752 protein-coding genes, 1 tRNA gene, 12 pseudogenes and 1 riboswitch are annotated in these 848,221 nt (G+C 66.8%); of the genes and pseudogenes, 443 read left to right on the forward strand and 322 right to left on the reverse strand.

Annotated features, from left to right (window positions below):
- Positions 1–148 precede the first annotated feature (148 nt).
- The 3 genes from ACVK00_RS07895 to ACVK00_RS07905 all read right to left on the reverse strand — a co-directional run bounded on the left by ACVK00_RS07895 (position 149) and on the right by ACVK00_RS07905 (position 2,107).
- Positions 149–451, reverse strand: a complete 303-nt coding sequence (locus tag ACVK00_RS07895) for a DUF4148 domain-containing protein (protein WP_228908271.1) — start codon at positions 449–451, stop codon at positions 149–151.
- Between the two features lie 212 nt (positions 452–663).
- Complete coding sequence (locus tag ACVK00_RS07900; RefSeq protein ID WP_284895577.1) at positions 664–1,650, reverse strand: oxidoreductase; 987 nt, start codon at positions 1,648–1,650, stop codon at positions 664–666.
- A 166-nt stretch (positions 1,651–1,816) separates the two neighbouring features.
- On the reverse strand, positions 1,817–2,107 hold the full coding sequence (locus ACVK00_RS07905) for a DUF3331 domain-containing protein (protein WP_006749506.1): 291 nt from the start codon (positions 2,105–2,107) through the stop codon (positions 1,817–1,819).
- A gap of 674 nt (positions 2,108–2,781) precedes the next feature.
- Between ACVK00_RS07905 and ACVK00_RS07910 the strand changes: the two genes are divergently transcribed.
- The 9 genes from ACVK00_RS07910 (at position 2,782) to ACVK00_RS07950 (ending at position 11,965) form a co-directional block, all read left to right on the forward strand.
- Positions 2,782–3,546: an SDR family oxidoreductase gene (locus ACVK00_RS07910; RefSeq protein WP_284895575.1), complete on the forward strand. Its 765-nt coding sequence runs from the start codon at positions 2,782–2,784 to the stop codon at positions 3,544–3,546.
- 46 nt (positions 3,547–3,592) lie between these two features.
- Positions 3,593–4,435, forward strand: coding sequence for an ureidoglycolate lyase (locus ACVK00_RS07915; protein WP_284895573.1), 843 nt, complete (start codon positions 3,593–3,595; stop codon positions 4,433–4,435).
- 23 nt (positions 4,436–4,458) lie between these two features.
- Complete coding sequence (locus ACVK00_RS07920; protein ID WP_228908268.1) at positions 4,459–5,736, forward strand: L-fuconate dehydratase; 1,278 nt, start codon at positions 4,459–4,461, stop codon at positions 5,734–5,736.
- 53 nt (positions 5,737–5,789) lie between these two features.
- Positions 5,790–6,566 (forward strand): SDR family oxidoreductase, encoded by a 777-nt coding sequence (locus ACVK00_RS07925; RefSeq protein WP_284895571.1) that lies wholly within the window; start codon positions 5,790–5,792, stop codon positions 6,564–6,566.
- A 12-nt stretch (positions 6,567–6,578) separates the two neighbouring features.
- Positions 6,579–8,120, forward strand: coding sequence for a sugar ABC transporter ATP-binding protein (locus ACVK00_RS07930; RefSeq protein WP_284895569.1), 1,542 nt, complete (start codon positions 6,579–6,581; stop codon positions 8,118–8,120).
- Positions 8,121–8,136: 16 nt separating this feature from the next.
- The gene (locus ACVK00_RS07935; protein WP_228908265.1) at positions 8,137–9,174 is read left to right on the forward strand and encodes an ABC transporter permease; all 1,038 of its coding nucleotides are present in this window, start codon (positions 8,137–8,139) and stop codon (positions 9,172–9,174) included.
- Positions 9,175–9,251: 77 nt separating this feature from the next.
- Positions 9,252–10,193, forward strand: a complete 942-nt coding sequence (locus ACVK00_RS07940; RefSeq protein ID WP_006749499.1) for an ABC transporter substrate-binding protein — start codon at positions 9,252–9,254, stop codon at positions 10,191–10,193.
- A 48-nt stretch (positions 10,194–10,241) separates the two neighbouring features.
- Positions 10,242–11,132, forward strand: coding sequence for an L-fucono-1,5-lactonase (locus ACVK00_RS07945; RefSeq protein WP_284895566.1), 891 nt, complete (start codon positions 10,242–10,244; stop codon positions 11,130–11,132).
- A 71-nt stretch (positions 11,133–11,203) separates the two neighbouring features.
- On the forward strand, positions 11,204–11,965 hold the full coding sequence (locus ACVK00_RS07950) for a FadR/GntR family transcriptional regulator (protein WP_228908263.1): 762 nt from the start codon (positions 11,204–11,206) through the stop codon (positions 11,963–11,965).
- A gap of 10 nt (positions 11,966–11,975) precedes the next feature.
- Here ACVK00_RS07950 and ACVK00_RS07955 read toward each other — a convergent pair whose 3' ends face one another.
- Entirely contained in the window at positions 11,976–13,217 is a 1,242-nt protein-coding gene (locus tag ACVK00_RS07955; protein WP_228908262.1) for an NAD(P)/FAD-dependent oxidoreductase, read from the reverse strand.
- Positions 13,218–13,528: 311 nt separating this feature from the next.
- Here ACVK00_RS07955 and ACVK00_RS07960 point away from each other — a divergent pair, with 311 nt between their 5' ends.
- The 18 genes and pseudogenes from ACVK00_RS07960 to ACVK00_RS08045 all read left to right on the forward strand — a co-directional run bounded on the left by ACVK00_RS07960 (position 13,529) and on the right by ACVK00_RS08045 (position 35,563).
- Positions 13,529–14,614 (forward strand): hypothetical protein, encoded by a 1,086-nt coding sequence (locus ACVK00_RS07960; RefSeq protein ID WP_228908261.1) that lies wholly within the window; start codon positions 13,529–13,531, stop codon positions 14,612–14,614.
- Between the two features lie 419 nt (positions 14,615–15,033).
- On the forward strand, positions 15,034–15,741 hold the full coding sequence (locus tag ACVK00_RS07965; RefSeq protein ID WP_228908260.1) for a YfiR family protein: 708 nt from the start codon (positions 15,034–15,036) through the stop codon (positions 15,739–15,741).
- Positions 15,738–17,006 (forward strand): diguanylate cyclase domain-containing protein, encoded by a 1,269-nt coding sequence (locus ACVK00_RS07970; RefSeq protein ID WP_284895562.1) that lies wholly within the window; start codon positions 15,738–15,740, stop codon positions 17,004–17,006. Before ACVK00_RS07965 ends, ACVK00_RS07970 begins: the two co-directional genes overlap by 4 nt.
- A gap of 84 nt (positions 17,007–17,090) precedes the next feature.
- Complete coding sequence (locus ACVK00_RS07975) at positions 17,091–17,600, forward strand: OmpA family protein (RefSeq protein ID WP_284895865.1); 510 nt, start codon at positions 17,091–17,093, stop codon at positions 17,598–17,600.
- Positions 17,601–17,931: 331 nt separating this feature from the next.
- Entirely contained in the window at positions 17,932–19,821 is a 1,890-nt protein-coding gene (gene tssF / locus ACVK00_RS07980) for a type VI secretion system baseplate subunit TssF (RefSeq protein WP_354123260.1), read from the forward strand.
- A gap of 134 nt (positions 19,822–19,955) precedes the next feature.
- Positions 19,956–22,094 carry a type VI secretion system Vgr family protein gene (locus ACVK00_RS07985; RefSeq protein WP_354123261.1) on the forward strand — a complete coding sequence of 713 codons (2,139 nt, stop codon included), beginning with the start codon at positions 19,956–19,958 and terminating at the stop codon, positions 22,092–22,094.
- A gap of 17 nt (positions 22,095–22,111) precedes the next feature.
- Complete coding sequence (locus tag ACVK00_RS07990; RefSeq protein ID WP_228908258.1) at positions 22,112–22,570, forward strand: DcrB-related protein; 459 nt, start codon at positions 22,112–22,114, stop codon at positions 22,568–22,570.
- Complete coding sequence (locus ACVK00_RS07995; protein ID WP_354123262.1) at positions 22,567–26,916, forward strand: RHS repeat-associated core domain-containing protein; 4,350 nt, start codon at positions 22,567–22,569, stop codon at positions 26,914–26,916. Before ACVK00_RS07990 ends, ACVK00_RS07995 begins: the two co-directional genes overlap by 4 nt.
- Positions 26,864–27,349, forward strand: a complete 486-nt coding sequence (locus ACVK00_RS08000) for a hypothetical protein (RefSeq protein ID WP_284895553.1) — start codon at positions 26,864–26,866, stop codon at positions 27,347–27,349. The genes ACVK00_RS07995 and ACVK00_RS08000 overlap by 53 nt, the downstream gene beginning before the upstream one ends.
- Positions 27,350–27,647: 298 nt before the next feature.
- Positions 27,648–27,767: pseudogene (locus ACVK00_RS08005) on the forward strand (diguanylate cyclase); the annotation flags it as partial.
- A gap of 185 nt (positions 27,768–27,952) precedes the next feature.
- Positions 27,953–28,084, forward strand: a complete 132-nt coding sequence (locus ACVK00_RS08010) for a hypothetical protein (protein ID WP_435521284.1) — start codon at positions 27,953–27,955, stop codon at positions 28,082–28,084.
- A gap of 64 nt (positions 28,085–28,148) precedes the next feature.
- Positions 28,149–28,280 carry a hypothetical protein gene (locus tag ACVK00_RS08015; RefSeq protein ID WP_435521285.1) on the forward strand — a complete coding sequence of 44 codons (132 nt, stop codon included), beginning with the start codon at positions 28,149–28,151 and terminating at the stop codon, positions 28,278–28,280.
- A gap of 9 nt (positions 28,281–28,289) precedes the next feature.
- Positions 28,290–28,853, forward strand: coding sequence for a hypothetical protein (locus ACVK00_RS08020; protein ID WP_284895552.1), 564 nt, complete (start codon positions 28,290–28,292; stop codon positions 28,851–28,853).
- Positions 28,854–30,592: 1,739 nt separating this feature from the next.
- Positions 30,593–31,711, forward strand: a complete 1,119-nt coding sequence (locus ACVK00_RS08025) for a branched-chain amino acid ABC transporter substrate-binding protein (protein ID WP_166721800.1) — start codon at positions 30,593–30,595, stop codon at positions 31,709–31,711.
- A 171-nt stretch (positions 31,712–31,882) separates the two neighbouring features.
- Positions 31,883–32,809 (forward strand): high-affinity branched-chain amino acid ABC transporter permease LivH, encoded by a 927-nt coding sequence (gene livH / locus ACVK00_RS08030; protein ID WP_006749488.1) that lies wholly within the window; start codon positions 31,883–31,885, stop codon positions 32,807–32,809.
- 11 nt (positions 32,810–32,820) lie between these two features.
- Entirely contained in the window at positions 32,821–34,092 is a 1,272-nt protein-coding gene (locus ACVK00_RS08035) for a high-affinity branched-chain amino acid ABC transporter permease LivM (RefSeq protein ID WP_284895539.1), read from the forward strand.
- Complete coding sequence (gene livG / locus ACVK00_RS08040; protein ID WP_166721798.1) at positions 34,089–34,862, forward strand: high-affinity branched-chain amino acid ABC transporter ATP-binding protein LivG; 774 nt, start codon at positions 34,089–34,091, stop codon at positions 34,860–34,862. Before ACVK00_RS08035 ends, livG begins: the two co-directional genes overlap by 4 nt.
- Positions 34,862–35,563 carry an ABC transporter ATP-binding protein gene (locus ACVK00_RS08045; protein ID WP_284895538.1) on the forward strand — a complete coding sequence of 234 codons (702 nt, stop codon included), beginning with the start codon at positions 34,862–34,864 and terminating at the stop codon, positions 35,561–35,563. The genes livG and ACVK00_RS08045 overlap by 1 nt, the downstream gene beginning before the upstream one ends.
- Before the next feature lie 150 nt (positions 35,564–35,713).
- On the opposite strand, the gene ACVK00_RS08050 is transcribed toward ACVK00_RS08045, so the two are convergent.
- The 3 genes from ACVK00_RS08050 to ACVK00_RS08060 form a co-directional block, all read right to left on the reverse strand.
- Positions 35,714–36,121: a DUF2000 domain-containing protein gene (locus ACVK00_RS08050; RefSeq protein ID WP_138849408.1), complete on the reverse strand. Its 408-nt coding sequence runs from the start codon at positions 36,119–36,121 to the stop codon at positions 35,714–35,716.
- Positions 36,122–36,165: 44 nt separating this feature from the next.
- Complete coding sequence (locus ACVK00_RS08055) at positions 36,166–37,026, reverse strand: AraC family transcriptional regulator (RefSeq protein ID WP_284895537.1); 861 nt, start codon at positions 37,024–37,026, stop codon at positions 36,166–36,168.
- A 73-nt stretch (positions 37,027–37,099) separates the two neighbouring features.
- Positions 37,100–38,077 (reverse strand): AraC family transcriptional regulator, encoded by a 978-nt coding sequence (locus ACVK00_RS08060; RefSeq protein WP_284895536.1) that lies wholly within the window; start codon positions 38,075–38,077, stop codon positions 37,100–37,102.
- 45 nt (positions 38,078–38,122) lie between these two features.
- On the opposite strand from ACVK00_RS08060, the gene ACVK00_RS08065 reads away from it, so the two are divergent.
- Positions 38,123–38,872, forward strand: coding sequence for an SDR family oxidoreductase (locus ACVK00_RS08065; protein ID WP_228908249.1), 750 nt, complete (start codon positions 38,123–38,125; stop codon positions 38,870–38,872).
- 74 nt (positions 38,873–38,946) lie between these two features.
- On the opposite strand, the gene ACVK00_RS08070 is transcribed toward ACVK00_RS08065, so the two are convergent.
- Positions 38,947–40,248 carry an aspartate aminotransferase family protein gene (locus ACVK00_RS08070; protein WP_284895535.1) on the reverse strand — a complete coding sequence of 434 codons (1,302 nt, stop codon included), beginning with the start codon at positions 40,246–40,248 and terminating at the stop codon, positions 38,947–38,949.
- Between the two features lie 75 nt (positions 40,249–40,323).
- Here ACVK00_RS08070 and ACVK00_RS08075 point away from each other — a divergent pair, with 75 nt between their 5' ends.
- On the forward strand, positions 40,324–41,208 hold the full coding sequence (locus ACVK00_RS08075; protein WP_284895533.1) for a LysR family transcriptional regulator: 885 nt from the start codon (positions 40,324–40,326) through the stop codon (positions 41,206–41,208).
- Positions 41,209–41,273: 65 nt separating this feature from the next.
- Here ACVK00_RS08075 and ACVK00_RS08080 read toward each other — a convergent pair.
- Positions 41,274–41,402, reverse strand: a pseudogene (locus ACVK00_RS08080) (VOC family protein); the annotation flags it as partial.
- Between the two features lie 265 nt (positions 41,403–41,667).
- Between ACVK00_RS08080 and ACVK00_RS08085 the strand changes: the two are divergent.
- The 5 genes from ACVK00_RS08085 (at position 41,668) to ACVK00_RS08105 (ending at position 46,757) form a co-directional block, all read left to right on the forward strand.
- A complete protein-coding gene (locus ACVK00_RS08085; protein ID WP_105831773.1) occupies positions 41,668–42,567 on the forward strand; it encodes a LysR substrate-binding domain-containing protein in 900 nt (299 codons plus the stop codon).
- 162 nt (positions 42,568–42,729) lie between these two features.
- Positions 42,730–43,479, forward strand: coding sequence for an SDR family NAD(P)-dependent oxidoreductase (locus ACVK00_RS08090; RefSeq protein ID WP_228908245.1), 750 nt, complete (start codon positions 42,730–42,732; stop codon positions 43,477–43,479).
- A gap of 74 nt (positions 43,480–43,553) precedes the next feature.
- Positions 43,554–44,879 (forward strand): MFS transporter, encoded by a 1,326-nt coding sequence (locus ACVK00_RS08095; protein WP_284895532.1) that lies wholly within the window; start codon positions 43,554–43,556, stop codon positions 44,877–44,879.
- A 37-nt stretch (positions 44,880–44,916) separates the two neighbouring features.
- Positions 44,917–45,762, forward strand: coding sequence for a transketolase (locus ACVK00_RS08100; protein ID WP_284895530.1), 846 nt, complete (start codon positions 44,917–44,919; stop codon positions 45,760–45,762).
- Positions 45,759–46,757 (forward strand): transketolase family protein, encoded by a 999-nt coding sequence (locus ACVK00_RS08105; protein WP_228908242.1) that lies wholly within the window; start codon positions 45,759–45,761, stop codon positions 46,755–46,757. The genes ACVK00_RS08100 and ACVK00_RS08105 overlap by 4 nt, the downstream gene beginning before the upstream one ends.
- Positions 46,758–46,849: 92 nt before the next feature.
- Here ACVK00_RS08105 and ACVK00_RS08110 read toward each other — a convergent pair.
- Positions 46,850–46,934 (reverse strand) — tRNA-Leu (locus ACVK00_RS08110).
- Between the two features lie 140 nt (positions 46,935–47,074).
- On the opposite strand from ACVK00_RS08110, the gene ACVK00_RS08115 reads away from it, so the two are divergent.
- Entirely contained in the window at positions 47,075–48,400 is a 1,326-nt protein-coding gene (locus ACVK00_RS08115) for a leucine-rich repeat-containing protein kinase family protein (protein ID WP_284895529.1), read from the forward strand.
- Positions 48,401–48,440: 40 nt separating this feature from the next.
- Here the strand turns inward: ACVK00_RS08115 and ACVK00_RS08120 are convergent, their stop codons facing one another.
- The 8 genes from ACVK00_RS08120 to ACVK00_RS08155 form a co-directional block, all read right to left on the reverse strand.
- The gene (locus ACVK00_RS08120; protein WP_228908240.1) at positions 48,441–49,070 is read right to left on the reverse strand and encodes a LysE family translocator; all 630 of its coding nucleotides are present in this window, start codon (positions 49,068–49,070) and stop codon (positions 48,441–48,443) included.
- Between the two features lie 92 nt (positions 49,071–49,162).
- On the reverse strand, positions 49,163–49,339 hold the full coding sequence (locus tag ACVK00_RS08125; protein ID WP_228908239.1) for a hypothetical protein: 177 nt from the start codon (positions 49,337–49,339) through the stop codon (positions 49,163–49,165).
- Positions 49,340–49,371: 32 nt separating this feature from the next.
- A complete protein-coding gene (locus ACVK00_RS08130) occupies positions 49,372–49,818 on the reverse strand; it encodes a copper chaperone PCu(A)C (RefSeq protein WP_228908238.1) in 447 nt (148 codons plus the stop codon).
- A gap of 52 nt (positions 49,819–49,870) precedes the next feature.
- On the reverse strand, positions 49,871–50,236 hold the full coding sequence (gene copC / locus ACVK00_RS08135; RefSeq protein ID WP_284895527.1) for a copper homeostasis periplasmic binding protein CopC: 366 nt from the start codon (positions 50,234–50,236) through the stop codon (positions 49,871–49,873).
- Between the two features lie 224 nt (positions 50,237–50,460).
- On the reverse strand, positions 50,461–50,838 hold the full coding sequence (locus ACVK00_RS08140) for a DUF2946 domain-containing protein (RefSeq protein ID WP_166721779.1): 378 nt from the start codon (positions 50,836–50,838) through the stop codon (positions 50,461–50,463).
- Between the two features lie 92 nt (positions 50,839–50,930).
- Complete coding sequence (locus tag ACVK00_RS08145; protein ID WP_284895526.1) at positions 50,931–51,425, reverse strand: SRPBCC family protein; 495 nt, start codon at positions 51,423–51,425, stop codon at positions 50,931–50,933.
- 56 nt (positions 51,426–51,481) lie between these two features.
- Positions 51,482–51,784 (reverse strand): 2Fe-2S iron-sulfur cluster-binding protein, encoded by a 303-nt coding sequence (locus tag ACVK00_RS08150; RefSeq protein ID WP_011659384.1) that lies wholly within the window; start codon positions 51,782–51,784, stop codon positions 51,482–51,484.
- Positions 51,785–51,860: 76 nt separating this feature from the next.
- The gene (locus ACVK00_RS08155) at positions 51,861–53,750 is read right to left on the reverse strand and encodes a sigma-54-dependent Fis family transcriptional regulator (protein ID WP_284895524.1); all 1,890 of its coding nucleotides are present in this window, start codon (positions 53,748–53,750) and stop codon (positions 51,861–51,863) included.
- Between the two features lie 329 nt (positions 53,751–54,079).
- Here ACVK00_RS08155 and ACVK00_RS08160 point away from each other — a divergent pair, with 329 nt between their 5' ends.
- Both ACVK00_RS08160 and ACVK00_RS08165 read left to right on the forward strand, forming a co-directional pair.
- The gene (locus ACVK00_RS08160; RefSeq protein WP_041491684.1) at positions 54,080–54,271 is read left to right on the forward strand and encodes a DUF2964 family protein; all 192 of its coding nucleotides are present in this window, start codon (positions 54,080–54,082) and stop codon (positions 54,269–54,271) included.
- Between the two features lie 245 nt (positions 54,272–54,516).
- On the forward strand, positions 54,517–54,804 hold the full coding sequence (locus tag ACVK00_RS08165; protein ID WP_011659381.1) for a DUF1488 family protein: 288 nt from the start codon (positions 54,517–54,519) through the stop codon (positions 54,802–54,804).
- Positions 54,805–54,957: 153 nt separating this feature from the next.
- Here the strand turns inward: ACVK00_RS08165 and ACVK00_RS08170 are convergent, their stop codons facing one another.
- The 3 genes from ACVK00_RS08170 to ACVK00_RS08180 form a co-directional block, all read right to left on the reverse strand.
- Entirely contained in the window at positions 54,958–55,821 is an 864-nt protein-coding gene (locus ACVK00_RS08170; protein ID WP_284895523.1) for an MBL fold metallo-hydrolase, read from the reverse strand.
- A gap of 113 nt (positions 55,822–55,934) precedes the next feature.
- The gene (locus ACVK00_RS08175) at positions 55,935–56,156 is read right to left on the reverse strand and encodes a hypothetical protein (protein WP_435521270.1); all 222 of its coding nucleotides are present in this window, start codon (positions 56,154–56,156) and stop codon (positions 55,935–55,937) included.
- A gap of 13 nt (positions 56,157–56,169) precedes the next feature.
- A complete protein-coding gene (locus ACVK00_RS08180) occupies positions 56,170–56,700 on the reverse strand; it encodes a sugar ABC transporter (protein WP_284895521.1) in 531 nt (176 codons plus the stop codon).
- Between the two features lie 200 nt (positions 56,701–56,900).
- On the opposite strand from ACVK00_RS08180, the gene ACVK00_RS08185 reads away from it, so the two are divergent.
- Positions 56,901–57,752: a LysR substrate-binding domain-containing protein gene (locus ACVK00_RS08185; protein WP_284895861.1), complete on the forward strand. Its 852-nt coding sequence runs from the start codon at positions 56,901–56,903 to the stop codon at positions 57,750–57,752.
- Positions 57,753–57,824: 72 nt separating this feature from the next.
- Here the strand turns inward: ACVK00_RS08185 and ACVK00_RS08190 are convergent, their stop codons facing one another.
- Positions 57,825–59,126: an NCS2 family permease gene (locus tag ACVK00_RS08190; protein ID WP_006757699.1), complete on the reverse strand. Its 1,302-nt coding sequence runs from the start codon at positions 59,124–59,126 to the stop codon at positions 57,825–57,827.
- 754 nt (positions 59,127–59,880) lie between these two features.
- Here ACVK00_RS08190 and ACVK00_RS08195 point away from each other — a divergent pair.
- A complete protein-coding gene (locus ACVK00_RS08195; protein WP_166721774.1) occupies positions 59,881–60,159 on the forward strand; it encodes a hypothetical protein in 279 nt (92 codons plus the stop codon).
- A gap of 178 nt (positions 60,160–60,337) precedes the next feature.
- Here ACVK00_RS08195 and ACVK00_RS08200 read toward each other — a convergent pair whose 3' ends face one another.
- From ACVK00_RS08200 to ACVK00_RS08220, 5 genes are all read right to left on the reverse strand, one after another.
- A complete protein-coding gene (locus ACVK00_RS08200; protein ID WP_284895519.1) occupies positions 60,338–60,712 on the reverse strand; it encodes a DUF2917 domain-containing protein in 375 nt (124 codons plus the stop codon).
- 252 nt (positions 60,713–60,964) lie between these two features.
- The gene (locus ACVK00_RS08205; RefSeq protein WP_006757696.1) at positions 60,965–61,252 is read right to left on the reverse strand and encodes a hypothetical protein; all 288 of its coding nucleotides are present in this window, start codon (positions 61,250–61,252) and stop codon (positions 60,965–60,967) included.
- Positions 61,253–61,354: 102 nt separating this feature from the next.
- Positions 61,355–62,260, reverse strand: coding sequence for a metal-dependent hydrolase (locus ACVK00_RS08210; RefSeq protein ID WP_284895517.1), 906 nt, complete (start codon positions 62,258–62,260; stop codon positions 61,355–61,357).
- Between the two features lie 32 nt (positions 62,261–62,292).
- Positions 62,293–64,080 (reverse strand): SDR family oxidoreductase, encoded by a 1,788-nt coding sequence (locus tag ACVK00_RS08215; RefSeq protein ID WP_284895515.1) that lies wholly within the window; start codon positions 64,078–64,080, stop codon positions 62,293–62,295.
- Between the two features lie 65 nt (positions 64,081–64,145).
- On the reverse strand, positions 64,146–65,045 hold the full coding sequence (locus ACVK00_RS08220; RefSeq protein ID WP_166721770.1) for a M24 family metallopeptidase: 900 nt from the start codon (positions 65,043–65,045) through the stop codon (positions 64,146–64,148).
- 509 nt (positions 65,046–65,554) lie between these two features.
- Between ACVK00_RS08220 and ACVK00_RS08225 the strand changes: the two genes are divergently transcribed.
- Positions 65,555–66,832, forward strand: a complete 1,278-nt coding sequence (locus ACVK00_RS08225; RefSeq protein ID WP_228908227.1) for an HAD family hydrolase — start codon at positions 65,555–65,557, stop codon at positions 66,830–66,832.
- A gap of 82 nt (positions 66,833–66,914) precedes the next feature.
- Here the strand turns inward: ACVK00_RS08225 and ACVK00_RS08230 are convergent, their stop codons facing one another.
- The 3 genes from ACVK00_RS08230 to ACVK00_RS08240 form a co-directional block, all read right to left on the reverse strand.
- Positions 66,915–67,688: a slipin family protein gene (locus tag ACVK00_RS08230; protein WP_105831756.1), complete on the reverse strand. Its 774-nt coding sequence runs from the start codon at positions 67,686–67,688 to the stop codon at positions 66,915–66,917.
- Positions 67,685–69,271: an NfeD family protein gene (locus tag ACVK00_RS08235; protein ID WP_354123264.1), complete on the reverse strand. Its 1,587-nt coding sequence runs from the start codon at positions 69,269–69,271 to the stop codon at positions 67,685–67,687. The genes ACVK00_RS08230 and ACVK00_RS08235 overlap by 4 nt, the downstream gene beginning before the upstream one ends.
- 122 nt (positions 69,272–69,393) lie before the next feature.
- Positions 69,394–70,428, reverse strand: a complete 1,035-nt coding sequence (locus ACVK00_RS08240; protein WP_284895509.1) for an AraC family transcriptional regulator — start codon at positions 70,426–70,428, stop codon at positions 69,394–69,396.
- A gap of 137 nt (positions 70,429–70,565) precedes the next feature.
- On the opposite strand from ACVK00_RS08240, the gene ACVK00_RS08245 reads away from it, so the two are divergent.
- The 6 genes from ACVK00_RS08245 to ACVK00_RS08270 all read left to right on the forward strand — a co-directional run bounded on the left by ACVK00_RS08245 (position 70,566) and on the right by ACVK00_RS08270 (position 78,072).
- Entirely contained in the window at positions 70,566–71,699 is a 1,134-nt protein-coding gene (locus ACVK00_RS08245; RefSeq protein ID WP_059527243.1) for an acyl-CoA dehydrogenase family protein, read from the forward strand.
- A gap of 184 nt (positions 71,700–71,883) precedes the next feature.
- Positions 71,884–73,590, forward strand: coding sequence for an AMP-binding protein (locus tag ACVK00_RS08250; RefSeq protein WP_354123265.1), 1,707 nt, complete (start codon positions 71,884–71,886; stop codon positions 73,588–73,590).
- 107 nt (positions 73,591–73,697) lie between these two features.
- Positions 73,698–75,227, forward strand: coding sequence for a CoA-acylating methylmalonate-semialdehyde dehydrogenase (locus ACVK00_RS08255; RefSeq protein ID WP_284895502.1), 1,530 nt, complete (start codon positions 73,698–73,700; stop codon positions 75,225–75,227).
- 18 nt (positions 75,228–75,245) lie between these two features.
- On the forward strand, positions 75,246–76,148 hold the full coding sequence (gene mmsB / locus ACVK00_RS08260; protein ID WP_284895500.1) for a 3-hydroxyisobutyrate dehydrogenase: 903 nt from the start codon (positions 75,246–75,248) through the stop codon (positions 76,146–76,148).
- The gene (locus ACVK00_RS08265; protein WP_284895498.1) at positions 76,145–76,936 is read left to right on the forward strand and encodes an enoyl-CoA hydratase; all 792 of its coding nucleotides are present in this window, start codon (positions 76,145–76,147) and stop codon (positions 76,934–76,936) included. The genes mmsB (ACVK00_RS08260) and ACVK00_RS08265 overlap by 4 nt, the downstream gene beginning before the upstream one ends.
- Positions 76,933–78,072 carry an enoyl-CoA hydratase/isomerase family protein gene (locus ACVK00_RS08270; protein ID WP_284895497.1) on the forward strand — a complete coding sequence of 380 codons (1,140 nt, stop codon included), beginning with the start codon at positions 76,933–76,935 and terminating at the stop codon, positions 78,070–78,072. The genes ACVK00_RS08265 and ACVK00_RS08270 overlap by 4 nt, the downstream gene beginning before the upstream one ends.
- A 61-nt stretch (positions 78,073–78,133) precedes the next feature.
- Here ACVK00_RS08270 and ACVK00_RS08275 read toward each other — a convergent pair whose 3' ends face one another.
- Positions 78,134–79,039 carry a LysR family transcriptional regulator gene (locus ACVK00_RS08275; RefSeq protein WP_284895495.1) on the reverse strand — a complete coding sequence of 302 codons (906 nt, stop codon included), beginning with the start codon at positions 79,037–79,039 and terminating at the stop codon, positions 78,134–78,136.
- A gap of 177 nt (positions 79,040–79,216) precedes the next feature.
- On the opposite strand from ACVK00_RS08275, the gene ACVK00_RS08280 reads away from it, so the two are divergent.
- Positions 79,217–80,755, forward strand: a complete 1,539-nt coding sequence (locus ACVK00_RS08280) for an MFS transporter (protein WP_284895493.1) — start codon at positions 79,217–79,219, stop codon at positions 80,753–80,755.
- Positions 80,756–80,833: 78 nt separating this feature from the next.
- Here ACVK00_RS08280 and ACVK00_RS08285 read toward each other — a convergent pair whose 3' ends face one another.
- From ACVK00_RS08285 to ACVK00_RS08295, 3 genes are all read right to left on the reverse strand, one after another.
- Positions 80,834–81,415, reverse strand: coding sequence for an HD domain-containing protein (locus tag ACVK00_RS08285; RefSeq protein WP_175731317.1), 582 nt, complete (start codon positions 81,413–81,415; stop codon positions 80,834–80,836).
- A 108-nt stretch (positions 81,416–81,523) separates the two neighbouring features.
- Entirely contained in the window at positions 81,524–82,081 is a 558-nt protein-coding gene (locus ACVK00_RS08290; protein ID WP_284895490.1) for a helix-turn-helix domain-containing protein, read from the reverse strand.
- Positions 82,082–82,153: 72 nt separating this feature from the next.
- The gene (locus tag ACVK00_RS08295) at positions 82,154–82,801 is read right to left on the reverse strand and encodes a hypothetical protein (RefSeq protein WP_284895488.1); all 648 of its coding nucleotides are present in this window, start codon (positions 82,799–82,801) and stop codon (positions 82,154–82,156) included.
- 3 nt (positions 82,802–82,804) lie between these two features.
- Here ACVK00_RS08295 and ACVK00_RS08300 point away from each other — a divergent pair, with 3 nt between their 5' ends.
- The 3 genes from ACVK00_RS08300 to ACVK00_RS08310 all read left to right on the forward strand — a co-directional run bounded on the left by ACVK00_RS08300 (position 82,805) and on the right by ACVK00_RS08310 (position 85,482).
- A complete protein-coding gene (locus ACVK00_RS08300; RefSeq protein WP_228908213.1) occupies positions 82,805–83,053 on the forward strand; it encodes a hypothetical protein in 249 nt (82 codons plus the stop codon).
- Between the two features lie 112 nt (positions 83,054–83,165).
- Positions 83,166–84,569, forward strand: coding sequence for an HdeD family acid-resistance protein (locus ACVK00_RS08305; protein WP_284895486.1), 1,404 nt, complete (start codon positions 83,166–83,168; stop codon positions 84,567–84,569).
- A gap of 181 nt (positions 84,570–84,750) precedes the next feature.
- Positions 84,751–85,482 (forward strand): ribonuclease T2, encoded by a 732-nt coding sequence (locus ACVK00_RS08310; protein ID WP_284895484.1) that lies wholly within the window; start codon positions 84,751–84,753, stop codon positions 85,480–85,482.
- Between the two features lie 71 nt (positions 85,483–85,553).
- Here ACVK00_RS08310 and ACVK00_RS08315 read toward each other — a convergent pair whose 3' ends face one another.
- The 3 genes from ACVK00_RS08315 to ACVK00_RS08325 form a co-directional block, all read right to left on the reverse strand.
- Positions 85,554–86,189, reverse strand: a complete 636-nt coding sequence (locus ACVK00_RS08315; RefSeq protein WP_284895482.1) for an isochorismatase family cysteine hydrolase — start codon at positions 86,187–86,189, stop codon at positions 85,554–85,556.
- A gap of 127 nt (positions 86,190–86,316) precedes the next feature.
- Entirely contained in the window at positions 86,317–87,237 is a 921-nt protein-coding gene (locus ACVK00_RS08320) for a LysR family transcriptional regulator (RefSeq protein WP_284895480.1), read from the reverse strand.
- Positions 87,238–87,413: 176 nt separating this feature from the next.
- Positions 87,414–88,328 (reverse strand): glutaminase, encoded by a 915-nt coding sequence (locus ACVK00_RS08325; protein ID WP_166725940.1) that lies wholly within the window; start codon positions 88,326–88,328, stop codon positions 87,414–87,416.
- Positions 88,329–88,550: 222 nt separating this feature from the next.
- On the opposite strand from ACVK00_RS08325, the gene ACVK00_RS08330 reads away from it, so the two are divergent.
- A complete protein-coding gene (locus ACVK00_RS08330) occupies positions 88,551–89,261 on the forward strand; it encodes a response regulator (RefSeq protein ID WP_166725939.1) in 711 nt (236 codons plus the stop codon).
- Between the two features lie 64 nt (positions 89,262–89,325).
- A complete protein-coding gene (locus ACVK00_RS08335; RefSeq protein ID WP_228908208.1) occupies positions 89,326–90,456 on the forward strand; it encodes an ATP-binding protein in 1,131 nt (376 codons plus the stop codon).
- Between the two features lie 75 nt (positions 90,457–90,531).
- Here the strand turns inward: ACVK00_RS08335 and ACVK00_RS08340 are convergent, their stop codons facing one another.
- Positions 90,532–92,922 (reverse strand): patatin-like phospholipase family protein, encoded by a 2,391-nt coding sequence (locus ACVK00_RS08340; RefSeq protein WP_284895477.1) that lies wholly within the window; start codon positions 92,920–92,922, stop codon positions 90,532–90,534.
- A gap of 256 nt (positions 92,923–93,178) precedes the next feature.
- Here ACVK00_RS08340 and mreB point away from each other — a divergent pair, with 256 nt between their 5' ends.
- The 5 genes from mreB (at position 93,179) to ACVK00_RS08365 (ending at position 105,651) form a co-directional block, all read left to right on the forward strand.
- Positions 93,179–94,213: a rod shape-determining protein gene (mreB, locus tag ACVK00_RS08345; RefSeq protein WP_228908206.1), complete on the forward strand. Its 1,035-nt coding sequence runs from the start codon at positions 93,179–93,181 to the stop codon at positions 94,211–94,213.
- Between the two features lie 206 nt (positions 94,214–94,419).
- Positions 94,420–95,079, forward strand: coding sequence for a YdcF family protein (locus ACVK00_RS08350; RefSeq protein ID WP_284895475.1), 660 nt, complete (start codon positions 94,420–94,422; stop codon positions 95,077–95,079).
- A 738-nt stretch (positions 95,080–95,817) separates the two neighbouring features.
- Complete coding sequence (locus ACVK00_RS08355; RefSeq protein ID WP_284895473.1) at positions 95,818–102,918, forward strand: autotransporter-associated beta strand repeat-containing protein; 7,101 nt, start codon at positions 95,818–95,820, stop codon at positions 102,916–102,918.
- A gap of 157 nt (positions 102,919–103,075) precedes the next feature.
- Positions 103,076–105,301, forward strand: a complete 2,226-nt coding sequence (locus tag ACVK00_RS08360) for an amylo-alpha-1,6-glucosidase (protein ID WP_284895472.1) — start codon at positions 103,076–103,078, stop codon at positions 105,299–105,301.
- A 98-nt stretch (positions 105,302–105,399) separates the two neighbouring features.
- On the forward strand, positions 105,400–105,651 hold the full coding sequence (locus tag ACVK00_RS08365) for a hypothetical protein (protein ID WP_011659343.1): 252 nt from the start codon (positions 105,400–105,402) through the stop codon (positions 105,649–105,651).
- A 495-nt stretch (positions 105,652–106,146) separates the two neighbouring features.
- Here ACVK00_RS08365 and penR read toward each other — a convergent pair whose 3' ends face one another.
- Positions 106,147–107,037, reverse strand: a complete 891-nt coding sequence (penR, locus tag ACVK00_RS08370) for a beta-lactamase transcriptional regulator PenR (RefSeq protein ID WP_284895470.1) — start codon at positions 107,035–107,037, stop codon at positions 106,147–106,149.
- 116 nt (positions 107,038–107,153) lie between these two features.
- On the opposite strand from penR, the gene blaPEN-bcc reads away from it, so the two are divergent.
- The gene (gene blaPEN-bcc, locus ACVK00_RS08375) at positions 107,154–108,047 is read left to right on the forward strand and encodes a PEN family class A beta-lactamase, Bcc-type (protein ID WP_284895469.1); all 894 of its coding nucleotides are present in this window, start codon (positions 107,154–107,156) and stop codon (positions 108,045–108,047) included.
- 101 nt (positions 108,048–108,148) lie between these two features.
- Here the strand turns inward: blaPEN-bcc and ACVK00_RS08380 are convergent, their stop codons facing one another.
- From ACVK00_RS08380 to ACVK00_RS08395, 4 genes and pseudogenes are all read right to left on the reverse strand, one after another.
- The gene (locus ACVK00_RS08380; RefSeq protein ID WP_284895468.1) at positions 108,149–108,502 is read right to left on the reverse strand and encodes a hypothetical protein; all 354 of its coding nucleotides are present in this window, start codon (positions 108,500–108,502) and stop codon (positions 108,149–108,151) included.
- Between the two features lie 333 nt (positions 108,503–108,835).
- Positions 108,836–108,925 (reverse strand): annotated as a pseudogene (locus ACVK00_RS08385) (antibiotic biosynthesis monooxygenase); the annotation flags it as partial.
- Between the two features lie 137 nt (positions 108,926–109,062).
- A complete protein-coding gene (locus tag ACVK00_RS08390) occupies positions 109,063–110,439 on the reverse strand; it encodes an ATP-binding protein (protein ID WP_284895467.1) in 1,377 nt (458 codons plus the stop codon).
- Positions 110,436–111,098: a response regulator gene (locus tag ACVK00_RS08395; protein WP_006753954.1), complete on the reverse strand. Its 663-nt coding sequence runs from the start codon at positions 111,096–111,098 to the stop codon at positions 110,436–110,438. The genes ACVK00_RS08390 and ACVK00_RS08395 overlap by 4 nt, the downstream gene beginning before the upstream one ends.
- A gap of 226 nt (positions 111,099–111,324) precedes the next feature.
- On the opposite strand from ACVK00_RS08395, the gene ACVK00_RS08400 reads away from it, so the two are divergent.
- The 6 genes from ACVK00_RS08400 to ACVK00_RS08425 all read left to right on the forward strand — a co-directional run bounded on the left by ACVK00_RS08400 (position 111,325) and on the right by ACVK00_RS08425 (position 115,691).
- On the forward strand, positions 111,325–111,678 hold the full coding sequence (locus ACVK00_RS08400; protein ID WP_228908199.1) for a YgiW/YdeI family stress tolerance OB fold protein: 354 nt from the start codon (positions 111,325–111,327) through the stop codon (positions 111,676–111,678).
- A gap of 55 nt (positions 111,679–111,733) precedes the next feature.
- Entirely contained in the window at positions 111,734–112,594 is an 861-nt protein-coding gene (locus tag ACVK00_RS08405) for a MurR/RpiR family transcriptional regulator (protein ID WP_228908198.1), read from the forward strand.
- Between the two features lie 25 nt (positions 112,595–112,619).
- Positions 112,620–112,748 (forward strand): hypothetical protein, encoded by a 129-nt coding sequence (locus ACVK00_RS08410; protein WP_435521271.1) that lies wholly within the window; start codon positions 112,620–112,622, stop codon positions 112,746–112,748.
- A 129-nt stretch (positions 112,749–112,877) separates the two neighbouring features.
- A complete protein-coding gene (locus ACVK00_RS08415; RefSeq protein WP_284895465.1) occupies positions 112,878–113,738 on the forward strand; it encodes an isocitrate lyase/PEP mutase family protein in 861 nt (286 codons plus the stop codon).
- 333 nt (positions 113,739–114,071) lie between these two features.
- Positions 114,072–114,335: a YodC family protein gene (locus ACVK00_RS08420; RefSeq protein ID WP_228908196.1), complete on the forward strand. Its 264-nt coding sequence runs from the start codon at positions 114,072–114,074 to the stop codon at positions 114,333–114,335.
- Positions 114,336–114,509: 174 nt separating this feature from the next.
- A complete protein-coding gene (locus ACVK00_RS08425; protein WP_228908195.1) occupies positions 114,510–115,691 on the forward strand; it encodes a cytochrome P450 in 1,182 nt (393 codons plus the stop codon).
- 15 nt (positions 115,692–115,706) lie between these two features.
- Here ACVK00_RS08425 and ACVK00_RS08430 read toward each other — a convergent pair whose 3' ends face one another.
- Together ACVK00_RS08430 and ACVK00_RS08435 are read right to left on the reverse strand one after the other, a co-directional pair.
- Positions 115,707–116,033, reverse strand: a complete 327-nt coding sequence (locus tag ACVK00_RS08430) for a superinfection immunity protein (protein ID WP_006751398.1) — start codon at positions 116,031–116,033, stop codon at positions 115,707–115,709.
- 90 nt (positions 116,034–116,123) lie between these two features.
- The gene (locus ACVK00_RS08435; protein WP_284895464.1) at positions 116,124–116,543 is read right to left on the reverse strand and encodes a rhodanese-like domain-containing protein; all 420 of its coding nucleotides are present in this window, start codon (positions 116,541–116,543) and stop codon (positions 116,124–116,126) included.
- 111 nt (positions 116,544–116,654) lie between these two features.
- Here ACVK00_RS08435 and ftrA point away from each other — a divergent pair, with 111 nt between their 5' ends.
- Positions 116,655–117,629 (forward strand): transcriptional regulator FtrA, encoded by a 975-nt coding sequence (ftrA, locus tag ACVK00_RS08440; RefSeq protein ID WP_284895462.1) that lies wholly within the window; start codon positions 116,655–116,657, stop codon positions 117,627–117,629.
- Between the two features lie 167 nt (positions 117,630–117,796).
- Positions 117,797–118,525 carry a hypothetical protein gene (locus ACVK00_RS08445; RefSeq protein ID WP_284895461.1) on the forward strand — a complete coding sequence of 243 codons (729 nt, stop codon included), beginning with the start codon at positions 117,797–117,799 and terminating at the stop codon, positions 118,523–118,525.
- Between the two features lie 66 nt (positions 118,526–118,591).
- Here the strand turns inward: ACVK00_RS08445 and ACVK00_RS08450 are convergent, their stop codons facing one another.
- The gene (locus ACVK00_RS08450) at positions 118,592–120,931 is read right to left on the reverse strand and encodes an Orn/Lys/Arg family decarboxylase (protein WP_284895460.1); all 2,340 of its coding nucleotides are present in this window, start codon (positions 120,929–120,931) and stop codon (positions 118,592–118,594) included.
- Positions 120,932–120,933: 2 nt separating this feature from the next.
- Positions 120,934–122,460 (reverse strand): arginine/agmatine antiporter, encoded by a 1,527-nt coding sequence (gene adiC / locus ACVK00_RS08455; RefSeq protein ID WP_284895459.1) that lies wholly within the window; start codon positions 122,458–122,460, stop codon positions 120,934–120,936.
- Positions 122,461–122,897: 437 nt separating this feature from the next.
- Between adiC and ACVK00_RS08460 the strand changes: the two genes are divergently transcribed.
- From ACVK00_RS08460 to ACVK00_RS08480, 5 genes are all read left to right on the forward strand, one after another.
- Positions 122,898–123,968, forward strand: coding sequence for an NAD(P)H-dependent flavin oxidoreductase (locus ACVK00_RS08460; protein WP_228910016.1), 1,071 nt, complete (start codon positions 122,898–122,900; stop codon positions 123,966–123,968).
- 148 nt (positions 123,969–124,116) lie between these two features.
- Positions 124,117–125,571 carry a M20 family metallopeptidase gene (locus tag ACVK00_RS08465; protein WP_006751392.1) on the forward strand — a complete coding sequence of 485 codons (1,455 nt, stop codon included), beginning with the start codon at positions 124,117–124,119 and terminating at the stop codon, positions 125,569–125,571.
- Positions 125,572–125,661: 90 nt separating this feature from the next.
- On the forward strand, positions 125,662–126,771 hold the full coding sequence (locus ACVK00_RS08470; protein WP_284895458.1) for a malate/lactate/ureidoglycolate dehydrogenase: 1,110 nt from the start codon (positions 125,662–125,664) through the stop codon (positions 126,769–126,771).
- The gene (locus ACVK00_RS08475; protein ID WP_228908187.1) at positions 126,768–127,187 is read left to right on the forward strand and encodes a TfoX/Sxy family protein; all 420 of its coding nucleotides are present in this window, start codon (positions 126,768–126,770) and stop codon (positions 127,185–127,187) included. Before ACVK00_RS08470 ends, ACVK00_RS08475 begins: the two co-directional genes overlap by 4 nt.
- A gap of 235 nt (positions 127,188–127,422) precedes the next feature.
- Complete coding sequence (locus tag ACVK00_RS08480) at positions 127,423–128,001, forward strand: NnrU family protein (RefSeq protein ID WP_166722846.1); 579 nt, start codon at positions 127,423–127,425, stop codon at positions 127,999–128,001.
- Between the two features lie 126 nt (positions 128,002–128,127).
- Here the strand turns inward: ACVK00_RS08480 and ACVK00_RS08485 are convergent, their stop codons facing one another.
- The 4 genes from ACVK00_RS08485 to ACVK00_RS08500 form a co-directional block, all read right to left on the reverse strand.
- Entirely contained in the window at positions 128,128–128,865 is a 738-nt protein-coding gene (locus tag ACVK00_RS08485; RefSeq protein WP_284895457.1) for a sulfite exporter TauE/SafE family protein, read from the reverse strand.
- Between the two features lie 202 nt (positions 128,866–129,067).
- Entirely contained in the window at positions 129,068–129,646 is a 579-nt protein-coding gene (locus ACVK00_RS08490) for a DUF488 domain-containing protein (RefSeq protein WP_284895456.1), read from the reverse strand.
- Entirely contained in the window at positions 129,643–129,870 is a 228-nt protein-coding gene (locus ACVK00_RS08495; RefSeq protein WP_228908183.1) for a hypervirulence associated TUDOR domain-containing protein, read from the reverse strand. Before ACVK00_RS08495 ends, ACVK00_RS08490 begins: the two co-directional genes overlap by 4 nt.
- A gap of 252 nt (positions 129,871–130,122) precedes the next feature.
- On the reverse strand, positions 130,123–131,046 hold the full coding sequence (locus ACVK00_RS08500) for a LysR family transcriptional regulator (protein WP_284895455.1): 924 nt from the start codon (positions 131,044–131,046) through the stop codon (positions 130,123–130,125).
- Between the two features lie 172 nt (positions 131,047–131,218).
- Between ACVK00_RS08500 and ACVK00_RS08505 the strand changes: the two genes are divergently transcribed.
- The 12 genes from ACVK00_RS08505 (at position 131,219) to ACVK00_RS08560 (ending at position 145,638) form a co-directional block, all read left to right on the forward strand.
- On the forward strand, positions 131,219–132,724 hold the full coding sequence (locus ACVK00_RS08505; RefSeq protein ID WP_354123266.1) for a CoA-acylating methylmalonate-semialdehyde dehydrogenase: 1,506 nt from the start codon (positions 131,219–131,221) through the stop codon (positions 132,722–132,724).
- Positions 132,725–132,828: 104 nt separating this feature from the next.
- The gene (locus tag ACVK00_RS08510; protein WP_284895453.1) at positions 132,829–133,812 is read left to right on the forward strand and encodes a zinc-binding dehydrogenase; all 984 of its coding nucleotides are present in this window, start codon (positions 132,829–132,831) and stop codon (positions 133,810–133,812) included.
- A 46-nt stretch (positions 133,813–133,858) separates the two neighbouring features.
- On the forward strand, positions 133,859–134,740 hold the full coding sequence (gene mmsB / locus ACVK00_RS08515; protein ID WP_284895859.1) for a 3-hydroxyisobutyrate dehydrogenase: 882 nt from the start codon (positions 133,859–133,861) through the stop codon (positions 134,738–134,740).
- A 48-nt stretch (positions 134,741–134,788) separates the two neighbouring features.
- A complete protein-coding gene (locus tag ACVK00_RS08520; RefSeq protein WP_284895452.1) occupies positions 134,789–136,021 on the forward strand; it encodes an ABC transporter substrate-binding protein in 1,233 nt (410 codons plus the stop codon).
- 204 nt (positions 136,022–136,225) lie between these two features.
- The gene (locus ACVK00_RS08525; protein ID WP_284895451.1) at positions 136,226–136,996 is read left to right on the forward strand and encodes an ABC transporter ATP-binding protein; all 771 of its coding nucleotides are present in this window, start codon (positions 136,226–136,228) and stop codon (positions 136,994–136,996) included.
- A 41-nt stretch (positions 136,997–137,037) separates the two neighbouring features.
- A complete protein-coding gene (locus tag ACVK00_RS08530; protein WP_284895450.1) occupies positions 137,038–137,745 on the forward strand; it encodes an ABC transporter ATP-binding protein in 708 nt (235 codons plus the stop codon).
- A 10-nt stretch (positions 137,746–137,755) separates the two neighbouring features.
- Positions 137,756–138,643, forward strand: a complete 888-nt coding sequence (locus ACVK00_RS08535) for a branched-chain amino acid ABC transporter permease (protein ID WP_284895449.1) — start codon at positions 137,756–137,758, stop codon at positions 138,641–138,643.
- A gap of 10 nt (positions 138,644–138,653) precedes the next feature.
- Complete coding sequence (locus ACVK00_RS08540; protein WP_284895448.1) at positions 138,654–139,676, forward strand: branched-chain amino acid ABC transporter permease; 1,023 nt, start codon at positions 138,654–138,656, stop codon at positions 139,674–139,676.
- Between the two features lie 192 nt (positions 139,677–139,868).
- The gene (locus ACVK00_RS08545; RefSeq protein WP_284895447.1) at positions 139,869–140,891 is read left to right on the forward strand and encodes a zinc-dependent alcohol dehydrogenase family protein; all 1,023 of its coding nucleotides are present in this window, start codon (positions 139,869–139,871) and stop codon (positions 140,889–140,891) included.
- A 724-nt stretch (positions 140,892–141,615) separates the two neighbouring features.
- Complete coding sequence (locus ACVK00_RS08550) at positions 141,616–142,503, forward strand: LysR substrate-binding domain-containing protein (RefSeq protein ID WP_284895446.1); 888 nt, start codon at positions 141,616–141,618, stop codon at positions 142,501–142,503.
- Between the two features lie 943 nt (positions 142,504–143,446).
- Complete coding sequence (locus tag ACVK00_RS08555) at positions 143,447–144,541, forward strand: aromatic ring-hydroxylating dioxygenase subunit alpha (RefSeq protein WP_284895445.1); 1,095 nt, start codon at positions 143,447–143,449, stop codon at positions 144,539–144,541.
- Positions 144,542–144,693: 152 nt separating this feature from the next.
- Positions 144,694–145,638, forward strand: a complete 945-nt coding sequence (locus ACVK00_RS08560) for a PDR/VanB family oxidoreductase (protein WP_284895444.1) — start codon at positions 144,694–144,696, stop codon at positions 145,636–145,638.
- A 340-nt stretch (positions 145,639–145,978) separates the two neighbouring features.
- Here ACVK00_RS08560 and ACVK00_RS08565 read toward each other — a convergent pair whose 3' ends face one another.
- The 3 genes from ACVK00_RS08565 to ACVK00_RS08575 form a co-directional block, all read right to left on the reverse strand.
- Positions 145,979–147,154, reverse strand: coding sequence for a porin (locus ACVK00_RS08565; protein WP_354123267.1), 1,176 nt, complete (start codon positions 147,152–147,154; stop codon positions 145,979–145,981).
- Positions 147,155–147,285: 131 nt separating this feature from the next.
- Positions 147,286–148,230 carry a 2-hydroxyacid dehydrogenase gene (locus ACVK00_RS08570; RefSeq protein ID WP_284895442.1) on the reverse strand — a complete coding sequence of 315 codons (945 nt, stop codon included), beginning with the start codon at positions 148,228–148,230 and terminating at the stop codon, positions 147,286–147,288.
- A 133-nt stretch (positions 148,231–148,363) separates the two neighbouring features.
- Positions 148,364–148,969, reverse strand: a complete 606-nt coding sequence (locus tag ACVK00_RS08575) for an amino acid synthesis family protein (protein WP_011659311.1) — start codon at positions 148,967–148,969, stop codon at positions 148,364–148,366.
- A gap of 144 nt (positions 148,970–149,113) precedes the next feature.
- On the opposite strand from ACVK00_RS08575, the gene ACVK00_RS08580 reads away from it, so the two are divergent.
- From ACVK00_RS08580 to proX (ACVK00_RS08645), 14 genes are all read left to right on the forward strand, one after another.
- Positions 149,114–150,922, forward strand: coding sequence for a helix-turn-helix domain-containing protein (locus ACVK00_RS08580; RefSeq protein ID WP_284895440.1), 1,809 nt, complete (start codon positions 149,114–149,116; stop codon positions 150,920–150,922).
- 208 nt (positions 150,923–151,130) lie between these two features.
- On the forward strand, positions 151,131–152,114 hold the full coding sequence (locus ACVK00_RS08585) for a flavin reductase (RefSeq protein ID WP_175678672.1): 984 nt from the start codon (positions 151,131–151,133) through the stop codon (positions 152,112–152,114).
- 28 nt (positions 152,115–152,142) lie between these two features.
- The gene (locus ACVK00_RS08590; protein WP_011659308.1) at positions 152,143–153,654 is read left to right on the forward strand and encodes an aldehyde dehydrogenase; all 1,512 of its coding nucleotides are present in this window, start codon (positions 152,143–152,145) and stop codon (positions 153,652–153,654) included.
- A 31-nt stretch (positions 153,655–153,685) separates the two neighbouring features.
- Complete coding sequence (locus tag ACVK00_RS08595; RefSeq protein WP_284895439.1) at positions 153,686–154,768, forward strand: LLM class flavin-dependent oxidoreductase; 1,083 nt, start codon at positions 153,686–153,688, stop codon at positions 154,766–154,768.
- A 3-nt stretch (positions 154,769–154,771) separates the two neighbouring features.
- Positions 154,772–155,614: an alpha/beta fold hydrolase gene (locus ACVK00_RS08600; RefSeq protein ID WP_175734756.1), complete on the forward strand. Its 843-nt coding sequence runs from the start codon at positions 154,772–154,774 to the stop codon at positions 155,612–155,614.
- Positions 155,611–155,979 (forward strand): NIPSNAP family protein, encoded by a 369-nt coding sequence (locus ACVK00_RS08605; RefSeq protein ID WP_011659305.1) that lies wholly within the window; start codon positions 155,611–155,613, stop codon positions 155,977–155,979. The genes ACVK00_RS08600 and ACVK00_RS08605 overlap by 4 nt, the downstream gene beginning before the upstream one ends.
- Before the next feature lie 5 nt (positions 155,980–155,984).
- Positions 155,985–157,172: a quaternary amine ABC transporter ATP-binding protein gene (locus tag ACVK00_RS08610; RefSeq protein WP_284895438.1), complete on the forward strand. Its 1,188-nt coding sequence runs from the start codon at positions 155,985–155,987 to the stop codon at positions 157,170–157,172.
- A complete protein-coding gene (locus ACVK00_RS08615; protein WP_284895437.1) occupies positions 157,165–158,115 on the forward strand; it encodes an ABC transporter permease in 951 nt (316 codons plus the stop codon). Before ACVK00_RS08610 ends, ACVK00_RS08615 begins: the two co-directional genes overlap by 8 nt.
- Before the next feature lie 129 nt (positions 158,116–158,244).
- On the forward strand, positions 158,245–159,273 hold the full coding sequence (proX, locus tag ACVK00_RS08620; protein ID WP_284895436.1) for a glycine betaine/L-proline ABC transporter substrate-binding protein ProX: 1,029 nt from the start codon (positions 158,245–158,247) through the stop codon (positions 159,271–159,273).
- Between the two features lie 67 nt (positions 159,274–159,340).
- Positions 159,341–159,730 carry a carboxymuconolactone decarboxylase family protein gene (locus ACVK00_RS08625; RefSeq protein WP_284895435.1) on the forward strand — a complete coding sequence of 130 codons (390 nt, stop codon included), beginning with the start codon at positions 159,341–159,343 and terminating at the stop codon, positions 159,728–159,730.
- Between the two features lie 148 nt (positions 159,731–159,878).
- Positions 159,879–161,357, forward strand: a complete 1,479-nt coding sequence (locus ACVK00_RS08630; RefSeq protein WP_284895434.1) for an NAD-dependent succinate-semialdehyde dehydrogenase — start codon at positions 159,879–159,881, stop codon at positions 161,355–161,357.
- Between the two features lie 24 nt (positions 161,358–161,381).
- Complete coding sequence (locus ACVK00_RS08635) at positions 161,382–162,776, forward strand: aspartate aminotransferase family protein (RefSeq protein ID WP_284895433.1); 1,395 nt, start codon at positions 161,382–161,384, stop codon at positions 162,774–162,776.
- A 150-nt stretch (positions 162,777–162,926) separates the two neighbouring features.
- Complete coding sequence (locus tag ACVK00_RS08640; protein WP_284895432.1) at positions 162,927–163,454, forward strand: Lrp/AsnC family transcriptional regulator; 528 nt, start codon at positions 162,927–162,929, stop codon at positions 163,452–163,454.
- A 118-nt stretch (positions 163,455–163,572) separates the two neighbouring features.
- Positions 163,573–164,601 carry a glycine betaine/L-proline ABC transporter substrate-binding protein ProX gene (gene proX, locus ACVK00_RS08645; RefSeq protein WP_011659298.1) on the forward strand — a complete coding sequence of 343 codons (1,029 nt, stop codon included), beginning with the start codon at positions 163,573–163,575 and terminating at the stop codon, positions 164,599–164,601.
- 267 nt (positions 164,602–164,868) lie between these two features.
- On the opposite strand, the gene ACVK00_RS08650 is transcribed toward proX (ACVK00_RS08645), so the two are convergent.
- The 4 genes and pseudogenes from ACVK00_RS08650 to ACVK00_RS08665 all read right to left on the reverse strand — a co-directional run bounded on the left by ACVK00_RS08650 (position 164,869) and on the right by ACVK00_RS08665 (position 167,099).
- On the reverse strand, positions 164,869–165,237 hold the full coding sequence (locus tag ACVK00_RS08650) for an antibiotic biosynthesis monooxygenase family protein (RefSeq protein ID WP_126225791.1): 369 nt from the start codon (positions 165,235–165,237) through the stop codon (positions 164,869–164,871).
- Positions 165,238–165,253: 16 nt separating this feature from the next.
- Complete coding sequence (locus tag ACVK00_RS08655; RefSeq protein WP_284895431.1) at positions 165,254–166,021, reverse strand: nuclear transport factor 2 family protein; 768 nt, start codon at positions 166,019–166,021, stop codon at positions 165,254–165,256.
- Between the two features lie 123 nt (positions 166,022–166,144).
- Positions 166,145–166,378, reverse strand: a pseudogene (locus tag ACVK00_RS08660) (carboxymuconolactone decarboxylase family protein); the annotation flags it as partial.
- Positions 166,374–167,099 (reverse strand): GntR family transcriptional regulator, encoded by a 726-nt coding sequence (locus ACVK00_RS08665; RefSeq protein ID WP_284895430.1) that lies wholly within the window; start codon positions 167,097–167,099, stop codon positions 166,374–166,376. The gene ACVK00_RS08665 and the pseudogene ACVK00_RS08660, both read right to left, overlap by 5 nt.
- A 167-nt stretch (positions 167,100–167,266) precedes the next feature.
- On the opposite strand from ACVK00_RS08665, the gene ACVK00_RS08670 reads away from it, so the two are divergent.
- The 32 genes from ACVK00_RS08670 to ACVK00_RS08825 all read left to right on the forward strand — a co-directional run bounded on the left by ACVK00_RS08670 (position 167,267) and on the right by ACVK00_RS08825 (position 203,663).
- A complete protein-coding gene (locus ACVK00_RS08670; protein ID WP_284895429.1) occupies positions 167,267–167,692 on the forward strand; it encodes a GlcG/HbpS family heme-binding protein in 426 nt (141 codons plus the stop codon).
- Complete coding sequence (locus ACVK00_RS08675) at positions 167,685–168,740, forward strand: amidohydrolase family protein (protein WP_354123268.1); 1,056 nt, start codon at positions 167,685–167,687, stop codon at positions 168,738–168,740. Before ACVK00_RS08670 ends, ACVK00_RS08675 begins: the two co-directional genes overlap by 8 nt.
- Positions 168,737–169,672, forward strand: coding sequence for a VOC family protein (locus tag ACVK00_RS08680; RefSeq protein ID WP_284895427.1), 936 nt, complete (start codon positions 168,737–168,739; stop codon positions 169,670–169,672). Before ACVK00_RS08675 ends, ACVK00_RS08680 begins: the two co-directional genes overlap by 4 nt.
- Positions 169,669–170,544: a fumarylacetoacetate hydrolase family protein gene (locus ACVK00_RS08685; RefSeq protein ID WP_011659291.1), complete on the forward strand. Its 876-nt coding sequence runs from the start codon at positions 169,669–169,671 to the stop codon at positions 170,542–170,544. Before ACVK00_RS08680 ends, ACVK00_RS08685 begins: the two co-directional genes overlap by 4 nt.
- A 5-nt stretch (positions 170,545–170,549) precedes the next feature.
- On the forward strand, positions 170,550–172,112 hold the full coding sequence (gene mhpA / locus ACVK00_RS08690; RefSeq protein ID WP_284895426.1) for a bifunctional 3-(3-hydroxy-phenyl)propionate/3-hydroxycinnamic acid hydroxylase MhpA: 1,563 nt from the start codon (positions 170,550–170,552) through the stop codon (positions 172,110–172,112).
- 32 nt (positions 172,113–172,144) lie between these two features.
- A complete protein-coding gene (locus ACVK00_RS08695) occupies positions 172,145–173,638 on the forward strand; it encodes an MFS transporter (protein WP_284895425.1) in 1,494 nt (497 codons plus the stop codon).
- Between the two features lie 35 nt (positions 173,639–173,673).
- Positions 173,674–174,861 carry a methyl-accepting chemotaxis protein gene (locus ACVK00_RS08700; RefSeq protein WP_284895424.1) on the forward strand — a complete coding sequence of 396 codons (1,188 nt, stop codon included), beginning with the start codon at positions 173,674–173,676 and terminating at the stop codon, positions 174,859–174,861.
- Positions 174,862–175,025: 164 nt separating this feature from the next.
- Complete coding sequence (locus ACVK00_RS08705) at positions 175,026–176,627, forward strand: porin (protein WP_284895423.1); 1,602 nt, start codon at positions 175,026–175,028, stop codon at positions 176,625–176,627.
- A gap of 23 nt (positions 176,628–176,650) precedes the next feature.
- Positions 176,651–178,711 (forward strand): glycoside hydrolase family 3 protein, encoded by a 2,061-nt coding sequence (locus ACVK00_RS08710; protein ID WP_284895422.1) that lies wholly within the window; start codon positions 176,651–176,653, stop codon positions 178,709–178,711.
- Positions 178,712–179,158: 447 nt separating this feature from the next.
- Complete coding sequence (gcvA, locus tag ACVK00_RS08715; protein WP_284895421.1) at positions 179,159–180,064, forward strand: transcriptional regulator GcvA; 906 nt, start codon at positions 179,159–179,161, stop codon at positions 180,062–180,064.
- A 271-nt stretch (positions 180,065–180,335) separates the two neighbouring features.
- The gene (locus tag ACVK00_RS08720; RefSeq protein ID WP_284895420.1) at positions 180,336–182,834 is read left to right on the forward strand and encodes a CoA transferase; all 2,499 of its coding nucleotides are present in this window, start codon (positions 180,336–180,338) and stop codon (positions 182,832–182,834) included.
- 180 nt (positions 182,835–183,014) lie between these two features.
- Positions 183,015–184,109: an ABC transporter ATP-binding protein gene (locus ACVK00_RS08725; RefSeq protein WP_284895419.1), complete on the forward strand. Its 1,095-nt coding sequence runs from the start codon at positions 183,015–183,017 to the stop codon at positions 184,107–184,109.
- A 34-nt stretch (positions 184,110–184,143) separates the two neighbouring features.
- Positions 184,144–185,181 carry a polyamine ABC transporter substrate-binding protein gene (locus ACVK00_RS08730; protein ID WP_284895418.1) on the forward strand — a complete coding sequence of 346 codons (1,038 nt, stop codon included), beginning with the start codon at positions 184,144–184,146 and terminating at the stop codon, positions 185,179–185,181.
- A gap of 17 nt (positions 185,182–185,198) precedes the next feature.
- On the forward strand, positions 185,199–186,461 hold the full coding sequence (locus ACVK00_RS08735) for an ABC transporter permease (protein WP_284895417.1): 1,263 nt from the start codon (positions 185,199–185,201) through the stop codon (positions 186,459–186,461).
- Positions 186,462–186,465: 4 nt separating this feature from the next.
- Entirely contained in the window at positions 186,466–187,305 is an 840-nt protein-coding gene (locus tag ACVK00_RS08740) for an ABC transporter permease (protein ID WP_284895416.1), read from the forward strand.
- 93 nt (positions 187,306–187,398) lie between these two features.
- A complete protein-coding gene (locus ACVK00_RS08745; RefSeq protein ID WP_284895415.1) occupies positions 187,399–189,102 on the forward strand; it encodes a GMC family oxidoreductase in 1,704 nt (567 codons plus the stop codon).
- 211 nt (positions 189,103–189,313) lie between these two features.
- Positions 189,314–189,658 carry a DMT family transporter gene (locus ACVK00_RS08750; protein ID WP_011659278.1) on the forward strand — a complete coding sequence of 115 codons (345 nt, stop codon included), beginning with the start codon at positions 189,314–189,316 and terminating at the stop codon, positions 189,656–189,658.
- 493 nt (positions 189,659–190,151) lie between these two features.
- Positions 190,152–190,847: a hypothetical protein gene (locus ACVK00_RS08755; RefSeq protein ID WP_284895414.1), complete on the forward strand. Its 696-nt coding sequence runs from the start codon at positions 190,152–190,154 to the stop codon at positions 190,845–190,847.
- Entirely contained in the window at positions 190,798–191,376 is a 579-nt protein-coding gene (locus ACVK00_RS08760; RefSeq protein WP_284895413.1) for an Lrp/AsnC family transcriptional regulator, read from the forward strand. The genes ACVK00_RS08755 and ACVK00_RS08760 overlap by 50 nt, the downstream gene beginning before the upstream one ends.
- Before the next feature lie 151 nt (positions 191,377–191,527).
- The gene (locus ACVK00_RS08765; RefSeq protein WP_354123269.1) at positions 191,528–192,607 is read left to right on the forward strand and encodes a homoserine dehydrogenase; all 1,080 of its coding nucleotides are present in this window, start codon (positions 191,528–191,530) and stop codon (positions 192,605–192,607) included.
- Positions 192,604–194,034, forward strand: a complete 1,431-nt coding sequence (locus ACVK00_RS08770) for an aldehyde dehydrogenase family protein (RefSeq protein WP_284895411.1) — start codon at positions 192,604–192,606, stop codon at positions 194,032–194,034. The genes ACVK00_RS08765 and ACVK00_RS08770 overlap by 4 nt, the downstream gene beginning before the upstream one ends.
- An 80-nt stretch (positions 194,035–194,114) precedes the next feature.
- Complete coding sequence (locus ACVK00_RS08775) at positions 194,115–194,912, forward strand: ABC transporter ATP-binding protein (protein WP_011659273.1); 798 nt, start codon at positions 194,115–194,117, stop codon at positions 194,910–194,912.
- Between the two features lie 31 nt (positions 194,913–194,943).
- Positions 194,944–195,723 (forward strand): transporter substrate-binding domain-containing protein, encoded by a 780-nt coding sequence (locus ACVK00_RS08780; RefSeq protein ID WP_284895410.1) that lies wholly within the window; start codon positions 194,944–194,946, stop codon positions 195,721–195,723.
- 72 nt (positions 195,724–195,795) lie between these two features.
- The gene (locus ACVK00_RS08785) at positions 195,796–196,473 is read left to right on the forward strand and encodes an ABC transporter permease (RefSeq protein ID WP_284895409.1); all 678 of its coding nucleotides are present in this window, start codon (positions 195,796–195,798) and stop codon (positions 196,471–196,473) included.
- Positions 196,474–196,486: 13 nt separating this feature from the next.
- Entirely contained in the window at positions 196,487–197,182 is a 696-nt protein-coding gene (locus ACVK00_RS08790) for an ABC transporter permease (RefSeq protein WP_284895408.1), read from the forward strand.
- 44 nt (positions 197,183–197,226) lie between these two features.
- A complete protein-coding gene (locus ACVK00_RS08795; protein ID WP_011659269.1) occupies positions 197,227–198,396 on the forward strand; it encodes a trans-sulfuration enzyme family protein in 1,170 nt (389 codons plus the stop codon).
- Positions 198,397–198,499: 103 nt separating this feature from the next.
- Positions 198,500–199,429, forward strand: coding sequence for a homocysteine S-methyltransferase family protein (locus ACVK00_RS08800; RefSeq protein WP_126225770.1), 930 nt, complete (start codon positions 198,500–198,502; stop codon positions 199,427–199,429).
- Complete coding sequence (locus tag ACVK00_RS08805) at positions 199,426–199,863, forward strand: Lrp/AsnC family transcriptional regulator (RefSeq protein WP_011659267.1); 438 nt, start codon at positions 199,426–199,428, stop codon at positions 199,861–199,863. The genes ACVK00_RS08800 and ACVK00_RS08805 overlap by 4 nt, the downstream gene beginning before the upstream one ends.
- A gap of 31 nt (positions 199,864–199,894) precedes the next feature.
- Positions 199,895–200,254, forward strand: a complete 360-nt coding sequence (locus ACVK00_RS08810) for a hypothetical protein (RefSeq protein WP_284895407.1) — start codon at positions 199,895–199,897, stop codon at positions 200,252–200,254.
- 42 nt (positions 200,255–200,296) lie between these two features.
- On the forward strand, positions 200,297–201,586 hold the full coding sequence (locus ACVK00_RS08815; protein WP_284895406.1) for an NAD(P)/FAD-dependent oxidoreductase: 1,290 nt from the start codon (positions 200,297–200,299) through the stop codon (positions 201,584–201,586).
- A 26-nt stretch (positions 201,587–201,612) separates the two neighbouring features.
- Positions 201,613–202,170 (forward strand): helix-turn-helix domain-containing protein, encoded by a 558-nt coding sequence (locus ACVK00_RS08820; RefSeq protein WP_175707319.1) that lies wholly within the window; start codon positions 201,613–201,615, stop codon positions 202,168–202,170.
- A gap of 146 nt (positions 202,171–202,316) precedes the next feature.
- Complete coding sequence (locus tag ACVK00_RS08825; protein ID WP_354123270.1) at positions 202,317–203,663, forward strand: glutamine synthetase family protein; 1,347 nt, start codon at positions 202,317–202,319, stop codon at positions 203,661–203,663.
- A 71-nt stretch (positions 203,664–203,734) separates the two neighbouring features.
- On the opposite strand, the gene ACVK00_RS08830 is transcribed toward ACVK00_RS08825, so the two are convergent.
- The 6 genes from ACVK00_RS08830 to ACVK00_RS08855 form a co-directional block, all read right to left on the reverse strand.
- Positions 203,735–204,223, reverse strand: a complete 489-nt coding sequence (locus ACVK00_RS08830; protein ID WP_284895404.1) for a hypothetical protein — start codon at positions 204,221–204,223, stop codon at positions 203,735–203,737.
- A 147-nt stretch (positions 204,224–204,370) separates the two neighbouring features.
- On the reverse strand, positions 204,371–204,895 hold the full coding sequence (locus ACVK00_RS08835) for a GNAT family N-acetyltransferase (RefSeq protein ID WP_284895403.1): 525 nt from the start codon (positions 204,893–204,895) through the stop codon (positions 204,371–204,373).
- 78 nt (positions 204,896–204,973) lie between these two features.
- A complete protein-coding gene (locus ACVK00_RS08840) occupies positions 204,974–205,363 on the reverse strand; it encodes a lysozyme inhibitor LprI family protein (protein ID WP_006751380.1) in 390 nt (129 codons plus the stop codon).
- 49 nt (positions 205,364–205,412) lie between these two features.
- Entirely contained in the window at positions 205,413–206,174 is a 762-nt protein-coding gene (locus ACVK00_RS08845) for an N-acetylmuramoyl-L-alanine amidase family protein (protein ID WP_284895402.1), read from the reverse strand.
- A 147-nt stretch (positions 206,175–206,321) separates the two neighbouring features.
- Positions 206,322–207,941, reverse strand: a complete 1,620-nt coding sequence (locus ACVK00_RS08850; protein ID WP_284895401.1) for an FAD-dependent oxidoreductase — start codon at positions 207,939–207,941, stop codon at positions 206,322–206,324.
- Positions 207,941–209,455 carry a polyamine aminopropyltransferase gene (locus ACVK00_RS08855; RefSeq protein ID WP_284895400.1) on the reverse strand — a complete coding sequence of 505 codons (1,515 nt, stop codon included), beginning with the start codon at positions 209,453–209,455 and terminating at the stop codon, positions 207,941–207,943. Before ACVK00_RS08855 ends, ACVK00_RS08850 begins: the two co-directional genes overlap by 1 nt.
- Positions 209,456–209,591: 136 nt before the next feature.
- Between ACVK00_RS08855 and ACVK00_RS08860 the strand changes: the two genes are divergently transcribed.
- Genes ACVK00_RS08860 through speD form a run of 5 tightly spaced genes read left to right on the forward strand, consistent with a single transcriptional unit; the run spans position 209,592 to position 213,116 of the window.
- The gene (locus ACVK00_RS08860) at positions 209,592–209,978 is read left to right on the forward strand and encodes a DUF350 domain-containing protein (protein WP_011659258.1); all 387 of its coding nucleotides are present in this window, start codon (positions 209,592–209,594) and stop codon (positions 209,976–209,978) included.
- A 26-nt stretch (positions 209,979–210,004) separates the two neighbouring features.
- A complete protein-coding gene (locus ACVK00_RS08865) occupies positions 210,005–211,066 on the forward strand; it encodes an SPFH domain-containing protein (protein ID WP_284895399.1) in 1,062 nt (353 codons plus the stop codon).
- Positions 211,067–211,075: 9 nt separating this feature from the next.
- Positions 211,076–212,596 carry a DUF4178 domain-containing protein gene (locus tag ACVK00_RS08870; RefSeq protein WP_284895398.1) on the forward strand — a complete coding sequence of 507 codons (1,521 nt, stop codon included), beginning with the start codon at positions 211,076–211,078 and terminating at the stop codon, positions 212,594–212,596.
- Positions 212,596–212,742, forward strand: a complete 147-nt coding sequence (locus tag ACVK00_RS08875; protein ID WP_164714756.1) for a hypothetical protein — start codon at positions 212,596–212,598, stop codon at positions 212,740–212,742. The genes ACVK00_RS08870 and ACVK00_RS08875 overlap by 1 nt, the downstream gene beginning before the upstream one ends.
- Positions 212,739–213,116: an adenosylmethionine decarboxylase gene (speD, locus tag ACVK00_RS08880; protein WP_012366536.1), complete on the forward strand. Its 378-nt coding sequence runs from the start codon at positions 212,739–212,741 to the stop codon at positions 213,114–213,116. Before ACVK00_RS08875 ends, speD begins: the two co-directional genes overlap by 4 nt.
- Positions 213,117–213,123: 7 nt before the next feature.
- On the opposite strand, the gene ACVK00_RS08885 is transcribed toward speD, so the two are convergent.
- Positions 213,124–213,576 carry a type II toxin-antitoxin system RatA family toxin gene (locus ACVK00_RS08885; RefSeq protein WP_006751370.1) on the reverse strand — a complete coding sequence of 151 codons (453 nt, stop codon included), beginning with the start codon at positions 213,574–213,576 and terminating at the stop codon, positions 213,124–213,126.
- A 185-nt stretch (positions 213,577–213,761) separates the two neighbouring features.
- Between ACVK00_RS08885 and ACVK00_RS08890 the strand changes: the two genes are divergently transcribed.
- Positions 213,762–214,802, forward strand: a complete 1,041-nt coding sequence (locus ACVK00_RS08890; protein ID WP_175710258.1) for a bifunctional nicotinamide-nucleotide adenylyltransferase/Nudix hydroxylase — start codon at positions 213,762–213,764, stop codon at positions 214,800–214,802.
- A gap of 74 nt (positions 214,803–214,876) precedes the next feature.
- Positions 214,877–216,310, forward strand: coding sequence for a nicotinate phosphoribosyltransferase (locus tag ACVK00_RS08895; RefSeq protein ID WP_284895397.1), 1,434 nt, complete (start codon positions 214,877–214,879; stop codon positions 216,308–216,310).
- A gap of 51 nt (positions 216,311–216,361) precedes the next feature.
- Here ACVK00_RS08895 and ACVK00_RS08900 read toward each other — a convergent pair whose 3' ends face one another.
- Positions 216,362–217,819: an aminotransferase-like domain-containing protein gene (locus tag ACVK00_RS08900; protein WP_229050712.1), complete on the reverse strand. Its 1,458-nt coding sequence runs from the start codon at positions 217,817–217,819 to the stop codon at positions 216,362–216,364.
- Between the two features lie 127 nt (positions 217,820–217,946).
- On the opposite strand from ACVK00_RS08900, the gene ACVK00_RS08905 reads away from it, so the two are divergent.
- Entirely contained in the window at positions 217,947–218,834 is an 888-nt protein-coding gene (locus tag ACVK00_RS08905; protein ID WP_165753506.1) for a DMT family transporter, read from the forward strand.
- Positions 218,835–218,892: 58 nt separating this feature from the next.
- Here the strand turns inward: ACVK00_RS08905 and ACVK00_RS08910 are convergent, their stop codons facing one another.
- From ACVK00_RS08910 to ACVK00_RS08945, 8 genes are all read right to left on the reverse strand, one after another.
- A complete protein-coding gene (locus tag ACVK00_RS08910; protein ID WP_012366530.1) occupies positions 218,893–219,510 on the reverse strand; it encodes a hypothetical protein in 618 nt (205 codons plus the stop codon).
- Between the two features lie 70 nt (positions 219,511–219,580).
- Complete coding sequence (locus ACVK00_RS08915; protein WP_006760772.1) at positions 219,581–220,198, reverse strand: hypothetical protein; 618 nt, start codon at positions 220,196–220,198, stop codon at positions 219,581–219,583.
- Between the two features lie 113 nt (positions 220,199–220,311).
- Positions 220,312–220,932, reverse strand: coding sequence for a hypothetical protein (locus ACVK00_RS08920; protein WP_228908171.1), 621 nt, complete (start codon positions 220,930–220,932; stop codon positions 220,312–220,314).
- Entirely contained in the window at positions 220,929–221,471 is a 543-nt protein-coding gene (locus ACVK00_RS08925; protein ID WP_228908170.1) for a hypothetical protein, read from the reverse strand. Before ACVK00_RS08925 ends, ACVK00_RS08920 begins: the two co-directional genes overlap by 4 nt.
- Positions 221,472–221,537: 66 nt before the next feature.
- Positions 221,538–222,662, reverse strand: coding sequence for an extracellular catalytic domain type 2 short-chain-length polyhydroxyalkanoate depolymerase (locus tag ACVK00_RS08930; RefSeq protein ID WP_284895396.1), 1,125 nt, complete (start codon positions 222,660–222,662; stop codon positions 221,538–221,540).
- A 175-nt stretch (positions 222,663–222,837) separates the two neighbouring features.
- Positions 222,838–223,284, reverse strand: a complete 447-nt coding sequence (locus ACVK00_RS08935; protein WP_011659244.1) for a lysozyme — start codon at positions 223,282–223,284, stop codon at positions 222,838–222,840.
- The gene (locus ACVK00_RS08940) at positions 223,268–224,149 is read right to left on the reverse strand and encodes a DUF2589 domain-containing protein (protein ID WP_284895395.1); all 882 of its coding nucleotides are present in this window, start codon (positions 224,147–224,149) and stop codon (positions 223,268–223,270) included. The genes ACVK00_RS08935 and ACVK00_RS08940 overlap by 17 nt, the downstream gene beginning before the upstream one ends.
- Positions 224,150–224,164: 15 nt before the next feature.
- A complete protein-coding gene (locus ACVK00_RS08945; protein ID WP_012366524.1) occupies positions 224,165–224,857 on the reverse strand; it encodes a DUF2589 domain-containing protein in 693 nt (230 codons plus the stop codon).
- Positions 224,858–225,138: 281 nt separating this feature from the next.
- Between ACVK00_RS08945 and ACVK00_RS08950 the strand changes: the two genes are divergently transcribed.
- Positions 225,139–225,822 carry a helix-turn-helix transcriptional regulator gene (locus tag ACVK00_RS08950; protein WP_012366523.1) on the forward strand — a complete coding sequence of 228 codons (684 nt, stop codon included), beginning with the start codon at positions 225,139–225,141 and terminating at the stop codon, positions 225,820–225,822.
- Between the two features lie 50 nt (positions 225,823–225,872).
- Here the strand turns inward: ACVK00_RS08950 and ACVK00_RS08955 are convergent, their stop codons facing one another.
- The 10 genes from ACVK00_RS08955 to lysA all read right to left on the reverse strand — a co-directional run bounded on the left by ACVK00_RS08955 (position 225,873) and on the right by lysA (position 235,594).
- Positions 225,873–226,925, reverse strand: coding sequence for a hypothetical protein (locus tag ACVK00_RS08955; RefSeq protein ID WP_284895394.1), 1,053 nt, complete (start codon positions 226,923–226,925; stop codon positions 225,873–225,875).
- Between the two features lies 1 nt (position 226,926).
- Positions 226,927–228,030 carry a hypothetical protein gene (locus ACVK00_RS08960; RefSeq protein WP_284895393.1) on the reverse strand — a complete coding sequence of 368 codons (1,104 nt, stop codon included), beginning with the start codon at positions 228,028–228,030 and terminating at the stop codon, positions 226,927–226,929.
- Between the two features lie 56 nt (positions 228,031–228,086).
- On the reverse strand, positions 228,087–228,728 hold the full coding sequence (locus ACVK00_RS08965) for a hypothetical protein (protein ID WP_284895392.1): 642 nt from the start codon (positions 228,726–228,728) through the stop codon (positions 228,087–228,089).
- A 20-nt stretch (positions 228,729–228,748) separates the two neighbouring features.
- Positions 228,749–229,360 (reverse strand): ribosome-inactivating family protein, encoded by a 612-nt coding sequence (locus ACVK00_RS08970; protein WP_175761427.1) that lies wholly within the window; start codon positions 229,358–229,360, stop codon positions 228,749–228,751.
- A gap of 422 nt (positions 229,361–229,782) precedes the next feature.
- Complete coding sequence (locus ACVK00_RS08975) at positions 229,783–230,127, reverse strand: DUF3088 domain-containing protein (RefSeq protein ID WP_228908164.1); 345 nt, start codon at positions 230,125–230,127, stop codon at positions 229,783–229,785.
- An 87-nt stretch (positions 230,128–230,214) separates the two neighbouring features.
- Positions 230,215–231,402, reverse strand: a complete 1,188-nt coding sequence (metC, locus tag ACVK00_RS08980) for a cystathionine beta-lyase (protein WP_284895391.1) — start codon at positions 231,400–231,402, stop codon at positions 230,215–230,217.
- A gap of 49 nt (positions 231,403–231,451) precedes the next feature.
- Positions 231,452–232,177 (reverse strand): amino acid ABC transporter ATP-binding protein, encoded by a 726-nt coding sequence (locus tag ACVK00_RS08985; protein WP_041491502.1) that lies wholly within the window; start codon positions 232,175–232,177, stop codon positions 231,452–231,454.
- Between the two features lie 44 nt (positions 232,178–232,221).
- On the reverse strand, positions 232,222–232,881 hold the full coding sequence (locus tag ACVK00_RS08990; RefSeq protein ID WP_212084663.1) for an amino acid ABC transporter permease: 660 nt from the start codon (positions 232,879–232,881) through the stop codon (positions 232,222–232,224).
- 84 nt (positions 232,882–232,965) lie between these two features.
- Complete coding sequence (locus ACVK00_RS08995) at positions 232,966–233,766, reverse strand: transporter substrate-binding domain-containing protein (RefSeq protein ID WP_354123271.1); 801 nt, start codon at positions 233,764–233,766, stop codon at positions 232,966–232,968.
- A 589-nt stretch (positions 233,767–234,355) separates the two neighbouring features.
- Positions 234,356–235,594: a diaminopimelate decarboxylase gene (gene lysA / locus ACVK00_RS09000; RefSeq protein ID WP_175790424.1), complete on the reverse strand. Its 1,239-nt coding sequence runs from the start codon at positions 235,592–235,594 to the stop codon at positions 234,356–234,358.
- A gap of 109 nt (positions 235,595–235,703) precedes the next feature.
- On the opposite strand from lysA, the gene ACVK00_RS09005 reads away from it, so the two are divergent.
- Both ACVK00_RS09005 and ACVK00_RS09010 read left to right on the forward strand, forming a co-directional pair.
- Positions 235,704–236,618, forward strand: coding sequence for a LysR family transcriptional regulator (locus tag ACVK00_RS09005; protein ID WP_175654465.1), 915 nt, complete (start codon positions 235,704–235,706; stop codon positions 236,616–236,618).
- An 87-nt stretch (positions 236,619–236,705) separates the two neighbouring features.
- Complete coding sequence (locus ACVK00_RS09010; RefSeq protein ID WP_228908161.1) at positions 236,706–237,305, forward strand: GNAT family N-acetyltransferase; 600 nt, start codon at positions 236,706–236,708, stop codon at positions 237,303–237,305.
- Positions 237,306–237,426: 121 nt separating this feature from the next.
- On the opposite strand, the gene ACVK00_RS09015 is transcribed toward ACVK00_RS09010, so the two are convergent.
- From ACVK00_RS09015 to ACVK00_RS09030, 4 genes are all read right to left on the reverse strand, one after another.
- Positions 237,427–237,999, reverse strand: coding sequence for a DUF4142 domain-containing protein (locus tag ACVK00_RS09015; RefSeq protein WP_354123272.1), 573 nt, complete (start codon positions 237,997–237,999; stop codon positions 237,427–237,429).
- A 393-nt stretch (positions 238,000–238,392) separates the two neighbouring features.
- Entirely contained in the window at positions 238,393–239,016 is a 624-nt protein-coding gene (locus tag ACVK00_RS09020) for an HAD hydrolase-like protein (RefSeq protein WP_284895388.1), read from the reverse strand.
- 119 nt (positions 239,017–239,135) lie between these two features.
- Positions 239,136–239,402, reverse strand: coding sequence for a Txe/YoeB family addiction module toxin (locus ACVK00_RS09025; protein ID WP_284895387.1), 267 nt, complete (start codon positions 239,400–239,402; stop codon positions 239,136–239,138).
- Positions 239,399–239,659 (reverse strand): type II toxin-antitoxin system Phd/YefM family antitoxin, encoded by a 261-nt coding sequence (locus ACVK00_RS09030; protein ID WP_012366507.1) that lies wholly within the window; start codon positions 239,657–239,659, stop codon positions 239,399–239,401. The genes ACVK00_RS09025 and ACVK00_RS09030 overlap by 4 nt, the downstream gene beginning before the upstream one ends.
- Positions 239,660–239,811: 152 nt before the next feature.
- On the opposite strand from ACVK00_RS09030, the gene ACVK00_RS09035 reads away from it, so the two are divergent.
- Together ACVK00_RS09035 and ACVK00_RS09040 are read left to right on the forward strand one after the other, a co-directional pair.
- Positions 239,812–240,255: a GNAT family N-acetyltransferase gene (locus tag ACVK00_RS09035; RefSeq protein WP_284895386.1), complete on the forward strand. Its 444-nt coding sequence runs from the start codon at positions 239,812–239,814 to the stop codon at positions 240,253–240,255.
- A gap of 55 nt (positions 240,256–240,310) precedes the next feature.
- On the forward strand, positions 240,311–240,529 hold the full coding sequence (locus ACVK00_RS09040) for a DUF1653 domain-containing protein (protein WP_284895385.1): 219 nt from the start codon (positions 240,311–240,313) through the stop codon (positions 240,527–240,529).
- Between the two features lie 102 nt (positions 240,530–240,631).
- On the opposite strand, the gene ACVK00_RS09045 is transcribed toward ACVK00_RS09040, so the two are convergent.
- Positions 240,632–241,843 carry a winged helix-turn-helix domain-containing protein gene (locus tag ACVK00_RS09045; protein WP_284895384.1) on the reverse strand — a complete coding sequence of 404 codons (1,212 nt, stop codon included), beginning with the start codon at positions 241,841–241,843 and terminating at the stop codon, positions 240,632–240,634.
- A 348-nt stretch (positions 241,844–242,191) separates the two neighbouring features.
- Positions 242,192–243,580, reverse strand: a complete 1,389-nt coding sequence (locus ACVK00_RS09050) for an MFS transporter (RefSeq protein ID WP_228908157.1) — start codon at positions 243,578–243,580, stop codon at positions 242,192–242,194.
- 319 nt (positions 243,581–243,899) lie between these two features.
- Here ACVK00_RS09050 and treA point away from each other — a divergent pair, with 319 nt between their 5' ends.
- Positions 243,900–245,621 (forward strand): alpha,alpha-trehalase TreA, encoded by a 1,722-nt coding sequence (gene treA / locus ACVK00_RS09055; RefSeq protein WP_284895383.1) that lies wholly within the window; start codon positions 243,900–243,902, stop codon positions 245,619–245,621.
- A 93-nt stretch (positions 245,622–245,714) separates the two neighbouring features.
- On the opposite strand, the gene ACVK00_RS09060 is transcribed toward treA, so the two are convergent.
- Together ACVK00_RS09060 and ACVK00_RS09065 are read right to left on the reverse strand one after the other, a co-directional pair.
- Positions 245,715–247,193 (reverse strand): carbohydrate porin, encoded by a 1,479-nt coding sequence (locus ACVK00_RS09060; RefSeq protein WP_284895382.1) that lies wholly within the window; start codon positions 247,191–247,193, stop codon positions 245,715–245,717.
- A gap of 106 nt (positions 247,194–247,299) precedes the next feature.
- Positions 247,300–247,560 (reverse strand): hypothetical protein, encoded by a 261-nt coding sequence (locus ACVK00_RS09065; protein WP_166724594.1) that lies wholly within the window; start codon positions 247,558–247,560, stop codon positions 247,300–247,302.
- A 1,064-nt stretch (positions 247,561–248,624) separates the two neighbouring features.
- On the opposite strand from ACVK00_RS09065, the gene ACVK00_RS09070 reads away from it, so the two are divergent.
- The gene (locus ACVK00_RS09070; protein ID WP_006751726.1) at positions 248,625–248,762 is read left to right on the forward strand and encodes a hypothetical protein; all 138 of its coding nucleotides are present in this window, start codon (positions 248,625–248,627) and stop codon (positions 248,760–248,762) included.
- Positions 248,763–248,865: 103 nt separating this feature from the next.
- Positions 248,866–250,512, forward strand: a complete 1,647-nt coding sequence (locus tag ACVK00_RS09075; RefSeq protein WP_228908154.1) for an NRAMP family divalent metal transporter — start codon at positions 248,866–248,868, stop codon at positions 250,510–250,512.
- Positions 250,513–250,583: 71 nt separating this feature from the next.
- On the opposite strand, the gene ACVK00_RS09080 is transcribed toward ACVK00_RS09075, so the two are convergent.
- Positions 250,584–251,489 carry a helix-turn-helix transcriptional regulator gene (locus tag ACVK00_RS09080; protein ID WP_228908153.1) on the reverse strand — a complete coding sequence of 302 codons (906 nt, stop codon included), beginning with the start codon at positions 251,487–251,489 and terminating at the stop codon, positions 250,584–250,586.
- A 280-nt stretch (positions 251,490–251,769) separates the two neighbouring features.
- Here ACVK00_RS09080 and ACVK00_RS09085 point away from each other — a divergent pair, with 280 nt between their 5' ends.
- The 15 genes from ACVK00_RS09085 (at position 251,770) to asnB (ending at position 268,159) form a co-directional block, all read left to right on the forward strand.
- A complete protein-coding gene (locus ACVK00_RS09085; RefSeq protein WP_166724591.1) occupies positions 251,770–252,603 on the forward strand; it encodes a helix-turn-helix transcriptional regulator in 834 nt (277 codons plus the stop codon).
- Positions 252,604–252,841: 238 nt separating this feature from the next.
- Positions 252,842–255,046 carry a type III secretion system export apparatus subunit SctV gene (sctV, locus tag ACVK00_RS09090; protein ID WP_284895381.1) on the forward strand — a complete coding sequence of 735 codons (2,205 nt, stop codon included), beginning with the start codon at positions 252,842–252,844 and terminating at the stop codon, positions 255,044–255,046.
- Positions 255,043–255,321 carry a type III secretion system export apparatus subunit SctS gene (gene sctS, locus ACVK00_RS09095; protein WP_006751731.1) on the forward strand — a complete coding sequence of 93 codons (279 nt, stop codon included), beginning with the start codon at positions 255,043–255,045 and terminating at the stop codon, positions 255,319–255,321. The genes sctV and sctS overlap by 4 nt, the downstream gene beginning before the upstream one ends.
- Positions 255,321–257,363, forward strand: coding sequence for a type III secretion system outer membrane ring subunit SctC (gene sctC, locus ACVK00_RS09100; RefSeq protein ID WP_166724589.1), 2,043 nt, complete (start codon positions 255,321–255,323; stop codon positions 257,361–257,363). The genes sctS and sctC overlap by 1 nt, the downstream gene beginning before the upstream one ends.
- Positions 257,344–258,702 (forward strand): type III secretion system inner membrane ring subunit SctD, encoded by a 1,359-nt coding sequence (sctD, locus tag ACVK00_RS09105; RefSeq protein ID WP_284895380.1) that lies wholly within the window; start codon positions 257,344–257,346, stop codon positions 258,700–258,702. Before sctC ends, sctD begins: the two co-directional genes overlap by 20 nt.
- A 148-nt stretch (positions 258,703–258,850) precedes the next feature.
- Positions 258,851–259,072: a hypothetical protein gene (locus tag ACVK00_RS09110; RefSeq protein ID WP_012366493.1), complete on the forward strand. Its 222-nt coding sequence runs from the start codon at positions 258,851–258,853 to the stop codon at positions 259,070–259,072.
- A 109-nt stretch (positions 259,073–259,181) separates the two neighbouring features.
- On the forward strand, positions 259,182–259,664 hold the full coding sequence (locus tag ACVK00_RS09115) for a hypothetical protein (RefSeq protein ID WP_284895379.1): 483 nt from the start codon (positions 259,182–259,184) through the stop codon (positions 259,662–259,664).
- 122 nt (positions 259,665–259,786) lie between these two features.
- A complete protein-coding gene (gene sctJ, locus ACVK00_RS09120) occupies positions 259,787–260,674 on the forward strand; it encodes a type III secretion system inner membrane ring lipoprotein SctJ (RefSeq protein ID WP_284895378.1) in 888 nt (295 codons plus the stop codon).
- Positions 260,671–261,411 carry a SctK family type III secretion system sorting platform protein gene (locus ACVK00_RS09125; RefSeq protein WP_284895377.1) on the forward strand — a complete coding sequence of 247 codons (741 nt, stop codon included), beginning with the start codon at positions 260,671–260,673 and terminating at the stop codon, positions 261,409–261,411. Before sctJ ends, ACVK00_RS09125 begins: the two co-directional genes overlap by 4 nt.
- A complete protein-coding gene (gene sctL / locus ACVK00_RS09130; RefSeq protein WP_006762149.1) occupies positions 261,393–262,022 on the forward strand; it encodes a type III secretion system stator protein SctL in 630 nt (209 codons plus the stop codon). Before ACVK00_RS09125 ends, sctL begins: the two co-directional genes overlap by 19 nt.
- Complete coding sequence (sctN, locus tag ACVK00_RS09135; protein WP_228908147.1) at positions 262,019–263,404, forward strand: type III secretion system ATPase SctN; 1,386 nt, start codon at positions 262,019–262,021, stop codon at positions 263,402–263,404. Before sctL ends, sctN begins: the two co-directional genes overlap by 4 nt.
- On the forward strand, positions 263,397–264,077 hold the full coding sequence (locus ACVK00_RS09140; protein ID WP_284895376.1) for a hypothetical protein: 681 nt from the start codon (positions 263,397–263,399) through the stop codon (positions 264,075–264,077). The genes sctN and ACVK00_RS09140 overlap by 8 nt, the downstream gene beginning before the upstream one ends.
- Entirely contained in the window at positions 264,071–264,880 is an 810-nt protein-coding gene (gene sctT / locus ACVK00_RS09145; protein WP_175654482.1) for a type III secretion system export apparatus subunit SctT, read from the forward strand. Before ACVK00_RS09140 ends, sctT begins: the two co-directional genes overlap by 7 nt.
- A 24-nt stretch (positions 264,881–264,904) precedes the next feature.
- The gene (locus ACVK00_RS09150; protein ID WP_284895375.1) at positions 264,905–265,936 is read left to right on the forward strand and encodes an EscU/YscU/HrcU family type III secretion system export apparatus switch protein; all 1,032 of its coding nucleotides are present in this window, start codon (positions 264,905–264,907) and stop codon (positions 265,934–265,936) included.
- Between the two features lie 255 nt (positions 265,937–266,191).
- The gene (gene asnB, locus ACVK00_RS09155; RefSeq protein ID WP_354123273.1) at positions 266,192–268,159 is read left to right on the forward strand and encodes an asparagine synthase (glutamine-hydrolyzing); all 1,968 of its coding nucleotides are present in this window, start codon (positions 266,192–266,194) and stop codon (positions 268,157–268,159) included.
- A 72-nt stretch (positions 268,160–268,231) separates the two neighbouring features.
- Here asnB and ACVK00_RS09160 read toward each other — a convergent pair whose 3' ends face one another.
- The 4 genes from ACVK00_RS09160 to ACVK00_RS09175 all read right to left on the reverse strand — a co-directional run bounded on the left by ACVK00_RS09160 (position 268,232) and on the right by ACVK00_RS09175 (position 271,621).
- Positions 268,232–269,035: a lytic transglycosylase domain-containing protein gene (locus ACVK00_RS09160; RefSeq protein ID WP_284895373.1), complete on the reverse strand. Its 804-nt coding sequence runs from the start codon at positions 269,033–269,035 to the stop codon at positions 268,232–268,234.
- A complete protein-coding gene (gene sctR, locus ACVK00_RS09165; protein WP_166726763.1) occupies positions 269,032–269,706 on the reverse strand; it encodes a type III secretion system export apparatus subunit SctR in 675 nt (224 codons plus the stop codon). Before sctR ends, ACVK00_RS09160 begins: the two co-directional genes overlap by 4 nt.
- A gap of 3 nt (positions 269,707–269,709) precedes the next feature.
- Positions 269,710–270,855: a type III secretion system cytoplasmic ring protein SctQ gene (gene sctQ / locus ACVK00_RS09170; RefSeq protein WP_284895372.1), complete on the reverse strand. Its 1,146-nt coding sequence runs from the start codon at positions 270,853–270,855 to the stop codon at positions 269,710–269,712.
- A gap of 367 nt (positions 270,856–271,222) precedes the next feature.
- Positions 271,223–271,621, reverse strand: coding sequence for a winged helix-turn-helix domain-containing protein (locus tag ACVK00_RS09175; RefSeq protein WP_006754334.1), 399 nt, complete (start codon positions 271,619–271,621; stop codon positions 271,223–271,225).
- Positions 271,622–272,002: 381 nt separating this feature from the next.
- Here ACVK00_RS09175 and ACVK00_RS09180 point away from each other — a divergent pair, with 381 nt between their 5' ends.
- Positions 272,003–272,140 carry a hypothetical protein gene (locus ACVK00_RS09180; protein ID WP_284895371.1) on the forward strand — a complete coding sequence of 46 codons (138 nt, stop codon included), beginning with the start codon at positions 272,003–272,005 and terminating at the stop codon, positions 272,138–272,140.
- Positions 272,141–272,240: 100 nt separating this feature from the next.
- On the opposite strand, the gene ACVK00_RS09185 is transcribed toward ACVK00_RS09180, so the two are convergent.
- A complete protein-coding gene (locus ACVK00_RS09185; protein WP_284895370.1) occupies positions 272,241–274,451 on the reverse strand; it encodes a xanthine dehydrogenase family protein molybdopterin-binding subunit in 2,211 nt (736 codons plus the stop codon).
- Between the two features lie 2 nt (positions 274,452–274,453).
- Entirely contained in the window at positions 274,454–274,915 is a 462-nt protein-coding gene (locus tag ACVK00_RS09190; protein ID WP_012366480.1) for a (2Fe-2S)-binding protein, read from the reverse strand.
- Between the two features lie 180 nt (positions 274,916–275,095).
- On the opposite strand from ACVK00_RS09190, the gene ACVK00_RS09195 reads away from it, so the two are divergent.
- From ACVK00_RS09195 to ACVK00_RS09225, 7 genes are all read left to right on the forward strand, one after another.
- Entirely contained in the window at positions 275,096–276,022 is a 927-nt protein-coding gene (locus ACVK00_RS09195) for an AraC family transcriptional regulator (RefSeq protein ID WP_284895369.1), read from the forward strand.
- A gap of 1,804 nt (positions 276,023–277,826) precedes the next feature.
- Positions 277,827–278,153, forward strand: coding sequence for a hypothetical protein (locus tag ACVK00_RS09200; protein ID WP_228908138.1), 327 nt, complete (start codon positions 277,827–277,829; stop codon positions 278,151–278,153).
- Positions 278,154–278,264: 111 nt separating this feature from the next.
- The gene (locus tag ACVK00_RS09205) at positions 278,265–278,855 is read left to right on the forward strand and encodes a hypothetical protein (protein WP_228908137.1); all 591 of its coding nucleotides are present in this window, start codon (positions 278,265–278,267) and stop codon (positions 278,853–278,855) included.
- 76 nt (positions 278,856–278,931) lie between these two features.
- Positions 278,932–279,213: a hypothetical protein gene (locus tag ACVK00_RS09210; RefSeq protein ID WP_228908136.1), complete on the forward strand. Its 282-nt coding sequence runs from the start codon at positions 278,932–278,934 to the stop codon at positions 279,211–279,213.
- A 44-nt stretch (positions 279,214–279,257) separates the two neighbouring features.
- Positions 279,258–280,823 (forward strand): chemotaxis protein CheA, encoded by a 1,566-nt coding sequence (locus ACVK00_RS09215; RefSeq protein ID WP_284895368.1) that lies wholly within the window; start codon positions 279,258–279,260, stop codon positions 280,821–280,823.
- Positions 280,824–280,978: 155 nt separating this feature from the next.
- Entirely contained in the window at positions 280,979–281,563 is a 585-nt protein-coding gene (locus ACVK00_RS09220; RefSeq protein WP_228908134.1) for a hypothetical protein, read from the forward strand.
- A 169-nt stretch (positions 281,564–281,732) separates the two neighbouring features.
- Positions 281,733–283,094 carry a sigma 54-interacting transcriptional regulator gene (locus ACVK00_RS09225; RefSeq protein ID WP_435521286.1) on the forward strand — a complete coding sequence of 454 codons (1,362 nt, stop codon included), beginning with the start codon at positions 281,733–281,735 and terminating at the stop codon, positions 283,092–283,094.
- Between the two features lie 110 nt (positions 283,095–283,204).
- Here ACVK00_RS09225 and ACVK00_RS09230 read toward each other — a convergent pair whose 3' ends face one another.
- Entirely contained in the window at positions 283,205–283,696 is a 492-nt protein-coding gene (locus ACVK00_RS09230; RefSeq protein ID WP_284895366.1) for a hypothetical protein, read from the reverse strand.
- Between the two features lie 361 nt (positions 283,697–284,057).
- On the opposite strand from ACVK00_RS09230, the gene ACVK00_RS09235 reads away from it, so the two are divergent.
- Positions 284,058–284,735 carry a response regulator transcription factor gene (locus ACVK00_RS09235; protein ID WP_228908131.1) on the forward strand — a complete coding sequence of 226 codons (678 nt, stop codon included), beginning with the start codon at positions 284,058–284,060 and terminating at the stop codon, positions 284,733–284,735.
- A 105-nt stretch (positions 284,736–284,840) separates the two neighbouring features.
- Here ACVK00_RS09235 and ACVK00_RS09240 read toward each other — a convergent pair whose 3' ends face one another.
- Positions 284,841–286,394 carry a methyl-accepting chemotaxis protein gene (locus tag ACVK00_RS09240; RefSeq protein WP_284895365.1) on the reverse strand — a complete coding sequence of 518 codons (1,554 nt, stop codon included), beginning with the start codon at positions 286,392–286,394 and terminating at the stop codon, positions 284,841–284,843.
- 256 nt (positions 286,395–286,650) lie between these two features.
- Between ACVK00_RS09240 and panE the strand changes: the two genes are divergently transcribed.
- The 8 genes from panE to ACVK00_RS09280 all read left to right on the forward strand — a co-directional run bounded on the left by panE (position 286,651) and on the right by ACVK00_RS09280 (position 295,926).
- Complete coding sequence (gene panE, locus ACVK00_RS09245) at positions 286,651–287,598, forward strand: 2-dehydropantoate 2-reductase (RefSeq protein WP_354123274.1); 948 nt, start codon at positions 286,651–286,653, stop codon at positions 287,596–287,598.
- A 249-nt stretch (positions 287,599–287,847) separates the two neighbouring features.
- The gene (locus ACVK00_RS09250) at positions 287,848–288,807 is read left to right on the forward strand and encodes an AraC family transcriptional regulator (RefSeq protein ID WP_284895363.1); all 960 of its coding nucleotides are present in this window, start codon (positions 287,848–287,850) and stop codon (positions 288,805–288,807) included.
- 116 nt (positions 288,808–288,923) lie between these two features.
- Entirely contained in the window at positions 288,924–289,877 is a 954-nt protein-coding gene (locus ACVK00_RS09255) for a substrate-binding domain-containing protein (protein WP_284895362.1), read from the forward strand.
- Between the two features lie 62 nt (positions 289,878–289,939).
- Positions 289,940–291,460: a sugar ABC transporter ATP-binding protein gene (locus ACVK00_RS09260; protein WP_284895361.1), complete on the forward strand. Its 1,521-nt coding sequence runs from the start codon at positions 289,940–289,942 to the stop codon at positions 291,458–291,460.
- Positions 291,447–292,457, forward strand: a complete 1,011-nt coding sequence (locus tag ACVK00_RS09265) for an ABC transporter permease (protein ID WP_284895360.1) — start codon at positions 291,447–291,449, stop codon at positions 292,455–292,457. Before ACVK00_RS09260 ends, ACVK00_RS09265 begins: the two co-directional genes overlap by 14 nt.
- Before the next feature lie 46 nt (positions 292,458–292,503).
- On the forward strand, positions 292,504–293,592 hold the full coding sequence (locus ACVK00_RS09270; RefSeq protein WP_284895359.1) for an alcohol dehydrogenase catalytic domain-containing protein: 1,089 nt from the start codon (positions 292,504–292,506) through the stop codon (positions 293,590–293,592).
- A gap of 31 nt (positions 293,593–293,623) precedes the next feature.
- Entirely contained in the window at positions 293,624–295,171 is a 1,548-nt protein-coding gene (locus ACVK00_RS09275) for an FGGY-family carbohydrate kinase (RefSeq protein WP_284895358.1), read from the forward strand.
- The gene (locus ACVK00_RS09280) at positions 295,168–295,926 is read left to right on the forward strand and encodes an SDR family oxidoreductase (protein WP_284895357.1); all 759 of its coding nucleotides are present in this window, start codon (positions 295,168–295,170) and stop codon (positions 295,924–295,926) included. Before ACVK00_RS09275 ends, ACVK00_RS09280 begins: the two co-directional genes overlap by 4 nt.
- Before the next feature lie 132 nt (positions 295,927–296,058).
- Here the strand turns inward: ACVK00_RS09280 and ACVK00_RS09285 are convergent, their stop codons facing one another.
- The 8 genes from ACVK00_RS09285 to ACVK00_RS09320 form a co-directional block, all read right to left on the reverse strand.
- Positions 296,059–296,202 carry a hypothetical protein gene (locus tag ACVK00_RS09285; RefSeq protein ID WP_006752960.1) on the reverse strand — a complete coding sequence of 48 codons (144 nt, stop codon included), beginning with the start codon at positions 296,200–296,202 and terminating at the stop codon, positions 296,059–296,061.
- Positions 296,203–296,402: 200 nt separating this feature from the next.
- Positions 296,403–296,987: a nucleotidyltransferase family protein gene (locus ACVK00_RS09290; RefSeq protein WP_284895356.1), complete on the reverse strand. Its 585-nt coding sequence runs from the start codon at positions 296,985–296,987 to the stop codon at positions 296,403–296,405.
- A 372-nt stretch (positions 296,988–297,359) separates the two neighbouring features.
- On the reverse strand, positions 297,360–297,755 hold the full coding sequence (locus tag ACVK00_RS09295) for a type II toxin-antitoxin system VapC family toxin (protein ID WP_228910014.1): 396 nt from the start codon (positions 297,753–297,755) through the stop codon (positions 297,360–297,362).
- Positions 297,752–297,991, reverse strand: a complete 240-nt coding sequence (locus tag ACVK00_RS09300) for a type II toxin-antitoxin system Phd/YefM family antitoxin (protein WP_011659184.1) — start codon at positions 297,989–297,991, stop codon at positions 297,752–297,754. Before ACVK00_RS09300 ends, ACVK00_RS09295 begins: the two co-directional genes overlap by 4 nt.
- Before the next feature lie 486 nt (positions 297,992–298,477).
- Positions 298,478–298,951 (reverse strand): AidA/PixA family protein, encoded by a 474-nt coding sequence (locus ACVK00_RS09305; protein ID WP_228908121.1) that lies wholly within the window; start codon positions 298,949–298,951, stop codon positions 298,478–298,480.
- Between the two features lie 232 nt (positions 298,952–299,183).
- A complete protein-coding gene (locus tag ACVK00_RS09310) occupies positions 299,184–299,867 on the reverse strand; it encodes a Fe2+-dependent dioxygenase (RefSeq protein WP_284895354.1) in 684 nt (227 codons plus the stop codon).
- Complete coding sequence (locus ACVK00_RS09315) at positions 299,864–300,619, reverse strand: tetratricopeptide repeat protein (RefSeq protein ID WP_228908119.1); 756 nt, start codon at positions 300,617–300,619, stop codon at positions 299,864–299,866. Before ACVK00_RS09315 ends, ACVK00_RS09310 begins: the two co-directional genes overlap by 4 nt.
- Before the next feature lie 3 nt (positions 300,620–300,622).
- Positions 300,623–302,866 (reverse strand): TonB-dependent receptor, encoded by a 2,244-nt coding sequence (locus ACVK00_RS09320; RefSeq protein ID WP_284895353.1) that lies wholly within the window; start codon positions 302,864–302,866, stop codon positions 300,623–300,625.
- A 319-nt stretch (positions 302,867–303,185) separates the two neighbouring features.
- Here ACVK00_RS09320 and ACVK00_RS09325 point away from each other — a divergent pair, with 319 nt between their 5' ends.
- Together ACVK00_RS09325 and ACVK00_RS09330 are read left to right on the forward strand one after the other, a co-directional pair.
- Positions 303,186–303,425, forward strand: a complete 240-nt coding sequence (locus tag ACVK00_RS09325) for a FitA-like ribbon-helix-helix domain-containing protein (RefSeq protein ID WP_228910013.1) — start codon at positions 303,186–303,188, stop codon at positions 303,423–303,425.
- On the forward strand, positions 303,422–303,841 hold the full coding sequence (locus tag ACVK00_RS09330; RefSeq protein WP_284895352.1) for a type II toxin-antitoxin system VapC family toxin: 420 nt from the start codon (positions 303,422–303,424) through the stop codon (positions 303,839–303,841). Before ACVK00_RS09325 ends, ACVK00_RS09330 begins: the two co-directional genes overlap by 4 nt.
- Before the next feature lie 138 nt (positions 303,842–303,979).
- On the opposite strand, the gene ACVK00_RS09335 is transcribed toward ACVK00_RS09330, so the two are convergent.
- Positions 303,980–305,275: an aspartate carbamoyltransferase gene (locus tag ACVK00_RS09335; RefSeq protein WP_006758102.1), complete on the reverse strand. Its 1,296-nt coding sequence runs from the start codon at positions 305,273–305,275 to the stop codon at positions 303,980–303,982.
- 234 nt (positions 305,276–305,509) lie between these two features.
- On the opposite strand from ACVK00_RS09335, the gene ACVK00_RS09340 reads away from it, so the two are divergent.
- Complete coding sequence (locus ACVK00_RS09340; protein ID WP_011659177.1) at positions 305,510–305,644, forward strand: entericidin A/B family lipoprotein; 135 nt, start codon at positions 305,510–305,512, stop codon at positions 305,642–305,644.
- A gap of 99 nt (positions 305,645–305,743) precedes the next feature.
- Here the strand turns inward: ACVK00_RS09340 and ACVK00_RS09345 are convergent, their stop codons facing one another.
- The 3 genes from ACVK00_RS09345 to ACVK00_RS09355 all read right to left on the reverse strand — a co-directional run bounded on the left by ACVK00_RS09345 (position 305,744) and on the right by ACVK00_RS09355 (position 308,436).
- A complete protein-coding gene (locus ACVK00_RS09345; RefSeq protein WP_284895351.1) occupies positions 305,744–306,316 on the reverse strand; it encodes a permease in 573 nt (190 codons plus the stop codon).
- Between the two features lie 125 nt (positions 306,317–306,441).
- Entirely contained in the window at positions 306,442–307,410 is a 969-nt protein-coding gene (locus ACVK00_RS09350; protein WP_284895350.1) for a DMT family transporter, read from the reverse strand.
- A gap of 231 nt (positions 307,411–307,641) precedes the next feature.
- Positions 307,642–308,436, reverse strand: a complete 795-nt coding sequence (locus tag ACVK00_RS09355; RefSeq protein WP_284895349.1) for an AraC family transcriptional regulator — start codon at positions 308,434–308,436, stop codon at positions 307,642–307,644.
- 170 nt (positions 308,437–308,606) lie between these two features.
- On the opposite strand from ACVK00_RS09355, the gene ACVK00_RS09360 reads away from it, so the two are divergent.
- Positions 308,607–309,440 (forward strand): molybdenum cofactor biosynthesis F family protein, encoded by an 834-nt coding sequence (locus tag ACVK00_RS09360; protein ID WP_284895348.1) that lies wholly within the window; start codon positions 308,607–308,609, stop codon positions 309,438–309,440.
- Positions 309,437–310,246 carry an SDR family oxidoreductase gene (locus ACVK00_RS09365; RefSeq protein ID WP_284895347.1) on the forward strand — a complete coding sequence of 270 codons (810 nt, stop codon included), beginning with the start codon at positions 309,437–309,439 and terminating at the stop codon, positions 310,244–310,246. The genes ACVK00_RS09360 and ACVK00_RS09365 overlap by 4 nt, the downstream gene beginning before the upstream one ends.
- A 90-nt stretch (positions 310,247–310,336) precedes the next feature.
- Here ACVK00_RS09365 and ACVK00_RS09370 read toward each other — a convergent pair whose 3' ends face one another.
- Positions 310,337–311,092, reverse strand: a complete 756-nt coding sequence (locus tag ACVK00_RS09370; protein WP_284895346.1) for a dihydrodipicolinate reductase C-terminal domain-containing protein — start codon at positions 311,090–311,092, stop codon at positions 310,337–310,339.
- A 311-nt stretch (positions 311,093–311,403) separates the two neighbouring features.
- Between ACVK00_RS09370 and ACVK00_RS09375 the strand changes: the two genes are divergently transcribed.
- Positions 311,404–312,117 carry an SDR family NAD(P)-dependent oxidoreductase gene (locus ACVK00_RS09375; protein WP_228908110.1) on the forward strand — a complete coding sequence of 238 codons (714 nt, stop codon included), beginning with the start codon at positions 311,404–311,406 and terminating at the stop codon, positions 312,115–312,117.
- 32 nt (positions 312,118–312,149) lie between these two features.
- Here ACVK00_RS09375 and ACVK00_RS09380 read toward each other — a convergent pair whose 3' ends face one another.
- Positions 312,150–312,560, reverse strand: coding sequence for a RidA family protein (locus ACVK00_RS09380; RefSeq protein WP_228908109.1), 411 nt, complete (start codon positions 312,558–312,560; stop codon positions 312,150–312,152).
- A gap of 123 nt (positions 312,561–312,683) precedes the next feature.
- Here ACVK00_RS09380 and ACVK00_RS09385 point away from each other — a divergent pair, with 123 nt between their 5' ends.
- Positions 312,684–312,881: an oxidoreductase-like domain-containing protein gene (locus tag ACVK00_RS09385; protein WP_043175699.1), complete on the forward strand. Its 198-nt coding sequence runs from the start codon at positions 312,684–312,686 to the stop codon at positions 312,879–312,881.
- Positions 312,882–312,956: 75 nt separating this feature from the next.
- Here the strand turns inward: ACVK00_RS09385 and ACVK00_RS09390 are convergent, their stop codons facing one another.
- Positions 312,957–314,417, reverse strand: a complete 1,461-nt coding sequence (locus ACVK00_RS09390; RefSeq protein ID WP_284895345.1) for an MFS transporter — start codon at positions 314,415–314,417, stop codon at positions 312,957–312,959.
- A 157-nt stretch (positions 314,418–314,574) separates the two neighbouring features.
- On the opposite strand from ACVK00_RS09390, the gene ACVK00_RS09395 reads away from it, so the two are divergent.
- Positions 314,575–315,447 (forward strand): LysR family transcriptional regulator, encoded by an 873-nt coding sequence (locus ACVK00_RS09395; RefSeq protein ID WP_284895344.1) that lies wholly within the window; start codon positions 314,575–314,577, stop codon positions 315,445–315,447.
- 36 nt (positions 315,448–315,483) lie between these two features.
- Here the strand turns inward: ACVK00_RS09395 and ACVK00_RS09400 are convergent, their stop codons facing one another.
- Positions 315,484–316,383, reverse strand: coding sequence for a LysR family transcriptional regulator (locus ACVK00_RS09400; protein ID WP_228908106.1), 900 nt, complete (start codon positions 316,381–316,383; stop codon positions 315,484–315,486).
- 99 nt (positions 316,384–316,482) lie between these two features.
- Here ACVK00_RS09400 and ACVK00_RS09405 point away from each other — a divergent pair, with 99 nt between their 5' ends.
- Complete coding sequence (locus ACVK00_RS09405; protein WP_228908105.1) at positions 316,483–317,463, forward strand: NAD-dependent epimerase/dehydratase family protein; 981 nt, start codon at positions 316,483–316,485, stop codon at positions 317,461–317,463.
- 76 nt (positions 317,464–317,539) lie between these two features.
- Here ACVK00_RS09405 and ACVK00_RS09410 read toward each other — a convergent pair whose 3' ends face one another.
- The 5 genes from ACVK00_RS09410 to ACVK00_RS09430 form a co-directional block, all read right to left on the reverse strand.
- Positions 317,540–318,241, reverse strand: a complete 702-nt coding sequence (locus tag ACVK00_RS09410) for a DUF2848 domain-containing protein (RefSeq protein ID WP_284895343.1) — start codon at positions 318,239–318,241, stop codon at positions 317,540–317,542.
- Between the two features lie 49 nt (positions 318,242–318,290).
- Entirely contained in the window at positions 318,291–319,610 is a 1,320-nt protein-coding gene (locus ACVK00_RS09415) for an MFS transporter (RefSeq protein WP_284895342.1), read from the reverse strand.
- An 88-nt stretch (positions 319,611–319,698) separates the two neighbouring features.
- Complete coding sequence (locus ACVK00_RS09420) at positions 319,699–320,376, reverse strand: DUF4286 family protein (RefSeq protein ID WP_284895341.1); 678 nt, start codon at positions 320,374–320,376, stop codon at positions 319,699–319,701.
- A 100-nt stretch (positions 320,377–320,476) separates the two neighbouring features.
- Positions 320,477–321,520 (reverse strand): LysR family transcriptional regulator, encoded by a 1,044-nt coding sequence (locus ACVK00_RS09425; protein ID WP_228908102.1) that lies wholly within the window; start codon positions 321,518–321,520, stop codon positions 320,477–320,479.
- A gap of 201 nt (positions 321,521–321,721) precedes the next feature.
- Entirely contained in the window at positions 321,722–322,513 is a 792-nt protein-coding gene (locus ACVK00_RS09430) for an SDR family NAD(P)-dependent oxidoreductase (protein ID WP_284895340.1), read from the reverse strand.
- A gap of 428 nt (positions 322,514–322,941) precedes the next feature.
- On the opposite strand from ACVK00_RS09430, the gene ypfJ reads away from it, so the two are divergent.
- From ypfJ to ACVK00_RS09485, 11 genes are all read left to right on the forward strand, one after another.
- Entirely contained in the window at positions 322,942–323,817 is an 876-nt protein-coding gene (ypfJ, locus tag ACVK00_RS09435) for a KPN_02809 family neutral zinc metallopeptidase (RefSeq protein ID WP_006755273.1), read from the forward strand.
- Positions 323,818–323,935: 118 nt separating this feature from the next.
- On the forward strand, positions 323,936–324,667 hold the full coding sequence (locus tag ACVK00_RS09440) for a helix-turn-helix transcriptional regulator (protein WP_284895339.1): 732 nt from the start codon (positions 323,936–323,938) through the stop codon (positions 324,665–324,667).
- A gap of 262 nt (positions 324,668–324,929) precedes the next feature.
- Positions 324,930–326,432, forward strand: coding sequence for an aldehyde dehydrogenase family protein (locus ACVK00_RS09445; protein ID WP_284895338.1), 1,503 nt, complete (start codon positions 324,930–324,932; stop codon positions 326,430–326,432).
- A 72-nt stretch (positions 326,433–326,504) separates the two neighbouring features.
- Positions 326,505–327,845, forward strand: a complete 1,341-nt coding sequence (locus ACVK00_RS09450) for an aspartate aminotransferase family protein (RefSeq protein WP_175744926.1) — start codon at positions 326,505–326,507, stop codon at positions 327,843–327,845.
- 271 nt (positions 327,846–328,116) lie between these two features.
- The gene (locus ACVK00_RS09455; RefSeq protein WP_284895337.1) at positions 328,117–329,619 is read left to right on the forward strand and encodes an APC family permease; all 1,503 of its coding nucleotides are present in this window, start codon (positions 328,117–328,119) and stop codon (positions 329,617–329,619) included.
- On the forward strand, positions 329,616–330,206 hold the full coding sequence (locus ACVK00_RS09460; RefSeq protein WP_284895336.1) for a DUF3156 family protein: 591 nt from the start codon (positions 329,616–329,618) through the stop codon (positions 330,204–330,206). Before ACVK00_RS09455 ends, ACVK00_RS09460 begins: the two co-directional genes overlap by 4 nt.
- Before the next feature lie 60 nt (positions 330,207–330,266).
- Entirely contained in the window at positions 330,267–331,205 is a 939-nt protein-coding gene (locus tag ACVK00_RS09465) for a helix-turn-helix domain-containing protein (protein WP_166725453.1), read from the forward strand.
- 171 nt (positions 331,206–331,376) lie between these two features.
- Positions 331,377–332,585, forward strand: a complete 1,209-nt coding sequence (locus ACVK00_RS09470; protein WP_284895335.1) for a porin — start codon at positions 331,377–331,379, stop codon at positions 332,583–332,585.
- A gap of 186 nt (positions 332,586–332,771) precedes the next feature.
- Entirely contained in the window at positions 332,772–334,010 is a 1,239-nt protein-coding gene (locus tag ACVK00_RS09475; protein WP_284895334.1) for an ABC transporter substrate-binding protein, read from the forward strand.
- A 34-nt stretch (positions 334,011–334,044) separates the two neighbouring features.
- Complete coding sequence (locus ACVK00_RS09480; RefSeq protein WP_284895333.1) at positions 334,045–334,914, forward strand: carbohydrate ABC transporter permease; 870 nt, start codon at positions 334,045–334,047, stop codon at positions 334,912–334,914.
- Positions 334,911–335,771, forward strand: coding sequence for a carbohydrate ABC transporter permease (locus tag ACVK00_RS09485; RefSeq protein ID WP_228908092.1), 861 nt, complete (start codon positions 334,911–334,913; stop codon positions 335,769–335,771). The genes ACVK00_RS09480 and ACVK00_RS09485 overlap by 4 nt, the downstream gene beginning before the upstream one ends.
- A gap of 9 nt (positions 335,772–335,780) precedes the next feature.
- Here the strand turns inward: ACVK00_RS09485 and ACVK00_RS09490 are convergent, their stop codons facing one another.
- Positions 335,781–336,803 (reverse strand): LacI family DNA-binding transcriptional regulator, encoded by a 1,023-nt coding sequence (locus ACVK00_RS09490; protein WP_284895332.1) that lies wholly within the window; start codon positions 336,801–336,803, stop codon positions 335,781–335,783.
- Positions 336,804–336,809: 6 nt separating this feature from the next.
- On the opposite strand from ACVK00_RS09490, the gene ACVK00_RS09495 reads away from it, so the two are divergent.
- The 4 genes from ACVK00_RS09495 to ACVK00_RS09510 all read left to right on the forward strand — a co-directional run bounded on the left by ACVK00_RS09495 (position 336,810) and on the right by ACVK00_RS09510 (position 338,867).
- Positions 336,810–337,730 carry a phosphatidylinositol-specific phospholipase C gene (locus ACVK00_RS09495; protein WP_284895331.1) on the forward strand — a complete coding sequence of 307 codons (921 nt, stop codon included), beginning with the start codon at positions 336,810–336,812 and terminating at the stop codon, positions 337,728–337,730.
- A 239-nt stretch (positions 337,731–337,969) separates the two neighbouring features.
- The gene (locus tag ACVK00_RS09500) at positions 337,970–338,431 is read left to right on the forward strand and encodes a hypothetical protein (protein ID WP_228908089.1); all 462 of its coding nucleotides are present in this window, start codon (positions 337,970–337,972) and stop codon (positions 338,429–338,431) included.
- On the forward strand, positions 338,428–338,628 hold the full coding sequence (locus ACVK00_RS09505; RefSeq protein WP_228908088.1) for a hypothetical protein: 201 nt from the start codon (positions 338,428–338,430) through the stop codon (positions 338,626–338,628). The genes ACVK00_RS09500 and ACVK00_RS09505 overlap by 4 nt, the downstream gene beginning before the upstream one ends.
- A gap of 20 nt (positions 338,629–338,648) precedes the next feature.
- Positions 338,649–338,867 (forward strand): helix-turn-helix domain-containing protein, encoded by a 219-nt coding sequence (locus tag ACVK00_RS09510; RefSeq protein WP_228908087.1) that lies wholly within the window; start codon positions 338,649–338,651, stop codon positions 338,865–338,867.
- Positions 338,868–338,905: 38 nt separating this feature from the next.
- Here ACVK00_RS09510 and ACVK00_RS09515 read toward each other — a convergent pair whose 3' ends face one another.
- Positions 338,906–339,517, reverse strand: a complete 612-nt coding sequence (locus ACVK00_RS09515) for a LysE family translocator (RefSeq protein ID WP_284895330.1) — start codon at positions 339,515–339,517, stop codon at positions 338,906–338,908.
- Between the two features lie 83 nt (positions 339,518–339,600).
- Here ACVK00_RS09515 and ACVK00_RS09520 point away from each other — a divergent pair, with 83 nt between their 5' ends.
- On the forward strand, positions 339,601–340,128 hold the full coding sequence (locus ACVK00_RS09520; protein ID WP_284895329.1) for a GNAT family N-acetyltransferase: 528 nt from the start codon (positions 339,601–339,603) through the stop codon (positions 340,126–340,128).
- A gap of 15 nt (positions 340,129–340,143) precedes the next feature.
- Here the strand turns inward: ACVK00_RS09520 and ACVK00_RS09525 are convergent, their stop codons facing one another.
- The 3 genes from ACVK00_RS09525 to ACVK00_RS09535 form a co-directional block, all read right to left on the reverse strand.
- The gene (locus tag ACVK00_RS09525) at positions 340,144–341,205 is read right to left on the reverse strand and encodes an alkene reductase (RefSeq protein ID WP_228908084.1); all 1,062 of its coding nucleotides are present in this window, start codon (positions 341,203–341,205) and stop codon (positions 340,144–340,146) included.
- Positions 341,206–341,277: 72 nt separating this feature from the next.
- Positions 341,278–341,586 (reverse strand): ArsR/SmtB family transcription factor, encoded by a 309-nt coding sequence (locus ACVK00_RS09530; protein WP_059449595.1) that lies wholly within the window; start codon positions 341,584–341,586, stop codon positions 341,278–341,280.
- Positions 341,587–341,959: 373 nt separating this feature from the next.
- Positions 341,960–342,793, reverse strand: a complete 834-nt coding sequence (locus tag ACVK00_RS09535) for a LysR substrate-binding domain-containing protein (protein ID WP_229050714.1) — start codon at positions 342,791–342,793, stop codon at positions 341,960–341,962.
- Positions 342,794–342,895: 102 nt separating this feature from the next.
- Here ACVK00_RS09535 and ACVK00_RS09540 point away from each other — a divergent pair, with 102 nt between their 5' ends.
- Positions 342,896–343,900, forward strand: a complete 1,005-nt coding sequence (locus ACVK00_RS09540) for an NADPH:quinone reductase (protein ID WP_284895328.1) — start codon at positions 342,896–342,898, stop codon at positions 343,898–343,900.
- 17 nt (positions 343,901–343,917) lie between these two features.
- Positions 343,918–344,121, forward strand: a complete 204-nt coding sequence (locus tag ACVK00_RS09545) for an SDR family NAD(P)-dependent oxidoreductase (RefSeq protein WP_324251303.1) — start codon at positions 343,918–343,920, stop codon at positions 344,119–344,121.
- Between the two features lie 403 nt (positions 344,122–344,524).
- On the opposite strand, the gene gcvA (ACVK00_RS09550) is transcribed toward ACVK00_RS09545, so the two are convergent.
- The gene (gene gcvA, locus ACVK00_RS09550) at positions 344,525–345,424 is read right to left on the reverse strand and encodes a transcriptional regulator GcvA (RefSeq protein ID WP_284895326.1); all 900 of its coding nucleotides are present in this window, start codon (positions 345,422–345,424) and stop codon (positions 344,525–344,527) included.
- Between the two features lie 121 nt (positions 345,425–345,545).
- On the opposite strand from gcvA (ACVK00_RS09550), the gene ACVK00_RS09555 reads away from it, so the two are divergent.
- Complete coding sequence (locus tag ACVK00_RS09555; RefSeq protein WP_284895857.1) at positions 345,546–346,250, forward strand: SDR family oxidoreductase; 705 nt, start codon at positions 345,546–345,548, stop codon at positions 346,248–346,250.
- Positions 346,251–346,298: 48 nt separating this feature from the next.
- On the opposite strand, the gene ACVK00_RS09560 is transcribed toward ACVK00_RS09555, so the two are convergent.
- The 3 genes from ACVK00_RS09560 to ACVK00_RS09570 all read right to left on the reverse strand — a co-directional run bounded on the left by ACVK00_RS09560 (position 346,299) and on the right by ACVK00_RS09570 (position 348,864).
- Positions 346,299–347,438, reverse strand: coding sequence for a patatin-like phospholipase family protein (locus ACVK00_RS09560; protein ID WP_284895325.1), 1,140 nt, complete (start codon positions 347,436–347,438; stop codon positions 346,299–346,301).
- Positions 347,439–347,554: 116 nt separating this feature from the next.
- Positions 347,555–347,896, reverse strand: a complete 342-nt coding sequence (locus tag ACVK00_RS09565; protein WP_166725466.1) for a cupredoxin domain-containing protein — start codon at positions 347,894–347,896, stop codon at positions 347,555–347,557.
- Positions 347,897–347,919: 23 nt separating this feature from the next.
- Entirely contained in the window at positions 347,920–348,864 is a 945-nt protein-coding gene (locus ACVK00_RS09570) for a metallophosphoesterase family protein (protein ID WP_228908078.1), read from the reverse strand.
- Positions 348,865–349,118: 254 nt separating this feature from the next.
- Between ACVK00_RS09570 and ACVK00_RS09575 the strand changes: the two are divergent.
- From ACVK00_RS09575 to tssJ, 12 genes and pseudogenes are all read left to right on the forward strand, one after another.
- Positions 349,119–349,376 (forward strand): annotated as a pseudogene (locus ACVK00_RS09575) (inorganic phosphate transporter); the annotation flags it as partial.
- Between the two features lie 75 nt (positions 349,377–349,451).
- The gene (locus ACVK00_RS09580) at positions 349,452–351,206 is read left to right on the forward strand and encodes an ABC transporter permease (RefSeq protein WP_229050715.1); all 1,755 of its coding nucleotides are present in this window, start codon (positions 349,452–349,454) and stop codon (positions 351,204–351,206) included.
- An 11-nt stretch (positions 351,207–351,217) separates the two neighbouring features.
- Positions 351,218–352,564: an ABC transporter ATP-binding protein gene (locus tag ACVK00_RS09585; RefSeq protein WP_105833324.1), complete on the forward strand. Its 1,347-nt coding sequence runs from the start codon at positions 351,218–351,220 to the stop codon at positions 352,562–352,564.
- Between the two features lie 745 nt (positions 352,565–353,309).
- Entirely contained in the window at positions 353,310–355,661 is a 2,352-nt protein-coding gene (locus tag ACVK00_RS09590) for a type VI secretion system Vgr family protein (protein ID WP_456826945.1), read from the forward strand.
- A gap of 5 nt (positions 355,662–355,666) precedes the next feature.
- A complete protein-coding gene (locus ACVK00_RS09595) occupies positions 355,667–358,015 on the forward strand; it encodes a M23 family metallopeptidase (RefSeq protein ID WP_228908075.1) in 2,349 nt (782 codons plus the stop codon).
- Between the two features lie 3 nt (positions 358,016–358,018).
- Complete coding sequence (locus ACVK00_RS09600; RefSeq protein ID WP_354123275.1) at positions 358,019–358,483, forward strand: hypothetical protein; 465 nt, start codon at positions 358,019–358,021, stop codon at positions 358,481–358,483.
- 422 nt (positions 358,484–358,905) lie between these two features.
- Positions 358,906–359,574: a hypothetical protein gene (locus tag ACVK00_RS09605; protein WP_354123276.1), complete on the forward strand. Its 669-nt coding sequence runs from the start codon at positions 358,906–358,908 to the stop codon at positions 359,572–359,574.
- Positions 359,575–359,723: 149 nt separating this feature from the next.
- Positions 359,724–359,984, forward strand: a complete 261-nt coding sequence (locus ACVK00_RS09610) for a PAAR domain-containing protein (RefSeq protein ID WP_228908072.1) — start codon at positions 359,724–359,726, stop codon at positions 359,982–359,984.
- On the forward strand, positions 359,984–361,315 hold the full coding sequence (locus tag ACVK00_RS09615; protein ID WP_228908071.1) for a hypothetical protein: 1,332 nt from the start codon (positions 359,984–359,986) through the stop codon (positions 361,313–361,315). The genes ACVK00_RS09610 and ACVK00_RS09615 overlap by 1 nt, the downstream gene beginning before the upstream one ends.
- Entirely contained in the window at positions 361,281–364,823 is a 3,543-nt protein-coding gene (locus ACVK00_RS09620) for an ImcF-related family protein (RefSeq protein WP_284891433.1), read from the forward strand. The genes ACVK00_RS09615 and ACVK00_RS09620 overlap by 35 nt, the downstream gene beginning before the upstream one ends.
- Positions 364,820–366,670: a type VI secretion system baseplate subunit TssF gene (gene tssF / locus ACVK00_RS09625; RefSeq protein WP_284891432.1), complete on the forward strand. Its 1,851-nt coding sequence runs from the start codon at positions 364,820–364,822 to the stop codon at positions 366,668–366,670. The genes ACVK00_RS09620 and tssF (ACVK00_RS09625) overlap by 4 nt, the downstream gene beginning before the upstream one ends.
- Before the next feature lie 17 nt (positions 366,671–366,687).
- The gene (tssJ, locus tag ACVK00_RS09630; protein ID WP_354123277.1) at positions 366,688–367,197 is read left to right on the forward strand and encodes a type VI secretion system lipoprotein TssJ; all 510 of its coding nucleotides are present in this window, start codon (positions 366,688–366,690) and stop codon (positions 367,195–367,197) included.
- A gap of 120 nt (positions 367,198–367,317) precedes the next feature.
- Here tssJ and ACVK00_RS09635 read toward each other — a convergent pair whose 3' ends face one another.
- Positions 367,318–368,196: a MurR/RpiR family transcriptional regulator gene (locus ACVK00_RS09635; protein ID WP_284891430.1), complete on the reverse strand. Its 879-nt coding sequence runs from the start codon at positions 368,194–368,196 to the stop codon at positions 367,318–367,320.
- 366 nt (positions 368,197–368,562) lie between these two features.
- Between ACVK00_RS09635 and ggt the strand changes: the two genes are divergently transcribed.
- On the forward strand, positions 368,563–370,314 hold the full coding sequence (gene ggt / locus ACVK00_RS09640) for a gamma-glutamyltransferase (RefSeq protein WP_284891429.1): 1,752 nt from the start codon (positions 368,563–368,565) through the stop codon (positions 370,312–370,314).
- A 179-nt stretch (positions 370,315–370,493) separates the two neighbouring features.
- Positions 370,494–371,822 (forward strand): dicarboxylate/amino acid:cation symporter, encoded by a 1,329-nt coding sequence (locus ACVK00_RS09645; protein WP_228908065.1) that lies wholly within the window; start codon positions 370,494–370,496, stop codon positions 371,820–371,822.
- Here ACVK00_RS09645 and ACVK00_RS09650 read toward each other — a convergent pair.
- The gene (locus ACVK00_RS09650) at positions 371,819–372,208 is read right to left on the reverse strand and encodes a DUF3331 domain-containing protein (protein WP_228908064.1); all 390 of its coding nucleotides are present in this window, start codon (positions 372,206–372,208) and stop codon (positions 371,819–371,821) included. The genes ACVK00_RS09645 and ACVK00_RS09650 overlap by 4 nt on opposite strands.
- 31 nt (positions 372,209–372,239) lie before the next feature.
- On the reverse strand, positions 372,240–373,541 hold the full coding sequence (locus ACVK00_RS09655) for an NAD(P)/FAD-dependent oxidoreductase (protein ID WP_354123278.1): 1,302 nt from the start codon (positions 373,539–373,541) through the stop codon (positions 372,240–372,242).
- Between the two features lie 153 nt (positions 373,542–373,694).
- Between ACVK00_RS09655 and ACVK00_RS09660 the strand changes: the two genes are divergently transcribed.
- Positions 373,695–374,348: a TetR/AcrR family transcriptional regulator gene (locus ACVK00_RS09660; protein WP_284891427.1), complete on the forward strand. Its 654-nt coding sequence runs from the start codon at positions 373,695–373,697 to the stop codon at positions 374,346–374,348.
- Between the two features lie 35 nt (positions 374,349–374,383).
- Here ACVK00_RS09660 and ACVK00_RS09665 read toward each other — a convergent pair whose 3' ends face one another.
- Positions 374,384–375,295: a LysR family transcriptional regulator gene (locus ACVK00_RS09665; protein WP_284891426.1), complete on the reverse strand. Its 912-nt coding sequence runs from the start codon at positions 375,293–375,295 to the stop codon at positions 374,384–374,386.
- Between the two features lie 114 nt (positions 375,296–375,409).
- On the opposite strand from ACVK00_RS09665, the gene ACVK00_RS09670 reads away from it, so the two are divergent.
- Entirely contained in the window at positions 375,410–376,171 is a 762-nt protein-coding gene (locus tag ACVK00_RS09670) for an SDR family NAD(P)-dependent oxidoreductase (RefSeq protein ID WP_284891425.1), read from the forward strand.
- Between the two features lie 45 nt (positions 376,172–376,216).
- Here the strand turns inward: ACVK00_RS09670 and soxR are convergent, their stop codons facing one another.
- Positions 376,217–376,693: a redox-sensitive transcriptional activator SoxR gene (gene soxR, locus ACVK00_RS09675; RefSeq protein WP_175699326.1), complete on the reverse strand. Its 477-nt coding sequence runs from the start codon at positions 376,691–376,693 to the stop codon at positions 376,217–376,219.
- A gap of 79 nt (positions 376,694–376,772) precedes the next feature.
- Here soxR and ACVK00_RS09680 point away from each other — a divergent pair, with 79 nt between their 5' ends.
- The 4 genes and pseudogenes from ACVK00_RS09680 to ACVK00_RS09695 form a co-directional block, all read left to right on the forward strand.
- Entirely contained in the window at positions 376,773–377,987 is a 1,215-nt protein-coding gene (locus ACVK00_RS09680) for an efflux RND transporter periplasmic adaptor subunit (RefSeq protein WP_284891424.1), read from the forward strand.
- A 13-nt stretch (positions 377,988–378,000) separates the two neighbouring features.
- Positions 378,001–381,174 carry an efflux RND transporter permease subunit gene (locus ACVK00_RS09685; RefSeq protein WP_284891423.1) on the forward strand — a complete coding sequence of 1,058 codons (3,174 nt, stop codon included), beginning with the start codon at positions 378,001–378,003 and terminating at the stop codon, positions 381,172–381,174.
- Positions 381,171–382,652, forward strand: coding sequence for an efflux transporter outer membrane subunit (locus ACVK00_RS09690; protein ID WP_284891422.1), 1,482 nt, complete (start codon positions 381,171–381,173; stop codon positions 382,650–382,652). Before ACVK00_RS09685 ends, ACVK00_RS09690 begins: the two co-directional genes overlap by 4 nt.
- Before the next feature lie 143 nt (positions 382,653–382,795).
- Positions 382,796–383,302: pseudogene (locus tag ACVK00_RS09695) on the forward strand (cytosine permease); the annotation flags it as partial.
- A gap of 31 nt (positions 383,303–383,333) precedes the next feature.
- On the opposite strand, the gene ACVK00_RS09700 reads toward ACVK00_RS09695, so the two are convergent.
- The 3 genes from ACVK00_RS09700 to ACVK00_RS09710 form a co-directional block, all read right to left on the reverse strand.
- Entirely contained in the window at positions 383,334–384,089 is a 756-nt protein-coding gene (locus tag ACVK00_RS09700) for a glucose 1-dehydrogenase (RefSeq protein ID WP_354123279.1), read from the reverse strand.
- Between the two features lie 43 nt (positions 384,090–384,132).
- Positions 384,133–384,666: a VOC family protein gene (locus tag ACVK00_RS09705; protein ID WP_284891420.1), complete on the reverse strand. Its 534-nt coding sequence runs from the start codon at positions 384,664–384,666 to the stop codon at positions 384,133–384,135.
- A 522-nt stretch (positions 384,667–385,188) separates the two neighbouring features.
- On the reverse strand, positions 385,189–385,569 hold the full coding sequence (locus tag ACVK00_RS09710; protein ID WP_284891419.1) for a hypothetical protein: 381 nt from the start codon (positions 385,567–385,569) through the stop codon (positions 385,189–385,191).
- Between the two features lie 610 nt (positions 385,570–386,179).
- On the opposite strand from ACVK00_RS09710, the gene ACVK00_RS09715 reads away from it, so the two are divergent.
- Positions 386,180–387,298, forward strand: a complete 1,119-nt coding sequence (locus tag ACVK00_RS09715) for a porin (protein ID WP_124604464.1) — start codon at positions 386,180–386,182, stop codon at positions 387,296–387,298.
- 176 nt (positions 387,299–387,474) lie between these two features.
- Here the strand turns inward: ACVK00_RS09715 and ACVK00_RS09720 are convergent, their stop codons facing one another.
- Entirely contained in the window at positions 387,475–387,873 is a 399-nt protein-coding gene (locus tag ACVK00_RS09720; protein WP_166724745.1) for a GreA/GreB family elongation factor, read from the reverse strand.
- 514 nt (positions 387,874–388,387) lie between these two features.
- Between ACVK00_RS09720 and ACVK00_RS09725 the strand changes: the two genes are divergently transcribed.
- Positions 388,388–388,717 carry a DUF4148 domain-containing protein gene (locus tag ACVK00_RS09725; protein WP_228908055.1) on the forward strand — a complete coding sequence of 110 codons (330 nt, stop codon included), beginning with the start codon at positions 388,388–388,390 and terminating at the stop codon, positions 388,715–388,717.
- A 152-nt stretch (positions 388,718–388,869) separates the two neighbouring features.
- Here the strand turns inward: ACVK00_RS09725 and ACVK00_RS09730 are convergent, their stop codons facing one another.
- Positions 388,870–389,331, reverse strand: a complete 462-nt coding sequence (locus ACVK00_RS09730; protein ID WP_006761840.1) for a CBS domain-containing protein — start codon at positions 389,329–389,331, stop codon at positions 388,870–388,872.
- Positions 389,332–389,508: 177 nt separating this feature from the next.
- Between ACVK00_RS09730 and ribA the strand changes: the two genes are divergently transcribed.
- The 3 genes and pseudogenes from ribA (at position 389,509) to ACVK00_RS09745 (ending at position 392,172) form a co-directional block, all read left to right on the forward strand.
- On the forward strand, positions 389,509–390,159 hold the full coding sequence (ribA, locus tag ACVK00_RS09735) for a GTP cyclohydrolase II (protein ID WP_006752576.1): 651 nt from the start codon (positions 389,509–389,511) through the stop codon (positions 390,157–390,159).
- Positions 390,160–390,380: 221 nt separating this feature from the next.
- Positions 390,381–391,657, forward strand: a pseudogene (locus ACVK00_RS09740) (tyrosine-type recombinase/integrase).
- Positions 391,658–391,725: 68 nt separating this feature from the next.
- Complete coding sequence (locus ACVK00_RS09745) at positions 391,726–392,172, forward strand: hypothetical protein (protein WP_284891416.1); 447 nt, start codon at positions 391,726–391,728, stop codon at positions 392,170–392,172.
- 746 nt (positions 392,173–392,918) lie between these two features.
- Here the strand turns inward: ACVK00_RS09745 and ACVK00_RS09750 are convergent.
- Positions 392,919–393,215, reverse strand: a complete 297-nt coding sequence (locus ACVK00_RS09750; RefSeq protein ID WP_284891414.1) for a helix-turn-helix transcriptional regulator — start codon at positions 393,213–393,215, stop codon at positions 392,919–392,921.
- A 38-nt stretch (positions 393,216–393,253) separates the two neighbouring features.
- Between ACVK00_RS09750 and ACVK00_RS09755 the strand changes: the two genes are divergently transcribed.
- The gene (locus ACVK00_RS09755) at positions 393,254–393,463 is read left to right on the forward strand and encodes a hypothetical protein (RefSeq protein WP_284891412.1); all 210 of its coding nucleotides are present in this window, start codon (positions 393,254–393,256) and stop codon (positions 393,461–393,463) included.
- Between the two features lies 1 nt (position 393,464).
- Positions 393,465–393,806: a hypothetical protein gene (locus ACVK00_RS09760; protein WP_284891410.1), complete on the forward strand. Its 342-nt coding sequence runs from the start codon at positions 393,465–393,467 to the stop codon at positions 393,804–393,806.
- A 412-nt stretch (positions 393,807–394,218) separates the two neighbouring features.
- Here the strand turns inward: ACVK00_RS09760 and ACVK00_RS09765 are convergent, their stop codons facing one another.
- Entirely contained in the window at positions 394,219–396,366 is a 2,148-nt protein-coding gene (locus ACVK00_RS09765) for an alkaline phosphatase family protein (RefSeq protein ID WP_284891408.1), read from the reverse strand.
- A 580-nt stretch (positions 396,367–396,946) separates the two neighbouring features.
- On the opposite strand from ACVK00_RS09765, the gene ACVK00_RS09770 reads away from it, so the two are divergent.
- Positions 396,947–397,252 (forward strand): hypothetical protein, encoded by a 306-nt coding sequence (locus ACVK00_RS09770; protein ID WP_284891406.1) that lies wholly within the window; start codon positions 396,947–396,949, stop codon positions 397,250–397,252.
- Between the two features lie 500 nt (positions 397,253–397,752).
- Here ACVK00_RS09770 and ACVK00_RS09775 read toward each other — a convergent pair whose 3' ends face one another.
- From ACVK00_RS09775 to ACVK00_RS09790, 4 genes are all read right to left on the reverse strand, one after another.
- The gene (locus ACVK00_RS09775) at positions 397,753–398,214 is read right to left on the reverse strand and encodes a VOC family protein (protein ID WP_284891404.1); all 462 of its coding nucleotides are present in this window, start codon (positions 398,212–398,214) and stop codon (positions 397,753–397,755) included.
- Between the two features lie 374 nt (positions 398,215–398,588).
- Entirely contained in the window at positions 398,589–399,350 is a 762-nt protein-coding gene (locus ACVK00_RS09780; protein ID WP_284891402.1) for a hypothetical protein, read from the reverse strand.
- Between the two features lie 50 nt (positions 399,351–399,400).
- Entirely contained in the window at positions 399,401–400,009 is a 609-nt protein-coding gene (locus tag ACVK00_RS09785) for an acyl-homoserine-lactone synthase (RefSeq protein WP_166724737.1), read from the reverse strand.
- Between the two features lie 207 nt (positions 400,010–400,216).
- Complete coding sequence (locus ACVK00_RS09790) at positions 400,217–400,660, reverse strand: DUF4902 domain-containing protein (protein ID WP_284891399.1); 444 nt, start codon at positions 400,658–400,660, stop codon at positions 400,217–400,219.
- A 73-nt stretch (positions 400,661–400,733) separates the two neighbouring features.
- Here ACVK00_RS09790 and ACVK00_RS09795 point away from each other — a divergent pair, with 73 nt between their 5' ends.
- Positions 400,734–401,453, forward strand: coding sequence for an autoinducer binding domain-containing protein (locus ACVK00_RS09795; RefSeq protein ID WP_105787035.1), 720 nt, complete (start codon positions 400,734–400,736; stop codon positions 401,451–401,453).
- A gap of 57 nt (positions 401,454–401,510) precedes the next feature.
- Here the strand turns inward: ACVK00_RS09795 and ACVK00_RS09800 are convergent, their stop codons facing one another.
- The 5 genes from ACVK00_RS09800 to ACVK00_RS09820 form a co-directional block, all read right to left on the reverse strand.
- Positions 401,511–402,218 carry an MgtC/SapB family protein gene (locus tag ACVK00_RS09800; protein WP_284891395.1) on the reverse strand — a complete coding sequence of 236 codons (708 nt, stop codon included), beginning with the start codon at positions 402,216–402,218 and terminating at the stop codon, positions 401,511–401,513.
- Positions 402,219–402,549: 331 nt separating this feature from the next.
- The gene (locus ACVK00_RS09805) at positions 402,550–404,097 is read right to left on the reverse strand and encodes a TolC family protein (RefSeq protein WP_284891393.1); all 1,548 of its coding nucleotides are present in this window, start codon (positions 404,095–404,097) and stop codon (positions 402,550–402,552) included.
- Positions 404,084–406,174 carry an FUSC family protein gene (locus ACVK00_RS09810; protein WP_284891391.1) on the reverse strand — a complete coding sequence of 697 codons (2,091 nt, stop codon included), beginning with the start codon at positions 406,172–406,174 and terminating at the stop codon, positions 404,084–404,086. Before ACVK00_RS09810 ends, ACVK00_RS09805 begins: the two co-directional genes overlap by 14 nt.
- On the reverse strand, positions 406,155–407,204 hold the full coding sequence (gene mdtN, locus ACVK00_RS09815) for a multidrug transporter subunit MdtN (RefSeq protein WP_228908010.1): 1,050 nt from the start codon (positions 407,202–407,204) through the stop codon (positions 406,155–406,157). Before mdtN ends, ACVK00_RS09810 begins: the two co-directional genes overlap by 20 nt.
- On the reverse strand, positions 407,201–407,494 hold the full coding sequence (locus tag ACVK00_RS09820) for a hypothetical protein (RefSeq protein WP_041491666.1): 294 nt from the start codon (positions 407,492–407,494) through the stop codon (positions 407,201–407,203). Before ACVK00_RS09820 ends, mdtN begins: the two co-directional genes overlap by 4 nt.
- A gap of 460 nt (positions 407,495–407,954) precedes the next feature.
- Between ACVK00_RS09820 and ACVK00_RS09825 the strand changes: the two genes are divergently transcribed.
- From ACVK00_RS09825 to ACVK00_RS09865, 9 genes are all read left to right on the forward strand, one after another.
- Positions 407,955–409,166: a metallophosphoesterase gene (locus tag ACVK00_RS09825; RefSeq protein ID WP_354123280.1), complete on the forward strand. Its 1,212-nt coding sequence runs from the start codon at positions 407,955–407,957 to the stop codon at positions 409,164–409,166.
- Positions 409,167–409,365: 199 nt separating this feature from the next.
- Positions 409,366–409,971 carry an alpha-ketoglutarate-dependent dioxygenase AlkB family protein gene (locus tag ACVK00_RS09830; protein ID WP_284891384.1) on the forward strand — a complete coding sequence of 202 codons (606 nt, stop codon included), beginning with the start codon at positions 409,366–409,368 and terminating at the stop codon, positions 409,969–409,971.
- A gap of 325 nt (positions 409,972–410,296) precedes the next feature.
- Positions 410,297–410,503 (forward strand): hypothetical protein, encoded by a 207-nt coding sequence (locus ACVK00_RS09835; RefSeq protein WP_166723273.1) that lies wholly within the window; start codon positions 410,297–410,299, stop codon positions 410,501–410,503.
- Positions 410,504–410,801: 298 nt separating this feature from the next.
- Positions 410,802–411,212 (forward strand): type II secretion system minor pseudopilin GspI, encoded by a 411-nt coding sequence (gspI, locus tag ACVK00_RS09840; RefSeq protein ID WP_284891382.1) that lies wholly within the window; start codon positions 410,802–410,804, stop codon positions 411,210–411,212.
- Positions 411,196–411,858, forward strand: a complete 663-nt coding sequence (locus ACVK00_RS09845; protein WP_228908006.1) for a PulJ/GspJ family protein — start codon at positions 411,196–411,198, stop codon at positions 411,856–411,858. The genes gspI and ACVK00_RS09845 overlap by 17 nt, the downstream gene beginning before the upstream one ends.
- A gap of 167 nt (positions 411,859–412,025) precedes the next feature.
- A complete protein-coding gene (locus tag ACVK00_RS09850; RefSeq protein ID WP_284891380.1) occupies positions 412,026–414,257 on the forward strand; it encodes a tetratricopeptide repeat protein in 2,232 nt (743 codons plus the stop codon).
- 42 nt (positions 414,258–414,299) lie between these two features.
- Positions 414,300–416,552, forward strand: a complete 2,253-nt coding sequence (locus tag ACVK00_RS09855) for a tetratricopeptide repeat protein (RefSeq protein WP_284891378.1) — start codon at positions 414,300–414,302, stop codon at positions 416,550–416,552.
- A 23-nt stretch (positions 416,553–416,575) separates the two neighbouring features.
- Positions 416,576–418,816 carry a tetratricopeptide repeat protein gene (locus ACVK00_RS09860; RefSeq protein ID WP_354123282.1) on the forward strand — a complete coding sequence of 747 codons (2,241 nt, stop codon included), beginning with the start codon at positions 416,576–416,578 and terminating at the stop codon, positions 418,814–418,816.
- A gap of 284 nt (positions 418,817–419,100) precedes the next feature.
- Positions 419,101–431,682 (forward strand): filamentous haemagglutinin family protein, encoded by a 12,582-nt coding sequence (locus tag ACVK00_RS09865; protein ID WP_456826948.1) that lies wholly within the window; start codon positions 419,101–419,103, stop codon positions 431,680–431,682.
- Positions 431,683–432,004: 322 nt separating this feature from the next.
- Here ACVK00_RS09865 and ACVK00_RS09870 read toward each other — a convergent pair whose 3' ends face one another.
- Positions 432,005–433,309 carry a substrate-binding domain-containing protein gene (locus ACVK00_RS09870; RefSeq protein ID WP_284891373.1) on the reverse strand — a complete coding sequence of 435 codons (1,305 nt, stop codon included), beginning with the start codon at positions 433,307–433,309 and terminating at the stop codon, positions 432,005–432,007.
- A 593-nt stretch (positions 433,310–433,902) separates the two neighbouring features.
- Between ACVK00_RS09870 and gspF the strand changes: the two genes are divergently transcribed.
- Positions 433,903–435,120 (forward strand): type II secretion system inner membrane protein GspF, encoded by a 1,218-nt coding sequence (gene gspF, locus ACVK00_RS09875; RefSeq protein WP_284891372.1) that lies wholly within the window; start codon positions 433,903–433,905, stop codon positions 435,118–435,120.
- An 8-nt stretch (positions 435,121–435,128) separates the two neighbouring features.
- Here gspF and ACVK00_RS09880 read toward each other — a convergent pair whose 3' ends face one another.
- The gene (locus tag ACVK00_RS09880) at positions 435,129–435,572 is read right to left on the reverse strand and encodes a type II secretion system protein N (protein WP_284891371.1); all 444 of its coding nucleotides are present in this window, start codon (positions 435,570–435,572) and stop codon (positions 435,129–435,131) included.
- Between the two features lie 76 nt (positions 435,573–435,648).
- Here ACVK00_RS09880 and ACVK00_RS09885 point away from each other — a divergent pair, with 76 nt between their 5' ends.
- The 5 genes from ACVK00_RS09885 (at position 435,649) to ACVK00_RS09905 (ending at position 439,136) form a co-directional block, all read left to right on the forward strand.
- Entirely contained in the window at positions 435,649–436,155 is a 507-nt protein-coding gene (locus tag ACVK00_RS09885) for a GspH/FimT family pseudopilin (protein WP_354123283.1), read from the forward strand.
- 166 nt (positions 436,156–436,321) lie between these two features.
- Positions 436,322–437,062 (forward strand): secretin and TonB N-terminal domain-containing protein, encoded by a 741-nt coding sequence (locus tag ACVK00_RS09890; protein WP_284891369.1) that lies wholly within the window; start codon positions 436,322–436,324, stop codon positions 437,060–437,062.
- 6 nt (positions 437,063–437,068) lie between these two features.
- Positions 437,069–437,617, forward strand: a complete 549-nt coding sequence (locus ACVK00_RS09895) for an RNA polymerase sigma factor (protein WP_284891368.1) — start codon at positions 437,069–437,071, stop codon at positions 437,615–437,617.
- Positions 437,618–437,628: 11 nt separating this feature from the next.
- Positions 437,629–438,624 carry a FecR family protein gene (locus ACVK00_RS09900; protein WP_284891367.1) on the forward strand — a complete coding sequence of 332 codons (996 nt, stop codon included), beginning with the start codon at positions 437,629–437,631 and terminating at the stop codon, positions 438,622–438,624.
- 260 nt (positions 438,625–438,884) lie between these two features.
- A complete protein-coding gene (locus ACVK00_RS09905) occupies positions 438,885–439,136 on the forward strand; it encodes a FecR/PupR family sigma factor regulator (RefSeq protein WP_284891365.1) in 252 nt (83 codons plus the stop codon).
- A 213-nt stretch (positions 439,137–439,349) separates the two neighbouring features.
- On the opposite strand, the gene ACVK00_RS09910 is transcribed toward ACVK00_RS09905, so the two are convergent.
- Positions 439,350–440,174: a hypothetical protein gene (locus tag ACVK00_RS09910; RefSeq protein WP_284891364.1), complete on the reverse strand. Its 825-nt coding sequence runs from the start codon at positions 440,172–440,174 to the stop codon at positions 439,350–439,352.
- A 164-nt stretch (positions 440,175–440,338) separates the two neighbouring features.
- On the opposite strand from ACVK00_RS09910, the gene ACVK00_RS09915 reads away from it, so the two are divergent.
- Positions 440,339–441,985, forward strand: a complete 1,647-nt coding sequence (locus ACVK00_RS09915; RefSeq protein WP_284891363.1) for a type II toxin-antitoxin system Phd/YefM family antitoxin — start codon at positions 440,339–440,341, stop codon at positions 441,983–441,985.
- A gap of 82 nt (positions 441,986–442,067) precedes the next feature.
- Here the strand turns inward: ACVK00_RS09915 and gspK are convergent, their stop codons facing one another.
- Together gspK and ACVK00_RS09925 are read right to left on the reverse strand one after the other, a co-directional pair.
- Entirely contained in the window at positions 442,068–443,063 is a 996-nt protein-coding gene (gspK, locus tag ACVK00_RS09920) for a type II secretion system minor pseudopilin GspK (RefSeq protein ID WP_284891444.1), read from the reverse strand.
- A gap of 33 nt (positions 443,064–443,096) precedes the next feature.
- On the reverse strand, positions 443,097–443,669 hold the full coding sequence (locus ACVK00_RS09925; RefSeq protein ID WP_228907993.1) for a hypothetical protein: 573 nt from the start codon (positions 443,667–443,669) through the stop codon (positions 443,097–443,099).
- A 669-nt stretch (positions 443,670–444,338) separates the two neighbouring features.
- Here ACVK00_RS09925 and ACVK00_RS09930 point away from each other — a divergent pair.
- The 17 genes from ACVK00_RS09930 (at position 444,339) to ACVK00_RS10010 (ending at position 461,223) form a co-directional block, all read left to right on the forward strand.
- Entirely contained in the window at positions 444,339–445,496 is a 1,158-nt protein-coding gene (locus ACVK00_RS09930) for a TIGR03032 family protein (protein WP_284891362.1), read from the forward strand.
- Positions 445,493–446,140: an adenylyl-sulfate kinase gene (cysC, locus tag ACVK00_RS09935; RefSeq protein WP_284891361.1), complete on the forward strand. Its 648-nt coding sequence runs from the start codon at positions 445,493–445,495 to the stop codon at positions 446,138–446,140. Before ACVK00_RS09930 ends, cysC begins: the two co-directional genes overlap by 4 nt.
- Positions 446,141–446,291: 151 nt before the next feature.
- Positions 446,292–447,956: a ShlB/FhaC/HecB family hemolysin secretion/activation protein gene (locus tag ACVK00_RS09940; protein WP_284891360.1), complete on the forward strand. Its 1,665-nt coding sequence runs from the start codon at positions 446,292–446,294 to the stop codon at positions 447,954–447,956.
- A gap of 67 nt (positions 447,957–448,023) precedes the next feature.
- On the forward strand, positions 448,024–449,829 hold the full coding sequence (locus ACVK00_RS09945; RefSeq protein WP_284891359.1) for a DUF2341 domain-containing protein: 1,806 nt from the start codon (positions 448,024–448,026) through the stop codon (positions 449,827–449,829).
- A 19-nt stretch (positions 449,830–449,848) separates the two neighbouring features.
- Positions 449,849–450,259, forward strand: coding sequence for an ExbD/TolR family protein (locus ACVK00_RS09950; RefSeq protein ID WP_043177386.1), 411 nt, complete (start codon positions 449,849–449,851; stop codon positions 450,257–450,259).
- 4 nt (positions 450,260–450,263) lie between these two features.
- On the forward strand, positions 450,264–450,962 hold the full coding sequence (locus ACVK00_RS09955; protein WP_284891358.1) for an energy transducer TonB family protein: 699 nt from the start codon (positions 450,264–450,266) through the stop codon (positions 450,960–450,962).
- A gap of 91 nt (positions 450,963–451,053) precedes the next feature.
- Positions 451,054–452,865 carry a putative porin gene (locus ACVK00_RS09960; RefSeq protein WP_284891357.1) on the forward strand — a complete coding sequence of 604 codons (1,812 nt, stop codon included), beginning with the start codon at positions 451,054–451,056 and terminating at the stop codon, positions 452,863–452,865.
- A 12-nt stretch (positions 452,866–452,877) separates the two neighbouring features.
- Entirely contained in the window at positions 452,878–453,558 is a 681-nt protein-coding gene (locus ACVK00_RS09965) for a hypothetical protein (RefSeq protein ID WP_284891356.1), read from the forward strand.
- 57 nt (positions 453,559–453,615) lie between these two features.
- Positions 453,616–454,182, forward strand: a complete 567-nt coding sequence (locus ACVK00_RS09970; RefSeq protein WP_228907985.1) for a YbjN domain-containing protein — start codon at positions 453,616–453,618, stop codon at positions 454,180–454,182.
- On the forward strand, positions 454,179–454,619 hold the full coding sequence (locus ACVK00_RS09975; RefSeq protein ID WP_284891355.1) for a hypothetical protein: 441 nt from the start codon (positions 454,179–454,181) through the stop codon (positions 454,617–454,619). Before ACVK00_RS09970 ends, ACVK00_RS09975 begins: the two co-directional genes overlap by 4 nt.
- A gap of 88 nt (positions 454,620–454,707) precedes the next feature.
- Entirely contained in the window at positions 454,708–455,598 is an 891-nt protein-coding gene (locus tag ACVK00_RS09980) for a peptidylprolyl isomerase (protein ID WP_284891354.1), read from the forward strand.
- Between the two features lie 6 nt (positions 455,599–455,604).
- The gene (locus tag ACVK00_RS09985; protein WP_284891353.1) at positions 455,605–456,459 is read left to right on the forward strand and encodes a hypothetical protein; all 855 of its coding nucleotides are present in this window, start codon (positions 455,605–455,607) and stop codon (positions 456,457–456,459) included.
- Between the two features lie 48 nt (positions 456,460–456,507).
- Entirely contained in the window at positions 456,508–456,876 is a 369-nt protein-coding gene (locus ACVK00_RS09990) for a hypothetical protein (protein WP_228907981.1), read from the forward strand.
- Positions 456,877–456,913: 37 nt separating this feature from the next.
- Complete coding sequence (locus tag ACVK00_RS09995) at positions 456,914–458,359, forward strand: Do family serine endopeptidase (RefSeq protein WP_435521272.1); 1,446 nt, start codon at positions 456,914–456,916, stop codon at positions 458,357–458,359.
- A gap of 81 nt (positions 458,360–458,440) precedes the next feature.
- Positions 458,441–458,929: a YbaB/EbfC family DNA-binding protein gene (locus ACVK00_RS10000; protein ID WP_284891352.1), complete on the forward strand. Its 489-nt coding sequence runs from the start codon at positions 458,441–458,443 to the stop codon at positions 458,927–458,929.
- Between the two features lie 456 nt (positions 458,930–459,385).
- Positions 459,386–460,009, forward strand: a complete 624-nt coding sequence (locus ACVK00_RS10005) for a S1 family peptidase (RefSeq protein ID WP_284891351.1) — start codon at positions 459,386–459,388, stop codon at positions 460,007–460,009.
- Between the two features lie 269 nt (positions 460,010–460,278).
- Complete coding sequence (locus ACVK00_RS10010; protein ID WP_228907978.1) at positions 460,279–461,223, forward strand: IclR family transcriptional regulator; 945 nt, start codon at positions 460,279–460,281, stop codon at positions 461,221–461,223.
- A 102-nt stretch (positions 461,224–461,325) separates the two neighbouring features.
- Here ACVK00_RS10010 and ACVK00_RS10015 read toward each other — a convergent pair whose 3' ends face one another.
- On the reverse strand, positions 461,326–462,405 hold the full coding sequence (locus ACVK00_RS10015) for a porin (RefSeq protein WP_228907977.1): 1,080 nt from the start codon (positions 462,403–462,405) through the stop codon (positions 461,326–461,328).
- Positions 462,406–462,853: 448 nt separating this feature from the next.
- On the opposite strand from ACVK00_RS10015, the gene ACVK00_RS10020 reads away from it, so the two are divergent.
- The 15 genes from ACVK00_RS10020 to ACVK00_RS10090 all read left to right on the forward strand — a co-directional run bounded on the left by ACVK00_RS10020 (position 462,854) and on the right by ACVK00_RS10090 (position 476,790).
- Entirely contained in the window at positions 462,854–463,171 is a 318-nt protein-coding gene (locus ACVK00_RS10020) for a non-heme iron oxygenase ferredoxin subunit (RefSeq protein ID WP_006751284.1), read from the forward strand.
- Position 463,172: 1 nt separating this feature from the next.
- Entirely contained in the window at positions 463,173–463,484 is a 312-nt protein-coding gene (locus tag ACVK00_RS10025; protein WP_006758061.1) for a recombinase-like helix-turn-helix domain-containing protein, read from the forward strand.
- A 54-nt stretch (positions 463,485–463,538) separates the two neighbouring features.
- Complete coding sequence (locus tag ACVK00_RS10030) at positions 463,539–464,609, forward strand: aromatic ring-hydroxylating dioxygenase subunit alpha (protein ID WP_011659097.1); 1,071 nt, start codon at positions 463,539–463,541, stop codon at positions 464,607–464,609.
- On the forward strand, positions 464,602–465,372 hold the full coding sequence (locus ACVK00_RS10035; protein ID WP_284891350.1) for an SDR family oxidoreductase: 771 nt from the start codon (positions 464,602–464,604) through the stop codon (positions 465,370–465,372). Before ACVK00_RS10030 ends, ACVK00_RS10035 begins: the two co-directional genes overlap by 8 nt.
- Positions 465,373–465,416: 44 nt before the next feature.
- On the forward strand, positions 465,417–465,944 hold the full coding sequence (locus ACVK00_RS10040) for a cupin domain-containing protein (protein WP_006751280.1): 528 nt from the start codon (positions 465,417–465,419) through the stop codon (positions 465,942–465,944).
- A gap of 19 nt (positions 465,945–465,963) precedes the next feature.
- Entirely contained in the window at positions 465,964–466,860 is an 897-nt protein-coding gene (locus tag ACVK00_RS10045; RefSeq protein ID WP_284891349.1) for an alpha/beta fold hydrolase, read from the forward strand.
- Entirely contained in the window at positions 466,857–467,714 is an 858-nt protein-coding gene (locus ACVK00_RS10050) for an IclR family transcriptional regulator (RefSeq protein ID WP_284891348.1), read from the forward strand. The genes ACVK00_RS10045 and ACVK00_RS10050 overlap by 4 nt, the downstream gene beginning before the upstream one ends.
- Positions 467,711–468,508, forward strand: coding sequence for an SDR family oxidoreductase (locus ACVK00_RS10055; protein ID WP_284891346.1), 798 nt, complete (start codon positions 467,711–467,713; stop codon positions 468,506–468,508). Before ACVK00_RS10050 ends, ACVK00_RS10055 begins: the two co-directional genes overlap by 4 nt.
- Complete coding sequence (locus tag ACVK00_RS10060; RefSeq protein WP_166723280.1) at positions 468,501–470,168, forward strand: thiamine pyrophosphate-binding protein; 1,668 nt, start codon at positions 468,501–468,503, stop codon at positions 470,166–470,168. Before ACVK00_RS10055 ends, ACVK00_RS10060 begins: the two co-directional genes overlap by 8 nt.
- Positions 470,161–470,988, forward strand: a complete 828-nt coding sequence (locus ACVK00_RS10065) for an aspartate dehydrogenase (RefSeq protein WP_284891344.1) — start codon at positions 470,161–470,163, stop codon at positions 470,986–470,988. The genes ACVK00_RS10060 and ACVK00_RS10065 overlap by 8 nt, the downstream gene beginning before the upstream one ends.
- 106 nt (positions 470,989–471,094) lie before the next feature.
- A complete protein-coding gene (locus tag ACVK00_RS10070; protein WP_284891343.1) occupies positions 471,095–472,585 on the forward strand; it encodes an aldehyde dehydrogenase in 1,491 nt (496 codons plus the stop codon).
- An 18-nt stretch (positions 472,586–472,603) separates the two neighbouring features.
- Positions 472,604–473,566: a VOC family protein gene (locus ACVK00_RS10075; protein WP_284891341.1), complete on the forward strand. Its 963-nt coding sequence runs from the start codon at positions 472,604–472,606 to the stop codon at positions 473,564–473,566.
- Positions 473,563–474,807, forward strand: a complete 1,245-nt coding sequence (locus ACVK00_RS10080; RefSeq protein ID WP_284891340.1) for an NAD(P)/FAD-dependent oxidoreductase — start codon at positions 473,563–473,565, stop codon at positions 474,805–474,807. The genes ACVK00_RS10075 and ACVK00_RS10080 overlap by 4 nt, the downstream gene beginning before the upstream one ends.
- A 29-nt stretch (positions 474,808–474,836) precedes the next feature.
- Positions 474,837–476,237 carry an MFS transporter gene (locus ACVK00_RS10085; protein ID WP_166723284.1) on the forward strand — a complete coding sequence of 467 codons (1,401 nt, stop codon included), beginning with the start codon at positions 474,837–474,839 and terminating at the stop codon, positions 476,235–476,237.
- 151 nt (positions 476,238–476,388) lie between these two features.
- Positions 476,389–476,790 carry a PPC domain-containing DNA-binding protein gene (locus ACVK00_RS10090; protein WP_166723285.1) on the forward strand — a complete coding sequence of 134 codons (402 nt, stop codon included), beginning with the start codon at positions 476,389–476,391 and terminating at the stop codon, positions 476,788–476,790.
- Positions 476,791–476,829: 39 nt separating this feature from the next.
- Here the strand turns inward: ACVK00_RS10090 and ACVK00_RS10095 are convergent, their stop codons facing one another.
- From ACVK00_RS10095 to ACVK00_RS10110, 4 genes are all read right to left on the reverse strand, one after another.
- Entirely contained in the window at positions 476,830–478,083 is a 1,254-nt protein-coding gene (locus ACVK00_RS10095) for a DUF2252 family protein (protein ID WP_435521273.1), read from the reverse strand.
- Positions 478,084–478,174: 91 nt separating this feature from the next.
- Entirely contained in the window at positions 478,175–479,461 is a 1,287-nt protein-coding gene (locus ACVK00_RS10100) for an NRAMP family divalent metal transporter (protein ID WP_354123285.1), read from the reverse strand.
- A 411-nt stretch (positions 479,462–479,872) separates the two neighbouring features.
- Positions 479,873–480,121 (reverse strand): adhesin, encoded by a 249-nt coding sequence (locus tag ACVK00_RS10105; protein ID WP_284891335.1) that lies wholly within the window; start codon positions 480,119–480,121, stop codon positions 479,873–479,875.
- Positions 480,122–480,790: 669 nt separating this feature from the next.
- On the reverse strand, positions 480,791–481,225 hold the full coding sequence (locus tag ACVK00_RS10110) for a universal stress protein (protein ID WP_228907965.1): 435 nt from the start codon (positions 481,223–481,225) through the stop codon (positions 480,791–480,793).
- Positions 481,226–481,617: 392 nt separating this feature from the next.
- Between ACVK00_RS10110 and ACVK00_RS10115 the strand changes: the two genes are divergently transcribed.
- The 6 genes from ACVK00_RS10115 to ACVK00_RS10140 all read left to right on the forward strand — a co-directional run bounded on the left by ACVK00_RS10115 (position 481,618) and on the right by ACVK00_RS10140 (position 486,531).
- Positions 481,618–483,102, forward strand: coding sequence for an amidase (locus tag ACVK00_RS10115; protein ID WP_284891334.1), 1,485 nt, complete (start codon positions 481,618–481,620; stop codon positions 483,100–483,102).
- Positions 483,103–483,349: 247 nt separating this feature from the next.
- Positions 483,350–484,042: a hypothetical protein gene (locus ACVK00_RS10120; RefSeq protein ID WP_284891332.1), complete on the forward strand. Its 693-nt coding sequence runs from the start codon at positions 483,350–483,352 to the stop codon at positions 484,040–484,042.
- Between the two features lie 122 nt (positions 484,043–484,164).
- Entirely contained in the window at positions 484,165–484,998 is an 834-nt protein-coding gene (locus ACVK00_RS10125) for an arylamine N-acetyltransferase family protein (RefSeq protein WP_284891330.1), read from the forward strand.
- Positions 484,999–485,104: 106 nt separating this feature from the next.
- On the forward strand, positions 485,105–485,281 hold the full coding sequence (locus ACVK00_RS10130) for a ribbon-helix-helix domain-containing protein (RefSeq protein WP_105831255.1): 177 nt from the start codon (positions 485,105–485,107) through the stop codon (positions 485,279–485,281).
- A gap of 1 nt (position 485,282) precedes the next feature.
- Positions 485,283–485,642: a VOC family protein gene (locus ACVK00_RS10135; protein WP_228907961.1), complete on the forward strand. Its 360-nt coding sequence runs from the start codon at positions 485,283–485,285 to the stop codon at positions 485,640–485,642.
- Positions 485,643–485,652: 10 nt separating this feature from the next.
- On the forward strand, positions 485,653–486,531 hold the full coding sequence (locus tag ACVK00_RS10140; protein WP_284891329.1) for a class I SAM-dependent methyltransferase: 879 nt from the start codon (positions 485,653–485,655) through the stop codon (positions 486,529–486,531).
- A 15-nt stretch (positions 486,532–486,546) separates the two neighbouring features.
- On the opposite strand, the gene ACVK00_RS10145 is transcribed toward ACVK00_RS10140, so the two are convergent.
- From ACVK00_RS10145 to ACVK00_RS10165, 5 genes are all read right to left on the reverse strand, one after another.
- Positions 486,547–491,388 carry an NAD-glutamate dehydrogenase gene (locus tag ACVK00_RS10145; RefSeq protein ID WP_284891328.1) on the reverse strand — a complete coding sequence of 1,614 codons (4,842 nt, stop codon included), beginning with the start codon at positions 491,386–491,388 and terminating at the stop codon, positions 486,547–486,549.
- 150 nt (positions 491,389–491,538) lie between these two features.
- Entirely contained in the window at positions 491,539–491,760 is a 222-nt protein-coding gene (locus tag ACVK00_RS10150) for a hypothetical protein (protein WP_006751258.1), read from the reverse strand.
- 106 nt (positions 491,761–491,866) lie between these two features.
- Positions 491,867–492,055, reverse strand: coding sequence for a 4-oxalocrotonate tautomerase (locus ACVK00_RS10155; RefSeq protein ID WP_011659070.1), 189 nt, complete (start codon positions 492,053–492,055; stop codon positions 491,867–491,869).
- 60 nt (positions 492,056–492,115) lie between these two features.
- Positions 492,116–492,892: a class II aldolase/adducin family protein gene (locus ACVK00_RS10160; protein ID WP_284891326.1), complete on the reverse strand. Its 777-nt coding sequence runs from the start codon at positions 492,890–492,892 to the stop codon at positions 492,116–492,118.
- Positions 492,867–493,757 carry an urea transporter gene (locus tag ACVK00_RS10165; RefSeq protein ID WP_284891325.1) on the reverse strand — a complete coding sequence of 297 codons (891 nt, stop codon included), beginning with the start codon at positions 493,755–493,757 and terminating at the stop codon, positions 492,867–492,869. The genes ACVK00_RS10160 and ACVK00_RS10165 overlap by 26 nt, the downstream gene beginning before the upstream one ends.
- 203 nt (positions 493,758–493,960) lie before the next feature.
- Here ACVK00_RS10165 and ACVK00_RS10170 point away from each other — a divergent pair, with 203 nt between their 5' ends.
- Complete coding sequence (locus ACVK00_RS10170; RefSeq protein ID WP_284891324.1) at positions 493,961–494,515, forward strand: putative glycolipid-binding domain-containing protein; 555 nt, start codon at positions 493,961–493,963, stop codon at positions 494,513–494,515.
- Here ACVK00_RS10170 and ACVK00_RS10175 read toward each other — a convergent pair.
- The 5 genes from ACVK00_RS10175 to ACVK00_RS10195 form a co-directional block, all read right to left on the reverse strand.
- A complete protein-coding gene (locus tag ACVK00_RS10175) occupies positions 494,476–495,399 on the reverse strand; it encodes an alpha/beta fold hydrolase (RefSeq protein ID WP_284891322.1) in 924 nt (307 codons plus the stop codon). The two genes, ACVK00_RS10170 and ACVK00_RS10175, sit on opposite strands and share 40 nt — an antisense overlap.
- A gap of 4 nt (positions 495,400–495,403) precedes the next feature.
- Positions 495,404–496,309: a metal-dependent hydrolase gene (locus ACVK00_RS10180; protein WP_228907954.1), complete on the reverse strand. Its 906-nt coding sequence runs from the start codon at positions 496,307–496,309 to the stop codon at positions 495,404–495,406.
- Positions 496,306–497,241 (reverse strand): SDR family NAD(P)-dependent oxidoreductase, encoded by a 936-nt coding sequence (locus ACVK00_RS10185; protein ID WP_284891321.1) that lies wholly within the window; start codon positions 497,239–497,241, stop codon positions 496,306–496,308. Before ACVK00_RS10185 ends, ACVK00_RS10180 begins: the two co-directional genes overlap by 4 nt.
- A 21-nt stretch (positions 497,242–497,262) precedes the next feature.
- Positions 497,263–498,846 carry a flavin-containing monooxygenase gene (locus ACVK00_RS10190; protein ID WP_284891319.1) on the reverse strand — a complete coding sequence of 528 codons (1,584 nt, stop codon included), beginning with the start codon at positions 498,844–498,846 and terminating at the stop codon, positions 497,263–497,265.
- Between the two features lie 246 nt (positions 498,847–499,092).
- Positions 499,093–499,764, reverse strand: coding sequence for a lysoplasmalogenase (locus ACVK00_RS10195; RefSeq protein WP_284891317.1), 672 nt, complete (start codon positions 499,762–499,764; stop codon positions 499,093–499,095).
- A 374-nt stretch (positions 499,765–500,138) separates the two neighbouring features.
- Here ACVK00_RS10195 and speB point away from each other — a divergent pair, with 374 nt between their 5' ends.
- A complete protein-coding gene (gene speB / locus ACVK00_RS10200) occupies positions 500,139–501,107 on the forward strand; it encodes an agmatinase (RefSeq protein ID WP_354123286.1) in 969 nt (322 codons plus the stop codon).
- A gap of 55 nt (positions 501,108–501,162) precedes the next feature.
- Here the strand turns inward: speB and ACVK00_RS10205 are convergent, their stop codons facing one another.
- From ACVK00_RS10205 to ACVK00_RS10215, 3 genes are all read right to left on the reverse strand, one after another.
- Positions 501,163–501,372, reverse strand: a complete 210-nt coding sequence (locus ACVK00_RS10205; protein WP_006753082.1) for a hypothetical protein — start codon at positions 501,370–501,372, stop codon at positions 501,163–501,165.
- Positions 501,373–501,657: 285 nt separating this feature from the next.
- Complete coding sequence (locus ACVK00_RS10210) at positions 501,658–501,861, reverse strand: cold-shock protein (protein ID WP_006485974.1); 204 nt, start codon at positions 501,859–501,861, stop codon at positions 501,658–501,660.
- Positions 501,862–502,191: 330 nt separating this feature from the next.
- Entirely contained in the window at positions 502,192–502,782 is a 591-nt protein-coding gene (locus tag ACVK00_RS10215; RefSeq protein ID WP_284891442.1) for a flavodoxin family protein, read from the reverse strand.
- A 118-nt stretch (positions 502,783–502,900) separates the two neighbouring features.
- On the opposite strand from ACVK00_RS10215, the gene ACVK00_RS10220 reads away from it, so the two are divergent.
- Positions 502,901–503,806 carry a LysR family transcriptional regulator gene (locus ACVK00_RS10220; RefSeq protein ID WP_228907949.1) on the forward strand — a complete coding sequence of 302 codons (906 nt, stop codon included), beginning with the start codon at positions 502,901–502,903 and terminating at the stop codon, positions 503,804–503,806.
- Positions 503,807–503,937: 131 nt separating this feature from the next.
- Here ACVK00_RS10220 and ACVK00_RS10225 read toward each other — a convergent pair whose 3' ends face one another.
- The 4 genes from ACVK00_RS10225 to ACVK00_RS10240 all read right to left on the reverse strand — a co-directional run bounded on the left by ACVK00_RS10225 (position 503,938) and on the right by ACVK00_RS10240 (position 507,477).
- Positions 503,938–504,918 (reverse strand): sulfonate ABC transporter substrate-binding protein, encoded by a 981-nt coding sequence (locus tag ACVK00_RS10225; RefSeq protein WP_228907948.1) that lies wholly within the window; start codon positions 504,916–504,918, stop codon positions 503,938–503,940.
- 124 nt (positions 504,919–505,042) lie between these two features.
- On the reverse strand, positions 505,043–505,891 hold the full coding sequence (locus tag ACVK00_RS10230) for a MerR family transcriptional regulator (RefSeq protein ID WP_284891307.1): 849 nt from the start codon (positions 505,889–505,891) through the stop codon (positions 505,043–505,045).
- 9 nt (positions 505,892–505,900) lie between these two features.
- A complete protein-coding gene (locus ACVK00_RS10235) occupies positions 505,901–506,461 on the reverse strand; it encodes a GNAT family N-acetyltransferase (protein WP_284891306.1) in 561 nt (186 codons plus the stop codon).
- 101 nt (positions 506,462–506,562) lie between these two features.
- Positions 506,563–507,477, reverse strand: coding sequence for a LysR family transcriptional regulator (locus tag ACVK00_RS10240; protein ID WP_284891305.1), 915 nt, complete (start codon positions 507,475–507,477; stop codon positions 506,563–506,565).
- A gap of 125 nt (positions 507,478–507,602) precedes the next feature.
- On the opposite strand from ACVK00_RS10240, the gene ACVK00_RS10245 reads away from it, so the two are divergent.
- On the forward strand, positions 507,603–508,601 hold the full coding sequence (locus ACVK00_RS10245) for a quinone oxidoreductase family protein (RefSeq protein WP_354123287.1): 999 nt from the start codon (positions 507,603–507,605) through the stop codon (positions 508,599–508,601).
- Between the two features lie 96 nt (positions 508,602–508,697).
- Here ACVK00_RS10245 and ACVK00_RS10250 read toward each other — a convergent pair whose 3' ends face one another.
- Entirely contained in the window at positions 508,698–510,212 is a 1,515-nt protein-coding gene (locus ACVK00_RS10250; RefSeq protein WP_284891303.1) for an MDR family MFS transporter, read from the reverse strand.
- A 229-nt stretch (positions 510,213–510,441) separates the two neighbouring features.
- Here ACVK00_RS10250 and ACVK00_RS10255 point away from each other — a divergent pair, with 229 nt between their 5' ends.
- The gene (locus ACVK00_RS10255) at positions 510,442–512,001 is read left to right on the forward strand and encodes a methyl-accepting chemotaxis protein (protein WP_284891302.1); all 1,560 of its coding nucleotides are present in this window, start codon (positions 510,442–510,444) and stop codon (positions 511,999–512,001) included.
- A gap of 134 nt (positions 512,002–512,135) precedes the next feature.
- Here ACVK00_RS10255 and ACVK00_RS10260 read toward each other — a convergent pair whose 3' ends face one another.
- The 4 genes from ACVK00_RS10260 to ACVK00_RS10275 all read right to left on the reverse strand — a co-directional run bounded on the left by ACVK00_RS10260 (position 512,136) and on the right by ACVK00_RS10275 (position 516,591).
- A complete protein-coding gene (locus ACVK00_RS10260; RefSeq protein ID WP_284891301.1) occupies positions 512,136–512,567 on the reverse strand; it encodes a hypothetical protein in 432 nt (143 codons plus the stop codon).
- Positions 512,534–513,757, reverse strand: a complete 1,224-nt coding sequence (locus tag ACVK00_RS10265) for a DUF6402 family protein (RefSeq protein WP_284891300.1) — start codon at positions 513,755–513,757, stop codon at positions 512,534–512,536. Before ACVK00_RS10265 ends, ACVK00_RS10260 begins: the two co-directional genes overlap by 34 nt.
- A 191-nt stretch (positions 513,758–513,948) precedes the next feature.
- Complete coding sequence (locus ACVK00_RS10270; protein WP_284891299.1) at positions 513,949–515,616, reverse strand: ATP-dependent helicase; 1,668 nt, start codon at positions 515,614–515,616, stop codon at positions 513,949–513,951.
- A 120-nt stretch (positions 515,617–515,736) separates the two neighbouring features.
- The gene (locus tag ACVK00_RS10275; RefSeq protein WP_284891298.1) at positions 515,737–516,591 is read right to left on the reverse strand and encodes a helix-turn-helix domain-containing protein; all 855 of its coding nucleotides are present in this window, start codon (positions 516,589–516,591) and stop codon (positions 515,737–515,739) included.
- Between the two features lie 530 nt (positions 516,592–517,121).
- Here ACVK00_RS10275 and ACVK00_RS10280 point away from each other — a divergent pair.
- Positions 517,122–517,331: a hypothetical protein gene (locus ACVK00_RS10280; protein ID WP_166726218.1), complete on the forward strand. Its 210-nt coding sequence runs from the start codon at positions 517,122–517,124 to the stop codon at positions 517,329–517,331.
- A gap of 283 nt (positions 517,332–517,614) precedes the next feature.
- Entirely contained in the window at positions 517,615–517,890 is a 276-nt protein-coding gene (locus ACVK00_RS10285; protein ID WP_228907939.1) for a hypothetical protein, read from the forward strand.
- A 355-nt stretch (positions 517,891–518,245) separates the two neighbouring features.
- Here ACVK00_RS10285 and ACVK00_RS10290 read toward each other — a convergent pair whose 3' ends face one another.
- On the reverse strand, positions 518,246–518,893 hold the full coding sequence (locus ACVK00_RS10290) for a hypothetical protein (protein WP_324251300.1): 648 nt from the start codon (positions 518,891–518,893) through the stop codon (positions 518,246–518,248).
- 247 nt (positions 518,894–519,140) lie between these two features.
- Here ACVK00_RS10290 and ACVK00_RS10295 point away from each other — a divergent pair, with 247 nt between their 5' ends.
- The 4 genes from ACVK00_RS10295 to ACVK00_RS10310 all read left to right on the forward strand — a co-directional run bounded on the left by ACVK00_RS10295 (position 519,141) and on the right by ACVK00_RS10310 (position 523,797).
- The gene (locus tag ACVK00_RS10295) at positions 519,141–520,475 is read left to right on the forward strand and encodes an NAD(P)/FAD-dependent oxidoreductase (protein ID WP_228907937.1); all 1,335 of its coding nucleotides are present in this window, start codon (positions 519,141–519,143) and stop codon (positions 520,473–520,475) included.
- A 107-nt stretch (positions 520,476–520,582) separates the two neighbouring features.
- The gene (locus ACVK00_RS10300) at positions 520,583–521,677 is read left to right on the forward strand and encodes a potassium channel family protein (RefSeq protein ID WP_166724219.1); all 1,095 of its coding nucleotides are present in this window, start codon (positions 520,583–520,585) and stop codon (positions 521,675–521,677) included.
- A gap of 98 nt (positions 521,678–521,775) precedes the next feature.
- On the forward strand, positions 521,776–523,254 hold the full coding sequence (locus ACVK00_RS10305; RefSeq protein WP_284891297.1) for a sensor domain-containing diguanylate cyclase: 1,479 nt from the start codon (positions 521,776–521,778) through the stop codon (positions 523,252–523,254).
- 210 nt (positions 523,255–523,464) lie between these two features.
- Positions 523,465–523,797: a cupin domain-containing protein gene (locus ACVK00_RS10310; protein ID WP_284891296.1), complete on the forward strand. Its 333-nt coding sequence runs from the start codon at positions 523,465–523,467 to the stop codon at positions 523,795–523,797.
- Between the two features lie 21 nt (positions 523,798–523,818).
- On the opposite strand, the gene ACVK00_RS10315 is transcribed toward ACVK00_RS10310, so the two are convergent.
- The 3 genes from ACVK00_RS10315 to ACVK00_RS10325 form a co-directional block, all read right to left on the reverse strand.
- Entirely contained in the window at positions 523,819–524,799 is a 981-nt protein-coding gene (locus ACVK00_RS10315) for a bifunctional helix-turn-helix transcriptional regulator/GNAT family N-acetyltransferase (protein ID WP_228907935.1), read from the reverse strand.
- A 139-nt stretch (positions 524,800–524,938) separates the two neighbouring features.
- Positions 524,939–525,697, reverse strand: coding sequence for an SDR family oxidoreductase (locus ACVK00_RS10320; protein WP_284891294.1), 759 nt, complete (start codon positions 525,695–525,697; stop codon positions 524,939–524,941).
- 116 nt (positions 525,698–525,813) lie between these two features.
- Positions 525,814–526,758 carry a LysR family transcriptional regulator gene (locus ACVK00_RS10325; RefSeq protein WP_284891293.1) on the reverse strand — a complete coding sequence of 315 codons (945 nt, stop codon included), beginning with the start codon at positions 526,756–526,758 and terminating at the stop codon, positions 525,814–525,816.
- A gap of 183 nt (positions 526,759–526,941) precedes the next feature.
- Between ACVK00_RS10325 and ACVK00_RS10330 the strand changes: the two genes are divergently transcribed.
- A complete protein-coding gene (locus tag ACVK00_RS10330; protein ID WP_284891292.1) occupies positions 526,942–528,156 on the forward strand; it encodes an FAD-dependent monooxygenase in 1,215 nt (404 codons plus the stop codon).
- A gap of 238 nt (positions 528,157–528,394) precedes the next feature.
- Here the strand turns inward: ACVK00_RS10330 and ACVK00_RS10335 are convergent, their stop codons facing one another.
- Positions 528,395–529,339: an alpha/beta hydrolase gene (locus ACVK00_RS10335; protein WP_284891291.1), complete on the reverse strand. Its 945-nt coding sequence runs from the start codon at positions 529,337–529,339 to the stop codon at positions 528,395–528,397.
- A gap of 61 nt (positions 529,340–529,400) precedes the next feature.
- A complete protein-coding gene (locus ACVK00_RS10340) occupies positions 529,401–530,504 on the reverse strand; it encodes an OpgC domain-containing protein (protein ID WP_228907930.1) in 1,104 nt (367 codons plus the stop codon).
- A gap of 381 nt (positions 530,505–530,885) precedes the next feature.
- Between ACVK00_RS10340 and ACVK00_RS10345 the strand changes: the two genes are divergently transcribed.
- The gene (locus tag ACVK00_RS10345) at positions 530,886–532,040 is read left to right on the forward strand and encodes a porin (protein WP_228907929.1); all 1,155 of its coding nucleotides are present in this window, start codon (positions 530,886–530,888) and stop codon (positions 532,038–532,040) included.
- Between the two features lie 47 nt (positions 532,041–532,087).
- Here ACVK00_RS10345 and ACVK00_RS10350 read toward each other — a convergent pair whose 3' ends face one another.
- Entirely contained in the window at positions 532,088–532,999 is a 912-nt protein-coding gene (locus tag ACVK00_RS10350) for a LysR family transcriptional regulator (RefSeq protein ID WP_284891289.1), read from the reverse strand.
- 135 nt (positions 533,000–533,134) lie between these two features.
- Here ACVK00_RS10350 and ACVK00_RS10355 point away from each other — a divergent pair, with 135 nt between their 5' ends.
- Together ACVK00_RS10355 and ACVK00_RS10360 are read left to right on the forward strand one after the other, a co-directional pair.
- Positions 533,135–534,151 carry an aldo/keto reductase gene (locus tag ACVK00_RS10355; protein ID WP_284891288.1) on the forward strand — a complete coding sequence of 339 codons (1,017 nt, stop codon included), beginning with the start codon at positions 533,135–533,137 and terminating at the stop codon, positions 534,149–534,151.
- 130 nt (positions 534,152–534,281) lie between these two features.
- On the forward strand, positions 534,282–535,022 hold the full coding sequence (locus ACVK00_RS10360) for a sulfite exporter TauE/SafE family protein (protein ID WP_354123288.1): 741 nt from the start codon (positions 534,282–534,284) through the stop codon (positions 535,020–535,022).
- A gap of 21 nt (positions 535,023–535,043) precedes the next feature.
- Here ACVK00_RS10360 and ACVK00_RS10365 read toward each other — a convergent pair whose 3' ends face one another.
- Both ACVK00_RS10365 and ACVK00_RS10370 read right to left on the reverse strand, forming a co-directional pair.
- Positions 535,044–535,430: an ester cyclase gene (locus tag ACVK00_RS10365; RefSeq protein ID WP_228907926.1), complete on the reverse strand. Its 387-nt coding sequence runs from the start codon at positions 535,428–535,430 to the stop codon at positions 535,044–535,046.
- A gap of 53 nt (positions 535,431–535,483) precedes the next feature.
- Complete coding sequence (locus tag ACVK00_RS10370; RefSeq protein WP_126225571.1) at positions 535,484–536,380, reverse strand: LysR substrate-binding domain-containing protein; 897 nt, start codon at positions 536,378–536,380, stop codon at positions 535,484–535,486.
- A gap of 537 nt (positions 536,381–536,917) precedes the next feature.
- Between ACVK00_RS10370 and ACVK00_RS10375 the strand changes: the two genes are divergently transcribed.
- From ACVK00_RS10375 to ACVK00_RS10385, 3 genes are all read left to right on the forward strand, one after another.
- Positions 536,918–537,757, forward strand: a complete 840-nt coding sequence (locus ACVK00_RS10375) for a peptidoglycan DD-metalloendopeptidase family protein (protein WP_284891286.1) — start codon at positions 536,918–536,920, stop codon at positions 537,755–537,757.
- Positions 537,758–537,956: 199 nt separating this feature from the next.
- The gene (bla, locus tag ACVK00_RS10380) at positions 537,957–538,856 is read left to right on the forward strand and encodes a class A beta-lactamase (protein WP_284891285.1); all 900 of its coding nucleotides are present in this window, start codon (positions 537,957–537,959) and stop codon (positions 538,854–538,856) included.
- 124 nt (positions 538,857–538,980) lie between these two features.
- Positions 538,981–539,853, forward strand: a complete 873-nt coding sequence (locus ACVK00_RS10385; protein WP_228907923.1) for a LysR substrate-binding domain-containing protein — start codon at positions 538,981–538,983, stop codon at positions 539,851–539,853.
- A 23-nt stretch (positions 539,854–539,876) separates the two neighbouring features.
- On the opposite strand, the gene ACVK00_RS10390 is transcribed toward ACVK00_RS10385, so the two are convergent.
- The 13 genes from ACVK00_RS10390 to sapR form a co-directional block, all read right to left on the reverse strand.
- Positions 539,877–540,212 carry a type 1 fimbrial protein gene (locus ACVK00_RS10390; RefSeq protein ID WP_228907922.1) on the reverse strand — a complete coding sequence of 112 codons (336 nt, stop codon included), beginning with the start codon at positions 540,210–540,212 and terminating at the stop codon, positions 539,877–539,879.
- A 353-nt stretch (positions 540,213–540,565) separates the two neighbouring features.
- A complete protein-coding gene (locus tag ACVK00_RS10395; protein WP_059691315.1) occupies positions 540,566–540,820 on the reverse strand; it encodes a GlsB/YeaQ/YmgE family stress response membrane protein in 255 nt (84 codons plus the stop codon).
- A 155-nt stretch (positions 540,821–540,975) separates the two neighbouring features.
- Entirely contained in the window at positions 540,976–541,875 is a 900-nt protein-coding gene (locus ACVK00_RS10400; protein ID WP_354123289.1) for a fimbrial protein, read from the reverse strand.
- Positions 541,876–541,989: 114 nt separating this feature from the next.
- Positions 541,990–544,587, reverse strand: coding sequence for a fimbria/pilus outer membrane usher protein (locus ACVK00_RS10405; RefSeq protein WP_284891282.1), 2,598 nt, complete (start codon positions 544,585–544,587; stop codon positions 541,990–541,992).
- A gap of 196 nt (positions 544,588–544,783) precedes the next feature.
- The gene (locus ACVK00_RS10410) at positions 544,784–545,524 is read right to left on the reverse strand and encodes a fimbrial biogenesis chaperone (protein ID WP_228907919.1); all 741 of its coding nucleotides are present in this window, start codon (positions 545,522–545,524) and stop codon (positions 544,784–544,786) included.
- Positions 545,525–545,636: 112 nt separating this feature from the next.
- The gene (locus tag ACVK00_RS10415; protein ID WP_284891281.1) at positions 545,637–546,188 is read right to left on the reverse strand and encodes a fimbrial protein; all 552 of its coding nucleotides are present in this window, start codon (positions 546,186–546,188) and stop codon (positions 545,637–545,639) included.
- Positions 546,189–546,602: 414 nt separating this feature from the next.
- Positions 546,603–547,379, reverse strand: a complete 777-nt coding sequence (locus tag ACVK00_RS10420; RefSeq protein WP_105831209.1) for an ABC transporter ATP-binding protein — start codon at positions 547,377–547,379, stop codon at positions 546,603–546,605.
- A complete protein-coding gene (locus tag ACVK00_RS10425; protein ID WP_354123290.1) occupies positions 547,376–548,290 on the reverse strand; it encodes an ABC transporter ATP-binding protein in 915 nt (304 codons plus the stop codon). Before ACVK00_RS10425 ends, ACVK00_RS10420 begins: the two co-directional genes overlap by 4 nt.
- Before the next feature lies 1 nt (position 548,291).
- Positions 548,292–549,206, reverse strand: coding sequence for a nickel transporter permease (gene nikC / locus ACVK00_RS10430; protein ID WP_006753506.1), 915 nt, complete (start codon positions 549,204–549,206; stop codon positions 548,292–548,294).
- Positions 549,207–549,272: 66 nt separating this feature from the next.
- Positions 549,273–550,343, reverse strand: coding sequence for an ABC transporter permease (locus tag ACVK00_RS10435; RefSeq protein WP_166724243.1), 1,071 nt, complete (start codon positions 550,341–550,343; stop codon positions 549,273–549,275).
- 10 nt (positions 550,344–550,353) lie between these two features.
- Complete coding sequence (locus tag ACVK00_RS10440) at positions 550,354–551,955, reverse strand: ABC transporter substrate-binding protein (protein ID WP_284891279.1); 1,602 nt, start codon at positions 551,953–551,955, stop codon at positions 550,354–550,356.
- Positions 551,956–552,046: 91 nt separating this feature from the next.
- Positions 552,047–552,610: a D-alanyl-D-alanine dipeptidase gene (gene ddpX, locus ACVK00_RS10445; protein ID WP_284891278.1), complete on the reverse strand. Its 564-nt coding sequence runs from the start codon at positions 552,608–552,610 to the stop codon at positions 552,047–552,049.
- Positions 552,611–552,626: 16 nt separating this feature from the next.
- Positions 552,627–553,502, reverse strand: a complete 876-nt coding sequence (gene sapR / locus ACVK00_RS10450; RefSeq protein ID WP_284891277.1) for a sap1 transcriptional regulator SapR — start codon at positions 553,500–553,502, stop codon at positions 552,627–552,629.
- A 28-nt stretch (positions 553,503–553,530) separates the two neighbouring features.
- On the opposite strand from sapR, the gene ACVK00_RS10455 reads away from it, so the two are divergent.
- From ACVK00_RS10455 to ACVK00_RS10470, 4 genes are all read left to right on the forward strand, one after another.
- Entirely contained in the window at positions 553,531–553,659 is a 129-nt protein-coding gene (locus ACVK00_RS10455) for a hypothetical protein (RefSeq protein ID WP_456826946.1), read from the forward strand.
- Between the two features lie 206 nt (positions 553,660–553,865).
- Positions 553,866–554,054 carry a hypothetical protein gene (locus tag ACVK00_RS10460; RefSeq protein WP_284891276.1) on the forward strand — a complete coding sequence of 63 codons (189 nt, stop codon included), beginning with the start codon at positions 553,866–553,868 and terminating at the stop codon, positions 554,052–554,054.
- A 398-nt stretch (positions 554,055–554,452) separates the two neighbouring features.
- The gene (locus tag ACVK00_RS10465) at positions 554,453–555,709 is read left to right on the forward strand and encodes an oxalate decarboxylase family bicupin (RefSeq protein WP_284891275.1); all 1,257 of its coding nucleotides are present in this window, start codon (positions 554,453–554,455) and stop codon (positions 555,707–555,709) included.
- Positions 555,710–555,790: 81 nt separating this feature from the next.
- Positions 555,791–557,107, forward strand: a complete 1,317-nt coding sequence (locus ACVK00_RS10470; RefSeq protein WP_284891274.1) for an Nramp family divalent metal transporter — start codon at positions 555,791–555,793, stop codon at positions 557,105–557,107.
- 76 nt (positions 557,108–557,183) lie between these two features.
- On the opposite strand, the gene ACVK00_RS10475 is transcribed toward ACVK00_RS10470, so the two are convergent.
- The 5 genes from ACVK00_RS10475 to ACVK00_RS10495 all read right to left on the reverse strand — a co-directional run bounded on the left by ACVK00_RS10475 (position 557,184) and on the right by ACVK00_RS10495 (position 562,835).
- Entirely contained in the window at positions 557,184–558,773 is a 1,590-nt protein-coding gene (locus tag ACVK00_RS10475; RefSeq protein ID WP_284891273.1) for an ABC transporter substrate-binding protein, read from the reverse strand.
- 136 nt (positions 558,774–558,909) lie between these two features.
- Positions 558,910–559,242 (reverse strand): sugar ABC transporter ATPase, encoded by a 333-nt coding sequence (locus tag ACVK00_RS10480; protein WP_121857258.1) that lies wholly within the window; start codon positions 559,240–559,242, stop codon positions 558,910–558,912.
- Positions 559,243–559,485: 243 nt separating this feature from the next.
- Positions 559,486–559,815 carry a hypothetical protein gene (locus ACVK00_RS10485; protein WP_284891271.1) on the reverse strand — a complete coding sequence of 110 codons (330 nt, stop codon included), beginning with the start codon at positions 559,813–559,815 and terminating at the stop codon, positions 559,486–559,488.
- Positions 559,816–559,965: 150 nt separating this feature from the next.
- A complete protein-coding gene (locus ACVK00_RS10490; RefSeq protein WP_284891270.1) occupies positions 559,966–561,525 on the reverse strand; it encodes a DHA2 family efflux MFS transporter permease subunit in 1,560 nt (519 codons plus the stop codon).
- 407 nt (positions 561,526–561,932) lie between these two features.
- A complete protein-coding gene (locus ACVK00_RS10495) occupies positions 561,933–562,835 on the reverse strand; it encodes a LysR family transcriptional regulator (RefSeq protein ID WP_284891268.1) in 903 nt (300 codons plus the stop codon).
- Positions 562,836–562,984: 149 nt separating this feature from the next.
- Here ACVK00_RS10495 and ACVK00_RS10500 point away from each other — a divergent pair, with 149 nt between their 5' ends.
- Entirely contained in the window at positions 562,985–565,015 is a 2,031-nt protein-coding gene (locus ACVK00_RS10500; protein WP_284891441.1) for an FUSC family protein, read from the forward strand.
- A 40-nt stretch (positions 565,016–565,055) separates the two neighbouring features.
- On the opposite strand, the gene ACVK00_RS10505 is transcribed toward ACVK00_RS10500, so the two are convergent.
- Both ACVK00_RS10505 and ACVK00_RS10510 read right to left on the reverse strand, forming a co-directional pair.
- Positions 565,056–565,976, reverse strand: a complete 921-nt coding sequence (locus tag ACVK00_RS10505) for a bestrophin family protein (RefSeq protein WP_284891258.1) — start codon at positions 565,974–565,976, stop codon at positions 565,056–565,058.
- 12 nt (positions 565,977–565,988) lie between these two features.
- The gene (locus tag ACVK00_RS10510; RefSeq protein WP_284891257.1) at positions 565,989–568,313 is read right to left on the reverse strand and encodes an FdhF/YdeP family oxidoreductase; all 2,325 of its coding nucleotides are present in this window, start codon (positions 568,311–568,313) and stop codon (positions 565,989–565,991) included.
- 153 nt (positions 568,314–568,466) lie between these two features.
- Between ACVK00_RS10510 and ACVK00_RS10515 the strand changes: the two genes are divergently transcribed.
- Complete coding sequence (locus ACVK00_RS10515) at positions 568,467–569,888, forward strand: aminotransferase-like domain-containing protein (protein ID WP_284891256.1); 1,422 nt, start codon at positions 568,467–568,469, stop codon at positions 569,886–569,888.
- 67 nt (positions 569,889–569,955) lie between these two features.
- Here ACVK00_RS10515 and ACVK00_RS10520 read toward each other — a convergent pair whose 3' ends face one another.
- Positions 569,956–571,197 carry a mechanosensitive ion channel family protein gene (locus ACVK00_RS10520; protein WP_354123291.1) on the reverse strand — a complete coding sequence of 414 codons (1,242 nt, stop codon included), beginning with the start codon at positions 571,195–571,197 and terminating at the stop codon, positions 569,956–569,958.
- Between the two features lie 404 nt (positions 571,198–571,601).
- Between ACVK00_RS10520 and ACVK00_RS10525 the strand changes: the two genes are divergently transcribed.
- Positions 571,602–572,258, forward strand: a complete 657-nt coding sequence (locus ACVK00_RS10525; RefSeq protein WP_284889184.1) for a hypothetical protein — start codon at positions 571,602–571,604, stop codon at positions 572,256–572,258.
- A pseudogene (locus ACVK00_RS10530) lies at positions 572,257–572,448 on the forward strand (SulP family inorganic anion transporter); the annotation flags it as partial. The gene ACVK00_RS10525 and the pseudogene ACVK00_RS10530, both read left to right, overlap by 2 nt.
- A 12-nt stretch (positions 572,449–572,460) precedes the next feature.
- On the opposite strand, the gene ACVK00_RS10535 reads toward ACVK00_RS10530, so the two are convergent.
- From ACVK00_RS10535 to ACVK00_RS10560, 6 genes are all read right to left on the reverse strand, one after another.
- Positions 572,461–573,918, reverse strand: coding sequence for a DHA2 family efflux MFS transporter permease subunit (locus ACVK00_RS10535; RefSeq protein WP_354123292.1), 1,458 nt, complete (start codon positions 573,916–573,918; stop codon positions 572,461–572,463).
- The gene (locus ACVK00_RS10540) at positions 573,915–574,478 is read right to left on the reverse strand and encodes a cysteine hydrolase (protein WP_284889187.1); all 564 of its coding nucleotides are present in this window, start codon (positions 574,476–574,478) and stop codon (positions 573,915–573,917) included. The genes ACVK00_RS10535 and ACVK00_RS10540 overlap by 4 nt, the downstream gene beginning before the upstream one ends.
- Before the next feature lie 70 nt (positions 574,479–574,548).
- The gene (locus ACVK00_RS10545; RefSeq protein ID WP_228907896.1) at positions 574,549–575,004 is read right to left on the reverse strand and encodes a MarR family winged helix-turn-helix transcriptional regulator; all 456 of its coding nucleotides are present in this window, start codon (positions 575,002–575,004) and stop codon (positions 574,549–574,551) included.
- Positions 575,005–575,158: 154 nt separating this feature from the next.
- Entirely contained in the window at positions 575,159–575,401 is a 243-nt protein-coding gene (locus tag ACVK00_RS10550; RefSeq protein ID WP_228907895.1) for a DUF7661 family protein, read from the reverse strand.
- A 46-nt stretch (positions 575,402–575,447) separates the two neighbouring features.
- Positions 575,448–576,527 (reverse strand): serine hydrolase, encoded by a 1,080-nt coding sequence (locus ACVK00_RS10555; RefSeq protein WP_354123293.1) that lies wholly within the window; start codon positions 576,525–576,527, stop codon positions 575,448–575,450.
- Between the two features lie 197 nt (positions 576,528–576,724).
- A complete protein-coding gene (locus ACVK00_RS10560) occupies positions 576,725–576,961 on the reverse strand; it encodes a hypothetical protein (protein WP_284889193.1) in 237 nt (78 codons plus the stop codon).
- Positions 576,962–577,054: 93 nt separating this feature from the next.
- Here ACVK00_RS10560 and ACVK00_RS10565 point away from each other — a divergent pair, with 93 nt between their 5' ends.
- On the forward strand, positions 577,055–577,930 hold the full coding sequence (locus ACVK00_RS10565) for a LysR family transcriptional regulator (RefSeq protein ID WP_228907892.1): 876 nt from the start codon (positions 577,055–577,057) through the stop codon (positions 577,928–577,930).
- Positions 577,931–578,002: 72 nt separating this feature from the next.
- Positions 578,003–578,287, forward strand: coding sequence for a transcriptional regulator (locus ACVK00_RS10570; protein ID WP_166724982.1), 285 nt, complete (start codon positions 578,003–578,005; stop codon positions 578,285–578,287).
- A 72-nt stretch (positions 578,288–578,359) separates the two neighbouring features.
- Here the strand turns inward: ACVK00_RS10570 and ACVK00_RS10575 are convergent, their stop codons facing one another.
- From ACVK00_RS10575 to ACVK00_RS10590, 4 genes are all read right to left on the reverse strand, one after another.
- A complete protein-coding gene (locus ACVK00_RS10575) occupies positions 578,360–579,103 on the reverse strand; it encodes a transporter (RefSeq protein WP_284889196.1) in 744 nt (247 codons plus the stop codon).
- Between the two features lie 68 nt (positions 579,104–579,171).
- A complete protein-coding gene (gene mgtA, locus ACVK00_RS10580) occupies positions 579,172–581,943 on the reverse strand; it encodes a magnesium-translocating P-type ATPase (RefSeq protein ID WP_284889199.1) in 2,772 nt (923 codons plus the stop codon).
- A 47-nt stretch (positions 581,944–581,990) separates the two neighbouring features.
- Entirely contained in the window at positions 581,991–582,245 is a 255-nt protein-coding gene (locus tag ACVK00_RS10585) for a hypothetical protein (protein WP_228907889.1), read from the reverse strand.
- A 419-nt stretch (positions 582,246–582,664) separates the two neighbouring features.
- Positions 582,665–584,323 (reverse strand): S8 family peptidase, encoded by a 1,659-nt coding sequence (locus ACVK00_RS10590; RefSeq protein WP_284889202.1) that lies wholly within the window; start codon positions 584,321–584,323, stop codon positions 582,665–582,667.
- 422 nt (positions 584,324–584,745) lie between these two features.
- Between ACVK00_RS10590 and ACVK00_RS10595 the strand changes: the two genes are divergently transcribed.
- Entirely contained in the window at positions 584,746–585,642 is an 897-nt protein-coding gene (locus tag ACVK00_RS10595; RefSeq protein ID WP_006752358.1) for a glutamate/aspartate ABC transporter substrate-binding protein, read from the forward strand.
- Positions 585,643–585,742: 100 nt separating this feature from the next.
- On the opposite strand, the gene ACVK00_RS10600 is transcribed toward ACVK00_RS10595, so the two are convergent.
- Positions 585,743–586,279, reverse strand: coding sequence for a hypothetical protein (locus ACVK00_RS10600; protein WP_284889207.1), 537 nt, complete (start codon positions 586,277–586,279; stop codon positions 585,743–585,745).
- 357 nt (positions 586,280–586,636) lie between these two features.
- Here ACVK00_RS10600 and ACVK00_RS10605 point away from each other — a divergent pair, with 357 nt between their 5' ends.
- Positions 586,637–587,884, forward strand: coding sequence for a multidrug effflux MFS transporter (locus ACVK00_RS10605; protein ID WP_284889208.1), 1,248 nt, complete (start codon positions 586,637–586,639; stop codon positions 587,882–587,884).
- A gap of 35 nt (positions 587,885–587,919) precedes the next feature.
- On the opposite strand, the gene ACVK00_RS10610 is transcribed toward ACVK00_RS10605, so the two are convergent.
- The 3 genes from ACVK00_RS10610 to ACVK00_RS10620 all read right to left on the reverse strand — a co-directional run bounded on the left by ACVK00_RS10610 (position 587,920) and on the right by ACVK00_RS10620 (position 597,078).
- The gene (locus ACVK00_RS10610) at positions 587,920–588,612 is read right to left on the reverse strand and encodes a hypothetical protein (protein WP_284889210.1); all 693 of its coding nucleotides are present in this window, start codon (positions 588,610–588,612) and stop codon (positions 587,920–587,922) included.
- Positions 588,613–588,794: 182 nt separating this feature from the next.
- A complete protein-coding gene (pbpC, locus tag ACVK00_RS10615; protein WP_284889212.1) occupies positions 588,795–591,032 on the reverse strand; it encodes a penicillin-binding protein 1C in 2,238 nt (745 codons plus the stop codon).
- 7 nt (positions 591,033–591,039) lie between these two features.
- The gene (locus ACVK00_RS10620; RefSeq protein WP_354123057.1) at positions 591,040–597,078 is read right to left on the reverse strand and encodes an alpha-2-macroglobulin family protein; all 6,039 of its coding nucleotides are present in this window, start codon (positions 597,076–597,078) and stop codon (positions 591,040–591,042) included.
- A gap of 308 nt (positions 597,079–597,386) precedes the next feature.
- On the opposite strand from ACVK00_RS10620, the gene ACVK00_RS10625 reads away from it, so the two are divergent.
- From ACVK00_RS10625 to ACVK00_RS10660, 8 genes are all read left to right on the forward strand, one after another.
- On the forward strand, positions 597,387–597,893 hold the full coding sequence (locus tag ACVK00_RS10625; protein WP_228910003.1) for a sorbitol dehydrogenase family protein: 507 nt from the start codon (positions 597,387–597,389) through the stop codon (positions 597,891–597,893).
- The gene (locus ACVK00_RS10630) at positions 597,893–599,512 is read left to right on the forward strand and encodes a GMC family oxidoreductase (RefSeq protein ID WP_228907882.1); all 1,620 of its coding nucleotides are present in this window, start codon (positions 597,893–597,895) and stop codon (positions 599,510–599,512) included. The genes ACVK00_RS10625 and ACVK00_RS10630 overlap by 1 nt, the downstream gene beginning before the upstream one ends.
- A gap of 2 nt (positions 599,513–599,514) precedes the next feature.
- Positions 599,515–600,792, forward strand: coding sequence for a cytochrome c (locus tag ACVK00_RS10635; protein WP_284889217.1), 1,278 nt, complete (start codon positions 599,515–599,517; stop codon positions 600,790–600,792).
- Positions 600,793–600,979: 187 nt separating this feature from the next.
- The gene (locus tag ACVK00_RS10640) at positions 600,980–601,399 is read left to right on the forward strand and encodes a DoxX family protein (RefSeq protein ID WP_166724353.1); all 420 of its coding nucleotides are present in this window, start codon (positions 600,980–600,982) and stop codon (positions 601,397–601,399) included.
- Between the two features lie 57 nt (positions 601,400–601,456).
- Positions 601,457–602,566 (forward strand): porin, encoded by a 1,110-nt coding sequence (locus ACVK00_RS10645; RefSeq protein ID WP_228907880.1) that lies wholly within the window; start codon positions 601,457–601,459, stop codon positions 602,564–602,566.
- Positions 602,567–603,094: 528 nt separating this feature from the next.
- Positions 603,095–603,958: a hypothetical protein gene (locus ACVK00_RS10650; protein ID WP_284889222.1), complete on the forward strand. Its 864-nt coding sequence runs from the start codon at positions 603,095–603,097 to the stop codon at positions 603,956–603,958.
- A 181-nt stretch (positions 603,959–604,139) separates the two neighbouring features.
- Complete coding sequence (locus tag ACVK00_RS10655; RefSeq protein WP_284889224.1) at positions 604,140–604,598, forward strand: NUDIX hydrolase; 459 nt, start codon at positions 604,140–604,142, stop codon at positions 604,596–604,598.
- Positions 604,599–604,616: 18 nt separating this feature from the next.
- Positions 604,617–605,117, forward strand: a complete 501-nt coding sequence (locus tag ACVK00_RS10660; RefSeq protein ID WP_284889226.1) for a (d)CMP kinase — start codon at positions 604,617–604,619, stop codon at positions 605,115–605,117.
- A gap of 47 nt (positions 605,118–605,164) precedes the next feature.
- Here the strand turns inward: ACVK00_RS10660 and ACVK00_RS10665 are convergent, their stop codons facing one another.
- The 3 genes from ACVK00_RS10665 to ACVK00_RS10675 form a co-directional block, all read right to left on the reverse strand.
- Positions 605,165–605,707 carry a cysteine hydrolase family protein gene (locus tag ACVK00_RS10665; RefSeq protein WP_284889228.1) on the reverse strand — a complete coding sequence of 181 codons (543 nt, stop codon included), beginning with the start codon at positions 605,705–605,707 and terminating at the stop codon, positions 605,165–605,167.
- A 231-nt stretch (positions 605,708–605,938) separates the two neighbouring features.
- Positions 605,939–607,264, reverse strand: coding sequence for an MFS transporter (locus ACVK00_RS10670; protein WP_284889230.1), 1,326 nt, complete (start codon positions 607,262–607,264; stop codon positions 605,939–605,941).
- 43 nt (positions 607,265–607,307) lie between these two features.
- Complete coding sequence (locus tag ACVK00_RS10675) at positions 607,308–608,492, reverse strand: M20 aminoacylase family protein (protein WP_284889232.1); 1,185 nt, start codon at positions 608,490–608,492, stop codon at positions 607,308–607,310.
- A gap of 182 nt (positions 608,493–608,674) precedes the next feature.
- Here ACVK00_RS10675 and ACVK00_RS10680 point away from each other — a divergent pair, with 182 nt between their 5' ends.
- Positions 608,675–609,577 carry a LysR substrate-binding domain-containing protein gene (locus tag ACVK00_RS10680; RefSeq protein WP_006751995.1) on the forward strand — a complete coding sequence of 301 codons (903 nt, stop codon included), beginning with the start codon at positions 608,675–608,677 and terminating at the stop codon, positions 609,575–609,577.
- Positions 609,578–609,754: 177 nt separating this feature from the next.
- Positions 609,755–610,075 (forward strand): pyrimidine/purine nucleoside phosphorylase, encoded by a 321-nt coding sequence (gene ppnP, locus ACVK00_RS10685; protein WP_006751994.1) that lies wholly within the window; start codon positions 609,755–609,757, stop codon positions 610,073–610,075.
- 112 nt (positions 610,076–610,187) lie between these two features.
- Here ppnP and ACVK00_RS10690 read toward each other — a convergent pair whose 3' ends face one another.
- The 4 genes from ACVK00_RS10690 to ACVK00_RS10705 all read right to left on the reverse strand — a co-directional run bounded on the left by ACVK00_RS10690 (position 610,188) and on the right by ACVK00_RS10705 (position 614,527).
- Complete coding sequence (locus ACVK00_RS10690; RefSeq protein ID WP_175751834.1) at positions 610,188–610,514, reverse strand: hypothetical protein; 327 nt, start codon at positions 610,512–610,514, stop codon at positions 610,188–610,190.
- Positions 610,515–611,002: 488 nt separating this feature from the next.
- Positions 611,003–612,790, reverse strand: a complete 1,788-nt coding sequence (locus tag ACVK00_RS10695) for a chloride channel protein (protein ID WP_354123058.1) — start codon at positions 612,788–612,790, stop codon at positions 611,003–611,005.
- Positions 612,791–612,820: 30 nt separating this feature from the next.
- The gene (locus tag ACVK00_RS10700) at positions 612,821–613,234 is read right to left on the reverse strand and encodes a MarR family winged helix-turn-helix transcriptional regulator (protein WP_006761649.1); all 414 of its coding nucleotides are present in this window, start codon (positions 613,232–613,234) and stop codon (positions 612,821–612,823) included.
- Positions 613,235–613,351: 117 nt separating this feature from the next.
- On the reverse strand, positions 613,352–614,527 hold the full coding sequence (locus ACVK00_RS10705; protein WP_284889239.1) for an HPP family protein: 1,176 nt from the start codon (positions 614,525–614,527) through the stop codon (positions 613,352–613,354).
- Between the two features lie 363 nt (positions 614,528–614,890).
- Between ACVK00_RS10705 and ACVK00_RS10710 the strand changes: the two genes are divergently transcribed.
- Positions 614,891–615,859: a LysR family transcriptional regulator gene (locus ACVK00_RS10710; protein WP_228907870.1), complete on the forward strand. Its 969-nt coding sequence runs from the start codon at positions 614,891–614,893 to the stop codon at positions 615,857–615,859.
- 30 nt (positions 615,860–615,889) lie between these two features.
- Here ACVK00_RS10710 and ACVK00_RS10715 read toward each other — a convergent pair whose 3' ends face one another.
- On the reverse strand, positions 615,890–617,266 hold the full coding sequence (locus ACVK00_RS10715; RefSeq protein WP_228907869.1) for an MFS transporter: 1,377 nt from the start codon (positions 617,264–617,266) through the stop codon (positions 615,890–615,892).
- A 69-nt stretch (positions 617,267–617,335) separates the two neighbouring features.
- Positions 617,336–618,274, reverse strand: coding sequence for a 2-hydroxyacid dehydrogenase (locus ACVK00_RS10720; RefSeq protein ID WP_284889241.1), 939 nt, complete (start codon positions 618,272–618,274; stop codon positions 617,336–617,338).
- A 113-nt stretch (positions 618,275–618,387) separates the two neighbouring features.
- On the opposite strand from ACVK00_RS10720, the gene ACVK00_RS10725 reads away from it, so the two are divergent.
- The 3 genes from ACVK00_RS10725 (at position 618,388) to ACVK00_RS10735 (ending at position 621,887) form a co-directional block, all read left to right on the forward strand.
- On the forward strand, positions 618,388–619,299 hold the full coding sequence (locus ACVK00_RS10725) for a LysR substrate-binding domain-containing protein (protein WP_166724359.1): 912 nt from the start codon (positions 618,388–618,390) through the stop codon (positions 619,297–619,299).
- A 657-nt stretch (positions 619,300–619,956) separates the two neighbouring features.
- A complete protein-coding gene (locus ACVK00_RS10730) occupies positions 619,957–620,733 on the forward strand; it encodes a hypothetical protein (RefSeq protein ID WP_284889245.1) in 777 nt (258 codons plus the stop codon).
- Positions 620,734–620,753: 20 nt separating this feature from the next.
- On the forward strand, positions 620,754–621,887 hold the full coding sequence (locus ACVK00_RS10735) for a transporter substrate-binding and LysM peptidoglycan-binding domain-containing protein (protein ID WP_228907866.1): 1,134 nt from the start codon (positions 620,754–620,756) through the stop codon (positions 621,885–621,887).
- A 90-nt stretch (positions 621,888–621,977) separates the two neighbouring features.
- On the opposite strand, the gene ACVK00_RS10740 is transcribed toward ACVK00_RS10735, so the two are convergent.
- Positions 621,978–623,066: a calcium:proton antiporter gene (locus tag ACVK00_RS10740; protein ID WP_228907865.1), complete on the reverse strand. Its 1,089-nt coding sequence runs from the start codon at positions 623,064–623,066 to the stop codon at positions 621,978–621,980.
- A gap of 545 nt (positions 623,067–623,611) precedes the next feature.
- On the opposite strand from ACVK00_RS10740, the gene ACVK00_RS10745 reads away from it, so the two are divergent.
- The 5 genes from ACVK00_RS10745 (at position 623,612) to ACVK00_RS10765 (ending at position 629,397) form a co-directional block, all read left to right on the forward strand.
- Positions 623,612–625,165, forward strand: a complete 1,554-nt coding sequence (locus ACVK00_RS10745; protein ID WP_284889249.1) for a 3-hydroxyacyl-CoA dehydrogenase — start codon at positions 623,612–623,614, stop codon at positions 625,163–625,165.
- 59 nt (positions 625,166–625,224) lie between these two features.
- Entirely contained in the window at positions 625,225–626,547 is a 1,323-nt protein-coding gene (paaK, locus tag ACVK00_RS10750; RefSeq protein ID WP_175702548.1) for a phenylacetate--CoA ligase PaaK, read from the forward strand.
- Positions 626,548–626,587: 40 nt separating this feature from the next.
- Complete coding sequence (locus ACVK00_RS10755) at positions 626,588–627,388, forward strand: enoyl-CoA hydratase-related protein (protein ID WP_175723466.1); 801 nt, start codon at positions 626,588–626,590, stop codon at positions 627,386–627,388.
- Between the two features lie 120 nt (positions 627,389–627,508).
- Positions 627,509–628,180 carry a MarC family protein gene (locus tag ACVK00_RS10760; protein WP_166724366.1) on the forward strand — a complete coding sequence of 224 codons (672 nt, stop codon included), beginning with the start codon at positions 627,509–627,511 and terminating at the stop codon, positions 628,178–628,180.
- Positions 628,181–628,416: 236 nt separating this feature from the next.
- A complete protein-coding gene (locus ACVK00_RS10765; RefSeq protein WP_126225509.1) occupies positions 628,417–629,397 on the forward strand; it encodes an aldo/keto reductase in 981 nt (326 codons plus the stop codon).
- A 45-nt stretch (positions 629,398–629,442) separates the two neighbouring features.
- Here the strand turns inward: ACVK00_RS10765 and ACVK00_RS10770 are convergent, their stop codons facing one another.
- From ACVK00_RS10770 to ACVK00_RS10780, 3 genes are all read right to left on the reverse strand, one after another.
- Complete coding sequence (locus ACVK00_RS10770) at positions 629,443–630,309, reverse strand: CPBP family intramembrane glutamic endopeptidase (protein WP_284889257.1); 867 nt, start codon at positions 630,307–630,309, stop codon at positions 629,443–629,445.
- Positions 630,310–630,391: 82 nt separating this feature from the next.
- Positions 630,392–631,048 (reverse strand): VC0807 family protein, encoded by a 657-nt coding sequence (locus ACVK00_RS10775; RefSeq protein ID WP_228907861.1) that lies wholly within the window; start codon positions 631,046–631,048, stop codon positions 630,392–630,394.
- Positions 631,049–631,277: 229 nt separating this feature from the next.
- Positions 631,278–632,342 (reverse strand): 2,3-butanediol dehydrogenase, encoded by a 1,065-nt coding sequence (locus ACVK00_RS10780; protein ID WP_284889480.1) that lies wholly within the window; start codon positions 632,340–632,342, stop codon positions 631,278–631,280.
- 491 nt (positions 632,343–632,833) lie between these two features.
- Between ACVK00_RS10780 and ACVK00_RS10785 the strand changes: the two genes are divergently transcribed.
- Positions 632,834–633,286, forward strand: a complete 453-nt coding sequence (locus tag ACVK00_RS10785) for a DUF3331 domain-containing protein (RefSeq protein ID WP_284889260.1) — start codon at positions 632,834–632,836, stop codon at positions 633,284–633,286.
- Positions 633,287–633,309: 23 nt separating this feature from the next.
- Here the strand turns inward: ACVK00_RS10785 and ACVK00_RS10790 are convergent, their stop codons facing one another.
- Positions 633,310–634,509, reverse strand: coding sequence for a GNAT family N-acetyltransferase (locus ACVK00_RS10790; RefSeq protein ID WP_284889262.1), 1,200 nt, complete (start codon positions 634,507–634,509; stop codon positions 633,310–633,312).
- A 312-nt stretch (positions 634,510–634,821) separates the two neighbouring features.
- On the opposite strand from ACVK00_RS10790, the gene pdxR reads away from it, so the two are divergent.
- Complete coding sequence (gene pdxR / locus ACVK00_RS10795; protein WP_284889263.1) at positions 634,822–636,294, forward strand: MocR-like pyridoxine biosynthesis transcription factor PdxR; 1,473 nt, start codon at positions 634,822–634,824, stop codon at positions 636,292–636,294.
- Between the two features lie 13 nt (positions 636,295–636,307).
- Here the strand turns inward: pdxR and ACVK00_RS10800 are convergent.
- Both ACVK00_RS10800 and ACVK00_RS10805 read right to left on the reverse strand, forming a co-directional pair.
- A pseudogene (locus ACVK00_RS10800) lies at positions 636,308–636,418 on the reverse strand (transcriptional regulator); the annotation flags it as partial.
- Between the two features lie 83 nt (positions 636,419–636,501).
- A complete protein-coding gene (locus tag ACVK00_RS10805) occupies positions 636,502–637,755 on the reverse strand; it encodes an MFS transporter (RefSeq protein WP_284889265.1) in 1,254 nt (417 codons plus the stop codon).
- Between the two features lie 149 nt (positions 637,756–637,904).
- Here ACVK00_RS10805 and ACVK00_RS10810 point away from each other — a divergent pair, with 149 nt between their 5' ends.
- The 4 genes from ACVK00_RS10810 to ACVK00_RS10825 all read left to right on the forward strand — a co-directional run bounded on the left by ACVK00_RS10810 (position 637,905) and on the right by ACVK00_RS10825 (position 643,296).
- Positions 637,905–638,780: a LysR family transcriptional regulator gene (locus tag ACVK00_RS10810; RefSeq protein WP_228907856.1), complete on the forward strand. Its 876-nt coding sequence runs from the start codon at positions 637,905–637,907 to the stop codon at positions 638,778–638,780.
- 272 nt (positions 638,781–639,052) lie between these two features.
- Positions 639,053–640,669 carry a trypsin-like peptidase domain-containing protein gene (locus tag ACVK00_RS10815; RefSeq protein ID WP_284889482.1) on the forward strand — a complete coding sequence of 539 codons (1,617 nt, stop codon included), beginning with the start codon at positions 639,053–639,055 and terminating at the stop codon, positions 640,667–640,669.
- A 220-nt stretch (positions 640,670–640,889) separates the two neighbouring features.
- Entirely contained in the window at positions 640,890–641,942 is a 1,053-nt protein-coding gene (locus ACVK00_RS10820) for an RNA-guided endonuclease InsQ/TnpB family protein (RefSeq protein WP_354123059.1), read from the forward strand.
- 142 nt (positions 641,943–642,084) lie between these two features.
- Positions 642,085–643,296, forward strand: a complete 1,212-nt coding sequence (locus ACVK00_RS10825) for an MFS transporter (protein ID WP_284889270.1) — start codon at positions 642,085–642,087, stop codon at positions 643,294–643,296.
- Positions 643,297–643,414: 118 nt separating this feature from the next.
- Here ACVK00_RS10825 and ACVK00_RS10830 read toward each other — a convergent pair whose 3' ends face one another.
- From ACVK00_RS10830 to cobA, 7 genes are all read right to left on the reverse strand, one after another.
- Complete coding sequence (locus tag ACVK00_RS10830) at positions 643,415–644,113, reverse strand: fumarylacetoacetate hydrolase family protein (RefSeq protein ID WP_175695040.1); 699 nt, start codon at positions 644,111–644,113, stop codon at positions 643,415–643,417.
- A gap of 129 nt (positions 644,114–644,242) precedes the next feature.
- The gene (locus ACVK00_RS10835; RefSeq protein WP_126225501.1) at positions 644,243–645,184 is read right to left on the reverse strand and encodes a helix-turn-helix transcriptional regulator; all 942 of its coding nucleotides are present in this window, start codon (positions 645,182–645,184) and stop codon (positions 644,243–644,245) included.
- A 127-nt stretch (positions 645,185–645,311) separates the two neighbouring features.
- Positions 645,312–646,100 (reverse strand): YkgJ family cysteine cluster protein, encoded by a 789-nt coding sequence (locus ACVK00_RS10840; RefSeq protein ID WP_284889273.1) that lies wholly within the window; start codon positions 646,098–646,100, stop codon positions 645,312–645,314.
- Positions 646,101–646,132: 32 nt separating this feature from the next.
- Positions 646,133–646,732, reverse strand: coding sequence for a uracil-DNA glycosylase family protein (locus tag ACVK00_RS10845; RefSeq protein WP_284889275.1), 600 nt, complete (start codon positions 646,730–646,732; stop codon positions 646,133–646,135).
- A gap of 167 nt (positions 646,733–646,899) precedes the next feature.
- Positions 646,900–647,943, reverse strand: coding sequence for a CmpA/NrtA family ABC transporter substrate-binding protein (locus ACVK00_RS10850; RefSeq protein ID WP_284889277.1), 1,044 nt, complete (start codon positions 647,941–647,943; stop codon positions 646,900–646,902).
- A 5-nt stretch (positions 647,944–647,948) separates the two neighbouring features.
- A complete protein-coding gene (locus tag ACVK00_RS10855) occupies positions 647,949–648,545 on the reverse strand; it encodes an ANTAR domain-containing response regulator (protein ID WP_011658941.1) in 597 nt (198 codons plus the stop codon).
- Between the two features lie 165 nt (positions 648,546–648,710).
- A complete protein-coding gene (cobA, locus tag ACVK00_RS10860; RefSeq protein ID WP_284889284.1) occupies positions 648,711–649,481 on the reverse strand; it encodes a uroporphyrinogen-III C-methyltransferase in 771 nt (256 codons plus the stop codon).
- 677 nt (positions 649,482–650,158) lie between these two features.
- On the opposite strand from cobA, the gene ACVK00_RS10865 reads away from it, so the two are divergent.
- From ACVK00_RS10865 to ACVK00_RS10880, 4 genes are read left to right on the forward strand one after another with little or no spacing between them, the layout of a single operon-like run.
- On the forward strand, positions 650,159–651,484 hold the full coding sequence (locus ACVK00_RS10865) for an MFS transporter (protein WP_284889286.1): 1,326 nt from the start codon (positions 650,159–650,161) through the stop codon (positions 651,482–651,484).
- Between the two features lie 21 nt (positions 651,485–651,505).
- The gene (gene nirB / locus ACVK00_RS10870; RefSeq protein WP_284889288.1) at positions 651,506–654,097 is read left to right on the forward strand and encodes a nitrite reductase large subunit NirB; all 2,592 of its coding nucleotides are present in this window, start codon (positions 651,506–651,508) and stop codon (positions 654,095–654,097) included.
- A gap of 38 nt (positions 654,098–654,135) precedes the next feature.
- Positions 654,136–654,483, forward strand: coding sequence for a nitrite reductase small subunit NirD (gene nirD / locus ACVK00_RS10875; RefSeq protein ID WP_011658936.1), 348 nt, complete (start codon positions 654,136–654,138; stop codon positions 654,481–654,483).
- Between the two features lie 16 nt (positions 654,484–654,499).
- Positions 654,500–658,693, forward strand: a complete 4,194-nt coding sequence (locus tag ACVK00_RS10880) for a bifunctional nitrate reductase/sulfite reductase flavoprotein subunit alpha (protein ID WP_284889291.1) — start codon at positions 654,500–654,502, stop codon at positions 658,691–658,693.
- A gap of 92 nt (positions 658,694–658,785) precedes the next feature.
- Here the strand turns inward: ACVK00_RS10880 and ACVK00_RS10885 are convergent, their stop codons facing one another.
- Both ACVK00_RS10885 and ACVK00_RS10890 read right to left on the reverse strand, forming a co-directional pair.
- Positions 658,786–659,562, reverse strand: a complete 777-nt coding sequence (locus ACVK00_RS10885) for an SDR family oxidoreductase (protein ID WP_228907842.1) — start codon at positions 659,560–659,562, stop codon at positions 658,786–658,788.
- A 4-nt stretch (positions 659,563–659,566) separates the two neighbouring features.
- Positions 659,567–660,004 (reverse strand): GlcG/HbpS family heme-binding protein, encoded by a 438-nt coding sequence (locus tag ACVK00_RS10890; protein WP_284889293.1) that lies wholly within the window; start codon positions 660,002–660,004, stop codon positions 659,567–659,569.
- Between the two features lie 98 nt (positions 660,005–660,102).
- Between ACVK00_RS10890 and ACVK00_RS10895 the strand changes: the two genes are divergently transcribed.
- From ACVK00_RS10895 to ACVK00_RS10910, 4 genes are all read left to right on the forward strand, one after another.
- Positions 660,103–661,047, forward strand: a complete 945-nt coding sequence (locus ACVK00_RS10895) for a LysR family transcriptional regulator (protein ID WP_284889484.1) — start codon at positions 660,103–660,105, stop codon at positions 661,045–661,047.
- 35 nt (positions 661,048–661,082) lie between these two features.
- A complete protein-coding gene (locus ACVK00_RS10900; protein WP_284889295.1) occupies positions 661,083–661,523 on the forward strand; it encodes a hypothetical protein in 441 nt (146 codons plus the stop codon).
- Between the two features lie 372 nt (positions 661,524–661,895).
- The gene (gene mprF, locus ACVK00_RS10905) at positions 661,896–664,490 is read left to right on the forward strand and encodes a bifunctional lysylphosphatidylglycerol flippase/synthetase MprF (RefSeq protein ID WP_284889297.1); all 2,595 of its coding nucleotides are present in this window, start codon (positions 661,896–661,898) and stop codon (positions 664,488–664,490) included.
- Complete coding sequence (locus ACVK00_RS10910; RefSeq protein WP_228907838.1) at positions 664,487–665,767, forward strand: virulence factor family protein; 1,281 nt, start codon at positions 664,487–664,489, stop codon at positions 665,765–665,767. Before mprF ends, ACVK00_RS10910 begins: the two co-directional genes overlap by 4 nt.
- Positions 665,768–665,840: 73 nt before the next feature.
- On the opposite strand, the gene ACVK00_RS10915 is transcribed toward ACVK00_RS10910, so the two are convergent.
- The 5 genes from ACVK00_RS10915 to ACVK00_RS10935 all read right to left on the reverse strand — a co-directional run bounded on the left by ACVK00_RS10915 (position 665,841) and on the right by ACVK00_RS10935 (position 670,995).
- The gene (locus ACVK00_RS10915) at positions 665,841–666,284 is read right to left on the reverse strand and encodes a DUF934 domain-containing protein (protein WP_284889298.1); all 444 of its coding nucleotides are present in this window, start codon (positions 666,282–666,284) and stop codon (positions 665,841–665,843) included.
- On the reverse strand, positions 666,281–668,065 hold the full coding sequence (locus ACVK00_RS10920; protein ID WP_284889300.1) for a nitrite/sulfite reductase: 1,785 nt from the start codon (positions 668,063–668,065) through the stop codon (positions 666,281–666,283). Before ACVK00_RS10920 ends, ACVK00_RS10915 begins: the two co-directional genes overlap by 4 nt.
- 195 nt (positions 668,066–668,260) lie before the next feature.
- Positions 668,261–668,662 (reverse strand): hypothetical protein, encoded by a 402-nt coding sequence (locus ACVK00_RS10925; RefSeq protein ID WP_284889302.1) that lies wholly within the window; start codon positions 668,660–668,662, stop codon positions 668,261–668,263.
- A gap of 95 nt (positions 668,663–668,757) precedes the next feature.
- A complete protein-coding gene (locus ACVK00_RS10930; RefSeq protein WP_228907834.1) occupies positions 668,758–670,191 on the reverse strand; it encodes an aminotransferase-like domain-containing protein in 1,434 nt (477 codons plus the stop codon).
- Positions 670,192–670,314: 123 nt separating this feature from the next.
- Positions 670,315–670,995 (reverse strand): hypothetical protein, encoded by a 681-nt coding sequence (locus tag ACVK00_RS10935; protein WP_435521287.1) that lies wholly within the window; start codon positions 670,993–670,995, stop codon positions 670,315–670,317.
- Between ACVK00_RS10935 and ACVK00_RS10940 the strand changes: the two genes are divergently transcribed.
- Together ACVK00_RS10940 and ACVK00_RS10945 are read left to right on the forward strand one after the other, a co-directional pair.
- Entirely contained in the window at positions 670,927–671,892 is a 966-nt protein-coding gene (locus ACVK00_RS10940) for an extracellular solute-binding protein (protein WP_435521274.1), read from the forward strand. The two genes, ACVK00_RS10935 and ACVK00_RS10940, sit on opposite strands and share 69 nt — an antisense overlap.
- Entirely contained in the window at positions 671,889–673,661 is a 1,773-nt protein-coding gene (locus ACVK00_RS10945; RefSeq protein ID WP_228907832.1) for a sensor domain-containing diguanylate cyclase, read from the forward strand. The genes ACVK00_RS10940 and ACVK00_RS10945 overlap by 4 nt, the downstream gene beginning before the upstream one ends.
- A gap of 102 nt (positions 673,662–673,763) precedes the next feature.
- On the opposite strand, the gene ACVK00_RS10950 is transcribed toward ACVK00_RS10945, so the two are convergent.
- Positions 673,764–674,063: a DUF4148 domain-containing protein gene (locus tag ACVK00_RS10950; protein WP_166721340.1), complete on the reverse strand. Its 300-nt coding sequence runs from the start codon at positions 674,061–674,063 to the stop codon at positions 673,764–673,766.
- 275 nt (positions 674,064–674,338) lie between these two features.
- Positions 674,339–674,599 (reverse strand): hypothetical protein, encoded by a 261-nt coding sequence (locus ACVK00_RS10955; RefSeq protein WP_006760082.1) that lies wholly within the window; start codon positions 674,597–674,599, stop codon positions 674,339–674,341.
- Between the two features lie 306 nt (positions 674,600–674,905).
- Between ACVK00_RS10955 and ACVK00_RS10960 the strand changes: the two genes are divergently transcribed.
- Positions 674,906–675,802 (forward strand): LysR family transcriptional regulator, encoded by an 897-nt coding sequence (locus ACVK00_RS10960; protein ID WP_284889337.1) that lies wholly within the window; start codon positions 674,906–674,908, stop codon positions 675,800–675,802.
- Positions 675,803–675,932: 130 nt separating this feature from the next.
- Positions 675,933–676,565: a LysE family translocator gene (locus ACVK00_RS10965; RefSeq protein ID WP_228907830.1), complete on the forward strand. Its 633-nt coding sequence runs from the start codon at positions 675,933–675,935 to the stop codon at positions 676,563–676,565.
- A 124-nt stretch (positions 676,566–676,689) separates the two neighbouring features.
- Here the strand turns inward: ACVK00_RS10965 and ACVK00_RS10970 are convergent, their stop codons facing one another.
- Positions 676,690–678,384, reverse strand: a complete 1,695-nt coding sequence (locus ACVK00_RS10970) for a purple acid phosphatase family protein (protein WP_228907829.1) — start codon at positions 678,382–678,384, stop codon at positions 676,690–676,692.
- Positions 678,385–678,693: 309 nt separating this feature from the next.
- Here ACVK00_RS10970 and ACVK00_RS10975 point away from each other — a divergent pair, with 309 nt between their 5' ends.
- The 4 genes from ACVK00_RS10975 to ACVK00_RS10990 all read left to right on the forward strand — a co-directional run bounded on the left by ACVK00_RS10975 (position 678,694) and on the right by ACVK00_RS10990 (position 680,879).
- Complete coding sequence (locus ACVK00_RS10975) at positions 678,694–678,993, forward strand: YXWGXW repeat-containing protein (RefSeq protein WP_284889341.1); 300 nt, start codon at positions 678,694–678,696, stop codon at positions 678,991–678,993.
- Positions 678,994–679,210: 217 nt separating this feature from the next.
- The gene (locus ACVK00_RS10980) at positions 679,211–679,963 is read left to right on the forward strand and encodes an RNA polymerase sigma factor (protein WP_228907828.1); all 753 of its coding nucleotides are present in this window, start codon (positions 679,211–679,213) and stop codon (positions 679,961–679,963) included.
- Positions 679,960–680,379: a hypothetical protein gene (locus ACVK00_RS10985; RefSeq protein WP_228907827.1), complete on the forward strand. Its 420-nt coding sequence runs from the start codon at positions 679,960–679,962 to the stop codon at positions 680,377–680,379. Before ACVK00_RS10980 ends, ACVK00_RS10985 begins: the two co-directional genes overlap by 4 nt.
- Complete coding sequence (locus tag ACVK00_RS10990; protein ID WP_284889344.1) at positions 680,376–680,879, forward strand: periplasmic heavy metal sensor; 504 nt, start codon at positions 680,376–680,378, stop codon at positions 680,877–680,879. Before ACVK00_RS10985 ends, ACVK00_RS10990 begins: the two co-directional genes overlap by 4 nt.
- A gap of 306 nt (positions 680,880–681,185) precedes the next feature.
- Here the strand turns inward: ACVK00_RS10990 and ACVK00_RS10995 are convergent, their stop codons facing one another.
- Positions 681,186–682,490 carry an alpha/beta fold hydrolase gene (locus ACVK00_RS10995; protein ID WP_354123061.1) on the reverse strand — a complete coding sequence of 435 codons (1,305 nt, stop codon included), beginning with the start codon at positions 682,488–682,490 and terminating at the stop codon, positions 681,186–681,188.
- A 313-nt stretch (positions 682,491–682,803) separates the two neighbouring features.
- Between ACVK00_RS10995 and ACVK00_RS11000 the strand changes: the two genes are divergently transcribed.
- Genes ACVK00_RS11000 through ACVK00_RS11010 form a run of 3 tightly spaced genes read left to right on the forward strand, consistent with a single transcriptional unit; the run spans position 682,804 to position 686,828 of the window.
- A complete protein-coding gene (locus tag ACVK00_RS11000; protein ID WP_284889348.1) occupies positions 682,804–683,604 on the forward strand; it encodes a potassium channel family protein in 801 nt (266 codons plus the stop codon).
- Positions 683,601–685,328, forward strand: a complete 1,728-nt coding sequence (locus ACVK00_RS11005; protein ID WP_284889350.1) for a SulP family inorganic anion transporter — start codon at positions 683,601–683,603, stop codon at positions 685,326–685,328. Before ACVK00_RS11000 ends, ACVK00_RS11005 begins: the two co-directional genes overlap by 4 nt.
- Before the next feature lie 42 nt (positions 685,329–685,370).
- The gene (locus tag ACVK00_RS11010) at positions 685,371–686,828 is read left to right on the forward strand and encodes a DUF2252 domain-containing protein (RefSeq protein WP_284889352.1); all 1,458 of its coding nucleotides are present in this window, start codon (positions 685,371–685,373) and stop codon (positions 686,826–686,828) included.
- A gap of 147 nt (positions 686,829–686,975) precedes the next feature.
- Here the strand turns inward: ACVK00_RS11010 and ACVK00_RS11015 are convergent, their stop codons facing one another.
- Both ACVK00_RS11015 and ACVK00_RS11020 read right to left on the reverse strand, forming a co-directional pair.
- Positions 686,976–687,932 (reverse strand): PDR/VanB family oxidoreductase, encoded by a 957-nt coding sequence (locus ACVK00_RS11015; RefSeq protein ID WP_284889354.1) that lies wholly within the window; start codon positions 687,930–687,932, stop codon positions 686,976–686,978.
- Position 687,933: 1 nt separating this feature from the next.
- Entirely contained in the window at positions 687,934–688,983 is a 1,050-nt protein-coding gene (locus ACVK00_RS11020; protein ID WP_284889356.1) for an aromatic ring-hydroxylating dioxygenase subunit alpha, read from the reverse strand.
- 112 nt (positions 688,984–689,095) lie between these two features.
- Here ACVK00_RS11020 and ACVK00_RS11025 point away from each other — a divergent pair, with 112 nt between their 5' ends.
- A complete protein-coding gene (locus ACVK00_RS11025; protein ID WP_228907823.1) occupies positions 689,096–690,025 on the forward strand; it encodes a LysR family transcriptional regulator in 930 nt (309 codons plus the stop codon).
- Positions 690,026–690,225: 200 nt separating this feature from the next.
- On the opposite strand, the gene ACVK00_RS11030 is transcribed toward ACVK00_RS11025, so the two are convergent.
- Positions 690,226–690,627 (reverse strand): hypothetical protein, encoded by a 402-nt coding sequence (locus tag ACVK00_RS11030; RefSeq protein ID WP_284889358.1) that lies wholly within the window; start codon positions 690,625–690,627, stop codon positions 690,226–690,228.
- A 450-nt stretch (positions 690,628–691,077) separates the two neighbouring features.
- Positions 691,078–691,497: a hypothetical protein gene (locus ACVK00_RS11035; RefSeq protein WP_284889360.1), complete on the reverse strand. Its 420-nt coding sequence runs from the start codon at positions 691,495–691,497 to the stop codon at positions 691,078–691,080.
- Between the two features lie 1,149 nt (positions 691,498–692,646).
- Between ACVK00_RS11035 and ACVK00_RS11040 the strand changes: the two genes are divergently transcribed.
- The 3 genes from ACVK00_RS11040 to ACVK00_RS11050 are packed head-to-tail and all read left to right on the forward strand — an operon-like array spanning position 692,647 to position 695,484.
- Positions 692,647–694,041, forward strand: coding sequence for a DUF1800 domain-containing protein (locus ACVK00_RS11040; RefSeq protein WP_284889362.1), 1,395 nt, complete (start codon positions 692,647–692,649; stop codon positions 694,039–694,041).
- Between the two features lie 2 nt (positions 694,042–694,043).
- Positions 694,044–695,207, forward strand: coding sequence for a DUF1501 domain-containing protein (locus ACVK00_RS11045; RefSeq protein WP_228907819.1), 1,164 nt, complete (start codon positions 694,044–694,046; stop codon positions 695,205–695,207).
- 58 nt (positions 695,208–695,265) lie between these two features.
- Complete coding sequence (locus ACVK00_RS11050) at positions 695,266–695,484, forward strand: YXWGXW repeat-containing protein (protein WP_284889364.1); 219 nt, start codon at positions 695,266–695,268, stop codon at positions 695,482–695,484.
- Positions 695,485–695,505: 21 nt separating this feature from the next.
- On the opposite strand, the pseudogene ACVK00_RS11055 reads toward ACVK00_RS11050, so the two are convergent.
- A pseudogene (locus ACVK00_RS11055) lies at positions 695,506–695,661 on the reverse strand (tyrosine-type recombinase/integrase); the annotation flags it as partial.
- Between the two features lie 320 nt (positions 695,662–695,981).
- On the opposite strand from ACVK00_RS11055, the gene ACVK00_RS11060 reads away from it, so the two are divergent.
- Positions 695,982–696,362 carry a DUF4377 domain-containing protein gene (locus tag ACVK00_RS11060; protein WP_284889366.1) on the forward strand — a complete coding sequence of 127 codons (381 nt, stop codon included), beginning with the start codon at positions 695,982–695,984 and terminating at the stop codon, positions 696,360–696,362.
- A gap of 25 nt (positions 696,363–696,387) precedes the next feature.
- On the opposite strand, the gene ACVK00_RS11065 is transcribed toward ACVK00_RS11060, so the two are convergent.
- A complete protein-coding gene (locus tag ACVK00_RS11065) occupies positions 696,388–697,776 on the reverse strand; it encodes a DHA2 family efflux MFS transporter permease subunit (RefSeq protein ID WP_354123062.1) in 1,389 nt (462 codons plus the stop codon).
- A 140-nt stretch (positions 697,777–697,916) separates the two neighbouring features.
- Between ACVK00_RS11065 and ACVK00_RS11070 the strand changes: the two genes are divergently transcribed.
- Positions 697,917–698,786, forward strand: coding sequence for a LysR family transcriptional regulator (locus ACVK00_RS11070; protein ID WP_228907815.1), 870 nt, complete (start codon positions 697,917–697,919; stop codon positions 698,784–698,786).
- Between the two features lie 99 nt (positions 698,787–698,885).
- Here the strand turns inward: ACVK00_RS11070 and ACVK00_RS11075 are convergent, their stop codons facing one another.
- The gene (locus ACVK00_RS11075) at positions 698,886–699,236 is read right to left on the reverse strand and encodes a VOC family protein (protein WP_166952130.1); all 351 of its coding nucleotides are present in this window, start codon (positions 699,234–699,236) and stop codon (positions 698,886–698,888) included.
- 259 nt (positions 699,237–699,495) lie between these two features.
- Between ACVK00_RS11075 and ACVK00_RS11080 the strand changes: the two genes are divergently transcribed.
- From ACVK00_RS11080 to ACVK00_RS11115, 8 genes are all read left to right on the forward strand, one after another.
- The gene (locus ACVK00_RS11080; protein ID WP_175726011.1) at positions 699,496–700,635 is read left to right on the forward strand and encodes an LLM class flavin-dependent oxidoreductase; all 1,140 of its coding nucleotides are present in this window, start codon (positions 699,496–699,498) and stop codon (positions 700,633–700,635) included.
- Positions 700,636–700,805: 170 nt separating this feature from the next.
- The gene (locus ACVK00_RS11085) at positions 700,806–701,999 is read left to right on the forward strand and encodes an acyl-CoA dehydrogenase family protein (protein ID WP_284889376.1); all 1,194 of its coding nucleotides are present in this window, start codon (positions 700,806–700,808) and stop codon (positions 701,997–701,999) included.
- Positions 702,000–702,009: 10 nt separating this feature from the next.
- Positions 702,010–703,767 (forward strand): FAD-dependent oxidoreductase, encoded by a 1,758-nt coding sequence (locus ACVK00_RS11090; protein ID WP_354123063.1) that lies wholly within the window; start codon positions 702,010–702,012, stop codon positions 703,765–703,767.
- On the forward strand, positions 703,767–704,285 hold the full coding sequence (locus ACVK00_RS11095; RefSeq protein WP_284889380.1) for a flavin reductase family protein: 519 nt from the start codon (positions 703,767–703,769) through the stop codon (positions 704,283–704,285). The genes ACVK00_RS11090 and ACVK00_RS11095 overlap by 1 nt, the downstream gene beginning before the upstream one ends.
- 15 nt (positions 704,286–704,300) lie before the next feature.
- On the forward strand, positions 704,301–705,353 hold the full coding sequence (locus tag ACVK00_RS11100; RefSeq protein ID WP_284889382.1) for a ferredoxin--NADP reductase: 1,053 nt from the start codon (positions 704,301–704,303) through the stop codon (positions 705,351–705,353).
- 47 nt (positions 705,354–705,400) lie between these two features.
- The gene (locus ACVK00_RS11105; RefSeq protein ID WP_284889384.1) at positions 705,401–706,987 is read left to right on the forward strand and encodes a FadD3 family acyl-CoA ligase; all 1,587 of its coding nucleotides are present in this window, start codon (positions 705,401–705,403) and stop codon (positions 706,985–706,987) included.
- 37 nt (positions 706,988–707,024) lie between these two features.
- Positions 707,025–707,798, forward strand: a complete 774-nt coding sequence (locus tag ACVK00_RS11110) for an SDR family NAD(P)-dependent oxidoreductase (protein ID WP_284889386.1) — start codon at positions 707,025–707,027, stop codon at positions 707,796–707,798.
- An 810-nt stretch (positions 707,799–708,608) separates the two neighbouring features.
- Positions 708,609–709,262: a hypothetical protein gene (locus ACVK00_RS11115; RefSeq protein ID WP_324251298.1), complete on the forward strand. Its 654-nt coding sequence runs from the start codon at positions 708,609–708,611 to the stop codon at positions 709,260–709,262.
- A gap of 12 nt (positions 709,263–709,274) precedes the next feature.
- Here ACVK00_RS11115 and ACVK00_RS11120 read toward each other — a convergent pair whose 3' ends face one another.
- Positions 709,275–710,501: an acyltransferase family protein gene (locus ACVK00_RS11120; RefSeq protein WP_284889389.1), complete on the reverse strand. Its 1,227-nt coding sequence runs from the start codon at positions 710,499–710,501 to the stop codon at positions 709,275–709,277.
- A gap of 297 nt (positions 710,502–710,798) precedes the next feature.
- Between ACVK00_RS11120 and ACVK00_RS11125 the strand changes: the two genes are divergently transcribed.
- From ACVK00_RS11125 to ACVK00_RS11245, 25 genes are all read left to right on the forward strand, one after another.
- Positions 710,799–711,002, forward strand: a complete 204-nt coding sequence (locus ACVK00_RS11125) for a hypothetical protein (RefSeq protein ID WP_284889391.1) — start codon at positions 710,799–710,801, stop codon at positions 711,000–711,002.
- A gap of 251 nt (positions 711,003–711,253) precedes the next feature.
- On the forward strand, positions 711,254–711,490 hold the full coding sequence (locus tag ACVK00_RS11130) for a FitA-like ribbon-helix-helix domain-containing protein (protein WP_006753828.1): 237 nt from the start codon (positions 711,254–711,256) through the stop codon (positions 711,488–711,490).
- Positions 711,477–711,893 carry a type II toxin-antitoxin system VapC family toxin gene (locus ACVK00_RS11135; RefSeq protein ID WP_228907750.1) on the forward strand — a complete coding sequence of 139 codons (417 nt, stop codon included), beginning with the start codon at positions 711,477–711,479 and terminating at the stop codon, positions 711,891–711,893. Before ACVK00_RS11130 ends, ACVK00_RS11135 begins: the two co-directional genes overlap by 14 nt.
- Positions 711,894–712,125: 232 nt before the next feature.
- A complete protein-coding gene (locus tag ACVK00_RS11140; RefSeq protein ID WP_228907749.1) occupies positions 712,126–713,022 on the forward strand; it encodes a VOC family protein in 897 nt (298 codons plus the stop codon).
- Between the two features lie 9 nt (positions 713,023–713,031).
- Entirely contained in the window at positions 713,032–713,925 is an 894-nt protein-coding gene (locus ACVK00_RS11145; protein ID WP_284889396.1) for a CoA transferase subunit A, read from the forward strand.
- A gap of 10 nt (positions 713,926–713,935) precedes the next feature.
- Complete coding sequence (locus ACVK00_RS11150) at positions 713,936–714,733, forward strand: CoA-transferase subunit beta (protein ID WP_284889398.1); 798 nt, start codon at positions 713,936–713,938, stop codon at positions 714,731–714,733.
- 8 nt (positions 714,734–714,741) lie between these two features.
- A complete protein-coding gene (locus tag ACVK00_RS11155; RefSeq protein WP_228907747.1) occupies positions 714,742–715,668 on the forward strand; it encodes an enoyl-CoA hydratase in 927 nt (308 codons plus the stop codon).
- Positions 715,665–716,771: an NAD(P)H-dependent flavin oxidoreductase gene (locus ACVK00_RS11160; RefSeq protein ID WP_284889400.1), complete on the forward strand. Its 1,107-nt coding sequence runs from the start codon at positions 715,665–715,667 to the stop codon at positions 716,769–716,771. Before ACVK00_RS11155 ends, ACVK00_RS11160 begins: the two co-directional genes overlap by 4 nt.
- A 25-nt stretch (positions 716,772–716,796) precedes the next feature.
- Positions 716,797–717,612, forward strand: a complete 816-nt coding sequence (locus ACVK00_RS11165) for an enoyl-CoA hydratase family protein (RefSeq protein ID WP_284889402.1) — start codon at positions 716,797–716,799, stop codon at positions 717,610–717,612.
- On the forward strand, positions 717,609–718,778 hold the full coding sequence (locus tag ACVK00_RS11170; protein ID WP_284889404.1) for an acyl-CoA dehydrogenase family protein: 1,170 nt from the start codon (positions 717,609–717,611) through the stop codon (positions 718,776–718,778). The genes ACVK00_RS11165 and ACVK00_RS11170 overlap by 4 nt, the downstream gene beginning before the upstream one ends.
- A gap of 35 nt (positions 718,779–718,813) precedes the next feature.
- Positions 718,814–719,881, forward strand: coding sequence for an acyl-CoA dehydrogenase family protein (locus ACVK00_RS11175; protein ID WP_354123064.1), 1,068 nt, complete (start codon positions 718,814–718,816; stop codon positions 719,879–719,881).
- Entirely contained in the window at positions 719,881–721,032 is a 1,152-nt protein-coding gene (locus tag ACVK00_RS11180) for an acetyl-CoA C-acetyltransferase (protein ID WP_284889407.1), read from the forward strand. The genes ACVK00_RS11175 and ACVK00_RS11180 overlap by 1 nt, the downstream gene beginning before the upstream one ends.
- 41 nt (positions 721,033–721,073) lie before the next feature.
- Complete coding sequence (locus tag ACVK00_RS11185; protein ID WP_284889409.1) at positions 721,074–721,952, forward strand: SDR family oxidoreductase; 879 nt, start codon at positions 721,074–721,076, stop codon at positions 721,950–721,952.
- Between the two features lie 3 nt (positions 721,953–721,955).
- A complete protein-coding gene (locus ACVK00_RS11190) occupies positions 721,956–723,191 on the forward strand; it encodes an acyl-CoA dehydrogenase family protein (RefSeq protein WP_284889411.1) in 1,236 nt (411 codons plus the stop codon).
- Positions 723,188–724,384 carry an acyl-CoA dehydrogenase family protein gene (locus ACVK00_RS11195; protein ID WP_284889413.1) on the forward strand — a complete coding sequence of 399 codons (1,197 nt, stop codon included), beginning with the start codon at positions 723,188–723,190 and terminating at the stop codon, positions 724,382–724,384. Before ACVK00_RS11190 ends, ACVK00_RS11195 begins: the two co-directional genes overlap by 4 nt.
- Entirely contained in the window at positions 724,381–725,181 is an 801-nt protein-coding gene (locus tag ACVK00_RS11200) for an SDR family oxidoreductase (RefSeq protein WP_228907739.1), read from the forward strand. Before ACVK00_RS11195 ends, ACVK00_RS11200 begins: the two co-directional genes overlap by 4 nt.
- Positions 725,181–725,666: a MaoC family dehydratase gene (locus tag ACVK00_RS11205; RefSeq protein ID WP_284889486.1), complete on the forward strand. Its 486-nt coding sequence runs from the start codon at positions 725,181–725,183 to the stop codon at positions 725,664–725,666. The genes ACVK00_RS11200 and ACVK00_RS11205 overlap by 1 nt, the downstream gene beginning before the upstream one ends.
- An 18-nt stretch (positions 725,667–725,684) precedes the next feature.
- The gene (locus ACVK00_RS11210) at positions 725,685–726,890 is read left to right on the forward strand and encodes an acetyl-CoA C-acyltransferase (RefSeq protein WP_284889416.1); all 1,206 of its coding nucleotides are present in this window, start codon (positions 725,685–725,687) and stop codon (positions 726,888–726,890) included.
- A gap of 150 nt (positions 726,891–727,040) precedes the next feature.
- On the forward strand, positions 727,041–728,000 hold the full coding sequence (locus tag ACVK00_RS11215; RefSeq protein WP_284889418.1) for a WD40/YVTN/BNR-like repeat-containing protein: 960 nt from the start codon (positions 727,041–727,043) through the stop codon (positions 727,998–728,000).
- A 94-nt stretch (positions 728,001–728,094) separates the two neighbouring features.
- Positions 728,095–730,566: an efflux RND transporter permease subunit gene (locus ACVK00_RS11220; protein WP_284889420.1), complete on the forward strand. Its 2,472-nt coding sequence runs from the start codon at positions 728,095–728,097 to the stop codon at positions 730,564–730,566.
- Positions 730,567–730,636: 70 nt separating this feature from the next.
- The gene (locus ACVK00_RS11225) at positions 730,637–731,716 is read left to right on the forward strand and encodes a Rieske 2Fe-2S domain-containing protein (protein ID WP_284889422.1); all 1,080 of its coding nucleotides are present in this window, start codon (positions 730,637–730,639) and stop codon (positions 731,714–731,716) included.
- A 283-nt stretch (positions 731,717–731,999) separates the two neighbouring features.
- A complete protein-coding gene (locus tag ACVK00_RS11230) occupies positions 732,000–732,203 on the forward strand; it encodes a cold-shock protein (RefSeq protein WP_006751843.1) in 204 nt (67 codons plus the stop codon).
- A gap of 461 nt (positions 732,204–732,664) precedes the next feature.
- Positions 732,665–732,928, forward strand: coding sequence for a translation initiation factor IF-1 (gene infA / locus ACVK00_RS11235; RefSeq protein ID WP_006751842.1), 264 nt, complete (start codon positions 732,665–732,667; stop codon positions 732,926–732,928).
- 404 nt (positions 732,929–733,332) lie between these two features.
- Positions 733,333–734,583 (forward strand): alkaline phosphatase family protein, encoded by a 1,251-nt coding sequence (locus ACVK00_RS11240; RefSeq protein WP_228907734.1) that lies wholly within the window; start codon positions 733,333–733,335, stop codon positions 734,581–734,583.
- Entirely contained in the window at positions 734,580–734,828 is a 249-nt protein-coding gene (locus tag ACVK00_RS11245; protein WP_284889425.1) for a hypothetical protein, read from the forward strand. Before ACVK00_RS11240 ends, ACVK00_RS11245 begins: the two co-directional genes overlap by 4 nt.
- A gap of 233 nt (positions 734,829–735,061) precedes the next feature.
- On the opposite strand, the gene dmpG is transcribed toward ACVK00_RS11245, so the two are convergent.
- The 6 genes from dmpG to ACVK00_RS11275 all read right to left on the reverse strand — a co-directional run bounded on the left by dmpG (position 735,062) and on the right by ACVK00_RS11275 (position 741,830).
- Positions 735,062–736,093, reverse strand: a complete 1,032-nt coding sequence (gene dmpG / locus ACVK00_RS11250) for a 4-hydroxy-2-oxovalerate aldolase (RefSeq protein ID WP_284889427.1) — start codon at positions 736,091–736,093, stop codon at positions 735,062–735,064.
- A 16-nt stretch (positions 736,094–736,109) separates the two neighbouring features.
- On the reverse strand, positions 736,110–737,009 hold the full coding sequence (locus tag ACVK00_RS11255) for an acetaldehyde dehydrogenase (acetylating) (RefSeq protein ID WP_096499534.1): 900 nt from the start codon (positions 737,007–737,009) through the stop codon (positions 736,110–736,112).
- 13 nt (positions 737,010–737,022) lie between these two features.
- Positions 737,023–737,805, reverse strand: a complete 783-nt coding sequence (gene dmpE / locus ACVK00_RS11260; protein ID WP_284889430.1) for a 2-oxopent-4-enoate hydratase — start codon at positions 737,803–737,805, stop codon at positions 737,023–737,025.
- A gap of 105 nt (positions 737,806–737,910) precedes the next feature.
- Complete coding sequence (locus tag ACVK00_RS11265; RefSeq protein ID WP_284889432.1) at positions 737,911–739,293, reverse strand: DUF1329 domain-containing protein; 1,383 nt, start codon at positions 739,291–739,293, stop codon at positions 737,911–737,913.
- Between the two features lie 41 nt (positions 739,294–739,334).
- Positions 739,335–740,900, reverse strand: coding sequence for a DUF1302 domain-containing protein (locus ACVK00_RS11270; RefSeq protein ID WP_284889434.1), 1,566 nt, complete (start codon positions 740,898–740,900; stop codon positions 739,335–739,337).
- 150 nt (positions 740,901–741,050) lie between these two features.
- A complete protein-coding gene (locus ACVK00_RS11275; protein ID WP_354123065.1) occupies positions 741,051–741,830 on the reverse strand; it encodes an SDR family oxidoreductase in 780 nt (259 codons plus the stop codon).
- Positions 741,831–741,968: 138 nt separating this feature from the next.
- Here ACVK00_RS11275 and ACVK00_RS11280 point away from each other — a divergent pair, with 138 nt between their 5' ends.
- The 5 genes from ACVK00_RS11280 (at position 741,969) to ACVK00_RS11300 (ending at position 745,966) form a co-directional block, all read left to right on the forward strand.
- Complete coding sequence (locus tag ACVK00_RS11280; RefSeq protein WP_284889437.1) at positions 741,969–742,805, forward strand: alpha/beta fold hydrolase; 837 nt, start codon at positions 741,969–741,971, stop codon at positions 742,803–742,805.
- A 62-nt stretch (positions 742,806–742,867) separates the two neighbouring features.
- Positions 742,868–743,656 (forward strand): SDR family NAD(P)-dependent oxidoreductase, encoded by a 789-nt coding sequence (locus ACVK00_RS11285; RefSeq protein ID WP_284889439.1) that lies wholly within the window; start codon positions 742,868–742,870, stop codon positions 743,654–743,656.
- 38 nt (positions 743,657–743,694) lie between these two features.
- On the forward strand, positions 743,695–744,444 hold the full coding sequence (locus ACVK00_RS11290; RefSeq protein WP_354123066.1) for an electron transfer flavoprotein subunit beta/FixA family protein: 750 nt from the start codon (positions 743,695–743,697) through the stop codon (positions 744,442–744,444).
- A gap of 16 nt (positions 744,445–744,460) precedes the next feature.
- The gene (locus tag ACVK00_RS11295) at positions 744,461–745,432 is read left to right on the forward strand and encodes an electron transfer flavoprotein subunit alpha/FixB family protein (RefSeq protein ID WP_284889443.1); all 972 of its coding nucleotides are present in this window, start codon (positions 744,461–744,463) and stop codon (positions 745,430–745,432) included.
- Positions 745,433–745,435: 3 nt separating this feature from the next.
- Positions 745,436–745,966: an acyltransferase gene (locus ACVK00_RS11300; protein WP_284889445.1), complete on the forward strand. Its 531-nt coding sequence runs from the start codon at positions 745,436–745,438 to the stop codon at positions 745,964–745,966.
- Positions 745,967–745,976: 10 nt separating this feature from the next.
- Here ACVK00_RS11300 and ACVK00_RS11305 read toward each other — a convergent pair whose 3' ends face one another.
- Positions 745,977–746,399, reverse strand: a complete 423-nt coding sequence (locus ACVK00_RS11305) for a hypothetical protein (RefSeq protein WP_284889446.1) — start codon at positions 746,397–746,399, stop codon at positions 745,977–745,979.
- Positions 746,400–746,536: 137 nt separating this feature from the next.
- Between ACVK00_RS11305 and ACVK00_RS11310 the strand changes: the two genes are divergently transcribed.
- Complete coding sequence (locus ACVK00_RS11310; RefSeq protein ID WP_228907720.1) at positions 746,537–746,785, forward strand: hypothetical protein; 249 nt, start codon at positions 746,537–746,539, stop codon at positions 746,783–746,785.
- Positions 746,786–746,811: 26 nt separating this feature from the next.
- On the opposite strand, the gene ACVK00_RS11315 is transcribed toward ACVK00_RS11310, so the two are convergent.
- Positions 746,812–747,975 carry an MFS transporter gene (locus ACVK00_RS11315; RefSeq protein WP_284889448.1) on the reverse strand — a complete coding sequence of 388 codons (1,164 nt, stop codon included), beginning with the start codon at positions 747,973–747,975 and terminating at the stop codon, positions 746,812–746,814.
- 285 nt (positions 747,976–748,260) lie between these two features.
- Here ACVK00_RS11315 and ACVK00_RS11320 point away from each other — a divergent pair, with 285 nt between their 5' ends.
- From ACVK00_RS11320 to ACVK00_RS11335, 4 genes are all read left to right on the forward strand, one after another.
- The gene (locus ACVK00_RS11320) at positions 748,261–748,905 is read left to right on the forward strand and encodes a DUF1326 domain-containing protein (RefSeq protein WP_228907718.1); all 645 of its coding nucleotides are present in this window, start codon (positions 748,261–748,263) and stop codon (positions 748,903–748,905) included.
- Complete coding sequence (locus ACVK00_RS11325; protein WP_284889450.1) at positions 748,902–749,693, forward strand: DUF2182 domain-containing protein; 792 nt, start codon at positions 748,902–748,904, stop codon at positions 749,691–749,693. Before ACVK00_RS11320 ends, ACVK00_RS11325 begins: the two co-directional genes overlap by 4 nt.
- Positions 749,694–749,733: 40 nt before the next feature.
- Positions 749,734–750,081 carry a copper-binding protein gene (locus ACVK00_RS11330; protein WP_284889453.1) on the forward strand — a complete coding sequence of 116 codons (348 nt, stop codon included), beginning with the start codon at positions 749,734–749,736 and terminating at the stop codon, positions 750,079–750,081.
- A gap of 409 nt (positions 750,082–750,490) precedes the next feature.
- On the forward strand, positions 750,491–751,720 hold the full coding sequence (locus ACVK00_RS11335) for a collagen-like triple helix repeat-containing protein (protein ID WP_354123295.1): 1,230 nt from the start codon (positions 750,491–750,493) through the stop codon (positions 751,718–751,720).
- Between the two features lie 95 nt (positions 751,721–751,815).
- Here the strand turns inward: ACVK00_RS11335 and ACVK00_RS11340 are convergent, their stop codons facing one another.
- Together ACVK00_RS11340 and ACVK00_RS11345 are read right to left on the reverse strand one after the other, a co-directional pair.
- Complete coding sequence (locus ACVK00_RS11340) at positions 751,816–752,226, reverse strand: VOC family protein (protein ID WP_228907715.1); 411 nt, start codon at positions 752,224–752,226, stop codon at positions 751,816–751,818.
- A gap of 63 nt (positions 752,227–752,289) precedes the next feature.
- Positions 752,290–752,751, reverse strand: coding sequence for an Lrp/AsnC family transcriptional regulator (locus ACVK00_RS11345; RefSeq protein ID WP_284897787.1), 462 nt, complete (start codon positions 752,749–752,751; stop codon positions 752,290–752,292).
- Between the two features lie 115 nt (positions 752,752–752,866).
- On the opposite strand from ACVK00_RS11345, the gene ACVK00_RS11350 reads away from it, so the two are divergent.
- Positions 752,867–753,505 (forward strand): LysE family translocator, encoded by a 639-nt coding sequence (locus ACVK00_RS11350; protein WP_284897789.1) that lies wholly within the window; start codon positions 752,867–752,869, stop codon positions 753,503–753,505.
- Positions 753,506–753,613: 108 nt separating this feature from the next.
- Here the strand turns inward: ACVK00_RS11350 and ACVK00_RS11355 are convergent, their stop codons facing one another.
- Together ACVK00_RS11355 and ACVK00_RS11360 are read right to left on the reverse strand one after the other, a co-directional pair.
- Positions 753,614–755,542 (reverse strand): TonB-dependent receptor domain-containing protein, encoded by a 1,929-nt coding sequence (locus ACVK00_RS11355; protein WP_284897791.1) that lies wholly within the window; start codon positions 755,540–755,542, stop codon positions 753,614–753,616.
- A gap of 210 nt (positions 755,543–755,752) precedes the next feature.
- Positions 755,753–755,945, reverse strand: a riboswitch (cobalamin riboswitch).
- A 110-nt stretch (positions 755,946–756,055) separates the two neighbouring features.
- Positions 756,056–757,096 (reverse strand): helix-turn-helix transcriptional regulator, encoded by a 1,041-nt coding sequence (locus tag ACVK00_RS11360; RefSeq protein WP_284897794.1) that lies wholly within the window; start codon positions 757,094–757,096, stop codon positions 756,056–756,058.
- 169 nt (positions 757,097–757,265) lie between these two features.
- Here ACVK00_RS11360 and ACVK00_RS11365 point away from each other — a divergent pair, with 169 nt between their 5' ends.
- From ACVK00_RS11365 to ACVK00_RS11385, 5 genes are read left to right on the forward strand one after another with little or no spacing between them, the layout of a single operon-like run.
- Positions 757,266–757,610 (forward strand): hypothetical protein, encoded by a 345-nt coding sequence (locus ACVK00_RS11365; protein ID WP_284897796.1) that lies wholly within the window; start codon positions 757,266–757,268, stop codon positions 757,608–757,610.
- Positions 757,600–758,232, forward strand: a complete 633-nt coding sequence (locus ACVK00_RS11370) for a Dabb family protein (protein WP_228907709.1) — start codon at positions 757,600–757,602, stop codon at positions 758,230–758,232. Before ACVK00_RS11365 ends, ACVK00_RS11370 begins: the two co-directional genes overlap by 11 nt.
- A 56-nt stretch (positions 758,233–758,288) precedes the next feature.
- Complete coding sequence (locus tag ACVK00_RS11375) at positions 758,289–759,281, forward strand: NADP-dependent oxidoreductase (protein WP_284897798.1); 993 nt, start codon at positions 758,289–758,291, stop codon at positions 759,279–759,281.
- A gap of 33 nt (positions 759,282–759,314) precedes the next feature.
- Positions 759,315–760,190, forward strand: a complete 876-nt coding sequence (locus ACVK00_RS11380) for an SDR family NAD(P)-dependent oxidoreductase (protein WP_284897800.1) — start codon at positions 759,315–759,317, stop codon at positions 760,188–760,190.
- Between the two features lies 1 nt (position 760,191).
- The gene (locus ACVK00_RS11385; protein WP_284897802.1) at positions 760,192–761,016 is read left to right on the forward strand and encodes an SDR family NAD(P)-dependent oxidoreductase; all 825 of its coding nucleotides are present in this window, start codon (positions 760,192–760,194) and stop codon (positions 761,014–761,016) included.
- Positions 761,017–761,069: 53 nt separating this feature from the next.
- On the opposite strand, the gene ACVK00_RS11390 is transcribed toward ACVK00_RS11385, so the two are convergent.
- The 4 genes from ACVK00_RS11390 to ACVK00_RS11405 all read right to left on the reverse strand — a co-directional run bounded on the left by ACVK00_RS11390 (position 761,070) and on the right by ACVK00_RS11405 (position 763,649).
- Positions 761,070–761,318 carry a hypothetical protein gene (locus tag ACVK00_RS11390; RefSeq protein ID WP_284897803.1) on the reverse strand — a complete coding sequence of 83 codons (249 nt, stop codon included), beginning with the start codon at positions 761,316–761,318 and terminating at the stop codon, positions 761,070–761,072.
- Positions 761,319–761,448: 130 nt separating this feature from the next.
- Positions 761,449–762,423 (reverse strand): threo-3-hydroxy-L-aspartate ammonia-lyase, encoded by a 975-nt coding sequence (locus tag ACVK00_RS11395; RefSeq protein ID WP_006757556.1) that lies wholly within the window; start codon positions 762,421–762,423, stop codon positions 761,449–761,451.
- A gap of 69 nt (positions 762,424–762,492) precedes the next feature.
- The gene (locus ACVK00_RS11400; RefSeq protein WP_105831096.1) at positions 762,493–763,131 is read right to left on the reverse strand and encodes a helix-turn-helix transcriptional regulator; all 639 of its coding nucleotides are present in this window, start codon (positions 763,129–763,131) and stop codon (positions 762,493–762,495) included.
- Positions 763,128–763,649, reverse strand: a complete 522-nt coding sequence (locus ACVK00_RS11405; protein WP_354123067.1) for a YbaK/prolyl-tRNA synthetase associated domain-containing protein — start codon at positions 763,647–763,649, stop codon at positions 763,128–763,130. The genes ACVK00_RS11400 and ACVK00_RS11405 overlap by 4 nt, the downstream gene beginning before the upstream one ends.
- A 385-nt stretch (positions 763,650–764,034) precedes the next feature.
- Between ACVK00_RS11405 and ACVK00_RS11410 the strand changes: the two genes are divergently transcribed.
- Positions 764,035–765,621, forward strand: coding sequence for an isocitrate lyase (locus ACVK00_RS11410; RefSeq protein ID WP_284897808.1), 1,587 nt, complete (start codon positions 764,035–764,037; stop codon positions 765,619–765,621).
- A 53-nt stretch (positions 765,622–765,674) separates the two neighbouring features.
- Here the strand turns inward: ACVK00_RS11410 and ACVK00_RS11415 are convergent, their stop codons facing one another.
- Together ACVK00_RS11415 and ACVK00_RS11420 are read right to left on the reverse strand one after the other, a co-directional pair.
- Positions 765,675–766,391 carry an EthD domain-containing protein gene (locus tag ACVK00_RS11415; protein ID WP_166725630.1) on the reverse strand — a complete coding sequence of 239 codons (717 nt, stop codon included), beginning with the start codon at positions 766,389–766,391 and terminating at the stop codon, positions 765,675–765,677.
- 51 nt (positions 766,392–766,442) lie between these two features.
- Complete coding sequence (locus ACVK00_RS11420; RefSeq protein WP_284897810.1) at positions 766,443–766,955, reverse strand: nuclear transport factor 2 family protein; 513 nt, start codon at positions 766,953–766,955, stop codon at positions 766,443–766,445.
- Positions 766,956–767,164: 209 nt separating this feature from the next.
- Here ACVK00_RS11420 and ACVK00_RS11425 point away from each other — a divergent pair, with 209 nt between their 5' ends.
- From ACVK00_RS11425 to ACVK00_RS11445, 5 genes are all read left to right on the forward strand, one after another.
- Complete coding sequence (locus tag ACVK00_RS11425) at positions 767,165–767,665, forward strand: nuclear transport factor 2 family protein (protein WP_284897812.1); 501 nt, start codon at positions 767,165–767,167, stop codon at positions 767,663–767,665.
- A 58-nt stretch (positions 767,666–767,723) separates the two neighbouring features.
- Positions 767,724–768,590: an SDR family NAD(P)-dependent oxidoreductase gene (locus tag ACVK00_RS11430; protein WP_284897814.1), complete on the forward strand. Its 867-nt coding sequence runs from the start codon at positions 767,724–767,726 to the stop codon at positions 768,588–768,590.
- 9 nt (positions 768,591–768,599) lie between these two features.
- Positions 768,600–769,355 (forward strand): SDR family NAD(P)-dependent oxidoreductase, encoded by a 756-nt coding sequence (locus ACVK00_RS11435; protein WP_284897815.1) that lies wholly within the window; start codon positions 768,600–768,602, stop codon positions 769,353–769,355.
- A gap of 119 nt (positions 769,356–769,474) precedes the next feature.
- Positions 769,475–770,251: a glucose 1-dehydrogenase gene (locus ACVK00_RS11440; protein ID WP_284897817.1), complete on the forward strand. Its 777-nt coding sequence runs from the start codon at positions 769,475–769,477 to the stop codon at positions 770,249–770,251.
- A gap of 527 nt (positions 770,252–770,778) precedes the next feature.
- Positions 770,779–772,644, forward strand: a complete 1,866-nt coding sequence (locus ACVK00_RS11445; protein WP_228907695.1) for a phosphoenolpyruvate carboxykinase (GTP) — start codon at positions 770,779–770,781, stop codon at positions 772,642–772,644.
- A 119-nt stretch (positions 772,645–772,763) separates the two neighbouring features.
- Here the strand turns inward: ACVK00_RS11445 and ACVK00_RS11450 are convergent, their stop codons facing one another.
- The 5 genes from ACVK00_RS11450 to ACVK00_RS11470 all read right to left on the reverse strand — a co-directional run bounded on the left by ACVK00_RS11450 (position 772,764) and on the right by ACVK00_RS11470 (position 776,703).
- Entirely contained in the window at positions 772,764–773,669 is a 906-nt protein-coding gene (locus ACVK00_RS11450; RefSeq protein WP_284897819.1) for an NAD-dependent epimerase/dehydratase family protein, read from the reverse strand.
- An 83-nt stretch (positions 773,670–773,752) separates the two neighbouring features.
- Complete coding sequence (locus tag ACVK00_RS11455; RefSeq protein WP_228907693.1) at positions 773,753–774,589, reverse strand: SDR family NAD(P)-dependent oxidoreductase; 837 nt, start codon at positions 774,587–774,589, stop codon at positions 773,753–773,755.
- A 37-nt stretch (positions 774,590–774,626) separates the two neighbouring features.
- A complete protein-coding gene (locus ACVK00_RS11460; protein WP_284897821.1) occupies positions 774,627–775,385 on the reverse strand; it encodes an SDR family oxidoreductase in 759 nt (252 codons plus the stop codon).
- Between the two features lie 40 nt (positions 775,386–775,425).
- Entirely contained in the window at positions 775,426–776,283 is an 858-nt protein-coding gene (locus ACVK00_RS11465; RefSeq protein WP_284897823.1) for an SDR family NAD(P)-dependent oxidoreductase, read from the reverse strand.
- 3 nt (positions 776,284–776,286) lie between these two features.
- Positions 776,287–776,703, reverse strand: coding sequence for a nuclear transport factor 2 family protein (locus ACVK00_RS11470; RefSeq protein ID WP_284897825.1), 417 nt, complete (start codon positions 776,701–776,703; stop codon positions 776,287–776,289).
- A 449-nt stretch (positions 776,704–777,152) separates the two neighbouring features.
- Here ACVK00_RS11470 and ACVK00_RS11475 point away from each other — a divergent pair, with 449 nt between their 5' ends.
- Together ACVK00_RS11475 and ACVK00_RS11480 are read left to right on the forward strand one after the other, a co-directional pair.
- Positions 777,153–777,362, forward strand: coding sequence for a hypothetical protein (locus ACVK00_RS11475; RefSeq protein ID WP_006753588.1), 210 nt, complete (start codon positions 777,153–777,155; stop codon positions 777,360–777,362).
- Positions 777,363–777,403: 41 nt separating this feature from the next.
- On the forward strand, positions 777,404–778,900 hold the full coding sequence (locus ACVK00_RS11480) for an FAD-dependent oxidoreductase (RefSeq protein ID WP_354123068.1): 1,497 nt from the start codon (positions 777,404–777,406) through the stop codon (positions 778,898–778,900).
- A 78-nt stretch (positions 778,901–778,978) separates the two neighbouring features.
- Here ACVK00_RS11480 and ACVK00_RS11485 read toward each other — a convergent pair whose 3' ends face one another.
- Positions 778,979–780,643 (reverse strand): acid phosphatase, encoded by a 1,665-nt coding sequence (locus ACVK00_RS11485; RefSeq protein WP_284897829.1) that lies wholly within the window; start codon positions 780,641–780,643, stop codon positions 778,979–778,981.
- Positions 780,644–781,072: 429 nt separating this feature from the next.
- On the opposite strand from ACVK00_RS11485, the gene ftsH reads away from it, so the two are divergent.
- Entirely contained in the window at positions 781,073–783,040 is a 1,968-nt protein-coding gene (ftsH, locus tag ACVK00_RS11490; protein WP_284897831.1) for an ATP-dependent zinc metalloprotease FtsH, read from the forward strand.
- 115 nt (positions 783,041–783,155) lie between these two features.
- Here ftsH and otsA read toward each other — a convergent pair whose 3' ends face one another.
- The 3 genes from otsA to ACVK00_RS11505 form a co-directional block, all read right to left on the reverse strand.
- A complete protein-coding gene (gene otsA / locus ACVK00_RS11495) occupies positions 783,156–784,562 on the reverse strand; it encodes an alpha,alpha-trehalose-phosphate synthase (UDP-forming) (protein WP_228907686.1) in 1,407 nt (468 codons plus the stop codon).
- Positions 784,563–785,202: 640 nt separating this feature from the next.
- Positions 785,203–786,840 carry a methyl-accepting chemotaxis protein gene (locus ACVK00_RS11500; RefSeq protein ID WP_284897833.1) on the reverse strand — a complete coding sequence of 546 codons (1,638 nt, stop codon included), beginning with the start codon at positions 786,838–786,840 and terminating at the stop codon, positions 785,203–785,205.
- 410 nt (positions 786,841–787,250) lie between these two features.
- Entirely contained in the window at positions 787,251–789,281 is a 2,031-nt protein-coding gene (locus ACVK00_RS11505; RefSeq protein ID WP_284897835.1) for a TonB-dependent receptor, read from the reverse strand.
- 490 nt (positions 789,282–789,771) lie between these two features.
- On the opposite strand from ACVK00_RS11505, the gene adhP reads away from it, so the two are divergent.
- A complete protein-coding gene (adhP, locus tag ACVK00_RS11510) occupies positions 789,772–790,800 on the forward strand; it encodes an alcohol dehydrogenase AdhP (RefSeq protein ID WP_284897837.1) in 1,029 nt (342 codons plus the stop codon).
- A gap of 62 nt (positions 790,801–790,862) precedes the next feature.
- Here the strand turns inward: adhP and ACVK00_RS11515 are convergent, their stop codons facing one another.
- From ACVK00_RS11515 to ACVK00_RS11525, 3 genes are all read right to left on the reverse strand, one after another.
- Complete coding sequence (locus tag ACVK00_RS11515; RefSeq protein WP_284897839.1) at positions 790,863–792,305, reverse strand: sialidase family protein; 1,443 nt, start codon at positions 792,303–792,305, stop codon at positions 790,863–790,865.
- A 507-nt stretch (positions 792,306–792,812) separates the two neighbouring features.
- A complete protein-coding gene (locus tag ACVK00_RS11520; RefSeq protein WP_228907681.1) occupies positions 792,813–793,244 on the reverse strand; it encodes a MarR family winged helix-turn-helix transcriptional regulator in 432 nt (143 codons plus the stop codon).
- Positions 793,241–794,158 carry an alpha/beta hydrolase family protein gene (locus ACVK00_RS11525; RefSeq protein ID WP_284897841.1) on the reverse strand — a complete coding sequence of 306 codons (918 nt, stop codon included), beginning with the start codon at positions 794,156–794,158 and terminating at the stop codon, positions 793,241–793,243. The genes ACVK00_RS11520 and ACVK00_RS11525 overlap by 4 nt, the downstream gene beginning before the upstream one ends.
- 370 nt (positions 794,159–794,528) lie before the next feature.
- On the opposite strand from ACVK00_RS11525, the gene ACVK00_RS11530 reads away from it, so the two are divergent.
- The 3 genes from ACVK00_RS11530 to ACVK00_RS11540 all read left to right on the forward strand — a co-directional run bounded on the left by ACVK00_RS11530 (position 794,529) and on the right by ACVK00_RS11540 (position 797,877).
- On the forward strand, positions 794,529–795,494 hold the full coding sequence (locus ACVK00_RS11530; RefSeq protein ID WP_354123069.1) for an ABC transporter substrate-binding protein: 966 nt from the start codon (positions 794,529–794,531) through the stop codon (positions 795,492–795,494).
- A 52-nt stretch (positions 795,495–795,546) separates the two neighbouring features.
- The gene (locus tag ACVK00_RS11535) at positions 795,547–796,641 is read left to right on the forward strand and encodes an LLM class flavin-dependent oxidoreductase (RefSeq protein WP_284897845.1); all 1,095 of its coding nucleotides are present in this window, start codon (positions 795,547–795,549) and stop codon (positions 796,639–796,641) included.
- A gap of 183 nt (positions 796,642–796,824) precedes the next feature.
- Complete coding sequence (locus tag ACVK00_RS11540; RefSeq protein ID WP_354123296.1) at positions 796,825–797,877, forward strand: RNA-guided endonuclease InsQ/TnpB family protein; 1,053 nt, start codon at positions 796,825–796,827, stop codon at positions 797,875–797,877.
- Positions 797,878–797,939: 62 nt separating this feature from the next.
- Here the strand turns inward: ACVK00_RS11540 and ACVK00_RS11545 are convergent, their stop codons facing one another.
- The 7 genes from ACVK00_RS11545 to ACVK00_RS11575 form a co-directional block, all read right to left on the reverse strand.
- Entirely contained in the window at positions 797,940–798,872 is a 933-nt protein-coding gene (locus ACVK00_RS11545; protein WP_284897848.1) for an ABC transporter substrate-binding protein, read from the reverse strand.
- Between the two features lie 34 nt (positions 798,873–798,906).
- Positions 798,907–800,691, reverse strand: a complete 1,785-nt coding sequence (locus ACVK00_RS11550; RefSeq protein WP_284897850.1) for an amino acid ABC transporter permease/ATP-binding protein — start codon at positions 800,689–800,691, stop codon at positions 798,907–798,909.
- A gap of 59 nt (positions 800,692–800,750) precedes the next feature.
- Positions 800,751–802,109 carry an LLM class flavin-dependent oxidoreductase gene (locus tag ACVK00_RS11555; RefSeq protein WP_284897852.1) on the reverse strand — a complete coding sequence of 453 codons (1,359 nt, stop codon included), beginning with the start codon at positions 802,107–802,109 and terminating at the stop codon, positions 800,751–800,753.
- A 7-nt stretch (positions 802,110–802,116) separates the two neighbouring features.
- Positions 802,117–803,166 (reverse strand): LLM class flavin-dependent oxidoreductase, encoded by a 1,050-nt coding sequence (locus tag ACVK00_RS11560; protein WP_284897854.1) that lies wholly within the window; start codon positions 803,164–803,166, stop codon positions 802,117–802,119.
- A gap of 39 nt (positions 803,167–803,205) precedes the next feature.
- The gene (locus tag ACVK00_RS11565; protein WP_284897856.1) at positions 803,206–804,159 is read right to left on the reverse strand and encodes an ABC transporter substrate-binding protein; all 954 of its coding nucleotides are present in this window, start codon (positions 804,157–804,159) and stop codon (positions 803,206–803,208) included.
- 66 nt (positions 804,160–804,225) lie between these two features.
- Positions 804,226–804,786, reverse strand: coding sequence for a GNAT family N-acetyltransferase (locus ACVK00_RS11570; RefSeq protein ID WP_284897857.1), 561 nt, complete (start codon positions 804,784–804,786; stop codon positions 804,226–804,228).
- A gap of 485 nt (positions 804,787–805,271) precedes the next feature.
- Positions 805,272–806,192 carry a recombination-associated protein RdgC gene (locus tag ACVK00_RS11575; RefSeq protein WP_284897859.1) on the reverse strand — a complete coding sequence of 307 codons (921 nt, stop codon included), beginning with the start codon at positions 806,190–806,192 and terminating at the stop codon, positions 805,272–805,274.
- Here ACVK00_RS11575 and ACVK00_RS11580 point away from each other — a divergent pair.
- On the forward strand, positions 806,166–806,333 hold the full coding sequence (locus ACVK00_RS11580; RefSeq protein ID WP_284897888.1) for a hypothetical protein: 168 nt from the start codon (positions 806,166–806,168) through the stop codon (positions 806,331–806,333). The genes ACVK00_RS11575 and ACVK00_RS11580 overlap by 27 nt on opposite strands.
- Before the next feature lie 377 nt (positions 806,334–806,710).
- Here ACVK00_RS11580 and ACVK00_RS11585 read toward each other — a convergent pair whose 3' ends face one another.
- On the reverse strand, positions 806,711–807,154 hold the full coding sequence (locus ACVK00_RS11585) for an RICIN domain-containing protein (RefSeq protein ID WP_354123070.1): 444 nt from the start codon (positions 807,152–807,154) through the stop codon (positions 806,711–806,713).
- A 626-nt stretch (positions 807,155–807,780) separates the two neighbouring features.
- On the opposite strand from ACVK00_RS11585, the gene ACVK00_RS11590 reads away from it, so the two are divergent.
- Positions 807,781–808,839, forward strand: coding sequence for a hypothetical protein (locus ACVK00_RS11590; protein ID WP_456826949.1), 1,059 nt, complete (start codon positions 807,781–807,783; stop codon positions 808,837–808,839).
- Positions 808,840–808,925: 86 nt separating this feature from the next.
- Here the strand turns inward: ACVK00_RS11590 and ACVK00_RS11595 are convergent, their stop codons facing one another.
- The 3 genes from ACVK00_RS11595 to ACVK00_RS11605 all read right to left on the reverse strand — a co-directional run bounded on the left by ACVK00_RS11595 (position 808,926) and on the right by ACVK00_RS11605 (position 812,291).
- On the reverse strand, positions 808,926–809,963 hold the full coding sequence (locus ACVK00_RS11595; RefSeq protein ID WP_228907671.1) for a succinylglutamate desuccinylase/aspartoacylase domain-containing protein: 1,038 nt from the start codon (positions 809,961–809,963) through the stop codon (positions 808,926–808,928).
- Positions 809,964–810,210: 247 nt separating this feature from the next.
- Positions 810,211–810,486, reverse strand: coding sequence for a hypothetical protein (locus tag ACVK00_RS11600; RefSeq protein WP_228907670.1), 276 nt, complete (start codon positions 810,484–810,486; stop codon positions 810,211–810,213).
- 254 nt (positions 810,487–810,740) lie between these two features.
- Complete coding sequence (locus tag ACVK00_RS11605) at positions 810,741–812,291, reverse strand: sensor domain-containing diguanylate cyclase (protein ID WP_284897862.1); 1,551 nt, start codon at positions 812,289–812,291, stop codon at positions 810,741–810,743.
- Between the two features lie 391 nt (positions 812,292–812,682).
- Here ACVK00_RS11605 and ACVK00_RS11610 point away from each other — a divergent pair, with 391 nt between their 5' ends.
- Genes ACVK00_RS11610 through ACVK00_RS11620 form a run of 3 tightly spaced genes read left to right on the forward strand, consistent with a single transcriptional unit; the run spans position 812,683 to position 817,510 of the window.
- Positions 812,683–815,559 (forward strand): xanthine dehydrogenase family protein molybdopterin-binding subunit, encoded by a 2,877-nt coding sequence (locus ACVK00_RS11610; RefSeq protein WP_284897864.1) that lies wholly within the window; start codon positions 812,683–812,685, stop codon positions 815,557–815,559.
- The gene (locus tag ACVK00_RS11615; RefSeq protein WP_284897866.1) at positions 815,556–816,251 is read left to right on the forward strand and encodes a (2Fe-2S)-binding protein; all 696 of its coding nucleotides are present in this window, start codon (positions 815,556–815,558) and stop codon (positions 816,249–816,251) included. Before ACVK00_RS11610 ends, ACVK00_RS11615 begins: the two co-directional genes overlap by 4 nt.
- A complete protein-coding gene (locus ACVK00_RS11620; protein ID WP_284897867.1) occupies positions 816,248–817,510 on the forward strand; it encodes a cytochrome c in 1,263 nt (420 codons plus the stop codon). The genes ACVK00_RS11615 and ACVK00_RS11620 overlap by 4 nt, the downstream gene beginning before the upstream one ends.
- Positions 817,511–817,602: 92 nt before the next feature.
- On the opposite strand, the gene ACVK00_RS11625 is transcribed toward ACVK00_RS11620, so the two are convergent.
- Entirely contained in the window at positions 817,603–817,782 is a 180-nt protein-coding gene (locus tag ACVK00_RS11625) for a hypothetical protein (RefSeq protein ID WP_006755559.1), read from the reverse strand.
- Positions 817,783–817,993: 211 nt separating this feature from the next.
- Between ACVK00_RS11625 and ACVK00_RS11630 the strand changes: the two genes are divergently transcribed.
- On the forward strand, positions 817,994–818,473 hold the full coding sequence (locus ACVK00_RS11630; protein ID WP_284897870.1) for a hypothetical protein: 480 nt from the start codon (positions 817,994–817,996) through the stop codon (positions 818,471–818,473).
- Positions 818,474–818,658: 185 nt separating this feature from the next.
- On the opposite strand, the gene pal is transcribed toward ACVK00_RS11630, so the two are convergent.
- Both pal and ACVK00_RS11640 read right to left on the reverse strand, forming a co-directional pair.
- A complete protein-coding gene (gene pal / locus ACVK00_RS11635; protein ID WP_284897871.1) occupies positions 818,659–819,150 on the reverse strand; it encodes a peptidoglycan-associated lipoprotein Pal in 492 nt (163 codons plus the stop codon).
- A gap of 336 nt (positions 819,151–819,486) precedes the next feature.
- Positions 819,487–820,743, reverse strand: coding sequence for a porin (locus ACVK00_RS11640; RefSeq protein ID WP_284897872.1), 1,257 nt, complete (start codon positions 820,741–820,743; stop codon positions 819,487–819,489).
- A 646-nt stretch (positions 820,744–821,389) separates the two neighbouring features.
- Between ACVK00_RS11640 and ACVK00_RS11645 the strand changes: the two genes are divergently transcribed.
- Positions 821,390–833,743 carry an LWXIA domain-containing protein gene (locus tag ACVK00_RS11645; protein WP_354123071.1) on the forward strand — a complete coding sequence of 4,118 codons (12,354 nt, stop codon included), beginning with the start codon at positions 821,390–821,392 and terminating at the stop codon, positions 833,741–833,743.
- A gap of 38 nt (positions 833,744–833,781) precedes the next feature.
- On the opposite strand, the gene ACVK00_RS11650 is transcribed toward ACVK00_RS11645, so the two are convergent.
- Positions 833,782–834,900, reverse strand: coding sequence for a helix-turn-helix transcriptional regulator (locus ACVK00_RS11650; RefSeq protein WP_284897884.1), 1,119 nt, complete (start codon positions 834,898–834,900; stop codon positions 833,782–833,784).
- 246 nt (positions 834,901–835,146) lie between these two features.
- Between ACVK00_RS11650 and ACVK00_RS11655 the strand changes: the two genes are divergently transcribed.
- The 3 genes from ACVK00_RS11655 to ACVK00_RS11665 all read left to right on the forward strand — a co-directional run bounded on the left by ACVK00_RS11655 (position 835,147) and on the right by ACVK00_RS11665 (position 838,853).
- Complete coding sequence (locus tag ACVK00_RS11655) at positions 835,147–837,231, forward strand: hypothetical protein (protein ID WP_284897874.1); 2,085 nt, start codon at positions 835,147–835,149, stop codon at positions 837,229–837,231.
- A 715-nt stretch (positions 837,232–837,946) separates the two neighbouring features.
- Positions 837,947–838,609 carry a hypothetical protein gene (locus tag ACVK00_RS11660; RefSeq protein WP_284897875.1) on the forward strand — a complete coding sequence of 221 codons (663 nt, stop codon included), beginning with the start codon at positions 837,947–837,949 and terminating at the stop codon, positions 838,607–838,609.
- A gap of 19 nt (positions 838,610–838,628) precedes the next feature.
- Entirely contained in the window at positions 838,629–838,853 is a 225-nt protein-coding gene (locus ACVK00_RS11665) for a hypothetical protein (protein WP_284897876.1), read from the forward strand.
- A gap of 55 nt (positions 838,854–838,908) precedes the next feature.
- On the opposite strand, the gene ACVK00_RS11670 is transcribed toward ACVK00_RS11665, so the two are convergent.
- The 3 genes and pseudogenes from ACVK00_RS11670 to ACVK00_RS11680 form a co-directional block, all read right to left on the reverse strand.
- Positions 838,909–839,658, reverse strand: coding sequence for an SDR family NAD(P)-dependent oxidoreductase (locus tag ACVK00_RS11670; RefSeq protein WP_284897886.1), 750 nt, complete (start codon positions 839,656–839,658; stop codon positions 838,909–838,911).
- 99 nt (positions 839,659–839,757) lie between these two features.
- The gene (locus ACVK00_RS11675) at positions 839,758–840,915 is read right to left on the reverse strand and encodes an alkene reductase (RefSeq protein WP_284897877.1); all 1,158 of its coding nucleotides are present in this window, start codon (positions 840,913–840,915) and stop codon (positions 839,758–839,760) included.
- Positions 840,916–840,946: 31 nt separating this feature from the next.
- A pseudogene (locus ACVK00_RS11680) lies at positions 840,947–841,039 on the reverse strand (glutathione peroxidase); the annotation flags it as partial.
- Positions 841,040–841,517: 478 nt separating this feature from the next.
- Between ACVK00_RS11680 and ACVK00_RS11685 the strand changes: the two are divergent.
- A complete protein-coding gene (locus ACVK00_RS11685; protein WP_284897879.1) occupies positions 841,518–842,093 on the forward strand; it encodes a YbhB/YbcL family Raf kinase inhibitor-like protein in 576 nt (191 codons plus the stop codon).
- A gap of 140 nt (positions 842,094–842,233) precedes the next feature.
- Here ACVK00_RS11685 and ACVK00_RS11690 read toward each other — a convergent pair whose 3' ends face one another.
- Entirely contained in the window at positions 842,234–842,674 is a 441-nt protein-coding gene (locus tag ACVK00_RS11690; protein WP_435521240.1) for a hypothetical protein, read from the reverse strand.
- A gap of 7 nt (positions 842,675–842,681) precedes the next feature.
- Entirely contained in the window at positions 842,682–843,017 is a 336-nt protein-coding gene (locus ACVK00_RS11695) for a helix-turn-helix domain-containing protein (protein WP_435521241.1), read from the reverse strand.
- A gap of 358 nt (positions 843,018–843,375) precedes the next feature.
- Here ACVK00_RS11695 and ACVK00_RS11700 point away from each other — a divergent pair, with 358 nt between their 5' ends.
- The gene (locus tag ACVK00_RS11700; protein ID WP_228909992.1) at positions 843,376–845,088 is read left to right on the forward strand and encodes a YadA family autotransporter adhesin; all 1,713 of its coding nucleotides are present in this window, start codon (positions 843,376–843,378) and stop codon (positions 845,086–845,088) included.
- Positions 845,089–845,226: 138 nt separating this feature from the next.
- Here ACVK00_RS11700 and ACVK00_RS11705 read toward each other — a convergent pair.
- A pseudogene (locus ACVK00_RS11705) lies at positions 845,227–845,598 on the reverse strand (helix-turn-helix domain-containing protein); the annotation flags it as partial.
- A gap of 180 nt (positions 845,599–845,778) precedes the next feature.
- Between ACVK00_RS11705 and ACVK00_RS11710 the strand changes: the two are divergent.
- A complete protein-coding gene (locus ACVK00_RS11710; protein WP_175804667.1) occupies positions 845,779–846,804 on the forward strand; it encodes an IS110 family RNA-guided transposase in 1,026 nt (341 codons plus the stop codon).
- Positions 846,805–847,145: 341 nt separating this feature from the next.
- On the opposite strand, the gene ACVK00_RS11715 is transcribed toward ACVK00_RS11710, so the two are convergent.
- Positions 847,146–848,221: ISNCY family transposase (locus ACVK00_RS11715; RefSeq protein WP_456826947.1), on the reverse strand; the 1,076-nt coding region annotated here is incomplete at its 5' end.

The raw sequence follows: 848,221 nt of genomic DNA on the forward strand, positions 1-848,221 counted from the left end.
GCCCGGACGCAACGCGCCCGGGCGAAGCCACCCGCTACCGGGCGGCGGAGGTATGCATTGCACAAAAAAAGACGAGCCCGCAAGACGGGCTCGTCCGGATCCAGCTTCATCGCGCGATGCGCGGTGCGCCCGCCGGGGGCGCGTCGGCTTACTGGCCGAAGAAGACCGAGTCGCGAGCGTTCGACGACGCTGCGGCAACCGGTGCGCCGGAGTGGACGACCGGAGCCGGTTGTGCGCCGTAGCCGCTGGCATCGGCACCATGAACACGCGCTTCCGCCGACTGGATGTCGTTCGGGTAGTACGGGCTCGACACGCCCGGCTTGTAGCCGGCTTGTTCGAGCTGGACGAGTTCGTTGCGCACTTGTGCGCGCGTCACGGTGCTTTGTGCGAAAGCGCTGAACGAAGCGGACAGGGCGACAGCGGCAACGACTGCGGAAACGAGCGATTTCATGATGACCTCCGGTGTTTTATTGGCTTCGCTGTCGACACCATGTCTGCAGCGATTGACTAAATCTTAGTCACCGGGTGGTTCAGGGTAAACGCCGATTTTGACGATAAATTGTTTCCTGGCTGGTAACAGTGGCGCGGCGAATCAGGCTTTCATCGGCCTTTCGTTTCCGTAAATGCAATAAGTATGAAGAATAGCGACCAGAAGTGCGCAATTCAGCGCACTTCGGCCGTCGTATCGAACGGCGTGCCCGGCGGCCGGCCGGCGGGTGCGCCCGAGCTCAGGAAACGCACGCCCGTCGCGGCCTCCGACGCTTCCCACAGCAGTGCCGCCACGGCCACGTCGCGCGCCGCGCGCGGCACGCTCGCGGGCGCCGGCAGGCCGCGCGACTCGAACCAGCCGGACGGTCCGATGTACGCGCCGCCGGTGAGCTCGGGTGACGTCGCCGCGTGGATCGCGGGCAACGCGCCCTGATCGGCCGGTTGCGCGAGATAACGGTTTGCCGCGCGCATCAGCGCGGCGCGGGTGGGCGAACTGTCCATCGCGGGGCCCGCGAACTGCAGGTTGGTCGCCGCGTAGCCGGGATGCGCGGCGACGCTGATTCCCGCGAACGCCGCGCGCTGGAAGCGGCGCTGCAGCTCGATCGCGAACACGAGGTTCGCGAGCTTGCTGTCGCAGTAGGCGAGATAACGGTTGTAGCGGTGCTCGGCCCGCAGGTCGTCGACGCGAATCCGACCGCCGCGGTTGAAGCCGCTCGACATCGTCACGACGCGCGCCCGCCGCGCGGCGGACAGCGCCGGCAGCAGATGGCCGGTCAGCGCGAAATGGCCGAGGTGGTTGGTGCCGAACTGCATCTCGAAGCCGTCGTGCGTGTGCCGCAGCGGCAGGAACATCACGCCGGCGTTGTTGCAGAGGATGTCGACGCGGCCGTGGCGCGCGGAAATGTCGGCGGCGAAGCGCCGGATCGACGCGAGATCGGCGAGGTCGAGCGGATCGACTTCAACCCGTGCCGCAGGATGGAGCCGGCGGATCGCATCCGCGGCTTGCGCGGCGCGCCCGGCATCGCGGCAGCCCATCACGACGGTCGCGCCCTTGGCGGCCAGCGTTTCCGCGATCTGCCAGCCGAGACCGCTGTTGGCGCCGGTCACGACCGCGACCTTGCCGCCTTGCGCCAGGACGTGGCGCGCGCTCCATGCATGCATGTCTGTCTCCATCGGCGTGGCCGATGCGCCACGACGCGTAATCGTTACATTGAGTGGTGTAACGATAGTCCGCGCAGGCGGGGCAGACAAGCGGGGGAATTAGACCGGCGCTTCTAGGGCGGCCCTGCGTATCACGCAGCCAGCCCTGGCACGCGGCGGGCGGACCTTAGCGGCTGCCCGCCAGAGCCAGTACTTCCGCGGCGGAGATCATCGCGGCCGCGTTCGCGGGGGCCGGGCGCTCGGCCGGGCGGAATACTTCGTCGCCGCGCTGGATGACCTGACGCGACAGTGCGCAGGTGCCGGTGCGCTGCGCGAAGCGGCGCCGCCAGCGCTGTTCGCCGTAATGACAGCGGCCGGGTTCGACCCAGCGGACGACGAGCAGCGTATCGGAACGTTCGAGAATTTCGACGTGGACGTCGGCGGGATCGAGCGCAGGCAGGGATTTCGAGGCCTTCATTTTGCCGTTTCCTAAAACTCGTGCGGTGCGGCTGTGGCAGTGGATGTCACTACCCGCGGGCGCATCCGTAGCGGTTTCCATGAGTGGTGCGGTAAATGTAAGCGTCTGTGACCGGAAAAAACATCCTGTCTGGCTCAAATTACCTTTTGCCGAATCAGAAACAATCGACGCGCATTTTCTTGAAAAAGCAGCGACAAAAGCGCCCCGGACGCGAACGTCCGGGGCGAAAAATCGGGCCGCGCCACCGTGTCTGCTCGCTCAGTCACGTGGACACCGCGGGGGACGGAGGTGCCCGTCAGGGATCGGCGACGGGCGGGTGCGGTGTACCGGGAAGCGCGGTCCGGCAACACCATGATCGCGCGCGCACCCGGTTAGGACCCTGACGTGAACATGACTTTTTTGTCAGTTTCGCCCGGCCGTCGCGTGGTGCGGGCCTCGGCAATCGCCGCAAACCCGCGCCGGTATTGGCTTCGCGCGACGAGCGGCCGATCGCCGGCATCTGCAAAAGCGCCGCCGCACCAACCGGCTTCACCCCTTCGCCCCCATTCTCCCGCTCGGGAAAATACTGAATCGCGCGCTCGTGACAAATCCCGAATCTGTTCCTATGATTGGTTGGACCTTTAGTCCTTTGTGCCAATCGATCGGCTCGGCCGACTTCCACAGGAGAAGTGCTCATGAGATTGCAGGGCAAGCGTGCGCTGGTGACGGCGGCCGGGCAGGGTATCGGCCGCGCGACCGCGCTGCGGTTCGCAAGCGAGGGCGCCGACGTGCTGGCGACCGACATCAACGAAGCCGCGCTCGCGCAACTCGCGGCCGACGCCGAACGCGCGGGCGGCCGCCTGGCGACGCGGCGGCTCGACGTGACCGACGCGGGCGACGTCGCGGCACTCGCCGCGCAGGAGCACGCGTTCGACGTGCTGTTCAACTGCGCCGGCTATGTGCACCACGGCTCGATCCTCGACTGCGACGACGCCGCATGGGCGTTCTCGCTGAACCTGAACGTCACGTCGATGTACCGGCTGATCCGCGCGCTGTTGCCGGCGATGCTGGAAGCCGGCGGCGCGTCGATCATCAACATGGCGTCGGCCGCGTCGAGCGTGAAGGGCGTGCCGAACCGCTTCGTCTACGGCACGACCAAGGCGGCCGTGATCGGCCTGACCAAGGCGGTTGCCGCCGATTTCGTCGAGCAGCGCATTCGCTGCAACGCGATCTGCCCGGGCACGATCGAGTCGCCGTCGCTGGAACAGCGGATCGCCGAACAGGCGCGCACGCGCCAGGTGTCGACCGACACGGTGCGCCAGGCGTTCGTCGCGCGGCAGCCGATGGGCCGTATCGGCACCGCGGATGAAGTCGCCGCGCTCGCGCTGTATCTGGCGTCCGACGAAGCGTCGTTCACGACCGGCGCGATTCACCTGATCGATGGCGGCTGGTCAAACTGACCGCGCTCCACGCTCCCCATTCACTTTCCGATTCCATTCAGACGACATGAAACTGCTGAGATTTGGCGACAAACACCATGAGAAACCGGGCCTGCTCGACGCGCAGGGAACGATCCGCGACCTGTCGGGCGTGATCGACGATATCGCCGGCGACGCGCTGACGCCCGCGTCGCTCGCACGGCTGCGCGACATCGACCCGTCGTCGTTGCCGCGCGTCGAAGGCACGCCGCGGCTCGGCGCGTGCGTCGGCCGCGTCGGCAAGTTCATCTGCATCGGGCTCAATTATTCCGACCATGCGGCCGAATCGGGCATGGACGTCCCGAAGGAGCCGGTCGTGTTCGGCAAATGGACGAGCGCGATTTCGGGGCCGAACGACGACGTCGAGATTCCGCGCGGCTCGGAGAAGACCGACTGGGAAGTCGAGCTCGGTGTCGTGATCGGCCAGGGCGGCCGCTATATCGACGAAGCCGACGCGCTGTCGCACGTCGCCGGCTACTGCGTGGTGAACGACGTGTCGGAGCGCGAATACCAGCTCGAGCGCGGCGGCACGTGGGACAAGGGCAAGGGCAACGACACGTTCGGCCCGCTCGGCCCGTGGCTCGTGACAGCCGACGAGGTGCCCGATCCGCACGCGCTGCGACTGTGGCTGGACGTGGACGGCCATCGCTACCAGAACGGCACGACCGCGACGATGGTGTTCCGCGTGCCGCACCTGATCAGCTACCTGAGCCGCTTCATGAGCCTGCAGCCGGGCGACGTGATCTCGACCGGCACGCCGCCGGGCGTCGGGCTCGGCCAGAAGCCGCCCGTCTATCTGCGCGCCGGGCAGGTGATCACGCTCGGCATCGACGGGCTCGGCGAGCAGCGCCAGCGCACCGTGCAGGCCTGATTTCCTTTAACGGACCGTTCGCCATGCCTATCATTCGATCGATGCGCGTCCTCGACGTGCGCTTCCCGACCTCGCGCCAGCTCGACGGCTCCGATGCGATGAACCCGGACCCCGATTATTCGGCTGCGTACGTCGTGCTCGAAACCGACCACGACGGGCTCGAAGGCCACGGGCTCACGTTCACCATCGGGCGCGGCAACGAAATCTGCTGCGCGGCGATCGACGCGATGCGTCACCTCGTCGTCGGCCTCGACCTTGACTGGATCCGCGAGGACATGGGCCGCTTCTGGCGGCATGTGACGTCGGACAGCCAGTTGCGCTGGATCGGCCCCGACAAGGGCGCGATCCACCTGGCGACGGGCGCCGTCGTCAATGCGGTGTGGGATCTGTGGGCGAAGGCCGCGGGCAAGCCGCTGTGGCGGCTCGTCGCCGACATGAGCCCCGAGGAAATCGTGCGCGCGATCGACTTCCGCTACCTGACCGACTGCCTGACGCAGGACGAGGCGCTCGCGCTGTTGCGCCGCCAGGCGCCGGGCAAGGCCGCACGGATCGCGGCGCTCGAGCGCGACGGCTACCCATGCTATACGACGTCGGCGGGCTGGCTCGGCTACAGCGACGACAAGCTGCGCCGGCTGTGCCGCGAGGCGGTGGACGCCGGTTTCGACTACGTGAAGCTGAAGGTCGGCGCGAACCTGGAGGACGACATCCGCCGCGTGACGATCGCGCGCGAGGTGATCGGCCCCGAGCGCAAGCTGATGATCGATGCGAACCAGGTGTGGGAAGTCGACGAGGCGATCGACTGGGTGCGCGCGCTGGCGTTCGCGAAACCGTGGTTCATCGAGGAGCCGACGAGCCCCGACGACGTCGAAGGGCATCGCAAGATCCGCGAGGCGATCGCGCCCGTGCAGGTCGCGACCGGCGAGATGTGCCAGAACCGCGTGCTGTTCAAGCAGTTCATCGAGCGCGGCGCGATCGACGTCGTGCAGATCGACGCGTGCCGGCTCGGCGGCGTGAACGAGATTCTCGCGGTGATGCTGCTGGCCGCGAAGTACGGGCTGCCGGTGTGCCCGCATGCGGGCGGCGTCGGGCTGTGCGAATACGTGCAGCATTTGTCGATGATCGACTACGTGTGCATTTCCGGCACGAAGGAAGGGCGCGTGACCGAATACGTCGATCACCTGCACGAGCATTTCGTCGACCCGTGCGTCGTGCGCGGCGCGGCGTACATGCCGCCGACGGCGCCCGGCTTCTCGATCGAGATGAAGCCGGCATCGTTGGAGCAGTATCGGTTCCGCGGCTGAAGCACGGCGACGCGCGTCGCGCGCGGCCACAACATGAACGACGGAGACGCGAAGTGGATTTGAATCTGCAAGACAAGGTCGTGATCGTGACCGGCGGCGCGTCGGGCATCGGCGCCGCGATCTCGATGCGGCTCGCCGGCGAAGGCGCAATTCCGGTCGTGTTCGCACGCCACGCGCCGGACGACGGCTTCTGGCGCGAACTCACGCAGACGCAGCCGCGCGCCGCGCGCGTGTCCGCCGAACTGCAGGACGACGCGCAGTGCCGCGACGGCGTCGCGCAGACCGTCGCGCGTTTTGGCCGCATCGACGGCCTCGTCAACAACGCGGGCATCAACGACAGCATCGGCCTCGATGCCGGGCGCGACGCGTTCGTTGCATCGCTGGAGCGCAACCTGATCCACTACTACGTGATGGCGCATCACTGCGTGCCGCACCTGAAGGCCGCGCGCGGCGCGATCGTCAACATTTCGTCGAAGACGGCCGTCACCGGGCAGGGCAACACGAGCGGCTATTGCGCATCGAAGGGTGCGCAGCTCGCGCTGACGCGCGAATGGGCGGTCGCATTGCGCAACGACGGCGTGCGCGTGAACGCGGTGATCCCGGCGGAGGTGATGACGCCGCTTTACCAGAACTGGATCGCCGGTTTCGACGACCCGGATGCGAAGCTTGCGGAGATCGCCGGCAAGGTACCGCTCGGCAAGCGCTTCACGACGGCCGACGAGATTGCCGACACGGCCGTGTTCCTGCTGTCGGAACGCGCATCGCACACGACGGGGCAGTGGCTGTTCGTCGACGGCGGCTATACGCATCTCGATCGCGCGATCGGCTGAGGACGGCGAGCCATGCAACCTGATCCGAACCCGACCGACGCACCCGCCGCGCTGATCGAGCTGACCGGCGTCAGCAAGCGCTTTCCGGGCGTGCAGGCGCTCGACGATTGCCGGTTCGACCTGCGCGCCGGCGAAGTGCACGCGCTGATGGGCGAGAACGGCGCCGGCAAATCGACGCTGATGAAGATCCTCGCCGGCGTGTATCAAAAGGACGGCGGGGAAATCCGGATGGACGGCCGCGCGGTGGAGATCGACGATCCGCGCGCCGCGCAGGCGCTGGGGATCGGCATCATCCATCAAGAACTGAACCTGATGAACCACCTGAGCGTCGCGCAGAACATCTTCATTGGCCGCGAGCCGCGTGGCCGCTTCGGCGTGTTCGTCGACGAGGAGAAACTCAACCGTGACGCGGCCGCGATCTTCGCGCGGATGCGGCTCGATCTCGACCCGCGCACGCCGGTCGGCCGGCTGACGGTCGCGAGGCAGCAGATGGTCGAGATCGCGAAGGCGCTGTCGTTCGACTCGCGCGTCCTCATCATGGACGAGCCGACCGCCGCGCTGAACAACGCGGAGATCGCCGAGCTGTTCCGCATCATCGGCGAGTTGCGCGCGCACGGTGTCGGCATCGTCTATATCTCGCACAAGATGGACGAACTGCGCCAGATCGCCGATCGCGTGACGGTGATGCGCGACGGCAAGTATGTCGCGACCGTGCCGATGGCAGGCACGTCGATGGACGCGATCATCGCGATGATGGTCGGCCGCCAGCTCGATACCGAATTCCGCACGCCGCCCGATACGTCCGCCAACGACGTCGCGCTCGAAGTGCGCGGGCTGTCGCGCGGGCGCGCGATCCGCGACGTCGGCTTCACGCTGCGGCGCGGCGAGATCCTCGGCTTCGCGGGGCTGATGGGCGCGGGCCGCACCGAGGTCGCGCGGGCGGTGTTCGGCGCGGATCCGGTCGACGCGGGCGAGATCCGCGTGCACGGCAAGACCGTGACGATCCGCACGCCGGCCGACGCGGTCGCGCACGGGATCGGTTATCTGTCGGAAGACCGCAAGCACTTCGGGCTCGCGGTCGGAATGGACGTGCAGAACAACATCGCGCTGTCGAGCATGCGCCGCTTCGTGCGGCGCGGCCTGTTCCTCGATGCGCGCGCGATGCGCGACACCGCGCAGTCGTACGTGCGGCAGCTCGCGATTCGCACGCCGTCGGTCGCGCAGCCCGCGCGCCTGCTGTCGGGCGGCAACCAGCAGAAGATCGTGATCGCGAAATGGCTGCTGCGCGATTGCGACATCCTGTTCTTCGACGAGCCGACGCGCGGCATCGACGTCGGCGCGAAAAGCGAGATCTACAAGCTGCTCGACGCGCTCGCCGCCGACGGCAAGGCAATCGTGATGATCTCGTCGGAGTTGCCCGAGGTGCTGCGCATGAGCCACCGGATTCTCGTGATGTGCGAAGGGCGCGTGACCGGCGAATTGCGCGCGGCCGACGCCACGCAGGAAAAGATCATGCAACTCGCGACGCAGCGCGAGTCGACCGTATTGTCCTGATTCAGCCCCTACGACCATGCCTAACGATACGCATCCCGTTCCGCCTCTGGCCACCGGCGACACGCCGGCCGGCGCAGCCGGCCTGAAAGCCCGCTTCTTCAACCCGGCCGCGCGGCAGAAGCTGCTCGCGTTCGCGAGCCTCGTGCTGCTGATTGCATTCTTCAGCTTCGCGTCGCCGAACTTCCTCGATGTCGACAACCTCGTGTCGATCCTGCAGGCCACCGCGGTGAACGGCGTGCTGGCGGTCGCATGCACCTACGTGATCATCACGTCGGGCATCGACCTGTCGGTCGGCACGCTGATGACGTTCTGCGCGGTGATGGCCGGCGTCGTGCTGACGAAGTGGGGGATGCCGCTGCCGCTCGGGATCCTGGCCGCGCTGTGCTTTGGCGCGCTGTCGGGCAGCGTGTCCGGCTTCGTGATCGCGAAGATGAAGGTGCCGCCGTTCATCGCGACGCTCGGCATGATGATGCTGTTGAAGGGGCTGTCGCTCGTGATCTCGGGCACCCGGCCGATCTACTTCAACGACACGCCGGGCTTCACGTCGATCGCGCAGGATTCGCTGATCGGCAGCCTGATCCCCGCGCTGCCGATTCCGAACGCGGTGCTGATCCTGTTCCTCGTCGCGATCGGCGCATCGATCGTGCTGAACCGCACCCTCTTCGGCCGCTACACGTTCGCGCTCGGCAGCAACGAGGAAGCGCTGCGGCTGTCCGGCGTGAACGTCGATGCGTGGAAGATCGCCGTCTACACGTTCAGCGGCGCGGTGTGCGGGATCGCCGGGCTCTTGATCGCGTCGCGGCTCAACTCCGCGCAGCCGGCGCTCGGGCAGGGCTACGAGCTCGATGCGATCGCGGCCGTCGTGATCGGCGGCACGTCGCTGTCGGGCGGCGCGGGCAGCATCGTCGGCACCATCATCGGCGCGTTCATCATGAGCGTGCTGACCAACGGCCTGCGCATCATGTCGGTCGCGCAGGAATGGCAGACGGTCGTGACGGGCGTGATCATCATCCTCGCCGTCTACGTCGACATCCTGCGCCGGCGCCGCCGCTGACGCACGTACGTGCTATGCATCTGCTTCACCGCCGGCCGGGCCGGCATTTCAGTCGATACCAACCAAGGAGACGCGAAGTGATCAGGAGCAAGGTGTTGAACGCGATCGTCGGGCTGACGTTCGCCGTCGGCGTGACGGCCGGCGCGCAGGCGCAGGAAACCTACATCCCGCTGATCTCGAAGGGCTTCCAGCATCAGTTCTGGCAGGCCGTGAAAGCTGGCGCGATGCAGGCCGCGAAGGACTACAAGGTGAAGGTGACGTTCGAAGGCCCCGAAACCGAGGCGATGGTCGACAAGCAGATCGACATGCTGTCCGCCGCGATCGCGAAGAAGCCGGCCGCGCTCGGCTTCGCGGCGCTCGACAGCAAGGCCGCGCTGCCGCTCCTGAAGAAGGCGCAGGCCGAGAAGATCCCCGTGATCGCGTTCGACTCGGGCGTCGACAGCGACATCCCGGTGACGACCGCCGCGACCAACAACAAGGCCGCCGCATCGCTCGCCGCCGACAAGCTCGCCGCGCTGATCGGCGACGAAGGCGAGGTCGCCGTGGTCGCGCACGACCAGACGAGCCGCACCGGCATCGACCGCCGCGACGGCTTTCTCGAACGGATGAAGTCGGCGCACCCGAAGGTGCGGGTCGTGACCGTGCAGTACGGCGAAGGCGACCAGCTGAAGTCGACCGAGGTAACGAAGTCGATCCTGCAGGCGTATCCGAAGCTCAAGGGCCTGTTCGGCACCAACGAAGGCTCGGCGATCGGCGTGGTGAATGGCGTGCGCGAGATGAAGCGCAAGGTCGTGATCGTCGGCTACGATTCGGGCAAGCAGCAGAAGGACGCGATCCGCAGCGGGCTGATGGCCGGCGCGATCACGCAGAATCCGATCGGGATCGGCTACAAGACCGTCGAGGCGGCCGTGAAGGCGATCAAGGGCGAGAAGCTGCCGAAGGTCATCGATACCGGTTTCTACTGGTATGACAAGACCAATATCGACGACCCGAAGATCTCGGCAGTGTTGTACGACTGAGCGTGACGTGATGTGATGCCGCGTTCGAGGGCGAACCACGAGGACATCATGGGCGCAGTGCGTATCGATTCCCATCAACACTTCTGGCGTTACCGCGCGGCCGACTATCCGTGGATCGGCCCCGGCATGGGCGTGCTCGCCCGCGATTACCTGCCCGACGCGCTGTGGCCGCAGATGCATGCGCAGGCGCTCGGCGCGTCGATCGCGGTGCAGGCGCGCGCCGGACGCGACGAGACGGCGTTCCTGCTCGATCTCGCCCGCGACGACGCGCGCATCGCGGCGGTGGTCGGCTGGGAGGATCTCGGTGCGCCGGCGCTCGCCGACCGCATCGCCGAGTGGCGCAGCCCGAAGCTGCGCGGCTTTCGTCACCAGGTGCAGGACGAAGCCGACGTCGGCGCGTTCGTCGCGGATCCCGCGTTCAATCGCGGCGTCGCGTGGCTGCAGGCGAACGGTTACGTGTACGACGTGCTCGTGTTCGAACGCCAGTTGCCGGACGTGCGCGCGTTCTGCGCACGGCACGATGCGCACTGGCTCGTGCTCGATCATGCGGGCAAGCCCGCGCTCGCCGAGTTCGACCGCGACGATACCGCGCTCGCACGCTGGCGTGCCGCGTTGCGCGAGCTGGGCGCGCTGCCGCATGTCGTGTGCAAGCTGTCGGGGCTCGTGACCGAGGCGGACTGGCGGCGCGGCCTGCGCGGGCAGGACATCCGGCACATCGAGCAATGCCTCGATGCGGCGCTCGACGCGTTCGGCCCGCAGCGGCTGATGTTCGGCTCGGACTGGCCCGTGTGCCTGCTCGCGGCGTCGTATGACGAAGTGGCGTCGCTGGTCGAGCGCTGGGCCGAAGCGCGGTTGTCGGCGGCCGAGCGCAACGCGTTGTGGGGCGGTACGGCCGCACGTTGCTATGCGGTGCCGGGCGACCCGAATCCCGGCATATAAAATAGGCGCGAGCGGCCCGATGCTTCATTCGTCGGGCCGTCCGCAACGCAACCGCTTACCTGTATCAACGTATGTCCATCCAGCCGATTCAGAACCGCCGCCTCTACCAGCAGATCGCCGACAAGCTCAGCGCGATGATCGGGTCCGGCGATTTTCCGCCGGGCAGCTATCTGCCGCCCGAGCGCGAACTGGCCGAGCAGTTCGGCGTGTCGCGCACGTCGGTGCGCGAGGCGCTGATCGCGCTCGAAGTGAGCGGGCTCGTCAGCGTGCGTGTCGGCGACGGCGTGAAGGTGCGCCAACCCGAGGCGGCTGCCGCACCGGAACCGCGGCCCGAGACGAAAGTTGCGCCGTTTTCGATCGTCGAGATCGATCCTGAGCTCGGCATTGCGCTCGACCTCGATACCGAAATCCCGCCGTTCGCGCTGTTGCAGGCGCGCCGGCTGATCGAGCCGGAAGCCGCGGCGCTCGCGGCGAAACACGGCTCGGACGAGCAAATCGAAGGGATTCACGACGCGTTCCTGCGCAACCAGGAAGACAATCGCAGCGGCTCGCTCACGCATCCGGGCGACCGGCTGTTCCATATCCGTATCGCGGAAGCGAGCGACAACCCGGCTTATGCGCTGATGATCAAGCAGTTGCTCGCGCACAAGTACGATCTGATGTTCCAGCGCCTGCAGTCGCTGTACATGCCCAACGACATGCCGCACCGGTCGGAGCTGGAACACCGCGCGATCCTCGACGCGATCCGCGCACGCGACCCCGAGGCCGCGCGCCGCGCGATGGCCGAGCATCTCGACGAGGTGATCCGGATCTTCGGCCGCGCGCTCGACTGAGCGCGCGGGCTCAGAAGCGGTCGGCGCGGTAGGGCGTCGGATCGGTGAACGGTGCTTCGCCCGTCATCATCTCGGCCAGCAGGCGGCCGGAGACGGGGCCGAGCGTGAGCCCGTGATGGTTGTGCCCGAACGAGAACCACAGCCCGCGATGCGCGGGCGCGGGGCCGATCACCGGCCGCATGTCCGGCGTGCACGGCCGGAAGCCGAGCCACGGTTGCGGGTCGAGCCGTTCGCCGAAGCCGAACACCGGGCGCGCGACGCGTTCCGCGCGATCGAGCTGCACGCCTGTCGGCGGCAGGCCGCGCCGCGCGATCTCGACGCCGGTGGTCAGCCGCAATCCGCGCCGCATCGGCGCGATCACGTAGCCGTATTCGCGATCGACGATCGGCGCCGACGGCGCGCCGCGTTCGGAAGGCGCGTAGTGCATGTGATAGCCGCGCTTCTCGCGCAGCGGAATCTTGTAGCCGAACTTGCCGAACACCGTGTCGGACCACGGGCCGAGCGCGACGACCACGGCTGGCGCGGCGATCTTGCCTTGTTCCGTCGTGACCTGCCAGCCTGGCGACAAGGCGTCGAGGCTCGCGGCATCGCCGGTGAGCAGCGTGCCGCCGCCTTGCACGAAGAGTTGCGCGTAGGTTTTGACGAGCGCGGACGGATCGACGACGCTTTTCGGATCGAGCCAGTGCAGCGCGCCGCAGAAGCCGGGCGCGAGGCTCGGTTCCTGCGCACGCAGTGCCGCGGCATCGAGCGGCGTAATGCCGAGCCCGTGGCGGCGCGCGGTGAGTCCCGCATCGGCGACCGCGCGTTCGAATGCGGCCGGCGTGCGGAACGCTTCCATCCAGCCGCTTGCACGCACCAGTTCCCCTGCGCCGGCACGCGCGATCAGCGCGTCGTGCTCGACGATGCAGCGCTCGATCAGCGGCAGCATGTCGCGCGACGCGGCTGCGTGACGCATCGGCGCCGATTCCCACCAGAAACGCGCGAGCCACGGCGCGAACGCGGGCAGCGACGTGCCGTGCCAGTAGAGATCGGTGGAGCGGTTCAGCGCGTAGCGCATCAGCGTGAAGGGGCTGCGCGGAAACGGATACGGTTCGATCGACGAGCGCTCGATCAGCCCTGCGTTGCCGAAGCTCGTGCCTTCGCCGGGCGCGCCGCGGTCGACGAGGGCGACCTTGCGGCCGCGATCCTGCAGGTGCAGCGCGGCGGAGACGCCGACGATGCCTGCGCCCAGAACGATTACGTCGAAGTCCATGTGGGAAGACAAAATGAACGGTTGATGACCGACACGCAGCGTCGGCGACGAGCGCTTCGGTCGGATGCGCGGATTGCAATCGAATGATCAGCAAGGATACTCGCGAACGCGGCGATGCGCGAATTGGCATGCTTTCGCGAGGGGAGAGGTTGTCGCGATGGGTGCCCAGGTTATACGCTAGGCGGCCGGCGGCCGCACGAAGCCGGATACGAAGGCGTCGCACGAGTTGCGTTTTTCTCTTCCGGAATGAGTGGCGCCCCTGGAGGGAATGCGACTTCATCGAATTTACTAACTGGTCATCTGAACGCGCAATGTCCGACAACAATATTCCCGAGGCCCGACAACCCGCCGCAGTTCCGTGGCACCGATCCCCGATCGTTCGCAGCGCCGCCGTTCTGGCCGGGCTGTTCGCCATGCTGCCGCTCCTCAAGTTTCAACTGGTGAGCAAACTGCTCATCGGTGCGATTTCAGCAACGATGCTGTACGGAATCTTGCGTGAATGGATACAGGAGTTGGGACCGTTTCGAACTTGGCTGATCCGTCGCACGGTCAGAGTCATGCGGAAACTGCGCCCTATCGCGAAGCTGCCGCCTGATGTCACCGTGGCGTATGGTTTGGTCGCGATGATGTTGTTGCTTTCCGGAATTTTGTGGGTCGTGCTGAATGCGACATGGATCGATCGCTTCTCCATACCCGTTTTTCTTCTTCTCGCATACGCAGCTGCACGGCACATTTACCATGTGTTGCATCTGATCGCGCGATGGACATGGAGCAAGGCATTAGGAAAGGGCGCCTATCTGGCGGTTGCGTCGGTTGCGCTTTGGCTCGCGCGCTCGGACGCGGAGAAGCTGGTTCTGACGTTGACGCATGAAACCGCCGATCATTTTTCCAGCTTCACCGGTCTGTCAGCCTCTGCATTCTTTGCGCTGCGTCTGGTCCAGGCTGCGGGGATCTCGCTCGTCGTGTTCCTTGCATTTCAGTTTGTTTTCCTGATGGGTAGCATGCTCATTCAGGTTTCTGCGAATCACGTCCGGATATTCAGCAGAGAGGGTGTCGAACGGATGACCGTGACCTGGAGAAGACTCAGATTCGGGCTGAAAAAGTCGGAGCTGGATGGTCGGGAGCGGCTCCGCCAGGTGATTGCCATGCTTGCGCCGGTTGGTCTGGTGTTCTGGGCCATACCGTTGCTGATGGGGCCTGCCTACCTCATCGGCAGCATCGAAACACGGACGCTGCTTTCGCACGCGCTGGTGAGAGCGACGTATTCGGCAGCGGGCGCATGCCGCGGAGACAACCATGAGGGATTGTTCGCGCGCATTGGAGACGACCGTGTGTCGGAGGCCGTGAAGGAAGGTGACGGGTACGTGTTCCGAACCGTATCGTGCAAGCCTAATTAAGCGCCATTTTCCCGGGCGGATGAGCCTTCGTGATGTCGAGCATCGCGTGTCGGGGCCGCTCCGTCTGTCGACGCAATCGCGCAGCAAATTTTACTGACTGCGCGTCGGTGTGCGGTTGACGCGGGTCCGGTGCGTCGCTGACGAACGTGAACGTATGAATTTTGACGCGCACGGTCGTCCTATCCGCTGATCAATCGGTTACCGTCACGATCGGATGGGCATTAGGCATTTCCTGCATACGCATTATCCCGAGCAGCCTCGATTCAACATACTTTCCGATGTTATTCGCGGGTGTATCCCACTGGTTTGGGATACGAATTTTTACCTAAGATGGAAGCAATCGTGCGCGTGAGACGGTGCTTGCATGCGCATGCAGGTAAGCGGTAGCGCCGGGAACGACTGCAGCAGATGTTTCCATCATGGATGCGAGTGTGTGCGCGGCGGCGGCGAGTCATGCAGCCGTATCGACGCCAGCGTACGCGGCGGCAATCGCTGCGTGTACGGCGTCCGGCCGGCCAGGCCGAGTCGCCACGTTACGCCACGCGTTCGTCGCAATCGTTTGCGTTCTGAGCGGTGCGCCGGCCGTCCTCGCCGGGGCGTCTGCGGATACGGAAGAGCCAGGCGAAACCGTGCGAATCGCCGCCGCCGCGCCGGCCGTCAGTCCTGCCAGTCCCGTGATTTCCTCACACGACTCCGCCGTGCGCCAGGTCGTGCTCGGCATCGTCAGTTTCACGCGCTGGCCCTCGACACCCGTTCGTCTGCATTTGTGCGTGACCGGTCGCCCCAACTACGCGGCCGGCCTGACCGACACGTTGCAGGCAGGCTCGACCGCGCTCGACGTGCAGCGCGTGCGCTTCGACGATCCCGCGCTCGGCCTCGCGTGCGACGTCGTCTATCTCGGCATCCTGGCCGACGATGAGCGAGCGCGGATAAGAGCCGCGCTGGCGGGCCGCCCGGTGCTGACGATCGCCGAACACGACGAGTCCTGCACCGCAGGTGCCATGTTCTGCCTCACGGTCGAGGCCGAACGCGTCACGTTCGACATCAATCTCGACGCCGTCGCGCGCAGCGGCGTGCGCGTGCATCCGAACGTGCTCAATCTCGCGCGACGGCCGCTGATGCCATGACACGTTCCGCGCCCCCCATTTCGTCTTCACGTGTGCCGCGCCCGACGCTGCAAAGCGTGCTGCGTCGCGCGCATTTGCGCCTGGCCTTCGTTGCGGTTGCGATGGCCGCCGTGTCGCTGATCGTCGTCGCCGTGATCGCGTTGCGCGCGTATGCCGGCAACAACCTGAACCTGCTGGCCCGCTCGCTCGGCTATACGGTCGAGGCGGCGCTCGTGTTCGGCGACCGCGTCGCGGCAAACGAGGCGATCGCAACCATCGCCAACGACGAGGACGTCGCGCAGGTGGTGGTCACCGATGCCAGAGGACAGTTGTTCGCGACCTGGAAGCTGCCCACCGAAGACCGGATCGCCCGGCTCGAGCGCGGTGTCGCCGCTCTCGCGTTGCCCGGGCCCGTGGCCATCCCGGTGATGCACGACGGCATCGTCGTCGGCCAGGTCATCGTGCGTGGCCGCGGGCATCAGTTCTTCGGATTCCTGCTCGGTGGGATCGGCGGCATTCTCGGCTGCCTGGCCGTCAGCGTGCTCGGCGCGTATGTCAGCTCGAAGCGTCTGCTGCGCAACATCGTTGCGCCGCTGCGCGCGCTCGCCGGCGTCGCGCATGCCGTGCGGCGCGAACGTGCGTTCGGGCGGCGCGTCGAGCCCGCGGTGATCGCCGAGCTCAACCAGCTCGGCGACGACTTCAACGCGTTGCTCGACGAATTCGAAGACTGGCAGAACACGCTGCGCGACGAAAACGCATCGCTCGAACACAAGGCGACGCACGATGCGCTCACCGGGCTGCCCAACCGCGCGCAGTTCGAGTCGCGTCTGTCAGTGTCGCTTTGCGACGCCGTGGTGACGGGGCAGCGGGTCGCCATCCTGTATCTCGACTGCGACCGCTTCAAGGAGATCAACGACTGCCTCGGCCACGATGTCGGCGACGCGGTGCTGATCGGTGTCGCGGCGCGGTTGCGCACGCAGGTGCGCGAGACCGATCTGGTCGCACGCCTGGGCGGCGACGAATTTGCGGTGATGCTGGGCACTGTGCGCGAAGTGGAAAGCGTGTGCCGGATCGCCGACGAGATTTTGTCCGGCATGGTGCCGTCGATCGAGCTGCCCGACGGACGCATGGTGGCCACCATGATGAGTGCCGGCGTGGCGCTGTATCCCGATCACGCGTCCGACGCGAACGGCTTGCTGCGGGCGGCGGATGCCGCGATGTACCGTGCCAAGCGCGCGCGGCCGGGGACGTGGCAGTTGGCGGAAGGCGTTGCCGGGCGGGTTTGATGTCTATCGTTTCGCGCTGCGGGCGAGGCCGTGGCGGCGGGATAAGAAGCGCACGCGGCGCGGGCGCATACGAAGGGGACGATGATGAAAAACTCGTTGCCGGTGAGCATTGGGAGGCTGTGCGTCGCAAGCGCGGTGCTGCTGTGTCTGTTGCTCGGCGGGTGCAAGACGCCGCCGCTGCATCGGGGGCTCACGCAGACGCAGGTCACGGCGCTGAAGTCGGCCGGGTTTCAGGAGACCGGGCAAGGGTTCGAGTTCGGGTCGAGCGGGCCGATTTTGTTCGATTTCGATCGGTATAACCTCAAGCCGGATGTGAGGCGGATCGTTGAGCGGATCGGGAGGACGTTGAAGTCAGCTGGAATCAATGGGGTGCGGGTTTATGGGTACTCCGATGAGGAGGGGGAGGCGGCTTACGACCTGGAACTGTCGCGGCGGCGGGCGGAGGTGGTGGCGATCGAACTGGTGGATGTGGGGCTGGACGGGAAGCAGATTGCGGTTGTAGGGAAGGGGAAGAACGATCCGGTGGGGGATAACCGGACGCCAACCGGGCGGGCGCAGAATCGGCGGGCGGCGATTGTGGTTTCGCCGCGGTGAGGGGGTGTGTCGCGCAATGGCGCGCGGCAATTTAGAGTTGCCGTCTGTCGACACGCAAGCGGCCGGCGCCTGTTGCTGAATGCACGAATACCGGAATGTCGCGGGCGGTCTGTTGTAACTGTTTGCCACCATTGCCAGACGCACGCGGGAGCGTCTGTCCACGCGCGGCGGACCTTGATGTTCGCGGCATCCGGGACGAATCGGCGTCACGCGTGACCAGACACTGCGCGATGAATGTGCAATAAGGCTTTCAATTGCTTGAATAGAATCGTTCCGCCTTGTTTGAACGCTGCATGGCCCATCGGCGAGCGCAGCGGCCACCGGAACGTGTATGGCCCTCGAACCCAACGATCTGCTTCCGCACTTCGAACGCGAGATCGCGCTGCTGCGCCGTTCGATGCAGACGTTCGCGCAGCGTTATCCCAAAATCGCCGCCCGCCTTGCGATCACCGGCGGGCGTTCGGACGATCCGCATGTCGAACGTCTTCTGCAGTCGTTCGCGTTGATGGCGGCGGCGCACGACATCCGCCTCGAAGATGATGTGCCGGCGTTTACGCACGCCCTTCTCGAATCACTGCACAGCGCGTTCCTGCGCCCGTTTCCGTCCTGCGCGATCGCGCAATTCCATGGTGACCGGACCGACAAGCAGACCGCACCTCGCGTCATCCTCCGCGGTGATCGATTGGTCGCACCCGCCGGCCGGGAAGTATTTCGGATGGCAGATGACGTCACGATCGTGCCGCTGACCGTTGCGGCGGTGCGTTACACGACGTCGGCGATCGCGCCGCGAGACGCGGCGTTGCCCCCGGAAACGACCGGGTTGCTGACCGTCACGTTCGAACTGACCTCGACGGAAGCGACGTTCGCGATCGTGCCGGACAGGTTGCGCGTGCACTTCACCGGCGCGCGCGAGGTCGTCGCGGCACTCACGGACGCCGCGCTGCTGCTTGCCGTACGAACTTTTCTCGAAGTGGGTGATTCCGGTCGCTGGAAGCGCGTTGCGGACGGGGCATTGACGGCCGTCGGGCTCGAGCCGACCGATGCGCTGCTCGACATGCCGCCTGATGACACCCTGGCGCCGTTTCACTTGCTGATGGCGTACTGCGCCGCTCCGGAGCGCTTCGACTTTGTCGATGTCGACATGCGACCGCTCAAGCGGGCCGCCGGAGATAGTCGTCGCGTCGCGCTGCACCTCGCGATCGCCGGCGTGCATCCCGACTCGCATCGCGGCCAGCGTCTGGCCGCCGCGACCGCTGACCATGTGCGCTTGTTCTGTATGCCGGTGATCAACCTGTTCCCTGACGATGCCGCGCCGATCGAGACGCACGCCGGTTGCGCGTATTACCCGGTGAAAGCGTTGGCTCAGGCCGGTACGTCGCAGGCGGGCATCTGGTCGATCGACTCCGTTCGTCAGATCTCCGACGTGGGTACATCGAGCCTGGCGCCGTTTCATTCGCTACGGCACGGCATGGACAGCCGTCCGGGGTTGTTCTGGACGGTATTGCGCGACGAGGCCAGACGGGCACCGAAACAGAAGCTCGTTGATCCCGACAGCAAACCGACGGACAAGGCGCGGACGCCGAGCCCGGCCCCGGGTGAGACGCCAGAACCGCTCCACGGCGTCGAACTCCAGTTGACCGACCGAGACGGCCGGCCTGCCGATCCGGGTAAGCGCAAACTGGCGATCCGGCTTTCCTGTACGCAGGGCGATCTGTCCGGGATGCAGACGTGCGAACTGGCGTTGGCCGAAGGCGACCCGGTGGGCGCGATCATGCTGCTGAACCGGCCGACCCGGAGCCGGCCGCCGGCTTTCCGCTACGGCGAACTGTGGGATTTGCTGTCGCTCCTCGTCCCGCAGGCGATCCGGCTGGACAACGGCGGGCTGGCCCAGCTTCGGCGGCTTTGCGTACGCTGGGCGGAAGGCTCCGTCGACGCCGGTCGGCGCTTCGATGCGCTCGTCTCGCTGTCGACCGCGCGCATACGGTGCTGGCTGCCCGGCAAGCCGGCGTCGGCGTTCGTATCGGGACTGGAAGTGCGACTGGTCGTGGACGAGCAGCGCTTCGCCGGGTTCAGCCTGAGCGGACTCGCGCAAGTGATGGAGCGATGCTTCTCCCCGCACGTGCCTGTCACAAGTTTCGTGCAGATTGTGCTGATATCCGCGCATACCGGCGCGGTGCTTCGCCGCGGGCAACCGCGTCCCGGCGTTCAGCCGTTGGCCTAGGCTTGAGATTATGAGGGGCGGAACGAAAACGTTTGCGGAGCGTCTTTCGCACGGTCGGCTTTTGTCCTACATTATCGTGGCTCCGGGCCTGTCAGCCGGTCCATGGAACCTGAGAACATAAGTAAGGAACAAGAATGAGTTTCGCTCCGAACGGGGGTATTCCCAACGGTTTGGGCGGTGGTGCGCTCGGATCCCTGAGCGCGCTCGGCGGCCTTGCCGCGCCGATCGCGTCGAGTGTTGCCGGGAGCCTCGGGCCGCTTGCCGGCCTGGCCGGGCACGTCGACACCGTCCAGCGCGCGATGCAGCTCGCGCAAACCGGTTTCTCGCTGATGGACAAGACGCCCGGCGCGATTGCCGAGGCGATCAACGGCGCAGCCAACCCCGCGCGCCTGACCCAGCTCAATCGTTACGTGACGCTCGATACGCCGCTTGGCCCGGACGTGCTGCTGGTCAGCGCGGCCGTCGTCGACGAGTACGTGAACCGGTTGCCGGAAATCCACCTCGACCTGCTGTCGCATCGCCACGACCTTCGCCCGGACGACCTGATCGGCCAGCAGGTCAAGATCCGGTTCGATCAGCAGGCGCGCTTGTCGACGCTCGAGCGCGTCGTGGCAGCGGGCACCGGCGAGAACGACCGTTACTTCGATGGCTACGTGGCGTCGTTCGACCGGGCCGGCAACCCCGGGAATGTCACGCAGTATCACCTGACGGCCGTGCCGTGGTTCTGGTTCCTGACGCGCTCGACCGACTGCCGGATTTTCCAGAACAAGACCGCGCAGGACATCCTCACCGAGATTTTCCAGGAGCACGGGTTTTCCGACTTCGTGTTCGATATCCGGACGAGCCAGAAGCCGCTCGAGTACGTCGTGATGTACCAGGAGTCTTACTACAACTTCTGCGCGCGGTTGATGGAGCAGGAGGGGCTGGTCTGGACGCACCGCTACGAGAAGGACAAGCACTTTCTCGTGATCGGCGACACGAACCTGCTGTTCCGTCCGATCGACGGGCTGGCCACCGTGCCGTTCGCCGCGACCGAGGCGAGCGAAGACAGCGGTATCGACCAGTTGCACGAAGGCCGGCGCTTCGGCGTCGGCAAGGTCACGTTTCGCGACTTCAATTACCAGAACCCGTCGTCGCCGCTGATGCTGGTTGAGGCCGAGCCGCAGAACCTCAAGCATGCGCGGCTTGACGCGACCGAACGGTTCGAGCACCAGTCGCTGTACGACCACGGCGACGACGGCAATCGCTATGCGCGTTTCGCGATGGAAGCCGAAGAGGCGCAGGCCCATCGCTATACCGGCGGCGGCTATGCGTGGCGCATGACGACGGCCGGCGCCGTGACCGTGGCGAATCATCCGGTCCTCGAGAACAACCAGGAATACGTGATCCTGCATGTGCGACACGAGGCCGTGAACGACTACACGCAGCACAGCGCCAAACTGCCGTACCGCAACAGCTTCGCGCTGTTGCCGAAGAAGATTCCGTACCGCGCGCCGCGTGCGACGCCGAAACCGGTGATTCATGGCACGCAGTCGGCGATCGTCGTCGGCCCGAAGGGCGAGGAGATCTATACGAACGGGAGCGCAGTGAAGGTGCACTTTCCGTGGGATCGACGCGGCAAGAAGGACGGCTCCGACTCGATGTGGGTGCGCGTTTCGCAACCGTGGGCGGGTGACGGCTGGGGTGCGGCCGCGATTCCGCGGATCAAGCAGGAAGTGCTCGTGGCGTTCAATCAGGGCGATCCGGACAACCCGGTGATCGTCGGCCGCGTGTTCAACGGCGAGCAAGGCAACCCGTATCACGGCGCGGCTGGCCAGACGGTGGGGATCAAGAGCCAGACGCACAAGGGGCAGGGATCGAACGAGATCCGCATGACCGACACGAACGGCATGCAGGAATTCTTCATGCACGCGCAGAAGGACATGAACACGGTGGTCGAGAACAGCGAGACGCACAAGGTGCTGGGGCCGATGCGTACCGTCCTCGTGGCGACCGGTAGTGAAGAGAAGCAGATTCCGCAGGGCAACCTGACCGAGACGATCGCCGAGAAGCGCAGCACGACCGCGACCACAGTCGAGGTGACGACGCCGGCCAAGGATGGCGGCGGCGGGACGCAAGCCTACGTGGCCGAGCGCGGCATCTTGCTGAAGGTGCAGGACAGCTCGATCTCGCTGGCGCCGGAGGGCATCCGCCTCGAGCACAAGGGCTCCGTGATCCTGATGACCGACGACGGCGTGATGGTCAACGGCAAGCGCATCGATCTCAACAAATAACTCGAACAAAACCAGCCATGCACTACGCAATCCACGAAGGCACCTTCGAACTGCCGGACGCGGCGCTCGACCGCACCGTCAACATCCTGATGATGAACGCCGGCCCAGGCGGCCTCAACCTCGTGATCGCCCGCGGGCGGTTTCGCGACGGGGAGAATCTCGACGCGTTCGTCGCGCGCGAATGGGAAGTGGCGTCGCGCGATGCCAGGATGCTGACCGAGAAGGCGCGCCGGCCGGTCACGGTTGCCGGGCGTGCGGGTATCCAGATCGATTCGACGCACGAGCGCGACGGCCGGCTCTGGCATCAGGTCCAGACCATGTTCCCGTCGGACGACGCCGGTCGCGTGCTGGTGATGACGTTGACCAGCGCGGCGCCGCTGACCGACGAACAGCAGGCAATCGCCGACCGGATGCTCGCCAGTTTCCAGCCGCGCGGCGCCAGACCGACCCTGCTCGGGCCGGGTGACGTGTCGTGAGCGCGGAACACTTCGCGGCCGCGCGCTTCGAAGACCCGATCCAGCACACGTCGTTCTGGGGCGAGCTTGCCGGCACGGTCGGGTCGGTGATCGGCGGTGCCGTCGTCGGCGCATTGGTGGCGGAGGCGATGGAAGGGCTGGTGTTCGTCGGCCTCGCCGCGCTGGAAATCGGCACGGCAGGGTTGGCGACGCCGCTCGTGATCGCGATCGGTGTCGGCGTGGCGGTCGGCTCGGGCGCGCTGATGGAAGCGAGCGGCATGAACGAAGCCATCGACGACGGGGCGAAGGCGCTGGCCGATGCGATCGCGCCGCCCGAGATCAAAGGCAAGATCGCGAGCGGCTCGGGGAACGTCTACGTCAACGACAAGCCGGCCGCGCGGGCGGCACAGCCGGGCGACCTCGATACCGTTGCGTGCACGGACCATTCCGGGCCGCAGATGATAGCCGACGGTTCGGGGAGCGTTTACATCAACGACCAGCCGGCTGCACGCGTTGGCGACAAGACGACTTGCGACGGCACGATCGCCGAAGGTTCCGACGACGTTTTCATCGGCGGCGGCACGCAGCGGGTGCGGGACGTGAAGTCGGCCACGCGGCTCGGATGGCTCGGGGCCGCGCTCGGTATTGCGCTGGCCGTCTGTGGCCGCGGCAAGATGAGCTGGGGGCAGTTTCTGAAGAGCAAGGTGCCGTGTCTCGCGATTAATTTTGCGGCCGGTGCTTTCGGTACGTGGCTTGGCAGCCTGGCGAGGCCGTCGGCCGGCCACCCGGTCAACGTCATTACCGGCGGCAAGATTCTCGACGGCACGGACGATACCGACTTCGCATTGTCCGGGCCGCTGCCGATCGTGTGGCAGCGCTTCTACAGCAGCCACGATGATCGTGCGGATGGTCTGTTCGGGCCGAGCTGGAGCGTGCCGATCAGCGTTGAGCTTCGGCTGGCGCGCGAGCATGGCGAGGTCACGTCGATCACGTACTGGGACGAGCAGGGGCGCGATATCGTGTTCCCGGCCGTGCCGCCCGGTGAGAGTCATTTCAGCGTGCCGGAAGGTATTTACCTGATTTGCACCGAAGGCGGCCACTACGTGGTTGAAACGGTCGATGGGCTGTATCGCGATTTCGGCCGCGCTCGTCGTGATGCGGACAGCGAGACGCTCACGCTGTGGCGGCTCGAAGATCGCAACGGCAACTGGATCGAGGTGGAGCAGGAAGCTGCCGCTGGGGTTGTGCGGCCCGCGCGGCTGCGTGACAGTGCCGGACGCATGCTGACGCTGGTCTATGAAAGATCGCACCCCCGACGCGTTGCCGCGATCGAGTTGAGCCGCGGCGTCGATGGTGAACGACCCGACACGCTGGTGCATTACGCATACAACGACGCAGGCGAACTAGTGGCCGTCACCGATCGCAGCGGCCACACCGCGCGTCGCTTCGCATACGAACGCGGACTGATGGTCCAGCACACGTTGCGCGGCGGCTTGAAGTGCTTTTATGCGTGGCAGGGAGTCGGTCGCGATGCGCGTGTCGTGCGCCACTGGACGGACGACGGCGAAGCGTACACGTTCGATGCGGATCTCGCGCGGCGTACGGTGACGATTACGGACCAGATCGGTCGCGTTACGCAGTGGACGTGGAATGAGGATCAGCAGCCGACCAGTCATACGGATGCCGAAGGCCATGTATGGCAACTCGAGTGGAACGCGATGCGGCAGTTGGTCAGCACGACCGATCCGGCCGGGAATACGACCCGCTTCGAATACGACGAGCGGGGGCGGCAGACGCAGCGTATCGATGCGCTCGGCCAGGTTGAGCGCACCGAATGGAACGGGCACTACGATCTGCCGGTAGCGGAAACCGATCCCGCCAACGCGCGCTGGATTTACCGCTACGACGAGCGCGGCAACCTGACGATGGCGCGCGATCCGGCCGGCTTCGCGACCGAGTATTACCGCGATGAGCGTGGGCTCGTGCACACGATTCGCGACGCGCGTGGCGGGTACAAGTTCCTCGAATGGAATGGTCGGGCGCAGTTGACCTCGTACACAGATTGTTCCGGCAAGGTCACGCGGTTCGCGTATGACGCACGTGGGGCGCTTGCGCGTGTGACCGATGCGGCGGGGCAGGCCACCGTGTACGAAACGGATGCGATGGGGCGGGTCACCGGGATCGGGACGGCCGATGGCGCGCGGCAGATGTTTCGGTACGATGCGGCCGGGCGTCTCGTCGAGGTCGTCGATGCGAACCAGCGCAGCACCCGCTACGAACTCAATCCGCGTGGATTGTTGCTGTCACGCACGGACGCGGCCAATCGTGTCGTGCGGTTCGGTTACGACGATGCGTTCCGGCTGGCGAGCTTGACCAATGAGAATCGCGAGTCGTATCGCTTCCAGTATGACCGTCGCGACCTTCTGGCCGCGCAGATTGGTCTCGATGGCCATAAACGAACTTACGAATACGACGTGTGCGGTCAAGGCACGATCGTACGGGATGGGCAGATCGAGACGCGATACGAACGCGACGCAATCGGGCGACTGACGGCGAAGCAGGCCACGCATGAGCGATGTGAATACCTGTATGACAAGGCGAGCCGGGTCGCATCGGCCGAGTTGTACACGCTGGCGGCTCGTGGTCCGTCGCTGAAGAATCGGGTCAACCTGAAATACGGCGCGCGCGGAGAGGTCCTCGAGGAATACATGCCGACGGGCTGGCTTGCGCATACGTATGACGAGCTTGGCAATCGCGTCAGCACGACGATCTCCGGTGAGCGGACGATCGATTGGCTGCATTACGGTTCGGGACACGTGCACCAGATTCGTTTCGATGGTGCTGCGGTCGCAGACATCGAACGGGATGATCTGCATCGCGAGGTGCTACGGACGCAGGGCAAGCTGACGAGTCATTTCGGATATGACGCGGTGGGTCGTCGGGCGCGGCACGCTGCGCAGCGAGGCAAGGCGGGCGGCGAGTTGCTCGCGAAGCAGTGGCAATACGATGCAGCAGGCGACGTGATCCAGAAGCGGGATCAGCGTTATGGCACGACGAGCTATCGGTATGACCCGACCGGGCGTATCGAACAGGCGGCAGGGCCGGGATTGCCGTCGGAAGTGTTTCGCTGGGACGCGGCGGCCAACCTGGTGTCGAGCGATCACCCGGGAGGCTATGTCGAGCACAACCGGCTCAAGATGTTCGAGGACAAGCGCTTCGAGTACGACGCGTACGGGCGGCTGGTTCGCAAGCTGAGTGGGCACGGCCCCGCCAAAGAGCTGGTGCTTGAGTACGACGACTGGAATCAGCTGAAGTCTGTTGTGACGAAGGACCGGCTCGGCGTCGGGACCACGCATTTCGAATACGACGCGTTCGGCCGGCGGATTCGGAAGCTCAATGGCAGTTACGCGAGTACGGATTTTCTGTGGGATGGCATGCGACTCGTGCAGGAGACTTATCACGATCGTCAGGGGGAGGAAGCGCTGACGTATCTGTACGAGTCCAATAGTTATGTGCCGCTTGCGCGGATCGACCAGCGTGCATCGGCAGCGAATGACGCCAATGCAAGGGACGCCGTCTACTATTTCCACAACGACGTCTCGGGAATGCCCGAGGAACTGACTGACTCAGACGGTGAGTTGATCTGGCAGGCACGTTACAAGGTTTGGGGTAACGCGGTGCAGGAGGAGTGGATTGCACAAGAGCCGCAGAGGTCTATGCCGACATGGGGCGAGGTGCAGTCAACTACATCGACACCCGCTCACGTACCGCGACCGCAGAATCTGCGTTCCCAGGGGCAATATCTGGACCGGGAGACGGGGCTGCACTACAACACGTTCCGGTTTTACGATCCCGACGTTGGTCGCTTCATCAACCCCGACCCGATCTCGTTGCGGGGCGGGATCAACCTGTACCAGTACGCACCCAACCCGCTCTCGTGGATTGATCCGTGGGGGTTGACAGGGTTCTTCACCCCGTCGGTATTCGCTGCGCCGTCCGGGAGCACTCATACTGTTTATCAACAAGCAATTGACTGGAATTTGCCGGTGAACACACGGGGCGGGACAGTAACCAACCTTGATTTGGCTGCAAGTGGGAAAAGTCCGTTTGTTGTGAAAAACGGTGTGTATTCACAGCTTAACCTGCATCATTCGAATCAAGATGGATTGGGCGCATTGTTTGAATTGTCGGCGGACACCCATCAACGGTATTATGGTAGTAATGCACTGCACCCCTATTTGCCCAATCCGCACCCGGTGAATCCGGTGAATAGAGATACATTCAATGCGGACCGTGAGGCATATTGGAAGCAACGTGCTGCCGCTGAAGTGGACCGAAGAAAATCTGCTGGACGATGTGGAGGTTGATATGCTGTCAAATAAGATTATTTTATTTTGTCAGAATAAAAAATGGTGGTTTGATGATGTTGAGCCGACATATAAGGATGCCCTGCTAAAAATGGGGTTTGATATTTCATCAGATTTTTCGCAATTTTATTTGCACGTGGAGGATGGTCCGACATTCACGTCGAAAAATGGAGAGATCTATCAAATCTGCTGGTTTTTGAATAATTCCGACTATGATGGTAGATTGAGGGTTGCTCGCGAGATTCTTAAAATACCAGAGCCATATATTCCCCTGGATTCATTCGCGGGGGAGCGAGGATATTTCTACAACATGGAAACGGGCCAGGTTTTTGATGTTGGGTTGGGAAACTCTTTAAAAGAATTCGTGGCGGGCAATGCGAAGGCTCAATGGGGTGGGTTCAATGAATTCATTGAGTGGTTTTTTGATATTTGACTATCAAATTGTTTTTTTGATGCGATGAGGTTGCTGGCAGAATGGTCCGTCGCCGGAACACTTTAGCTGCAACATCCGGGCAAACATCGTCGGGCAAACACCCGCCGGGAGGTTTCCGTGATTGTCAATTGGCCGTATGGATTCCGCGTCGTGCAAGTAGTTCGCTGATGCCGGTTTGCACGGCGTGTTCGGTCGCTTGAGCTTGTTTTGCTGCAGGCGAACCGAGCACGTCGGCGTTGCGATCCTGTCGGCGGTTTTCACTCGGCCCACGTTTTTTGAAGCGTGGGCTTTTGTTTTTCTAGATCTCGACTGCGACCGCTTCAAGGAAATCAACGACTGCCTCGGCCACGATGTCGGCGACGCGGTGCTTGTCGGTGTCGCGGCGCGGCTGTGCACGCAGGTGCGTGAGATCGATCTGGACCGGACATCGGACGTTTCATCAATCCCGCCCCGATCTGCCTGCTGGTTGGAAGGAACCCCTATGGGTACGGTGTCAATCCATTAGTTTGGGTCGATCCGGGGGGGCTGGGCATATGGGGAATTTAGCGGGAAAGCACCGGAAGTCCACAACTTGGCCGGTGGTGGGGGGGGGATGCGCGCTCAATACGAATTTCAACAGTATCGATCGTCGAGGCCAAGATCAATGGCAAGACACCGCTATTTGCGGCGGGAAACGGGGGCCGGCTAAGTCCGGCACAACGACAAGCGCTTATGAAGATGGGAGTGCCAGAATAAAATATTTCCTATGGGAAGAAATCTATCGATGGTTTTTGATGAGATCGAAAACTATGCGGAGTAAATTGTTTTTCGCAATCTTTCCGAAGGTGCCGAGGTAAGTCGATGGGGTATCTCTTGGGGCGGATTGCAAAGGAATGCGTTGTGTCCATCGTGCCAGCCCCACGTGGATCAAGCTGGTGGGATTTTTGATTAGGAGATTAGTATGTCCGATATCGAGACACATAAAGAATATCTCGGATCAATTCTTGCCGCAGGGAAGCTCGATAACCTTGCTCGTTTTGGTGTTTGGTGCTGTATTGGGCTTGCGCACGATGATGCAATATTCGAGTTTCTTGCCACGCATGCGACGGGTACAAGTGCACAGATCAAACAGCGAGTTGGCGACTACCTGGATCAAGTGTGGAGTGGAAACCAAACACCCAATCCGCTAAGTGACCTAGAGCAAGTGGACTGGGACCCTGATGCAGTCGCAATGGACGACGATGCTGTGGCCCAGGGGACGACTGATTTGCTCGCAGGGCTATCCTTCCTGGCCCAATGGTGTACTGGGCACAATGTCGAACGGTTGGTTGCATGCGCCGAGGTTCTGATCAATCGAATTGACTACTTAGAAAGTTTCGAGTTGATTGGTGGGCATGTAACCAATCTAGTTGAAAATGAAATGAACGCTCAGAAGGACTTTGCCTGGGATCTCGTTGCAGATGTCTTGTCCGATCAGGACAAGAGAAAATATCACGAGTGGTTATTCAATCTCGGAACCCCTTGAACCACGAACTTGTGCAGGGAGGGTATAAACGGCGTCGGCGCCGCAGTTGGTGTCGATGTTGAGCAGCCGCGCTACACATCGGCTCGATTGGTTCTGAGGCGGATCAATTGAACGGCTAGCGTAGCGCAATGAACTACGTCTCGACCATGATTGCCGATGAATCGATGATAGAAAAGGCCGCGCAATAGTACCGCGCGGCCTAGTCGAATTTCAACTCGCGCAAATGCGCGCCCCGACATTGCATGCGACCGCATCACACAGAGCCGCGTAACACGCAGGGCCGCCGCTACTAGCCACCACCAAACCTTACCAAGCGATATTGCAAGACGACCGAGCCGTCCCAGCACCGCCCGTAGCCGTGCAATGCGAACCCGCGCCGTTGTCATAGAACGTCCGTGTGTCCGGCTGCGGCACCGACGGATCGTATGGATTTGGCGCACCGTGCGGACCGTGCGCGGCATCGAAAGGTCGCGTCGGCGCATACGGTTTGCCGCCGCCAGGAGCATGTGACCCACTGGCCCGCAGGTATTCATTCCAGTTCAGTTCACGCTGTTCGTGCCTAGGCAACGCGCGCCCGAAGCTATCGCTCCCACCCGCACCGAGCGCGACGCGATTCGAAGGCCACGCCGAATCGCCAGATCCGTGTTCATCCGGAGACTGCGGTGCAAGCGTATCGCCCGAAACCCGCAACGGCCGCGTATCCGGCGTATCGAACGGACTACGTTCGACTGGCGCCGCATACTTCACGCGCCGCGTCGTCCGCGCCACACGCCCATCATCCCGAACCACAACCCGACGTTCCGAACGAAACACGTTGGCGCCGCCCGACCGATCGATCAGCGAATCGCGCGCGGAAGCATCAACAGTAGAGACAGAAAGCGCACAAGCAAGCGCGGCAGCGGAAGAAAAGCGGAGAGGATGATTCATTGGCGATCCGAACAGGTGATATGCAATGAGAGAAAAACGGCAGATCACTGGCTGGCGGCTGGGCGACGGAAGGGTGTCGAAGCGGCCCTGAAGCGACTACGGGGCGCGGCGGACGCGACACGCAGGAAGGCTGGCTGGATTGCAGAGGCGAGTTCGCATTATTTCATAAAAATAACAATAAGCTTTCGCGTGAGTCGGATTCGTCAGCAAACAGAAGGATTGACCGCTCCGACCCAACGCCCCGCATCGGTGCACGCCAACCCAATCATCAGTTGATTGATTCAGACGCATCAGACCCTATAAAACCAAAAGATCGTACGCGGCGCACCCGAAACTCACCACGAAGCCCACCCAGCAAGCCTCCAACCTCACCTACCCACCCAAAATCGCAACCCAATTGCACCCACCGCAAACGTTACCACCTCCACCAAGTTGCGCCGCAATCGCCACCCGCCACCCGGCAAGTTTCTCCGTGTTTTCCCTCATAACACCGGCATTTTTGACAGACGATTTAAAAACGCCCATATAATTTCGGCTGCCTTGCCAATGGCTGTCGGACCATCCCTCCGAACGAGCAATTTGGCAAGCGGGGCAGGCGAAACGCTTGCGCAATGCAAGACGCATCACGATGTCTTTCCGAACCAGACGTCCCCTTCGGGGACTGCAAGAGCCGGGCCCCGCTACGCATCATCCATCCGCAGGTCCGTCTTCATGTGTCTCGGGCGTGTCCCATGTCCTCGCCCCGGGTGCTGTTCGATTGCGCAAGTCATGCCGCCTTTGCCCGTATGACTAACAACATCGAGGAGCTCCTGATGACGCTGTCCCGTCTTACGTCCATTTCCGTCGCCGCCGTGCTGTTCGCCGCCGGCGCCGCCGCCGCGCAAGCGGAAACCGTGAAGATCGCCATCGCTGGTCCGATGAGCGGTTCGGTCGCCCAATACGGCGACATGGTGAAGGCCGGCGCGCTGACCGCGATCGAACAGATCAACGCGGCAGGCGGTGCGGGCGGCAACAAGTTTGAAGTCGTGATGATGGACGACGCTTGCGAACCGAAGCAGGCCGTCGCCGTCGCCAACAAGATCGTCAGCCAGAAGATCAAGTACGTGATCGGCCACGTGTGCTCGGGTTCGACGATCCCCGCATCCGACATCTACGAAAACGAAGGCATCGTGATGGTCACGCCGTCGGCCACCGCGCCGCAGCTGACGGAAGGCAAGAAGCGCCACTTCATCTTCCGCACGATCGGCCGTGACGACCAGCAAGGCCCGGCCGCCGCGCACTACATCATCAACAACGTGAAGCCGAAGAAGGTCGCGATCCTGCACGACAAGCAGTCGTACGGCCAGGGCATCGCGTCGTCGGTGAAGAAGGACCTCGAAGGCGCGAAGATCCCGGTCGTCCTGTTCGAAGGCGTCAACGCCGGCGATTCGGACTACTCGGCGATCATCACGAAGCTGAAGTCGCAAGGCGTCGACTTCGTCTACTTCGGTGGCTACCACCCGGAAATGGGCCTGCTGATGCGCCAGGCGCGCGAGCAGGGCGTGAAGGCAACGTTCATGGGGCCTGAAGGCGTGGGCAACAAGGACGTGACGGCGATCGCCGGCCCGGCTTCGGAAGGCATGCTGGTCACCCTGCCGGCCGACTTCTCGGCCGACCCGTCCAACGCAGGCCTCGTGAAGGCGTTCGCTGACAAGAAGCGCGACGCGAACGGCCCGTTCCAGATGCCGTCGTACGCAGCGGTGAAGATCATCGCCGACTCGATCGCGGGAGCGAAGACGACGGATCCGACGAAGGTCGCCGCGTACATGCACAAGACGACGTTCGACACGCCGATCGGCAAGGTCGCGTATGACGCACAGGGCGACCTGAAGTCGTTCAAGTTCGTCGTCTACACGTGGCACAAGGACGCGACGAAGACCGCCGCCCGGTAATACGGAGTACCCGCCCCGCGCACCGCTCTGCCCGTCACCCGGGCAGGGCGCGTGCGCATTTGGCCGTTGCGCGGCCAAGGGGCGGCCCGAGACGACACCGTGCGTTGCGCGCGGCCGAACGCCGTGATCCGGCGACGGCATGCGACCAGCGCCAACGGGAGCTTCCCGCACATGACTGACTTCTTTCCTCAATTCGCCCAGCAACTGGTCAACGGCCTGACGCTGGGTGCGATCTATGCGCTGATCGCCATCGGCTATTCGATGGTCTACGGCATCATCGGCATGATCAACTTCGCCCACGGCGAGATCTACATGATCGGCGCGTACGTGGGCCTCGTGACCCTCACCGCGATCGGCATCTCCGCCGGCTATCCGCTGCCGCTCGTGCTCGGCGCCGCACTGATCGTGTCGGTGATCGTCACGGGCCTGTACGGCTTCGCGGTCGAGCGCGTCGCGTATCGCCCGCTGCGCGGCGGCCCGCGCCTCGTGCCGCTGATCTCCGCGATCGGCATGTCGATCTTCCTGCAGAACTACGTGCAGATCGGCCAGGGGGCGCGCGACGTGTCCGTGCCGGTGCTGATCTCCGGCGCGTTCGAGATCCATCTCGGCGGCGACTTCGACGTGACGATTCCGTATGCGCGTCTCCTGATCGTCTGCGTGACGCTCGTGCTGATGATCGCGCTCACGCTGTTCATCTCGCATTCGCGGATGGGCCGTGCGTGCCGCGCGTGTGCCGAGGACATGAAGATGGCGAACCTGCTCGGCATCGACACGAACCGCGTGATCTCGTTCACGTTCGTGCTCGGCGCGATGCTGGCGGCCGTCGGCGGCGTGCTGATCGGGCTGACGATCGGCAAGCTGAATCCGTACATCGGCTTCGTCGCGGGCATCAAGGCGTTCACCGCCGCGGTGCTCGGCGGGATCGGCAGCATCCCGGGCGCGATGCTCGGCGGCGTGCTGCTGGGCCTCGCTGAAACCTTCGCAGCAGGCTACATGCCGGCCGAGTACAAGGACGTGGTTGCGTTCGGCCTGCTCGTGCTGATCCTGCTCTTCCGCCCGACCGGCCTGCTCGGCAAGTCGGACATCGAAAAGGTCTAAGGGAGACGCAGATGAGTCAAGTCATTTCCGTTCGCCGTCCGGCCGCCGACGCGTCGGTCAGCCAGGCGCTGAAGAATGCCGTGGCCGCCGCGTTCCTGACGGCGATCCTCACGATTCCGGTGCTCGGGCTGCAGTTGAAGCTCGAAGGCTATCAGGTAGTGCTGACGCCGCACTGGCGCCCGGTGTGGATCGCGGTCGCGGCCGTGTTTCTGTTCCAGCTGTTCAAGCCGTGGCTCGTGCGTGCGAAATCGGCGGTGAAGCTGCCGGCGCTGCCCGCGATGGGCGCGCAGCAGCAGCGCGTGGTCATCTGGGTGCTGCTCGCGGTCGGCCTCGTGTGGCCGTTCTTCGGCTCGCGCGGCGCGGTGGACGTCGCAACGCTCGCGCTGATCTACGTGATCCTCGGTCTCGGGCTGAACATCGTGGTCGGTTTCGCGGGTCTGCTGGACCTCGGCTATGTCGGGTTCTACGCGGTCGGCGGCTATACGTACGCGATGCTGAACCAGTATTTCGGGCTGTCGTTCTGGGAGTGCCTGCCGATCGCGGCGATCGCGGCGGCGACGTTCGGCTTCCTGCTCGGCTTCCCGGTGCTGCGCCTGCGCGGCGACTATCTCGCGATCGTCACGCTCGGCTTCGGCGAAATCATCCGCCTGCTCGCGAACAACCTGACGAGCCTCACGGGCGGCCCGGACGGCATCTCGAGCATTCCGAAGCCGACGGTGTTCGGCTTCGAGATGGCGCGCTCGGCGAGCGTCGAAGGCGCGAAGACCTTCCATGAGCTGATCGGGCTGGAATACAGCGGCGAGCACATGGTGATCTTCCTGTACCTGATCGCGCTGGTGCTGGTCGGCTTCACGCTGTTCGTGACGAGCCGCCTGATCCGCATGCCGATGGGCCGCGCGTGGGAAGCGCTGCGCGACGACGAGATCGCGTGCCGTTCGCTGGGTCTCAACCCGACGCGCATCAAGCTGTCGGCGTTCACGCTCGGCGCGGCGTTCGCGGGCATCGGCGGCGCGTTCTTCGCGGCGCGTCAGGGCCTCGTGAATCCTGAGTCGTTCACCTTCATCGAATCGGCGCTGATCCTCGCGATCGTCGTGCTCGGCGGGATGGGCTCGCAGCTCGGCGTGATTCTCGCGGCGATCCTGCTGACCGTGCTGCCGGAAGTCGCGCGCGGCTTCGCCGAGTACCGGATGCTGATCTTCGGTCTGGTGATGGTGTTGATGATGATGTGGCGTCCGCAGGGCCTGCTGCCCGCGAGCCGTCCCCACGTGGAGCTGCCGCAATGAGCGCGAATGCAGAACTGTTGAAGGTCGCCGGGCTGCAGATGCGCTTCGGCGGGTTGCTCGCGGTGGACGGCATCGATTTTGACGTGCGCCGCAACGAGGTGTTCGCGATCATCGGGCCGAACGGCGCAGGCAAGACCACGGTGTTCAACTGCGTCGGCGGCTTCTACAAGCCGACCGGCGGCGACGTCGTGCTCGACGGCCACGCGATTGGCGGGCTGCCGAGCCACAAGATCGCGTTGAAGGGCCTGGTGCGCACGTTCCAGAACATCCGCCTGTTCAAGTCGCTGACGGTCGTCGAGAACCTGCTCGTCGCGCAGCATCGCAAGGTGAAGGCCGGGCTGCTGCCGGGCCTGTTCTCGACGCCCGCCTATCGTCGCGCCGAGAAGGAAGCGCTCGAACGCGCGGCCGTGTGGCTCGACCGGATGGGGCTGAGGTCGGTCGCCAACCGGCCGGCCGGCACGCTGTCGTACGGGCACCAGCGGCGTCTGGAGATCGCGCGCTGCATGATCACCGAGCCGCGTCTGCTGATGCTCGACGAGCCGGCGGCCGGTCTCAACCCGCAGGAAAAGATCGAGCTGCAGCACCTGATCGACAAGCTGCGCCATGAGTTCGGCGTGTCGGTGCTGCTGATCGAACACGACATGAGCCTCGTGATGGGCGTGTCGGACCGCATCCTCGTGATGGAGCACGGCCGGCCGATCGTGATCGGCACGCCGGAAGCGGTCCGCAACGACCCGCGCGTGATCAAGGCGTATCTGGGGGAAGAGTGATGCTGAAGCTGGAACAGGTCCATACGCACTACGGCGCGGTCGAGGCGCTCGCGGGCGTGTCGATCGAGGTGAAGAAGGGCGAGATCGTCACGCTGATCGGTAGCAACGGCGCCGGCAAGACGACGCTGATGATGACCGTGTGCGGCACGCCGCGCGCATCGTCGGGCCGCGTGCTGTTCGAGGGCAACGACATCACCGCGATGTCGACGCACCAGATCATGCGGCAGGGGATGGCGATCTCGCCGGAAGGGCGGCGCGTGTTCCCGAGCCTGGCGGTGCTCGAGAACCTGAAGATGGGCGGCTTCTTCGCGAGCCGTCACGAGATCGACGACGGCATCGAGCACGTGTTCAAGCTGTTTCCGCGCCTGAAGGAGCGCGCGACGCAGCGGGCCGGCACGATGTCGGGCGGCGAACAGCAGATGCTGGCGATCGGCCGCGCGCTGATGAGCAAGCCGCGTCTGCTGCTGCTCGACGAGCCGACGCTCGGCCTCGCGCCGCTCGTGATCGCGCAGATCTTCGACATCATCCGGACGATCCGCGACGAAGGCGTCACGGTGTTCCTGGTCGAGCAGAACGCGAACAAGGCGCTCGGTGTGGCCGATCGCGGCTACGTGCTCGAAACAGGGCGCGTGGTGCTGGCCGACACGGGCGCGAACCTGCTCGCGAACGACCGGATCAAGCAGGCGTACCTCGGCGGTTGATGCGCGGCAAGGCGCCGGCCTGCAACGGGCCGGCGGCGAAGCCGATGCTTTTGCGGACTGAATGGCAGACTGCAGAAAGCCGCGACCGATTTTGCTGCGATCGTCGCTCAATTCGGACTACATCTGAACACGGCCGCGTTGCACGCGCGTTCACGCGTGCAACGCCAGCCCTTTCACGGCCTTGTCCACGGCCTTCTTCGGTCCGTGCAGCGCCAGCCCGACCAGATCCAGATTCTCCGCATCCCCGGCGCGAAACACTTCGCGGTTGGCCGCGTCGTGCCCGGTCGAAAACATCGCATGCACGTACGGCACGATCGTCAGTTCGCGCGACAGCGCCTGCCGGTGGGCGGCCTGCAGCCCGTTCAAGTCGGACGCGAACACCAGCATCGGCTGGCCCAGCATGCGCCCGTAGCGGCGGCCTGCCGCATCTTCGTAAGGCTCGCCGAGCGCGTCGGGTGCTTCGGCCGCGACGCCCGTCGCGAGAAACGCGACGACATTGAGTTTCTGCCACGCCGCGAGATCGTCGCGCACGATCAGCGCCACCTTGGTATCGATCATGATTGCTCCTCGTTGAAGCACGCATGATCGGATGTCGCGCGCGCTCAGTCTGGAACGTTTGTGCACAGTTGCCGGTACGCGGCCGGCGTGATCCGGTACGCGCGGCGGAACCAGCGGCCCAGGTGGCTCTGGTCGGCGAAGCCGACGTCCGCGGCCGCCTGGGCGGGCGTGCGGCCGGCCGCCAGCAGCCGACGCGCGGCGCGCAGCCGCAAGCGCACCAGGTACGCGTGCGGCGAGGTGCCGTACGCGCGCTGGAACAGCCGCGTCAAGCGGAACCGGTCGATCCCGGCGGCGCCGGCCAGCTCGTCGAGGCCGAGATTGCCATCCATGTGCGCATGCAGCAGATCGCGCACGCGCGCGATCGCCGGCGGCACGACGCTGCTTTCCAGTGCGAGCGGGACGCCACGCAGTTCGCCGCCGAGCCGCGTCAGCAGGCGGTCGAGCGTCTGATCGCGCGCGAGCCGGCCTTCGTTGCCGTGGATCGCGACAAACGCATGCCGGATTGCCTCGACGAGGCTGCGGTCGTCGACGAGCGTATGGCCGAACGCGGCTTCGACGCTGCCGAGGCCCGGCAGGTCCAGCCGGCGCGCCGCGCGTTCGACCCAGGCTTGCGGCAGGTACAGCATCCCGTAGGTGAAGCCGCCCGCTTCGGGCGCATGGCCGTCGTGCATCGCGCCGGGCTCGATCAGGATCGCGCGGCCCGGCACGCTCGTATGCAGCGAACGGTGGCACTGGAAACGCTGCACGCCCTGTTCGGTGAAGCCGACCAGCATGTCGTCGTGATCGTGCGCATCGTACGCATGGCCGTTGAAATGCGCGTGCAGGCTTTCGATGCCGGTTTCCGCATCGCGCCGCGCGACGAGCCAGTGGTCGCGCGTGTCGAGGTTCTTTGCCGCTGTCGTCATCGCCTGCCTCGCGCGTCGTCGTTGCGTGACCGGTAGTGTACGCAGGTCGCGGAGTGGCGGTTGCGGGTGCGGGTCATGCGTCGCTCGCCGCCGCGCGTTCGTCGCGCGCATATTGCGCGGGCGGCCGGCCCACGTGCCGCGTGAACGCGACACTGAAGGTGCTCGCGGAACTGTAGCCGACGCGCCCGGCGATTTCCGCGATGCGCCCCTCGTCGCGGCGCAGCAGGTTTTTTGCGAGCGCCATGCGCCATGTGAGCAGGTATTCCATCGGCGCGACGCCGACCGCGCGGCTGAAGCGTTCGAAGAAGGTCGAACGCGACAGCGCCGCTTCCTTCGCGAGTTCGATGACCGTCCACGGGTGCGCGGGGCGTTCGTGCATCCCACGGATCGCGGCGGCGAGGCGGCTGTCGGCGAGACCGCGCACGAGGCCGGGCGATGTGCCCGTGTCTGCCGAAAACCGTAATGCCTCGATCAGCAGCACTTCCACGAGGCGCGACAGCACGAGTTCGCGCGCCGGCCGCTGCGCACGCGATTCGTCCCGCACCAGTTGCACGAGCGTGGTGAGGCGCGGTTCGCCGCGCACGTGCACGTATTGCGGCAGCAGCGACACGAGCAGCGCCGCGTCGGGCGAACTGAAGCTGCAGTGGCCGGCCATCATGCGCGCGTCGACCGGGCGGCTCGCGTCGCCGATCCGGTATTCGCCGTTGTCGAGCACGACCGGCGCGGCCGTTTCGACGCCCGGCGGCGGCAGCTCGAGACTGGAGATCGCGACGCCGTAGGCCGCCGGAATCAGCACGAAATCGCCGGGCAGCAGCGCGATCGGCGGATGCCCGTCGATCGCGACCTGGCACCCGCCTTCCAGGACCACGCAATAGAACGGCTCGCCCGCAACCGTCCGGCTGATGCGCCAGGGGCTCGCGCCGTGAACGAGTTTGGAATACCGCGTGCTCGGCTGCAGCAGCGTCACGACCTCGGCTAGCGGATCGATCATCGCCGGACTCTCGCAAAAGAAAATCGGATTTTCGATTGTAGCGAATACGGATGCGGCCATCTATCGTACGAACACATGCCCAACACGTCACAGGAGTGAGTTCGCATGAAGACCGTATTGATCACCGGCTGTTCCTCCGGCTTCGGCCTCGAGATCGCCCGCTATTTCCTGGCCCGCGACTGGCAGGTCGTCGCGACGATGCGCACGCCGCGCGAGGACGTCCTGCCGCCGTCGGAGCACCTGCGCGTGCTGGCGCTCGATGTCACGAACCCCGACAGCATCCGCGCGGCGATCGACGCCGCCGGCCCGATCGACGTGCTCGTCAACAACGCGGGTTTCGGCGCGGCCGCGCCGGCCGAACTGATGCCGCTCGACACCGTGCGCGCGCTGTTCGAGACCAACACGATCGGCACGATCGCGGTGACGGAAGCCGTGCTGCCGCAATTGCGCCGGCGCGGGGCCGGCGTCGTCGTGAACGTCACGTCGAGCGTCACGCTGAAGGTGCTGCCGCTGCTCGCCGCCTATCGCGCCAGCAAGGCGGCGGTCAATGCGTACACCGAATCGATGGCGCTCGAACTCGAACCGTTCGGCGTGCGTGCGCGTCTCGTGCTGCCGGGCCGGGCACCGGACACGCGTTTCGCCGACAACGCGCGCGTGCACGTGCACGGCTTCGAGCACGAGGCTTATGCGGAGTTTGCCGCGGCGGCTTTTACGCGCATGGTCGACGAATCCGCGCCGATTACCCATGCGCGGGACGTCGCCGAAGCCGTGTGGCGTGCGGCGACCGATCCGTCGTGCCCGATGCGCATCCCGGCCGGCGCCGATGCCGAAGCATGGGCGGCCGAAGCGCGTTGATCGACCGGACCTCCCGAGCCGTCGCGCCGGCCGTTCGACCCGGCGCGGCGGCGCGTGCGAGGTAGGGCGGGGCGTTACAGCGCGCGTGCGATCGCCTGCTCCAGCAGCGACAGGCCGAGATCGATCTCTTCGTCGCTGACGGTCAGCGGCGGCGCGATCCGGAACACGCCGCCCATGCCGGGCAACTGCACGATGTTCATGCTGAGCCCGAGGTTCATGCACTCGCGCGTGATCTTCGCGCCGAGCCCGTCCGCCGGCTCCTTGCTCCGGCGATCCTTGACGATCTCGACGCCGAGCAGCAGCCCGCGCCCGCGCACGTCGCCGATGCAGTCGAAGCGCTCCATCAGGTCGAGCAGCCCGCGCCGCAGCCGGTCGCCCATCACGTTCGCCCGCTGGACGAGGCCGTCGCGCTGCACCACGTCGAGCACGCGCAGGCCGACCGCGGCCGGCAGCGGATCCGACACGTGCGTCGTATAGAACAGGTAGCCCAGTTCGTGCGCGCGCTCCTCGATCTGCGCGGACGTGACGACGGCCGCGAGCGGCAGCCCCGCGCCGAGCGTCTTCGACAGCGTGAGGATGTCGGGCGTCACGCCGTCGCGCTGGCACGCGAACATCGTGCCCGTGCGTCCGACGCCGGTTTGCGCTTCGTCGAGGATCAGCAGCATTCCGCGCGCCTCGCACTTGCGCTTGAGCGCCGCCATGTAGCCGTCCGGCAATTCGATGATGCCGCCGGAGCTGAGGATCGGCTCCGCGATGAACGCGGCGAGGTTGCCGCTCGACTGGCGATCGATCAGGTCGAATGCGTAGTCGAGTTCGGCGAGAGGGTCGTACGCGCCGCCATGCTCGAAGCGCGGCCGGTACGCGAACGGCGCCGGAATCGCGAACGAGCCGACGGCGGCCGGGCCGACACCCCTGCGGCCGGCGCTATACGTGGCGGACGCCGCCGCGCCCGTCATCCCGTGCCACGACTGCGCGAAGCCGACGATCTCGTACTTGCCGGTGACGAGCTTCGCCATCCGGATCGCCGCTTCGTTCGATTCCGCGCCGGTGCTCAGCAGCAGCGCGCGATCGAGGCCGGGCGGCGTGATGTCGGCGAGGCGCGTCGCGAGGTCGACGACCGGGCGCGACAGCATCCCGCTGAACAGGTGATCGAGCTTGCCCGCGTATTCGCTGATGACGGAGACGATCTCCGGATGGCTGTGGCCGAGCACCGCGCTCATCTGGCCCGACGTGAAATCGAGGATCGCGCGGCCGTCGGCGTCGTAGACGAAGCTGCCTTGCGCGCGCTCGATGATCATCGGCTCGAAGGTGCCGCCGTAGCGGATCAGGTGCTGCCTGGCGTTGTGCCAGAAGGTTGCGTCGTCGTTCAGGGACATCGGGCTTCTCCGGACCAGGCAGGGATCGCTTGCAGTCTAGGCGTGGGTCTGGTTTTATGGAAACGAATAGTGCTTATGCAAGGTAGAAAGGGAGCTAATACCTTGGGACGCTCGCTCGAAATCGACCTGCTGCGCTCGTTCGTCGTCATCGCCGAGGTGCGCTCGCTGAGCCGCGCGGCGGCGCGGGTCGGCCGCACGCAGTCCGCGCTCAGCCAGCAGATGCGCCGGCTCGAGGAAAGCATCGACCAGCCGCTGTTCCAGCGCACCGGCCGCGGCGTGGTGCTGACGCACCCCGGCGAGCGGCTGCTCGTGCATGCGCAGCGCATCCTGCGGCAGCATGACGAGGCGATGGCCGACCTGTGCGGCACCGGGTTGTCGGGGAGCATCCGGTTCGGCTGTCCGGACGATTACGCGGCCGTGTTCCTGCCGCCGCTGCTGCGGCAGTTCTCGAGCCAGCATCCGCTGGCGATCGTCGAGGTCGTGTGCGGGCCGACGCCGCGGTTGCTCGAGCAGCTCGACAAGCGGGCGGTCGATCTCGCGATGATTTCATTGCCGGACGACGGATCGACCGACGACGTCATCCGTCGCGAGCAACTGGTCTGGATCGGTTATCCGGGCCTCGATGCCGCGCAGTTCGATCCGTTGCCGCTCGCGCTTTCCGATCCCGATACGCTCGATCACATCGCGGCCTGCGATGCGTTGCATCGCGCGGGCCGCGATTATCGCGTCGCGTATGCGAGCAGCAGCCTCGCGGGGCTGACCGCGCTCGTGCGTTCGGGGCAGGCGTTCGCGGTGATGACGCAGACGGCGGTGCCTGCCGATCTGGCGATCCTCGCCGGCGATCGCGGGCTGCCGCCGCTGCCGGCGGTGGGCATTACGCTGCGCTTCGACCGGAAGCGGCCGTCGCATCTGACGGCCGCGTTTGCGGAGCATATCCGGGCGGTGTTGCCGGTGCTGTGACGGTATGCATTTGCTCTGGACAATGCGGCTGCTGCCGTCAATCGTCCGGCATCAACGCCGGATTCGACTGCGCCGTGTTCGAACTCGGTGCCGATGATGCCTTGCGTCGGCAAACCCAGCCCGTCGCGATAGAACGTCACGGCGGCGTCGAGATCGTCGACGCCGAGGGTCAGCACGCTGATTCGGGGTTTCATGGGGGAGCCTCCACCGGATGAGTGGCGATGCGAATGCGAAGATGAAAGGGTATCCGCGATCGAACGCACATAAAAGCCGCCTGTCAACAAACGGGACGCGCGGTGGCCGCCACTTTTCGCCAGCGGGGAAGCAGGCGGGGGACGGCCAGTTCGCGACCGGCGTTCTAGAATTGACGCGCGACCGACCGAATCGCCTTTACCCGCCCGATGCTGCGACGCCGACACCGGCCCGTCGGGCGAACTGCTCTCTTCAACGGATTCCAACATGCGCATCCCGCCGCTCAAGGCCATCATCGCGTTCGAAAGTGTCGCCCGGACCAAAAGCGTCAATCGCGCGGCGGAAGAGCTCGGCCTGACCGCGTCCGCCGTGAGTCACCAGCTCAGCAACCTCGAATCGCAGATCGGTCAGCCGTTGTTCCAGCGCTCGGGGCGCGGCCTCGTCCTCACGCCGACCGGCGAACGCTACCTGACGGACGTCACCGGGTCGCTCGCCGACTTGAGCCGCGCAACCGAGCGTGCGTCCAGCCGCACGGAAGTGGACATCCTGCGCGTGCATTCGAGCCCGAGCTTCGGGTTGATGTGGCTGCTGCCGCGGCTGTCGTCGTTTCAGGAGGCGAACGGCGATATCCAGCTGAATCTGGCGTGCTCTTACGAAAACGTATCGTTCTCGAACGGCTTTTACGATATCGACGTCCGGCACGGCTACGGCAACTGGGACAACCTCGAGGTCCGGACGGTGCGCGGCGAGTTCATTGCGCCGCTCGCGTCGCCGCAATACCTCGAGCGGCATCCGGTGAAGGCGCCGGAAGACCTGCTCGCGCATCGGCTGATCTATTCCGAAACGCCGCTGGTGCAGTGGAAGCAGTGGTTCGGCCGGGCCGGCGTACCGCTCGCCGCTCAGAAGACCTTCGATTTTTCCTTCGACCGCTCGTACATGTCGCTCGAAACCGCGGCGCTGGGCCTCGGCATCGCGCTCGAAAGCCTGATGCTTGCGTCGGTGAAAATTCGCGAAGGGCGGCTGGTGCCGGTGTTCGACGCAACCCATGCGGTCGAAGTCGGCGCGCATCATCTCGTTTACCCGCGGCAGAACGCGGAATTGCCGCGCGTGAAGCGCTTCCTCGCGTGGATCGAGCGGGAGGTCGCGGGTCACGGGCGGGCGAGCTGAGCGAACCGCCTCCGGTCCGTACGCAATATTGCGTTGCAGCACGCCGCGACGGGCTGCGCGGCGTCATCTGAAATTTTCTCAACTATGGCTGAGCGTTTCCGCGTTGATGCGGGTGTCGGGCGAGCCGACACTCTGGACACACATCAACACAGGAGACGAACGATGTTGCTCGACAACAAGACCATCATCGTGACCGGCGCGGCGTCGCCGCGCGGCATCGGCAAGGCCACCGCCCGCGCGCTCGCCGCCCACGGCGCGCGCATTGCGATTCTCGACCTTCGTCGCGAAGACGCCGAGGCGGCTGCCGCCGAACTCGGGACGAACCATCTCGGGCTGGCTTGCGACGTGACCGATCGCGATGCGTGCGTGGCCGCGGCCCGCGCGACGCTGGAGCGCTATGGGCGCATCGACGGCCTCGTGAACAACGCCGGCATCACGCAGCCCGTGCGCACGATGGACATCTCCGGGCGCGACTTCGATGCGATCGTCGACGTGAACCTGCGCGGCACGCTGTACATGTCGCAAGCGGTGTTGCCCGCGATGAAGGAGCAGCGTGGCGGCAGCATCGTCTGCATGTCGTCGGTGTCCGCGCAGCGCGGCGGCGGCATCTTCGGCGGGCCGCACTACAGCGCCGCCAAGGCCGGCGTGCTCGGCCTCGCGAAGGCGATGGCACGTGAATTCGGCGCCGACCATATCCGCATCAATTCGATCACGCCGGGCCTGATCCAGACCGACATCACCGGGGACAAGCTGACGTCGGAAATGCGCGAGGAGATCATCAAGGGCATTCCGCTCGGCCGCCTCGGCGATGCCGCCGATGTCGCCAATGCGTGCCTGTTCCTGCTGAGCGACCTGTCGAGCTACCTGACGGGCATCACGCTCGACGTCAATGGCGGGATGCTGATTCACTGAGAACGGCGCCGCGAAGCGCGCGGCGCCGACCATCATGCACCCGGGACAACCCGGGGCCATGGCAGGAGACAAAGATGAGAGCAAAGTACCCCGCATCGCCGGTTCAGGGCGACATGCTGCAACGGGACGATGCACGGACGTTCGAAGCGGCCACTTATGCGAAGGTCGCGCGCCGGCTGATCCCGTTCATGATGTTGTGCTACCTGGGCGCGTATCTCGACCGCGTCAACGTCGGATTCGCGAAACTGCAGATGCTCAACGACCTGCGCTTCAGCGAGACGGTATACGGGATGGGCGCGGGCATCTTCTTTCTCGGCTACTTTCTGTTCGAAGTCCCGAGCAACCTGATCCTCCATCGCGTCGGTGCGCGCCGCTGGCTCGCGCGCATCATGCTGACGTGGGCCGTGATTTCGGCCAGCTTCGTGTTCGTCAAGTCGCCCGGCGCATTCTATGCGCTGCGGTTTTTGCTCGGCGTCGCCGAAGCGGGTTTTGCGCCGGGCGTGATCCTGTACCTCACGTACTGGTTTCCGTCGGCGCGTCGCGCGAAGGCGCTGTCGATGTTCTTCATGGCGATTCCGCTCGCCGGGATCATCGGCGGCCCGCTGTCGGGCGCGATCATGCACTCGCTGCACGGCGCGATGTCGATGGCGGGCTGGAAGTGGCTGTTCCTGCTCGAGGCGCTGCCTTCGTTGGTGCTCGGCTTCGCGATCCTGCTGTATCTCGACGACGGCATCGCCGGCGCGAAATGGCTGACCGACGCCGAAAAGGCCTTGCTGACGCGCAACGTATCGGCGGATGCCGAGCACACGACCGCCCACCTGTCGATTCGTGCCTTCGTCGCCGACCGCCGCCTGTGGTTGATGGCCGCGATCTATTTCTGCGTCGTGCTCGGGCAGTACGGGCTCACGTTCTGGCTGCCCACGATCATTCGCAAGGCCGGCGTAGCCGATCCGCTGTGGGTCGGCCTGTTCACCGCGGTTCCGTATGCGTGTGCGATCGTCGCGCTGCCGCTGATCGGCATGAGTGCGGATCGCCGCCGTGAGCGCCGCTTCCATCTGGCGGTGCCGATGCTGATCGCGGCGGCGGGCTTCGCGACGTTGCCGCTGCTCGGGAGCGTCGGTGCGTCGATCGTGTGCCTGAGCATTGCGTCCGCCGGCATCCTCGCGTCGTCGTCGCAGTTCTGGTCGCTGCCGACGGCGCTGCTGGGCGGAATGTCGGCAGCCGCCGGGATCGCCGCGGTCAACTGCTTCGCGAATCTGGCGGGCTTCTTTTCCCCGGCGATCGTCGGCTGGCTGAACGACCTGACCGGCAAGTCCACCGCGGGGCTGCTCTTCATCTCCGCCGCGATCACGGTCGGCGCACTGCTGGTGTTCCGGGTGCCCCGATCCGTCAACCGCTGATCGCCCGATTCCTTGTGATCCCAAACTGGAGCTATCGATGGATACCGAAACCGTCCATGAAGCGGTCACGCTCGCCGAGCGCGCATACCGCATCCGAAGAAACGCCGTGCTGATGGGCGAAGTCCAGGGCCAGGGCTATGTCGGCCAGGCGCTCGACATCGCCGACGTGCTGGCCGTCGCGTATTTCGGCGCGATGCGTTATCGCCCCGACGATCCCGAGTGGGAAGGGCGCGACCGCTTCCTGCTGTCGAACGGCCACTATGCGATCGCGCTGTACGCAGCGCTGTTCGAAGCCGGCATCCTGCCTCCCGACGAACTCGAAACCTACGGCAGCGACGACAGTCGCTTGCCGATGTCCGGAATGGCGAGCTACACGCCCGGGATGGAGATGTCCGGCGGTTCGCTCGGGCAGGGCCTGACGATTGCGGTCGGCCGTTGCCTCGGTCTCAAGCGCAATGGCTCGGATGCGTTCGTCTATACGCTGTTTTCGGATGGCGAACTCGACGAAGGCGCGATCTGGGAGGGGCTCATGTCGGCCGCGCACTGGAAGCTCGACAACCTGATCGCGATCGTCGATGTGAACAACCAGCAGGCCGATGGCCCGTCGACGCAAGTCATGGCGTTCGAACCGCTGGTCGACAAGCTCGAAGCGTTCGGCTGGTACACGCAACGCGTCGACGGCAACGACATCGACGCCGTGAAGCGCGCGTTCGACAATGCGCGCCGGCATGCCAAGCCGCAGCCGCGCATCATCGTCTGCGACACGAAGATGGGGTGCGGCGTGCCGTTCCTCGAAGCACGCGAGAAGAGCCATTTCATTCGCGTCGACGCACACGAGTGGAAGCTCGCGCTCGACGCACTCGAAGCAGGGAGACACGCATGAGTACCGTCGACAACAAGCCGCGCCTGAAGACTTCCGCGATGATCGCGTCGATCGCGGCCGAGGGGCAGGCGACGCGCTCCGCCCCGTTCGGCCATGCGCTGGCGAGTCTTGCACGCGCGAACGGCAACGTGATCGGCATGACGGCCGATCTTGGCAAGTACACCGACCTGCACATTTTCGCGAAGGAATTTCCGGAGCGTTACTACCAGATGGGCATGGCGGAGCAATTGCTGATGGGCGCCGCCGCCGGCTTCGCGCACGAAGGGGCGCAGCCGTTCGTCACGACCTATGCGGTGTTCGCGACGCGCCGGGCATACGACTTCATTCACCAGGCGATTGCCGAGGACAATCTCGATGTGAAGCTGGTGTGTGCGTTGCCGGGACTCACGACCGGCTACGGGCCGAGCCATCAGGCGGCAGAGGACCTTGCGCTGATGCGTGCGATGCCGAACATGACGGTGATCGATCCGTGCGACGCGCTGGACATCGAGCAAATGGTGCCGGCGATTGCCGCGCACAAGGGGCCGGTATATGCGCGCCTGCTGCGTGGAAACGTGCCGGTCGTGCTCGACGAATACGATTACCGTTTCGAACTCGGCAAGGCCAAGCTGCTGCGCGACGGCAACGACGTGCTGCTGATCTCGTCCGGGATCATGACGATGCGCGCGCTCGAGGTTGCGAAGGCGCTTGAAGCGGATCGCGTCGATGTGGCCGTGCTGCACGTGCCGACGATCAAGCCGCTCGATACGGCGACCCTCGTTCGCGAGGCTTCGCGCAAGGGGCGCATGGTGATCGTCGCGGAGAACCATACGGTGATCGGCGGACTCGGCGAAGCGGTGGCGACTGCATTGCTTGGAGCCGGCGTTGCCGCACCGTTCCGCCAGATCGCGCTGCCGGATGCGTATCTCGCCGCGGGCGCGTTGCCGACGCTGCACGAGCGCTACGGGATCTCGGTCGGCGCGATGCGCGCGAATATCAGGTCGTGGGTCGGATAAGGGCCGGTGCAACGTCCTGGAAACAAAAAAACCGCGAAGCGTTGCGCTGTCGCGGTTTTTTGCACATGCCCGAAACACGGAGAACCCGTGTCTGGTGCCGACGGCGAGACTCGAACTCGCACAGCTTTCGCCACTACCCCCTCAAGATAGCGTGTCTACCAATTTCACCACGTCGGCACTGCAGGGGCGCAATTCTAGCGTCACATTGCGCATTTGTGAAGGGGGTATGACACGATCGCGAGGAGGCGAAAGCGATCCCGGTAAAATTCGTCGGATCGATCCGACGATCATCGCAACCGCAACCCGTTTTTCTCCCCGTGACGACGACCCTCGAACAACTGCAGACCGGCCAGCTGGCGGGCGCCCGGCAACTCAAGCTCGCGTGCGGGCTGACCGAATTTCCGCGCGAGATCTTCGATCTGGCGGACACGCTCGAAGTGCTCGACCTGTCCGGCAATGCGCTGTCCGCGCTGCCGGACGACCTGTCGCGGCTGCGTCGCCTGCGCATCCTGTTCGCGTCCGGCAACGACTTCACCGAATTCCCCGCAGTCCTCGGCACGTGTGCGCAGCTCGACATGATCGGCTTCAAGGCGAACCGGATCCGCACGGTGCCGCGCGGTTCGCTGCCGCGCGCGCTGCGCTGGCTGATCCTGACCGACAACGAAATCGACGCACTGCCCGCCGAGATCGGCGATTGTTCGCGCTTGCAGAAGCTGATGCTCGCGGGCAACCGGCTGCGTGCGTTGCCCGCCGAAATGGCCGCCTGCCATGCGCTCGAACTGGTCCGGCTGTCGGCGAACCGGCTCGACGCGCTGCCGGAGTGGCTGCTGCGTCTGCCGCGCCTCGCATGGCTCGCGTCCGCGGGCAACCCGTTCGGTGCCGCGCCGGAGGCCGCCGCGTCGGCGGAGCCGGGCGTCGCGGACATCGACTGGACGTCGCTCACCTTCGACCAGAAGCTCGGCGAAGGCGCATCGGGCGTCATCTACCGCGCGCAGTGGCGCGCGGACGGCCACGCGCCGCGAGCGGTCGCGGTCAAGCTGTTCAAGGGCGCGGTGACGAGCGACGGCCTGCCCGACTGCGAAATGGCCGCCTGCCTGCACGCCGGGCGCCACCCGAACATGATTCCGGTGATCGGCAAGGTACGCGGTCATCCGGACGGCACGCACGGGCTCGTGATGGAACTGGTCGATCCGGCGCTGACGAACCTCGCCGGGCCGCCGAGCTTCGCGTCCTGTACGCGTGACGTGTATGCGGCCGACGCGCGATTCGAGCCGGCCGCGGCAGCGCGGATCGCGCTCGGCATCGCGTCGGTCGCGGCGCATCTGCACGCGCGCGGCATCATGCACGGCGACCTGTACGCGCACAACATCCTGCACGACGGCGAGGGCGGTGCGCTGCTCGGCGATTTCGGCGCGGCGTCGGTCTACGACGTGAACGACCGCGTGCGCGCAGCGCGGCTCGAACGGCTGGAAGTCAGGGCGTTCGGTTATCTGCTCGGCGAGTTGCTGGCGCGCTGCGAGCCGCGTGCATGGGAAGGTTCGCACGCACTCGACGCGCTGGCGGCCGCCTGTCTGAACGAGGATATCGACGCGCGGCCTTCGTTCGACGAGGTGTCGGCCGTATTGGCGGCGTCGACGGCCTGACGGTGTTGCGTCGCGGCGCAGCCCGTCGCCGTGCGGATCGTCATGCCTGCCGCGCGATCAGCAGTCTGATCCCGAGCCCGACGAACAGCAATCCGCTGGCGCGCTTGGCCGCGCGCACCCACGGGCCGACGCCGAAGCCGCGATGAAGCCGGCGCACGCCGAACGAATAGACGCTGTGAACGACGACGACGGTCGAGGCGATCGTCGCGTACATCACGACGAACTGCAGCGCGAGCGGGCGATCGTGCGCGATGAACTGCGGCATGAACGCGGACAGGAAGATCATCGTCTTCGGATTGCTGCCCGATACGAACAGCGCTTCACGGAACAGCTGCCTGCGGTCGGGTTCCGCGATTGTCGCGTCGCCGTCCGGCGAACGTCGGCTGCGGTCGCCGCGCAGTTGCCGGATGCCCAGAAAGATCAGATACGCAGCGCCGACGACCTTCATCGCGATGAACAGCGGCGGCATCGCAGCGAGCACCGCGCCGACGCCGAGTGCGACGAGCATGACCACCACGCCTTGCGCGACGAGGTTGCCCGCGATCGTCGCGGCGGTGCCCTGCGTGCCGTAGCGCACGGTGTTGCGGATCACGAGCAACACGTTGGGCCCGGGCGACAGCGTGGTGGCGAGATAGGCTGCGGCAAACAGCATCCAGGTTTGAATGGACATGCGTCGCTCCGAAAGGCGGTTCCGGCGGTCGGTATCGGGAAATGATGCCACGCCAAAATCGTGCGGACATCCGCCGGAACCGTCGTGGCGTGTCAGTTCCCGTCGCGCATGCAGTATGCGGCGATCGACGACGGCGTATCGATCGCGGCCGGCCGCGTCATCCACGCGATCCACGCCGCCCATAACCCGCAGACGATCAATACGGCGATATTCAACGGCGTCCGGTAGCGGACGATCAGGTCAGCCAGCCGCAGGCGTTCTTTGCTCATGTGCATCTCCCTCGGTCGTTGCGTATCCGGCGTTACTGGCCGGCGTAGGACGGCGCCTTCGCGTCGCAGGTCACGGACACCGTCGAGCCGTCGGCGAAATGCAGCCGGAACGGCACCTTCGCACCGGGCGCGACCGGCTGGCGCGGTTCCTCCAGCATCACGTGATAGCTCTTCGGCTTGAATGTGACCGTGCCGTGCGCGGGCACGTCGACCGCGTCGACGTGAACCATCTTCGCGGTACTGCCGGCCGTCTGCGTTTCGTGGATCATCGCCATCCCGAACGCGGGCGTATCGATGCTCGTGAGTGTGGCGGGCTTGTCGCCATCGTTCTTCAGCGTGAAGTAGCCGGACGACGGCACCGTTGCCGGCATCGTGCGGATCCAGCACGCATCGGCCTGTACGGTCGACGCGGCGAACGTGGCGGGTGCCTGGAGCGCGAGCAGTGCAAGCAGCAGGCTGGTCGGAATCGAGCGTTTCATCGAGTGTGTTCCTGATCGGATAGGGAAGCGTGCCGCGTGGGTCGCGTATGCGTTACTTCAGCGTGAACGTATAGCGGCCCTGCGTGCGATGGCCGTCGCTCGCCACCGCGATCCACGCAACCGTGTACGTGCCGGCCGCGAGGTGGGTCAGCGCAACATGCATCCGCTTCCGGTTGCCTGCGTCGACCGCGGATTTCCCGTCGGCGACCGACTGGCCGTGGCTGTCGGTGACCGCGATCGAACTGAATGCGGGCTCGAGCGTTTCGCTGAAGTCGATCGTGACCGCGTGTGGCGCGCTCGACAACGTGGCGTCGGCGGCCGGCTCGAGGGTTTTCGGGTGCGCGTGCGCATGAGCGGCCTGTGCGACGACGAAGCCGAGTGCGACGAGTGCGCCGCGCAGGAAAGTAGTGGTTTTCATGACGGGATGATCCGGTTGGAAATGACAAGGAGAACGATGCATTCGACGTGCGGCCGCGTGTTCGCGCACGCGTGACCGCGGGAAGCGGGCGAGCGCATGCACGGCGCGACGCCGCGAGCAATAGGGTCGAACATGAGCGTCCTTCGAAACGTGGCACGGCATGCACGCGCAGCGCGCGTGCGGACGGCGCGATGCGCTACGGCATCACGCGCAGTGACGACGAATCAGGACGCGAACGGCGGGGCGCGCGGTTGCGCGGCCGTGAGCGGCAGCGCGCGGCGCAGGCTTTCGAAGCGGGTGGCTGCGCGATGCTGGAGGAGGTGAACGTGGGCCGCGAACGTGAGTTCCGGTGCGGGCAGGGCAGGCGTATGGGCAAGCAGGTTGCAGTAGCCGCAAGCCTGCAGATGGGCCTGCAGGCTCTTCGACGACGCATCGCCGGCGTGGTCGCCGCCAGCCGGGCCGGCCGTGCAGTAACCGGCAAGCAGCGCGTCGACGCGGTCGTGTGTGGTCAGCGCCTGCGAGATCGTCGGCGCGAGCGCGGTCATCAGGATGGCGAGCATCCCGATCAGACTGACGATCTTCCGGAGTCGACGACTCAGCATGCGATGCGCGGCGGCGTAGGGGCGACGATGGAGCGGATTATGCCACGCACGTCGATGCGCATGTCGGCTGGGGCATGCGGCGTTGTGGCGCGCTAGGCGTGCTTCGCCAGATATTTCGTGATCAGCATCATCTGTGCGGCCCAGCCCTGGTCGTTCATCTCGCGCGCCTTCGCACGGCGCGCTTCGATCAGTTGATCGAAACCCGTTTCGGTGACCGTCAGCAGCGTGCCGCCGTTGGTTTCCGCGAGCGTGAAGGTGACGAGCGTCATCGGCTCGGACGCATAGTCGAAGTGCGGATCGATCGCGAACGGATGCCAGCGAAAGGAGAACAGTTGCTTCGGCTCGACGCGATCGACGACGATTTCGAATACAGTGCCCGCATACGGCTCCTGGGCCTTGGCGACGTCGTCGTCGACGCGCGTCGGCGTGATGCGGCCGAACATCGACTGGCCGGCGACGAACGGTCCGTCGAACGTCACGCCGAACCAGGTGCCGAATTCCCCGGCATTGCTGACGGCTTCCCAGACGCGCGCCAGCGGCGCGGCGAGCAAGGCTTGTTTCTCGATGCGATCGGTTGGCTGGGTCATCACGCTCTCCGGGCAGGCATCATCGTTGCACGATGGCGCGCGGCCGCGCGCCGCATTCAGTCGATCATCTCCGCGTCGGGCACGTCGAGCACGACATCGGAGGTCGCGACAGCCACGCACGGCAGCGTATAGCCGTCGGCCTTTTCCTCGCGGCTCAGCCCCGGCCATTCGATCGTGTAGCGTACGCTGCCGCTGACGATCCTGCACAGGCAGCTTCGACACGTGCCGTTGCGGCACGAGCGCGGCAGCCTGACGTGCGCGAACGCGGCGGCCTCGAGCAGCGTCAGCGAATCGGGGGCGTCGAACGTCGCGCCGAGCGGCTCGATGCGCACGAGAGGCGGGTGGTCGGGATCGGTCATGGGTCGAAGCGGGCGGCGCGGCGGCGGCAAGGCAAGCGCCAAGCATACCCGAAGCCGCCTGCGGCCGGCCCCGACGTCAATGTCGCCGCAGGTAGCGGTACACGGTATTGCGCGCGAGCCCGAGCTCGCGCGCGGCGGCCGATACGTTGCCGCCATGCCGCGCGAGCACCGCGTCGATTACCGCGGCCTGGTGGCTCTGCAGCGTCGTCGTTTCGCGCGTGTCGGCCGGTGCGGCTTCCGCGGCGGGCGAGTCGTCGCAGTCGAGCCAGAAATCGTCGGGCAGATGTGCGAGCGTGATTTCGGGTTCGTCTTCGGCGAGCATGCCGGCCGTACGCAGCACGTTGGTCATTTGCCGCAGGTTGCCGGGCCAGCGGTGCCGCATGAACGCATCGAGCACGTCGGCCGCGAGGCGGCCCGGCATCGGTTCGCTGCGCGCGAGCCGCGCAAGGATCCGCTCGACCAGCGCGGGCAGGTCGGTGCGTGCGGCGAGCGCCGGCAGCGTGACCGCGAGTCCGTTGATCCGGTAGAACAGGTCTTCGCGGAAGGTGCCTTCCGCGATCATCGCGCGCAAGTCGCGATGGGTCGCGCAGACCACGCGCACGTCGACCGGCACCGCGCGTGCGCCGCCGAGCGGCATCACCGCGCGCTCCTGCAGCACGCGCATCAGCCTGACCTGCTGCGCGAGCGGCATGTCGCCGATTTCGTCGAGAAACAGCGTGCCGCCGTCGGCCTGCGCGATCTTGCCGGGGCTGCCGCGCTTGCGCGCGCCGGTGAACGCGCCGTCCTCATAGCCGAACAGTTCGGCCTCGATCAGCGAATCCGGCAGCGCCGCGCAGTTGACCGCGACGAACGGGCCGTCCGCGCGCGGCGACGCCTGGTGCAGCGCACGCGCGAGCCATTCCTTGCCGGTGCCGGTCTGGCCGAGGATCAGCAGCGGCAGGTCGCGTCCGCGGATCTTCGCGACGCGTTCGAGCACGGCGGCCATCCGCGCATCGCCGGTGTCGAGCGTCGCGAACGTGATTGCGTCGGGGTCCGGCGCGCGCAAGCGCACGGCGGGGGCGGGCGGCGAGACGGCGATGGCCGTCTTGTGCGCTTCCGCGAATTCGCAGCGCGCGAGCACGCGCACGCCGGTCGACAGCGTGAGGCGGAACGGTGCGCCGGGGGCGCGGGCCGCCTGCTGCGCGAGCTGGCCGAAGTGCATGCCGAACAGTGCGTCGCAGCCGTGATGCTGCAAGGCATCGAACGTTGCGCCGAGCTGAAATTGCGCGCTCCGATTCGCGGCGATCAGCCCGCCGTCGGGGCCGAACGCGACGAGCCCGGCGAACAGGGAGTCGACGCAATCCTCGTGGGCGTGGAAGCGCAGCCGCAGCGCTTCCGCGCACTGGTTCGCGAACAGGTGGTTCTCGATCAGCTGCGCGGACATCCGCACGAGCGCGAGCGTATGGGGGCTGAAGCCGCGCGGGTCGCCGCTCACGTCGAGCGTGCCGAGCGTGCGGCCGAACGGGTCGATGATCGGCGCGCACGAGCAGGTGAGGATATGGTTCGCGCGCAGGAAGTGTTCGGACCCGTGCACGGCGAGCGCCTGGCCCGACGCGAGCGCGGTGCCGATCGCGTTGGTGCCGCGTGCGCCTTCGGCCCACGACACGCCGGTGCACAGCGCGACGCGGTTGGCTTTCTCGATGAAGTCCGCGTCGCCGATGCTGTGCAGGATCACGCCGTCGGCATCGGTGAGCAGCACGAGGCTTTGCGTGTCGGCGATCTGCGCGTGGAGGTTCTCCATCACGGGGCGCGCGTGCGCGAACAGGGCGTGGTTCGTGTCGAGCAGTTCGCGCAGCGCGAGGCGCGACAGCGGCGAGAAATCGGGGCGCTCGTTTGCGCGCAGGCCGACCGCGGTCGAACGGGCATGCGCCTGCGCGAGCAGGTCGTTGCGGCCCGCGGTGGCGGGCAGCACGAAAGGTTGAGGCATGTCTTGTCTCCTGTCGGCCCAAGTTAGCGCTTCAGCGCTTACTTGGGCCCCATGCTTCGCGGTCGGCCCAAGTTGGCACTTCAGCGCTTGTTGGGCCTCCTGCATCACAATCGACCCACCTTGCCGCCTTGCACCGCACCAACCGTCACCGGGGCCGCCGCCATCGATATCGCCTCATCATACAAGCGCGGCGCGCGTTGTGCGACTGAGTACAAAAACCCCTTGCTTTTAAGCGCCCGCCTGCAATGATGAAAGCGGAGCACGCACGCGCCGTGTTCCGCATCGCAACATGCATGCGACGTGACATGCATCCGTTCGGGAGACGCATCATGGTTCGGACGGAACTGAGAGTCGTGCTGGCGGCCATCGCCACCTTCATCATGCTGGGCGGCATCGCCGTGGCGATCCACGGTTTGCTGTTCGACTTGGCCGACGCGGTGCAATACGGGGCCGCCGCCATTGCGGTGGGCGCCACGACCGCCGCGATCTCGCTGAACATCTGGCCGACCGATCCGCACTGACGCCGTTCGGAAAACGGTGTCGGATGTTGCGCTGGTCAGAGGAAATGCGCGTCAGAACGACGCGCGTCGTAAATTTTGCCTCCTGCGCGAAACCGTCTAAAGTGGAATGCAACCGGCATGCATTGTCCGCGCCATACCCTCCGTGGATCGTGCCTCCGCCGGCGAGCCCGCGTACATTTTTCGTCCGGCCGGTAGCGGACGACGGACGCGGTCATTTGCTTTCTACCGGCCGATAGGCGGCTCCCATGCAAATTCATTTCACGAATGAGAAACCCGAATATTCGGGGCGCGACCTGATGCTTGGATTCACGGCGTTGGTCAATGGCGAGCGCGTCCAATGTCAGATCACCGCCGAGGCGCTGGAGGATCATTTCGGTGCGGCGTCGCCGCGCTTCGAGGACATGGTCGGTGCGTACGATCAGCACCGCGAGCGGATCGAGGCGGCCGCGCGGCGGCTGCTGTCCGAAACGCGCGCGCAATGCCTGACCCTGCGCAGCGGCTACGTACGCTTCTACGAGGCGAACTGGCGCTGAACCGGACGACCGGGCAGCGACGGAGCGGGCGCCGAATACCGGCGCCCGTGTCGTATCGGCGCGTGCTGGTCCGGTGCCCCGCTTGGCCCGGGATGATGCGCGGCACGATTCGAACATCGTGCGGCGCGATGGCGTGCCTGCGTTCCGTTTCCGTCAATCCGCCCCGATGAGCGCATACGCGCCGTCGGTTGCGCCATTCGCGCGCGCGATGCGTGCGAAGCCCGTGTCGGCGAGGTGCATGCCCGCAATCAACACGTTGTCCGAAGCGACTTCGGCGAGCGTGGCCGAGCGCGTCGCGGATGCCTGCGACGGGTCCTGGTCGAACGCGATCGACACGTCGGGGCGGGCGACCTGGATCGGCGCGAAATGCACGAGATCGCCCCAGATCAGCAGGCGCTCGCCGTGCGATTCAACGCGATAGCCGGTGTGGCCCGGCGTGTGCCCCGGTAGCGGCACGGCGACGATGCCGGGCAGTACGTCGCCTGCCTCGATGGTACGAAGTTGCGCCTGGTAAGCGTCGAAGGTCCGCCGTGCGATCTGGAAATTGACGCGTGCGCGTTCACTTGCCCGCTCGTACGCGTTGTCGTCCAGCCAGAACGCGCGTTCCCGTTCATGAACGAGCACCGCCGCTTGCGCAAAGGCCGGCTGTCCGTCCGCGTCGAGCAGACCGCCGATGTGGTCGGGATGCGCGTGCGTCAGCAGGATCGTGTCGATGTCGCGTGCATCGATACCGGCGTGCGCCAGCGACGCACGCAAACGGCCGCCCCAGTTCCGGATGCCGCCGGCACCGGTATCGACGAGCACGGTGCGGCCGTTTCCGCGTATCACGTAGCAGTTGATGTTGACGTCCGACGGCGCGTGTACGCCGGCGCGATGCATGATGCCGGTCGCATCGTCCACGTCGATGTTCGACAGCAGGTCGAGGCCGGCCGTCAGCGTGCCGTCGCTGATCGCGGTGACCGAGAAATCGCCGACCTGACGACGCGGAAACGGAGGGCGGGGAATGGGTGTGCTCATGGGTCAATGTCGCGCGTGAAGGTGGGCGGTGTCGTAGCCGAAGCAGCGGATGCGTGCGACGCATCCGGTGTGGCGGAGAATCTCGCGATCCAGTTCGGTCATGAACCGATCCATCAATTCAGTGGTGCGAAACGATGCGATGCGATGCGAAAGCGAATCTCTGCGCTGACCGGATGTCCGCGGCCGTGCCGGATCGGCACATAGGCGACGTGAATCGCGCCGGGTGCGGCTCTCAGCACGTCGGTGCAGAGCGTCTCGCAGGCCGACGACAGTGCGTCGAGCGCCGCGTACGCCGGCATGTTCACCTCGGGAATGAAAATCGTGACGTTGGGCATGGCGGGCCTCCCGTCAGTGTGCAGTTGCCGACGCCGGCGCGCTGACGAGCCGGTCGCCCATCGGCGCATAAAGCCGGATCGCGGCGCCGGCCGCGAGCCGCGCCTGATCCTGATCCAGCACGGCCAGCCAGCGAGCGGCCGGCAGGCGGTCCAGCGCGATCGCATGCAGGGCCGTGGCAGCGATTCCCGCTTGTGCGAACGGCGCAGCGTTGTCGCAAACGGCCAGCCATTGATTGCCGGAGACGGCTGGCGCCGGTGTGCAGCTGTCGTACACGTTGCGGCGCCATTCGACGATGTGCGACTGCCAGCGCGCGAAATTGCCGCCGCCGTTGTCGCGGTACTCGGCCGATGTCAGCACGTCGGCGCCGTCGATCGTGTGCAGCGCAAGGTAGTCGGGGCCGTCGCCACCGACGGCACGAAAGCGTTGCGACGTGCGAAAGCCGGGCACGGAAATCAGCGCCGGCAGTTTGACGCGGCTGTAGAAGTCGTTCCACTCGGCTTCGACTGCCGGCTCGGCGATGCTGCATTCAACGGCATAGATCATCACACCTCCACGGGTAGCAAGCGGCCTTCGGGGTGGGGCACCGCTCGACTGGTTGAGTTTTTGTCATGATAATTAGCCGATGAATGGGCGAAAAACGATGATTCGTCACCGTTCATTGATATTTGATCAAGCTGTGACCGACGCAGGTCGAACCGGGAGCAATCGTGACGCGACGCAGGATTCCGAGCAATTCGTCATTGATGGCATTCGAGGCCGCGGCGCGGCATGGGAGCTTCGCGCGTGCGGCCGACGAGTTGGCGCTGACCGAAGGCGCGATCAGCCGGCAGATCGGCCGGCTGGAGATGTTCCTGGGCGTGTCGCTGTTCGAGCGGGTCGGCAACCGCGTTCGGGTTGCGCCGAACGGCGCGCGCTACGCGGCGCAGGTTCGCGAAGTGCTGGATCGGCTCGAGCGCGACAGCCAGTACATGATGGGGCAGCCCGGCGACGGCGGCAGCGTGGATATCGCCGTGACGCCGACGTTTGCGACGCGCTGGCTGATTCCACGGCTCAAGGATTTCCAGACGCGGCATCCGAACATCACCGTGCATTTCGCCGATCGCGCCGAGCCGTTCGTGCTGGCCGGCAGCGGATTCGACGCGGCGATTCATTTCGAGCATCCGGCATGGGCCGGCATGCATACGTACCGGTTGTGCGAGGAGGTGCTGGTGCCGGTCTGCCATCCGTCGCTGCTCGCGGGCGGGGATCCGGATGCGTTGCTGGGCACGCTGCCGCGCCTGCACAAGCGCCAGACGCCGGATGCATGGTCGGCGTACGTGCAGGAGACGGGGTTGCCGGTGAACAATCCGGCCGCCGGCGCGCGCTACGATCTGTATTCGATGCTGATCGCGGCGGCCTTGGCCGGGCTCGGCGTCGCGCTGGTGCCACGGCTCTATGTCGACGCCGAGATCGCGCAAGGATCGCTCGCGGCGCCCTGGCCCGACGGTCGAGGCGTGGTGAAGCGCTTCTGTCTCGTGTTGCCCGAAGCGCTGGAACTGGGCGACGGTCCGCTGCAGACCTTCGCGCACTGGGTACTGCGGCAGGCGGACGCGTGATGCGCGTACCCCAACAAAAACGCCACCCGAAGGTGGCGTAGTTGCATCGCGCATCGCACCGATGCGCGTGTGTCACTCGCTGCCGAGATAGAAGAAGCGGAACAGGAACACGGCCGCGATGATCCACACGACCGGCTTGACCGTGCGGCCCTGGCCCGTCAGCAGCTTCAGGCCGCCATACGAGATGAAGCCGAACGCGACGCCGTTCGCGATCGAGTACGTGAACGGCATCAGCAGCGCGGTGAGCGCGGCCGGCACGGCTTCGGTCGCGTCGTCCCACGGCACGTCGACCATCTCGCGCAGCATCAGGCACGACACGTACAGCAGCGCGGGCGCGGTCGCGTAGGCCGGCACGACGCCGGCGAGCGGCGCGATGAACAGGCACGCGAGGAACAGCACCGCGACGGTGATCGCCGTCACGCCCGTGCGGCCGCCGGCCTGCACGCCCGACGCGCTTTCGATATACGCGGTGGTCGACGACGTGCCGAGCACCGAGCCCGCGACGATCGCGGTGCTGTCGGCGAGCAGCGCCTTGTTCAGGCGGTTCATCTTGCCTTCGACGAGCAGCCCCGCGCGGTTCGCGACGCCCATCAGCGTGCCGGTCGCGTCGAACAGCTCGACGAGGAAGAACACGAGGATCACGTTGATGATGCCGGTCGACAAGGCGGCGCCGATGTCGAGCTTGAACAGCGTCGCGTCGATCGACGGCGGCGCGGAGAACACGCCGTGGAACTGGTTGTCGCCGAAGAAGAACGACAGGATCGTCACGCCGATGATGCCGATCAGGATCGCACCGCGCACGCGCAGATGGTCGAGCGTGACGATCGTGAAGAAGCCGATGATCGCGAGGATCGTGTCGTGCTTGTGCAGGTCGCCGAGCGTGACGAGCGTGGCCGGGTTGCCGACGATCACGCCGGAGGTCTTCAGCGAGATGATGCCGAGGAACAGGCCGATGCCGGCGGTGATCGAGATGCGCAACGATTTCGGAATGCCGTTGACGATCGCCTCGCGCACGCGGAACAGCGTGACGAGCAGGAACAGGCAGCCGGAGATGAACACCGCGCCGAGCGCGGCCTGCCACGTGAAACCCATCCCCTTGACGACCGTGTACGCGAAATACGCGTTCAGGCCCATGCCCGGCGCGCAGGCGATCGGGTAGTTTGCGTACAGCCCCATGATGAGCGACGCCAGCGCCGCGACGAGGCAGGTCGCGACGAACACCGATTCCTTCGGCATGCCCGCGTCGCCGAGGATCGCGGGGTTGACGAAGATGATGTAGGCCATCGTCAGGAACGTGGTGACGCCCGCGAGTATTTCGGTGCGGAAATCGGTGCCGGCTTCAGCGAAGCCGAAATACCGCTTGATGGATTCCATGTAGGCGTTTCTCCGGTCGGGTTGTCGTGTTGCTTGTTGTTTGTGCCGAATTGTTGTAACGGCAGCGCGCGGCCGGCGTACTGTAACCAGCCACTATTGCCGCGCTATCGGCGGATTGTAATAGCGCGGATAGCTCGGACGATATAGTTGCGGGGCACGATCGACTGCGTTCGCGCGAACGGTCGGACAGGCCGGCCGCGCGAGGAAGGCGCGCATTTTACCGGTTTGGACGAAGCGGGCAGGCGGAAACGATGGAAACGATTCGACGGCGGGGGGCCGTGTCGGCCGATGCGGGCGCAACGGCATGAGGGACGCGCGGCGCGCGGCCGCCGCACGATGACATGCGACTGCAATGGCGCGCCCGCATGCTGGACGAACGCGGGGCCGGCGTAACGCATGCGCGAACGCGCGCGCAGGGCAGGCGCGGGGTGCGCGGCGGCCGTTCGTCGGTCCGGGCGGTGGCAGATATCGGGCTATCCTGCTCCGAAGCCGTCCCGTCCGCAACTGTCATTTCTCGATGCGGGAGCGACTGTGGTTTCTGTGTAAAAGATTGCAAGAGGTCATCGCGTAAACCGGCAAGTCTTTCTAGGATAGATACACCGCGCGCACACGCCGGTCGGTTGTTGCCGACGCGGGGGAGTCGCAGTCCGTGCAGGCCAGGCGGTGAAGTGTGGTGACGGTCGCTGCGCATTCGGGCAGGCGCGACCGATTGCGATTGCCCGATGCGGGTTCGTCCGTAATTACGGAGGTCAGCATGTTGAACTGGATCAGCCGTTGGGCGATGCGGCACGCCCCCACGCCGGAAAAAACCGCTGCGTCGATGCTCGTGACGGCGCGCATGGAACTGTTCTCAGCCGAACAGCGCGTCATCGATGCGAAATTACAAGCGGATTACTGGCGTACACGCGTGTCATTTCTCGAGGAGGTGCAAAAACAAGGCATCGACCCGTGGGTGACCTCGCATGCCGCGCAACGCCCCGATCTTGATTCCACTCCCCGTAGCACGGGCCCGCGTCTCGCCGCCAGCACCTGAACCTGATGCATACGATGCAGGTGAGGGTTGCGCACGGTGCGCGATCGCGCGCGGCACGCATGGGCGTGCCGCGTCATTCGATGCGCACCGGCGACGCATTGCGCCGCCGGTGCGTCCGTTTCCGGATGCGGTGATTCGGCGCGCTCCGGTGCCTCGTTGCGCGCATGAGCGCGCATCGTCAATCCCTTCTTCTCCATCGTCCGACGAGCAAACGTTGCACTTGCGCGAGCGTGCGTCTGAGCCGTTCGCCGCGCCGCACGTACGCCGTCGTGATCGACGCTTCGGCTGCCCGGTCGTCATCGGTGCCGAGCCAGATGCGATCGCCGCGCGCGATGCGCAGCACGTCGCCGGGTTGCACCCAGTAATCGTCGACGCTCGGCGGCCGCGTGATCCACAGCGGCGCGCCGTGCGCACGAATTTCCGCATCGCTCGGCGCGCGCCAGGTCAGGGTCGTGCGCGGCGCAACCGCGAAGCGGATCACGACGGTCGGTAACGTGATCGCGCCGATGCGGCGCGTATCGGGACGGTCGAACAACGGGCTTGCCTGGTCCATCGTCTGCTCCATTTCGTTGAGCCGGACGGATGACGCGCACCAGAACAAAAAGGCCTCATCCGTTTCCGGTGAGGCCTTGTGTGACATGCGGTACTGCTCGGATGCTAACGCACAAGCGCCTCCCGTGATCCATTCTTTCGAATGTTCACCGGGCAATGATTCGCGATGGCGATGAGCTTGAACGTAGGCATGCGAACGAGTTTGTCGATGTCGTCCTGCGTTGTCAACGACTATTTTCGAGCGGCGTGGCGATCACGCGTCGCGCTGGGCGAGGCCGTTCACGAGCAGTTCGGACAGCAGGCCCGTCATCCCGTCCGGGTGCGTGGCGGCGCGCGCCTTCAGCTGTTCGACGAGATCGGCGTTGAGCTTGCACGCGAACGGCACGAGGCCCTGTTCCTGGTCGAGCTTGCGCTGCGCGCGGCGATCGAGCTTCGGCGCTTCCTCGGCGCCCTTGCCGAAGCGCGCGGCGTTCGACTGCTTCATCGCTTGCGTCAGCTTGAGCGCCTTGTTCTTTTCTAGATCGGTTTTCTTCATGGCCATCGCGGCACCTCCGGGAAATGAAGCCGCGATTGTACGCACTTCGGCGGGCGCCGCCCGCCGAGGCCGTTACAAAGCCGCAGCCGACCTCGCTCGGGCAGCCGTTCACGCGCCCTTCGTCGTGCCCCAGTTGCCGCCGTGCGCGGCTGCCTGCGCGGCGGGCGAGCGGGCCAGATACGCGAGCGCCTGCGCGGTCGAGCCTTCATGGTGCGGCGTATAGCCCGGCTTGAAATAGCGTAGCGCCGCGCCGATCACTTTCCAGAACGACGGCAGGTGGCCGCGTCGCGAACCCTTCCACCACGAGAGCACGAAACCCGGATAGCGGCCGGCGGCCGGGTCGCGCCGGTACATGAACCTTGCGCCGCTCGTGATGAAGTAGAGCAGCAGCACGATCACGAACGCCATGTGCACGCAGCGCTCCGGGTAGTTGCCGCCCACGTGGTTGTAAATGTCGAACGCGACGGTCCGGTGCTCGACTTCCTCCGCGCCGTGCCAGCGCAGCAGGTCGACCATCGTCGGGTCGGCGCCGCCTTCATCGAGCCCGTGCGCGTTGAGCACCCAGTTGCCGAGATAGCCGAAGAAATGTTCGAGCGACGCGATCACCGCGAGTTGTTGCCGCAGCCAGAAGCGCGTGTGGCCGATCTTCAGCCCGAACGGCGCTTCGCCGAGCACGCGCGTGAACAGCCAGTTCAGCTTCTGCGTGAACGGCTTCGTGTCGATCCCGTGCCGGTCGTAGTAATGCTTGAGCACGCCGCCGTGCGAGCGCGAATGCACGGCTTCCTGGCGCAGGAAGCCTTCGGCTTCGTCGCGCAGGCGTGCATCGGTGATGTGCGGCAGCGCCTTGTTGTACACGCGGCAGAACCACAGCTCGCCTTCCGGGAACAGCAGGTTCAGCGTGTTGATGATGTGCGTGCTGCACGGGTCGTTCGGCACCCACGTGATCGGCGTGTCGCTGAAGTCGAACTTCACGTGCCGGGCCTTGATCTGGTGATAGTCGGCGGTAGCGGTCATCTGTGTCTCCGTTCCTGTGCGGTGGCGTGCCGTCAATGCGATGCCATGCCGATGCGGGCGAGCATCCGGCCGAGCCACGGCATGAAGCGACCGACGACGCGCAGCGCATGCGCCTCGGCGCCCACCGCCACGACCGGCCGGTTGCGCAGCACGCCGTCGACCATCGCCTGTGCGACGGTCTCGGGTTTCAGGCCGCGCATCTGGTACAGCTTCGTCGCGCGTTTGCGCAGCCGTGCCTCGTCCTGAGGGTTGGCGCCTGCGTATTGCGTCGACGCCATGATTCCGGTTTCCGCGAAGCCCGGGCACACGGCTGTCACGCCGATGCCTTTCTCCGCGAGTTCCGCACGCATGCATTCGCTGAGCATCAGCACGGCGGCTTTCGTCGTCGCGTATGCGGGCAGGTCGCGCGACGGCCCGAACGCGGCGGCCGACGCGGTGTTGACGATGTGGCCGCCGGTGCCGCGCGCGGCCATCTGCTGGGCGAACAGTCGCGAGCCGTGGATCACGCCCCACAGGTTCACGTGCAGGATGCGCTCCCAGTGGTGGGCGGTCGTGTCCAGAATGCCGCCGGCCATGCCGATGCCCGCGTTGTTGATCACGACGTCCGCGCCGCCGAGTTCGCTGCCGACCCACGTTGCGAGTGCCTCCATCTCGTCGGCGGACCCGACGTCCACGCATTTCGCGTGTGCCTGCGCGCCGGTCAGCCCGAGCAGCAGCGCGGTGCGCTCGGCGCTCGCGAGCTCGATATCGCACGCGACGACGGTCGCGCCTTCGCGGGCGAACGCGAGCGCCGCGCAGCGGCCGATGCCGCTGCCCGCGCCGGTGACGACCACGACCTTGCCGCTGAAGCGGCCGCTGGTGGCGCGCCGGCGCGCGTTCGCGAGCGCGGGCGGCTCTTCGCCCGATTCGACCGCGTCGATCAGCTGCTCGGCGAGGCCCGCGAAGCGCGCGGGATCGGCGAGCGGCAGCCAGTGGCCGGCCGCGACTTCGCGGCGGTAGTACTGCGGCACCCAGCGCGACAGGTTCTCCGACAGCGCCGGGCTCACGTACTTGTCGCCGAGCGGCACGATCGTCTGCACGGGAGCGTGCGCGTAGCGCTCGCGCGGTGCGAACAGGCAGCGGATGAAGTTCGCGCGATAGAGGCGCACGCCGCGCGCGCCGTCGTCGGCCTGCGTCGCGCGCGGGGCGGCCGGCGTCTTCTCGAGCCGGCGCAGCAGGCCCGGCCATGCGCGGCCGAGCCACAGCCGCCAGCTCAGCTCGGGGATGAACGGCAGGTGGAACAAGGTCACGTACCACGAGCGCACGAGCTGGCCGCCGAGCTTGGCCAACGATGCGGGCGTCGGCCGCAGCACGCGTTCGCGCAGCCAGAAGCCGACGTGGTCGAGGCACGGCCCCGAGCACGACGTGTATGACGCTATGCGGCCGGCGAGCCGCGGATCCGTGACGAATTCCCAGCCCTGGATCGAGCCCCAGTCGTGCGCGATCAGGTGCACCGCGCGGCCGGGGCAGAGCGTGTCGATCACCGCGATGAAGTCGTCGGTCAGCTTCGCGAGGTGGTAGTCGGCCGTGCGCTTCGGCACGCCGGACAGGCCCGCGCCGCGCACGTCGTAGGCGATCACGTAGTGCTTGCGTGCGAGCAGCGGCGCGACCTGCTGCCAGACGCTGCTGTCGTCGGGGTAGCCGTGCACGAGCACGACCGGCGAGCGGGCCGGGTCGCCCCAGGTCCTGACCGCGAGCGTCAGGTCGCCGGAGGCGACGGCCGTCTCGTTGTGAAGCAATTCGAACAGGGCCAGCGGTGCTTCGTCGGAAAGAGGCTGCATCGTGAGTCCGTCGTTCAGGGAATCGGGGCTTAGGGAATTCGGGAGGAAGGCGCGACTCGGATGCGTCACGCAGCGGCCGGCACGGCCGCGACGGCCTGCGCGCGTTCGGCCTGGCGGCGCTGCCAGCGGCGCACGTGCGGCAGGTCGTCGTCGAGCCAATACGCGTCGTCGTCGGTGATCACCAGCAGTTCCTCGAATTTCGCGCCGACGCCGGCGAAGCCGAGATGCGGCTCGACGGCCCACAGGCCCGGCACGGGCGCGTGTTCGGAGCGGCGGTCGATCGACCACAGCGGCGACCAGCCCTGCTGCTTCGCCGCGCGGCCCTGGTCGAGCAGCAGGTTGCGCGTCGCGTTCAGCCCGAAGCGCGCGACGAAGCGCGGTTTCGACGGCTTGTGGATCTTCGCGACGCGATGCGCGAGCACCTTGAACGGATAGGCCTTGTGGCGCGGCTCGACGCCCTGGCGGCGGCACAGCGCGTCGACCGCCTGCGCGACCTCGGCCATCGGGCGGCGCGCCTTCACGAGCCGCACGATCATGTCGCGATGGTCCATCAGGTCGTCCTGCAGCTGTTCGAGGATCGGGTTGCGGCCGAGGCAGTGCGCGTAGCCGACGTCCGCGACGACCCCGTCGAGCACGGGCGCGACGTCGAGGATCACGGGCATGTCGGTCTCGAGCTGGCGGTGGCTCGGGAAGAACGCGAGGTTGAAGCCGCCCATGTGCTTGAGGCCGGAGAAGCCCTCGAACGCGGTGCGCTCGCCGAACCACGCGAACGGCTTGTGCAGCCAGTCGTGCACGCCGTGGTCCTGCAGCCATTCGGTCAGCAGGCGTGCGGCTTCCTTCTCGGTGATGCCGGGATAGAGCATCGCGCCGACGGTCTCGACGCAGCGGTAGGCAAGCTGCTGGACCGCGCGGAATTGCGGCAGCTCGTCGAGGTGGACTTCCGGCAGCGGATTGTGAGCGGTCATGATGCGTCTCCATGTGTCGGCCCGCGTTTGCGTCTCGGCGCGACGCGAGTCCTGTGCAAGGCTGGGGCGCTGATCCGGAACGCATCCGCCGGTGATCTTGGGCGAATTATTCAGTCAGCATTTAATGTGCCATTGATTGATGTAACGATCATAACCGGTTCGATGTCGTGTGCCAGCCCCCCGAGATGAGGGCTTTTCCTAATGAAGAGCCGAAATGGAGGAGAAGCTCTAGGTTTCCGGCGGTCGGGCCGGCCGGCCCGCTGCTGCGCACGCGTCCCGAGCGGGGGAGCCGGCCGGGAGCACCACGCGAGGTTCCCGCGCGGGCCCGGCATGTCGCGCCGGATCAACTCTCCGTCGTGTCGCGGCGCGACGCTGTCAAATTGCCGAAATAATTTCGTCACATCATCCGTCCCCGTTCGAAGCCTTTGCGGCTTCGCGGGGCCGGTGTGCCGCGCGTCGCGCGGGGCAGCGACCGAAGCCGATTCGGCATTTCAACGGAGAGAGAGACCATGCAACGCCGCCGGTTCATGAACACCCTTGCCGCGGCGACCGCTGCGACGCCGCTCATGCTCAAGGCCGGCATCGCCGGCGCGAAGAGCGTAATCGCGCCGGACCCGCTGGACCCGGGCCGCTGGTCGCCGTTCAACGCCGCGCGCCTGCAGGCGGTGCTCGACCAGCATGGCGTCGCGAGCGCGCGCTACGATGGAAAGCGCCGCCCGTATGCGGTGTTCGACTGGGACAACACGTGCATCATGAACGACTGCGAAGAGGCGTTGCTGATGTACCAGATCAACCATCTGCAGTACAAGCTGACGCCGGACGAGTTCGTCGGCGTGATGTGGAAGGACGTGCCGAAGGGCGCGTTCATGAAGGACTACACGACCGTCGACGGCAAGCCGGTGACGATGGAGGACCTCGCCGCCGACGTCGAGTCCGACTACCGCTGGCTCCATGCGAACTACAAGGGCTTCGGCGGCGACAAGAGCCTCGACGAGGTTCGCGAGACCGACCAGTTCAAGGATTTTCGCGCGAAGCTGTACTTCATGTACGACGCGATCTGCGACACGCATCCGCTCGAAGTCGGCTACAAGTGGATCATCTACTTCTACAAGAACATGACGACCGCCGAGCTGCAGGCGATGGCGGAAGCGTCGAACAACTACGGTATCGGCGACGCGCTGCGCAAGGTTCGCTACGAAAGCCCGAAGGCGCTGCCGGGCAAGGCCGGCGTGGTGGCCGATACCCATTTCCACGGCATCCGCATTCACGAGGAAATCCGCGCGGTGATGCATACGCTGCGTGCGAACGGCATCGACGTGTACGTGAGCACCGCGTCGCTCGACGACGTCGTGCGCGTGTTCGCCGGCAATCCGAACTATGGCTACGGCGTGGCGCCCGAGAACGTGATCGGCCTGCGTCTCGACATGCAGGACGGCAGGTACACGAGCACCTATCCGGCCGGCTGGCATTTCAACTGGGGGCCCGGCAAGACGGTGGGCATCCGCAACGTCCTCGCGTCGAAGAAGGGTTACGGCCCGCTGCTGGTGTTCGGCGACAGCGACGGCGACGCGTGGATGCTGCGCGATTTCAAGGACACCGCGGCCGGCGTGATCGTCAACCGGATGAAGAAGGGCGAGATCGGCGCGGACAGCACGCTCGCGGCCGAACAGATCGGCAACCCGGACGCGCGCTTCCTGCTGCAGGGCCGCGACGAGCACACGGGCCTGATGATCCCGGACGAGAAGTCGATCAAGTACGGCAAGACCGAGCGCAAGCTGCTGGCCTGACGCGGGCCGGGCGCCGGGCCGCCGCGGCCCGGCGTCCATCCTGCATCGGCCGCGGCCTCGTGCGAGCCGGCACAGGCGTATCTCAAGGCTCCCGCTTCACCCCCAACCGCTCCAGCAACGTCCCCAGCAGATCGATCGGCAGCGGAAACACGATCGTCGAGTTCTTGTCGGCCGCGATCGTCGTCAGCGTCTGCAGGTAGCGCAGCTGCATCGCCTGCGGCTGCAGCGCGAGCCGCTGCGCGGCCTGCAGCAGCTTCTCCGACGCCTGCAGTTCGCCTTCCGCATGAATCACCTTCGCGCGCCGCTCGCGCTCGGCCTCGGCCTGCCGCGCGATCGCGCGCACCATCGTCTCGTTCAGGTCGACGTGCTTGATCTCGACCGTCGATACCTTGATCCCCCACGCATCGGTCTGCGCGTCGAGCGTCTTCTGGATGTCGGCGTTCAGTTGCTCGCGCTCGGCGAGCAGTGCGTCGAGTTCGTGCTTGCCGAGCACCGAACGCAGCGTCGTCTGCGAGAGCTGGCTGGTCGCGTCGAAGAAGTGCGCGACCTGGATCACCGCCTTCTCCGGATCGACGACGCGGAAATACACGACCGCATTGACCTTCACCGACACGTTGTCGCGCGTGATCACATCCTGCGGCGGCACGTCGAACACGACCGTGCGCAGGTCGATCCGCACGACCTGCTGGACGATCGGGATGATCAGCACGAGCCCCGGCCCCTTTACTTTCCAGAACCGGCCGAGCATGAACACGACGCCACGCTCGTACTCGCGGAAGATGCGGATCGACGACGCGACGAGCACCACGACGAAGACGATCAGGACGCTGCTGAAGCCGAACGTGTAACCGATCATGAAGGTTCTCCTTGGGGTTGTGCCTGCCCGGGCACGTCATAGAGCGGCGTGACGGTCAGCGTCAGCCCCTGGCGGCCGGTCACGCGCACGCGGCTGCCGGCGGCGAGCGGCACGCTGCTCGCCACCCGCCAGCGCTCGCCGTGCACGCGCGCCCAGCCGGCGGCCGACGGCGCGAGGCCGCCGGCGCTATTGGGCTGATCCGGCTGCAGGCCGTCGTCGAGCACTTCGCCGATGCTGCCGAGCATTGCCTCGGCGCCCGTCACGACCGGGCGCCGCCGCGCGCGCAGCGCGACGCTCGATACGACGGCGACGAACAGCCCGCCGCCGAGCGCCAGGCTCGCGATCACGGGCCACGGAATCCCGTAGCCGGGCACGTCGGTGTCGATCAGCATCAGCGCGCCGATCGTGAACGACACGATCCCGCCGAAACCGAGCACGCCGAAAGTCGGCAGGAACGCCTCCGCGACGAGGCAGCCGAGACCGAGCAGCACGAGCCCCAGGCCCGCATAGCTGACCGGCAGCAATTGCATCGCGAACAGCCCGACCAGCAGGCAGATGGTGCCGGCGACGCCCGGCAGCACGAAGCCGGGATTCGCGAATTCGAAGAACAGCCCGTAGATGCCGATCGTGAGCAGGATCAGCGCGACGTTCGGATCCGCGATGATCGACAGGAAGCGGCTGCGCCAGTCGGGCGCGAGCACGACCAGCGGCGCATGCGCGGTCGCGAGGTGCAGCGTGCCGGCGCTCGTCGTCACGGTGCGGCCGTCGAGCTGGCGCGCGAGGTCGGCCGGATCCTGCGCGATCAGGTCGACGACATGCTGCGCGCGCGCCTCGTTCGCCGACAGGCTCACGGCTTCGCGCACCGCGCGCTCGGCCCAGGCGGCATTGCGTCCGCGCAGCTGCGCGAGGCCGCGGATGTAGGCGGCGGCGTCCTGGGTCGCCTTGCGGATCTCGGTCGACTGCGTGTCGTTCGGCAGCTCGGCGGGCGTGGAGGCGGCGCCGGAGGCCCCGCCAGCGCCCGCTGTACCGGCCGGCGACGGCCGGGGCGCGCCCGGTGTACCGGGTGTACCCGGCGCGCCGCCGCCGATGCCGAACTGAACCGGCGAGGCCGCGCCGAGATTGGTGCCGGGCGCCATCGCGGCGATGTGGCTAGCGTAGACGATATAGGTGCCCGCGCTCGCGGCCCGGGCGCCGCCGGGCGCGACGAACGCGGCCACAGGCACCGGCGAGCCGAGGATCGCCTTGATGATCTGCCGCATCGACGTGTCGAGCCCGCCGGGCGTGTCGAGCTGCAGGATCGCGAGCGGCGCGTGGTCGTGCGCCGCGCGCTCGAGCGAGCGGACGATGAAGTCGGCGCTGGCCGGCCCGATCGCGCCGTTGACCGGAATCACGATGACCGGTGGCGCGGCGGCGGGTGCGGCGGGTGCGGCGGGTGAGCTGGCGGGGGGCGGGGCGGCAACCGCGGCGCATACGACGAGCAGCGCCGCGAACAGCGCGGCGCGCGCGACCCGCGCGACCAGCGGGTGACGGGGGTGGCCGTCGGGCGATGCAGGTGACGGCGGCCCATGACGATGAATGCGCATCGGGGCGTCCGGGCGGCGCGCGGCCGCACGCCGTCCGGCTCGCGGAAAAGGGCATTGGCCCGATGCTTGAAGATTAGGCGGTTTCGGGGCAAAGCGCGAAGGCGGGGGCGCCGGCCGCGCACTCAGCCGGCGCCGTTGCTCCGCGCGAGCGCTTCTTCCCGGTACTCGGCGGGGCTGCGCCCGCTCCATTTGCGAAACGCGCGGTAGAACGCGCTCGGTTCCGCGAAACCGGTGGCGGCCGCGACGTCGGCGATGGTCCGCGACGGATCGGCCAGCGCCTCGAACGCGAGGTCGCGCCGCAGCGTGTCCTTGATCGACTGGTACGCATGGCCTTCCTGGTGCAGCTTGCGGCGCAGCGTCGCCTCGGCCACGTGCAGCCGCGCGGCCATCCCGCCCGCGCCGGGCCACGCGGCGGGCGGCATCCCGCGCAGCACCGTGCGCACGCGCTGCGCGAGCGCGTTCGGGTTGCGGTACTTGACGATGAAGCTGGCCGGCGCGTTGCGCAGGAACGTCTTCAGCGACTTCGCGTTCTGCACGACCGGCAGCGTCGCGAATTCGGGATCGAAATCGACATACGAATCGGGCTGGTTGAACCGCATGTCGTCGCACAGCATCGACGGGTATTCGTGGTCGGCCGGCGGCGTGTCGCAGCGGAAGCTCGCGTGCAGCACCGGGATGCGCCGTCCGATCAGCCAGCAGGTGAGCCCGTACACGATGATGAAATAGGTCGCGTACGTGAACATCGCGGGCGCCGCGGCGCTGTTGCGGTGCACGAAGCGCAGCCGCACGCGCTGCGGATTGGCGTCGAGCTCCGCGTGCAGGTCGTCGAGCACGCAGTGCAGGAAATTCACCGCGCGCGCCATCGCGTGCAGTCCATCTTGCGCGGACAGCGCGGCCTGGCTCATCGCGATGAAGCTGCCGCTGCGCATCGGGTGGCGGTCCTGCCCGAAAAACTCGTCGTCGAGCGCGCGGGCGATCGCGTTCCACAACGCGCCGTATTGCTGCGCGGACACCCGCGCGCGCGGCTGAGCGAGCAGCGCGGGGGCGATGCCGGCCTGCGCGAGCAGCGGCTCGGCCGCGACGCCGCGCCGGGTGGCGAGCGCGACGCTGTAAGCGACGAGGCTGATCGCGATGGTGCCCTTGTCTTCCTGCTTCATCGAAGCCGCCGGTATGGCAAAAACGCTCAGTGTAAATGAGCGGCGCGAGCATCGAACAGTCGCGCGTGCTTGCCTACACTTGTTGCATCGAAACGGAAGGTCGGTCGCCGCACGCGGCCGCGGGAGACAGCAGCGCCATGGACGAGCTTTACACCGAAGACCAGCGGATGATCCGCGACGCCGCGCGCGCTTTTGCCACGGAGGTGCTGGCCCCGAACGCCGCGCAGTGGGACCACGACGCGCACCTGCCCGACGCCGTCGTCGCGCAGCTCGGCGAACTCGGCCTGCTCGGGATGATCGTGCCGCAGGAACTGGGCGGCGCGTATACGGATTACGTCGCCTACGCGCTGGCGATGGAGGAGATCGCCGCCGGCGACGCCGCGTGCGCGACGATGATGAGCGTGCACAACTCGGTCGGCTGCGGGCCGATCCTCGGCTTCGGCACGCCCGCGCAGAAGGATCGCTGGCTGGCCGAGATGGCGGCGGGCCGCATCATCGGCGCGTTCTGCTTGACCGAGCCGCAGGCCGGCTCCGAGGCGCACAACCTGCGCACGCGGGCGGAACTGCGCGACGGCAAGTGGGTGCTGAACGGCGCGAAGCAGTTCGTGACCAACGGCCAGCGCGCCGGCGTCGCGATCGTTTTTGCCATGACCGACCCGGAGGCCGGCAAGCGCGGCATTTCCGCGTTCCTGGTGCCGACCGACACGCCGGGCTTCATCGTCGGCAAACCCGAGAAGAAGATGGGCATCCGCGCGTCCGACACGTGCCCGATCACGTTCGAGAACTGCGCGATTCCGGAAGAAAACCTGCTCGGCAATCGTGGCGAAGGGCTGAAGATCGCGCTGTCGAACCTCGAAGGCGGCCGGATCGGCATCGCCGCGCAGGCGCTCGGCATCGCGCGGGCCGCGTTCGACAAGGCGCGCCGCTATGCGGGCGAGCGCGTGCAGTTCGGCAAGCCGATCGCCGAGCACCAGGCGATCCAGCAGAAGCTCGCCGACATGGCCACCCAGATCAACGCGGCGCGCCTGCTCGTGCATCACGCGGCGAAGCTGCGTACCGCCGGGCTGCCGTGCCTGTCGGAGGCGTCGCAGGCGAAGCTGTTCGCGTCCGAGATGGCCGAGCGCGTGTGTTCCGACGCGATCCAGATCCACGGCGGCTACGGCTACCTCGCCGATTACGAAGTCGAGCGTCATTATCGCGACGCACGCATCACGCAGATCTACGAAGGCACCAGCGAAGTGCAGCGGATGGTGATCGCGCGACAGCTTTGAGTCGCGGCGCTCGCTCCATCGAACACCACGCGAACCGACAAGCAGGTAAACAGGCAGGGCACGAGGGCAGCGCGGCAAACGCGGCACGCAACGACGTGACCGTGCGCGGCGCAACAGGGAACCGGACGGGCGCTGCAGCGCCTGCGCCGGTCGACCGCTGGGCATGGAGACTGGAGACGACACGATGACAGTACAGGCATTCCTGGACGCACGCGACTTTCTGCTGCGCCATCGCACCGACTACGAAACCGCTTACCGCGACTTCGAATGGCCGGTGCTCGATGCGTTCAACTGGGCGCTCGACTACTTCGACCCGATGGCGCGCGGCAACGACCAGCCCGCGCTGTGGATCGTCGACGCGGCAACCGGGACGGGCGACCCGTATTCGTTCGCGCAGATGTCCGAGCGCTCGTCGCGGATCGCGAACTGGCTGCGCGGCATCGGCGTCGGGCGCGGCGACCGGATCCTGCTGATGCTGCCGAACCGGGTCGAGCTGTGGGACGCGATGCTCGCCGCGATGAAGCTCGGCGCGATCGTGCTGCCGGCGACCACGCAGCTGTCGGCCGACGACGTGCGCGACCGCGTGCAGATCGGCGGCGCGACCTACGCGATCGTCGACGAGAACGAAACCGCGAAGTTCGAACAGGCCGATCTCGGCCTCCGGCGGAAGATCGTGGCCGGCGCGCCGCGCGACGGCTGGCTTGCGATGAACGACGGCTATGCGGCGAGCGACGTGTTCACCCCCGACGCCGTCACGCAGTCGAACGAAACGATGCTGCTGTACTTCACGTCGGGCACGACGTCGAAGCCGAAGCTCGTCGAGCATACGCACCGCACCTATCCGGTCGGGCACCTGTCGACGATGTACTGGGTCGGCCTGCAGCCGGGCGACATCCACTGGAACATCAGCTCGCCGGGCTGGGCGAAGCACGCGTGGAGCTGCTTCTTCGCGCCGTGGAATGCGCAGGCGTGCGTGTTCGCGTTCAACTACGCGCGCTTCGAGCCGAAGGTCGTGCTCGATGCGCTCGTCAAATACCGGGTGACCACGCTGTGCGCGCCGCCGACCGTGTGGCGGATGCTCGTGCAGCAGCCGCTCGCGTCGTTCGACGTGAAGCTGCGCGAGATCGTCGGCGCGGGCGAACCGCTCAATCCCGAGATCATCGAGCGCGCGAAGAAGGCGTGGGGCATCACGATTCGCGACGGCTACGGCCAGACCGAGACGACCTGCCTGATCGGCAACACGCCGGGCCAGCCGGTCGTCGCCGGCTCGATGGGGCGGCCGCTGCCGGGCTACCGGATCGCGCTGCTCGACCCGGACGGCGCGCCCGTCAGCGAAGGCGAGGTCGCGCTGCCGATCGGCGCCGGCGCGTCGCGCCCGGTCGGGCTGATGAACGGCTACGCGAACAATCCCGACGCGACGGCCCATGCGATGCGCGACGGCCATTACCGCACGTCGGACATCGCGATGCGCGGCGACGACGGCTACTACGTGTACATCGGCCGCGCGGACGACGTGTTCAAGTCGTCCGACTACCGGCTGAGCCCGTTCGAACTGGAAAGCGTGCTGATCGAGCATCCGGCGATCGCGGAAGCGGCCGTCGTGCCGAGCCCGGACCCGGTGCGGCTGTCGGTGCCGAAGACCTTCATCACGCTGCGCCAGGGCTACGAGGAAAGCCCGGCGCTCGCGCTGGAGATCTTCCGCTTCTCGCGCGAGAAGCTCGCGCCGTACAAGCGCATCCGCCGCCTGCAGTTCGCCGAGTTGCCGAAGACCATCTCGGGGAAGATCCGCCGCGTCGAGCTGCGCCGCCGCGAGATCGAGCGCGGCGACGATGCGACGACGCGCATGCCGGGCGAATACTGGGAAGAAGATTTCGCCGCCGAACTGAAATGACTGGCCGCGGGCCGCGCGCGCCGCATCCCGCGGCGGCCGCCCGCAGCCTGATTGAACCGGCCGCGCGGCATCAGCGCCGCGCGGTCCACCGCAAGGAGATTGCATCGATGAACGCGAATCCGACGCCCCGCACGGGGCAAGACGTGCCGACGGTCAAGCTGCTGATCGACGGCGCTTTCGTCGAGTCCACCACGAGCGAGTGGCGCGACATCGTCAACCCGGCGACCCAGCAGGTACTTGCGCGCGTGCCGTTCGCGACCGTCGCGGAAGTCGACGCGGCCGTGCAGGCCGCGCACGCGGCGTATGCGACGTGGAAGAACACGCCGCTCGCCGCGCGCATGCGCATCATGCTGAAGTTCCAGGATCTCGTGCGTGCGAACCTGCAGCGCATCGCGAAGACGCTGACGGCCGAGCAGGGCAAGACGCTGCCCGACGCCGAAGGCGACATCTTCCGCGGCCTCGAAGTGGTCGAGCACGCATGCTCGATCGGCACGCTGCAGCTCGGCGAGTTCGCGGAAAACGTCGCGGGTGGCGTCGATACCTACACGCTGCGCCAGCCGCTGGGCGTATGCGCGGGCATCACGCCGTTCAACTTCCCCGCGATGATCCCGCTGTGGATGTTCCCGATGGCGATCGTGTGCGGCAACACGTTCGTGCTGAAACCGTCCGAGCAGGACCCGATGTCGACGATGGAGCTCGTCGAGCTTGCGCTCGAGGCCGGCGTGCCGAAGGGCGTGCTGAACGTCGTGCACGGCGGCAAGGAAGTCGTCGACGCGATCTGCACGCATCCGCTCGTGAAGGCGATCTCGTTCGTCGGCTCGACGGCCGTCGGCACGCACGTATACAACCTCGGCAGCCAGCACGGCAAGCGCGTGCAGGCGATGATGGGCGCGAAGAACCACGCGATCCTGCTGCCCGACGCGAACCGCGAGCAGGCGATCAACGCGCTGGTCGGCGCGGGCTTCGGCGCGGCGGGCCAACGCTGCATGGCGACCTCCGTCGCGGTGCTGGTCGGCGGCGCGCGCGACTGGCTGCCGGATATCGTCGCGAAGGCGCAGACGCTGAAGGTCAACGCGGGCTCGCAAGCGGGCACGGACGTCGGGCCGGTCGTGTCGCGCGGTGCGAAGGCGCGCATCCTGTCGTTGATCGACGCCGGCATCAAGGAGGGCGCGAAGCTCGAGCTCGACGGCCGCGACGTGAAGGTCGCCGGCTTCGAGGAAGGCAACTTCATCGGGCCGACGATCTTTTCGGGCGTGACGCCCGAGATGACGGTCTACACCCATGAAATCTTCGGGCCGGTGCTGGTCGTGATGGAAGTCGACACGCTCGACGAAGCGATCGCGCTCGTCAACGCGAACCCGATGGGCAACGGCGTGGGCATCTTCACGCAGAGCGGTGCGGCCGCGCGCAAGTTCCAGAGCGAGATCGACGTCGGCCAGGTCGGCATCAACATCCCGATTCCGGTGCCGGTGCCGTTCTTCAGCTTCACCGGCTCGCGCGGCTCGAAGCTCGGCGATCTCGGCCCGTACGGCAAGCAGGTCGTGCAGTTCTACACGCAGACGAAGACGGTCACCGCGCGCTGGTTCGACGACGACACGACGGCCGGCCCGGTGAATACGACGATCCGGCTGCACTGAGCCGGGCAGGAGACGAACATGAAGATCGGTTTTATCGGACTGGGCCACATGGGTGCGCCGATGGCGCTGAACCTGCTGAAGGCTGGCCATGAAGTGCATGCGTTCGACCTGAGCGCCGATGCATTGCGCGCGCTGCAGGACGCCGGCGCGCAGGTGGCCGCATCGCCGCGCGATGCGGCCTCGGGCGCGACGTTCGTGATCACGATGCTGCCGGCCGCGCCGCACGTGCGCTCCGTGCTCGCCGGTGAAAACGGCGTGCTGGCCGGCCTCGACGCCGGCGCGACCGTGATCGATTCGAGCACGATCGACCCGGCGAGCGCGCAGGCGTTCGGCGCGCTCGTGCGCGAGCACGGCGGCGCGTTCGTCGATGCGCCGGTGTCGGGCGGCACCGGCGGCGCGGCGGCCGGCACGCTGACCTTCATGGTCGGCGGCAGCGAGGCCGATTTCGAGCGCGTGAAGCCCGTGCTCGCCGGCATGGGCAAGAACATCGTCCACTGCGGCGCGACCGGGATGGGACAGGTCGCGAAGGTCTGCAACAACCTCGTGCTCGGCATCTCGATGGCGGCCGTATCGGAGGCGATGTCGCTCGGCGTCGCGCTCGGCATCGACCCGAAGGTGCTGGCCGGCATCGTCAACACGTCGACGGGCCGCTGCTGGAGCTCGGACACCTACAACCCGTATCCGGGCGTGATCGCCACCGCGCCGTCGTCGCGCGGCTACAGCGGCGGCTTCGGCACCGACCTGATGCTGAAGGATCTCGGCCTCGCGAACGACGCCGCGAAGCAGGCGCGCCAGCCTGTCTATCTCGGCGCGCTCGCACAGCAGCTGTACCAGGCGATGAGCAGCCGCGGCGACGGGCAACTCGATTTCTCGGCGGTGATCCGCCTGTACCAACCGGCCACGAAGAAGGACGCCTCATGATCGAACTGGACTACGTCGACGACGGCGCGATCGCGTGCGCGACGCTCAAGCGTCCGCCCGCGAACGCCTTTACCGCCGACGGGCTGCGGCAGCTGCAGGAAACCGTCGCCGAGCTGAACGCGAACCCGCGCGTGCGCGCGCTGGTGATCACCGGCGACGGCCCGAAGTTCTTCAGCGCGGGCGCCGATCTGAACACGTTCGCCGATGGCGACCGCGCGGTCGCCCGCGCGATGGCCGCGCGCTTCGGTGCGGCGTTCGAGGCGCTGCATGACGCGCGGGTCGTGACGATCGCGGCGATCAACGGCTATGCGATGGGCGGCGGCCTCGAATGCGCGCTTGCGTGCGACCTGCGGATCGCCGAGACGCACGCGCAGATGGCGCTGCCCGAACCGTCGGTCGGCCTGCTGCCGTGCGGGCTCGGCACGCAGACGCTGCCCTGGCTCGTCGGCGAAGGCTGGGCGAAGAAGATCATCCTGGCCGGCACGCGCGTCGACGCGGCGACGGCGCTCAGGATCGGCCTCGTCGAGGACGTGGTCGAGCGTGGCGCGGCACGCGATGCGGCGCTGGCGCTCGCGCGCAACGTCGCGCGGCAGAGCCCGCATGCGGTGGCATACAGCAAGGAGCTGATCGGCCTCGCACGCCGCGGTGTGCCGCGCAGTGCGGCGCTCGCGGTCGAGCGCGAGCGCTTCGTCGACCTGTTCGATACGAACGATCCGCGCGAAGGCGTGGCCGCGTTTCTCGGCAAGCGCGCGCCGCAATGGCACACCGATGGGGAGGCGCCACGATGAGCACGCCGGTCACGACTCACGAGCGCGTCGCGCAATCCGCGCCGGAGGTGCTGTTCCGCGTGGTGAACCGCGTGGCGCTGATCACGCTGAACCGGCCGGCCGCGCTCAATGCGTTGTCGTATCCGATGATCGGCGAGCTGGCCGCGCTGCTCGAGCGTTGCCGCACCGACGATCAGATCGTCGCGGTCGTGCTGCGCGGCGCGGGCGAGAAGGGCTTCTGCGCGGGGGGCGACGTGCGTGCGCTGCACCGGATGGTCGCGCAGCGCGAGACCTGGCTGCCGTTCTTCGTCGACGAATACCGGCTCGACCATGCGATCCATACGTTCCCGAAGCCGGTGGTCGCGCTGATGGACGGCGTGACGATGGGCGGCGGGATGGGGCTCGCGCAAGGCGCGGCGCTGCGTGTCGCGACCGAGCGCAGCAAGATCGCGATGCCGGAGACGCGCATCGGCCTCGTGCCCGACGTCGGCGCGACGCATTTCCTGTCGCGCATGCCGGTCGAGCTCGAACTGTACGTGGGGCTGACGGGCGCGATGCTGTCGGGCGCCGACGCGCTGAGCGCGAAGCTCGCGGACCTGTGCGTGCCGTCGTCGTGGCTCGATACGTTCGAGACGCGCATCGAGAGCGTCAAGTGGGACGGCGACGTGCTGCCGGCGCTGCGCAAGGTGTTCGAGCCGCCGTGCAATGTCGTGCCGCATGCGGTGCTCGACACGCAGATGGCGTGGATCGTCCGGCACTTCGACAAGCGCTCGACCGTCGAGCGGATCGTCACGACGCTGAAGCAGGATCTCGCGCGCGACGAGCTGTCGCGCGAGCATCGTCAATGGCTGCAGGCGACGCTCGATGCGCTCGCCGGCCATTCGCCGACGATGCTGTGCGTGACGCGCGAAGCGCTGCTGCGCGGCCGCCAGATGACGCTGGCCGAGTCGTTCCGGATGGAGCTCGGCATCGTGGCGCGCGCGATCGAGGAGGGCGACTTCTGCGAAGGCGTGCGCGCGCATCTCATCGACAAGGATCGCAAGCCGCGCTGGGCGCCGGTGTCGCTCGTCGAGCTGCGCGCCGAGCGCGTGCGGCATTTCCTGACCTCGCCGTGGAAGCTGTTCGCGCATCCGCTCGCCGATCTCGGCGTGGCGTGACGTCCCGACGCGCCCGCGCGGCGCGTCGGTTTCAACGCATTTCCGTTCTTTTCTTCTGCGTTCAGCGCTCGATCATCGGCGGCACCGCCTGCACGAGCGCGTCGATCACGCAGCGCGTCTTGCGCGGCAGATAGCGCGTTTTCGGCCAGATCGCGTGGATGTCGCCTTCGCACACGAAGCAGCGGTCGAGCACGACGACCATCTCGCCGCGCTTCACGTAATGATCGAGCAGCCAGCTCGGCAGCCAGGCGATCCCGAACCCCGCCGCACCGGCCGCCGCGATCGCCTGCACGTCGTCGAAGCTGAGCTGATGCTGCATGTCGACGCGCACGGTCGAGCCGTCCGGCGCGCGCAGGTCCCACGGTTGCACGACGCCCGAGCGTGAATACGCGATCGTCCGGTGATTCCGCAGGTCGTCGAGCGATTGCGGCATCCCGTAGCGCGCGAGATACGACGGCGATGCACCGAGGCTGCCGTGCTGCGTGCCGAGCCGCCGCACCGCGAGGCTCGTGCTGTCCGCCAGCGTGCCGATCCGCACCGCAAGATCGATCCCTTCCTCGACCAGATCGACGAAACGGTCGGTGATCGATACGTCGATCCGCAGGTGCGGATAGGTGCGTGCGAGATCGAGCACGATCGGCGTCACGCAGTGATGCCCGAACGCGAGCGGCACGCTCAGCCGCAGCTTGCCGCGCGCTTCGTTGCGGCCGCAATCGAGATCGGCTTCCGCCGCTTCGAGTTCCGACAGCGCGCGCACGCAGCGGTCGTAGTACGCCTGGCCGTCGTCGGTCAGGCTCTGGCTGCGCGTCGTGCGTTGCAGCAGTCGCGCGCCGAGCCGCTTCTCGAGCCGCGCGATCGCCTTGCCGACCGCCGAGCGCGTCATGTCGAGCCGTTGCGCGGCGAGCGCGAAGCTGCCGGATTCCACTACCTGGACAAAGGTGGTGACGCCGTCGAGTCTGTCGGTCATGGTGGGTTGCGCTGATTGCGTCCTGTGATTCCCTAGTCATGAGAAAAGGACGCGTCAATGGGGAGGGGAATTCTCACTATAGTACCGATTCCCGTCCAGCGTGCGTTGCCGGCCGCACGTGGCGAATCCTTCTCACCTGGAGGCGCGCGACCTGTTGCGGGTCGTCGCGCAATACGCATGACGCTATCCGACTCCCGCAGGAATGCGGTCGCACTCGCGGCCGTCTGTCTCACGTCGTTGATGTTCGGCCTCGAGATCTCGAGCGTGCCGGTGATCCTGCCGACGCTCGAACACGTGCTGCACGGCGACTTCAACGGCATGCAGTGGATCATGAACGCGTACACGATCGCGTGCACCACGGTGCTGATGGCGGCCGGCACGCTCGCCGATCGCTTCGGCCGCAAGCGCGTGTACGTGATCGGCACCGTGCTGTTCGGCGCGACGTCGTTGCTGTGCGGGCTCGCGCCGAACGTGCCGGTGCTCGTGGCCGGCCGGCTGCTGCAGGGCGCGAGTGGCGGCGCGATGCTGATCTGCCAGATCGCGGTGCTGTCGCATCAATTCCGCGAAGGGCGCGAGCGCGGGCGCGCGTTCGGGATCTGGGGAATCGTGTTCGGGATCGGGCTCGGCTTCGGGCCGATCGTCGGCGGTGCGATCGTCGCGCTGGCGAGCTGGCCGTGGGTGTTTCTCGTCCACGCACCGCTCGCGGCCGTCGCGCTCGTGCTGATCGGCGGCGCGGTGCAGGAGTCGCGCGATCCGCATGCGGGCACGCTCGACGTCGCGGGCATCGTTACGCTGTCGCTCGCCGTGCTCGGCCTCGCGTTCACTATCACGCAGGGCGCGGAGCTGGGGCTCACGAGCGCGGCCGGCCTCGGCGTGCTTGGCGCGACCGTGCTCGCGCTGGCGGGCTTCGTCGTCGCGGAGCGCGTGAGCGCGCGGCCGATGTTCGACTTCTCCGTGTTCCGGATTCGCGCGTTCACCGGCGCGATCTTCGGCTCGATGGGGATGAACTTCAGTTTCTGGCCGTTCATGATCTACCTGCCGATCTGGTTCCAGGTCGCGCTGGGGTACGACAGCGTGACGGCCGGCCTCGCGCTGCTCGCCTATACGCTGCCGACGCTGGTCGCGCCGCCGTTCGGCGAGCGGCTCGCGCTGCGCTACGGACCCGGCGTCGTCATTCCGGGCGGCCTGTTCACGATCGCGGCCGGTTTCGCGCTGATGCGGATCGGCAGCGGCGTCGACCACGCGAGCTGGCTCACGATGCTGCCCGGCTGCGTGATCGCCGGCATCGGGCTCGGGCTCACCAACACGCCGGTCACGAACACGACGACGGGCGCGGTGCCGGGTTCGCGGGCCGGGATGGCGTCGGGCATCGACATGAGCGCGCGGATGATCTCGCTCGCGCTGAATATCGCGACGATGGGGTTCGTGCTGGTCGCGGGGATCGTCGCGAGCCTGAAGGCGGGGGTGGCGGGGGCGGTCGATGCGGGGGCGTTGCGCACGCTGGCGCAGCAGATCGCGTCGGGCCGCACCGACGGGTTGCAGGCGATCGCGCCGGCGCTCGCGCAGGCCGACCCGACCGGCACGGCGCTGCACGCAGCGCTCGTGCACGGATTCGGCTGGGTGATGGTGTACGGCGCGGCCGGCGTGGCCGTGCTCGCGACCGCGAGCGCGGTGGCGTTCGCGCCGGCGCGGCGCAGGGCGGCGGTGTGTGAATGACGCGCGCTGTGCGCTGCGCCGTGTAGATCGGATGCTCGATCGAGAACACGAGCTGCCCGCGCGGCCGGTTCCGCGCGCTTACGCGCCGTCGCCGCGTGCGTCGATCCGGCGTTGCGTGTCCGCGTCGACGATCGCGCGGATCGCGCCGAACAGCGGCGCCGCGTCGGTGTAGCGCCGGCCGTAGCCGAGATTGAACGCGTAGTCGAAGTCGGGCGGATTGCTGCCCTGGTTGTGCTGCAGGATCGTCTCCAGCTTGTCGAGCGCCTTCGCGGCGCGCGCTTCCGGTGATTCGGCCGCCTCGTATTCATCCCACAGCGCGACGATCTCGTCGCGCAGCGCGCGATCGAGCCCGGCCGTCAGCGTCAGCAAGTCGTCGCGCTCGTGCGTGCTCTTGTCCGGATGCGCGGCCTGCTCGATCGCGGGGATGTCGCCGTGCAGCGCTTCGCCGAGATCGTGGACGACGCACAGTTTCAGCAGCTTCGTCGTGTCGACGTCGGGCAGCGCATCGGCGAACACGAGCGCCATCAGGCAGAGACGCCAGCTGTGCTCCGCCGTGCTTTCGGGACGGCCCGTCGACGTGTGGCCGCTGCGCAGCACGTCTTTCAGGCGTTCGGCTTCGCGCAGGAAATCGAGCCGCGCGTGGATCGTGTCGAGGTTCATCGTCAGCGCAATACTTGAATGGAGCCGTCAAGCGTACGCCGAGCGGACGCGCTGCGTCCACGCATGAAATATGCGTGGCGCGCCGGGGCCCGGCGGCTTGCGCGCGTGCTACAGCGTTTCGACGAGCCGCGCGGCGGAGCCGTCCGACAGCGTCATTCGTGTCCACCGGCAGGTGCTGCCGCGGATCGGCACGACGCGCGACACATTGGTGCCGGTCGCGAATTCGACGCTCGGCGGTCCCGCGCGATCGTGCCAACCGAGCGGGTCGAGCGCGGCTTCCATGCGGACGATTTCCGGCGACGCATAGCGCCACAGCGAGGTACCGAGCAACGCCGGCAGCGGCCGCGAGAACTCGGCCGCGCGCGACGGCGAGCAGGCGAGCAGACGGTGCGTGAGGTCGCACACGAGATGCATGCGGGCCGTGCTGCTCGCGATCAGCCGCGCGAGCGCGTGGTCGCCGGCCGAGTCGAGACGCGCGGCAAGCAGCCGCTCGGCCGTCGCGCGCTCGTCGGGCGACATCTGCTGGATGCCGGCCTCCCAGCGCGAGATCGTCGATTGCGCGACACCGAACAGCTCGGCCGCATGGCTCTGCTTCACGCGGCGCAGCGTGCGCCAGCGCTTGAGTTGCGGGCCGAGCGGCGGGGTGTGAAGCGGCGAGGTCGTCATGTCGATGCTCCGGTTTGCGTTCGTGGTGCGAGCGCGTGCATGGCAGGCGAGCGTCACCGTCGGCCGCTGCCGTTACATGATCCGCAGGCCGCCGTTCGCCTGGATCGCGATGGCCGCGATCGGCACGAGCAAGATGCCGCCCAGCACGAGCACGCCGTCGGCGGCGACCGTGACCGGCGTCGCGAGGATCCGCAAGCCCATGCCGACCACGGACGGCGATTCCCTGACGTACACGTTGTACGGCTGGTTGAAGGCTTGTGTCGCGTTGTCCTTGCCTTTGGCCTTGTCGGCGAAGCCGTCGGTCGAGTAGCGCTTGCCGCCGATGTCGCCTTCGAGCACGAGCCCGGCCCGCGCGGCGGTGAAGCCGTTGGCGGCCGCGGCCTGTTGATCGTCCGCCGATGCGTCCTTTGGCAACACGATCCGGTAGTGGCCGGTCACGCCGCTGCCGCTCGCATGAAAGTCGGTGAACGCGGTGTGCAGCGACTTCCGGTAGCCGGACTGCAGCACGGGCCGCAGCGAGTCCGGCAGATCGAAGATGTAATGGTAATCGGAGCCGAGGACGACGAGTTTCTTGCCGTCTTCGGTGATCATGAACGCGGACACGTGTTCGCGGTACCCGCTGTCCTTGTACAGCTTCGGCGTGAAGCAGCCGGACAGCGGGAGGCTGGCCGCAGCCATGCCGGCGGCCAGCAGGCGCCGGCGCGTGATCGAAATGCGCATTTCTTGTCGTTCCGTCTGTGCGGTTTTGGGGTGGCTTTCGCCCTCGGAGCGGCGATTCTCGCGTATCCGGCGCGCGTTGTCGAACGGGAAATCCGCCGCGGCAACGCTGCCGATCGTGCCGTCTCGTTCGCCATGCCGTCGCGTCAGAAGCCGCCGGAAAAGGTTTCGACAGGCTTTCAACCAGCTCCGTCATATCTTATTATTCGGCCAGAGCGGCGCGCGCCGGCCGTCATCGGTCATGTCGACGCATGACGCGCCGGCCAGCATTCCCCGCCTCCCGGCTTGCGCATCGCACGACGCGCGGTCGGTACGACAGGACACGCGTGGCCATCGCGTATCCCGAAAAAAATGATACGAGGGCGCAATGGTACGACTGGTCTTGCTGCTGCTGGGCATCGAATATCTGCGAACGCGCTGGCGCGGGCTGACCGTGCTGGGGTGGCTGTGGGTCGTCGCGGGCGTCGGCATCTTCATCGACGCGCTCGACGGCGCGCTGCATTTTCCGATCGAACTGTTCGCGTGGCTGTTCCTGATCGAGGGGCTCGCGACGCTCGCGGTGGCCGGCAGCGGCGTCGGCGGGCAGCGCATCCTGCGCTACGTGAAGGGCATCGCGGTCGTATTGGCCGCCGGGCTCGTGTTCGCGGGCCATCATCACGGCCACTTCCTGCTGTCGATGATCTTCGGCACGCTGTTCCTCGTCGACGGGCTGCTGCAGTGCACGTCCGCGTGGATGGTGCGTTACCGGCGCTGGAACGTCGCGTTCGCATGGGGCGTCGTCGAGATCCTGCTCGCGATCTTCTTCTACCAGCCGTACCCGACTCACTATGCGGGCACCGTGCCGTACTGCCTCGGCCTGCTGCTGATGTTCGGCGGGATGCACATGCTGAGCCTCGCCGCGCGCGTGCGGCGGCTCACGCGCAACCCCGCGTTCGTGACGTCGCCGGCGCCCGCGATCGTGCCCGACATCGACGCGGCGCCCGACGTGCCGCGCTTCACGCAATCCGAATGGGACGGCCCGCCGGCCGATCACGAGCGCGCGCTTACCGTGCACGTGTGGACGCCGACCGGCACGTCGAAGGGCGAAGCGCAGCGCTATCCGGTGATCGACCGCTACATCGCGGCGGTGGACGTCAACGGCGTGATCTCGACCGGCCATGCGGCGCTGGAGTCGCCCGAGGGCATCTACATCAGCCTGTATCCGGCCGTCGAGATCGATCGTTCTCCGGACGAATTCACGCGGCTCCTGCGCGCGACGCGCGAGAACGACGTGCCCGGGTTGTTCCAGCCCGACTATGCGACGGAATCGAAGGCGTGGTGTCCGTCGACCGTGCGCGTGCGGATCCGCAACTACGATCCGGCGAAGCTGGACGCCTTCTGGTCGTCGTACCGGCAGACAGTGACGTACAACCTCACGCACCGCAACTGCTCGAGCACCGTGTCGAACGCGCTCGAAGCGGCACTCGACGGCGCGGTGTGGCGGCTCAAGGGCACGCGGGCAGGGTGGGGTGCGTTCGTCCGCCTGTTGCTCACGCCCGAGCTGTGGGTCGCCGCGCAGATCCGCAAGCGCGCGGTGACGATGGCCTGGACGCCCGGGCTCACGCTCGACTATGCGCGGGCGCTCAGCATGCTCGCCGATCCGCGGCCGTTCGCGTGGTGGAAGGTCGCGCGCTCGGCCGTGACGGCGATCATCACGTCGCGCCGGGCGTGGCGTGAGCAGGACAGCGCGGCGCTGTCGACGGGTGGATCGGAAGCCGCGTCGGCGAAATAACCGCGTGGCGCCGCGCTGAGGCTTCGATCAGCGAGTCGGCACTCAGAGGCGTTGCGCCACCTCACGAATTCCTTCGTCCACCTTCATACAGATGCCATGTTGCGTCGGCAACAATCGCGGGCAGACATTCGACAATCTTGCGGCGCGTCCCGCGACCGCAAGCCTTTTCCGAGGAAACGCCATGCTCAAGACGCTCGCCCGCGCCGCGGCCGCACTCGCCGTCGCATCCGCCTCGCTGCACGCCACCGCGCAGACCAGCTACGACTACCTGTTGCTCGCGGCTTCGTGGGAGCCCGGCTTCTGCGCGTCACACGACACGCCGGAGTGTACGAACCTCGCCGGCACGTATGCGGCGACGAGCCTGTCGCTGCATGGCCTGTGGCCGAACCGGTATGACGGCAACCAGCCGTTCTACTGCGGCGTGCCGCAGAGCGACGTCGATCTCGACAACGCGCACCAGTGGTGCAGCATGGATGCGTATCCGGTCAGCACCGCGACCCGCAACACGCTGTCGACCTACATGCCGGGCGTGGCGTCGTGCCTCGACAAGCACGAATGGTTCAAGCACGGCACCTGCTCGAATTCGGCCACGCCGGACGCCTACTGGAACCAGGCGGCCGGCATGATCAGCCGGCTCGGCAACACGTCGTTCAACGCGTTCCTGCAGGCGAACGCGGGCAAGACGGTGACGCGCAACCAGTTGCTGTCCGCGTTCGAGGGCGCATTCGGCAGCAACACGCGCAGCGCGGTGTCGCTGAAGTGCACGAAGACCAACGGCGTCAGCTATTTCACGGAAGCGTGGATCGCGGTGAAGACGACCGCGACCTCGCAGTTTCCGAGTGCGGCGTCGCTCGTGACGGACGGCAATACGCAGGGGACGTGCCCGACGTCGGGCGTGTATATCGCGAAGTAACGCACGAAGTCACGCAGGATGCGCCGGCCGGGAGCGTTCCGGCCGGCGCGCGCGGCGCATGCGTTGCGCGTCTACGCGAGCAAGTGCAACGCATCGTCGAGCGACAGCACCGTCGTGCGCGTCTCGAACGCCGTCGCGAACAGATGCTCGTGCACGACCTGATCCGGGTCGTAGCAGCAGTCCTTCACCGTATACAGCCGGAAATCCGCATCGCTTGCGTGCGCAACCGACGACAGCACGACGCCGGTCGACGCAATCCCGACCAGGATCAGCGTATCGATACCCTGCGCGACGAGCCGCGCCTGCAGGTCGGTGCCGAAGAACACGCTCGCGCGATGTGCGGCGATCAGCGGCTCGCTGTCCAGCCGGCCAAGCGCCGGGCACGGGCCGTCGTCGACGAACAGGCCGAGCTGCTTGATCCCTTGACCGTTCTTGTTGCGCGGACTGACTTCCGGATAGCCGGGGCTGAAGCGGAGATTGGCGAAACAGACGTGGACGCCGCCGGCCCGCGCCGCATCGCACAGCTTGCGCGTGTTGGCGAGCAGGGTGGGCGCGACCGACGGAAAGAGCCCGAGGATGTCGGTCTGGTAGTGCATGACGACCAGCGCGGTTTGCGCCGGCACGATCGGCGGAATCGGCGCGTGCGTGCGGGTGTCCGTGCCTGCGTGGCGAGTCGTTGCGCGATCTGAAGCGTGTTCCGGTTGCATGACTGATGCTCTCCCAAAAGTCACTTCGGTGCGTGTATGTCGTCGACCATTCTAGTGCCTGCGTGCTGGAAAACGGGCTGGCAAGAAACGGATTCGTCGCCGGGTGTCCACGGTACGGACATTTGCCTCAAGTCGCGATGCTGCGCGTGCTGAACAGCGTGGAGATCAGATCGATTTGATCCAGTCGATTAATCCACCATTTCAAGGCACGTCCTGTCTTGTCCTCACGCCAGCCGAGGTAGCAGGTTGTATGGTCCCGCACGCCTGTTACGCGCCGCTCGACAAGCTTTCCCTGACGGATCGGCTCCTCGACGACGGGCGCGGGCAGCATGCCGACGGCCATGCCTTCGCAAAGGAGGTCAAGTTTGGCGGCCAGGGTCGGCACGACGATGACCGGTTGTCCGTCATGAATCGCCACCGATCTCGGTTCGAGGGCGCGCGACGTGTCGCTGATGACGACGCCGCGATGACTGGAAATCGTGCCGCTGTCGAGCGGTTGTTCGACGGCGGCGAGCGGGTGATGCGGCGCCACGACGAAAACATGGCGCAACAGGCCGATCGGCCTTGCCGCGACGTTCGGCGCGTGTGGCGGCTCCCCCGCGGCGCCGATCGCGATATCCGCCCGCCCCGTCACGAGCGCGTCCCATACGCCGCCGAGCACTTCGGTCGACAGACGCAGCCGCGTGGTCATTTCCATGTCATAGAAAGCACGAACGTGCGGCCACAACGACGGGAGCGGAAGAATCTCGTCGAGGCACAGTCTGAGCTCGACCTCCCAACCCGCATGGACACCCCGAACCTTGCTTTCCAGCTCCCGCCCCGTCTGGAGCAGACGACGACCATCCTCTACTAGCAGTCTTCCCGCCTCGGTCAGCTGCGCTCGCCGTCCGCTGCGATCGAACAGGGTGACGCCGAGATCGCTCTCTGCCTTTTGCACCAGGTAGGTCAACGCAGACGGTACGCGATGAATCAGCACGGCTGCTTCCGCGAACGTGCCCGCGCGATCTATGGCATCGAGCGCCTCCAGAACTTCAAACGACAACTTCAAAACGATTACCTTTTAGATGGGCCGCTGATCTTCGGCGCAGGAGGCGGGGCGCCAATGGGAAGCGGTCAGGCTCGCGGCCGCTTGGCACGGCCGGCAGCTTGGGTCAGTGGTCTGCGGGGGGCACTACCTTGGCCGCCGCGACGACGCTTTTCGGAATTGCGCCTAACTTCACCACCTCAAAAAATCGACCGCCCCGTATACGTCGTCAACCATTCGAGGGCCAACGTCCCCGCCAGCGAGTTCCCGTTCGCGTCGAGCCCCGGCGCCCACACGCACACGGCCATTTCGCCCGGCAGCACCGCGACGATCCCGCCGCCGACGCCGCTTTTCGCGGGCAGGCCGACGCGATAGACGAAGTCGCCCGCCGCGTCGTAGGTGCCGCAGGTCAGCATCAGCGCCGACAGCCGCTTCGCCGAACTCGCATCGACGATCCGCTCGCCGGTGACGGGCGCGACGCCACCGTTCGCGAGAAACAGCGCGGCTTGCGCGAGCTCGACGCAGTTCATCGTGATCGCGCACTGGCGGCAGTACGCGTCGACCACCGTGTCGGGGGGCATCTGCATGTTGCCGAAGCTCGCCATGAAATGCGCCATCGCGCGGTTGCGTTCCGCGTGCTGGAACTCCGACAGCGCGACGCGCGAATCGTAGTCGAGATCGGTCGGGCCGATCAGCCGCCGCACGAATTCGACGAGCGCGGTCTCGGCCTTGACGAAGCGGCGGCACAGCACGTCGGTGACGACCAGCGCGCCGGCATTGATGAACGGGTTGCGCGGCTTGCCGCGTTCGCTTTCGAGCTGGACGAGCGAGTTGAACGCGGTGCCGGACGGCTCGCGGCCGACCCGTTCCCACAGCGCGTCGCCGAGCAACTGGAACGCGAGCGTGCACGCGAACAGCTTCGAGATGCTCTGGATCGAGAAGCGCTCGTGCGCGTCGCCGATCGTGTAAACGTTTCCGTCGAGCGTCACGACGGCCATCCCGAACTTGTCGGCCGGCACCTTCGCGAGCTCGGGAATGTAGTCGGCGACGCGCCCCTGGCCGATCCAGGGGGCGAGTTCGGTATGGATGCGTTGGAGGATCGGCTGGTAGTTCATCACGTGAGGCAGGGCGGGCGCGGGGCCCGGTTTCCAGGGAGCCCGTATGGAACCGTTTCGGCGCCGGTTCGTCAAGCGCGGCAGCCATCGCACCCTTATTTTTCAGATCTCCAAACGGGCAATCGGCGGGCGCAGTATCATGCGGTACGTTTCGGCCGCTGGCCGGCAGCGGGCGCAAGCCTGCCGCCGCGGCGGTCCCCCCGTATGATCCGACCGTTGCCCATGTCTTTTCGCATCCTGCTCGTCGAAGACGACACCCGCCTGTCCACGCTGATCGCCGGCTACCTGCGCAAGAACGACTACGAAGTCGACACTGTGCTGCATGGTGACGCCGCCGTGCCGGCGATCCTGTCCATGCGCCCGGATCTCGTCATTCTCGACGTGAACCTGCCGGGCAAGGACGGCTTCGAGATCTGCCGCGAAGCGCGCAAGCAGTACGACGGCGTGATCATCATGGTGACGGCGCGCGACGAGCCGTTTGACGAACTGCTCGGCCTCGAATTCGGCGCCGACGACTACGTGCACAAGCCGGTTGAGCCGCGCATCCTGCTCGCGCGGATCAAGGCGCAGCTGCGCCGCGTCCCGGCGCGCGCGGCCGAAGGCCCCGCGGCGCAGCCGGAGCGCTACACCTTCGGCCAGTTCTCGATCGACCGCACCGACCGCTCGGTCGTGCTGCCCGGCGGCGGCTCGCCCGACCTCACGTCGGCCGAGTTCGACCTGCTGTGGGTGCTGGTGTGCCATGCGGGAGAGGTCGTCAGCCGCGACGACCTGATGCTGCAACTGCGCGGCGTCGAGTTCGACGGCCTCGACCGCACGATCGACGGGCGCATCTCGAAGCTGCGCCGCAAGCTGCACGACGATGCGGGCAACCCGCAGCGGATCAAGACGATCCGCAGCAAGGGTTATCAGTTCAGCAAGCATGCGTGGGAATGACGCCGCCCCGGCGCGACGCCGCCGGCCGCCGCATCCCCGCGTCGCACGATAGCCGGAAGCCGTGATGATCCGACGCACCCCTTCGCACCCCGATGCACCGCCGCTCTCGACGCTGCGCTATGTCAAATGGCGCTGGCTGCATTTCCGTCGCGAGTGGACCGATATGCGCGCCGACCGCATTCCGAGCTGGTCGCGCCTGTACGTGCGCACCTACCTGCATCTGCTCGGCCTCGTGCTGCTGACCGCGCTCGTGCCGGCGCTCGCGCTGTGCGTCGTGTTGTCGCCGGAAGTCGTGTGGCACGCGTTCGACGCGCTGCCGGGCGACATCTGGATCGTGCTCGCGTTCATATTCGCCGCGCCCGCGCTCGCCGCGTATCGGTGGATGCGGCCGGTCTGGTCGGATCTCGTGATGGTGCGCGAGCGTGCGATCGACTTCACCGGCGGGCGCTTCAACACGCGCGCGCGGGAATCGCACAGCGTGATCATCGGCCCGCTCGCGCGCACGCTCAATGCGCTCGCGATGCGCATGGAACGGCTGATCGCCGCGCAGCGCGACCTGACGAACGGGATCTCGCACGAGCTGCGCACGCCGCTCGCGCGCGTGCGCTTCGCGCTCGAGATGCTGCGCGAACCGGGCTCCGCCGCCGAATATCACGGGGCGCTGGAGAGCATCGCGCAGGACGTGACCGAGCTCGAGGAGCTGATCGACATGAGCCTCACGTATGCGCGGCTCGAATACAGCTCGCTGCAGTCGAACCTCGAGCTGACCGCGCCGGTGGCGTGGTTCGAGCACCAGGTCAGCGATGCGCAGCTGCTGTATCCGGAACGCGCGATCGAGTCGCGCATCGCGATCGCGTCGGACCTGCGCGTGAAGATGGACCGGCGGCTGATGTCGTATGCAATGCGCAACCTGCTGCGCAATGCGAGCAAGTATGCGAAAGCGCAGATCGTGGTCGGCATCTCGATCGAGCACGGCAACATCGCGATCTTCGTCGAGGACGACGGCCCGGGCGTGCCGGAAGACGAACGCGAGCGGATCTTCGACGCGTTCGTGCGCCTCGACCGCCGCACCGGCGGCTACGGGCTCGGCCTCGCGATCACGCGACAGGTGCTCCATGCGCACAACGGCCGGATCGCGGTCGTCGACCCGGTCGAACTCGGCGGCGCGCGCTTCGAGATCAGCTGGCCGATCTGACCGCCCGGCCGACGCGGTCGGCCAACGGGGTCGCCGCGCCGCGGAGGCCGCCGCGGCGACCGCCGCACGTGACGGTCAATACGTGCGGCCGAGCTGCAGGTAGATGTTGCGCCGCCCGCCCGGCGCGAGCGCGACGCCCATGTACAGCGGACCGAACGCGGTCGACAGGCTCGTGAAGAACGTATAGCTCTGCTTGAGCGCGCCACCGCCCACCTGCACGCCGCTCGACCACACGTTGCCGACTTCCGCGCTGGCGCCCACCGACAGCGCCTTGATCGGGGACGCGTTGAACGTCGCCAGCTGGTTCATGTAAGTCACGTTCCCGTACGCGAGTTCGTTGCCGGTCAACTGGTCGGCCGCATACGCGGCCAGATGCTGGAACCCGCCGAGCGTGAAGTTGAACGCGTTGATCAGGTTGGTCCCGCCGATGCTCTTGCCGCCCTCGACCGTTGCGCTGACACTGTGCCGGCCGAACTGTTGCGCGATCATCGCCTTGCCGTAGAGCTCGGTGTAAGGCGTGTTCGACGTATCGGCGAGGTTCGCCGCGGACTGGCTGTTGTGCGACCACAGCGAGCGTTCGACACGGAATTCGCTGTAGTAGCCCTTGCGCGGGAACATCGGATCGTCGAGCTGATCGATGACGAGCCGCGCGCGCGCGGTCAGCGCCTGCGACGTGAAGCTCGGCCAGATCAGCGTCGAGCTGCCGTCATCGGTCGGGAACGGCAGGTTGTAGTTCGGTGAACCGTGCCCGGTCGCGTAGCCGATGCCCATCCGGAAGTCGCCGAGCCGGCCGATCGGCAGCCCGAAGTCGATCCCGGTGCGTGCCGTCTGCATCAAATACTGGTTCAGTTTCACCTCGCCGCTGTCGTCGTACAGGTTCACGTAGCGACGCTGATATTCCGCATAGGGCGAAATGTAGAGGCCGTACGCGGCCGGCAACGGCTGGCGCAATTCGACGCGCGCCGACAGCAGGTCGCTGCCGATCGTCGTATCCGCGCGGAACTCGAGCCCCGATTCGGTGAGCCACGGCCGCCGGTAGCCGACGTGCAGGCGGAAGCCGCCTTCGTCGGTCGAACTGCTCGACATCCCGACGCCGAACAGCAGGAAATTCGGCCCCCAGTATTTCTCGCGCGCATCGATCACGAGCACGTTCTCGTCGCCGTGGCTCACGATCTGCTGCGTCACGCTCTCGAAATTGCCGCCGGTCGTCAGCCCGAGCAGGTCCTGGCTGACGGTCGCCGGATCGTAGGTGTCGCCCGGTTTCACGTGCAGCGCGTCGCTGACGACACGCTTGGGGATGCCGCCGGCCGTCTTGATCTCGATGCGCGTGATGCGGATCGGCGGCGGCAGCGGCTGCGCATGGGCGGACCGGTAGGCCGCGTACTGTTCCGGCGTGAGCGCGAAGCGCTTGAGCCGCGGCAGCGCCGCGGTCGCGGCGGCCGCGCCGGCGGCGATCGCCTGCTTCGCGTTCTGGAAATCGGTGAACGCGAGCGCGCCGAGGTCGGGCGTGAGCAGCACGTCCTGCGCGGCGAGCTGCTGGCGCTGCGACGTCACGTTCTGGCGAATCAGGATGCCGACCATCTGCTGCATCACGTCGGCCGGCGACGCGAGCGCGTCGAGCGGACGCAGCGGCGAGCCGATGTCGACGGCGATCACGACCTTCGCGCCCATGCGCCGCGCGGTGTCGACCGGGAGGTTGCTGACGAGCCCGCCGTCGACGAGCGCGCGGCCGTTGATCTCGGCCGGCGCGAACAGGCCGGGCATCGCCATGCTCGCGCGGATCGCGAGCGGCAGCGAGCCGTGGTCCAGCACCACCATCTGGCCCGTCTGCAGGTCGGTCGCGACCGCGCGATACGGGATCGGCAACTGGTCGAACGGCTGGTTGGTCGGCACGGCGGCCGTCCAGTTCGCGAGCAGCGCCTGCAGCCGGTTGCCCTGGACGAGGCCGACCGGCGCCTTCACGCCTTTCTTGCCGAAGCCGAGCGTCAGGCTGTTGATGTACAGGCGCTCGTCCTCGCGGCTGCTTTGCGGCAGGTCCGCGCGGTCGGTCACGTCGAATGCGATGTCGGCCAGGTTCACCTCGGACAGCCGCTTTTGCATCTCGTCGGCGGCCATGCCGCTCGCATACAGGCCGCCGACCACGGCGCCCATGCTGGTGCCGGCGATGCAGTCGATCGGGATGCGGTTCTCCTCGAGCACCTTCAGCACGCCGAGGTGCGCGTAGCCGCGGGCGCCGCCGCCGGACAGCACGAGGCCGACCGGCGGCCGGCCCGCCGGCCCGCCGTCGGCGTTGCAGGTCGGCGCGGCGGGGGCGGCCGGTGCGGCGGTAGTGGCCACCGGCGCGGTGCGGGTGGCGGTGTCGGCGGCCGGCAAGGCCTGCGCGGCAACGGTGCTGCACCAGAGCGCAACGAGCGTTGCGCCGATCTGGCGCACCCCGAGCCAGCGGAGAGTAGCGGTCGCTGTCATGGTGGAATACCTGGCGTGATCGGGCGTGAGACGCCTGCCGGGAGCAGGCAAGACCGAGAGATTACCGTGTTTCACAAGTGCAACGCGAGCCGCCGATGCGTAGGCGCGGGCCTGCCGAAACGCGTTTTCGGCAATTTCGTCGCGAAATAATCATCGGAAGTGTCTAAAGTATCGGAACGATTTGCCGCTAAGTCCGTGATGGGGCGGTAAAGGCGCGCCGCGCGGATGCGGCTGGTTTGTTCAATAAAGGCTTGATATGTCGACACCGCTGTTCGGAAAGTTGTTTGCGCAACCCGTTGCGATCGACCCTGGAACGGCGAGTACGCGGATTTATACGCATGAGCGCGGCGTGGTGCTGAACCAGCCGTCGGTCGTCTGCTTCCGCAAGGGCGGGGCGTCCGACGCGCGGCCGACCCTCGAAGCGGTCGGCGAGCTCGCGAAGGCGCTGCTCGGCCGCGAGCCAGGGCACCTGGAGGCCGTGCGGCCGATGCGGCACGGCGTGATCGCCGATGCGCACGCCGCCGTGCAGATGATCCGCCGCTTCATCGACATGTCGCGCACGCGGTCGCGCTTCAGCCGCCGTGTCGAGGTCACGCTGTGCGTGCCGTCGGATGCGACGGCGGTCGAGCGCCGCGCGATCCGCGAGGCCGCGTTCGCGGCCGGTGTGTCGGAGGTCGAACTGATCGAGGAAGCGCTCGCGGCCGGGCTCGGCGCGGGCCTGCCGGTGACCGAGCCGGTCGGCTCGATGGTCGTCGACATCGGCGCCGGGACGACCGAAGTCGCGGTGATCGCGCTCGGCGGCATCGTCTACCGCGAGTCGATCCGCGTCGGCGGCAACCAGTTCGACGCGGCGATCATCAACTACGTGCGCAACCTGTACGGCGTGCTGCTCGGCGAGCAGACGGCCGAGCGCGTGAAGAACACGATCGGCTCGGCCACCCGTGCCGTGCCGCGCACGTCGACACGCGCGATCGGGCGCGGCATCGAGGACGGCCTGCCGCGCTCGATCGAGCTGTCCAACCACGATGTGGCGGACGCGCTGGCCGCGCCGCTCAAGCAGGTGATCGGCGCGGTGAAGTCGGTGCTGGAAAACGCGCCGGCCGAACTCGTGACCGACATCGCGCACCGCGGCGTGGTGCTGACGGGCGGCGGCGCGCTGCTCGCGAATCTCGAGCGCCTGCTGCGCGACGAGACCGGCCTGATCGCACGAATCGCCGACGACCCGGCCACCTGCGCGGTGCGTGGCGCCGGTGAGGCGATGGGACGGCTTGCGATGTGCCCGGTGGATTGACGCCGGCCGGGCAGGCTCGTCGACGTTCCTTGAAAGTCTTTTGAACCCCGAAGCTTCCGGGATGCCGGAACGTCGTCCAGTTCCTCCGGATACGTTCACGCGTCATGTCGACCGCGAGACCTGGACATGCGCGAGCGCGGCGTGGCAGTATGCCGGGCCGCGTGCCGCCCAAGCCGGCGGCACACTTCTCCAGGAGTCCGACACCATTGAAGCAGCGTTTCAAGCGGGGCAGCGTGGCCCGGATCGGCCGTGTGCTGGCAGCGTTCGCGTGCCTGTGGATCGTCGCGGCCGTCGTGCTCGTCGGCGCGGGGATGCGGATGTCGAGCGAGCCGGCCGATGTCGCGGTGATCTTCGGCAATGCGCTGGATGACCGCGGCGCGCCGAAACCCGTGCTTGCCGCGCGGCTCGACGTCGGCGTGCGCTGCTATCGCGAAGGGCAGTGCCCGGCGTTCCTCGTCAGCGGCGCGATCGACGGCCCCGGGCTGAACGAGGCGACCGCGATGCGCGACTACCTGGTCGCGCACGGCGTGCCGGCCGACCGGATCGCCGTCGACGATCAGGGCGACAACACGCTCGCAACCGCGCAGCACACCCGCGCGTACATGCAGGCGCACCGGATGTCGCGCGTGCTGATCATCAGTCAGTATTACCACCTCGCGCGGGTGCGCCTCGCGTTCGAGCGGGTCGGCATCGCCGGCGCGAACATCTCCGCCGCGTATCCGCACCACTTCCAGTTGCGCGATATCTATTCGAGCTGGCGGGAAGTGCCGGCGTACGCGATCTATGTGCTGCGTCTGTGGCTCAATCCGGATGCGCGGCCTGTGTCGTTCCGGCCGATGCTTTATCTGATGAGCCTGTTTTCGTAACGCGACGCGGCGCGATGTCTGCCGCGCGTGTGCCGGGTTTCGATTTTCCGCGCCGCGGTCCTTTTCCGTTTCCAATTTTCTCGCCGAATCACGCCGAATCCGGTGCGCTATCCCATTGATGGATCGGTACCGCCGTCACCGGATCATTAACGACGATCCGCATCGCAGACTTCAAGCAACGCCGGATTCGAAAGTGATTTGCAGGATGTTGAAAATCCGCTTTTGGTTCGGCGGATCAAGGCGCTCGGCGATTTTTTCGGCCTATCGGCGTGAGCGCGGATATATCCCCTCGCGCAAATTCCGTTCCAAATTCAGGATAGGGAGTATTGGTGTTTCCACTGACTGCAACGCCGGGAAAGCCTTCCCACGCCTCGCGCGGAATTACCGGAATGCTTCAGTGGTTCTACTGGCGGCACGTCAGCGCCAGTAAAAAGTACATATTTCGTTGATCTGGTTCAGATAGTAAAACATCGACTGGAAAACCTTGTTTTTTTGATATAGCCTTGTCTGACAAAAGAAGGGCGGTAATTAATCAACCAGAAAATCGCTGCATAAAAAACAAGGGGCCAGGGCATGTCATTCGGCTAGTTTTGCGTTCGCAAACGAGAATCGATTAACCAGCAGTTCATCCACGAATAAACCGACGTCGTTCCGCGACCGCCGGAAGGGACGCTTTCGTCCCGAATATTCCGCCGTCGCCGATCCGATTCAGCGGTCAAGCCGATGCCGAGGGGAAGCATGAACATTGCGCATTCGAAGAAGAGCGGCGAGTCGTTTCCGAGGTTCCTGTTACCGACCGGCGTTTTCCTGGCCTTGTCGGGTGCGGGCATCGTTTCCGCCTATGCGACCTGCTCGACGGCGGGCACGACGGTGACCTGTTCGGGCGTCGCGAATCCGCTGGCGCCAAGCTATTCGAACAGCGCGAACAACCTGAACGTCACGGTGAACCCCGGCGCGAGCGTCGGCGTGCTGCTCGGCGTGGGCGGCACCGCGATGTCGCTGACCGGCAGCAACAACACGCTGACCAACAACGGCACGATCGATCCGACCGTGCTCGGCACGGGCCTGGGCGTGCTGTCGAGCGGCGCGGTGGTCGGCAATGCGGCGGCGAGCACCACGACCGTGACCAACAACGGCACGATGAACGGCTCGACCGGTGTCGCGATCAGCGGCGTGACGGGCATGGCGCTGTCGGTGCAGAACGGCACGGGCGGCACGTCGACGATCACCAACACCGGCACGATGGGCTCGACCCCGCTGGTCGGCGCGACGCTTGTCGGCGCGGATGCGCCCGTGGTCGCCGCGTACGGCGGCGGCACGGTCAACATGACGAACAGCGGGACGATCACCGGCCGCGTGTCGCTCGGATCGAACGGCACGCCCGGGCAGGGCAATACCTTTACCAACTCGGGCACGATCAACGGCGGCGTGTCGATGGGCGCGAACAGCACCAACACGTTCAATGCCGTGACGGGCTCGTCGGTCAACACGGCGGGCGGCACGGGCGGCGCGTTCAACATCACGGTCGGCCCGGTCACGCTCGGCGTCGCGGCGACCGGCACCGTCGACGGCGGCGCCGGCGGCAACAACACGCTGGTGCTGCAGCAAGGCGCGTCGGCAAACGGCACCATCGCGGCCAACAACTACATCAACTTCAATCATCTCGACGTCACGAGCGGCAACTGGACGATCAACGGCGCGTCGACCGCGCAGGACGCGACGCTGGCGGGCGGCGTCGCGATCATCGGCAACAACGCGTCGCTCGGCACGGGCACCATCACGGCCACCGGCGGTGCGCTGCAGGCAGGCGCCGTCGGGCTCAACGTCAGCAACAACGTGGATCTCGGCGCGGGCGGGTTGACGGTGCAGGGCGCGACGGGGCTCTCGCTGTCGGGCGCGGTGACGGGCGCCGGCGCGCTGACGAAGAACGACGGCGGCACGCTGACGCTGTCGGGCGCGAACAGCTACACGGGCGGCACGAACCTGAACGCCGGCGGCCTCGTGGTCGGCAACAACGGCGCGCTTGGCACCGGTGCGCTGAACGTCAACGCGTCGGCGTCACTCGACACGAGCACGAACGTGACGCTCGGCAACGCGGTCAATCTCGCGACGGGCGCGACGCTGACGCTGGGCGGCAGCAATGCGCTCGGCCTGGCCGGCACGATCAGCGGCACCGGCGGGCTCGTGAAGAACGGCGCGGCCACAGCAACGCTGACCGGTGCGAACACGTACACCGGCGACACGACGATCAACAGCGGCACGCTGGCGCTCGGCGCGGGCGGCAGCCTTTCGTCCACGGGCACGGTCAACCTCACCGGCGCGGGCGCGACGTTCGACCTGGCCGGCGCGACGGGCACGCAGACGATCGGTTCGCTCGCCGGCGCGGCCGGCACGAACGTGAACCTCGGCGGCAATTCGCTGACGCTCGACGGCAGCGCGAATACGACCTACGCCGGCACGATCGCCGGCACGGGCGGCGTGACGCTGTCGGGCACCGGCACGCAGGCGCTGACCGGCGCGAACGTCTACACGGGCGACACCAACCTGAACGGCGGCAACGTCGTCGTCGGCAGCAACACGGCACTGGGCTTCGGCGCGGTCAACGTCAACGGCTCGTCGACGCTCGATGCGACCGCCAACGTATCGCTGGCGAACGGCGTCAACCTCGCCACCGGCACGACGCTCACGGTCGGCGGCAGCACCGACCTCGGGCTGAGCGGCACGATCGCCGGCGCGGGCGGGCTCGTGAAGAACGGTGCGGCGGCGCTGACGCTGGCGGGCGCGAACAGTTACACGGGCGGCACGACGCTGAACGCCGGCAGCCTCGTGCTCGGCAACAACGCGGCGCTCGGCACGGGGGCGCTCAGCGTCGGTGGCGCGGCGACACTCGATACGACCACGAGCCTGTCGGTCGCCAACGCGATCGATCTCGGCGCGAGCGCGACGCTGACGCTCGGCGGCAGCAACGCACTCGGGCTGAGCGGTGCGATCACAGGCGCGGGCGCGCTCGTGAAGGACGGCGCGGCGACCACGACGCTGACGGGCACGAACACTTACACGGGTGGCACGACGATCAACGCCGGCACACTGGCGATCGGCGCGGGCGGCAGCCTGTCGTCCACGGGGACGGTGAACCTGGCCAATGCGGGCGCCGCATTCGACATCGGCGCGGGCGGCGCACAGTCGATCGGCGCGCTGTCGGGCGCGGCCGGCACGAGCGTGAACCTGGGTGCAAACGCGCTGACGCTGGGCGGGACCGCAAGCGGCACCTTCGGCGGCACGATCGGCGGCACCGGCAGCCTGACGCTGGGCGGCACCGGCACGCAGACGCTGAACGGCGCGAATACCTATACGGGTGGCACGAACCTGAACAGCGGCAGCCTCGTGCTCGGCAACAACGCGGCGCTGGGCACCGGGGCGCTGAGCGTCGGCGGCGCGGCGACGCTCGATACGAATGCGAGCCTGTCGGTCGCCAACGCGATCGATCTCGGCACGGGTGCGACGCTGACGCTCGGCGGCAGCAACGCGCTCGGGCTGGGCGGCGCGATCACAGGAGCAGGCGCGCTCGTGAAGGACGGCGCGGCGACGACCACGCTGACGGGGACGAATACCTACACCGGCGGCACGACGATCAACGCCGGCACGCTGGCGATCGGCGCGGGCGGCAGCCTCGCATCGACCGGCGCGATGAATCTCGCGGGCGCGGGCGCGACGCTCGACCTGAGCGCCGCGTCGGGCGGTCAGTCGCTCGGCGCGCTGTCCGGCGTCGCGGGGACGAGCATCAATCTGGGCGGCAACGCGCTGACGCTGGGCGGGACGGCAAGCGGCACCTTCGGCGGCGCGATCGGCGGCACCGGCAGCCTGACGCTGGCCGGCACCGGCACGCAGACGCTGAACGGCGCGAGCACCTATTCGGGCGGCACGCACCTGAACAGCGGCGGCCTCGTGCTCGGCAACAACGTGGCGCTCGGCACCGGCGCATTGAATGTCGGCGGCGCGGCGACGCTCGATACGAACGCGAACCTGTCGGTCGCCAATGCGATCGATCTCGGCACGGGCGCGACGCTGACGCTCGGCGGCACCAACGCACTCGGGCTGAGCGGTGTGATCTCCGGGTCCGGCGCGCTCGTGAAGGACGGCGCGGCGACGACCACGCTGACGGGGACGAATACCTATACCGGCGGCACCACGATCAACGCCGGCACGCTGGCGGTCGGCGCGGGCGGCAGCCTGGCATCGACCGGCGCGATGAATCTCGCGGGTGCAGGCGCGACGCTCGACCTGAGCGGCGCGTCGGGCGGGCAGACGCTCGGTGCGCTGTCGGGCGTGGCCGGCACCAATGTGAGCCTGGGCGCGAATGCGCTGACGCTGGGCGGGACCGCGAGCGGCACCTTCGGCGGCGTCATCGGCGGCACCGGCGGCCTGACGCTCGCGGGCACCGGCACGCAAACGCTGTCCGGCGCGAACACGTACACGGGCGGCACGACGATCAACGGCGGCAGCACGCTCGCGCTCGGCGCGGGCGGCAGTCTCGCGGCGAGCGGCGCGGTGAATCTCGCGGGCGCGGGCGCGACGTTCGACCTGGGTGGTGCGTCGGGTGCGCAGACGATCGGCGCGCTGACCGGCACGGCTGGCACGAACGTGAACCTCGGCGCGAATGCGCTGACGCTGAGCGGCAGCGGCAACAACACGTTCGGCGGCGCGATCGGCGGCACGGGCAGCCTGACGCTGGCCGGCGCCGGCACGCAGACGCTGACGGGCACGAACACGTACACGGGTGGCACGACGATCAACGGCGGCAGCACGCTCGCACTCGGCGCGGGCGGCAGCCTCGCATCGACCGGCACGGTGAGCCTGGCCGGCACGGGCGCGACATTCGACGTGAGCGGCGCAGCGGGCGCCGAGACGATCGGCGCACTGTCGGGCGCGGCCGGCACGACCGTGAACCTCGGCGCGAATGCGCTGACGCTGAACGGCAGCGGCGCCAGTACGTTCGGCGGGACGATCGGCGGCACCGGCGCCGTGACGGTCGCGGGCACCGGCACGCAGACGCTCACGGGCGCGAACACGTACACCGGCGGCACGACGATCAACGGCGGCAGCACGCTTGCGCTCGGTTCGGGCGGCAGCCTCGCATCGGGCAGCACGGTGAACCTCGCGGGCACGGGCGCGATGTTCGACCTGAGCGGCGCGTCGGGCGCGCAGACGCTCGGCACGCTGACCGGCACGACCGGCTCGAACGTGAACCTCGGCGCGAACGCGCTGACGTTGAACGGCAGCGGCAACGGCACGTTCGGCGGCGCGATCGGCGGCACCGGCGGCCTGACGCTCGCGGGCACCGGGACGCAGACGCTGACGGGCGCGAACACGTACACCGGCGGCACGACGATCAACGGCGGCAGCACGCTTGCGCTCGGTTCGGGCGGCAGCCTCGCGTCGACCGGCTCGGTGAACCTGGCCGGGTCGGGCGCGACGTTCGACGTGAGCGGTGCAGCGGGCGCCGAGACGATCGGCGCGCTGTCGGGGGCCGCTGGCAGCACCGTGAACCTCGGCGCGAATGCGCTGACGCTGAACGGCAGCGGCGCCAGTACGTTCGGCGGGACGATCGGCGGCACCGGCGCCGTGACGGTCGCGGGCACCGGCACGCAGACGCTCACGGGCGCGAACACGTACACCGGCGGCACGACGATCGACGGCGGCAGCACGCTCGCGCTCGGCTCGGGCGGCAGCCTCGCGTCGACCGGCGCGGTGAACCTCGCCGGCACCGGCGCGACGTTCGACGTGAGCGGCGCAGCGGGCACGCAGACGATCGGCACGCTGTCGGGGGCGGCCGGCAGCACTGTGAACCTCGGCGCGAACGCGCTGGCGCTGAATGGCAGCGGCAACGGCACCTTCAGCGGCGTCATCGGCGGCACCGGCGGCGTGACGGTCGCAGGCACCGGCGTCCAGACGCTGACCGGCAGCAACACGTACACGGGCGGCACGACGATCGCGTCGGGCGGCACGCTGCAGCTCGGCAACGGCGGCACGTCGGGCAGCGTGGTCGGCAATGTCGTCGACAACGGCGCACTGATCGTCAACCAGTCCGGCGGCGTGACGCTCGCGAACGTACTGTCCGGCACCGGTTCGCTGACCCAGGCCGGCAGCGGAGCACTGACGCTGACGGGCACCAATACGCTGAGCGGCCCGACGACCGTCGCCGCGGGCACGCTCGCCGTCGCCGGTTCGCTCGGCCAGTCGGCCGTGACCGTGCAGAACGGCGCGACGCTGACGGGCACCGGCACGGTCGGCGGCGTCGTGGTCCAGGGCGGCGGCGTCGCGGCCGCGTCGCAACCGGGCGCGGCGCTGAACGTCGCCGGCAACGTCACGTTCCAGCCGGGCTCGACGCTGCAGGTCGCGGTCACGCCGCAGCAAAGCGGCAGCATTGCCGCGGGTGGCACGGCGACGCTGAACGGCGGCACCGTGCAGGTGCTCGCGAACCAGGCCAGCTACCAGCCGAGCACGACGTACACGATCCTCAGCGCATCGTCGGGCGTGCAGGGCGCGTTCAGCCAGGTGAATTCGAACTACGCGTTCCTGATGCCGACGCTCAGCTACGATCCGAACCACGTGTACCTGCGGCTCGTCACGAATGGCACGGCGCTGCCCGACGTCGCGACGACGCCGAACCAGCGCGCGGTCGCGACTGCGATCGGTGCGCTCGGCGCGGGCAACCCGCTGTACGACAAGGTGCTGACGACCGATGCGGCCACCGCGCGCCAGGCCTACGGGATGCTCGACGGCGAACTGCAGGCGAGCATGAAGAGCATGTTGCTGCTCGACAGCCGTTATGTGCGCGACGCCGTGACCGATCGCGTGCGCCAGGGTCTCGCGCCCGGATCGGGGCCGCTCGCGGCGCTGTCGTCGGGCGGGGCCGCGCTGTGCGGCGACAACACGGCCGGCGTGACCGACCCGACGCTGCCGCCGGAGCGCCGGATCGGCTCGCGCGAGGGCTGCTACGGCGGCACGCCTTACCAGCCGGTGGTCTGGGGGCAGGCGTTCGGCGGCCGCAGCCGGCTCGCGGGCGACGGCAACGCGTCGACGATCAACCGCAGCATGACTGGCTTCATCGCCGGTGCCGACATGGCGCTCAACGACAAGTGGCGTGCCGGTCTGGCCGCGGGCGTCACGCACAGCTCGCTCGACAACGACCGCAGTTCGTCGGCGTCGGTCAACAGCTACTACCTGTCGCTGTACGGCGGTGCGCAGTACGGCGCGCTCGGCGTGCGCGGCGGCGCGTCGTACACGTGGTACCGGATCAACACCGATCGCTATCCGGGCTTCGCCGGCTTCTCCGATCACGATTCGGCCGGCTACAACGCGCATTCGGCGCAAGTGTTCGGCGAAGTCGGCTACGCGCTGCCGCTCGGGCCAGTCGCGCTCGAACCGTTCGCGGGTCTGGCCTACGTGAACCTGCATACCGACGGCTATACCGAAAGCGGTGGTGCAGCCGCGCTGCAGGCGGGCGGCCAGACGACCCACATCGGGTTCTCGACGCTCGGCCTGCGCGCCGCGTCGCAGCTCGGCTCGATCGCGAGCGGCACGTTCACCGCGCGCGGCATGGTCGGCTGGCGGCATGCGTTCGGCAACGTGCGGCCGTCGTCGGCGTTCACGTTCGCGAACGGCGGCACGTCGTTCCAGGTGTCGGGCGTGCCGATTGCGCGCGACAGCGCGGTACTCGAGGCCGGCATCGACGCGAACATCACGAAGCGCCTGACGCTCGGCCTCACGTTCAGCGGCCAGTACGGCAGCGGCGTGCGCGACAACGCGGTGCTCGGCAACATCCTGTGGAAGTTCTGACCGGCGCCTGACAGGTCTGTGCGCGACGCCATGCGGCGACGGCACCGTCGCATGGCGTCCGCGTCGTGTTCGTCGCTGCGCGCATTCCCCGTTCTGGCCTATCCTGTGCGAAACACGCGACGCGCGCCGCGCGTTGCGCCTCGACACAGGAGCATCGATGCCGAATCACGCCGAAGCCACCACGACGCAGGCGCCGCAAGTCGCGCCTCTGCCTCCAACTCAAGCGTCCGGCCCCGCATTCATCGCACCCGAAGCCGATCCGCAGGCGCTCGCGCGCAACAACCAGTACGTGCTGAAATCCGGCGACGCGTTCGTGGTCGGCGACGCGCTCGGCGACATCAGCGGGCACGACGACGGCCTGTTCGTCGACGACATGCGCGTGCTGTCGACCTGGCGTCTGACCTTCGGCGGGCGCGCGCCGTCGCTGCTGTCGGGCGCGACGAGCGCGGACAACGCGTCGTTTACCGCGCACCTGACGAACCGCCCGCTGCCGCCGCTCGGCGGCAAGGAGACGCCCGAGGGCGTGATCCACATCGAACGGACGCGCGTGCTCGCGGGCGACGTGCTGTACGAAGCGCTGACGCTGACGAACTACGGCGCGAGCGAGGCCGAAGTGCCGCTGTCGCTGTCGTTCGCGGCGGATTTCAAGGACATGTTCGAAGTGCGCGGCACGCTGCGCCCGAAGCGCGGCACGGTGGGCGCGCCGCGCGTCGACGCAGGTGCGGTGCGGCTGCGCTACGACGGCCTCGACAAAGTCGAGCGCAACGTGACCGTGCATTTCTCGCCGGCGCCCGATGCGCTGTCGGTCGATCGTGCCGATTACACGCTGACGATCGCCGCGCAGGCATGCGTGTCGATCTACCTGACCGTCGACGCGACGCTCGATTCGGCGCACCACGGCGCGGACCCGGGATGCGGGCGTGTCGCGCTGCGCACCGCGCTCGTCGGCGTGCATCGCGAGATGCGTTCGCGACGCGAGTCGATGGCGCGCGTGCACACCGGCAATCCGCTGTTCGACGCGTGGCTCGACCGGTCGCTCGCGGATCTCGGGCTGCTCACGACGCAGCTCGATACCGGGCCGTATCCGTATGCGGGCATTCCGTGGTTCTCGACCCCGTTCGGCCGCGACGCGGTGATCACGTCGCTGCAGATGCTGTGGCTGCAACCGTCGCTCGCGCGCGGCGTGCTGCGCTTTCTCGCGGCGCATCAGGCGCGCGAGACCTCCGCGTTCCGCGACGCGGAGCCCGGCAAGATCATGCACGAGTTCCGCCGCAGCGAGATGGCCGCGACGGGCGAGGTGCCGTTCGCGCTGTATTACGGCGGCGTCGACACGACCCCGCTGTTCATCGTGCTCGCGGGCGCGTACGTCGAACATACCGGCGACGATGCGCTGATCGACGAGCTGTGGCCCGCGCTCGAGCGTGCCGCGCAATGGGTGATCGACAAGTGCGACCGCAATCCGTACGGGTTGCTCGATTACCAGCGCACGTCGGAGCGCGGCCTCGCGAACCAGGGCTGGAAGGACAGTCACGATTCGGTGTTCCACGCGGACGGTCGCTTCCCGGACGGCCCGATCGCGCTCGTCGAAGTGCAGGCGTATGCGTGCGCGGCGCTCGAGGCGATGTCGATGTGCTCGCGCCGGCGCGGCCATGCGGCCGATGCGACGCGCTATGCACTGCGCGCGAAGGCGCTGCGCGACCAGGTCGACGCGCTGTTCTGGATGCCGGACGGCCAGTTCTACGGGATCGCGCTCGACGGTCACGGCGATCTGTGCCGCGTGCTCGCGTCGAACGCGGGCCATCTGCTCGCGTTCGGGCTGCCCGACGCGCAGCGCGGCGCGGCGGTCGCGGGCGTGCTCGGCTCGACGCTGTTCCAGACAGGCTGGGGCATCCGCACGCTCGCGGCCGGCCAGCCGCGCTTCAACCCGATGGCCTATCACAACGGTTCGGTGTGGCCGCACGACAATGCGCTGATCGCGCGCGGGCTCGCGCGCTACGGCGACAAGACGGCCGCGGTGAACCTGCTGCGCGCGTTGTTCGAGGCGGCGGTCAGCTTCGAGATGCGGCTGCCGGAGCTGTTCTGCGGGTTCCCGCGCCGGCGCGGCGAACCGCCGACGGCCTATCCGGTCGCGTGCTTGCCGCAGGCATGGGCGGCCGGTGCGCCGTTCATGATGCTGCAGGCGTGTCTGGGCGTGAGCGTCGACGCGGCGCGCCACGAGGTGCGGGTCGAGCGCCCGACGCTGCCTGAAGGCGTCGACTGGCTGCGCATCGACGATCTGCGCGTCGGCGACGAAACCGTCTCGCTGACGTTCCGTCGGGTCGACGGCCAGGTGGTCGCGGCGGCGGCGCAGCCGGGGCGCGTGAAGGTGGTCGCGCTGCTGTAGCGCAGGCGGGCGCGAACGTTGCGCGATGTCGCGCCACGTTCGCGCGCAGCGGCATAGAATCGTGACATGACCCTTGAACGATACGGGAGGCAACTACGATGACGACCGACAATCGGCCCGACGATGGCGAGCAGAAGCTCGAGAATCTGGAAGCGGCGGTCGACCACCTGCACAAGTCGATCGAGTCGCAGAGCATCGCGGCGGGGGCGGCGAAGGGCATCCTGTTCAGCCTGATCGAAACGCTCGGCGCGCTGATCGGCGATCCCGACCTGCCCGAACATGCGCGCTCGGGCTATGAGGCGCTGCGCGACAAGGCGAGCGAATTGCGCAGCGGGCTCGACCGGCATTGACGAACCGGCAGCGCCGGCGCCGGCCGCACGGCCCGCGCCGGGGCTGCCCAATCCTGTGCGGCCCGCACAAAACCCCGTGCGCTCAATGAGTTAGCCGGCTGGTGCGCAGGATATCCACAAGCTTGCCAACACAATCTGTGGAGAACCGGCCGGCCCCGATTCGGACGCGCAGCGTACGCTGCGAGGTGGCCAACGATGCCGTGTCGTTGACCTGCCGGGCACGATCTACTGAATCCCCTTTTGTATCAGGATGTTACGTGTCACATCAGTGGAATATCCACAGGCTTGCCAACAAAATCTGTGGATAAGTCTCACCTGATTGCTTCCTGATGGTTGACGATCCCGCGGGCGGCGGCCGTTGCGCCGAACCCCGTGCGCACGGGCTGCCCGATGTGTGCATCGTCGCCGTAAATCGTGCGCGATCAACGAGTTAGGTCCCGGGTACCCAGGATATCCACATCCTTGCCAACAAAATCTGTGGACAAGCCGGGCCCGTCATTCGACCGGTGCCGCGTCAGCCGCTTCCGCAACGATCCAGTCGCGAAACAGCGTCATCGCCGGCGTGAGCGGCTTCGACTTCAGCGATGTGAGCCAGTAGCCGCCCGCGCGCATGTCGATGTCGAGCGGCCGCGCGAGCAGGCCCAGCTGCAGTTCGCGCGCGAACATGCAGGCCGGCGCGAGCGCGATGCCTGCGCCTTGCATCGCCGCCTCGACCATCAGCCGCGACGAATCGAACACGGGCCCGTTGACCGACCACGGTTCGAGCTGCGCGGCGTCGAACCAGCCGAGCCATTCGTCGGTGCGGTACGAGCGCAGCAGCGTTTCGTTCGCGAGATCGGCCGGCGCTGCGAGGCGCCGCGCGATCTCCGGCGCGCACAGCGCGGTGAGCGGCGCGTCGAGCAGCCGCTCGTTGCGCGTCGCCGGCCAGTTGCCTTCACCGAAGCGAATCGCGAAATCGAGGCCCTCGGCCGCGAGGTCGACGACGTTGTTGTTGGTCCGCAGCCGCAGCTCGACGAACGGGTGCGTGTCGCCGAAGCGCTTCAACCGTGGCATTAGCCAGCCTAGGGCAAAGGTGCCGACCGCGCCGAGCGTGAGCACCTCGTGGAAGCGCCCGCCGTCGAACTGCTTGAGCACGGTTTCGATCCGGCTGAAGGCGTCGCTGAGCACCGGCAGCAGCGCGCGTCCTTCGTCGGTGAGCCCGAGGCCGCGCGGCAGCCGGGTGAACAGCGCGCAGCCGAGCCGTTCTTCCAGCGAGCGCACCTGCTGACTCACGGCCGCCTGCGTCACGCTCAGCTCGAGGCCGGCGCGCGTGAAATTCAGGTGGCGCGCCGACGATTCGAACGCGCGCAATGCATTCAGTGGAAGATGAGGGCGGAGCTTCGTCATAAGAATTTCTTGTGGCAGCGCTCAATTATCGTTGCTTGTCAGGCAACCGTAAAGTCACGATAGTGCTGTCTCGCCGGCCGGCCGTTTCGCATCCATTCCACCACGAGAGACCTGACATGACCTACTCATCGCAACGTCGAACCCTGTTGCTGGCCGCCGCGACGGCGCCGCTCGTCCTGACCGTCACCGCATGCGCGTCGTCGCCGGCCGCGGGGCAGGACGTTTCGTCCGCGACGTCGTTCGCCGCGCTCGAGCACGCGGCCGGCGGCCGTCTCGGCGTGTGCGCGATCGACACCGCGAGCGGCCGGCGCGCGCAGCATCGCGCGGACGAGCGCTTCCCGTTCTGCAGCACGTTCAAGGCGATGCTGGGCGCGGCGGTGCTCGCGCACAGCGTCGAGCGTCCGGGGTTGCTGCAGCAGCGCGTGACCTACGGGCCGTCCGATCTCGTGAACTACTCGCCGGTGTCGGGCAAGCATGTCGACACGGGGATGACCGTCGCCGAGTTGTGCGAGGCGGCGATCCAGTACAGCGACAACTCGGCTGCGAATCTCGCGATGAAGCTGATCGGCGGACCGTCGGCGGTGACCGCGTATGCGCGCTCGATTGGCGACGACGCGTTCCGGCTCGATCGCTGGGAGACCGAACTGAACACGGCGTTGCCGGGCGACCCGCGCGACACGACGACGCCGGCCGCGATGGCCGCGAGCATGCGCGTGCTCACGCTCGGCGACGCGCTGCCGCCCGCGCAGCGTGCGCAGCTCGTTGCATGGCTGCGCGGCAACAAGGTTGGCGACAAGCGGATTCGCGCGGGCGTGCCGGCCGGGTCGCAGGTGGCCGACAAGACCGGCACCGGCGACTACGGGACGACGAACGATGCGGGCGTGATCTGGCTGCCGTCGCGCGCGCCGATCGTGCTCGCCGTGTACTACACGCAGGCGCGTGCCGATGCGAAGCCGAAGGACGACGTGATCGCGGCCGCCGCACGCATCGCGGTTGCGACGCTCGCTTGAGCGGGCGGCGCGGCGTGCGTGATGGATGGATGGATGGATGGATGAAGCGACGGAGGCACGCCGTGCCGCAGTCGTGACCGCCATGTCGAAACGTTGTGCGATCAACGACTTAGGTCACGCATGCTCAGGATATCCACATCCTTGCCAACAAAAATTGTGGACAAGCCCGCCATCGGTCGCGCCCATCGCGCGGCGAGCGCCGCGATCGCATGCGGCAGGCGTTGTGCGGGCCTGCCTGCACGGTTCGAAGCGGCACGGACAAAGTCTTTCGGATCAAGCGCTTGATTGCGGTATGCGCAGGCTATCCACATGCTTGCCAACAAAATCTGTGGACAAGCGGCGTGGCACGCGCGACAGGCGGCGTTGCGCATCGCGTGACGGTGCGCGAGCGGCGTTTTGCCGGCCGCTGGTGGCCCGTCACCCACCGCGTGCCGCATTCGAAGCGGCGCGGACAAAGCGTTTCGGATCAAGCGCTTGGTCGCGATATGCGCAGGCTATCCACATGCTTGCCAACAAAATCTGTGGGTAAGTGACGGACGCGTCGTGCGTCGCCGGGGCGCCGACGTGGCATCGTGATGCGATGTGCGGCGAACCGGCGCATGTGACGGCCCGTTGCGGGCCGCGTCTGCATCACGCGTGCCAAAGTCCGTCGGATCAAGGGCTTAGCGTTGTGGTGCGCAGGATATCCACAAGCTTGCCAACATTTTCTGTGGAGAACTCCGCGATCGCGATCGGGCCGCATGGCACATCGTGCCACCCGTACGCGGCGCGCCGACTCGTGCGTTCGCTCACGCAGTGCAAATGCCCGCCACGGCGACTTTCTGGAACAAGTGCGTGCTCGCGACGGCGGACGACGGATAGGCCGAGCGCTTCGCGACGCAAGTTCGCCCCGGACGGCGCATTCGCTGCGCACGACCGCCAAATTCTTTCGGATCAATGGCTTGCTGCCGTTAGCGGCAGGTTGTCCACAAGCTTGCCAACACAATCTGTGGACAAGCCGCGCATCCGGCGTGCGTCAGGCCGGCACGGGAAAGCGCACCGTCACGGTCAGCCCGCGCCCGCCTTGCGTCGTGCCGAGCGCGACCGTCGCGCGATGCTGTTCGGCGATCCGCTTGACGATCGACAGCCCGAGTCCGCTGCCCGACGCCGTGGCGGCCTGCGCGCCTTCGCCGCGATAGAAGCGCTCCCAGACTTCCGTGCGCTCGGCTTCCGGGATGCCGGGACCGTCGTCGGCGACTTCGAGTACGGGGGTGGCGCCATCGAGGCGCGCGGACACGTCGACGCGCGCGCCGTCGCCCGCGTAGCGAATCGCGTTGTCGACGAGGTTGTTCAGCAGTACGCGCAACGTATCGATATTGCCGGCGGCCGTCACCGGCGACGACACGATCGCGCCGAGGTCGATCCGGTGCGCATCGGCGACGCGCGTGCGATCGGCGACCACCGAGCGGCACAGCGCGGCGAGATCGACGGGCGTGGAGGCCGATGCGCCCGCCTGCGCATCGGGTTCGAGGCGCGCGAGCGTCAGCAACTGCTCGGCGAGGTGGCCGAGGCGTGTCGTGCCCGCGTGGATCTGCACGAGGATCTGCTCGCGTTCGTCGGCGCTCGCCGCGCGCCGCAGTAATTGCGACTGGATCGACAGCCCCATGATCGGCGTGCGCAGCTCGTGCGCGGCATCGGCGATGAAGTGGCGCTGTAGCGTGAACGAGCGGTCGAGCCGCGCGAGCAGGTCGTTGATCGCTTCGGCGAGCGGCCGGACCTCGTTCGGCATCGACGCGACGTCGACCGGTTCCAGATTGTTCGCATTCCTGCGCTTCAGGCCCGATGCGATCGTGCGCAGCGGCCGCAGCCCCGCGCCGATGCCGAACCACAGCCCGATCGCGAGCACCGGCAGCATCGAGAACACCGGCCACAGCAGGTGCACCGCGATGCCCGCGATCGCTTCCCAGCGCGCATGGCGCGCCTGCGCGAGCCGGATCGTCGTGCCGCCGCGTTCGGTCACATAGGTGCGCCATGGCTGGCCGCCGACGTCGACGCTCGCGACGCCCGTCTGCGCGGGCGGCGGCAGCGCGGACTCGCGATCGGTCGAGTAGACCAGTGTGCCGTTGCGCCAGACCTGCAGCAGCACGGCGTCGGGATCGCTGGCCTCGAAGTCGTGCTTGCCGTCGCCATGGTCGCGGAACGACAACTCGCCGTTCGGGCCGACGACGATCTGCTTCGACATGCTACGCATCTGGTCGTCGAGGAGATCGTCGAGCTCGCGCAGCGCCCCCCAGTAGGTGCCCGCGCTCGCGACCAGCCCGATCACGCATGCGGCGGGCAGCAGCCACATCAACAGGCGCCGCCGCAGCGACGCGCTGCGCCAGCGCTCGATCGCGAGTCGCACGCGCGTCATGCGCCGTCACCGATCCGGTAGCCGACGCCGCGCACCGTGCGGATCATGTCGTGGCCGAGTTTCTTGCGCAGGTTGTGGATGTGCACCTGCACCGCGTTGCTCTCGATTTCCTCGCCCCAGCTGTACAGCCGTTCCTCGAACTGTTCGCGCGAGATCACCGCGCCGGGGTCGCGCATCAGCTCGTGCAGCAGCACGAATTCCTTCGGCGACAGCGTGACTTCGTCGTCGTTGAGCCAGACCAGGTGCTTGACCGGATCGAGCCGCAGCGGGCCGATCGCGAGCGTCGTTTGTGCGCGCCCCGCATGACGGCGGTTGACCGCGCGGATACGGGCGAGCAGTTCCTCGAGCACGAACGGCTTGACGAGGTAGTCGTCGGCGCCGCTGTCGAGGCCGGCGATGCGGTCCGGCACGCCGTCGCGCGCGGTGATGATGATCGCGGGCAGGGTTTCGTCGCGGCGGCGCAGCGACGCGAGCACCGACAGGCCGTCGCGATTCGGCAGCCCGAGGTCGAGCAGCAGGAGGCCATAGGCGGTCGAGCGCAGCGCGAGCGACGCGGCGTCGCCGTCCTTGACCCAGTCGACCGCGAAGCCTTCCTGTTTGAGGCCCTGTTCGAGCCCGCTGCCGATCAGCGGATCGTCCTCGACGAGCAGTACGCGCATGGATTCGTGTTCTGTTGGCGGGCACGGGCGCCCGGGGTTTCCATGATAAGCGCAGCCGTCTTAGGCCGAGCTTAAACGGCGGTGGCGGCCGCGCTTTCGTACGCGTCCTATGCGGCGCCGTGTCGCGTCGGCACGGCCTTCAGGCTCGCTTAATCTTACGGTCCGTAATCTTGGGCCGTCGCGTTCAACGGAGCGCGGCGTCCCATCAAGCAAGAGGATCGCAATCATGAAACACCTGGCCAAAATCCTGGCGGTCGCGCTCGCGGTGCTGCCGGCTGCCGTCTATGCGCAATACACCGGGCCGTCCGCGCTGACGACGACCACCGTGAAGGAACTCCTCGCGAACGGCAAGGACGATCAGCACGTGCAGCTGCAGGGGCGCATCGTCAAGCACGTCGGCGGCGAGGATTACGAGTTCGCCGACACGACGGGCACGATCCGCGTCGAGATCGATCACAAGCTGTGGGCCGCCGGCCAGCCCGTCAGCGACAAGAACGAAGTGAAGGTGACCGGCGAGTTCGAGCGCAAATGGTCGGGCCGTGTGAAGGTCGATGCCGACCACGTCGAAGTGCTGCGCTGACCGGTGTGCGCGGGGCCGGTGATACCATGGACGTCCGGTTCCCGTTCTCACCCAGATGGCTGCCAATTTCGATGAACTCGCGTCCCGTATCCGGGCGCAATTTTCCGAACTGAGCCCGCAATTCCAGGCGGGCGCTGCATTTCTGCTCGATCATCCCGACGAGGTCGCCACCTCGTCGATGCGCAAGGTCGCGCAGCGCGCGCAGGTTCAACCCGCGTCGCTCGTGCGGCTCGCGCAGCAATTCGGTTTCCCCGGCTGGAACGAACTGCGCGACCTGTGCGTCGCGCGCGTGCGCACGCGTCCCGAGCCGCTCACGCAGCGTGCGCGTTCGCTCGTGCGGCCCGACGCGAAGGCGTCGCTCGCGCATGACCTGCTGGCCGCCCAGCAACACAATCTCGCCGCCACCGCCGCGCAGAACGAGCACGCGCTCGCCGACGCGGCGAAGCTGATCCGCAAGGCATCGCACGTGCACGTCGCCGGATTCCGGTCGTGCTATCCGGTCGCGTTCGGTTTCGTGTACGGCTATCGGCTGTTCCGTCCGACCGTGTCGCTGCTCAACGGCGTCGCCGGCTCGCTCGAGATGGAGTTGCGCACGATCGCGAAGCAGAGCGTGACCGTGATCGTCAGTTTCGCGCCGTATTCGGCGGAAGCGACGCGCGTTGCGCAGGCGGCGAAGGCGCAGGGCAGCAAGATCGTCGCGATCACCGACAGCGCGGTGTCGCCGATCGCGCTGCATGCGGACGCGCAATTGATCTTCACGCACGACAGCCCGTCGTTCTTTCCGTCGCTGGTCGCCGCGCATGCGATGGCCGAAGCGCTGGTCGCGCAGTTGCTCGCGCTCGAAGGCAGCGATGCGGTCGCGGCGCTCGAGCGCACCGAGGCGGAACTGCATGCGAAGGGCGCGTATGTCGTGTAGCCGCACGCGCGGCTGTCACGGCGCAATGCTCGACACGTTCGACTTTCAGGCGCGGCCGTTCTGCGAGCAGCGCGGTTATGTCCGCTGCGGCGAACAGCCGGACCGTATAGCCGCGCAGTCGCACATTCTCCTGACGAAGAAGCTCGGTTCCTGAGCGGCGGCATGACCGGCGGCGCACCGCGCACGCGAGGTCCTGGCATCCACATCGACATTTCACCGCGGCGCGAACCGTCGCGGCACAGCGCGCGCCTATGCTGGTATCTCCCGTTCCAAGGAGACAGCGATGTCCGATTCCAACGTGCAGTTCCGCCACGCCGAAGCCTTCCGCGCGCTGCATACGCGCCCCGGCGCCTTCATCATCCCGAACCCGTGGGATGCCGGTTCCGCCCGGCTGCTCGCGATGGCCGGCTTCGACGCGCTCGCTACCACGAGCGCCGGTTTTGCCTATTCGAGAGGGCGGCCCGACAACGCGATCGGCCGTGACGAAATGCTCGGCCACATCGCCGAGATCGTCGCCGCGGGCGGCCTGCCGGTCAGCGCCGATCTCGAGAACGGCTTCGGCGACGCGCCCGACACGGTCGCCGAGACGATCCGCCTGGCGGCCGATGCCGGCGCGGTAGGCGGCTCGATCGAGGATGCGACCGGCCGCGCCGACACGCCGATCTATCCGCACGACGCGGCAGTCGAGCGCATCGCGGCGGCAGTCGACGCGGCGCGCGCGCTACCGTTTCCGTTCACGCTGACCGCGCGCTGCGAGAACTACCTGCACGGCCGGCGTGACCTCGCCGATACGATCGCGCGGCTGATCGCGTACCGCGACGCGGGGGCCGATGTGCTGTACGCGCCGGGCCTGAGCGACGCCGACGACATCGCGGCGGTCACGCGCGCGGTGGGTGCGCCGGTCAATGTGGTGATGGGGTTGCAGGGCGAGTTGCTGAGCCTCGATGCGCTCGCGGCGCTCGGCGTGAAGCGCGTCAGCGTCGGCGGCGCACTGGCGCGTGCCGCGCTCGGCGCGTTCCTTCGCGCCGCGACGGAAATGGCGCGCGACGGCACATTTACGTTCGCGCAGGCGGCGGTGTCGAGCCGCGACCTCGATCGCTGGTTTTCGGCGCCGGATAATTCACATATTCAGTTTCCGCGATGACCGCTGATAAAACGTGGGAACGTTTCCAGCCGAAAATCGATTGACAGTAATCAACCGAAATCGCGACTGATTTAAAGTCGCGATGACGTCGAGAAATACATCGTTTATTCTCCGCATTCCGGCTGGTCGACAGCAGTCGGCGCAAGCCGCGCCAGTTCTGGTGCCAGATGCCTGTCAGGTGTACCGATGCCACGTATTGTTGCGATTTTCCGAGCGATAATTTTTTTGGTTTCGGGAGTTGCCGGTTATTTTTGGGATTGGTAATCTGCGGCCTATCCGAGGGAGCGGCCGGCAGGCCGCTGGAAAATGAATATATAAAAAATCGAGAGAGCGATGACAATCCGAGAAAATCACCGCGGCTTTCGCGTTGGCGATGTCGTGACGCTGAAAACCGGCGGCCCACGCATGACCGTCACCTATGCCGGGCCGGTCGTGTTCGACGATGCCGACTGGCTGATCTGCCAGTGGTTCGACGAGAGCGGCCACTTCCGGCAGGAAATGTTTCACCACGAGACGGTCGTGGCTGAGCCGCGCGCGATTTCCGCCGGGCGCGTCCGTTTGCGGATGCAGGCGCACCGCTACCGGTCGGCGGCCTGACGCTGCAGCCCGTCGCATCCCGCCGTATCCCGCCGCATTCATTACGGCGCGGCGCCGCTTGCCGCCCGTATGTTGCCGTGCAGCAGCGGTCGCACTGCCGGCCCCACCGCGGCAACCTCGACATTTCACGTCATCCGGAAACATGCGGCGGCCCGGCGCGCCGATACTTCACGCATGAACCCGACCGATCCGATTGCCGCGGTGACGCACCGCGATCCCTATCCCTACTATGCGACGCTCGTCGACGGCCCGCCGCTCGCGTTCGACGCCACGCTCGGCCTCTGGGTCGCGAGCCGGGCTGCGAGCGTGACGGCCGTGCTCGGCCATCCGGCGTGCCGCGTCAGGCCACTCGATGCGCCGGTGCCGCCCGCGTTGCGCGGCACGACGGCAGGCGCGCTGTTCGGCGAACTGGTGCGCATGAACGACGGCGCATTGCGGCACGACGTGCCGAAGCAGGCGCTGCGCGCGGCGTGCGCGCCGATCGACGCAGGCGCGTTGCGCGAGCGTGCCGCACAGCTGGCCGGCAGCCGGCTGCGCGCGCCGTATGACGCGGATGCATTGAATGCCTGGTGTCTGTCGGTGCCCGTTTGCGCGGTGGCCGACCTGCTCGGTTTCGACGATGCGCAGCTCGACGACATCGCCGCGCTGGTGGTCGACTTCGTCGCCGCGCTGTCGCCGCTGTCCGACGACGCGGCGCTGGCCCGCGCGAGCGAAGCCGCGCGGCAACTGCTCGACCGGATGACGGAGCGCGTCGCGCGCACCCGTGCGCAGGACGGCTCATGGGTCGCGGCGATTCAGCAGGCGGCCGCTGCCGCCGGCTGGCACGCGAGCGGTGCGCTCGTCGCGAATCTCGTCGGGCTGTTGTCGCAGACGTGCGAGGCCACGGCCGCGTGGCTCGGCAATGTACTGGTTGCGTGGGACGGCACGACGGACGACGTGGCGGGTGGCGAACGCGCAATGCCGGACACCGCCGCGCTCGACGCATTCGTCGCCGAGGTCGGCCGATACGATTCGCCGGTGCAGAACACGCGGCGCTTCGTCGCGTCGCGCACGACGATCGAGGGGGTGACCGTCGATGCCGGTGCAGCCATCCTGGTCGTGCTGGCGGCCGCGAACCGCGACCCGGCCGTGCATCGCGAGCCGCATCGGCTGCTGCCGGGCCGCGCGCCGGGGCCGAACTTCGGGTTCGGCACGGGGCCGCACGGTTGCCCGGGCGAGCGGATCGCGCGGGCGGTGACGGCCGGGGCATTCGGGGCATGGTTGCGCGCGGGCGGTGAGGCGCCGCGCGACGGGCTGGTGTGGGACTACCGGGCGTCGACCAACGTCAGGATGCCGAAGTTCGGCCCGGCGAGGTAAGCGGAATAGCGGGACTTAACGGCAACCTTGCTTCTCGGCCCATTGCTCCTGGGCGGCGACGCGGCGCTGCACGCGTTCGACGAGACCGGTCGAGAAGGTCCGCATGCTGCTGCCGCGGCGCTTCGCGAGGATGGTTTGCGCGACGTCGGTCTGCGGGTTCGGCTGGCAGGCCCAGTACAGCGTCATCAGCCAGCCGATGCCCGTCCACGCGAACAGGGCGTTGAACATCGCGATCATCAGCTTGTCGTGCCGGCCGCGCCGGTCGGCGACGACGGCAGGGAGAAAATAGAGCGCGATCGCTGCGACCGAACCGGCCACCTGAATCAGGACTGCGTGTTGCATGTTGCTGCTCCATCCGAACTGCAATGAGGCTGATTGTCGCGCTTTTTCCGGTTGTGTGCTGGCAATTGATTGTTGCGGTTTTAGTGACGATCAGCGCGCGGCGACGCCCTTCGGTGCCGCATCGTTGCTCAGCGCGAAACCTTCGTCGAGCCAGCCGGTGACGCCGCCGATCATCAGCTTCACGGGGCGGCCGAGGCGCGCGAGCCGGATCGCCGCACGCGCGGCGCCGTTGCAGTGCGGGCCCGCGCAGTACACGACGAACAGCGTGTCGGCCGGATGCTCGGCGAGCTTGCCGGCGACGATCTTGCGGTGCGGCAGGTTGCGTGCGCCCGGCACGTGGCCGGCGGAAAACAGTTCCGGACTCCGGACATCCAGCAGCACGAAATCGGGCGCGCCGGACGCGAGCGCGTCGTGCACGTCCCAGCAATCGGTTTCGAAGCCCAGCGACGCTTCGAAGTGCGCGAGGGCGGCGACGCTGTCGGCGGCGGGTACGTCGGTTACGTATGACATCAAAGGCGCTCCATCAGGACGGCGCGGAATGCGCCGGAATGAAGGGCAGTATCGCGGTTCGCCGGCTTTTCCGGCAGTGGCGCGATCGACAAGTTCCGGTAACATCGCGCCATGCAAAACCATCTCGTCGTCGCGCTCGCCTACGATCGCCTCTGCACCTTCGAATTCGGCTGCGTGGTCGAGCTGTTCGCGCTCGAGCGCCCGGAACTCGGCGTCGACTGGTATCGCTTCGCGGTGTGCGCGAGCGAGCCGGGGCCCGTGCGCGCGGCGGGCGGCATCACGGTCGCCGCGCCGTACCGGCTTGCGACACTCGATCGCGCGGACACCATCGTGATTCCCGGCTGGCGCGATCCGGACGAACGGCCGCCGGAACCGTTGCTGAAGAAGCTGCGTGCCGCGCATCGCCGCGGCGCGCGGCTCTGTTCGATCTGCTCGGGCGTGTTCGTGCTCGCGGCGGCCGGCGTGCTCGACGGGCTGACCGTGACGACGCACTGGCGTTACGCCGAGCGCCTGCAGGCGCGCTATCCGGCGCTGCGCGTGAATCCCGACGCGCTGTACGTCGACGAAGGGCAGATCGTCACGTCGGCCGGCTCGGCCGCGGGGCTCGACATGCTGCTGCATCTCGTGCGTCGCGATCATGGCGGGGCGATCGCGAACCGCGTCGCGCAGCGCCTCGTGCTGCCGCCGCATCGCGATGGCGGCCAGGCGCAGTTCGTGCCGCGCCCGGTCGCCCCGGGCGGCAGCGACCGGCTCGCGAAGCTGATCGACTGGATGCGCGCGCATGCGGCCGAACCGCACACGCTCGCGTCGCTGGCCGCGCAGGCCGCGATGAGCACGCGCACGCTGCAGCGGCAGTTCGCGGAGGCGACGGGAAGGTCGCCGCTCATGTGGCTGATCCGCGAGCGCGTGAATATCGCGAAGGACATGCTCGAAACGCATCCCGCGCTGTCGCTCGCGCAGATTGCCGCGCGCTCGGGGTTCGGTTCCGAGGAGTCGCTGCGCCGGCATTTCCGGCGCGTCGCGGCGACGAGCCCCGCCGCGTACCGGCGCGGGATGGATCGCGGCGTCAGGCCCGCGGACGCGTGAACGTCGCGTCTGCTCCTGCAACGGCGGTGCCCGGCCGTCGGGCACTTCTTGTCGACTTCGAGCGCGCGTAAGATGGCGGTCGCCGTGCGGCGATCCACGCATGCCGCGCATTCCGCGCCGCTGCAGGACGCCGCCATCGCCCCCTCACAACGACAAGGACAATCATCATGGGCCTGCTGGGAAAGCTGTTCGGAAAGAAACCGCGTGACGAAGCGACATCGCCCGCGCCTTCGACGCAAGCGTCGGACGCGCCGGAAGCACCCGACGCCGCCGGGCAGGACGGCCCCGACATCGCACCGGAACTCGCGCCCGCGCTGAAGGCATTCCAGGCCGGCCGGCACGAAGCCGCGATCGCGGCCGCCGCGCCGCATGCGGAGCGGCTCGCCGATGCGGCGCGCCTGTGTGCGCTGTCGTACTCGGCGATGAAGCGTTACCCGGAAGCGTTTCCGTACTGGCTCGCGCTGTTCGACCACGAGCCGAGCGCGCACAATGCGGTGCAGCTCGCGACGACATCCGTGATGTGCGACGAAGTGGAGCGCGGCGAAGCGTGGCTGCAGAAGGCCGCCGAGGTCAATCACGACACGCACGAGCAGTCGGATGTCGGCGCGCGCGTGAACTTCATCTCCGCGCTGATGCAAAGCGGTCACCTGCGCGAGGCGCTGCCGCATCTCGCATGGGTGCGCGACGTGTACGGCCACGTGCGCATCACCGACGCGACCTTCCTCCACCTGCGCGGCATTCCGTTCTTTTCTTCATTCCTCGAGAACAGTCTCGAGATCCTGAAGGCCACGCAGCCGGCCGACGCGATCGCGCCGTGGTACGGCGAACTGAAGGGCAAGCTCGATGAAGACGGCGAAGCGCAGCTTGCCGAGTGGGTCGGGCGGCTGCCGGCATAACCGGCGGGTCATCGAGCGTCGCGATGCCGGCCGCGTGTTGCCGGCGCGGCGTCGCGACGCACACGCTCAGCGCGTGTTGGTCTTGCGATCGACTTGCCGGATGCATGCGATCCGGTACACGCCGTCCTCGACTTCGACGCCGTGCGTATCGTGCGTGAAGCCGGGGAAGCGCAGGTCGAATTGCTCGAGCGCCTTCAGGTAGCCGAGCAGCGGCCCGTCGGCCGGCCCCGCGTTCTCGCCGGGCATCAGCAGCGGAATGCCGGGCGGATAGGGCACGACGCCCGTCGCGACGGTGCGGCCCGCCATCGCCGACAGCTCCAGCATCTCGATGTCGTTGTGCACGAGATGCTCGAACGCCTCGGCCGGGCTGAAGTCGGGCTGCGGCAGCGTCGAGAAGCCGCGCGACATCATCTCGGTCGTCTTCAGGTCGCTCATTGCGCTGAACATCAGGTCGCACAGCTCGCGCAGGCCGAGCTTGCCGTAGCGGTCCGGATAACGCGCGACGAGTTCCGGCAGCGCCTGTTCGAGCGGCGCGTTCGCGTCGTAGTCGCGCTTGAAGTCGAGCAGCGTGTTGACGAGCGTGCCCCACTTGCCCTTCGTCACGCCGAGCGAGAACAGAAACAGGATCGTGAAGTCGGTCGTCTTCTCGACGACGATCCCGTGCCGGTCCAGATACGCGGTGACGACCGACGCCGGAATGCCGACCGGCATCAGGCCGCCGTGCGGCGCGACGCCCGGCGTGACGATCGATACCTTGATCGGGTCGAGCATGCAGTAGTCGTCCTCGATCTCGCCGAAGCCGTGCCACGTGTCGCCCGGATGCAGCACCCAGCATGACGGATCGGTGGCGAGCAGCGTTTCGTCCGCTTCATGGAAGCGCACGCGCCGGCCCGTCTTGCGGTCGACCACGGTGTCCGGCTGCCAGCCGTTGAAGAACCAGTCGTTGTTCTCCTCGCATTCCGCGTGCAGCCGCGCGAGCATCCGTCGAAACGACACGGCCTCGCGGATCGCGTCGGTCGTCAGCGCCTCGCCGCCGGGGCCGTCCATCATCGCGGCGCTCACGTCGTTCGACGCGATGATCGCGTAGTTCGGTGACGTCGACGCGTGCATCATGTACGCCTCGTTGAAGCGCGCATGCTCGATCGGGTTGCGGCCATTGCGGACATGGATGAACGATGCCTGCGACAGCGCGGCGAGCAGCTTGTGCGTCGACTGCGTCGCGAACACGGTCGGCTTGCTCGCGTCGTGCTGCGACGGATCGCCGTGCATCGCGTGACGGTCGCGGTAGATCGGGTTGAAGCGCGCATAGCCGTACCAGGCTTCGTCGAAATGCAGCCGGTCGACGCTCTGGCCGAGCAGTTCCTCGACGCGCGCGACGTTGTAGCAGAGGCCGTCGTAGGTCGAGTTCGTGATCAGCGCATGCACGGGCGTCGGATCGATGCCGTCGCGACCGCGCGCGAGCGGATTCGCGTCGACCGCGAGCCGCACGGCGGCGGCCGTGAGCCGTTCCGGCATGATCGGCCCGATGATCCCGTAATGGTTGCGCGACGGGATCAGGTAGGTCGGAATCGCGCCCGACATCGTCATCGCATGTTCGGCCGACTTGTGGCAGTTGCGGTCGCACAGCGCGACCTGGTTGCGCGTGACGCTCGCCATCAGGATCACGCGGTTCGACATCGACGAGCCGTTCGTCACGTGATACGTGCGGTGCGCGCCGAACACGCGCGCCGCGTAGCGTTCGCTTTCGCCGATCGGGCCCGAGTGGTCGAGCAGCGAGCCGAGCTCGCCGACCGAGATCGACAGGTCCGAGCGGAACAGCGCTTCGCCGAAGAATTCGAAGTACGCGCGGCCGACCGGCGATTTCAGGAACGCGGTGCCGCCCGTGTGGCCCGGCGTGTGCCACGAGTATTCGTACACGCGCGAGAACTGCGCGAGTGCGCGGAACATCGGCGGCAGCACGGTCTCGCGATAGCGTTCGATCGCGGCGACGATCCGCCCGCCGATGAACGCGGTGGTGTCCTCCAGCATCCAGATGAAGTCGTCGGCCTTGCGCATCGCGTCGACGGGAATCGCGGCCGCGCTCGCGCGGCTCGCGAGCAGGAACACCGGCACCGTCGCATTGCGTGCGCGCATCGCGTCGAGCACGGCCTGCGCGGGCGCGTGATCGGGATCGTTACCGAGCTCCCAATTGAGCAGCAGGCACTGGATCGCGGGATCGGCGTCCACCACCGCGCGCGCGTCCTCGGCGGACGTCGCGATCACGACGTCGACGAGCCGGGCGCGCAATTCTTCGGCGAGGGCGGTGGCGGCGCGGCCGGTGGCCGTGCGTTCGTCGATGTCGTGCTGCACGAGCAGCGCCTTCATGCCGAGGCGGCGAAACGCCGGTTGGGTCAAGGTAGCGGTCATGGTTATTCCCCCGTTTGCTGGGTTGCCTGGACGCCCGCGGCCGGCGAGCGGGCGTGAAGAATGTCGGCCTCGTGTCGGCCCACCGAGATCCAGAAGGTCGCGACGAGCGCGACGATGGTGACGCCGAGCGCGAGATAGCGCACCCAGCGCGGCGAACGGCCGCCCGGATGGACATGGGTTTCCTCGATTTCGCGCTGGCGGTTGATCGACAGCTCGTAGAAGACGATCGTCGCGATCACGAAGATCAGCGACCAGCGCGTCTGCTGGCCGTCGGAGCCGACCATCGCCCACAGCGCGTAGACCGCGCCGATCAGGCCGACGATCGTGTAGAAGGTGAACTGGTGCGACGGCATCTTGCCGTAGCCGAGCACCTTGATCGCGATGCACGAGTAGATGTACGGCAACAGCGTCATGATCACGGCGATCGACGCGATCTTGCCGAACTGCTCGCTCGCGCTCGGCGACATCGTCGCGAGCACCTGCACGGACATGATCACCGCGACGATCGCGAGGCCGGCCGACGGCACGTTCTTCGAGTTGACGCGTGCGAACACGCCGGCGAACAGGCCGTCGTCGGCCGCGGCCTTCGCGGTCTGGCCGACCAGCAGCGTCCAGCCCGCGAGCGAGCCGAGGCAGCCGAGCGCCGCGCAGATCGCGACTGCGTTCGCGGCAGTGTCGCCGAGCGCGAGGCGCGCGGCATCCGCGAACGGCGCGCTCGACGCGAGCAGCGCCTTGTTCGGGATCATCCCCATGATCACGGTCGAGCTGAGCACGTAGCACACCGCCGCGAGCACGACGCCGCCGACGGTCGCGATCGGCACGTTGCGCGACGGGTTCTCGACGACGCCGGCCGACACCGACGCGCTCTCGACGCCGATGAACGCCCACAGCGTGAAGTTCAGCGTCGCGCCGATCGCGCTGAAGCTGCTCGCGCCCGACACGTTCCAGCCGGCGAAGTACACGTCCTTGCTGAACCAGAACCAGCCGAACACGGCCATCCCGAGGATCGGCACGAGCGCGAAGATCGTCGTGACCGACTGCACGCGGCCGACGACGTTCGGCCCGAGGATGTTCGCGTAGGTGAACAGCCAGATCACGAAGATCTGGGCGAGCGCGAACACGAGCGGGTCGTGCAGCATCGGGAAGAAGTGCGTCAGATAACCGAGGCCGGCGACCGCGAGGCCGACGTTGCCGAGCACGTTCGCGAGCCAGTAGATCAGGTTGGTCTGGTAGCCGATGTACGGGCCGAACGATTTGCGCGCATACGCATACGGGCCGCCGGCGGCCGGGTCGATCGCCGCGAGCTTCGCGAACACCAGCGCGAGCGACACGGCGCCGACCACGGTGATCAGCCAGCCGAAGATCGCGATGCCGCCGGTGGCGGCGAGGTTCGCGGGCAGCATGAAGACGCCGGAGCCCATCATGTTGCCCGCGACCATCAGCGTGGCGGGGACGACGCCGATTTTCGGCGCGGAAATCGCGGCTGGTGCGGCGGCGGAGCGGGAGGAGGACGAGCTGGCATCGGACATGCGGGGCTCCTTGAATGGACGTGATGCGGTTGAGGTGGCGCGGCCCGGCGCCGGTCGACGATTCCGGAATGGATCGCCGTTTTATTAAACGACGTCATGTTATATCTTTAATCGATTTTTTAATGGTAAACGCTGACATTTAATGAGTTAAATGTTGATCGATGTCATTGAAATGGGCGGAGTGTCGTTCCGGCGCGGGCGCGGCGGCGCGATATGGAAAGCTTCGCGGGGTGCTGCGGTGGTGAGCCGGGGAGGTTGAGTGCGGGGGCGGGGGCGATGGATAATCCGGATGTTTGCCGAATTGGATGGAACATTTCGTGACGTAAATGCCTCGGTCTTTCGGGCGCGATTTTGTCGGTTATTATCGGGTGCGTTGAATATATGAGCCGCGCAAGCGTGCCGCCGGTGCGCATGACGATTTTTCCTTTCGAAGGATGATGCCGATGCTGCCTTCCCGTTTGCCGCTGATTCAGGCCCCGATGGTCGGATCGCTGAGCGCGCTTGCAATCGCGGTCTGCGAAGCGGGCGGGCTCGGCTCGCTCGCATGCGCGGCGCTCGGCCCGCAGCAACTGCGCGACGAGATCGCGGCGATCCGCGCACGCACGCAGGCCCCGTTCAACGTGAACTTCTTCTGCCATGCGCCGCCCGCGCCGGACGCCGAGGTCGACGCGCGCTGGCGCGCGGCACTGGCCGGCTACTACGCGGAAGCCGGGCTCGATCCGGTCGGCGTGAAGGGCGGCGCCGGCCGCGCACCGTTCGACGACGCGATGTGCGCGGTGGTCGAGGAAATGCGGCCGGCCGTCGTGAGCTTTCATTTCGGATTGCCGGACGACGCGTTGCTGGCGCGCGTGCGTCGTACCGGCGCGCGGATCGTGTCGTCCGCGACGACCGTCGAGGAGGCGCGCTGGCTCGATGCGCGCGACGTCGACGCGATCGTCGCGCAGGGTGCGGAGGCCGGCGGGCATCGCGGGATGTTCCTGACCGACGACATTCACGCGCAGCCGGGGCTGTTCGCACTGTTGCCGCAGATCGTCGACGCGGTGCGCGCGCCGGTGATCGCGGCGGGCGCGATCGCCGACGGCCGCGGCATCGCGGCCGCTTTCGCGCTCGGCGCACGTGCGGTGCAGATCGGCACCGGCTACCTGCTCACGCCGCAGGCCGGCCGCTCGGCGCAGCACCGCGCGGCGGTGCGGGCGGCGCGCGACGACGGCACCCGCATCACCAACCTGTACACGGGCCGGCCGGCGCGCGGCCTGCTGACGCGCTTCATGCGCGAGCAGGGGCCGATGAGCGCGCTCGCGCCCGCGTTCCCGCTCGCGACGGCCGCGGTCGATCCGCTGCGCGGCGCATTCGAACGGCAGGGCCGCGACGATTTCTCGCTGCTGTGGTCGGGCGAGGCCGCGGCGCTCGCGCGCGAAGAGGATGCCGGGGTGCTGACGCGACGGCTGTGGGACGACGCGCTGGCGTGCGCGGCGGGGCTGCGCGACACGTTCCCGCCGGGCGACTGAACGGGCGCGGTAACGGGCGCGGAAACAGACGCCGGAAGGGGGCGAAGGCAAGCCCGAAGCCGGCAGCGGAAAGCGCCGCGGAAAGGCCCCGGGGCGGTGCCATCGGCGTATCATCCGTTTTTTCATCAGCCCGATCCAGGCACCCATCATGACCTCCGTCGACACTACCCCCGTCCTCGACCATGACAAGCTCGTTACCTTCGTCGAGCGCAAGTGGAACGATGAAATCCTCCACGCACTGACCGACTACATCGCGATCCCCGCGAAGAGTCCCGCATTCGACCCCGACTGGGCGAAGCGCGGGTATCTCGAACGCGTCGTCACCGATGCCGCGCAGTGGGCCGAACGCCAGCCGGTGAAGGGCTTGAAGCTCGAAATCGTGCGCCTGCCCGGCCGCACGCCGGTGATCTTCTTCGAAACCCCCGCGACGCGCGCGGGCAGCACCGACACGATCCTGCTGTACGGCCATCTCGACAAGCAGCCCGAATTCGACGGCTGGCGTGCGGATCTCGGCCCGTGGACGCCGAAGTTCGAGAACGGCAAGCTGTACGGCCGCGGCGGCGCGGACGACGGCTACGCGATCTACGCGAGCCTCGCGGCGCTCGGCGCGCTCGACGAGCAGGGCGTCGAACGGCCGCGCTGCGTCGGCCTGATCGAAACCTGCGAGGAGTCGGGCAGCTACGACCTGCTGCCGTACGTCGACGCGCTGCGCGACCGGCTCGGCCAGGTGTCGCTCGTCGTGTGCCTCGATTCGGGCGCCGGCAACTATGACCAGATGTGGCTCACGACGTCGCTGCGCGGGCTGGTGTCCGGCGACCTGCAGGTCGAGGTGCTGGAGGAAGGCGTTCACTCGGGCGTCTTCGGCGGCATCGCGCCGTCGAGCTTCCGCGTGATGCGTCAGCTGTTCGAGCGCCTGGAAGATGCGAAGAACGGCAACCTGCTGCCGGGCGTGTTCCATTGCGAGATTCCCGACAGCCGCGTGCGCGAAGCCGACGCGGCCGCCGCGATTCTCGGCGACACCGTGTGGAAGGGGCTGCCGTGGGCGTGCGGGATGGATGGCAAACCGGTGCTGCCGACCACGACTGATCCGCGCGAGGCGCTGCTGAATTCGACGTGGCGTCCGTCGCTGTCGGTGACGGGCGCGGCCGGCCTGCCGGCGCTTTCCGACGCGGGCAACGTGCTGCGTCCGCGCACCGCATTCAAGCTGTCGCTGCGCCTGCCGCCGCTCGTCGACGCCGCGCAGGCCGTGCAGCAGCTGAAGGAACTGCTCGAACTCGATCCGCCGTACAACGCGAAGGTCACGTTCAAGCCCGACGCGGGCGCCGCGACCGGCTGGAGCGCGCCGGATCTCGCGCCGTGGCTCGCGTCGTCGCTCGACGCCGCGTCGCGCCGCCACTTCGGCGCGGACTGCGCGTACATGGGCCTCGGCGGCACGATCCCGTTGATGAACGTGCTGCAGGAAGGTTTCCCGTCCGCGCAGTTCATGGTGTGCGGCGTGCTCGGCCCGAAGTCGAACGCGCACGGCCCGAACGAGTTCCTGCACGTGCCGTACGCGAAGAAGCTGACCGCGGCGGTCGCGGACGTGATCGCCACCGCGCGCTGAGCGTTCGCGCTGCCTGTCACGACCCAACCCGACCCGACCCGACCCGACCCAACCCAACCCGATCCCGCCTGACCTGATGGAGCCTTGCCGATGACCGCGTTGCCGACACCCGCTACCGACCCGCTGCGCATGCGCGCCGAACCGCTGCACGCATTCGTCGCGGCACTCTGGGAGCGGGCCGGCAGTAGCGAGCGCGAGGCGCGGCTCGTCGCCGATCACCTGGTCGGCGCGAATCTGGCAGGGCACGATTCGCACGGGATCGGGATGATCCCGAACTACGTCGCATCGTGGCGGGAAGGGCAGTTGCAGCTGAACGGGCACGCGTCGATCGTCCGCGACGGCGGCGCGGTGCTGACGATCGACGGCGGCCGCGGCTTCGGCCAGGTGATCGCGTTCGAGGCGATGGTCGAAGGGATCGAGCGGGCCCGGCGCATGGGCATCTGCGCGATCGGGCTGCGCGACGTCCATCACCTCGGCCGCATCGGCCACTGGGCCGAGCAGTGCGCGCGCTCGGGCCTCGTATCGTTCCATTTCGTCAACGTGCCGGGCGACTTGCTCGTCGCGCCGCTCAACGGCACCGATCCGCGCTTCGGCACGAATCCGTTCTGCGCCGCGTATCCGCGCGCGGGCCGCCCGCCGCTGCTGCTCGATTTCGCGACGAGCGCGATCGCGTACGGCAAGACGCGGGTGGCGTATAACCAGGGCAAGCGCGTGCCGGCCGGGTCGCTGATCGATCATCGCGGCCAGCCGAGCGACGATCCGGCCGTCATGCACGAGCAACCGTTCGGCGCGTTGCTGCCGTTCGGGTTGCACAAGGGCTATGCGCTGGCCGCGATGTGCGAGATCTTCGGCGGCGCGCTGGTCGGCGGGCATACGACCTACGGCGACACGCTGCAGAAGACGAGCGCGATCGTCAACGGGATGCTGTCGGTGCTGATCGACCCGAACGCGTTCGATGCGGCCGACGCGGAGCGTGAAGCCGATGCGTTCGTCGCGTGGGCGAAGGCGTCGCCGCAGGCGGGCGATGCGCCGGTGCGGATGCCCGGCGAGCCGGAGGAGGCGAGCCGCGCGGCGCGCGGCGCGCACGGCATTCCGGTCGATCGTGCGACGTGGCGGCAGATCCGCGAGAGCGCGGCGGCCGTCGGCTTCGACGACGCCGAACTCGACATGTGGACGCAGCGCTGCACGGAGCCCGCATGAGCTGGCAGGCGGAGAAGGCGCACGGCGAGGAGATCGCTTACCAGCTCGCGCCGCTCGGCAAGGTCGAGGTCGTGCGGTTCTTCAGCGGCGCCGCGATGCGGCTCGATGGCGTGATGTTCGGCTTCATGTCGCGCGGGTCGCTGTTCCTGCGCGTCGACGACGTGAACCGTCCGGCGTTCGTCGCGGCGGGGATGGGGCCGTTCTCGTACGAGCGGCCCACGCGCACCGTCGCGCTCGAAGGCTATTACGAAACGCCGGCCGATGTGCTCGAGGACGCGGGCGCGCTGTTCGACTGGTGTCGCGGCGCGTATCGCGCGGCGCTGCTGGCGGGGGCGCCGAAGCGCAACGCACGGCCGAAGCCGAAGCCGGCGCCGAAACCGGAGGCGACGCGCAAGCGCACGCAGCGTCGGCCGTAAGACGCTGTTCCTTCCCTGTCCTTTCTGTCGAGCCACGGCGGGTGCGCGCAAGCGCCGGGCTTGACGCACCGCATGGTCCGCCTGCTTCACAACGGCGGCCCCGGCGTTTATGATCGGCGCGATTGCGTCCGTGCCCGGCGCAACCCGAGCCGGTGTCGCCGCCGGCCTCGCGAACGGCGCATCGAAAGCCGCGCGAATGCTTCCCCCCAATCATCGTTCCAGACGGAGATAGCCGATGCTCGTCCTGATTCTCGGTTTAGCGATCTTCCTCGGTGTGCATTCGATCCGGATCGTCGCGGATGGCTGGCGCTCCGTCACCATCGAGCGGATCGGCGAGAAACGCTGGAAGGGCCCCTATGCAATCGCGTCGATCGTCGGCTTCGTGCTGATCATCTGGGGTTACGGGATCGCGCGCCAGAGCGCGACGCTGCTGTGGGTGTCACCCGTCGGCGTGCGCCACCTCACCGGCATGCTGACCGCGATCGCATTCGTGCTGATCGCCGCGTCCTACGTGCCGCGCAACCGCATCAAGACGCTCGTCGGCCATCCGATGGTGGCCGGCGTGATGGTGTGGGCGGTCGCGCACCTGCTCGCGAACGGCACGCTGCATGCGGTCGTGCTGTTCGGCGCATTTTTCGTGTGGTCGCTGGTGGATTTCATCGTGTGGCGCGCGCGCGACCGCCGCGACGGCGTCCGCTATCCGGCCGGCAGGCTGTCGGGCGATGCCGTGACGATCGGGGCCGGGCTCGTCGTATGGGCCGTCTTCGCGCTGTTCCTGCACGGGCCGCTGATCGGCGTGCGGCCGTTCGGTTGAACGTGCCCGCCTGCAAGGATTGACGAGCGGGGCGCACGAGCCGCCCCGGGCGCCCGCGACATCGAGGCGCGCGCATTACCCGCTATCCGCCTTCCGTCAACGTACGGACGCCTGCCCGAGCGTGCGTCAGATCGGCTTGACGAACAGCCCGACGGTCAGCGCGACGCCGATGCACACGATCGCGATCCGCAGCACGCGCTCGTTCACGCGGTGCAGCGCCCACGCACCGAGCAGGCCGCCGACGATCGCGCCGCCGCCGAGTGCGATCGCCGCCTGCCAGTGCAGGTGCGGCGACGTCAGGAACAGCACGACCGCCGATGCGTTCATCACGCCCGCGAGCGCGTTCTTGGTCGACATCGCGTGACGCGGCGACAGGCCGGCCATCGTCAGCGCGGCCATCATCAGGAAGCCGATGCCGCCGCCGAAGTAGCCGCCGTAGATCGCGATCAGGAATTGCGCGATCGCGGCCGTCACGGGGCCGAGATGCTGCGTGTCCACGCCCGGCTTGCGGAAGAAACTGCCCCACGCGAACACGACCGTCGCGAACAGCACGAGCCACGGCACGAGGTGCGAGAAGATCGACGACGGGGTTTTCAGCAGCAGCAGCCCGCCGAGTGCGCCGCCGACCACGCTGATCGCGAACAGCGCGCGAAACGGCAGCTGGCCCGCGCCGCGCACCATGTTTCGGCTCGCCCAGCCCGTCGTGACCTGGCCGGGGAACAGCGCGACCGTCGACGTGATGTTCGCCGCGAGCGGCGACATGCCCGACAGGATCAGCGCGGGCAGTGTGACGAACGAGCCACCGCCCGCGAGGGCATTCTGCAGGCCGGCCCACAGGCCGGCGATGATGATGAGAGCGAGCATCGATGAGGGAGTGCGGAGGTGGCGGGGCGCGCGGGCCGGAAGCAGGCGCGCGCGATGATCGCCCGATAGTAATGCAGGATCGCGGCGGCGCAAACCGCGGCGAGCGTGCGGCGTGTCGGGTGCGCAGGGGCGGCGGCCGGCCGACGTGGAGCGTTGCGCCGGGCGTCAGGCCATCGCCGCTGTGCGCACGACCGGCGCCGCGTTACTCGTTCGGCTGCTTGGCGGTGCCGTCGGCAGTCGCATCGCTGTCGACGTCCGGATAGACGATCGCGCCGTCGTCCCGGATCACCGCGCCGGCGGTGAGACGCGCGGGCTCGACGCGATTGCGGCCCATGATGTGCAGCACCGTTTCGCCGCGCGCGATCAGGTAGTCGGACACGATGCGCCGGTGACAACGCCACCACACGGCTTCCGAACACATGATCGCGCAGCGTTGCCGGTGCCCTTGCTCGATCAGCTGGTCGAGGCCCGTTCGGAACTCGGGCGACAACGCGTAGTCGGCGTAGCGATGGAAGCTGCGGTTGGTCCAGAAGTCGTTGACCTCGTCGGGCACGCCGCGCGACTTGCCGCGCAGGCCGCCGAGCGCCGCGATGTGCTCGTACGCGATATCGACGGCGGCCAGCGCGTCGGGCAGCGTCGCTTCGTTGAACTGCGGATTCGAGCGCGAGCGCGTCATCTTCCGGATATCGGCAAGCAACGCGATATCGACCGCGTCGAGCATCTCGACGAACGCGTCGAGCGTGCGGTTCGAATGGCCGATCGTGTAGAACGGGTGCGTCACGCGTCGTCCTTGCTCGCCATGCGTTCGAGCACGCGGCCGCGATGCGCGGCGATGTGGTCGGTCCGGTCGCTCTTGATCTCGTATTGCGGATCGTCGGGCGACGCGCGATGGCGATGCCCCTTGTAGTCGAAATCCTGCGTGTGGATCGCGATGATCGTGCCCGTCACGTAACCGGCTTCGGAATTCCAGCGGACGTGGTCGCCCAGTCTGAATGGCTGCGTCATGCGGGAAGCCTCCTTGCGTCGATGCCGCGTTCGCTTGCCGGCGTGACGCAGGTGCCCGTACCGCGACAGGAGCAAACACGCATGGTGGTTCATAAACATAGAGGACCGGAACATGCCTCCGGAACGCAAGCAGCAGTGGCCATAAGTCGTCGTTGTAGCGGAAGGAACGACTGACTGTGATTCTTGCGCGTGCCGACCCTGGCGCAATGCTCGAACAGCGCGGCGTAGTGAACCGTGAAGCACTAAGCCTCCTCACTCAATTGATGTGCTCTGTGTCGTCCTTCCCATCAGGAAATCTTCATTGGCTTCTGCAACTTCCCGAATGTAGTCCCATAGTGCCTTGACGCGCGCCAGCTCACGTCGCTCCGGCGGAGCCACAAGCCAGAAGGTGCGGGTGATGTTCACCGCATCGGGCAGCACCGGGATCACGTTGCCGATCACGCTTCCAAGGAAACACGGCAGCACCCCGATTCCGAGGCCAGCTTTTACGGCTTGGGCTTGGGCGATGACACTCGTGCTTCTGAGGCAAGGCTTAAGCGTGGGGAGCCATTTTTGCAGCGAGAATTGCTGCGGCGAGAAGATCAGGTCGTCGACATAGTCGATCCATCGATGACCGACCAAGTCATCGATCGCTCTGATCGACGGATGCTTGTCGAGGTACTCAGGCGTTGCGTACGGCAACATGCGGTACTCGGAGAGCTTGCATGTCACAAAGCTGTTGGCGCTCGGGCGGTCGATTGCAACCGATGCGTCGGCTTCGCGCTTTGACAGATTCAGCGTGCGAGGCAGCGGCAGGATGTCGACGGTGATGGCGGGGTGCCTCGTGCAAAAGTGCGCCAGGTGTGGGGTGAGGAAAAACGTGCCGAAACCCTCTGTCGCACCCAGCCGGATTTCGCCGGTCAATGCGACGGTGTCGCTGAGCATGCTCGATTCCACCGCCGTGATCGTGCTTTCAAGCGTCTCGACATGCTCGAGTAACCGATGGCCAGCACTTGTCAGGCGAAGCCCTTGAGAACTGCGGTCGAACAGCTTCGAGCCTGTGTCACGCTCCAGTCGCTGTATCCGTCTGGAGATTGTCGACTGACTCATCTTCAACGTGTGTGACGCCTCCAGAGCCGACTGAGACCGAGCCGCCGCCAAGAAGATCCGCAGGTTATCCCAATCGAAATGATTCATCTCGTCCTCAGTGCTCCGCTATGCAAATTTGCATAGATCAGTTCCATTTTATCTTATTTCAAATGCAGAAACGGTGAAATAACATGCTTGGCAACACATCGAAATCAGCGCCGAGTTCCCGCCGGACGTCCGCGCGCAATGACACAAGATTCCTACCAGGAGGCAACCCATCGTGAGCAGTTACATCGAGCATTTCATCGCAGGTAAGCCCTACTCGGAACCGTCGGCCCGATCGGGCGCGGTCCACAATCCTTCGACGGGCGAGGAGATTGCCCGCTGTGAGTACGGCACGCGTTCAACGGTCGATCATGCCGTTGCGGTCGCCACGGAAGCCGGGCGCCGCTGGGGGCGCGCCTCGCATGCCGTACGTCAGGCGGTGATCTTCAAATTGCGCGATCTGATGATCGCCAACATGGATGTGCTGGCCGAGGCGATCGGGCGCGAGCACGGCAAAACGATCCTGGACGCAAAAGGGGAGTTGGGGCGCGCCATTGAAGGGATCGAATTCGCATGCAATGCGCCGCACGTGACCAAGGGCGAATACACCAACAACGTCGGCGGCGAAATCGAAGTGTTCTCCATGCGGCGACCAATCGGTGTGGTCGGTTGTATCACGCCGTTCAACTTTCCCATCATGGTGCCCGCGGTCATGATGACCATGGCTGTCGCCGTCGGTAACAGCATTGTCTGGAAGCCCTCCGAAAAGGTTCCGAGCGCGGCACTCGAATTTGCTCGGATCTGGAAGGAAGCAGGCTTGCCCGATGGGATCTTTAATGTCGTACAGGGCGACAAGGAAGTGGTCGATGCGATTCTCGAACATCCCGGCATTGCCGGAGTCAGCTTTGTCGGATCGACTGCGGTCGGCGAGTACATCTATCAGAAAGGGACGAATCATAACAAGCGAGTGGCCGCCTTCACTGGCGGTAAGAACCACATGGTCGTCATGCCGGACGCGGACCTCGAAGCCGCTGCCAGCGCGTTCGTGTCGGCCGGATTCGGGTCGTCAAGTCAACGTTGCATGGCCGTCTCGTTGCTTCTGCCAGTTGGCACGGAAACAGCAGAGCGCTTGCGCGAGATCATCATCCCGAAGATCCGCGCGCTGAAAGTTGGCTCTTATGACGACCCAGGTGCTGATTTCAGTGCGGTTGTTTCCCGGGAATCGAAGGTGTCCGTCGAGCAGGCGATCGGCCGTTGTCTCGAAGAGGGCGGCGAGCTGGTGATCGATGGGCGTGGCTTTGCGGTACCGGGCCATCCGAATGGTTACTACCTCGGACCGACGCTATTTGATCGGATCACGACCGACATGCATCTGTATCGGGAGGAAGTGTTCGGCCCGGTGCGAGGCATCATGCGACCGGCGACGTTCGACGAGGCGATCGAGATCACAAATCAGCACGAGTACGGCAACGGATCGGTGATCTTCACGCGAGACGGGAAGTCGGCGCATCGCTTCATGATGGAAATCGAGTCCGGCATGATCGGCGTGAACGTGCCCGTGCCGCTGCCGTCCGCCTTCTTCAACTTCGGCGGCCTGCGTCGTTCGAAGTTTGGCGACGGTCACCTGTATGGTCCCGATGCGGCGCGTTTCTATACGAAGTTCAAGACCGTATCTCAGCGCTGGCCGGAACCCGACGACGGAGCACTTCCGGTTTCACTGGCATTCAATCCAAGCGCCTGACATCGCCCCCCGATCTATCAACCGCATTCGCCACACGCCGCGCGCCGGTGTGGCGATCGCGGCTCAAGGTACAGCAATTGACGTACAGCATCAAAGGAACATCAATGAAGGCAATTGTGATTGTTAGTCAGGAAGGGCAAACGCGCCCGACATTGGCGTATCAGACAGTGCCGGACCCACAGGTCCAGCCGAATGAATTGCTGGTCGCGGTCAAGGCGGCTGGGATCAATCGGATCGACCTTCAACGTTCGACGGCGCATGGCGGCCCGGCCGCCGGCAAACCGATGATTGCGGGCCTCGAAATGGCGGGGGACGTCGTCGCCGTCGGTAGCGAGGTAAGCGGATTCAAAGTTGGCGACAGGGTGATGGGCATGACGACCGGAGCCTATGCCGAACTTGCCACTATTGACTACCGATTTGCCACGCCAATTCCTAAGTCATTTTCGTACGATCAGGCGGCAGCAGTCGCCACTGTTTATCCGACAGCCCACAATGCATTGGTGACTAACGGTCATTTCGGGGCGGATAAGAGTGTCCTGATTCAAGGCGTTGCATCGGCTGTTGGCATCGCGACCCTGCAAATCGCAAAAGCCCTCGGCGCGAAGAAGATCATTGGTACCGGCCGTCCGACCCGCAATGCCGACAATCTGATCGGACTCGGGCTCGACCGGTTTCTCGTGAACGGCACCGACGACGTTGTATCTGAGGTCGCGGCGCTGACGAACGGACAGGGCGTCGACGTCGTGGTCGACATGGTCGGCGGCCCCGCGATCTCGGACAATCTGGCCTCTGTCGCATTGGGCGGCTACATCGTGAACGTTGGCTGGGTCGGTGGAGCGACCGGCGAAATCGATCTTGACACGTTGGCCCGCAAGAGAGTTTCGTTGGTCGGTGTTTCCTTTCGCACACGAACTGTCCGGCAGAAATCTGAACTCTTTACGCAGTTTAGACGAGATGTCTATCCGCTATTCGAATCCGGCGCAGTGCTCCCAATCATTCAGACAACGTACCCGCTGGCTGAGGCGTTGGAGGCACAGGACGCAATGGCGCGCGACGAGCACTTCGGCAAAATTCTGTTGCATCCTTGAAATTTAGTGATCTGATTCAGTTCAACTAAAGAAAATTGGAGACATGATGGATATCGGGTTTATCGGCTTGGGGCACATGGGGCTACCAATGTTGGGCAATCTGTTGGCAACTGGCCATACGGTGCGTGCTTTCGACACGTCGTCCGGCGCGATCGCCCAAGCTGTCGAGCGCGGTGCCTTGCCAGCTCGGTCCGTGGCAGAGCTGGCTGCATCGGTCGATGTAGTGATTACGATGTTGCCGACTCCGGCTGTCGTGCGCGGCGTGATATGTGGTCCGGATGGTGTGCTTGCGCATGCAAGGCAGGGGACACTTGTGATCGACTGCAGCACCAGTGATCCGCAGACTGCCGCGGAGATCGAAACGATCGGGGCGGCAAGCGGCAAGACTGTTGTCGATGCACCCGTGTCAGGCGGTGTGCCAGGGGCCAAGGCGGCCACGCTGACGTTCATGGTGGGCGGATCGGACCCCGGCTTCGAGTCCGCCAGACCCATTCTCTCCGCCATGGGGAAGAACATTGTTCGTTGCGGCCCTGCTGGCAGCGGACAAGCCGCCAAGCTTTGCAACAATCTCCTGCTTGGAGTGTCGACGATTGCCGTGTCCGAATCGATGTGCCTCGGTGTTAGCCTCGGGCTCGCTCCCGATGTGCTTGCGCAGATCATCAACACGTCGTCTGGCCGGTGCTGGGTGTCCGAGGTCTACAACCCTTATCCCGGCGTCGTTGCAGATTCACCGGCATCCAATGGCTTTTCCGGCGGCTTTGCCTGCGACCTGATGATCAAGGATCTCAGTCTTGCACTGGATTCCGCACACAACTCCCGACAACCGTTGCCCATGACCGCATTGTCCAAGCAGTTCTTCCAGGTACTAAGTCATCAAGGCGGCGGCAGCAAGGACATTTCCGCGGTCGTTGGCTTGTTCAAAAAATAGAGCACGCGAAGACGTGCCGAAGATACAAGATAAACACAGGAGACAACGATGCACATCCATTTCAGAAAGACCGCCATTGCACTGGCTTGGGGTTTCGCCTGCGCTTCAGCGCAGGCGCAGCCACCGAAAATCTCGGACGATGTCGTAAAGATCGGAATCCTGATGGACCTTTCTGGAAACTACTCCGAATTTGCGGGGCCGGGTGCGGTGGCAGCAGTCAAGATGGCCGTGGAAGACTTCGGCGGCAAGGTTCTCGGAAAGCCGATCGAGGTGGTGGTGGCAGACCATCTCAACAAGACCGACGTGGCATTGACAAAAGCGCGCGAATGGTTCGACACGCAGAAGGTGGACGCCATTGTTGATCTTACAAACTCGTCTGTCGCCATCGCCGTCAGCAAGTTGGCCAAGGACAAGAATCGGATAGCCATCGTGGCAGGCGCGATGACGGAGAAAATAACGAACGAGGAATGCTCTCCTAACACAGTGCACTACGTCGCCGATTCCTATGCGTTTGCGAACGGCACTGGCAAGGCTGTCCTGGATCAAGGTGGAAACACGTGGTTCATTCTTGCCGCCGATTATGCGTTCGGCACGCTGATGCTCGATCGGCTGACCGCGACGGTAGCAGCGAATGGAGGCAAGGTCGTGGGGGCAGCCAAGCATCCACTCGGCGCATCGGATTTTTCATCGTTCATGATGCAGGCGCAAACGTCGAACGCGAAGGTGATCGGACTGGCAAACGCCGGTGTCGACACGGTCAACGCGATGAAGTCAGCACAGGAGTTCGGTATCACACGTGGAGGAAAGCAGAGTGTCGTCGGTCTTGCAACGACCATCACTGACGTTCACGGCATGGGCCTGAATGTCGCACAGGGTCTTTTGCTGACGACGCCGTTCTACTGGGATCGAAACGACGAAACGCGTCAGTGGTCGAAGCGCTATTTCGCCAGGATGAAGAAAATGCCCAATATGGTGCAGGCCGGAGACTACTCGTCAGTCATGCACTACCTCAAAGCAATTGAAGCGGCCGGAACGGACAATGCCAAGGACGTAATGGCAAAGATGCGGGAAATGCCGATCAACGACTTCTTTGCGAAGAATGGCAAGATTCGCGAGGATGGTCGCATGGTGCACGACATGTATCTGGCTCAGGTCAAGACGCCGAGCGAGTCGAAATATCCTTGGGATTACTACAAGATCAAGAAAGTCCTGCCGGCCAGCACGGTCACGATTCCGGTGGAGCTGAGTAAGTGTCCTCTGCTCAAGAATGGACGCACGTAAAACGAAAAGGCGTAATCGATGCAATCGATGATTGAGCTTTGATTAAATCACCGACTTATCAGCGTTTGCATCGCGACGTTTTGAGAATCCAAGGAGATCGGCCGGGAGCTGAGCGTGCGCTCTCGGTCAAATCATTCATGTTGGCGCATCGATGCGCTCACTAAAGTTTCGATCGATGGGTTTCACTACCGAATTGAGGTGACTATGACTGATGTCATCCTGGAGACGCGCGGCCTGACTAAGGAATTCGGAGGGTTTACTGCTGTGTCCGATGTCAATTTGCGTGTCCGGCGTGGCCATATTCATGCGTTGATCGGCCCAAATGGCGCCGGCAAGACAACCTGCTTCAATCTCTTGACGAAGTTCATGGCTCCGACGGCCGGGACGATTCTTTTCAACCAACGCGACGTCACTGCCGCGCGGCCGGCACAGATCGCGCGGCAGGGCATCATCAGGTCGTTTCAGATATCGGCCGTATTCCCGCACCTTACCGTTCTCGAGAATGTGTGTATTGCGCTGCAGCGATCGCTTGGTACCTCTTTTCATTTCTGGAAAAGCGAGCGCACGTTGTCGCGACTGAATGACAGGGCAATGGATCTGTTGACCCAGGTCGACCTTGCCGATTTTGCGGACACCTCGACCGTCGATCTTCCGTACGGCAGAAAACGCGCACTGGAGATTGCGACGACGCTTGGCATGGAGCCCGAGCTGATGCTGCTCGACGAGCCGACGCAGGGAATGGGACATGAAGACGTGTCGCGTGTCACGGAGCTCATCAAGCGTGTTTCGTTGCAGCGCACGATCCTGATGGTGGAGCACAACATGAGCGTGGTGGCCGGGATCTGCGATCGCATTTCGGTATTGCAACGCGGGTCGATATTGGCCGAAGGAACTTATGCGGAAGTATCCGCGATACCTGAAGTCATGGAAGCCTATATGGGTACGGCTGATGGAACGCTTGAAGGTGTTCTGTGACGCTCGGCAGCGGCGAGTCGAGTTCACCTGGGGAACGACATATGGAAAAAGCGCTGGAAGTAACGAACCTGAACGCCTGGTACGGAGAGTCTCATATTCTTCACGGCCTGAAATTTTCGGTGAATAAGGGCGAGGTCGTTACGTTGCTTGGGCGCAATGGCTCTGGCCGTACGACGACGCTGCGCGGAATCATGGGGCTGACGGGTACGAGAAGGGGATCCGTCAGGATCAACGACACGGAATCCATCCATCTGGCCACCAGCAAGATTGCACGGTTGGGCGTCGGTTATTGTCCCGAGGAACGCGGCATTTTCTCGGCGCTGTCGACCGAGGAAAACTTGATGTTGCCTCCGATGGTGTCCAGGACCGATCGCGGCATGTCGATCGATGAAATCTACGACTTGTTCCCTAATCTTGCCGAGCGCCGACGCAGCCCGGGAACGCGTTTATCGGGCGGAGAACAGCAGATGCTCGCGGTAGCGCGCATCCTGCGTACCGGCGCGAGGCTGCTTTTGCTCGACGAGATTTCGGAAGGGCTCGCACCAGTCATCGTGCGTGCGCTCGCGCGCATGATCCGCAAACTAAAGGAGAGAGGCTACACCATCGTAATGGTGGAGCAGAACTTTCGGTTCGCCGCGCCTTTGGCAGACCGCTTCTATGTCGTCGAGCATGGGCGGGCAATCGAGCATTTCACGGCCGATGAACTGGAGGAGAAAAAGCCTGTTCTGACCGAATTGCTTGGCGTGTAGTGAGGGAAACATGGAAGAACTACTGGGAATTCCGCTACCGGCCCTGACGAGCCAATTGTTGATCGGCCTCGTCAATGGTTCATTTTACGCACTGCTCTCACTTGGTCTGGCGGTGATATTTGGGATGCTTAACGTCATCAACTTTGCCCACGGCATGCTGTACATGCTTGGTGCGCTGCTGACGTGGATGGGACTGAGCTACTTGGGGCTGAACTACTGGATCATGTTGATCGCCGCGCCGCTTGTCGTCGGCGTATTGGGGGGCATTTTTGAAAGGACCATGTTGCGTTGGCTTTACAAGGTCGACCACATCTATGGTCTGCTGTTGACATTTGGCATCACGCTGGTCGTGGAGGGCCTGTTTCGGTCGATCTACGGCGCATCGGGGCAACCCTATTCAGCGCCCAATGCGCTCGGTGGCACGCTCGATCTCGGTTTCATGCTGCTTCCTGCCTATCGTGCCTGGGTCGTCGTTCTTTCCCTTGTCGTTTGTCTGGCGACCTGGTTTGTGATCGAGCGGACGAAGCTCGGTGCCTTTCTGCGGGCTGGAACGGAGAATCCGAAGCTGGTTGAAGCGTTCGGCGTCAATGTGCCGGTGATGATCACGCTAACGTACGCCTTCGGTGCCGCACTGGCGGCGCTGGCTGGCGTCCTGGCCGCTCCAGTAGTTCAGGTGTCGCCGTTGATGGGAACGAACCTGATCATCACGGTGTTTGCTGTCGTCGTCATCGGCGGAATGGGCTCGATCGTAGGTTCGATCCTCACTGGCCTTGGATTGGGGGTCGTCGAGGGACTGACGCGCGTCTTTTACCCGGAAGTTTCAGCGACGGTGGTCTTCATTGTCATGGCGGTCGTGCTGATGGTTCGTCCGGCAGGGCTGTTCGGAAAAGTGACTTGAGGAGTACGAGGTGAACAAGAAAATCGGCTATTCGATCGCGCTGATCGCGATGTTGGTCGCACCGGTTGCCATCTATCCGGTGCTGCTGATGAAGTTGCTCTGTTTCGCGCTGTTTGCCTGCGCCTTCAATCTCCTGATCGGCTTCACCGGGTTGCTCTCATTCGGACACGCGGCGCTTTTCGGGGGAGCGGGCTATATCGCCGGCTATGTCTTGCGTAACATCGGCTATCCGTTTGAGATCGGGGTGATTGCAGGAACGCTCGGCGCGGCAGTGCTGGGTCTCGCGATGGGCACGCTGGCCATCCGCCGAAAGGGTATCTACTTTACGATGATCACGCTGGCCCTCGCGCAGATGCTGTATTTCTACTGCCTACAAGCGCGTTTCACCGGTGGTGAAGATGGCATGCAGGATGTGCCTCGGGGATGGTTGCTGGGCATGTTCGATCTGGCCAGTGATATGACGATGTACTACGTCGTTCTCGTCATCACGGTCGCCGGATATGTCGCTGTCCTGCGCATAGTGCAATCGCCGTTCGGCCACGTGTTGAGGGCGATCAAGGAAAACGAACCTCGCGCTATCTCCCTTGGCTACGACGTCGACAGGTACAAGCTGCTCGCCTTCGTGTTGTCAGCTGCCTTGGCGGGGTTGGCCGGTGCGACAAAAACTGTGGTGCTTGGATTCGAGACCTTGGGCGACGTACATTGGACCATGTCGGGCCTCGTCATTCTGATGGCGCTTGTTGGCGGACTGGGAACGTTGACGGGGCCGGTGGTCGGCGCGCTCGTTATCATTTTGTTGGAAAATCGATTGAGCGATTTTGGAGGCTGGCTGGCGAATCTGACGCAAATCGAATGGTTCCGTGACCTCGGCGAATCCGTCACGATCGTCACGGGCCTCATCTTCATTGTCTGTGTTCTTCTGTTTCGGAAAGGCATCGTTGGCGAGCTTGCCAGTCGCTCACACCTCCGGCGAAAGCGGCGCGCGGCAAATTCCCGGCAGGCAATGTTGGACGCCGCCGGTGAATCCTCGTAATGAATCGGTCTTCCCTTGGCATCGAAGTAAGAGCGTGCTCGACTGAACGTGACGTTTATTGGAACCATGCTCGGATCAACGATACTCGGAAGCAAGACCCGGAGGCGAGGAGGACAAGTTACTCCGTAGATGACCAATTCGTATCTGTGTGCATATGGCGGTTGCCGTGTGGATGAACCAACTGGAGGAATCATGCGGGTTTATCAGGTTGAAAACGAATGGACCATGGCTAATCTCCGCATCGGCGAGCGCCCAATTCCCGAGCCGCGCGACGGGCAGGTGCGCATCAGGATGCGAGCAGCGGCACTAAATTACCGGGATTCGTTAATTCCGCTCCGCGGCTATGGAAAGCGCATGCAGGAATTGCCGCTCGTTATGCTTAGTGACGGCTTCGGTATCGTCGATGCGGTTGGCGCGGGAGTTACCCGCATGCAACCCGGCGACCGGGTATGTCCGCTGTTCTACCAAAGCTGGCTGGGGGGCCCGCCCGGTAACGAGCGCTTTCGATATAGCCTGGGCTGCGAGCAGGACGGTACGATGGCGGACTATCTTGTGCTATCGGCCGAAGGGGTAAGTAAGGCACCGGTACATCTTGACGACGTGGAAGCAGCAACGCTGCCGACGGCAGCGGTCACGGCCTGGCGCTCGTTGGTCACTGAGGGGAATCTCAGACCTGGGGAAACGGTGCTCATACAAGGAACCGGCGGCGTATCCCTGTTCGCACTTCAGTTTGCCAAGCTGCTCGGTGCCCGTGCGATCGTAACCTCATCCAGCGACGAAAAGCTTGCTCGGGTGCGCGCGCTGGGCGCGGACGAAACGGTTAACTATCGCGACAATCCCCAGTGGGGAAAGATCGCGCGAGAAATCACTGGAGGGCAGGGCGTCGATCACGTCGTCGAAGTAGGCGGGGCTGGCACACTGGAACAATCATTACGTGCGGTTCGCACAGGCGGGACGCTGAGCATGATCGGCGTGCTTGCCGGTTCGGAGCCGACGATCCCGCTCGGCCAGATCGTGACGCGCCATATCCGCCTGCAGGGCATTACTGTGGGAAATCGGGACGATTTCGAGGCCATGGCAGCTGCGATCGCACTACATGAATTACGTCCGGTCATCGATCGGGTATTTGAATTTGAAGCGTTGCGGTCGGCGCTCGATTACATGGCACGTGGACAGCACTTTGGGAAGATCTGTATTCGACATGCATCAAATTGAGCCGGCATATTGCGAGGGGTTTGAGCTGCGGCTGCGCTCGATCGCGCAAACGGCAGTCACCTCGTGGCGAGCTCGTTGTTGCCGCGCTGACCCGGCTGGCGCAGCATCCGTCCGCTTCCACGCTATGTCAAGGCAGACTATGGCAGTGAATTCGGGGGGGGCTGAGTTGCTCATGGTCCGCGACAACCGACGCCACATTCCCGCGAATTGTTAAGTCGCACCGAAACCGCCTGCAAAGAGCGCACCTTTAGTTCGTCGGCCTACCGACTCGTGGAGGCGCCAGCCAGACGCGTCACCTGGTCGCCGGTGGTGTTCTCTCGGCAATCGGCCGATACTCTGGACGTGATCCGCATTCTGCATATCACCGGATGGACGCCGAGCGGCGCCTGTAGCGCGCGCCGAGTCCGGCCGTCGTGCCAGCCGCCGTAGACCACAATAAATCTCTCACTCCAGAATCGTCGTGGATCAAGGCTTGCGGCCCGCAAGTTGACGACTTTATTGACGGTCCCGCCAAAGCAATGTCGTCAATTCGCATATGTCCGGATTAAATTTGTCAATTCGCATCATAGACTTCGGAGCCCGACCGTAAGGCCCTGATCTTATGGACGATTCCCGGTACGCAATGCGGCCGGCTACGACGCCACACCCGCGCGGCGCTGACAGCGGACCGCGGGTGTACCACGTTCGCCACGACAGATCTACGCAAGCTTCCCCAAGGATAACCATGGAATTGCGACACCTGCGCTCCTTCAACGTACTGGCTGAGTGCACTAACTTCACGCAAGCGGCGAAGCAGTTACATGTCAGTCAATCCACCCTGTCTCACACCATTAAGCAACTCGAAGATGAACTCAAAGTCGAATTGTTCGACCGGGTTGGCAAGCGCGTCACGCTCAATCGGGATGGTAAGCAATTTCTGGGAACCGTTGCTCGCACCTTGGGCGAACTTGACAGTGGCATCGTCTCACTAAGAAATTGCATCTCCGAGCTTTCAGGCGAATTGCGTATCGGGACGACTTCAACCTTCAACGTTCGCTTGTTGCCGGGCTGCGTTTCGGAATTCCTCACGCAAAACCCGACCGTTCACGTGACAATCGCCGAGTTGCCAGGCAAGTCGATCGAAGAACGCGTGCGAAATGGCCAGCTAGACGTCGGCATCTGCTATACACCATCCGACACGGGTGGGCTTTGGTTCGAACCGCTCTTCAACGAGGAACTCGTCATCTTTGCTCCGTTGAATCATCCTCTCGCAAAGCGACGACGTATCCGCATGGTCGAGCTCCATCGTCAGCCGCTGATTCTTCCGTCTGCCGAAGTGGGGGCACGGCACATTCTGAATGCGTGCTTTCGTGCCGCGCATGCTCAGCCTACGCCCGTCGCGGAAATCAACTCCATCGTGCCAATGTTCGAACTGTCCCGCTCACTACTCATTCCCACTATTGGCTCCGAGTTTCTGTCCAAGGCCATAAGCGATTTTGCCGTTGTCCGAATCGTCGACCCCAAGCCCATTCGCACGCCCGTGCTCCTGCAAAAACAAGATGGACCACAGAGCGCCACCTCGAAGGCCTTCGCCGACATACTGAAACGACAGTGCGCCCATCAGTCCGAATAGCGGCTTTAGCGGAGTTGTTCCTGCGCAGCTGGTTCCCACGAGCCTCACTCCATCAGGATTTGGCGCTGCGCAGGCCGATGAGCGCCTCGCTTCCAGCTCAAACTCGTGCGCTAGCGGTGCCCGTGGGGCCGAGCTTTGCGATCCGTCGAGCATACGCGTCACGCATTCGACGGCACGCTGCCACTGTTCAGACAGTGGCGCGAGCAGTCGTCCGACCTGCTCGTGCTGCACCGCCATGCACGACGGCTTTGCCCTCAAATCTCCTCGGCCTGTTTCTCAACCAATCGATCAAGACATCAGCCCCAGCGTCCTGGGCGCGACGGCTCCGCAACGCCAAGGCGATGCATCCGGGCCAAACTCATTGAGGGCACGCGCCTGAAACCAATGCACGGGAGAACCGGAGTCGGTGGTTCGTGCCTTCAGGCGCTGGAGCCGCCGATGGGCTCTCCAGTTCCCCGAGCAGGCTGGCGACAGTGCCGTATGTGAGGTCACCGGGAAGTCGAACAATGCAGCATCAATCGACCAAATCGATTGATTTCCACGAAAAATACCATTTCCTTAGATCGACCGTCTCTCCTAACCTTGGCGTAAACGTAGCCTCGAGTTGACGAACCTAAGAGGGCCCCACGCGCCCGGAAAAGTGTCACAACGAGCGCTGTGCCAGAACAGAACGCTGTCGCTACGCGGACAGCATGGAGACATCTAAGGAGTACCCGCCGTGCTGTATGCCTGCCTGCCAATTCAAGTTGCGCCTGTCTGCGCGTAATTTGTCGCTTTCGATGGTGGATCGTCCTACCCCGTGCCTTTCTGCTCCTTCGAAAAAGCGGCCTCGGACACCACGCGAACAGCGACCTCCGAAATGCTAGCTACCGGATTGCACCAGTAGGGAATTCCGAAGCTTTTTCTTTCGTAGTACTTGGATTAAATGAGACCTGGACAGAACATGAATCGCCCATTTTTGAGAAACGCGTGGTATGTGGCCGCGTGGGATAGCGAAGTCAAGGCCGACGAGCTTTTCCAACGCACATTGCTGAACGAGTCTGTACTTCTTTTCCGAAATGATCGAGGCGAAGTACAGGCCGTCTGCAACCGTTGTCCCCATCGCTTCGCGCCACTACACCTCGGAAAGAAACTTCCGAACGGTGTTCAATGCCCATACCACGGCCTCGAATTTGATGGCAGTGGCCAGTGCACGCGGAACCCCCACGGTGGGGGCGCTGTCCCGAAGGCAGCTCGGCTAAAAACGTATCCGGTCGTTGAAAAATACTCCCTTATCTGGATCTGGATGGGCGAACAATCGATAGCAGACTCATCCAAGATACCTGACTTCTCGTGCCTCGATCCCCAGCTCAGCCATGTCGCCAAGCGGTACCTTCACGTAAAAGCGAACTACGTTCTCGAGACGGACAACATTTTGGATTTGAGTCACATTCAGTATCTACATCCGGGAACGCTGGGTAGTTCATCGGTTGCGGACGCAATCACGAGCGTCGTTCAGGAGGGCAACACGGTTTATTCGATGCGACAAACGGTCGGGGACATCATGCCCGAATTCCTCTATCGCCAACGCCGAATTCCCGTTGGAACACCGGTCGACCGATGGATTGACGTTCGGTGGGACGCACCAGCGCACATGCTCCTTGACGCCGGCTCAGTCGCGACAGGCAAGCCTCGTTCTGAAGGCGTCTCCAACAAGATCGCCCACATCTTCTCTCCTGAGACGGCATCGACGACGCATTACTGGTTTGCCGTGTCCAATCCGCTCTCCATGGGTGACGACGGGATGCAACGTGCAGAGGACTTTGTCTCGGGGCTCGTCCATCCTTTCCAGAATGAGGACCTCCCGATGCTCGAAGCACAGCAACACATGATTGGAGAGGCGGATTTCTGGTCTCTAAAACCGGTCTTGCTCGCCGGCGATGCAGCAGCCGTCCGTGCGCGACGCATCCTTGACAAGCTTCTGGCCGACGAGGAAGCCACCATGCAAACCATCAGCTTCGTGGCGCATCCCGCGGCGGAAAGCCTGAAGTGTCAGTGACTTTCCGCGAAAGCTGCAGACGCAACATCGAATAACTTCGCCAACTGGAATAACCGGCAGTCTCGAAATCTGAACAACGATTCAATAAGTAAAGGGTCAACCGTTCCCTTTTGAACGCTTGACGCTCTCAGCAGATGCTTCATGGACTCAAAATGAAAGTACTTGTCAAATCGAAGAAGCTGGTGGCTAACGGAATTGCCGCCTTCAAGTTGGTAGCTCCCGGCGGCGAGCAACTCCCTCTCTTCTCGGCGGGCGCTCATATCGATGTTTTTCTCGGTAACGACTTGGTCCGGCAGTATTCGTTGTGCAACGCACCAAGCGACCGTTCGCACTATCAGATCGGAGTTCTTCTTGAGCCGAACTCACGAGGCGGCTCGCGAGCGATGCACAACCTCGCTGAGGGGCAGCTAATTGAAATCAGCGAGCCAAAAAATCACTTTCCGCTGACCGCCGGGGCGCGTCGTTCTGTCCTGATGGCCGGAGGCATCGGAATTACGCCTATCCTCGCGATGGCTGAACACCTCAGTGAGGAAAGACAGGACTTCGACCTTCACTATTGCGTGCGCGATCACGAGCGCGCCGCTTTCCGCGAACGGGTTGAGCACGACGACTTCGCCCCGCATGCTCGCCTCTACTACGACACGGCGCCGAGCCGAGAGAGGGTGAAATTCTCAGAAGTTTTGCGTTCGCCCGATCCTGATGTGCATCTCTATGTGTGTGGCCCCGGTGGATTCATCGATGCGGTCATCAAGGAAGCGACGTCAGCCGGTTGGGGTTCCGAAAACGTCCATCGCGAATATTTCGGAAATGCACCGACGAGCAGCGAGGGTGATTTGCCATTTCAACTGCGCCTTGCGCGAAGCGGGAAAATCGTCGAGGTTCGATCCGACCAAACCGCAGCACAAGCCTTAGCTGCGCACGGTATTGATATTCAGACGTCATGCGAACAGGGCGTATGCGGAACGTGCATGACGAAGGTCCTGGAAGGTGTGCCAGATCATCGCGACGTCTACATGACTGACGAAGAGCACGCCGCGAATGACCAATTCACTCCCTGTTGCTCAAGAGCCAAGACACCGCTACTGATCGACCTGTAGGACCATCGCCAGAAAGTAGCGAGACGAAGTTCACCAAACACATCGATTAACAGGAGGCATCCGATGCACGAAAACCGCGGTGTCGTTTATGTGGAGCCCGGCAAGGTTGAAGTCCGTCGCTTCCCCTAATGGACGCGGCGACGGCCGGCGTTGACACACCGCCGTCGCCGCGCCTTGCAGTGGGCGTATCCAATGCGCCGGATCAACCTTGCTTCGGTCTACGGCGGCGCAGTAATGCACCGCTGCTACCCGATCTGCTACCTCGAAAAGAGATCCGCCTGGGATCGGGGCGCGGCCGGCCAGTCGAGCGAGCCGGCCGCGGAAGGCCACCTGCGCTTGCCTAGAAGCGATGGATCATGCCGAGCCGCACCAGGGTCTGGTTCTCGCCCGACGAGGCGCCGGCCGAGGCGGGTGTGGTGGCGAAATCGAAGGCCGTGCCGGTATGCGCGCTGACCACGTGTTGGTAGGCCGCCTGCATGTAGAGCGAGGTGCGCTTGCTGAGGTCGTAGTCGAGCATCAGCGAGAGCTGGTGCCACTTCGGCTCGAAATCGCCGGTGCTCGCGTGCAGGCGCGCCTCGGTGAAGGTGTAGGCGCCGAACAGCCAGAGCGACGGCGTGAAGGCGTACTTCGCATTGACCTCGAAGTTGTCGAACTTCCAGGACTGCCAGCGCCCGCGCAGCGGCCTGGTGGCCGTCGAGGCGATATAGGCGTTGGCGGTCGGGTCGTAGACGTCGACATGCGAGTAGGACAGGCCCAGCTTGGCGGCCGCGAACGCGTAGGACAGCCCCGCCACGATGTTCTGCTCGGACGAGGCGGTGAACACCGCATCAGTGGACACCGCGCCGTTGGCCGAGCCGCCCGCGTCGATCTTCAGGTAGCCGAGCGCGGCGGTCAGGCCCGCCAGCTTATATTGCAGCGCGGCGCTGTAGAGCCGGTTGTTGGCGAAGCCGGTGTCGTTGCTGAAGCCGTACATCGCCTCGGCCTTCAGGCCATTGAAGTTCGGGCTGGTGTACTTGACCGAGTTGTTGACGCGGAAATCGAAGTCGGCGTTGTCGTTGTCGAACGGATGCGAGGCGACGTCGCCGCTCACGCCCCCCGCGCCGGTCAGCCCGCTCCAGAGGTCGATGGTCGGGTCGTACTGGCGGCCGAACGAGAGCGTGCCGAGCCGGTCCGACTGCAGGCCAACCCAGGCCTGCCTGCCGAACTCGCGGCCGCCCTGCCTGAAGGCGCCGCTGTTCACGTCGAAGCCGTTCTCGAGGCGGAACAGCGCGCGCGTGCCGCCGCCCAGGTCCTCGGAGCCGGCGATGCCCCAGCGGCTGCCGAAGGTGTCGCCGCTCTTCATCTGGAAGGTGCCGTGTCCCTTCGCGTTGCTGGTGTAGTTGAGCCCCTCGTCGATGATTCCGTACAGCGTGATGCTGCTCTGTGCCTGCGCCGCCGGACTGCTGCCGGCGAGTATCGTCAGCGCCGTCGCCGCCGTTGACGCAATGCGTGTTTTCAAGCCTGCTGCCTTGCTCATGATTTCCCCATGGTCGTGTTGCATGAATCGAAACCTTGCTGGCACCGCGCCGGCGTGCGGATACACGCCAGCGGACGAGAACGACCGATGGCGCGGCTCGGGCCGGATGAAACGAAACGGTTCGCGCCGGTTCAGTAACCACGCGAGAGATCGACGCCGGCCGGGATGCGGCCGCTGGCGCGATAGGCGGCGACATTGGCCGCGACCACGGCCGCCGCCGTGTGCAGGTCGGTCGGCGCCGAGATGTGCGGCAGCACCGTCACGGCCGGATGGGCCCAGAGCGGCGAAACCTCGGGCAGCGGCTCGACTTCGAACACGTCGAGCACCGCATGTGACAGCCGGCCGGCATCGAGGGCCTGCAGCAGGTCCTGGGTGACCACCACCGGGCCGCGCGAGAAATTGATCAGCGCCGCGCCGGGCCGCATGGCCGACAGCGTGTGCTGGTCGAACAAGCCACGTGTCTCGTCGGTCAGCGGCACCAGGCAGACCACGATCTCGCTCGCGCCGAGCAGGCGAGCCAGGCCCTCGGCGCCGTGATGGGTGTCCACGCTGGCCATGGTCTTCGGCGAGCGGCTCCAGCCGGCGACGCGGAAGCCCGCCTCGAGCAGGCGCGCGGCGGCGGCCGCCCCGAGCGTGCCGAGGCCGACGATACCGACCTGTATGTCCTGCGGTTTGCGATAGGGCCGCTGCCGCCATTCGCGCGCCTGCTGCTGAAGGCGGTAGGCGGGCATCTCGCGCTGCAGGTAGTAGGTCCAGGCCAGCACCGCCTCGGCCATGGTGCGCGACATTTCCGGGTCCACCAGCCGGACCACGGGCGGCGCGGTAGCCGGCAGGCTCTCGACCAACTGCTCGACGCCGGCCCACAGACTCTGGATCCAGGCGAGCCGGGGCAGGGCGGCGAGTTCGGCGGGATCGGGACGCGCCACGACCGCGACCCTCGCGACGGCGCGCGCGTCGCCATCGGCCTCGCGCAGGGGCACGATGGTTTCGGCCGGCATCGCCGCGGCGAGCGCGGCGCGATACTCGGCCTCCTGCCCGGCGGGCAGCCGGGTGGCCAGTATGATGATGTCGTTCATGGCGGGTGCCGTGGCGGCGGAAACGGTGGAGCGGGCGTGCCATGCGGCACGTCGTGATTTACTGCGAAATGGAGGAGACGCGAGCAGGCGCGGGGCTGGCGGGCCGCGAAGGCGCGCCAGCGCCTCAGTCGCCCTAGGTCTGCGCCTCGGCCGGTTTGCGGGCCTCCATCTCGGCCATGTCGATGAAGCGGTCGCCAATGCGCGGATGGGCGCGGCCGCCGTCGGCCGCGCCGATCGCCACCAGCACCTCGTCGGGACCCGGCGCGTCGGCGATCTGAAATGTCGCCGTCAGGAAGTGGGAGCGCTGCCCCGTGGCCGACTTGTGGATCATCGGCAGCGAGACCATCGAGCCCGGCCCGAGCCGCGTATTGGTGAAGCTCAGGAAGGCGGTGCCGTCGACCGCCTCGCGGAACAGGTTGCCGAAGCGCAGCGTATGGATCAGCGCCGAGGCATGCTCGATCTCGCCGTTTACGCCCACCACGGCGGCCTTGCCGTAGGCTTCCACGCGCGCGGCCGGCATCAGCGCCACCAGGCGCCGCGTCAGCTCGGCGCCCAGCGGTGGCGCGAGGCGCCGGATCTCCGGCTGCAGGTCCTCGCAGAAACCCTGCCCGGCCCAGGGGTTCCTCAGCACCGCCGCCACCACCACCGTCGTAATCGGGCGCGGCGCCGCGCGCCCGCCCTCGACAACCAGTTCCTCGACGAAGGTCGAGATCTTGCGCACTTGCAAATCGGTATTCATCAGCACTCCCATCGGATGACGTGATCGATGCGAGGCATGCTAAGTAGCGTCAATTCGAGCGTCTTCCTCCGTTCCGGGGGAAGCGCGACTTTTTTGACACTGCGATAAGTCGTATAGTCAGCTACGCCCAACAGGAGGCTCTCGATGCCGGATACGTTGTCGCTCATGTCGTCCTTGCGCGACGTCGCCAGCCGAATCAATGCGGATGCCGACGTCGACACGCTGCTGCACAGCCTGATCGACCTGGCCTGCCATCACGGCTCCTGGGATCTCGGCGCGATCATGAGCGTGGATATCGCGCACGGCTACGCGCTGGTGATCGCGCGGCGCGACCCGACCCTACTCAAGCGGACGCTTGCCGACCGGTGGGAGCTGGCCACCAGCCCAGCACTGGTCGCGCTGCAGCGCAACGAGCCGGTCTATATCCGCGACGCGCTGGAGACCACCGAATTCCTCGGCTACCGGCGCGAGGCGCCCGAGCGCGGCTATCGCACCGTGCTGGTGCTGCCGATGGCGAGTTGCGATGCCGAGGGGCGGCCGATGGTGCTGGTGGTGTCGGCGCGCAAGGTGGTGGACGTGGCGCCTGAGCACCTGGCCTTCATGGAGTTGCTGGTGCACCTCGGCGCGATCGCGATCGAGCGCGCCCATCGCCAGCGCGCGCAGCAGGCCGCCGCCGAGCAGTTGCGGCGCGTGCTCTCGGTGCAGGGCGCGATGCTGCAGGAGGTGCTGGTGGGCGGCTCGATGGACACGCTGACCGGCATGCTGGCCGACCTGCTCGACTCGCCGGTGCTGGTGATCGACTTCTATGGTGGCGAACTGCTGGCCTCGCGCCCGCCCGTCGAGGGGCTCGACGCCGCCGCCTGGCGCGCCCTGCTCGACGGAGAAACCGGCCGCCAGATGCGCGAGACCGCGCGCGAGGCGATTGCGCGCCACGCGTTGCGGCGGGTGGGCTTCGTGCTGCCGGGCGGGGTGCCGCTCACCGCCGACGTCGAGCCGCTGGCGGTGGACGGCGACACGGTGGGCGCGCTGCTGAGCTTCGGCGAGCGCGCCGAGGGTGACCTGCAGGCGCTCGCGATCGAGAGCGCGAAGTTCGCGATGAGCGTGCAGCTGATGCGCAGCGTGATCCGCTTTCGCGCCGAGACGCGCACCCTGACCGAGCTGTTCTTCGAGATCGTCGAGCGGCGATGGCGCGACGAGCAGGACATCGTCGAGCGCTCGCGCCGGCTCGGCATCGCGCTCGGCACGCCGATGCGCCTGCTCGTGGTCGACTATCCGCACCGCGAAGGTCTGGTGCTTGACCGATCGGCCGAGTGCCATCGCACCGTTGGTCTGATCGCGGCGCAGCACAAGCTCATCGCGCATCCGGTGACGGTCGGCGGCGGCCTGGTCTGTCTGTTGCCCGAGGACGACCAGCGGCCGCTGGCCAGCGTCAATGCCTTCGCGCGCCAGCTGTGCGGGGCGCTCACCCCCCTGTTCGGCGGCGAGCCGACCCTCGTGGTCAGCGACTGCGTGGCGGGCCTGACCGAGCTGGCCAACGAATGGGACCGCTGCTGGCGGATGATCCGCGTGGCGCGCTCGTTCGGCAAGACCGGCGCGCTGAGCGTGCCCGACCTGGGGCCCTTGCCGATGCTGATGGGCGCGGCCGATTCGCCCGACGTGCGGGCTTTCATCACCGGCACCATCGGTCCGATCGTCGAATACGACGCCAGCCATCGCGCTTCCTATCTCGACACGCTGGCGGTCTACATCCGACACGGCTGCCGCAGCCAGGCCTGCGCCGATGCGATGGGCCTGCACGTGACCACACTGCGCTACCGGCTGTCGCGCATCTCCGACCTGTTCGGCATCGACGTGGAGACGCCCGAGCGGCGCTTCGCCGTCGAGCTCGCGCTGCAACTGCACAACCTGCTGGAGGGCAGCGCGCCGGTGGCCGCGGCGGAGCGCGCGCATTAGGCGGGACGGCCGCGCAAGCGCCTGCTGGCGGGCTCGCGCGCGTCGCGGGCCTCGTTACGAAGTCGCCCGCGAAGCACGCCCTAGTGGTTTTCCCGGTCCGACGAACAGCAGGTGAGGTTCCGCCAGTTCTCCTTCGATCCGCAGGAAGCCAGCCCGATTTCAGCCACCTACATTCACCTCAAGACAACGATGTACGAGGTGAATGGCCATGCAAGCCGCGGTACCCGATAATCGAACCACCATCGACCCGAAGGCGCTGCGCCGCGCCTTCGGCACCTTCGTCACCGGCGTGACGGTGCTCACCACCATCGACGCCGAGGGCCGCCCGCGCGGCATGACGGCTAACTCCTTTGCCTCGGTCTCGCTCGATCCGCCGCTGCTGCTGGTCTGCGTCGGCGCGGGCGCGTCGAGCTACCCGGCCTTCGTCGCCGCCGACAAGTTCGCGGTGAACCTGTTGAGTGACAGCCAAGTGGACGTCTCCAACCTGTTCGCCTCGAAGGCGGTCGACAAGTTCGCCTCGATCAGCCACGACGTGGTGCACACCGGCGCGCCGGTGCTGACCGACTGCCTGACCTGGTTCGACTGCTCGATGCACGAGCGCGTCGAGGCCGGCGACCACCTGATCCTGATCGGCCGCGTGCAGGCCTTCGGCACCAGCCCCTCGGCGCCGCTCGGCTTCTGCCGCGGCCGCTACGCGCAGGTCAAGGACCCCCTGCCGCCGGGCTGGCTGTCGTCCACCGACATGATCGTCGGCTACCTGATCGAAGCGCAGGGCGAGGTGCTGCTGGTGGACGACGGCAAGGGCGGCTGGGTGCTGCCCACCGCGCCGCGCCGGTTGGTGGACGGGCGCCTGCCGGTGGCGGGCGGCGGCTCGCTGGCGCTGATGTCCGACGACACCTTCCTCTACTCCGTCTACGACACCGACGGCCACGATTCCGGCTACCTCATCTACCGGGCCCGCCTGGCCGAGCCGCGCGGCGCGCTGGCGCTGCCGCCGGAGTTTCGTTTCTTCGCTCTCGACGCGCTTCCGTACGACGAAATCGCCTCGGTCGAGATGCGCGCGATGCTGCGCCGTTTCGTGCGTGAGACGGCCGGCGGCGGCAGTTATTCGATCTACATGGGCTCGCACGACGGTGGGCGTGTCGCGACCGTCGGCGCGGCGCAGCCGTGGCGCCATCACGTGCACTCCTGAACCCAGGCTGGATGACCAAGGACATTTCATGAAGACCACAGTCGAAACCCTGCAGCATGCGCGCATCGGCAATTTCATCGACGGCCGTTTCGTCGAGCCGGCCAGCGGCAGCTATGCCCCGAGCTACGATCCCACCACCTCGACGCCTTGGTACGAGTTCGCGCAGTCGAACGCGGCCGACGTCGACGCGGCAGTGCGCTCCGCCCAGGCCGCGCTGAAGAACCCGGCCTGGCGCCGCATGACCCAGACCGAGCGCGGCAAGCTGGTGCGCCGTCTCGGCGAGCTGGTGCTCGAGCACGCCGACGCGCTGGCGCTGCTCGAATGCCGCGACAACGGCAAGCTGCTCAAGGAGATGCGCGCGCAGATGCGCGCCATTCCGGATTCCTATCTGTATTTCGCCGGCATGGCGGACAAGTTGCAGGGCGACACGATCCCCGTCAACAAGCTCGACATGCTGAACTTCAACCTGCGCGAGCCGATCGGCGTGGTGGGCATGATCATCCCGTGGAATTCGCCGCTGATGATGCTGACCGGCACGCTGGCGCCGTGCCTGGCGATCGGCAATACCGTAGTGGTCAAGCCGTCCGAGCACGCCACCGCCTCCTCGCTGGCGCTGGCCGAGCTGGCAATCGAGGCCGGCATCCCGCCTGGCGTTTTCAACGTGGTGACCGGCGACGGCGCCACCACCGGCGAGGCGCTCACGCGCCATCCCGGCGTGGCCAAGTACGTGTTTACCGGCAGCACCGTGACGGGCCGCAAGATCGCCGGCAATGCCGCGCAGAACCTGGTGCCCTGCCAGATGGAGCTGGGCGGCAAGTCCCCGCACGTGGTGTTCGGCGACGTGGAGATCGAGCGCGCCGTCAACGGCGTGGTGTCGGGCATCTTCGCTGCGGCGGGCCAGACCTGCGTGGCCGGCTCGCGCTGCTTCGTCGAGGCTTCGATCTACGAGCGCTTTGTCGAGGCCCTGGTCGAGCGCACCCGGCGCGTGCGGGTCGGCCACCCGATGCACGATGACACCGATATCGGGCCGCTCGCGCTGGCCACCCAGCTGGACAAGGTGCAGCGCTACGTGGCCTCGGGCGTGGAAGAGGGCGCGCGGATCGCGGCCGGCGGCCGCCGCCCGAGCTCGGGCGCCCTGGCCGAGGGCTGGTACTTCGAGCCGACCGTGATGACCCAGGCCACCAACTCGATGCGCTTCATGCAGGAGGAGATCTTCGGGCCGGTGGTGGGCGTGGTGCCGTTCCAGGACGAAGCCGAGCTGATGGCGCTGGCCAACGACACCGAATACGGCCTGGCTTCCGGCATCTGGACCCGCGACATCGACCGCGCGATGCGCTTCGCGCGCGACATCGACGCCGGCACGGTCTGGATCAACACCTACCGCTCGGCCGCCTACATGTCCTCGAACGGCGGCCTCAAGCACAGCGGCTACGGCCGGCGCGGTGGCTTCGAGGTGATGCGCGAGTTCTCACGGCTCAAGAACGTGGTGCTCGACTACTCGGGCGCGATGCAGGATCCGTTCGTCATTCGTCTGCGTTGAAACACGCGTTTCCATCCGACACGAGGCATCTATGAAATTCGCCGTATCACTGAGCATGGAGCGGTTCTCCCCCGAGGCGTCGATGACCGAGGCGCGCGACCGGCTGCTGGCGCTGGCGCGCGTGGCCGACGAAGGCGGCTTCGAGACGCTCTGGACTGCAGAGCACCACACCATCGAATGCACCATCTCGCCGAACCCGTTCACGGTGCTGACCTGGCTGGCCCAGCACACCGAGCGCATCCGGCTGGGCACCGCCACCCTGGTGGCGCCTTACTGGTCGCCGATCCGGCTGGCCGGCGAGGCCGCCATGTGCGATCACCTGAGCAATGGCCGGCTCGAGTTCGGCATCGCGCGCGGCGCATACCAGTACGAGTTCGACCGGATGGCCGGCGGCATTCCCCAGCAGGAAGGCGTGGCCTACATGAAGGAGCTGGTGCCGGCCGTCAAGCGGCTGTGGGAGGGCGACTACGAACATGAGGGCCATTACTGGCGCTTCCCGCTCGCCACCTCGGTGCCCAAGCCGCTGCAGCAGCCGCATCCGCCGATCTGGGTGGCCACGCGTGACCCCGGCAGCTTCGACTGGGCGGTCGGCATCGGCGCCAACATCCTGTCCACGCCGCTGTCGGCGCCGCCGTCCGAGGTGGCCGTGCTCGGCGCGAAATTCCGCAAGGCGGTGGCCGACCATCCCGAGCATCCGCGCCCGCGCTTCATGATGCAGCGGCGCACTTGCGTCTACGACCGCGAGGAGGACTGGCAGACCGCCGTGCGCCACAGCGTCGACTACGGCCGCTACTTCGAGAACCTAATGCAGAACATTGGCACCGTGCGCAACGGCTTCCCGGAGGCGGTGCCTTTCGAGACCGTGGCCAATCGCGCCAACTACGATCCCGCGGCGGTGCGCGACAACCTGATGTTCGGCACGCCCGACGAGGTGATCCGCAAGTTGCAGATCTACGAGGACGAGGGCGTCGACCAGTATTGCCTGGGCCTGTCCTTCAACCTGCCCTTCGAGCTGCAGATGAAGACGCTGCGCCTGTTCGTCGACGAGATCATGCCGCACTTCGCCGCACGCGAGCGCGAGCGCGAGCTCCAGGCCGCGGCGGCGGGGGCCTGAGCCATGTGCGACGCACTTCCCGAGGCGCCGCCCGACGCGATCGAGGGCAGTCTGACCGTCGACGGCGTGCGCCTGGCCTATCGCCTGCAGGGAGAGGGGCCGCGCGAACTGGTCTGCATTCACGGCGTAGGCTCCTATCTCGAGGCCTGGCAGGGCGCCATCAACGCGCTGGGCCGCGGCTTTCGCGTGCTCAGCTTCGACCTGCGCGGGCATGGCCGCTCCGAGCGCGTGAAGGGGCGCTACGAGATCGACGATTTCGTCGGCGACGTGCTGGCGCTGGCAGATCACGCTGGCTTCAGCCGCTTCGACCTGGCCGGCTTCTCGCTGGGCGGCCTGATCGCGCAGCGGCTCGCGCTGACGCGTCCGGCGCGGCTGCGCCGGCTGGTGCTGCTGGCCACCGTGGCCGGGCGCACCGCCGAGGAGCGCGCGGGCGTGGCCGAGCGGCTGGCCGCCCTGCAGGCGGGCGAGCGCGGCGCGCATTACGACGCCTCGCTGTCGCGCTGGCTGACCGAGGATTTCCAGGCGCGGCATCCGGCGCTGGTGGCCGAGCTGCGCCGGCGCAACGCGCAGAACGATCCGGACTGCTACGCGGCCGCCTACCGCGTGCTGGCGCAGACCGATTTCGGCGGCCTGATCGACCAGATCGCGATGCCGACCCTGATTGCGACCGGCGAGCACGACGCCGGCTCGAACCCGCGGATGGCACGCTACATGCATGAACGAATTCCGGATTCGCGGCTGGAGATCCTGCCGAAGCTGCGCCACTCGCTGCTCAACGAGGCGCCGGAGCAGGTCGCCGCCCTGATGCGGGAGTTCCTGATTGACAGCGGGGAGGCGGCCCGATGATCGTCGAGGAGCGCATCTACCGGATCCGCAACGGCGCGATGGCGCGCTTCCTGAAGCTGGTCGCCGAGGAGGCGCTGCCGCTGCAGCAGCCGGCGCTGGGCAACCTGATCGGTTACTTCACCACCGAGATCGGCTGCCTGTCCCAGGTGGTGCACTGGTGGGCTTATGCCGATCTCGAGGACCGCCGCCTGCGCCGCCAGCGGCTCGCCGCCGACCCGCGCTGGCAGGCCTTCATCCCGCGCCTGTCCGAGCTGATCGAGCAGGCCGAGAACCGGATCCTGGTGCCCACCGCGTTTTCGCCGCTGCAACAACTGCCGACCGAGCGGGCCGAGCCGAGCGCCCGGCCCGCTCCACCGAAGGAGTGACCTTGATGACTGAACGCCTGAAAATCGAGCATCTGTACAAGGTGTTCTCCGATCGCCCCGAGCGCGCGCTCGGCATGCTTCGCCACGGCGCCAGCAAGGCCGATGTGCTGCGCGACAGCGGCCAGGTGGTGGGCCTCGACGACGTGTCGCTGAGCGTACCGGCCGGCGCGATGTACATGATCATGGGCCTGTCCGGCTCGGGCAAGTCGACCCTGGCGCGCTGCGTGAACCGGCTCAACGAGCCCAGCGCCGGGCGCATCCTGCTCGACGACGTGGATCTCTGCGCGCTGGGAGAGCGCGAGCTGCGCGAGGTGCGCCGCAACCGCATCTCGATGGTGTTCCAGCATTTCGCGCTGCTGCCGAACCGGCGGGTGATCGAGAACGTCGAGTTCGGCCTGAAGCTGCGCGGCGTGGACGGCGCGACGCGCCGCAAGCGCGCCGAGCAGGTGCTCGAGGTGGTGGGCCTGGCGCGCTGGGCCGGCAAGATGCCGCACGAGCTGAGCGGCGGGATGCGCCAGCGGGTGGGCCTGGCGCGCGCGCTGGCCACCGACGCCGACATCCTGATCATGGACGAGGCCTTCAGCGCGCTCGACCCGCTGATCCGCACCGAGATGCAGGACGAGCTGCTGCGCCTGCAGCGCAGCCTCAACAAGACCATCCTGTTCATCACACACGACTTCCAGGAAGCGCTGAAGCTGGGCACGCGCATCGCCATCATGTCGGAAGGCAAGCTGGTGCGCGAGGGCACGCCGCAGTCGATCGTGACCGCGCCCGGCAGCGACTACGTGGCCGCCTTCACGCGCGAGGTCGATCGATCGCGCCTGTTCAACGCCGAGGCCTCGATGACGCCGCTGACGCCGCTGGTGCGCCGCGAGGGCTGGACCGTGCTCGGCTGCGCGGGGTCGGGGCCGGCCTTCGTGGTGGACGGTGAGGCGCGCGTGATGGGCATGCTCGGTGTGGTGGGCGACACGCAGTTGCAGGCCTTGCGCGATGGCGCCGCGCTGCCGCCGCTGGATGGCGCGTTCGCCTGCGTGCCGGGCCATGCGCGCCTGATCGACGTGGCCGGCCATTTCGGCACGGCGCGCGCGCTCGGCGTACTCGACGAATCGGGTCGGCTGGTCGGCCGGCTGGAAGCGGGGCAGATCCTCGCACGCATCGGCGCGGGCAGCGTCAACGGAGCTCATCATGTTTAAAGCCGACGATCTGGCGGTATTCCCGATCGCCCAGTGGATCCAGGCCGCCGTGCAGTGGATCGCGCTGCACCTGCGCCCGCTGTTCCTGGTCATCAAGTGGCCGATCCAGAAGCTGCTCGAGGCCAATATCGACGCCCTGCACGCGGTGCCGTTCCCGCTGTTCTGCCTGGTTTGCGCGCTGCTGGCCTGGCGCTTCGCGGGCCGCGCGATCGGCGCCTTCACCTTGCTCGGGCTGCTGGCCATCGCGGTGCTCGGCGTCTGGTCGGACGCGATGACCACGCTCGCGCTGATCGTCACCGCGATCGCCTTCTGCGCCGTGATCGGGATCCCGATCGGCATCGCCTGCGCGCGCAGCGAGCGGGTCTGGCGCGTGGTGCAGCCGATCCTCGACATTATGCAGACCACGCCCACCTTCGTGTACCTGGTGCCGGTGGTGATGCTGTTCGGCGTGGGCACCGTGTCGGGCGAGGTGGCGGTAGTGACGGCCGCGATGCCGCCGCTTATTCGCTTCACCAATCTCGGCATCCGCATGGTCGACCACGAACTAGTCGAGGCCGGACTCGCGTTCGGCGCGGACCGTCGCCAGCTGCTCTGGGAAGTGCAACTGCCGCTGGCCGTGCCGACCATCCTCGGCGGCTTGAACCAGACCGTGCTGACCGCGATGGTGATGTCGGTGGTGATCTCGATGATCGGCGCCGAGGGGCTCGGCCTGGTGGTGCTGCAGGGCCTGGGCCGGCTCGACGTGGGGCAGGCCGCGATCGGCGGCGTGGCGATCGTGATGCTGGCGATGATGCTCGACCGCGTGACCCAGAAGCTCGCGCGTTCGCAGCCCGGCGCGGGCGGCTCGCTGCGTTCGGTGGTAGTGCGGCTGGTGCGCGGCGGCCGCGGCGGGCCTGCGGCGCCGGCCTTGCCCGAGCACAGCGATCCCAAGCAGGCGCTCTGAAGTCATGCAGCGCAAGCGCGCAGCTGCACCGGGTGGCCGCGCCGTGTTCCCCGTCGCCGACATGGCGCCGGATCGATTTCCAGCAAGCATCGTCCTTGGACGATCGTATCCACACGCAGGAGTAGCTCGATGAAAAGGTTGGCGGCAGCATGCGGCGCGGCAGCGCTCGCGGCGGTGATGATGGCAGGCGTGCCGGCGTTCGCGCAGAACATGCCGGGCAAGGGCAAGACGATCCGGTATTCGCAGGGAGACAGTTTCGGTGGCAACTACGTCGCCACGCAGATCGTGATGGCGGCGATGAAGCGGCTCGGCTACGAGGTCAAGCTGACGACCATGAACACCACCTTGTTCTTCCAGGCGGTGGCGCAGGGCGACGAGGACCTCGCCACCGACGTGAACTTCCCGCAGCGGGAGCTGGCGTTTCGCGCGGTGGAGAAGGATGCGCAGATCGTCGGCAGTGGCATGATCGTGGGCGGCGGCATCAACGGCTACCTGATCGACAAGAAGACCGCCGACGCCTACAAGATCACCAATCTCGCCCAGCTCAAGGATCCGAAGCTGGCTGCCCTGTTCGGCTCGGACGGCAAGGCGCAGCTGATCAGCTGCGATCCGGGCTGGAGTTGCGGCGACGTGGTCGATTACCAGCTCAAGAAGTTCGGCCTGCAGGACACGGTGCGCGCAGTGCGTGGCAAGTACGAGGCGCTGATGGTCGATACGGTGGCGCGCATCAAGCAGGGCAAGCCGGCCTTCTTCTACGCCTGGAGCCCCTCCTGGACTGTCAGCAGCCTGGTGCCGGGCAAGGACGTGGTCTGGCTGCCGACGCCGCAGGCGGCCTTGCCGCCCAATATGACCAATAGCGGCTCGCCGCTAGTGAGCGGCGTGAAGGGTTGCGCTGGCGACGCGGACCCTTGCCGTATGGCGATGGCCTCCTGGAACTGGGGCGCCGTCGGCAACCGCGGCTTCATCGCGGCCAATCCGGCGATCCGCTCGCTGATCGAGCAGATCAAGTTCCCCTCGACCACCTGGTCATCCTGGGAATACGCGATCAGCAAGAACGGCGGCACCCAGGCGCTGATCACGCAGTTGGCCGGCGACTGGATGGCCGGCAACAAGGCCCAGCTCGATCAATGGATCACGGTGGCCAGCCAGGCGAAGTGAAGGATGGTATCGACCAGGCGCGCGGCGAGCCGCGCGCTTTTTTTCGTCCAATGAAAGGAGAGTGGAGATGAACGAAGACGACGCGCTGTTCCACAAGGGCTTGCCGATTCGCCGCGAGGTGCTGGGCGCCGACTATGTCGATGCCTCGCTGGCGAAGGCCGACGATTTCATGATGGCGTTTCAGCGCGCGACTACGGCCTGGGCTTGGGGATGGGCCTGGGGCGACGACACCCTGGACCGCCGCACCCGCAGCCTGATGCAGATCGCGTTGCTGACCGTAGCGGGCCATACCAACGAACTCAAGCTGCATGTGAAGGGCGCCTTGAACAACGGCGTCAGCGTCGAGGAGATCAAGGCGGCCCTGCTGCACGCGACGGCCTATTCCGGCATTCCCCACGGCCTGGGTGCCTTCAAGGCGGCGCATGAAGTGCTGGTGAGTGAGGGCGCGCTGGGCTGACGGTGCCGGGCGGACCTGGATTTGCGTTCTTTCTGTGCGCCGCCCGACAAGCAGAAAAAACCGTAAGCCCGCTGCCACTGAACCAAAAGTTTCGAGGCGGCCGCGGGGACATAGTAATGGCCATACCGTTCCTTCTGGAGTCGATGCCATGCTTACCGGACATCCGGTCCCGATCCGCTCGCAATGTCATGTCGACGGCCGCTGGCTGTCGAGCGACAGCGGCGCGACGCTGGACGTGCGCAATCCCGCCGACCGATCGGTGATCGGCCAGGTGCCGATGCTCGATCGGGCGCAGATCGTGGCGGCGGTGGACGCCGCGCAACGCGCCCACGAAAGCTGGCGCTGGGTGCCGCAGGCGCAGCGCAGTGCCTTGCTGCTGCGCTGGCACGCGCTGCTGCTGCGCCATCTCGACGATCTCGCGGCCCTGCTGTCGCTCGAACAGGGCAAGCCGTTCTCTCAAGCACAAGGCGAACTACGCTACGGCGTGAACTTCGTCGAGTGGTTCGCCAACGAGGCCAAGCGCCCGGCCGGCCGCACCATCGCCTCCCATATCGACGGCGCCCAGCTGGGCACGATCGCCGAGCCGGTCGGCGTCGCCGCGCTCATCACACCCTGGAACTTCCCGATGGCGATGATCACGCGCAAGGCCGCCGCGGCGATCGCGATCGGTTGCACCACGATCGTCAAGCCCGCGCACGAGACGCCGTTCTCCGCGTTCGCGCTGGCTCATTTCGCCGAGGAAGCCGGCTTCCCCCCCGGTGTGTTCAACGTGGTGCTCGGCGAGCCGCAGATGGCGATGGAGACGCTGGTATCCGATTCGCGCGTGCGCGCGGTCAGCTTCACCGGCTCGACGCGCGTCGGTAACCTGGTGATGCGGGCCGTCGCCCGGGCCGGCATCAAGAAAGTGGCGCTCGAACTGGGCGGCAACGCGCCCTTCATTGTCACCGCCTGCGCCGATCTCGAACGCGCCGTGGCCGTGGCGGTCGAGGCGAAGTTCCAGACATCGGGCCAGGACTGCTGCGCCGCCAACCGCATCTACGTGGCGCGGCCGCTCTACGAGGCTTTTCTCGAACGTTACGCCGCCGCCGTGCGGGGCCTGAAGGTCGGCCCGGCATTCGAGCCTGGCGTGGAGATCGGGCCGCTGATGCACCAGGCCGCCTTCGACGCCACCGCCGCGCGCGTGGACGATGCGTGCGAGCAGGGCGCGCGTATCTTGGCCGGCGGCGGCGCGCATGCGCTGGGCGGCTGGTTCTTCGAGCCCACCGTGATCGCCGACGCGCGGCCCGGCATGCGCGTGGTTGACGAGGAGAACTTCGCGCCGATCTCGGCCGTCAGCGCCTTCGACACGCTCGACGAGGTGGTCGCGGCAGCCAACGACACCGAATACGGCCTGGCCGCCTACGTCTGCGCGACGCGCGCCGACCTGATCTTCCAGCTGGTGCGCCGGCTCGATTTCGCGATGATCTCGGTGAACGGGTCCAGCTTCACCGGCGCGCCGGTCCCGTTCGGCGGGATGAAAGCTTCTGGGCTCGGCCGCGAGGGCGGCAGCGAGGGCTTCGAGCCGTTCACCGAAACCAAGTACTTCTGCCTCGGCGATCTCGGCCTGCCCGTGACGCCGATGGCCTGACGCAAGCACAACAGGAGATACGCAATGACTCAGCCGCTCGACACGCTGTTCGATCAGGATCGCGAACATTTCATGCACCCGTCGACCCATGCCTACGATCACGCCTCCGGCGCCCTGCCGGGCAAGATCATCCGCGGCGGCAAGGGGATCCGCATCCAGGACCACCAGGGACGCGAGTACATCGACGCGTTCGCCGGGCTCTATTGCGTGAACATCGGCTACGGGCGCACCGAGGTGGCCGACGCGATGCATGCCCAGGCGAAGGAGCTGGCCTATTACCACACCTACGTGGGCCATTCCTCGGACGCGATCATCGAACTCTCGTCGCGCATCATCGAGTGGTCGCCTGCCGGGATGAAGAAGGTCTATTTCGGCATGTCGGGTTCAGATGCGAACGAAACCCAGGTCAAGATCGTCTGGTACTACAACAACGTGCTTGGCCGGCCGAACAAGAAGAAAATCATCTCGCGCGAGCGCGGCTATCACGGCTCGGGCATCGTGACGGGCAGCCTCACGGGCCTGCCGAGCTTCCACCAGCATTTCGACCTGCCGATCGATCGCGTCAGGCATACGATCTGCCCGCACTGGTATCGCAAGGCGCCGGCCGGGATGAGCGAGCCGCAGTTCGTCGCACATTGCGTCGAGGAACTGGAGAAGCTGATCGCGCGCGAGGGAGCGGACACGATCGCCGCCTTTATCGCCGAGCCGGTGATGGGTACCGGCGGCATCATCGCGCCGCCGGCGGGCTACTGGGACGCGATCCAACAGGTGCTGCGCCGTCACGACATCCTGCTGATCTCCGACGAGGTGGTATGCGGCTTCGGCCGCGTCGGTTCCAGGATGGGCGCTCAGCATTACGGTATCGAGCCGGACCTGGTGACCGTAGCGAAGGGCCTGACGAGCGCCTATGCGCCGCTGTCGGGCGTGATCGTCGGCGAGCGCGTCTGGGATGTGATCGCGCGCGGCTCGCGCGAACATGGCCCGATGGGGCATGGCTGGACCTATTCGGGGCATCCCGTCTGCGCGGCGGCCGCGCTGGCCAACCTCGATATCCTCGAACGCGAGAACCTGGCCGGCAACGCGGCCGAGGTCGGCGCCTATTTCGGCGAGCGCCTGCGCGAGCACTTCGGCGCGCATCCGCTGGTCGGCGAGGTACGCAGCGTCGGCATGCTGGCCGCGCTCGAGTTCATGGCGGACAAGGAGGCGCGCGTGCCCTTCGATCCGGCCTTGAAGATCGGCGCGGAGGTTTCGGCGGCTGCGCTGGAACGCGGCGTGATCGCGCGTGCCATGCCGCACGGCGACATCCTCGGTTTCGCGCCGCCGCTGGTGATGACGCGCGCCGAGGCGGACGAGATCGTCGCGCAGGTGAGGCAGGCAGTCGACCAGGTTGCGGATCGCATCGCGGCCGGCGCCAGATAAACCCGTATGACGCGCAGGAACGGGGAAGCGCGCCGCGCCGGGCTGCTAGCAAACGATGGAGCACCGCGGTCTGCTTTCCTCGTTTCGGAGGAGGTACGGTTTTTTGACCTCCCCTAAGGTAGTTCATCCAATCGAGGATAGGGGGAGACCATGAAGGGTGAACAGGCAGGCGCCGCGGCCGGGCGGATCAAGCTCGATCGTTATGACATCGCGATCCTGCGCATCCTCTCGACCGAAGGGCGCATCACCAAATCGCGGCTCGCGCAGGAGGTGAACCTGTCGATCTCGCCGGCATGGGAGCGCGTCAAGCGGCTCGAGGCCCAGGGCCTGATCCGCGGCTATCGCGCGGAAGTGGATTGGGCCGGCGCGTTCACCGGCAGCCGCGTGGTGGTTGAGGTGACGCTGGCTCGGCATACCGCGCAGGACATGCGTCGCTTCGAGGAGCGGGTCGCGGCGGCGCCGGAGATCGTCGAGTGTCTGGCCACCGGCGGCGGCGTCGACTACGTCATGCAGGTGCTGTCGCGCGACATCGAGCATTACCAGCAGTTCATCGACAGCTTGCTCGGCGCGCAGGTCGGCATCGAGCGTTACTTCACCTACGTGGTGACGAAGGTGGTCAAGACCAAGGTGGACGGATTGCCGTCGTGGGCATCCGACGCGAGCCTGCCGGCCCGCTGAAGCGGCTCGCGACGTAGCGAGCCGAGCGGTTCGAGGCAGGTGGAATACAACAACAAACCGGCGCGCGTGGCGTGCCGGCATGCATCACACCCTATCCAAACAGGCATGGAGATCGATCATGAATAAACTGAAACCGGCACTGGCCGCATTGGCGTGCGTCGCGACGCTCGTTACCGGAGGCGCTGCGTCGGCCGCCGACCTGCCGGGCGCAGGCAAGACCATCAACTATGCGCAGACCGACGGCCTCGGCGCCAATTACGTATCGGTGCAGATCACGACCAAGGCGCTCAAGGCGATGGGCTACGACGTCAAGCTGAAGACCATGGGCACGGTATTGTTCTTCCAGGCCGTCGCGCAGGGGGACGTCGACCTGGAAACCGACGTCAACTTCCCGCAGAGCGACCCGAACTTTCGCGCGGTGCAGGACCGCGCGGTGCAGGTCGGCCGCGGGCAGATCGACGGGGGCGGTATCAACGGCTATCTGATCGACCGGAAGACGGCGCTCGCGCACAACATCACCAGCCTCGAGCAGATGAAGGACCCGAAGATCGCCGCGCTGTTCGGCAATGACGGCAAGGCGCAGCTGATCAGCTGCGATCCCGGCTGGAGTTGCGGCGACGTGGTGAATTATCAGCTCGACAAGTTCGGGCTCCGGCAGACCGTCAAGCCGGTCACCGGCAAGTACGAGGCGCTGATGGCCGACGTAGTGTCGCGCATCAAGGGCGGCGAGCCGGCCTTCTTCTATGCCTGGAGCCCCTCGTGGACCACCAGCGAGCTGGTGCCGGGCAAGGACGTGGTCTGGCTGCCCACGCCGGCCGACGCGCTGCCGCCGAACGTGCCGAACGCCGGCTCGGCGCTGGTGAAGGACGTGCCGGGCTGCGCGGGCGGGGCGAACCCGTGCCGGATGGCGATGGCCTCGTGGAACTACAGCGCGGTGGCCAACAAGGACTTCATCGCCGCGAATGCGCCGGTGCGCGCGCTGGTCGAGCAGATCCACTTTCCCTCGTCGACCTGGTCGAACTGGGAGCTGGCGATCAGCCAGGCGCATGGTTCGTCGGCGATCGTCACGACGCTGGCGGATCAGTGGATCGCTGCGAACAAGGCGACTTTCGATCGGTGGGTGGCGGCGGCGAGCAAGGGGCGCTGAGGGCGGCCTGGTTCTGATCTTGTGACGGCGGTCCCGGTGCCGATCCAGGCGTCGGTCTTGCACGGTATCGCCGAATTCACGTATCCGCTGCGATACGGCTGGATATACAGCGCAAGCCGTTCCTGTCAGGTCAGGTTGCTCGAAATCCTTCGCAAACGGGAGGCGTCCATATACATATCATGAGGTGTAAAAGCCATGGATATGTTAATGAAGAAGAAACGAACGGTGGCATCCAAGGCAGCGGCCCGCGGGCCGCTGCCTGAGGGATTACTTCTGGTATCGCTTCATGCTCATCGTGGAAGCATCGATCATCGACATGAACTGGCCGGCCGCACTAGCACGTTGAAAAGTCGCCATCGAGGCATCGGCGTCCTTCACGGATCGCCAATGGACGACCACCAACCATTCGTTGTCAGCGCCATGCGCACTCTCGCGGGAAATAAAACCCGGCTGTTTCGAGACGTGTTCACGCTCCACAGCTTTGTCGACTGATTCGAACGCGCGGATGGAGATGCCGGGCTTTAGCTTGAACGTGACAATCTCGATAACGCCGTTCGCAACTTCGTCGGCCGCAACCGGCTGGATTGCGAACGTCGTTACGAGAGCACAGCTCAATAGAAGTTTCAAAATTTTCATTTATTGCTCCGTCTCCTCAGAATTTTCCGTTTGTATTCTTCCAATCGGCCTGAGGCGGAATGGCTTCAATAGTGTCCCAGTGTTCGGCGATCTTGCCGTTCGCCACACGGAAGAGGTCGTAGAACGCGCTTGGCTTGCCTGCGAACTCTCCCTCACTGGCGACAAGCACGAAGTTACCTTCGCCGAGGACCTTGTGGACCTTTTGGTACTTCATCGTGACGCCTTCCATGGCCATGACATGCAGCGCGTCACCAAGACCGGATAGACCGTCAGCGATCTGCGGGTTGTGCTGGTGGTAGTTGTCGCCGTCGAAGTAACCCGCAAGGCGCTCCATGCGGCCGTTCACCAGAATGTCGTCGACGAATGCTGCAACCAGATTCTTGTTGACCTCCGTCTTGCCAAGGTCCTCCGGCACCGTCGGCCCGTCGATCATCGTGCGTCCGCTCGGGTTGGGTGTATTCGGCGTTTGCTGCAGGTTGTCCCAGTGCTCGACGATCTGGCCATTCTCGAACCGGAAAATGTCGAAGCCGATCTTCGGGCCAAAGAAGTTGTAGTCGGTGTGCGTGAAAACGAAATCGCCGTCTCTGAACACCCGTATCGTGTTCACCTTCGCCGAGCCCTTTGGCAGGGCCTGTAGCACGGCGCCGAAGCCTGCAAGCCCGTCACCGACGGCAAGGTTGTGCTGGATGTACTTGGCGGGGTTGATCACGGCCGCCGGTGCTGATTCACCGGTCTCAATGGACTTGAGTAGCGCGACGACTTGTGCTTTGAGATCAGAGGACATGAAAATCCTTTCGATGACAGAGTGGTTGAACCGCCAGGAATTAGCGGACCGGCTAGCCGGCTCGCCGCTTGTTCTGCTTGTCGGGTTGCGCGCGGGAGGAGCGCGAACGTGGCGCCCCCCCTGTCAGTCCAGCGCGCCCTCGCTCACCAGCACCTCGTGCGCCGCTTTGAAGGCGCCGAGGCCGTGGGGAATGCCTGAATAGGCGGTCGCGTGCAGCAGGGCTGCCTTGATCTCTTCAACGTTGACGCCGTTGTTCAGGGCGCCCTTCACATGCAGCTTGAGTTCGTTGGTATGGCCCGCCACGGTCGGCAGCGTGATCTGCATCAGGCTGAGGGTGCGTCGGCCCATGTGGTCATTCGTTCCGTGGGAACAGCGTGGTATCGGTCAAAATGATTTCAGCCGTTTTCTGGTAGTGCGTCTTGAGCAACTCGATAGCCCGCGGGCAATCTCGGGCGACGACCGCGTCCAGCATGGCCTTGTGCTCTTCCTTTTCGTGTCGGTTCGGAAAGATGCGCCGCACCGACAGTTGCCGATAGCGGTAGAGCTGGTCGGCGAGCTGCTCGCAAAAGCCCATGAGCCAGCGCGACCGGCAGCCGCCGATGAGCGCCCGGTGGAACGCGCGGTGGAGCCGCTCCCACTCTGGGTTCTCCAGATACTCGGTCTCGTTGAGCGAGCGCGGCGCTTTGGACAGCCGGTGATAGGCGAGCACCAGTTCTTCTTCCCACTCGGGCTGGTTGGCGGCAAATGCTTCACGCAGCGCGACTTCTTCGAGAAGGATTCGCGTTCGGGTGATCTCGCGCAGGTCGTCGGCGCTGATGTCCGTCACCGCGAAGCCGCGCTGGTCGCGCCTTTCCACCAGGCCGTCCGAGGTGAGCCGGTTGAGCGCCTCGCGAACCGGCGTCTGGCCCGCCTGGTACTGCTCGCAGAGAAATTCGATTTGCAGTTTACGGCCGGGTTCCAGCTTGCCGGCCAGCAAGTCCGTGCGCAGCCGGTCGTAGAGGCTGGTCGCCAGGGTGATATTGGATGGCGTGCCGTTGGCCGCGGTGGCGGGAAACGGCTGCTCGCTCGGTCGGGACACGGTGACCTCTAGTGTTTGGAATGTCCTGGAAAGTATATCCGATTGTGGCGCGTACCGTCAGAGTAGGTGAAATCTAGGTAATTTCCCTTGTTTGTATATAAAAACGGCAAAAAGCCCAGAAAATATATACAATCCATTCCATCAGAGTTCGCAGGGAGCGGCAAACGATGGACCGTTTGACCCTGGCGCAAGCCAACCAGATCATGGGTGTCGCGCTCGAGGCGGCGCGCGAGCACGGCTTCAAGCCGATGGCCGTGGTGGTCCTCGATGAGGCGGGACACCTCAAGGCGGCGCAGCGCGAAGACGGGGCGTCGATGTCCCGCGTCGACATCGCGCAGGGCAAGGCGTGGGCGTCGGCCAGCATGGGCGTCTCGAGTCGCGCGCTGCTGGCGCGGGCGAAGGACAACCCGACTTTCTTCAACGCGTTGTCGGCCATGAATGCCGGCAAATTCATTCCGCAGACGGGCGCCGTCGTGATCCGCAACGAGGCGGGCGACGTGCTCGGCGCGGTCGGCGCGTCCGGCGGGACGGGCGACGAGGACGAGATGATCTGCATCGCCGGCGTGACGGCGGCAGGACTTCAGCATGGATGAGGCAACGCGCGGGCATGCCGCCCATTCCTGCTGCGCGGGGCACGGCATCGACGTCCACACCCACGTCGTGCCGGCGGACTTCCCGCGTTATGCGGGGGCGCACGCGCCCTCGTCGTGGCCGTTGATGGCGCCGGCTCACGGGTGCCACCGCCACGTGATGATCGATGGTGCCGTTTATCGTACGGTGTCCGACCGATGTTGGGACGTCGGCAAGCGCATCGACGACATGACGGCGCAGCAGGTCGGCATTCAGGCGCTTTCGCCGATGCCCGAGCTGCTTTCGTATTGGATGCCGGGGGCCGATGCCGCCGTTCTGTTGCGCTATATCAATGATGAAATCGGCGGGATGGTCGCCCAAAGCGGTGGTTGCATGATCGGTCTGGGCGCCGTGCCGCTCCAGGACATCGATGCCGCGATCGCCGAGCTATCCAGACTGATGGCCGTGCCGGAGTTCGCCGGCGTCGAGGTGGGCAGCAACGTCAACGGCGTACCGATCGGCGATCGGCGCTTCGATCCGTTCTTCGAGGCGGCGGAAGCGCTCGGGGCGGCGATCTTCGTCCATGCACTGAAGCCTGCGGGCACGGAGCGGCTCGTAGGGCCCAAGCCCTTGTTGCAGGCGCTTGGCTATCCGACCGACGTGGGTCTTGCGGCGGCCTCTGTCATCTGCACGAACCTGATCGTGCGCCGGCCGCGCCTGCGCATCGCGTTCAGCCATGGCGGCGGCACGCTTGCGTCGCTGCTGCCGCGTCTCGAGCAGGCGCATTCGGTGTTCGCGCCGCTCGGCGAGGCGATCGTGGAATCGCCTTCTGCGCAGGCGCGGCGTCTCTATTACGACGCGCTCGTCTTCGATCACGCCACGCTCGCGCACCTCGTGTCGCATTTCGGCGAGACGCAGATCATGCTCGGCACCGACTATCCGTTTGCCTTCCGCGACAAAGATCCGGTCGGCCGGATTTTGAGCGCCGGCCTGGAACCCTCCGCGCAAGTACGCCTTATTCATCAGAATGCCGAAACGTTCCTCGGCATGCGTTCAAGGAGTTTTGCATGAAGCAACCGCTTGTCACCGCCTTGCGCGGCATCGCGATCGGCGTTCCCGATCTCGCGCTGGCCGAGCAGTTCTATACGGAAACGTGGCGCCTCGCGGTGGTCGCGCGCACCGCCGATGCCGTCTATCTGCGCGGCACCGGCGCGGCTCACCATATTCTGGCGTTGCATCGAAGCGAGCAGCCCGACGTGCGCTCGGTCGACTTCAGCGTTGCCTCGATCGATGCGCTGCATGCGCTGGCGCAAGTGATTCCCGAGCACGGCGGCGGGATCGTCAGCAGCCCCGACGCGACCGGCGAGCCGGGCGGCGGCACGCAGCTCGTCGCTCGCGATCCGCAGGGGCGCATCCTGCGCTTCATCACGGGGGACGAGCGCCATGCCGATACCGCCGAGGTCGAGGACCGTCCGGTCAAGATCACGCACGTGGTGCTCAACAGCGCCGACGTCGCCGTGGCGCAGCGCTTCTTCGAGGACGCGCTCGGCTTCAAGCTGTCCGACCGGACCAGGATCATGGCGTTCATGCGCTGCAGCAGCGACCACCACAGCATCGCGCTTGCAGACGCCACCGAGAACACGCTCAACCACATCGCGTTCCTGATGCCCGATCTCGATTCGGTTATGCGCGGCGGCGGCCGGATGAACGACGCCGGCTATCCGATCGAATGGGGCGTGGGCCGGCACGGTCCCGGCAACAACGTCTTCGCGTATTTCCTCGGGCCGTTCGATTTCGTGATCGAGTACACGGCGGAAGTCCAGCAGGTCGACGACACCTATCGCACCGGCGGTCCCGCCGACTGGACTTGGCCGCCTGGCCGCATCGACCAGTGGGGCGTGGGCCGTGCGCCGTCGCCTCGGCTCAAGGAAGCGCAAAAGAGGATTTTCTTTCACGGCGAGGCAGGCCGTCACTACTCATCCGATCCAGGGAGTCTCAATTGAAACTGATCACGTTTAAACAGAACGGCGACACGCGGCTTGGCGTACTCGACGGCAGCGATGTCATCGACCTGAACCGCGCGGACCCGGCCGTCCCGGCCGACTTGCGCGCGGCGCTCGAGGCGGGCGTGGATGTCGTCGCGGCGGCGCGCAACGCGGCCACCCGTGCTGACGTGGGCAATCGCATTCCGTTGTCCGAAGTAGAGTTGGCGCCGGTGGTGCCGAAGCCCGGCAAGATCGTCTGTCTGGGCCACAATTTCTACGATCACGCCAAGGAAGGCGGCAACCTGAAGCCCGTCTATCCGCTGATCTTCTTCCGCGGCGCGACCTCGCTGATCGCGCATGGCGATCCCGTGATTCGTCCGTTCGTGTCCGAAAAGCTCGACTATGAAGCCGAATTGGTCGTCGTGATCGGCAAGACAGGCCGCCACGTGAAGCGCGAAAACGCGCTCGACCACGTGTTCGGCTACGCCTGCTTCAACGACGTCTCGGTGCGCGACTATCAGAAGCGCACGGCGCAATGGACCATCGGCAAGAACTTCGACGGCACCGGCGCATTCGGCCCCTGGCTCGTGACGTCCGACGAATTGCCGCCGGGCGCGGCGGGCCTGAAGCTCGAATTGCGCCTGAACGGCGAGGCGATGCAGCGCGCGAATACGGCCGACATGATCTGGAGCGTCGCCGAGACGATCGAGCTCTTGACCGAGTGTCTCACGCTCGAGCCCGGCGACGTGGTGGTGATGGGCACGCCCGCGGGCGTCGGCTTCGCACGCACGCCGCCGGTGTGGATGAAGGCCGGCGATCGCGTGGAAGTGGATATCGAAGGCATCGGCGTGCTGTCGAACGTCGTGCAGGACGAGGCTGCGGCGCAGTGAAAGCGATGACCGACGATTTCGACGTTCTCATTTCCGGCTTCGGCCCTGCGGGCGCGGTGGCGGCCAACCTGCTCGGCAAGCTTGGCATCCGCACGCTGTGCTTCGACAAGGCGCGCACGGTGTACGACAAGCCGCGCGCCATCGCGCTCGATCACGAGATCATGCGGATCTTCCAGGATCTTGGTCTGGCAGAGCGCATCGCGTCCCATATTGCGGCGTTCCCGCCGTCGGAGTACTACGGCGTCGACGGCGACTTGATCAAGCGCATCGATACTGTTCCGCAGCCTTATCCGCTCGGCTACACGCCGACGATGGTCTTCACGCAGCCGCCCGTCGAAGCGGCGCTGCGCGAGCAGGCGGCGACCTACGATTGCATCGAGGTCGCGCTCGGCACCGAGCTCGTCGATTTCGAGGACGACGGTGAGCGTGTGCGGGCACAGCTTCGCTCGGATATCGGCGAGACGAGGACGGTGACCGGCCGCTATCTGATCGCGTGCGACGGCGCGTCGAGCTTCGTGCGCACGCGTCTCGGCATCGCGCTCGACGATCTGATCTTCGACGAGCCCTGGGTCGTCGTCGACATGCGCGTCAACGAGCGAGGCCTCGCGAAGCTGCCGAAGGTGGCGATCCAGTATTGCGAACCTGCGCGTCCCTGCACGTACATCGTCGGTCCTGGCTCGCATCGCCGCTGGGAAATCATGTTGTCGCCCGATGAAGATCCGCGCGAGATGCAGCGGGAAGAGAAGGTGTGGGAGCTGCTGTCGCGCTGGCTCACGCCCGACGACGGCGAGCTCTGGCGCGCGGCGAGCTATCGCTTTCATGCTCTCGTCGCGGCGCAGTGGCGGCGCGGGCGGGTGTTCATCGCGGGCGATGCGGCGCATCAGCAGCCGCCGTTCATCGGCCAGGGGATGTGTCAGGGCGTGCGCGACGTCGTCAACCTGACATGGAAGCTCGAGCGCGTGCTGCGCGGCGGGTCGTCCGATGCGCTGCTCGATAGCTACGAGGTCGAGCGCAAGGCCCACGTGCGCTGCCTCACAACGCGCATCAAGGACATCGGCCGCGTGATCTGCGAACGTGATGTCGAGGCGGCGCGCGAGCGCGATGCGCGCTTGCTGCGCGAGGCGGGCGGCGTTGTGAAGACGATCACGCGCCAGGAAATCGTGCCGCCGCTGCAGGCGGGGCTGCTCGCCGAAGACGACAATCCGGTCGGCGGGACGCTGTTTCCGCAGCCGCTTGTCGATGCGCAAGGCGGTGCTGCGCAACTGCTCGATGTCGTGGTGGGCGGGGGCTGGCGCATCGTCGCGTCGGAGGCGGGCGTGCTCGGCGCGTCGGCGCTGGCGGCAGCGCGGGAAATTCCGGCGACGGTCATACAGGTGGGCCCGGCAGGCGGCGAGGCCTCGGCTGGCGTGCTCGCCGTCACCGAATGCGAGGGCGTGCTGGCCCGTTGGTTCGTTACGCACAGCTGCAAGGCGGCGATCGTACGCCCCGACCACTATGTGTGGGGTGTGGCCGCCGACGCAGCCGAACTCGAGCGGCAGCTCTCGACGCTCGCAATAGCGCTGCGCTAGCACGCCGGCAAAACGATCGCGGAACCGGTGCCGTGCGCGGCGCCGGACCGTCATACCGGAAAAAGCAGTATCGGCCGGGACCACGTCCGGCACCCGTTCGAGAAGACGAGGAGACATCAGTGGCAATCACCATCAACGCACGCGAGGAAATCGCGCACGCCCGCATCGGCGCGTTTCATCTCCGGTTCGCGGCGCTCATCACCATCATCATGTTTTTCGACGGCTACGACCTGTTCAACGCCGCCTATGTGATCCCGCTCGTGCGCAAGAGCTGGCAGCCGTCGCCCAACATGATCGGCATCATGCTGTCGAGCGGCATCGTCGGGCTTTCGATCGGATCGGTCGTGCAGGGGCTGCTCTCGGACCGCTTTGGCCGCCGCCGCACGATGCTGCTGGCGCTCTGGATGCTCACCGGCGCAAGCGCCTTGCTCGCCACCGTGGTTCACACGCCGACGATGTTCGCGCTGCTGCGGCTTGTCATGGGTGTCGCGCTCGGCATGGTCACGCCGCTCGCGCTCACCTGCATCAACGAATGGGCGCCGGCGAAGCAGGCGAACCTGTTCGCAACCTGGGTGTTTCAGCTCGGGTTCTCCGCCGGCGGTATCTTTGCGGGCATCGCGGGGCTTTGGCTCACGCCGAGCTTCGGCTGGCAGTCGCTCTACTTCATCGGCGCGCTGTCTTTCGTTGTCGCGATCGTGGCGGGCTTCTGGCTGCCCGAGTCGGTCCAGTACCTGATGCTGCGCAAGCGTCATGATCCGGTGCGCAAGCTGCTGGCGACGCTGCGTCCCGAGCGGGCGGACGTGTACCGCGACGCCGCATTCGCACCGATGCACAAGCCGGCCAAGATCGGGTCTGTCGCCGAACTGCTGGCGCCGATCTATCGCCGCAACACGCTGGTTCACTGGATCACCGGCTTTCTGAGCCTCTTTTGCATCCACGGCCTGACGGGCTGGCTGCCGACGTTGGTGGTCGCACATGGTGAAGGCGTGTCGTCGGCGTTCGCCTACGGTGCCACGGTCATGGTGGCGTCCGTGTTCGGCGGGATCGGCATGGGCTGGCTCGCGGACCGGCTGCGCAGCCGCATCCGGGCGATGGTCGTCGGCTATGTGTTCGCGGCGGTGTCGATGGGCGCCATTGGTCTCGCCATCGGACATCTGTGGCTGCCGCCGTTCATCATCGCGGCTGGCTTCTTCGTCTTCGGCGCGCAAGGCGTGCTGAACAACTACCAGGCCATGAGTTACCGGACGGAGGTGCGCGGCACCGGGATGGGCGTGGCCATCGGCCTGAATCGCGTCGGCGGGATCATGGGGCCGATCATTGTCGGCGCGGTTGCTTCGGTCACGTCGTCGTCAGGCTATACGTTCGGACTCTTCGCGATCGCGCTGGCGCTGGCCGCCGCCGTGATCTCGCTCGGCCAGCGCGAAATTGCCGCAATTTCGGCCGGTACATCAGCGCCCAATGCACCGCCCGCGCGCGACGAGGGTGACGCGGGTTCGCTCCCTAATCCGGGAAGGGCTTCGCACTGACTTCCGGAGGAGGCAATGGCAACGGAGAGAAGACGTTGGTACTGAGCAAACTTCGTATTCCCGCAGCGCTGACCTTGGTTACGGGCGTCTGGCTCTTCAGCCTCCTCTTGGTACTAGGGCTCGCCACGGTCATGCTTTTCGTCGTCCCGGGCTTGTCGGGGAGTGGCGTGCCGTGTCATGCGGATCGCGTGGCCGCCGGAGGAATGTCTTGCTACCCGATGCAGATCGCCTTGCACCGATTGCTGATTGGGGTTGTCCTTATCGTCGCGGTCAGTGCCGTATCTGCTGTCGGGCTGCGGTGCTGGTTGAATCGCAAGATCATCCATCCATTGGACGGCGCGATGAAAGCGGTGAGTGCAGTCGCGAAAGGCGACCTCAGTCGGACGGTTGTCGTTACCGAGCTGACGCAAGCCAAGCGCTTGTTCACATCCATACGCGAAATGCAGGCCGCGTTGATACAAACGATCTTGCGCGTTCAGGATGCGGTGTCGTCGATCGAGGACACCATCGGACAGATGCGCGGCGAGAACGCGCATCTTGCTGCCCGCACGGAACAGCAGGCCGCGGCCGTCGAGCAGACGACGGCAACCATTCAGCAACTTACGGCGACAGTGACGACGAACGCGGAACTCGCCAAACAAACCCATCGGTTCGTGGAGGAAACCTCTCAGCTGATAGCCGAGGGCGCTGCTCGCGTCGAAGATATCGTCAAAGCGATGGGGGCGATGATCACAGACTCTGGCGCAATTGCCGCCATGGCCGATCAGATCGACGAAATTGCAGCGCAAACGAACATCCTGGCGCTCAACGCGGCGGTCGAAGCTGCGAGAGCCGGGCCGGATGGTCGAGGTTTTGCGGTAGTGGCAGCCGAGGTCCGCAATCTTGCTCAGAAGAGCGCAGGGGCAGCGAGTGAAATCGCGGCCATTGTGGGGCGTTCGAAAACCACGATCGAGCAAGGCGCAAGGGTTGCGGGCGATGTCGCAAAAACGATGCTGCGTATCGTTGCGGCCGCGCGCCAAGCCTCCGGTCAAAGTGCAGAGATGAGTGCGTCCGCCGCTGACCAGCGAGTCACCGTCGAGGAGATTGGCGCGGCGATTGAGCAGATCGACCATGTCACCCAGAGCAACGCGGCCTTGGTTGAAGAGTCGGTTCGGATGGCCGACGGGCTCAATCAGAGAGCCAGGGAGCTTGTGTCTACTGTCTCGGTTTGGAAGGTGAGGTAACCGCTGCCGGTCGACGGTTTTTCTCTGGCGTAAAGCTTCTATAGGAAGGGGGATAGCAGTTTGGAGACTTCAAAGATAGAAGCAAGCGTTTGCTAATTTTATATTTAGTAATACTGACTTTAATTGCATTCATATTTAATTAAATAACGACGTGGGCGGAGATCATGAGTGAGCAGAAAAGAAGTCGTCGTTCGAGGATAGGAACCGACAATCTGATTCCGGTGGGCGCGATAGCGCTGAGTATTGCGACTGGACCCGCGTGGGCTGGTGGCAACGAGGAATTGATGGAACTTGTCCGGAAGCAAAATGCGCAAATCGAACAATTACAGGCGGAAATGCGCGATCTACGCATGCAGGTTAACCAGCAAATGCCCGCATCGCGTTCCGCATTGACCGATTCGATGACGTCGACGAGTACTGACTCCCCTGAATCCGGGAACTCGTCGCGCAAGGCCGAAGCCATCGCGCGTCGCAAAGCCGATACGGCTCCAGGATCGGAGGCCGCTAGCGTGACACCGTCGGGCGCACTCGACACGATCGCGCCTCCGGCACTCTATTCAGGCATGATCCCGGATTTGACACTCGGCCGCGTAGTCACGCGGTTGCGCGGTGATGTTGTTGTCGAGGGGGGATACGTAAGCCAGGCTAACGACTCTCATCTCAACTCGAGTGCGGTACGGGAGCGCTTCAGATTTATCGTCAACCCTGAAGTGCAGGCTAACGGCGGATTCAGTTATGGCGGTCTCGTTCGTTACGTTGTCGCGAAGGGCGATCAGAGCGTCAACGCACCAGACCGCACGTTTCTATACGCGCGAGGACCCTATGGTGATTTCAGCGCTGGCGTTCGCAATGGCTATGGCGACGAGAGCTACTTTCCGTTCGCGCTTGATTACTTGCCTACCGGCCGCTTCGACACTGCGCTCGGCTTCATGGTTCCCAACGGCGGCACTACAGGAGGAGCACAAGGCGTAGATGCGATCAATGGCCGGTACCAGGGTGCGGACATCGGCGGCGGTGTAATGGGGGCACTGATGGGTACGAGCGTCGTTTGGCCGGCGCTTGCGGTTGACAACAATGCGAGCAAAGTGATGTACATGTCGCCCCGCTTCGCCGGGTTCCGCTTCGGCTTCGATTGGACGCCCCGGAACGACGCGTACGACATTAGTACCAATCGGCTCAATTACACGACGTCTACCGCGCTCACCGGGACTGGTTATGACGCAGTTTTCCGCAATCTGATTGAAGTCGGTTTCGACTACGATCAGAAATTCGGTGACGTGAGACTGTTGGGCGACTTCGTTTATATGACTGGCAAGTCCGTTCCCACGGCGACGACCGTGGGCGGCACGTTCTACGATCTCAGGGCCTATCAGGCCGCATTCCGCGTCGAGTACGGCGGCTTTGCAATCGGACCGTCCGTGCTCTATCTGGGCAAGAGCGCCCAGCAAAAGCATGGCACGGCAAGCTCCCCGATCTATAACGCAAATACCTACAACTATTCGCTCGAAGCTCAGTACCGCTTTGGTCGGTGGGTCGTAGGCGGCGCATATCGCTACGGACAGGACCCGGGACAAATGACACTCCCCGGTGCACGGACGTTGCGCGTGTACGAACTGGGTGCGGCATACACGCTGTGGAAAGGCATGCAGTTGCAGATGACATATGACCATTTTGTTGCGCACAGCGACAAGGCAACGACCGCGACGTCCGGCAGCCCGAGCGATCATGGTGACGTTATCACTGCACGTGCCGTCTTCCGCTTCTAACTGAACTTGATCTACTTACACAGGTGATCTATATCACCTGTGCGCAGATCGCGTTGGCTCTTAAGGACTCGAACGTGCATATTCCTAACATTCGTTTTCCAGCAAGGTTCGTCGTGTGCGCGTGCGCAATCGCAGCGGCCGCTTGCACGACGCCTCCGAGCGGTTCAACGAGGCAGCCTTTCATAGGCGCTCGCTCCGATTCACTGATTCATGTGGACGGCCTGGTCTTCAAAGATCTCGCACATGACGGAGTTTTGCATCCGTACGAAGACTGGAGACTAAGTGCCGAGACGCGCGCACGCGATCTGACCGCGCGGATGACACTTGAGGAAAAGGCCGGGACCATGATGCACGGTACCGCTCCATCACTGGGTCACGCTCCGGTTCCAGGTGCCGGGGATCATTGGGATTTCGATCGACTCGGAAACCTGATTGAACGCTCACATGTCAATTCTTTCATCACGCGCCTGAGCGGGAATCCCGCTGATCTCGCGAGGGAGTACAACGAGGCGCAGGCGATCGCCGAACATTCGCGCCTTGGTATTCCGCTTACGATCAGTTCGGACCCGCGTAATGGATTCGACTACCAGGCTGGGGCAAGCGTCGCAGCGGGTCGCTTCTCTCAGTGGCCCGATCCCCCAGGCTTTGCCGCGATCGGCGACGCTGGCCTGGTGCGACAGTTTGCGGATATCGCTCGGCAGGAGTACGGCGCTATCGGAATTCGCATGGCGCTGTCTCCCCAGGCGGACCTCGCGACCGAGCCGCGGTGGGGACGTATCAAGGGTACCTTCGGCGAGGATCCAGAAATGGCCCGGCGGCTGGTCAATGCGTACATTCTTGGCTTCCAGGGTGCTCACGGCATCGACGATACGAGCGTTGCGACAGTCGTCAAGCACTGGGTTGGCTATGGCGCATCTGTGAACGGCTACGACGGGCACAATCACTATGGTCGCTTCACCGATCTGTCGACTGAAACGCTCGAAAGCCACTTGACGCCATTCAAAGGCGCGTTTGACGCGGGAGTCGCTGCGGTGATGCCAACGTACAGCATGCCTCCAAAAGATCTGAATGTCCGCGGAGTAGAGGGTCCGCTGGAACAAGTCGGTGCCGGTTTTAGCCGACAGATGCTGACTGAGCTGCTCCGCGGTCGTTTTGGATTCGGCGGCATCATCCTGACCGATTGGGGAATCGTCGACGACTGCGACGAGGTTTGCCTGCATGGAGCCGCTCCAGGCAAAAAGGCCACGCCAGCCGACATCGCGATGCCGTGGGGCGTTGAGAATCTGCCGAAAGCCGAGCGCTTTTTGAAGGCGCTGAATGCGGGTGTCAATCAGTTCGGCGGAATCGACGACCCGACGCCGATCGTTGAGCTTGTGAAGTCAGGACGACTGTCCGAAACTCGTCTGGATGCCTCGGTGACTCGAATTCTGGAGCTGAAATTCAAGCTTGGGCTTTTCGAGAATCCCTACATCGATCCGGAGCGGGCTTCGAGAGTGGTGGGCAATGCCGCCTTTGCGGAAAAAGCAAAGGAGACTCAGGCTCGTTCGCTCGTACTGCTCGAGAACAAGGGAAATTTTTTGCCCTTGCATCCGTCTGCACAGCGAGTGTTCCTGTATCACGTGGACGCTGACGCCGCTCGCCGAGCCGGCTTTAAACCGGTGGACAAGCTAGAAGACGCCGATCTGGCGATCTTGCGCGTGACGACGCCATTCGAGCGCCCGCATGCCAACTATTTCTTCGGCGCACGCTACAACGAAGGCGATCTCGCGTTTGGCGAAAGCAATCCCGACTATGCCGCCATTGAAGCGGTAAGCCGACGTGTGCCGACAATCGTGACGGTCTACCTCGATCGCCCAGCGATTCTTACCAACGTACGCTCTAAAGCGACCGCTCTGATCGGTAACTTTGGAGTCAGTGACGCTGCGTTGTTCGACGTTCTCACGGGAAAGCTTAGCCCCGCAGGCAAATTGCCTTTCGAACTGCCCTCGTCAATGACCGAGGTGGCGCGTCAGCGCCCAGACGTGCCGCACGACACGGCACATCCTCTTTATCCGATTGGCTTTGGTCTTGTCTATGAGAGATAGTCGTTGTGATCAGCCCCGGTTTTAGTCCGAACTGCGGTTGGAGTCCGAGGTTAAAAATGCGCGGCCCCGGTTTTCAGTGCCAAGGGCAATGTTAGTCTTCGGCGTTCTGTTGGTCCGTCAGTTGGGTCTGTAGGCCCAACTGACGGACGTATTCGTCGCTCGTCGCGGCCGTGCCGGGCGCTGCCTGCTTTCGCGCACATCCGGTGCGCGAGTAGCACCGAGTTCATCAGCGACATTTTTTCGGTGGAATCCTCCTCGTCTTTGTCTGAGGCATGATTGCCATACGTTATGGATTGCCGACCCCTCATATGATGTCGCGTTGGCGAGTAACTTGTCGTTGTCTCTCGACATCCGCCGCGGCGCCCAGCGCCCGATTCTGATCGCATCGGTGCAATAGAATGCCGGTATTCTCGTTTGCCCACCCGATCTATTGCAACGATTCGCACGATGAAACGACTTCCACCGCTCAATTGGCTACGTGCATTCGAATCGTCAGCCCGGCACCTGAGTTTCACGCACGCGGCGACCGAGTTGAATCTGACCCAGGCCGCAATCAGCCAGCAGGTGAAAGGACTTGAATCCCAGCTCGGTACGGCGTTATTCAAGCGCCTGCCGCGCGGCATCGAGTTGACCGAGGCCGGACTCGCCTACCTGCCAGTCGTGCATGAAGCGATAGAGCGGCTTGCTGCCGCCACCGACGAGATTTTTGGGCAAGGGCATCTGAAGGTGCTGACGGTGCGAGTGAGTCTGGTGTTTTTCACGCATTGGCTCGCATGGCGCATACCGGACTTTCGCAAGCGGTATCCGAACGTCAATCTACGCATTACGAGCAATATCTGGGGAGGCGATAGCAGCGTCACTGATGTCGAAGCCGATCTGGAGATCCGCTATGGGCACGGGAAATGGACGGGGCTGCGTGCTGAGCGACTGACCTGGGACACGCTGCTGCCAGTCTGTGCTCCCGGGTTGCTGTCTCCCAAAGCGCCTCTTTCGGTGCCGAAGGACCTCGCGCATTACGAACTGCTCCATGTGCTCGGCTACGAGGAAGGCTGGGGATACTGGCTCAAAAAGGCGGGTGCATCGAAGGTCGATTCGTCGAAGGGGATGCAATTCGACACGCTGATTTCGGCCCTGAAGGCGGCTGAACTCGGTCAGGGCGTTGCACTTGCGCGGTCGTCTCTAGTCGAGCACATGCTGATCTCCGGCCAGTTGATCGCGCCACTGAAACCACGCCTTCCAACCAGCGAGGCGTTCTACCTCGTCTATTCCCCGCACAACATCGTTAACCCTCATGCGGCTGCGTTCGTTGAATGGCTCAGTGCACAGGTTAAGGGGGCCCACGCGAGATTCTGATCTCGCATGTGGTTTGCGTATGCGAGTCGGCTTGCCGGGATGCGATCTCTGACCGGCCCATCATTTGCTCGAGTCATAAAAAAAACGTACCCATCCTCGTTTTTTTTATTGCTTTACCCACCACGGCTTCTCACCGAAAGTTGCTTCCATCCCGTTTGACCGTCATCCAACCGCGACTCGACGCGGCCGGCCGGCGGTGACGGGGGATTGTCCACAACACGATGATCGACGGTCGCGCGATGCGGCCAGTCTGGAGGCGACTCGGCGGATTATGGGAAAGAGCAATCAATTGCCGTTCAGCGGTGTGAAAGTCATCGATTTCGGCCAGTACATTGCGGGGCCAGCCGTAGCGATGATCCTCGCGGATCTTGGTGCGACCGTCATTCACGTCGATCCTCCAGCCGGGCCGCTTTGGGATAGCCCGGCCAATGCGGTGCTCAACCGCGGCAAGCATTGCCTGCGGCTCGACCTGAAGACCGACAAAGGCTTGGAAGAAGCCAAAGATCTGATTCGGCGCGCGGACGTTGTCATCGAGAACTTTCGGCCGGGCGTGATGGCGCGGCTGGGTCTTGATTTCGCGAAGTTGCGTGAAGCACGCCCGCAACTGATCACGCTCTCGATGCCAGGCTTTGCCAGCAACGACCAGTTACGTCGCGAATGGCGCGCGTTCGAGCCGATCATCGCGTCCGCTTCGGGCGTATTTACGGACATGGGGCAGAACCGCGTGCTGATGGGCATCAATCCGAGTTTCTCGCCTTTGCCGCTCGCGTCCGCCTACGGCACCATGCTGGCCGTCTCGGCTGTCGCGCTTGCGTTGCAGGCGCGGCAGCGCACAGGCATGGGAGATGAAATCGAGGTCCCTCTGGCATCGGCTGTGATGGAGGGGCTCTCCTACAACTCGATCGATATCGAGAACTACCCCGAGCGATACAAGACCCTGCGCGAAAAGGAAATCGAGCGGCGGCGCTCCAACAATCTACCGATGGATCTGTCGTACGAAGCGCTGCAGGAATATCTGGATCCGTTCTACCGGACCTATGAGTGTGCCGATGGCCGCAAGTTTTATGCAGTGTGCCCGTCACATCGCTCGCACGCACGCCGCTGCCTGCAGGCGATGGGGCTGTACGAGGAAATGCTGGAGGCAGGCTTGCCGCAGATCGACGATCCGTACCTGCCGATTTCCGAATGGGAAGGGAACGCGTCGCTAGGGGTCTATCCGTTACCCGAGCAGTGGGCGAAGCGGATTTCCGCGCGTATGAAGGAAGTTTTTCGTACGAAAACAGCAGCCGAGTGGGAAAAGATTTTCGGCGAAGGAGGTTTCCCTGGAGCGGCACACCGGACCACGCGGGAGTGGCTGCATGACGACCACGCGAATACTGCCGGCCTGGTCGTGAATGTCGACGATCTCGAATATGGTGTGATGAAGCAGCCGGGGCCGGTCACATGGCTTGAAGACTGCGCCGAATCCATGCTCTCGCCGGTGTCCCGCCATCCGGTGACCTTCCGGGATGCGTTAGCCATTCTGGATGAGCAGGAGCGTACCGAGCTGCCTGCTCCGTCGGGGACGCCCACACAGGGGTGGCTCGACGGGGTGCGTGTGCTCGACCTGACGAACGTGATCGCCGGGCCCCATTCGGCGTCGTTTCTCGGCCGGTTTGGTGCCGATGTCATCAAACTCGACCCCGTCGTGCCGAATTATGATCCGTGGAATACCGTGGTCTTCGGGATGTCGTCGGCGCGTGGGAAGCGGAGCGTGCTCGTCGATCTGAACCATCCGGATGGACGCGAGGTGTTCGCTCGACTCGCGCGGTCTGTCGATGTGATCGTCATGAATGCCCCGGATCGTCAGCTTGAGCCGCTGGGGCTGGACGAGGCAAGCCTGCGTTCCATCAATCCCGGCGTGATCTTCTGCCAGCTCGACTGCTTCGGCGGTCCACGACGCGGGCCGCGGACCGACTACCTTGGCTACGACGATCTGATCCAGGCGTGCACCGGAATCATGGTGCGATTCGGTGGCGGCATGGAGACGCCGGAGGAGCATGCGCATGTCGGAACGATCGACGTCATGTGTGGATTCGCGGCTGCACTGGGTGTGGCTGCCGCGCTTTACCGCAAGGCGAAAACAGGCGAGGTCGGCCGCGCGAGAACTTCCTTGTCGGCGCTTGGCAATCTGGTGCAGATCCCGTTCTCGTATGACTATGCGAATCGCCCGCCGTTCGACGAGCCGTCCGGCCGCGAGGTGATCGGCTATGGCGCGATGTCCCGATTCTTCCGGGCCGCGGACGACTGGATCTATGTGGACACCGGCGAGAATGAGCTGGACAAACTGGATCGAGTAGAAGGTCTAGGCGGAATCGCAGCCGCCAAGGATCCGGCTGCATTCCTCGCCTCCGCGCTGGGTACCGCACCCGCCGAAACCTGGCAGACCCGGTTGCAGGCCGCCAACATCGCGGCGGCGGTGCCTGACAACATCGTCAACCTCCGCCGGCACAACAGTCGGCCCTGCGACGATCGCCCAGGTATCGACAACGGCAGCTATTCGTTCAGCGTCTATGCGAACCATCCTAGCGGTCGATGCGTCACGCAGCTCGATCCTTTCGCGATTCGTCCGCGCCATGCCCGGATTCACGCATTGGCACCGGCCGAAAAATTCGGCGCATCGACGTACGCCGTCCTGCGCGAGTTCGGATACAACGATGCCGAGATCGAGATACTGATTGCCCGACATGCGGTCGGCGATAGCTGGTCCGAAGAGTATTTGCCCAGCTAGTTGCATGTCGTCGTCGAGTCGCGCGACCAGTCGAGCATTTCCGCATGAAGCGCGGTGCAAAACGAACGTCGCGGCGACGAGAGAGTCGTGCCGGCGCTTCGCCGGATGAGTCAACGCGACACACAGCCGACGTGCGCAAGGCTACGGCGGAATGTGAATATTCTTACATTGGAGACAGCCATGCACGATCCGACCCAGGCTCTTGTGAGCTTTCGTCACGTCAAAAAAACTTACGACGGCGAGACGCTAGTCGTCAAGGATCTCAATCTTGAAATCCAAAAGGGCGAATTCCTGACTTTACTCGGCCCATCCGGCTCAGGAAAGACGACCTGTCTGATGATGCTCGCAGGATTCGAGTATCCAACCGATGGCGAGATCTGGCTTGATGGCCAGTTGCTGAATCGGATCCCGCCACATAAACGCAATATCGGGATGGTGTTCCAGAACTACGCGCTCTTTCCACATCTAACTGTCGCGCAGAATCTGGAATACCCGCTCAAGGTTCGGAAAATGCCGCCCGCTGAACGAGAGGCAAGGGTCAAGCGAGCGCTCGACATGGTCGGCATGGGTCAGCTGAGCAAACGGATGCCCAGCCAGCTGTCCGGCGGTCAGCAGCAGCGCGTTGCGCTGGCACGAGCACTCGTATTCAACCCTCGGCTCGTGCTGATGGACGAACCGCTCGGTGCGCTCGACAAACAATTGCGCGAACACATGCAGCTCGAACTGAAGGCGCTTCACGAGGAGCTCGGGCTGACTTTCGTCTACGTCACGCATGACCAGAGTGAAGCACTCACGATGTCCGATCGTGTTGCCGTGTTCGACCAGGGCGTGATTCAGCAGCTCGATACCGTGGATCGCTTGTACGAATCACCGACGAATCTCTTCGTCGCGAATTTCATCGGCGATAACAATCGGATGAGCGGCACGGTCGTTGCAAGGAACGGTGACCGTTGCCAGCTTCGGCTCGCAGATGGGACGACGGTGAACGCACTGAATGTGGCTTCCGTTGACGTCGGCAACCAGGCGACGGCGGTTATTCGACCGGAACGGCTCTCCGTCGAATCGAAGTTTACGACCCACGAGGGAAATGTCATCGACACCGAAACGCTCGACGCAATTTATTTCGGCGACCACGTCCGACTGCGTTGCCGTGGCCCGGGGCAAGCCGAGTGTTTCGTCAAGGTTCCCCTCGAACACGATTGGCGGTCGCATGTTCGTCAGGGAAACAGGATTGCGCTGTCGTTCCGTGAGGACCACCTGAAGATCTTGAGCTGACTTTCTAGTTTTTATCACTCAGTAGGAGGAGACAATGAAATCGAATTCGAAAACGATTTGCGCCGCGTTGTTCGCGTCACTGTCGATGGCAGCTTTCGCCGATGGTCTCACGACCGTCAACTATGGTGGCGCGGCCGGTAATGCCCAAAAGGCGGCGTGGGTGGACCCGTTCGCGAGGGAAAGCGGCATAGCGACGAACGCCATCCAGTACACGGGTGACATGGCCAAGGTCAAAGCGATGGTCGAAGCCAGAAATGTCACCTGGGATGTCTTGGAGGTGGAAGCGGCGGACGTCGGTCGCGGATGCCAGGATGGTCTCTTCGAGAAACTCGACTGGCCCAAGATCGCCAACAAGAGCGACCTGATGGCCGGAGCTGCCACACCTTGCGCGGCCGGCACGTTCGTGTGGTCGACCGTGCTCGCATACAACCCCGCGCTGACCAAGGGTGCGCCGCAAGGCTGGAAGGATTTCTGGGACGTCAAGAAATTTCCGGGAAAGCGGGGATTGAAGAAGGAGGCTCGTTATAACCTGGAGTTCGCGCTGATGGCTGACGGGGTGGCGCCGAAGGACGTCTACGCGGTGCTCGGCACGTCTGCGGGTGTCGAACGCGCGTTCAAGAAGATGGACGAACTCAAGCCCTACATCCAGTGGTGGGAGGCTGGCGCGCAGCCGCCACAATTCCTGATTGCGGGTGACGTCGCGATGTCGACCGCATATAACGGTCGCATCGACGCGGCAGTGCGTGAAGGAAACAAGAATCTCGGTATAGCGTGGGATCAGAGTATTTACGAACTCGATTTCTTCGTCATTCCGAAGGGCTCGAAGAACAGGGAAGCGGCCGAAAAATACATCTCGTATGTGCTCAAGCCCCAGGCACAAGTCGCGTTCGCGCAGAAGATTCCGTATGGTCCGACCAACAAGGCAGCGCTGAAAATGCTCGATGCGGCGACACAGGCAGCGCTTCCCAATTCAGCGAAGAATGGCAAAACCGCCATTCCCAACAGTGTCGAGTTCTGGACGGACCACGGCGACGCACTGGAGCAGCGCTTTACGGCTTGGGCCGCGAAGTAACGACCGGGGGAAGAAGCATGAGCACCATAACTTCTCGGCAACAGAGTTGGAATACACGCCAGCTTAAGCGGTCACTGCGAGCCGTTCAGTTTCGAAAGGAGGTCGTGGCGTTAGGACTGGTGGCGCCCCTCGTTCTGTTCATCCTGCTTGTGTTCGTGATGCCGGTCGCATCGATGATTTCTCGATCGGTCCAAAGTCCCGAGGTGGTCGATGCATTGCCGAAGACGACCTCGGCATTGCGCCACTGGGATGGCAAGTCACCCGTTCCTGCCGAGGCTTACCGTGCGCTGGTCCTTGACGTGGAGAGCAACGGTGGCGACAACGATACCGGTACCGCGGCCGGCCGGCTGAACGGGCTGAAGGATGGATTCCGGTCGTTGTTTTACAAGACGACCAGTGCGCTTCCTTTCACCGATGACGATGCGGCGATATCTGCGCAGGATATGCAAAAGCGCCTGATCGAAGTCGACCCACGCTGGGCCGATACGAGCTACTGGCAGGCGATCGCCAGCGTATCGTCCCGTTACACGAGCCAGTATCTCCTTGCCACGATCGACTATCGTGAGGACTCGGGCGGCCGCATCGTGCCGGTCGAGAACGGCGCGTCCGCATACCGCGCGGTGTTCATGCGGACCTTCGTGATCAGCGGGCTTGTGACGCTTGCGGCGCTGGTGCTGGGTTATCCGCTCGCTTACTGGATCTCGATTCTGCCGGCTCGAAAGGCGAATCTCGTCATGATCCTGGTGCTTCTGCCGTTCTGGACATCGATTCTCGTGCGGATCTCGGCGTGGATCGTCATTCTCCAGGGGGCGGGCCTCGTCAACAAGGCGTTAATGGCGCTGCAGGTGATTTCGACGCCCCTGTCGCTCCTGTTCAACCGGACGGGGGTGTTGATCGCGATGACGCATATCTTGCTGCCATTCATGATCCTGCCGCTCTACAGCGTGATGAAGTCGATTCCTTCGAGTTACACGAAAGCGGCAATTTCCCTCGGCAGTCATCCTTTCGGGGCATTCTGGAAAGTTTACGTGCCGCAGACGCTTCCCGGTGTCGGCGCGGGCGGGTTGCTGGTATTCATTACCTCGCTGGGCTACTACATCACCCCGGCGCTGCTCGGTGGCGCCGGCGACCAGATGGTCAGTTACTACATCGCTTATTTCACTAACGTGGCCCTGAACTGGGGGATGGCCTGCGCGCTCGGTGCAGTCCTTCTCCTGGTGACGCTGGTGCTCTTCGCGCTCTATCGAAGGATCGTCGGTTCGGAAATCAAGGTGGCCTAGCATCATGAAAACTCACGTGCAGCGTTTCGCACCCTACATGTCGACGCAGGAAATCGTATGGCATTACGCACTGCGATCGGCAAACGTCGTAGTGCTACTGTTTTTGATTTTGCCGATCCTGGCGATCATTCCGCTTTCGTTCAACGAGAACTCATTTCTCGTCTATCCGATACACGGATTCTCGTTCAGGTGGTATCACAATCTGTTCACGTCCACGGACTGGGCGCGCGCCGGCGCAAACAGCTTCATCGTGACGCCGATCGCGACGATCGTTGCGACCGTCCTCGGAACGCTGGCGGCATTGGGATTGAACAAGGCGTCGTTCAGGGGCAAGGGTTTGCTGGTCGCCATCCTGATCTCGCCGATGATCGTCCCGGTCATCGTCACCGGTGTCGGGATGTACCTGCTGTTTGCACGATGGGGATTGGCCGGAACGTATACCGGCCTGATATTCGGGCATACGGTGATCGCCGCGCCGTTCGTCGTGGTCACGGTCAATGCGACGCTTGCCGGCTTCAACCAGAACTATGTGCGAGCCAGCCTGAGCCTGGGGGCATCGCCGGTGCGAACATTTTTTGCCGTTACGTTGCCGATCATTGCGCCAGGGGTGATTTCCGGCGCGCTGTTTGCGTTCGCTACGTCGCTGGACGACGTCGTGATCACGATGTTCATCGCCGGTCCGACGCAGGGAACGCTTCCGCTTCAGATGTTCATCGGGATTCGCGAAAACATTACGCCCACGGTCGCTGCGCTCGCGTCCATTTTCATCGTCTTCTCAAGTCTGCTGCTGATCACCATGGAATGGCTGCGTTCCCGATCCGTCGCGAGGCAGGCGTCGACCTGACGTCGTCTGCACTGGCGATTATCGGATCTGCCTTGGTAGAGGCAAATGTCCGGAACGACGCGCAGACGTTATGCACACAATCCAGGAGGCAAGATGTCGGCAGGAGAGATCAACGAAGCCCGCGCGACGCGATCGGTTGGCGAGTTCGACTATATCGTGGTCGGAGCGGGTACGGCTGGCTGCGCGGTCGCGAATCGCTTGAGCGAGGACGACGACGTATCCGTGCTGCTGATCGAGGCGGGTGGGAAGGATAACTACCACTGGATTCACATTCCGGTGGGGTACCTCTATTGCATCGGAAACCCACGGACCGACTGGCGTTACAAAACCCGTGACGAGGCGGGACTGAACGGCAGGGCGCTGTCCTATCCGAGAGGCCGGGTTCTGGGTGGATGCTCGTCGATCAACGGCATGATCTATATGCGAGGTCAGCGTGAGGATTACGACGAATGGGCGCGAGTGACGGGCGATTCGTCCTGGCAATGGGACTCGGTGGTCGAAACGTTCAAGAAGAGCGAGGACTATCACGGCGGTGCAAGTGATGTTCATGGTGCAGGCGGCCCGTGGCGCGTAGAAAAGCAGCGGCTGAAATGGGACATTCTCGAAACGTTCGCGCAAGCCGCCGAACAGACCGGCATACCCGCAACGGACGATTTCAATCGAGGCGACAACACCGGCGTCGGATATTTCGACGTCAATCAGAAGCACGGCATTCGCTGGAATGCGTCGAAAGGTTATCTTCGGCCAGTATCGAAGCGGGGGAACCTGACGATTCTGACGAACGCGCAGACCCGTCGACTCCTGTTCGACAACAAGCGCTGCGCCGGAATCGAGTTTCGACTCGGCGACGAACCGCGCATTGCCGAGGCAAAGCGCGAAGTGATCCTGTGTGCCGGCGCCGTCAATTCTCCGCAATTGCTCGAATTGTCGGGAATCGGGAGTGCCGAGCGTCTGGCGAAGCTCGGAATCGAGGTGGTGCAAGATCTGTGCGGTGTCGGCGAGAATCTGCAGGATCATCTGCAATTGCGCATGGCCTTCAAGGTAGAAGGTGTGCGGACCCTGAACACACTCAGTGCTCACTGGTGGGGCAAACTGATGATCGGCCTCGAATATGGGCTGTTCAGAAGCGGGCCGATGGCGATGGCACCGTCGCAGCTCGGCGTGTTTGCGAAGTCGGACCCGAACGATAAGACGCTGACGCGCCCCGACGTTCAGTACCACGTGCAGCCGCTGTCGCTCGAACGGTTCGGCGAACCGCTGCATCCGTTCGACGCGTTTACAGCGTCCGTTTGTCAATTGCGGCCGTCGTCGCGCGGTAGCGTGCACATCACGTCGAATGATCCGCTGATGGCGCCGAGTATTGCACCCAACTATCTGTCCACGGAGGAAGACCGCCACGTCGCGGCCAACGCGCTGCGGCTGACCCGGCGCATGGTTGCGGCACCCGCGCTCGAGCGGTTTCGCCCGCGGGAGATACTGCCCGGCATTCAATTCCAGACTGAGGAGGAGTTGCAGTATGCGGCCGGCAACGTCGGAACAACCATCTTTCATCCGGTTGGAACCTGCCGGATGGGTAGGGCGGACGATCCGGGCTCGGTCGTCGATTCCAGGCTTCGCGTGCGTGGCGTGAGCGGCTTGCGGGTTGTCGATGCGTCGGTCATGCCAACGATCACATCCGGCAACACTAATTCGCCGACCCTGATGATCGCGGAGCGCGCTAGCGAGATGATTCGTGCAGATCGAAAGCGGGAAGGCCGGTTGGCGGAGACAATTCGCGGTGGAGTATTGTCGACATGAAGAATAGGTACTGGCGTTGAGAAAATAACTTTCTCACTCCGGAGCCCCCGTAGTCCGTGGCATTTGAGTTGAAGCCCGTTGGCGCGTTCGGCGTCAAGTGAAAAATAACATCCACGACTGGTCAGTCAGCCGCTTTCTTCGATCCTGATGTCCATGAGAGGAAATACTTTGATAGCCTCTGTCGACCACATCCAACCTGAAGGTGAGACCCATGTTTGTCGCCTCCAGTCCGCTTGTTGCCTGGTCGATCGTTGTGGCTTCCGGTGTATTGGAAGTCGTCTTCTCCGTGACGATGAAGCTCTCCGACAGCTACACAAAAGTACTGCCCGGCGGGATATCGATCGTGGCAGCCGTACTGAGCGTGTGGCTAATGAGTCTCACATTGACAGTCCTCCCGCTGGGAGACGCTTACGCTGTCTGGGCAGGAATTGGTGCAGCGGGAACGGCGTTGGTCGGCATCGTCTGGTTTCATGAGCCCGCCGTCCTCGGGCGGCTGGTCTGCATGGCTCTCGTCGTCGTGGGCATCGTGGGTTTGCAACTGCAGGAAGGCGTCTAGCTCGGCGTATCGACGTAGATCAACGGAATAACGCGTCAATTCATTGCCGACACGCGTGTTCGATGGATCGCCTGCGGTGGGTTCGAGTCATCGGCCCCCTGGGCGGGCCCGTCTCCTTCATGATCGCGGGCTTCGTCGGCGATTCGATGTTCAAGCGATCACCGTGCTCGTCGGGGTGGCGTCGTGGTGTGAACCCCCGTGGCCGATAGCAGATTCGCCTCGAGACATCGAGCATCCGCGGAGCGTGTTGGCCTGTAACCGCGATGCTGTCGTCTTCCCGCCCGCACCCGTCACCGGACCTGCCGGGAACCTGGATGGATGCAAAACATCCAGGCGTCTGATTTTTTCGACGATTTACGTCGAAATGCCTGGCTGTTGAGATTTTTTTGGTCGCATCCGCGCGATATTATTTCTTCAACCGCCAACATCGTCAGTCGATCCACGAAGTGCGCCAGGATCCCTACGACGCGCCCCGCAAGCACGAGAGAGTTGTATGCCGGACACGCCAATCGCCATCGTTGAACACGCCCGCAGGCGAACCGCTCAAGTCCGGGCCGGCGACGCCCCCGCCGCCTTGCAGGATGGTCCCAAGTGGGTGTGCAGGATCGTCCCGGACAGGATCGTCCCGGATCACGCACAGAGGTCCCGCGCAGGGCACCGATCCGCTGCAAGTGCGGCTGAAATGCTCGGCCGACTGAAGCCTGCGAACGTCGTGTTGACGGACCCTGTCCCGAGCGCCGGCGGCTGGCTGGCGCGTTCTTCGTCCGACGGGGTCGGCCGGTGTCGCGCCTATGCGCATCTCGGCGCGGACCGGATCCTCGAGATGGTCGGAATGCCGGGCGTCGGCCCCTGGCTCGACGAGCACGACACCTGGTGGCCCGGCGCGTACGAACTGCCGCTGCTCGAGCAATTGTCCGAGAACGAGTCGCCCCTGCGCGACATGCTTGGCACGACTGCCCGCGCCCATCTGTTGATGAGCCTGACCGAAGTCGACGGCACCGCACTCGTGACCGAATCGGACGATGGCATCGAGCGTCCGTTCCGTATTCCTGCGGGTGTGGATACGATCCATTTCGCACCCGTGTGTATCTGCGGGCCGGTCGCGCAGTGGCGCGAAACGCTCGTCACCGCGTTCGACCGTGTCCGGCATCTGGTCGGGCTCAGATCGGCCCGGCCTTTCTATCTTTGACGCAAGCCCCCGTTCTCCGGCAGACCACGCCATGACCGATGCACTCGACTCCTTCGACCGCAAGATCCTGAATATCGTCCAGCGCGACTGCACCGCGACTGCGGATGCCATTGCCGAACGGATCGGTCTGTCCACGTCGGCCGTGCAAAAGCGGCTGAAGCGCATGCGCACCGAAAAGATCATTTCGGCGGAAATCGCGGTGGTCGATCGCGCGGCGGTCGGCAGGCCGATGACGTTCATTGCGGCAATCGAGATCGAACGCGAAAACTACGAGACAGTCGCCAGGTTCCGCGAGTGGTCGAAGGCGCATGACGAAATCCAGCAGATCTACTACGTGACCGGCTCCGCCGACCTGATCGCAATCATCACCGCACACGACGTGGAGGCCTACGACCGGCTGTCCGCGCGGATCATGCAGAGCAACCCGATGATTCGCCGCATCAACACGAACGTCGTGCTGAGCGCGGTCAAGGTCGGGCTGTTCGTACCGGTCGACAAGGACGGCGACGACGAACCGCCGACCACCTGACGTACTTGTCTCGCGCGGGAACTGGCGATCCGCCCGTCCCGCGTGACAAACCGCAACGGGTGACTACCTGAATCGGGCGAAACGACTAATTTGAAAATCAATTCGCATAACTAACCTGTGCCATGTAGTCAATGAACAGGAGATGATCAAGATGGAACTCAAACTGGCGTTGGTCGGTTTCGGCGGAGTCAATCAGGGACTGGTCGAACTGCTCAAGAAGAAGCGTGCGATGCTGGGTGCGGTGGGACTCGACGTATCGGTGACGATGGTCGCCGACCTGCGGCTCGGGATTGCGACGAATCCTCGCGGTATCGCGCTGGACGTCCTCGACGAAACCGCGCGGCGGGGCGTCGACGCGGAAGCGCTACGTCGCGATCCCGGCACGCTGGTGTCGCCGGACGTCGGCCTCGGTGCGGTGCTGAAGGCCATCGCGTCGGAACACGTGGATGTCGTCATCGAGGCGACCTTCACTGACCCGAACACGGGTGAGCCCGCGCTGTCGCATTGCCGTACCGCGCTCGAATGCGGCAAGCACGTGATCACGACCAACAAGGGGCCGATCGCGCTCGCGCAGCCGGCACTGGAGCGGATCGCCGCGCAATCGGGTGCTTGCGTGATGTACGAGGGCACGGTGATGAGCGGCACGCCGGTGCTGCGGCAACTCGCGACCTCGCTGCGCGGCTGCGACATCAACAGCTTCGCCGGCATCCTGAACGGCACATCGAATTACGTGCTCGGTGAGGTCGAGGCCGGCGCGAGCTTCGATGCGGCGATCCGCGATGCGCAGCAGCGCGGCTATGCGGAGGCGAACCCGGCGGCCGACGTCAACGGTTCGGACGTACAGCTGAAGGTCGTCATTCTGGCGAACGCGCTGTGGAATGCCGGCCTCAAGCGGGGCGATGTGACGTGCCGCGGCATCGTCGAACTGACCGAGCACGACGTGCGCGCAGCGGTGGCGGAGCGCATGTCCTGGCGGCTGATCGGTTCTGCCGTCCGCCATCCGGACGGCACCGTCACCGCGAGCGTCGAACCGCGCAAGCTGCCTGCCGGCCATCCGCTGCTTGCCGCGAGCGGCGCGACGAACGCGATCACGTTCGACACCGACGTGCTCGGCGGGGTGACGATCAGCGGGCCCGGTGCGGGGCGCGAGGAAACGGCGTTTGCGATCCTCTCCGATCTTATCGAACTCGCGGACAGGATTGGTGCAGCCTCGCACGAGGTGGCCGCATGAGCGCGCGCGATGCGGTGATGACCGAGTGTACGGGAGCCGGCGTAGCCGAGGTTCGGTCGCCGTATGACGGCACGATCGTCGGCCGGGTTCGTCTGTCGCGCGCCGACGCGGCGCCGGCCCTCGTCGAGCGCGCGCTCGATGGCGCGCGTGCAGCCGCAGCCATGCCACGCAGCCAGCGGGCCGACATCCTGTCTCGCGCAGCCGCGCGCGTGGAGGCACAAGCGGAGACCTTTGCACGCACGATCGCGCTCGAAGCGGGCAAGCCGCTGCGGCAGGCCCGCAAGGAAGTCGCGCGCTGCGTGAACACGCTGCGCCTGTCGGGCGAGGAAGCGAAACGACTCAACGGCGAGACGATCCCGTTCGACGGGTATCCCGGCTCCGAGGATCGCAGCGGCTACTACACGCTGGAGCCGCTGGGCGTGATTCTCGCGATCACACCGTTCAACGACCCGCTGAACCTCGTCGCACACAAGCTCGGACCGGCGATCGCGACCGGCAATGCGGTCATCCTGAAGCCCTCGTTGCTCGCGCCGCTGTCCGCACAGGCGCTCGTCGAGGTGCTGTGGGAAGCCGGTGCGCCGCGCGCTGCGCTGCAGATCGTGCACGGCGGCGCGGATATCGCGTCCGCTCTGGTGCGCGACCGGCGGATCCGGATGGTGACCTTTACGGGCGGCCCGCAGACCGGCGAAGCCATCACGCGCGAAGCGGGACTCAAGAAGGTCGCGATGGACCTGGGCGGAAATGCGCCGGTGATCGTCATGGCCGATTGCGACCTGCAGGATGCCGCCGAAGCCTGCGTGTCCGGCGCGTTCTGGGCGGCGGGACAGAACTGCATCGGCACGCAGCGGATCTTCGTCGCCGAAGCCGCGTACGAGCCGTTCGTCCGGTATTTCGTCGAACTGACCGGCAGGATGGTCGTCGGCGATCCACTGGACGACGCGACCGACATAGGGCCGATGATCGGCGAGGAACAGGCGATCCGTATCGAACGCTGGGTCGACGAAGCCGTGTCGTGTGGCGCGACAGTACTGACCGGCCATCGGCGGCGCGGGGCACTATACGAACCGACGGTGCTCGCGGATGTGCCGCACGACGCGCGCGTATGGACCGACGAGGTATTCGCGCCGGTCGTGACGATCGAGAAATTCGCCGACCTGCAGCAGGCGTTCGACGCGGCCAACGCGTCGGAGAGCTGCCTGCATGCAGGCGTGTTCACCGGCAGCCTGGAGGTGGCGCTCGGCGCGGCCGAGCGCCTGCAGGCGGGCGGCGTGATGATCAACGATTCGTCCGATTACCGCTTCGACGGCATGCCGTTCGGCGGATTCAAGCATGGGTCGCTGGGCCGCGAAGGCGTTCGGTTCGCGATGACGGAAATGACGCAGCCGAAGGTGGTCTGCTTCAGGCGCAACCGGCGGCTGTCGAGCTGATGCGCAAGCGCGGGCCCCTCGCGGGCCGGCGCGGCGCGAACCGGAGCGGTGTGAGCAACGTATCGAAGAAGGAGTCGAGGATGCCAGCAGCAATTCCTGCATGCAAACCGGCGGCTGACGCGCTGGTGGTCGAGGATATTCACAAGTCGTTTGGCGGTGTCGAGGTGCTGAAGGGCATCTCGTTGACCGCGAGGAATCACGAGGTTGTGTCGATCCTCGGCAGCAGCGGGTCGGGCAAAAGTACGTTCCTCAGGTGCATCAACTTGCTGGAAATGCCCGACCGTGGCCGGATCTGCGTGAATGGCGAAACGCTGGCGCTGAAACAGGCGGGCCGCGACGGCGCGCTCGTCGCGGCCGACGCGCGGCAGGTGATGCGCGTGCGCCGCAAGCTGGCGATGGTGTTCCAGCAGTTCAATCTCTGGGCACACATGACCGTGCTGCAGAACGTGATGTTCGTGCCGGTGCGCGTGCTCGGTGTGCCGAAGCGCGACGCCCGCGACAAGGCGATTGCGATGCTCGAACGCGTCGGGCTCGCCGGCAAGTGCGAACACTATCCGAACCAGCTGTCGGGCGGCCAGCAGCAGCGCGTTGCGATTGCACGAGCGCTCGCGACCGACCCCGACGTGATGCTGTTCGACGAGCCGACGTCGGCACTCGATCCGGAGCTCGTCGGCGAAGTATTGAAAGTGATGCGCTCGCTGGCCGACGAGGGACGCACGATGCTCGTTGTCACGCACGAGATGGGGTTCGCGCGCGAAGTCGCGAACCGCGTCGTGTTCGTCCACCAGGGACGAATCGAGGAAGACGGCAGTCCCGATGAGGTGTTCGCGAGCCAGAAATCGCCGCGTTTCCAGAAGTTTCTGTCCAGCATCATTTGATGCGGATTCAATGTCAACCGGAGAGGAAACCATGAAAAAGCTGCTTCAGTCGCTGTGCGTGGGCGCGGCATTGCTCGGATCGGTCGCGCATGCCGAGCAGGTCGTGCGGGTCGGCACGCTCGCCGATTACGCGCCGTTCGAATACAAGGATGCATCCGGCAAGCTGCAGGGTATGGAGATCGACATCGGCAAGAAGATGTGCGACACGATGAAGGTCAAGTGCCAGTGGGTGACGATGGATTTCGACGCGCTGATTCCGGCACTCAAGGCGAAGCAGATCGATGCGGTGCTCGCGCAAATGTCGAAGACGCGGGAGCGTGAGCAGTCGGTGGACTTCACGCGCATTTTCACGACGGCACCCGTGCAGCTCGTCGCGAAGCAGGGCTCGGGCATCACGGACAACGCCGCCACGCTGCGTGGCAAGACGATCGGCGTTCAGACGGCATCGACGCACGAATCCTATCTGCGCCGCCGCCTGCCGGCGAGCAAGTCGGGAATCAACGTGAAGGTCTATCAGACGCTCGACGAAGCCTGGCTCGATCTCGAGGCCGGACGCGTCGATGCGGTGTTTGCCGACAACACGGTCGCGTACGACTGGCTGACGAAGGCCGGCAGGAAGGAAGGCTTCGACTTCGTCGGCAAGCCGATCGCCGATGCGGAGATCTTCGGCGACGGTACGGCGATCGCGGTACGCAAGGGCGACGCGCCGCTGAAGGCACTGTTCGACAAGGGCATCGCGCAGGCGCAGGCGGATGGCACGTTCGCCGCAGCCAACAAGCGCTATTTCCCATTCAGCATCGCGCCGCAATAACTGCGCATCGGTACCGCGCGGGCGCCGGACGGCGGCCTGCGCGATCCGGGTCTTACACGGAGCGATATTACGATGGATATCCTGGTGAACTACGGCGCGCAGATCGCGGCTGGCGCGCTCGTCACGCTGGAGCTTGCAGTCGCCGCGCTGTGCGTCGGCATGCTGCTCGGCATCGCCGGTGCATCGGCAAAACTGTCGAGCCTGGGGTGGCTCAGACATGCGACCTATGCGTTGACCAATTTCCTGCGCGGCATTCCCGAGTTCCTGATCCTGTTGATCTGCTACTTCGGGCTGTCGCATCTGCTCAACGCGCAATTCGATGGCGCCCTTGTCATCAGCCCGTTCTCCGCCGGCGTGATCGCGCTTGCCGTGGTGTTCGGCGCCTACTCGTCGGAGATGTTCCGCGGCGCGTTCATCGCGGTGCCGGCCGGACAGATCGAGGCCGCGCGCGCGTACGGGATGACGCGCCTGCAGACACTGTGGTACGTGCGCCTTCCGCAGGCGTGGCGCATCTGCCTGCCGAGCCTGAACAACATGTGGCAGAACTTGCTGAAGGACACGTCGCTGGTGTCGATCGTCGGACTCGAGGACATGTTGCGCAAGGCCAACATCGCCGCGCAGTTCACCAAGCAGCCATTCGTCTTCTACGTGACGGTCGGAATCGTCTATTTCGGCTTTCTCGCCGCATCAAACCCCGTGTTCGCGTGGCTCGAGCGCATCGCGGGCCGCGGTTACGCAAGACGCACCTGAGGAGGGCCATGTGATGAACGACTTTCTTTCCCTCATCGTGCAGTCCGGCCCGGACGTCGCGCGCGGCATAGGGATCACGCTCGAACTGCTGGTGCTGTCATGCGCCCTTGCGTTCGTGCTCGCGGTGCCGCTGGCGGTCGCGCGCACGTCGGCATGCCGGTGGCTGTCGACACCGACCCGCCTGTTCATGTCGGTGTTTCGCGGCACGCCGCTGCTGGTGCAGATTTTCGTGCTGTATTACGGGCTCGCGCAGTTCGCGATCGTGCGTGCGTCGCCTCTGTGGCTGCTGGTCGGCGGATCGTTCTCGTGTGCGTTGTGCGCGCTGACGCTCAATCTCGCGGCCTACATGGCGGAAGACATCCGCGGCGGGATCGCCGGCGTTCCCGCCGGCGAGAAGGAGGCTGCGCTCGCGTTCGGGATGAGCCGCTTCATGCTCACCTGGTTCGTGATCGTGCCGCGCGCGATCGGCATCGTCGCACCGACGCTCGGCAACGAGATCGTGCTGCAGCTGAAGTCGACCGCGCTGGCCAGCACGATTACCGTGCTCGACCTGACCGGTGTCGCGCGACGCATCTCGATCGAAACCTATACGACCGACGCGCTGATGCTGGCCGGCATCGTGTACGTCGGTATCACGGCTGTGCTTTCGACCGTGCTCAAACGCGTCGAAGGCCTGCTGAATCGCCATCTGGGCAGCGTGCGTGCTTGACGGGCGCCGCATGAATGCGACACAACGAACGATCCGAGGACGACATGGGATACAAGCTTGAAACGCTGGCTCTCGCTGCGGACCGCGACGTGACCGACGAGAAGTCGGTCGCGCCGGCGATCCACTATTCGGCGGTATTCAAGGCAGCCGGCAGCGAGGAATTCGCGGAGATGTCGAGCGTGGCGCAGCATCCGCGCAACTACACCCGCTACGGCAATCCGGTTCACGAGCGCGTGAAGGCGATCATGGCGGAGCTCGAGGGCACCGAGACCGCGCTCGTTACGGCATCCGGAATGGGCGCGATCGCAACCGCGATCCTCAGTGTCGTGAAGGCCGGCGATCACGTCGTCGGCCAGACCCGTCATTACATGAGCACCACGAAGATGCTCGACGACATGCTGCGCCGGTTCGGCGTCGAGGTGACGTTCGTCGACCAGACCGACGTGGCCGCGTTCGATCGCGCGATCCGGCCGAACACACGGCTGATCGTGCTCGAGTCGCCGGTCAATCCGCTGCTGCTCGTGACCGACATCGGGGCGGTGACTGAAATCGCAAGAGCCCGCGGCATCCTGACGCTCGCGGACAACACGTTCGCGTCGCCGGTCAACCAGCAGCCGCACCGGCTCGGTGTCGACATCGTCGTGCATAGCGCGACCAAGTATCTCGGCGGCCATCATGACCTGACGGGCGGCGTGATCTGCACGAGCCGCGTACTCGCCGAGCAGATCTGGCATACGCACATCACGCTTGGCTCGGTGCTGTCGCCGATGGACGCGTGGCTGCTGCTGCGAGGGCTGCGCACGCTGCCGATGCGCGTCGAGCGGATCAATGCGAACGCTCAGGCGCTCGCCGAATTCCTGGAAGCTCACGCGAAGATCGAGCGCGTGTTCTATCCGGGCCTGCGCAGCCATCCCCAGCATGGGCTCGCATGCCGGCAGATGCGCGGTTTCGGCGGCGTGGTGGCGTTCGGCGTGCGCGGAGGCTATGGCGAAGCGCAACGCTTTGTCGAGGCGCTGCGCTTGCCGATGAATGCAGGCAATCTCGGCGGCGTCGATTCGCTCGCGATCCACACGGCGTCCATGTGGGCGGGCACGATGTCGGCGGAGCAAATGCGTGCAGCCGACATTCCGCTCAATTTCATCCGCTATTCGGTCGGCATCGAGCACATCGACGATCTGAAATGCGATATCGCGCAGGCGCTGGAGCAGATCTGACTCGGATCGGCGCTTACGCATCGATGGATGCCGTGTGCGTTGCGCCGACTTTTGAATCGATTCGGGCACTTGATGCACGGATTGCAACCATGGAGCACAGACTATGCATGACATCACAGTACTCGACGGCGGCATGGGGCGCGAACTGGCGCGGATCGGAGCGCCGTTCAGGCAGCCGGAGTGGTCGGCGCTCGCGCTGATGGAAGCGCCGCATTACGTCGGTCTCGCACACGACGCGTTCGTTGCGGCGGGCGCCGATGTGATCACCGCGAACAGCTATGCGGTCGTACCGTTCCATATCGGCGAGGAGCGGTTCCGTCGTGACGGCGTCGCGCTCGCGTCCCTTGCCGGGCAACTCGCGCGGCAAGCGGCGGACCGTGCGGGGCGGCCCGTGCGCGTCGCCGGATCGCTTCCGCCGACGGGCGGCTCCTACCGACCCGACCTGTTCGATGCGGCGCGCGCCGATGCCATCTTGGCGACACTCGTCGATGGGCTCGATTCCTACGTCGACTTGTGGCTGGCCGAGACGCAGAGCCTGACCGACGAAATCGGCGCGGTCAGGCGAGCGCTCGGTGACAATCCGAAACCGCTGTGGGTCTCGTTCACGCTGCGCGACGACGTCGAGCCAGGCGCCACGCCGGTACTGCGATCGGGGCAGGCGCTCAACGAAGCGATCGACGCTGCCGTGTCCGCGGGCGCAACTGCGCTGCTGTTCAACTGCAGCCAGCCGGAGTCGATGGGTGCGGCGATCGAGATGGTGCAGCGCACGCTCGCGCAAATGGGAACGCCGCTCGCGGTCGGCGCCTATGCGAACGCGTTTCCGCCTCAGCGCGCCGATGCGCGCGCTAACGAGGAACTCCACGGTTTGCGCGGCGACATCGATCCACCCGGCTATGCAAGATGGGCGGAGCAGTGGCTTGCGCTGGGCGCGCAGATCGTCGGTGGGTGCTGCGGAATCGGTCCCGGCCACATCGCGGCATTGCGCGACGCGGTCGATGCACGCGGCGCCCTGCACCCCGGGTTCGGGGAATGAAGATCGACAGCCTGGACCAGAAGATCATCGACGCGTTGTCCGCGGATGCGCGGGTTCCGCTCGCGGTGCTGGCCGACAGGATCGGTTTGTCCAGGCAGGCGGTTCGAAACCGGATCGACCGGCTCGAAGCGCTGAACATCATTGCAGGCTATACGGTGCGACTCGCATTGCCCGACGATGTCGTGCCGGTGCGCGCCGTCATGCTCGTTTACCGCAAGGATCGGATGCGGGGCGCGGACGTGCTTGCCGCACTCGAGCGGATCGCCGAGGTGCGCGATTGCGCGGTGCTCAGCGGCGAGGTCGATTTGCTGGTGCAGATAGAGGCGCCCACGCACGAGCGCATCAGCGATATCTGGGCGACGATCAGTGCGATGGACGGTGTGCAAAATATGACGACCAGCTTCGTGCTTGATTCAATCGTTCACAAGCGGTGAATCAACCGGCGCAATGGGGAAGGGAAGGTCGTTGCCCGATCTTACAGCCGCGACCGGCCCGAGAAACAAGCTACAGGAGCTGGTGTACGAGTGCACCGATGCCCTGGACGCTTACAGCAGATTTTTGGGACGGAATCCTGATGCCGAAGGCGCGTTGGAAAGCGCGCTTTTGCTCCCGGTTGAGCTTTGGCAGGATAGCGCGCGGCGCGAACTCGATACGCTCGTCACGACAGTCGCTAAAGGATATGGAACAGGCAAGTTGCATCATCTCTGCATATTGTTGGATAGCGCCGAGATTGCCTTAAAAGCGCGCAACTTTAGTTCGTCGGGCTGTATTGCCAGTTCGCCTCGCCGCGCAATCCCCCTTGCCTCCGTGAAATTGCCGTGCTAATTTTTCATGAAATTAACCGGCGAAAATTTCACGGGAGTCCGCATGTTCGTGCAGTCCGACCGTCACGTCGCAAGCTACTACGCCGGCACCTACCCGGCGCCGATCCCGCTGCGTCCCGAACTGGACGAACGCATCGACGCCGACGTGCTGGTCGTCGGCGCGGGCTTCAGCGGGCTGCACACGGCGTTGCGCCTCGCGCTCGCGGGCAAGCGCGTGGTCGTGCTCGAAGCGAGCCGCGTCGCGTGGGCAGCATCGGGCCGCAACGGCGGTCAGGCATTGCTCGGCTGGTCGTGCGACATGCAGCCGCTCGAGGACTCGCTCGGCCGCGATGGCGCGCGCGTGCTGTGGGACAGCATGCGCTGGGCCGCGGCCGAAGTGCGCGAACTGCCCGCACGTCACGGCTTCGACATCGACTACCGGCCCGGCAGCCTGTGGGCCGCGCTGCGCCCGCGGCGCGTCGCGATGCTCGCGCAGGCCCGCGATGAAGCGGCACAGCGCTGGGGCTACGACCGGCTGCGCGTGATCGGGCAGGACGAGATGCCCGAGTGGATCGGCAGCGCGCGCTATCTCGCCGCGCTTTACGATCCCGAGGCCGGCCATCTGAATCCGCTGAAGCTCGCGCTCGGTCTCGCGCAGACGATCGAACGGGCCGGCGGCCGCATCTTCGAGCAAAGCCGCGTGCTCGATTATCGCGAGACGGCCGGCGGCCACGTTGCTCGCACCGCGCACGGCGAAGTGCGCGCGGACGTGCTCGTGCTCGCGTGCAACGCGTACGTCGACCGGCTCGATTCGGAGCTGTCGCGCCGGCTGCTGCCGGTCGGCACCTATCAGGTCGCGACCGCGCCGCTCGCGCCGGACGTCGCACGCTCGCTGCTGCCGCGTAACAGTTGCGTGATCGACAACCAGTTCGTGCCCGACTACTTTCGCCTGAGCCCCGACAACCGCCTGCTGTTCGGCGGCGGCTGCACGTATCTCGGCGGTATACCTGCCGACATCGCGGCGGCGACGCGCCCGCACCTCGAACGCGTGTTTCCGCAACTGAGCGGCGTGCCGCTCGACTACGCGTGGGGCGGCCATATCGATATCAGCATGCGACGCACGCCGGACATCGGCCGCCGCGGCCAGCGCTTCTGGCTACAGGGCTTCTCGGGACACGGCGTGCTGCCGACGCTCGCCGGTGCCCGCGCGGTCGCCGATGCCGTGCTCGGCGACGATCGCCTGCTCGCGCAGTACCAGCGCATCCGCAACCCGCGCTTTCCCGGCGGCGACCGCCTCGCCGCGCCGCTGGAAGCGCTCGGCAAGGTTTGGTACCGTCTGCGCGATACCGTCTGACACCGTCTGACGCACCGAAATCCAACATGAACGAACAGGAAGAGATAGAAAGTCTGGCGATCCTGATCCGCGACCTGCGCAAGCATCGCAAGGTCACGCTCAACGATCTCGCGGAACGGATCGGCCGCTCGGTCGGCTTTCTGTCGCAGGTCGAGCGCGGGCTGTCGCGCCCGACGGTGGCCGATCTCACCGCGATCGGCGAGGCGCTCGGCGTGCCGACCACGTATTTCTACAGCCTGAGCAAGCCGCGCGGCGTGCCGTGGGTCACGCGGCCCGACGAGCGGCGCACCGTGTATTACGCGGCCGGCATCACGGACATCCTCGTGTCGCCGAACATGCGTTCGCGCTTCTCGATCCTCGAGAGCCATCTCGCACCCGGCGCGAACAGTGGCGAGCGCTCCGTCGACGACAGCGACGAGCAGGGCGGCTTCGTGCTCGAAGGCGAGCTGACGATCTGGATCGACGGCGACGACACGCCCGTCACGCTCGGCCCGAACGACGCGTTCCAGTTGCCCGCGCACCAGCGGTTTCGTTACGCGAACCTGGGCGACACGCTGACGCGCGTGATCTGGGTGTTCACCTGAGTCGTCGGCGCGGCGGCGTGACGCGCCGTCACGCCGTGCCACCGATTTGCAGTACTGATCGACATCGGGCATGTAAGTGCCGCATGCCGATGGGTCCGGTTCGCCGCGATGCGGCACCGCCATACAAGACATGGAAAGGATGAGACATGGCTGACGTCGTTCCCGTGCTGGTCGATGAAGTCCGCGCATTCCGGCAGGCGCATCCCGAGATCCGTTATGTCGACCTGATCTGCCTCGACCTGCCGGGCCACTTCTACGGCAAGCGCTATCCGATCGATGCGCTCGAAAAGGTCGCGGCCGGTGCGCTGCTGAAGCTGCCGCAGAACTGCGTGCTGCTCGGCACGCAGGGCGGCCTCTACAAGATCGGCGATTACTGCTTCAACGACGGCGACCCCGACGCGCCGCGCCGCCTGATTCCCGGCACGCTGAAGCCGGTGCGCTGGGAGCGGCAGCCGCTCGCGCAGATGCTGATCAGCTCCGACGGCACCGATGCGCCGATCGAGTTCGAGCCGCGCGAGGTGCTTGCGCGCGTGCTGCGGCGCTTCACGGCGCGCGGCATCCGGCCGGTCGTCGCGTTCGAACTCGAGTTCTATCTGTTTGCCGCGCAGCTCGCGGACGGGATGCCGCAGTATCCGCGCGACCGCCTGAGCGACGATCGCGACGATCAGCCGAACATGCACATCGAACGCCTGTCGCGGTTTTCCGACGTGCTGCACGAGATGGTGGAGGCGGCGTGCGAGCAGGGTGTGGACGCGACGGTGATCACGGCCGAGCTCGGGCCCGGCCAGTTCGAGATCAACTTCGGCCATACCGACGATGCGTTGCGCGCGGCCGACTGGTCGGCGCTGTTCTGCCGCAGCACGCGCGGCGTCGCGTTGCAGCACGGCTATCGCGCGAGCTTCATGGGCAAGCCGTACCTGCATGCGCCGGGCAGCGGCATGCATGTGCACGTGAGCCTGTACGACGATGCGGGCCGCAACCTGCTCGCTGCGGACGGGCAGCGGCCGCTGCTGCATGCGGTGGCGGGCTGCCTCGCGCTGCTGCCGCACTGCATGCCGGTGTTCGCGCCGAATCACAATGCGTTCCGCCGCTACGGATCGATGGTGAACGCGGCGAGCCGTGCAAGCTGGGGCTTCGAGGATCGCGACGCGTGCATCAGGATTCCGGAATCGGATGCGCGCAATCTGCGCATCGAGCATCGGCTCGCGAGCGCGGACGCGAATCCGTACCTCGTGCTCGCGGCGATCCTGGCCGGGATGGAGCACGGACTCGACGCACGGATCGAGCCGATCGCGCCGCTCAACGACGATCGCGGCAGCGGGATCGATTTTCCGAAGGAGATGCTGTCGGCCGTCGCGGCGATGCAGGATCACGCGGCGGTGCGCGACGGGCTCGGCAGCGAGTTCGCGATGGTGTATTGCGAGAACAAGCGGCAGGAGGAGCTGGATTTTCGCAACGAGATCGGTGCGCGGGAGTATCGGTGGTTTCTGTGAGCGCATGACGCGTGACCCCGCAGCGGGTCACGCGCGATCGGCGCGCGTCGCGTCGTTGCGATCGAATGCGCTCAATACGCGGACAGCGGGTTCCAGCGATTGCCGTCTTTCACGTCGATGGACGCCGTTGGGACCGGCGTCATGATCAGCAGTTCGGTCGGGCGTACCGACCAGACGACGGCGATCAGCGTCGAGTCGTCGACCGACGTTCCGTTCAGGTAGAGGCTCATGCCCTTGACGTTGGCTTTCATCACGCTCCAGTCGACTTTGTTCAGGCCGTCGATCGCGAGACGATAGAAGAAGTCGTAGTGGTCGTAGGCCGTTTGCACGTCCGTGCCGGTGCTGAAGAACCAGCCGTTCTCCTTGTTCTTGTACATGCACCAGCTTTGCGCCTGTTGCGCGAGCGTGCCGGCCGTGACGAGCGTCACGAGGTTGCTTCTCGCTTCGTCGACGGTCTTCGCCCGCCACGGCGTGAAACCGCCTGCTGCCTTGACGTCCGCCGGCGTGCGGCCGGGTTTGCCCGCGTGGGCGTTGTCTTCACCACGATATGCGTATTGCATGATGTGCCTCCGGTTCGATATCGGTCGGTCTGGATGTGTCCGCGATGGGAGTGGACACAAGCACGATATCGGCGTCGAAAGCGGGGGAAAATGGACCGAAGGTATGCGGGGCGTTACGGGGAGGGCGGCACGGGAGGCATGGCCCGGCTACGGTAGCGCACGCCAGTAGCGGACATCTTCGATCGGCACGCCGTCGATCTCGAACGTCTTGATGTCGCGCTCGGCGACGAAGCCCTCGCGTTCGTAGAACGCCTTCGCGCGACGATTTTCGACCAGCACCCACAGCGACACCCATCCATGGCCGGCGTCATGCAGCGATCGGCACGCGTGAGCGATCAGCGCGGCGCCGATTCCCTGTCCGCAATGCGAGGGATGCAGGTAGATCGCTTCGACCTCGCCCCAGGTGGCGTCCTTGTCGGCGTCGCGTGTCGGGCCATAGGCGATCCAGCCCGATGGCTTGTCTTCCGTGAAGGCGAGCGCGACACGCGGCCGCCCCGAATCGAGCGCATTGCGCCAGGCGGCGGTGCGCTGTTCGACCGACAGAGCGGCGAGGAATGGCGCAGGCATGATGCCCGGGTAGGTCGCTTGCCACGATGCGACGTGGATGTCGGCGATGATCGGCGCGTCGGCGGACGTGGCGGCGCGGATGTCGATCGTCGTATTCGGTGCCATGCGTACTCCGCAACGAATATGGCGGGATAGCGGGTGCCGCGCCACGAAGCGATTCACGGCACGACACCCGCGCAGCGCTTACTCCCCGAGCTTCGCCGTCACGCACCCCGTGCTCGAGCATTCGCGCTCGCGTTCGCGCAGGAACGACAGGCGCGATTGCGTCGCGTCGATCGCGCACTGGAGGTTCACGAGGTAGCCGTCGTCGCGCGTTTCGCTGCAGCGGTCGTCGCGCTGCTTCATCCACGCGAGCTGGCTCGTCTTCAGCTTCGCCTGCTGGTCGCCGCTCAGGTGCTTGCGCACGCGGCCGTACTGATCGTTCAGTTCGCGGTCGAGCTGCGAGAACTCGTTGCTGCTGCAGTACACCTGATCAAACGCGCTGCGCGGTTTCCCGCAGCCGGCCGCATGCGCGGCGAACGGAACGGCAAGCGCGAGCAGCGCAAAGGATGCAAGCAGATTCTTTTTCTTCATGGTGGGGCTCCTCTGGGTGAAAACCGTTGAAATCGACCGGCGCCAGCCGCTACCTGGCCGCCGTACACGCATCGATCCCGCCCGCGATCGCGGTGGCGAGACGCTGGATCGTCTCGCGCTGCGCGAGACGCTTTTCCTCGTCGGGATTGACGATCACGCCCGCCTCGACCAGCACGGCCGGAATCGGCGCGGTGCGCAGCACGACGAGATCGTCGAAGCGATGGATGCCGAGTTGCGGATCGATCAGCGGACGGTTCTCGCCCTTGATCGGCTGCGCGTGATACAGCGACGGCCGTTCGCCGGCCGCGATCAGCCGCTCGGCGATCGACTTCGCGCAACGCAGGCTTTCCGCATAGTGCGGATTGCGCTCCGACACGAACACGGCGAAACCGCGGAATTCGCGTTGCCGCCCCGCGTCGATGAATTGCTGCTGCATCGAATCGTGATGGATCGACACGAACAGGTTCGCGTCGGGCGCCTGCGTCGAACGCTGGTCGAGCGTGATCTCGCGGCCGTCGGCCGACGTGCGCAGCACGCGATCGCCGTGCGTGGCGAGCTTCTCGGCGACGGCGGTGGACAGGTCGAGGTTGTACCGGTATTCGACGCGGCCGCTCGCGCCGGTTGCACCCGGATGGGCCGGCGTATGGCCGGTGTCGACGACGATGTAGCGGCCGGACGCGGGCTGCGCGTCCGGGCTGGCGGCATAGGCCGCATGCAGCGCCGGCGGCGCGGCCAGCAGCGGGGCGCACGCGAGCAGGCGCGCGGCGGCGCGAGCGAACGGGCGAAGGCGTCGAACGGTTCGGTGTGTCATTGTTGTTGTCGAGGAGGGCATGCGGCGCGGCGAATAGCGCGCACCGTCGGCCTGCTCAATGCAGTCGGAATGTCGCGCGATTATAGCGGTTGCCGGCGGCGCCGCAATGACGGAATGAGCACCGCCGCGTGCGCCGGCAGCCGGCGCTCAGGCGAGCACGCGCCGGGCCGCGAGCATGCCCCAGTACGACGCTTCCTCGAACAGCGACAGCCCGGACAGGTCCGCATGCGCGAACACGACGGGGCCGTCGGCCTCGCGCAGCGCGAGCAGCCCCGGCCGGCTCAGGAAGCCCACGTCGGGTGTCGCCATCGCGTGACCGCGCACGGTGATTTCCAGCGCGCTCGCATGCTTCCACAGCTCGCGTCCGTACACGGCCTGCAGGTCGATCGCCGCCTGCTCGCGCAGCGCGTCGGGCTTCGCCTGCGCGAGCCAGCGGCGCGTGTCGTCCGGCGTGCGCGTGCTCAACGCCTGGTAGGCGGAGAACACCGAGCGCGTCGGCGGCGACATCCGGATCAGCTGGTGCGTCGACACGACATAGCCGAGCCCCGCGCCGTCGTAGACGACGTTGTCCCACGCGAGCGGCACGCCGGTTTCCTCGGCCGGCATCCCGTCGAGCAGGAAGTTGGACACGAGCCACGGCGCGCGCGGCGGCAGGTCGCGCGCGGGATCGAAGCCGTACGCGTGAAGCTGCGGAAACACGCGCGCCGCGACGAACAGCGGCATCGCGCTGACGACGCGCCGCGCCTTCAGCGTGAAGGTCGACAGCGTACCGTCGTCGGCGATGCGCGCGCACAGCACGTCGACGCCGCCCGCGCGCTCGGTCGCGCGCACGGCGAAGCCGTCCCGCGACCACGCGTTCGAACCGGTGCGCGCGGTGATCGAATCGCTCAGCTTCGTCACCATCGCATGCAGCCCGTCGGGCCAGGTCAGCACCGCGCCGTCGCTCGCGTTGCGCGCGTGGCCGCCGCGTGCCGAGAAATAGTGGAGCCCGGCCCACGCCGACACGTGCTCGTAGCCCGCGCCGTAGTCGTCGCGGCAGCAGTAGTTCAGGTACCAGTGCAGCGCGCTCGCGGTGTAACCCTCGTCGAGCAGCCACTGTTTGAACGAGCGCCGGTCGAGCGCACGCCAGCGCGCGTCGCGTGACGATTCCGCGATCGGGATGCAGAACACCTTGCGGCCGTCCGCGCCGCGCGCGGTGCGCAGGCCGTCCGTGTACGCGAAAAAGCGCGTTTGCTGTGCGAGGGCGTCGGCGTCGAGGCCGGTCGCCGGCACGATGCCGTCCTGCCACTCGCCGCGGATGAACAGCCGTTCGTCGGGCGCGTGCACGAGCACGCGCTCGTCGTACACGGGTTGCGCGGAGAACGGCGCCGACTCGATCACGCCGAGATCGGCGAGCATGTCGCGCAGATGCGCGGATTCGAGCGACGGCAGCGGCAGGTAGTGCGCGCCTTTCGGATAGCCGAGCTCGCCGAAGCGGCCGCCGGCCGCATTGCCGCCGAATTCCGGGCCCGCGAGCACGACGAAGCGCGTGTGACCGGCGCGCGCGAGCTGCCACGCGCACGACAGGCCGGCCGCGCCGGCGCCGAGAATCGCGACGTCGGTCTCGATCGTGCCGGACGGCGGCGGCAGCGCCGCGTGGTCGCGCAGCGCATGGCCTTCGCGCATGCCGGGGTAGCCGACGCGCGGCGTCGTCTCGATCCAGCCGGTGCGGCCGCACGCGGCGAGCGACGCGGCGGCGGACGCGACGAGGAAGGTGCGGCGATCCATCAGCGCAGCACGTGCTTCCAGTCGTCGTCGAAGCGGCGCACGAGCGGCTGGTCGTTGAGTTCGTTCGGCGACATCGGCCGCGCCGGCATGTCGGCCGGGAAGTGGAACATCTCGACGGCCGTCTGCGCGTCGAGCCAGCGCGTCGGCACCGAATAGCGCGTCGGCACGGTGAAGTCGCGGCGCTTGCCGGCGATCACGAAACCCCAGTCGCCGAACGACGGCACGTAGCAGTGGTACGGCCACGTGTTGAGCCCGGCTTCGTGCAGCGTCGCGACGATCGTCCAGTACGCGTGCGGCGCGAAATACGGCGACGTCGACTGGATCACCGCATAGCCGTTCTCCGACAGGTGGCGCGCGAGCAGCCGGAACACCGGCACCGAATACAGCCGGCCGAGCCCGAAGTTGGTCGGGTCGGGGAAGTCGACGACGATCGCGTCGTACACGTCGGCGCTCGCTTCGAGCCAGCGCACCGCGTCGGCGTTGATCACCTGCACGCGCGGGTCCTTCAGCGAACCCTGGTTCAGCTTCACGAGCGGCACGGAGGTCGAGAACAGCTTCGTCATCGCCGGATCGAGATCGACGAGCGTGATCTGTTCGAGGTTGCGGTGCTTGAGCAGTTCGCGCACCGCGAGGCCGTCGCCGCCGCCGAGCACGAGCACGCGCTTCGCCCACGGCAGCGCTTCGATCGTCGGATGGATCAGCGCCTCGTGATAGCGATGCTCGTCGCGCGACGAGAACTGCAGGTTGCCGTTCAGGTAGAGCCGCACGTCGTCGTGCCACTGCGTGAGCACGATGCGCTGATACGGCGTCGTTTCCGAATAGACCGTCTCGTCGCCGTACACGCCGTGTTCGGCCCAGTGCGTGATGCGGTCCGACAGCGCGAAGCCGGCGACGAGCAGCCCGATCACGAGCGAGGCGCGCATCAGCTTGCCGCGCACGTTGCGGATCTCGTCGCGGAACAGGTGCGTGGTCCACAGCGCGACGAATGCGTTGAGCAGCCCGAACAGGAAGCTCGTGCGCAACAGGCCGAGACGCGGCGCGAGCACGAGCGGGAAGATCAGCGACACGGCGAGCGAGCCGAGATAGTCGAAGGTCAGCACCTCGCTGACGGTATGGCGGAACGCCTGGCGGCGCTGCTGGAACGCACGCATCACGAGCGGGATCTCCATCCCGATCAGCAGGCCGAGCGCGAGCACGAGCGCGTAGAGCGCCGCGCGAAACGGCGCGGCGAGCCAGCCGAACACCGCGAACAGCAGCGCGGCCGACACGCCGCCGAGCAGGCCGACGAGCAGCTCGATGTCGACGAAGCGGTCGAGCACGTCGTCGTCCTCGACGAACTTCGCGAGCCACGAGCCGATCCCCATCGCGAACAGGTAGCAGCCGATCACCGACGAGAACTGCAGGATCGAATCGCCGAGCAGGTAGCTCGCCAGCGCGCTGCTGATCAGTTCGTAGCCGAGCCCGCACGACGCGAGCACGAGGATCGACAGGACGAGCGCGCGCTTATGCAGCATGGCGCGTCCGTTGTGCAGTGTTCGTCAATGTGGATATACTGGCGCGGCCATCCGTGGGGCGGCCGGGCGCGGGGCGGCGCGCCATGGGCCGACCGGAGAGGGGGCGGCGAAGCGAGCACAAAATCCGAGGAAAAGAATGAATAGTGCCTATCTTTATGCGGTCCATTTACTGTCGGCGTTCGTGCTGCTTTTTGTGTTCGCGGCAGTGTACCTGAAGGTCACCCCGTTCGACGAACTGGCACTGATCCGCGACGGCAATCCGGCCGCGACGCTGTCGTTCGGCGGCGCGCTGATCGGCTTCTGCCTGACGCTCGCCTCCAGCATCGCGCACAATTCGACACTCGGCGAAGTCGTGCTGTGGGCCATCGGCGCGATGGCCGTGCAGCTCGTCACCTATGCGGTGCTGACCCGCCTGATTTCCGGCATGAACCATGCGATCGAAGATCGCAACGTCGCGATGGGCGGCCTGATGGGCACCGCGTCGCTCGTCGTCGGCATCATCAATGCCGCCTGCCTGACCTGACGCGCCACGCGTTCGAGGAGACCAACATGAGTCTGGGTTCGTTTATCCGCAAGCAGTTCATCGACGTCCTGCAATGGACGGAAGACACCGACGGCGTGCTGGCCTGGCGCTATCCGATGGAAGACCAGGAGATCCAGTACGGCGGCCAGCTGACCGTGCGCGAAACGCAGGTCGCGATCTTCGTCAACGAAGGCAAGGTCGCCGACGTGTTCCAGCCCGGGCTGTACAAGCTGGAAACGCGCACGCTGCCGGTGCTCACCTACCTGAAGAACTGGGACAAGTTCTTTCAGTCGCCTTTCAAGTCGGACGTCTACTTCTTCAGCACCCGGCTGCAGCTCGGCCGGCGCTGGGGCACCGCGCAGCCGGTGACGATCCGCGATCGCGAATTCGGCTTCGTGCAGCTGCGCGCGTTCGGCATCTACTCGTACCGGATCGTCGATGCGGCCGCGTTCCACCGCGAGGTGAGCGGCACGCGCGCGCAGTACACGGTCGACGATCTCGAACAGCAGCTGCGCAACCTGGTCGTCACCGCGATGAGCACGACGTTCGGCTCGGCCGACGTGCCGTTCGTCGACATGGCCGCGAACCAGACGCTGCTGTCGCAACGGGTCGCCGAGGCGCTGGTGCCGGTATTCACGCGCTACGGTCTCGCGCTCGATGCGTTCGCGGTCGAAAGCGTGTCGCTGCCGGCCGAGCTGCAGAAGGCGCTCGACCTGCGGATCGGCGCGGGGATGGCCGGCGATCTCGCCCGCGCGACGCAATACCAGACCGCGCAGGCGATCCCGCTGGCCGCGCAGAACCCGGGCGGCATCGCGGGAGTCGGCGCGGGGCTCGCGGCCGGCGCGGTGATCGGCCAGGCGATGGCCGGCCAGATCGCGGGCGCCGCGCACGCGGCGCAAGCAGCGCCGCCCGCGCCCGCCGCGGCACCGGTTGCGGCCGCGCAGCCGGCCGCACCGGCCGCACCGTCCGAAGGGACCGACTACGTGCAGCGCCTCGAGCAGTTGAAGGCCCTGCTCGACAAGGGTCTCGTGACCGAAGAAGACTATTCGCGCGCGAAGGCGGAAATCCTCGCGAAGCTCACCCGGTAAGCGTCACGCATGTTCAGTACTTCGTGCCCCCAGTGCGGCGCGCCGGTCGAGTTTCGCTCGGCGGCGGCGGTGATGGCCGTCTGCGCGTTCTGTCGCAGCACGCTGCTCAAGCGCGGCGCCGACGTCGAACGCATCGGCGAGCTCGCCACGGTGCTCGACGACGCGTCGCCGATCCAGATCGGCACGGCCGGCCGCTACGGCAAGCGCACGTTCACCGTGCTCGGCCGCATCCAGATGACCTACGACGCCGGCACGTGGAGCGAGTGGTACGTCGTGTTCGACGACGGCGCGTTCGGCTGGCTGTCGGATGCGTCGGGCCAGTACGCGGTCACGGTGCGCGAGCCCGACGATGCGTCCGGCGGCGCGTGGCCGGCGTTCGGCACGCTCGAACCCGGCATGCGGATCGATCACGGCGGCCGCGCGTATCTCGTGTCCGACGTGCGCACCGCACGCTGCACGGGCGGCGACGGCGAGTTGCCGTTCCGTGTCGATGCGGGCTGGGAGGCGCGCGTCGTCGACCTGCGCACCGGCAACGCGTTCGCGACCTACGACTATTCCGACGCCGATGCGAACGGCGGGAGCCCCGCCGTCTATACGGGCGAGGCACTGGAATTCGACGCGCTTGCGTTCACCGGGCTGCGCGATGCCGAAACCGATACGCGCGAGAAACTCGGCGCGGCGATGGTGCCGTTCGCGTGCCCGAGCTGCGGCGCGCCGCTGTCGTTTGCGCCGAACCTCGCCGACTACGTCGTGTGCGGCAGCTGCCACGCGGGCGTGCAATGCACGGCCGAGCAACAGACTGTCTTCGCCGCGCAGCGCAGGCTCGATGCGGTGAAGGGCGCGCTGGAGCTCGGTGCGACCGGCATGTTCGACGGCGTGAAGTACACGGTGATCGGCATGATGCGTTGCCGCGTGCCAGGCGACGACGAGACGTGGGACGAATACCTGCTGCTGAACCCGAAGCGCGGTTTCCTGTGGCTCGTGCAGAGCGAAGGGCGCTGGGAGCGCGTGCAGGTGCTCGATCACTGGCCGACGATCGGCGGCGAGTCCGACGTGACCGATGACGGCAAGACCTATCGGCTGCGCGAGACGTACGACTCGGAAGTGGTGTACGTGGTCGGCGCGTTCAACTGGCGTGTACAGATCGGCGATCGCACGTCGATCGTCGATTACGGCTGGCAGAAGGACAAGCTCACGCGCGAGCGCAGCGCCGCCGAGATCGTGTGGTCGCGCGCGCGCCCGCTGTCGGCCGGCGCGCTCGCCGAACGCTTCGCCACGCCGGCGCTCAAGACGGCGGCGGTTGCGTCCGCAACGGGTTCGGCCGGGAAGTCGACGGGCTTGTTCGATGCAAAGTACCCGCACAGCTTCGCACCGCTGCCGTTCGTGTTCAGCGCGTTGCTCGTGATCTTCAACATCGGCTCGCTGTTCTCGTTCAGCGGCCGCTCCGTCTTCGTGCTGGTCGGCCTGCTCGTGCTGTGGCTGCCTGAATGGCTGTGGAAAGGCTTCGCATCGGATGGGGGCAACAGCTGATGCGTCACATCCTCTATGGACTCTACGGGCTGATCGTCGTCACGTTGTTCAGTTGCACGTCGCTGGGCGGCGTGAGTTCGGTCGGCAGCGGGTGGGGCAGTTCGTCGGCGCGCAGCGGCTACTCGTCGTACGGGTCGCACAAATGACGGCGCGCGAGTGCATCGCCCCGCCGCGCGCGACGCTCGGCTCGCACGTGCTGGCCGATCTCGCCGGCATCGACGCGGCACTGCTGCGCGATGCGGCGCGGCTCGAAGCGATTCTTGCCGACGCCGCGCAGCGGGCCGGCGCGCGCGTGATCGGCGCGCACTTCCATCATTTCGGCGGCGAGCACGGCGTGACGGGCGTCGTGCTGCTCGCGGAGTCGCACATCACGATTCATACGTGGCCGGAGCATGGCTTCGCGGCCGTCGACGCGTTCATGTGCGGTGCGGCGCGCGCGGCCGATGCGGTCGACGCGATTGCCGCCGCGCTCGGCACGCACGCGCAGGTCCGGCAGCAGGTCGCGCGCGGCGTCGCGTGAGCGGCGCTCAGCGCGGCAGCGCTTCGGCCTCGGCCCAGCGCTTGAACGAGTCGAGACGCCGGCGCGTGTGCACGAGATAGAACGCGCCGATCAGCGGTTCGAGCAGCCAGCGCAGCCACGCCGGCTGCGCGCGGAAGTGGTACGTGAACTTCACTTCGGTCGTGCCCGGGGTGCGCTCGGTGAAGTTCCAGCTGCCGCTGAAGCGTTCGAGCACCTTCGGCCCGTCGATCATCTCGACGGCCGCGACCTGCGGCGGACGGTACGAGATGTAGCGCGATACCATCGTCGCGCCCGACTGGCTGCGACAGAACGCGTCGACGCCGACGTCGGCCGTCATCCCGTCGGGCAGATAGGCGTCGGCGAGAAAGCTGTCCCACACGAGCCGCCGCGCGTAGTCCTGCGACCATGTGAAGAGGCGCCTGCGATCGACGCCGACGATCCGACTCACTGAAATTCTCATGATGGATGGCGGGCGCACCGGCGCGGATTAGGATGAAATCGAGTGTAACGCGCCAAAACCGCGCGTTTCGTCAGACTTCGTCAAGTCGAGCGCAGGCTCGATTGACCTTCTCCGGGAATTCCCCTACGATCGATTCCATGCCTTCGGGAAAGACCCGAAGCGTTTCAATCTCTTGAGGGAGCCTCATGAGTACGCAACAGAACCGGCGCTTCGACGCGCTCGTTTTCATTGGTCGTTTCCAGCCTCCGCATCGCGGTCACCTAAACGTGCTGAAGTCGGCACTGAGCCGGGCCGAGCGCGTGTGCGTGCTGATCGGCTCGACCGACAAGCCCCGCACCATCAAGGATCCGTTCTCGTTCGACGAGCGCCGCCAGATGCTGGCCTCGCTGCTCGATGCGTCCGAACGCGAGCGCGTGACGATCGCGCCCGTGCAGGATTCGACGTACAACGACGGCGACTGGGTGCGCTGGGTGCAGGATGCCGTGGCCGCCGCACTCGGCAGCATCGCACAGCGCAAGGTCGGGCTGATCGGTCACGAGAAGGACGCCACGTCGTATTACCTGCGGATGTTCCCGCAATGGGAGCTCGTCGACGTCGATGCGACCGAAGACATTTCCGCAACCGAAATCCGCGACCAGTATTTCGCCGAACGCACCAACAGCTTCGTGCAATGGGCCGTGCCGGAACCCGTGTTCGGCTGGCTCGAGCGTTTTCGCACGCAGCCGGAATTCGCGCAGCTGAAGGCCGAGGCCGAGTTCATCGCCGCGTATCGCAAGGCATGGGCGGCCGCACCGTATCCGGTCACGTTCGTGACGGTCGACGCGGTGGTCGTGCACTCGGGCCATATCCTGCTCGTGCGCCGGCGCAGCGAACCGGGCCGCGGCCTGTGGGCGCTGCCGGGCGGCTTCGTGGAGCAGGACGAACGGCTCGACGCGGCATGCATCCGCGAACTGCGCGAGGAGACCGGCCTGAAGCTGCCGGAGCCCGTGCTGCGCGGTTCGATCAAGGATCGCCAGGTGTTCGATCATCCGACCCGCTCGCTGCGCGGCCGCACGATCACGCATGCGTGCCTGTTCAACTTCCCGACCGGCGAGCTGCCGCGCGTGAAGGGTAGCGACGACGCCGACAAGGCGCGCTGGGTGCCGCTCAACGAATTCGCGCAGATGCGCAACGTGATGTTCGAGGATCACTTCGAGATCGCGTATCACTTCCTGGGGAAGCTGTGATCCGCTGATTCCCCGGATACCGGTCCGCTGCGACAGACGCGGCGGCACTTCAACGGCCTAGAGGAGCTCTAGCCATGCAAAACGATCCCGGCGGCTTTGCCGCGGTTCTCGCCAATCCGATCCTCAACACGGATTCGTACAAGGCTTCCCACTTCCTGCAATATCCGCCCGACGCGCAGGCGATGTTCTCGTACGTCGAATCGCGCGGCGGCCGCTACGACCGCACGCTGTTCTTCGGCCTGCAGATGCTGCTGAAGGAATATCTGTGCCGGCCCATCACGCACGCGATGATCGACGACGCGCGCGACTTCTTCGCGATGCACGGCGAGCCGTTCAACGAGGACGGCTGGCGTCATGTCGTCGAGCACTACGACGGCTACCTGCCCGTGAAGATTCGCGCGGTGCCCGAGGGTTCGATCGTTCCGGTGCACAACGTGCTGATGACCGTCGAATGCGACGATCCGAAGGTGTTCTGGCTCGCGTCGTATCTCGAGACGATGCTGCTGCGCGTGTGGTATCCGGTGACGGTCGCGACGCGCAGCTGGCACCTGCGGCAGACGATCCGCCACTTTCTCGAGAAGACCGACGACGATCTCGCCCAGTTGCCGTTCAAGCTGCACGACTTCGGCGCGCGCGGCGTATCGAGCGCGGAATCGGCCGCGATCGGCGGCGCCGCGCACCTCGTCAGCTTCATGGGTTCGGACACGGTGCTCGGCGTGCTGGCCGCGAACCGCTTCTATCGCGAGCCGATGGCCGCGTACTCGGTGCCGGCGGCCGAGCACAGCACGATCACGTCGTGGGGGCGTGAGCACGAAGCCGATGCGTACCGCAACATGATCAGCCGCTTCGGTCTGCCCGGCGCGATCGTATCGGTCGTGTCGGACTCCTACGATCTGTTCGCCGCGCTTGAAATGTGGGGCGGTCCGCTGCGCCAGGCGGTGATCGATTCGGGCGCGACGCTCGTCGTGCGTCCCGATTCAGGCGACCCGGTGACGATCGTGCTGCAGACCGTGCGTGCGCTCGACGCATCGTTCGGTTCGACCGTGAACGGCAAGGGGCGGCGCGTGCTGAACCGCGTGCGCGTGATCCAGGGCGATGGCGTCGACGAGCTGTCCATCGGCGCGATCCTCGCCGCGCTCGACGACGCGGGCTATGCGGCCGGCAACGTCGTTTTCGGGATGGGCGGCGCGCTACTGCAGCAGGTGAATCGCGATACGCAGCGCTTCGCGATGAAGTGCTCGGCGATCCGGCGCGACGGCGTTTGGCACGACGTCCGCAAGGATCCGGTCACCGATCAGGGCAAGCGCTCGAAGAAGGGGCGGCTCACGTTGCTGCGCAATCGGCGCACGGGCGAGTACCGGACAGTCGCGCTGCCGGTCGCGTGGGACGATCGTGCGCTGGAAGGCGAGTGGGACGACGCGCTCGAAACGGTGTTCGACACGGGGCGGATGCTGGTCGATACGACGTTCGCCGAGGTGCGGGCGAGGGCGCACGCGGCGGAGCAATGAGGGCAATGCGGGCGGCGGCGGGGCGGTCATTCGCCCCGCCGCCTTCGGCGTTCATCGTTGGTCGGCCAGTGTGCGGCCGCTGCGTTCCGCCGCCCGCGCCGCGTCCATCGCCCGCGCCAGCGCATCGAATACCGCCGGCCCCTTGCAGCGCGACACGTTGAAGCGCATGAACGACGTCGCGCTGTGCGACGCGCTGAACACATCGCCTGGCGCGAGCACGACATCGTGATCGAGCGCATGACGCGCGACCCGCGCCGCATCGAGCCCGTCCGGCAGCTCCGCCCACACGAACAGGCCGCCGCGCGGCTCCGTCCAGATCCCGAGCCCGGCGCGCGCGAGCCGCCGGATCGTTTCGCCCATCGCATCGGCCAGTTGCGCACGCAGGCTGTCGAGATGGCGCCGGTACGTGCCGTCGACCAGCAGCCGGTGCACGACGTTCGCGCCGATCTGCGCGTTGCCGAACGACGTCGCGAGTTTCAGGTCGACGAGCGCGTCGATCCACTCCGGGCGTGCGGCGACATAGCCGCAGCGGATCGCGGCCGACAGCGTCTTCGAGAAGCTGCCGATCGACACGACGCGCGACAGCCCGTCGAACGCCGCGAGGCGCGGCGCGGGCGTGCTTTCGAAATCCGCGAAGATGTCATCCTCGACGATCAGCAGGCCATGCTCGGTCGCCAGCGTCAGCAGCCGGTGCGCGACCGGCGGCGCGAGCGTCGCGCCGGTCGGGTTGTGCAGCGCCGAGTTGGTGATGTACAGGCGCGGCCGGTGCTCGGCAAGCACCTGTTCGAAGCGCGCGAGATCGGGGCCGTTCGGCGTGTACGGCACGCTGACGATCCGCGCGCGATGCGCGCGCAGCAGCGCCTGGAAGTTGAAGTAGCACGGATCGTCGAGCACGACGGTGTCGCCCGGCTCCAGCAGCAGCCGGCACACGAGATCGAGCGCATGCGTGCCGCCGTCGGTCAGCATGATCTGCGCGGGCTCCGCCTGGACGCCGTGCTGCGCGAGCCGCCATGCGAGCTGCTGGCGCAACGCGGGTAGCCCGAGCGGCGTCGCGTAGTCGGTCAGCGCGTCGGGTTCGTCGCGCGATACCGCGCGCAGCGCGCGGCGCAGGCTCTCGTCCGGCAGCCACGACGACGGCAGCCAGCCGCAGCCGGGCTTCACGGAGTTCGGCGCCGCCTCGAGCGACTGGCGCGACAGCCACAGCGGATCGAGTTCGCGATCGAGGCGCGGGCCGAGCTCGGCGAGCGCGAGCGGCGGCGCGTGGCCTGACACATAGAAGCCGGAGCCGCGCCGCGCGACGAGCACGCCTTCGCTCGCGAGCCGCTCGTAGGCATCGACGACGGTCGATTTCGACACGTGCAGCCCATCGGCCATCATCCGGATCGACGGCACGCGTGCGCCGGGCATCAGCGCGCGGCTCGCGATCCGCGCGCGCAGCGTGTCCATCACGGTTTCCACGCGCGTGCGCGACGGCGTGGGCGGAGCAGGGCTTTGCACGGAACGGCTCATGGCGAGAAGGAACTGTACGGCCGGTTGTCCAGTACAGTTTGTCCGAATTGTATTGGGCTGTAGCTTACGCGCTTTTCGCGCACGGCGGATCATCGGTCATCCCCCCATTTTTCGACCAGGATTTCCCGTGCAAAAGACGACCGACGGATGGCTCAGCGGCCTGCTGGGCGTGATCATCTTCAGTGGCTCGCTGCCGGCGACGCGTGTCGCCGTGCAGGGGCTCGATCCGCTGTTCCTCACGTTCGCGCGCGCGACGATCGCCGGCGTGCTCGGCCTGATGCTGCTCGTCGCGCTGAAGCAGAAGCGGCCGACGCGCGCCGAGACCGTGTCGCTCGTCATCGTCGCGCTTGGGGTCGTGGTCGGTTTTCCGTTGCTGACCGCGCTCGCGCTCAAGCATGTGACGTCCGCGCATGCGATCGTGTTCGTCGGGCTGCTGCCGCTCGCGACCGCGTTGTTCGGCGTCTGGCGCGGCGGCGAACGGCCGCGGCTGCCGTTCTGGATCTTCTCGCTGGTCGGCAGCGGCGCGGTGGCCGCCTTCGCGCTGCGCAACGGCGGCAGCGCGTCGGTGGTGGGCGATGCGCTGATGCTGGCCGCGATCGTCGCGTGCGGGCTCGGCTATGCGGAAGGCGCGCGCCTGTCGCGCCAGCTCGGCGGCTGGCAGGTGATCTCGTGGGCGCTCGTGCTGTCGCTGCCGGTGATGCTGCCGCTCACGGGGTTCACGTGGCCCGCGACGTTCGACGGCGTCGACGCCGCCGCGCTGTGGGGGCTCGCGTACGTGTCGCTGTTCAGCATGCTGATCGGTTTCGTGTTCTGGTATCGCGGCCTCGCGCTCGGCGGGATCGCGGGCGTCGGCCAGCTGCAGCTGCTGCAGCCGTTCTTCGGCTTCCTGCTCGCGGCCGGGCTGCTGCACGAGACGGTGCCGCCGTCGATGCTCGTCGTGACGGTCGTGGTCGTCGCCTGCGTGGCGGGTGCGAAATATTTCTCGAAGATGGCGCCCGTGCAGCGCGCGGGCTGACGCGCGTGCGCGCGACGACGTGACGGGTGCCGCCCGTTCGCCGTCGCGCGTGCGCGGCTTACCCCATCACCACGTTCGCGAGCCGGAACTGGTACGCGGTCGCAGTCGTGCCGCCGCCGCCGCCCGTCATCACGATGTCGGCTCGCTTGATCCCGAGCAGCGACAATTCGGTGTTGATGTCGGACAGCACGGCCGAATTCATCACCGCGCCCTGTTCGATCTGCGACGCGGTGCCGATCCACAGCGTCGGCTTGAACTCGAACACGGCCTTCTGGCCCGGCACGATGCCGGTCTTGTGCGCGAGCAGCCGGTTGTCCTTGAAGACCGACGCGGTGATCGCACCCTGGCTCAGGTCGTTGCGCAGCTGGATCTCGCGCGACGTCGGCGCCGGGCCGGCCAGCGCGAGCACGTTGCCCGACGTCGAGCGCGACACGTTGAAGAGCTGTCCGTTGTCCGCACGCTTTTGCGGCATGTAGTTCCCGTCGGCATCGCTCGCGGAGACGGTCGTCAGCATCGGGAACACGAACGGATGGTTGTCGCCGCGTCCGCAGTTGGTGATGACCTTCCACGCGATCGCGAGCTCGTCGAAGTCCGTCGACACGTTCTTCTGGAAGATCACGATCTGGCTGTTGTTGACGTCGTTCGACAGGTTGACGAAGTTGAGATTGATGTCCATGAGTCACCTTGATTCGATTCGGATAACTGATTGATAGGGCGCCGGCCATGCGTTGCCGGCGCACGAACCGTTACGCCATCACCACGTTTTCCAGCCGGAACGTGAACGGCAGCGAGCGCGGGCCCGGGCCGCCGCCGGTCATCACGATGTCGGCGCTCGCGATGCCGAGCAGCGACAGTTCCGTGTTGATGTCGGAGATCACGGCGGAATTCATCAGCGCGCCCTGTTCGATCTGCGACGCGACGCCGATCCAGATCGTCGGCTTGAACTGGAACACGGCCTTCTGGCCTGGCGCGACGGAGGTCTTGCGCGCGAGCGCGCTGCCGTCCTTGTAGATCGTCGCGTTGATCGCGCCGGCCGGCAGGTCGTTGCGCACCTGCACCTCGGCGCTCGCGCCCGGATCGCCGCCGAGCTGCAGCACGTCGCCCGAGCTGGAGCGCACGACCTGGAACACCTGGCCGTTCGTCGCGGTCTGCTGCGGCATGTAGTTGCCCCAGCTGTCGCTCGCGCTCACGCTCATCGTCATCGGGAACTTGAACGGATGGTTGTCGCCCTGGCCGCAGTTGCGGATCACCTTCCACGCGATCGCGAGTTCGTCGAAGTCGGTCGCCACGTTCTTCTGGAAGATCACGACGCTCGAGTTGTTGGCGTCGTTCGAGCGGTTGATCAGGTTCAGTTGGATATCCACGTCGTTGCTCCTTGAGTTTGAAAAAAACGGCAGTCGGTCTGCCGCACACCTTTCCCCGCCGGCCCGGCTGCGAAGCCGTGCCGTCAAGCCGGTCCAAACGGTATCGGGCGGCGCTACGCGCGCACGATGTGCTCGAGCGCGAACGCGAACGGCTGCGCGTCGGCGCCGGTGCCGCCGCCCGTCATCACGATGTCCGCCGCGGCCACGCCCGCCAGCGGCAGCTGCGTGTTCGCGCTCGACATCACCGCCGCGTGCAGCGCGCGGCTTTCCTGCACCTGCGACGCCACGCCGATCCACAGCGTCGGCGTGAAGCGGAACACGGCCTTCTGCCCGGGCGCGACCGCTTCCTTCACCGCGATCAGCCGGCCCGCGCTGAACGCGTTGACGTTCACCGCGCCGCGCCGCATCCGGTTGACGACCTCGATGTCGCCGCCCGGTGCGTCGGCCGGATCGGGCACGAGCCGGCCGCGTCCGGTCGGCTGCGTGTCCACGACGAAGCGCACGCCGGCGGGCGCCGTGACGCGCGGCGAGAAGTTGCCGTGCTCGTCGCCGAGCGCGACGTCGATGTCGGTCGAGTAATCGAACGGGTGAAAGCAGTCGCGTCCGCAGTAGCGAATCACCTTCCACGCGATCGCGAATGCGTCGAGATCGGGCATCACGTCGCGCTGGAACAGCACGACTTCGCTGTTGCCGCGGTCGTTCGAGCGATTGATGAAGCGCAGCTTGATGTTCATGGCGCTTGCTCCTGATCGGGCGTGCCGCGTTCGTCGCGCAGCGTGCGGTCGGCCCACTGCGCAAGCGCGGGCGGCACGCCGTTCGCGAGCGACGCGACGTGCAGCGCATGCGCACGCGCCTGGGCCTGCAGGTCGCCGGCGAAGCGGCCGAGCGCCATCGCGGCATCGGCCGGCCCGCGCGTGCGGCCGAGATCGTCGAGGTATTGCGCGGCGGCATCCGCCATCGCGCCCGCATGCTGCAGGTGGCTCTGCGTGAAGCGCGTGGCGAGATCCGCATTCAGCGCCGCCAGCTCCTTGACCGCGGCGGCCGAACCGCCGAGCCCGAACCGTTCGAGCTGGCCGCGCCACAACGCGTCGGTCGCGGCCTGGCAGGCATCCGTATAGCGGTGGCCGGCGAGCAGCGCGGTGTGTGCGAACGCGCGCCACGCGGGGGCGCCGGGCGTGCCGCCGGGGCTGGTCGTCTGCGCGGCGAGCGTGCCGAACAGCTGGAGCGCGTCGGCGTGCGCGCGTTCCCATTGGGCGATGAACGTGGAGAACATGGCGATTCCTCGTGATGAAGGCGCGATGAAGGTGCAATGACGGCGTGATGGCGGCCGAAGCGCGGATTACTGACGCGCGGCGCCGAGGCGCTGCACCATCCGCATCACGGCGGCCATTTGCGGCGCGTCGCGGCGGTAGAAGCCGGGGTTGAGCGGATCGGCGCTCGTATAGCCCCAGAAATCCCAGCAGCCGGCCGGATTGACGGCCGATTTCTCGACCTGCGGATAGAGCACGATCAGCCGGTTCGTATCGGCGATCTCGTTGTAGCCGACGCCGCGAATCATCCTCTCGCCGACCGTCGCGACGTTCTGCACGCAGCCGTGGAACACCACGTGCACCGCGCAAGTCACGCGCTCGCAATCGGCCGGCACGTAGGCATAGCCGGTATCGCCGAGCGACGCGGTGCGGCGCGGATCGAACGCGCGCTGGTCGAACGCCAGCAGCTTGCCGCCTGCCTGCGCGGCCGGCGGATTGAGCGGCTTGTCGGGCGTGCCGTAGATCCAGCGCACGATGTCGTGCGCCTGTTCGAAGCCGCAGTTGTCGATATACGGGCTCGCGTTCGCGCTGCACGCGTTGTCCTCGGGGCGGTTCGTGATGAACGCATGCCCGGCATCCGGCGATGCGCGGTACTGGAGGTTCGCGGCCGGCACCTGCGCGAGCGTGTAGAAGCGCGCGGTCTGGTCGACGACGCGCGTCGACACCACCGTATCCTTCGCGCCGCTGAACACGTAGATGCGCTGGCTGCGCAGCGCGGCCGGATCGTCGATCTCGCCACGCTGCGCGAAGGTGCGCGCGGCGCGCCACGCATCGGCCGCGGACGGCGCGGGGCCGATCGGCTGCATGCACAGCGTGGCCGCGGCCACGGCCGGCGGGATCAGTGCGTTCACGCCCGCGCAGTAGAACGGGCCTCCCGCGACGATGCCCGCGCCGATCAGCCGGCTCGAGAACGCGACGTCGAACTGCGCGGCCATGAAGCCGCCGGACGACAGCCCCGACACCGACGTGCGCTGCAGGTCGGCTGCGTAGGCGGGCAACGGATCGGTGGAAGCCGCGACGGCTTGCGGCGCGCCCGAAGCCACGGCGGCCGCGGCGGCGAACGCGACGCAGACGGTGCGCAGCGCGCGGCGCAGCGCGTGCGAAACGGCGAAGCGGGACGGCATCGTGCGGCCGGTCGAGCGAGTGATGTTCATGCGAGGCTCCTGTTGTCGTGGCGAATGGCGGATGACGAATCGTTGTAACGGATCGGGTACGGCAAGACCGGACTTCAGCGACGGTTTCAGCTTACGGGTACGCGACGACTTGCGAAATGGCGCGAACGGCATGCGCGGCGACCCGTGACGTTCGGCCGGTGCGGCGTCACGGCGCTCATGACAGAAACAGCGCGCGCTCGGCCTGGCGGCGCTTCGTGAGCCCCGCGAGCGGCTTGCCGCCGGCCTTGTTCCAGACGAGGAACTGGTCGGCCGCACGCGTGCGCGCGCCGGCGTTCAGGTAGCGCAGCAGCGTCGACGAGCGCAACCGTCCCGCGCCGAGATTGAAGACGAACGACATCAGCGCGTCGAACTGCTGCTGCGTGACCGGCACGTGCAGCAGCTTGCGCAGGTTCAGCTCGGCGCCGCGCAGGTCGCGGCGCAGCAGCGCCTCCGCTTCGGCGGGCGTGAGCGGGCGCGTGAAGCGCTCGTTCGGCAGGATCAGGTGCCCGTAGCCGATCGTCGGCTTGCCGACCGCGTCGAGATAGCGCGCGAGGCGCAGCCCCTCGAACTGCTTGATCAGCGCGATGCCCTGCGCACCGGTGCGTTCAGGCTGGTTCGCCATCGTCGTTCTCCTTGCTGCCCGGCCGTGCGCGCGGCACCAGGCGATGCGTGTATTCGTCGATCACGCGCATGATCGCTTCGGGCGGGGCCAGCGCCATGAATTGCATTTCGATGTCGATGTGCTCGGTGTCGCGCTGCCGCGTATTGCCCTGCGCGTCCTTTTTCCCGGAACGCGGCGCGAACGTCACGTAGAAGCGGCTGCGCTGGTCGTCGTCGCCCGCGATGCCGCCGGCCGGCAGCGCCTCGGTGAAGTCGCCGCGCACGGTCAGGTGCACGATCATCCGGTCGAGCGCGAGCCCGCGCGGCGTGGCGAGCGCGACGAGCGGCACCGGCATCGTGTGCTCCGCGTCGAGCGCGACCGTGACCTCGCGCGGCGCGAGCAGGCCGTCGTCGCGCAGGTCGAAGAACTGGTCGAGCACGGCCGTGTACTGGTGCGCGAGCAACTGGTTCGCGGCGGCGGCGGCGTGCTGCATCCCGCGCGCGATCTCGTCGAGCGCGATGCCGCGCGGCGGCGGGCGCGCGTCGTCGGCCGGCATGCCGGGCGAAGGGGCGGGTGGCGCTGGCGGGGCAGGCGGCAGGCTGCCGGCGGAAGCGCCGGGCGCGGTGGCCGGTGCGTCATGCGTGCCCGGTACGGCGCCGACCGGCCAGCCGGCGCCATCGGGCGGCACATGGCGCGCCGGATCGGCGGCTAGCGCCGCCGGTGCAGCGGTACCCGCGCCCGCGCCGGCATGGCCCGCTGCCGGCGCGGCCGGCGGCGGGACCGGCCCGTCGGGTTCCTGCCGGGCGTTGCCGCCGTCCGGACGCGGATTCCCGTCGTCGCGCCTGCCGCCGTCCGCGCGGCGCGACCGTCTGAAGAGCCTGAACATGGCCGGTCCGCGCGCTTACGCGTGCGCCGGCTGCCGGGCATCCGCACCGGCGGCGGCCGGCGCGGCCGCGCTGCCGCCGGATCCGGACGCGTCGCCGACCAGCTTGCCGTCGGTCGGCGTCGCCGGCAGCGGCTTCACGTCCTTCGCGTTGCCTTCGGTGACCACCGGCTTGGTCGCGGCTTCGGTCAGGAAGTCGATCACGCGCATCAGCGCTTCGGGCGGCGACTGGCGCTTCACCTGCGTATGGATCGAGTATTTCGCGCGCGTGTCGGTGCTGCGCGTCTGCTCAGCCTTGTGCGACACGCGCCCGGACACGCTCACGCTGATCGGCCCCCAGCCGAACTTCGCCTGGAATTCGCCGCCGGCCTCGGTCGACGACGACGACTTCTCCGACTGCGTGATCTCCATCTCGAAGTCGATCGTGCCTTCCTCGATCGCGATGATCGGGTGGACGATCGCCGCGAGCAGCGGGATGCGCATGGTCTTCTGCACGACGCCTTTCGACACGCCGCTTTCGTCCACCAGCGTCTCGTCGTAGTCGAACTGGACGGCCACGGCCTTGCCGCCCTGGATGCAGACCTGCATCAGGAAATCCGCGTAGCTCTTCGCGGCCTGCGTCTGCGCGCTGATCATCGCTTTTAACGGGCCGGCGATCATTTGGTCCATGGGTAAAGCGTTAATGACCGAGCCGATGAAATTCGCGTCCATGAATAAACTCCTCTTCGTGTCGAAGACAACGGAAATTCGCTGTCGTTATTCACGTTAGGAAATTAAAAACGGTTACCCAATATGACGTCCGTCATGGCCGGCGGCCCGGGCCGGCCCGCGACGGGCATCGGCGCGCGCGGCGGGGCCCGGCGCGGACGAATTAGGCCATTCGTCACGGAGCGACGGGCCTAGTGCGCGGTGCGTGAAACAGCGGTAAAAAAACGCCGGGTAGGGAAGTAAAAAAAACAAACCGAGCAGCCCGATTTCGAGGAAACCGCGCAATGAACGTTCTAATGATCGATAGCCCGCCGTTATTCGTCGCGGGTGTGGCGGACGTACTGTGTAAACGCGATGTCAACTGGCATGTGTGGTCGGCTCGCTGTCCCGAGGACGTCTTGCGCCTGCGCGATGCGTTGCTGCCCGAGACGGTGGAGGCAATCACGATCGAATGCGACGAGCACGCCGCGCGGCCGAGCTGGCCGAACGTGCTGCACGAGACGTTCGCCGGCGCGCCGTGGCTGTGCGTGGCGACGGCCGTGTGCCGCCGCACGATTGCCGATGCGCTGCTGGCGGGGGCGGCCGGCATCATCGACCGGCACGCGAGCGCCGACGAGTTCGCGGATGCGCTCGGCCGGGTGGCGGCCGGTGCGATCTACGTGCCGCCGAACGACGGCGGCGCGACGCAGGCGCGCCCGGGCGGCCTGCCGGCCGGCGACGATCGCGCGTTCGAGCGTCTCACGCCGCGCCAGCGCGACGTGCTGCGCCTGTTGGCCGAAGGCAAGTCGAACAAGCAGATCTGCCGCGTGCTGAACGTCGCGGAAGGCACGATCAAGAACCACCTGTATGCGCTGTTTCGCCAGATCGGCGTGAGCAACCGGACCGAGGCCGCATTGTGGCTCGCGCGCCACGTGTCGTCCGATTCATCCGGCTTCCCGTTTGCGCCGGCCTGCCATGCGCCCGGCTGATGCGTGTGACGGGCGCACCGGCCGGGCCGGCGCGCGAGTTCGGCGTCGCGCTATTGCCGGGGCGCGTCGGGCGGGAGCGGATCGTCCGCGGCCGAGGGGACGGGATGGGCCGCGAGCATCGCGCGCGTGAACTCGGCGAGGCGCGCCCGGACGACGTCGGCGGACGCCGCGCCGTCGAGCGATTGCTGCAGGTCGAGCAGCCTCGCCGCCAGTTCGCCCTGCCATTGCGCGCGTTCGCCGGCCGCGCGCGCGCGATTCGCGGCGAGCGTCGCGCCGACCTCGGCCGAGCGATCGCCCTGCACGAGCGTCTCGAGCGTTTCGACGAGCCGCTGCAGCACGCGGTGCACGGCCGTCGCCGAGAAGCCGCCGAGCATCGCGAGCGCCGGCCGCCCGAAGCTGTGCATGCTGCCCTGCGCGAACAGCTGCGCCGGCAGCATCTCGACGAGGATCAGGCCGGCGATCACGCCGAGAATCAGCCGTGCACCGTACGATGCGTCGTACTTCGGATCGTAGGTTGACGCGGCGACATAGTGGTGCGCCTGGAACAGCGTCGCGAACGAGGCGCCGAGGCCTGCGCAGCACAGCAGGAACGTCGTGTTCCACAGCAGCTGCATGCCGTTGGATTGCAGGAAGCCGCGCTCGATGTTCTCGCCCGACACCTGCGGCGACAGGCTCGTCAGCACGACCGCGAGCAGGAAGCCGAGCGCCGAGCCAGTCAGCAGCCGGATCAGCGGCACCGGGCCGAGCCACGCGAACGGGTGCGCCTGGCGCCGGTGCATGTCGAGCAGCGCGACCGCTTGCGGCGTCGCGGGCGCGACGAGCGTCGCGAGCTTGCGGTGGATCGCGGCGAGCGCGTGCTGCTGCGCGGGCGCCAGCGGCGTCGCGGCCGATGCGCCGGCCGATGCGCCGGCCGAACAGGCGGCCGCGATCAGCGCCGCGAGCCGCGCGACGAGTTCGGGCTCGATCGGCAGCCCGTGATGGAGCGCATAGCGCGCCATCGCCTCGCATTCGTCGCACAGCTGCGCGGCGAGATCGTCTGGTGCGCGTGGCGCCGCCGGCATCGCCTGCCGCGCGCGCCAGCGGCCGAAGCGCGAGGCGCCCATGTCACGGTGTACCGTCCGCGCCCGGCACGTCCACGTCGAACGCGTGGATTGCGACGCGTTCGCGATCCGAGCTCGACAGGTGACGCACGCACGGCGCTTCGGCGATGCGCTGCCAGCGCGTTCGCGTGCGGTCGACCGCGAACACGACGACTTCCCTCCGGCTGCGGCCGTCGTTGTGCGCGATGTATTGCAGCGAGTCCGGCACGTCGAACGTGCGATCGGTCGGATTCACGCCGTACGACAGCACGAAGTCGAGCACGAGTGCGCCGTCGTCGAGATGCGGCGGCTTGACGTCGTTGCCCGGATGCCGGCGCCATTTCAGGAAGTCGAGGCAGATGTCGATGCCGAACGGCGGCGCGTCGCCGAGCCGGTTGTCGAAGCTGTCCGACAGGCGCGGGCCCTGGTACGGTGACGATGGCGGCGGCTCGGCCGTCGCGCTTTGCGGCGACACGTCGCTCGTCTTCAGCACCGTCACGAGCGTGCCGTCGCCGAGCCGGAACGTGTGGGCGAGCGGCGTGTCGAGCGCATCGACCGAGTTGCCGTAGTCGATCCACGATGTATGCCGCTTCGGCCAGATCGCGGCGCGGCGCGGCGCGTCACCGTCGCCGTCGTCGTGCGCGAGCGGCGGCAGGAAATTGGTCGTCGCGAACGTGAAATTGAGCGACACGTATGGCCCGACGGGCATGCCGTTATCGGGCACGTCGGCCGCCGCCTCGTGCTTCACGAGCATCGCGACGGTGCCGGGCAGGAACACGATCGGCCCGTACCGTTGCACCGGAAAGCGATCCGCGATGGCGCCGATCGCGCGCCGCACCGGATCGAGCTGCAGATCGACGAGCGCGTGGAGTTCGTCGACGTCGCGCAGCGCGTCCCACGGCACGTTCCAGTAGAACTCGGGCGCGGTCACGAACGTGACGGGCGGCGCATCGTCGTCTTGCGCGTCGCGACGCACGGCTTCGAACGCGCTCGACAGCGCGCCGCTCAGGTAATTGAGCGCGACCTGCTGCACGCGCGCCGCATAAGCTTCGAGATCTTCGTCGGGCGCACGCTTGGGTTTGCTGTCGCACGCATAGCGTACGGAAACGACTCGGACAGGCTGTTTCAAGATCGGTTTCCTCTTTCTTCATGGCGGCGGCGCGGCGGGGCCACGCCGCCGCGGCTTCAGGTGGACGTGATGTCAGTGATCCAGAACCACGGGTTCGCGTACGGCCCGTCGACGACCTTCGCGACGGTTTGCCCGGGGCCCGGATCGAGCGTGCCGGGCACCCAGGTTTCGTAGTGGATCGGCGAGAAATACAGGCGGCCGAACACATAGTCGAACGCGATGCGCGCGCGATTGCCGCCGCGGAACAGCGTGTTCGTGCCGGCCGTGTATTCGACGTAGCCGGTCGTTTGCGTGTCGCCGCCGCGTCCGTTCGAATTCGCCTTGAACGTGCGCGCGTAGCGTTCGTACAGCTTCGCGCGCTCGGTGAGCCCGTCGAATGGGTCCGTCGGCGTGCCGTATCCGAACGTCGGCAGGTAGCGCGGCGCGTTCTGGTGGATCTGCCGCATCGCCCCAAGCACGTCGCTGCCGATATGGCGCCCGGGCGGACCGCGATCGACGACGCGCGCGGACGTAGCGATTTCGGACATCAGCGCCCGCAGCTCGGGCGGTGCGTCGAGCCGAGCGAACGGAATCACGTACATCGGCAGTGCGCAGCCGGTCTGCTGCTTGCCCGCGCGCGGCGTATCGCCGGCATTCGCGATCAGGCTCAGCACGAACGTTTCCCACCGCAGCGACGCATTGAAGTCGAGGCTTGACATGGCGTGCTCCTTCGTCGGCATCAGGCCGGATCGCCGAGCGGGAAGCCCTTGGCCGCCCAATTGTTGAAGCAGGCCGTGCGGTCGTCGTTCGGCGCGTAGGTCGCGAGCGTGCCGTCGAGCAGGCCGGCGATCGCGTGCGCGGTGCGCGCGAAGCGCAGCGCCTCGGACAACGCGATCACGAGCCGCGTGAGATCGGGCTTGAACGGCGCGAACTTCGATGCGTCTGCCGGCCGGACCTTCGACAGCGTCCACACGGCCTGATGGAGGTTGCTCGGATTGATCGCCGGCAACGGATCGGTCGCGTAGCCGAGCCAGCCGTACGAACCGTCGCCGCCGAGCGCCGTCGCGCCGGTCGGCGTGCCGCCCGGAAACGGCCGGATGTCGAACACGAAGGCCATGCCGCTCTGGCCGACGAAGCCGAGTGTGTACAGCGACGCGTCGACGGCGGGGCCGTTCTTCGCGGCTTGCCATGCGAGGTTCAGCAGCAGCGACACGCGCGGCGCGCCGGCGTCGTCATCGATCACGAGGTCGACGGCATGCCGCGTCGCGCGCGTGCCGTTCCGACGGATCGTGTCGCGGAGCGCCGCGAGATCGTCCTGGTAGTCACTGCCCGTGGTGAGTCGAAGTTGCACGATGTCCACTCCTGTCGATAACCCGGCGTCGCTCGGCCGTCGAGACGGCGCGCGGATGGAAGCGGACGCGCAGCCGTGTGGCCACTGTGCGCGGCGCGCGGCGGGTGAACAATGCGGCGGAAGTCATGGCCATCGGTGTGACCGAACACCCGGGAAGCAGGTGCCGGATGCGGCCGACGCAGGCGGCGCAGGATGTGCGGCGGCGTCACGCGACGCGCATGAAGGCTTGGCAACTTCGACGGCGTGCTTCATGCATCGTCGAGCAGCACGCCTGCGCCGCGCCGAAAAACACAACGGCCAGGCTTGCCGGCAGCGGCAAGCCTGGCCGTTGGCGTTGCTGCCGCCGAACGCGTGTTGCTCGAATGTGTCGAGTGCGATCAAGGTACCGATCGCCTGCCGGCGGTGAATCAGCCGCGGCGTGCTTACGCGACGTGCGCGACGCCGTATTGCGACGACAGATAGCGCCGGATGTCGGCCGGCGAATCGATGAAGCGGCGGCCGTCGTGTTCGCGAATCCCGACCGCGTCATCCTTCGGCATGCGCCCGTCGCCGAGCACGAGCACTGGCGCCGACTGGTTGTCCTCGCCGATCAGCGCGACGATCGGCAGGCGCGGCCGCGGCGCGTCGATGTACTCGACCGCGACGGCCTCGCGCAGCTGCGGATAGAAGCTCAGCAGCCCTTCGACGGCGACCGAGTCGCCGCAGTAGAACGGACCTTCGGAGTCCTTGAAAAAACCGGGACGGAGAATGAACAGCGTGTCTTTCATGAGGGTCTCGCTATCAGTGGTGGTCGAACGTTGAAGAAAAAGGGTGGTGCGCGGTGACGCGGGTGACGCAGATGGCGTTGTCGGATTTCAGGCTTCCGCGAGCGCGGCCGCGGCGGCGCGCATTCTCGCGAAGCCGGCGTCGAGGTCGGCGATCATGTCGTCCGGATGCTCGAGCCCCGCGTGAATGCGCAGCAGCGGGCCGGCCGCGTTCCATTGCGTCGCGGTGCGCTGGCGCGACGGATTCGACGGGATGATCAGGCTTTCGAAGCCGCCCCAGCTGTAGCCCATGCCGAAGCACGTCATGCCGTCGAGCAGCGCGCGCACCGCATCGTCGGGCTGCGGATGCAGCACCAGGCCGAACAACCCGCACGCACCCGTGAAGTCGCGCTGCCACAGCGCGTGGCCGGCGTCGCCCGGCCGCGCGGGATACAGGATCTGCGCGACTTCCGGCTGCCGCGCGAGCCAGTCGGTCAGCACCTGCGCATTGCGCTGGTGGCGTTCGAGGCGCACCGACAGCGTGCGCAGGCCGCGCAGCGCGAGATACGCATCGTCGCCGCTGACGGTCATCCCGAGCTGCCGGTAGCAGCGCGTCACCGGCTGCGCGAGCGCTTCGGTCGTCAGGATCACCCCCATCAGCACGTCGGAGTGTCCGGCGATGTATTTGGTCGCCGCGTGGATCGACACGTCGACGCCGTGCGAGAACGAGCGGAAATTCAGCGGCGTGCCCCACGTGTTGTCGAGCAGCACGACCGCGCCATGCTGGTGCGCGACGCGGCAGATCGCGGGGATGTCCTGCACCTCGAACGTCAGCGAGCCGGGCGATTCGGTAAACACCGCGCGCGTGTTCGGCCGCATCAGCGCCGCGATGCCGGCGCCGATCGACGGATCGTAGTAGGTCGTCTCGATGCCGAGGCGGGCGAGCGTCTCGTCGCAGAACGAGCGGGTCGGGTCGTACGCCGAATCGACCATCAGCAGGTGATCGCCGGGATTCAGCACCGCGAGCAGCGCGGTCGTGATCGCGCTGAGCCCGCTCGGCGTCAGCAGCGCGGCATGTGCGCCTTCGAGGCGTGCCAGCGCCTTTTCGAGCGCCCGCGTGGTCGGGCTGCCGTGGCGTCCGTACGCGAGCGGCGTGCCGCGCACGGCGTCGAGCGCGTCGGTGCCGTGAAAGAGCAGCGTCGACTGGCGGTACACGGGCGGGTTCACCGGCGAACCGGGCTGGCCGTGCGAGCGGCCTTCGTGAGCGAGCAGGGTGTCGGTCGAATGCAGGGGATTCAAGATGTCGTCCTTTGAAGGTCAGTCAAATCGGAGCGAGGCCGTCGCGCGGTCAGTGCAGGATCTTGTCGAGGAAGTCGCGTGCGCGTTCGGAGCGCGGCGCGGCAAAGAACGCATCGCTCGCCGCATCCTCGACCACCGCGCCCTGGTCCATGAAGATCACGCGATGCGCGACCTTTCTCGCGAAACCCATCTCGTGCGTGACGCACACCATCGTCATGCCGTCGCGCGCGAGCTCGACCATCACGTCGAGCACTTCGTTGATCATCTCGGGGTCGAGCGCGGAAGTCGGCTCGTCGAACAGCATCGCGACCGGGTTCATCGACAGCGCGCGCGCAATCGCGACGCGTTGCTGCTGCCCGCCGGACAGTTGCCCCGGATACTTGTTCGCATGCGCCTTCAGGCCGACGCGATCGAGCAGCTTCATCGCGTTGTCGAGCGCTTCGTCCTTGCGGCGGCCGAGCACCTTGACCTGCGCGAGCGTCAGGTTGTCGGTGATCGACAGGTGCGGGAACAGCTCGAAATGCTGGAACACCATGCCGACCCGCGCGCGCAGTTGTGCGAGTTTCGCGGCGGGATCGCCGAGCCGCATGCCGTCGACGACGATGCTGCCTTTCTGGAACGGCTCGAGGCCGTTGATCGTCTTGATCAGCGTCGACTTGCCGGAGCCCGACGGCCCGCAGACGACGACCACTTCGCCTTTCGATACCGCCGCGCTGCATGCCGAAAGGACCTGATGCTTGCCATACCACTTGGAAACGTTGTCGAGCGTGATCATGGGTTGTCCGTGGTGGAGGTTCGGGTTGAATGACATGCGCAGGCTCAATGCGTGGACGGCAGCGACAGACGCGTTTCGACACGGCCCTGCAGCCGCGTGAGCAGCGTGCTCAGCACCCAGTAGAGCGCGGCGGCCGCGAGGTACAGCGGCAGCGGCTGGAACGTCGCTGCGATGACTTCCTGCGTCGAGCGCAGCAGCTCGGTGACGGTGATCACCGACACGAGCGACGTGTCCTTGATCAGGCTGATCAGCGTATTGCCGAGGCTCGGCACCGCGAGGCGCAGCGCTTGCGGGCAGACGATGTAGCGCAGCGTCTGCACGTGCGTGAGGCCGAGGCTGTGCGCGGCCGCCCATTGCCCGCGGCCGATGCCGAGGATCGCGCCGCGCATGCTTTCCGACAGGTACGCGCCGGCGTTGAGCGTCAGCGTGAAGATGCCGGCCGTCGTCGGATCGAGCGTGATGCCGAGATCGGGCAGCCCGTAGTAGACGACGAACATCTGCACGAGCAGCGGCGTGCCGCGCATCAGGCTGACGTAGCCCTGCGCGAGACCGGACGCGAGCCGGTTGCTGCCAATGCGCATGATCGCGACCACGAGCCCGACGACGAGGCCGAGCGCCATCGACGCCACCGCGAACTTCAGCGTGAGCAGCGCGCCCTTCACCATCACGGGCAGGGTATGAATGATCAGATCGAGTGCTTCCATCGCGTGTCTCCTGATTGTGTGTCGTGTGCCGCCGAGGGGGCGGCGCTCCCGCGCGTTCAGGCGCGCGGGCGCGTGACGGCTGCGTTATTGCGCGATCGGCCGCGTCGTGTCCGTGCCGAACCACTGCATCGAGATCTTCTTTAGCGTGCCGTCCTGCTGCAGCGACGCGACCGCGTCGTCGATCGCCTTCGCGAACTTCGGATTGCCCTTGCGGAACGGGATGCCCATCCGGTCCTCGCCGCCGGCGAGCACGGAGCCGGGCCGCAGCGGCAGGTGCGAGTTCTTGATCAGGTAGCTCAGCATCAGGCGGTCGTTGACTGCCGCGTCGATACGCCCCGCCGCGAGATCGCGCAGGTTTTCCGGCGTGCCCGGATAGACCTGCAGATCGATCGCGGGCACCGTCTTCACGAGATCGACGTAGTTGCTGCCCATCGTCACGCCGACTTTCTTGCCCTTCAGCTCGTCGAGCGACTTGAACGCACGCGTGTCGTTCTGGCGTTGCAGCAGCTGCGCGGACGAATACACGTACGGCATGCTGAAGTCGAGCGCCTGCTGGCGCGACGGCGTGATCGCGACCTGGTTGACGATCACGTCGAACTTGCCTGCCTGCAGCCCGGCGAGAATCCCGCTCCATTCGGTCGTGACGAACTGCGGCTTCACGCCGAGCCGCGCGGCGATCGCCTTCGCGACGTCGACGTCGAATCCTTCGAGTTGTCCTTCGGCATTGCGGTAGTCGAACGGCGGGTAGGTGCCTTCGAGTGCGATCTTCAGCACGCCGGCCTGTTTGACGGTGTCGAGCAGATCCGCCGCGTGTGACGCCGTGGCCGCCACGCTGAGGAGGGCGGCGGCGAGGCCTTGCTTGAGCGTCGGGGTGAAGGGCTTCATGGTTGTCTCCGGGTGTTGTCGAAACATCGTTGTCGAAATTTTTGGGCGTACGTATCCGCGGCGACGGGCGGCGTCGCCGTGGGCGGGAAGCAGGCCGCAGTGGAATGCGGCGCGGGAAAGGTGCGGCGAGAGACGGCGAAAGACGGCGCGAGAGGCCGCGAGCCGTTTGCCGCGATGCGTTACGGCATGCGTTCGCGCACGGTGGCGTAACGGTGCGCGGCGAAGAGTTCAAGCATCGTGTTCATGAGTGCCCGTGCGGCTTGCGAGTGGGGTAGACCGGCTGCATCGTCGATGCGTGTCCGGTGACGCAAATGCTGAACGACTGAGGGCAATCTTAGATTTGTCAAAAAGGAAAGTGCTTCCAAAAATGCACGGACTTTCCACGCGGCATGGAATGTTTTTCTCCTTGCATGAAACACGGTGCAAGCGATCTGCTGCGGTTGCACGGGATGCGCAGCATCCGGTGCTACGCCGTGCTCGAGCGGTTGCTCCGAGCACCATCGCCGAAAAGCAAAACGGCCAGGCATGCCGGTAGCGGCAAGCCTGGCCGTTGGCGTCCGGTTGATCGAACGCGGCGCGAAGGCGCGTGTTACTCGAACGTTTCGAGCGCGAGCAGTTCGCCGATCGTCTGCCGGCGGCGGATCAGCCGCGGCGTGCCGCGATCGACCAGCACTTCCGGCGCGAGCGGCCGGCTGTTGTAGTTCGAGGACATCGATGCGCCGTATGCGCCCGCATCGTGCAGGAACAGCAGGTCGCCGATCTGCGGTTGCGCGAGCGTGCGGTGCGTGACCACGCCGCCTGCGTCCTGGGTGAACACGTCGCCGGATTCGCACAGCGGCCCCGCGATCGCGATGTCGACGAGCGGCCGGCCGGCCGGCAGCGCGCCGTCCGGCGCATGCACGGACACCGCGTGGTAGCTGCCGTACATCGACGGACGCATCAGGTCGTTGAAGCCCGCATCGATCAGCACGAAGTCGTGCTTCGGCCGGTGGTTCACGGCCTGCACTTCGGTGACGAGCGTGCCGGCCTCGGCGACGAGGAAGCGGCCCGGCTCGATCTCGATGCGCACCGCATGCCCGAGATGCCGTTCGATCCGCTTGCGCGCGGCATCCCACTGGCTGAAGTAGTGGCCGACGTCCACGCGCGGCTCGCCGTCGCGATACGGAATCGACAGCCCGCCGCCGGCGGAGATCGCTTCGATGTCGTGGCCAAGCGACGTGACGAGGTCGACCATCGCGTCGCACACTTGCGACAGATGGCCGTAGTCGACGCCCGAGCCGATATGCATGTGGATGCCGACCAGCTTCAGCCCGTACTGGCGCACGATCTCGATCGCGCGCGGCACGTCGTCGATCCAGATCCCGTGCTTGCTCTGCGGGCCGCCGGTATTGGTCTTGTTGCTGTGGCCGTGGCCGAAGCCGGGATTCACGCGCAGCCACACGCGATGGCCGGGCGCATGCTCGCCGACGCGTGCCAGCATGTCGAGCGAGCCGGCGTTCACGGTCACGCCGTGCTTCAGCACGGCGGCGAGCGTCGGGCGGTCGATCAGGTCGGCTGTGAACACGACGCCTTCCGGATCGCCTGCAGGACTGAACCCCGCCGCGAGGCTGCGCTCGATCTCGCCGAGCGACACGGCGTCGACGCACACGCGTTCGTCGCGCATCAGCTTCAGGATATGCAGGTTCGAGTTCGCCTTCTGCGCGTAGCGGATCACGTCGAACTGACGCAGTTGGGCGATACGGTCGCGGATGACGTCGGCGTCGTACACCCACAGCGGGGTGCCGTATTGCTGCGCGAGCGTCGCGAGCTGGCGGGAATCGAGGGACATGGCGGAGGAACCAAAGCGAATGAACGGACAGCCTGAATGATGCGCCTGTTCGTCTATACAGTAAAATGCCTGATTATCGATGTTCGATTCATTTCTGATATAGGCAGCCATGCTCACACACCGGCACATCGAGGTCTTCCGCGCGCTGATGGTCACCGGCAGCACGACGCGTGCGGCCGAGATGCTCTATACGTCGCAGCCCACGATCAGCCGCGAGCTCGCGCGGATGGAGCAGGTGGTCGGCTTCGCGCTGTTCGAGCGCTCGCATGGCCGGCTGCGGCCGACGATGGCCGCGCTCACGCTGTTCGACGACGTGCGGCTCGCGTATGTGGGGCTCGAGCGTGTCGCGGCGACGGCCGCGCGGCTGCGCGAGTTTCGCGACGGGCAGCTGTCGGTGATCGCGCTGCCGGCGTTTTCGCACGCGATCCTGCCCGGCGCCTGCCGGCGCTTTCATGACGCGCATGCGGGCGTCAGCGTGTCGGTCGCGACGCAGGAGTCGCCGGTGCTCGAAGAGTGGCTGACCGCGCAGCGCTACGATCTCGGGCTGACCGAACACGACGTCGCGCCGGCCGGCACCGTGCTCACGCCGCTGCTCGAAGTCGACGAGGTGTGCGTGCTGCCCGACGGCCATCCGCTGCTCGCGCGGCGCGCGATCGATCTCGCGGATCTCGCCGATCGTCCGTTCGTGAGCCTGTCGCTGAACGACCCGTACCGGATCCTGATCGACGAGGCGTTCGCGCAGCTCGGCGTCGCGCCGCGTTCGGTGGTCGAGACGCCGTCGGCCGTGTCGGTGTGCGCGTTCGTGCGGCAGGGGCTCGGCGCCGCGATCGTCAATCCGCTGACCGCGCTCGATTTCGTCGGGCGCGACCTGCACGTGCGGCCGCTCACGCGCTCGTTTCCGTATCGCGTCAGCGTGATCGTGCCCGAGCACCGGCCGAAGAGCCTGCTCGTCGACGCCTTCGCCGATGCGCTGCGTGGCGAAGCGAAGGCGATTCGCCAACGGCTCGCCGCGCTGCCCGGCTGACGCCGGCCGTATGATGGGCATTTCGATGTGCGTTTTGCCGCGCACGGCGTCCTCCTCCTCGTCACCTTCACGGCAACGGAACCCGTCATGACCGACGCTTCGTCTTCTCTCGAACAACCGACGCTTGCCGGCGCGCGCATCGTATTGCGGCCGCTCGCAGCATCCGACCGGCAGGCGCTGCTGGACGCCGCGGCGGACGGTGAACTGTGGAATCTGAAGGTCACGGTCGTGCCGGGCGAAGACACGGTCGACGCCTATATCGACACCGCGCTGCAAGGCCGCGCGGCCGGCACGGTGATGCCGTTCGTGATCGTCGAGCGTGCGTCGGGCCGCGCGATTGGCAGCACGCGTTTCTGGAAGATCGACCGCAACAATCGCAAGCTCGAGATCGGCCATACGTGGCTGAGCGAATCGGCGCAGCGCACGCGCGCGAATACCGAAGCGAAGTGGTTGTTGCTCGCGTACGCGTTCGACACGCTGCACTGCGTGCGGGTGCAGTTCACGACCGACGAGCTGAACGAGAAGTCACGCGCGGCGATTCTGCGGCTCGGCGCGAAGCAGGAAGGGATCGTGCGTCACGAACGGATCATGCCCGACGGCCGCAAGCGCAATTCGGTGCGCTTCAGCATCATCGATGACGAATGGCCTGAGGTGAGCGAGCGGTTGCGGGCGAAGCTCGCGACGTAACGCGAACCGGGTGCCGCAGGCGTCGCGCCGCCGGAGAGGGGGGGCGGCGACGCGACGAGGGGGGAAGCGGGGTGCCGCGCAGGTTGCGCGGCGGGTTATCGCCTGACTGGCGTTACTGGCGTTACTGCGCCGATGCGAGGTGATGACGCTGCGCGAGCTTCTGCGCGTCTGCGTAGTGGGCCTGCAGGATCGGCAGCGACTGGCGTGCGACTTCCTTCAGCTTCGTGTCGCGGCCCGATGCGATTTCGGCCTGGAATGCCGAGATCGTCTTCTGCTGGCCGGCGAGCGCGACTTGCTCGATGTACGCCTTGTCGAATTCCGCGCCGCGCAGGGTCTTGATGCTGTCCAGCACGGTCGTGTCGGGATCATTGGCCGGCACGTCGACGCCGCGCGGGCTGGCCGCGCGCATCGCCTGGATGATCTTCGCATCGTCGGTCGACACGCGTTGCGCGAACGCCTTCACCTGGCTGTCCGACGTGCGCGAATCGGCGATGCGTGCGGCGTCGTGCTGCGTCGACACGGTTTTCGTGCCGTCCGTGATGAAGGTCTGGTCGGCTTCGTGGATGCGCGTTTGCGTGGCGGCGGTCGGTGCGGCCGGCGCCGGTTGAGCGGTTTGCGCGGTCGCCGTCACGGCGACGAGAAGCAGGCCAGCGGCAGACAATGCAAGGCGCGAGATTTGGGGAAAGCGGTTCATAGGACCTCCTCGATCGGGGCTCTGATTAATGGGCGGATCGCGTGATCCGCGGCTGTGCGAGAGACCGGGCGCGCCCGGGCCGGACTCGACGCCGCTCTGCCGCGGCGGCGTTCGAAGTGTTTCCCGGCCCGACTGATTCTAGGAGAGCGATCCCGTAGCAGGTGCAACCACGCTGTGGTTTGTGTAACGGTTGGTAAGACGAATCGATGGGTGCGCGTGCGGACAGGTAGTGCGTACCTGTCGCGTGCATCGTGGCGGCAATTTTTGCGTGCGCGACGCGCATGCAATGAATGCGATGTGCGCACGTGTCATCGGCGTTTCATCGTCTTGCGGGCAAGTATCGGTGGTTGCGTCACGACGCGTCGAATCGAGCGCGCGATGCGCACGACACCGTCAAACGCGATCGAGCAGTGCGTCGAGACGCGGCAGCAATGGTGTCGCGCAATGCGCCTGCAACGCGTCGGGGGCCGTGTAACCCCAGGCGACGCCCTGGAATGCGATGCGCGCACGGCGAGCCGCTTCGGCGTCGCGGATTTCATCGCCGACATACAGCACGTCGTCGGGCTGCATGCCCGCTTCGCGCACGAGCGCACGCAGCCGGCGCGCCTTGCCGAACAGCGGAATGCCGCACGCGAACGTATCGACGCATCGGCTCGCGTGCGGGCCGAGCCGGTCGCGCACGATGTCCTCGGTGTTCGACGTGGCGATCGCGATCCGGATGCCGCGCGCGGCGAGTGCGTCGAAGGTCGCGTCGACGCCGGGGAACAGCTTCACGTGCGCGATGCGCGGCCGCATCAGCCGGCGCATGTCGATCGTCACGCTCGGCACTTTCCACATCGGCACCTCGAGCGCGCGGATGATCTCGCGCGCCGACATGCCGCGCAGCGCGGGGCGCAGCTCGGGCGTCGCGTCGCGAAAGCCGTGCCTGCGCGACGCCTCCGTCAGCGCCGCGAGAAAGCAATCGAGCGAATCGGCGAGGGTGCCGTCGAAGTCGAACGCGATGAGTCGATAGGGCATGAAGTGATGCGGGAGGTTCATCGAGCCGCCGACGATATCACTGAATTCAGCTTCGTTGCCTGCACGACGGGTTGCGCATGATGCGGGTGATCGGCAGCAGGAAGGTGGGGCGATTGACGCTACGCGTAGTGATAGCGGCAGGACACGATGCTGATCTGAAGATCGTCCGCTTCGTAGACGAGACGGTTCGTATCGTCGATGCGGCGTGACCAGAAACCGGACAAATTGGCCTTCAGCGGTTCGGGTTTGCCGATGCCTTCGAACGGCGTCCGTTGGGCTTCGCGAATGAGCTGGTTGATGCGCTTGAGTGTCTTGCGATCTTGCCCTTGCAAATAAACGTAGTCGTCCCACGCGTCGGAAGTGAAGAGCACGCGGCGTACGCTCATTCATCGTCCTCCGCCAGCTTGTGCTCTTTCGCCTTGCCCTTGCGCAATTGCGCAATCGAGCGTTCGAGGTGGGCGACGTTGGCCGGCGAGCGGAGCAGGTGAACCGTCTCCATCAGGCTGTCGTAGTATTCCTGCGACATGATGACGGCGTTCGGCGCGTCGCGACGTGTGATGAGCGTCACGTCCGCGTCGTCGACGACCTGGTCGATGACCGTCTTCAGATTGCCGCGGGCATCCGAAAAGTGAATCGTGCGCATGATTGACTCCACTTGTACTCTGAACTGTACAAGTATATCACGGGCGAATGTGTTGTACGGAATGTTGTACATGTCGAATGCAGCCTCGCTTGTCGCCTACCTCGCGCCGCGCTATCGTTGCTGCTCCGCCCCGATCCGACCGGAGAGCCGACGTGCCCGCAGCCCCAACCGCCACGCTGAGATTTTCCACCGACAAGCGCGAACTCGACATCGACGCGATCTTCGATTTCCTGCATCGCGACGCGTACTGGTCGCAGGGCATTCCGCGCGACGTCGTCGAGCGTGCGATCGACGGCTCGCTGTGCTTCGGCGCGTATGTCGGCGACCGGCTCGTCGGGTTTGCGCGGCTCGTGACCGATCACGCGACGTTTGCGTACCTCTGCGATGTATTCGTGCTGCCGGCCGACCGCGGCAACGGCTACGGCCGCGCGCTGATCGATCACGTGTTCGCGCAGCCGATGGTGCAAAGCCTGCGCCGCATCATGCTCGTGACGACCGATGCGCATGAGCTGTACCGGCCGGTCGGGTTCGGGCCGTCCGCGAATCCCGAGCGGCTGATGGAGATCCGCCGCCCCGACATCTACGCGAAGCGCTGACGCGCGGCGAGCGCATACAATACGCGCTTTCGTTTTTGCCGAAGGAAAGCAGATCATGACCGAACAGGACGCCGAACAACTCGCCACGCATCGTCACTACAAGGGCGGGCTGTATCGCTACATCGGCGTCGCCCGTCATTCCGAAACCGAGGAATCGGTGGTCGTGTACGAGCATCTGTGGCCGCATGCGCGCGGCCTGTGGGTACGCCCGGAAGCGATGTTCAACGAGAACCTGCCGGACGGCACTCCACGTTTTCGCAAGCTGCGCGACTGAGCGGTAGGCGGCGGCTGGCAACGGGTGCGTCGCCGTACACGCGCAAGCGGCAAGCGCCACGCGCATTGCCGCCGCTCGGCGCTCGCCGTGAATCCGCCGGCCTCATGCCCCGGCCAGCGCCTTCATCAATTCGGGCGGCGCATGCGCGACCGTCACGTCCGGCGTGCCATGCCACGCCGCCAGCCGCTTCACGGCCTTCGCGACGTCGGCCGCGAGTCCCGTGCCGAACCGCACGCCCGGCTCGACATGTACCGCCTTCAACTCGAACGTGCCGAGCACGCGATGCGCTTTCGCGTCGATGCGCCCGATCAGCCGGCCGCGATGCAGCACCGGCAGGCAGAAATAGCCATAACGCCGCTTGTGCGCCGGCGTATAGCACTCGATCGTGTAGTCGAACCCGAACAGCGTCGACGCACGCCGGCGGTCCCACACCACCGGATCGAACGGCGACAGCAGCGTCGTGACCGTCGAGCGCAGCGTGTCGGCCGCGGCGGCCGGCAGCAGCGCCTCGAGCGAGCGATGCACGTAGGCCGGCTCCTCCCAGCCGGCGATCTCCACCGGAAGCAGCTCGCCCGCGTCCGCGAGGCGCTCGAGCTCCGCACGGTACGAACGGCGCGGCAGCCGGTAGTAATCGGCCACCCAGTCCGCGCGCACGACGCCGAGCGCGCGGCACGTGTAGTCGAGCAGCGCGGGCAGCACCGCGTCGCGCGGCGGCAGGTCGCGCGCATCGTCCCAGCCGGGCAGCACGCGCTCGCGCACGTCGTAGATGCGCTGGAAATTGCGGCGTTCGGACACCATCAGGTCGCCGGTCGTGAACAGCACTTCCAGATGTTTCTTCTCCGGCTTGCGGTCCCACCATCCGTTGCCCTTCACGCCGTCTTCGCGGATGAAATCCGCCGACCGCACCGGGCCTTCGTCGCGAATCCGCGCGAGCAGCCGTTCAATGTCGGCGCGGTTCTGTTCGTGCCATTCGGCCGCGTATTTCCAGCCCATCCCCGACGGATCGAGCATCTTGTAGCGCATCAGCCCGAATTGCTCGATCGGCAGGAAGCACGCTTCGTGCGACCAGTATTCGAACAGGCGCGCCTCGGCGAGATGTTCGTCGAGCCACTGCGGGGCAAAGTCGCCGAGACGGCTGAACAGCACGAGATACGGGCTGCGCGCGACGACGTGAATGGTATCGATCTGTAACTGCGCCATCCGGCGGATCGTGTCGAGCACGTCGGCCTTGGTGGCCTTGCGGCGGGGCGGGGTCAGCAGGCCCTGCGCGGCGAGATGCAGCGCGCGGGCGGCGGCAGGCGAGAGCGTAAGCATCGGAGCGGCGGCTGAGGGTGACGGTCGGGCACCACTTTAGCGCGAAAGCGGCGCACAGGTGCGGCGCACGCACGCACGGCGTCTGACAATGCTTGACAGATGCGCGACGCGACTTTCCTTATAGTGCGGACATGGCGCGACGCATTGTGCGCGCAACGATTCCGCTTCCGACGCACATATGTCCATGGCACGCAGGAAGTAGATCCGGGATTCTCAACCCCCAACGAGAGACCCGGAGCCCTGAGCGGACATCCATGCGGCTGTGCACCGGCCCCGTGTGGATGTCCGCTGATTTTTTTGTTTTCCGGTTTTTTCAGCCGCCTGCCCGTTCCCCTCAGCCTTGCCCGTTCATTGCCGCTTGCCGCGCGCGACTTCGTCGCCGGCGCCGGGCGGCAGCCGCCGCGTGATCGGAATCGACGCGAACGAACACAGCCCGACCACGACGAACGCGGGCCAGAAATCCGACCACACCATCGTCTGATGGCCCTGCAGCCAGTGCGACACGTGCAGCACGAGGCCGGCGACCGTCACGCCGAGCCCGAGCGACATCTGCTGCACGACGCTGCCGAGGCTCGTCGCGCGGCCCGCGTCGGCCTGCGAGATATCCGCGTAGATCATCGAATTCAGGCTCGTGAACTGCAGCGCGGGGAAGATGCCGCCGACCAGCACGATCATCCAGATCGCCCAGGTGGCCATGCCCGGATGGAACACGCCGTATGCGGCGATCGCGAGCCCCGCGAACGCGGCGTTGTAGATCAGCACCGTGCGAAAGCCGAAGCGGCGCAGCGTATGGGTGGCCGTCGAGCGGCTCACCGCGCCGCCGAGCGCGGATGCGCAGGTGATCAGCCCGGAGTGGAACGCGCTCATGCCGAGGCCTTCCTGCAGCGCGAGCGGCAGCAGGAACGGCACCGCGCCGAGGCCGATGCGGAACAGCGACCCGCCGACCACGCTCGCGTGGTAGGTGGGAATCTTCAGGAAACTGAGGTCGAGCACCGGCCGCTCCTTGCGGCGCGCGTACGGCACGTAGAGCGCGAGCATCACCGCGCCGGCCGCGCACATCATGATCGCGTTGCCGCGCGACGTGAGCGAGCCGTCGATCAGCGTGAGGCCCATCAGCAGCAGCGCGGCGCCGCTCGCCGACAGCAGGAAGCCGAACCAGTCGAGCGGGCCCGGGTCGGGCTCGTGCGTGTTCGCGATGTGCTTGCTCGCGACGTAGATCCCGTAGATGCCGATCGGCACGTTGATGAAGAAGATCATCCGCCAGTGCAGGTAGGTCGTGATGAAGCCGCCGACGAGCGGCCCGACCGTGGGCCCGAACAGCGCGGGAATCGCGAGGTAGTTCATCGCGCGCACGAGATCGGAGCGCGGCACCGCGCGGAAGATGATGATCCGGCCGACCGGCACCATCATCGCGCCGCCGACGCCCTGCACGAAGCGCGCGAACGTGAGCACGCCGAGGGAGTTGGAGGCCGCGCACATCAGCGAGCCGACGACGAAGATGCCGATCGCGGTGCGGAATACGGAGCGCGCGCTGAAGCGGTCGGCGAGCCATCCGCAGATCGGGATGAAGACGCCGAGGCCGACCACGTAGGCCGTGATCGCAATGTTCAGTGTGACGGGATTGTGTCCGAAGTCCCTCGCCATCGCGGGGAGTGCGGTGACGATGATGTTCGCGTCGACGCTTTCCATGAACAACGCACAGGCAACGATGAGCGGTGCTAGAAAGACGGGCGACATGAGCAGGGCGCGCGGTAAAGACGCCATTATGCCCACAATGTGGTCGTTGCGTCACGTGAGGCAACGCCTGTTTCGCATGTTGCAACAGTCGTTCCTGTTACCGTGCCCGGCAAAAGAGACGACTGCGGCGCATGACATCCCCCATGACACGCGTGCGCGGGCCCGGCCGCCAAACTTGCGTGCGATGCGCGTTTCGTGCGACAGTCGGAACTCATCTGCGACATACAACGACGCGCATCGATCGACGGCCATCGAGACGAGCGCACGCGCGAACGAGACCCCTGCCGATCCACTCACCATCGAAAGGAGGGGACACGTCATGACGTCACGTCGTGCCGCATCGACCGCATCGCATCCTGCCTCGCACTCGCACTCATTCGCTCCCGCACCAGCGCCCGCGCCGCGCATGCGCTGGGCCGCCGTCCTGGCCGTCGCGTACCTGGCCGTCGCCGGGTGCGCGGCGCAAGCCGACAGCGCGAACCACGCGGCCGGCCAGTCGGCCATGCCAGCCTCGGCGGCGCTCGCGAATCCGGCCTCCGGCGGCACGCTGCCGCCGCCGAGCCAGCTCTACGGCGACCTGTTCGTCGCGGTGCAGACCGCGCAGCTCTATCCCGACCAGAAGACCTTCGTCGATGCGACGCCCGATACCGATCCCGCGACGATCGTGCAGTTGTATCAGCAACAGAAGTCGCAGCCGGGCTTCTCGCTGAAGGCGTTCGTCGACCAGCACTTCACGCCGCCGCCGGCAGGCGGCGTCACGCCGCCCGCGAACCAGACGCTGCGCCAGCACATCGACTGGCTGTGGCCGCAGCTCACGCGCACCAGCACGACGGTGCCGCCGTACGGTTCGCTGATCCCGATGCCGAAGCCGTACGTGGTGCCGGGCGGCCGCTTCCGCGAAGGCTACTACTGGGATACCTATTTCACGATGCTCGGGCTGCAGGTGTCGGGGCGCGAGGATCTCGTCGACGACATGCTCGACAACTTCGCGCATCTGATCGACACGATCGGCCACATCCCGAACGGCAACCGCACGTACTACGCGAGCCGCTCGCAGCCGCCGTTCTTCGCGTACATGGTCACGCTCGCCGCGCAGGCCGAAGGCGACAAGGTCTACCAGAAATACCTGCCGGCGCTGCGCAAGGAGCATGCGTACTGGATGCAGGGCGAAACCACGACGCCGCGCGGGCAGGCCGCGCGCCACGTGGTCGCGATGCCGGACGGCGCGGTGCTGAACCGCTACTGGGACGCGAGCGACACGCCGCGCGACGAGTCGTATCTCGAGGACGTGACGACCGCGAAGGTCGTGCCGGATCGCCCCGCGAACGAGGTGTACCGCGACCTGCGCGCGGGCGCCGAAAGCGGCTGGGACTACAGCTCGCGCTGGTTCGGCGACGGCAAGACGCTCGCGACGATCCGCACGACGTCGATCGTGCCGGTCGACCTGAACAGCCTGATGTTCCATCTCGAGACGACGATCGTGAAGGGCTGCGCGGTCACGCACGACATCGCGTGCGTCGCGGACTTCTCCGGACGGGCGGGCCGCCGCGCGGCCGCGATCAACCACTATCTGTGGAATCGTCACGGCTATTACGGCGACTACGACTGGCAGTTGCGCAAGCCGCGCGACGGCGTGACGGCCGCCGCGCTGTATCCGCTGTTCACGAGTGTCGCGTGGCCCGAGCGCGCGAAGGCGACCGCGCGCGAAGTGCGCAAGACGCTGCTGCAGCCGGGCGGCCTCGCGACGACGACCGAGAACACGGGCCAGCAGTGGGATGCGCCGAACGGCTGGGCGCCGCTCCAGTGGATCGCGATCGACGGGCTGCGCCGTTACGGCGACCCGGCGCTCGCGAAGGACATCGGCACGCGCTTCCTGACCGACGTGAAGCATGTGTATGCGACGGAAGGCAAGCTCGTCGAGAAGTACGTGGTCGAGGGGGCCGGCGCGGGCGGCGGCGGGGGCGGCGAATATCCGCTGCAGGACGGTTTCGGCTGGACCAACGGCGTCACGCTGAAACTGCTCGGGCTGTATGGCGAGTGACGGGGCGCGTGCGTCGCGCGCTAGCACTTGAATGCACAACGGGCCGGAGCGCCGCGCAAGCGGCAGTCCGGCCCGTGTCGCCTGCGCGGTGCGTCAGAACGTGATCGTCGTGCGCACGCCGACCACCGTTTCGTCGCCGATGCGCGCGCCGGCCGCGTTCGGGTTCGGGATGCCGCCGCCCGGCCGGAAGAAGTGCTGCAGGTCGGCCTGCAACTGCCACCACGGCGTGACCTGGTACTGGTAGGTCGCCTCGATCACCGTTTCCGCGCGACGCACCGGATAGCCGGGCGTCGTGTAGGTGCCGGTGTCGCCGTCGAGCGCACGCGCGTGCGAGCCGATCTTCGTGTAGCCGACCGCGATGCCGGCCGTATCGTTGTCGCGTCCGGCGAACGGCGCCTTCAGCGTGATGCCGGCATTCGCCGCGAAATCGACGACGTTGCGATCGCCCGGCGAGCCCATCACGCGCGCGAACACGCCGACCGAGCGCGGGCTGTCGGCCGACGGCCGCCACACCATCTGATCCGCGACCGCATAGAAGCCGTAGTTGCCGCGATGCGTGGCGGCGATCCCGTTGCTGTCGGGATTCGCGAGCGACAGCCCGTCGGTGCCGAAGCGCGGATCGTTCGCGTGCTGCGACTGATACCAGAAGCCGAGCTTGTACGTGCCGGGCAGGCCGGCCGGTTGGGGCGCCTTCGGATCGGCGGGCGGCGCGTTCAGCGCGTACTGGAGTTCGCCGATCACGAACGCGCCGCTGCGCAGGTTGAAGTTGGTGCCGTGCGCGTTCAGCGACTGTGCGTCGCCGTCGCTGCGGCCGGCCGGGTTGCCGTCGAACACGCCGACCATCGCGGTCCACGCGTCGGCCGGTTTCACGCGCAGCCGCACGCCGAGCGACGACAGCGGATACGCGGGGCCGCCGGCCGGCAGGTCGGTCGCCGGCAGAACGGGCCAGCCGAACGTCGCGTTCATGAACGTCGCCGCGTACTGGCTCACCATGAACTCCTGGTCGACGCTCTGCTGGCCGACCTTCACGTCGGCCTTGCCGTCGAGAAACGCCTGCTGGTACCAGAGCTCCCACAGCCGCGTGGTCGAATTCGCCTCGATGCCGGTGGCGGTCTGCAGCGTCTGCAGGTAGCGCTGCGTGAGGTTGGTGCCGTGGATCTGCAGCCCCGACACGTTGAACGTGCCGCCCGGCAGCCCGATCGCCTTCTCCGTATCGACGTTGAAGCCGAATTGCGTGACGCCCTGGTACGCGCCGCCGCGATGCGTGCCGCCCGCGGCGTTGTACAGGTATTCGCTGGTTTCCTGCAGGCTCAGCGTGACGCCGTGGTCGCCGAGCACGTCGCGCAGGCCGCCCATGTTGCCGAACAGGTTCGAACGGTCCCAGAAGCCGGTGGGGGCGGGCGCGGCGGCATCGGCGGCCTGGGCGGCGGCGGTGTCGCTGGCCTCGGCCGTCGGTTCGGCTGCGGCTGGCGACGCCGACTGCGCGAATGCGGGTGCGGCGGCGAGCGACAGCATAAGCGCCGCGAGCGCATCGAGTCGGCGCTTGCGCGCGGGTTCGAAACGATTCTTCATGTGTGCTCCGTTACTTGAATACTTGGTCAGGCTGGCGAGGTGGCGGCGTGAGGCGATCGCATGGGGGCGGGCGGCGCATGGACACAGGGCCGCGCCGCGTTGCCGCTTACGGCAGCCAGCCGCCGATACGCCAAGCCTGTGTGAAGCCGAGGTGCGACGCGGCCGTGCAGAGCAGCGCGACGAGCGCGACGGCGGCGGCCATCGCGCCGACCAGCAGGCAGTCGAGCGGGCGCGGTGCCGCCGGCCTATGCGCGAGCGCGCTGCCGCGCCAGTTGCCGAGCGCGTGGGCGAGCGGTGAAACCGACGAGCGATCGCACGTGACGTGCAGGAGCCGCTTGAGTGTGGCCGCGAGCGATTGAAAGAACATGGCGTATCTCCGTCCGGTCCGGAGCATACCGGACGACGTGATCGAGCGTAGGCATGACGCGGCCTGCGATCGGCGGTTGGAACGTAACGGAGCGTGCGACGGACGAACCGGCGAGGCCGGTCCGGGAGGAAGCGCGCTAACCCGACGAAGCGAGCTAGCGGCGAAGGACATGCGTCCGGCTGCTATCTCGCGATGGCTTGGCCGGCCTGTGCCGGCATCGAACTACAACTTGAGCATGTGTCCACGAAGGGACTCCCTTGACGATTCGGGGCGGATTGTAGTCGCGAGTTTTGCTGCGGTGCAAGCAAAAAGCGTCGTCTTGGCGCGCGTCGCGACAGTGTTGCAGCGGCGGTTCGCCCCGGCCGACACGCGGTACAGCCTCCCGTCGGCGGCTTGCGGGGACTGTTGCTCGCACGCATCGGCGGCACGCGGCCGCCCACGCGTTGAAAGGTTGCGGCGCGTCATTCCGGGCGCAAATCTTTCAGCGTCCCGATGCCGGAAAAAATATTCCCCGAAGGGCGTTCCAGAGGGTTGACTTCCGTTTCGGGCGGTCCATAGAATCCGCCATCTTCACTCTTGGGGCCGCCGCCTTGGACGCCTGCAGTAGTCGATCTTCGAACGAAGTTTCCGCCTGAGCGACCGACGTCCGCGCCTCATCGAAGCCGCCGTTTGTCCCCCAGGCAAACGGTGCGCGCAGCAGTATTCCGCAGTAACCCCCTACGTGCACCCTGATTCGCGCCGGTTAGCGTGATGCCTTCGCGCATGCGCGATCCGGTTTCGCCGCCGCCTGGTGCGCGGCCGCCGTTCGCGCATGCGTTTCGCATGCAGCCGAACGGCGGTCAGCGCGCCGGACGGCGGTCAACCGTGTTTTCCGGAACACCGCACAGGAGCCGCCATGAACGACAGTGACAGTTGTCCCTTATGCCCGTTGCGTCAACAGACCCTTTTGAACCCGGGTCGCAGGGACATGCCGGCCGACTAGCCTGACACGTCGTTCAGGCCCGGACTGGCCCCGCGCCCACTACGCGGCCGGCACACATGCCGTCGCCGCCAGGAGCCAGACCATGAACTTCGGCCTTCTGCTGTCGAATCTCCCGCAAGTCACGCAATCGCGCTCGCACTACGACGCGATGCTGACGTTCGACGCCCGTCCACGGGTGTTCTCCCGGTTGTTGAACCGCCTCAAGTCGTTGATCCACTGACACGCCGAGCACGTCTCGGCATGCGCACGCGGGCCGGTTCCGCGCGCGTATGCCAAGGCCACACGCTTGACCGGATAAAAAAACCAGCCGTACGGAATTCATCATGTCCACGCCATCCAACGTCTCTCCACCGATCGCCGTCGAGCGCAGCGCCGTGCTCGATGAAGCCCACCTGGGCGACATCCGCGGTGCCCTCGGCACGATCTCGCATCACGACACCGCCGCACGCGGCACGTGGTGGGCACGGCTGCGCACGCTGCTCGCGATCATCGGCCCCGGCCTGATCGTGATGGTCGGCGACAACGACGCGGGCGCATTCGGCACCTACACGCAGGCGGGCCAGAACTACGGCACGACGCTGCTCTGGACGCTGCTGCTGCTGGTGCCGGTGCTGTACGTGAACCAGGAAATGGTGCTGCGCCTCGGCGCGGTCACGGGCGTCGGCCATGCGCGCCTGATTTTCGAGCGCTTCGGCCGGTTCTGGGGCGCGTTCAGTGTGATCGACCTGTTCCTGCTCAATGCGCTGACGATCGTCACCGAGTTCATCGGCATCACGTTCGTGCTGGCTTTCTTCGGGCTCCCGAAGGTTGCGGGCGTGTGCGTGGCGGCCGCGCTGACGATGGCCGCGGTGAGTACCGGCGACTTCCGGCGCTTCGAGCGGTTCGCGATCGTACTGTGCGTGCTGAGCCTGCTGCTCGTGCCGGTGCTCGTGTCGATCCACCCGCCGGTGTCGCAGATGTCGCGCGACTTCTTCGTGCCGAACTGGCCCGCGCACGCGAAGCTGTCCGACGTGATGCTGCTCGTGATCGGCATCGTCGGCACGACGGTCGCGCCGTGGCAGCTGTTCTTCCAGCAGAGCTACGTGATCGACAAGCGCATCACGCCGCGCTTCATGAAGTACGAGAAGGTCGACCTGTGGATCGGCATCGCGTTCGTGTTGATCGGTGCGGTCGCGATGATCGGCTTCAGCGCCGCGCTGTTCGGCGGTCATCCGGAAGCGGGCAACTTCACCGACGCGGGCGGCGTGATCGCGGGCCTCGAGAAGTATGCGGGCCGCACGGGCGCGACGTTGTTCGCGGTCGCGCTGCTCGACGCGTGCATCATCGGCGCGGCGGCGGTGTCGCTGTCGACCGCGTATGCGATCGGCGACGTGTTCAAGATCCGCCATTCGCTGCATCGCGGCGTGTCCGACGCGAAGGGCTTCTATCTCGTCTACTTCGGGATCGTCGCGGCCGCTGCCGCGCTCGTGCTGATTCCGGGCAGCCCGCTCGGCCTGTTGACCGAAGCGGTGCAGACGCTCGCGGGCGTGCTGCTGCCGAGCGCGACGGTGTTCCTGCTCGTGCTCTGCAACGATCGCCAGGTGCTCGGCCCGTGGGTCAACTCGACGAAGCTCAACGTGTTTACGGGCGCGGTGATCTGGGTGCTCGTGCTGCTGTCGATCATCCTGACCGCGTCGGTGATGTATCCGGACATCAGCGGCGAAGCGATCGTCGACGTGCTGGTCGGCGGCACGGTGCTCGCGATCACCGGTTATCTCGCGACGGTGCTGATCCGCCGCAACAAGCGCGTCGTCGAGCCGGGCATCGATCGTGCGGCGCGCGACACGTGGCGCATGCCGCCGCTCGACTCGCTCGAGCCGCAGAAGATGACGGTCGCGACGCGTGTGTGGATGGCCGTGCTGCGCGGCTATCTGGTGGTCGCGGTCGGTCTCGTGATCGTCAAGGTCGTGCAGATGACGCTGATGAAGTAACGGCGCGCGTCATTCTCGCGATGAGTTCCGCACATGCCGGCCGGCGAGGCCGGCATGTGCGTATACGCCAGTCAGATCAGCTCGAGTTTCGACGTCAGGTACGTGAGCTGGATCCGGTTCGCGACGCCGAAGCGCTTGCGCAGCTTGCGCAGGTGATAGTCGACGTTATGCGCGCTGGTGTCGAGGCGCCGGCCGATCTCTTTGTCGGATGCGCCTTCCGCGATACCCAGCAGCAGTTCCTGCTCGAACGGCGTGAGCCCGTTGACCGCGCGCTCGCGCGACGTCGCGATCAGTTGCGGCGACGCAAACTTGTGCACCGACAGCCCGATCGACAACGCCTGCTCGATCGTCGCCGGCGTGATCCACTCGCGCGTGCGGCGCGGTGCGGTGAAGCTCATGAACGCGTGCAGCCGCGTACCGGGCACGGCCATCGAATACATGATGCCGCTGCACATCCCGTCCTCCTGCATCGTCTGCAGGAAACCGTCGAGCGCGGCCGGCGTCACGCACGGGCCGTCGTCGCGCTCGCGGTGTTCGCGGCGCAGCTGCTGCAGGTCCCACACGATCGGCATGTTGCACACGCGCGCGTCGAGCGTGCGCGGATCGATGTCGTGATGGTTGTGCCGCACGTAGTCGCCACGGTAGGTGGTCGGCGTGAACGCCTCGTGCAGGTAGAGACTTTCGACGCGCTCGCGTGAGAATTCGAGCGCGAAGTACGCGAACGTCGAGAAGCCCGTCAGGTGCAGCAGGCTTGCGACGATCCGGTTGCGTTCCGCCGTGCTCTGCGCGTTCGCGAGCGTATCGGCGACGCCGAGCTTCGGCGCGTGCGGCTGCGTGATGTCGCCGCGCTTCAAGTCATCGCACCAGACGACCTGCACCGGGCGCTCTCTCGACGCGTCGGCGCAGGCGACCGTCCGCCGGGGCGAACGGGACAACGTTGGGGCGACCGCTTCTTCTTGCAATGCAATATCGGACATGAGCCATCCCTCGGAATCGACGCGCATCGCGTGGCGGCAGCCGTGTCGTGCACGGCGCTCGCGACGGTGCGATCGAGCATCTTTATGATATGCGCCGATCGTCATCCAGACGAAACGCGGGGGCATTGTACAAAAATGCCAGTGTGCGCGTAATATGCCGTAATACTAATGCGGGCGAAAGGTTCATATCCGCACCGGTATAGAGATGACCAGAAAATCATAAAGAAAAGACCAGGTGATGACGGGGCAAGTTCACATATTGGGAAAGGGTGGGCTGCTCATGACATATGCTGACGACGCGCCACGCGTCGAGTGGTTTTCGCAAGCCGATATCGCGGCCGCCGCCGCTTATTCGAAAGAAATTCATGCATTCGAGCGTGACGTTTTTACCGGCATTCAAATCGCGCCCGGTAAGTCCGACCTGAGTCTCGTCGATTTCGCCCAATGCCATGCGCGATTGCGGCAAATCGGTTTCAGCACGCTCGGTTACGGCGCATACGAGATGATCGGGCGGCGCATTCTGTGCGCGCATCTGCTGCGCGACCTCGCGCCCGCGACGTTCATGCAGCCGTATATCGACGGCATGCTCTACGAGAGCGACCCGCGTTTCGCGCAGGTGCGGCAGAGCGGCTTTCCGGTCGCGTGGCGGCTCGACGAGATCGAGTCGGCCGCGCAGGGCAGCGGCGATCGCAAGGTGCTCGCGCTGGCCGGTCATTTGCGTGCGCATGCAATGAACAGCGGCGTGATCTTCAGCCTGTCGGCGCCGCGGCTCGACCTGCGCGTCGCGGTGAACGTGACGTCGGAAGCCCACGGCACCGAGTGGATCGACGATCGCGTGATCGGCGGCGCGCTGTCGGTGAGTCTCGCCGTGCATCGCATCGCGCTGCCGTTTCTCGAGGCGCGCATCGCGCGCATGCGCGGCTTCGCGCTCGGCGACGAGCAGCAGCAGGTGCTCGAGCGCCTCGTGCACGGGCTGTCCGACCAGGAGATCGCCAGCGCCTTGCGCACGTCGCTGCACAAGGTCGGTCACCATATCCGTTCGCTGGAAAAACTCTTCAACGTCCAGAACCGCGCGCAGCTCGCGTACCTCGCCGCGCGCCGCCTGGAGTCCTGACCCTTTCCGCCCGCGCGGCGCCCGCCGCGCGATGGAAGCGGTTCCGGCGATGGGCACGCGCACGCGCCGCCGGGTTTCGTAGTCCGATCCGATCGTCGCCGGAAAACCGCCGCGACGCTACGAGGCGCGTCCCTTTTCACGCGGTTTCCCGTCGCTACACTCGTCCCATTCAACGGTCCGAGCGACGCGGGGCATGACGGCCCGCGCCCGCCGGCGACAACGACAGGACGACGGCACGATGGCAGAACCGAAGGCGCTCCCTCGCGACTGGCAGCGGATCTTTTCCGCCGGCCGCAGCGTGTCCGGGCGGCGCCTCGGGGCGTCGCCGCGCGCCGACCTGTTTCTCGCCGGGTTCATCGTGTCGGTGGTCGCGCTGTTCATCCTGCCGCTGCCGCAGGCCGCGCTCGACGGGATGATCTCGCTGAACCTCGCGGCGAGCGTCGTGCTGCTGACGGTGTCGACCTACGTGCCGTCGGCGGTCAGCTTTTCGTCGTTTCCCGCGCTGCTGCTGTTCACCACGCTGTTCCGGCTCGCGCTGAACATCGCGTCGTGCAAGCTGATCCTGCTGCACGCGAACGCGGGCCACGTGATCGACGCGTTCGGGCGCCTCGTGGTCGGCAACAACGTCGTGGTGGGCGGCGTGGTGTTCCTCGTGATCGCCGTCGTGCAGTTCATCGTGATTGCAAAGGGCTCCGAACGGGTCGCCGAAGTCGGCGCGCGCTTCTCGCTCGACGCGATGCCGGGCAAGCAGATGAGCATCGACGCCGACCTGCGCGCGGGCATCATCAGCGCCGACGAAGCGCGCGAGCGCCGCGAGAGGCTCGAGCAGGAATCGCAGATGCACGGCGCGATGGACGGCGCGATGAAGTTCGTGAAGGGCGACGCGATCGCCGGCCTCGTGATCGCGTTCATCAACATCGTCGCGGGGATCGCGGTCGGCACGCTGATGCACGGCATGGATATCGGCGAGGCGCTGCAGCGCTACGCGATCCTGACGGTCGGCGACGGGATGGCGTCGCAGATCCCGTCGCTGCTGGTGTCGATCGCGGCCGGCATCGTGACGACGCGCGTCGCGACGCGCGACACGCGGCAGCGCCAGCTCGGCGAACAGCTGGGCGAGCAGCTCGGCGCGCATCCGCGTGCGCTGCTGATCGCGGCGCTCGTGCTCGCAGGCTTTCTCGTCGTACCCGGTTTCCCGAAATGGTCGTTCGCGCTGATCGCGCTCGGCCTCGGCACGTTCGCCGTCACGCAACTGAAGCGCAAGACGACCGCGCCGAGCTTCAACCTGATTCATATCGCCGGCCGCATCGGCGCGACCGACGACGGCCAGCCCGCGAAGGTGTCGCACGCGGCGGGCGTCACGTCGCTGATCGCGGTGTCGCTGTCGGACGACCTGCGCACGACGCTGAATCTCGCGCAACTGCAGACCGCGCTGTCGAGCGCGAAGGCGCGCGTCGACGCGGATATCGGCACGGTGTTTCCGCGCATCACGCTGAACGACGACGAGGGCGCGGCGGCCGGCACCTACCGGATCTATCTGCAGGACGTGCTCGCCGCCCATGGCGCGCTGAAGCCGGGCTGGCTGCTGTGGGACGGTGTCGCGCCGCTGCCGGAGCGCGCGGAACGCCAGCCGGCCGAGGCATTCGGCCCGTTCGCGACCGCGCTGTGGATCAAGCCCGACGGCCCGGCGCCGGACGGCAAGTGGCTGACGAGCGAAGTCGCGCTCGCCGCGCACGTCGAGCAGATCGTGCGCCAGCACGCGGACGAGCTGCTCGGCATCCAGGAGACGCAGGCGCTCGTGCACCTGGTGCGCCGCGAGCACCCCGAACTGGTCGGCGAACTGACGCGGCTCGTGCCGCTACAGCGCGTGACCGAGGTGCTGCGCCGGCTGCTCGCCGAACAGGTGCCGATCCGCAACCTGCGCGTGATCTTCGAGAGCCTGATCACGTGGGCGCCGAACGAGCCGGACGACGTGATCGCGCTGGTCGAGCTGGTGCGCGTCGACCTGCGCCGGATGATCACCGATCGCCATGCGGGCGCGGCGCGCCAGCTGCGCGTCGTGCTGTTCGAGCAGAACCTGCAGGAGCGGATCGAGAGTGCGGTGATGCGGACGAAGCAGGGCAATTTCCTCGCGCTGTCGAGCGCGATCAAGCAGGACATCGGCGAGCAGGTGCGCGCGATCGTGCAGGCCGCGCAAGCGGCCGGCGCCGGCGGCCACGGCAATCCGCAAGGTGCGCCGCGGCTCGCGGTGATGGTCGCGCTCGGCGCGCGCCGCTACGTGAAGACGATCTTGCAGCCGGTGCTGCCCGAGCTCGCGGTGCTGTCGTACCAGGAGGTCGAGGAGGACGTGCAGCTCCATACGGTCGGCTGGGTGAAGAACCCGCCCGACGACGGCACGCTCGGCGCGGGCGCCGGCGTGCGCGTGCCGGGAGTCGTGCAATGACGAGCTCGACGATCCTCGACCTGACCCGGCAGGCGCTGATGCTGGTGCTGCTGCTGTCGCTGCCGATCGTGCTGATCGCGACCGTCACCGGCCTCGTCGTCGCGATCCTGCAGGCGGTCACGCAGGTGCAGGACGCCAACATCGGCATCGCGGTGCGGCTGATCGCCGTGATGGTCGCGCTCGTGCTGCTGTCGGGCTGGCTCGGCAGCGAGGTGCTGCGCTTCGCGCAGCAGGCGCTGGAACGCATGTTTGTTTCTTCCACAGGAGTGCTTTGATGCGTCAACGCGTCGCCCCGATCCGGTTTCAACCGCGCCGCCTGCAACGGGTTGCGCTCGCCATGTGCGCGACCGCGCTGCTCACGGCGTCGCTGTGCGTGACGATCGCGCAGCCGGCGCGCGCGGCCGACCTGCGCTGGCGCAACAAGCCGTTCACGATCGTCGCGAACGGCAAGAAGATCGGCGACTTCATTCGCGAGCTCGCGTCGTCGCAGGGCGTGACGGCCGTGGTCGATCCGAAGGTGGACGGCGTGATCAGCGGCCGCTTCTCGGGCACCCCGCAGCAGACGCTCGATACGATCTGCTCGACCTACGGGCTCACGTGGTACTACGACGGCTCGTTCCTGTACGTCGATCCGGCCGACCAGTCGCAGACGCAGATGATTCCGATCCCGCCGAACGCGGCCGGCGAGATCGGCCGCTCGCTGCAGGCGATGCAGATTCCCGACAAGCGCTACACGCTCGTGATCAACGACCGCGCGAACAGCGTGTACGTGGCCGGCCCGCGCCGCTATGTCGAACTCGTGCGCCAGGCGGTCGGCTCGGTCGGCGATCCGTCGGCGAACGGCGCGCATGCGGACATCCGCGCGTTCCGGCTCAGGTACGGCTGGGCGTCCGATTTCACGATCAACCGCTCGGGCAAGGAAGTGACGGTGCCGGGCGTCGCGACGATCCTGCGCCGGCTGTTCGGCAAAGGCGGCGGCACGAACGAGCCGCCGTCGAGCACGCCGCTCGGGCAGGCCGCGCGCCAGGTGAAGCTCGGCTCGGGGCTGACGATCGCGGTGCCGCGGCTCGACTTTCCGGACATTTCCGGCGGCTCGCGCCAGGGCAGCTATGGCGGCGCCGACAGCGCGGCCGGCGGCTTCTCGCCGTTCTCGAACGCCGGCGGCGGCGACACGCTGCCGCAGATCGTCGCCGATCCGGCGATCAACGCGGTGATCGTGCGCGACCTGCCGGAGAACATGTACCGCTACCAGTCGCTGATCAACCAGCTCGACGAGCGGCCGCGCATCGTCGAGATCAACGTGACGATCATCGACATCAACGAGGATTCGCTCGACAGCCTCGGGATCGACTGGCGCCTGCACACGACGCATGGCGACGTGCAGATCGGCAACGGCCAGAACCCGCTGAACGGCAACACGCAGTACAACGGCGCCGGCAATCCGCCGCTGACGTTCGGCATCGGCACCTCCGAAACCGGGCAGACCGGCACCTTCCTGCCGACCGGCATCGCGCTCACCGCATCGATCGGCGGCTCGCTGCGTAACTACCTGCTCACGCGCGTGAATGCGCTCGCCCAGAAAGGGCAGGCGCAGCTGCGCTCGAAGCCGAAGGTGCTCGCGCTCGACAACACCGAGGCGATTCTCGAGAACCTCACGCAGTTCTACGTGCAGGTGCAGGGCTACCAGGATTCGTCGCTGTACAGCGTGACGACCGGCACCAGCATCAAGGTGACGCCGATGATCGTCGACGAGGCGATCCGCAATGCGGCGGCCGTGTCGGGTAATCCGCAGAGCGTGATGATGTCGATCGACATCCAGGACGGCAACATCGTGCCGGGGCAGGCGGTGTCGAACGTGCCGGTGATCCAGCAGCGCAACATCGTCACCAAGACGATGATCGACGAAGGCAAGAGCCTGCTGATCGCGGGCTTCAACGACGACGAGGTGCGGCTGAACAAGAGCGGCGTGCCGTGGCTGTCGGACATTCCGCTGATCGGCAACCTGTTCAAGTACACCGACAAGTCGGGCAATCACATGGAGCGGTTCTATCTGCTGACGCCGCGGGTGGTGACGACCGCGTCGATGTACGCGCCGGATGGCGCGCCCGTGAACCCGGGCGCGGGCGGGCCGGCCGATCCGAACGGCGCGTCGATGTATCGCCCGCCGGACAACGACATCGCGGTGCCGCTGACGCCCGCGCCGCTGCCCGGCACGAAGTTCGGCCCGCCCGCGCTGCCGCCGCCGTCGTCGGATTCGGCGTCGCGGCCCGTGGCGACGACCGCAGGAGCGTCCACCCATGTCGACGACCATCATTGAGCCGCATGGCGACGGCACAGTGCCCGGCGGCGCGGCGGCCGGGGCGGCCTCACTCGCGTCGCCGTGGAACCTGTGCTTTCTCAGCGGGCCGATGTACGGCCGCACGATGTCGCTCGCGCGCGGCGCGAACTGGGTCGGCACCGCGGCCGATTGCGAAGTGATCCTGCCCGATCGCGAGATCGGCGCGAAACAGGTGTGCCTGCAGGTCGGCGCGCTCGCGGTGACCGTGCAGAACCACGGCGGCGACGGCGGCGCGCCAGTGCTGTTCAACGACGAGCCGCTCGGCACGGGCCGCCGCTCGATGACGCCGCAGGACGTCGTGACGGTCGGTTCCATCAAGCTCGGCATCGCGCGTCATGCGCAGGCGAGCGTCGCGGTGCCCGACGAGGCCGATGCGCCGGACGCCGCGCGCGAGGCCGCGTGGCTCGGCTGGCTCACCGGCGGGCTGCGTCGTCTCGGCAGCCGGCGGCTCGTGATCGCGCTCGTCGCGCTGTGGCTCGGCGTGCTGCTCGGCGCGCTCGGCTACGGCTTCGTCGCGTGGTCGGGGCGCCTGCCGTGGCAGCACGAATCGGTGCTCGCGCGCACGCACCGGCTGCAGCAGCAGCTGCATGCGTATCCGGAACTCGCCGTCGCGCCGCGCGACGACGGCGTGATCGTGTCGGGCTACGTGAGCGATCCGGCCGCGCGCGAGCGTGTCGCGCAGATCGTCGCGGGCATCGACAACGCGGCGCTCGGCAACATCTACGTCGTGAGCGATCTCGTCGCGACCGCGCAGACATATTTCAGCGACACGGCGCTGACGGTCACCTATCTCGGCCGCGGCCGGATCGAATTGACGGGGGCGGCCGAGCGCGCGCAGATCGAGCCGCGCATCCGCAACTACATGAAGGACGCGCGCCCGGCGCTCGAGGTCGTCGACCACGTGCGCGACGCCGATGCCGCCGCGCCGCGCACCGCGACGACGCTCGGCGGTGTCGCGGGGATTCCGGAGATCACGACGGTCTTCGCGGGCGACGGCGACCAGCGTTATATCGAGACCGTCGACGGAAGCCGCTACTTCGAAGGTGCTCGGCTGAAAGAAGGGTCGACGGTCGTGTCGATTGGCCCGGACGAAGTCGTGTTCGAACGCAACGGCCAGCGCATCACGATGCCGCTCGGCGGTTCGTCCGCGAGCGCGCCCGGGCAGGCGCCGGCGCCGCCCGTGCCGCCGCTCGCGAGCGGTGCGGCGGCCGGGGTCGCGCAGCCGGTGCCGGGGCCGACGCTGTTGCCGGATGCGCCGGCAGTCGCGTCCGTTGCGGCAGTCGCGGCCGCCGGCGCATCGAAGGGGGCGGCGCGCTAGCGCCGCGACGGAATGACAGGCGCATCGCGTATCGCGCGGTGCGCGCAGGACGCGACACGCCGCGGACGAGCGGCGCGTCACGGTGCCGGCGGGGGCATGGGGCCACCGCCGGAAAGTGGGTGATGTTCTTCACGTAAAGGAGCGAATCATGGGTGCCTCAGCAGCCGGTAGTACGGGTGGTGCAGACAACACGCAACAAGTCCAGCAGCAGGCGGACGATCTGACCAAGACGCAGCTCGAACTGACGAAGATCAACTTTCAGGTCCAGCAGTCGACCGCGACGTTCGAAACCAGCAATGCAGTAACCGCGCAGGAAGGGACGGCGAACGCCCAGGTTGCGCAACACCTGAGTTCCGCCGGCCGCGCATGACGCCGGTCGCCGGCCGTGCCGCGCGACGCCACATGCCGGGGCCGCCCATGACGGGCGCCCGGTGGGGCGTATGCGTGTGCCGGCCGGCTTATTCAAGGAGGACACGATCATGTCGGTAACAGGCGTAGGCGCGGCGCCGCCGGGCGCGGCCGCGCTCGCGGGGGCCGTGCAGCAGGCGGGCACGGCGTCCGATCCGGCGCAGGTGCGCCAGTTCGATGCGTTGATGCAGCCGGGTGCGGCCGCGGCGTCGCCGTCGGCATCGGGCGTCGCGATGTCGCGCGTGCCGGCCGATGCGGCGCCGGCGGTGCAGATGACGCCCGCGACGCCCGCGCAGGCGAACCATTCGTCGCTCGTCGAGCGGTTGCGCACGTACGGCAACGATCTCGACACGCGGTACGCGAACATCGACAAGCATCGCACCGAGATGCTGACGTCGATGGCGGACAACCGCCGCGATCCGCTGATGACGATGGTGCAGGCGATGGATTTCCAGTGGACGGCGACCACCACGATTTCCGAATACCAGTTGAGCCTGTCGGTCGCGCAGGCGGCGAACGGCTTCACGCACACGGTGCTGAAGACGCAGGAGTGACCGGGATCCGTTCCTGCTCGTGACGGGCTTGCGCCGGCCGCCGGACGGGCCGGGCGCGAGGCATGGGACGACCCTGAGGTGCGTGTGCCTGAAACGGGCCGCGCGCCCTGAGTGGACAAACGATGACGACGATCGATTCGACGCCGCGCGTGCATGCGTGGCGCAGCCGGGCGGCGCGTGCGCTGCTCGCGGGGCTGCTCGCGCTGCTGGCCGGCTGCCAGAAGGAGCTTTACTCCGGCCTGTCGGAGCGCGACGCGAACCAGATGGTCGCCGTGCTCGGCGACGCGGGCATCAGCGCGTCGAAGGACAACGACGCGCGTGACACGTCGGATCGCAATGCGTGGCTCGTGAGCGTCGCCGACGGCGACATGCAGTCGGCGCTGACCGTGCTGCAGGCGAACGGGCTGCCGAAGCCGAGCTATGCGAGCCTCGGCGAGCTGTTCCAGAAGCAGGGGCTCGTCTCGACGCCGGCCGAGGAGCGCGTGCGCTACCTGTACGGCGTGTCCCAGGACCTGTCGCGCACGCTGCAGGACATCGAGGGTGTGGTGGTCGCACGCGTGCAGGTCGTGATTCCGGAAAACGATCCGCTCGCGGACAAGATCAAGCCGTCGTCGGCGGCCGTGTACATCCGCTACCGGCCCGGCGTGGACCTGCGCGCGATGGCGCCGATGGTCAAGGATCTCGTCGCGCACAGCATCGAGGGGCTGCAGTACGACAACGTGTCGCTGTTCCTGCAGCCGGCCGCCGCGCGCGCGACGCGCGTGGACGGTATCGGCAGCGCGGTGTCGGACATCCTGCGGCTGCGCTCGCCGCTGGGCTGGCTGGTGTTCGCGCTGATCCTGCTGACCTGCGCGGTGATCGCGCTGTCGGCCGCACGGCGCGGGATGTTCGGCGCGCGGCTGGCCGGGCTGGTCGGCACGCCGCGCGGCGCGAACGGGGCCGGCGGTGGGTCCGCGCAGTCGGGCGGCGGCAGCCTGCGCACGCCGGATGGCGCGCGCGACGGCGCATGAGCGAGCCCCATGCGCTGCCGCCGGGCGTCACGCCCGACGCCGCGTCGCCGCCGTGGCTGCACCCGATCGCGCCGCCGCCTGCCGGGCGGCGCACGGCGTTTCACGCGCTCGTCTGCGAATTCAACCTGCGGCCCGACCGCTATCTGCACGTGACGCGCGTGCCGGCCGAGTGGCCCGCGCGCTATCGCTCGCCCGACGCGTTCGGCCCGGCCGGCCGCAAGCTGCTTGCACGCCATCTGCTCGACGCGAACGGCGTGGCCGGGCACCACGATTTCGACGTCGCCAATCCGTGCGCGCGGCTCGCGCTGCTGCCCGGTGCGGCGCTCGAGCAGCTCGCGTCGTATGCGGGCCTGCTGCTTCATCGCGGCTGGCTGCGCGATGCGCTGACCGTGCGGCGCATCCGCGCGGAGGTCGCGGCGAAGCTCGGCGGCGATGCGCTGGAGCTCGCGCTCGAGCGCGCGCCGGAATTCGGCGCGCTCGCGGAAACGCTCGAACCGTGGCGTGCCGATCCGGCCGCGTTGCCGGTCGTGATTCGTGCGCGGGGCGGCCGGCTGCTCGCGGATTTCATCGGCGTGACGGGCGACGCGGTCGCGCGGCGCGTGCGCCTGAAATTCAACCGCGCGATCGACGACGAGGCGCCGTACTGGCTGAACCGCGCGCAGCGCGACCAGTTCGGCGAATTGCTGTTCCTGTTTCTGATTCCCGAGAGGCTTGCGTCATGGGACTGGCTTTTCTGATCACGAGCGACAACCTGCAGCTGCTGTCGGAGCGCAAGGTGCTCAAGGAGCGCGAATACGCGGCGCTGCTCGATGCGTCCGCGGTGATCGCGACCGCGCGCGACGAGGCCGCGCGCATCGTCGCCGACGCGCAGCGCGAATTCGACAAGCGCCAGGCGGCCGGCTACGACGAAGGGATGCGTCGCGCCCAGCGCGAGCATGCGGCGCAGACGTATACGCAGGCGCTGGCTGCCGCGCGCACGATGGAGTCGATGAAGGATTCGATGGCCGATATCGTCGTGAAGGCCGTGCGCGCGATCGTCGGCGAGATGGGCACGCAGAAGCTGTACGAGGCCGCGCTCGCGCGGATCGCGCCGCTCGTGCGCGACGAAGCGTTCCTGATCGTGCGGGTAGCGCCTGGCCGGCAGGACGAGATGCGCGACGCGCTCGAGCGCGCGTTCGCCGGCCAGTCGAACCGGCAACGGATCCGCATCGTCGAGGATGCGCAGCTCGAACGTCACGCGTGCACGGTCGAGACGCCGTCCGGACGCATCGACGCGAGCCTCGACCTGCAGATCGACGCGTTGCGCCAGGCGATCCGCCGCGACGCACTGAAGGGCACGACGCGATGAATGGGCCGCTCGACGATCCGCAGCCATTCGGTGACGGTGGCGACGACGATGCCGTGCCGTTCGATCGCGGCCGACTCGTCGGCGACCTCGATGCGGGGCTCGCGTTCTTCTCGCCGGTGTCGGTGCAGGGCCGCGTCAATCATGCGGTCGGACAAATCCTCAACGCGACGGGCATCCGCGCGCGGCTCGGCGAGATCTGCGAGCTGCGCACGCCGAACCAGCCGACGCTGCTTGCCGAAGTGGTCGGTTTCTCGCGGCAGACCACCTTGCTCACGCCGCTCGGCGACGTGGCCGGCCTGTCGCCGGAGACGACCGTCGTGCCGTCGGGGCGCGAGCATGTATTTCCGGTCGGCGAAGCGCTGTTCGGCCGCGTGCTCGACGGGCTCGGCCGGCCGCTCGACGATCGCGGGCCGGTGACGGGCGCCGCGTGGGTATCGACGCAGCAGGACCCACCCAATCCGCTCGCGCGCAAGATGATCGACACGCCGTTTCCGACCGGCGTGCGCGTGATCGACGGCCTGATGACGCTCGGCATCGGCCAGCGTGTCGGCATCTTCGCGCCGTCGGGTGTCGGCAAGAGCACGCTGCTCGGGATGATCGCGCGCGGCGCGCAGGCCGACGTGAACGTGATCGCGCTGGTCGGCGAACGCGGCCGCGAAGTGCGCGAGTTCATCGAGCACAGCCTGTCGCCCGAAGTGCGCGCGCGCTCGATCGTCGTCGTGTCGACGTCCGATCGTCCGGCGATGGAGCGCGTGAAATCCGCGCTGGTCGCGACCGCGATCGCCGAGCATTTCCGCGATGCGGGCAAGCGCGTGCTGCTGCTGGTCGACTCGCTCACGCGCTTCGCGCGCGCGCAGCGCGAGGTCGGCCTCGCGAGCGGCGAGCCGCCGACCCGGCGCAGCTTTCCGCCGTCGACATTCGCCGTGCTGCCGCGCCTGCTCGAACGCGCGGGGCAGGGCGCGACGGGTTCGATCACCGCGCTGTACACGGTGCTCGTCGAAGGCGATGAGGAATCCGATCCGATCGCCGAGGAAGTGCGCTCGATCCTCGACGGCCACATCGTGCTGTCGCGCAAGATCGCGCTCGCGAACCGCTATCCGGCGATCGACGTGCTCGCGAGCCTGTCGCGCGTGATGCCGCTCGTCGCGAGCCGCGCGCATCAGCAATCGGCCGCGCGCGTGCGCGAGCTGATCGCGAAGTATCAGGAAATCGAGCTGCTCGTGCAGATCGGCGAGTATCGCGAAGGTAGCGACCGGCTCGGCGATCTCGCGCTGCGCGCGCGCGATGCGATCGGTGCGTTCTGCGCGCAGGGGTCGCACGAGGACGTGCGCTTCGACGCGCTGCTCGCGAAGCTGACGAAACTCGCGAACGACCATGTCTGAAGCCGACGACCGCCTCGTGCTCGCTACACTCGCACGCCTGAAGCGCGTGCGCGAGATGCGCAGCCAGATCGCGCGCGTCGCGGCCGCGCGCCAGCAGGGCATCGCCGCGCAGAGCCGTCGCGCGCTCGACGCCGCGCAGGCGCAGCTCGCGCAGCAGGTCGCCGCGAAGGCCGCGATCCAGACCCGGCTCGCCGACGACGTGCGCGAGGCGCGCGCGCTGCAGAACGCGGCGGCCGACACGCGCACGTTCGACCGTCATATCGGCGTCGCGAACGCGTCGGTGAGCGAGGCCACGCACGTGCATCGCGATCACGAGGCGGCGCTCGCCGACCTGCAGCGCGCCGCGCGCAAGGCGAAGGCCGCCGAGGACAAGCTCGACAAGGCCGGCGAGAAGGCGCTGCAGGCCCGCGCGGCGCGGGTCGAGCGCGACGCCGACGAAGTCGCGGATGCGCACGCGGTGCGGCGCTTCGCGACGGCCGGCGTGTGGGCGGGCGAGGCGGAGGGCCACGCAGCGGGGCAGCCGGACATGGCCGCCGCGTTCGATGCGCAGATGAGGTCGCGACCGGCGGATGCGGATGCAGACGCAACCGACGCGGCCGACGCAACCGACTCGGTCGATTCGGCCGCCCCCGCCGACGACATCGCACCCACGGCCGCGGAGCGTCGATGCTAGACCACGCGGCGAACTTCAACGACATCGCCGGCACGCTGCGCCCGTTGCTCTACGTGATGCCGCGCCTGCTGCCGATCATGTTCGTCGTGCCGGTGTTCAACGAGCAGATCATCACGGGCCTCGTGCGCAACGGGATCGCGGTCGTGATCGCCGCGTTCGTCGCACCGGTGATCGACCCGGCGCAGGTCGCCGCGCTGCCGTTCCTGATGTGGTGCCTGCTCGTCGCGAAGGAGGCGGTGGTCGGCATGCTGCTCGCGGGCGCGTTCAGCGCGGTGCTGTTCGCGATCCAGGGCGTCGGCTACCTGATCGATTTCCAGACCGGCAGCGGCAGCGCCGCGTTCTTCGATCCGATGGGCGGCCATGAGGGCGGCCCGACGTCGGGATTCCTCAATTTCGTCGCGATCGCGCTGTTCGTGACGGCGGGCGGCCTGCAGGTGCTCGTGCAGCTGTTCGCGCAGTCGTATGCGTGGTGGCCGATCGGCTCGCTCGGCCCGGATTTCTCGTCGATGCTGCAGACTTTCGTCGTGCGGCAGACCGACACGATCTTCGAATGGATGGTGAAGCTCGCCGCGCCGGTGATCATCGTGCTGGTGCTCGTCGAGCTCGGCATCGGCCTGGTCGGGCGCGCGGTGCCGCAGCTGAACATCTTCGTGTTCGCGCAGCCGGTGAAGAGCGCGCTCGCGGTGCTGATGATGGTGCTGTTCCTGCCGGTGGTGTACGCGTCGCTGCATGCGCTGCTCAGCCCCGACAGCGGGTTGATGGCGCTGCTGCGTGCGTTGTTCGCCGCGCACGGCGGCGCGTGACGGCCCGCCGGAGCCGGAGCGACCATGGCCGAAAAGGACCAGAAGCCGACCGCGAAGCGCCTGCGCGAGGCGCGCCAGAAAGGCGATGTGCCGAAGAGCGCGGAGACGATCTCGTCGGCGTTCTTCGTCGGCGTATGCGTCGCGCTCGCGGTGGGGCTCGGCACGCTGTTCGCGCGGCTGCAGGCGCTGTTCCGGCTCGTGTTCGACGCGGCCGGCGCGGCCGACCCGTCCGCGCGGCTCGCGGTGCTGGTCGACGGCGCCGCGCGCGACTGGGCCATGCTGTCCGCGCAGATCGTCGCGGCTGGGTTGCTGGCCGGCCTGCTCGCGGGCTTCGTGCAGGTGGGCGGCGTGATGGCGTGGAGCCGGCTCGTGCCGCAGCTGTCGCGACTCAATCCGGCCGAGGGGCTGAAGAACATGTGGTCGATGCGCAACCTCGTGAACCTCGCGAAGATGCTGCTGAAGACCGTGCTGCTGGCCGCGACGCTCGGCTGGCTGATCGTCGAGTCGCTCGACCCGTCGGTGCAGTCCGGCTTCACGCGGCCGATGTCGATTCTCGCGCTGATCGTGAAGCTGCTGATGCTGCTGTTCGGCTGGGCCGCGCTGATCTATATCGTGATGGCGCTGATCGACATCGTGCACCAGCGGCACGAGTTCAATCAGAAGATGAAGATGTCGATCGAGGAAGTGCGGCGCGAGCACAAGGAAGACGAAGGCGATCCGCATATCGAGGCGAAGCGCCGGCAGCTCGCGCGCGAAGCGCAGTTCTCGTCGCTGCCCGACCGGATCGGCTTCGCGTCGGTGGTCGTCTATTCATCGAGCGTCGCGGTCGCGCTCTACTACGGCGGGATCGGTACGCTGCCGTGGGTGCTCGCGCGCGGCGAGGGCGAGGCGGCCGAACGGATCGTGCGGCTCGCGCGCGACGCGTTGCGTCCGACGCTCGCGAACGCCGGCCTCGCGCAGGCGCTGTACGAGAGCACGCCTGAAAAGGGCACGATCCAGCAGCAGCATTTCCGCGAGGTCGCGCAGTTGCTGAAGTGGGCGACAGGCGCTGCCTGACGGGGGCGAGGTATCGGGGCCGGAACGCTGGCCTGCGTGTGGCCGGCGCGCTTCGCCGCGATGCGGGCCTATTTCCCGGGCGGCCTGCCGCGCCCACGGCGCTTGACGCCGTTTTTTTTCCGGGCTTGGCTGACATTCACCCATGAATTATTGCTGATTTATTTCTTCGTAATATGGCTCGACCGTCAGTGGGACGGCGGGCCGCGAAGTCGCGCCGCCGCTGATGGGACAGGTCAACAGGGGCAGACAAATCAAATGTGCGGAATCGACGGCTTTTTGAATAGCGTCGCCTTCGATGAGGAGACAGCGCGCGGCACGCTCGCGCGAATGACGACGAGCCTCGCGCATCGCGGGCCGGACGGGCAGGGCCTCTGGGTCGACCCGGAAGCCGGTATCGCGCTCGGCCACCGGCGGCTGGCGATCGTCGATCTGTCGGTCCATGGCCGGCAGCCGATGGCATCCGCGTGCGGCCGCTACGTCATGGTCTTCAACGGCGAAATCTACAACCATCGCGAGTTGCGCGCGGAGCTCGAGCGCGCGGGTCGCGCACCGGCGTGGCGCGGCCACTCCGACAGCGAGGTGCTGATCGCGGCGATCGTCGCGTGGGGCGTCGAGGCGACGCTGCGGCGCGCGACCGGCATGTTCGCGTTCGCGCTGTGGAATCGCGCGTCGCGGGTGCTGACGCTCGCGCGCGACCGGATCGGCGAGAAGCCGCTCTACTACGGCCGGATCGGCGACGCACTGGTGTTCGCGTCGGAGTTGAAGGCGCTGCGCAGCTATCCGGGCTTCGACGGCACGATCGATCGCGACGCGCTGTGCCTGTATCTGCGCCAGTCGAGCGTGCCCGCGCCGCATACGATCTATCGCGGCATCAGCAAGCTGCCGCCGGGCACCTTCATCCAGTTCGAGCATGCGCGCGACACGTCGCCCGCGCGCGCGTACTGGACGCTCGAGCAGGCGATCGAGGCGGGCCGCGAGCGGCCGTTCGAGGGCAATGCCGACGAGGCCGTCGGGCAGCTCGACGCGATCCTGCGTCAGGCCGTCGCGCGGCAGATGGAAGCCGACGTGCCGCTCGGCGCGTTCCTGTCGGGCGGCGTCGATTCGTCGGCGATCATCGCGCTGATGCAGGCGCAGTCGACGAAACCCGTCGACACGTTCACGATCGGCTTTCACGAGGCCGGCTACGACGAAGCCGGCTATGCGAAGGCGGTCGCGCGCCATCTCGGCACGCGGCATACCGAGCTCTACGTGACGGCCGACCATGCACTCGGCGTCGTGCCGAAACTGCCGACGATCTACGACGAGCCGTTCGCCGATGCGTCGCAGATCCCGACCTTCCTCGTGTCGGAGCTGACGCGCCGGCACGTGAAGGTGAGCCTGTCCGGCGACGGTGGCGACGAGCTGTTCGGCGGCTATACGCGCTACTTCCTGACGCCGCGCCTGTGGCGCAAGCTGCATCGCGTGCCGGCGGCGGTGCGCGCGCGGATCGCGGCCGCGCTGCACGCGCTGCGCCCCGATCATGCGGACCAGCTCGCGGCGGTCGCGCAGGGCGCATGGAGCGGCGTGGAAGCGCGTGAATCGGCGTCCCGCATCGGCGACCGGCTGCACAAGCTCGGCCATGTGATGACGGCCGAGAGCCGCATCGGGCTGTACCGGCTGCTGATGTCGTCGGTGCATCATCCGGAGCGCATCGCGCTCGCCGGGCAGGAGCCGCCGACGCCGCTCGATACCGTCTCCGCATGGCCCGCGCACCTGAGCTTCGCCGAGCAGGCGATGGCGATCGACACGCTCACGTACCTGCCGACCGACATTCTCGCGAAGGTCGACCGCGCGGCGATGGCGGTGAGCCTCGAGACGCGCATGCCGTTCCTCGATCATCACGTCGTCGAATTCGCGTGGCGCGTGCCCGCGTCGGTGCGCTTGCCGGAAGGGCAGTCGAAGGCGCTGCTGCGCCGGCTGCTGGACCAGTACGTGCCGTCGTCGCTGATCGACCGGCCGAAGCAGGGTTTCTGCGCGCCCGTCGATCATTGGCTGCGCGGCGCATTGCGCGACTGGGCCGACGCGCTGCTGCAGCCGTCGCGGCTGCGCGACGAGGGCTTCTTCGATGCGCAGGCGGTCGAGCGGCTGTGGCGGCAGCACCAGTCGGGCCGGATGAACTGGCAGCACCAGCTGTGGACCGTGCTGATGTTCCAGGCGTGGCTTCAGGCCCAGCGCGCCACATGATGCGCGATGACGCGGCGTGCCGCGTCATGTCCTGCGCGTTACGCGGGTGTCACGCCGGTGTCGTGTCGCCGCTCACTGATCGAGACACCGCACGCACAGCCGCCTCGCCTGGCTTGCCGACAACCCGCGGCACATCATCACGACCGGGCGCGCATGGCACGACGGCGCGTCGGCCGATGCCGCGGGCGACGCAAGCCGGCGCGCGCGTTCGGGCGGCGTGGTGGCGGCCGCGTCCATGCGTCGCTGCCGCGCCGGCGGCGGCACGTCGCGCACCACGGGAATCGGCTCGACGCCGCCTTCGCGCGCATTGCGCTGCGCGCTCGCGACGACCCGGCTCACATAGCCGCTCGAGAAACCGGTCGTGAAGTTGCCGCTGTAGTAGCACGACAGCGCCGCGCGCAACGCGGCTTGCGCAGGGCGGCCGGTGTTCGACGAACGCGCGAAGCATTCGGTCAGGATCGCGCCGCCCGCACGCAGGTTGCGGCACGGCTCGAACATCGTCGTGTCGTCGAGGCCGTATTTCGCGAAATTGCGCTCGTTCACCTGCGCGAGGCCGACGCTGTAGCTGAAGCCGCGCGCGGCCAGCTCGCTCGCGGTCGCACGCGCCTCGTCGAGCGACGCGGGCTGACGCGTCAGATGGCCGCCGACCACGCCGATCGCATACGGATTGAAACCGGACTCGGTGCGCACCAGCGCGGCGAGCGTGTCGGGGTCGATGTTCGGCGCGCAGGCGCGCGCGAGCTGCGCGAAGCCTGCGGCGCTACCGGCCGCGTGCGCGTTGCGCGGCTGCAGGCCCGCCCATGCGAGCGCCAGTGTGAGCGTCGTGACCAGCGCGCACAGGCTCGCAACGGCGGAGCGCGGGCCGCGCGTGTTCATCCCGCCCCCGCCACGCGGTACGACATCACGAGCCCGTGCACGAGCAGCGACCAGCCGTCGAGCGCGACGAACAGCAGCAGCTTGAACGGCACCGAGATCGTCGTCGGCGAGATCATCTGCATCCCGAGCGCGAGCAGGATGTTCGCGACCAGCAGGTCGACGACGATGAACACGATATAGATCACGAAGCCGATCTGGAACGCCTTGGTCAGCTCGGCGAGCGTGAAGCTCGGCACCAGCACGAGCAGGTCGTCGTCCTTGATGCCGTCCGCGCGATTCTTCGGCCAGACCGACGTCGCGGTGCGCACGAAGAATTCGCGGTCGCGCTGCCGCGTATGCGACACCAGGAAATCCTTGATCGGCGGCAGCGCGGCATCGGCGAGTACGCCGATATCGGCGGTCGACAGTTGCCCCGCTGCATCGAAGTGGCGAGACTGCAGCGCGTCGCGGATCGACATCCCGACCGGCGCCATGATGAACAGCGACAGGATCAGCGCGATGCCGTTCAGCACGAGGTTCGGCGGTACCTGCTGGATGCCGAGTGCGGAGCGCAGCAGGCCGAGCACGACCACGAGCTTCGTATAGCTCGTCACCATCAGCGCCGCGAACGGCGCGATGCCGAGCGCGGCGATCACCGCGATCAGCGCGACCGGATTCGGCAGGTTGCCCATCGTTCAGCGCTCGCGCGGCGCGGGCTGCGTCAGCGTGACGACGCGCACGCCGAGCTTCTGGCCGACCGCGATCAACTGGCCGGTGCCGATCAGCATCCCGTTCGCGACGAGATGGATCACGCTCTGGTTGATCCCTTGCTGCAGCTCGATCACCGCGCCGGGCTGCAGCGCGCCGAGTTCGCCGAGCGGGATCGACGTGGGCGGCAACTCGAAACGCAGGTCGACCGCGAGGCCGTCGAGCGAGCGCGGCGCATCGTCCGTCGACGCATCGTGTGTGGCCGCGGACGGGGTGTCGGTGCGGGTCGGTTCCAAAGGCATCTCCCTGATTCGTTCGACGGTCAGCCGGTTGCCCGACGGCCGTCCGGTGATCTCCCACGCCGGCGCGGCCGGCACCCGCGCGACGCACAGCAGGTTCTGCTCGTGCGCACGCCAGTGCTCGATCGCGATGATGTCGCCGCCGACGACGTCGGCCAGCTCGGCCATCGTCAACTCGGTCCGGCCGATCTCGAACACCAGCGGCACCGGCAGGCTCGCATACGCGGCGCGCGTATCGGCTCGCGTGGCCGCCGGCGTCGCGAAGAACACCGCAAGCGCGTCCGGCGCATCGAACAGCAGGGCGCCATGGCAGCGCCACGCGCCGTCGGCGCGACGCAACTCGAAGCGCAGCGCGGCCGGCGCGGTGCGCCACGCGGGCACGCTCGCGGGCGGCGGCAGCAATTCCACGCGCTGCCGCGTCGCGGCCTGCAGCACGGCGGCAAGCGGCGCGGCGAGGTCGGCGAGCAGCGCCGCGCGGATCACGGCCGGCACGGCCGGGTCGGCCGCGTCGCCGAGCCACTCGTTTTCCGCGACCGGATCGATCCACAGCGTGCCGGCGGCCGGGCCGATGACGAAGCGGTACGCATGGGCGTCGGCGGCCGGTTCGGCGTCGACGCGCCAGCGCACCTCGTAGGCGTGTTCGCCGAGCATGACCGGAACCGCGGCCGTCGCGCCGTACGCATGCGACAGCCCGCGCGCGGCGGCGGCGGACACGCGCGGCAGATAGGGCGACGCGTCGAGCGCGACCGCGGCGATGGCCGGGGTGGCGGCGGCGGGCGGAGCCCGGTTCGCGGCGTCGCCGGCGTCGGCATTCGTCAGGGACAGCGCAGGCACGGCGGGATCAGGGCGGATTCGGCGTTGGTTCGACGGGTTGTTGTGGCCGGCGGCGCCGGGGCGCGCGGCTGCTGCGTCGATTGTAGGGACGGCGCCGGCCGTGTGCCGCGCCGGAATCCGTAGTCGCATGTGTGCGGGGGCCGCGCGGGCGGCGGCGAGCTACGAAGCCTGTTGCGCGGCGGCGTGGCCGCGCGCGGCGTCGCCCGCGCAAATGCGGCCGCCGCCCGGAGGCGGCGGTCGTGTCGTATCGAGGCGAGGTGCGGCAGGCGTGCCGGGCCGCGAGGCGCTGCATGCCGCACGCGCGGCGCGCAACGGGAGCCTTGCCGGCGCGCCGCGCGATGGCGGCGCGCGGGTGAGCCGCTACGCGTTACGCGTAGTCGGCGGCCAGCGCCGACTGCGGCGCGGCGCGCAGGATCGGCGCCGCGTCGTGGCGCTCGACGTGCGTCATGGCCGCGCCGAACAGCACCAGCCGATAGCCGACCGCATAGATCGGGATGATCCGCAGGTTCTTGTCGTGATCGAGCTGCAGCTTTGAACGGATGCGCGAGATATGGGTGTCGAGCGTGCGCGACGACACGCCGAGCTCGCGGCCCCAGACCGCTTCCTGGATCGCCTGCCGCGGCACGATCTTGTTCATGTTGTCGAGCAGGAATTCGACGACATCGAATTCGCGCGGCGTGACGTCGACGATTTTGTTGTCGATTTCTATCGTGCGGCGCACGAAGTTGATTTTTATGTTGTCGATGTACAGGTATTTGCAATCCATGGTGGCCCTCGCATGTCCGTAAAGGAGTGTTTGCGGGTCATGTACCGCAACTTCCGGGCCAGGGAGGGTGTGTGGGGCAACGACGGAGGGTGGGAGCGGGGCGGGCGGCCCGCCAGCGTTGAATCTAAAAGAATTTTTAACGTGGGCCGCGCGGCGGGCTGCGGAAGGGTCCGAGCAACATTGAAGGATTGTTACGTAGCATCGATCGGGAACGTTACGGGCGTTACGGGCGGCGTAACGTGGGGACGAGCCGATGACGAGGTCGCCGCAGTGCCGTCTCGGCCTGCGCCAAGTTCGGCCAAATAAACCCGACGTGGAACCCTACATTCCACCCGACTCCATGAAATGGAAATCGCATATGAATCATGGATATAAGTCGACATGACTGGCGACTCCAAACCCTACATTCAACCCTACATCAAACCCGACTCGCACCGCGGCGAGCTTTCCTTCGGGTTGCTGCTTGCGGCACTTCGATTTCTGTTCCCGAAGCTTTGGCCGGAAGTCGAACAGGAATGAGCGATCCGTGGCGATCGCGTCGCGGGCGGCGGGCGGCAGCGCGGCACAAAAAACCGGCCGCGCGACGTTCCCGTCACACGGCCGGCGTTTCACCTACCCGTCAAGCCTTCGCGTTATCGCCCGAATCGAACGGCAGCACGTAATGCCGCTTGCCGGTCGCCGCGAAGATCGCGTTGGCGACCGCTGGCCCGATCGGCGCGACACCCGGCTCGCCGACGCCGGTCGGCGCCTCCGCCGACGGCACGATATGCACCTCGACCTTCGGCATCTCCGCCATCCGCAGCACGTGGTAGCCGTCGAAGTTGCGCTGCTCGACGTGGCCGTCCTTCAGCGTGATCGCGCTGTGCAGCGCCGCGCCGAGCCCGAAGCCGATGCCGCCTTCCATCTGCGCGGCGACGATGTCCGGGTTGATCGCGATCCCGCAGTCGACCGCGCACACCACGCGCTCGACCTTCACCTTGCCGTCGGCGTCCACCGACACCTCGGCCACCTGCGCGACATAGCTCTTGAACGCCTCGGCCACCGCGATCCCGCGCCCGCGGCCCTTCGGCAGCGGTTTCGCCGGATCCCAGCCGGCCTTCTGCGCGGCCAGCTCGAGCACGGCGCGCATTCGCGGCTCCTTCGCGAGCAGGTCGCGGCGGAACAGGTACGGATCCTTGCCCGCCGCGTGTGCGGCTTCATCGACGAACGCCTCGACCGCATACGCGGTGTGCGAGCTGCCGACCACGCGCCACCACAGCACGGGCAGGCCGACCTTGGTGGTGGTGAGTTCGACCGACACGTTCGGCACCGCGTACGGCAGGTTCGCCGCGCCCTCGACCGACGTCGCGTCGATCCCGTTCTTCACCATGAACGCCTCGAACGGCGTGCCGGCGAGGATCGACTGGCCAACGATCCGGTGGCGCCAGCCGACCAGCTTGCCGTCGGCGCTCAGCCCCGCATCGAGCTTGTGGAAGTACATCGGGCGATAGAAGCCGCCCTGGATGTCGTCCTCGCGCGTCCACTGCAGCTTGACCGGCTTGCCGTCCGCGCCGAGCGCCTTCGCGATCGACACGGCCTCGACCACGTAGTCCGACCACGCGTTCGCGCGCCGGCCGAAGCTGCCGCCCGCGTACAGCGTGTGGATCCGCACCTGCTCGGGCTTCAGGCCCGCGACCTTGGCGGCATTGCCCTGGTCGACCGTCTGGAACTGGTCGCCGGCCCAGATCTCGCAGCTGTTCGCCGTCAGCTTGACGACCGCATCGAGCGGCTCCATCGGCGCATGGGCGAGATACGGGAACTCGTAGGTCGCGCTGATCTTGCGCGCGGCGCCCGCGATCGCCGCGTCGGCATCGCCGTCCTTGCGCGCCGACGTGCCGGGCTTGCTGGCGAGCTGCCGGTATTCGCGCATGATCTCGTCCGAGCCGCGCTTCTCGGCGTTCGCTTCGTCCCAATTGACCTTCAGCGCGTCGCGGCCCTGTTTCGCGGCCCAGAAGCCGGTCGCGACGACCGCGACACCGCCCGGCACCTGCACGACCGATACCACGCCCGGCACGGCCTTCGCGGCCGTCGCGTCGAACGACTTGACGGTCGCGCCGAAACGCGGCGGGCGCTGCAGCAGCGCGACGCGCATGCCGGGGAAGGTGGTGTCGAGCGTGAATTGCGCGGTGCCGTTCGATTTGGCCGACGCGTCGACGCGCGGAATGCGATGGCCGATCAGCTTGAAGTCGGCCGGCTGCTTCAGCGTGACCTTGTCGGGTACCGGCAGTTTCGACGCGTCGGCGACCAGCGCGCCGTACGTGGCCGTCTTGCCGCTCTTAGCATGCGTGACGACGCCGTTGGCGGTGGTCAGCTCGCCGGCCGGCACCTTCCAGCGGGCCGCGGCGGCCGACACGAGCATGGCGCGCGCCTTGCCGCCCGCTTCGCGCAACTGCTGCCACGAGTTCGACATGGCCGAGCTGCCGCCCGTGCCCTGCATCGTGCCGAACGCGAGGTTCGCATAGCGCTTCGCATCGGCCGGCGCGCTTTCGACGCGCACGCTCGACCAGTCGGCGTCGAGCTCCTCGGCGACGATCGTCGCGATGCCCGTGTACGCGCCCTGGCCCATTTCGACGTGCTTGGCGATCACGGTGACCTTGCCGTCGGGCGTGATGCGCAGGAATGCGTTCGGCGCGAAGTCGGCGGCGGGCGCCGTCGCGGCGAGCGCGCGGCGGCCGAGGCCGGCCCATTCGAAGCCGATCGTCAGGCTGACGGCGGCCGCGGCGCCCGCGGCCTTCAGGAACGTGCGGCGCGACGGTCGCACCGAATCGGGGTTGTCGAGTTCGATCGTCATGGTCAGGCTCCCAGCGTCGCGGCCGCATCGTGGATCGCGGCCCGGATGCGGGCGTAGGTCGCACAGCGGCAGAGGTTGCCGTTCATCGCGGCGTCGATGTCCGCGTCGGTCGGCTTCGGGTTCTGTTCGAGCAGCGCGGTGGCCGACATGATCTGGCCGGACTGGCAATATCCGCACTGCGGCACCTGCAGCTTCACCCAGGCGGCCTGCACGGCCTGCGCGGGCTTGCTCTGCACGCCTTCGATCGTCGTGACGTGCTTGCCCGCGACGCCGGCGAGCGGCAGCACGCACGAGCGGACGGCCTGGCCTTCCAGGTGGACCGTGCAGGCGCCGCACTGCGCCATGCCGCAGCCGAATTTCGTGCCGGTCAGCCCCGCGTGCTCGCGGATCGCCCAGAGGACGGGCATCGACGGATCGGCGTCGAGCGTGACGCTCTTGCCGTTCAGGACAAACGTGGTGGGCATTTTTTGTCTCCGTGGGGAAAACCCGGCATCCGCCGGATCAGGTGGCAGTGTGCGCGAACGGTCGGTTTTTACGTCTACCCAATCCTGCAAATTTATTGAACAATCCTGCAAATCCCCGGCACGGCGGCAAGCGATTCGCTATGCTCCCGCGATTCAGGGAAATGAAGCGAGGAATCCGTCATGGACATGACCGATATCGCGGCGTCGCGCGAATCCGGGCGGCGCGAACTGGCGTCGCTGATCGGCCGTTTCGCGCCGGCGGACGGCTCCCACTCGACGGCCGTGCCGGCGCTGATGCTGCACCGGCATACGCGTCCGGTCGATCTCGGCTGCGGCGTGTCGCGCGCCGCGCTCGTGATCGCCGCGCAGGGCGCGAAGCGCGTGATGGTGGCCGGCCAGACTTACGAATACGACACGCAGAACTGCCTGATTACGTCGATCGACTTGCCGGTTCTCTCGCGCGTCACGCGGGCATCGCCGGATGCGCCGTACCTGTGCCTGTCGCTGACGCTCGATCTGCAGCGCATCGTCGAACTCGCGGCCGAGATGCGGCTGCCGGAACCCGAAGCGGGCCCCGAAGGCGAGGGCATCGCGCTCGCCGAGCTGACGCCGCCGCTGCTCGATGCCGCGCTGCGGCTGCTGCGGCTGCTCGATACTCCGGCTGATATTCCAGTGGTCGCGCCGCTGATCGAGAAGGAACTGCTGTACCGGCTGATGACGAGCGGGCAGGGCACGCGGCTGCGGCACATGGCCGTCGCGGGCAGCCAGACGCACCGGATCGCGCGCGCGATCGAGTGGATCCGCGATCACTACGCGGAGCCGATGCGCGTCGACACGCTCGCGCAGGCGGTCAACATGAGCGTGTCGTCGCTGCACCATCACTTCAAGCACGTGACCACGCTGAGCCCGCTGCAGTACCAGAAGCAGCTGCGGCTGCACGAGGCGCGGCGGCTGTTGCTGCGGCAGGGCGGCGACGTCGGTTCGGTGGCCGCGGCAGTCGGCTACGAAAGCGCGTCGCAATTCAGCCGCGAATACAGCCGGCTGTTCGGCGCACCGCCGATGCGAGACGTCGTGCACCTGCGCAAGAAGGAGTTGCTCGGCACCTAGCGGCGGCGCCGGTCATTTCGATTGCGGCGAGCCCGACTCCCTCGCGGGCCGCGCACGAACTTCCGTTTCACGCGTGCATCCCGCAGGCGGGCGGACGGATGCGGCAACTGCCGCCCGGATGCGGGCCGACCGGTCGAAACGTGCAAAAAAATCGCGCAATGACGAACCTTCCGCGTAGATCGAGCGTGGTACGAACATGTTTCGGTGACGGGATTCGCGATCGATATCACTTCGGAAATGTTTCTCGCGCGTATCGCGTGTCGCCATCCCGGCAATGAAATCAAATGGTTATCGGCATTGAATGCAGGCGAATGGAATGCAGGTAGTCGAATTCGATAAAGCATGTTGAGGGGTTCGTGCGCCAAGCGTGGCGTCTTTTTTCCCCGATATGCAGGCGGCGTGCGAGCCGTTTTTTCCACGCGTTTTGCATGGTTGATCGACGCTCGATCCCGTCGGTATTTTCATGGATGAATCAATCGCGTTGCGCGGTGGCGGGTGCGCACATCGGCAACCGTACCGATGTCCGTCGCGACGGCCCCGCCGAACCGTGTGACGCGCGCTTCGATTCATGATTTTTCGCGCACGGGAACGCGGTCGAACGGGCTGCGGCAGGCGGTTTGCAGGGGCCGAAGCGCCCCTCGGCCGGAATGTTCGACGGTGCGCTTCGCAAGGTTGAAACACCCGTTCGCCGCCCCCTGCAGGAGGCCCCGCGGGCCGCATTCGTCCGTCTTTTCCAGCCTTGCTGCGCGGCATTCAACGAGCGGCGCAGGCTGCCGACGGTCACCGCGATACATTCCTGAAACAAAAAATGCGATTCCCGGCGACAGATCCTGGCGCAGCGGACGGCATGCGACGCGCAACCATCGGTGGAATCACGCATGGCATGCCGCTTGCGATATGGGTTACACCGGCGAGCGGTCGACCAGATGCATCGAAGATGGGGGGCGGTCAACTCGTCAATAAGCAGTCGGGGAAACAGTGATGAAGACCACAAGCAGCAGCTTGATTCGCGCATTCCTTGCGCACCCTTGGGGTAGTCGGACAGGGTGTAGTACGACTCGCGATGCAGTGCCAGCCTCGCGGGTTCGTCGCTGCCCGTTTCCCGGCTTCCGCGCGTTGCACGCGCTGGCGAACCTGTCGTTGCGCATGACGACCGGCCCACAACGGCGCCCCTCTTCATCTTCGCTCCGTTCCCCCGGATGGACCAGGCTGTTCGTGCCGGACAGCTTGACGCCGATTCATCTTCGACCGTGCAGGGCCGTCTCGATCGCGCCGGAAAAACACCGGCGCCGGCTGGACTAATTCAAACGACCGTCGGCCGGATTGCCGGGAAGATATTCGATCGGTAGCTCAGGGAGAAACGATGCCATCTGACTGTCATGCAGGCCCGTAATCGCCGCGATGACGCGCACGGTTTCAATGGCACTGCATTTTCGGTGGATAACACTATTCACGCATTTTCGATTGCTGAAGCGGACGCCGTGTGCCGGCATGCCGCGTGAGCGAGTTTCGAAAGCGACTAATCCGGAACGGTGAATTCCTGTTTTCGGGTGCGTGACGCAATTTGTTTTCTGGTAGTTGAAAATCGATAAGCCTTATCGAAAACGTTTATAAAAAAGTTCGGAAAACTAAAAAATACGAACCTAAACTTCGACTGGCCAAAAATTACCGGGTGTCGGATTCGCGAGAATCGATTCTTTGTAATTAGATAGTGATCCTTATTTATGAGGATTGCTCAAGGCAGGGAAGTTGAAGGCGTGCAGCTTTCCTTGCTTGTTCCGTCCACGCCGTTATGGAGTCGACCATGAAGAAGCTTCTGATTGCAGCAGCAGTGATGGTGGTTTCGAGTGCAGCGTTTGCAGCGAGCGGCACGGTTTCGTCCAGCATGTCGTCGAGCGGCGGCCAGACGATGGCCGGTGTTGCCGGGAACGGGTCATTCACGGCCATGGACTCTGGCGCGGCACTCGGCGCAGCCGGTGCAACGGCGGGTGGCGGTGCGAGCAGCTCGATCTCGTACACGAACCACGTCAACACGTCGACGGTGAGCGGTTTCGGCTTTGGCGGCGCACAAGCCGGCGGCTCGAGCGGCGCGACTGCCGGCTCGACCGGCTGGACGATGTATCACTACTAAGCCGCGGCGCATAGCGGTCGTCATGGAGTGGTGGCACGGATGCCGGGTTTCGTCCCGCGAGGGCGGGCCCGGCGCCCTCGCCACCGACCTTCCTCACAGCAAGGAATTGCTATGAAAGCCAACGTCTTTTTAGCGACAGCGCTCACCGTTCTGTCGTCGGCCGTCCTGGCGTCCGGACCGTCGACCTTCAACCAGACGCAATCCGTTGCAACAGGTGTCTCGGGTTCGGTGTTGGTCGGCACCGGCAGCTATACGAGCAACTCGACTTCGGTAGCGGGCGCAAACGCGGGAAGTACCGTGACACCCGCTGGATCCACCGGCACGGCAACCGCCTATCACGACTCGACTTCGACGGCCAGCGGCTTGGGCTCGAACGGGGGCGCGTTCGCGGCAGGCGGCGGTATCGGTGCCGCAGGCTCGTTCGGTGGAACCGGCAATACGAGCGAGAACGCCAATGCGCTGTCGGGAGGGGTGACCGCCACGATCGTACTGGGCGCGAACCACTACACGGCAACCGGGGCGAACGACGGCGGCGTTGCCAACGCGGGTGCCGCAGGGATGACGGGCAGTGGCTGGTCGGGAACGGTTGCGGGCTCGAACCACTACAACACGTCGACTGTATGGGGTACCGGTCCGGCCGGATCGCCGTCCGCATCGGGCGGCAGTCAGGGCAGCTCCGGTGCGACCGCCGGCAGTCCTTGATTCGGGTGCTGGGGGGACCAGTTTCCCAGCGACGCTGGTCTCTTTCATCGCCTTGTTGTCACCGTAAGGAGTTGGCATGAAGCAGAAACTGATTGCCGCCGCTCTGATGCTCGCGTCTCTGACGGCATATGGCGCTGACCGTGCTGCCGACGACGTGCAATCGAATTTGCAGACGTCAAACAACCCTGACCAGGCAACCAAACCGTCACAACAACAAGCGCTTTCGTCGGGCAGTGCCATCGGTGCGCCAGGGGGGCCGCAATGGCCGGGTATGTCGGGCGGCTCGTGGTCCCAGCTGGGTAGCGGCTGGAAGCAGTTCGGGGAAGCAGGCAAATCTGAAGGAATTCAGGGGAAGTAGCACGGTTGCCTGGGTGGGAGGTCAAACCTCGTCCGGAGAATGAAATGAACAGCAACAAGATCAAGGTGGCATGCGCGGCGATGTTCGCGATGGCCACGATGGGTGCCCAAGCGCAGACAGCCGACTCGACTTCAAGTGCGCAGTCGTCCACATCGTCGACGGCAGTCAGCCTCGGGGGCGGGGCGAGCATGAACACCAACACCACGACTGGCGGCAATGCCACGAGCAGCAGCGGGATTCGGGGCAGCGGCAATTCGAGCGTCCAGGTCAACCTGACGATGCCGTCTTCCACGAGTGGCGGCTCGAGCGTGACGCCGCAGAGCACGAGCTCGCTCGCGGCCGGCACGCCCGGCACCAGCCCGTACAACACCCAGGCGGCGGAAAACGTCAACTATTCGGGTACCCAGACGATCAAGACGAACCCGGCGATCCAGGCGCCGGGCCTCACGACCACGCTGTCCGATACCTGCATGGGCTCGGTGAGCGTCGGCGTGTCGTTCCCGGGCTTCGGCGCGACGGGTGGCACGACCCTGGTCGACCAGGCTTGCGTGCGTCGTCTCGATGCGCGTGAATTCCGCGCGATGGGGCTGACCGACGTCGCGCTCGCGCTGCTCTGCCAGAGCGATGCGAACCGGCGCGCGGTGGAAGCGACCGGGCACCTGTGCCCGGGCACGACCGCGCCGCTCGCGCGCTCGAACGTGGCGCCTTCCGTCGAAGCGACCGTGGCCGACGACGTGAAGTATCGCGACCCGATCGTGCGCAACCGCATGGGCCTGCCGCCGCTCGATGGCGCTGCACCGGCGCCCGCGCAGACGCGCCCGGTGGCGACCACCGCGGTCCAGGCGGCGCCGGCACCGGTGTCGGTGCCCGCGCCGTCGATCGCCGCGCCGGCCGTCAGCGCGGTGCCTGCCGCGATGCAAGCGGCTGCCGTGAAGGCGTCGCAAGCGGCTGCCATCGTGCCTGCCGCCGTGCCGGTTCCCACAGTCGCACCGGTTGCCGCGGCCGCACCGGCGGTGAGTGCCGCGCCTGCCGTCGCACCGGTTGCTGCCGCAGCACCGGCGCTGAGCGCCACGCCTTCCGTCGCACCGGCCGTGATGAGCGCGGTGCCTGCCGCCGCCATCGTTGCCGCGCCTGCCGTCGCCGACAAGGCGCCGGAACAACCCGCGCCGGCAGTGGCCGACAAGGCACCGGAACCCGCGCCGGCCGCAACGGACGCCACCGCGCAAGCCGCGGCCGCGCCGGCCGCCGACGCGAAGGTGCCGGACACCGCGCAAGCGGCACCGGCGGCCGCGACCGACGCCGCACCGCAGGTAGTCGACGCAGCAGCGCCCGCGGCCGAAGCGAAGGCTGTCGAACCGGCTGCGCAGGCGGCAGCCGAAGCGCCCGCGCCCGAGGTCGCGCAGCCCGCGGCGGCGGCGGCCGTTGCCGACACGCCGGTGGTCGACGCGAAGGCGACGGACGCGGTCGAATCCGCAGTCGCGCCTGCGTCGTCCGCCGATATGCCGGCCGGTTCCGACACGGCGAAGGAGCCGGCGCCGGCCACGGTCGACCAGCAGGCCGCGCCGGCCATGCCGGCTCCGGCCATCATCTCGACGAGCACGTCGTCGTAAGCACGCGGGCCCGGCTCTCGCGCGACCGGCATGCCGGGCGCACGGGAGCCGCCGGGTCCGCTGCGCGACGCACGTCGCAAGTTTGACGGGTGTTGGTCCCATCCCCGAGGCCAACACCTCTTTTTGCCTGACGAGGGTACAAGGAGGCCTCAATCATGAGGATCTTTTTGATCGCTCTGCTGCTGTACGGCACGCAAGCCGCCGCGCAGTCGGTTTTCCAGAATCCTGCGGTGTTTGTCATCCTGAGCGAGCAGAACCTCGCGAACGCCGCGAGCGTTCAGCAGGCGCTGACGACGCTCGGCCGCCCGGACAACACCGGATGCGTGCCGATGATGATGGTCGGCGACCCGCAGATGATTTACATGATGCCGGAGGAAGGGCACGCACCGTCGTGGCAATCGCCGGTGTACGGCCGCGGCGCGCCGTTCGAAGCGCAAAGCGGGCCGGTCCCGACCGGCAAGACGGTCGGCGCGATGCAGCACGCCGAGGACATGCGGACGCAGCCGTGGAACGACAGCAGCGCGATCACGCAGAAGATCGCGGGCGAATCGAACCTGTCCGCGTCGGCGCAGGTCAGCGACTGGCAACGCAACGGGCTGAACACGATCGAGACGGCGTCCGCGACGGAGGTGACGGTCAACGGCAGGACCTACCGCACCTATCGCGAAGACCTCAACCAGGCCGCGCGACCCGCCGTCGAACCGCAGATCTACACGCAGCGCGTCGTGTTCTGCCGATAACGAACTTTCCCGAGCGGACACGCCGGCAGCGCGGCGCGCGGGCAGGAAGGCCTGCCACGCACCGATTCGCGCCGCGCTCCGCCAGACAACCCTAAGCGGCGAGGCCATCGTGAACCATTACTGCCCGATCACACTGTCAGGCCCGCAGGAGGGCGAACGGGCCGCATGCATGCCGCCGTTCGTCGCGTTCCGGCGTCCCCATACCGTGCTGTCGCGCCCGCTCGTGTATCTGTCGCAGCATCCCGATGCGGCGCTCATCGCCTGTCTCGCATCGCGCGGCTGGAACGTGTGGCGTGCGAAATCCGTTGCGGACGCACTCAATCTCGTCAAGGCGAACCGCTTGCACGCGGGCATCGTCGATTTCGACGACTTCGCGCCCCCCGACGTCGCGTCGTTCGAGGCGCTGCTGCGCGATCCGCGTATCGGCTGGGTCGCGCTCGCCGACGACGAGCGGCTGCGCGACGCTACCGTCGCGCGCATGATTCGCCAGTGCTGCTTCGACTATGTGTGCAATGCGACGGCCTGCACGACGATCGGCTATCTCGTCGGCCATGCGTACGGGATGCTGAAACTGGTGGAAAGCGAACCGGCCGTCGATGCCGCGCCGCCCGGCGGTGCGATGATCGGCGCATGCGGCGCGATGCGCCGCCTGTTCGCGACGATCCGCAAGGTCGCGAACACCGAGGCCGCCGTGTTCATCGCCGGCGAATCCGGGACCGGCAAGGAGTTGACAGCGGCGGCGATCCACCAGCATTCGTCGCGCGCCGACGCGCCGTTCGTCGCCGTGAATTGCGCGGCCATCCCGCCGACGCTGCTGCAGGCCGAGCTGTTCGGCCATGAACGCGGCGCGTTCACCGGCGCGCACCAGCGCAAGATCGGCCGCATCGAGGCCGCGCACGGCGGCACGCTGTTTCTCGACGAAATCGGCGACATGCCGTTCGAGAGCCAGGCGAGCCTGCTGCGGTTCCTGCAGGAGGGCAAGATCGAGCGGCTCGGCGGGCGCGTGTCGATTGCGGTGGACGTGCGGATCGTGTCCGCGACGCATGTCGATCTGGAGGCCGCGATGCAGGCGGGGCGGTTCCGTGCGGACCTGTATTACCGCCTGTGCGTGCTGCGTATCGACGAACCGCCGCTGCGCGCGCGCGGCCGCGACATCATGCTGCTCGCCGACCACGTGCTGCGGCGCTATCGCGACGACGGCTCGCACCGGATTCGCGGCTTCATGCCGTGCGCGATCGAGGCGATCCACAACTATGCGTGGCCGGGCAACGTGCGCGAACTGATCAACCGGATCCGCTTCGCGGTCGTGATGACGAACGGCCCGCTGATCTCGGCCGTCGATCTCGAACTGAGCCAGTACACGTCACATCGGCCGCCGACGCTCGCCGAGGCGCGCCGGCAGGCCGAGCGCCAGACGATCGAGGAAACGCTGTTGCGGCATCGGCACCAGCACGCCGACGTCGCGGCGGAACTCGGGATTTCGCGCGCGACGCTGTACCGCCTGATGATCGCGCACGGCCTGCACGGCTGATGCCGGTTACGCCCGCGCGGCGCGGCGCGGCGTCGCGCGGCCGCCGGCCCGCCCGCCGGCTCGCCAGCCCGCCCGCTAGCCCGCCAGCCCGTGGCCCGTGGCCCGTGGCGTCAGGCCGGCCGTTCGAAGCCCGATTCGACCCAGCGCGCGGCGCTGGCCTTGTTGAGCTTGAACCCGGCGGACACCTTCGCGTCGGCCAGCAGCTCGCCGTACGGGTCGAACGCCTTCAGTTGCGCATACGGCTCGAACTCGTCCGGCACGATGTCGAGCGTCACCGACACATCCTGCCCGTCGTCGCCCTGGACCGTCACTTCCTTGTGCAGCATCGCGCGGCGCTGCTGCTCGTGACGCATCAGCACCTCGGTCGCGGTCTTCACCAGCGTGCGGAACGCGTTCGCGTCCATCGGCTTCGGGTTCTTCTTGTCGCGGCCCATCGTCCACGGGCCGACCAGCGCGGGCTCGGCTTCGCCGTCCTTGATCATCTCGACGGCCCAGCCGTCGTCGTCCTCGTTCTTGATGATGCGGGCGGTCCAGCCGTTGTCGTGCCAGAGGCCGTCCTGGTGGATGGTGGTGTCGTCGGATTGCAGATCGGATTTGGTCATGGAGGAAGCGCGGCGAACGGGCGGGGCGCGCGGCCGGGAGCGGCGCGCTGCCCACGGCCGGTCGCCCGGAGTGGCATGCAAAGGCCGCAATTTTACCCCGCGGGCCGTCCGTGCGGCCCGCGCCGCCCGCAATGTCGGCCATCCGGCCGACTCAGGCAGCCGCCGAATGGTCGGACCGGCGCAAATATCAAACTCGTATTACGTTCCCGCAGGCCAATCTATACACCGTCCGATATCCCGGCCGCGCGCCGCTTCCTAGAATAACGTTCGGGATAAAAATATCTCGAACGTCATTCAACGCCGATCCGGCCGCGCACGCATTCCGCGCCGCGCGGCCCGGCGAACCTTCTGGAAACTGCGCATGGGGAAATTCAGTATTCGCACTGTTTTCGCGTACGACTGGCCGCTGACGCTCGCGGGCATGGAGCACATTGCCGGCGATGCGTGCGCGATCGATCTCGTCGGCGTCTCCCGGACCCCGGGCGAACTGGTCGACGCGCTCGGCCGCATCGACTGCGACATCGTGCTGGTCGACTATGCGATCGGCCAGGACGCGCAGATGGACGGCCTCGCGCTGTTCGACTGGCTACGCCGCTCGCGCCCGAACGTCGGCATCGTCGCGCTGGTCGGGAACGAGAATCCGGTGATCTTCCGCTCGATCCTCGCGCGAGGCGGCGCGAGCCTCGTCAGCAAGTTCGACGACGTCGGCCACATCGTCACCGCGATCCATTCGAGCTACAGCGGCGGGCGCTACCTGTCGCCGCTCGTCCGGCGCGCGCTCGAGGCGCTCGCCGAACACGACCAGCCGCCGGTGAAGCTGTCGACGCGCGAAATCGAGGTGATTCGCCTCTATCTGGCCGGCGTGCCGATCAAGACGATCGCGCAGCGGCTGAACAAGGGGAAGCAGACGGTCAGCGCGCAGAAGATCAGCGCGATGAAGAAACTCGGCGTGACCAACGACATCGAGCTGGTCCAGCGGGCGGCCGGGCTCGGGTTCGGCGGCGCCGGGAGCGTGAGCCAGCCGGTCGGCGCGGGGTAGGCGCGAGAGCAGCGCGGGCCGGGCAGGGCCGGTACCGCGCGGCGCCGGCCCGTCAGGGGGAATCCGCCGGGATCGGCGGAATCGATGGAATCGATGGAATCGATGTCAGGCCGGCAATGCGAATCGCGTGACCGCGTCGCGCAGCGCTTCGGCCTGGTCGCGCAGCGAATGCGCGGCGGCCGCGGCTTGCTCGACGAGCGCCGCGTTCTGCTGCGTGACCTGATCCATCTCGCCCACCGCCCGGTTGACCTGCTCGATCCCCGCGCTCTGCTCGCGCGACGCATGGCTGATCTCGTCGAGGATTTCGTTCACGCGCCGCACCGACTGCACGATCTCGGCCATCGTCTCGCCCGCGTGCGTGACGAGCGTCGCGCCGTGCTCGACGGTTTCGTTCGACGACACGATCAGCGACTTGATCTCCTTCGCGGCCGTCGCCGAGCGTTGCGCGAGCGAGCGCACCTCGGCGGCGACCACCGCGAAGCCGCGGCCCTGTTCGCCGGCGCGCGCCGCCTCGACGGCCGCGTTCAGCGCGAGGATGTTGGTCTGGAACGCGATCCCGTCGATCACGCCGATGATGTCGCCGATCTTGTGCGAGCGGTCGGTGATTTCGTTCATCGTGCGCACGACATTGTCGACCACCTCGCTGCCGCGCGACGCGACCTGCGCGGCCTGGCCGGCGAGCGTCGCGGCCTGGGCGGCGCTGTCCGCGTTCTGCTTCACGTTCGCGGTCATCTGGTCCATGCTCGACGCGGTCTGCACGAGCGCGGCTGCCTGCTCCTCGGTGCGCTGTGACAGGTCGGTGTTGCCCGACGCGATCTCGCTCGCGCCGACGTTGATGTTCTCCGTGCCCATCCGCACGCGCGCCACCATGTCGATCAGCCCGCTCTGCATCGTATGCAGTGCATGCAGCAGGCTGCCGCGGTCGTCATGTTTCACGTTCACGCGCGCGGTCAGGTCGCCCTGTGCGATACGCTGCGCGGCGTCGAGCGCGACCTCGAGCTCGCCGCCGAGGTTCGCGCGCACGCTTTTCAGCACCATCACCATCACGACGGTCGCGATCGCGCCGAGCACGGCCGTCATCGCGAGCCAGCGGCCCACGCTCGCGAGCACCGCCGAACGCACGTCGTCCATGTACATGCCGGTCACGAGATACCAGTCCCACGGTGCGAAGCGCTGCACCGCGCTGGTCTTGTCCTGCGGCTTGTCGGCGCCCGGCTTCGGCCACAGATACTCGACGAAGCCCTTGCCGCCTTCCGCGTTGCCGGCCTTCACGATCTCGACGAACAGGTGCTTGCCGTTCGGATCCGCGAAATTCGACACGTCCTTGCCGTTGAGGTCGGTCTTGATCGGATGCATCACGATCACCGGCTTCGAGTCGTTGACCGAGATGTAGCCGTCGGTGCCGTGGCGCATCGCGGCGATCACCTCGAGCGCCTTCTGCTTCGCGTCAGCTTCGGGCAACGAGTTCTGTTGCGACAGCTTGTAGTAGTGGTCGGTCACGCTCGTGGCCTGCGCGACGAGCGACGCCAGCTGGTCGCGGCGGTCCGTGATCATCGACGCGCGCGTCTGCCATGCGCCGACGCCGGCGATCACGAGCAGGCCGAGCCACAGGATGACGATCATCGAGGCGAGTTTCTGGTTCAGGGAAAGGGTGCGCATGAGTAGTGAGGTCGGTCGGTCGAACAAGCGCGCCGGAACGGCGTGACGGGATAAGTCTTTGACGGCACGCCACGCGCATGACCGTAGGCGGGAAATCCCTTAGAAACGGCAGCCGCTCGATACCAGCGAGCGCGGTGCGGTCATCTATGCATATACATATTTTCCGTCGCTATACTGTCGGGCGATGACGGTTGCGTGTCATGCCCGGATAGTCGGGCGGGGCGGCGGCGTCGAACGAACCTGAAAGGAGGCAACGATGCGAATTCTGGTGGTGGGGGCCGGCGCGGTCGGCGGATACTTCGGCGGCCGGCTCGCGGGGGCGGGGCGCGACGTGACGTTCCTGGTGCGCGACGGCCGCGCGGCCGCGCTCGCGCGCGACGGGCTCCTGATCCGCAGCCCGCGCGGCGACCTGACGCTCGCGAACGTGCAGACGGTGCGCGCGGGCGATGCGGCCGCGCCGTTCGACCTGGTCCTGCTGAGCTGCAAGGCCTACAGCCTCGACGATGCGATCGCGTCGTTCGCGCCGTTCGTCGGGCCGTCGACGCTGATCCTGCCGATGCTCAACGGGATGCGCCATCTCGACGTGCTGCGCGACCGGTTCGGCGCCGCGCAGGTGCTGGGCGGCCTGTGCGTGATCGCGGCGACGCTCGATCGCGAGCAGCGGATCGTGCACCTGAACGATACGCACGGGCTGTCGTTCGGCGAACTCGCCGGCGGCGAATCGGCGCGTGTGCGCGCGGTGGCCGACGTGCTCGGCGGCGCGGGCTTCGATGCGACGCTCAGCGACGACATCGCCGCACGGATGTGGGACAAGTGGGTGTTCCTCGCGACGCTCGCGGCGAGCACGTCGCTGTTTCGCGGTTCGGTTGGCGACATTCTCGCCGCGCCGGACGGCCGCCGTCTGCTCGAGACGATGCTCGACGAATGCAGCGCGATCGCCGCGCACAACGGTTACCGGCCCGATCCGGCCGCGATCGAGCGGATGCAGCGGATGGTGCTCACGCCATCGCCGCTGACCGCATCGATGCTGCGCGACGTCGAGAACCGCGCGCGGGTCGAAGCCGATCACGTGATCGGCGACCTGCTCGCGCGCCGCGACCCGCAGGCGGCGGATGCGTTGTCGCTGCTGCGCATCGCCTACAACCACCTGAAGACCTACGAAGTGCGCGTCGCACGGGAAAGCGCGGCTGCGTCGTCGCGGTAGCCGTCGGCGTCGAGCCGCCATGCCGGATGCGCACGGCGGCCGGTCGTTGCCGCCGCCGGCCGGCGCGCATTCCGCGCTGCACAATTTTGCCGTCCGGCGTCGTTTCCGCTCGCAAACCGCAAAAAAGTATCGAAAATCAGGCGTAAAGTTGGTGGAGCCGCGCGCGCGATCGACCTACATTGCTTTCCATGCGACCGGTCGCGATGCAGAACGGCCCGGCCAGCGACACATGGGAATGGAGACGCCAGGATGATGCACCCCGATCTGGAAGTGGTCGAAGTGCGACGCGACGAGTCGTTCAAGGTCTGGTCGCACGGCTATCCGTATCGCACGATCCGCTGGCATTTTCATCCCGAATTCGAACTGCACCTGATCGTCGCGACGCGCGGCAAGTATTTCGTCGGCGACCATATCGGCTCGTTCGGCCCGGGCCATCTCGTGCTGCTCGGCCCGAACCTGCCGCACAACTGGGTCAGCGACATGGCGGAAGGCGAAACCGTCGAGCGCCGCAACCTGGTGATCCAGTTCGATCCGTCGTTCGTGCGCCGCTGCATGGACGCGTTTCCCGAATGCCGCGATGCGCAGGCGCTGCTCGACGACGCGCGGCGCGGCGTCGGCTTCGATGACGACACGAGCGCGGCGATCGCGCCGCTGTTCGACGAACTGCTGGGCGCGCATGGCATGCGCCGCATCGCGCTGTTCATGACGATCCTCGAGCGGCTGTGCGGCGCGGCGGAACGCACGCTGCTCGCGAGCCCCGCCTACGACCAGGCGCACGTGACGCCCACGCGGCTCAGCCACGCGCTGTCGTACATCGGCAAGAACCTCGCGTCGGAGCTGCGCGAATCGGAGCTCGCGCAACTGACCGGGCAGAGCGTCAGCGCGTTCTCGCGCGCGTTCCACCGTCATACGGGCATGCCGTTCGTCCAGTACGTGAACCGCCTGCGCATCGAATCCGCATGCCAGATGCTGCTCGCCGACGACGCGAACATCACCGACATCTGCTTCCAGGCCGGCTTCAACAACGTGTCCAACTTCAACCGCCAGTTCCGCGCGGTGAAGGGGATGGCGCCGTCCGAGTTTCGCGCGCTCCAGCGCCTGAACGCGCGCAGCCGTGAACTCGCACTGCACGCGGCGCCCACCGGCAACCCGATGCCGCCGCGCGTGGTCACGCCCGGCGCGCCCGGGCTCGTACCGCAGCCCGGATGATCGCAGGGCGCTCGCCCGACCTTTCCTTGCCGTTTTACCCAGCCGATCGCGCCGTTCGCGTCGCGAGGGGCTCGCTTACCCACGAAAAAGCCGCACACACAACCGGAGACACCGTCATGACGCACGCATCGCCCATCGCATCGCCCGCTTCCTCCCCGCGCCGCGGCGCCCGCCTCGCGGCCCTTGCCACGCTTGCCGTCGCGGCCATGCTGCCGGCCGTCGCGCACGCCGCGCCGCTGCGCATCGGCATGACGTTCCAGGAGCTGAACAACCCGTATTTCGTGACGATGCAGAAGGCGCTGAACGACGCGGCCGCATCGATCGGCGCGCAGGTCGTCGTCACCGACGCGCATCACGACGTCAGCAAGCAGGTCAGCGACGTCGAGGACATGCTGCAGAAGAAGATCGACATCCTGCTCGTGAACCCGACCGACTCGACCGGCATCCAGTCCGCGATCACGCAGGCGAAGAAGGCCGGCGCGGTGGTCGTGGCCGTTGATGCGAACGCGAACGGCCCGGTCGATTCGTTCGTCGGCTCGAAGAACTACGACGCCGGCGTGATGTCGTGCGAATACCTCGCGAAGGCGATCGGCGGCAGCGGCGAGGTGGCGATCCTCGACGGCATTCCGGTCGTGCCGATTCTCGAACGCGTGCGCGGCTGCAAGGCCGGGCTCGCCAAATTCCCGAACGTGAAGCTGGTCGACACGCAGAACGGCAAGCAGGAGCGGGCGACCGCGCTGTCGGTGACCGAAAACATGATCTCCGCGCATCCGAACCTGAAGGGCATCTTCAGCGTGAACGACGGCGGCTCGATGGGCGCGCTGGCCGCGATCGAGGGTTCCGGCAAGGACATCAAGCTGACGAGCGTCGACGGCGCGCCCGAGGCGATCGCGGCGATCCAGAAGCCGAACTCGAAGTTCATCGAGACGACCGCGCAGTTTCCGGCCGACCAGGTGCGCATCGCGCTCGGCATCGCGATCGCGCGCAAGTGGGGCGCGACGGTGCCGAAGGCGATTCCGGTCGACGTGAAGGTCGTCGATCGCGGCAACGCGAAGGGGTTCAGCTGGTGAGCGACGTGCGACGTGACGCGAAGGGTGGCGGCGCGGCCGGCGCCTTTCGTACGGAGAAGCCGATGGACACGATACTGAAGCTTGGCCACATCACGAAAAGCTTTCCGGGCGTGAAGGCGCTGTCGGATATTCACCTCGAGATCGCGCGCGGCGAGATTCACGCGCTGCTCGGCGAGAACGGCGCCGGCAAGTCGACGCTGATGAAGATCCTCTGCGGGATCCATCAACCGGACGCGGGCACGATCGAGATCGACGGCGCCGCGCGGCATTTCGCGAATTATCACGACGCGGTCGCGGCCGGTGTCGGCATCGTGTTCCAGGAATTCAGCCTGATTCCGCACCTCGATGCCGTCGACAACCTGTTCCTCGGCCGTGAGCTGCGCACCCGCTGGGGCGTGCGCGACCGCGCGCGGATGCGCCGCACGGCGGCCGGCATCTTCGCGCGGCTCGGCGTGTCGATCGATCTCGATGCACCGCTGCGCACGCTGTCGGTCGCGCAGCAGCAATTCGTCGAGATCGGCAAGGCGTTGTCGCTCGATGCGCGCATCCTGATCCTCGACGAGCCGACCGCCACGCTCACGCCGGCCGAGGCCGAACACCTGTTCGCGATCATGCGCGAGCTGAAGCGGCAGGGTGTCGCGATGATCTTCATCTCGCATCATCTCGACGAAATCTTTGCCGTGTGCGATCGCATCACGGTGTTGCGCGATGGCCAGTATGTCGCAACGACCGACGTCGCGCGCACGGACGTCGAGCAGCTGGTTCGGATGATGGTCGGGCGGCGCATCGAGAGCAGCTTTCCGCCGAAGCCGATGCGGCCTGCCGATGCGCCGGCCGTGCTCGAAGTCGATGCGCTGCAGATCGAACGCGACGGCCCGGTGAACCGCTTCGCGCTGCATGCGGGCGAGATCCTCGGTTTCGCCGGCCTCGTCGGCTCGGGCCGCACCGAGACCGCGCTCGCGGTGATCGGTGCGACGCGCGTGCATCGCAAGACGGTGCGCGTGCGCGGCACGCCGGCGAAGCTTGCCGATCCGGCCGACGCGCTGTGTGCGGGCATCGGCCTCCTGCCGGAAAGCCGCAAGACGGAAGGGCTCGTCACGTCGTTTTCGATCCGCGACAACATCTCGTTGAACAACCTCGGCAAATACCGGTCGATGCGCTGGCTGATCGACCGCCGCGGCGAGGCCCGCACGACGCGCGACGTGATGCGGCGCGTCGGCGTGAAGGCGCCGTCGATCCATACCGAGGTGGCCACGCTGTCCGGCGGCAACCAGCAGAAGGTCGTGATCGCGCGCTGGCTGAACCATCACGCGAGCGTGCTGATCTTCGACGAGCCGACGCGCGGCATCGACGTCGGCGCCAAAGCGGAAATCTACGGGCTGATGCGCGAACTCACCGCGCGCGGCTACGCCATCATCATGATCTCGTCCGAACTGCCGGAGATCGTCGGCATGTGCGATCGCGTCGCCGTGTTCCGGCAGGGCCGCATCGAGGCGACGCTCGCAGGCGACGAGATCGATCCCGACACGGTCATGACCCATGCCACGGCCGGCACGCGAGGAGCGACCCATGAACCTGCCTGAATCTTCTTCCACGCCTTCCACGACGCTTGCGGCGGCTGCCGGAAACGGCGAGGCGCCGCCGCGCGCGATGTGGACGCAGTTGCGGCGCTCGACGCTGTTTTATCCGCTCGTCGGCCTCGTCGTCGTGTGCATCGCGATGATGATCGCGAGCCCGAGCTTCCTGTCCGCCGCGAACCTCGAGAACGTGCTGCGCCAGGTCTCGATCAACGCGATCATCGCGGTCGGCATGACCTGCGTGATCCTCACCGGCGGGATCGACCTGTCGGTCGGCTCGGTGATGGCGTTGTCCGGGACGCTCGCGGCCGGGCTGATGGTGGCCGGCGTCAATGCCGTCGCCGCGCTCGCGATCGGCATCGCGGTGGGCTTCGGGTTCGGCTTCCTGAACGGCGTGTTCGTCGCGTTCGCGGGGATGCCGCCGATCATCGTCACGCTCGCGACGATGGGCATCGCGCGCGGCCTCGCGCTGATCTATACGGGCGGCTATCCGATCGACGGGCTGCCCGACTGGGTCGCGTTCTTCGGCAGCGGCAAGGTGCTCGGTATCCAGGCGCCCGTGCTGATCATGCTGATCGTCTATGCGATCGCGTGGCTGCTGCTCGATCGCATGCCGTTCGGCCGCTATGTGTATGCGATCGGCGGCAACGAGCAGGCGACGCGGCTGACCGGCGTGCGCGTCGCGCGCGTGAAGCTGATCGTCTATACGCTGGCCGGGCTCACGTCCGCGCTCGCCGCGATCGTGCTGACCGGACGCCTGATGAGCGGACAGCCGAACGCGGGCGTGGGCTTCGAGCTCGATGCGATCGCGGCCGTCGTGATGGGCGGCACGTCGATCTCGGGCGGGCGCGGCGCGATTCTCGGCACGCTCGTCGGCGCGCTGCTGCTCGGCGTGCTCAACAACGGACTGAACATGATCGGCGTGAACCCGTATGTGCAGAACGTGATCAAGGGCGGAATCATCCTGCTCGCGATCTATATCAGCCGCGAACGATCGCGGTAACCGGCTATTCATCAGAAATCCGAATCATTAACGGAAGAGACAACTCATGACGACACCCGAAGCCCAGCCGCGCATGACCGCGGTGGTTTGCCACGGCCCCGAGGATTACCGCGTCGAACAGGTCGCGAAGCCGCGCGCGGGCACGAACGAACTCGTGATCCGGATCGCCGCGTGCGGGATCTGCGCGAGCGACTGCAAGTGCTATACCGGCGCCAAGATGTTCTGGGGCGGCCCGAATCCGTGGGTGAAGGCGCCCGTGATTCCCGGCCATGAATTCTTCGGCTACGTGGAAGCGCTCGGCGACGGCGCGGCCGCGCATTTCGGCGTCGCGCCGGGCGACCGCGTGATCGCCGAGCAGATCGTGCCGTGCGGCAAGTGCCGCTACTGCAAGTCGGGCCAGTACTGGATGTGCGAGGTGCACAACATCTTCGGTTTCCAGCGCGAAGTTGCCGACGGCGGGATGGCCGAGTACATGCGCATTCCACCGACCGCGATCGTCCACAAGATTCCACTCGGCGTGTCGCTTGAAGATGCCGCGATCATCGAGCCGCTGTCGTGCGCGATCCATACCGTGAACCGCGGCGACATCCAGCTCGACGATGTCGTCGTGATTGCCGGCGCAGGCCCGCTCGGGCTGATGATGACGCAGGTCGCGCACCTGAAGACGCCGAAGAAGCTCGTCGTGATCGACTTGCTCGACGAGCGGCTCGACCTTGCGAGGCAATACGGCGCCGACGTAACGATCAACCCGACGCGCGACGATGCGCGCGAGATCGTCCGCGCGCTGACCGATGGCTACGGCTGCGACGTGTACATCGAGACGACCGGTGCGCCGGTCGGCGTGAACCAGGGGCTGGAGTTGATCCGCAAGCTCGGCCGCTTCGTCGAATTCAGCGTGTTCGGCGAGGACACGACCGCCGACTGGTCGATCATCGGCGATCGCAAGGAGCTCGACGTGCGCGGCGCGCACCTGGGGCCATACTGTTATCCGATCGCGATCGACCTGCTCGCGCGCGGGCTCGTCACGTCGAAGGGCATCGTCACGCACGGCTTCGCGCTGGAGGACTGGGACGACGCGATCCGCGTCGCGAAATCGCCCGAATCGATCAAGGTGCTGCTGAAGCCGGCCCGTTGAACGCCGGCGCGTGCGCCTCACCGGAGACATCATGGAATACGTCATAGGCGTCGACATCGGCACGCAGAGCACCAAGGCGCTGCTCGTCGACCGGCACGGCACGATCGTCGCGCGGCGCTCGGCTGGCTACCAGCCCGATACGCCGCGCCCGTTGTGGGCCGAGCAGTGGCCGCAGGTGTGGTTCGACGCGGTGCTCGACTGCATCGCGGGCTGCGTGAGCGACGCGCGCGCGCAGGGCGTGCCGGCCGATGCGATCCGCGCGGTGTGCGTGAGCAGCCTGTATGGCGGCTCGGGCGTTCCGGTCGACAGCGGCATGCGGCCGATTCATCCGTGCCTGATCTGGATGGACCGGCGCGCGACCGCGGAAGTCGACTGGGTGAACGCCAACGTGAACGTCGAGCGGCTGCGCGTGATCACGGGCAACGGCGTCGACAGCTACTACGGGTTCACCAAGATGCTGTGGCTGCGCGAACAGCGCCCGGACGTGTGGGCGAACGTGCGCTACTTCCTGCCGCCGAATGCCTACGTGATCTACCTGCTGACCGGTGAGGTCGCGGTCGATCACAGTTCGGCCGGCAACATCGGCGGCGTGTATGACGTCGCGCGCCGCGAGTGGTCCGACGACGCGCTCGACATGCTCGGCATCCCTGCGACGATGATGCCCGAGCGGCTCGTCCAGTCGACCGATATCGTCGGCGGGCTGCTGTCGCAATGGACGGAGCAGCTCGGCTTGCCGGCCGGCACGCCGGTCGTCGCGGGCGGTGTCGACGCGGCCGTCGCGACCTTCGCGGCCGGGGCGACGCGCGGCGGGCAGCATGTCGCGATGATCGGTACCAGCATGTGCTGGGGCTACGTGAACCAGCACGTCGATGCGCGGCACGGGCTCGTCAGCATGCCGCACGTGTTTAACGGGCAGCGCGATCTTTACGTGTTCGGTGGCGCGATTACGGCCGGCGCGTCGGTCGCGTGGTTTCGCGACCAGTTCTGTCATGCGGAGATCGATGCGGCGAGGTTGCTGCCGCACGGCGATCCGCACGTGCTGCTCGAGGAAGCGGCCGAGAGCGTGCCGCCCGGCGCGGACGGCGTGCTGTTCCTGCCGTACCTGATGGGCGAACGCAGCCCCGTTTGGGATGCGCAGGCGAGCGGCGCGTTCGTCGGGCTGAGTCTCGCGCATACGCGTGCGCACCTGTATCGCGCCGTGCTCGAAGGTGTCGCGTTCGCCCTGCGGCACAACATCGAGGCCGGCCGGCGCGGCACGGTGGCGCTGGACGACCGGTTGATCGTCGTCGGCGGGGCCGCACATTCGGCGCTGTGGATGCAGATCATCGCGGACGTGACGGGTTTTCCGGTATGGACGATCGAGCAGGACGTCGAAGCCGCGATGGGTGCCGCGCTGCTCGCGGGCGTCGGTGCGGGGCTCGTGGCGCACGACGACGCGCAGGGCGGCTGGGTCACGCTCGTCGAACGCGCGCGGCCCGATGCCGGGCGCGCGAATGCGTATGCGGCGCGCTTCGCGCTCTATACGGCGCTGTATCCGGCACTCAAACCGATCATGCACGAACTGCGCACGTCATCATGAAGACGCGATTCGATTTCAGCGGTTCACGGGTGCTCGTCACCGGCGCGTCGAGCGGGATCGGGCGCGCATGCGCGGTCGCGCTGGCGCATGCCGGCGCACGGGTCGTCGCGGCGGGGCGCGATGCGGCCGCGCTCGACGTGCTGGCCGGCGAAATTGCCTGCGATATCTTGCGCATCGATATCGGCGGCGATGAACAAGCGATCGATGCGGCGCTTGCCGCGCACGACGCGTTCGATGCGCTCGTCAATTGCGCTGGCATTGCGTCGCTCGAGCCGGCGCTCGAGGTCAGCGCCGAGCACTTCGATCGCGTGATGGCCGTCAATGCGCGTGGCGCTGCGCTCGTCGCACGGGCCGTCGCGCGGAAGATGATCGCGCGTGACGGGCGTGGCGCCGTGTGTGCCCGGGGCAGCATCGTCAACGTATCGAGCCAGGCCGCGCTGGTCGGCTTGCCCGCGCATCTGAGCTATTGCGCGTCGAAGGCGGCGCTCGACGCGATCACCCGCGTGCTGTGCATCGAACTTGGCGCGCACGGGATTCGTGTGAACAGCGTGAACCCCACCGTCACGCTCACGCCGATGGCGCAATTCGCATGGAGCGAACCGGAAAAGCGCGCGCCGATGCTCGCGGCGATTCCGCTCGGGCGCTTCGCGGAGCCGGACGAGGTGGTCGAGCCGATCCTGTTCCTGCTGAGCGACGCGGCGTCGATGATCAGCGGGGTCTCGCTGGCGATCGATGGCGGGTATACGGCGCGGTAGCGGGCGCTCGGGCGACGATGGGCGACAGAGGGTTGCCGTTCGGCGTCGCGCGTCTTCGCACGTCGTCACGCATGCCGGCGCAGGCCGGATGATGCGGCCGGATGCGCTGCTCGGGTCGATGCCGGTTACCGGTTAAACGGGATCCTTGCTTGGCGGCCCGTCGGGCTGCTGCGGGTTGTCGTGCGGATGTCCCGGCGGAGGTGGCGACAGCGGGTCGTCTTCCGGATCGCGGTTCGGATCGGCCGGGGGCTCGGGCATCGGGGTCGTGTGGTCCATGGAGCGCTCGTGCAATGCGTGACGACGGTGGCGCGGCGGGTGCGCCTCGTCTCCGTTATAGGCAATCGGGCGAGCGTTTGCAGCGGGATTCTCGCGACAGCATCTGGATTGCCGGCGATAGTCGAGTGTCTGCAGGTATCGCGCCGGATCTCGCGGCGGCACGCATGTGCAATGCGCTGCGCGGCCGGCGCGCGCCGGTCTCAGCGCAGATCCGCCGGCGTATCGACGTCGCGCAGGATGCCGGGATCGTCGACGTCGAGCAGGTTCACCGACGCGCTGGCGAACAGCGCGCGGGCGCCCGTATCGCCGTCGAGCGCGGCGAGTGCATCGTAATGGTGCGCGGCGAAACCGACCGGATGGCCGCGCACGCCACGATGCACGGGGGCGACGATCGACGCGTCGTCGGCGTCGAGCGCGCGCGTGAGCATTTCGTAGGTGGGCGCCGCGATCCACGGCATATCGCCGAGCGCGACCAGCCAGCCGGTCGCTTCGGGCGTCGTGCGGACACCGACCGCGAGGCTCGCGCCCATGCCGCGCATCGCGTCGGGCGCGTAGACGACCTGGCAGCCGGCTTCGTTCAGCAGAATCGCGAGTTTTTCGGCGCCAGGACGCACGACGGCGATCACGTCGGCCGTGGCTGCGGCGAGACGGCGGGCGGCCGCGACCGCAACCGGCGTGCCATCGGGAAGCAGCGCGAGCAGCTTGCTGTGCAGACCGCTTGGGTCGAAGCGTTGACCGAGACCGCCGGCGAGCAGGACGCCGGTGGCGAGTGACGCATAGGACATCGGCGCGTGGGGGGGGATGAAGGCAGGTGGGCCGATTGTGCGGGAGCGGGCGGGGATCGGCAAGTGCGGATGTTACCGACGCGTGCGTATTGCCGCCGGAAAGAATGTCGGCACGTGGGTTCGTCGAGCAGGGTTTTCTCGACAGGGCTGGATAGGGCGAGCGATTCGCTTTGTATCACGGCCCAATCGCGGTCGCAGGACTGCCAATGCCACCATTCGCACGGGTAATGCGTGGAACCGGTATGGGGCAGCGTGTTGATCGGTCGTTGACGGTTTCGCGCGACCGTCGCGCTCGGTTCGGTCAGACGAATCGCCTGTCGACCGGAGTTCGGCTTCGTCGGTGTCGTGATTTGGCCGACGGGTAGATGACAGTCACCAAAGCGTCTTCACGTGCGGATACGCACGAATCTTTTCGTCACGCGTGACGAGCGACGCGCCGAGCCGCCGCGCGGTGGCGACAATCATGCGATCGGCCGGATCCTTATGGAACGTGCCGGGCAGGGCGGTGGACTTCGCGGCGATGTCGGCGTCGACGGGCACGAAGCGCATGCCGTCGATTTGCGCGACCGTCGCGAGCCACGCATCGACGTCCATCGTCAGCGCGAGGCGTTCGTTGCGCACCAGCATCGCGATTTCCCATGCGGAGATCGCAGAGGCTGCAAGTGTGCCTTCGCCGCGCGCGCGATCGATCGCGCTTCGCGCCTTCTTGCTGAGCGATGGATCGCCCGCCACCCACCACACCAATGCATGCGTATCCAGCACGATCACCGCGACGCCTCCCAATCATCTTCCGCAATCGGATCGAGAGGATTGTCGTAGCGCATGACCGAGCCGCGCAATATGTCCAACGGCTGGGCTTCGCGCGCGTGGTATGGCCGGATTTCGAGCGTCGGCTTGCCGTGGTCGGTGACGATGAGGCTTTCGCCCGACGCCTCGACGAGCCGGAAGTATTCGAGTGCGCGAGCCTTGAATTCGGATTTCGATACGGGAGCGTGCGGCATCATGATATGAGCATGGTCATTTGACGATGGTCATTTTAGATCGGCGTGGCGACCTGATGCAAGCGACGAGCGGGACGGTCTCGGCCGACGTTTTCCGTGGTGGCACGGCTTTGCCGGAGATCGCCGACCGGCGAGGCCGCAAGCGGTCGGTCGCACGACCGGCGAGCCGATGCATGATTGTCCAGGTGACATGCGCACGGGCTTTGGGAGGCTCGGGGAGATGCGGCGCGATCGGGACGCGATCGACAGGGCAAGCAGAGCCCCGCCAGAACAAGGCGCTGCCCGACCTGGATACGGTGAGTCATGGCGAACGCAGGAATTCTGATGCCGCTATCGCGGTGCTCATCCGAACCCGACGTGCCATACGGGAAATGGCGTGACTTCGCGCGATTGCGCAGGCAAGTTGGAACGAATTATTGGATGGATCGCATTGGGTGGCGCTCCCTCGCCGCGGTGAAGAACGCGCGCCACGGAATGAACTGTGGTCCGTCAACTAGTCGTGATTGATATATTGCACTGGTAGTAACCGGTCTGTCGGCCTTCGCGCCCAACTATTACGAAGCGAATTCCGCATGTGACTTGTCCCTTGCGGGCTGCGGTAGATTTCCAGTGCCACAGTTTTATATTGTTATTCACGGTTGGCTCACTCGGGTTTCCCGGGTTTGGAGTGAGAGTTGTTCCATTAAACGACTCTAATTGTGGCAGAGTGATTACTTCGTCAGTGCCGACGAAATCATAAATTTCGCATGGGTCGCCAAGCCCAAGCGCAGAGGCCCGCCAATAGACCGGATCGAGCAAATTGAAGGATAGGTTGTTATCCTTGGCACTCTGGCCGCTTCCGGCAATGGAAACATGCGAGGGGTCCACGGTAGAAGGATTGGAAGCGCTATTGTTGAATCCAACCGATTTTGCGATCGACTCCGTGTCGATTGCTACCAAAACGTCGATCACATCCGTATCCATAATTGTCTCCTTAAAAAGGGATGCGCCGAAATCGCCAGGCGGGATTTCGGTATCATGCAATTTCCACGACTGGTGCTAATTCTTAATGTTTAATAGTCATACCATAAGAACATAGCTCAAATTCGGAGTGCATGCTATCTCGATTTTGTAACGCAAGATGTGAAATCGATTACGCTGTCAACGCTCGGTCGCTACTCGCGGGCATGTGTATTACTTCTACCGAAAAGCCACCCTACGCATCCGCCCATTTCCGCAACAGGTTGTGATAAATCCCCGTCAATGAAATGACCATCGGATCCTTCGAACCTTTTTCCGCGGACAGCGCCTGAATCTGCGTATCGAGCTGGAACAGCAGCGTGCGGTCGCCGTCGTCGCGCACCATGCTCTGAATCCAGAAGAACGACGCAACGCGTTCGCCACGCGTCACCGGCGTCACGTGGTGCAGGCTCGACGCCGGATACAGCACGAGATCGCCGGCCGGCAGCTTCGCGCGATGCACGCCGTACGTATCTTCCACGCACAGCTCGCCGCCGTCGTACGCATCGGGCTCCTCGAGAAACAGCGTCGCCGACAGATCGCTGCGCACACGAAAATCCGTGCCGCGCAGCAGCCGGATCGCGTTGTCCACGTGCGTGCCGAACGTCTCGCCGCCTTCATAGCGATTGAACAGCGGCGGAAACACCTTCAATGGCAGCGCCGCCGAAAAGAACAGCGCATGCCGCGCCAGCGCATCCTGGATCGCATCGCCGACCGCCCGTGCGACCGGCGATCCTTCCGGCAACTGCCGGTTGCGCTTCGCGAGCGCCGACTGCGCGCCGGACGTCGCATTGCCGTCGACCCAGTCGGCAGTGTCGAGCAGGTCGCGGCATTGCGCGACCTGCTCCTTGGTCAGCACGCCGGGGATATGAAGCATCATGATTCGAATTCCATGCCGTGAGACGGCAGCTGCAGCGCCGCCGCGCGCAATGCAGCGAGCGGCGACGACGCAAGATACGCACGCATCTTCGCGACGAACGCCGGCGTAGCGGTGGCCGGCACGCGCGCGAGCCAGGCAAGCGCTTCGTCGATGCGCCCGCGCTCGGCGAGCAGCCGCGCATAGTTGAACTGGCCGCGGAAGTCGCCGGCCTCGGCGGCGCGGCGATAGTGATCGAACGCGGTGTCGACATCGGCAGTCACGACCCAGCCGTCCTCGTAGAAACCGCCGATCAGGTTGATCGACTTCGCATGGCCGAGCGCGGCCGCGCGGCGAAACCAGTCGAGCGCGTCGGCACGGTTCTCGTCGATGCCGTTGCCGAGTGCGAGCGCCGTCGCGTAGTTGTACATGCCCCAGTCGAGCCCTGCCTGCGCGGCGAGCCGGTACCAATACACGGCCACCGGCGCGCACGCGGCCGTGCCCCAGCCGAATTCATAGCAACGCCCGAGCATGTTCATCGCCATCGGGTGGCCGGCCCGCGCCGCATGCCCGAACCAGCCGAACGCGGCGGCCGGATCGCGCGCGACGCCGTGTCCGTCGAGCAGATACTGTCCGTAGACGGCCTGCGCGTCGACGATCCCGTGATCGGCCGCCGCCGCGACCCACGCGGCGGCGCGCTCGGGCGGCCCGGCCAGGATGTCGGCGAACGCGTGCGGCGACACCGACGCGAGCGCCTTCAGCGAGACGGCTTCCATCGATCAGTAGCGCGCATTCAGCGTGATGAACGCCGAGCGGCCCGGCGCGATCGACGCGTAGTGCGCCGGATACGCCTGATCGAAGTACGTGCGGTTGAACAGGTTGTTCACGTTCAATTGCAGGTCGAGCTTCTTGTTGATCCGGTACTGCGCCATCGCGTCGAAGCGCCAGTACGACGGCACCGCGCGCAGGTTCGCCGGATCGCCGAACACTTCCGACATGTAGAACGCGCCGCCGCCGATGGTGAACTTCGGCGTCACGTCGTAGTTCGACCACATCGTCAGGCTGTGCTTCGGCGTGTTCGGGAAGCGGTGGCCGTCGTTCGCGGCGTCCTTGCCGTTGTCGCGCAGCTCGCTCTTCATGTACGTGTAGCCGCCGAACACCTGCCATTGCTTCGTGATCTGGCCGGCGACGCCGAGCTCGAGACCCTGCACGCGCTTGTTGCCGACCATCGCGTACTGGTTGTTCGGCAGCGTCACGCGCGCATTCGTCGTATCGATCTGGAACAGCGCGGCGGTGAGCGCGAGCTTGTCGTTCAGCACGTTCCACTTCGTGCCGAGTTCGATGCTGCGGTTCTTTTCCGGCGCCATCTGGTCGGCGTTCGGCCCGACGCCGCCGCGGCCCGGCGTGAGCGACTGCGTTTCGCTGCCTTCGCCGAGCAGCATGCCGGCCGGCGTCGACGACGTCGCATACGACGCGTAGATGCTGCCGTTTTGCGCGGGCTTGAACACGAGGCCGGCCTGCCAGTTGACGAGCGTGTCGTCGCGCGTGGTGGTCTTGCCGCCGTTGGCCGTGGTGTCGGTGAAGCGGGTCGAGTAGTCGTCGACGCGCACGCCGCCGTTCACCTGCCAGCGCGGCGTGATCTCGATCGTGTCGAAGCCGTAGATCGACTTCGTCGTGGTGCGCGCATGCGCGTAATCGTTGTTGCGCGTGACCGAACCGGCCCACGGATCGTTCGGGTTCGGCGACCACAGGCTCGTGCAGTTGTAGCCCGATGCGGCGCCGATGCCCTTCTGGCAGATCTTGCCGGTGTCGGTCGCCACCGTGTACGAATCGCGCTTGCCCCATTCGCGCGACAGTTCGATGCCGGTCGTGAAACTGTGCTTGAACGGGCCGGTACGGAATTCGCCGAACAATTCGGTCAGGTTCGCGAGGCTGTTGATCGAGCTGTCGCGGTTGTTGTTGCGGCGCCAGACCTTGCCGTTCACCACGTTGCCCTGGCTGTCGTCGGGCTGTGTCCAGATGTAGTCCTGCGTCGATTCCGTATAGCGCATGGTGTTGCGCACCGTCAGTCCCGACGTGATGTCGTGCTCGATCCGGATCGTGCTGATGTCGGACGTGGTCTTGCGGAAGTCGCGGTCGATCAGGCCGTAGAAGTTGTGGCGGTCGACGGGCGCCGGATAGATCGTGTCGACGTTCGCGGGCTTGTTCGACGTCGTGTAGAAGTACGGAATGCCACCGTCGGGCATGTCGTCGGTCGACAGGTGGTAGTAGCTCGCGGTCACGCGCGTCGGCCTGCCGAGACCGAATGCGATCGACGGCGCGACGCCCCAGCGCTCGTTGTTGACGACGTCGCGGCCGGCGACGTCGTTGTTGTGGCTCATCAGGTTCAGGCGGAACGCGGCGTGATCGGCGAATTGCCAGTTGCCGTCGGCCGTGAAGCGGCGATAGCGGTCGGTGCCGAGTCCTGCGCTCGCGGCGGCCGTCGTGCCGAGGTGCGGGGCCTTGGTGATCAGGTTGATGCTGCCGCCCGCGCCGCCGCGGCCGCCGTACGCGCCGTCGGAACCCTTGGTGATCTCGATGCGCTCGGTGTTGAAGATCTCGCGGGTGGTCGCGCCCGTGTCGCGCATCCCGTCGACGAACATGCTGCCCTGCGTGTCGTAGCCGCGGATGAACGGACGATCGCCGAGCGGGTTGCCGCCTTCGCCCGCGCCGAACGTGATGCCGGGCACCGTGCGCAGCGCTTCGGTCAGCGTTGTCGCACCGCTGTTCTGGATCAGCTCCTGCGGGATGACGGTCACCGACTTCGGCGTGTCGACGAGCGGCGCGGTGAATTTCGCGGATGCGGAAAAGTCGGCCTTGTAGCTGTGCTCGGTCTTGCCCTGGATCTCGATCGGTGCGAGATGGCCTTCGGTGCTGACCGGGGCGGGCGACGGCGTGCCGTCGGCGAACGCGGGGCTCGCGGCGAGCACGCTGCACAGGGTGGTGAATTTGCCGAGCTTCAGCTCGTCAGGACGGGACTTCATGGTGCGCTTCGACCTCGCGGTGTGGCCCGGGAACGGCGCGTTACGCAAACGTGCATGCCGCCCGGAATTATTACGATTTGTTTTCAGCGGGCATTCTATGTAATTTTCTTTTGAATGAGAAGCATTCTTGTTTGCATTTGTGAGAAAACGTTGCCGAATGTGACGGAGGCCTTCAGGGCTTGCGGGGCGGGGGAGATGGCCGAATGGCCGAATGTGAAGGGCGTTTCGAACGAGCTACAGTGGTTGCGTTTTCATTCGTCTCCCGTGACAGCAAGGTGATAATATGAATGCATTGAAAGCAATTGTGGCGGGGTGCATCATGCCGGTTATTACCGTTCGAAATTTGCCCGACGAGGTGCATCGCGCGCTTCGCGTCCGTGCGGCGCAACATGGTCGCAGTACCGAAGCGGAGGTGCGCGCCATCCTCGAGGAGGCCGTTCGGCCCGGCGGGCGGGCGAAGCTTGGGACGCTGCTGGCCGAAATCGGGCGCGAGGCGGGTGGTGTCGATTTCGAGATTCCGCGCGAGAGCGCGCCAATCGATCCGATGAGCTTCGAATGATCCTCGTCGATACCAACGTCATTTCCGAGCCGCTGCGGCGCGAGCCGAGTGCGGCCGTGATCGAATGGCTCGATGCGCAGAATGTCGAGACGCTGTTTCTTGCCGCGATCAGCCTCGCGGAAATGCGCTTCGGCGTGGCCGCGTTGCAGGAAGGGCGAAGGCGGGACTGGCTGCACCAAAGCATCGAGCAGCGCGTCGTGCCGCTGTTTCGCGGCCGGATCCTGCCGTTCGACGATGCGGCCAGTAAAGCGTATGCGAGCCTTCGCGCGAAGGCTCGCGCCACGGGCAACGCGATGGCGTCTGCCGATGGATTTATCGCTGCAACGGCTGTGGCGAACGGGTTGATCGTGGCGACGCGTGACGTCGCGCCGTTCGAAGCGGCGGGCTTGCGCGTGATCGACCCGTGGGCCCGATAACGCCGTGCCGGCCGCTTGCGCGTCACCCGCGCCGAAAATGAAAACGCGCCGTGCAAGGCGGCGCGTTGTGCGTCATGTCGGCGTGCGCGGCCCCTGAACTGAAGCGATCAAGGGCGGCCGCGTGGCGCCGGATGCGGGTCAATCGATCCCGTGAAACACCGCATCCTCCGGCCCGAGGTACGCCGGCGGGCGCCATGTCGCGTCGCGCATCGAGTGCTGGACGAGATTCTCGACGCCGAGCAGCACCGCGAAGATCGCCATCCGCACCGGAATGCCGTTGTCGGTCTGCCGGAAAATCGCGAGACGCGGATCGCGGTTCAGGTCGACCGACAGGTCGTTCGCGCCGGGCCGACTGTCGCGCGGCAGCGGGTGCATGATCAGCGTGTCGGGTTTGCAGACGGAATCGACGAGTGCCTGGTTGATCTGGAAATCCGGCGTGTAGCCTTCGAACGACTCGTCGGTGAAGCGCTCCTTCTGGATCCGCGTCGCATAGACGACATCCGCGCCGCGCAGCCCCGCGGCGAGGTCGTTGGTCTGCTCGATCACGTGGCCGTTCGTCGCGATCTGCTCGATGATGTACGCGGGCATTTCGAGCGTCGGCGGCGATACGAGCGTGAACTTCAGCCCGCGATACAGCGCGAGCAGCTTGACGAGCGAATGCACGGTGCGGCCGTATTTCAGGTCGCCGACGAGCGCGATGTGCGCGCCGTCGACGATCTTGCCGAGTCGCGAGAATTCGCGCTGGATCGTATAGAGGTCGAGCAGCGCCTGGCTCGGGTGTTCGCCCGGGCCGTCGCCGCCGTTGATCACCGGCAGGTTGGTCGCGCGGGCGAATTCGGCAACCGAGCCTTTCTCAGGGTGACGGATCACGAGCGCGTCGACATAGCCGGCCATCACGCGGCTCGTGTCGTAGATCGATTCGCCCTTGGCCATCGACGAGAACGTGAAGCCGGTCGTGTCGCATACCGAGCCGCCGAGCCGGCAGAAGGCCGCGCCGAACGACACGCGGGTGCGCGTGCTGGCTTCGAAGAACAGGTTGCCGAGCACGGCGCCTTCGAGCACGCGCGAAATCTTGTGGCGGCGCGCGATCGGCTGCATCACGTCGGCCACACGGAAGAGCGCCTCGACCGAATCGCGCGAGAACTGGTCCACCGAGATCAACTGCGGCTTGCCTTCGAACAGGAACTGCTTCGAGAGCCCTTGTTTGTCTACGCTTTGCGTATAGTCGCCGCCGTCCGGGGCCGAGCGTTCGACGATTTCCGACACGAAGCGCTCGACGATCTCGGGCATTCCGCGCGATTCCTGCGAGTCGTCGGGCAATAGCCACGTATCGAGCGCGCGACGACTTACGCCGATGCGGTTCGCGAACGCTTCGCGGGTCATGTTGAGGCGACGCATCGCGTCGCGCAGGAAGGCTTGCTGGGGAACGGTCATCGGCAGCACCTGATGGAAAATGTACGCGGTGCGTATATTAGTTTGCGAGCCGGCGAAGTCAAGGAAAATCTGCGTGCCACGGCTGTGTGGCCCGTGTGACACCGGCTCGGCCACTACTGGCGTGCGGCGGCCGTCTCCGTATAATCAGGTCAGGCCCCGTGTCCTGCGCGTTGCAGGGCACCACGCCGCATACGATTCGCCCGGTCGGGCTTGTTGATTCGAAGGAGAATGAGAATGACGCGTACGATTGCTGCAGTGCTGCTGGTGGTGACTGCCGCGCTCGCCGGTTGCAATACCGTTGCGGGCGTGGGGCAGGACATTTCGAAGGGTGGCCAGGCGATCAGCGACTCGGCTGAAAAGGCGAAGTAAGCCGCCGGGTTCCGGAATGCAGAAGGCGCCGGGCCGTCCCGCGATTGCGGGGCGGCCCGGCGCCTTTTTTCATGGTTCGCGATGCAGGCGGAGGCGGCGTCAGGCGCTTTCCACGAATGCGTAACGGCCGTCGACCTTGCGGGGCGTGAACCAGCCGAAGTCGGGGAACATCCGGTTGCGGACGAACCAGACGTAGCCCAGCAGGATGACCGTCACCCCGAGGCTCGGCAGCGCCGACGACGGATCGTGTGCGAGATCGGCGATGGTCTTCGGCAGTTGCAGCAGCGACAGAATGATGAACGCGTGATACGCGCCGACGCGATGGGTCGCGAAGCCCCAGATGAACAGCAGGGACAGCGGCACGGTCAGCACGAGAAACAGCCCCGCAAGGCCTTTGCCGAGCATGCCGGTGCTGCCGGATTCGCTGGCGGCGGCCGCGATGAGATAGCCGAGTGCGAGGCTGATCAGCAACTGCGCGATGCCGAGCCCGATCAGGATCCAGGTGTGCACCTTGTTCTTTCTGCACAGCTCGGGGTCGGGGCGCGACGCGATCAGGCGCGCGAGTACGTGATCCTTGAGGCCCTGTCCGGCCAGCTCGGCCAGCACGTCGGCCTTCCTTGCGCCCTCGGACAGCAGCACCGCGATTCTCGTTCTGGCTTCCTTCTTGTTCATGGCGATGCGAATTATTGTTCGATGGTTGTCAAATGGCCCGGCCCCGCGAATATTGCATCTTGCGCGACGGCGCGCAACGGTTTTGCCGCGCGCGGACACATTCCTACAGTCGTCGCTCGCGCGGATCAATCGCTGGCGGTCGACGTGGATGCCGCCGGCCCCGTCGGCCCCGTCGGCAACCTCGACCGTGCATCCGTTTCGCGTGGCGGCGGTTCACGTCGCCGCGTCGCGCCCACCAGCATCCCCGTGACGACGAGCGCGATGCCGAGCAGCCGCGTGCCGCCGAGCGTCTCGCCGAACAGCGCGACGGCGAACAGCACGGCCGAGACCGGCGCGACCGCCGTGAACAGCGCGGCCTCGGTGCCGCTGGTGCGTGCCGAACCCGCATACCAGCAGAGGTAGCCGAGCACGGTCGGTACCAGCGCGTAGTACGCGATCGCCGATATCGCGCTGATGGTCCAGCCGGTCGCCAGCGCGTGCCATTCGAACGCGGCTGGCGCCAGCGCGAGCATGAAGCCGAGGCCCGACATCGCCGTCGACAGCGCGAGCGGCGGCAACGGTGTCGACAGCCGCCGGTTGAGCAGGATGAACACGGCTTCGCATGCGACGGCGGCCAGCACCAGCGCGTCGCCGGCGAGCGTCCGCAGCGACGGCATGGCCTGGCCGGGCGCGAACGTGACGAACAGCACGCCGGCGGTGGCGAGCGCGGCCGCGCCCCAGTCGCGCGGCGTCTGCCGCTCGTGCAGCACGAGCGCCGCGATCAGCGTCGACATCGCCGGCAACGTGCCGAGCATCACGCCGGCATCGATCGGCGACGACAGCTTCGTGCCGCTGATCAGCAGCACGGTATAGCCGACCCCGCCCGCCGCCGCCTGGACGACCAGCAGGACGGCGTCGCGTGCGGAGATACGCGGCCATTGCATTCGCTGCGCCCGCATCAGCCCGTACAGCAACGGGGTTGCGATCAGGAAGCGCAGCGCGGTGGCCGCGAACGGCGGCAGGCCGTCGGCCGCGAGGCGGCTCGCGATGACGGTGCTGCCGACGCCCGCCATCGCGGCGGCGAGATAGAGATAGCCGATCAGTCGTGTCTTCATGCGCCGCATCGTGCCGTGCGGCGGCGCGGGCGTCTTGAACGAAATTGCAGCGAGAATGGCGAGCGGGAGGGCGCGGGGTGGGGCGCTGTGTCCACCGTCGGGGCGGCCGGTAACGCAGGCATCGAGCGCTGCCGCTACGGAATGCGACGAATGGCAGCGATCCGCGCCGCGGTGCCGCCGTGCCGCGGCCAGCATCGCCTCGGGACCCTTCCTTCGGGACAACCAAGCCCGTCAGCCGGCCTGCGTGAATCGCCCAGGCGTGATGCCGAACTGGCGCGCGAATGCGCGCGTCAGGTGGCTCTGGTCGGCAAACCCGGCTTCGGCCGCGGCATCCGCGATCGGCCGGCCGCTTGCAAGCAGCGCACGAGCCAGTCGCGTGCGCGATTGCAGCAGATACGCGTGCGGCGTGATGCCGAGCTCGCGCGCGAACCCGCGCAGCAACTGGAAGCGGCTCACACCGCTCAGGCCGGCCAGTTCGGCAAGCGAAACGGGTGCCGCGGGTGCCGCATCGAGCCGCTCGCGGGCCATGCGGATCGCCGGCGCGACGCCGGCGGCCGGCAGCGCGCGGTTCGAATGCCGCGCGAGCAGCCCGGCGACCAGCGTCACGAGGGCCTCGTCGCGGGCGAGCGGCAGGGTTTCCCCTGCGACGATCCGTGCATGCAACCGGCCGAAGGCGGCGGCGAGCCGTGCGTCGCGCACGGCCGGGTGTGTGAGCTCGACGCCCTCGAGGCCTTCTTCCGTCGCGACGCCGGCCACCAGCGCGGGCGCGAGGTACAGCATCCGCCAGCGCCGACCCGTGCCCGCATCGATCGGCATCCCGTCGTGCATTTCGCCCGGATTGACCATGATCGCGTCGCCGGCCAGCGCGTCGACCTGCCCGCGGCCGCTCCACGACCGATGCGCGCCGCTGACGATCACGCCGACCCCGAATTCGTCATGCGCGTGCCGCGGAAACGCGCGATCGGACTCGAGGCTGATCGCCTCGATTCCTTCGTCGGTCCGTCGGTAATGGGTGATGCGATGCATGTGCGCTCCTTGCGCCGGCAGCGGCGCGGATCACGTGCACTCTAGCGCGTTCCGGCGCCGCGCGCCCTTCATCCTTTTGGCCGATACCGCGCGGCGCGCGCAGCCCGCACCATGTGCACATCAGCAGCGTACATGGCCCGCCGGGCCTGAAGCTGCGCGGGAGACGGCAGGTGGAACGACAGGATCCGGTATTCATTCAGGTTGGCGCGCTCGCGGACGGATTCGCGCCGGACGCGCACATCCTCGCGCCCGTGAACGCACTCGTCGGGCAATCGCTGACCCTCGTCGACGCATCCGGTGCATGGCGCGTCTATACGTTCGAGGCGGGCGCGTTGCAATGGCGCGACGCGGCGACCGATACGGGCGGCCGCGCACCGTGCCGCGTGACGCGGTTGCGCGACGCGCTGTACTTCGTCGATTACATCGATCCGGCCGCACGTGCGACGTCGGTCAGCCTCGTGATCGACGTCGGCAACGGCGTGTGGACGTCGGTGGTCGGCACGCTGCCGACCGAGGCCGACACGCATATCGACGCGTTCACGCGCGTCGCGCGCGGGCTGCCGCTGACCGGCGTCGACGCGGCGTTCCGGCACGGCACGCTCGGCGGCCACGCGCAGCCGGGCCCGCCGCACGGCCCCACGCGCGAACTGATCGGCAAGCGGACGATGTATCGCTACAGCCCGACCGAATGCTACGAGCACATCTACCTGAACGAGAACTTCTACGCATGGCAATGCCTGCAGGGCGTCGAAGGCGGGCTCGCCGACGTGGACCGCTGCCATTACTTCAGGATCGCCGATGAGCTGTATCTGTTCGTGTGGCGCGAGAAGGTGGTGCCGACGCTCGGCGTCGTGCTGATCGACCTCGCGCAACGCAAGACCGACGGCAAGATCTTCGGCTATCAGGGAGGCGATTTCGGCACGCTGTCGAACTTCCCGGTCGGCGCGCATGCGCAGGTTCTGAACGAAACCGTGCATCCGCTCGGCGACGGGGCGCAGCGATGAACGCCGTGCCGGGCAGCGGCCGCTTGCACGCTGATTTCAGCGGACGCGTCGTGCTGGTCACGGGCGCCGCGCAGGGGATCGGCGCCGCGATTGCGCGTCGTTTCGCGCAATCCGATGCGTTCGTCGCGCTCGCCGATCTCAACGCCGATGCGGCTGCCGCGCAGGCGGACGCGCTCGTCGGCGCGGGCGGCGCGGCGCGCGCGTATCGCGTCGACGCCGCGAGTCGCGACGAACTCGGCGCGCTCGTCGCGGCGGTCGAACGCGATGGCGGCCGGCTCGACGTCGTCATCCACAACGCCGCGTATTTTCCGCTGACGCCGTTTGCGCAGATCGACGAGCCGACGCTCGCGCGGACGCTGTCGGTCAACCTGTCGGCGCTGTTCTGGCTCGCGCAGGCCGCGCTGCCGGCATTCGAGCGGGCGGGGGCGGGGCGGCTGCTCGTCACGTCGTCGGTGACCGGGCCGCGCGTCGTCTATCCGGGGCTCGCGCACTACGCGGCGTCGAAGGCCGGCGTGAACGGCTTCATCCGCGCGGCGGCGCTTGAACTCGCGCGCCGCAACGTGACGGTCAACGGCGTCGAGCCGGGAATGATCCGCACGCCGGCGGCCGGCAATCTCGGCGATGCGTCGGTCGCCGCGCAGATCGCGCGCGACATTCCGCTTGCGCGGATGGGTGAGCCGGAGGACATCGCGAATGCGATGCTGTTTCTCGCATCGGCCGACGCGGCGTACATCACCGGGCAGACGATTGTCGTCGATGGCGGCGCGACGTTGCCGGAGAGCGGGGCCGTGCTGGGCGACACGTAACGCAAGCGTCGACGATGGCGCGATTGTGGCCGTCGCGTGTGCCGGCAGGTGCGTCGGCGGCCGGCCCGCGCGTCGTCGCGCGTGCTGCGCCTACAGCCAGCCGTTGTGAATGAACTCGACGATCGAATACCGGCGCGGTTCGAGCGCGTGCTGCCGGACGGCCTCGACGATCCGCGACACGCCGTCCGCGTAAGGCGACGCGCCGTACACGCGGGATTCGAACTGCAGGCTGCACGCGTCGTCCTCGATGCGGATCCGGTGGAATGCATGGCGGCCGAGCTGATCGTCGGGAATCTGCAATGCGTCGCGCTGCTCGTTCGGGTCGCGTACGGAGCGGATCTCCTGCGCTGGAATACCGAGCGACTGGCCGATGCCGACCGCGGTGCCGGGCACGGATGTCTTGCTGGCCTGATGCGACTCCGTCACGCTGATGCGGCAGTCGCGAAACAGATGGCCGCTGGTTTCCAGCATGCTCATGAACTTGAGCATCAGGATGTTCGTATTCGGACAGAGCACGATGGGGAAGTCGTGCGATCCGGTTTCGAGGTCGGAGCCGGTGGACAGCTCGACGAGCGGCGAACCGGTTGCCTGGCAGAATGCGATCGCGGCGGGCAGCTCGCGGCCGGACCCGGCGTGCACGACGATCGATCGGGCGTCGCTACGTCGGGCGTCGCTACGTCGGGTGTCGCTACGTCGGGCGTCGCTGCGTCGGGCGTCGTCGCTACGTTGCAGCTCGGTGCGTGCATGCTCGGACCAGGCCATCACGTGACAGGTTGACGGGTCGAGCCGGTGCGAGCCGAGCAGTTCGGTTGCCAGCTTGCCGGTGCCAACGACGATTACTTGCATGGGATAGACGGGTTGAGGTTCGGGTTTCAATACGAAAATGGCGCAGGCCGTTCAAGGGCCCGGCGCGATCATGATCCACCGCGCGGCGCACCGTGATCGCGCATTATGCCCGCCCGAGCGCGGCGCACCCATGCAGCACCGGCGTGTCGGCTTGCCGACGTGGCCGGCATCCACGCATGCGTCGTAGTGCCCACGCAAGCGTGAACGGCGCTACGCTGTCGAAACGCCGGCCGGGCGCGTCCGTGTCGCGGCCGGCATTGCCCCCTAACTACGCATCATCAAACACCCCTGGACCCAAGGAGAGCACATCGATGGAACACGACCTGAAAGGCAAGGCAGTCGCGATCACCGGCGGATTCGGTCATCTCGGCGTCGCCACGGCCGCGTGGCTCGGCCAGCGCGGCGCCCGCGTCGCGCTGATCGGCCGCGGCGCGGCGCCGGACGCGCAGGCGTTGCCCGGCGTGCCGGCCGATGCGCTGCGCGTCGGCGGCATCGACCTCGTCGATCCGCAGGCGGCCGCGCGCGCGCTCGACACCGTGAATCGCGAATTCGGCCGGGTCGACGCGCTGCTGAACATCGCGGGCGCGTTCGTATGGCAGACGATCGCCGACGGCGATGCAGCCACGTGGGACCGCATGTACGAACTGAACGTGAAGACGGCACTGAATGCGTCGAAGGCCGCGCTGCCGTATCTGGTGGCGAGTCCGGCCGGCCGTATCGTCAACATCGGGGCAGGCGCGGCGTTCAAGGCCGGCGCGGGAATGGGCGCGTATGCGGCGGCGAAGGCGGGCGTCGCGCGGCTCACCGAGGCGCTGGCGGCGGAGCTGCTCGATCGCGGCGTGACCGTGAACGCGCTGCTGCCGAGCATCATCGACACGCCGCCGAATCGTGCGGACATGCCGGACGCGGACTTCTCACGCTGGGTCCGGCCCGAACAGCTCGCGGCGACGATCGGGTTCCTGCTGTCGACCGATGCGCAGGCGATCACCGGCGCATCGATTCCGGTGAGCGGGCGCGTGGCATAGCGGGTGGCGGGCTATCGCGCTCGGGCACGACGTCAACGCATGCGGAATCGCGCACGCGGAATTTCCGCGATCGCCGCGATTTCAATCAGCAGATCGGGGCGGTAGAGACGTTCGACCTGGACGGTTGTCGTCACGGGATAGGGTTCGGCGAAGAACGTCTCGCGGATGTCGCCGGCCTGCATGAACGCGTCGATGTCGGTCGCGTAGTGAACCAGCGAGATCACATCCTGCATCTGCCCGCCCATCGCGGCGAGCACGTCGCGAATGTTGCCGAGCGTTTGCCGGACCTGCGCGCGCATGTCGGCGGCACCCACGACGCGTCCGTCCCTGTCGAGTGCGACCTGTCCCTTCAGATGAACGATCCGGCCGGCGCCCTGGACCACGGCCATCGAGAACGCGCCGAACGGCGCCCAGAGTTCCGGCGGATTCACTGCTTCGGCCATGACGCGGCTCCTGTTGGTCGGTCGTCGACGCGCGAACGCAGGGTCCCGTGCGGGCGGGGCGCCTGCATGTCGCAGTCCATCACCGTATACTGTTCGTTCAGCATCATGTGACCGAATGAAGACGTGACCAAGCCTGCCTCTGCGGATACGCCGGACGACGATCCGCGTCCCACCCCGCCCGAACAACCTGAACTGGAAGACTGCTGCAACAGCGGCTGCTCGCCGTGCGTTTTCGACCTGTACGACGAAGCGCTGGCGCGCTATCGCGTCGAACTGGCCGAATGGGAAGCGCGCCACGCGCCGCTCAAGCATCACCCGTGAGCCCGATGCCGGCGAGCGGTCGCGCCTGCACCGTTTCCGTGTCGCCGCCGGCAATGTGCCGCGAGCCCGCCACCGTCACACGCCGGCCCGCGCCCGTCGATGCATCGGCCCCAACGCGGCCGACAGCGCGACGCACACGAGCAGCACGACCGTCAGCGCCCACATCGCCGTCCTGAATCCCTGCACGTAGTCGAGCGCCCCCGGCTGCGCGCCGAGCCGCGCGAAGAACAACCCGCCGAGCGTCGCCGCACCGACGGCCGCGCCGATCTGCAGCATCGCGGTGACCATGCCGGAGGCGACCCCGGCGCGCGCCGCGTCGACTTCCGCGAGCACGATCCGCACGACCGACGGCAGCACGAGCCCTTGCCCGACGCCGATCGCCGCGAGGCCCGCATAGAAGCCCGCGCCGGGCGCATGTTCGCCGGCCAGCGCAGCGGCGGTCGCGACGCCGGCCGCGAGCATCGCGAAGCCGAGCGTGAGCACGCGATAGCCGCCGAACCGGGCGACGAGGCGCGGCATCAGCAACGGGCTGGCGAGGAAGCCGATGCCGAGCGGCAGGATCGCGAGCCCCGACGCGAGCGGCGACCAGTTCAGGCAGCCCTGCAGATAGATCCCGTAGCTCAGGAAGAACGCGCTCAGCATGTAGAACAGGAACGCGAGCGTGAGCCCGAGCGCGACGACCGGGTTGCGCAGCAGGCGCACGTCGAGCAGCGCATCGCGGCCGCCGGCGAGCCGGCGCGCTTCGACCGCCAGCAGTGCGCCGAGCATCGGCAGCGCGCCAACGACGCACGCGACCATCCACAGCGGCCAGCCCGCCTCGCGCCCGTGCGTCAGCGGATAGACGAGCATCAGCAGGAACAGCGACAGCAGTACCGTGCCGGGCACGTCGATGCGCTGGCCGCGCGGCGGCCGGCTCTCCGGGATGAAGCGCCAGCTGCCGAGCAGCGCGAGGATGCCGATCGGCACATTGACCAGGAAGATCGCGCGCCAGCCGAGCCCGAACGGATGCAGGCTGATCAGCGCACCGCCGCCGAGCTGGCCGATCACGGCCGCGAGGCCGAACACGAAACCGTAGAAGCCCATCACGCGCACCTGCTCCTGCGGGCTGAACACGCTGCGGATCGTCGCGAGCACCTGCGGCGCGAGGATCGCGGCGAACAGGCCCTGCAGCACGCGGCCGCCGACCAGCACCGCGCCGCTGCCGGCGAGCCCGCACAGCGCCGATGCGACGACGAAGCCGGCCATCCCGACCATGAACATCCGCTTGCGGCCGTACAGGTCGCCCAAGCGCCCGCCGGTGATCTGCACGACCGCGTTCGCACACGCGTAGGCCGACACGACGAGCTGCAGCTCGGCCGGGCGCGCACCGATGCCGTCGCGGATGGCCGGCAGCGCGAGATTCACGATGAAGTAGTCGAGCGGCGGCAGAATGGCGCCGACCAGCAGGACCACGAGCGCCCAGCCGTGATGGCTGCGCGGCGGTGCCGCGGCGGCTGCGCCGGCCGGTGCGCAAGGGGCGAGGGTGTTGTCGGTCATGAACGCAAGTCCGAGAGAATGAGGGCCGCATGCTGAATCCAGTCGAAACGGGTGTTCAGACGCGCCGGTGAACCGATATTCTGGGGACCGTCGATGATTCGGAAAAGCGGGAATTGGTGGTAGCATCCATCGGGTTATCCGATGGGTGGAGAGGGCGATGCGCGGTTTCGACCTGGATCAGTTACGCACATTCGCGGTGGTGGCGGACGCCGGCAGCCTGACGGCCGCCGCGCCGCGGCTGCACCTGTCGCAGTCGACGGTCAGCGAGCAGGTGCGCAAGCTCGAATCGCGCGCCGGCGTGCCGCTGTTCGTGCGCAGCAAGCGCGGCGTCGAGCCGACGCCGGCCGGCGCGCGCCTGTTGCAGCATGCACGGCGCATCGTCGCGCTGAACGAGGCCGCGTTCGACGAGCTGCGCGGACAGGCGATCAAGGGTGAGTTGCGCGTTGCGATCACCGACTACTACCGCACGCATGAAGTCGCGGGCCTGCTCGCGCGGCTGCGGGAGTGCTACCCGCAACTGAGCCTGCACGTGAGCGCGATGAAGAGCGCGGAGATCGAGGCCGCCCATGCGCGCGGGCAGATCGACCTCGGGGTCGTGATGAACCTGTCGAGCGGTCCGTTCCGGCCCGCGTCGGCCGATACGCGCTGGGTGCTGCGGCGCGAGCCGCTGTCGTGGGTCGCGTCGCCGGCGCTCGCCGAGCAGTTGCCCGAGCCGTTGCCGCTCGTGCTGCTGCCGGACGACTGCATGATGCATCAGATCGCGGTGCGCTCGCTCGACGAGCAGCACGCGCCGTACGTGCTCGTGCACAGCGCGTCGGGCGTCGCGGGGCTGCAGTCGATGCTCGCGGCGGGGCTCGGCGTCGGCTGTTTGTGCGCGTCGGCGATCGGTGAGGGCCTGGTGCGGCTCGGCGCGAAATACCGGCTGCCGGCGCTGCCCGACGCGGTGTTCTCGCTGACGCCGCCGATGCCCGGCGAGCGCGAGACGGTCACGCAGGCGCGCGAGGTGCTGTCGCGGCAGTTGCTGATGTGAAGCATGAAGCGGGCGGGCGCGGCGGGGCTGAACGGCCTAGTCGGCCGTCCCGTCGGCATACGCGCGCAGCCCGTTCGCCAGCGCATCGAACACGGCCCGGCAACGCGGGCTCGTGCGCAGATCCTCGTGCATGACCACCCAGGTCTCCAGTTTCATCGCGGGCCCGTCCGGCAGCACGCGCACGAGCCTCGCGTCGCGTTTCGCGAGCCCGTTCTGGCAGAAGCCGATTCCGTAGCCCGCGCGAATCATCGCGAGTTGCGCGAGATTGCTGTCGGTGCGCAGCGCGAACGCATCGCGCTTCCACAACGGCATCCCGCGTCCGGCCGAGCGGATGAAAGGCGTGACCGTATCGAAACCGATCAGCGCGTGATGGGCGAGTTCGCCGGTGGTCGATGGTGTGCCGTTGCGCGCCAGGTAGTCGTCGCGCGCAAACAGCCCGACGTCGATCTCGCCGACGCGCCGCGCGACGAGCGCGTCCTGCGCGGGCGGCGCCATCCGCACCGCGATGTCGGCCTCGCGGTTCAATACGTCCTGGATGCGGTCGGTCGGCACCAGTTCGATCACGAGCCCCGGATGGTCGCGCCGCAATTGCGCGAGCATCGGCGGCAGCACCTCGACCGCGATCACGTCGCTGGCCGAGATCCGCACGGTGCCGCGCACGCCCGCGCCGTGGCTCGCGGCCGCTCGCTCGAACGCGGCCGCCGCGCTGCGCAGCGCCTCGGCATGGCCGCGCAGCGCGAGGGCCGCCTCGGTCGGCAGCAGCCCCGACGGCGAGCGCGTGAACAGCGTCTGGCCGAATGCGGCCTCGAGCGCCGCGACGTGGCGGCCGGCCGTCGGCTGCGTGATGCCGAGCGCGCGCGCCGCGCCCGACAGCGAGCCTTCAGTCAGCACGGCAAGGAAGGTGCGGTAGCGTTCCCAGTTCAGATCGATGGTCATGCATAAATGTATAGCTGATCCATCAGGTTCGGCAATTCCTTATTAAGCGGCCGGGCGCCAGAATGCGTGCTGTCAACGGTTCATACACGGAGAACGGCAATGACGGCGAACGCAGGCGGGACGCAACGACAGGCACTCGTGCTCGGCGCGAGCGGAGGCATCGGCGGCGAGGTCGCGCGTCAGTTGCGCGATGCCGGCTGGCAGGTGCGCGCGCTCAAGCGCGGGCTCGACGCCGGGACGGTGGAGCGCGACGGGATTGCATGGATACGCGGCGACGCGCTCGACCGCGAGACGGTGGTCCGCGCGGCGCGCGGCTGCAGCGTGATCGTGCATGCGGTGAACCCGCCCGGCTACCGGAACTGGAGCGGGCAGGTGCTGCCGATGATCGACAACACGATCGCGGCGGCGACGGTGGCGCAGGCGACTGTCGTGCTGCCGGGGACTATCTACAACTACGGTCCCGACGCGTTTCCGGTATTGCGCGAAGAGGCCCCGCAGCATCCGACGACGCGCAAGGGCGCGATCCGCGTCGAGCTGGAGCAGCGGTTGCAGGCGGCGACCGCGCAGGGCGTCCGCACGATCATCGTGCGGGCCGGCGATTTCTTCGGGGCGCACGCGGGCAACAACTGGTTCGGGCAGGGGCTCGTCAAGGCAGGGCGGCCCGTTGCGGCCATCAGCGTGCCGGGCCGGCCGGGCGTCGGCCATCAATGGGCGTACCTGCCGGACGTCGCGCGCACGATGGTCGAGTTGATCGAGCGGCGCGACACGCTGGAGCCGTTCGCGCGCTTTCATCTTGGCGGCCACTGGGACGCGGACGGCACGCAGATGGCGCAGGCCGTGCGCCGCGTCGCGCAGCGGCACGGGATGCGGCCGACGGTGCGGCGTTTCCCGTGGTGGCTCGTGTGGGTCGCCGCGCCGTTCGTCACGACGATGCGCGAGATGATCGAGATGCGTTATCTGTGGCGCGAGCCGCTCCGGATGGATAACGCGCGGGTGACGGCGGTACTCGGCCGCGAGCCGGTGACGCCGCTCGATACGGCGGTGGAGGCGGCGCTGGCGGGGCTCGGGTGCTTGCGATGACGGTGGGCGGCGAAGGCGGGCGGCGGGCCGGCATGCGGTTGATGCCCATCGTTGCCTGCGTACCCGCCACGCTTCGTCACGCCACGACCGGCAATACCTCGATTGCATACCGGTGCCGCAGGCTGCGTCCGAGCACCGGATCGTGCAGTTCCATCTCGAACGCATCACCGTCGCCCATCGCCGCGATCGCGCCGTGCACGGCGACGGTACCGCCGAACATCGCGCAGCGTGCGGGCATCGTGCGCCGGTCGTCGAAGCGCTGCCACAGCACCTCCGGCGCGAGCAGTCCGCTGAGCGCACCGTGCTGATATGCGACGCGTTCGCCGCCGGGCCTGACCAGCCACGATCGCATCTCGATCGCGTCCCAGTGATCGGCGATGTCCGCATGACGCCAGGCATCGCGGCCGAGCGGTTTCGCGCACACCTGTTTCGACACCGCGACGCCGTAGGCCTCGACTTCCCGATCCGTATGATCGGAACCGACCGTCACCAGCGTGCCGGCCGGGCTGTCGATCAGCACGCACTCGATCTCGCCGCCCGAGCGCGCACCAAGCACGCCGATCGACGGCGCCTGCGTGAGCAGCGCGGACGCTACGCGATAGAAACACGGCGTGGTCGACGGCGGCGCGACGCCGAGCGCCGCGAGTTCGTCGATGTGTGCGCGGATCGCGTCCGGATCGCGGCCTGCCCAGCCGGCGATCACGACGCGTTCGATCTCGACGTCCACCTGTGCCGGTGCGCGTTGCAGGGACATCACGTTGAACGACAGGGCTTGCATGCGGGTATCCGTTTGAAGTGCGAATGAATGAGGTGGGCGAGCGGGACGCTCAGTCCGCGAGCGGACGGTGCGCGGTCTCGCGCGCGGCGAGCAGCGCGATCGAGGTCACGACGAGCGCCGCGGTAACGTACAGCGACACGGCTGTCGTCGTCCCCGTCTGGCGGAACAGCGTTGCGATCACGAGCGGCGCGAAGCCGCCGCCGACGATGCCGGCGAGCGTGTACGCCAGTGACGAGCCCGCATAACGGACGCGCGTCGGGAACTGCTCGGTGACGAACGCGCCTTGCGGGCCGTACATCACCGCATGGATCACGAGGCCGATCGCGACGGCCGCGACGATCGCACCCGGCCGCGCCGTGTCGAGCATCGTGAAGAACACGAACGCCCACACGATGCCGGCGAGCGCGCCGGCGAGGTACACCGGACGGCGCCCGAAGCGGTCCGACAGCGCGCCGAAGAACGGCACCGCGAGCGCGTTGCAGGCCGTGCCGACCATCACCGCCGTCAGCGCGACGGGGCGCGACAGGTGCAGCACGGTCGTCACGTAGGTCAGCGTGAACACGACGATCAGCGCATACAGCACGTCGGAGCCGATGCGCGAGCCGCCGGCGATCAGCAGGCGCCGCCAGTGGCATTTCAGCACTTCGGCGACGGGCACTTCGGCGGTCGCGTGCGACTCGGCGAGCTGCTCGAACTGCGGCGTTTCGTCGACGCCGCGGCGCAGCCAGAAGCCGAACACGACGAGCAGCGCGCTGGCCGCGAACGGCACGCGCCAGCCCCACGACAGGAAGGTGTCGGACGTGGTGGACAGCGTCACCAGCGCGATGCAGCCGGTGCCGAGCAGCGTGCCGAACGACGGGCCCATCTGCGTCCACGACGCGGACAGCCCGCGCCGCTTCTGGTCGCCGTGCTCGACCGACAGCAGCACTGCGCCGGCCCATTCGCCGCCGAGCGCGACGCCCTGCACGAAGCGCAGCGCGACGAGCAGGATCGGGCTCAGGATGCCTGCCTGCGCATAGGTCGGCAGCGCGCCCATCAGCGCGGTCGTGATTCCCATCAGCACGAGCGTGAGCATCAGCACCGCGCGGCGGCCGATGCGGTCGCCGAGGTTGCCGAACACGAAGCCGCCGAGCGGACGCGACACGTAGCCCACCGCATAGGTCGAGAACGCGAGGATCGTGCCGGCCAGCGGGTCGACCGACGGAAAGAACAGATGGTTGAAGACGAGCGCGGCGAGCGTGTTGTAGATCGTGAAGTCGTACCACTCGAGCGACGTGCCGATCATGCTCGCGGACGCGAGTCGGCTGTTGCGGACACGGCGGGGCGCGTGGGCGGCGGGCTGGGCGAGAGTGCTCATGGTGTCGGGCATGTCGTGAAGGATGACGGGGGACGCGCGGGGGTCGATGCGCCGGCCGCGTGCGGATGACGGACGCCGCGGCCGGTGGCGAAGCCGGCGTTCAGGCCGGCAGGGCGGCGGCCGGCTGCGTTTCGGCGCCTGCCACCGGCAGCGGCGCGGCGGCGCGCCACATCAGGTCGAAGGTGCGCACGTCGTCGTGACCGGCGATGGCGGCGGCGACCCGGCGCGTGGCCGCGGCGTCGCTGCCTTCGATCAGGACGAGCGCGTCGGCGGCCGGACGCGCGGCCGCATCGGCGCCGATCGGCGCGGACAGGTCCGGCGCGGTGCGGAACAGGCGTGCCGCATGGATGCCAGGTTCACGCAGCGCCGCGTCGAAGCGCTCGCGCAGGCGCGGCACGTCGATGCGTTCGGGCGGCAGCACGAACAGCGCGAGATGCACGCCTTCGCCATCGCCGGCCTCGATCGTCAGGTCGCCGACCCGCCGCTGCGTGCCCGTCATGCGCTCGAAGTTCGCGAGCGACCATGCGGTCTGCTGCGTGAACGCGCGCCGGTAGGCGTCGCCGCGGAACACGTCGAGCGTGTCCGTCACGTACAGCGCGAGATACTTGCGCGGGCCGCCGTCGGTCGCGCGAAACCGCCGCGCATGCGTGAAACCGGGAATCGCGACACGCTCCTGCATGTGCTCGCGGTCGTACCACGCGTTGAAATCGGCTTCGTGCGCGGGGTCGATATCCGTCCAGACGCAGAGCTGGCCGTGCGGAAGGGAAAGGCGGGTCATTGCGGGTTCCTTGTGACGGGGGGTGTCAGGAACCCGCAGTGTCCCGAAGACGGGCCGTGCCCGTCCAACAAGAAAACAAATTCGCGGTGAACAGGTTTTCTTATGAGCGGCGCGGACGGCGTTTCGCCGCAGCGGCGGCGGGCGGCGCGGATTTCGGCGTGCGTTTTGCCGCCGCGGTTCCGGTTTTTGTCGCCGGCCGGGCAGCGGCCTTGCCGACGGAATCGGCCTTGGCCTTTGCCGATGCGGCCGGCTTCGCATGACTCGCGGCGGCCGGCATCGCGCGCGCGACTTCGCTCGCCAGCTCCGCGATGCGCGCGGCGACCGGCAGGCCCTGCGTGCGATACGACGCGACGAGCGGCAGCGCGGGGAATTCGGGTTCCACGTCGAGCAGTTCGAGTGCGCCTTCCTGCAGTTCGCGCCCGATGATCGCGGGCGGCAGCGCGGCCACGCCGAAACCGTCGGCGACGAGCCGGATCATCGCGGCGACCGACGTGATGCAGTTGATGCTGGCCGGCCGCTCGACGGCAGCGAACAGCCGCTCGATCGTCGCGTGCGGCCCCGAATGGCGCGAGAAGCTGATGATCGGGTACGCGGCAAGCCGCGCGACGTCGAGCCGTTCGCCGCCGAGCCCGAGACGCGGGCTCGCCGCCCAGTGCACCGGGAATTCGCACAGCGGCAGGTTCGTGAAGTCGGGGCCGGGCACCGGGTCGGTCTGCAGGATCAGGTCGACGCCGTCGGTGCTGAGCAGGCGGATCAGGTGCAGCGTCGTGTCGCTCGTGATCTCGACGTCGAGGCGCGGATAGCGCTCGCGCAATTGCGCCATCAGCGCCGGAAACCAGCTGTGCACGATCGACTCGATCACGCCGATCCGGATCAGGCCCGCGTCGCTCGCCGCGTCGATGTCGCGCCGCATCTCGCCGTCGAGCCGCACGATCCGCTCCGCGTACGCGAGCATGCGCCGGCCCGCGGGCGTGAGCGTGGCCGAACGCGTGTTGCGGTCGAACAGCCGCACGTCGAACGCCTCTTCGAGCGACGCGATGCGGCTCGACACGGCCGCCTGCGTCGTGTGCAGTTTCTCGGCCGTGAGCCGGAAGTTCTCCAGCTTCGCGAGCCAGACGAAGGTTTCAAGAAACCGGATGTTCATCGAATTCCGAACGGTGAGGCGGTGCCGCACGAAGGCGGCGGGATCGGTCGATGTTAGCGGATTTCGGGGGCGGGAAACGAGCGGGGCGCGTGCGGGGCGTGTGCAGGGCCGGGCGCGGCCGACGCAGTGCCGGACGACGTGTGCGGCACGTCGCGCGGTCGCGCTCAAGCACGCATCGCGCGGATGCTTCGCCCTCCGGCGTCAAAGCTTGTCGAACGCGAGCGTCGGCACATCGACGACCGTCGCGCCGCCGTCGGCGACGAGCGTCGCGCCCGTCACGAACGACGCGTCGGGCGATGCGAGGAATGCGCACACGGCCGCGATTTCGTCCGGATCGGCCGCGCGCCGCAGCGGCACGTCGGCGCTCACGCGCGCATACGCACCGTCGAGCGTGTCGCCATGCGCGGACATCAGCGGCGTCATTTCCGCATCGGCCATCGGCGTGCGAACCCAGCCCGGGCACACCGCGTTCGCACGCACGCCGTGCGGCCCGTAGTCGCGTGCGAGCGACCGCGCGAGCCCGAGCAGCGCATGCTTGCCGACCGTATAGCCGCACACGCCCGGCCCGGCCGCGAGCGCGGCGATCGACGCAACCAGCACGATGCTGCCGCGCTGCGCGATCAGGTCCGGCAGGCACGCGCGTGCGCTGACGAACGCGGTGTCGAGATTTGCGTGCATCGCGTCGCGCCATTGCGCGTCGTCGGTTTCGTCCGCGCGGCCGAGGCCGTGGCCGCCCGCGCACGCGACGAGCGCGTCGACGGGGCCGAACCGTTCGGCGATCTCCGGCAGGAAGCGGGCCCACTCGGCCGTGCTCGCGGCGTCGCCGGCGAGTGCGAGGCCGCCCGTCTCGGCGGCGAGTGCGTCGAGCGGCGTCCGGCGTCGCCCGATCAAGACGACGCGCTCGCCGCGGGCGGCGAAGCGGCGCGCGCACGCGGCGCCGATGCCGGTGCCTGCGCCGGTGATCGCGATCGTTCGGGGTTGCGGGTGCGTCATGTCATTCTCCGGAAGGGTGTCGTTTCCGGTCACTTTAGGCGGCGTCGACGCACGCCGGTATCCGCCGAAAGGATGAACATGTACCGGCCGGACGGCCGAGGGTTGCGCGCGGCACCGGGCCGGCTGGATCTCGGCCATTTTGCAAAGGCTGACGATCCTCGGCGCCGAATCGCTCTATCCTCCGTATTTTTGCGACAAGCCGCAAAAGCCCGGCAAAATAGCACGGGCGTAGCGCGGGCGAGCCCGCGCACCGGCGCGGCGCGCCGGCCGATTCCGTCGTGCACGCGGAACGGCAGGCGGCGATATCGGCGTGAGCGTGCGCCGGATACGGATCCATCGCGTCCGCCGATCGCGCCTGTCGCGGCGGCGGATCGCCCGGTTGCGCATCGTGCGGCCGGACCATCGACAAGAGCAGGGAGGGGCCGGCAATGAGGCTGGACGACGAAACAGAAAGCGCGAACGTCGAGGATCGACGCGGCGGCGGCGGGTTCGGCGGGCGCGCGACGATCGGCATCGGCACGATCGTGGTGGCGCTGGCCGCATCGTATTTCTTCGGGATCGACCCCCGCGTCGTGCTCGAAGGCGCATCGGCGCTGCAGGGCCGGCAGCAGCAGGCGCAGCCCGCGCCCACGCAGCACCAGGGCGCGCCGGCGAACGATCCCGGCGCGGTGTTCACGCGCAAGGTGCTCGGCAATATCGAGCGCACGTGGACGGGCGTGTTCAACACCCAGTTGCATGCTCAGTACGAGGCGCCGAAGCTCGTGATGTTCACGAACTCGACGCCGACCGCGTGCGGCACCGGCCAGACCGCGATGGGGCCGTTCTACTGTCCGGGCGACCACAAGGTGTATATCGATCTCGGTTTCTATGACGAATTGCGCAAGCGGTTCGGCGCGGGCGGCGATTTCGCGCAGGCCTACGTGATCGCGCACGAAGTCGGCCATCACGTGCAGAACCTGCTCGGCATTTCCGACAAGGTCGATGCCGCGCGCCGCCGTTCGAGCCAGGCGCGTTCGAACGCGCTGTCGGTGCGGATGGAATTGCAGGCCGACTGCTTCGCCGGCGTATGGGCGAACAACGCGGAGCGCGCGAACCAGCGGCTGATGGAACCCGGCGATTTCGAGCAGGGGCTGAAGGCGGCGGCCGCGATCGGCGACGATCGGCTGCAGCAGCAAGGCCAGGGCTACGTCGCGCCGGAAAGCTTCACGCACGGCACGAGCGAACAGCGCGTGTACTGGCTGCGGCGCGGGATGGAAGCGGGTGAAGTGAGCGCCTGCGACACGTTCGCCGCGAACGCGCACTGACGGGGCGGGCGCGCCACCCGCCGCCCGCTGACGAATTGCCGATTTGGGCTCACCGGCCCATTTCGGCGCCGGTAGGCTGGCCCGAACTTCGACGCGTCGGCCGCCGGCCGCTCCCATCATGCCGACCCCATCCGTTCCCGCCGACCACGAAGCCGCCGACTGGCAGCGCGCGCTGCATGCGTGCGTCGCTGCGTTCGATGCATTCGCGAGCCCGTCCGCGATCGTGTTCTACCGGCTCGACCTGAGCGGCGAGCCGGCCGATTTCGAGCTGTTCGGGATGCCGGAGTCGATGCATCGCACCTACCTCGCGCGTTACCGGATGCTCGATCCGCTGCATCCGTCGCGCTGCGCGGCGGGCATTCGCGCGGTCGTGACGCTCGCTTCCCAATTGCCTGACGAAAGACGTGCCGCGTCCGCGTACTGGACCCGTTTCCTGCGGCGGCACGATGTCGCCGACGTCGTCGAGATCTGGCTGCGCGACGACGCGGGTCGCACCGTCGGCGCGTTTTCGCTGCTGCGCTTCGGAAAAGGCGACGCGCACGGCAACAGCACGGCGGGCCGGTTCGCGCCGGGCGAGGTCGACGCGCTGGCGCGGCTGCAGCCCGTCGCGGAAGCGGCGCTCGTCCCACTGCTGCGTGCGCGGCGCGGGATCCACCGGATCGGCTGCGAGGAGCGGCTGACCTACCGCGAGGAACAGATCGCACGCCTCGTGCGCGACGGCCGCTCGAACAAGGAGATCGCACGCGATCTCGCGCTCGGGCAGCCGACCATCAAGACGCACCTGATGCGCATGTACCGGAAGCTCGGCGTGTCGAACCGCACGGAACTGGTCGGCGCGTTGTTCCTGTAATTTTTCCGCCTCCGCCTCCGCCTCCGCCTCCGCCTTCACGCCGCCTTCACGCCGCCTTCACGCCGCCTTCACGCCACACCATTCATCCGACGATAGCGCGGCGTTCGCACGCCGCCATTCCACGTTCCCGAGTCACCCGCGTGTCGATCCGCCACGCGCTGCCAATTTGCGCTCACCGGGCGCGATCCCCCATCGATACAGTGGTTCGACGCCCGCATGCCCGCACGCACGCGGCCCAGCCACGACAATCATCGAGACGCCCATGAGCACCACGAACTTCGTCGCCGTCAGCGACACCGTGCGCACCTTCGTCGCACGCGACTTCGGCCTTTTCATCGACGGCGCGATGCAGCCCGCGCACTCGGCCGCACGGCTCGACGTGTACGACCCGGCGACGGGCGAGCGGCTCGCGACGGTCGCGGATGCCGACGCGCACGACGTCGATCGCGCGGTCGCGAGCGCGAAACATGCGTTCGACACCCGCGTGTGGAGCGGGCTGCGCCCGGCCGAGCGCGAGCGCATCCTGCTGAAGCTCGCCGAGCTGATCGAAGCCGACGCCGAGACGCTCGCGCAGCTCGAAACGCTGAACCAGGGCAAGTCGATCCACGTGTCGCGCGCGATCGAGGTCGGCGCGAGCGTCGAATACGTGCGCTACATGGCCGGCTGGGCGACCAAGATCACCGGCCAGACGCTCGACGTGTCGATCCCGTTCCCGCCCGGCGCGCGCTATACGGCCTATACGCGCAAGGAGCCCGTCGGCGTGGTCGCCGCGATCGTGCCGTGGAATTTCCCGCTGATGATCGCGGTGTGGAAGCTGATTCCGGCGCTCGCGGCCGGCTGCACGATCGTGCTCAAGCCGTCGCCGGAAACGCCGCTCACCGCGCTGCGCCTCGCCGAACTCGCCCGCGAGGCCGGCGTGCCGCCCGGCGCGTTCAACGTCGTCACCGGCGGCCGCACGTGCGGCGCCGCGCTGTCGAGCCACCCGTCGATCGCGAAGATCTCGTTCACCGGCTCGACCGCGACCGGCAAGCTGGTCGGCGCGGCGGCCGTGCAGAACATGACGCGCTTCTCGCTCGAACTCGGCGGCAAGAATCCGATCGTGATGCTCGACGACGTCGACGTCGCGCAGGCGCTCGACGGCGTCGCCGCCGGCGCGTTCTTCAACCAGGGGCAGGTGTGCGCGGCCGCGTCGCGCATCTACGTGCACCGCAGCAAGTTCGCGCAGCTCGCGGACGGCCTCGCGGGCGTCGCGCAGTCGATGAAGCTCGGCGCGGGCCTCGACACGACCGCGCAGATCAACCCGCTCGTCTCCGCGCACCACCGCGACAAGGTCGTCGAGCACATCGAAGGCGCGCGCCGCGCGGGCCTCACGTTCCTCGCGGGCGGCACGCCGGCCGACGATCTGCCCGGCTACTACGTGAAGCCCGCCGTGATCGCCGATCCGCATCCGGACAGCGCGATCGTGCGCGACGAGGTGTTCGGCCCGGTGATCGTCGTCGTGCCGTTCGACGATGCGGCCGACGCGGTGCGGCTCGCCAACGCGTCGCCGTACGGCCTTGCCGCGAGCATCTGGAGCAACGACCTGAAGCGCGTGATGAACCTCGTGCCGCAGATCGAGGCCGGCACCGTGTGGGTGAACTGTCACATTCCGCTCGATCCGTCGATGCCGTTCGGCGGCTACAAGCAGTCGGGCATCGGCCGCGAGTTCGGGCAATACGCGATCGAAGGCTTTACCGAAACCAAATCCGTCTGCATCGCGCACTGACGCGCGGCGCCAACGCCGACCACCTCGAACCCGAGCGATCGAGGTTCAACCGATCCGACAGTGGAGACTGCAATGAGCTACAACGAAGCGAAGTTCTGGCACCCGATGCTGCACCCGAACGAAATGAAACAGCGCAAGCCGATCCGCATCGTGCGCGGCGACGGCTGCTACGTGTTCGACGAAGAGGGGCGCAAGCTTGTCGACGGCGTCGCGGGCTTGTGGAACGTGAACGTCGGGCATAACCGCCAGGAAGTGAAGGACGCGATCGTGCGTCAGCTCGACGAACTCGAATATTTCCAGCTGTTCGACGGCATCTCGCATCCGCGCGCGGAAGAGCTGTCGAAGAAGCTGATCGACATGCTCGAGCCGGAAGGGATGCGCCGCGTGCTGTACAGCTCGGGCGGCTCCGACTCGATCGAGACCGCGCTGAAGATCGCGCGCCAGTACTGGAAGGTGCGCGGCCAGGCCGACCGCACGAAGTTCATCTCGCTGAAGCAGGGCTATCACGGCACGCACTTCGGCGGCGCGTCGGTGAACGGCAATACGGTGTTCCGCCGCAACTACGAGCCGAACCTGCCCGGCTGCTTCCACGTCGAGACGCCGTGGCTGTACCGCAACCCGTTCACGCAGGATCCGGAGGAACTCGGCCGGATCTGCGCGGAAATGCTGGAGCGCGAGATCCAGTTCCAGAGCCCCGACACGGTTGCCGCCTTTATCGCCGAACCGGTGCAGGGCGCGGGCGGCGTGATCGTGCCGCCGGCCAACTACTGGCCGCTCGTGCGCGAGGTGTGCGACCGCTACGGCGTGCTGCTGATCGCCGACGAAGTCGTGACGGGGTTCGGCCGCAGCGGCAGCATGTTCGGCAGCCGCGGGTGGGGCGTGCGCCCAGACATCATGTGTCTCGCGAAGGGGATCTCGTCCGGTTACGTGCCGCTCGGCGCGACGGCCGTGAACGCGCGGATCGAGGACGCATTCGCCGCGAACGCGGACTTCGGCGGCGCGATCATGCACGGCTACACGTACGCCGGGCACCCGGTTGCGTGCGCGGCCGCGATCGCGAGCCTCGACATCGTCGTGAAGGAAGACCTGCCGGCGAACGCGGCGAAGCAGGGTGCGTATCTGCTCGAAGCGCTGCGGTCGTTTCCGGAACGCTTCGCGGCGGTCGGCGAGGTGCGCGGCAAGGGGCTGATGCTCGCGCTCGATCTCGTCGCGAACAAGCAGACCCGCGAGCCGATCGACCCGCTGTCCGGCTATGCGAACGCGGTCGCGGAAGTGGCGCGCGAGCACGGCGTGCTGGTGCGTCCGGTCGGCACGAAGATCATCCTGTCGCCGCCGCTCGTGATCCAGCGCGAGCCGCTCGACCGGATCGTCGATGCGCTCGCGGCGGGCTTCGAGACCGTGCCGTTCGCGTGAGGGTGTAAGGGCCGTAAGGGCGTGCTGTCGTGACCGCGTGAGCGCGTGAGGACGAACCGGCGGTGGAGGGCGGGATAACCCGCTCCCCACCGCCGTTTTGCCGATTTGCGCTATGACCGAATTATTTTGCCTGCGTATTTTTTCGACATCGGATCAAGTTTGATCGACAGGGGCCTGGGGTCGAAGCGCTGACGCGCTGCCCCGGGCCGACCGCGAAGCACGGAACGGGCGCCGCAGCGGCGGCGCCGGCCGAAACAGGAAGGAGACGACGATGTCGGGATGGTCTGGAGTGACCGGCGCCGCGGGCGAAACGCCCGCCGGTGCGCCGGCTGAAGCGGGCGGCGGCACGGTGCTGACGGCGGGCGCGGTCGGGTTTCCGACCGCGCTGGCGAGTGCCGTCGGCCTCATCATGGCGAGCCCGGTGATCCTCACCGCGACCTCGGGCTTCGGGATGGGCGGCTGGGCGTTCGCGGTCGCGATGATCATCGCGTTCGTGATGATGCAGGCGCAGGCGACGACGTTCTCCGAAGCCGCCGCGATGCTGCCGACGGCCGGCTCGGTTTACGATTACCTGTCGTGCGGGCTCGGCCGCTTCTGGGCGATCACCGGCACGATTTCCGCGTATTTCCTCGTACACGTGTTCGCCGGCACGGCGGAGACGATCCTGAGCGGCATCATGGCGCTCGTGAGCTTCGAGTCGCTGAACGCCGCGTTCGAGAAGCACAACAGCTCGTGGCTCGTCGGCGTCGGCCTCGTGGTCACGTTCGCGATCAGCAACATCATCGGCATCAAGGTGTTCAGCAAGCTCGAGATCGTGCTGACGGCCGGCATGTGGCTGTCGCTGATGATCTTCGGGATCCTCGGCCTCGCCGCGGCGCCCGCCGTGCATCTCGATGGCTGGTTCGGTGGCTCGGAAGTCGGCACGTCGGTGCCGGCCGTGCTGTCGCTGGTCGGGATGGCGATGTTCATGTTCGTCGGCTGCGAGTTCGTCACGCCGCTCGCGCCGGAAATGAAGGCGCCGGGCCGCACGATTCCGCGCGCGATGGCGCTCGGCCTCGTCGGCGTCGCGATCTGCATGTTCCTGTACGGCGCGGCGATCCGCCGCCAGGTCGCGAACGTGCCGGTCAGCCCCGACGGCCTGACGCACCTGCTCGACACGCCGGGCGCGATTCCCGCGTTCGCGCTGCAGGTGCTTGGGCCCTTCGGCCGCGTGTGGTTCGGCATCGCGTTCCTGTGCGCGGGCGCCGCGACGATCAACACGCTGATGGCCGGGCTGCCGCGCATCCTGTACGGGATGGCGATCGACGGCGCGCTGCCGCGCTGCTTCGCGTATCTGCATCCACGCTTCAAGACGCCGGTGGTCGGCATCGTCGCGGCGGCGATCGTGCCGATCGCCCACGCATGGCTGATCCACGGCAACCTCGACAGCATCCTGCACCTCGTGCTCGCCGCGACCTGCGCATGGGGCACCGCGTACCTGCTCGTCACCGCGTCGGTCGTGATGCTGCGCATCCGCCGTCCCGACCTGCCGCGCCCGTACCGTTCGCCGCTGTTCCCGCTGCCGCAGATCGTGTCGAGCGTCGGCATCGTGCTCGCGATCTGGTACATCACGCCGCCGGGCATGAACGCGCGCGACATCTACGTGCCGTTCGGCGCGATGCTCGGGCTCACCGCGCTGTATGCGCTGTTCTGGACGGTCGTCGTGCAGCGCCGGCATCCGTTCAAGCCGGTGCCGGTCGAGGAAGTGCTGCGCCGCGAGCACGTCGCGTCGTGAAGCTCGCCTTCACCCGGTGGCGCATGGCGCCCGACACACCGCCGCCCGGCCACCGGCCCGGCGCGATCGCCGCGCGCGTGCTGGCCGACCTCGGTGCGGTGCGCGAGGCGAACGGCGGCGCGGCCGACACCATGGCCCGGCTGCCGAACGGTGTGCACGTGCGCGTCGACGAACGCGTCGAGCGTCAGTTCCTGATGCATACGGTCAGCGTGCAGGTGATGGTCACCGCGCACGGTCCCCCCGCACAGGGCCGCGCACGCGTGCTCCAGACCGGCTGGCTGCGGCGCACCGGCGTCGCGGCCGAACCCGAGCGGGGATGCGACCCCGGATTCGCGCGCGCGGTGGCCGCACTCGTCGCGCAGCCGTCGCTCGCCGATGCGTTGCGCCCGCTGCACCTGACCGACTGCACGATCGCCGCGCACGACGGACGCTGGACGCTTGCCGTCGTGCCGTTCGGCGGCAGCGAGGTGGTGAACCGGATGCCGTCGTTTCGCCGCTATGTCCGCCTGACCGGCGAGCAGGCCGCCGCGCTGTCGGCGGCCTGTCTTGCATTCGAAACCGCACTGCGCGGAATTTTGCGGGGGTAAGCTGTGCCGCTGCGAGCCGTGCGGCCGCAACGTGGATTCAGGGTTTTACCGGAGACGCCGATGCTGTTCCAGTCACGCTCACACGAAGACGTGCATGACCACGGGCTCGCGATCGCCGGTTGGCATCAGGTCTACCGCCAGATGACGCCGGGCCGGTTCAGGGGCACCGTCACGCAGGTGCTGTACGACGACTTCCATTTCTTCCGCGAGACGACCAACCGGCGTGTCGCGCAAACCGGCCTCGCGCCGGCCCGGCGCACGTCGCTCGCGGTACCGTTGTCGGTGCCGCTCGCCGGCACGTTCCAGGGCCAGCCGATCGACGGCTATGCGCTGCTCGCGCTGCGCGCCGGCGAGGATTTCGAATTCCATACGCCGGAAGGGATGGGGCTGGTCGGGATCAGCGCCGCATCGGACATGGTCGACGAGCTGTGCGAAGCCGAGTTCGGCGCGGCCGGCGCGCGCAAGCTGCGGCACGTCACGCGGCTGTCGGACGAGCAGGGCGTCGCGCTCGGCGCGCGGCTGTCGTCGCTGATCGACGACGCGCAGCGCAATCCCGGCTGCCTCGAATACGCGGCCACCCGCAAGATGTTCCGCGACGCGATGCTCGGCATGTTCCTCGATGCGCTCGATCAGGGCATCGGCGTCGAGCGCCGCGACATCACGCACGCCACCTACAGCGATATCGTCAGCCGTTGCGAGAAGCATCTGCGCGACCGGCCGGAGGAACCCGTCACCGTGCTCGAACTGTGCCGCGCGCTGCGCTGCAGCCGCCGTACGCTGCAGACGAGCTTCCAGCGCGTCGCCGACGTCACGCCCGTCGGCTATTTGCGCACGATCCGGTTGAACGCGGTGCGGCGCCTGCTGCGCACCACTGGCGCGCACCAACTCGGCGTCGGCGAGGCCGCCGCGAGCTGGGGCTTCACGCATCTGGGCTATTTCGCGCGCGAGTATCGCGACCTGTTCGGCGAGCTGCCGTCGCAGACCTTGCGTCCCGAATGACGTCTTCGCGCCGCGACGCTGACGCCGCGCGCCATCGTGTGTTACCCGATCGCTTCACCATTTGCTGATTTGGGATAGAGGTCCCGAATTTTCGCTGGATAGAGTCCTGTCACCCATATCGACAACTCCATCGATCTGCACTGCGAATCGATGACAACAGAGGGGCGGGACATGAAGATCGGACGACGACTGGCCGCGGCCGCAGCCACGCTGGGTTGCATGCACGCACACGCGCAGACCTCCGGCAGCGTGACGCTGTACGGCACCGTGGACACCGGCATCATCTATTCGACGAACCAGCAGTTCACCCGCGCCGACGGCAGCACGGGCGGCGGCCATGCGTGGCAGATGGGCGGCGGCAACCTGGTGCCGTCCCGCTTCGGCTTCCAGGGCGCCGAACCGCTCGGCGGCGGGCTCGACGCGGTGTTTTCGCTCGAGCAGCAGTTCCTGTCCGCGAACGGGCAGGCGCTGCAGGGCGGCACCGCGTTCAGCCGGCAGGCGTGGGTCGGGCTGCGCCAGGATGGAATCGGCACGCTCGGCCTCGGCCGGCAATACGACTCGTATACGGACATGCTCGGCGCCTATGTCTCCAGCAACAACTGGGCGACGCCGTACGGCTCGCATCTCGGTGACGTCGACAACCTGAATGCCGCGTTCAACTTCAACAACGCGGTGAAGTTCACCAGCGCGGACTTCCGCGGCCTGACGGTCGGCGGCACGTTCAGCTTCGGCGGGCAGGCCGGCGACTTTTCCGCGAAGCGCGGCTATGCGGTCGCGGCGACCTATACCCGCGCGCCGATCGCGTTCTCGGTCGGCTATCTCGACCTGCACCAGCCGCTCGATGCGGCGCTCGGTGGCGCGAGCGGCTATATCGGCGACTTCGCGTGCAGCAACCCGGGCGCGATGTACTGCCTGCTGCAGGACGCCGGCTCAATGCGCGCGTTCGGCGCGGGCGGCTCAGTGACGCTCGGCGCGGCGACGCTCGCGCTGACCTACACGCACACGCGCCTGGGCGACAGCCGTTATTTCTCGACCGACGCGCAGCCGCGCACGCAGGCGTTCACGTTCGACATCGGCGAGCTGAACGTCACGTACATGTTCACGCCGGCGTTGCAGGGCGGCGTCGCGTATATCTTCAACGCCGCACACACCGACGGGCGCGGCACGACGCGCTTCCACCAGCTCAACGTCGGCACGAACTACAGCCTGTCGAAGCGCACCGCGCTGTACGCGGTCGCGATCGGCCAGATCGCGAGCGGCGCGGGGCTCGGCACCGACGCGAACGGCAACGCGGCGAACTACGCGCAGATCCCGGTGCTCGCGAACAGCAATTCGAGCCGCCAGCTCGCGGTGATGGCCGGGATCCGCGTGAACTTCTGACGGCGCGCGCGCCGGCCCGGGCGGGGGCGGCCGGCGGCGCCGGCGGCCGGTTCCGCCGCGTGCCACAAATTCTTAACGATCGACGTGAACAATGGCGTTCGCTTCAGGCCGCCCGAAGCGTCGCCCGCGTTGCACACGTGTGCAACGCGAGGCCGACCCGTCACCACGCCGATCGAGAGAGACCTCATGACCCTGTTGAGCCGCCTGCGCGCGCTGTCCGCCGCCGTTGCGCTGTCCTTTGCCGCCTCGCACGCCTTCGCGGCGGATCTCGTCATCGCGGGCCGCGACGACATCTACGGCAAGGGGCTGGCCGACGCCGTCGCCGGCTTCACCAAACTGCATCCGGGCACCGACATCGAGCTGCTCAAGCTGCCGAACGCGAACCTGTACCAGAAGCTGAAGCTGTCGATGCGCGAAGGCACCGGCACGTACGACCTCGTGATGATGGACGACACGTGGGCCCCGGAATTCATCGGCAACGGCTGGCTGAAGCCGCTGCCGGCGTCGCTCGCCGATGCCGATCTGGTGCCGTCCGCGGTCGCGCTCGGCCGCAACGCGGCGGGCGCGCTGTACGCGCTGCCGATCGTCGGCAACGTCGAGATGTTCGCTTACCGGAAGGATCTGCTCGCGAAGTACAAGCTGCAGCCGCCGCGCAACTGGGACGACGTGCTGAAGATCGCGCAGACCATCGGCGGCGCGGACAAGAGCGTGTCGGGCGTCGTGTTCCGCGGCACGAAGGGCAACCCGGTCGTGACGGGTTTCCTGCCGATCCTCTGGGCCTACGGCGGCGACGTATTCGACCGTGCCGGCAACGTGACGATCGATTCGCGCGAGTCGCAGGCCGCGCTGAAGACCTTCCTCGCGCTGAAGGCGTCCGCGCCGAAGGACGTCGACGTGTACGGCGCCGCCGAAGTGCGCGACGCGCTGCAGCGCGGCACCGCCGCGCAGTCGATCGAAGTGTGGCCGGCGTGGATTCCGGCGCTCGACGATCCGAAGCAGTCGCGCGTGGTCGGGCAGATCGCGCTGCAGCCGCCGCCCGGGCAGACGGCGGGCCCCGCACCGATGCTCGGCATCTGGCAGATGGGCATTCCGAAGGATGCGCCGCACGCGAAGCTCGCGCAGGATTTCCTGAGCTACCTGAGCTCGCGCGACACGCAGGCCCGCCTCGCCGGGATCGGCATTCCGCCGACGCGCCGCAGCGTGTTCGCCGATCCTGCGCTGGTGCGCCAGTACCGCTGGTATCCCGATCAGCTGAAAGCGCTCGAGGCCGGCCGGGCGCGGCCGCGCGTGAAGGACTGGCAGCAGGTCGAGAGCATTCTCGGCGACCAGCTGCAGCTCGCGCTGACCGGGCAGGCCGCACCCGACGCCGCGCTGCGTCAGGCGCAGCAGAAGATCGCGCAGGCGATGGCCGCGGCCGGCAAGTGACGGCCCGCCGTCACGCATCGCACGGAGTCCGCGCATGAAAGCCCTCGGCCGCAGCCTGCCGTTCGTCGCGCTGCTCGGCCCCGCGCTGCTGGTGCTGGCCGCGCTCGCGCTGTACCCGGTCGTGCAGGTGCTGGTCGACTCGTTCTGCCAGGTCGACTATGCGGCCGGCCGGCGCACGTTCGCCGGGCTCGCGAACTATCGCGCGGTGCTTGGCGACGATGCGTTCGCGGCCGGCTTCGGCAACACGCTGCGGTTCACGATCGTGGCCTCGCTCGCCGAAGTCGCGCTCGGCTTCGGTCTCGCGTTGCTGTTCGTGCGCGCGTTTCCGGGGCGGCGCATCGCGCTGCCGCTCGCGATCCTGCCGATGATGCTGTCCACGCTCGTGTGCTCGGCGATCTGGCGCAACTGGCTCAACTTCGACGGCTTCCTGAACGCGCTGCTCGCCGCGTTCGGCGTCGAGGGCGTGCGCTGGCTGTCCGATCCGCATCTTGCGTTGTGGTCGCTCGCGCTCGTCGACGTATGGCAGTGGACGCCGATGGCGTTCCTGATCGTGCTGGCCGGGCTGCAATCGATCCCGCAGGAACTGTACGAAGCCGCGCGCACCGACGGCGCGAGCGAATGGCAGTGCCTGCGCGACATCACGCTGCCGCTTGCGGCGCCGCAGATCGGCCTCGCGCTGCTGCTGCGCTCGATCGACACGTTCAAGCTGTTCGACAAGGTCTATGCGCTGACGGGCGGCGGCCCCGGCAACGCGACGCAGACGCTGTCGACCTACATTTACGACACGGGCTTTCGCTTCTTCAACGTCGGGCCGGCGAGTGCCGCGTCGGTGCTGATGCTCGCGGCGTCCGCGCTGCTGGTTTCGGGGTACGTATGGCAGACGGTTCGCAAGCGGCGCGCATGACGGCGCGCCCCGCAGGCATCGCGCACGCACGAGCGGGCGCCGCATTCGGTCGCGCGGCGCCATGGGGCCTCCGCATCGTCGCGCTCGCGCTGTTGCTGCTGCCGTGCCTGTGGATGGCCGGCGCGGCGTTCATGCCGACGCTCGAACGCCTCGATCATCCGCTGCGGATCTGGCCGGCCGCGCCGACGCTCGAGCATTTCGTGTCGGTGTGGTCGAACGGCATCGGCGCGCCGCTCGCCAATTCGCTGCTGGTCGGGTTCGGCACGACGCTGCTCGCGCTGACGCTCGCGTTTCCGGCCGCGTATGCACTCGTGCGGCTGCGGTTTCCGGCGCGGCTCGACCTGCTGTTCCTGATGCTCGTGCTGGCGCTGAAGCTGATGCCGCCGATCACGATCGCCGTGCCGCTGTTCGCGCTCGCGAAGCGGCTGCATCTGCTCGACTCGACGCCCGGGCTGATGCTCGCTTACCAGATCTACGCGCTGCCGATGGCGATCTGGATGCTGCTCGCGTTCGTGCGCGACGTGCCGGTCGAATACGAGGAAGCCGCGTGCATCGACGGCGCGGGGCTCGCGCGGCGGCTCGTGCAGATCGTGCTGCCGCTGTGCGCGCCGGGGCTCATCGCGACCGCGATCTTCGTGTTCATCGCCGCGTGGAACGAGTTCCTGATCGCGCTGCTGTTCGTGTCGACGCCGAGCCGCTTCACGCTGCCGCTCGCGATTGCCGGCTACGTGACGGAGAACGGCATCGACTGGGGCGACCTGATGAGCGCGGGGTTGCTGGCGTCGCTGCCGACGCTCGCCGTGGCTGGCTACGTGCAGCGATATCTGCTGCGCGGCTTCGCCGGCGGGCTGAAGTGACCCGACGCGTTACGCGCAGCTATGCCGGACCACGTGCGTAACCGGGACGATGCGCGTGCGCGACGCACCGTCGAACGTCTGGATCCGGTCGGCGAGCAGGTCGACGGCCGCGTGCGCGAGGCCTTGCGTATCCTGGCGCAATGTCGTGAGCCGATACGCGTCGTATGCGGCGGCGGGGATGTCGTCGAAGCCGATCACGCGCAGGTCGTCGGGCACGCGCAGGCCGAATGCGTCGCGTGCGGCGTCGATCACGCCGAGCGCGAGCAGGTCGGACGAGCAGAACACGCCGTCCGGGCGCTCGCCGGATGCGAACAGTTGCCGCGCGGCATCGATGCCGCACGCATGCGTGTCGGAGCGCGTATCGATCACGCGGACGAGCGCCGCATCGAATGCGTCACCGCGTTGCAGCCCCTGCGCGAACGCATCCGCGCGCGAGCGCGCGCTGTAGCTCGCGGTACGCGGGCCGACGAACGCGAGCCGGCGCGCACCGGCCCGCACGAACCGTTGCGCGGCGTGGGCGGCCCCCGCCGCGTTGTCGCTGACGACGACATCCGCGCCCGGCAGGTTCGCTTCGCGATTGATCATCACGACGGGAATCCGGTGGTCGAGATACTGCCGCGCGACCGACAGCGGCGGCGACGCGGACGTCATCACGAGGCCCGCGATCCGATAGCTGAGCAAACGTTCGAGCGATTGCCGGACCTGATGCGGGTCGTCGGCGTTGGTCACGAGCGGTGTGAACGCGCGCTGGCCGAGCGCGGCCATCAGGTCGGACAGCAGCCGCGCACGGAACGGATTCTCGAACCCGGCCGTCACGACACCGATCATGCTGCTGCGCTGCGTGATCATGTCGCGCGCGATCAGGTTGACCTGGTAGCCGAGCGCGCGCGCGGCCACCATCACGCGTTCGCGCGTTTCGGGCGCGATGCTTGCCGTCGGCGAGAACGCGCGCGACACCGCGGAGCGCGACACGCCGGCCCGCACGGCGACATCCGACGCCGTCACCCACGTTTTTCTTTCCTTGTCAGTCATCGATTCATGATCCCTTCGCGACTCGAAGCCCCCACGCCGCTGGCCGACTGGATGTCGGCGCTCGACGACGCGCGGCCGCTGCCTACGCTGACCCTACCGGGCAGCCATGACACCTGTGCGTATACGGTCGACGATCCGCTCGTGCGCACCCAGCGCGCGCCGCTCGACGCGCAGCTCGCGCACGGCGTGCGCCTGCTCGACATCCGGTGCCGGCATCGTTGCGATACGTTCGACATTCATCACGGCGGGATCGCGCTCGGCATGTCGTTCGACGACGTGCTCGCGGACTGCACGCGCTTTCTCGATGCGCATCCGCGCGAATGCATCGTGATGTCGGTGAAGGACGAGTGGCCGGCGCACGCATGCACGCGCGGTTTCGACGCGACGTTCGATGCGCATTGCGCGCGGCATCCGCGGCTGCGCTGGCATGCGGGCGGCGCGCTGCCGGCGCTCGGCGACGTGCGCGGCGCGGTGGTGTTGTTGCGGCGGTTTCGCAGCCGCCGACCGATCGGCATCGACCTGACCGCGTGGCCCGACAACGCGACCTTCACGATCGATCATCCCGATTCGGCGTTCGTGATCCAGGATGAATACCGTGTACCCGTCGTCGGGTCGATCCACTACAAGTGGCGCGTGATCGACGCGCTGCTGACCGGCATGCCGTCGCCGGAGAGCGGCCGCTGGGCGATCAATTTCTGCAGCGGTACGGGGATGGGCGCGAATCCTTCGGTGGTCGCGCGCGGCGATGGCAGGGTGCAGGGGATTCAGGCGCGGCTCGCCGAGCGGTTGCGCGAGCTGCGTGGTCCGTGTGGGGCGGTGCTGCTCGATTTCTGCGACGACGATGATTGGGCGTTGGTGCGGGCGCTGGTCGAATGCAACGAGCATGTGCGTGAGTTGCGTCTGCGGCGCGGGCCGATCAGATGTTGACGCAGGTTTGTGTTGAGCGCGAGTGATCGTGCGTCGATCGGGCGTGTGTCGGGTTCGATCGTCACACTTTTTGACGAATCACCGGGCCGCATGCAGACACGCATCGGAGCGATGCACGGTCGTGGTCTCGAGGTTGCCGAGTCGTTTGAACAAGATTCGACCCGGACCGGATGCATTCGGCGGTGCCGCTCGCGCATTGCTTCATTGCTAGAATCTCCGCTCTTTCATGGGGATTCCACATGACGCAGTGCAAGACCTTCTACGGCGCATTCAAGCAAAACATGGATGCCCTCGGTTTGCCGGCGCCAACCAGTCTGTTTGCTGCACAGCAGACAGCAATCGGCACGCTTACGACCATTCTTGGGACGCTCAGGACACTCGGGCCAACTGCCACGATCGGCGAACTGATCGGAGCCACAACCGGGCTGGAACTGCTGGCAGCCGCATCTGCACTCGGGGCGAGCTTTTACGTTGGTGCGGTGATCGGCAGTCTGATTGTTGCTGCAGATGCGTCACTGGTGTGCGATCAGCGCGGCGTGGTTGCCGTGGATGGAATTCGCAGCTGGGCGACCCGTCGCGGCCTTGCGGTTCCGCAAGACGTTTATCGCGTGATCGCGCTGCATCCGGAGGTGTTCCGTCCGACGCCGGGAAGTGCGACGTTTGCCATCCGTGCACGATCAATCGGGAGGGCGATCGCGTGAGCAAAGTTTCAGACAGGATCGGCCTGATCGCCGCGGCAGTGGTGGTCGCCGCCGCCTCGTGGACATTGCTGCACTACTCCGGGAACTGGTTCTTCCCTGTTGCGACGCTGATCGCGCTGGCTGCGCTGCTTGCAGACAATCGGCGGTTGAAGAAACGCCTGCGCGACCTGGGGGAAGACTCACGCTCCCGCAAGTAGCCACCTGATGGACCAGCGAGATGGACATTCACCCGATTAGAAGTGAGGCTGATCACGAAGCCGCCCTGAAGGCGGTGTCCGCGCTTGTCGATCTGGACCCTGCACAGGGCACGCCGGAGGGCGACGCGTTGGAATCCATGGCGATCCTGATCGAGTGCCATGAGGTCGAGCATTTCCCGTTGGCTTCGCCGAACCCGATCGACGCGATTGAATGTCGGATGGAGCAAGCCGGCGTGTGACAAACGGCGGCGTCGTAAGCGTCCACGCCCGTGCCGGCTCAACGCGTCGCGATCGCCACCGCCGCACCCGCCATCGCAGTCGCGCTCGTGCGGTTCGCGAACCGCTTCGCGCGTGCCGAAGTAAGAAACGCGCGCGCACGTGAAGCGAGCAGCGACCAGAAGCAGTCGGCGAGGATCAGGATCGCGAGCATCGTGCCGACGAGCTCGGCCCACGCGACGATCCCGACATGCGTCAGGTCGACGATCGTCGGCAGCAGCGCGAGATAGAACAGCATGATCTTCGGGTTGCCGAGCGTGACCAGCGTGCCCGCGACGAACATGCGCCACGGCGACTGGCCGCGCGGCAGGTCGTTGGCCTGCGTGTCGGTCGGCGCGGTCCACATCTTCCACGCGAGGAACAGCAGGTACGCGACGCCGAGCAGCTTCAGCACGAGCAGGCCCGTCGCGAACGTGCGCGCGAACGCGGACAGCCCGGCGACGGCCAGCGTGAGCCACAGCGCCTCGCCGATCCACATCGCGGCAAGGAATGGCAGCACGTCGCGCACGCCGTTCGTCAGCACGCGCGCGACGAGCGCGGCGACGCTCGGGCCGGGCGTGCCGGCGGTGACGAGCAGGGCGATGGCGAACACGGCAAGCGCGGACAGCGTCATGACGAACCTCGTGGGCAGGGCGTTCGAAAGGTATGAAGTTTCGATTATAGTGACGGCCGTTCCCGCCCGCTTATCTCGTCGTAATGACAGTATCGATCCGGATTCGTCCCGCCACGCGGGAAGACGCGGCCGCCATGGCCGCCGTGGAAGTGGCCGCCGCCCAGCGCTTTCGTGCCATCGGCATGGTCGACATCGCCGAAGGCGAACCGACCGAGTCGGCCGACCTGCTCGTGCGCATCGACGACGGTCGCGCGTATGTCGCGACGGACGATGAGGGGACGTGCGTGGGCTTCGCGTTCTACCGACTGCTCGATGCGCGGCGGCTGTATCTGGAGGAACTGGATGTCGCGCCGTCGCATGCGGGGCAGCGGATCGGCGCGCGCCTGATCGAACGGATCATGACGCGCGCCGCGCAAGACGGCATTGCCGAGGTCGTGCTGTCGACGTTCCGCGATGCACCGTGGAATGCGCCGTACTACGCGCGCCTCGGTTTCCACATCGTCGACGACGCATCGCTCGACCACACACTGCACGCGATCCGCGCGCATCACGTGGCACGCGGCCTCGACGAGACGCAGCGCGTGTTCATGCGCGCTGACGTGCGCGCATGAACGTGTCGCCGGCCGTCAGGCCGCGTCGCTGAGCGCCGGGTAGTCGGTGTAACCCGTTTCGCCTTCGGCGTAGAAGGTCTCCGGCACCGGCTTGTTCAGCGGTGCGCCGATTTCGAGGCGGCGCGGCAGGTCCGGGTTCGCGATGAACAGCTTGCCCCACGCGATCGCATCGGCGTTGCCGCTCGCGAGCGTGTCCTGCGCGGATTCGAGCGTGAACTGCTCGTTCGCGATCAGCGGGCCGCCGAACGCTTCCTTCAGGCGCGGGCTCAGGTGGTCGCCCGAATACGACTCACGCGTGAAGATGAACGCGATCTTGCGGCGGCCGAGTTCGCGCGCGACATATCCGAACGTCGCGGCCGGATCGGAGTCGCCCATCGTGTGCGCATCGCCGCGCGGTGCGAGGTGCACGCCGACACGGCCCGCGCCCCACACGTCGATCGCCGCATCGACCACTTCGAGCAGCAGGCGCGCGCGGTTCTCGACCGGGCCGCCGTACGCGTCGGTGCGGTGATTGGTGCTGTCCTGCAGGAACTGGTCGAGCAGGTAGCCGTTCGCGCCGTGGATCTCGACGCCGTCGAAACCGGCCTTCTTCGCGTTCTCCGCGCCCTTGCGGTACGCGGCGACGATGCCCGGGATTTCATCGAGTTCGAGCGCGCGCGGCGTCACGTACGGACGCTGCGGGCGCACGAGGCTGACGTGGCCGCCCGCGGCGATCGGGCTCGGCGCGACCGGCAGGTCGCCGTCCAGGAACACCGGATCGGAGATCCGGCCGACGTGCCACAGCTGCAGCACCATGCGGCCGCCGGCCGCGTGCACGGCCTGCGTCACGCGCTTCCAGCCTTCGACCTGCTCGTCGGACCAGATGCCGGGGGTATCCGCATAGCCGACGCCCTGCGGCGTGACCGAGGTCGCTTCGCTGATGATCAGGCCGGCCGATGCGCGCTCGGCGTAATAGCGGGCCATCAGGTCGTTCGGCACGCGCGTCGCGCCCGCGCGGGAGCGGGTGAGCGGTGCCATCACGATGCGGTTCGGCAGGGTCAGGTCGCCGAGGGTAACGGGGTCGAACAGAGTGGGCATGGCAGATAACCTCTTCACGAAAGGCGGGATGGCCGTCGCGTCGTGCGCGGCGGGTGGCCCGCATGGCCTGGGTCAGAGTTCGCGGCGCAGAGCGTCGAGAAATGCGTCGATGACGGCCTCGTTGCGCCGGAAGAACGCCCACTGGCCGATCCGCGTCGACGTCACGAGCCCCGCGCGTTGCAGCGTCGCGAGGTGCGCGGAGACGGTCGACTGCGACAGCCCGCAGCGCGCGTCGATCTGCCCGGCGCAGACGCCGTGGTCGTACGGCAGCGTCTGCTCGGGGAAATGTGCGCCCGGCGTTTTCAGCCAGACGAGGATTTCCCGGCGCACGGGGTTCGAAAGCGCTTTCAGGATCGCGTCGATGTCGAGTTCGGTCGGCATGGAAGGGGCGGGGTGTTCCGGCGTTCGGTCGGAACACCGGCGCAAACAGGTATCGTCGATGGGCGAATCATATATCGGAAAAAGACGATATTAACGAAGACACTGACGGGAGTGGGGTTGCTTCATGTGGCCTTGCGACGCACCACGGCGACGCTTTCCGTTGACCCTATCGGCCGCCCTGTCACACCGCTCATCGGTGTACGTTTCTTCATAGAAGCTGTCGACGCGAACATCATGGGGGGCGTCGCTGCCGGTGAATTTGCACAATTTACGCGGTCTCTCAAGCACTGCAATCCCACGCCCGCGACCTGGAGATGTTCAGCGAAGCGAATGCCGAGCAAGGGCATTGACGCGCACGTACCCATCGCGTCACTTACTCTTTCAGCAGATCAATCAGCGCCCGGCTAACCGGATTGGGGCTTCGCTCATAGGTTACCAAACGTATTGTCGGCAGCATGGGCCACGCTGCATGGCTTTGCGGCAGGGGAACCAATCCAGCGGCCAATGCGGATTCGCATAGCACTGACACTCCGAGGCCCTCGCTGACACAGGACTGAACGCCGACGATGCTGCTCAACGTTAGCGCTTCACGCCATTGGATTCCGCTCGAATTGAGCGCAGAGATTGCCGCAGTCCGGAACGTGCAGGGCGCGATCAGCAAGCATAGGTTGACGACAGGCGATGGCTCACCAAGGTGTTGGTCAGCGACCCACAGCATCTTTTCCTCGCGAAACAGCCGGGGGGAACCGCGCCCCTCCTGTTCCTTCACTACTACTACATCAAGTTCGCCCGCATCGAACGCCTGGAGCAACGCCTCGCTGAGCGCCACCCGGACACTGAGTTCGACACGCGGCATCAGGCGGCGGATCCGAGCCAGCAACTCCGGTAGGCGATGAGGAACCAGATACTCGACAATGCCGAGCCGCAATTGACCTTCGAGGCTGCTGCGGCCAAGCATGCCCATGGCCTCATCGTTCAGGCGCAGCAATCCCATGGCGTAGTTGAGGAACTGCTCTCCTGCCGCAGTAAGCGCCACCTGACGGCTGCTGCGCGTGAAAAGCTCGACGCCGAGCAGTTCCTCGAGCCGCTGAACCCGCGTGCTTATCGCAGACTGGGATCTGCAAAGACGTTTTGATGCGCCGGTGAAGCTCCGCATGTCCGATACGGCGACAAAGCAGCGGACAAGGTCAATATCCAGATCTCGCATATCAATCGATTGGTCAGATAGCTGCGATCCGTATTATGCGCTTTCCCGATTGACGGGGTGTGCCTAGAATTTCCCCTCGTCACTCAGCAACTTTGGAGGTTAATGATGCAGGCTGTTTGGTATGAGCGGGTCGGGGCCGCACGCGACGTCCTGGTGACCGGGGATCGCCCGACGCCGTCTCCTGGTCCGGGTGAGGTCCTTGTGCAACTGTATGCGTCGGGTGTCAACCCGTCGGACGTCAAGGCAAGAGCAGGGGTTCGTGCCGGGAAGAGCGAGCTTCCTTTCCCCTTCGTGATTCCGCACAGCGATGGTGCCGGGATCGTTGTCGAATCCGGCCCCGGAAGCAACCGGTTCCCCCCGGGAAGCCGTGTTTGGGTGAGCAATGGACAGTGGCGACGCGCGATGGGCACGGCCGCTCAATACATCGCGATCGACGAACAGCTGGTCTTTCCGCTGCCGGAGAACACGTCGTATCTGACTGGAGCAGCGCTCGGCATTCCGGCGCTCACCGCGTGTCATGCCACGCTTGCTTTTGGCGATCTGACCGGGCGTCCTGTCCTGATCAGTGGCGGGGCCGGCACGGTCGGAAGGCTTGCCGTGCAGTTCGCGAAGCAGGCAGGCGCATTTGTTGTCGCGTCCGGACATGGTCCGATCGAGCAGCAACGTATCGAAAGCGCTGGTGCCGACGCATTCATCGATTACACGAGCCCCACCTTCGTCGCAGACGTGCTCGCCGCGACGAACGGACGAAGAATCGATCACGCCGTTGAAGTCGAGTTCGGTGCCAACGCGGAGTATCTGGGCGATCTGCTCTCGGAGCGCGCGACGGTTGTCACTTATGGTTCGGCAAGGGTGATGCGGCCCGAGATGCCCTTTTACAAATTCCTTTTCAAGGGCATCCAGCTTCAATTCGTGCTGGTCTATTTGCTGACGCCCAAGGAGCGGGCCGACGCGGCCGGACACATCAATCGTCTTCTCGAGCAGGGCAAGCTTGATGTGCCGATCCATTCGGCGCTGCCGCTTCGGGAATGCGCACGCGCGCACGAGATCGTCGAGAACGAACAGCGCCTGGGTGCCGTTCTTCTGAGCATGCAGGATCCCGCATGACTCGTTCGGGCTGCCACATGAAGACCGCACTCATCACCGGCTCGACCAGCGGAATCGGCCTGGCGATCGCCGACGCACTATCAGCGGCTGGGTGGCGGATTGCGCTTCACGGCCTGGGCACGGCCGATGAAATCGCGAAGGCCGTCGACCAGGTTGCCGCAAGCGCGACCCACGCCGGCTTGTGGTCGCAAGTTTCGATCGGCATGATTTTCGACCGGTGATGTAGTTGGCATTGCTTGGCATATGCATGTTTGCGTGCACCGCACGTCGTCGAATGCATGCGTTGTCGCGCAAGCGAAAGTTGCCTTGAAATCGGCTGTTTTTGCCGGGAAAGCGCGGGCTCCGGCGCCCCTTGCAAGGTCGACGAATCCGGTGGCCGTAGCCGGCGGCCTCCATCCGGATTAGCGGTGATCAACGGCGGTTGCTGGAACCGCTCCTCGCACGCGACGCCGATTGCTCGAAATTGCTTCCCGGTGGGCGGAGAAGCTGATCATTAATGCCCTCGGCGTCTATCCAGCTCCGTTCCGGCCCATGTGCCAACGATCCGTGACATCGGGTGGCGACCAAGGAACGGCTGTCCACCGTATTGACCGGCAATTGCGATGCGGCCGCGATTTCAGCCGATCACGCTTTCCCATACTGCGCAAACAGCCAGCGCCGCATGGCCTGCAACGCTTCCGAATGCGCATTGGCCTGCGGGAAGACGACGTAAAACCCGAGCGACATCGGAAACGAAAAATCGAACACGCGGCGCAGCCTGCCTTCCGCGATGTCGCGCTCGACGAGCGGTTCGCTGGTCAGCGCGATGCCTTGACCCGCGACTGCGGCGTCGATCGCGAGCAGCGACTGGCTGAATCTCGGCCCTTTCGTCGGATCGGCCCGACCCTTTCCACCGAGCTTCTCGATGAACTCGGGCCACAGATCGTGCGCGTCGTGCAACAACGCATGCGTCGACAAGTCCGCGGGCGTGCGGATCGGTGGGCCGCCGTCGAGCAGTTTCGGGCTGGCGACGGCGAAGATGTCGAGCGGAGCCAGCAACTCCGCGGCAAGGCCGGCCGGGAATGGCGGCTTGCTCAGTCGAATCGCGATGTCGACGCCGTCAGCCCGAAACGACGCGAGCCTTTCGTCGGCGATGACGCGAACCTCGATGTCGGGGTGCAGCCGGCCGAAGTCCGACAGGCGCGGAATCAGCCACTTCGACGCGAACGACGGCGTCGTGCTGACCGCCAGCACCGTGGGGCGCTGGCCGAGGGCGTCCGTGGCGTCGGAGATGATCTGCAGCGCGCGCTGGACCGACGAAAAATACTCGAGCCCTTCACGCGTCAGCGCAAGCCCCCTGGGCAAGCGCCGAAACAGCTGAACCTCCACGACGTCCTCCAGATGCCTGACCTGCTGCGCCACCGCACCCTGGGTCACGCCGAGTTCGTCGGCGGCCAGCCGGAAATTGAGGTGTCGAGCGGCGGCCTCGAACGCGCGAAGCGCATTGAGCGGCGGGAACCGGCGGGTACGCAACAGAGCGGTCATGCAGTAGAAATTCTACAGGGTGGATGGAGAAATCATCGTTCGACAATTCGATTATAGGGTCCTAGAGTGGCGCTTTGGAACGATGATCTCGGCGCTGAGCCGACCTATCCGGGAGAGCGGCATGACTGTAGAGAAAGTGGCTTTGGTGACGGCGGCGGGCAAGGGCATGGGCGCTGCAATCGCACGAGACCTCGCGAACAACGGTTATCGCGTCGCGCTGATGTCGCCGTCCGGCAGCGCAGTCGAGCTGGCCAGGGAACTCGGTGGTTTCGGCATTGCGGGGTCCGTCACCGACGACGCCGACATCGAGCGTTTCGTCAACGAGACGCTCGCGAAGTACGGCCGTATCGACGCGGTCGTCAATAACACCGGACATCCGCCGAAGGGCGACTTGCTCGCCATCGAGGACGACAAGTGGCACGAAGGGCTCGACCTGATCGTGCTCAACGTCGTTCGCGTGCTGCGCCGGGTGACGCCCGTCTTCCTGAAGCAGGGCGGCGGCGCGGTGGTCAATATTTCGAGCTTCGCGGCCGACGCGCCCGAGCAGGCGATGCCGGTGTCGTCCGCGCTGCGCGCGGCGCTGAGCTCGGTCACGCGCCTGTACGCCGATCGGTATGCGAAGGACAACATTCGCATCAATTCGGTGCTGCCGGGCTTCATCGACAGCTGGCCGGAGACGCCCGAGATCGTTGCCCGCATTCCGGTCGGCCGTTTCGGCAAGACGCAGGAAATCGCGCAGACCGTGAGGTTCCTGCTGTCGGACGGCGCCGGCTACATCACCGGGCAGAACATTCGGGTCGACGGCGGCATCGTGCGCGCGCTGTAAGCCGGATCCAGGGCAGGACGATGCGCACGCAGACGGGCGCCAGCGGCCTCAGTTATGCCGCTCGCCGATCCTGTTCTCTTCCGGACTCCAGACGCTGAGCCCTTCCGTCGGGTCCAGCGGCAGCTCCCACGGGCGCGCGGCGATCGCCTGCATCGTCGCGTCGAACCCGGCCTGGCGGCGCGCCGCGATGCCGTCCGGCGTGAAATCGATGTCCTTCCACTGATCGTCGCCGTCGAGGCGCGGCGCCGCGAGCTTGATCACGTGCATCGTGGTCTGGCAGCCCCACGCGGCGAGCGCCTGCACGTCGGGCGACTTGCGTTCGGCCTCCGGCAGCCGCATGACCAGTTCCTTGATCACGTGGCGCAGCCCGTGAATCTGCTGTTGCCGCGCGATGTTGCTGTCCGTGCGGCTCGCATACTGGATGTCCTTCTGCCGCTCCGACACCTGCCAGATGCTTTGCGGCTCGGGCCCGACCGGATTCCACATCTGCACCGAGAAGATGATCGAGCTGCGGCGCGGCGCGTCGTCCAGCACGACCTCCACCGGCGTATTCGAATAGATGCCGCCGTCCCAGTAGGGCGCGCCGTCGATCCGCACGGCCGGGAACGCGGGCGGCAGCGCGCCCGAGCTCATCACGTGGTCGAGGTCAAGCGGCCGGTCGCGTGAATCGAAATAGCGCATCGTGCCGGTGCACGCGTTGACCGCGCCGACGGTCAGCCGTGGCCGGCACGCGTTCAGCAGGTCGAGATCGATCAGCGACGCAAGCGTGTCGCGCAGCGGCTCGACCACGTAGTAGGACGCGTGCTCGACGCCGACGCGCGCGAGCGGCCCGAGCCATGCGGCGGGATTCGGCCGGAAGAATCCCGGGATGCCGGCGCCGATGACCGCGAGCTCGGCGCCGATCTTGTCCCAGCTGGTCGGGAAGCCCGGCACATTCAGGGCGGCCCGTTCGGTCACGTGGCGCCAGAATTCGGCCATCCGCTGCGCGCGGTGTCCGGGCGGGTTGCCGGCGATCAGCGCCGCGTTGATCGCGCCGATCGACGTGCCGATGACCCAGTCGGGCTGGATGCCCGCCGCGTCCAGCGCCTCGAATACGCCGAGCTGGTATGCGCCCAGCGCGCCGCCGCCCTGAAGCACGAGCACGACCTGGCCCGGCAGTTTCGGATGTGCGGGTTGACTTGCCGTCATCGCTTTCCTCGCAGTCGGTGACGGCCGGCGGGTTCCGGCCGAATGGAACCAGTGTAGGCGATCGACGCGCACCGTCCGTCATGCCGGATCGTTGCGCGTTTCGCGGGGGGGCCGTGTCATTCCACGGTGATGGTCTCCTTCATGTACGGATGAATCCCGCAGAACACCTTGTAGACACCCGGCTTGTCGAAGCGGAACGAGTAGGTCTCGTCCTGGTCGAGCGCTTTCGAACGGAAGATGCCCGCGTCGTTGACGACGGTGTGCGGTTCCGCGTCGAGGTTCTTCCACGTGATCGTCGTGCCGGCCTTGATCGTGGTCGACATCGGCGAAAACATGAAATTGTGGATCGTCACGAGCGGGCCGGCCGGGGTTTGCGCGAACGCGGCGAGCGGCGTGCCGGCGGCGGCCGCGCACAGGATCAGCGCGGCCGGCAGCATCGAGGGCTTGAAGAAGGTCATGTCGGTCTCCTAGCGTGTCCGGATCAGGCGAGCGTCGTGTCGCGCAGTGTCGCTGCCGTGGGATGGCCGGTGAAATCGACGGTCGTCACGCCGAGCATCGCGGGCAGCCGGTCGCGCGGCACCGTGAGCGGCACCGGGCCCGGGCCGTTGCCGGCAGTCGGCTGCGGGAACGCGGTGGAGCGCGCGGTATGGAACGTCACGTTGCCCTCGACCTTCGACACGATCTGGTGGATGTGTCCGTTCAGCACGGTGACCGAGCCGAAGCGGCGCAGCAGTGCCATCGTCTGCGGCGCGTCGCCGGTGCCCCAGCCCCAGGGCTCGTAGATCGTCCACATCGGCATGTGCGAGAACACGACGATCGGCGTGCTCGACGACTGCCCCTTCAGGTCCTGCGCGAGCCATGCGAGCTGTTCGTCGCCGAAGCTGCCGAGCCCGTTCGGCTTGAAGTGCATCACGTTGACGAGCGCGACGAAGTGCACGCCGGCGTGATCGAAGCTGTAGTAGCCGCGGTTGTTCGACGCCTTGCCGAACCGGCTGAAGTATTCGGCGCCCGAACCGTCGGTCACGTCGTGTTCGCCGGGCACCGTGTGCAGTTCCGGCACGCGCAGCGCGGACAGCAGCTGCGACGCGTGGTCGAATTCCTCCGGTTTGGACAAGTGCGTGATGTCGCCGGTATGGATCGCGAGCGCGGGCGCGGCGGACATCCCGTTGACCAGGTCGATGGTCTGCCGCAGCGTGGCCGCGACGTCGGGATTCGCGTCCTTGTTGAAGCCGATGTGCGTGTCGCTGATCTGTACGAACAGCGGCCGGCCCGCATTCGCGGGGACGGCGGCGCCGCTTTGCGCGAGCGCGAGATCGAACGGCGTCAGGATGCCGCCCGACAGCGTAAACAGCGTGCCGAGGCCGCCGAACGCCATGCATTGCAGGGCCTTGCGGCGCGACGGGCGGGTAGGGAGCGATGAAGACATGTGAGCCTCGCAATCGTATGACGTAACCGGACGGCCGGATCGTCCTGGAATAGCCGGCGCATTCGCATGCCATACCGGCGTTGCGACGGATTTATTCCCACCTGTTACGAGGTTGGGCACCGCTGCTCGCGGCTTGCGGCGCGATGACGGAGCGCCGGCGCATGACGTGTCAATGTCCTGTAAGTGACACGTCACATTTGCGTCATCCGCGCCCGATAGCCTGCGACACCGAATCACCTTCTCCGGAGCCCCTCATGCCGAATCTCGCGGCAACGGAAACCAGCAGTGCGGCCAGTCAGCGCACGCGCATCATCGGCCTCGCGCTGTTTTTGCTGATCATTGCCTGCGGGGTTGTCTATGTCGGCATTCATCTTGGCGCCGACCTCGGTCCCGTCAAGGAAAGCTCGGCTTTCCCGTTCCTGCTGCTGATCGTCGCGTTGCTGATCGCGCTCGGCTTCGAATTCGTGAACGGCTTTCACGACACCGCGAACGCGGTCGCGACCGTCATATACGCCAGCTGATGCCGCACCCGGCCGCGCGGCACGCGGCCGGTCCCATCGATTTTCAATTCGACCAAGACGCTACCGATGGATATCCGTTTCTTCGACCCGAATCGCACCGCCAACGCATCCGCGTGGCGCGTGCTCCCCAATCGCTGGGACGCGGTCGCATTTCCGTTGATCATCGGCATACTCGCGATGGCGATCGTCGGCTTCCATCAGACGCTGGCGCCGATCGCGACCCTGCAGACCCAGAAGATCTCGCTCGATCCGTCGAACCTGCCTGAATACGCGTTGCGCACGACGCTGCGGATGCTCGCCGCGATGGTCGCGTCACTCGTGTTCACGCTCGTGTACGGCACGCTCGCCGCGAAAAGCCGCCGTGTCGGCATGGTGTTGATCCCGATCCTCGACATCCTGCAGTCGGTGCCGGTGCTCGGCTACATCTCGTTTACGGTCACGTTCTTCCTCGCGCTGTTCCCGGGCCGCGTGCTCGGCGCCGAGTTGGCCGCGATCTTCGCGATCTTCACGAGCCAGGCGTGGAACATGACGTTCAGCTTCTACCAGTCGCTGCGCACGGTGCCGCGCGACCTGAGCGAAGTGTCGCGCGGCTTTCACCTGACGCCGTGGCAGCGCTTCTGGAAGCTCGAAGTGCCGTTCTCGATGCCGGGGCTGATCTGGAACATGATGATGTCGATGTCGGGCGGCTGGTTCTTCGTCGTCGCGTCGGAGGCGATCACCGTCGGCAACCAGACGATCACGCTGCCGGGAGTCGGCGCATATCTCGCGCAGGCGATCTCGGACAAGAACCTCGGCGCGGTGGGCTGGGTGATCGTCGCGATGTCGGTCGTGATCCTCGCGTATGACCAGTTCCTGTTCCGCCCGCTCGTTGCGTGGGCCGACAAGTTCCGGATGGAGAACACCGCGTCGGGCGATGCGCCGCAATCCTGGCTGCTCGACATGATGCGTCGTACGCACCTGATCCATCAGTTGTTGGTGCCCGCCGGCTGGCTGCTGTCGCAGGCCGCGCGGATTCCGTTGCGCGCACCGTCGCTGGCGGGCGCTCGCTCGCGCGCTGCGTCGGTGCGCGGTTCGTCGCGCATCGGCGATATCGTGTGGGGCACGTTCGTGATCCTGATCACCGTGTACGTCGCATGGCGCGTCGTCAGCTTCGTCGCGACCGGCGTGACGATGGGCGAAGTCGGCCACGTACTGGTGCTCGGGCTCATCACGCTGCTGCGCGTGCTGGTGCTGATCGCCATCGCATCGGTGGTCTGGGTGCCGCTCGGCGTGCTGATCGGGCTGCGCCCCGCGCTCGCCGAGAAGATCCAGCCGCTCGCGCAGTTCCTCGCCGCGTTCCCGGCCAACCTGCTGTTCCCGGTGTTCGTGATCGTGATCGTCCACTTTCACCTGAACGCGGACATCTGGCTGTCGCCGCTGATCGTGCTCGGCACGCAGTGGTACATCCTGTTCAACGTGATCGCCGGCGCGATGTCCTATCCGAACGACTACAAGGAAGCGACGAAGAATTTCCGCATCCGCGGCTGGCAGTGGTGGCGCCAGGCGATCCTGCCCGGCATCTTCCCGTACTACGTGACCGGCGCGATCACTGCGTCGGGCGGCGCGTGGAACGCGAGCATCGTGTCCGAGTTCGTGCAGTGGGGCGACACGAAGGTCGTCGCGCACGGCCTCGGCTCGTACATCGCGCAGACCACTGCCGCTGGCGACTTCCCGAAGATCATCCTGGGCATCGCCGTGATGTCCCTGTTCGTTACCCTGTTCAACCGTCTGCTGTGGCGTCCGATGTACGCCTATGCGGAATCCCGGCTCCGTCTCGATTGAGAGTAAGCGCGATGCAAAATTCGACCGTTATCAACGCCCCCGTCAAGACGTCCCAGCCGCTGCAGCCGCCGCGGCTCGGCGAGGAAATCCTGCGTGTCGATCACGTCTGCCGCGGCTTCAACAAGACGCAGGGCGAATTGCTGGTGCTCGACGATGCGAACCTGTCGCTGCGCGAAGGCGAGATCGTCGGATTGCTCGGCCGTTCCGGGTCGGGCAAGTCGACGCTGCTGCGGATCATCGCCGGGCTGATCGAGCCGACCGGCGGTGAAGTGACCTATCTCGGCAAGCCGCTGCGCGGCCCGGCCGAAGGCGTCGCGATGGTATTCCAGACCTTCGCGCTGTTCCCGTGGCTGACCGTGTTGCAGAACGTGGAAGCCGGGCTGGAAGCGCTTGGCGTCGGCGCACGCGAGCGGCGCGAACGCGCGCTCGCCGCGATCGACCTGATCGGTCTCGACGGCTTCGAGAACGCGTATCCGCGCGAGTTGTCGGGCGGCATGCGCCAGCGCGTGGGCTTCGCGCGCGCGCTCGTCGTCGATCCGACGATCCTGCTGATGGACGAGCCGTTTTCCGCGCTCGACGTGCTGACGGCCGAAACGCTGCGTACCGATCTGCTGGACCTGTGGACGCAAGGCCGGATGCCGATCAAGTCGGTGCTGATCGTCACGCACAACATCGAGGAAGCGGTGTTCATGTGCGACCGGATCCTCGTGCTGTCGTCGAACCCGGGCCGCGTGATCGCCGAGATCAAGGTGCCGTTCAAGCATCCGCGCAACCGTCTCGACACCGATTTCCGCAAGCTGGTCGACGATATCTACGCGAAGATGACCGCACGCCAGACCGGCGAGGCGACGAAGAAGGGGCTTGAGCTCGGCAGCTGGCTGCCGCAGGTGTCGACCAACCTGATGGCCGGCCTGATCGAGACGCTCGCGATGGCGCCGTACCACGGCCGCGCGGACATGCCGGAAATCGCGCGCACGCTGCATCTGGAAGTGGACGAGCTGTTCCCGATCGCCGAAGTGCTGCAGTACCTCGGTTTCGCGGATGTGCGGGAAGGGGACGTGTTCCTGACGCCGCCTGCACGCGTGTTCGCGGAGTTCGGCACGCAGGAGCGCAAGCTGATGTTCGCGGATCATCTGCTGAAGCACGTGCCGCTCGCCGCGCGGATCAAGAAGGTGTTGAACGAGCGCCCGGGCCATCGCGCGCCGCGTGTGCGCTTCGAGCAGGAGCTGGAGGATTTTCTGTCGGACGGCGCGGCCGAGGAAACGCTCGACGCGGTGATCGATTGGGGGCGTTACGGCGAAGTCTTTTCGTACAACGACAAGACGGAGGTGTTCAGTCTTGAGGATGTGGAGTCGTAAAGTCTGAAAGTAGACACGTACGGGTCGACATTTATCTGCCATAGATGTCGCACCTACGTCGGAGCCTGCCGCACTGCCGGCAGCGCTGCCGACGCGTCCGGCCGTCACGGTGCCGGCTAGCCCACTGAAGCGCTATCCGATCAGATCGGCAACGAACCCGCACGTCATCCCGGCATCGGCGCAACACCATGCCATGCTGCTGTCCGATCGTACTGCCGGTCTAACGGCCCCGGTTAGTCATCTCAAGAACAGCGAAATTGAATCGCCACTATCGCGTGACAATTTTATACATTGTTCGGTTCAGTTATTTCCTGCTCTATTGGATCAATACTGTACGGAAGTGCGTGAGTTTCGATGATGCTTTGTTGAGTGTTTTTCGAGTGCTCACGAACGCTAATTTCCGGGTGTGATTTTCCACGATGGGAAAGGGCACAGGAGCGTGGCTGGCGTGCACCTATGGGGCAAGGGCTTGCGGGCCCGTCACCCCCTCCGGGATTCGGCTTTATCGGAGTCTTGAGAGGAGCGGTGTTGAGGTAGTCCAGGGGAGAAAAATAAAAATAGCTTTAATCAAATTCGCCACCTGTGGAGTCGGGTATATCTTAAAAATAAACGGCTTATCAGGCGTGGGGCTGTGTGTTCATTCTCGTGATCATATGTTTCACTGGCGAGAGCGTAGTGGCACTGCGTCCCCGAATGCATGAATGGACGAACGTGCCGGTATATAACCTCTCGTTCAACAGCAGCCATGCTAACCATTCAGGATGTGCTGAAACACCCCGGTTCGGTCGTTACCCAACCTCTGCATCTGGAGATCGCGACGCTGGATGCACCGATCTCCGTTTTGTCGTTCGTCCTGACCGAGCAAATGAATACGCCGTTCCTCGCGGACATCACAGTGACCTCAGTGGACAAACGGATCGATGGTGCGGCGATTGTCGGTCGGCCGGCGATTTTCACGATCGAGGAACACGCAACCGTGCCGTCGATGGCCGGCATGATCGATCCGGTTCGGCATGCGGCGCGTACCGTGCATGGCGTCGTAACGCAATGGACTCGAGTCGAAACGTCTCGCGACGAAGCGACCTATCGACTACACCTGAAGCCGCGTCTCTCGCTGCTCGACGAGGTGCACGATTCGGCCGTATTTCTGGACAGGTCGCTGCGTGAGCTGCTGACTGACGCGATCGTCGATCGAAACCTGTTCCAGTCCTTCGATGTCGAGTTTGAGCTGGAAGGGCTCGACGGGAAGTTCGAACAAACCGTGATGTACGAAGAAACGGTCGCGAACTTTATCGATCGGCATTGCCGACGCGCGGGCGTCTATTACTACTTCAAGCAGGCCAGGAAAGAGGACGGCCCGCAACGCGACACATTGGTGTTCGGCAACACGCCGCGCGGCTATATGCGAGCGCTCGAGGTGCCATTGCTGCCGCATTCCGGTCTGGTGAACTGGCACGAGGCGATTCTGACGCTGGAAGCCACGCGCGCGCTGGTACCGCAGAAGGTGCGTGAATGGGATCACGACTATCGCGTACCCGACGACCCACTGCAGGTCGAAGCGGTCGTGGCCGACGATGACCGCTCGGTGTATGGGAGCGTGAATCGCAGCATCGAGCATTTTCATTCGGTCGAAGAAGGGCAGGCGCTGGCTGACGCACGGTGCGATGAACTGCTCACACGGCAAATGCGGCTCACGGGTACGAGCAACGTCATTGGCATGACGCCCGGGATGGTGGTACGGATTGTCAATGACGTGGTGCCGGAGGCGCCACACGGGATGGTGATCACGAAGCTCGTCACGACCGGCGACCGCAGCCGGTCAGTCATCAACACCTTCGAAGCGATCCCCGCGCATCAGACTTACCGGCCGGAATATGTTCCTGAAAAGCATTGGCGGTGGGTCGCCGGCATGCTGATCGGTGTGGTCGAGTCAGGCGATGACGAGCCCTACGCGTGGATGGATGAATACGGCCGTTATCGCGTCAGGCTCCTGTTCAGCCGGCACAGCGGCAAGCGCGGAACGAACAGCATGCCGTTGCGCCTGCTGCGTACGTCCGCCTCGTATCAGGGCGGCCTGCACATCCCGCTGCTGCCGCGGTCGGAAGTACGCGTCGTCGCGACGCAAGGAAATTGCGATCGCTTGCTGATCGCGGGGGCGCTGCATGACCATGCGCGTCGGGACCTCGTGCACGGCAAGGAGGGCTGGTATAGCCGCGCCGTGTTCCGCTCTCCGTTGCTCGGCAACAAGCTGCGCTTCGAAGATCTGAAAGACCACGAAGGCATCCGGCTGGCGACGGTCTTCGGGCAGTCGTCGCTCAACATGGGCAATCTGGTCGACCGCGCGAAGAACAAGCGCGGCGAGGGTTTCGAACTGACCACGCAGCACTGGGGTTCGGTACGTGCACCGAAGGGGTTGTTCGTCTCGGCGGATGCAGGTGGCGGGTCCGAGATTCCGCACCTCGATATGCCTGCCGCTGTCGCGCAGCTCAAGGCAGCATTGGAGCGCGTAACGGAACTTGCGGCCACGACATCGCAGATGAAGGCCGCGCCTGCGGATCGCGCGACGCAGGCGGCGCTGCTCGACGGCCTGAATCAGCTTCGCGACGCGGGGTTGCTTGCCAGTGCCCCCGGCGGCATGGCGTTCGTGACACCGAAATCGGCGCAGCACTCGGCTGGCGAGAACGTGATCGTCACCGCGGGCCGGGATATGGACGTGAGCGTCGTCAGGCGCCTGCGCATGGTGGCGGGTGAACTGATCTCGCTGTGCGCGCACAAGCTCGGCATCAAGATTTTCTCGAAAGGGAGAATCGAGTTGCAGGCACAAGGCGCTGCAATGGATCTCTTTTCCGACGAGCAATTGCACGTGTCGAGCGCCAACGCGAATGTGCTCGTGAATGCCAAGACAAGGGCGATGGTGACCAGCGGCGGCGCGTCAATGACCATCGAGAACGGCAATGTCGTCTTCGACTGTCCGGGTGAATTCCGTATCAGGGCGGCCTCGTTCAAGTTCGAAGGGCCGGGCAATACGTCCATCAGCTTGCCGCAACTGCCGGTGAGCGAATACCAGCCCAGTGCCAAGTACAGCCACACACAGTAACGACCATGATTATCAGCCCCCCGTTTCTGCCCGAAGCCGGTCTCGCAGCCCCGACCGGGACGAACCCCGATCCGATGATGGATGCGGTCGACAGGTTCGAATGTGATCACGGCGTCTATCCGATTGCCTTTGATCGGCGCTGGCATTGCGGTGTGCATCTTCAGCCCGATACGAAGGGCAAGGTGCACGCGATTGCCGACGGCGAGGTCGTTGCCTATCGCGTCTGTCAGCATGGAGTTGACGGCGGCGTGAGCCACACGGGTTTTGTGTTGCTCAAGCATACGACCGAGACCGGAGAAGGCCGCTCGCTGACCTTCTATTCGCTGTACATGCATCTGCTGCCGCTAGCCGAATACCAGCAGCACCGGGCGAATGCCAAGGAAATGCCTGAGTTCCTGCGCCTGCCTACTGGTTCGGTGAACAAGGGGCAGGTGACGCCGGCGGTCTCGGGGGAGGGCAAGAAGGTCCGGCGCAAGGACGTGTTGGGGTGGCGTGGCGAATATGAGGGCATGCCGCATTTGCACTTCGAAATCTTCATGTTGCCGGCGGATTTCGACGCTTATTTCGGGTGTACGCAATTGGATAAGGGCACGCCCACCCCGCCTGCTGGAACGGACTGGTGGGGGCATGCGTATTTCGTCATTCCGGCAGGCAGCACGTTTCGTCGTCTGCCTGAGAAGGCCGATGCCCGCAACAAGTTGCACGGAATCGAATTCAAGCCAGGTCAAGAGGGCTCGAACACGCTGCCGTTGCTCGTTGAGAGCTACTTCAGCGTCGGCTCGAAATACACCAACGTCTGGAGCCTGACGCAAGACGGCACTCGCACGCTGCTCACGCCGCAACCCGTCGAGGAAAAGGACTACGAATACGATCTGTACAAGCGTGCGACGGCGCTTTATTCGTCATGCCCAAGCGACGGCTACGAGCTGCTGCGCTTTGGTCGCATCCTGTCGCCGTCCCAGACGCTGGCGGCCAATGCGCGCGCCACGTGGATGAAGGTCAATTGGGCGGCAGACAAGGTTGGTTACATCGATATCAATGACTCCGGCATCCACAAGTTCTCTGATGCGGACTTCCTGTCTTGTATGGGCTGGCAGAAAGTCAGTGAGGGAAATACGCCGTTCAGCAGCGACGAACTGTGCGATGTTGAGGCGCTGAGGAAAATCCTGAACGATGCTGCTCCGCACGACGTACCAGCGGTGGCAGGGGAGACGGCGGAAGCTCACAAGACGCGAGTACTGTCGGCGTATGTAAAAGGTAATGCCCAGATACGGCGGCAGTTGCGCGGCCTTGTCTGTCACGCGCCGAGTGAGTGGGATAGTACAAACAACGAGGGACGCTATGCGCGACTGCTCGATGAGGGCGGCTTCTACCACGGTAATGAGAAGGGTTATAAGGATTTCCTCAAGTATCTGAAGGAGGTTCAGTTTTGGGACAAAACGGGGCTTCCGGCAGGGGAGAAGCTGTGGTTTTTTCATCCGCTGGAATTTATTCGGCACTTCAGGAAGTGCGGATGGCTAACCAAAGACGAAATAGCTGCTACGTTCCCTCGCTTTCCGTTCTATACGGAACGAGGTAGTCCTCGGAGGGCGATTGAAATCGATAACGATATTTATAGGGTGACGCTGGAAATTGCGCGTCAACGTGTCCAAAGCCATGTGACGGCGCTAAACAATTGCCTTAGGAAGTATATAGGGAGTGACTCGAAGAGGGTTGCCTTGTTTTTGGCGCAAGTGTTGTTGGAGACGGCCCAGTGGCGCGATCTTGGTGGTATAAGGCGCGTTATGCATGAATGGGGCTTTGGCAAATATTCGACGGCAAACCCGGCGACGAAATACTATGGCCCATTTTATGGTCGCGGGATTATGCAACTTACCTGGGCGGGTAACTTTGAGGCGTATGGAAAGTATCGAGTTATCCCTGATAACACTACCAGCTCTTACGTTGAGCGATTGCCTGGCTCGCATCACCGAATCACGGCGACCTCACAGCACTACACGGCGAACCCGAGCGACGGTGGACACTTGATGCTTTGGTCGCCGCGTTACGACCCGGATATCGTAGCGGAGAGTGCTGACCATGCGTGTGACTCCGGCGGCTTCTATTGGGTATCGAAATATTTTCGTCGAGAATTGAATATCAATAGAGTTGTTGATACGGATTTTTCGGCTTCTAGCGTAGATTTTGTGAATCGACTCGTTAACGGTGGTGGGAATGGGTATTACGAAAGGCTGGCTTACTCGGTATTTATAATGCGTGCCGTGGGAGATGGGGGTGAAGTCGATGGAGTGGTGTTGGTTACTCCGCCTCATCCTAAAAAGGCGGTTTTGGCGAATATGCTTCGGCCGGAGTGATCTATGAGGGGTGTCAGAGTGTTGGTGGCGGTGGCCGCGTTCGCTGTATCGTTTATTGCGTGCGCTGCTGATATTTCAAAAACTTTCGTCCCATCTCCAGGGGTTGTGGCTGAAGTGAAGATTCGGGGTTCGGATTTATTTTGGGGGTTATCCGGAGAAGGAGGCGTTAGGGAGGGGAGAGTCAATATTGATACGGGGAAGTCATTGAATATAAAAATTGGTAGTTATGATTTTAGTGGTAGGTTGGGCTTTTTAGTATCTCATGTGGACGATGGGATGGGGGTGTATGAGATTAATAGGGTTTTCACATTTTCTCCATCATCAAATGAATTTGTGGAGAGATTTCCGGCGTGCGGGGATGGATTCGTCAATCTTAAGATTGACGAAAGAGGGCGTTATCTGGTTAGTACTTATTGGGAGCGGAATATTCCTAAGAAATGTGTTACCAGATTGAAAATTGAAAGATGATTGGCTTCATATTTGAGTGCTCGAGTAAATTATATATAAAATTGGGGTGGCAATATTAATCCCAAGGCGTACTTTTTTGGTGGATGGGATTGTTGCATTTCTGATCTTGCAGAGTCTTTTGATATATTTGATTTGTTATTGATTGTGTGAATAATTCACGATGGAAAGTGCGTGCGGAAGCCAAGAAAAATCGCCGCTTGCACTGTGGTTACTATCTTCAACCCCGAAGCCATATTTCCTTTGTGAGGGTGATAATGAGCATGGTGCCGGAAGCGAAGGTCATGGTATCTTCGTCTGAATGTAATGGGGGAAAGTGGTTTCAATGTCGCCTCCCACGTGTGATGGCCTTGGTTGTTGAGATCTTCTTGTTCGGGATGTGCATTACAGCGGCTGACGAATCGTTCGCCGGATCGGATAATGATATGGCCTATAACGACTGTAGTGCATTCGTTTTTGATAACGAAGATGATGACGTGTTGTTGTCTTATAATAACTCGTTTAGTAGGTCATCCGAAACACGCTGGAGTAAAGGTAATTGCGTTGCGCTCCTGTCTGCTGGTAATCGAACCCCGTTTTTAGGTGCAACAGACTCATGGGGAAATTGGCTTAACAGCAGGATCGCAATCACAATACGTCGAAACGATGATTTTACTCTTCCAAGTGTCCATTTTTGTAGCGGCAACGCTGAGTATAACGCTTGTATGGAAAAGGCCTTGCTTACCTACTACGGTTTTCGCCTTGACGATCGGAAGCGTTGGCGGCTTCGCCCCTATCAGTCGAAAAGCAGCTTCGGATTTAGTCTTGAGCAGTCAATATCGAACACATTGGATGGAACCATTGAGCGGCCGGATGGCATCACGGTATTCGGTGTGCGGCGGTATCTGGATACCTTTTCTGATGGGCCGAAAAAATGGTGGGTCGCATTATATGTAATCCGTCATACGTCATTTGGCTATGTAATTCTTTCAAGCAATCCAAACGGTGATCCACCACTTTCAATTCCACAGGATTCAACGCCTGAGTCCTACGCGCAGGCGATCCCATTGATCAACAGGCTCGTGCAAATCGTACAAAGTGTGCGTATAAAGTAAACTTGAAAATCAGAGTCAACGGCTAGTAATATGTGTTCTCTATTTGTCTGTAATCTGTAAATCGTTCATCGAAAAGTGTGGGGGCGGAATGCGAATTGGATGAGATGCAGCAAGCCTAAATAATTCATGCTTCCGTTAATAGTCAATATATGAAATCTCCCATCCGCCAAGGCGACAAACTCGAACACGGTGGCGAAGTCACCAGTGGCTCACCATGGACGATATTCATGGGCAGGCTGCTTGCCCGGAAGGGCGACGAGGCGACTTGCAATCTGCATGGCCCGACCGTCATCGACGACGGTGCCAACAAGTTTCCCGATCGCGACAACAAGCCATTCGCGCTGGATGGCCATCGCTGCGCATGTGGCTGTCGGTTGATCTCGTCACTACCGAACGTCCACTTCGAATAATGCCCGTCGACCTCTCTCAAGCGGGATGCCCGAGCGCCTATCCGAGCCGTCCACGCTTCTGGCCGTGGTGGTTCTGCATCTGGCTGGCCTGGGCGGTGTTCGGCGCGGCGATTGTGCTGCTGACGTGGCCGAAGGGTGAGCGGGCCGGCAGCCCATGGTTCTGGTTTTGTGTCGTCGGTATTCCGAACGGGCTTTTCGGCTTTCTCTTCGCAATCGAGCGCGCTCGCTACGAGGCCATGTGGTACCGCGCATACCACCGCAACCTCCATCGCGACCGATGGCTGGCGGAGCGCATCCGTGTGGCACAGCAGCCGCTTCGGATCCTTGGTGTCGGCTATTGCTTGCCCTTGAACGATCAGACGCTTGCACAGACGATTCATGCGGGTGTGCGTTTGCCGCGACAGCAGCAGCCACGTTCTGGCGCGGGTGTCATCGAGCATTGCCGCTTCGATGATCCGTTGGAAGTATCCGACGAAGCCTACGAAGCCGACATGGCCGATCCGACTGAAGAGAGCGGTGCCGTAGCAGAGGCGCCGCCAAAGCGTCCCGTTACCGAGCTCGCACGCAAAATTGCCGAAGCGCTTGAACCGCTCGCCGGGAGCCTGCACGCGCTCACGCACTATGAAGCCGCCCACTGGCCGAAAGTGCGCGTACTGGCGGAGCCCGGCGAAGAAGCCGTGCGCGAGCAAGAGGTGCACGACGCGCTGCAATTGGCTGGTCTGCCGCCCCTTACTGTACTGCCCACACCGGCTTCACACGGACTGCTGGTGGCGGACGCGTGGCTCGATGCCCGCGAGGCATGCCCGCTGCTCATGATCGCAACGGTCTGGCATGAAAAGCAGCCTCCGACCGGCAGCACGGAGGGATGTGTCGCGATGCTGCTCGATGCCGGCTTCTACCGTCTACCGGAAGGTGTGCCAGTAATGGCGAGTCTGCATCGACCCGTCGAAGGCAAGGCCGACGAGATCGAGCACGGTTTCGCGAATGCCGTGATTTGGGGCAGGGCGGATTTCGAAGCGGTGACGCGTGCCTGGGTCACGCGTGCCGTCAGGCGTTGCAATCAGGGGTTGCGCATCGCGAACCTGGAGGCGCTTGCGACCAGCGACGCCCAATGTGATCTCGCCTACATCGTCGGCGATTTCGGCAATGCGAGCGGTTGGCTGTCCGTCGCAGCCGCTGTCGAATGTGGTGCCGGGGACGCGCCGCAATTGATCATCGATGGCGTGCAGTCCGCCGTCATTCACGTGCTTCCCGGTCCACACGGGAAGGAATCTTCGTTGCCTGGACACGCTCAGCATGACCGATCCGAAACTGACCTTGAGACCGCTTGACTCGGCGCCCGCGGTGGAGTCTGCGCCCTCCGGACGCCTCGCGCTCTGGGGCGTGGTGGTGGCGGCGCTGATCGCCGCGGCGTTCGCGATTGGCCTCGTATGGCGCCGCGGCGACCTGTTCGATCTCGCGCCCGGTGTGGCGCGTATGCAAGTCGTGATCGCCATCGTCATCGCCCTGATCGTCTTCGTCGCCATACATCTCTGCTTGTTTTTTATCGGTGCATACGCCATTGCAGGACAGTTGTATCGCAGGGATATCGGTGAAACGATGAACCCGCAGAAGCCGTTGAAACACGACGCCCGGCTGCAGCGCATGGTCGAGGAACTACGTGCGTCGCAGGGTTGGCGCTGGCGATACCGGTCACCGTGGCTGATGGTGTGCGGTGCGGACACGTTGATCGACCAAGTCGCACCGAGCCTGAAGCGTGCGGGTGCGATGTCCGTGGACAACGCGATCCTCGTGCATGCGGCACCTGACGGTATCGACGCGGGCGCGTGGCGCCGACAAATCCGTGAGCTCCGGCACGGGCGGCCGGTCGACAGCGTTGTGCATGTCACGCACGTGGACGAGCACGATACTGAACTGCCCCGCGTACTCGCCGCGATTGCCGCCGACCTCGGCTGGGCCGCGCCGGTCACGCTCCTGCACGCAGTGCCCACACAGAGCGATCGACTCGAAACATTCGAGGCGATCGGCGCATTTCCGGGGCCGGTGTACAAGACCGGGCAGACTGCGCTCGCGTTGGCCGATCAGCTTGCCGCGCTCGAGCGTGATACGGCGGAGGCGGGCGTTCGCCTTTGTACCGAGCCCACGCGCATCACCTATCCGGCCGAAATCTCGCAATACATCGGAAAGCAGTACGAACACATCGTCACCGGGTGGCAAGCGCTTCTTGCTTCGCGCTGGCTGCGCGCACCGCTGGCGGGCGTGATGTTCGCACCCGTATTTGCGACAGCCGTGCCGATACCGACGCCGGCGCCGATCGACGCGGACGGGAGCGCGACTGTTCCGAACGTGCCGATCGAGTTCACGCCGCAACCCGCCGCACTGCTGCCCACATGGCGCGCAATCGCCAGCCGGCAATGCATTGGACGGCGCGTGGGATTTTACTGGCGCAACACGCTGGCGATGTGCTTGATCGTTGCGACGATGGCGTGGTGCGCATGGATGACCGTGTCGTTCATCGGCAACCAGCGACTCATGCGCGCAGCGCAGGTGGCGGCGAGCGCTGCGGTCGACGCGCGGCCGCAGACGGCCGCCGCCTGGCGCGCGCAACTGGCGCTTCAACAGTTGATGGAAAAGCTCGAATACCGGCAGCAGCATGGCGTACCGTGGTACCTGCGGGCCGGCCTGTCGCGCAATGACGATATCCTCGGCGGCCTCTGGCAATCTTACCGAATCGCAGCGACCCGCAACTTGCAGACGCCCGTCGTGCAAACGATCGGCAAGCTGCTGCAGGTCGCGGATCAGGCACGTGCCGACAGCCTTCAATCGCAGGACGCGCGGGGCAGTACCTACAATGCGCTCAAGACCTACCTGATGCTCGGCGATCCGTCGCGCGCCGATCCAGCGTTTCTGAAGCGCTTGCTCGCCGCGCTGTGGTCGCGCCCCGTGGAGATGCCGCTGGGTGAGCGTGACGATACCGGTCGACGGCTCGCAGGGTTTTACGCCGATCACCTGAAAGCACATCCCGAATGGCGAATTGCGACGGACGACCGCGTCGTGACAGCGACTCGCAACATGCTGATCACGCAAATGGGGCTCGCGTCGGCTGACGACACCGTGTATCAACGCATCCTCGACGACGTCAAAAACAAATACGCAGACGCGTCGCTCGAAACGCTCCTGAATGGCGCCGATGCGCGCGGGATGTTCATCGCGTCGCAGACTGTGCCGGGGATTTATACGCGCGCGGCGTGGGACGGCATGATCGCCGCGGCGATCGACAAGGTCTCCGGCGAGCGCGAAGTCAGCGGCGATTGGGTGCTGACGGGCACGCAGTCGCAGCAGACAATCGGCAACACGCTCGCGCAGGGCACGATCCAAACGAAGGCGATCGTAGACGAGAAACATGCAGCCGAGGAACTGAAGCAGCGACTGAAGGCACGGTATTTTGACGAGTACGCGGCTGCATGGCAGCGCATGCTCAACAGCATGCAGTGGCAACCGGCGTCCAATCTCAATGGCGCGGTCGAGCAGCTTTCTCGGCTGGCGGATGCACAGACTTCACCGCTGATCGCGCTGATGAAATCCGTGCAATATCAGGCGCAGGCGGGGCGGCCGTCGCAGGCGCTGGCTGACACGCTGGTGAGAACGGCGCAAAACTTGATCGGGACGGACGAGCAGGCGGTGGCGGCCGTTGTCCACCCGCTCGACAAGTCGTTCGGTCCACTGCTGGTGCTGATGGGCGACACAAGCGCTTCACCTGCCGCTGCAAACGGGAAGCACAACACGCCGGCCGACATCGCGCTGAGCGGAGTAAGCCTGTCGCGTTACCTGACGGCGGTCACGATGATGCGGCTGAAGCTGCAACAGATCGCGAGCAGTCGTGACGCGCAGGCAATGGCGCGCTCGCTTGCGCAGGCAGTGTTTCAAGGCAAGCTGTCGGAATTGTCTCAAGCTCGCGATGACGCGGCACTCACGGCAGCAAGCCTGGGTACGGCGTGGGCGGGGTTCGGCAATGCGGTGTTTGCGCAGCCGCTCGAGGCGGCATGGCAGACGATTCTGCAACCGGTCGCAGCCAGCCTGAATGAGGCATGGCGAGCCAGTATTGCCGCGCCGTTCAACGCGGCGATGAGCGGCCGCTATCCGTTCTTCGATACGCAGGCCGATGCGTCCTTCGCGGAACTTGGACGCTATGTACGACCCGATACAGGTTTGATTTCGCGCTTCGTCACGACCCAGCTGGCCGGTGTGATGAAACCCGAGGGCGACCATTGGACGCCAAACGAGCTAGCACCGCAGGCGTTGCAGTTCGACCCGAAATTCCTGAGCGCCATCCGGCAGCTGTCGACGGTTGGCGCGCAGCTCTACGTGCAGGGCGACGCGCGGGAGAAGTTCGAAATGATGGCGCTGCCGACGCCGAAAGTGACGCGCTCTGAACTGTCGATCGACGGCACGCAAATCGTCTATTTCAATCAGCAGGAGCGCTGGATGCCCTTGGCGTGGCCCGGCAATGGCCTGAACGGGCACGCGGGGCTGACATGGCAAACGCTCGACGCGGGCCTGCGGCAGGCGTTCGATTCAACTGGAGATTGGGCGTTCCTCCGTCTGCTGAGCAAGGCGGACATCAAGCAGCTTGACAGCACGCGCTATCGGCTCACTTGGAATGCCGGGAACGACGAACCGCTGTCGTACGTGTTGCGTGCACAGATGGGTGCTGGGCCGATCGATCTGTTGAAGCTACGCGGGTTCCGCATGCCTGATCGCATATTCGTCGTCGGCAAGGCGGGCGTCGCGTCGACGATGCCGCTCCTGCCGCCGCTGCCGCCGGATATCCAACCATGAGTGAAGACAAAAACGAACCGACGAGGCCTGAGGGGCTCGGTTTCGGTGCGGAAGACGACCCGTACCTGCGCTACTTCGATGCGGAGATGCGTTACCTGCGCGACGCGGGGAGGGAATTTGCGAAGGCCCAGCCGCAAGGTGCGCGCCGTGTGGGAATGACGTTGCCCGGCGTGCGCCACGACAGTGTCGAGCAGACCTACGAAGGTTTCGCGTTCCTCACGAGCCGGCTGCGAATGAAGCTCGACGACGCGCTGCCGGAAATCACCGATCCATTGCTCGATCACCTGTGGCCACATGCAGGTCGCACGATTCCGTCGCTAGCAATCCTCGAGTGCGTGCCCCGCACCGGCGAGGCGCGGATTCTCGACATCCTGCCGTCCGGGTTGCAGGTCCATTCGACACCGGTGGGACCGGACGGGACGATATGTGTTTATCGGACCACTCAGGCGGTACGTCTGTTGCCGCTCCACGTGCGCGAGGCGGGTGCGTGCATGCGCGAGGACGGTCGTACGGTGATCCGGCTGGCGTTTGACCTGCTGCACCGCGAGCAGCGGTTGCTGGACGACCTGTCGCGTATCCGGCTATACCTGCATGGCGACCGGCCGACTGCATCGGCGCTCTACGCGGTTTTCACGCGCCAGGTCGAGTCGATCGGCGTGCGCATGCCGCGCATACTCGACGGCCAGCTACAACCGCGGCCGGCGATGACTGTCGAGGCGGCAGGCTTTGGCGCGCAGGCGCGACTGTGGCCGATCGATCTCGATGCGCGCGACGCCGGTCTCGAGCGCGAGCAGACGATGCTCGAATATTTCGCGTTTCCCGAGAAGTTCCACTTCGTCGACTTGTGCGGTTTCGACGCGGCAAGTGTGCCACCGGGCGAAACGCGTCTTGAATTCGATATCGTGATCCGAGACCGGATACCCGGTGACGCCACGTTCGGCGCAGACAACATCCGGCTGTTCTGCACGCCGATGATCAATCTGTTCGAACTGGACGCGCAGGCAATCCGACCCAACGTACACGACCGCGACTATCCGGTGCGCGCCCCGGCGTCGGCCGGCGCGCACGTCGAACCCTACGACGTACTGTCGGTCGTGGCGACCGATCCGCGCACCGCCAGGCAATACACCTATCAGTCGATCAAGGAATTCCGGCACCGAGGCGGGATGATCCGACACGAGTCGCCGGATCGGCACTACCACGCATCGATTCGGCAGGGCGTGACGGGCCAGCGCGAGATGATCGTGACGTTAGGCGGGCAGGTGTGGGATGAACCCGGCAGCTTGCCGGACGGGCACGTAACGGTTCGGGTGTTGGCAAACAATGGGCGCTTGCCGCGTATGGCGCTGCGGGAATCGATGATTGCCACGCCTGTTTCGACTTTTAACGGTGTCGAACGCGTGTGCAATCTGACGGCCCCGACGATGCCGCTGTACCCTCCGCGCGGTGGGGACTATGGCTGGCGGGTGATCTCTCACTTCAATGGGGCCGGCACAACGGAACTGAACATGATGGACGCGAATGTGCTGCGCGGCGCACTGTCGTTGTACGACTGGACGCGACAGGACGAAAACCGGCGACGTGTCGAGGCGATTCATTACGTTTGGCTCGACGAGGAAACGGAACTGGGCGGTGCGCGTGTCGACCGCATTGTGAATGTGAACGTGGGTATCGAGCCGGCGGGTTTTGCCGGACCGGGTGACGTCGCCCTGTTCGGCGACGTACTCAGCCGCTTCATAGGCCGCTACGCGTGCTTCCATTTTGCGGTACGGCTCGTTCTGTATGAAGGCGTGGCCGGTCCGATCCGGCGCTATCCATGCACGATCAAAACGGGAGACTGGTTGTGACACTGCGAATAAATCGGATGATGCGAAGCATTCGATTGGTGAGCGTCGCCGCGCTGACAGCAGCATTGTTGTCTGGCTGTGGCATGTGGCAATCGGTGAAGACGACGACCGCCGACATGACGCGCGCGATTTTCGTCGCGAAGGTCAAGCAGATGAATCTCGTGATCGAAAGCCGTTCCGCACTCAACCCGAACGAGCTAGGGCAATCGTTACCGGTTGTGATGCGCGTCTACCAGTTGAAGGATGCGAAGGTCTTCGAGAAGGCAGCTTACAGCCAGCTGCTCGATGATGACAGAGCGTTACTGAGTGCCGATCTGCTCGGCAGTCTGGAGACCACGCTTGCGCCTGACGCCACGGTGAAACTTTCCGCGCCAATGGCCGACGACGTGCAAGCAGTGGGTGTCGCGGGGTTCTTTCGTGATCAGGCGGGTGCCGAGTGGCAACTCGTGATTCCGAAGTCGCAATGGAAGAAGGCAGATCCCATCAAGCTGGTCGTAACGGGCAACCGAATGGAACTGATGCCATGAACAGGGTACCGCGAGGATGGAATGAGCCGCACATTGAACGTCCGGATTTTGTTTTTCGATTCAAGTCGCAAGCCCGACGACCTCAATAGCTGAAGCTCATGCCCGAATGACGATCGACCGTCACTCCGGCAAATCCCATTGACTCGCATCCCGCTCGATCCCACCCGTACTCAGCCGCTCGATTTTCTCCATCCGCTGCCGCGCCAGTTCGGGAAGCCGGTTCGTCACGCCGATCACCAGCGCTTCGGCAAGCGCGAGCGCGGGCACGTTCGTCTGCAGCATCGCGAACGGGCGTCCCTGGATCCGCAGCACGATCTCGGCGAACGCACTGATCGGCGAGCGCCATTCGTCGGTAATCAGCAGCACCCGCACGCCGAGCCGGTGCGCAGCCTGCGCGAACCGGATGCTGTCCTTCTGATAGCGGCGAAAATCGAAAATGACCAGCACGTCGGCGGGCCCCATGTCCGTCAGCGTGACCGACGCGAGATTCACGTTCGGCTCGACGTACTGCACATGCGGGCGCGCATACGCGAGCGTGAAGGAAAACAGCGACGCGAGCGGCGCGGTGTAACGCCCGCCGCCGCAGAACACGCGGAGATCCGGATCGGCCAGCAGCGTCACCGCTTCGTCGAACGCCGCCGCGTCGAGCTCGTCGATCGTCGTGGCGAGCGCTTGCGAGAGCCGCTGGAAGATCGCCGAATTACTGTCGCGCATTCCCGATTCCGAGTGGAACGCGTCCATCCGCGCGAGCGGCGAATTCATCGCGGTGTCGATCTCGTCGTGCAACGCCTGCTGGAACGACGAGTAGTTCGGAAAGCCGATCCGCACGACGAAGCGAAACACGGTCGGGTCGCTGACTTCGGCTTGCTTCGCGAAGCTCGCGATCGGCCCGAGACCGAGGCTCGGATAGCGATCCAGCAGCGCATGCGCGACCTTCTGTTCCGACGGCGTGAAGCTATCCATCTGGGATAGCAGCAACGCCCTGATGCTTGTCCCCATCGGGCACTCCGGCTTGCTCGTATCTGAATGACAAACGGCAGACCTGTGTCTGCCGGCGACTCCATGCATGTTAGCCCATCGACGGCCCGCGGGCCGTATGCGACTCCACACTAGAGGGCCGCATCGCCTCCGCTCTGATCATTCACATGTGTAATAAAACAAACATCCGAAGCGACTGCGAACACGTCAGATATAGCGGAATAGTTCAGTGATAACCCTAGTTTTTTGAATAAAAACCCCGGTGATATGATCGCGGCCTCGCCGGAATGTATTGTTCATTACATGCCGGATCAGTAGCGTTGGTCAGCCCTCGCGGCCGGTCGCGCATCCCGGCATGGCCCGGTTATTCGTCTGGAGGATTCCGTCATGAGGCGGCTTGTAGTACTCACCCTGTTGTCGGCCATGAGCGCGTGCGCGCTCGCCGCTTCGGAACCCGCTGTGGAAGCGAAGAACGGCATGGTCGTGTCGTCGCAGCATTTCGCGTCGCAGATCGGCGTCGACATCCTGAAGAAAGGCGGCAACGCGGTGGACGCCGCCGTGGCGGTCGGCTACGCGCAGGCCGTGACCAATCCGTGCTGCGGCAACATCGGCGGCGGCGGCTTCATGACCGTGCACCTGGCCGACGGCCGCGACCGGTTCATCAACTTCCGCGAGACGGCGCCGGCCGCGGCATCGGCGAACATGTATCTCGATGCGCAGGGCAACGTCATTCCGGACGACAGCCTGTACGGCTATCGCGCGGTCGGCGTGCCGGGCACGGTCGCGGGTCTCGACCTCGCGCAGCGCAAGTACGGCAAGCTGACGCGCAAGCAGGTGATGGAGCCGGCGATCCGGCTCGCGCGCGACGGCTTCGTGCTGACGCGCGGCGACACCGACATCCTCGACACGACGATCGAGCGCTTCAAGAAGGATCCGGAAGCCGCGCGCATCTTCCTGCGCCCGGACGGCACGCCGCTGCAGCCGGGCGACCGCCTGGTGCAGAAGGACCTGGCGCGCACGCTCGAGCACATCGCGGAGCAGGGCCCCGAGGCGTTCTATCACGGCGAGATCCCGAAGATCGTCGAAGCGGCCGCGAAGCGCGGCGGCGGCCTCATCACGGCAGCCGATTTCGCGTCGTATCGCGCGCAGGACATCGCGCCGCTGACCTGTACGTATCGCGGCTACGAGTTCGTGTCGGCGCCGCCGCCGAGCTCGGGCGGCGTGACGATGTGCGAGACGCTGAACGTCCTCGAAGGCTATGACCTGCGCAAGATGGGCTACCAGTCGGCTTCGGTGGTCCACTACATGACCGAGGCGATGCGCCATGCATACGAGGATCGCAACACGCTGCTGGGCGACCCGAACTTCATCGACAATCCCGTCGCGAAGCTGACGAGCAAGCAGTATGCGGCCGAGATCCGCAAGCAGATCAGCGGCGAGACGGCGACGGCGTCGGTCGACGTGCAGCCGGGCGTCGGCGTGCACGAGAAGCCGGAGACGACCCACTATTCGATCATCGACCACGACGGCAACGCGGTGTCGACCACGTACACCGTCAACGGCCGCTTCGGCGCCGTGGTGATCGCACCGGGCACGGGTTTCTTCCTGAACGACGAGATGGACGACTTCACCGTGAAGGTCGGCGCGCAGAACCTGTTCGGCCTCGTGCAGGGCACGCGTAACTCGATCGCACCGGGCAAGCGCCCGCTGTCGTCGATGGCGCCGACGATCGTGAAGAAGGACGGCAAGGTGTTCATGGTGGTCGGTTCGCCGGGCGGCTCGCGCATCATCACGATCACGCTGCAGACCGTGCTGAACGTGATCGACTACGGGATGACGCCGCAGGATGCGGTCGGTGCGCCGCGCGTCCATCATCAATGGCTGCCGGACGAGGTCTATTACGAGACCCGCGGCCTGTCGCCCGACACGCTCGCGATCCTGCACAAGATGGGCTACAAGATGGTCGAGCAGACGCCGTGGGGCGCCGCCGAGCTGATCATGGTCGGCCTGCCCGGCACCGAAGCGGCGAGCCGCCAGAGTTCGGGTAACGACTCGTCGGTATCCGGCAACGTGCGCGTCGGCTACATCTACGGCGTCAACGATCCGCGCCGCCCGGCCGGATCGGCGATCGGATACTGATCGGGTACTGACCCGATCCGATTTGATCGCATCACGCTGAACGGTTGCAACCGGCGTTCGCCATCGCGCGAGCGCCGGGGCAGCGACAGGGCGCATGACCGGCCCGCAACGCACGCCGTGGCACGGCACCGGCGCGGCGTTTTTTTCTTCCATTCCTGCACCGTGCGTCGAGTACCGTTATGAACAAACGAATGTCTGCGGCAGTCTGGATCCTGCTCGCAATGGCGGCCGGCATCTTCATCGGCTACATGATCTACACGCAGTTTCCGGACAAGCAGTCCGCGACGGAAATCGCCGGCTACATCTCGCTCGTGTCCGACGTGTTCCTGCGGCTGATCAAGATGGTGATCGGCCCGCTGGTGTTCTCGACGCTCGTCGTCGGCATCGCGCACATGGGCGACGCATCAGCGGTGGGGCGCGTGTTCGTGAAGGCGTTCGGCTGGTTCGTCACCGCGTCGCTGATTTCGCTGCTGCTCGGGCTGCTGATGGCGAACCTGCTGCACCCCGGGGAAAACCTCGGCCTGCCGCTGCCTGACGTCGGCGCATCCGCGCATCTCGCGACGTCCAAGTTCACGCTGAAGGATTTCGTCAGTCACATGGTGCCGAAGTCGATCGCCGAGGCGATGGCGAACAACGAGATCCTGCAGATCGTCGTGTTCTCGATGTTCTTCGGCGTCGCGCTGTCGGCGCTCGGCGAGCGCGGCAAGATCCTCGTCGCCGCGATCGACCAGCTGGCGCACGTGATGCTGAAGATCACCGGCTACGTGATGAAGCTCGCGCCGCTCGCGGTGCTGGCCGCGATGGCGTCGACCGTCGCGATCAACGGGCTGTCGATCCTGCTGAAGTTCGCGGTGTTCATGGGCGACTTCTACGTGAGCCTGTTCCTGCTGTGGAGCACGCTCGTGGTCGCCGGCCTGCTGTTCCTCGGCCGTCGTGTGTTCAAGCTGCTGGCGCTGATCAAGGAAGCGTTCATGCTGTCGTTCGCGACCGCCAGTTCCGAAGCCGCGTACCCGAAGATCCTCGACGCGCTCGACCGGTTCGGCGTGCGGCGCAAGATCTCCAGCTTCGTGATGCCGATGGGCTATTCGTTCAACCTCGACGGCTCGATGATGTACTGCACGTTCGCGTCGCTCTTCATCGCGCAGGCATACAACATTCATCTGTCGCTCGGCACGCAGATCACGATGCTGCTGGTGCTGATGCTGACGTCGAAGGGGATGGCCGGCGTGCCGCGCGCATCGCTCGTCGTGATCGCGGCGACGCTGCACCAGTTCGACATTCCGGAAGCGGGGCTGCTGCTGATTCTCGGCGTCGACACGTTCCTCGACATGGGGCGCTCGGCCACCAATGCGGTGGGCAACTCGATCGCCAGCGCGGTGGTCGCGAAGTGGGAAGGCGAGCTGATGTCGGAGTCCGAAGCGAAGGCGCATGCCGCACATCTCGATGCGGAACTGGAACGGCAGAACGGCGATCCGGCCTATGGCGCCGGTCGGGCGACGTCCGCTTAAGCGGCGCACGCCTCGTCGAGGGACGCCGCCAGCACCATCGCGGCGGCGTTGCCCGGCGTCGAGCCGAGCAGTTGCGGCGCATAGACGCTGTCGCCGGGCGCGATCGGCCGCCCCGACAGCGCGCAGACGCCGCGCTTGCGCGTCGTGAACAGCCGCCACTTCTGGTAACCGTAGTGGCCGGTGCATGCGTCGCGCCACGAAATCATCACGGTGTCGGCGGTGGGTCGCTCGAGCACGCTGATCGTTGGCTGGCTCGTCGCGTCCCACGACGGCAAGCGGTCGCGCGTGACGCTGCGCCGGCGCGGCGCGGCCCATGAGACGGACGGCATGTCGAAGCTGCCGATCGCGGCGACGGTCCTGAGCCAGGCGGCTGCACTGTTGCTCATGTCTGCTTTCCTCGAAACGTTACGCAATGTATCAAGACAGGCGGATGCGCGGCTGCACGCAGCCGTTGATCCGTTCGGCGATCCACAGCAGCGTCGCCTTGGGGAACCCGTGCAGCGCCTGCTGGTGCCGCCGGTACAGCATCAGATGGCTGAACTGGGCGAAACGCCCCTGGATGAAGCCGCCGCGGAAGAACCCGAATTGCCCGAGCGTGCCGAATGCGTCGTAGTCGCTGATCGACACGAGCGCGCCGAAATCGTGGAACGCGAATGGCGGCAACGGCTTGCCGTCGAGCCACGCGGGCAGGTGTTTCGCGAGATGCTCGGCCTGCTGGGTCGCGACCTGCGCGGTCGGCGGCAGCGGCCGCTCCTGGCCGTCAGGTTGCAGGCTCGCGCAATCGCCGATCGCGAACACGTGTTCGTCGGCCGTGGCCTGCAACGTGGGCCCGACCATGATCTGGTTCGCGCGGTTCGTATCGAGCCCGCCCAGCGCCTGCATGAAATCGGACGCCTTCACGCCGGCCGCCCACACCATCAAATCCGCTTCGGCAAACGAACCGTCGCCATAGTGGAAGCCGTTCGCATCGGCCGACGTGACGCGCGTCGACGTCAGCACGTGAATGCCGATCTGTTCGAGCCGGCGCTGCGCAGACGCGGAAATCCTCGGCGGAAACGCGGCGAGGATGCGCGGGCCGCTTTCGAGCAGCGTCAACTGCAGCCGCTCGCGCACCGTCGCATCGCCATACGCCTGCGCGACTTCCAGCAGCCGGCTCAGCTCCGCTGCCAGCTCCACGCCCGTCGCGCCCGCACCGACGATCGCGACGCGAAATGGCTCGTCGCGCGCGATGCTGCGGAACACGCGCATCCGCAGCGCTTCGTTGAAGGTTTCGGCCTGCTGCTGGCTGTCGATGAAGTAGCAGTGCTCGCGCACGCCCGGCACGCCGAAATCGTTGGCCTGGCTGCCGAGCGCGAGGATCAGCACGTCGTATTCGAGCTCGCGCGCGTCGAGCAGGAGTTCACCGTCCGGCGAGCGGATCTCGCCGAGCTGCACGCGGCGGCGCGCGCGATCGAGCCCCTTCAGTTCGCCGGGCTGGTACGTGTAGCCGTGGTCGCGCGCGTGGGCGAGGAAGATCACCTGCTGTTGCTGCACGTCGCGCGTGCCGGCCGCGATCGTGTGCAGCATCGGCTTCCACACGTGGGTCGGGCTGCGGTCGACGACGGTGACCTGCGCGCGCCCGCTACGGCCGAGGCGTTCGCCAAGGCGGGTCGCGAGCTGCAAGCCGGCGATTCCGCCGCCGACGATGACGACGCGGGCAGGAGAAGTAAGGGTTGTCATGGATAAATCATCACGTGATGAATAAGGTATGATCCTAGCGCTTCCCGGCTTCGCGTGTCAACGGAGCGGGGCGGCGGCCCGGCTCCGGCTCCGGCGACGCGAAATCGGGGCACGAACACGGGCATTCGAATCAATCAACAGGAGCAGGAATACGTGGCTGAAGTCACTGAGTGCGCGCCATCGAAGCGGCGTACGCGCGGGCGGCCGCTGGCGGACGCGTCCGTCGGTCCGGACGTGATATTGCGGGCGGCGCGCCGCACGTTCGCGAAGCGCGGCTACGATGCGACGAGCGTGCGCGAAGTCGCGCGCGAGCTGGGCATCGACGCGGCGCTGATCGCCCATCATTTCGGCACGAAGGAAACGCTGTGGCTGGCGGTCGTCGAGCAGATCGCCGAGCTGGCCGAGCCGATGTTCGATGCATTGCGCGCGCTGCGCACGTCGTCATTGCCGCATCGCGAGCGCGTGCGGCGCGCGATCGAGCTGTGCGTCGATCACGAATTCGACGAGCCGGACATCGGCATGTTCTTCTCGACCGCGGCGACCGAGGAGGGCGCGCGACTCGACCGGCTGCGGGAGCGGATCGTGCGGCCGTATCACGACGCGATGTTTCCGCTGCTGGCGGAGGCCGTCGACGCCGGCGCGATTCGCCCGGTCGATCCGGATGTGCTGTTCTTCATGATCGCGAGCGCGGTCGGCACGACGGTGTCGTATAGCCACCTGATTCTCGAGTTCACGTCGTTGCCCACGCGGCAGGATGCGTTCCGGCAGGCCGTGCTCGACGTCGCGCTCAACTTCCTGCTCGACTGAGCGCCGTGCGCGCGACGCGCGCCATCACGTCGCGATCACGTCGCAGCCACCAGCCCCAGCGTGCCAACCGCGTGCCGCGCGGTGTCGCGCAGCGCGTCGACGAGCGGCGACGGCGTCCGGTACGCGATCGCCAGTTCGTACGCGAGCGGGCTGCCCGCGCCGGTCAGTTCGCAGAACGTAATGCCTTGCGGCTGCATCGGCACGAACAGGCGCGGCATCAGCGCGACACCGATGCCGCCCGCGACGAGTCCGGCCGTCGTCTGCATCTGGCGCGGCTGCTGGACCACCCGCGGCGCGAAGCCGGCCTGCGCGCACGCCGTCACGATCCGAGCATGCATGCCGGGCCCGTGATGCGTGGCAAACAGCACCCACGGTTCGTCCGCCAGCTCGGCCAGCGTGATGCGGCGGCGGCGCGCGAGCCGGTGGCCGTCGGGCAGCGCGGCGACCATCCGGTCGCGCAGCAGCGGCTCGACGTGCACGTCGCCGGCATCGGCCACCGGCAGCACGACGAGGCCGACATCCGTGCGGTCCTGCCGCAGCGCGAGCACCTGCTCGGCGGTCGTACCTTCTTCCAGCTGGAAATCGACGTCCGGATGCCGTTCCTGGAACGCGCGGAGGATCAGCGGCAGCAGCGCGTTGACCGTGCTGTCGACGAACCGCAGCCGCAGCGTGCCGCCCAGGCCGGCGCCGGCGCGTCGCGCCACGGCCACCGCACGCTCGGCCTGCTCGAGCGCGCGGCGCGCTTCGAGCAGGAATGCATCGCCGGCCGGCGTGAGCGTCGCGCCGCGGTTGTCGCGTTCGAACAGGGCGACGCCCAGCTCTTCCTCGAGCTTGCGGATGGCCGCACTGAGCGGCGGCTGCGCCATGTGCAGGCGCTCGGCGGCGCGCCGGAAGCTGAGCGTTTCGGCGACGGCAATGAATTGCCGGAACTGGCGCAAATCGATCATTGCGATACCTTTCGCGTATCGGATGGTCATCGAATTCGTATTTTACCTATCGCCGTGCATTGTCCAGACTGCCAATGTCATCAATCGTCAACACCGAGGCAAGGAGGGCAGGTCATGACAGGCAGCGAACGGCAACGTACGGCAATCGTCACGGGCGGGTCGAGCGGAATCGGCTTCGCGATCGCGCGCCGGCTGGTGGAGGATGGGTATCGCGTCGCGATCGTCGGGCGCGACGCGGGACGGCTGGAGGCGGCCGTCGCCCGGCTCGGCAACGCGGCGATCGGGCAGGCGGCCGACCTGAGCGTGCGGCGCGACGCGGCGTCGGCGGTCGCCGCGATCGTCGCGCGGTGGCCGCGCATCGACGTGCTGGTCAACAACGCGGGGCTGACGGGGCGGGTCGGCGCGGACACCGAAGCGGGCGACGCCGAAACCGTATGGGATGCCGTCCTCGCTGCGAACCTCAAAAGCACGTTCATCACGACGCTGGCCGTGCTGCCGCACCTGGCCGAGCGCGCCGCGCGGATCGTGAACATCGGATCGATCGCGGCGCGCGCCGGCAGCCTCCTGCCGGGCGGCCTCGCATATGCGGCGGCGAAGGCGGGGGTCGAAGGGTTCACCGTCGCGCTGGCGCGCGAGCTCGGGCCGCGCGGCGTCACGGTCAATACGGTCGCGCCCGGCTATATCGCCGAGACGCGCTTGTTCGGCGATGCCGGCGTCGCACCGGCCATCGCGGCGACGATCCGCGAGCAGACGCCCGTGGGACGCGCCGGCCATCCGGACGACATCGCGGACGCGGTCGCATGGCTCGCCGGGCCGCGCGCGGCATTCGTCACCGGCGCGACGATCGCGGTGAACGGCGGCTGGCGGGTCGGGTGACGCGCAAAGGCGGCGCGGCGCCGCGCGTCGCGCCGGCCGCGTGCGTCAGTCGAGATCGGGCGGCGTATCGCCGAGCCAGCGCCGCGCGCCGGGGCCGTTGCGCCCCGCGCGATCCTCGGGATTGGTCAACTTGCAGCGCTTCAGCGACAGGCAGCCGCAGCCGATGCATTCGTCGAGGTTGATGTAGAGCCGCTGCAGCTCCTCGATCCGGTTCGCGACGCGCTGCTTCCAGCCGCGCGACAGCCGCTGCCAGTCCTTGTTGGTCGGCGCGGTGTCTTCCGGCAGGCTCACGAGCTGCTCGGCGATCTCGTCGAGCGAGTAGCCGATCTTCTGCGCGAACACGATGAACGCGATCAGCCGCAGCACCGCGCGCGAATAGTGGCGATGGCTCGAGCCGTTGCGGTGCGACTTGATCAGCCCGCGCATCTCGTAGAAGCGCAGCGTCGACGCCGGCACGCCGCTGCGCGCGGCCACTTCGCGGATCGACATCAGCGGCCATTGCGGGGTTTCGTCCATACCCATGACGCCCTCTGGAAAAGCTTGACTTGAAGTTAACTTTAACTTTTATGCTACGCGGCAGTTTAACCCGTCGCGAGGCATCATGCTCCCCTTATCCCTACGCAGGACGTCGCCTTTGGGCGCGGCCTGCGCACTGCTGCTGGCGTTGTCGGGCTGTCACGACGGCAAAGGCGAATCGTCGGCTCATCCTCTTCCCGAAGTCGGCGTGACGACCGTCGCGCCGCGCACGATCCGCCTCGCGGACGAATTCAACGGACGCGTCGAAGCGGTCGACGCAGTCGAGCTGCGGCCGCGCGTGAGCGGCTATCTGCAACGCGTCGCGTACAAGGAGGGTGACCTCGTCGCGCAGGGCGCCGTGCTGTTCGAGATCGATCCGCGTCCGTACCGGATCGCGCTGGATCGTGCGAACGCGCAGCAGCAGCGGGCGCGCGCAGCGGCGAGCCTCGCGAACGTGCAGCTCAAGCGCGTGCAGACGCTGATCGATGCGCATGCGACTTCCCAGGAGGAGCTCGACAACGCGCGTGCGAGCGCCGAGCAGGCGCGCGCCGATCTGCAGGCGGCCGACGCGGCCGTCGCCGACGCGAAGCTCAATCTCGGCTTCACCGAAGTGCGCGCACCGATCGCGGGCCGCGTCGGCCGCGCGATCGCGACCGCCGGCAACCTCGCGCGCGCGGACGACACGCTGCTGACGACCGTCGTGTCGCAGGATCCCGTCTACGTGTATTTCGACTGCGACGAGCAGAGCTACCTGCGCTACAACGCGCGGCGCGCCGATCCGAAGCATCGTGCGATCGGCGCCGATCCGGTGCGCGTGGGCCTCGCGAACGAGACGGGCTTTCCGCACGCGGGCACCGTCGATTTCCTCGACAACCGGCTCGATCCGCAAACCGGCACGATCCGTGCGCGGGTGCGGCTGTCGAATGCGGACCATACGTTCACGCCGGGCCTCTATGCACGCGTGCAGCTCGTCAGCGGCCGCGCGCAGGATGCGCTGCTCGTCGACGACAAGGCCGTGCTTACCGACCAGGATCGTAAGTACGTCTACGTGATAGGCGCCGGCGACAAGGCGCTGCGTCGCGACGTGACGATCGGCCGCGAGCTGGACGGCGAGCGGATCGTCGAGAAGGGGCTGCAGTCGGGCGATCGCGTGGTCGTCGACGGCGTGCAGCGGATCTACTATCCGGGCGCGCAGGTGAAACCGAAGGCACTGCCCGTGCGCGCGGATGCGGGCACCGGCACCGGCCCGGACAGCGGCACGCAGGCCGTGGCCGATGCCGGCGCGCCCGCTGCGCGGTAACGGGAGACATGCGATGGATTTCTCCCGATTCTTCATCGACCGGCCGATCTTCGCGGTCGTGCTGTCGATCGTCATCTTCGCGATCGGCCTGATCTCGATTCCGATGCTGCCGGCCGGCGAATATCCGGAAGTCGTGCCGCCGAGCGTCGTCGTGCGTGCGACGTACCCGGGCGCGAACCCGAAGGAAATCGCCGAATCGGTCGCCGAGCCGCTCGAAGAGGCGATCAACGGCGTCGAAGGCATCATGTACATGAAGTCGGTCGCGGGCTCGGACGGCAGCCTGCAGGTCGTCGTCACGTTCCTGCAGGGCGTCGATCCCGACACGGCCGCCGTGCGCGTGCAGAACCGCGTGAGCCAGGCGCTGTCGCGCCTGCCCGACGAGGTGCGCCAGTATGGCGTGACCACGCAGAAGCAGTCGCCGACGCCGCTGATGTACGTGAGCCTCTATTCACCGGACAACAGCCGCGATTCGCTGTACCTGCGCAACTACCTGACGCTGCACGTGAAGGATGAGCTGTCGCGCCTGACCGGCATCGGCGACGTCGGCGTGTACGGCTCCGGCGACTATGCGATGCGGCTCTGGCTCGACCCGAACGGGCTGGCATCGCGCGGGCTGGCCGCGAGCGACGTGATCGCCGCGGTGCGCGAGCAGAACGTGCAGGTGTCGGCCGGCCAGCTCGGCGCGGAGCCGTCGCCGAACAAGAACGACTTCCTCGTGTCGATCAACGTGCGCGGCCGGCTGCGCACGGTGCAGGAATTCGGCGACATCGTGCTGCGCAACGGCGACGACGGCCAGGTCGTGAAGCTGTCCGACGTCGCGCGCATCGAGCTCGGCGCGGGCGACTACACGCTGCGCTCGTATTTCAACGACAAGCATTCGGCCGTGGTCGGCATCTTCCTGTCGCCGGGCGCGAACGCGCTCGAGGTCGCGAAGGCCGTGTATGCGAAGCTCGACGAACTGTCGAAGCGCTTCCCGCCCGGTATCGCGTATCGACCGGTATGGGATCCGACCGTGTTCGTGCGCGAATCGATCCGCGCGGTGCAGCACACGCTGATCGAGGCCGTCGTACTGGTCGTGCTCGTCGTGATCCTGTTCCTGCAGACCTGGCGCGCGTCGATCATTCCGCTCGTCGCGGTGCCCGTGTCGGTGGTCGGCACGTTCGCGTGGCTGTACCTGCTCGGCTATTCGATCAACACGCTGACGCTGTTCGGGCTCGTGCTCGCGATCGGGATCGTCGTCGACGATGCGATCGTGGTGGTCGAGAACGTCGAGCGCAACATTGCACGGGGGCTGAGCCCGCGCGATGCCGCGCACCAGGCGATGCGCGAGGTGTCGGGCCCGATCGTCGCGATCGCGCTCGTGCTGTGCGCGGTGTTCGTGCCGATGGCGTTCATGTCGGGCGTCACGGGCCAGTTCTACAAGCAGTTCGCGGTGACGATCGCGATCTCGACGGTGATCTCCGCGATCAACTCGCTGACGCTGTCGCCCGCGCTCGCCGCCAAGCTGCTGCGTCCGCACGGCGCGCCGAAGGATGCGCTCACGCGTGCACTCGATCGCGCATTCGGCTGGCTGTTCCATCCGTTCAACCGCTTCTTCGAGCGCAGCTCCGATCGCTATCACGGGGTCGTCGGGCGCACGCTGAAGCGGCGCGGCATGGTGTTCGCGGTTTATGCGGCCCTGCTCGCGGCGACCGCGCTGCTGTTCAACGCGGTGCCGGGCGGCTTCATCCCCGTGCAGGACAAGCTGTACCTGTTCGCCGGCGCGAAGCTGCCGGAAGGCGCGTCGCTGGCGCGCACCAGCGCGGTGACCGAGCAGATGACGAAGATCGCGCTCGGCACCGACGGCGTCGAGATGGTGCCGGCGTTCGCGGGGCTGAACGCGCTGCAGGGCGTGAACACGCCGAACATCACGAACTCGTACGTGATCCTGAAGCCGTTCGACCAGCGGCACCGCAGCGCCGCGCAGATCAACGCGGACCTGAACGCGCGCTTCGCGGCGATCGGAGGCGGCATCACCTATGCGCTGATGCCGCCGCCGATCCAGGGCCTCGGCAACGGTTCGGGCTACTCGCTGTACCTCGAGGATCGCGGCGGGCTCGGCTACGGCGCGTTGCAGAACGCACTGAGCGCGTTCCAGGCGGCGGTCGCGAAGACGCCCGGGATGAGCTATCCCGTCAGCGCGTACCAGGCGAACATCCCGCAGCTCGAGGTGAAGGTCGACCGGCTGAAGGCGAAGGCGCAGGGTGTCGCGCTGACCGACCTCTTCAACACGCTTCAGGTGTATCTCGGCTCGATGTACGTGAACGACTTCAACGCATTCGGCCGCGTGTACCGCGTGATGGCGCAGGCCGACGCCGGGCACCGGCAGACGGCCGCCGACATCGCGAACCTGCGCACGCGCAACGCGAAGGGCGAGATGGTGCCGATCGGCTCGATGGTGACGGTCGCGCCGGCGTACGGGCCGGACCCGGTCGTGCGCTACAACGGCTATCCGGCTGCGGACCTGATCGGCGATGCCGATCCGAAGGTCATGTCGTCGTCGCAGGCGATCGCGAAGCTGCAGCAGATCGCGAAGGACGTGCTGCCGCCGGGCATCACGCTCGAATGGACCGACCTCAGCTACCAGCAGGTCACGCAGAGCAACGCGGCGATCGTTGTGTTCCCGCTCGCGGTGATGCTCGTATTCCTGGTGCTCGCGTCGCTGTACGAGAGCTGGACGCTGCCGCTCGCGGTGATCCTGATCGTGCCGGTCTGCATGTGCGCGGCGCTGTTCGGCGTATGGCTGTCGGGCGGCGACAACAACGTGTTCGTGCAGGTCGGGCTCGTCGTGCTGATGGGGCTTGCGTGCAAGAACGCGATCCTGATCGTCGAATTCGCGCGCGAGCTCGAAATCCAGGGCAAGGGCGTGATCGAAGCGGCGCTCGAAGCATGCAAGCTGCGGCTGCGCCCGATCGTGATGACGTCGGTCGCGTTCATCGCGGGCTCGGTGCCGCTGCTGATCGGCGGCGGCGCGGGCAGCGAGGTGCGCGCGGCCACCGGCGTCACCGTGTTCGCGGGGATGCTCGGCGTCACGTTGTTCGGCCTGTTCCTCACGCCCGTGTTCTATGTGTCGATCCGCAAGCTCGCGGGCGGCACGCCGGCCGTCTGGAGCGAACAGCACGCCACCCTCGAAGGAGAAAACCGATGAGCGCCGCTTTCCGTCTTTCCGCGCTCGCGATGTCGGTGACGCTCGCCGCGTGCGCGGTCGGCCCCGATTTCAAGCGGCCCGACACGGCGAGTGCCGCGCGGTTCGCCCGCGACGCGCATCCCGCCACGCAGGATGCGGCGGCGCCCGATGCGTCGGCCGATGCCGATGCCGCATTCTGGCGCGGGTTCGGCGATCCGGCGCTGACACAGCTGATCGACACGGCGCTCGCGGCGAACCAGGACCTGCAGGTTGCCGTGTCGCGCTACGACGCATCGAATGCGTTGCTGTCGCAGGCCACGTTCGACCGCTATCCGACCATTACCGCGAGCGGGCAGATCGGCCATCAGCTGATGAGCAAGGACCAGGCGTTCGGCGCACCGCGCAGCCAGCGCGACACGCCGACGTCCAGCGTCGGGATCAATGCGGCGTGGGAGCTCGACCTGTTCGGTCGCGTGCGCCGTTCGATCGAATCGCAGCGTGCGGAAACGGCTGCCAGCGCGGCGGACGTACGCGCGGTGCGCGTCGCGATCGCCGGCGAGGTGGCAAGTACGTACGTCGATCTGCGCGGCTCGCAGGAGCGGCTGCGGATCGCACGCGAGAATGCCGACAACCAGAAGCAGACGCTCGCGCTGATCAATGCGCGCGTCGGCGCGGGGCGTGGCTCCGAACTCGACGCGGCGCGTGCGCGCGCGCAGTATGAATCGACGACGTCGCGGATCGCCGTGTACGAAGCCGCGATCGGCGTCGACGAGCATCGGCTCGCGGTGCTGACGGGGCAGACGCCGGACGCGCTGATCGGTCGTTTCGATACGCCGAAGGGCGCGCCGGCGCCGCTGCCGGCGCTTGCCGCGGACATCGATCCGGGCACCCCGGGCGACCTGCTGCTGCGGCGCCCGGACGTCGCCGCCGCGCAAGCGCGGCTGCACGCGGCGACCGCGCGCGTCGGCGTCGCAACGGCCGACCTGTTCCCGCGCTTCACGCTGGCGGGGCTGCTCGGCAGCGCGACCAGCAGCTACGGGTTCTTCCGCGCGGGCAGCGACACGAACCTGATCGCGCTCGGCATCGACTGGTCGTTCCTCGACGTCGGCCGTGTGCGCGCGCGGATCGCAGCGAGCGACGCGGAAGCCGCGGGCCAGCTCGCGCAGTATCGGCAGACCGTGCTCGGCGCGCTGGAGGAAACGGAGAACGCGCTGCTGCGCGTCGCGCGCACGCGCGACGAGACCGCCCATCTGGTGCGTGCCGCGGACGATAGCGCGCGCGCCGCGCAGCTCGCGCAGACGCGTTTCTCGGCCGGTGCGATCGACTACTACGAAGTGCTCGACGCGCAGCGAACGCTGCTGCAGGCGCAGGACGCGGCGGCCGACGGGCAGATGCGCAGCGCGACGTCGACGGTCGCGCTGTACAAGGCGCTGGCGGGTGGCTGGCCGTCGGGACCGGCGCAGGCAGCGTCGGGTCCGCTGGCGCGCTCGGGCCAGTAGGACGCGCGGCTTCGGGGCGGGCGGGGCATTGCGTCCGCCCGCCGCGCGGCTGACTCCGCATCGCGGGCTCGGCGCTCACGCACCCCGTTGCCGGCCCCAGGGCGCCGCATGGATTGATTGCAGTCGATGCGGCGCCGATCGCACTGATCGGCACGATCGCGATCGCGTTCATCTTCGTCGGCCGTTTCTGGTTCAACCTCGTCGAAAGCGTCGCGACGTTCTCGACGTTGATCGACACGTTCAGCTGCCCGTGGATGGCGATCATGGTGATCGGCTACGTGACGCGCCGCGGCTTCTATCTCGCGGACGACCTGCAAGTGTTCAACCGCGGGCTGCGCGGCGGCCATTACTGGTTCACGCACGGCGGGAACCTGCGCGCGATGGGTGCGTGGTTGCCGGCGGCGTTCGTCGGGCTGTCGTTCGTGAACCTGCCGGGCCAGTTCGTCGGGCCGCTCGGCAACCTCGCGGGCGGTCTCGATCTCAGCGTGCCGGTGTCGCTGGCGGTCGGCGGGTTGCTCTATTTCGTGTTGCTGATGGTGTATCCGGAAGCGGAGGGCGTGTACGGTCCGCGCGGCCGCTGCTTCGTGCGCGGTGGCAAGCAGGCCACGCGCGGTGTCGGCGCCCCGGTGATCCAGCCGAAGGGGTACTGAGCGCCGCGTCGCGTGTCGGCTGCGGTGCGGATCAGTGGAACGTGCTGCCCGCGAGCATCCCGCCGTCGACGATGAATTCCGAGCCCGTGCAGTACGCGGATTCGTCGGACGCGAGGAACAGCACGAGGCTCGCGACTTCGTCGGGTTTGCCGATCCGTGCGATCGGCAGCCCGCTATAGATCGACGACGGGTCGAGATCCGCGTATTCCGGCGGGCGCGCCATCACGGTATCGATGCCGCCCGGGTGGACCGAATTCACGCGGATTCCGTAGTGACCGAACTCGAGCGCGGCGGCCTTCGTCATCCCGCGCACCGCGAACTTGCTCGACACATACGCGCTGCCGCCGGCCACGCCTTCCATCCCGGCCGTCGACGACACGTTGACGATCGAGCCGCCGCCCGCGTCCTTCAGCGCGGCCAGCGCCGATTTCATCCCGAGCCAGCAGCCGACCTGGTTCACGTCGATCACCTTGCGATAGTCGTCGAGCGAACAGGATTCGATCGGCACGAGCTTCAGGATCGCCGCGTTGTTCACGAGGATGTCCAGCCGCCCGAAATGCGCGAGCGTTGCATGCACGGCGGTGTGCCAGTCGTCTTCGTTCGTCACGTCGAGATGCTGGTAGCGCGCGGCGTCGCCGAGTTCGGCCGCGACGCGGCGGCCCGCGTCGTCCAGCACGTCGGCGATCACCACACGTGCGCCTTCGGCGACGAACCGGCGTGCCTCCGCTTCGCCCTGGCCGCGGGCGCCGCCCGTGATCAATGCCACTTTGCCTTCGAGTCGTTTCATCGTGTTTGCTCCTTTGAGTGAAGGGGGACGCGCTCGGGCCCGCTCATGCGGCGGCCGACGCGTCGATGATGCGGACCGGATCGGCGCCGTCCCATGTGCGCGCTTCGGCGATGCCGTGCGCGATCATGGCGCGCATGCCGGCGCCTTCGATCACTTCGACGCGCACGCCGGGATCGTCGGCGTCGTCGAGATAGGCGACGCGCGTGGCCGGGTTGCGCGCTTCGAATACGACGCGCATGCCGCGTTCGGTGAGCCGCGTCACGGCGGCATCGAGATCGTCGACCACCCATGCGACGTGGTGCAGTCCCGCGAGTGGTTGCCCGTGCGCGTCGCGGTACGGCGACGGCGCGTCGTTCGTCACGTGGATCAGTTCGATCTGCAGATCGCCGCGATACGCGAGCGCGACGTCCATCGTGACCGTCACCGCTTCACCGAGATAGCGGCCGTCGAGGCGGACGTGGCGGAACACGGTCCACGGGCCCGCGTCGTGACGGGCCTGCCAGCGCGCGATGCTGCGGTCGAGATCGGCGACCACATAGCCGATCTGGTCGATGGGGCCGAGGACGGGGTCGTTCATGGTGTCTCCGTGGCGGGGCGCACGAATGCGCGCGGCGCCGTTCGGTGCGGATGCGGCATGCGATGAGTGACGGCCATGATGGCAACAAAGCCGGGGCTGCGTGCCACCCAAACGGATTAGCTTCGGGGTCCGGATTGCGCCGGATGTCGTACGGCGCAGCGACGATGCGGGCGCGCGAGGTGATGAAGAAGGGAGGGGCGATCCGCGCGCTATGCCGTGCTCGGCCCCGGCTGTATGCATTTGCCGGGGCGGCATTGGATGATTGGGTTATCCGAACGTTTCGAGGGTGCTGCTCGCGCGCGCGTGGTTGCGAAGGGGGCAACGTATGCGTGGCGATCGCGGCTTGAGGCGCGCGATCCATCGTGATTGGGGCGCGTGCGATCGGCTGCCGTCTGGAGCCGGTTCGGGCGCCGATTAGCCGCCTCGCACGCCGGCGCGCCGGCGCGCCGTCCTGCCGTCGAACGGCGCCGGGTTGTCCGCCGTACGGTGTTGCGCCGACCGAAAGCCGGCGCGGGCGACCGCCTAACGCCAGGTGCCGTCGACGTAGACCCACACCGGCCCTTGGCGCCGCCAGTAGCCGGGCACCCACCGACGCCCCGGGCGCCGCGCGACCCAGCGGCCGGACACCCATATATAGTGGCCGCGCTGCCAGCGCCAGTAGCCGTCGGTCCAGACATAGCCGTGCGGCCGCGGCGGCGGCGGCGGCGGCCGGCGATCGTGCCGCGGTGCCGGCGGCGCGAAGCGCGGGCGATCGGGATAAGGCGGCCTGCCGGGCCCGTGGTTCGGTCCGGGCGGCCGGTATCCCGGCGGTGCGGGCTGAGCCGAGGCGGTACGCAGCCAGCCGCCGGTGGCCGCGACGGCGGCGGTCAGTCCGATGGCGCGCAACAACGAGCGTCGATTCATCGCGGGTCCTCTTATATGTAGTCGGGTCCGCCGTACATTAGCCTCCCGGTCTCGTGGCCGGGTTACGCAGGCCGTTAAGGCTGTTACTGCATGTCACGAGGGCCCCACTCGTCGTCCGCTGGGGCCGGGCCAATCTCCGTTGCAGCCGCCGGCGACGGCGCATGGGGCCGGCCACGGCCGCGCGGATGAGTGTTTACCGTTTGATCGCCGGCTTTTAGGCGGTGCGGCCCGGTATTTGAGATTAATTTGGGTAAAAGTTACCGATTTCGGGCGCTTCAGCGATTCCGCTTGTTGTTTCTATGCAACCGTCAAGACGCTGACACGAAGGAATGGTGGGATAGAAGCGTCCAAAAAACAGTCGTCAAGAAGTCAAAAAAAGACGTTAAAACAAATACTTATAACTCGTCCCCACTTTCATTATTTCTAGTTCTGGAAAAGCTTATTTCTTTATTTGCAGATCGCGCCCCTAGGGTACACCCCTAAACTCACGGTTCCCAAACGGGCAACTATCCGGGCGCGGCCAGCAGGACCGATGGCGCTCCCGGACGGTTGCAGACCGTTTATGAACAAGGTCGCGAGACCTGCCTCTTTTTAGAAGGGAGCTCCACGAATGAACAAGACTCTGATCGTTGCAGCAGCTGCAGCATCGTTCGCTACCGTCGCTCACGCGCAAAGCAGCGTCACGCTGTACGGCGTGCTGGACGCAGGCATCACCTACACGAGCAACGTCCAGCCGGCACTCGGCCAAGCTGGCAAGTCGCGTTGGGCGATGGGTTCGGGCATTGACCAGAGCCGTTTCGGCCTGCGTGGCTCGGAAGACCTGGGTGGCGGCCTGAAGGCAATCTTCACGTTGGAAAGCGGCTTCGGCATCGGTAACGGCAAGCTGGGCAACAACGGCGGCATGTTCAACCGTCAAGCATTTGTCGGTCTGTCGAGCCAGTACGGCACGGTCACGCTGGGTAAGCAGTATGACGCAACGCAAGACTACCTGGCGCCGCTGACGGCAACGGGCTCGTGGGGCGGCACGTACTTCGCGCACCCGCTGAACCTCGACCGTCTGAGCACGACCGGCGACGTCGCAGCGAACAACACCATCAAGTTCACGAGCGCGAACTACGCTGGCCTGCAATTCGGCGGCACGTACTCGTTCTCGAACAACACGAACTTCGGTAACAACCGTGCGTACAGCGCAGGCGTTGCATACCAGTTCCAAGGCCTGAAGCTGGCGGGTGCATACTCGCAAGCCAACCTGGGTGACGGTACGAACGCAAACGGCGCGACGTCGTCGGCAATCGGTGGCGTTGCTAGCCAAGGCCGCGTCCGCACGTACGGTGCTGCTGCTGGTTACGCATTCGGCCCGGCACAAGTCGGCGCTGCATGGACGCAAGCACGTCTCGACAACAACGCAGTTGGTCTGGGCACGCTGCGCACCGACAACTACGAAGTCAACGCAAAGTACAACCTGACGCCGGCTCTCGGCCTGGGTGCTGCTTACACGTACACGAACGCGAAGATCAACAACGGCAGCACGCACTGGAACCAGTTCGGCCTGCAAGCTGACTACTCGCTGTCGAAGCGCACGGACGTCTACGCACAAGCTGTGTACCAGCGTGCAGCGAAGAACGGCATTGGCGCATCGATCTACAACGGCGACAGCTTCAACAACAACCTGCCGAGCTCGTCGATCAACCAAACCGCAGCAACGGTTGGTCTGCGTCACCGCTTCTAAGCGTGACAAGCGGGGTAACCCGCTTCGCAGTATCGAAAAAGGCGCCTTCGGGCGCCTTTTTTTCGCCTGTCGAATACGGCGACGACGGTGCGTATCGCCCGGACGCAAAAAAACGAGGCTCAGGGCCTCGCTTTTTGTTTGGTATGGCCGAGGTACGCTGCCGGCCCGCAGCGGCGTCAGCGCGTGTATTCGCCGTTGGCTTCCGGCTGGAACACGATCGCCGCGACCTTCATCAGCTTTTCGACGCCGCTCGGCTGCAGCACCTTCACCAGTTGCCCGCGTTGCGTGCCCAGCAGCGCCATGCCGACCGGCGAGAACACGTTCAGGCGTCCGAGTTCGAGATTGGCGGCGTCCGGATAAACAATCGTCCAGGTGGCCTGTTCCTGGGACGCTTCGTCGAGCAGCGTGATCTGCGAGTTCATCGTGACGACGTTCGCCTTGATGGCGTCGGGCTGGACGATGTCCGCGCGCTCGAGCAGCGTGTCGAGCATCGCCTGGAAGCGCGGGTTGTGTTCAGCGTGCTTCTCGAGGCGAGCGACGTCGACTTCGCTCAGCTGGTAAAGGCGTTGTTTCATGGCAGTTCTCCAAATGATCGGCAGGGGGCAGGCGTGGCGTGCCTATGGGGATCGCCCGGAGCCTGTCTGACCTGGCTCCGGGAGGAGACAGTGCCGTCAGATCAGGCGCCGGGCAGGGGCGAGCGGCGCCTGGGCCGTGCGTCGAACGCAGGGGGGCGCCGGATGACCGGCGCGCATGCACACGCCGGCGGGGCCGGACGGCGAAACCGAAAGAGGCGTGGGCGCGTGCATGGTGGATAGGGTACCGACGGGTGAATAAAGCCTTACGATTCTACAACACAACCTTCCGGATCGGCGATTCGGGCGTCGGCCTTCCGTCAGGCATTGTTGTGGAAATGCTTTAAGTGATGGCGATCCAGTGAGGCGGCGGCGGTGGATATTTTCCAAAAACGCAACGCTGTATGTTCAAACCAAGGGTTTCCCCTTGGTATCGCGAGCACTACACTTGATTCCATCGCTTCAGACAGTCCTGCCGGGAGCGACGCCAAAACAGAACACATTTCGGAGGTCCATCATGAAGTCGATCATCTACGCAGCGATCGCTGCATCCGTCCTTGCCGCCCCGATCGCATCGTTCGCACAGTCCGAGCAGGGGTTGACCCGTGAGCAGGTCCGGGCCGACCTCGTGCAACTCGAACAGCACGGCTACAAGCCGGTCGCGAGCGATTCGCAATATCCGCAGGACATCCAGGCCGCGGAACAACGGATTCAGCCGAACCAGCCGATGCTCGCCCAAGCCGATACGAGCGGCTACGGTGCGGTGGCGACGAGCGCAGGCCAGTCGGGCCGCCGCGTCACGCGTGAAGCCCCGAATCCCGTGAACTCCGTCTACTTCGGCAACTGAACATCCCGGGTCTGCCCGAGCACAGCATGTGACCGACGGGACGCGCGGCGCTAGCGCGCGTCTGCGTCAGTAGAGCAGAACCTCCGTCGCCGCATTCCGGCGGCTTTTCCGCCCAGACGCTCGCGCGTTTGGGCCTTTTTCGCTGGAGTGGATCAGACGGACGTGACCGCCGGGGTGCCGTGGATATAGTGTTCCAGCTGGCTGATCGTGAATTGCTGGTCGGCAATCACGCTCTTCACGAGGTCGCCGATCGAGATCAGGCCGATCAGCTTGCCGCCGTCGAGGACGGGCAGGTGGCGCATCCGATGCTCGGTCATCAGCGCCATGCACTCGTCGGTGGATTGCGACGGTTCGACGTAGCGCACCTTGGCCGTCATGATTTCCTCGACGCGGGTGGCTTTCGACGAACGGTCCTGCAGCACGACCTTGCGCGCGTAGTCGCGCTCGGTAACGATGCCGGCGATGTCGTCACCGTCGACGACCAGCAGTGCGCCGATTCCCTTTTCGGCCATCAGCTTGATGGCGTCGTAGACGAAATCGGTTTTCGTGACGGTATAGATCGTGCGGCCGGAATCCGGCTTGGCTTTGAGAATTTGCGCGACAGTCGTGCTCATTTGCTTTCTCCGTGTGCGGGACGATGCAGGGAAGGCAGGGCGTGATGCGCGGCACCCGATGGGCCCAGTATAGCCGGGCCGACTGAGGCAGTCGCGTGACGTTTCCAGATTAGCGGTAAACTCCGGTCACGCACTATCCACACAACTCCTACATTCCTGATCGTTTCGACTCAATTCATGATGTCTTCGCGTCCCCAATCGCCCACGCCGGGCAATGGCCAGGCCGACGAGTGCGTGACGCTCGTCGCCACCGCGTCGCTGCCCACGCGCTACGGTACGTTTACGTCGTACGCTTTCCGCGTATCGGGCAGCGATGCCGAACATCTCGCGCTCGTGATGGGTGACGTCACCGGCGAGCAGTCCGTGCTGGCGCGGCTGCATTCCGAGTGCCTGACCGGCGACGTGTTCGGCTCCTACCGCTGCGATTGCGGCGAGCAGCTCGATCTCGCGCTGCGCTACATCGCGGCGGAAGACCGCGGCGTGCTGCTGTATCTGCGCGGCCACGAAGGGCGGGGCATCGGCCTGAGCAACAAGATCCGCGCCTACGCGCTGCAGGAGCAGGGGCGCGATACCGTCGAAGCCAATCTCGACCTGGGCCTGCCCGACGACGCCCGCGAATACGACTCGGCCGCCGCGATCCTGCGGATCCTCGGCGTGACGTCGGTGCGCCTGATGAGCAACAACCCGAAGAAGTTCGACACGCTCGTGAAGCACGGCATTCCCGTCTGCGAACGCGTGGCACTCGCGGTGCCGATGCGCGAGGAAAACGAGCGTTATATCCGGACCAAGCAGGTGAAGTTCGGGCATTACTTCGAAGAGAACGAGTAACGTAATCAAGGGGCTCTGCGGAGCCCCTCGATCTTTAAGACGGATAACCGCCAACTCCCCGTGGATAAAGGCTCTGAGCGGAAAGTTGCGTTTCCGTTAAGATGCATCGTCACTTGACGAAACGTAAGGAAACTTGGCACTCTGGCGTAACATTTCTACGGGCTGATCGGAAAAGCTACGCTGCTCGATCGGCCATCGAATAAAACGTACGCTAGTTTCGCATGAGATTCGACGCCCGCACTGCAAGCAAGCTGCCGCCCGGCCAGCACCTAACCTTTGACGGCTTTCCAGGCCTGCGCCTACAAGCGAGCGAAAGCCGCCGCTCGTGGATCTACCGCTACAAGTCCCCTATAGACGACCGCATGCGCCAGGTGAAGCTGGGCAAATGGCCGGCAATGGGATTCCCTGCCGCGATCGCTGAATGGGAACAGAGGCGCTCGGCACGCGACGGCGGAGCCGATCCTGCGGCCGAAAAGCGAGAGAAGCGCCAAGGGATCGGGACAACGCGCGCGATCGGCGCCTATACGGTCAAGCAGGTGTGTTTCGACTATCTGGCCGGCTATATCTCGAGCCCAATCGCAAAGAGAAGGGTGTGATCGAGGTCGGGCGCATGTTCAAGTCGATGTTGGCGCCAATTGCGGGTCTGCCGGCTGCCTCGATCACGCGCGCGCAAGCCTTCGAATTCCTCGATTCCTACCGCGCGACGCCCGCGGTAGCGGCCAGACTCCGAATGGAACTTGGTGGCGCATAGGACTATGCGATGGACGCGGGTCGCCTGCCCGACGGCACACCGAACTGGTGGCGAATGATTCTGCGCGGCAAGCTCCGCAGCAAGGGCCGTACGATCGACGGCGTTGCGATGGGCACAAAAAAGCGCGTGCTGACGGAGGATGAGACGGGGATTTTGCTGCGCTGGCTTCCGAATATTAGCCTCACGGTTTCGGACGCAATTACGCTCTATCTTTGGACCGGCGCACGTGGAGGCGAGATTGTCTCCATGGAGCGGCACGAAATCGTGGAAGAATCGGACGGTCTTTGGTGGACCGTGCCGAAAGAAAAGACGAAAAACTCGTGGCGTTCGAAGGCGGGAGATTTGCGTGTGCCGCTAGTTGGTCGCGCGGAAACGGTTGTTCGGCGGCGGATCGACCAGGCCGTGAACGGGTTTATCTTTCCGACGTCGACGGGCGAAATGATGAAGCAGACCGTGATTCAGCACGGCATCTACTATCATCAGCCGTACTGCAAGCAGGTGCCGAGTCACAACCGACCGCGATGGCTGGTCACGCACTGGTCGGCTCACGATCTGCGTCGGACGACCCGAACTTTTTTGGCTGCGCTTGGATGCCCGCACGATGTGGCCGAGGCTGTCTTGGGACACATACAGCCTGGAGTGACTGGCGTATACAACCGGCACCACTCTGATTGCGACCGCCGAGATTGGCTCATGCGATTGTCACAGTTCCTTGACGAGCTCGCGCTCCGGTATCCGACGAAGTGACCTGTATAAGGCTGGACTAGACCACACAGATACCCACTATCAACAATCGCCAATAGGTGAGGCCAACGATGTTCACCCGACACAAGCTCGTAGAAGCGGCGCTCCATGAGGTTGCGAAACTGAGAGCCAGCAACTTCGCCGGCGACGATGACGTAGTCTTACGATTACTCAACGCCTATACAGGCGCTGATTCCGTGGCCGACTACTTGTGGCAAGAGCTCCCGATTAACTATCACGTCGAGAATGTGGCTGATTTGTTGAGCCTTTGGTGCTGGCGCACAGACGATAACGGCGCATTGATTATGCGCGCAGTGGAGCGTTGGATTGTTGAGTGCGCGGATGAGAGCAAGATTAAAGTGGCCCTAAGTATGGACGCGTACCCATTTATCGACCCGGACGTTTGCATTGCAAACCTCAAAAAGGCGGCTACGGCTTTTCCTGCGCTCCACGCTCGGTGCGAGAAGATCATCTCGGACAGATTGGCTCAAAGGCACTCGCAGGGCCCAACCTGCTAGAGTCTACTTTGGGTCGGCCACCGTCTATCGTGTGAGGCGGTCGTCGGCCAATTTCAGACGTTAGACGCGACCACTTAATTGGTCGACAATTGGATCTACCTCCTACTTGCGCAACATGCTCGGGTACCGACATGAAATCGCTGTCCCCTTCCGATTGTTCGACGTGGCTGAAAAACGAAGAATGTATTGAAGCGCCGTACGGGAAGGCCGGACTAGGCCACAGATCGTATTTTCAATTCGCAGTGCCGAAAAACGATGGGGCAGCTTCCGTGATTGTCGACGGCATTCGCAGCTATCTTGAACCGCCGAGAACCTGTTTGCTCCAGGTCACGGATTGGTCGAGGTATGGGGAGCTTGAGAATTCACTATTGGAGGAAATGGAATCGACATGCTCCGGCAAGCTAAACCCGTGGGACGGCTTTGGCCAACTCTTCGAGGCCAGCGAAGCAGATGACATGCTTGGGTGTTGCGCCACAGTGCTTCGTTGCAGCATGAGCGCATACATCTACATACCGCTAAGAGCCACATTTCTTCTTTGGGAGGGGGATCTTGTCGATGTTTGGGCTAGCGCATCTGTGGCACGGAATCAGTTTCTGCAGCGCTTAAGAAGCGAAGGGGTACGCATTACAAGCAGCTAAATGGTGACTGCACAGATGTTTAGAAGCGAATGAACGACGGCTATCGGTCGATACCACTGATCGCAGTGGGTCGATGATTGCCCTTGATGAGGTGACGGCGATGTCACATCAGGCGTGATCTGATGCTGACTGAGAGGTCGGGTCTTGGCTTGCGCATGTGACCTTGCGGCGCCGGTTGCTATGGCCGGTATTGGGAGGAGGCGCGAGATCCGATTCAGGGCATGCCTCCGCCCAGGCTTCAACTTCGCGCGTCAGCCAAGCCACCCGGCGGTCGGAAAGCAGCCGCGGCTTCGGAAATTTTCTCTCGCGTACCAGTTTCTGGACGGTCGCTTCCGATAGCGAAAGCGCGATTGCCACTGCAGGCAAGTCGAGGTAGAGCGGCTTTATTGTGGTTGATGCGGGCATGCTACGATCCCTCAGTCTTAAAAAGATTTACTGATGCGATGCAAAAGAAATTTGTGATGCGCGGGTACGAGATGAACTGCGAGCCGCGCGTGACGGAGGACGGCAAGTACGCCGCCCAGGTCGAGGTAACGAAGGTGGGATTTAGCCGGGAAGCAGCGTTTCGGCAGCTTGGCGAATTCGCCACGGAAGATGAGGCGGTCGAATACGCGAAGAACTTCTCAGTGGAGTGGCTTAGCCGCTACGGATAAAATGAATCGAATGTCCTCGCGAGCCAAGTCCATTGCACCCATATTCGATATGGGTGGCGCAGCTAATGCAGCCAGCTTCTTACGTTCCGTGCCCGGACTCGCGCTGATTATCCCGAGGGTTGCATACGCGTGCGGTGACGGTAGCTGTGTGGCAGGTCTTGCGATCTACATGTTTCTCGGATTGGCCGCAATCTGGCTTGTCTTTAGCGTCTTCATGTTCTGGTGCTTCAGAAAGTATCGGATGCGCAAGCGACTCGGATTGACGCTGCTGATCGCATTCGGACCGCTTATTTGGCTCGTGATCGTGATTCTGGCGGAGCTGCTGCAAGGCCTGTTCAATTGATGCTTCGGGCGGTACCCTAAATGCGCACCGCGTCTGCGGTGTGACCTTCGAGGATGGCGTGCACGATCGGGCCGCTGAAAACGATTGGGCGTTCTGTCATGCTACGATGCCTCGAAATCGGAGTCGGTCATGGATCAAAATTGCTTTCGTGTGGGTGATCACGAGTACAGGTTTGATGCAGTGCCATTGAGCGATGGTGGATGGACGACATGCAGAGGCCATGGCGCATGACTTGGCAAAAAAAGCACCTCGACGAACCTCACGAATAGGTGATAACGACATCTACCACGCGTCCCTGGACGCCGACATTGCGTAGCGCATCGTTCGAGCGCGCAATCGAGCCGGCTACGGCATTGATATAGGAGCCGATGCGAATGTCGCTCGGCACTGAAATCGCCCGAATGTTCTGTCACTACAGCCCGTCGGTGATCGCGGGCAAGACGGTCCAGCAGTCTTCGCCATTTCCAGGCTTTACGGTGGTAATCCATTGTCCCTGACCGATACGGGTATCCTGAGTTAGTCGCTGGCCTTTGTAGTTGTCACTATTGGTCTCAATATAGATTTTGTCTCCATAGCACAAAGGTTGACCAACCTTGTTTGGGTCCATTTGCTTGACGAACCACCCTTCGCTATGGGCGTAGTTGCCTTGAACGTAGTTCTTGAAATAGTAGCAATCGTGAGAATCTTTCCATGCGCCGAGGAATATGTCGGCATCCACATCACTCTCCTGCGTGACTATGAACAACAGCGCACCATCTTGTACCTGACTCGAGTCATCGAGTTGAGATGCTTGAGATGCCTGGAAAGAAAGTGTCGCCTTGGTGTTGTTACCGATCGTTGGGAAGTACGCTGCGAGGTTGAGATCCACCGCGAAGGCCATCAAGCTGCCAGGCAAGTTCGGACCGATCTTCATGGCCCGTGAAGCGGTTGATACGTATCGATTGTTCCCATTCCTGAGCAGGATGAGGTCGCCAAACTTGACGGGATCACCGATCTTCCGAGTTACATTCAGAAAGCCGACGTCACCTGCATCCGTGCGAGGCTGCTTCAGCGTGAGCGCATTCTCGAAGGTTGGCGCGCTGCTGGCTCGCTGACCGAAAGACGTCAGCTGGCTATCCTGTCCTAGCCACTTCAATGTCGTGGCAATCACCGATGTATGGTCGAAAGGTACGTCCGTCGTCGAGCGAAACACTGTGCTCTTTTGTATCCACGGAGACACGAGGATAGTCGGAACCCGGGCCCCATAGCGCTTGAAGTCAAATCCATTCGTGGAGAAAGCGGGCGGGGTTTCCCATGGGGACAGTGCCTTGGGCGGTGCTACGTGGTCGAAGGAACCCACAAATTCGTCGAACGTGATCAGAAGCAGCGTCTTGTTCCAAGCATCCTGATTGGCGATCAGGCTCGCGTACACATCCTTTACGAAATTCTCGGCAATAATCATGTTGCCCGGTGGATGGTAGTCGTTTCCAATCTGGGTGACTAGGTTCTGGACTTGCGCGATCGCTCCATCGTTGGTCGCGTCATGAGAGATGGTCCAGATCGGCTCGATGTAACTGAACTTCGGCAATCGGCCCACCCGAGCGAGCTTATGAAACTGGTCGAGCGTTTTGAAACATTGGTCCACGCCATCGATCTTCTCGAGCGACTGCTGGAACAATCTCCGGGTATAGGTGGACGCCCCCCTTCCGTTGGTCAACTCACCGATGTAGTCGCTGTACTTTCCAAGCCATTCGACTAGGGCTCGCAGTCCATCTGCTTCGCCCGGGGGCAGCAACTTGAAAAGATCTCTTAGCATAGAGACGGCGGAGGCCAAATTTGCGATTTTTTGAGGCAGATAGCTTGTCTGCCAGAACACGGCCCAGTCGTGGCCTGCCGTATTCAACGCATTGAAAATCGTGTCCTCTGGAAAGCGATCGTCGCCAATGGCAAGCCCGAGACCCGCGAATAGCTTGCCGCGATCATCGGTCTCAAGCTGTCCATTGTTAACGAGCCCGTGCGACGTCCCGGTCAAGAGGAATGCCCGGTTCGGGTTGGTCTGCGACGGCACCGAAGCGAACCAGGCATCGCACACTGCGTAGTGCCGGGCGAGTTGACTCAATACGGGAAGCTGCTGCTGGGTGTACGTCTGCATGATCGTTGGGGCTGTCTTCTGGATATCCTCGTCTTTGTAATTCTTGATCCTCATCACGTTGACGAAGTCTTGCAGGACGCCGGTCATTGTCGCAACATCTCCCGGGCCCGGCTTCTTGCTCCCGAAGAGCTGCATATTGACGTGCTCGAATTCCTCGCCGGGTGCCACACTCGGCACCGAAAATCCCTGGGCGCCCCGTACGGGTGGCGACGACAGGCCGTTGTCCGCAGTGTTGATGAACTCTTTCAAGTTGAGGCCTGACAAGCCCCGGAATTCGTCCCCTCGTGTCGCTTCTGGAATATTTAGTGTCGGCGCATCATGCTCGTACAGCCAGCCCAGCAAACTGTCGAATGACCGGTTCTCAAGCATGAGCACGACGATGTGCTCGATGTTTTCCATTCCCATATCTGTTTCTCCTTCATTGTCCATGTGTCACGTTGGTCTATTCGTGTCGCATAAGAGCGACTTCAACGCAGTAGAGAGTTTTCGCGACAGCGTGGCGACAAGAAATACGGTGAGACATGTCGCGAGGTCGTTCCGTCGAGTTACATCAGCAGGTGAGATTGAAGAATGCGCTTTCTTGGGGGAAGGGAGGTGAAGAAAGACTCTAAAAATTGGCAATCATTGTTTCTTTTAATGAAATTAATCGATGCGCATCGCGCTAACTCATGTTGGTATCGTGCTAAGTGCGAGTGTTGATCGCAATATTGAAATAATCAATCGTATTGCTGTCCGATTTGGCTTGTTTTCCGGCTCCATGAGGCGGCCGCCGGAGTTCGGAAAACGAATCGCACGGTGTCAGAGAATATCGGCAGAGTCGGCGGCTGAAATCGAGTGAGACGGTTCAATAACGACACCCCGTTAGAATTGCGAGGTTTTTAAACGGAGCTCAGGGGCGTAGGCTTGATGTGCCGGAGCGTAGCGGTTCTGGCGATAGCATACTTCGCTACCCGACCTCAAAAGTCGAATCATATCGGATTTGCGTTGAATTTTATGATTGGAGGAAATAATGCCGCAACCTACGATAATGGTGTGGGGGAGTGTTGATGAAAATGGAAACAAGATAAATGGGTCGGATAATTTTTCCGTTGAATCAAATGGAAATGGTAGATACAAAATCTATTTCAATTGTGGATATTCAGCGGTTCCTGCGGTTGTCGCGAGTCAGAACGGCTACGGTCAGGACGACCAATCCAATCTAGATGGGGTGGTCGTTCCGTTCGTTAACCAGAGTTATTGCCAAATCAATACCGGCAACAGTATCGCCACACATCTTCAAAATCGGTCCTTTGCATTTATCGCGATTGGCACGTAACTGGTGTTGACATCTATTCGCCTAAGGTGAGATATCGAAACACCCCGTCGCATACCTAGTCTAAGCGGTGTTGCTGAGATCGACCAGTTACCCTAACTGGTCGGTCAAGCCAGATCGTTCATTGATGCTGTGCGCACAGGTTGCCAGTGCCCTGGCGATCCGGCAATCTGCGTTGACTCCAAAAAAGACTTATAAACACGTTCGCGTTTCGCTATATTGACGACGTCGGGCGAGAGGTGCGCCCGAATGAAGCCCGCCGGATATCCGCGCGGGCTTTTTGATTGGAGCTCACTGTGCCAAAATTGCCAATCGCGATCACAGTGCTGGTGTTGCTGACTGCATGTACCAGCAAAGACGATGCGGCGTGGTTACTTCGCGGTTACCCGATTCACGACGTTCAGATCGGCGGATACGTGCCCCTTGCATGCGATGGGGCAAAGCGGATGGGGCGCCGCTACTCTGCGACGGACAACAAAACAGGGGCTCGCGTTGAAGGCGTACTATGCGTCAATCTGTTCAACAACATTACCGTAATAACTGAGGTCGAGCAAAGCAAGTGACCGCTCTAACCATATGATTGCAAGCCCGCAAGGTGAAAACCTTGCGGGCTTTTTCATTTGCTTGCTGCATGTCTGTCCGGATGCATCCCAATACGGATTGAACGACGCCACGCGCATGAAGCCGTGCGCGGCTGCGCGTGCGCATGCGGCTTCCCAAGCACCGTGGTCGGGCAGATAGAAGGCGATCAAATCTTCGGGCGTGGGCGATGGTGCGACCGGATGCGCCAGACAGCGCGTGAATTCGAAGTGGTAGTCGAGCCCTTCGCGTCCGAGCATGGCGCCGGAGAAGCCGTCGTGATCGTCGAAGCGCGCGAATACCGACAATTCGAACGCGTCGCGGTACATGCGCTCGGTTCGGGAGAGATCGGCGACGGGGCGGGCGATGCGCAGGTGGGCGTGCATGACGACGTCGGCTGTGCGTGACGGTTCGCCGATGATAAGCCGCTGGGGCGCGGTGAATGTGCCGGATGGCAGGGAGTTTTGATATGTCCCCGATAAACCACGCAGGCAAGAAAAAGCCCGCTACTGGAGCGGGCTGAATCCATGTTTGGAGACATGGAGGAGACAGATGTAACTTTAAGGGAAAACCCGAAGGATGGCAAGCCCTAGTTGTAATTGTGCAACGCAGCGCTGACGGCCTTTCCTGGCAAGGGCAGGGCACCGCGTATCGCGGCCCTTCCCGAGATCCGACGTTCCCCCATGTCCTGCCACGGAGCATTTGTTCTTCGACCCACCGGCCGCCGCGTATCCGCGCGGCCGCCGTCACTCTCACATGCTCACATCCCGCCCGCCCGCGCGTGCGCGGCGAATGCGCCGAACCGCTCCTGCGCAACCGGCACCGCGTACTTGTCGCGCATTTCCATCTCGATCCACGCACAAGCCTCGCGCGCGCAGTCGGTCAGCGCATGCCGCGTCGCGTGTCCGTCGATGTCGTAGAGGAAGCGCACGCCCACGCCGTCGTCGGCGACCTGTCGCTGCAGCTGGTTGAGCTGCAGTTGCGGCCCGTGCCGCTGCGACAGCGCGCGCAGCTCGTCGAAGTGATATTCGAGCCAGTCGGCGAAGAACAGCGCATCGCTGTGGCTGCGCAGACGGAATGCCGCGCTGCGCGACGGACGCTGGGTGGCGTCGCCGACGGCCTGCGGCTCGCCGTTCGGTGCGATGGCCGCGTCGACGGGCGCGAGCGGCTGCCGGATCTGCCGGTACGGTTCGCGCTGGCGTAGCGCGTGCCACAGCAGTTCGTCGCCGGCGGCACCGGACGGCTGCATCGTGAGGTCGTGCCGGCCATCGTCGGCAGCGGCGATGTCGCGGATCACGAGGCGCAGCGAGCAGAGCGGCTCGTCGGCGACCAGCAGCGTCGCCGCGCGCGGCAGCCCGCAAACGAGCGGCGCTGCGCCGGCCGCCCGGAACACGAGGCCGCGGCGATCGAGCCGCACGAGCGGCAGCGGCCGCGGAAACGACGGGTAGGCGACTGCGATGCGGGCGCCGCCGGCACCCGTCAAGCCGGGCATCATCGCGCGAAAGACCTGAGACTGGTCCAAGGTGGTTCTCCTTCGTTACGATGCCGCGGCCGGACTACGCGCGTTCCGGCTCAGGCGGCGATGGCTTGCCGGGCGGCCCGTCCCGGCTCGATTCCAAGTGCAGCAAACGTTTGCGGATCGATGTCGATCCAGCACGCGACAACCAGACGACCGTCCACCTGCTTCGGCGGGCCTGCCCGGTGCGCGTGCACGCCGATCCGGCGGAACAGCCGCTCCATGCTCGCGAACGTCACGCCGATCAGCTGCCGCGCGCCCAACTGCGCCGCGCATTCGACGACCGCGGCGAGCATCGGGCGGACGGCCCACTCGGCATTGCCCGGACCGCCTTCGTCGCCGGTTGCCGCGAACCGCGACAGCTCCCAGACGGCAGCCGATTGCGGCAGCGCGACGTCTTCGGCGATCAGGTCGGCGAACAGCGACTTCAATAGATACGGGCGGGTGGTCGGCAACAGGCGCGCACATCCGCACACGTCGCCCACGGCGTTTCTCGCGAACACGTAGACGGTATCGTCGCGATCGAACTGATCGCGCTCGAAACTCTCGTTCGCCGACGGAAGCGCCCAACCGAGCTGTTCGACGAATACGCGGCGCCGATAGCGCCCGAGATCCGCTGCTAGTTCGTGTGGCAACCGCCCTTCCTCGTGAACGAAGGTTCGCATGGTGTCCTCGGATTGGTCTTTGGTATGCACGCATTACAGCGCGCGTCCCGAGGAGGCGGTAACTGGTAACTCTTACAGGTAGACGCGCGCCGACGCGATTTGACCGGTGGTAACGGTTTCTTGATCGGCGGGATTGAAATACGGGCGGCTTTTGCTTATAAAGAGCGCCAGTCTTGCGGAAATGTCAGAGGAAAGCGTGGCCGATTGTCACTGGAGCGTGGGGCCGGCATGATAGGTGTCGTTGCGACCGAGCAGCGCCGATGCGACGGCGGCCGGCCAGTCGATGCCTGCCAGCCGCGCGGCGAGCGCGGCGGCGGTGCGGAACATGCCGAGGTCGGCGCCGTTGGTGTCCACAGCCATGATGTTGCTGCGGACGTCGCCGCCCGCGATCACGAACGTGCCCGTTGCACGGTCGAGATACCAGTCCCAGCCGACCGTCAGATATGCGACGCCGGCACTGGCCGGGCGGTGCCATTCGGTGTAGCCGGCCAGGCGCGCGTCGATGGCGCTGTCGCGCAGTTCCGCGAGCAGCGATGCATCGAGGTCGCTGGCGACATGGTCGAGCACGAGCGCGGCCAGTGCGTTTTCGGACAGCCGTACGTAGCCGTCCGGAGACGGGCCGCGGACCGGGTGCAACAAAGGTGAAGTCATGCGCGGAATGTATCAGCCCCGAACCGGCGCTGGCACCTGACAGGTATGACAGCGTGACGTTGTCGGAGAAATAATGGAATTACGCTGGCAGGATGCCTACCAACAATTCAGTGCCGCGGAAGACGAGCAGCAGCTCTTCCAGCGGATCGCTGCCTATTCTAAACGCCTCGGCTTCGAATATTGCTGTTATGGCATTCGCGTGCCGCTGCCCGTATCGAAGCCGGCCGTCGCGATCTTCAATACCTATCCGGACGGCTGGATGGCGCGCTACCAGGCGCAGAACTACATCGAGATCGATTCGACGGTTCGCGACGGCGCGCTGAGCACCAACATGATCGTGTGGCCGGACGTCGACCGGATCGATCCGTGCCCGTTGTGGCAGGACGCGCGCGACTACGGGCTGTCGGTGGGCGTTGCGCAGTCGAGCTGGGCGGCGCGCGGCGCATTCGGACTGTTGAGCATCGCACGCCATGCGGACCGGCTCACGCCGGCCGAGATCAACATGCTGACGCTGCAGACGAACTGGCTCGCGAACCTGTCGCATTCGCTGATGAGCCGCTTCATGGTGCCGAAGCTGTCGCCCGAGTCGAGCGTCACGCTGACCGCGCGGGAGCGCGAGGTGCTGTGCTGGACGGCCGAAGGCAAGACCGCGTGCGAGATCGGCCAGATCCTCAGCATCTCGGAGCGCACGGTCAACTTCCACGTGAACAACATCCTCGAGAAGCTCGGCGCGACGAACAAGGTCCAGGCGGTCGTCAAGGCGATCGGGGCCGGACTCATCGAAACGCCCTGACGCGGCACCGGCGGCGGGGCGATCCTGCCGCAGGATCGCACGAGCGGCCGCTGTCGCTCATTCCATCAGCGGCTCCGCTTCCTTCGCGGTCCAGCTCACGCTGGAAATGCTCTTCTCCATGCTCATCCGGCTCGCGATCTGCTCGAGCTTCTGCTGATCTTTCGGATGCAGCTTCAGCGTCGCGGTCACCTTCAGCCGGTCCGGCTGCTCGGGCACGTCCTCGCTGGTCAGGCTCTGGAACGACAGCGGTTTCGCATACATCGAATTCGACAGCAGCGTGCGGATGTGCACTTCGTCCGAGGTGAGGCAGATCACGGTGATCTGGTATTCGCGCACGAGATCGGCATTCGACACGGGGGTCGCGTTGATCGCCTGGCTGACGCCGCGCAGTACCGTGTTGGTGAGCAGCACGACGCCCGTGCCGGCCAGCGCCGGCACGTAGTGGCCGGAGCCGGCCAGCACGCCGACGGCGGCCGAGCACCACAGCGTCGCGGCCGTGTTGATGCCCTGGATCGACCCCTTGTCGCGCATGATCACGCCGCCGCCGAGAAAGCCGACGCCCGACACGACGTAGGCGGCGATCTGCGTGACGCCGGCCACGCCGTTGCCGGTGAGCACGCCGAGCGTGACGAACAGGCATGCGCCGCTCGCGACGAGCGTGATCGTGCGCAGGCCCGCCGTGCGTTGCCGCATCTGGCGTTCGAGTCCGATCGCGACGCCGCAGGCGAACGCGGTGAAAAGACGGAGTGCGAAATCGAAAGTCATGAGTGTCCTGCCGTGCAATGAGCGCATGCCGGCCCGCGTCGCGGCGGCGCGATGCCGAACGCGGCACGATGGCCGTCGTCGCGCGGCACTGTACCGCGCGAATGCGTCATTCAGTGTGAAACGGGAGGCGTGCGGGCTCGCGGAACGCGAGCCGCGGCAGGAGAACTGCGTCGGACAGGCGTTCAGGCGGCAAGCGGCGCACGCAACGGAGTGCTGCAACTGTCCACGATGGTTCCTGAAGGAAGAATGGGCGGCATTCTAGTAGGCCGCCCGCGCACACGTCAACCGGTTTGGCGGCCGGCCGCGCACGGCCGGCGCCTCACTGCGACGGTTACTGCGACGACCCGATCGTCCCCGTCGCGAGCGCGAGCGCGGCGGCGGCCGACAGCGCGCCGGCGTAGCTGTCGACTTCCGCGTTGCGGGCCGCGAGCAGCTGGCTTTGCGCGATCGTCGCATCGGTGACCGAGCCCACGCCGTTCCGGTACGCGGTCAGCGCCGCGTCGTAGCTCGTCTGCGCGGCGTCGACGAGCGCCTTTGCCGCGTCGTGCGATGCGAGGCTCGTCTGCACCGCATTCTGCGCGGCGACGACCTGGCGGACGGCTTCCTCCTTGGTCCGCGTGAGGCGCGCGGACGCGCTCTGCGCATCGTTGCGTGCCTGCATCAGCACCGCCGAGCGCAGGCCGCCATCGTATAGCGGGATCGTCACGCCGAGGAACACGCCGCCGCCGTAGCGGCTGCCGTTCAGGTTGACGGTCGGCGCCTGGTCGCCGATCGCGGGCAGCGCGGAGATCGCCGTGCCGCCGCTGGCATAGGACGTCGACGCGGACAGGAAGATCTTCGGCATGAACGCAGCTTCCGCAGCCTTGATCTTCGCGCGGTTGGCCTGCTCGAGCGCATACGCGCCCTGCAGGTCGGGACGGCGTGCGATCGCATCCGACACGATCGCGTCGACCGACGAAGCGAGCGCGGGCGGCAGCGGCCGCTTCGGCAGCGCGGCGATCGACGGCTTCGACAGCGGCGAGATGCCGAGCGCGGAAACCAGTGCGAGGTAGCTGTCGGTTTGCGCGCCGTTTGCCTGCACCAGCGCGAGATTCGCCTGCGCGCGGTTCTGCGTCGCCTGGGCGAGTTCGACGACGGTGCCGACGCCTTGCTTCATCCGTGCGCGGGACGCCGCGAGGATCGCGTCGGCGTTCGCCAGGCCCTGCTGCGCGCTGGCCGCGCGCGAGCGGGCGGCTTCGTAGCGGTAGTACGCGACCGTCACGTCGTGGATCACCTGCTGATGCACGGCCGTGAACGCGACGTTCGACGCGACCGACGCCTGTTCGGCCGCCTCGACGCGCGCCGCGCGGCCGCCGAAATCGAACAGCAGCCATTGCAGCGACAGCGCCGAAATCGTGCCGTGCACGGTCGTGTTGCTCGACGCGTCGCCGAGGATCGTGGATGTCGAGCCGTGGCTCGCCTGGTACGCGCCCATCGCGGTCGCGGACAGGTTCGGCAGGTACGCGGCCTTCGCGATGCCGACCGCGAGCGCCGCGTTGCGCGCGTCGTTCCACGCGATGCGGGTCAGCGGGTTCGTCGATTCGGCGAGGTCGATCAGCTCGGGCAGCGTGTAGGGATGCGCGGCATCGAGCGCGGCGGGCGGCGACACCGATGCGAGCGCGGGCGAGGCCGGCAGCGTGTAGTCGTGCGGTGCGCGTTGCGCGGACGCGAGCGGCGGGGCCGGCACGATGTCGCCCGCGGCCGACGTTTGCGGCTGCCACGGGCGATCGGGTGCGTCCGGCGCCAGATCGATCGACGACGTTGCGCAACCGGCCAGCGCGACGGCAGTCGCGAGCGCGGCGGCGGCGATCGACGCGGCCGGCGGTTCAGGGACGCGCATGAGGGGCAGGCTCCTTCGGGGTGGCTTGACGCGCGGCGTCGGCGATGTGCGCGAGCCGCGTGTCGATCAGGTTCAGCAGCGCGTCGCGTGCAGGGTCGGTGGGCTCGGTGGCCGGCGGCGGGGCCGGCATGGTTGCCGCGCTTGCTGTCGACGGCGGCGCCGGCGCAGCGGTGTCGGCAGCCGGGTCGCCGTCACGCAGCGCGACCACGCGCGCGAGCCGCGCGCCGATCGCCGCGTCGCCCGGCGCGCGCTCGGCGAGCAGGAACAGCGGGCCTTCGAGCGCACCGAGTTCCGCGAGTGCGCGGCGCCGGGTGGCGAGCCACGTGGCGGCGGGGCGTACCCACGACGGTTCGTAGTGGACGAGGCCGAGCTCCTGCGAGATCGCGCCGTGGCGCGCGAAGGCTTCGGCGGCGAGCGTGCGGCGTTCGGCCGGCTGCGCGACCTGCACGACGCGGCGCCACTGCTCGAGCAGCGCGGCGAGCGCGACGTCGATCTGCTTGCCGATGCTGACGGGCCAGATGCGCGTGAATACGAGATACACGACGACGTTGCCGAGCAGGATGCCGATCGTGCGATCGCGCGCGATCGTCAGGTCGAAGCCGGGGCCGGCGCCCTGGATCACGCACAGGAAAAACGCGAACGCGATCTGGAAGCCCGCGTACCCGATGCGCGGCGAGCCGAACGCGACCCACGCGGACAGCCACGCGCCGGCGAACACCAGCGCCATCAGCTGACCGATCGACGAGAGCGCAGGCACGACGAACACGAGCGCCGCGGTGCCGAGCAGCGCACCGACGATGCAGCCGACGATCCGCAGCGTGAGCTTCTCGACCGTCTCGGCGGTCGAGCCGAGCGACACGATGTAGCAGGTGACGACGCACGTATGGATGCCCGACCAGTCGAGCTGCGAATACAGCAGATAGCAGAAGACGGCCGCGGCGGTCGTCTTCAGCGCATAGCGGATGTGGTCGGGATTGCTGCGCGCATCCGGCAGGAAGAAGCCGCCGCGCGGCGCCGGCGCGGGCGAGGCGACGGGCTCGGGGCGGGCGGCAGCGGACGCGCTGACGGGGGCTGCTGGCACGGGTGCAGTCGTATCGGCCGCCGCGCCTGGTTCCGCGAAGCGCGTGATCGCCGCATGGAGATCCGTCGCGGCGACGCGCGCGAGCGGCGGGAGTGCATCGGCCGGCGGCAGCGCGAGCGTCACGTCGACCGGATAGCCGCCGCGCTCGAGAATGGCCGCCATCTCGTCGAGCGTGGCCGCGATCGGTGCGGCGAACGCGGCGGGCAGCCGCGCGTCGGGTTCGCGATCGGTCAGCGCGACGCCGACCATCAGCGCCGTGCTCGACGCAATCGCCTGTCGCAGTGCCGCAACGTCGGCGGCGCTCGACGAGCCTTCGAGTTTCGACAGTTTGAGCCACGTCAGCAACTGCTTGTCGCCTTCGCGCAGGCTGGCGTCGAACGCCGCGCACGCGTCGTCGTCGCCGCGCAGTCGCCGCGCGGCGAGCCGCAGTCGCTTCGCGATCTGCGCGAGCGCGAGCCGGCGCGGCGACGGCGCGATCAGCAGGTTGACGACGATCGCAACGCCGACCGGAATCGCGATCGTCAGCCAGATATAGAGCAGCGCGCGGGTCGCGGCTTCGCCAAACGGCGCGAGGCCGAGCTGGTCGAGCCCGAAGCCGACGATCATCGCGAGGATCGCGCCCACGGGGCGCAGCTTGCTGGCCGACGTCAGGTACAGCAGCCCGACCGACAGCACGGCCATGCACGCGACCCGCAGGATCGAATAGTCGATGCTGAAGATCGCGACGCCGAGCACGAGCCCGATCACGATCGTGACGATCAGCAGCAGCGCCGCCGCGAGCACGATGCTCGTCACGCGGTCGGCGCGGATCATGAAGAACACGACGTAGGCGGACAGCGCGGCTTCGGGCGTACCGTATGCGCTCGTCACGAGCACCGTCAGCGCGCAGATCAGTGCGACCCGCACGGCGATCGACGTACGCCCCGGAAACGGCGCGAGCAATCGCAGGACTTCGCGCGGGCCCGGCGCGCGGACGTCAGCGGCAGGCTGAGCCATGCCGGACCTCGACGATCGCGCTCGCGCCGACACGCACGAGCTTGCCGTCGGGTTCGTCGAGCTTCACGCGCACGGGGAAGCGCTGCGCGACATGCACCCAGTTCACCGAACGCTGCACGATCGGCAGCGCGCGCGGCAGGTTGATGCGATCGCTGTCCGCGATGCCCGCGCCGATGCCGACCACCTTGCCCGTCAGCGCACGGCTGCGGTCGATCATCGAATAGACGGTCGCGCAATCGCCGACCGCGATGCGATTCAGCGACGTCTCGCGGAAATTGCCGACCGCGAACCATTCGCTTGCGTCGATCAGCGTGAAGATCGACTGGTTCGGCGCGAGGGTTTCGCCGGCAAGCACGGTCAGGCCTGTCACGAGCCCGTCGTGCGGTGCGCGCACGACCGTATCGTCGAGCGCGTGCTGCGCGCGGGCGAGTGCGGCTTCGCGCGCATGGAGCGTCGCGATCGCGTCGGCATCGTCGCCGATCGTCTGCGCGGACGATCGCCGCTGTTCCTGCGCCTGCGCGAGCGACACGGCCGCGTCGCGCTGCCGGACCTTCGCCTGGTCGAACTGCTGCGCGCTGACGTAGCCCTGCGCGGCGAGCGGCGCGAGCCGGTTCACGTCGCGCGTCGCGAGATCGTAATTCTGCGTCGCGCGCTTGACCTGCTCGGCGGCGACCGCCGCGTTCGAATGCTCGCCGATCAGCGACCGGCGGCGCGTGTCGAGCGATGCGCGCGCGAGCTCGACATCGGCCTGCGCCTGCGCGACCGTCAGCCGGTACGGCACCGGATCGATTTCATACAGCAGGTCGCCTTTCGCGACGCGCTGGTTCTCGTGCACGGCGAGCCGCACGATGCGGCCGCCGACGGGCGACGCGACGTGGACGAGGTCCGCGTCGATCGACGCGTCGTCGGTGGACGGGTAGGCCGACGTGCGGTGGTACGCGTACGCGAGCGCGGCGATGCCGAGCGCGACGATCGCCAGCGCGATCACGCGGCCTTTCGTGGAGGGGCGGGCGATTCCGGCGGCCTTCATGCAAACGGCCCCGTGCCGGTGAGCCATACGATCACGGCGACCACGAGCCCGATCGCGGTGCAGACGGCGAGCTGGTAGGGCACCGTGGCGGCCCAGCCGGTCGCGACGAACACGCGGTGCGCGACGATCGCGCCGACGATGCCGACGATCGCGCTGACGAGCCAGAGCGGGAAATACGCGCCGAACAGGACGTACGACGGTGCGCCGCGCGACGTGCAGCCTGCGAGCGGCAGGGCTGGCACCAGGACGGCGGCGGCGCGCAGGGGTACGCGCGGCGTTGTTTTTCTCATGGTGTGACGAGCTCGACGTTGGGGGGGATGCCGGGCGCGGCGCAATGCGGTTCGTTGCCGCGACGACGATTCCGCGATACGGAGCCGATAATAAAGCAGCCCGATGCGGACCGCCAGCGATGCGGCGCGCGCCGGGGCGCCCGGCGGGCATGCGGGTACGGTCGTGGCGCGGTCCGCGATTCTGCCAGCGGATGCGCTCGCAGGGTGGCCGACGGACTGTAAAGGATCGTCAGACGAAACCGCGCCGGCGACGTTTGTTCGCCAATGAGCGGGAATCGCGGCGGCGCTTGCCGGATTGCTGCGCGAGTGGTTGCGAATCCGCGTCCGGTCGAGCCGGCCGGTATCTGTGTACCATCGTGCGAAGGACGCGGCGCGTGGCGCGGGGCATGACGAGACTTGACGTCACGATCCCGGCCGACGCGCCGCGCGACGGTGGTATCGCAACGAGGATGAGTGTTCCATGCGAAGTTTCTTTGTCCGGTTCATCACAATCGGCGTGCTGTTCCATTTGTATGTCGGGCTGCGGATCATTCCCGGCGCATTCGCGTCGCCGCTCGCGCGCACGATCGCGGCGCTGGTACTGGCGAGCTTCGTCGTGCTGATCCCGGTCGGCATGTTCTCGCGCCGCTTCGACGAAGGCTGGGCCGCGACGCTCGTCGGCTGGGCCGGCTCGCTCGCGATGGGCTTCTTCTCGTCGCTGCTGGTGCTGACGTTCCTGCGCGAGCTGGTGCTGCTCGGCGTCGTCGTGTGGCGGCATCTCGGGCATGACGGTGCATGGAGCGGCGTGACCTCCGACACGGCGCTCGGCGTGCTGGTGGCCTCGGTGCTGGTCACCGCGCTCGGATTCGTCGGCGCGCGCCGCACGGCGGCGGTCAAGCGCGTGTCGATTCCGGTCGACGGGCTGCCGGCCGCGCTCGACGGGCTGACGATCGTGCAACTGTCGGACATTCACGTCGGGCCGACGATCAAGCGGCCTTATATCGAGCGGATCGTGCGGGCGGTCAATGCGCTCGAGGCGGATCTCGTCGTCGTGACGGGCGACGTGGTCGACGGCTCGGTCAAGCGGCTACGCGAACACACTGCGCCGCTCGGCCGCATGCAGTCGCGGCACGGCAGCTTCCTCGTGACGGGCAACCACGAGTACTACGCCGGCGCGCACGCGTGGATCGACGAATTCCGGCGAATCGGGTTGACGGTGCTGCTCAACGAGCACGTGCTGATCGAGCACGAGGGTGCGCGCGCGGTGCTCGCGGGCGTCACCGATTTCACGGCGGGCGGGTTCGATCCCGCGCACCGCAGCGACCCCGAGCAGGCGCTGGCGGGCGCGCCGCGCGACGTCGCGACGAAGATCCTGCTCGCGCACCAGCCGCGCAGCGCGGAAGCGGCGAGCCGCGCCGGCTTCACCGTGCAGCTGTCCGGCCATACGCACGGCGGCCAGTTCCTGCCGTGGCCGCCGTTCGTGCGTCTGCAGCAGCCGGTGATCGGCGGGCTGAACCGCTTCGGCGCGATGTGGCTCTATACGAGCCGCGGCACCGGCTACTGGGGGCCGCCGAACCGCTTCGGCGCGATGTGGCTCTATACGAGCCGCGGCACCGGCTACTGGGGGCCGCCGAACCGCTTCGGCGTGCCGTCCGAAATCACGCTGATCCGGTTGACGCGCGCGACAGGTTGACGGGCGCGCGATAGCGTCGAAATCGACGCGCGCCGCGATGATGGCGTGACATGCCGCAAATGCATCGGCTTCGCGGTTCGCCGTTCGCGCGGGCGGCCGCGTCACGCGCCGGAATGACAGCGCATGGCGGCGCGTGTCGCCGTTGTCTACCATGCAGACATGGTTCGTCTGCACCATTCATTTTCTGCCTGATTCCGACATGTCGACGCCCGATCTTTTCGCCGATGCGCCCGCGCCCGACGTGGACTGGTACCCGGACTGGCTCGCACCGTCCGACGCCGATCGCGTGCTGGCCGCGCTGATCGATGAAGTCGCATGGCGGCAGGATACGATCCGCACGCCGCGCGGCCGCATTCCGCTGCCGCGGCTCACCGCGTGGCAGGGCGAGCCGGATGCCGTCTACGTGTATTCGGGGATCCGCAACGTGCCCGCGCCGTGGACGGCGGCCGTGCTCGACCTGAAGCGTGCGGTCGAGGCCACGTGCGGCGCGCATTTCAACAGCGTGCTGCTCAATCGTTACCGCAATGGACAGGACAGCCTCGGCTGGCATGCGGACAACGAGCCGGAGCTCGGCGACGCACCGGTGATCGCGTCGGTGAGCCTCGGCGCGATGCGCGTGTTCGACCTGCGTCACCGTGCGACCGGCGTCGTGCATGCGTACCGGCTGACGCACGGCAGCCTGCTCGTGATGCGCGGCCGCACGCAGGCCGAATGGCAGCACCGCGTGCCGAAGGCGCCGGCCGTGCAGGGCGAGCGCATCAATCTGACGTTCCGGCGGGTGGTGTCGGCGGCGGCGGGGCGTTAGTCGGTGGCCATGCCGCCCGGGCGGGGCGCTCGCGTTCGATCGTGACCCGTTTTTCGACCGATGCGATCCATCGGTCGTCCATGCGGCACGTTGCCGCACAAGGGTGTATCGGGCGGCGCAAATATGCCCGCGAGGCCCGTGCCGCAAGGGTTTCAGGCGGATTCGATCGACCACTTGGTTCCGATAGGCAGGTGTAAGCCCTGATGGTGCGTCGCAACATTCCTTGACTAGACTGTCGAATAGCTGAAACGCGCCGCGAACCGGCGCATTTTTTCGACATGCCCGAGGTGTCGCCAATAGGACACGCAGGGCAGGAGCATAACCCGTGACCGTACTGGACTCATCCCTCGAATCCTCGCTGCACGTCTTCGAACAAGACGGCGGTTGGCAATGGGCGCTGACAGTAAAGCGGGCGTCCGGCGTCGGTGTGAAAGTCGTCGCATTCAGCACGGACGGCTTTCGCGGCGAAGCTGACGCCTATGCCGCTGGTCAGCTCGCGCGCGCCGAGTATGACGACACCGTGACGGCCTGACGCCGTCGCGCCGACCCCAATCCCGATCCTGGATCGGCGCGGTCGTTCATTGCCCTCGTTTTTCCTCTTCGTTCCCCTTTTCCCTCGTTTCGCTGTCGCTCGTCACGCATCGCGTGACGCACCGGCATGCCCGCGCGCGCCGCATCGACCGCGCCAAATGGTCCGTACCTTTCGACACGCACCTGCCATACGCGCGACTTAACGTGCATGCGCGGCGTACGCCGTGCCGGCGATGCGCGATGTGTCGCGCGCTCGGCGCGGGATGCCCGGCGACGACTCATCGACAAGAACGCAGGTCATGTGCGACGACAGAACCAACACCTACCGCGCCGCACGGGCGCGGCTACGGGGCTTCACGCTGATCGAGGTGCTGATCGCGCTGGCGATCGTCGCGGTGGCGCTCGGCGCCGTGATGCGCGCGATCGGCGCGCTCGCGTCGGACACCGACACGGCGCGCATGCGACTGCTCGCGCTGTGGAGCGCCGACAACGCGCTCGGCGAGATCCGCATCGCGTCGACCTGGCCACCGGTCGGCACGCAGACGTTCGCTTGCCCGCAGGGCCGTTACCGGTTCGTGTGCCGGCAGTCCGTGGCCGCGTTGCCGAGCCCGCTCGTGCGGCGCGTGACGGTCAGCGTATTTTCGTCGGCGTCGAGCCGCAACGTGCTCGCCGAAGTCGTGACGGTCGTCCAGGATGAAGCGCGCCACTGAACCGCGCGCGGCGGCGCGCGCGCGGGGCTTCACGCTGATCGAGATGCTGGTCGCGATCGCGCTGCTCGCCGTGATCGCGCTGCTGTCGTGGCGCGGCCTCGACGCGACGATCCGGGGCCGCGACGATATCGCGTCGAATCTGGCGCAAACGCGTCTGCTCGGCCGCTATTTCTCCCAGTTGCAGTTCGACCTGATGAACCTCGTGACGGCCGACGAGGTGTTCGGGCCGCCGTTGCGGATCCGGCCGAACGACCTCGTGATGGTGCGTCACCTCGGCGTCGGCGGCGGGCCGGCGCACGTCCAGGTCGTGCGCTACCGGCTGAACGGGCGCGAGCTCGTGCGCAGCGCGTCGCAGCCGCTCGCGTCGCTGGCCGAGGTCGAGACGGCGCTGCAGCACATGGACGATTTCACGCGCGTGGTCGTCAGCAGCGATGCGCGGTCGATGCAGCTGGCGGTGTGGATTCCGCCCGGCGGCTGGACGACCAGCCAGACCGCGATCGAGCAGACCTACGCGCAGTTTCTCGCGCAGCACGGCGTCAGCAGCGTCACGTCGCTCGGGATGCCGTTGCCGCGCGGCGTGCGCTTCTCGGTCACGATCGGGGCGCCCGCGGTCGAATACGTGCGCACGATTCCGATCGGCCAATAGGCGTGGCGCCGCACCCGCGCCGGCGATCCGTCCCCCGACAAAAAGGTCCGTAACTTTCGTCATACGTCTGTTATTGGGTGTCCGTTAGTCTCGTCCCGAGCATGACCCCGCGACCGGCCGCCTCGGCCCGTTCAGCGGCGGCATCGGCAAACGGGAAGGGGGCGAACGTGACGGTCGAGCACCGGCATGATGCACATGCGGGCGCGTCGGGGAACGACGCATCCGGACCACGGCAATCCGCGGCGCTCCTGAGCCGCGCACAAAACTGGCACAGCGCCGGGCGGTTCGACGACGCGGCGCGCGAGTATCTCGCCGTGCTCGCGAAGGAGCCGGACAATCCTCAGGCGCTGCACCTGTACGGCGTGCTGCAGTTCCAGCGCGGCGCGGCCGACGACGCCGAAGCGCTGCTGCGCCAGTCGATCGCGATCGCGCCCGGCACGCGCGCGCTGTCGGATCTCGGCGCGATCTCCGGCGAGCGCGGCCGCATCGACGAGGCGCTCGAGCATTTCGCGGCCGCACTGCGCACGGCGCCCGACGACGTGCAGACGCTCGTGCGTCGCGGCAATACGCTGATCGGGCTGCGCCGCTACGACGACGCGCTGGCGTCGTTCGACCGTGCGCTCGCCGTGTCGCCGCTCGTGCTCGACGCGCTCTGCAATCGCGGCAGCGCGCTGCGTGCGCTCGGCCGTTTCGACGAAGCACTGGATACCTACGATCGCGCGCTGATGGTCGACCCGCGCTCGTTCGAATCGTGGTTCAACCGCGGTCTCGTGCTGCGCGAACTGCAGCGGCCGGCCGATGCGCTGCAGTGCTTCGACCGCGCGAGCGCGATCCGGCCCGGCGTGGCCGCGATCATGGCCGAGCGCGGCCGCACGCTGATCGACCTCGACCGGCCGAGCGAGGCGCTTGCTGCGTTCAACGAAGCGATCGCGGCCGATCCCGCGCGGATCGACGCGCTCTACAACAGCGCGGTCGCGCTCGAGCGGCTCGGCCGCGCCGACGAGGCGCTCGAGCGCTGCGAGCGCGTGCTGGCGCTCGATCCGGCGCACGTGCGCGCGCATGCGAGCCGCGGCAACGCGTTGCTGCAGCTCAAGCGCTACGACGACGCGCTCGCCGGCTATGCGCGCGCGCTTGCGATCGATCCGCATTCGGCGGAAACGCTGTGCAATCGCGGCACCGCGCTGCGTTACCTGAAGCGTTACGACGAAGCGCTGGCGAGCTACGACGCCGCGCTGGCGCGCGACGCGCGGTTCGCCGAAGCGTGGACCAACCGCGGCAGCGTGTTGCAGGATCTGCACCGCTACGACGAAGCGACGGCGTCGCTCGACCGCGCAGTCGCGCTGCGTCCGGAACACGCGACGAACTGGCTCAACCGCGGCAACCTGCATTTCGAAACGGCTCGCACGGATGATGCGCTCGCCGCGTACGACCGCGCGATCGCGCTGCATCCCGACTACGCCGAAGCGCATTTCGCGCGCGCGTCGCTGTACCTGATCGAAGGCGATTTCGCGCGCGGCTGGCCCGAGTACGAATGGCGGTTGCGCGACGCGCAGCTGGCGCGGCACGACCGGCCGTTCACGCAGCCGGCGTGGCGCGGCGACACGCCGCTCGACGGCCGGACGGTGCTGATCCATGCGGAGCAGGGCTTCGGCGACACGCTGCAGTTCTGCCGCTACGTGCCGCTCATGGCCGAGCGTGGTGCGCGCGTGGTGTTCGAGGTGCAGCCGCCGCTGCGTGCGCTGATGGCGTCGCTGCATGGTGCGACCCACGTGATCGCACGCGGTGAGCCGTTGCCGGCGTTCGACTGCCAGGCGCCGCTGCTGAGCCTGCCGCATGCGTTTCGGACCGACGAAGCGACGATTCCGCGCGGCGGCGCCTATCTCCATGCGGACTCGCAGCGCACGCGCGAGTGGGACGCATTGCTCGGCGAGCGGCGCCGGCCGCGCATCGGCCTCGCGTGGGCCGGCAATCCGGAACACCGCAACGATCACAACCGCTCGATCGATTTCGCGCGCTTCGAGCCGCTGTTCGATCTCGACGTCGACTGGATCAGCCTGCAAAAGCCCGTGCGCGAATCGGACCATGCGTTGCTCGCGAATGCGCCGGTGCGCCGTGTCGACGACGAACTCGGCGATTTCGCCGATACGGCCGCGCTGATCGGCGCGCTCGATCTCGTCATCGCGGTCGATTCCGCGGTCGCGCATCTCGCCGGTGCGCTCGGCGCGCCGGTCTGGGTGCTGCTGCCCGACCCGGCGGAATGGCGCTGGATGCGGGAGCGCGGCGACAGTCCGTGGTATCCGTCCGCGTGGCTGTTCCGCCAGCCGGCGCCGGGCAACTGGGCCGACGTGATCGACGCGGTGCGTGTCGCGATCGGCGGCATCGATGCAAGCGTGCGATAGCGACACCGAACCAGAACAGAACGATCAGCCAGGGGCCACACGATGACATCGAACGGGGAAGGGACGACACTCGCGAGCGCGCCGGCCGCGCCACGATCGCCGGATCGCCGTCCGCCCGACGCCGCGCAGCTCGAACGGCTGCTCGCGCGTGCACGCAACGCGCATCGCGACGGCGCACTGGAGCATGCGGAGCGTGCGTACGGGGAACTGCTCGCGCTCGAACCCGACCATCCGGAGGCGCTGCACCTGCTCGGCGCGGTGCGCTTCCAGCAGGGACGCCTCGACGACGCCGAGCCGCTGATGCGGCGTTCGGTCGAGCGTCAGCCGGTGCCGCTCGCGCTCGCGAACTATTCGGCGGTGCTGGCGGGGCTCGGGCGCGAGCACGATGCGCTCGCGCGCCTCGACGAAGCGCTCGCGATCAATCCCGCGCATCAGCGCGCGCTGTTTCAGCGGGCGGGCTTGCTCGCGCAGCTTGCGCGGTACGACGAAGCGTGCGCGGTCTACGATCGCCTGCTCGAACTGACGTCCGGTTTCGCCGACGGCTACGTGAAGCGCAGCGACATGCTGCGCGCGCTCGGCCGCCACGACGATGCGCTGGCCGATTGCGACCGCGCGATCGCCATCGCCGGGCGCACGTTCGACGCGATGCGCGGGCGCGGTCTCGCGCTGCGCGAACTCGGCCGTTTCCGCGATGCGGTCGACAGCTATGGCCATGCGCTCGCGCAGACGCCCGGCAGCGCCGAAGTGCTGTTCCTGCGCGGTGTCGCGTATCTGGATCTGCACGATCCGGAACGCGCGCTCGCGGATTTCAATGCGGCGATCGCGGCGAGCCCCACCTTCGTCGATGCGGTCTTCAACAGCTCGGTCGCGCTCGAACAACTCGGGCGGCACGATGAGGCGCTGGTGCGCTGCGACCGCGTGCTCGCAATCGATCCGCGCCATGCGCGGGCGCTCGCGAACCGCGGCAACGCGGCCAGCCACCTGGAGCGCTATCGCGACGCGGTCGACAGCTATGCGTGCGCGCTCGACGCGGAACCGGGCAGTGCCGGCGTGCTGTGCAACTACGCGAGCGCGCTGATGCGCATCGAACGTCACGACGAAGCGCGCGACATGTGCGACCGCGCGCTCGCGCTCGATGCGGGCTATGCGCCCGCGTGGTTCACGCGCGGCCGCGTGCAGCTCGAAACGCATCGCTACGACGCCGCGCTCGACGATTTCGCGCGCGTGATCGCCGCGACGCCGCGCGACAAGCTCGCGCACTTCCACAGGGGCAATGCGCTGCGTGCGCTGCGGCGTCACGACGACGCGCGGCAGGCGTATGCGGACGCGATCGACATCGATCCCGACTATGTGCTCGCGCACTGCATGCGGGCGTTTCTGTGTCTGTCGATCGGCGATTTCGAAGCGGGCTGGGCCGAATACGAATGGCGCTGGCGCGATATGCAGCTCGACGCGAGCCGGCGCACGTTCGCGCAGCCGCGCTGGACCTACGGGATGCCGCTCGACGGCAAGACGATCCTGCTGTACCCGGAACAGGGGCTCGGCGACACGCTGCAGTTCTGCCGCTACGTGCCGCTCGTGAAAGCGCTCGGCGCGCGCGTCGTGCTTGAGGCGCCGGTCGAGTTGAAGACGCTGTTCGCGACGCTCGACGGCGTCGACACGCTCGTCGCGCGCGGCGAGCCGCTGCCACCGTTCGATCTTCATTGCCCGCTGCTGAGCCTGCCGCTCGAATTCCGCACCGATCTGACGTCGATTCCGGCGAGCGTGCCGTATCTCGCCGCCGATCCCGCCCGCGTCGCGGGCTGGCGCGACCGGCTCGGCGCATCGACGCGGCCGCGCATCGGCCTCGTGTGGTCCGGCAACCCGCTGCACCTGAACGACCGCAACCGCTCGATGACGCTCGCGGATCTGCTGCCGCTGTTCGACGACCGCTACGAGTGGATCAGCCTGCAGAAGGTGGTCCGCGACGAGGACCGGCCGTTGCTCGACGCGAGCGCCGTGCGGTTCGTCGGCGACGAGCTGGCGGACTTCGCGGACACGGCGGCGCTCACTGCGCTGATGGACGGCGTCGTCAGCGTCGATACGTCCGTCGCGCACCTCGCCGGCGCGCTCGGCCGGCCGCTCGCGCTGATGATTCCGCATACGCCCGATTTCCGCTGGCTGCTCGAACGGGACGACAGCCCGTGGTATCCGTCCGCGCGATTGTTCCGCCAGCCCGACGGCGGGCAGTGGGCGCCCGTCGTCGAGCGGATCGCGGCCGAATTGCCGGCGCTCGTCGGCGAAGGCGCGCGATGAATGCGCGCCGCGAGCCTGCGCCGATGGCGGGCGCCGTTCTCGGCGCCGCCGCCGTGCCGCTGCGCGTCGTGCTCGACGATGCGCTGCGCAATGCGCGCGTGCGGCTCGAGCAGCGCGACTTCACGGGCGCCGGGCGGCTCTACGAAGGCGTGCTGACGATGGCGCCCGACCACGTCGAGGCGCTGCACCTGCTCGGCCTCGTGCATTTGCGGCTCGACGACCCCGCGCGCGCGGAGCCGCTGATCGCCCGGTCGATGAGGTTCGGGCTGAATCAGCCGTGGAATCTCGCGAACCATGCGGCGGCGCTGACCGGCATCGGCCGCCATCGCGACGCGATCGCCGTCGCCGAACGCGCGCTCGCGGCCGATCCGGAACATGCGCCGTCGCATGCGGCGCGCGGCGACGCGTTGCTCGCGCTCGGCCAATACGACGCGGCGCTCGCGGCGTACGATCGCGCGCTCGTGCGCGAACCGGCCCACGCGGCGGCGTGGTGCCGGCGTGGCGAGACACTGCGATGGCTCGGGCGGCCGGCCGATGCGCTGATCAGCATCGAGCGCGCGCTGCGGATCGACGCGAACGATCCGGCCGCGCATACCGAGCGTGGCCATGCGCTGCGTGCGCTCGGCCATCGCGAGCAGGCGCTTCACAGTTATCAGCTCGCGATGGTCGTGCGCGGCAAGACGCCCGAGCTCGTCTACGCGTGCGGCGTCGTGATGACCGAACTCGGCCGGCCCGCCGACGCGCTCGCGTGTCTCGACGAAGGGCTCGCGCGGATGCCGGACGACGAGCAACTGCTTTACGCGAGCTGCGTCGCGCTCGATCTGCTGCATGCCCGCGACGAATTGCTGAAACGCTGCGACCGGCTGCTCGCGCTGAATCGCGGCAACGTCGCCGCGTGGGTCGGACGCGGCAATGCGCTGCTCGGTCTCGAACGTCACGAGCAAGCCGCGCACGCGTACCGGGAAGCTTTGGCGCGTAAGCCCGACGACATCGACGCGCGGAGAAACAGCGCGGCCGCGTTGCGCGCGCTCGGCCGCTACGACGAAGCGCTCGCGGATTACGACGCGGCGCTCGCGCTGACCGGACCGCATGCGGAGCTGCATTACAACCGGGCGCTGGCACTGCAGCAACTCGGTCGCTACGACGAAGCGCTCGCGAGTCACGCAGCGGCGGCCGCCGCGCCCGCGAACGTCGCGCAGGCGCTCTTCACGCGGGCGGTCGCGCGCCAGCATCTCGGCGACTACGACGCGGCGCTGGCGGACTACGCCGATGCTTGCGGACGCGATCCGCACCACGGCGCCGCGCGCCGTTCGGAGGCGTTCTGCCGGCTGCTGATGGGCGATTTCGACGCGGGGTGGCGGCAGCACGAGGCGCGCTGGGACGCGGCCGACGTGATGCTGCACCGGCGTCACGCGGACCGGCCGCTGTGGACCGGCGACGAGCCGCTCGCGGGCCGCACGCTGTTGCTGCATGCGGAACAGGGCTACGGCGACACGCTGCAGTTCTGCCGCTACGCGAGCCTCGCGCACGACCGGGGCGCGACCGTGATCGTCGAGGCGCCGGCCGCGCTCGGCGAACTGCTCGGCACGCTGCGCGGGGTGAGCCGGATCGTCACCGAGGGCCAGCCGGCGCCGGCGTTCGACCTGCAATGTCCGCTGATGAGCTTGCCGTATGCGTTCCGCACGACGCTCGATACGGTGCCGGCCGACGTGCCGTATCTGCGCGCCGATGCGCGGCGGCGCGCAGCGTGGGTGCAGCGCCTCGACGCGATCTCGCCGCGCGGCCGGCTGCGGGTCGGGCTCGCATGGTCCGGCAATCCGCGTCACGCGAACGACGAGAACCGCTCGATGCCGTTCGCCGCGCTGGCGCCGCTCGTCGGGTTCGGGGCGCTCGATGCGACGTTCGTGAGCCTGCAGCCGCAGGTGCGTGCGCGCGACGCGGATGAATTCGCCGCGAGCGGCGTGCCGTCGTTCGCCGATGCGTTGACGGATTTCGCCGAAACGGCCGCGTTGGTCGACGCGCTGGATCTCGTGATCAGCGTCGACACGTTGGTCGCGCACCTGGCCGGTGCGCTCGCGCGACCTCTGTGGGTGCTGCTGCCGCGCGTGCCGGACTGGCGCTGGCTGCTCGAACGCGACGACTGCCCGTGGTATCCGTCCGCGACGCTGTTCCGGCAGACGCGACCCGGCGATTGGCCCGCGGTGGTCGCGCGGCTGGCCGACGCGCTCGCTGCGCTGCCGCGCGCGCATTCCGTACGGGCGTGAGCGGTGCTCCATGACAAAAGCTACGGACCATTTCACGGCGGCCGGAATGGTCCGTAACAGTCGCCATGTCGCTGCCATGCGCGCTTCGTATGGTCTTCGGATTCCAGCGGCCTGCTTCAGGCGCAACGACACGCGTGGTGCCCGACCGGCGCCGCGCGCAATTTCCTAGCATCGGGGTGGCAAGAATGGCAGCACGCGCACGTACGGATCGGCAACTTCACGCAGCGGCCTCGCGGTCGGTCCTGAAATCGGAGCTGAAGCCGCTCTACCGGGCGGTCGTGCTGATGCTCGCGGCGGGTGTGTCCGCGCATGCGCACGGGGCGGGCATCATGAACCTCGGTCACGTGGCCGCGAGCCCGTCGGGCGGGGGCGCGGGCGGCGCCGGCGGCGTGCCGGGCATACCGAATCTGGGCGTGTCGCCGCAGCAGGCGCTGCAGGCGAGCCAGCCGTCGATCCGCAACCTCGGTTATGCGGCGCATGCGATCGCCGCGCAGATTGCGGCGCAGCAGAATGCGGCCGCCGCGGCGGCGAAGCTGCCGTCGACCGTGGCGAACGGGCTGGCGCCGGGCGGGCTGCAGGTGGCGGCGGGCGCAACGGGCGATACGAACAATCCGGTGCTGTGGTTCAACGCGAACGCGCCTACGCAAAATACCGACACGAACGGGCACGTGAACGTCGACGTCAAGCAGACCGGGCAGAACGCGGTGCTGACGTGGGAGACCATGAACGTCGGGCGGCAAACGACGCTCAATTTCGACCAGTCGGGCGGCACGCAGACGAACGGCGCGAACAACTGGGCGGTGTTGAACCGGGTCAATGATCCGAGTGGCAGGCCGAGTCAGATTCTGGGGAACATCACCGCGCAAGGCGCGGTGTACGTGATCAACCGGAATGGGGTGTTGTTCGGGGCGGGGTCGCAGGTGAACGTGCATTCGCTGGTGGCGTCGTCGCTGAATCTGCTGGACATGAAGAACCAGATCGTACCGACGCCCGACGGCATCGTTGCGAGCAACCAGCAGTTCCTCAGCTTGCCTGCCGGCACGACCGGCGGACTCGCGTATCCGGAGTCCGGGAGTTCCACCGGTGTGGTCGGATCGTCGAATCGCCCGAACGAGATACTCGGGCTCGGCAACGTCGCGAAAACGAACGGGACTTATCAGGCGCCGGGCGACATCACGATCGAACAGGGCGCGTCGATTGCGACGCATACGAACGGCACGGTCAGCGACGGCGGGTTCGTGCTCGTCGCGGCGCCGAACGTGAAGAATGGCGGCAGCATCACCGCGACCGACGGCCAGGTCGTGCTGGCCGCGGGTGTCGGCGTGAGCCTGCGGCCGAACGGTAGCCCGAAAAACAATCCGCAACTGCTGTTGCCCGAGCTGAGCGGCCAGATCGTCACGACGCAGAATGGTACGACGGTCGACCTCACGCCGGTGGGCACGCTGGCGAACACGGGCATCGTGCAAGCGTCGCGTGGCAGCGTGAACCTGCTCGGCGGCCGCGTCGCGCAGGATGGTGTGGTAGGCGTGACGACGAGCGTCAATACGCCGGGCCGGATCACGATTTCGACGGTCGACGAATACATGTCGAACGATCCACTCGGCAACGCGTATCCGGGGACGACGCTTGCAACGGGCGGACCGAGCGGAGGCGATGCCGACACCGCCAAACGGTCGGGCCTGCTCACGTTCGGTCCGGGCTCGGTGACGACCGTGCTGCCGGACAACAGCGGGCAGACGGCGACGTCGACGCCTGGCACGACGTTCACGCCGGGCGGCATCGCGATGACGGCCGGTGCGGTGTGGTTCCAGGGTGGTTCGCTGATCGAGGCGCCGGGTTCGAACGTGTCGGTGACGGCGATTTCGCCGTCGGTGACGGCCTATACGCCCGACGTCAAGCAGAGCGCGGCGCCGGGTCGCATTTATCAGGATGCCGGATCGACGATCGATGTGTCCGGGCTGGCGAACGTCGACATCCCGATCGCGCAGACGCTCGTGACGGTCGATCGAATCGGCCAGAACGAACTGGCCGATTCCCCGCTGCTGCGTGACAGCTTCCTCGCGGGGCTGAAGAACGTGGTCGTGGACAGCACGCTGACCGGTACGCGCAGCGATGGCGTGTCATGGGTCGGCAGCCCGATCCTGAATCTGTCGGGCTATGTGAACCTGATTCCCCGCACGGTCGATCAGTTGTTGACCAACGGTGGAACGATCACGCTGTCGGGCAACGAGGTGATGACCGCACGTGGTTCGTCACTGAACCTGAACGGCGGGTACGTGCATGTCGACGGCGGGATCGTCAATACGACGCGGCTCGTCGATGCGAATGGCGCGATCGTGCCGATCGGGCAGGCGAGCCCGTACCAGACCTACGTCGGAATTGCCGGCCAGTTCATCGAAAGCCATCCGCGCTGGGGCGTGACGAAGACGTGGTACAACCCGCTTCTGACGGGCGGCACGTATCAGGGCGACTATATCGTTGGTGGCAACGCAGGCACGCTCGACCTGTTCGCGACCTCGGCGCTCGTGCTCGATGGCGATATCAGCGCGCAATCGTTCGGCGGCGCGAAGCAGATGCAGGGCAACAGCCTGCCTTCGGGCGGGACGTTCAATCTCGGTGCGGATGCGAAGCGCACCAGCGGCACGCTCGCCGATCTGACGTGGAACAGTTCGATTGAGGCGCCGACCGGCGTCACGGGATTGACGATTCTGCAGGGCCAGGCGCCGCAGCTCGACGATCTCGCGCCAGGCTTCTCGAGCAATACGCCGATCGACAAGACGTCGCTGCAGAATGTCGCCGCTACTGATCCGCGCAACGTGCTGACCACGATGGTCGTGCCGGTCGACGCATTGAACGCCGGCGGCTTCTCGAACGTGAACGTGACGCAGGATACGCACGGCGGGAAGGGGATCGTCGTCGCCCAGGATACGCATCTTGGCGTGCGGCCGGGGGGATCCATTGCGCTCAACAGTGCGGCTAGCGGTTCGGACGTCAACGTGGCCGGCAGTTTGACTGCGCCGGGCGGCTCGATTTCCATCGCGAGCGGCGGCAATATCGTCGTCGGTCCGCAAGCCGTGCTCAGTGCGGCGGGCCAATGGGTCAACAATGACGTTCAGGCGGCACCGGGGACGACCCTGGGCAATACCCAGTTCATCAACGGCGGCAACATTTCGCTGGCGACCACTGAGCAATCCGTCGGACACGTGAGCGACGTCTTCGCGGACGCCACGGGATCGATTCTGCTGCGTCCCGGTAGCGTGCTGGACGTATCGAGTGGCGGCGAACTGCAGTCGAATGGTCAACTGTTGATGCAGAACGGCACGCCAGTGGGGCGCGGCGGCAACGTGTCGTTGAAGACTTATGTCGCGCTTGAAACCAAGCAGTTCGGTCACATAGGCGATTCCGGCCCCAACTTGCCGAGCACGCAACCCGCAAACGGTACGATCGCGCTCGGCGGCACGATCCTCAGTGAGGGTCTTTCAGGAGGCGGCACGCTGACGTTGCAGGCGCTCGGATTCCAGATTGGCGGAGGTCCGCAGACCGCCGCGCCGTGGGATGTCTATCTGCCGGAGCGCTTCTTCGCGCAGCAAGGCTTCGGCAAGGTTGTGCTGAATGCGTACTACGACGCGACCGTGGCGCCTGGCGCGACGGTTGCGCTTACGCAGCGCAATCTGATTCCGGACGTACTGGCGCTACAACAGGCGCCCACGGGCGCCAATCTGTCGACTTCGGGCCTGACGACATCGGGTCGTCTCGACGACTATCACCGGCAGCCGACCAGCCTCGTGTTGACGGGCGGCAACTATGTGTCATGGTTGGCAGCGGGGAGTATGGCGCCGTCGTATCCGGGCGTGACAGGAGCGGTCACGCTGTCGTCCGGCGCGTCGATTCATACCGATGCCGGTGCGAGCGTCGGCTTTGGTTCGCCGACGCAGGTGACGGTGCTCGGCTCGATCGTCGCGCCTGGCGGATCGATCACGCTCAGTGCGGATTCGGGCGGTACGTTCGGGCAGACGGGCCAGTACGGCATATTCACGCCGAGCGACAGCCGATCGGTGTGGCTCGGCGCGGGCGCGACGCTCGATGTGTCGGGCACCGCGCTTGCCAATCCGCTCGCCACGCCGGTCAAGATTGGGGCGACGACTGTCGTGCCGAACACCGGCAAGGTCCTGCCGGGCGGTTCGGTCACGCTCTCGAGCGATGCCGGTTATGTGGTTGCACAGCCGGGCTCGCGGATCGATGTGTCCGGTGCGTCGGCGAACTTCGATCAGTTGCAGGCGAACGGCACGTACGCGTCGCAGCCCGTCTGGAGCGATGCCGGCTCGATCACGCTATCCGCCGCGTACGGACTCTTTGCCGATGCGACGCTCGCTGCGCACGCGGGCGCTCCGCAGGGGCGCGGCGGCACGCTGACGATCCTGCCGCATCAGAACAATGGCGCAGCCGGCGCGACCGCGCTGGTCGTCCGGCAAAGTGGGGAACTGACGCCGGCGGGTCTCGAGGCCGGTCAAAGTTTCGCAACCGCCATCGACACGACGACTGGCTTGCCGATCGGCCGGCCGACCGGTGTGATTCAGTTCTCGGCCGATCGCCTTGACGGATCGGGCGTCGCGAATCTCGTGCTCGGCGACGCCACGCCGCCGACGGCAGCCATGGAAGTGCCGCCGATTGCGTTCGCAGGCGACGTCAAACTGGCGCTGCCCGAATCGGTTACGTTGAATGCCGGGCGCGTCGCGGCGCTGGGCATGGATCAATTCGTGACTTTGCTGTCGACGCCTGCAACGCAATCGAACGGCAGCACGAATCCGGCCTCGGTTCTCCAGACCTTGCTAACCCAGCCGCCGCAGCGGCCGTCCGGCACCACGATCGAGATCGATGCGCCATACGTCGCACTGGTCGGGCCGACGCTGACGGCGCAGTCGCCGGCATTTGCGCCGGTCGCGACCCGGTCCGACGCGACGCTGAACGTGAACGCGTCGTTCATCGATCTGCGCAATCAGTTTCAACTGAACAACATCGGACAGGCCAACTTCGTCAGTTCAGGCGACATTCGCATGAGTTCGACCAATGCGAATTCGACGGGAACGGCTCAGGCTCCCGGCATTCTCCATACACCCGGCAACGTGTCGTTCAAGGCTGCGGACCTGTATCCGGCCACCGGCAGCACGTTCATTGTCGATGCCGTCGGACCGATCGATCCGGCGACAGGCAAGCCGGCGCCGACGACTGTCGCATTCGCGTCGAACGGAGCATCGGGCACGCCGCTATCGGCGGGCGGCGCACTGCTCGTCGATGCCACCGACATCGTGCAGGCTGGCACGGTGCGCGCGCCGTCCGGCACGATCCTGTTCGGCGTCGGCGATCCGTCGAACGCTTCGACCCAGGCGCAGTTCGCCAGCCTGCCGCTGGTCGCGACCGATTCGGTTACGTTCGCGAACGGCAGTACGACTTCGGTATCGAACGGCGGCCTCGTGATCCCGTATGGCACGACGGTCGATGGCGTCGAGTGGCAGTTCAAGCCGAGCACGGTCTCGACGGTGCCGGATGTGACCGCTCCGCCGGCGAAGTACATCGGCGTCAACGGCAACCGCGTCGCGCTGGCCCCGGGCGCAAAGATCGATCTGTCCGGCGGCGGCGACCTGCAGGCGGTCGAATGGGTACCGGGAACGGGCGGCACGCGCGACGTGCTGTCGCAATACAACATCAGCTATGCGAACAATCCCGCCGGGGCGACGGTGCCGGTGAATCCGGGGGCGGCGAACGTTTATGCGATCGTGCCGGGGGCACAGTCGCCGGTGGCGGCCTACGATCCGGTGTTCGCGCAGTCCGTGCAGCCGTCGGTCGACGGTACGACGGTCGGCACGACGATGACGTTCGGTGTCGGTCAAGCAGGCCTGAAGGACACGGTCGGCAAGGCCGTCTACCTTTCCGGGGTGCCGGGGCTGGCAGCTGGCTATTACACGCTGCTTCCAGGCAAGTACGCGACGCTGCCAGGCGCGTATCGCGTGACGCTCGCGAGCGCGGCAGGTGGCGTCGTGCCCGGGGCGAGCCAGGTGTTGCCGGATGGCACCGTGATGACGGCAGGGTATTTCGCCGATGCACTGACCGGTGGTCGCAGCGCGACGCCGACGCTGTTCAGCGTGCAGTCGGCTCCGGTGTGGCGGCAATACTCGCAGTACACGGTGACGGGAGCGAACGCGTTCTTCGCCGCGCAGGCCGCGAAGAAAGGCAACATAACGCCGCCGTTGCCGGTGGACGGCGGTCAGCTCGTGCTGGCTGCGAACAAGGCATTGACGCTCGGTGCAACGCTGAATACGGCCGCTGGCACGGGGGGCGCACCCGCCGAAGTCGACATTGCGTCCCAGGACATCCAGATCACCGGCAACGGCGGTGCCGCGCTGCCGGGCTATCTGCAGATCGGCAGTGATGCGCTCGATTCGCTGAATGCGGGCAGCCTGCTGATCGGCGGCACGCGCGCGGCAACGACGAAGGGTGTGACGATTACGCCGATCGCGAACAGCGTGATCGTATCGAACGATGGCAACACGGCGCTCAAAGGCCCGGAGATCCTGCTCGTCACGAAGACCGACACGAGCGGCACGGATCCGAATGCCGCGAACGGCCTGCGCATTGACGCAGGGGCGTCGATCGCGGCAGCCGGCGACTACCCGGCGGCGAAGGATCAGCCGATTGCAATCGCTGGCGATGGCGCGCTCCTGCGCGTGTCGAACGGCACGATGGCACCGCTCACGCGCACGGGCTCGACCGGCAGCGGTCTGCTGACCGTCGGCGCAGGCGCGACGCTTGCGGGCGGGCAGGCGCTCACGCTGGATTCGTCCGGAAACCTGAAGGTCGATCCCAGTGCCGTGCTGTCGGCGACGGCGATCACGGCGGACGGATCGGCGATTACGTTCACCGGTACGAACGGTGCGGCGGCCGCGGCACTGCCCGGCTTCGTGATCGATCCGGCCGGGCTCGCGCAATTCGGCAACGCGCAACAGGTGACGCTGCGCAGTTATGGTGCGATCGGCTTCGTCGGCGACGTGAACGCGACGTTCGGCAACAGCGTGGACCTGAGCGCCGGGACGTTCAAGAGCGACGGCGGTCATGTGACGCTGAATGCGCAGCAGATTGCGTTCACGAACGAAACTGGCGCGCCGAACGGGACGGTTACACCGGGCAGCGGCACGCTGACGGTCAATGCCAAGGAAATCGATTTCGGCTCGGGCACGAAGCTGGCGAGCGGTTTCGGCTCCGCGAGCATGACCGCGACGGGCGGTATTGTCGGGCAGGGAACCGGCACGTTCGACTTCGGCGCACTGCCGGTTACGCTGAATGCGCCCGTCTATCTCGCCGATACGAGTTCGGCATCGACCGTGAAGACGACCGGGGCACTGACGTTGAACGGCGCGTCGGGCACCGCGTTGGCGAGGACACCGGTAGGCGGCGCATGGCATTTCGTTGGCGGGACGATCGCCGACAACGGCGCGACGATCGCCGCCCCCGCGGGCAACGTGAGTCTCGAGGCGACGAGCGGCAATCTGACGCTTGGCAGCGGGTCGACGGTGAGCGCGGCCGGCGTGTCGAAGCAGTTCTTCGACATCGTGCGGTACGCGCCGGCCGGCGCGATCACGTTGACGGCCGACGCCGGGACGGTCGACGTGCAGGCCGGCTCGACGCTCGATTTCTCGGGTGCGAATGGCGGGGGCGCGGCGGGCAGCCTGACGCTGTCGGCGCCAGAGCAGGTCGTGACCCTGAACGGTACGATCAAGGGCGGCGCGGCAAGTGGTTATGCGGGTGGTTCGTTGTCGCTCGATACGGGCGGCGCTGCCGATCTCGACGCGCTCGCGAAAACGCTCGCATCGAGCGGCGTGAACCAGGCCATCGCGATCCATACCCGGTCGGGCAATCTCACGCTGTCGGCAGGTAACACGCTCACCGCACACGCGGTGTCGCTGACGGCGGACGGCGGTGCGGGCAACGCATCGGACCCGGCGAACGGCAATGTCAATGTGTCGGGCACGATCGACGCGTCGGGCAAGGCGGGCGGCGCGATCGCGCTGTACGGGCACAGCGGTGTCGATGTCGAGGGCTCGCTGCTGGCACGCGGCTCGGCTTCGAACCAGCGCGGCGGCAGGGTCGATATCGGGACGAGTGGCGTGTTCGATCCGGGCGTGGCCGATCCGTACAATGCAACGTATGGCTACGAGAACATCGATCCATCGCGCGCCGGGCTGATCCGGGTCGGCGCGAACGCATTGATCGACGTTTCGGGCGGAACGGCTGGCGGACTGTCGGGCGGCACGGTGAATTTCCGCGCGCCGCTGTTGTCGGACGGAACCGTGAACGTGTCGTTACCGTCGTCGGGATTCGCGCCGGGCAAGGGCATCGCGGGTTCGCGCGCGACGACGCTCGAGGCCTATGCGACGTGGAGCACCACGGATGCGACCACGGGCGCGAAGCATTTCGACGGCATCGTCGACCCGGCCGGCTGGTACGACGCCCGCGGTCACTTGCTGGCTGGCACCTTTACCGCGCAGAGCACGTCCAGTACGCCGACGACCTTTACGTTCACGCCGGATGGAACCGGCGGTGGCACCGTGACGAACAATGGGACAGGCGCAACGACGGCGGTGACGCAGGCGCAATTGCAGAGTGGCAACGGCGCGATCGGCTTCGGCGGGCTGCAGAGCATGTTCTTTGCGCCGGTGTCGGGGGGCTCGAACACGGATCACCAGACGTTCTACGGGTATCAGGACGGCAACGCGACGACGGCTGCGCCCGGCACGCTGATGGGTTTCGTGCAGCACGGGCTGGACGTATTGAAGAATCCGTTCGATGGCACGGGAATCGCGAATGCGCGCATCGTGCCGGGTATCGAGCTGGACAATCCGAGCCCGGCGATCAACGGCGGCAACATCGAGGTGCTGACGAACTGGAACCTCGGAGCAGGGACGTCGGCAACGAATCAGGCGTTCCGGTTCAATGGGCAGGCGCCGATCGTGACGCTGCGGGCGGAGAATGACGTTGATGTCAGGGCAAGTTTGTCGGATGGATTTTTCCAGATCGACAACCCGATCGGGAGCAGTATTGTTGCACCGAAGCCGACGCCGTCGACGTACAGTGCAGCAAACTACACATGGTCGACGATGCCGTTTGGACCGTTTGGCTACATTCTGTCGAACTATAGCTATCTGGGGCTGATCGGTCCGTACAACTGGACGGGCGGGAATGCCGACGAGGTCGCGCAGTATTACGGCATGTACAAGGAATATGCGCAGTACCTGACATCACAACTGTCAAACGGTGCGTGGGGGTTCTACTTCGCAGACCCGACGCATCAGAACGCACCGATTGCCACAGGGCAGCCGGTCGTGGCGCTTCAGGCGCCGACGGCGGCTCAGGAACTGGCTGACCCGACCTGGTATCCGCGCTATCTTGCGCAATACCAGTCGTACGTCAAGGACTTGATCACGTGGCAAGCTGCCAACCCGGGTGTCACGCCGCATATCGACCAGGTGAAGGCGCCTCCGTCCGTGCTGGTGCCGGTCATTGCCGGAGACATCACGATACAGCCGCCCCAGACGGACAATACGCCGGCACCGGTCGCGGTGGTGGCAAACGCGTTGCCGCTGCTTTCCGCCAGTCTGAACCAAGGGAGCAGCTCGTCATACCGGCTTGTCGCCGGCGCCGATCTATCGAGTACCAATCCGCTCGCATTGAGGCCCGCCGACGGATTCTCGTCGGGCGCGATCGGTAACGTGATCCTTGACGGGCATTTCGAATACAACAACGCGACCAACCCGAACATTGCCAATCCGAACAACCGCGTTGTGGTGGCGCCGACGATGGTTCGAACCGGTACGGGCTCGATCGATGTCGCTGCGGCGAACGATGTTTCGCTGTTCGACCCGATTGTTGCTCGACAGCCTGACGCAACGGTCATTCCCGGCGTGATCTATACGGCTGGCGCACCGTCGCCCCGGGCGCCCGATGCGCCGGCAGGCTCGACTACGGTTGTGCAAGGCGCCGGGACGCCGGCGAGCAATATTCTCGTCACGTCCGCGGTGAATCCCGAAGCAGCCGGCGACATATCGATTCACGCGCAAGGAAATATCGCAGGCATCGAGAATGTCATTGATACGGCGGGCACGATCTCCGGGCAAGCCGGCGCGCCGATTGCGCAATTTTGGTGGCAATGGATGCAGGTAACGGGGAAGCCGACGATTGTCTCCGGCAGTAGCAGCTACGGGCGGCTCGATCGCACTTCAATCGACTTCGGTGCATTCAATCAAGGCGTTATGAGCGTAGGCGGCAACGTCGCGATCAGTGCAGGGGGCAATATTGTCGATCTCGGCGTGTCGTTGCCGACAACCTGGTACAACGACGCCACAGGAAAACCGGTTACGGTTGGTGGCGGCGATCTGACGGTGCGTGCGGGGGGCGACATCCTGAGCGGCGACTATTTCGTTGCGAAGGGAACGGGGGCGCTTACGGCTGGAGGGCGCATCGGCTCAGACGTTGTCGTGCAGCCCTGGTTGGCCGCGGGGCAAGTCCCGGTGTCAGTATCGACCTTGCTGGCCACTCAGGACGGCATCATCGACGTCGTTGCGCGCCAAGGCGCGGAGATCGGGGGCGTATTCAATCCTTCCTATCTTCAGATCGGCAGCAGTATTCTTCAAACTCAGTACGCGCGGTATGCCGACGCACAAGCTTATTCACCCGATTCGGCCGTCAATGTCCTGACCACAACGGGCGATGTGGTGCTGAACTCGTTGGCGTCGAAACAAGTGCTCAGGGGGAATTTTCTAGGCGACGGGGTGATCGATCCATCGTCCGTATTACCCGCGACCGTGAATGCGACGGCCTTTTCCGGAGGCATCGACGTCGCATCAGGCGGGGCGCTTTTCCCGTCGACGTCAGGCAATCTGAGTCTCATCGCCGATCGCTCCATCAATCTTGCGAATGTGGCCGGGGGCGGGGCGACGGGCTCGGTATTCGGTATGTCGGATAGCGATCCATCGTCGATGCCGTCCGCCACGAATCCGTTTGCAACGATAGCCGTGCTCACCGATCCGACGACGGCTGCCCACGCCGCCAATGCGTTGCATGCGGACGATCCGGTACCGGCACGCATCTACAGCCTGAGCGGCGATATCGTCAACGGTGCACTACAGTCGACTGGAGGAGGCGCAGGATTCTACGACAAGCTCATGCAGGTCGTGATCGACAAGCCGGCGATGATCCAGGCCGGGCAGGACATCGTGAACTTGTCGTTCCAGGGGCAGAATCTGCGCAAATCGGATGTCACCCGCATCGTGGCAGGACGCGACATTCACGATACGCCGTTGGTTCGCAATGCAGCCGTAGTGCCTGCGCTGACGCTGGGCGGACCGGGGTACTTCGATATCGAGGCCGGCCGAAATATCGGTCCGCTGACGAGCCAGTCCGAGGCCTACGCCGCGTTGAGCAGCGCGTATCCCAAGACCGGGTTGTTGACGGGCATTAACGCGACCGGAAATGCATCGAACCCGAACCTGCCACACGACAGCGCGAACGTAAACATCCTGTTCGGCGTCAGTCCGGGAATTGATACCGGCACGTTTATCTCGAAGTACATTGATCCGGCCGGGTCGATCGCGGGCGTGCCGAGCACGGCGTCCGATCTTATTGCCTTCGTACAACAGTACGAAGCAGGCAACGTGGTAGATACGGGGCTAGTCAAGGACCAACGTGTGAGCGAACCGCTGGATGCGATGCAGGCGTGGTCCAAATTCAAGGACCTGCCTTCGTACGTTCAGCAGATCTTCGCGGAACAGGTGTTGTTCAACGTGCTGACTCGGGTCGGTGAAGATTACAACAATGCCGCGAGTCCCTATTTCCAGAAGTACGCACGCGGCTACGACGCGATCAATACATTGTTCCCTGCGTCGTTCGGCTATACGGCGAACAATCTCGGGGGCGGTGGCAACGGTACGAACAAGTCGATCGATACCGGTGATCTCGATATCCGGAACACGACGATCCAGACGCAACAGGGCGGCAATATCTCGATCCTGGGCCCGGGCGGACAGGCTCTGGTCGGCAGTGCCTCGGCGCCGCCGCAGATTACGGACAGCAGCGGCAATGTGGTCGTCGGCCCGGGGGCAATGGGCATCCTGACGCTCGAGAAGGGCAACGTGAATATTTTCACGGACCGCAGCGTGTTGCTCGCACAAAGCCGGATATTCACCGAGCAGGGTGGCGACATGACGATCTGGAGCTCGAACGGCGACATCAACGCCGGCAAGGGCGCGAAATCGTCGGCCGATACGCCGGCACCGCAATATGTGTGTGACCCGAATCACTACTGCACGGTAGATGCACGCGGGCAGGTGACCGGTGCAGGGATTGCCACGCTGCAGAGCGTGCCCGGTATCCCGTTGGGCACGATCAATCTGATCGCGCCTCGCGGCACCGTTGATGCCGGCGATGCCGGTATCCGTGCGGGTAACCTCAACGTCGCTGCGCTGCACGTGGTGAACGCGGACAACATACAGGTGACGGGCAATGCGACAGGCATTCCGTTGGTGCAGGCGGTGAACACGGGGGCATTGACCGCTGCGAGCGCGGCTGCATCGGCTGCGACTCAGGTCGCGCAGGATATCGCGAAGAACAATGCATCCGGCGGGACGGTACGACGCTGGACGATCTCGGTGCAGGTCGAGGGGTTCGGTGATGCAGGTGGTGACGGATCCAAGAAACACAGGCAACAGGTCGGCTATGACCCGTCGAACTCCGTGTCGATTATCGGCTTTGGAAAAGCCGGGGCTGCACAACGTGCGGCATTGACGGAGGGGGAGCGTACGAAGCTTGGCAAGATCTGATTCACGTGAGTCGCTGCGTGAGGCAGGGCGGCAGTGTTCCAGACGGTGTTTTTTGTGCAGGCTTGCCGTGAATCGTGCGCTGAAGACGGGATCGCGAATGGTAGCGATGGCGTAACGAACATGCCGGAGTAACGGCTCACGATAACTGTGCCCCTGGCAACCCAGGGGCACAGTCGCTTGAATTTCGAAAATCAGTTTGCAGCGGCTCGAATATTTCCAGGCGACGCGAATCGTGCGACCCGTGTGCGTAAATAAAAACTGCGCCCTTGGACTCCCAAGGGCGCAGTCGCTTGAACGGTCAGTCGAGCAGTGTGCCGACCGCTTAGCGGCCGACCACCGTACCCGTGCAGACGCTCGCGTTGCCGATATCGAGGTTCCACGTGCTCGCGTTGCTCAGGAAGTCGTTCGAGATGGCCGTCTGGTACGACGACGGAACCGTGTCGAAGCCGTTGCCATGAACGACCGACGCGTAGCTGGCGTTCGTGAAGTGGTTGTTCAGGAAGTCGTGAACGTTCGTCTTCACGGCCGAGTTCGCGTAGCACTGGCTCAGGATGATCTGGCTCGTGCCCGAAACCGGATAGCCGGCCGCCGGGTTGCCTGCGTTCGGCACCCAGTTGGCCGGGTTCGACGCGGCGATCTTGGTCGCCGGCGGAGCAACCGTGCCGAGGGCCGTCGAAGCATTTGCGTACGTCGGTGCGTAGTACTTGCTGTCGACCTTGTTCACGAGGCTCGCGATCGGCAGCTGGAATGCGCCGGCCGACGTCACGACCGTGCTTTGCGGAGCCAGGAACGTGTTCGTGTAATCCGGGCTCAGGTAGGCGACAGCGGCCGTACCGGCCGACTGGTAGCTCACCAGTTGCGTACGCACGCCACCGCTACCCGAGGCCGCCGTGAAGTTCGCCGGCACGCCGCTCGGGAACGAAGCCGTGAACGTCAGCGAATCGACGAACGTCACGCCCGCAGCCGTATTTCCGGTCGAGCAGACAGCGGCCAGGTGGCGGGTCAGCAGTTCGGTCGTGCCGCTGCCGTCCGAGCGATAGACGACCTTGATCGGCGCATTCAGCGCGTAGGCCGAACCCGTTTCCGGATTCGTGACCTGGTTCCAGTTCGTCAGCTTGCCCGAGAACACGCCGCACAGATCGTCGTCGTTCAACGCGATGCTGTGCGCTTGACCCGGCGTCGTTTGCGGGGTCGTGGTGCTCGTCACGGCCGGGCCATTGACGACCGGCACGGTGATCGGCGTGACGATGTACGGGATCTGGATCAGCGGGCCGTTGGTCGTGCCGAGGCCGGCCTTGTACGACGTGAGCTGGGTGGCCGACAGTGCCGCGTCGCTGTTCGCGAAGTGGACCGTGCCCGTGACACCCGCGCCGAAGAACGTCGGCTGGTTGTTCAGGAACGCGTTCTGGCCGGCGCCCGAGCCGACCGAGTAGTACGTGAACGTGGCGTTGGCGGTGCCGTACAGGCCGATTTCGCCGGAAGCCGGCGAATTGGCGCCGATGGTCGGGGCGACGAGCGACGAGCCGCCACCTTGAATCACGGGACCTGCGGCCATCGCGAGCGATGCGCCCATGCCCGAAACGACGAGAGCGAGGACTTGACAGATCTTGCGCTTGCTGGATTTCATGAGAAATTTCCTTGAACGAAGATAAACGGGAACCCCTGCTACTGCGGTTGGAATGCTTATGGACCGCCGGGTAAATGTAGGGGGAAATCCGAATGACGCGTGTGAATTTTTCATAACGAATGGTGCGTAACATTTTCGTTGAATAAATCATTGCGTTATTCGGGTTGATAAAGCGGCGATTCAACCGTTATTCGGCGCGGGCTGGGCATCCAGATATCGGGTTCAGCCGGCAGCCCGAGCGGTGCTATCGTGGTTTCAAGGCGATTTTGTGGCGGATGTTACGGAACATTCCGGGTGTCGATGAATGTCTGCTCATTCGATGTATTTCCTCAATCTATCCGGAAATGACGTAAATGAACGAGCGAAGCGTGCTTCATGTCATTAATGCGGATTGAGCCATCATCTCGACAAGGATGAAATCGTTCTTAAGATATAAAGAAGACGCCGCCCAGTAATAAACCCCGTCAAAAAGGTAGCCCAACATCCGTCACAAATTTGCGCCGGTTCGCTCCGTAGTCTTCCCCGGCGACTCTGTCCGGCATGCTGCGCGACGTCATGGAAAGCAGTCGCACCCGTGACAGGAGAACTCCGGCATGTCGGCATTCCGCTACGAAGCGATCGATCCCACCGGCCGCACGCTGAAGGGCGTGCTCGAAGCCGACAGCGCGCGCTCCGGTCGCAGCCAGTTGCGCACGCAGGGCCTCACGCCGCTCGTCGTCGAGCTGGCCGCGCAACGCCTGCACGGCGAGCGTCACCAGCGGCTGTCGCTCGGCCGCAAGCTGTCGCAGCGCGAGCAGGCGATCATCACGCGCCAGCTCGCGAGCCTGCTGGTCGCCGGGCTGCCGCTCGACGAATCGCTGTCGGTGCTGAGCGAGCAGGCCGAGCGCGAATACGTGCGCGAACTGATGGCGTCGATCCGCGCGGAAATCGTCGGCGGCCATTCGTTCGCGAATGCGCTGGCAGAGCATCCGCGCGATTTTCCGGAGATCTATCGCGCGCTCGTCGCGGCCGGCGAGCACACGGGCAAGCTCGGCGTCGTGCTGTCGCGTCTTGCGGATTACATCGAACAGAGCAACGCGCTGAAGCAGAAGATCCTGCTCGCGTTCACGTACCCGGGCATCGTCACGCTGATCGCGTTCGGCATTGTCACGTTCCTGCTGAGCTACGTGGTGCCGCAGGTCGCGAACGTGTTCACCAGCACGAAGCAGCAATTGCCGACGCTCACGGTCGTGATGATGGCGCTGTCCGATTTCGTCCGTCACTGGTGGTGGGCGTCGCTGCTGGCGACGGTCGCGATCGTCTTCGCGATCCGCAAGGTGCTGTCGCAGGACGGGCCGCGGCTCAGGTTCGATCACTGGCTGCTGACCGCGCCGCTCGCGGGCAAGCTCGTGCGCGGCTACAACACGGTGCGGTTCGCAAGCACGCTCGGCATTCTCACGGCGGCCGGCGTGCCGATCCTGCGCGCATTGCAGGCGGCCGGCGAGACGCTGTCGAACCGTGCGATGCGCGCGAACGTCGACGATGCGATCGTCCGCGTGCGCGAAGGCTCCGCGCTGTCGCGCGCGCTGGCGCATACGAAGACGTTTCCGCCGGTACTCGTGCACCTGATCCGCTCGGGCGAGGCGACCGGCGACGTGACGACGATGCTCGATCGCGCATCCGAAGGCGAGTCGCGCGAGCTGGAGCGCCGCACGATGTTTCTGACGAGCCTGCTGGAACCGCTGCTGATCCTCGCGATGGGCGGCGTGGTGCTCGTGATCGTGCTGGCCGTGATGATGCCGATCATCGAGCTGAACAACATGGTGCAGTGACGCGCGGCTCAGCGCACGAACGCGTTGGCTTTCTCGGTGGCGGGCAGCGCGATCTCGCGGTGCAGCCCGTTGCGGTCGACGACGATCGAGCGCGCGCGTACCTCGGCGAGTTTCGCGGCTTCGCCGATCGCGGCGCCGAGCGACACGACGCGCGATGCATCGCCACCGACGCTGACGATCGCGGCGGCACGGCGCGCGTCGAATGCGAGCACGCCGAGCAGCTGGATCGCGTCGCGCTCGTCGTCGGGTTTCGCGCCGAAGAGTCGTGCACCGGCCGTGACGTCGATCGGCGCGGGCGGCGCGGGCGCCGTCACCGGCGCATCGGCTGCGCTCAGCACGTGCACGGCCCGGAGCGACACGGCGACGAGCGCGGCCGCGGCGGCGAGCGTCGCGGCGAGCGGCGCGAGATCGAGGCGGGACGGAACGGTGCGGAGCAGGGCGAGTGGTTTCATGACGATCGGTTCGGATAACGGATGATGGAAAACAGAACGGAAGGCGCGTTCCATTCTTTGACGCAAGGGTGAATGCATGATGACGAGGCACGACGAAGCGCACACCTCGCACGCGGGCCGACCGCAGGCAAGCACGCATCGCCGCCTGCAGCGCGGCTTCACGCTGCTCGAGATGCTGGTCGTGCTCGTGATCGTCACGCTCGCGCCGTCGCGCAATCGCCGCACCGATCTCGCCGAGGAGGCGCAGCGGCTCGCGAACCTGCTCGAATCGGCCGGCGACGAGGCGCAGGTGCGCTCGATGCCGATCGCATGGCAGCCGGTCGGCGGCGGCTACCGGTTCGTGCAGCGCACCGAAAATGGCGCGTGGGCGCCGATGAGCGACGACCTCTATCGCGCGCGCCGCTGGGGCACCGAGGTGACGGCCGTGTCGGTGCGCTACACCGGCGGCGGCGACGCACCGTCGCGCGTCGTGCTCGGCAGCGAAGGCATCGACGTGCCGGTGACGATCACGCTGTGGTCGGGCGACGTGCGGATGGCGGTTGTCGGTACAGGCATCGGCAACTTCGTCGTGCGCCGGCCGTGAGCACGCGGCGCTCGAACGTGGCACGCCGCATTGATTCGATCCGCGGCACGCTTCACTTGACTGTCACAGTGCCCGCTCACAATCTGACGTTCGCTTGCGACGGAACCGCCCGCGGGGGGGCGCCTTCCGGCCCGCGGCGTGCAACTCCACTTCCGACCAGGGATTCATGACTCGTTCACGGGCGCCGACCGGTGTCCTGGCGCTCGTCGCGTGGCTCGCGTTCGTCGTGCTGTGCATGCGCGGCGCGCACGCGCAGGAGACCGGTTCCACGGGCCGCCCGCCGGGCAGCGTCGCGCATTTCGAGCTGCCCGCGCAGCCGCTCGCGAAGGCCTTGCAGGACTTCGCGCGGCTCACCGAGCTGATCGTGCTGGCACCCGCGCCGTTGCTCGACGGGCGCACGAGCGCACCGGTGCAGGGCGACTACATGCCGCGCGACGCGCTCGAGCGGTTGCTGGCCGGAACGGGGTTGCGTGCGGAATTCTCGCGTCCGGACGAAGCGATCATCGTCGCGCGGCCGGCCGCCGAGGCGGTGCCCGCCACGGTCGACGCGCCGGCGGACGCCGCACTGCCGATCGACGGGATCGGTGATTCCAGCGAGCGGCGCGCGTTCGCGGGCACGCTGCAGTCGCATCTGATCGATGCGCTGTGCGCGCAGCCGGCGGCGGTGCCGGGCAGCTATCGACTCGTCGCGCAGGTGCGCATCGACAACAGGGGGGCGGTGGTGGCGGTCAACATGGTGGCATCGAGCGGTTCGGCCGCCCGCGACGCGGCGGTGATGCGCGCGCTGCGCGCGCTGAAGCTGGACGATGCGCCGCCGGCGGACCTGCCGCAGCCGGTCACGATCCTGTTGCGGCCGGCCGGCAACGGCGTGCACTTCCGCTGTCCGACGACAGCCGTCCGGAACTAGCACGCCATGTCCGATACCACTCGCACCGGGCTCAGGAAGCTGCTGGCGACGCGCTATGCGTACCTGGTCAGGCGTCTCGAACGCGTGACGGGCTCGAAGGACGGTGCGGCCGACGCGCTGCACGAGACCTGGCTGCGCCTCGAAAATGCGAACGTGTCCACGCAGGTGACGAACGCGGACGCCTATATACTCGGGATGGCGAACAATGTCGCGATCGACCAGCATCGCCGCGAGCGCCGCCATCTGCACGATGACGATGTCGAGACGCTGCTCGAGACGCCCGACGAACTGGCCGATCCCGAGCGTATCGTCGCGGCGCGCCGCAAGGTCGATACGCTGAAGGACGTGCTGCGCGGCCTGCCGCCGCGGCGCCGCGCGATCCTGCTGGCCGCTCGTGTCGACGGCCTGCTGAACCGCGAGATCGCCGAGCAGTTCGGCATTTCGCTGCGGCTCGTCGAAAGCGAGCTGAGCGCGGCGATGAAGTACTGCCTGCAGCGCATGCAGGAAGACGGCGATTCGTACACGGGCTCGCGAGGCGGCCCGCGCAAATTTTGAGTACCCGGACGATGACGAAAGCCCAGGCCGAACCCGCCCACGACGCACTCGACGAAGCGAGCGCGTGGCTGCTGCGTCTGCGCTCGGGCGACGCGAGCCAGGCCGAGGCCGACGCGTTCGAGCGCTGGTGCGCCGATCGTCCGCAGGCGGCCGCGCTGCTGCGCGACACCTGGGGCTCGCTGCGCACCGCGGCGGCCGAGCTCGCGGGTGAAGAGCGCACGGCCGCGGCCTGGGCAAACGTTGCAAAGCGCGAGCGCACGATGCGCACGGGCCGCCGCGCGTTCATCGGCTTCGCGGTGGCGGCCGGCGCGTCGTGGCTCGCGGTGCGGCCGCCGCTGCAGTTGTGGCCGTCGCTCGGCGACCTGGCCGCCGATTACCACACCGGCACCGGCGAGCAGCGCAGCGTCGCGCTGTCGTCGCGCGTGACGGTGGCGATGAACACGCAGACACGCGTCGACGTGCTGCCCGCGAGCGATGCCGCGCACGGTGTCGAAGTCGTCGCCGGCGAGGCGGAGATCGACGCGGCCACGCCGCCGGCCGGCCGCGCGACGCCGATCCAGCCCGTTACCGTGGTGGCGGGCGACGGCCGAATGCAGGCGACGGTCGCGCGCTTCAACGTGCGGCGTACGGGGTCGCAGGTGTGCGTGACCTGCCTGTCGGGCACGGTCGCGCTCGCGCATCCGCGCGGCGCCCGCACGCTGAAGGCCGACGATCAGGTCGTCTATGACGACCGCGGCGTGCAGCCCGTGTCGCGGGCCGATCCGGGCGCGGTCAGCGCATGGCGGCGCGGGATGCTGGTGTTCAACGGCGTGATGCTGTCGGACGTCATCGACGAAATCAACCGCTATCGTCCGGGCAGGGTCGTCCTGCGGCGCGCCGCGCTCGGCGCGAACCGGATGCAGGCGCAGTTTCCGATCACGCGGCTCGACGACGTGATCGACATGGTCGGGCGCCTGTACGGCGCGCACATCACGCGCCTGCCCGGCAATATCGTGCTGCTGAGCTGACCGGCTCCCGCGAGCTTCCCCACCTTTCTTCCTCCCCCTGCAAGCGGCCCGTTCGTGCGGCCGCGGGCTGCCTGCGCGCTGCGGGTTACGGTCCGCCGATACGACCTGATCAATGAGGGCCGGCAAACGCCGGGCTGCCGTCCGCGGCGGCCCGGTGGAGCGTCGTCGGACCCGAGGCGTGGGTGGCAAGCGCCCCGGCCGCGCAGCGATGCGCGGTGCGGGGGATGGGTGTCGAGGGAGCTTCGGGCGGTGGCGTGATCATGAACGAATCGCAACGGGATGCGGATTCCGGCGACGCGAACACGCGCGCCGATGCGATCCGCGAAGGCGCGGTGCGCTGGCTGCTGTGGCTGCGCACCGGCGATACGACGGAATGCGAACTCGACGCGTTCCAGCGCTGGCGTGCGCAGAGCGACGAGCATGCGCGCACCGTGCGCGAACTGATCTGGATGTGGGCCGTGCTGGAGGCGGTCGGTCGCCAGGAGCCGGGCGTGCCGCCGCGCATGCATTGAGCGCGCCGAAGGCGTGGTCGTTCCGGTATGCGACGGAATCGTTTTCATCGGCACGCGCGCGGGTATCGCAAGAAATTCTGCGGGTTACGCGCACTTGCTTCGACCTTGTATACGAGAGAGCGAGGGGACCGTGTAGCGGAACCGGGGGCCGAAGCCGGCTTCCGGATTGCCGCCGGCGTGGGGCGGGGCGCGGTGTGCGGCGAGGGCCGGCGATCAGGACGTCGCGCCGCCGTCGATACCGGCGCGCGCGCCGCGCCACGCGGCGTCGAACGGGTCGTCGGCGTCGCGCAGCGGTTCACGCAGAAACGGAAAGCGTTCGAAGAACGGGGCGGATTCTTGCAGGGCCACGATATGGTCGACCATCCATTGCAGCAGTTCGCCGCCGTGCCGGACCTGATCCGGGCGCCAGTCCGGCATCGTCGCGAAGAGGGCCGAGAAGCCGCTCCAGCGCGACGGGCGATCGTTGTCGCCGGGCCGGAAATAGGTGTTCATCGCGACGTCGTTCGCATCGGTGAGCGTGCCGACGAACAGCCCGTACGGCGTCGGCACGCCGATCTGCCGCCAGTGTTCCGCGATCGCGAGCGAGCGCATCACGCGCGCCGCGACGAACGCGATATTCGTCTCGTGCTCGATATCCGCGAGCGTCATCACGCCGTTGCGCTGCATGCAGCGCGCGACCGCGTGCGGCCGGATCGCATTCGACGCGAAGCTGCGCAGCACGAGGTCGGGCACCGTCAATTGCAGCTGGAATTCGCGCAGCCCGTGCTCGGCGCTCATCGTCGAGAAGTTGACGAACAGGCCTTCGATCCTGCCGAGCACGCCGACGTACGGATCGAGGCCGAGGCGCGCGAGCTTCGGCGCGATCTGGCGGCCGAGCAGCCGCATCAGGTTGCGGCGGTTGCGCACGCCGCGGAAATCGTCGAGGCCGCGCGTGACGAGGTCGCTGATCTCCCAGCGGCGCTCGTCGGCGAGCAGGCGCGGGGAACGGCTCAGGTCGAACCGGGCGCGGCCGTGCGCCACGCGGGGATCTACGTACATGCCGGTGCCTCGTGCGTCGATGGCGGAGGGAGCATCGCGACGGCGTGCGGTCGTGCGCTTGCGGTTGTCCACGATGCTGCGGCGTCGACTGCGGCCCGTCAAGTGCGATCGTGCGGTGGCGACCGGTTGCGTGTGCGGCATTGCGAACGGTACGGAGTGTCCCGATGATGCGCGCGGTGGTGGAACGTTTCGTCGAACAGAGTCCGATGGCGATCATGACGCGGCTCGTGCTGCAGTGCGCGCTGCACGACGACTGGCTCGACGCGACCGCCGACACCGATGGCGAACCCGACGACGAGCCGATTCGCGAGGCGCTGTTCGCGCTCGCGGTCGATGCGATCACGGCGATCGCCGCGCACATGCGCATGCCGTCGGATGCGGCCGGTGTCGCGCCGATCGGCGTGGGGGCCGCCGTCGCCGAGCTGCACGACGGGATGAGCCGGTTGCGCGCCGGGTGGGGGCGCGCGCTGGTAAAGGACAGCGCGGAACTGCTGCTGCCGATCGCGGCGGCGCGTGTGGACGAGAGCGGGCTCGGCGGGATGCGGCTGCGCGTGCTCGACGGGGCGGCTGACGCGTGTGCGCCCGGGCAGGCTGCCTGCGATTGCGGGCGGGCCTGCGACGATCCCGCGTACGAAGCTGCCTTCGGTGCCGGCACGCGCGTGCTGCCGGTCTACGATCCCGATCTCGGGTTGATCGTCGACCTGCTGCCGGTCGAGCGCGGCCGGCAGCACGCGCGTGCCTTCGTCGCCGCGCTGCTCGAAACGGTGCGGCCCGGCGAGTTGTGGATCGTCGACGGGCGCTTCGATACGAATGCGATTCTGTCGGGATGGCCGCGCCGCGGCGGTGCGTTGATCCTGCGCGAGTACGGTCCCGCGAGCACGGTCCGGCCGCTCGATGAATGGCAGGACGCGGGGGTGTGCGACGACGGCACCGTGCGCGAACAGCCGGTAGGAATGACCGGCGACGGCGGCGCAACCGATACGTTGCGGCGGATCGAATGGCGCCGCGCGGCGGCGGGCGGCGAACCCGGAGAAGCGGTGGTGCTGCTGACGGATTTGCCGGCCGAGCGGTTCGACGCGGCACGGATCGTGCAGCTATCGCGCCGACGCTGGCGCGACGTGTTGCCGTTGCCGCTCGAACCGGTGCTGGCAGGCGCGCCGTTCGGCGACGCGCCGGCGCGTGCGTCGCTGCTCGCCTGCGGGATCGCGGCGCTCGCGTATAACGCGTTCAGCGTGATGACGCAGGTGGTCGGTGCGGCGCTCGATCTCGACGCGCGCGACGCCGAGCGTCTTCCGTCGCATATCGCCGACGGCGTCGCGGCGATCTACGCCGGGATGATGATCGCGCTGCCGCCCGACTGGTGGCGCCGCTACGACCAGTTGCCCGCAACCACCCTCGGCCAGATCGTGCGGGTGCTGGCCGTGCACGTCGATCCGCGCAGCGCGCGCCGCAAGCGCCGTGACAACCGGCTGTCGGCGAAATCGCAGGCGCTGCTGCGTGCGGCGACGCTCGAGCGGCTGCTGCACGACGACGGCGACGATGCCGTCACGAACGTGTTCAGCCTGCGCACGATCGCGATGGCGACGCGCGACTTCAGCAGCAATCCGTCGAAGGCGCTGCGGCATGCGGGCGAGGCGTTGGTGATGGTCACGAAATACAACCGGCCGATCGCGCTGCTCGTATCGATCGACGACTGGAACCGCCTGCTCGGCGAAGTCCGCGAGACGAGCCTCACGCGGCTGACGTTCGATTGCGCGGTGAAGCCGCAGGGCGCGCGTGGGCTCGGTTTGAGCGAGTCGTCGTTGATCTAGATCGGCGCCGCGGCTCACGCGCGATTCGATGGATCGCGCGTCGTCGATCCGCAAGCACGTGCGCAAATCGTACGGTCGGCGTTCAACTCGTGAGCCGCCGCACCCAGATCACCGACGTCCACGTGAAATTGCCGCTGCCGTAACGCGCGATCAGCGTTTCGATGCGTGCGTTGATCCGCGTCGAATGGACGCGGCAGTGCACGATGAAATAGCCGCTGCTGACGCCCACGGCCGAGCCGTCGGGCAGCGTCGGGCTGCTGCCCTGCGCGGGCAGCAGATACTCGGCGATATCGCCGGTGCTGACGAAATACGCGGTGCCGCGCCGCTCGACGAGCCGTTTCGCCTGGCTTTTCGACAGCGTCGGAATCGCGGCGACGAGCACGGGCTCGGCCGCCGTGTTCGCGTTCACGACGGTGAGGTCGGGCAGCACCGTCACGAATGGCGCGAGCGCGTCGATCGCATGCGCGTCGTAGCCGGGAATTCGTGCGAGATCGTCGACCGACACGAGCTGCAGCGGCCAGCCGCCGGGGCCGTTCGTGTCGCGCAGCGAGCGCAGCATGTAGTCGGCCGTCGGTTGCGCGAGCGCGGGATCGAGCGCGAGTTCGCCGAGCAGCCGCCGATAAGCGAGCACGCCTGCGGCATTCGCCTGCCACGGTTTGCCCGGCGCGATGCGCGACACGAGGTTCATCAGGTTGAAGCGGGCCTGCGCATCCTCGACGTTTCCGGAGATCGATGCGCGCGCAAGTTCCGCGTTGACCGAGACCGCATCCGGCGGCAGCAGGTCGGACAGCGGCACGTCGGAGAATGGGGCCGACCACGGCTGGCCGGCGAAGGTCACGTTCGACGTCGCGTTCTGCGCGCGCAGCGTCGCCCTCGCCCATTCGACCGCGGCGCGCTCGACCCACATCGTCTGCGTCGCGAGCCGCTGGTTCTCGACGTCGCGCGTCGCGACCTGCTGACGCCAAAGCACGCTGGCCGCGAGCGTGGCCGCCAGCGCGACGACGAGCAGCACCGTCACGATCGCGATGCCGCGTGCGCGCGGCGCGCGTGTCGCGCCGGATCTCCCGTATCGATGCATTCGCATGCCCCCGTTGGATGGGCGCAGCCGCATTCACGCCTCGAACGCGAGCCACGCATGCGCGATGCTCGCATGCGCGGATGACGTGACACCGAACATCGCGGCGAGCCCCGCGACCCAGAACGCGAGCATCGCGGGATGCGTGCCGTCGCCGTCGAGCGCGAGCGGGCCGACCAGCGCGGCGATCGAATGCGAGCGCCACAGCAGCAGCACGAACAGCGTGCAGCCGATGGCCATCGCAACGAAGAACGTGAACAGCGCGACCGTCGAGCGCCGCGTGAACGGCACGCGGTGATGGCGCTGGTTGGTCGCGACGATCGCGACGCCGTTCGCGACGGGCACGATCGCCATCGCGAGCGTCCAGAACAGCGGCTGGTCGCTCGACGCATTGATCAGCAGCAGCGTGCCGATCGTCCAGACCGGCGGCGCCAGCAGCGTCAGCACGCACCATGACAGCGACTGCCACGCGAGCCACGGCGTGCGCCAGCGCAACGGGCGGCGCAGCGCGGCACGACCGGCGGCGGCCGCGCGCAGCGGGTCAGGCGGCGCGGCCGCGCCGGACAGCCTCCCGGCGAGCCAGCGGACGAGCATCGTGGCGAATGACATGGATCGGACCCCGTCGTCGATGTGTTTTTCTCATTAGTTAGGACGGATCGGGCAGCGCGAAACCGCAGTTTTTTTCGTGACGTTCGGGCGTTTGCCGCGCTGCGATAGCGCCGGCCGGTCGCGCGTAAACGATATCGGGCGCCCCGTCGCACACGGTCTCGTGAATATCTTCAGCGCAATGTCACAAAAACTTCCCGATAGCACCCGACGATTGTCGGGCCGCACGCGGGTGCGACGCGTTTTCGCGATTTTCCCGTGTAGCGGCAACACGTTTGCCGGCGACTCGCGCACGCGCGACGCCGAAGATCCGACACGGGCCAGGCAGGCGACATGCACACCAAACGGGGGCCACGCATATTCCTGCACGGCGTTCCGCGCGTTTTCGCGCGCGGGTTGCGCCGTGCGCGCATTGCAGGCCGCACGCGGTCGGCGACGCCGTTGGATCGGCGCCGCCGACAGCGCGTACACGCGCACTCGGCGGCGCAGCGGCCGGTCCACGCAAAAAAGTTTGCGGCAATGCGCATTTCGTTCCGTCTAGGTAGGTGAGTGTCGCGACCCGGCACGCGCGATCCGGCTCGTGGCCGGCGCGCGCATGCCGTGCGTGCGGACGGGCGAGTGCGGACTTCACCTTTATTCATCACGCGGCGCGAAGCCGACAGGTGCATCACAGTGGAACAGTTCGAGGAAGGCCGGCAGGGCGGCGACACGCTCGCCGCAGCGGAACGGGCAGCGGAAGCGATGTCGCCGGTGATCAACCTGCGCGACACGGGGCGCTTTCTGCAGGTGCTCGAGGCGCTCGGCTGTTCGCTGGCCGTCAGCCGCCGCCCGTCGGGCGTCGCGGTGATCGGCGTCGACGCGGGCGTGCCGACGCTGTCCGCGTGCCTGCTGCCGCGCTCGATGGGGATGGCCGTATCCGGCAACCGGCTCGCGGTCGCGACGATGCACGAACTGATGGTGTTCGCGAACGTGTCGACGCTCGCGCCGCTCTATCCCGGCCGCCCCGATCACTACGACGCGATGTTCGTGCCGCGCATGGCGTACTACACCGGAGACCTGGATCTGCACGACATGGCGTTCGACAAGCACGTCGTGCTCGCGGTCAACACGCGCTATTCGTGCATCAGCGTGATCGACGGCTACTTCAACTTCACGTCGATCTGGCAGCCGCCGTTCGTGACCGCGATGAAGCCCGACGACCGCTGCCACCTGAACGGGATGGCGTTCAGCGATGGCAAGGTGCGTTTCGCGACGGCGCTCGGGGTGACCGACGAGCCGTTCGGCTGGCGGCGCGGGATGGCCGACGGCGGCGTCGTGATGGAGGTGCCGTCGGGTCGCATCGTCGCGTCGGGCCTGTCGATGCCGCATTCGCCGCGCGTGATCGGCGGACGCCTGCACGTGCTCGAAGGCGGTCGCGGCCAGGTGCTGCAGATCGATCCGCAGTCGGGCGCGCGACGCGTGCTCGCGACACTGCCGGGTTTCACGCACGGTCTCGCGGAATACGGCGGCGTGCTGTTCGTCGGACTGTCGAAGCTGCGCGACAAGCGCGGGCCGCAGGGGCTGCCGATCGAAAGCGAGGCCGATGCGATCGTCGCGGGCGTCGCCGCGCTCGACGCGAACAGCGGCGCGGTGCTCGGCATCCTCCAGTTCTTCAACGGTGTCGACGAGATCTTCGACGTGCAGGTGCTGCCGAACGTGCGGCGCGCCGAGATCCTGAGCGCGCCTCAATGGGCGGAGACACCGTCGATCGTCACGATGCAGGGCGGATTCTGGCAAGCGCGCCCGCGCGAGGACGACGAGCCCGCGAACGTCGGCGGGCAAGCACGATGAACATCGATCGTTGCGGGTTTTCCGCGGTCGTTTCGTCCTTATCGGTAGACGCGGCCAACGCGTCGCGCGGCGCGGCGCCGCAACTTGCGGGCGGCGTGCTGTGGCTGACGGGGCTGTCGGGCGCGGGCAAGACGACGCTGGCCGATGCGCTGGCGCAGCGCCTGCGCGAGCGGCGGACGCATGCGATGGTGCTCGACGGCGACCGGATGCGGGCCGGACTGAATCGGGACCTCGGCTTTACCGAGCAGAACCGTTTCGAGAACGTGAGGCGCATCGCCGAGGTTGCGGCGGTGGCGAGCGGATCGGGCGCTGTCGCGATCGTCGCGGTGATCTCGCCGCTCGCGGCGATGCGCGATGCGGCGAGGTCGATCGTCGGCGCGGCGTTTCGCGAGGTGTACGTGAGCACGCCACTCGCCCGCTGCGAAGCGCGCGACCCGAAAGGGCTGTACGCGAAGGCGCGGCGTGGCCTGCTGCCGGGATTCACGGGCGTGTCGTCGCCGTACGAGCCGCCGGTCGATGCGGATCTCGTGCTCGACACCGACCGGGAATCGCTCGCGGTGTGCGTCGATACGCTGATGCGGTATGCGTGCGTGCAGTTCGGTTGTCCAGCTGGTGGAATGCCGGAGCAGGCGCGCCGCGACTGAAGCAGAAGCAGCAAGCAGCAGGAAGCATCGAGTACATCGTGATAAGGATGACGAACAAATCGTCATCGAAGTGAAACACGTATTTGATAGCGGTGCGGGCGGCTAGTGCAGCGAGCGCTCCGCGATCCGGAACAACAAAGGGGAAGGGCGCATGCCGCCGAGAGTAGACCGCAAGTCACGCGAACGATGGCGGCTGAAATGCCGATGCCTGGCCGGCGCCGTGCTGGCCGGAGGGCTGTGCGTCGCCTCGGGCGTGCGCGCGCAGGAAGCCGCCGTGGCACCGGCCGCGAACGCGGCAGCGTCGGGATCGCCGGCGCCGCAGACGTTCGACGTGAACGCGTTCGTCGTGCGCGGCAACACGACGCTGCCGACGCTCGAGATCGAGAAGGCCGTCTATCCGTTCGAAGGGCCGGGCCGCACGCTCGCCGACGTGAACGCGGCGCGCGATGCGCTGCAGAAGGTCTATCAGGAGCGTGGCTACCAGTCGGTGGTTGTCGAGCTGCCGCAGCAGCAGGTGAAGAACGGCGTGATCCTGCTGCAGGTGGTCGAGGCGAAGGTGGGCAGGCTGCGCGTCGACGGCGCGCAGTACAACTCGCCGCGCAACATCCGCGACGCGGTGCCCGCGCTCGCCGAAGGCAAGGTGCCCGACTTCAACCAGGCGCAGCAGCAGCTCACCGACCTGAACCGCTCGGCGGATCGCCAGGTGATTCCGGTGCTCAAGCCCGGCGCGATGCCGCAGACGGTCGACGTCGATCTCAAGGTGGACGATCACAGCCCGCTGCACGGCACGCTCGAGCTGAACAACGACAACAGCCCCGGCACGTCGACGCTGCGCACCAGCGCGAGCCTCAGCTATTCGAACCTGTGGCAGCTCGGCCACGTGATTTCCGGCACCTACGTGATCGCGCCGCAGCATCCGAACGATGCGCGCGTCTATGCGTTCTCGTATCTCGCGCCGATCAAGGACACGCGCTGGAGCTTCCTCGCCACCGTCGTGCACTCGGACAGCAACGTCGCGTCGGTCGGCGGCACCAACGTGCTCGGCAAGGGCACGACCTACGGCTTCACCGCGATCTACGCGCTGCCCGCGTCGGAAACCTACGCGCACTCGGTCAGCATCGAGATCGACCGCAAGCATTACGACGAGAACGTGAGCCTGGTGGGCCAGACATCCACCGCGCCGCTGACCTACGTGCCGGTGACGTTCTCGTACAACGGCCAGCTGAGCCTGAAGAACTCGCAGACGTCGTTCTCCGCGTCGCTCACCACCAACATCCGCGGCCTCGGCAGCGACTGGGGCGCGTGGGACAACAAGCGCTACAAGGCGACGCCCGACTTCGTGTACGGCAAGTTCGACGTGAACCACACGCAGCGCTTCGCGAACGACATGCAGGCCAACGGCCACGTGAGCGCGCAGATCTCGAACTCGCCGCTCGTGTCGAGCGAGCAGTTCGCCGCCGGCGGGATGAACAGCGTGCGCGGCTACATGCAGGCGGAAGACACGGCCGACAGCGGCGTGATCGCGTCGCTCGAGCTGCGCAGCCCGTCGCTGTCGAAGTGGCTCGGCGGCGCGGTGGGCAGCCGCGTGAACGAGTGGCGCTTCCACGCGTTCTTCGATGCGGCGCACCTGTGGCTGCTGAGCCCGCTGCCGGAGCAGACGTCGCGCTTCAACCTGATGAGCGTCGGCGTCGGCACGCGATTGCAGATCATGAAGTACGCCAGCGCGGATTTCGAGGCCGGCTGGCCGCTGAAGGCGGGCGTCTATACGCGGCAGTACAGCCCGCGTTTCGATTTCTACGTGCGGCTGGGGTTCTGACGGATTTTTTTTGACCGTGCCGGGGCGACGCGACGAGCGAAGCGCCCGCACATTCGGGGAGTGGATCGTGAAGCGAGTCTTGTTTTTCCTGTTGGCGGTGATGCTCGGCGTGCTGCCCGGCATCGCGAACGCATGGTGGCAGAACGACTGGTCGTACCGGAAGGCGATCACGATCGACGCGAGCCCGAAGGGCGCGAACCTCGCGGATTCGGCGGGCCGCGTGCCGCTGCTGATGCGCCTGCATTCGGGCAACTTCCAGTTCGACGGGCTGGCCGACAACGGCGCGGATATCCGCTTCGTCGCGTCCGACGACAAGACGCCGCTGAACTACCACGTCGAACAATACGACCCGGTGCTCGGCGTCGCGCTGATCTGGGTCGACGTGCCGAAGATGCCGGCGGGCGCCACGGAATCGATCTGGATGTACTACGGCAACAAGAAGGCGCCGGACGGCGGCAAGCCGGCCGAGACGTTCGATCCCGACTACACGCTCGTGTACCACTTCAACGGCGCGTCGGGCACGCCGCCGAAGGACGCGACGGCGTATGCGAGCAACGCGCAGAACGCGACGTTCCGCGCGGTTGAAGACGGCATCGTCGGCAAGGGCGCGCGCTTCGACGGCAATGCGTCGCTGACGCTGCCCGCGAGCCCGGCGCTGAACGTGCCGGCCGGCGGTAGCTTCACGTTCAGCGCGTGGGTCAAGCCCGCGGCGCTCGCGCCGAACACGCTCGTCTACAGCCGCCGCGACGGCGCGAACGCGCTGCTGATCGGCCTCGACAACGGCGTGCCGTTCGCGGAAGTCGACGGCGCGGCCGGCAGCGCAGCCCCGGTGCGCACGCCGGCCGCGGCGCCGGTGGCCGCGAACCAGTGGACCTATCTCGCGGTGACGGCAGACGGCAAGAACCTGACCGTCTACGTCAACGGCAAGCAGGCCGCGCAGGTCGCGGCGGCGTTGCCCGCGCTGAACGGCGTCGCGACGGTCGGCGCGGATGCGGCCGGCGCACCGGCGGGCTTCGCCGCCTACACGGGCGCGCTCGACGAACTGCGGCTGTCGAAGATTGCGCGTTCGCCGGCGGCGATCGCGGTCGACGCGCTGGCCCAGGGCTCCGAATCGAAGCTGGTCGCGTACGGCGCGGACGAGAAGCAGTCGGGCTTCGGCTTCGGCTACTTCGGCGTGATCGTGCAGTCGGTGACCGTCGACGCGTGGGTCGTGATCACGATCCTGCTGGGCATGGCGTTCGTGTCGTGGATCGTGATGTGGACCAAGGCGCGCTACGTCGGCACCGTCGACAAGGCGAACCAGTACTTCGTGCAGCGCTTTCGCGAAGTGGCCGGACGTCACCTGGTGGGCCTCGCGCACGTCGACGAAGGCAGCGCGGAAGGGCGACGCCTCTACCAGTCGTCGCTGTACCGGCTCTACAAGTCCGGCGTGCATGAAATCCACAGCCGGATGGACGACAACGGCCGCACGGTGATCACGAGCGAGTCGATCGAGGCGATTCGCGCATCGATGGACGCGACGCTCGTGCGGGAAAACCAGCGGCTGTCGAAATCGATGGTGCTGCTGACGATCGCGATCTCGGGCGGCCCGTTCCTCGGCCTGCTCGGCACGGTGGTCGGCGTGATGATCACGTTCGCGGCGATCGCCGCGGCCGGCGACGTGAACGTGAACGCGATCGCGCCGGGTATCGCGGCCGCGCTGCTCGCGACCGTCACGGGCCTGTTCGTCGCGATCCCGGCGCTGTTCGGCTACAACTATCTGCTGATCCGCAACAAGAACGTGACCGCGAACATGCAGGTGTTCGTCGACGAATTCGTCACGCGCCTCGCCGAAGCGCACCGCACGCCGGATCACGCGGTGCTGGCCGACTGAACGCACGCAGGAGACCACCATGCAGGTTCAGGACGACGACAAGCCGTACGACGACATCAACATCACGCCGATGCTCGACCTCGCGTACGTGCTGCTGATCATCTTCATCATCATGACGACAGCGTCGGTGCAGGGCATCAAGGTCGATCTGCCGAAGGCGAGCTCGTCCGCGAGCCTCGCGAAGCCGAAGACGAAGGCGATCACGGTGGCCGATTCGGGGCAGGTGTTCCTCGATGCGTACCCGGTGACGATGGACGAGCTCGAAAGCCGGCTGCGCACCGAGAAGGCGACCAATCCGGAATTCCCGATCGTGTTGAAGGGCGACGCGGGCGTGCAGTACCAGAAGGTGATGGACGTGCTCGACCTGCTGCGCCGCCTCGACCTGTCGCAGGTCGGCCTGGTGACCGGCAAGGCGAAGCAGGGCGGCTGACGCGATGGAAATGACCTACAACGGCGGCCCGCCGGACAAGGGCCCTGGCCGCTACGTGAAGCCGGTCGCGATCGCGCTGGTGCTCGCGGCGTTCGCCGCGCTGATCTGGCATTTCGCGGGCGACACGGCCGGCGTGAAGCGCGCCAGCGCGCCGCAGGTGACGACGGTGATTCCGCTGCCGCCGCCCCCACCGCCGCCGAAGCAGAAACCGCCGCCCGAGAAGGTGAAGGAAGAGGTGAAGACGCCGGTCGAGCGGCCGACGATCGCGCCGAAGCCGTCCGAGGCGCCGAAGCCGTCGGACAACCAGCCGAAGCAGATGACGATGAACGCGCCTGCGCAGGCCGGCACCGACAGCTTCAACATCGGCGCGGGCGACGGCTCGGGCATGGTCGGCAGCGGCGGGGGCGGCAAGTTCGGCAACGCGAGCTACGCGCAATACATGGTGTACGTGCTGCAGCGCGCGATCGAGCAGGACAAGGGCGTGCAGGAGGCCGGCGGCGCGCGCTTCACGGGCAGCCTGAACCTGTGGATGGACGCGTCCGGGCGCATCACGAAGGTGACGGTCGCACAGTCGACCGGCGACACGAAGCTCGACGCGGCGGTCGTCACGGCGGTGGAATCGCTCGGCCGGGTCGACGAGGCGCCGCCGCCCGCGACCGCGTATCCGGTGCTCGTCAGGTTGCAGGGGCGCAAGCCGGCATGACGGGCGGGCGTGCAGGGCGAATCAATCATGGGGCGGCATCCGTTGCACGGATGTTGCCGGAAAAGAAACGGAAATTGTTCGGAGTGCCTAGATGATTCACAAGATGAACGAATTGGGTGCGGCGCCCCGCGGCGGCGCGCTGCCCGCGCGCCGGTCGCGCGTCGGCGCGGCGGTGCTGACGCTGGGGCTGACGTGCGCGTCGGCTGCTCACGGGCAATCGCTCGAGGCGCAGGCAGCGACGGGCAAGGCCGCGCCGACGGAAAGCGTGGTGATCAACTTGATCAACCTGCTGGTGAAGCGCGGCGTGCTCACGCAGCAGAACGCGAACGAACTGATCAGCGAGGCGCGCACCGAGGCCACGCAGGCCCGCACTGCACGCGCATCGGGCGCACCGGTCGTGGCGGGCGGCATGGTCAATCCGCCGACGCAGCCGGGCGACGTCGCGGTGCCGTACGTGCCGCAACTGGTGCGCGACCAGATCCGCGACCAGGTCAAGCAGGAGGTGATCGCGCAGGCGAAGGCGGAGAACTGGGCGCAGCCGAACACGTTCCCCGATTGGGTGTCGCGCATCAAGATCGACGGCGACATGCGCGTGCGTGACGAATATCACTTCTACGGCAGCGGCAACACCAACGGCGTGACGAACTTCGCGGCGATCAACCAGGGCGGCGGGTTCGACGTCAACCCGAACACCAACAACACGCAGATCCCCACGCAGAACACCACGCAGAACCGCAACAACCTGCTGCGCTATCGCGCGCGGCTCGGCGTGACGGCGACGCTGTCCGACGAGATGATCGCCGGCCTCCAGCTCGCGAGCGGCAACGACAACGGCCCGGTTTCCACCACGGGGACGGCCGGCGGCGGCTGGGGCAAGAAGAACATCTGGCTGAACAAGGCGTTCTTCGCCTACCGGCCGACGTCGTGGCTGAACCTGACGGCCGGCCGCTTCGACAACCCGTTCTTCAAGTCGGACCTGGTGTTCGCCGACGACCTGATGATGGACGGCCTCGCGGCGAACCTGCGCCATGCGCTGCCGTGGAATCCGGACGTCACGCTGTTCGGTACGCTCGGCGTGTTCCCGATCCAGTACACGAGCGAGAACTTCCCGTCCAACAGCACCGACAAGGCCGGCAGCGACACGAAGTGGATGTTCGGCGCGCAGTTCGGCGCGGACTGGAAGATCGACGCGAAGAACCGGCTGCGCGGCGCGGTTGCGTACTACGACTTCCAGAACATCCGTGGCTCGCTGTCGTCGCCATGCGCGCTGTATGCCGGCGCGACGAGCTGCAACACCGACAACGAGGCGCCGGCGTTCATGCAGGGCGGCAACTCGCTGATCGCGCTGCGCAACATCGTGCAGAACCCGAACCTCGCACCGGGCATGACGCCGCAGCCGCAGCTGTTCGGGCTCGCCTACAACTACCGGCTGCTCGACCTGAAGGCGCAGTGGGACACGGTCGTCGCCGACCGCTTCAAGGTGCGCCTGGACGGCGAATTCGTGCGCAACCTCGCGTACAACGACAACAAGGCGTTCGCCGCGGCATCGCTGCCGGTCAACAACTACGAATCGACGTCGGTGAACGCGACGCGCGCCGACTACCGCAGCGGCCCGAACGGCTTCCTCGCGAAGGCGACGATCGGCGAGCCGGAGCCGCGCGAGAAGGGGCAGTGGAACTTCTCGGTCGCGTACAAGTACCTGCAGCCGGACGCCGTGCTCGACGCGTTCAACGACCCGGACTTCCATCTCGGCGGCACCAACGCACGCGGCTACGTGATCGGCGCCGCGTATGCGGTCGCGCGCGACACGTGGGTGTCGGCCCGCTACCTGAGCTCGAAGGAAGTGTACGGGCCGCCGGTATCGATCGACGTGCTGCAGCTCGAGCTCAATGCTCGCTTCTGACCGGAGCCGCGGATGAACACGACCTATCGCACGATGCTCGCGGGCGTGCTGCTGCTGGCGGCCGGCGGCGCGCACGCGCAGAGCATCGAGGACAAGCTGCGCACCCAGTTGCGCTCGACCGTGCAGGAGCTGCGTCAGCTGCAGGACAACCAGGCGCAGTTGCAGGCCGACAAGGCCGCCGCGGAGAAGCAGCGCGACGACGCTCTGGCGCAACTGAAGACGGCGCAAGCGCAACTCGCGTCGGCGCGCGGCGACTCGGGGGCCGAAGCGGCCGCGAAGCGCGCGCTCGCGGCGGAGCGGGCGGGGCGCGAGCAGGATGCGCGGTCGCTCGCGAAGTACAAGGCGTCCTACGAGGATCTGCTCGCGGTGTCGCGCGCCCGCGATGCGCAACATGCGCAGGCGCAGAAGGACGTCGCCGCGCGTGACACGCAACTGAAAACCTGCCAGGCACACAATGCGGAGCTGTATCGCGTGGGCCACGAGATCCTCGACGCGTACGAGCATGTCGGGATCGGCACGTTCTTCGCGTCGCGGCAGCCGTTCGCGCAGTCGGCGCGCGTGCAGTACGACGATCTCGCGCAACGCTATGGCGATGCGCTGTATGCGGGCAAGTACGACCCGGCCGCACGCGTGCCGGCCGCGACGCCGGCATCCGCGTCCGCTGCATCGGCCGCATCCGCGGGCGCGCAATGACCTGGGGCCGCAGCCGGCCTTGAACCGATCGATTCATTGAACACCGGGAATACCGACATGCAAGACAAGCAACCGAACAGCGCCGACGAACGCGCGGCGCACGACGCACCGATCGAAGCCATCAGCGCGGAACGCCTCGCCGACATCCTGCGCCGCGCGGGCTACCGCGTGACGATTGCCGAACAGAACGGCGTGATGCAACTGATGAGCGCGAGCCAGGGCGTCGGCTTCGCGGTGCGCTTCGGCAATCCGGCCGCCGGGCTCGTGCCGCAAGGCGTGGATGCCGCGGCGATCCCGTACATCGACTACACGCTGTCGTGCGTGCTGCAGGTGCAGGGCGACCTGCCGGCCGAGCTCGTCGCGAACTGGAACCGCACCAAGCGCTTCGCGCGCCTCGCGAGCCACGGCGCGTTTCTCGCGCTGGAGATGGACGTGGTGGTCGCGGGCGGCGTGTCGGAGCGCCACCTGCGCTCGACGGTCGAGCTGTGGGATCGGCTGATCCAGGAATTCCTGCTGCATCTGCGCAACCGTCCGGCGATGGCCGAGCAGGAAGCGGCGGCCGGCGGCGACACGGGCGCACCGGCTGCCGTCGTGGCTTCGTCCGAGGCCGCGGCCCAGTCATGATCGCCGCGAGCCGGCGGGCCGGCCGCCGGATCGGCGCCGCGCTGCGCGCGCTGCTGCCGTCGCGAGCGCGGCCCGCCGCACGCGCGCTGGCCGCCGACGAGGCGCCCGCCGCCTGGCTCGCGTATGCGGACGGCGTCGCGCGGCGGCTGCAGGCGGTGATCGACGGCGACGACGCGGCCGCGTGCCGGCTGCGCGCGGACGTCGGGCGCTGGGCCGACCGGCTGGCGGACACCGGCGACGATCGGCTGATGCTGCCGGTGCGCGCATGGCTCGACCGGCGTGGGCACGTGACGCGCGTGGACAGCGCGCCGGCCAGCGATCCGGCGGTCGATGCCGCGCTGCGCGACACGCTCGTCGGCCGCGCGGTCGGCGCCGCACCGCCACACGGGATGACCCAGCCGATCGTGCTGCGCATGACGCTGTCGGGCCTGCGCTAAGCGCGATGCGGCGACGAACGTGACGACGCACAGGCCGCGCGAGCGGCGGCGTGCGCGATTCAACAGCAATCGAGAGGGCAGTCGAACCATGATGAGAAAGATGAAGACCCTGGCCATGATGGCCGCCGGCCTGATGCTGGCCGCGCCGCTCGTCGCGCACGCGCAGGACGACGTGATCGCGAATGCCGCGCAGGCGTCGGTCACGCAGGCCGATATCGCGAGCCTGCTGAAGGCGGTGAGCCCCGAAGGGCGCGAGCGGCTCGCGGCCGATCCGGCAGTGCTGGACCAGGTCGTGCGCTCGACGCTCGCGCAGAAGGCGGTGCTCGCCGAGGCGAAATCGAAGGGCTGGGACCAGGAGCCGCAGGTGCAGACGGCGGTCGAGCAGGCGCGGCGCGAGATCGTCGTGCGCAGCTATCTCGCGTCGGTGAGTGCGCCACCGGCCGACTATCCGTCGGACGCCGAGATCCAGTCCGCCTACGAGCGCAATCGTGCGGCATTCACCGCGCCGCGCGCGCTGCACGTCGCGCAGATCTACATCGCGGTACCGCCGAATGCGGACACGGCGACGCTCGACGCCGCGCGCAAGCAGGCGGCCGATCTTGCGAACCGCGCGCGCAGCGGCGATTTCGCGGCGCTCGCGAAGGCGAATTCGCAGGACAAGGCGAGCGCGGCAAACGGCGGCGATCTCGGCTTCGTGCCGGATTCGTTGATGCTGCCGGCCGTGCGGCAGGCCGCCGATGCGCTGAAGCCGGGCCAGGTGTCCGGGCCGGTCCGCACGCCGTCGGGTTTCCATGTCGTGAAGCTGCTCGAGGTGCGCGCGGCCGCACCGCGCCCGCTTGCCGACGTGAAGGAGCAGGTGCGCACGATGCTGCGCACGCAGCGTACGCAGCAGAACGCGCAAGCGTATCTCGCGAAGCTGGCCGCGAACGCGCCGATCAACGAAGACGCGCTGAAGAAAGCGCTCGCGGCTGCGCGGTAGGCGCTCATGGCACCTGTCCGTTCGACGCCGCGTGTCGTGGCACCCGATGCGCGCCTGCCGGGGCGGCGGCGCGCGGCCGCCGCGCCCGATCGTCCGCGCCTGCCGAAGGCGAATCCGTGGCCGGGGCCGCCCGGCGCATGGCCGTCCCATTGCCCGCTCTGTTTCGGCGCGCTCGAGCCGCTGCCCGGCGCGGGCGGCCATGCGCGACACCGCAGCGCGCGCTGCTCCGCGCAGTGCGTGCTGACGACGCGGCAGTACCAGCCGGACGAGCTCACGATCCGCGGCTCGCACGACGTGCAGGTCGCGGCGCGCCATCGCGAGCGGTTCGTGGCGCACTGGGCGCGTCACTACGCGTCGATGCGGCGCGCGTGGCCCGCGCTGACGATCGAACGCTTCGTCGCGGTGATCGCATGCATGGACGTCGCGGATCTCTGGTCGTACCGGACGCTGCGCGACGACGATCTGGCGGCCGTCCTGCTCGTGCTGGCCGGCTTCCTGCGCGTGCCGGATGCACCGGCCGCCGATGGGCCGGTCGCCACGTTCACCGGGGTTGCCGGGGTTGCCGCGCTCGCGCCGACGGTGCGCTGGGTGCGGTTCTGGTTCGATGCGAGCGTGCGCGACGTCGGCGACCTGTGGACGGCCGGCAGCGCCGCGCCGCGGCTCTTTCGCGTCGACTATCGGGAGCCGGTCGTCACGCCGTATCCGACCGGCGCGCACGTGCATGCGTGGCAGCCGGTCGAAGGGATGCGCGATGCATGGGCGCAGGGCGCCGACACGCGCGACCCCGCCGTCGAAGCGGCCGAACGCACCGCGTTCGAGCGTTTTCTGGCGCGGCCGCGGGCGCACGGCGCGGGTGCATGAGCGAACGCGTGCACGAAGGACAGTTGGCCATGATCGAACGGAGGCCGGATGAAGAGGCGACTTGAGGTTGCGGTGACGATCGCCTGCGTGCTGCAGGTGGCCGGCGCGCATGCACAGGGCGGTCGCGCGGCCACGGCCGAGCCCGGTTCGGCCGCGAAGCCGGTATGCGTCGACGCGGAAGTCGACGGCAAGCGCGCGCTGTCGTATGACTGCTTGAGCCAGCAACTGAAGCCGACGGCCGAAGCGCAACCCGGCGGCGCATCGCAGACGGATTCGGAGCGGCTGTCGAAGCAGCCGTCGAACCGCCTCGGCACGTTCAACCTGTCGACCGAGCAGAACCGTTTCGGCGCGAACTGGGGCCGCTCGGTGACGCCGCAGCGGCCGAATGCGCCGGTCGCGGTGCCGCCGAAGCCATGATGGCGCGCGGCATCGGAACCCGACGGGGAGCGGCGACATGAGCGCGCGCATCAACATGGGCCTGGCAGGGTTGCGGCGAATCATGTTCGGCAGGCTCGCCTTCGCATGCATCTGCATGGCGATGACGGCGACGGCGGCAACGGCGACAGCGGTCGCCGAGCGCGCCGCACCGGCCGCGGACCGTCCCGCCTCCGCCACCGTCGCACTACCGAATTTCGCGGCGCTCGTGCGGCGCGTGGGCCCGGCCGTCGTCAACATCAGCGTCACGCGCGAAGTCACGCAAATGGGCATCCAGCTGCCGCCCGGCATTGCGCCCGATCATCCGCTCGCGCCGTTTCTCGCGCGGCGCGTGATCGGCAACCGCGAGGAGGTGAGCCTCGGCTCGGGCTTCATCGTCAGCGCGGACGGCGTGATCCTGACGAACCGGCACGTGGTCGGCGACGCGGCCGCCGTCGACGTGAAGCTGACCGACAAGCGCCAGTTCAAGGGCCGCGTGATCGGCAGCGATCCGGTGTCCGACGTCGCGGTGATCCGCATCGAGGCGCGCAACCTGCCGGTCGTCGCGACAGGCGACCCCGCACGCGCCGAGGTTGGCGACTGGGTGATGGCGATCGGTTCGCCGTACGGGTTCGCGAACACGGTCACGCAAGGCATCGTCAGCGCGAAGTCGCGCTCGTTGCCCGGCGAGCGCGCGATCCCGTTCATCCAGACCGACGTGCCGATCAATCCCGGCAATTCGGGCGGCCCGCTGTTCGATCTCGACGGCCGCGTGATCGCCATCAACTCGATGATCTTCTCGAAGACGGGCGGTTATCAGGGGCTCGCGTTCGCGATTCCGATCGACATCGCGCTCGACGTGAAGGACCAGTTGCTGCGCACCGGCAAGGTCACGCGCGGCCGGCTCGGCGTGGCCGTGCAGGAGGTGAGCCAGGCGCTCGCGCGCTCGTTCGGCCTCGCGAATCCCGACGGCGCGCTGATCACGATGGTCGAGCCCGATGGTCCGGCCGCGCAGGCGGGGCTGCAGGCGGGCGACGTCGTGCTCGCGGTAGACGGCAAGCCGGTCGCTGAATCGGTGGACCTGCTCGGCACGATCGCGGGCATGCGCGCGGGGCGGCAGGTTGACCTGCTGGTGTGGCGCGCGGGGCGGGCGATGCATGTCGGCGCGACGGTCGGCGCATTCGACAGCGGTTCGGCCGCGACCGGCGGCGTGGCGGGGCCTGCGCGGTTCGGGCTCGCGCTGCGCGCGGCGAACGAGCAGGAACGGCAGCGGCTGGGCGTGAACCAGGCGCTCGTCGTCGAACAGGCGAGCGGCCAGGCGGCGCGCGCGGGACTGCAGCCCGGCGACATCGTGCTGTCGGTCAACGGCACGCCGGTCGCGAACCTCGGCGCGCTGATGGCCGAGATCGACGCCGCGCACGGCAACGTCGCGCTGCTCGTGCAACGCGGCGGCACGCGGCTGTATGTGCCGATCGAGATCGGATGAGCGGGCCGGGGCGATGCAACGCGATACGGCAGGAGCGCGCCGTTCCGGCACGCGAGCAAAACACGGGAAACGGGAGGCGCGATGACGCGAAGGCGGGAAGGGACGATATCCGGATGGCTGCGCGCATGCCTTTACGCATGCGTGCTGGCCGCGTGCGTGCCGGTCGCCGCACAGACGACCGACGTGCCGCAGCCGTGGATCAGCTACGCCCAGCTCGTCGGTCGTCAGTTCCAGGCGTGGCTCGAAGCGGACGGCGACGCGGCCGACCGGCTGCATCGGTATCTGGAAGCGCGCGTGCTGAACGCGAGCGCCGATGCGCCGCCGCCGGCGATCGTCGTGCGCGCGTGGATCGGGGCGAACGGCGCGGTGACGCGGATCGAGTTCGCGTCGCTCGGCTCGGCCGACGCGGATGCGACGCTGCGGCAGTTGCTGACCGCGAGTCCGCTCGCCGAAGCGCCGCCGCCGGACATGCTGCAGCCGCTGCGGGTGCGCTTGCGGCTGACGCCGAATCCGGAAGCGGCGGCCGATGCGCCCGCGCCGGCGCCGGCGTTGGCGACGCACGCGCCGTGACGGTGCGGAGGCGGCGGTTCAACGTGTCGACGAATGGCGATAGTGCGGCAGGTGTCGCGCGGACGTAACGTGACATGGGCGGGCGTCGCCGTTTGGGCGCGGCAGGTCGGCATGCCGGGCGTCGTGCGCATGGCGGTAGCGCTCGCGTTGGCTGCCGGATCGCCGTTGCCGCCGGCCGCCGGTGCTGAACCGGCCGCGCTGCTCGCGGCATCCACACCCACGTCCTTATCCGCACCGGCACCGGCATTACCGCCCGCGCCCGTGCCGATACCGGCACCGATACCAGCACCAGCACCAGCACCAGCACCAGCACCAGCACCAGCACCAGCACCAGCACCAGCACCAGCACCAGCACCCGTGCCCGTGCCCGTGCCCGTGCCCGTGCCAGTGCCAGTGCCAGTGCCAGTGCCAGTGCCGACAACGGCGCCCATACACCTCGACGCCACCACCCTCGACGTGAACGCTACCGGCATCTTCATCAACGACGCCGGCGATGTACTGACCGCAAGGCACGTCGTCGCCAAATGCCGGAGCCTGTTCGTGATCAAGGACGCGCGCGTCGCACGAGCGCGGATCAAGGTGCTCGGCACCGACCACGATCTCGCGGTCGTCGGCAGCGCGCTGCGGCCGTTGCTCGCCGCCGCGTTCGCGCATACGCCGCCGGGCGGCGGCGCGCAACTCGTCTTCGCGGCCGGCTATGACGCGCTGCGCCGGATGCCCGACCGCGCGACGGCGGTTTTCAACGGAATGACGCGGCCCGGTGCGGCGCGCGCCGACGACCTCACGCTGCTGTTGCCGGCGACGCACGGCGCAAGCGGCGCGGCGGTGCTCGATCAAGCGGGCCGCGTGATCGGCATCGTTACGGACCGCGCCGACGTATCGGCCGGCGACCCGCGCGCGATCGCGACGCGCGCCGATGCCGCGCGTTACGTGATCGCGGTGCCGGTCGACGCCGTCAAGACCTTCCTGCACGCAAACGGCATTCCGTATGAAGAAACCGACGCGCCGCAACTCGAACCGCTGCAGCCGCATGCGACACGCGCCGCGACGCTGCAGGTCGGGATCCTGTGCGGCGGGTGACGAGCGCCTGCCCATCCCGCGCGTCATCGAATCGATCGCCTGTCGCCGCCGCACCCGACGACGTTCCGGTGGGCAGTCCTGTCTATCACTGTTATTCTTTCGATCGCATCAGGCTATATGACAGTCCGGCTGTCCGGTCGGGCGCACCGGGCCGTCGGCCGCCTGCGCCGGATCGTGTTGATCCGGTCCGGTCGAAAATCCATAATCAAGCATTGCGGGTCTTTCGTGAACGCTTCCATTCCGTCCATGTGCACAGGGTCAATCCAACGATGAGCGGTGCACCGAAATCGCCGGCGAAGCCGGCAAGCGCGCCGCGCGCGACAGCCAGCGACGACGTCGACCACGACGCGTCGAAGCCGGGCGCGGGCGACGACGAAGCGTCCGGCGGCGCGTCGTCGTATCTGGTTCCAGGCCTCGAACGCGGGCTGCGGATCCTCGCCGAATTCTCCGCGCGCGAGCCGGTGCTCGGCGCGCCCGAGCTGTCCAAGCGCATCGGCATCCCGCGCACGACCACCTTCCGTCTGCTGCAGACGCTCGAAGCGCTCGGCTTTCTCGAACGCGTGAACGGCGACCGCTATTTTCGGCTCGGTGTCGGCGTGATGCGGCTCGGCTTCGAATACCTGAATTCGCTGGAACTGACCGACCTCGGCGCGCCCGTGCTCGAACGGCTGCGCGACGCGACGGGCCTGTCGACGCACCTGCTGATCCGCGACCAGCGGGATGTCGTGTTCGTCGCGAAGGCCCAGAGCAACACGTCGATGTTCGGTTCGGTGAAGGTGCACGTCGGCACGCGGCTGCCCGCGCATGCGACCGTGCACGGCCACGTGCTGATGGGCGACCTCACGCGCGACGCGCTGCGTCAGCTGTATCCGGAAAAGCGGCTCGAGCAGTTCACCGAGCGCACGCCGGGCTCCGTCGACGAATTGTATGAGCGCGTGCGTCATTACGCGCGGCTCGGTTACGCGGTCAGCGAGGCCGCGTTCGAGAGCGGCATCTCGGCGGTGACCGCGCCCGTGCGCGACCATTCGGGCGCGATCGTCTCGGCCATCACGGCGACGGTGCCGCGCTCGGAAATCGGCGAGGCCGGCGAGAAGGAGCGCCTCGTCGAAGCGGTATGCGGCGCGGCGGTCGACCTGTCGCAGCGCCTGAACTACCGGCCGCTCGAAAGCGACCCGACGTTCGCGCACGCGCGCCACCGGGTCGCGATGTTCTGACCCGTCGAGCCGGCCGCGTCACGCGGCTTTGCCAGCAAAAAAAGAGCAGCCCAAGGGCTGCTCTTTTCGTTTTCGTCATCGGGCGCGTGCGCCCGTCGCCGCTCAGAACGAGTGATGAATGCCGGTCAGCACGACCACCTGGTTCGCGGTGCTCGACGTGCCGGCCGTGAAGAACGCGGCCTTCGCACCGCCCGAGCCGTGCTCGAACAGCACGTTTGCATAGAGCTGCGTGCGCTTGGACAGCGAATAGATGTCGCCGAGCTCGACCTGCGTCCAGCGGCGGCCGGCCAGCGTCGTCGTCGCCGCACCGCCGGCAATCGTGTTGAACGCGCTGCTGCGATAGTTCACGCCCGCGTCGTAGCTCTGGAACGTGTCGGAAAACCCGTTCGATTGCATCTTCACGCGCGTGTAGAGGCCGTGCACGAGGAAGTCGCCGATCTGGTACGACGCGCCCGCGCCGATGTTCTCGACCTTGTTCGCCAGATAGCCGTTCGCGGTGTTCTGTCCCTGGAACGACGTGATTCCCGTCTGGCTGATCAGGATCGAGCGGTCGTGCTCGTTCGAGTAGACGGCTGACGCCTTGAACGGCCCGTTCGCATAGTTCAGCGCGACGCCGACCGACTTGCCGGTCGAGAAGTTCGTCGTGTTGCCGAGCGCCATCGTCGCCGCGGCCGAGAAGCCGCCGAAGCTCGGCGAACGGTACTTGACCGCGTTGTTGTACGGCACGTTGCCGGTCGCGGCGAGCCCGTCGATGTTGCCGGGATGGAACGCATACCAGCTCATCGCGAGATACGCGGTGCTGAGCGGATCGAGATAGTCGAACGTCAGCGGCGTCTGGCGGCCGAGCGTCAGCGTGCCGAAGCGCTCCGAGCTGAGCCCGACGAACGCCGCGCGATTCCAGATCGTGTTCGCGGTCGCGAACTGACCGTTGTTCGTATAGAAGCCGTTTTCCAGCTGGAAGATCGCCGACAGGCCGCCGCCGAGGTCTTCCTTGCCTTTCAGGCCCCACCGGTCGGGCTGCGTGTTGCCCTGGATCATTGCCCACTTCGCATGGCCGCCGACGTTGTTCACGTACGCGACGCCGGCATCCATGCTGCCGTACAGCACCACGCTGCTCTGCGCCCACGCGCCGGAGACGGCGCTCATTCCGATGACTGCTGCTGCTACCGCTTGCTTGACCATTTGATCTCCTGACTCTCCAAACCTGACGGAAAACATGCCGTGGCGGCGGGCGCGGGGACGGCCGGCCGTCGCGCGTTTCTGCCACCTGGGCGGGCATTCTTTATGTTCCATATAAGGAACAACGTGCCTCTGATGGAATGGAGTATAGAGGTGTCGTGCGCCATATCAAAAATAAATTTATCGGGCCGGATGGAGATGAGGGTGATCCGCAACACGGGTTCGAGAATCCAGAAAAACGGACTTAAATACCCGCCAACAAACACAAAATTACATTTGACGCACGTTGCGGCGGAGATCGCCGACTCAACGGTCAGTGTTTTCCCTAGGACATGCAGCTTTTTGTTTTGCTCGCGGAAAGTCGCTCCTATAATCACCATCCATAAACTGCTGTTCCGGATATGGAACAATTCCGGAGCGAACCGAGAGTCGATCAGAAGGAAGGTTTGAGATGTCTGAACAATGGATTTGCGCCGGGCACGCCGGCGCGCTGTCGGAAGACGCGCCGATCGAGTTCAAGCGGACCGACGGCGTCGAAATCGGGATCTACCGCGTCGGTGACGAGGTGTATGCGCTCGAGAACGTGTGCCCGCATGCCTATGCGCTGCTGACGCAGGGCTTCGTCGACGAGGGCACGGTCGAATGCCCGCTGCACGAGGCCGTGTTCGACATCAAGACGGGCGAATGCCTGAAGGGCCCGGGCGGGCGCGCGCTGAAGCAGTACGCGGTGCGCCTGGCCGGCGAGGAAATCCAGATCAAGGTGGAATGACATGAAAGAAGCGACCGTCAACTTCAATCCCTTCCTGAAGCCGTGGGTGGCGCCGCAGCCGAACAACGTCGCCGGCAAGGGGCAGATCGAGATCCCCGGCCAGGTCGAGAACCAGGTCTGGCAGAACCGCAAGGCCGCGCCGACCCAGTACGAGAACGATCTCGGCGATGCGCTCGAACGCGTGTTCGAGAGCGGCGCGACCGAGCTGGACGATGTCGTCGCGGGCCTGAACCGCATCGGCTTCCGTGCGCCGGACGGCACGGCATGGACACCTGAGCGCTTCCGCGCCGAAATGGCCTCGCTGGCGGAATGAGCGCGCGAGCCGCGTGACCGCCGACCCGACGACAACCGCATCCGGAGCACACTGATGACGTCCCCCGCACAACACGAAGTCCAACACGACCCGGTCCGCGCCTACCTCGACCGCGGCATCAAGAACTACTGGTATCCCGTCGCCCCGAGCTGGCAGGTGTCGAACGCGCCCGTCGGCCTCACGCGCCTGTCCGAGCAGATCGTGCTGTGGCGTGATCACGAGGGCAAGGTCCACGCGCTGGAGGATCGCTGCCCGCACCGCGGCGCGCGCCTGTCGCTCGGCTGGAACCTCGGCGGCAACATTGCCTGCTGGTATCACGGCGTCGAAATCGACGGCGGCGGCACGGTCAACCGCGTGCCGGCCGTGTCGAACTGTCCGCTCGAAGGGATGAAGTGCGTGAAGTCGTATCCGGTCGAGGAGAAGGCCGGCGCGATCTTCCTGTGGTTCGGCGACGAAGCGCACGGCGAGCCGGCGCCCCTGAACCTGCCGGAAGAACTGGTCGACGCCGAGTACGGCCACTTCCTGTGCGTGTCGAACTGGAAGTGCAATTACCAGTACGCGATCGACAACGTAATGGACCCGATGCACGGCGCGTACCTGCACGCGACGTCGCACTCGATGGCCGAAGGCGACAAGCAGGCCGACATGCGCGTGCGCAAGACGGAAACGGGCCTGATGTTCGAGAAGGTCGGCCAGCGCGACGTGAACTTCGACTGGGTCGAGCTCGGCGAAACCGGCTGCCTGTGGATGCGCCTCGCGATTCCGTACAAGCAGAAGTTCGGCCCGGGCGGCAACTTCGGGATCATCGGCTTCGCGACGCCGGTCGACGGCGACAACTGCCAGGTCTACTTCTGGCGCACCCGCAAGGTCAGCGGCTGGCAGCGCGACGTGTGGCGCTTCATGTACCGCAACCGCCTCGAGGGCCTGCACTGGGACGTGCTCGAGCAGGATCGCTACGTCCTCGAAAGCCTCGCGCCGCATGCACGCGATCACGAATACCTGTACCAGCACGACGTCGGCATCACGCGCGTGCGCCGGATGCTGCGCCAGCGCGCGCAGGAACACCTGTCCGCGCTCGACGCGCACCGTGCGGCGCACGCCGCGGCGGAGCCCGCGAATGGCTGAGTTCGCTCCGGTCGTGTCGCTGCCGGGGCGCCGCGTGCTCGTCACCGGCGGCGCCCGCGGTCTCGGCGCGGCGTTCGTGAAGGCGCTGGTCGCGGCGGGCGCGCAGGTCGCGTTCGGCGACGTGCTCGCCGAAGAGGGCCGCGCGCTGGCCGCGCAGCTCGCGCAAGCCGGCCACACCGCGCATTTCTTCGCGCTCGACCTGGCCGATCCGGCGAGCGTCGACGCATTCGTCGCGCAGGGCGCGGCGGCGCTCGGCGGCATCGACGCGCTGATCAACAACGCGGCGATCACGAACTCGGGCGGCAGGCTGTCGACGGAACTCGACGTGCCGACCTGGGATGCCGTGATGAACGTCAACGTGCGCGGCGTGTGGCTCGTCAGCAATGCGGCGCTGCCGCACCTCGCGCGCTCGGGCCGCGGCGCGATCGTGAACCTTGCGTCGGACACCGCGCTGTGGGGCGCGCCGAAGCTGCTCGCGTACGTCGCCAGCAAAGGCGCCGTGATCGCGATGACGCATGCGCAGGCACGCGAGTTCGGCGCGCACGGCGTGACGGTCAACGCGATCGCGCCGGGGCTCACCGAAGTCGAGGCGACGGCCTACGTGCCGGCCGAACGGCATGCGTTCTACATGCAGGGCCGCGCGCTGACGCGCGCGCAGATGCCCGACGACGTGACGGGCCCCGTGCTGTTCCTGCTGTCGGACGGCGCGCGCTTCGTGACGGGTCAGCTGCTGCCGGTGAACGGCGGCTTCGTAATGAATTGATTTGAATTGAATTGAAGTTTTCACTCGGAATGAAGGAGAGGACGATGGCGGATGCAGATCTCGAACGCAAGTCGTGGGACCAGCCGGATGACGCAAGCTTCGGCGACTGGATGGAAGGGCGCGTCGCGCGCTACGCGACGCGGCGCTACGACTGGGACGCGCTGAAGTTCCAGGCCGACTACGACCCGAAGTACCGCCGTGCGCAGATGCGCTACGTCGGTACGGGCGGCACGGGCGTCGCAAAGGACGTCAACACGGTGCCGGCCGGCAACTTCACGTTTTCGACGATGGTCATCCCGGCCGGCAACATCGGCCCGAGCCACATCCACACCGACGTCGAGGAAATCTTCTTCGTGCTGCGCGGCAAGATGAAGGTGATCTGCGAGCGCGACGGCGAGACCTGGGAAGCGATCCTCGGCGAGCGCGACCTGATCTCGGTGCCGCCGGGCGTGTATCGCACGGAAATCAACATCGGCGAGGAAGACGCGCTGATGTGTGTGATGCTCGGTTCGGCGAAGCCCATCACGCCGACCTATCCGCCGGATTCGCCGCTCGCGAAGATCAAGCGCTGAGACGGGGCGGAGCCAAGCAATGAGTGTCATCGACAAACGTGAACGCGACCGCACCGCGGCATTCGCCGCGCTGCTCGGGCAGTTTCCCGAACAGCGCTGCGCGGCCGGCGCGGCGGGCACGATCGGTTATCGCGAGGCCGGCGCGCAGCATGCGGGCCACGCGCTGCCCGTCGTGCTGCTGCACGGGATCGGCTCGGGCGCCGCATCGTGGGTGTGCCAGCTCGACACGCTCGGCGCGTCGCGACGCGTGCTTGCGTGGGATGCGCCCGGCTACGGCGTGTCGACCCCCGTGCACGGCGCATCGCCGACCGCCGCCGATTACGCGGCGTCGCTGAACGCGTGGCTCGAGGCACTCGGCATCGAACGCTGCGTGCTGGTCGGGCATTCGCTCGGCGCGATCATCGCGGGCGGCTTGTCCCGCATGAAGCCCGCGCGGATCGCCGGCCTGCTGCTGATCTCGCCCGCGGGCGGCTACGGCCGCGCGCCCGCCGAAACGCGCGACACGCGCCGTGACGCGCGCCTCGCGATGCTCGAGGAACTCGGTCCGGCCGGGCTCGCCGAGCAGCGCAGCGGCAACATGCTGTCGGGTTTTGCGAGCGAGGATGCGCGTGCGTGGGTGCGCTGGAACATGGCGCGCATCGCGCCGGCCGGCTATGCGCAGGCCACGCATCTGCTCGCGAATGCCGATCTCGCGACTGATCTCGCCGGCTTTCGCGGCCGCACGGCCGTGGCCGTCGGCGCGAACGACGCGATCACGCCGCCCGCCGCGTGCGAGCGGATCGCCGCGGCCGCGCAGGTCGAGCTGCAGGTGATTCCGCAGGCCGGTCATGCCGGCTACGTGGAAGCGCCGGCCGTCTATTCGTCGCTCATCGACACGTTCTGTCGTCAGTGCGACACGCAGCGAGGTATGGCATGAGCGAACCGCTGCAACAACCAGAATCCGAGAGCACCAAGGCCGACGCCGGCTACGTGGTGCCGGGCCTCGAACGCGGCCTGCGGATCCTCGCCGAATTCTCGCCGCGCGAGCCGGTGCTCGGCGCGCCGGAGCTGTCCAAGCGCCTCGGCATTCCGCGCACGACGGTGTTCCGTCTGCTGCAGACGCTCGAATCGCTCGGCTTTCTCGAGCGTGCGGACAAGGATCGCAACTACAAGCTGGGCATCGCCGTGCTGCGGCTCGGCTTCGAATACCTGAGCTCGCTCGAGTTGACCGATCTCGGCCTGCCGGTGATCGAGAGCCTGCGCGACGCGACCGGCTTCACGACGCACATCGTGATCCGCGATGGCCGCGACGTGGTGTTCGTCGCGAAGGCACAGTGCCAGTCGCCGGTGTTCAGCGCGATTCGCGTGAACGTCGGCACGCGGCTGCCCGCGCATGCGACGACCCACGGCCACGTGCTGATGGGCGACCTGTCGCTGAAGGAGCTGCGGGCGCTGTATCCGGAAGGCACGCTGAGCCGGATGACGAGCGCGACGCCGGAAACGGTCGACGCGCTGTACGAAGTGATCCGCGAGGATGCGCTGCGCGGCTACGGCATCAGCAATTCGTCGTTCGAGCGCGGTATCTCGGTGGTCACGGCGCCGGTGCGCAACGACACGCAGAAGATCGTCGCGTGCATCACGGTGACGGTGCCGCGGCCGGAAATCGACGCGGCATTGATCGCCGATGGCCTGTTCGACAAGGTGCAGCGCGCGGCGGCGGAATTGTCGCGGCGGCTCAATTACCGCTCGGATGACGAGCACACGTTTCTGAAGGCTTTAGGACTCCGATGATTGAGATCGATCTGACCGGGCAGGTGGCGGTGGTGACGGGCGGTTCGTCCGGCATCGGCCTCGCGACCGCCGAACGGTTCCTGCAGGCCGGCGCGTCGGTCGCGATTTGCGGCCGCGACGGCGAACGCCTCGCGCGCGCCGAAGCGATGCTCGGCGAGAAATACCCGGGCGCGCAACTGCTCGCCGTGCGTTGCAACGTGCTCGACGAAGCCGACGTGGCCGCGTTCGCGCAGGCCGTGTCCGAGCGCTTCGGCCGCGCCGACATGCTGGTCAACAACGCGGGCCAGGGCCGCGTGTCGACCTTCGCCGACACGACCGACGACGCATGGCGCGAAGAGCTCGAACTGAAGTACTTCAGCATCATCCGCCCGACGCGCGCGTTCCTGCCGCTGCTGCGCGACGCGCAGGCGCCGACGATCACCTGCGTGAACTCGCTGCTCGCGCTGCAGCCGGAGCCGCACATGGTCGCGACGTCGTCGGCGCGTGCGGGCGTGCTGAGCCTCGTGAAGTCGCTCGCGACCGAACTGGCGCCGCAGCGCATCCGCGTGAACTCGATCCTGATCGGCATTGTCGAGTCGGGTCAGTGGCGCCGCCGCTACGAAGCGCAGGCGCAGGCCGGCGAAAGCTGGGAAGACTGGACGGGCACGCTCGCCCGCAAGAAGAACATTCCGCTGAACCGCTTCGGCAAGCCCGACGAGGCAGCCTGGGCACTTTTTTATCTCGCAACGCATCTGTCGTCCTACACGACGGGCAGCCATATCGACGTTTCTGGAGGCTTTGCACGCCATGTCTAAAAAAACCACGGTTGGCGAGCTGATTGCCGCCTTTCTCGAGCAGTGCGACGTCAAAACCGCATTCGGTGTCATCTCGATCCACAACATGCCGATCCTCGACGCGATCAACTCGCGCGGCAACATCCGGTATGTCGGCGCGCGCGGTGAAGCGGGCGCGGTGAACATGGCCGACGGCCTGGCCCGCGTGTCGGGCGGCCTCGGCGTCGCGTTCACGAGCACCGGCACGGCGGCGGGCAACGCGGCCGGCGCGATGGTCGAGGCGTTGACGGCAGGCACCGCGCTGCTGCACATCACGGGGCAGATCGAGACGCCGTACCTCGACCAGGACCTGGCCTACATCCACGAAGCGCCGGACCAGCTCACGATGCTCGACGCGATCTCGAAGGCCGCGTTCCGCGTGCGCACCGTCGAAACCGTGCTGCCGACGATCCGCGAAGCGGTGCGTATCGCGCAGACCGCGCCGACGGGCCCCGTGTCGGTCGAGATTCCGATCGACATCCAGGCCGCCGAAATCGAATGGCCGGAAGACCTCGCGCCGGCGCACGTCGCGGTGCGCGAGCACGACGACGCACGCGTCGCGAAGCTCGCCGACGCGCTGGCGGCCAAGCGCCGTCCGCTGCTGTGGCTCGGCGGCGGTGCGCGCCATGCGCGGGCGGAAGTCGAACGGCTGGTGAAGCTCGGCTTTGGCGTCGTGACGAGCGTGCAGGGCCGCGGCGTGCTGCCGGAAGATCATCCGGCGACGCTCGGTGCGTTCAACGTGCATGCGTCCGTCGAGGCGTTCTACAAGACCTGCGACGCGCTCGTCGTGGTCGGTTCGCGCCTGCGCGGCAACGAGACGCTGAAGTACAAGCTCGCGCTCCCGCAGCCGCTGTTCCGCGTCGACGCCGATGCGCTTGCCGACAACCGCGGCTATCGCAACGAGCTGTTCGTGCATGGCGACTCGAAGCGCGTGCTGGCCGAGCTGGCCGATCGCCTCGAAGGCCGCCTGTCCGTCGATCCGCAATTCGCGCTCGATCTCGCGGCGGCGCGCGAGCAGGCCGTCGCCAGCGTGGCGGAAGGCCTTGGGCCCTACAAGAAGCTCGTCGACACGCTGCAAGGGGCGGTCGGCCGCGACTACAACTGGGTGCGCGACGTGACGATCTCGAACAGCACGTGGGGCAACCGCCTGCTGAAGATCTTCGAACCGCGCGCGGGCGTGCATGCGCTCGGCGGCGGCATCGGCCAGGGCATCCAGATGGGCATCGGCGCGGCGCTGGCCGGCTCGGCCGCGAAGACGGTCTGCCTGGTCGGCGACGGCGGCCTGATGGTCAACGTCGGCGAGCTCGTGACGGCCGTGCAGGAAAACGCGAACGTGATGATCGTGCTGATGAACGACCAGTGCTACGGCGTGATCCGCAACATCCAGGACGCGCAGTACGGCGGCCGTCGCTGCTTCGTGCAGCTGCACCAGCCCGATTTCGCGCAGTTCTGCGCGAGCTTCGGCCTCACGCACTACCGGATCACGTCGCTCGACCAGGCCGAAGCGATCGTGCGCGAAGGGATCGCGAAGGAAGGCCCGGTGATGGTCGAGGTCGACATGCTGTCGGTCGGCGCGTTCGCATCGAACTTCGCGGGCCCGCCGGTGAAGAAGGAAGAGCCGTCGGAGCGGCAATATGCGTAACGGACACGCACACGGGCATGCGCCCGTCGACGTCGCGATGATCGGCTTCGGCGCGATCGGTGCGGCCGTGTATCACGCGGTTGAGCACGATGCATCGTTGCGCGTCGCGCACGTGATCGTGCCGGAGCACCAGCGCGACGCGGTGCAGCGTGAGCTTGGCGGTGCGGTTGAGGTCGTGTCGTCGGTCCACGCGCTGGCCCGCCGTCCCGAGTTCGCGCTCGAATGCGCGGGTCACAGCGCGCTCGTCGATCACGTCGTGCCGCTGCTGAAGGCCGGCACCGACTGCGCGGTCGCGTCGATCGGCGCGTTGTCCGATCTCGCGCTGCTCGACGTGCTGTCGCGGGCCGCCGACGAAGGCGACGCGACGCTGACGCTGTTGTCCGGCGCGATCGGCGGGATCGATGCGCTGGCGTCGGCGAAGCAGGGCGGCCTCGACGAGGTGCTGTACGTCGGCCGCAAGCCGCCGCTCGGCTGGCTCGGCACACCCGCCGAGGAATCGTGCGACCTGCGTGCGATGACCGAAGAGAAGGTCATCTTCGAAGGCACCGCACGCGACGCCGCGCGGCTGTATCCGAAGAACGCGAACGTCGCGGCAACCGTCGCGCTCGCGGGCCTCGGCCTCGACGCGACGCGCGTGCGCCTGATCGCCGATCCGGCCGTCACGCGCAACGTGCACCGCATCACCGCACGCGGCGCATTCGGCGAGATGTCGCTCGAAATGAGCGGCAAGCCGTTGCCCGACAACCCGAAGACGTCCGCGTTGACCGCGTACTGCGCGATCCGCGCGCTGCGCAACCGCGCGGCCCGCTGCGTGATCTGAGCGGACGACGCGGCCATTCCGGTCATTCGGGCCATTCGGGCCATAGAACGGCCGCCTGCGCCACGGCGCGGGCGGCTGGCAGAGACAGATTTGTGGGACTTGTGACATGACTCCATTCGATACGAGCCTCGTACCCAACGGCGACATCCTGATCGGCGGCGAGTGGCGGCGCGGCCGCGGTGCGCCTTACACGAGCATCTATCCGGCCGACCAGTCGCCGAACCTGGAAGTATCGACGGCGAACGCGCAAGACGCGGCCGACGCCGTCGTGGCCGCCGACGCCGCATGGCGTCGCGCCGACTGGGCCGGACTCAAGCCGCACCAGCGCGCGCTGGTGCTGTACCGGATCGCCGACCTGATCATGCAGCGTCACGAGGCGCTCGCGAACCTGCAGCGCCGCGACAACGGCAAGCCGATCGGCGAGACGCGCGTGCTGGTCGCGAGCGCGGCCAATACGTTCCGCTATTTCGCGGCATGCCTCGAGACGCTCGACGAAGAACTGACGCCGTCACGCGGCGACTACCTGACGATGAGCGTGCACGAGCCGATCGGCGTGATCGCGGCGATCACCCCGTGGAACTCGCCGATCGCGTCTGATGCGCAGAAGCTGGCCCCGGCGCTCGCCGGCGGCAACGCGGTGGTGCTCAAGCCGGCCGAAGTCACGCCGCTCGTGTCGCTCGCGCTGGCTCGCATCTGCGAGGAGGCCGGCGTGCCGAAGGGCGTGCTGAGCGTGCTGCCGGGCAAGGGCTCGGTGATCGGCGACGTGCTGGTCCGTCATCCGCTCGTGAAGAAGGTGTCATTTACCGGCGGCACCGAAGTGGGCCGCGGCATCGCGCGCATCGCGGCGGAAAAGCTGATGCCCGTGTCGCTGGAACTCGGCGGCAAGTCGCCGACGATCGTGTGCGACGACGCGGATCTCGATCATGCGGTCAACGGCGTGCTGTACGGCATCTTCAGCTCGTCGGGCGAGGCCTGCATCGCGGGTTCGCGGCTGTTCGTGCAGCGCGCGGTGTACGACGAATTCATGCAGCGGCTGGTCGCCGGCGCACGCAAGCTGCGCGTGGGCGACCCGACGCGGCCCGACACGCAGATGGGCCCGCTGATCAGCGCGAAGCATCGCGAATCGGTGGAGCGCTACGTCGCGCTCGGGCTGGAGGAAGGCGGGCGCCTGCTGTGCGGCGGCGAGCGGCCGTCGGGCGACGGGCGCGAGGACGGCTTCTTCTACCAGCCGACGATTCTCGAAGGCTTGCCGAACAGCGCCCGCATCTGCCAGGAAGAAATCTTCGGGCCGGTGCTCGTCGCGATGCCGTTCGACGACGAAGCGTCGCTGATCGCGCAGGCGAACGACAGCGTGTTCGGCCTCGCCGCCGGCATCTGGACGCGCGACTACAAGCGCGCCTGGCGCATCGCGCGTGCGCTCGAGACGGGCACCGTGTGGATCAACACGTACAAGCTGTTCTCGATCTCCACGCCGTTCTCGGGCTGGAAGGAGAGCGGGATGGGCCGCGAGAAGGGACGTCTCGGGATCCGCGAGTACATGCAGCAGAAGAGCCTCTACTGGGGCTTGAACGACGCGCCGCTGCCGTGGGCGAACTGAGCGAAGGGGAATGACGCAATGAGCATCTTGGGTATCGAGCAGATCACGTACGGTGTCGACGACCTCGCGACGTGCCGGCGCTTTTTCGCCGACTGGGGGCTGAAGGAAGTCGCGCACGACGACACGCGCGCACGTTTCGAGACGATGAACGGCTGCACCGTGCTGGTCGTGAAGGCCGACGATCCGTCGCTGCCGCCCGCGTTCGAAGCGGGGCCGACGCTGCGTGAAGTCACGTGGGGCGTCGCGACGCGGCAGGAACTCGACGCGCTGCGCACGAAGCTGGCCGGCCAGCCCGGCTATTACGCACAGGACGATGCGGTGGGCTGCATCGATCCGAACGGGATGGCGATCCGTATCGAGGTGACGCGCAAGCGCGCGCTCGACATCACCGGCTCGCCGTCGAACGTGTGGGGCCAGACGGCGCGCGTCGACCAGCCGAGCCCGATCTATGCGCGCGCCGAGCCGGTCGAGGTCGGGCATGTCGTGTTCTTCACGGACTGCCTCGACGCGCAGGAAAAGTTCTATCACGAGCTGCTCGGCTTCGAGACGTCGGACCGCTATCCGGGCCGCGGCGCGTTCATGCGCTGCGCGCCGCACGGCGGTCACCACGACCTGTTCCTGCTCGCGCTGCCGAATGGCAAGCGCGGCCTGAACCACGTCGCGTTCACCGTGCGCGACATCCATGAAGTGTTCGGCGGCGGCATGCACATCGATCGCTGCGGCTGGGAAACGCAGCTCGGCCCGGGGCGTCACCCGGTGTCGTCCGCGTACTTCTGGTACTTCCAGAATCCGGCCGGCGCGCTGATCGAGTATTACGCGGATGAAGACGTGCTGACACCGGAATGGCAGCCGCGCGAATTCGAACCGGGCCCGACCGTGTTCGCCGAATGGGCCGTCGACGGCGGCCTCGACGGCAACACGCGCCGGCAGAAGAACGCGAAGGCACCGGAAGGCAAGTTCATGACGGAGCGCAAATCATGACCGAAGCGAACACACAGGAGCAGCCCGCGCCCGGTACGGTCGTCGTGATCGGCGGCGGCCAGGCCGCCGGCTGGGTGCTGAAGACGCTGCGCGCGGAAGGGTTCGCGGGCCGCCTCGTGATGATCGCCGACGAGCCGCACCTGCCGTACGAGCGTCCGCCGCTGTCGAAGGCCGTGCTGGCCGGCGAAGCCGACATCGAGACCGTGCGCGTCGTGCGCCCGGACGAATTCGACACGCTGAACGTCGAGGCATGGCAGCCGGAACGCGCGGCGTCGATCGACCGTGCGCGCCGCGTGGTGAAGACCGAAAGCGGTCGCGAGATCGAATACGACCGCCTCGTGATCGCGACCGGCGGCACGTCGCGCCGCTTGCCCGATGCGCTCGTCAAGACGTCGAACCTGCACTACCTGCGCACGCTCGACGAAGCGGCCGCGCTCGGCGAGAAGCTGCGTGCGAGCCGGCGCGTGCTCGTGATCGGCGGCGGCTGGATCGGCCTCGAGGTCGCGGCGACCGCGCGCAAGCTCGGTGTCGAGGCCGTCGTCGTCGAAGGCGCGCCACGTCTGTGCGGGCGCTCGGTGCCGCAGATCGTGTCGGACTTCCTGCTCGACCTGCATCGCGCGAACGGTGTCGACGTGCGTCTCGGCGCGGCGCTCGCATCGCTCGACGCGCAGCCGGACGACGCATCGAAGGTGCGCGCGACGCTGGCCGACGGCACGACGATCGACGCCGATTTCGCGGTGGCCGGCATCGGCCTCGCGCTGAACGCGTCGCTCGCGAGCGACGCGGGGCTGGCGCTCGACGACGGCATCGTCGTCGACGAATTCGGCGCGACCAGCGACCCGGCGATCTTCGCGTGCGGCGACGTCGCGAACCATCACAACGGCTGGCTGAAGCGGCGCGTGCGGCTCGAATCGTGGGCGAACGCGCAGAACCAGGCGATCGCGGCCGCGAAGGCCGTGCTCGGCGTGCGTGCGCCGTATGCGGAAATTCCGTGGTTCTGGTCCGATCAGTACGACGTGAACCTGCAGATCCTCGGCGATCTGCCGGCCGATGCGCAGCTCGTCGTGCGCGGCGATCTCGCCGCGCGCCGCGCGACGCTGTTTTTCTTGGGCGATGGACATGTGAGAGGTGTCATCGCCATCAACAACGCACGCGAGCTGAAGCTCGCACGCAAGTGGATGAACCAGGGCCGGGCAGTGGATACGGAAGCCCTGGCGGACACGACCAAAGCGCTTGCCTGACCGGCGAAACGATCCAGGAGACTCCCCGCATGAGCACTTTCGACAACGTCGTGGCCGGCAGGGCCACGATGGAAGCTGCCGCCTCCACGCCCGGCGCGATCATCGCGCGGCTCGAGCGGCTTCCGGCCAACGCGATGCAGATCCGCGCGCGCGTGCTGATCGGCACCGCGACGTTCTTCGACGGCTTCGACGTGATCACGATCGCGGCGACGCTGCCGCTGCTGATTCACAAGTGGGGGCTGTCGCCCACGCAGATCGGCATGCTGATCGCGTCCGGCGCGATCGGCCAGCTGATCGGCGCGTTCCTGTTTCCCGCGCTCGCGGAGAAGCATGGCCGCGTGAAGGCGATCGCGTGGAGTTCCGCCGTGATCGGCGTCACCAGCATCGCGTGCGGCTTCGCGCCGACGTTCGAGATCTTCGTGCTGCTGCGGATCCTGCAGGGGCTCGGGCTGGGCGGCGAGCTGCCGGTCGCCGCGACCTACATCAACGAGATCACGCGTGCGCACGGCCGCGGCCGCTTCGTGCTGCTGTACGAGATCGTGTTCCCGATCGGCCTGCTGGTGTCGATGGCGCTCGGCGCGTGGCTCGTGCCGCGGTTCGGCTGGGAAATCATGTACTTCGTCGGCGGGCTGCCGCTGATTCTCGCGCTGGTGCTCACGCGCCTTGTGCCGGAATCGCCGCGCTGGCTCGCGTCGCGCGGGCGGCTCGCGGAAGCGGGGCGTGCGGTCGGCGTGTTCGAAGCGTCGGTGCGCGGCGAGCTGCCGCCGGCGACGCAAGCGGCCGCGTTCGACGAGATGGTGCGCCAGCACCCGAAGCGCCGGATGAGTGACCTGTTCAGCGCCGCGTATCGCAAGCGCACGCTCGCGGTGGCGACGCTGTGGGCGACCTGCGGGTTCATCCAGTATGGTCTGTCCACGTGGCTGCCGACGATCTACAAGAACTTCTATCATGCGCCGCTGCAGCTCGCGCTGAATCTCGCGGTGATCGGCTCGGTGATGGGCGTGCTCGGTTCGCTCGCGTCGGCGCTGCTCGTCGACAAGCTCGGCCGCAAGCCGGTGATCGTCTGGTCGTTCGTGCTGTGCGCGCTGTCGCTGGCGCTTGCGGGCGTCTATCACGCATCGTCGGTGTATGTCGTCGCGATCTTCTGCTCGCTGTCGCTGGGGCTGATGGCATCGGGCTTCATCACGGCGTACGTCTATACGCCGGAGCAGTATCCGACGAGCATCCGCGCGTCCGGCTGCGGGCTCGGCAGCGCATGGCTGAAGATCGCATCGTTCGCCGCGCCGATGATCGTGCCGCACGCGATCATCGGCGGCAACCTCGCGCCGGCGTTCTACCTGATCGGCATCGTGCCGCTGATCGCGGCGCTGACTGTCCACTTCGTCGGGATCGAGACGAAGGGCAAGGTGCTGGAGGCGCTGGAAGCATAAGCGCGACCGGCTGCAACGGCTGCCACGGCTGATACCGAAGGCCCGGACGATGTCCGGGCCTTGTTCGTTTTCGCGCGAGGCGGCTTGCCGGATTGCCTGGTCGAACGTACGCTTTGTCGAAACCCACGCCTCCACCAGCAGGTGATCGACCATGCAAGCCCATCCTCTGCGTCTTTCCCCCGGCGACGATCTGCGCGCCGCCATCGAGCACGCGTTGCGCGGGCTGGGCGCACATGCCGCATTCGTGATTCAGGGCATCGGCAGCCTGAACGTCGCGCAGTTGCGCTTTGCCGGCGTCGACTCGCCGACCGAACTGCGCGGCGACCTCGAAATCCTGACGCTGGCCGGTTCGGTCTCGCCGGACGGTGCGCACCTGCATATGTCGGTTTCCGACGCGCAAGGCCGCGTATCGGGCGGGCACGTCGCGAGCGGCTGCGTGGTGCGTACGACCGCCGAGATACTGCTCGTGCTGTTGCCCGCGCATCGTTTCTCCCGTGAACCCGATGCGGGCACCGGATTCAACGAGCTGGTGATTCGCCCGCAGAGTGGCTGATCGCGCGGATCGTTCGCGGCGCACGACCGGTGCGTCGATTCAGCGGACGGCCTTGCCGAGCACATGGCGCCGGCAATGTTCGAGATACGCTTGTTCATGCGCGGCCATCAGTTCGATGATGCTTTGCCACAGCCATGAAGGCGCGTCGAGGGTCTTCGGACGCTGGCGACGCAACTCGGCGCGCCACGCGCGTTGCGTCGTGTTGTCCATCTGTGCGGCATGCGCGCGGCCGACCACCAGCGCAAGGTATCGTGCGACTTTCACCGCGTCAGCCTCCGACAGCCGTTCCGCGTCCAGTTTCAGATCCTGCGGCATCAATTCGCGCATGACGACGGAGCGCCCGTCGAGGCGCGCCGCGCACATCCGGCTTCCCAGCATCGGCGACACGTGCCGCGCGCCTTCCAGCACCCGTTGTGCGGCATCGCGCGGCATGCGCACCCCCGGTTGTTTCGGCGCCTTGGCGGCCGTGGCTTCCTTGATGTCGATCAGGTAGGGCGGATGGCCATCGGAACACGCGTCGTCGATATCGAGCATCACCGCGAAGCGGCGCCGGCCCAGCGAGCTGCAGCCCTTCACCCAAAAGGCGGCGTCGAGCACCTTCATGCTGGCGTCGCTGCGTGCCGCGCGGCTGAGCGCGGCGCTGATCGTGGAAACCGGTGCGGATTCGAACAGGGTGTGGATGGCGGTCCGCTCCCGTTCCGACAGCGGCCAGAAGCGTTTGCCCAACGGGATGTGCGGCGTGGTGTTCCTGATCGTCTGCCGGTCGAGTTTCCGCCACGAGCGATGCAGCGCCGCCTTCATCGCGATCTTCACCTCGGTCGGGCGTTGCATGTGGCTGAGTTCGTCGCGGCGCCGGCTGTCGAACGCCTGCTCGTATCCGTCGATGAGCGCCTCGATCATCCGCCACGTGATGATGCCGGGCAGATCGGAGCTGCGCGCCGCGGTGGCGAGCGAGAATCCCAGGCGCAGCACATCGTGGACTGGATTGCCGATCACGCTCTGGTCGAGATCGCGAATCTGCACGGCGACTTCACCCGTCTTCGACGCGACGGGCCCCAGATTGCCGAGATGGCAATCGCCGCCGATCCATATCGCGGGACCGTCGGGCAAGGTGCCGGATCGATGGTCCGCCAGCCATGCGTAGAAGCGCTCGGCGCTGCCGCGCGTATAGGTGTGTATCGAGCGCGCCATCTTGCGGCTGCGCAGGTTGGCGAGAATGTGCGCGCGCTGGTCGCAGGTCGGCAGCCGTGCCGATCCGGCGGTTTTCTTCGTCACGATGCGTCCTCCTTCCATCCGGCGGCATGCGTTCGCGGTGCGCGTACACCGTGCGATGCCGGTTGATCCGGCGATGCGAAGCGCCGGCAGGGCGGTGCGGCGGTGTGGTTCAGCCCGGCACGAACACGCCCATCGCCGCGATCACCATCGCGAGCGTCGCGAGCCAGCCGCCCCATGCCAGCACGCCCCTGACGGCGAATTCGCCCATGATGCGCCTGCTGCCGGCCATCAGCATCATCACGAACATGATCGGCACGGCCGTCACGCCGTTGATGACCGCACTCCAGTAGAGCGCCCGGATCGGGTCGAAATGCATGAACGTGATCGCGACGCCGCCGATGATCGCCAATGCGATCACGGCGTAGAACTCGGGCGCGACGCCCAGCCGCAACGCGAGACTGTTGCGCCAGCGAAAGGTGCCCGCGGCCGCATAGGCGGCGGATCCCGCGAGAACCGGCAGCGCCAGCAGGCCGGTGCCGATGATCCCGAGCGCGAACAACACGTACGCGAAGTGCCCGGCGACGGGCTCGAGTGCCCGTGCGGCATCCGCCGACGTCTTCACGTCGATGTGATGCATGTGCAGCGTCGCCGCGGCCGTCAGCGTGATGAAGAACGCGATGAGGTTCGACACGCCCATGCCGACCCAGGTATCGACGCTGATCCGCCGCAACTGCGCGGGCGCCTGGTGCGGCATGCTTCGCAGCGGTTGCTGGTTCGGCGCCGCGCGCAATTCCTCGACTTCCTGCGAGGCCTGCCAGAAAAACAGATAAGGGCTGATCGTGGTGCCGAGCACGGCGATGATCGTCGTCAGGTAGGCGGCGTTCAACTGGATATGCGGCAGCACGATCGCACGGCCGACCTCGCGCCACGGGACGGGCACGATCAGCGCGACGGCGACATAGGCGAGCAGGGTCAGCGCGGTCCATTTGAGGAGGCGGGCATAGCGGTCGTATGGCACGAAAATCTGCAGCACGACCGACACGCCGCCCAGGCAGACGACATAAAGCTCTTGCTGGCCGTGCAGCAGCAACTTGACCGCCGCGCCCATCGCCGACAGGTCGGCCGCGATGTTGATCACGTTCGCAATGGTCAGCAGCGCGACGGTGCCATAGAGCAGCCACGGCGGATAGTGCGTGCGCATGTTCGACGCGAGGCCCTTGCCCGTCACGCGGCCGATGCGCGCGCTGACCAGCTGGATGGCCGTCATCAGCGGATAGGTCAGCAGCAGCGACCAGAGCAGTTCGAAGCCGAACTGTGCGCCCGCCTGCGAATAGGTACCGATGCCGGAAGGATCGTCGTCGGCGGCGCCGGTGACGAGGCCCGGTCCGAGGCGCCGGAGCCACATCGTCGCGGACGGACGAGGTTGTGCGGAATCGATGGACTCTTGGTCGTTCATGTTGGCGGCGGCCCCGTGAGGAAGGACAGGGAAGTCGCAATCGGCGTGCCCGGGCGGAATGGGTTTCGGTCGCGCAGCCCAGCGCAGCGGAAAGCCGCTACCGGCGGCGCGCGGGCAGCGAGGATAGGGGAAGTTGGGTGGACGGCGCGTGCGTGAACGGGCGCATCCGAATTGGGATATCGATGGGCGTTGGCAGTCGATTTTGCCCCGGCCGCTAAGGGATGGACTTGCTTGAAGTGTCGCGCGGGCCGCTCATCGATTCGTCGAGCGCGGCATTGACGGCGTATTGCCGGCTACCGGCAGGTCAGGGCCGGTCGCGCGGAGCACCAAGGACGGAAAGCGCCGGTCGCGACCGCTCCCGGCCACGCGGCGCGACACGGGCGCAGCCGACACGGCGGCGCCTGTTCGATCTCAACGCGCCGCGATCGCGGCATCCTGATTGCCGCGCCCGCTCACGAGGCAGCCGGACATGAATGCCTCGCTCTGGCTGCTGGCTGCCGCGTTGCCGAAGCCGCGGCTGAGCGCGTCGTATTTCACCTGCTCGGCGCCTTGCGAGCACGCCGTCGGACTGGCGTCGCGGCCTTGCGCATGCAGCAGCGCCCGATCGCCGATCAGGTAGGCCAGCAGCGCGAAAAAAGCGATATGTACCACTCGTCTCATGATTCGTCTCCTCGTCGCTCAAGCGTAACGCGGACACGTTGTGCGAAGCATTGGGGCTTCCCCGGGTAATCGTCTGCTGAAATGTCCGCTGGCCGACGTGATCGCGTCCTGTCTTTGCCCATCGCGGCGGGGAAAGGGGCGGTGTTTGGCCGGACCGGCGCGCAATCGATGCGAGTTTGACGAATGTCAGGGTGCGGGCAGGGCGAGACGGTCGCGCTACGGGGCGAAGCGATAGCATGAATGCATGTTCTGGCGGAACGCGATGCGCGGCAAGCGATGGGCGCAGCGGTTCCGAACGCAGCGGTACATGTTGAACATCGCTATCGAAATAGTGAGGAATCCAAATGCTTAACGTCTCTTCGGTCCTGATCAGCATGGCGCCGTTGTGGGTCATCCTGCTGGGCGCGTCTTCAGTGGCGGCCTATCTCGTGTTCTGGCGCAAGGCCATCCAGTAAGCAGGTCGGTGCTATGCGACGGCGCACGTGTGCGCGTCGCAGTATCGGTACACGGCACACGACGGCTTTGCACCGTGCTGGACGCATCGTCGCGTCGACTCCAATGAAACGACCCGCCTGAGCGGGTCCATGACGACCACGTCGCGCCGGTGCGCATCGAGGTCGACGGCGCGGTGCCGCACAACTCGGCGGCGACGCCGCTGCGATCAGCCGCTTATCGCACCGCCGTCACCGGCACATTCGAAATCCGCACGAGCCGGCTCATCACGCTGCGGCGGAACATCGACAACATCGTATGAACCGGATCGTGCCGCGGCGCGACGACGACGATTTCGTCGCAGCCCGTCTCGGCCGCGACGGCCGCGATCGTGTCGGCCACCGGCCCGACCTTCTTCACCACGCTGTACCGGACTCCGGCTTCCCGCAGCACCCGCTCGGCCATCGCCAGATCGTCGCACGCGAACTTGTCCTCGATCGAGCGCAGCCGCGACAGCGGGTGAAACGCCTCGAGCCGCGTCGCTTCGAGCGGCGGCTGTACGTTGATCAGCACGATCTCCGACGCGCAGCGTTCGCGATACAGGAAGGTCGCGTGGCGGACCGCCTGCAGCGAACGGGGCGAATGACCGACAGGAACCAGCAGCTTGAGCATGGAAGATGCTCCGGAATCGAGATGTTTCCAGCGTAGCGCGCCGCCGGATCGCTCGATCTAAAGAGATCGGGCGGCCACGTAAAAATGCCGTCAACGCCGGCCGTCGCGTTGTGTCGCGCCTATTAGAAATATAAGAAATTTAAGTTTATGCGCATAAACGTTTTCATCAGCCGGTCGGCCGCTCCGGTCCTCCCGGGCGGCGTGCCGATTTAGTCGGATCTTCAATGAATCGCGGCGGAAAATATCGAAGGTCGGCCATCGGGCGTCGCGTAGAGTAGAGCATCGGTCGCGGCGCGGCCCCTCCCGCCCATTCCAGGCCCATTGCCGGCCGCTCGGGACGGAGTGCGGCCACCCGCGGCCCGCCATTCTGTTCCGATTCCAGGAGACCTCGCATGCCGCACGGCGCCCCGCAGCTTCTCGCCCCCGCTTCCATCACCGTCGACCCGATCGTGCGCCTGTCGGCCGGCGAGCTCGCATCGGCGATCCGCAGCAAGGCGGTCTCCTGCGTCGAGACGATGCGTGCGTATCTCGATCACATCGAGCGCGTGAACGGTGCGGTGAACGCGCTGGTCTCGCTGCGCGATCGCGCCACGCTGCTCGCCGAAGCCGCGGAAAAGGACGCGGCGCTCGCCCGCGGCGAATATCACGGCTGGCTGCACGGGATGCCGCAGGCGCCGAAGGATCTCGCGATGACGAAAGGGTTGCGGACGACCTACGGCTCGCCGATCTTCCGCGATCACGTGCCGCAGGCCGACTCGGTCGGTGTCGGGCGGATGCGCGCGGCGGGTGCGATCTTCATCGGCAAGACCAACACGCCGGAGTTCGGTCTCGGCTCGCACACGTTCAACGAGGTCCACGGCGCGACGCGCAATCCGTACGACCTGACGAAAAGCGCGGGCGGCAGCAGCGGCGGCACCGCGGCGGCGCTCGCCGCGCGCATGCTGCCGGTTGCGGACGGCAGCGACTTTGGTGGCTCGCTGCGCAATCCGGCCGCGTTCTGCAACATCTACGGCTTGCGTCCGTCGCAGGGCCGCGTGCCGCGCTGGCCGGCCGTCGACGTGTTTATCCAGCAGCTCGGCATCGAAGGGCCGATGGGCCGCACGGTCGGCGACGTCGCGCACCTGCTGTCGATCCAGGCGGGCTACGACCCGAACGATCCGCTGTCGCTCGCGGAAGACCCTGCGGTGTTCACGAAGTCGCTCGACAAGGACCTGCGCGGCGAGCGCATCGCGTGGGTCGGCGACTGGAACGGTTATCTCGCGACCGAGCCGGGCGTGCTCGCGCAGTGCGAAAAGGGGCTCGCGACGCTGCGCGAGATCGGCTGTGACGTCGATGCGGCGCTGCCGGCGTTCGCGCCCGACCGGATCTGGCGTCTGTGGCTCGCGCATCGGCATCTGCTGTCCGGCGGCGGGCTGCTCGCGCACTATCGCGACCCGGCACGCCGTGCGCTGCTCAAGCCCGAGGCAATCTACGAGGTCGAAGGGCTGCTCGCGATGCAGGCTGCCGAGGTGTTCGACGCGAGCATCGAGCGCACCGCGTGGCATCAGGCCGTGCTGAGCTTCTTCGATCGCTACGACTTCATCGCGGCGCCGACCGCGCAGGTGTTCCCGTTCGACGTCGAGCAGCGCTGGCCGAAGGAAATCGCGGGCCGCGCGATGGATACCTACCACCGCTGGATGGAAACGGTCGTGCCGTGGACGCTGGCCGGCTGCCCGGTGATCAGCGTGCCGGTCGGCTTCAACGACGCGGGGCTGCCGATGGGGATGCAGCTGATCGGCCGGCCGCGCGCGGATCTCGCGGTGCTGCAGCTCGCGCGCGGCTACGAGCAGGCAGCCGACTGGGTCGGCCGGCGGCTGCCGGCCTGGATGGCTGCCTGACGCACGCGGCGGCCGCGATCCCGGGCGGCCCGCAACCAGCGATATTGATGCGGGCAAGGAACGAATCCCGATGCACCGTCGAGATCGCGCGGCAAATGCGGACGAATGCGCGCGGCGAGCCGGAGCGGCGGCGGAATTGCAAGCGGCCGCGGCGCGCGATTTCGTTTCGATGTGTTTCAGTCGTTGCGGCGGCGCGCGACGCGCTTCAACAATATCTGCCTCAATAATTCGGGCACGAGGGAAACAGATGAAGCACATTCGCGCGACGGGCAAGCACCTGGCATCGGCAGGCATCGCATTCGGCATCCTGCTGGGGGTCAACGGCACCGCGCATGCGCAACTCGACCTGCAATCGATCGGATCGTCGCTGCTCGGCGGCGGGCAGCAGCAGGCCGCGCCGTCGCAGGGCGGCGTCGCGCAGTTGCTGCAGGCGTACGTCGGCGCGAACCAGCAGGTGCTGGCCGGCCAGTCGTCGCTCGCGTCGGCGATGGGGCTCACCGGCGCGGCCGGGCAGGCGCAGCAGGCCGCCGGCCTGCTCGGCGGCGGCAACGCATTGACGCCGGCCGCGCTGTCGCAGATGGGCGGCGCGCAGCAGTCGGTGTCGCAGGCGCTCGGCCAGGCGTTCGCGAGCGGCGGTGCGACGCATGGCCAGGTCGACAAGCAGGCGTTCAGCAACGGCCTTGCATCGCTCGGCCAGGGCCTCACGCAGTACTCGCAGCTGCAGTCGGGGCTCGGCAGTCTCGGTTCGACCAGCGCCGCATCGCTGCTGCAGGCGGGCCTGAATCCGCAAAACATGCAGGCCGCGTCGTATATCGCGCAAAGCGCGCCGGGCCAGTTGCAGTCGCTCACGTCGACGCTCAGCCAGGCCGTGCAGTTCGCGACGAGCCAGGGCATCTCGGTGCCGGCGGTTGCGTCGTCCGCGCTGAAGCTGCTGCCGTAACGTTATCGGCGCCGCGCGCTGCGGTGCAGGCAGCCGCACGCGGCGCGCCGGGAAGGCCCCGCGCAACATGGGGATTACGCTCGATGCTATCGTGGCGTGTTCCCCGTTCCCGGTGCCGGTTCATGACTGACTCGTTCGACCTCCCGCGCTATTTCGCCCGCATCGGCTACGACGGCCCGGCCGAGCCGACGCTTGACGTGCTGCGCCGGCTGCATCTGCTGCACCCGCAGGCGATCCCCTTCGAAAACCTCAATCCGCTGACCGGCGCGCGTGTCGCGCTCGACCTGCCGGCGATCATCGACAAGGTGATCGGGCACCGCCGCGGCGGCTACTGCTTCGAACTCAACAAGCTGTTCTACACCGCGCTCACGCACATCGGTTTCCGCGTGACGCCGTTGATCGCGCGCGTGCGCTGGATGCGGCCGCCCGAGGTCGTCACCGCGCAGACGCACATGCTGCTGCGCATCGATCTCGACGGCGCGACGTGGCTCGCGGACATCGGCTTCGGCAGCGCGACGCTGACCGCGCCGCTGCGCTTCGTGCCGGACGCGCGGCAACTGACGCCGCACGGCGCGTTTCGCGTGGTCGGCGCGCCGGTCGACGGCGAATTCGACATGCAGTTCGAAATTCCGGACGGTTGGCAGACGACCTATCGCTTCTCGCTGAAGCGGGCCGAGTGGATCGATTACGACGCCGCGAACTGGTTCACGTCGACGTATCCCGAATCGATCTTCGTGAACGACCTGATCGCGTGCCGCGTACTGCCTGACGGCCGCGCGGCGCTGTTCAACACCGTGCTGACGCTGCGCGACGCGGCGGGCGCGGGGCGCACCGTCACGTTTGACGACGCGGCGGCGTGGGGCGCGTGCCTGCGCGACACGATCGGCATCGATACGACCGGCTTCGATCTCGACGCGCTGTTCGCGCGGGTGGTGGCGCGGGCCAACATGATGTGAGCGCGTGGCGAGCGGCGGCATGGCCGGCGTCGGCGTCCGCCGCACGCCACGCCGCCGGTTCCGTTCCGTGTTTGACTTTTGCTATTTTGCTAGCATACTAGTAATCATGAGCGACGAAGAAGTGAAGCAGTTCAACGTGTACCTGCCGCTGAGCCTGATCCGGCAGGTCAAGCATCGCGCCATCGAAACGGAGCAGTCGCTGTCCGCGCTGGTGGCCGACGCATTGCGCGCGTATCTGGCCGCTCCGCCACCGGGAGCCGGGCCGTCCACCAAGGAGGAGTGACATGTCATCCGGGCGAATCGAAGCCGTGTACCTGACGACGCACAATTGGGGCAAGTCGGCGAAGTTCTTCCAGGCGCTGGGCTTCACGCTGGAATTCGAAACCGATCATGCGTCGGGCCAGCTGAGGCGCGGCGACGGCCCGTATCTGTTCATCGCCGAAGTGCCGACGAGCGAGACGCCGGACATGCAGGTCGTGCTGACGGTGCCTGACGAACAGTCGGTCAGGCCGCAGCCGATCGTCGACGTCGTCACGCCGTTCGAGGATACGCACTGGGGCACGCGGGACATGACCGTGCGAGACCCCGACGGCCGCGTGTGGCGCCTGCAGGCGCCGGGCACGCCGGGCGGGTCGGGTGAGTGAGGCCGCGGCGATGAGCGACCTCCATCAGGACCATCAGAACCATCAGGACGCCCCCGACAGCACCGCCGCTCGCGTCGCGCTGTGGCGCGCGCTGCACGTCGAACTCGATGCGCCGCCGCACGTGCTCGCCGATGAAGTCGGCCTGCGCCTGCTTGCACCGGCGCCCGGCTGGCAGCAGCGCGGCGACATGGATCCGCAGTTCACGCGGCCGTTTCGCGCATCGATCGTCGCGCGCGCGCGCTTCATCGAGGATCTCGTCGTCGCGCAGGCCGCGCTGGGTGTGAGCCAGTACGTGATCCTCGGCGCGGGACTCGACAGCTTCGTGCAGCGCCGGCCCGAGATGGCGTCGCGCTTGACCGTCTTCGAAGTCGATCCGCCCGCGCCGCAGGCGTGGAAGCGCCGCCGCCTGACCGAGCTCGGTTTCGGCGTGCCGGACTGGCTGCGGTTCGTGCCGGTCGATTTCGAGGCGAAGCAGTCGTGGCGCGACGCGCTCGTTGGCGCGGGCTTCGATGCGGGCAAACCGGCGGTCGTGGTATCCACCGGCGTCAGCATGTACCTGACGCGCGACGCGAACGCGGCGGCGCTACGCGAAGTCGCGTCGCTCGCGCCGGGTTCGACGTTCGCGATGACTTTCCTCTTGCCGCTCGAGCATGCGGATCCGGACGTGCGCCCCGGGCTCGAAATGGCCGCGAAGGGCGCACGCGCGAGCGGCACGCCGTTCATCAGCTTCTTCATACCGGCGGAAATCCGCGCGCTCGCGACGGAGGCTGGCTTCACGCGAGCCGAGCATGTGTCGGCCGCGGCGCTCACGCGCCGCTACTTCGCCGATCGTACCGACGGCCTGCGTCCGCCGAACAACGCGGAAGAGTTGCTGGTCGCGACGGTGTAACGCCGCGGTCAGCCGTCACGCGCGTTCCAGCACGGCCATCTCGCGCACGATCACGAGCAGCACCGCGAGGCTCGCGCCACCCGACGCGCGCAGGTCGGCGAGCAGATGTTCGTAGCGCTCCAGCGCGGCTTCGCGGCGTTCGCGCCACGCGTGGACGATCGTCTCCGGCGCCGTCGAGTCGGCCGATTCCGCCAGCGCGCTGGTGGCAAGCGTGCGCTTGAGCCGCGCGATTTCCGCGAGCGCGGCCGCGCGCGCCAGCATGTCCCAGTGCGTCGGCGCCGGCAGCGTGGCCGCGCGTTCGCCGATCCACCGGTAGTTCAGCAGCGTGCCGAGCGAGAAGTACACGCCCGCGACCAGCTCGAGGCTGCGATCGCAGGTCGCGGCCACTTCGGCGATGTCGAGCAGCGCCGCCGAGATGTCGCCGTTCGCGACGCGGCCGGCGAGTGCGCTGTCGACGCCGGCGTCCACCAGTACGCGCTGCCGCTCGGACAACGCTTCGAGATCGCTCGTCGGCAGCAGCGCCGGCAATTGCGGCGCGAGGCGCTGCACCGCGTCGCGGCAGCGCGCGATCAAGCCGGCGACGCCGCCGTCGGCGACCGCGCCCGACTGCAGGTGTCGCAGGAACCACAGCGCCGCGCGCTCCAGCAGCCGGGCGACGTCGACGAACATGCGCGCCTGCACGTCGTCGGCGACGCGGTTGTCGAGCGCGTCGATATCGCGCCACACCGCATCGAGATCGAACACGTCGCGCGCCATGATGCAGGCGCGCACGATGTCGCCCGGCTTCGCGTCGGTTTCCTCCATCAGCCGGTGCACGAACGCGCAGCCGACGCGGTTGACGAGCGCGTTGGTCAGGTGCGTCGCGAGAATCTCTCGCCGCAGCGGGTGGCGCTGCATCGGTTCGCTGAAGCGCTGTTGCAGCGGCGTCGGGAAATAGTCGACGAGCATCGCGGCGACGAGCGGATCCTCCGGTACGTCGGATTCGAGCAGCGCGTCGTACAGCCACATCTTGCTGTAGGCGAGCAGCACCGCGCGCTCCGGCGACGTCAGCCCCTGTTTCGCGGTTTGCCGTTCGGCGATCTCGTCGTCGGTCGGCAGGAACTCGATCACGCGGTTCAGGCGGCCCGCGCGTTCGAGCCAGCGCATCAGGCGCGCCTCGGCGTCGAGCAGCTCGACGCTGTAGCGGCCCGCGATCGACAGCGCCTGTGTCTGGTAGTAGTTGTCGCGCAGCACCAGCAGCCCGACTTCGTCGGTCATTTCCGCGAGCAGCGTGTTGCGCTGCTTCTCGGTCATCTCGCCGTCGGTGACGACGAGGCCGAGCAGGATCTTGATGTTGACTTCGTGATCCGAACAATCGACGCCCGCCGAGTTGTCGATCGCGTCGGTGTTGATGCGCCCGCCGCGCTGCGCGAACTCGATGCGGCCGAACTGCGTGCAGCCGAGGTTGCCGCCTTCGCCGACGACCTTGCAGCGCAGGTCCGCGCCGTTCACGCGCACCGCGTCGTTCGCACGATCGCCGACCTGCTGGTGGGTTTCGTGCGCGGCCTTCACGTAGGTGCCGATGCCGCCGTTGTACAGCAGGTCGACCGGCGCCTGCAGGATCGCGCGGATCAGCTCGGTCGGCGGCAGCGCCTGCGCGTCGATGCCGAGCGCGGCCTGCACGGCCGGCGACAGCGGGATCGTCTTCGCGGTGCGTGCGTACACGCCGCCGCCCTGCGAGATCACGGAGGTGTCGTAGTCGGCCCAGCTCGAGCGTTCGAGCGCGAACATCCGCTCGCGCTCCGCGAAGCTCGTCGCCGGGTCGGGGTTCGGATCGAGGAACACGTGCCGGTGATCGAAGGCCGCGACGAGCCGGATATGCGGCGACAGCAGCATCCCGTTGCCGAACACGTCGCCCGACATGTCGCCGACGCCGACCACGGTGAAGTCGGTCGTCTGCGTATCGACGCCCATCTCGCGGAAATGCCGCTTCACCGATTCCCACGCGCCGCGCGCGGTGATCGCCATCTTCTTGTGGTCGTAGCCGACCGAGCCGCCGGACGCGAACGCATCGTCGAGCCAGAAGCCGTATTCGTGCGAGATCGCGTTCGCGTAGTCGGAGAAGGTGGCCGTGCCCTTGTCGGCCGCGACGACGAGATACGGATCGTCGGGATCGTGCCGCACCACGTCGGGCGGCGGCACGATCGTGTTGCCGGCGAGATTGTCGGTCAGGTCGAGCAGGCCGCGCAGGAACGTCTGATAGCACGCGATGCCTTCGCGCATCCACGCTTCGCGATCGCTCGGCGGCGGCGGGTTCTTCACGACGAAGCCGCCTTTCGAGCCGACCGGCACGATCACGACGTTCTTCACCATCTGCGCCTTCATCAGCCCGAGCACCTCGGTGCGGAAATCCTCGCGGCGGTCGGACCAGCGCAGCCCGCCGCGCGCGACGCGCCCGCCGCGCAGGTGCACGCCCTCGACGCGCGGCGAGTACACCCAGATCTCGAACATCGGCTTCGGCTCGGGCAGGCCGGGCACCTTCGCCGGATTGAACTTGAACGACAGGTACGGCTTCGATTCGCCGTTCGCGTCGAGCAGGAAATAGTTGGTGCGCTCGGTCGCGTTGATCACGCCGAGGAACTGGCGCAGGATCCGGTCCTCGTCGAGGTTCGGCACCTGGTCGAGCGCCGTCTCGATGGCCTTCAGCAGGTGTTCGGCCTGCACGTCGCGCGTGCCGCCGGTGGCCGGGTCGAAGCGCAGCAGGAACAGCTCGACGAGCTGCCGTGCGATCGCCGGATTGCCGGTCAGCGCGCGCTCGATGTACGCGTCGCTGAACGTCGAGCCGACCTGCCGCAGGTATTTCGCATACGCACGCAGGATCGTGACCTCGCGGGCGCTCAGGTGGGCGCGCAACACCAGGCGATTGAAGTCGTCGTTCTCGATCCGGCCGCTCCAGATCCGGTCGAACGCATCTTCGAACAGGCCCTTCACGCGCTCGATGTCGAACTCGGTGTCATCGACGAGTTCAAGGCCGAAATCGTGCACCCAGGCGGGTGCGGCATCCTGCGTCTGGATCCGGTACGGCCGCTCCTCGTCGACGCGCACGCCCAGATGTTCCAGCATCGGCAGGCTGCGCGACAGCGCGATCGGATCGCCCGCGCGATACACCTTGAAGCGGAACGCGCGCGGGCCGGCCTCGATCGGGCGGTACAGGTTCATCGCGAGCTGGCCCGACTCCTTCACGCGCTCGATCAGCTCGATGTCGCGCACGGCCGTGCGCGCCGGGTAGTCGTCGCGATAGCCGGCCGGGAACGATTCCGCATAGTGCTGCAGCAGCCGGTTGCCTTGCTCTTCGCCGAACGCGTCGAGCAGCGCGTCCGCGAGATCGTCCTGCCAGCGGCGCGCGACCTGCACGAGCCGCGCTTCGAGCTCGCGCGTGTCGACGTCGGGCATCGTGCCCGGTTCGGCATGGACGACGAAATGAATCCGCGCGATCGCCGATTCCGACAGCAGCGGCGTGAATTCGACGTTCACGCCGTTGTATGCGTCGACGAGCAGCTTCGCGATGCGGCGGCGCAGGTCGGTGTTGTACTTGTCGCGCGGCACGAACGCGAGGCACGACACGAAGCGGTCGAAGCGGTCGCGCCGCACGAACAGGCGCGTGCGCTGGTGTTCCTGCAGCCGCAGGATGCCGAGCGCGATGTCGTAGAGCTGGTCTTCGTCGGCCTGGAACAGTTCGTCGCGCGGATAGGTTTCGAGCACCGTCACCAGCGACTTGCCGAGATGCCCCTTCGGCAGGAAGCCCGCGCGCCGCACGATGTTCGCGCACTTGCGGCGCACGATCGGGATCTCGGCGCTCGACACCATGTACGCGGTCGACGTGTAGAGCCCGATGAAGCGGCGCTCGCCGATCACCTTGCCGTCGGCGCCGACCAGTTTCACACCGACGTAGTCGAGGTAGCCGGGCCGGTGCACGGTCGCGCGCGAGTTCGCCTTGGTCAGGAAGATCGGCCAGGGGCCGGTGATGATCTCGGCGGCGGCCGGCGGCAGCGGCGTCACGTCCGGCGCGCCGGACGGCCGCAGCGATTCGCGCAGCAGGCCGAAGCCGGAGCCCTCGACGCCGCGCAGCCCGAAGCCCGACGCGTCCGATACCAGCGAGTAGTCGCGCTGGCCGAGGAACGTGAAGTGGTCGGCGGCCATCCATTCGAGGAAGGCGCGCGCCTCGATGTCTTCCGCGGTGGATTCGCGGGCTTTCATGTCCTTGATCGTCGCGCGCGCGATGTCGACGATCTTCGGCCAGTCCTCGACCGAGGCGCGCACGTCGCCGAGCACGCGCGCGATGTCGTCGCGCAGCGTGTCGAGCAACGCGGCGTCGCCGCAGCGGTCGACTTCGAAATGGATGAACGAGGCGAGCTGCGACTGGCCGTCGGCGGCCGTCGCGCCGCCGGCGTCGACACGCTCGATCCCGCCGTTGCTGCCGCGCCAGATACGGAACACCGGGTGCAGCGCGGAGTGCAGCGCGAGCCCGAGGCGGTTCACCGCCATCGTCACCGAGTCGACGAGGAACGGCATGTCGTCATTGACGATCTCGATCACCGTGTGGTCCGAGTGCCAGCCGTGCTGCTCGAGGATCGGGTTGTACACGCGCAGCCGCTCGCTGCCGGGCACGAATTTCTGGGCGGTCTGCCAGTGCGCCATCGCGGCGCCGTAGAGGTCGGCGATGCTGCGATCCTGCAGGTCGTCGGCGTCGACGAAGTCGTAGTAATGACGCAGGAACGGTTCGACGATCCGGAACGTGGCTTCGGGCAGGCGCCCGCGCGCGAATTCGACGACATCCGAGAGCAGGTGTGCGACGACTTCTTCGTTCTTCGCTTCCATGGCGGTCTCCTGATCGGCTGGCCATTGGCTGCTGCGTGTGTGTTCGGCATTATGCGCCGATTGCGTGACGGGGCGATGTGCGGGCGCACAACGGGGAGCAGGGAAGGAAGGGCCGCACGCAGCGCGCGTGTTCGGCGCTGCGCGGGAGGGTCAAGCGAGGTCCGGCGGCTTCAGCTCGGGGTGCCGCGCGTAGAGCGGGTTCATGAAGTCGAGCAGCATCGTGGTCAGTACTTGCGACACGAATTCGCGATAGGCGACGAATTCATGGGGCGGACAGGTCTCGTTGACCTGCCGCAGCGATTGATCCAGTTGCGCGCCCATCGACAGGATCATGTCGTTCAGTGCGGTGGCGATACGTTTGTCGTCGATCATGCGGTCTCCTTCGAGCGCCGTGGCGTGTGGCGCGTTCGTGCGGGTGTCACCCGCGGTTCGAGCGCGTATCGCCCGGGAGGTTCCGGCGACGCTGAACGGGCCGGTATCAGAGCTCGTCGCTCCACAGCTTCCCGGCCGTCGCCCAGTTCTCCTTCTTCACGTCGGCGAGGATGATGTCGACCGAGCCCGGGTCGCAGCCGAGCGTCTCGCACGTGGCGCGCGTGATCGCTTCGACGAATGCGCGTTTCTGCTCGACCGTGCGGCCTTCGAACAACTGGATATTGAAAGTCGGCATGATTGAATGCTCCGATGGGTTGGGGGGAATCGGTTCGTGTTCGTCGGGACGCCGGCGGCGTCAGTCGCGATATGACGGATCGATCCGGTCGAGGCGGCGCAGCAGCGCCGGCCATTCCAGTTTGCCCTCGATCGCGCCGCCGTCGCGCAGTTGCTCGGCGGTGCGGGCGGCGACGGCCGGCTCGGGCAGCACGAGCGGCCCGCCGCCTGCCTGCGCGCGCACCTGGATGTCGCACGCCTTGATCAGCGTATCCATCAGCACATACGCTTCGGCGACGGTCCGGCCGACCGTCAGCGTGCCGTGGTTGCGCAGCAGCATCGCGGATTTCGCGCCGAGACTGGCGGTCAGCCGCGCGCCTTCGGCCGGCGAGAAGGCGAGCGCCTCGTAGTCGTGATACGCGAGGTCGCCGTGAAACCGCAGCGCGTGCTGCGATGCCGGCAGCAGCCCGTCGCGCTGGATCGACACGGCGACGCCGGCCGTATTGTGCAGATGCATCACGCAGACGGCGTCCGGCCGCGCGGCATGGACGGCCGCATGAAGTGCGAAGCCCGTCACGTTGACCGCGTGCTCGCTGTCGCCGATCCGGTTGCCGGCCAGGTCGATCTTCACGAGATTCGATGCACGGACTTCGTCGAACGTGAGGCCGAACGGATTGATCAGGAAATGGCCGGGCTCGCCCGGCACCGTCGCGGACAGATGCGTATAGATCAGGTCGTCCCAGCCGTTCAGCGCGACGAGGCGATACGCGGCGGCGAGATCGACGCGCAGCCGGCGCTCGGCGTCCGAGATCGGGCCGCCGGGCTTCACGGCGTCAGGACGGTGTGCGAATGACGACATCGGGTTCTCCGAGGGTAAAGCGGCGCGCGACGGCCACGGTGATCCACGACGCGAGCGCGAACGGGGCCGTGAGCGCAGTGATGCCCGCATGCATCGCGAGCCACTGGATCAGCGCGGCCAGTGCGGCCGCCGCGAGCGCCGCGCGCGTGCCGCGCGACATCAGCGCAAGCGCGGCGAGCGCGCCGTTGAAGCCGAGCAGGCCGTCGGTGAATCCGGTATCGCCTGCGCCGAGTGCGACCAGCAGCACGGTCGACACGATCGCGCCGCCGAGTGCGAACGCGGCCGCGCGGCGGGATGCGACCGCGATGCCTGCAACGATCAGCATACCGGCCCACGCGCCTTGTGCGAAGGCGGTTTGCGCGACACCCGAGAGCAGGGCGGCGGCGACCGAGGAAAGCGTCGGCGCCGCATCCGTCGCGGCGCCGCTCGCATGCTGCACCGCGACAAACGGCAGCCACAGCGCGGTGGCTGCCAGGCACGGGCTCGAATACGGGCATTGGCGCCATTTCGCGAGCGGGGTGCGCATTGCGCGCTGCACGAGCGCGGCGCCGATCGCGGCGAGCGGTGTGAGCACGAGCGCCAGCGGGGCGGGCGCAAAGAGGACGGCCACCAGCGCGGCGAGCGCGCCGTTGAAGCCGTGCAGACCCTGTTCGACGGCGCGGCGTTCCGCGCCGGTCAGCACCGCGGTCACGTTCGCGGCGGCCGCGCCGACCAGCGCCGCGCACGCGAGCCGCAAGTCGGTCAGCGCGAGTGCGGCGACCAGCATCGCGCCGGTGAATGCATTCGCCTGCAGCACGATCTGTCCGATGCTGCGCAGCAGAATGCGCAGGTCGATCGACGGCGAGGCAGGGCGGGCGGTAGGCATGGCGGCGGTGGAACAGGACGAGCCGCGAGCATAGGACACTATCCCGTGCACCGGAATAGGGAATTCTGGATACTCGGGATTTGAGGCGGGTGCCCCGAATTGGGGCGGAGAGCGTACGGATTCGGAACGCCTGTTAGCGTTTTCGCGAGATTTGTTCGCTCTGGTAGTAAATTTGGATCCTCGTTACCGTTTTCGGAGGAACGATGCGAGAAGTGCGCTGGGCGTCGCTCGAGGGCGACGGCATCGAACACCTGACGTTCGACCGTGTTGAAACCGGCATCGTCGTCGAGAGCGCCGTGGTCGGCCAGCGGTACGGCCGCGCGTACGGGCTTGCGTACCGGGTCGAGTGCGATCCGCGGTGGCGGGTCAGGTATGCGGTGCTCAGGGTGATGGGCGGCGGCACGCTCGAACTGCACGGCGACGGCGCCGGGCACTGGCGCGACGGTTCGGGCCGCGCACTGCCGGAACTGGATGGCTGCGTCGACATCGACATCGCGGCGACGCCGTTCACGAATTCGCTGCCGATCGGCCGCCTCGGTCTCGCGCGCGGCGAGCGGCGGCCGATCGACGTCGCGTACATCTCGACGCCGGATCTGACCATCGCGCCGGTCAAGCAGGCCTACGCCTGCATCGAGCCCGGCCGGCGCTACCGCTACGAAGGGATCTTCCGGAATTTCACGGCGGAGATGGACATCGATGCCGACGGGCTCGTGATCGACTACGAAACGCTGTTCAAGCGCCTGCCGGCGTTGCGCTGAAGCGCTGCGCTCGCCGTCGCGGGTGCCGCCGCTGGCGCCCGTCTTTCATGTGCCGCGGCAAACCGGTCGATCCGCGCCGCGATCAGCTCCGGGTCGCGCACCACGATCCAGTGCGCGCCGTCGATTTCCTCGCGCACATGCTCGCCGAGCCAGCGGTCGAGATTGACCGACATCTCGGGCGTCACGTAGCGGTCGCGCACCGGCACGAGAATCTGGACCGGCGCCTGCGCATACCGCTCGCGCGGCTGTCTCGCCCGTGCGAGGAAATTCGCGCGGTAAAGCTGCAATCCGTTCAGCGCGTTCTTCAACTGCGCGGGATCGCGCTCGGGCCGCACACGCTCGGTCAACTGCAACCAGCGCGGCCACAGTGCGGCGCCGCCGAGCCGCCACACCAGCGACGGCACGACCGGCAGGTGGAAGAACGCGATGTACCACGACTTCAGGCTCTGCTTGAGCCGCATCTTCGCGCGGAACACGTGGTCGAGGCACGGCCCGGAGATCGACGTGTACGACGCGATCCGGCCGCGGAACGCGGGATCGGTCACGGCCTCCCAGCACTGGATCGACCCCCAGTCGTGACCGACCAGATGAAACGGCCGGTTGCCGCAGGTCGCGTCGGCGACGGCCTTCAGGTCCTCCGCGAGCCGCGCGAGCGCGTAATCGGCGCGGCGGCGCGGCGCATCGGACGCACCGGCGCCGCGCACGTCGTAGGCGATCACGCGGTAGCGCTTCGCAAGCCGCGCGCGCACCGGCGCCCACACGGCCGCCGAATCGGGATAGCCGTGCACAAGGATCAGCGGCGGCGCGCGCCGCGGGCCGCTGACATACACGGCGAGTTTCACGTCGCCGGAGTGGACGGTCAGCATCTCGTGCGCGCGCGCCATGACGTCATGCCTGCGCAACCGGGTGCAGCGGCACGCGGCGCGGGGCGGCCTGCGCCGCGTAGCGCGCGTTGGTCGCGTCGATGTTCGCGAGCAGCGTGTCGAGGCCCTGCAGGTACTGATGGTTGTCGTGGTCCCACGGATGGAAGCCCGGGCGGAAATAGTCGAGCCATTCGCCGGCGATGCTCGGGAACACGCCGTGCTTCGGGCTGTACAGGTACTTCACGAGGCGCCACATGCCGCCGAACTTGCCGTGTTCGCGACGATGCGCGCGCATCAGGCGCACGTGGAAATCGAACACGATCGTCCAGAAGAACACGGTCGTCGTCAGCATCGTGCCCGTGCGCAGCAGGTAGCTGCCGAGGCCCGGCTTCATCACGGTGGTCCATACGTCGTACGACACGGCCTTGTGCTCGGTTTCCTCCATCGCGTGCCACATCCACATCTGCTGGTAGCCTTCGACCGAGCCGTCGATGCGGTGCTCGTGGCCCGACAGCAGCTGGTTCGCGAGGATCGCCGTGTAGTGCTCGAGCGCGATCGTGATCGCGAGCTGCATCGAATGCGGCAGCACCTTCTTGAACCAGCCGAGGATCGTCCACAGGCGCTTGTCGAGCTTGTGCGCGGGCAGGCCCGACGCTTGCAGCAGGTCGTTGTATTCGATGTGCTCGCGCGTGTGCATCGCTTCCTGGCCGATGAAGCCGAGCACCTGCTTCTTCAGCTCGGGATCCTCGATCCGGTCGCGGTAGTTGCGCACCGAATCCATGAAGAAGCGTTCGCCGGCCGGGAACAGCAGCGACAGCGCGTTCATGAAGTGCGTGACCGGCACGCCCTGCACGTGCCAGTCCTTCGCGCGTTCGGGCGGCAAAGCGAAACGGATGTCGCGCCGCACGGGCATCATGTTCGGGGTCGTCATGATTGTTCACCTCCCTGATTGCCTGCGTTGTTGTAGGTGGCGTGCAGCGGTGCGGGCGCGGGCGTGCCGCGTGCCGCATGGCGGCGGGCCTTCGCGGCCTCGCGGCGCGTCGCGAGCACGACGAGCGCCTGGTAGGCGGCCGGCAGGATGCGCGCCATCCAGTCGGCGCCCTTCGCATCGCGGCCGATCAGCACGCGGCGCTTGTTCTTGCGCACGCCGGCGAGGATCGTGCGCGCGGCGTCGTCGGCGCTCGTGATGAAGAACTTCTCGAAGCTGTCCTTGCCTTGCTGCTCGCTCTCGACGATGAAGCCGACCATGTTTTTCGCGACGCGGCTCGACTGCGCGATGTTCGTGCGGATGCCACCCGGATGCACGCAGGTGGCCGACACGCCGCACTTCATCATGTCGAGTTCCTGGCGCAGCGATTCGGTGAAGCCGCGCACCGCGAACTTGGTCGCGTTGTAGCCGCTCATGCCCGGCTGCGCGAAGATCCCGAAGATGCTCGACGTGTTGATCACGTGGCCGTCGCCCGATGCCTTCAGGTGCGGCAGGAACGCCTTCGTGCCGTGCACGACGCCCCAGAAATTGATGTTCACGATCCACTCGAGATCGCTGTATTCCATCCCTTCGATCGTGCTCGACAGCGCGACGCCCGCATTGTTGAAGATCAGGTTGACCTTGCCGTGCTCCTTCGCGGTGTCGTCGGCCCACGCGAACATCGCGTCGCGATCGCCGACGTCCAGCATGCGCGTCGACACCCGCACGTTCGGCGCGATCGCGCGGACGATCCGTTCGGTTTCGGCGAGGCCGACGCCGTTCTTGTCGGCGAGCGACACGTGGCAGCCGGCCCGCGCGAGCTGGATCGCGAGCGCGCGGCCCATGCCCGAGCCGGCACCCGTGATCGCGGCGACCTTGTTGGCGAAATCTCTCATGTCGGTGGCTCCTTGTCTGGCTCAGGCCGCTTCGGCGGAAGTTGAAGTGGAAGCGGCGGGCGCGGCGACGGGCCGCGAGGTCGTCTCGTGCCGCGGCGCGCCATACGCGTGGTAATCGGCGATCGAGAAGCGCGCGGTCGCCTGGCGGAAGCGCCACGTGAAGCCGGGCCACAGCGTCGTGTTCTTGCCGGTGCGCGGATCGAGGTACCAGCTCTTGCAGCCGCCCGTCGACCAGATCGCCTTCTTGAGCTTGCCCTGCAGGTCGTTGTTGAACTGCGCCTCGACGAGCGGGCGCACCTCGACCGCATCCGCGCGCTCGCGCTGCATCGCCTGCAGCGCGCCGAGGATGTATTCGATCTGCGACTCGATCATGAACACCATCGAGTTGTGGCCGAGGCCCGTGTTCGGGCCGACGATCATGAAGAAGTTCGGGTAGCCGGGCAGCGCCGTGCCGAGGTAGGCGTGCGCGCCGTCGCGCCACGCGTCGACGATGTCGAGGCCGCCGCGGCCGACGATCGCGCCGCGCGGATACGGATCGGCGACCTGGAAGCCGGTGCCGTAGATCAGGCAGTCGACTTCATGACGCTTGCCGTCGGTCGTCACGACCGCGTCGGCTTCGATGTGGTCGATGCCGGTCGTGATCACGTCGACGTTCTTGCGCGACAGCGCCGGGTAGTAGTCGTTCGAGATCAGCACGCGCTTGCAGCCGAGCGTGTAGTTCGGCGTGACGGCCTTGCGCAGCGCCGGATCGGGGATCTGCTTGCGGATATGACGCAGCGCGAGTTTCTGCACGTTCTTCATCAGCGACGGATGGATCGCAAAGCCGAGCACGCGCGATTCGAGCATCCAGTAGATGCCGCTGCGCACGGCCTTCTGCGTGAACGGCAGCGTGCGGAACAGCCATTTCTCGAAGCCGGTCAGGTTGCGGTCGGGCTTCGGCATGATCCACGGCGGCGTGCGCTGGAACAGCGCGAGTGCCTTCACGCGCGGCGCGATCTGCGGCACGAACTGGATCGCGCTCGCGCCGGTGCCGATCACCGCGACGCGCTTGCCTTCGAGCGGGTAGTCGTGATCCCACTGCTGCGAATGGAACGCGCGGCCCTGGAAGTTTTCGACGCCGGGGATCGCCGGCAGCGCGGCGCGCGACAGCCCGCCCATGCCCGATACCAGCACGCGCGCCGACAGCCGCTTGCCGTTCGCGAACGTAAGGCGCCAGCGCTGCGCGGTTTCGTCGTACTCGGCGCGCTGCAGTTCGTGGTTCAGGCGCAGGTGCGGGCCGACGCCGAAGCGCTGCACGCAGTCCTCCAGATACGCGCGGATCTCCGGCTGCGGCGCGAACATGCGCGTCCAGCGCGGGTTCGGCGCGAACGAGAACGAATAGACGTGCGATTGCACGTCGCATGCACACCCGGGGTAATGATTGTCGCGCCACGTGCCGCCGACCGATGCGGCCTTCTCGAGGACGACGAAGTCGGTCACCCCTGTTTGCCGCAGGCGGATCGCCATCCCCAGCCCGGCAAAGCCGGTGCCGATGATGGCAATGTCGATGGTTTCGTCCGGGCCATCGTGGCCGGGCGGGCCGAAAGGCAAGGTGCGAGCATTCATCCGGGTGTCTCCGATTTGGCTCATTTTTTAATGTTACATTGGTTGATGTAACGATAGTGGGTGAGCCCGGAAACCGCAAGCGGCTAGAAGCGACGCTCTAACGGCAGGAAGCCAGACGGGAAAAGGCTGAGCGGGGTTTGGAACGGGCTGCTTTCCGCATTGCGGGAGGCGCGGAAAGGGCCGTCGGCAGGGCGGGACCGGCGGTGAACGAAACCGCCGGCACGCCGCGGTCTGTTTGAAACAGTATCAGGGACGGATCGAGCGGGCGGCCGTCTCATGGAAAACCCCGGCCACGATCAGGACCTGCGCGAGCGCGTAGAGGCCCCAGATCAGGTAGTCGATGGCGGGAAAGCCGCCGAGGAACCGGCCGACGCCGATCAGCGTATCGGAGCCGACGAAGATCAGGCTGCCGATGGCGACCAGCGCGCTGCGCGTGCGGGCGGCGAGCGCGAAGCTCGCCATCACGCACAGCACGAGCATGTAGACGGCGACCGGCGCCAGCAACTCGCCGAGGTGCGGGAAGAACGCGACGTAGAACGCCGGCGCGGCGATCCACAGCGCGACGAGCGCGCCGATGCGCCAGCCGTGCGGCCGCGCGCGCCACCGGAAGAAGATCGCGCAATAACACACGTGCGTGAGCAGGAACGCGCCGAGGCCGAACACGAACGACAGCGGCCAGTCGGGCCGTGCAAGCAGCACGTCGCCGAGCACGGCGGTCGCGAGCGCCGCGCACAGCCACGCGCGTTCGCGCGGCGCGCCGCAGGTGCTGCCGGCCGCGAGCAGCAGGGTGCCCATCGCGGCTTTTGCGGCGGCCTGCCCCGGATAGGGCGCGGCGGCGAGCGACAGCCCGTACAGCAGCGCGGCGGCGATGGCGAGCGGCCAGAGCCGGCGATAGGCGGCGGGAAGCGTGGCGATCAAGGCGAGGGTCTCCAGTTTGTGGTTGTTTGTGGGCGGACGGCGCGCCGTCGCGGGCGCGGCTGCCGGCCATTATCCGGAAGAACGAGTGCGCAAGAACCGGCGAATCCTTCTAGGACACGATGGCGATGGATGGCGACGGGCGGCGAGGCCGCCGCTGGATTTTTCCGCGCGTTGCCCCGGCTGAACCGGGGCAACGCCTTCAATTCGGCTTGCTATGATCGCCGCGGTATTGCCGTTGTCGATGTCGTTGTCCCGTCCGGCCGCGCGACAGGATGCACAGCCGTTGCGTGCCCGATGAATCCATGCCGTGTCTGGCCCGTGCGCCAATACCAGGCGATACGGGCGGCCCGGCCGCCACGACTACAGGTCCGACCATGACCGAACTTCTCCACGGCGACGGTGCGATCCGTCGCACGACGCCGTACGGCTCCTCGATCGAAAATACTTATGCGGGCGTGCTGTCGTTCATGCGCCGCAACTATTCGCGTGCGCTCGACGGTGTCGACGTCGCGATTTCCGGCGTGCCGCTCGATCTCGCGACGACCTATCGTGCCGGCGCAAGGCTCGGGCCGGCCGCGATCCGCGCGGCGAGCGTGCAACTCGCGGAGCTCAATCCGTATCCGTGGGGCTTCGATCCGTTCGACGATCTCGCGGCCGTCGACTATGGCGACTGCTGGTTCGACGCGCACAATCCGCTGTCGATCAAGCCGGCGATCGTCGAGCATGCGCGCACGATCCTGCGCTCGGGCGCGAAGATGCTGACGCTCGGCGGCGACCACTACATCACGTATCCGTTGCTGGTCGCGCACGCGGAGCGCTACGGCAAGCCGCTGTCGCTGATTCATTTCGACGCGCACTGCGATACGTGGGCCGACGACGAACCGGACAGCCTCAATCACGGCACGATGTTCTACAAGGCCGTGAAGGAAGGGCTGATCGATCCCGCGACGTCCGTGCAGGTCGGTATCCGTACGTGGAACGACGACTTTCTCGGGGTCGAGCGGCTCGATGCCGCGTGGGTGCACGACCACGGCGCGCGCGCGGCGGTCGAGCGGATCGTCGATATCGTCGGCGCGCGGCCCGCATACCTGACGTTCGACATCGATTGCCTCGATCCGGCGTTCGCGCCCGGTACGGGCACGCCGGTCGCGGGCGGGTTGTCGTCAGCGCAGGCGCTCGCGATCGTGCGCGGGCTCGGTGCGGTGAACCTGATCGGGGCGGATGTCGTCGAGGTGGCGCCCGCCTACGATCACGCGGACATCACCGCGATCGCGGCCGCGCATATCGCGTGCGATCTGCTGTGTCTGTGGCGACAGAAGAAGGTGGCGGGTGCGTTGAAGTAAAGCGGGCCGGCGCAGGCCGCCGGCGCGTCGCTGGAACGATGGCCGGGCGTTGGCTTTAGCCGCGCGTGTCGATCCAGTTGCGTGCCCAGCGGCTCGAATGCTGCAGCGCTTGCTCTTCGCTCACGAAGTAATCGAGCGAATAGAACTGGTAGCGGCCTTCGGCGCGTTCGAGCAGCAGGTTGGATGAAAAACTACCGTCGGGCAAACGATGTGCCGAGGGTTGAACGGCATAGCCGTTGTACTGTTGAATTCGTTGGTTTTGCATTTGCGTTTTAATTTTAATAATGTTCGAGTGCGCGCGTGCCGTGCGAAATGTGCACGGATGCGCCGATTCAAAGCCATTGCGAGCTGAATCTGAAGCAGTCGAAAAGCGGAAAAGGGGCCTTGCAGCCAGAGGGGAGAATGAAGTGCAACGAGGCGTGTGGCGCTCGGCAAGCTGCTGATCAATCAGATGCAGCTAAGAGCAATCGCGCCAACTTTGGGAGTCGAAGCTCCGCGAGGATGTCGCTGCAACCCGGCGTCCGTTACGGGAGGCCGGGTTCTTCAAACCTTACAGCGGCTTGATGTTGGCCGCTTGCAGACCCTTCGGGCCTTGCTTCGTTTCGAAGCTCACCTTCTGGTTTTCAGCCAGCGTCTTGAAGCCGTCGGCGCGAATTTCCGAGAAATGCGCGAACAGGTCGTCGCCGCCGTTGTCCGGGGTGATGAAGCCAAAGCCTTTGCTGTCGTTGAACCACTTGACGATACCGGTATCCATGAAGAATCCTTGATGAAAAAAATAGAAAGATTTTGCTCTATGAGAGAGCGTTTGAAGCGTCAAGGAGGGAGAGGACCACGAATATCGCTGGGTAGCGACAATTGATGAACAGCAATCGAACTTCTTGAACTTCTGGCGACACACTACGCGCCGCCAGTGCGGCCGTCAATCGTTATGTTGTAACTGTTTCATTGGACGGTCCGGTTGGCGGACGAAACGATGCGGCCCCGAATGGCTGCGCGCCCGATCCGGCGGGGCGCGCAGGTACCGTCATCATACCGCGGCACAGCTCGAAGGCATGCAGGCCGGCTTGCCCCGCACCCCCGGATTTCAGCCGATTCGAGCGCGTCCTGCCCGAAACTGTCCGGCGATCGTTGCGACGCGTGCGCCATACCGGCGTGCCGTCTCGAGATCCCCGGGCGACATCTCGTCGGGCGACGCGTCGGCCGGCGTCTGCGCCATCGGCGCGATATAGGAGCCCATGCGATTCAGGTCGTCACGCATCGAGGCCTTCACGTTTGCCGGCTTGATGTCCATGCTCGCCCAGATCCCGCCGTGCTGGCCGGCGAGCAGGACGAAGTATTCGAGCGTATTGAGCTTGTCGCCGTTGATGCTTGCGCTGTTGGTAAAGCCGCCAAAGATCTTGTCGCGCCACCCGGCGTCGAACCAGACCTTCGACGATGCATCGGCGAACTTCTTGAACTGCCAGCTCGGGCCGCCCATGTAGGTCGGCGAGCCGAACAGGATCGCATCGGCGCTGGCGAGCATGTCCCACGCGTGCGCTGCAATATTTCCGTCCGCGTCGATTGCGATGAGTTCGGCGCCGGCACCCTCGGCGACCGCCGTTGCCATACGTTCGGTATGCCCGTAGCCGGAGTGGTAGACGACGACCGCTTTAACCGAAGAAGTGTGTTGCGTCATGGTTGTTCCCTTTCGTTCAGGTTGTCGTCGGGCGACGACATGGGAAAGCACTCTACTGAGTCGCAACCGGGTTATAAATGATGACCGATTGAACGTGCTGTTACTTCCAGGGTGAACAATGCAAAACCTCGACGCGCTCTTGATCTTTGCCCGTGTCGCCGAAATGACGAGCTTCACGCGGGCGGCCGAAAGCCTCGGCATCCAGAAAGGACGTGTGTCGATGGTGATCCGCAAGCTCGAGCGCGACGTGGGGGTTGCGCTCCTGCATCGGACCACGAGGAGCGTGCAGTTGACCGAAGACGGCCGCGCCTTCTATTCCCGCGCACGGGACCTGCTGGCCGAAGTGCAGGAATTGCAATCGATGTTCTCGGGTAACGGCACACGCCTGCGCGGAAGGTTGCGCGTCGACATGCCCACCGAATTGGCACGCAGCGTCGTGGTTCCCGCGTTACCGCAACTGATGGCCGCGCATCCCGAGCTCGAACTGGAACTGTCGAGCACCGATCGGCGCGTCGATCTCGTCCAGGAAGGGTTCGATTGCGTGATCCGGCTGGGTCCGATCGCCGACGACACGCTGATTGCCCGACCGCTGGGCAAGCTGCGCATGACGAATGCGGCGAGCCCGGGCTATCTGGCACGGTACGGCATCCCGCACACGCTCGACGATCTGCGCAGCCAGGGGCACCGGATGGTCCACTACACGCTGACGCTCGGCGCCCGGCATCCCGGATGGGAATATCCGCATGGCGACGGCTATGCGTCGCTGCCGTTGCCCAGCGCGATGCAGGTCAACAGCGTGCAGACCTATCACGCAGCCGGGCTTGCCGGCATCGGGTTGATCCAGGCGGGATATTCGGCGCTCGCGCATCACATTGAAAGCGGCGCGCTGGTCGAGGTTCTGCCCGACCTGCGTCCCGAGCCGCTCGCGGCGTCGCTCGTGGTGGCCCATCGGCGCAATCTGTCGCCGCGCGTGCGTGCCTTCATGGACTGGATCGAGGGCGTGTTGGCGCCCTATCTGGATTAGCCGCGAGGGTAGCGGCGGCAGCGGTCGGGGCAGGGAACCCGTTGGCAGGTCGTCCCGCGTTTCCCGCAAATTCGAGAAGAAAAAAAGCCGACGGGCAGGGTGTCCGTCGGCCTCGTTCGAGTGCGTTGGCGTTACTTCGCGGCGAGCGCACTCGCCACGTTCGTGTCGATCCACGCATTCTCCGCGACGCTCAGCTTTTGCGGAATCAACTTCGCCGTATGGAACGCATCGGCAACCCGCTGCTGCGCCGCGACGATCCGGTCGTCGAGCGGCACCGCGCCGAACGGCACGCGCTTGATCCACGTCTCGACGAGCGGTTGCGGCAGGCCGACCTTCGGCGCGAGCAGCGCGGCCGTGTCGGCCGGATGCCCGTTGACCCACTGGCCCGTTTCGCGCGCCTGTTTCAGGATCGCGCCGACCACGTCCGGATGCTGCTGCGCGAAGTCGCGCGTCGCTTCGTAGAAGTTGTTGGTCGCCGCGAGCCCCGTATAGTCGGACAGCGTGCGCACCTTCAGCGCATTCTGCGCGGCTGCATAGTACGGGTCCCATACGACCCACGCGTCGACGTTGCCGCTCTCGAACGCTGCGCGCGCGTCGGCCGGCGCGAGATACACGGGGTGAATTTCGTCGTAGCGCACGCCGGCCTTCTTCAGCGCTTCGAGCAGCAGGTAGTTCGCGCTCGAGCCTTTCTGCAGCGCGACCTTCTTGCCGCGCAGCTCGGCGACCGAACGGATCGGCGAATCGGCCTTCACGAACACGGCTTCGTTGTGCGGGGCCGGCGGCTCCGCGCCGACATAGACGAACCGCACGCCGGCCGCCTGCGCGAACACCGGCGGCGGCGCGCCCGTATAGCCGAAGTCGATGCTGTTCGCGTTCAGCGCTTCGAGCAGTTGCGGGCCGGCGGGGAATTCGAACCACTGCACGCCATAGCCGAGCGGCTTGAGCCGTGCTTCGAGCGAGCCTTGTGCCTTGATGATCGATAGCAGGCCGGCCTTCTGGTAGCCGATGCGCACGACCTTGTCGGCGCCGCCCTGCGCAAAGGTCGACGTGGCGGAGAGCGCCACGAGCGCGACGGCGGCAGTGCGGGTGATCCAGCGGGTGAAACGAATCATCGAACGAGCTCCATGCGAAACGTCTTCTGGCGAGCGGCCGGTGCCGCCCGGTTGGAAGAATCGTCGCATGGGCGATCGCGTCCGCAAACGAAGCATTGCCGATATGAATATGACGGCGACGGCCTTATGCTTTGTCGCCGTTGCCTTGCGGATCGGACGTATCGGTCGTACCGGATTGCCGCGCCGCCTCGTCGCTGAGCTTCTTGTCGAGGATCGTCGCGACGCGGCCGCCGAGATAGGCGCTTGCCGCGTTCTCGAGCGCGCGGTTCGTCTCGCCTTCGACGAACACGGCCGCGAGCGGGCGCAGGCGCCAGATTGCATCGACGAGCGCGGGCACGTCGGTCACCGGCGGCAGCGTGCCTTCGTCGTAGCGGTCGAGTCGCTTCACGACGAGATCGACGAGTAGCCGCGCGATCGCGTCGAAGTGCGGCCGCGCGAGGCTGATCACGTCGAGCAGTTCGCGCGGCGGGATGCCTTCCTTCGTCATCGCGGCCGCTGCCTCGAGCAGCGCGGGGCTTTTCGCGACGAACGACAGGCCGTGCCGTTCGAGCAGCCCGAGTTCGGTCACGCGCGACAGTTGCGACGCCGTCTGCGGGCCGAACATCTGCGCGAGGGTGGCGAGCGAATAGGTTTTCGGCAGTTCGTGCGACCAGCGGCCGCCGATCGCGTTTTCCAGGCCGAGGATCGAGCGCAGGTCGTGACCTTCGTCGATCGCCTTGATCAGGTCCTGGATGTTCGACAGCGTGTAGCCGCGTGCGAGCAAGTGGTTGATCAGCTTCAGGCGGGCGACGTGCGTGTCGTCGTAGATGCCGACGCGCCCGCGCTTCTCGGGCGGCGCGAGCAGCCCGCGATCCTGATACGCACGAACGTTGCGCACGGTCGTGTCGGACACGCGCGCGAGTTCGTCGACCGTGTACTCGTTGCGGGAATTCGCGGCGGCCTCGTCCGGCATAGGGGGAGTCTGTTTTGACATGCGGCCATTCTAGCGCGACGCGACAGGCTCGGGCGAGGCGGGGAGCGTGCGTGCGCCGTCGCCGAGCGCGCGCTGCATCAGCGCGGTATCGATCCAGCGGCCGTGCTTGAAACCGACCGCCTTCAGCACGCCCGCCGGCTCGAAACCGAATGCGCGGTGCAGCGACGTCGAGCCGCCGGTGCCGCCGTCGGCGATCACCGCGATCATCTGTCGCCACGGGCCGGCCTCGCACCGCGCGATCAGCGCCGCGAGCAGCGCGCGGCCGATGCCGCGGCCGCGCTGTGCGTCGTCGATGTAGATCGAGTCCTCGATCGTGTGGCGGTATGCGCTGCGCGTGCGATACGGCGTCGCATACGCGTAGCCGGCGATGCGGCCGTCGCATTCCGCGACGAGATAGGGCAGCCCGTGACGCAGCACCGCGTCGCGGCGCGCGCGCAGTTCGTCGACGTCGGGCGGCGTCTCCTCGAACGACGCGACGCTGTGGTGCACGTGGTGCGCATAGATCGCGTGAATGGCGGCGAGATCGGACTCGGTCGCGTCGCGGACGACGCAGGCGGTAGCAGCGGGCATGGTGGCGGAGCGGGCGGACGAAACCGTTACTATGCCGGCCGCCGGGCGGTGCGGTAAAGGCATCGGCAGCGTCGTGCACCTGGCATGCCGGGCGTACCGGTCTACAGGTGGCCGTCCGCAGCGCGCACCGCGTCGGCGATCGCGTCCGCGACGCGCTGCACGCGCGGCGAGCGTCGCACGTCCGGGTGGACGACGAGCCAGATCTCGCGCTCGACATCGCAACGGGGCGCCGACGTCAGTTCGACGAGCGCCGGGGTGGCCGGCAGCGACGGATCGGCCGAGGCCGGCATGCCCGCGCCCGCGTCCGTCACCGGTGCGTCGACCAGAAAGCGCGGCAGCAACGCGATTCCCGCGCCGGCCACGCACGCACGATGCAGCGCGGCGAGATCGTTGGCGATGAACGCGAAGCGGCGGCCGGCCGCGAAGCGTTCGAGCCACTGCTGTTGCGGCACCTGCGCGAGTGCGTCGTCGTAGCCGAGGAATGCCCAGGTGTCGGACGGCTCGGCGGCCCGCTCGGGCGACGCGCACAGCGCGAAGCGCATCGTGCCGAGCCGGCGCGCGGCCAGCCCCGGCTCGCTCGGTCGCGACAGGCGCACCGCGAGGTCGGCTTCGCGTGCGTACAGGTTGGCCGCGTGCATCTCGCCCATCAGGTCGATCCGCAGCGCGGGCCACGCGCGTTGCGCGCGGGCGAGCCGCGGCGCGAGGAAGTGGCTCGCAAATACCGGCGACGCCGACACGCGCACGACGCCGTCGAGCGCCGCCGCCCCCTGCGCGGCGCGCGCGAACGCATGCACGTCGGCTTCGACGCGGGCCGCGTGCTCGGCGAGATGCAGCCCTTCGTCGGTCGGCGGCCAGCCGCGCGGCAGCCGGTCGAACAGCCGGATGCCGAGCGCGGATTCCAGCGCGTCGATGCGCCGAGCGACCGTCGAATGCTGGACCTGCAGGACCCGCGCGGCGGCCGACAGGCTGCCGCCGCGCATCACCGCGAGGAAATAGCGGAGATCGTCCCAACTCATCGGGAGCGGAGGTGCCGGCGTCGGATCGGTCGAATTTTGCACAGTAGATGGGTGCGTAACGGGAATTCCGATCGATTATGCACGATGGGATGATCGTGTCACTTCATTCGATTGCGAGGAACGTCATGACCCAGGTTGTCACCGCCACCCGGATCGGGATCGACCGCTACGGCGACGCCGGCGTGCTGCGCAGCGTCGATGCGCCCGTCGGGCCGCCAGGCGCCGGCGAGGTGCGGATTCGCCAGACCGCCGTCGGCGTGAATTTCGTCGACATCTATTTCAGGACCGGCGCGCATCCGTTGCCGGCGCTGCCGGACGCGCTCGGCGTCGAGGCGGCCGGCGTGATCGACGCGGTCGGCCCCGGCGTGACGGCGCTCGTTCCGGGCCAGCGCGTCGCGTATGCGGGGCTGCCGACCGGCAGCTACGCGAGCCTGCGCACGCTGCCCGCCGAGCGTGTGGTGCCCGTGCCCGACGGCGTGAGCGACGACGCGGCGGCGGCCGGGCTGCTGAAGGGGATCACCGTCTATATGCTGCTGCACCGCGTCCGGCAGGTCGGCGCCGGCGACACCGTGCTCGTGCATGCGGCAGCCGGCGGCGTCGGGTTGCTGGCGACGCAGTGGGCGCGCGCGCACGGCGCGCGGGTGATCGGTACGATCGGCTCGGCCGCGAAGGCCGCATTGGTGCGCGCGCATGGGGCGGAAGCGGTGGTCGACTATCGCGAGGAGGACTTTGTCGCGGCGGCCCGCGCGTTCGGCGGCGGCGCGGGCGTCGACTATGCGATCGACGGGATCGGCGGCGACGTGCTGACGCGTACGCTCGGCGCGGTCCGGCCGTTCGGGATGGTCGCGAGCATCGGACAGGTTGCCGCGATCGGCGCGCGGCAGACGATCGATCTCGACGAACTGGGCCCGGCCCGCTCGATCGCGCTGGCGCGGCCGAGCGTGCTCGGCTTCATTGCGCGTGACGTCGCGGGGTATCGGGAAGCGGCGCGCGCGACGCTCGACCGGCTCGCGGACGGGATGCACGTGGAGATCGGCGCGCGGCTGCCGCTCGAACGGGCGGCCGACGCGCATCGTTTGCTGGAGTCGCGTCAGACGACGGGCGGGGTGGTGCTGGTGCCGTGACGGCCGAGCGCGCGGCGACCGAACGGCGTGACGACGATCACCTCGTGGTGTTGATCGGCGGCCAGGCGGCGGTGCCATGCCGCCGCTGCTTGCCGATCAGTGATGCGTGCGCAACGGCGCACCCTCGACGAACCACGCGAGCACGAAGGCGATCGCGATCACGCCCGCCGCCGACAGATACACCACATGCAGCGACCCGGCGAACGCGTGCAGGTACGCATCGCGCACCGCCTCCGGCAACTGGTGCACGGCCGCCGGGCCGAGCGCGGGCGGCAGCGCCGTGCCGGCCGGCAGCGCCTGCGTAATGCGCGACTGCAGCCCGTGCGAGAACAGCGCGCCGAACGCGGCGACGCCGAGCGAGCCGCCGATCGAGCGGAACAGCGTCGCGCCCGACGTCGCGACACCCATGTGCCGGAATTCGACCGTGTTCTGCACGGCGAGCGTCAGCACCGGCATCACCATGCCGAGCCCGATCCCGAGCAGCGCCATATACGCGTACATGGTGTGCAGCGGCGTGTCGAGCGACAGCGTCGACAGCAGCGCCATCGCGATGCCGCCGATCAGCGTCCCCGCGATCGGAAACGGGCGATACGTGCCGAACCGCGAGATCAGCCGGCCGCTCGCGACCGACATCGCGAGCATCCCGCCCATCATCGGCAGCAGCTGCATCCCGGCCTGCGACGGCGTCGAGCCCTTCACGACCTGCAGATAGAGCGGAATGAACGTGACCGAGCCGAACAGCGCGATGCCGACGACGAAGCCGATCAGGCTCATCAGCACGAAGGTGCGCTGGCGGAACAGTTCGAGCGGCATGATCGGCTCGGCCGCGAGCCGCTCCTCGTAGACGAAGCCGCCAAGCGCGACCAGCCCGAGCACGAGCGTCATCCACAGCTGCGGCGACGACCACGGCAGCAGCGAACCGCCTTCACTGGTGAACAGGATCACGCAGGTGAGGGCCGTCGCGAGGAACGCGGCGCCCATGTAGTCGATCCGGTGCTTCACGTGCGCGGTGTGCGGCCGGAACACGATGCCGATCACCGCGAGCGCGAGCGCGCCGAGCGGCAGGTTGATCGTGAAGATCCAGCGCCACGACAGGTGTTCGACCAGGAAGCCGCCGAGCAGCGGCCCGACGATCGTCGCGAGGCCATACACGCCGCCGAACATCCCCTGGTAGCACGCACGGCGGTCGGGCGGCACCAGGTCCCCGATCGCGGCCATCGTCACGACCATCAGCCCGCCGCCGCCGAACCCTTGCAGCGCACGCAGCACGATCAGCTGCGTCATGTCCTGTGCGATGCCGCACAGCGCGGAGCCGGCGAGAAACAGCACGATCGCGGCCTGCAGCACGATCTTGCGGCCGTACAGGTCGCCGAGCTTGCCGTACAGCGGCAGCACGACCGTCGACGACAGCAGGTACGCGGTGACGACCCACGACAGCTGGTCGAGGCCGCCGAGCTCGCCGACGATCGTCGGCAGCGCGGTCGACACGATCGTCTGGTCGAGCGCGGACAGCAGCATGACGAGCAGCAGCGCGCCGATGACCAGCCCGGTCGGCGTGTCGCGGCGGGCCGCTTCGGCGGCCGGCGGAGCAAGGAGGGTATCGGTTCTCATCGAGATATCTGCCATGGCAGGGAATTGACCGAAATATAGAGTCAATTAATTGACCAGTCAATTTCTGCCGAGCCTCGATTTGTTGCACCGGTAACAGAAGATTGCCGGCCGGGAAATTTGACCGCGATCAGCCCGAAAGAGGGCCGGACTCAAGTTTTTTGCAGGCAAACCGTAATCCAGAGTGCCGCGTGCCCATTGCCGCGGCATCTTTCATCGCTCACGTGCCGTCATGAACCTGAACGCCCTGTTTTCCCGCTTCTCGATCCGTACGCGGATTTTTTCCACGCTCGGTCTCGTCGCCGTGCTGCTCGTCGTGTCGGGCCTGATCGGCCTCATCGGCATGCAGAGCTCGAACCGTGCGCTCGACGAGGCCTATACGCGCCAACTGGCCGCGAAGACCGCGCTGTCCGCCGCGAGCCTGAACCTGACGATCGTGCGTACCACGCTCGACCGCGCGCTGCTGCATCCGGAGGCGCCGGACGTGCCGGATCTCCTCAAGAAGGCCGACAACTATCTCGCGAAGGCCGACGCCGCGTGGCGCACCTACGCGGGCATGCCGCACGACGGCGACGAAGGTCCGCTCGCGACCCGGCTCGACGCCGCGCGCCAGGCGCTGATCGGACAGGCGTTGAAGCCGCTGAGCGACGCGATCCGCGCGGGACGTCGCGACGACGCCGACCGGCTGCTGATGACGGTCGCGCCGCCGCTGTCGGTCGCGCTCACGCAGGCGACCGATGCGCTCGATGCGTACCAGGTCGCACGCGGCAAGGATGTCTACGACACCGCCCAGACCTATTACGGCTGGATGCGCGCGGGCGCGATCGCCGGCATCGCGTTCGGTCTCGCCGCGTGTTTGGGCTGCGCGGTCGGCCTGCATTTCGCGATCACGCAACCGGTGAACCGGCTGCTGTCGCATTTCCGCCGCCTGTCGGAAGGCGACCTGACGTCGGAAGTGCGCTGGTCGTCGCGCGACGAGATGGCCGAACTGGTCAAGGGCGTGACGGGTATGCAGCGCAGCCTCGCCGATACGGTGCGCCAGGTCAGCCAGGGCTCCGAAGCGATTTCGACCGCGACGCACCAGATCGCGGCCGGCAACACCGACCTGTCGCAGCGCACCGAGGAGCAGGCATCCGCGCTGCAGCAGACGGCCGCGAGCATGGAACAGCTGACGGCGACCGTGAAGCAGAACGCCGATCACGCGGTCGAGGCGCAGGCCTGCGCGGACAGCGCGAGCGAGATCGCGACGCGCGGCGCGACGGTCGTCGGCGAAGTGATCGGCACGATGAACGAGATCGACCAGAGTTCACAGAAGGTGGCCGACATCATCGGCACGATCGAGGGCATCGCGTTCCAGACCAACATCCTCGCGCTGAATGCGGCGGTCGAAGCCGCGCGCGCGGGCGAGCAGGGCCGTGGCTTCGCGGTGGTCGCGGGCGAAGTGCGCACGCTCGCGCAGCGCTCGGCCTCCGCCGCGAAGGAAATCCGCACGCTGATCGGCGAGTCGGTCGAGCGTGTCGCGACGGGGTCGCGGCTGGTCGGCGTGGCTGGCGCGACGATGCAGGACATCCAGCAGGCGATCGGCCGCGTGACGGGCATCATGACCGAGATCGCGGCCGCGTCGAACGAGCAGCGTGACGGGATCGAGCAGGTGAACCTCGCGGTGTCGCAGATGGACCAGGTGTCGCAGCAGAACGCGGCGCTGGTCGAGCAGGCGGCGGCCGCGGCTGCGTCGCTCGAGGAGCAGGCCGACGGGTTGCGGCGGGCGGTGGGGGCGTTTCGGGTGGCTTGAGTGATCGTGGGGTGGGCGGCGCAAGGGGCAGCAACGCGGCTGCGCCGTGCGCCGCCAACGACATACTTCACAGGCTCGGTCCATGGCGTGTATTGAGAATGTAGCCATGATCGAGAGGTTTTATTTCGTGGGGCTCAAAACAGCGGCAACCTGGCACGAAGCCAGTCCCACTTGGTTGGCGGAATCTTCAGGTATTTTTCAGGGCTGGACTCATCGGTCAAGTCGATATAACGCACCAGATTGCCCTCGTAATTCAACGGTCGATGAAAAAGTGCGCCGTGATACCAATTGACCGAGAAATATCGTCTTGCAAGAAGTTCTCCTTTATCGCTGAAAACTTCCAACACTATTTCGTCATTCGTCGCGTCTTGATCGTTCCCGCCGGTACCGCACATTTTGAATCGATATTGAACGCCATTCATATTTTTCGTGCCGCCATCCAATGTGTCTGGCCTGTCATAGAAATCGCATCGGCCATAGATGGGGCGACTGAGATGGGTGATAAAACCTGTGGCAATGAAAATAATAATGGCTAAGCCAATGTATTTGATGGCTCTAGTCTGCATATCTCGCCAAGCTCAAAGTTAATGGGTTTATTTAACTTCAAATAGATTGGTTTGGAATATATCATGAAGTCCATGCCGTGGCGGTGTCTTTCTCTCCAACGATTGTAGTCTGCATTGTAGATCGGAAAGTAGACATCCGATTCTTTGAATTTGCCAAACAGACTTCTACGCGTATCTACTGGCTTGTTGAGGCTCTTTGCCAAAATGTCGATGTCGGAATCGCGCTTTGGTGAACTTGATTCCGTGAATAACGCTCCCGGAGCAATAATGACCCCGCGTTTATTCCAGTGCCCTAAATATTGTTTTCCGTTGAATGAGTAACTATCTTTCACGTAAAGGTAAATGTGCGTGATTTTTCCTGTGACGTTGAGACAGTACAAATTTCCAGATTTTTCATATTTGAAATATTTCTCTCTTGAGGAAATTTCTACGTTTCCTATGGCGACGTAGATGTTGAAGTTGGCCAATGCCCCCGTGAGGTCCGTTGGGGTAAGATTATTGAGGGTATCCCAATTTCTTATTGGTAATAGCTGAAATTGCCAATCGTTGTGAAGTTTTCGCAAATCGCCGGTAAGTCTCGACGTATTGATGTTGAGCGTTGAATGTCGTTCGAGAAAAAGCTTTTTGACGAAGGGCTTGATGATATTTGTGGCTGCGCGGATGGATCGCTCGCTATAAATATCTCTATCGATAAGTTTTTTATATTTTTTCTTGACGCTTCCGAATTTCAGTACCCAGTCAAGGGTGACGTCAACTTCGTTCGATGGTTGGGTTGAGGTCGGGGCGTCATTGTACGTATGCGCAGGCCCCGCAAACCATATCCGAGCAAGCCTGGCTGAAACCTTCCAACCCAAATTGTCCATCGCAATTGGCACGTCCTGAAGATCGAAAGGCGGTGGATTTTCGCAAACTTCCGATTCCGCTTGTTTCGGCGGCGTTTTAGGCGTTGCCTGATCAGCCTTCGGCTGTAATTGAGGCGCAGCCGGCTGCTTCGGCGTCTGCGGGGCTTGAGTGATCGCATCGAGATGAGCGGGTGGTGGCGGCTTTTCCCCCGGGGCATGTCTGTCGATCGACACGCTCTTTTGAGTCTCAAGAGGAACGCATCCCTGGCGCCCCTTGTACTCCTTCAGTTCTGGTCCCCACCATCCCTTTTGCGGCTTGTAGTACGGCGCTTTTTTTACGTCGGCCATCGAATATTCCACTTGCAACGAATGACCTGACATCGTAGTGACAGGCCGCAAGCGGACAAATCATCGGGTATGGCCGGAACAGGACGAAACGCGAGCGCACAAGGGGGGCGGGCAGAACGAAATGTTCCCAACTGTTGCAACAGGCATCGCGACCGAGATCGCCGTCATGCCGGACGCCCCGTGCCGTCGCGTCAACCGCCCGTGAGCTGCGCGGCCGAGCGCGCCGACGCGACGAGCAGCAGCTTCATCGTCGCGCGCGTCGCGCCGACGAACAGCTTGCGGGCCGCACGCGCATCGAGCGTGTCGAAGTCGATCTCGGTGAGGATCACGCACGGTGCGGATTGCCCCTTGAAGCGGTAGATCGAATCGAGCAGCACGTCGCCTTCGCGATATTCAGGGTTGCCGAACAGATCGTACTTGCCGGTGAAGCGCTTGACGCGGTGCGGGCCGAGCTGGTCGAGCGGCGCGAGCACCGAGCTTTCGCGGCCGCGATACGACAACACCGCGATGTCCTGCTTGCGAAAGCCGAGCGACAGCGCGTGCGTGATCGCGCGCTTGGTCGCGTCGATGCAGGCTTCGACGAGCGCGTCGCCCGATGCGCCGTCTTCACCGTATGACGACACCGACGGATCGGAACCGTCGAAGGGGCTGCCCGAGCGCAGTTCCAGCGCGAGCGGCTCGACGCGGCCGACGATGTCGCGCACGAATTCGAGCAGGTCGCGCGGACTGCGGTAGTTCGTCAGCGCCTTCAGCGTGACCCAGCCGGGCAGCGCGACGGGCTCGCGCAGATAGAGGTTCTGCAGCGGGTCTTCCAGCCACCACCAGGCCCCGTCCGGCGCGAGCAGGCGCTCGAGCGCCGTCGCCCACGGCGCATGGAAATCCTGGCCTTCGTCGACGATCAGCACGTCGAAGCGCCAGCGTTCCGGAATCGGCGCTTCCGCAAAGCGCGCCTCGAGCCGTTCGAACGCACCCGGCACGTCGAAGTCGGGCGTATAGCCGCCGTCGCGGGCCACCCAGTCGCACAGCTGATGGTAGTTCGCGATTTTCGCGCCGGGCGGCGCGATGCGTGCGATGTAGTCGGCGAGCGGCCGGTTGAAACAGACGTAGAGCACGCGCTTGCCGGCCGCGACCGCGTCGCGCATCGCCTGCACCGCGAGCTGCGTCTTGCCCGAACCCGCGGTGCCCGTCACGCGCAAGCGGAACGGCGCGAACTCGAGCTGCCGCGCCCATGCGGCGAGCCCGCCCGACAGCCGCGTGACGAGCGTGCCGGCCTGCCCGACGAGCGCACTCGTGTCAGGCGTGAGCGCCAGCTCGTCCGCGAGGAAATGATGCAGCTTCGCCGCGTTCGGCAACGTTTCGTCGTGCTCGGGCAGGATCTGCAGGATCACCTGCGCGAGCTGCGTCTTGCGCGACGCGTCGACGATGCGATCGGCCGCGACGCCGGCAATCGCCGTTTCCCGGATCGAGTAGTCGGGGCAGTACAGCAGCGCCTCGACGCCGTAGACGCCCGCGCCGAGCGCGGCGGTCAGCCGCCGGTGCAGCGTCTCCTGCGTGCGCGCGAGCTGGATCGGGACGTTGCGCTCCTTCTGCAGGTAGACCTTCACGAGCCCCTTCGGCGTTTCGCGCAGGAAGCCGGCCTTCTGCTCGATCAGCAGTACGCGGCCGGCCGGGCTCACGACGACGAACGCCGCTTCGCCGAACACCGAGAAGCCTTGTTCGGCGCGCGTCCAGTGCACGCCGTGATAGACGGTGTAGGTGTCAGGCAGCGCGTGTTCGAGGGCGGCAAGCGTCTCGCGCTCGCGTTCGGCCGCGCCGGTGGCGGCGAGGCTTTTCCAGTCGTCGGGAATGAGGCGGGCCATGAAGGGGCGGCGGATGCCGGTCGTGAACAGGGTCCGGCTATTGTACTGAGGAACCTGTTCGCGACCGCTGCGCCGCGCGGGCGCCGGCCGTGCGAAGGTGGGCGGCGCGGTGGGCGGGCGTTACCCGCGTGCGAGCCGTTTTGCGAGATCGGCGCTGAGGATCGCCATGCGCGCGGGTTTTTCGTAGCAGACGACGTCGAACGTGCGGATCACTTCGCTGATGTCCGCTTCGCTCGCGCGGCCGGTGAGCAGGTCGCCCGTCAGTACGAAGATCGGCGCGCCCGGATTGTCGGACGTGCGCACCGCCTTGATCGCGGTGGCGGCCGTGTTGCCGTCGAACAGCCATTCGGTGACGACCGCGTCGAACGCCTGGCCCTGCAGCGCATCGACGAACGGCGCGAGGCCGTCGAACGCGGCCGTCGCGAAACCCTGCCGTTCGAGATAGCGGCACAGCTCGGTCGCGCTGACGCGATCGGGATCGATCACCGCGACGACGAGCTTATCGCTCTCCGCGCGGCGCGGATAGATCTCGATCTTGTGCACGTCGTATGCGTTCTGGTACAGCACGCCCGTGTGGCGCAGCACGCGCCAGCGGCCGTTCTGTTCATAGGCGACGAACTCGGGGCGCGCGCCGGCTTCGAGCGGCGCACCGATCCATGCAGTGCACGGAATTTCGGCGACGCCGGCGTACAGTACGGCCTCCTGCGAATAGGCGCCGACCATGCCGGGGTCGAGCGTTTGCGCGCCGAACAGTTGTGCGGCGGGCTCGCCGTAGGCTTCGGCGACTTTCTTGATTTGCGCGAGCGTCCAGGGGCTACTGCCGCGCAATTTGCGGTGACCCTGCGAAAAGCTCAGGTCGAGGATGCGGCACAGCTCGGTGGTCTGCTGGCGCTTGCCGATGCCGTTGCGGGTCATCAGTTCGCGCACGCGCTCGGCAACCGCGAGGGAATCCGTGGTGATTGCTTCAGTGGTCATGCTACGGGAACGGATCTTGACGTTCAGAACGACGCCTTGCGGCAGTCTCGGCGGACAGTCTTGACGACGACCAGTGGCGAGCCGACCGGCCACGCGCGGAAAAGATAACTTTACCGCAAAACGCCGGCCATTCCATGTCGCGAAAGGTGCGTTTCTGTGAAAGGTGTGTCACGACGTTACGGCGGCCCGGCGGCGTGCATCGCGCGCCACTGGCCCGTTCGCAACCCTCGGGCGCGGATCGCGCGGTACCGGGACACGATTCCTCGCAAGGCGGCACCTAATTGCACCGCTTGGCCGACGGGATGCACCAGGGCAGGGCGCATTCGCGGTCCGGAGCGCGGCATCGTGCCGTTTTCCGGCGACAAATATTTACATCACTTCGTGCGTCCCGGTCGGGCGGAACCGCATCTTATACGCGGATCGTTTGATGGTTTAGTCTAATGAACCCACTGCGGCTACCTTCGCGAGCGGGCATGAACGCGGCGGGGCGCCATGCTACGATTCCGCCGTCTCAAAAAAGCGTTGATGCGATGCAGAAGAAATTTGTGATGCGCGGGTACGAGATGAACTGCGAACCGCGCGTGACGGAGGACGGCAAGTACGCCGCCCAGGTCGAGGTCACGAAGCTGGGTTTCAGCCGCGAGGCGGCATTCCGCAAGCTGGGCGAATTCGATACCGAAGCCGAAGCCGTCGCCTATGCGAAAAAGTTCTCCGAAGAGTGGCTGACCCGCTACGCGTAGCGCGACGTTCGCCCGTGCAAGACGGGCGCCGGCCTGAGCGGCGCGTGCCCGCACCTCGAGTCCAAGGGCTCCGAGACGGGCGGCCCCATCCACAGCGAAAACACGACGGACGCCCCCGAATGCGCGGCGTGGATGGCGCGCGCCATTCGCGGATGGCGGCGCGTGACCGGCTTTAATTCATCTCTGATGGTTGTCAATATTCGGGGAAGTTTGGAGATTCATTCCCCACACTGTGAGGTATCGTTTGACGATCGATTGACGGCAACGCAATGGGAGACTGCGAATGAGCACCTTGTGCATGCAGACCGTCGTTCACGGTAAAACTGTGCGGGTCATGTTGTCGCTGGAGCGTCGTACCGCCAGGATCGACATCGTCGACGGCGAAGCGGGCAGCCATCCGCCTCGCACGATGAGCATCGAACAGTACGTCAAAGCCGGTATGGCGGACGACGAAATCGCCCGGCATGTGCTGGAAGTCGTGGCGATGTCGCTCGAGCAGCTTGCTCGGCTGCAGCCGTTCGACCGCGCGACACGCGCACGAATGCGCTATTCACACTGATCACACCGATGCCGCTGGTGCCGGGGCCACCCCGACGCGAGCCGCGCATTCCGACCTTTCGTATCGATCTCGGGTTGCGATTCGCAACGGGCTGCGCGCGAGCGCGATCGTGCCGACCTGGCCTCGCGCTTAGCGCGCCTTCGGTATTCCGTCCGCGAGCCGATAGGCGGTGACCGCACGCCTGGATTCGTAGTCGGCGATCGTCGACACGCTGCGGCCGGCGTCTCGTGACAGCAATGACGTAAGGTCCTCGATCACATGGCGAGCAGGAGATCTTTTATGTTGTGAAGTACTAATGAGATGCGCGTTGCGCTCCATCGTGACCATCGATCCATTGCGGCCGAATGCGATCGACTCATGCCGGCATATACATGAAGGGCTCGCCGTCCTCCCGCTCCACGGAAAGCAGCCGCTGGAGTTGATCGAGCGCGAACAACTGCTTTCCTTCCCCCGCCGCTTCGGCGATCGCGGCATCGACCAGTTTCCTCGCCCGCGCGAGAATCACGGATCGCTGACGTGCGATCTCGAGCACCATGCGTTGCTCGATGTTCTGACGGCTCGATTGCTTGTCGCTCAGGTGACGCCAGCGATCGCGAAGCTCGGCCCAGGTAATGCGCTGAAATTCCGGAATCGTGCGCGGGAGCGTGCCCGCTTCCGCGGGCTCGGGCTGGGCGCGCAATGCACAGCGCAGTGCTTCGCGGGCGCGCCACTCGTCTGAAAACGGCGCATACATGTCACGCGAGCGACCGATCGGATTCGCGCGCGCGATTTCCTTTTCGAGCAGGTAAGTCAGTCGCCGCAGCGCGGAGCCATGCGCGAGCATGCCCGGATCGAGCACGCGGATCCGGCGCGATGCGTCCGCGACGTGAGCCTTCAGTTCCCACAGCGTCAGGCGGAGGTGCTGCACTTCGAGTATCAGGCGCTGTACGTCTGCATAGGTGCACTTCGTCCACCATCCGGTGAGATCGTTCAGCTTCGGGGGATCGAATGGGGGGAGGATCATTGCTGCTGCAGCGACACTGTATGGATATACAGTTTATCGCGCGGTAACATAGCGCCGTCAAGGCGAAAAAATGGGGACGGCCGATGGGCGACCATGACCGGCGGCCGGGCCGCGGCCGGCGGCCCGAACCGCTCATCGGCCTTCCCGCGCATTCGCCGGCCATATCCGGAACCCGACAGCCTGATCCGGTGCCCGCCATCGCGAACGTCGATGGATGCGCCGGATGGATCGACGCCAACAGAGAACAATGACGACAACTTATCCGCTGCACGATGCATTGACGCACGCCGACACGGCGTTTCCGGCCGAAGCCGACATCGTGATCGCCGGCGCCGGCATCATGGGCTGCGCGGCCGCGTACTACCTCGGCCTGCGCGGCCTGAAGGCCGTGGTGCTCGACAAGTCGCGCATCGCCGGCCAGCAATCGACTCGCGCGTGGGGCTTCGTGCGGCAGCAGGGCCGCGAATCGGCCGAAGTGCCGCTGATGATGGCCGGCATGCGGATCTGGGAAGGGCTCGAGCAGGCGCTCGGCTTCGACCTCGAGTGGCGGCAGGGCGGTTGCCTCTATATGGCGGACAACGACGACGACTGGGCGTCGTTCCAGGCATGGCTCGCCGTCGCGCGCGAACACGGGCTCGACACGCGCACGCTCACGCGCGCGGAAATCGACGAGCGCGTGCGCGGCCTGTCGACGCAAGCGCGCACGCTCGGCGGGCTGTATACCGCGACCGACGGGCAGGCCGAGCCGCGCCGCGTGGCCGCCGCGTTCGCGGCGCGCGCAACCGAAGCCGGCGCGCGCTTCTTCGAAGGCTGCGGCGTGACGGCGATCGAGACGGCCGGCGGCGCGGTCGTCGGCGTCGTGACCGAGCGCGGCACGATCCGCACCCGGCGCGTGATCTGCGCGGCCGGTGCGACCAGCTTCCGGCTGCTCGACGGCGTCGGCATCCGGCTGCCGCAGCAGGCCGTGCGCGGCACCTGCATGCGTACCAACGTGTTGCCCGACGTGTCCGCGTCGACGATCTGGGGGCACGGCCTCGGCATTCGGCAACGCAGGAACGGCACGATCAATCTCGCCGACGACATGCAGGTCGACGTCGACCTGACGCTCGGCCATCTGCGCGGCTTGAGTCTGTTCTGGCCGCAGTTCTGGTCGCAGCGCGAGAAATTCCGGCTGCGTCTGAATGCGGCGGCGTTGCGCGATGTCTGCGCGCGCATCGGCGGCGCGGCCGGGCCGATCGAGCCGCGCGATCCGCAGCCGCAGCCGAATCGCGCGCATGCGCCGCGCGCGCTTGCGAAGCTCAAGGCGATCTTTCCCGCGCTGAAGGACGCGCAGATCGTCGAGGCATGGGGTGGCCTGATCGACGTGCTGCCCGATGGGATTCCGGTGATCGACGCGCCCGGCACGCCGTCCGGGCTCGCGATCGCCACCGGGTTCTGCGGGCACGGCTTCGCGATGGGGCCGATCGTCGGGCGGCTGCTGGCCGAATGGGTCGATACGGGTGAGCCGTCGCTCGATCTGTCGGCGTTCCGTGCCCGGCGTTTCGTCGACGGAACGATGGTCCGGCCGCGCAGCATGCTGTAGCGGAGGGCCGGCCGGGAGCGGAGGGCCGGTTGCGGAGGGCAGGTTGCGGACGCGCCTGAGTGTTCCCGTCGTAGAATCGAGCCCGCATCCTTCAGGAGAATACCCCGTTGGCAACGCCTTCCGCCAAACGTCGCTCGTTGCGCTCACGCCTGCGTCGTACCCGTGATCCGTGGCGGGCGCCGCGTGCACGCACGCTGTTCACGCGCCCCGCGACGTCACCGCACCACACGCTGCTGTTCCGTCTCGGCGCGGTCGTGGCGCTGTGCATGCTCGCGTTTCTCGTGCTGTATCTCGATCGCGACGGCCTGCGCGATTCGACCAAGAGCACGCCGATGAACGTCGCCGATCTCGTGTACTTCACGATGGTCACGGTCGCGACGGTCGGCTATGGCGACATCGTGCCGGTCACGGCGCGCGCGCGTCTGATCGATGCGTTCTTCATCGTGCCGATCCGCATCGGCATCTGGTTCATCTTCCTGGGCACGGCGTATCAGTTCGTGATCCAGCGCGTCATCGAGGAATTCCGCATGAAACGCCTGCAGAAGCAGCTGTCCGATCACATCGTCGTATGCGGCTACGGCCTGTCGGGGTCGATCGCCGTGCGCGAGCTGCTCGAAAGCGGCGTCGACCCGTCGACGATCATCGTGATCGATGCCCAGCAGCAGGCGCTCGAGGCCGCGACGGCGCTCGGCGTGACGGGGCTGCTCGGCGATCCCGCGCATGAAGACCTGCTCCAGCAGGCGCAGGTGCGGGCGGCGAAGGCCGTGATCATCTCGGTGACCGACGATCCGACCGCGATCCTGCTGACGCTGTCGGTGCGCAGCATCGCGCCCGAGACGAAGATCGTCGTGCGGATCCAGGAGAACCTGTATCAGCGGCAGTTGCGGCAGGCGGGCGCGGACGTGATCGTGTCGTCGACGAAGATCGGCGCGCTGCTGCTCGCGGATGCGGTGCATAGCCGTTACATCGTGCCGTTCGTGAACGACATGCTGTCGACGCGCGGGCGGGCGACGCTGGTGGAGCGCGAGGCGTTGCCGCACGAGATCGGCTGCATGACGAACGTCGTGCCGGGCGCGATCGTCGTCGGGCTCGATCGCTGCGGGAAGATTCAGTCGTTCTACGAGGATCCGCCGTGCCGGATCGAGACGGGCGATACGCTGGTCGTGATTCAGTCGGCCCGGATTCCGGATCCGGATGCGTGAGGGTCGGGTTCCCCCGCTTGCTATGCCGCTGCGCCTTTTTTAGTATGAAGTAATCATGTGGTGCGCCCCGCGCACACGCTTGATCATCGAGGAGACACATGCAATCCAGGTCGGCGGCTCCCTATACCATCGTCGTGGTCGGTATCGTGATCGCCTGCGCGCTAATGGGTCTGTGCGTGCTGCAGCTGTTCCAGAGCCGCAACGACGCGCGCGAGCGGGCGAGCGAAACTTCCCGCAATCTCGGCCTCATCGCCGAGCGCGACATCGAACGCAACTTCGAACTCTACGACCTTTCGCTGCAGGCGGTCATCGAAGGCCTCAAACGTCCCGACGTGATGAACGCGCCCGCGAGCCTGCGGCGCGCCGTGCTGTTCGACAATGCGATGACGGCGGAATTTCTCGGCTCGATGCTGATACTCGATGCCGGCGGCAACATCGTCCTGGATTCGGCCAACGACGTGCCGCGCCGCGGCAATTTCGCCGACCGCAAATACTTCACCGTCCATCGTGACAATCCGGATGCCGGACTCTTTGTCAGCGACCCGTTCACGTCGCGCCTGCGTGGCGGGTCGCCCAGCATCGGGCTCACGCGGCGACTCTCGAACCCGGACGGCTCGTTTGCCGGCGTCGTGCTCATTGCGGTCAACCTCGAGTATTTCCACAATCTGTTTGCCGGCCTGTCACTGGGGCAGCACGGTTCGATCTCGCTGATCGGCAGCGACGGCGTCATGGTGATGCGTCAGCCGTACGACGCCCGCACGATCGGCCGCGACATCAGCCAGGCCGCGACCTTCAAGCAGTTTCAGACCGCGCCGGAAGGCGTGTTCTCGGAAACCTCGTCGCTCGATGGGGTGCGCCGTCTCTACTACTTCAGGCACCTGCCGAAGCTGCCGCTGGTCATCATGGTCGCCGAAGCGGAACAGGATATTTATGCGGCGTGGCGGCACCGGGCCGCGACGATCGGTGGGTTGGTGGGGACGTTCGGCGCCGCCTTCATCGCGGTGTCCATCATGCTCGGCACGCAACTCCGGCGGCGGATGCGCGCCGAGTCGGAACTCGTGTTGCTCGCCCGCACCGACGGTCTCACCGGGCTGAACAATCGCCGCAGCTTCGGGGAAGTGCTGGATCGCGAATGGCGTCGCGCACGGCGGGCGCGATCGGTTTTCTCGTTGTTGTTCGTCGATGTCGACCGCTTCAAGGCCTATAACGACACCTACGGCCACCAGGCGGGAGACGACGCACTGGCCGCGGTTGCGCGCTGCATCGGCGAGAACATCCGCCGGCCCGCCGATACCGCGGCCCGCTACGGCGGAGAGGAATTCGTCGTGCTGCTCCCCGATACGCCCGAGACGGGCGCCGCCCAGATCGCCGAGCGAATTCGCGCGGCGATCGACGAACTGGCGCTCGAGCACGCCGGCAGCGAACACGGGCACGTCACCGCCAGTATCGGCCTCGCGAGCTGGACGCCTGAGGAGGACGAGGAGGCCGGCAGCGTGATCAAGGCTGCCGACGAAGCGCTGTACTACGCGAAGGCGACGGGCCGCAACAAGGTCGCCGCGTTTCAGCCGCCGGCGTGACGCGTCGCAGCATTGCAGCGTTGCTGCAGCTGGCGCGCACCCATCATCCGATGGTGCGTGATGAACCGGCGGCGCGCGATATCGATGACGAGGCGGCCGCCTGAGTGTCGGTCTTGCCGCGGCCCGCAAACGAGTTCGCCGCAACGACGGCCGCCGCGCTACAGTGGACGTCAACCGCCGTCGAACGACGCGCGACGCGAGGGTCCAACCATGCAACTTCAAACCGGCAACCTGTTCAGCACCGAAGCGGCGCGCGGCGACGACGAACGAATCGACATACTCGTCGCGGGGCCGCGCCTGAACGTCGCGCGCATCGTGTCGATGGGGCACGCGAGTCCCGACGGGTTCTGGTATGACGATCCGCGTGCCGAATGGGTCGTGCTGCTGTCAGGCGCGGCCGTGCTCGAATTCGAAGCGGACGCGACGCTGCACGACATGCGCCCCGGCGACCATGTGCTGATCGAACCGCATTGCCGGCATCGCGTCGCGTGGACGCATCCGGAAGAACCGTCGGTGTGGCTCGCGATCTATCACGATCGATGAATCGTGCGGCGACTTATCGACTTAGCGACTTGGCCGGCACCGGCTGAAGCGCTGCTCGATGACGTGGGTTCCCCATTGCGCACCCTCCGATTCGCTGGTCAGCGTAAAGCCGAACGATTCGTATAAGTGACGTGCCGAATCCAGGCCCTTGAACGTCCACAGATAGGTCTCGTCGAACTGCTGCTCGTCGACGAAATGCATGGCGCGCGTCATCAGTTGCCGCCCGATACCGGCGCCGCGCAAGGCGTCGTCGACGATGAACCAGCGCAAGTGTGCGATTCCCGTGGCCTTGTTCCCGTCGATTGCGACAGAGGCGAGCGCGCGGCCGTTTTCGGCATGGAGCCACAGAGCCTTGCCTTCGGCTGGCAGCGTGCCGGCAAATTCCGCGAGTTCGGTTGCCACTTTTTTCTCGAAGAAAGCGCCAAATCCCCAGTGTTCCGAATAAAACCGCGCGTGAAGGCTTGCTATGTCGCCGATACAGCCGGGTTGGTAGCCGTCGACAATTTGCCCGGCGTCCGGATTCGGTGCGGGTGGTGCCTCGGCGCTGTTGTCTTGCGCGAGCGCATCGCTATACAGCGCGAGGGCGCGGACGAGGGTTTGCTGGTCGGCCGGTACCATCCGGCGTAACGCATTCGACACCTGACGGGTCGCAAACTGGTCGATCTTCTTGCGCAGTTTTTGCCCGTCGGCAGTCAGGTACAACTCGGTCGCGCGCGCATCGTCGGGTGAGATGCGGCGCGTCACGAAGCCGGCCGTTTCGAGCCGGGAGAGCTGCCTGCTCGTATTCGATTTGTCCAGACGCAGAATGCTGCCCAGATCCTTCGCGCTGATGCCGGGCGCCATTCCTATTTCGAGAACGGCGTGAACCGCGGATGGCGCCAGATCGCTATCGGCCAATGTCGCGCGCATGAAACCCAGTTCGCGAACCAGCTTGCGGGAAAAATCACGCAGTTCGAGGATCGTCGCGTCGCGAGGCTTCGCCGGAATATCGATGAGGTCCATGATCAGTCCGCAAAAAAGTTGCGAGTCGCAAGCAATATTAGTTGCGCCTCGCAACTTGTCAAGGACGATTTCGCCGGCGCGCCGGTCAGCGTGACCGGCAGCGCGGGTCGGCGTGCCGCAACAGGCGCGGCGACCCGCCTTATCCGCGCCCCACGAACGGCATCGTGGTCGCCATGATCGTCATGTTCAGGATGTTCGTATCCAGCGGAAGGCTTGCCATCTGAACGACCGCGTTCGCGACATGCGTGACGTCCATGCGCGCCTCGGACGCCATGCGTCCGTCGGCCTGCAGCACGCCGTCCGTCATCCGGTCGGTGAGCGACGTTGCCGCGTTGCCGATGTCGATCTGACTGCACGCGATGTTGTACGCACGGCCGTCGAGCGCGAGTGACTTGGTGATGCCGGCCACCGCATGTTTGGTGGCCGTGTACGCAATCGTGTTCGGGCGCGGCGTATAGGCGGAGATCGAGCCGTTGTTGATGATCCGGCCACCCTGCGGCGTTTGCGCCTTCATCAGGCGCCACGCTGCCCGTGCGCACAGGAAGACGCCCGTCAGGTTCGTCGCGACGACGTCGTTCCACACGCCGAATTCGTACTCGTCGAGCGGAACGGCCGGCGCGTTGCGGCCGGCGTTGTTGAAGAGGACATCCAGCCGGCCGAACTCGCGCGCGATACGCGAGAACGCATGTTCGACCGACGCTTCGTCGGTGACGTCGGCCGGAAACGCATGGGCGTCGCCATGGCTGGCGGCGATCGCCTCTTTCGTTTCGCGCAACGACGCTTCCTTGCGTCCGATCAGCGCGACGGTAAATCCGGCGTTCGCGAGTGCGATGGCCGCGGCACGACCGATGCCGGATCCCGCGCCCGTGACGGCGGCGAACTTCTTCGAGGCAGACATGGCTTGATTCCCTGCGGGTTGGGGTGAGGAAAGTGGCGGCAGGTCCGCGGTGTACACGTCGTGCGCCGGGTGAAGCGCCATCCTACCGCGCACCGCGGGTTTCGCCGCTCGCGCCGCTATTTTCTGCGGGCCGGCGCGGCCTTTCGCGCGCGTGTCCCGGTTTCGGCGAACAGGCTGACCACGACCTCCCGTAGCCACCGGTTGCCTTCGTCCTGATTCACGCGCGCATGCCACAGCATGTGAATCGGCGCGCCCGGCAACGTGACCGGCAACGCCCGCCAGCCGAGCGAAAACGGTGCGGCCAGCTGCAGCGCAAGATGTTCCGGCACGGTCGCGATCAGGTCGGTGCGCTGCAGGATATAGCCGACGCTCATGAAATGCGGCACCGTCAGCCGCACGCGGCGCTTCACGCGGCGCCGCTTCAGCCAGTCGTCCACCTGGCCGTGACCGGTGCCGGCCGACACCACGACCAGATGCTCGGCATCCCGCCACGCGTCGACCGTCAGCGGCGCGTCTTCGAGCGGATGCCCGCGCCGGAGCAGGCACACGTACCGCTGATCGAACAGCCGGCGCTGATAGAACCCGCCCTGCAGTTGCGGCAGCAGCCCGATCGCGAGGTCGACGCGGCCGTCGGCCATCTCGTCGCTGAGGTTGACGCTCGTGTTGCGCACCGTGTTGAGCGCGATGCCCGGCGCCGTGCGCGCCAGATGTTCGAGCAACGCGGGCAGGAACACGACTTCGCCGATATCGGTCATTCCGATCGTCATCGTGCGCGACGCGCGCAGCGGATCGAAACCGGTCTCCGGATTGAGCGCGGCATGCAGCGTCGACAGCGCCTGCGCAACCGGTTCGGCCAGGCGCAACGCGAAGGGTGTCGGGACCACGCCGCCTGGCCCGCGTACGAACAGCGGATCGCCGAGCCGGCGGCGCAGCTTCGCGAGCGCGTTGCTGACGCCCGGCTGGCTCATGTTCATCTGCTCGGCGACGGTCGACACACGCCGCTCCTGAATCAACCGCTGAAACAGCAACAGCAGGTTGAGGTCGATCTCGCTCAGTTCCATGGTTCGGCGTTGGCTCCCATCATTGCGTTCAGTGATGAAGCAGATTCCCGGCATTTTATTGTGGGATAAGGGTGCGCTGCTGACAATACCGATACGGCGCCTGCATTCGACCGGCGCGCCGGGCAGGTCACGCGCGCCGCGGCCTCGACCACTCATCATCTGAATATCGGAGACACGTTCATCATGCAGACGAATCTGAGGATCGCGATCGTCGGTGCCGGCATCGGCGGCCTGACACTGGCGCTCGCGTTGCGCGAGCAGGGCATCGACGCGCAGCTGTACGAGCAGACCGACGTGCTGCGCGAGGTGGGGGCAGCCGTCGCGCTGTCGGCCAATGCGACGCGCTTCTACGAACGGATGGGATTGCGTCCGGCTTTCGATGCGGTGTGCGCGGAGATTCCGGGTCTCGTCTATCGCGACGGGCGCAGCGGCGCGGTGATCGGCCATCATCGCGGCGAGCCCGACTATCGCCGGCAGTTCGGCGGCTCGTACTGGGGCGTGCACCGCGCGGACCTGCAGGCGATCCTGTCGAAGGCGGTCGGGGTCGAGCAGATTCATCTCGGCCATCGGTTGGTCGACCTCGCGCAGCATCCGGATCGCGTCACGCTGACCTTCGAGAACGGCGAGCGCGTCGACGCCGATCTCGTGATCGGCGCGGACGGCGCGCGTTCGCTCACGCGGCGCTGGATGCTCGGCTATGACGACGTGCTGTATTCGGGTTGCTCGGGTTTTCGCGGCGTGGTGCCGGCCGAGCGGATGGACCTGCTGCCCGATCCCGAGACCATTCAGTTCTGGGTCGGGCCGCACGGGCATCTGCTGCACTATCCGATCGGCGAGCACGGCGACCAGAACTTCCTGCTGGTCGAGCGTCATCCGTCGCCGTGGCCGTCACGCGACTGGGTCATGCCGGCGCAAGAGGGCGAGCAACTGCGCCTGTTCAGGGACTGGCATCCGGCGGTGGTGCAGATGATCACGGCGGTGCCGATCAGCCAGCGCTGGGGGCTGTTCCACCGGCCGCCGCTCGGCCGCTGGAGCCGCGGGCGCGTGACGCTGATCGGTGATGCCGCGCATGCGCTGGTGCCGCATCACGGGCAGGGTGCGAATCAGTCGATCGAGGATGCGGTGGTGCTGGCCGCGCAACTGGCGAAGGCCGGGCCCGGCAACTGGCGCGAGGCGCAGGAAGCGTACGAGCGGCTGCGGCGCGGCCGCACGCGCAAGGTGCAATACGCGTCGATCTCCGCGGCCGACGTGCTGCATCTGCCCGACGGGCCGGCCGCGCAGGCGCGCAATACGCGTCTCGGCGAGCGCGACAGCGTGCTGCATCACCTGGACTGGATTCACGATTTCGACGCGCTCGCCGATGAACCGAACGAGCGGCAGGGCGGTACGTGGCTTTGAGCTGAAAGACGCCGTGCGATCAGCGCTCGTGTCGGGGGACCGACCGGTGCGGCAGTCGCGCGGTCATTCGTCGGGAATGCCGGCCTCCCGTGCGGGCCGGCCAGCCCGTATCGCGCTCGCGCGTGGTCGGCCATTCGTTCGGCATCGCGCTTGACCTGTTCGATGTCGCGACACCGCGTGGCTGGATGCGTGCACGCATACGCTGCACGATCCGGTGCGGTGGAAGCATCCGGCTCCGTTACTTCACGCACTCCAGCGCATACTTCAACCCCTGCCCGAGCAGCCCGCGCCACACTTCCCACGTATGCCCGCCGTCGACGATGCGCAGCTCGGCCGGGTTCTGCGCGCGGCGCAGGTGCGTGTACAGCACGCTCGACTCGGCCTGGATCGTCAGGTCGTCGTCGCCGACCGCGATGAACATCGGCACGCGCCAGTTGCGCGCGAAATAGCCGCGCATCAGCGCCGGGTAGTTGAACTCGTGCCACACGCGCGGATCGAACTGCCGGTCGCCGAACACACCGACATAGCGCGCGGCGGAATTGAGCGGCGGCTCGTTCGCGTAGATCGCGGGGCTCAGCAGCATCGCGCCGCAGAACAGGCCGGGCTCGAGCAGCGAGAAACGCAGCGCGCCGAAACCGCCCATCGATACGCCGCCGATCGCGCGGCCCGCGCGCTGGTTCGACACCGCGAAGTGCGCTTCGACTTCCGGCAACAGGTCGTTCAGGAACGCGCTCTGCATCTTCTCCTTGCGGTCGACGTACCAGTCGGTGCCGCCTTGCGGCATCACGATCACGACGGGCGGGATCTCGTGACGCTCGATCAGCGTGTCGGCCGTGGCCTGCAGCCGGCCCTGCGTGATCCAGTCGTTCGCGTTGCCGGCATTGCCGTGCAGCAGGTACAGCACCGGATAGCGCGCACCTTCCGGGTTGTAGCCGGGCGGCAGGTAGACCGTGTACGACCAGTCCCGCTTGAGCGACGCCGAGCGGAACGCGCGCAGCACGACGCTGCTGCCGGGGTTGACCGGCGGCTCCTGGGCGGCCGGCGCGATAGTTGCGGGCGAGACGATCGCGGCCGCGGGCGCGGACGACGCCGGCGAAACCGCGGGCCCGCCCGGCGTGGCGTGGGCGGTGGCGAGGAAGCCGGCGAGCAGGGCGACGGCGAACGGAAGGGCGAGTCGGCGCATGGCGAAACGTTTCAGGAAAGGCGCCCGCTATCGTAGCAGCGGCGCATGACGGCCGGGCGCGTCATTGCCGCGAACGGAACGGGGACGGCAGCCGCGACACCAGCGGCCCGTAGAGTTTTGCGACGAGATACAGCAGCCCCGTCGCGACGACGTCGGCGGCCAGGCCGAGCGGCACGTTCAGATAGCCTTCGGTCGCCTGGTAAAGCAGCGAGTCGACCGCGAGCGAGATGCAGGTACCGGCGACGAAGCACAGCAGCCCCTGGCGGCCGATCGTGCCGATCCACGGCATCGCATGCGCGACCTTCTTCATCCACCCGAGGTGCACGAGCTTGGCCGCGAGCCACGCGATCGCGAGGAAATTCACGAGCCGCAGCGCGCCGAGGTTCTGCTTGATCGACGGATCGGTCGGGAACGGCTCGATGCGCAGCCGGTAGTACGCGCCGGCCGCGACGATCGCGAGCGACGCGGCCGTCAGCAGCCAGCCCTGCGGCTTCGGCGCGAGCGTCTGGTAGACGGGCTGGCAGCGCGCGATCACGCCGAGCACGAACAGGAACTGCCAGGCGAACGGATTGAAGTCCCACGGTGCGCCTTCGACGGTCGGCAGGAAACGCGCGACGTGCGGCGCCGCGTACCAGAGCGAGCCGCTGAACGCGAGCATCAGCCACGGCTGCGTGCGCGCGAGCGGCAGTGCGAGCGGGACGAGCAGCGCGAAGAACGCATACATCGGCAGCACCGACGCGAGATACGGCTGGCGGCGGAACAGCAGGATGTCGCGCAGCGCGGCGAGCGGCTTGTGGAGCAGACCGTCGAGATCGTTGGTCGGCATGTTCGGACCGTCGATCGAGAACGCGTTGAGCACGGCGGTGATCAGCAGCATCAGGCCGGCCGTCACGAGGAAGGCACGGTAGATCTCGAAGGCACGGCGGATGAAACGCTGGCGCGCGGCGGCCTCGTCGTGCCGCTCGGCGAGCGAGTTGTACGCGATGGCAGTCGCGAAGCCGCCGAGGAACACGAACACCTCGGCTGCATCGCACAGCGCGTACGCATGCAGCGTCACGCGCGACAGGATGCTGCCGCCGATGTGGTCGACGACGATCACGAGCAGCACGAGGCCGCGGAAGAAATCGAGCTCGGCGTAGCGGCCGGCCCGGGCGGCGGCGGTCATCGGGCCGCCTGCCGGCGCGCGCCGCGTGCGCGCCCGGCACCCGCCGCGCATGAATCGGGGTGAAGCATGACTTCGTGAAGAAATGACGAATGGATGCGCATTGTGCCACCGATGCGACGCCGTCCGGGTTTACGCGGATGGCGGGCCGATCTGCCGTTGCCGACAAGCCTGATCAGGGAGTCCGCGGAACGGGGCAGTTGGACGAGCGCAACGCTTTGTGCGCCGCGCCCACGCCCCGATGGACGGGTGGTTTGCGACGTGACACCATTTTGTCCTCGCGGCCGCACACCGCGTAGTCCGCCCTGCGGGCCACCTATATAAAACAGACGAAACAAGCGCCGGGCGCAAGGCCTGCCCGGCAACGGCTCCGGAGAATCCGTCATGAAGAACCACGTCATTTTTGCCGCCGCGCTGGCAGCGTTCGCCGCGCCGGCCTTCGCGCAGGACAGCGTGACGCTGTACGGCCTGATCGACGAAGGCTTCAACTACACGAACAACGTGAACGTGAATGGGGTCGGAAAAGCGGATTACCAGCTCGCGAGCGGCTATGCGCAGGGCAGCCGCTGGGGCCTGAAGGGCAGCGAGGAACTGGGCGGCGGGCTGAAGGCGATCTTCACGCTGGAAAACGGCTTCGACGTGAACAACGGCCGGCTCAACCAGGGCGGCCGGATGTTTGGCCGCCAGGCGTTCGTCGGGCTGAGCGCGTCGCGTTTCGGCACGCTGACCTTCGGCCGCCAGTACGATTCCGTCGTCGACTATCTCGCACCGCTGACCGCGAACGGCAACTGGGGCGGCACGCTGTTCTCGCACCCGTTCGACAACGACAACACGGACAACTCGTTCCGTGTCAACAACACGGTCAAGTACGCGAGCCCCGACTGGAACGGGCTGTCGTTCGGCGGCACCTACAGCTTCAGCAACAGCACGGGCTTCTCGACCAACCGCCAGTACAGCATCGGGGCGCAGTATTCGCTCGCCGGATTGCAGGTCGCGGCCGCGTACCTGCAGGCGAACAGCCCGGGCGTCGGCAACGCGGGCGCGATCGCGGCCGACGACGCGAATTTCGTCGCCGACCGCCTGCGCATCTTCGGCGGCGGCATCAACTATACGTTCGGCTCGGCGACGGTCGGCTTCGTCTATACGAAGACCGACGTGAAGAACCCGGTGTCGACCGTCTACCTGCCGGCGTCGACGTTCTCGGGCCTCGGGCTGACCGCGACCAAGTTCCAGAACTTCGAGATCAACGGCAAGTACCAGCTCACGTCCGATTTCTATCTCGGCGCGCAGTACGTGTACACGGACGGCAAGTTCGACGCCTCGGCCGGTTCGTTCAAGCCGAAATACCACACCGTCGGGCTGATGGCCGACTACAGCCTGTCCAAGCGCACCGACGTCTATCTGCAGGGCGCGTGGCAGAAAGTCGCCGGCGACAAGACGGGCACCGCGGCCGACGGCGGCTATGTGGTCGGGACGGACGGCCCGTCGTCGTCGTCGAACCAGTTCGCGGTGCGCGCCGCGATTCGCCACAAGTTCTGAGCGCGCGACACCGGGCCGGCGGCCGATCGCCCCGGCGCCGGCTGCCGTCATTGCGCCCGGTCCATGTCGCCGAGCGTGTCCGCAAGCCAGTCGACGAAGATCCGCACCCGCGGCGCCAGATGCCGGCCGTTCGGGAACACGACCGATACCGGCAGCGGCTCGGCATGCCATTCCGGCAGCACCTCCACCAGCGAGCCGTCTTCGAGCAGCGGTGCGAGCCCCTCGCGCGGCGCCTGGATCATCCCGAGGCCCGCGAGACAGCACGCGAGATACGCCTGCGAGCTGTTCACCGCGACGACGCTGCGCATCTTTACGGTCTGCAGCGCACCCGAATCCATGTCCGCATATTCCCAGTCCAGCTCGCGGCCCGTGCGGCTCGAGAAATAGCCGACCGCGACGTGGTCGGGCAGATCGTCCGGCGAGCGCGGCGTGCCGTGCCGCGCGAGATACGCGGGCGACGCGCAGTTGATCTGCGCCAGCTCGCCGATGCGCCGTGCGACCAGCGACGTGTCGGACAGCACGCCGACCCGCACCGCGCAGTCGATGCCGTCGGCGACGAGGTCGACGAAGCGGTCGGTCGTGCTGAGCAGCACGCGCAGGTCGGGATAGCGTGCGTGGAAATCCTGCAGCGCCGGAATCACCTTGTTCAGTGCGAAGCGCTCGGGCAGGTCGACGCGGATCACGCCGCGCGGCGCCGCACCGGCGTCGTCGAACAGCGTCTCGGCATCGTCGAGATCGGCCAGCAGCCGCGTACAGCGCTCGTAGTACGTGGTGCCCTCGGCGGTCAGCGCGACGCGCCGGGTGGTCCGTTGCAGCAGCCGCACGCCCAGGTGTTTCTCCAGATACTGGACGGCATTGCTGACCGTCGGGCGCGGCAATTGCAGCTGCTCGGCCGCTTTCGTGAAGCTGCCGAGGTGGGCGACGCGCGCAAAAATGCGCATTGCATGCAGATGGTCCATGCGGGGTGGGTACGGATGGGGACAGCCTCCATTGTTAATCAGCGTCGAATGATTTGGTTGGGCGTTTCGCGTTTATCGCGCGCCGCAATGCGCCGAGAATCCGGTTCATTCACTCACCACCGCAAGGAAACGGACATGGACAAGCGTCAACTGGGCCGCACGGGCCCGCGGGTTTCGGCGATCGCACTCGGCTGCATGGGGATGTCGGATTTCTACGGGCCGGCCGATCGCGACGAAAGCATCGCGACGCTGCACGCGGCGCTCGACCACGGCATCACGTTGCTCGATACCGGCGACTTCTACGGGATGGGTGACAACGAGATGCTGATCCGCGATGCGCTGCGCGGCCGCACGCGCGACCAGGTGCTGATCAGCGTGAAGTTCGGCGCGCTGCGCGATCCTGCCGGCGGGTTCGCCGGCTACGATGCGCGGCCGCAGGCGATCCGGAACTTCGTCGCGTATTCGCTGAAGCGGCTCGGCACCGATCATATCGACATCTACCGGCCGGCGCGCGTCGATCCGGCGGTGCCGATCGAGGAGACGGTCGGCGCGATCGCCGATCTCGTGAAGGCCGGCTATGTGCGCCATATCGGCCTGTCGGAGCTCGGCGCCGACACGATCCGCCGCGCGGCGGCCGTCGCGCCGATCGCCGACCTGCAGATCGAGTACTCGCTGCTGTCGCGCGGAATCGAGGCGGACATCCTGCCCGTGTGCCGCGAACTCGGGATCGGCGTGACGGCGTACGGCGTGCTGTCGCGCGGGCTGCTCGGCGGCGGCTGGAGCGCGGCACGGCAGGGCGAGCGCGATTTCCGCGCGGCCAGCCCGCGTTTCCAGGGCGAGAACCTCACGCACAATCTCGCGCTGGTCGACGCACTGCGCGCGATCGCGAACGAGAAGGGCAGCAATCCGGCGCAGGTCGCCATCGCATGGGTTTTGTCGCGCGGCGACGACATCGTGCCGTTGGTCGGCGCACGCAAGCGCACCCAGCTTCAGGATGCCGCGCGCGCCTCTGAACTGCAACTAACGGTCGATGATCTCGCCCGCATCGAAGCGGCGGTTCCCGCCGGGGCGGCTGCCGGCGAGCGTTATCCGGCCTCCCAGATGGCGCACCTCGACAGCGAGCAGGGACGGGGGCCGGCACACGGCGCGTGAGCGCCCGGGCGGCGCGCATGGCGGGGTCCCGGCCGGACGGGCCCGAGCCAGCCTCAGGCAAAACCAGATGGCGGGCGGCGGGACGGTGGTTCACCATCGGCGCCGTATTCGACCCGACGGAACGCCTTCCATGCAAGTTCATACGCTGACGATCATCGTGCTGGTCTTTCTGCTGGCCGGTGCGGTCAAGGGCATGATCGGCCTCGGGCTGCCGACGATCGCGATGGGGCTGCTGACGCTCGCGATGCCGCCATCGGCCGCCGCGAGCCTGCTGCTCGTGCCGTCGTTCATCACCAATGTGTGGCAGTTGTGGCTCGGCCCGTCGTTCGGGCCGTTGCTGCGACGTCTGTGGCCGCTGCTCGCCGGCCTGACGATCGGCACGCTGACAGGCGGGCTGCCCGCGCTCGCGGCCGGCAGCACGTGGACGCACGCGGCGCTCGGCATCGTGCTGGTCGCATATGGCTGCTGGGGGCTTGCCGCCGCGCGGCTGCCCGCGCCGGGGCGTCACGAGAAGTGGCTGTCGGCGGCGGTCGGCTATCTGACGGGCGTCGTGACGGCCGCCACCGGCGTGTTCGTCGTGCCGGCCGTGCCGTACCTGCAGGCGCTGCGCCTGTCGAAGGACGACCTGATCCAGGCGCTCGGGCTGTCGTTTACCGCGTCGACGATCGCGCTCGGCCTGCAGTTGCGCGTGACGGGCGCGCTGCAGACCGTCAATCTCGGCGTATCGGCGCTGGCGCTCGTGCCGGCGCTCGCGGGGATGGTCGGCGGGCAATACGCGCGGCGCGTGATGAGCGAGCAGGCGTTCAAGCGCTGCTTCTTCGTCGGGATGATCGCGCTCGGTGCTTACATGGCCGTGACCGGATTGCGGTAAGGATCGAGACGGCCCGCATCGTCACAGCTGCGCTTCGATCGCGGCCTTGTCGATCACGGACCAGACCTGGCGGATCCTGCCGTCGTGAAATTCGTAGAACACGTTCTCGGCGAACGTGACGCGCGTGCCGTCCACGGCGAGCCCCATGAAGGTCCCTTTCGGCGCACAGGCGAAGCGAAGCCGGCAGGCGACGCGCGGCGGTTCGCACACGAGTAGCCGGATTTCGAAATGGAGATCCGGAATGTCGTGGAAATCCTGCTCCAGCATCGCACGGTAGCCGGTCAGGCCGAGCGGCCGGTCGTTGTGGATCACGTTGTCGGCGACGTACTGGCCGAGTGCCGGCCAGTCCTGCCGGTTCAGGCAGTCGATGTATGCGCGGTAGCGCATGGCGAGGTCAGTTGCGGTCATGGCTGCGGTGCCTCCTCGTGTATCGCGCGGTTGGTCCGGATGACGCGCGTCGTTCAGCGCGGCGGGGTCTCGCCCGACAGATACGACACGAACGCCTGCGTGTATTTCGGCAGCGCATCGAACGATCGCGCGCAGAGCGTCAGCTTGCGGTGGCTCCACGCGTCGGACAGCTCGACGAGCCGCACGTCCATCGTCTGCATCGCGCGCTCGGCCGCATGGCGCGACACGATGCCGATTCCCACGCCGCTTTCGATCACGCGGCAGATCGCATCGAAACTCTTCAACTGCACACGGTAGCGAATCCGCTTGCCGAGCGCACGCGCCTGGTCCGCGAGATGGACCTGCAGCGCGCTGCCGTCGGTCAGTCCGATGAAATCCGCGTCGGCGATCTCGTCGAACGCGACCTTGTCGCGCGCGGCGAGCGGATGCCCGGCCGGCACGACCGCGATCAGCCAGTCCTCGCGGAACGGCTTCTGTTCGAGCCCGCCGAGCCCGACCGAATCGGCGACGATGCCGACCTCGGCTGTCTTGTTGCGGATCGCATGGACGATCTCCTGGCTCGAGCGCTCCTCGACGCTGATCGACAGTTTCGGATGATGCGGCAGATACGCGGCGAGCGCGTCGGGCAGGTATTCGCTCAGCGACGCCGTGTTGCACAGCAGCCGGATATGCCCGCGCAGCCCCTGGCCGTATTGCTGCAGTTCGCCGCGCATGTGGTCGATCTGCTGCAGCACCGTGCGCGCGTGGTGCTCGAGCGCGCGGCCGGCGTCGGTCACCTGCGTGCCCGACTTGGCCCGGTGCAGCAGCGGCACGCCGAGCTCGTCCTCCATCCCGCGGATGCGCTCGCTCGCGGCCTGCAGCGTGATGTGGGTGCGCTCGGCGCCGCCCGTGATCGTGCCGGCCTCGCAGATGTTCAGGAAGAGCCGCAGGTCGGTCAGGTCGAAGCGCATGGTGGGAGCAGGGGGCGCATAACGATTGGAATGGCCGATACGTTAGCAGGAACCGCCGCGCTGGTCTCAGGCTGGGCTTGAGGCTCTGTTCGCCGGTTCCGCATTTTCGGGGCGGGATCGATGCCGGATCATGGCCGCATATCACCGGGGGAGACTGTCATGCGGATCGATTCGTCGTGGGGCGTGTCGTTCAAGATCGCGTTGCACGTGCTGTTCCTGTGCATCGGTGTCGCGTGGGCGTGCGCGGAGCTGGTCGACTGGCTGCGCTGAGCGGCCGGCCGGCGCAGGCCGGCTCGCCTGTCCGCCGCAGCCATGCGCGGATTGAAAGCTGTTCGAAATAATGACCCGACACGAAATTTTTGCCGCATCGTACGCCCAAAACTGTCAAGTTTTTCCGAATTCGACCGTATTACCGGTAACAAGCGTCTGCCGACGCCCGGCTCGTGATCGTTTGTCATCATTGTTTGCATCCGGTTACACGTCGGCCGTTCCGTTTTTGAGATGCTTGAAAGATTGTCAAACCGGAGTCGATCGTCCATGAAACTGCACGAGATTTGCCGCAAGTCGGCGTGGCTGTCTGGCCTGGCCGCCGTGCTCGTCATGGCCGGTTGTGCCAGTTCGCCGTCCGTCCCGCCGAGCGACACGCTGGCGGGCGCGCCGTCGGGCCAGCCTGCCGCCGCGGGTGCGGCCACGCCCGCGACGCCGCCGCCTGCGCCGATTCTCGTCGCACAGAAGTACGTGGTGAAACGCGGCGACTCGCTGACGGGCATCGCGTCCGCGAACGACTGCAGCGTCGCCGACCTGCGCACCTGGAACAAGCTCGATGGGCGCGGCAAGCTGCGCATGGGGCAGGTGTTGCGCATCGTCCGGCCGCAGCCGTTGCCGGCGCCGGCGGCGAACGTCGGCACGCAGGTCGCCGCGAACAGTTCGACGGGCGCGGGCCAGGCGAGCGCGTCGACGGCGAGCGACCGGCAGGTCGTGAAGGAAACCAAGCGGCATGCGGGCGGGGTGGCGCTCAGATGGCCCGCGCAGGGCAAGATCGTCGACGCGTTCCGGCCAGGGCAGAACCGCGGCATCCAGATCGCCGGCCGCCCGGGCGACCCGGTCCGCGCGGCGGCCGACGGCCGCGTGATGTATGCGGGCACCGGCCTGAACGATTACGGCAGCCTGATCATCGTCCAGCACAACGCGGATTTCCTGACCGCCTATGCGCACAACCGCAAGCTGCTCGTGAAGACCGGCGACATCGTGCGCCAGGGCGACGCGATTGCCGAGATGGGCGACCTCGACAACTCGCGTGTCGCGCTGCTGTTCGAGGTGCGGCGCGACGGCAAGCCCGTCAATCCGATGCCGTACCTGCCGTCGTCGCAAGGCTGAAGCGGCCGCGCCGCTGGAACGTGGCCGCGCTCGCTGTTACGCTAGGGCCTCATGCGAGTCCCGCGTCCGCGGGGCCGACGGGCGTCTTTGGGGATGCGCGGCACATGCCGTCGCGAGCCGGCCGTCGGCGTGAACGCGTGCGTATCGACGATGCGTGCGTTGCTCCGTGCCACCGTTTCCGACAGAACACCACTCATCCATGGAATATTCTCCGACACGCCGCTCGCTGTTGCTCGCCGCCGTCGCCGCGCCCTTCGTCGCCGCGTGCTCGTCGGCGCCCGTCGCCGACCAGGCGCGCGCCCACGCCGCTCAGGCTGAACTCGCCGCGCTTGAAAAGGCATCGAACGGCCGGCTTGGTATCGCAGTACTCGATACGTCGAACGGCACGCGCATCGCGCATCACGCGCGCGAGCGCTTCCCGGTGTGCGGCACCTATGCGGTCGTTGCCGCCGCCGCGATCCTCGCGCGCGGTTCGCTCGACGCATCGTTGCTGCCGCGCCGCATCCTGTATCGCCGCTATGAAGTCGTGGCCGGCTCGCCGGTGACGGAAAGTCATGTCGACACGGGGATGACGATCGCGCAGCTGTGCGCGGCGATGCTGCAGTCGGGCGACAAGGGCGCCGGGAATCTGCTGATGGGCGTGCTCGGCGGCCCGCAGGCCGTCACGTCGTTCGCGCATGAAAGCGGCGACACCGTGTTCCGGCTCGACCGCTGGGAACCCGAACTGAACCAGGCCGCGCCCGGCGACGAGCGCGATACGTCGACACCGGTCGCGATGGTCGACCTGCTGCAGTTGCTGCTGCTCGGCGATACGCTGCGCGAGCCGCAGCGGGCGCAGCTCACCGAATGGATGACCGGCGGCACGCGCGGCGCGACCGGGATCGCGGCAGGCGTGCCGCCCGGCTGGCGTATCGCGGACAAGGCCGGCACCGGCGGCTACGGCACGACGACCGACATCGCGGTGCTGTGGCCGCCGTCGCGCGCGCCGATCGTGCTGGCCGTGTCGTTCACGCAGCCGAGTGCCGACGCGGCGGCCCGCGCGGATGTCGTCGCGTCGGCGGCGCGCATCGCGACGGGCGCGCTCACCGCAACGGCCTGAGCGTCCGACGCACCTCGCGTAAAGCCGGCGTTTGGCTTATCGTGTCGATCAGCGCGCGCCGGTGCCGGCGCGCGGCCTTGCCGCGCCGTGCTTCGGCGCGGATGTTTCGTCTACCTGCCTCGTCATGCGCCGACTTCCGCCCCTGCACGCGCTGCAGATCTTCTCGACCGTGGCCCGCCACCGCAGCTTCACGCGTGCGGCCGAGCAGCTGTGCCTCACGCAAGGCGCGGTCAGCCGGCAGATCCAGACGCTCGAGGCGCATTACGGTTTCCCGTTGTTCAAGCGGCACGCGAAGGGCCTCACGCTGACGGCGGAGGGCGAGCAATTGCTGCCGGTGGTCGACGAGAGCTTCGCGCGGATCGAGGACATCTCGATGAAGCTCACGCGGCAGCGCACCGATCTCGCGCTGAAGGTGCCGACCTGCGTGATGCGCTGGATGCTGCCGCGCATCATGCGCTTCCAGGGCGAGCATCCCGATCTCCATGTGCAGATCACGACCGCGTGGCAGCACGTCGTCGATTTCTCGACCGAGCCGTTCGATGCGGCGGTCGTCTATGGCACGTCGCCGGGCACTGGCGTGTGCGCGCTGCCGCTGTTCGACGAGCGGTTGACGCCGGTGTGCGCACCCGAGTTGCGGCAGACCGCACCGCTCGATGCGGTCGGCGATCTCGCGCGCCATACGCTGCTGCATCCGACGCGCGACCATCGCGACTGGCGCGCGTGGCTCGATCACGCGGGCGAGCGCGCCGTCGACGCGGAGCGCGGGCCGACCTTCGATACGCTCGACCTCGCGACCAACGCGGCGATGCAGGGCTTCGGCGTCGCGATCGGCGACGTGACGCTCGTCGACGACGACGTCAGTGCGCGCCGGCTCGAACGGCCATTCGACATCGTGCTCGAGACCGGCGCCCGCTACTTTTTCGTCTATCCGGAGAACATCGGCAGCCAGCAGAAGATCCGCGCGTTCAGCGACTGGATCGCCCGCCATCGCGACTGACACGACCGCTCCGGCAGCACGCGTTACTGGTAGGTGACGACCGCGATCATCGGCGCATGCGCGTTGCCCGGACGGTCAGGTAAAACGATTGCGCGCGAGGCCTGCGTAAAGTTCGTGGTCTTGATCGTGCGCAGGCTGGCCGCGTCGACGAATGCGACCTGGCCCGTGGCCGGGCGCGGGCAGTTGGGGCGCACGTGCGCACGCGCGGCGTCGGCCGTGTCGAGTGCGAACGAGCACGGCGGTTCGACGATCATGCCGGTGAAGTGGATGATGCCGCCCGTGCCGGCGGCAAATGATGAGGACGACGCCAGAAGCGAGACAGCCAGGGCAACCGAGGCGGCAAACGGGCAATGCTTCATGACAGGCTCCAGAGGGCAAGCGCGTCGCAGCCGGGCCGCTCGAATGGCAGTCCGTCAACGCTGCGATGCTGTATGCGTAAACGGCAAATCCATCGGACCTCTTGAATGAAAAATCGGAAATAACGGACATAGGCAAACGACGCCGTATTCCTCCAATCAATTTATCTCAAATTTGTGGGGGCGCAAGGCAGGGTATTGCCGGGGGCGTAGGCTGGCGGGAAGAGCGGAGATGGTTGCGGAGGCTGCTCGATCGTTGAGGACTCAACGAGCCGCCGATCCGGTGATTCGCGATGCCAAAAGAAAACGGCCGCTCATGACGAGCGGCCGTATCGCATCGCAGCGAGATGTGGCGATCAGCCGGCGCGCTTGCGCACCGCGCCGACGACCACCAGCAGCACGATCGCGCCGATGATCGACGCGATCCAGCCTGCGCCCTGGCCCGGCGCATACCAGCCGGCGGCGCGGCCGACGTAGCCTGCGACGAGCGAGCCGACGACGCCGAGCACGACGGTCATCAGGATGCCCATCTTGTCGTCGCCGGGCTTGAGCGCGCGGGCGAGGAGGCCGACGATGAGCCCGACTACCAGGGTTTCGATGAATTGCAGCATGAACGCCTCCCTAATGCTGTTGAGTTGTTGACGAAAGGAGATGGACTCGCCTGGCGCACCGGGGTTCCCCGTGGAGTCGAACCGGTGCGGGCGTGCCGAGTATCGCACGCCGCCCGCGTCGCGCGGATGTCAGGGCCGCCGCCGCGGCGCGTCGTTCATTGGTAGTCGAGCAGAACCTGCGCCGCCGCATGAACCGAACCGCCGCCGACCTTCGCGTCGGTCTGCAGGTAGGACGCACGCAGCCGAATCGTCGGCGATCCGCCGGTGGCCGGGTTGTAGCTCGTCACCGTGTGCGACTTCCCCAGCGTCAGCGGCTGGCCGGTCGTGGCGTCGGCGACCTGGATGCCGATGCCGCTGGTCGTGGCATCCGGGCGCAACTGCATCCCGCCCGGCGTGCCGGCGACCACGTCGTCCAGCGGAGCGATTTGATAGCCGATCCGGTTGTAACCGGCCGGGCAGTTGTTCAACTGCACCTGAAAATCCGTCGCGCCGGCGGTCGAGCCGATGCCGTTGAACACGTTGTGCTGCACGGACGGCAGCGTCACGGTCTGGTCGGGAATCGAGCACGTGCCGTTGATGAAGCTGACCTTCGCGGCGAGAAAGACCGGGGACGAGGCGCCGAAGATGCCGGACTTGTAATTGATCGTGTAATAGGCGCCGAGCAGGCCGGAATTGAGCGACCCGTCCTGCGGTAGCCGGCTGTCGCGAAACAGCATGATTTCGAGCGTGTTGCGCAGTGTCGTCTTCGTCGACGAGACGGCGACGTTACCGTCGACGATCATGCGCGTCGACAGGCCGGACACGTTGGTTTCCAGATCGGGGCCGTCGGACACCCACACGCCGCCTTTGGCGTACATCGAGATGCTCGTGATCTGGCAGGTGCTCGCGCCGCACACGTCCTGCGGCGTGAAGTAATGACGCGCGACGACCGTGCCCGGCGTGGCGTTGCCGGGGCTGGAAACGCTCGCCTGCCCGAACGCATAGAGGGAGGCGGCGCTTGCGTCGGCCGCGAATGCGACGCATGCGAGCAGAACCGTCGCGGCAACCGCACTCATGCGGGCGCAGCGTCGGGCCATGCCGCTGCATGCGTCGCGCGTGTACGCGATGCGTGCCGGGCTCGTCACTCGGGTCGATACGAACGATGGACGGACATTGAACATGGGGATTCCTTATTGAATGCCGGCGGCCGTGGCATCGGGCTGGCAGATGCTCTTGACGGTCTGAATGCCCGACGATGGCCGGCGATGTTCCGCGACGGGCAGCTCGTATGCGATCCGACAGATCGAGTGGCGGTCGGCGCCCCATTGGACCGTCAGAGAACCGCTGTCGGCGAGCCCGCGCGCGAAGATCCTGCTCGCCTGGCCGACGAGGCCGACTTCCTTCCCGGCCTCGTCGTGCACCGCGGCGCCGAACGGCAACGGCGCGCCGTCGGCCTGGCGCGCCTGAACGAGCGCCGCGCGGCCCGTGTCGGTCGCAAACCGGATGAGCGGCACCGCGCCGGCGCGCGGCGCGATCTGCCGGCTGGTTTCCTTCAACTCGACATCCATCGGGATGCCCTTCGGATCGAGTGCGACCGTATTGAGGCTGTATGGCGTCAGGTACGGCACGACGGCGTAGCCGTTGCCGTCGACCTTGACGCCCGCCGCGTTCGTGACGCGCGCGCCGGCCGCGCCGGGCGCCTCGACGATCGCGAACGTCTCGGATACCGGCTGCGAGAACGTGATGCCGCCGCGGTGTGCGACCAGCGCGCCGCGCACGGCGAGCGAGCCCTGCTGGAAGTCCGTGCTCGCGCCGGCGCTGGCGTTGATTTCGGCGACGCGCGTGCGGTACGTGACGTTGGCGCTGCCGTCCGTGCCCGAGTTCGGGCCGGACGCGTGGTTCGCGCTGACGCTGTACGACAGCGCGTGGTCCTCGCCGAGCGATCCGGACAGCGTCGATTGCAACCGGGTGCGGCCGAGCGTGTCGCGCGACACGTTGCCCGACACGGTCATCGGGCGCTCCCGGCCGAACGGGATCGTGACGCTGGCGTAATAGAGCGTGCCCATGTCGCCGCCGGCATTGCGCTGCCGCGTGGCCGTCAGGCTGTAGGAAATGTTGCGGAACCGGTTCGTGTAACCCACCGAGTAATTGACGTCCGAGCCAGGGCGGTTCCAGTAGTTGACGGCCGATGCCGTCGCATTGATGCGGCCGCCGGTCGTGCCCAGGCGCTGCGTGAGCGCCAGCGACGCGCGATTGCGCTGGCGCCAGACCGACTGCGCCGAGCGGCCGTCGCGCGCGGCATCGCGTGCCTGCATCGCATCGTTGAGGCCGAAATAGCCGTCCGTCGAATAGCGATACGCGGCGAGTGCGATATCGGTGCCGGTCGCATCGACCGACTTCGCATAGCTGACGCGCACGCTCGAACCGCTGTAGCGCTTCGCGCCGGGGATCGAGGTCAGCGCATGCGTGACGTCCGCGCCGAACGCGCCGAACGACGTGTTGAACGCGCCGCCCAGCATCGCCGACGCGTAACCGCCCGCGAGCGTGACGCCGCCGTAGGCCGTCAGCAGGTTGGTCAGGCCGCGCTGGTACGTGGCCTGCGTGAACAGCGGCTGGCTCGATCCGTGGGGATTGCGCAGCGTGCCCGCGACGAAGCTGTAGCGGCCGATGCCCGGCCGCAGCGACATCGGCACGGCGGCGTAGGGTACCGAGAACGAGTGCACGGAGCCGTCGGCTTCGGCAATCGATACCTGCAGGTCGCCGCCGTACCCGGTCGGATAGAGGTCGTCGATTTCGAAATTGCCGGGTGCGACCGTCGTCTCGTAGATCGTCACGTCGTTCTGGCGGATCGTCACCTTCGCGTTGCTGTTCGCGATGCCGCGCACCACGGGCGCATAGCCGCGCAGCGAGTCGGGCAGCATCCGGTCATCGGTCGACAGGCGCACGCCGCGGAACTGCGTCGAGTCGAACAGTTCGCCCGACGTGTAGCTTTCGCCGACGACGAGCTGCGACGACAGCGACGGCAAGTCGCGCTGGAGATAGGTCGCGATGTCCTGATACCGGCTCTCGCCGCGCGACGACCATGAATAGGAGCCTTCGTGGCGAAAGCGCCAGTTGCCGAGGTTCACGCCGCCGTTCAGGCCGAGATAGCCTTGCGTCTGCGTGGTGTGGCCGCTGGCCTTCGACGTGTAAAGATTGAAGTTGTAGCCGAGCAGGCCGACGGTTTCGCCGGAGGTCCATTGATCGGGGCTCACGTAGCCGCGCGCCTTGCGCACGAGCGACGCCTGCGGGATCGACAGCCGCAGGGTCTGTCGCGGGAAGTCGAATGCCGCGCTGGCGCCCGGCACGACTTGGTCGAGTTGCAGGCAGGCGCCGTCGCCGTCCAGTCGCGCGACGACCTCCGGCGCGAGCTTGCCGAAATCGACGCCAACGCGCTCGAGCTGCGTGCGGTCGAAGCACGGCCGCGCGTCGCCCGAATCGGGCGCGGCCACGAAGCGCACGTCGTAGCGGCCGATCCAGTCGGGACCGACATGGATGTCGGTGGTGTACACGCCGGGGGCCGTCACGTTGCGCTGGGCGAAGCGCGACACGTCGACATGCTTGCCCAGGCGACTCTGCAGGAACGCGCCGTCGAACTCGACTTGAGCAAGCGTGCTTTCGGCGGTGGCCTGCGTCGTCGCGCGGCCATGGGCGGACCACGCGGCGACGCAGGCCGCCACCAGCAGATGGATCGGCTTGACGTGCGGCATGTCGGCCGCGCCGCGGCGAGGCAGTCGGGTCGGGGTCATGCGCAATACTCCACAAAGGTTCGGGGCGAGCGGATGCGTTTCGCCGGCGCAGGCGCGACGGCGCCGCACCGCGCGGCGGCGAATGGCAAATCAGGGGATTTCGTGGCGGTCGGTCGGAACGGCCGAAGCGACGGCGGACGAAAGGGGGAGAGCGCTCGGCGCGCGCCGTTGCCAGGCGCTGCCGGCCTCGGTCGCGTTACGGTTCGACGCTGACCGGACGCTCGATGTCGGTTGCCCGGCCCCAGTCGTTGATGCTGCCGAACTCGACGGTTGATCCTGCGGCGGGTGCGCCGGCGAGATCCTTGATCGGGAACCGCTGCGTGCTTCGGGGCAGCACGTAGCCCATGCCGGCGTCGTGCTTGCGGCCGCCGGACTTCAACTGCACGTTGCCGAAATTGACGACGTACGGTGTCGGATTGCTCGCCTCGAGTGCATAGCCGCCGTCGCCGCGAACCACGCGCCAGTCGACTTGCATGGGGGCATCGTCCGCGCTGCCGGCCAACTCGGCGGGGCGATACATGAGCTTGATGCGTGAGCGGAACGCCAGCTGGATGCGGTTGTGGTTCTCGGTCGCGGCGGCCTTCGGCGGCACTTCGAGCACGTTCAGCCAGAACAGCGACTCCCGATCGGCAGGCAGCGGTTCGCCGGTATGCACGAGGCGCAGCGTCTGACCATTGCCGGCTTCCATCCGGAACATCGACGGCGTGAGCGTGAACGGCACGTCGATGTTCTCCGGCAACGCGCGGCTGTCGCCTTCGTCGAGCCATGCCTGCACCAGTGCCGGACGCTTGCTGTCGTTCGTGAGCTGGATCGTGACTTCGCGCTCCGTGGACGGGAAGATCACGCGTGTGCCGGCGATCACGACGCTCGCGTCGGCCTGCGACGCGAACGCTGTGACCGCGAGGGTCAACGTACGGAAGAGCTTCAACAGTTTCATGGGCGTGAGAATCGGATCGTTGGGGGCAGGGAGCGGGCGGAAACGGCGGTTTCCGCGTCGCGCGGCGTGACGGGCGGAGATCGCCGGAGCGGCGATCTCCACGCGCGGGCCCTTACTGATAGATGAGCGAGTACTCGACACGCGACGTGACGTCGCCGGCCTTCACGGCGCCTGCAGCGTAGTACTCGGCGAAGTAATTCACCTTCGCCTTGCCGTCGGCATCGATCGCGACCATCTCGGTGTTCGCGCCGGTTTGCGCGCCGATCGGGATGTGGTTCTGCTGCGAATCCAGCACGTTGATCTGGACGCCTTCGGCGGCCTTGGCCCCCGAGTCGATCGTCAGTCGACCGGTCGACTGATCGACGTTCGTGCCGTTCTCGAACACGACGCCGACCTTCACCGGGTTGTCGTCACCGACCGTGCAGCCCGTCAGCGCCAGCGAGAACGCGCTGCGACCGGCGACGGAGCCGACATCGGCGAGCGCGGTAGTGCTGACCGGCGGCAGCGGGACGGTGAGATCCGATCCGCCATCGACGCTGCACGTCGACGCGATGATGTTGCCGCGGAAGGTGACGGTGCCGTCCGCCGCGTGGGCGGCCGACGAAAAGGCCGCGCCGGCGGCGACGAGCAGGAACGGGATTGCGCTGCGCTTGATGATTCGCATAGTTAAATCTCCAAATAAACTTCGGTTTTTGAAGGCGCCGATTGAATTTAAATCTATGAATGGCGCATTTCGGATCAAATTATGCGATTGATGTAAGGCGTTTGTAATTTGACTGGTACGAATAGATATCGATTTTTTCTAGTACTCGTACTAATTTATTTTGTGCCGGAGTCGGCAGGCGGAGCGGGCCGGCTGGAAGCGCTCGCGTGGGCGAGCATGCGATGCCGGAAACCGGTCGCGGGGCCGATTTCGGCGGGGCGCTATTCGAAGCGAAGCGGGATTGGAATAACCGGCCGACGGCGCATGACGGCGGCCGGCATGGCGCGTCGCGCCCGGGTCATGCGATGCGCCGCGCGCGGCGGTGCCCGCCGCGTTGCACTATCGTCGAGCAGTCGAGCAGTCGAGCGCCGCTCGTCAGGCCGCCGGCGCGTCGATCGCCGGATCCAGGCGGCGATAGCCTTCGGTCGCGCGCAGCAGCGTGCGCGTGTAGTCGCGTGCGACCTGGCCGGCGCGCACGTCCTCGATCCGTAGCTGTTCGACGATCTCGCCGTGCTGCATCACCGCGACGCGTTGGCACAGGAAGCCGATCACAGCGAGGTTGTGGCTCACGAGGATCATCGTCAGGTTGCGTTCGCGATGCAGGCGGCGCAGCAGGTTCAAAATTTCGGCCTGCACCGACACGTCGAGCGCGGAGGTCGGCTCGTCGAGCAGCAGCACGCGCGGCTCGACGATCAGGGCGCGCGCGATCGCGACACGTTGGCGCTGGCCGCCCGACAACTGATGCGGATAGCGGAAGCGGAATGCCGGGCCGAGCCCGACCTCCGACAGCGCGCGAGCGATGCGCGCGTCGGCGTCGCCGATCCCGTGGATCGACAGCGGCTCGCGCAGCGTCTGGTCGACCGTGAAGCGCGGATGCAGCGACGCGTACGGATCCTGGAACACCATCTGCACCTGGCGGCGGAATGCGCGCTCGGGCGTGCCGCCAACCGGCCGGCCGTCGATCGACAGGCTGCCGCCCGCGAGCGGCACGAGGCCGGTCAGCGCGCGCAGCAGCGTCGACTTGCCGGAGCCCGATTCGCCGACGAGCCCGAACACCTCGCCGTCGCGTACCGCGAAGCTCGCGTCGCGCACGGCGTCGACATGACCCGTGCGGGTCGGAAAACGGATCGAGGCGTGGTCGACGTCGATCATCGTGCGGCCTCCCGGGATTCATTCGAAGATGGCGTGGACGAAGCCGCGTTCAGCCACGCCGGATCGCGACGCAGCACCGGCAGTTCGTCGGGCGGGTTCGCGAGCGGCGGATTCGCCGCGAGCAGCCCGCGCGTGTACGGATGCGTCGCATCGCGCAGGTCGCGCGCGGCGCAGGTTTCGACGACGCGGCCCGCATACATCACCGCGACGCGATCGCAGAACGACATCACGAGCGGCAGGTCGTGGCTGATGAACATCAGGCCCGTGCCGTGCCGCGCGATCATCGCGTCGAGCACCGCGAGCACTTGCATCGACACCGCGACGTCGAGCGCGGAGGTCGGTTCGTCGGCGATCAGCAGGCGCGGGCCGGTCGACGCCATCATCGCGATCATCACGCGCTGGCCCATGCCGCCCGACAGCTCGTGCGGATACGCATCGGCCACGCGCGCCGGATCGCGAATCTGCACGGCCGCGAGCGCATCGACGATCCGCTCGCGCAGCGCGCGGCCGCGCAACTTCGGCTCGTGCCGCCGGAACGCCTCGCCCATCTGCTGCGCGACGGTCATCACCGGGTTCAGCGAATACTTCGGATCCTGCAGGATCATCCCCATCTGGCTGCCGCACAGGCGCCGCCGCTCGCTGGCCGACATCGCGAGCAGGTCGTGGCCCGCGAAGCGCATCGTGCGGGCCGACCAGCGTGCGGCGTCGGGCAGCAGGCCGAGCAGCGCGCGGCCCGTCAGCGATTTGCCGGAGCCCGACTCGCCGACGATGCCGAGCCGTTCGCCCGGCGCGAGCGTCAGCGACAGGTCGCGTACCGCGTCGGACACGACGCCGTCGTGCCCGCGAAACCCGATCTTCAGGCCGTCGATCTCGCAGAGCGGCGCGGCGGCGTCAGTGGAATTCAGTGGCATGTCACGCTCCATGACGCGGATCGAAGACGTCGCGCAGCCCGTCGCCGAGCAGGTTGAACGCGAGGCTGACGAGCAGGATCGCCGCGCCGGGCAGCGTCGCGACCCACCACGCGTCGAGCAGCACGTTGCGGCCCGACGCGACCATGAAACCCCATTCGGGGCTCGGCGGCTGCGCGCCGAGGCCGAGGAAGCCGAGGCCGGCGACGGTCAGGATGATGCCGGCCATGTCGAGCGTCGCGCGCACGATCACCGACGACATGCACAGCGGCACGATGTAGCGCAGCAGGATCCGCGGGCCCGATGCGCCTTGCAGCCGCGCCGCGTGGATATAGTCGGCCTGCGCGATGCGGATCGTTTCCGCGCGCGCGAGCCGCGCATACGCGGGCCACGCGGTGATCGAGATCGCGACGACCGCGTTGATCACGCCCGGCCCGAGCGCGGCCGCGAACGCGAGCGCGAGCACGATCTTCGGGAAGGCGAGCGCGATGTCGGTGATGCGCATCAGCACGCTGTCGGTGAAGCCGCCGCAATAGCCGGCCGTCGTGCCGATCATCAGGCCGATCGGCACGACGATCACGACGACGAGCAGCGCGATGCCGAGCGTGAGGCGCGAGCCGCCGATCAGCCGCGAGAGTATGTCGCGGCCGAGCTGGTCGGTGCCGAGCCAGTGCGATGCCGAGCCGGGCGGCAGCAGGCGGTCGGACAGCACCTGGCGCAGCGGATCGTGCGGCATGATCAGCGGGCCGACGATCGCGACGACAATCAGCGCGACGAGGATCGCGAGTCCGAACAGGTTGAGCGGATTGACCGCGAAGCGGCGCCAGCGGCGGTACGCGAGGCCAAACGCGGCCTGCGAGCGCGACGCGGGCGCATCGGAGAGAAGCCACGCGCGCAGCGTGAGACGCTCGGCATTCATGATCGGACGACCTTCGGCATGGACGGGGAAAGAAGCAGGGTGGAAGCGGTCATGTCGAAGCGGCCCTCAGCGCGCACGCGGATCGAACACGCGATACAGCGCGTCGGTCAGCAGGTTGACGGTGATGAACATCACGCCGATCACGAGCGTCGCGCCGAGCACCGCGTTCATGTCGGCGTTCAGCAGCGCGCCCGTCAGGTACGAGCCGAGCCCCGGCCACGCGAACACGATCTCGGTCAGCACCGAGCCTTCGAGCAGGTTGCTGTACGTGAGCGCGATCACGGTGAGCAGCGGCACCGCGATGTTGCCGAACGCATGCCGCCAGATCACGCGGCGCTCGGACAGGCCCTTCGCGCGCGCGGTGACGATGTATTCCTGGCTCAGCTGGTCGAGCATGAACGAGCGCGTCATCCGGCTCAGGTACGCGACCGAGTAGTAGCCGAGGATCGCGGCCGGCAGCGCGATGTGCGACACCGCGTTGCGGAACACGTCCCACTCGCCCGCGAGCGCCGAGTCGATCAGCAGGCTGCCCGTGCGCGGGTCGACCATGCCGTCGTACACGGGATCGAGCCGGCCGGGGCCGCCGACCCAGTGCAGCCGCGCATAGAACAGAAGCAGCCCCATCAGCCCGAGCCAGAACACCGGCACCGAATTGCCGATCAGGCCGACGAAGCGCGCGATATGATCGATCGGCCGGTTGTGCCTCACCGCGGCCGCGACGCCGAGCGGCACGCCGAGCGCGATGCCGATCAAGGTGGCGATCGTCGCGAGCTCGAGCGTCGCGGGGAAGACGCGCTTGATGTCGTCGAGCACCGGGTTCGACGTCAGCAGCGACATGCCGAGATTGCCATGCAGCACGTCGCGCGCGTAGATCAGGAATTGCGTGACGAGCGGCTTGTCGAGACCCAGCGCGATGCGCTCGGCCGCATACGCCTCGGCCGACGCGCGATCGCCGAGGATCGCGAGCACGGGATCGATCGGCACCTTGCGGCCGATCACGAACGTCAGCGCGAGCAGGCCCGCGAACGTGACGGCGAGCGTGAGCGCCCAGCGCAGCACGCGCAGTGCCCAGCGCACGGCCGGGCGCCGCGCGGGCAGCGTGCGCAGTGCTTCGAGGGAGGAGGCGGGAGTCGACATGCGGCGAATCTTAAGGCTTCTTCAGGTTACGGTACGACACGAGATCGTTGATCGGTCCGACTTCGAGCCCGCTCACGCCGGGCCGCGTCGCGACCTGCGCGACTTTCTCGAACATGATCACGAACGGCGAGCGCGCGAGCATCTCCTTCTGCATCGCCTGATACCGTTGCGCGCGTTGTGCGGCGGTCGGCTCGGCGAGGGCGGCGTCGGTCTCCTTCGTGAATTGCGGAATGTCCCAGCTGTTGCGCCAGGCGAGCATTTTATAGCTCGACTTGTCGGAGTTGTCGGGGTTCCATGCAAAACCCTGCGCGTTGCTGTGCGGGTCGATGTAGTCGGCCGACCATTCGCCGATGTAGATGTCGTGCTGGCGCGCGCGGTATTTCGCGAGCGTCTGCTTGTTGTCGCCGGGGATCAGCTGCACCTTGACGCCCGCCTCCGCGAAGTTCGCCTGCACGGCCTGCGCGATCTCCGTGTACGGATAGTCGTTGCGCACGTCCATCGTCACCGAGAAGCCGTTCGGCACGCCGGCCTTCGCGAGCAGGGCCTTCGCCTTCGCGACGTCGAGCTTGTACGGGTTCGCCTTCAGCGTGCCGAGGAAGCCTTCGGGCAGGAAGGTCTGGTGCACCTTGTAGGTCGTCTTCACGACGTTGGCCTGGATCCCGGAATAGTCGACCAGCCACTTCAGCGCTTCCTGCACGTCGGGCTTCGCGAGCGTCGGGTTCTTCGTGTTCAGGCCGAGATACAGCAGCGTCGCCTGCGGCGATGCCGCGACCTTCGCCTTGCCGGATTTCACGACCGCCGCGAGATCGTCGGGGCTCAGGTCGCGTGCCGCGTCGACGTCGCCGTTTTCCAGCAGCAGGCGCTGGCTCGCCGCTTCAGGCACATGGCGCAGCACGATGCGCTTCATCGCGAGCGGTAGCCGGTAGCCGTCGAAGCGCTGCAGCACGATGCTGTCGCCGGCGTTCCACTTGACCAGCTTGTAGGCGCCGGAGCCGGCCTCGTTGGTCTTCAGCCATGCGTTGCCGAAGTCGTTGCCCTGCTGGTGCGACAGCAGCAGCTTCTTGTCGACCACCGACGCGGGCCACGAGCCGAGCACGTTCAGCACGAAGGTCGGCGCGTATTTGTGGTCGGTCGTGATCGATACCGTCTGGTCGTCGAGCTTCTTCACGTTCGCCGTGACGTTCGCCTTCGTGAGGCCGATGCCCGTCAGCACGGCGGCCGGGCCCTTGTCGAGCAGCACCGCGCGCTGGATCGACCACGCGACGTCGTCGGCCGTCAGCGGGTTGCCCGAATGGAACTTGAGCCCCGAGCGCAGCTTGAACGTATAGGTCAGCCCGTCGGGGCTCACCGTCCACGACTGCGCGACATCGCCGTTGAATTTCGACGGATCGCGCAGGTCGACGCGCACGAGCCGGTCGTAGGTGTTCGCGACGTATTCCTCCGGCACCAGCTCGTAGATCTCGCCGGGATCGAGCGTCGTGAATTCGTCGAGCAGCGTGGCCATCACGAACATGTCCTTCGGCGTTTCCGCGTGCGCGGCGCAAAGCGGAACGGTGGCGAGAACGGACGCGGCGGCCAGCGCCGCGACGAGCCGGGAGGTCGGGAGTTTCATGTGCGCTTCTCCGTCTGTCGTTGAAATCGTTGAGGTTGTTGAAGTTGTTGAACTTGTCGAGCGTGAACGGTGAGGGCAACGTGCATCGTCGTCACATCAGCCGCCATGGGCCGCTCGCCGCGTCGTCGATCGGCGGCAACACATGCGAGCCGGGCAGCTCGTAGTGCCACCACTCACTATCGATATGCGCGAAGCCGGCCGCATGCATCACGCCGAGCAACAGCAGCCGGTTGCGCTGCACTTGCTCGGGCAACCCCGCGTGGAAATGACCCGACGCGGCCACCATCTCGTCGAAGCCGGTGCCCATGTCGAGCGGCTCGCCGTGCGCGCCGACCAGCGTCAGGTCGAGCGCGGTGCCGCGGCTGTGATTCGAGCCGCGGCCGAGATCGGCGACGAAGTTCGGGTCGGGCAGGAAATCCCACAGCACCTGCTGCGCCTGCGGCGGCCTGTACGCGTCGTAGATGCGCAGCGTGAAGCCGGCCTGCGCGGCGACGTCGACCGCGCGGCGCAGCGCGGCCTCGGCCGGTTCGAGCAGCAGGCAGTGCGCGCGGCGATAGATCGGCTTGCCGGTCAGGTTGCGCTCGGTCGCGTAGACGAGATCGATCTCGACGCGATGCGTGGCGGGCGTGATTTCGACGAGGCGGGGCGGGGTCATCGGTAGTCGGGTGCGCTCAGGATTCGAATTGGTCGAACGTGTGCTGCAGTTCGCGGTTGCGCGCGACGCGCCGGTCGATCGCGGGACCGAGGCGGTCGACCACGGCGGTAATCAGCAGGTTGAACAGGCAGGTGAGTGGCGCGAGCGAATCCCAGAACTGGCCGACGTCGGTCTTTACCTGCAGCAGATCGGCCGGCCATTCGCGCGCCCACGGGCAATAGAGATCGGTGACCAGCGCGAACGGCTGGCCGCGCTCGGCGGCCGCCTGGCAATAGCGGCGCGCGCTGCGCGAATAGGCGCGCACGTCGGTGACGATGCAATACGGCCGCTCGAACTCGGAATTCAGCGAGTCGACGTACGAGCCCGATTGACCGTCCGAATAGAACACGCGCGGGCGCAGGTATTCGAGATAGCTGCTGAACGCATTGCTGATGCCGCGAGTCGACTGGATGCCGAGGATGAACACGGCGTCGGCATGCGCGATCCGGTCCGCGACCTGCGCGAACACCGGTTCCTCGGCGAGCCGGTACACGTGGCGGATCGCGTCGAGTTCGCGATCGAGCGACGCAGCAAGCGCGGCGTCGCCGCCGTTGCTGCCGGCTGCCTGGGTGCCGTTGGCGCGGCGGTATTCGTCGAGGCGGTCGGTGATCATCCACGGCCGGTCGCTGCCGCCGCGCAGCTCGCGTTTCAGGTCGTCGAGGTTGCGGTAGCCGACGCTGCGCAGGAAGCGCCCGACCGAGATGCCGCTGGTGCCGGCCTGCTGCGCGATCTGGTCGGCGGTCTCGAGCCCCAGCCGGTCGAGGTTCGCGAGCATGTAGCTCGCGATGCGCTTCGCCGTCGGTGTCAGCTCGGCAAAGCGGGATTCGACGGTACGGGCGAAGGCGCAGGTCATCGGCTGTTAGATCTTTGTCGTCTGCTGAATGAATGTCACCTATCTGACAGAGCCAAAAAAAGCGGCGCCAGATAAAAAAAGCTATTCGATCGCAGCTGCGCATAGCCTGTCCACGGCCGTGCACCGTGTGCCGGCGCAGCCATTTGCCGGCTGGTGAGGCGCTCCCCGGTGTGGGTGCAAGGGCATTCCGGACGTTCGATGAGGCCGAATATTTGAAATGACGAGCCGTTTTGTTGATTTATTTGGCGAGATTATTTTGCTTGTCTTCGGGAAAACGGCGCTTAGCTTACGGATCTGAATGCGCCGGACGGTTACCGCGATTTCATCGCGCTGCAGTATTACGACCGAGGCGGCGGCGACGGCATGTGGGTCGAAGGAATCCGCTATCTCACTCAGAACGACCGCGCGAGGAAAGACGAATTTCTCTACCTGACCGAACGCATCGTGTCAGACACGTTGTGCGCGCAACTTCCCGAGCGGATTGAGGAACGCATCCGGGGCGGCGGCCCGACATTCGCCGTACGGCGGCTCCACGACATGCCACGCAGGTGAACAGCAAGCCGGCGCCTGCCGAGGCGATTGAAATGCTTGCGCATCGGTTTGCGTATATCCCGTCTCGCTTGATTGATCAGTGATGCGAACAGATAGCAGTGCTCGCGAAGGCGCTCTCGCCGCGAGTCGCGATCGGACCGCGCCGCGTCCGGGCGGTCGTGTGCGCATCGAGCAGGATGGCTCATCGGCACCGGCATCGCAGCGCGGATCGTTGCATCGCAACAATTACAAAACCCCGACTCGATCAGCTTAACTCATTAATTCAGGTTAATAATTCATTTAATTTTTAAGTCGACTTGTATTTAACTTGCGTCACGGCATGCCGATTTTCGAAAAACGAAAAAGCGGTGAGCGTCCGTAGTGAATATTCGATTAATTGAAATGATGAAGAGGGAAACATGACGAATCTTTCTCGACGCAGGATGTTGACGAGTACGGCCGGCGCCATTGCTGCCGCGGGCATTGCGGTAACGGCCAAGGCGGCTTCGTTCGGCAATCCGGACAGCCCGCCGGAAGGGGCGATAAACGCGCGCAACAAGCAGGGATTGACCGACCCGGGGCCGAAGAATCCCGCATTGGCGAATCAATTTCCGTCGTTCCAGGATCCGCCGGCCACCGATATCGATGGCATGCCGTTATTCTGGGCATCATTCAATAATGCGCATAAACGCATTCAAAACGGCGGATGGGCACGCGAAGTCACGCAGGACGATTTCGCGATTTCGGAAACCATTTCCGGCGTGAACATGCGGTTGACGCGCGGCGGTATTCGCGAGATGCACTGGCACCAGCAGGCCGAATGGGCAATCATGCTCGACGGCCGCTGCCGGATCACCGTGCTCGACGAACTGGGACGCCCGTCGGTGCAGGACGTGAAAACCGGCGACCTCTGGTATTTCCCGCCCGGTCTGCCGCATTCACTGCAGGGAATCGGCACCGACGGCGCCGAATTCATGCTCGCATTCGACAACGGCCGCGCGTCCGAATTCAACACGCTGCTGCTGACCGACTGGGTCGCGCATACGCCGCCGGACGTGCTGGCGCTCAACTTCGGCGTGCCGGCCGACGCGTTCAAGAACATTCCGCTCGACAACCTGTGGATCTTTCAAGGCGACGAGCCGGGGCCGCTCGCGGACGCCCAGCGTGCGTCCGCGTCTTCGGCCGGTGCGCCGCCGCACCCGTTCATCTTCTCGCTCGGCGCGATGAAGCCGTTCAAGAAGACGCGCGGCGGCGAGGTGCGGATCGCCGACAGCACGAACTTCAACGTATCGCAAACGATCGCGGCGGCGCTCGTCACCGTGCATCCGGGCGGCATGCGCGAGCTGCACTGGCATCCGAATGCCGACGAATGGCAGTACTACCTGCAGGGCGAAGCGCGGATGACCGTGTTCGACACGGGGCCGAAGGCGCAGACGGCAGACTTCCGCGCGGGTGACGTCGGTTACGTGAAAAAGAGCCTCGGACACTACGTGCAGAACACCGGCAACACCGATCTCGTGTTCCTCGAAATCTTCAAGACCGACCGCTATGCGGAGGTGTCGCTGTCCGACTGGCTCGCGCACACGCCGCCGAAGCTCGTCGAGGCACACCTGAATATCGCGCCTGACGTGCTCGCGCGGTTTCCGCGCAATCGTCCGGACGTCGTGCCGCTGTAACGCCGCAGCGGCCGGCAAGCGGCAGGCCGGCCGCCGGGCCCGCTCCAGGGCCAGCCTTCCTCATTCGAACGGAACCCGACCATGATTCCCGTCACGAGCAAATCCAGCAGCGGCTTCGCGCTGCCCGATCTGTCCACCGATCGCGCCGAGCCCGCCGAGGGCGCAGCACGCGCCGCGCTGGAAGGGCGTCGCACCGGCATCGCCGCGCTGTTGCCGTTCGTCGGCCCGGCCGTGATCGCATCGATCGGCTATATGGACCCCGGCAACTTCGCGACCAACATCCAGGCCGGCGCCGCCTACGGCTACCGGCTGCTGTGGGTCGTGCTCGCCGCGAACGCGATCGCGATGCTGTTCCAGGCGATGTCGGCGAAGCTCGGCATCGTGACCGGTCGCAACCTCGCGGAGCTGTGCCGCGACCATTTCCCCGCGCCGATCGTGTGGGGCATGTGGATCGCGTCGGAGATCGCCGCGATGGCGACCGATCTGGCCGAATTCCTCGGCGGCGCGCTCGCGTTCGCGCTGCTGTGCCACCTGCCGCTGTTCGCGGGAATGATCGCGACGGCGCTCGCGACTTGCGCGATCCTCGCGCTCGAGAAGCGCGGCTTCCGGCCGCTGGAAGCCGCGATCGCGGCGCTGGTCGGCGTGATCGGCGCATGCTATCTCGGCGAACTGATGATCGCGCCGCAGGACTGGCAGGCGGCCGCGTTCCATCTGGTCGTCCCGCAGATTCCCGATCGTGCGGCGCTGACGATCGCGGTCGGGATCATCGGCGCGACGATCATGCCGCATACGCTGTATCTGCATTCGGGCCTCACGCAGGATCGCATCGCGCCGCGCGACGACACGGAACGGCGCCGGCTCATGCGGTTCTCGAACCGCGAGGTCGTCGTCGCGCTCGGCCTCGCCGGGTTCGTGAATCTCGCGATGGTGATGATGGCGTCGTCGGCGTTCCACGCCAGCGCGCCGGGGATGGCCGATATCGGCGACGCTTATCACACGCTGATCCCCGTGCTCGGGCCGGCGGCCGGCATGCTGTTTCTCGTCGCGCTGCTGACGTCGGGGGTGTCGAGCTCGGTGGTCGGCACGATGGCCGGGCAGGTCGTGATGCAGGGCTTCATTCGGCGCCGCCTGTCGGTCTGGACGCGGCGCGCGGTGACGATCGCGCCCGCGTTCGCGGTGGTCGCATTCGGCTGCGACGTCACGCGCGCGATGGTCGCGAGTCAGGTGGTGCTGAGCTTCGTGCTGCCGATGCCGATGATCGCGCTGCTGATTCTGTCGGCGCGCAACGACGTGATGGGGCGCTACGCGATGCGGATGCCGTTGCGGATCGTCGCGGGCACGGCCACGGTCGTGATCGTTGGGCTGAACGCGTATCTGGTGTGGGCGGCGTTCGGCTGAACGCCGCGCGCGGCGCGGGCGGGGCGACGACGCCCGCGCGAGGGCCCCGAGCGGCCGCGCGGGCAGTGCCATGAAGCTATTTTTTCAACGTCCGGTAGGAAACCAGATCGTTGATCGGCCCGATCTCCGGCCCGGTCGTGCCGGGGCGCGTGGCGACCTGCACGACCTTCTCGAACATGATGATGAACGGCGAGTTCGCGAGCACGGACTTCTGCAGTGCCTCGTAGCGCTGCGCGCGCTTCGCGGGCGACGGCTCGACGAGCGCGGCCTCGGTATCCTTCGTCAACTGCGGGATGTCCCAGCTGTTGCGCCACGCGAGCATCTTCGTCTTCGACTGGTCGGAATTGTCAGGATTCCATGCGAACCCGCGCGCGTTGCTGTTCGGGTCCATGTAGTCGGGCGACCATTCGCCGATGAAGATGTCATGCTGGCGCGCGCGGTACTTGCCGATCGCCTGTTTCGCATCGCCCGGGATCAGCTTCACGCGGATGCCGGCCTGCGCGAAGTTCGCCTGCAGCGCTTGCGCGATTTCGATGTACGGGTAATCGTTCGGCATGTCCATCGTCACGTCGAAGCCGTTCGCCAAGCCGGCCTTCGCGAGCAGCGCCTTCGCCTTCGCGACGTTGAGCGTGTACGGGTTCGCATTCAGCGTGCCGAGGAAGCCTTCGGGCAGGAAGGTCTCGTGCACCTTGTAGGTTGTGCTGACGATGTTGCGCTGGATGCCGTCGTAGTCGACGAGCCACTTCATCGCCTGCTGCACGTCCGGTTTCGCGAGATTCGGGTTCTTCGTGTTCAGGCTCAGGTACAGCAGCGCGGACACGGGCCACGACGCGACCTTGATCTTGCCGGCCTTGGTCAGCGCGGCGAGGCTGTCGGGGCTCAGGTTGCGCGCGGCGTCGACGTCGCCGTTTTCGAGCAGCAGCCGCTGTGCGGACGCCTCGGGCACGTGGCGCAGCACGATGCGTTTCATCGGGTACGGCGCGCGGTACTTGTCGAAACGCTGCAGCACGATGCTCTCGTTCGGCGACCACTTGACGAGTTGGTACGGGCCCGAGCCCGCGTCGTTGGTCTTCAGCCAGCCGCTGCCGAAATCGTTGCCCTGCTGGTGCGACATCAGCAGCTTCTTGTCGAGCACCGACGCCGGGCACGCGCTCAGCACGTTGAGCACGAAGCTCGGCGCGTACTTGCGGTCGGTTTCGAGCACGAAGGTCTGCGGGTCGACCGCGCGCACCTTCTGCATCACGTTCGCCTTCGTGAGACCGAGATCGGCGAGCACGCCGGCCGGGCCCTTGTCGAGCTGGATGGTGCGCTGCAGCGACCACGCGACGTCGTCGGCGGTGACCGGGTTGCCGGAATGGAACGCGAGGCCGGGGCGCAGCTTGAACGTGTAGGTGACGCCGTCGGCGCCGACCGTCCACGATTGTGCGATCTGCCCGTCGAAGCGCGTCGGGTCCTTCAGGTCGACCCGCACGAGCCGTTCGTAGGTGTTCGCGACGTACTCGGACGGCACGAGCTCGTAGATTTCGCTCGGGTCGAGGGTCGTGAATTCGCCGAGCTGGGTGGCGACGACGAAGATGCCGGGCGGCGTCGCAGCCTGCGTCGGCAGCGCCGGAACAAGTGCGACGAGCGCGGCGCTGATGAACAGCCGGGACAGCAGATGCTTCATGCGGGCTCCGTGGAAAGGGAATCGTGGTGCGATTCTCTCATCGACGGCGGCCCGGATGAAAATATTCGACGGGCGCGCATGACGGCGCCCGCGGTACGGCTTGCGGGCCGGGCGAGGCGCCCGGCGCCGGCGGCGCTCAGATCACGCAGCGCGCGATCGCGAAGCGCATCGCTTCCTCGGCCGGCTCGCTGCCCGAGCCGCGCACGACCTTGACGACCGAGCCGTTGCCCGACGGCGTGAGCGTGACGAAGTACGAGCGCGAGCCGACGGTGATGTCGGTCACGCCGTTGTGCTGCGACTGCTCGGTGCCGGACAAGCGGCTGTCGAGGCAGTTGGCGATCGCGTGTGCGGGGCGCGCCGACGACACGTAGATCATCGGCGCCGAGCCGGACGCGGCCGAGTCGGACGAGGGCGCGGAACCGCAGGCGGCGAGCAGGGCGGCGGGAAGGAGCAGCAGGAATCGTTTCATGATCGGAATCGTCGTGGGTCTCGTGTCGAGGCTGGGGCGCGGGGTACGCGAAACGCGGAGCTTCGCGACGAAACCGCCGGAATCGTGCCGTTTTTGACGGTCGATACGGGCGGCGGCTGACGTCGGAGTATACCCGCGGCACTTGACGCATACGGCCTGCTGAAACGATTCGATACATAAGCGCCCGCTGTCGCGCGGCGGCAGCGGGCGTTTCAAAGGATGGCGAATCGACGTTGGCCGGCGTTACGGGCCGATCTTGTGGCTGACCGCGTTTTCCTCCCGGTTCAGCACGTGCTTTTCGCTCTGCGTAATGTGGCCGCGATCCTGCGCGGCCATGTCCCGCTCTTCCTGGCGGATCCTGCGGTCGTCACGGTGCAGGCGCGCGGCCCGGGCGTGCGAGATCTCGCCTTCCTTCACTTCGTGACGGATCCGGCGATTCTGGTTGGCGAGGCGCTGGTTGACCTCTTCGCGGCGCGGATGCGCTTGCTGCCACGGCGCTTCGGCGAACGCGGTGCCGGTCAGCACCGACATCAGGGTGGCGGCGATCGCGAGGTGGCGGGTGAGGGCTCGCATGACGTTTTTCTCCTGTCGTTGCGCACGAATCGTCGGCGCTTGTCGAAACAACGCTGTGCGGGCTCCGGCTGTTGACGTTTCCGCCTGTATCGATTGCAAGTCTTTATTACGTCCTCGAACGGCGATCAAGCCAACGATAACGGCGCGCGATCAATGCGCGCCCGCCGCCGCCGCGTCCGCATCGCCGCCGCCCGAGCGCGACGGCCTGGTGATCCAGATCAGCGGAATGATCGCGATGAAGATGATCGCCGACACGTAGAAGATGTCGTTCAGCCCCATCACGGCCGCCTGCGAATCGACCGAGGTGTTGAAGAACGCGAGCGCCGAATCGGGGCTCAGGTGCAGCAGCGAACGCGCGGCGTCGAGCTGCTGCGCGAAGATCGGGTTGCCGACGCTCGCCTGTTCGGTGAGCCGGACGTGATGCAGGATCGTCCGATCGTTCCACGCATTGCTGATCAGCGACGTGCCGACCGCGCCGCAGAACGTGCGGCCGAAATTCGACAGGCCGGCGGCCGCGGGAATCTTCTCCGGCGGCAGCCCCGACAGGATGATCGCCGTGAGCGGCACGAAGAACATCGCCATCGGAATGCCCTGCAGCAGCGTCGGCAGCACGAGATCCCAGTGCGACACGTCGGAATAGAACGTCGTGCGCATCATGAACACGACCGCGAAGCCGACGAATGCGAGCGTCGCGAGATAGCGCGGATCGGTGCGCGGCAGGATGCGTCCCATCACCGGCGTCAGCAGGATCGCGAAGATCCCGAGCGGTGCGGTGGCGAGCCCGGAGTCGATCGCGCGATAGCCGAGATAGCCCTGCATCCACTGCGGCAGCAGCACCAGCGTGCCGAAAAACATCCCGTACGCGACCGAGATCGCGATCGTGCCACCCGCGAAATTGCGCTGCGTGAAGAGCCGCAGGTCGACGATCGGATTGGCCGCGGTCAGCTCCCACACGAGAAAGAACGCGAAGCCGACCAGCGCGACGATGCCGAGCGCGACGACGACGGGCGAATTGAACCAGTCGAGATCCTTGCCCTTGTCGAGCATGATCTGCAGCGACGCGACCCACAGCACGAGCAGCAGGAGGCCAACCATGTCGATCGGCAGGCGGCGCACGGGCGATTCGCGATCCCGGAACACGATCCACGTGACCGCCGCCGCGAAGAAACCGACCGGAATGTTGATGTAGAAGATCCACGACCAGTTGTAGTCGTAGGTGATCCAGCCGCCGAGCGACGGCCCCGCGATCGGGCCGACGAGCGCGGTCATCGACCACAGCGCGAGCGCCGTCGCCGATTTCTGCCGCGGCCATGCGCCGAGCAGCAGCGCCTGCGACAGCGGCGCGAGCGGCCCGGCGACCGCACCCTGCAGGATTCGCGCGGCGAGCAGCGTCGGCAGGTTCGGCGCGATCCCGCACAGCCACGATGCGAACACGAACAGCAGGATCGACGTGACGAACAGGCGCACCTGGCCGAAGCGCTGCGTGAGCCATCCCGTCAATGGAATCGACACGGCGTTCGCGGCCGCGAAGATCGTGATCACCCACGTGCCCTCGTCGACCGACACGCCGAGGTCGCCCGAGATCGTCGGGATCGCGACGTTCGCGATCGACGAGTCGAGCACGTTCATGAACATCGCGAGCGATACCGCGATCGTGCCGATCGCGAGCCGGCCGCCCGTCAGCGGGCCTGGAGTGGACGAAGAGGACATGGTGTTCCTGCGTGAGGGAGGGTGGTCCGCGCGGCGCGCGCTGCGCGTCGCACAGGCGTACGCGCGCGACGCCTGCGCGGGAGAACCACGAAGCGGACGGACACACGCTGCCCGCGCGCGGCCGGCCAAGCGGCGGCGCGTCGCAGCGTGCGGTTCAGGCGTTGAATCGGAGGCGCGAAGCCGTGACGGGCTCCGGCAGGCGGGCGAGTGCCGGTCAGGAAGGCGCGACGCGCGTGACGCGTCGGCGCGCAGCCGGCCCATGGCTGCCATAGCGGGTGGTGTCGTTTCGCATCGCAACAGGCTAACGATGCGACGAGCGGCGATCAACGCTCGCACGCTCATTAATTCCTTTCGTGTGCCGCAATAATCCGGACGGTACGCGTCGATTGCCGGTCGTGCGATGCCGGTTACGACGCGTTCCGCCAACCGGTGAAGACTTCCGTCAGGAACTCGACGAAGATGCGCACCTTGCTGTCGAGCGTCGCGCGGCGCGGATAGAGCGCGTGCAGTTCGACGTCGTCGGTGCGGTGCCAGTCGGGCAGGACGATCTCGAGTTCGTTCTTCTCGAGCCGCCGCGCGATGTAATGCGTGGAGATCAGCGCGATGCCGCCGCCGCTCGCGGCCTGGCGCAGCACGGTGATCGATTCGTTCGAGATCAGCACGGGGCGGATCGGCACATCGGCCACGTCGCCGGCCGCGTTGGTGAGCCGCAGCGTCAGGCCGGGCGCGTCGCGCCCCACGTACAGGAAGTCGTGCTGCGCGAGCTCGTGCGGTGTCTGCGGGCGCCCGGCGCGCTCGAGGTAGGCGGGGCTTGCGGCGAGCTTCGCGTGCGACCAGCCGAGCGAGCGCGCGACGTAGCCGGAATCGGTCAGCATGCCCGCGCGCAGCGCGACGTCGAAGCCGTGCTCGACGAGGTCGAGCGGGCTGTTGTCGTAGATCAGCACGAGCTGTACCCGCGGGTAGCGCCGGTGAAACTCCGCGAGTGCCGGCTCCAGCTCGAACAGTCCGATCGAGTAGGGCACCAGCACGCGCAGCGTGCCTTCGGGATCGGTGCGCAGCGCGCGGGCCTGGCGGTCCGCGTCGAGCAGGATTTCCTCCGCGCGCAGGCAGCGCTCGTAATAGTCGCGCCCGCCTTCGGTGACGAACACGCGGCGCGTGGTCCGGTACAGCAGTTGCACGCCGAGATCGTCCTCGAGCTGCTTGACCTTGCGGCTCACGCGGCTGAGCGGCATGTCGAGTTGCACAGACGCGGCGGTGAAGCTGCCGCGTTCCACCACGCGCAAGAATATCCGGATGCTCTCAAAGTCCATACAGGTTGTTTTCAGTGCTTGGCCTGCGCGCATCTTACCGTCGCCAGCGGAATGGCTGCGTGTCGGTCAGGCCGATTATCCCGCCCGCTGAAATAACGCATCCCGTGGGGCCGGTAGTGGCGGCCGTGGCGCGATCGTATGCTCGCCGCATGAAATTCGCTTTCCCCAGCCTGCCGCCGTTCGCGGTCGTGCGCACCGCGCTGCGCGACGCATGGCCCACCTTGCCGCCCGGCGCGCTCGGGTTCGCGTTGCGCAACACGGCCGCCTCGCTGCTTGCGCTTTACATCGCATTCCGCATGAATCTCGACGACCCGAAATGGGCCGCGTCGACCGTGTGGATCGTCGCGCAGGGCACGCGCGGAATGGGGCTGTCGAAGAGCCAGTACCGGATCCTCGGCACCGCGATCGGCGCGGCCGTCGCGCTCGCGCTGACCGGCGCATTCGCGCAGACGCCCGAGCTGTTCCTGACCGCGCTCGCCGCCTGGATCGGCCTGTGCGCGGGCGTCGCGACGTTCCTGCGGAATTTTCGGGCGTACGCGGCGGTGCTCGCGGGCTATACGGCCGCGATCGTCTCGATGGATGCGGCGTCCGCGCCGCTGCACGCGTTCGATATCGCGACCGCGCGGTTCCTGTATGTGATGGTGGGCATCATGTGCGGCGCGGCGTTCGAAACGGTGTTCGCGCCGGGCTCGCCGCTGCGCGACGTCCGCACGCGCCTCGCGCGCTATCTCGGACGCGCGGTGGCCGTCGGCGCGGCCGCGCTGCGTCGCGAGCCGAACGGCGCGGCGGTACACCGGCTGTTCGCGGAGGCGCTCGATCTCGATACCGCGGCCGAGTATGCGGCCGCCGGCGCGCCGCCGGTGCGCAACGCGATCGGCCATCTGCGCGCGGCGGCGCTGGGCGTGCTGTCCGCGCATGCGGCCGCGCAGGCGATCGAAGCGCATGCGGCGCGCAGCGGCGACGCGCCCGATCCGCTGGTCGCCGATACCGCGCGGGTGCTCGACGGCGTCGCTGCATCAGGCGAGGCGGGGCCCGAGATGGCGGCGCTGCGTGCGCGGGTGGACCAGGCGTTGCACGTCGAGGCCACCGAGCCGACGGGCTCGGATGACTCACGCCTGCTCACGCTCGACCGGCTGAGCACACTGCTCGCCGGATTCGACGACGCGTTTGCAAGCAAGGCGCGGGTCGACCTGCCGGTTCCGCCGCCGTCGCGGGTCCGCTATGCCTTTCATCGCGACGTGGTGCTCGCGTGTCACAACGGCATTCGCGCGTTCATCGCGGTGCTGGTCGCGTCGGCGATCTGGATCGTCACCGCATGGCCGTCGGGCGCCGGTTTCGTTGCGATCACGGCCGTGGTCGGCGCGCTGTTCTCCACCCGGCCGAATTCGGCCCGGGCCGCGATTGGGTTTCTCAAGGGCACGGCCTGCGCGGCGGTGGCGGGGATCGTCTGCAACTTCATCCTGCTGCCGGCGGTATCGGGCTTCGAGACGCTCGCGTACATCATCGGCGTGTTCATGATCGGCACCGGCCTCGCGATGCGCCATCCGCGCACCGCCGCGCTCGGCAGCGCATTCTCGATCTTCTTCTGGAATTTCACGTCGCCGGACAACACCGCGCGCATCGGCGATGCGACATTCCTGAACAGCGCACTGTCGACGCTGCTCGGCATCGCGTTCGGCGTGCTGGTGTTCGCGCTCGTGTTTCCGGGCGATCCGGGCACGAGCCGGCGGCGGCTGCATCGCGCGGTGCGCCGCGACCTCGCGGATATCGCCCGCAACCCGCGCGGCTGGTCGGCAAGCGCGTGGCTCAGTCGCACGGCCGACCGGCTCGGGCGCGAGCTCGGGTTCGCGGGCACGCTGCCGCAAACGCTGATCGAGCGCGACATGCGCGACCTGCTGGCGATCTGGGGTATCGGCGACAGCCTGCTGTCGCTTGCGGAACTGGCGGCCCGGGAGCCGGCCGCGCGTCGCGCGGTGGCCGTGGTGCGCGGCCGCGCCGCGCTCGCGGATTTCGCCCGGATCGAGCGCAGTTGCGATATGGCTGCGCGGTTGCTGCGGCGGCGCGTGGCCGATATCGACAGCGACGGGGCACGCGCGCTGCTGCGCGGCATCGTGTTGCTGAGGCGGATCGCGGACGCGGTGGCCGGGCACGACCACTTCCTGCGCGGCCGCCGCGACTGAACGAGCAGCGGCCGACGGGGCGTCGAAGGTGCCCGGCCCGTCAGGTGAGCCGATACGCCGGACCGGGCGTCACTTCCGCCGGCAGCGGCTCGTGGTTCAGTTCGAGCAGCGTGCGCTCGATCATCCGCGTCATCGCATCGAGCGCGAGGTGGTTCGGCCCGTCGCCGAACGGCTCGGCGATCGCATGGGCGATCGCGTCGAGCGCGATCAGCGTATACGCGACGAACACGGTGACGAACGGCGTCGCCGCGCCGATCGAGTCGACCAGGCCGAACGGCAGCAGCACGCAGTATGCGTAGATGGTCCGGTGCAGCAGCACGTCGTACGAGAACGGGATCGGCGTCGATGCGATGCGCTCGCAGCCGCTCACCATCGACACGAGATCGTCGAGGCGCGCGTCGAGCATCCAGAGCCGCGTATCGGCGAGATGCCCGGCGTCGGCGCGCGCGGCGAATGCTTCGCGCAGTTCATGAACGATCGCGATCGGCGCATACCGGGCGGCGACAATGCGCGTATGGGTCCCGTCGTCGAGCAGCGTGCGCAGGTCCGCCGCCGGATCGGTGCCGCGCAGCTGATGCTTCAGCGCATGGACGAACGCGATGACCTTGCGCACGAACGCCTGCCGCGCGGCGTCATCGTCGTCGATCGCGCCGTAGCAGAGTGCTTGCGACACCAGCGTGCGCGTGGCGGTCAGCACGCCGCCCCACAGTTGCCGGCCCTCGCGGTAGCGCTCGTAGCTCGCGTTGTTGCGAAACCCCGCGAAGATCGCGAGCGTGAGGCCGATCAGCGTGAACGGCGTCGGGTTCAGCGGCACCTTCTCGCCGAGCACGCGGCCGCCGCCCCACACCGCGACGAGGCTGATCGCGAGCGTCAGCACGAGCTGCGGCAGGATGGTCGGCAGCACCGATCCGTTCCAGACGAGCAGCATCCGCAGCCAGTGCTCGCGCGGCCGAACGATCATCGCGGCGCTCCGTCAGGCGGCAGCCGACGCCGGCGCGGCCGCGCGATGCAGCAGGACCGGCACCGACTTCGACGTCGGCGTGTTGCACACGTCGCCCACGCTGTCGAGCGGCACCAGCGGGTTCGTTTCCGGGTAGTACGCGCCGATGCAGCCGCGCGGGATGTCGTATTCGACGAGCAGGAAGCCGTTGGCGCGCCGCTCGATGCCGTCGTGCCACACGGTTTCCATGTCGACCCAGTCGCCGGCCTTCAGGCCGAGCATCGCGAGATCGTCGCGGTTGACGAACACCACGCGGCGCTGGCCGAACACGCCGCGATAGCGGTCGTCGAGCCCGTAGACGGTCGTGTTGTACTGGTCATGCGAGCGTGTCGTCATCAGCGTCATCAGGCGCTCGCCGTGCAGCGCGCGGGCGCGCTGGATCGGCGTGTCGGTCGGCAGCGCGTGCGCGATGAAGTTCGCCTTGCCCGTCGGCGTCAGCCATTCGCGATCGCGTGACGCGACGCGCAGGTGGAAGCCGCCGGGCCGCGCGATGCGCGCGTTGTAGTCGTAGAAGCCGTCGAGGGTCGCCTCGATCGCGTCGCGGATCTTCGCGTAGTCGTCCTTGTATGCGAGCCAGTCGATCTTGCCGTTGCCGAACAGCGCGTGGCCCATGTGCGCGACGATCGCCGGCTCCGACATCAGGTTCGCGGAAGCCGGCTTGTTCATCCCGTACGACACGTGGACCATGCTCATCGAGTCCTCGACCGTCACGCCTTGCGGCACGTTGTCCTGCAGGTCGATCTCGGTGCGGCCGAGCGTCGGCAGGATCAGCGCGTCGCGGCCGTGGATCAGGTGGCTGCGGTTCAGCTTCGTCGTGATGTGCACGGAGAGCGCGCAGCGGCGCAGGCCTTCCCACGTGCGCGGCGTGTCGGGCGTCGCCATCGCGAAGTTGCCGCCGAGGCCGATCAGCACCTTCACGCGGCCTTCGAGCATGCCTTCGATCGTCTCGACGACGTCGTAACCGTGATGGCGCGGCGGCTCGAAGTCGAACACGTGGCCGAGCCGGTCGAGGAACGCCTGCGACGGCTTTTCCTCGATGCCGACCGTGCGGTTGCCCTGCACGTTCGAGTGTCCGCGGACCGGACACAGGCCGGTGCCGGGGCGGCCGATGTTGCCGCGCATCAGCATCAGGTTCGTCAGCATGTGCACGGTCGCGACCGAATGCTTGTGCTGCGTGATGCCCATCCCCCACGTCGCGATCACGCGCTCGCTGCGTGCATAGCGCTGCGCGAGGGCGTCGATCTGGTCGTACGACACACCGCTTTCGGCCGTCAGCGCCGGCCAGCTTTCGCGGCGCAGATCGTCGGCGAACGCGTCGAAGCCGGCCGTGTGTTCGTCGATGAACGCGGTGTCGAGCACGCGCGGCGCGCCGGCGGCGCGCGCGGCGTCGTCGAGTTCGAGCACGCGCTTGGCCATCCCCTTGATCAGCGCGAAATCGCCGCCGATCGTCGGCTGGATGAACGTCGACGCGATCGCGGTGCCGGACATCGTCAGCATCTCGAGCGGGCTCTGCGGATCGGCGAAGCGCTCGAGCCCGCGTTCCTTCAGCGGGTTGATCGACACGATCGTCGCGCCGCGCTTCGCGCATTCGCGCAGCTCGCCCATCATCCGCGGATGGTTGGTCGCCGGGTTCTGGCCGAAGATCAGCAGCATGTCTGCGTGCTCGAAATCGTCGAGCGTGACGGTACCCTTACCGACGCCGACCGAAGCCGGCAGCCCGCGGCTCGTCGCCTCGTGGCACATGTTCGAGCAGTCGGGGAAGTTGTTCGTGCCGTACCGCCGCACCAGCAGTTGATACAGGAACGCCGCCTCGTTGCTCGCGCGGCCCGACGTGTAGAACGCGGCCTGGTTCGGGTCCGGCAGCGCACGCAGGTGGCGCGCGATCAGCTCGAACGCGTCGTCCCACGCGATCGGCACGTAGCGATCGGTGCGGGCGTCGTACACCATCGGGTCGGTCAGGCGGCCGTGCTGTTCGAGCTCGAAATCCGTCTGTTCCAGCAGTTCGGTGACCGTGTGCGCGGCGAAGAATTCGGGCGTCACGCGCTTGCTCGTCGCTTCGGCGGCCACGGCCTTCACGCCGTTTTCGCAGAATTCGAACGTCGACGCATGCTGGCGGTCGGGCCACGCGCAGCCCGGGCAGTCGAAGCCGTCCGGCTGATTCTGGCGCAGCAGCGTGCGGTAGTTGCCGCCCGTGACCTTTTCCTTGATCAGGTTGATCGCGACGGCTTTCAGCGCGCCCCAGCCGGCGGCCGGGTGGTGATACGGTTCGATGCGCGGAGCGGCGGATTTCTTTTTCATGATGCGGGTGTTCAGGGTCGATGCAGTGAGAGTACGCGCGGCGCCCGGGCTGCTGTGTGTACACCTCTCATCTTCAAAAAAGAGTACAGTTGCGGCCATTCGGGCAGTGTGGATCGCAACTGTGTTGTTGAAGGGAAGTTGAAAGGGAGGCGCGTGAAGCGTTACGAACAACTGGCCGACGATCTGCAGGCGCAGATCGAGCGCGGCGTCTACCGGTCGGGCGAGCGGATTCCGTCGGTGCGGCAGGCGAGCCGGCAGCAGCAGCTCAGCGTGACGACCGTGCTGCGCGCGTATCTCGTGCTGGAGAGCCGCGGCCTGATCGAGAGCCGGCCGCAGTCGGGTTATTTCGTGCGGGCGCGGATCACGGAGCCGGCCGAGGCCGAGCTGCACACGTCGGCGCCGGCGGCCGAGCCGTCGGCGGTGGACGTGAGCCGGCTCGTGCTGTCGACGCTGCGCTCGATCGCGCGTGACGATGCGGTGCCGCTCGGTTCGCCGTATCCCGACGCGTCGCAGTTCCCGGTGCAGCGTCTTGCGCGCTACGCGCAGGCGATCGGGCGGCGCCGTACGCGCTGGGGCGTGATCGACGACCTGCCGCCCGGCAACCAGGAACTGATCCGCCAGATCGCGCGGCGCTACGCGGAGCGCGGGATCGCGGTCGAACCCGGCGAGATCGTGATGACGATCGGCGCGACCGAGGCGATCAACCTGTGCCTGCAGGCCGTCGCGCGGCCGGGTGACACGATCGCCGTCGAGTCGCCGACGTTCTACGCGATGCTGCACGCGATCGAGCGGATGGGCATGCGCGCGCTGGAGGTGGCGACGCATCCGGGCGACGGCATCGATCTCGACGCGCTCGAACGGATCCTCGAGCGCGAGCGCATCGCCGCGTGCATGGTGATGCCGAATTTCCAGAATCCGCTCGGCTTTCAGATGCCCGATGCGCGCAAGCGCGCGCTCGTCGAGCTGCTCGCGAAGCACGGCGTGCCCGCGATCGAGAGCGACGTCTACCACGAACTGCATTTCGGCGACACGACGCCGAGCGCGCTGAAGTCGTACGACCGCGACGGGCTCGTGCTGCATTGCGCGTCGTTCACGAAGAGCCTGTCGCCGCGCTACCGGATCGGCTGGGCGATGCCGGGCCGCTACCGCGACCAGGTCGAGAAGCTGAAATTCCTGAACACGCTCGCGACGCCCGCGATCGAGCAGCTTGCGATCGCCGAATACCTGAAGCACGACGGCTACGATTTCCACCTGCGGCGGATGCGCAAGCAGTATGCGCAGCAGGCGAGCCTGATGAGCGCGATGGTGCGGCGTTTCTTCCCGGCGGGCACGCGGCTGTCGCAGCCGCAGGGTGGGTACGTGCTGTGGGTCGAGTTGCCGCCGCAGGTCGACGCGATGAAGCTGTATGCGCTCGCGCTCGCGCAGGGCATCACGGTCGGGCCCGGCCATATGTTCTCGGCGAGCGCCGATTACCGGAATTTCATCCGGCTCAACTACAGCTATCCGTGGTCGCGGCAGATCGAGGACGCGCTGAAAGTGCTGGGGCGGCTCGCGTCGGAGTGCGCGGGGCTGTGAGCGGCGCGCGGTGAGGCGCGCTGCGGGATCGCGAGCGGCGGCCCGTTGCGGGCCGCCGCGGCAAGCGTTACCGCGCGGGCGGCGTCTGCAGTTCGCCTTGCGCCGCGCCGGCCATCCGGCGCATGTCGAAGCCCGACGGGTGCTGGTACACGCGCAGCCCGAATTCCGGCAGCACCGCGATCAGGTGATCGAACAGGTCGGCCTGGATCGTCTCGTAGTCGACCCAGCTCGTCGTGTCGGTGAAGCAGTACAGTTCGAGCGGAATGCCTTCGGCGGTCAGCGGCAGCTGGCGCGCCATGCACGTCATGTCGCGGCGGATTCGCGGATGGCCCTTCAGGTAGTTCGCGACGTACGCGCGGAACGTGCCGAGATTCGTCAGCTGGCGGCGGTTCGCCGGGCATTCGCCTGCCGTGCCGAGCGTGCCGTTCCATTGCGCGATCGCGTCGACCTTGTCTTCCAGGTAGTCCTTCAGCAGCGTCAGGCGTTCGAGCCGCTCGATCTCGTCGTTGTCGAGAAAGCGTACGCTCGTCGCGTCGATGAACAGCGCACGCTTGATGCGGCGTCCGCCGGCTTCGGTCATCCCGCGCCAGTTCTGGTAGCTCTCGGTGATCAGCTTCCACGTCGGCACCGTGATGATCGTGTGATCGAAGTTCGCGACCTTCACCGTATTCAGCGTGATGTCGATGACGGTGCCGTCCGCGCCGGCCGACGGCATCGTGATCCAGTCGCCGATCCGCAGCATGTCGTTCGACGACAGCTGCACGCCGGCGACGAGGCCGAGCAGCGTGTCCTTGAAGATCAGCATCAGCACCGCCGACATCGCGCCGATGCCCGACAGCAGCAGGCCGATCTGCTTGCCGGTCGCGTCGCCGATCACGACGAGCGCGGCCGTGATGAACATCACGAGCTTGACGAGCTGCATCGCGCCTTTCAGCGACAGGCGCGGCTGGTCGCGATGGCTCGTGCGATGCGTGCGTTCGAGCGCGGACAGCGTCGCGCTGATCGTCATCGACACCAGCAACACGATCAGCGCGAACAGCACCTTGTCGGCGGCCTGCGCGGCCACGGCCGGAATCCCGGGCACTGCCACGAGCCCCAGCTTGATCACGACGAACGGCACGATGCGGTTCAGCCACTTGAATGCGCCGAACTCGAACAGCGCGTCGTCGATGCGCGTGGCCGACAGCCGCGCGATGCGCGCAACCACGCGGAACAGCAGGAAATGGACGGCGGCCGTGATCGCGCCGGCGGCGGCGAGCAGGATGAGGAGGCCGACGAGCGGCGCAAACCAGGATTCGTTCAGGGTCATAAGGGCAGGCGGGATGCTTCTCGTGCGTTGAATCTGCGCCGCGATGCGGCGCGCGCCCGATGAAGGGCACATGAAAGGGACCGTGATTGTGCCATCGGGTTCCGGGCGGATGGCGCGAATGCATGCTGTGGGGCGCCCGGACATCCTCACCGTTGTGTGGTTTTCGCAGGGGTTCACGCCGCGCAACACACTGTGCACTTGCCACGCGATGCCCGCGCGGGGCACGATGCGCGAACGACTTCGCGCCTCCCGTTTCCACGTCGATCAGGTCATCCACGCATTTCACGCATGCAAGATTCCAACGAAAGCCAGCCGTCACGCGCGCGGCTACCGAAGGTCATTCTGCCGATTCGCCGCGCGTCGGCCATCCGCGACGTGTTCGCGGGCATCTCGCAGGCCAAGCAATGAGAGCAATCATTGCCATCCTCAAAGTGACTTTGGCCGTGGTTGCCGTATGCCTGGTTGTCGCAATCGCCTCGATGTTCTTGCCGGCCAACGTGAGGAGCGAGATCACGCTTTTCTCATTCAAGAATGCGAAGCCCACGATCTTCGCGATCACGTCGATCGCCTTGGTCCTCCCCATCTACCGGCTTGCTAGAAATTCGGGCCATTTGAGTCGGGCGAAGCGCATAGGCCTGGCGATCGTCATGCTCGGATTTTTGGGATTCTTCTACCTCGTCAGCGTTCGCGGGATCACGACTGACGACACCGATTGTCAGCGCTACGACTACAACACCAAACTGAATGGCGGTATTAAACAGGTCGGCGGCACAACCTACATCGTGAGCATCTGCGGAAGCGGCGGCCACGGCAACGGCCTTTTCGCCGATCAAAATGAGCAAGTCAAAATCGTCGTGGCCGATGCACACGGATCGACGCTGGCAACCCGGCTGTTTTTCGTGTTCTGGGGCGGGCGACCGGGCTACGAGCCTATCGAGATTCACGATGGAAAATTGTTCTACTTCGATGCGTCGGATCAGTACGACGGCATGCGATCGATTTCGATGCCACCCACTACGGTCGACTGGATAGCAGCGAGAATTCCAATTTGGCTTCGCTGAGCTCGTCAACGCGCTGCACGCGCGCCGGATCGGCGTGCTGTTCGGGCGCGTGAACCGTTACCTGCATGCGGACATGGCGCGCCACCGGATCACGGAGATTGTCGGCTCGTCGTCCATCTTCCCGACGCTGCATCGGGCGCTGGAAACAGCAGGCGTGACGCCGGCACAGCAAGTGCCGCGTGTCATGTAGCGGCAGGCCCCGTCATTCAGCGCGAACCGGTTCGCGCGCCCCCGTCGGCCGTGCGCCCGCGCCGCTCGACCATCGCGGCAGCCGCAGCGTCGTCACGAAGCTCGCCGCGTGCAGCGCGCAAAGCAGGCCGAACGCCCACGCGTAGGCGACGCCGTGCGTGCCGCCCGTCGACACGGATTCGGCCTGCAGCCGCCATGCGAGAAACAGCGTGCAGAGCGTCGTGAACGTCGGGCCGCCCAGGCGCTGAACAATATTGAGCGACGTCGTCGCCATCGGCAGGTTGCGCCGTTCGACCGACGCATATGCGGCGGACATCGACGGGATGCCGATCGCGCTCTGGCCCATCCCGCGCAGGAACAGCGCGGGCACCAGCACGTAGGGATCGTAGCCGGCCAGCGCGAGATACACGATCGGCAGCGTCGCGACGAGTGCGAGCATCGCGCCGGCGGCGGCCAGCCGGCGCACGCCGAACCGGGTCGTCAGCGTGCCCATCAACGGATACGTGACGAGCATGCCGAGCCCGAGCGGGGCCAGCAGCCAGCCCATCTCGCCGGGCGAGCGGCCGCACGCCTGGATCAGGAACACCGGAATCAGCATCTGGCCCGCGTAGATCGCGCCGTTCGACAGGAACTGCGTGGCGGCGGCCGCGCCGAACACGCGCGCGCGAAACAGCGCGACATCGATCAGCGCACGCTCGCCTTTGCGTCGCTCGACGCGCAGGAATGCCGCGAGCAGCAGCACCGAACCCGCGATTGCGGCGATACCCGGCACGGCGTCGATCCGCTCCGCGCCATACAGGAACAGCACGAGCGCCGGCGACAGCAGCGCGAGACCGACCCAGTCGAGCTCGCGCCGCTGCGTTTCGTCGCTGTCGCCGGGCAGGAACCACGCGGCCAGCGCAAGCGCGAGCGCGCCGACCGGCAGGTTCACGAGAAAGAGCCAGCGCCACGACGCGTGCTGCAGGATCGCACCGGCGACGACCGGGCCGAGGATCGGTGCGATCAGCACGGGCACCGCCGCATAACCGATCACGCGTGCCATCTGCTGGCCGGCCACGCGCGCGATCATCATCTGCGCCATCGGCGCGAGCAGCCCGCCGCTGACGCCTTGCAGCACGCGGAACGCGATCAGCGACGGCGCGGACCACGCGAGCCCGCACAGCGCAGACGTCAGCGTGAACGCGGAGAAACACCACAGGTACAGCGCTTTCGCACCGATGCGGTCGACCAGCCAGCCGTTCAGCGGTAACACCAGCGTGAGCGCGAGCAGGTAGCCGCTCGTCACCCACTGGATCGTCGACAGGCTCGCGTGCAGGTCGGTCGCGAGGCTCGACAGCGATACGTTGACGATCGTCGCGTCGAGCTGCGACAGCAGCCCGCCGAGCGTCGCGACCGCGCTGACTTTCCAGATCGACGAATCGAGCCGGGCGGCCGCATGACCCGGCGCCGGCCGAGCGCGCGTGTCGTTCATGCGCCGCGCCGGTCGAGCAGCGCGAGGATCTCTTGCGTCGAACCGGTCTCGCCGAGACGCGGGAACACCCGTTCGACGCTGTTCGTGTGCGCGTCCGCGTTGAGGTCTGTCATCGCGTCGACCGCCAGCGTCACGTTGTAGCCGAGTTCGTGCGCCTGGCGTGCCGTCGATTCGACGCCGATGCTGGTCGCGACGCCGGCCAGCACGATCTGCGTGACGCCGGCTGCTTTCAGGTACGCGTCGAGACCGGTGGCGGTGAACGCGCCCCAGGTCTTCTTCGTCACGACGTGGTCGGCCGGCTGGCGGTTCAGTTCGGGTACGAGGTCGGCCCAGTCGGCAGGAACGGCATCCAGACGCGCCTGCTGCTGCGTGCGGCCTGGCGCGCCGCCGGCGACGTTGACGAGTACGACCGGCAGCCCGCGCGCGCGGAATGCGTCGAGCAGTTCGCGCGTGCGCTCGATCACCGGGGCGACCGGGTGGGACGTGGGCAGCGCGACGATGCCTTTTTGCAGGTCGATGACGACGAGCGCCGTGTTCGTGTCGAGACGGGTTGTGCTCATGGTGCTGATGCTCCGTGAATTGGGCAAAGGGAAGCGTGCGCGCGGATGCCGCGCCGCACGCAGGCGACGGTCATTGCTCGCCGATGCGCCGGATCAGCGGAATCGCGGCGGCGAGCGTGCGGATCTCTTCAGGGTCGAGCTTCTCGATCGCGGCGCCGAGCCACTTGTGCTTCGCGGTGTCGCGCTTGCGCCGTGCTTCGCGGCCGGCCGCGGTCAGCAGGAACAGGATCTGGCGGCCGTCGGTCGGGTGCGGCTCGCGTTCGACGAGCCCGTCTTCCTCGAGGCTCGCGAGAATCGCCTTCATCGACTGCGGCTTCATCGCCTCCGCGCGGGCGAGGTCGGCGGTCGTCATCGGGCCCTGTCGTTCGAGCCGCGCGAGCGCGCTCGTCTGCGACATGCCGAGCCCTTCGGAGTCGATCTCGGAGCGCAGCCGGCGGATCAACTGGCCGACCGCGAGGGTCAGGTCGGTGGCGACGGTGTCGGCGGAAACGCCGGGTGTACGTGGTGGTGTCATGCGATGGAGCATAGAACACGACAGTTAAACTTGCAAGTTTAACTGTCGAATTGAGTGGGGGTTCGGAATGCGCGGTGCGTGGGCGCGATCGGGCGGGGGGAATGGCGGACGTTGGCGCGGCAGCGGCCAGTCGGTGGAATGAGCAGGTGAGCGGTGCGGCCTGGTACTACGCGCGGCGCGGCGATGGAACCGGAACGGGCACGACGTCGTGGTACTTCGGCGACGCATTCTCGTGCAGCAGGTCGCCGAGATATTGCGCGAGTTCGTCCGCGGCGAGCGCGGACGGAATCTGCAGATTGGCCGGCCGCCGCTTGCCTTCGGCGCCGAGATCGAACACGGTCCAGCGGCCATTCGAGCGCACGACGGCGAGCAGGCGCCCGAATGCATTGAAACGGTATTCGTCCTGCATGGCACCGCTCCTTCGTGAGGGGACGCGCCGGCCGCGCGCGTCGTGCTTACTGGATCGAGCAGCTCAGCCAGCGATGGATCTTCACCGCATCGCTCGACACGCCGGCGCGCGTCGGTGCGCCGAGCAGCACGATCGTTTCGCGGCGGCCCTTCACGCGCATGCGCATCACGACGCCGTGCCCCGATTCGTTGATGAAGCCGGTTTTCTGCAGCCGGATCGGCAGGCTGCCGTTGCGGACGAGCGGATCGGAGTTCACGTACAGCAGTTCGCCGTCGCCGGCCTGCACGGTGGTCGACGTGTCCGTCGAGAAGTAGCGTATCAGCGGATCCTGCGCGGCCGCGCCGACGAGCCGCGCGAGATCCTCGGCGGTGGACACGTTGTGCGGTGACAACCCGGTCGGTTCGCGGAAATGCGTATGGCGCATCCCGAGCCGGCGCGCCTCGTGGTTCATCGCCTTCACGAACGCGGCACGGCCGCCCGGATAGTCGCGGCTCAGCGCGGCAGCCGCACGATTTTCCGACGACATCAGCGCGATATGGAACATCTGGCGGCGCGACAGTTCGGCGCCAATCGGCAGCCGCGAACCGGTGAACTTGATCGTGTCGCGGTCGCGTGAGGTGACGCGCAGCACGCCGTTCAGCGGCCGGTCCGCGTCGCGCGCGACCACGGCGGTCATCAGCTTCGAGATCGACGCGATCGGCCGCACGGTGCCTGCGTTGCGGGCCAGCAGCGGTGTGCCGGAATCGACGTCGAGCACGTAGGCCGCGCGTGAATGCAGCGAGCGCACCGCGCGCGGGCTGTAGCCGCAGCTCGCGAGCAGACGCGGCTTCGCGGCGGGACGCGGGCGAACCGCGTTCGTGCGTTTCGCGCGCCGGTGCTGCGGCGCGGGTGCGGCGTGACGCTTGACCGAGTGATGCTTGACGCGCGGGCGGCGGTGCTTGACGGCCTTGTGCTTGCGGTGGGCGGGGGTCTTCTTGACGACTTTCGCCTGCGCATGCGGCGCCGCGGTGCGATGCGGCTGCGCGCGCTGCGCGGACGCGTTCGTTGCGAACGCGAGTGTCAGGAACGAGAGGGCGAGGATCAGGGTGGTCCGGGCGCGAGGCAGGCGCGCGATGAGGCCGGTCAAGCGAAAGTCTCCTTTTCACGCGCGTTGCGGCGGCGCGAAATGCATGGGCGGTGAGCGGGTGCGGGAAATTATAAGGTCGATCGCGTGGCGATGACGATCGATGTGTACGCAATGGTGCGTGATGCGGGCGGATTCCTGCTGTTTTTTTGCGGAGGATCGAAGGTGCGCGTCCGGCGGAATTCGCGCGAGGAGCCGGTTCAGCGCGGCCAGTTCCGCCGCGACACGACCGCGAAGCTGATCGCGATCGAACCCGTGACGGCGCGCGGAGGCGCGTCGTCCAGCGCATCGCCGAAGCGAAAGCGGCGGCTGCGTCCGTCGACACGTGCGGCACGACGCTCGGGCGCCGGCGCATCGGGCTCGACACGGCTTTCGTTGGCGACCACCGTGTCGCACGAGATATCGGTCAGGCACTCGGCCGCATGATCAACGGACATGACAGTGAATTCCAGGAGGGGCATGTCCGTATTGAACGTCACCGCGTTCGATCAGTAAAATGAATGTTTCGATCGATACGATTCCTTTAAAGAATGGAATTGAAACTGCTGCGCACCTTCCTGACGGTCACCGAACTCAGCCATTTCAGCCGCGCGGCCGACGCGCTGCACATGAGCCAGCCGGCGTTGAGCAAGCAGATCGGCGCGCTCGAGGCGAGCCTCGGCGGCAAGCTGTTCGAGCGCGGACGGCACGGTGCGGAACTGACGCCGTTCGGCGAACGCTTCCTGCCCGATGCGCAGGCGCTCGTGCGCGATGCCGACGAGATCCTCGCGCGTGCGCGGGAGGCGACCAGCGGACAGCGCGGGCATCTGCGGCTCGGCATCTGCCTGTCCGTGCTGACGCTCGTGCCGAAACTCGTCGCGGAATTCCGTCGCCGCAATCCGGGTATCGCGGTCACGCTGAGCGATCTGTCGTCGTCCGAGCAAACACGCCGGCTGCGCGCCGGCAAGCTCGACGCCGGCTTCCTGCGTCTGCCGTCCGATGAAGGGCTGTCGTCGTTCAAGGTGATCGACGAGGCGCTCGCGCTCGCGGTGCCGCCGCATCTCGGTTTCAAGCGCGTGCCGGCCGATCTCGACGTGCTGAACGAGATCGGTTTCATCGCGCTGCAGCGCGCGCGCGGCCCGGGGCTCGCCGCGCAGATCGACCGATGGTGCGTCGAGCGGCGCTTCGTGCCGCAGGTCACGCAGCAGGCGGAGGACGTGCAATCGGTGCTCACGTCGGTTGCGGCCGGGGTGGGCGTCGCATTCATTCCGTCGGGCGCGCAGTACCTGCTGCGCGACGCGACCGTCCTGCCGCTCGACGGCCGGGACGCGAAATGGCGCGTCGGGCTCGCATGGCTGTCCGACCGCGACGATCCGGTGACCACGCGTTTCGTGTCGTTCATGCGCGCGGCGATCAAGAGCGCGTAACGGCGGCGTATAGTGCTCGCGATGGCATCCTTCCTGAATGCCGGCCCGGCGCCGGCTCACGAATCCGACTCGATGACTTCAGAATCCGACGACGCTCCACTCGATCCCGCACTCGTCGCGACGCTCGCGACGCTGCACGAAGCCGCCACCGATCCGTCCGGCAAGACCTGGTCGCTGCCGAAGATCGCGAAGCGCACGCAATTGCCGATGAGCACGCTGCGTCGCGTGCTGACGCAACTCGACGCCGCCGGCCTGAGCGCGACGACGCTGAGCGACGACGGCACCGGCAGTGCCGCATTGACCGAAGAGGGGCGCGCCGTGTGCGCGCAACTGTTCGGCGCGAACGACGCCGGATGAAAAAACGGACCGCGCGAAGGCGGTCCGTCGCATGACGGTTCGACATGCGGCATCGGCCGCATCACCGCGGCATCACCACCGCACCGTCAATCCGCCCATCACGGAGTGACGGTAGGTCTGGTCGTTCAGTCCGTGCCGGTAGCCGACGTCGAGATCGAGCCAGGGCTTGGGCGAATAGATCGCACCCGCGATCACGAACGCCGGATTCGCGCCGGCGCCGCTTTCCGCGTTGCGCGACGTGCCGACGTCCGCCACGATCTGCAGCGTGTCGGTCGCCTTGTAGATCGCCGCGCCCGAGACGGCCCAGATCGCCGTCAGGTCGCCCTGACGATTCGGCTGGTACGTCATTCCCGCATTCGCGAGAAACGAGAACCGCGACACGTCGATTTGCGCGAGCAGCGTCGCGCCGGTTCCCACGCGGCCGGTGCCGAGCCCGCGCCGGTCGTTGCCTGTGGGCATCGTCGCCATCGGCTTCAGCGCGAGCGACAGCGGCCCGCGTTCGACAAACCGCCACTTCATGCCGATCTCGACATCGCCGAACCCGGCACCATTCTCGTCGGTACGCGTTTGCAGATGCGTGTAGGGCGCGTTGACGTAGAGGTCGACGCGTTCGCCGAAGCCGCGCGTGAGCGTCGCATTCCACATCTGGTGGCGGCCGTTTTCGTCCTGTTTCGAGGTTTCCTCGGCATTGAGCTCGAACTGCCAGTTCGCGTTGCCCTGGGTGCCCGGGTCGTCGCTGACGAGCGGGTGGGCGGCAAAGGCGTCGAGTGGCGCGAGCAGGGCGCTCGCGGCCGCGAGCGGAAGCATTCTTTTCATCACGTTACCCTTGGTGCGTCGGCGGCGGCCGGCCCCGAGCGGGCCGGCACGCCGTCGTCCGGAGGAAATCAGAACCACTGCTTGTAGCGACGCACATAAATCGTCTTGACGATCTGCGCGAGCAGGATGTAGCCGACCATCGTCGCCACGAGCCACAGCCAGTAGCTACCCGGCAGGTGCATGAAGCCGAGCGAATCCGCGAACGGCGAGAACGGCAGCCAGCAGCCGATGGCGATCGCGGTGAACGTCGACAGCAGCACCGGCAGTGCGGCCGTGCTCTGCAGGAACGGGATCTTCTGCGTGCGCAGCAGATGCACGACGAGCGTCTGCGACACGAGGCTCTCGATGAACCAGCCCGAGTTCATCACGACCTGGCCGCCCGTGCCGCCGTGCAGGTGATACATCGCGCCCGCGCCGAACACGGTCCACATCAGGATGTACGTCGTGATGTCGAACACCGACGACGTCGGGCCGACCCACAGCATGAAACGGCTGATGTTGCCGGCTTCCCACTTGCGCGGCTTCTTCAGGAACTCCGGATCCATCCGGTCCCACGGCAGCAGCATCTGCGACGTGTCGTAGATCAGGTTCAGCACCAGCAGCTGGGTCGCGAGCATCGGCTCCCACGGCAGGAACGCGCTGGCGACGAGCACCGAGAACACGTTGCCGAAGTTCGAGCTGGCGGTCATGTTCAGGTACTTCAGGATGTTGCCGAACGTCTCGCGGCCCTTGATCACGCCTTCCTCGAGCACCATCAGGCTCTTTTCGAGCAGGATGATGTCGGCGGTTTCCTTCGCGATGTCGGCGCCGCTGTCGACCGAAATGCCGACGTCGGCGTCGCGCAGCGCGGGCGCGTCGTTGATGCCGTCGCCGAGGAAGCCGACCGTGTGGCCGTTCGCCTGCAGTGCCTTCACGATGCGCGCCTTCTGCAGCGGCGTGAGCTTCGCGAACACCGTCGTGCGTTCGACGACCTGCGCGAGCGTCGCGTCGTCGAGCGCCTCGATTTCGGCGCCGAGCACCGGCTTGCCCGGCTGGAGGCCGACCTGGCGGCAGACCTTCATCGTGACGGTCGGGTTGTCGCCCGTCAGCACCTTCACCGACACACCGTTCTCGCGCAGCGCGGCGAGCGCCGGCGCGGCCGATTCCTTCGGCGGATCGAGGAAGGTCAGGAAGCCGCGCACGACGAGGTCACGCTCGTCGGCGGTGCGGTACTGCTCGCGTTCGTCGCCGCGCGGGATCGTGCGCGTCGCGAGCACCAGCACGCGGAAGCCGTCCTCGTTGTACGCGTTCGCCTGTTCGAGCAGCCGCTTGCGCGCGACGAAGTCGAGCGGGCGCACGCCGTCCTCGTCCTGCACATGGGTCGACACCGCGAGCATTTCCTCGACCGCGCCCTTGCAGATCAGCTGGTGCGTGCCGTGCGTGTCCTCGACGACGACCGACAGGCGGCGGCGCACGAAATCGAACGGCAGCTCGTCGATCTTCTTGTAGCCTTGCGGCTTCACGCGCTCGCCGATCTCGTCGGCGCGCGCGACCACGGCGATGTCGATCAGGTTCTTCTGGCCGCTCTGATGGAAGCTGTTCAGCCAGCCGAGCCGCAGGATGTCCTCGTTCTTGTGGCCGGACAGGTCGAGATGGTGTTCGAGGATGATCTTGTCCTGCGTGAGCGTGCCGGTCTTGTCGGTGCACAGCACGTCCATCGCGCCGAAGTTCTGCACGGAGTTCAGCCGCTTCACGACGACCTTGCGGCGCGCCATCGCGATCGCGCCGCGCGCGAGGTTCGCGCTGACGATCATCGGCAGCATCTCGGGCGTGAGGCCGACGGCCACCGCGAGCGCGAACGTGAGCGCGCTCAGCCAGTCGCCCTTGGTCAGGCCGTTGATCATGAACACGATCGGCACCATCACGAACATGAACTTGATCAGCAGCCAGCTCACGCTCGCGACGCCGCGATCGAAGCTCGTCTCGATGCGCTTGTGGCTCACGACGTTGCGCGCGAGCGAACCGAAGTAGGTGTCCTCGCCGGTCGCGACGACGACGGCCGTCGCGGTGCCGCTTACCACGTTGGTGCCCATGAAGCACACATTTTCGAGATCGAGCAGCGACGTCGACGCGTCGTTCGCCGTGCCCGGCGTGCCGGCCATGCCCGTGTTCGCCGACTTGCCGGCGACCGCGCCGAGCGTGTCGTACTTCTCGACCGGCAGCGCTTCGCCGGTCAGCACGGCCTGGCTGATGAACAGGTCGCGCGACGCGAGCAGGCGCACGTCGGCGGGAATCATGTCGCCGGCCGACAGATGCACGATGTCGCCGACCACCACTTCGCGCATCGGCACCTCGCGGCGCGCCGGCTCGGACGTGTCGGTCACCGAGCGCTGCACGGTCGCCGTCGTGCGGACCATCGCCTTGAGCTTTTCGGCCGCCCGCAGCGAACGGAATTCCTGCACGAAGCGCAGCAGCGCGCTGATCGTGACCATCGTCAGCAGGATCGTCATGCCGACGTACTCTCGCTCGCCGGGCGCCGCGAAGTAGACGTCGGTGCAGAAGCTGATCGCGGCCAGCACCAGCAGCACATAGACGAACGGATTGTGGAACGCGTGCAGCAGCTGGCGGGTCCAGTGCGGCGGCTTGTCGTGCGCGATTTCGTTCGGACCGTGGTGCTGAAGACGATCGGCGGCCTGGTCGTAGGTCAGGCCGCGCGTGCTGGTGCGCAGCGACTTGAAGGTTTCTTCGAGCGGGCGGGCCGCTTCCTGCGCGGCGCGCATGATGCGCGGTTCGTTCTGCTGACCGGTGCCGGCGTTGATGAAGCCGCGCTGTTTCTTTTGCGTGGGTTTGCGTTGTGTCATGAGTCGCTCCTTGCGCACGAGGCGGCGGGCGGGGAGCGACCGTGACGTTATCGACGCACGAGCGCTCCCCGCCGCGTCGCGTCAGGCGCGATCGGGTGTGGATCGGTGAAGGGGGGAACGCTCGCCGGCGCGCGGAGTGTTGCGGTCGGCGGATCGATGCGCAGCGGCGCACCGGCGAGCGATAATCGACTACTGTCGTCCGAGTTCATCTGCACTCCTGTCGGTTGCGGGTAGCGGGCACGGGCGATCGGCAGCCGCGCACGCACGAAGGCGCGCGGCGCAATGGCACGCGAACGGAACATGCGCGCAGCTCGCGCGGCGCGCAGCACGAATACACGCGCGGCAGCGTACGGTTACGCGGCGCGGGCATTCGGCGATATCGAAAAAATTTGGCGGGGGATTCTGGCCGGTAATCAGGCCGGAAGGGCGCCGCATCCTGCTTCCCGGGATGCGGCAGAAGACGAGGCTCTGCGCGGTTTCCTCAGGCAGCAGTCAAGTTGGTCGAGGACCAACTACAACTCGCATCGGTGTTCACAGAACACTCCATGTAATCAGACGGGGCGATGGTAATGGGTCGTCGTGCGAAGCGTCAACCTTTTTTCCGCCCTTTATTTTCAGGCAATTCTTGCAGAACGTTAGCGCGGCGACGTCGGCTCCGCACATGAAAAAAACCGCGCGCATGGCAACGCATGCGCGCGGTTGCGTTGACGCAGCGTGCGGCTTACTGCATGGCCGCCGTGACGGCGGCGCCTGCATCGGCGATGCCGGCGCCGGCCGGCAGCGCGGTGCACGACGTGCTGGCCGGCAGCATCGCCGCACGCGCGCCGCCTTGCAGCTTCTGCTGGATCTGCGCGGGTGTGAGGTTGCCGTTCACCGACAACATCAGCCCGACGATGCCCGATACCTGCGGCGTCGCGAGACTCGTGCCGCTCGCGGAGCCGTACGTGTCGGCGCCCGGCGTCGTGGTGCCGCTGTTGGCGGTCGACAGGATGCTGACGCCCGGTGCGCTCAGCGCGACGTCGGAACCGAAGTTGCTGAACGATGCGCGGCGGCCGGTCGCGTCCGTCGCGCCGACGCTGATCACGCCGCGGCAGTTCGCGGGCTGGTCGAACGCGGTCGACAGGCCGTCGTTGCCGGCGGCGACGACGACGGTCACGCCCTTCGCGTTCACGTCGTCGATTGCCTGCTGGAACGTCGCGCTGCACGCGCCGACCCCGCCCAGGCTCAGGTTGATGACCTTCGCGGGATTCGGGTTGGTCGCCACGCCGGCGACCGGAATGCCGGCCGCCCAGCGCATCGCGTCGGCGATGTCGCTCGTCTTGCCGCCGCACTTGCCGAGCACGCGCACCGGCAGGATCCGGCCGAGCCACGACACGCCGGCGACGCCGATACCGTTGTTGGCGTTCGCGCCGATCACGCCCATCACGCGTGTACCGTGCCAGCTGCTGGTGCTCGGTTCGCTTGCGCAGTGATAGTACGGGCCGCTGGCATCGTCGAGTTCCTGCTGCGTGACCCAGTCGCCCGGATCGGTCGCATCGGTGCCGCGCGTCTGGCCGTTGTTGCTCGTGTTGACGTTCGAGATGAAGTTGTAGCCGGGCAGCAGGTTGCCGACGAGGTCGGGGTGCGGCCGGTAGCCGGTGTCGAGCACGGCCGTGACGACCGTCGGCGTACCCTTGGTCCGCGTCCAGGCGGGCGGGGTGTTGATGCCGACGCTCGCATCGGACAGATACCACTGCTGGCTGTATGCGGGGTCGCTCGGCGTGTCGCGGATCCGCATCGGGTGATCCGGTTCCGCGTAGTCGACGTCGCCGTCGGCCGCGAAGGCCTGCGCGAGCGCCGCCGCGTCGCCGGACGCGATACGCTGGCCGATCGACAGCACGGCCGCGCCATCCGACAGGGTCCGCTCGACCTGCACGTTCAGCGATGCCTGCGACGCCGTCACGGCGGCATACGCACGTGCGGCGCTGGTCGCAGTCGGTGCCGACCAGCGCGTGATCGAGCGCTGGATCACTGCGTCGAGCCGCGTGCCGGTGTCGAGGGCCGCCATCGCGCGCGTGGCCGTCAGCGTCTTCAGCTTGACGATCAGGTGATCGACCGGCGGCTCGGCCGGCGCGGTGGTCTGGGCGGCCATCTGCGCGGCGGCCTGCTGCGTCGTGCACGCGTTGTTGCCGCTGGTCGCGGGCGGGGTCGTCGGGGCCGGGGTCGGGGCGGGCGACGGCGCGGGGGCAGGAGCCGCGTTGGAGGAAGACGGGTTGCTGCCGTCGCCGCCACCGCCGCCGCAGCCGGCGAGCGGAAGCAGGGCGGCGGCGGACAGCATGCCGGCGAGCATGCGCGCATGAGCGGAGCGGGCCAGCGCGAAATTGAAACGTGTGGCTCTCATGGTGAAGCGATCCTCGTAGATAACCGTCGTGCTGGCGGTCGTGCCGGGTCCAGAGGAACACCGGACCTTGTCGTTTTTGTCTGACGTATGCCGCGAGGTTGCTGCGACGCGCCATGCACTGGGTAACGGCTGCCGCGCGCGCTTCTTGAGTCGTTTTAGGAGAAAAAATCCGATTACCGCAAACGATTGCGTTGCTGCGTCGCAGCATGATTGCGGGTCGGATGCCCATGACACGGCAGGCAGGACGCGACCGAATGCGTCCGGTCGGGCGCGACGTGGGATCCACGCGCGTTTGCGCGCCACGGCAAATTCGGCGCCCGCGCGCGGCCGCGCCGGCAGGCTCCTTACGCTTTCCCTGATGCGACGCGAATTTTGTCGGGCGTACGATCGCGATTCGATCAACGTTTCGTCAGGAGAAAAGCATGGATCGCCGCTTCCGTTGGCTGGCCGTCGCGCTGACCTGTGCACTGGCAGGCACTGCGCACGCGCAGGCGCTCACCGGCACGCTGAAGAAGATCAAGGACACGGGCATCGTGTCGCTGGGTATCCGTGAATCGTCGGTGCCGTTCTCGTATTCGGACAACCAGCAGAAGAACATCGGCTACTCGCGCGACATCGCGGCGCGCATCATCGACGCGCTCAAGGCGGAGCTGAAGGCGCCGAACCTGACGGTGAAGGAAATCCCGATCACGTCGCAGAACCGGATTCCGCTGCTGCAGAACGGCACGATCGACTTCGAGTGCGGGTCGACGACCAACACGCTGGAGCGGCAGAAGCAGGCCGCGTTCTCGAACAGCATCTTCTTGTACGGGATCCGCTTCAGCACGCGCAAGGATTCGGGCGTGAAGGACTTCACGGACCTGGCCGGCAAGACGGTCGCGACGACGGCAGGCACGTCGGACGAGCGGCTGCTGCGCAAGCTCAACGAGGAGAAGGGGATGAACATGACGATCATCAGCGCGAAGGACCACGCCGAAGCGTTCATGAACGTCACGACGGGGCGCGCGGTGGCGTTCGTGATGGACGAGCCGCTGCTGTACGGCGAGATCGCGAAGGACCGCAACCCGGGCGCGTACACGGTGGCCGGCACGCCGCTCGTCCATGAAAACTACGCCTGCATGATGCGCAAGGACGATCCTGCGTTCAAGCACGTGGTCGACGGCGTGATCGCGAAGCTGCAGACTTCCGGCGCGGCCGAGAAGCTCTACGACCAGTGGTTCATGCAGCCGATTCCGCCGAAGGGCGTGAGCCTCAACTATCCACTGTCGCCGGAGATGAAGCAGCTGTTCAGGAATCCGACGGATCAGGCGCAGTACTGAGCGGCGCGTCGACGTGGAATTGCATCGCAAATGAAAAACCGCCGGCACATGCCGGCGGTTTCGGTTTCCGGCCCGGTCGCTTGCGAGACGGAACCGGGCGTCAGGCCTTGATTTCCGGCCCGCGCGCGGCCGGCCTGACCGGTGCCGACGGTGCCGGCGCCAGCGCACGCGTGGACGGCTGCGTCGGCACGATCACGACGACCGGTTCCGGCATTGCCCACGGCGGCATCGCGAACCCGACCGGTTGCGGCATCGGCATCGCGAACGCGTTGGTGAGTGCGACGTGCTGCAGCGCCATCATCTGCTGCATGGCGACCATCTGCGCCTGGGCCGCCTGCATCTGATACTGCGCGACCTGCATCTGCCGCAACGCGGCCGCGGGCGGCACGCTGCCCGACGACGACGTCTGCATCTCGAAGCTCGCGCCGCCATGCGGGCTGTGCCAGCTCCACGTGCGGACCTGCATCGGGCCGACGGCGGTCTGGACGACGCGCGTATCGGCTTTCACGGGCACGGCCTGCCCATTCACATTGACGAACATCGGTTGTGCGGCCGGAGCGGCGTCGGCTTGCCCGGCCATGGCGAGCACGGGCATCAGCGCCAGCGTGCCCGCCGCCCAATACGAACGGAATCGCATGTTCGGATCTCCATCAAACGAGACTGATCGAATCAACAATGAACGAATCGTGCGGCTCACGGACGGAGCCACGAGCGACTATGCGAGCGCCGGCTTAAATCTGGCTTAAAACCGGGGCGGGACCGCGGGACGAGGCTGGGTGGGTGCTCGGGGCGACTCGCCGACGCCCATGAACGGCCCGTTTTACGCGTGTCGGAATATGCCGCAATCGGCATTTCAACCTCGCCCGCGCCAATGGTATTCCCGTCGCGTCGCGTAACAACAGGCACAATGTGCGCTTCGCTTCGCCGCGCACCGTTGTTCGACATTCGAACAAGCGGGCGCGTGTCGCCGCCGTCCGAATCCTTCCCGGTTGTCATGAACGCCTCGCTCAATCCCGCGCGCGAATCAAACTCGCCGCGCTTCCTGTTGTTCCTGATTTGCCTGTTCGCCTCCGCGGGCCAGCTCGCGATCGACATCTACGTGCCCGCGCTGCCCGACATGGCGCGCTCGTTCGCGACCACGCCGCAGGCGATCCAGTCGAGCGTGTCCGGCTACATGGCCGCCTATGCGCTCGGCCAGCTGATCTTCGGCCCGGTGGCCGATGCGTACGGACGCAAGCGCGTGCTCGCGTTCGGGCTCGTGATCTACACGATCGGCTGCCTGCTGTCGCTCGGCGCGCCGAACCTGGAGACGTTCATACTGGCGCGCTGCCTGCAAGGCTTCGGGATCGCGACCACGAACCTGCTCGCGAAGGCGATCATCACCGACTCGTTCTCGGGCCAGGCGCTGATGCATGCGTTCACCTACATGTCGATCGCATGGGGGCTCGCGCCGATCATCGCGCCGGTGATCGGCGCGCACCTGCAGGAATGGTTCGGCTGGCGCGCGTGCCTCGTGTTCCTGCTGGTGTATTCGCTGGTGATGTGGGCGCTGTGGTGGCATTACCGGGAAACCTTGCCGAAACCGGTCCATCTCGAGCCGCGCACGCTGATCGCGAACGCGGGCAAGGTGCTCGCGAGCCCGGTGTTCCAGAGCTGCTTCCTCGCCCAAGGGCTGTGCTACAGCATCCTGCTGGTGTTCAACATCGTCGGGCCCTTCATGGTGCAGACCACGCTGCACAAGCCGCCGACCTTCTTCGGTTATCTCGCGCTCGGGATCGGGCTGATGTATTTCCTCGGCGGGCTGTCGAACCGGATTCACGGGCGCGGGCTGCCGAGCGCGGAGCAGCGGCTGCGCATCGGCGCGCGCGTGATGGCGGTCGCGGCGGTCGTGATGCTCGTGCTGGCGCTGACCGTCGGCCTGCGTGTGTGGACGCTCGCGACGCCGGTGCTCGTGATGGGCCTCTGCGCGGGTGCGATGTATCCGACGCTGATGGCGAAGGGCAATTCGCTGTTTCCGCATATCGCGGGGCTGACGAGCGCGATCCTCGGGTGCGCGCTGCTGCTCGTATCGTCCGCGATGATGGGGCTGGCCGGCTTCGTGTCGGTGCAGGTGCTGACGCCGCTCGCGGTGTTCTTCGTCGCGCTGTCGTTCATCGTCGTATGGATGGTGACGAAGCTGCTGCGCTACCTGACGCAGCAGCAGGCCGCGAGCGTCGCTTGCGGGAGCGGGGAGGCGGCGTAAGCCGCATCAATCGCTACCGCGCGGGAGCCTTGCGTTTATAGCGGATGCGCGGCGCCGGCCTGCGTCAGCAGTGAAACGGCAACCGGATCCGGCATCCCGTTCGAATCGATCGCGCCGGCCTTGGCCAGCATCCCAAGATCGGCGTCTACGCCCGGTTGCCCGACCACGAACGGCGTGGTCAGAAACGCTGGCGTCGCGAGCGTGACCGAGTAGCGCTGCTGGAGATTCGTCACGACGGCCGACTGCGCGGCCTGCACGGTGCCCGGATCCCCCATCACCTGCTGGAAGTGCCGATTCCCCTGGAAATTGCCGATCAGCCCGGCCGTGTTCGTGCCGAGCTGCGCGGCGAGATAGACGAGCATCAGCTCGGTTTCGGGCGTCGTGTTGAAGGTGCCGCCCGCGTAGGCGAGCGAGTGCAGGCTCGTGCCTCCCGACGCGACGCTGATCACGCACGGCAGCACGGCGTTGACGGTCACGCGGTAGTTGCCGCCGCCATCGGTCAGCGTCGTCGCCGAGCCCTGCGCGCAACTCACCGTCACCGATGCGCTCGCGAGCGCGGTGCCCGTGGCGGCCGTGCCGGACAGCGCGACGGTCTGCGTGTTGTTGTCGTTGAAGCAGGCATCGACGCCGAAGCAGGCCTCACCGTTGCAGCCCGCCAGTGTCGCGAGCGCGGCGACGCAAAGTGCGCCCAGCGCGGGGCGGGTGAAGTGCGGCGGGCGAATGTTCATGGTCGCGGGCGATCGGGGGAAGAAGACAACCGGTGAGCGCAGGGCAGACGGCCCTGCTCACATTCTAGGTGCCGAATCGGCGCGTTGCTTGCCCGTTTGAAGCAGGGGAGCGAATTTTCCGAGCGCACCGGCAATCGATTTCCCGCCCAGCCGCCGAAGTCGAACGCGGCCGGCTCACCCGCTCAGGGCTTGCGCGCGGCCGGCTTCGCGAACGCGCCGCGCACCTCGAAGCCGATCGCATCCGCGACGTTGCCGCGCGCGTCGACCAGTTCCAGCCGGTGCCGCCCCGGCCACGGCATCCACGCGATGCGGTCGGCGTGCCCGATCACCTTGTCGTCGAGCCGCCAGGCGAAGCGCGCGGCATGCCCGGACGACCGCTCGAACCAGATCCGCTGGTTCTTCGGTGGAATGTCCGGATCGATCGCGAAGATCGTGCCGTCGGTCGGCGCGCCGATCGCCAGCGGTGCGCGCGCGCCGTCCTTGCCCGGCGTGACGGGCGCCGCGAGCCGGATCGTGTCGAGCGCCGTCCCCGCGATGAACCACTCGTTGCGCGACGGCTCGACGTCGCGCTCGAACGCGATGCGGCGCGTTTCGACGCCGGCCGGCGCTTTCGGTGCACGGCTCGGCAGGTCGCGGTGCAGGTAGCCGACGACGGCCGACCACACCGGCGACGCGCCCGTCACCCCCGATACGTCCCACATCGGTGAACCGTCCGCATTGCCGACCCACACGCCGACCGTATAGCGCGACGTGAAGCCGACGGTCCAGTTGTCGCGCATGTCCTTGCTCGTGCCGGTCTTGACCGCCGAAAAGAAGCGCGTCGCGAGCGGGTTGTCGAAGCCGAACGTGCGCACCCGCGCGTTGTTGTCGGAGAGGATGTCGGTGACGACGAAGCTGGCCGCTTCGCTGAATACGCGCGTGCCGTTGTCTGCATGGCCCGGTGTCGATGCGCCGGAAGCGGCCGACGGCGCCGGCAGGTCGACGACCTTGCGCGCGACGCCGCCGTTCGCGAGCGCGCGATACGCATTGGTCAGCGACAGCAGCGTGACGTCCGCGCTGCCGAGCGCGAGGCTGAAGCCGTAGTAATCGCCTTCCTGCGCGAGCGGCAGGCCGAGCGCGGTCAGCGTGCGCGCGAAGCGGTGCGGCGTGACGAGCACGAGCGTGCGCACGGCCGGCACGTTCAGCGAGCCGCCGAGCGCGGTGCGCACGCTCACCCAGCCCTTGAAATCCTTGTCGTAGTTCTGCGGAATGTAGAGGCCGCCGCCGGCCGCGAGGTTGATCGGCGCGTCGTCGAGCAGCGACGCGGCCGTCAGCCGCTTCTCGTCGATCGCCTGCGCGTAGAGGAACGGCTTGAGCGTCGAGCCGGCCTGGCGCGGCGCGAGCACGGCGTCGACGTCGCGTGCGCTCGACAACGCCCCTGACGAACCGACCCACGCGCGAATCTCGCCGGTCGCGTTGTCGATCACGACGACCGCGCCGTCCTGCACGTTGCGCCGGTGCGCGGGCGCGTTGAGCTCGGTCAGTGCGCGCGTCAGCGTGTCGCGCGCGAAGCGCTGCAACGGCGCGTCGAGCGTCGTGCGCACCTGCGCGCCGGCCGCGGGTCGGACCTCGGCCGCGATGCGGCGCGCGAAGTGCGGGGCGAGGGCGGCGCCGTCGTCGCGCACGGCGTTGGCCGGGCGTGCGATCACGAGCTGCACGTAGCCGTCGAGCGACGCGCAGGCCTGTTCCGCATGCATGTCGCGCAGGATCCGGCAGGCCCGCTCGGCGACCTTCGCGGGTGCCGCGTTCGGCGCGCGCACCAGCGCCGCGGCGATCGCGGCTTCGCGTGCGTCGAGGCCGGACGGCGCCTTGCCGAACAGCACCTGCGACAGCGCGGCGAGCCCGACCGTCTCGCCGCGAAACGGCACGAGATTCAGGTAGGCCTCGAGGATCTGGTCCTTGCGCCAGCCGCGTTCGAGCAGCAGCGCGTTCATCGCCTGGGTGGCCTTCTGCGGCAGCGAGCGCTGACCCGAGCGGCGCGGCGAATCGCTGAGCAGCCCGGCGAGCTGCATCGTCACGGTCGACGCGCCGCGCGTGCGCTCGTTCCACAGGTTGCCCCACGCCGCGCCGGCGATGCCGCGCCAGTCGACGCCGCTGTGGTCGTAGAAACGCTTGTCCTCGGAGACGACGATCGCCTCGCGGAACGCGGGCGACACGTCGGCGAGCGACACCCAGTCGCCGCGCCGTTCGGTGAGATCGACGCGCGTGCGCTGCAGCGGCGTGCCGTCGCGCGCGAGCAGCACCCAGTCGGAACTGCGCCAGCCGCGCCGCACGTCGTCGTAGCCGGGCAGCGCGTGCGCGACGAGCGGCGCGGCCAGCACGACGGCGACGAATACGCGGCCGGCGAGGCGCGCCGGCCGCGGCAAAACCAGATCGATCATCGCGTACTCACGACTTGCCTGCGTCGGCCGGCTTCACGGTCATCGGCGGGTTCGGCCACAGGCCGTATACGGACGGCGCGTACAGCGCCTCGACGCGCGTCGGCGGCAGCCCGAAGGTGCCGACGTTGTTCAGCCGCACCGTGTACTCGACCGAGAGTTTGCCCTTCGGCAGATAGTCGTAATACGCGCGGTAGCCGTCGAAGTCGCGTTCGATGAACGCCGGCCATGCGCCGTCCGGGGATTTCTCGCCCTGCGTCGCGGCCTCGGAGTCGCGGCCGAGGCCCGAGCCGAGAATCGTCGCGCCGGACGGGATCGGATCGTTGACGACGACCCACGTCATGTCGCTCTGCGCATCGATGTCGAGATGCACGCGCACGACGTCGCCGCGCGTCAGCACGCCCTTGACGGCGGGCGACACGGGCGTGACGGTCTTCGTGATCCGGTAGCCGGCCGCGAACGGCGAGCGCAGCGGCACGGCCGCGAGACTCTCGACGGTCGCCCACGGGCGGCCCGTGCCGTCCTGCGTGACGGACAGCGTGGCCGGCGCCTGCGACGCACGCGGCCACGGCATCAGCACGCTGCGTGCGGCGGCGGCGGCGCGCGTCGCGGCGGTGGCCGATGCAGGCGCGTCGGCGGGTGCCGGTGCCTGCGACCACGGGATCGCACGCTCGTTACCGCCGAGCGCGACCTTCGTCGTGCCGGCGACCGGCACGCTCTCGTAGGTGCGCGAGAAGCGCTCGACCGCGAGCTGGCCGAGTGCGTTCGACGTCGTCGTCTGCCATGCGCCCTGGCGTTGCAGCGCGAGCAGGCCGGCCGTCACGCGTGGCATCTCGTCCTTCCACGCCGGGTCGCCCGCGAATTCCAGCGCGAGGCGCGCGGCGTTGGTCTCGTTGCTCGTCATCAGCCACCACAGGTCGTCGTCGCGCGCGGTCGAGAACACGAGCTGCGTGCCCTGGTACGTGAGGCGCGCGCGCAGGATCTGCTCGACCTGCGCGCGTTTCTCGTCGCGCTGCGGGATGTCCTTCACGCGTGTGAGGATCGCGTGATAGTCGATCACCGCCGACGTCGGCCACTGGTTCGGCGCGATCTCGATCGAGCCGAGCATGCGGCCTTGCGCGGCACCGTAACGCGACAGCGCCTCGATCGCGGCCAGCTTGCGCAGGTCGCGATCCTGGCGCGGCGCCCACGCGTTGCGCTCGATGCGGCCGTCGATGAAGCGCGCGAGCCCGGCTTCGAGCTGCGTGCGCAGGTCTTCCGGCAGCGTGAAGCGCGGGTCGAGGCGGCCGGCTTCGTCGGCGACCACGAGCAGGTACGACGACAGCGTCGGGCTGCCGTAGTGCGCATCGTCGGACGACGGCGGGAAGTAGCTCGCGAGCCCGTCGCTGTCGAGGTAGACGGGCATCCGCGCAACCAGCGCCTGCCATTGCGCGGCGTCGTGCAGGCCGATCGCACGCGACGTCTGCTGTTCGAGGCAGCGGTACGGATAGCGCTCGAACCAGCGCCGCACGCCGGGCAGGCCGTCCGCGAGCTTCGACTGCAGCGACACGGCGATGCCGCCGCGCGGCGCGCCCTGCGCGTTGTTGACGGCGCCGGCCGGGGCCGACACGGGCACCGTCATGGTGCCGTCGACCTGCGTGAGCGTGGCCTGTTGCACGGTCACCGGCAGTGCGGGCACGACCTTCTGCGCAACCGCCAGCGCATCGGACGCGCGCTTGCCGCCTTGCTCGGCCGCCTCGATGCGCCAGTTCAGCGCGCCGGCCGCGTCGAGCGCCTGCTCGGGCACGGTGATCGTCCACGCGACCTCGGTCGCCGCGTTGGCCGCGAGCGACACGGTTTGCGGCGCGACGTCGAGCCCCGTCACGCGCGGGGTCACGACCACCTGCATCGCGCGGTCGGTCGTGTTGCGCAGCGTGACCTGCGCGCGGAACGCGTCGCCTTCGCGCACGAGCGGCGGCAGGCCGGAGATCAGTTGCAGGTCCTGCGTGCTGCGGATCGACGTGCTGCCGGTGCCGAAGCGGTCCGGGCCGACCGCCGCGACGGCGACGATCCGGAAGCGCGTGAGCGCGTCGTTCAGCGGCACCTCGACGTTTGCGCTGCCGTTGGCGTCGAGCGTCACGCGCGGATTCCACAGCAGCAGCGTGTCGAACAGCTCGCGCGTCGGCGCGCTGCCGCCGCCGCCGCCGGCCGGCACGGCCTTGCGGCCGAAGTGGCGGCGGCCGACGATTTCCATCTGCGCGGTGGCCGTCTCGACGCCGTACGCGCGTCGCTGCAGCATCGCGTCGAGTAGGTCCCAGCTGTTGTTTGGCATCAGTTCGAGCAGCGCCTCGTCGACGGCCGCGACCGCGATCTGCGTGCCGGCAGGCGCGGGCTGGCCGTTCGGCAGCGTGACCTTCACGTGCGCCTGCGCCTTGCCGCGCACGGTGTAGCGCGTCGCGTCGGTCGTCACGGTCACGCCGAGACGATGCACGCCGGTGCCGACCTTGATCTCGCCGAGGCCGTAGCGGAACGCGGGCTTCGACAGGTCGACGAACGCGGTCGGCGCTTCATGGTGACGGCCTTCGCGCCAGAACGCGCGCGCCCATTCGACCGGTGCCTTCCAGCCCCACGTGAAGAACGAGTACCACGGCACCTCGCGAATCCGGCCGCGCAACGCGAGCACCGACACGTAGACGTTCGGCCCCCACGATTCGCCGACCTTCAGGTCGACGGTCGGGTTCTTGCCATTCAGTTCGACGATGTGCGTTTCCATCACGCCGCCGCGTTCGACCGCGACCAGCGCCGTGGCATAGCGGAACGGCATGCGCACCTGGAAGCGGGCCGTTTCGCCCGGTTCGTAGGACGTCTTCTCCGGAATCACGTCGATCCGGTCGGTGTTGTCGCCGCCGAACCACAGTTCGTCCTCGCGCGTGACCCAGACGGACGTCGACGCGTTCGACGCGCGGCCGTCGCCGTCCTTCGCGACCGCGATCAACTGGACGTTGCCGGCCTGTTCGAGCGTCGCGTCGCAGGCCATGCGGCCCTTGTCGTCGGTCTTGCCCGAGCACAGCACGCCGAGGTCGCGCGTGTCGCTCTTGTTGTCGTACGCATAGAAGCCGCCGACCATTCGCTTGCGCGACGACGTCGTGACGTGCGCGACGCCCTTGATCTCGATCGACACCGACGCACGCGGCTTGCCCTGCAGGTCGACCGCGAGCGCCTGCACCGGCACGCGCTGGCCGACCGATACCCAGCGGCCGGCCTTTATGCCGGCCACCACCGCGGCCGGCCACAGGATCGTGTCGCCGCGGATCGTCTGCACTTCGCCGTTCGGGTCCGCGAACGTGGCCTCGAGCGCGATGCGCTTCGGCGCGTCGACGTCGGGCAGGCCCTTGAGCGTGACCGCGCCCGCCCCGTTGCGGTCGAGCGTCAACGGCAGCTTGTCCGCGATCAGCCTGGTCGCGTCGGGATCGTTGTTCGCGGCCGACGCGTTGTCGCCGTCCTGCGAATCGTCGTCGGCGTTGCCGTCGCTGCGCTCCGGACGATAGGGCGTGAAGCTGAAGTCCTCGAAGCGATCCGCGAACGGCGGCGACACCCACTTCATCAGCGCCGACACCTGCACGGGCAGGTTCGATGCGCCGCCGCCCGACACGTAGTCGATCTGCACCGCGAGCGGCGCCTCCTTGACCGCGACGAGCGGGCTCTTCTGCGCGTCGCGCGCGCCGATCGACCCTTTGAGCACCGGCAGGCGGAACGCCTCGACGCGGAAGCTGCCGCTGTAGTAGCTGGTGGTCGGCGCATCGTCCGGGCCGCCTTCGAGCGTGACGCTGTATTCGCCGAGCTTGGCCGCGGGCGGCAGCGGGAACTGCGTGTCCGCGCTGTGGTCGGCCGACCACGTGAGCGGCAGCTTGTAGGTCTGGTCGGAGCCGAGATGGCGGATCTTCACGCGCGTCGGGTATTGCGCCGGGAACGCGAGGGTCTGCAGCGTCTCGGTGCGCAGGAAGTGCTTCATCGACACGGTTTCGCCGGCCCGCAGGAGCGTGCGGTCGAACACGGTATGCGCACGCACGGTCGGTTCGCTGCCGGTATCGGTCGGCACGTTGAAGCGCCACGATTCGATCCCGCGGTTCCAGTTCGAGCTGACGAACGCCATGTCGGGGCCCGTCTTCGGATCGTCGACGCGCGCCGACACGAAGTAGTCGTCGAAGCGTTCCGACTGGCTGCATTCGTGCTTCGGCTCGAATTGACCATCGATTTTCAGCAGGCCTTGCGCATCGGTCTTGCCGGTCGCGATCTCGTCGCCGTTGCAATCCGACACGCGGATCCGCGCGTTCGGCACCGGCTTGCCCTTGTCGAGCGTCGTGACCCACACGAGGTTGTTCTCGCGGCCCTGTTTCAGATGCACGCCGAGGTTCGTGACGAGCATGGTGGTGCGCACGTACATGCTCGACGGCTTCGCGAGCAGCGAGCGGCCGAGCGCGGGCGACGCGAGTTCGAGCACGTAGAAACCGGGCTTGTCGATCGGCACGCCGACGACCTCGAACGGACGCAGCGCCTTCGGATCGGCCTTCGGCAGCGTCATCGCCTGGGCCCCCGGCTCGCCGGTGAGCAGCGACAGCGAGCGCACGTCGATGCGGCGATTCTGCGGCGCGGGCATCTTTTCACCGGCCTCGAGCGGCACGTAGACGGGGTGCTGGCCCGTGCGCCGGAGCAGGCCCGGCATGCGCTCGTCGATCGTGCCGGCCGTCATCGCCCAGTTGTCGAAGCGCTCGACGGTGCGCATCCATTGGCGGATCGTGGTGTCGTCGTCCACCTTCAGGTTCGAGAATTGTGCGCCGCGCGTGTTGAGGCCCGCGATATGCAGGTCGGCCTCCACGTTGCGCAGCGTGACCGGCACGAGCGCCGGCGTATCGGGTTCGGCGAAACGCTCGACGATCCCGAAGGTGCCCGACGAGAATTTCGCGAGCGGCGGCATCGGCGCGGTGCGCGTCGCGAGCGGGAACAGGTCGGCGTTCGCGAGCGCGCGATCGGTCACGTCGCGCAGGCCGGACGGCAGCTCGATCGTCAGGTTCGCCTGCGCGGGCAGCGGCGGGTTGAACGTGACGGTCGTCACTTCGTCGCTGTGGTCGTCGGCCCCGAAGGTCGGCGAAAGCGAACCGTCAGGACCGCGCAGCTTGATCGCCTCGGCGTTCTTGCGCGAGATCGGCGCATTGAATGACAGCGTCAGTGGGCGCAGCGGCGTGCAGGGCGCCTTCGCGTTCTCGCGTTCGCACGAGAAACTCGCGGCGAACGGGGCGCGCACCGTGAAGTCGAAGCGGCGCTCGGTGTCGTTCGCGATGCCGCTCGGGCTCGCGACGCCCTTGCCGTAGACGAGCTGCATCTTCGCGCTTGCGGGTAGCGCCTGCGCGCACGACAGCGTCAGCACGCGCGCCGCGTCCTTCTTCAGCCCGAAGTGGTCGAGCAGCGCGTTGCGGGTCTCGTCGTCGGCGGCCGTGACGGGGATGCGGTTGCCGATGCCGGCCGCTTCGCACCAGATGTTCGCGAGCGCGGAACGCGGCTCGGCCGGGCCGTTCAGCTTCAGCACGAAGACCTGGCGCTCCTCGATCTCGCGCGAGCCGGGGCGCACTGTCACCGGGAACGGGCCGCCGGTTTGAAACGTGAAGCGGCGCGGGCCGCTCACCGCATTGCCGGCGACCGAGCGCAGCGTGTCGTTGAGCGCGACCGAGCAGCGCACGCCCGGCGGCAGGTCGTTCTCGAAATCGTAGACCCAGGTCTTGTCGTCGAGCCAGTGGCCCTGGCCGCGTGCGGCGGTGGAATCGTTGCAGGTCATGCGCGCGGGGTTCGGCGCGGACGCCGAACCGAACGCGACCATCGGTTCGTCGAACTTGACGACGCTTTGCCGGACTTCGGTGACCGTGCCTTGCGGCGACACGCTCACGGTGCGCGCCGCGAGCGCATGCAGCGACAGTGCCGCGGCGGCGCCGAGCGCCGCGATCGCGCCGATGCGCCAGACTAGCCGTGTGGTGTGATTGGATTGATGCGTGTTGTTGTGTTTATTGTGCTGCTTCATCGCTCGATGCCCTCGGAGGGAAGCTTTCTGTTTGATTGCACGGGATTCTAACCGACGCGCATGTGAGCGGATGACGGGATGGGACGGCGCGTGTCGTCGGCTTGCGACACACTGCGTCCCGATGCAGAATTGTCGCGTCGACGACACAAAAATGCAGCGAAATGTCGATTGTCTCGGATTGCGGAACATTTAATGGACTATAAAAGCATTGTCCGATTCGAATTGTGCGCGTACATTTCAGGGCCGCGCGAAAGTTTGAGAAATATCAAGCGTGGTTTTCCCGAATCCGGTGTTCGAGAGAAGGAAACATGCACAACGACAACACCCCCCACTCGCGTCGCGCCAGCGACGCAACCGTATCCGGCATCACGCGGCGTCAATGGCTGCAGGGCGCACTGGCGCTGACGGCGGCGGGCCTCACCGGCTCGCTGGCGTTGCGGGCCCTGGCCGATAATCCCGGCACCGCGCCGCTCGATACGTTCATGACGCTCTCCGAAGCACTGACAGGCAAGAAAGGGCTGAGCCGCGTGCTCGGCGAACGCTTCCTGCACGCGCTGCAGAAGGGTTCGTTCAAGACGGCCGACGGTCTGTCGCAACTCGCCGGCGCGCTCGCGTCCGGTTCATTGGATTCCGATCAGCAGGCCGCCGCGCTGTCGATTCTCGAAGCGTGGTATCTCGGCATCGTCGACAACGTCGTGATTACTTACGAAGAAGCATTAATGTTCAGCGTCGTGTCCGATACGCTCGTGATTCCTTCGTATTGCCCCAACAAACCCGGCTTCTGGGCCGAAAAACCGATCGAGAGGCAAGCCTGATGGCGGATACCGATACGCAAAAGGCCGACGTCGTGGTCGTCGGGTCCGGTGTCGCAGGCGCGATCGTCGCGCACCAGCTCGCGATGGCGGGCAAGTCGGTGATCCTGCTCGAAGCAGGCCCGCGCATGCCGCGCGGCGAGATCGTCGAGCGCTTCCGCAATCAGCCCGACAAGACGGACTTCATGGCGCCGTACCCGTCGAGCCCGTGGGCGCCGCATCCGGAATACGGCCCGCCGAACGACTACCTGGTCCTGAAGGGCGAGCACAAGTTCAACTCGCAGTACATCCGTGCGGTGGGCGGCACGACGTGGCACTGGGCCGCGTCGGCGTGGCGCTTCATCCCGAACGACTTCAAGATGAAGACGGTGTACGGCGTCGGCCGCGACTGGCCGATCCAGTACGACGACCTCGAGCATTACTACCAGCGCGCCGAGGAAGAGCTCGGCGTGTGGGGCCCCGGCCCCGAGGAAGACCTGTACTCGCCGCGCAAGCAGCCGTACCCGATGCCGCCGCTGCCGTTGTCGTTCAACGAGCAGACGATCAAGAGCGCGCTCAACGGCTATGACCCGAAGTTCCACGTCGTGACCGAGCCGGTCGCGCGCAACAGCCGCCCGTACGACGGCCGGCCGACTTGTTGCGGTAACAACAATTGCATGCCGATCTGCCCGATCGGCGCGATGTACAACGGCATCGTGCACGTCGAGAAGGCCGAGCAGGCGGGCGCGAAGCTGATCGACAGCGCGGTCGTCTACAAGCTCGAGACTGGTCCGGACAAGCGCATCGTCGCCGCGATCTACAAGGACAAGACGGGCGCCGACCATCGCGTCGAAGGCAAGTACTTCGTGGTGGCCGCGAACGGCATCGAGACGCCGAAGATCCTGCTGATGTCGGCGAACCGCGATTTCCCGAACGGCGTCGCGAACAGCTCCGACATGGTCGGGCGCAACCTGATGGACCACCCGGGCACGGGCGTGTCGTTCTACGCGAGTGACAAGCTGTGGCCGGGCCGCGGCCCGCAGGAGATGACGTCGCTGATCGGTTTCCGCGACGGCCCGTTCCGCGCGACCGAAGCCGCGAAGAAGATCCACCTGTCGAACATGTCGCGCATCAACCAGGAGACGCAGAAGATCTTCAAGGCCGGCAAGCTGATGAAGGCCGACGAGCTCGACGCGCAGATCCGCGATCGTTCCGCGCGCTACGTGCAGTTCGACTGCTTCCACGAAATCCTGCCGCAGCCCGAGAACCGCATCGTGCCGAGCAAGACGGCCACCGATGCGGTCGGCATTCCGCGCCCGGAAATCACGTATGCGATCGACGATTACGTGAAGCGCGGCGCCGTGCATACGCGCGAGGTCTACGCGACGGCCGCGAAGGTGCTGGGCGGCACGGAGGTCGTGTTCAACGACGAATTCGCGCCGAACAACCACATCACGGGTGCGACGATCATGGGCGCGGATGCACGCGACTCGGTCGTCGACAAGGACTGCCGCACGTTCGACCATCCGAACCTGTTCATCTCGAGCAGCTCGACGATGCCGACCGTCGGTACGGTGAACGTGACGCTGACGATCGCGGCGCTGGCGCTGCGGATGTCGGACACGCTGAAGAAGGAAGTCTGACCGTGCGGAAATCTACTCTCACCTTCCTCCTCGCCGGCAGCCTCGGGCTGCCGGGGCTCGTGCGCGCGGCCGATTCGGCCGATCCCGCGCAGATCAAGCGCGGCGAATATCTCGCAGTCGCGGGCGACTGCATGGCCTGTCACACCGCGAAGGGCGGCAAGCCGTTCGCCGGCGGCCTCGGGATGCCGGTGCCGATGCTCGGCAAGATCTATACGAGCAACATCACGCCGGACCCCGACACGGGCATCGGCAACTGGACGTTCGACGACTTCGAGCGCGCGGTGCGCCACGGCGTGTCGAAGAACGGCGCCAACCTGTACCCGGCGATGCCGTACGTGTCGTACGCGAAGATCAACGACGACGACGTGCAGGCGTTGTACGCGTACTTCATGCACGGTGTCGAGCCGGTCAAGCAGGCGCCGCCGAAGAACGAGATTCCGCCGCTGCTGAGCATGCGCTGGCCGCTGAAGATCTGGAACTGGCTGTTCCTGAAGGACGGTGCGTACCAGCCGAAGCCGTCGCAGAGTGCCGAGTGGAACCGCGGTGCGTACCTGGTGCAGGGCCTCGCGCACTGCAGCACGTGCCACACGCCGCGCGGCATCGCGATGCAGGAGAAGTCGCTCGACGAGACGGGCGGCAGCTTCCTGTCGGGCTCGGTGCTGGCGGGCTGGGATGGCTACAACATCACGTCGGACCCGAACGCGGGGATCGGCGGCTGGACGCAGCAGCAGCTCGTCCAGTACCTGCGTACCGGCAGCGTGCCGGGCGTCGCGCAGGCGGCCGGTCCGATGGCCGAGGCGGTCGAGCACAGCTTCTCGAAGATGACCGACGCCGACATCGGTGCGATCGCAACCTACGTCCGCACGGTGCCGGCGGTGGCCAGCGGCGACGCGAAGCAGTCGCGTTCGTCGTGGGGCAAGCCGGCGGAAGACGGCCTGAAGCTGCGTGGCGTGCCGCTCGCATCGTCGGGCATCGATCCGGCGCGGCTGTATCTCGGCAACTGCGCGAGCTGTCACCAGATGCAGGGCAAGGGCACGCCGGACGGCTATTACCCGTCGCTGTTCCACAACTCGACGGTGGGTGCGTCGAATCCGACGAACCTCGTGCAGGTGATCCTGAACGGCGTGCAGCGTAAGGCCGGCAGCGAGGACGTCGGGATGCCCGCGTTCCGCAACGAGCTGTCGGACGCGCAGATCGCCGCGCTGGCGAACTACCTGACGGGTCAGTTCGGCAATCCGGCCGCGAAGGTGACCGAGCAGGACGTCGCGAAGGCACGTTGAGGCCGGGCACGAAGCGGCAGGAAGTGGTACCAGGCAGCGCAACACGGAAAGAGGAGGAGCACAGCACATCGGGCGGGCCCCGATGCCGGTTGTTGCAGAGCGGGGCGGGCGGCACTGGCGGCCGCCTGTCCTGGTTCGTTGGCAATCCGGTGCGCGCGGTTCGCGCATCGCTTTCGTTGATCACACCATGACACCGAATCAACCGTTTCTCGCGTCCCAGCGCGATGTGCTGCTGCTGCTGTCCCGAATCCTGCTCGTGATTCTGTTCGTGATGTTCGGCTGGAAGAAGATCGCCGACTTCTCGGGCACGATCGCGTTCATGGGAAGCGAGGGCGCGCCCGCGCCGATCATCTCGGCGGCGATCGCCGTCGTGATGGAGCTGTTCGTCGGGATCGCGCTCCTCGTCGGCTTCCAGACGCGGCCGCTTGCGCTGCTGCTTGCGCTGTATACGATCGGCACCGCGCTCATCGGCCATCACTACTGGACGATGACGGGCGGCGAGCAGATGAACAACATGATTCATTTCTACAAGAACATCGCGATCTCGGGCGGCCTGCTCGCGCTGTGCGCGGCGGGCCCCGGACGTTTTTCGATCGATCGCGGGTGAACGGATCGCCGGCGCGCGCATGGGGCGCGTGTCGGACGGTCCAGACTGCGAGGGGGCATGACTTTGCGACTCAAACATCTAGCATGGCTGATCGCGGCCGCCGCACCGGCGGCCGCGTCCGCACAAACAAGTGTGACGCTGTACGGCCGTATCGACGGCGGCGTCGAATACCTGAACCACATCGCGACACCGAACGGCAGCTCGACGCGCTGGAGCGCGGAAGGCGGCGACTGGGGTACCAGCATGTTCGGCCTGAAGGGTTTCGAGGATCTCGGCGGCGGGATGTCGACGGTCTTCAACCTGGAAACCGCGTTCCAGGTGATGAACGGCACGACAGGCGGCGGACGCATGTGGTCGCGCCGCGCGTATGTCGGGCTGAAGAGCGACACGTGGGGCCAGTTGCAGGCCGGCCGCAACCTGTTCATCGACAGCGACGGCGTGTGGGAATTCGATCCGTTCGTGCAACAGGCGTTTTCGTCGGCCTCGCTCGTGCGCGGGCGCAACTGGCAGCAGAGCAGCAACAACATCGAGTATCACAGCCCGGTGATCGGCGGCTTTGACGTGCAGGCGCAGTATGCGTTCGGCAACCAGTCGCGCGGCTTCAACTACGGCGCGGCCGATGACTTCGGCCGCTCGGACGGGATCATGATCTCGTACCACTCGCCGGTGCTCGACGTGCGCGGCATCTACGACGAGCTGCGCGACAACAACGGCAAGTTCAGCAACATCTTCACCGCGTCGCGCGAGTATTTCGTCGGCGCGAACGTGAAGGTGTCGAAGTTCAAGATCCAGGGCGCGTATACGCATTACCAGGCGCCGGACAGCCCGGCTGGCGTTGCTGATCGCGCCGATCATTACTGGCTCGGTGCGACCTACACGGCCAATCCGCAGTGGGCCGTGACGGGCGGCGGGTATTACGTAAAGGTGGGCGATGGCGGCGGCGATGCGTCGCACGATCCGTCGGGCCACGCGATCATGTACGTGCTCGGCACCACGTACAACCTGTCGAAGCGGACGTTCCTGTATGGGACGGTTGCGTATGTGCGGAATGGCGGGAATTCGAACTTCTCGCTGCTGGCGTCGCCCCGCGACGCGACGTCGGGGACGAGCCCGATGACGGGCGAGTCGCAGACGGGGGCGTATGTGGGGATGATGCATACGTTTTGAGCGGGAAGGGTTGCGTAGGGGAAAGGCACGGGCGGTGAAAGGCTCGTGCCTTTTTGCGTTTACGGGGCTTGCTGGGGCGTTGAGGTGCGTGTGCAGTGGTGTCGATGCATGATTACTGGGAGCGGGTGGACTTGGGGAGTTGATACTGTATGGAAGCGGCAGGTTGCTCGTCCGCCGTTTTGTAGTCGGTCTGGTGGCCGGATGACCGGCTGTGGGGTATCGCACCACTACCGATATACCGATAAAGCGCGCTTGGTAGATTCACATTCGTTGACGTTTTCACCGGCTGGAAATTCAGGTGTCTGCACTCCGCGGTTGATTTAGCAGTGTGCGATGCTGAGAAGGTGCTGTGGTGCACACGGCTACTGGGGTGTCTTAGAACGGCCAGATTCGGTCATTCGGCAAAAGCTTGATATCTGCCCACAAGGCAAGCCGGCGGATGCCGTAGCCATGCACGATAGTTACTCGCCAGAAATCTCTCTCTCCCCTATCATTGGGACTTGTTTAAGCAAAACGGGGACTATTACGATGGCATTGCACCTCATAGATTCAAATGACGTTCACGTGTCATGCCGCCAACGGATGGAAGCATGTGAGCTTTGGTTGCGAAGAATTATCCACGACAAATTCATCGAAAGATTTGGAAATAACTATATTGATGGTGCCAGCCTTGGAGGACAGGCAATTTTCTCGAACAAGATAAGGTCGCGTGTTCAGTCATTCGTACAGAATAACCCCGGTCAATATAGTCGTCCGATTGACACTCTCCTACTTGATGACCTTGGCTCCGTCTTGTCGAAGGACGACGTCTACAAAGAGTTCTTCAAGGTTGCGTTCGACGCCGGGTTCCCTATGGGCGCAAATCATGTTCGGCAAGTCATAACGATCCTGGTCCCCATCCGCAACGCTCTTTCTCACGCAAACGCTGCAACACTTTCACTTCATGATGCAGAGCGTTCCTTATGCTACTGCAATGATATCATCGCGTCTCTTAAAAAATACTATTCCGATATGGCCTCGCAAGATAAGTTTCCAGCCCCAGTGTTCACACGTTACTCTGACTCCCTGGGGACGGTATGGCATCCTGCGCCCCCCTCTGATCATCGCGCGATTGGCCAGCCTTCCTTGCATGTCGGCGAAGACGTTCGATTTGAAGTAGAGGTAGATTCGTCGTTCGATCCCAGTGAATATGAGATTACGTGGCAGGTGTGCAACATTTCACAGGGAGAGACGGGAAAGGGATCGGCCTTTAATTTGACGCTAACCTCTGAGCATGTCGGTCAGCGGTTCGCATTGCAAGTGTCACTAAAAACGAAAAAAGATTGGCATCGGCTCCAGAACGTCGACGCGTACTTGACGCTTGATTATGAGGTCTTGCCCTTTCCGGGCTAACCACCATAGGTGGGGAGCTAGGCGTCCGTATTGGGTCGAAACGCGTCCGTCGCGCTACCAGCGTGTCTTTTTTTTGCAATACTGTTGCGAAAACTGGCATCAATCAAAAATTTCGGATGTAAGAATAATATAGGGTTAAACATCTGTTCCATTATGGGTGGATCTGATCGAAAGAATTATCTTGAAAACCAAGAACAAGGTACTCGTCTATCTTACGTGGCGAGATGGATTGCTGACCTTCACTCAGCCTAGGTTTCCGGAAGCCGGTAGGCAGGTGGTTGCCGGCACGATGGAGCCGGGAGAAATGCCGGTAGCCGCCGCGCTACGTGAGTTACGCGAGGAAAGTGGCATCGACAATGCCGAAGTTGTGCGTGTTCTCGGCAACTACTTCTACTCGATGACGAAATTCGGAAGAAGCGAGATCCAGAACCGGCATGTCGTGCATGTCAGGGTGAGAGACGCTATTGTAATGAAGGCGAGTTGGACGCATTTCGAGGACACTCCAAGTGCCGGCGGTGAACCCATCGAATTCAACTTTGAGTGGTATCCCTTTTTTGAAGCAGAATGCGCGCTGATCGGTGGGCATGATTTCTTCGTACCCATGCTGAAACACTTCCTGCGTGAGCATGCAGATGCGTGATTGAGCCGAGACTGAAACATGAAGGTGTGTATCGTAGGCCCGTCGGGTGCGGGGAAGTCGACGATCGCCATGCAATTGGCACGCAAGTTCAATGTCGCCACGCACGAATTCGACCACGTCTATTGGGACATGACTGCGGCCGAGTTTGTGAAGAACTCGGACGAATCAATGGCGCAGGCGATCGGAAACATCCTCGAGCAGGACCGCTGGTTTGTCGAAGGCGCATACGACAAGCGGATGTATCCGCTGCTCGTCGAGTGTTCGTTGATCTTGCGGGTCGAGGTTTCGTTTCGCGTGAGAGCGATACGTCTGATCAAGCGCTTCATTCATTCGACGATGACGGGCAAGCTGCCCAAGGAAACCTTCCGGAACACCATCGACCTGATCAAGTTTTCATATCACTTCGACCACCGACTCAGCATATTTCTGTCCGGAGACGTGACGCTCTCGAGGAAAGTTGTTTCAGTTCGCGACGCATCGTCGTGTATTGAGGCGATGCGCGCGACGGGGCTTTGCTGAGGCCAGTGTTGAAACCTCACGCTTTACGGTCCGTCTCGCGCCTTGCCTCAGAACACGCACGCCTCAGTCGTCGTCAGCACCGCGAACGGCCCGCCAAGCGTCGCATTGTGATGCGCGATGATCCGCTCGGCCGGCAGCGCGGGCGTGTCCATGCAGGTGTGCGCATCGGCGACGAGCACCGCCCGAAACCCGAGATCGGCGGCTGCGCGGCACGCGGTATCGACGCAGTACTGCGTCTTCATCCCGGTAATCACGATTTCCCCGATACCAGCCGCGTGCAGCCACTCGGCGAGCCGCGTACCTGCGAAGCAACTCGGCCGGGTCTTGTCGAACACGATGTCGCGTGCGGTATCGATCGCGAGTTCCGGCAGCAGCGCGGCCAGCGGCGCATCGGGCGCAATCGGCGAGTCGGCCGGGCCGGTGTGGCGCACGGCGAACACGGGCGCACCTGCTTCGTGCGCACGACGAATCAGCCGGTTGATGTTGGCCAGCACGCGTTCACCGTCATGCGGACGATCGGGGCCATGGAACAGCCCGACCTGCATATCGATGACGAGCAGCGCACGTTTGGGGGAAGGGACTTCGGACATCGCGTTCTCCTGAATGGCCGATGCAGACGGAGAAACGACGAGACCCCGTCCGGAACCGGCGGGGCCTGTGGGAATCGGTGACGCTACGATCTTGCGCGCACTCGCCGCACGGACCCGCCGAAGGCGGTCGTGCGCGTGGTCGTCGAAAGGGTGATCGTCGCGTTATGCATGGAACGATCATGCCCGATGCGCCGGCGCGACGTCAATGACGCGCCGCGCACCTTCCACCGATCAATCGAGCGCCTTCCCGGCCTTCTCGTCCATGCAGCGAATCGCGAGCAGCGTGAACGCGCCGCAGCCGATCGCATACCACGCGGGCGCATTCGGATTCCCGGTCGCCGCGATCAGCCACGTGACGAAGAACTGCGCGAAGCCGCCAAAGATCGCGACGCCCACGCTATACACCAGCGCACCGCCGGTGGCACGCACCGCCCGCGGGAACAACTCGCCGAGCATCGCACCCGTCGCGCCGATGTTGATCGCGTGCACGATCGACAGCGCCGCGATGATCGACAGCAGCGACGCGGCGCCCGGCCAACGGTTCAGCGCGATGAACGCCGGATAGATCGCGGCCATCAGCGCGATGCGCGTCCACCAGACGATCCGGTTGCGTCCGTAGACATCGGAGAGGTGGCCGCCGATCGGCGTCACGAGCATCAGGATCGCGCCGGCGACGCAGCCGGCCGTCATCGACAGCCAGGTCGGCAGGTGCAGTACTTGCACGCCGTAGATCGCCATGTAGAACACGATGATGTAGTGGATCGACGTGCCGCCGATCGTCACGCCGAGGCCCGCGAACACGGCCCTGCCGTGATGGCGCAGCACAGCGGCGAGCGGCAGCGACACGACCGGCTCGTCGTGCGTCGCGGCGGCAGCGGGCGCGGCGGGCGGTACTTCCTCGACGGTGCGGCGCAGCCAGTAACCGATCGGCACGAACAGCGTGCCGATGATGAACGGCACGCGCCAGCCCCAGCTTTCGAGCTGCGCGGCAGTGAGCGTTGACGTCAGCGCGACACCGGTCAGCGCCCCCGCGAGCGCGGCGAGCCCCTGGCTCGAGAACTGGAACGACGCATAGAAGCCGCGGCGGTGCTGCGGCGCCTGTTCGAGCAGCAGCGTCGTCGACGCGCCGACTTCGCCGCCCGACGCGAACCCTTGCAGCAGCCGCGCGAGCACGAGCAGCAGCGGCGCGGCGAGGCCGATCTGCGCGAAGGTCGGCGCGACCGCGATCGTCGCGGTGCCGAGCGCCATCAGCAGCAGCGTGAGGATCATCGCCTTCTTGCGGCCGGCGCGGTCGGCGTACATGCCGATCACGAGCCCGCCAAGCGGACGCGTGACGAAGCCGACGCCGAAGCTCGCGACCGCGAGCATCAACTGCCCGAACGACGAGTGCACGGGAAAGAACAGCTTGCCGATCAGGATCGCGAAGAAGCTGTAGACCGTGAAGTCGTAGAACTCGAGCGCGTTGCCGACCGCGGCGGCCGCGATCAGGCGGCGCTTCTTCGCGGCGGCGCGGGCATCGACCGGCGTGCCGGCGAACGAAAGGGCGGACGTTTCCATGGGGTTCCCCTGCTAAGGCGCGGGACTGCGTGATGAAGGGCCGTCAGGCCGCGAGCCAGGCTTCGGCGACGCGAACCCAGTAACTCGCGCCAATCGCGAGGATGTCGTCGTTGAAGTCGTAGCCGGGGTTGTGCACCATGCAGCCGCCCTTGCTGCCGACCCCGTTGCCGATGAATGCATAGCAGCCGGGGCGCGCCTCGAGCATGAACGCGAAGTCCTCGCTGCCCATCAGCGGCGCGGCGTCGGTTTCCACGCGTTCGGCGCCGAGCATCTGGCGCGCGATGTCGGCGGCGAATGCGGTCGGTTCCGGATGGTTGACGAGCACCGGATAGCCGTAGTCGTAATCCACTTCCGCCGCGACGCCGAAGCTGTCCGCCTGGCCCTTCACGAGCGCTTCGATGCGGCGCGCAAGCAGCGCGCGCACGTCGGCGTTCAGCGCGCGCACCGACAGCTTCATCACGACGGTTTCGGGAATGATGTTGAAGGTCTCGCCGGCCTGCACGCTGCCGACCGTGATCACGGCCGCATGCTGCGCATCGACCTCGCGCGCGACGATCGTCTGCAGCGCGACCATGATGCTGCCCGCGGCCGACATCGGGTCGCGCGCGAAATGCGGCATCGCGCCGTGACCGCCGACGCCGCGCAGCGTGATCGTCACGCGGTCGGCCGACGCCATCGCGGCGCCGGTGCGGAACGCCATGTCGCCGGCGGCGCGGCCCGGCATGTTGTGGATCGCGAAGATCGCGTCGCACGGGAAGCGATCGAACAGGCCGTCGTCCATCATCGATTTCGCGCCGCCGAAGTTTTCCTCGGCCGGCTGGAAGATCAGGTTCAGCGTGCCGGAGAACTGGCGCGTGGCTGCCAGGTGGCGCGCCGCGCACAGCAGCATCGCGGTGTGGCCGTCGTGGCCGCACGCATGCATCTTGTTCGCATGGCGGCTCGCGTAAGGCAGGCCGGTGGTTTCGGCGAGCGGCAGCGCATCCATGTCGGCGCGCAGCCCGACGGTGCGCGTGCCTTGTCCTTCGCGCAGCACGCCAACGACGCCGGTCTTGCCGATGCCGCGGTGCACTTCGTAGCCCCAGCCCGTGAGCAGCTCGGCGACGAGATCGCTCGTCAGCGTTTCCTCGAACGCGAGTTCCGGGTGTGCGTGGATGCGGCGGCGCACTTCGATCAAGTCGGGCGCGATCGCGGCGATGCCGGGGATGACGGGGTTCACGGCTTGCAGCATGGAGTCTCCTGTGGGGCGGGGAGGGGCGTTTGACGCGCCTATGACGAGCAAGCATATAAATTTCTTTTGCGCACCAGAAGCTGCTAAATTGCTTTGGTGCACACCACTGGTTGCCGCTCGGGAATACCCTCAGCCGGCAAGCGTCGAGGCGCACAGGGTTTCCACGGATCACGCATTGCCCCATGAAATACCATCAGCTGAAAGCGTTCGTCACCGTTGCGGAAGAAGGGAGCATTCGCGCGGCCGCGCGGCGTCTGAACGTGTCGCCGGCGGCGCTGACGAAGGCGGTCAAGGAGCTGGAGATCGCGCTCGGCGTATCGCTCGTGGTGCGCACCGCGCGGGGCGTGCAGCTCACCGCGTTCGGCCAGCAATTGCAGGTGCGCGCGCGGTTGATCGTCGCCGAAATGCAGCGTGCCCGCGACGACATCGAGCAGGCGCAGGGCGCGATGACGGGCTCCGTCGCGGCGGCGATCACGCCGGCGGCGGCGGTAACGATCCTGCCCGATGCGTTTCGCGCGTTCCGGCGGCGCTTTCCGGTCGCGCGCGTCAACCTGATCGAAGGGTTTCCGGGCGTCGCGCTGCCGCGGCTGCACGACGGTTCGCTCGATTTCGCGGTCGCCGTCGTCGTGCCCGAACTGCTGGCGGCCGAGTTCGATCACGCGGAACTCTATGCGAGCCGATCGCTGATCGTCGCGCGCAAGGGGCATCCGCTTGCGTCGGCCACGTCGCTCGCCGATCTCGTCGACGCCGACTGGCTGATGAATCCGTCGCCCGAAAGCTCGACCCAGGTGCTGTTCAATTCGTTCGTTGCATATGGGTTGCCGGTGCCGCAGCGGGTCGTCGAATGCCCGAGCTTTGGGCTCGCGCACAGCCTGATGACGGGCTGCGACCTGATCGCGTCGATGCCCGAGCAACTGCTGCAGGGCGAGTGGGCGCGCGACCAGCTCGCGGTGCTGCCGATCCGCGAGCGGCTGCCGGGTGTATCCGTGCAGGTCGTCACGCGCCGCGACAGCCCGCTCACGCCGGCCGCGGCGATGCTGCTCGACTGCCTGCGCGATTCCGCGCGACGCAAAGGGCTCGGATGAGCGGTGCATGCGAGGGCATGCGTCGCATCAAGTAGTGATCCTGACTATCTACCGGGCATCCCCGGCAAGTCCCGCTTGCGGCTCGCTCGCCGCGAGCCGGTATCATAGCGGCCGGCCTGCCGCCACGGCCGGCTTCCGACAACACGCCATCCGGCATCCAGCAATCAGAGGCATCACATGACCAGTGCAACCCAATTCGACAACGTATCGGTCGTCAAGCGCGCGAACGTCTACTTCGACGGCAAGTGCGTGTCGCATACCGTGCTCTTCCCGGACGGCACGCGCAAGACGCTCGGCGTGATCCTGCCGTGCGCGCTCAACTTCGGCACGGACGCGGCCGAATTGATGGAAGTGCAGGCCGGCAAGTGCCGCGTGAAGCTCGACGGCAGCAACGAGTGGCAAACCTATGGCGCCGGCGAATCGTTCTCGGTGCCGGGCAAGAGCCGCTTCGATATCGAAGTGCTCGAGACGCTCGACTACGTCTGCAGCTACCTGTAAGCGTGCAGGCATCGGCCGCGGCGCATGCGCGCGGCCGACGCGCACAAACGAAAAGCCCCGCCGAAGCGGGGCTCGTCGCAGGCGGACGGCGCAATGCCGTCCGGTGCGGGGCTTACAGGCAGGCGGTGATGTCGCCGGCGGAAGCGGCGTCGCCACGCACGCCGACCCACGTCTTGGCATCCGCCTTCGACGACGGGCGAACCATCGCGGCCGCGCCGTTCGGCGGTTGCTGGCCCGGTACGTAGACATCGGTCGCCAGGCCGTTGGCGAGCACGTTCTGCGAGACGACCTGTTGTTGCGACTTGTCGGCCCAGGTCTTGGCGATGCATGCCGAGACGTCCTGAGCGGATTTCTGACTTTGTCCCACATTCTGCATGGCCGGATCGGCTGCATGCGCAGAAATTGCCACGGTCAATGCGATGAGCGGTAAGTATTTCATGTTCACGTTTTATCTCCCTCGAGTCGTGATTGATTGAGTGGGATTGCGCAGCAGAACTGCGTTTCTGTGAGATTGCATCGGACCCATGCGGTTCCGGCGATTCCGCAACAAGTTGTTAACGCGCTTGCCAAACGGCGATCCGGATGCTGTGTGTTCTGCGGCGCTGCGGCATACGTCGCGTGCGGCCCGCATGGAGGCGGGGACGCGGCAACGACGTCATGCTTCGTGAGGTCGGCTCGCTGCCCTGTGGTGTGGCGGATTGACGGCCGCGGCGTGCTGCATGTGTCTGCATGTCGCGCCGCGACGCTTCTTTATTGGATGACGAATTGGAATGGCTGAATGGTGGCCCCGTCGCATGAGCACCATGATGACAAACTTCCGTCCGATGAACTGTCAACGAAGTTTAAACGCCAAACGCGCCGTTTCTGACCGCGGGAGACGACGAAGATAGCGGTGCGCGGCCGGCGCGCCGCGCACCGCTGCAAAGATCAGCCGACCTTGCGGGCGCCGATATCGCGCAGGTTGACCGGCACGACCGGACGGAAGCGCTCGCGCTTCTGTTCGTCGTCGAAGTGCTGGAGCGCGGGCTTGATCAGGTCGCTGCGCGACACGATGCCGGTGAGGCGCAGCGATTGCGGATCGTCGACGACCGGCAGGCGTTCGAGGCTGAGCATCGCGAGTCGCGATGCGACCACGCGGCAGGTCTCGTGTGCCTGCGCGACGGCCGGTGCGCGATCGGCGAACGCGCTTGCGAGCGGTGCGTCTGGCCCGGCTTGCGCGCGGTGCGCGTCGAGCGTCGCGCGATCGACGAGGCCGAGCAGGCGGCCGTTCTGCACGACCGGGTAGGCACGGTGCGTCTGCTTCGCGCCGAAGTATTGCGACGCGACGGCGTCGAGCGGCATGGCGCCGTCGATCGCGACGAGCGCATCGGCGGACGTCATCACTTCCGCCACGTCATGACGTTCGAGCGGATCGACGCCGTATTCGCGGTAGATGTGATAACCGCGGCGCGCGATCTTTTCCGTCATGATCGAGCGCTTCATCGCGATGGTCGCGAAGCCGTGCGCGACGAGCGTCGCCGCGAGCAGCGGCAGCAGCGCGTTTGCGTCGTGCGTGAGGCCGAACGCGAACACGATCGCGGTGAGCGGTGCGCCAAGCGTGGCGCCGAGCGTGGCGGCCATGCAGACGAGCGGCCACAGCGCCGGATCGCCGCCGGGCAGCACCGGCGACAGCACGGTGCCGAGGCCCGCGCCGAGCATCAACAGCGGGGCGAGCACACCGCCGGACGTGCCGGAGCCGAGCGCGATCACCCACATCACGGCTTTCACGATCAACAGCGCCAGCGCGATCTTCAGCGCGATGTGCTGATGCAGCAGGTCGCCGATCACGTCATAGCCAACACCCAGCGCGCGCGGCTCGAGCCAGCCGCCGATGCCGATCACGACCGCGCCGAGCGCCGGCCACCACATCCAGTGCACCGGCAGCTTCGCGAAGGCGTCTTCGACGCAGTACAGCGCAGCCGACAGGCCGCACGCGAGCATGCCCGACAGCAGGCCCGCGACGATGCACGACAGCAGCGCGACGGGCGTCGGCGACGCGGTGGTCAGCGGAAACAGCGGCTCGACGCCGAAGAACACCGCGCGTGCGAAACCGGCGACCGCACAGGCGAGCGCGACCGGCAGGAAACTGCGCGGACGCCATTCGAACAGCAGCAGTTCGACCGCGAGCAGCACGGCGGCGACCGGCGTGCCGAACACGGCGGTCATGCCGGCGGCCGCGCCCGCGACGAGCAGCGTCTTGCGCTCGGCGGCGGTCACGTGCACGCATTGCGCGATCAGCGAGCCGAGCGCGCCGCCCGTCATGATGATCGGGCCTTCGGCACCGAACGGGCCGCCGCTGCCGATCACGACGCCCGACGACAGCGGCTTGAGGATCGCGACCTTCGGCGACATGCGGCTCTTGCCGAACAGGATCGCCTCGATCGCCTCGGGAATGCCGTGGCCGCGGATCTTCTCCGAACCGAAGCGCGCCATCAGCCCGACGATCAGCCCGCCGACCACCGGCACGACGATCACCCATGCACCGAGCGTATGGTTCGCGGGCGAACGATCGGCGAACGAAAACTGCTGGAAGAAGAACAGGTTCGTGAACAGGTGAATCAGGCTCAACAGCACGAACGCCGCCAGCGTGCTGAGCAAGCCGATCCCGGCGGCGAGCAACGCGATCCTGGGCAGGCGTTCGTTGGTCGAGAAATCGCGTTTGTGTGGTGCGTTCATCGGAGTGAGGGAAGGTGGGTAAAGCTAGGGTCAGTAATCGATCTGCGGAACCTGGAACGCGCCCTTGAGCGATTTCAGCTCGGCGCGATGCATGGCCGCGAGGCGGGCGAGCAGCGTTTCGCCGGCTTCTTCGAGGTGCACCTCGACCTGCCGGCGGTCCGCTTCGCTCGTCTTGCGCTTCACGAGCCCGAGCGCCTCGCAGCGCGTCACCAGCGCGACGACCCCGTGATGCTGCGCCTGCAGGCGTTCGGCGATTTCCCCGATGGTTGCCCATTCACGGTGCGGGTAGCCTTTGATGTGCAGCAGCAGCAGGTATTGCAGCGGCGTCACGCCTTCGCTTTGCGCGGCGCGTTCGGAGAAGCGCTCGAAGCAGCGCATCTGGTAGCGGAACTCGGACAGTTGCTGGAAATCGCTTTTGGTCAGCGAGCGGCGGTTATCGGTCATTGCAGTCGGTCGGACAGGCGGTTTCAGTATCGGAGAATATATCACAACATGATATAAATGGCCGATTTTCGGCGAAATGACCCGCATTGCGCCGTGCGTCGGTACCGTTCGTTCGGGTTACGCGGCTTCCAGCATCTGCGTCTGCCGGTACAGGCCCGTGACGAGATCGGTCTGCGTAATGATCCCGACGAGTCGGCGCGATGCGTCGACAACCGGGATGTGGTGGTGGCCCGAGTGCGTAAACAGCGGCACCAGCGCGGTGATCGGCATGGTCTGCGGCACGGCCGCGACGTCGCGGGTCATCACGGTGGCGACGCTCGGCGGCTGGCCGCCGAACGACTGCGGCAGCCGCGCGGACAGCCGGTGCCACAGCGGGATCGAGCGGCGCACCTGGCGCGTGAGGTCGGCGCGCGTGACGATGCCGATCAGGCGATCGTCGCCGTCGACGACGGGCAGCGCCTTCACGCGATGGCGCTCGAGCAGCGTCAGCGCGGCCGCCACCGACGTGGATGGCGCGACTTCGATCGCGTTCTTCGTCATCAGCTCGGCGCACGTGAGCTGGCCGAACGTGCGCGTATACGCCTGCATCTCGGTTTCGCGCAGCAGCATTTCGAGGTCGTCCGGATCGACGTCGAGCCATTCGCTACGGCGCTTGAGCACTGCGTCGAGATCGGCGCGCGTGAAGCCGCCGCGTGCGTGCGCGGTGCTGCCGGCGTGCGGTTTCGCGTCGGGACGCACGCCGCCGTGCGGATAGCGGTGGCCCGTCAGCGCGTGATATACGAGCGCGGCCGACAGCAGGATGCCCGATTGCAATGCGATCGGCTCGACCACGAAGCCGAAGCCGAGCGCATGGATCGCCGGGCCGCCGAGCACGGCCGTCAGCGCGACCGCGCCCGACGGCGGGTGCACGCAGCGCAGCGCGAACATGCCGCCGATCGCGAGGGCGACCGCGACCGCGGCGGCCGTGATCGGATCGGCGATCCATTGCGCGCAGGCGACGCCGACGCTCGCCGCCACCAGATTGCCGCCGATGATCGACCACGGCTGCGCGAGCGGGCTCGCGGGCACCGCGAACAGCAGCACGGCCGACGCGCCCATCGGCGCGACGAGCAGCGGCATGAGGCCCGGCACGCCGGGCAGCAGCCGCATCGTGACGCCGACCGTCGCGATGCCGACGAGCGCGCCCATGCACGAGCGCATGCGTTCGCGCCAGCCGAGCGTCATCGGATGGGGAACGAAGCTGTGCAGCCATTGGCGGAGCGTGCGGCGCGACGGGGAGGAGCCTGACGACATGGGCGGTAAGCGGTAAAAATGACGCGCGGACGATCCGGCGCAAGAGAACCGGAATTATATCGCGTTGTGATACAAATTGCCGCGCCGCATCAACGCGTTGCCTGCGCGCGATGCGTGATGCTTGCAAAAACCTTTCATCGGACGAAAGCATGGCGGCCGTGCTATCGCGCAATTTTGTCTGCGGCGGCGTACAATTCCGGCCACCGAATTCCCCGATATGCCACAGCCACGCACGCGATGCCCGCTCTCCCGCCCGTTCCCCGGCATGGCGATCGCTTGCGCGAGGTTGGCGCGCCCGCCTCGATTCCCGTCTGACGCGAGCGCCGCCGACGTTTCCCCACCGACACTCCCCAAGCCAATTCAATGGACATGCTCGAAAACATGCGCCTGTTCGTGCGCGTTGTCGAAGCCGGCAGTTTCACCGCGGTCGCAAAAGAAATCGACGCGACCACCGCGCAGGTGTCGCGCGCGGTTTCGAATCTCGAAGCCCACGTACAGACGCGCCTGCTGCATCGCACGACGCGCCATCTCGGCCTCACCGAAAGCGGCGAGCGCTACTTCGAGCGGGCGAAATCGATCCTCGCCGAAATCGACTACGCGAACGCCGAAGCGCGCAACGCGCTGCTGCGGCCGAGCGGCAAGATGCGCATCCATGCGATGACGGGGCTCGGGCAGAGTCATGTCGTGTCGTCGATCGTGCGCTACCAGGAAGACAATCCGGACGTGTCGGTCGAGCTGACGCTCGCGCAGCGGATGCCGAACCTCGTCGAGGAGGGCTACGACGTGTCGATCGTGACCGCGTCGCAGTTGCCCGATTCCGGCTACGTCGCGCAGACCTGCGGCACGAGCTGCAGCGTACTGGTCGCGTCGCGCGACTACCTGGCGCGGCACGGCACGCCGACGACGCCGGACGACCTGCCGAACCACGTGTGCCTGCGCCTCGATACGCCCGCGTCGCCGGCCAGCGAGTGGCGGCTCGAGCGCGGCGACGACGAGGAGACCGTCTACGAACTGCAGCCGGCACCGTTCCAGGTCAACGTGCCGGATGCGCTGTGCGTCGCGGTGCGGGCGGGGCGCGGCATCGCGTGTGTCGCGCTGTACACGGTGCTCGACGACCTTCGCGAAGGGCGGCTGATCCGCGTGCTGCCGGAGTACCGGCTGCAGACGGTCAGCGTGTACGCCGTCTATGCGACGCGCCGCTATCTCGACGCGAAGATCCGCACCTTCCTCGACCATCTGCGCACGACGCTCACGCCCGCGCTGGAAAACGACCTGCGCGAACTCGACCGGCTCACGGTCGAGCACACGCCGGGCAGCCGCCAGCGCGCATGACGCCGCCGACGGTGGTTCGTTCGCCGCGCGTCATGCGGCCGGCGTGATGCGAATCCGCTCGAAGCGGCCCGCGAGCCACGCATAGGCGGCGATGCCGATCAGCCCGTGCGCGGCGACGAACCACAGCGCACCCGCGAATGAACCCGTGTGCGCGACGAAGTAGCCGATCACGAGCGGCGTGACGATCCCCGCGATGTTGCCGAGGCCGTTGAACACGCCGCCGCTCAGGCCGACCATGCCTTCGGGCGCGGTGTCGGCGAGCACGGCCCAGCCGACCGCCGCGAGTCCCTTGCCGAAGAACGCGATCGTCATCAGCGCGATCACGACGGCGTTCGACGACGCGCCGTTCGCGAGCACGAGCAGCGTCGCCATTGCCATCCCCACCACGAACGGCGTCTTGCGTGCGCGCGACGGATGTACGCCGCGCCGGATCAGCCAGTCCGACAGCACGCCGCCGAGCACGCCGCCCGTGAAGCCGCACAGCGCCGGTAGCGCGGCGACCCAGCCGGCCTCCATGATCGTCATCCCGCGCCCCTTGATCAGGTAGATCGGGAACCACGTGATGAAGAAATAGGTGAGCGCCGTGATGCAGTACTGGCCGACATAGATCGCCCACAGGTTCCGATGGCGGAACAGCTGCGACGCGTCGTGCCACGATACGCGCGGCCGGTGCCGGACGCGGTTCGCCTCGAGATCGACGAGCGCGCCGTGTGCGCGCAGGTAGTCGCGCTCGGCGTCGCTCACGCGCGGATGGCCGTGCGGCTCGCGATACCACGCGAACCAGAGCGCCGACAGCGCGACGCCGAGCATCCCCATCCACAGGAACACGTGTTCCCAGCCGAGCGCATGCGTGAGCCACGCCATCGCGGGCGTGAACAGCACGACGGCCATGTACTGCGCGGAGTTGAACAGTGCCGATGCGGTGCCGCGCTCGGCGGTCGGGAACCAGCACGCGACGATCCGCGAATTGGCCGGGAAGGCCGGTGATTCGACGAGCCCGAGCATGAAGCGCATCGCGAACAGCGCGAGCGTCGCGGCCGCACCCTCGACGGCGAACCAGCCGACCGTGCCTTGCAGCATCGTGAACACCGACCACAGCAGCAGGCTCAGGCCGTACACGCGGCGCGCGCCGAAGCGGTCGAGCAGCCAGCCGCCCGGGATCTGGCCGATCGCATAGGCCCATGCGAACGCGGAGAAGACGATGCCGAGCTGCACGGGTGACAGCCCGAGGTCGTGCGCGACGCCGGTGCCGGCGATCGACATCGTCGCGCGGTCCGCGTAGTTGACGACGGTGACCGCGAAGATCAGCGCGAGGATCGTGTAGCGGACGCGGCCGATCGTGCGCGACGGGGCGGATGAAGCGGACGAGGCGGCGACGGCCGCGCCGCCGCTGGATCGATTGGGCATGCGAGTCTCCTGGCCTCCGTCGTGCGGAGGCGTTTCGTTTGGTGTGGTAGACGGGGGAACGTGCGTTGCTCAGCGCGTGACGCTGGTCGGCGGGCGCTGGCCTGCGAAGCACGCGGCGAGGTTGGCGAGCACGATCCGGCCCATGGCTTCGCGCGTCTCGTGCGTCGCGCTCGCACGGTGCGGCTGCACGACGACACGCTCGAGTTCGAGCAGCGCGGCCGGCACGTGCGGTTCGTCGACGAACACGTCGAGGCCGGCGCCGGCGATCGTGCCGTCCGCGAGCGCGCGCACGAGTGCGGTCTCGTCGACGAGCTTGCCGCGCGCGACGTTGATCAGGAATCCTTGGTTGCCGAGCGCGGCGAGCACGTCGGCCGTGACGAGCACGTTGCCATGATCGGCCGATGCCGCGAGCATGAGCACGTCGCTGTCGCGCGCGAGCGCGATCAGGTCGGGCACATAGCGGTAGCCGCTTTCGCGGTGTTCGCGCGGGCCGAAATAGCTGACCGGCATCCGGAACGCCTGCGCGCGCTGCGCGATCGCGCGGCCGACGCGGCCGAGGCCGACGATGCCGAGCCGCTTGCCCGTCACCTGGGTCGCCAGCGGCTGCGCGACTTTGCCCCAGCGGCCGGCGCGCACGATGCGCTCGCCGGCGCCGAGATCGCGCAGCGTCATCAGGATCAGCCCCATCGCCATGTCGGCGACGTCGTCGGTCAGCACGTCGGGCGTCGTCGTCACGTGAATGCCGCGGGCGCGGGCGCGGTCGAGATCGACCGCGTCGGTGCCGATGCCGCTGATCGCGATGATCTCGAGCGCGCTCAGACGGTCCGTCAATGCGGCCGACAACCCGTTCGCGCCGCCCGTGACGACGCCGCGGATGCGCGACGCGACGCGATCGAGCAGCGCGTCGGGCTGGTCGGCCGCATACAGCCGATGCACCGCGTAGCGGGCGGACAGTTCGGCGTCGATGGCGTCGGGAAGCGGCTGGGTGAGCAGGATGTCGATGGTCATGAAGGTCTCGGTCGTCGTGCGCGGCGCGGGCCGTGCATCAGGTGCAACCGAGTATAGGAATCGGATCGATGTTGGTCTAACATCAAAAGACTATCGATTGATTCAAGATTTGAATGATTGAACTGAACCAGCTTCGCTGCTTCGTCGCCGTCGCCGAGGAACTGCATTTCGGGCGCGCGGCCAAGCGGCTCTTCATGACGCAGCCGCCGCTCAGCCGGCAGATCCAGTTGCTCGAGCACGCGCTCGGCATCGCGCTGCTGGAGCGCAGCAGCCGGCAGGTCAGGCTGACCGCGGCCGGCGAGCGCTTTCTGCGCGATGCGCGACACATCCTCGAGTTTTCCGCGCGGGCCGAGCAGGCCGCGCAGCGCGTCGCGCACGGCGGGGCCGGCCGCATCACGCTCGGTTTCACGGCGGTCAGCGCGTACCGGATGATTCCGGTGCTGCTCGCGCATGCGGCGCACGCGCTGCCGGACGTCGATGTCGAACTGCGCGAAATGGTGTCGACCGTGCAGATCGACGCGCTTGCGTCGCGCATGCTCGATGCGGGCTTCGTGCGCCAGCGCGCCGCGCGCCATCCGCTCGAATACCGGCTCGTGCAGCGCGAGCCGATGCTCGTCGCGGTCGCGCAGGGCGCGCCGCTCGCCGCGTACGAGCGGATCGGCCCTGACGAGCTCGACCGGCAGCCGTTCATCGCGTATTCGCCGAACGAGGGGAAGTACTTCCACGACATGATCTCGGGGATGTTCGCCGGCGCCGGCCGCTTGCCGAACTACCTGCATTACGTCGGGCAGACGCATACGATCCTCGGCCTGGTGCGCGCGGGGCTGGGCGCCGCGCTGGTGCCGGCGTCGGCGCGCGAACTGCATGTCGACGGCGTGGTGTTCAGGCCGCTCGCGGGCGTCGACGTGGCGGCCGAGCTGTATCTCGCCTGGCGCGCGGACAACGACAATCCGGCGCTGCCGGTGTTCAACGCGATGGTCGAGCGGTTTCTCGCGCAGGAGCAGGGCGGCGCGGCAGCAACGTAAGACGCTCGCGCGATGTAACAAGCTTTCAATCCGGAAGCTTGCCGCAGGCGATGACAAGCAATCCTGAGCGAGCGTGACAGGTTGCTGCCCTGCGAATCCTTACCGTGCCGAAAGCTGCTTCGATACCTGCGTTCCAACGGCGCAACGCAGCGGTTCGCTGCACTGCGACAACCGCTTGACGCTGCATGCCGGTCGGCGCAGGATACGTCCGTGCCTTTGGAGCGGAACGCGCCGGCCGTGCGGTTCCTGCACCCGCGATACGCAAAAGAACAACGATGAGCCTTTACGCACTCGTACCGGAACACCGGGCCCGCGTCTGTCGGCCCGCCGGAGCACCGCTTCTCCCGATGCCCGTCGCGTCACGTATCCGTCATCCCGTTTCGTACCGTGCATCGGTACACTTTCCCGTCCGCGCAATGGCCGCGACGACGAACGGCGCCGCTCCGGCCCGCCGCATCGCGCCGCCGCCTGCCGCCCCCGATCACCGCATCCTGAACGGCGCCTACACAGGCGTCTCGTGACGCCCGTCGCGCCCATCCTTGTATTGCGCCGCCGGCATTCCTGACTGCCCGGCGGCACCGAAGTCCGAAGCATTTCGATTGAGCTTGAAAAAGGCAAACGCAAGCAGTTCGGTTCGAGGTTCAAGGAGAAAAACTCATGTCGCAGCTTTCGAATGAAGCAAACGGCAGTTCGGGGAGTGGCAAGGCCAAGCTGATCAAGTGGGCGATCATCATCGCTGGCGTCGCGATCGCGGCACCGGCCGCGCTGTTCATCCTGAAGGGGATGATCGCGCTGATCACGGCGGCCGTGATCGGCCTCGGCGCGATCTATTTCGCGCCGGTCGTCGCGATGAAGTTCGCGAACCAGAAGGTGAAGATGATCGTCGAGGAGGCGCAGTCGAATCCGATCGAGACACTGATCAACCAGCTCGCGGAAAAGCGCCAGGCGGCACAGAAATTCGCGGACAGCATCACCGCGTTCCGCACCGAGGTGAAGAACTTCGAGAACAAGACGGAACTGTTCGAGAAGCAATATCCGGATGACGCGCCGCGCTTCCGGTCGCAGCTCGGCACGATGAAGCAACTGCTCGCGTTTCGCGAAGGCCGCTACAAGCAGGTACAGGCCGAGCTGAAGAATTTCGCATCGGCGATCGATCGCGCGAAGGCGATGTGGGACATGTCGCAGGCGGCGCAGCAAATGAACAAGCTCGCGGGCCGGCAGGCATCTGACACGTTCGAGCAGATCAAGACCGACGTGGCCGTCGATTCGGTGATGCGCTCGGTCAACAAGGCGTTCTCCGAAATGGAGACGTCGCTGATGGATAACCCCGAGGTCAAGCAGGCGCAGCAGCAGGCGGTGATGAACGGCACCCCCGCGGCCGTGCCCGGCCCCGACGCGGCACACGCCGCCGCTTTGCCGTCGAAACAACAATAATTTCCCGCAGGCACGCAACCATGAAAAAACTTTTCGGCGCAATCGCGTTTCTGGTGGTGCTCGTCGGCGTCTGGATCGTCCATCAGGGCGGCCTCTCGACACTGATTCCCGCGCACGATGCGGCTCCGGGCGCGACGTCCGCGCAGTCGGCCGACGCAGGCCAGCCCGCGCAGCCGTCGGCATCGGGCAACGTGGTGCCGGCCGGCTTCACGCCGCAGGCCAGCACGCTGAAATCGATCGCTGAAAACGGCATCGTGCGGATCTCGGTGCAGAACCCGAGCGAGCCGTTCTTCGGCGAGGACAAGGGCGCGCCGCACGGCTTCAACGTCGAGTTCGCGCGGCTGCTGTTCGCGGATCCGTCGTTCTCGCACGGCGGCAAGCCGGTCGTCGTCGATACGCGTCACGAAGTCGACACGTACCCGGGCGTGCCGAAGCAATTGCTCGACACCGACGCGAAGGGCAACCACGTCGTCGACGTCGCGATGGACGGGCTGACGTTCGCGGACAACACGCCGGCGGGCGTCGTCTACTCGGTGCCGTATGTCGACGATTTCGGCTATTCGCTGATCGTGCGGCAGGGCTCCGCGATCCGCTCGGCCGACGATCTGGCCGGCAAGACGGTCGGCATCCTGAAAGGCGACCCGGACGTGCGTGCGTTCGTCACGCGCCAGTATCCGAACGTGCGGTTCGTCGAGGTCGACGATTCCGATCCGGCGTTCCTCGCGAAGAGCCTCGACGGCCGTGCGGTCGACGCGTTCATCTACGACTATCCGTTCGCGGTCAGCTCGATCAAGGGCACCGACCTGAAGTTCGCGGTGACCAAGCTCGACGGCTCGAACATCGCGTACAAGATCGGCGTGCGCGCCGACGATCAGGACCTGCTGATCTACCTGAACGCCGCGATCGCGAAGCTCAAGCAATCGCCGCAGTATCTCGACCTGCTGCGCAAGTACTTCGTCAGCGACCAGACGGTGACGACCGCGGCCGCGTCCGGTGAACACACATACGTGGTGAAGGCGGGCGACACGCTGAACCTGATCGCGGCGAGCAAGCTCGGCAGCGGCCAGCGTTTTCGCGAGATCCAGCGCCGCAACAACCTCGCCAACCCGAACCTGATCCTGGCAGGCCAGCATCTCGTGATTCCGGTCCGGTAGCGGCGGCGTGGCGTGAACGGAGGTGAAGGGACGTGAGGAAGTGCGCGCGGCCGGGCGGAGGGGATCCGCCGGGCCGCGCGCATTGATGGGTCAGTGAGTGATCGACAGGAACAGGTAGGCCGCGAACAGCGACAGGTGCACGACGCCGTGCAGCACCGTCGTGCGCCCCTGGCTGAGCGTCAGCGTGCTGACGAGCAGCGTGAGCGCCAGCAGCACGGTTTCCATCGCGCCGATGCCGAGCGTGAGCGGCTGGCCGACCCAGATGAACACGGCCGCGACGGTCGGGATCGTGAGCCCGATGCTCGCGAGCGCCGAACCGAGCGCGAGGTTCATGCTGGTCTGCAGGCGGTTCGCGCGTGCGGCGGTGACGGCCGCGAGCCCTTCGGGCAGCAGCACGAGCGCGGCGATCACGATGCCGACCGCCGCTTCGGGCGCGCCGAGCTTCATCACCGCATGCTCGACGGCCGGCGACAACAGCTTCGCGAGCAGCACGACCGCGACGAGGCTCGCGAACAGCAGCACGAGGCTGATCACCGCGGTGCGCCCGCTCGGCGGCGCCGCATGCACCGATTCGTTCGCACTGTCGTGCGCGGTGAGGAAGTAGTCGCGGTGACGCACGGTTTGCACGAAGACGAATGCGCCGTACAGCACGAGCGACGACACGCCGGCGAACGCAAGCTGCGATTTCGAAAAGAACGGACCCGGCGCGGCGCTCAGGTAGTTCGGCATCACGAGCGAGAGCACGGACAGCGACGCGAGCACCGCAAGCGCCTTGCTCGCCCCGCGCCCCTGGAAGTCCTGCTCGCCGTGCTTCCACGCACCGACCAGCAGGCAAAGGCCGACGATACCGTTGCAGATGATCATCACGGCAGCGAACACGGTGTCACGCGCGAGGCCCGATTTCTCGGGACCGGCGCCGAGCATGACCGACACGATCAGCGCGACTTCGATGACGGTCACGGCGACCGCGAGCACGAGCGTGCCGAACGGCTCGCCGACGCGGTGCGCGACGACTTCGGCATGGTGGACGGCGGCGAACACGGCGCCGGCGAGCGCGGCGGCCAACACTGCGATGACGAGGCCTTCGGCCGGCACGACGCGCGACAGCGCGAGTACCAGCCACGCGGCAAGCGGGGCCCAGAGGGTCCAGCGCGGGAGCTGGTTGGACGAGATCGGCATGGACGGTTTTCCTATGCGAGTGGCGGCGCGCGACGCGCCGTCACGGATTGACGAAGCCCGGCCGGAAAATCCGCCGAACGAGGACGATGATGCTGATGGGCGGCAGCGCGGAACGGTGCTGCCTCCGGTTCGCCGCCATGAGGCGGCGAGGGGCGCGGGCGGGCCGAAGCCCGTCGCTGGATGAAACGGTTCGATGCGACCGGGTGCCGATGGCGGGGCGCGTGGACGTGCCGGCAGGCGGCCCTGCAGTTCGGAACCGGCCCCGAAAGGGCGGCGGGCGATGGGCGGCGGTGTGACACGCGGTTTCCCCTGGAATCCGGCGATTTGTCGAATTTTATCAGGCGTTCGGGGGTCGCTATCTCATATTCGAATACTTTCATTGACCTTTCGGTTTACAAAAAGTGCCCCGATCGTTCGATTTTTTTGTTTTTGCAGTTTCCGTAACGCTCTCTTGCATGACAAATTCGGGCTCGTCCTGACATAAATCTACCGACCGGTCGGTTTATAATCGCTCGCACTTCCACTTCATTGACGGATCGCAAGCGATGGCTGGTTCTTCTGCACATTCGGTGAATTCGGGCGCGCTGGCGCCGTCGGCGGTCGTCGGCGTGATCGGCGCGGGCGCGATGGGCGCGGGCATCGCGCAGGTCGCGGCGGCCGCCGGTCATACCGTGCTGCTGTACGACCTGAACGAGGCGGCGTGCGACAAGGCGCTCGCCGGCATCCGCGCGCAGTTCGCGCGGCTCGCGGAGAAGGGGCGGATGGAGCCGGAGCAGGCCGACGCGGCCGGCAACCGGATTCGCGCGGTGCGCGCGCTGGCCGAGTTCGCTGGCGCCGCGCTGATCGTCGAGGCGGCGGCCGAGCGTCTCGACGTGAAGCGCGAGATCTTCGCGACGCTGGAGCGCCATGTCGACGATACCTGCGTGCTGGCGACCAACACGTCGTCGATCTCGATCACGTCGATCGCGGCCGGGCTGCGCGCGCCGCAGCGCGTGGCCGGCCTGCATTTCTTCAATCCGGCGCCGCTGATGGCGCTCGTCGAGGTGGTCAGCGGGCTCGCGACCGCGCCGGAAGTCGCGCAGGCGCTGCATGCGACCGCCGCCGCGTGGGGCAAGCAGCCCGTGATGGCGAAATCGACACCGGGCTTCATCGTGAACCGCGTCGCGCGGCCGTATTACGCGGAGGCGCTGCGCGTGCTGAACGAGCAGGGCGGCACGCCGGCCTCGATCGACGCGGTGATGCGCGAGGCCGGCGGCTTCCGCATGGGGCCGTTCGAGCTGATGGACCTGATCGGCCACGACGTGAACTTCGCGGTGACCGAGTCGGTGTTCCGCGCGTACTTCAACGATCCGCGCTACACGCCGTCGCTGATCCAGCAGGAACTCGTGAACGCGGGCTTCCTCGGGCGCAAGTCGGGGCGCGGCTTCTATTCGTATGCGGATGGCGCGACGCCGCCCGCGCCGGAGCTCGAAGCGCCGCGCGACGCGCCGGCCGACGTCGTGCTGTTCGCGCAGGACGGGCCGGCCGCCGCGCTGCATGCACGCTTCGCCGAACGCATCGCGGGTGCGCGGCGCAACGGCCTGGATGCCGACGAACTGCTCGCCGTGGCCGGCCGCGCGTCGATCGCGCTGACCGACGGCCGCACCGCGACGGCGCGCGCCGCGCAAACCGGCGTGGCCGATCTCGTGCTCGTCGATCTGGCGCGCGACTACGCGCAGGCCGGGCTGGTCGCGCTGACGCGCGCGCTCCAGTGCGGCGACGCCGCCTACGCCGATGCGGTCGGCCTGTTCCAGCAAGCCGGTTTCCGCGTCGTCGGCGTTGCCGACGTGCCGGGCATGGTTGCGATGCGCACCGTCGCGATGCTCGCGAACGAGGCGGCCGACACGGTCAACCAGGGCGTGTGCTCGCCCGCCGATCTCGATCTCGCGATGGAGAAGGGCGTGAACTACCCGTGCGGCCCGCTCGCGTGGGCCGATGCGATCGGCATCGGCCGCGTGCATCGCGTGCTGTCGAACCTCGCGGCGAGCTACGGCGAGGACCGCTATCGCGTGTCGCCGCGCCTCGCCGCCTTGCACGCGGCCGGCCGCACGTTCCGCTAGCCGGCGGCCCCATCACCCCGATCACGATAACGACATCACTCCACTGGAGGAGCACCCCGATGACTCACCCGACGCATCCCGCCGCCGCCCTCGATCCGATCGAGACCGCCAGCCGCGACGAACTGCAGGCGCTGCAGCTCGAGCGCCTCAAGTGGTCGCTGCGCCACGCGTACGACAACGTCCCGCACTATCGTCGGACGTTCGACACGGCGGGCGTGCACCCCGACGACCTGAAGACGCTCGCCGATCTCGCGAAATTCCCGTTCTCGACCAAGAACGACCTGCGCGACAACTATCCGTTCGGGCTGTTCGCGGTGCCGCGCGAGCAGGTCGTGCGCGTGCATGCGTCGAGCGGCACGACCGGCAAGCCGACGGTGGTCGGGTACACGGCGCGCGACATCGACACCTGGGCGAACGTGACCGCGCGCTCGATCCGCGCGGCCGGCGGCCGCCCGGGCGACACGCTGCACAACGCGTTCGGCTACGGGCTCTTCACGGGCGGCCTGGGGATTCACTACGGCGCGGAGCGGCTCGGCTGCATGGTCGTGCCGATGTCGGGCGGGCAGACCGAGAAGCAGGTGCAGCTGATCCGCGATTTCGAGCCGAAGATCATCCTCGTCACGCCGTCGTACATGCTGAACCTGATCGACGAGATGGTGCGGCAGGGGATGGACCCGGCCGCGTCGTCGCTGAAGATCGGCATCTTCGGCGCGGAGCCGTGGACGCAGGCGCTGCGCGAGGAAGTGGAGACGCGCGTGGGCATCGACGCGCTCGACATCTACGGGCTGTCGGAAGTGATGGGCCCCGGCGTCGCGTGCGAATGCGTCGAGACGAAGGACGGCCCGGTGATCTGGGAAGACCACTTCTATCCGGAGATCATCGATCCCGTGACCGGTGAAGTGCTGCCGGACGGCAGCGAGGGCGAGCTCGTGTTCACGTCGCTGACGAAGGAGGCGATGCCGGTGATCCGCTACCGCACGCGCGACCTCACCGCACTGCTGCCGCCGACCGCGCGCGCGATGCGCCGGCTCGCGAAGATCACGGGCCGCTCCGACGACATGCTGATCGTGCGCGGCGTGAACGTGTTCCCGAGCCAGATCGAGGAAATCGTGGTCGCGCAGCCGAAGCTGTCGGGCCAGTTCCAGGTCACGATCTCGCGTGACGGCCACATGGACCGGCTCGACCTCGCGGTCGAGCTGCGCTCCGAGGCCGTCGCATGCGTGACCGACGGCGAGCGCGCGGCGATCGCGCGCGAGCTGCAGCACCGGATCAAGACGATGATCGGCGTGTCGGCCGGCGTGACGGTGCTCGCCGCCGGCGGCATTCCCGCGACCGCGACCGGCAAGGCCCGACGCGTGATCGACCGCCGGCAGGCCGCCTGAGTTTGGCCGTTCCCTGTTCTACCCCGAGGAAACCTGTTCGATGGATGGATTGAAGACCCTGGCCGTTGCCGTCGATGCGCGCGGCATCGCGACCGTCGCGCTGCAGCGCGGCGACGTGCTCAACGCGTTCGACGAGACGATGATCGCCGAGCTGACCGACGCGTTCACGACGCTCGGCCGGCGCGACGACGTGCGCGCGATCGTGCTGCGCTCGGACGGCCGCGCGTTCTGCGCGGGCGCCGACCTGCAGTGGATGCAGCGCGCGAGCGCGAACGACGCGGCCGCGAACCTGCGCGACGCCGAGCGGTTCGCCGCGATGATGCGCGCGATCCGGCAGTGCCCGAAGCCGACGGTCGCCCGCGTGCAGGGCCACGCGTTCGGCGGCGGCGTCGGCCTGTGCGCGGCCTGCGACATCGTGATCGCGAGCGATCATGCGCGCTTTTCGGTCAGCGAGGCACGGTTCGGGATCCTGCCGTCGGTGATCGGCCCGTATCTGGTCGAGGCGGTCGGCCAGCGCCAGGCGCGCCGGCTCGCGCTGACCGCGACGCAGCTCGCGGCCGGCGAAGCCGTCGCGATCGGGCTGATCCACCAGGCCGTGCCGCTCGACGCGCTCGACGCAGCACTCGACAAGACGCTCGCGGAGTTGAGCCGCAATGGCCCGAACGCGCTGATGGAGATCAAGCGCTTTTTCGACGAGATCGGCGAGTACCCGCCGTCGGCCGAACGCGCGGCGTTCACCGCGCAGACGATCTCGCGCGTGCGGGCCACGCCGGAAGCGAAGGAGGGCTTCGCCGCGTTCTTCGCGAAGCGGCCGCCGGCGTGGGAGCCGGGCACCGATTGACGCTGTGGCGCGGGCCGCCGGGCCCGGGTCGCGATTTGCGTCTCGGGCGCGGGCGCTTGCTCTACAATGCGTGACCTCCGGCGCGCCGCCGGCCCCAGCCCTGATCGTTTCCTCGCCCCGATGATCGTCGACCGCCTTATCTCCGAGATCCTGTTCGGCTTCACCGGCCTGATCGGCATCATCAATCCGATCGGCATTGCGTTCCTGTTTCTCGAACGCACCGAGGCGCTGACCGAGCACGAACGGAACCTGCTCGCGAAGAAGGTGGCGTTCAACGCCTTCATCGTGTTGCTGGTCGCGTTCTTCGCCGGCACGCCGGTGCTGCATTTCTTCGGCATCTCGATGGAAGCGCTGCGGATCGGCGGCGGCTTCGCGGTCGCCGTCGCGGGCTGGCAGATGCTCAACGAGCCGGACGGCCCGGGCGGCGGCGACACGCCGGTCAAGCCGATCGACGCGAACGCGATCATGACCCGCGCATTCTTCCCGCTGACCGTGCCGCTGACGGTCGGCCCCGGTTCGATCGCCACCGCGATCGCGCTGAACGCGAACCGCACGCACAAGCTGTCGGAATTCATGCTGTCGAGCATCGTGTCGATCTCGGTCTCCGCACTCGTCGCGGTCGTGATCTGGCTGACCTACAGCCGCGCCGCGCTGCTGTCGCGCTATCTCGGCATCGAAGGCACCAAGGTCGCGAAGCGCGTGTCCGCGTTCCTGCTGCTGTGCATCGGCGTGCAGATCATGCTGACCGGGTTCTCCGAGTTCCTGCGGCCGCTCGCCGACCAGATCAAGTAATTCGTTCCTCCGTGTGACCCGGCCCGGCCCCGCGCGATGCGTGCGGGCCGCAGGTCGCGTTCGTCTGTTCGACCCGACACGACCTTGCACGGCGGCGCGCGAGCGTGGCGCGACGCGTTTGCGCGCCGCGGGATACCATGCGACGTCCGGCGGATGCACGCCCCGGCGTCCGTGCCCGGTGCACCGAAGCGTGGCGCGCATCCGGCCGCAACCCCACTTCAATGACGAGGCGAGCGATGGAATACGTGAAATTCGGGTCGACCGGGATGGACGTGTCGAAGCTGGTGCTGGGCTGCATGACGTTCGGCGAGCCGTCGCGCGGCACGCATCCGTGGACACTGCCGGAAGCGGAAAGCCGCCCGATCCTCCAGCGCGCGATCGAGGCCGGCATCAATTTCTTCGATACCGCGAACATGTATTCGGACGGCACGTCGGAAGAGATCGTCGGCCGCGCGCTGCGCGACTTCGCGAAGCGCGACGACGTCGTGATCGCGACCAAGGTGTTCTACCGGATGCGGCCGGGGCCGAACGGCGCGGGGCTGTCGCGCAAGGCGATCATGACCGACATCGACCAGAGCCTGAAGCGGCTCGGCACCGACTACGTCGACCTGTACCAGATCCACCGCTGGGATTACGGCACGCCGATCGAGGAGACGCTCGAGGCGCTGCACGACGTCGTGAAGGCCGGCAAGGCGCGCTACATCGGCGCGTCGTCGATGTTCGCGTGGCAGTTCGCGAAGGCGCTGCATACGTCGACGCAGAACGGCTGGACCCGCTTCGTCAGCATGCAGAACCACGTGAACCTGCTGTATCGCGAGGAGGAGCGGGAGATGCTGCCGCTGTGCGAGGCCGAGGGCATCGCGGTGATTCCGTGGAGCCCGCTCGCGCGCGGCCGGCTGACGCGCAACTGGGACGAGTCGTCCGGCCGGCAGCAGAGCGACGACGTCGGCCAGCGGCTCTATGACGCGACGGCCGATGCCGACCGCGCGATCGTCGAGGCCGTCGCGGCGATTGCCGCCGCGCGCAACGTGCCGCGTGCGCAGGTCGCGCTCGCGTGGGTCGCGCACAAGCGCGGCATCACCGCGCCGATCGTCGGCATCTCGAAGCCGCATCATCTGGACGATGCGCTCGGCGCGTTGGAACTGAAGCTGACGGACGACGAAATCGCGGCGCTCGAAGGCCCGTACGTGCCGCACGCGGTGGCCGGTTTCAACTGAGTTCAACCGAGCGAAACCGGCGGGCGCCGCCGCCGTCCACGGCGCTTAGCGCGCGGCGGCGAGCATCGGGTACGTGAACAGCCCGAAGTGGATCACGTTCAGCCCCGCGTGCGCGAGCGCGGATGCGAGCAGCCCGCCGCGCCGCCATGCCAGGCCGTAGCCGATGCCGGCCACGGTGCCGAGTACGATCCAGTGCCAGCCGCCGGCCGCGTGCGCGGCGCCGAACAGCAGCGCGCCGATCGCGAGCGCGACCCACGGCCCCCAGCCGAAGCGGCCGAGCACGCGCGTGAGCCCGCCTTGCACGTAGCCGCGGAACAGCGCTTCCTCGGCGAGCGTGACGAGCAGCACGTTGTTGGCGAGCCACATCCAGCCCGACGCCGGCCATTTCGGCGCCCAGCCAACCATCCCGAACGCGAGCGCGCCGGCCAGGCAGACCGCGGCCGTTGCGACGCCCGCCACGGCACCGGTGCGCAGCGCGCGCGCCGGCGCGACGTCGGGCATGACCCACGGCAGCACCCACAGCAGCCACAGGCCGACCAGTGGCTTGTCGAAATTCAGGTACATCGTGAACGGCACGGCGTCCGGCGTGAAGCGCGTCGGCTCGATCACGCGTGGATTATGGAAGCCGGGAATCAGGTGCAGGCTCAGCGCGATCGCGAGCGCGGCAAACACGACGTGCGCGGCGATCCGCACCGCGAGCGGGCGGCCCGGCGCGACGCCCCAGGCGGCGGCCACGAGCAGCGCGAGCGGCGCGAGCACGATCGGAGAGAGTTTGCCGAACGCCAGCGCGCCGGCATAGCCGAGCGCCGCGACGGCGATGCTCGGGCCGTGCAGCGGGCGCTGCCACGCGAATGCGGCGGCAGCGAACAGCGCGAGGCAGATCGTGGCACACGGGAGAAGCCAAAGGGACATGGGGCGATGCATGGGTCGAACGAGACGCCGCGCATCATACCCCAACGACCGTGACGTGCCGCCGGGCGGGCGGGGCGGGCGCTCAACGGCCGGCGATCTCGGTGACGCCGTCGCGGGTCGGGATGTCGACGCTGTTGCGCTCGCGCATCCGCCGCCGGTACCAGAAGGTCCACAGCAGCAGCGTGCCGAACACCGTGTAACCCATGATCGGCGACACGACGAGCACGCGCTCGACGGGCCAGGTGACGACCATCCACAGCCGCAGCAGCATCTCCAGCGTCATGCACGCGCCCCACACGAAGGTCATCAGCCGGAGCATCTGGCGTAGCCCCGGCTGCTCGGCCCACACCGTCTCGAAACGCGCGGCGCCACCGGCCATCTCGCGGGCGACCGTCGCGCGGGCGAGGTAGAAGATCAGCGGGCGATCGCGGAACAGCGACAGCAGGAACACGACGCCGATCGTGCCGGACGCGAGCGATTCGCGCATCAGCAGCGTGCGCGCGCTGCCGCCGAGCGCCATGCCGGCGATCGACAGCGCGATGCCGAGCAGCACGACGGCGGCCACCGCATCGACGCGGCGCGAGCGGATGAATTCGACGATGGACCAGACGATGGGCGGAATCGCGGACGCGTACAGCGCGCCGGTTTCGCCGAAATACGGATGCGCGACCCGGTAGGCGACCCAGGGCAGCACCAGGTTGACGAAGAGTTCGAGGATCAGGCCGGCTCGTGGTTTCACGGAAGCGGGCGCGCGGGTGGCGCGCGGGGCGGTGATGTCGCTTCGAGTATATCGAAGTCCGACCCCGCGCGCCGCACCCGACGCCGTTGTGCACGCACCGAATCCGGGCGGGCGCGCGGGCCGGGCGGACGGCGAGTCGCGCTAAGGCTGGCGGGGGCCGCCCGGCGCCGCGTCCGGCCGTCACGCGGCGATCATCGCCCGGTTGCCCGGTTGCCCGGTCGCGGGTTCGTCAGGCCGTCGCGGGCTGGACGATGATCTTCACGTTCCGGTCCTTGTGGTTGACCAGCTCCTCGAAGCCGTGCGTGACAATGTCGCCGAGCGTGATCCGCCCGGTGATCAGCGGCTGCACGTCGATGCGGCCGTCCGCGATGAAGCGGATCACGTCCGCGAATTCGCCGTTGTACGCGAGCGAGCCGATCACTTCCTTCTCGGTCGACACGATGTCGAAGAAGTTGAACGACGTCGGCTCCTCGAAGATGCCGACCATCACAGACTTGCCGGCCTTGCGGATCACGTCGATCGCGAGCTGCGCGGTGGCCGTGTGCCCGATGCACTCGAACGATACGTCGGCGCCGTAGCCGCCCGTCAGCGCCTTGATTTCCGCGATCGCGTCCGACGCCTTCGGGTCGATCACGACCGTTGCGCCGACCTCCAGCGCCTTCTGTTTGCGCGCGGCCGACATTTCCAGCGCGATCACGCGCCCGGCGCCCGCGGCCTTCGCGCACATGATCGTGCACAGGCCGATCGTGCCGGCGCCGACCACGACGACGGTCTGGCCGACGATGTTGCCGGCCTTCTTCACCGCATGCAGCCCGACCGCGAGCGGTTCGATCAGCGCGCCGGCCTCGGTCGGGAAGTGGTCGGGCAGCTTGTACAGCAGCTCGGCTGGCACGTTCACGTATTCGGCGAACGCGCCGTTGTTCATCAGCCCGGTGAACGCGAGGTTCTCGCAGATGTTGTACAGCCCGTGCTTGCAATACCAGCAGGTGCCGCAATGCTGGCACGCGTCGGCCGTCACACGGTCGCCGGGCGCGAAGCCCGTCACGCCCGCGCCGAGCGCCGCGATTTCGCCGCTGAACTCGTGGCCGAGGATGCACTGGCCCTTCAGGCCCGTCAGCGGGTGCGGCGCGTCGACCGGGATGAACACGGGCCCGGCGACGTATTCGTGCAGGTCGGAGCCGCAGATGCCGCACCAGTGCACGCGGATCTGGACCCAGCCGGCCGGCGGGTGCGCCGGAACGGGAACCTCTTCGACGCGGATGTCGTTGCGGCCGTGCCAGACGGCGGCCTTCATGCTGGGTGCGGTGTTCGATGCCGGTGTGCTCACGTTGCTGTCTCCGTCAGGTTGTCGTCGGACGCGCGGCAAGCGGCCGGTGCGTCCGTCGCGCGATTGCGCGAGCAAGCGATATGCAGGAACGGGGCCAGCTTGAATCGGTGCTCCGGTGGCGAGCGAGGCGGGGCGGTGGTGTGCGGTGCAGCAGGGCGTCTTGCGTTGGCATCTGGCGATGCCGTGTGAATCGCGCGCGGAATTTGCTGCGATTGCGATGGCGTGGTTCGCGTGAGACGCCGGGACATTCGTCTCAGCCGTTTGAGACGAAATGCGAGACGCGTGGCTCGGCCGGGGTCGCAGTCGCACGCCGTGGTGCTAGCCCATTGTGCCGATCAGCGAAACGCATCGTTGCGTACGTTTCCCTTTACTTGAAGTTAACTTCAATTTGTATCATCTGCGGCAGCCCGATCGCGCGGAGCGCGGCCCGTTTCAATCTTCCCGGAATGTCGTCAAGCATGCCGAACTTCATCGAAAGCCTGATCTGCGAATACGTGTCGTATCACATGCTGCTAGCCGACGAGCGGGACGTCATGCCGTCGGCGAACGACGATCGCGCATCGGTTCCGGAGCCTGTCGCGCCTGGCGTTTCACCGTTGCGGCCGCAACTGTTCGTCACGGTCCTGGAGGCCGGCGACAACGGCTTGCTGGTGCGCTGGAGCGAAAGCGGGCGCTGCCATTACGGCGAGCAACGCTGGCGCTTGCGCGTCGCATCGCAGGCGGGCCGCTGCGCGATCTCGGGGCAGCCGATCGAGCCGGGCGAGCCGGTGTACCGGCCGGTGCGGCGGCCAGTACCCGTCAACGGCGACGAGATGATCCGCCCCGCGTCGGTGCCGGGCGCGGCCGGCATCGTGCGTCACGCTGCGCCGGCCTGCGGCGAGGCGGCGGATCCGGTCGACGTCCTCGGCTGAACGCCGCCGGATGCGCCTGCGCGTTACTTGAGATCCTTCCGGTACTGGATGAACCCCGCGTTGTTCGCGAGCTTGTCGTACAGCGCCCGGGCGGCCGTATTGGTTTCGTGCGTGAGCCAGTACACGCGGCTCGCACCGGCTTCGCGGGCCCGCTCGTACACGGCCTCGATCAGCGCGCCGCCGGCGCCTTGCCCGCGGGCGTCGGCCGCCGTGAACAGGTCCTGCAGGTAGCAGTACGGCCCTTCGGTCCAGCACGAGCGGTGGTAGATCGCGTGCACGATGCCGACCAGCGCACCCGACGCGTCGAATGCGCCGAGCACGAACATCGGTTCGGCGGGATCCATCAAGCGTGCCCACGTCGTCGCGAACACGGCGTCGCTCAGCGCGGTCTCGTAGAACTTCTGATAACCCTGCCACAGCGGGCGCCACGCGGCTTCGTCGGCGGCGACGAGCGGCCGGACCGTGACGCGCGTCGCGTCGTTCGCACGGCCGGCCGCGTCGCGGGCACGCGCCTGCGCGTGGCGGATCGCGACGAGCGACTCGCGCTGCGCGCCCTCGGCGTCGAAGTTCTCCGGCGCGAGCCAGGCTTCGAACGCGGCGCGCACGGCCGGCCATTCGCCGTCGACGATCGAGAACCAGGCGGTGTCGCGATTGCGTCCCTTGTAGATGATCGCCTGCCGGAACGTGCCTTCGTAACGGAAGCCGAGCCGGGCGGCGGCCTTGCGCGACGGCTCGTTCAGGTCGTCGCACTTCCATTCGTAGCGCCGGTAGCCGAGCGTGTCGAACGCGTACTGCATCAGCAGGTACTGCGCTTCGGTCGAAATCGGCGTGCGTTTGAGCAGCGGCGAGAACGTGACGGAGCCGACCTCGATCACGCCGTTGGCCGGATCGATGCGCATCAGCGCGAGCGTGCCGACCGCGCGGTTCGTCGCGCGGTCGATCACCGTGTAGTGCAGCGGATCGGCGCTCGCCGCCGCGCCGCGCGCGTAGTCGCGGTAGCTCGACTCGTCGGCGTACGGACCGTGCGCGAGATAGGTCCAGTCGGCGCCGTCCGGCGCCTGCGCGTACGCGGCGTACAGGTCGGCGGCATGGCGGTCGACGTCGAGCGGTTCGAGGCGGCAGTAGCGGCCCTCGAGCACGATGCGCTCCGGGCGCGGGCGCGCGGACCAGTCGGGAACGGGGCGGCCGATCGGCTGCTGGAAGTCGTTGGTGAGCGTGGACAAGGTCGATCTCGCTTCGGTTGGCGGCCGGCGACATGCCGGCATGCAGACGATCGTAGTCCCGGCGAGGTACCATGAGAAGCGCCAGGCAACGGTGAATTTATGGTGCCACGGGGTGCCGCAGTGGCGCCATGTCGGTGCCCGCGACGGTGCCGTGATTGCGCCGCGATCGCCGCACCATGCACCGAGACTTCCACGCCGCCATACCCAGGATTTATGGTGTCACGGGGCGCCACGTGGGTGCCAGCGACGGCGCCGTGATTGCGCCATCGATTGCCGCGCCATGCACCGAGACCTCCACGCCGCCATACGCTGATGACGACCGACCTTCCTTCCAGCACCGCGCCGCTATTGCCGCTCGACGCGCCGCTCGCGCGCACGGCCGGTGCGCCTTCCTTGCAGCGGCAATTGCTGCGCCGCGTGCGCGACGCGATTCTCGGTGGCGCGATGCCGGCCGGCACGCGGCTGCCCGGCACGCGCGCGCTGGCCGAGACGCTCGGCGTGTCGCGCAACACGACGGCGGCCGTCTACGAGCAACTCGTCGCCGAAGGCTTCCTGCAATCCGATCGTCGCGGCACGCGCGTGGTGGGCCTGTCGCGGCCGGCGCCGCCGCGTCGGCGGGCCGCGCCGCCGGTCGTCGCGCAACGGCTCGGCCGGATGCGTCCGAGCCTGATCGGCACCGGCGAGTCGGACGCCTTTCGGCCGGGCGTGCCCGCGCTGTCGCATTTCCCGATCGATGCGTGGCGGCACGCGATCGACCGCGCGCTGCGCCGCGCCGGCCGCGACCTGCTCGCGTACGGCGACCCGCTCGGCGAGCGCGCGCTGCGCGAGTCGATCGCGCGCCACCTGGCCGTGACGCGCGGCGTGCGCTGCGATCCCGAGCAGATCGTGATCACCGAAGGCGCACAGGGCGCGATCGCGCTGTGCGCGCAGCTGCTGACGAATCCCGGCGATACGGTCTGGGTCGAGGAGCCCGGTTATCGCGGCGCGCGCACCGCCATGCAGGCGGCCGATCTCGACGTCGTGCCGATGCCGGTCGACGCGGAGGGGCTGCGCGCGGAAGACGCGGACTGGCGCGAACGGACGCCGCGGCTCGTCTATACGACGCCGTCGAACCAGTTTCCGACCGGCGCGGTGTTGTCGATCTCGCGCCGGCTCGCGCTGATCGGCGCCGCGCGCCGGCATCGCGCGTGGATCATCGAGGACGACTACGACAGCGAGTTTCGTCACACCGGCGAGCCGATCGGCGCGTTGCAGGGGCTCGCGGCCGATTCGCCGGTCGTCTATCTCGGCTCGTTCAGCAAGACGATGTTTCCCGCGCTGCGGATCGGCTTTCTGGTGCTGCCCGACGCGCTGCTGGCCGCGGTGCGGCCGGCGCTGCCGGAGATGCTGCGCGGCGGGACGCGCCATGTGCAGCTCGCGCTCGCCGATTTCATCGAGTCGGGGGAGTACGGGCGGCATCTCGGGCGGATGCGCCGGCTGTATCGCGACCGGCGACGCGCGCTGCTCGCCGCGCTGGACGATGCATTCACCGCGCCGCATCAGGTCGAGGGCGGGCCGTGCGGGCTGCATCTGGCGCTGCGGCTGCCGGCGCGCTATCGCGACCGTGCGATCGTCGAAGCGGCACGCGAGCATGGCATCGGGCCGTTTCCGCTGTCGGGGTTTTCGCTCCACGCGACGTCGGCGGCCAACGGGCTCGTGCTCGGCTTCGGCAATACGTCGGCCGATGCGTTCGCGCCGATGCTGCGGACCTTGTCGGCGATCGCGCATCGGGTCGCGGGGGATTGAACGACTGCGGCGCAAGCAGCGGGTGGTCGGCCGGCACAACGGCCGCGTGATGCCACTGGAAGCAGGGTAGCGACACGCGTTCCTGGTAGTCGGCGATCGCCTCGGTCGCGATCGCGAGAGGGTGGGGATCTCCGAACAGCAGATCGCGGCGTCGAGCCGCAAGTGGCCGACGGGCGGTGTGCCGGCCCGCGCGTGACGTGCCGCCGCTTACCGCACGCGTTCCGCGCGAATGATCCGGCGCGCGGCCACCAGGCTCAATGCGAGCAACACCGCGACATACGCGACCACCGCGCCCCACGCGCCGTGTTGCCAGAACGTGCCGCCGGCCGAGCCCAGCACGCTCGACCCGAGGTAATAGGCCAGCAAATACAGCGACGCGGCGTGCCCCTTCGCGGATCCGGCAAGGTGCCCGACCCAGCCGCTCGCGACCGCATGGGCGACGAAGAAGCCGATCGTGATCAGCACGATCCCGACGATGATCGCGACGAGCGAATGCGACAGCGTCAGCGCGAGGCCGGCCGCGAACACGAGAATGCCGCTGACGAGGACGGGCGCGCGCCCGAGACGATCGGCGAGGGCGCCCGCGCTCGACGAGGACACCATCCCGAACAGGTAGGCGCCGAAGATCAGCCCGCAGGCGGTCGTGCTCAGGTTGAACGGCGCGGCCGTCAGCCGGAACCCGGCGTAGTTGTACACCGTCACGAACGAGCCCATCACGAGAAAGCCGATCGCGAACACGAACGGCAGCCGCGCGTGATGCAGTTGCGCGTTCCATAGCCGCAGGTGATGGCGCAGCGTCAGGTCGGTTCGCTTCACGAAGCGGCGCGATTGCGGCAGCAGCATCACGAACGCGATCGCCGCGACGAGGTCGACGACGCCGATCGTCAGCATCGCGGTGCGCCACGAGAAGTACTCTTCGAGCGCGCTCATCCCGATCCGTCCGACCATGCCGCCGAACGCGGTGCCGCCGACATACAGCCCCATCGACAGCCCGAGCCCGTCGGGCGCGATTTCCTCGGCGAGATAGGCCATCGCCACCGCCGGGACGCCGCCGAGCGCGAAACCCTCGAGCGCGCGCCAGATCAGCAGCAGGTTCCAGTTCGGCGAAATCGCCGCCAGCACGTTGAACAGCGCGGCCAGCGTCATCGACGCGAACATCAGCCCGCGCCGCCCGACGCGTTCGGACAGCGCGCCGGCGCACAGGATGGAGACCGCCAGCATCCCGGTCGACAGCGACAGGGACAGCGAGCTCGACGCCGCGCCGAGATGGAATTCGCGCGCGAACGCGGGCAGCAACGGCTGGACGCAGTACAGCAACGAGAAGGTGGAAAAGCCGGCCAGGAAGAGCGCCAGCGCGATGCGCTTGTAGGCCGCCGAGCGCGGCGACACGCCCGCGGGCAGCGCATCCGGCGTGGCGTTCGGGATGCGGGTCGCGGCGGGCGGAATCGCAGGGGAAGACATGGTTTGCACCCGATTGGCTAGGGAATACCCCGAATTCTTGCGCACGCTCACACATATGTCCAATATATGAAATGAACCGTAGCGATACGTTTTACGACTGACCTGGCGGCGCGCGTCGCGCTTCCATCCACCCCGGGATCACATCGCGCATGGAACTTCGGCATCTCCGATATTTTCTGGCCGTGGCTGCCACGTCGAACTTCACGAAGGCCGCGGAAACGCTCGGCATGGGGCAGCCGCCGCTGAGCCAGCAGATCAAGGCGCTCGAGAGCGAACTCGGCGTGGAACTGTTCAAGCGGACCGCACGCGGCGCCGAACTGACCGTCGCCGGTGAGGTGTTCGCGGAAGAGGCACGGCGCGTGCTCGACGACGCCGAGCGCGCGGCACGGGCGGCAAAGCGGGCCGCGCGCGGGGAAATCGGGCAGCTTCGCGTCGGTTTTACCGGGACGGCGGCGTTCAATTCGAAAGTGGCCGACCTGCTTCGCCGCTTTCGCGAAGCGTTTCCGGACACCGAGCTGACGTTGCAGGAGGCGACCTCCGGCGTGCTGCTCGAGGCGCTGGAGGCCGGGCGGCTCGATGTCGCGATCGTGCGTCCCGAGCGGCGTATCGCCGATACGTTGCTGGCAGCGGACTGGGACGAGGAGCCGATGTTCGTCGCGTTGCCGGTCGGGCATCGGCTCGCGCAGCGGCGTCGGATCGATCTGGCGGAGCTGGCCGACGAGGCGTTCGTGCAGGTGCCGCGCGAAGCCGGCAGTGCGCTGTTCGACGACATCGTCGCCGCGTGCAATGCCGCCGGGTTTCAACCGCGCATGGCGCAGCCCGCGCCTCAGATCACGTCGGCGGTGACGCTCGTCGCGGCCGGGCTCGGCGTGTCGATCGTGCCGAAGGCGATTACGCAGGTGCAGGTCGCGGGCGTCGTGTATCGGCTCGTCGCGGGCAATGGGTTGCGCGCGAGGCTGGCCATCGCGTCGCGACGCGATGATCCGTCGGCGGTGGTGCGCAATTTTCTGGCGCTTGCCTGGTAGCGCGGGACGGTGGTGCGCGACGGCGGTGCGGGACCTGTCGCGGCCAGCGCATCGCATGCAATTTGCGGTGAATATTCTGATTGACGAACCGCGAAACTTGCCCGGAACGAACGCTGTCGCGGTTTTGCCGCCATTCGACCGCTCGGCATGCGGGTTTCGAATCGTGTATCGCCGAGGCGGCGTGGACTATAAATGGATGCGTGTACCGGCGCCTGCCGGGCGTCCGCGTGTCTCGCGCGGGACGTCGCCGCGACTGCCGGGGGAGGTGCACCGTGGTTCGCCAGACGCTTGCTCGCGCCGTGCTTCGCACCGCGTTGATCGGGGGCGTATTCGCCGGCATTTTGTCGTCGTCGCCGCCAACCCGTGCCGGGACCGTCGCGACGCCCGCCACACCGCCTGTCATGAAGGGCAGGCCCACCACACGGGCCTACTCGACGCCGGTCGACTTCCCGGCGATCGTCGATCGCTACGGCCCGGCGGTCGTGACCATCATGACCACCGGCCCCGACCAGCAGCCCGGCGGGCCGTCCTTCGCGATTCTCGAACCCGACGATCCGCTCGCCGGGTTCTTCCGCCGCGGCGCGCCGCCGCCGCCGCCTCCGCCACCACCCATGTCCGGGCAAGGCCCGCAGGCGCCGTTGCCCGATACGTCGCCGCGCGCGATCGCGGGCAGCGGCTCGGGCTTCATCGTCAGCGCCGACGGGCTGATCCTGACGTCCGCGCATGTCGTCGCCGACGCGACCGACGTCACGGTGCGACTGGCCGATCGTCGTGACCTGAAGGCGACGGTGCTGGCCGTCGATCCGCAGAGCGACGTCGCGGTGCTGCGCGTCGACGCGACGAAGCTGCCGGTCGTGCGCATCGGCGATTCGGCTCGGGTGCGCGCCGGCGAACCGGTGATGACGATCGGCGCGCCGGACGGCTCGGGCAATACGGTCACGGCCGGCATCGTCAGTGCGACGTCGCATCCGCTGCCGGACGGCACCGCGTTTCCGTTCTTCCAGACCGACATCGCGGTGAATCCCGACAACTCGGGCGGCCCCGTGTTCAACCGCGCGGGCGAGGTGATCGGCATCGCGGTGCAGGTGTATACCGGCGCCGACCGCTACGCGAGCACGACGTTCGCGATTCCGATCGCGTTCGCCATGAAGGTGCGTGCGCAAGCACAGGCGCAGATGCGGACCAACGCGCAGGCGCAGCGCGCGTCGTCGGGCAACGCGCTGGGCGTCGACGTTCAGGATGTGGGCGCCGGGTTGGCCGCCGCGTTCGGGCTGCCGCGTCCGGTCGGCGCGCTCGTCAACGGCGTCGATCCCGGCTCGCCGGCCGCCGCGGCCGGCGTGAAGCCCGGCGACGTGATCGTGCAGTTCGGCGACAAGCCGATCGGCCAGTCTGCCGAGCTGAACGACCTGGCCGCCGCGTTGCCGCCTGGCGGGAAGGCACCGCTGCGGCTGATCCGCAACCGCACGTCGATGCGGCTGACGGTCACGGGAGCGGCGGCCGGTGACGCGATCGACAACGCGGCTTACAACGCGACCTACAACGCGCCCGCGACGGGCAGCGCAGGCACGGTAGGTGCTGCCGGCGCCGCCGGCGTGGCGATGGCCGCCGCACGGCCGGCTGATGGCGGCGATCGGCTCGGGCTGACGATGCATCCGCTGAGCGATGCCGAACGGCGTTCGACCGGGCTCGCGGTCGGGATGATGGTGGATGCGGTGCACGGGCCGGCCGCGCGCGCGGGCATCCGGCCGGGCGACGTCGTGCTGGAACTCAACGACACGCTGCTCGAAACGCCGGAAGACGTGCCGGCGCTCGAAGCGAGCGGCGGCGTGATCGCCGTGCTGATCCAGCGCGAGAACGCGCGCAAGTTCGTGTCCGTGCGGGCGCGGTAGGGCGTTGACGGGAGCGCGGGCGTGCGCCTAACATCGTCCGACATCGCTGCCCGTGTTTCGGGCGTTCAGGAGCCATCCGGCATGAAAGCGGCAAACTTCATCAGAATTTGCTCCGAGAAACCCCGCCATTTCCCCCAAGGGGACTTCCTTCGGGGCGGATGGCGGGAAGGAAAGGAGTGCTGTTGACAGGCAGCTTCTTGCACGGGTTAGGATCACCGGCATGATCCTTGTCTACCGCTACCGCGTGAAGTCGCTCAACGGACTGCTCAACAAGCAGAGCCGTGCGGTGAACTACGTCTGGAACTTCTGCAATGACACGCAGAAGCACGCGCTCAAGTGGAGCAAGAAATGGCCGACGGGTTTTGATCTGAACGTGCTGACGACGGGGAGCAGCAAGGCGCTGGGCATCCACTCCGGCACGATCAACGCGACGTGCGAGCAATACGCGAAGTCGCGCAGCCAGCACCGTCGGCCCTACCTGCGCTATCGCGGCAGGAAATCGCTGGGCTGGGTGCCGCTGAAGGGGCGTGACCTGAAGCGCGAGGGTGACGCGTTCCGTTTCGCCGGCAACACGTTTCGCGTGTTCAACAGCCGACCGCTTCCCGAAGGCAAGATCAAGGACGGGACCAACTTTGCGCAGGATGCACGCGGCAACTGGTTTCTCAACATCGCGATTGAGATGCCGGATGTTCAGGCCCGCCCGGTCCATTCCGGTGTCGGCATCGATCTCGGCTTGAAAGACTTCGCCACACTTTCGACCGGCGAGAAGCTGCCTAACGATCGGTTCGGCCGATGCGCGGCCGAGAAGCTTGCGAAAGCTCAACGGGCGCGCAAGCACAAGCGGCATATCGCGAAGCTGCACGCCAAGGTGGCGAATGCCCGTGCCGATTTCCAGCACAAGCTCGCGCTCGATCTGGTGCGGCGTTTCGATTACATCGCGGTCGGCAACGTGTCTGCCGTCAAACTTGCCAGAACCAGGATGGCGAAGAGCGTCTACGACGCATCCTGGTCGTCCTTCCGAAACAAGCTCCGCTACAAAGCGATCGCGCACGGGGCCACGTTCGAGGAAGTGGACGAAAGCGGTTCTACCCAGTCCTGTTCGTCGTGCGGATCGAAAGACAGCACGACGCGGCCGAAAGGTATCGCGGGACTGAGAATGAGAGAGTGGGCCTGCAGTGACTGTGGTGTCGTGCATGATCGAGATACCAACGCTGCGATGAACATTCTCCGATGCGGACGTGCATCGCCAGGTGTGGGAATCACCTGCCTTTAGGCGGGTGAGGACGTCAACGTGGTAGTACGCAGGCGCAGGGTCCGGTAGCGGCACCGCGCCGGCACCCATGCGCCCCCGACTTGCTCGGGGGTTTTTTTTGCATCGCGCACGGCCACGCGGCGCGTGCGAGGAGGGCATCCGCTTGCAACCGAACCTGCCGATCGCTTCCGAACCGGCTTCGCCCCGACACGCGACGCTGATCCTGTTGTGCGCGTTCTCCGTGCTGCCGTTGAGCATGTTGCTGCCGTCGCTGCCTGCGATCGCGCGCGACCTGCACGCCGACTACGGGCTCGTCGCGCTCGCGCTCGGCGGATACGCGGCGGTTGCCGCATCGCTCGAGTTCGTGATGGGGCCGTTGTCGGACCGGTTCGGGCGACGGCCGATCATGCTGGCGAGCCTCGGTGTCTTCACGCTCGGGTCGCTGGGCTGCGCGATGGCGACCGATATCCGCATGTTCCTCGCGTGCCGGCTGATGCAGGCGGCGATCACGTCGGTCTATCCGGTGTCGATGGCGACACTGCGTGACACCACCGGCGGCGAACGCGCGGCGAGCCGCATCGGCTACGCGGCGATGGCGGCCGCGTTCGCACCGATGATCGGCCCGACGCTCGGCGGCGCGCTCGATCAGACGGTCGGCTGGCGGTCGAGCTTCTGGCTGCTCGGCGCAGCGGGTATCGCGCTGCTCGGCTGGTGCGGGTTCGATCTCGCGGAGACCCATACGAAGCGCGCCACGACTCTTGCTCATCAGCTTCGCGCGTATCCGGCGCTGCTGCGTGCGCGCCGCTTCTGGGCGTATGCGCTTTGCATGGCATTTTCAACCGGCGCGTTCTACGCGTTCCTGGCCGGCGCGCCGCTCGCCGCGCAAGCGAAGTTCGGCATCCCGCCGGCGGAAGCTGGCTTGTACATGGGGACGATCACGGCCGGCTTCGTGTGCGGCAGCTTTCTGGCCGCGCGTCACGCGCATCGCTATCCGCTCGCCGCGACGATCCTGTGCGCACGCGTGGTCGCCTGCATGGGACCGGTGATCGGGCTCGCGCTGTTTTTTGGCGGTGCGACGCATGCGATCGCATGGTTCGGGCCGTGCGTGCTGATCGGCGTCGGCAACGGGCTGTCGAATCCCGGTGCGCATGCCGGCGCGATGTCGGTGCGGCCGGACCTGGCCGGTAGCGCATCGGGGCTGGTCGGGGCGATGACGATCGCGGGCGGAGCCGCGCTGTCGTCGCTGACGGGCGCGGTCCTGACCGTCGGCAACGCGGGTTATGCGCCTTTGGTCGTGATGTTGCTGTCCGCGGCAATCGCGTTGGCGGCGGCGGGGTGCATCCGAATCCTCGACGCACGCGAACAGGATGCGTGATCGACGGCAGGCATGAACGGCAGGCCGATCCGGCGCGATGGCTTCGCCGCCCGGATCGGCAGGGATCGACGCAACGGCCGTCGGATGGACGTCGCGTCGCGTGGGCCTGGATATCCCGTTACGGCTTCGCCCCCATCACGAATTCGAACGCCGCCACCCCATCGACGCCGCCCGTCACGCGATCGCCCGGCTGCAGCGCGCCGACGCCCGCCGGCGTGCCGGTGAAGATCAGGTCGCCGGCCTTCAGCTCGACCGAGCGCGACACGTACGCGATCACGTCCGGTACGGCCCAGATCATGTCGGCGAGATCGCCTTGCTGGCGCGTTTCGCCGTTCACCGCGAGCCAGATCCGCCCGCTTGCCGGATGGCCGGTGACGCTCGCCGCGCGCAGCGCGGTCACGGGGCCCGACGCGTCGAAGCCCTTCGCCCAGTCCCACGGCCGGCTCAGTTTCTTTGCCTCGGCCTGCAGGTCGCGGCGCGTGAGGTCGACGCCGACGCCATAGCCCCACACATGCGACAGCGCATCGGCCGGGTCGATCGACCGGCCGTCCTTGCCGATCGCGACGACCAGCTCGATTTCGTGATGCAGGTCGCTGGTCAGCGGCGGATACGGGACGGTGCCGCCGGCCGGGACGATCGCGTCGGCCGGCTTCGTGAAGAAGAACGGCGGTTCGCGGTCGGGATCGGCGCCCATTTCGCGCGCGTGATCGGCGTAGTTGCGGCCGACGCAGAACACGCGGCGCACCGGAAAGCGCGCGGACGACTGATCGACTTCGACGGAAGGACGCTCGGAAGCGTCGATGACGTATGCGGACATCGGATGGCCTCGTTCGATGGAAAGACGGATGCCGCCGCCCGCGCAGTGCGCCGCGGGCCGGCATGCATGGAACGATACCCGACGCGTGTGCGCCCGGATGCGACGCAACTGCGTTTTAACCGGACAAATCTACGCGTCGCCGGCCGCCGGCGCCGCGTCGGCGTCCGGCAACGCGGCGTTGGCGTCCCGGTACGCCTTCGGCGACACGCCGACCCGCGCGCGGAAGCGCCGCGCGAAATACCCTTCGTCGCGGAAGCCGACCGAGCGCGCGATGTCCGCGATGCGGCGACTCGTATGCGCGAGCAGCGATTGCGCGAGCGCGATCCGGCGCTCGGTCACGAGGTCGGTGAAGGTGCTGCCGGTTTCCTTGCGCACCAGATGCGCGAGGTAGTTCGGCGACAGGAATGCGGCCTCGGCGGTGGCCGCGAGCGTCAGGTCCTCGCGGGTCAGGTTCGCGCGCACGTGGCGCAGCACGCGCGCGAGTGCGTCGCGCCGGCCCGCGCGCTGGGCGCCGCGCTGCGCGAGCTTGTCGAGCGCGCCCGCGTACTGCGTGCAGACGAGCCCGATCAACTGCAGCAGGTAGCCGCGCAGCAGCGTGGTCGAGCCGAACGTGCGCACGCGATCGGCGTCGAGCATGCAGAGCGCGAGGCGGCGCGCCTCGTCGAACGCGTCGCCGGTCAGGATGAAGTCGAGATGTTCCTGGAAGCGGAACGGCGTCAGCTCGGGAAAGCGGTGCGCGGGAACGTCCTCGAGATCGAGCGGATCGACGTCGAGATCGGCGCGCAGGAACGCCTGGCTGAAGTTGATCACGATGAAGTGCGCGCCGTCCGGATGCGGAATCAGGTGCTCGCGGTGCGGCAGCACGAACGCGAGCGCGCCGCGCGGAAACGGCCGCGTGACGCCGCCGATCCGCTGCTCGGTGTCGCCGCCGAGGTTGAACTGGATCTGGAAATAGGCGTGACGGTGCGGCTCGGTGATCGCCTGGCGCGACGCCTGGTCGCGGATGTAGAAATCGAGCCGGTCGCTGCGTTCGGGCATCCCGTACAGGCGCGGCGGGGCGGTGGAGGGCATGAAGGATTCTGCTGTTCGTGACGCGGTTGAGCCGCGATGGTACAGCGAACCGCGCGCGGCCGGAATCCGCCGGTCGATCCGCGCGGGCCGGTCGGGTTGGCGGGGTGCTCCGCGCGGCGACGGCGAATTACGTCGCCGGATGAAAGCCGAGGTAGCGGTAGCGGGTGCCGGCCTCGTCGTTCGCGAGCCGGCCGGATGCGCCGACCGAGCGGAGCGTGTCGGCAGTTGCGGTGCGATTCGTCAGCAGCGTCCACGCCGGAGTCGCGCGATCGCCGACCACCGCCGCCGCCGTGTACGGATCGGGCAGCGCGCTCAGTTCGGACAACAGGCTGTCGGCGGGCGGCGCATGAATCGCGAAGCCTTCGTTCGCGACGGCCGCGGCATCGATGCCGAGCGCCGCGCACAGTCGCGCGCGCAGCGGCGCCTCCGCCGCGCTTGCTTCCCGCGAGCGCGCGATGTTCTCGCGCGTTTGCACATCGACGATCGTGCCGTGACGGGCGAGCGGCGCGTGCTGCCACGCGTCGGGCGGGCACTGCTTGCCGTCCGGCATCAGCGGCACGAACGGATTGACCTCGGCCGGGTAGATCCGGCACACCAGCGGTCGTTCGTCGTAGATGCCGCAGCGCAGGTCGTCGCGCAGGTTCGGGCATGGCCCCGCATGCGACGCGGTGAGCATGGCGGTGACCCGTATCGGCAGCGTGCCGCTGAGCGCGGGCGACGAACGTGCCCGCTTGTACGCGGCGAACGCGTCGTCGGCGGCCGGTTCGACGGGCCATGGCATGGCGTCGCACAGCAACTCCACGTGGCCGCCGCGCCGCAGCCACGCAACGGCCTCGGCGATGGTCAGCGGGATGCGCAGGTCGTGGCAGCAGCGGCCGCAGCCGGTGCATGAAAAGTCGATGTCGTTCTGATTCATGTCGATGGGAAGCGCGGTGCGACCGGCTGCCGTCAGGCCGCCACCAGCGGCGCGACGCGCCGGCGCAGCTCGGGCACGACCTCGGCGTCGAACCACGGATGATGTTTGAACCACGCCTGGTTGCGCGGCGACGGATGCGGCAGCGGCAGCACGTCGGGGCCGTAGTCGCGCCACGCCTGCACGGTGTCGGTCAGCGTCGCCTTGCGCGTGGCGCGCAGGAAATGCCGTTGCGCGTACTGGCCGATCAGCAGCGTCAGCTGGATCGACGGCAGTTCGGCGATCAGCCGGTCGATCCACAGTTGCGCGCATTCGGGGCGCGGCGGGTTGTCTCCGCTCGCGCCGCGGCCCGGGTAGCAGAAGCCCATCGGCACGATCGCGAAGCGCGTCTCGTCGTAGAAGGTGTCGGCGTCGACGCCCAGCCAGTCGCGCAGCCGCTTGCCGCTCGCATCGTCCCACGGGATCCCGCTCGCATGGACGCGGGCGCCGGGCGCCTGCCCGACGATCAGGACGCGCGCGTCGCGATGGGCGCGCACGACGGGACGCGGGCCGAGCGGCAGGTCGGCTTCGCAGGCGCGGCACGCGCGGATTTCAGTGAGCAGCACGTCGAGCGGCGTGCGCGTTTGTTTCGGCATCGATTCTGAACGGGGACGGAAGGGGCGGCGCGGATACCTGGGCCTCCGGGCGACGCGGGGGGCCTGGGCCACCCGACGCACCGCGTCAGGCGTTCCGCAGGTCGCGGCATCGCGCGGTGCGTCGACCCTGCGGCCCTATGGCGCCGGCATCCTGCGTATCGGGAGGATCACGCGTCTGCTGAACCGCCTTCGGCGACCGCAGCATCATACAACGCCGTCTGCGCGATCGCCGCGGCGATCCCTGCGTCGTCGTGCGTGCCGTCGAGCATGCCCCAGCGCCGGTATTGCGACAGGAACCACTGGCCATCGCGCGGATCCGGCCGGTTCACGGCGCCGCCGTCGTGGAAGCGGATCGGCAGCGGCGGCTGCGCGAACGGCCCCGCGCCGTAGTCGCCGAGCAGACGCGGCGCGATCAGCCGGGCCGGCACGCCGAGCGCGTCGGGCGACGCCAGCCAGCCGGCCGCCTCGCGGCGGTGCGCAGGATCGTCCAGCCACGCGCACGCATCGACGAGCGTGCGGATCAGCGCGCGCGCCGTGGCCGGATACAGCGCGACGAATTCGCGCCGCGCGGCGAGCACCTTCTCCGGATGATCGGGCCAGATCTCGCTCGTGACGGCGACGGTCCGGCCCGCGCCGCAGGCCTCGGCCACCGCGTGCCACGGCTCGCCCGCGCAGAAGCCGTCGAGCTCGCCGCTCGCGAGCGCCGCGACCATCTCGGGCGGCGGAATCACGACGCTGCGCACGTCGCGCAGCGGATCGACGCCGTGCGACGCGAGCCAATGATTCAGCCACATCGCATGCGTGCCGGTCGGGAAGGTCTGCGCGAGCAGCGGCTTGCGGCCGAGCGTCGCGAGCGCTGCGCGCACGTCGCCGCTTTCGCGATACGCGTCGGCCAGGCCGCGCGCGAACGTGATCGCCTGGCCGTTGCGGTTCAGCACCATCAGCGCGGCCATGTCGGTCCGCGGGCCGCCGATGCCGAGCTGCAGCCCGCACACGAGCCCGTACAGCGCATGCGCGGCGTCGAGCTCGCCGGTCAGCAGCTTGTCGCGCACGGTGGCCCACGACGGCTGGCGGCTCAGTTCCAGCGTCAGGCCATGGCGTGCGCCGAGATTCAGCTGCTGCGCGACGATCAGCGGGGCCGCGTCGCTCAGCGCGACGAACCCGAGACGAAGATGCGCGCGTTCCGGCGCGGCGGGAGGCGAAGATGTCATGGCATTCAAGATTGAGATGACGCGTCGTACAGTTGCCGGGCGACGTCGACGATGCGCAGCCCCTGATCCATCGCGCGTTTGCGCAGGAACGCATACGCATCGTGTTCGGACAGCTTGCGCTGGTCCATCAGCAGGCGCTTCGCGCGGTCGATCAGCTTGCGCTCGGCGAGTTCGCGCTCGACGTCGGCGAGCCGGCGGCGCAGCGCATCGTCGTGCGAGAAGCGCGCGAGCGCGACTTCGAGGATCGGCGCGAGACGCTCGGCCGACAGCCCTTCGACGAGATACGCGCTGACGCCCGCGCCGACCGCCGCGTGAATCAGGTCCTGGTCGGCATCGTGGCTGAACATCAGCACGGGGCGCGGCGCCGTGGCGTGCATCACGGCGAGTTGCTCGAGCGTGTCGCGCGACGGCGAATCGGTATCGATGATCACGACGTCGGGGCGCTGCTCCTCGACGGCGGCGGGCAGCCGCGCGGGCGTGGCGACGTCGTTGAGCATTTCGTAGCCGAGGCGCGCGAGCGCGTCACCGAGTTCGCCGATCGGCTTGTCGGTGTCGGTGACGAGCAGCACGCGCAGGCGGAGGGGAGGAACAGGCGTACTCATGAGGCGAACGGCGGCGGCGAATTCGTGGTGCGATGCGCGGATCGGGCGCGGCGGCCTCGTGCAGAAACCGGGCCGCCGCAGCACGCGGCGGTCCGGCGGCCGGCGCAATCGGCACCGCTGTTTTCATGATAGGTGGGCGGTCGGTGCCGCGTGGCGTCGAACATGCTACGCGGCACGGGACAACGCTGTTTCGATCGCGGTGCCCGCATCCGGCACGCACTGCACGGCGGCTTCGCCGATCGCGCCGCCGACGAGGATCACCGCCGGGCTGCCGAGCCCCGCTGCCGCGACGCCGCGTGCGAGGCCGCCGAGCGTGCCGGTCCAGCGGCGCTCGTGCGACGTGCCGGCCCATTGCACGGCGGCGGCCGGCGTCGACGCAGGCAAGGCGGCGAGCAGGCCGGCCGCGATGCTGTCGACGCGGCTCATCCCCATGTAGATCGCGAGCGTGGTGCCGGTGGCCGCGAGCGCCGCCCAATCGGGCTCGCCGTGGTCCTGGCGGTGCGCGGTGACGAACGTGACGCCCTGGCAGTGCTCGCGGTGCGTGAGCGAGATGCCGAGGCTCGCGGCCGCCGCGAATCCCGACGAGATGCCGTTGATGATGTCCACCGGAATCGCGGCGGCGCGCAGCGTCGCGAGTTCTTCGCCGGCGCGGCCGAACAGCAGCGCATCGCCGCCCTTGACGCGCACGACGTGCGCGCCGCGCAGCGCGTAGCGGCGCATCAGCCGCTCGATGAACGCCTGCGGCGTGGAGCGGCAGCCGCCGCGCTTGCCGACGCGGATCACGCGCGCGTGCGGCGCGAGTTCGACGATGCCGGGCGCGACGAGATCGTCGAGCAGCAGCACGTCGGCGGCTGCCAGCGCCTTCACGGCCTTCAGCGTGAGGAGATCGGGATCGCCGGGGCCGGCGCCCAGCAGCGTGACTTTGCCAGTCGTCATGTCGTGTTCCTGTACCGCGTGCGTGCGGCGGTCGAGAGCGTATCGGTGCGCGCGGCGGCGGCGGGCGGTCGAAGCGACCACGGCATCCGGCCGTGCCGTGCACGGGAGGGACGTCGTTGTCCGGGTCTGCTGTACCTGCCTGCGACGGCGCGCCCGCATTGCGGGGGGCCGCCCACCGGCTCCGTTGCCGGTGTGTGCCATGAATTCAGCAATATCCGGGCCAGCCTGCGCGAACGGTGCGGCGCGCGTGCCGGCATGCGCCGCCCGATGGCTGCGTCGGCGCTGCACACGCATGCGGTCGAAGGGTCAGGGTGCACGCGATGACGCATCGGCATGCATCACGCCCCCGTCAGTGCGCACCGCGATGTCGCACGGCGACAGTGCTGCAGCGCACCACATCTGTGCCTCGATGCATTCCAACGAACCGCGCGCGGCGCGCCGCAAAGAGGCGAGCGGCGGGCGGCGAGCGTTGTGCGGCGGGGCTTTCGGCGCGATTCACGGCGACATGGCACGGCGCTTGCATTAGCTGGTTCGGGCGAATCAATGGCGATTCGTCCGCAGTACCGATTACTGAACGCGCCCGGCAACGGGCTTCTTCATGGGCAACGGCGTCCTACGCATCGGATCTCTCGACGAGACCGGGTGCGCAGGACGCCGTTTTTCGTTTGGCGGATGACATGACCGACAAAGCTACCCGTATCGATCTCTTCTCGTTCCGCACCGCGCCGATGCGCGCCTTCCACATGACGTGGATGGCGTTCTTCGTGTGCTTCTTCGCATGGTTCGCGTGCGCGCCGCTGATGCCGCTGATCGCGCGCGAATTCCATCTCACCGCGGCGCAGGTCGCGAACATCAACATCGCCGCGGTGGCCGCGACGATCGCCGTGCGGCTGCTGGTCGGCCCGATGTGCGACCGCTTCGGCCCGCGCCGCGTGTACGCCGGGCTGCTCGTGCTCGGCGCGATTCCCGTGTTCGCGGTGTCGTTCACGCACGATTACCTGTGGTTCCTGATCTGCCGCCTCGGCATCGGCGCGATCGGCGCGGGCTTCGTGATCACGCAATACCACACGTCGGTGATGTTCGCGCCGAACGTGGTCGGCACCGCGAACGCGACGACGGCCGGCTGGGGCAACGCCGGTGCGGGCGCGACGCAGGCGATGATGCCGCTGCTCGTCGCGGCCGGCCTGATCCTCGGCTTCGGTGACAGCGCGTCGTGGCGCATCGCGCTGGTCGTGCCGGGCATCGCGATGCTCGTGATGGCATGGGCGTACTGGCGCTTCACGCAGGACTGCCCGCAAGGCGACTTCGTCGCGCTGCGCAAGCAGGGCGTGACGATCGACAGCGGCAAGAAGGGCGGCTGGGCGAGCTTCTTCACGGCGTGCGGCAACTATCGCGTGTGGATGCTGTTCGTCACCTACGGCGCGTGCTTCGGCGTGGAGGTGTTCATCCACAACATCGCCGCGCTGTACTACGTCGACCACTTCCACCTGTCGCTGAAGGATGCAGGCTTCGCGGTTGGCCTGTTCGGGATGCTCGCGCTGTTCGCCCGCGCGCTCGGCGGCTGGCTGTCGGACAAGATCGCCGCGCGCCGCAGCCTCGACGTGCGCGCGGCGCTGCTGTGCGCGCTGATCATCGGCGAAGGGCTCGGGCTGATCTGGTTCTCGCATGCGCAAGGCATCGGCATGGCGCTCGTCGCGATGCTGACCTTCGGCCTCTTCACGCACATGGCCTGCGGCGCGACCTATGCGCTCGTGCCGTTCATCGACCGCAAGGCGCTCGGCGGCGTCGCGGGGATCATCGGCGCGGGCGGCAACGTCGGCGCGGTGGCCGCGTCGTTCCTGCTGAAGGGCGTCGGCGACGTGCAGCACACGCTGAGCCTGCTCGGGCTCGCCGTCACCGCGACCGCATTGTGCGCGATGGCCGTGCGCTTCAGCGAAGAACACAAGGCGCGCGAGGCCGAGCTGCGCGATCGCGCGCTGGCCACCGCCCAAGCCGCGAACTGATCGACCGAGGGAAACGCCATCATGAAACTCATCGTCATCGGCCACGGGATGGTCGGCCACAAGCTCCTCGAATGCGTCGCGGCGCAAGCCGGCGCGGCGGATGCGCTGCAGGTCACGGTGCTCGGCGAGGAGCCGCGTCCGGCGTACGACCGCGTGCACCTGTCGGAATTCTTCGCGGGCAAGTCGGCGGACGACCTGTCGCTCGTCGAGCCCGGCTTCTTCGAACGGCATCCGCAGTTCGACCTGCGCTTGAACGCGTGCGTCGCGTCGATCGACCGCGCCGCGCACACGGTCACGCTCGCGTCGGGCGAGACGCTCGCGTACGACAAGCTGGTGCTCGCGACGGGCTCGCGTCCGTTCGTGCCGCCGATGCCGGGCCACGACCGCGCGGGCTGCTTCGTGTACCGGACGATCGAGGATCTCGAGGCGATGCAGGCGTGCGGCGCGCACGCGAAGCGTGGCGTGGTGGTCGGCGGCGGGCTGCTCGGCCTCGAATGCGCGAAGGCGCTGCGCGACATGGGGCTCGAGACGCACGTCGTCGAATTCGCGCCGCGACTGATGGCCGTGCAGGTCGACGACGGTGGCGGCCGGATGCTGCGCGCGAAGATCGAGGCGCTCGGCGTGACCGTGCATACGGGCAAGAACACGCTCGAGATCGTCGACGGTGAAGCCGGTACGCACCGGATGGCGTTCGCCGACGGCTCGCATCTCGACGCCGACATGATCGTGTTCTCGGCCGGCATCCGCGCGCGCGACGAACTGGCACGCGCGTGCGGTCTGGAGATCGGCCCGCGCGGCGGCGTCGCGATCGACGACGCGTGCCGCACGAGCGACGCCGACATCTACGCGATCGGCGAATGCGCGGCCTGGAACGGGATGGTGTACGGCCTCGTCGCGCCGGGCTACGACATGGCGCGCGTGGTCGCGAAGCAGCTCGGCGGCGACGCCGACGAAGCGGCCGCGTTCGCCGGCGCCGACATGAGCACGAAGCTCAAGCTGATGGGCGTCGACGTCGCGAGCATCGGCGACGCGCACGGCACGACGGCCGGCAGCCGCACCTACCAGTATGCGGACGAGCGTCGCCAGGTCTACAAGAAGCTGGTGGTGTCGGATTGCGGCAAGTTCCTGCACGGCGCGGTGATGGTCGGCGACGCGGCCGAATACGGCACGCTGCTACAGATGATGCTGAACCGGATCGAGCTGCCCGAGTCGCCGGAATTCCTGATCCTGCCGTCGTCGGACGGCGCGGCCAAGCCCGCGATCGGCGTGGATGCGCTGCCGGAAGGCGCGCAGATCTGCTCGTGCAACAACGTGTCGAAGTCGCAGATCTGCGCGGCGGTGGCCGACGGCGCGACGAGCCTCGGCGCACTGAAATCGTGCACGGGCGCGGGCACGTCGTGCGGCGGCTGCGTGCCGCTCGTCACGCAGATCATGAAGGCCGAGATGAAGAAGCAGGGCCTCGCGGTCAACAACCATCTGTGCGAGCACTTCGCGCATTCGCGCCAGGAGCTGTTCCACCTGATCCGCGTCGAGCGCATCACGACCTTCGGCGAACTGCTCGCGAAGCACGGTCGCGGGCTCGGCTGCGACGTGTGCAAGCCGGCCGTCGCGGGCATCCTCGCGTCGTGCTTCAACGAGTTCGTGCTGAAGAAGGAGCATGCGGGGCTGCAGGACTCGAACGACTACTACCTCGCGAACATCCAGCGCGACGGCACGTACTCGGTCGTGCCGCGCATGCCGGGCGGCGAGGTGACGCCGGAAGGGCTGATCGCGGTCGGCCAGGTCGCGCGCAAGTACGGCCTCTACACGAAGATCACGGGCGGCCAGCGCGTCGACCTGTTCGGCGCGCGCGTCGAGCAGTTGCCGTCGATCTGGGAAGAGTTGATCGCCGCGGGCTTCGAATCGGGCCATGCATACGGCAAGTCGGTGCGCACCGTGAAGTCGTGCGTCGGCTCGACGTGGTGCCGCTACGGCGTCGACGATTCGGTCGGCCTCGCGATCGACATCGAGAACCGCTACAAGGGCTTGCGCGCGCCGCACAAGATCAAGTTCGGCGTGTCGGGCTGCACGCGCGAGTGCGCGGAAGCGCAAGGCAAGGACATCGGGATCATCGCGACCGAGAAGGGCTGGAACCTATACGTGTGCGGCAACGGCGGGATGAAGCCGCGCCACGCGGAACTGATCGCGTCCGACCTCGACCGTGCCACGCTGATCCGCTACATCGACCGCTTCCTGATGTTCTACGTGCGCACCGCCGACCGGCTGCAGCGCACCAGCGTGTGGCGCGACAACCTCGAAGGCGGGCTCGACTACCTGACCGACGTCGTCGTGCACGACAAGCTCGGCATCGCGGCCGAACTCGAGGCCGACATGCAGCACGTGGTCGACACCTACGAATGCGAATGGAAGAAGGCCGTCACCGATCCGGAAACGCGCAAGCGCTTCCGCCACTTCGTGAACAGCGACGCGCCCGACGCGAACATCGCCTTCGTCGAGACGCGCGGCCAGATCCGTCCCGCGACGCCCGACGAGCGCGTCGGCGGCAGGCCCGTCCGGATTCCCGTCGTCGCCGAAGCGGCCACCGAATCCGCAACCGAATCGGCAACTGTTTGACCCTGACCGACACCCGTGTCTTTTCCAAGGAGCCCATCATGAACGATCGTCTTCCCCTGTCCTGGACCCGTGTGTGCCCGCTCGACGACATCGTGCCGAACACCGGTGTGTGCGCGCTCGTCAACGGCGAGCAGGTCGCGGTGTTTCACGTCGCGCACGCTGAAGCCGGCGGCGTGTTCGCGATCGACAACGTCGACCCGGTGTCGCAGGCGGCCGTGATGTCGCGCGGGCTGATCGGCAGCCTCGGCGAGCGCGTCGTCGTCGCGTCGCCGCTGTACAAGCAGCATTTCGACCTGCGTACCGGCGAATGCCTGGAAGCGCCGGAGAAGTCGGTGAGCGCGTATCCGTCGCGGATCGAGGACGGTTTCGTGTGGATTGCCGCCTGAGAGCCCCGGAGCACGCATGAGCGCCACCCCCGTCAAGAGCGTGTGCCCGTACTGCGGCGTCGGCTGCGGAATGGTGCTGCACGTCGAGGATGGCGAGGTCGTCAAGGTGTCCGGCGACGCCGACCATCCGACCAACTTCGGGCGACTGTGCACGAAGGGCTCGTCCGCGCACGTCGCGTTGCGCCGCTCCGGGCGGCTCGATCGCGCGTTCGTGCGGCGCGCGAGGGAGGACGATCTCGTGCCGCTGCCGGCCCGCGACGCGATCGCCGAAACCGCGCGGCGGCTGCGCGCGGTGCTCGACGCGCACGGGCCCGATGCGCTGTCGTTCTATGTGTCGGGGCAGATGTCGATCGAGGCGCAATACCTCGTGAACAAGCTCGCGAAGGGCTTCGTCGGTACCAATAACATCGAGTCGAACTCGCGCCTCTGCATGGCGAGCGCGAGCACCGGCTACAAGCAGTCGCTCGGCGCGGACGGCCCGCCCGGGTCGTACCAGGACTTCGATCGCGCGAACCTGTTCTTCGTGATCGGCGCGAACATGGCCGACTGCCACCCGATCCTGTTCCTGCGGATGATGGATCGCGTGAAGGCCGGCGCGAAGCTGATCGTCGTCGATCCGCGCCGCACCAGCACCGCCGACAAGGCCGACCTGTTCCTGCAGATCCGGCCGGGCACCGATCTCGCGCTGACCAACGGGCTGCTGCACCTGCTGCACGCGAACGGCCGCACCGATGCCGCGTTCATCGATGCGTACACCGAAGGCTGGGACGCGATGCCCGCGTTCCTCGCCGACTACACGCCGGCGCGCGTCGCGGAAATCACGGGGCTCGCCGAAGCCGACATCCACACGGCCGCGCAATGGATCGGCGACGCCCAGGCGTGGATGAGCTGCTGGACCATGGGGCTCAACCAGAGCACGCACGGCGTGTGGAACACCAACGCGATCTGCAACCTGCATCTCGCGACGGGCACGATCTGCCGCCCGGGCAGCGGGCCGTTCTCGCTGACCGGCCAGCCGAACGCGATGGGCGGGCGCGAGATGGGCTACATGGGCGCAGGCCTGCCGGGCCAGCGCTCGGTGCTGTCCGACGACGACCGGCGCTTCGTCGAGAACCTGTGGCGCGTGCCGGCCGGCACGCTGCGCAAGGAAACCGGCAACGGCACGGTCGACCTGTTCGAGCGGATGGCGGCCGGCAACATCAAGGCGTGCTGGATCGTCTGCACGAATCCGGTCGCGACCGTGCCGAACCGGCAGAACGTGATCGCGGGGCTGCAGGCCGCGGAGCTGGTGATCGCGCAGGACGCGTTCCTCGACACCGAGACCAACCGCTATGCGGACATCCTGCTGCCCGGCGCGCTGTGGGCCGAGGGCGACGGCGTGATGGTCAACTCCGAGCGCAACATGACGCTGATGCGCGCCGCGATCGCGCCCCCCGGCGACGCGCTGCCCGACTGGCGCATCGTCGCGGAGGTCGCGCGCGCGATGGGCTTCGGCGATGCATTCGACTATGCGTCGGCGGCCGACGTGTTCGACGAGATCGTGCGCTTTTCGAATCCGGCGACCGGCTACGACCTGCGCGGCGCGAGCCATGCGGCGCTGCGCGACGGCCCGGTGCAATGGCCGGTCGCGCCGGGCACCGCGCGCGAGCGGCACCCGATCCGCTACCTGAACGACGGCGTGAGCCAGACGCCGCGCGCGGCCGAGGGCGGGCACGAGGCGCCGCGCATCGCGTTCCCGACGCCGTCGGGCAAGGCGCGCTTCTTCGCGCGGCCGCACGTCGCGCCGGCCGAACTGCCGGACGACACGTTCCCGATCGTGCTGAACACCGGGCGGCTGCAGCATCAATGGCACACGATGACGAAGACGGGCAAGGTCCCGATGCTGAACAAGCTCAATCCGCGCCCGTTCGTCGAACTGCATCCGGACGACGCGGGCGCGCTCGGCATCGCGACGAAGGACAGCGTCGAGATCCGTTCGGCGCGCGGCCGCGCGGTGCTGCCGGCCGTCGTGACCGAGCGCGTGCAGCGCGGTAGCTGCTTCGCGCCGATGCACTGGAACGACGTGTACGGCGACGACCTGTGCATCAACGCGGTGACGAACGACGCGATCGATCCGGAATCGCAGCAACCCGAACTGAAATATTGCGCGGTCGCGCTGACGCGCGTCGACACGGACGCGTTCGCGTCCGCCGACGACGACACGGCGCGGCCCGATGCCACCGCGGCCGATGCCGACGCGCGGCCCGCGCCGGCGACGGTGCAGATCACGGCTTCACAGGAATCCGACATGGCAGACCTCGACACTTTCGCGGCGGCGCTCGGCGTGGCCGATCTCGCGCCGCCGCCGCTCACCGAGGCGGAGCGCCTGTACGTGGCCGGCCTCGTCAGTGGGTTGAAGGCGAGCGCCGGTCGGCGCGAAGGCGGCGTGCCGGTGCTGCCGGCCGGCGCGCCGCTCGCGCCGCCGGTGCGGTTCTGGCTCGACGGGATGCTCGCGGGGCTGTTCAGCCGCGCGCTGCCCGCCCACCCGGCGGAGGGCGCTGCGCCCGCGCTGCCGGCCGAGACCGCCGCGCCCGGCGGCGTGCGGATCGTGCGCACGCGTCCTAAGGTCGTGCTGCTGTGGGCGTCGCAGACGGGCAACATCGAATCGCTGACCGAGGACTACGCGACGCAGCTGATGAACGCGGGTTTCGAGATCCGCACCGCATGCATGTCCGACTATCCGGTCGCGTCACTGGCCGGCGCGCAATACGTGCTGCTGATGACGAGCACGTTCGGCGACGGCGATGCGCCCGACAACGGCAGCGAGTTCTGGGATGCGCTGCAGGCGGCCGGCGCCGCGCGCCTCGACGGCGTGCACTTCGCGGTGCTCGCGTTCGGCGATCGCAACTACGACCAGTTCTGTGGCCACGGCCGCCGGCTCGATGCACGGCTCGCGGAGCTGGGTGCTGCGCGCTTGTGCACACGCGTCGATTGCGACGTCGAGTTCCAGCGCGAGGCGGACCAGTGGCTCGAACGCGTGGTCGCCCGGATCAAGGACGCGGATGCGGCGCTGCACGCGGTGCCGTCCGCCGGATTGAGCGCGTCGGGGCTGCTGCCGACCAAGGCGCGTCCGGCGCCGTCGAAGCTCGTCGCGAACCTGCGGCTCAACCGGCCGGGCGCCGCGAAGGACACGCGCTACGTGTCGCTGTCGACCGAAGGCGCGAACCTCGAATACGAAGCCGGCGACGCGCTCGGCGTGTGGCCGACCAACTGCCCCGAGCTGGTCGACGAGTTGCTGTCGGTCACCGCGCTGAAGGCCGACGCGCCGGTGTCGATCGACGGCGTCGGCGACATGCGCCTGGGCGAGGCGCTGGCGCGCCACTTCGACATCACGCGCCCGCACCCCGACACGCTCGCGTTCATCGCGTCGCGCAGCGCGAACGGCGCGCTGAAGGCGCTGCTCGGCGACGATCGCAAGGCCGACCTGAAGCAATGGTTGTGGGGGCAACAGCTTGCGGACGTGCTGCACGAGTTTCCGGTCGAGCTGTCGGGCGCGGAGCTGGTCGCGATGCTGAAGCGGCTCCAGCCGCGCCTGTATTCGATCGCGTCGAGCCCGAGCGCGCATCCGGGCGAGATCCACCTGACGGTGTCGGCCGTGCGCTATCACAACGGCCGGCGCGCGCGCAAAGGCGTCGCGTCGACGTTCCTGGCCGATCGCGCGGATGACGGGCGCGTGCCGGTGTTCGTGCAGAAGTCCGCGCATTTCCGGCCGCCGGTGAACGGCGACGTGCCGGTCGTGATGGTCGGCCCCGGCACGGGCGTCGCGCCGTTCCGCGGCTTCCTGCACGAGCGGCAGGCGCGCGGCGCGCGCGGACGCAACTGGCTGTTCTTCGGCGAGCAGCATGCGCAGACCGACTTCTACTATGGCGACGAGCTGGGCGCGATGCGCGACAGCGGCTTCCTGACGCGGCTCGATCTCGCGTTCTCGCGCGACCAGGCCGACAAGATCTACGTGCAGGACCGGATGCGCGAGCAGGGCGCCGAGCTGTACAAGTGGCTGGAGGAGGGCGCGCACTTCTACGTGTGCGGCGACGCCGCGCGGATGGCCAAGGATGTCGATGCCGCGCTGAAGGCGGTCGTGGCCGAGCACGGCGGGATGTCGGACGAAGCCGCGAACGATTACGTCGCGCGGCTCGCGAAGGCGCGCCGCTACATGCGGGACGTGTACTGACCGTATCGGCGGCGGGCTGCCGTAGGGTGCCCGCCGTTGTCTAGCCGTATGAGCGGCGGGCTGCCGTCCGGCGCCTGCCGTTGTGCCGGCCGTTATTGCTGCCGGTCCCATGCGTGCGCCTGCTCGGCGCGCACGAACGCTTCCGACGACTTCGGCAGCAGATTGCGGAACGCGCCGCCGTCGCGTTCGATCACGTCGACCATCCGCGCGATCATTTCCTCCGGATCGTGCTGCTCGAGCGGGAAGGTGAGCCGCTCGGGCGTCACGGTGTGGACGGCCGGATCGTGCCAGCGCCGCGGCGTTTCCATCATCCGGTCGTTGAAGCCCGTGCTGTACGGGCCCGGGTTCACGACCGCGACGCGGATGCCGTGCGGGGCCAGCTCCGCGTGCATCGCCTCGGCGACCGATTCGACCGCGTGCTTCGACGCGCAATAGGCGCCCGTGAACGGCCCGGTGATCAGCCCTGCGATCGACGACACGAACACGATCTTGCCGTGCCCGCGCGCGACCATCCCGCGAGCGATCCGCTGCGTGAGTTCGAGCGGCCCGAACACATTGACGTCGAACAGCTCGCGCACGATCTCGAGCGGCAGGTCGACCAGCGCGCCGGCTTCGCCGACGCCCGCGTTGTTCACGAGCACGTCGAAGTCGAGATCGGCAGCGTGGGCGCGATCGTAGGCCGACGTGACGTCGAGCTTGACCGCGTGCAACGCGGTGCCGCGCTGCGCGGCGACGTCCGTCAGCGCGTCGATCTCGGCGGTCGTGCGGACACCGGCCGTGACCGCGTGACCGTGTTGCGCGAGCCGCAGCGCGACTTCGCGGCCGAAGCCGGTGCCCGCGCCGGTGATGAGGATGCGTTTCTGTGCCATGTGCTTACCTCGAGGTGGGAAAGGTTGCTTGAAAGTGATCGCGGCAGTGCCGGGCGATCGCGTCGTCCTGCTCGACGCTGCCGCCCGATATGCCGATCGCGCCGACGCAGCGGCCGTTGCCGTCGGCGAGCGGTTCACCGCCGCCGAACGTGACGAGCCCGCCGTGGCTGTGCTCGATCCCGCGCAGCGGGCCGTCGCCGGACATCGCGCCGAGCGCGCCGGTCGATGCGCGAAAGCGGATCGCCGTCAGCGCCTTGCGTTGCGCCAGGTCGATCGCGCCGAGAAAGCAGTCGTCGGTGCGGATGAACGCGAGCAGGTTCGCGCCGGCGTCGACGATCGCGATGGAGATGCCGGCGACCTGCAGCGACGCGGCCTGCGCGAGCGCGGCTTCGAGCGTGAGCCGGACGTCTGCCAGCGGCAGTGCGGGGCGGTGCGGATTCATTCGATGCTCCGTTGGGGGAACGACAGGGGCAGTGTAGGCAGTTCCGGTATATGGGAGAATCGGCATTCCGCTCGAAGGAGTTTCAAGTTTTTTTAATGATGAGCAGACGCGATCCGATGGCCGGGCTGCACGTGTTCATGAGCGTCGCGACGGCCGGCAACTTCACGCGCGCGGCCGCCGTGCTGGGGCTGACGCCGGCCGCCGTCAGCCTCGCGATCGGGCAGCTCGAGGGCGAGCTGAACGTGAAGCTGTTCAACCGCAGCACGCGCGGCGTGAGCCTGACGGAAGCCGGTCAGCATTACCTGCAGCAGACGGAGCCCGCTTACCGGCAGGTCATGGAGGCGCGCGACGCGCTGAAGGAGGTCCGCAGCGAGCCGGGCGGGCTGTTGCGCGTCACGGCGCTGCCGCTGGCACGCTCGCTCGTGATCACACCGATTCTTGCCGCGTTCCGCGCGCGCTACCCGAAGGTCCGGCTCGAGATCCGCTACGAGAACGAGCTGGTCGATATCGCGAAGGACGGCTTCGACGCGGGGATTCGTCTTGCCGACCGGCTGCAGCCGGGCATGATCGGCGTGCGGATCGCGCCCGCGCTGACGTGCGCGCTGGTCGCATCGCCCGGTTATCTGGCGCGGCACGGCATGCCCGCGTCGATCGCGGAGCTGGAGCGGCATGCGTGCATCCGGTTCCGCTTCTCGGCGAGCGGGCGCCTGCACAAGTGGCTGCTGCATGACGGACGCCGCGACGTCGATCTCGATCCCGAAGGCGTGTACGTGACGAACGATGCCGATGCGGTGATCGATGCCGCGCGGGAAGGCGTCGGCATCGCGTTCGCGTTCATGCGCGAGCGCGTCGAGCCGGACCTGCGCGACGGCACGCTCGTCGAGGTGCTGCCGGGTGCGTGCCGGACGCTGCCGCCGATGTGGCTCTATTACGTGAATCGCAAGCACGTGCCGGCGAAGCTGCGTGCGTTCATCGACGTGCTGCGCGAGCGGGCCGGAATCGGTCAGGGCCTGCCCGGCAACGATGCGCCGGACGGCGCATGATGGCGGCTTCACTCACGCAGCCCTGGAGTCGCGTCATGACGGCACGCCGGAATTTCCCGCTTCGAACCCTCGTGATTGCCGCATCGCTGGTCGCTGCCGCACTCGGCTGCGCGCCGGCTGTCGGCCAGACATCGACGTCGACCGTGCCGACGAGCACGGCCGCCGCGACGCCCGACAATGCGGTGCTGCTGACGGTCTTTCTCAAGCACGACCAGTCGCGCCCGCTCGCCGAGCTGAACGCGCAACTCGCGAAGCAGGGGTTCTACAAGGCGTTTCCGCCGCCGGGTGTCGAGGTGGTGAGCTGGACCGTGACGATGGGAATCGGGCAGATCGTCGTGCTGCGGTTGCCGGCGTCGCGCGTGCGGGAGGTCAATCGCGTGCTCGAGGACACGGCGTGGGGCGCATACCGGACGGAGTTCTATCCGACCTACGACTACAAGGCGATCGGGCTGGCGGAGCACGAGCGGGCGAAGTGACGGCGCGCGACCATCCGTCCCCATTCCCGTAAACCCGCGTGGGCTCTCGGTTTTTGCTCGTTCGTGCGGGGCGGCCGGGAGAATTCTTCCGGAATGCGTGATTCGGCATTCATGCGATGAAAAATCCCCGGCGGTTCCCGGTATGATGCGCACCTTGCGCATGAATTTGATGCGCCATTGATGCGCCCGCCGCGTCCAAACCGCCCGGTGCGACAACGAAAGTTTCTGTAATATAAATTCCGTATACTTGTAATTTCTGATCCAGGCGCCCCTGCCTCCGACCTAGGCCGGCCGCCCACGCAGAACAACCAGATTTGTCGCCGCCCGGCCGTCCCGCGCCGCGACAAGCTATGCACCGCCACTGAACAATCTATGTCTTCCCGCCACCCTGGTCCGCCCGGCCGCGCCGCGGCGGCGATCGCCCGTGTGTCGACGCTGATCCGCAACGAGCGCGTACTGTCGCCGCTGCTCGCGCTCGGCATCGGCCTGCTGCTGATCGTGGTTTTCCAGCACCTGTCTGAATCCGTCGACTACCGGTCGGTGATCCGCCAGCTGCGCCACATGTCCGTCGGCGAATGGGGCGCGTCGCTCGCCGCGACGGCCCTCAGCTATCTCGCGCTCGTCGCCCGCGATGCGGTCGGCCTGCGCTACGTCGCCGCGAAGGTGCCGCGCGCCGCGCTGTGGATCGGCGCGATCGCCGGCTCCGCGCTCGGCAACGCGACCGGCTTCGGCGCGCTCACGGGCGGCGCGGTGCGTGCGCGCGTGTACGGCGTGTCGGGCGTCACGCCCGCGCAGATCGGCCGGATGACGGTATTCACCAGCGGCACGCTCGCGCTCGCGCTGGTGCTGATGACGGCGGTCGGCATGGTCTGCGTGCCGCAGACGCTCGCCGCGATGCTGCATGTCGCGCCGGGCGTGCTCATGTGGAGCGGCGCCGCGCTGCTCGTGGTGCTGGCCGTCGTGGTCGCGCTGTGCGGCAACACCGCGCGTCCGGTCGTCACGCGCTTCAAATGGCTCGCGTTCGACGTGCCCGCACGGCGCGACCTCGTCGCGCAGGTCGTCTACGCGGTGCTCGACGTCGTGGCCGCCGGCCTGACGCTGTGGGTGTTGCTGCCGGTCGCGCCGGTCGGCTTCCCGACCTTCATCACCGTGTACGCGGCCGCGCTGCTGCTCGGGATGATCGGTCATACGCCGGGCGGGATCGGCGTGTTCGAAGCCGCGATGGTGTTCACGCTGGGCCGCGAAGTGCCCGCGCACGCGATGGTCGCCGCGCTGATCGCCTATCGCGCGATCTACTTCGGCGTGCCGCTCGTGCTGTCGGCGGGCCTGCTGGCCGGCTTCGAGGGCCGCGCGCTGCGGCGCCGGCTCGTGTCGCGGCAGGCCGCGCGCGTGTCGCAACTGGCGCCGCTGTTCCTGAGCCTCGTGACTTTCGCGGTCGGCGGGATGCTGGTGATCTCGAGCGCGACGCCCGCGTTCTGGCACCGGATCGCGATCCTGCGCAACATCGTGCCGCTGTGGGTGCTCGAAGGCTCGCAGGTGATCTGCAGCGTGCTGGGCGTCGCGCTGCTGTTCGTCGCGCGCGGGCTGCTGCGCCGGCTGGATGGCGCGTGGTGGATGACCTTCGCGTTGACGCTCGCGAGCCTCGCGCTGTCGCTGGCGAAGGGCCTCGCATTCGTCGAGGCCGGCGTGCTCGGCACGCTGCTGGTGCTGCTGCTCGTCAGCCGCCGCCGCTTCAGCCGGCATTCGTCGCTGCTCGCCGAGCGCTTCACGGTGAGCTGGTTCGTGTCGGTGACGATGGTGCTGATCCTCGCGGTATGGGTGCTGTGCTTCGCGTTCCGCGATGTGCCGTACACCCGCGATCTGTGGTCGCATTTCTCGTTCGACGCACGCGCGCCGCGCGCGCTGCGCGCCACGCTCGCGTCCGGCGTGTTCGTCGCGCTGTTCGCGCTGTGGCAACTGCTGCGCCCCGCGCCGGGCCGTTTCGTGAAGCCGGTCGAGCAGGACCTGCTCGACGCCGAGCAGATCATCCGCGCGCAGGAATGCAGCGATGCGGGCCTCGCGTTGATGGGCGATAAGTCGTTCCTGTTCTCCGAATCGCGCCGCGCGTTCCTGATGTACGCGAAAAACGGCCGCACGTGGGCCGCGCTGCACGATCCGGTCGGCCCGCGCGAGGAATGGCCGGCGCTGATCAGCAAGTTCATTGCGCTGGCGCATGCGCACAGTGGCCGCGCGGCGTTCTACCAGGTGCGCGCGAACGCGCTGCCGCTGTACCTCGACGCGGGGCTCACGCTGATGAAGCTCGGCGAGGAAGCGCACATCGCGCTCGACCGGTTCGACCTGAAGGGCTCGAACCGTTCGCACTTGCGCTACGCGCTGCGCCGCGGCGACAAGGACGCGCTGACGGTCGAGGTGATCGCGCCGTGCGACGTGCCGGCCGCGCTGCCGGCGCTGCGCGACATCTCGGACGGCTGGCTCGACAGCCGCGATGCGCGCGAAAAGAGCTTCTCGGTGGCCGCGTTCCACGACGGCTATCTCGCGACGCAGTCGGTGATGCTGGTGCGCCAGGCCGACAAGCCGATCGCGTTCGTCACGTTCATGACGACCGACCTCAACACCGAGGCGACGGTCGGCGTGATGCGTCATCTGCCGGAAGCGTCGCCGTATGCGATGGAGTATCTGTTTACGCAGCTCGCGCTGCATCTGAAGGAAGCGGGGTTCCGCAAGCTGAGCCTGGGTATCGCGCCGTTCTCGGGGATGGGGGCGGCGAAGATGCCGTCGCCGTGGCACCGGTTCGGGCTGATGGTCTGGCGCTTCGGCGGCCGCTTCTACAACTTCCGTGGCTTGCGTGCATTCAAGAGCAAGTTCGAGCCGCACTGGGAGCCGCGCTATCTCGCGGCCTCGGGCTCGGTCGGCGTGTTCGTCACGCTCGCGGATCTGTCCCTGCTGGCTGGAGGTCGGCGCTCATGACGTTGAAGAAGGGTATCGCGCAGGCGGCAGTCGCCTGCGCGGGAATGATGCTGGCCGGCGCCGCGCTCGCGGCGCAGCCGGCCGCGGCGAAACCGGAAACCGTGTCGGGCGGCCGCTACGGCCCCGTGACCGTGACGAAGCCGAGCGGTCCGCTGCGCGGCTTCGTCGTGCTGTTCTCGCGTGAGCGCGGCTGGGGCGCCGCCGACCAGCAGGCGGCCGACGCGCTCGCGAAAGCGGGCGCGATGACGGTCGGCGTGGATTCGGCGCGCTATGCGGCGAACCTTGCCGCGAAGCAGGAAACCTGTCACCACCTCGACGGCGACGCCGAGGCGGTCAGCCACCAGCTCGAACGCCTCGCGCAATCGGCGCGCTACTACACGCCGATCGTCGCGGGCGTGGGCCAGGGCGGCGCGATCGCGAAGCAGATTCTGGCGATGGCGCCGGAGAACACGATTGCCGGCGTCGTGTCGGTCGAGCCGGCGGCGAAGCTCGATGCGCGCTTCAAGCCGTGCCCGCCCGATCCGACGATCGTGCGTCGCGCGATGCCGGGCTTCGTCGAAACGGCCGCGGCCGGCGACACCGCGAAGCTCGTGTCGCTCGTCACGTCGCACCTGCACGACACCAGCAGCAACGACGAGCTCGACGTGTCGGACCTGCCGCTCGTCGAGCTGCCGGCCAAGGGCGGCAGCGACCGCCTCGCGATCGTGATCTCGGGCGACGGCGGCTGGCGCGATCTCGACAAGACGATCGCCGAGGCGCTGCAGCGTGACGGCGTGTCGGTGGTCGGCATCGACAGCCTGCGCTACTTCTGGAGCGAGAAGCCGCCCGCACAGGTGAGCCGCGACCTGGCGCGCGTGATGCGCACGTACATGGCGCGCTGGCATGCGAACCGCGTGGCGCTGGTCGGCTACTCGTTCGGCGCGGACGTGATGCCGTTCGCGTACAACCGGCTGCCGGCCGACCTGCGCGACAAGGTCGCGGTGATGTCGCTGCTCGGTTTCGCGCCGTCGGCGGATTTCCAGATCCGCGTGACGGGCTGGCTCGGGATGCCGGCGAGCGACAAGGCGATGAAGGTCGCGCCGGAAATCGCGAAGGTGCCGCCGTCGCTCGTGCAGTGTTTCTACGGCGCGGAAGAGCAGGACACGATGTGCCCGGCGCTCGCGAATACCGGCGCCGACGTGATCAAGACGGGGGGCGACCACCACTTCGGCCACGACTACATCGCGCTCGAGAAGAAGATCCTCGGCGCGTTCGGCAAGCCGGTGGCGGCGCGCTGAACGCCGGCGCCCGCTTCGCGGCGGGCGCGGCGCTTGCGGTTCATCGGACGGGCGGCCTGCGGGCCGCCCGTTTTTACTTTTCGGCGTGCGTCGCGGCGTCCTGCCGCGGTGTCGCCGTTCTCGCGTCGCGCTGATAGAAGCCGGGGAACCGGTCGAGCTGCCGCTGCGCGGCCGCGAGATCGGCATCGGCACCCAGCACCGCGCTCGAAAATCCGGTGCGCTCCATCAGCAGCAGCTGGTCGATCAGCACGTCGCCCGTCGCGCGCAGGTCGCCGGTAAAACCGAAGCGCTTGCGCAGCAGGTACGCCTGGCTGTACGCACGGCCGTCGGTGAAGGACGGGAAATGCAGGTCGATGCGCGTGGCCTGCGCGATCCGTGCGGCGAGCGGCGGCAGTTCCTCGTCGTTGCCGATCGTCAGGGCAGCGGTGCCGGACGTGTTTGCGTCGTCGGCGTGTTCGGCCGGCGTCAGCAGCCGGATGCGCGGGTTCGTGCTGGCGGGTTCGTCGGTCGGTTTCATGCGTGCTCCGCGTGGTGACGTGCGTCGTTCGCCGCGGCCTTGAAGGGTTCGGCGCCGATGCGGCGCACCGTGTCGATGAATCGCTCGCAACGCCCGTCGGCGTCGAGCCGCGCGTCGAGATACACGTTGACGAGCGCATCCACGACATCGACGATCTCGTCCGCCGAGAACGACGGTCCGATCACCTTGCCCGGCCGGGCGGCGCCGCTCGCGCTCGAGCCGTCCGAGCCGCCGAGCGTCACCTGGTACCACTCCGCGCCGTCCTTGTCGACGCCGAGGATGCCGATGTGCCCGCTGTGATGGTGGCCGCACGAGTTGATGCAGCCGCTGATGTGCAGGTCGATGTCGCCGACGTCGTGCAGCATGTCGAGATCCTGGAACCGTTCGGCGATCGCGTCGGCAATCGGGATCGAGCGGGCGTTCGCGAGCGCGCAGAAGTCGCCGCCCGGACACGCGATCATGTCGGTCAGGAGTCCGACGTTCGCACTGGCCACGCCGATCGCGCGCGCGTGTTCCCACAGCAGGAACAGGTCGTCGACGTGCACCCACGGCAGCACCACGTTCTGCGCATGCGTGACGCGCGCCTCGCCGGCCGAGAAGCGGTCAGCAAGCTCGGCGAGCGCGTCGAGCTGCTCGGGCGACGCGTCGCCGGGCGCCTGCAGGCGGCGCTTGAACGACAGCGTGACGATGCGCAGCGCGGGGGCGCGGTGCGCGGCGACATTGCGCGTGAGCCAGCGCGCGAAGGCCGGATGGCGATTGGCGTGCGCGGTCATGCGTGCTTCGGCGGCGCCGAGGTCGAGCGTGCGCGACTTCAGCCGCGGCGGGACGAACGATGCCGCGATGCGGTCGAACTCGGCCTGCGGGATCGTGTGCGGGCCGCCGTCGTGCTCGACGATCTGGCGGAATTCTTCCTCGACGTCGTCGATATAGCGCTGCCCCTCGCTTTTCACGAGGATCTTGATGCGCGCCTTGTACTTGTTGTCGCGCCGCCCGTAGCGGTTGTACACGCGGACGATCGCCTCGATGTAGTTCATCACGTGCTGCCACGGCAGGAACGTGCGCAGCAGCGTCGCGATCAACGGCGTGCGGCCCATGCCGCCGCCGACGCTCACGCGAAAGCCGAGTTCGCCGGCGTCGTTGCGCACGAGCTTCAGCCCGACGTCGTGCCAGTCGGTCGCCGCACGGTCCTCGGCCGCGCCGGTGATCGCGATCTTGAACTTGCGCGGCAGGAACGCGAATTCCGGATGCAGCGTCGTCCACTGGCGCATCGCCTCGGCGAACGGACGCGGATCGGCGATCTCGTCCGGCGCGACGCCCGCGCGTTCGTCGCACGAAATGTTGCGGATGCAATTGCCGCTCGTCTGGATCCCGTGCATGTCGACGGTCGCGAGCAGGTCCATCACGTCGGCCGCCTTCGCGAGCGGAATCCAGTTGAACTGCACGTTGGTGCGGGTCGTGAAGTGCGCGTTGCCGGTCGGCAGGCGCAGCGTGCCGAGCAACGCCTGCGCGTCGCAGGCGGCGCGATAGGTGGCGTCGTCGGGCACGTCGTAGTCGCGTGCGATCCGCGCGAGCACGCGCAGCTGCGCGCTCGACAGTTCGCCGTACGGCACGGCGACGCGCAGCATCGGCGCATGGCGCTGCACGTACCAGCCGTTCTGCAGGCGCAACGGCCGGAACGCGTCCTCGCTCAGCGTGCCGTGCTGCCAGCGCTCGAGCTGATCGCGGAACTGGGCGGCGCGGCTGTGCACGAGCGCCCGGTCGAAATCGGTATATCGGTACATGACGTGATACGCGAGATGAGCGGCGACGCAGGGGCGCCGCTCGGGAGGGGACGTTGCGACGGATGTCGGGCAACCGGAGACAGCGTAGGGAACGCGGCGCGGCGGGACAAGCAGCAGATCGGGACGAAAACGGCGCAGCAGATCGATGGCGCGCCGGCGAACGCCGGGCCTGCGTGGCGCTCGCCCGGGTGAGATTCAGGCTTGCACGGGTGCGTCGACGATCAACGCCGGATCGAGTGCGCGGATGCGCTGGTCGATGAAGTAGCCGCCGCCTTCCTGGTAGCGCAGAAACAGCCGGCCGCACGTCACGCAGCGGCTGACGTTGCAGCGGTTGTACGGGAAGTGGCGCGGTGCGATCGGCGCGTCGTCGGACCAGTAGCGCGTGCCGGCCGGATGGTATTCGTCGTAGGTCGGCTCGGGGTCGTCGGGCGGCGCGAGCGTCGCCACTTCGGCGAGCTGGGTGTCCTGCAGCGACAGCGGCAGGCTCGTCCAGCCGGCCAGCGACGTCTTCGTGCAGGTGCACGGCAGCGTGACGCCTGCGGCTTCGGCCGCGAGCTTCAGCAGCGCGGCGTGATCGAGGTAGGGCAATGCGCTCATCAGATGGGGCTCGTGAGAAGGAGCGAAGAGGCTCGCAATGTAACCCGTTTGCGCGCCGGCTGCACGGCGGCGGCTTGCGTGCGGCTTGCGCGGGCTTACCCGGCCTTGCGTACCGCCGGTTCGGCGACCAGCTCGCCGAGCACGCGGATCGCGCGTTCGATCTCGCGGTTGCACGGATGGCCGAAGTTCACGCGCACGCAGCGCTCGAAGCCGTGCGCGGCCGAGAACAGCGGTCCCGGCGCGAAGCTGATGCCGCGCGCGATCGCCTGGCGATGCAGTTCCATCGCGTCGATCGCGTCGGGAAACGACAGCCACAGGAAATATCCGCCGTCCGGCCGCACCCATTCCACGCCGGGCGGCAGCCAGCGCCGCAGCGCGTCGTCCATGCGGGCGAGCTGCGTCTGCAGCGTACTGCGCAGCTTGCGCAGGTGACGATCGTAGCCGCCATGCTCCAGATAGTTCGCGATGCCGACCTGCGCGGGAATGCTCGCCGACAGCGTGGTCATCAGCTTGAGCCGCTGCACCTTTTCCGCGAAACGGCCGGCGGCGGCCCAGCCGATCCGGTAGCCGGGCGCGAGCGTCTTCGAGAACGAACTGCAATGCATCACGAGGCCGTGCCGGTCGTAGGCGCGCGCGGGCAGCGGGTAGTCGGCACCGAAATGCAGCTCGCCGTACACGTCGTCCTCGATCAGCGGCACCTCGCGCGCGGCAAGCATCTCCACGAGCGCGCGCTTCTTGTCGGCCGACAGCGTGACGCCGGTCGGATTCTGGAAATTGGTCATGAACCAGCACGCGCGGATGTCGTGTCGCTCGAGCGCGTTCGCGAGCGCCTCGAGATCGAGGCCCGTATGCGGATCGACGGGAATCTCGACCGCACGCAGGTCGAGCCGCTCGATCGCCTGCAGCGCCGCATAGAAGCCGGGTGACTCGACCGCGACGACATCGCCGGGCCGCGTGACGGCCATCAGGCACAGGTTCAGCGCTTCCAGCGCGCCGTTCGTGACGACGATCTCGTCGACGGGTTGCGCGATGCCGGTGGCCAGATAGCGTCGCGCGATCTGCTGGCGCAGTGCCTCGTTGCCGGGCGGCAGGTCGACGACCGTGCTCCACGGGCTGACGAGCCGCGTCGCCTGCGCGAGCGACTTCGCGAGGCGCTGCAGCGGAAACAGTTGCGGCGCCGGAAATGCGGAGCCGAGCGGCACGATGCCGGGCTGCGTCGCGGCGTCGAGCACGGAGAACACGAGATCGCTGATGTCGACCTTGCGGGTCGCGCCGGCGCGGCTCGCGCGGCGTTTCGCGGGCGCGTTCGCCGCGGGGCTCGCGCCCGGCGCGACGTAATAACCGGAGCGTTCGCGTGCGCGGATCAACCCCCACTGTTCGAGCAGGTAGTACGCGCGAAACACCGTCGACTGGCTCACGCCATGCTGCGCGATGATCTGCCGCAGCGACGGCAGGCGCGTGCCGACCGCGAGGTTGCCGTTGCGGATTTCGTCGGCGATCGTGTGAGCGAGGGTTTCGTAGCGTTTCATCGGTGCGGACGGGAGCACGTGGCCGTCGCGCGCGGGGCCGGTGCGGCGCCGCGCCGGCGGGCGCGCTCATTGTCCGACGGGCGGCCCGAAAAGAAAAGCGCGACGGCGGCTGGCGGTCGCGCTTTAGTGGCGCTTCTTGTGCTTGCGTAAGTCAGACCGCGTTCGGTTGTGTCGGCTGCGGGTGTGAGGACCCATGCCGATGTGGTCGGTGCGATCAACATACTCGCGCGCGGACACCGCATTGCATCCTGTGGAGAGCCGGTGCAGTCGAGCCGTTCGGTGAATCAGGAACGCGCCGAGGCGATCCGAGACCGACTTCATCGTTTCAGATGCGGTAGGAATTGCCAGCCTTTTCGCAACCGCAATCGGCCGACATAGCGTAACGACTTTCTCCTGATCATTCTTTATTTGCTGATATGCGATCGTTTGCCCGCGACCACACGCGATCGAACGCACGCACGCATCTCGCTCGGCATGGGCGGACACGGTGCGCGTGCGGCTTGTTCCAATTGCGCGGCTATATTTTTTATGGTCTTGTTGCACGATCGCGCATCGACTCGAAAAAAGGAAAGTCGAATGCATACGGGGAATTCGGACGGGGACCGATTGATCAGTCGAATCGGCGCGCGCCGGCTTGCGCGCCGTGCCGTATGTCGGTTGCTGGTCGTCCTGACGTTCGGCCTGCCGGGCCTGCCAGCGTGTGCCGCTTCTCCCGAGACCGTCGGCGACAACGTACTGCGTGTACTCGCGTGGCCCGGTTATGCGGACAGCGATGTCGTCAATGCATTTGAGACGCAGTTTCATGTACGCGTCGAAGTGACGTTCGTCGATTCCGACGAAGCGTTGTGGACGCGGATGCACAGCGCATCGCCGCCGCCGTACGACGTGCTCGCGGCCAACACGGCCGAGATCCAGCGCTACGCGCGCGACGACCTGCTCACGCCGATCGACCTGTCGCAGATCCCGAACCGCCGGCGGCAGCTGCCGAATTTCCAGCAACTCGCGACGATCGGCGGGCTCGTGCGCAACGGCTCGACCTACGCGATTCCGTTCACGTATTCGTCGATGGGGCTGATCTACGATCGCAAGCAGGTGCCGGCCCCGCCGCGCTCGATGCTCGAGCTCTGGAACCCGCGCTACCGCGGCAAGGTGCTCGACTTCAACAGCGCGCAGCATAATTTTTCGTTCGCCGCGCTCGCGCTCGGCTATGCCGATCCGTTTCACCTGTCGCCCGCGCAGACGCTTGCCGTCGCGCACAAGCTGATCGACCTGCGACGCAATCTGCTCACGTATTACACGCTTCCCGAAGAAGCGACCGCGCTGTTCATCCGGCATCGCGCGGCGCTGATGTTCGGCAACTACGGCACGCAGCAGGTCGAGCAACTGCGTCGCGCCGGTGCGGATGTGGGCTACGTGATTCCGGACGAAGGCGCGCTCGCGTGGCTCGACTGCTGGGGCGTCACGCGTGGCGCGGAGCATCGCGAGCTCGCGTTCGCCTGGATCAATTACATGCTCGAACCGGTGATCGGCGCGCTGCTGACCGAGCGCCAGGGGCTCGCGAATACGCTCGCGCCGCCATCCGGTCTCCAGACCGGCCACCAGCACCTCGTGTGGATCCAGCCGGTCGAGGACATCGCGCGGCGCGAGTCGCTGTGGAGCCGCATCGTGTCGGGCGACCGGCCGGAGTGGTTCGAAAAATGATCATGCTCGGGCTCACGTCGAAGCTGTCGGTGCTGTTCGCGTGCATCGGCGTGATCGCGTCCGGCACGACCGGCTACTACACGTACCGCGCGAACCGGACGATGCTCGTGCAGGAAGCGCAGCACAGCCTGCTGATGTCGACGCACTTGCTCGGACAGCGCTTCACGACCGCACTGTCCGACGTGGCCGACGATGCCCTCGTGCTCGCGCAATTGCCTTCGTCGGCGCTGGTCGCCGGCGGCGACACCGCCGATCGCGCGCCGCGCACGCGGCTCGAGCACGTGTATCGCAGCTTCATGAGGAATCACCCCGAGTACCTGCAGATCCGGTTGATCGCGCGCGGCAATTACGGGCTCGAACGGATCCGCGTCGATCGCGACGCGCGCGGCATCGTCGTGCTGCCGGAGAGTGCATTCCAGGAGAAAGGGCAGTTTTCCTACGTCATCGATACGCTCGCGACGGCGCCCGGTCATATCTACCTGTCGCCGATCGTGATCAATCACGAGACCGGTTCGCATGCGGCCGAAGGGCTGCCGATCCTGCGCGTGGGCACGCCGGTCGTCGACACGGTCGGCCAGGTGGTCGGCGCGCTGGTCGTCGACATCGAACTGTCGCGTGTGTTCGATCGGCTCGAGCGCGATTTGCCGCAAGACTACGCGGTGTATCTCGCGAACGAGTGGGGCGATTTCATCGTGCATCCCGATCCGTCGCAGACGTTCGGCTTCGATCGCGGGCGGCGCGTGCTGATGCAGGACAGCTTTCCCGCCACGCGGCTGCTGTTCGTCGGCATGCGCACGAACGTGACGCTCGACGGTCTCACGCAGCCCGACGATGCGCCGGGCCAGATGTTCGCGTTCGTGCGCACGCCGTTCGGCAACAGCGAGGGCAACCGCTTCGTCGTGCTTGGCATGGCGCGTCCGCTCACGGACGTGCTGGCCCCGGCCGGGATTCTCGGCGAACGGATCATCCGGATGGTGCTCTTGCTGAGTGTGGCGGCGGTGATTCTCGCGATCCTGTTCGCGCGCGCGATCACGCGGCCGTTGCAGATGCTCGCGCGCGCGGCCACCCACGTGTTCGACGATCCGGCCGCCGAACGGCTGCCCGTTGCACGGGCCGACGAGATCGGCGTGCTGGCGCGTTGTTTCGACAGCATGCGTGTCGAGATCCGCACGCAGGTCGCGATGCTGCGCGCGAAGCAGCTGGAGCTCACGCACCTCGCTGGTCACGATCCGTTGACCGGTCTGCCGAACCGCCTGTTGTTCATGGAGCATCTCGATGCCGCGATCAGGCATGCGGCCGCCGCGAGCGAGGGGCTGGCGGTGATGTTCGTCGATCTCGATCGTTTCAAGCAGATCAACGACCAGCACGGACATGCGGCCGGCGATCGCACGCTCGTCGCGGTCGCGAAACGGCTGAGCCAGGTGCTGCGCAGCGGCGATATGGCCGCGCGGCTCGGCGGCGACGAATTCATCGTGCTGCTGTCGGACGTGCGATCGCCGGTGGTGATCGGCGATATCGCGTCGCGTATCCAGATCGTGATGGCCGAGGAACTGGAGTTCGGCGACCGGCACCTGGCCGTGGGTGCGAGCATCGGCGTCAGCGAATATCCGGCCGACGGCGCGTCGGCCGAGGAACTGCTGGTGAAGGCCGACGCGGCGATGTATGCGGCGAAGGCGTCCGCGCAGTGCGCGTGCGTGCGTTATCAGGAACTGCTGGGCAGCGGCGGCCCAGATACCGCCGGCCGCATGGCGGCGGGTGGCAGCCGATGACGGGACGCCGGCCGCGCGGGTGGCACAAACGCGACGAGCCCGTCGCGGGACGGGCTCGTCGTAGCTTGCGGCGGACTGCGCGCGATGCGCGCGGCGGCGGGCTTAGTGGCCGAAGTAGACCGAGTCGCGCGCGTTCTGCGGCTTGACTACCGGTGCGCCGCCCTGGACGACCGGGGCTGCTTGCGCGCCGTAGCCGCTGGCGTCGGCGGCACGCACACGTGCTTCGGCTGCCAGGAGGTCGTTCGGGTAGTGCGGGCTCGACTGGCTCGGCTTGTAGCCGGCGTTTTCGAGTTGGACGAGTTCGTTGCGCACTTGTGCGCGGGTCACGGTGCTTTGAGCGAATGCGCCGAACGAAGCGGACAGGGCGACAGCGGCAACGACTGCGGAAACGAGCGATTTCATGATGACCTCCGATGTTTTAGTGACTTCGCTGTCGACACAATGTCGTAAGCGATTGATTACATCGTAGGCTTCGGATGATTCAGGGTAAACGTGGGTTATAGCGAAAGATCCTTGCGAGCGCGGCAATAATAGCGAGGGAAATTCGTTCCGTCCCCATTGTGTATTGCGGGAATTGCAAACGGGCCGGCGCACGGGATGGAGAAGCGTATGCCGCGCAGGCGCGAGCGGCCGGCGGCGTGGCGCCAGAAGAAGGGCGGGACGGAGGCGTTGCCGGATCAGACGCCGTCGGCGTCGTCGATTTCCTTGCGCTCGCGGCGTTCCTCGTTGCCGCGGCGCGCCCGCAGGCGCTGGCGCGACAGGACGGCGATCACCTGCTGGGTCGGTGCGCCGGACGGCAGCTCGTTGCGGATGCGATCGGGCACCATCGGCAGGCCCGCGCGCTGCCGGCGCAGTGCCTTCGCGATTGCCCGGCGGCATTCGTCCCCGTGGCAATCCCATTCATCGCGGATTCTCTGGCAATAACGGCATTGTTCCATCGGGACAGTCTAACGCGTCTTGAGGATCGCGGCTGAGCGCGGTAGCGGGCGGGGACTGGACTCGCGGGTGCGATGCGGCCGAGTGCGCCGGATCGGGTGCCGAGGGGCACGTTTTGCCGCGCCGGCACGAGCGAGGGCGACCGCATTCGACACGGTCCGAGGCTGAATCTTGCCCGCGCGCGGCGCGGCGCATCGGTCGTGATCGCGGGATCGCGCGCCGTCGAAGCCCGTTGGCCTGCTTCGAACCCATTCATGACGCGTCGCCCTATCATGTGAAAAATACATGACCCGAAACAAGGAGGCGAGATGACGCTCGCGCAATTGCAGGCCCTGGCTGCCGTCGTCGAACTCGGCTCGCTCACGGCCGCGGCCGACCGGCTCAGCCGCAGCCAGTCCGCGATCAGCCACGCGTTGACCGAGCTGGAGGACATCACCGAAGTCAAGCTGCTGTTGCGCGACCGCCAGCCGGTCGTCCTGACCGCTGCCGGCGAACGTCTGTGGCCGTACGTGCAGAACGTCGTTCGGGAAGCGCAGACATTGCGCCAGCAGTTCGGCCTCGCGCGCGGCAAGCTCGAAGGGCGGCTGGTCGTCGCGTCGCTGCCGAGCGTATCGCTTGCCTTCGTCGTCCCCGCGCTCGAGGCGTTGAAAGAGGCGCACGAGGGCGTGACGGCGGTGCTGCTCGAAGGCACGGACGCGGAAGTCGAAGGGTGGCTCGAGGACGGCACCGCCGATATCGGCGTGGTCGCCGGCACGAAGACCTTCGCGCACAATCTGCCGCTGCTCGACGAGGATTTCGTCGCGGTGGCGGCGGACGGCATGTTCGACGGCCGCAAGCGCGTGTCGGCGAAACTGTTGTCCGCGATGCCGTTCATTTTCTCGAAGGCGGGGTGCGGGCCGGTCATCGCCGATTACTTCGCGCGCAACGGGGCGTCGCTTCGCGCGGCGTTCAACGTGGTCGAGATGCGGACCATCCTGTCGATGGCCGAGGCGGGAATGGGGGTGTCGATCGTTCCGAGCATCACGCTCACCTATACACGGTTCGGCGGCCGGGTGCTGGAGCTGTCGCCCAGGCTGCATCGTTCCGTTCGGCTGTCGTGGAACGCGACCGGCAATGCGGTCGCCGACGCATTCGTGAAGCTGGTCGACGCGCAACGCGCGAAGGCAGGAAAGGCGATTCAGGCCCGGACGAAAAAGGGCAGCTAGCGCATCGGCAGGCAATGACGCGATGAAGCGCGCTCATGGGTGGCTTGCAGTTTATTCATGCCGATCGCTATCGACATGCAATACATTGCTGGACACCCGCCCTGACTTCATTGCGTCGAAGGAGACCACCGTGCCGGCCTTGCCCACCCTGATTGCTTTCGGACTCGTGTCGCTCGGCATGGTCCTGACGCCCGGCCCGAACATGATCTACCTGATTTCCCGCTCGATCTGCCAGGGGCGCCGCGCGGGGCTGGTGTCGCTCGGCGGCGTGGCGCTGGGGTTCGTGTTCTACATGTTCTGCGCGGCATTCGGCATCACCGCGCTGGTGCTGACCGTGCCGTACGCGTATGACGCGCTGCGTTTCGCAGGCGCGCTGTACCTGGCGTATCTTGCGTGGCAGGCGCTCAAGCCGGGCGGCCGCTCGGCGTTTCAGGTCCGGCAATTGCCGCACGACAGCGACGCGAGGCTCTTCACGATGGGCTTCGTCACCAACCTCGCGAACCCGAAGATCGCGGTGATGTATCTGTCGCTGCTGCCGCAGTTCATTTCGCCGGGGCACGGCAGTGTGCTCGTGCAATCGCTGGCCCTGGGCTGCGTGCAGATCGCGGTCAGCGTCTGCGTCAACGCGCTGATCGCGAGCATGGCCGGCTCGATCGCGGGGTTTCTTGCCGATCGGCCGGTCTGGGCACGGGGGCAGCGCTGGTTGATGGGGACCGTGCTGGCGGGACTGGCCGTGCGCATCGCGCTCGAGTCGCGAAGCTAGAGGTCGGGGCGACTTGCGGTGGATGGGGGCCGGGCAAGCGGATAGCGCGCGGTGCACGCGATGCCCGCATGATCGAACGTTCCGCCGGCCGCCGCGGCATGACGCGCGGCGGCCGGCAGCCGCATCAGCGCTCGCCGCGCTTCTTGCTCAGCTCGATCGTCTCGAACAACTCGTACTGCGCGCTCGGGTGCTGATCCGCGCCCGGCGCGTGGTAGTAGCGCATCGTGATCGTCGTGTGGCCGCCCGGCTTGCCCGGATCGTGATCGAACACCGCGATCCCGTAGCCCGTGCCCGTATCGCGGCGCGCGGACCAGATCGCATCCTCCAGCGCATCGGCCGGCTTGCGCACGAACGTGTTCGCCGCCGTGCCCGGCACCGGCCGGTTCGGCTTCGTGAAAACCTTGGCCTGCGCATAGCCGGTCGCCGGGTTCTCGCCGTACACGTCGAGCGGCGCACTGGTGCCGCCGCCGCCGAGGATCAGGTGGATCGTGCCGTGGCTCGTGTCGAACGTCGTGCGGTCGGGATCCGTCGACCCGACCGGACGCGGCTGCAGCGTCTCGACGACTTCGCCGGTCGAGGCATCGACGCCCGCGCGGTGATTGCAGCCGCGCACCGGGTAGCTGCGCTCGTAGTCGTGATCGTGACCGCACAGCACGAGGTCCACGCCGTAACGGTCGAACAGCGGCAGCCACGCCTCGCGGATGCCCTTGTCCGAGCCGTTGCCCGTTTTCGACGAGCTCAGCGCGTCCTGGTGCATCTGCACGACGATCCAGTCGATGTCGTCGTCGTGCGACGCGTGACGCAGCGTATGTTCGAGCCAGCGCGTCTGCTCGCCGTTGCTGTAGCCGCGCACGTAGAACGACGTGCCCGGTTCGATCGGCGCGTGGCCGGTGCTCGCGGCCGGCACCAGCGGGGCGGGGCCGCCGACGAAGGCGGCCGCGTCCTGGTACACGACATCGTCGGCGTCGAGCGAGATGAACAGCACCGAGCTCACGCGGAAGCTGTACCAGCGGCCCGGAAAGCGCGTGCCGTTCTCGGGCAGCGTATAGCGCGCGAGATACGAGTCGAGCCCCTGCGGGCCGTTGTGGAATTCGATCTCGTGATTGCCGGGGCACGGCATCCACGGGCGATTCGCGGCCGACGTCTGGTTGTTGTTGCCGAAGTCGCGCCACACTTCCGGCTGGTGCGCGGGGTTCAGGTTCGCGTAGCAGAGGTCGCCGTTCAGCAGGTGGAACAGCGGCTGGAACTGCTCGACCGCCTGCACCGCGAAGCGGCTTTGCGGCGACGACAGCACCCACGCGCCGTTCGGCGTCGCGAGGTCGCCGTAGCTCGTGAAGCGAAACGGTGCGCGCCCGCGCGGCGCGGTCGTGAAGGTGGCGGCAAACGGCTGCGCGGCGTTGCTGTCGTTGTCGGCCGTGAGTTCGTAGCGGTAGCGCGTGTTCGGCTTCAGGCCGTGCACGCGGGCGTGGTACGTGAACACGGTTTCGCCGTTCAGGCCGTCGGTGTAGAGGCGCTGAACGCCATGCACGGTGCGTGCCGGCTCGCCGTCGGCGACGATGCGCGCGCGCGGATTGACGGCCGGCGCGAGCGACGCCCACGTGATCACGACTTCGGACGCCGGGTCGCTGCCCCACGTCAGGTGCACCTGCTCGGGTGTGCCGTCCGGGTTCGACGCGGCGGCACGGGCGGCCGCGAGCCCGCCCGCGGCGGTGGCGAGGCCGGAGACGCCGGCCAGTTTCAGGAAGCCGCGACGCGATACGGAAGCGGCCGGCTCGTTCGACTCGTTCGACTCGGCGGGGAAGTTGTCCTGGTTCGACATGATCGTATTTTCGTTGAATGACACGCGAAATGCGGAACCGCCCGGTCGTGCGCGAGCGCGTCGGGGGCGTGGGCCGGAAACGAGCGGGATCCCGGTGACACGCATTGTCGAAGCGCAGTTTTGCCGGGTTGTGACAGGCGGTCATCACCGTACGGACCCGATGCGTCGATGGGCGTGCGGCGTTCGTTGCGGGCGCGGCGGAAATTTATTTGCCGGTGTCGCGACGGATTTTTGCCGGATGCGTCGTTTAACGCATGAACGGCCGCTTCCTGGCATGAACGGTCGATACACGACGCTTCGGAGTCTTGCATGAAACTTTCCATTTCATTACGGTTTGCCGCGGCATGCGCAGCCGCGCTGGCGACGTCCGCCGTATTCGCCCAGGCCGTCATCGTCGCGCCGGTCGCACCGCCGCCGCCGCGCGTCGAAGTGATGCCGGCGCCGCGCGCGGGCTACGTGTGGGATCAGGGCCACTGGCACTGGCGGCATGGCCGCTACGTGTGGATTCCCGGGCACTGGCAAGGGGTGCGCGCCGGTTATCACTGGGTGCCCGGGCATTGGGCCGCGCGTGGCCCGAACTGGCGCTGGGTGCCCGGTCACTGGGCGTGATGCGCAGCGTGCCGCGCGGCGCGCAGCGCCCGTGTGGCGGGACTTCCACGTAACCTCATCAGGCGAGCCATGCCTTTTCGAACTCTCGTGATCCTGGCAGCCGCGGCCGTCTTGCTGGCCGGCTGTGTCGTGGTGCCGGCGCGTCCGGTGTATTACCGGCCCGCGCCGGTCGTCGTATATTGATCGCGCCGGCCGGCGGGCGATCGACAGGATCGATATGCCGTTCGAACCGGATGTCGACGAAACCGGCCGGATCAATCTCGGGCGCGCTGCCGAAGCGTCGGCATGGCGCCGTCCGGTGCCGGCACGACGCATGCAAGGAGAGCACGACGATGAGCTTCAGCCGGACGGCGGGCCTGCCCGCCTGCAGCATGCGGCGTTCGCACGGCACGTTGCGGAGCAGCCTGCGTTGAGCGACGCCGATCCGGACGCGGAACTCGTCGCGCGGGTCGGCGCGCGCGACGCGTCGGCCGTGCGCGTGCTCGTCGCACGCAAGCTGCCGCGATTGCTCGCGCTCGCGACGCGCATGCTCGGCGACCGGACCGAAGCCGAAGACGTTGCGCAGGAAACCTTCCTGCGGATCTGGAATCAAGCGCCGCGCTGGCGGGACGGCGAAGCGCGCTTCGACACGTGGCTGCATCGCGTCGTGCTGAACCTGTGTTACGACCGCTTGCGTGGGCGGCGCGAGGAGCCGGTCGACACGCTGCCCGACGTGCCCGACACGCAACCCGAGCCGGCCGCGCAAGCAGAGTTGCGCTCGCGCGACGCGCGCGTGCGCCAGGCGCTCGCCGCGTTGCCGCCCCGGCAGCGGGAAGCGCTCGTGCTCCAGTACTATCAGGACATGTCGAACGTTGAAGCGGCCAACCTGATGGGCATCACCGTCGATGCGCTGGAAAGCCTGCTCGCGCGCGCGAGGCGCAACCTGCGCGCGCAACTGGCCGGCGACCCACCTAGCGAGGACAAGCGATGACACCCGAACGATTCCGTACCATCGTCGCCGCGTACGGCTCGGATGCGCGGCGCTGGCCGCAAGACGAACGCGCGGCGGCCGAAGCGTGGGCGCAAGCGCATCCGAGCGACGCGCTGGCGGCGCTCGACGATGCCGCCGAGCTCGATGCGTGGCTCATGCAGGATACGGTCGCGCCGCCCGCGCCGGCGCTCGTCGAACGCATCGTCGCGTCGGCGCCCGCGCCGCAACGTGCGCGGCGGCGAGGAAAAGTGTGGTGGTCGGGCGCGGCGTTCGCGGGCGTCGGGCTGGCCGGCGCGCTGGCGGGTGCGGTGGCCGTGTCGATGCTGATGCTCGGTAGCGCGCCGATCGCGCAACACGAACCGGGCTACCTGACGACGACCTTCGGTGGCCCGAGCATCGACGGAGGCGACGAATGAGCGAACGCGGCTGGAAATTCATTCTCGTCGGGTCCGTCGTGCTGAACGTGTTCATGCTCGGCGCGATTGGCGGCGGCGTGTATCAGTGGTTCTCGACGCATCGCGAGTTGCATGCGGGCGGGATGCCCGGACAACGTACCGCGTTGCGGTTCGCCGCGGACGAATTGTCCGATGCGCGTCGGCAGGAGTTCGCCGCGGCGCTGAAGGCGGCGCGCAAGGACGGTCGAGATTTCGCGCGGGAAGGGCGCGATGGGCGGATCACGGTGCTGGATTTGCTGGCCGCGCCGCAACTCGATCGTCCGGCGATCGATGCGGCGCTCGATCGTACTCGAGCGGCGGACAGTGCGTTGCGCGGACAGGTCGAGCGGAGCGTGGTCGATTTCGCGGCGACGTTGACGCCGGATGAGCGTGCGAAGTTCGTCGACGGATTGCGGCGGAGTGGGAACTGGCGGTTGCCGGCGAGGTTGCAGAAGAAGCAGGGGGCGGCGGAGGGGCAGTAAGCGGGCACTGCGTTGTGTCGATCAGTTCGCTATGCTGGGTTCACTGATTGCGAGTTTCGCTGATCGTTCAATGTGGCTCGTCGCGGATGCCGGTTCTCGACCCCAAGCTGCCTCTCGAACCGCCGGGACTTCATCGACCGGTTGAATCCGCCACCCACAAGAGACTTTCGTTACGCCGCGATAGCGGCCGTTCAAAGTCGGAACGCTACCTGTTGCCATTCGCGTCAACCGCAGGCGCCACTGAACGGCCTTGCACCGGCGTCGCTATCAGCGTTCACCGCAAGGCCGTGCGTACGTCAGATCAGGTCACCGGGACACACAGTCATTCGGCGCAGCCTTTCCGTCGAATCTGTCTGCAATCCAGCCAATCTGGTCTTTCAGAGATCCATAGACCACCTCGTCATGTCCAAGCGCCGGATACACCTTCCATTGCAGCTGTCCGCCGGCAGCACAGATGCGATCGACAATCTTGCGCCCGGCAGCTTGCGTGAATAGCACGTCGTTACCGCCACCGACCAGAAGCAGTGGGCCGAAAGTCGGCAGCGATCCAGGCCGGTTGCGTTCCATGAACTGCTTGATGTAACGGTTTCGACGCCAACCGGGGACAAGCATCCTGTCGGTCGGCATGGCTGCAAATGCGCCGCTGGCTGCGCTGCACCCGTCGTCAACAGATGCCAGGTACGTCGAGTACGCTGTCGGTGTCAGCACGTCCTTTGGTTTGAATTTCGGATAAACGGTCTCCACGCCATAGATCCAGAAGGCCACGAGTCCGTTCAGCACCGGCAGTTTGACTGAAAGGATGCTGTCGATGGCGTCACTGAGATCGCTTGCCCCCGCAAGCGCGACGGCGCCAAGAAAATCGGGATCCTTGATTCTCGCTTCCAGTTCCGCGACGCCAAGGCTGGACAAGCCGCCTTGCGAGTGCCCGACGACAATCCATCTGCCGCTCAGGTTGGGCACGGCCGCGTGGGCCGCGGATACTGAATGCACGACGTCGGTGGCATTGCTCAGGATGTCGAGGTATGCATGACGGCTTGTCGTGCCCAGCCCGGCGTAGTCGGTTGCGACGACGGCATAACCTAACGTCACGTACTCGTAGAGACCCTGCCAGTCATAGAAAAGGGACTTCATGAGGGAAGGCGCGCAACTCATTGCTACGCCGCTTGTGCCGTGGGACCAGGCCAGCAGCGGCCATCCGCCCGGAGGTGGATGGCCATAAGGAACCAGCACGACGCCCGTCGCCAGCGTGTCGGTATCGTCGGCTGTACGGGTGTGGTACAGGATGCGGGTGGCCGTGACTCCCGGAGGCAACGCGAAGTCAGTGGCCGGCTCCGCGCGAACCAGCGTGCCCGGCCTGGCAGGTGGTTCCGATGCTGGTTTGATGTAGAACGGCGTGACAGTCAGTTTCCGGCCTGCGTCGATCGCTCGGCCTGCCTCCAGCGATGGCGCAAACAATGACGGGCCCCACGCAGGCGGTTGTTGGGCAAGTGCGTTGGCAGAACCCAAGGCGATTGCAAGCGCCGCAGCAGCTGTGCACAAGATATCGCTGATAGGCCGCCCCATGATTGGCCGTCCTGACGGTCGGAATCCTTCATGCAGTGTTTTTTTCATGATGAACGCTACGGCATGGAAGCACGCGAGACTGGCAGGGGCGGTCGAACCTGCGTCGGGACGACCGAGCGATCCGCTCGACAATCATTGGTTACGCGGTACCGTAATGTATAGCACGGTATAGCCAATACGAATCCGCCGGGAGGTCCCGGTGGGCCTGCTGCGTCTGCGAGACAAGGGGTGGCGCCTTGCTCCACAGGCACGGTGGATCCCGGGGCTTTTGACAATTGACTACCGGCGCAAAAAAGAGGAGCTTGTCGGAGTTGCACCAGGTTCGCTCCTTGTCTCGACGGGTACTCTATCCGAGGTAGCGATGTGGATCTTCCGTGTCGATGAGCCCCGCCTTGGGGTCATCCGTATTCGAGAATGGCGCCGCCACGCGCGCTTTACAATTCTTCTTCTTCTCCTGCTGCTGGGCGGCGCGGCCACTGGGCTGGTCTTGCTCGACCCGTCCAACACCTCTTTTCACGACAAAGTATTTACGGCCCTTTGGGATGGGGCCAATCTCGTCACGACGCTCGGTAACTTTACCGACTTCAATCGGCCTCAAAAGATATTCATGCTGCTGGCCATGTTCGCGACGCTGCTGATCGGCGGATTCGCGGTTTCGAGGCTCACCGGCATGCTATCGGGCGACGATGTGATGGCTTATCGGGAGAACAGGGTCATGGAACGCAAGCTCGAACATCTTGCCAATCACGTCGTGCTGGTGGGATTTCATTCGCTCGGTGAACTGGTCGCAAACCGCTTGCGCGAAGCGGGGCAGACGGTGCTCGTCCTCGTGGGCGATCGGGATCAGGCCGAGCGGGCGGCGGATCGCGGCCATATGGTTGTGCTCGGTTCGCCGGGCGTGTTCGACGACGTGCTCAGGCGTGCGCGACTGGACAGCGCCAAAGCGCTGGTCGTGACGACACCCGACAGCAATAACAACCTGGCCATCACGCTGCTGGCACATACGCTGAATGCGTCGCTCGCGATCGTAGCGCCCGGCGAAAATTCCTTGCGAAAGGGGTTGTTCGAAATCGCCGGCGCATCCGACGTGGTCATCGTCGATGAGATCGTGGCGAATGCGCTGGTCGGCAAACTCACGACCCAAGTGGAGGAAAGGCCATGAAACCAGCGGCGTCCACGGCCTCTCGTCTGCATCGCATGCCATTCCTGCAGGGACTTCTACCCATCCATTCCGCGCAACTGCCGCACGACATCATCGCCGGGATCACGCTCGCGGCCCTGGGCATCCCCGAGGTGATGGGCTACACGAAGATTTCCGGCACGCCCACAGTCACCGGCCTCTACACGATCTTGCTCCCGCTGATTGCATTTGCGGTACTGGGTGCGTCGCGCCAGCTGGTGGTCGCGGCAGACTCCGCGACAGCCGCGATCCTCGCGGGTACGCTGACGGCCGTCGCCGCATTGGGCAGTAAGGAATACGTCGGCCTGACGAGCACCGTGGCCCTGACGGTTGCCGTCATGCTCGTGGCTGCGCGCATCTTTCGTCTGGGCTTTCTGGCCGACTTTCTTTCTCGCAGTGCTCTGATCGGCTTCCTGACAGGCGTGGGCGTGCAGGTCGCGGCGGGCGAACTCGCCGGGCTGTTCGGGCTCGCGAAGCAAGGGCATGGTCCGGTCATGCAGATCGTGAGCGTGTTGCAACGCATTGCCGAGGCGAATTATCCGACCATGGCGCTTTCGCTTGCCGTTCTCGCGGTGATCCTCGGTTGCAAGCGTCTGGCGCCGCGCGCGCCGGGTGCGCTGATCGCCGTGATCGGCTCCATCGTGGCCAGCGCGATGTTGAATTTCGCCGGGCATGGCATTGCGGTAACCGGTGAAGTGCCCGGCGGACTTCCATCGCTGTTCATGCCGCCGCTGCATATGAACGAGATCAATCAGGTGCTGGCGACAGCCGCCTCGTGCTTTATCGTCATCATTGCGCAGAGTGCGGCGACCGCGCGAGCGTACGCCAACCGCTACAACGAGAAGGGCGATGACAATGCCGACATCATCGGCCTCGCAGCCGCGAACGCGGCGGCTGCGTTCACCGGCACCTTCGTCGTGAACGGCAGTCCGACCAAGACCGAGATGGTCGACGATGCGGGTGGCCGCACCCAGGCCGCCCATCTGACGACGGCCGTGATCGTGCTGCTGGTGCTGCTGTTCCTCACCAAGCCGCTCAGTCTTCTGCCAGCCCCCGTGCTGTCGGCCATCGTCTTCATGATCGGCGTGAAGCTGATCGACGTGAAAGGCATGATTGAACTCTTTCGCATGCAGAAGGACGAATTCGTCGTCGCGTTGCTCACGGTAAGCGTGGTCGTGTTTGTCGATGTGATGCACGGCATTCTCGCTGCCGTGGTGCTGTCGCTGATCGCGCATGCGCGACATAGCTACCGGCTGCGCACGCGTGTGTTGACGCGCGGCCCCAGCGGCCGTTGGGTCGCGCATCCTGTGGTGCCGAACCTGCTCGCGGCGCCCGGCATCGTCGTCTACCGGTTCGAAGCGGACCTGTTTTATGCGAACGCCGGTCGCTTCACTGAAGAAGTGCTGAAACTCGTCAACGAGGCGAGTCCGCCGTTGCGTTGGCTCGTGATCGACGCATCCGAGATCAACAATATCGACTACACCGCGGGCAAAACATTGATTCAGATGGGAGTGGAACTCGATCGGCGTGGCGTGGGTGTTGCAGCAGTTGCACTTCCGACGGGTGTGCGGCATGAGATCGAACGGTACAAGGCACTGCATACGGGCGGCGCGCATCGCGAGATCTTTGCGACCGTGGATGCCGCGATCGACGCACTCAGCAAGCTCTCGCCATCCGCACCCGCGCCGGCTGCGAAACCGGAATGAAACCAAGTCAATCCGACGATGAACCGAAAAAAGGAGTGACAGGTGCCTGACTCCGCTGCCGAAAAGAAGCGTAACGAACCTGCTGCGCAACGCACCGATCCGAACCCGCTGACGGCACAAGAAGATCCGTCCACGTTGTTTGGGGGGCGTGGCTCGGTGGCGGCGCGCATCGAACAGGGCAGGGCGGCGCGCACCACGGTGCCGCGCGCGAAGCTGGCGGACTGCAAGATCGACGATCGAGATCCCATCGCGCTGCTCGACGCGTCCAACGTGGGCCGGGTGCCGGAGCTGATACCCATCCGCTATGGGCGCATGGTCGCGAGTCCATTCGCGTTCTATCGCGGCGCCGCGCCGCTGATGGCATACGACCTGTCGAAGCTGCCGCATTCCGACCTGATCGTGCAACTGTGCGGCGATGCGCATCTGGCCAATTTCGGTCTGTTCGCGAGCCCGGAGCGGCGCATTCTTTTCGGCCCCAACGACTTCGACGAAACGCTGCCTGGCCCCTTTGATTGGGATGTGCGCAGGCTGGCCGCGTCGTTCGTCATTGCCGCGCGCGAACGGGGACTGGCGGCGCGTGCCCAGCGCAGTGTGGTGCGCAGGCTATGCGAGACGTTCCGGCAACGGATCGCCGAGTTCAGCCGGATGGACACGCTCGACGTCTGGTACGACCAGTTCAGGGCAGCGAGCATGCTGGCCATTGCCGGCTCGAGGGAGGAAAGAAGAAAAGAACTGGCCGTCATCGACAGGGCGAGGCAGCAGTCGTCGCGTTCCATGACGACGCATGCGACCGAGCTGGTCAACGGCAAACTGCGCATCAAGGACGTCCCGCCGCTCGTGTATCACGTCCCACTGGCAAGCCCGCACGATCACAGGCAGTACGATGCGCTGGTCCGGCGTTTCTTCGCCGACTACCGTTTGACCCTCCCCGATGACAGGCGCGCACTGTTCGATCGTTATGAACTGGTGGATGTCGCCATTCGCGTCGTCGGTATTGGGTCGGTGGGGACGCGTTGCTACGAGGCGCTCTTCATGGCCGATGGAGCGTGTCCGTTGTTCCTTCAACTCAAGGAGGCGCGGACTTCCGTACTGGAGGGTTACCTGGCGCCGAGTCGTTATTCCAATCACGGTCAGCGTGTGGTGAACGGACAGCGTCTGCTGCAGTCGGCCAGCGACATTTTTCTAGGATGGTCGAAGATGCGTCACACGGGCAACGACTTCTACGTGCGGCAATTGCGCGACATGAAGGGCGCGTTCGATTTCACCACGTTCGACTTTGAAGATCTCGACGAATATGCGGTCTGTTGCGCTCACGCGCTGGCCCATTCGATGGCGAAAGCAGGGGACCCCGCGCTGCTCAGCGGATATCTTGGAAAGTCGGGTGAATTTGACGCGGCAATCGAGCGATTCGCGCTCGCGTATGCGGATCAGAATGAGGCCGACTGGACGGCTTTGAAGGCAGCAGTCAAGGCAGGACGCATCCAGGTTTTGCGTGAATGAGTTTGGCGCACCACCATCGGTTTTTGCGCACTCGCAATTGCGGCTTCGCTTGACATCAACGGCAAAAAATATCCCAGTGGCGCATTTGTGGCTTCTGATTCGCGCGTGGTTGCGAAGTCGAATTCGGTTTCAAGTGCGCAGCGGCAACTACAGATCGAGCACCAACTCGCTCGACATCGCCCGAGACACACAAATCATCAGCGATCGATTCGCCTCTCGTTCGTCGTCGCCAAGCACGTAATCGCGATGGTCCGCCTCGCCCGACAGCAGCCCAACTTCGCAACTCCGACACAGGCCCTCCCTGCAGGCGTGGGCAGCACGAACGCCGTGGCGTTCGAGGCATTCAAGAATCGTCTCGTCGGGTTCGACGACGCATCGTAATCCCTGTCGGGAAAGTACGACGGAGAACGATCCGTTGTCTGTTGCTTCGTCATCCTTGACAGGCGCGGTAAATCGCTCGAAGTGAAGTCGCTCCGGGGAAAGCGCTGCTCGCGCGCCGTGTGCCGCGACCGCGTCCATCAGCCCCGCAGGTCCGCAAGAATAAACGTGCTCATCGGGGCGTAAATCACGCATCATCACGCTCACGTCGTGCGGAAGTCTCCCGGCATTTTCGTCGTCGGCATACAAATGGACCGTTCCACCGAACGAGTGCAGTTCTTCAATCCATCCGGCATTTGCGCGCGACCGCACACAATAGTGGAGTTCCCACGCCAGGTCGTGACGCACGCACCAGCGGATCATGGCGAGTATTGGCGTAATGCCGATGCCGCCTGCAATGAAACGATGCCGCTTCGCGACCGGTGACAACCCGAACAGCTTTCGCGGCTCGCCGATCATCAGCGTGTCGCCGAGTCGCAGCTGCTCATGAATGTAGGCCGAACCGCCCCGTGAGGTCGCGGACCGCCCGACCCCGAGGCAATAGCGCGACCGGTCCCAAGCCTCGTTGCACAACGAGTATTGACGCGTCATGCCGCCAGGCAGATGGACATCGACATGCGCGCCCGGTTCGAACGGCGGAAGCGGCGAGCCGTCAGCGGAACGCAAATCGACACCGATTATTCCTTCCGCCTCGATGCGCAGAGCCGTCACCTTCGTTTCAATCATGTCAGTGCTCCGTTCCGGCTTGTGCCCGCGCCTCGCGTTCGTCTTCAAGCCGGGCTTTCACGGCCGAGCGAAACTGCGAAAGTGCCGAGTCGATACCGAAGGGCGTCATTTCAAAGCCGGGATCGAGTTGCAAATTTCTCTGCTGCGCCGTGATGATGTCCCGGTCTTCATCAAACGCATCGACGACGGACTGGTGAATCGAGCGTGTTACCTCAGGGTTGTCGATCGCGAAATTGTGGGGATGGGCGAAAAAGTAGTGCGTCGAATTTTCAGTTTCGGGCGTCAGCGCCTGACATCCGCGAAATTCGGCCGCATCGACGCGTATCCCGTCCCGCGCACCGGTGCCGACGGGCGCCATGCCGGAGTCCATGCGCAGAATGGCGGGCAGCGTGAAGTCGTAAATATTCCATCGATCCACTTTGCCGGGCCAGCCCTTCACAGCCGCCGCGAACGGCGGCGCATCGGTGTTCATCACCCAGCGCGTCACGCGCACGCCGTTTTCGATACGCTCGACTTCAGGCTGCACTTTCGCGTAGTCCTCGGGGCCACCAAGCGTGGTCGGATGAACGAACGGCAGATGCGAGAAGTCGAGCAGGTTGTCGCAGATGAGCAGGTAGTTGACGTGATAGTGAATATATCCGGGCAGGCTACGCCATGCGGGATCATCGACCCAATGGGTATCGGGAATGGCGTTCGGGTCAGCAAGCGCGGGATCGCCCATCCAGATCCAGATCCAGCGATGCCGCTCGACGACGGGGTAGCTCCTGACTTTCGCGCGTGGGGGGATGCGCTGTTGAGCGGGCGCTTCGACGCACGCACCGGCGCTGTCGAACTTCAGCCCGTGATACATGCAGCGCACGCAATCGCCCTCACGGCGCCCCACGGAAAGCGGTGCACCGCGATGGCAGCACCGGTCTTCAAGCGCGGCGATGCTTCCATCATCCTTGCGATACATCACGACGGGTTTTCCGATTACCACGCGCGAGAAGAGCGCATCGGCCGCGACTTCGTGGGCCCACGCAGCCACATACCATGTGTTCTCGATGAACATGTTCGTCTCCTTGAATCTTGTGTCTGCGCCCGTCCGGCGGGCGCTTGACTTCAAGATAGGGTTGCCTCGATGATGCGTCAAGCTAATGACATTAATAGAGGCAATGCACGCCATGCATATCAGAGATCTCGACCTGAACTTGTTGGTGGTGTTCGACGCGTTGCTTCGCGAACGCAGTGTCACGCGGGCTGCGCAGGATATCGGGCTGACGCAAGGCGCGATGAGTCATGCGCTTAATCGCCTTCGGACGTTTTTCGAAGACCCGTTGTTCGTGAAGACAGCGGAAGGCATGACGCCCACGGCGAAGGGCGATCAATTGGGCGCGACAATTTCAGAAATCGTCGCGGCGATTCGGAAGAACGTCGTGGCAGAAGCACGTTTCGATCCGCTGACCGCTCAGCGTACTTTCGTGCTCTGCATGACCGACATGGCGGAACTCGTCTTTCTGCCGCCCCTGATTCGCCGCTTTCGCAAGGTCGCGCCGCGTTGCACGTTGCGTTCGGTACAGGTGCCTCTGGAACAGATTGAAGGCATGCTGTCCTCCGCCGAAGCGGATCTGGCGCTCGGCTCGATTCACGCCGCGCCGGAGGGGTTGTATCAGCAACAGCTGTTCATGCATTCATTCGTGACGGTGGTGAGCGTTCGAAACCGGACGGTCGGCAAGACACTGACGCGTTCGCAGTTCGAGTCGATGCCGCAGATCGTTGTCTCTCTGACCGGCCGCGCCAGCGCAGCGTACGACAGCGCTTTCGACGCCTATGGCATCAAGCGGAACGTCTTTCTGACCACGCCGCACTTTTTGACCGTGCCGCATCTGATCGATGCACAACCTGATCTGATCGCGACCGTTCCTCTGGAACTGGGAAAAGTCTTCTCGAAACTCGGAACTGTCAGGATGGTGCCGCCGCCCGTCGAATTGCCGCCGTTCGCCCTTCGTCAACATTGGCATTCCCGCTTGAATGCGGATCCAGCCAATGTCTGGCTACGACATCTCATCAAGGAAACGTTCGAGGACTATCCGAACGTAGAGGGCCGGGATTAAGGTCGAGGAACGCTCTTGCGGGGCTATCGGACGTGCGTGGAGCCGGTACGAGCGACGCGTCGTGGCCGCGCCCTGACGCTGAGGCATGTAACGGTCGCGCGTTCCCGTTGTCCAGGCGCAGCTTCCCTATCATGAAGCGTCACCACACCGGGGAGCCTCTTTCCGTTTGGCCCGGTAGGTTCGGAAAGTCAGCGGATACGCTATCCGAAAACCCGAGCCCATACCGCCCGAAGGCGTCGCGCGCGGTCTTCGAAGAGATATGAGGCCGCCAGCGTCAAGAGACCTGAAATTGCACCCGTCACGACGTGCTCGACATAGGGGATACGATAGTGACTCGTGTGCGAGTAGGCGTCGCCCAACGTTGTCAGGACGCCAACGATCAGCGCATTGCCGTATCGATGCGTGAAGAGTTTCGCCGCAGGCGTGAAAGTCAAAAGTACAGCCAGGAGTCCAGTAAGCAGACCTGTATGAAATGCAATGGTCCAGTGGGCAAGGCTCATGATATTGCCCCAGCTCCCGGGCATGCAGGTCATGCACGCACTGGTCGGCTGCCAGAAACGCTGGATAAACAGTCTGACTCGGTGCTTCCACTCGATTGACATGATGCATTCCCATCAATGCCGTCGTCACGGCCGACGCCGCCACACGTCTCGTTGAAGCAGTTGCCAAACCCCTTTAACGAGCTTGCCGCCCTCGTCACGGATGGGTTGACTACGCGCCGTAGAGGCCGAGCAATAACCTGGACATGGGGGAATACTACTCCACGATTAGGCGGCCGCTGTTTCGACCGAGACCGGAGGTCAACGCTTGCGTCTATCGATGCGGCCCCGTCCATGACGGGCATCGAACGATGCGCTTCCGCGCGAAGGCGACGTCCGGCATCGAGCCGGAGCGGTCGCTCGGCAGGAGATCCGGTTATGGACCCTTCGCAAGACGCGCTGGTATCCCCGACGACTGCTTTCCGGCACATTGGTGAACGCGTACTGCTGGCACTAGCCCCCGTTAGCCTGCTCCATTACGTTGTCGATCGAGCGGCCGGTTCGCATAGCGCACTAATACTGACGCTTCTTGAACCAAGCATCGGCGGAGGGCCGAAAGAGCAGAACAGTCGCCACCACATCAGAGAAATACACGATGCCAGGCTTAAAGTCGTTTGTGAACGTAACGCTCCAGGCAATAAGGAGTAGTCCGACCAACGACGATAGAAATTGTGTAATCCTGGCCCAATTTTTTTGATAGGCCATTGCAATTATCAACATGGCATTAATGGCAAGCCAGAAGGCCAAGGTTGCAATGGCCTGCTGCGCTCCCCGAGACGCATGGAGGCCTTGGCGAAAGTCGTTTAGAAGAAGGGGGGTAAAAAAAAGCATCTGCCTGAGCCAAACAAGTGCAAACAGCACGACCGCTATCTTGACTAGTCGTGGCGCTTCCGGCTGTAGAAGCGGGATAGAGCGTTTTTCTTTCGCTGTCATTTTAGTCAGACTCCATCGTTCGGATACCGTAAAGCAGAGGCTGAAAATGAAGGGAGATTAAGTGTGCGCTACGTCGGGCGGTCGCTACTCGACCATGACCAGACTGACGCGCAAGTTCGGAAATGACGGCCCGTTCCAAAGTACAACCGCCACTCGCGGACTGATTCACTCGCAATAGATGTGCCGAAACGCGTCCGCACAGCGGATTCGTGCTCTCACCGCGTTTCACGGATATTCGCGACGGCGCGAATCCGTCTTTCAACGCGCCCCACCATCTGAGATGGTGACGAGCACCAGCGAGTTTCCCGTTGTTGTTCGAAAGCGCGAAGCGGCTTAAGTGCCGGGCGAGAGATTCTTCAAATGCCCGGCACGTTCGGCGCTCAGTTGCCTTGCGTGCGGATTACCCGTGTGGCGCGCTAGCGGAACGGCGTTCCTGGTTTTCGGCTATAGCCAGGGGGCTTCGCGACGTTTGGCGACTGGGTGGACCGTATTGACGCATCTGGCGCCAACGAGGCCGTGCCTCGCCGACGACGTCATGCAATGCGTAACAGGATCAGTGATGCGAGACAGCAGCCGCATGACGGCCGATACGTATTTGGACATGATTTCCCCGACACCTCTGGATGATTGTTCGTCGCCCGCGTCGAGCCGTCTGGCCGTGCGGATTCTGGTGTGCACGAGAAAGGACGCAAGTTGCGGACCAGTTCGGGAGAGGCCAATGGATTTGGGGCTGCACGGTCACCAGCGATATGGCGGCGAAACATTGGGAAGCGGCTTTGTTTCAATCGCGTAACGTCGGCTCGCCGGATCGGGAGGCGGAATGTCAGGCCAGATAAGGATTGGCCGGAAAAAGTGGACCAGCGCATCGGCGTCACAAATTCGATCCAACGATATGAATTGCTGCCGAACCTGCGTGAATGTTTCAACTACGCAACGTGCACGGAGGCGTGCTTCGAAATGAGTCCATCGGTTTGGTGTCGGACCGGAGTGCGCGCGTCCGCTGTTGCTATGGCAGGCGTGTGACTCTTCCTGGCTGAATCCGGACCCCAGCCCCTCGTTCGACACCACCCCAAAAAATATCCGCCATCCCGCGACGGATTTTCCGCCGGCGTCCGTTAAACACGAGTACGCATCGCGAGAACCCCCGTCATGGACCATCCGAACGACATCTCACCGGCTGCCATCGCGCTGAACCGCTTCGGTCTCGGCGCGCGGGCCGACGAAGCGCCACCTGCGGATCCGAAGGCGGCGCTCATCGCTCAATTCGACCATTACGACGCGCGGCCGGCCGCATGGGCCGCTGAACCGGACGCGGTCACGCTCGCGACGCGCTTCGCGAACAGCCGCAACGCGATGACGAGCGACGACGCGGCGGCCAAGCGCGCGACCGCGCAGTCGATCCGTCGCGACGGCTACGACGCGTATCGCAGTGCGGTCGGCGCGCGGCTGAACAGCGCGCTCACTACACCCGCGCCGTTCGTCGAGCGACTCGTGCATTTCTGGGCGAACCATTTCGCGGTGTCGGTCGACAAGGGGCAGGTCGCCGCGTACGCGGGCGCATTCGAGCGCGACGCGATCCGCCCGCACGTGCTCGGCCGCTTCGAGGACATGCTCGTCGCCGTCGAGCAGCATCCCGCGATGCAGCTGTTCCTCGACCAGGCACGCTCGGTCGGCCCCGACAGTCCGGCCGCGCTGCGCGCCGAAGCCCGCAATCCAGCGGCGCGGCGCGGTCTCAACGAGAACCTCGCGCGCGAGATCATGGAGCTGCATACGCTCGGCGTCCGGACCGGCTATACGCAAGCGGACGTGACGGAATTCGCGCGTGCGCTGACCGGCTGGAGCATCGCCGGCGGACGCGGGCCGCAGCCCGGCGACGCGGCGCCCGGCGCGTTCGTGTTTCGCCCGAAGCTGCACGAACCGGGCGCGCGCACGGTAATGGGCCGCACCTACGACCAGCCGGACGAAGCGCAGGCGCGCGCGATCCTGGGCGACCTCGCGCGTTCGCCGGCAACGGGTCGGCATATCGCGTTCCAGCTCGCGCGCCATTTCGTCGCCGACAACCCGCCGCCCGCGCTCACCGACCGGCTCGCCCGCGCATTCGAGACGAGCGGTGGCGATTTGCCGACCGTCTATCGCGCGCTCGTCGATGCGCCGGACGCATGGTCGCCAGTCAATCGCAAGTTCAAGACGCCGTGGGAGTGGGCCGTGTCGTCGCTGCGCGGGCTCGGCTGGCGCGACGCCGGCGACCTGAAGGCCGCGCCGCTGCTCGCGCAACTCGGCCAGCCGGTGTGGCGGCCCGGGTCGCCGGCCGGCTACGACGATCTGGCCGCGAGCTGGGCCGCGCCCGACGCGCTGGTGCGACGCGTCGAGATCGCGCAGCGGCTCGCCGCCCGCACGGGCGACCGGCTCGATCCACGCACGCTCGGCAACACGCTGCTGGCGGGCTCGCTGAGCGAGCCGACGGCGACTGCGCTGTCACGTGCCGAAAGCGCGACCACGTCGCTCGCGCTGTTGCTCGTGTCACCCGATTTCCAACGGAGATGAACATGGCTCGATCCATTACCCGTCGGCATTTCCTGAGCATTGCCGCGGCCGGCGCGGGGGCGATGCTCGTCGCACCGCGCATCGTGTTCGCGAACGTCGAAACCGACCGGCGCTTCGTGTTCGTGATCCAGCGCGGCGCGGCCGACGGGCTGAACATCGTCGTCCCGTATGCGGAACCCGCGTATGCGTCGCTGCGCGGCCCGCTGGCGATCGACCCATCGACGGCGACACGCGTCGACGGCACGTTCGCGCTGCATCCGTCGCTCGTGCAGACCGCACAGATGGTTCGCGACAAACAGGCGCTGTTCGTCCACGCGATCGCATCGCCGTATCGCGACCGCTCGCATTTCGACGGCCAGAACGTGCTCGAGACGGGCGGTCGCGCGCCGTACCAGGTGAAGGACGGCTGGCTGAACCGCCTCGCCGCGATGTTGCCGGCGACGCGCGAGCGCGCGATCGCATTCGCGCCGACGGTGCCGCTCGCATTGCGCGGCGGCGTGCAGGCCGCGTCGTATGCGGCGTCCGGTTTGCCGGCCGCGCCGGACGACCTGCTCGCGCGCGTGTCGGCGCTTTACGAGGCCGACGCGCAGCTCGGGCCGCTGTGGCAGTCGGCGATGGCCGCGCGCGGCCTCGCCGGCGATGCGCATGCGCGGCAGGATCCGGCAGGCGTCGGCAAGCTCGCGGCGACGTTTCTTGCGCGCGACGATGGCCCGCGGATCGCGATGATCGAGACGGGCGGCTGGGACACGCACAGCGCGCAGAACGCGCGGCTCGCGAACCAGTTGAAGGCGCTCGACACGATGCTCGCTGCATTGCGCGACGGACTCGGGCCCGCGTGGCAGCAGACCACGGTGCTGGTTGCGACCGAGTTCGGGCGCACGGCCGCCGCGAACGGCACGGGCGGCACCGATCACGGGCAGGCGTCGGTCGCGATGCTGGCGGGCGGGGCGGTCGCGGGCGGCCGCGTGATCGCCGACTGGCCCGGCTTGCGGCCGGGCGACCTGTACGAAGGGCGCGACCTGAAACCGACCGCGTCGCTCGACGCGCTGATCGCGGGCGCGGCCGCCGAAAGCCTGCGGCTCGATCCCGGCCGTACGGCGTCCACGCTGTTCGCGGAAAGCGGCACGACGCGGCCGATGACGGGCCTCATTCGCACAACCGCATGACGCGCGGCATGCGCGCGTTCGCATCCGCCAACCGATTACACGACAGGGAGAATCGACGATGAAGATCCGATCCGTATCGCTCGCCGTACTGGTGAGCGCGAGCGCCGCGCTGATGTCCGCGTGCGTGGTCGAACCGGTGCGGCCGCCGCCGCCCGCGCCGGTCGTAGAGGCGCCGCCGCCGCCGCCCGCACCCGGCTATCGCTGGGCGAAGGGCCATTACCGCTGGGCTGGCAACCACTGGGCGTGGGTGCCGGGCCACTGGGTGGCCGTGTATTGAACCGGGCGAACGGCGGGTCGTTCACCATCCGATCCGGTGCTTTTCCTCGGTTTCGCTGTGCCGCCAGTCGTCGTCCGCGTGCAGATACTGGCTCGCCGTCGTCAGCGACACGTGCTCGAGGTTGTCGCGCACGAGCCGCAGGTCGACACGGCCGTCGGCCATGTAGGAGCCGGCGCTGAAGGCCTGGCGCGGACGATCCACATCAAAGGATGCGCGCGCATCGTCGCGCGGCACCGCGGCGATCGCATCCTTGACCGCCAGCCACGGCGGCGGCCCGAGATGGCGCGGGAGCACCCACGCGCAGGCCGTCGCATTCGGCGAAGATATCCTCCGAGAGGAAATGGGTGTTCGTGATCGTGGCGCGCTCTCGTCGAGCATCGCGGTCGCGACGAGCATGCAGACGTGAGGAAGCGTCACGCCGGCTGTAAGCCGTTTGTGAACTTTCCCGGCGCGGCGCTCGTCTAATCGGCCCGCCAACGCTTCCTGAGGACCTTCAGATGATTCGCAAGACCAGAACGCTGCTCGGCGCGGCCGTGATTGCCGGCAGCGCGATGCTGGCCGGATGCCAGACCGACGCGGCCGCGACGGACCCGCGCGCGGTCCGCCCGGCGGACGGCCGGCCCGTGACCCGGACCGTTTATGTCGCGCCGCAGGCGGCGCGCTGCACGGGCGTCGCACCGATGGACTGCCTGCAGGTGCGCAGCAGCCCGGCCGAGCCGTGGAGCCTCTGGTACGCGGGTATCGAAGGCTTCGCGTACCAGCCCGGCTATCAATACGTTCTGGAAGTCGACGAGTACCGCGTCGCGCAGCCGCCGGCCGACGCTTCGTCGATCCGCTGGGTGCTCAAGCGTGTCGTCGAGCGCCGTCAGGTGAACTGACGGCCGCGCCCGCCCGCGGCGCCGCTTACGCGGACGGCCGCGGCGCGACCGGCCTCGGCGGCGCGGCGGTATCGATCCGCCGGAACACGACCGACGACAGCAGCGTGACCGAGCCCATGCAGACGAACGACAGCATGAAGCCGTTCGCCATCGAGCCCCAACGCGCGGCGAACAGGTTCACGAGCCCGCCGCCGATCGACACGCCGAGCCCCATCGCCAGCATCTGCATCATCGTGAACAGGCTGTTGCCGCTACCGGCGTCGGCGTGCGACAGCCCCTTGAGCGTCACGGCGTTCATCGCGGCGAACTGCATCGAGTTCGCGGCGCCGAACACGATCAGCAACGCCATCTCCAGCGCCGGCGCGGGCCGCGCCGACACCAGCGCGAACCCCGCGATCGCGCAGCCGACGATCCCCGTGTTCACGACCAGAAACGTCGCATAGCCGAAGCGTTTCGCGAGCGGCGCGATCCAGCGCTTCGCGATCACGCCGGCGATCGCGGCCGGCAGCATCATCATCCCCGACTGCAGCGGCGTATAGCCGAGTTGCACCTGCATCAGCAGCGGCAGCATGAACGGCACCGCGCTCGTGCCGATCCGGCACAGCAGGTTGCCGAGCAGCCCCGAGCCGAAGTTCGGCTCGCGGAACAACCCGAGCCGGAACAGCGGCTGCGCGCGGCGCCGCGCGTGGGGCAGGTACGCGAGCGCACTCGCCACGCCGAGCACGGCGAGCCCGATCGCCCAGCCGGTGCGGTGCACGGGCATCGGCGGATCGATCGCGAGCGACAGCGCGAGCATCGCGACCGACAGCAATGCACAGCCGACGAAGTCGAACGGTGGCGGCTGCGTCGCCTGGTCGTGCGGCAGAAAGCGCTGCACCGCGAGGAAGCCGACCACGCCGACCGGCACGTTGACGATGAACACCCAGTGCCAGGAAATCGCCTGCGTGAGCCAGCCGCCGAGCGTCGGCCCGACGATCGGGCCGAGCTGCGCGGCGATCGACACGAACGCGATCGCCGCGACGTACTGTTCGCCCGGCACGCGGCGCAACACCGCAAGCCGCCCGATCGGCAGCAGCATCGAGCCGCCGATGCCCTGCACGGCACGCGCGACGACGAGCTGGCCGAGCGTGTGCGACGCGGCACAGCCGATCGATGCGAGCGAGAACACCAGGATGGCGAGCGAGAACACGCGGCGCGTGCCGAACCGGTCGGCGAGCCAGCCGGACGCCGGCGTGAGCATCGCCATCGTCAGCGTGTAGACGACCACGACCGGCTGCATCGCGAGCGGCGACGCATGCAGGCTTTGCGCGATCGACGGCAGCGCGGTGTTGACGATCGTCGTGTCGAGGGACTGCATGAAGAACGCGGCGGCGACGATCCACAGCAGCGCGGAATGTGAGGGTTCGCGGGACATGACGAAGTGAGAGGTGCGGCGACCGGTATGGCGATATGGCACGGCCGGTCTACAAGCATGGGATGGTATCGATTCCGGTGGTCATCGGGAAGCTGCCTGATGGCATTGACTGTCATCGTAATCGGCGATGACAATGCGGAATGCTCAATCCCGTCTGGCTCAAGACGTTCGCGACCGTCACGAACTGCCGCAGCTTCACCGAAGCGGGCCGGCAGCTCGGGCTCAACCAGTCGAGCGTCAGCGAACACATCCGTCGTCTCGAAGAGAGCGTCGGCCGGCGGCTGTTCGTGCGCGACACCCATTCGATCGCGATGACGGCCGACGGCGAGGCGCTGCTCGTGCATGCGAACGTGATCCTGCAGGCGCTGAACCGCGCGGAATCGCAGTTTCGCAAGCCGCGGCTGCAGGGCCGCGTGCGGCTCGGCGCGTCGGACGATCTCGCGCTGGTCGCGCTGCCGGACGTGCTCGCGGCGTTTCGCACCGCGCACCCCGACGTCGCGCTGGAAATCACGACCGGCATGACGAGCCAGCTCTACGAACTGATGGATGCGGGCGCGCTCGACCTGATGATCGGCAAGCGGCGGCTCGGCGAGCGGCGCGGCACGCCACTGTTGCGCGCGCGGCTCGAGTGGGTCGCGCGGCCGGGCACCGTGGTCGACCTGGAGCGGCCGCTGCCGCTCGTGCTGGTGGCCGAGCCGAGCGTCACGCGCGCGGTCGTGCTGAACGCGCTCGCGGAAAAGGGGATCGGCTGGGAAGTCGTGTGTTCGAGCAGCAGCCAGCCGGGCTGCATCGCGGCCGCGCGGGCCGGGCTCGGGCTCACCGCGACGTCGCAGTATCTGTCGGCGCGCGGCCTGGCGCCGCCGGTAAACGGCGACGGGCTGCCTGCGCTGCCCGACGTCGAATTCATCGCGCTCGCCGCGAAGCGGCTCAGCCAGCCGGCTGGCACGCTGCTCGAGCTGCTGGAAACCAGCGACCTGCGCGCACCCGGCGCGGCCGATCAAGGCGTGTAGCGCACTTCGTTACCTGACAGCTGCCGATAGTTACCCGACAGCCGCCGTTCGTGCCGCCGTGCCGGCCGGGCCACGCACCACACGCCACGCATCGCCGCATCATGCCGCGCGTTTCTGCGAAATCACCAGCAGCGCGCCGTTCTTGTCCTCCAGCACCGCGCGGAATTCGTGCGGCCCGGCCTGCACCGGCACGCGCACCGACGCGCCGGCCTTCACGACCCGCGCCATCGCCGCGTACAGGTCGTCGTCCTCATCCACGCGCAGCGTGAGCGCCGCGCGCTCGACGATCTGCTCGTCGCCGGCCACCAGCGCGATCGTCAGCGGGCCGCCGTCGAGCGCGCAGTAGCGGTCGCCATCGCGGAATTTCACGTTCAGGCCCAGTCCATCGACGAACAACGGCAAGGCCGTGTCGATGTCGTCGACCGGGTACAGCAGCATCGATACCTTCATTCCCTCTCTCCCTTGTCGTGATGTGGGCGGCGCGCACCGCACCGTCGTTCGATGCTAGCGCGCGGTGTCGGCCGCGACGCAGTCCGATCGGATGACGGTGAAACCCCTCTGTCCCCGCGGGCGGCCCGTTACTCCAAACAGACGATGCCCGGGCGGGCCTGCGCGCCGACACTCCCATCCGTGGACCGTCGCTATTCGTCCGTACCGTGCGGGCGGCTGCACGACCCCGACTCGTCCAACATACATGGAGACGCACGCAATGAAGTTTTCCCTTATCTACGAAGCCCAGACCACCGACGCATCGCGCGAGGGCGACCACCGGGTGTTCAAGGAGACGGTCGAACAGGCGCTGCTGGCCGAGCAGGTCGGCTTCGACACGATCTGGTGCGTGGAGCACACGTCGCTGACCAACTATGCGCACATGAGCGCGCCGGAAACCTTCCTTGCGTACCTGGCCGGGCGCACGACGCGCATCGGGCTCGGTCATGGCGTCGTGTGCCTGCCGCCGGCGATGAACCATCCGATCAAGGTCGCCGAGCGCGTCGCGCTGCTCGACATCCTGTCGGGCGGCCGCGTGCATTTCGGCGTCGGCAAGGGCGGCAGCCAGCAGGAAGCGGGCGCGTTCGGCTACGACCTCAATGAACTGCAGCCGATGATCGACGAGTCGATGTACCTGGTGCCGAAGATGTTCGTGCAGGACGAGATCGAGCATGACGGCCAGTACATCAAGATTCCGAAGCGTCCGATCCACCCGAAGCCGTTCCAGGATCCGCATCCGCCGATGTACCTCGCGTGCACGAACACCGACGCGCTGCTGCGCGCCGGCCAGCGCGGCATGGGCGCGCTGGTGCTCGGTTTCGGCGGCCCCGATGAAGTCGCGAAGAAGAACGCGATCTATCGCGAAGCGTGGGCGAACCGCAAGCCGGAAGACCAGGTCGGCTTCCGCCCGACCCAGCATCTCGCGGCGCTGTGCCCGACGGTCGTGATGGCCGACGGCCAGAAGGCCCGCAAGATCGGCATCCGCGGCCAGCGCTACTTCATGGAGTCGCTCGCGTACTGGTACACGGGCGGCGAGCGTCCGGACCCGGCGAAGTGGGGCGACGACCTCGTGCAGGCCGATACCGGCGAGATGGTGATCCGTTCGCGCTTCGCGTCGGAGGAAGTCGTCGTGAACTTCGCCGATCCGGCGCTCGCGATGATGAACCCGAACCATGCGTACGGCACCGTGGACGACTGCATCGGCTACGTGGGCCGCCTGCAGGAAGCGGGCGTCGACGAAGTGCTGTTCCTGTGCCAGATGGGCACCGTGCCGCACGACGCGCAGATGGAGACGATCCGCAACATCGGCGAGCACGTGATCCCGTTCTTCAACAACGAGAAGGCGCGCGCCTGCGCGTAAGGCGGGCAGGGCCGCGCCGCGCCCGTCGTCCCTTCGGACGATGCGGCGCGGCCGCGCGAGACCGACCATCGGCAGCAGGAACCCTCGCTCGCGGCGCCGCCCGCGACGAACCACTGACAGAGAGACCGGGGTGGGCGCCGCCGCGCGCGCTCCGCATCAAGGAGACATTCGTGCATCGCGACAACGATTCGAACGCACTGGCCGCCACGCTGATCGCCCGGGCCGAGGCGCTTGCGCCGACGCTCGCCGGCCGCGCCGAGCAGGCGCAAGCGCAGGGCCGCATTCCGGCCGAGACGATCGCCGACATGCAGGCCGCCGGCTTCTTCAAGGTGCTGCAGCCGAAGCGCTACGGCGGCTACGAGCTCGATCCGCAGGCCTTCTTCGATATCCAGATGGCGCTCGCGCGCGGCTGCATGTCGACCGCGTGGGTGTACGGCGTCGTCGGCGTGCACAACTGGCAGCTCGCGTTGTTCGACGAACGCGCGCAGCAGGACGTGTGGGGCAAGGATCCGGCGACGCTGATCGCGTCGACCTACATGCCGGTCGGCCGCGTGACGCCGGTGGACGACGGCTTTCGCCTGTCCGGCCACTGGAAGTTCTCGAGCGGCAGCGAGCTGTGCGAATGGGTGTTCCTCGGCGCACTGGTGCCGCCGGCCGTTGCCGGCCAGCCGCCGGAATACCGCACGTTCCTGCTGCCGAAATCCGACTACCGGATCCAGCAGGACTGGGACGTGCTCGGCCTGCGCGCGACCGGCAGCCACGACATCGTCGTCGACGACGTGTTCGTGCCCGCGTACCGCACGCACAAGGCGATCGACGGGATGATGGGCACGAGCCCGGGCCTCGCCGTCAACGATGCGCCGCTGTTCAAGCTGCCGTTCGCGCAGATCTTCGTGCGCGCGGTGTGCACGTCGTGCATCGGCGCGCTGCAGGGTGCGCTCGACGACTTCACCGGCTATGCGGCCACGCGCGTGTCGGCCAACAGCGGCGCGAAGACCACCGACGATCCGGGCGCGCAGAACGCGTGCGCGAACGCGGCCGTCGCGATCGACGAGATGACGGTGCTGCTCAAGCGCAATTTCGCGGAACTGATGGCGTCGGTGACGGGCGGCCCCGCCGTGTCGATCGAACGCCGCGTGCATTTCCGCTACCAGTCCGCCCAGGTGGCCGAGCGCTGCGCGCAGGCCGCGAACGCGCTGCTGCGCTATGCGGGCGGCAACGGCATCTATCACCGCAATCCGCTGGTGCGCCGCTTCCTCGACCTGCACGCGGCCCGCGCGCACTACGCGAACAACGTGGACCGCTTCGGCCAGAACCTCGGCGCGGTGATGCTCGGCCGCGAGAACACCGATTACTTCATCTGACGAGACCGCGATGAACGACAAGCAAGCGCAGCAATACGTGTTCGACGTCGTGGTCGTCGGCTCGGGCGCGGGCGCGCTGCTCGCGGCGTGCCGCGCGGCCGACCGCGGGCTGTCCGTCGTCGTGATCGAGAAGACGGCGCTGTACGGCGGCACGTCGGCGATTTCTGGCGGCGGCATCTGGGTGCCGTGCAACCACCACATCGCCGCACTCGGCGCGACCGATACGCGCGAGGCCGCGCGCCGCTATCTCGACGCGTGCACGGCCGGCGCTTCGTCGCGCGAGCGGCTCGACGCGTATCTCGACCAGGCGCCCGCGATGCTGCGCTACCTCGAAGCGAAGACGCCGGTGCGCTACCAGGCGCTGCCGAAGTACGCGGACTATTTCCAGAAGCTGCCGGGCGCGATGCCGGGCTATCGCGCGCTCGATCCGCTGCCGTTCGACGGCGCGCGGCTCGGCGACGAGCTCGACCGGCTGCGGCCCGCGTCGCCCGGCACGCTGATCGGCGGCCGCGTGGCCGTGACGTCGAAGGAGGCGCACACGCTGTTCTCGCGCGGGCCGGGCTTCATGAAGCTCGCGATCGCGCAGTTCGGCCGCTACTGGCTCGATATCGGCGTGCGCCGCCGCACGCGGCGCGACCGGCGCCTGACGCTCGGCAATGCGCTGATCGGCGGGCTGCGCCGCGCGCTGCTCGATCGCAACGTGCCGGTCTGGCTCGACACGCCGATGCGCGACCTGCTCGACGTCGACGGTCGCGTGACGGGCGTGCGGGCGCAGCGCTTCGGACAGCCGCTGACGATCGTCGCGCGATGCGGCGTGATCCTCGGCGCGGGCGGCTTCGAGCGCAACCAGCCGATGCGCGAGCGCTACCTGCCGCAGCCGACGCAGATGCAATGGAGCGCGACGCCGCCGGCCAACACCGGCGACGCGATCGCCGAGGGCCACCGGCTCGGCGGCGCGCTCGCGCTGATGGAACACGTGTGGGGCGCGCCGACGGTCGGTGTCGCGGGCGAGGAGAAGCAGCGCGCGCTGTTCGTTGAACGCAACCTGCCGGGCTGCGTGATCGTGAACGGTCTCGGCAAGCGCTTCGTCAACGAAGCCGCGCCGTATTCGGAATTCGTGCCGGCGATGTATCGCGACCATGCGCGCACCGGCGCGTGCGTGCCGGCGTGGATGGTGTTCGACGCGCGCTTTCGCCGCAAGTATCCGTGCGGGCCGATCATGCCGGCGTCGATGATGCCCGATGCGCGGATTCCGGACGCGTTTCGCGACGTGCTCGTGAAAGCCGACACGATCGATGCGCTCGCCACGAGGATCGGTGTCGATGCGGCAGGGCTGCACGACACGCTGCGCGACATGGCGCGTTATGCGGCGACCGGCATCGACGAAGCGTTCGGCAAGGGCAACAACCTGTTCGACACGTATTACGGCGATCCGCGCAACGCGCCGAATCCGTGCCTCGGGCCGGTCGACGAGGCGCCGTTCTACGCGGTGCGGATCGACGCGGGCGACATCGGCACGAAAGGCGGGCTCGTCACCGACGCGCATGCGCGCGTGCTGCGCGCTGACGGCGCGCCGGTCGACGGCCTCTACGCGATCGGCAACACCAGTGCATCGGTGATGGGCACGAGCTATCCCGGCGCAGGCTCGACGCTCGGTCCGGCGATGACCTTCGGCTTCATCGCCGCCGACCACCTGGCCGCACAAGCGGCCGACGCCGGCGGCGGGGCACCCCGGCCGTCCACGACAGAACTTGACGGAGTCCAATGATGAGCGAAATCACTACCCATCCGCTGCGCACCGACATGCTGCTCGCGATGCGCCGCCTCGCGCGCTCCGTCACGGTCATCAGCAGCGCGCACGAAGGCCGGCGCTACTCGATGTCCGCGACGGCGGTCGATTCGCTGTCGACCGATCCGCCGTCGCTGCTGATCTGCATCAACCGCAACGCGTCGCTGTATCCGCCGCTCGACGCGGGCGCGCCGTTCTGCGTGAACGTGCTGTCGGCCCGCCATGAAGGCATTGCGATCGACTGCAGCGGCCGCCTGAAGGGCGAGGCGCGCTTCACGACCGGCGACTGGCATACGTCGCCGCTCGGCGTCCCGTACCTGCACGATTCGCAGGCGAGCCTCGTGTGCGAGCAGGACGGCCGCTTCGAATACGGCACGCATACGGTGTTCATCGGGCGCATTCGCGAAGTGCTGATGAGCGGCGACGTCGATCCGCTCGTCTATCTCGACGGCGCGTACACGACGCCCGGCGCGCCGGCGGCTCGCGCGGCGGCATGACGTGAGGAATCTGCGATGAGCGATTCGCGCTTCCACCGGCTGACCGTGGCCGACGTCATCACCGAAAGCGACGACGCGTGCTCGTTCGTGTTCGACGTACCTGCCGCGTTGCGCGAGGCGTTCGCGTACCGGCCCGGCCAGTTCCTGACGCTGAACGTGCCGTGCGCGGACGTGACCGTCGCGCGCTGCTACTCGCTGTCGAGCGCGCCGGGCATCGACGCGGCGCCGAAGATCACCGTCAAGCGCGTGCGCGACGGCCGCGCGTCGAACTGGCTGTGCGAGCGCATCCGCGCGGGCGACGCGCTCGACGTGCTGCCGCCGGCCGGCGTCTTCACGCCGCGCACGCTCGACGGCGACCTGCTGCTGTTCGCGGGCGGCAGCGGCATCACGCCGGTGCTGTCGATCCTCAAATCGGCGCTCGTGCACGGACGCGGGATGCTGACGCTGATCTATGCGAACCGCGAAGAGCGTTCGGTGATTTTCCGCGACGAACTGCAGCAGCTCGCGCACCGCCATCCGGGCCGCCTGCGCGCGATCCACTGGCTCGACAGCGTGCAGGGCGTGCCGCAGCAGCGGCATCTCGAAGAGCTCGCGCGGCCGTTCAGCCAGCAGGAGACGTTCATCTGCGGGCCCGCGCTGTTCATGGAGAACGCGCTCGCCGCGATGCTCGGCCTCGGGCTGCCGCGTGCGCGCGTGCACGTCGAGCGCTTCGCGTCGCTGCCCGATGCGCCGGCGCAGGCCGAGCCGGCGGCCGCGGCCGCGCCGGCCGGCACGATCGCCGCGTGCGGCGACGGCGCGGCGATCGAGACGGTGCTGGATGGCGAGGCGTTCGCGTTCGACAGCGAGCCCGGCGAAACGCTGCTCGACGCGATGCTGCGCGCCGGCCTGCCCGCGCCGAATTCCTGCCGGATGGGGCAGTGCGGCGCGTGCATGTGCCGCGTCGAACGCGGCGAAGTGGCGCTCGCCAGCAACCACGTGCTCGACGACGACGAGATCGCGGCCGGCTGGACGCTCGCATGCTGTGCGCGGCCCGCGAGCGACGCGCTGCGCGTGGTGTTCCCCGATTGAGCCGCGGCGCGCCGGCGGCGCGTGCGGCACCCCCTGTTGCGACGCATATGACGATGGACAACGAAATCCTCACCACGCCCGCGCTGATCGCGCGGGCTGCCGCGCGCCACGGCGCGCATCCGGCGATCGAGTCGGAGCATGGCCGGCTGACCTACGCGGAACTCGACGCGGCCCGCGTCGAGGCGGCGCGCGCGCTGCTCGCGAGCGGCATCGACGCCGGCGACCGGATCGCCGTATGGGCGCCGAACCTGCCGCAATGGATCGTCGCGGCGCTGGCGATCCACACCGTCGGCGCGATCCTCGTGCCGGTCAACACACGGATGAAGGGGATGGAGGTGGGCGGCATCCTGCACGACGGCGGCGCGCGGCTGCTGTTCTGCTGCGGCACCTTCCTCGGCGAATCCTATCCGGCGATGCTCGCGCCGCACCGGCCGGCGACGCTCGAACGCGTCGTCGTGTTCGACGGCGAGCCGCCGTCCGGCGTGCGCGACGAGACCTGGAACGCGTTCCTCGCGCGCGGCGCGGCCGTGCCGCTCGACGCCCTCCGCGAGCGGGAAACGCAGGTGACGCCCGACACCGTGATGGACCTGATGTTCACGTCCGGCACGACGGGCCGCCCGAAAGGCGTGATGACCGCGCACGGGCAGAACCTGCGCGCCGCGCAGGCGTGGGCGTCGATTGCCGGGGTGCGCCAGGACGACCGCTACCTGATCGTCAATCCGTTTTTCCATACGTTCGGCTACAAGGCCGGCTGGCTCGCCGCGCTGTCGAGCGGCGCGACCGTGCTGCCGCATCTCGTGTTCCAGCCGGACGACGTGTTGCGGCGCGTCGCCGATGAGCGCGTGTCGGTGCTGCCCGGCCCGCCGACGCTGTACTACGCGCTGCTCGATGCGCCCGAGCGCGCGGCGCGCGACCTGTCGTCGCTGCGGATCGCGGTGACCGGCGCGGCCGCGATCGCGCCGAGCCTGATCGAGCGGATGCGCGCGGAGCTCGGCTTCGAGACCGTGCTGACCGGCTACGGGCTCACGGAATCGTGCGGCTTCGCGACGCTGTGCCGGCACGGCGACGACGCCGAGACGGTCGCCTATACGTCGGGCCGGCCGATGCCGGACGTCGAGCTGCGGATTGCGGGGCCGGACGGCGCGGCGCTCGCGCCGGACGAGACCGGCGAGATCTGGGTGCGCGGCTACAACGTGATGCGCGGCTACTTCAACCAGCCGGATGCGACGCGCGAGACCGTCGATGCGGCGGGGTGGTTGCACACGGGCGACCTCGGCTGCGTGGACGCGAACGGCAACCTGAAGATCACCGACCGGATCAAGGACATGTTCATCGTCGGCGGCTTCAACTGCTATCCGGCCGAGATCGAGCGGCTGCTGGCCGCGCATCCGGCGATCGCGCAGGTCGCGCTGGTCGGCGTGCCCGATACGCGGCTCGGCGAGGTCGGACATGCGTACGTCGTGTTGCGTCCCGGCGCGCATACCGACGCCGATGCACTGAACGACTGGGCGCGCAGCAACATGGCGAACTACAAGGTGCCGCGGCATTTCACGTTCGTCGAGCAATTGCCGACGAGCGCGGCCGGCAAGGTGCTGAAGTACCGGTTGCGCGCGGGCACCGAAGCGGCGGCCTGAACGCTGTCGCGCGTCGCCCGATCAATGGGAGGAATGCATGAACGACAACGGATTTGCGCCGGGCGCGGTGCTCGTGTTCGGCGGCAGCGGCGGGATCGGGCAGGGCGTCGCGCTCGAGTTCGCGCGCGCCGGCGTGCCGGTCGCGGTGGGTTATCGCAGCAAGGCCGACGTGGCCGAGCGCGTCGCGCGCGACCTGCGCGATGTGGGCGTCGCGGCCACCACGCATCGCGTGGACGTGACCGATCCCGCGCAGATCGATGCGGCGCTCGCGGCCGCGATCGACGCGCACGGCCGCGTGCACACCATCGTGTGGGCGGCCGGCCCGTTCGTGAACCAGCGCCATATCGGCGACATGACGCACGACGACTGGCGTCGCGCGATCGAGGTCGAGACGGTCGGCTTCTTCAATGCGGCGAAGGCTGCGTTGCCGCATTTCCGCGCGTCGGGCGGCGGGTCGTTCGTGACGCTCGGGTCTGCCGGGCATTTGCGCTGGCCCGATCGGGACGGCCTGTCGGTCGCGCCGAAGGCGGCGAACGAGGCGCTGGTGAAGGGCCTCGCGCGCGAGGAGGGGCGATACGAAATCCGCGCGAATTCGATCCTGGTCGGCGTGATCGAGGCCGGGATGTTTCCGGTGCTGCTCGAACAGGGACAGTTCGACCCGGCATGGATCGACGACACGCGGAAGATGCTCGCGCTCAAGCGTTGGGGGAAGGCGCACGACATCGGGCGCGCGGCGGTGTTTCTCGCGTCGGACCGTGCGAATTACATCACCGGGCAGCAGTTGAACGTGTCGGGTGGGTACGGCCTGTAGCGGGTGGACGGAGCCCGCCGGGGTGAGCGGGCTCGACAAACGGACACGTCAGTTGTCCCGGGCGCTGACATCGCCGAATCAATCCCGAATCTGCTCATCGAGTGAGGCCGGGATCGTCTGCCCGCATCGCGTATGCCGAAGCGCATGAACAGCCATCGCACCCGCGATCGGTTGTGCACGCATCGTCCTCGGTATTCACCCTGAGCCTCGATGCGCGATCCCGCATCCTGACCGCGTGCGCCTCGCGCGAGGTCACGTCAGTGAAACATTTTTCTCCCTGCGACCGGTCGCACGCGCTTTCCGGCCGTCGCGAATCGCGTGTGCTCACAGCCGCGCGTGCTTGCCCGACGCGCGTCGCGGCGCGCGATGCTTGGCTCACCCGTATCGCGAACGGCGATGAAGTGCGAAAACAGATGCGTTCCTGAAACATTTCCGTCGATTCCCCCACGCGTCACGCCGGACAGGTGACGTCGACGCTTGTCCCGCGCGGGTTTGCGCCGCATGGCACACGCCTTGCGGTGAGCCCCGTGCCGCTCGTCACAACCGCGACTGATATTCACGATAAATCGCGGGAGCGGCACGCAACGACATCGAAACATCGGGGATCGGCTCGAGCCGCGGGATGGCGGCCCGACGTGTCGGACGCACGCAGCGTCGTATCGGCGACACGAACGGGCACCGCACGCTCGATCCGTCAAACAGCAAGCTTGCTTGCAAGGTGTCGTGCCGGGGGGACCCGCTGCGCGTGGCGGCATGCGCTGCACGCGGCGGGTCGATGCGCCCGGCACAGTCGGGGGAACGCCCGTGAAAATGACAATGAATCAATGGGCAGCGCTGGCGGTGGTGTTCGCGGCTGGCGCGCACGCGCAGGAAATCTACCTGCAGGGCGGCACGCAGGGCGTCGGCATCGGTGCGGCCGTCAGCTTCAATTCGGTGCTCGGCGCGCACGCGGATTTCAACGCGATCAATCTGACGCATGACTTCACGGTGGCCGGCAATCGCTACCAGGACGACATCAAGCTGCGCCAAGGCGGCCTGTATGCGGACATCTTTCCGTGGCGCGGCAGCGGCTTTCGCACGACGATCGGATTGCGCTTCAACGATGACGAGATCCGCGGCGTGTCGGTGCCCACCAACGGCACCTATGTATTCGGCGGCAAGCGCTATCCAGCGCTGCCGGGGATGTATGCGGTCGCCGAGGCGCGCTATCCGACCGTGATGCCGTATGTCGGGATCGGCTACGGGCATCGGCCGGCGTCGAAAGGGCTCGGCTTCGTCGCCGACATCGGCGTCGCATACGGGATCCCGCGCTCCTCATACACGCTGTCGCCGGCACTGGCCGCCGCGGCCGGACCGCAGAAGAGCCAGATTCTGGTCTCCAGCGGCCTCGACGAACTGAACCGGAAGATGTCGCGGTATCGCTGGTATCCGGTCCTGCAGATCGGGATCTCGTATCGGTTCTGAGCCGCGCGCGCGTCACAGCGCGGCCGTGCTCTGCTCGCGTGCAGGTTCGACCGCCCTGCGGGCCGGGCGCGCATCGTTGCGCTTCGCGATGAACGGGTGCTCGATGTAGCGGTAGGTCAGCAGCGCGCAGAAGACGGCGACCAGTGCGCACGCGAACGACAGCGCCCAGATGCCGGGGTCGTCGACGGAATTGATCGGGAACACGAACTTGTTGAACGCGCGGACGATCGCGTACACGATCGCCATGTGGAGCATGTAGATGCTGAAGCTGGCGGTGCCGAGCAGCGCGAGCGGACGGGTTTCGAGCACGCCGTAGAACGTGTTCCCGCACGCGACGCACAGGAACACGGCGAGGAGCGGCAGCGCGCCCTCGATCGAGTAGCGTTCGGCCGGATACGGGGCGACGGCGAGAATCAGCAACGCGACGGTGGCCGCCGATTTCGTGCCGAGCAGCGAGCGGATCGCGGGATGCCGCGATGCCTCGAACGCCAGCGCGCCGAACGCGAACAGCAGGGCCATCCCGCCGGGCGGTCCGAACAGCGCGGCGCAGAACGTGACGATCGCGAGCGCGAGCAGCTTGCGCCATGCACGCGTCGCAACGAACCACGCGAGAAACGGAATGGCGACGTAGAACCGCCATTCGTACGCGAGCGTCCACCAGACGCCGCTCAGGTAGCCGGTGTGTTCTGCGCCGTTGACAGGGAATGCCCCGAACCAGCCGAGCGAAACGGCTTTGAGCAGGTCGGCCAGCAACCGGATCGGCGCGTCGACGACATTGCGGGGAAACCAGTACAGCGTGCAGGCGACGATGACGAGCGCGTAAAAGAGGTAGAGCGGGGCGACGCGCCGCACGCGCCCGACGAAGAAGCTCCGCACGTCGAGCGTGCCTCTGCATGCGCGCTCCCAGAACAGGAACCCGGTGACCATGAAGAACAGCGCGACGGGAATCGTGCCGAGATTGCGCAGGAAGTCGGAGGGGGCGCCCCAGACGCCGGTCGACAGCAAGCCCTGGTTGCACGCGAAGTGATGGAAGACGACGGAGGTCGCCAGGATGCCGCGGAATCCGTCCAGGTTGGGATGGCGCATCGACAGCGATTTGTCGACGGCCGACCGGTAGAACGGGACGTGCCTCGCGACGAGCCACGCGATGATCGCGACGGCCGCAAGGCAGGCCGGGAAGTAGAGCTTGTCGGGAGTCGGGGAAAACAGGGTATCCAGAGAAGGGGTAATCAGGTCCACTGAAGGGCGTCTCGTGTCTTGGATCGCTTGGATCGGGATTTCAGGCACGGATGGTCCGCGTCGATGCAAGGTCTTCTGCGCGCTTCGTGCGGCGTTCGATCGCCGGTCTTGTACGTTGATGGTATCAAACGGTCACGACGGCGTGCCGCATGGAGATGCAACATGATGTTTCGATGCGGCGGGCGGCGTCTGTACTTCACTGGAACAACAAGGCGCGGGGTGGACGATGGAGACGGTACGCGGGTTGGGCGATGCGCGGCGTGTCGCAACGTATGCCGTCGCGGGGTGGTGTTGCCGTTGACCTTCCTGTTGCTCGACTGCCGGAACGTCCGGCCGAACCGGCTCGAATCGGTCGTGCTGGCACTCGCGTGGATCGCGCCGGCCCAGGCGTTCGTCGCGGTCATCACCGGCACGATGTGGCCGGTTGCGGCCGCGATCCTGGTGGCGGTGCTGGCGATGGTCGTGCGGCGTGCGTCGGATTCGACGCCGTTGCGCGCCTGACGGCACGCATCTGCCCCGGCCCCCCGCCGGTGAATGGCCATTCGGCCGTCTTTTTCATCGCCTCGATTCGGCTTACCGTGCACGACAGCAGTTCGACGCGTCGGGCCAGCGGCGGAACGCGGGACTTTCTGTCGCCCGTTGCCGCCGGCCCGCGCCGACCACCGTCTTCCATCCGGTCACGACGATGATAGCAATGCTTGCAATTCACCGTCACGGCGCTATCATTGATAGCAATCTGGATGGAGGGACCCATGGCAAATCTTCTGGTGCGTAACGTGGATGACAGTATCGTTCAGAGCCTGCGCGAGCAGGCCGCGGCCAACGGCAGGAGCGCCGAGGCCGAACATCGGGCCATTCTGGCCGAGGCGCTCGGCCGGCCGAAGCGACGGACATTCGCGCAAGTGCTGATGAGCATGCCGGACGTCGGCGAAGACGCGGATTTCCAACGTGTTCAGGATTCCGGCGAGGTCAGGCGTGTTTTTGATTGATACGAACGTCATCAGCGAGATCAGGAAGGGCAAGCGAACCAACCGCGGCGTGCGCGCGTTCTTCAGGCAGGCGGAGGCCGACGCGAGCCCGCTTTACCTGTCGGTCGTGACGGTGGGCGAACTGCGGCGGGGCGTCGACCTGATCCGTCATCGCGGCGATCATCCGCAGGCGTCGGCGCTCGAGGCATGGATGGCGACGATCCTGTCCGGCTATGCGTCGAACATCCTGCCGGTCGATCTCGAGACCACCCAGATGTGGGGCCATTTGCGCGTGCCCGATCCGGCGCACGCCCTCGATAAACTGATCGCGGCCACCGCGCTGATCAACGATCTGACGGTCGTCACCCGCAATGTCGACGATTTCGCTCGCACCGGCGTCCAGTTGCTGAACCCGTTCGATTGATCGGGGGCGCCGCATCGCGGCAACCCGCCTCCGCTTCCAGCTTCCCGCCTTCTCCGCCGCGCATAGCCCGTTCCCCCAGGCTTGCGCGGGGCGCCCGCTCAGCGCCCCGATTTCCCGCCAGCTCCCCACCAATCCCCCCTCCGCCTCTCGTCCCAACAGACGATGTGACGCCACCCCCGACCGGCCAGAATCCTTTCACGAACAACGGATTCTGAACCTGGAGGAGGCCGACATGATCGATGTCCGTGCGCTCGGCTACGTCATCGTCGAGGCGACCCGCGTCGATGCGTGGCGCCGCTACGCGCAAGACGTGCTGGGCATGCAGGCGCTCGACGCGCCCGACGGCGCGCTGTACCTGAAGATGGACGAGCGCGATTTCCGCTACGTGATCGTCCCCGGCACGACCGACCGCTATTTCGCGTCGGGCTGGGAACTGCCCGACGGCGCCGCGTTCGACGCCGCGCTCGCGGCATTGCAGCAAGCAGGCGTCGAAGCCGTGCGTGCCACGCGCGACGAAGCCGCACTGCGCCGCGTGCAGGCAATGGCGTGGTGCACCGACCCGTCCGGCAACCGCCACGAGCTGTACTGGGGCGCGCGCTGCGACTTCCGCCGCTTCGTGTCGCCGCTCGGCGTCGCGCGCTTCGTCACCGGCGACATGGGGCTCGGCCACGCGGTGCTGCCCGCGCCGCAGTTCGACGCGACCGACGCATTCGTGCGCGGCGTGCTCGGTTTCGAGCTGTCCGACATCTTCCGTGTGAAGTTCACGCCCGATCCCGCCGAACCCGAGAAGCGCATCCACTTCATGCACTGCCGCAACGCGCGCCATCACAGCCTCGCGCTGTTCGAGATGGCCGTGCCGTCGGGCTGCGTGCACGTGATGGCCGAAGTCGACTCGATGGACGAAGTCGGCCGCGCGCTCGATCGGGTCGCCGCGCACGACGTGAAGATGTCCGCGACGCTCGGCCGGCACTGCAACGACCAGATGATCTCGTTCTACATGAAGACCCCCGGCGGCTTCGATCTCGAATACGGCTTCGGCGGCCTCACGGTCGACTGGTCGAAGCACGCGGTGTTCGAGGCGACCAAGGTGAGCCAGTGGGGCCACGATTTCAGCATCGGATACCGGTAAGCCAGCACGATGACGATGAAACCTCTCGACAAGACGATGTCCGCGCGCGACGTGGTCGCGCAACTCGCCGACGGCATGACGATCGGTATCGGCGGATGGGGGCCGCGGCGCAAGCCGATGGCGCTGGTGCGCGAGATCGCGCGCTCGAACCTGAAGGACCTGACGATCGTCGCATACGGCGGCGCCGACATCGGCCTGCTGTGCGCCGCCGGCAAGGTGCGCAAGGCGGTGTTCGGCTTCGTGTCGCTCGACGTGATCCCGCTCGAGCCGCACTTCCGCCGCGCGCGTGAACAGGGTCGCGTCGACGTGCTCGAACTCGACGAAGGGATGCTTCAGCTCGGCCTGCGCGCGGCCGCCGCGCGGTTGCCGTTCCTGCCGACGCGTGCCGGGCTCGGCACCGCGCTGCTCGATCACGCGTCGCAGTTGCGCACGGTGAAGTCGCCGTACGAAGACGGCGAGACGCTGCTCGCGATGCCGGCGATCGAACTCGACGTCGCGCTGCTGCACGCGAACGCGGCCGACCGGATGGGCAACACGCGCATCGACGGCCCCGATCCGTTCTTCGACGCGTGGATGGCGCGCGCCGCGCAGCGCTGCTACGTGTCGGCGGAGACGGTCGACGCGTCGCTCGCGAGCGACGACCTCGACGCCGCGCGCCGCAACCCGTTCGAGCGCTCGCTCGTCACCGGCGTCGTGCACGCGCCGGGCGGCGCGCATCCGACGTCGTGCGGGCCGGACTACGGCTGGGACCTGCCGCACCTGCGCGCGTACTGCGCGAGCGCGGAAGACGATGCGAAGACGGCGGCGTACCTGCGCGACGTGGTCGGCCAGGACGAACGCCAGTACCTCGAAGGCGTCGGCGGTCTGTCGCACGTGACGACGCTGCCGTTGCCGATTCTGTAAAGGAGCGCCTGTGAGCGAATCTCTCGACCATTCCCTCGCGGAACTGATGATCGTCGCGTCCGCGCGACTCTGGCGCGACGACGGCGAAGTGCTGGCGACCGGCATCGGCACGGGCCCGCGGCTCGCGGCCGGCCTCGCGCGGCTCGCGTACAACAACGGGCTGATGCTGACCGACGGCGAGGCGTATCTCGTCGAGGAGCCGATCCCGCTCGGCCCGCGTCCCGACGGCTATCGCGTGAAGGCGAGCGGCTGGATGACCTACGAACGCGTGTTCGACTGCCTGTGGCACGGCCGCCGCCATGCGCTCGTGATGCCGACGCAGATCGACCGCTTCGGCCAGGCCAACATCTCGTGGCTCGGCGACGACTACGAGCGGCCGAAGACGCAACTGCTCGGCGCACGCGGCTTCCCCGGCAACTCGACGAACCATGCGAATTCGTTTTTCGTCAGCGGTCACGGCAAACGCACGTTCGTCGACGGCGAAGTCGACATGGTGTGTACGGTCGGTTACAACCCGGCCCGCCGGCTGCCCGGCATGAAGACCTTCGTCGACCTGCGCAGCATCGTCACCGACCTGTGCGTGATGGATTTCGGCGGGCCCGACCACGCGATCCGCGTGCGCTCGCTGCATCCCGGCGTGAGCTTCGACGAGGTGCAGGACGCGACCGGCTTCCCGCTGCTCGCGCATCCGGAACTCGGCACGACGGCCGCGCCGGCCGCGGAAGACCTGCGCATCGTGCGTGCGCTCGATCCTCACAACCTGCGCGCGACGATCGTGCGCAACAATCCGGCGCCGCGCCGCGGATGAGGTCCGACATGGAAGCGACCCAGGTGACGTTCGGCGACGGTGTCGTCGGCTACGCAGTCGAGGACGGCATCGCGACGATCACGATGAACCGTCCCGAGTATCACAACGCGCAGAACTCGAAGATGACGTATGCGCTCGACGCGGCATTCCGGCGCGCGGCGCACGACGACGCGGTGAAGGCGATCGTGCTCGCGGGCGCCGGCAAGCATTTCTCGGCGGGTCACGACATCGGCACGCCGGGCCGCGACATCCACGAGTCGTTCGACCGCGCGTCGCTGTGGTACGACCACGCGGACAAGGAAGGCGGCGAATTCCTCTATGCGCGCGAACAGGAGGTGTACCTCGGGATGTGCCGGCGCTGGCGCGACCTGCCGAAGCCGACCATCGCGATGGTGCACGGCGCGTGCATCGCGGGCGGGCTGATGCTCGCGTGGGTGTGCGACCTGATCGTCGCGTCGGAGGATGCGTTCTTCGCGGATCCGGTCGTGCGGATGGGGATTCCCGGCGTCGAGTACTTCGCGCATGCGTACGAGCTGAACCCGCGCATCGCGAAGGAATTCCTGTTCCTCGGCGAGCGGATGCCGGCCGAGCGCGCGTACCAGATGGGGATGGTCAACCGCGTGGTGCCGCGCGAGCGGCTGCGCGACGCGACCTACGCGATCGCCGCGAAGATCGCGACGATGCCGCGCCTCGGCCTCACGCTGACCAAGCAGGCGCTGAACCACGTCGAGGAACTGCAGGGCAAGCGCGCGGCGATGGACGCGGCGTTCGCATGGCATCACTTCGCGCATGCGCACAACGAGCTCGTCAGCGGCGATCGCCTCGGCGGCTACGACGCACGCAAGATGGCCAGTTCGCAGCGCAAGCCGGAGCCGCCGGGCGACGAAGGGCAGGCCGACGCCGCGCCGGCCGCCGTCAACGGAGCCGCCGCATGAGCACGCCGCTTCATGGCCCGCTGCATACGCCGCTGTGCGACCTGCTCGGCTGCCGCTACCCGATCGTGCAGACCGCGATGGGTTGGGTGGCCGACGCACGGCTCGTCGCGGCGACCGCCAACGCGGGCGGCTTCGGCTTCCTGGCCGGCGCGACGCTCGAACCCGAGCAGGTCGAGGCCGAGATCCTGAAGGTGAAGTCGCTGACCGACCAGCCGTTCGGCATCAACTTCCACATGTTCCAGAAGAACGCCGCCCAGGTGGTCGATCTCGCGATCGCGCACCGGCTGCGGGCGGTCAGCTACGGCCGCGGGCCGGACGCGAAGACGATCCGCCGCTTCAAGGACGCCGGCATCGTCTGCATGCCGACCGTCGGCGCGCCGAAGCATGCGGCGAAGGCGGTCGAGCTCGGCGCGGACATCGTGACGGTGCAGGGCGCGGAAGGCGGCGGCCACACGGGCTCGGTGCCGACCACGCTGCTGCTGCCGAAGGTGCTCGACGCGGTGCGGGTACCGGTCGTCGCGGCCGGCGGCTTCTTCGACGGGCGCGGGCTGGCTGCGGCGCTCGCATATGGCGCGGCCGGCATTGCGATGGGCACGCGCTTCCTGATGAGCGCCGAATCGCCGGTGCCGCGCGCGACGCTCGACCGCTACGTCGCGGTCGGCGATCCGGCGCGGATCCGCGTGTCGGACGCGCTCGACGGGCTGCCGCAACGGATGATCGACAACCCGTATCTGCTGAAGCTCGAACGCTTCGGCCCGCTGCGCCGCACGCTGTTCGCGCTGAAGACGGCCGAGGCGTGGCGCCGCCGGAACGGGCTGCGCACGACCGACATGCTGGGCCTCGCGATCAAGGCGCTGCGCTCGCACGACTACACGGCGAGCCAGACGCTGATGGCGGCGAACGCGCCGTTCCTGATCCAGCGCGCGATCGTCGACGGACGTCCCGACGAAGGCGTGCTGCCGAGCGGCCAGGTGGCCGCGATGATCGGCGCGATCGAATCGTGCGACGCGCTGATCGCGCGGATCGTCGCGGAAGCCGGTGAGCGGCTGGACGCGCTGGCCGCGTTGCGCGCAGCGTCGGTGGCACCGGCACAGGCTGCGTGAAAAACATCACAGGGAGGCTTTGGATATGACAACACCCAATCAACCGGGCGGCGCGACGCCGTTCCGGATCGAGCGCGCCGACGGCATCGCCGAACTGGTGATCGCCCATCCGCCCGTGAACGCGCTCGATGCGCAGGGCTGGCATGCGCTCGCGCGTGCGCTCGACGCGCTCGGCGAGGACGACGACGTGCGCGTGATCGTCGTGCGCGGCGAGGGCCGCGGCTTCTGCGCGGGCGTCGATATCAAGGAGCTGGCCGCGCATCCGGGGCGGATCGTGTCGGTCAACGCCGGCAACTACGAGACGTTCCGCGCGGTGCACCGCAACCCGAAACCGGTGATCGCGGCCGTGCACGGTTTCGTGCTCGGCGGCGGCATCGGCATCTGCGGTGCGGCGGACATCGTCGTCGCGGCCGATTGCGCGCGCTTCGGCGTGCCCGAGATCGATCGCGGCGCGATGGGCGGCGGCGCGCATCTGCAGCGGCTGTTCGGCGTGCAGAAGGTGCGCGCGATGTACTTCACCGGCGAGATGATCGACGCGGCCGAAGCGTACCGGCTCGGCGCCGTCGAGCAGGTCGTCACGCGCGACGCGCTGCGCGACGCGGCGCTCGCGATCGCCGGCAAGATCGCGGCGAAGAGCCCGGCGATGGTGCGGCTCGCGAAGGAGGCGCTGAACGGCGTCGAGGACGGCGATCTCGAGGACAAATACCGTTGGGAGCAGGGCTTCACCCTGCAGGCATACATGACGAACGACTCGATGGAAGCGCGCGCCGCGTTCGTCGAGAAGCGCGACGCGCGGTTCGATGCGCAGTTCGATGCGCGGGCCCGGGAGGCACGCGCATGAACCTGACCTATACGCCGCAACAGCAGGCGTTTCGCGCGGAAATCCGCGAATGGCTCGCCGCGCACGTGCCGCGCGAGCGACTGCCGAGCTTCGACACCGAGGAAGGGTTCGCCGCGCACCGCGAATGGGAGCGCACGCTGCACTCGGGCCGCTGGAGCATGGTCACATGGCCGCGCGAACTCGGCGGGCGCGGCTGCGACCTGATCGAGTGGCTGATCTTCGAGGAAGAGTACTGGCGTGCCGACGCACCGATGCGCGTGAACCAGAACGGCATCTTCCTGCTCGGCCCGACGCTGATGGATTTCGGCACCGACGCGCAGAAGGCGCGCTTCCTGCCCGCGATGGCGGCGGGCGAGCACGTGTGGGCGCAGGGCTGGTCGGAGCCGAACGCGGGCTCGGACATGGCCGCGATCCGCACGACGGCGATCCGCATCGGCGACGAATACGTGCTCAACGGCCAGAAGATCTGGTCGACCCGCGCGGTATGGGCCGACTGGCTGTTCGGGCTGTTCCGCAGCGATCCCGAATCGTCGCGTCACCACGGACTCACGTTCCTGATGGTGCCGCTGTCGACGCCGGGCATCACGGTGCGGCCGATCCGCCAGCTGAACGGGCAGACGGGCTTCGCGGAAATCTTCTTCGACGACGTGCGCGTGCCGGTCGCGAACCGCCTCGCGGCCGAAGGCGCGGGGTGGCAGGTCGCGATGGCGACGGCCGGCTTCGAGCGCGGGCTGATGCTGCGTTCGCCCGCGCGGTTCCAGCGCACCGCGCAGGCGCTGCGCGACCTGTATCTCGCGCACCGCGACAGCGCGGACCGCGACCCGACGCTGCGCGAACGGGTGGTGCAGGCCTGGATGGATGCGCAGGCGTACGCGCTGTCGACCTATGCGACCGCGAGCCGGCTGCTGAAAGGCGGCCACATCGGCGCGGAATCGAGCACCAACAAGGTGTTCTGGTCGGAGCTCGACCTGCGGATGCACCAGACCGCGCTCGACATCCTCGGCGCGCACGGCGAGGTCGTCCCGCAGACGGCCGCGCAGCACGCGGCGCTCGGCCACTGGCTCGACGGCTTCCTGTTCGCGCAGGCCGGCCCGATCTACGCGGGCACCAACGAGATCCAGCGCAACATCGTCGCCGAACGGATGCTCGGCATGCCGCGCGCGTGAGCGCGCCGGCGACTCCCTCACTGAACGGACATCGTATGGATTTCGTATTCGATGAAGACCAGGAAGCGCTCGCGGACAGCGTGAAGAGCCTGCTGATGACCGAGATGACCCCGGAGCTGATCCGCGAGCTGTGGGCCACGCCGACCGGCCGCTCCCACGCGCTGTGGTCGCTGTTCGCGTCGCAGGGGCTGACCGCCGTGTCGGTGCCCGAAGCGCACGGCGGCCTCGGCCTGACCGAAGTGGAATGGGCGCTGCTCGCGCAGACCTACGGTTATTTCGGCAGCCCGGAGCCGCTGCTCGACACGGCGCTCGTGTCGGCCGGCGTGCTCGCGCGGCTGCCCGCCGGCGGCTGGCGGGACGCGCTGCTGCGCGACATCGCCGAAGGGCGTGCGCGTGTCGCGCTCGTGCATCCGGTGAACCCGTATGCAGCCGACGTGCACGTCGCGCAAACCCTGTTGTGCGAACACCGCGGCGAGCTGCACCGCGTCGATCCCGCGCGGTGCGCATGGCGCGCGGTCGACAGCGTCGACCCGTCGCGGCGCCTGTTCACGCTCGACTGGGAACCATCGGCCGCCACGTGCATCGCGAGCGCCGATGAAGCCGCGCCGCTGCTGAACCGCGCGCTCGACCACGGCGCGTTCGCGGTCGCCGCGCAGCTGCTCGGTCTCACGCAGCGCGTGCTCGACGTCGCGATCGACTACAGCGCGCAGCGCAAGCAGTTCGGCAAGGCAATCGGTTCGTACCAGGCGCTCAAGCACCTGCTCGCCGACGTCGCGATCCGCTACGAGTTCGCGCGGCCGGTGCTCGCGCGCGCCGCGCAGGCGATCGCCGACGATCATCCGCAGCGCGCGGTGCTCGTGTCGCACGCGAAGCTCGCGGCGACCGCCGCCGCGCAACTGGCCGCACGCCACACGATGCAGGTGCACGGCGCGATCGGCTACACGTGGGAGCTCGACCTGCAGATCTTCATGAAGCGGATCTGGGCGCTCTCAGGCAGCTGGGGCGACAGCGCGTTCCACAAGGCCCGCGTGGCCGACGCGCTGCTCGGCGACGCGTTGCCGATCGGCCCCGCGCAGACCTTCGATTTCGAGGAAACCCACTGATGAAACAAGCCTATATCGTCGACGCGCTGCGCACGCCGACCGGCCGCCGCAAGGGCGGGCTCGCGCACGTGCATGCGGCGGACCTCGGCGGCTTCGTGCTGAAGACGCTCGTCGAGCGCAACGCGATCCCGGCCGACGAATACGACGACGTGGTGTTCGGCTGCGTCGACACGATCGGCCCGCTCGCCGGCAACATCGCACGCACCTGCTGGCTCGCGGCCGGGCTGCCGCTAAAGGTGCCGGGCGTGACCGTCGACCGCCAGTGCGGCTCGTCGCAGCAGGCCGTGCACTTCGCCGCGCAGGCGGTGATGAGCGGCGTGCAGGACGTCGTCGTCGCGGGCGGCGTGCAGACGATGACGCAGATCCCGATCTCGTCCGCGATGACGAGCGCGGCGCCGCTCGGTTTCAACGATCCGTTCTCCGGCAGCACCGGCTGGCGCGCGCGCTTCGGCGATGCGCCGGTGTCGCAGTTCGTCGCCGCGCAGCGGATCGCCGACCACTGGAACCTGTCGCGCGACGCGATGGAGCGCTATGCGCTGGAAAGCCACCGCCGCGCGCTCGCCGCGATCGAGGCCGGCCATTTCAAGCGGGAAATCGTGCCGCTCGAAGGCGTGCTCCACGACGAGACGCCGCGCCCCGACACGTCGCTGGAAAAGATGGCGACGCTCGAACCGCTGACGCCGGGCGGCTCGCTGACGGCCGCCGTCGCGAGTCAGACGTGCGATGCGGCCGCGGCGCTCCTGATCGTGTCGGAGGATGCGCTGAAGCGCTACGGCCTCACGCCGCGCGCGCGGATCCATCACCTGAGCGTGCTCGGCGACGATCCGCTGTGGATGCTCACCGCGCCGATTCCGGCGACCCAGGCCGCGTTGGAGAAGAGCGGGCTCGACTGGTCGCGGATCGACGTCGTCGAGATGAACGAGGCGTTCGCGTCGGTCGCGCAGGCCTGGCTGGTCGACACGCGTTTCCCGCACGAAAAGACCAACCCGAACGGCGGCGGGATCGCGCTCGGCCATCCGCTCGGCGCGACCGGCGCACGGCTGATGACGACGCTGCTGCACGAACTCGAGCGCACCGGCGGCCGCTACGGGCTGCAGACGATGTGCGAAGGCGGCGGTCTCGCGAACGTCACGATCATCGAGCGCCTGTGAGCGCGTCACTTTCACGATCTCACGATCCAGGAGGCACAAGCATGGGAATCTGTCACGGACGCACCGTCATCATCACCGGCGCGGGCGGCGGCCTCGGTCGCGAATACGCGCTCGCGTTCGCGGCCGAAGGCGCGGCGGTCGTCGTCAACGACATCCGGCGCGAGGCCGCGCAGGCCGTGTGCGACGAGATTTCGCGACACGGCGGTCGCGCGCTCGCGAATTCGGATGACATCACGCAGGTCGACACCGCGCAGCGGATCGTCGACGCCGCGCGCGACGCGTTCGGCGACGTCCACGTGCTGGTCAACAACGCGGGCATCTGCCGCGACAAGATGTTCACCAGCATGACCGAAACCGACTGGGACGACGTGATGCGCGTGCATCTGCGCGGCCACTTCTGCCTGTCGAACGTGCTGGCGCGCGTGTGGCGCGACGCCGCGAAGGCCGGCCATCCGGTCGACGCGCGGATCGTCAATACGAGCTCCGGCGCCGGGCTGCAAGGGTCGATCGGCCAGTCGAACTACGGCGTCGCGAAGGCCGGTATCGCGGCGCTCACGCTGATGCAGGCGGTCGAGCTGCAGCGCTACGGCGTGCGCGTGAACGCGCTCGCGCCGGCCGCGCGCACGTCGATGACCGAAGGCGTGTTCGCCGACATGATGAAGAAGCCCGCGGACGGCGGCTTCGACTATTTCGATCCGGCCAACGTCGCGCCGCTCGTCGTGTGGCTCGGCAGCGCGCTGTCGGCCGACGTGACGGGCCAGGTGTTCGAGGTCGCGGGCGGGATGATCGCGGTCGCCGAAGGCTGGCGCACCGGCCCGAGCGTCGATCGCGGCGCGCGCTGGGTGCCGGCCGAGATCGGCGCGGCGGTCGCGCGGCTGCTCGCCGATGCGCGTCCCGCGCAGCGCGTGTACGGGAGCTGAGCGATGGATCTGGCGCTCACCGACGAACAGGCGATGATCCGCGACGCGGCGGCCGACGTGCTCGCCGAACGCAGCGCGTCCGCCGACGTACGCCGCGCGCTCGAGCAGTCGGCCGGCCGCGACGACGCGCTGTGGGCCGCGCTCGCGGGCGAGCTCGGCTGGAACGCGCTCGCATTGCCGGAAGCGGCCGGCGGAATGGGGCTCGGCGCGGTCGAACAGACGCTGCTGATGGAGCAGCTCGGCCGGCGCGTCGCATGCGTGCCGTATTTCTCGACCGCGTGCCTGGCGGCGACCGCGCTGGCCGGCTGCGACACGCCACTGGCAACCGGCTGGCTCGCGAAGATCGCCGAAGGCGCGTGCAGCGCGACGCTGGCATTGCCGTTCGAGTTTCCGGCCGGCATCGGGCAACTGCCGGTCGTCGCGGAAGAAGCGGCGGGCGGCTATGCGCTGTCCGGCACGATCGAACAGGTGATCGATGGCGCGCGCGCCGACTTGCTGCTGATCCCCGCGCGGATCGCGAACGAAGGGCAGGCCATCGGGCTGTTCGCGATCGAGGTCGCCATGGCGTCGGGGCTCAAAGTCACGCCGCTCGACACGCTCGACGCAACACGGCCGATCGCGCGCGTGGTGCTTGACGACACACGCGTGAGCCGCGACACGCTGTTTGCCGGCCGCCACGTGGCACAGGTGCTGGAACGCGCCGGATGGTTCGCGGCGCTCGCGCTGGCCGCCGAGCAGCTTGGCGGCGCCCAGCAATGCCTCGACCTGACGCTCGACTACACCGGCCAGCGCGTGCAGTTCGGCCGTGCGATCGCGTCGTTCCAGGCGGTCAAGCATCGTTGCGCGCAGATGATGGTGCTGATCGAATCCGCGTGCTCGGCCGTGCTCGGCGCGGCGCACGCATGGGACGCGGAAGCCGGCAGCGGCACGCCCGGCGCCGCGCTGCGCGCCGACATCGCGGCCGCGAAGGCCGCCGCGAACGACGCGGCCGCGTTCTGTGCACAGGAAGCGATCCAGCTGCACGGCGGCGTCGGCTTCACGTGGGAATACGACCCGCATCTCTATTTCAAGCGCGCGCAGGCGTCGGGCGCGCAGTTCGGCACGACGCCGCAACTGCTCGAATGGATCGCACGCCATGCGATCGACGGCGGCACGTCGCGGCGCGACGAGTCGCTCGCGTCGTCGCCGGCGTCGGTGGCAATGCGTGCGTCCGCCGCGCGCGCCGGAGTGCTCCAATGAACAGCGAAACGCACGAACAGCAATTGCGGCACGAAGTCGCCGACTGGGTGCAGTCGCACCTGGCCGGCGAGTTCGCATGCTTGAAAAACCGCGGCGGCCCCGGCGACGAGGAGGCGTTTCCCGAACTGCGCAAGGCGTGGGAGCGGGAACTGGCGCAGGGCGGCTGGACCGGCCTCGGCTGGCCGACCGATGCGGGCGGCCGCGGCTTCACGGTGGCCGACCAGGTGATCTTCCACGAGGAATACGCGCGCGCCGGCGGCCCCGGCCGGATGGGCCATATCGGCGAAGGGCTGCTCGGGCCGACGCTCGTCGCGTGCGGCACCGACGACCAGCGCGCACGTTTCCTGCCGGGGATTCTCGCCGGCACGCAGTTCTGGTGCCAGGGCTACTCGGAACCGGGCGCCGGTTCCGATCTCGCGAACGTGCGCACGCGCGCCGAACCGGACGCGGACGGCACGTGGCGCGTGGTCGGCCAGAAGGTGTGGACGTCGCTCGCGCACGATTCCGACTGGATCTTCGTGCTCGCGCGCACCGATCCGGCATCGAAGGGCAACAAGGGGCTGTCGTTCCTGCTGATGCCGCTCGACCAGCCGGGTATCGAGATCCGGCCGATCCGGCAGCTCAACGGCGGCGCCGAATTCAACGAAGTGTTCTTCGACGGCGCGCGTGCGGCAGCACGCGACCTCGTCGGCGCGCCGGGCGACGGCTGGCGCATCGCGATGACGCTGCTCGGTTTCGAGCGGGGGATGTCGACGCTCGGTCAGCAGATGCAGTTCGTCCGCGAGCTCGAATGGGTGATCGACGCCGCGCGCGAATCGGGCGCCGATCGCGACCCGGTGCTGCGTCAGCGGATCGGCCGCGCATGGGCCGGGCTGCGCGTGATGCGCTACAACGCGCTGCGGATGCTGTCGGGCGCGGACGACGCGAACGGCGGCGCCGCCGCACCGCTGCGCCGCGACGCGCTGATCTACAAGTACTACTGGTCGAACTGGCACCGCGACCTCGGCCAGCTCGCGATGGATGCGCTCGGGCCCCGCGCGAACGTGATCGATCCGGCCGACGAAAGGCTCACCCATCTGCAGCGCGTATTCCTGTTCTCCCGTGCGGACACGATCTACGCCGGCACCAACGAAATCCAGCTGAACATCATGGCCGAGCGCGGGCTCGGCATGCCAAGGGAACCGCGAGCATGACCGAACTCCAGATCCAGAAAGCGCCGGCCTACGTGCCGGGTCACCAGCTGCTCGCCGGCAAATCGGTGCTGATCACGGCCGCCGCCGGCGCGGGCATCGGCTTCGCGGCCGCGCGCCGCTGCGCGGAGGAAGGCTGCCGCGCACTGTTCATCTCCGACATCCACGAGAAGCGCCTCGAACAGGCCGTGCAAACGCTGCGCGCCGAAACCGGGCTGCAGCAGATCCACGGCCGCCTGTGCAACGTCGCGGTCGAGGACGACGTGCAGGCCCTCGTCGCGGACGCCGAGGACAAACTCGACGGCGTCGACGTCCTGATCAACAACGCCGGGCTCGGCGGGGCGAAACGCATCGTCGAAATGGACGATGCCGAATGGTCGCGGGTGATCGACATTAGCCTGACCGGGACGTTCCGGATGACGCGCGCGATGCTGCCGCACATGCAGGCCCGCGGCCGCGGCGCGATCGTCAACAACGCATCGGTGCTCGGCTGGCGTGCGCAGGCGGAACAGGCGCACTACGCGGCGGCGAAGGCGGGCGTGATGGCGCTCACGCGCTGCGCGGCGCTCGAGGCGTCGCCGTATGGCGTGCGCATCAACGCGGTCGCGCCGAGCATCGCGATGCACGATTTTCTGAAGAAGTCGGCCCCGGCCGACTTGCTGAATCAACTGGCGTCGCGCGAAGCCTTCGGGCGCGCCGCCGAAGTCTGGGAGGTCGCGAACGTGATGGTGTTCCTTGCAAGCGATTACGCGTCGTACATGACGGGCGAAGTGCTGTCGGTCAGCAGCCAGCACGCATGATGGACACGACCCTCGACTCCGTGCGCGCGACGCCCCGCGTATTCGCGCATCCCGGCGAACTCGCGGCGGCCGTGGGCGACACGCTCGGCGCGAGCGCGTGGCTCGCGATCGACCAGCGCCGCATCGACGGCTTCGCCGATGCGACGGGCGATCACCAGTGGGTGCACGTCGACCCGGTGCGCGCGAAGGACGGCCCGTTCGGCGCGTGCATCGCGCACGGCTACCTGACGCTGTCGCTCGTCAACCATTTCCTGCCGCAGATCGTGCGGATCGACGGCGCGCGGCTCGGCGTCAACTACGGCTGCGACAGGATCCGCTTCCCGGCGCCGGTGAAGGTCGGCGCACGCGTGCGCGGCGTCGGCGAGCTGCTGCGCGTCGAGCCGCTCGACGGCGGCGTGCAGGCGTGGATCCGCGTGACCGTCGAGATCGAAGGCGAAGCCAAGCCCGGTTGTATGGCCGATACGATCAGCCGTTACACCTTCTAGATTCAGAGAGCCAGACACATGGAAGACGCAGTCATCGTTTCCGTCGCACGCACGCCGATCGGCAAGGCGTTTCGCGGCATGTTCAACGACACCGAGGCGCCCGCGCTGGGCGGCCACGTCGTGCGCACCGCGCTCGAACGCGCGGGCGTCGCGCCGGCCGACGTCGACGACGTGCTGATCGGGTGCGCCGCGCAGCAGGGCACGCAGGGTTACAACATCGGCCGCCTGTCGGCCGCGGCGGCCGGTCTGCCGGCGTCGGTACCCGGCATGGCGATCGACCGGATGTGCTCGTCGGGCCTGATGTCGATCGCGAGCGCCGCGCGCAGCATTGGCGCAGGCGACGCACGGATCGTCGTCGCGGGCGGCGTCGAGTCGATCTCGCTCACGCAGAACAAGCACAAGAACGGCTACCGCGCGCGTTCGCAGGCCGTGCTCGACCACCAGCCGGCCGCGTACATGGCGATGATGGAAACCGCCGAGATCGTGTCGCGCCGCTACGGGATCTCGCGCGCGGCGCAGGACGAATTCGCGCTGCAGAGCCACCAGCGCACGGCCGACGCGCAGGCGGCCGGCCGCTTCGACGCGGAAATCGCGCCGCTCGACGTGCGGCGCGCATTGTTCGACAAGGAAGGCAACCCGACCGGCCACGAGGACGTGCGCGCGGCGCGCGACGAAGGCGTGCGGGCCGATACGACGGCCGAACGGCTCGCGGGGCTCAAGCCGTCGTGGAGCGGCGGCAAGGTGGTCGAGCAGGGCGAGTTCGTGACGGCCGGCAACGCGTCGCAGCTGTCGGACGGCGCGGCGGCCGTCGTCGTGATGTCGCGTGCCGAAGCGCTGCGCCGCGGGCTGGCGCCGCTCGGCACGTTCCGCGGCCTCGCGGTGGCCGGCTGCGAGCCGGACGAGATGGGCATCGGCCCGGTGTTCGCGATCCCGAGGCTACTGGAGCGCTTCGGGATGACCGTGCGCGACGTCGGGTTGTGGGAGCTGAACGAGGCGTTCGCGTGCCAGGCGCTGTATTGCCGCGACACGCTGGGTATCCCCGACGAGCGGCTGAACGTCGACGGCGGCGCGATCGCGCTCGGCCATCCGTTCGGGATGTCGGGCACGCGGATGACGATGCACGCGCTGCTCGAAGGCGCGCGCCGTGGCGTGCGGCATGCGGTCGTGACGATGTGCATCGGCGGCGGGATGGGTGCCGCCGCGCTGTTCGAAGTCGGCGCATAGCGGCACGCGGATGGGCCGTGCGTCGAGCACGGCAATCCGTTCAGGACCATGCGAGGCCGCGGCAACGACCGACGGCCCGCGGACTTGCAGGCGACGGTGGTGGGCGCTTCGGTGCGCACCGCCGCCGCACGCAGACACAGGAGACAAGCGATGAAACGAACTTTGCCAGGACTCGCGATGTCGGCGCTCGTGCTCGGCGCCGCGCTGTTCGCGTTTTCGCCGCGCCCGCTGCCGGCGTTCCCGCTCACTGCGATTCATGCGGATCGCCTGCAGATCAACGGGCTCGCCCGCGCCGGCACGCGCATCGTCGCGGTCGGCGAGCGCGGCGTGATCCTGTCGAGCGACGATGCGGGCGGCCATTGGCGGCCGGCATCGGTCACGCCCGACCGCGGCTCGACGCTCACGCAGGTGAACTTCGTCACGCCGACGCTCGGGATCGCGGTCGGCCACGACGGCCGGATCGTGCGCAGCGACGACGCCGGTGGGCACTGGCGCGAGGTCCGCGTGGACTCGACGCATTCCGATCCGCTGCTGTCCGTGTGGGGGAGCGCGAACGGCCCGCTGTTCGTGGCCGGCAGTTTCGGCCAGTTGCTGCGCTCGGACGATGCGGGGCTCACGTGGCAGCCGCTGAAGACGCCGGCGGCCGACCGCCACCTGAACGCGATCGTCGGCGACGGTCACGGTAGCCTGCTGATCGCGGGCGAGAGCGGCACGCTGCTGCGCTCGACCGACAACGGCGCGACCTGGGACAAGCTGCCGTCGCCGTACCAAGGCTCGCTGTTCGGCGCGCTGATGCTCGCAAACGGCGACTGGGTCGCGTACGGGATGCGCGGCAACGTGCTGCGCAGCACCGATCGCGGCGCGACCTGGACGCACGTCGACAGCCATGTGCCGGTGTCGTACTTCGGCGCGACCCAGCTTGCCGACGGCGAACTCGTGCTGGTCGGCCAGGGCGGGGCGATCGTCGCGTCGCGCGACGGTGGCCTGACCTTCGACGTGCGCAAGCTCGGCGGCGTGCAGAGCCTCGCGGCCGTGCTCGACATGGGCCGCGGCGCACTGCTGCTCGGCGGCGAGGCTGGCGTCGCGCCGCTTGCCGCGTCGCCGTCCTGATGCGCGGCGGCGGCGCGTGCCGCCGCGTTCGCCTCGCCGCGCCGACTCCCATCGTCTGCATCGTCCGTCCCGTCCGTTCCGACACGAGAAATCCATGAACGACCTGTCACGTCCCACTGAAGCCGTTCCCGCGTCGCGCCTTGCCGCGTTCGTCGAGCGCTGCGCCGACACGATCATCCGGCGGCGCCGGCTGCTGATGCTGCTGTGCGTCGCGGCGACACTCGCGCTCGGCCTGTCCGCGACGCGCCTGAAGCTCGATCCGGGCTTCAACAAGATGATCCCGATGCAGCATCCGTACATGCAGGTGTTCGAGCGCTACGCGGGCGCGTTCCCCGGCGCGAACACGATCCTGGTCAGCCTGCGCTGGAAGGGCGACGGCGACATTTACAACCAGGCGTTCATGGACGCGCTGCGCCACGCGACCGACGACGTGTTCTTCATCCCCGGCGTGAACCGCTCGCGCGTGTTCTCGCTGTTCACGCCGAACGTCCACTACACCGAGGTGACCGAAGCCGGCTTTCGCGGCGACGTGGTCGTGCCCGGCCAGTTCTCGAGCGCGAACCCGGACGATCTCGCGAAGGTGCGCCGCAACGTCGCGCGCTCCGGGCAGATCGGCCGGCTCGTCGGCAACGACCTGAAGTCGGCGCTGATCCGCGCGGAGCTGCGCGAGACCGATCCGGCCACCGGCAAGCGGCTCGACTACAGCGCGGTCGCGCGTCAGCTCGAGGAGATCCGCGCGCGGTATGCGAAGCAGGGCATCGACGTGAACATCATCGGCTTCGCGAAGCTGGTGGGCGACGTCGAGGCGGGAATCGCCGGCGTGATGGCGTTCTTCGCGCTGGCGTTCCTCGTGACGGCCGCGCTGCTGTTCGCCTATACGCGCTCGCTGAAGACGACCGTGCTCGCGCTGATCGTCGCGCTGCTGCCGGTCGTCTGGCTGCTCGGCGCGCTGCCGGTGCTCGGGCTCGGCATCGACCCGATGTCGATCCTCGTGCCGTTCCTGATCTTCTCGATCGGCGTGTCGCACGCGGTGCAGATGACCAATGCGTGGAAGCAGGCGCTGGTGCGCGGCGCGTCGTCGGCCGAGGCCGCGCGCGACGCGTTCCGCAAGCTGTTCGTGCCGGGCACGGTCGCGCTGCTGACCAACGCGCTCGGCTTCATGGTGATCATGCGGATCAGGATCGACATCGTGCGCGAGCTCGGCATCACCGCGTGCCTCGGCGTGCTGCTGATGATCGTCACCAACAAGGTGTTCCTGCCGATCCTGCTGTCGTACACGCGCCTCGAACGCGGCACGCTGGCCCGTGCGCAGCGCACGGCGGCGGCCGGCGGCAGCCCGCTGTGGTCGCGCTTCGCGCTGTTCGCGCGCCCGGCGCCGGCGCTCGGCGTGTTCGCCGTGGCGCTCGCGCTGCTCGCGTACGGCGCGCTCGAATCGCGCAAGCTGGAGATCGGCGATATCGGCACCGGCGCGCCGGAGCTGCGCGCGAACTCGCGCTACAACGTCGACAACGCGGCGATCACGCACCAGTACAACATCGGCGTCGACGTGCTGTCGGTGATCGTCGAGACGACCGGCTTCGACGACGCGTGCCTGCATTACCCCGTGATGAGCGCGATCGAACGGTTCGAGATGAACATGCGCGGCGTGGCCGGCGTGCAGTCGGTGACGAGCGTCGCGTCGCAGGGGAAGGTGTTCATCGCCGCGTTCAACGAAGGCAACCCGCGCTGGGCCGCGCTGCCGCGCTCCAGCGACGGGCTCACGCAGGGTTCCAACGCGTTCGATCCCGACAACGGGATGAACACGGCGAACTGCAAGGCGATCCAGGTGCTGATCTACACGAAGAACCACGAAGGCACGACCATCGCGCACATCGTCGACGAGATCAAGCGCTACGCGGCCGACAACCCGACGCCGAACGTCGCGTTCCGGCTCGCGGGCGGCAACGTCGGCGTGATGGCCGCGACCAACGAGGCGGTCGGCGACGCGGAGATCGCGATGCTGCTGTCGATCTTCGGCGCGATCGCGCTGCTCTGCGCGGTCACGTTCCGCTCGTGGCGCGCGGTGCTGTGCATCGTCGTGCCGCTCACGCTGGTGTCGATCCTGTGCAACGCGGTGATGGCGCGGCTCGGCATCGGGCTGAAGGTCGCGACGCTGCCGGTGATCACGCTCGGCGTCGGGGTCGGCGTCGACTACGGGATCTACCTGTACGAGCGCCTGCAGCACGACATCCGCCACGGTGCGACGTTGCCCGACGCGTTCGCCGATGCGATGCGTCAGCGCGGCACCGCGGCGCTGTTCACGGCCGTCACGATGTTCATCGGCGTCGGCACGTGGGCGTTCTCCGCGCTGAAGTTCCAGGTCGACATGGGCGTGCTGCTCGCGTTCATGTTCCTCGTGAACCTGTTCGGCGCCGTATTCCTGCTGCCCGCGCTGGCCGCATGGCTCGGCGTCGAGCGCGCCGAGCGCCGCGTGTCGCGCGAGCCGCAGCCGGCGTCGCCGCAGGCCGCGCCGACCGCCGCGCTCAAGCCGACGCGCGCGCTCGAATCCGGCAATCCGGTGCGCTGAGCGACCAACCTCCACCCAACCCCGGTGCGCGGCGGGCCGCCGCGCGTTCCCCACAGAGGAGTCAACCCACATGTCCGCACGCCCCTACAAGATCGAAGCCCAGCCGCTCGCGCAGCGCTATGCGCGCGGCTGGCACTGCCTCGGGCTCGCCCGCGACTACAAGGACGGCAAGCCGCACACGCTGAACATCTTCGGCCGCAAGCTCGCCGCGTTCGCCGACTCGACAGGCAAGATCAACGTCGTCGACGCCTACTGCCCGCACATGGGCGCCGACCTGAGCCTCGGCACGGTCGATGGCGACAACCTCGTCTGCCCGTTCCACGGCTGGGCGTGGAGCGGCGAAGGGCAGTGCGCGTCGATCCCGTACTGCAAGCGGATCCCGCCGAAGGCGCGCATCGGCGCGTGGCCGGTCTGCGAGGAGAACAACCTGCTGTTCGTGTGGAACGACCCGGAAGGCAACGCGCCGCCGCCGGAAGTCGCGATTCCGCGCCTCGACGTGTGCTTTTCCGACGAATGGTCGGACTGGGTCGTCGACAAGATGGTCATCCAGGCCAATTGCCGCGAACTGGTCGACAACATCTCGGATGTTGCGCACTTCGCGACCGTGCACCACGCGCCGATCGACTATTTCGCGAACCTGTTCGAGGATCACAAGGCGACGCAGCTGATGGTCGGGCGCAGCGAGAAGCTTGGCGGCGACAGCCTGACCGCGCTGTCGACGTATTTCGGGCCGGCCGTGCACATCACGCAGATGACGGGGCAGAGCAACGGGCAGCCGATCCATTCGGTGCTGCTGAACTGCCACGTGCCGATCGACATGAACAGCTTCGAGCTGCGCTACGGCGTGATCGTGAAGAAGGTGGCCGGGCTCAGCGACGAGCAGAACATGGAGATCGCGAACGCGTACGTGAAGGAAGCGCAGCGCGCGTTCTACGAGGACGTCGACATCTGGCACAGCAAGACGCGCATCGACAACCCGCTGCTGTGCGAAGGCGACGGGCCGCTGTACCAGATGCGCGACTGGTATTCGCAGTTCTACCTGGACGCGGCCGACGTGCGGCCGTCGAGCGTCGCGCGCAAGGCGTTCGAGATGACGATCCGCGACGGCGGGACGCCGCCGGCGCTGCATCACGTGTTCGAACCGCGGTAACGGCGTCGCGCGGCAAAAAAAGGGGAGGGTCGCGTTACCCCCTCCCGATTGCCGCCGAGGCCCGCCAGGCAAGGCGGACACGCTACCGCGCGCCTGCGTCGCATCGAAAAGGGCTTGACGGATCGGCCAGTACCGCGTAGTGTCCGAGACCGAAGTCTTCAAGAAGTTCGATTGCTCATCATTGGCCGCACAGCACATTGTGCGGCAGTCGTTGGTCTCTCCCTCTTTGATTCTTTCTGTGCCCGTTGTGGGCGCTGTTCTCAATCGTATTAAGGAAGTATTTGTGGATACCGGTACCGTCAAGTGGTTCAACGAAACCAAGGGCTTTGGTTTCATCTCCCCGGACAACGGCGGCGACGATCTGTTCGCCCATTTCTCTGAAATTCGCGGCACGGGCTTCAAGACCCTGGCCGAAGGTCAGAAAGTCAGCTATGAAGTGAAGCGTGGCCCGAAGGGCCTGCAAGCGTCGAACATCACGCCGCAGTAAGCCGTGTCGGCACCGGCCGCCGAATGGCGGCCGCTGCCGGACGGAGCTCGCGCGGATGCCGGCCCAAGCCGGTGTCCTGCGCGTTCCGACGCACACGACCGATGCATCGCGGTAGACACGATGCATCGGTCGTGTGCTTCCCTCATTCATCGCAGGTCTGTACGACATGCGATTCAACGCCCTCGCGAAGCGCTCGCCGCGTCGCCAGCGGCCCATGCTGCAACCCGTAGGCCGTCGCCATGCCGCACGTGGCGCGGTCCCGACTTTGCGCGGTGCTGATCGCACCGCCGCCACTGACCGCCCGACCGCCGCAATGCGCCGGGCTCCGATTGCAAGATGGGCCCGTCGCCCGTCTGAACGAATTGAAACCCGGCATCCTGCCGGCGGCCGTCCCGTTGCGGGCCACGGCGCCGGTGAGCTCGCCGTGGCCGCGGTCATTCACCTTCTCTGGAGGAATTGGTTTGGCAAAAGAAGAACTGTTGGAACTGGACGGAATCGTCGACGAAGTGCTGCCGGACAGCAAATACCGTGTCACGCTGGAAAACGGCGTTGTGGTTGGCGCGTACGCGTCGGGCCGCATGCGCAAGAACCACATCCGCATTCTCGCGGGTGATCGTGTGACGCTGGAACTGTCGATGTACGACCTGACGAAGGGGCGCATCAACTTCCGTCACAAGGACGCGAACTCGACGCGTCCGCCGCGCAGCGGGCAACCGCGTCGCTAAGCAGTAGCGGTCGGGCGCGCAACGCTGCTCCGATCGAAACCCGTCCGGCCATCTCATGCGGCCGGGCACACCGGATGGACGGCGTGATCAGCGCCGTTCGTCGGTCGCCGGCGGCGGTGCAGTGCCGCGGCGGCCAAGGTCCTCTTTTCCGGTCGCGCTGCGTGTGCAACGCTCGAGCGGCCGTGTCCCGCAGGAACTCATCGATGAGCGTCGCGAAATGCGGCGCTCACGGTCGCGCTCGCACGTCGTCGCGGTCCGCGGGCGGCTTTACGCGCAAGCCGGCGCGGTCGTACACTCGTCGGCAGTTCACGGCCCGCGCGCGTGGCTTTCAATCCCTTCAGTCGCATTCAGCGCGCCCAAGACCGTGCAGGCAGGACTATCGTCGCGCGACGCCAGGAGGCGCCATGAATGCAGACGCAGCCCCCGCATCCCCATCGGTTCAGGATCGCATCCGTCACGTGTTCGTGCTGATGCTCGAGAACCGCTCGTTCGATCACCTGTTCGCGCTGTCGGGCATCGCCGATATCGTCGCCGCGTCGCCGGGTAACAGCAATGCATACGGCGGCGCGGTCTATCCGTTCGGCGGCGGCGCGCCCGACCGGATGCCGACCGATCCGTGCCACGAGTTCACCGACGTGCTCGAGCAGCTCTGCGGTGCCGGCGTGCCGTTCGTGAAAGGGCAGCCGTATCCGGCAGTCGACAATTCGGGGTTCGTGTCGAACTACGCGACGTCGCATGCCGAAGGCACGCCACCGCAGCCGGCCGACGTGGGCAAGATCATGCAGGGCGCCGACGTGCGGACGCACGCGCCGGCGCTGTACGCACTCGCGAACGCGTTCGTGCTGTGCGACGCGTGGCATGCGTCGATGCCGGGGCCGACCTGGCCGAACCGTTTCTTCCTGCACGGCGCGTCGTCGGCCGGGCTCGATCATTCGCCGACCCGGGAAGAGATGGGCGGGTGGGACGCGTTCGACGGTTTTCCCTATCCGAACGGTTCGATCTTCGGCGCGCTCGGCGACGACAACTGGCGCATCTATCAGGACCAGACGGGTGATCCGCTTGGCCATGTGCCGCAGGTTGCATCGCTGAAGGGCATCAGCTTCTTCGACGTCGACGATCTCGCGCATTTCGAAGCCGATCTCGCGGCCGGCTACACGGCACGCTACACGTTTATCGAACCCAGCTACGGCGACATCGTGCACGGCACCTACCGGAACGGCAGCTCGCAGCATCCGATGGACGGGCTCGCCGGCGGCGACCAGCTCGCCGCACGCGTGTACAACGCGATCCGCAATTCGCCGGTGTGGAACAGCAGCCTGTTCGTGATCGTCTATGACGAGCACGGCGGCTTCTACGATTCGGTCCGCCCGGGCGCCGCACCGCCGCCAAACGACGGCGCGCCCGCGACGCTGAACGCGAACGGCTTCGGCTTCGACGTGTACGGCGTGCGCGTGCCGGCGATCGTGATTTCGCCGTGGGTCGCGGCCGGACAGGTGGACCACACTCGCTACGATCATGCATCGGTGGTCGCGACGCTCGGGCGCCTGTTCGGCCTGGCGCCGCTGACCGGCCGCGACCGCGTCGCCCACGACCTGCTGGCGCTCGTGACGGCGACGTGCCGCACCGACTGCCCGCAAAGGATCGGTACATCATGAGCACGACCCCGCAACCCGACCCGCGCGATGCGCTGCCCGTGCATGACGGCACGAGCCTGCTCGCGTATCTGCACATCCTGAAGAAAGCGCACGCGGCGCTGGTCGGCCACGCGGATGCGCATCAGCGTTTCAGCAAGATCGTCACGCGTGGACAGGCGCGGCAATATATCGAAGAACTGATGCCGGTGCTGTTGCAGAAGCGCGCCGAGCATCGGGCGCGCAAGCACGGCGGGAAGCATCGCTGAGCGGAGGGCGCTGCCGTGCGGGCGTAGCGGCAAGGTGACGCGTCATGCCGCCGGCCGCACGCTGAGGGCCGACACGGCCGCGCCGGTCAACTGAACCACCGTGCTTGCCACCTTGGCGTCGCCGCGCGAGGTTGCTCGCTCCTGGCGATCGCGCTCCGTTCCGCATGATCGCCGACGCATCGGACGACGCCGCCCGATAGCGTCGGTTACTCAGGTCATGCAAGCTACGCCGATCAAGCCGCCACCGCCCGCGCCCGAACCATCGTCAGCGCCGCATCCTCGATCATGTCCTCCTGGCCGCCGACGAGCCGTTGCCGGCCCAGTTCGACGAGAATGTCGCGCGCCGGAATCCCGTACTTCGCCTCCGCGCGCTTCGCGAACAGCAGGAACGACGAGTAGACGCCCGCGTAGCCGAGCGTCAGCGCATCGCGGTCGAGGCGGATCGGCGCGTCCATGATCGGCACGACGAGATCCTCGGCAACGTCCGAGATCGCAAATACGTCGACGTCGGTCTCGATCCCCATCCGGTCGCACACCGCGACGAACACTTCCATCGGCGTGTTGCCCGCGCCCGCGCCGAGGCCGGCCGCGGCCGCGTCGATCCGGTTCGCGCCGGCGGCGACCGCCGCGACCGAATTCGCGACGCCCATCGCGAGATTGTGGTGGCCGTGGAAGCCGAGTTCCGTCTCCGGCTTCAGCGCGGCGCGCACCTGGCTGATTCGCGCGGTCACGTCGTCGGGAAGCATGTGGCCGGCCGAATCGGTGATGTAGATGCAGTTCGCGCCGTACGACTCCATCAGCTTCGCCTGCACGACGAGCTGCTCGGGCGACGACATGTGCGCCATCATCAGGAAACCTACGGTATCGAGCCCGAGCGTGCGCGCGAGGCCGATATGCTGTTCCGACACGTCGGCTTCGGTGCAGTGCGTCGCGACGCGGATCGTGCCAACGCCGAGCGCGTGCGCCATGCGCAGGTGCTCGACGGTGCCGATGCCGGGCAGCAGCAGCGCCGAGACCTTCGCCTGCTTCAGCTCCGGAATCACGGCGCTCAGGTACGCCTCGTCGGTGTGCGCGGGAAAGCCGTAGTTGACCGATGCGCCGCCGAGCCCGTCGCCGTGCGTGACCTCGATCAGCGGCACGCCGGCCGCGTCGAGCCCGCGCGCGATGTTGCGCATCTGGTCGAGCGTGATCTGGTGACGTTTCGGGTGCATCCCGTCGCGCAACGACATGTCGTGGACGGTGATCTTCTTGCCTGCAAGTGACATCGTGTGACTCCTCGACTCAAGCGGTGGCGGCCGTCGCGGCCAGCATCTGTTCGGCGAAACGCTCGGCCGTGGCGGCCGCGGCGGCGGTCATGATGTCGAGGTTGCCCGCATACTTCGGCAGGTAATCGCCGAGCCCCTCGACTTCCATGAATACCGACACGCGATTGCCGTCGAACACCGGCCCGTTCTTCAGCGTGTAGCCGGGCACGTAGCGCTGCACCTCCTTGACCATCGCATGCACCGACGCCGTGATCGCGTCGACGTCGGGCGGGCCGTCGGTCAGGCAGTGGATCGTGTCGCGCATGATCAGCGGCGGCTCGGCCGGGTTGATCACGATGATGGCCTTGCCCTTGCGCGCACCGCCGACCTGCTCGATCGCGCCGGACGTCGTGCGCGTGAATTCGTCGATGTTCTTGCGCGTGCCGGGGCCGACCGAGCGCGACGACACGGTCGCGACGATCTCGCCGTACGCGACCGGCTGCACGCGCGACACCGCATACACCATCGGGATCGTCGCCTGGCCGCCGCACGTCACCATGTTCACGTTCATCTGCGCGCTGCCGAGGTGCGCGTCGAGATTCACCGGCGGCACGCAGTACGGCCCGATCGCGGCGGGCGTCAGGTCGATCATCTTCACGCCGAGCGCGGTGAGCTTGTCGGAGTTGTCGCGGTGCACGTAGGCCGACGTGGCGTCGAACGCGATGCGGATCTCGTCGTCGGCGACGTGCGGCAGCAGGCCGTCGACGCCGCGGTCGGTGGTCTTCAGCCCGAATTCGCGGGCCCGCGCGAGGCCGTCGGACGCCGGATCGACACCGACCATCCACACGGGTTCGAGCACCGGCGAGCGGCGCAGCTTGACCAGCAGGTCGGTGCCGATGTTGCCCGGCCCGATCAGTGCGCATTTGATTTTCTTCATCAGGAGTCCTCGTTTAGATAAAGCGGACGTCGCAACCGCCGATGCCGGCAATGTGCATCGACAGCGCGTCGCCGGCCGTGACCGGAATCAGTTTCGCGAGCGAGCCGGACAGCACGATCTCGCCGGCGAGCAGCGGCACGTCGTACTCGGCGAGCGTGTTCGCGAGCCATGCGACCGCGTCGGCGGGATGGCCGAGCGCCGCATCGCCGCGGCCTTGCGCGACGGGCTCGCCGTTCTTCTCGATCGTCATCTCGCAGGCGGCGAGATCGAGCGTGCGCGGATCGACGCGCGCGTCGCCGAGCACGTACACGCCGCACGACGCGTTGTCGGCGACGGTGTCCTCGATGCGGATCGCCCAGTCGCGGATGCGCGAATCGACGATCTCGAAGCAGGGGGCGACGGCGGCCGTCGCGGCGATCACGTCGGTGCGGTCGATGCCGGGGCCGCGCAGGTCGCGCGCCAGGATGAACGCGATCTCGCCTTCGGCGCGCGGCGCGATCAGCGATTCGGCGGCGATCGCCTCGCCGGCCGCGTAGTGCATGCCGGACAGCAGGATGCCGAAATCGGGCTGGCGCACGTTCAGCATGTCCTGCACGGCCTGGCTCGTCACGCCGATCTTCTTGCCGACCACCGATTCGCCGCGCTCGACGCGACGTTCGATGAAGCGTTGCTGGATGCGGTAGGCGTCGTCGAGCGACAGGCGGCGCGGGCGGCTCGACAGCGGTGCGACCGGCGCACGTGCGTGCCACGCGGCGTACAACTCGTCACCGAGCGTCGTATGCAGGCGGGAAGACATGAAAGGGCCCTCGAATCTCGAATGGAAAAGGCCGCCGTCGCGGGCGGCGTCGTGCGCCGGAGCGTGGCTCCGGCGCGTGGGTCGCGGGCGTGCCGCGCCAGTTGCTTAGTTACCCGAACTGCGGATCGCGTCCGGCGAGAAATACGCCTCGTTGAACTGCGGGCTGTTGTCGAGCTTCGGCATCGGGCCTTCGTTCGTCAGGCGGTCGGCCATGTACGCGCCGGAGATCAGGTCGTGGTAGAACACCACGCCCGGGTAGAACACCTTCGCGTCATACGCGTACAGCGTCGTCGCGACGTTGGTGCGCCACAGCTGGCCGCGCGCGTCGTAGTTGTCGGCGAGCAGCGTCATCCACGAATCCTCGTCGATGTACAGCACGCGCTTCGCATACTGGTGACGGTAGTTGCTCTTCAGCGTCGCCTGCAGCACCCATACGCGATGCAGCTCGTAGCGGATGTACGACGGATTCTCGTGGCCCTTGGTCAGCAGGTCCGCATACTTGACCGAGCTGTCCATCGCCTTGTAGTTGTCGTACGGCACGTAGATCTCGCGCTTGCCGACGATCTTCCAGTCGTAGCGGTCGCCGGGGCCGTTGTACAGGCGGTCGTCGTCGACGGTGCGGAAGCCGCCGGGGCCCTGCGGCTGGTCGTAGCCGTACTCGGGCGCCTGGCGCACGCGCCGCGTGCCGGGGTTGTACATCCACGTGCGCGACGAGTTGTCCGCGCCGGCCTTGTCCCAGTTCGTGAAGCCGACGATCAGCGAGCCGCGGTCGGACAGCGGCAGCTCCGTCGCGTTGCGGTAGTACGTGCGGTTGTTCAGGTCGCTCTTCACGTCGAACTTGCCGGAATTGCGCGGCGAGTAGATGTCGTAGCGCACCTTGCCCCACGCGAGGTTGCCGTCGGAGTACACGACGGCCTGGTCGTAGGTCGCCTGCTCGGCGCCGATCGCCGACGAGAAGCGCTGGTTCCACAGCAGCTCGGCGGCCGTCTTCGGGATCGGGTAGGGCACGGTCGGCGGCGCGTTCGTGAGGCCGTTCGCGTCCTGCGTCATCGTCGAATCGGGCGCATACGCGCGGATGTCCTTGTAGACGGAATCCGCGTAGCGGAAGTCGCGATGGCTCGGATAGACGTTGATCTTGAAGGTGGCCGGGTAGCGCTTGAACATCGCCTTCTGGCCTTCGGTCAGGTGCTCGGCGTACTGCGCCATGTTTTCCGCGGTGATCGTCGCGACCGGTTTCTCGTTCGCGAACGGATCGGGGTAGCGGCTGCCGCGCTTGTACTGCACGTCGGGCGGCGTGCCGAGCCACTTGCCCGACCACTCGGGCACGCCGCTGTCCTTGCTCGCGGCGCGTACCGCGCCCATCGGCGTCAGCGGGCCGTCGAGCGCCTTCAGGTCGTCCGGCGTGACCTTCGCGAACGACGCCGTCGCGACGAGCGCGCACGCGGCCATCACCGACGCGCGCAGGAGGGGGAGACGAGTTCGTTTCATGACAAATCCTCTTCTTGCTGAGTGACGAGCGGCCGAGCCGCTCAGAAGTGGTAGGTCGCCGTGGCCAGCACGTAGTCGCGATCCGACAGCGGGCGCGTGACCGGGTTGGGCGAACCGAGGAACTTGGCGTAGACGAGCGACAGCTGCAGGTTGCTCAGGCGCGTGAACGTCACGCCTGCCGTCACGCGGTGATCGCCCTGGCCCGTCAGCGAGCCGAGCGCGCCGGCGAGCGGCGACGTGCCGGTCAGGTCGTGCGTGTAGGTCAGCGGCACGTCGAGGTCCCAGCCGTTGAACACGTTCTTGTAGCTGAGCGTCCACGCGATCTCCATCGCGAGCGCGTTGCGCGAGTTCGCCAGCGTCGTCGAGCCGTCGAGCTCGGAGATGCTGCCCGCATGCACGTACGTGAGTTCGCCGATCAGCGACTGCGAGTTCGCGAGGAAGCTCGGCCCGATCGAGTAGATGCCCGACAGGTTGGTCTGCAGCACGTTCGCGCGCGTCGACTGCGGGCCGGTCGGCGTGTTGACGAGCACGGCCGCGCCCTGGCGGTACGACACTTCGCCGGCGACGTTGACCGGGCCGATCTGCGTCGAGAAGCTCGCGCCGGTCAGCTTGATGTTGCTGAAATACTTTTGCTGGTACTGGAGCGTCGGGAAGTAGGTCGTGACGACGCTCGGGTTCATGTCGTTGTAGTGCAGGTGGTACAGGCCGAGCTCGGTGTCGCCCAGCACGCGAAAGCGCGCGCCGATACCCCACTGGTTACGCGCGCTCGGCTTGTCGTCGGGGCCGCGCGGAATGATCATCCCGCCCGGGCCGATGATGTACTGCGCGCCGGGGCCCGTGACGTCGGAGTAGCTCCAGTAGGTGCCGGGCGCGGTCAGCCGGTTCTGCTGGTACGAGAACTGGTAGTAGCCGAGCAGGCTGAAGTTCGGCGTGATCTGCCACTGCGTCGAGATCTGCGGCACTGGCAGCAGGATGTCCTTCACCTCGGCGCCGGCCATGTACGACTTGGTCGCATCGGCTGGCCCCTGTGAGCCGGCGATGTTCGGGAAGAACAGGCTTTCGCCCCACGCGACCACCTGGTCGCCGACCTTCACGTTCAGGCTCGTCGAGCCGAGATGGAACGTGTTGTATGCATACGCGGCGAGCAGCGTCGTGTGACCGCCCGACCAGTAGCGCGCATCGCTCGTGAAGTTGTTGTACTGGCCCGACTGATTCACGGTGCCCGGCGCATCGTTGTAGTTCGGGCGGTGATAGGCCTGGTCGTAGAACGTGTTCGCGCGGACGAACACGCCCCAGTCGTCGTGCTTCAGGTTCACTTCGCCGAGCAGGCTGACCTGGTTCTCGATCAGCTTGTTCTTCGCGAAGTTGCGGTCGCCGTCGTCGCCGTTGATGTTCGCGGGCGTCAGCAGATTGCCGCTCGGCGCACGCGTGCGCATGCCGAGCCCGTAGCTGAGCGTGAACGTGTAGTCCAGCGTCGTGTCGGCGCCAAGCTCGATCGTGCTGCCGGCGTGCGCGTCGGGAACGGCGCACGACAGCAGCGCGACGGCCAGCGTCGACAGCGTGGCGGCGGCCCGCTTGTCGGTACGGCGCGAAATCCGTTGATGCATGGTGTCTCCTCTGGGGTATCGACGACGGTCGACTGTGGTTGTCGTGAGAGGCAGAGTAGGGAGATCGCGGTAGCAGGGAATCGTCGAAATGAACTAGATGACTTCCCTAGGACTGGCAACGATCGCGCGAGGCCACGTGCGCCGCGGGCGTTATCGCGGGTCGGCCCGTGCTGCCGACAGGAACGCGGGCCGTTCGCCGCCGCCGTCGAGCCGCAGGTTCGCGCCCGACGTGTACGACGCGTCGGGCGACGCGAGGAACAGGCACGCCGACGCGACATCGTCGAGCGTCGCGAGCCGTCCGGCCGGTATCGTCGCGCGGATCGCATCGAGCGCGGCGTCGTCGCCGTAGTGGCCTTCGGTCGCCGATTCGGTCTGCACGAGGCTCGGGCTGATCGCGCACACGCGCACGCGCGGCGCCCACTCGACCGCGAGCGACGTGACCGCATTGACGAGGCCCGCCTTCGCGGCGCCGTAAGCGGCCGTGCCGGGCGACGGCCGCGACGCGCTGACGCTCGCGATGAACAGCATCACGCCGCCGTGCGGCTGCGGTTGCATGATCGCGTTGGCGCGCTGCGCGAGCTGCAGCGGCGCGATCAGGTTCAGCCGCACGATCGATTCGGTGAAGCGCGGCGACGCGTCGGCCGCGAGCACGAACGGCGAACCGCCCGCGTTGTTGACGAGGATGTCGAGGCCGCCGGCCGCATCGCGGACCGTCGCGAGCAGCGCGTCGACCTGCTCGATGTCGCGCAGATCGGCCGTGATGAAACCGGCCGTGCGGCCGCCGGCAGAAGGCAGCGTGTCGGGCACGCTGCGCCCGCAGACGAACACGCGCGCACCCGCCGCGAGAAACCGCTCGGCGATGCGCCGCCCGATGCCCTTGGTGCCGCCCGTCACGAGCACCGTCTTGCCGCTGTAGTCGAATCCGTTCATCGTCTGCCTCCGTTTCGGTGGCCCGATGATAGGAACAAGCGCGCGCGGCTTCGTAGTCTGAAAGGATGATGCCGGCCGGCGCCGGCGGCGCAATCATCGTGGCAGGCATCCATCGACCGACGAAGGAGACAACCCGCGATGACGACCCCCATGACGCCGCCGGCCGGCATCTTCACCGACGTTCCGGGCGGCCTGCGCCTGCATCATTTCGAGGCGGGCGAGGGCCGCCCGGTGGTGTTCATCCACGGCAGCGGCCCGGGCGCCAGCGGTTTCAGCAATTTCAAGCACAACTATCCCGCGTTCGCGGCCGCCGGCCATCGCGCGATCGTCGTCGACCTGCCGGGCTACGGGCAGTCGTCGAAGCCGTCGGACGTCGCCTATACGCTCGATTTCTTCGTCGGCGCGCTGCACGCGCAGCTGTCCGCGCTCGGCCTCGGGCCGGCCGTGCTGCTCGGCAACTCGCTCGGCGGCGCGATCGCGCTGAAATACGCGCTCGATTACCCCGACGAAGTCGACGGGCTGATCATGATGGCGCCGGGCGGCGTCGAGGATCGCGACACCTATTTCCGGATGGAAGGCATCCAGCGGATGGTGAAGCTGTTCACCAATCGCCAGATGAATGACGACACCATGCGCGAGCTGCTGACGCTGCTGGTGCACGATCCGGCGATCGTCACCGACGCGCTTGTCGCCGAGCGGATGAAGGTATGCGTCGAGCAGCCGACCGAAGTGCTGTCGACGATGAGCGTGCCGAACCTGACGGGCGCGCTCGGCGACCTGCGCTGCCCGGTGCTCGGCTTCTGGGGCACGGACGATCGCTTCAATCCTGTCGGCGGCGCGCTGACGTTCCTCGAACGCTGCCGCGATGCGCGCTTCGTGCTGCTGAACCGCTGCGGCCACTGGGTCATGGTGGAACACGCGGCCTATTTCAATCGGGAATGCCTCGATTTCCTCGCCGCGCCGGATGCGCGATAACCCACGATGCCAATGACGGCCGGCCTGTTCGAAGTCGGTCCGCTTGATCACCCGGAGACGCAATGAAACTCATCGAAGACCTGTTCGACCTGCGCGGCAAGGTGGCCGCCATCACCGGCGGCGCGCGCGGCATCGGCGCGGAGACGGCCCGCACGCTGGCCGCGGCCGGCGCGAGCGTCGCGATCCTCGACGTGCTGTCGCAACCGGCGGAGGCGCTCGTCGAGGAGATTCGCGCGCAGGGCGGCCAGGCCGCGTTCTGGTCGCTGGACGTGACGCACGAGGCCGACGTGGCGCGCGTGTTCGACGAGATCGTCGCGCGCTTCGGGCGCCTCGACGTACTCGTGAACAACGCGGGCATCGAAGGGCACAACGTGCCGACGCACGAACTCACGCTCGCGCAGTGGCAGCGCGTGCAGGACGTGAACGTCAACGGCGTGTTCCTGTGCACGCGCGCCGCGATTCCACACATCGAAGCGGCCGGCGGCGGCTCGATCGTGAACCTGTCGTCGATGTACGGGATCGTCGGCGGCCCCGACGTGCCCGCGTATCACGCGTCGAAGGCGGCGGTGCGGATGATGGCGAAGGTCGACGCGATGCTGTACGCGACGAAGAACATCCGCGCGAACTCGGTGCATCCCGGCTATATCCGCACGCCGATGCTCGAGGACGCGTTCCGCCAGATGGGCCAGGATCCGGACCGCGCGTTCGAATACATGCAGACGCATGTGCCGATGGCGAAGATCGGCAGTCCGCGCGATATCGCGGCCGGCATCCTGTATCTCGTGTCGCCGGCCGGGCGCTACGTGACGGGGGCGGAGCTGGTGATCGACGGCGGGTACACCGCGCGCTGACGCGTCGCGGCGGTCGAAACGAAACAGGAGACAGGCAGTTGAAAGCGCTCGTGGCAGTGAAGCGCGTGGTCGACGCGAACGTGAAGGTCGGCGTGAAGTCCGACCGCACCGGCGTCGACATCGCGAACGTGAAGATGTCGATGAACCCGTTCGACGAGATTGCAGTGGAAGAGGCCGTGCGGCTGAAGGAGTCCGGCGTGGTGACGGAGGTGGTGGCCGTGTCGGTCGGTGTCGCGCAAGCGCAGGAAACGCTGCGCACGGCGCTCGCGATCGGCGCGGATCGAGCAATCCTGGTCGAGTCGAACGACAGCGTCGAGCCGCTGGCCGTCGCGAAGATCCTGAAGGCGCTGGTCGACAAGGAGCAGCCGCAGCTGGTGATCCTCGGCAAGCAGGCGATCGACGACGATTCGAACCAGACGGGCCAGATGCTGGCCGCGCTGGCGGGTTTGCCGCAGGCGACGTTCGCGTCGAAGGTGACGATCGCCGATGGTCGTGTCACGGTTGCGCGGGAAGTCGACGGCGGCGCGGAAACGCTGTCGCTTCAACTGCCAGCGGTGGTGACGACCGAACTGCGCCTGAACGAGCCGCGCTACGTGACGTTGCCGAACATCATGAAGGCGAAGAAGAAGCCGCTGGAAACCGTCAAGCCCGATGCGCTCGGCGTGGACGTGACGCCACGCCTGAAGGTGCTCAGGGTGAATCAGCCGCCGAAGCGCGCGGCCGGCGTGAAGGTGCCGGACGTGAAGACGCTGGTCGAGAAGCTGAAGACCGAAGCCAAGGTGCTGTGACAGGGAGCGGACGGACATGACGATTCTGGTGATTGCAGAACACGACGCCCCGAAGGAAGCCCCCTTGGGGGGCAACGCGTCGATCAAGGCCGCGACGCTGAACACGGTGGCGGCGGCGGCCGAGGTTGGCAAATTCGTCGGCGGTGACATTCACGTGCTGGTCGCGGGCCACAACGCGGCAGGCGCAGCCGACGCGGCCGCGAAGATCGTGGGTGTTTCGAAGGTGCTGCTGGCCGACGCGCTGTCGCTCGCGGACGGTCTCGCTGAGAACGTCGAAGCGACGGTACTGACCATTGCAGCGAACTACTCGCACATCCTCGCGCCGGCCACGGCGTACGGCAAGAACATCGCGCCGCGCATCGCCGCGAAGCTGGACGTCGCACAAATCTCCGACATCACGGCGGTTGTTTCGGCCGACACGTTCGAGCGCCCGATCTACGCAGGCAACGCGATCGCGACGGTGCAGTCGGGCGATCCGGTCAAGGTCATCACGGTGCGTGCGACGGGTTTCGATCCGGTTGCGGCGGAAGGTGGCAGTGCATCGATCGACAGGATCGAAGCGGCGGCAGACGCAGGCGTATCTCGGCTCATCAGCCGCGAAGTGACGAAGCTGGACCGTCCGGAGCTCACCAGTGCGAACATCATCGTATCGGGCGGCCGCGGTCTGGGTAGCGGCGAGAACTACACGAAGGTGCTGGAGCCGCTAGCGGACAAGCTGAACGCGGCACTGGGCGCATCGCGCGCCGCAGTCGACGCCGGCTACGTGCCGAACGACTATCAGGTCGGCCAGACCGGCAAGATCGTCGCACCGCAGCTGTACATCGCGGTGGGCATCTCGGGTGCGATCCAGCATCTGGCCGGCATGAAGGATTCGAAGGTGATCGTCGCGATCAACAAGGATCCCGAAGCACCGATCTTCAGCGTGGCCGATTACGGCCTCGTCGGCGACCTGTTCACGCTCGTGCCCGAAGCGGCCGCGGTGCTCTGAGCGATGCCGCTGTTCGAATTCAACGGCACGCGCCCGCGCGTCGATCCCTCCGCGTACGTTCATCCGAGCGCGGTCGTGATCGGCGACGTGACGATCGGCGCGGGCTGCTACATCGGCCCGCATGCGAGCCTGCGCGGCGATTTCGGCGCGATCGTCGTCGACGACGGCAGCAACGTGCAGGACGGTTGCGTGCTGCACGTCGGTATCGGCGAGACGTGCCGGCTCGGCATGAACAGCCACATCGGCCACGGCGCGATCGTGCACGGCGCGACGCTGGAACCGGACACGATGATCGGGATGAACGCGGTCGTGATGGACGGCGCGACGATCGGCGCGACGACGATCGTCGCCGCGTGCGCGTTCGTGAAGGCCGGCTACGAGGTGCCGCGCGGTGTGCTGCTCGCGGGCATGCCGGGGCGCGTGGTGCGGCGGCTGAGCGACGCGGAGATCGCGGCGAAGGCGAACGGCACGCGGGTCTATCAGCAGCTCGCGGTGGATTGCCTGAGGACGCTCAGGCAGATCGACGACGCGTAAGCGGCGCGCGTCATCGTTCAGGCGGCGGATGTTTGCCGGCGAGAAAACCGTCGTTCGTCGGCGTGAATACCGCAAACCCGCGGGCGACGAGCGCCGCCCGAAGTTGCGCCGAAAGCACGACGCCATGCATGTCGAGCGCCGCGTATCCGTGATCGTGCGCGTGGCTGCCGTGGTGATCGTCGATCGCGTCGAGTATCCGCTCGCACCAGCTGCCTCGGTCGTCGCCGTGGCGATCGAACTTCGTGACCCGGCCTTCGTCGTCGGACGTGCGCGAGGTGTGCGCCTTGCGCGATTCGCGCCAGATCTGCTCGACGGCCGCATCGTTCATGTCGCTCGTCACGACCCACGCGTGCCGAACGCCGGCGGCGACCGCACGGATCCGTTCCCCGTATTCGGGATCGACGATCAGCGCGATCGTGTGAGGTTCGGACATGGGTTTTCTCGGGGTTTATGCGGATGGCGATTCGCTGTCGCGCATGCCGCTCATGACGTCCGTGCGGGATCGATTGCCTGATGCGGCGTCGTTGTCTTAAGATCGGCGTCAGATCAGCCTACCGCCTCCGGCGCCGAATGAAAACGACTATACCCCTGCGCGTCGCCGTCATCGCTTCGGCCTTCGCCGTCTATCACGTATTCATGCACGTCCAGTGGGTCGTCAGCGGTTGCATCGAATTCCTCCACGGCCGGCATTGCAGCTTCGAGAACAGCGCGAATTTCGAGGCAATGATGGACTTCGACCTGCTGGTGACCTGCGCGTGGGTTGCGGGCGCGGCGATGGCGTGGTTCTCCATCGCACGTGCGCCGAAGAAATCTGGTTAGCCGCCCCGGCATCGCGCCGCCGCCGCTCAGCGCGTACGCGCCGGCGCCGGCCGGTCGTGCAGGAACGCGAGCGACAGCGCCGCGAGACCGCAGCTCGCGATGAGCATCAGCAACGCACCCTTGCCGGCGTGCACCATCACCCAGCCGCCCACCGACGGAAAGCCGAACGTGCCGATGAAATACGACGCGACGAACCACGTGAGCACGCCGTGCTGTTGTGTTGCAGGGCAATCGTTGAGTGCCTGCGCCTGGATGACCGGATACACGAGGCCGTAGCCGGCGCCGAGCAGCACCGCCGCGACCGACTGGAACGACGCGTGCGCGGACGCGCCGAACATCGCGAGCGCGCCGAGCAACATCGTCACGAGCAACCCCTTGGTCGCGATTTCGGGGCGCGCCATTCGCACCCATTTACCGAGCAGCCAGCGCGCGGTCACCACCGTCACCGTGTAAAGGCTGAAGAATGTGCCTGGGCGCGCTTGCGTGCCTTGCATGAACGACATCTGGAACGTCATCAGGCCCGAGAACACGCAGGTGCCGAGCGCGATCATCGCGATCGGCACGGCCGCGCGCGTGCGCGAGATGGCGCCAAGGTTGCGCACCCAGCGGCCGCCGGACGCGGCGGCGGGCGGGCGCGGACACAGGCGGCCGAACGCCTCCAGCATCAGCGACGCGAGCGCGCACAATGCGCCGACAGCGTAAAGCGTGTCGTCGATCGACCAGTGGAGCAGCCGCATCGCATACGCGGCACATGCCGGGGACGCGCCGATCCCCGTCATCTGGAAGGTCGCCGACCGGAAGAACCATACGTTTCGCGCGGCGCCGCTGGTCCGCTCGGCGAGCGACATCGGCGCGGCCAGGTGAAACGCGCCCCAGCCGAAGCCGACCAGGAAGCCGGACAGCAAGTCGGCGAACGGCGCGCGCCCGACGAGTGCGAAGCCGACGATGCCGGCGCCGATGCACAGCGATGACAACGCGGCGATCCGCGCGGCGCCGATCTGCCGCGAGAACCAGCCGACCACCGACAGGCCGGCGAAGGTGCCGACCGTCGCGGCAGCCAGGGCCGCGCCGGTATCGAGATCGCTGCCGCCGATCATGTGAAAACGCATCGACAGCAGGAACGTGGCGCCGTAGCCGCCTGCGGTAAGCAGGGTGCCGACGAGAAAGAGCAATGCACTATGCGCGCGCATGACAGCCAACCGGGGCGACGACGGTCGGGGAGTGGTCGATTGCGAGACAGTATGGACCAGGACCGATGCGGAATGCCCGCATTCGTTGCGATGCAACAGGGTCGTTGGCTTTTGTCCGACATGGCGCGAATGCGATCGATTGCACGTCGTTATTGCACGTGCCATTGCACGCCGCGCGGACGCTGTTTCAGCGACGATCGACGCGCCCCGTGCGTACTTTGCTTTCCCCCGTGGGGTGCACTAGATTCGAAACGTTACGTATCGCCGACCGCGCGAGGTGAAGCCATGACGCCGTGGGAGATTCAGGGAACCGAGCTGATTAACTGCAATTGCTCATACGGTTGCCCCTGCCAGTTCAATTCGCTGCCGACGCATGGCAATTGCGAAGCGATGGGTGCGATTTCGATCGACAGCGGTCACTACGGCGACGTGGTGCTCGATGGCGTGCGGATCGCGGTCGTGTTCCAGTGGCCGGGAGCGATTCACGAAGGCCACGGCCGCTGTCAGCCGATCGTCGACGCGCGCGCGAGCCCCGCGCAATGCGAGGCCGTGCTGAAGATCATGACCGGTCAGGATACCGATCCATTCGCGACGATGTTCTCCGTGTTCGCGTCGACGCTCGAGCAGGCGTTCGATCCGATCTTCGCGAAGATCGAGTTCGACGTCGATGTCGATGCGCGGCGTGGCCGGATCAGCGTCGAGGGCGTGTTCGACATCGTCGGCGAACCGATCCGCAATCCGGTGACGGGCGCCGAACATCGCGCACGGATCGACCTGCCGCACGGCTTCGAATACGAGCTGGCCGAGATCGGTTCGGGTACCGGCCGGTCGCGCGGCAACATCGAGCTGAATCTCGAGGGCAGCTACGCGCAGTTCGCACGGCTGCATCTGAACAATCACGGGCTGATCCGGCATCGCGTCACCGCATGATCCCCGTCGACGATGTTCTCGGGCGCGAGCGCGTCGTCACGCTGCTCGGCTTGACCGCGCTCGTCGGCGCGTGCTGGGCCTACCTGTGGACGGGAGCCGGCACCGGCATGTCGGCGCTGGACATGACGGCGCTCGCACTGTTCCCGCATCGGCTGGCCGACGACATGGGCGCGATGGACCCGTCGCTGGCGACCGTGATCCTGATGTGGTGGGTGATGATGATCGCGATGATGACGCCCGGCGCGGCACCGCTCGTGCTGCTGTACCGGCGCGTGCTGCGGCATCACGATCCGGCGGGCGCCGGATCGGCATTCACATCGACGTTCCTGCTGGCCGGCTATCTGGCATCGTGGTTCGCGTTCTCGGTCGTCGCGGCCGTGCTGCAGATGCTGCTGCAGCCTGCCGGCCTGATCTCCGGGATGATGCTGTGGTCGAAGAGCGCCGGGCTCTCCGCGATCGTCCTCGCGCTGGCCGGCATCTACCAGTTTTCGCCGCTGAAGCAGGCTTGCTTGCGGCAATGCCGGTCGCCGGTCCGGTTCCTCACGACGTACTGGCGGCCGGGAATCACAGGCAGCTTCCTGCTTGGCGTGCGCCACGGTGCGTATTGCGTGGGCTGTTGCTGGCTGCTGATGGCGCTGCTGTTCGTCGGCGGCGTGATGAACGTCGTATGGATCGTCGCGTTGTCGCTGTTCGTGCTGGTCGAAAAGGTGCTGCCCGGTGGTGAGCGCATCGGCCGTGTGCTGGGCGTCGTGCTGATTGCGTGGGCGGTCGCGACGTTACTGGTGTAGCGGGGCGCATTCGTCATTCGCCGCAACCGGGAGAATCCCGATGAAGATTCGATGCATCGCCTTCGCCGTTCTTGGCGCGATGGCCGTCGTGGCCACGCCGGCGCGCGCGGCCGGAAGCATGTCAGGCATGAGCATGGGCGACATGAAGATGGCCGCGCCGGATGCGGCGCTGACCGATGCCGAAGTGAAACGGATCGATGCCGCGCACGGCATGGTGACGCTGAAGCACGGCGCGCTCGAGAACGTCGGGATGGCGCCGATGACGATGGCGTTCAAGGCCGGCGACCCGGCAATGATCGATTCGCTGCACGTGGGCGACAAGGTCAAGGTCCGGATCGAGCGCGTGAACGGCACGCTCACCATCGTGACGCTCGTGAAACGGCCATGACGCACGTCGGGTGCGATCGGCGCCGAGGGCAACTGTGACGGATGGCTCGTCGTCGGCGCCTATACCCACTTTCACACTTCACCCAGGTGTTGGCCACCGGTTCGCTCATGGCCGATTCATCACCGGAATGACCGTCGGGCTCGTGATGTTCGATTCGACGCCATTGCGGGTGTCGTCGCAGTTTCACGCCGATGCTACGTAACGTGCCCCTCGTGTTACGTGAACGTTCGGTGGCGATGCGAGGCGAATCGGAGGGGCGGGTTTCAGCCCGCAAGCCGTACGTCCTGCGTGGGACGGCCTTCAGCAGGGCCCGATGCCCAGCGATCGCGGAATTGCGGCGAGGCCGATCATGGTGGCACGGGAGATGCTTGTCGAACGCATTGATCAGAAAAAACCGACGGGGGCATCCATGTATCGGCATTTCACCAGAACCGGCGTCGCGCTCGCCGCGATCGCCGCGACATGCACGCTGGCCGCGTGCGGCGGCGGCGACATCACCGCACCGACCGTGGCCGCTAATAACATCGGCACGAGTACGAGCGTGACCGGTGGGACTAGCGGGACTAACGGCACTAACGGAACTAGCGGAACTAGCGGAACTAGCGGAACTAGCGGAACTAGCGGAACTAGCGGAACTAGCGGAACTAGCGGAACTAGCGGAACTAGCGGAACCAGCGGAACCAGCGGAACCAGCGGAACCAGCGGAACCAGTGGCACAAGCGGAACCAGCAGCGGCACCAGCGGAACGACGAGCGGCGGTTGGGGCACCAGCGGCGCGCCCGGCACGAACGGCGTTGTCAGCACGGTCGGTCAGGTCGTGATCGACGCCGGCACCACGGTCGGCGACGTGACTCTGCCGGGCGTCGGCAAGAGCCTCACCGCGGGCCCGGGCGCGACGATCACCGGCGTGGGCTCGATCATCCGCGACACGGCGAACGCGGTGAGCGGTGGGATCAGCCAGATCGGCATCACGCCGGACCCGGTCGGCAGGACAGTCACCGGACTCGGCACCGTCGTCAGCTCGACGGGCAATCCCGTCCTGGGCCTGAGCGAGACGGTCAAGGCGCTCGGCGCGGGCCCGCTGTCGCCGCTCGCGCCGATCACGACGCCGGTCGGCGGCCTGCTCGACACGGTTGCCCACGGGCTGCAGTCGGCGGGCGCAACGGTCGGCTCGACCGTGTCGTCGGGTCCGGTTCAGCAGGCGACCCAGACGGCCGGGTCGGCGATCACGCCGCTCGTGACGACGGCCGGCAACCTCACCCAACAGGTCGGCACGGCGACCGGCCTCGGTCAGCCGGTCGCGGGCCTGCTCGGGCAGGTCGGCGGGGCGATCACGTCGGCCGGAACGAAGGTGTCGGCCGCCTCGTCACAGCCGGTCGTCGGCGATGTCGGGCAGCTCGTCCGGGCGGTCGGCAATACGGTGACCAACGCGGGCGGTCTCGTGAATCCGAACGGAGCAAACGGCGTCGCGCCGGTTGCAGGCCTGGTGACGAGTGTGGTCGGCGGGATACCGGCGACCGTGCACAACGGTCCCGGCACCGGTACGAGCGGCGGTGCGGCGTCGGGCGGCACGAGCAATCCGCTCGCGCCGGTCACGTCGCTCGTCGGCGGCTTGCTCGGCGGAGCCGTCGGCAGGTGACGGGGCCGTACTGATCGTCGGCGCACCCAACCGGCGTACTGAGCGCCGTCAACGCCATCGCGGCGCGAACGAATCGTCGGCCCGAACCGCGCGTGCTAATTCGGTCCGTCACCGGAATCGCGGTCGGGCTCGGCGAAGTTCAACTCGACGCCATTGCCTGCCGGGTCGGCGAAAAAGAGCTGGAGCTGGCTCGTGAGCGGCACGTACCTGCGCGAGTATCGAACCTGCGCCTCGGTGAGGCGCCGTTCCATGTCGGCGGCGTTTTCGCATGAAAACGCCATATGGTCGAACGTATTGACGACGTGCGATGGCCGCACCTCGCCAGGCCGCGCTTCCGACAGATGGAGGATTGCCTGTCCCCCTGCATAGAGCCAGTAGCCGGCGCTCTGGAACGCCGGACGATAGCCCGGCTCGAGGCCCACGACATTCACGTAGAAATCGCGCAGCGTATCGAGCGTCGCCCGATCCGCGCGCAGGTTGTAATGATTGAGTCCGATCACTGACATGGCAGGTTGTCCGGTTCGTGCAAGGTGCGCATGGCACAGGATCGCGCGGCGCGGGGCATCGTGTCACCCCCGACTGCCTTTGCTCGCGGCAGCCGGACGCGCGAGCCCGCGCGCCGGCAGCGGCGTCGACATCACGATCGACGTGCGCGTTTCGCCGTACAGGTTGATGCGCTCGATCAGTTGCTCGAGGTGCGCCATGCTGACCGCGACGAACCGCATCACGTAGGAATCCGCGCCCGTCACGTGATGGCACTCGACCACTTCGGGAATCGTCTCCAGCAGCTTCAGGAATTTCGCCTTCGCCGGCTGCGGCACCGTGATGCCGATCAGCGCGCTCACCGGGTAGCCGGCCGCCGCCGGATTGACCCGCGCCGTGTAGCCGTCGATCACGCCGGCCGATTCGAGGCGCTTCACGCGCTCCGTCACCGCCGGCACCGACAGATGAACCTGGCGTGCCAGCTCCGTGTAGCTGATGCGGCCGTTGGCCTGCAGCAGCGCGAGTATCTTCCAGTCGAGTTCGTCCATCGCGGCGGAGTTTTTAAGGTGAAGTAGCCATTTTTCCTTAAAAACCGCCTTCAGCGGCGACCGGACTTTCCCTACGATGCCGGTTAAAGCCACTGGATGTCGCGAGGAGCCGGCCATGTTGTTCATCAAGTCCGTCGTGATGGGATTGTCGATCGCGGTGCCGGTCGGCCCGATCGGCATGCTGTGCATCCAGCGCAGCCTGAGCCGAGGCTTTCACGCGGGGTTCGCCACCGGCATCGGCGCCGCGTGCGCCGATGCGATCTACGGGCTGCTCGGCGCGCTGGGCGTCGCCGGCATCGTCACCGCGTTTCCGATGCTGACCGTCGCGCTGAAAATCGGCGGCGGCGCGTTCCTCGTGTGGCTGGCCTCGACCATCGCGCGGCAGGCGCCGGCCGCATCCGCAGCGCAGCGCGACTTGCCGCGCACGACCGTGCTGCGCGATTTCCTGACGACGTTCGGCCTGACGCTGTCGAATCCGATGACGATCCTGTCGTTCGTCGGGATTTTCGCGGCGCTCGGCCCGCTGACAGGCACGCATGACGACGCGCTGGGGCCGACCGTCGCGCTGATGGTCACCGGCGTGTTCGTCGGTTCCGCGACGTGGTGGCTATGCCTGAGCAGTGCGACCGCCGCGTTGCGCACGAAGATGCCACTGACGTTCATGCACGGGCTGTCGCGCGTGTCGGCCGTCGTGATCGCGGTGTTCGGCGCGATCCAGCTGATTGCGGGCGTACATGGCATCGTGTGGTCCTGACGCGAACCGCGGTGCGATCGAACGCGACGGTATTCGGCACCCGCGAACCTGTCCGCACCGGCGTCCGCGACCGCGCACGCCGATGCGCCGATGCACCGAACGCCACGATCAGAACGTATAGCTGACCTTGCCGAACGCGGTGCGGCCGAGCGTGTTGTAGCCGTACGCGGTGACGTACTGACGGTCGAACAGGTTCGACAGTGACGCGGACACCGTCAGGTGCGCATTGATCTTGTACGACGCGCGCAGGTTCACGGTCAGGTACGACGGCAGATACGTGGCGTTGGCCGGATCGTCGAACGTCGTGCCGCCGTAGTTCAAAGACGCGCCGGTGCTCAGTGCATGCAGGTGCAGTTCGTCCCACGTGTGGTCGATGTTCACGCTGACCGTCTGGCGCGGCCGGCGGTTGAGCCAGCTGTTATTGGTTTCGTCCTGCGGATTGAGAATCCCCACCGCGATGCTCACCGGCGTCGTGCGGCCGATCGTGCCCTTGTAAGACAGGTCGATGCCGCGGATATGCGCACGGCCGATGTTCATCGGCGAGAACGTCGCCGGGTTGTACGCGATCAGGTTGTTGACGCGCGTGTCGTAGATCGCGGCGCTGAACGTGCCGTACGCGGTGTTCGCGTCGAGCGCGGCTTCGACCGAATCGCTGCGCTCCGGATTCAGGTTCGGATTGCCGTAACCGGGGTAGTACAGGTCGTTGAACGACGGCAGGCGGAATGCATTGCCGTACGACACGCGCGCCGTATAGACCGGCGTGATGGCCCACGACAACGCGGCGTTGCCGGTGTTCACGGCTTTCCCCGCGATGATCTCGTGACGGCCCGCGACGAACATCGTCACGCTGCCGAGCGTCGCCGACTGATGCAGCGAGAACGCGGAATCGTTGCGCGTGGGCACGCCGTCCGGCACGTCGACCGGCAGGAACGCCTGCTCGCGCGTGAAGTCGTACGCGACCTTCGTCTCGCCCGACAGCGGCAGGTCGAACAGGTGGAAGCCGTGCGCCTGATGGGTCAGCGACGTCGACGAACTGATGCGCTGCGAGTCGATCCGGTCGGTCCGGATGGCCGGGTCGCTCGCATACAGGAACTGACGGTCGTTCGCATAACCGAACGACTGGTCGAACTGCGTGTCGGGCGTGATGTCGAGATGGAACGCGATGCCGGTCGTCAGCTGATGATCGAGCTCGCGGTTCGCAAAGCCCGCGTTGTCATAGGACAGGTCGGAGCGGTGATACAGCGCGAACGTCGAGATCGACCAGTTATCGCGCGCGTAGCCGAGGCGCGCATCGAGATCCTGCGCGTGATACGGATTGCGGCCGTCCTCGTGGTACGGCAACACGGGCCGCGTCGCGTCGATGCCGGCGGTATTGTACGAGTGCAGGCCGAGCGAGTAGGTGAGCCCGCCGAGCGCGGCCAGCGGCCCGGTCGACGGCACGGTGCCCGACGTGCGCAGCTGCGTGTCGAAGGTCTTATTCGAGCCGCCGCCGAACGACACGGTCGTCCGGTTGGGCTGGCCGGCGGCGCGGCGCGTGAACAGCTGCACGACGCCGCCCATCGCGTTCGCGCCGAACGATGCGGCGGCCGGCCCCGAAATCACTTCGACGCGCTCGAACGCTTCGGTCGGCAGGTCGGCCCACGGCGCGATGCCGGTGGTCGGCGAGCCGATCCGGATCCCGTCGATGAACACCGCGACCTGGCTGGCCGACGAGCCGCGGATGCTGACCGACGCGGACGAGCCGGGGCCGCCGGTCTGCGAGACGGTCACGCCCGGCAGCATCGCGAGCGCCTGCGTGATGCTCGGCTCGCTCGGCGACAGCCGGTCGAGATCGGCGCGCGTGAGCACCTGCGTCGTCGCATAGCGCTGGTCGAACGATTCGGGCAGGTGCCGCGTGTCGGTCACGGCGATGGTCGGCAGTTCGGTGCCGTCCGCGGGCTGGCGCGGCTGCATGAGCGCCGTGTCGCCGGCAGCGTGGGCGATCGGGGAGAGCAGCGCAGTGGCGGCGGACGTGGCGAGAAGGTGGCGGAGGTTCATGAGGCGGCGAGCGTGAGCGTGTTGCGGGTACGGCGTGCGCGCGCAAAGACGCCGCGCATGACGGCGGCGCAGCGGCGCGACGCTTCCGGCGTGGAAGCGGATGCGGAAAGGTTGGACATCTGAAGGGTCCTGAGGTCGGGCCGTCCATGCAACGGGGCGACCGCCAAAGGCGGTGCTGGCGCATCGGGACACCCCGCCCGGTGCGGCTGCTTGGACCTCGGGTCGATGGCAGGTCTCCTGGCTCGCGGGTCGTCATTCGCGCCGGCCTTCCCGGTTTCCCAGTGGCGTGTGGTGGCGCGGATTCGCCGCTTACAGTTGCGGGGGCAGCCGCAGATTCGAGGCGTTGCCTCTCCTGCGTTCCCTTTTGATCCCGTTCCCGGGAACCATCAGCGCGCAAGCGTAATGGCGAGCGCTCCGGCGCGTCAATCGCCGGCGGCCGAGGGGATGCGAAAAAACGTCAGTGTTCGCCGAATGCTTTCGAAGTCCTTTCTTTTTGGCGCAATCGAACCGCATTCACGTCTGATGAAACGAAACGTCGGCGGCGCTGCAATCGCGCCGGAACCGGCTCGGCGCGATGCCAGTCCATCGCACGAACGCCCGCCGGAACGCTTCCTCGCCGCTGAACCCGAGATGCGCGGCGATCCGCGCGACTGGCCAGTCGGACTCGCGCAGGCAGCGCCGCGCGACGTCGGCGAGACACTGCTCGCGCAACGCGTGGTAGCTGCTGCCCTCAGTAGCCAGCCGCCGCCGCAACGTCGCTTCGCTCACGCCGAGCCACGTCGCCAGCGCCGTAAGTGGTGGCAACGCCTGTTCGTGCGCGAGCGCCGCGTCGAGAAAGCCGCGCACCTGCTGCGCCCATGACACGACGGCCGGCGCCGCATCGATCAGACCAAACGGAAAATCCACGAGAAACGCGGCGAGTTCGCCCGGCTGCCGGATCACGCGGGCGTCGAGCCGCGCGGCGTCGAACGCGAAGCCGTAGGTTTTACGGCCAACGTCGACCGGCGCGTTGAACAGCCCGAGCAGCGGCATCGCATCGTCGCGGCGCGGATGGCCGAGCCACACTTCGTCCGGCCGCAGCGGCTGCCCGATCAGCCAGCCGAACAGCTGCAGATAGCAGAACAGCCCGGTCAGGTCGACGAGACACGCGGCCGAGCTGCGCGTGCGACGCAGCGAATCCATCCGGAACGTCGCGCGTGAGTCGCGCACCGTAAGGGACAGCGCGCCGGCACGCGGCGTCAGCATCTCGCAGAATTCGGCTGCGCAGCGGATCGCGTCGGCGAGCGTCGCGCAACTGAGCAGGCAGCGGCACATCAGGTCGACTTCCTGCTTGCGCATCGGCGGATGGCCGTCGCCGCGCGCGACCTGCGCCTCGAGCCGCTCGATCGCGTCGCGGTACAGCGCGACGAAGCCGCCGGGCGTCGTCGTCAGCGCGGCCGCGGCAGGCGTGGGCCGTCGCGCCGGCGCTGCACCGCTGCGCGTCAGTTCGTCGAGCAGGCGGGCGCCGAGGCCCGGCAGCACGCGGCTGCGTGCCGGCAATGCGCGCTGTTTCATGTGTCTCCCGATCTGAGCGTTGCGACAGGGGCCGGTGAGCGGGCCGGTAGGGGTTCGCCGCGCGTCGCCACGCAAGAATGCTATCCACGCCGGCCGCTTCCGGCCTCGCCGGAACGGCGTAGGCGGCCGTTGTCGCATTCCACCACGAACCACCCGAGACGACCCGCGCATGATCCAGATCGTAGACGAAATCACCCTCGCGCCCGAGCGCATTCCCGACGTGCTGGCGCTAGTGCGCGACCGCTATTTGCCGGGCCACGCGGCGCGCGGACTGACGGCCGCCGGCCGCTGGGTGTCGCCGCCCGTCGCGGTGCCGGGGCAGCCGAGCACGCTGTGGCTGACGTGGCAAGTCGCCGATGCGCCGTCGTACTACCGGATGCGCGCGCTGACCGATGGCGATGTGGTCGCGTTCTGGATGGCCGTCGACGCGCTGTGCGACGCGCGCCGCCGCCATGTGATGACGGATGCCGATGCGCCGCTGCCCGTGCTGACGGAGGTCGACCATGCGGCATGACACGGCCCAGGTATGGATTGCGGCGACCGGCGATGCCGGCGCGATCGAACGTGCATTGCGCGACGCCGCGCATGCGCTGCCCGGCGCGACCCGCGTGGCGCTCGCACGCAATCTCGACGGCTGCTGGGGGGCGGGCGACTACACGCTCGACGTGCTGCGCGACGAACGGGCGACCGATCGAGCGATGGATTTGACCGCGCTGGCTCGCGTGCCGGGCGTGGTGCGGATCGACGGCGCCGCGTGCCGCGCGATCGGCGGCGGCCTGCGCGAGCCGGCGCTGCGTGATGGCGTATGGCGCACGCTGATGCTGCGGGTGCGGCCGCAGGCCGACGACGCGCGAGTGCGCGAGCTCGAGCGCGAGCTGCTGCGCATGCCCGCGTTCATGCCCGGCATTCGCAACTGGCGGCTGAGCCGGATCGTGACGCCGGGCGCGTGGACCCACGTCTGGCAACAGGAATTCGCGCAGGTCGGCGACCTGCTCGGCGAATACCTGCTGCATCCATATCACTGGGGCTGGGTCGACCGCCGGTTCGACGCGGAAAGCCCCGACTGGACGGTCGATGCGATCTCGCACGCGTTCTGTCCGCTCGCGTCGAGCCTGCTGGCCGACACGGCGGCGTGACGCGCGGCGCGCACGCGACCCACCGCAATGCAAACGACAACACGGGAGACACCCCCATGCGAGCCTTGCTGATCGACCGCGTCGGCCATTCCGACGCGCTGCGACTGGCCGACGTTCCCGCACCGAAGCCGGGCCCCGGCGACGTGCTGATCCGCGTTGCATACGCGGGCGTCAATCCCGCCGACTGGAAATGCCGCGAAGGCTATCTCGGCGCGTTCATGCAGATGACGTTTCCGTTCGTGATCGGTTTCGACGCGGCCGGTGTAGTCGAGTCGGTCGGCGACGGCGTCGAGGGTTTCGCGCCGGGGATGCGCGTGTTCGCGCAGACCGACGTCGGCGCGGGGCGCTGGGGCGCGTATGCGGAATACGTCGCCGTGCGTCACGATTCGGTCGTCCACCTGCCCGATGCGGTCGACTTCGCGGCGGCAGCCGCCACGCCGACACCCGCGCTGGCCGCATGGGCTGGCCTGTTCGACGACGGCGGATTGCGTGCAGGGCAGAGCGTGCTCGTGCACGGCGGCGCGGGCGCGGTCGGCACGTTCGCGATCCAGCTGGCCGCCCAGGCGGGCGCACGGGTCGCCGCGACGTGCTCGGCGCGCAATCGCGCGAGCGTCGAATCGCTCGGTGCGGCTGTGAGCATCGACTATCGCGCGCAGGACATCGCGGCGGCCGTGCGGGCGTGGGCACCTGGCGGCGTCGATCTCGTGCTCGACGCGGTCGGCGGCGACACGCTGCCCGATGCGCTCGACCTGCTGGCGCCGGGCGGCACGCTCGTGAACATCATGACGCTCGCGGCCGGTGATGCCGAGCGGCTTGCCGTGACGGCGGCCGAAGCCGCGCGGCGCGGTCTGCGCACCGCGATGACATACAGCCGGATGCCGAGCGGCGCCACGCTCGCGTCGATCGCCGAACGGCTCGGCCGGCGCGCATTGCGCGTGCCGCGCTCCGACAGTTTCCCGCTGGAACAGGCAGCACGCGCGCTCGACCTCGTTCAAACGGGCGACGCGAAAACCAAGTTCGTGCTGCATGTTGCGGATATCGCGGGCTGAACGGCACGCACCCACCATTCCATCGGAGACATCATGACCGACACCCGAACCGCGACGCTCGCGGGCAAATGCGCGCTCGTGACCGGCGCGAGCCGCGGCATCGGCCGCGCGATCGCGCAGCGCCTCGCGTCCGAAGGCGCGACCGTCGTCGTGACGGCGCGCAGCCTCGCGCAATCGGCGACGACCGCCGGCACGCTCGCCGAAACGGTCGCGCTGATCGAACAGGCGGGCGGCCGCGCGATCGCACTCGCGGCCGACCTGTCGAACCCGACCGAGCGCGATGCGCTCGTCGGGCGCGCGGCACAGGCGGCCGGCGGCCTCGACATCCTCGTGAACAACGCGGGTGTGGCCGACTACGCGTGCGTCGACGCGATGCCGATGGCGATGTTCGACACGACGATCGAACACTATCTGCGCATCCCGTTCGCCCTGAGCCAGGCCGCGATCCCGCTGATGCGTGCGCGCGGCGCCGGCTGGATCGTGAACGTCGGCTCAGTGACCGCGCTCGCGCCGCTGCGGCCGTTCGACGATTTCTCGCGCGCGGGCGGCGCGACCGTCTATGCGGCGGCCAAGGCCGCGCTGTCGCGCTTCACGCAGGGGCTCGCGGCCGAACTCGAAGCCGACGGCATCGCGGTGAACCTGGTCGCGCCGAGCACCGCGATCCGTACGCCGGGCGCGGCACGTTACATCCCGGAAGGCTATCCGACCGAGGACGTCGCCTATCTCGCGGAAACCGCGCTCGCGCTGTGCAGTCTGCCGGCGCGCGAGCGCACGGGCCTCGTCACGCACAGCCTGCATTTCCCGCTGTCGCAGGGGCTCGCGGTGCGCTCGCTCGACGGTCGCACGCCGTTGCCGCCGCCCGTGATTCCCGCGTATGCGCATCCCTGCATCGACCCGACCGGACGCTGACATGACACATTCGATTCGCTTCGACGGCGGCACCGCCGTGATCACCGGCGCGGCCAGCGGCATCGGCAGCGGCCTCGCGCGCCACGCGGCCGCGCTCGGCATGCGCGTGGTGCTGGCCGACCTCGACCCGGCGAAGCTCGACGCATTCGCCGCCACGCTCGACACGGACGTGCTGTGCGTGCCGACCGACGTGAGCCGGCCGGAAGCCGTCGACGCGCTGGCCGATGCTGCATGGCAGCGCTTCGGCGGTGTCGACCTGCTGTTCAACAACGCGGGCGTGATGGCGACGGGCTTCAGCTGGGAAATCACGCCGGAACGGTTCGAGCGCAGTTTCGCGATCAACGTGCACGGCGTGATGAACGGGATCCGCAGCTTCGTGCCGCGCATGCTCGAACGCAACGTGCCGGCGCGCGTCGTCAACACCGCGTCGGTCGGCGGGTTCCTGCCGAGCCCGTTGATGTCGCCTTACTCGGCGACGAAATTCGCGGTGATCGCGCTGACCGAATCGCTGTACGGCGAGCTGAAGATGCTCGGCGCGCCGGTCGGCGTGTCGCTGCTCGCGCCTGGCCCGGTGCAGTCGGGCATCTTCAACGACCCGTTCGGCGCCGCGCACGACCGGCCCGAAGTGCAGGGCTTCGTCGATACGATGCGCGCGATGCTGAACGCGCACGGACTCACGCCCGACGCGTTCGCCGCGCGGGTGTTCGATGGCATTCGAGAAGGGCGTTACTGGCTGATTCCGCAACCGGAGACGATCGACGGCGCGCTGCAGCGGCGCACCGCGGACATCCTCGCCGCACGCGATCCGTCGCTGCCGTCGTTGTGATGTCGTTGTGGTGTCGTGACAGGGGCCGGCCGTCCGACGCGGCCGGCTCACGTTTACATATGCGAGCCCGAGCGCGTGCGGCCGCTGGGATCGCCGCCGCGATCGGGCGGCGTATTGTTCTGATCGATCTTCGCGAGCACGAAGCCGGCGGGCGGCAGCGCGGCGGGCGAACGGTGGGTGGCCTGCGCGACGGGGCCTTGCGGCGACGCGGCGGGAAGGCTGGATGACGTAACGCCCGGTTGAGCGAACGCCGAAAGGGATGCTGCCGCGAGGGCGGCGGCGACGATCGCGTGCATGTTCATGGCGACTCCTTCTTCACGACTGACTGCGGGATACCTGATCAGTCTAGGGCGCGAAACTTAACGCGCCGTGAAGGAGCGGCGGCACGCGGATGACAGGATGTTCATCCAGGTCATCCGCGCGCCACGACGGTCATGCGGAGGCGGACACCAGCGCGCAGAAGTTCTCGAGATCGACGTTGCCGCCGCTGATCACGATGCCGACGCGCTTGCCCTTCAGTTCGTCCTTCATCCGGCGCGCGGCCGCGAACGACAGGCAGCCGGTCGGCTCGACGACAATCTTCATACGGGTTGCGAAGAAGCGCATGCAGTCGACCAGCTCCGCGTCGGTCGCGGTCAGGATGTCGTCGACGTCGCGCCGCAGGATCGGAAACGTCAGGTTGCCGAGGTGCTGCGTCTGCGCGCCGTCGGCGATCGTGCGCGGCGTGTCGATATGGACGATCGAGCCGGACCGGAACGACTGCTGACCGTCGTTGCCGGCTTCCGGCTCGACGCCGTACAGCTTCGCGTGCGGCGACAGCGCGCGCGTCGCGAGCGCCGTGCCCGACAGCAGGCCGCCGCCGCCGAGCGGCGTGAACACCGCGTCGAGCGGCCCGACCTCGTCGAACAGTTCCTTGGCCGCCGTGCCCTGGCCCGCGATCACGTCCGCATGGTCGTACGGCGGGACCAGCGTGAGCCCGTGTTTGTCCGCAAGCTCGCGGCCGATCTGCTCGCGGTCCTCGGTATAGCGGTCGTAGGTCACGACGTTGCCGCCGTAGCCGCGCGTCGCGGCCATCTTCGCGGCCGGCGCGTCCTGCGGCATCACGATCGTCGCCGGAATGCCGAGGATGCGCGCCGACAGCGCGATCGCCTGCGCATGGTTGCCGGACGAGAACGCGACGACGCCGTTGCGGCGCTGCGTGGCGTCGAAGCGCGACAGCGCGTTGAACGCACCGCGGAACTTGAATGCGCCCATGCGCTGCAGGTTCTCGCACTTGAAGAACACCTGCGCGCCGAGCGCTTCGTCGATCGTGCGCGACGTCATCACGGGCGTGCGGTGCGCGTGGCCTTCGAGCCGTGCCGCGGCGGCCGCGACGTCGTCGTAGGTGGGGAGGGTCGGAGTGTTCATGAGTCGCTCGTCGGAAGATCGGTCAATTGGTCAGCAGAGCGCGCGCCGGACGCGCCTGCGCATCACGCATCATTTCGCATCGTTGTAGACGGTGGCGCGCGACACGCCGAGGTGCTGCGACACGATTTCCATCGCGCGGCGCACCTCGAGGAAGCCGTCCGCCTTCAGCGTCTGCATCAGCTCGCGGCGCTGGTCGGTCTTCAGCTCGCGCGGCGTGGTCGCCAGGCGCGTCGCGAACGCATCGATGCGCTGCCGGATCGCGTCCGCGCCGGCCGGGTCGAGCGTGTCGGCGACGGGTTCGCCTTCGGTGCTGCAGAACTGGTTCAGCATGCCCTGGAAGCCGCGGAACAGCGTAACGTCCGCGTTCAGGCACAGCGCGGCCACGTAGCGGCCGCTTGAATCCTTGATGCCGATCGACGTGCTTTTCGCTGTGCGGCCGTCGGCGAAGCGGTTCGCGTAGTTCGCAAGCACCTGCGGGTAGTCGTCGTCCTCGATGCGGGCGAGCCCGAGCTCGGTCGCCGGATCGCCGACCGCGCGGCCCGACAGGTTGTTGTGGATCGCGAGGATCGCGTGTTCCGGCGTGCGCAGGTCGTGCACGACGACCTCGGTGAACGGCGCGAACATCGCGCCGAGCCCTTCGGCGATACGCAGCACCTGCTCGATCAGCGATGCCTGCTCCAGTTGCGGTCGGGGGCGGGGCGTGGTCATGCGTTGGCCTGCAGCGCGGGCGCGTTGGCGGCTTCCGGCCGCGTGATGTCGGCGAGCAGCGGGCGGGCGATCCGCACGTAGTCGGACGCGTCGAGCACGACCGAGCGGTCGAGGCGGCCCGCGTTGAACGCGATTTCGTCGTTGAGTTCGATCAGCGCCGGGTCGACGACGAGCGTCACGTTCGCGTCGAACACGAACGGCGGCACGGCGCCCATCACGCAGCGCGTGACCGTGGCCGCGAGTTCGGGCGGCGCGAGCGTCGCCTTGCGGCGGCCGAGCGCATCGGCGACCTTGCGGAAATCGATCTTCAGGTGACCGGGGAACACCGCGAGGGCGGTGGCGTCGCCGCCGTCCTTGAATGTGCAGAGCATCGCCTTCGCGCCCTGTTCGGGACGCGTGCCGCGAATCGCGGCGATCACGTCGGATTTGCCTTCGGCCGGGTGATCCAGCACGCGGAACCGCGCGCCGGAGGTCGTCAGCAGCTCGCACAGCGCGTCGAAAACGGGGTAGTCGCTCATGTCGTTCCGGGCAGGAGGGGCGCGTTCGGCGCCGTCGATGAATTGTCCAAGTATAGACGTTTTGTCATGCGCGTGGCAAAAGCCCGGAGCATGGATCGCCATATCGGTCATCGCACCAACTGCCGAAAGATCGTTTCATATCGCGGAAAGCCCGTCGAATTTCCGGCGCGTGGCCGTCCCGCCGCTTGAAAACTTGTTTTGCATCGCAAAAACGCGCGCTTATCTCATTGAATAACAAGCGAAATTTATATCTTATGTCTTATATAAGACTTCGTTGAATGCGAACCGGTCGGCGTTACTATTAAGTCCATGCAGTTCGCTTCGTCACACGGAGCGGGCACGCTGAACCCTTTACTCAAATGCGCTTCGTTCCCAGGAGATAGACATGTCCCAATATCAAGACGACATCAAGGCAGTGGCTGGTTTGAAGGAGAAGCAAGGCAGCGCGTGGAATGCCATCAATCCGGAATCCGCTGCCCGCATGCGTGCCCAGAACAAGTTCAAGACGGGCCTGGACATCGCCCGCTACACCGCGAAGATCATGCGCGCCGACATGGCCGCGTACGATGCGGACCCGACCCAGTACACGCAGTCGCTGGGTTGCTGGCACGGCTTCATCGGCCAGCAGAAGATGATCTCCATCAAGAAGCACTTCAACAGCACCGAACGCCGTTACCTGTACCTGTCGGGCTGGATGGTCGCCGCGCTGCGTTCGGAGTTCGGCCCGCTGCCGGACCAGTCGATGCACGAAAAGACCTCGGTCAGCGCGCTGATCCGCGAGCTGTACACGTTCCTGCGCCAGGCCGACGCCCGTGAGCTGGGCGGCCTGTTCCGCGAGCTGGATGCGGCCAAGGATGCGGCTGCCAAGGCCGCGATCCAGGAAAAGATCGACAACCACGTGACGCACGTCGTGCCGATCATCGCCGACATCGACGCGGGTTTCGGCAATGCCGAAGCAACGTACCTGCTGGCCAAGCAGTTCATCGAAGCGGGCGCGTGCTGCATCCAGATCGAGAACCAGGTGTCCGACGAAAAGCAGTGCGGCCACCAGGACGGCAAGGTCACGGTGCCGCACGAGGACTTCCTCGCGAAGATCCGCGCGATCCGCTACGCGTTCCTGGAACTGGGCGTGGACGACGGCATCATCGTCGCCCGTACCGACTCGCTCGGCGCCGGCCTGACCAAGCAGATCGCCGTGACCAACACGCCGGGCGACCTGGGCGACCAGTACAACGCGTTCCTCGACTGCGAAGAGCTGTCGGCCGACCAGCTCGGCAACGGTGACGTCGTGATCAAGCGCGACGGCAAGCTGCTGCGTCCGAAGCGCCTGCCGAGCAACCTGTTCCAGTTCCGCTCGGGCACGGGCGAAGCGCGTTGCGTGCTGGATTGCATCACGTCGCTGCAGAACGGCGCCGACCTGCTGTGGATCGAAACCGAAAAGCCGCACATCGCGCAGATCGGCGGCATGGTCAGCGAAATCCGCAAGGTGATCCCGAATGCGAAGCTGGTGTACAACAACAGCCCGTCGTTCAACTGGACGCTGAACTTCCGTCAGCAGGTGTATGACGCGATGAAGGCAGCGGGCAAGGACGTGTCGGCATACGACCGCGCGCAGCTGATGAGCGTCGAGTACGACCAGACCGAACTGGCCGCGCTCGCCGACGAGAAGATCCGCACGTTCCAGGCCGATGCGTCGCGTGAAGCAGGCATCTTCCACCACCTGATCACGCTGCCGACGTACCACACGGCTGCGCTGTCGACCGACAACCTCGCGAAGGAATACTTCGGCGACCAGGGCATGCTCGGTTACGTGGCCGGCGTGCAGCGCAAGGAAATCCGCCAGGGCATCGCGTGCGTCAAGCACCAGAACATGTCCGGCTCGGATATCGGCGACGACCACAAGGAATACTTCAGCGGCGAAGCAGCGCTGAAGGCAGCGGGCAAGGACAACACGATGAACCAGTTCTCGTAATCGTCATACCCGCGGCACGACGCCAACCCGTTTAGCGCGGGTTGGCGTTTTTTTTATCCGCGCACCGCCTTCACGACGTACTGGCTCGTCGGCACCACGTCGATCTTGTCGAAATCGATGAAGCGTCCGCAGCTGTCCATCATCTGGGCGACGTTGCGCTGGAACTTCTCCTCGTCGCCGACCGCATCGAAGAACGCATACGGATCGGTCATCGCCGCGGCCGGGAAGCATTCCTCGACGATCGCGTCGTAGCCGGGCGCCGCATGCGTGAGCGCGCGCACGACCACGTTCTGCACGTACAGGAAGTTGTCCTGCGTATCGATCGCGACGCGCGTGTGATGGCCGTGCCACACGTCGAGCCACGCTTCGTGCGTGAGGCGCGGCGGCCGCTTCAGGAACGCGAGCTGCGAGAAGCCGCTCGTGCGCTCGCCGGGCCGCGCCGGAAAGCGCGTGTTCGGAATCGGTTGCGACTCGGTGACGAGATACGCGGCCATGTGCGGGACGACCGTGCGCACCGCGTCATCGAACGGCTGGCGGAACATCGGGTTCGCGCTGTCGACCCATACCGCGACGATCCCGTCGATGCCCGGATGCGTGTTGGTCTGCTTCAGGCCGGCGGCCGGCGCGACATCGGCGTCGGCGACGTTCACCTGCACGCCGTGCGCGCCGAGCGACAGCAGCTTGTCGGCGAGCTGCGCGCGCACGCTGCGGCTCCATGGCTCGGGCGCGGCCTGCGCATCGCGCCACAACACGTAAATGACTTTCTCCATTGCTTCGGCTCCAGGGGGGAATGACGGGATCGGCGGCGCTGCCGCCGCGTTTCAGGACGCGCTGACGGCCGCATCGGCCGCATCGTGTGCGTCCGGCGCAAAGCGGTTCGCGGTCAGCGTGAACGACGGCGGAATCGGCGACGTGACGGTTTCGAACAGCCGCTCGTGGCGCGTCGCGTGGATGCGCCACACGCCGTCGCGCTTCACGTACTGGTCGTCGTAGAACGCGGTGCCGTGCAGCAGGTAGTCGTCCTCGAGATTGATCGCGTGATCCTCGAGAAACCACACGCCGCACGCGTGATCGGGCGACACCAGCGTGAGCTCGGGGTGATGGCCGTGATGCATCGTCAGGAAGGTCGGCTTGCCGATCAGCTCGCGCAGGCTCGACACGAACGCGTCGCGGCCGTCGTACGCATAGCGGCCACCGTACAGCCGCGCTTCGCAATCCTCGGTCAGGCATTGCGCGAGCAGTGACCAGTCGTGCGTGTCGACCGCGCGGAAATACCGGTACTTCAGCTGGCGGATCTGCTCGTATTCGTAGAGCGTGCGGGTCGTCTCGTCCATCGCCGTATCTCGTGGTGGTGTCGTCCGATGGTAGGAACGAAGCCGCCTGCGTCACATCGTCTGTTCGGACGAACGCCGCACCGGCCGCGTTCGCCGCCGCCGATACGGACTGCCGGTTTCATCCAAACAGGTGATGGCCGGCATCTCGTGCGCCTGTAACGTGGCGTCGACGCGGCTTCGATCCGCGCACACGAGACCAAGGAGACGGCATGACCCCGATCGAACGAATGGAAGTGCGCGTGCGCAGGCTCGAGGACGCCGACGCGATCCGCCGCCTGAAGGCGCGCTACTTCACGTGCTGCGATCGCAAGGATCCCGAAGGGATGCGCGACTGCTTCGCGCCCGGCACAGTGCAAATCGACTATGGCCGGATCGGCACGTTCGACCATCGCGACGCGCTCGTCGACGTGTTCGAACGGCTCGGCTGCCATCCGCACATCGTCGAGATGCACCACGGCGTGAATCCCGACATCACCGTGCTCGACGACACGCACGCGCGCGGCACGTGGGGCCTGCATTACCAGATGCTCGACACCCACGCGCACACGCTCACGCAGCTCGGCGCGACCTACGACGACGAATACCGGAAGATCGACGGCGAATGGAAGATCGCGGCCACGCGCTGCGTCGTCACGTCGACGCTGTCCGCCCGCTATGACGGCGATGCGCCGGGCGTGCTGTTCGCCGGCGCGCAACCGCCTGCCGCGTGACGCGCGACGCCGCATATCGCCCACGCCGGTTGAGAACATTCCTCAGGAGACATCGAACATGACACAGAACCACGAGGCGCCGGTCGCCGTCGTGACGGGCGCGTCGCGCGGCGCGGGCAAGGGCATCGCACGCGCACTCGGCGCGGCCGGCATGACCGTCTACGTGACGGGCCGCTCGCAGAACGAAGGCGATGCGCCGCTGCCCGGCACGATCCACGAGACCGCGCGCGAGATCGACGCGCTCGGCGGCCGCGGGATCGCGGTTGCGTGCGACCACGCGGACGACGCCCAGGTGAAGGCGCTGTTCGAGCGCGTCGAACGCGAAAGCGGGCGGCTCGACATCCTCGTCAACAACGCGACCTATCTGCACGATCAACTGATCCTGCCGGGCCCGTTCTGGGAGAAGTCGCTCGACCTCGTGAACATCCTCGACGTGGGGCTGCGCTCCGCGTACGTCGCGAGCTGGCATGCCGCGCCGTTGATGGCGAAGCGGCGCAGCGGGTTGATCGCGTTCACGTCGTCGTTCGGCGCGAGCTGCTACATGCACGGCGCCGCGTACGGCGCGCAGAAATCCGGCGTCGACAAGTTCGCGAAGGACATGGCCGTCGACCTGAAGCCGTTCGACGTCGCGGCCGTGTCGATCTGGATGGGGCCGCTGCGCACCGAGCGCACCACACGCGTATGGGAAGAACATCCGAACCTGTACAAGGAATTTTCGCTTGTCGCCGAAAGCCCGGAATTCACCGGCCGCGTGATTCACGCGATCCACGCCGATCCGCAGCGCATGGCGTTGTCCGGGCAGGTGCTGGTCGGCGCGGAAGCCGCGTTGCAGTACGGTATCGCGGATCTCGACGGCAAGCAGCCGCCGTCGTATCGCGCGTTACTCGGCGGCCCCGTGCAGGCTCACCCCGCGATCGTCGCTTAAGGAGCACGCATGGGCATCCTCGAAGGCAAGGTCGCGCTCGTGACGGGCGCGGGGCAGGGCGTCGGGCAAGGCGTGGCGCACGCGCTCGCGGCCGAAGGCGCGCAGGTGGCCGTGGTCGGCCGCACGCGCGACAAGCTGGTCGCGACCTGCGACGCCATTCGCGCACGCGGCGGTGTCGCTGAGCCGTTCGTGTGCGACGTGATGGACGCCGCGCAGATCGCGCGGTGCGTCGATGCGGTCGTCGAGCGGTTTCGTGGCGTGCAGATCCTGATCAACAACGCGCAGGTCGTGCCGCTCGGCCGCCTGCTCGACGTGACCGACGCGGATTTCCTCGCGGGCCTCGAGTCGGGGCCGATCGCGACGCTGCGGATGATGCGCGCATGCCATCCGCATCTGAAGGGTGACGGCGTGATCGTCAATTTCGCGTCGTCGGCCGCGGTGCGCTGGGACACGTCGGGTTACGGCGCCTACGCGGCGACCAAGGAAGCGATTCGCGCGCTTACGCGTGCGGCGGCATGCGAATGGGGTGCCGACGGCATCCGCGTGAACGCGGTCGCGCCGCATGCGTTGTCGCCGGGGCTGAAGGGCTGGGTCGACGCGAATCCGGAAGAGGCCGCCGCGTTCTTCCGCACGATCCCGCTGGGACGCGTCGGCGACTGCGAGCAGGACATCGGGCGCGCGATCGTGTTTCTCGCGAGCCGCGATGCCGCGTACCTGACGGGCGCGACGCTGCCGCTCGACGGCGGGCAGGCGTACTGGGGCTGACGGCGGGCGTGGGGGCCTCGCGTCGCTGCAGGGCCAATCATGGGCCGGCATGCAGGTGCGCGGGTGCGCGTCGCGGCCAGCAAACCGGACAAATCGGAATTCATCGAAGAGAGAACGACATGGGTCGACTGGAAGGGAAGGTAGCGATCGTCACGGGCGGTGCGCGCGGGATGGGCGCGGCGACATGCAGGCTGTTCGTCGAAGAGGGCGCGCGCGTCGTGATCGGCGACGTGCTGGACGCGGAAGGCGAGGCGCTCGCGCGCGAACTCGGCGACGCCGCGCGCTTCATGCGGCTCGACGTGGCCGACGAAGCGAACTGGGCGCGCATCGCCGACGCGACCGTCGAGCAGTTCGGCCGCATCGACGTGCTCGTCAACAACGCGGCGGTGCTGATGTTCGGCGCGATCACCGAGTTGTCGAAACGCGATTTCGAGCGTGCGGTGTCGATCAATCTGGTCGGCACGTTCGTCGGGATTCGTACGATCGCGCCGCGCATGATCGCGCAGCAGCGCGGCTCGATCGTCAACATTTCGTCGGTGGACGGCATGCGCGGCGTGAACGCGCTGGCCGCTTACGTGTCGAGCAAATGGGGCGTGCGCGGGCTGACGAAGGTCGCGGCGCTGGAACTCGGCCACCAGGGCGTGCGCGTGAATTCGATCCATCCGGGCGGCGTGAACACGGCGATGTCGAACCCGACCGGCGCACCGCTCGACGAGGTCAACAAGCACTACACGCACGTGCCGCTGCAACGCGTCGGCTTGCCTGACGAAATCGCGCGTGCGACGCTGTTCCTCGCGAGCGACGAAGCGTCGTACTGCAACGGCGCCGAGCTGGCCGTCGACGGCGGGATGGCGGCAGGCGCGTATTACCCCGGATTGCCGGGCGCGCCGCTTTGAGCGGTGGCGCACACAACGCATTCTCGATGGATGTTTGTGTGCGCAACCTAATTCAGGGTTTGCCTGAGTAGCGAAAACGCCAATTCGGCCTCCGCCTGTTCGGGGGCACCGCATGCGAACGCGTCGCGCCGATTTTTTCGCCTTCGCGAAACCCTTGCCGGACGGACGTTTCCAGCCGTTTCGTCCCCAAAGCGCATGGGCCGGCCCAATAAAAGGGACCGGCCGGCAAGCCGCATGCCGGCGTGTCGTCACAATTGTTTCTTGTTGCAACGCAACGCCCGCCCAATAACGGCGATGGTATGCTGGCCGGCATGGAGTTGTACGGCAGGTTGCTTGCATGGCGAAACTCGCGTTCGCACGCTCATACGAGACATCACATTCTCTCGCCCGCATCGCGGCATCGACACGCGCTCCGCTCGCGCGTCCCGCCTTGCGCGTCGCATCCACCTGCGCTCCGATCGCATTCCCCCATCTGGCGGGCTCGCCCCGCATCCCCGATCCCCTTCCAATAGTCTGGAGACATTTCCATGTCGCATAACACCTTGGCCGAAGCGACGCACAGCCCGCTGATCGCTCCCCCGGCCTTCGTCAAGCATCGCAAACTGATCGAATGGGTGTCGCGCATCGCGGCGCTCACGGAGCCCGACCGCGTCGTGTGGTGCGACGGCTCGCAGGAAGAGAACGACGCGCTGTGCCAGGCGATGGTCGACCAGGGCACGCTCACGCGCCTGAACCCGGCGAAGCGCCCGAACTCGTATCTCGCGCAATCCGATCCATCCGACGTCGCGCGCGTCGAGGATCGCACGTTCATCTGCACGCCATCGCCCGACGACGTCGGCCCGACCAACAACTGGATCGCGCCGGAAGAAATGCGCGAGACGCTGAACGGTCTGTTCCGCGGCTCGATGCGCGGCCGCACGCTGTACGTCGTGCCGTTCTCGATGGGCCCGCTCGGCTCGCCGATCGCGCATATCGGCGTCGAGCTGTCCGACAGCCCGTACGTGGTCGTGAACATGCGGATCATGACGCGCATGGGCCGCGAGGTCTATGACGTGCTCGGCGAGGACGGCGATTTCGTGCCGTGCGTGCACAGCGTCGGCCATCCGCTGGACGCGGGTCAGAAGGACGTGCCGTGGCCGTGCAACCCGGTCAAGTACATCGTGCATTTCCCCGAGACGCGCGAGATCTGGAGCTTCGGTTCCGGCTACGGCGGCAACGCCTTGCTCGGCAAGAAATGCTTCGCGCTGCGCATCGCGTCGACGATGGGCCGCGACCAGGGCTGGCTCGCCGAACACATGCTGATCCTCGGCGTGACGTCGCCGGCCGGCAAGAAGTATCACGTCGCGGCGGCGTTCCCGTCCGCGTGCGGCAAGACCAACTTCGCGATGCTGATTCCGCCGCAGGGCTTCGACGGCTGGAAGGTCACGACGATCGGCGACGACATCGCGTGGCTGAAGCCGGGCCGCGACGGCCGCCTGTACGCGATCAACCCGGAAGCCGGCTTCTTTGGCGTCGCGCCGGGCACCGGCGTGAAGACCAATCCGAACGCGATCTCGACGCTGAAGGAAAACGTGATCTTCACGAACGTCGCGCTGACGGAAGACGGAGACGTGTGGTGGGAAGGCCTGACCGACACGCCGCCCGCGAAGCTGACCGACTGGCAAGGCAACCCGTGGACGCCGGAAATCGGCAAGGAAACGGGCCGCAAGGCCGCGCATCCGAACTCGCGCTTCACGGCGCCGGCATCGCAATGCCCGTCGATCGACGCGGACTGGGAGAATCCGGCCGGCGTGCCAATCGACGCGTTCATCTTCGGCGGCCGTCGCTCGACCACCGTGCCGCTCGTGACCGAAGCGCGCGATTGGGTCGAAGGCGTGTACATGGCCGCGACGATGGGCTCGGAGACGACCGCGGCCGCAGTCGGCGAGCAAGGCATCGTGCGCCGCGACCCGTTCGCGATGCTGCCGTTCTGCGGTTACAACGTGAGCGATTATTTCGCGCACTGGCTGAAGATCGGCAAGCAGCTCGAAGGCACGGGCGCGAAGCTGCCGAAGATCTACTGCGTGAACTGGTTCCGCAAGGACGCGAACGGCAAGTTCGTGTGGCCGGGCTTCGGCGAGAACATGCGCGTGCTGAAGTGGATGCTCGATCGCCTCGAAGGCAACGGCGGTGGCGGCGAACATGCGTTCGGCGTGTCGCCGGCCTATGACGACCTGCACTGGGACGGGCTCGACTTCACGCGTGAGCAGTTCGAGGCGGTGACGTCGATGCACGCCGACGAATGGCGCGAGGAGCTGAAGCTGCATGCGGCGCTGTTCGACACGCTGAAGCTGCGCCTGCCGACCGAGCTGACCGACACGATGAAGAAGATCGAACAGCGTATCGGCGGCTGACGAGCCGCATCGACAACGACGTAGCGGCATTGACGTCCCGCCGCCGGCATCCGTCGCCGGCGGCGGGACGTTGTCGTTTGCGCCGCGTTTTCAGCTTGGCGTGTACGTTAAACGTGCGCTTACGCGCCGCACTGCGCGACCACTTCGTCGACCGCGCGCTGCACGTCGCCGCGCCGGTAGCGCAGCAGCGCGATATCGGCCGGATCGGGCTCATACGATACGACGTTGCCGCGGCCCGTATAGATCGCGATGTCCGGCAACAGCGGATGCTCCTGGTCGAGCGACGGTACCGTCTGCGGATTGCCGGCCGCGCGGAAGAAGGCCGCGAAGTAGTCGGCGAAGCTCAGGTTCTCGTCGCCGACGAGATACGCCTTGCCGGATTCACCGCGCTGCAGCGCGCCCCAGATCGCTTCCGACAGCGATTGCGTCGAGATGAAGTTGCTGCCGCCGGCCGGACCGTACACGGGCAGCCCGGCGAGCTTGCCCTGCGCATAGCCCGTGTACGCGGCGAACATCTCGTTGCGCAGCCCCGGCACCGACCCGACGACGAACGGCGCATTGACGCTGCACACCGCGAACGACGGCGACGCGAGCGCGCGCACGCGTTCGTCGGCGAGATGGCGCGAGCGTACGTACGGCACGGTGTCGACGAGCGCCGGCGCGACCTGCGGATAGAAGCTGCCGACCAGCACCGCGCGCTTCACGCCCGCGTCGCGCGCGAGCGCGAAGAAGCGCGGCACCGCGTCGACGTTCGCGCGTTCCCAGTGCGCCGCTTCGTCGGTGCCGGGCGGCAGGTGGCGAATGTCGTTGCCGGCCGCGAACACGATCGCGTCGAACGGCGCGAGATCGTCGCGCGTGAAGTTGCCGGCAACGTAGTCGCGCAGCAGCACGTCGAACTGCGCGAGCGCGGTGCCGTGCGCCGGCGGCTTGCGCGCGGCGAGTGTCACGTCGTTGCCTTGTGCGCGCAGATGCAGCGCGGTGTGGCCGCCGATGAGGCCGGTACCGCCGATGATCAGGACTTTCATGATGTCTCCCGCAGCGGCACGGATGCGCCGCTTGAATTGAACCGATGATTGAACGGATGACGCCGCGCGCGGCGGCGGCCTGCTCAGAAATTGAAGCCGTTGCCGGTGACGACCGGCATGTTGGTCCAGAAGCCGTTCGGGTCGCGATACCAGCCGGCCGCCGCGAGTGCGCCGCCGTCCACGTGCAGCGTCGTGCCGGTGACCCACGCGGCGAGCGGGCTCGCGAGGAACAGCGCGGCGCCCGCGATGTCGCCGGCGGCACCGAATCGTCCGAGCGGAATCCAGCGCGGGATATGGCTGTGGTGCTCGGCCGCCACCATCGCGCTGACGGGCACCTGCGGCGTCTCGGTGGTTTCCGGCGCGATCTGGTTCACGCGGATGCCGGCCGGCCCGAGTTCGAGCGCGAGGCTTTTCGTGAAGCCGGTCAGCGCGGCCTTGAACGATGCATAGACGGTGCAGTTCGGAATCGCGCGAAAACCCTCGATCGACGACACGCCGACGATGCTGCTGCCCGCGCCGCGCTTGCGCAGCAACGGCAGCATCGCGCGCGTGACGATGAACACCTGACGCAGGTTCACGTCGAACAGCCGCGCGATGTCGTCGTCGCCGTAATCGTCGAACGGTTTCGCGATCCCCAGGAAATCGCCGACGTTGTTGACGAGCACGTCGAGGCCGCCGAAGCGCGCGTCGATCGTCCTCGCAAACGTGTCGACCTCGTCGCGGCGCGTGACGTCCACGGTGCCGACCAGCGCGTCGACGCCCGCGGCTTCGAGCGCCTGGCGCACGTCCTGCGCGCGTGCGGAATCGCGCTCGGCCACCGCGACGCGCGCGCCTGCCGCGCCGAACGCCTCCGCGCACGCGCGGCCGATGCCTGCACCGCCGCCGGTGACCAGCACCGTCTTGCCGTTGAATGAAATCATCGGAACACTCCTTGGAAAGGGAAAGCCGCGAGCCGCGTCACAGCGACGAAACGAGTTGGGCGTTGTCGATCCGCAATTCCGCGCCGTTCACGAAGCGCGATTCGTCGGACGCAAGGAACAGCACGAGATTGGCGACGTCCTGCGGATCGCACATGCGCGCCATCGGATCGTTGCCGATCCCGAGTTCGGCCGGATCGAGGCCGGGCATCAGCGCCTGCGTCATCGGCGTCCAGATGCCGTCCGGATGGATCGAGTTGCAGCGGATCCGGTAGCCGCTGCGCTTGCAGTGCACGGCGACGCTGCGCGCGAGCGCCGTGACCGCGCCTTTCGAGCCGGTGTACGCGCACATCATCGGAAGGCCGCCGAGCGCGGCGACCGACGACATCATCACGATCGAGCCCGGCGTGTCGTTGTGCTTCATCGCGCCGATCGCGTACTTGCAGCCGAGAAAATAGCCGTCCGCATTGACGCGCAGCACGCGTTGCCAGGTGTCGAGGCTCGTGTCCTCGATCGAGCCGACCGGGCAGATCGCCGCATTGTTGACCAGCACGTCGAGGCGGCCGAAGCGCTCGAGCGTCGACGCGATCGCGTGCCGCCAGCCGTCCTCGTCGGCGATGTCCTGATGCACGAACAGCGCCGCGTCGCCGATCTCACGCGCGAGCGCGCGGCCCGCGTCCTCGTCGATATCGGTCAGCACGACACGCGCGCCCTCGGCGGCCAGCAGCAACGCATCCGCGCGGCCGACGCCGCTCGCCGCGCCGGTGATCAGCGCGACCTTGTTTGCGACTCGATTCATGATCGGTGGTTTTCCGTTGGGATTGAAAGAAGGCGGCTGCTCATGCGACGCCCGGCGCACGGCCGGCCTTGACCGCGTCGAGCGCGGCCGCGCCATAGATTTGCGCGATCGTGTCGTCGACGCGCGGGTTGGTGCGCAGTTCGTGGCCGCCGTCGACCGCGAAGCTCTGGCCGGTGACCCAGCCCGACTCGGGGCCGGCGAGATAGCGCACCGCATGCGCGATCGCTTCCGGTTCGCCAAGCGTGCCGAGCGGAATCTGTTCGAGAAAGCGGTCGACCAGCGCGCGGTTGTCGAACATCGGCGCGGTGGCTTCCGAGCGCGTGAGGCCTGGCCGCACCGCGTTCACGCGGATCTTCGCGCCGGCCAGTTCCTCGGCCGCGCCGCGCACCAGCGCCTCGAGCGCGGCCTTGGCCGTGCAGTACGCGCTCAGCCAGCGGAAGTTGATTTGCGCGGCCGTTGACGAGATGCAGACGATCGCGCCGCCGCCGCTGTCGGCGAGCCGCGGCGCGGCGTGACGGATCGCGGTGAACGCGCTGTGCAGGTTCAGGTCGATTTCCGCGCGGAAGCTGGCGGCGTCATGCATCAGCAGCGGCCGGAACCCGGCGCCGCCGACGGTCGGCACGACGATGTCGAGACGGCCATCGAGCGCCCACGCGGTGTCCAGCGCGGCCTGCAGGTCGCCGTCGTCGCACGCGTCGCCGGCATGGATCGCGACGCGGCTGCCGGGCACCGCATCGGTCAGGCGCCGCTGCGCGCGTTCGAGCGCGTCGCGGCGGCGCCCCATCAGCACGACGGCCGCGCCATCGGCGGCGAGTGCCTGCGCGCAGGCCGCGCCGATGCCGCCGGCGCCGCCGGTGACGAGCGCGGTGCGGCCGGCGAGGGGAAGGGACGTGCGCATCGTTCAGCCCTCCAGCGGCAGGTCTTGCGACCAGTCGACGTGCAGCGTGCGCGCGGCGAAGCGCCACGTGCCGCCGTCGAACACGCAGCGGTCGCGATAGCGCAGCCCCCAGTCGAGCTTGCGCGTCACGCCGTCGCGCACGTACACGTGGCATGCGACGCCGTAGGTCTCGACGTCGGCCTCGCCGCCGTCGAGCGTGACGAGCTGGTTGTGCACGTGATGCTGGGTGGTCTCGTAGCGTTCGATCACGCGCATGCCGGCGACGATCGCATCGCGGTCGTCGAAGCGGAAACCGGGGCCGTCGAGCTGCGCGTCGGCGGTGAAGAGGGTGGCGAGGTGCGGCCAGTCGCGCCGGTCGACGGCTTGCGCGTAACGGCAGGCAAGCTCGTACAGCGCGTGGCGGGGATTCGAATCGGTCATGCGTACTCCCGTGAGTGAACGGAAAGACCCGGCCGCGCCGCAAGCACGGACGCGGCGGCATTGCGACGTCGACGCGCAGGTTCGCATCGGACCGATCGATTCTCATCGTCCATACGGAGCAGGGTAAGGATCGGGGAAAACACCGGGATCGCCGGCGACGCATCGTCCGATGCTGCGATGCATCGGCGCGTGCGCGGCATTCGTCTGACGATGAACCGACCCGTCACGACGGGGTTTCCGGGGCTGTCCCGCCGACGCGGCCACGCGGCGATGTTGCAATGCGGCACGCCGCGCGACACCGGCTTCGCGTTTGCCCCTAGTCGAAATGGACGATGGCCGCCGGCCCGGCGCTGGCTACCGTGCAGTCATCTGGTGCGGTTGCCTGTTTGCCTGAGGCCAGCGCGCCGGACACGAACCGCGACAGCGGTCAACCGGAGGGGACGACGATCATGAGACTGACGACTCGCAAGCTGTGCGTACTGGCGATGGGCACGTTCGCGGCCATGGCGATGGCGCGATACGGAGCCGAACAGGTGCCGTCGCCGCCGTATGCGGCCGGCATCCTGCAATGCCGCTCGGTCGACCAGAACGGCCTGCCGATCGGTTGCGTGCCGATCGATCCTTCGCACTTCGGTTTCGCCGCGTTGCGCGGCATGTAACGCCGGCGCGGCCGCGCGCCGCGCCAATCGATCCATTGCCCATGTCATCCGAATACTCCCTGACCCGCCCCCTGAACGTTCGCGACGTGCCTCGCTGGGACGCGGAACACGACGTCGTGATCGTCGGCTTCGGCGCGGCCGGCGCGTGCGCGGCGATCGAAGCCGCGAGCGCCGGCGCCGACACGCTGATCGTCGAGCGCGCGTCGAGCTACGGCGGCACGAGCGCGCTGTCCGGCGGCGAGATCTACCTCGGCGGAGGCGGCGGCACCCCCGCCCAGCGGCAGGCCGGCTTCAGCGACGACACCGAGGACCTGTACCGCTACCTGATGCTCGCGGGCGGCCGCGACGCGGACGAAGCGAAGGTGCGCCTCTATGCGAACGAGAGCCTCGCGCATCACGACTGGCTCGTCGCGCAGGGCCTCACGTACAAGAACACGTTCATCGCCGAGCGGATCGTCGAACCGGAAACCGACGACTGCCTGATCTGGTCGGGCAGCGAGGAGGCCTGGCCGTTCAGCGAGGCCGCGACGCCGTGCCCGCGCGGCCACACGCCGCAATGGCCGGGCTGGGGCGGCGGACAGATGCTGATGCGCGTGCTGGCCGGGCGCGTGCAGGCGCTCGGCGTATCGACGCGCTACGACACGCGCGCGCTCGCCTTGATCGTCGACGATGCAGGCGCCGTGCGCGGCGTCGTGCTGCGCGCATACGGCGAGACGGCATGCGTGCGGGCGCGCCGTGCGGTGATCCTGTGTGCCGGCGGCTTCGCGATGAACCGCGACATGGTGCGCAAGCATGCGCCGCAGTTCCTGCGCTCGGACGAACCGATCGGCAGCCCCGGCGACGACGGCTCGGGCATCCGGCTCGGCCAGAGCGCGGGCGGCACCGCGATCCACATGGACCAGGGCTTCGTCAGCCTGCCGTTCTACGCGCCCGAATCGCTGATCTACGGGATCTTCGTCAACGCGCACGGCCAGCGCTTCATCAACGAGGACGGCTATCACGGCCGCACCGGCCATCACGCGTTCCACCAGGCCGACGACCGGATCTACCTGCTGGTCGACCAGGCGAGCTACCAGGCGCCGCCCGAGATCGCGCGGATCGGCATCGCGGCGGCCGGCGAGACATGGGACGAAGTCGAGCGCGACCTGCGGATGCCGGCCGGCACGCTGACGGCAACGCTCGACGTCTACAACCGCCACGCGGCCGAAGGCGTCGATCCGCTGTTCCACAAGGCGAAGAAGTGGCTGAGGCCGTTGATCGAGCCGCCGTTCGTCGCGCTCGATTGCCGGATCGACTACGCGTTCTATCCGCATTTCACGCTGGGCGGGCTCGATACGCTGCCGACCGGGCAGGTGCTGGACGCGGCGCGCGCACCCGTGGCGGGCCTCTATGCGGCCGGGCGCACGACCTGCGGGCTGCCGCGCTGGGGTGCCGGGTACAGCTCGGGACTGTCGTTGGCGGACGCGACCTTCTTCGGCCGGCAGGCCGGCCGTCACGCCGCGCATTCGGCGAGCGAGGCATTGCGCAGCGCCGCCTAACATGGCGAGGAAAACGACGACGCCCCGGGCAACCGTGTTGCACCGGGGCGTCGTCGTATCAGGGACGTGAGTGAATCGTCAGCCGAGATCGAGCGCGTTCGTCAGGTCGCCCGGCGGCGTGGCGCCGCGCGACGCGAACGCCTTGTCGCGCGCGGCGACGCCGTCGAGCGGCGCGAGCCCGTGCACGCGGCTGATGAAGCGCAGGATCGAGTTCGTGTCGTACATCGTGTGATCGACGTAGCTCTTCTTCGCGAACGGCGAGATCACGAGCGCCGGAATCCGCGAGCCGGGGCCCCAGCGATCGCCGACCGGCGGCGCGACGTGATCCCACCAGCCGCCGTTCTCGTCGTGCGTCATCACGATCACGGTGTTCGCCCATTGCGGGCCGCGCCGGATGTGCTCGATCACGTTCGCGATGTGGCGATCGCCCGATTCGACGTCCGCATAGCCCGCGTGCATGTTCAGGTTGCCCTGCGGCTTGTAGAACGTGACGGCCGGCAGGCGGCCCGCGTCGATGTCGGCGATGAAGCGGTTGGTCGACGGCTCGTCGCCGACGCCCGCGTCGCGCAGGTGCTTGCGGCGCGCGTCGGTGCCCGGCGCGTAGTTCGCGAAGTAGTTGAACGGCTGGTGGTGGTACTGGAAATCGGGAACCATGCCCGTGTCGCGGTGCTCGAGCGCGTACTGCCACGCGCCGCTGTACCACGCCCAGTCGACGTTCTTTTCCGACAGGCGATCGCCGATCGTCGGATGGCCTTGCGGCGGGATCACGCGATGGTCAGCCGGATCCGCATACGCGGCGTTGCCCGGATCGGCCGGCGGCACGTAGCTCGGCTGATACGGCGGCGCCATCGTGTTGACGCCGTAGCCGTCGGGCGTCAGCGGGCCGTCGACCGCGAACTTCGGCGGGCCGTCGAGCGCGGACGCCGGCGAATCGGCGGCGAGCGTCAGCCGCGTGCCGGTTGGATCCTCGCCGTCGACCTTCGACAGCAGCTTGGCCGCGTGCGGATGCTTGTGCGCGTCCGGATAGATCGGCGGCTGCGCGGAAATCAGGAACATGTGATTCAGCCACGAGCCGCCGAAGGCCGCCATGAAGAAGTTGTCGCACAGCGTGTATTGCCGCGCGAGGTTCCACAGCCGCAGCGTGTCGGCGGAATTGCGGTAGTGGCCCATCACGAGGCCGCCCGAATCGGCCCACGCGGCGAACTGGTCGTTGCGGCCCGCGGCGATCTGCATCTGGTTCTGGTAGAAGCGGTGCCACAAGTCGCGCGTGATCACGCCATTCGGCAGCGGCTTGCCTTGCGCATCGGCGATCCGGAACGGCGCGTTCGGCAGCTTGTCGATGTCGCGCTCGGCGATCGCGTAGCGCTTGCCGTCCACTTCCTGCGCCCGCGGCACGAGCCCGCCCCAGATCTTCGGCAGCACCGGCAGCGGCGTCTTGCCGTCACGATCGAGCTGCCGCGCGTCCTCGGGCCGCACCTCGCTCAGCGGATGGCGCACGCCGGGGAAGTCGCCGTACAGGTTCGAGAAGCTGCGGTTCTCCGCATAGATCACGACGATGTGGCGCACCTGCCGGCGCAGCGCGTCGTCGATCCGCAGGTCGGCGGCGGAGCGCGGCGCGCTGCCCGGCGTCGTCTCGCAGCCGCCGAGCGCGACGCCCGCGCCGAGCGCGGCGAGGCCGCCGAGCATGCGGCGGCGGTCCGGGTCAACGGGAAGGTCGTCGGGGCGATCGGGGGTGTCGTTCACGTCGTGTGCTCCTCGATGGGTGGTTATCGTTCGATGCGCGGCCGCGTCGCACAGGCTGGCCGCGACGCGGGACGGGACGCAACAGCCGGCGTCGCGCCCGGCGGCGTGATGCGCGGGGCGAGCCCAACTGTCACACAAATGTCACGAACGCGACTATAACGCGGCGGACGGCGTCGATGAAAGGCGTTTGTCGGACGATGCGAGACGCCTGCGCGCGAACTAGACTGAAATCACGGACGGCGCGTTGCGGCGCGATGTCCGTGCGAGCGCTGCCACGCGGCGCGTTCGCGGTGTCTTTCATGCGACGAAACGAGGCGACGATGGCGCGGATGCGGTCCGTGAGCGCGTGGCTGCCGATACCGCGCGCCGGCGGGGCGCGCGGGTACGCGTAAGCGCGCGCCGCACGGCGCGACCGGCCGGCCCGATGCCATGGACAAGAAATTCGACTATGCAGGATTACTGATCGCGGCGGGCTTCTTCGTGCTGTTCGCCGCGCAGTTGCTGATGCTGCGCCCGGAGGCGACGATGATCGCGTACAGCGATTTCCATCGGCTCGTCGCCGCGCGGCTCGTCGACGATCTCGAGATCGGTGCGACGTCGATCGTGGGCACGCTGAAGATGCCGCAGGCCGGCGCGATGCTGCCGGCATCCGAAGTCGCGGCCGTGAAGACGGGCGGCACGCCGCCGCGCTTCGCCACCAACCGCGTGACCGACCCGCAGCTGATCGACGCGCTGAGCGCGGCCGGCATCCGCTTTCACGGCGCGTCCGACACCGGCTGGATCACGTCGCTCGCGTCGTGGCTGGTGCCGCTCGTCGCGTTCGTGTTCATCTGGAACCTGATGTTGCGCAAGCGCGGCGGGCTGCAGGACTTCACCGGGATGGGCAAGAGCCGCGCACGCGTGTACGTGCAGCAGGAAACCGGCATCACGTTCGACGACATCGCGGGCATCGACGAAGCGAAGGCCGAGTTGCAGCAGCTCGTCGCGTTCCTGCGCAACCCCGACCGCTACCAGCGGCTCGGCGGCAAGATCCCGAAGGGCGTGCTCGTCGTCGGCGCGCCCGGCACCGGCAAGACGCTGCTCGCGCGCGCGGTGGCCGGCGAGGCGGCCGTGCCGTTCTTCTCGATCAGCGGCTCGGCGTTCGTCGAGATGTTCGTCGGCGTGGGCGCCGCGCGCGTGCGTGACCTGTTCGAGCAGGCGCAGCAGAAGGCGCCGTGCATCGTGTTCGTCGACGAGCTCGATGCGCTCGGCAAGGTGCGCGGCGTCGGCCCGATGTCGGGCAACGACGAGCGCGAGCAGACGCTCAATCAGTTGCTCGTCGAAATGGACGGCTTCCAGGCCGGCTCGGGCGTGATCATCATGGCCGCGACCAACCGGCCGGAGATTCTCGATCCGGCGCTGCTGCGCCCGGGCCGCTTCGACCGTCACATCGCGATCGACCGGCCCGACGTGAACGGGCGTCGCCAGATCCTCGGCGTGCACGTGAAGCGCGTGAAGCTCGCGGCCGAAGTCGACCTCGGCGAACTTGCATCGCGCACGCCGGGTTTCGTCGGTGCCGATCTCGCGAACGTCGTCAACGAGGCCGCGCTGCATGCGGCCGACCTCGGCAAGCCGGCGATCGGGATGGACGACTTCGACGAAGCGATCGATCGCGCGATGACGGGCCTCGAGCGCAAGAGCCGCGTGATGAACGCGCAGGAAAAGCTGACGATCGCGTATCACGAGGCCGGCCATGCGCTCGTCGCGGAAAGCCGCGCGTATTGCGACCCGGTGAAGAAGGTGTCGATCATTCCGCGCGGCGTGGCCGCGCTCGGCTACACGCAGCAGGTGCCGACCGAGGATCGCTACGTTCTGCGGCGCAGCGAGCTGCTCGATCGCATCGATGCGCTGCTCGGCGGCCGCGTCGCGGAAGAACTCGTGTTCGGCGACGTGTCGACGGGCGCGCAGAACGATCTCGAACGCGCGACCGCGATGGCGCGCCACATGGTCATGCAGTACGGGATGAGCGAGAAGATCGGGCTGGTGAGTTTCGACGACGGCGAAACGCGCAGTGGCATACCGGGCGCATGGCATGCGAGCGACGGCCGCTGCAGCGAGCACACCGCGCGGGTGATCGACGACGAGGTGCATACGCTGCTGACCGATGCGCATGCGCGCGTCGCGGCGACGCTCGGCGAACGTCGCGAGGCGCTCGAGCGGATCGCGCAACGGCTGCTCGCGTGCGAGGTGCTGGAACGCGATGCGTTGCAGGCGCTGATCGACGGACGCGAGGTGCCTGCGTCCGAACCTTCCATGACCGATCGCGGGCCGTGCACGGGCGTGAATGCGCCGGAACAGGCGTCGGCGACCGAGCACGATTTCGTCGCATGCGGGCCGCCGCGCGAACTCGAGCGTTGAAGCATGGATCGCTCCCGCAGTTGGCGGGCGGGCGAACGCATTGCAATTTCGGTGGCGGTGCAGAAGGTGAGCGCTGCGGCGCTCGACCGCGACACGATCGATGTGTAAGCGTGTGTCAGGACTCCGTCGCGGCGGCGACTTCCGCGGCTTCGGTGAGCGCGTCGAGAAAGCGCGTGCGCCACCAGTGCACGTCGGTCTTGCGCACGATCGCCATCAGCGCGTCGTGACGCTGGCGGCGTTCCTCGATCGGCATCGTGAGCGCGCGCTGGATCGCCTGCGCGGTGCCCTGCGTGTCGTACGGATTCACGAGCAGCGCGGGCTTCAGCTGCTCGGCCGCGCCCGCGAAACGCGACAGCACCAGCACGCCCGGGTCGGCCTCGTCCTGGGCGGCGAGAAACTCTTTCGCGACCAGGTTCATGCCGTCGCGCAGCGGCGTGACGAGTGCGACGCGGCTCGCGCGATAAAGGCCCGGCAGGCGCTTGCGCGCGACCGTGCGGTGGATGTAGCGCATCGGCATCCATTCGAGTTCGCCGTAGTCGCCGTTGATCGCACCGCACAGGCTGTCCATCTCGCGCCGCAGGTCGTCGTACGCGCCAAGATCCTCGCGGCTCGGCGCGGCGATCTGGATCAGCGTCGCGCGATCGCGGTTCTCCGGATACTGTTCGAGCAGCTGACGGAACGCATGCACGCGTTGCGGCAGCCCCTTCGTGTAGTCGAGCCGGTCGACGCCGACGAGCAGTTGGCGACGCGAATACTCGTCGCGCATCCGCTCGAACATGTCGATGCCGTCGCGATTCTCTGCGAGCGCCGCGAATTCGTCGACGTTGATGCCGATCGGGAACGCCCCGGCCGACAGCGTGCGACCGAACGCGTGCAGGCGGCCGTCCGGCAGCCGTGCGGCACCGGCTTCCGCCTCGACGTAGTGCTCGAAGTGCAGCAGGTCCGATTCGGTCTGGAAACCGACGAGGTCGTACGCGAACAGCGAGCGCATCAGCCACTCGTGCTCCGGAATCGCGGCCATGATCGGCGGCGGCGGCATCGGAATGTGCAGGAAGAAGCCGATCGGATTCCTGCAGCCCATCGCGCGCAGCTCGGCGGCGAGCGGAATCAGCTGGTAGTCGTGGACCCAGATGGTGTCGTCGGGACGCAGCAGCGTGCTCAGCTTGCGCGCGAACAGCTGGTTCACCCGCCGGTAGCCGTCCGCGAAGCGCCGGTCGAACTGCGCGAGATCGAGCCGGTAGTGGAACACCGGCCACAGCACGTTGTTCGAGTAGCCGAGATAGTACGCGTCGTAATCCTGTGGATCGAGATCGATCGTCGCGAGCTGGATGCCGCCGACGTTCTGGATCTGCACGTCGTCGCCCTGGGCGGTACGTTCGTCTTCACCGCGCAGCCTGCCGCTCCATCCGAACCAGACGCCGCCGGATTCCTGCAGGCTGTCTTTCACGGCCACGGCCAGCCCGCCGGCCGCGGCTTTACGGGGATCTGCGATGCGATTGGATACGACGACGAGTCGGCTCACCAGCTCTCCTGCGAATAGTTTGGGAAGGTTCGTGCGGCCAGGGCGTGAGGCGGACGCCGCCATCGACGCGAAGCGCGATGGGGCCGCGGTACGAACGGACGGGAATCAGGGGCACGCGATTCGCTGTCCGAACGTGGAGTGCTTTTTTAGGATACTCGTCATTCGGCTGATTTAAAAGTGCATGACCGAGATCAAGGGGGCCGCGCATCCGGCGCGATGCGCGTCGTTGCGTGCATTCGGAGGGCGGGACCGGAAATTGCGCAGCGCGGCGGAGGCCGTGTGCGCAACGGGAGGCGGAGGGCCGAGACGGGAAGCGCAGATGCGGGGAATCGAGGGTGTTCGGTCACGCACGCGGTGTCGATCGGAGTGCTCGGATCGTCCGTGGCGCGCGTTGTCGAAGCGAGCGCGAGGACGCGTGCCGCGGACCCGTGAAACGCATCGCGTATCACGTTACGTGCGCGTAACCCCCGCCGCACACAGCGCGCGATGCGGAACCGAACCGGTGAAGCGCGCCGCGGGACGCGTCGCGTATCACGTTTGCATGCGTAACGACTGGCGCACACAGCGCGCGATGCGCAACTGACCCCGTGGATCGCGTGGCCGCGCATCGTATCCTGCATGCGCCTGACGCGTGATCGCGTCAGGCGGTAGCCGCCTGCCACTGCGACGCGCCGCCGCCCGCATGCGTGCGCGCATACGCCGACGTCGCAACTTCGCCGGCCGGCATGCGGAACGCGGACACCGTCTGCGACAGCTCGCGGCCCTGCGTCTCGAGCGATTTCGATGCGGCCGCAGCCTGTTCGACGAGCGCCGCGTTCTGCTGCGTCGTCGCGTCCATCTGCGTGATCGTCAGGTTCACCTGATCGATGCCGCGACTTTGTTCGGCCGATGCCGCCGCGATTTCACCCATGATGTCGGTGACGCGCGCGACGGCCTGCGTCACGTCCGACATCGTCTTGCCGGCTTCGCCCGCGAGCGCGGAACCGTCCTGGATCGTCTGCACCGATGCGCCGATCAGTTCCTTGATTTCCTTCGCGGCGGTCGACGAACGTTGCGCGAGACTGCGCACCTCGCTCGCGACGACCGCGAAGCCGCGTCCCTGTTCGCCCGCGCGCGCGGCTTCGACGGCCGCGTTCAGCGCAAGGATGTTGGTCTGGAATGCGATGCCTTCGATGATCCCGGTGATGTCCGCGATCTTCGACGAGCTGTTGCCGATTTCCGTCATCGTGTCGACCACGCGGCCGACCACCGAGCTGCCGCGCAGCGCGACGTCCGATGCATTCGCGGCGAGCGTGCTCGCCTGCTGCGCATTCTCCGCGTTCAGGCGCACCGTCGACGTGAACTCTTCCATCGTCGCGGCGGTCTCCTGCAGCGAGGCGGCCTGTTCCTCGGTACGCTGGCTCAGGTCGAGGTTGCCCGATGCGATTTCGCCCACCGCGTGCGCGATGCTGTTCGACGAATCGCGCACGCGGCCGACGATGTCGATCAGACGCGTATTCATCGTATGCAGCGCTTCGAGCAGGTCGCGCGTCTCGTCGTTGCCGCTCACGCTGATGCGGCTGCCGAGATCGCCGTTGGCCACCGTGCGCGCGACGTCCACCGCCGCGACGATCGGCACCGTGATCTTGCGCGTCAGCCAAAGGCCGCCGCCCACCGCGATCGCGACCGCGATCAGGCTGATGGCCAGCAGCAGGTTGCGCCCGGTCGTGTAGCGATCCGCGAATGCCTGGGCGATCGCGATTTCGCGCTCGTGCGTATAGCTTGCGTACGCATCGGTTGCGCGAACCAGTTGCGCGAGCAACGGACGGCAGCGATTGTCGATATCGGCGGTCGCCTCTTCCTTCTTGCCGGCCTGCGCGAGCCCGACGATATTCAGCGCGACGGGCCCGTAGCTCGCTTCGATGCGCGCGATCTCGGCGACCAGTTCGCGCGCGCGATCGGTCGTGTCGGTCGCGTTCGCCATCAAGCCCTTCAGTTTCGCGAGATCGTCCTGCACGTCCTTGTGCGCCTGTTGCACTTCGGCGAGTTCCTGCTGAATGTCGGACGGCGTGGTCACGAGCACCAGGTTGCGCGCGGCGATCGCGCGCCGGTCGACCGCCGTCCGGATTTGCGCGGTGAGGTTCGCGCGCGCGTTGATGCCGTTCATGTACCGGGAGAACTCGTCGTTCGTGTCGGACAGCGCTTTCAGCGCCATGCCGGACACGATCACGACGACCGCGGCGAGCAATCCGAAGCCGCCAAGTAGTTTTGCCTTGATGGTTATTCTGGCGATTTTCACGATGTGCCTCTGTGCGAGTGGGTGACGAAGGGAATTTATTGTTCGACCGAAAATAGGCTCGTGCCGTCATTAACGGGTATTTCGGATATTTCTTTACCCTTCGAAAACCCTGATTGCGATTCTTTTTTCGCTGGAAACCCTGACGGGCTGGTGTTTTTGATCTGGAGCAAAAAGAGCGAATTCCCGGTGATTCTCGCGTTCATATACAGCATCTGATGCCGGTCATTCAGGGAAGTTAATAAATTAGGGGGCGACTGAGAAAATCGTCTCGTTAATTGTATTTTTGATTTACGGGTGAATTGCGCATTTACTTTTGGACGTCCGGTCACGCGATTCGGCCCCGTAAAACGGGCGCATGGATTGTCGCCCGGTCGAACGGCCCGCGGCCGGTGCCGCGGGCCGTCCGACGATCAGAACGTCGTACGCAGGCCCGCCATCACGCTGCGGCCGCCCTGTGGTGCGAAGCCGCGCACGACCGAGGTCGCGTAGCGGATCTCCTGGTTCGTCAGGTTGTCGCCGCGCAGGTACGCGAGCCAGTGCATCGCAGCGACACGGAACTTGTACGTGAGCATCACGCCGAGCGACGTGTAGCCGTCCGTCGGGAAGTCGTTGTCGGGCACGCGGTGCTGCGACCACGCATGCGTGACCTGCGCGCGTGCGCCGAACGGGCCGTAACCGTAGTCGGCCGCGAGCGTCGCGCGCAATGGCGCGATGCGCGGCAGCGGCTGGCCGGTGTCGACGTTGCGCGCATGCGTGTAGTCGGCGGTCAGTTCCAGGTCGACCGTATGGCCGCGCCGCGAGAACGCACGCCACTTGCCGTCGAGTTCGACGCCGTAGAACTCGGCGCGCACGCCGCGATAGATCGCTTCGTTGAGCGAGCCATCGGCGCCGGGTGTGACCGGTTCGCCGTCGTCGTCCACGACGCGGCCCGTGTTGTACTCGGTCAGGTAGTTCGAGAAGCGGTTGTAGAACACCCCGACGCTGCCGCGGTTCGGGCCGCTCGCATAGCGCAGCGACAGGTCGGTCGACACGGCCTTTTCCTTCGACGCGTTCGGGTTGCCGATCAGGAACTGGCCGGTCGCGTCGTGCGGGCCGTTCGAGTACAACTCGTAGAAGGTCGGCGCGCGTTCCGTGTAGGCGACGTTCGCCGCGACCGACCACACCGGCGTCAGCGAGAAGAGGGCGCCGGCCGATACGCTGCCGGCATTGAAGTCGCGCGGCTGCGCGCCCGCGAATTTCTCGACGCCGGCCGGATCGGGATCGACCTTCACGTGCTCGAAGCGCCCGCCGAGGCTCAGCTTCAGCGCCGGGTCGACCTGCCATTCCTCGAGGCCGAACAGCGCGACGCTGTTCGTGCGCGTGGACGGCACCAGCATTTCGTCGCCGAGCGCCGAGAACGTGTTCCGGCCGAACTGCACGCCGATCGCGCCTTCGAACGGGCCGATCCTGCGATGCCGCGCCTCGATGCGCGCTTCGTAGCCGCGGTTGCGGAAGGTGGTCGCCGTCTCGCCGTTGTCGACTTCCTTGTGGCGATAGTCGGTGTACGCGAAGTCGAACTTCAGCTTCGTGAACGGGCCGCTCAGGTTGCGCACCTCGGACGCGAGCGCGAGCCGTTCCTGGCGCATCCGCAGGCGCACGTCGTCCTCGGCGACGGAGCCGTAGTTCGATTCGTAGCCGCTGTACGACAGGCCCGCGAAACCGTCGGCCCACGTGTACGACGCGCCGGCGGCGCCGCCGTGCACGCGGCCGTCGCTGTTCGGTACGCTGCCGTACGGCTGCGGCGTGTCGGGGCCGTCGATCGCGCGTTGCGCGCTGCTGCGCGCATAGCCGGGAATCCGCAGCTTGCTGGCCTCGCGGTCGAATGCGTCCACATGGAACGCGAAGCGGCCGTTGCCGCCTTCGACCTGCGCGGCGCCCGCGCGCACCGAGTTCGCGCCGCCGTAGCGCGCATCCAGCGCGCCTGTCACGCCTTCGATCGCCTCGCGCGGAATCCGGTTGTCGATCGTATTGACGACGCCGCCGACCGCGTTGCCGCCGTACAGCAGCGCGGCCGGTCCACGCACGATCTCGACGCGCTCGATCGACAGCGGGTCCTCCGGCACCGCGTGGTCGTATGACAGCGACGATGCGTCGTAGGCGGCCACGCCGTTCTGCAGCAGCCGGATCCGGTCGCCGTCCATCCCGCGGATGATCGGACGGCCGACCATCGGCCCGTAGGTGGTGGTCGACACGCCGGGCAGGCCGTTGAGCGTCTCGCCGAGCGAATCGGCCTGGCGGCGCGTCAGCGCGTCGCCGGACAGTTGCGCGGTCGGCGCGATCAACTGGGTGTCGCCCAGCGGGTTCGCGGTCACGAAGATCGGCGCGAGCGACGTGGCCTGCGTCGGCGTCGACGAGGCGGGCGTATCGGCGGCCTGGGCTTGTGCGACGGCGGCAAGCAGCATCAGCGAAACGGGCGAGAGCGGGCGAAGCGGTAGACGAGGGAGGTCGCGCATGGTCGGTGAATCGGTTGGGATTGGTTGGTTTGGTCGGTCGGAAAGCGAGCCATGCGGGTCACGACTAGATACGATATATTGTTGCGTCAGCGGCGCGTAGTGGCCCCGCTATGACCCGGCCGGACATGACTCGGCGTCACTCGGCCACCCGGATGGAACGGGTCCAAGTGTTTCAGGTGGACGAGATTGCGAAATGATATGTTATATCATTTCGAATTCCAAGCGAAACGACGGTATGCCGAAGGGTTTCCGACCAACGGCCGAAATGGCTGCCTAGGAAGAAGGGGCGTCGAACCGGCACGGGACCGGCCGTCCGCGCCGCATGTCCCGCGCGAATGCGCCACTATCGCGCGCGTTTCCCGCCCCGTTGATGCGTATCAAGGCGCTCCGGTTTCGAGTCCGGATACTGGCCGGATCATCGACCACACAGGAGCGACACGTGACACAAACAATGAAAGCGGCCGTGGTACACGCGTTCGGCGAACCGTTGCGCATCGAGGAAGTGCCGGTCCCGACGCCGGGCGCGGGCCAGATCCTCGTCAACATCAAGGCATCGGGCGTCTGCCATACCGACCTGCATGCCGCCGACGGCGACTGGCCCGTGAAGCCGACGCTGCCGTTCATTCCCGGACACGAAGGCGTGGGCGTCGTCGCGGCGGTCGGGGCGGGCGTCACGCACGTGCGCGAGGGCGACCGCGTCGGCGTGCCCTGGCTCTACACGGCATGCGGTCACTGCGAGTACTGCCACACCGGCTGGGAAACCCTTTGCCACGGGCAGCAGAACACCGGCTATTCGGTCAACGGCAGCTATGCCGAATACGTGCTGGCCGATCCCGACTACGTCGGCCATCTGCCGGCGCAGGTTGCGTTCGACGAGATCGCGCCGATCCTGTGCGCGGGCGTGACGGTCTACAAGGGCATCCGCGTCACCGACACGCGTCCGGGCCAGTGGCTCGCGATTTCGGGCATTGGCGGGCTCGGCCACGTAGCCGTGCAATACGCGCGCGCGATGGGCCTGCACGTCGCGGCGATCGACGTGTCACCGGCGAAGCTCGAACTCGCGCGCCAGCTTGGCGCAGCGCTCACGATCGATGCGTCGGCCGACGATCCGGCGAAGGTCATCCAGAAGGAGATCGGCGGTGCGCACGGCGTGCTGGTCACGGCCGTGTCGCGCAGCGCGTTCGCGCAGGCGCTCGGGATGGTGCGGCGCGGCGGCACGGTGGCACTCAACGGCTTGCCGCCCGGCGATTTCCCGTTGCCGATCTTCTCGACCGTGCTGAATGGCATCACGGTGCGCGGCTCGATCGTCGGCACACGGCGCGACCTGCAGGAATCGCTCGATTTCGCGGCGGATGGCCTGGTGCACGCGCATATCCATCGCGACCGGCTCGGCAACATCAACGACATATTCGCGCGGCTGCGCGAAGGCAAGATCGACGGTCGCGTCGTGCTGACCGACATGCATTGACGCGCACTCGGGCACGCTGCCGCGACGCGGGACGTCGCGGCAGCGCTGCGCTCACGCGCGCATCACGGCGCGAAGAACACGTCGGTGCGGTTCGTCAGGTTGCCCGTGGTCTGGACGAACAGCGGATGGAACGACGACGACGGCAGCACGTCGAGCCCCTGGTAATCGCCGATGAAGAAGCCCTCCGCGTTCGGCGCGAGCCTCATGTCGAACGGGCCGCCGACGCGCCGCTCGTCGGCGAACGTGGTGCCGCCGTCATGCGAGATCTTGCGCCAGAACCCGGTCGGCAGCGTGGTCGTGTTGCCGGCCTGCAGATCGCGGAAGTCGTAGTAGGTCACCATGACGGCGCCCGCATTGTCGACGCGCACCGACGGATTGAACGCGGGGCGCCCGGTCCGCGTGTTCAACTGCATCGGCGCACTCCAGCTCGCGCCACCGTCCTTCGACGTCGACACCGCGATCTCGTCGTACTTGCCGCCGTTGAAGCGGCTGTCCTGCCAGACGACGTAGAGTTGCCCCGATGCAGGATCGATCGCGGGCTCCGGAATGATGTCGCCGGTGCGCACCGGTTCGCCGGTGTTCGGATCGGTCACGCCGACCGTCTGCAGTCCGGCGATCACCTGCGGTTTCGTCCAGGTCGCGCCGTCGTCGGTCGACTTGATGAACGCGACCTTGCCGGCGGCCTTGCTGAACGGCGGCTGGATCAGGTCGAAGAAGTTGTAGAGCGTGCCCGTTCTCGGATCGATGACGATCTGGTTGCCGATCGTCTGCTGACGCGACGGCACGTGGACGATGACCTTCGCTTTGCTCCACGTCTTGCCGCCGTCGACCGTCTTCGAGAACAGTGTCGGCCCGCGGTATGCCGCGGTGTGCAGATTCGCGTACGGGTTGCCGTTCGGCAGCTCGAGGCGGTCCCACACGGCATAGGCGGTGCCGGCCTTCACCGGATTCGCCGTCACCGATTCCTTATCGTTGAAGAACTGCGTCGTCGGCTCGTCGTTCGCGATCAGCACGGCCGGGCTGCTCCATGTCTGTCCGCCGTCGGTCGACACCGAAGCCCCGACCGCATTGCCGTTGTTCGACTGGTTGAACGAGATCGATACGGAGTACGCGGTGCCGTCCGGGCCGAACGACACCCAGGGATCGGACGCGCGCTCGTACTTGAGCCCACCTGGCGCGCATGCGCTGAACGGCTGCGGCGTGCGCGCCCAGGTCGCGCCGCCGTCGAACGTGTAGCCTGCGACGAGCCCGTGGGCGCCGCCGTTCGACCAGCGGTCCTGCTGCCACACGGCGATCATGTTGGTCGGGTTCGCGGGATTGACCGAAAGCCACGGTTCGACCTCGGCGTTCACGTAGTTCGTGCCGGGGCCGCCGATGGTGCAGGCGGCGAATGGACTCGGGCCGGACACGACCACGGGTTCGGCGTGCGCCGCCGCGGCGGCGGCCATCGCCATCACGGCGGACAGGCGGGTGACAAGCGAGTGGGACACGATCGTGCGTCGCATGGACTGCTCCTCGTTGACATGCGGCGGCGATGGCCGGGCACGGCACGGCGACGCAACGCGCATCGGTGCGTGGCCAAAGGGTGCCGTGCAACGCGTCGGGTCGGGTCGTTCAGGAAGCCGTTTCGGTCATCGCAATCCGCGTGTGCTGGATGCCGCCAGCACGTCGGTTAAGACTCCTCTTCGTTTTCATTACTTGTCGGGCAGAGCCTGCAATGCGGACCCGACGGGAAGGCCAGTCGGTGCATACGGCGAATGCAGCGAAGTGGATTGCAATGTAGGCGATCCCCATGCGGCGCGGGAGGCAATTTTTTGTAACAGAGCGTAGCCGGAAAGCGTTGCCGAAGCGGCACGTTGCGGCAACGCAAAATTTGCCGCCGAGCAGGCGCGGAAAACGAATCGAAAATGCGAATCGCAATCGCTTTCGATCGCGACGTTCGAGCCGCGTCGTATCGATGCGGTGCTGCGTGTCGCGACTATCGTGACTGACGTGACGCGTGGTCCGTGCCGTCAGCGCTCCGCCGGAAAACGGTCCTGCAATGCGTGCAGCCAGCGCGCGACGACGTCGAGTTCCGCGTCGGAAAATCCGTCGCACAGCTTGCCGTTCAGCTCGCGCAGCAACACGCGCGCACGCTTGAGCGCCGCGTGACCTTCGTCGGTCAGGAACAGGCGCGTGGCGCGCCCGTCGTCCGAATCGGCGTGACGCGCGAGCAGGCCGGCCTTCGCCATCCGGTCGGCGAGCCCCGTCATCGCAGACGGCGCCAGTTGCAGCGCCGCGCCGACTTCACCGATCAGCGCACCGTCCTGCTTCGCGAGGCAGAACAGCACGCCGGCCTGCGCGGCGCTGGCGCGCGCATCGGTCTCGGCCTGGCGGTCGACCCAGCGCTGCACGCGCCGCTGGCCGATGTTCAACAGGAAAAACAGTCGTCGGTCTTCGCTCAAGCTCGGTTCCCGGCAGCAATGGAAAGGGACGGGCGGCCCGCCTCGCGCGGCGCGTCGAGCGCCTGCGCGAGCCAGTCGGCGACCGCGGGCCACAGCACGGCGCCGGGCCGGCTGCGGAAGAAGCCCATGTGCCCGACCGGCCCGCTGCCTGCAGCGTGCGGATCGATCTGGCGGCGTTCGACGGCCGCGCGGGTCAGGTAGCTTACCAGCAGGTCGATCGCGGGCGGGTTCGCCCACGGATCGTCGTCGAAGCCGAGCGCGAGAATCGGCAACTGCTGCTTCGAGAAGCGCTCGGCCGCACCGAGCGTCGGATCGTCGAAGAAGTAGCGCGGCAACGTGGTCCAGCGGCTCCATTCGCGGAACACGCCGGCGGGGAGGTCCTCGCCGAGCCCGAGCCGCTTGCCGGGCACGTAGCCGAGCAGCGCGGACGCGAGCGGGCCCAGCACGCGCAGGATCAGCCGCACCTTCAATCGCTCCGCCGCGCGGGAAATCAGCCGCGTGCTGCCCGCGTGGGCGGCGACGAGCACGGCCGCGCGCAGGTGCGCGGTGCCGGCCGACAACCCGATCGCATGCCCGCCGACGCTATGCCCGACCGCCAGCAGCGGCAGCCCGTCGTACGCGTCGCGCGCCCACGCGATCGCGGCGCCGACGTCGAGCTCGACCCAGTCGCGCATGCGGGCCTGCAGCGCGCTCAGCCGCGCGGGCCGCGACGCGCCGATGCCGCGATAGTTGTAGGTCAGCGCCGCAAAGCCGCGCTCGGTCAGGAAGCGCGCGAAGCCCGCATACAGCCGCTCCGGCACGGCGGTTGCCGGATGGATCAACACCAGCGCGCGCGGCGGCGCGTCCGGCGACCACAGCGTGCCGCGCAGCGGGTAGCCGTCGGCGGCGGAAAACTCGATGGGTTCTGACGTCATGGCCGTCCTCGTGTCGGGCAGTTATTTCGTATGCGAAATATAGTGCGAGAATTATTTCGCGCGCGAAATATCTATCGAGGAATCATTCGAGCGACTTCCCGGCGAGCTGAATGCGGGACGAGTCGACACGGAACCTATTTTCGGCAAGATAACCCGTCGGTACGGGCCGGTAATGCCATTCGATGCCGGAACGGACAGGCCACACGTTCCATAAACTATTTGCATCTTTGCAAAGCAGAATATTGCGTTTGTCTCATGAAGCGCATCGACGTATCTTCACCGGTTCCATCCTGTCCGCCGGCCGTCGGGCCATGCGGGCCAAAGGGCGCCGCCGTCGCGCGGCTGCCCGCCAACCTCCGGGGAGATCACGTTGTTGAGCCGAATCGTTACTGCGCTGCTGCTCGCGCTCGCCGCGCAGCCGGGCGTCGCGAAAGACACCGTCACGCTGCGCGTCGGTGAACAGAACTACTTCAACATTCAGGCGTCGATGGAGGCGTCCGGCGTGTTGAAGGACCTGCCTTACACGATCGAGTGGAAGCACTTCCAGGCGGCCGCGCCCGTCGCCGAGAGCCTGAACGGCAACGCGATCGATATCGGTTTCCTCGGCGATTCCGCGCTGCTCACGCTGGCTGCGCGCGGCGCGCCGGTGAAGGTCGTCGCGGTGTCGCGGCAGAGCCTCGACGGCGTCGCGATCCTCGTGCCGAAGCACTCGCCGGTGCGCACCGTTGCCGACCTGCAGGGCAAGACCATCGCGGTCTGGCGCGGCGCGTGGAGCCAGCAGCTCGTGCTGCGCGCGCTCGAACACGCGGGCCTGCGCGCGGATTCCGTCAAGTACGCGTACCTGATGCCGATCGATGCGACCAACGCGCTCGCGAACGGCTCGGTCGACGCCGTGTCGTTGTGGGAGCCGTTCGTCAGCACGCTCGCGCTGCGGCAGGGCGCACGGCCCGTGACGACCGCGCAGGGGCTGATGCCCGCACTCAGCTTCGTCGCGGCGAACGAGCAGGCCGCAACCGGCAAGCGGGCGGAGATCACCGATTTCCTGAAGCGCGTGGTCACGGCACGCCAGTGGGTCGACAGTCATCCGCGCGAGTACGCGGACCTGTGGGCAAAGCGCGCGAAGCTCGAGCCGGACGTCGCGTACCGCTGGCTCGACAACGCGCACCAGCGGGTGGGCCCCGTCGACGACACGGCCGCGAAGGATGCGCAGAACACCGCCGATTTCCTGCACAAGGCCGGCGTGATTCCGGCCGCGTACGACACGGCGAAGCTGCTCGACCGCTCGTATGCGGGCGCGTTCGCGGCGCCCGCGCAAAAGACGGCCGCCGCGCAGTGACGGTGCCGCCGAGCCCGCCCATTCCGATTCCCCACCAGAAGGACAGCCCGACATGCCTGTCGACATCATCGGCATGATCACCGCGACGCCCGGCGCGGAGGTCGACGTACCGGGCGGCGCCGCCGTCCAGCCCGACTATGTGCGGCGCTTCGCGCAGGCGCACGAAGCCGCCGGCTTCGACCAGATCCTGGTCGGCCATTTCAGCAACGCGGCGGACGGCTTCATCGTCGCGTCGTTCGCGGCCGCCGCGACCGAACGGATCCGCATCCTGCTCGCGCACCGGCCGGGTGTGATCGTGCCGTCGGCCGCCGCCCGGCAGATCGCGACGCTCGATGTATTCAGCGGCGGCCGGCTCGCGCTGAACGTCGTGTCGGGCGGCGACGATGCCGACCTGCAGCGCGACGGCGATTTCGTGCCGCACGACGCGCGCTACCGCCGCACCGGCGAATATCTCGACGTGCTGAAACGCATCTGGCTCGCCGACGCGCCGGTCGATCACGATGGCGCGTTCTACCGGCTGCGCGGGGCGTCGCCTCTCGTGAAAAGCGCGCAGCGGCCGCACGTGCCGATCTATTTCGGCGGCTCGTCGCCGGCCGCGCTGGCGGTGGCGGGGCAGCACGCGGACGTCTACATGACCTGGGGCGAGCCGCTCGCCGCGGTGCGCGAGCAGATCGCGCGCGTGCGGGCCGCCGCGGCGCCGTTCGGACGCGCGCCGCGCATCAGCGTGTCGTTCCGGCCGATCGTCGCGGACACCGAAGCCGCCGCGTGGGAGAAGGCCGAGGCGATCCGCGCGCGCGTGCGCGCGGCGCGAGTCGCGCACGGCCAGCCGATCGACGGCCACGCGCCGCAGAATGCCGGTTCGCAGCGGCTGATGGCCGCGGCCGCGCAGGGCGACGTGCTCGACGAGCGGTTGTGGATGGGTGTCGCGAACCTGACCGGTGCACGCTGGAATTCGACTGCGCTCGTCGGCACGCCCGAACAGGTCGCGCGTGCGCTCGGTGCGTATTACCGGCTCGGCGTGTCGACGTTCCTGATACGCGGGTTCGATCCGCTCGACGATGCGCTGGCCTATGGGCGCGATCTGATTCCGGCGATTCATGCGCATATCGCGGAACTCGACCGGGAGGATGCGGCGGTGACGGCCTAGGCGACGACGGCCGATTCTTCGTTTCGCCCCGGCATGTCGATCGCGGACCGCCGGGGCGATTTCATCAGAATTTGCTCCGAGAAACCCCGCCATTTCCCGCAAGGGGACTTCCTTCGGGCGGATGGCGGGAAGGAAAGGAGTGCGGTTGACAGGCAGCTTCTTCCACGGGTTAGGATCACCGGCATGATCCTTGTCTACCGCTACCGCGTGAAGTCGCTCAACGGACTGCTCAACAAGCAGAGCCGTGCGGTGAACTACGTCTGGAACTTCTGCAATGACACGCAGAAGCACGCGCTCAAGTGGAGCAAGAAGTGGCCGACGGGTTTCGACTTGAACGTGTTGACGACCGGTAGCAGCAAGGAACTGGGCATCCACTCCGGAACAGTCAATGCAACGTGCGAGCAATACGCGAAGTCGCGCAGTCAGCGCCGTCGGCCCTACCTGCGCTATCGCGGCAGGAAATCGCTTGGCTGGGTGCCGCTGAAGGGGCGTGACCTGAAGCGCGAGGGTGACGCATTCCGTTTCGCCGGCAACACGTTTCGGGTATTCCACAGCCGGGCGCTTCCCGAAGGCAAGATCAAGGATGGGACCACCTTTGCGCAGGATGCACGTGGCAACTGGTTTCTGAACATCGTGATCGAGATGCCCGATGTTCAGGCCCGCCCGGTCCGTTCCGGTGTTGGCATCGATCTCGGCCTGAAAGACTTCGCCACACTTTCGACGGGCGAGAAGCTGCCCAATGACCGATTCGGCCGACGCGCGGCGGAGAAACTGGCGAAAGCGCAACGGGCGCGCAAGCACAAGCGGCATATCGCGAAGTTGCACGCCAAGGTCGCGAATGCCCGTGCCGATTTCCAGCATAAGCTCGCGCTCGATCTGGTGCGGCGCTTCGATTACCTCGCGGTCGGCAACGTGTCGGCCGCGAAGCTCGCCAGAACCAGGATGGCGAAAAGCGTCTACGACGCATCCTGGTCGTCCTTCCGAAACAAGCTCCGCTACAAAGCGATCGCGCACGGAGCCACGTTCGAGGAAGTCGACGAAAGCGGTTCTACCCAGTCCTGTTCGGCGTGCGGGTCGAGAGACAGCACGACGCGGCCGAAAGGTATCGCGGGACTGCGAATAAGAGAGTGGGCCTGTAGTGACTGTGGTGTCGAGCATGATCGAGATACCAACGCTGCGCTGAACATTCTCCGATGCGGACGTGCATCGCCAGGTGTGGGAATCACCTGCCTTTAGGCGGGTGAGGACGTCAATTCATGTGCCGGTGCATCGGTGTGTCGATGCATAGGCCCGTCGAATCAGAACGACGGCAACCCCGGCGGATTCGTCTGCGCCCGTGCGAGCGCCTCGCTCTGCAACCCCCAGCGCGCGAGCGCCTGCCCGTAGCGGCCGTTGTCGATCAGTGTGTTCGTCGCGAGCGTCAGGGCCGGCGCGAGCCCGCTGCCGCGACGCGTCGCGATCGCGACATCGGCATTCGCCGGCCAGCCCGCGTTGACGACGCCGACCCGGCGGATCTTGCCGTCGCGCGCAGCCTCGTACGCGAGCGACGCGTTCGGGTTCAGCTCGGCATCCGCGCGGCCCGACAGCAGCGCGACGCGTGCCGCCGCGTCGTCGTCGAAATAGAGCAGTTCGGTCGCCTTCGACCCTTGCGCGACATTGCGCCGGCTCCATTCGAGCAGGATGCGCTCCTGGCTCGTCCCGGCGCCCGTGATGATGCGCAAACCCGCGATGTCCTTCGGTTCGGCGATCCGCGCGATCGGGCTCGCGTTGCGCACGTAGAAGCCATGCAGCCCGAGCCGGTAGGTCGTGAAGTCGTACTTCTCCTTGCGTTGCTCGGTCACGCCGACGTTCGAGATCACCGCATCGTACTTGCCGGACGTGAGCCCGAGCGGCCAGTCGGCCCACGCGATCGGCACCAGCCGCAGCGTTCGGCCCAGCGCGTCCGCGACGAGCTGCGCATAGTCGGGATCGGCGCCCACCACGGTGCGCGCGTCGGTCGCGTAGGTCGACACGGGCGGCGCATGTGGCGAGATCGCCACCGTGAAGGCCCCGTCGCGCACCCACCGGTAGTGGCTGGCCGCGCGAATCGCCGCGTCGTCGCGCGACGCACGGATCCGGCCGCTCTGGCGCGGATCGAGGTCTGCCGTCGCAGTGGCTGCATCGGCCGCATGCCAGCGCAGACCGGATGCGGCCGCAAGCGCGGCTGTCATGAACTGGCGTCGGTCGATCATCGTCGGTCGCCTCGCAGGTGGGGCGCGGCGTGCATCACAGCACCCGCGACAGGAATGCGCGCGTGCGCGGATGGGCCGGCGCGTCGAGCACGATGGCGGGCGGCCCCGACTCGACGACGCGGCCGCGCTCCATGAACAGCACGTTGTCCGCGACTTCGCGCGCGAAGCCGATCTCGTGCGTGACGATCACGAGCGTGGTGCCTGAGCGCGCAAGTTCCTTGATCACGTCGAGCACTTCGTTGACCAGTTCGGGATCGAGCGCCGACGTCGGCTCGTCGAACAGCAGCACCTTCGGACGCAATGCGAGCGCCCGCGCGATCGCGACGCGCTGCTGCTGGCCGCCGGACAATTGGCGCGGGTAGGCATCGGCTTTATCCGCGAGGCCAACGCGCGCGAGCAGCGTGCGCGCGGTGCGCTCGGCGGCCTCGCGCGTGACGCCCGCGACGGCGACGGGCGCCTCGACGAGGTTCTCGAGCACGGTCAAGTGCGGAAACAGGTTGAAGTTCTGGAACACCATGCCGACCGCCGTGCGCCGCTTCAGCACGTCGCGCTCCTTCAGCTCGTGCAGCACGTCGCCGTCGCGCCGATAGCCGATCAGCTCGCCGTCGATGTCGATGAAGCCGTCGTCGACGCGTTCGAGATGGTTGATCGTGCGCAGCAGCGTCGACTTGCCCGAACCGGACGGCCCGATGATCGCCGTCACGCTGCCGCGCGGCGCGACGAACGACACGTTGTCGAGCACGCGCTGCATGCCGAACTGCTTCGATACGTTGTGCACGGCGACTTCGCCGCCGGCGCGCGGCAGCGGAGCGGCCGTGTCGTCGCCGCGTGCCGTTGCGGTGGCTGTCGCGTTACGTGCCGCGACACGCCGCCACAGCGCACCGACGCGCGCCAGCACGAACGTGAGTGCCGACGGCGGCGGGTTGCGCAGCGCGCCGCGCGCGTAGTGGCGCTCGACCTGAACCTGGATTGCCGACAGCACGGTCAGGATGATCAGGTACCAGACGGTCGCGACCATCAGCAGTGGAATCACTTCGAGATTGCGGCGGTAGATCACCTGCACCGTATAGAACAGCTCGGGCATCGCGAGCACGTACACCATCGAGGTGCCTTTCGCGAGCGAGATGAGATCGTTGAACGCGGTCGGCAGGATCGCGCGCATCGCCTGCGGCAGCACGATCCGCGTGGTCTGACGGCCGCGCGGCAGGCCGAGCGCCGCGGCTGCTTCGAGCTGCCCCTGGTCGACCGCGAGAATGCCGCCGCGGATCACCTCGGCGGAAAACGCTGCGTGGTTCAGCGTGAGGCCGAGCACGGCCGCGAGGAACGGGCTGATCAGGTCGGTGGTCGGCGTGTCGAACCACACGATGTCGGTGAACGGCACGCCGAGCCGCACGTGTTCGTACAGGTAACCGAGGTTGTTGAGGATCAGCAGCAGCACGATCAGCGGAATCGACCGGAACAGCCACACGAAGGTCCACGCGCTCGCGGCGAGCACGCGCGAACGCGACAGCCGCGCCAGCGCGACGAACGCGCCGAGCGCGAAGCCGAATACCGCGCCGAGCAGCGTCAGCACCAGCGTGCGCGCGAGCCCGGACAGCACCGGCGGCGACAGAAACCATTCGGCGAATACCGGCCAGCCCCATTGCGGGTTGCCGAGGATCGAATGCAGCGCGAGCGCGATCAGCACGAGCGCGAGCACGGTGCCGGCCGTGCGCGAGCGGTGGCGGGCCGGCACGATGCGCAGGCGCGTGCCGGCGTCGCGGACGCGGGACGAAGGAAGCGGCGGCAGTGCGCCGCCGAGATGGGTCGTGTCGCTCATGTCGGTGAAGGTCCTCGATCGGGTCGGTCTGACGCGCCGCGCGTGGCGGCGCGTCGGCGTCACGCGTGCGCTTCGGCCGCGTCGTCCTGTTTCTGCGCCGCGCCGGGCGCCGCGTGGCGGCTCGCCTTGCGCGGCAGGCCGAGGTGGTCGCGCAGCGTGCTGCCCGGCAGGTCGCGGCTGTAGCGGCCGCGTGCCTCGAGTACCGGAATCACGAGGTCGACGAAGTCGTCGACGCCCTGCGCCTGCACCGCGAAGCCGAGGATGAAGCCGTCGCCGGCGCCGGCGTCGTGCCAGCGGATCAGCTCGTCGGCGACATGCTCGGCCGTGCCGATGAAGTTCGGGCGCGGCGTCGCGACGGCGAGCGCCGTCTCGCGCAGCGTGAGGTGCTTGCGCTTCGCGTCGGCCTTGATCCGGTCGGTGGTCGAGCGGAAGCTGTTGCGACCGATGTCGCCGAGTTCGGGAAACGGCGCGTCGAGTGCGTACTGCGTGAAATCGTGGTGATCGAAATAGCGGCCGAGATAGGCGAGCGCCTCGTCGATCGTCAGCAGGTCGCGGATCGCCTGGTATTTGTCTTCCGCTTCGGCGGCCGTGCGGCCGACGATCGGGCCGACGCCGGGGAAGATCTTCACGTCGCCGGGCTGCCGCCCGTGCTCGACCGCGCTCTGCTTCACGCGCCGCGTGAACGCGGCCGTTTCGTCGAGCGACGGCGAATGCGTGAACACGGCATCCGCATACTTGCCCGCGAGCCCGATCCCCGTGTCGGACGAGCCGGCCTGGAAGATTACCGGCTGCCCTTGCGGCGAGCGCTGGATGTTCAGCGGGCCCGCGACCTGGAAGAATCGGCCGTGATGGTCGAGCGTGTGGAGCTTGTCACGATCGAAGAAGCGCCCGGTCGCACGATCGCGCACGAACGCGTCGTCGTCCCAGCTGTCCCACAGCCCTTGCACGACCTCGAGGTATTCGTCGGCGATCTCGTAGCGCAATGCGTGCTCGGGATGCGCCTTGCCGAAATTCTTCGCGGTGCCTTCGAGCGGTGTCGTCACGACGTTCCAGCCCGCGCGCCCGCCGCTGATCGCGTCGAGCGACGCGAGCTGGCGCGCGACCGTGAACGGCTCGCTGTACGACGTCGAGATCGTGCCCGCCAGCCCGATCTTGCTCGTCGCGACCGCGAGCGCCGACAGCACGGTCAGCGGCTCGAAGCGGTTCAGGAAGTGCGGGATCGACTTCTCATTGATGTAGAGGCCGTCCGCGACGAACGCGAACGCGATGCCGGCGGCTTCCGCCTTGCGCGCGATGCCGATCGCGAAGTCGAGGTTGATGCTCGCGTCCGGCGGGTTGCTCGGGTGTCGCCACGCGTTCATGTGGCTGCCTGCGCCTTGCAGCATCAGGCCGAAGGGAATCGATCGTCGGGTCGTCATGGGGGCGTCACGCGTTCTGGTCGGGGTAAAGGGAACGTTCGGCCGAAAGGGCCGCCCGCACGGGCGTGATCGACTGCGCGCCGCCGAGCCATTCGGCCGACGCGAGCCGCGCCGCGTAATCGGTCACCGGCGAGTCGATCACGAATGCGTCAACGTCGAGCCGCCGGCTCAGCGCGTCGAGCGCGCGATGCACGCGCTCGGGCGTATCGGCCAGCACGGTCGGGCGCAGCTCGTCGATCCGGTAGTCGGACGCGCCGCTTTGCCGCGCGAATTCCGCCGCAGCCTGCGCGCTCGCCAGGTTGAAGCTCTGGCCGCCGGCGAACTGCAGCCGGAAGATCTTCATCGGCCCGATCAGCTGCTCGGCCGCGTCGCGGGTCGGCGCGGCGACCGCGTACAGCGCGACGAGCGCGCGCGTGCCGCCCGCGTCGCGATACGCGGTGAGCGAGCGCTCGAGGTTCGCGTCGTCGCCGTTGAAGTGCCCCGCGTAGCAGAAGCGCCAGCCGTGGCGCGCGGCGAGCGCGCCGCTGTCGGGCGAGCCACCGAGCAGGATGCGTTCGGGCGCGTGCGGTGGCACCGGCATCGCGAGCGCGCCGGCGAGCGGATGATCTTCGGCGACGCCCCAGCCGAGGAACGCGTCGAGCGCCGCGAGCTGGCCCGCGAAGTCGGGCTTGTTCGCCTTGTCGTGATACCACTGCAGCGCGCGCGTGGTGAGCGGCAGCCCGCCGGGCGCCTTGCCGATGCCGAGATCGACGCGGCCCGGCCCGAGCGCGGCGAGCAGCCTGAACGACTCGGCGACCTTGAACGGGCTGTAGTGCTGCAGCATCACGCCGCCCGAGCCGACGCGAATGCGCGACGTGTGCGCGAGCAGGTGCGCGACCACGATCTCGGGCGCGGAACTCGCGAAGCCCGGCGCGCCGTGATGCTCGGCCACCCAGAAGCGCTCGTAGCCGAGCTGTTCCGCGCGCTGCGCGAGGGTCGTCGTGAAGCGCAGCGCGTCGGCGGCGGTCGTGCCGTCGGCGATCGGGCTCTTGTCCAGCAATGAAAGCGAATAAGACATGGTGTTCGGCGTTCCTGCGCAACGCGTGGAAGGGGGCGCTCAGATCTTCGGCAGGCCCGGCGGATTGGTGCGCGACTGGTCGATCGCTTCCGATGCGAGGTTCCAGCGGTCCAGGATCTGCTGGTAGCGGCCGTTCTTGATCAGCCCGTTCAGCGCGACCGTCAGCGGATCGGCGAGCCCGCTGCCGCGGCGCGTCGCGATCGCGATGTCGGCCGTGCGCGGCCAGCCGCCGCTGATCGCGCCGACGAGCCGCGTCTTGCCTTGCTGCGCGCTCTGGTACGCGAGCACCGAGTTCACGCTGAACATGGCATCCGCGCGGCCCGACTGCACGGCGACGATCCGCATCGCCTGGTCGTCGTAGTACTGGACCTGCACGGGCTTCAGGCCGTGCGCGACGTTCTCTCGGTCCCACGCGAGCAGGATCTTTTCCTGGTTGGTGCCGGCGTCGGTCACGATGCGCAGCCCGGCGACGTCCTTCGGCTCGCGGATCGACTGGATCCTGCTGTCGTTGCGCACGTAGAAGCCGACCTGGTCCTTGCGGTAGGTCGAGAAATCGAACTTCTGCTTGCGCTCCTCGGTGACGGTGACGTTCGAGATCACCGCGTCGACCTTCCCCGATTCGAGCGCGAGCGGCCAGTCGGCCCACGCGAGCGGGACGATCTTCAGCTTGCGGCCGAGGCTGTCGGACACGAGCTGGCCGACGTCCGCGTCGAAGCCGATCACCGTGCGCGCGTCGGTCGCATACGAGCTGATCGGCGGCAGGCTCGGCGCGACGCCGATCGTCAGCGTGCCGGCTTCGGCGAACTTGAACGACGCGGGCACCGCGCGTTCGACGGCCGCATCGACGGTGCCGCGCGGGCGGCCGCGCTGCTCGGGGCTCAGATCGAAGGTCGCGGCGGCCGCGGCGATCGCGGTCACGCCGATCAGCGCGGCGGCTAGTGCGGCGGCCAGCGTGCGCAGCACGCGCGGCGTGAAGGGTACGGCTCGTGGCATGGATGCGTCCTGTCGTTGTCGTGTCGTTGTGTGTCGTGGGAAACGGAGTCGGATGAAGCGAACGGTTCAGCGCGGCAGCACCGGTTCGGGGAGCGGCGCCCACAGATCGGCGAGCGTCGACGTGCGCGACGGATCGGCGAGATCCTTGCCGAAGCGCAGGTGGAAATACGTTTCGGGGTCGATCGACGAATCGAACAGACGCGTATAGCCGGTGCGGTCGTACAGCGCCCACGCTTCGGGCTGGCGAAAGCCGGTGGTGAGGTACACGCGTCGATAGCCCTGCTGCGCGGCGCGCTGCTCGAGGGCGTCGACGATCACGCGTGCGAGCCCCTGACGGCGCAGGTCCGCGCGAGTCCAGATGCGCTTGAGTTCGGCCGTCTGCGCGTCGTAGCGCTTGAACGCGCCGCCGCCGATCGTTTCGCCGTCGCGCAGCAGCAGCACGAACGCGCCTTCGGGCGGCGCGAACTGCTCGGCCGGGTAGCGCGCGAGTTCGTCGCGGGCGGATGCGCGGCTGTCGGGGCGGTACGCGTCGTAGCGCGTCGCGTATTCGTCGATCAGCGCGTCGATCAGCGGCTGGGCGCGGACATCGAGCGGCGTCGTGTCGATGATGCGGTCGTTCGTGGCCATGGGCATCGCGAAGGGCGCGCGATGCGGACCTTCCTGGCGGGGGCGGGGCACACGGCCCGTCCGGTCGGTTCCGTTATCGCGACGCGGTTGTCGTGATGACGGCGGCCGCTCGGTATCCTGCGAGACATCCGGCGTGCCGCCGCCGTTTGGAACACGTTAGCGGCGCGGCTGGCAAAGGCGAACGAAGCAATTGCGATAAGGATTTCGCGGGTGGTGTAAGAAGGCTTGCAGGCGGAGTGGGGTGGGGAACGGGCGTGGTGCGGAGCCGCGCCCGTTCGATGGGTGTATGACGTGGATGACCGTTGTGGATCGGCGAGGTGTCGTTGTTTCGATGGCCTACCGGTCGTGCCGATTCGGGGTTGTTTCTGCAGGGGCACGAGCCTCCGGCCGCGACTCGCCGCCATGGTGGCTACGGTCCTCCTCGAATTGTCGCGTCAGTGCGACGCCCCGCCGTCGCGGGGCGATGGTCCTCGACGACGACGGAGTCAGGCTGCCGCCTGATGAATCGAGTCGTGCTGATCGCCACCCAGGATATCGACAAGATTGGTCAGCATCCGCCCCAATTCCCCCGTCATCAGCGTGACATCCGAATCGAAGCGTTCATCGTCATTTTGCGCAGTGGGATCCGCCGCCTCCTTGATCACGTCGAGCGGCGTGACACGCTTGATCGTCAGCGACGGTGTCAGCACGAATGAGACGCGGTCATCCCAGGTCATCGCGAGGCGCGTGCATTGTTTGCCGGCTTCGATGTGCCGGCGCATGTCGTTCGCTTCCAGCGCGTGGCCGACGTATCGCACCGTGGCGCCACCTTGGTCGCTCGAGCGCAACTCGGCGTCCTGGTCCACGGTGAAGCCGCCCGGCGCGTCGCCGGACAGCAGCCAGTCCGTCATCGCTGCCACCGGCGAACGGGCCACATGAACACCGGTGAGCGGCAGCGGGTCGATCGATTTGACGAGCAGGCTGCGAACGTCGTCGGCAAGTGCCTGTGCAGCCGCATCGATGACGAGCCAGCCGTTCGCCGTATCGATCCACACGCGGGTATCGCGACGAATGCTGAACGCGCGCGGCATCAGTTCGTCGGTAACCTGCTCCTTGAGTTCGCGCAGTTGTTTCCGGCCGACCTTGAAACCCTGCTGCTCCTCGACTTCAAGCGCACGCGCTTTGGTTACTTGATTGACGACCGATGCCGGGAGCAGCTTCTTTTCGGCACGAAACAGCAGCAGCATCTGCCGGTTGATCGAATACACAAGCGCGCCGTCGTCACGCGGCGAAGCCCATCCGACGCTCTGCATTTCGACGCTGCTGCCCGGCTGAAACGCGTAAGGCGCCAGCCATTTTTCCATCTGGTCGGGGGTCACGGCCCAAGGTGCCGGAAGACGGTGAAGCTGAAGGTTCTTGAACCACATAGGGGGGACGGGCAAAGCGCGTCATTCTATATGACGCCGACGGTTCCCGGCCAATTTCAATCGTTCGACAACATCGCGAAGATCGCCGGCAATCTCGCGGATGTGCGCGACTTGCTTTGGCCTACCTCAAGAAAGCCGTGAAGTAAGTTTCTCTTTCCGAGAAGGAATCCAGACGTGATAAAGGCCATTTTTTTATTACCATGGGCCAGTGGTTTTTGAACATGCTTTACGATGTGTCGAAATAAGACTTGAAGAGAGCATCTTCATCGACAACCCTGTAGAAAATCTGATTTCACCAAGCGCGCTTGGCATGAGTGTGGTTTTCCACGACGATGAAAAAAACGATGGTGGGAAACGGATCGCAACCCTCAGGGACGAGTTCCACATCCAGAAACCGGGGCGTTTTTGCATTAATCGGGCGTACCTCGGCTGCCTGCGATTCAGTGCGTCGTGCCCACAGGCAGTTACGATGGTGCGCCGAATAAGTCAATCGGCGCACCATCGAAGCATGGGTCAGGTCACTTCTTGATGAAAGAATCCTGGGGGATCGGAACCGGGCTCCAGATCTCCGCATCCGATGCGTTTGCCGAGTATGTCCAGATGGGCGTGCCCTTCGCGACCGATCTCCATTGGAGGTCGAAGACAAGTTGCGAATTGGTCACGTTTTCGATGTAGCCCGATTGCGGGTCGTCCGATTGCGGGTCGAATTGCCATTGCTGAGAGGCCGACGCGTGGTTTTTCACGTAGGTGTTCAGGACAAGGTATTGCTCGTCGGATACCGTTCCGCAGTCGATGGCGAGCGTGGGGTCGCTGTGCAGCGTGATTCCGCCATCCGCTTGGAAGTCCCACTCGGTATACAGGTGGTCCGTACTGGCAGGAACGAGCACCACCTTGTTGCCTTTGACGCGATCGGTGACGCCGATGACCCAGCTGGTATCGGCCGTGTAAGAAATTTTTGCCATTTTTTCCTCTGAGAGGTAATTGGATGAGTCGATAAACGAATGCTTCCTTCCCGACAGCAGCCTCACACGGAAATCATCCTTGCCACAAGACCCTTGATGTATCTGCATATAATCGACAAAAAATCGTCGGCGCTTTATTGGCAAGGTTTGAGGATGGGCTTCTGCCTGGGATAAACATTAGGTCCGTCACATCGCTGAATCAATTACATGCGATTACACGAAAGGATGGCGTTGTCGCATAAATCGGACGAGCAAGCGGCCGGCTGACGTTTACGCAAAATAGCCGGTCCAGCACCCTTTTTAACAATCCGGGTTTGCCATCCGCGTGGGCGTGCCGAACCGCATGGCGGACCTCGCACGCCCGCAATCCGTTCGCATTGCCTGAAATCAATGACCATCGGCCTTACCTCGTCACTACGCCCGATTAATGCAACAACGCCGAAACCGGAGTGACACGCAGAGCCGTTGCGCGAATGGCCGCCGTTGGGCGAACGGGCGGGCCGTTCAAGGTCGACATGCAGCATCGGAGCGGCGCCGGGCTGAAATCGACGAGAAAGAGACAATTGATGGTTGTATCGAGATTGGCGACAATGAATGCCATTCCAACCGAGGGCAAAAAAATAATGATGAATTCCGGCGACGGCCTGACCAGTCCAGCGCGGCTCCTGCGACTCGCGTCATGGGTAATTGCGATCATCTTCGCGGTCTTTCTGAACATGCTCGGCAGTCTTGTGATCCGCGACATGGCGTTCGCGCCGAGCGGCGGTCCGCCCGTCATCGAGCAATTCGCTGACACTCAGGCAAAGGCGCGGCTGGACGCGGCGCGGCGCCGTCTGCAGGCGCAGCACGACGCGCTTGTCGAGAAGGCCGACACAATGGAAGTGGCGCGCGGCCGCGCCGCGAAGGAGTACGCGGCCGAGAAGGAAAGTTTCCGCAACTGGCTGGCAACCCGCTCGGTGACAGGAGACAGCGCGAGGAACCCGGACATTCTGGCCAGAACGCACAAGCTTGATACGCTCCAGGCCGTGGTGGTCAACTGGCAGCATCAGATCGATGCGATCGGCGACCAGCAACGGGCACTGAGCTCGCAGCAGACTCAAGTGAACACGCAAATCGCCGAAGCGGACGCAGCGGCCGAACGGCGCTTCGACGAGGCAACGCGGCACTACGAGATGCAAGTGTTCGGGCTTCGCCTGGCGCTGACGTTACCGATACTGCTGGTTGCGATCTGGCTGTTCATCCGCTACCGCAAGGTGCGCTACTGGCCTTTCGTGTATGGTTTTGGCCTGTTTGCACTGAGCGCGTTTTTCATTGAACTGGTTCCGTACCTGCCGAATTTCGGCGGCTATGTCCGGGTTCTGGTCGGCATTGCACTCACGGTATTCGCCGGCCTTTACATGATGAAGGCATTTCAGCGCTATGCCGAACGCAAACGGCTCGAATTGCAGCAGGATCAGGGCGCACGCGCGCGCACGATCGGATACGAAAAAGCCGTTCGGTCACTCGAAAAAAAGCGCTGCCCGTCATGCGACAAACAATGGAATCTCGGCGGCGACGATTCCACGTTCTGCGTACATTGCGGATTGCGGCTTTTCAATGTATGCGAATGCGGTGGCCGGAATTTCTTCTTCTTCCCGCATTGCCATCAATGCGGTGCTGCGCAGGGAAACGAGTCACCCGGCTGACGGTCCGCATATGCACTGGCGCCGGCGTACGACGGTTGTGACGCGTGGTCGATATCCTTCGCGGGGGCGGGTTGCGCCAGTCGCGATCACGCGATGACACGCGGCGGCGTCGACGCCTCCGCCAGCTGAAACAGGCAATCGCCACGCTGCACCTGCGCCGGCACGCGCTTGCACACCACTTCGCCGTCGCCCTTGAAGCGATGCAGCACCGGCTCGCGCAGCGGCGTGTCGGGGAAGTGCACCCACGCGGCCGGCTGTCCGGCCTTCACCTGGTCGCCGAGTTCGACGAGCGGTTCATACAGCCCGCGCTCGTATGCATAGACGAAGTGGCGATCGCCGTCGACGCGCAGGAAGCGCGTGACGGTCGGCGGCGCGTCGGGCACGAGCGCGCCGCGCAGCAGCCCGATATGGCCGAGGTAGTGCAGCAGCCCGTGGCGGCCGAGCCGGATCAGCGACGGATCGGCCATCCCCGCACCGCCGAGTTCGGTGACGATCGAGATCGCGCCCTGCCGGCGCGCGGCCGATGCGGAATGCACCGGGTTCGGCGCGTGCAGCAGCGCGTTCGGCAACCCGAACGCGACGAGCAGCCCGTTGAGCTTCTTAGCCTCGTCGTCGTCGAGCGGGTCGATCGCGAGCATGTTGCCGCCCTGGTACAGCAACGAGCTGCCGCCCGAATGCAGGTCGACCAGATACTGCGCGCGCGACAGCAGCGCATGCTCGATGTAGTGGGCGATCATCTGCGTCGGCGTGCCGGTGGGGTCGCCGGGAAAGCTGCGGTTCAGGTTGCCCTCGTCGAGCGGCGACACGCGCAGGCCCGCGTCGGCCGCGGGGAAATTCGCCATCGGCAGCAGGATCAGCTGTCCGCTGACCATCTCCGGGTCGATCTCGCGCATCAGCTGCGACACGATGATCTGGCCTTCGTATTCGTCGCCGTGATTGCCGGCCATCACGAGCGCGACCGGGCCGTCGCCGTTGCGGATCGACGCGATCGGGATCGGCAGCCAGCCGTACGCGGAGCGATGCACGGAATGCGGCAGGCGCAGGTAGCCCGCATGCTTGCCTTGCGCATCGAGATCGATTTCGCAGTGGATGGGATTTCGGTGTGAGGAAGAGGAGGCGGTCATGGCGACATCGTTCGAAGAACGGGAGTCTGCCATCTTATCGGGAAACGACCGTCGCGCGGCGCGCGCGGTGCAGGCGATGCCGGACACCGTCAATCGGCCCGCGCGCGAAGGCGCGACATGCGCAACCGGAGCGGCCGCGCGCGATGTTGCAGCGCTGAAACGCATGCCGGCGTGCGAGCGGGTGGCCTGCGCACGCCGGGTTGCGCGTCAGCCCCTTGTCGCGACAGGGCCGGCGCGCATGATCGCGTCAGCGACCCGACGTTTCAGCTTCGATACGACCTTCTTCCCACAGCGCCCAGAAACGGCTGCCGGCGCGATACGGATTCGCGCGCCGCGCCGCGTGATCGGTGATGCCCTGGCGAAATGCGCCATACAGCGTCAGCGGCGGGCTGTCGACGCACGCGGCTTCACGGGCGGCCGGCGGGCGGTGCTCGGAGACGAGCCGCCGGATCAGCGCGGCGCCGTCGATCACGTCCAGTTGATCGATCGTTTCCGTGCGGCTGATGACTTCGACGGTATTCATGTTGGGCTCCCCGACGTCGTGTTTCACAGTCAAGGAGCAATAAGAGTGCCAGCGATGAATTGCCGCGCGCCGCAGCGATCGTGCAGGCTTCTGCGGCGAACGTGGCGCGCGGCGCGGGCCGATGTTACGGAACACGTCACGTGACACGGCCGCGCGTGGCGAAACACATGCGCACGTGCGCCGGCCGATGAAACGCGTTTCGGAAATGAATCGCGGGGGAACGAATGCAGATGCGGGGCGCGCCGCGCGCTCGCTCAGTTCGCGGTCGCGGGCGCCATGCGACGGCTTCCCGCCGAATAGAAACGGTAGATCCCCTTGCCGCCCGACTTTGCGTCGTACAGCGCGCTGTCGGCCTGCCGGATCAGTTCGTCGGGCGAGCCGTGTCCGTCGTCGAGCGCGATGCCGATGCTGATCCCGAGGCTGACGGTCGCGCCGATCGACAGCGTGTACGGCGCGGAAATCTGCCGGATGATGCGCGCGGCGAGGATCGAGCACGCCTGCATCGTCGTGTCGTCAATCGCGACGACGAACTCGTCGCCGCCGATGCGAGCCGCCAGCTCGCCGGGCGGCAGCGTCTTGCCGAGCCGCTCGGCGACCTGCGTGAGCACTTCGTCGCCGGCCTGGTGGCCGAACCGGTCGTTGATCGCCTTGAAGCCGTCGAGATCGAGATACATGACGGCAAGCGCAGGGCTCGGCTGGCGCGGCCGATGCGCGAGCCTGCGCCTGAGTTCCGCATGCAGTTCGTGGCGATTCGGCAAGCCGGTCAGCGCGTCGTGCCGCGCGAGGTGCCGGATGTGCTGCTCGGCGCGGCGGCGCGTGGTGACGTCCTCGACGATGACCACCGCATTGCCGTCCGGTACGCGATGGCGCGTCAGTTCGAGCTGGCGCCCGTCGGCGAGCGCGATGTCGAGCGGCACGGGTTCGTCGCGGCTCAGCCAGACCGCGCACTGCGCGGCGAGGCCCGCATGGCCGGGCTCGGTCACCGCGTTCGCGCCGAGCGCCGCGATGACGTCGGGCAGCGGGGTGTCCAGCATGATTTCGCGCGGCGAGCCGAACAGCTGCGCGGTGCGCCGGTTCGCGACGATCACGCGGCTTTCGCCGTCGATCATGCACAGGCCGTGCGGCATGTAGGTGAGTGCGGCATCGAAGCGCGCGACGAGCTCGGCGTTGCGCTGGCGCGCGGCGATCAGCGCGACCAGCACGCGGTAATGGCGCTCGACGACCGTGCGCATCGCCGCGAGATAGATCACGAGCGGCGGCAGCAGCAGCCATGCGCCGGGCCGGTGGGCCAGCAGGGCGCCGACGCCGATCGGCAGCACGCCGAGCGTGACCTGGGTCATCGCGAGCCGCGGCAGCGCCGAATTGCGCGACGCGATCCCGCCGAACACGCCGCCCGCGACCATCACCGACAGCGTGCCGAGCTCGACGTCGGACGCGTCCACGCAGCCCATCACGCCGAGACCAAGCAAGAAACACGCGGCGAGCGACACGGGGGCATAGTGCCGCGCCCAGTATTCGGCGCGATCGTCGCCGGCGGCACGGCGTACCGCGTACGCGCGTGCGATCGCGAGTCGGGCGGCGAGCAGGCCGACGTCGGCGACGAGCCACACGAAACACCAGAGTTGCTGCAGACGGATCAGCGCGATCGCCGCGACGAACGCGCTGGCGACGCCGGACAGCGCCATCGGGCGCAGGTCCTCGAACAGCGTGACGAGCATCGACGGACGCAGTGCGTCCGTCACGCGGTGATTACCGCAGGGGGGAGTGGCGAGAACGGCGTTCAGGAGGCGCGCCTTGACTGCCATGGCTCTTTTGACCTCGACACGGTGCGATTCATCGCCGGCAGCCCCGCGCGGCAGGTGGCGGGATGACCGGCGAGCCGGATGCGCACGACATTACCATGAAATATCGGCCGCGCGTGCCTGCGGGGGGCGTCGGCGGGTAGTCGTAAACCACGCTTGCGAGCGCCTTGCGGATTCGCCGGTGCGGGGGCAGGATCGTTGCCAACGGGACGATGTCGGGCGGCCGCCGCGACCGGGCGCCGCAGCCCGTCCGAATCCCGTTATAAGAAATTCAATAAGTATTTCATGCGAGAAATACTATAGGCGATATATCCAAAACAATGCCAGAATGCGCGCCGCTCCGAACGCCGCGACACCCGATCGCCGTACGAGCCGCATCAGGAGGTTCCCCCACATGCAAAACCACGGCCTGTCACGGCGGGGTTTTCTGAAAGCCAGCGTGCTGGCGGGCGTCGCGGTCTACGTCGCGCCCATCGGCAGCCGCGCGTTCGCGGCGCTCTTCGAAGAAAAACTCCTCACCCCGGTCAAATGGGATAGCGTCACCGGCATCCCCCAATTCCGCATCGACGGCATCGCGAAGGTCACGGGCTCGAAAGTGTTCGCCCGCGACGTGCGCGCGGCCGACATGCCGCACTGGCCGCAGCAGCAGTCGCACGCGCTGATCCTGCGCGTCACGCAGGCTGATCGCCTCTACGAAGGCTTCGACCTGTCGCTGCTCGGCGACGAACTGAAGCCGGACCGCGTCGTCACGGCCGACGATCTCGCGCGCGACGGCGTCGCGTTCCCGACGTTCTACGGCGACGACATGCTGTTGCCCGCCGGCAAGACGCCCGCGTATCTCGGCCATGCGGTCGCGATCCTCATCTACCACGACTTCGCGCGCTTTCGCTTCGCGAAGAACGCGCTCAAGTTCCGCGACGACGTGATCCGCTACGGTGCGGTCACGGGCCCGCTCGAGCGCGATCCGTGGGGCACGTTCCGCTACGTGCGGGTGGGCGGCAAGACGGCCTACGACGACGATGTCTACTCGAGCCTGAAGGACGCGCCGATCTTCCCGAGCATGATGCGCAAGCACCTGCCGGTCTGGCCGGACGGCAAGGAACACGGCAAGCTCGACGAGCAGGGGATGTTCCTGGCCGGCCAGATCGCCGCCGAACTCGATCGTCCGTCCGCCGACTGGCTCGTGTTCGACCGCGAGTACAACACGCAGTCGGTCGATACCGCCGCGCTCGAACCCGACAACGCGAACTGCTGGTACGACGCCGCGACGCAGTCGATGCACCTCGTCGTGCCGACCCAGTCGCCGCTCGAAGTGGCGGAGAACGCGGCCGCGATGGTCGCGAAATGCCGCTTCCCGGTGAAGAAGCTGTTCGTGCATCCGTGCTACACGGTCGGCTACGGCTCGAAGGATCACTGCAACGTGCCGTTCTACGGCCTCGTCTGCGCGCTGTACGCGGACGGCCGCCCGGTGCGGTTCGCGAACGACCGCTACGAGCAGTTCCAGACGTCGCTGAAGCGTCACGCGTTCAAGATGCATTACCGGATCGCGGTCGATCGCAACACGGGCCTCCTGCAGTCGTTCAAGGGCGACTTCGAGGCGAACGGCGGCGGGCGCTCGAACTTCTCGCCGTCGGTCGCGATGGTCGGTGCGACGGCCGCGCAATCGATCTACTACTTCCCGAAGAGCGACCTCGCGGCGGTCGCGATCGCGTCGCGCGCGATCGACGCCGGCTCGGCCCGCGGCTACGGCACGCTGCAGAGCATGGCCGCGACCGAGATGGCCGTCGACGAAATCGCCGCGCAACTGAACCTCGACCCGATCGATTTCCGCCTGCGCAACGCATTGCGCTCGGGGATGAAGAACACGCAGGGCGCGATTCCCGCCGGCGCGCTGCGCGTCGAGGAAGTGCTGGAGCGCGCGAAGCAGCATCCGCTGTGGACGCGTCGCGCGACGCGCAAGGCCGAATTCGAGGCCGCGAACCCCGGCAAGCGCTACGGCGTCGGCTTCGCGTGCGTGCAGAAGGATTTCGGCACGGGCGCCGAGGCATCGTTCGCGAAGGTCGAATTCGACGAGAACGGCAAGGTGTCGCTGCATCACACGGCCGCGGAGATCGGCACCGGGATGTCGACGTCGCAGGCCGTCGCGGTCGCGAAGTGGCTCGGCCGCCCGGCGACCGACGTGCGCGTCGCGCTGACCGAATGGCCTGACCTGCCGGTCGAGACGAGCGGCGATCCGTACCTGATGTCGCAGGCCGACCAGGATCGCCTGAGCGCGAATCCGCGCTGGTCGCCGAGCTACGCGTCGCCGTCGAGCGCGACGAACTCCGCGTACTACTTCACGCACAGCACGCGCGAAGCCGCGCGCGCGGTGTTCCGCTACGGGCTGTGGCCGGCCGCGATGTCGATCTGGACGCGCGGCCTCGGCGGCGGCCAGGCCGCGCCGTACGCGATCCGTATCGAGGACGCGCGCTGGGTCGACGGCAAGCTGACCGCCGACGGCCTCGAGCCGCTGACGTTCGAGCAGCTCGCGAAGCAGGCGCATGCGCTCGGCTTGCCGACCGGCGCCGTCGTGCATGTGTTCAACCGCTGGCAGTGGACCGACGCCGAGTTCGAGGTGGGCGGCATGGTCGATCGTCTGCCGGTCGATGGACTGTCGTTGCGCGTCGGCGCGCCGAAAACGGGCGACGACGGCCCGCTGCCGGGCACCGCCGCGCCGGCGGGCGCGACCGCGATGCGCGGCACGCTGGCGCCGACCGCGAACGGCTACCGTGTGCTGGACCGCAAGCGCGTGTTCATTCCGCCGACGAGCCGCAACAACGCGGCCGTCACGTACTACACGGCGGTCGGCACGCTGGTCGAGCTGGCCGTGCACGAAGCGACCGGCAAGGTCGAGCTGCTCACGCATCACTCGATCATGGAGTGCGGTAACCAGATCTCGCCGCAGCTCGTGTCGGGCCAGTTGCAGGGCGGCCTAGCGATGGGCATCGGCCATGCGCTGCACGAGTCGCTGCCGCTTTACGAAGACGGCCCCGGCAACGGCACGTGGAACTTCAACCGTTATCCGCTGCCGCGCGCGACCGACGTCGCCGTGTGGTCGCAGACGGACGACATCCTGCCGCCGCTGTCCGAGACCGATCCGCCGAAGGGCGTCGCCGAAGTGGTGATGATCCCCGTCGTCGGCGCGATCGTGAACGGCATCGCGCACGCGATCGGCCATCGTTTCACCGATTTGCCGGTGACCCCGCAAAAGATTCAGGAGGTGCTCGCATGACGACCGCCCAAACCGCGGCTTCGGCCGCGAGCGCCAGCGCGGCTGCGACCGCTGCGTCCGCGCCGAACGCGGCTTCGGCCGCCCCGGCATCCGCATCGGCCGCGCCCGCTGCCGCGCCGGCCGCCGTCGAGCGTCCGCTCGTCCGGTTCCAGCAGAAACCGCTGTCGGTGAACATCAACGGCAAGTCCGTCGGACCGATGCAGGTGCCGGAAGGGCTGATGATGATCGAGTTCCTGCACGAGTACGCAGGCCTCACCGGTTCGCGGCTCGGCTGCGGGCAGGGCGTCTGTCACGCGTGCGTCGTGATCGTCGACAAGCCGGACGGCACGAGCGAGGAGATGCGCACCTGCATCACCGGCGCGCACTTCTTCCACGGCCGTTCGATCCGCACGATCGAGGGCCACGCGAAGCGCAACGACGCGGGCGAGGTAGTCGAGCTGTCGCCGATCCAGCAGAAGTTCCTCGAGCACTTCAGCTTCCAGTGCGGCTACTGCACGCCGGGCTTCGTCAATGCGGCGACGGTGCTGATCGAGCGCCTGAAGCGCGAGCCGATTGCGAAGGCCGACGTCGAGCGCACGATCACCGACGCGTTGAACGCGCATCTCTGCCGCTGCACGGGTTACGTGCGCTACTACGCAGCCGTGAAGGACGTGATTTTGACGACGCCGGGACTCGTGAAGGACGCCGCATGAAACGCACATTCGCCCATCGTGCCGTGCGGGCCGCACGCTTGCCCGCACTCGCGGCCGTCTGCGCGCTGCTGCTCGCCGCCTGCGGCGGCCATGACGCGCCGGTCTCGAGCGCGGCATCCGGCGCGCCCGGCGCCGACCTGGTCGCGCGCGGCCGCTATCTCGTCAAGGCCGCGGACTGCGCGGCGTGCCACACCGCGAAGGACGGCGCGCTGTTCGCCGGCGGTGCGCCGCTCGAATCGCCGTTCGGCACGTTCTACGGCTCGAACATCACGCCCGACAAGGATCACGGGATCGGCAGCTGGAGCGCGGACGACTTCTACGCCGCGCTGCACGACGGCAAGGCGCCGGGCAAGCGGCTGTATCCGTCGATGCCGTACACGTCGTACCGGCAGCTCACGCGCGCCGATAGCGACGCGATGTACGCATACCTGAAGACGGTCAGGCCGGTCGCGCAGGAAAACCGCGCGCACGCACTCAAGTTCCCGTACAACCTGCGCTTCGGCATGGTGTTCTGGGACATGGTGTTCCTGAAGGACAGCCTGCCCGACGCGTCGAGCGGCCGATCCGCCGACTGGCAGCGTGGCCGCTACCTGGCGGGTGCGCTCGGCCATTGCGCGGAATGCCACACGCCGCGCGCGTTCACCGGTCAGCTCGACGACGCGAAGCCGTTCGCGGGCGCCGCGCTCGGTCGTGTGGCCGCGCCGGACATCACGCCGGCCGGCCTCGCCGCGCGCGGCTGGACGGGCGCCGACCTGCAGACGTTCTTCGGCGTCGGCATCGCGCCGCAAGGCTCGGCATTCGGGGAAATGTATCCGGTCGTGCACCTGAGCACGCAAACCATGACCAAGGACGACCTGCGCGCGCTGTCCGTGTACCTGCTCGGTGATACGCCGCCGGCACCGCAGCCGGTGAAGCCGGTGTCGGCCGACGCCGCGCAGCTCGCGGCCGGCCGCTCGGTGTATCTCGCGGTGTGCGCGGGTTGTCACGGCCTGAACGGCGAAGGCAAGCCGCACGTGGCGGTGCCGATGAACGGCAATTCGACGCTGCGTCAGGGCGACTCGCGCAACCTGCTGGTCGCGATGCTCGACGGCATCGACGAGCAGAAGTTCGCCGGCTTCGAAAACCTGCAGCCGATGCCGGGTTTCGCGCATACGCTGAGCGACGACGAACTCGCGCAGCTCGCGAACTACCTGCGTGCGACGTGGGGCGGCCAGCCCGCGAACGTCACGCCGGCCGACGTGAAGGCCATGCGTCAGTAAGTCGTGCGGCGCAGCGGGGCGCCGCGCGCGAGGCGGCCGGTTTCCGGCTGCGCTCGCGCACGGCGCTCCGCCCGTACCTGTCCGGCGGCGCTTCAGTAGCCGCCGCCCCCTCCGCCGCCACCACCCCCTCCGCCGCCTCCGCTGCCGCCCGCGCCGCCATACCGGCTCATGCCGGCTCCTTGCGATACGCCGCCGCCTGACGACGTACATCCCGCCGACAGCACCAGCATCAGCGCCGCGAGCAGTGCCGCGGCCAGTCTTGCCGATTTCATTTCACGCTCCTTGCGCAGGCCGCGCGGCCGCGTGGTTCGCATGAACCGGCGCCGCGCGAAGACGAAACGTTTCCGTCGCGCGGTTTATTCCATGCTTTTTGCGTATCGGCACGGCTCAGTGTGCGTCGCCTGCCGGTGCCGGATCGGCTGCCCGGCACGGCCGCTTGGTACACTCCGGCTCGCCGCCATTCCGATTCCCACGACAAAAACCATGAGCGCCACTCGCGAGCATCCGCCGCGCAAATCATCGAGCCCGTCCAATCCGGTCGTGTTTGGCTGTCTGTCATTTACCTTCGGCGCGCCGCTGGTCGCGGCGCTCGTGTGGCCAAGCGTGATGCTGGTTGCGTGGTCCGTGATCAACGGCCCGCATTGGGACACGCTGAAACTCTGCGCGGGCATGGTGCTGATGATCCTTGGCGCGTCGTTCTTCCTGGGCTATTTCCTGCCGGCGACGCTCGCGGGAGGCATCATGGGCGCGATCGGCACGCGCATCCGGCGGCGCTGGTTCGTGCTGCTGGGCACGATCGTCGGCACCGGTCTGATGGTCGGTTACGTGCTGCTGCAGTCCTATCTGCTGAACGACGGCGAAATCGGCGGGATCAACGTGATCGCGATACTCGATTCGATCGTGACGTCGGCCGTGATGTCGCGCTGGCTGCATCGACGGCTCGAACGCGCGCGTCCGAGTTGAATCGGTGCGTCAGCGGGCGCTGTGCGATCGACGTGTGACGGCCGGGACGATGGCGCGCATGAACCGGACGAACCGAGGTCGTACGGCAACGCGCAGCCGGGGCGGGCGGTGCGCCCCGGCGACTCGCTGCATGACAGGCAACGGGTGATGCGTGGCCGGGAGGCCGCCGTCGCGGCGGCATCCGATCAACGATAGACGAGATCGGCGCGGCGATTCTGCGCCCACGAATCTTCGTCGTGGCCGGGCGCGACCGGCTTTTCCTTGCCGAGGCTGACCGCTTCGAGTTGCGTCGCCTGAACGCCCAGCGTTTCGAGCGCGCTCATTACGGCTTGCGATCGGCGCTGGCCGAGCGCGAGGTTGTATTCGGACGTGCCGCGTTCGTCGGTGTTGCCCTGGATCAGCACGCGGCGCGACGGGTGGCTGCGCAGGTAGTCGGCGTGCGACTGCAGCAGCGACTGGAATTCCTGCTTCACCGAGTACTGGTCGAAATCGAAGTAGACGCTGCGCTTGGCAAGCGGGCTGTTCGGATTGTTCAAATCGTCGGTCGTCACCGTGGCGACCGCTTCGCTCGACGGCGCCGGCGCCATGCCGGCATTCTCGGGCGTTTTCGTCGCGTGGTGACAACCCGCCAGCAGGGCGAAAGCTGCCAGGACCGCAAACCGGTTCGTTTTGCTCATTGTGCGTCTCCTGCGGTTGACTGCGAGGAAAGCGTCGTGCCTGCAAACCGGCACGTCACGAATCCGGCCGAGACGCCACGAAAGTGCCGGCTTCCGTGCGCAGTGCGATGCGCTTTCGTAAGCCGGCGATGTGTCAAATGAAAGATTGTCTCGGCCAGAACGCCGAATTCACGGCGCCGCTGCAACTAGATTAGGAAAAATGTCACAGCGTGACCAGTTTCTCCGTCTATTTCACGCAACAACGACGCGGGACGCATTCTTGCTTGCGCGGGCGCAACAGGATCCGCTAGCGCGATGCGCGATTTCGGTGCGCGCGCACCGAGCTTGGCCCGATCGTCAGAACTTGTGCCGCAACCCGAGCGCGACCACCAGCTGGTTGCTGCTGGCGGACGGTGTCATCGTCCAGACGGTCGCGTTGAACGCGGGATTGCCGTTGCCGCCGCTCACGCTTTGATAGACGGCTTCGAGATACGCGTCCGTGCGGGGCGAGAGCGCATAGCCTGCCTGCGTGACCACGTGGTTCCATTTCGGGCGCGTCTGGCCGGTGCGCGTGTCGAATCGGCCCATCGTGTACGTGTACGCGGCGGACAGGCTGAACGCCGGCGAGACGAAGAAGCGGCCGTCGACCGTGAAATTGTCGAAGACCAGCGATTCACCCTTCAGCGGCGTGATGCCGCCGCCCTGGAGCACGCCGCTCACGCCGTCGGTGGCCGAGTGCGACCACGCGGCGCCGACCGAATGCTGGCCGAACGCATAGCGGCCGGCCATGGCCCAGATCTGCTGGTTGCCGCCCGTGATCGTCGCCGAGCCGTCGACCGTGCTCAGTGCGCCGTCCGGGTTTGGCGCGTTGCGGTCGCGGCTGATCTTCAGGTAACCGGCGCCGAGCTTCAGCGGTCCGTTCGCATAGCCGAGCCCCGCGCTCCACACGGCGTTGTTCGAGAACGCGCCGGCCGTGTTCGAGAACCCGTACAGCGCGCCGAACGTGAGCCCGCGATACGTCGCGCTCGTGTACTTCACCGCGTGATTGATGCGCAGGTTGCGGTTCGAGTCGTCGTTGTCGTACGGATGCACCGCGAGGTTGCCGCCCCAGCCGGGGCCCGACGCGCCGAGCGGCGTCACGAAATCGAGGATCGGGTCGTACTGGCGGCCGAACGTCAGCGTGCCGGCCGTGCGCGAACTCACGCCGACCCATGCCTGACGGCCGAACATGTCGACGCCTTTCTGCGACAGCTTGCCGGTCGTGCCCGAGAAGCCGTTTTCGAGCGCGAAGACCGCCGCCGTCCCGCCACCGAGATCCTCGCGGCCGCGCAGCCCCCAGCGCGATGCGTTCAACGCGCCGCTCGTCAGCGCGACGCTGCCGCTGCCCGGCGAACCGGTGCCTTGCGTACGCTGGTGGGTGGCATAGGTGATCGACGTGTCGATCAGGCCGTACAGCGTCACGCTGCTCTGCGCGTGCGCGACGCACGGAATCAAGCCGGCCACGCAGGCGGCAATCGCGGTCGCGGGGAGTGCGCTAGTGCGGTGGCCGCGACGGACGGCATGCGTCGCGGCGGCGCGCGCGCGGGCACGCTGGCCGATTTTGTAGGAATGCATAGGATTTTTATCGTTGGTCTCCGGCCCGATCGCCGGTGGGTCGCGTCGGCGCGTGGGCCGACGGATCGAGCGGCCATTATTGGAGATCGTGCGACCGTCGATTAAGGCGCTGCACAGGAAAGGTCCTCTGCGAAATCGCATGGAATCGCGACGTCGCGGCGCAGCCGGGGTGCGGCCAGCGCGCGGGGCACATGCACGGATGTATGTGCGAGTTAGCGGCGGGCAAGCGGTAGTGCGGCGTCGGCGCCGCCGCGCCAATACGCGGCACGAACCGCGATCGCCCGCGCTTCGAGCGCGTCCGCGGAGAGCGCCGGCCGCAACCGGACGGCCACGCGCGGCAGCGACGCAAGCTGGTTGCGCAGGCAAACGATCGCGTCGCGGCATCGCGCGGATCGTGGGTTGCCGGAGGAACGCAGTATGTATTTATGACGCACACCGGCACAACCGGCAAATTTTTCCGCTGACTAGCAATCGTCGGCCAAGCGCCGGCGCGTTCGTAGCAAGAGTCTCCCGGCGCCGCCGCAACCCGGCCGGCGACTACGTAATGCGCGACTTTTTCACCCGCGAGCGTTCGGCACAATGGACCATTGCGCGTGGCTTGCCTGCCGCTGTGCCGGCCCGTCACGCATGCCGCGGGAGAACGGACATGGTGTTGATGGCAGTGGGCGGGGGCGGGCCGGTCAGCGTGCCGCAGCCGCAGAATGACGACGATCCGGCGCCGAAGAACGGCACCGGCGGCACCCCGCCGGCCCAGACGCCGGAACAGCAGGCCCTCGCGGCCGCGCAGGCCGAGACGCAGCGCCTGCTCCAGCTCGCCCAGGCCGAGATGGCGACGCTCAAGCGCCTGCACGACCAGGGCGCGTCGCAGGCCGATCTCGACAACCAGGTGAAGAAGGCCGAAACCGCATGGGGCGCGGTGCAGGCGGCCGTCGAGAACCAGATGCGCGTCGCGGCCGACGGCGGCGGCGACAAGGACAAGGCGATCGCCGGCGTGGCCTCGGATCTGCGCAATGCGTCGCCGAAGGATCCGGTGCTCGGCTCGGTGCTCGACGACGCGCAGAAGGCGGTATCGGCCGAATCGGCGCCAGAGCGGGCGACCAACGTGAAGGCGTTCCAGTTCGCGATGGCGTGGCAGAAGGACCAGGATGCGAACGCCGACGTGCAGCGGTACGACGCGTTGCCGGGCGGCGTCCGGCGCGCGGATCCCGACATAGGCGCGCAACTGCGCGAGGCCGCCAGCACCGCCGACACGAATGCGAACAACGCGTACACCGCACTCACCACCTCGTTGCGCCACGAATACAGCACGTCGGCCGCGACACTGCGACTGAACAACGCGAAGGCCGATTACGCGGCGTGGCAGAAGGAGCCGGGCGGCCTGCGGCGCGCCGACGAGGCCGACATCACGCAGGAGCTGTCGCAGGCGCAGAGCCAGTACGACAAGGTCGTGACGGGCGGTGACGATACCGCGCTGACCTACGTGACGGCCGACGAGCAGAAGCAAGTCGTCGCGTCGGTGAAGCAGAATCACGACGGCATGTGGTACACCGGCCTCGTCGACGCGCTGGGCGAGCAGAGCCAGCTCAAGCGCACGATCGCGACGATCAATCCCGACGATCCGTCGCTGTCGCCGCAGATGAAGCAGCTCGCGCAATCCGATCCGGTTACGTTCGCGCTGCTGCAGGACACCGGGGTGAGCGTCGATCCGAACGACCCGAAGCTGTCGACGCAGGAGAAGGCGCTCGCGCAGCAGAATCCGCTCGCGGAAGCGTTCGTCAAGATGACGGGTATCAAGGTCAACACGGACGGGCTGAGCGATGCGGACGCGAAGGCGCTGAACGCGAAGATCGACCAGGCGGGCGGCGTGTTCGCGTATGCGATGGCGCAGGCTCAGGCGCAGAAGAACAATCCCGGTTATCAGCAGGTCCAGACGTTGCTCGCGGCGGCGCCCGAGGTGCGGCTTCAGTACACGAAACAGCAGGTCTCGCAACTGATGCAGGGCCCGGACAGCAATCCCGGCGCGGCGCTTCAGGTGCTGAAGACCAACATGAACGCGTCGTTCTCGCTGGACGAGCGCCAGGCGCTGTGGACGCAGGCCGGCCAGCCGCATTTCAACGCGAGCTTCATCCATTCGCAGATCGATCCGCTGATGCAGAAGCCCGATTCGCAGGCGACGGATCAGGCGAGCATGCAAGCGCGTGCCGACGGCAGGATGAATGCCGACAAGGCCGGCAAGTGGATGCAGGACATCCTCGCCAATGCCCCGCCCGAATTCGCGGGCGTCGTGCTCGACACCGTCAAGAAGGATTTCGGCAACAAGTGGACGCAGTCGAACACGGGCACGCCGCAGCCCTACGGCGACGGCATCGAGTTCTACAAGGGGCTCAGCACGGCAGTCGGGCTCGCCGACCAGCAGCCGACCGCGAGCGGCGTGCCTGTGCAGCGCGAGGACGACGTCGCAAGCTGGCTGCTCGACGACAAGGGCAACGCGAAGACGCTGATCTACACGCTGCGCGGCAGCGACACCGGCTACGGGTTCGATGGCGTGCGTCAGGCGCTGTCGTCGGGTGTCGATCCGGCGTTGTCGAAGTCGCTGCTGTCGAAGATGCAGAACGACGACCGGTTCCGCTCGGGTTTCGCGAACGACTTCCAGCTGCGTTACGACCAGGGCACCAAGAATGCCCAGAACAAGCAGCAGAAGGAATCCGCCAACGCCAGCTACACGCTGTTCCAGGCCGATCCGGACAAGCAGCTGAAGGCGTATTTCGACGACTTCCAGAAGAATCTCGGCGACAAGTCGTATACGTTCACGACCGGCTCCGACCAGATGACGAACTTCGTCGGCGCGGGGCTCGGGCTTCAGCCGGACGACCCCGGCGCCGTGCCGACTGACCGGAACGACGTGCCGTCGATGGCGCAGCTCGAGCAGCTGATCGTGAGCAACGGCCAGCTTCCGGACGGTACGGCCGTCAACAGCCGCTCGCTGTACGCGCAGAACTCGGCCGCGACGCAGATGATCCAGGCCGTCGTCGACCAGATCCGCAAGGTCGGCGGCGACCACGCGGTCGTGTCGCTGGTGCCGATCTACTACGTGTCGAAGGGAACGGGTACCGCGCCGAGCGCATTGTTCAAGGTGCAGGTCGAGGGCCATCCGGACCAGTACAAGCTGATCGACGATCGCGGCTGGAAATACGACACCGTCGACGATTACCAGCACAACAACGCGCTGTCCGACGACGGCAAGCTGTACGTGCCGAAGAGCCTGACGACCGATTCGGCGACCGGCGATTTCTCGCAATACGAGCCGATCGACGCGCACAAGACGGAGTGGTATCAGCACGCCGAACACTACCTCGAGATGGGCACCGGCATTCTCGCGGCGGCCGGCGGCGCCGTGCTGGTCGCGAGCGGCATCGGCGCGCCGGTCGGCGGCCTGCTGCTCGGCGCCGCGTGGACGGCGGTCGGTGCGGGCATGGCGGTCGGCGTGCCGGCCGCGATCGGCGACCTGAAGAACCTGAGCGATCACGGACAGTCGACCGGCTTCGGCAACGCCCAGGCGCGCGGCGACTGGATCAGCCTGATCGGCAGCGGCGCGGGCATCGCGGGCGGCGGGCTCGGCGTGGCGGCGAAGTCGCTCGCGGAGGCCTCGTCGCTGCTGCGTACCACGGGGCAGGTCTCCGACCTGCTCACGGTGGCATCGCGCGGCGACGGCGTCGCCGCCGACATGGCCGGTCTCGGCCGTTTCACGCAGGAAGCTGACGCGTTCCAGTCGCTCGCGCAGACGACGGGCCGCGCGTCCGGCGTGCTCAATGTGTCTGGCGGCGTGGTCGGCGGCTACCAGATGCTCGACCAGGGTGCATCGCTGGTGAAAAACTGGGACGCATTGTCCGAATCCGACCGCGCGCAGCAGTTGCTGAACCTCGGCATTGGCGTCGCGCAGATGGGGCTCGGCTCGCACACGCTGATGGAGCGGCCGATCCGCGCGATCACGAAGACGCCCGCGCCGCCGACGATCCAGCGGCCGGTCGCGTTCGACGTCGCGAACGCGATGTTCGCCAACGGGCTGGCGAACCAGCGTCTCGCGGTCGGCGAGATCGGCAACCCGTGGCAGCACGCGGAGGACCAGGCGCACAGTTTCGGCGAACCGGCCGACGACGGCGGCACGGTCGCGCCGGCCGACAAGGGGCTGCGGGCGCGCTTCTCCGATTGGCTGCGCGCGCGCCGCACGCAGGGCACGCCGGACGACGGCGCGATCGCGTTGCGGCTCGCGCCCGACGGTGAACCGATCGACGGCGCGGCGACGCCCGCCGTCGCCGACGCACTGGCGGGCGAGGGTGCGTCGCCGACGGCCAAGGCCGGCGTGCCGGCCAACGGCGCACGCCCCGCGTCGTGGGAGATTCCCGCGCGTATCGCGGCCGATCGCGCGATGCTGAGCGAAGTGGTCGGGCGGATCCTCCAGAGCGGCAATCGGCTCGAGGACGTCGAGTACTACGTGTATGCGCTGGAGGATGCCGAAGGCAACGTGCGCAACCCCGAGGAGGACGGGCTGCCCGCGACCGAAAAGGGCAACCTGCTCGACGACATGAACGCGGCGAAGGCGGACGAGCAGCGCGCGAAGACGGCCGACGATGCGGCGGCGCGCGCGGCCGCTGCGCCGGATGAGGACGGCACGATCGGCGTGACGCGCTACACGACGTACCACGACGCGCTGATGGTCGGCGCCGACGGCGTCGCGGGCGGCCGCTACCGGATCGCGCTGGTCGATCAGCGAGCGCTCGCCGCGGACGGCACGGTGCCGCCCGAAGCGGTCGTCGGCCATGTCGGGCTGACCGACGCCGGCGATGCATTCATGCTGTCGATGAACGATGCGTACGACCGCACGCTGCGCGTGGTGTACCCGCGCGGCTTCGATCCGCAGAAGCCGCTGATCCGCAGCGAGGACGGCCGGCGCGTCGACGTGATCAACGCGCCGTTCGGCATGAGCGAAACGCAGTGGGCCGCCTATCCGCGTCGCGAGGCCGACCTCGCGATCTATTCGAACAACGCGGGCCAGCCGGAGAACCGGCTGCCGCCGGGCGAGCGGCCGTTGATGCCGGTGCCGCCCGGTTACTTCGCCGTGTACGCGCACGCGTGGGCCGATGCATTCGCGAGCGCGACCGGCAAGGCGATGAGCGCGGAAGACATGGCCGAGATGGTGCGCCAGAGCGGCTGGGACGGCAAATCGCCGGTGATCCTCTATGCGTGCGGCGCCGGCTCGCGCGTGAGTCCGCTCGCGCAATTGCTCGCGAACGTGCTGGGCGTCGACGTGTACGGCGCAAGCGGCTTCGTCGCATGGCGTTCGCCGCGCTATCGCGCCGACGGCAGTCCCGATTCCGGTTATACGAGCGGCATCCTGATCGAGCCCGGTGCGCCCGATCGGGACGGCGTGCCGGACCATTCGGTCAGCAGCGGACCGCGTACCTACCGGTTCTCGCCGGCGCTGGCGGTCATCGACCAGGGCGCGCATCCGGTCAACTGGAGCGGCGTCGCGCCGCGCCCGGTGTCGAATCAGTGGGGTGGCAGCGCGACGGCGGGCGACGTGCGGGTGCCGCTCGGCGTGTACGTGTGGCGCATGTTGACGAAACGCGGGTCGATCATCAATCCGCGCAGCGGCCGTTCCGCCAGCGCGCTCGAGATGACGCACGCGCTGGAGGATCTGGCGTGGAAGGGCTATACGCCAGGCACGCCGGTCGCGCTGGATGGGCCGCGCAGCGGCGCCAATCCCGAGTTGCTGCAGGAATTCGCGGACCTGATCCAGGCGCCGGTATTCGGCCGGCTGGGCGACGACGATACGGCCGGATGGTGGCGCGCGCTGCCCAATCCGAACCGCCGGCTCGCGCGCTTCCAGATCGAACCCGACGTGAACGGCAAGTTCTCGCCGGGCCGCGCGCAGCCGGTTCGCGTCAATCCGCTGGAACTGCGGCCCGTGCCGGGTTCGAGTGTCGTGAACCTGCTCGGCCACGCGACCGCGCGGCAGTTCCTGAAGGTGTCGGGTTTCGATATCGTCGAATCGCACGGCACGAAGCCGAGCGACGTCAGCTGGGACAGCTCGATCGCCATCATGAATGGCAAGACGATCGCGCCGAAGGAGTTCGCGCGCAGGATGCTGGAGGATCCGGCCTATACGGAAGGCAACGGCGTGCTGCTGACCGGCTGCTATCTCGCTTCCGGCGGTTATTCGTTTGCGCAGGAGCTCGCGTATGAGCTGCAGGTGCCGGTGATCGCGTCGATCTCGTCCAACTCGGTGCGCGGCACCGGTGCGATGGAAATCTATCCGCTCGACGACGATATCGGCGTGCCGGCGCACGATCCCGACGTCGCGACGCGGCTCTATCTGCATGTGCCCGAGGCGCCCGATGCCAGCGACCCGCCGACGGTGTTCGCGCAGCGCGGCGGACCGCCGTTGCGCACGCTCGCGCATGACGATGCGCCGGTCGAGCCGGTACATCCGATCGAAGCGCAGATCGATCCGGATGCGGACAGCGGGCGGCGCAGCGCCGGTGCTGCGCCGGGCGATGCCGGCCGGCAACGCGTGACGCCCGGCGAGCCCGCGCATCCGCGGCTCGCGCCCGAGCCGGACGCGGGCGAACCGCCCGTCTACGAGCCGACCCCGCTCGTGGAGGTCGAGCCGGGGCAGATCTTCACGGCGGACGAATGGGCCGCGCGCACCGAGCAGCTCGCCGAAGCCGAGGCCGACGATGGCCTGTCGGGGAAAACGCAGAAAATCTATCCGCCGACCAGCCGCGTCTATACGGACCGCAAGATCGCCAACGGTGGCGTGGTCACGACGACGGTCCACGGCAAGTCGGTGCTGCAGCCCGGGTTCGACGACGTGACCGGCGTCGACGCGACGCAGCATCCCGAATTCCTGCGTCCGGCCGACACGCTGCTGATGCCGCCCGACGATCCGCTGCATCCGATCGGCGCGCGCGGGCTGATGTCGCCGCCCGGTCATCACGTGGTGTTCGGACACGGGATGTCGGCCGACGCGATGCTGGGCCCGGACGGCCGGCCGCTCACGCCGGACGAGGTGGCCGAGCGCGTCGCGCCGCATCTCGAGCCAGGGCAGGACGTCACGCTGTATTCGTGCTTCGGCGGATCGAACAAGCACGATCCGCTGCGCGTGGCGCCGGGCCAGGTGCGGGCCGCGAGCACGACGTTCGCGGCGGCGCTTGCCCAGCGTCTGTCCGAACTCACCGGACGCCCGACATCGGTCTGGGCGCCGCCGGACATCCTGCTCGTGGAACCCGACGGTTCGGCCACCGTGCGCGGAACGCGACTGACAGGTCAGGTCGACAGGGATCGTCTGCCGATGCAAAGCTTCCGCGGCGACCCGGCGCGCGCGGGCCGCCCGGCGCTCCCCGCAGGGCCGCACGCGGAACCGGCGCCGACGACCACCCGCACCGCGTCGCGCCCGATCGCCGACCCGCCGCCGCGTCCCACGGTGCCGCGCGTGGCCGATCCGACGTTTGCCGATCCCGACTACGACTTCACCGCGATTCCGGACGACACGTTCGAATCGGTCACGCTCGACCATCCGTTCCGCACCGCGCTGGCCGACCGGCCGGGCGTGATCGGCGACGCGGCGCGCGTCACGCAACCCGGCGGCACAGTGAGCCAGCACTGGCCGAGCTATTTCCTCGACGGCGCCGAACCGACCCGCGTGATCGACGACGTGATGCAGGCGTTCGATGCGGCCGGGCTGACCAACCTGCGCGTCGAATTCGTGACGCGCGACGGCAGCATCGAACTCGGCAGCGGCACCGATTTCGGCGCGCTCGATCCCGAGGCGGGCTGGTTCCGGTTCAGCGGGAAGGTGCCCGACGCACCGGCGGCGGCCGCCACGCACGCGCCGGGCCGCGCGGGTGCCGATGCCCCGCTCGCGTTGCCGGAAGGCGCGCGGACGGTCGCGCACGACGATCTCGGGCAGGCACTCGACGCCGCGCAAACCGGGCCGCGCAATCACGCATACGTGCCGACCGAAGCGTTGCCGGATGGCACCACGTTCGCACAGGGCGACCTGACGCCTCAGGAGCGCGTCGCGGCGAGCGCCACCGCGAACCTCGCCGCGGTCGAGGGCGCCGCACCGACCGACGTCGTGCTGCTGTCGGCGCTCGGCCACGATCCGGCGAGCGCGCTGCGCATCACCACGCCCGACGGCGGCGAGCTGTACAAGCCGGCCGGCGTCGACATGTATGTCGTGCGAACCCGCGATCCGGCGACCGGCGACGTGTCGTATCGGCTCGCCGGCGTCGATCGTTCGGGTTTGCCGGAAGGCTATACGGCCGTGCATGCCGGCGGAACGCGCGCGGTGGGCGCGGTCGACGGCAGCCCGACCTGGCCGATGATCGGGCCGGCAGGGCCGGCCAGCCATCTCGCGAGCGCCGCGGGCGATCCGTCCGGCTCGACGACGCCTGCCGCCGTGCCGAGTCATTCGGCCGTGCCCGCCACACCGGAAAGTACCGCCGTGGCCGAGGCGGAGCAGGCGCGCGCCGCGTCATGGCTCGACACGCTCGGCCGCCGCACGCTCACGCGGGTCGACGGCCGGCATGCGCCGACGCTGGACGGGCTCGCTCGCCAGCTCGGCCCCAACGCGCATGTGCTGATCACGTCGCATGCCACGCCGCCCATCGGGGCCGGCGAACACCCGGCACCGGCATTCGTCGCGGTGCTCGAGACCGACGCGAACGGTGCGCTCGGCCCGGTGCGGATGCTGAACGGCAAGCGCGTACCGCACGCGCTGAACAAGGCGCTGGAGCACGCCGGCAGCGGCGGTCGACGTGCACGCGGCAAGTACGATTTCTACGTATCGCCGGTCGCGCACGACGAACTCGTGCGGTTCGGCGGCCCGTCGAAGATCGAGACGCCGGACGGCAAGACGTCGTGGCAGGTGTCGACGGCGGGCCACACGATCGAGCAGACGCTCGCCGCCGACGTGTCGAAGCTGCAGGACGCGCCGGTCTTCAAGCGGCCGCGCCAGGCCGTGCGTGCGGTGTCCGGCGAGCAACGCTGGATTCACGTGGTCGACGACGAGACGGGCAAGGTGCTCGGCCATGCGGAACTCAACACGAACCACGAGTGGAAGTACTTCGAGAAGGCGTCGGTCGGCGATACCGAGATTCCCCAGCAGGATCTGCGCACGGTGTTCCGGCGTCGCCGCCGGGGCGGTATTCCGGTCGGCCGGTCGCCGCGCCGCGGCATCCGCTTCGTCGTCAGCGACGTGACGCCCACGACCGTCGAGCGCATCGGCGGATTCCGGCCGGCGAAGGAGGCACCCGCCGTCGAGAAGAAGCCGTTCCGCTCGGCCGGCGACCTGTTCCAGTCGATCGTGCCGGTGCGCCGGCCGCTCTCGCGCGCGGAAGAGGGTGACGACGCGAACGCCACAAACGCCGCGCCGCCGCCACCGGTCGATCCGCATCTGTTGCCGTCGGACAAGTCCGCGCTCAACGCGGTCGACTTCAGCGGCAACAGCGTGTCGCACCTGCTGAGCGCGATCCGGAACGGCGCGCTCGACGGCGGCCGCCACGTGATCTACGTGTTCAGGACCGACGGCGCGGTGGCCGAGGCGCTCGGCGACCCGCTCGGGCTGATCGCCGAGCGCAACGGCGAGATGCGCTGGTTCGACAAGATCCCGCAGGCCAACAACCCGCACCATCCGGGCGTGCCGCTCGACGAAATGCCGATCGGCAACGATCGCTTCGGGACGGACGTGCATTTCCTGCTCACGCAACTGTCGCCGCGCGATTTCCTGAACAGCGCGCGGCCGACCCGCGTCGCCGCGCTCGAAGCGCGCGCGAAGGCGCTGCACGATCAATGGAAGGATGCGGAAGCGCGCAGCCTGAACTCGGCGCCGTTCCGCGCGCTCGCGGCCCGCACGCGGCATGGCTACAACGAGGTGCTCGGCGACCTGCGGCGCTTGCGACGCAACGGCGCCGCGCCCGCGCCGCTGTCGATCGAACCGTATCAGCCGGGCCTGTCGGCTGCCACCGTCGTCCAGTTCGGCCTGCGCAACGGCGCAGCGAAGCCCGAGCAGTATTTCGCGACGCACGAGCAGATCGAGGCGTACAACAAGCAGGCGCAGCGGCCGGGCAACGTGAACCTCGTGCTGAAGGGCGAGCCGCAGGCCGTGATGGTCGACGTGGGCATGTGGCGCACGCTGCTCAACAAGCTGTTTGTCGCGCGCGACGTGTCGACGTCGGCGTCGCGCTTCCTGCCGGTGCCGGGCAAGCTGCGCGCGCACACGCGCAACCTGGGCGCGGCGACCGTCGCCGACAAGCGGATCCAGCAGATCTTCACGCGCTCGGACAAGGCGTTGCAGGACCGCATGGTGCCGATGGCGCGTTCGTTCTCGCTGAGCGACGATCCGGCGCTGATGGGGGCGCTCGTCGAGCGGTACGGCGGCGTGATGCCGGTCGTCACGCTCGTGATCGATCCGCATTCGCTCGCCGCGGTGCTCGGCAAGGCGCACGATCCCGACTTCCTGCGCGCGGTGCGTGGGCTCGGCGACCAGAAGAACGCGGTGTTCGACGGCGAGAACGGGATGATCCATCCCGCGCCCGACTCCGACGGCGCCGCGCTCGCGCTCGACGATCTCGCGCATCTGCATCGCTGGCTCGACGAGGCTGCGCGGACCGGCTTCGCGATCCGGATCGAGACCGCGCCGTCGCGCGCGCTCGTGTCCGGCGCCGACTACCGGTTCCAGTCGGGCACCAATGACACGTATCACGACTACGTGCGGGTCATGAGCGCGCTCGAGAGCTGGTCGAACGCGCATCCCGATACGGCGGCGCCGAACGTGATGCTCACGTTCCACGGCTGGGACGCGGTGCCGGAATCGGTGCCGGGCGGCGGCCACGAGAAACTGCTGCGCGCGGTGCTCGAGCGCAAGGGCCTCGAATGGGTGCACATGGGGCTGTCGTACGGCACGCACGGCGCGGACTTCGTCGGCAACCAGGATCTCACCGGCGCGCTCGCGAAGCTGATCGTCGAAAACCGCAACCGGCCCGAGATCATCAATCGCCTGCATGGCGCCGACGCGCTGACGCGCGTGTTCGAGCGCGTCGACCGGCAGACGCTCGCGAACCAGCATCAGCTGCTGTTCGCGGAGGTCGAGCGGCTCGGTGTCGCGGACGGGATGACGCCCGCCGAAGTGGCCGCGCTGCGCCAGAAGATCTATGAAGGCAACACGACCGTGTGGCTGAACCAGGCGCGCAAGGCGACGATCGAGCATGCGACGACGCTGTGGGAGGCCGACGGCAACGCGCCGCGCACCAAGACGGACAAGGGCGCCCGCAAGTTCGGCGGGCGCTGGCTGGACGCGTACGGCGGCAATGTGCCCGACCGCGTGACGACCGGCAAGCGGCCGTCCGCCGTCGACCCGCGCGAACACTGGAACGCGGTCGTGCACGATCCGGTGCTGATCAACGACGGCACCAAGCCGATCGGTGCGAGCCGCCGTGAAGCGGCCCAGCTCGGGAAGATCGACATTCCCGACGAGAAACGCGCGCAGGCCGAACTGCATGCGCTGCGGGTGCACGACGAACCGATCGGCGAGAACACGCCGCCGCCTTCGAAGCGGCGGATCGCCGGCGACATCGCCGCGGCCACGTTGACCGGCGGCGCCGGCGCGGGCGTGCTCGTCTGGGCCGGGCGAGAGTCGGTGCGCACCGCGACGAATTCGCTGTATGCGGGGCTGCGGGTCGGCCGGGTGTTCCAGGCGCTGCATCATGGCGCGGTGGCCAGCCTGAAGAATGGCGATCCGCGCGTGTTCGACCGCGTCGTCGACCGGCTGGTGCGCGGGCTGCAGGCGCAACTGAAGGCGAACGGCTTCGACGTGACCGCGCGCGGCACGCAGCTGGAGCAGATCGCGCACGAAGGCAAGGCGATGGCCGCGCAGCTTCGCGCGCTGAACAACGACGGAATGCTGTCGTTCGACGACACCGTCGCGCATACGAAGGCGATCGCTGCCGACATGCTCGCGCAGATGCAGGGCGTGGTGGGCGGGACGTCGCTGAAGCTGCTGCACCACGGCAGCCCGCGGCATTCGATTGGGCGGATCGGCCGCGTGCTGGCGCTCGGCGGCTACGGTGGCTCGATCATGATGAATGCGAGCCGGGCGATCTGGCACGGCGACTTGCTCGCTGGCGGACAGGCGATCGGCGGCGCGTTCAGTGCCGTCTACACCGGCATCGTCTACAAGGGCAGCGTGCGCGGCGTGAACGCCGAGAACCGCAGTCAACTCGCGCGGATCGCGAGCGCGACCGGCGACTACCTGACGTCGGCGGTCGGCATCGCAACCGGCGTCCATACCGCACTGACGGGGGATCCGGTGACCGGCTCGCTGATCGCGACGTCCGGCGGGCTGCTCGGCGCCGGGCGGCTGCATTCGCATTTCCCGAATGCGACGCCGTGGATGGAGCGCCTGCCGACCGGCATCGCGCTGGCGCCGGTGGCGATCTTCGGGATCATGCAGGGGATCAGCCTGTACACGGCGGCGACCAAGCCGGACGACCAGCACAAGCCGCCGGGTTCGGCGCCGAACCCGGCGGGTTCGAATGCCGGGACACCGGCGCCAGGCGCATCGTTCGCGCCGTCGCCCGGCGCGACGACCGCGCCTGCGCAGCCGAATGCGTCCGCGACGCCGTCGGCCTCGGCCTCGTCATCGGCAAGCGCGCAGCCGTCGAGTGCGCCATCGCAACCGGCGCAGTCCCCGACGAGTTCGCCGAGCCCGACGCCAACCCCGCTGACGGTGAACGTGGTGGCCGGCGATTCATTGTGGACGATCGCCGAACGTCACGAAGGATCGCTGCTTGCCGCGGCCCACGTGCCGGCCGACGAGCAGCAGCGGATGTCCGACGGTCAGCGGATCAACGTCGCGCTCAACGAGATCCTGCAGCTCAACCGGAACCTGGCGGGCAATCCGGGCGAGATCGCGCCGGGGCAGCAGGTCATTGTCGGGTGAGCACAGGGCGGCGAAGGCCGACCCGCGGCATCGGCGGGTCAGCCTTCGCGCTTGCGTTGCGGGAGCACCCAGAGCATGCGTCCAACGGCCTCGGCCTGGTTGCGCGAATGGGTCTTCTCATAGATCGCGCGCAACTGGGTGCGAATGGTCGTGAGCGCGACGCCGGTATTCGCCGCGCATTCCTCCGGCGTCTTGCCGCAGAGCAGCGCTTCCGCAACGGCCGCTTCGGCGCTCGACAAGCCGAACGCCTGTCGCAACTGTTGCGCGACGACGAGTGGCGCTGCGCTGCGTTGCCTGACCGTGATCAGCATCGTCGCGTCGCCGAAGGTCGCCTGTAGCGCCTGCCCCGACAATGGCGCGATGCCGAGAAAGATTTCATGCGCATCGCTCAGGGTGCTGGACAGTGCAAGGCTCTCGCTCTTGCGCGTCTTTGCGACGCGGGCCAGCGCTGCCTTCAGCGCATCGTTCTGCGGCGCCCCCGCGGCGCTGAGGCACCCGTGCTCGAGCTTGAGGCAGGTGGTCGCGCGCAGCATCGCTTCGGCCGCACGGTTGACGAATACCACGTGCGAATGCCGGTCCAGCGCGAAGACGGACAAGCCCAGTTCCTCCATCAGTTCGGCACCGAGCATCGCGTCGCGATGCAGTATGCGCGCGTCCTGCCACAGATTGATCGAGCGTTGCAGATGTCCAGCCATGCTCGAGAGCGTCGCGCGTTCCTCAGACGAATAGGGCGGTCGGCCGTGGGCTCGCAGCAAGCCGAGCAGAATGTCGTCGCCGCCCGGACGCGCAAGGCGCACGCCCATCAGATAGCGAATGCCCGACGGAATCTGATAGTCCTGAAAGAACTCGCTGCGTTCGACGTCGCGCTCGCTCAGATGATCCTGGCAACACACGAATTCGCCGAGCGGCGCATTTTCGACAAAACTGCGGCGCGGGTCGAGCGCGCCATAGTACTGGTCGTAGAGGGCGACGATGCCGTCCAGCTCGGCGCGCGGCGAATAGATCGAGAACTTCGGCGCGTTGCGTGCGGTATCCCAGCTGAACATGTGAAAAACGTTTGCGCCGAGTGATTCGGATACCTGATGGAATATCTCGAGAAAACCGTCTGGATGCAGCGCGGCCTCGTAGAGGTCCCCGATAAGTTGGTCCCGTTGCATGCGTGCCCCCCGGCGAATCGCGATCTTGGTCTTCGTATATGGCGTTTTCGTATGACGATATCTCTTCGAATACCGAATTTTTTTCAGGCTAACACAGCTGAATTGCATTCAGGGTCGCCTTGTTTCGCGATTTTCATTCACTTGAATGATGAACACAAAAAACGCCTTTGCGAGAATCCCCGTCGACCAGCGTGCATGCGCGGTGCGTATCGCACCTGACAACCAGAAGACTCTCGGGGAAAAGCAATGAAACTCAAACCTGTCGTGTCCGGTATTGCAGCGCTCGTGCTGTCAGCTTGTGGAGGCGGAGGCAGTTCGTCCTCGTCGCCTCCCGAACCTGCCGCGCAGACGGTCAGCGGTGTCGCGGCGGCCGGCGCGGCGATGCAGGGCGCGACCGTGAAACTGATCGACGCGACCGGCAAATCGGTGGACTGTCCGGCCGATGCCGCGACCGGTGCGTTTCACTGCACCGTGACCGGCTTGACCGCGCCCTTTGCGTTGTCCGCCTATGGCAACGTCGCCGATTCGCAAGCGACCCTGATCGCGCTCAGTGCGACCGGCGGCACGCAGACGATCAACATCACGCCGATCACGAACGCGATCGCCGCGACGATCGTCGGCGACAACCCGACGAAGTTGCTGGGCGACACCGGGCTGCTGCAAAGCAAGGTCACCGCTCAGGCCGTTGCCGGCACGGTGCAGGCCTATTCCGCGGTGCTGGCCGACCTGCTGGCCGCGACCGGCAACACGGGCGTCGACCTGATTTCCGGGCCGTTGACCGCTGGGGCACCGGGACTCGACCGGCTGCTCGACCAGGTGAAGATCAACGTATTGCCGAACGGCGGCGTGCAGATCAGTTCGGTCGCGGGTGCGTCCAGCGATACGCCCGTGCAGCTCGAGCTCGCTCCCGGCGTCGCGCCGCAGGCCAGCGACAAGGCGAGCCTGCCGGCCGCCGCGACGATCGGTGGCGTGACGGTGTCGAATCTGCCGAGTGCCAGCGATCTGACTGGATTGCGGAGCGCCCTCAACCAGTGCTTCGCCGGCTCGACCGGCGCTGCGCGCGCGGACGGCAAGGTGCCGGCGTGCGGGCAGATCTTCGTCGATGACGTCGCGTCGGGCGCGTTGAACACCGGCGTGCCCGCGGCCTATCTCAACAACGGAATGTCGGTCGACCAGGAGTTCGGCGCACCGGCCGGCGGCGGCGCGCCGGGCATCGTCGCCGACGATGCGATGAACAACGCAAGCTTCAGCCTGCCGGAAGTGATCCGCGTCGTCGCCGGCGATACGATGTGGGTGAAGTTCGCGTGGACGCGCACCGACGGTATTCGCGACGGCATGCAACAGCATGTGCAGCTCGCCGTCCGGGCGGGCAGTCTCGCGAGCGGCGATACGGGCTGGCGCGTCGTCGGCAATCAGCGCGCGGTACTGAGCAAGGTGAACGCGAACGCGCAGAAGTGGGACTGGTTGAATGCGGCGATTCCGATGACGGGCACCAACGCGTTCATCGATTCTATGAACTTGCAGGTCGGAACCGTCGATGCGGCGGGCGCCCCGGTGGACTTCGCGATCGTCAACGGCCCCGGGTTGCGCAATGGCGTGTTCCTGCAGCCGTCGAGCGGCACCTGCGATACGCTGAACATCCGCGCACAGATTGCGAGCGGGCAGACACCGGCTCAGCTTGCCGCGCTGTCCAAGACGCCCCAGTGCCGCAATAATTACCGCCTGGCAGGCGTCGCACAGGATCCGGCCAACCAGGGCCTGTTTTCGTGGCCGGGCGATGCGCCGCGCAACAATACCGCATGGGCGAAGCCGCAATTGAGCGCCGCCGAGCTCGCCGACATCAAGCCGTTCAGCGCGTACACGATCGACGTTTATCAGAACGGCAACACTGCGACGCCGGCCAGGCACTATACGCTCCGGTTGCGCACGCCGTCGCCGTTGCCCGATGCGTTGCGCCAGTACGCATGGCACGACGTGGCGCAGTCGACCCGCGACCGGCTGACTCCGGGCACCGCCAGCACGTTTGCGGGCGGCGCGACGTTCCCGTTGAGCTGGACGTCGAAAGCGGGGCTGCCATTCGTCAAGCGTGGCAACGTGCAGATTCGCGCAACCGCGGCAGGGCAGCCGTCGCCGATGTTCGTGAACGGCTCCGCGCGCGCATTGCCGGCGCAACCGGGCGCCACGGTGACGCTCGACGTGCCGGGTGATCAGGGCGTGGCGTTTCCGTCGGTGGCCGGCTGGACAGGGAGCACCGACTTCTCGTTCGTGAACCTGAGCTGGTCGGATACGGTCGACATGCTCTTCTCCGAAGCGCTCGAATACGACCGGTGACGGGCATCTCGCCGGGTACGGCCGGTGAGTAATCGTCCGGCGGAACGGTTCGCCGTTCCGCCGGGTCGTTGTTGTTACGGTGTGGGCGGGGGCGGGGCGCGCGAATCACGATTTCCTCCGCGCCGATATCGTCGGAAAGCGACGGCAGGGGCAGGACGTCGCGCACCGCATGCGCGATCACTTCGGTCCTGCTCTTGGGACTGCGTCAGGCACTGGAAGATCGCGCTGTGGAAGAGATCCACACGAGCTCGCGCGGCTTGCGATACGACCCGCACCGCGTGCCATCCGCGCCAGCCTAGCGGCGCGCCGTCAGCGCTCCGCTCGGATAGCGCGCTTGCCGCGCGGGGCGTTCTGCCTCGTCGAGCAATTGGCGCTGCCGATACCTTCGTTCCCCTGGTTCTTCGTCCATCTCTCCCGACCGTAGCTGCGCGGATTCTGCCGCCTCCGTCGCGGCGCTCCATACACCGCGCTGCCTTGTTGACGCGTCGCCAGTTCTCGCCCGTTTCGTCGCAGGACGACGAATTCAAGGGAAGGGCGACAACTGCGAAGCGCAGCCCGACGACTCAGCAGATCCCGAATTGTTGAGCGGGTCGCCCGATCGGCGGTTGCGCGCACACGTCACCGCGTCCCACCAAATTTATCCAACAACGCCATTCACGCGCGCGGCGCGCTCACGTCCAACTCAGGGCAGGCTCAATTCATCCAGGAGAAATCGATGACGACAATTTCCACCTCGGGCGGCGAATTCGAGTTCGCCGTGTATGCCCCTTACAACTCGAGCCCGGACGAACCCGTGGGCGGGCGCGTCAACGTGGGCGTCGATACGGCACTCTGGTTCCGCGCTGACCGGGACAGCGACAACGTGCGGCTGGTCCAGCTGATCCGGCCGCAGGGACAGTGGATCAACGATCGCGAACGGGAGCGCGCGGCGAACGGCTGGTCGCTCGATTCCAACAGTGTGTCGCCCTGGTACGGCACCAATGATCTCGGCGTGCCCCGGCCAATCCGCGATGTGACGCCGAACATCACACCGCAGTTGCGTGACTGGATCAAGCAGAGCGGCGTCCAGACCTTGTCAGGCGCGGGCTCGCGACGCGGCAAGGGCTACCAGCGCGCGTGGATCGTCGATACGCCCCGGCACATGGCGGCGCGGGTTGGCGAACTGGTGCAGGTCCGGCTCGTGACGATCGCGGTGGATGTGCAGCACAGCGCTTATCTGGGCGGCGTGGAGTGGGGCTTCAATCTGTCGGAGGCTGGCGTGGTGACGGTGGCGTCCGCGAAGCTCGCGTTCAAGGTGAATCCGGCGGGCGATTATCTGCAGGCGCTCGACAACTGGAACCAGCAGGCTGGCAACACGTTGCTCGTGCTGCCGGCCTGAGCGGGACGCCTCGATTCGAGTGCAAAAGAATCGGGCGCTCGTCGAGCGTTATCGCGGCAAGCGCAACGTGCTGGTCGCGCATTCGCTTGGCACAGGCAGCACGCTGGTCGTGCTCGAATGGCTAGCCTCGCGCGGCTGGCTGCGCGAGATGGATGCGGCACTGATGCCCGGCACGCAGCTGGCGTTGCCGGGCCGGCGCTTGCATGTACTTGAGGGACCGTGTTGCATCGCTTCGTTATCCTGACAAGGGCGAAGAGATTGGTCAATGTCAGCGGTATTCGCCCTGACCGGCCTCGGGATCAGACTAGTGAAATTCCGCCGTCAACTCGCAGGTTGACGCCGGTAATGAAGCTGCCTTGGTCTCCTGCGAGGAACAGCGCGGCATTGGCAATTTCTTCGGTGCGCCCAAGCCGGCCAAACGGAATAGCGCCCGCCATGACGGCTTCAAAAGCAGGGCGATCCTTTGCCGTAATGCCAAGCTTCCCGAGGATCGGGGTGTCTGTCGGACCTGGACTGATGACATTCACGCGGATGCGGCGTTCCTTGAACTCCAGAGCCCAGTTGCGGGCGAAAGCTTCGAGCGCCGCCTTGCTTCCGGCATAGACGGTATGCCCGTCCAGCACCTTGCTGCTTGCGATAGAGCTGATCAGCATGATTGAACCGTTGTTGCTCAGTAGTGGTGCAATCTTCTGCACGCCAAAAAAGGCTGCCCTGGTATTGGTTGCGAACTGGCTGTCATATTCTTCAACCGAGACTTGATCAGATGGCGTGATCACGTTCATACCGGCATTCGCTACGTAGATATCGGCCTTGCCGAAGCGCTCGGCAACGACTGACGCAACACGTTCGTGTGTCGTGAGGTCGGAGAGGTCACCGGTAACACCAGTGGCATTCTCACCGAGTCGTGCAACCGCTTCGTCCACGGCGCTAGCTCGGCGTCCGACGATAACGACACTCGCCCTCTCTTCGGCAAAACGTGAGGCTATGGCAAATCCGATACCGCTATTTGCGCCGGTGACGACTGCAACCTTTCCTGCAAGCGTGTTCATGATGTCGTTGGTCAGAGTGGGTGGCATGCAATACCTTCGTTCTGGCAATGGGCGCGCCATCACGAAGGTGTTTGGAGGGGGGGCAAACAGCAGCGTTGTTCACGTGACGTTTTCGAGCGGTTCCGCTGAAAATTGCGCATCGAACGGCGGGTAATCGACATAGCCCTTCAGGCCGCCACCGTAATACGTTGCTCGATCGGCGGTAGCGAGCGGCAATCCGGTTTTGAGTCGGTGCACGAGATCCGGATTTGCGATGAATGGCTGTCCAAATGCAGCGAGATCGATCAGACCATCATCAAGAAGTGCCTTCGCACGGTTGATCGTCATCCCTCCTGCGAGGATGACCGGCGTCTTGTCTGCCTCGCGCTTGATGCGGGACAGCAGTTCGATCGTGCGATCGTCCGAGGCGGTGTCGTCTTTGGGCGCCACCGAGACGTTCGACTGATCCATGACGTGGATGTACGCTATGCGCCGCAGGCCGAGCTCGAACGCAAGCGCGCCATAGGTATCGAGAATGCCCGGGTAGTGCGGCATATCGAATAGCTGCCCATACGGTGAAATCCGGATGCCTATCTTGCCGGCGCCGATACGTTCGGCAATGCCGTCAACGACTTCCAGCGCGAAGCGCAACTGATTTTCGCGCGTCGTCGCTGAATAGCGGTCATTGCGATCGTTGACCAGCGGATTCAGAAACTGCTCGAACAGATATCCGTTTGCCGCGTGGATTTCCACGCCGTCGAATCCGGCCTCGATGGCGTTGGCCGCAGCGGAAACGAAGTCCTCGACCACGCGTTCGACCTCCATTGTCGACAATGCGGACGGCGTTGACGTCGGGACGAACCCCGGCTTCCCATTGCCGTCGTAAGCAAACACGATCGAGTCTTTAGCAAGCCGTGCCGTGGCGCTGCGTGGCGCACCACCATCAGGCTGGAGGCTCGTGTGCGATACACGACCCACGTGCCACAGTTGAGCGAAAATCTTGCCGCCGACGGCATGAACCGAGTCCGTGGTTAACTTCCACCCGGCTACCTGTTCGTCTGAATAGATGCTCGGATTGAAAAGATAGCCCTGGCCCTCGCGGGAGATAGGGCTTCCTTCGGTCACGATGAGGCCGGCGGTCGCGCGTTGCGCGTAATAGAGGGCGGTGCGTTCATCGGCAATATTGTTTGCAGCGCGGGATCGAGTCATCGGCGCCATGACGATGCGATTCGCCAGCGGAATCTCGTTGAGATCGAACGGCTTGAAAAGTTGAGTCATGTTTGTTTCCTTGTGTGGCAACTTGGCCCTGCAGGTATGGTTCGAGTGCTTCAGCTCTGCCGATGTACCGGCCGTTGATGAACACTTGCGGTGCGGTCATGCTGCCCGATACGGCGCCCGGTACCGGTTGATCGTTGCTGGTGAACATTATCGAGTGCGACTGTTTCATGGTCGATGGAGTCACGGGGCAATACAGTCGTGCGCGAAATGCACCAACGGCCGATTTAACGATGTCAGGTGCTCGTGGCATCGTCTTGTCATCGAAGTATCACGCCATCCCGGAGCTCGAATGCGTCGCGGTGTTTTCTACCTGTCCTGTTCCATCAGGCGGAGTTGCGGTGCGACTTAGAGCGACGCTATCGGGATGAATCTGGTTGTCGTTGTATTCGTCTCGACGCGCACGGTGTGGTGTTTTTAGAGCAGCTCCACATTTCCGTACATTGCGGATTGTTGTCGCCCAAGCAATATGGTGAGAGCGTCCGTGGTGCTACTGATGTTTGAAGCTCGAGCCTAGAATCCGCCTCGACGATCGTTACATACATCTTGAGTGTGTCAATCCGGTCTCACGAAAAATCACACTGAACCTTTCTTAGGAGTGCGCCATGAGATTGGGTATCTTTCTGCGATCGAGTATCTGCTCCACGATACTTTTCACGGTCGTGCCTGCAGTTGCCTTTGCTGATCCGCTTACCGTCAAGGTTGACGGTCTCGACCACGATGGTCGGTTTGCGAATGCGCAGGTATACAACGGCTTTGGGTGTCGTGGCGATAACGTCTCGCCTCAAGTCTCGTGGGCGCACGTTCCGCCTGGAACAAGAAGCATCGTCGTCACCATGTACGATCCTGATGCCCCGACTGGAGGGCTCGGATGGACGCATTGGGAAGTCGTCAATATTCCGCCTTCGGAAACGTCGATTCAGAAGGGGGCATCAGGAGATGTGGGACGAATGCCGGCGGGCGCGCTCGAGACGCTGACGGATTTTGGCGAATCCAAGTACGGCGGGCCATGCCCGCCGCAAGGTGAGTCGCATCGATATGTCGTGACGGTATCTGCGCTGTCTATCCCGAGTGTCGACGTGAAATCGACATCGAGTGCGGCCGTCGTTGCTTATCAGATGCATGGAAACATCCTTGGGCAGGCACGATATGTCGCGACCTACTACCGATCGCCGAATTGACTGTGAGGCGCCGGTTGAGAGCGTATCTGATCAACATTTCGAGTGCTAGTTCGCGACAGCTAGCTTTACGGGGCGATAGCCGGGATCTTGCCGTCGCCCGAGAATGATCGTGGATTTATCTGCGCGTACGCACGGTCGAATCAGTAGCAAGACTGAACTTTATAAGGCGGACGCCAGTGCAGTCGTGCCGACAAGGCGGCGATTGAGCGGACCCAATGATTCAACGTCGGCGCCTGAACGGGCAGGGCGCTCACGTTTGCTTCCCCAGTCTTTGCAGACCGCCGGCCCGGTTTGTTTACCGGCTTTGCGGTTTGCCGGCTTTGCGCCAGATCTACGATCACATGCTCAACGTCGGCCTGCGTGATCTCGCGTTGCTTCTTCTTTCCCGCTTGGGGTTCGTTTCGGTCGGTCAGGGTTGGGTCCCCGCGATGTGTGCGTGACCGAGCTTTACCGATTCGACCATTATCGCGTTGCGCCTGAAGGGCTTGCGCGACCTGCAGCACATGACTCAAGCGCTTGTGCTCGACGACTGCGCCTTGATCGATTTCGGCCAGGCGTTCGTGCTGCCTGTAGGGCAACACACGGCCGTCAGTCCTGATCTCGATTCGCCCATCCGGGTACTCCCACAGATTCGCAGGCCAGTGTCGGTCCGAAATCGGCGTAGCGATCGCGGATGATCGACAGCGCCCGATTGGCGGCTCCCGGATCCAGGCGACGGTTGCCGGGCTTCGCTCGGTGTCCCGACACCAAACCCGCCGGGCCACGCTCATGCAGCCGGGCGACCAGCCGGCGAATCCGTCGAGTCGTCAATTCGAGTCGTTGCGCCGCACGCCATGGCTTGAGCTTGCCGTCCGCCACGTCCTGAATGACCTTGAACCTGTCTAGCTCGCGCATCGTCATCGTCATCCGCTCCGTTGCAGCCATCGCAGCCTCCGGCGCCGGGCACTCGGCGGCCGGTCAGCTTACGCGGCACGAAAGCGGACATCTCTAATCAGACCAGGTCGCTGACTAATAAATAAAGAATTCCCCCGCGGCAAACAAATTTACCGATTTGGCAAACATGCGGGCGAAAGGCGCTTCCCATAATTCCGCAGACCTTACACGGGATTTCCACCCATTACACGGGGTGCCGGTAAGGCAGGGGCTTTGATCGTAGCGATAAAAAATGCGGCGGACGCTGCATATCCGAGGGGCGTTGCGCGAGCTTGTCTCAGGCGCGGCTACGAAGAGAGCAAAAGGAAACTCCCTTTTGTCCACTAGGGAAGTCAGAACGGAAAGCGCAATGAACAAGAGTCAATACAGGGTGGCCTCGAATCGAGGATTAGGTGTGCTAGCAAAGGCAGCCGAGACGCGCGGCGTACACGGCGAGTCGGGGAAAGCGAACATGACGGCGGCTGGTATCCCGCTCAGATTGCGTGTTTCGCTGGCGGCGGTAACGGCGCTGATGCTGCTGCCAGTGGGGCGGGCATACGCAGATAACCTGGCGGTCGGCGGCCAGAACGGTGGTATCAACGAGACGATCGGCGGTGCTGCGGCGGCGCCGCCAGCAACCACGGGGGGAACGTTTCCCGCAGTCGCCGGTGCCGATGGTTCGAGCCAGAACACCGCAGTCGGCGTCTTTGTGTCAGCGCAGGGCGGGGCGGCAACGGCATTGGGCGATACGGTTTCGGCAAATGGCCGGAATGCGACGGCGGTCGGCTCTAATTCGGTCGCAAACGGCGCCAGAGCAGTAGCGTACGGTGGCGGGTCGAGCGCCGCGAATAGCGACTCGACCGCGATTGGTGCGCTGGCACATACCACCGCTACCTTTTCAACGGCGGTCGGCACCAATAGTTCAGCTGCTGGCGGCACAGCCGTGGGTTTTCAGGCGAACGCGAACGCGGCTGACGCGACGGCAATCGGTGTGGATTCTGTCGCAAGCGGGATCGGTAGCGTTTCAATTGCCCGCGCACAGGCAACTGCCCAGAACGCGATTGCGATTGGCGAAAATGCTTCGGCAGCCGATGCAAATTCCGTGGCGTTGGGCTCCGGCGCAGTAACGCGCGCGTTTACCACGGTCAGCAGCGCGACGCTGAATGGCGTCAACTACAGCGGCTTCGCGGGCACACCCGTCGGCGTGGTGAGCGTGGGCAGCGCAGGCGCCGAGCGCCAGATCGTGAACGTCGCCGCCGGTGAAATCAGCGCAACGAGTACGGACGCGGTCAACGGCTCACAGCTTTTCGCTGTGGCAAGTCAAGTTTCCGTTCTCTCGAATAACCTTACGTCTCTCACAGCGAAGGTCGACACAATTTCCACTTCCGGTTCGAATGGCACGGTTGCAGACCAAACCGGCACCGCGGTAGGGAACAATTCGGTCGTGTCGGTCCCCAACGGGACCGCTGTGGGCAACGGCGCAAACGTTTCGGGTCAAGATGGTACGGCAATCGGAACCAACTCGACTGTTACGGCTCCGCGCGCAACTGCCATTGGCTCGGGTTCCAAGGTGACAGGCACGAACGGAACCGCAATCGGTGACGGTTCGAACGTCACGGGCACGAACGGGACTGCAATTGGCGCGAACTCCCGAGTGACCGCGAACAATTCGGTTGCCCTGGGTGCGAATTCAATTGCAGACAGGGACAACACGGTTTCGGTCGGCGCGCCGGGAGCTGAGCGTCAGATTACCAACGTTGCAGACGGTACGGCGCCGACTGATGCCGTGAACGTACGCCAGTTCAACAGCGCAGTTAACAGCGTTCGGGACGACATCCAAAAGTATCGCAGGGATGCGAACGCCGGTTCGGCTTCGGCCGTCGCGCTGTCGATGCTCCCGCAAGCACCCGCGCCCGGTAAGTCGGTCGTCGGCGTGGCGGTCGGCAATTACGCTGGTCAGACGGGTTTCGCTGTCGGCGTGTCGACCTATCTGCCTGGCGGTAGCTGGATTTTCAAAGGCGGTGGCTCGACAAACACGCGCGGTACGGTGGCCGTTGGCGGTAGCGCCGGGTATGTCTGGTAAGGTTCGGCCTACTGACAACTGCTTAGGTTAGGTAGTTAGTCTAGGTCGTCAGTCGCACAGCCCGCTGTGGTGTACTTGCCGCAGCGGGCATCGACGAATGGAGGTGGGCAATTCCGACCGTGATACAGCGAGGCTGGTCTTCGGCAGACGTTGCCGGCGCGGAATCCAGAGCCCAGCGTCCGTCATCAGCTTCCTGATCGTTTCCTTGGCCAGCCGAATGCCGTGACATTCCCAGAGCTTCTCGCAGGCCAACGTCGGCCCGAAATCGGCGTAGCGGTCACGGATGATCGACAGCGCCCGGTCCACAATTACCGCGTCCAGCCGGTTGTTGCTGGGCTTCGCATACCGTCCCGACACGAGGCCTTGAGGCCCGTGTTCCCGTAATCTGGCGACCAGCCGGCGAACTTGCCGCGTCGTCAATTCCAGCCGTTCTGCCGCACGCCATGGCTTGAGCTTGCCATCAGCTACGTCCTGAATGACCTTGAATCGGTCCAACTCGCGCATGCTCATGGTGATCAGTCCAGGTTGGCCCACGATGCGCTCCGGCAGTTCGACCCGCCGCCAGCATGCGCCGAAACCCTCGGACTACGACATTTCAACTTTGCCCAGATGCGACATAATGAAATGGCCAGCCCGATCCCCGCGACCGTTCTACGATAGGCAATTCGGTCCGAAGTAGAGGAGAGCGCCATGAACGAGATCACGCTGATCGGCATCGATCTGGGCAAGCATGTCTTCCATCTGCACGCACAAGATGCCAAGGGACACGAGGTGTTTCGCAAGAGGCTCTCGCGCGTACAGTTGCTCCCGTTCTTCAGCAATCTCAAGGCGGTTACCGTCGTCATGGAGGCTTGTGCGGGTTCGCACTGGCTCGCACGCAAGCTCAATGCGATGGGGCACGAAGCGAAGCTGATTTCAGCTCAATACGTGCGGCCTTTCGTGAAGAGCAACAAGAACGACTACATCGATGCCGAAGCGATCTGCGAAGCAGCGTGCCGACCCTCGATGCGCTTCGTCGAGCCTCGAACGGAGGCGCAACAACTTCTAGCCGCCATGCATCGTGCGCGTGAAGGACTGGTAGCAGAGCGCACGGCCACCATCAACCGGATTCACGGAATCCTGCTCGAGTTCGGCATCGTCGTTCCTCTGTCGAAGGCCACACTACGCCGGCTGCCCGATGTGCTTGCAGTACACGATCTGCCACCGCGGCTGATCCAGCTTGTCCACCGACTCCATGCTCACTATCGTTACCTGGATCAGCAGGTTGATGATCTCGAGCGGGATCTGACGGTACAGCTTCGCGAAGACGAGAACGCGGCCCGGTTACTGTCCATCCCCGGCATCGGCACCATCACGGCAAGCCTTCTCGCGTCGGAAGTCGGCAACGTCGCCCAGTTCGAGGGCAGCCGGAACTTCGCGGCTTCGATCGGGTTGGTGCCACGTCAGCACAGCACCGGCGGACGAAGTGTCCTGTGCGGCATCAGCAAACGAGGCGACAAGCATCTGCGACACTTGCTTGTGCAAGGCGCCCGAGCGGTTATCCAGCGCGTGGAAAAACGTACGGACAGGCTCGGGGAATGGATTCGCTCGATGCTGACTCGCCGGCACTCAAACGTGGTCGCGTGTGCCGTCGCGAACAAGCTCGCGCGCATCGCCTGGGCGGTACTGATCAGACACACCACATACGATCCCGCGCGCTTGAAGCTCGCGGACTGATTCGCCGTTTCACCCAACAAGGTTTTGCGACTGCTGGCAATTTGATGATCCAACGGCACAGCGACCGGACGAAGAACCTGACAAGTTGTACAGCTCACAGCAGCTGCCGACATTATGAGGATCGACCGGTGCGATTTTCATCGCGGAACAACGATTCCGGATAGATTTGCGCAAGCCATGAGGACGTCAGAACCAGGGGTTGCAAAATTCGGGCTGGCCATAGATTACAACTTTGCTCTTACAGATTTGTCATACCCGGATTCAGATGTCCACCTTCCAGCTATTTAAAAATGTCCGGTTTTAAGGTTGGTTTTGCTACTTCTGTTTCCTCGTTTTGACCGTTACGCAGTGTCGAAGGTCGGTGCTTGAACGGGCAGGGCGCTCACGTTTGTTTCTCCAGCTTTTGCAGACCGGCGGCCAGGTTTGTCTGAGGGCTTTGCGGTCTGCCTACGTTGCGCCAGATCCACGATCACATGCTCGACGTCGGTCTGCGTGATCTCGCGTTGCTTCTTCTTGCCCGTTTGAGGTTCGTTTCGGTCGGTCCGGGTTGAGTCGCCTCGATGCGTTCGAGACGGAGCTTTACCGATTCGACTGTTATCGCGTTGCGCCTGAAGGGCTTGCGCGACCTGCAACACGTGACTCAAGCGCTTGTGCTCGACGACGGCACCTTGATCGATTTCGGCCAGGCGGTCGTACTGCCTGCAGGGCAACACACGTCCGTCAGCCCGGATTTCGATCCGCCCATCCGGGTACTCCCAGACCTCGATCTGACGGTCGATCAACTTCCGGTTGGCCGGCGTGTCGTCCAACAAGTACATCACCCGGTCGTACTGCACCGTGAGCGACTTCGTCACTTTGCGCGGCTCGCGCCACGTCAGCACCAAGTCGAGACTCTCGTCCGCCCGTAGCGGCCGATGCGCATTGAAGTCGCTCTTTGGCGGCTTCGCGAAGCGCGCGTTATAGGCGGCCATGAAGGCGGGCGCATAAGCATTGGCGTCGGCCACCGTGTTGATCCCGCGCAATCGCATCTCCTTGACCAATCGGTCCTGCAACGTCAGATGGGCTCGCTCGACTCGTCCCTTGGCTGAACTGCTGTTCGCGCAGAACGTATCGATGTTCAGCTCGTACATCGCCCGGCCAAACGGCGTCACACGATTGCCCGTCTTGCCCGGCTTCACGTTGCGAAACACGCTGGCCTTGTCACTGTAGAACGCCCCAGGTTTGCCGTGCCGCTCGATGTACGCTCGCGTCGCTTCGAAGTAGCTGAAGGTCGATTCGGTCTGCGTGAAGTGCAGCATCATCAACCGGCTCGTCGCGTCGTCCACATACACCAGCAGCGTACACGCCGGCGCACGCTCCTCGAACCATCGATGGTCGCTGCCGTCGATCTGGATCAGTTCGCCCAGGCATGCCCGGC

This window comes from Burkholderia sp. PvR073 (assembly GCF_054055695.1).

Bases quoted from the DNA above. Each gene is read 5' to 3' on its own strand.
- ACVK00_RS07895 (WP_228908271.1), bottom strand. From the start codon at position 451: ATGAAATCGCTCGTTTCCGCAGTCGTTGCCGCTGTCGCCCTGTCCGCT.
- ACVK00_RS07900 (WP_284895577.1), bottom strand. From the start codon at position 1,650: ATGCATGCATGGAGCGCGCGCCACGTCCTGGCGCAAGGCGGCAAGGTC.
- ACVK00_RS07905 (WP_006749506.1), bottom strand. From the start codon at position 2,107: ATGAAGGCCTCGAAATCCCTGCCTGCGCTCGATCCCGCCGACGTCCAC.
- ACVK00_RS07910 (WP_284895575.1), top strand. From the start codon at position 2,782: ATGAGATTGCAGGGCAAGCGTGCGCTGGTGACGGCGGCCGGGCAGGGT.
- ACVK00_RS07915 (WP_284895573.1), top strand. From the start codon at position 3,593: ATGAAACTGCTGAGATTTGGCGACAAACACCATGAGAAACCGGGCCTG.
- ACVK00_RS07920 (WP_228908268.1), top strand. From the start codon at position 4,459: ATGCCTATCATTCGATCGATGCGCGTCCTCGACGTGCGCTTCCCGACC.
- ACVK00_RS07930 (WP_284895569.1), top strand. From the start codon at position 6,579: ATGCAACCTGATCCGAACCCGACCGACGCACCCGCCGCGCTGATCGAG.
- ACVK00_RS07935 (WP_228908265.1), top strand. From the start codon at position 8,137: ATGCCTAACGATACGCATCCCGTTCCGCCTCTGGCCACCGGCGACACG.
- ACVK00_RS07945 (WP_284895566.1), top strand. From the start codon at position 10,242: ATGGGCGCAGTGCGTATCGATTCCCATCAACACTTCTGGCGTTACCGC.
- ACVK00_RS07950 (WP_228908263.1), top strand. From the start codon at position 11,204: ATGTCCATCCAGCCGATTCAGAACCGCCGCCTCTACCAGCAGATCGCC.
- ACVK00_RS07955 (WP_228908262.1), bottom strand. From the start codon at position 13,217: ATGGACTTCGACGTAATCGTTCTGGGCGCAGGCATCGTCGGCGTCTCC.
- ACVK00_RS07960 (WP_228908261.1), top strand. From the start codon at position 13,529: ATGTCCGACAACAATATTCCCGAGGCCCGACAACCCGCCGCAGTTCCG.
- ACVK00_RS07965 (WP_228908260.1), top strand. From the start codon at position 15,034: ATGGATGCGAGTGTGTGCGCGGCGGCGGCGAGTCATGCAGCCGTATCG.
- ACVK00_RS07970 (WP_284895562.1), top strand. From the start codon at position 15,738: ATGACACGTTCCGCGCCCCCCATTTCGTCTTCACGTGTGCCGCGCCCG.
- ACVK00_RS07975 (WP_284895865.1), top strand. From the start codon at position 17,091: ATGAAAAACTCGTTGCCGGTGAGCATTGGGAGGCTGTGCGTCGCAAGC.
- tssF (WP_354123260.1), top strand. From the start codon at position 17,932: ATGGCCCTCGAACCCAACGATCTGCTTCCGCACTTCGAACGCGAGATC.
- ACVK00_RS07985 (WP_354123261.1), top strand. From the start codon at position 19,956: ATGAGTTTCGCTCCGAACGGGGGTATTCCCAACGGTTTGGGCGGTGGT.
- ACVK00_RS07990 (WP_228908258.1), top strand. From the start codon at position 22,112: ATGCACTACGCAATCCACGAAGGCACCTTCGAACTGCCGGACGCGGCG.
- ACVK00_RS08020 (WP_284895552.1), top strand. From the start codon at position 28,290: ATGTCCGATATCGAGACACATAAAGAATATCTCGGATCAATTCTTGCC.
- ACVK00_RS08025 (WP_166721800.1), top strand. From the start codon at position 30,593: ATGACGCTGTCCCGTCTTACGTCCATTTCCGTCGCCGCCGTGCTGTTC.
- livH (WP_006749488.1), top strand. From the start codon at position 31,883: ATGACTGACTTCTTTCCTCAATTCGCCCAGCAACTGGTCAACGGCCTG.
- ACVK00_RS08035 (WP_284895539.1), top strand. From the start codon at position 32,821: ATGAGTCAAGTCATTTCCGTTCGCCGTCCGGCCGCCGACGCGTCGGTC.
- livG (WP_166721798.1), top strand. From the start codon at position 34,089: ATGAGCGCGAATGCAGAACTGTTGAAGGTCGCCGGGCTGCAGATGCGC.
- ACVK00_RS08045 (WP_284895538.1), top strand. From the start codon at position 34,862: ATGCTGAAGCTGGAACAGGTCCATACGCACTACGGCGCGGTCGAGGCG.
- ACVK00_RS08050 (WP_138849408.1), bottom strand. From the start codon at position 36,121: ATGATCGATACCAAGGTGGCGCTGATCGTGCGCGACGATCTCGCGGCG.
- ACVK00_RS08055 (WP_284895537.1), bottom strand. From the start codon at position 37,026: ATGACGACAGCGGCAAAGAACCTCGACACGCGCGACCACTGGCTCGTC.
- ACVK00_RS08060 (WP_284895536.1), bottom strand. From the start codon at position 38,077: ATGGCCGCATCCGTATTCGCTACAATCGAAAATCCGATTTTCTTTTGC.
- ACVK00_RS08065 (WP_228908249.1), top strand. From the start codon at position 38,123: ATGAAGACCGTATTGATCACCGGCTGTTCCTCCGGCTTCGGCCTCGAG.
- ACVK00_RS08070 (WP_284895535.1), bottom strand. From the start codon at position 40,248: ATGTCCCTGAACGACGACGCAACCTTCTGGCACAACGCCAGGCAGCAC.
- ACVK00_RS08075 (WP_284895533.1), top strand. From the start codon at position 40,324: ATGCAAGGTAGAAAGGGAGCTAATACCTTGGGACGCTCGCTCGAAATC.
- ACVK00_RS08085 (WP_105831773.1), top strand. From the start codon at position 41,668: ATGCGCATCCCGCCGCTCAAGGCCATCATCGCGTTCGAAAGTGTCGCC.
- ACVK00_RS08090 (WP_228908245.1), top strand. From the start codon at position 42,730: ATGTTGCTCGACAACAAGACCATCATCGTGACCGGCGCGGCGTCGCCG.
- ACVK00_RS08095 (WP_284895532.1), top strand. From the start codon at position 43,554: ATGAGAGCAAAGTACCCCGCATCGCCGGTTCAGGGCGACATGCTGCAA.
- ACVK00_RS08100 (WP_284895530.1), top strand. From the start codon at position 44,917: ATGGATACCGAAACCGTCCATGAAGCGGTCACGCTCGCCGAGCGCGCA.
- ACVK00_RS08105 (WP_228908242.1), top strand. From the start codon at position 45,759: ATGAGTACCGTCGACAACAAGCCGCGCCTGAAGACTTCCGCGATGATC.
- ACVK00_RS08120 (WP_228908240.1), bottom strand. From the start codon at position 49,070: ATGTCCATTCAAACCTGGATGCTGTTTGCCGCAGCCTATCTCGCCACC.
- ACVK00_RS08125 (WP_228908239.1), bottom strand. From the start codon at position 49,339: ATGAGCAAAGAACGCCTGCGGCTGGCTGACCTGATCGTCCGCTACCGG.
- ACVK00_RS08130 (WP_228908238.1), bottom strand. From the start codon at position 49,818: ATGAAACGCTCGATTCCGACCAGCCTGCTGCTTGCACTGCTCGCGCTC.
- copC (WP_284895527.1), bottom strand. From the start codon at position 50,236: ATGAAAACCACTACTTTCCTGCGCGGCGCACTCGTCGCACTCGGCTTC.
- ACVK00_RS08140 (WP_166721779.1), bottom strand. From the start codon at position 50,838: ATGCTGAGTCGTCGACTCCGGAAGATCGTCAGTCTGATCGGGATGCTC.
- ACVK00_RS08145 (WP_284895526.1), bottom strand. From the start codon at position 51,425: ATGACCCAGCCAACCGATCGCATCGAGAAACAAGCCTTGCTCGCCGCG.
- ACVK00_RS08150 (WP_011659384.1), bottom strand. From the start codon at position 51,784: ATGACCGATCCCGACCACCCGCCTCTCGTGCGCATCGAGCCGCTCGGC.
- ACVK00_RS08155 (WP_284895524.1), bottom strand. From the start codon at position 53,750: ATGCCTCAACCTTTCGTGCTGCCCGCCACCGCGGGCCGCAACGACCTG.
- ACVK00_RS08160 (WP_041491684.1), top strand. From the start codon at position 54,080: ATGGTTCGGACGGAACTGAGAGTCGTGCTGGCGGCCATCGCCACCTTC.
- ACVK00_RS08165 (WP_011659381.1), top strand. From the start codon at position 54,517: ATGCAAATTCATTTCACGAATGAGAAACCCGAATATTCGGGGCGCGAC.
- ACVK00_RS08170 (WP_284895523.1), bottom strand. From the start codon at position 55,821: ATGAGCACACCCATTCCCCGCCCTCCGTTTCCGCGTCGTCAGGTCGGC.
- ACVK00_RS08175 (WP_435521270.1), bottom strand. From the start codon at position 56,156: ATGCCCAACGTCACGATTTTCATTCCCGAGGTGAACATGCCGGCGTAC.
- ACVK00_RS08180 (WP_284895521.1), bottom strand. From the start codon at position 56,700: ATGATCTATGCCGTTGAATGCAGCATCGCCGAGCCGGCAGTCGAAGCC.
- ACVK00_RS08185 (WP_284895861.1), top strand. From the start codon at position 56,901: ATGGCATTCGAGGCCGCGGCGCGGCATGGGAGCTTCGCGCGTGCGGCC.
- ACVK00_RS08190 (WP_006757699.1), bottom strand. From the start codon at position 59,126: ATGGAATCCATCAAGCGGTATTTCGGCTTCGCTGAAGCCGGCACCGAT.
- ACVK00_RS08195 (WP_166721774.1), top strand. From the start codon at position 59,881: ATGTTGAACTGGATCAGCCGTTGGGCGATGCGGCACGCCCCCACGCCG.
- ACVK00_RS08200 (WP_284895519.1), bottom strand. From the start codon at position 60,712: ATGGACCAGGCAAGCCCGTTGTTCGACCGTCCCGATACGCGCCGCATC.
- ACVK00_RS08205 (WP_006757696.1), bottom strand. From the start codon at position 61,252: ATGGCCATGAAGAAAACCGATCTAGAAAAGAACAAGGCGCTCAAGCTG.
- ACVK00_RS08210 (WP_284895517.1), bottom strand. From the start codon at position 62,260: ATGACCGCTACCGCCGACTATCACCAGATCAAGGCCCGGCACGTGAAG.
- ACVK00_RS08215 (WP_284895515.1), bottom strand. From the start codon at position 64,080: ATGCAGCCTCTTTCCGACGAAGCACCGCTGGCCCTGTTCGAATTGCTT.
- ACVK00_RS08220 (WP_166721770.1), bottom strand. From the start codon at position 65,045: ATGACCGCTCACAATCCGCTGCCGGAAGTCCACCTCGACGAGCTGCCG.
- ACVK00_RS08225 (WP_228908227.1), top strand. From the start codon at position 65,555: ATGCAACGCCGCCGGTTCATGAACACCCTTGCCGCGGCGACCGCTGCG.
- ACVK00_RS08230 (WP_105831756.1), bottom strand. From the start codon at position 67,688: ATGATCGGTTACACGTTCGGCTTCAGCAGCGTCCTGATCGTCTTCGTC.
- ACVK00_RS08235 (WP_354123264.1), bottom strand. From the start codon at position 69,271: ATGCGCATTCATCGTCATGGGCCGCCGTCACCTGCATCGCCCGACGGC.
- ACVK00_RS08240 (WP_284895509.1), bottom strand. From the start codon at position 70,428: ATGAAGCAGGAAGACAAGGGCACCATCGCGATCAGCCTCGTCGCTTAC.
- ACVK00_RS08245 (WP_059527243.1), top strand. From the start codon at position 70,566: ATGGACGAGCTTTACACCGAAGACCAGCGGATGATCCGCGACGCCGCG.
- ACVK00_RS08250 (WP_354123265.1), top strand. From the start codon at position 71,884: ATGACAGTACAGGCATTCCTGGACGCACGCGACTTTCTGCTGCGCCAT.
- ACVK00_RS08255 (WP_284895502.1), top strand. From the start codon at position 73,698: ATGAACGCGAATCCGACGCCCCGCACGGGGCAAGACGTGCCGACGGTC.
- mmsB (WP_284895500.1), top strand. From the start codon at position 75,246: ATGAAGATCGGTTTTATCGGACTGGGCCACATGGGTGCGCCGATGGCG.
- ACVK00_RS08265 (WP_284895498.1), top strand. From the start codon at position 76,145: ATGATCGAACTGGACTACGTCGACGACGGCGCGATCGCGTGCGCGACG.
- ACVK00_RS08270 (WP_284895497.1), top strand. From the start codon at position 76,933: ATGAGCACGCCGGTCACGACTCACGAGCGCGTCGCGCAATCCGCGCCG.
- ACVK00_RS08275 (WP_284895495.1), bottom strand. From the start codon at position 79,039: ATGACCGACAGACTCGACGGCGTCACCACCTTTGTCCAGGTAGTGGAA.
- ACVK00_RS08280 (WP_284895493.1), top strand. From the start codon at position 79,217: ATGACGCTATCCGACTCCCGCAGGAATGCGGTCGCACTCGCGGCCGTC.
- ACVK00_RS08285 (WP_175731317.1), bottom strand. From the start codon at position 81,415: ATGAACCTCGACACGATCCACGCGCGGCTCGATTTCCTGCGCGAAGCC.
- ACVK00_RS08290 (WP_284895490.1), bottom strand. From the start codon at position 82,081: ATGACGACCTCGCCGCTTCACACCCCGCCGCTCGGCCCGCAACTCAAG.
- ACVK00_RS08295 (WP_284895488.1), bottom strand. From the start codon at position 82,801: ATGCGCATTTCGATCACGCGCCGGCGCCTGCTGGCCGCCGGCATGGCT.
- ACVK00_RS08305 (WP_284895486.1), top strand. From the start codon at position 83,166: ATGGTACGACTGGTCTTGCTGCTGCTGGGCATCGAATATCTGCGAACG.
- ACVK00_RS08310 (WP_284895484.1), top strand. From the start codon at position 84,751: ATGCTCAAGACGCTCGCCCGCGCCGCGGCCGCACTCGCCGTCGCATCC.
- ACVK00_RS08315 (WP_284895482.1), bottom strand. From the start codon at position 86,189: ATGCAACCGGAACACGCTTCAGATCGCGCAACGACTCGCCACGCAGGC.
- ACVK00_RS08325 (WP_166725940.1), bottom strand. From the start codon at position 88,328: ATGAACTACCAGCCGATCCTCCAACGCATCCATACCGAACTCGCCCCC.
- ACVK00_RS08330 (WP_166725939.1), top strand. From the start codon at position 88,551: ATGTCTTTTCGCATCCTGCTCGTCGAAGACGACACCCGCCTGTCCACG.
- ACVK00_RS08335 (WP_228908208.1), top strand. From the start codon at position 89,326: ATGATCCGACGCACCCCTTCGCACCCCGATGCACCGCCGCTCTCGACG.
- ACVK00_RS08340 (WP_284895477.1), bottom strand. From the start codon at position 92,922: ATGACAGCGACCGCTACTCTCCGCTGGCTCGGGGTGCGCCAGATCGGC.
- mreB (WP_228908206.1), top strand. From the start codon at position 93,179: ATGTCGACACCGCTGTTCGGAAAGTTGTTTGCGCAACCCGTTGCGATC.
- ACVK00_RS08355 (WP_284895473.1), top strand. From the start codon at position 95,818: ATGAACATTGCGCATTCGAAGAAGAGCGGCGAGTCGTTTCCGAGGTTC.
- ACVK00_RS08360 (WP_284895472.1), top strand. From the start codon at position 103,076: ATGCCGAATCACGCCGAAGCCACCACGACGCAGGCGCCGCAAGTCGCG.
- ACVK00_RS08365 (WP_011659343.1), top strand. From the start codon at position 105,400: ATGACGACCGACAATCGGCCCGACGATGGCGAGCAGAAGCTCGAGAAT.
- penR (WP_284895470.1), bottom strand. From the start codon at position 107,037: ATGACGAAGCTCCGCCCTCATCTTCCACTGAATGCATTGCGCGCGTTC.
- blaPEN-bcc (WP_284895469.1), top strand. From the start codon at position 107,154: ATGACCTACTCATCGCAACGTCGAACCCTGTTGCTGGCCGCCGCGACG.
- ACVK00_RS08390 (WP_284895467.1), bottom strand. From the start codon at position 110,439: ATGACGCGCGTGCGACTCGCGATCGAGCGCTGGCGCAGCGCGTCGCTG.
- ACVK00_RS08395 (WP_006753954.1), bottom strand. From the start codon at position 111,098: ATGCGCGTACTGCTCGTCGAGGACGATCCGCTGATCGGCAGCGGGCTC.
- ACVK00_RS08400 (WP_228908199.1), top strand. From the start codon at position 111,325: ATGAAACACCTGGCCAAAATCCTGGCGGTCGCGCTCGCGGTGCTGCCG.
- ACVK00_RS08405 (WP_228908198.1), top strand. From the start codon at position 111,734: ATGGCTGCCAATTTCGATGAACTCGCGTCCCGTATCCGGGCGCAATTT.
- ACVK00_RS08410 (WP_435521271.1), top strand. From the start codon at position 112,620: ATGCTCGACACGTTCGACTTTCAGGCGCGGCCGTTCTGCGAGCAGCGC.
- ACVK00_RS08415 (WP_284895465.1), top strand. From the start codon at position 112,878: ATGTCCGATTCCAACGTGCAGTTCCGCCACGCCGAAGCCTTCCGCGCG.
- ACVK00_RS08420 (WP_228908196.1), top strand. From the start codon at position 114,072: ATGACAATCCGAGAAAATCACCGCGGCTTTCGCGTTGGCGATGTCGTG.
- ACVK00_RS08425 (WP_228908195.1), top strand. From the start codon at position 114,510: ATGAACCCGACCGATCCGATTGCCGCGGTGACGCACCGCGATCCCTAT.
- ACVK00_RS08430 (WP_006751398.1), bottom strand. From the start codon at position 116,033: ATGCAACACGCAGTCCTGATTCAGGTGGCCGGTTCGGTCGCAGCGATC.
- ACVK00_RS08435 (WP_284895464.1), bottom strand. From the start codon at position 116,543: ATGTCATACGTAACCGACGTACCCGCCGCCGACAGCGTCGCCGCCCTC.
- ftrA (WP_284895462.1), top strand. From the start codon at position 116,655: ATGCAAAACCATCTCGTCGTCGCGCTCGCCTACGATCGCCTCTGCACC.
- ACVK00_RS08445 (WP_284895461.1), top strand. From the start codon at position 117,797: ATGGGCCTGCTGGGAAAGCTGTTCGGAAAGAAACCGCGTGACGAAGCG.
- ACVK00_RS08450 (WP_284895460.1), bottom strand. From the start codon at position 120,931: ATGACCGCTACCTTGACCCAACCGGCGTTTCGCCGCCTCGGCATGAAG.
- adiC (WP_284895459.1), bottom strand. From the start codon at position 122,460: ATGTCCGATGCCAGCTCGTCCTCCTCCCGCTCCGCCGCCGCACCAGCC.
- ACVK00_RS08460 (WP_228910016.1), top strand. From the start codon at position 122,898: ATGCCGATGCTGCCTTCCCGTTTGCCGCTGATTCAGGCCCCGATGGTC.
- ACVK00_RS08465 (WP_006751392.1), top strand. From the start codon at position 124,117: ATGACCTCCGTCGACACTACCCCCGTCCTCGACCATGACAAGCTCGTT.
- ACVK00_RS08470 (WP_284895458.1), top strand. From the start codon at position 125,662: ATGACCGCGTTGCCGACACCCGCTACCGACCCGCTGCGCATGCGCGCC.
- ACVK00_RS08475 (WP_228908187.1), top strand. From the start codon at position 126,768: ATGAGCTGGCAGGCGGAGAAGGCGCACGGCGAGGAGATCGCTTACCAG.
- ACVK00_RS08480 (WP_166722846.1), top strand. From the start codon at position 127,423: ATGCTCGTCCTGATTCTCGGTTTAGCGATCTTCCTCGGTGTGCATTCG.
- ACVK00_RS08485 (WP_284895457.1), bottom strand. From the start codon at position 128,865: ATGCTCGCTCTCATCATCATCGCCGGCCTGTGGGCCGGCCTGCAGAAT.
- ACVK00_RS08495 (WP_228908183.1), bottom strand. From the start codon at position 129,870: ATGACGCAGCCATTCAGACTGGGCGACCACGTCCGCTGGAATTCCGAA.
- ACVK00_RS08500 (WP_284895455.1), bottom strand. From the start codon at position 131,046: ATGAATCATTTCGATTGGGATAACCTGCGGATCTTCTTGGCGGCGGCT.
- ACVK00_RS08510 (WP_284895453.1), top strand. From the start codon at position 132,829: ATGAAGGCAATTGTGATTGTTAGTCAGGAAGGGCAAACGCGCCCGACA.
- mmsB (WP_284895859.1), top strand. From the start codon at position 133,859: ATGGATATCGGGTTTATCGGCTTGGGGCACATGGGGCTACCAATGTTG.
- ACVK00_RS08520 (WP_284895452.1), top strand. From the start codon at position 134,789: ATGCACATCCATTTCAGAAAGACCGCCATTGCACTGGCTTGGGGTTTC.
- ACVK00_RS08525 (WP_284895451.1), top strand. From the start codon at position 136,226: ATGACTGATGTCATCCTGGAGACGCGCGGCCTGACTAAGGAATTCGGA.
- ACVK00_RS08530 (WP_284895450.1), top strand. From the start codon at position 137,038: ATGGAAAAAGCGCTGGAAGTAACGAACCTGAACGCCTGGTACGGAGAG.
- ACVK00_RS08535 (WP_284895449.1), top strand. From the start codon at position 137,756: ATGGAAGAACTACTGGGAATTCCGCTACCGGCCCTGACGAGCCAATTG.
- ACVK00_RS08545 (WP_284895447.1), top strand. From the start codon at position 139,869: ATGCGGGTTTATCAGGTTGAAAACGAATGGACCATGGCTAATCTCCGC.
- ACVK00_RS08550 (WP_284895446.1), top strand. From the start codon at position 141,616: ATGGAATTGCGACACCTGCGCTCCTTCAACGTACTGGCTGAGTGCACT.
- ACVK00_RS08555 (WP_284895445.1), top strand. From the start codon at position 143,447: ATGAATCGCCCATTTTTGAGAAACGCGTGGTATGTGGCCGCGTGGGAT.
- ACVK00_RS08560 (WP_284895444.1), top strand. From the start codon at position 144,694: ATGAAAGTACTTGTCAAATCGAAGAAGCTGGTGGCTAACGGAATTGCC.
- ACVK00_RS08565 (WP_354123267.1), bottom strand. From the start codon at position 147,154: ATGAGCAAGGCAGCAGGCTTGAAAACACGCATTGCGTCAACGGCGGCG.
- ACVK00_RS08570 (WP_284895442.1), bottom strand. From the start codon at position 148,230: ATGAACGACATCATCATACTGGCCACCCGGCTGCCCGCCGGGCAGGAG.
- ACVK00_RS08575 (WP_011659311.1), bottom strand. From the start codon at position 148,969: ATGAATACCGATTTGCAAGTGCGCAAGATCTCGACCTTCGTCGAGGAA.
- ACVK00_RS08580 (WP_284895440.1), top strand. From the start codon at position 149,114: ATGCCGGATACGTTGTCGCTCATGTCGTCCTTGCGCGACGTCGCCAGC.
- ACVK00_RS08585 (WP_175678672.1), top strand. From the start codon at position 151,131: ATGCAAGCCGCGGTACCCGATAATCGAACCACCATCGACCCGAAGGCG.
- ACVK00_RS08590 (WP_011659308.1), top strand. From the start codon at position 152,143: ATGAAGACCACAGTCGAAACCCTGCAGCATGCGCGCATCGGCAATTTC.
- ACVK00_RS08595 (WP_284895439.1), top strand. From the start codon at position 153,686: ATGAAATTCGCCGTATCACTGAGCATGGAGCGGTTCTCCCCCGAGGCG.
- ACVK00_RS08600 (WP_175734756.1), top strand. From the start codon at position 154,772: ATGTGCGACGCACTTCCCGAGGCGCCGCCCGACGCGATCGAGGGCAGT.
- ACVK00_RS08605 (WP_011659305.1), top strand. From the start codon at position 155,611: ATGATCGTCGAGGAGCGCATCTACCGGATCCGCAACGGCGCGATGGCG.
- ACVK00_RS08610 (WP_284895438.1), top strand. From the start codon at position 155,985: ATGACTGAACGCCTGAAAATCGAGCATCTGTACAAGGTGTTCTCCGAT.
- ACVK00_RS08615 (WP_284895437.1), top strand. From the start codon at position 157,165: ATGTTTAAAGCCGACGATCTGGCGGTATTCCCGATCGCCCAGTGGATC.
- proX (WP_284895436.1), top strand. From the start codon at position 158,245: ATGAAAAGGTTGGCGGCAGCATGCGGCGCGGCAGCGCTCGCGGCGGTG.
- ACVK00_RS08625 (WP_284895435.1), top strand. From the start codon at position 159,341: ATGAACGAAGACGACGCGCTGTTCCACAAGGGCTTGCCGATTCGCCGC.
- ACVK00_RS08630 (WP_284895434.1), top strand. From the start codon at position 159,879: ATGCTTACCGGACATCCGGTCCCGATCCGCTCGCAATGTCATGTCGAC.
- ACVK00_RS08635 (WP_284895433.1), top strand. From the start codon at position 161,382: ATGACTCAGCCGCTCGACACGCTGTTCGATCAGGATCGCGAACATTTC.
- ACVK00_RS08640 (WP_284895432.1), top strand. From the start codon at position 162,927: ATGAAGGGTGAACAGGCAGGCGCCGCGGCCGGGCGGATCAAGCTCGAT.
- proX (WP_011659298.1), top strand. From the start codon at position 163,573: ATGAATAAACTGAAACCGGCACTGGCCGCATTGGCGTGCGTCGCGACG.
- ACVK00_RS08650 (WP_126225791.1), bottom strand. From the start codon at position 165,237: ATGAAAATTTTGAAACTTCTATTGAGCTGTGCTCTCGTAACGACGTTC.
- ACVK00_RS08655 (WP_284895431.1), bottom strand. From the start codon at position 166,021: ATGTCCTCTGATCTCAAAGCACAAGTCGTCGCGCTACTCAAGTCCATT.
- ACVK00_RS08670 (WP_284895429.1), top strand. From the start codon at position 167,267: ATGGACCGTTTGACCCTGGCGCAAGCCAACCAGATCATGGGTGTCGCG.
- ACVK00_RS08675 (WP_354123268.1), top strand. From the start codon at position 167,685: ATGGATGAGGCAACGCGCGGGCATGCCGCCCATTCCTGCTGCGCGGGG.
- ACVK00_RS08680 (WP_284895427.1), top strand. From the start codon at position 168,737: ATGAAGCAACCGCTTGTCACCGCCTTGCGCGGCATCGCGATCGGCGTT.
- mhpA (WP_284895426.1), top strand. From the start codon at position 170,550: ATGACCGACGATTTCGACGTTCTCATTTCCGGCTTCGGCCCTGCGGGC.
- ACVK00_RS08705 (WP_284895423.1), top strand. From the start codon at position 175,026: ATGAGTGAGCAGAAAAGAAGTCGTCGTTCGAGGATAGGAACCGACAAT.
- gcvA (WP_284895421.1), top strand. From the start codon at position 179,159: ATGAAACGACTTCCACCGCTCAATTGGCTACGTGCATTCGAATCGTCA.
- ACVK00_RS08720 (WP_284895420.1), top strand. From the start codon at position 180,336: ATGGGAAAGAGCAATCAATTGCCGTTCAGCGGTGTGAAAGTCATCGAT.
- ACVK00_RS08725 (WP_284895419.1), top strand. From the start codon at position 183,015: ATGCACGATCCGACCCAGGCTCTTGTGAGCTTTCGTCACGTCAAAAAA.
- ACVK00_RS08730 (WP_284895418.1), top strand. From the start codon at position 184,144: ATGAAATCGAATTCGAAAACGATTTGCGCCGCGTTGTTCGCGTCACTG.
- ACVK00_RS08735 (WP_284895417.1), top strand. From the start codon at position 185,199: ATGAGCACCATAACTTCTCGGCAACAGAGTTGGAATACACGCCAGCTT.
- ACVK00_RS08740 (WP_284895416.1), top strand. From the start codon at position 186,466: ATGAAAACTCACGTGCAGCGTTTCGCACCCTACATGTCGACGCAGGAA.
- ACVK00_RS08745 (WP_284895415.1), top strand. From the start codon at position 187,399: ATGTCGGCAGGAGAGATCAACGAAGCCCGCGCGACGCGATCGGTTGGC.
- ACVK00_RS08750 (WP_011659278.1), top strand. From the start codon at position 189,314: ATGTTTGTCGCCTCCAGTCCGCTTGTTGCCTGGTCGATCGTTGTGGCT.
- ACVK00_RS08755 (WP_284895414.1), top strand. From the start codon at position 190,152: ATGCCGGACACGCCAATCGCCATCGTTGAACACGCCCGCAGGCGAACC.
- ACVK00_RS08765 (WP_354123269.1), top strand. From the start codon at position 191,528: ATGGAACTCAAACTGGCGTTGGTCGGTTTCGGCGGAGTCAATCAGGGA.
- ACVK00_RS08770 (WP_284895411.1), top strand. From the start codon at position 192,604: ATGAGCGCGCGCGATGCGGTGATGACCGAGTGTACGGGAGCCGGCGTA.
- ACVK00_RS08775 (WP_011659273.1), top strand. From the start codon at position 194,115: ATGCCAGCAGCAATTCCTGCATGCAAACCGGCGGCTGACGCGCTGGTG.
- ACVK00_RS08780 (WP_284895410.1), top strand. From the start codon at position 194,944: ATGAAAAAGCTGCTTCAGTCGCTGTGCGTGGGCGCGGCATTGCTCGGA.
- ACVK00_RS08785 (WP_284895409.1), top strand. From the start codon at position 195,796: ATGGATATCCTGGTGAACTACGGCGCGCAGATCGCGGCTGGCGCGCTC.
- ACVK00_RS08790 (WP_284895408.1), top strand. From the start codon at position 196,487: ATGAACGACTTTCTTTCCCTCATCGTGCAGTCCGGCCCGGACGTCGCG.
- ACVK00_RS08795 (WP_011659269.1), top strand. From the start codon at position 197,227: ATGGGATACAAGCTTGAAACGCTGGCTCTCGCTGCGGACCGCGACGTG.
- ACVK00_RS08800 (WP_126225770.1), top strand. From the start codon at position 198,500: ATGCATGACATCACAGTACTCGACGGCGGCATGGGGCGCGAACTGGCG.
- ACVK00_RS08805 (WP_011659267.1), top strand. From the start codon at position 199,426: ATGAAGATCGACAGCCTGGACCAGAAGATCATCGACGCGTTGTCCGCG.
- ACVK00_RS08815 (WP_284895406.1), top strand. From the start codon at position 200,297: ATGTTCGTGCAGTCCGACCGTCACGTCGCAAGCTACTACGCCGGCACC.
- ACVK00_RS08820 (WP_175707319.1), top strand. From the start codon at position 201,613: ATGAACGAACAGGAAGAGATAGAAAGTCTGGCGATCCTGATCCGCGAC.
- ACVK00_RS08825 (WP_354123270.1), top strand. From the start codon at position 202,317: ATGGCTGACGTCGTTCCCGTGCTGGTCGATGAAGTCCGCGCATTCCGG.
- ACVK00_RS08830 (WP_284895404.1), bottom strand. From the start codon at position 204,223: ATGCAATACGCATATCGTGGTGAAGACAACGCCCACGCGGGCAAACCC.
- ACVK00_RS08835 (WP_284895403.1), bottom strand. From the start codon at position 204,895: ATGGCACCGAATACGACGATCGACATCCGCGCCGCCACGTCCGCCGAC.
- ACVK00_RS08840 (WP_006751380.1), bottom strand. From the start codon at position 205,363: ATGAAGAAAAAGAATCTGCTTGCATCCTTTGCGCTGCTCGCGCTTGCC.
- ACVK00_RS08845 (WP_284895402.1), bottom strand. From the start codon at position 206,174: ATGACACACCGAACCGTTCGACGCCTTCGCCCGTTCGCTCGCGCCGCC.
- ACVK00_RS08850 (WP_284895401.1), bottom strand. From the start codon at position 207,941: ATGGATCGCCGCACCTTCCTCGTCGCGTCCGCCGCCGCGTCGCTCGCC.
- ACVK00_RS08855 (WP_284895400.1), bottom strand. From the start codon at position 209,455: ATGCTGCATAAGCGCGCGCTCGTCCTGTCGATCCTCGTGCTCGCGTCG.
- ACVK00_RS08860 (WP_011659258.1), top strand. From the start codon at position 209,592: ATGAATAGTGCCTATCTTTATGCGGTCCATTTACTGTCGGCGTTCGTG.
- ACVK00_RS08865 (WP_284895399.1), top strand. From the start codon at position 210,005: ATGAGTCTGGGTTCGTTTATCCGCAAGCAGTTCATCGACGTCCTGCAA.
- ACVK00_RS08870 (WP_284895398.1), top strand. From the start codon at position 211,076: ATGTTCAGTACTTCGTGCCCCCAGTGCGGCGCGCCGGTCGAGTTTCGC.
- ACVK00_RS08875 (WP_164714756.1), top strand. From the start codon at position 212,596: ATGCGTCACATCCTCTATGGACTCTACGGGCTGATCGTCGTCACGTTG.
- speD (WP_012366536.1), top strand. From the start codon at position 212,739: ATGACGGCGCGCGAGTGCATCGCCCCGCCGCGCGCGACGCTCGGCTCG.
- ACVK00_RS08885 (WP_006751370.1), bottom strand. From the start codon at position 213,576: ATGAGAATTTCAGTGAGTCGGATCGTCGGCGTCGATCGCAGGCGCCTC.
- ACVK00_RS08890 (WP_175710258.1), top strand. From the start codon at position 213,762: ATGAGTACGCAACAGAACCGGCGCTTCGACGCGCTCGTTTTCATTGGT.
- ACVK00_RS08895 (WP_284895397.1), top strand. From the start codon at position 214,877: ATGCAAAACGATCCCGGCGGCTTTGCCGCGGTTCTCGCCAATCCGATC.
- ACVK00_RS08900 (WP_229050712.1), bottom strand. From the start codon at position 217,819: ATGAGCCGTTCCGTGCAAAGCCCTGCTCCGCCCACGCCGTCGCGCACG.
- ACVK00_RS08910 (WP_012366530.1), bottom strand. From the start codon at position 219,510: ATGGACATCAATCTCAACTTCGTCAACCTGTCGAACGACGTCAACAAC.
- ACVK00_RS08920 (WP_228908171.1), bottom strand. From the start codon at position 220,932: ATGAACATCAAGCTGCGCTTCATCAATCGCTCGAACGACCGCGGCAAC.
- ACVK00_RS08925 (WP_228908170.1), bottom strand. From the start codon at position 221,471: ATGTTCTCCACGTTCATCGCCCAATGGGAACGCGCGCACGCCGACGCG.
- ACVK00_RS08930 (WP_284895396.1), bottom strand. From the start codon at position 222,662: ATGAACATCACTCGCTCGACCGGCCGCACGATGCCGTCCCGCTTCGCC.
- ACVK00_RS08935 (WP_011659244.1), bottom strand. From the start codon at position 223,284: ATGGCGAACCAGCCTGAACGCACCGGTGCGCAGGGCATCGCGCTGATC.
- ACVK00_RS08940 (WP_284895395.1), bottom strand. From the start codon at position 224,149: ATGTTCAGGCTCTTCAGACGGTCGCGCCGCGCGGACGGCGGCAGGCGC.
- ACVK00_RS08945 (WP_012366524.1), bottom strand. From the start codon at position 224,857: ATGGACGCGAATTTCATCGGCTCGGTCATTAACGCTTTACCCATGGAC.
- ACVK00_RS08950 (WP_012366523.1), top strand. From the start codon at position 225,139: ATGAACGTTCTAATGATCGATAGCCCGCCGTTATTCGTCGCGGGTGTG.
- ACVK00_RS08955 (WP_284895394.1), bottom strand. From the start codon at position 226,925: ATGGGCGCCTCGCGCTTCGGCCGCTGGCGCGCGCGGCAGGCGATGCCG.
- ACVK00_RS08965 (WP_284895392.1), bottom strand. From the start codon at position 228,728: ATGTCAAGCCTCGACTTCAATGCGTCGCTGCGGTGGGAAACGTTCGTG.
- ACVK00_RS08975 (WP_228908164.1), bottom strand. From the start codon at position 230,127: ATGAAAGACACGCTGTTCATTCTCCGTCCCGGTTTTTTCAAGGACTCC.
- ACVK00_RS08985 (WP_041491502.1), bottom strand. From the start codon at position 232,177: ATGATCACGCTCGACAACGTTTCCAAGTGGTATGGCAAGCATCAGGTC.
- ACVK00_RS08990 (WP_212084663.1), bottom strand. From the start codon at position 232,881: ATGGAAGCACTCGATCTGATCATTCATACCCTGCCCGTGATGGTGAAG.
- ACVK00_RS08995 (WP_354123271.1), bottom strand. From the start codon at position 233,766: ATGAAGCCCTTCACCCCGACGCTCAAGCAAGGCCTCGCCGCCGCCCTC.
- lysA (WP_175790424.1), bottom strand. From the start codon at position 235,594: ATGTCCCTCGATTCCCGCCAGCTCGCGACGCTCGCGCAGCAATACGGC.
- ACVK00_RS09005 (WP_175654465.1), top strand. From the start codon at position 235,704: ATGCTCACACACCGGCACATCGAGGTCTTCCGCGCGCTGATGGTCACC.
- ACVK00_RS09010 (WP_228908161.1), top strand. From the start codon at position 236,706: ATGACCGACGCTTCGTCTTCTCTCGAACAACCGACGCTTGCCGGCGCG.
- ACVK00_RS09015 (WP_354123272.1), bottom strand. From the start codon at position 237,999: ATGAACCGCTTTCCCCAAATCTCGCGCCTTGCATTGTCTGCCGCTGGC.
- ACVK00_RS09020 (WP_284895388.1), bottom strand. From the start codon at position 239,016: ATGCCCTATCGACTCATCGCGTTCGACTTCGACGGCACCCTCGCCGAT.
- ACVK00_RS09025 (WP_284895387.1), bottom strand. From the start codon at position 239,402: ATGAGCGTACGCCGCGTGCTCTTCACTTCCGACGCGTGGGACGACTAC.
- ACVK00_RS09030 (WP_012366507.1), bottom strand. From the start codon at position 239,659: ATGCGCACGATTCACTTTTCGGATGCCCGCGGCAATCTGAAGACGGTC.
- ACVK00_RS09040 (WP_284895385.1), top strand. From the start codon at position 240,311: ATGACCGAACAGGACGCCGAACAACTCGCCACGCATCGTCACTACAAG.
- ACVK00_RS09045 (WP_284895384.1), bottom strand. From the start codon at position 241,843: ATGCTTACGCTCTCGCCTGCCGCCGCCCGCGCGCTGCATCTCGCCGCG.
- ACVK00_RS09050 (WP_228908157.1), bottom strand. From the start codon at position 243,580: ATGTCGCCCGTCTTTCTAGCACCGCTCATCGTTGCCTGTGCGTTGTTC.
- treA (WP_284895383.1), top strand. From the start codon at position 243,900: ATGACGTCACGTCGTGCCGCATCGACCGCATCGCATCCTGCCTCGCAC.
- ACVK00_RS09060 (WP_284895382.1), bottom strand. From the start codon at position 247,193: ATGAAGAATCGTTTCGAACCCGCGCGCAAGCGCCGACTCGATGCGCTC.
- ACVK00_RS09065 (WP_166724594.1), bottom strand. From the start codon at position 247,560: ATGTTCTTTCAATCGCTCGCGGCCACACTCAAGCGGCTCCTGCACGTC.
- ACVK00_RS09070 (WP_006751726.1), top strand. From the start codon at position 248,625: ATGAACTTCGGCCTTCTGCTGTCGAATCTCCCGCAAGTCACGCAATCG.
- ACVK00_RS09075 (WP_228908154.1), top strand. From the start codon at position 248,866: ATGTCCACGCCATCCAACGTCTCTCCACCGATCGCCGTCGAGCGCAGC.
- ACVK00_RS09080 (WP_228908153.1), bottom strand. From the start codon at position 251,489: ATGTCCGATATTGCATTGCAAGAAGAAGCGGTCGCCCCAACGTTGTCC.
- ACVK00_RS09085 (WP_166724591.1), top strand. From the start codon at position 251,770: ATGACATATGCTGACGACGCGCCACGCGTCGAGTGGTTTTCGCAAGCC.
- sctV (WP_284895381.1), top strand. From the start codon at position 252,842: ATGGCAGAACCGAAGGCGCTCCCTCGCGACTGGCAGCGGATCTTTTCC.
- sctS (WP_006751731.1), top strand. From the start codon at position 255,043: ATGACGAGCTCGACGATCCTCGACCTGACCCGGCAGGCGCTGATGCTG.
- sctC (WP_166724589.1), top strand. From the start codon at position 255,321: ATGCGTCAACGCGTCGCCCCGATCCGGTTTCAACCGCGCCGCCTGCAA.
- sctD (WP_284895380.1), top strand. From the start codon at position 257,344: ATGTCGACGACCATCATTGAGCCGCATGGCGACGGCACAGTGCCCGGC.
- ACVK00_RS09110 (WP_012366493.1), top strand. From the start codon at position 258,851: ATGGGTGCCTCAGCAGCCGGTAGTACGGGTGGTGCAGACAACACGCAA.
- ACVK00_RS09115 (WP_284895379.1), top strand. From the start codon at position 259,182: ATGTCGGTAACAGGCGTAGGCGCGGCGCCGCCGGGCGCGGCCGCGCTC.
- sctJ (WP_284895378.1), top strand. From the start codon at position 259,787: ATGACGACGATCGATTCGACGCCGCGCGTGCATGCGTGGCGCAGCCGG.
- ACVK00_RS09125 (WP_284895377.1), top strand. From the start codon at position 260,671: ATGAGCGAGCCCCATGCGCTGCCGCCGGGCGTCACGCCCGACGCCGCG.
- sctL (WP_006762149.1), top strand. From the start codon at position 261,393: ATGGGACTGGCTTTTCTGATCACGAGCGACAACCTGCAGCTGCTGTCG.
- sctN (WP_228908147.1), top strand. From the start codon at position 262,019: ATGAATGGGCCGCTCGACGATCCGCAGCCATTCGGTGACGGTGGCGAC.
- ACVK00_RS09140 (WP_284895376.1), top strand. From the start codon at position 263,397: ATGTCTGAAGCCGACGACCGCCTCGTGCTCGCTACACTCGCACGCCTG.
- sctT (WP_175654482.1), top strand. From the start codon at position 264,071: ATGCTAGACCACGCGGCGAACTTCAACGACATCGCCGGCACGCTGCGC.
- ACVK00_RS09150 (WP_284895375.1), top strand. From the start codon at position 264,905: ATGGCCGAAAAGGACCAGAAGCCGACCGCGAAGCGCCTGCGCGAGGCG.
- asnB (WP_354123273.1), top strand. From the start codon at position 266,192: ATGTGCGGAATCGACGGCTTTTTGAATAGCGTCGCCTTCGATGAGGAG.
- ACVK00_RS09160 (WP_284895373.1), bottom strand. From the start codon at position 269,035: ATGAACACGCGCGGCCCGCGCTCCGCCGTTGCGAGCCTGTGCGCGCTG.
- sctR (WP_166726763.1), bottom strand. From the start codon at position 269,706: ATGGGCAACCTGCCGAATCCGGTCGCGCTGATCGCGGTGATCGCCGCG.
- ACVK00_RS09175 (WP_006754334.1), bottom strand. From the start codon at position 271,621: ATGGATTGCAAATACCTGTACATCGACAACATAAAAATCAACTTCGTG.
- ACVK00_RS09180 (WP_284895371.1), top strand. From the start codon at position 272,003: ATGACTGGCGACTCCAAACCCTACATTCAACCCTACATCAAACCCGAC.
- ACVK00_RS09185 (WP_284895370.1), bottom strand. From the start codon at position 274,451: ATGACGATCGAACTCGACAACCCCGATTCGGTGCGACCGTCGCGCCGC.
- ACVK00_RS09190 (WP_012366480.1), bottom strand. From the start codon at position 274,915: ATGCCCACCACGTTTGTCCTGAACGGCAAGAGCGTCACGCTCGACGCC.
- ACVK00_RS09195 (WP_284895369.1), top strand. From the start codon at position 275,096: ATGGACATGACCGATATCGCGGCGTCGCGCGAATCCGGGCGGCGCGAA.
- ACVK00_RS09200 (WP_228908138.1), top strand. From the start codon at position 277,827: ATGAAGAAGCTTCTGATTGCAGCAGCAGTGATGGTGGTTTCGAGTGCA.
- ACVK00_RS09205 (WP_228908137.1), top strand. From the start codon at position 278,265: ATGAAAGCCAACGTCTTTTTAGCGACAGCGCTCACCGTTCTGTCGTCG.
- ACVK00_RS09210 (WP_228908136.1), top strand. From the start codon at position 278,932: ATGAAGCAGAAACTGATTGCCGCCGCTCTGATGCTCGCGTCTCTGACG.
- ACVK00_RS09215 (WP_284895368.1), top strand. From the start codon at position 279,258: ATGAACAGCAACAAGATCAAGGTGGCATGCGCGGCGATGTTCGCGATG.
- ACVK00_RS09220 (WP_228908134.1), top strand. From the start codon at position 280,979: ATGAGGATCTTTTTGATCGCTCTGCTGCTGTACGGCACGCAAGCCGCC.
- ACVK00_RS09225 (WP_435521286.1), top strand. From the start codon at position 281,733: ATGCCGCCGTTCGTCGCGTTCCGGCGTCCCCATACCGTGCTGTCGCGC.
- ACVK00_RS09230 (WP_284895366.1), bottom strand. From the start codon at position 283,696: ATGACCAAATCCGATCTGCAATCCGACGACACCACCATCCACCAGGAC.
- ACVK00_RS09235 (WP_228908131.1), top strand. From the start codon at position 284,058: ATGGGGAAATTCAGTATTCGCACTGTTTTCGCGTACGACTGGCCGCTG.
- ACVK00_RS09240 (WP_284895365.1), bottom strand. From the start codon at position 286,394: ATGCGCACCCTTTCCCTGAACCAGAAACTCGCCTCGATGATCGTCATC.
- panE (WP_354123274.1), top strand. From the start codon at position 286,651: ATGCGAATTCTGGTGGTGGGGGCCGGCGCGGTCGGCGGATACTTCGGC.
- ACVK00_RS09250 (WP_284895363.1), top strand. From the start codon at position 287,848: ATGATGCACCCCGATCTGGAAGTGGTCGAAGTGCGACGCGACGAGTCG.
- ACVK00_RS09255 (WP_284895362.1), top strand. From the start codon at position 288,924: ATGACGCACGCATCGCCCATCGCATCGCCCGCTTCCTCCCCGCGCCGC.
- ACVK00_RS09260 (WP_284895361.1), top strand. From the start codon at position 289,940: ATGGACACGATACTGAAGCTTGGCCACATCACGAAAAGCTTTCCGGGC.
- ACVK00_RS09265 (WP_284895360.1), top strand. From the start codon at position 291,447: ATGAACCTGCCTGAATCTTCTTCCACGCCTTCCACGACGCTTGCGGCG.
- ACVK00_RS09270 (WP_284895359.1), top strand. From the start codon at position 292,504: ATGACGACACCCGAAGCCCAGCCGCGCATGACCGCGGTGGTTTGCCAC.
- ACVK00_RS09275 (WP_284895358.1), top strand. From the start codon at position 293,624: ATGGAATACGTCATAGGCGTCGACATCGGCACGCAGAGCACCAAGGCG.
- ACVK00_RS09280 (WP_284895357.1), top strand. From the start codon at position 295,168: ATGAAGACGCGATTCGATTTCAGCGGTTCACGGGTGCTCGTCACCGGC.
- ACVK00_RS09285 (WP_006752960.1), bottom strand. From the start codon at position 296,202: ATGGACCACACGACCCCGATGCCCGAGCCCCCGGCCGATCCGAACCGC.
- ACVK00_RS09290 (WP_284895356.1), bottom strand. From the start codon at position 296,987: ATGTCCTATGCGTCACTCGCCACCGGCGTCCTGCTCGCCGGCGGTCTC.
- ACVK00_RS09300 (WP_011659184.1), bottom strand. From the start codon at position 297,991: ATGATGCCGCACGCTCCCGTATCGAAATCCGAATTCAAGGCTCGCGCA.
- ACVK00_RS09305 (WP_228908121.1), bottom strand. From the start codon at position 298,951: ATGGATACGGATGTGATCGACGTTTTGGTAGCAATCGACACGGAGTCG.
- ACVK00_RS09310 (WP_284895354.1), bottom strand. From the start codon at position 299,867: ATGATGCTTCATATCCCCGGCGTGCTGACCAAGGAGCAGGTCGCGCAA.
- ACVK00_RS09315 (WP_228908119.1), bottom strand. From the start codon at position 300,619: ATGGAAGCCGTCTCGCTGAAGGCGCTCGCGTCGGTGTCGCCGCACGCG.
- ACVK00_RS09320 (WP_284895353.1), bottom strand. From the start codon at position 302,866: ATGAAGTCCCGTCCTGACGAGCTGAAGCTCGGCAAATTCACCACCCTG.
- ACVK00_RS09325 (WP_228910013.1), top strand. From the start codon at position 303,186: ATGCCGGTTATTACCGTTCGAAATTTGCCCGACGAGGTGCATCGCGCG.
- ACVK00_RS09330 (WP_284895352.1), top strand. From the start codon at position 303,422: ATGATCCTCGTCGATACCAACGTCATTTCCGAGCCGCTGCGGCGCGAG.
- ACVK00_RS09335 (WP_006758102.1), bottom strand. From the start codon at position 305,275: ATGACCGTTCCCCAGCAAGCCTTCCTGCGCGACGCGATGCGTCGCCTC.
- ACVK00_RS09340 (WP_011659177.1), top strand. From the start codon at position 305,510: ATGACGCGTACGATTGCTGCAGTGCTGCTGGTGGTGACTGCCGCGCTC.
- ACVK00_RS09345 (WP_284895351.1), bottom strand. From the start codon at position 306,316: ATGAACAAGAAGGAAGCCAGAACGAGAATCGCGGTGCTGCTGTCCGAG.
- ACVK00_RS09350 (WP_284895350.1), bottom strand. From the start codon at position 307,410: ATGAAGACACGACTGATCGGCTATCTCTATCTCGCCGCCGCGATGGCG.
- ACVK00_RS09355 (WP_284895349.1), bottom strand. From the start codon at position 308,436: ATGCATCGCATCACCCATTACCGACGGACCGACGAAGGAATCGAGGCG.
- ACVK00_RS09365 (WP_284895347.1), top strand. From the start codon at position 309,437: ATGAACGCCGTGCCGGGCAGCGGCCGCTTGCACGCTGATTTCAGCGGA.
- ACVK00_RS09370 (WP_284895346.1), bottom strand. From the start codon at position 311,092: ATGCAAGTAATCGTCGTTGGCACCGGCAAGCTGGCAACCGAACTGCTC.
- ACVK00_RS09375 (WP_228908110.1), top strand. From the start codon at position 311,404: ATGGAACACGACCTGAAAGGCAAGGCAGTCGCGATCACCGGCGGATTC.
- ACVK00_RS09380 (WP_228908109.1), bottom strand. From the start codon at position 312,560: ATGGCCGAAGCAGTGAATCCGCCGGAACTCTGGGCGCCGTTCGGCGCG.
- ACVK00_RS09390 (WP_284895345.1), bottom strand. From the start codon at position 314,417: ATGACCGACAACACCCTCGCCCCTTGCGCACCGGCCGGCGCAGCCGCC.
- ACVK00_RS09395 (WP_284895344.1), top strand. From the start codon at position 314,575: ATGCGCGGTTTCGACCTGGATCAGTTACGCACATTCGCGGTGGTGGCG.
- ACVK00_RS09400 (WP_228908106.1), bottom strand. From the start codon at position 316,383: ATGACCATCGATCTGAACTGGGAACGCTACCGCACCTTCCTTGCCGTG.
- ACVK00_RS09405 (WP_228908105.1), top strand. From the start codon at position 316,483: ATGACGGCGAACGCAGGCGGGACGCAACGACAGGCACTCGTGCTCGGC.
- ACVK00_RS09410 (WP_284895343.1), bottom strand. From the start codon at position 318,241: ATGCAAGCCCTGTCGTTCAACGTGATGTCCCTGCAACGCGCACCGGCA.
- ACVK00_RS09415 (WP_284895342.1), bottom strand. From the start codon at position 319,610: ATGCCCGACACCATGAGCACTCTCGCCCAGCCCGCCGCCCACGCGCCC.
- ACVK00_RS09420 (WP_284895341.1), bottom strand. From the start codon at position 320,376: ATGACCCGCCTTTCCCTTCCGCACGGCCAGCTCTGCGTCTGGACGGAT.
- ACVK00_RS09425 (WP_228908102.1), bottom strand. From the start codon at position 321,520: ATGAACATCCGGTTTCTTGAAACCTTCGTCTGGCTCGCGAAGCTGGAG.
- ACVK00_RS09430 (WP_284895340.1), bottom strand. From the start codon at position 322,513: ATGACGCACCCGCAACCCCGAACGATCGCGATCACCGGCGCAGGCACC.
- ypfJ (WP_006755273.1), top strand. From the start codon at position 322,942: ATGAGGCTGGACGACGAAACAGAAAGCGCGAACGTCGAGGATCGACGC.
- ACVK00_RS09440 (WP_284895339.1), top strand. From the start codon at position 323,936: ATGCCGACCCCATCCGTTCCCGCCGACCACGAAGCCGCCGACTGGCAG.
- ACVK00_RS09445 (WP_284895338.1), top strand. From the start codon at position 324,930: ATGAGCACCACGAACTTCGTCGCCGTCAGCGACACCGTGCGCACCTTC.
- ACVK00_RS09450 (WP_175744926.1), top strand. From the start codon at position 326,505: ATGAGCTACAACGAAGCGAAGTTCTGGCACCCGATGCTGCACCCGAAC.
- ACVK00_RS09455 (WP_284895337.1), top strand. From the start codon at position 328,117: ATGTCGGGATGGTCTGGAGTGACCGGCGCCGCGGGCGAAACGCCCGCC.
- ACVK00_RS09465 (WP_166725453.1), top strand. From the start codon at position 330,267: ATGCTGTTCCAGTCACGCTCACACGAAGACGTGCATGACCACGGGCTC.
- ACVK00_RS09470 (WP_284895335.1), top strand. From the start codon at position 331,377: ATGAAGATCGGACGACGACTGGCCGCGGCCGCAGCCACGCTGGGTTGC.
- ACVK00_RS09475 (WP_284895334.1), top strand. From the start codon at position 332,772: ATGACCCTGTTGAGCCGCCTGCGCGCGCTGTCCGCCGCCGTTGCGCTG.
- ACVK00_RS09480 (WP_284895333.1), top strand. From the start codon at position 334,045: ATGAAAGCCCTCGGCCGCAGCCTGCCGTTCGTCGCGCTGCTCGGCCCC.
- ACVK00_RS09485 (WP_228908092.1), top strand. From the start codon at position 334,911: ATGACGGCGCGCCCCGCAGGCATCGCGCACGCACGAGCGGGCGCCGCA.
- ACVK00_RS09490 (WP_284895332.1), bottom strand. From the start codon at position 336,803: ATGACTGACAAGGAAAGAAAAACGTGGGTGACGGCGTCGGATGTCGCC.
- ACVK00_RS09495 (WP_284895331.1), top strand. From the start codon at position 336,810: ATGATCCCTTCGCGACTCGAAGCCCCCACGCCGCTGGCCGACTGGATG.
- ACVK00_RS09500 (WP_228908089.1), top strand. From the start codon at position 337,970: ATGACGCAGTGCAAGACCTTCTACGGCGCATTCAAGCAAAACATGGAT.
- ACVK00_RS09510 (WP_228908087.1), top strand. From the start codon at position 338,649: ATGGACATTCACCCGATTAGAAGTGAGGCTGATCACGAAGCCGCCCTG.
- ACVK00_RS09515 (WP_284895330.1), bottom strand. From the start codon at position 339,517: ATGACGCTGTCCGCGCTTGCCGTGTTCGCCATCGCCCTGCTCGTCACC.
- ACVK00_RS09520 (WP_284895329.1), top strand. From the start codon at position 339,601: ATGACAGTATCGATCCGGATTCGTCCCGCCACGCGGGAAGACGCGGCC.
- ACVK00_RS09525 (WP_228908084.1), bottom strand. From the start codon at position 341,205: ATGCCCACTCTGTTCGACCCCGTTACCCTCGGCGACCTGACCCTGCCG.
- ACVK00_RS09530 (WP_059449595.1), bottom strand. From the start codon at position 341,586: ATGCCGACCGAACTCGACATCGACGCGATCCTGAAAGCGCTTTCGAAC.
- ACVK00_RS09535 (WP_229050714.1), bottom strand. From the start codon at position 342,793: ATGCGAGATCTGGATATTGACCTTGTCCGCTGCTTTGTCGCCGTATCG.
- ACVK00_RS09540 (WP_284895328.1), top strand. From the start codon at position 342,896: ATGATGCAGGCTGTTTGGTATGAGCGGGTCGGGGCCGCACGCGACGTC.
- ACVK00_RS09545 (WP_324251303.1), top strand. From the start codon at position 343,918: ATGAAGACCGCACTCATCACCGGCTCGACCAGCGGAATCGGCCTGGCG.
- gcvA (WP_284895326.1), bottom strand. From the start codon at position 345,424: ATGACCGCTCTGTTGCGTACCCGCCGGTTCCCGCCGCTCAATGCGCTT.
- ACVK00_RS09555 (WP_284895857.1), top strand. From the start codon at position 345,546: ATGACTGTAGAGAAAGTGGCTTTGGTGACGGCGGCGGGCAAGGGCATG.
- ACVK00_RS09560 (WP_284895325.1), bottom strand. From the start codon at position 347,438: ATGACGGCAAGTCAACCCGCACATCCGAAACTGCCGGGCCAGGTCGTG.
- ACVK00_RS09565 (WP_166725466.1), bottom strand. From the start codon at position 347,896: ATGACCTTCTTCAAGCCCTCGATGCTGCCGGCCGCGCTGATCCTGTGC.
- ACVK00_RS09570 (WP_228908078.1), bottom strand. From the start codon at position 348,864: ATGTCTTCATCGCTCCCTACCCGCCCGTCGCGCCGCAAGGCCCTGCAA.
- ACVK00_RS09580 (WP_229050715.1), top strand. From the start codon at position 349,452: ATGGATATCCGTTTCTTCGACCCGAATCGCACCGCCAACGCATCCGCG.
- ACVK00_RS09585 (WP_105833324.1), top strand. From the start codon at position 351,218: ATGCAAAATTCGACCGTTATCAACGCCCCCGTCAAGACGTCCCAGCCG.
- ACVK00_RS09590 (WP_456826945.1), top strand. From the start codon at position 353,310: ATGCTAACCATTCAGGATGTGCTGAAACACCCCGGTTCGGTCGTTACC.
- ACVK00_RS09595 (WP_228908075.1), top strand. From the start codon at position 355,667: ATGATTATCAGCCCCCCGTTTCTGCCCGAAGCCGGTCTCGCAGCCCCG.
- ACVK00_RS09600 (WP_354123275.1), top strand. From the start codon at position 358,019: ATGAGGGGTGTCAGAGTGTTGGTGGCGGTGGCCGCGTTCGCTGTATCG.
- ACVK00_RS09605 (WP_354123276.1), top strand. From the start codon at position 358,906: ATGGCCTATAACGACTGTAGTGCATTCGTTTTTGATAACGAAGATGAT.
- ACVK00_RS09610 (WP_228908072.1), top strand. From the start codon at position 359,724: ATGAAATCTCCCATCCGCCAAGGCGACAAACTCGAACACGGTGGCGAA.
- ACVK00_RS09615 (WP_228908071.1), top strand. From the start codon at position 359,984: ATGCCCGTCGACCTCTCTCAAGCGGGATGCCCGAGCGCCTATCCGAGC.
- ACVK00_RS09620 (WP_284891433.1), top strand. From the start codon at position 361,281: ATGACCGATCCGAAACTGACCTTGAGACCGCTTGACTCGGCGCCCGCG.
- tssF (WP_284891432.1), top strand. From the start codon at position 364,820: ATGAGTGAAGACAAAAACGAACCGACGAGGCCTGAGGGGCTCGGTTTC.
- tssJ (WP_354123277.1), top strand. From the start codon at position 366,688: ATGATGCGAAGCATTCGATTGGTGAGCGTCGCCGCGCTGACAGCAGCA.
- ACVK00_RS09635 (WP_284891430.1), bottom strand. From the start codon at position 368,196: ATGGGGACAAGCATCAGGGCGTTGCTGCTATCCCAGATGGATAGCTTC.
- ggt (WP_284891429.1), top strand. From the start codon at position 368,563: ATGAGGCGGCTTGTAGTACTCACCCTGTTGTCGGCCATGAGCGCGTGC.
- ACVK00_RS09645 (WP_228908065.1), top strand. From the start codon at position 370,494: ATGAACAAACGAATGTCTGCGGCAGTCTGGATCCTGCTCGCAATGGCG.
- ACVK00_RS09650 (WP_228908064.1), bottom strand. From the start codon at position 372,208: ATGAGCAACAGTGCAGCCGCCTGGCTCAGGACCGTCGCCGCGATCGGC.
- ACVK00_RS09655 (WP_354123278.1), bottom strand. From the start codon at position 373,541: ATGACAACCCTTACTTCTCCTGCCCGCGTCGTCATCGTCGGCGGCGGA.
- ACVK00_RS09665 (WP_284891426.1), bottom strand. From the start codon at position 375,295: ATGATCGATTTGCGCCAGTTCCGGCAATTCATTGCCGTCGCCGAAACG.
- ACVK00_RS09670 (WP_284891425.1), top strand. From the start codon at position 375,410: ATGACAGGCAGCGAACGGCAACGTACGGCAATCGTCACGGGCGGGTCG.
- soxR (WP_175699326.1), bottom strand. From the start codon at position 376,693: ATGGGTATGGACGAAACCCCGCAATGGCCGCTGATGTCGATCCGCGAA.
- ACVK00_RS09680 (WP_284891424.1), top strand. From the start codon at position 376,773: ATGCTCCCCTTATCCCTACGCAGGACGTCGCCTTTGGGCGCGGCCTGC.
- ACVK00_RS09685 (WP_284891423.1), top strand. From the start codon at position 378,001: ATGGATTTCTCCCGATTCTTCATCGACCGGCCGATCTTCGCGGTCGTG.
- ACVK00_RS09690 (WP_284891422.1), top strand. From the start codon at position 381,171: ATGAGCGCCGCTTTCCGTCTTTCCGCGCTCGCGATGTCGGTGACGCTC.
- ACVK00_RS09700 (WP_354123279.1), bottom strand. From the start codon at position 384,089: ATGAAACGACTCGAAGGCAAAGTGGCATTGATCACGGGCGGCGCCCGC.
- ACVK00_RS09705 (WP_284891420.1), bottom strand. From the start codon at position 384,666: ATGAACGACCCCGTCCTCGGCCCCATCGACCAGATCGGCTATGTGGTC.
- ACVK00_RS09710 (WP_284891419.1), bottom strand. From the start codon at position 385,569: ATGAATCGACGCTCGTTGTTGCGCGCCATCGGACTGACCGCCGCCGTC.
- ACVK00_RS09715 (WP_124604464.1), top strand. From the start codon at position 386,180: ATGAACAAGACTCTGATCGTTGCAGCAGCTGCAGCATCGTTCGCTACC.
- ACVK00_RS09720 (WP_166724745.1), bottom strand. From the start codon at position 387,873: ATGAAACAACGCCTTTACCAGCTGAGCGAAGTCGACGTCGCTCGCCTC.
- ACVK00_RS09725 (WP_228908055.1), top strand. From the start codon at position 388,388: ATGAAGTCGATCATCTACGCAGCGATCGCTGCATCCGTCCTTGCCGCC.
- ACVK00_RS09730 (WP_006761840.1), bottom strand. From the start codon at position 389,331: ATGAGCACGACTGTCGCGCAAATTCTCAAAGCCAAGCCGGATTCCGGC.
- ribA (WP_006752576.1), top strand. From the start codon at position 389,509: ATGATGTCTTCGCGTCCCCAATCGCCCACGCCGGGCAATGGCCAGGCC.
- ACVK00_RS09745 (WP_284891416.1), top strand. From the start codon at position 391,726: ATGTTCACCCGACACAAGCTCGTAGAAGCGGCGCTCCATGAGGTTGCG.
- ACVK00_RS09750 (WP_284891414.1), bottom strand. From the start codon at position 393,215: ATGCCCGCATCAACCACAATAAAGCCGCTCTACCTCGACTTGCCTGCA.
- ACVK00_RS09755 (WP_284891412.1), top strand. From the start codon at position 393,254: ATGCAAAAGAAATTTGTGATGCGCGGGTACGAGATGAACTGCGAGCCG.
- ACVK00_RS09760 (WP_284891410.1), top strand. From the start codon at position 393,465: ATGAATCGAATGTCCTCGCGAGCCAAGTCCATTGCACCCATATTCGAT.
- ACVK00_RS09765 (WP_284891408.1), bottom strand. From the start codon at position 396,366: ATGGACAATGAAGGAGAAACAGATATGGGAATGGAAAACATCGAGCAC.
- ACVK00_RS09770 (WP_284891406.1), top strand. From the start codon at position 396,947: ATGCCGCAACCTACGATAATGGTGTGGGGGAGTGTTGATGAAAATGGA.
- ACVK00_RS09775 (WP_284891404.1), bottom strand. From the start codon at position 398,214: ATGCACGCCCACCTGCGCATCGCCCGCCCCGTCGCCGATCTCTCCCGA.
- ACVK00_RS09785 (WP_166724737.1), bottom strand. From the start codon at position 400,009: ATGCGAACCTTCGTTCACGAGGAAGGGCGGTTGCCACACGAACTAGCA.
- ACVK00_RS09790 (WP_284891399.1), bottom strand. From the start codon at position 400,660: ATGACTTCACCTTTGTTGCACCCGGTCCGCGGCCCGTCTCCGGACGGC.
- ACVK00_RS09795 (WP_105787035.1), top strand. From the start codon at position 400,734: ATGGAATTACGCTGGCAGGATGCCTACCAACAATTCAGTGCCGCGGAA.
- ACVK00_RS09800 (WP_284891395.1), bottom strand. From the start codon at position 402,218: ATGACTTTCGATTTCGCACTCCGTCTTTTCACCGCGTTCGCCTGCGGC.
- ACVK00_RS09805 (WP_284891393.1), bottom strand. From the start codon at position 404,097: ATGCGCGTCCCTGAACCGCCGGCCGCGTCGATCGCCGCCGCCGCGCTC.
- ACVK00_RS09810 (WP_284891391.1), bottom strand. From the start codon at position 406,174: ATGGCTCAGCCTGCCGCTGACGTCCGCGCGCCGGGCCCGCGCGAAGTC.
- mdtN (WP_228908010.1), bottom strand. From the start codon at position 407,204: ATGAAGGCCGCCGGAATCGCCCGCCCCTCCACGAAAGGCCGCGTGATC.
- ACVK00_RS09820 (WP_041491666.1), bottom strand. From the start codon at position 407,494: ATGAGAAAAACAACGCCGCGCGTACCCCTGCGCGCCGCCGCCGTCCTG.
- ACVK00_RS09825 (WP_354123280.1), top strand. From the start codon at position 407,955: ATGCGAAGTTTCTTTGTCCGGTTCATCACAATCGGCGTGCTGTTCCAT.
- ACVK00_RS09830 (WP_284891384.1), top strand. From the start codon at position 409,366: ATGTCGACGCCCGATCTTTTCGCCGATGCGCCCGCGCCCGACGTGGAC.
- gspI (WP_284891382.1), top strand. From the start codon at position 410,802: ATGTGCGACGACAGAACCAACACCTACCGCGCCGCACGGGCGCGGCTA.
- ACVK00_RS09845 (WP_228908006.1), top strand. From the start codon at position 411,196: ATGAAGCGCGCCACTGAACCGCGCGCGGCGGCGCGCGCGCGGGGCTTC.
- ACVK00_RS09855 (WP_284891378.1), top strand. From the start codon at position 414,300: ATGACATCGAACGGGGAAGGGACGACACTCGCGAGCGCGCCGGCCGCG.
- ACVK00_RS09860 (WP_354123282.1), top strand. From the start codon at position 416,576: ATGGCGGGCGCCGTTCTCGGCGCCGCCGCCGTGCCGCTGCGCGTCGTG.
- ACVK00_RS09865 (WP_456826948.1), top strand. From the start codon at position 419,101: ATGCTCGCGGCGGGTGTGTCCGCGCATGCGCACGGGGCGGGCATCATG.
- ACVK00_RS09870 (WP_284891373.1), bottom strand. From the start codon at position 433,309: ATGAAATCCAGCAAGCGCAAGATCTGTCAAGTCCTCGCTCTCGTCGTT.
- gspF (WP_284891372.1), top strand. From the start codon at position 433,903: ATGTCGGCATTCCGCTACGAAGCGATCGATCCCACCGGCCGCACGCTG.
- ACVK00_RS09880 (WP_284891371.1), bottom strand. From the start codon at position 435,572: ATGAAACCACTCGCCCTGCTCCGCACCGTTCCGTCCCGCCTCGATCTC.
- ACVK00_RS09885 (WP_354123283.1), top strand. From the start codon at position 435,649: ATGATGACGAGGCACGACGAAGCGCACACCTCGCACGCGGGCCGACCG.
- ACVK00_RS09890 (WP_284891369.1), top strand. From the start codon at position 436,322: ATGACTCGTTCACGGGCGCCGACCGGTGTCCTGGCGCTCGTCGCGTGG.
- ACVK00_RS09895 (WP_284891368.1), top strand. From the start codon at position 437,069: ATGTCCGATACCACTCGCACCGGGCTCAGGAAGCTGCTGGCGACGCGC.
- ACVK00_RS09900 (WP_284891367.1), top strand. From the start codon at position 437,629: ATGACGAAAGCCCAGGCCGAACCCGCCCACGACGCACTCGACGAAGCG.
- ACVK00_RS09905 (WP_284891365.1), top strand. From the start codon at position 438,885: ATGAACGAATCGCAACGGGATGCGGATTCCGGCGACGCGAACACGCGC.
- ACVK00_RS09910 (WP_284891364.1), bottom strand. From the start codon at position 440,174: ATGTACGTAGATCCCCGCGTGGCGCACGGCCGCGCCCGGTTCGACCTG.
- ACVK00_RS09915 (WP_284891363.1), top strand. From the start codon at position 440,339: ATGATGCGCGCGGTGGTGGAACGTTTCGTCGAACAGAGTCCGATGGCG.
- gspK (WP_284891444.1), bottom strand. From the start codon at position 443,063: ATGCATCGATACGGGAGATCCGGCGCGACACGCGCGCCGCGCGCACGC.
- ACVK00_RS09925 (WP_228907993.1), bottom strand. From the start codon at position 443,669: ATGTCATTCGCCACGATGCTCGTCCGCTGGCTCGCCGGGAGGCTGTCC.
- cysC (WP_284891361.1), top strand. From the start codon at position 445,493: ATGAACATCGATCGTTGCGGGTTTTCCGCGGTCGTTTCGTCCTTATCG.
- ACVK00_RS09940 (WP_284891360.1), top strand. From the start codon at position 446,292: ATGCCGCCGAGAGTAGACCGCAAGTCACGCGAACGATGGCGGCTGAAA.
- ACVK00_RS09950 (WP_043177386.1), top strand. From the start codon at position 449,849: ATGCAGGTTCAGGACGACGACAAGCCGTACGACGACATCAACATCACG.
- ACVK00_RS09955 (WP_284891358.1), top strand. From the start codon at position 450,264: ATGGAAATGACCTACAACGGCGGCCCGCCGGACAAGGGCCCTGGCCGC.
- ACVK00_RS09960 (WP_284891357.1), top strand. From the start codon at position 451,054: ATGATTCACAAGATGAACGAATTGGGTGCGGCGCCCCGCGGCGGCGCG.
- ACVK00_RS09965 (WP_284891356.1), top strand. From the start codon at position 452,878: ATGAACACGACCTATCGCACGATGCTCGCGGGCGTGCTGCTGCTGGCG.
- ACVK00_RS09970 (WP_228907985.1), top strand. From the start codon at position 453,616: ATGCAAGACAAGCAACCGAACAGCGCCGACGAACGCGCGGCGCACGAC.
- ACVK00_RS09975 (WP_284891355.1), top strand. From the start codon at position 454,179: ATGATCGCCGCGAGCCGGCGGGCCGGCCGCCGGATCGGCGCCGCGCTG.
- ACVK00_RS09980 (WP_284891354.1), top strand. From the start codon at position 454,708: ATGATGAGAAAGATGAAGACCCTGGCCATGATGGCCGCCGGCCTGATG.
- ACVK00_RS09985 (WP_284891353.1), top strand. From the start codon at position 455,605: ATGGCACCTGTCCGTTCGACGCCGCGTGTCGTGGCACCCGATGCGCGC.
- ACVK00_RS09990 (WP_228907981.1), top strand. From the start codon at position 456,508: ATGAAGAGGCGACTTGAGGTTGCGGTGACGATCGCCTGCGTGCTGCAG.
- ACVK00_RS09995 (WP_435521272.1), top strand. From the start codon at position 456,914: ATGAGCGCGCGCATCAACATGGGCCTGGCAGGGTTGCGGCGAATCATG.
- ACVK00_RS10000 (WP_284891352.1), top strand. From the start codon at position 458,441: ATGACGCGAAGGCGGGAAGGGACGATATCCGGATGGCTGCGCGCATGC.
- ACVK00_RS10010 (WP_228907978.1), top strand. From the start codon at position 460,279: ATGAGCGGTGCACCGAAATCGCCGGCGAAGCCGGCAAGCGCGCCGCGC.
- ACVK00_RS10015 (WP_228907977.1), bottom strand. From the start codon at position 462,405: ATGGTCAAGCAAGCGGTAGCAGCAGCAGTCATCGGAATGAGCGCCGTC.
- ACVK00_RS10020 (WP_006751284.1), top strand. From the start codon at position 462,854: ATGTCTGAACAATGGATTTGCGCCGGGCACGCCGGCGCGCTGTCGGAA.
- ACVK00_RS10025 (WP_006758061.1), top strand. From the start codon at position 463,173: ATGAAAGAAGCGACCGTCAACTTCAATCCCTTCCTGAAGCCGTGGGTG.
- ACVK00_RS10030 (WP_011659097.1), top strand. From the start codon at position 463,539: ATGACGTCCCCCGCACAACACGAAGTCCAACACGACCCGGTCCGCGCC.
- ACVK00_RS10035 (WP_284891350.1), top strand. From the start codon at position 464,602: ATGGCTGAGTTCGCTCCGGTCGTGTCGCTGCCGGGGCGCCGCGTGCTC.
- ACVK00_RS10040 (WP_006751280.1), top strand. From the start codon at position 465,417: ATGGCGGATGCAGATCTCGAACGCAAGTCGTGGGACCAGCCGGATGAC.
- ACVK00_RS10045 (WP_284891349.1), top strand. From the start codon at position 465,964: ATGAGTGTCATCGACAAACGTGAACGCGACCGCACCGCGGCATTCGCC.
- ACVK00_RS10050 (WP_284891348.1), top strand. From the start codon at position 466,857: ATGAGCGAACCGCTGCAACAACCAGAATCCGAGAGCACCAAGGCCGAC.
- ACVK00_RS10055 (WP_284891346.1), top strand. From the start codon at position 467,711: ATGATTGAGATCGATCTGACCGGGCAGGTGGCGGTGGTGACGGGCGGT.
- ACVK00_RS10060 (WP_166723280.1), top strand. From the start codon at position 468,501: ATGTCTAAAAAAACCACGGTTGGCGAGCTGATTGCCGCCTTTCTCGAG.
- ACVK00_RS10065 (WP_284891344.1), top strand. From the start codon at position 470,161: ATGCGTAACGGACACGCACACGGGCATGCGCCCGTCGACGTCGCGATG.
- ACVK00_RS10070 (WP_284891343.1), top strand. From the start codon at position 471,095: ATGACTCCATTCGATACGAGCCTCGTACCCAACGGCGACATCCTGATC.
- ACVK00_RS10075 (WP_284891341.1), top strand. From the start codon at position 472,604: ATGAGCATCTTGGGTATCGAGCAGATCACGTACGGTGTCGACGACCTC.
- ACVK00_RS10080 (WP_284891340.1), top strand. From the start codon at position 473,563: ATGACCGAAGCGAACACACAGGAGCAGCCCGCGCCCGGTACGGTCGTC.
- ACVK00_RS10085 (WP_166723284.1), top strand. From the start codon at position 474,837: ATGAGCACTTTCGACAACGTCGTGGCCGGCAGGGCCACGATGGAAGCT.
- ACVK00_RS10090 (WP_166723285.1), top strand. From the start codon at position 476,389: ATGCAAGCCCATCCTCTGCGTCTTTCCCCCGGCGACGATCTGCGCGCC.
- ACVK00_RS10095 (WP_435521273.1), bottom strand. From the start codon at position 478,083: ATGGAAGGAGGACGCATCGTGACGAAGAAAACCGCCGGATCGGCACGG.
- ACVK00_RS10100 (WP_354123285.1), bottom strand. From the start codon at position 479,461: ATGAACGACCAAGAGTCCATCGATTCCGCACAACCTCGTCCGTCCGCG.
- ACVK00_RS10105 (WP_284891335.1), bottom strand. From the start codon at position 480,121: ATGAGACGAGTGGTACATATCGCTTTTTTCGCGCTGCTGGCCTACCTG.
- ACVK00_RS10110 (WP_228907965.1), bottom strand. From the start codon at position 481,225: ATGCTCAAGCTGCTGGTTCCTGTCGGTCATTCGCCCCGTTCGCTGCAG.
- ACVK00_RS10115 (WP_284891334.1), top strand. From the start codon at position 481,618: ATGCCGCACGGCGCCCCGCAGCTTCTCGCCCCCGCTTCCATCACCGTC.
- ACVK00_RS10120 (WP_284891332.1), top strand. From the start codon at position 483,350: ATGAAGCACATTCGCGCGACGGGCAAGCACCTGGCATCGGCAGGCATC.
- ACVK00_RS10125 (WP_284891330.1), top strand. From the start codon at position 484,165: ATGACTGACTCGTTCGACCTCCCGCGCTATTTCGCCCGCATCGGCTAC.
- ACVK00_RS10130 (WP_105831255.1), top strand. From the start codon at position 485,105: ATGAGCGACGAAGAAGTGAAGCAGTTCAACGTGTACCTGCCGCTGAGC.
- ACVK00_RS10135 (WP_228907961.1), top strand. From the start codon at position 485,283: ATGTCATCCGGGCGAATCGAAGCCGTGTACCTGACGACGCACAATTGG.
- ACVK00_RS10140 (WP_284891329.1), top strand. From the start codon at position 485,653: ATGAGCGACCTCCATCAGGACCATCAGAACCATCAGGACGCCCCCGAC.
- ACVK00_RS10145 (WP_284891328.1), bottom strand. From the start codon at position 491,388: ATGGAAGCGAAGAACGAAGAAGTCGTCGCACACCTGCTCTCGGATGTC.
- ACVK00_RS10150 (WP_006751258.1), bottom strand. From the start codon at position 491,760: ATGATCGACGACAAACGTATCGCCACCGCACTGAACGACATGATCCTG.
- ACVK00_RS10155 (WP_011659070.1), bottom strand. From the start codon at position 492,055: ATGCCGACTTTCAATATCCAGTTGTTCGAAGGCCGCACGGTCGAGCAG.
- ACVK00_RS10160 (WP_284891326.1), bottom strand. From the start codon at position 492,892: ATGTCGTCATTCGCACACCGTCCTGACGCCGTGAAGCCCGGCGGCCCG.
- ACVK00_RS10165 (WP_284891325.1), bottom strand. From the start codon at position 493,757: ATGCCTACCGCCCGCCCTGCCTCGCCGTCGATCGACCTGCGCATTCTG.
- ACVK00_RS10170 (WP_284891324.1), top strand. From the start codon at position 493,961: ATGCGAGAAGTGCGCTGGGCGTCGCTCGAGGGCGACGGCATCGAACAC.
- ACVK00_RS10175 (WP_284891322.1), bottom strand. From the start codon at position 495,399: ATGGCGCGCGCGCACGAGATGCTGACCGTCCACTCCGGCGACGTGAAA.
- ACVK00_RS10180 (WP_228907954.1), bottom strand. From the start codon at position 496,309: ATGACGACCCCGAACATGATGCCCGTGCGGCGCGACATCCGTTTCGCT.
- ACVK00_RS10185 (WP_284891321.1), bottom strand. From the start codon at position 497,241: ATGAGAGATTTCGCCAACAAGGTCGCCGCGATCACGGGTGCCGGCTCG.
- ACVK00_RS10190 (WP_284891319.1), bottom strand. From the start codon at position 498,846: ATGAATGCTCGCACCTTGCCTTTCGGCCCGCCCGGCCACGATGGCCCG.
- speB (WP_354123286.1), top strand. From the start codon at position 500,139: ATGACCGAACTTCTCCACGGCGACGGTGCGATCCGTCGCACGACGCCG.
- ACVK00_RS10205 (WP_006753082.1), bottom strand. From the start codon at position 501,372: ATGCAAAACCAACGAATTCAACAGTACAACGGCTATGCCGTTCAACCC.
- ACVK00_RS10210 (WP_006485974.1), bottom strand. From the start codon at position 501,861: ATGGATACCGGTATCGTCAAGTGGTTCAACGACAGCAAAGGCTTTGGC.
- ACVK00_RS10215 (WP_284891442.1), bottom strand. From the start codon at position 502,782: ATGACGCAACACACTTCTTCGGTTAAAGCGGTCGTCGTCTACCACTCC.
- ACVK00_RS10220 (WP_228907949.1), top strand. From the start codon at position 502,901: ATGCAAAACCTCGACGCGCTCTTGATCTTTGCCCGTGTCGCCGAAATG.
- ACVK00_RS10225 (WP_228907948.1), bottom strand. From the start codon at position 504,918: ATGATTCGTTTCACCCGCTGGATCACCCGCACTGCCGCCGTCGCGCTC.
- ACVK00_RS10230 (WP_284891307.1), bottom strand. From the start codon at position 505,891: ATGTCAAAACAGACTCCCCCTATGCCGGACGAGGCCGCCGCGAATTCC.
- ACVK00_RS10235 (WP_284891306.1), bottom strand. From the start codon at position 506,461: ATGCCCGCTGCTACCGCCTGCGTCGTCCGCGACGCGACCGAGTCCGAT.
- ACVK00_RS10240 (WP_284891305.1), bottom strand. From the start codon at position 507,477: ATGAGTTGGGACGATCTCCGCTATTTCCTCGCGGTGATGCGCGGCGGC.
- ACVK00_RS10245 (WP_354123287.1), top strand. From the start codon at position 507,603: ATGACCCAGGTTGTCACCGCCACCCGGATCGGGATCGACCGCTACGGC.
- ACVK00_RS10250 (WP_284891303.1), bottom strand. From the start codon at position 510,212: ATGAGAACCGATACCCTCCTTGCTCCGCCGGCCGCCGAAGCGGCCCGC.
- ACVK00_RS10255 (WP_284891302.1), top strand. From the start codon at position 510,442: ATGAACCTGAACGCCCTGTTTTCCCGCTTCTCGATCCGTACGCGGATT.
- ACVK00_RS10260 (WP_284891301.1), bottom strand. From the start codon at position 512,567: ATGCAGACTAGAGCCATCAAATACATTGGCTTAGCCATTATTATTTTC.
- ACVK00_RS10265 (WP_284891300.1), bottom strand. From the start codon at position 513,757: ATGGCCGACGTAAAAAAAGCGCCGTACTACAAGCCGCAAAAGGGATGG.
- ACVK00_RS10270 (WP_284891299.1), bottom strand. From the start codon at position 515,616: ATGGCCCGCCTCATTCCCGACGACTGGAAAAGCCTCGCCGCCACCGGC.
- ACVK00_RS10275 (WP_284891298.1), bottom strand. From the start codon at position 516,591: ATGACCACTGAAGCAATCACCACGGATTCCCTCGCGGTTGCCGAGCGC.
- ACVK00_RS10280 (WP_166726218.1), top strand. From the start codon at position 517,122: ATGCAGAAGAAATTTGTGATGCGCGGGTACGAGATGAACTGCGAACCG.
- ACVK00_RS10285 (WP_228907939.1), top strand. From the start codon at position 517,615: ATGAGCACCTTGTGCATGCAGACCGTCGTTCACGGTAAAACTGTGCGG.
- ACVK00_RS10290 (WP_324251300.1), bottom strand. From the start codon at position 518,893: ATGATCCTCCCCCCATTCGATCCCCCGAAGCTGAACGATCTCACCGGA.
- ACVK00_RS10295 (WP_228907937.1), top strand. From the start codon at position 519,141: ATGACGACAACTTATCCGCTGCACGATGCATTGACGCACGCCGACACG.
- ACVK00_RS10305 (WP_284891297.1), top strand. From the start codon at position 521,776: ATGCAATCCAGGTCGGCGGCTCCCTATACCATCGTCGTGGTCGGTATC.
- ACVK00_RS10310 (WP_284891296.1), top strand. From the start codon at position 523,465: ATGCAACTTCAAACCGGCAACCTGTTCAGCACCGAAGCGGCGCGCGGC.
- ACVK00_RS10315 (WP_228907935.1), bottom strand. From the start codon at position 524,799: ATGGACCTCATCGATATTCCGGCGAAGCCTCGCGACGCGACGATCCTC.
- ACVK00_RS10320 (WP_284891294.1), bottom strand. From the start codon at position 525,697: ATGTCTGCCTCGAAGAAGTTCGCCGCCGTCACGGGCGCGGGATCCGGC.
- ACVK00_RS10325 (WP_284891293.1), bottom strand. From the start codon at position 526,758: ATGGAACTGAGCGAGATCGACCTCAACCTGCTGTTGCTGTTTCAGCGG.
- ACVK00_RS10330 (WP_284891292.1), top strand. From the start codon at position 526,942: ATGCAGACGAATCTGAGGATCGCGATCGTCGGTGCCGGCATCGGCGGC.
- ACVK00_RS10335 (WP_284891291.1), bottom strand. From the start codon at position 529,339: ATGCGCCGACTCGCCCTTCCGTTCGCCGTCGCCCTGCTCGCCGGCTTC.
- ACVK00_RS10340 (WP_228907930.1), bottom strand. From the start codon at position 530,504: ATGACCGCCGCCGCCCGGGCCGGCCGCTACGCCGAGCTCGATTTCTTC.
- ACVK00_RS10345 (WP_228907929.1), top strand. From the start codon at position 530,886: ATGAAGAACCACGTCATTTTTGCCGCCGCGCTGGCAGCGTTCGCCGCG.
- ACVK00_RS10350 (WP_284891289.1), bottom strand. From the start codon at position 532,999: ATGGACCATCTGCATGCAATGCGCATTTTTGCGCGCGTCGCCCACCTC.
- ACVK00_RS10355 (WP_284891288.1), top strand. From the start codon at position 533,135: ATGGACAAGCGTCAACTGGGCCGCACGGGCCCGCGGGTTTCGGCGATC.
- ACVK00_RS10360 (WP_354123288.1), top strand. From the start codon at position 534,282: ATGCAAGTTCATACGCTGACGATCATCGTGCTGGTCTTTCTGCTGGCC.
- ACVK00_RS10365 (WP_228907926.1), bottom strand. From the start codon at position 535,430: ATGACCGCAACTGACCTCGCCATGCGCTACCGCGCATACATCGACTGC.
- ACVK00_RS10370 (WP_126225571.1), bottom strand. From the start codon at position 536,380: ATGCGCTTCGACCTGACCGACCTGCGGCTCTTCCTGAACATCTGCGAG.
- ACVK00_RS10375 (WP_284891286.1), top strand. From the start codon at position 536,918: ATGAAACTGCACGAGATTTGCCGCAAGTCGGCGTGGCTGTCTGGCCTG.
- bla (WP_284891285.1), top strand. From the start codon at position 537,957: ATGGAATATTCTCCGACACGCCGCTCGCTGTTGCTCGCCGCCGTCGCC.
- ACVK00_RS10385 (WP_228907923.1), top strand. From the start codon at position 538,981: ATGCGCCGACTTCCGCCCCTGCACGCGCTGCAGATCTTCTCGACCGTG.
- ACVK00_RS10390 (WP_228907922.1), bottom strand. From the start codon at position 540,212: ATGAAGCATTGCCCGTTTGCCGCCTCGGTTGCCCTGGCTGTCTCGCTT.
- ACVK00_RS10395 (WP_059691315.1), bottom strand. From the start codon at position 540,820: ATGCTGCAATTCATCGAAACCCTGGTAGTCGGGCTCATCGTCGGCCTC.
- ACVK00_RS10400 (WP_354123289.1), bottom strand. From the start codon at position 541,875: ATGAGTGCGGTTGCCGCGACGGTTCTGCTCGCATGCGTCGCATTCGCG.
- ACVK00_RS10405 (WP_284891282.1), bottom strand. From the start codon at position 544,587: ATGACCCCGACCCGACTGCCTCGCCGCGGCGCGGCCGACATGCCGCAC.
- ACVK00_RS10410 (WP_228907919.1), bottom strand. From the start codon at position 545,524: ATGAAACTGTTGAAGCTCTTCCGTACGTTGACCCTCGCGGTCACAGCG.
- ACVK00_RS10415 (WP_284891281.1), bottom strand. From the start codon at position 546,188: ATGCGAATCATCAAGCGCAGCGCAATCCCGTTCCTGCTCGTCGCCGCC.
- ACVK00_RS10420 (WP_105831209.1), bottom strand. From the start codon at position 547,379: ATGATCGACGTCGACCACGCCTCGATCCGTTTTCCGACCCGCACGGGT.
- ACVK00_RS10425 (WP_354123290.1), bottom strand. From the start codon at position 548,290: ATGCCACTGAATTCCACTGACGCCGCCGCGCCGCTCTGCGAGATCGAC.
- nikC (WP_006753506.1), bottom strand. From the start codon at position 549,206: ATGAATGCCGAGCGTCTCACGCTGCGCGCGTGGCTTCTCTCCGATGCG.
- ACVK00_RS10435 (WP_166724243.1), bottom strand. From the start codon at position 550,343: ATGTCGACTCCCGCCTCCTCCCTCGAAGCACTGCGCACGCTGCCCGCG.
- ACVK00_RS10440 (WP_284891279.1), bottom strand. From the start codon at position 551,955: ATGAAACTCCCGACCTCCCGGCTCGTCGCGGCGCTGGCCGCCGCGTCC.
- ddpX (WP_284891278.1), bottom strand. From the start codon at position 552,610: ATGACCCCGCCCCGCCTCGTCGAAATCACGCCCGCCACGCATCGCGTC.
- sapR (WP_284891277.1), bottom strand. From the start codon at position 553,502: ATGACCTGCGCCTTCGCCCGTACCGTCGAATCCCGCTTTGCCGAGCTG.
- ACVK00_RS10455 (WP_456826946.1), top strand. From the start codon at position 553,531: ATGAATGTCACCTATCTGACAGAGCCAAAAAAAGCGGCGCCAGATAAA.
- ACVK00_RS10460 (WP_284891276.1), top strand. From the start codon at position 553,866: ATGTGGGTCGAAGGAATCCGCTATCTCACTCAGAACGACCGCGCGAGG.
- ACVK00_RS10465 (WP_284891275.1), top strand. From the start codon at position 554,453: ATGACGAATCTTTCTCGACGCAGGATGTTGACGAGTACGGCCGGCGCC.
- ACVK00_RS10470 (WP_284891274.1), top strand. From the start codon at position 555,791: ATGATTCCCGTCACGAGCAAATCCAGCAGCGGCTTCGCGCTGCCCGAT.
- ACVK00_RS10475 (WP_284891273.1), bottom strand. From the start codon at position 558,773: ATGAAGCATCTGCTGTCCCGGCTGTTCATCAGCGCCGCGCTCGTCGCA.
- ACVK00_RS10480 (WP_121857258.1), bottom strand. From the start codon at position 559,242: ATGAAACGATTCCTGCTGCTCCTTCCCGCCGCCCTGCTCGCCGCCTGC.
- ACVK00_RS10485 (WP_284891271.1), bottom strand. From the start codon at position 559,815: ATGCGAGCCCTCACCCGCCACCTCGCGATCGCCGCCACCCTGATGTCG.
- ACVK00_RS10490 (WP_284891270.1), bottom strand. From the start codon at position 561,525: ATGTCCTCTTCGTCCACTCCAGGCCCGCTGACGGGCGGCCGGCTCGCG.
- ACVK00_RS10495 (WP_284891268.1), bottom strand. From the start codon at position 562,835: ATGGACTTTGAGAGCATCCGGATATTCTTGCGCGTGGTGGAACGCGGC.
- ACVK00_RS10500 (WP_284891441.1), top strand. From the start codon at position 562,985: ATGAAATTCGCTTTCCCCAGCCTGCCGCCGTTCGCGGTCGTGCGCACC.
- ACVK00_RS10505 (WP_284891258.1), bottom strand. From the start codon at position 565,976: ATGATCGTTCGGCCGCGCGAGCACTGGCTGCGGATGCTGCTCGTCTGG.
- ACVK00_RS10510 (WP_284891257.1), bottom strand. From the start codon at position 568,313: ATGAAAAAGAAATCCGCCGCTCCGCGCATCGAACCGTATCACCACCCG.
- ACVK00_RS10520 (WP_354123291.1), bottom strand. From the start codon at position 571,197: ATGACCCTGAACGAATCCTGGTTTGCGCCGCTCGTCGGCCTCCTCATC.
- ACVK00_RS10525 (WP_284889184.1), top strand. From the start codon at position 571,602: ATGAGAGCAATCATTGCCATCCTCAAAGTGACTTTGGCCGTGGTTGCC.
- ACVK00_RS10535 (WP_354123292.1), bottom strand. From the start codon at position 573,918: ATGAACGACACGCGCGCTCGGCCGGCGCCGGGTCATGCGGCCGCCCGG.
- ACVK00_RS10540 (WP_284889187.1), bottom strand. From the start codon at position 574,478: ATGAGCACAACCCGTCTCGACACGAACACGGCGCTCGTCGTCATCGAC.
- ACVK00_RS10545 (WP_228907896.1), bottom strand. From the start codon at position 575,004: ATGCTCCATCGCATGACACCACCACGTACACCCGGCGTTTCCGCCGAC.
- ACVK00_RS10550 (WP_228907895.1), bottom strand. From the start codon at position 575,401: ATGCAGGACGAATACCGTTTCAATGCATTCGGGCGCCTGCTCGCCGTC.
- ACVK00_RS10560 (WP_284889193.1), bottom strand. From the start codon at position 576,961: ATGTCCGTTGATCATGCGGCCGAGTGCCTGACCGATATCTCGTGCGAC.
- ACVK00_RS10565 (WP_228907892.1), top strand. From the start codon at position 577,055: ATGGAATTGAAACTGCTGCGCACCTTCCTGACGGTCACCGAACTCAGC.
- ACVK00_RS10570 (WP_166724982.1), top strand. From the start codon at position 578,003: ATGACTTCAGAATCCGACGACGCTCCACTCGATCCCGCACTCGTCGCG.
- ACVK00_RS10575 (WP_284889196.1), bottom strand. From the start codon at position 579,103: ATGAAAAGAATGCTTCCGCTCGCGGCCGCGAGCGCCCTGCTCGCGCCA.
- mgtA (WP_284889199.1), bottom strand. From the start codon at position 581,943: ATGACACAACGCAAACCCACGCAAAAGAAACAGCGCGGCTTCATCAAC.
- ACVK00_RS10585 (WP_228907889.1), bottom strand. From the start codon at position 582,245: ATGTTCCGTTCGCGTGCCATTGCGCCGCGCGCCTTCGTGCGTGCGCGG.
- ACVK00_RS10590 (WP_284889202.1), bottom strand. From the start codon at position 584,323: ATGAGAGCCACACGTTTCAATTTCGCGCTGGCCCGCTCCGCTCATGCG.
- ACVK00_RS10595 (WP_006752358.1), top strand. From the start codon at position 584,746: ATGGATCGCCGCTTCCGTTGGCTGGCCGTCGCGCTGACCTGTGCACTG.
- ACVK00_RS10600 (WP_284889207.1), bottom strand. From the start codon at position 586,279: ATGCGATTCCGTTCGTATTGGGCGGCGGGCACGCTGGCGCTGATGCCC.
- ACVK00_RS10605 (WP_284889208.1), top strand. From the start codon at position 586,637: ATGAACGCCTCGCTCAATCCCGCGCGCGAATCAAACTCGCCGCGCTTC.
- ACVK00_RS10610 (WP_284889210.1), bottom strand. From the start codon at position 588,612: ATGAACATTCGCCCGCCGCACTTCACCCGCCCCGCGCTGGGCGCACTT.
- pbpC (WP_284889212.1), bottom strand. From the start codon at position 591,032: ATGATCGATCTGGTTTTGCCGCGGCCGGCGCGCCTCGCCGGCCGCGTA.
- ACVK00_RS10620 (WP_354123057.1), bottom strand. From the start codon at position 597,078: ATGAAGCAGCACAATAAACACAACAACACGCATCAATCCAATCACACC.
- ACVK00_RS10625 (WP_228910003.1), top strand. From the start codon at position 597,387: ATGCACAACGACAACACCCCCCACTCGCGTCGCGCCAGCGACGCAACC.
- ACVK00_RS10630 (WP_228907882.1), top strand. From the start codon at position 597,893: ATGGCGGATACCGATACGCAAAAGGCCGACGTCGTGGTCGTCGGGTCC.
- ACVK00_RS10640 (WP_166724353.1), top strand. From the start codon at position 600,980: ATGACACCGAATCAACCGTTTCTCGCGTCCCAGCGCGATGTGCTGCTG.
- ACVK00_RS10645 (WP_228907880.1), top strand. From the start codon at position 601,457: ATGACTTTGCGACTCAAACATCTAGCATGGCTGATCGCGGCCGCCGCA.
- ACVK00_RS10650 (WP_284889222.1), top strand. From the start codon at position 603,095: ATGGCATTGCACCTCATAGATTCAAATGACGTTCACGTGTCATGCCGC.
- ACVK00_RS10660 (WP_284889226.1), top strand. From the start codon at position 604,617: ATGAAGGTGTGTATCGTAGGCCCGTCGGGTGCGGGGAAGTCGACGATC.
- ACVK00_RS10665 (WP_284889228.1), bottom strand. From the start codon at position 605,707: ATGTCCGAAGTCCCTTCCCCCAAACGTGCGCTGCTCGTCATCGATATG.
- ACVK00_RS10670 (WP_284889230.1), bottom strand. From the start codon at position 607,264: ATGGAAACGTCCGCCCTTTCGTTCGCCGGCACGCCGGTCGATGCCCGC.
- ACVK00_RS10675 (WP_284889232.1), bottom strand. From the start codon at position 608,492: ATGCTGCAAGCCGTGAACCCCGTCATCCCCGGCATCGCCGCGATCGCG.
- ACVK00_RS10680 (WP_006751995.1), top strand. From the start codon at position 608,675: ATGAAATACCATCAGCTGAAAGCGTTCGTCACCGTTGCGGAAGAAGGG.
- ppnP (WP_006751994.1), top strand. From the start codon at position 609,755: ATGACCAGTGCAACCCAATTCGACAACGTATCGGTCGTCAAGCGCGCG.
- ACVK00_RS10690 (WP_175751834.1), bottom strand. From the start codon at position 610,514: ATGAAATACTTACCGCTCATCGCATTGACCGTGGCAATTTCTGCGCAT.
- ACVK00_RS10695 (WP_354123058.1), bottom strand. From the start codon at position 612,790: ATGAACGCACCACACAAACGCGATTTCTCGACCAACGAACGCCTGCCC.
- ACVK00_RS10700 (WP_006761649.1), bottom strand. From the start codon at position 613,234: ATGACCGATAACCGCCGCTCGCTGACCAAAAGCGATTTCCAGCAACTG.
- ACVK00_RS10705 (WP_284889239.1), bottom strand. From the start codon at position 614,527: ATGTCGTCAGGCTCCTCCCCGTCGCGCCGCACGCTCCGCCAATGGCTG.
- ACVK00_RS10710 (WP_228907870.1), top strand. From the start codon at position 614,891: ATGGACATGCTCGAAAACATGCGCCTGTTCGTGCGCGTTGTCGAAGCC.
- ACVK00_RS10715 (WP_228907869.1), bottom strand. From the start codon at position 617,266: ATGCCCAATCGATCCAGCGGCGGCGCGGCCGTCGCCGCCTCGTCCGCT.
- ACVK00_RS10720 (WP_284889241.1), bottom strand. From the start codon at position 618,274: ATGACCATCGACATCCTGCTCACCCAGCCGCTTCCCGACGCCATCGAC.
- ACVK00_RS10725 (WP_166724359.1), top strand. From the start codon at position 618,388: ATGATTGAACTGAACCAGCTTCGCTGCTTCGTCGCCGTCGCCGAGGAA.
- ACVK00_RS10730 (WP_284889245.1), top strand. From the start codon at position 619,957: ATGTCGCAGCTTTCGAATGAAGCAAACGGCAGTTCGGGGAGTGGCAAG.
- ACVK00_RS10735 (WP_228907866.1), top strand. From the start codon at position 620,754: ATGAAAAAACTTTTCGGCGCAATCGCGTTTCTGGTGGTGCTCGTCGGC.
- ACVK00_RS10740 (WP_228907865.1), bottom strand. From the start codon at position 623,066: ATGCCGATCTCGTCCAACCAGCTCCCGCGCTGGACCCTCTGGGCCCCG.
- ACVK00_RS10745 (WP_284889249.1), top strand. From the start codon at position 623,612: ATGGCTGGTTCTTCTGCACATTCGGTGAATTCGGGCGCGCTGGCGCCG.
- paaK (WP_175702548.1), top strand. From the start codon at position 625,225: ATGACTCACCCGACGCATCCCGCCGCCGCCCTCGATCCGATCGAGACC.
- ACVK00_RS10755 (WP_175723466.1), top strand. From the start codon at position 626,588: ATGGATGGATTGAAGACCCTGGCCGTTGCCGTCGATGCGCGCGGCATC.
- ACVK00_RS10760 (WP_166724366.1), top strand. From the start codon at position 627,509: ATGATCGTCGACCGCCTTATCTCCGAGATCCTGTTCGGCTTCACCGGC.
- ACVK00_RS10765 (WP_126225509.1), top strand. From the start codon at position 628,417: ATGGAATACGTGAAATTCGGGTCGACCGGGATGGACGTGTCGAAGCTG.
- ACVK00_RS10770 (WP_284889257.1), bottom strand. From the start codon at position 630,309: ATGTCCCTTTGGCTTCTCCCGTGTGCCACGATCTGCCTCGCGCTGTTC.
- ACVK00_RS10780 (WP_284889480.1), bottom strand. From the start codon at position 632,342: ATGAAGGCCGCCGTCTGGCACGGCCGCAACGACATCCGCGTCGAAGAG.
- ACVK00_RS10785 (WP_284889260.1), top strand. From the start codon at position 632,834: ATGCCGAACTTCATCGAAAGCCTGATCTGCGAATACGTGTCGTATCAC.
- pdxR (WP_284889263.1), top strand. From the start codon at position 634,822: ATGACGACCGACCTTCCTTCCAGCACCGCGCCGCTATTGCCGCTCGAC.
- ACVK00_RS10805 (WP_284889265.1), bottom strand. From the start codon at position 637,755: ATGTCTTCCCCTGCGATTCCGCCCGCCGCGACCCGCATCCCGAACGCC.
- ACVK00_RS10810 (WP_228907856.1), top strand. From the start codon at position 637,905: ATGGAACTTCGGCATCTCCGATATTTTCTGGCCGTGGCTGCCACGTCG.
- ACVK00_RS10820 (WP_354123059.1), top strand. From the start codon at position 640,890: ATGATCCTTGTCTACCGCTACCGCGTGAAGTCGCTCAACGGACTGCTC.
- ACVK00_RS10830 (WP_175695040.1), bottom strand. From the start codon at position 644,113: ATGTCCGCATACGTCATCGACGCTTCCGAGCGTCCTTCCGTCGAAGTC.
- ACVK00_RS10835 (WP_126225501.1), bottom strand. From the start codon at position 645,184: ATGCCCTCCACCGCCCCGCCGCGCCTGTACGGGATGCCCGAACGCAGC.
- ACVK00_RS10840 (WP_284889273.1), bottom strand. From the start codon at position 646,100: ATGAATCAGAACGACATCGACTTTTCATGCACCGGCTGCGGCCGCTGC.
- ACVK00_RS10845 (WP_284889275.1), bottom strand. From the start codon at position 646,732: ATGCCGAAACAAACGCGCACGCCGCTCGACGTGCTGCTCACTGAAATC.
- ACVK00_RS10850 (WP_284889277.1), bottom strand. From the start codon at position 647,943: ATGACATCTTCGCCTCCCGCCGCGCCGGAACGCGCGCATCTTCGTCTC.
- ACVK00_RS10855 (WP_011658941.1), bottom strand. From the start codon at position 648,545: ATGAGTACGCCTGTTCCTCCCCTCCGCCTGCGCGTGCTGCTCGTCACC.
- cobA (WP_284889284.1), bottom strand. From the start codon at position 649,481: ATGACGACTGGCAAAGTCACGCTGCTGGGCGCCGGCCCCGGCGATCCC.
- ACVK00_RS10865 (WP_284889286.1), top strand. From the start codon at position 650,159: ATGACCGACAAAGCTACCCGTATCGATCTCTTCTCGTTCCGCACCGCG.
- nirB (WP_284889288.1), top strand. From the start codon at position 651,506: ATGAAACTCATCGTCATCGGCCACGGGATGGTCGGCCACAAGCTCCTC.
- nirD (WP_011658936.1), top strand. From the start codon at position 654,136: ATGAACGATCGTCTTCCCCTGTCCTGGACCCGTGTGTGCCCGCTCGAC.
- ACVK00_RS10880 (WP_284889291.1), top strand. From the start codon at position 654,500: ATGAGCGCCACCCCCGTCAAGAGCGTGTGCCCGTACTGCGGCGTCGGC.
- ACVK00_RS10885 (WP_228907842.1), bottom strand. From the start codon at position 659,562: ATGGCACAGAAACGCATCCTCATCACCGGCGCGGGCACCGGCTTCGGC.
- ACVK00_RS10890 (WP_284889293.1), bottom strand. From the start codon at position 660,004: ATGAATCCGCACCGCCCCGCACTGCCGCTGGCAGACGTCCGGCTCACG.
- ACVK00_RS10895 (WP_284889484.1), top strand. From the start codon at position 660,103: ATGAGCAGACGCGATCCGATGGCCGGGCTGCACGTGTTCATGAGCGTC.
- ACVK00_RS10900 (WP_284889295.1), top strand. From the start codon at position 661,083: ATGACGGCACGCCGGAATTTCCCGCTTCGAACCCTCGTGATTGCCGCA.
- mprF (WP_284889297.1), top strand. From the start codon at position 661,896: ATGTCTTCCCGCCACCCTGGTCCGCCCGGCCGCGCCGCGGCGGCGATC.
- ACVK00_RS10910 (WP_228907838.1), top strand. From the start codon at position 664,487: ATGACGTTGAAGAAGGGTATCGCGCAGGCGGCAGTCGCCTGCGCGGGA.
- ACVK00_RS10915 (WP_284889298.1), bottom strand. From the start codon at position 666,284: ATGAAACCGACCGACGAACCCGCCAGCACGAACCCGCGCATCCGGCTG.
- ACVK00_RS10920 (WP_284889300.1), bottom strand. From the start codon at position 668,065: ATGTACCGATATACCGATTTCGACCGGGCGCTCGTGCACAGCCGCGCC.
- ACVK00_RS10925 (WP_284889302.1), bottom strand. From the start codon at position 668,662: ATGAGCGCATTGCCCTACCTCGATCACGCCGCGCTGCTGAAGCTCGCG.
- ACVK00_RS10930 (WP_228907834.1), bottom strand. From the start codon at position 670,191: ATGAAACGCTACGAAACCCTCGCTCACACGATCGCCGACGAAATCCGC.
- ACVK00_RS10935 (WP_435521287.1), bottom strand. From the start codon at position 670,995: ATGAAACTGCGTCTCAAATGCATTGACGACATCGCTGTCCGCATAACC.
- ACVK00_RS10945 (WP_228907832.1), top strand. From the start codon at position 671,889: ATGATCATGCTCGGGCTCACGTCGAAGCTGTCGGTGCTGTTCGCGTGC.
- ACVK00_RS10950 (WP_166721340.1), bottom strand. From the start codon at position 674,063: ATGAAATCGCTCGTTTCCGCAGTCGTTGCCGCTGTCGCCCTGTCCGCT.
- ACVK00_RS10955 (WP_006760082.1), bottom strand. From the start codon at position 674,599: ATGGAACAATGCCGTTATTGCCAGAGAATCCGCGATGAATGGGATTGC.
- ACVK00_RS10960 (WP_284889337.1), top strand. From the start codon at position 674,906: ATGACGCTCGCGCAATTGCAGGCCCTGGCTGCCGTCGTCGAACTCGGC.
- ACVK00_RS10970 (WP_228907829.1), bottom strand. From the start codon at position 678,384: ATGTCGAACCAGGACAACTTCCCCGCCGAGTCGAACGAGTCGAACGAG.
- ACVK00_RS10975 (WP_284889341.1), top strand. From the start codon at position 678,694: ATGAAACTTTCCATTTCATTACGGTTTGCCGCGGCATGCGCAGCCGCG.
- ACVK00_RS10980 (WP_228907828.1), top strand. From the start codon at position 679,211: ATGCCGTTCGAACCGGATGTCGACGAAACCGGCCGGATCAATCTCGGG.
- ACVK00_RS10985 (WP_228907827.1), top strand. From the start codon at position 679,960: ATGACACCCGAACGATTCCGTACCATCGTCGCCGCGTACGGCTCGGAT.
- ACVK00_RS10990 (WP_284889344.1), top strand. From the start codon at position 680,376: ATGAGCGAACGCGGCTGGAAATTCATTCTCGTCGGGTCCGTCGTGCTG.
- ACVK00_RS10995 (WP_354123061.1), bottom strand. From the start codon at position 682,490: ATGAAAAAAACACTGCATGAAGGATTCCGACCGTCAGGACGGCCAATC.
- ACVK00_RS11000 (WP_284889348.1), top strand. From the start codon at position 682,804: ATGTGGATCTTCCGTGTCGATGAGCCCCGCCTTGGGGTCATCCGTATT.
- ACVK00_RS11005 (WP_284889350.1), top strand. From the start codon at position 683,601: ATGAAACCAGCGGCGTCCACGGCCTCTCGTCTGCATCGCATGCCATTC.
- ACVK00_RS11015 (WP_284889354.1), bottom strand. From the start codon at position 687,932: ATGATTGAAACGAAGGTGACGGCTCTGCGCATCGAGGCGGAAGGAATA.
- ACVK00_RS11020 (WP_284889356.1), bottom strand. From the start codon at position 688,983: ATGTTCATCGAGAACACATGGTATGTGGCTGCGTGGGCCCACGAAGTC.
- ACVK00_RS11025 (WP_228907823.1), top strand. From the start codon at position 689,096: ATGCATATCAGAGATCTCGACCTGAACTTGTTGGTGGTGTTCGACGCG.
- ACVK00_RS11030 (WP_284889358.1), bottom strand. From the start codon at position 690,627: ATGTCAATCGAGTGGAAGCACCGAGTCAGACTGTTTATCCAGCGTTTC.
- ACVK00_RS11035 (WP_284889360.1), bottom strand. From the start codon at position 691,497: ATGACAGCGAAAGAAAAACGCTCTATCCCGCTTCTACAGCCGGAAGCG.
- ACVK00_RS11040 (WP_284889362.1), top strand. From the start codon at position 692,647: ATGGACCATCCGAACGACATCTCACCGGCTGCCATCGCGCTGAACCGC.
- ACVK00_RS11045 (WP_228907819.1), top strand. From the start codon at position 694,044: ATGGCTCGATCCATTACCCGTCGGCATTTCCTGAGCATTGCCGCGGCC.
- ACVK00_RS11050 (WP_284889364.1), top strand. From the start codon at position 695,266: ATGAAGATCCGATCCGTATCGCTCGCCGTACTGGTGAGCGCGAGCGCC.
- ACVK00_RS11060 (WP_284889366.1), top strand. From the start codon at position 695,982: ATGATTCGCAAGACCAGAACGCTGCTCGGCGCGGCCGTGATTGCCGGC.
- ACVK00_RS11065 (WP_354123062.1), bottom strand. From the start codon at position 697,776: ATGTCCCGCGAACCCTCACATTCCGCGCTGCTGTGGATCGTCGCCGCC.
- ACVK00_RS11070 (WP_228907815.1), top strand. From the start codon at position 697,917: ATGCTCAATCCCGTCTGGCTCAAGACGTTCGCGACCGTCACGAACTGC.
- ACVK00_RS11075 (WP_166952130.1), bottom strand. From the start codon at position 699,236: ATGAAGGTATCGATGCTGCTGTACCCGGTCGACGACATCGACACGGCC.
- ACVK00_RS11080 (WP_175726011.1), top strand. From the start codon at position 699,496: ATGAAGTTTTCCCTTATCTACGAAGCCCAGACCACCGACGCATCGCGC.
- ACVK00_RS11090 (WP_354123063.1), top strand. From the start codon at position 702,010: ATGAACGACAAGCAAGCGCAGCAATACGTGTTCGACGTCGTGGTCGTC.
- ACVK00_RS11095 (WP_284889380.1), top strand. From the start codon at position 703,767: ATGAGCGAAATCACTACCCATCCGCTGCGCACCGACATGCTGCTCGCG.
- ACVK00_RS11100 (WP_284889382.1), top strand. From the start codon at position 704,301: ATGAGCGATTCGCGCTTCCACCGGCTGACCGTGGCCGACGTCATCACC.
- ACVK00_RS11105 (WP_284889384.1), top strand. From the start codon at position 705,401: ATGACGATGGACAACGAAATCCTCACCACGCCCGCGCTGATCGCGCGG.
- ACVK00_RS11110 (WP_284889386.1), top strand. From the start codon at position 707,025: ATGAACGACAACGGATTTGCGCCGGGCGCGGTGCTCGTGTTCGGCGGC.
- ACVK00_RS11115 (WP_324251298.1), top strand. From the start codon at position 708,609: ATGACAATGAATCAATGGGCAGCGCTGGCGGTGGTGTTCGCGGCTGGC.
- ACVK00_RS11130 (WP_006753828.1), top strand. From the start codon at position 711,254: ATGGCAAATCTTCTGGTGCGTAACGTGGATGACAGTATCGTTCAGAGC.
- ACVK00_RS11140 (WP_228907749.1), top strand. From the start codon at position 712,126: ATGATCGATGTCCGTGCGCTCGGCTACGTCATCGTCGAGGCGACCCGC.
- ACVK00_RS11145 (WP_284889396.1), top strand. From the start codon at position 713,032: ATGACGATGAAACCTCTCGACAAGACGATGTCCGCGCGCGACGTGGTC.
- ACVK00_RS11155 (WP_228907747.1), top strand. From the start codon at position 714,742: ATGGAAGCGACCCAGGTGACGTTCGGCGACGGTGTCGTCGGCTACGCA.
- ACVK00_RS11160 (WP_284889400.1), top strand. From the start codon at position 715,665: ATGAGCACGCCGCTTCATGGCCCGCTGCATACGCCGCTGTGCGACCTG.
- ACVK00_RS11165 (WP_284889402.1), top strand. From the start codon at position 716,797: ATGACAACACCCAATCAACCGGGCGGCGCGACGCCGTTCCGGATCGAG.
- ACVK00_RS11170 (WP_284889404.1), top strand. From the start codon at position 717,609: ATGAACCTGACCTATACGCCGCAACAGCAGGCGTTTCGCGCGGAAATC.
- ACVK00_RS11175 (WP_354123064.1), top strand. From the start codon at position 718,814: ATGGATTTCGTATTCGATGAAGACCAGGAAGCGCTCGCGGACAGCGTG.
- ACVK00_RS11180 (WP_284889407.1), top strand. From the start codon at position 719,881: ATGAAACAAGCCTATATCGTCGACGCGCTGCGCACGCCGACCGGCCGC.
- ACVK00_RS11185 (WP_284889409.1), top strand. From the start codon at position 721,074: ATGGGAATCTGTCACGGACGCACCGTCATCATCACCGGCGCGGGCGGC.
- ACVK00_RS11190 (WP_284889411.1), top strand. From the start codon at position 721,956: ATGGATCTGGCGCTCACCGACGAACAGGCGATGATCCGCGACGCGGCG.
- ACVK00_RS11195 (WP_284889413.1), top strand. From the start codon at position 723,188: ATGAACAGCGAAACGCACGAACAGCAATTGCGGCACGAAGTCGCCGAC.
- ACVK00_RS11200 (WP_228907739.1), top strand. From the start codon at position 724,381: ATGACCGAACTCCAGATCCAGAAAGCGCCGGCCTACGTGCCGGGTCAC.
- ACVK00_RS11205 (WP_284889486.1), top strand. From the start codon at position 725,181: ATGGACACGACCCTCGACTCCGTGCGCGCGACGCCCCGCGTATTCGCG.
- ACVK00_RS11210 (WP_284889416.1), top strand. From the start codon at position 725,685: ATGGAAGACGCAGTCATCGTTTCCGTCGCACGCACGCCGATCGGCAAG.
- ACVK00_RS11215 (WP_284889418.1), top strand. From the start codon at position 727,041: ATGAAACGAACTTTGCCAGGACTCGCGATGTCGGCGCTCGTGCTCGGC.
- ACVK00_RS11220 (WP_284889420.1), top strand. From the start codon at position 728,095: ATGAACGACCTGTCACGTCCCACTGAAGCCGTTCCCGCGTCGCGCCTT.
- ACVK00_RS11225 (WP_284889422.1), top strand. From the start codon at position 730,637: ATGTCCGCACGCCCCTACAAGATCGAAGCCCAGCCGCTCGCGCAGCGC.
- ACVK00_RS11240 (WP_228907734.1), top strand. From the start codon at position 733,333: ATGAATGCAGACGCAGCCCCCGCATCCCCATCGGTTCAGGATCGCATC.
- ACVK00_RS11245 (WP_284889425.1), top strand. From the start codon at position 734,580: ATGAGCACGACCCCGCAACCCGACCCGCGCGATGCGCTGCCCGTGCAT.
- dmpG (WP_284889427.1), bottom strand. From the start codon at position 736,093: ATGTCACTTGCAGGCAAGAAGATCACCGTCCACGACATGTCGTTGCGC.
- ACVK00_RS11255 (WP_096499534.1), bottom strand. From the start codon at position 737,009: ATGAAGAAAATCAAATGCGCACTGATCGGGCCGGGCAACATCGGCACC.
- dmpE (WP_284889430.1), bottom strand. From the start codon at position 737,805: ATGTCTTCCCGCCTGCATACGACGCTCGGTGACGAGTTGTACGCCGCG.
- ACVK00_RS11265 (WP_284889432.1), bottom strand. From the start codon at position 739,293: ATGAAACGAACTCGTCTCCCCCTCCTGCGCGCGTCGGTGATGGCCGCG.
- ACVK00_RS11270 (WP_284889434.1), bottom strand. From the start codon at position 740,900: ATGCATCAACGGATTTCGCGCCGTACCGACAAGCGGGCCGCCGCCACG.
- ACVK00_RS11275 (WP_354123065.1), bottom strand. From the start codon at position 741,830: ATGAACGGATTCGACTACAGCGGCAAGACGGTGCTCGTGACGGGCGGC.
- ACVK00_RS11280 (WP_284889437.1), top strand. From the start codon at position 741,969: ATGACGACCCCCATGACGCCGCCGGCCGGCATCTTCACCGACGTTCCG.
- ACVK00_RS11285 (WP_284889439.1), top strand. From the start codon at position 742,868: ATGAAACTCATCGAAGACCTGTTCGACCTGCGCGGCAAGGTGGCCGCC.
- ACVK00_RS11295 (WP_284889443.1), top strand. From the start codon at position 744,461: ATGACGATTCTGGTGATTGCAGAACACGACGCCCCGAAGGAAGCCCCC.
- ACVK00_RS11300 (WP_284889445.1), top strand. From the start codon at position 745,436: ATGCCGCTGTTCGAATTCAACGGCACGCGCCCGCGCGTCGATCCCTCC.
- ACVK00_RS11305 (WP_284889446.1), bottom strand. From the start codon at position 746,399: ATGTCCGAACCTCACACGATCGCGCTGATCGTCGATCCCGAATACGGG.
- ACVK00_RS11310 (WP_228907720.1), top strand. From the start codon at position 746,537: ATGAAAACGACTATACCCCTGCGCGTCGCCGTCATCGCTTCGGCCTTC.
- ACVK00_RS11315 (WP_284889448.1), bottom strand. From the start codon at position 747,975: ATGCGCGCGCATAGTGCATTGCTCTTTCTCGTCGGCACCCTGCTTACC.
- ACVK00_RS11320 (WP_228907718.1), top strand. From the start codon at position 748,261: ATGACGCCGTGGGAGATTCAGGGAACCGAGCTGATTAACTGCAATTGC.
- ACVK00_RS11325 (WP_284889450.1), top strand. From the start codon at position 748,902: ATGATCCCCGTCGACGATGTTCTCGGGCGCGAGCGCGTCGTCACGCTG.
- ACVK00_RS11330 (WP_284889453.1), top strand. From the start codon at position 749,734: ATGAAGATTCGATGCATCGCCTTCGCCGTTCTTGGCGCGATGGCCGTC.
- ACVK00_RS11335 (WP_354123295.1), top strand. From the start codon at position 750,491: ATGTATCGGCATTTCACCAGAACCGGCGTCGCGCTCGCCGCGATCGCC.
- ACVK00_RS11340 (WP_228907715.1), bottom strand. From the start codon at position 752,226: ATGTCAGTGATCGGACTCAATCATTACAACCTGCGCGCGGATCGGGCG.
- ACVK00_RS11345 (WP_284897787.1), bottom strand. From the start codon at position 752,751: ATGGACGAACTCGACTGGAAGATACTCGCGCTGCTGCAGGCCAACGGC.
- ACVK00_RS11350 (WP_284897789.1), top strand. From the start codon at position 752,867: ATGTTGTTCATCAAGTCCGTCGTGATGGGATTGTCGATCGCGGTGCCG.
- ACVK00_RS11355 (WP_284897791.1), bottom strand. From the start codon at position 755,542: ATGAACCTCCGCCACCTTCTCGCCACGTCCGCCGCCACTGCGCTGCTC.
- ACVK00_RS11360 (WP_284897794.1), bottom strand. From the start codon at position 757,096: ATGAAACAGCGCGCATTGCCGGCACGCAGCCGCGTGCTGCCGGGCCTC.
- ACVK00_RS11365 (WP_284897796.1), top strand. From the start codon at position 757,266: ATGATCCAGATCGTAGACGAAATCACCCTCGCGCCCGAGCGCATTCCC.
- ACVK00_RS11370 (WP_228907709.1), top strand. From the start codon at position 757,600: ATGCGGCATGACACGGCCCAGGTATGGATTGCGGCGACCGGCGATGCC.
- ACVK00_RS11375 (WP_284897798.1), top strand. From the start codon at position 758,289: ATGCGAGCCTTGCTGATCGACCGCGTCGGCCATTCCGACGCGCTGCGA.
- ACVK00_RS11380 (WP_284897800.1), top strand. From the start codon at position 759,315: ATGACCGACACCCGAACCGCGACGCTCGCGGGCAAATGCGCGCTCGTG.
- ACVK00_RS11385 (WP_284897802.1), top strand. From the start codon at position 760,192: ATGACACATTCGATTCGCTTCGACGGCGGCACCGCCGTGATCACCGGC.
- ACVK00_RS11390 (WP_284897803.1), bottom strand. From the start codon at position 761,318: ATGAACATGCACGCGATCGTCGCCGCCGCCCTCGCGGCAGCATCCCTT.
- ACVK00_RS11395 (WP_006757556.1), bottom strand. From the start codon at position 762,423: ATGAACACTCCGACCCTCCCCACCTACGACGACGTCGCGGCCGCCGCG.
- ACVK00_RS11400 (WP_105831096.1), bottom strand. From the start codon at position 763,131: ATGACCACGCCCCGCCCCCGACCGCAACTGGAGCAGGCATCGCTGATC.
- ACVK00_RS11405 (WP_354123067.1), bottom strand. From the start codon at position 763,649: ATGAGCGACTACCCCGTTTTCGACGCGCTGTGCGAGCTGCTGACGACC.
- ACVK00_RS11410 (WP_284897808.1), top strand. From the start codon at position 764,035: ATGTCCCAATATCAAGACGACATCAAGGCAGTGGCTGGTTTGAAGGAG.
- ACVK00_RS11415 (WP_166725630.1), bottom strand. From the start codon at position 766,391: ATGGAGAAAGTCATTTACGTGTTGTGGCGCGATGCGCAGGCCGCGCCC.
- ACVK00_RS11420 (WP_284897810.1), bottom strand. From the start codon at position 766,955: ATGGACGAGACGACCCGCACGCTCTACGAATACGAGCAGATCCGCCAG.
- ACVK00_RS11425 (WP_284897812.1), top strand. From the start codon at position 767,165: ATGACCCCGATCGAACGAATGGAAGTGCGCGTGCGCAGGCTCGAGGAC.
- ACVK00_RS11430 (WP_284897814.1), top strand. From the start codon at position 767,724: ATGACACAGAACCACGAGGCGCCGGTCGCCGTCGTGACGGGCGCGTCG.
- ACVK00_RS11435 (WP_284897815.1), top strand. From the start codon at position 768,600: ATGGGCATCCTCGAAGGCAAGGTCGCGCTCGTGACGGGCGCGGGGCAG.
- ACVK00_RS11440 (WP_284897817.1), top strand. From the start codon at position 769,475: ATGGGTCGACTGGAAGGGAAGGTAGCGATCGTCACGGGCGGTGCGCGC.
- ACVK00_RS11445 (WP_228907695.1), top strand. From the start codon at position 770,779: ATGTCGCATAACACCTTGGCCGAAGCGACGCACAGCCCGCTGATCGCT.
- ACVK00_RS11450 (WP_284897819.1), bottom strand. From the start codon at position 773,669: ATGAAAGTCCTGATCATCGGCGGTACCGGCCTCATCGGCGGCCACACC.
- ACVK00_RS11455 (WP_228907693.1), bottom strand. From the start codon at position 774,589: ATGATTTCATTCAACGGCAAGACGGTGCTGGTCACCGGCGGCGGTGCA.
- ACVK00_RS11460 (WP_284897821.1), bottom strand. From the start codon at position 775,385: ATGAATCGAGTCGCAAACAAGGTCGCGCTGATCACCGGCGCGGCGAGC.
- ACVK00_RS11465 (WP_284897823.1), bottom strand. From the start codon at position 776,283: ATGCGCACGTCCCTTCCCCTCGCCGGCCGCACCGCGCTCGTCACCGGC.
- ACVK00_RS11470 (WP_284897825.1), bottom strand. From the start codon at position 776,703: ATGACCGATTCGAATCCCCGCCACGCGCTGTACGAGCTTGCCTGCCGT.
- ACVK00_RS11475 (WP_006753588.1), top strand. From the start codon at position 777,153: ATGAGACTGACGACTCGCAAGCTGTGCGTACTGGCGATGGGCACGTTC.
- ACVK00_RS11480 (WP_354123068.1), top strand. From the start codon at position 777,404: ATGTCATCCGAATACTCCCTGACCCGCCCCCTGAACGTTCGCGACGTG.
- ftsH (WP_284897831.1), top strand. From the start codon at position 781,073: ATGGACAAGAAATTCGACTATGCAGGATTACTGATCGCGGCGGGCTTC.
- ACVK00_RS11505 (WP_284897835.1), bottom strand. From the start codon at position 789,281: ATGCTGCTTGCCGCCGTCGCACAAGCCCAGGCCGCCGATACGCCCGCC.
- ACVK00_RS11515 (WP_284897839.1), bottom strand. From the start codon at position 792,305: ATGCGACGCACGATCGTGTCCCACTCGCTTGTCACCCGCCTGTCCGCC.
- ACVK00_RS11525 (WP_284897841.1), bottom strand. From the start codon at position 794,158: ATGACGTCAGAACCCATCGAGTTTTCCGCCGCCGACGGCTACCCGCTG.
- ACVK00_RS11535 (WP_284897845.1), top strand. From the start codon at position 795,547: ATGCCTGTCGACATCATCGGCATGATCACCGCGACGCCCGGCGCGGAG.
- ACVK00_RS11540 (WP_354123296.1), top strand. From the start codon at position 796,825: ATGATCCTTGTCTACCGCTACCGCGTGAAGTCGCTCAACGGACTGCTC.
- ACVK00_RS11545 (WP_284897848.1), bottom strand. From the start codon at position 798,872: ATGATCGACCGACGCCAGTTCATGACAGCCGCGCTTGCGGCCGCATCC.
- ACVK00_RS11550 (WP_284897850.1), bottom strand. From the start codon at position 800,691: ATGAGCGACACGACCCATCTCGGCGGCGCACTGCCGCCGCTTCCTTCG.
- ACVK00_RS11555 (WP_284897852.1), bottom strand. From the start codon at position 802,109: ATGACGACCCGACGATCGATTCCCTTCGGCCTGATGCTGCAAGGCGCA.
- ACVK00_RS11560 (WP_284897854.1), bottom strand. From the start codon at position 803,166: ATGTCTTATTCGCTTTCATTGCTGGACAAGAGCCCGATCGCCGACGGC.
- ACVK00_RS11565 (WP_284897856.1), bottom strand. From the start codon at position 804,159: ATGCCACGAGCCGTACCCTTCACGCCGCGCGTGCTGCGCACGCTGGCC.
- ACVK00_RS11570 (WP_284897857.1), bottom strand. From the start codon at position 804,786: ATGGCCACGAACGACCGCATCATCGACACGACGCCGCTCGATGTCCGC.
- ACVK00_RS11575 (WP_284897859.1), bottom strand. From the start codon at position 806,192: ATGTGGTTCAAGAACCTTCAGCTTCACCGTCTTCCGGCACCTTGGGCC.
- ACVK00_RS11585 (WP_354123070.1), bottom strand. From the start codon at position 807,154: ATGGCAAAAATTTCTTACACGGCCGATACCAGCTGGGTCATCGGCGTC.
- ACVK00_RS11590 (WP_456826949.1), top strand. From the start codon at position 807,781: ATGAATTCCGGCGACGGCCTGACCAGTCCAGCGCGGCTCCTGCGACTC.
- ACVK00_RS11595 (WP_228907671.1), bottom strand. From the start codon at position 809,963: ATGACCGCCTCCTCTTCCTCACACCGAAATCCCATCCACTGCGAAATC.
- ACVK00_RS11600 (WP_228907670.1), bottom strand. From the start codon at position 810,486: ATGAATACCGTCGAAGTCATCAGCCGCACGGAAACGATCGATCAACTG.
- ACVK00_RS11605 (WP_284897862.1), bottom strand. From the start codon at position 812,291: ATGGCAGTCAAGGCGCGCCTCCTGAACGCCGTTCTCGCCACTCCCCCC.
- ACVK00_RS11610 (WP_284897864.1), top strand. From the start codon at position 812,683: ATGCAAAACCACGGCCTGTCACGGCGGGGTTTTCTGAAAGCCAGCGTG.
- ACVK00_RS11615 (WP_284897866.1), top strand. From the start codon at position 815,556: ATGACGACCGCCCAAACCGCGGCTTCGGCCGCGAGCGCCAGCGCGGCT.
- ACVK00_RS11620 (WP_284897867.1), top strand. From the start codon at position 816,248: ATGAAACGCACATTCGCCCATCGTGCCGTGCGGGCCGCACGCTTGCCC.
- ACVK00_RS11625 (WP_006755559.1), bottom strand. From the start codon at position 817,782: ATGAAATCGGCAAGACTGGCCGCGGCACTGCTCGCGGCGCTGATGCTG.
- ACVK00_RS11630 (WP_284897870.1), top strand. From the start codon at position 817,994: ATGAGCGCCACTCGCGAGCATCCGCCGCGCAAATCATCGAGCCCGTCC.
- pal (WP_284897871.1), bottom strand. From the start codon at position 819,150: ATGAGCAAAACGAACCGGTTTGCGGTCCTGGCAGCTTTCGCCCTGCTG.
- ACVK00_RS11640 (WP_284897872.1), bottom strand. From the start codon at position 820,743: ATGCATTCCTACAAAATCGGCCAGCGTGCCCGCGCGCGCGCCGCCGCG.
- ACVK00_RS11645 (WP_354123071.1), top strand. From the start codon at position 821,390: ATGGTGTTGATGGCAGTGGGCGGGGGCGGGCCGGTCAGCGTGCCGCAG.
- ACVK00_RS11650 (WP_284897884.1), bottom strand. From the start codon at position 834,900: ATGCAACGGGACCAACTTATCGGGGACCTCTACGAGGCCGCGCTGCAT.
- ACVK00_RS11655 (WP_284897874.1), top strand. From the start codon at position 835,147: ATGAAACTCAAACCTGTCGTGTCCGGTATTGCAGCGCTCGTGCTGTCA.
- ACVK00_RS11660 (WP_284897875.1), top strand. From the start codon at position 837,947: ATGACGACAATTTCCACCTCGGGCGGCGAATTCGAGTTCGCCGTGTAT.
- ACVK00_RS11670 (WP_284897886.1), bottom strand. From the start codon at position 839,658: ATGAACACGCTTGCAGGAAAGGTTGCAGTCGTCACCGGCGCAAATAGC.
- ACVK00_RS11675 (WP_284897877.1), bottom strand. From the start codon at position 840,915: ATGACTCAACTTTTCAAGCCGTTCGATCTCAACGAGATTCCGCTGGCG.
- ACVK00_RS11685 (WP_284897879.1), top strand. From the start codon at position 841,518: ATGAGATTGGGTATCTTTCTGCGATCGAGTATCTGCTCCACGATACTT.
- ACVK00_RS11695 (WP_435521241.1), bottom strand. From the start codon at position 843,017: ATGGCTGCAACGGAGCGGATGACGATGACGATGCGCGAGCTAGACAGG.
- ACVK00_RS11700 (WP_228909992.1), top strand. From the start codon at position 843,376: ATGAACAAGAGTCAATACAGGGTGGCCTCGAATCGAGGATTAGGTGTG.
- ACVK00_RS11710 (WP_175804667.1), top strand. From the start codon at position 845,779: ATGAACGAGATCACGCTGATCGGCATCGATCTGGGCAAGCATGTCTTC.